The organism is Streptomyces sp. LZ34, assembly GCF_053890475.1.
Map to the genome: position 1 here is coordinate 1 of NZ_CM132680.1, position 922746 is coordinate 922746.

543 protein-coding genes, 49 pseudogenes and 4 riboswitches (1 of these 596 only partly in view) are annotated in these 922746 nt (G+C 70.2%); of the genes and pseudogenes, 302 read left to right on the forward strand and 290 right to left on the reverse strand.

Annotated features, from left to right (window positions below; genetic code table 11):
- Positions 1-333: 333 nt before the first annotated feature.
- Positions 334-2814, reverse strand: coding sequence for a Helicase associated domain protein (locus ACWY4P_RS00005; protein WP_456208012.1), 2481 nt, complete (start codon positions 2812-2814; stop codon positions 334-336).
- 236 nt (positions 2815-3050) lie between these two features.
- On the opposite strand from ACWY4P_RS00005, the gene ACWY4P_RS00010 reads away from it, so the two are divergent.
- Complete coding sequence (locus tag ACWY4P_RS00010; RefSeq protein ID WP_456208013.1) at positions 3051-3548, forward strand: NB-ARC domain-containing protein; 498 nt, start codon at positions 3051-3053, stop codon at positions 3546-3548.
- Here ACWY4P_RS00010 and ACWY4P_RS00015 read toward each other — a convergent pair.
- The 3 genes and pseudogenes from ACWY4P_RS00015 to ACWY4P_RS00025 form a co-directional block, all read right to left on the reverse strand.
- Positions 3545-4610, reverse strand: a pseudogene (locus ACWY4P_RS00015) (IS630 family transposase). The gene ACWY4P_RS00010 and the pseudogene ACWY4P_RS00015 overlap by 4 nt on opposite strands.
- Before the next feature lie 119 nt (positions 4611-4729).
- Positions 4730-5338, reverse strand: a complete 609-nt coding sequence (locus tag ACWY4P_RS00020; protein WP_456208014.1) for a TetR/AcrR family transcriptional regulator — start codon at positions 5336-5338, stop codon at positions 4730-4732.
- Between the two features lie 43 nt (positions 5339-5381).
- Positions 5382-6638 carry an MFS transporter gene (locus tag ACWY4P_RS00025; RefSeq protein WP_456208015.1) on the reverse strand — a complete coding sequence of 419 codons (1257 nt, stop codon included), beginning with the start codon at positions 6636-6638 and terminating at the stop codon, positions 5382-5384.
- A 105-nt stretch (positions 6639-6743) separates the two neighbouring features.
- Here ACWY4P_RS00025 and ACWY4P_RS00030 point away from each other — a divergent pair, with 105 nt between their 5' ends.
- From ACWY4P_RS00030 to ACWY4P_RS00040, 3 genes and pseudogenes are all read left to right on the forward strand, one after another.
- Positions 6744-8402 (forward strand): DUF5597 domain-containing protein, encoded by a 1659-nt coding sequence (locus tag ACWY4P_RS00030; protein ID WP_456208016.1) that lies wholly within the window; start codon positions 6744-6746, stop codon positions 8400-8402.
- Positions 8403-8535: 133 nt separating this feature from the next.
- A complete protein-coding gene (locus ACWY4P_RS00035; RefSeq protein ID WP_456208017.1) occupies positions 8536-11016 on the forward strand; it encodes a beta-glucosidase in 2481 nt (826 codons plus the stop codon).
- A gap of 244 nt (positions 11017-11260) precedes the next feature.
- Positions 11261-11848, forward strand: a pseudogene (locus ACWY4P_RS00040) (PIG-L family deacetylase); the annotation flags it as partial.
- On the opposite strand, the pseudogene ACWY4P_RS00045 reads toward ACWY4P_RS00040, so the two are convergent.
- A pseudogene (locus ACWY4P_RS00045) lies at positions 11834-12640 on the reverse strand (integrase core domain-containing protein); the annotation flags it as partial. The pseudogenes ACWY4P_RS00040 and ACWY4P_RS00045 sit on opposite strands and share 15 nt — an antisense overlap.
- 350 nt (positions 12641-12990) lie before the next feature.
- Between ACWY4P_RS00045 and ACWY4P_RS00050 the strand changes: the two are divergent.
- Positions 12991-14289 carry an SNG1 family protein gene (locus ACWY4P_RS00050; RefSeq protein ID WP_456208018.1) on the forward strand — a complete coding sequence of 433 codons (1299 nt, stop codon included), beginning with the start codon at positions 12991-12993 and terminating at the stop codon, positions 14287-14289.
- A 230-nt stretch (positions 14290-14519) separates the two neighbouring features.
- A complete protein-coding gene (locus tag ACWY4P_RS00055) occupies positions 14520-15089 on the forward strand; it encodes a TetR/AcrR family transcriptional regulator (RefSeq protein WP_456208019.1) in 570 nt (189 codons plus the stop codon).
- A gap of 87 nt (positions 15090-15176) precedes the next feature.
- On the opposite strand, the gene ACWY4P_RS00060 is transcribed toward ACWY4P_RS00055, so the two are convergent.
- A complete protein-coding gene (locus ACWY4P_RS00060; protein WP_456208020.1) occupies positions 15177-15710 on the reverse strand; it encodes a TetR/AcrR family transcriptional regulator in 534 nt (177 codons plus the stop codon).
- 282 nt (positions 15711-15992) lie between these two features.
- Here ACWY4P_RS00060 and ACWY4P_RS00065 point away from each other — a divergent pair.
- From ACWY4P_RS00065 to ACWY4P_RS00085, 5 genes and pseudogenes are all read left to right on the forward strand, one after another.
- Positions 15993-16757: pseudogene (locus ACWY4P_RS00065) on the forward strand (SDR family NAD(P)-dependent oxidoreductase).
- Between the two features lie 92 nt (positions 16758-16849).
- A pseudogene (locus tag ACWY4P_RS00070) lies at positions 16850-18462 on the forward strand (CocE/NonD family hydrolase).
- Between the two features lie 809 nt (positions 18463-19271).
- Positions 19272-19973: an SDR family oxidoreductase gene (locus tag ACWY4P_RS00075; protein WP_456208021.1), complete on the forward strand. Its 702-nt coding sequence runs from the start codon at positions 19272-19274 to the stop codon at positions 19971-19973.
- 30 nt (positions 19974-20003) lie between these two features.
- Positions 20004-21038: an alpha/beta fold hydrolase gene (locus ACWY4P_RS00080; protein WP_456208022.1), complete on the forward strand. Its 1035-nt coding sequence runs from the start codon at positions 20004-20006 to the stop codon at positions 21036-21038.
- A gap of 35 nt (positions 21039-21073) precedes the next feature.
- Positions 21074-22048 carry an NmrA family NAD(P)-binding protein gene (locus ACWY4P_RS00085; RefSeq protein ID WP_456208023.1) on the forward strand — a complete coding sequence of 325 codons (975 nt, stop codon included), beginning with the start codon at positions 21074-21076 and terminating at the stop codon, positions 22046-22048.
- A 649-nt stretch (positions 22049-22697) separates the two neighbouring features.
- Here the strand turns inward: ACWY4P_RS00085 and ACWY4P_RS00090 are convergent.
- Positions 22698-23339 (reverse strand): TetR/AcrR family transcriptional regulator, encoded by a 642-nt coding sequence (locus tag ACWY4P_RS00090; protein WP_456208024.1) that lies wholly within the window; start codon positions 23337-23339, stop codon positions 22698-22700.
- Between the two features lie 151 nt (positions 23340-23490).
- Here ACWY4P_RS00090 and ACWY4P_RS00095 point away from each other — a divergent pair, with 151 nt between their 5' ends.
- The 6 genes from ACWY4P_RS00095 (at position 23491) to ACWY4P_RS00120 (ending at position 29855) form a co-directional block, all read left to right on the forward strand.
- The gene (locus tag ACWY4P_RS00095; protein WP_456208025.1) at positions 23491-24402 is read left to right on the forward strand and encodes an SDR family oxidoreductase; all 912 of its coding nucleotides are present in this window, start codon (positions 23491-23493) and stop codon (positions 24400-24402) included.
- A gap of 4 nt (positions 24403-24406) precedes the next feature.
- Positions 24407-25543, forward strand: coding sequence for a hypothetical protein (locus ACWY4P_RS00100; RefSeq protein WP_456208026.1), 1137 nt, complete (start codon positions 24407-24409; stop codon positions 25541-25543).
- On the forward strand, positions 25540-26463 hold the full coding sequence (locus ACWY4P_RS00105) for an alpha/beta fold hydrolase (protein ID WP_456208027.1): 924 nt from the start codon (positions 25540-25542) through the stop codon (positions 26461-26463). Before ACWY4P_RS00100 ends, ACWY4P_RS00105 begins: the two co-directional genes overlap by 4 nt.
- A 71-nt stretch (positions 26464-26534) precedes the next feature.
- Positions 26535-27446, forward strand: coding sequence for a metal-dependent hydrolase (locus ACWY4P_RS00110; protein WP_456208028.1), 912 nt, complete (start codon positions 26535-26537; stop codon positions 27444-27446).
- 23 nt (positions 27447-27469) lie between these two features.
- Positions 27470-28570, forward strand: a complete 1101-nt coding sequence (locus tag ACWY4P_RS00115) for a PDR/VanB family oxidoreductase (protein ID WP_456208029.1) — start codon at positions 27470-27472, stop codon at positions 28568-28570.
- A 196-nt stretch (positions 28571-28766) separates the two neighbouring features.
- Entirely contained in the window at positions 28767-29855 is a 1089-nt protein-coding gene (locus ACWY4P_RS00120) for an integrase core domain-containing protein (RefSeq protein ID WP_456208030.1), read from the forward strand.
- A 61-nt stretch (positions 29856-29916) separates the two neighbouring features.
- Here the strand turns inward: ACWY4P_RS00120 and ACWY4P_RS00125 are convergent, their stop codons facing one another.
- From ACWY4P_RS00125 to ACWY4P_RS00135, 3 genes are all read right to left on the reverse strand, one after another.
- Complete coding sequence (locus ACWY4P_RS00125; RefSeq protein WP_456206408.1) at positions 29917-31509, reverse strand: ISL3 family transposase; 1593 nt, start codon at positions 31507-31509, stop codon at positions 29917-29919.
- Positions 31510-31997: 488 nt separating this feature from the next.
- Entirely contained in the window at positions 31998-32486 is a 489-nt protein-coding gene (locus tag ACWY4P_RS00130) for a hypothetical protein (RefSeq protein WP_456208031.1), read from the reverse strand.
- Between the two features lie 21 nt (positions 32487-32507).
- Positions 32508-34511, reverse strand: a complete 2004-nt coding sequence (locus ACWY4P_RS00135; RefSeq protein ID WP_456208032.1) for an NACHT domain-containing protein — start codon at positions 34509-34511, stop codon at positions 32508-32510.
- A gap of 1002 nt (positions 34512-35513) precedes the next feature.
- Between ACWY4P_RS00135 and ACWY4P_RS00140 the strand changes: the two genes are divergently transcribed.
- The gene (locus tag ACWY4P_RS00140) at positions 35514-36530 is read left to right on the forward strand and encodes a NucA/NucB deoxyribonuclease domain-containing protein (protein WP_456208033.1); all 1017 of its coding nucleotides are present in this window, start codon (positions 35514-35516) and stop codon (positions 36528-36530) included.
- A gap of 195 nt (positions 36531-36725) precedes the next feature.
- Here ACWY4P_RS00140 and ACWY4P_RS00145 read toward each other — a convergent pair whose 3' ends face one another.
- Positions 36726-37208, reverse strand: coding sequence for a hypothetical protein (locus ACWY4P_RS00145; protein ID WP_456208034.1), 483 nt, complete (start codon positions 37206-37208; stop codon positions 36726-36728).
- Between the two features lie 302 nt (positions 37209-37510).
- Here ACWY4P_RS00145 and ACWY4P_RS00150 point away from each other — a divergent pair, with 302 nt between their 5' ends.
- Both ACWY4P_RS00150 and ACWY4P_RS00155 read left to right on the forward strand, forming a co-directional pair.
- Positions 37511-37927, forward strand: coding sequence for a hypothetical protein (locus ACWY4P_RS00150; RefSeq protein WP_456208035.1), 417 nt, complete (start codon positions 37511-37513; stop codon positions 37925-37927).
- A gap of 245 nt (positions 37928-38172) precedes the next feature.
- Positions 38173-38724 carry a hypothetical protein gene (locus tag ACWY4P_RS00155; protein ID WP_456208036.1) on the forward strand — a complete coding sequence of 184 codons (552 nt, stop codon included), beginning with the start codon at positions 38173-38175 and terminating at the stop codon, positions 38722-38724.
- A 239-nt stretch (positions 38725-38963) separates the two neighbouring features.
- Here the strand turns inward: ACWY4P_RS00155 and ACWY4P_RS00160 are convergent, their stop codons facing one another.
- The 3 genes from ACWY4P_RS00160 to ACWY4P_RS00170 form a co-directional block, all read right to left on the reverse strand.
- On the reverse strand, positions 38964-39134 hold the full coding sequence (locus ACWY4P_RS00160; RefSeq protein WP_456208037.1) for a hypothetical protein: 171 nt from the start codon (positions 39132-39134) through the stop codon (positions 38964-38966).
- A 58-nt stretch (positions 39135-39192) separates the two neighbouring features.
- Complete coding sequence (locus tag ACWY4P_RS00165) at positions 39193-41193, reverse strand: nSTAND1 domain-containing NTPase (RefSeq protein ID WP_456208038.1); 2001 nt, start codon at positions 41191-41193, stop codon at positions 39193-39195.
- Positions 41194-41345: 152 nt separating this feature from the next.
- On the reverse strand, positions 41346-41672 hold the full coding sequence (locus ACWY4P_RS00170) for a hypothetical protein (RefSeq protein WP_456208039.1): 327 nt from the start codon (positions 41670-41672) through the stop codon (positions 41346-41348).
- A 245-nt stretch (positions 41673-41917) separates the two neighbouring features.
- Between ACWY4P_RS00170 and ACWY4P_RS00175 the strand changes: the two genes are divergently transcribed.
- On the forward strand, positions 41918-42631 hold the full coding sequence (locus tag ACWY4P_RS00175; protein WP_456208040.1) for a LuxR C-terminal-related transcriptional regulator: 714 nt from the start codon (positions 41918-41920) through the stop codon (positions 42629-42631).
- An 86-nt stretch (positions 42632-42717) separates the two neighbouring features.
- Positions 42718-43530 (forward strand): annotated as a pseudogene (locus ACWY4P_RS00180) (IS5 family transposase).
- Between the two features lie 126 nt (positions 43531-43656).
- On the opposite strand, the pseudogene ACWY4P_RS00185 reads toward ACWY4P_RS00180, so the two are convergent.
- Positions 43657-44355 (reverse strand): annotated as a pseudogene (locus ACWY4P_RS00185) (IS701 family transposase); the annotation flags it as partial.
- Between the two features lie 198 nt (positions 44356-44553).
- Between ACWY4P_RS00185 and ACWY4P_RS00190 the strand changes: the two are divergent.
- The 8 genes from ACWY4P_RS00190 (at position 44554) to ACWY4P_RS00225 (ending at position 53025) form a co-directional block, all read left to right on the forward strand.
- On the forward strand, positions 44554-44826 hold the full coding sequence (locus ACWY4P_RS00190; RefSeq protein ID WP_456208041.1) for a hypothetical protein: 273 nt from the start codon (positions 44554-44556) through the stop codon (positions 44824-44826).
- A gap of 212 nt (positions 44827-45038) precedes the next feature.
- Entirely contained in the window at positions 45039-46481 is a 1443-nt protein-coding gene (locus tag ACWY4P_RS00195; protein WP_456208042.1) for an aspartate aminotransferase family protein, read from the forward strand.
- 8 nt (positions 46482-46489) lie between these two features.
- Complete coding sequence (locus ACWY4P_RS00200) at positions 46490-47527, forward strand: NAD-dependent epimerase/dehydratase family protein (protein ID WP_456213358.1); 1038 nt, start codon at positions 46490-46492, stop codon at positions 47525-47527.
- A gap of 201 nt (positions 47528-47728) precedes the next feature.
- Entirely contained in the window at positions 47729-48529 is an 801-nt protein-coding gene (locus ACWY4P_RS00205; protein WP_456208043.1) for a UbiA prenyltransferase family protein, read from the forward strand.
- A complete protein-coding gene (locus tag ACWY4P_RS00210; RefSeq protein ID WP_456208044.1) occupies positions 48526-49614 on the forward strand; it encodes an endonuclease/exonuclease/phosphatase family protein in 1089 nt (362 codons plus the stop codon). Before ACWY4P_RS00205 ends, ACWY4P_RS00210 begins: the two co-directional genes overlap by 4 nt.
- 3 nt (positions 49615-49617) lie before the next feature.
- Entirely contained in the window at positions 49618-50760 is a 1143-nt protein-coding gene (locus ACWY4P_RS00215) for a glycosyltransferase family 4 protein (protein ID WP_456208045.1), read from the forward strand.
- 10 nt (positions 50761-50770) lie between these two features.
- Positions 50771-52072 (forward strand): glycosyltransferase family 4 protein, encoded by a 1302-nt coding sequence (locus ACWY4P_RS00220; RefSeq protein ID WP_456208046.1) that lies wholly within the window; start codon positions 50771-50773, stop codon positions 52070-52072.
- Positions 52069-53025 (forward strand): lysylphosphatidylglycerol synthase domain-containing protein, encoded by a 957-nt coding sequence (locus ACWY4P_RS00225; RefSeq protein ID WP_456208047.1) that lies wholly within the window; start codon positions 52069-52071, stop codon positions 53023-53025. Before ACWY4P_RS00220 ends, ACWY4P_RS00225 begins: the two co-directional genes overlap by 4 nt.
- A 181-nt stretch (positions 53026-53206) precedes the next feature.
- Here ACWY4P_RS00225 and ACWY4P_RS00230 read toward each other — a convergent pair whose 3' ends face one another.
- Positions 53207-53416, reverse strand: a complete 210-nt coding sequence (locus ACWY4P_RS00230; RefSeq protein WP_456208048.1) for a hypothetical protein — start codon at positions 53414-53416, stop codon at positions 53207-53209.
- On the opposite strand from ACWY4P_RS00230, the pseudogene ACWY4P_RS00235 reads away from it, so the two are divergent.
- A pseudogene (locus ACWY4P_RS00235) lies at positions 53405-53467 on the forward strand (DUF6233 domain-containing protein); the annotation flags it as partial. The gene ACWY4P_RS00230 and the pseudogene ACWY4P_RS00235 overlap by 12 nt on opposite strands.
- Positions 53468-53795: 328 nt before the next feature.
- Here ACWY4P_RS00235 and ACWY4P_RS00240 read toward each other — a convergent pair.
- Positions 53796-54140, reverse strand: a complete 345-nt coding sequence (locus tag ACWY4P_RS00240) for a hypothetical protein (RefSeq protein WP_456208049.1) — start codon at positions 54138-54140, stop codon at positions 53796-53798.
- Complete coding sequence (locus ACWY4P_RS00245; protein ID WP_456208050.1) at positions 54121-54531, reverse strand: hypothetical protein; 411 nt, start codon at positions 54529-54531, stop codon at positions 54121-54123. The genes ACWY4P_RS00240 and ACWY4P_RS00245 overlap by 20 nt, the downstream gene beginning before the upstream one ends.
- A 50-nt stretch (positions 54532-54581) precedes the next feature.
- Here ACWY4P_RS00245 and ACWY4P_RS00250 point away from each other — a divergent pair, with 50 nt between their 5' ends.
- From ACWY4P_RS00250 to ACWY4P_RS00265, 4 genes are all read left to right on the forward strand, one after another.
- Complete coding sequence (locus ACWY4P_RS00250) at positions 54582-54857, forward strand: hypothetical protein (protein ID WP_456208051.1); 276 nt, start codon at positions 54582-54584, stop codon at positions 54855-54857.
- A 342-nt stretch (positions 54858-55199) separates the two neighbouring features.
- Positions 55200-56810, forward strand: a complete 1611-nt coding sequence (locus ACWY4P_RS00255) for a hypothetical protein (RefSeq protein WP_456208052.1) — start codon at positions 55200-55202, stop codon at positions 56808-56810.
- Positions 56807-59302: a hypothetical protein gene (locus ACWY4P_RS00260; RefSeq protein WP_456208053.1), complete on the forward strand. Its 2496-nt coding sequence runs from the start codon at positions 56807-56809 to the stop codon at positions 59300-59302. Before ACWY4P_RS00255 ends, ACWY4P_RS00260 begins: the two co-directional genes overlap by 4 nt.
- Entirely contained in the window at positions 59302-59697 is a 396-nt protein-coding gene (locus ACWY4P_RS00265; RefSeq protein WP_456208054.1) for a hypothetical protein, read from the forward strand. The genes ACWY4P_RS00260 and ACWY4P_RS00265 overlap by 1 nt, the downstream gene beginning before the upstream one ends.
- Positions 59698-59738: 41 nt before the next feature.
- Here the strand turns inward: ACWY4P_RS00265 and ACWY4P_RS00270 are convergent, their stop codons facing one another.
- Positions 59739-63296: an nSTAND1 domain-containing NTPase gene (locus ACWY4P_RS00270; RefSeq protein WP_456208055.1), complete on the reverse strand. Its 3558-nt coding sequence runs from the start codon at positions 63294-63296 to the stop codon at positions 59739-59741.
- A 400-nt stretch (positions 63297-63696) separates the two neighbouring features.
- On the opposite strand from ACWY4P_RS00270, the gene ACWY4P_RS00275 reads away from it, so the two are divergent.
- Together ACWY4P_RS00275 and ACWY4P_RS00280 are read left to right on the forward strand one after the other, a co-directional pair.
- Positions 63697-64164, forward strand: coding sequence for a DUF2690 domain-containing protein (locus ACWY4P_RS00275; RefSeq protein WP_456208056.1), 468 nt, complete (start codon positions 63697-63699; stop codon positions 64162-64164).
- A 309-nt stretch (positions 64165-64473) separates the two neighbouring features.
- On the forward strand, positions 64474-65166 hold the full coding sequence (locus tag ACWY4P_RS00280; protein ID WP_456213359.1) for an RICIN domain-containing protein: 693 nt from the start codon (positions 64474-64476) through the stop codon (positions 65164-65166).
- On the opposite strand, the gene ACWY4P_RS00285 is transcribed toward ACWY4P_RS00280, so the two are convergent.
- Entirely contained in the window at positions 65060-65656 is a 597-nt protein-coding gene (locus ACWY4P_RS00285) for a TetR/AcrR family transcriptional regulator (protein WP_456208057.1), read from the reverse strand. The two genes, ACWY4P_RS00280 and ACWY4P_RS00285, sit on opposite strands and share 107 nt — an antisense overlap.
- An 88-nt stretch (positions 65657-65744) precedes the next feature.
- On the opposite strand from ACWY4P_RS00285, the gene ACWY4P_RS00290 reads away from it, so the two are divergent.
- Positions 65745-66581, forward strand: a complete 837-nt coding sequence (locus ACWY4P_RS00290) for a patatin-like phospholipase family protein (RefSeq protein ID WP_456208058.1) — start codon at positions 65745-65747, stop codon at positions 66579-66581.
- A gap of 487 nt (positions 66582-67068) precedes the next feature.
- Here the strand turns inward: ACWY4P_RS00290 and ACWY4P_RS00295 are convergent, their stop codons facing one another.
- The 5 genes from ACWY4P_RS00295 to ACWY4P_RS00315 all read right to left on the reverse strand — a co-directional run bounded on the left by ACWY4P_RS00295 (position 67069) and on the right by ACWY4P_RS00315 (position 72000).
- Positions 67069-67509 carry a hypothetical protein gene (locus tag ACWY4P_RS00295; protein ID WP_456208059.1) on the reverse strand — a complete coding sequence of 147 codons (441 nt, stop codon included), beginning with the start codon at positions 67507-67509 and terminating at the stop codon, positions 67069-67071.
- Between the two features lie 212 nt (positions 67510-67721).
- A complete protein-coding gene (recD2, locus tag ACWY4P_RS00300) occupies positions 67722-70034 on the reverse strand; it encodes an SF1B family DNA helicase RecD2 (protein ID WP_456208060.1) in 2313 nt (770 codons plus the stop codon).
- Between the two features lie 71 nt (positions 70035-70105).
- Positions 70106-70699, reverse strand: coding sequence for an SLOG family protein (locus tag ACWY4P_RS00305; protein WP_456208061.1), 594 nt, complete (start codon positions 70697-70699; stop codon positions 70106-70108).
- Positions 70684-71562 carry a DUF6083 domain-containing protein gene (locus ACWY4P_RS00310; protein WP_456208062.1) on the reverse strand — a complete coding sequence of 293 codons (879 nt, stop codon included), beginning with the start codon at positions 71560-71562 and terminating at the stop codon, positions 70684-70686. The genes ACWY4P_RS00305 and ACWY4P_RS00310 overlap by 16 nt, the downstream gene beginning before the upstream one ends.
- 174 nt (positions 71563-71736) lie before the next feature.
- Positions 71737-72000, reverse strand: a complete 264-nt coding sequence (locus ACWY4P_RS00315) for a helix-turn-helix transcriptional regulator (protein WP_456208063.1) — start codon at positions 71998-72000, stop codon at positions 71737-71739.
- A 1979-nt stretch (positions 72001-73979) separates the two neighbouring features.
- On the opposite strand from ACWY4P_RS00315, the gene ACWY4P_RS00320 reads away from it, so the two are divergent.
- The 3 genes from ACWY4P_RS00320 (at position 73980) to ACWY4P_RS00330 (ending at position 76421) form a co-directional block, all read left to right on the forward strand.
- The gene (locus ACWY4P_RS00320) at positions 73980-74912 is read left to right on the forward strand and encodes a helix-turn-helix domain-containing protein (RefSeq protein WP_456208064.1); all 933 of its coding nucleotides are present in this window, start codon (positions 73980-73982) and stop codon (positions 74910-74912) included.
- Between the two features lie 53 nt (positions 74913-74965).
- Positions 74966-75442 carry a sigma factor-like helix-turn-helix DNA-binding protein gene (locus ACWY4P_RS00325; protein WP_456208065.1) on the forward strand — a complete coding sequence of 159 codons (477 nt, stop codon included), beginning with the start codon at positions 74966-74968 and terminating at the stop codon, positions 75440-75442.
- Between the two features lie 163 nt (positions 75443-75605).
- Entirely contained in the window at positions 75606-76421 is an 816-nt protein-coding gene (locus tag ACWY4P_RS00330) for an SAM-dependent methyltransferase (protein WP_456208066.1), read from the forward strand.
- Positions 76422-76440: 19 nt separating this feature from the next.
- Here the strand turns inward: ACWY4P_RS00330 and ACWY4P_RS00335 are convergent, their stop codons facing one another.
- Both ACWY4P_RS00335 and ACWY4P_RS00340 read right to left on the reverse strand, forming a co-directional pair.
- Positions 76441-77376 carry a helix-turn-helix domain-containing protein gene (locus ACWY4P_RS00335; RefSeq protein WP_456208067.1) on the reverse strand — a complete coding sequence of 312 codons (936 nt, stop codon included), beginning with the start codon at positions 77374-77376 and terminating at the stop codon, positions 76441-76443.
- Positions 77377-77472: 96 nt separating this feature from the next.
- Positions 77473-77709 carry a DUF397 domain-containing protein gene (locus ACWY4P_RS00340; protein WP_456208068.1) on the reverse strand — a complete coding sequence of 79 codons (237 nt, stop codon included), beginning with the start codon at positions 77707-77709 and terminating at the stop codon, positions 77473-77475.
- Positions 77710-77882: 173 nt separating this feature from the next.
- Between ACWY4P_RS00340 and ACWY4P_RS00345 the strand changes: the two genes are divergently transcribed.
- Both ACWY4P_RS00345 and ACWY4P_RS00350 read left to right on the forward strand, forming a co-directional pair.
- On the forward strand, positions 77883-78461 hold the full coding sequence (locus ACWY4P_RS00345; RefSeq protein ID WP_456208069.1) for an ATP-binding protein: 579 nt from the start codon (positions 77883-77885) through the stop codon (positions 78459-78461).
- Between the two features lie 580 nt (positions 78462-79041).
- Positions 79042-84006: a tetratricopeptide repeat protein gene (locus ACWY4P_RS00350; protein WP_456208070.1), complete on the forward strand. Its 4965-nt coding sequence runs from the start codon at positions 79042-79044 to the stop codon at positions 84004-84006.
- A gap of 38 nt (positions 84007-84044) precedes the next feature.
- Here ACWY4P_RS00350 and ACWY4P_RS00355 read toward each other — a convergent pair whose 3' ends face one another.
- Both ACWY4P_RS00355 and ACWY4P_RS00360 read right to left on the reverse strand, forming a co-directional pair.
- Positions 84045-84467: an IS3 family transposase gene (locus ACWY4P_RS00355; RefSeq protein WP_456208071.1), complete on the reverse strand. Its 423-nt coding sequence runs from the start codon at positions 84465-84467 to the stop codon at positions 84045-84047.
- Between the two features lie 166 nt (positions 84468-84633).
- Positions 84634-84891, reverse strand: a complete 258-nt coding sequence (locus ACWY4P_RS00360) for a transposase (protein WP_456208072.1) — start codon at positions 84889-84891, stop codon at positions 84634-84636.
- A 481-nt stretch (positions 84892-85372) separates the two neighbouring features.
- Here ACWY4P_RS00360 and ACWY4P_RS00365 point away from each other — a divergent pair, with 481 nt between their 5' ends.
- Positions 85373-86014 (forward strand): hypothetical protein, encoded by a 642-nt coding sequence (locus ACWY4P_RS00365; RefSeq protein WP_456213360.1) that lies wholly within the window; start codon positions 85373-85375, stop codon positions 86012-86014.
- A gap of 461 nt (positions 86015-86475) precedes the next feature.
- Here ACWY4P_RS00365 and ACWY4P_RS00370 read toward each other — a convergent pair whose 3' ends face one another.
- Entirely contained in the window at positions 86476-86577 is a 102-nt protein-coding gene (locus ACWY4P_RS00370; RefSeq protein ID WP_456208073.1) for a hypothetical protein, read from the reverse strand.
- Between the two features lie 484 nt (positions 86578-87061).
- Between ACWY4P_RS00370 and ACWY4P_RS00375 the strand changes: the two genes are divergently transcribed.
- The 5 genes from ACWY4P_RS00375 (at position 87062) to ACWY4P_RS00395 (ending at position 90582) form a co-directional block, all read left to right on the forward strand.
- Positions 87062-87340 (forward strand): polyprenyl synthetase, encoded by a 279-nt coding sequence (locus tag ACWY4P_RS00375; RefSeq protein ID WP_456208074.1) that lies wholly within the window; start codon positions 87062-87064, stop codon positions 87338-87340.
- Positions 87330-88385: a polyprenyl synthetase family protein gene (locus tag ACWY4P_RS00380; protein ID WP_456208075.1), complete on the forward strand. Its 1056-nt coding sequence runs from the start codon at positions 87330-87332 to the stop codon at positions 88383-88385. The genes ACWY4P_RS00375 and ACWY4P_RS00380 overlap by 11 nt, the downstream gene beginning before the upstream one ends.
- A 98-nt stretch (positions 88386-88483) precedes the next feature.
- Positions 88484-89644 carry an oxygenase MpaB family protein gene (locus ACWY4P_RS00385; protein ID WP_456208076.1) on the forward strand — a complete coding sequence of 387 codons (1161 nt, stop codon included), beginning with the start codon at positions 88484-88486 and terminating at the stop codon, positions 89642-89644.
- 305 nt (positions 89645-89949) lie between these two features.
- The gene (locus ACWY4P_RS00390) at positions 89950-90324 is read left to right on the forward strand and encodes a hypothetical protein (protein ID WP_456208077.1); all 375 of its coding nucleotides are present in this window, start codon (positions 89950-89952) and stop codon (positions 90322-90324) included.
- Positions 90325-90345: 21 nt separating this feature from the next.
- Positions 90346-90582, forward strand: a complete 237-nt coding sequence (locus ACWY4P_RS00395; RefSeq protein ID WP_456208078.1) for a DUF2461 family protein — start codon at positions 90346-90348, stop codon at positions 90580-90582.
- Between the two features lie 444 nt (positions 90583-91026).
- Here the strand turns inward: ACWY4P_RS00395 and ACWY4P_RS00400 are convergent, their stop codons facing one another.
- Positions 91027-91683: an HNH endonuclease family protein gene (locus ACWY4P_RS00400; RefSeq protein ID WP_456208079.1), complete on the reverse strand. Its 657-nt coding sequence runs from the start codon at positions 91681-91683 to the stop codon at positions 91027-91029.
- A 186-nt stretch (positions 91684-91869) separates the two neighbouring features.
- Between ACWY4P_RS00400 and ACWY4P_RS00405 the strand changes: the two genes are divergently transcribed.
- Positions 91870-92598 (forward strand): DUF3761 domain-containing protein, encoded by a 729-nt coding sequence (locus tag ACWY4P_RS00405; protein WP_456208080.1) that lies wholly within the window; start codon positions 91870-91872, stop codon positions 92596-92598.
- A 43-nt stretch (positions 92599-92641) separates the two neighbouring features.
- Positions 92642-93268, forward strand: a complete 627-nt coding sequence (locus ACWY4P_RS00410; protein ID WP_456208081.1) for a hypothetical protein — start codon at positions 92642-92644, stop codon at positions 93266-93268.
- 421 nt (positions 93269-93689) lie between these two features.
- Here the strand turns inward: ACWY4P_RS00410 and ACWY4P_RS00415 are convergent, their stop codons facing one another.
- From ACWY4P_RS00415 to ACWY4P_RS00430, 4 genes and pseudogenes are all read right to left on the reverse strand, one after another.
- Positions 93690-94412: a helix-turn-helix domain containing protein gene (locus ACWY4P_RS00415; RefSeq protein ID WP_456208082.1), complete on the reverse strand. Its 723-nt coding sequence runs from the start codon at positions 94410-94412 to the stop codon at positions 93690-93692.
- 52 nt (positions 94413-94464) lie between these two features.
- The gene (locus ACWY4P_RS00420) at positions 94465-95127 is read right to left on the reverse strand and encodes a hypothetical protein (protein ID WP_456208083.1); all 663 of its coding nucleotides are present in this window, start codon (positions 95125-95127) and stop codon (positions 94465-94467) included.
- A gap of 486 nt (positions 95128-95613) precedes the next feature.
- The gene (locus ACWY4P_RS00425) at positions 95614-96408 is read right to left on the reverse strand and encodes a class I SAM-dependent methyltransferase (protein WP_456208084.1); all 795 of its coding nucleotides are present in this window, start codon (positions 96406-96408) and stop codon (positions 95614-95616) included.
- A 223-nt stretch (positions 96409-96631) separates the two neighbouring features.
- A pseudogene (locus ACWY4P_RS00430) lies at positions 96632-96844 on the reverse strand (transposase); the annotation flags it as partial.
- A 297-nt stretch (positions 96845-97141) separates the two neighbouring features.
- Here ACWY4P_RS00430 and ACWY4P_RS00435 point away from each other — a divergent pair.
- From ACWY4P_RS00435 to ACWY4P_RS00450, 4 genes are read left to right on the forward strand one after another with little or no spacing between them, the layout of a single operon-like run.
- A complete protein-coding gene (locus ACWY4P_RS00435) occupies positions 97142-98290 on the forward strand; it encodes a tyrosine-type recombinase/integrase (protein ID WP_456208085.1) in 1149 nt (382 codons plus the stop codon).
- Positions 98250-99359, forward strand: a complete 1110-nt coding sequence (locus ACWY4P_RS00440; protein WP_456208086.1) for a tyrosine-type recombinase/integrase — start codon at positions 98250-98252, stop codon at positions 99357-99359. Before ACWY4P_RS00435 ends, ACWY4P_RS00440 begins: the two co-directional genes overlap by 41 nt.
- Positions 99356-101443, forward strand: a complete 2088-nt coding sequence (locus ACWY4P_RS00445; protein WP_456208087.1) for a tyrosine-type recombinase/integrase — start codon at positions 99356-99358, stop codon at positions 101441-101443. Before ACWY4P_RS00440 ends, ACWY4P_RS00445 begins: the two co-directional genes overlap by 4 nt.
- Positions 101444-101495: 52 nt before the next feature.
- Positions 101496-101996: a hypothetical protein gene (locus tag ACWY4P_RS00450; RefSeq protein WP_456206375.1), complete on the forward strand. Its 501-nt coding sequence runs from the start codon at positions 101496-101498 to the stop codon at positions 101994-101996.
- On the opposite strand, the gene ACWY4P_RS00455 is transcribed toward ACWY4P_RS00450, so the two are convergent.
- A complete protein-coding gene (locus ACWY4P_RS00455) occupies positions 101962-102870 on the reverse strand; it encodes an IS5 family transposase (protein ID WP_456208088.1) in 909 nt (302 codons plus the stop codon). The two genes, ACWY4P_RS00450 and ACWY4P_RS00455, sit on opposite strands and share 35 nt — an antisense overlap.
- Positions 102871-103040: 170 nt before the next feature.
- Here ACWY4P_RS00455 and ACWY4P_RS00460 point away from each other — a divergent pair, with 170 nt between their 5' ends.
- The 5 genes from ACWY4P_RS00460 to ACWY4P_RS00480 all read left to right on the forward strand — a co-directional run bounded on the left by ACWY4P_RS00460 (position 103041) and on the right by ACWY4P_RS00480 (position 107960).
- A complete protein-coding gene (locus ACWY4P_RS00460; RefSeq protein WP_456208089.1) occupies positions 103041-103241 on the forward strand; it encodes a hypothetical protein in 201 nt (66 codons plus the stop codon).
- A complete protein-coding gene (locus tag ACWY4P_RS00465; protein ID WP_456208090.1) occupies positions 103231-103689 on the forward strand; it encodes a DUF6262 family protein in 459 nt (152 codons plus the stop codon). Before ACWY4P_RS00460 ends, ACWY4P_RS00465 begins: the two co-directional genes overlap by 11 nt.
- 124 nt (positions 103690-103813) lie before the next feature.
- Complete coding sequence (locus ACWY4P_RS00470; RefSeq protein ID WP_456208091.1) at positions 103814-104971, forward strand: serine/threonine-protein kinase; 1158 nt, start codon at positions 103814-103816, stop codon at positions 104969-104971.
- 344 nt (positions 104972-105315) lie between these two features.
- The gene (locus tag ACWY4P_RS00475; protein WP_456208092.1) at positions 105316-105651 is read left to right on the forward strand and encodes a helix-turn-helix domain-containing protein; all 336 of its coding nucleotides are present in this window, start codon (positions 105316-105318) and stop codon (positions 105649-105651) included.
- Positions 105648-107960, forward strand: a complete 2313-nt coding sequence (locus tag ACWY4P_RS00480) for an XRE family transcriptional regulator (protein ID WP_456208093.1) — start codon at positions 105648-105650, stop codon at positions 107958-107960. The genes ACWY4P_RS00475 and ACWY4P_RS00480 overlap by 4 nt, the downstream gene beginning before the upstream one ends.
- Positions 107961-108175: 215 nt before the next feature.
- Here the strand turns inward: ACWY4P_RS00480 and ACWY4P_RS00485 are convergent, their stop codons facing one another.
- Positions 108176-108433 carry a hypothetical protein gene (locus tag ACWY4P_RS00485; protein WP_266592034.1) on the reverse strand — a complete coding sequence of 86 codons (258 nt, stop codon included), beginning with the start codon at positions 108431-108433 and terminating at the stop codon, positions 108176-108178.
- Positions 108434-108437: 4 nt separating this feature from the next.
- Entirely contained in the window at positions 108438-108845 is a 408-nt protein-coding gene (locus ACWY4P_RS00490) for a RidA family protein (protein WP_456208094.1), read from the reverse strand.
- Between the two features lie 136 nt (positions 108846-108981).
- On the opposite strand from ACWY4P_RS00490, the gene ACWY4P_RS00495 reads away from it, so the two are divergent.
- The 3 genes from ACWY4P_RS00495 to ACWY4P_RS00505 all read left to right on the forward strand — a co-directional run bounded on the left by ACWY4P_RS00495 (position 108982) and on the right by ACWY4P_RS00505 (position 111552).
- Positions 108982-109362 (forward strand): winged helix-turn-helix transcriptional regulator, encoded by a 381-nt coding sequence (locus tag ACWY4P_RS00495; RefSeq protein WP_456208095.1) that lies wholly within the window; start codon positions 108982-108984, stop codon positions 109360-109362.
- Positions 109363-109485: 123 nt separating this feature from the next.
- Positions 109486-110019 (forward strand): TetR/AcrR family transcriptional regulator, encoded by a 534-nt coding sequence (locus ACWY4P_RS00500; RefSeq protein WP_456208096.1) that lies wholly within the window; start codon positions 109486-109488, stop codon positions 110017-110019.
- A gap of 93 nt (positions 110020-110112) precedes the next feature.
- The gene (locus ACWY4P_RS00505) at positions 110113-111552 is read left to right on the forward strand and encodes an MFS transporter (protein WP_266592038.1); all 1440 of its coding nucleotides are present in this window, start codon (positions 110113-110115) and stop codon (positions 111550-111552) included.
- Positions 111553-112384: 832 nt separating this feature from the next.
- Here ACWY4P_RS00505 and ACWY4P_RS00510 read toward each other — a convergent pair.
- Complete coding sequence (locus ACWY4P_RS00510) at positions 112385-112954, reverse strand: TetR/AcrR family transcriptional regulator (protein ID WP_055631961.1); 570 nt, start codon at positions 112952-112954, stop codon at positions 112385-112387.
- A 150-nt stretch (positions 112955-113104) separates the two neighbouring features.
- Between ACWY4P_RS00510 and ACWY4P_RS00515 the strand changes: the two are divergent.
- A pseudogene (locus tag ACWY4P_RS00515) lies at positions 113105-113235 on the forward strand (IS5/IS1182 family transposase); the annotation flags it as partial.
- On the opposite strand, the gene ACWY4P_RS00520 reads toward ACWY4P_RS00515, so the two are convergent.
- Positions 113234-113929: an SDR family oxidoreductase gene (locus ACWY4P_RS00520; protein ID WP_358708580.1), complete on the reverse strand. Its 696-nt coding sequence runs from the start codon at positions 113927-113929 to the stop codon at positions 113234-113236. The pseudogene ACWY4P_RS00515 and the gene ACWY4P_RS00520 overlap by 2 nt on opposite strands.
- Positions 113930-114066: 137 nt before the next feature.
- Here ACWY4P_RS00520 and ACWY4P_RS00525 point away from each other — a divergent pair, with 137 nt between their 5' ends.
- The gene (locus tag ACWY4P_RS00525; RefSeq protein ID WP_358708582.1) at positions 114067-114924 is read left to right on the forward strand and encodes a helix-turn-helix transcriptional regulator; all 858 of its coding nucleotides are present in this window, start codon (positions 114067-114069) and stop codon (positions 114922-114924) included.
- 105 nt (positions 114925-115029) lie between these two features.
- Here ACWY4P_RS00525 and ACWY4P_RS00530 read toward each other — a convergent pair.
- Positions 115030-115566: pseudogene (locus ACWY4P_RS00530) on the reverse strand (transposase); the annotation flags it as partial.
- Between the two features lie 91 nt (positions 115567-115657).
- Here ACWY4P_RS00530 and ACWY4P_RS00535 point away from each other — a divergent pair.
- Positions 115658-118909 (forward strand): Tn3 family transposase, encoded by a 3252-nt coding sequence (locus ACWY4P_RS00535; protein WP_456208097.1) that lies wholly within the window; start codon positions 115658-115660, stop codon positions 118907-118909.
- A gap of 33 nt (positions 118910-118942) precedes the next feature.
- Here the strand turns inward: ACWY4P_RS00535 and ACWY4P_RS00540 are convergent, their stop codons facing one another.
- Both ACWY4P_RS00540 and ACWY4P_RS00545 read right to left on the reverse strand, forming a co-directional pair.
- Positions 118943-119890 carry an alpha/beta hydrolase family protein gene (locus ACWY4P_RS00540; protein ID WP_055635637.1) on the reverse strand — a complete coding sequence of 316 codons (948 nt, stop codon included), beginning with the start codon at positions 119888-119890 and terminating at the stop codon, positions 118943-118945.
- Between the two features lie 76 nt (positions 119891-119966).
- Positions 119967-120899 (reverse strand): alpha/beta hydrolase family protein, encoded by a 933-nt coding sequence (locus ACWY4P_RS00545; protein WP_456208098.1) that lies wholly within the window; start codon positions 120897-120899, stop codon positions 119967-119969.
- A 282-nt stretch (positions 120900-121181) separates the two neighbouring features.
- Between ACWY4P_RS00545 and ACWY4P_RS00550 the strand changes: the two genes are divergently transcribed.
- Positions 121182-121772 carry a TetR/AcrR family transcriptional regulator gene (locus ACWY4P_RS00550; protein WP_266592050.1) on the forward strand — a complete coding sequence of 197 codons (591 nt, stop codon included), beginning with the start codon at positions 121182-121184 and terminating at the stop codon, positions 121770-121772.
- Positions 121773-121945: 173 nt separating this feature from the next.
- Entirely contained in the window at positions 121946-122923 is a 978-nt protein-coding gene (locus tag ACWY4P_RS00555; RefSeq protein ID WP_266592052.1) for a recombinase family protein, read from the forward strand.
- 140 nt (positions 122924-123063) lie between these two features.
- Here the strand turns inward: ACWY4P_RS00555 and ACWY4P_RS00560 are convergent.
- Positions 123064-123357 (reverse strand): annotated as a pseudogene (locus tag ACWY4P_RS00560) (transposase); the annotation flags it as partial.
- A gap of 230 nt (positions 123358-123587) precedes the next feature.
- Positions 123588-124229: a hypothetical protein gene (locus ACWY4P_RS00565; protein WP_456208099.1), complete on the reverse strand. Its 642-nt coding sequence runs from the start codon at positions 124227-124229 to the stop codon at positions 123588-123590.
- 240 nt (positions 124230-124469) lie between these two features.
- On the opposite strand from ACWY4P_RS00565, the gene ACWY4P_RS00570 reads away from it, so the two are divergent.
- The 4 genes from ACWY4P_RS00570 to ACWY4P_RS00585 all read left to right on the forward strand — a co-directional run bounded on the left by ACWY4P_RS00570 (position 124470) and on the right by ACWY4P_RS00585 (position 126548).
- The gene (locus ACWY4P_RS00570; RefSeq protein WP_456208100.1) at positions 124470-124931 is read left to right on the forward strand and encodes a hypothetical protein; all 462 of its coding nucleotides are present in this window, start codon (positions 124470-124472) and stop codon (positions 124929-124931) included.
- Between the two features lie 35 nt (positions 124932-124966).
- Complete coding sequence (locus ACWY4P_RS00575; protein ID WP_456208101.1) at positions 124967-125476, forward strand: transposase; 510 nt, start codon at positions 124967-124969, stop codon at positions 125474-125476.
- 63 nt (positions 125477-125539) lie between these two features.
- Positions 125540-125824: a hypothetical protein gene (locus ACWY4P_RS00580; RefSeq protein ID WP_456208102.1), complete on the forward strand. Its 285-nt coding sequence runs from the start codon at positions 125540-125542 to the stop codon at positions 125822-125824.
- A 139-nt stretch (positions 125825-125963) separates the two neighbouring features.
- Positions 125964-126548, forward strand: coding sequence for a DUF6461 domain-containing protein (locus tag ACWY4P_RS00585; protein WP_456208103.1), 585 nt, complete (start codon positions 125964-125966; stop codon positions 126546-126548).
- A 34-nt stretch (positions 126549-126582) separates the two neighbouring features.
- Here ACWY4P_RS00585 and ACWY4P_RS00590 read toward each other — a convergent pair whose 3' ends face one another.
- Positions 126583-127950 (reverse strand): hypothetical protein, encoded by a 1368-nt coding sequence (locus ACWY4P_RS00590; protein ID WP_456208104.1) that lies wholly within the window; start codon positions 127948-127950, stop codon positions 126583-126585.
- Positions 127951-128389: 439 nt separating this feature from the next.
- On the opposite strand from ACWY4P_RS00590, the gene ACWY4P_RS00595 reads away from it, so the two are divergent.
- The 3 genes from ACWY4P_RS00595 to ACWY4P_RS00605 all read left to right on the forward strand — a co-directional run bounded on the left by ACWY4P_RS00595 (position 128390) and on the right by ACWY4P_RS00605 (position 129641).
- Positions 128390-128749, forward strand: a complete 360-nt coding sequence (locus tag ACWY4P_RS00595; RefSeq protein ID WP_456208105.1) for a hypothetical protein — start codon at positions 128390-128392, stop codon at positions 128747-128749.
- Entirely contained in the window at positions 128739-129155 is a 417-nt protein-coding gene (locus ACWY4P_RS00600; RefSeq protein ID WP_456208106.1) for a DUF6093 family protein, read from the forward strand. The genes ACWY4P_RS00595 and ACWY4P_RS00600 overlap by 11 nt, the downstream gene beginning before the upstream one ends.
- A 75-nt stretch (positions 129156-129230) precedes the next feature.
- Positions 129231-129641, forward strand: a complete 411-nt coding sequence (locus ACWY4P_RS00605) for a hypothetical protein (protein WP_456208107.1) — start codon at positions 129231-129233, stop codon at positions 129639-129641.
- A 570-nt stretch (positions 129642-130211) separates the two neighbouring features.
- Here ACWY4P_RS00605 and ACWY4P_RS00610 read toward each other — a convergent pair.
- From ACWY4P_RS00610 to ACWY4P_RS00635, 6 genes are all read right to left on the reverse strand, one after another.
- Positions 130212-130925: a restriction endonuclease gene (locus ACWY4P_RS00610; protein WP_456208108.1), complete on the reverse strand. Its 714-nt coding sequence runs from the start codon at positions 130923-130925 to the stop codon at positions 130212-130214.
- 43 nt (positions 130926-130968) lie between these two features.
- Positions 130969-131649, reverse strand: coding sequence for a restriction endonuclease (locus ACWY4P_RS00615; RefSeq protein WP_456208109.1), 681 nt, complete (start codon positions 131647-131649; stop codon positions 130969-130971).
- Positions 131649-131849, reverse strand: a complete 201-nt coding sequence (locus tag ACWY4P_RS00620; RefSeq protein WP_398527929.1) for a hypothetical protein — start codon at positions 131847-131849, stop codon at positions 131649-131651. Before ACWY4P_RS00620 ends, ACWY4P_RS00615 begins: the two co-directional genes overlap by 1 nt.
- Before the next feature lie 364 nt (positions 131850-132213).
- Positions 132214-132831 (reverse strand): hypothetical protein, encoded by a 618-nt coding sequence (locus tag ACWY4P_RS00625; protein ID WP_456208110.1) that lies wholly within the window; start codon positions 132829-132831, stop codon positions 132214-132216.
- Positions 132832-133391: 560 nt separating this feature from the next.
- Positions 133392-133982 (reverse strand): transcriptional regulator, encoded by a 591-nt coding sequence (locus tag ACWY4P_RS00630; protein ID WP_456208111.1) that lies wholly within the window; start codon positions 133980-133982, stop codon positions 133392-133394.
- Positions 133982-135529 carry a helix-turn-helix domain-containing protein gene (locus ACWY4P_RS00635; RefSeq protein WP_456208112.1) on the reverse strand — a complete coding sequence of 516 codons (1548 nt, stop codon included), beginning with the start codon at positions 135527-135529 and terminating at the stop codon, positions 133982-133984. Before ACWY4P_RS00635 ends, ACWY4P_RS00630 begins: the two co-directional genes overlap by 1 nt.
- 616 nt (positions 135530-136145) lie before the next feature.
- Between ACWY4P_RS00635 and ACWY4P_RS00640 the strand changes: the two genes are divergently transcribed.
- Positions 136146-136364 carry a DUF6207 family protein gene (locus ACWY4P_RS00640; RefSeq protein ID WP_456208113.1) on the forward strand — a complete coding sequence of 73 codons (219 nt, stop codon included), beginning with the start codon at positions 136146-136148 and terminating at the stop codon, positions 136362-136364.
- A 385-nt stretch (positions 136365-136749) separates the two neighbouring features.
- Here the strand turns inward: ACWY4P_RS00640 and ACWY4P_RS00645 are convergent, their stop codons facing one another.
- The 3 genes and pseudogenes from ACWY4P_RS00645 to ACWY4P_RS00655 form a co-directional block, all read right to left on the reverse strand.
- A complete protein-coding gene (locus ACWY4P_RS00645) occupies positions 136750-137715 on the reverse strand; it encodes a hypothetical protein (protein ID WP_456208114.1) in 966 nt (321 codons plus the stop codon).
- Between the two features lie 1039 nt (positions 137716-138754).
- Positions 138755-139066: pseudogene (locus tag ACWY4P_RS00650) on the reverse strand (DUF742 domain-containing protein); the annotation flags it as partial.
- Between the two features lie 848 nt (positions 139067-139914).
- Positions 139915-140314: pseudogene (locus ACWY4P_RS00655) on the reverse strand (fructose-bisphosphatase class II); the annotation flags it as partial.
- 411 nt (positions 140315-140725) lie between these two features.
- Between ACWY4P_RS00655 and ACWY4P_RS00660 the strand changes: the two are divergent.
- The 6 genes from ACWY4P_RS00660 (at position 140726) to ACWY4P_RS00685 (ending at position 146116) form a co-directional block, all read left to right on the forward strand.
- Positions 140726-141244 carry a Pycsar system effector family protein gene (locus ACWY4P_RS00660; RefSeq protein ID WP_456208115.1) on the forward strand — a complete coding sequence of 173 codons (519 nt, stop codon included), beginning with the start codon at positions 140726-140728 and terminating at the stop codon, positions 141242-141244.
- Positions 141245-141263: 19 nt separating this feature from the next.
- On the forward strand, positions 141264-141950 hold the full coding sequence (locus ACWY4P_RS00665; protein WP_456208116.1) for a Crp/Fnr family transcriptional regulator: 687 nt from the start codon (positions 141264-141266) through the stop codon (positions 141948-141950).
- Between the two features lie 103 nt (positions 141951-142053).
- Entirely contained in the window at positions 142054-142866 is an 813-nt protein-coding gene (locus ACWY4P_RS00670; RefSeq protein ID WP_456208117.1) for a hypothetical protein, read from the forward strand.
- A gap of 57 nt (positions 142867-142923) precedes the next feature.
- Positions 142924-145188, forward strand: coding sequence for a hypothetical protein (locus ACWY4P_RS00675; RefSeq protein ID WP_456208118.1), 2265 nt, complete (start codon positions 142924-142926; stop codon positions 145186-145188).
- Positions 145185-145883: a hypothetical protein gene (locus ACWY4P_RS00680; protein ID WP_456208119.1), complete on the forward strand. Its 699-nt coding sequence runs from the start codon at positions 145185-145187 to the stop codon at positions 145881-145883. The genes ACWY4P_RS00675 and ACWY4P_RS00680 overlap by 4 nt, the downstream gene beginning before the upstream one ends.
- The gene (locus tag ACWY4P_RS00685; RefSeq protein WP_456208120.1) at positions 145880-146116 is read left to right on the forward strand and encodes a hypothetical protein; all 237 of its coding nucleotides are present in this window, start codon (positions 145880-145882) and stop codon (positions 146114-146116) included. Before ACWY4P_RS00680 ends, ACWY4P_RS00685 begins: the two co-directional genes overlap by 4 nt.
- A 211-nt stretch (positions 146117-146327) precedes the next feature.
- On the opposite strand, the gene ACWY4P_RS00690 is transcribed toward ACWY4P_RS00685, so the two are convergent.
- From ACWY4P_RS00690 to ACWY4P_RS00765, 16 genes and pseudogenes are all read right to left on the reverse strand, one after another.
- Complete coding sequence (locus tag ACWY4P_RS00690) at positions 146328-147119, reverse strand: AAA family ATPase (RefSeq protein WP_456208121.1); 792 nt, start codon at positions 147117-147119, stop codon at positions 146328-146330.
- Positions 147116-148699 (reverse strand): Mu transposase C-terminal domain-containing protein, encoded by a 1584-nt coding sequence (locus ACWY4P_RS00695; RefSeq protein ID WP_456208122.1) that lies wholly within the window; start codon positions 148697-148699, stop codon positions 147116-147118. Before ACWY4P_RS00695 ends, ACWY4P_RS00690 begins: the two co-directional genes overlap by 4 nt.
- 39 nt (positions 148700-148738) lie before the next feature.
- Positions 148739-149377, reverse strand: a complete 639-nt coding sequence (locus ACWY4P_RS00700) for a type I-E CRISPR-associated protein Cas6/Cse3/CasE (RefSeq protein WP_456208123.1) — start codon at positions 149375-149377, stop codon at positions 148739-148741.
- Complete coding sequence (gene cas5e / locus ACWY4P_RS00705) at positions 149362-150162, reverse strand: type I-E CRISPR-associated protein Cas5/CasD (protein WP_456208124.1); 801 nt, start codon at positions 150160-150162, stop codon at positions 149362-149364. Before cas5e ends, ACWY4P_RS00700 begins: the two co-directional genes overlap by 16 nt.
- Positions 150159-151313 carry a type I-E CRISPR-associated protein Cas7/Cse4/CasC gene (gene cas7e, locus ACWY4P_RS00710; protein ID WP_456208125.1) on the reverse strand — a complete coding sequence of 385 codons (1155 nt, stop codon included), beginning with the start codon at positions 151311-151313 and terminating at the stop codon, positions 150159-150161. Before cas7e ends, cas5e begins: the two co-directional genes overlap by 4 nt.
- Positions 151310-151951, reverse strand: coding sequence for a type I-E CRISPR-associated protein Cse2/CasB (gene casB / locus ACWY4P_RS00715; RefSeq protein WP_456208126.1), 642 nt, complete (start codon positions 151949-151951; stop codon positions 151310-151312). Before casB ends, cas7e begins: the two co-directional genes overlap by 4 nt.
- Positions 151951-153489 (reverse strand): type I-E CRISPR-associated protein Cse1/CasA, encoded by a 1539-nt coding sequence (gene casA / locus ACWY4P_RS00720; protein WP_456208127.1) that lies wholly within the window; start codon positions 153487-153489, stop codon positions 151951-151953. The genes casB and casA overlap by 1 nt, the downstream gene beginning before the upstream one ends.
- Positions 153490-153784: 295 nt before the next feature.
- Positions 153785-156607: a CRISPR-associated helicase Cas3' gene (gene cas3, locus ACWY4P_RS00725; protein ID WP_456208128.1), complete on the reverse strand. Its 2823-nt coding sequence runs from the start codon at positions 156605-156607 to the stop codon at positions 153785-153787.
- A gap of 775 nt (positions 156608-157382) precedes the next feature.
- A complete protein-coding gene (locus ACWY4P_RS00730; RefSeq protein ID WP_456208129.1) occupies positions 157383-157697 on the reverse strand; it encodes an AAA family ATPase in 315 nt (104 codons plus the stop codon).
- Positions 157694-159332: pseudogene (locus ACWY4P_RS00735) on the reverse strand (transposase). Before ACWY4P_RS00735 ends, ACWY4P_RS00730 begins: the two are co-directional and overlap by 4 nt.
- A 103-nt stretch (positions 159333-159435) precedes the next feature.
- Entirely contained in the window at positions 159436-160704 is a 1269-nt protein-coding gene (locus tag ACWY4P_RS00740; RefSeq protein WP_456208130.1) for an AAA family ATPase, read from the reverse strand.
- A 150-nt stretch (positions 160705-160854) separates the two neighbouring features.
- A complete protein-coding gene (locus ACWY4P_RS00745; RefSeq protein WP_456208131.1) occupies positions 160855-161376 on the reverse strand; it encodes a hypothetical protein in 522 nt (173 codons plus the stop codon).
- Between the two features lie 45 nt (positions 161377-161421).
- On the reverse strand, positions 161422-161904 hold the full coding sequence (locus ACWY4P_RS00750; RefSeq protein ID WP_456208132.1) for a hypothetical protein: 483 nt from the start codon (positions 161902-161904) through the stop codon (positions 161422-161424).
- Positions 161905-161971: 67 nt separating this feature from the next.
- Complete coding sequence (locus ACWY4P_RS00755; protein ID WP_456208133.1) at positions 161972-163528, reverse strand: hypothetical protein; 1557 nt, start codon at positions 163526-163528, stop codon at positions 161972-161974.
- 544 nt (positions 163529-164072) lie between these two features.
- On the reverse strand, positions 164073-164291 hold the full coding sequence (locus ACWY4P_RS00760) for a hypothetical protein (RefSeq protein ID WP_456208134.1): 219 nt from the start codon (positions 164289-164291) through the stop codon (positions 164073-164075).
- 904 nt (positions 164292-165195) lie between these two features.
- Positions 165196-165561 carry a hypothetical protein gene (locus tag ACWY4P_RS00765; RefSeq protein ID WP_456208135.1) on the reverse strand — a complete coding sequence of 122 codons (366 nt, stop codon included), beginning with the start codon at positions 165559-165561 and terminating at the stop codon, positions 165196-165198.
- 438 nt (positions 165562-165999) lie between these two features.
- On the opposite strand from ACWY4P_RS00765, the gene ACWY4P_RS00770 reads away from it, so the two are divergent.
- Positions 166000-167484: a pentapeptide repeat-containing protein gene (locus ACWY4P_RS00770; RefSeq protein ID WP_456208136.1), complete on the forward strand. Its 1485-nt coding sequence runs from the start codon at positions 166000-166002 to the stop codon at positions 167482-167484.
- Positions 167485-167618: 134 nt separating this feature from the next.
- Here the strand turns inward: ACWY4P_RS00770 and ACWY4P_RS00775 are convergent, their stop codons facing one another.
- From ACWY4P_RS00775 to ACWY4P_RS00800, 6 genes and pseudogenes are all read right to left on the reverse strand, one after another.
- A complete protein-coding gene (locus tag ACWY4P_RS00775) occupies positions 167619-167924 on the reverse strand; it encodes a hypothetical protein (protein ID WP_456208137.1) in 306 nt (101 codons plus the stop codon).
- Entirely contained in the window at positions 167917-168210 is a 294-nt protein-coding gene (locus ACWY4P_RS00780) for a hypothetical protein (protein WP_456208138.1), read from the reverse strand. The genes ACWY4P_RS00775 and ACWY4P_RS00780 overlap by 8 nt, the downstream gene beginning before the upstream one ends.
- 267 nt (positions 168211-168477) lie before the next feature.
- Positions 168478-169185 (reverse strand): hypothetical protein, encoded by a 708-nt coding sequence (locus ACWY4P_RS00785; protein ID WP_456208139.1) that lies wholly within the window; start codon positions 169183-169185, stop codon positions 168478-168480.
- Between the two features lie 165 nt (positions 169186-169350).
- Positions 169351-169629 carry a hypothetical protein gene (locus ACWY4P_RS00790; RefSeq protein WP_456208140.1) on the reverse strand — a complete coding sequence of 93 codons (279 nt, stop codon included), beginning with the start codon at positions 169627-169629 and terminating at the stop codon, positions 169351-169353.
- A gap of 995 nt (positions 169630-170624) precedes the next feature.
- Positions 170625-170816, reverse strand: a pseudogene (locus ACWY4P_RS00795) (helix-turn-helix domain-containing protein); the annotation flags it as partial.
- A gap of 9 nt (positions 170817-170825) precedes the next feature.
- Positions 170826-171445 (reverse strand): annotated as a pseudogene (locus ACWY4P_RS00800) (IS5 family transposase); the annotation flags it as partial.
- Between the two features lie 65 nt (positions 171446-171510).
- Between ACWY4P_RS00800 and ACWY4P_RS00805 the strand changes: the two are divergent.
- Complete coding sequence (locus tag ACWY4P_RS00805) at positions 171511-171807, forward strand: hypothetical protein (RefSeq protein WP_456208141.1); 297 nt, start codon at positions 171511-171513, stop codon at positions 171805-171807.
- Here ACWY4P_RS00805 and ACWY4P_RS00810 read toward each other — a convergent pair.
- Positions 171787-173001: pseudogene (locus ACWY4P_RS00810) on the reverse strand (Mu transposase domain-containing protein); the annotation flags it as partial. The gene ACWY4P_RS00805 and the pseudogene ACWY4P_RS00810 overlap by 21 nt on opposite strands.
- 390 nt (positions 173002-173391) lie before the next feature.
- Between ACWY4P_RS00810 and ACWY4P_RS00815 the strand changes: the two are divergent.
- Entirely contained in the window at positions 173392-173670 is a 279-nt protein-coding gene (locus ACWY4P_RS00815) for a hypothetical protein (RefSeq protein WP_456208142.1), read from the forward strand.
- A 266-nt stretch (positions 173671-173936) separates the two neighbouring features.
- Here ACWY4P_RS00815 and ACWY4P_RS00820 read toward each other — a convergent pair whose 3' ends face one another.
- Positions 173937-178124, reverse strand: coding sequence for a HEAT repeat domain-containing protein (locus ACWY4P_RS00820; protein WP_456208143.1), 4188 nt, complete (start codon positions 178122-178124; stop codon positions 173937-173939).
- Between the two features lie 216 nt (positions 178125-178340).
- Between ACWY4P_RS00820 and ACWY4P_RS00825 the strand changes: the two genes are divergently transcribed.
- The gene (locus ACWY4P_RS00825; RefSeq protein ID WP_456208144.1) at positions 178341-178526 is read left to right on the forward strand and encodes a hypothetical protein; all 186 of its coding nucleotides are present in this window, start codon (positions 178341-178343) and stop codon (positions 178524-178526) included.
- 983 nt (positions 178527-179509) lie between these two features.
- On the opposite strand, the gene ACWY4P_RS00830 is transcribed toward ACWY4P_RS00825, so the two are convergent.
- Positions 179510-180022, reverse strand: a complete 513-nt coding sequence (locus ACWY4P_RS00830; RefSeq protein WP_456208145.1) for a hypothetical protein — start codon at positions 180020-180022, stop codon at positions 179510-179512.
- A gap of 488 nt (positions 180023-180510) precedes the next feature.
- Between ACWY4P_RS00830 and ACWY4P_RS00835 the strand changes: the two genes are divergently transcribed.
- Complete coding sequence (locus tag ACWY4P_RS00835) at positions 180511-181311, forward strand: hypothetical protein (protein WP_456208146.1); 801 nt, start codon at positions 180511-180513, stop codon at positions 181309-181311.
- Between the two features lie 698 nt (positions 181312-182009).
- Here ACWY4P_RS00835 and ACWY4P_RS00840 read toward each other — a convergent pair.
- Entirely contained in the window at positions 182010-182885 is an 876-nt protein-coding gene (locus tag ACWY4P_RS00840) for an alcohol dehydrogenase catalytic domain-containing protein (protein WP_456208147.1), read from the reverse strand.
- A 214-nt stretch (positions 182886-183099) separates the two neighbouring features.
- On the opposite strand from ACWY4P_RS00840, the pseudogene ACWY4P_RS00845 reads away from it, so the two are divergent.
- A pseudogene (locus tag ACWY4P_RS00845) lies at positions 183100-183206 on the forward strand (IS5/IS1182 family transposase); the annotation flags it as partial.
- 249 nt (positions 183207-183455) lie between these two features.
- Positions 183456-183614: a hypothetical protein gene (locus ACWY4P_RS00850; RefSeq protein ID WP_456213384.1), complete on the forward strand. Its 159-nt coding sequence runs from the start codon at positions 183456-183458 to the stop codon at positions 183612-183614.
- Between the two features lie 1675 nt (positions 183615-185289).
- Here ACWY4P_RS00850 and ACWY4P_RS00855 read toward each other — a convergent pair.
- The 5 genes and pseudogenes from ACWY4P_RS00855 to ACWY4P_RS00875 form a co-directional block, all read right to left on the reverse strand.
- Positions 185290-185736, reverse strand: a pseudogene (locus ACWY4P_RS00855) (aminotransferase class III-fold pyridoxal phosphate-dependent enzyme); the annotation flags it as partial.
- A 50-nt stretch (positions 185737-185786) separates the two neighbouring features.
- A pseudogene (locus tag ACWY4P_RS00860) lies at positions 185787-186176 on the reverse strand (amino acid kinase family protein); the annotation flags it as partial.
- A gap of 440 nt (positions 186177-186616) precedes the next feature.
- Positions 186617-188527 (reverse strand): ABC transporter ATP-binding protein, encoded by a 1911-nt coding sequence (locus tag ACWY4P_RS00865; RefSeq protein WP_456208148.1) that lies wholly within the window; start codon positions 188525-188527, stop codon positions 186617-186619.
- On the reverse strand, positions 188527-190302 hold the full coding sequence (locus ACWY4P_RS00870) for an ABC transporter ATP-binding protein (protein ID WP_456208149.1): 1776 nt from the start codon (positions 190300-190302) through the stop codon (positions 188527-188529). The genes ACWY4P_RS00865 and ACWY4P_RS00870 overlap by 1 nt, the downstream gene beginning before the upstream one ends.
- Before the next feature lie 107 nt (positions 190303-190409).
- Positions 190410-190745, reverse strand: coding sequence for a hypothetical protein (locus ACWY4P_RS00875; protein ID WP_456208150.1), 336 nt, complete (start codon positions 190743-190745; stop codon positions 190410-190412).
- 362 nt (positions 190746-191107) lie between these two features.
- On the opposite strand from ACWY4P_RS00875, the gene ACWY4P_RS00880 reads away from it, so the two are divergent.
- On the forward strand, positions 191108-191332 hold the full coding sequence (locus ACWY4P_RS00880; protein ID WP_456208151.1) for a transposase family protein: 225 nt from the start codon (positions 191108-191110) through the stop codon (positions 191330-191332).
- Positions 191333-192388: 1056 nt separating this feature from the next.
- Here ACWY4P_RS00880 and ACWY4P_RS00885 read toward each other — a convergent pair.
- Entirely contained in the window at positions 192389-192931 is a 543-nt protein-coding gene (locus tag ACWY4P_RS00885) for a hypothetical protein (RefSeq protein WP_456208152.1), read from the reverse strand.
- A 1051-nt stretch (positions 192932-193982) separates the two neighbouring features.
- On the opposite strand from ACWY4P_RS00885, the gene ltrA (ACWY4P_RS00890) reads away from it, so the two are divergent.
- Positions 193983-195806, forward strand: coding sequence for a group II intron reverse transcriptase/maturase (ltrA, locus tag ACWY4P_RS00890; RefSeq protein WP_456207948.1), 1824 nt, complete (start codon positions 193983-193985; stop codon positions 195804-195806).
- A gap of 209 nt (positions 195807-196015) precedes the next feature.
- On the opposite strand, the gene rph is transcribed toward ltrA (ACWY4P_RS00890), so the two are convergent.
- Together rph and ACWY4P_RS00900 are read right to left on the reverse strand one after the other, a co-directional pair.
- The gene (gene rph, locus ACWY4P_RS00895) at positions 196016-198613 is read right to left on the reverse strand and encodes a rifamycin-inactivating phosphotransferase (RefSeq protein WP_456208153.1); all 2598 of its coding nucleotides are present in this window, start codon (positions 198611-198613) and stop codon (positions 196016-196018) included.
- 983 nt (positions 198614-199596) lie between these two features.
- Entirely contained in the window at positions 199597-200022 is a 426-nt protein-coding gene (locus ACWY4P_RS00900; RefSeq protein WP_456208154.1) for a hypothetical protein, read from the reverse strand.
- 332 nt (positions 200023-200354) lie between these two features.
- On the opposite strand from ACWY4P_RS00900, the gene ACWY4P_RS00905 reads away from it, so the two are divergent.
- The 3 genes from ACWY4P_RS00905 (at position 200355) to ACWY4P_RS00915 (ending at position 202807) form a co-directional block, all read left to right on the forward strand.
- A complete protein-coding gene (locus ACWY4P_RS00905; RefSeq protein WP_456208155.1) occupies positions 200355-200516 on the forward strand; it encodes a hypothetical protein in 162 nt (53 codons plus the stop codon).
- Positions 200517-200635: 119 nt separating this feature from the next.
- Positions 200636-201565: a dihydrodipicolinate synthase family protein gene (locus ACWY4P_RS00910; protein WP_456208156.1), complete on the forward strand. Its 930-nt coding sequence runs from the start codon at positions 200636-200638 to the stop codon at positions 201563-201565.
- 747 nt (positions 201566-202312) lie between these two features.
- Positions 202313-202807, forward strand: a complete 495-nt coding sequence (locus tag ACWY4P_RS00915) for a cupin domain-containing protein (protein ID WP_456213361.1) — start codon at positions 202313-202315, stop codon at positions 202805-202807.
- 199 nt (positions 202808-203006) lie between these two features.
- On the opposite strand, the gene ACWY4P_RS00920 is transcribed toward ACWY4P_RS00915, so the two are convergent.
- Positions 203007-205229 (reverse strand): NACHT domain-containing protein, encoded by a 2223-nt coding sequence (locus ACWY4P_RS00920; RefSeq protein ID WP_456213362.1) that lies wholly within the window; start codon positions 205227-205229, stop codon positions 203007-203009.
- Positions 205230-205995: 766 nt separating this feature from the next.
- Here ACWY4P_RS00920 and ACWY4P_RS00925 point away from each other — a divergent pair.
- The gene (locus ACWY4P_RS00925; protein WP_456208157.1) at positions 205996-206769 is read left to right on the forward strand and encodes an SDR family oxidoreductase; all 774 of its coding nucleotides are present in this window, start codon (positions 205996-205998) and stop codon (positions 206767-206769) included.
- Positions 206770-206834: 65 nt separating this feature from the next.
- Here ACWY4P_RS00925 and ACWY4P_RS00930 read toward each other — a convergent pair whose 3' ends face one another.
- From ACWY4P_RS00930 to ACWY4P_RS00940, 3 genes and pseudogenes are all read right to left on the reverse strand, one after another.
- Entirely contained in the window at positions 206835-207731 is an 897-nt protein-coding gene (locus tag ACWY4P_RS00930) for a LysR family transcriptional regulator (RefSeq protein WP_456208158.1), read from the reverse strand.
- Positions 207732-208328: 597 nt separating this feature from the next.
- On the reverse strand, positions 208329-208997 hold the full coding sequence (locus tag ACWY4P_RS00935; protein WP_456208159.1) for a GDSL-type esterase/lipase family protein: 669 nt from the start codon (positions 208995-208997) through the stop codon (positions 208329-208331).
- Between the two features lie 63 nt (positions 208998-209060).
- Positions 209061-210342: pseudogene (locus ACWY4P_RS00940) on the reverse strand (FAD-dependent monooxygenase); the annotation flags it as partial.
- A gap of 11 nt (positions 210343-210353) precedes the next feature.
- Between ACWY4P_RS00940 and ACWY4P_RS00945 the strand changes: the two are divergent.
- A complete protein-coding gene (locus ACWY4P_RS00945; protein WP_456208160.1) occupies positions 210354-212054 on the forward strand; it encodes an LLM class flavin-dependent oxidoreductase in 1701 nt (566 codons plus the stop codon).
- A gap of 130 nt (positions 212055-212184) precedes the next feature.
- Here the strand turns inward: ACWY4P_RS00945 and ACWY4P_RS00950 are convergent.
- The 12 genes and pseudogenes from ACWY4P_RS00950 to ACWY4P_RS01005 all read right to left on the reverse strand — a co-directional run.
- Positions 212185-212748: pseudogene (locus ACWY4P_RS00950) on the reverse strand (hypothetical protein); the annotation flags it as partial.
- Between the two features lie 98 nt (positions 212749-212846).
- Positions 212847-213854, reverse strand: coding sequence for an ABC transporter substrate-binding protein (locus ACWY4P_RS00955; protein WP_456208161.1), 1008 nt, complete (start codon positions 213852-213854; stop codon positions 212847-212849).
- Entirely contained in the window at positions 213847-214707 is an 861-nt protein-coding gene (locus ACWY4P_RS00960; protein WP_456208162.1) for an ABC transporter ATP-binding protein, read from the reverse strand. Before ACWY4P_RS00960 ends, ACWY4P_RS00955 begins: the two co-directional genes overlap by 8 nt.
- An 8-nt stretch (positions 214708-214715) precedes the next feature.
- Positions 214716-215573 (reverse strand): ABC transporter permease, encoded by an 858-nt coding sequence (locus ACWY4P_RS00965; RefSeq protein WP_456208163.1) that lies wholly within the window; start codon positions 215571-215573, stop codon positions 214716-214718.
- Positions 215570-216613: an LLM class flavin-dependent oxidoreductase gene (locus ACWY4P_RS00970; protein ID WP_456208164.1), complete on the reverse strand. Its 1044-nt coding sequence runs from the start codon at positions 216611-216613 to the stop codon at positions 215570-215572. Before ACWY4P_RS00970 ends, ACWY4P_RS00965 begins: the two co-directional genes overlap by 4 nt.
- Positions 216610-217257 (reverse strand): OsmC family protein, encoded by a 648-nt coding sequence (locus ACWY4P_RS00975; protein WP_456208165.1) that lies wholly within the window; start codon positions 217255-217257, stop codon positions 216610-216612. Before ACWY4P_RS00975 ends, ACWY4P_RS00970 begins: the two co-directional genes overlap by 4 nt.
- An 18-nt stretch (positions 217258-217275) precedes the next feature.
- Complete coding sequence (locus tag ACWY4P_RS00980) at positions 217276-218427, reverse strand: alkylhydroperoxidase domain protein (protein ID WP_456208166.1); 1152 nt, start codon at positions 218425-218427, stop codon at positions 217276-217278.
- A complete protein-coding gene (locus tag ACWY4P_RS00985) occupies positions 218424-219473 on the reverse strand; it encodes an LLM class flavin-dependent oxidoreductase (RefSeq protein WP_456208167.1) in 1050 nt (349 codons plus the stop codon). Before ACWY4P_RS00985 ends, ACWY4P_RS00980 begins: the two co-directional genes overlap by 4 nt.
- On the reverse strand, positions 219473-220207 hold the full coding sequence (locus ACWY4P_RS00990; protein WP_456208168.1) for an ABC transporter ATP-binding protein: 735 nt from the start codon (positions 220205-220207) through the stop codon (positions 219473-219475). Before ACWY4P_RS00990 ends, ACWY4P_RS00985 begins: the two co-directional genes overlap by 1 nt.
- Positions 220204-221001, reverse strand: coding sequence for an ABC transporter ATP-binding protein (locus ACWY4P_RS00995; protein ID WP_456208169.1), 798 nt, complete (start codon positions 220999-221001; stop codon positions 220204-220206). The genes ACWY4P_RS00990 and ACWY4P_RS00995 overlap by 4 nt, the downstream gene beginning before the upstream one ends.
- 92 nt (positions 221002-221093) lie before the next feature.
- Positions 221094-222911, reverse strand: coding sequence for an ABC transporter permease (locus ACWY4P_RS01000; RefSeq protein ID WP_456208170.1), 1818 nt, complete (start codon positions 222909-222911; stop codon positions 221094-221096).
- 10 nt (positions 222912-222921) lie between these two features.
- Positions 222922-224064: an ABC transporter substrate-binding protein gene (locus ACWY4P_RS01005; protein ID WP_456208171.1), complete on the reverse strand. Its 1143-nt coding sequence runs from the start codon at positions 224062-224064 to the stop codon at positions 222922-222924.
- Between the two features lie 407 nt (positions 224065-224471).
- Between ACWY4P_RS01005 and ACWY4P_RS01010 the strand changes: the two genes are divergently transcribed.
- The gene (locus ACWY4P_RS01010) at positions 224472-225104 is read left to right on the forward strand and encodes a VOC family protein (protein WP_456208172.1); all 633 of its coding nucleotides are present in this window, start codon (positions 224472-224474) and stop codon (positions 225102-225104) included.
- Positions 225101-225760 carry a GntR family transcriptional regulator gene (locus tag ACWY4P_RS01015; RefSeq protein WP_456208173.1) on the forward strand — a complete coding sequence of 220 codons (660 nt, stop codon included), beginning with the start codon at positions 225101-225103 and terminating at the stop codon, positions 225758-225760. Before ACWY4P_RS01010 ends, ACWY4P_RS01015 begins: the two co-directional genes overlap by 4 nt.
- A gap of 35 nt (positions 225761-225795) precedes the next feature.
- On the opposite strand, the gene ACWY4P_RS01020 is transcribed toward ACWY4P_RS01015, so the two are convergent.
- Entirely contained in the window at positions 225796-226635 is an 840-nt protein-coding gene (locus tag ACWY4P_RS01020; RefSeq protein ID WP_456208174.1) for an IS5 family transposase, read from the reverse strand.
- A gap of 247 nt (positions 226636-226882) precedes the next feature.
- Here ACWY4P_RS01020 and ACWY4P_RS01025 point away from each other — a divergent pair.
- A pseudogene (locus ACWY4P_RS01025) lies at positions 226883-227325 on the forward strand (SDR family oxidoreductase); the annotation flags it as partial.
- Between the two features lie 3 nt (positions 227326-227328).
- Here ACWY4P_RS01025 and ACWY4P_RS01030 read toward each other — a convergent pair.
- From ACWY4P_RS01030 to ACWY4P_RS01055, 6 genes and pseudogenes are all read right to left on the reverse strand, one after another.
- Positions 227329-228333 (reverse strand): zinc-binding dehydrogenase, encoded by a 1005-nt coding sequence (locus tag ACWY4P_RS01030; protein ID WP_456208175.1) that lies wholly within the window; start codon positions 228331-228333, stop codon positions 227329-227331.
- Between the two features lie 141 nt (positions 228334-228474).
- Positions 228475-229404 (reverse strand): NmrA family NAD(P)-binding protein, encoded by a 930-nt coding sequence (locus ACWY4P_RS01035; RefSeq protein ID WP_456208176.1) that lies wholly within the window; start codon positions 229402-229404, stop codon positions 228475-228477.
- Between the two features lie 104 nt (positions 229405-229508).
- Positions 229509-229670, reverse strand: a pseudogene (locus ACWY4P_RS01040) (GNAT family N-acetyltransferase); the annotation flags it as partial.
- Positions 229671-229779: 109 nt separating this feature from the next.
- Entirely contained in the window at positions 229780-230805 is a 1026-nt protein-coding gene (locus tag ACWY4P_RS01045) for an alcohol dehydrogenase catalytic domain-containing protein (RefSeq protein ID WP_456208177.1), read from the reverse strand.
- Positions 230806-230834: 29 nt separating this feature from the next.
- Entirely contained in the window at positions 230835-231035 is a 201-nt protein-coding gene (locus ACWY4P_RS01050; RefSeq protein WP_456208178.1) for a hypothetical protein, read from the reverse strand.
- A gap of 429 nt (positions 231036-231464) precedes the next feature.
- Positions 231465-232436 carry a GlxA family transcriptional regulator gene (locus ACWY4P_RS01055; protein ID WP_456208179.1) on the reverse strand — a complete coding sequence of 324 codons (972 nt, stop codon included), beginning with the start codon at positions 232434-232436 and terminating at the stop codon, positions 231465-231467.
- 399 nt (positions 232437-232835) lie between these two features.
- Between ACWY4P_RS01055 and ACWY4P_RS01060 the strand changes: the two genes are divergently transcribed.
- Together ACWY4P_RS01060 and ACWY4P_RS01065 are read left to right on the forward strand one after the other, a co-directional pair.
- Positions 232836-233636, forward strand: coding sequence for an alpha/beta fold hydrolase (locus ACWY4P_RS01060; RefSeq protein ID WP_456208180.1), 801 nt, complete (start codon positions 232836-232838; stop codon positions 233634-233636).
- 77 nt (positions 233637-233713) lie between these two features.
- Positions 233714-234601 (forward strand): MBL fold metallo-hydrolase, encoded by an 888-nt coding sequence (locus ACWY4P_RS01065; RefSeq protein WP_456208181.1) that lies wholly within the window; start codon positions 233714-233716, stop codon positions 234599-234601.
- Positions 234602-234624: 23 nt separating this feature from the next.
- Here the strand turns inward: ACWY4P_RS01065 and ACWY4P_RS01070 are convergent, their stop codons facing one another.
- The 3 genes from ACWY4P_RS01070 to ACWY4P_RS01080 all read right to left on the reverse strand — a co-directional run bounded on the left by ACWY4P_RS01070 (position 234625) and on the right by ACWY4P_RS01080 (position 238216).
- Positions 234625-235755: an IS110 family RNA-guided transposase gene (locus tag ACWY4P_RS01070; RefSeq protein ID WP_456213363.1), complete on the reverse strand. Its 1131-nt coding sequence runs from the start codon at positions 235753-235755 to the stop codon at positions 234625-234627.
- 541 nt (positions 235756-236296) lie between these two features.
- Positions 236297-237004: an arginase family protein gene (locus ACWY4P_RS01075; RefSeq protein ID WP_456208182.1), complete on the reverse strand. Its 708-nt coding sequence runs from the start codon at positions 237002-237004 to the stop codon at positions 236297-236299.
- A gap of 306 nt (positions 237005-237310) precedes the next feature.
- Positions 237311-238216 (reverse strand): helix-turn-helix transcriptional regulator, encoded by a 906-nt coding sequence (locus ACWY4P_RS01080; RefSeq protein WP_456208183.1) that lies wholly within the window; start codon positions 238214-238216, stop codon positions 237311-237313.
- A gap of 338 nt (positions 238217-238554) precedes the next feature.
- Here ACWY4P_RS01080 and istA point away from each other — a divergent pair, with 338 nt between their 5' ends.
- From istA to ACWY4P_RS01095, 3 genes are all read left to right on the forward strand, one after another.
- Positions 238555-240093: an IS21 family transposase gene (istA, locus tag ACWY4P_RS01085; RefSeq protein WP_456206336.1), complete on the forward strand. Its 1539-nt coding sequence runs from the start codon at positions 238555-238557 to the stop codon at positions 240091-240093.
- Positions 240093-240884 carry an IS21-like element helper ATPase IstB gene (gene istB, locus ACWY4P_RS01090; protein ID WP_456206335.1) on the forward strand — a complete coding sequence of 264 codons (792 nt, stop codon included), beginning with the start codon at positions 240093-240095 and terminating at the stop codon, positions 240882-240884. Before istA ends, istB begins: the two co-directional genes overlap by 1 nt.
- 183 nt (positions 240885-241067) lie before the next feature.
- Complete coding sequence (locus ACWY4P_RS01095; protein ID WP_456208184.1) at positions 241068-241982, forward strand: quinone oxidoreductase family protein; 915 nt, start codon at positions 241068-241070, stop codon at positions 241980-241982.
- A gap of 448 nt (positions 241983-242430) precedes the next feature.
- Here ACWY4P_RS01095 and ACWY4P_RS01100 read toward each other — a convergent pair whose 3' ends face one another.
- Complete coding sequence (locus ACWY4P_RS01100; protein WP_456208185.1) at positions 242431-243237, reverse strand: DUF3558 family protein; 807 nt, start codon at positions 243235-243237, stop codon at positions 242431-242433.
- Between the two features lie 128 nt (positions 243238-243365).
- Here ACWY4P_RS01100 and ACWY4P_RS01105 point away from each other — a divergent pair, with 128 nt between their 5' ends.
- Together ACWY4P_RS01105 and ACWY4P_RS01110 are read left to right on the forward strand one after the other, a co-directional pair.
- Positions 243366-243995: a hypothetical protein gene (locus tag ACWY4P_RS01105; protein ID WP_456208186.1), complete on the forward strand. Its 630-nt coding sequence runs from the start codon at positions 243366-243368 to the stop codon at positions 243993-243995.
- Positions 243996-244025: 30 nt separating this feature from the next.
- Complete coding sequence (locus tag ACWY4P_RS01110; protein WP_456208187.1) at positions 244026-244706, forward strand: hypothetical protein; 681 nt, start codon at positions 244026-244028, stop codon at positions 244704-244706.
- Here ACWY4P_RS01110 and ACWY4P_RS01115 read toward each other — a convergent pair.
- Positions 244654-245486, reverse strand: a protein-coding gene (locus ACWY4P_RS01115) for an IS5 family transposase (protein WP_456208188.1) whose coding sequence is annotated in 2 segments (ribosomal slippage) — positions 244654-245126 and positions 245126-245486 — 834 coding nt in all. Because the reading frame shifts where the segments join, the coding sequence is not laid out codon by codon here. The genes ACWY4P_RS01110 and ACWY4P_RS01115 overlap by 53 nt on opposite strands.
- Positions 245487-245510: 24 nt before the next feature.
- On the opposite strand from ACWY4P_RS01115, the gene ACWY4P_RS01120 reads away from it, so the two are divergent.
- From ACWY4P_RS01120 to ACWY4P_RS01135, 4 genes are all read left to right on the forward strand, one after another.
- Positions 245511-246086: a tyrosine-type recombinase/integrase gene (locus ACWY4P_RS01120; RefSeq protein ID WP_456208189.1), complete on the forward strand. Its 576-nt coding sequence runs from the start codon at positions 245511-245513 to the stop codon at positions 246084-246086.
- Positions 246083-246409 (forward strand): helix-turn-helix domain-containing protein, encoded by a 327-nt coding sequence (locus tag ACWY4P_RS01125; RefSeq protein ID WP_456208190.1) that lies wholly within the window; start codon positions 246083-246085, stop codon positions 246407-246409. The genes ACWY4P_RS01120 and ACWY4P_RS01125 overlap by 4 nt, the downstream gene beginning before the upstream one ends.
- Positions 246406-247314: a hypothetical protein gene (locus ACWY4P_RS01130; RefSeq protein ID WP_456208191.1), complete on the forward strand. Its 909-nt coding sequence runs from the start codon at positions 246406-246408 to the stop codon at positions 247312-247314. The genes ACWY4P_RS01125 and ACWY4P_RS01130 overlap by 4 nt, the downstream gene beginning before the upstream one ends.
- 228 nt (positions 247315-247542) lie before the next feature.
- Complete coding sequence (locus ACWY4P_RS01135) at positions 247543-248706, forward strand: hypothetical protein (protein ID WP_456208192.1); 1164 nt, start codon at positions 247543-247545, stop codon at positions 248704-248706.
- A 173-nt stretch (positions 248707-248879) separates the two neighbouring features.
- Here ACWY4P_RS01135 and ACWY4P_RS01140 read toward each other — a convergent pair whose 3' ends face one another.
- Positions 248880-249857 carry an aldo/keto reductase gene (locus tag ACWY4P_RS01140; protein WP_456208193.1) on the reverse strand — a complete coding sequence of 326 codons (978 nt, stop codon included), beginning with the start codon at positions 249855-249857 and terminating at the stop codon, positions 248880-248882.
- Positions 249858-249955: 98 nt separating this feature from the next.
- Between ACWY4P_RS01140 and ACWY4P_RS01145 the strand changes: the two genes are divergently transcribed.
- Positions 249956-250567 (forward strand): TetR family transcriptional regulator, encoded by a 612-nt coding sequence (locus ACWY4P_RS01145; RefSeq protein ID WP_382040052.1) that lies wholly within the window; start codon positions 249956-249958, stop codon positions 250565-250567.
- Positions 250568-250778: 211 nt separating this feature from the next.
- On the opposite strand, the gene ACWY4P_RS01150 is transcribed toward ACWY4P_RS01145, so the two are convergent.
- The 4 genes from ACWY4P_RS01150 to ACWY4P_RS01165 form a co-directional block, all read right to left on the reverse strand.
- Positions 250779-251471 carry a TetR/AcrR family transcriptional regulator gene (locus ACWY4P_RS01150; RefSeq protein WP_456208194.1) on the reverse strand — a complete coding sequence of 231 codons (693 nt, stop codon included), beginning with the start codon at positions 251469-251471 and terminating at the stop codon, positions 250779-250781.
- Positions 251472-251511: 40 nt separating this feature from the next.
- Positions 251512-252273 carry an SDR family oxidoreductase gene (locus ACWY4P_RS01155; RefSeq protein WP_456208195.1) on the reverse strand — a complete coding sequence of 254 codons (762 nt, stop codon included), beginning with the start codon at positions 252271-252273 and terminating at the stop codon, positions 251512-251514.
- Positions 252274-252421: 148 nt separating this feature from the next.
- On the reverse strand, positions 252422-252790 hold the full coding sequence (locus ACWY4P_RS01160) for an MmcQ/YjbR family DNA-binding protein (RefSeq protein ID WP_456208196.1): 369 nt from the start codon (positions 252788-252790) through the stop codon (positions 252422-252424).
- Complete coding sequence (locus tag ACWY4P_RS01165) at positions 252787-253182, reverse strand: MmcQ/YjbR family DNA-binding protein (protein ID WP_456208197.1); 396 nt, start codon at positions 253180-253182, stop codon at positions 252787-252789. Before ACWY4P_RS01165 ends, ACWY4P_RS01160 begins: the two co-directional genes overlap by 4 nt.
- A 234-nt stretch (positions 253183-253416) precedes the next feature.
- Between ACWY4P_RS01165 and ACWY4P_RS01170 the strand changes: the two genes are divergently transcribed.
- Positions 253417-254265, forward strand: a complete 849-nt coding sequence (locus tag ACWY4P_RS01170; RefSeq protein WP_456208198.1) for a helix-turn-helix domain-containing protein — start codon at positions 253417-253419, stop codon at positions 254263-254265.
- A gap of 294 nt (positions 254266-254559) precedes the next feature.
- Here ACWY4P_RS01170 and ACWY4P_RS01175 read toward each other — a convergent pair whose 3' ends face one another.
- The 5 genes and pseudogenes from ACWY4P_RS01175 to ACWY4P_RS01195 all read right to left on the reverse strand — a co-directional run bounded on the left by ACWY4P_RS01175 (position 254560) and on the right by ACWY4P_RS01195 (position 258831).
- On the reverse strand, positions 254560-255120 hold the full coding sequence (locus ACWY4P_RS01175; RefSeq protein WP_456213364.1) for a TetR/AcrR family transcriptional regulator: 561 nt from the start codon (positions 255118-255120) through the stop codon (positions 254560-254562).
- Between the two features lie 300 nt (positions 255121-255420).
- A pseudogene (locus ACWY4P_RS01180) lies at positions 255421-255627 on the reverse strand (hypothetical protein); the annotation flags it as partial.
- Entirely contained in the window at positions 255572-255991 is a 420-nt protein-coding gene (locus ACWY4P_RS01185) for a cyclophilin-like fold protein (protein WP_456208199.1), read from the reverse strand. The gene ACWY4P_RS01185 and the pseudogene ACWY4P_RS01180, both read right to left, overlap by 56 nt.
- A gap of 253 nt (positions 255992-256244) precedes the next feature.
- Entirely contained in the window at positions 256245-257267 is a 1023-nt protein-coding gene (locus ACWY4P_RS01190) for an alcohol dehydrogenase catalytic domain-containing protein (protein WP_456208200.1), read from the reverse strand.
- A gap of 127 nt (positions 257268-257394) precedes the next feature.
- Positions 257395-258831: a carboxylesterase family protein gene (locus tag ACWY4P_RS01195; protein ID WP_456208201.1), complete on the reverse strand. Its 1437-nt coding sequence runs from the start codon at positions 258829-258831 to the stop codon at positions 257395-257397.
- Between the two features lie 166 nt (positions 258832-258997).
- Between ACWY4P_RS01195 and ACWY4P_RS01200 the strand changes: the two genes are divergently transcribed.
- From ACWY4P_RS01200 to ACWY4P_RS01215, 4 genes are all read left to right on the forward strand, one after another.
- A complete protein-coding gene (locus ACWY4P_RS01200) occupies positions 258998-259099 on the forward strand; it encodes a hypothetical protein (RefSeq protein WP_456208202.1) in 102 nt (33 codons plus the stop codon).
- 643 nt (positions 259100-259742) lie between these two features.
- Positions 259743-259997 carry a hypothetical protein gene (locus ACWY4P_RS01205; protein ID WP_456208203.1) on the forward strand — a complete coding sequence of 85 codons (255 nt, stop codon included), beginning with the start codon at positions 259743-259745 and terminating at the stop codon, positions 259995-259997.
- Between the two features lie 501 nt (positions 259998-260498).
- Positions 260499-260951 carry a hypothetical protein gene (locus tag ACWY4P_RS01210; protein WP_456208204.1) on the forward strand — a complete coding sequence of 151 codons (453 nt, stop codon included), beginning with the start codon at positions 260499-260501 and terminating at the stop codon, positions 260949-260951.
- A gap of 90 nt (positions 260952-261041) precedes the next feature.
- Complete coding sequence (locus ACWY4P_RS01215) at positions 261042-261503, forward strand: hypothetical protein (RefSeq protein ID WP_456208205.1); 462 nt, start codon at positions 261042-261044, stop codon at positions 261501-261503.
- Positions 261504-261521: 18 nt separating this feature from the next.
- On the opposite strand, the pseudogene ACWY4P_RS01220 reads toward ACWY4P_RS01215, so the two are convergent.
- Positions 261522-261985 (reverse strand): annotated as a pseudogene (locus ACWY4P_RS01220) (IS5 family transposase); the annotation flags it as partial.
- A 129-nt stretch (positions 261986-262114) separates the two neighbouring features.
- On the opposite strand from ACWY4P_RS01220, the gene ACWY4P_RS01225 reads away from it, so the two are divergent.
- A complete protein-coding gene (locus ACWY4P_RS01225; protein WP_456213365.1) occupies positions 262115-262873 on the forward strand; it encodes a hypothetical protein in 759 nt (252 codons plus the stop codon).
- 108 nt (positions 262874-262981) lie between these two features.
- Here the strand turns inward: ACWY4P_RS01225 and ACWY4P_RS01230 are convergent, their stop codons facing one another.
- Positions 262982-263125: a hypothetical protein gene (locus ACWY4P_RS01230; RefSeq protein WP_456208206.1), complete on the reverse strand. Its 144-nt coding sequence runs from the start codon at positions 263123-263125 to the stop codon at positions 262982-262984.
- Positions 263126-263694: 569 nt separating this feature from the next.
- Between ACWY4P_RS01230 and ACWY4P_RS01235 the strand changes: the two genes are divergently transcribed.
- Positions 263695-263904 carry a hypothetical protein gene (locus ACWY4P_RS01235; RefSeq protein WP_456208207.1) on the forward strand — a complete coding sequence of 70 codons (210 nt, stop codon included), beginning with the start codon at positions 263695-263697 and terminating at the stop codon, positions 263902-263904.
- Between the two features lie 417 nt (positions 263905-264321).
- Here the strand turns inward: ACWY4P_RS01235 and ACWY4P_RS01240 are convergent, their stop codons facing one another.
- Both ACWY4P_RS01240 and ACWY4P_RS01245 read right to left on the reverse strand, forming a co-directional pair.
- Positions 264322-265068 carry a hypothetical protein gene (locus ACWY4P_RS01240; RefSeq protein ID WP_456208208.1) on the reverse strand — a complete coding sequence of 249 codons (747 nt, stop codon included), beginning with the start codon at positions 265066-265068 and terminating at the stop codon, positions 264322-264324.
- A 340-nt stretch (positions 265069-265408) separates the two neighbouring features.
- Positions 265409-266008, reverse strand: a complete 600-nt coding sequence (locus ACWY4P_RS01245; protein ID WP_456208209.1) for a CGNR zinc finger domain-containing protein — start codon at positions 266006-266008, stop codon at positions 265409-265411.
- An 85-nt stretch (positions 266009-266093) separates the two neighbouring features.
- On the opposite strand from ACWY4P_RS01245, the gene ACWY4P_RS01250 reads away from it, so the two are divergent.
- The 3 genes and pseudogenes from ACWY4P_RS01250 to ACWY4P_RS01260 all read left to right on the forward strand — a co-directional run.
- Positions 266094-266882, forward strand: coding sequence for an MBL fold metallo-hydrolase (locus ACWY4P_RS01250; RefSeq protein ID WP_456208210.1), 789 nt, complete (start codon positions 266094-266096; stop codon positions 266880-266882).
- Between the two features lie 176 nt (positions 266883-267058).
- Positions 267059-267676, forward strand: a pseudogene (locus ACWY4P_RS01255) (MFS transporter); the annotation flags it as partial.
- 429 nt (positions 267677-268105) lie between these two features.
- Positions 268106-268285 (forward strand): annotated as a pseudogene (locus ACWY4P_RS01260) (IS5/IS1182 family transposase); the annotation flags it as partial.
- A gap of 21 nt (positions 268286-268306) precedes the next feature.
- Here the strand turns inward: ACWY4P_RS01260 and ACWY4P_RS01265 are convergent.
- Together ACWY4P_RS01265 and ACWY4P_RS01270 are read right to left on the reverse strand one after the other, a co-directional pair.
- Positions 268307-268840, reverse strand: a complete 534-nt coding sequence (locus ACWY4P_RS01265) for a hypothetical protein (RefSeq protein ID WP_456208211.1) — start codon at positions 268838-268840, stop codon at positions 268307-268309.
- A gap of 276 nt (positions 268841-269116) precedes the next feature.
- On the reverse strand, positions 269117-271738 hold the full coding sequence (locus ACWY4P_RS01270) for a PA14 domain-containing protein (protein ID WP_456213366.1): 2622 nt from the start codon (positions 271736-271738) through the stop codon (positions 269117-269119).
- 165 nt (positions 271739-271903) lie between these two features.
- Here ACWY4P_RS01270 and ACWY4P_RS01275 point away from each other — a divergent pair.
- Positions 271904-272282: pseudogene (locus tag ACWY4P_RS01275) on the forward strand (LacI family DNA-binding transcriptional regulator); the annotation flags it as partial.
- Here the strand turns inward: ACWY4P_RS01275 and ACWY4P_RS01280 are convergent.
- From ACWY4P_RS01280 to ACWY4P_RS01320, 9 genes are all read right to left on the reverse strand, one after another.
- Positions 272223-272807, reverse strand: a complete 585-nt coding sequence (locus tag ACWY4P_RS01280; protein ID WP_456213367.1) for a hemerythrin domain-containing protein — start codon at positions 272805-272807, stop codon at positions 272223-272225. The pseudogene ACWY4P_RS01275 and the gene ACWY4P_RS01280 sit on opposite strands and share 60 nt — an antisense overlap.
- A 49-nt stretch (positions 272808-272856) precedes the next feature.
- A complete protein-coding gene (locus ACWY4P_RS01285; protein WP_456208212.1) occupies positions 272857-274098 on the reverse strand; it encodes an MFS transporter in 1242 nt (413 codons plus the stop codon).
- Positions 274095-275324: an ATP-grasp domain-containing protein gene (locus ACWY4P_RS01290; protein WP_456208213.1), complete on the reverse strand. Its 1230-nt coding sequence runs from the start codon at positions 275322-275324 to the stop codon at positions 274095-274097. Before ACWY4P_RS01290 ends, ACWY4P_RS01285 begins: the two co-directional genes overlap by 4 nt.
- Entirely contained in the window at positions 275321-276391 is a 1071-nt protein-coding gene (locus ACWY4P_RS01295) for a pyridoxal-phosphate dependent enzyme (protein WP_456208214.1), read from the reverse strand. The genes ACWY4P_RS01290 and ACWY4P_RS01295 overlap by 4 nt, the downstream gene beginning before the upstream one ends.
- Before the next feature lie 8 nt (positions 276392-276399).
- Entirely contained in the window at positions 276400-277425 is a 1026-nt protein-coding gene (locus tag ACWY4P_RS01300) for an ABC transporter substrate-binding protein (RefSeq protein ID WP_456208215.1), read from the reverse strand.
- Positions 277422-278234, reverse strand: a complete 813-nt coding sequence (locus ACWY4P_RS01305; RefSeq protein WP_456208216.1) for an ABC transporter ATP-binding protein — start codon at positions 278232-278234, stop codon at positions 277422-277424. Before ACWY4P_RS01305 ends, ACWY4P_RS01300 begins: the two co-directional genes overlap by 4 nt.
- Positions 278235-279287, reverse strand: coding sequence for a FecCD family ABC transporter permease (locus ACWY4P_RS01310; RefSeq protein ID WP_456208217.1), 1053 nt, complete (start codon positions 279285-279287; stop codon positions 278235-278237). It lies immediately after the preceding gene.
- Positions 279288-279351: 64 nt separating this feature from the next.
- The gene (locus ACWY4P_RS01315) at positions 279352-280095 is read right to left on the reverse strand and encodes a class I SAM-dependent methyltransferase (protein ID WP_456208218.1); all 744 of its coding nucleotides are present in this window, start codon (positions 280093-280095) and stop codon (positions 279352-279354) included.
- Positions 280096-280101: 6 nt separating this feature from the next.
- Entirely contained in the window at positions 280102-280761 is a 660-nt protein-coding gene (locus ACWY4P_RS01320) for a DJ-1/PfpI family protein (protein WP_456208219.1), read from the reverse strand.
- A gap of 298 nt (positions 280762-281059) precedes the next feature.
- Between ACWY4P_RS01320 and ACWY4P_RS01325 the strand changes: the two genes are divergently transcribed.
- The 4 genes from ACWY4P_RS01325 to ACWY4P_RS01340 all read left to right on the forward strand — a co-directional run bounded on the left by ACWY4P_RS01325 (position 281060) and on the right by ACWY4P_RS01340 (position 285807).
- Positions 281060-281332: a hypothetical protein gene (locus tag ACWY4P_RS01325; protein WP_456208220.1), complete on the forward strand. Its 273-nt coding sequence runs from the start codon at positions 281060-281062 to the stop codon at positions 281330-281332.
- Positions 281332-283668, forward strand: a complete 2337-nt coding sequence (locus tag ACWY4P_RS01330) for a heavy metal translocating P-type ATPase (RefSeq protein WP_456208221.1) — start codon at positions 281332-281334, stop codon at positions 283666-283668. Before ACWY4P_RS01325 ends, ACWY4P_RS01330 begins: the two co-directional genes overlap by 1 nt.
- Positions 283665-284174, forward strand: a complete 510-nt coding sequence (locus tag ACWY4P_RS01335; RefSeq protein ID WP_456208222.1) for a copper chaperone PCu(A)C — start codon at positions 283665-283667, stop codon at positions 284172-284174. Before ACWY4P_RS01330 ends, ACWY4P_RS01335 begins: the two co-directional genes overlap by 4 nt.
- 130 nt (positions 284175-284304) lie before the next feature.
- The gene (locus tag ACWY4P_RS01340; RefSeq protein ID WP_456208223.1) at positions 284305-285807 is read left to right on the forward strand and encodes a PepSY-associated TM helix domain-containing protein; all 1503 of its coding nucleotides are present in this window, start codon (positions 284305-284307) and stop codon (positions 285805-285807) included.
- Between the two features lie 8 nt (positions 285808-285815).
- Here the strand turns inward: ACWY4P_RS01340 and ACWY4P_RS01345 are convergent, their stop codons facing one another.
- The 5 genes and pseudogenes from ACWY4P_RS01345 to ACWY4P_RS01365 form a co-directional block, all read right to left on the reverse strand.
- Positions 285816-286616 carry an ABC transporter ATP-binding protein gene (locus ACWY4P_RS01345; RefSeq protein ID WP_456208224.1) on the reverse strand — a complete coding sequence of 267 codons (801 nt, stop codon included), beginning with the start codon at positions 286614-286616 and terminating at the stop codon, positions 285816-285818.
- On the reverse strand, positions 286613-287587 hold the full coding sequence (locus ACWY4P_RS01350; RefSeq protein ID WP_456208225.1) for a FecCD family ABC transporter permease: 975 nt from the start codon (positions 287585-287587) through the stop codon (positions 286613-286615). Before ACWY4P_RS01350 ends, ACWY4P_RS01345 begins: the two co-directional genes overlap by 4 nt.
- Positions 287588-287655: 68 nt before the next feature.
- Entirely contained in the window at positions 287656-288699 is a 1044-nt protein-coding gene (locus tag ACWY4P_RS01355; protein ID WP_456208226.1) for an ABC transporter substrate-binding protein, read from the reverse strand.
- A gap of 161 nt (positions 288700-288860) precedes the next feature.
- Positions 288861-289464 (reverse strand): annotated as a pseudogene (locus ACWY4P_RS01360) (sigma-70 family RNA polymerase sigma factor).
- Between the two features lie 186 nt (positions 289465-289650).
- Positions 289651-290395 (reverse strand): annotated as a pseudogene (locus ACWY4P_RS01365) (hypothetical protein).
- An 83-nt stretch (positions 290396-290478) separates the two neighbouring features.
- Here ACWY4P_RS01365 and ACWY4P_RS01370 point away from each other — a divergent pair.
- Positions 290479-290661 carry a hypothetical protein gene (locus ACWY4P_RS01370; RefSeq protein ID WP_456208227.1) on the forward strand — a complete coding sequence of 61 codons (183 nt, stop codon included), beginning with the start codon at positions 290479-290481 and terminating at the stop codon, positions 290659-290661.
- Positions 290662-290700: 39 nt separating this feature from the next.
- Here ACWY4P_RS01370 and ACWY4P_RS01375 read toward each other — a convergent pair whose 3' ends face one another.
- On the reverse strand, positions 290701-291144 hold the full coding sequence (locus ACWY4P_RS01375; RefSeq protein ID WP_456208228.1) for a (2Fe-2S) ferredoxin domain-containing protein: 444 nt from the start codon (positions 291142-291144) through the stop codon (positions 290701-290703).
- Between the two features lie 60 nt (positions 291145-291204).
- Positions 291205-291328: riboswitch (cobalamin riboswitch) on the reverse strand.
- Positions 291329-291564: 236 nt separating this feature from the next.
- On the reverse strand, positions 291565-292206 hold the full coding sequence (locus ACWY4P_RS01380; RefSeq protein ID WP_456208229.1) for a superoxide dismutase: 642 nt from the start codon (positions 292204-292206) through the stop codon (positions 291565-291567).
- 294 nt (positions 292207-292500) lie between these two features.
- Here ACWY4P_RS01380 and ACWY4P_RS01385 point away from each other — a divergent pair.
- From ACWY4P_RS01385 to ACWY4P_RS01395, 3 genes and pseudogenes are all read left to right on the forward strand, one after another.
- Positions 292501-292680, forward strand: a pseudogene (locus ACWY4P_RS01385) (tRNA (adenosine(37)-N6)-threonylcarbamoyltransferase complex transferase subunit TsaD); the annotation flags it as partial.
- Between the two features lie 65 nt (positions 292681-292745).
- The gene (locus ACWY4P_RS01390; protein WP_456208230.1) at positions 292746-292886 is read left to right on the forward strand and encodes a hypothetical protein; all 141 of its coding nucleotides are present in this window, start codon (positions 292746-292748) and stop codon (positions 292884-292886) included.
- An 18-nt stretch (positions 292887-292904) separates the two neighbouring features.
- Positions 292905-293714 carry a MucR family transcriptional regulator gene (locus ACWY4P_RS01395; RefSeq protein WP_456208231.1) on the forward strand — a complete coding sequence of 270 codons (810 nt, stop codon included), beginning with the start codon at positions 292905-292907 and terminating at the stop codon, positions 293712-293714.
- Positions 293715-293923: 209 nt separating this feature from the next.
- Here ACWY4P_RS01395 and ACWY4P_RS01400 read toward each other — a convergent pair.
- The 4 genes and pseudogenes from ACWY4P_RS01400 to metE all read right to left on the reverse strand — a co-directional run.
- Positions 293924-294571, reverse strand: a pseudogene (locus ACWY4P_RS01400) (ABC transporter ATP-binding protein); the annotation flags it as partial.
- Positions 294564-295590 (reverse strand): annotated as a pseudogene (locus ACWY4P_RS01405) (ABC transporter ATP-binding protein). The pseudogenes ACWY4P_RS01400 and ACWY4P_RS01405, both read right to left, overlap by 8 nt.
- A 59-nt stretch (positions 295591-295649) precedes the next feature.
- Positions 295650-296333 (reverse strand): annotated as a pseudogene (locus tag ACWY4P_RS01410) (ABC transporter substrate-binding protein); the annotation flags it as partial.
- Between the two features lie 370 nt (positions 296334-296703).
- Positions 296704-299028, reverse strand: a complete 2325-nt coding sequence (metE, locus tag ACWY4P_RS01415; protein WP_456208232.1) for a 5-methyltetrahydropteroyltriglutamate--homocysteine S-methyltransferase — start codon at positions 299026-299028, stop codon at positions 296704-296706.
- 141 nt (positions 299029-299169) lie between these two features.
- Positions 299170-299406, reverse strand: a riboswitch (cobalamin riboswitch).
- 131 nt (positions 299407-299537) lie between these two features.
- Positions 299538-299739: riboswitch (cobalamin riboswitch) on the forward strand.
- A gap of 68 nt (positions 299740-299807) precedes the next feature.
- Here metE and ACWY4P_RS01420 point away from each other — a divergent pair.
- From ACWY4P_RS01420 to ACWY4P_RS01430, 3 genes are read left to right on the forward strand one after another with little or no spacing between them, the layout of a single operon-like run.
- Positions 299808-300854: an ABC transporter substrate-binding protein gene (locus ACWY4P_RS01420; RefSeq protein WP_456208233.1), complete on the forward strand. Its 1047-nt coding sequence runs from the start codon at positions 299808-299810 to the stop codon at positions 300852-300854.
- Entirely contained in the window at positions 300851-301903 is a 1053-nt protein-coding gene (locus ACWY4P_RS01425; protein ID WP_456208234.1) for a FecCD family ABC transporter permease, read from the forward strand. Before ACWY4P_RS01420 ends, ACWY4P_RS01425 begins: the two co-directional genes overlap by 4 nt.
- Positions 301900-302697: an ABC transporter ATP-binding protein gene (locus tag ACWY4P_RS01430; RefSeq protein WP_456208235.1), complete on the forward strand. Its 798-nt coding sequence runs from the start codon at positions 301900-301902 to the stop codon at positions 302695-302697. Before ACWY4P_RS01425 ends, ACWY4P_RS01430 begins: the two co-directional genes overlap by 4 nt.
- 15 nt (positions 302698-302712) lie before the next feature.
- Here the strand turns inward: ACWY4P_RS01430 and ACWY4P_RS01435 are convergent, their stop codons facing one another.
- The 3 genes from ACWY4P_RS01435 to ACWY4P_RS01445 all read right to left on the reverse strand — a co-directional run bounded on the left by ACWY4P_RS01435 (position 302713) and on the right by ACWY4P_RS01445 (position 305509).
- Positions 302713-304497, reverse strand: coding sequence for an FAD-binding dehydrogenase (locus tag ACWY4P_RS01435; RefSeq protein WP_456208236.1), 1785 nt, complete (start codon positions 304495-304497; stop codon positions 302713-302715).
- Between the two features lie 236 nt (positions 304498-304733).
- Complete coding sequence (locus tag ACWY4P_RS01440; protein WP_456208237.1) at positions 304734-305087, reverse strand: hypothetical protein; 354 nt, start codon at positions 305085-305087, stop codon at positions 304734-304736.
- Positions 305084-305509, reverse strand: coding sequence for a hypothetical protein (locus ACWY4P_RS01445; RefSeq protein WP_456208238.1), 426 nt, complete (start codon positions 305507-305509; stop codon positions 305084-305086). The genes ACWY4P_RS01440 and ACWY4P_RS01445 overlap by 4 nt, the downstream gene beginning before the upstream one ends.
- On the opposite strand from ACWY4P_RS01445, the gene ACWY4P_RS01450 reads away from it, so the two are divergent.
- On the forward strand, positions 305483-306169 hold the full coding sequence (locus tag ACWY4P_RS01450) for an IPT/TIG domain-containing protein (protein WP_456208239.1): 687 nt from the start codon (positions 305483-305485) through the stop codon (positions 306167-306169). The genes ACWY4P_RS01445 and ACWY4P_RS01450 overlap by 27 nt on opposite strands.
- A gap of 222 nt (positions 306170-306391) precedes the next feature.
- On the forward strand, positions 306392-308281 hold the full coding sequence (locus ACWY4P_RS01455) for an ATP-binding cassette domain-containing protein (protein ID WP_456208240.1): 1890 nt from the start codon (positions 306392-306394) through the stop codon (positions 308279-308281).
- Between the two features lie 189 nt (positions 308282-308470).
- On the opposite strand, the gene tpg is transcribed toward ACWY4P_RS01455, so the two are convergent.
- Both tpg and tap read right to left on the reverse strand, forming a co-directional pair.
- Positions 308471-309028 carry a telomere-protecting terminal protein Tpg gene (tpg, locus tag ACWY4P_RS01460; protein ID WP_456208241.1) on the reverse strand — a complete coding sequence of 186 codons (558 nt, stop codon included), beginning with the start codon at positions 309026-309028 and terminating at the stop codon, positions 308471-308473.
- Between the two features lie 12 nt (positions 309029-309040).
- Positions 309041-311090 (reverse strand): annotated as a pseudogene (tap, locus tag ACWY4P_RS01465) (telomere-associated protein Tap).
- A 437-nt stretch (positions 311091-311527) separates the two neighbouring features.
- On the opposite strand from tap, the gene ACWY4P_RS01470 reads away from it, so the two are divergent.
- From ACWY4P_RS01470 to ACWY4P_RS01485, 4 genes are all read left to right on the forward strand, one after another.
- On the forward strand, positions 311528-312718 hold the full coding sequence (locus ACWY4P_RS01470) for an MFS transporter (protein ID WP_456208242.1): 1191 nt from the start codon (positions 311528-311530) through the stop codon (positions 312716-312718).
- Positions 312719-313019: 301 nt separating this feature from the next.
- On the forward strand, positions 313020-313142 hold the full coding sequence (locus ACWY4P_RS01475; RefSeq protein ID WP_456208243.1) for a hypothetical protein: 123 nt from the start codon (positions 313020-313022) through the stop codon (positions 313140-313142).
- 219 nt (positions 313143-313361) lie between these two features.
- On the forward strand, positions 313362-314762 hold the full coding sequence (locus ACWY4P_RS01480) for an MFS transporter (protein WP_456208244.1): 1401 nt from the start codon (positions 313362-313364) through the stop codon (positions 314760-314762).
- Between the two features lie 33 nt (positions 314763-314795).
- Positions 314796-315494, forward strand: a complete 699-nt coding sequence (locus tag ACWY4P_RS01485; RefSeq protein ID WP_456208245.1) for a DUF2255 family protein — start codon at positions 314796-314798, stop codon at positions 315492-315494.
- 160 nt (positions 315495-315654) lie between these two features.
- On the opposite strand, the pseudogene ACWY4P_RS01490 reads toward ACWY4P_RS01485, so the two are convergent.
- The 5 genes and pseudogenes from ACWY4P_RS01490 to ACWY4P_RS01510 form a co-directional block, all read right to left on the reverse strand.
- Positions 315655-315960 (reverse strand): annotated as a pseudogene (locus tag ACWY4P_RS01490) (helix-turn-helix domain-containing protein); the annotation flags it as partial.
- A 546-nt stretch (positions 315961-316506) separates the two neighbouring features.
- Positions 316507-320157 carry an ABC transporter transmembrane domain-containing protein gene (locus ACWY4P_RS01495; RefSeq protein ID WP_456208246.1) on the reverse strand — a complete coding sequence of 1217 codons (3651 nt, stop codon included), beginning with the start codon at positions 320155-320157 and terminating at the stop codon, positions 316507-316509.
- A 151-nt stretch (positions 320158-320308) separates the two neighbouring features.
- Positions 320309-343453: a non-ribosomal peptide synthase/polyketide synthase gene (locus ACWY4P_RS01500; RefSeq protein WP_456208247.1), complete on the reverse strand. Its 23145-nt coding sequence runs from the start codon at positions 343451-343453 to the stop codon at positions 320309-320311.
- On the reverse strand, positions 343453-359490 hold the full coding sequence (locus ACWY4P_RS01505) for an amino acid adenylation domain-containing protein (RefSeq protein ID WP_456208248.1): 16038 nt from the start codon (positions 359488-359490) through the stop codon (positions 343453-343455). Before ACWY4P_RS01505 ends, ACWY4P_RS01500 begins: the two co-directional genes overlap by 1 nt.
- Positions 359491-359671: 181 nt before the next feature.
- Positions 359672-359887, reverse strand: coding sequence for an MbtH family protein (locus tag ACWY4P_RS01510; RefSeq protein WP_456208249.1), 216 nt, complete (start codon positions 359885-359887; stop codon positions 359672-359674).
- Between the two features lie 269 nt (positions 359888-360156).
- On the opposite strand from ACWY4P_RS01510, the gene ACWY4P_RS01515 reads away from it, so the two are divergent.
- A complete protein-coding gene (locus ACWY4P_RS01515; RefSeq protein WP_456208250.1) occupies positions 360157-360636 on the forward strand; it encodes a hypothetical protein in 480 nt (159 codons plus the stop codon).
- Here the strand turns inward: ACWY4P_RS01515 and ACWY4P_RS01520 are convergent.
- From ACWY4P_RS01520 to ACWY4P_RS01530, 3 genes and pseudogenes are all read right to left on the reverse strand, one after another.
- Positions 360618-360980, reverse strand: a pseudogene (locus tag ACWY4P_RS01520) (2,3-diaminopropionate biosynthesis protein SbnA); the annotation flags it as partial. The gene ACWY4P_RS01515 and the pseudogene ACWY4P_RS01520 sit on opposite strands and share 19 nt — an antisense overlap.
- A 378-nt stretch (positions 360981-361358) precedes the next feature.
- On the reverse strand, positions 361359-363266 hold the full coding sequence (locus ACWY4P_RS01525; protein WP_456208251.1) for a BTAD domain-containing putative transcriptional regulator: 1908 nt from the start codon (positions 363264-363266) through the stop codon (positions 361359-361361).
- A 363-nt stretch (positions 363267-363629) separates the two neighbouring features.
- Positions 363630-364697, reverse strand: a complete 1068-nt coding sequence (locus ACWY4P_RS01530) for a cytochrome P450 (protein WP_456208252.1) — start codon at positions 364695-364697, stop codon at positions 363630-363632.
- A 579-nt stretch (positions 364698-365276) separates the two neighbouring features.
- On the opposite strand from ACWY4P_RS01530, the gene ACWY4P_RS01535 reads away from it, so the two are divergent.
- The 4 genes from ACWY4P_RS01535 (at position 365277) to ACWY4P_RS01550 (ending at position 368901) form a co-directional block, all read left to right on the forward strand.
- A complete protein-coding gene (locus ACWY4P_RS01535; RefSeq protein WP_456208253.1) occupies positions 365277-365525 on the forward strand; it encodes a phosphopantetheine-binding protein in 249 nt (82 codons plus the stop codon).
- Positions 365522-366751 (forward strand): beta-ketoacyl-[acyl-carrier-protein] synthase family protein, encoded by a 1230-nt coding sequence (locus ACWY4P_RS01540; protein WP_456208254.1) that lies wholly within the window; start codon positions 365522-365524, stop codon positions 366749-366751. Before ACWY4P_RS01535 ends, ACWY4P_RS01540 begins: the two co-directional genes overlap by 4 nt.
- Before the next feature lie 87 nt (positions 366752-366838).
- A complete protein-coding gene (locus tag ACWY4P_RS01545; protein WP_456208255.1) occupies positions 366839-367666 on the forward strand; it encodes a phytanoyl-CoA dioxygenase family protein in 828 nt (275 codons plus the stop codon).
- A 29-nt stretch (positions 367667-367695) separates the two neighbouring features.
- Entirely contained in the window at positions 367696-368901 is a 1206-nt protein-coding gene (locus ACWY4P_RS01550) for a cytochrome P450 (protein ID WP_456208256.1), read from the forward strand.
- Positions 368902-369039: 138 nt separating this feature from the next.
- Here ACWY4P_RS01550 and ACWY4P_RS01555 read toward each other — a convergent pair whose 3' ends face one another.
- Positions 369040-369630: a TetR/AcrR family transcriptional regulator gene (locus tag ACWY4P_RS01555; RefSeq protein ID WP_456208257.1), complete on the reverse strand. Its 591-nt coding sequence runs from the start codon at positions 369628-369630 to the stop codon at positions 369040-369042.
- A 103-nt stretch (positions 369631-369733) separates the two neighbouring features.
- Between ACWY4P_RS01555 and ACWY4P_RS01560 the strand changes: the two genes are divergently transcribed.
- Positions 369734-370165, forward strand: coding sequence for a tautomerase family protein (locus ACWY4P_RS01560; protein WP_456208258.1), 432 nt, complete (start codon positions 369734-369736; stop codon positions 370163-370165).
- Positions 370158-371222, forward strand: coding sequence for a zinc-dependent alcohol dehydrogenase (locus tag ACWY4P_RS01565; RefSeq protein ID WP_456208259.1), 1065 nt, complete (start codon positions 370158-370160; stop codon positions 371220-371222). Before ACWY4P_RS01560 ends, ACWY4P_RS01565 begins: the two co-directional genes overlap by 8 nt.
- Positions 371223-371543: 321 nt before the next feature.
- On the opposite strand, the gene ACWY4P_RS01570 is transcribed toward ACWY4P_RS01565, so the two are convergent.
- Both ACWY4P_RS01570 and ACWY4P_RS01575 read right to left on the reverse strand, forming a co-directional pair.
- The gene (locus ACWY4P_RS01570) at positions 371544-372530 is read right to left on the reverse strand and encodes an alpha/beta fold hydrolase (protein WP_456208260.1); all 987 of its coding nucleotides are present in this window, start codon (positions 372528-372530) and stop codon (positions 371544-371546) included.
- A gap of 247 nt (positions 372531-372777) precedes the next feature.
- Positions 372778-373659: an alpha/beta fold hydrolase gene (locus ACWY4P_RS01575; protein WP_456208261.1), complete on the reverse strand. Its 882-nt coding sequence runs from the start codon at positions 373657-373659 to the stop codon at positions 372778-372780.
- A gap of 97 nt (positions 373660-373756) precedes the next feature.
- Here ACWY4P_RS01575 and ACWY4P_RS01580 point away from each other — a divergent pair, with 97 nt between their 5' ends.
- From ACWY4P_RS01580 to ACWY4P_RS01610, 7 genes are all read left to right on the forward strand, one after another.
- On the forward strand, positions 373757-374170 hold the full coding sequence (locus tag ACWY4P_RS01580; protein ID WP_456208263.1) for a winged helix-turn-helix transcriptional regulator: 414 nt from the start codon (positions 373757-373759) through the stop codon (positions 374168-374170).
- 104 nt (positions 374171-374274) lie between these two features.
- Positions 374275-374336, forward strand: a riboswitch (guanidine-III (ykkC-III) riboswitch).
- Positions 374337-374345: 9 nt separating this feature from the next.
- Complete coding sequence (locus tag ACWY4P_RS01585; protein WP_456208264.1) at positions 374346-374660, forward strand: DMT family transporter; 315 nt, start codon at positions 374346-374348, stop codon at positions 374658-374660.
- 409 nt (positions 374661-375069) lie between these two features.
- A complete protein-coding gene (locus ACWY4P_RS01590) occupies positions 375070-376359 on the forward strand; it encodes an ATP-grasp domain-containing protein (protein WP_456208265.1) in 1290 nt (429 codons plus the stop codon).
- Positions 376356-377615, forward strand: a complete 1260-nt coding sequence (locus ACWY4P_RS01595) for an MFS transporter (RefSeq protein ID WP_456208266.1) — start codon at positions 376356-376358, stop codon at positions 377613-377615. Before ACWY4P_RS01590 ends, ACWY4P_RS01595 begins: the two co-directional genes overlap by 4 nt.
- A 271-nt stretch (positions 377616-377886) precedes the next feature.
- Positions 377887-378801, forward strand: coding sequence for a S1 family peptidase (locus ACWY4P_RS01600; protein ID WP_456208267.1), 915 nt, complete (start codon positions 377887-377889; stop codon positions 378799-378801).
- Positions 378802-378908: 107 nt separating this feature from the next.
- The gene (locus ACWY4P_RS01605) at positions 378909-379193 is read left to right on the forward strand and encodes a hypothetical protein (protein ID WP_456208268.1); all 285 of its coding nucleotides are present in this window, start codon (positions 378909-378911) and stop codon (positions 379191-379193) included.
- Positions 379190-379483, forward strand: a complete 294-nt coding sequence (locus ACWY4P_RS01610; protein WP_456208269.1) for a hypothetical protein — start codon at positions 379190-379192, stop codon at positions 379481-379483. Before ACWY4P_RS01605 ends, ACWY4P_RS01610 begins: the two co-directional genes overlap by 4 nt.
- Positions 379484-379504: 21 nt before the next feature.
- Here the strand turns inward: ACWY4P_RS01610 and ACWY4P_RS01615 are convergent, their stop codons facing one another.
- Together ACWY4P_RS01615 and ACWY4P_RS01620 are read right to left on the reverse strand one after the other, a co-directional pair.
- Positions 379505-382093, reverse strand: coding sequence for an ATP-binding protein (locus tag ACWY4P_RS01615; RefSeq protein WP_456208270.1), 2589 nt, complete (start codon positions 382091-382093; stop codon positions 379505-379507).
- Positions 382094-382312: 219 nt separating this feature from the next.
- Positions 382313-385180, reverse strand: coding sequence for an AfsR/SARP family transcriptional regulator (locus ACWY4P_RS01620; protein WP_456208271.1), 2868 nt, complete (start codon positions 385178-385180; stop codon positions 382313-382315).
- 339 nt (positions 385181-385519) lie between these two features.
- On the opposite strand from ACWY4P_RS01620, the gene ACWY4P_RS01625 reads away from it, so the two are divergent.
- The 11 genes from ACWY4P_RS01625 (at position 385520) to ACWY4P_RS01675 (ending at position 399195) form a co-directional block, all read left to right on the forward strand.
- Complete coding sequence (locus tag ACWY4P_RS01625; protein ID WP_456208272.1) at positions 385520-386527, forward strand: helix-turn-helix domain-containing protein; 1008 nt, start codon at positions 385520-385522, stop codon at positions 386525-386527.
- A gap of 44 nt (positions 386528-386571) precedes the next feature.
- A complete protein-coding gene (locus ACWY4P_RS01630) occupies positions 386572-387168 on the forward strand; it encodes a Dps family protein (RefSeq protein ID WP_456208273.1) in 597 nt (198 codons plus the stop codon).
- Positions 387169-387250: 82 nt separating this feature from the next.
- On the forward strand, positions 387251-388234 hold the full coding sequence (locus tag ACWY4P_RS01635) for an alpha/beta hydrolase (protein ID WP_456208274.1): 984 nt from the start codon (positions 387251-387253) through the stop codon (positions 388232-388234).
- Positions 388235-388332: 98 nt separating this feature from the next.
- Complete coding sequence (locus ACWY4P_RS01640) at positions 388333-390576, forward strand: xanthine dehydrogenase family protein molybdopterin-binding subunit (RefSeq protein WP_456212776.1); 2244 nt, start codon at positions 388333-388335, stop codon at positions 390574-390576.
- On the forward strand, positions 390573-391505 hold the full coding sequence (locus ACWY4P_RS01645) for an FAD binding domain-containing protein (protein ID WP_456208275.1): 933 nt from the start codon (positions 390573-390575) through the stop codon (positions 391503-391505). Before ACWY4P_RS01640 ends, ACWY4P_RS01645 begins: the two co-directional genes overlap by 4 nt.
- On the forward strand, positions 391502-391984 hold the full coding sequence (locus ACWY4P_RS01650) for a (2Fe-2S)-binding protein (RefSeq protein WP_456208276.1): 483 nt from the start codon (positions 391502-391504) through the stop codon (positions 391982-391984). The genes ACWY4P_RS01645 and ACWY4P_RS01650 overlap by 4 nt, the downstream gene beginning before the upstream one ends.
- Positions 391985-392003: 19 nt before the next feature.
- Entirely contained in the window at positions 392004-393008 is a 1005-nt protein-coding gene (locus ACWY4P_RS01655) for an amidohydrolase family protein (RefSeq protein WP_456208277.1), read from the forward strand.
- Positions 393009-393028: 20 nt separating this feature from the next.
- Positions 393029-394126, forward strand: coding sequence for an XdhC family protein (locus ACWY4P_RS01660; RefSeq protein WP_456208278.1), 1098 nt, complete (start codon positions 393029-393031; stop codon positions 394124-394126).
- A 161-nt stretch (positions 394127-394287) separates the two neighbouring features.
- Positions 394288-396030, forward strand: coding sequence for a pyruvate dehydrogenase (locus ACWY4P_RS01665; protein ID WP_456208279.1), 1743 nt, complete (start codon positions 394288-394290; stop codon positions 396028-396030).
- A 113-nt stretch (positions 396031-396143) separates the two neighbouring features.
- Positions 396144-396809 (forward strand): hypothetical protein, encoded by a 666-nt coding sequence (locus ACWY4P_RS01670; protein ID WP_456208280.1) that lies wholly within the window; start codon positions 396144-396146, stop codon positions 396807-396809.
- 232 nt (positions 396810-397041) lie between these two features.
- The gene (locus ACWY4P_RS01675; protein WP_456208281.1) at positions 397042-399195 is read left to right on the forward strand and encodes a hypothetical protein; all 2154 of its coding nucleotides are present in this window, start codon (positions 397042-397044) and stop codon (positions 399193-399195) included.
- 52 nt (positions 399196-399247) lie between these two features.
- Here ACWY4P_RS01675 and ACWY4P_RS01680 read toward each other — a convergent pair whose 3' ends face one another.
- Positions 399248-400054: an SAM-dependent methyltransferase gene (locus ACWY4P_RS01680; protein WP_456208282.1), complete on the reverse strand. Its 807-nt coding sequence runs from the start codon at positions 400052-400054 to the stop codon at positions 399248-399250.
- Between the two features lie 428 nt (positions 400055-400482).
- On the opposite strand from ACWY4P_RS01680, the gene pdhA reads away from it, so the two are divergent.
- The 5 genes from pdhA (at position 400483) to ACWY4P_RS01705 (ending at position 434200) form a co-directional block, all read left to right on the forward strand.
- Positions 400483-401652 carry a pyruvate dehydrogenase (acetyl-transferring) E1 component subunit alpha gene (gene pdhA / locus ACWY4P_RS01685; protein WP_456208283.1) on the forward strand — a complete coding sequence of 390 codons (1170 nt, stop codon included), beginning with the start codon at positions 400483-400485 and terminating at the stop codon, positions 401650-401652.
- Positions 401649-402650 (forward strand): alpha-ketoacid dehydrogenase subunit beta, encoded by a 1002-nt coding sequence (locus ACWY4P_RS01690; protein ID WP_456208284.1) that lies wholly within the window; start codon positions 401649-401651, stop codon positions 402648-402650. The genes pdhA and ACWY4P_RS01690 overlap by 4 nt, the downstream gene beginning before the upstream one ends.
- Positions 402647-403912: a dihydrolipoamide acetyltransferase family protein gene (locus tag ACWY4P_RS01695; RefSeq protein ID WP_456212777.1), complete on the forward strand. Its 1266-nt coding sequence runs from the start codon at positions 402647-402649 to the stop codon at positions 403910-403912. The genes ACWY4P_RS01690 and ACWY4P_RS01695 overlap by 4 nt, the downstream gene beginning before the upstream one ends.
- A 67-nt stretch (positions 403913-403979) precedes the next feature.
- Complete coding sequence (locus tag ACWY4P_RS01700; RefSeq protein WP_456208285.1) at positions 403980-416252, forward strand: SDR family NAD(P)-dependent oxidoreductase; 12273 nt, start codon at positions 403980-403982, stop codon at positions 416250-416252.
- Between the two features lie 74 nt (positions 416253-416326).
- A complete protein-coding gene (locus tag ACWY4P_RS01705) occupies positions 416327-434200 on the forward strand; it encodes a type I polyketide synthase (protein ID WP_456208286.1) in 17874 nt (5957 codons plus the stop codon).
- Positions 434201-434272: 72 nt separating this feature from the next.
- Here the strand turns inward: ACWY4P_RS01705 and ACWY4P_RS01710 are convergent, their stop codons facing one another.
- Entirely contained in the window at positions 434273-434971 is a 699-nt protein-coding gene (locus ACWY4P_RS01710) for a class I SAM-dependent methyltransferase (protein WP_456208287.1), read from the reverse strand.
- 60 nt (positions 434972-435031) lie between these two features.
- Positions 435032-435193 (reverse strand): hypothetical protein, encoded by a 162-nt coding sequence (locus tag ACWY4P_RS01715; RefSeq protein WP_456208288.1) that lies wholly within the window; start codon positions 435191-435193, stop codon positions 435032-435034.
- On the opposite strand from ACWY4P_RS01715, the gene ACWY4P_RS01720 reads away from it, so the two are divergent.
- The gene (locus tag ACWY4P_RS01720; RefSeq protein WP_456208289.1) at positions 435192-435992 is read left to right on the forward strand and encodes an alpha/beta fold hydrolase; all 801 of its coding nucleotides are present in this window, start codon (positions 435192-435194) and stop codon (positions 435990-435992) included. The genes ACWY4P_RS01715 and ACWY4P_RS01720 overlap by 2 nt on opposite strands.
- Here the strand turns inward: ACWY4P_RS01720 and ACWY4P_RS01725 are convergent.
- The 3 genes from ACWY4P_RS01725 to ACWY4P_RS01735 are packed head-to-tail and all read right to left on the reverse strand — an operon-like array spanning position 435958 to position 440656.
- The gene (locus tag ACWY4P_RS01725; RefSeq protein WP_456208290.1) at positions 435958-437478 is read right to left on the reverse strand and encodes an AMP-binding protein; all 1521 of its coding nucleotides are present in this window, start codon (positions 437476-437478) and stop codon (positions 435958-435960) included. The genes ACWY4P_RS01720 and ACWY4P_RS01725 overlap by 35 nt on opposite strands.
- The gene (locus tag ACWY4P_RS01730; RefSeq protein WP_456208291.1) at positions 437475-439772 is read right to left on the reverse strand and encodes a CoA transferase; all 2298 of its coding nucleotides are present in this window, start codon (positions 439770-439772) and stop codon (positions 437475-437477) included. Before ACWY4P_RS01730 ends, ACWY4P_RS01725 begins: the two co-directional genes overlap by 4 nt.
- A gap of 17 nt (positions 439773-439789) precedes the next feature.
- Positions 439790-440656, reverse strand: a complete 867-nt coding sequence (locus ACWY4P_RS01735) for an alpha/beta fold hydrolase (RefSeq protein WP_456208292.1) — start codon at positions 440654-440656, stop codon at positions 439790-439792.
- 145 nt (positions 440657-440801) lie between these two features.
- On the opposite strand from ACWY4P_RS01735, the gene ACWY4P_RS01740 reads away from it, so the two are divergent.
- Together ACWY4P_RS01740 and ACWY4P_RS01745 are read left to right on the forward strand one after the other, a co-directional pair.
- Positions 440802-441278: an FAS1-like dehydratase domain-containing protein gene (locus ACWY4P_RS01740; RefSeq protein ID WP_456208293.1), complete on the forward strand. Its 477-nt coding sequence runs from the start codon at positions 440802-440804 to the stop codon at positions 441276-441278.
- Complete coding sequence (locus tag ACWY4P_RS01745) at positions 441275-441682, forward strand: acyl dehydratase (protein ID WP_456208294.1); 408 nt, start codon at positions 441275-441277, stop codon at positions 441680-441682. Before ACWY4P_RS01740 ends, ACWY4P_RS01745 begins: the two co-directional genes overlap by 4 nt.
- A gap of 24 nt (positions 441683-441706) precedes the next feature.
- On the opposite strand, the gene ACWY4P_RS01750 is transcribed toward ACWY4P_RS01745, so the two are convergent.
- Complete coding sequence (locus tag ACWY4P_RS01750) at positions 441707-442660, reverse strand: quinone oxidoreductase family protein (protein ID WP_456208295.1); 954 nt, start codon at positions 442658-442660, stop codon at positions 441707-441709.
- A 296-nt stretch (positions 442661-442956) separates the two neighbouring features.
- On the opposite strand from ACWY4P_RS01750, the gene ACWY4P_RS01755 reads away from it, so the two are divergent.
- The 12 genes and pseudogenes from ACWY4P_RS01755 to ACWY4P_RS01810 all read left to right on the forward strand — a co-directional run bounded on the left by ACWY4P_RS01755 (position 442957) and on the right by ACWY4P_RS01810 (position 452805).
- Complete coding sequence (locus ACWY4P_RS01755) at positions 442957-444174, forward strand: Rieske 2Fe-2S domain-containing protein (RefSeq protein WP_456208296.1); 1218 nt, start codon at positions 442957-442959, stop codon at positions 444172-444174.
- A gap of 114 nt (positions 444175-444288) precedes the next feature.
- Complete coding sequence (locus ACWY4P_RS01760; protein WP_456208297.1) at positions 444289-445626, forward strand: M20 family metallopeptidase; 1338 nt, start codon at positions 444289-444291, stop codon at positions 445624-445626.
- On the forward strand, positions 445623-446627 hold the full coding sequence (locus tag ACWY4P_RS01765; RefSeq protein WP_456208298.1) for a DODA-type extradiol aromatic ring-opening family dioxygenase: 1005 nt from the start codon (positions 445623-445625) through the stop codon (positions 446625-446627). The genes ACWY4P_RS01760 and ACWY4P_RS01765 overlap by 4 nt, the downstream gene beginning before the upstream one ends.
- Complete coding sequence (locus ACWY4P_RS01770) at positions 446624-447487, forward strand: alpha/beta fold hydrolase (RefSeq protein WP_456208299.1); 864 nt, start codon at positions 446624-446626, stop codon at positions 447485-447487. The genes ACWY4P_RS01765 and ACWY4P_RS01770 overlap by 4 nt, the downstream gene beginning before the upstream one ends.
- 16 nt (positions 447488-447503) lie before the next feature.
- On the forward strand, positions 447504-448286 hold the full coding sequence (locus ACWY4P_RS01775) for an IclR family transcriptional regulator (protein WP_456208300.1): 783 nt from the start codon (positions 447504-447506) through the stop codon (positions 448284-448286).
- A 17-nt stretch (positions 448287-448303) separates the two neighbouring features.
- On the forward strand, positions 448304-448828 hold the full coding sequence (locus ACWY4P_RS01780; RefSeq protein WP_456208301.1) for an FAS1-like dehydratase domain-containing protein: 525 nt from the start codon (positions 448304-448306) through the stop codon (positions 448826-448828).
- Positions 448825-449220 carry an acyl dehydratase gene (locus ACWY4P_RS01785; RefSeq protein ID WP_456208302.1) on the forward strand — a complete coding sequence of 132 codons (396 nt, stop codon included), beginning with the start codon at positions 448825-448827 and terminating at the stop codon, positions 449218-449220. Before ACWY4P_RS01780 ends, ACWY4P_RS01785 begins: the two co-directional genes overlap by 4 nt.
- A 205-nt stretch (positions 449221-449425) precedes the next feature.
- Complete coding sequence (locus tag ACWY4P_RS01790; RefSeq protein ID WP_456208303.1) at positions 449426-450448, forward strand: NAD(P)/FAD-dependent oxidoreductase; 1023 nt, start codon at positions 449426-449428, stop codon at positions 450446-450448.
- Between the two features lies 1 nt (position 450449).
- The gene (locus ACWY4P_RS01795; protein WP_456208304.1) at positions 450450-450770 is read left to right on the forward strand and encodes an indolepyruvate ferredoxin oxidoreductase subunit alpha; all 321 of its coding nucleotides are present in this window, start codon (positions 450450-450452) and stop codon (positions 450768-450770) included.
- Positions 450767-451597 carry a 2-keto-4-pentenoate hydratase gene (gene mhpD / locus ACWY4P_RS01800; RefSeq protein ID WP_456208305.1) on the forward strand — a complete coding sequence of 277 codons (831 nt, stop codon included), beginning with the start codon at positions 450767-450769 and terminating at the stop codon, positions 451595-451597. Before ACWY4P_RS01795 ends, mhpD begins: the two co-directional genes overlap by 4 nt.
- 82 nt (positions 451598-451679) lie before the next feature.
- Positions 451680-451874 (forward strand): annotated as a pseudogene (locus ACWY4P_RS01805) (4-hydroxy-2-oxovalerate aldolase); the annotation flags it as partial.
- A 100-nt stretch (positions 451875-451974) separates the two neighbouring features.
- Positions 451975-452805 carry an IclR family transcriptional regulator gene (locus tag ACWY4P_RS01810; RefSeq protein ID WP_456208306.1) on the forward strand — a complete coding sequence of 277 codons (831 nt, stop codon included), beginning with the start codon at positions 451975-451977 and terminating at the stop codon, positions 452803-452805.
- A gap of 3 nt (positions 452806-452808) precedes the next feature.
- On the opposite strand, the gene ACWY4P_RS01815 is transcribed toward ACWY4P_RS01810, so the two are convergent.
- Positions 452809-454026, reverse strand: coding sequence for an ROK family protein (locus ACWY4P_RS01815; protein ID WP_456208307.1), 1218 nt, complete (start codon positions 454024-454026; stop codon positions 452809-452811).
- A 498-nt stretch (positions 454027-454524) separates the two neighbouring features.
- Here ACWY4P_RS01815 and ACWY4P_RS01820 point away from each other — a divergent pair, with 498 nt between their 5' ends.
- The 8 genes from ACWY4P_RS01820 (at position 454525) to gndA (ending at position 464301) form a co-directional block, all read left to right on the forward strand.
- Positions 454525-455628 (forward strand): Gfo/Idh/MocA family protein, encoded by a 1104-nt coding sequence (locus ACWY4P_RS01820; RefSeq protein ID WP_456208308.1) that lies wholly within the window; start codon positions 454525-454527, stop codon positions 455626-455628.
- A 52-nt stretch (positions 455629-455680) separates the two neighbouring features.
- Entirely contained in the window at positions 455681-456568 is an 888-nt protein-coding gene (locus ACWY4P_RS01825) for a sugar phosphate isomerase/epimerase family protein (protein WP_456208309.1), read from the forward strand.
- A gap of 24 nt (positions 456569-456592) precedes the next feature.
- A complete protein-coding gene (locus ACWY4P_RS01830; RefSeq protein WP_456208310.1) occupies positions 456593-458098 on the forward strand; it encodes an ABC transporter substrate-binding protein in 1506 nt (501 codons plus the stop codon).
- A gap of 81 nt (positions 458099-458179) precedes the next feature.
- Positions 458180-459121 carry an ABC transporter permease gene (locus ACWY4P_RS01835; protein WP_456208311.1) on the forward strand — a complete coding sequence of 314 codons (942 nt, stop codon included), beginning with the start codon at positions 458180-458182 and terminating at the stop codon, positions 459119-459121.
- Positions 459118-460917: a dipeptide/oligopeptide/nickel ABC transporter permease/ATP-binding protein gene (locus ACWY4P_RS01840; protein ID WP_456208312.1), complete on the forward strand. Its 1800-nt coding sequence runs from the start codon at positions 459118-459120 to the stop codon at positions 460915-460917. Before ACWY4P_RS01835 ends, ACWY4P_RS01840 begins: the two co-directional genes overlap by 4 nt.
- On the forward strand, positions 460914-461771 hold the full coding sequence (locus ACWY4P_RS01845; protein WP_456208313.1) for an ATP-binding cassette domain-containing protein: 858 nt from the start codon (positions 460914-460916) through the stop codon (positions 461769-461771). The genes ACWY4P_RS01840 and ACWY4P_RS01845 overlap by 4 nt, the downstream gene beginning before the upstream one ends.
- A gap of 5 nt (positions 461772-461776) precedes the next feature.
- Positions 461777-462721 carry an NADP-dependent oxidoreductase gene (locus ACWY4P_RS01850; RefSeq protein ID WP_456208314.1) on the forward strand — a complete coding sequence of 315 codons (945 nt, stop codon included), beginning with the start codon at positions 461777-461779 and terminating at the stop codon, positions 462719-462721.
- Between the two features lie 131 nt (positions 462722-462852).
- A complete protein-coding gene (gene gndA / locus ACWY4P_RS01855) occupies positions 462853-464301 on the forward strand; it encodes an NADP-dependent phosphogluconate dehydrogenase (protein WP_456208315.1) in 1449 nt (482 codons plus the stop codon).
- Between the two features lie 88 nt (positions 464302-464389).
- Here the strand turns inward: gndA and ACWY4P_RS01860 are convergent, their stop codons facing one another.
- From ACWY4P_RS01860 to ACWY4P_RS01880, 5 genes are all read right to left on the reverse strand, one after another.
- Positions 464390-465619, reverse strand: a complete 1230-nt coding sequence (locus ACWY4P_RS01860; RefSeq protein WP_456208316.1) for a hypothetical protein — start codon at positions 465617-465619, stop codon at positions 464390-464392.
- Positions 465620-465626: 7 nt separating this feature from the next.
- A complete protein-coding gene (locus tag ACWY4P_RS01865) occupies positions 465627-466205 on the reverse strand; it encodes a hypothetical protein (RefSeq protein ID WP_456208317.1) in 579 nt (192 codons plus the stop codon).
- A gap of 2 nt (positions 466206-466207) precedes the next feature.
- Positions 466208-467581 (reverse strand): hypothetical protein, encoded by a 1374-nt coding sequence (locus ACWY4P_RS01870; protein ID WP_456208318.1) that lies wholly within the window; start codon positions 467579-467581, stop codon positions 466208-466210.
- The gene (locus tag ACWY4P_RS01875; RefSeq protein ID WP_456208319.1) at positions 467574-470054 is read right to left on the reverse strand and encodes a hypothetical protein; all 2481 of its coding nucleotides are present in this window, start codon (positions 470052-470054) and stop codon (positions 467574-467576) included. Before ACWY4P_RS01875 ends, ACWY4P_RS01870 begins: the two co-directional genes overlap by 8 nt.
- Before the next feature lie 558 nt (positions 470055-470612).
- On the reverse strand, positions 470613-471350 hold the full coding sequence (locus tag ACWY4P_RS01880; protein WP_456208320.1) for a LuxR C-terminal-related transcriptional regulator: 738 nt from the start codon (positions 471348-471350) through the stop codon (positions 470613-470615).
- Positions 471351-471912: 562 nt separating this feature from the next.
- On the opposite strand from ACWY4P_RS01880, the gene ACWY4P_RS01885 reads away from it, so the two are divergent.
- The 9 genes from ACWY4P_RS01885 to abc-f all read left to right on the forward strand — a co-directional run bounded on the left by ACWY4P_RS01885 (position 471913) and on the right by abc-f (position 481221).
- Positions 471913-472641 carry an AMP-binding protein gene (locus ACWY4P_RS01885; RefSeq protein ID WP_456208321.1) on the forward strand — a complete coding sequence of 243 codons (729 nt, stop codon included), beginning with the start codon at positions 471913-471915 and terminating at the stop codon, positions 472639-472641.
- Positions 472642-472655: 14 nt separating this feature from the next.
- Positions 472656-473270: a hypothetical protein gene (locus ACWY4P_RS01890; RefSeq protein ID WP_456208322.1), complete on the forward strand. Its 615-nt coding sequence runs from the start codon at positions 472656-472658 to the stop codon at positions 473268-473270.
- Between the two features lie 36 nt (positions 473271-473306).
- Positions 473307-474905, forward strand: coding sequence for an aldehyde dehydrogenase family protein (locus ACWY4P_RS01895; protein ID WP_456208323.1), 1599 nt, complete (start codon positions 473307-473309; stop codon positions 474903-474905).
- 82 nt (positions 474906-474987) lie between these two features.
- Positions 474988-476271, forward strand: coding sequence for an aspartate aminotransferase family protein (locus tag ACWY4P_RS01900; RefSeq protein ID WP_456208324.1), 1284 nt, complete (start codon positions 474988-474990; stop codon positions 476269-476271).
- A gap of 2 nt (positions 476272-476273) precedes the next feature.
- Positions 476274-476765: a type II toxin-antitoxin system RatA family toxin gene (locus tag ACWY4P_RS01905; RefSeq protein ID WP_456208325.1), complete on the forward strand. Its 492-nt coding sequence runs from the start codon at positions 476274-476276 to the stop codon at positions 476763-476765.
- Between the two features lie 34 nt (positions 476766-476799).
- Positions 476800-477846 (forward strand): beta-ketoacyl-ACP synthase III, encoded by a 1047-nt coding sequence (locus ACWY4P_RS01910; RefSeq protein ID WP_456208326.1) that lies wholly within the window; start codon positions 476800-476802, stop codon positions 477844-477846.
- Between the two features lie 57 nt (positions 477847-477903).
- Positions 477904-478134, forward strand: coding sequence for an acyl carrier protein (locus ACWY4P_RS01915; protein ID WP_456208327.1), 231 nt, complete (start codon positions 477904-477906; stop codon positions 478132-478134).
- On the forward strand, positions 478134-479354 hold the full coding sequence (locus tag ACWY4P_RS01920; protein ID WP_456208328.1) for a beta-ketoacyl-[acyl-carrier-protein] synthase family protein: 1221 nt from the start codon (positions 478134-478136) through the stop codon (positions 479352-479354). Before ACWY4P_RS01915 ends, ACWY4P_RS01920 begins: the two co-directional genes overlap by 1 nt.
- 229 nt (positions 479355-479583) lie before the next feature.
- Positions 479584-481221 (forward strand): ribosomal protection-like ABC-F family protein, encoded by a 1638-nt coding sequence (abc-f, locus tag ACWY4P_RS01925; RefSeq protein WP_456208329.1) that lies wholly within the window; start codon positions 479584-479586, stop codon positions 481219-481221.
- Positions 481222-481238: 17 nt separating this feature from the next.
- Here abc-f and ACWY4P_RS01930 read toward each other — a convergent pair whose 3' ends face one another.
- Positions 481239-482024 carry a helix-turn-helix domain-containing protein gene (locus tag ACWY4P_RS01930; RefSeq protein WP_456208330.1) on the reverse strand — a complete coding sequence of 262 codons (786 nt, stop codon included), beginning with the start codon at positions 482022-482024 and terminating at the stop codon, positions 481239-481241.
- Between the two features lie 70 nt (positions 482025-482094).
- Between ACWY4P_RS01930 and ACWY4P_RS01935 the strand changes: the two genes are divergently transcribed.
- Positions 482095-482922 (forward strand): phytanoyl-CoA dioxygenase family protein, encoded by an 828-nt coding sequence (locus tag ACWY4P_RS01935; RefSeq protein WP_456208331.1) that lies wholly within the window; start codon positions 482095-482097, stop codon positions 482920-482922.
- A 68-nt stretch (positions 482923-482990) separates the two neighbouring features.
- Positions 482991-483251: a hypothetical protein gene (locus tag ACWY4P_RS01940; protein ID WP_456212778.1), complete on the forward strand. Its 261-nt coding sequence runs from the start codon at positions 482991-482993 to the stop codon at positions 483249-483251.
- 59 nt (positions 483252-483310) lie between these two features.
- Here ACWY4P_RS01940 and ACWY4P_RS01945 read toward each other — a convergent pair whose 3' ends face one another.
- On the reverse strand, positions 483311-484612 hold the full coding sequence (locus ACWY4P_RS01945) for an MFS transporter (protein WP_456208332.1): 1302 nt from the start codon (positions 484610-484612) through the stop codon (positions 483311-483313).
- Positions 484613-484677: 65 nt separating this feature from the next.
- Here ACWY4P_RS01945 and ACWY4P_RS01950 point away from each other — a divergent pair, with 65 nt between their 5' ends.
- Complete coding sequence (locus tag ACWY4P_RS01950) at positions 484678-485697, forward strand: GlxA family transcriptional regulator (protein ID WP_456212779.1); 1020 nt, start codon at positions 484678-484680, stop codon at positions 485695-485697.
- 215 nt (positions 485698-485912) lie between these two features.
- Positions 485913-486533 carry a pentapeptide repeat-containing protein gene (locus ACWY4P_RS01955; RefSeq protein WP_456208333.1) on the forward strand — a complete coding sequence of 207 codons (621 nt, stop codon included), beginning with the start codon at positions 485913-485915 and terminating at the stop codon, positions 486531-486533.
- Positions 486534-486635: 102 nt separating this feature from the next.
- Here ACWY4P_RS01955 and ACWY4P_RS01960 read toward each other — a convergent pair whose 3' ends face one another.
- Positions 486636-487265, reverse strand: a complete 630-nt coding sequence (locus tag ACWY4P_RS01960; protein WP_456208334.1) for a TetR/AcrR family transcriptional regulator — start codon at positions 487263-487265, stop codon at positions 486636-486638.
- Positions 487266-487337: 72 nt separating this feature from the next.
- On the opposite strand from ACWY4P_RS01960, the gene ACWY4P_RS01965 reads away from it, so the two are divergent.
- The gene (locus ACWY4P_RS01965; protein ID WP_456208335.1) at positions 487338-487931 is read left to right on the forward strand and encodes a peroxiredoxin-like family protein; all 594 of its coding nucleotides are present in this window, start codon (positions 487338-487340) and stop codon (positions 487929-487931) included.
- A 70-nt stretch (positions 487932-488001) separates the two neighbouring features.
- On the opposite strand, the gene ACWY4P_RS01970 is transcribed toward ACWY4P_RS01965, so the two are convergent.
- On the reverse strand, positions 488002-488361 hold the full coding sequence (locus tag ACWY4P_RS01970) for a helix-turn-helix domain-containing protein (protein ID WP_456212780.1): 360 nt from the start codon (positions 488359-488361) through the stop codon (positions 488002-488004).
- Between the two features lie 121 nt (positions 488362-488482).
- A complete protein-coding gene (locus ACWY4P_RS01975) occupies positions 488483-489850 on the reverse strand; it encodes an NAD(P)/FAD-dependent oxidoreductase (RefSeq protein ID WP_456208336.1) in 1368 nt (455 codons plus the stop codon).
- 169 nt (positions 489851-490019) lie between these two features.
- Here ACWY4P_RS01975 and ACWY4P_RS01980 point away from each other — a divergent pair, with 169 nt between their 5' ends.
- The 8 genes from ACWY4P_RS01980 to ACWY4P_RS02015 all read left to right on the forward strand — a co-directional run bounded on the left by ACWY4P_RS01980 (position 490020) and on the right by ACWY4P_RS02015 (position 497396).
- A complete protein-coding gene (locus ACWY4P_RS01980) occupies positions 490020-491021 on the forward strand; it encodes an AraC-like ligand-binding domain-containing protein (RefSeq protein WP_456208337.1) in 1002 nt (333 codons plus the stop codon).
- A 375-nt stretch (positions 491022-491396) separates the two neighbouring features.
- Positions 491397-493796 (forward strand): sensor histidine kinase, encoded by a 2400-nt coding sequence (locus tag ACWY4P_RS01985; protein ID WP_456208338.1) that lies wholly within the window; start codon positions 491397-491399, stop codon positions 493794-493796.
- A 5-nt stretch (positions 493797-493801) separates the two neighbouring features.
- Positions 493802-494218 (forward strand): roadblock/LC7 domain-containing protein, encoded by a 417-nt coding sequence (locus tag ACWY4P_RS01990; RefSeq protein WP_358847711.1) that lies wholly within the window; start codon positions 493802-493804, stop codon positions 494216-494218.
- An 11-nt stretch (positions 494219-494229) separates the two neighbouring features.
- On the forward strand, positions 494230-494604 hold the full coding sequence (locus ACWY4P_RS01995; RefSeq protein ID WP_456208339.1) for a DUF742 domain-containing protein: 375 nt from the start codon (positions 494230-494232) through the stop codon (positions 494602-494604).
- A complete protein-coding gene (locus tag ACWY4P_RS02000) occupies positions 494585-495181 on the forward strand; it encodes a GTP-binding protein (RefSeq protein WP_456208340.1) in 597 nt (198 codons plus the stop codon). Before ACWY4P_RS01995 ends, ACWY4P_RS02000 begins: the two co-directional genes overlap by 20 nt.
- Before the next feature lie 217 nt (positions 495182-495398).
- Positions 495399-495809 carry a VOC family protein gene (locus ACWY4P_RS02005; protein ID WP_456208341.1) on the forward strand — a complete coding sequence of 137 codons (411 nt, stop codon included), beginning with the start codon at positions 495399-495401 and terminating at the stop codon, positions 495807-495809.
- Positions 495810-495967: 158 nt separating this feature from the next.
- Positions 495968-496420 (forward strand): Lrp/AsnC family transcriptional regulator, encoded by a 453-nt coding sequence (locus ACWY4P_RS02010; RefSeq protein ID WP_456208342.1) that lies wholly within the window; start codon positions 495968-495970, stop codon positions 496418-496420.
- Between the two features lie 85 nt (positions 496421-496505).
- Positions 496506-497396: an aminoglycoside phosphotransferase family protein gene (locus ACWY4P_RS02015; protein WP_456208343.1), complete on the forward strand. Its 891-nt coding sequence runs from the start codon at positions 496506-496508 to the stop codon at positions 497394-497396.
- 96 nt (positions 497397-497492) lie between these two features.
- Here ACWY4P_RS02015 and katG read toward each other — a convergent pair whose 3' ends face one another.
- From katG to ACWY4P_RS02030, 3 genes are all read right to left on the reverse strand, one after another.
- Entirely contained in the window at positions 497493-499709 is a 2217-nt protein-coding gene (katG, locus tag ACWY4P_RS02020) for a catalase/peroxidase HPI (RefSeq protein WP_456208344.1), read from the reverse strand.
- Between the two features lie 32 nt (positions 499710-499741).
- The gene (locus tag ACWY4P_RS02025) at positions 499742-500179 is read right to left on the reverse strand and encodes a Fur family transcriptional regulator (RefSeq protein ID WP_456208345.1); all 438 of its coding nucleotides are present in this window, start codon (positions 500177-500179) and stop codon (positions 499742-499744) included.
- A 262-nt stretch (positions 500180-500441) separates the two neighbouring features.
- A complete protein-coding gene (locus ACWY4P_RS02030; RefSeq protein WP_456208346.1) occupies positions 500442-501071 on the reverse strand; it encodes a hypothetical protein in 630 nt (209 codons plus the stop codon).
- A 271-nt stretch (positions 501072-501342) separates the two neighbouring features.
- On the opposite strand from ACWY4P_RS02030, the gene ACWY4P_RS02035 reads away from it, so the two are divergent.
- A complete protein-coding gene (locus ACWY4P_RS02035) occupies positions 501343-502575 on the forward strand; it encodes a right-handed parallel beta-helix repeat-containing protein (protein WP_456208347.1) in 1233 nt (410 codons plus the stop codon).
- Positions 502576-502672: 97 nt separating this feature from the next.
- Here ACWY4P_RS02035 and ACWY4P_RS02040 read toward each other — a convergent pair whose 3' ends face one another.
- Complete coding sequence (locus ACWY4P_RS02040) at positions 502673-503617, reverse strand: NAD(P)-dependent oxidoreductase (RefSeq protein ID WP_456208348.1); 945 nt, start codon at positions 503615-503617, stop codon at positions 502673-502675.
- 270 nt (positions 503618-503887) lie between these two features.
- Between ACWY4P_RS02040 and ACWY4P_RS02045 the strand changes: the two genes are divergently transcribed.
- From ACWY4P_RS02045 to ACWY4P_RS02075, 7 genes and pseudogenes are all read left to right on the forward strand, one after another.
- Entirely contained in the window at positions 503888-504349 is a 462-nt protein-coding gene (locus ACWY4P_RS02045; protein ID WP_456208349.1) for an Lrp/AsnC family transcriptional regulator, read from the forward strand.
- A 148-nt stretch (positions 504350-504497) separates the two neighbouring features.
- Positions 504498-506122, forward strand: a pseudogene (locus tag ACWY4P_RS02050) (carbohydrate binding domain-containing protein); the annotation flags it as partial.
- Positions 506123-506435: 313 nt separating this feature from the next.
- The gene (locus ACWY4P_RS02055) at positions 506436-506711 is read left to right on the forward strand and encodes a hypothetical protein (protein WP_456208350.1); all 276 of its coding nucleotides are present in this window, start codon (positions 506436-506438) and stop codon (positions 506709-506711) included.
- A gap of 286 nt (positions 506712-506997) precedes the next feature.
- The gene (locus ACWY4P_RS02060) at positions 506998-508188 is read left to right on the forward strand and encodes a DUF2235 domain-containing protein (protein WP_456208351.1); all 1191 of its coding nucleotides are present in this window, start codon (positions 506998-507000) and stop codon (positions 508186-508188) included.
- A gap of 449 nt (positions 508189-508637) precedes the next feature.
- On the forward strand, positions 508638-509939 hold the full coding sequence (locus ACWY4P_RS02065; RefSeq protein ID WP_456208352.1) for an MFS transporter: 1302 nt from the start codon (positions 508638-508640) through the stop codon (positions 509937-509939).
- The gene (locus ACWY4P_RS02070; RefSeq protein WP_456208353.1) at positions 509936-510889 is read left to right on the forward strand and encodes a dihydrodipicolinate synthase family protein; all 954 of its coding nucleotides are present in this window, start codon (positions 509936-509938) and stop codon (positions 510887-510889) included. Before ACWY4P_RS02065 ends, ACWY4P_RS02070 begins: the two co-directional genes overlap by 4 nt.
- Positions 510886-512022 carry a mandelate racemase/muconate lactonizing enzyme family protein gene (locus ACWY4P_RS02075; protein ID WP_456208354.1) on the forward strand — a complete coding sequence of 379 codons (1137 nt, stop codon included), beginning with the start codon at positions 510886-510888 and terminating at the stop codon, positions 512020-512022. The genes ACWY4P_RS02070 and ACWY4P_RS02075 overlap by 4 nt, the downstream gene beginning before the upstream one ends.
- A gap of 78 nt (positions 512023-512100) precedes the next feature.
- Here the strand turns inward: ACWY4P_RS02075 and ACWY4P_RS02080 are convergent, their stop codons facing one another.
- From ACWY4P_RS02080 to ACWY4P_RS02110, 7 genes and pseudogenes are all read right to left on the reverse strand, one after another.
- The gene (locus tag ACWY4P_RS02080) at positions 512101-541881 is read right to left on the reverse strand and encodes an SDR family NAD(P)-dependent oxidoreductase (RefSeq protein WP_456212781.1); all 29781 of its coding nucleotides are present in this window, start codon (positions 541879-541881) and stop codon (positions 512101-512103) included.
- Between the two features lie 133 nt (positions 541882-542014).
- Positions 542015-543070 carry a DegT/DnrJ/EryC1/StrS family aminotransferase gene (locus ACWY4P_RS02085; RefSeq protein ID WP_456208355.1) on the reverse strand — a complete coding sequence of 352 codons (1056 nt, stop codon included), beginning with the start codon at positions 543068-543070 and terminating at the stop codon, positions 542015-542017.
- Between the two features lie 112 nt (positions 543071-543182).
- Positions 543183-554030: pseudogene (locus tag ACWY4P_RS02090) on the reverse strand (SDR family NAD(P)-dependent oxidoreductase); the annotation flags it as partial.
- A gap of 61 nt (positions 554031-554091) precedes the next feature.
- The gene (locus tag ACWY4P_RS02095; RefSeq protein WP_456208356.1) at positions 554092-559527 is read right to left on the reverse strand and encodes an SDR family NAD(P)-dependent oxidoreductase; all 5436 of its coding nucleotides are present in this window, start codon (positions 559525-559527) and stop codon (positions 554092-554094) included.
- Positions 559502-570283, reverse strand: coding sequence for a type I polyketide synthase (locus ACWY4P_RS02100; protein ID WP_456208357.1), 10782 nt, complete (start codon positions 570281-570283; stop codon positions 559502-559504). Before ACWY4P_RS02100 ends, ACWY4P_RS02095 begins: the two co-directional genes overlap by 26 nt.
- Positions 570284-570328: 45 nt before the next feature.
- Positions 570329-602902 carry a type I polyketide synthase gene (locus ACWY4P_RS02105; RefSeq protein ID WP_456208358.1) on the reverse strand — a complete coding sequence of 10858 codons (32574 nt, stop codon included), beginning with the start codon at positions 602900-602902 and terminating at the stop codon, positions 570329-570331.
- A 43-nt stretch (positions 602903-602945) separates the two neighbouring features.
- Entirely contained in the window at positions 602946-625433 is a 22488-nt protein-coding gene (locus tag ACWY4P_RS02110) for a type I polyketide synthase (protein WP_456208359.1), read from the reverse strand.
- A gap of 340 nt (positions 625434-625773) precedes the next feature.
- Here ACWY4P_RS02110 and ACWY4P_RS02115 point away from each other — a divergent pair, with 340 nt between their 5' ends.
- From ACWY4P_RS02115 to ACWY4P_RS02125, 3 genes are read left to right on the forward strand one after another with little or no spacing between them, the layout of a single operon-like run.
- A complete protein-coding gene (locus ACWY4P_RS02115; RefSeq protein WP_456208360.1) occupies positions 625774-627135 on the forward strand; it encodes a glycosyltransferase in 1362 nt (453 codons plus the stop codon).
- Positions 627136-627187: 52 nt separating this feature from the next.
- Positions 627188-628363: a cytochrome P450 gene (locus ACWY4P_RS02120; RefSeq protein ID WP_456208361.1), complete on the forward strand. Its 1176-nt coding sequence runs from the start codon at positions 627188-627190 to the stop codon at positions 628361-628363.
- Positions 628364-628383: 20 nt separating this feature from the next.
- Positions 628384-628575, forward strand: a complete 192-nt coding sequence (locus ACWY4P_RS02125; protein ID WP_456208362.1) for a ferredoxin — start codon at positions 628384-628386, stop codon at positions 628573-628575.
- A gap of 217 nt (positions 628576-628792) precedes the next feature.
- On the opposite strand, the gene ACWY4P_RS02130 is transcribed toward ACWY4P_RS02125, so the two are convergent.
- Positions 628793-657823: a type I polyketide synthase gene (locus ACWY4P_RS02130; protein ID WP_456208363.1), complete on the reverse strand. Its 29031-nt coding sequence runs from the start codon at positions 657821-657823 to the stop codon at positions 628793-628795.
- A 387-nt stretch (positions 657824-658210) separates the two neighbouring features.
- On the reverse strand, positions 658211-659248 hold the full coding sequence (locus tag ACWY4P_RS02135) for a GDP-mannose 4,6-dehydratase (protein ID WP_456208364.1): 1038 nt from the start codon (positions 659246-659248) through the stop codon (positions 658211-658213).
- Positions 659249-660015: 767 nt separating this feature from the next.
- On the opposite strand from ACWY4P_RS02135, the gene ACWY4P_RS02140 reads away from it, so the two are divergent.
- Positions 660016-660618, forward strand: coding sequence for a LuxR C-terminal-related transcriptional regulator (locus ACWY4P_RS02140; RefSeq protein ID WP_456208365.1), 603 nt, complete (start codon positions 660016-660018; stop codon positions 660616-660618).
- A 323-nt stretch (positions 660619-660941) separates the two neighbouring features.
- Here the strand turns inward: ACWY4P_RS02140 and ACWY4P_RS02145 are convergent, their stop codons facing one another.
- A complete protein-coding gene (locus tag ACWY4P_RS02145; protein WP_456208366.1) occupies positions 660942-661154 on the reverse strand; it encodes a hypothetical protein in 213 nt (70 codons plus the stop codon).
- 308 nt (positions 661155-661462) lie between these two features.
- Between ACWY4P_RS02145 and ACWY4P_RS02150 the strand changes: the two genes are divergently transcribed.
- A complete protein-coding gene (locus ACWY4P_RS02150) occupies positions 661463-662641 on the forward strand; it encodes a hypothetical protein (RefSeq protein ID WP_456208367.1) in 1179 nt (392 codons plus the stop codon).
- 491 nt (positions 662642-663132) lie between these two features.
- Here ACWY4P_RS02150 and ACWY4P_RS02155 read toward each other — a convergent pair whose 3' ends face one another.
- Positions 663133-665544, reverse strand: a complete 2412-nt coding sequence (locus ACWY4P_RS02155; RefSeq protein ID WP_456208368.1) for an ATP-binding protein — start codon at positions 665542-665544, stop codon at positions 663133-663135.
- Between the two features lie 237 nt (positions 665545-665781).
- Here ACWY4P_RS02155 and ACWY4P_RS02160 point away from each other — a divergent pair, with 237 nt between their 5' ends.
- Complete coding sequence (locus tag ACWY4P_RS02160; RefSeq protein WP_456208369.1) at positions 665782-668808, forward strand: tetratricopeptide repeat protein; 3027 nt, start codon at positions 665782-665784, stop codon at positions 668806-668808.
- Positions 668809-668891: 83 nt separating this feature from the next.
- Here ACWY4P_RS02160 and ACWY4P_RS02165 read toward each other — a convergent pair.
- The 5 genes and pseudogenes from ACWY4P_RS02165 to ACWY4P_RS02185 all read right to left on the reverse strand — a co-directional run bounded on the left by ACWY4P_RS02165 (position 668892) and on the right by ACWY4P_RS02185 (position 674956).
- Positions 668892-669733: pseudogene (locus ACWY4P_RS02165) on the reverse strand (NAD-dependent epimerase/dehydratase family protein).
- 23 nt (positions 669734-669756) lie between these two features.
- Positions 669757-671511: an alpha/beta hydrolase gene (locus ACWY4P_RS02170; RefSeq protein ID WP_456208370.1), complete on the reverse strand. Its 1755-nt coding sequence runs from the start codon at positions 671509-671511 to the stop codon at positions 669757-669759.
- A 130-nt stretch (positions 671512-671641) separates the two neighbouring features.
- Positions 671642-672628, reverse strand: a complete 987-nt coding sequence (locus ACWY4P_RS02175) for a 2-hydroxyacid dehydrogenase (protein WP_456208371.1) — start codon at positions 672626-672628, stop codon at positions 671642-671644.
- 7 nt (positions 672629-672635) lie between these two features.
- Positions 672636-673910: a glucarate dehydratase family protein gene (locus tag ACWY4P_RS02180; protein WP_456208372.1), complete on the reverse strand. Its 1275-nt coding sequence runs from the start codon at positions 673908-673910 to the stop codon at positions 672636-672638.
- A gap of 59 nt (positions 673911-673969) precedes the next feature.
- On the reverse strand, positions 673970-674956 hold the full coding sequence (locus ACWY4P_RS02185; RefSeq protein ID WP_456208373.1) for a 2-hydroxyacid dehydrogenase: 987 nt from the start codon (positions 674954-674956) through the stop codon (positions 673970-673972).
- A 399-nt stretch (positions 674957-675355) separates the two neighbouring features.
- Between ACWY4P_RS02185 and ACWY4P_RS02190 the strand changes: the two genes are divergently transcribed.
- Genes ACWY4P_RS02190 through ACWY4P_RS02215 form a run of 6 tightly spaced genes read left to right on the forward strand, consistent with a single transcriptional unit; the run spans position 675356 to position 681537 of the window.
- A complete protein-coding gene (locus tag ACWY4P_RS02190; RefSeq protein ID WP_456208374.1) occupies positions 675356-676846 on the forward strand; it encodes an ABC transporter substrate-binding protein in 1491 nt (496 codons plus the stop codon).
- A gap of 1 nt (position 676847) precedes the next feature.
- Positions 676848-677777 (forward strand): ABC transporter permease, encoded by a 930-nt coding sequence (locus ACWY4P_RS02195; protein ID WP_456208375.1) that lies wholly within the window; start codon positions 676848-676850, stop codon positions 677775-677777.
- A 14-nt stretch (positions 677778-677791) separates the two neighbouring features.
- Positions 677792-678751, forward strand: coding sequence for an ABC transporter permease (locus ACWY4P_RS02200; protein WP_456208376.1), 960 nt, complete (start codon positions 677792-677794; stop codon positions 678749-678751).
- On the forward strand, positions 678748-679761 hold the full coding sequence (locus tag ACWY4P_RS02205) for an ABC transporter ATP-binding protein (RefSeq protein WP_456208377.1): 1014 nt from the start codon (positions 678748-678750) through the stop codon (positions 679759-679761). The genes ACWY4P_RS02200 and ACWY4P_RS02205 overlap by 4 nt, the downstream gene beginning before the upstream one ends.
- Positions 679754-680824 carry an ABC transporter ATP-binding protein gene (locus tag ACWY4P_RS02210; protein ID WP_456208378.1) on the forward strand — a complete coding sequence of 357 codons (1071 nt, stop codon included), beginning with the start codon at positions 679754-679756 and terminating at the stop codon, positions 680822-680824. Before ACWY4P_RS02205 ends, ACWY4P_RS02210 begins: the two co-directional genes overlap by 8 nt.
- Positions 680821-681537 (forward strand): TSUP family transporter, encoded by a 717-nt coding sequence (locus tag ACWY4P_RS02215; protein ID WP_456208379.1) that lies wholly within the window; start codon positions 680821-680823, stop codon positions 681535-681537. Before ACWY4P_RS02210 ends, ACWY4P_RS02215 begins: the two co-directional genes overlap by 4 nt.
- A gap of 118 nt (positions 681538-681655) precedes the next feature.
- Here ACWY4P_RS02215 and ACWY4P_RS02220 read toward each other — a convergent pair whose 3' ends face one another.
- The 7 genes from ACWY4P_RS02220 to nhaA form a co-directional block, all read right to left on the reverse strand.
- Positions 681656-682444: a sugar phosphate isomerase/epimerase family protein gene (locus tag ACWY4P_RS02220; RefSeq protein ID WP_456208380.1), complete on the reverse strand. Its 789-nt coding sequence runs from the start codon at positions 682442-682444 to the stop codon at positions 681656-681658.
- Between the two features lie 3 nt (positions 682445-682447).
- Positions 682448-683308: a carbohydrate ABC transporter permease gene (locus tag ACWY4P_RS02225; RefSeq protein ID WP_456208381.1), complete on the reverse strand. Its 861-nt coding sequence runs from the start codon at positions 683306-683308 to the stop codon at positions 682448-682450.
- Positions 683298-684239, reverse strand: coding sequence for a carbohydrate ABC transporter permease (locus tag ACWY4P_RS02230; RefSeq protein ID WP_456208382.1), 942 nt, complete (start codon positions 684237-684239; stop codon positions 683298-683300). Before ACWY4P_RS02230 ends, ACWY4P_RS02225 begins: the two co-directional genes overlap by 11 nt.
- An 11-nt stretch (positions 684240-684250) precedes the next feature.
- Positions 684251-685570, reverse strand: a complete 1320-nt coding sequence (locus ACWY4P_RS02235; RefSeq protein WP_456208383.1) for an ABC transporter substrate-binding protein — start codon at positions 685568-685570, stop codon at positions 684251-684253.
- A 93-nt stretch (positions 685571-685663) separates the two neighbouring features.
- Complete coding sequence (locus tag ACWY4P_RS02240; RefSeq protein ID WP_456208384.1) at positions 685664-686794, reverse strand: mandelate racemase/muconate lactonizing enzyme family protein; 1131 nt, start codon at positions 686792-686794, stop codon at positions 685664-685666.
- Between the two features lie 139 nt (positions 686795-686933).
- Positions 686934-687920, reverse strand: coding sequence for a hydroxyacid dehydrogenase (locus ACWY4P_RS02245; protein WP_456208385.1), 987 nt, complete (start codon positions 687918-687920; stop codon positions 686934-686936).
- A gap of 147 nt (positions 687921-688067) precedes the next feature.
- Positions 688068-689948, reverse strand: a complete 1881-nt coding sequence (gene nhaA / locus ACWY4P_RS02250) for a Na+/H+ antiporter NhaA (RefSeq protein WP_456208386.1) — start codon at positions 689946-689948, stop codon at positions 688068-688070.
- A gap of 473 nt (positions 689949-690421) precedes the next feature.
- On the opposite strand from nhaA, the gene ACWY4P_RS02255 reads away from it, so the two are divergent.
- Complete coding sequence (locus ACWY4P_RS02255; protein WP_456208387.1) at positions 690422-690946, forward strand: protein kinase domain-containing protein; 525 nt, start codon at positions 690422-690424, stop codon at positions 690944-690946.
- A gap of 146 nt (positions 690947-691092) precedes the next feature.
- Here the strand turns inward: ACWY4P_RS02255 and ACWY4P_RS02260 are convergent, their stop codons facing one another.
- The gene (locus ACWY4P_RS02260) at positions 691093-691770 is read right to left on the reverse strand and encodes a type 1 glutamine amidotransferase domain-containing protein (protein WP_456208388.1); all 678 of its coding nucleotides are present in this window, start codon (positions 691768-691770) and stop codon (positions 691093-691095) included.
- A 264-nt stretch (positions 691771-692034) separates the two neighbouring features.
- Here ACWY4P_RS02260 and ACWY4P_RS02265 point away from each other — a divergent pair, with 264 nt between their 5' ends.
- Entirely contained in the window at positions 692035-693237 is a 1203-nt protein-coding gene (locus tag ACWY4P_RS02265; RefSeq protein WP_456208389.1) for a cytochrome P450, read from the forward strand.
- 15 nt (positions 693238-693252) lie between these two features.
- Here the strand turns inward: ACWY4P_RS02265 and ACWY4P_RS02270 are convergent, their stop codons facing one another.
- Positions 693253-699135, reverse strand: a complete 5883-nt coding sequence (locus ACWY4P_RS02270; protein ID WP_456208390.1) for an SDR family NAD(P)-dependent oxidoreductase — start codon at positions 699133-699135, stop codon at positions 693253-693255.
- Entirely contained in the window at positions 699128-705898 is a 6771-nt protein-coding gene (locus tag ACWY4P_RS02275) for an SDR family NAD(P)-dependent oxidoreductase (RefSeq protein WP_456208391.1), read from the reverse strand. Before ACWY4P_RS02275 ends, ACWY4P_RS02270 begins: the two co-directional genes overlap by 8 nt.
- A 388-nt stretch (positions 705899-706286) precedes the next feature.
- Here ACWY4P_RS02275 and ACWY4P_RS02280 point away from each other — a divergent pair, with 388 nt between their 5' ends.
- Genes ACWY4P_RS02280 through ACWY4P_RS02305 form a run of 6 tightly spaced genes read left to right on the forward strand, consistent with a single transcriptional unit; the run spans position 706287 to position 711432 of the window.
- Positions 706287-707993: an AMP-binding protein gene (locus ACWY4P_RS02280; protein WP_456208392.1), complete on the forward strand. Its 1707-nt coding sequence runs from the start codon at positions 706287-706289 to the stop codon at positions 707991-707993.
- A complete protein-coding gene (locus tag ACWY4P_RS02285) occupies positions 707990-708856 on the forward strand; it encodes a ferritin-like domain-containing protein (protein WP_456208393.1) in 867 nt (288 codons plus the stop codon). Before ACWY4P_RS02280 ends, ACWY4P_RS02285 begins: the two co-directional genes overlap by 4 nt.
- Positions 708853-709383 (forward strand): PaaI family thioesterase, encoded by a 531-nt coding sequence (locus tag ACWY4P_RS02290; protein WP_456208394.1) that lies wholly within the window; start codon positions 708853-708855, stop codon positions 709381-709383. Before ACWY4P_RS02285 ends, ACWY4P_RS02290 begins: the two co-directional genes overlap by 4 nt.
- Positions 709380-709670 (forward strand): acyl carrier protein, encoded by a 291-nt coding sequence (locus tag ACWY4P_RS02295; RefSeq protein ID WP_456208395.1) that lies wholly within the window; start codon positions 709380-709382, stop codon positions 709668-709670. Before ACWY4P_RS02290 ends, ACWY4P_RS02295 begins: the two co-directional genes overlap by 4 nt.
- Complete coding sequence (locus tag ACWY4P_RS02300; RefSeq protein ID WP_456208396.1) at positions 709667-710536, forward strand: SAM-dependent methyltransferase; 870 nt, start codon at positions 709667-709669, stop codon at positions 710534-710536. The genes ACWY4P_RS02295 and ACWY4P_RS02300 overlap by 4 nt, the downstream gene beginning before the upstream one ends.
- Positions 710533-711432 carry an acyl-ACP desaturase gene (locus ACWY4P_RS02305; RefSeq protein WP_456208397.1) on the forward strand — a complete coding sequence of 300 codons (900 nt, stop codon included), beginning with the start codon at positions 710533-710535 and terminating at the stop codon, positions 711430-711432. The genes ACWY4P_RS02300 and ACWY4P_RS02305 overlap by 4 nt, the downstream gene beginning before the upstream one ends.
- Before the next feature lie 14 nt (positions 711433-711446).
- Here the strand turns inward: ACWY4P_RS02305 and ACWY4P_RS02310 are convergent, their stop codons facing one another.
- On the reverse strand, positions 711447-713051 hold the full coding sequence (locus tag ACWY4P_RS02310) for an amidase (protein WP_456208398.1): 1605 nt from the start codon (positions 713049-713051) through the stop codon (positions 711447-711449).
- Between the two features lie 403 nt (positions 713052-713454).
- Between ACWY4P_RS02310 and ACWY4P_RS02315 the strand changes: the two genes are divergently transcribed.
- From ACWY4P_RS02315 to ACWY4P_RS02325, 3 genes are read left to right on the forward strand one after another with little or no spacing between them, the layout of a single operon-like run.
- The gene (locus tag ACWY4P_RS02315) at positions 713455-715818 is read left to right on the forward strand and encodes a non-ribosomal peptide synthetase (RefSeq protein WP_456208399.1); all 2364 of its coding nucleotides are present in this window, start codon (positions 713455-713457) and stop codon (positions 715816-715818) included.
- Entirely contained in the window at positions 715808-717178 is a 1371-nt protein-coding gene (locus ACWY4P_RS02320) for an MFS transporter (RefSeq protein ID WP_456208400.1), read from the forward strand. Before ACWY4P_RS02315 ends, ACWY4P_RS02320 begins: the two co-directional genes overlap by 11 nt.
- 11 nt (positions 717179-717189) lie before the next feature.
- Complete coding sequence (locus ACWY4P_RS02325; RefSeq protein ID WP_456208401.1) at positions 717190-718899, forward strand: amino acid adenylation domain-containing protein; 1710 nt, start codon at positions 717190-717192, stop codon at positions 718897-718899.
- On the opposite strand, the gene ACWY4P_RS02330 is transcribed toward ACWY4P_RS02325, so the two are convergent.
- Genes ACWY4P_RS02330 through ACWY4P_RS02360 form a run of 7 tightly spaced genes read right to left on the reverse strand, consistent with a single transcriptional unit; the run spans position 718896 to position 729715 of the window.
- Positions 718896-720209 carry a preATP grasp domain-containing protein gene (locus ACWY4P_RS02330; protein ID WP_456208402.1) on the reverse strand — a complete coding sequence of 438 codons (1314 nt, stop codon included), beginning with the start codon at positions 720207-720209 and terminating at the stop codon, positions 718896-718898. The genes ACWY4P_RS02325 and ACWY4P_RS02330 overlap by 4 nt on opposite strands.
- A complete protein-coding gene (locus tag ACWY4P_RS02335; RefSeq protein ID WP_456208403.1) occupies positions 720206-721030 on the reverse strand; it encodes an alpha/beta fold hydrolase in 825 nt (274 codons plus the stop codon). The genes ACWY4P_RS02330 and ACWY4P_RS02335 overlap by 4 nt, the downstream gene beginning before the upstream one ends.
- A complete protein-coding gene (locus ACWY4P_RS02340; protein WP_456208404.1) occupies positions 721027-722064 on the reverse strand; it encodes a S66 peptidase family protein in 1038 nt (345 codons plus the stop codon). The genes ACWY4P_RS02335 and ACWY4P_RS02340 overlap by 4 nt, the downstream gene beginning before the upstream one ends.
- A gap of 13 nt (positions 722065-722077) precedes the next feature.
- Entirely contained in the window at positions 722078-725413 is a 3336-nt protein-coding gene (locus tag ACWY4P_RS02345; protein ID WP_456208405.1) for an AMP-binding protein, read from the reverse strand.
- A gap of 21 nt (positions 725414-725434) precedes the next feature.
- On the reverse strand, positions 725435-725680 hold the full coding sequence (locus tag ACWY4P_RS02350; RefSeq protein ID WP_456208406.1) for a phosphopantetheine-binding protein: 246 nt from the start codon (positions 725678-725680) through the stop codon (positions 725435-725437).
- Entirely contained in the window at positions 725677-726510 is an 834-nt protein-coding gene (locus ACWY4P_RS02355) for a hypothetical protein (protein WP_456208407.1), read from the reverse strand. The genes ACWY4P_RS02350 and ACWY4P_RS02355 overlap by 4 nt, the downstream gene beginning before the upstream one ends.
- A gap of 49 nt (positions 726511-726559) precedes the next feature.
- Positions 726560-729715, reverse strand: a complete 3156-nt coding sequence (locus ACWY4P_RS02360; protein ID WP_456208408.1) for an AMP-binding protein — start codon at positions 729713-729715, stop codon at positions 726560-726562.
- Positions 729716-730336: 621 nt separating this feature from the next.
- Here ACWY4P_RS02360 and ACWY4P_RS02365 point away from each other — a divergent pair.
- From ACWY4P_RS02365 to ACWY4P_RS02400, 8 genes are read left to right on the forward strand one after another with little or no spacing between them, the layout of a single operon-like run.
- A complete protein-coding gene (locus tag ACWY4P_RS02365) occupies positions 730337-731479 on the forward strand; it encodes a glycine amidinotransferase (RefSeq protein ID WP_456208409.1) in 1143 nt (380 codons plus the stop codon).
- A gap of 42 nt (positions 731480-731521) precedes the next feature.
- Positions 731522-732643, forward strand: coding sequence for a 3,5-dihydroxyphenylacetyl-CoA synthase DpgA (dpgA, locus tag ACWY4P_RS02370; protein WP_456212782.1), 1122 nt, complete (start codon positions 731522-731524; stop codon positions 732641-732643).
- Positions 732644-732689: 46 nt separating this feature from the next.
- Positions 732690-733415: an enoyl-CoA-hydratase DpgB gene (gene dpgB / locus ACWY4P_RS02375; protein WP_456208410.1), complete on the forward strand. Its 726-nt coding sequence runs from the start codon at positions 732690-732692 to the stop codon at positions 733413-733415.
- Positions 733412-734770, forward strand: a complete 1359-nt coding sequence (gene dpgC, locus ACWY4P_RS02380; RefSeq protein ID WP_456208411.1) for a (3,5-dihydroxyphenyl)acetyl-CoA 1,2-dioxygenase DpgC — start codon at positions 733412-733414, stop codon at positions 734768-734770. Before dpgB ends, dpgC begins: the two co-directional genes overlap by 4 nt.
- Before the next feature lie 10 nt (positions 734771-734780).
- The gene (locus ACWY4P_RS02385; protein WP_456208412.1) at positions 734781-736058 is read left to right on the forward strand and encodes an aminotransferase-like domain-containing protein; all 1278 of its coding nucleotides are present in this window, start codon (positions 734781-734783) and stop codon (positions 736056-736058) included.
- A gap of 9 nt (positions 736059-736067) precedes the next feature.
- Positions 736068-738134, forward strand: a complete 2067-nt coding sequence (locus tag ACWY4P_RS02390) for a KedN5 family methylcobalamin-dependent radical SAM C-methyltransferase (protein ID WP_456208413.1) — start codon at positions 736068-736070, stop codon at positions 738132-738134.
- A 60-nt stretch (positions 738135-738194) separates the two neighbouring features.
- Positions 738195-739238: a methyltransferase gene (locus tag ACWY4P_RS02395; RefSeq protein WP_456208414.1), complete on the forward strand. Its 1044-nt coding sequence runs from the start codon at positions 738195-738197 to the stop codon at positions 739236-739238.
- 22 nt (positions 739239-739260) lie between these two features.
- Positions 739261-739527: a phosphopantetheine-binding protein gene (locus ACWY4P_RS02400; RefSeq protein WP_456208415.1), complete on the forward strand. Its 267-nt coding sequence runs from the start codon at positions 739261-739263 to the stop codon at positions 739525-739527.
- A 5-nt stretch (positions 739528-739532) separates the two neighbouring features.
- Here ACWY4P_RS02400 and ACWY4P_RS02405 read toward each other — a convergent pair whose 3' ends face one another.
- Positions 739533-740312 (reverse strand): thioesterase II family protein, encoded by a 780-nt coding sequence (locus ACWY4P_RS02405; RefSeq protein ID WP_456208416.1) that lies wholly within the window; start codon positions 740310-740312, stop codon positions 739533-739535.
- Positions 740313-740333: 21 nt separating this feature from the next.
- A complete protein-coding gene (locus ACWY4P_RS02410; RefSeq protein ID WP_456208417.1) occupies positions 740334-741509 on the reverse strand; it encodes a cytochrome P450 in 1176 nt (391 codons plus the stop codon).
- Positions 741510-741683: 174 nt separating this feature from the next.
- On the opposite strand from ACWY4P_RS02410, the gene ACWY4P_RS02415 reads away from it, so the two are divergent.
- The 3 genes from ACWY4P_RS02415 to ACWY4P_RS02425 are packed head-to-tail and all read left to right on the forward strand — an operon-like array spanning position 741684 to position 744786.
- Positions 741684-742892 (forward strand): cytochrome P450, encoded by a 1209-nt coding sequence (locus ACWY4P_RS02415; RefSeq protein ID WP_456208418.1) that lies wholly within the window; start codon positions 741684-741686, stop codon positions 742890-742892.
- A 17-nt stretch (positions 742893-742909) separates the two neighbouring features.
- Complete coding sequence (locus ACWY4P_RS02420; RefSeq protein WP_456208419.1) at positions 742910-744499, forward strand: amino acid adenylation domain-containing protein; 1590 nt, start codon at positions 742910-742912, stop codon at positions 744497-744499.
- Positions 744496-744786, forward strand: coding sequence for an acyl carrier protein (locus tag ACWY4P_RS02425; protein WP_456208420.1), 291 nt, complete (start codon positions 744496-744498; stop codon positions 744784-744786). Before ACWY4P_RS02420 ends, ACWY4P_RS02425 begins: the two co-directional genes overlap by 4 nt.
- 158 nt (positions 744787-744944) lie before the next feature.
- Here the strand turns inward: ACWY4P_RS02425 and ACWY4P_RS02430 are convergent, their stop codons facing one another.
- Positions 744945-745448: a YfbM family protein gene (locus ACWY4P_RS02430; RefSeq protein ID WP_456208421.1), complete on the reverse strand. Its 504-nt coding sequence runs from the start codon at positions 745446-745448 to the stop codon at positions 744945-744947.
- A gap of 180 nt (positions 745449-745628) precedes the next feature.
- On the opposite strand from ACWY4P_RS02430, the gene ACWY4P_RS02435 reads away from it, so the two are divergent.
- Positions 745629-746036 carry a RidA family protein gene (locus tag ACWY4P_RS02435; protein WP_456212783.1) on the forward strand — a complete coding sequence of 136 codons (408 nt, stop codon included), beginning with the start codon at positions 745629-745631 and terminating at the stop codon, positions 746034-746036.
- A 41-nt stretch (positions 746037-746077) separates the two neighbouring features.
- Here the strand turns inward: ACWY4P_RS02435 and ACWY4P_RS02440 are convergent, their stop codons facing one another.
- Positions 746078-746458, reverse strand: coding sequence for a winged helix-turn-helix transcriptional regulator (locus ACWY4P_RS02440; RefSeq protein WP_456208422.1), 381 nt, complete (start codon positions 746456-746458; stop codon positions 746078-746080).
- A 232-nt stretch (positions 746459-746690) separates the two neighbouring features.
- On the opposite strand from ACWY4P_RS02440, the gene ACWY4P_RS02445 reads away from it, so the two are divergent.
- On the forward strand, positions 746691-748706 hold the full coding sequence (locus ACWY4P_RS02445) for an alpha-glucuronidase (protein ID WP_456208423.1): 2016 nt from the start codon (positions 746691-746693) through the stop codon (positions 748704-748706).
- A gap of 15 nt (positions 748707-748721) precedes the next feature.
- On the opposite strand, the gene ACWY4P_RS02450 is transcribed toward ACWY4P_RS02445, so the two are convergent.
- The 3 genes from ACWY4P_RS02450 to ACWY4P_RS02460 all read right to left on the reverse strand — a co-directional run bounded on the left by ACWY4P_RS02450 (position 748722) and on the right by ACWY4P_RS02460 (position 755086).
- A complete protein-coding gene (locus ACWY4P_RS02450) occupies positions 748722-752462 on the reverse strand; it encodes a CHAT domain-containing protein (protein WP_456208424.1) in 3741 nt (1246 codons plus the stop codon).
- 111 nt (positions 752463-752573) lie between these two features.
- On the reverse strand, positions 752574-754001 hold the full coding sequence (locus ACWY4P_RS02455; RefSeq protein ID WP_456208425.1) for a GntP family permease: 1428 nt from the start codon (positions 753999-754001) through the stop codon (positions 752574-752576).
- 86 nt (positions 754002-754087) lie between these two features.
- The gene (locus ACWY4P_RS02460) at positions 754088-755086 is read right to left on the reverse strand and encodes a Bug family tripartite tricarboxylate transporter substrate binding protein (RefSeq protein WP_456208426.1); all 999 of its coding nucleotides are present in this window, start codon (positions 755084-755086) and stop codon (positions 754088-754090) included.
- A gap of 98 nt (positions 755087-755184) precedes the next feature.
- Here ACWY4P_RS02460 and ACWY4P_RS02465 point away from each other — a divergent pair, with 98 nt between their 5' ends.
- The 4 genes from ACWY4P_RS02465 (at position 755185) to ACWY4P_RS02480 (ending at position 758653) form a co-directional block, all read left to right on the forward strand.
- Positions 755185-756837, forward strand: a complete 1653-nt coding sequence (locus ACWY4P_RS02465; RefSeq protein ID WP_456208427.1) for an ATP-binding protein — start codon at positions 755185-755187, stop codon at positions 756835-756837.
- On the forward strand, positions 756834-757526 hold the full coding sequence (locus ACWY4P_RS02470; protein WP_456208428.1) for a response regulator: 693 nt from the start codon (positions 756834-756836) through the stop codon (positions 757524-757526). Before ACWY4P_RS02465 ends, ACWY4P_RS02470 begins: the two co-directional genes overlap by 4 nt.
- A 119-nt stretch (positions 757527-757645) precedes the next feature.
- On the forward strand, positions 757646-758014 hold the full coding sequence (locus tag ACWY4P_RS02475) for a VOC family protein (RefSeq protein WP_456208429.1): 369 nt from the start codon (positions 757646-757648) through the stop codon (positions 758012-758014).
- Between the two features lie 207 nt (positions 758015-758221).
- On the forward strand, positions 758222-758653 hold the full coding sequence (locus tag ACWY4P_RS02480) for a helix-turn-helix domain-containing protein (RefSeq protein ID WP_456208430.1): 432 nt from the start codon (positions 758222-758224) through the stop codon (positions 758651-758653).
- A 93-nt stretch (positions 758654-758746) separates the two neighbouring features.
- Here the strand turns inward: ACWY4P_RS02480 and ACWY4P_RS02485 are convergent, their stop codons facing one another.
- The 4 genes and pseudogenes from ACWY4P_RS02485 to ACWY4P_RS02500 form a co-directional block, all read right to left on the reverse strand.
- Positions 758747-759349: a ClpP family protease gene (locus ACWY4P_RS02485; protein WP_456208431.1), complete on the reverse strand. Its 603-nt coding sequence runs from the start codon at positions 759347-759349 to the stop codon at positions 758747-758749.
- 1 nt (position 759350) lies between these two features.
- On the reverse strand, positions 759351-759989 hold the full coding sequence (locus ACWY4P_RS02490; RefSeq protein WP_456208432.1) for an ATP-dependent Clp protease proteolytic subunit: 639 nt from the start codon (positions 759987-759989) through the stop codon (positions 759351-759353).
- 111 nt (positions 759990-760100) lie between these two features.
- Positions 760101-760334, reverse strand: a pseudogene (locus ACWY4P_RS02495) (hypothetical protein); the annotation flags it as partial.
- A gap of 214 nt (positions 760335-760548) precedes the next feature.
- Complete coding sequence (locus tag ACWY4P_RS02500) at positions 760549-761667, reverse strand: hypothetical protein (RefSeq protein WP_456208433.1); 1119 nt, start codon at positions 761665-761667, stop codon at positions 760549-760551.
- A gap of 324 nt (positions 761668-761991) precedes the next feature.
- Between ACWY4P_RS02500 and ACWY4P_RS02505 the strand changes: the two genes are divergently transcribed.
- The 3 genes from ACWY4P_RS02505 (at position 761992) to ACWY4P_RS02515 (ending at position 782958) form a co-directional block, all read left to right on the forward strand.
- Entirely contained in the window at positions 761992-763125 is a 1134-nt protein-coding gene (locus ACWY4P_RS02505) for an amidase domain-containing protein (protein ID WP_456208434.1), read from the forward strand.
- Positions 763126-763835: 710 nt separating this feature from the next.
- Positions 763836-781952 (forward strand): type I polyketide synthase, encoded by an 18117-nt coding sequence (locus ACWY4P_RS02510; RefSeq protein WP_456212784.1) that lies wholly within the window; start codon positions 763836-763838, stop codon positions 781950-781952.
- A gap of 13 nt (positions 781953-781965) precedes the next feature.
- Positions 781966-782958 carry a spirocyclase AveC family protein gene (locus tag ACWY4P_RS02515; protein WP_456208435.1) on the forward strand — a complete coding sequence of 331 codons (993 nt, stop codon included), beginning with the start codon at positions 781966-781968 and terminating at the stop codon, positions 782956-782958.
- Between the two features lie 29 nt (positions 782959-782987).
- On the opposite strand, the gene ACWY4P_RS02520 is transcribed toward ACWY4P_RS02515, so the two are convergent.
- Positions 782988-784367: a cytochrome P450 gene (locus ACWY4P_RS02520; protein WP_456208436.1), complete on the reverse strand. Its 1380-nt coding sequence runs from the start codon at positions 784365-784367 to the stop codon at positions 782988-782990.
- A gap of 75 nt (positions 784368-784442) precedes the next feature.
- Complete coding sequence (locus tag ACWY4P_RS02525; RefSeq protein ID WP_456208437.1) at positions 784443-800198, reverse strand: type I polyketide synthase; 15756 nt, start codon at positions 800196-800198, stop codon at positions 784443-784445.
- A 222-nt stretch (positions 800199-800420) separates the two neighbouring features.
- On the opposite strand from ACWY4P_RS02525, the pseudogene ACWY4P_RS02530 reads away from it, so the two are divergent.
- Positions 800421-801257, forward strand: a pseudogene (locus ACWY4P_RS02530) (SDR family NAD(P)-dependent oxidoreductase); the annotation flags it as partial.
- Positions 801258-801276: 19 nt separating this feature from the next.
- Here ACWY4P_RS02530 and ACWY4P_RS02535 read toward each other — a convergent pair.
- Complete coding sequence (locus tag ACWY4P_RS02535) at positions 801277-802089, reverse strand: SDR family oxidoreductase (RefSeq protein WP_456208438.1); 813 nt, start codon at positions 802087-802089, stop codon at positions 801277-801279.
- A 156-nt stretch (positions 802090-802245) separates the two neighbouring features.
- On the opposite strand from ACWY4P_RS02535, the gene ACWY4P_RS02540 reads away from it, so the two are divergent.
- Positions 802246-802845 carry a hypothetical protein gene (locus tag ACWY4P_RS02540; RefSeq protein WP_456208439.1) on the forward strand — a complete coding sequence of 200 codons (600 nt, stop codon included), beginning with the start codon at positions 802246-802248 and terminating at the stop codon, positions 802843-802845.
- A 158-nt stretch (positions 802846-803003) separates the two neighbouring features.
- Here the strand turns inward: ACWY4P_RS02540 and ACWY4P_RS02545 are convergent, their stop codons facing one another.
- Together ACWY4P_RS02545 and ACWY4P_RS02550 are read right to left on the reverse strand one after the other, a co-directional pair.
- On the reverse strand, positions 803004-820364 hold the full coding sequence (locus ACWY4P_RS02545; protein WP_456208440.1) for an SDR family NAD(P)-dependent oxidoreductase: 17361 nt from the start codon (positions 820362-820364) through the stop codon (positions 803004-803006).
- A 58-nt stretch (positions 820365-820422) separates the two neighbouring features.
- Positions 820423-823197, reverse strand: coding sequence for a LuxR C-terminal-related transcriptional regulator (locus ACWY4P_RS02550; RefSeq protein WP_456208441.1), 2775 nt, complete (start codon positions 823195-823197; stop codon positions 820423-820425).
- 818 nt (positions 823198-824015) lie between these two features.
- On the opposite strand from ACWY4P_RS02550, the gene ACWY4P_RS02555 reads away from it, so the two are divergent.
- Both ACWY4P_RS02555 and ACWY4P_RS02560 read left to right on the forward strand, forming a co-directional pair.
- Entirely contained in the window at positions 824016-824843 is an 828-nt protein-coding gene (locus ACWY4P_RS02555; RefSeq protein WP_456212785.1) for a sulfurtransferase, read from the forward strand.
- 52 nt (positions 824844-824895) lie between these two features.
- Entirely contained in the window at positions 824896-826635 is a 1740-nt protein-coding gene (locus ACWY4P_RS02560; RefSeq protein ID WP_456208442.1) for a DUF1416 domain-containing protein, read from the forward strand.
- A 353-nt stretch (positions 826636-826988) separates the two neighbouring features.
- On the opposite strand, the gene ACWY4P_RS02565 is transcribed toward ACWY4P_RS02560, so the two are convergent.
- Positions 826989-828485 (reverse strand): sodium:solute symporter family protein, encoded by a 1497-nt coding sequence (locus ACWY4P_RS02565; RefSeq protein WP_456208443.1) that lies wholly within the window; start codon positions 828483-828485, stop codon positions 826989-826991.
- Positions 828482-828682 (reverse strand): DUF3311 domain-containing protein, encoded by a 201-nt coding sequence (locus ACWY4P_RS02570; protein WP_319686227.1) that lies wholly within the window; start codon positions 828680-828682, stop codon positions 828482-828484. Before ACWY4P_RS02570 ends, ACWY4P_RS02565 begins: the two co-directional genes overlap by 4 nt.
- Before the next feature lie 502 nt (positions 828683-829184).
- On the opposite strand from ACWY4P_RS02570, the gene ACWY4P_RS02575 reads away from it, so the two are divergent.
- The 6 genes and pseudogenes from ACWY4P_RS02575 to ACWY4P_RS02600 form a co-directional block, all read left to right on the forward strand.
- Entirely contained in the window at positions 829185-830570 is a 1386-nt protein-coding gene (locus ACWY4P_RS02575) for a malic enzyme-like NAD(P)-binding protein (RefSeq protein WP_456208444.1), read from the forward strand.
- Positions 830571-830691: 121 nt separating this feature from the next.
- A complete protein-coding gene (locus ACWY4P_RS02580; RefSeq protein ID WP_456208445.1) occupies positions 830692-831081 on the forward strand; it encodes an allophanate hydrolase-related protein in 390 nt (129 codons plus the stop codon).
- Positions 831081-831911 carry a hydroxypyruvate isomerase family protein gene (locus tag ACWY4P_RS02585; protein WP_456208446.1) on the forward strand — a complete coding sequence of 277 codons (831 nt, stop codon included), beginning with the start codon at positions 831081-831083 and terminating at the stop codon, positions 831909-831911. The genes ACWY4P_RS02580 and ACWY4P_RS02585 overlap by 1 nt, the downstream gene beginning before the upstream one ends.
- Before the next feature lie 67 nt (positions 831912-831978).
- Positions 831979-832875, forward strand: coding sequence for a 2-hydroxy-3-oxopropionate reductase (locus ACWY4P_RS02590; protein WP_456208447.1), 897 nt, complete (start codon positions 831979-831981; stop codon positions 832873-832875).
- A 41-nt stretch (positions 832876-832916) separates the two neighbouring features.
- Entirely contained in the window at positions 832917-834695 is a 1779-nt protein-coding gene (gene gcl, locus ACWY4P_RS02595; RefSeq protein ID WP_456208448.1) for a glyoxylate carboligase, read from the forward strand.
- A 145-nt stretch (positions 834696-834840) separates the two neighbouring features.
- A pseudogene (locus tag ACWY4P_RS02600) lies at positions 834841-835128 on the forward strand (allantoicase); the annotation flags it as partial.
- Between the two features lie 206 nt (positions 835129-835334).
- On the opposite strand, the pseudogene ACWY4P_RS02605 reads toward ACWY4P_RS02600, so the two are convergent.
- Positions 835335-836352, reverse strand: a pseudogene (locus ACWY4P_RS02605) (helix-turn-helix domain-containing protein).
- A 244-nt stretch (positions 836353-836596) separates the two neighbouring features.
- Between ACWY4P_RS02605 and ACWY4P_RS02610 the strand changes: the two are divergent.
- The 3 genes from ACWY4P_RS02610 (at position 836597) to ACWY4P_RS02620 (ending at position 840630) form a co-directional block, all read left to right on the forward strand.
- The gene (locus ACWY4P_RS02610; RefSeq protein ID WP_456212786.1) at positions 836597-838300 is read left to right on the forward strand and encodes an IS1182 family transposase; all 1704 of its coding nucleotides are present in this window, start codon (positions 836597-836599) and stop codon (positions 838298-838300) included.
- A gap of 330 nt (positions 838301-838630) precedes the next feature.
- Positions 838631-839572, forward strand: coding sequence for a thioredoxin-disulfide reductase (gene trxB / locus ACWY4P_RS02615; protein ID WP_456212787.1), 942 nt, complete (start codon positions 838631-838633; stop codon positions 839570-839572).
- A gap of 350 nt (positions 839573-839922) precedes the next feature.
- Positions 839923-840630 (forward strand): hypothetical protein, encoded by a 708-nt coding sequence (locus ACWY4P_RS02620; protein WP_456208449.1) that lies wholly within the window; start codon positions 839923-839925, stop codon positions 840628-840630.
- A gap of 86 nt (positions 840631-840716) precedes the next feature.
- Here the strand turns inward: ACWY4P_RS02620 and ACWY4P_RS02625 are convergent, their stop codons facing one another.
- Positions 840717-841658: a DUF5996 family protein gene (locus ACWY4P_RS02625; protein WP_456208450.1), complete on the reverse strand. Its 942-nt coding sequence runs from the start codon at positions 841656-841658 to the stop codon at positions 840717-840719.
- A gap of 69 nt (positions 841659-841727) precedes the next feature.
- Positions 841728-842330 (reverse strand): NAD(P)H:quinone oxidoreductase, encoded by a 603-nt coding sequence (gene wrbA, locus ACWY4P_RS02630; protein WP_456208451.1) that lies wholly within the window; start codon positions 842328-842330, stop codon positions 841728-841730.
- 180 nt (positions 842331-842510) lie between these two features.
- Here wrbA and ACWY4P_RS02635 point away from each other — a divergent pair, with 180 nt between their 5' ends.
- The 4 genes from ACWY4P_RS02635 (at position 842511) to ACWY4P_RS02650 (ending at position 844613) form a co-directional block, all read left to right on the forward strand.
- Positions 842511-842705, forward strand: coding sequence for a hypothetical protein (locus ACWY4P_RS02635; RefSeq protein ID WP_456208452.1), 195 nt, complete (start codon positions 842511-842513; stop codon positions 842703-842705).
- Positions 842706-842740: 35 nt separating this feature from the next.
- A complete protein-coding gene (locus ACWY4P_RS02640; RefSeq protein WP_456208453.1) occupies positions 842741-843511 on the forward strand; it encodes a pirin family protein in 771 nt (256 codons plus the stop codon).
- A gap of 255 nt (positions 843512-843766) precedes the next feature.
- Positions 843767-843946 carry a hypothetical protein gene (locus ACWY4P_RS02645; protein WP_456208454.1) on the forward strand — a complete coding sequence of 60 codons (180 nt, stop codon included), beginning with the start codon at positions 843767-843769 and terminating at the stop codon, positions 843944-843946.
- 136 nt (positions 843947-844082) lie between these two features.
- Positions 844083-844613 carry an IS3 family transposase gene (locus ACWY4P_RS02650; protein ID WP_456208455.1) on the forward strand — a complete coding sequence of 177 codons (531 nt, stop codon included), beginning with the start codon at positions 844083-844085 and terminating at the stop codon, positions 844611-844613.
- Here ACWY4P_RS02650 and ACWY4P_RS02655 read toward each other — a convergent pair.
- The 6 genes and pseudogenes from ACWY4P_RS02655 to ACWY4P_RS02680 all read right to left on the reverse strand — a co-directional run.
- Positions 844572-845087 (reverse strand): annotated as a pseudogene (locus ACWY4P_RS02655) (IS30 family transposase); the annotation flags it as partial. The gene ACWY4P_RS02650 and the pseudogene ACWY4P_RS02655 sit on opposite strands and share 42 nt — an antisense overlap.
- A 73-nt stretch (positions 845088-845160) precedes the next feature.
- On the reverse strand, positions 845161-847014 hold the full coding sequence (ltrA, locus tag ACWY4P_RS02660; RefSeq protein ID WP_456208456.1) for a group II intron reverse transcriptase/maturase: 1854 nt from the start codon (positions 847012-847014) through the stop codon (positions 845161-845163).
- 629 nt (positions 847015-847643) lie between these two features.
- Positions 847644-847988 (reverse strand): annotated as a pseudogene (locus ACWY4P_RS02665) (transposase); the annotation flags it as partial.
- Between the two features lie 166 nt (positions 847989-848154).
- Complete coding sequence (locus tag ACWY4P_RS02670) at positions 848155-849345, reverse strand: L-talarate/galactarate dehydratase (RefSeq protein WP_456208457.1); 1191 nt, start codon at positions 849343-849345, stop codon at positions 848155-848157.
- 90 nt (positions 849346-849435) lie between these two features.
- On the reverse strand, positions 849436-850260 hold the full coding sequence (locus ACWY4P_RS02675; RefSeq protein ID WP_456208458.1) for a fumarylacetoacetate hydrolase family protein: 825 nt from the start codon (positions 850258-850260) through the stop codon (positions 849436-849438).
- 17 nt (positions 850261-850277) lie between these two features.
- The gene (locus ACWY4P_RS02680; RefSeq protein WP_456208459.1) at positions 850278-851561 is read right to left on the reverse strand and encodes an MFS transporter; all 1284 of its coding nucleotides are present in this window, start codon (positions 851559-851561) and stop codon (positions 850278-850280) included.
- A 407-nt stretch (positions 851562-851968) separates the two neighbouring features.
- On the opposite strand from ACWY4P_RS02680, the gene ACWY4P_RS02685 reads away from it, so the two are divergent.
- The 3 genes from ACWY4P_RS02685 to ACWY4P_RS02695 are packed head-to-tail and all read left to right on the forward strand — an operon-like array spanning position 851969 to position 854773.
- Positions 851969-852727, forward strand: a complete 759-nt coding sequence (locus ACWY4P_RS02685; RefSeq protein ID WP_456208460.1) for an RraA family protein — start codon at positions 851969-851971, stop codon at positions 852725-852727.
- The gene (locus ACWY4P_RS02690; protein WP_456208461.1) at positions 852724-853233 is read left to right on the forward strand and encodes a nuclear transport factor 2 family protein; all 510 of its coding nucleotides are present in this window, start codon (positions 852724-852726) and stop codon (positions 853231-853233) included. Before ACWY4P_RS02685 ends, ACWY4P_RS02690 begins: the two co-directional genes overlap by 4 nt.
- 28 nt (positions 853234-853261) lie before the next feature.
- The gene (locus ACWY4P_RS02695) at positions 853262-854773 is read left to right on the forward strand and encodes an aldehyde dehydrogenase (NADP(+)) (protein WP_456208462.1); all 1512 of its coding nucleotides are present in this window, start codon (positions 853262-853264) and stop codon (positions 854771-854773) included.
- On the opposite strand, the gene ACWY4P_RS02700 is transcribed toward ACWY4P_RS02695, so the two are convergent.
- Positions 854757-855671: an aldose 1-epimerase family protein gene (locus ACWY4P_RS02700; protein WP_456208463.1), complete on the reverse strand. Its 915-nt coding sequence runs from the start codon at positions 855669-855671 to the stop codon at positions 854757-854759. The two genes, ACWY4P_RS02695 and ACWY4P_RS02700, sit on opposite strands and share 17 nt — an antisense overlap.
- Before the next feature lie 135 nt (positions 855672-855806).
- Here ACWY4P_RS02700 and ACWY4P_RS02705 point away from each other — a divergent pair, with 135 nt between their 5' ends.
- The 3 genes from ACWY4P_RS02705 to ACWY4P_RS02715 are packed head-to-tail and all read left to right on the forward strand — an operon-like array spanning position 855807 to position 859314.
- Positions 855807-857255: a sugar porter family MFS transporter gene (locus ACWY4P_RS02705; protein WP_456208464.1), complete on the forward strand. Its 1449-nt coding sequence runs from the start codon at positions 855807-855809 to the stop codon at positions 857253-857255.
- Positions 857252-858148, forward strand: a complete 897-nt coding sequence (locus tag ACWY4P_RS02710) for an SDR family NAD(P)-dependent oxidoreductase (protein WP_456208465.1) — start codon at positions 857252-857254, stop codon at positions 858146-858148. The genes ACWY4P_RS02705 and ACWY4P_RS02710 overlap by 4 nt, the downstream gene beginning before the upstream one ends.
- The gene (locus ACWY4P_RS02715; protein ID WP_456208466.1) at positions 858145-859314 is read left to right on the forward strand and encodes a mandelate racemase/muconate lactonizing enzyme family protein; all 1170 of its coding nucleotides are present in this window, start codon (positions 858145-858147) and stop codon (positions 859312-859314) included. The genes ACWY4P_RS02710 and ACWY4P_RS02715 overlap by 4 nt, the downstream gene beginning before the upstream one ends.
- Positions 859315-859411: 97 nt before the next feature.
- Here ACWY4P_RS02715 and ACWY4P_RS02720 read toward each other — a convergent pair whose 3' ends face one another.
- The 11 genes from ACWY4P_RS02720 to ACWY4P_RS02770 all read right to left on the reverse strand — a co-directional run bounded on the left by ACWY4P_RS02720 (position 859412) and on the right by ACWY4P_RS02770 (position 869677).
- On the reverse strand, positions 859412-860200 hold the full coding sequence (locus tag ACWY4P_RS02720; protein ID WP_456208467.1) for an IclR family transcriptional regulator: 789 nt from the start codon (positions 860198-860200) through the stop codon (positions 859412-859414).
- Between the two features lie 112 nt (positions 860201-860312).
- Entirely contained in the window at positions 860313-860465 is a 153-nt protein-coding gene (locus ACWY4P_RS02725; protein ID WP_456208468.1) for a hypothetical protein, read from the reverse strand.
- A 230-nt stretch (positions 860466-860695) separates the two neighbouring features.
- Positions 860696-861421, reverse strand: coding sequence for a polysaccharide deacetylase family protein (locus tag ACWY4P_RS02730; protein WP_456208469.1), 726 nt, complete (start codon positions 861419-861421; stop codon positions 860696-860698).
- 279 nt (positions 861422-861700) lie between these two features.
- Entirely contained in the window at positions 861701-862600 is a 900-nt protein-coding gene (locus ACWY4P_RS02735; RefSeq protein ID WP_456208470.1) for an HpcH/HpaI aldolase/citrate lyase family protein, read from the reverse strand.
- Positions 862597-863469 carry a hypothetical protein gene (locus ACWY4P_RS02740; protein ID WP_456208471.1) on the reverse strand — a complete coding sequence of 291 codons (873 nt, stop codon included), beginning with the start codon at positions 863467-863469 and terminating at the stop codon, positions 862597-862599. The genes ACWY4P_RS02735 and ACWY4P_RS02740 overlap by 4 nt, the downstream gene beginning before the upstream one ends.
- Before the next feature lie 30 nt (positions 863470-863499).
- A complete protein-coding gene (locus ACWY4P_RS02745; protein WP_456208472.1) occupies positions 863500-864882 on the reverse strand; it encodes an MFS transporter in 1383 nt (460 codons plus the stop codon).
- 140 nt (positions 864883-865022) lie between these two features.
- On the reverse strand, positions 865023-866501 hold the full coding sequence (locus ACWY4P_RS02750) for an aldehyde dehydrogenase (RefSeq protein ID WP_456208473.1): 1479 nt from the start codon (positions 866499-866501) through the stop codon (positions 865023-865025).
- A gap of 70 nt (positions 866502-866571) precedes the next feature.
- Entirely contained in the window at positions 866572-867171 is a 600-nt protein-coding gene (locus tag ACWY4P_RS02755; protein WP_456208474.1) for a thiamine pyrophosphate-dependent enzyme, read from the reverse strand.
- Positions 867171-867707, reverse strand: a complete 537-nt coding sequence (locus ACWY4P_RS02760) for a phosphonopyruvate decarboxylase (protein ID WP_456208475.1) — start codon at positions 867705-867707, stop codon at positions 867171-867173. The genes ACWY4P_RS02755 and ACWY4P_RS02760 overlap by 1 nt, the downstream gene beginning before the upstream one ends.
- 123 nt (positions 867708-867830) lie before the next feature.
- On the reverse strand, positions 867831-868655 hold the full coding sequence (locus tag ACWY4P_RS02765) for an alpha/beta fold hydrolase (protein ID WP_456208476.1): 825 nt from the start codon (positions 868653-868655) through the stop codon (positions 867831-867833).
- A 68-nt stretch (positions 868656-868723) separates the two neighbouring features.
- A complete protein-coding gene (locus ACWY4P_RS02770; RefSeq protein ID WP_456208477.1) occupies positions 868724-869677 on the reverse strand; it encodes a LysR family transcriptional regulator in 954 nt (317 codons plus the stop codon).
- A 166-nt stretch (positions 869678-869843) separates the two neighbouring features.
- On the opposite strand from ACWY4P_RS02770, the gene ACWY4P_RS02775 reads away from it, so the two are divergent.
- The 4 genes from ACWY4P_RS02775 to ACWY4P_RS02790 all read left to right on the forward strand — a co-directional run bounded on the left by ACWY4P_RS02775 (position 869844) and on the right by ACWY4P_RS02790 (position 874089).
- Positions 869844-871028: a CaiB/BaiF CoA transferase family protein gene (locus tag ACWY4P_RS02775; RefSeq protein WP_456208478.1), complete on the forward strand. Its 1185-nt coding sequence runs from the start codon at positions 869844-869846 to the stop codon at positions 871026-871028.
- Positions 871029-871071: 43 nt separating this feature from the next.
- A complete protein-coding gene (locus tag ACWY4P_RS02780; protein ID WP_456208479.1) occupies positions 871072-872235 on the forward strand; it encodes an acyl-CoA dehydrogenase family protein in 1164 nt (387 codons plus the stop codon).
- Complete coding sequence (locus ACWY4P_RS02785) at positions 872232-873038, forward strand: electron transfer flavoprotein subunit beta/FixA family protein (protein WP_456208480.1); 807 nt, start codon at positions 872232-872234, stop codon at positions 873036-873038. The genes ACWY4P_RS02780 and ACWY4P_RS02785 overlap by 4 nt, the downstream gene beginning before the upstream one ends.
- Positions 873039-873126: 88 nt before the next feature.
- Positions 873127-874089 (forward strand): electron transfer flavoprotein subunit alpha/FixB family protein, encoded by a 963-nt coding sequence (locus ACWY4P_RS02790; protein ID WP_456208481.1) that lies wholly within the window; start codon positions 873127-873129, stop codon positions 874087-874089.
- 151 nt (positions 874090-874240) lie between these two features.
- On the opposite strand, the gene ACWY4P_RS02795 is transcribed toward ACWY4P_RS02790, so the two are convergent.
- On the reverse strand, positions 874241-877456 hold the full coding sequence (locus ACWY4P_RS02795) for an alpha-L-rhamnosidase (RefSeq protein WP_456208482.1): 3216 nt from the start codon (positions 877454-877456) through the stop codon (positions 874241-874243).
- 258 nt (positions 877457-877714) lie between these two features.
- Complete coding sequence (locus ACWY4P_RS02800) at positions 877715-878065, reverse strand: ArsR/SmtB family transcription factor (protein ID WP_456208483.1); 351 nt, start codon at positions 878063-878065, stop codon at positions 877715-877717.
- A gap of 297 nt (positions 878066-878362) precedes the next feature.
- On the opposite strand from ACWY4P_RS02800, the gene ACWY4P_RS02805 reads away from it, so the two are divergent.
- A complete protein-coding gene (locus ACWY4P_RS02805; protein WP_456208484.1) occupies positions 878363-879139 on the forward strand; it encodes an SDR family oxidoreductase in 777 nt (258 codons plus the stop codon).
- 91 nt (positions 879140-879230) lie between these two features.
- On the opposite strand, the gene ACWY4P_RS02810 is transcribed toward ACWY4P_RS02805, so the two are convergent.
- Positions 879231-879881, reverse strand: coding sequence for a GntR family transcriptional regulator (locus tag ACWY4P_RS02810; protein ID WP_456212788.1), 651 nt, complete (start codon positions 879879-879881; stop codon positions 879231-879233).
- Positions 879882-880014: 133 nt separating this feature from the next.
- Between ACWY4P_RS02810 and ACWY4P_RS02815 the strand changes: the two genes are divergently transcribed.
- Positions 880015-880446 (forward strand): VOC family protein, encoded by a 432-nt coding sequence (locus ACWY4P_RS02815; protein WP_456208485.1) that lies wholly within the window; start codon positions 880015-880017, stop codon positions 880444-880446.
- Positions 880447-880478: 32 nt separating this feature from the next.
- Here ACWY4P_RS02815 and ACWY4P_RS02820 read toward each other — a convergent pair whose 3' ends face one another.
- Genes ACWY4P_RS02820 through ACWY4P_RS02830 form a run of 3 tightly spaced genes read right to left on the reverse strand, consistent with a single transcriptional unit; the run spans position 880479 to position 885966 of the window.
- The gene (locus ACWY4P_RS02820) at positions 880479-881486 is read right to left on the reverse strand and encodes an aldo/keto reductase (RefSeq protein WP_456208486.1); all 1008 of its coding nucleotides are present in this window, start codon (positions 881484-881486) and stop codon (positions 880479-880481) included.
- Entirely contained in the window at positions 881483-883018 is a 1536-nt protein-coding gene (locus ACWY4P_RS02825) for an alpha-L-fucosidase (RefSeq protein ID WP_456208487.1), read from the reverse strand. Before ACWY4P_RS02825 ends, ACWY4P_RS02820 begins: the two co-directional genes overlap by 4 nt.
- Complete coding sequence (locus tag ACWY4P_RS02830; RefSeq protein WP_456208488.1) at positions 883015-885966, reverse strand: glycoside hydrolase family 2 TIM barrel-domain containing protein; 2952 nt, start codon at positions 885964-885966, stop codon at positions 883015-883017. The genes ACWY4P_RS02825 and ACWY4P_RS02830 overlap by 4 nt, the downstream gene beginning before the upstream one ends.
- 224 nt (positions 885967-886190) lie before the next feature.
- Between ACWY4P_RS02830 and ACWY4P_RS02835 the strand changes: the two genes are divergently transcribed.
- From ACWY4P_RS02835 to ACWY4P_RS02850, 4 genes are read left to right on the forward strand one after another with little or no spacing between them, the layout of a single operon-like run.
- Positions 886191-887912: a hypothetical protein gene (locus ACWY4P_RS02835; protein ID WP_456208489.1), complete on the forward strand. Its 1722-nt coding sequence runs from the start codon at positions 886191-886193 to the stop codon at positions 887910-887912.
- Complete coding sequence (locus tag ACWY4P_RS02840; protein WP_456208490.1) at positions 887906-889369, forward strand: glycoside hydrolase family 28 protein; 1464 nt, start codon at positions 887906-887908, stop codon at positions 889367-889369. The genes ACWY4P_RS02835 and ACWY4P_RS02840 overlap by 7 nt, the downstream gene beginning before the upstream one ends.
- Complete coding sequence (locus ACWY4P_RS02845) at positions 889362-890669, forward strand: glycoside hydrolase family 28 protein (protein WP_456208491.1); 1308 nt, start codon at positions 889362-889364, stop codon at positions 890667-890669. The genes ACWY4P_RS02840 and ACWY4P_RS02845 overlap by 8 nt, the downstream gene beginning before the upstream one ends.
- Complete coding sequence (locus tag ACWY4P_RS02850) at positions 890659-892323, forward strand: acyltransferase (protein ID WP_456208492.1); 1665 nt, start codon at positions 890659-890661, stop codon at positions 892321-892323. The genes ACWY4P_RS02845 and ACWY4P_RS02850 overlap by 11 nt, the downstream gene beginning before the upstream one ends.
- Positions 892324-892337: 14 nt before the next feature.
- Here ACWY4P_RS02850 and ACWY4P_RS02855 read toward each other — a convergent pair whose 3' ends face one another.
- Positions 892338-894389 (reverse strand): hypothetical protein, encoded by a 2052-nt coding sequence (locus ACWY4P_RS02855; RefSeq protein ID WP_456208493.1) that lies wholly within the window; start codon positions 894387-894389, stop codon positions 892338-892340.
- Positions 894390-894558: 169 nt separating this feature from the next.
- Between ACWY4P_RS02855 and ACWY4P_RS02860 the strand changes: the two genes are divergently transcribed.
- Positions 894559-896043 carry an ABC transporter substrate-binding protein gene (locus tag ACWY4P_RS02860; RefSeq protein ID WP_456208494.1) on the forward strand — a complete coding sequence of 495 codons (1485 nt, stop codon included), beginning with the start codon at positions 894559-894561 and terminating at the stop codon, positions 896041-896043.
- A gap of 28 nt (positions 896044-896071) precedes the next feature.
- Here the strand turns inward: ACWY4P_RS02860 and ACWY4P_RS02865 are convergent, their stop codons facing one another.
- From ACWY4P_RS02865 to ACWY4P_RS02900, 8 genes are read right to left on the reverse strand one after another with little or no spacing between them, the layout of a single operon-like run.
- On the reverse strand, positions 896072-897040 hold the full coding sequence (locus ACWY4P_RS02865; protein WP_456208495.1) for a DUF5605 domain-containing protein: 969 nt from the start codon (positions 897038-897040) through the stop codon (positions 896072-896074).
- Positions 897037-898449, reverse strand: coding sequence for a DUF5060 domain-containing protein (locus tag ACWY4P_RS02870; RefSeq protein WP_456208496.1), 1413 nt, complete (start codon positions 898447-898449; stop codon positions 897037-897039). Before ACWY4P_RS02870 ends, ACWY4P_RS02865 begins: the two co-directional genes overlap by 4 nt.
- Entirely contained in the window at positions 898446-899522 is a 1077-nt protein-coding gene (locus tag ACWY4P_RS02875) for a sialidase family protein (RefSeq protein WP_456208497.1), read from the reverse strand. The genes ACWY4P_RS02870 and ACWY4P_RS02875 overlap by 4 nt, the downstream gene beginning before the upstream one ends.
- Positions 899519-900559 (reverse strand): ABC transporter ATP-binding protein, encoded by a 1041-nt coding sequence (locus ACWY4P_RS02880; protein ID WP_456208498.1) that lies wholly within the window; start codon positions 900557-900559, stop codon positions 899519-899521. The genes ACWY4P_RS02875 and ACWY4P_RS02880 overlap by 4 nt, the downstream gene beginning before the upstream one ends.
- Entirely contained in the window at positions 900556-901563 is a 1008-nt protein-coding gene (locus ACWY4P_RS02885) for an ABC transporter ATP-binding protein (protein WP_456208499.1), read from the reverse strand. The genes ACWY4P_RS02880 and ACWY4P_RS02885 overlap by 4 nt, the downstream gene beginning before the upstream one ends.
- An 8-nt stretch (positions 901564-901571) precedes the next feature.
- Complete coding sequence (locus tag ACWY4P_RS02890) at positions 901572-902708, reverse strand: ABC transporter permease (RefSeq protein ID WP_456208500.1); 1137 nt, start codon at positions 902706-902708, stop codon at positions 901572-901574.
- Positions 902709-902720: 12 nt separating this feature from the next.
- Complete coding sequence (locus tag ACWY4P_RS02895; protein WP_456208501.1) at positions 902721-903722, reverse strand: ABC transporter permease; 1002 nt, start codon at positions 903720-903722, stop codon at positions 902721-902723.
- 12 nt (positions 903723-903734) lie between these two features.
- Positions 903735-905744 carry an ABC transporter substrate-binding protein gene (locus tag ACWY4P_RS02900; RefSeq protein WP_456208502.1) on the reverse strand — a complete coding sequence of 670 codons (2010 nt, stop codon included), beginning with the start codon at positions 905742-905744 and terminating at the stop codon, positions 903735-903737.
- A 313-nt stretch (positions 905745-906057) separates the two neighbouring features.
- On the opposite strand from ACWY4P_RS02900, the gene ACWY4P_RS02905 reads away from it, so the two are divergent.
- The gene (locus tag ACWY4P_RS02905; RefSeq protein ID WP_456208503.1) at positions 906058-906786 is read left to right on the forward strand and encodes a GntR family transcriptional regulator; all 729 of its coding nucleotides are present in this window, start codon (positions 906058-906060) and stop codon (positions 906784-906786) included.
- 34 nt (positions 906787-906820) lie between these two features.
- The gene (locus ACWY4P_RS02910) at positions 906821-908749 is read left to right on the forward strand and encodes a glycoside hydrolase family 127 protein (RefSeq protein ID WP_456208504.1); all 1929 of its coding nucleotides are present in this window, start codon (positions 906821-906823) and stop codon (positions 908747-908749) included.
- 1 nt (position 908750) lies between these two features.
- On the opposite strand, the gene ACWY4P_RS02915 is transcribed toward ACWY4P_RS02910, so the two are convergent.
- The 8 genes from ACWY4P_RS02915 to ACWY4P_RS02950 all read right to left on the reverse strand — a co-directional run bounded on the left by ACWY4P_RS02915 (position 908751) and on the right by ACWY4P_RS02950 (position 920366).
- Positions 908751-911042, reverse strand: coding sequence for an Ig-like domain-containing protein (locus ACWY4P_RS02915; protein WP_456208505.1), 2292 nt, complete (start codon positions 911040-911042; stop codon positions 908751-908753).
- Positions 911039-912259: a carbohydrate ABC transporter substrate-binding protein gene (locus ACWY4P_RS02920; RefSeq protein WP_456208506.1), complete on the reverse strand. Its 1221-nt coding sequence runs from the start codon at positions 912257-912259 to the stop codon at positions 911039-911041. Before ACWY4P_RS02920 ends, ACWY4P_RS02915 begins: the two co-directional genes overlap by 4 nt.
- A 90-nt stretch (positions 912260-912349) precedes the next feature.
- Complete coding sequence (locus ACWY4P_RS02925; RefSeq protein ID WP_456208507.1) at positions 912350-914224, reverse strand: right-handed parallel beta-helix repeat-containing protein; 1875 nt, start codon at positions 914222-914224, stop codon at positions 912350-912352.
- Positions 914225-914272: 48 nt separating this feature from the next.
- A complete protein-coding gene (locus ACWY4P_RS02930; RefSeq protein ID WP_456208508.1) occupies positions 914273-915040 on the reverse strand; it encodes an RraA family protein in 768 nt (255 codons plus the stop codon).
- Between the two features lie 21 nt (positions 915041-915061).
- Positions 915062-917011: a hypothetical protein gene (locus ACWY4P_RS02935; RefSeq protein WP_456208509.1), complete on the reverse strand. Its 1950-nt coding sequence runs from the start codon at positions 917009-917011 to the stop codon at positions 915062-915064.
- Positions 917012-917014: 3 nt separating this feature from the next.
- Positions 917015-917830, reverse strand: coding sequence for a carbohydrate ABC transporter permease (locus ACWY4P_RS02940; protein ID WP_456208510.1), 816 nt, complete (start codon positions 917828-917830; stop codon positions 917015-917017).
- 47 nt (positions 917831-917877) lie between these two features.
- Positions 917878-918843 (reverse strand): carbohydrate ABC transporter permease, encoded by a 966-nt coding sequence (locus ACWY4P_RS02945; RefSeq protein ID WP_456208511.1) that lies wholly within the window; start codon positions 918841-918843, stop codon positions 917878-917880.
- A gap of 251 nt (positions 918844-919094) precedes the next feature.
- Positions 919095-920366, reverse strand: coding sequence for an ABC transporter substrate-binding protein (locus tag ACWY4P_RS02950; protein ID WP_456208512.1), 1272 nt, complete (start codon positions 920364-920366; stop codon positions 919095-919097).
- Positions 920367-920567: 201 nt separating this feature from the next.
- Here ACWY4P_RS02950 and ACWY4P_RS02955 point away from each other — a divergent pair, with 201 nt between their 5' ends.
- Positions 920568-921791 (forward strand): FCD domain-containing protein, encoded by a 1224-nt coding sequence (locus ACWY4P_RS02955; RefSeq protein WP_456208513.1) that lies wholly within the window; start codon positions 920568-920570, stop codon positions 921789-921791.
- Between the two features lie 23 nt (positions 921792-921814).
- Here ACWY4P_RS02955 and ACWY4P_RS02960 read toward each other — a convergent pair whose 3' ends face one another.
- A protein-coding gene (locus ACWY4P_RS02960; RefSeq protein WP_456208514.1) for a hypothetical protein crosses the window boundary here: on the reverse strand, positions 921815-922746 show its 3' portion. The gene runs 274 nt beyond the window's last position; the window shows 932 of its 1206 coding nt (coding positions 275-1206); the start codon falls outside the window, past its right edge; it ends in the stop codon at positions 921815-921817.

The following is a 922746-nucleotide window of genomic DNA, read 5'->3' on the forward strand; positions in this document are numbered from 1 at the left end:
GGGTCGTCAAGATGCGGCCACCTCCGGTGGCCTGCCCGCCACTTCGTGGCGGGTGATCCGCTCCGCGGATCACGGGCGGGTCGTCGGGCGGTGCTCGGATCGCTCCGCGATCCGAGCACCTTGGCCTGGTCGGTTCCTGCAACTCTGTTTTTGGCTACGGTGGTTAGAAAGGTGTCCGCTCCGCGGTCACCTTTGGGCTGGCCGGAGTGGGGCGGTCCTCCCGGTGACGCTTGCTCGGGGAGGAGTCGACTCGAGGTCAGGATCTTTTCGGCCTGCCGGGTTCCTGAGTTGCTGGCTCCGCGTGCCTTCTGCTGCTTCCATAGAAGCAGAAAACTATGGAAGATTCGAGATGTGGGTGTCCCCCTTTTCAGGAGGTGCGGGGTCGGTGTCGCGCCAGTCGCTTTGAAGGATCTCTTCCATCAACTGATCTTGTTCTTGGGTGAGTTGGCCGGTGTTCTGTCTGGTTCGGACTTTGCAGAGCCACGGGCCGATCATGATCCGATCGCCGTCGGCTTCGATCCATTCCCGAGCGCCGGGCGGGCGGCCCCAGCGTTCCATGAACAGCCGGAGGATCTCCGCGGTCTGCTGAAAGGTACGGCGAGTCCGCTTCGACTCCGTGCCGATCATCTTCCCTGTGAGGAGAGGGGTTTGGTTGGGGGTCAGCTTGAGGCGGGTCAGGAGGTCGCGCTGCCCAGGGGCCAGCTGGTCCCAAGAGGTGTGCTGGCGGTGTAGCCAGCTTCCGGCCTTCACTCCCTCAATCACCGTGTCACGGCGCAGTGTTGCGGGGTCGTAGCCAGCTTCGAGGTGGCGTTTAAGGAGGTGGTACTTGCGGTGCCAGTCGGGGCCGTACGGAAGTGTCCAATCGGGGTCGAGGGCGGTGAGTTCGGCGTTGCGTTCGAGGGCAAGGCGGTTTTTCCGGGCCAGGGCGCGTTGGTCGACGAGGAACTGGCCGCCGGGTTGGTGGGCAGGGATGGCGAGGTGACCGTGCTCTGTCTGGTAGGCGGTGACGGTCGTCAGGTGGCCTTGCCAGGTGGCTTCGTGGTCGTCCCAGATCATGCCGAGTTCGTCGAGTTCAGCGATCCACTCTGGGGTGAGAGTTCCTTGCTGACGGGCTGTACGTTGGCCAGTGATGAAGGTGCCCAAGTGGTAGCCGTAGGCGTCCTCGTAGCCTGCGGGGACGCGCAGGTGCTGGTGTTCGGTGTAGAAGCGGGTGGCGGCGGCCAGGCCGGCTCTCCGCGGTGCGGAGAGGACGGTTCCGTCGGCGGGCCAGGAGATGAGATCCATGGCTTGAGCGATGGTGTTGGGATCGAGAGTGAAGTCGAAGCGGAAGCGGCGGGCGATCAGGGTGTGGGTGTCGCGCTCTAGGCGCTGGTTGGGGTTTTTGCGGGGTGCGCGGGCGGCGATGGTCTGGTCGTGGTGTCTGAGGGCTGCGGTGACCAGCCACAAGGCTTCGTAGGGGGTGGCGAGCAGGTCGGTGGGGTCGGCGCCGGGTGGGATGTAGGCAGGGATGATGAGGCTGGCTGTCTTGGTCTCGCGGGTGGGGGGTTTGCGCAGTGCGCGGCCCAGACCCTGGACGATCCGGCGGACGCTGGCGGTACGGTCCGCGAATACCACCCCATCCACAGCTGGCAGGTCGATGCCCTCCCCCAGGACCTGGGCGTTGGTGAGGACGGCACGGTCGGCGTCGGCGAAGTCGGTCAGGATGTCGTGGCGCTGGCCCGGGGTGTGGGTGCCGTTGATCGACTGCACGACCAGGTCCTCGGCCCAGTCCGGGCGCTGCTCGCGGGTGAGGGTGCGCAGGCTGTGGGGGAACTGGCGGGCGAAGTCCGTAGCATCGGCGATCTGCTGGAAATAGACGATCAGGTGATGGAGGTCGTGTTCGGCCATCGCCTTGAGGACGGCAAGGTGCAGGGCTGTCGTCCGGCGGGCGGTTGGGGCGAAGCCGGAGTGGGTGTCTGGGTCGGCGAGGGCGGTGCGCAGTGTGGTGTCGGTGATGGTGGGTACCACCAGCTGGTAGTCCGCGAGGACTCCGTCTTCGATGGCCTGGGCGTGGGAGTAGGTGTGCAGGCGTGGGCCGAAGGTTTTGACGTCTGCCATGGACGCGACCAGTGAGGGTGCATCCCATTCTGGGGCCGTGGCCGCGGTGCGCTTCGGTACCGGGCGGGACGTGGGCGCCTCCGTCAGACGCGGTGGCTCCCACTCGTAGGGGGTCGCGGTGAGGTAGAGACGGCGGTCGGCCGGGATGCGCGTGTTGTCGTGCAGGGCTGTCCACTCTTTGTCCCAGCTACCTGCGGTGCGGTGCGCCTCGTCCACGATCAGCAGATCGAACACTGGGGCCGGGGCACGGGTGTGCTGGCTCTGCTCGATTTTCGGCAGCGAGTCGAGGGTGACGAAGACGGTGGCGTGCTCGTGCCGGGCCAGCCACGACGCCAGCCTCTCGCCCGAGTTCGTACTCGTGACGGCTGCCCCCGCGAGCAGCGGGTGCTTGTCTGCACGCAGTGAGGACACTGCGATCATCGGCTCGCGGCGCCCGTCTCTGCGGGCGGCCTGGGCCCATTGCGCGATCAGGTCCAGGCTCGGCACTGCGACCAGAAGATGCCGGACGGTCAGGGCCTCGGCCGTACGCAACGCAGTCACGGTCTTACCGGTACCGCACGCCGAGACCGTGTGACCACGCGTATGCGGACGCGCGAGATGACGTGCTGCGTTGTCGACCGCCTGCTGCTGATCCGGACGTAGCATGAGCCGGACCGGACGGTCCCGGGATGCCGGAGTGGCTGAAGCCTCAGCCACGGGCTCAGGGCTGGAAGACATGCGTACAACCTCAACTCACGACAGGGGCAGTCGGCGGAATTCATCCTCCCGCATGTGAGCGAGTTGGCGCGGGGTAGATCTCACACTTTGATGCGAGCTGCGCGCCGCTCGAAGCCGTTGCGATTCGGCCTGGTACCCGACGTGGGCGGCGTCTTTATCGAACGGGGGTACGGTGGCGCCCTTGTGCGGGCCTTGGACACTGGCGGCGGCTCCGTCCTCAAAGACGCTTCGAGGACGTGAACGGGCGGGTGATCACAGGGACGGGGGGAATTGGGAAGTCCTGTCTGGCCGCCCACTACTGCCACAGCGGCGCAGACGGCAAGGTGGATGTGCTGATGTGGGTGACGGCGAACAACACCACAGCGGTGACCGGCGTCTACGCCCAGGCAGCCCGCATCCTCGATCTGGTGCCCGGTGGCGAGGACACCACATTCGAGGCCCAGCAGTTTGTGAACTGGCTGCGTACCACCACGCACAGCTGGCTCATCGTCCTCGATGATGTGCTCTCCCCCGGCGCGCCCGAAGGGTTGTGGCCGCCCCGCCAGACCAACGGCAGTGGCAGGGTCATCGTCACCACGCGTAGCCGTGAAAGTGACCTCGCCGCCCTCAGTGGCCACGACTTTTTGCCGATCGGTGTGTTCGCTCCTGAAGAGTCCCTCTCCCATCTCCGTAACACTCTCCGTCGGCCCGCGCTCACCGACATCGACGAGGACTTACTGACTTCGGCGTATTAGGGTCCGTCCGGTCTGTCGGGAGTGAGGCCCGTTCCGGCGAGGACGCGGTGCCGGCACTGCAGCGTCTTGAGCCGTCTGCGGAGCAGGGCCTCCAGTTCGCTGAGGGTGCGGGCGGCCAGGTGGCCAGGCTCCGCTTGATGTGCGCCCACAGGCCCTCCACCGGGTTGAGGTCGGGCGCATACCCGGGCAGCAGGACCACCGTCAGCCAGTCCCGCTCGGCAACGAGTGCCTTCATCGTCTTGGAGATGTGGGTGCTCAGCCGGTCCCACACCACGATCAGCGGGGCCTTCAGCAGCTAGTGGGCGCCATCGAGCAGGCGGATGTAGTCCGTCTCACCCAGCGAGCGACGCTCGCCCTTGCGGCCGGTATGCCGACGCAGCCGGTAGCACAGGCGGGCGGGCAGACCCGGCCGGAAGCACAGCAGCCCGGCCACCGAGAGCCGTCCCCGGCTGCGGCCGGACACCTTGACCCTCGGGGTGATCCCGCGCCGGCCCCAGGTCCGGCCCCTGGGCAGACGGCCGGTCACGCCCGCTTCCTCCTCGAAACAGATGAACGCGCCGGTCGCCGCCCGGAGGGTTTTACCTCCTGCCAGGTCGCCTCCCGCCATGCGGTGATCGCGCCCTCGTCGCGTTCGGCGGCGGGCCGGGCGGGCATCTGCACGCTGTAGCCCATCCGGTGCAGCAGCCGGGTCACCCCCGAGACGCTGTAGGAGATGTGGAACTTCCGCCCGATCAGCGTGCGCACCCTCGCGGCGGTCCACACCTGGTCGTCCGCCCAGCCGTGCGCGGCCGGCCCCTCCTCCAGCCACATCGCGAGCTTGGCCTGCAGGTGAGGGCCGAGCCGGCAGCCGTAGCCGGAAGGACCCCTGGAACGCAGCGCCTCGCGTCCGCCCGCCCTCCAGGTGCGGCGCCACTGGTGGACCGACTTCCCACTCACCCGTAACTCGCCCACGATGCACGGGACTTCCACACCCTCCTCGAAGAGGTCAACAGCCCGTATCCGTACCTCTTCCCGGCGCCTGCGCTGCTCGGCGGTCAACCCGCCCCCGTCCGGATACCGCATCCCTCCGGCGTACCACCTCGGACGGACCACGTCACCAGTCCCGACACAGATCCAGACCCCGAAACGCCAAAGTCAGTAAGGGCCAGGGTTCCTCGCAAGATCACGCTGAAGTACGGCGTTCACGGGGTTTGGCCGAGCAGAGCACGGAGGCCCTTCCTCAAGGCGGCGACGAGGTCGAAATTCGGATCGATCAGCCATTGCAGCTGCAGTCCGTCCCAGAGCGCGACGAATGCGTAGGCCGCCTCGGCGGCCTTGGTATCTGCCGGAAGGCGCCCTTGGGCGATGTCGGACCGGATGCCCTTTTCAACGAGGGTTCGGACTCGGCCATACCGTTCGACGAACCAGGCATGGGCAGGATGAGAGGTGGACGACGCCTCGGCCGACATGACTGCCAGCAGTCGCAGCGACTCCGGTTTCGCGAGGTTGCGCTCGGCCAGGGCGATGACTGCCTCGATGAGACCGCTGTGCAGCAAGTCCCTTTCGAAGGGTTCTTGTTCGCGGTTGTCCGCGTTCTCAAGCACCGCGATCAGCAGCTCTTCCTTGCTGGGGAAGTGATGCCGCAGGCTTGTGAAGCTCAGATCGAGCTGACGGGCGATCTCCCGCAGCGCCCCCCCGTGGTAGCCGGTGACGGCGAAGGCCCGCTCGGCAGCTTCGACGATTTCGGCCTTTCGCCGTGCGGTGTTCGCGTACGGACCACGCCGCCCGGCCGTCGCTGCAGGGTTACCCATGATCCGAGTATAGGCACTGCGCAACGACGGCCTGCGGCGCTTTTCACCGCACGCGCCGCAGGGGCAGGAGCACCAGGGCTGACACCACCGCCAGCGCGATCGCGATGACGAAGACACTGCGGTAGCCGATGGCGGTCACGACGAGACCCGAGACGATCGGCGCGAGTATCTGGGGGCCTGTGTTGGCTATGTTGAGGATCCCCATGTCCTTCGCGCGGTCGTCGCTGTTGGGCAGGACGTCCGCCAGGAGGGCCTGGTCGACGGCGATGTAGATCCCGTAGGCGAAACCGCCGACGCCCAGGAATGTGTAGAACGCCGCCAGTGAATCGGACAAGGCCAGGGGCATCTCGGCTGCGGCAAAGATGAGCGAGGCGGTGATCACGATGGGCTTGCGTCTGCCCAGGCGGTCGGAGAGAGGACCGGAGAGTACCGTCGCCGCACCCGAGCTGACCGCCATGACGACGCCCCCGGTGGCGATGACACGGCCCGCTTCCTTGGCGCCGAGCCCGATGTAGTCGGTGAGCACAAAGAGTTGGTAGAGCAGCACGCTCATGAAGGACATCAGCAGCAGGAAGCGGCCGGCGAGCGCCAGGAGGAAATCACGGTCGCGCGGGGGCATGAAGCTGCGCAGCAGTGCCCGTGCGGACCCTGCCTCCCGCGGCTCGTCCCGGTTGTCCGGCTCCGGGGCCAGGAGGACGAAGAGCACCGCGGTGACGGCGATCAGCCAGGGCAGCCAGCGTAGGCCCTCCCGGGGGACCGTGATGAGAGCGCCGGCCACGACGCTGCCCAGGCTCTGAGCGACCAGCTGGCCGAATCCGACGACAGCGGAGGCCTTCCCCAGGTTGCTGGGGGCCACCCGGTCCGGCAGTACGGCGAACAACGGAGCGAGGACCACTGCCAGGCCGACCTGGAAGGTGATCCAGAGTGCGACGAGCAGGGGGAAGTTGCTGGTGAACGACATGGTGGTGGCTGCGATGGCGAGGACGACGCCACCACTGGCGATCCACGGGTTGCGCTTGCCCAGGCGTGAACGGGTGCGATCGGACAGTGTGCCGATGACGATCGTGGCGATCATGCTCGCCAGCGAGCCGGTGGTGGCGAGGGTGCCGTAAAGCGCCACTTTCCGGTCGGGATCGATCTGCGTCATGATCGCCGGGATGAGCGTGCCCGCAGCGGCGAACGGGAGCATCCAGCCCGCGTGAACGAGGAACAGCAGCGGCCCGAGCCTGCCGAGGCGCGCCGGATCCCGATTCAGTTCATGGTCTCCCCGGGGGATGCCTGGTCTCGTGGAAAGGGTCACTGGCCTGCTCCTTTGCAGCACTGTGAGGGACGGCGCGTGAGATGCTAGCCACGAAAACAGCCCAAGCGCTACATTTTCGCAGACCATTCTTGCCCAGGAGGCTCCGTGAATCACACAGTGACCACTTCGGCGCTCGGCGTTCAGCAGGCAGGAGCCTGCCCGCCGCCCCGCCTCGACAGGTCGCAGGGACCGGCCCGGCTCGTCGTCGACGGGAACCCGTTTCTCGTACGCGGCGTCGAACTGCACAACTCCTCCCCTTCAGCAGCCGGCTCGCTGGCCGCCGGTCTGCAGTCCGCGATCGCTGCCAACGCCAATACCGTGCTGGCAAGCGTCACGTGGGAAGAGATCGAACCCGTGGAGGGGCGCTTCGTCCTCGACTCGGTCCGATCGGTCCTCGAGGAGGCTCGGGCTGCCGGATTGCGTGTGATCCTGCTGTGGTTCGGCGCGTGGAAGAACGGCACGTCCAGCTACGCACCGACGTGGGTGAAGCGCGACTGGGACCAGTTTCCCCGCTGTGTGCTGGACGACGGGCGCATGACCGAAACCCTGACCCCGTTCGCACCCAGCAACCTCGACCTGGCCGCATTCCGCCGCTTGATGGAGTACATCGAGGAGATCGACGCCGAACACCGCACCGTGCTCATGGTGCAGATCGAGAACGAGGTCGGACTGCTCGGCGCCTCTCGTGACCGGTCCCGCCAGGCGCAGAATGCCTTCGCCCAGCCCGTCCCCGAGAACCTCCGTAATGTGCTGTCCTCGCAGGACGCGACCGCCGTACCCGCGAACCTGTGCTGGAGTGACCTGCCGGGCGATCCCTCCGCACGCGACGAGGCCTTCATGGCCTGGGCATTCGCGAGCCACATCGAGAAACTGGCGCGGGCGGGCCGGGCCGTCTCCCCCGTGCCCTTCTTCACCAACGCCTGGCTGGACAGCGAGATCGACCTCGACATCCCGGGCTTCGCGGTCGCCGGGGGACAGGTTCCGGGCACCTATCCCAGCGGAGGGCCGCTCCCACGCGTGGCCGGCGTCTGGCGAACGACCGCTCCCACAGTCGACCTGTTCACCCCCGACTTCTACTTCGGCCAGCCCGACACGGTCTTCGGCGACTTCCTGACCATGTCGGACGGTCTTTTCATACCCGAGATGCGCCGTGACGCAGCGGGTGCCGGGCATGGGCTACTCGCGATCGGCGAGTACCACGCCCTGGGTGTCTCCCCGTTCGGCACGGACTCGGCCGACCTCCCCGAACTCGCCGCACTTTCCGACGTCTACGACCTGATCCGCCAGACCGAGTCCGTGCTGACCCTCACTGACGGCACACCAGCCGTCACCAGGGGTTTCCACCTCGATGACGCCACTCCGCGCGTCGCGCTGACCATTGGCTCGATCGTCCTGACGGTGACCCGGTGGGCTCCCATCGGGATCGACGCTACGGGCACGTACGGTTACGGCCTCATCGTGGCGCAGGAGGAGGACGTCTTCCTCGCGGTCGGCCGAGGTTTCCGCATCGGCTTCACGACCACGGATCCAGCGTGGCAGATCGGTCTCGAGTCCGTCACCGAAGGGCGCTGCGGTCCGGATGGTTGGAAAGCGGAGCGCCGCCTCAATGGCGACGAAACCGCGGGAGGGACCGCCTGGATGCATCCGCAGTCCGGGCAAACCTCCGCCAGCCCGTTCCCCATCCCCGCCCACTGTGACCACTCGGGGATCTCTCGCTGCCGAATCTATCGCTTCCCCTCTCGGGAGGCACCCGCTCTGGACTGACTGCCCGGCCTAGCTCCGCGGCCCATCGTGCAGACCCGCGCGACGTCAAGCGGGTTACCGACGAACTCGAGCGGCGCCGGGCGGCCGCTCTCCGCTCGCCCGCTCACTGATCATGTCCAGCAAGGAGAACGCCATGCCCCCCTCCCACACCTCCCTCGATCTCGGCTCCCCCGAGCTCCACCGGCTGGTCGCCGAACTCTCCCTGGAGACCAAAGTCAAGCTGTTGACCGGCCAGGACTTCTGGACCACCTCGCCGGTCGAGTCGATCGGCCTGCGCCGGATGGTGCTGTCCGACGGCCCCTCGGGGGTGCGGGGCGAGGTGTGGGACGAGCGCTCCCCCTCACTCAACCTGCCATCCGCGACCGCCCTCTCCTCCTCTTGGGACCCCGAGCTGGCCTACCGCTACGGTGCCGTGCTCGCCGCCGAGGCCCGCCACAAGGGCGTCGACGTGGTCCTCGGCCCAACGATCAACCTTCACCGCTCCCCGCTCGGGGGCCGCCACTTCGAGGCGTTCAGCGAGGACCCCGTCCTCACCGCCGACCTGGCCGCCGCCTTCGTGCGCGGCCTGCAGGACCACGGCGTCGCCGCCACCCCCAAGCACTACGTCGCCAACGACTACGAGACCGAGCGCTTCACCGCCAGCACCGAGGTCTCCCAACGCGCCCTCCGCGAGCTCTACCTCCTCGCCTTCGAGAAGGCCGTGATCCAGGCCCGCCCCTGGCTGGTCATGTCCGCCTACAACGCCATCAACGGCGTGACCGCCACCGAGAACGACCTCCTCGACACACCGTTGAAGTCCGAGTGGGGCTTCGACGGCGTCGTCGTCAGCGACTGGACCGCCGTCCGCTCCCTCGCCTCGGCCGAGGCCGAGCAGGACCTTGTCATGCCGGGACCTGACGGCCCCTGGGGCCCGGCCCTGGTCGCGGCCGTCCGCGATGGCCGCGTCGACGAGGCCGTCATCGATCGCAAGGTGGCGCGCGTCCTCCTGCTCGCCGCCCGCGTCGGCGCCCTGGACGGCTACCAGGCCGCCCCACCACCGCGGGTCACCGCCTCGGACACCATCGCCTTCGCCCGCCACGCCGCCGCCCAGGGCACCGTCCTCCTCGCCAACGACGGCATCCTCCCCCTCGACCCCACCCGCCTGCGCCGCGTCGCCGTCATAGGCCACAACGCCCAGCACGCCCGCACCCAGGGCGGCGGCTCCGCAACCGTCCTGCCTGAGCGCGTCGTCAGCCCCCTCGAAGGACTGCGCGCCGCCCTCCCCGGCGCCGAGGTCACCTACAGCCTCGGCGCCGTCGCCCATCACGGCCTCGCCGAGCTCCCCCTCGCCCAGATAACCAACCCGGCCACCGGCGAACCCGGCATGCTCGTCCGCTTCCTCGACGCCGACGGCGGCGAACTCTTCCGCGAGGACCGCCGCTCCACCGCCCTGGTTTACTTCGGCGGGGACGCCCCCATCACCACCGCCGCCACCATCGAACTCACCACCCGCTGGACCACCGACACCACCGGCGAGAGCCTGCTCGGCTTCGCCTCCGTCGGCACCGGCCGCATCCACCTCGACGACCACCTCTACCACGAGGACACCGCGATCGCCGTCGGCCAGGACCTCGGCGCCAGCCTCCTGGCCCCACCCGCCGTCACCACCCCCCTCACCACCACCGCCGGCACCCCCCTGTCCGTGCGCGTCACCTTCGACCTCACCTCACGCGACACGGCCATGGGCGGCACCTTCGCCATCACCCTCGGCACCAAACCGGCCCCCCACGACCCCATCGCCCTGATCGCCGACGCCGCCCGAGCCGCCGCCGATGCCGACATCGCCATCGTCGTCGTGGGCACCAACTCCCAAGTGGAGTCCGAGGGCTTCGACCGCACCGACCTCGACCTCCCCGGCCACCAGGACGCCCTCGTCCACGCCGTCACCGCCACCAACACCCCCACCATCGTGGTCGTCAACTCCGGCTCCCCCGTCCTCCTGCCCTGGCGCGACGACGTCTCGGCCCTCCTCGTCACCTACTTCGGCGGCCAGGAGATGGGCAACGCCCTCGCCGACATCCTCCTCGGCCACGCCGAACCCGGCGGCCGCCTGCCCACCACCTGGCCGGCCACCGCCGAGGACGTCCCCGTCCTCAACACCACCCCCACCGACGGCGCACTTCACTACACCGAGGACATCCACATCGGCTACCGCGCCTGGCTGAAGTCCGACACCCAGCCCGCCTTCCCCTTCGGCCATGGCCTCGGCTACACCACCTGGCACCTCGCCGACCTCACCGTCGACTACGACACCGACACCGACGACGGCACCGACCGCCACACCGTCCACCTCACGGCCACCAACACCGGCCCACGCGCCGGCAAGCAGGTCATCCAGGTCTACCTCTCCCGCTCCGACTCCACCGTCGACCGCCCCAGCCGCTGGCTCGCCGCCCACACCACCGTCCACGCCGAACCCGGCGAGACCACCCAGGTCGCCATCCCCCTCCCCTACCGCGCCTTCGCCCACTGGCGACCCGACGGCTGGCACCACGAACCCGGCCCCTACCACATGCTCGTGGGCACCTCCGTCACCAACCTCCCCCTGAGGACAACCATCCAGTTCCCCAACTGACCGGAGACGCCGGGAGTGGCACAGTTCCGGTGTGCGGCGGGAACAGCCGGTCCGGCCGACACTGTTGCACCGCCAAGAGAGCGGCGCCGCGCGGATGGGGGACACAGAGGCCAACAGCCGACGTGATCCGGGGCCCTCGGGCCCGCGGTACGCCCGGTCATCCGACATCCGATATTGAAGGGCGACCGCTCATACGCCCGGCACGGACTCGGACCGAGGCCTTTTCACACAGGAGGACAGTTTCATGAATGACTTGCCCTTGACGCTTATGGCGGTACACGCCCACCCCGACGATGAGGCCACTGGAACAGGAGGTGTCCTCGCGCGGTACGCGGCGGAGGGCATTTGCACGGTCCTCGTGACGTGCACCGACGGCGGTTGTGGTGACGGACCGGGGGGTGTCAAGCCGGGCGATCCCGGGCACGATGGGGCGGCCGTCGCCTTGATGCGGCGTCAGGAACTCGAGGCAAGCTGCGAAGTCCTGAAGGTCGGTCATCTGGAGAGGCTGGACTACGCCGACTCCGGGATGATGGGGTGGCCGACCAATGACGCCCCAGGCTCCTTCTGGCAGACACCTGTGGAGGAGGGCGCTGCCCGACTCGCGGAACTCTTGCGGCGCTACCAGCCCGATGTGGTCGTCACCTACGACGAGAACGGCTTCTATGGCCACCCCGACCACATCCAGGCCAACCGCATCACGATGGCGGCGCTGGCGATGACCGCGCTGACACCGAAGGTGTACTGGACGACGGCGCCCCGCTCGATGATGCAGCGGTTCGGGGAGGTCATGCGCGAGTTCGGTGCGGACAGGCAGGAGCCGGATCTCGCTGAGCAGGATCTCCATGTCGTCGGCCTGGAAGACGGCGTCGAAGGCGTTGGTGTACTTGCTGTCCCGGTCCCGGAGGAGGAAACGCGGGGAGTCCATCCGGCACCCCGGCGTCATGGTGAGGTTCCTGGCCTGTTGGACGGTCCATGGGACGGTGGGGTGCGCGGTGACGCCGGCGAGGTGAACACGCCGGGTGCCGTGTTCGATGAGGGCCAGGGCGTACAGGCGCTTGAGCGCGATGGTGTCGATGTGGAGGAAGTCGGCGGCGAGGATGCCATGGGCCTGGGCGGTGAGGAATTCACGCCAGGTCGGGCCGGAGCACTGCGGAGCGGGATCGATGCCGGCCGCGTGCAGGATCTCCCAGACCGTGAACAGGGCGATCTGGTAGCCGAGGCGTGCGAGTTCGCCCTGTATACGGCGGTGGCCCCATGCACTGTTCTCTTTGGCCAGGCGCAGGATGAGCTGTTTGACGGTGGGCGCGGTGGACGGCCTGCCGGGGCGGCGGTGCCGGGGGAACGTCCACTTCCGCGCAAGGAATTGCCGGTGCCAGGCCAGCAGCGTGGTGGGAGTGACAGAGAATACGTGACGCCAGTGTTCCCGCGGGACCAGCCGGGAAAGGAGGGCGAGCCGGATTCGGTCGGCGGGCTCGTAGCGGACTCGGGCGATCTGGCGGCGTAACACCGCGTTCTCGTGCCGCAACGCCAAGACCTCCGCATCCTTGGCCACGCGGCAGCGCAGCACGGCAGCGGGCACCTTGATCAGGTTCCGGACCAGCGCGGTGACGATTGAAAGCGGCATCGGCAGATCATCCCAGGCGCCGTGCAGGCCGCCACCCTGCGCGGAGAAGCTGCAGGCCAGACCCAGAATCGTATTTCCGAGCGGGACAGGTGCCGGCATGCGGCTTTCTGACGCTGCTGGGACATGGGCCAGCGCCTCGACTTGGAATTTGAAAACTGATCGGTTTACGATGGGTCTGAAACCGACCGGTTTCATCAGCCGGAGTCCCGGCAGGGTGCTGAATCCGCACCTCCGGTTCCGTGTCGGCGGCCGTGTGTGCCGAGATTGAACGTTCCGAGGGTCGCCGGCCCGCAATGAAGCTGTCCGGCCTCCTCCGGATATGAGTGTGCTGTCCGAGACCGGAGTAAATCATGAGTGGGATTCACCCGTTCCGCGTCCTGCGTGCCAAACCCCTGTGGATCGCCAATGGCGTCATCACAGGCGTACTCGCGCTGCTGTTCACCGTGTTCTACGTCGGTGCCAACATCGATCCGGTCGATCACATGACCAAGCTGCCCGTCGGTCTGGTCAACGCCGACAAGGGGGCTGCTGTCGGTGGCAAGCAGATCAACCTGGGGGCTCAGATCTCCGAGTCGATCAAGAAATCCACCGTGAGCGGGGACAAGATCGACTGGAAGGTGATGGACGAGAGGGGGGTGAAGGAGGAGCTCGGCGAGGGCAAGCTGTACGGCGCGCTCGTCGTCCCCGCCGACTTCACCTCCGCCACCGTCGCTCTGACCGGCACCGCGACCGCCGGGACCCCGGCCCGCCCGACGCTGACGGTGCTGACCAACCAGTCCGCCGGCAGCGTGGGCTCCAGCCTGGCCCGGACGGCGACGACCCAGGCGGCCGAAAGCGCCTCGCTCCAGGTGGGCAAGGAGCTCACGTCCCAGAGCGGGACCGGGCAGGCAAAGGTGCCCGCCGCGGCACGCGTCCTCCTGGCCGACCCGGCCGCCGTCACGGTCAAGGACGGCCATCCGCTCGACTCGCACAGCGGCCTGGGTCTGACGGCGTTCTACTACGCGCTCGTCCTGGTGGTCTGCGGCATGCTCTCCGCCAATGTCATCAGCGGCCAGGTGGACCACGCCCTCGGCTACACCCACAACGACATGGGCCCGCTGCGGCTGCACCGCCCGCTGATCCGGGCGACCCGGGTGCAGACCCTCGCCATCAGCAGCACCCTCATGGCCGGTCTGTCCCTGCTGATGGGAACCCTGGTCATGGCGGGCGCGGTCGGCGTCATGGGCATGGATGCCGCCCACCTGCCGCTGCTGTGGCTGTACTCGGTGTGCGCCATCGCGGTCTCCGGGATCGGCGCGCTCACCCTCCTCGCCGTGTTCGGCACGCCCGGCATGCTGGTGGTCACGCTGGTCTTCATCGGGATGGCGGTGCCGACGGCCGGCGCCACCACGCCTATTCAGGCGCTGCCCGGCTTCTACCGCTTCCTCGCGGAGTTCGAGCCGCTGCGGCAGATCACCGGCGGCATCCGCTCGATCCTCTATTACGACGCCCAGGCCGACGCCGGCCTGACCCGGGGCTGGGTCATGATGGCCGTCGGCCTCGCACTGGCCGCACTCTTCGGCTTCGGCATGACGGGCTGGTACGACCGCAAGGGGCTGCACCGCATCCCCGCCGAGACGAAGCCCGAGAAGACCGCTGCCCCGGCGTAGCGGAACGCGGCTCACCCAGGACGGGGCCATTACCCGGAGTGGCCCCGGCGTGTGTCGCCCCGCGGGGACGGCAGGCGCGCACAACGTCACGGCTCGGCGACGGCCTCTTCCCCAAGACCGTCGCCGAGCCTCTGAGTGGCCTTCAGGCGTCCGCACGGCGCCGGGCATCTCCCTGATACCCTGGAAACCGATCGGTTTCTATTTCGTCCGATTCGAGTTAACCTCGCGGTATGACCACCGAAGTGAAGCCAAGTCCCAGAGAGCGGCTGCTGGAGGCAGCGGCCACACTCACCTACCGAGTCGGCGTCGGTATCGGCGTCGAGGCGTTGTGCAAGGCGGCGGGGGTGTCGAAGCGCTCCATGTACCAGCTGTTCGAGAGCAAGGACGAACTGCTGGCAGCGAGCCTGAAGGAGCGCGCCTCCGCCTTCGTGGCCGGACTCCTACCGGAGGCGGACGATGGCCGCTCACCCCGCGGGCGGGTCCTGCACGTCTTCGAGCGGGTGGAACTGCAGGCGGGTGCGCCCGAGTTCCGAGGCTGCCGGTACCTGGCTGTGCAGATCGAGCTCAAGGATCAGACCCACCCCGCGAGCCGGGTGGCCCACCAGATCAAAGCGAACCTGACGGCCTTTTTCCGTTCCGAGGCCGAACAGGGTGGCGCGAGTGATCCCGACCTGCTGGCCCGGCAGCTCATCCTGGTCTTCGACGGCGCCAGCGCCCGCGCGGGAATCCAGGCCGACAACCTGACCGGGCTCATCGCACCCACTGTGGTCACCCTGCTCGATGCGGCAGACATGCGCTGACGCACCCCGTCTTCGAGCAGGCTCGGCGACCGAAGGGCTCTTTCGGGTCGATGCCCGTCTCCGGCAGCCGGAGCAGCGCCCACGGCTTCACGCCCCCGCTTCCCGGCAATCGGAGGAAAGCCCGATGGCCGCAAGAGTGTTGCCGAGCATGCCGCAAGCAAAGAAGCTCGTGGTCTCGTGGACATCGGCACCCAGCGACAGGTGCACGGTTTCCCACAGTCTCATCCAGTCGGCCCGGACGAGCTCGCCCATCTGGTCATCGCCCTGCGCCTCGGCGGCCGCCACGGCGGCGTATCCCTGCGACTGCATCAGGAGCGTTTCGGGGTGCGCCGAGATCAGCCGCGCGTAAGCGTCCGCCATGGCCTGGAGGGCCTGCTCGCCGCCCTCCACTCCGTCGGTCGCCCGCTCGAAAGCCAGGCGGGTGTCTTCCATACTCCGCACCAAAGCGGCGACAAAGATCGCCTTTTTGCCCGGGAAGAGCCGGAACAGGTAGGGCTGCGTGGCACCGACGCGTTGGGCAACCGCCTCTATGGAAGTGCCGTAGTAGCCCTTGAGCGCGAACTCGGCGATCGCTGCGCGGACGACGCTCTCGCGTCTCTCCTGCGCACCGATCCTGGCCATGCCGTCATTGCGGCAGGCGCCGGGGCTGGCGTCAGCCGACAAGGCGCCTGGCGGGGCTCGGGCCCACAGTGCCCTTGTTTCGACACCACGCAATACCGACCGCCACGAGACGGGCCCCGGGCTGCCGCGCGTCGCGACAGCGCTCCGCCCCACCTCGGGCGAGACGCCGCAGGCGCCGCGAAGACCGATCAGCCTCAGCGCACAGACGGTGACGCGGCCCGGATCGGGTTGGCGCGTGAGCTTGCACATGGAAACCGATCAGTTTTCGTGAGTCAGGAATCCATGATTACGGCAACTCGGCCTGTGGCACTCGTGACGGGTGCGTCATCTGGCATCGGGAAGGAAACCGCGCTCGCGCTGGTCGCAGCGGGTTTTGACGTGGTCGGCACCGGCCGCGACACCTCGCGAGTCACCCCGCTCGGCGGTGTGACGTTCCTCGACCTCCAGGTGGCCAGCCGTCCTGGTCGACAACGCCGGCGTCGGCTCGATGGGGCGCGGCCGAGGAAACCTCCGTCGCACAGGCCCAGGGCCGTCTTCGACACCAACGTCTTCGGGGTCATGCGCATGGTGAACGAGGTACTGCCGCACATGCGCGCTCAGGGACACGGGCGCATCATCAACATCTCGTCCGTACTCGGGCTCATGCCCCAGCCGTACATGGCCGTCTACGCCGCCTCGAAGGACGCGATCGAGGGCTACTCCGAGTCCCTGGACCACGAGATCCGCGAGCAGGGCATCCGGGCGCTTCTCGTCGAACCCGCCTACACCAGGACCGGATTCGAGGCCAACAGCGCGAAGCCCGACACGCCCCTGCAGGTCTACGCGAAGCAGCGGCAGACCGTCGACCGCGTGATGGCGGAGGCGATCAGGGACGGCAACGCCCCCACCGTCGTCGCCAAGGCGATCGTCGCGGCAGCGACCGACGCCAAGCCGAAGGTGCGCTACACCGCCGGCCCCATGGCCGGACGCGCGAGCACACTGCGCCGCGTCGTTCCCGCCCGGGCCTTCGACAAGCAGCTCCGCAAGCTCAACAAGCTGGCCGGCTGACGCCTGCCCGCGCTCAAGCACCCCGCAAGAAAAAAGACGCAATGGAGCGGCACATGGCGGAGATACAGATCGAGTTCGATGTTCCGGCGGAAATGCGTGACGGCACGGTGCTGCGCGCGGATGTCTACCGGCCCGGCGGTGCGGGGCCGTGGCCGGTGCTGCTGGCCCGGCTGCCGTACGGCAAGCAGACGCCCATGATGGCCGTCGTACCCGATCCCCTGGCGGCGGCCAGGCGCGGCTTCATGGTCGTCGTGCAGGATACCCGTCGCCGGTTCGCCTCCGACGGCGAGTGGGAACCGTGGACGCACGAGGAGAGCGACGGCTACGACACCGTGCGGTGGGCCGCTGCCCTTCCCGGCTCGAACGGCTCCGTCGGCATGGTGGGTGGCAGCTACTTCGCAACACCCAGTGGATGGCGGCGCTGTCGAAGCCGCCGGAGCTGAAGGCGATCGCGCCGTTGATCACGTGGTCCGATCCGGACGACGGGCTGTTCTCACGCGGCGGTGTGGTCGCTCATGCAGGGCGCCGACACCCTGATGCGCCGTCACCGCACCGACCTCGAAGGGCTCGTGAACGGCATCACCGGGCTCGTACAGGATGTGGACGGCCTGGCGAGCGGCGGTTACGGCGAGCTGCCCGCCGGGCGGTTTCCCGCGTTCGCCCGGCACGACCTTCCCGAGCTTATGAGCGTTCCCGGCGGGAGCCCGAGTGGGCGCGGTCCTGCACTGTCGCGGGCCGGCACGACGAGGTCGACCTGCCCACCTTCCAACTCGACGGCTGGTACGACATCTTCAGCCAGGGCACGCTCGACAACTTCACCGCCATGCGCCGCGCCGGCCGGTCCGCCACGCTGATCATGGGCCCGTGGACCCACACCAACTGGCAGCAGGTGGTCGGCGACGTCAACTTCGGATTCAGCGCGCACTCCGACTTCATGGGCATGCGAGGGCGCGTGCACGACATGCAGTTCGACTGGTCCCACCGCACCCTCGGCGAAGGCGACGGTGGAGCTGTGGAGCCGGGCACGGGCCAGGTGCTGCTGTTCGCCATGGGGATCAACCAGTGGCGCGAGGAGACGGAATGGCCCCTGTCGCGGGCCGTGGACACGGACTTCCACCTGCGCGCGGACGGACGCCTGACGCAGGAGCCGCCGTCCACCGCCGAGCAGCCCGAACAGTTCCGTTACGACCCCATGGATCCGGCGCCCACCACCGGCGGCGCACTCCTCATGACCGATGACTTCCGTCCCGGACCGCTCGACCAGACGGCCGTAGAGGCGCGCGAGGACGTCCTGGTCTTCACCACGGAACCGCTCGCCGAGGACCTGGAGGTGACCGGCCGCGTCCGGGCGGTGCTCTTCGCGGCCACGGACGGGCCCTCGACCGACTGGGTGGCGCGCCTGTGCGACGTCGACGAGAGGGGTGTTTCCCGCAATGTGGCCGACGGCATCGTGCGGGTGCGCGCGGCGACACCGAGCGAGGCGGCCGAGCACGTGGTGGACCTGTGGTCGACCAGCATCGTCTTCCGGACGGGCCACCGGATACGGGTCCAGGTCACCTCCAGCAACTTCCCTCGCTGGGACCGCAACCTCAACACGGGCGAACCCGAAGAGAGCGCCACCATGGCCCGAGTGGCCCACCAGCAGGTCTTCCACGACCCCGCCCGGCCGTCCCGTATCGTCCTGCCGGTGGTTCCGGTCCAATAAGAAGCGCCGGAGATCCACACGGCGGACATGGGCGACTTCATCTCGCACAGGGCGATCCTCAGCACTACGTCCGTCGAGCCGCCACAGTCGTGGGACTGATCGTCACCCACGGGCCTCATCCGTTCCCCTCCCAACGCACCGGCGACCGGGTCCCCTTTGCGTGGGGCGTCGAGGCGCTCGGCGACTGGCGCGGTGTCGCATCGGCGGCACAGGCGACACAAGGGGGGGCCGGATCAAGGGCCGGATCATCCCGCGACTCTGGCACGAGGGCTCCAGCTCACGGAGGGTGCGTGGCCCGTCTGCACGGGCGCCGCCCGCCGGCTCCCGCGGGCTGGGCCTCTCGTCGCGAGGCCGCGTCGGTGCAAAGGTCGTCAGGGCCGTCGCGCCTGTCTTCCCTGTCGTCGCGCGCCTCGCCGACACGCCCGCAGTACTTGAGCGGTCCTTGCACCGCCGGCAGTCGGCCGCCCTTGGTCGCCGACCCCCGGCCGGCCCGCAAGGCGCCGGCCGGGCACGCCGGCGGCACCGAGCCGTACAGCGCGCCACTCCTCACGTCACTCCGCTGAACTCCGCCTGAGGCCCAGCCAGGCCACGTCGATCACTGTCGGCGGGCTCGCGGCTTCACCGGCCTGCGCCGGGCGAGTACGGACTCCGCCGACGGATACGAGGCCAGCCCCCGAAGCCTGAGCTCCGCCCGACTCCACCTCGACACTGCGCGCCGTAGTCATCCGCCGCTCGACCGACTTGCATGACAAAACCGATCGGTTTACGGTAGTGAAAACCGATCGGTTTCCATCTTCGTGGAGGTAGTCATGACAGCAATCAAGGGCGCCAACGTCTTCGTCACCGGAGGCAGCCGTGGCATCGGCAAGATGCTGGTCGAGGAGCTCTACGCGCGCGGAGCCGGCAAGGTCTACGCCACGGCCCGTAACCCGCGCTCGGTGACCCACCCCGATGCCGTTCCGCTGGCGCTCGAGGCCACTGACCCGGCATCCGTGGCAGCCGCCGCCGAGCAGGCCCAGGACGTCACCATCCTGATCAACAACGCCGGGGCCTCCGTCCGCGCTTCGTACCTCAATTCCCCGATGGAGGACGTGCGCCGGGATCTGGAGACCAACTTCTACGGGCCGCTACTGGTCACCCGCGCCTTCGTGCCGATCATCGAGCGCAACGGCGGGGGCCACATCCTCAACGCCCACTCCGCCCTGTCCTGGCTGGCCGACGGCACTCCCTACGGCGCCTCCAAGGCCGCCCTGTGGTCGCAGACCAACTCCTTGCGCCTGGAGTTGCAGCCGCGCGGCATCGCGGTGACCGGGCTCCACATGGCCTACGTGGACACCGACATGACCTCGGGCGTCGACGCACCCAAGGCCGACCCCCGCGACATCGCCGTGGCCGCACTCGACGGCATCGAGGCCGGGGCGCACGAGGTGCTGGCCGACGACACCACCCGCTGGGTCAAGTCCCAGCTGTCCGCCGACCTGGAAGCCATGTACGCCCAGCTGAAGAAATAGCACGCACTCACGCACTTCAAGGAGATCCTTGTGGAAAATCCGCTCACCCACCGCTTCGTCGACGTGAACGGGGTCCGGCTGCACATCGCCGAGCAGGGGCAGGGACCGCTGGTCCTGCTGCTGCACGGCTGGCCGGAGAGCTGGTACTCCTGGCGTCACCAGTTCGGGGCGCTGGCGGCGGCCGGATACCGGGTTGTTGCCCCTGACCAGCGCGGCTACGCCCGCAGCGAGCAGCCGCCGGACGTCACCTCGTACACCCTGCTCCACCTCGTCGGCGACGTGATCGCCCTGATCGAGGAGCTGGAGGAGGAGCAGGCGGTCGTCGTGGGTCACGACTGGGGTGCACCCGTTGCCTGGACCGCGGCGATGCTGCGCCCGGACAAAATCCGCGCGGTGGCCGGGCTCAGCATTCCGCCCATTCTGCCCGGCGGGATGGTCCCGCCCTCGATCACCCGCACCCAGTACGGCGAGGGCTTCTACCAGGTCTACTTCCAGCAGCCCGGAATCGCTGACGCGGAGTTCGCCAAGGACATACCGGACTCCTTCCGCCGTCTTCTGGTCGGCGCTTCGGGCGACAACCCGCTCGGCAGGGAGCCCCGCCCGTTGGTGATACCCGACGGTCTGGGCCTCCTGGACACCATGCCGGAGCCGCCTGCTCTCCCTGCCTGGCTGACGGAGGAGGACATCCAGGCGTACGCCGAGGACTTCGCCCTGCATGGCGAGCAGGCGTTCACCGGGGCCTTCAACTGGTACCGGAACATCGAACGCAACAACGAACTGCTCGCGCCGTTCCGGGGGCGCGGGATCGACGTCCCCGCGCTGTACGTGGTGGGAGACCGCGACATGGTCACCTCATTGCGTGCCCCGGACGGGGGCAGCTCGCTGAGCGAAATCTTCCGTGGCCAGGGCGGGTCGGGCAACCTGCTGAGCGCTGTCGCGCCTCGACTGCACGGCCCGGTGGTGCTGCCGGGATGCGGGCACTGGACACAGCAGGAGCGTCCCGCCGAGGTCAACGCCGCACTCCTCGACTTCCTCGCCCGCATCGACGGCCCGGCGCCCCGATGACACGCCCCCACCCCAACCAGACAGAGGACGCACTGATGCCTGAGCGCAACCCCATCCTGATCACCGGTGCCGCCGGGGAAATCGGTGGTGTGAGCCGAACGATGGTCGACATGCTGCTTGAGCAAGGGCACCCGGTGCGCGCGTTCGTGCGCCAGGACGACGAGCGCGCTGGCTCGCTCCGCCAGGCAGGGGCCGAGGTCTTCGTCGGCGACCTGCTCAACATCGCCGACGTGACCGCCGCGCTGAAGGGCTGCCGCCGCATCTACTTCAGCATGAGCCTGTCGCCGTATTACACCGACGCCGTCAGCCTGATGGCCGCGGCGGCGCGGGCCCAGGGCGACATCGAGGTCTTCGTCAACATCTCCGAGTACGAACAGTCCTTCATGACGTTCGAGAAGATGACAGCGCCAGAGGAGGAGCGGCGTTCATGGCTCGGTGGACTCGTCACGCAGTGGTCGCCGCAGCAACGGGCCCACTGGGTCGCCGAGCAGGTGCTGGACTGGTCCGGCGTCCCCACCGTCAACGTGCGGGCGGCCATGTTCGTCGAGAACCCCCTCCTGACCTGGCTGGCGCTGGGCCCGCTGAGCAACGGTGAACTGCGCCTGCCCTTCGGCCACCACCGGCTCGCGCCCATCGCGGGTTACGACGTGGCGGAGCTGTGCGTGAAGATCCTGGCCGACCCGGAGCCGCACATCTCGAAGTCCTACGACCTCAACGGCCCGGAACTGAAGGACATGCACGGGTTCGCGGAGGACTACGCCGCTGTACTGGGACGCCAGGTCACTTACGTTCCGGAAGACGTCGAAACCTGGAACGAGACCTACGTGGACACCGCCCTGGCCGCGTTCCCGCACACCGCGGAACACCTGAAGACCCTGACCCGGCTGATGGGCGGCGGGGGGTACCGCGGCGTCACCGACCAGCTGGAAACCCTGCTCGAACGCCCACCGAAGACCGTGCGATGGGCACTGGAGAACCATCCGCGCATCCGGAAGCTGGCGTCTGCCTGAACCGCTGAGCGATCCGGGCCACCCCTCCCGCTCGTCGGACCCCGCCGTTTTGACGCGTGAAGGTGGCCGAACGCACCTTCTGAGAGCCCCTGTCCAGGCAGTGCCGAAACCTTGCGGGGGTGAGCGCCGGGCTGGATCAACCCGGCATTGAACCTGAACGTTCAGCACAGTGCTCTCACCTGCAGAATCAGACATCCGAGGGATCCAAGTCAGCACAGAACCAGCACCGTTCGAGCAAGTCGGCGTCGAACGGCTCACAACCAAATACGCTCCCTAGCGGGCCTGGGCATTTGCGGGCACCCAGCGATAGCGGCAGGGTCGGTCCGGCGCGGGCCAGGTCCCGGGCGCGCGCCAGCGTGGGGCGCAGGCGGCGGGTGATCCCCCATCGTTTAGCAGCTCCCACGACGCAACGGGCCCGCCATGGTTCGCGGCCGCTCAGCCCGATCGCCTTGCGTCGCTTCCGAATGGATGATGGGCATGGAACCCGTCCGACAGCCGATAGCCAGCAGGTGCGCCGCGCCTGCGTTCATTGTGCAAGGTTCTCGCCGGCCTGCCTGATCGAAACAGGGCCGCCGAGTGTGCCGGGCCGGTGAACAGGGGCCGTGGGCTGCTGTCCGGTGCGGAAAGCTCCTGAAGGAATCCTGCGCGATCAGGGCTGATCGCTGATGGCTCGGTAGGCCGCGATGAACAGGGTGTAGCACAGGTCGATCAGTTCTTCGACGGTGGCGTTCTGGTGGCCGAGTGTCCAGTCCACGAGGAGTTCGTTGACTCCGCCGACCAGGCTCATCGCGGTCATGGTGAGCCGGCTGGAGGAGGCTTCCGGGCCAGGGAGCGGTCCGACGACGGCGGCGATCAGTGCGGCGAATTCGTGCAGGACCTCACGGCGGCGCACTTCGAGGCGGGGGCTGGCGCCCACGACCTCGATGAGCACCAGGCGGGCCATGCGGGCGTCGCCGGCCAGTGCGCGGATGAACACCTCGAGGCCGGCGCGCAGCTGGGCGTCGACATCGGGTGCGGCAGCGGCTGCGGCCTGCGCGGTTTCGGCGCTGATCGTAGTGATCAGCTCGTTGTAGACCCCGGCGAGAAGGTCTTCGCGGTCGCGGAATGACTCGTAGAAGTAGCGCTCGGTCAGTCCGGCATGCGAGCACACCTGCTTGACGGAGACTGAGGCGTATCCGACCGTGCCGAACATGTCGAGGCCCGCCTGGATGAGGCGGGTGCGGCGCTCCTGCTGTCGTTGCGCCGCATCGCGTCCGCCGTAGCGCCGCCCGGCGGTCTGTGTGCCGGTCATTTTCCCCCTTCGCAGAGGTGTTGACACCGGTGTGCTCTGAACTGACACTCTAGCTTGTCAGTTCATCTGACATGGCATCGTGTCACAAATGCGTGGGGCCGCTTGCCGCTCAGCGTTCCGCTCATGCTCAGGGCAAGAAAGGGGCTCGACCGTGGCAGCACCGCCCAAATACCCGTACACGTCCAGCCGAAGAGACCGCGACAGGCTCCCCCGCACACAACCGCTGACCGGCCGAGTGATCGCGGTCACCGGGGCGGGCCGCGGAATCGGGCGTGCCGTCGCAGCCCGGCTCGCCGCAGCCGGAGCCGCCGTGGCGATCGGCGATCTCGACGCGGAGCTTGCCATGGAGACGGCTGATGCCATCGGCGCGCATCCCGGTGGCCGACTGCTCGGGCTGCCTCTCGACGTCACCGACACACCTTCCTTCGAAGACTTCCTGCGCACCGTCGAGACCGAGCTGGGGCCGATCGACGTACTGATCAACAACGCCGGAATCATGTGGGTGGGCCCCTTCGAGGAGGAACCGGAGGAAGCCGCCCTGCGCCAGTTCGACGTCAACGTCCACGGCGTACTGCGCGGGATGAAACTCGTGATCCCGGGGATGCGGAAACGCGGTCGCGGCCACGTGGTGAACATCGCCTCCGCCGCCAGCAAGATCGCCCCGGCCGGCGAGGCGACCTACGCGGCGACGAAGCACGCCATCCACGGCTACAGCACAGCCGTCCGCGCCGAACTGCGCGGCACCGGCGTGCACGTGTCCTTGGTGATGCCCGGCGTCGTGGACACCGAGCTGGCCGTGGGCACCGCGACCGGCCCCACCCGACGCCTGACGACAGATCAGGTGGCCAACGCGGTGCTCGACGTCGTGCTGCGCCCGCGCTTCGAGGTCTTCATTCCACGCCAGGTAGCCGCCCTGACCCGGTTGGCCGCGCTGCTGCCAGGCCGCGCCCGCGACGCCCTGCATCACCTCCTTGTCCCCGACCAGCTCGCCGCCCTGTCCAACCGGGCGGTCCGCGCGGCCTACGAGCAGCGCACCCGGACCGCCCGCCATCCCGAAGGATGAGCCCGTGACCACCACGCCCAAGCCGGCGCCCAGCGCGGAGAAGGCCCAGGACGCCGCCGCTCCGCGTCCCATCCCCGAATTCGAAGGTGTACACGACGTATGGCCCCGCGGTGACCGGCTGCGCGCCGTGCGCAGCGCCGCGGCCACCTACCGTGAGCGGTTCGTCCAGCAGGGCCGCGTCCACGCCGTCCGCAGTTTCGACATCGCCGCCGCCCCGTACCCGACCCGGTTCGGCTTCCACGGCGCCGCGCTCGCCGTCAACCCGTTCGTGAGCATTGTCAACCGGATGCTCGTCGTGCAGTTCGACGGCTTCGACGGTGAGCCGAAAACACTGGTGTGGGAGCCGACCGTCGCCGCCGGAACGGCTCAAGCGCCGTTCTACGACCAGCTCAAGCGTCTGGCGGGGGACTTTCTCACCGAGCACGTCTTCGCCCGCTACTACCAGGACCCGAACACCGTCCTGCCCTCCTGCGGTCTGCGACCCGAGGACGTGGACTTCGTCAGCTTCGACCACCTGCACGTCCAGGACGTGCGCATGATCATGGGAAGTACCAGCACCGTTCCCGGCGAACGGGCGCCCCGCGAAGCGCTGTTCCCGCGCGCCCAGTTGTTGGTGCACCGCAAGGAGCTGGGCACCTTCGAATCGATGCATCCGATGCAGTGGGCCTGGTACGTCGACGGAGGCATGGACGGGGTACCGGGCGAGCGCATCACCGCCTTCGACGGCGATGTCGAACTCGGTGTCGGCGTCAGCCTGCTGTGGACCCCCGGCCACACGGACGGCAACCACTCCCTGGTGCTGAACACCCCCGACGGGGTGTGGGTCTCCTCCGAGAACGGCATCTCGGCCGACAACTGGCAGCCCGAGCTCTCCCGCATCCCCGGGGTGCGCCGCCACGCCGCGTTCTACGGCCGTGAGGTGGTGCCCAACGCCAACACCCTGGAGGACTCTCTCGACCAGTACGACTCCATGGTCAAGGAGAAGATCCTCGCCGACCCCAGCCGGCGCGATCCGCGCTGGCTGCAGATCCTGCCCTCCTCGGAGCTGGCCCCCTTCAAGCGGCAGTGGCCGGTGCTGCCCAGCTTCATCCACGGCGGTCTGAACTACGGCGAACTGACCCCTGCCAGCGGTGGCCGATGACCGGCCCGGCCGCCCTCCGGATCGCTGCGGACGGCATGGAGTTGGCCGCCTACCAATGGGGAGCACCCACGGCTCCTCCGGTGGTGCTGGTCCACGGCTATCCAGACACCAGCGCCGTGTGGCGCCCGGTCGCCGAGCGCCTGGCCGACCGCTTCCACGTCACCGCCTTCGACGTGCGGGGAGCCGGTAACTCCCACCGGCCCAGGGGTCTGCGCGCCTACCAGATGTCCCGCCTGGAAGCCGACCTGGAGGCGGTTCTCGACGCCGTGAGCCCCGACCGCCCGGTGCACCTGGTCGGACACGACTGGGGATCGATCCACTCCTGGGAGTCGGTCACCGGCACCCGCCTGGCCGGGCGGATCGCCTCGTTCACCTCCATCTCCGGACCCTGCCTGGACCACGTCGGCCACCTGATCCGTGCCCGCCTTCGGCCGCGGCACCCGGATCTGCCGAAGATGCTGCGGCAGGCCGCACGGTCCTGGTACATCGCCTACTTCCATCTTCCGCTCCTGCCCACCCTGACCTGGAGAGCACTGGGACACCGCTGGCGCGCCTTCCTCACCGGCTCCCAAGGCGTGCCCCGGCACACCCCCTACCCCGCGCCGACGCTGGCCCGCGACGCCGTGTTCGGCACCGCGCTGTACCGCGCCAACATGCTGCCCCGCCTGCTGCATCCCCGGGACCGGCCGACCACCGTCCCGATTCAGCTCATCATCCCCACCCGCGACTTCTGCGTCACCCCGGTGCTGTCGTACGGAGTGGAGCACTGGACGCGCCAGATACAACGGCGCCCGATCGACGCCGGGCACTGGGTACAGCTCAGCCACCCCGAGGAGATCGCGTCCCGGATCGCGGAATTCGCCAACCGCATCGAAGACGGCTCCCGCCGCAATACGGACCACACCGCGCACCCGATCTGACAGACCAGCAGTACTGGACGACTGCCTGACCGCCCCTTCGCACACACCAATCGCTGATGGAGGAACCTGTCATGTTCCGAGCCGCACATGCCCACCTGGCACGTCCGTCCGAGCCCATCGACCACCACGACCTGGTGCTGCAACCCCGGGACGTCACCTTCGACTGGGGCACCACCCCGCTGCACTGGCTGCCGGGTGAGCCCTTCGCGACCCACACCTTCGATGTGCTCCACCTCATGCTCCCCGAGCTCGAACGCTGGTTCGTGCGCACCTTCGAGCAGGCACTGCCACTGATCACCGATGACCGGCTGCGCGAGGACGTACGCGGCTTCATCGGCCAGGAAGCGATGCACGCCGAGGCGCACCAGGAGGTCCTGGAGCACCTGCTCACCAAGGGGCTGGACCCGGCTCCGTACACTCTGCAGTCCGAATGGATCTTCCGAAGGGTGCTCGGAGACCGGCCGGAGCTGACGCCGGCCGCCACGCACGCGCATCTCCTCCAACGGCTCGCCCTCATAGCGGCCTTCGAGCACTTCACCGCGTATATGGGTCACTGGATTCTCAGCAACGGGCACTTGGACCGGGCCGGCGCGGACCCCGCGATGCTCGATCTGTTCCGCTGGCACGGCGCGGAGGAGGTCGAACACCGTTCGGTCGCGTTCGACCTGCTGGTGCACCTCGATCCCCGGTACCAGCGCCGAGTGGTCGGCATGCTCGTCACCGCTCCGGTGCTGACCCGGCTGTGGATCCGCGGAGTCCGCTTTCTGATGAGCGCCGACCCCCTGCTCGACGATCGGGTCAAGGTCCGCTTCCGCGACTACCTGGCCGCGGCCCGCAAGGACCTGTTGCCCCGGCCGGGCGCGTTCGCCCGCTCGGTGCTGCGCTACTTCCGCCCCGGCTACCACCCGACCCAGGAGGGCTCGACTCAGCAGGCGGTCGCCTACCTGGCGGCGTCCCCTGCTGCCCGAGCGGCTGCCCGATGACCCAGCAACCAGTGAGGCATCCCATGGACATCAGCACACCCGTCACTCGGCCGCCGGACCTGTACGGCAGGCCGCGCAGCGACTCCTTCATGCAGAAGCTGGCGGCTTTCAGCGACAACGCGGTCACGGGCCTCGCGCGGCGCAGCACTCCTCCTGGGCGCCCGCCGGCCACCGAGATGCCCGTGATCCGGGAACTGGTGGTCGCCACCAAGCACCAAGAGGCCGAGGATGTCGTCTCCCTGCGGCTGGCAGCACCCGACGGGGCAATACTCCCGCCCTGGCAGCCCGGCGCCCACATCGGACTGCACCTGCCCTCCGGCCGCAAGCGGCAGTACTCTCTGTGCGGCGACCCTGCCGACCGGTACCGGTACCGCATCGCGGTGCGCCGCATCGCCAACGGCGGAGGCGGTTCGGCCGAGGTACACGACGCCCTCGGAGACGGTATGCGGGTCGCCATCACCGGGCCCCGGAACGCCTTCCCCTTCGCCGCCGAAGCATTCATCCTACTCATCGCGGGCGGCATCGGAATCACCCCGATCCTGCCGATGGCTCGGGAAGCCGCCCGACGCGGGCTGGACTGGAGGCTCGTCCACACCGGCCGCAGCCGCGGCTCGATGCCCTTCGCGGCAGAGCTGGCCGAACTCGCGGCCGCAGCCCCTGGCCGGGTCTTCATCCGTCCTGACGACGAGTCCGGCGTGCCCGAAGCAGCCGATCTATTGAGCTTGAGCCCGGCGGCGGGTGCGGTGTACTGCTGCGGGCCCGCGCCCATGATCGACGGCGTTCGGCGCGCGTTCGGTGGTAGCCGCGCGTCAGCCCTGCACTTCGAGCGTTTCGCCCCGGCCCCGATCACGGACGGCCGTCCCTTCGAACTTCATCTGGGCGACACCGGACGGGTTCTGCCAGTGCCGTACGACCGCTCCGCCCTGGATGTTCTCCACGAGGCCCTGCCGGACATGCCGTTCTCCTGCCGCCAGGGGTTTTGCGGCACCTGCCGGGTACGGGTGGCCCATGGCCATGTCGATCATCGTGACCGTCGGCTCACGGCTACCGAACGTGCGGCCGGCGCCATGCTGCCCTGCGTCTCGCGTGCACCGGAAGGAGAGCGGTTGGTGCTGGAGGTGTGAGCGATGGCCGAGCGCCCGTAGAGCGCGGCCGTCGCCGCGAGGAACCTCAGCGGCAGGGTTGATACCCGACGCATGGCGCGACGCACTGCCTGGACGGTGAGACGGCCCTGTGGGTGTCGGGAATTATGTCACCCGGGATGACCTGCTGGTTTGGATCTGTCAATGCCCAGCAGGCCGCAAGCCGTTCTGAGGCAGCATGCCGGTCGTGCTGATACGGCTCATCTACATGCTCGTCTGCCAGACCTTCCGATGGCTTGCCCTGTTCGCCCGCTCGAGTGCAGCGAAAGACGCAGAGATCCTGATGCTCCGCCATCAACTCGCCATCGCACTGCGATCCCAGCCACCGCCCCGCTTCTCCTGGAGCGACAAGGCCGTCATGGCGGCACTACTCCGACTCGTCAACAAGCAGCGGCGTACCCAGGTGGCCTTGCTGGTCACTCCGCGATCGGTCCTGCGCTGGCACGCACGGCTCATCGCCTGGAAGTGGACCTACCCGTCCCACCGACCGGGTCGGCCACCCAAACCAGTGGCGCTGCGGCAACTGGTCGTGCGGCTGGCGCGGGAGAACCCTGGATGGGGATACCGCCGCATCCACGGCGAGCTCGTCGGCCTGGGACGCAATATCGCCGCCTCGACTGTCTGGTCGATCCTCAAGGAGGCCGGGATCGACCCGTCACCGCAGCGCACGGAGCGCTCCTGGTCTGTCTTCCTCAAAGCTCAGGCCACTGCGATCGTGGCCACGGACCTGTTCCATATCGACACGGTCTTCTTGCGGCGCTGGTTCGTTCTGTTCTTCATCGAGCACGGCACCCGCCGGGTACACATCGCCGGCATCACGCGACACCCCACCGGCCCATGGGTTACCCAGCAAGCACGGAACTACCTCATGGATCTGGGCGATTATGCCGAGTCGATCAGGTTCCTCATCCGGGACCGCGGCGCCTACTTCACCGAAAGCTTCGACGCCGTCTTCCAGGCGATCGGCGTACGGGTCCTTCCGGCACTGCCCCAAGTGCCCCGGATGAACTCGATCGCAGAACGCTGGATCGGATCGTGCCGCCGCGAGGCCACCGACCGTATTCTGATCACCGGACGACGACATCTCCACCTCGTCGTCAACAAGTACGTACAGCACTACAACCAACACCGCCCGCACCGATCCCTCGGACAACGGCCACCGGACCGACTAACTACCCCTGAACCGTGCCTGGCCAGCGACAAGACAGCAATCTCCCGGCGTGATCGACTCAGAGGCCTCATCCACGAATACAAGCAGGTCGCATAGGGTGACACCGTTTCCGGCTCTTGCAAGATTTTCGTGATGCGGTGACGGTCGGTGAGCGTTGTCAGGTGAGTAGGGCTCGTTTGCGGAGGAGTGCGAGGCTGGCGCGGCCGTAGGTCTGGCGTTTGAGCATTTTGATCTTGTTTTCGGTGCCTTCGACCATGCCGGAGTTCCAGTCGAGGGTGAGGCCGGCGGTGACGGCGTTCCAGTCCTTGTCCAGTCCGGTCGCGAAGGCTTTGAGTGAGGGGAGGTCTTGGTTGCGGACCTGGTGCACCCAGGTGTTGAGGTGTCGGCCGTTGCGTCTGGTCATGATCTGGGCGAAGGCCTGGACGTGCTGGTGCAGGGCGTTCAGCTCGGGGCAGGCTGCCAGTGCGGTCTTAAGACGCTGCTGGTCATCGGGGTTCAGGGTGGCGGGGTGGCGCATGATCCAGCCGACGAGCCGTCGGGTTGGAGGCGGGGCAGGTTCCGGGGTGGGCAGGGCTCCGTTCGCTCGGAGGGTGCGCAGGTAGCGGGTGACCAGCCGGATGCTGCACTGCAGGCCCCGCTGGGTGAGTTCCTGGTGGAGTGCTGTGGGCGAGTGGCACCCTTCGGCCCATCGCTGGTGCAGGTAGTCGCGGTGTGGGTCCAGTTTGCTGGGGCGACGACCGGCGGCGTGAGCGAGGAGTTCTTCCACGTGTTCAGCCCGGGCGAAGGTCTGCACGGTTTTGTGGTTCAGCCGCAGCTCACGGGCGATCTCTTTCAGCGCCCAACCCTGCTCCAGCAGGGCATGGACCTCGCGGTAACGGCGGCGGGTGCGCGCCTCCAGCGCTCCTTGAGCGGACAGGGCCTGCGCAGGCAGATCTTCGAGTCCGGTCCGGTCTGCAGGTGTTCGGTCCGTGGCCGCTCGGTGCAGGCATCCGCGGTGGCGGGCGATGTCCTTCTCCACGTGTTGTCCGAGGTTGCGCCACAGGTGCCAGCGGTCCGCGACCTGCACGGCTGCCGGCGCGGCGCGGGTGGCAGCCTCGGCATAGGCACCTGCCCGGTCACGGCAGATGACCCGCACCCCAGGGTGATCCCGGAGCCACGTGGCCAGCGGCTCGGCGTCCCGGCCGGGCAGCAACTCCAGCACCCGCCGCGTTGTCCCGTCCACCAGCACCGTGTCCCACACTCCGCCCCTACGCAGAGCGAAGTCGTCGACACCCAGTACCCGGGGAACCTTCCAGTCCGGGTCCGGCAACGCCATCACCAGCGCTAACAGGGTCACCCGGCTCACCGCCATGTGCAGGACCGCCAGCAGCCTCGCCCCGGCGGACCCGGCCAGTGCCAGCCCCACCGCCTGGAGCAGCCCCAGCAGCAGCGGCGTATAGCGCCCATACCGCACGGACAGCCCGTCCACCTGCTCGGCGAACGTCTGCCGCGGACAGCCAGGCTCATCACAGAACATGCGTCGCACACCGAGATGGATCACGACGGGACGGCCACCGACCGCCACATCGGCCAGACGACGCCGATAGCGACTGTGCACCCGCGTCGACAACACCCCGCAGTCCGGACACGGCAACGCGACACCCTCCCGGGTACGCGCCCAAACCTCGACCTTCTCACCCTCAAGGCTCACCCGCTCCACCAGCACCTTCTCCAGGTACGGGAACACGATGCCCAGCAGCTCGTCACACACTCCGCACGATGACACCAAGATGACGCACTGTCACCCCATCACGAAAATCTTGCAAGAGCCCCGTTTCCGGCCCCCACAGGCGGGCAGCGCGCACTCCTGGAGCAGCTGGGCATCGCGCCGCGGCCGCCGGAAGAAGCAGACGCCCACGAAACCGTCCGAGGCGGCCTTGAGGGCCTTCGAGCGGGGCGTTGCGGCCCTGGTGCAGTACAAGGCCCGCACCGGCTCTGTGAAGGCCCCCAGGGCCCACGTAGAGACCGTTGTGGTCGACGGCCAGGAACACGCTGTGAAGCTGGGGGGTTTCTGTCGAACGCCAAGAGCCGCCGGGCCAAGCTCACCGCCGGCATGCTCCAGGCGCTTGCCGCGCTCGGGCTCGACTGGGCGGCGTAGCCGGACGTGCCGATGGGGGCGGCCCGCCAGACTCAGCGGGCCGCCCCCATCGCATGGGTGCGCTCAGGCGTTGGGGCTCGGCCGGGTTGAGAAGCAGGTCGTCATTCGCCGCCGGCGCCGGTACGGGTCGTCAGCCGGGCGAGCAGTGATGGCCGCCCTCGCGGCGTCGAACGGACCGCGGCCCAGTCGATCGCCAGATGGTGAAGGATGACGTCCAGGTCACCCCGGCGGAACAGCGGCACGGCCGGGGCGTCGCGGCGACGCTGCCAACCCGAGTGCACCCACTGCACCGGCTCCAGCCAGCCGGACCGCCGCAAATGCTCCAGCTCGCAGACCCTGACCGCCAGGTACTCCGCCGACTGGTCCCGGGTGAAGAGGCGGTCGGCGACCTGCGCCCGCTCCAGCGCGGCCCGGTCGGCGAACCGCTCCAGGGCGCGGCCGTCGTAGAGCGGGTGGTCCTTGTACCAGCCAATGCAGGGGATCAGGTCGGTGCGCGCCAGCTCGGTGACGGTCTCAGCGGCGGCCGAGGTGCCGCCCGAACTGCTGTCGAAACGCCGCTCCTTGCCGTGTAAGAAGCCAGGCGGCGGCACGGCCGAGAGGCGGGGGCGGAATCAGGGGATGGTGCGGGCGAGAAAGTCCTGGAGCTCACGGTGCCGGAACTGGTAGGCGATCCCCGCTGGCCGCATCAGCCCGGCGTTGCAGCACCAGTCCAGGAACCGCGCCAGCCGCCACGGCAACCACCGGCCCGAGCCCTGTCTTGTGGACAGCAGCAGGGCCACGTACCACAGGCCGGCCTCCCCGGAGACGAACAACGCCATGGCCCCAAACGCGACCCCCGCTATGAACCCCACCTGAAGGCCGATCTCCACACCGATCCGCAGCCCGCTCCCCAGCCCGTTCGCGAGCAGGCCCTCGAGCTCGAAGAAGCTGCCAAGCCAGGCATAGAGGCCGAATGCGCATCCGGTCACGATTCCGACCACAAGTCGGACCCGAAACCGGGCTTCGGCCAAGATGCTGAAATAGATACCGAGAGGTGCGAACAGGAAGCCTATCGCGAGCCCGTGAAGGAGTTCACTCTGGGCGTTGAGCCCGGCCAGGAATCCCCCCAGGAGCGCGAGAAACGCGAAAAACACGAAACTCCACATGAATGAGTCCGCGACGTCGCGGGCGATTCCGAGGGCCAGCCGATGAGGGGCCGTCATCGGAGACGATCTCTTTATCTGCGGTCCCACCCATGCCCTCAGCGCAAGGACCGCTGGCGCGATCAGGGGGATCAACAGTGGCGGGAACGGTGGATTCCAGACCAGCCCGACGATGGTAACGGCAAGTGTCACGGGTACGGTGAGGGCGGTGACGGCAACACGTATCCAGCGGTAGTCGGCAAGGGGCCACAGCCGGTCGAGCAGTATGTCGGTGCTTGGCAGCGCCTGACCGCCCAGGGTGCGGCCGGTGGTGGCGTTGTGGTCCAGGTAGCGGGCCAGGGTCGTCAGCCAGGCCCGCACGCAGGCCGGGTCATGGGCGCGGCTGCCGGCCGCGGTACGGGCGGCAGACGGGATGAACAGGCCGAGGAGGTGGTCGCGGACCTTCTCGGGGGTGTTCAGGGCGGAGTCGAGCAACTCGTCGGGGTGGCGCGGGTGGGTGCCGGTGTCGGGGTCGCGTTGTTCGTAAACGGTGGCGGCCAGCGTCAGCCGCCACGGCGTCGACAACCCCCGCGCCAGGGGCCCGGCGGGGTTGGCGACGAGCGCGTCCAGGACGCCTTCCCAGCGGACAGTGTCGGTGACGCGGCTGGTCAGGAAGTCCCAGGCGATAGCAGCGTCCAGGGACTGGAGCTCGATCCGGGCGGCGTCCTGGGCCCACACCCGCAACGCTTCCAGCGCGGAGTACGCCGTGGTGCGGCAAGTGAGGACGATTCCGCCCTTGGTGGTGCCCTGCTGATAGGCGTTGACCGCCTCCAACGCCCGCGCCGCCCGGGATGCGAACCCGGGTTCGGGGTCGGCGTCCATCTCATCCAGACCATCCAGCACGGGCAGGATCTTCCGCGCGGCCACCAGGGCCGTAGCCGCGCGCCGCCGCAGCTGGTAGGTGGCGGTCAGGTGAGCGGCGATCCACTCCTCCAGAGTGTGCTCCGGCCTGTGACGGCCTGGGTCGAAGCCAGCCAGCGGCAGCCGCACCGGCACCGCATCACCCGGCGCGCGGTCTTGCAGGAGCAGCAGCATCAGATGCACCGCCAGCACCGTCTTCCCCGCCCCCGGGGCGCCGGTCACCACCATCCGCCCCGGCCGCAACCGCCGGTAGTAGACCGCCACCTCCCGCAGCGTCCCGGCCCCTGCGGCGCCGGACGCTTCGTGCGCCGGAGCCGGGCGGTGGACGAAGGGCACGTCGATGGTGCGGTCCGAGCCGCCCAGCAGCCCCCGCCACGCCGCCGTCTCCGTCCTGGTCACGTCGGCCGCGAGCCGGTCCGCCAGACCGGCCGCATCACTGTCCTGCCACCGCCGGGCCTGCACTCCCAGCAGCAACCCGGCCAGACCAAACCCCCCTCCGATCACCACACCGGCGGGGTCCACCTGCCCCAACCCCACCGCCACCACCACGACGACCGCAGCGGCGCCCGACACCACTGCACCTGCCACCCACCACCCAGCCCCGCCCCGGCTCCTCATAACCAGCCATCATCACACCGCCAGTCCCCGCCGCCCAACACCCAATACAAGGCCCGCACGGGCTCTGTGAAGGTCCTCAGAGCCCATGTAGAGACCGTTATGGCCGACGGCCAGGAGCACTCTGTGAAGCTGGGGGTGTCCCTGCCGAACACAAAGTCGAGGCGGGCCAAGCTCACCGACGACAAGCGGCAAGCGCTGGTGGACCTCGGGCTCGACTGGGCGGCGTAGCCGGACATGTCGATGGGGGCGGCCCGCCAGGCTCGGCGGGCCGCCCCCATTGCATGAGGTGAGCTCAGGTGTGCGGGCTTGGCCGGGTTGAGAAGCAGGTCGTCATTCGCCGCCGGCGCCAGTACGGGTCGTCAGCCGTCACCCCGGCATCGAGGACCAGGCAGTGCTCCGTGCCGAGCTCGCGGACGGCGCCTGATCGTGGTCGGTAGACGCGGATGCGGTCGCGGCCCCGTCCGGGCGTGGCGGCGGCATGTCCGCGATCACGGGGCGGGGCCTGGCCGGTGGCTCAACTTGGTGCACGAGCTGGCTTGTTGAGGACCATTGACGGTCGCTTGCCCTCCTTGGACCATGCCCGTGGATGGTGCTGGCCACCTGGCCGGATCTCGGCTGCGTCTCTCGCTGTCCGCATGCCTCAGGGCGGTCCGAACACCCTGGGGGCCACCACGATGAAGGAGCCCGATGACGCGTGCCAGAAAGTGCCTGATGGTGATGGCGTCACTTGCCATCGCTGCCGGCGCTCTTACCGGAACCGCGACAGCGGCGCCGCCCGGAACGACACCGCCCGTACAGGAGAAACTCCTCACGACTCTGGATCCCCACAAGCTGGCAGCGGCAGGAGCGCGGCAGGAGTTCATAAGCCAGGCTTTCCCGCCCGGCAGGACCTGCACCACGATAGCCGCCTCGAAGAGTCACAAGGGCGGCGCCAGGGCGTGCACGGAGGTCAAGCGCGTGGACGCTGACGGCCGTGCTGTCGCGAAGCGGGCGGCCGCTGGGGCGTGCTCCGCGCAGCCCGGCTACTACCGTGCGGACCGGCATTCGTACTGCCTTTCCGACGCGAGGATCACCTACACCCTCTACGACCCGGGCAGCGGGGCGGTGACCGGCGTCGGAGAGATCAGCCTGAGCAGCTACGCCGAGCCCGACGCGGGCAGCGGCTGGTGGAACGAATCGTTCACTGCCACCGTCACGAAGACGGAGGGGCATGTCAGCAGTCTCGCCGTCAACCTTACGGCGTCGTGCACCAACGCCTGCGCGATGATCAACCCCGATGCGTGGGGCACCAAGGTCCTCGTTCTGGGGCAGAGCATAAGCAGTCACGTCACCTACTCCAGCTCTCCCGCCAGCGGCACGGTGACCATGGTGACGCCGCAGTACTCGCTCAAGCTGTACCAGCCGGGCGACACCCCTGGCGACTGGGATCACAACTGGGCGCTGCCCCTCAAGGTGCGCTGTGATGCGGAGCTGTCCGGCTACGGCTGTGTGATCAGCCAGGTGCGGGCTTTGCTGGACCTGCCGCTCTCCCGGTACGGCACGGCGGCGGCCACCTACTGGTACGCCCAGGCCGCGCTCGCCGACCGCTGGGGGGCGCCGGACAGTCCGCTCAGCCGGAACAAGGACGAGGCCGCGGCTGACCGCAACCGGAACCGGACCTGCGAGGGCGGCAGCAGCATCCCCTTCTACCCGCAGGACGACATCGAGGATGACTCGTGCGACGAGTACCCCTTCGCCGGCACCTTCGAGGGCGGGACGGACGGCGGGTTGTGCGCAGAGATCCTTCCGAAGTTCGAGCTGGGCGTCTGGAAGATCTACTACTTCGCCGGGCGCCAGCCCACGGGTAACGAGCGCTGCGTGCGTGGCCATGTCCCGCTGGCGGAAAATGAGTCGGCCGGAGGGAAGTACGGCAACTTCGTCAGGGCCGAGCGTGTCCTGGACACGGAGAAGTTCACCGTCTCGCTCGAAGGCTGAGACAGTTCACCGCGCCGCGCCCCGGGGGTCTGTACCAGGTCTGGGGCGCGGCGCGTCGCTGTGGGGTGGCCTGTTTCGGGAAGGGGCCAACGGCACCACCCGTGCCGTCTCCGTTGTGGCCAGAGTCGGCGCAAACGGCTGCGGGCCCGTCCTTCGCGGTAGAGGCCGAGCCGCCGAATGTGCGGCACAGGGTTACTACTGGGTCTGGAGGGCGCCGCGGTCTATGAGGCCCTGGATGTAGGGCGGCCAGTCCCGCTCCAGGCTCGTGGTGATGGCGGCGTGGACGTCGCGGCGGACCTGCGGGGTGACGTGTTCGACGTCGCCGTTTGGGTAGTGCAGGCGCAGGCCCTCGCGGCTGGCGTCGCGCAGGATGGCGTGGGCCTTCTGCATCAGCGTCAGGTAGAGCTGCGGAACCGGCGCCTCTCCCCCGAGCAACTGCTCATGATCACCTACTGCGCCCGCTACGCCGAGGAAGGCGGCTTCGACCTGCCCACGCTGATCCCCCAGGTCTACCTCCATTACGACCCCTACACGCGGCGCAGCGGCAAGCAGTCGGGGGCGCTGTACCGGCAGCGGATGGACTTCCTGCTCCTGGCTCCGGACCGCTCCCGCATCGTCATCGAGGTCGACGGGGTGCAGCGCTACGGCCAGAAGAACCCGCCCGACGACCAGGGGCACGTCACCTACACTGCGGTGCCGCGGCTGTACGCGGCGATGGTTGCCGAGGACCGCCGACTGAGGCTGGCCGGATACGAGGTCTACCGCTTCGGTGGCTGGGAACTGTCCGTGCCGGGTGGCAGGCAGTTCCTGGAGGACTTCTTCACCGAACTCCTCGCACGACACAAGAAGCCGACGCCCGCCGTAACCAGACGCCCCGGGGGCGCGAAGGTCACCTCGGAGCGCGGACCCAGCGTGTCGGTCGGCACGCCGGATTCACCCAGATATTGCGATCGACGCAATTTTTTGCGACGATCGCAATCATGTATCCGATTGAAGAACTGGCCGCCCTGCGCAACCCGATGCCCGCACCGGGCACCGTCACCCCCGAGGACGGCTACGCCGACGCCCGTGAACAGGTGGCCGAGCAACGCGAGAAGGACGCCCTCCATCTGGAGGGCGCGAGCGATGGCCTCGGGGTGGACCCGCTGCTGCTGGCGCTCGATGACCTGAAGGCGCGGAAGGAGGCCGTCGACGCCCAGATCCGCCGGCTGCTGGCCTACGGGCGGGAGTTCCACGGCAGCCGCCCCTACGGGCTGGAGGAACTTGCCCGCCGTGCCGGGTACAGCACCTCCGGTGTGCGCACCGCCTACAGCGAGACAGAGATCAGGCAGGTCGCCGCGCAGATCGGCAGGGAGCCGAACCGGCCGCGCCGCGACACCGCCAAGGGCAGCCGGTGAGCGCGCAAGGGGCAGCTTCGTCGCCGATGCCCTGAACGCCGCAGGGCGTAGCGCGGCCGTCAAGGCGTGACACCGATTGCGGCGGGCCCGCGCCACAGCGCGGTGTACCGGGGCCGGGACCGGCCACCCTGCCCCTCAACGGGGGTGCCGGGCTCCGCGGCCATCACCGGCACAATCCGCGAGCGGTGCGCGGGGGGCGCACGCTACGCTCGCACCGCCCGAGTCGGCTGCAGGAGGAGGATGTCGTGGGGCAGCCCCTTCTCTACCTCGACGTCGACGGCCCGCTGAACCCGTACGCCGCGAAACCGGAGCGGCGGCCCGAGGGCTACTCCACCCATCGCATGAAGCCCGAGGGATGGATCGCCCAGCACCCCGGCAAGCCCCGGGCCTACGTGAAGCCGCTGCGTGTGTGGCTCAACGCGGACCACGGCAGAAGGCTGCGGGAGCTGGGCGAGAGGTACGACATGGTGTGGGCGACCACGTGGGGAGCGGAGGCGAACACGTTCATCTCCCCAGTGCTCGGTCTGCCCGAGCTACCCGTCGTGGAATGGCCCTCGCTGCCGGATGCGGGGCCGGACGGCACGTTCTGGAAGACGCGCCATCTCCTCGCGCATGCGGACGGCCGGCCGTTCGCATGGGTGGACGACGACCTCGGCGAGACCGACCAGGCCTTCGTCGCTTCTCATCACCATGCCCCCGCGCTTCTCCGGCCTATCGATCCTCGGTGCGGACTGCGCAACAACGATTTCGCCGCCCTCGAAGACTTCGCCCGCCGTCTGGGTGACTACGCCGCCTGATCACGGGGAGCACCACCTGGGAACCGGGATGGTCGCCCAGCGTCCAGGAGGCGCTCGGCCAGCCATGGCGGTTCATCGGTGACGACGACCCGGTCGTGGCGACTACTGGGGGCTCGCCGGGCGTCCATCAGGCGGCGGGCAGTGGTGTAGACGTGAGCTTTCCGGAACTCGCGACTGGTGTTTGCCACTTTCAGCGGGCGGACGAGGTCGAACAGGCTTCGCGTTGTCAGCGGCCTCCATCAGCGGTTGGAACCGCCGTCGTTGTGCGCTGCGCTCAGGTGGGGTGCGGGCATCTGGCGCAGTACCTGGGCCAGGTCGCGGCGTATGCGTTCGGCTTCACCGCGCACCTGGGCAGGTACGTCGCCGCGCTCGGCGACGAGGCGGCTGAAGATGGGGGTCTCCTGGAACATGGCGAGAGCTGCTCTCTGTCGGGGTGGCCGGGCGGCGGGACCGGTGGCGTCGTGGTGGTTACAGCTGCGGGTCGAGGCCGAACTGGTTCATCAAGTCGGTGAACAGTTCCTGTGCGCTCTCCTTGAGGGCCTGATCCCCGTCGGCGGGGAGGAGGGTGGTGGTGACGGGCTGAATCTTGTGGGGGTGGCGGGCGTGGTCGGGGACGTCGGTGAAGCCGGGGAAGTCCACGACGACGGGTATCAGCGGCACGTTCTTCGACGTGCCGGCGGCGATGGCGGCGTTGAGCAACAGGCCGCTGTCGAGCCTCAGGTGCCGGGCCAGTTCCGAGGTGAGAGCGCAGACGTCGCGGCAGCATGCTCCGAGATAGTCCTGGTGCACCAGGACGCCGAGAGAGGCGAGTTCGTCGGCGCGCTGGTTGTTTCTCAAGGCCTGCCAGGACAGGTTGGCGGCCAGCAGGACGGTACCGTCGTGGTGGAGCTCGGCGTAGATCCCTCGTCCGGCTCGCAGGGACAGGGTGTTCAGCACCCAGCAGCGCAGGCCGGGCCGCGGGTTGCTCGTGACGACCTGCAGACCGGTCAGAGGCCCGGGAGTCGTACGGCTCTCGGCCTGCTGGTCGATGCGGTCGCGGGCGGCCATGACGATGGCGGTGGCGTCCTGGCGGGTCATGCGGGCAGCGGTGCGCGGCAGAGGGCGTTCCGGGCAAGCAACGGCGATGAACCAGGCGGACACCTCCTCCTGCTGGGTGGTCGCTGTCTCGTGGGCGTGGTCGAAGAGGTGCTGGAGTGCGTCGTCGGCGTGCTGGGCGCGGGTGAAACGGTCGCGGTAGGCGCGCTCGAGCTGGTGCTCGGCCATCCAGGCGGTGTGGTCACGGTCGCGGTAGGGGGCAACGGCGGCCTGCTGGTCCTCGCGGCGGGCGGGTCTGCGGGTATCGGGGGCGCCGTCTCCCGGGGTGACCAGACGCAGCAGGATCCGACGCGCGAGGTCGGCCTGGGCCGGCGTGAGCCGGTCGTAGATGTCTTCGGCGGTGCGGGTGATGGCACCGTGCAGGCCGCCGAGGGACTCATAGGCCTCCAGAGTGAGGGCTCGGCCCTTGCGGCGCCGCCAGGTTTCCAGCAATGCATGCGACATGAGCGGCAGGGCCCCGGGTTCCCCTTCGACCTCGTCGAGAATGCGCGTCGTCAGTCCGCGTTCCACGATCAGCCCGGCGGCCTGTGCGGGTTTGACGATAGCCTGGCGTAGTTCGTCGCTGCTCATCGGCCCGGCAAGCACGGTGCCGTCCTGCAGGGCGGCGGTCAACTGAGGGTGTTCGGCGCAGCGGCCGAGGAAGTCGGCGCGTACAGCGATGACAACTCGCAGCCTGCTCCCGGGATCGGTAGCGGTCAGGAGGCGGTCGATGAACTGGTCGCGCTCGTCCGGGTCGTGGCAGAGGGTGTAGAGCTCTTCGAACTGGTCCACGATCAGCCACGTGTCCCCGTCGCCGTCCTTCGGGGTCAGCCGCTGTTCATGGGTGCGCAGGGGGTGCTCGCCAGGAGTGAGGACGCGCAGCGCGGCTGGCTGTGGGCCGGCCGGGTCAGGGGTGCGGAGACGGGGAATGAGGCCAGCACGCAGTAGAGAGGACTTACCGCTGCCCGACGGGCCGAACACGGCAGTGAACCGGCGGGAGCGGGTCAGCTCGAGCAAGCGGTCGGTGAGCTGGTCGCGGCCGAAGTACAGGTCGGCGTCGGCGGGTTCGAAGCGGGCCAGGCCTCGATACGGTGGCGCAGCCTCACTCTCGGTACGCGGCTCGGCCGCCGCCTCCGCAGCCGCCTCACGCCACCGCGCCTCCCACTCCTCCTCATCGCCGCCGCAGGCACGCACGTATGCGAGAACTACGGGAAGGGTCGGCAGCCGCTCGCCCCCGGCCGCCTGCGACAGCGTGCTCGCACCCTGCCCTGTGCGCTGCGCCATCACTCGGTACGTCGGACTCCCGGCCTCCGCCCGGAGTTTGCGTAACTCGGCAGCGAGCCGCGCAACCGGCCCCGCACTCGGGTCGAGTGGGCTTTCCGGACGCCCAGCCATCGACAGCACCCCCACTACTCGCCCGCCTCCCCCGTGGAGGTGGCGCGCTGGCCCGCCACGCTACGCACGCTCGTGACGGGAGGGCAAACCAGATGCGCCTTCATTGGTCAGCGTCGCCATGCCATGGCCGTGACCTGCAGCGCGGCCATTGTTCAGCTTGGCGAAACCGGCTGCCCATTCAATTTCTCGCCCGGTGAAATCAAGCTCAGCAGCCGGTGGACCGGCACAAGGGCCAGTCCGATCGCTTGGGTCCTACCCATCGGAGGCACACATGAACGCAGCCACGGGCGAGCACCCCGGTTTGACGGACAGAAGAAGAGGGTCATGCAGGAGCGCGCCTCGTAGTGGCGGAACCGCGCGGCGACCAGACCTTGCACGAGGTGGACCTGATACACCCTTCGCCCCGAAGCGAAGGATCGCGGCCTCGTCCTCCAGGCGGGCACGGCGGCAATCGCACGCTCGTACGCGGCCTCGATCACAGCCCGCGTCTCCTCATCCCCTAGCGCCCACAGCAGGGTGAGGAGCCGATCGGCTGCCGTCGCCGACGACGACCTGGCGTAGGTAGTAGCGGTGCATCTGCCCGGCGGTGATCTTCGCGATATTCATCAGACCACGCCACACGGTCCTGACCTGCAATAGAAGGGACTACTCGTGAGCGTCACACTCTCCTGCGGATCTTCAGCGGCCATGTCAACAAATTAGGTGTGTCAGGGGGCCATCCGAAATGATCAAGGTGCTCATGGTCGACGACAGCTTACTCATACGGGCGGGATTACTGTCCTTGTTACATACCTGCCCTGGTATCCGAGTCGTCGGGGAAGCTGCCTACGGTGAGGAAGCCGTGGCTTATGCCGCCAGCAGACATCCTGACGTCATCCTGATCGATATCCAAGTACCGGGCGCAGGAGTATCGGTCATCGAGCGCATTCTCGCCCAGGACTCCAAACCGCGTCCGAGTATCATCGTCCTGACGACGTTGGACCACGACGAGAGCATTTCGGCCGCCCTGCGCGCCGGCGCCTCCGGCTTCCTCCTCAAAGACAACAGCCCTGAACGCCTGGTTTCCGCCGTCACTGCGGCTGCCCGAGGAGACCTGCCCTTCGCCCCGGGCATCGCCAGACGTCTCGTGGAGGCGTACGTGGAGCGGGTCGAGTCAACGACCGACACTTTGGCCGGGCTCGACGTACTCACCACGCGGGAACGCGAAGTGCTCCGGCTCACCGCCAAGGGCCTGTCCAACAAAGAAATCGCTGACGTGCTGGTCATCAGCGAGGCCACCGTCAAATCCCATCTGAACCGCACCATGACCAAACTCCAGGTGGGCAGCAGAGCCCAGGCCGTAGTGCTCGCCTATGAGACCGGTCTTGTCGTTCCTCGCGGCACCCAAGTCCATACGGCCGGTGGTGTCCCGATCAAGAAAGGCGGCGGCCACGGATGACCGCTCCGTACTGATGGCGCGGGATGGCCGGTGGTCGGGGCGTCCACGTCTTCCGCGACTAGGAACTCACCGACCAGGAGTGGGAGTTGCTTTCTCGCTGATACCGCAGGCTGCCACGGGACGTCCGCGGGTGTCGGACCGGCAGGTCGTTAACGGGATGGTCTACAAGATCCGGACCGGGATCTCCTGGCGTGACCTGCCCGAACGCTACGGGCCGTGGCAGACGGTCTACACCCGCTTCCGTCGTTACGCCCTGGACGGCGTGTCCACCCGGGCCCTGCAGCAGATCCAGGCCCGGGCAGACGCCGCCGGGGACATCGACTGGCTGGTCCAGATCGACTCCACCATCGTCCGCGCCCACCAGCACGCCGCCGCCACCGGCCGAAAAGGGGGATCCACCGGCCGGACGAACCGGACGATCACGCCCTCGACCGATCCCGAGGAGGGCTAACCACCAAAATCCACCTCGCCTGTGACGGCCGCGGCCGGCCCCTCGCGATCCTGCTGACTCCAGGCCAACGCCACGACAGCATCTGCGCACGCCTCCTTCTCGAACGCATCCACGTCCCGCGCACCGGTCCTGGCCGGCCGCGCCGCAGGCCCGACCAGGTCATCGCCGACAAGGCCTACAGCTCCCGCGGCTTCCGCGCCTACCTGCGCAAACACGGTATCGCACACATCATCCCGGAGAAGGCCGACCAGCAGCGCCACCGGCTGAACCGGGGCCGCCGAGGCGGCAGACAACCCGGGTTCAACCATGAGGCATACCGCCGACGCAACATTGCTTCAACCGGCTCAAGGGCTTCCGCGGGATCGCGACCAGATACGAAAAGACCGCCACCTCATACGAGGCAGCGGTCAGTCTCGCGTCGTTTCTGCTCTGGGCAAGATCCGTTTGAAGACGGACCCTAGTAGTGCTTCGTTAGGTTCTGGATCTGCCGGTCGGTAGGGGGCGGCCGCAGGTGGTGCAGGTGCCGGCCAGCACCTCAGCAGGTCCTGGAGGACGTCGAGGACCTGGTAGAGGGTCAGGCCGGCATCCGGTCTTTGGGGTCGAGCCGCCGCAGGGTGAGGAAGGCCTGGGCGGCGGTGACGAGGGTGACGTGGTGGTGCCAGCCGCGCCAGGTGCGGACTTCGAAGTGGTCCAGGCCCAGGCCGTGCTTGAGTTCGCAGTAGTCGTGCTCGATCCGCCAGCGCGTCTTCGCCCACCGCACCAGATCGGCGACCGGGATGCCGTCGGGCAGATTGGTCATCCAGTAACCGGTCGGCTCGTGGGCTTCTTCGGGCCGTTCGACCAGCAGCGTCCGCAGCGGCAGCACACCGTCCCACCGGCTGCGTCCCCGGCCTGCTCCTGCGCGGTGCGGCTGGCTTCCTTGCCCGACGGCCGCACCCGGAGCACGGCGAAGCGCGAGGTCATCGCGCCCTTGCTGCCCTGCCGCCAGGTGACCTCCTGAAACAGGGTGTCGGCGTTGCCGGGAAGCGGTCGGGCGGGGTCACGATAACGGGGCAGCGTGGGCGGCCCCAGCCCGCGGTAGTCGGGCTGATGAGATTCGGCGGTTGCAGGCCGGGAGATCTCCTTTGGGATCGACGGCCATGACGTAGGACCAGCTGCGTTCCTCCAGCGCGAGCCGGAAGGAGACGCTGCGGCCGTAGCCGACATCCGCCACGATCACCGGCACCGCCGGCCCCTGCACGGCCAGCCGGTCCAGCAGCCCCAGCGCCAGACGCTGTGGCCGCGTCGCCTTCGCGGATACGGACGCCGGAGGCATCACGCTGTGGGACACCCGGCGTGCCACCTCCTTGGGTGTACTGCCCGGCGGATTCTTCAGGAGTACCACGGACGGAGAGGAAGAGCCGACCGCGCTGGCCTTCTCCCCCGACGGAAGCACGTTGGCCGCGGCCGGATCCCATGGCACCCTGCGGCTGTGGGCGTCACTTCCCGACAGCAGCTGGGTACCGACCTGCCCACCGCCGGTGACGAGATAGTCTCCCTCGCTTTCAGCAACGATGGCGGCCGCCTGTACGCGGCGGGCACGCACGTGCCGGTGCAGCACTTCGACCTGGACCCGGCGGATGTGTCCGGCGCGGCATGCCGACGTGCCGGGGACACGTTGTCACGCGCCGAATGGCGCATGCACCTGGCAGACGTCCCCTACCGGAGGGTCTGCCAGCCGGAAGCCGAAAGACCGGAACCCTAGCTCGGACACCAGGGAACACGTAAGCCTGCTGTCGAGAAATCCCAACGAAATCCGGCAGGATCCAGCAGGCGCCGGACTCGCCTACCACGGCAGTTGCAGCCCGCCGCTCGCTGCTAACTCAGGGTGGCATCACAGTTCCACCTCTCACCCGAGGACAGCCAGCCTCTCCGCCCCGTAGCGTTTCGGGCGTTGCTGCGAAACCGGAGGTGGTAATGGAAAAACGCACGAACCGGCTCATATCATTGGCCGAAGCCGAACACCTGGCCGTCGACCAGGTGCAGGACCTGTACCGCCGTTACGTCAACCGGAGCCAGGTTCGGTTAATGACCTCCTTCGGCTTCGGCCAGGACCTGGTGGACCGCGCCGAGGGCTCCTTTCTGTACACCCGTGACGGCAGGCGAATCCTCGACCTGACCGGCGGCGTCGGGGTTCTCAACCACGGGCACAACCATCCCCGAATCCTCGCCGCCCGGCAGCGTTTCCAGCAGGAACAGCGCATGGAGGTCCATAAAACCTATTTCTCGCCCTACCTCGCGGCCCTGGGTCACAATCTGGCTCAGGTGCTTCCCGGCGATTTGAACATGTCCTTCCTGCCGAACTCCGGTGCCGAGGCAGTGGAGGGGGCCGTCAAACTGGCCTTCAAGTACCACGGCGGCCAACGCGGCCGGATCCTGCGCGCCGATATCAGTTTCCACGGCAAGCTGCTCGGTTCGGGCGGCCTAACCGGTGGCGCCCAGAACCACTTTGCCTTTCCCACCATCCCGGGTATCGGTACCTTTCGTTACGACGATCTGCAGTCGGTCCGTACGGCTGTCGCCGACCTCCGCGGGAAGAACGGGCGCAGTGACGTCTACGCCATCATCGTGGAACCCTTCAGCGCCTCAACGATGCAGTGGTGCTCTGGCGAGTTCCTGTGGGGCCTGCGGGATCTGTGTACGGCCGAGGACATCGTGTTGATCTTCGACGAGATCTACACCGGCTGGGGCAAGACGGGCACGATGTTCCACTTCATGCGGTACCCGGAGCTGGTGCCGGACATCCTGACCACCTCGAAGTCCTTCGGCGGCGGCAAGTCCTCCATCTCCGCCTTCGTGGCCAGGGAGCCCGTGTTCCGCAAAGCCTACGACAACATGACCGACGCCATGATGCAGAGCACCAGCACCACTTACTACGGCTTCGGCGAGGAGACGGCCACAGCGCTCGAGGCGGTCGCCGTCGCCGTCGAGGACGATTTCCCCGGCCGGGCGCGCGCCCTGGAACGGGTGCTGGCGCCCGGTCTGGAACGCATCCGCAAGACCTACCCGGACGTGGTCGCCGACGTCCGCGGGGCCGGCGCGCTCTTCGGTGTCTTCCTCTCCGGTGGTCCGCGGGTGCTCGACATGCTCGGCAAGCTGCCAGCTCCGGGGCCGGCCAGAGATCCGCTGCTGCGCACAAAGATCATCACGTCGGCGGTAGTCAACGCGCTGTACCGCGACCACGGCATCTACACGTACTACACGCTCAACGGCCGTAGCCCCCTGGTCGTCAGCCCCCCGCTGGTGGCCGAGCCCGCCGACGTCGAGTCCTTCCTCAAAGCGCTCGACGCCACCCTCGCCCAGGGCATGGCACGGCTGGTGACGCGGTTCGTCCAGGAGCGGGTGAGCACGCTGTGGTGACAAACGCCCTGCCTTCCCGTATAGCAGTGACCGGCGCTGCCGGTGTCCTGGGCTCCCATCTGGTGGCGCGCCTGCTCCGTCAGGGCTGTCAGGTTCATGCCCTCGATGTCCAGCCAGTGGCACCTGCACTGGGGCTGGTTCCTTTCACCGGGGACATCCGCGACCCCCTGACGGTCGACAAGGCCTTCGCAGGAACCGACGCGGTCGTGCACTGTGCCTCGGCCCTGCCCAGCTACCCTGCGGCAGAGATCCGATCGGTGATCGTGGAAGGCACCGCCACGGTGCTGGAGGCTGCCGCGCGGGCGCGGACGTCCAGGATCGTCCACGTGTCCTCGACGGCCGTCTACGGGCTTCCCCGGCTGGTCCCCACCCCCGAGGACCACCCCCGCGAACCGGTCGACACCTACAGCGAGGCCAAAGCAGCGGCCGAGGAGACGGCCGAGACCTACCGTGCCCGCGGCCACTGTGTGTCCGTCGTCCGGCCGAAGACCTTTCTGGGCCCTGGCCGCATGGGCCTCTTCGCGATGCTCTTCGAGTGGGCCGACGAAGGACGCCACTTCCCGGTTCTGGGCCGCGGTGACGTACGGATCCAGATGCTCGCTCTGGATGACCTGGTCGAGGCCCTGATCACGGTCCTGCGGGCGCCACCAACGGCCGCCGACGACACGTACAACGTCGGCGCGGCCTCGTTCAGCACCCTGCGCGAGGACTTCCAGGCGGTACTGGACGCAGCCGGACACGGCAAGCGGGTCGTGTCCGTACCGGCCCGCCCCGCGGTCGGACTGCTCCGGACACTGGAGCGCTCCCGGCTATCGCCGGTGTACGGGCGGCTGATCTCCAAGCTGCTCGCCGACTCGTACGTGAGCGTCGAGAGGGCGCGTGAGCGTCTCGGTTTCGTCCCTCAGCAGTCCAACCAGGACGCGATCCTCCAGACCTATCGGTGGTGGCGGGAGAACCGCCATGGTGCGGTCCCGGCTGTCAGCGGACGCACCAGCAACCAGCCCTGGCGGCAAGGCGCCCTGGGGCTGGCGAAGATCCTCTTCTGATGTGTCACCAAGGAGAACCCTGTGTTCGACACACCGACGCAAACACCCACGCAGCCTGACGGACCGACTCCCGGGGCCCCGCCGCCGCGAGGGGGGCCGGTACGCGATCTGATCACGCTGGTGCGCCCGTATCAGTGGGTCAAGAACACCATCATGGTGCCGCTTCCACTGCTGCACCCTCAGATCTGGACGGCCCGTGGGATGCTCCACCTGGCCGCCGCGGTCGTCGTCTTCACCCTGGCGTCGTCAGTTGTGTACATCGCCAACGACATCACCGACCGTAAACGGGACCGGCTCCATCCCGGCAAACGGCACCGGCCCCTGGCCGCCGGGCGGATTTCCGTCTCCGCCGCCGCGTTCACCGGCGGTGCCGTCATCGCGGCCCTCGCCCTGTTGATCATCCTTGTCGAGCCGCTGCTGGCGGTTCCAATCGGCGCCTATCTCGCGTTGAACCTCGCCTACTGTCTCGGACTCAAGCACGTGCCGGTGGTCGAGATCTTCGTGGTGGCAGCCGGGTTCGGGTTGCGGCTGATCACGGGCTACGTGTCCGTGCAGCTGGACACCTCGTGGTGGCCGACGTTGGGGGTTTTCCTCCTGGCCACCGTGGTTGTACTGGGCAAGCGCCGTAGTGAACTCGAGCTCGCCGATCCGAGCCATCGGCCGGCACTGCGGGGATACACCAAGCCCCTTGTCGACCAACTGGTCCTGCTCAGCGCGGGGCTCGGGGTGACGATGCTGGTGTTCTTCCTCAACACGTACGAACCGCCGTATGGCGTATGGGCCGCGCCTGTCCTTCTCCCGCTCACGCTGCTCGGGCTCTATCGGTACCTGCAGATCGTGGCGACGTCCGGCGGCGATGCCGATCCGGTGCGCACCCTCGTCAGGGACCGGATCATCGTGGCGACCGCGGTCCTCAGCCTGCTGGCCTGGATCGTCCTCCAGGCCGTCGTACACGGGACGTTCGGGGGAGTGCCGGATCCGGTTGCAGGCCAGGGCTCATGAGCGTGAGCGAACTCGCCGAGGACGTGACCGAGGCGCAACCACCTCACCCTCGCTGGGGCCTCGGCACTCGGTCGGTGGTCATCGGGACCGGGCTGTGGATCGCGTTCCTGGCCGCACACCTGCTGCTCGCCGGCCGGTGGTGGGTCTGGCTGATCGTCGAGACAATGCCGCCGATCACCCTGGTCGTCGTCCCGCTGGCACTGCTCGCCTGCGCGCAATTCGCGCGTCCGGTCCGTCGCTGGGCCAGCGCGGCTCTGGTGACCGCCCTTCTGGCAGGGGCTCCCTTCGCGGGTCTCGCGCCCACTGCCACCTTCGGCGACAGCGGCTCCGGCCCCCGGACGGGCACGCTGAAGGTCTTCTCGTGGAACACCGACTACTGGCGCATGACTGACGACGCCACAGCCTTCTACGCCTATCTACGCGCCCAGCATGCCGACGTGTACCTCCTCCAGGAATACCTGTACTGGGACGACGGTCCCGTGAGGATTAACGACCTCGCACGGCTGCGCGCCGCCTTCCCGGGCTACCGGATCGCCGCGGCCAGCGAACTCGTGACGATCTCCCGGATCCCCCTCGTCGCCCAACGGCTTCTCCCGGCCCCCGACACCGACTGGAGGGGAAGCCGGGTGCTGCGCACCGACGTCCGGTACGGGACGACGGTGATGTCCCTGTATAACGTGCACCTCGCGGTGCCGGTCAACCTTGAGCTGTCGCCGCTGACCAAGAAGTTCTACCGCTACACGCACGACGAGTACCGCCGCCGGCAGGCGGAACTCACGGCCCTGCGGGCGGACCTGGCCCGGAACCCGTTGCCGCGCCTGGTGGCCGGCGACTTCAACAGCGCGTGGGGCCAGCTGCTGACCCTGCCGGGCGGAGTGGAACGCCGGGATCCCGGCGGGTTCCTGTTCCCCCGTTCGTGGCCAGCCTTCGGCATCTCGCTGCCCCGGCTCTGGCGTCTGGACTGGGTCTTCAGCACCGCGGACGTGAAGGTGAGGAGCTACCGCTTCATCTCCCCCCGGGCAATGTCCGACCACATGGCTCAAGTACTGCAGATATCCGTCGTAGACCAACGAGATGACAGGTGAACTATGGCAATTCCCGACAGGTTCGACGTGACAGTCGCCCTGGACTACTACGCGCCTTATGTCAGCGGTCTCACCGAGGCGGCCAGGATCACGGCCGAGGGGCTGGCCGGACGAGGCTGGAAGGTCGCGGTGGCCTGCGCCCAACATGACCCAATGCTGCCCTGGCAGGAGCAGCTGAACGGCGTACACGTCTTCCGTGCACCGGTGCTGGCCCGGATCAGCAGGGGCTTCGTCACACCCCGGCTCCCGCTGCTGGCCGCTCGCCTGGCCGCCCGCTCACGCCTGCTCCACCTGCATCTGCCGATGCCCGAGGCCGCCTTCCTGATGGCGTTGAGGCCCAGAGCACGCGTGGTGACGACGTACCACATCGACGCCTTCCTTCCGGACACCCCCATGAACCGCGTGGCCATGCGCCTGGCCGACCACTCGTGCCGGGCGACGGTCAAGCGGGCTGACCTGGTGATCGCCAACAGCGACGACCAGGCACGCGGTTCGCGGCTGTGGCCGGCCATCCGGCAACGGCCCTTCCGCCCGATTCCCTCACCCTGTGTGGACCGCAGCGGGGGGACTCCCCGGCTGCGGGACGGAGACGGGCTGCACATCGGTTTCATGGGGCGCATCGCCGACGACAAGGGCATCGAATACCTCATCCGCGCCTTCCGGGCCATCGATGACCCCAAGGGGCGGCTGTTGATCGCCGGTGACTACCAGACAGTCGCCGGCGGAAGCAACATTGCCCGGCTCCGTGCCGAGGCCGGTGACGACCCACGTGTGCGGTTCCTCGGATTGCTGCGCGGCGAACGCGTCCGCGACTTCTACGCCTCCATCGACGTCTTCGCGCTGCCGTCGATATCCGAATCCTTCGGCATCGTCCAGGTCGAGGCCATGATGGCCGGCGTCCCCTCCGCGACCACTGATCTCGCCGGGTCCCGCTACCCGGTCCAGGCCACGGGTTTCGGCCGACTGGTTCCGCCGCGTGATCCGGAGGCGCTCCGCAGGGCGCTGCTCGACCTGGCCGGGACCTCACGGGCGGACCGTCTGGCCGGCCAGCGCAGAGCCAGGGAACTGTTCGGCGGCGAGGGCTTCCTGGATGCCCACGAGGAGGCATTCCGCAGTCTGGTCACACAGGAGCATCGAGCAGCGTGAGAGGACGGACATGTCGGAGTTACGACGAGTGGTCGCGGTGTGCCACCAGTATCCGCCCTGGAACCTTGGGGGACTGGCCGAGTACGCCGAGCGGTCACTGCACCGACTGCACCACGACCACGCGGACCTGAGGCTGACGCTGTTCACCATGAACTGTCCGGGTGACTTTCCGCGGAAGGCACTGGACGCGGACGGCATCGAGATCCGGCGGCCAGGCATGCCGAGGGGCCTGAAACGCCGGCTCATCGAACCGGGAAACCGGGGCTCGCTGCGCGGCCAGGGATGGTTCGGCTTGGCCCTGCTGCATTTCAACCTCATGGTCTTCCTGGCCCTGCTGCGCTCCCTGCCGCGTCACGCCGTTGTCGCCGTGCACGACTGGCAGAGCGCCCCGGCGGGGATCCTCGCCGCCGGCCTGCTGCGACTGCCGACCGTCTACCATGTCCACAATACCGAGCTGACGATGGCCGCCGGGTCGGAGATACCCGACCCGTTCGGGCTGATCGGCACCGTCCAGCGGTGGATGAGCCGGCTCGGCACCCTGATCATCGTGCCGACTCCCGAGATGAAGGCACTGCTGATCCGGCACGACTGGCCGGCCGACCGGATCCGGGTCGTACCGCATGGCTACGAGGACCGAGGCCCCGCCTCCGAAGCGGAGGCCGTCGAGGGGGCGCCGGACCTGGCACGGCGGAAACTGGCGGCGGCCTTCGGGTTGCCACCCGAGGCCCGGATCCTGGTCTTCGCGGGTCGGCTCAGTCGGATGAAGGGCATCCATCTCCTGCTGCGCGCCCTGCCGCTGATCGCGGAACGCCACCCGGACATTCGGCTGTTCGTTCTCGGTGCCGGGCTCGCGGGAACCGACCAGGACGCCGCGGTGGACCACCTGGTGGCCGAACTCCGCATGCAGGACCGCGTCCATGTCTACCACCGCTATCTGCCGCACGACCAGGTACAGCAGCACTACCTGGCGGCCGATGTCTGCGTCTTCCCCTCGGCCTACGAACCTTTCGGGCTCGTGTCGGTCGAGGCCATGTCGACCGGAGTGCCAGTCGTCCTGGGCCCGGGGTTCTCGGAGACCATCGCGTACGACGGGGAGCACCGAGCGGCTCTCCGGATGACCGGTGACAGCCCTGCCGAGCTCGCACGGCTGGTCGTCTCGCTGCTGGACGACCCGGCCACAGCGGCGGAGGTCGGGCGACGCGGACGCAAGCACGTCCGCCAGTCCTTCCGGTGGTCGACGGCGGTCTCCGCGACGGTCACCGTCTACCGGCAGGCGATGGCTCGCCGGTCCGGAGCGGAGGAGTCAGGGTGAGCCATGGAGGGATCAGGCGACTCCTCCGGCCCGTGTTGCGCTGGGTGACGGTGGGCACGATCGTCGTCTGCCTGTGCTGGACGGTGCAGGGGCAGGACTGGTCCGCCGCGCGCCCGGTACTGACGTTGCGGGCCTTGCCGTACCTGACGGCCTCCGGAGCGCTCAACGTCTTGGCGTTGCTGTGCGCGATGCTCTCCTGGAGGAGCATCATGGCCGAAGTCGGGCATCCACTGCCCAGGCTGCAGGCGGCGCGCATCTACTTCTTCGGCATGACCGCCAAGTATCTGCCCGGCCAGTTCTGGGTGGCGATCACCCAGGCGAGGCTGGCCAAACGCGCCGGGGTACCAGGCAAGGCCAGCATCGCCGTCTTCCTCCTCAACGTCCCGGTGATCCTGCTCACCGGCCTGCTGGTGGGGGCCCTGGCCGGCCCCGGGGCACTGGGCGGCTGGAGCTGGCTGCTGCTCGCCCCGGCCTTGCTGCTCGGCCTCGTCCTCATACGACCGGAGCTCGTCGGCCGAACAGCCGCGGTGGTGGCCAGGTTGACCAGAAAGGAGCCACCCGCGGTGACCACCGGGCCCAAGACCCGTGCCGCGATCGGCTGGCTGCTCGCCTGCCGACTGCTCTCGGGGCTGCACCTGTGGCTGCTGGTGATGGCGCTCGGCGCACCGGCCATGCGGTCCCTGTCGCTGAGCATCGGCGCGTTCTCGTTGGCCGCCGTGTCCGGCATGCTCGTGGTCTTCCTGCCGGACGGCGCAGTAGTCCGGGAGTTGCTCATGGCCGGAGTCCTGGTACAGGTTCTCCCGGTGACCGCAGCGGCGGCAGCGGCCATCGCGAGCCGGGCAGTCTGCCTGAGTTCCGAACTACTGCTGACGGCTGTACTCCTGGGCAACGCCGCCGTCGTCCGCAACCGTCAAGCCCGGCGAAGCAGGGAGCCTGACGAGTGTTGGCGCTGATTCCCCGCTGCAGACCGCCGTACGCCACGCAGGCCACCCTGGACGCTCGTCGCCAGCCCTTCCCATCATCGACCGGGCATCTGGCCGGGCCGGGATCAGCGGGCCGGTGTGACCGTGACGGGAACATTCGGACAGTTGCCGAGGACCTCGGTGAGCGCGATCTGCTCGTCGGTGTCGATGCTCAGGCCCCGACGACCTGCCGCCTGAGCTGGAGCAGCTGCGCACCCTGCGGGTGTGGCACGCGATGTGGCTGGCGCGCATCGACCGCAAGATTGCGCAGCTGGTGCAGCGGCAGGCCGAGCAGGAGCGCGGTCGGCGCGCGAGGCCGAGCCCGCCGGACTGGATCGTCGAACTCGGTATCGGGGTCGGCCGGCCGCCCGTGCAGGTCCATCGGGGTACCTGCTACATGACTGGCAAACGGCACCGGCCCGTCAGCCCGGAAGAGGCCCGGCGACTGCTGGCCGATGGCACCAGCGCGTGCAGCCACTGCCGCCCCGACACCGGCTCTTCGGCATCCACCCTCATATCGCCGTCAAGTACGTGCACGCCGCACACCCGGACACGGCCCTGCCAAAAATCCGCTGAACAGATGAACCAACCAGCGTCAACCTTTTCTAATGGCTGGTGCCCGTCATGCCCTCCGCTCATCGCCGCCCTGGCAGCAGCTCCGGTACAGCTGGCCGAGCCGGTCTTGGTCGCCGAAGTCACGGTCGACATGTCCTCGGACATGTCCGGACAAGGGCAGCACCCGGGTCGTCGGAAAGGACCGGCTAGTCGGCGCGGGCCGACAGCTCCGCCCGGTAGGCGGTGCCGTCGTCGACGGCGTCGTGGACAGCCAGGAGGGCGGGCCGGCGCCCGTCGAGGTCCCCGAAGACGTGCTGGGCGTCGAGGGCACCGTCCCACAGCTTCCCCGACGCCTTGTCCTCCGGTGCGGCCACGAGCCGCAGCCACGCCGGTTGCCCGGTGGCGGTGCGGGCAGGGGCACCCAGGGTGCGCCCGGCCCAACCCCAGAACTCCCCGCCCGGCTCGACTCGTACGTCCAGGGCCTTCGCGGCGCGGGCGTGGCGGGCGCGCATGCGCTGTTCGGTGTCCGGGTCAGGGGGAGGCGAGTACACCAGTGATCTCCTGCAACTGGGCGGCGGTCAGGGAGGGTTGGGCGACGGCGTCGGCCGCCTGACTCCAGTGTGGCGCACCGGAGGCGGCCAGAAGGACGTCCGTCACTCCTGGGCATGACGCGACCGCGAGGACGCACGCCTGTGCGGGGGTCAGGCCCGGCCGGATGAGGTCGGCGAGCTCCTGATCGACGATGCCGGGGAGCTCGCCGCCGTGCAGCGGCGCCGACGCCATCACCCGCAGCCCCGCCCCGGCGGCGGCCGGGAGCGGTCCCCTGCCGTGAAGGGCCTGCGTGATCGGCGTCATCATCACCAGGCTCACCGGCATCTGGACCGCGACCAGGTGGTGTCGGCCGCCCGCGGCTTCGGCGGCCAGGGCGAGCAGCTCTCCCACCGTGGGCCCGGCTGCGGATCCACGACACGCGCCACACCTTCGCGATCTACATGCTGCAGATGCTCACGCAGCTGGTCCTGCGGGAGGAGTCCGAGCGGCTGGCCGCCGGCGGGCACGGCGCCTACCTCGCCGATCATCTCTCGCGGAATCCGCTGCTCATTCTGCAGCGGTTGTTGGGACACCGGCGCCCAAGCTCCACGCTTCGGTATCTCACCTACATCCGTACCACGAACCTGCTGGTCAGCCAGGCGATCGCGGAGTGGAACGACCGGGACAAGACCTACGCCGACTACGCAGCCGTGCTGGTCGGGGCGGGGGCGGCCTGATGGCCCGTCGGGGAGAACGCAAGGTCCGGGTCCGCGCCGAGGTCCCGCCGCCGAGGCCCGCTTTGGACCACGCCGGGATCCGGGTGATCACCTCGGAACACCGGGGCCGGGCGAAGCGCCACAGCATCAATCCCGCGGACTACCGGTGCTCGGTGCTGGCGGCACAGCTCGCGGACGAGTGGGTGAAGATCACTCGCACGCTGGGGATCGGCGACGGCGGCTGGCGCCAACTATGGCGGGGCTGTCAGGAAGTTCGCCGCCTTCACGGACGAGTACGTCCGGGCACTCGGCCTGGATCCAGCCCGTGTCCGGCTGGACCGTGACGAGATCGACCTCGTCGAGGTGATCTATGCATGGGAGGAGACCCTGCGCCAGGAGTTTCCGCAGTCCAAGCACCCCTACACACTGGTCAAGGCCCTGCTGGCCATGATCGAACAACGCGCCGCGTCCGGGGTCAGGGTCTGCGAGAACCTGAAGGCCCGTACCCAGGCGCCCACCGCCTTCCGAGCTCCGCGAGGCAAACCGCTGGATGAGTTCACCAACGGCGAGCGGATCGCCCTGCGGGATGCGGCCCGCGCACAAGTACGGGCGACGGAGGCCCGGCTCCAGCGCGGCCGCGATCTCCTGGCCGCCGGGATGGACCCCCGCGACGGCGGCTGGCGCAGTCTGCCCAACCTGCTGTGGGCCGCCCGCGCCGGAATGATCACCTCGAAGGTTCTGAAGAGGGAACTGCCCTCTGAGCCCAGGTGGTGGCCGCCGGAGATCCGCGGCCTGCTGCCCGCATGGAAGAACGACGACAAGACCCGGCGCCCCGGTGTCCGGGCCCTGGTCCGGGCCCTGGGACGCACCGTGTTCGCCGACGAGATGGATCTGCACGCCTTTCGGGTCCTGCTCCTTCTGGGCATGTCCGACACGACCCCGGAGGAACTCCACGATCTGAAGGTCCCCGACATCGAGTTCACCGACGGCGGGGTTCGACTGGTCCAGCAGAAGAACCGGGCCGGCCGCATCCGGGCCGACCTTCACCTCGGACAGACCACACGACGGAGTGAAGAGGATCCATGCTTCGCCGGGTCGGGCGCCTGGGACGTTCCTGGCCTGCTGCGACGCCTGCTGGCGGTCACCGGCCCGGCCCGGGATGCCTTCGCCGGCGAGCCGTGGCTGTTCCTGGCGGTGGATTACCGCAAGGACACCGGCGGGCTCGGTGCCGCATGCGCCGAGTTCACCCACGACCAGCGGCGGTTCACGCACTGGATCTCTGTCCAAGACGACAGCGAGGGGCGGCCGCTGGTCATCTCCCAGCCGCACGATGTGCGGCGCCTACGCAAGACGGCCAAGGTGGTCCGCGCGGTCGTCCTGGGCGGCTCGCTCAGTGACCTGGCCGGCGACGACCACCACGTCGAGATCTACCGCGGCCACTACGCTCACGGCACGACCGCGCACGTCCTGGCGGGACAGGCCATCAACCGGTCCCAGCAGTGGGTGTTCCAACGCGTCGCGCAGAAACCGGTGTTCGTCGATGCCGCCGCCGAGCCCCAGTTGGAGGAGCGGGAGGTCGCCGAGTCGCTGGGGCTGAGCTCGACGGAGGCGAAGGCGATCCGCGCGGGCGAGCTGGACATGGGGCTGACGCATTGCCGTGACCCCTACGACTCTCCCCACCGAAGTGACGGCAAGGTGTGCCATGTTGCGCCGGCGATGTGCATGCTCTGCCGCAACGCGGTGATCTTCACGTCCCAGCTGCCGCGGCTGGTGATGCTGTCCGATCACATCGAGCGGATGCGGGCCGCGCTTCCTCCGCCCCAATGGCAGGCCGTCTGGGGCCGCCAGGCAGCCGCGCTGCAGGAAGTCTTCACCGAATGCGCCGACCTGCTGCCCGCGGCCCGTCAGCAGGTCCTTGACCTGAGCCTTCGTCTTGACCTGCCGCTGGGTCAGCGAACGGAGTTCGATCGATGACCCCTCAGCCGGCGCTCCAACCCGCCGTCTCGGCCCACTTCCGCGACGACGAGCCGGTCTTCGGCCCCGGTTACCGCCTCGTCGCAGGCATTGTCGTCCCGCGCTTCGGCGACACCGGCTTCTGGTCCGGCGACTGCATCGGCCGCCCCGCCAACCAGCCTCCCACCCGATACAAGATCCATTTCGCGCCGGAGGACCCGCTGATCACCCTGCAGCTGCGGGAGATCGCGTTTGCCCAGTTCAACCCCACTCACCGAGTGCTGCGGAAGGTGGCCATCTACCGTTCGGCCGAGCCGGTGGCCTTCCCGACGGTCAAGATGTGTTGCCAGAAGCTGCGGGTGATCTTGAGGTGGGGACGGCGGCAGGGCCTTCCGGCGGACCCGGGCCGCTGGTCCGCGGCAGACTGGCAGTCCTTCCTGGACGAACTGGCCGCGACAGTCGGCGACACGACGGTGGCCAACCACCTGGGCGCCGTCCGTACCCTGCGGGAACTCGCCGCAGTCGTCACCGGCGTCACGCCGTTCGACGACCCGTGGGACGAACGCTCCGCCGCCGAGATCGGACGCCAAGCCGTACTCAACGCCACCACGGACGACGCCGCGCTGGCCACCCCGACCATCCCACCGCAGACCTGGTGGCCCCTGATCCGCGCCGCCTGGACGTACGTCCACACCTTCGCCCCCGACATCCTGCGCTGGAAAGACCACTTCGAGCACCTGGCCGTGGACCTCGGCCAAGGGGCAGCACCTCGCCGGCACGTCGCCCAGACCGCCGACGACACCGATGCCCAGATCGCCGCCTGGCTGGCCGACCCTGGCCACCGCGTGCCGGTTCACGCCGTCAACCGTCATGGCACTAGGGCAGGCGATCCCATCTGGACAGTGCTCAGCGAGCTGATCACCGCAGGACAGCAGGACAGCATCTTCGCGGCCCACAGCCGCTCGCCACGCGCACGCGCCCTGGCCCGCCGGGCTGCCGTCCTCGCCGTGGTCGCCCAGGGCCGCACGCACGCGGTCCGGGGAAAAGTCGCCGCAGCCGTCGTCAATGCTCCCCGCCATGCCCCCGCCGGCACCCGCCCGTCCGCAGCCGTGATCGACGAGGAGCTCCGGCAGTGGCTGGCCCACCCGGACAACTTCGTTCCCATCCGGTCGGCCGACGACGGCGTCGGCCAGGCAGGAACGGTGATCTGGAGCACCCTTGCCCGCCTGATCTGGGGCATCCCGACCGGCGATCGCTTCACCTTCCATGCGGCGTCAGGACGGGCCCGGCGCCAGCTGGTCGCGGAGGCGGTCACCGCAGGGCGAACCGTGGTGATGGCCGCCAACCGCTACTGGTCGATCCCCCAGCCCTGCCCTGACGCCGCCCTCATCACCTGCAAGGACGGCACGACACGTCCCTGGCGCACGCACATCACCCAGGCGGAACTGATCGTCGAGCTGCGCATGCTCAGGGCCGCCTGCTACGTCTTCGTCACCGCAACGAGTCTCATGCGAGACTCGGAAGTGCAGGAGATCCAGCGCAACGCCGTGACCACCTACTACGGGTCCCCGGCCATCAGATCTCACAAGATCAAGCACGATCCGGAACGGCCTGAGTCGTTCTGGTGGATCATCGAGCCGGTCGCCGAGGCCATCGCCGTCGCGGAACAGCTTTCCTGGCACCCCACCCACCTGTTCGCCAGCCTCAAGCCACCCCGAGGCAAGAAGAACCGCGGTGATCGCGGCATCATCGCCGCCGAAGACATCGACTACTTCATCAAGCACGTCAACGCCAGCGCCGACACCTACGGCCTGGAGACCATCCCCGACGCGCACGTCCGCTCACACATGTTCCGCAGAACGATGTCGGTGATCACCGGACGCGAGCCGGGCTCCGAAATCGCCCTCGGCCTCCAGCTGAAGCACGCCGCCCGCCGGGCACTGGCCAACTGCACCACCCAGGGCTACGCGCAGATGGACACCACCTGGGCCAAGGAGTTCGACCAGCAACTCGAGTACGCCGCCGCACTCCGGCTGGTCGACCTGCTAAGGACCCGCCGGACAGGCGAGAAGGTCGCAGTCGGGCCCGGCGCCGACCGGCTCCACGCCGGACTGGACACGGTCATCTCGACCATGAACGAGAACCCCGTCCTACGGGCGCAGATCGCCGATGAACAGGCCGAGGCAGCCCTGCTCGCCACCCAGTTCACCAACCTCCACCTGGGCACCGTCAATCACTGCATGTTCGACGCCCCGCAGGCCGAGTGCCAGAACGAGCTGCCCGCCGATCAGCGCGGCACGGCCCCTCTGATCGGCGCCTGCCAACCCGACCGCTGCCGCAACTCCGTGATCACCCGACGGCATGCTCCGATCTGGATCGCCGAGGAAGACGACCTCACAGCCAGAGCCCAGGACCCCACCCTGTCACCGCCCGGCCGCGAGGCCATCCTGATCCGTCTCGCCGATGTCCAGCGCATCACCCGCGAGCTTCGACACGAAGGAGTCACCGCCTGATGCCGGTGTCCGCCAAGACCGCCATCAAGCTCCGCGAGGCCATGGCCCGACTGCTGGCCGGCGAACCCCTGCACACCGACGGCGCCCTGACCAAGGAGAACCTCGCCCGCGAAGCCCAGGTCAGCCACGCCACCGTCCACCGCGCCGACGACATCCTCGCCGAGTGGAACGCCAAGGTCGCCCGGCCCGTCCTGCGCAGCCCAGGCGAGGTCGCCCGGGACGAGACGATCGCCGAGCTCCGCAAGCAGCTTCGCAAAGCGAGAGCCGAGATCACTCAGCTCAACGGCAAACTCGACGCCCTCGCGACGGTGACCGCAAACCTCTACCACGAGAACCTTGCCCTGAAGAAACGCGGCAGCGGCCGCAGACTCGCCCCTCTCCCCTCCCCCGAGTGAGCACGTTCACTGGCCGGGGCAGGTAGTGGTGCATCGCTCCTTCACGAGCACGGTGGCCGGTAGGCGATATCACCGACGTACTGCCGCCACTCCTTCTCCGTGAGGGTGTGCTGCGTGGCGGCGCAGATGCGCCGGATAGCCCGGTCGACGTCCAGATCCCACAGCCTGGCTGTACCGTCTTCGCTGCCCGTTGCGATGGCACGACCGTCGGGGCTGTAGGCGACGGCGGACACAGGCTTGGAGTGCTCCTTGAGCGGGTTCCCGAGGAGCGTCGGCAGACCGCTGCCGGGAAGGTGCCACAGCCGGACGTCTTGATCGTCTCCTGCAGTGGCGAGAGCATGCCCGTCGGGGCTGAAGGCGACAGCGGCAAAGGAGTTGGCACCGTTGCCGAGGAGCAGGCCCAGACCGGTACGGCGGTCGCTGAGCTTCTTGGGATGCCGTTCGCTGATGTCCCAGAACGAGCCTTCGTCGTCGTTGGTGCTGGCGAGGGTGCGTCCGTCGGCGCTGAACGCCACGTCGGTGAGGTCACCAGTGGTACTGGTGAGAGGCTTGCTGACTCGTTTGGGGTGCGCGGGATCCCTGGTGTCCCACAGGTAGATCTCAATTTCCTCGACAGCGGCCGCGAGGGTGTGCCCGTCCGGGCTGAAGGCCACCGACGTGATCCAGTTTCCCGACACGCGGAGCGGAGGACCGAGGCGTTTGGGATGTGCGGGATCGTGGGTGTCCCAAAGCCAGACTCTGCCGCTGCCGGCCGAGGCAAGGACCCGGTCGCGAGGGCTGAACGCCGCGGTCGTTCCGAGTAATCGTCCACCGAGACTTCGCGGGGACGCGGGGTCGCTGACGTTCCACAGCAGGACCCCACGGGTGTTGGCGTCGAATGTGTCGAAGTCGGTGACCGTGGCCAGAGTGGCCCCGTCGGAGCTGAAGGACACCGCGCCGATGGAGCCTCCCCGGCCCGTCAGGAAGGTAGGGGGAAGAGTCCAGACACGGATGGTGTCCCCGGCGGCGATCAGGGTGTGGCCGTCGGGACCGAAGTCCAGGGAATCAACTCCCGGCTGGCCGAGGGTCTGGCCCACAGCGATGGGCCCGTCCGCGTTGGTGACGTTCCACAGGCGGACCGTGTTGTCCAGCGCGGTGGCCAGGACGTGGCCGTCGGGGCTGAAAGCCATCGCCGAGAGGTCGGCATGGGGGATCTGGAGAGGACTGCCGAGGCGCTTGGCATGGTCCGGCCGGGCGATGTCCCACAGCTGGATGCTGCCGCTGAAGTCATCGCTGCCGACGGTTGAGGTGACCAGCATGTTCCCACGAGGGCTGAATAGCACGTCCGCACCGGGCAGAGGCTTGCCGAGCCGCGTGGCGTGGGCTGGTCGCGTGACATCCCACAGTTGAACTGTGTACCCCTCCGCTTGGTAGCTCACGGTTGCTAGGAGGTGCCCGGTGGGGCTGAACGTCGCCCCCGTGTTTGGCAGGGGACTGCCGCGGCGGCTGGGATGCGCTGGCTGGCTGGTGTCCCATAGCTGGACCTGGGTGTCGGCGCCGTCGTCGGTGTCAGAGGTGATGGCTAGCGTCTGCCCATCGGAGCTGAAGGTCAAGGCATCGACGTCGCCGACGGGAACGGGCGCTCCGAGCGGGATCAGGTCGGCGGGGTGCGTGGTGTCCCACATGCGGAGCACGCCCTTGGTGTGCGTCCCCGTGCTGACGGCGATGGTGGCGAGTGTGTGTCCGTGCGGGCTGAATGCCATCAAGCTGCCTGTAATGGGGCGGCCGATTTGCCTGGGTTCAGTAGGAACGTTGGCATCCCACAGCCGGATCCTGCCGTCGCCCGCCGTGGTTGCGAGGGTATGGCCGTCCGGGCCCAGCACGGCCGTCTGCTGGTACGGGGTTTTGTCGGTGATGACGGAGAACAGTGGAGTCGCCGTGGCGTTCACCAGGTCCGTGTAGGCCTGCGGCGACGGATGCATGCGGTAGGCGGCGATGTCCAGCTGGGCCGCGACGGACACGTTCTGGTTCTTGTACGACGTGTCTGCGCCGCGTAACTCAGCGGCCTCGGCGGTGAGTTGCCGGGACACGGCGATGTCCCGTTGACTCCGGGCCGTGGAGCGCTGTTCGAAGGCCGTGCCAGCGGCCACGGAGGCGAGCAGTACCAGGACCGCCAGAGCAGCGCTGAGAGCCCGCAGCCGCCGGGTGGTACGGGTGGCCGCTCGCTGTTCCTGACGGCGTGCCTCCAGGCTCGTCGCCAAAAAGGCCCTTTCCAGGGCGGTCAGGTCGCCAGGGTCGGTGAAGGCTTCCGCCACCACCGCAAGACGTGTGCCGCGATAGAGTGCGCCGGGGTCGCGGCTGAGGCTGTCCCAGGCCCGTGCGGCTTCGGTGAGTTGACGGTGCAGGCGCAGGCGCTCACGGGCTTCGTCGATCCAATGCCGCAGTCGGGGCCACCCGGTAATGAGGGCTTCATGGGCGATGTCGACCGTGTTCTCGTCGAGTGTGACCAGGCGCGCCCGGGCCAGACGGTTCAGGACGATCGCGGTGTCGGCGGTATCACCGAAGTCGAACTCCTCGCGCTGGGCGGGCCGACGGGTGTCCGGGGTTCCGGCACCAGGCGTGATCAGCCGCAGCAGAACGCGGCGGGCGAGATCGGCCTGCGTCGGGGTGAGGCTCGCGTGGACGTCCTCGGCGGTGCGGGTGATGGCGCCGTGCAGGCCGCCAGCGGCCTCGTATGCCTCCGATGTGAGGGCGCGGCCTTTGCGACGACGCCAGGTCTCCAGCAGTGCATGCGACATCAGCGGTAGGGCCCCGGGTTCCCCTTCGACCTCGTTGAGAATGCGCGTCGTCAGTCCGCGTTCCACGATCAGCCCAGCGGCCTGTGCGGGTTTGACGATGGCCTGGCGTACTTCGTCCCCGCTCATAGGGCCGACGAGTACGGTGCCATCCTGCAGGGCGGCGGTCAGGTCAGGGCGTTCGGCGCACCGGCCGAGGAAGTCGGCGCGTACGGCGATGATGACGCGCAGCTGGTTCGCGGGTTCAGTGGCGGCCAGGAGCCGGTCGATGAACTGATCACGTTCGGCCGGGTCGTGGCAGAGGGTGTAAAGCTCTTCGAACTGGTCGACGATCAACCATGTGTCGCCGTCGGCGTCCTTCGGCATCAGCCGTTGCTCGTGTGTGCGCATCGGGTGTTCGCCGGGGGTGAGGACGCGTAATGCGGTCGGCTGCGGACCGGACTGGTCCTCGGTGCGCAGGCGAGGGATGAGGCCGGCCCGCAGCAGGGAGGACTTGCCGCTGCCCGAGGGGCCGAACACCGCCGTAAACCGGCGAGAGCGGGTCAGCTCGAGCAGGCGGTCGGTGAGCTGGTCCCGGCCGAAGAACAGGCCGACGTCGCCGGGCTCGAAGCGGGCCAGGCCCCGGTACGGGGGCTCGGCGTTCTCGTCCTCGGTTCGGGGATCGGCCGCCGCCTCCGAGGCCGCCTCACGCCACCGCGCCTCCCACTCCTCCTCATCGCCGCCGCAGGCACGCACGTATGCGAGGACTACAGGCAGGGTCGGCAGCCGCTCACCCCCGGCCGCTTGCGACAGCGTGCTCGCACCCTGCCCTGTGCGCTGCGCCATCACTCGGTACGTCGGACTCCCGGCCTCCCCCCGGAGTTTGCGTAACTCGGCGGCGAGCCGTGCAACCGGCCCCGCACTCGGATCGAGTGGGCTCTCCGGACGTCCTGCCATCGATGGCTCACCCCCTCTACCCGCCGCCTCCCCCGTGGACGCGGCGCGATCACCCGGACGCTACGCACGCCCGGGAAGAAGAGCAAACGACAGGCGCCTTCTTTGGTCAGCGTCGTGCGCCGTGCCCGTGACCTGCAATGCAGCCATTGATCAGGGTGGCAAAACCGGCTGCCCATTCAATCCCCGGACCGCTGAACTCAATGACGTGACAGCAACGAGCACGGGCAGAGGCTCTCATTCCGAGCCTCGTGCCGGGACTCTCACACTGCATCGAGGAAGGAAAAGCGAAGTGCGCGCACGCAAGTCGATCGGGATGGCTGCTCTCGCGTTGGTGGCGGGCACCACCTTGGTCTTCACCAGCCCTGCCGACGCGACCAGCCGCACGTGGGACGGCAAGGATCCCATCTACACCGGTTGCGCGAGCACCGGACGTATCGTCCACAAGAAGACCGACAAGTATTACAGCTCGCGCTACCACCTGCACGTGTCGGTCACCGCGTCGCTGTGGTACAGCCGCGGCTGCCGCACCGTGTGGGCCATGGTCGACGCCAACGTCCCGACGGACAAGTGGACGGGCAAGGGGTGCAACATCTGGCGCAACAGCGACATGAAGCACTACACCTGCAACCACAAAACCGGCACCCGCGAGATGCTCTCGCCAATGCTCAACGACAAGAACACCACCGGCTTCGCCACCGCCTGGTCCTACGTCGGTAACGACCCCCACGAAATGTACGCCCGCACCGGATCGTACTGATGGGCGAGAACCGGACGGCCAACCGGCGCCGAACCGTCCAGGACGCCAAGTAGGCCGGGGTGTTCGACGGCTGTGTCCGCACCGCCGCCCACACTGCGACACATCGCCAACAGGGCTGGACAGGTTTCGGCGTGAAACCGACCGCCGGCTACCACCTCGCTAGGCGATGAGTCCCACTGCTGCAGGGCTGGGCGAGTCCCGTCGAACTGCCCCGCCGGCGCGTCCTGCCTGTCAGACAAGACCAGAGGAGAAGGGAATCGGATCATGCACATGTACAACCGGCTCATGCTCGCCGCGGCGGCGATCACCATGGCCGGCGGCCTGGCTGCAGCTGTCCCCGCGCAGGCCGACCCGCCCGCCGCAACAGCGTCACAGGGAGCCAAGGCAGCTGAAAACGCGCTGCGCTTCCCCGGCACTTACCGGTGGCTTCCGGAGCACTTCAGCGGCCCTTGCATCACCGCCCACGGGGGCGTACGCAAAGGGGCGAAAATTGACCAATACCGTTGCGTCGGACAGTCGAACCAGAAGTGGTACGTCGAAGCGCTCGACTTCCACAATGCCTACCGGATTCACCCGGCGCGGAACATGGGCCTCTGCGTGGACATCCCCGGCAATTACCGCAAGGGTACACAGCTCATCCTGTGGAACTGCAACGGCCGCACGAACCAGAGCTTCATCTTCAACTGCAGCTCAGGGCAGCGCCACTGCCGGATCTGGCCGTATGCGGGCGCCCACCACGACAAGTGCCTGGCCGCGAAGGGGGGCAAGAGGGCTAACAACACCCCTCTGATCCTGTGGCGGTGCAACGGGACGCGGGCGCTCTTTGGATCTCGCCAGAGTCGCTCTTCCCGCCAGTTGACTGCGGACCCAGTCAAAGGGCTGATGCGGCCGGAGGTTACGCATGACGTTGTCCGCTTCGAGTGCTGGCGATCGGCGCTTGCAGGAGGGCGGCGAACTGCTCCAGGGCGAGATCGGTGCGCTCGCGTTCGCCGGTGGTGGTGAGGTCGAACAGCAGCCCGCGGATGACGGCCATGACGAGGGTGGGGGTCGCGGTGTCGTCGTTCCCGGTGGTGATGTCGGCGAAGACGGTGCGCAGTGGGCCGAACCAGTCGGTGACGGCCCCGGCCTGGTCCGGGTAGTTCTCGGGGTGGGCCAGTAGGTCGGCATGGACTTCGAAGAACAGCCGGACGAACGGGGCGCGCTCAGGCGCGCTCAGCCAGGCCCAGATGCCGCGCAGCCGGTCCTCGACAGTGGCGCCGCTCGGCGGCAGGCCGTGTGCTAGGCGCTCCGCGCCGCGCCGGCGCGCCTCGGCGAGAACGGCGGCCACCAGTTCCTGCTTGCTCCCGAAGTCGTAGAGCAGCATCCGGGGGCTGGAACCCAGCGCCGCGGCCAGCGGACGAAGGCTCAGTCCGGCCAGTCCCTCGGCGAGGACATGGTCGGTGGCCTGCGCCAGAACGCGCTCCCGCCGGTCGGGATCGGCAGGTCGTCCCACGGTGCACCGTCCTTTCATCCGACAAGGCTGTGCCAGTATATGACACAGGTGTTTCAATAACGGACGGAGAGCCATGGAGACCGACGGCATGCACGACCTTGACCAGGCGCTGGTTCTGGGGCCCGGCGGGCGACTGAGCGCCGCATGGACGGCCGGACTGGCAGCGGGCCTACGCGGCTACGGGGTAGACCTGGGCGAGGCCGACCTCATCGTGGGGACCTCCGCCGGGGCGATCGTCGGCGCAGTCCTCGCCACCGGGCAAAACCCCGCCCGCCTCGCCACCCTCCCCGCCCGACCCTCCGCCGATGCCTCATCCGCGCCGCGCCGCCCCGATCCGGCCATGATGGGCGCGGTGTTCGCCGTCCTCGGCGACCCGGGCCTGGACCCGGCCGACGCCCGTCGCCGGGTGGGCCGCATCGCCTTGGAAACGGTTGACCAGGAGGCGGAGAACCGCCTGATCGCCCAGCGCGCCACACTGATCGCCGCCGAGAGCTGGCCGCAGCGCCCTCTGCTGATCCCGGCCGTTGACGCCGAGACGGGCGAGCCAATCGTGTGGGACGCCGCCGCCGGCGTCCCACTGGTGCGCGCGGTCGCCGCGTCCAGCGCCTTCCCTGGAGTCGAGCCTCCCGTCGCCGTCGACGGCCGCCGCTACCTGGACGGCGCCTTGCGAGACGGCACCAACATCGACCTGGCGGCTGGCACCCGCACCGTGGTGGTCATCGATCCGCTCGCCCACCGCCACCCCCGCCCCACGACCGAGGGCGCCCAACTCGTGGCCCCCGATTCGGCCGCGGTGCTCCTGTTGGACGCCGAGCAGGGCGACCCTGAAGCGTGGACAGCGGCCTACCAGGCCGGCGAGGCCCAGGCCAGCACAGCAGCTGAGGAACTGCGCCCGCACTGGCGGTCTGCCACGGACCGCGGCTGAGGGCTCCGGGGTGCCCTGCCCCACTTCTTTGCATCTTGGACGATGTGGGGAGATCGACTGAGCCTGTTTGCGGGGCGTGCCGAGCAGGGGCGGCGAGATCCAAAGAGCGGCATCAGGGCGCAGGTCCAGTTGCCCGGTGGCCGCATCGAACGCGACTGCGGCGACGTGCACGGCCAGGCCCTGGGCGATGGCCGGCCACTGCTGGAGCACCGTGCCGCCCGTTGTCGGGACGTCCCAGGCGCGGGCGGCGACCAGGCCGCCGATCGCCGCGCCGACACCGGCCGGGTCCCGGCCGTCGCGCAGCATGCGGCCACGCCGTTTCGGTTGCCGACCGCCGGGCCGCTCGCCGGGCGGCTTCCTTCGCCGCCTTCAGCGCCACCCGTGCCAGATCGACCCCGGACAGGCGCGGCTGGTGAAGAGCGTCAGGGCCTGGCACTCAGCTTCTCTGAACTTCGATCTTGGTCCTGAGAGCCGGGTTGGCCGTGCTCTATCTCAAGATGCGGTTGGGGTCGCTGCCGGGAGCGAAGCCGGCGAGCCTGCTCGGGCTCCGATCGGTCTCCATGTCCTCGTGCCAGCCGACGGCGTGGGTGATGACGTAGTCCTGGTCGTCTTCGGTCTCCAGGATGAGGCAGCGGGCATCGCCGTCGGTGCCGGTGTTCTCGGCCTTGATGCGCTCGACCTCGGCTTCGGTGGCGCAGCGGATGACGAGTCCGTCGTACTCGATCCTGACCTTCATGGCCTGGATGGGCTTGAAGACAACGTCGATGCGGGAGCTGCAGGATCCGTCGACCATGGTCGTTCGAGTGCGCAGTAACAGTTGGCTGTGGCTGATGGTGTAGGCCCAGACGGTGAAGGCCCGGTCGGAGCGGAAGAGCTCGGTTCCGGGTATGAACCGGTCCTTGGTGTTCAGCCAGGCTGGAGTCAGCATGCGCGGATCCTCCCAGTGGAGCAGGTGATGACAGGCAAGCAAATCACTCGGTACTGCCGCGAACCTCACACGCCGTTAGGCCGCAGAGGCTGAAGCAGACGCTCGCTCGGGCCACACCCACGTGCTCACCCGGACCTTGCTCAGTCCAAGCGACTAGGGGCGGCTACCACCCGCCCCGCCGTCTCGGAAGTGCGGCTTCCGTATGTGTTCCACTACCAGGCGAGTTGTCCGCTGAGGCTGGGCCCGCGAAAATGGGACATAGTTGTGGCTCGCCGGAGGATGCGGTGTTCGAGTGCGGTGAAGCGGCGCCGGGTGTGGGTGTTGGCCACGGCCCGGTGCACGGCGGTGGGCTGGCCGAGAAGCACAACGCCGCGGCGAGCGCGAGTGACGGCCGTGTAGAGGAGATTGCGCTGGAGAAGCGGTCCGGCCGACGTCGTGACAGGGATGACGACGTAGGGGTATTCACTGCCCTGAGAACGGTGAACCGTCAGTGCATAAGCGTGGAGAAGTTCATCGAGATCGCTGAAGGCGTAGGGCACGGTTTCGCCGTCGTTCAGGGTGACGGCGAGTTGGCGGGTTTCGGTGTCGATGGCGGTGATGGTGCCGGTGGAGCCGTTGAAGACGCCGGTGCGGCCGCGGTGGGGCTGGTTGCGGATCTGCAGGACGCGGTCTCCGAGGCGGAAGACGACTCCCTCGTGGTGATGTTGCGGCCTGTCCGGTGAGGGCGGGTTGAGCCTGGCCTGGAGGCGGGCGTTGAGGGCGAGGGTGCCGGTTGCGTGGCGCCGGGCTGGGCACAGAACCTGGATGTCCTCGGGCGTGGCGTCGAAGTGCTGCGGGATGAGGGTGGTGACGAGGTCCACGACGTGTTCGACGATGGTTTGGGGGTCTTCGAGGGGGCGGCAGCCGAAGATGCCGGGGGCTGGCTGGGGTGGCTGGCCGCGCAGGATGCGGTGGGCGTTGTCGATGATGGCTGTGCTGTCGTTGTCCTGGCGGAAGACGTGGGTGAGCTTGGTGCGGGGGGTGTCGGGGACGGCGAGGAGGTCGCGCAGGACGCGGCCGGGGCCGATGCTGGGCAGCTGGTTGGTGTCGCCGATCAGGAGGAGGTGGCAGCCGGTGCGGATGGTCGAAGTGAGCTGGGCTGCGAGTGGGACATCCAGTATGGAGGCTTCGTCGATGACGACCAGGTCGGCGTCCTCCAGCAGGCTGCTGTGATCAGTCTGGGGCGGCGTGTCGAGTGGGGGTCTGATCAGGCGGTGCACGGTCATGGCCGTGTGCCCGGTGGCTTCTTCCATGCGTTTGGCGGCTTTCCCGGTCGGGGCTGCCAGCGCGACGGAGATGCCCGCCTGGTCGGCGAGGGTGACGAGGGTGCGCAGCAGGTGGGTTTTGCCGCAGCCGGGGCCTCCGGTCACAACGGATAGCGGCTGGGTGAGGGCGGCCAGGACGGCTTGTTGTTGTTCGCTGGTCAGGCTGTTGGGGGCGGTGTGGGTGAGGAGGGTGGTCCAGTCGGCGCGGTCGGCCAGGGTTGGTGGGGCGTGGTGCAGGCGCAGGAGGTCTTCGGCCAACCCTGTCTCGGCGCGGTGCATCCAGGTGAGGCTGACGACGGTGGTCGCGTGGAGGATGTCGGCGTCTTCGACGACGGGTGTGGGCAGGTCTTCGATGACCGTCTCGCCGCGGGCGCGCAGGGCCTCCAGGGCTTGGCGCAGGATGGGGTTTTCGAGGATTTCTGTGGTGGTGGGGTCGTCGTCGCTCAGGAGGTGGCGGGTGCGGGCGAGGAGGATGCGTTCGGGTAGGTGGCAGTCGCCGTTGCTGCGGGCTTGGGCGAGGGTGTGGAGGAGGGCGGCTTGGAGGCGTTGGTCGCTGTGTTTGGGGATTCCGGTGGCGAGGGCGATGCGGTCGGCGGTCTCGAAGCCGATGCCGTGGATGTCGCGGCATAGCTGGTAGGGGTTGTGGCGGATGGCCTCCATGGGGTCCTGGTCGGCCTTGGTGTAGGTCTGGTAGATCTTCACGGCCAGGTGGGCGGGGATGTTGAGGCCCTGGAGGAAGACCATGATCTCGGCGATGGTCTTCTGGGTGCGCCATGCCTGGGTGATGCGTTCCAGGCGGGTGGGGCCGATGCCGTGGACCTGCAGCAGGCGCTGTGGTTCGGTGTCGATGACGTGGAGGGTCTGCTCGCCGAACTGGCTGGTGATCGCGGTGGCCAGGGTCTTGCCGATGCCGTGGATCATTCCGGAGGCGAGGTAGAGACGGATCGCGCGGGCGGTGGCCGGCCAGGTCCGCTCACAGGTCTCGGTCTTGAACTGTCGGCCGTAGCGGGGGTGGTTGATCCATGTGCCGGTCAGGCGCAGGCTCTCCCCCGGCTGCGTGCCGAACAGTGCTTTGCCGACCGCGGTGACCGTGAGGGAGGTCGGTGCGTCTTCGGCGGTGGCCAGGCGCAGGATGGTGTGGTGGTCGTAGGTGACGTGGACGAGGTGGTCGACGACTCCGTCGATGCGGTCGCCAGGTGGTGGGGCGGGCAGCACGGTCATGGGGGTGTTTTCTCGTGCGGGGCGTATCCGGTTGTCGTGCGGTTTTTGCCTGGGCGGGGCGGTCGGGCAGGTCAGGGGGATGTGGTGGGTTCGGGCTGTGCCTGCGTTTCAGATGAGCTGTTGGCCGGCGTCTGGGATGGGGCGGTGGCGGTTTGGGGACCGGTCCGGTCTTGGTGCGGTGCGGCGTGGCTGGGCTGCGGTTTGGTGTAGTGGCTGGGGTTGAGCCACAGGCCTTTGTCGGGGTCGGCGGTGGGCACGAGCCAGACGGGGATCTGGTGGGCGAGGGCACGGTGGCACATGTCGGTGGTGCTGCCGGAGTGGTGGGGGTGGAAGTTCTCTTGGAAGGCGATGACCAGGCGGGGGCCTTCGTCGTGGAGTATCCGCTGGTTGCGTTCGGCTTCGCTCCAGCAGTGGGTGCGTCTGCGGCGGCCAGGGCTTGGGGTGAGGGGGTAGCAGCGGTGGCGCCAGGCGGGCAGGTCGTGGTCGGTGCACCAGTGGTGGGCGGCGCTTGCGGCGCCGGTGCCGCCGCCTTCGATGATGACGAGGTCGTTGCCGTGGCGGGCTGCGGCGCGGTCCAGGATGGTGGTGATGGTGTCGGGCCAGGGCCAGCGTCGGCTGCCGCAGATCAGCACGCGGGAGGCGGAGTCCGTCACCTGCGCCCCCACGGGGCCGAGGGTGGGGCAGCGTTGGGGAGGTGGTGCTGGATGTGCTGGTGGTGGGTGCGGGGGTTGAAGGGTTCCCAGGTGGTGCGGGCGATGTCGGCGGCCTCGGGGGCGGTGGCGTGGGCGGTGCAGCGTTGGGCGCGCCAGCGGAGTTGTTCGCTGTAGGGCAGGTGGGTCAGGTCGTAGAGGGCCATCCATAGTTCGGTCAGCGGGAGTTGGCCTGGGTGGTGGCCGGGGTGGAGGGGGGCGAGGATCCAGGTGCCGGGGAGTGCATCGGGGTCGAGGACGGGGTGGGGGCAGCGGCGGCGGGCGCGGGTCTGGGCTACGCAGGGGATGTGTTCGAGGGGGCCGGGGGCGAGGTAGCGCAGGCACAGGAATTGCACGACTGGCCGAGCCTGCGGTGCTGTGTCGGGGGTTGGTGGGTCGGGGTGTGGGGGTGGGGGTGGTGTGAAGTGGCCGGTGTCTTGTAGGCGGCGTGAGGTGAGGGCCAGGTTGCGCCGTAGGGCGTCGATGGTGCTGCTGTGGGCTTCGGCGGGGGTGGCGGGGCATAGGGCGCGGTGGCGTACGCGGCACCAGGGTGAGCCGTCGCCGGCGGGGTGGGCGATGCCGGAGTCGATGTGCCACCGGTGGGAGGGAGGTACGGCAGTTGCTGGCAGTTCGAGGGGATGGAGCGGAATGGGGTTGTGGCCGGTTGTGCGGTCGTACCACTCGATGTGGTTGCCGCAGGCGGAGCACTGGCCTTGTTGGGCGGTGCGTAGGAGGCGGGTGGGGCTGTCTGGGGTTACGCGCAAGAAGCGCTGGGGGCGGCGGTGTTTCGGGCTGCCGTCCCAGGCCAGGTCAGCGGCGCGCGGGTTCGTGGCGTGCATGGGCGGGAACTTGGCAGGTGACATGCCGTATGGGGTGCAGCGCTGCCGCGGGTGTCCCCCGCCTGGTCGCAATACGCCGCACCCGTGTTCCCTGGGGGATCTTCCGTTCGGGGGGCCGTCGTCGGTTCGGGTGGTCGCTCTGGCCGGGCTCAGCGGGCCTGGGTGGGAGTGGGATCAGGTTGTCGGCGCGGCGGGGGGTTCGTGGCCCGCGCAGAGGGTGCCCAGGAGGTGGTCGACGGGGGCGCCGAGGGCGTGGGCGAGGGCGTGCCAGGTGGCGAGGGTGCCGATGGTGCGGCCCTGTTCGATCTCGATGAGGGTGCGGCGGGACAGGCCGCTGCGGGCGGCGAGTTCGTCGTAGGTCCATCCGCGTGCAGCCCGCAGCCGGGAGAGCTCGAGGCGGAGCTCGTCGAGGTTGGCGTCGGGCGGGAAGATCGTCACCCGTCCATCGCACGGTGCAGACCCCTGCCTCGTCAGTGTAGACGTCTGCCCTATTTCCGCCAGGTGTCGGCCGGATGCTCAGGGCAGACGTCTTCACTAGCGTGTACCACCGCCAGCCCGTCCCGCCCCAGACACGGAGCGAGGGGCAGAGCCGGCGACACCAGGCACGGCACGGAGGATGACGACCGATGGGATCCAGCACGACCACGTACCCGGGACGGCGCACCTGGACGGTGGAAATCCGCACGCACTCCTGCGGGCTGTCCCTGCTGTGCGACCACTGCGGCCCGGTCCCCGTCGGCACCGGATCTCCAGATGTCCGCACTTCCGTAGTGGCCCACCTGGCCCACCACACACACGGCGAGGCCCTCGCCTACCACTTGCGCACCTGTCAGTGCGGCGAACACGGCTGCCAGTGGCACCCTCGGCACCGCGGCTGCGGCGGTCCCTTGATCCTGCTCCTCACCTGCGACCACAGCGGGCGCCTTTGGCGACTGGCCGACACATGCCGCACCTGCGCGGCCGTCACCGCGAATGCGGCGGTGGTCACCGAGCCCCTTCACCACTCCCCCGCCGCCCCCGCGTCCGGCCAGAGGCCCAGCACGCTCTTCGCCCCGGAGAGTTCATTGTGTGAGCAAGGTTCTGAGGAGGTCCTCTTCTGGACAGATCCCTCGGCCTACGGTTGAGAGTGGTTACGGATCAGTGCCGGATACGCCTGCGGATCAGCCCTCGCGGCTTGGCTCCGTCTCCTCGACTTCACCTCTTCTCTCCTCCCCCGGTGGCTACGGGAGGGGAGAACGAGTTGCCCTGAGGTTGCCGACCAGTATTGAGGGGTTCCCTTGAGCACCGCTGGAGTCTCTGCTGCAGGCCAGCTTCTGCCGACTCTCTGATTTGACGGATCCGACTGCGATTCCGGTGGCATGCTCTAGTCGCGGGAGGGTGCAACTCCCGCATATCCAGGGCCCTTTAGACAGGCGACAGGCCCCGGGCCCACGCTCGAGGCCGGAAACCGAAAGCCCGTTTCATTGCATCTGCACGTGCATTGCATGACCCCGAACGGGTGAATCTACCGCTTATACGGCACCTACAGGAATGACGGCATCGCTGTGCATTTAAGCCCGTAATCGGCTCACGCGGCGCGGATTGACCAGCCCGCCGACCGCTCAAGACCGCTTCGTGAGCGGGTTCTTTCGTTTTGATGCGGGGATCCGACCGAACGTCGATAAGGGCGGTTTGCGCGCCGCGTCAACGAAGCGTTTGCATGGCCGCAGGGGTTGTGTGACCGGCTGTACGTTTACGTCTTGTGCGGGACATGAGTACCTGCATGATGTGGCCTCAGGGCGGAATGCAGCCGCCCTGGGGCCCGTCCGTTCGAACATTGGATTTGGGTAATGCTCGACCGAATTTTCCGAGGAGCCGTTCAGCGAGCCTCGGCGAGAAGTGAACGTAGCAGGCCGTCGCTATCGTCTTGGCAAAGCCGTGCGCTGGTTGCCTGGCGTGTCACGCTGCGGCTGCGGGCCGCGCTGTTGGCGGTCATCGTGATCTGGATGACTGCGGCCGGATCCAGTCTCCCATCCGTATGGGCGCTCCCGCTGGGCGCTTTGGTGGCTGCCCCGGGTTATTCAAGCGTCCACTACCTGCGGATTCGCCTCCTGTGAGACACCGGGTGCCTGTTCCGGAAGGCCGGAGACCTTGCCGGAGCAGGCACCCGCCTGCATTGACGGTCGCACGCCGGATGCGTCAGGGATTTTCTGCTCCGCCTCGGATGGAGAGGTGTCCCGGTGGGAGGGAGAAACAAGATGGGTACGTCGGCTGTCTACGCGCGCTGTGCGCAGTGCGGACGCCGTTTCCGTCAGCGGACGGGACCGGGCCGGAAGAAGGACTACTGCGAAACGTCCTGCCGCCGACGGGCGCAGCGGCTACGTGACGGTGAGGCCGCAGCAGCGCAGCCTGCAGGGTCTTGTGGGTGGGGGCGGCAGGTGGCGGACGACGGTCTGGTTCTGGCCGCCCGACTGGCCGATGCCGAGCGGGAGAAGGCGCCGCTGGCTGAACTGCTGGCGCACGCGGACCGGTTGTCGGCCAACGTGGCCTGTTACGTGGCAGCGGCGGTGCAGGATGCGCGCGCTGAGGGAACTGGGTGGGCTGCGGTGGCCCAGGCTGCGGGGGTCAGCGTCGAGACGGCGAGGGTCAGGTGGAATGAGCGGAAGGTGAAGCGTCTGCTCGCCCGCCGCGATCAGCACCGGCCTGCACCGCTCAAGCACGCCGAGCCACCGCGGGGTGCGCCGGGAGCCGCCGGTCGGCAGTCACCTGTTCCGGAGGGCGCCGGCGGCGGGGGGGCACGGCGTCAGCTGGCCGCTGCGCTCTTGGACCTGCAGCGGACGAGTTCGGTGACGCTCCAGGAGGCCGCCCGTCAGGCCGAGTTGTCTCCGTCCTATGTGTCGCGGGTTCTTGCCGGGTCGCGGCTACCGGCCTGGCCGGTGGTGTACATGCTGGCCACGATCTTCGGGGGCAGCGCTGGGGATCTGAAGTTCCTGTGGGAGCGGGCTCAGGGCGTCTGTCCCCCGGCGCGCCAGTCGGTGGCCGCGACCGCGACGCGTCTGCAGTCGGCGCTACGTGGGCTGTATCTGGCGGCAGGCAAGCCTGACCTGCGGCGTTTAGTCAAGGAGGGAGGAGCGTCTTTGACCGAGGAGACCGTCCGGGAGGTGCTCGACGGTGACCTCATTCCTGACTGGTGGACGGTCGAGGAGCTGGTGGTGCGGATGGGCGGGGACGCGGCGTCGATCAGGCCGTTGTGGGAGGACCTTCACTACGCGTTTCTCGCCTCCCGGGATGTCTTCCCCCAAGGGGGACTGCCCCGTTCGGATCTGCCCGGAACCGAGGCCGGTACCGGCGATGTCGGGACGTCCTCGTAAGGCGCGGTCGGTGGAAGACAGTGGGGCGTTGTTGCGCCGGAGGGGAGGCTGCTATGGCTCAGCCGGGAGGGACCGCGGATGCCCTTGTCCAGGGTTATGCCGGATTCCGCCAGCTGTATCGGGACCGCTATCTGCGTTACGCCCGCCTCCGCGTCGGTGACAGAGCAGCCGGCGCTGTGGGTACCACGTTCGGGCATCTGGCGAGCCAGTGGCCACTGGTCCTGGGCAGCGGGACGCGTCCTGCGGCGTACTCCTGGCGGCTGCTGGGACGGTGCGTTGCTGCCGCCGACAAGGGCGGGCCGGGCTCGGTGGACGCTGCGAGCGGGCTCTACGGTGTGCTGCCTGCCGAGCAGGCTGACGCGGTGGTGCTGCACTACCGGCTGGGCATGACGCTGACCGAGGCCGCCGATCTCATGGGGATTGATCCGTCGGTCCTGGCGTCGCATCTGCTCATGGCCGAGCGGTGTATCCCGCGGCGGCTTTCCGGAATTCTCCGCTCGCCCGGGACAGGGGGTGTGCCGGGCGGCTGACGGATTAAGGAAGACAGGACAGCAATTACTCCCCCTCCGTGTCCAGCGCGCGTCAGCCTTTGGGGGGGTCCTTCTCTCAGAGAGCGGGTGCTGGGCTGCTGCCCTCTCTAGCATGGCCTCCTGCTGCCGACGTGCCTCCACACTGGGGAGGCGAGGGGGTCGAATGGATCACGGGGAGAATCCCATTGCTCACTCTATTGACATCAACACCCCAAGTATCGCCCGCATGTACGACTGGTACCTGGGGGGGACGGACAATTTTCCTTCCGATCGCAGGGCCTGCCGGGCCCTGTTAAACATCGCGCCCTGCACCCGCACCCTGGTCCGGAACAACAGGCTGTTCCTCGAGCGGGTGGTACGTGTCCTGGCTCGGGACTACGGGGTGCGCCAGTTCCTCGATTTCGGATCCGGACTGCCGGTGCGCAACAACGTCCACCAGGTCGCCCAGAGCGTCGACCGCGGCTCACGGGTCGTTTACATCGACAATGACCCGATCGTTCTCGCGCATGGCCGCACCCTGCTGGACGAGAACGACGAGACGGTCATCGTGCGGGCAAAGATGACGGACATCGAGGGCACCCTCGACCATCCCGATGTCACCGGTCTCATCGACCGTGATGCCCCTGTGGCCGCCCTGTTCGCCTCCGGACTGCACCGCATCCCTGACCTCCCTGGGCCCCAGAGCGTGATCCAGCAGGTTGCCGGTCGGCTGGCCCGCGGCAGCTTCCTGGTGTTCTGCCACCTCGTCAGCGACAGCGCGGCCGTCCGGCAGGCGGCTACGGAGTTCATGCTGCGGACCACGGGCCACAACTGGGGCCGTGTCCGGGAGAAGAGCGACGTGGATGCCTTCGTCAGCGGCATGCAGTTGCTCGATCCCGGCCTGGTCGAAGTCTCCGCCTGGCGGCCGGACTCCCCTGTCATGCCGCAGCAGCACACCCGCAGGTGGCAGGAGTACGGAGGAGTTGTCTGTCTTCCCTGAACCCTGGGCGGCGGTGTTCTCAGCGCCGCCGCTGAGAAGGGTGCCCTGCGTAGTCCTTTATCGCTCCGCGGAGAAGTTCCATGGTCTTCTTCCGTGACGCTGCCGCCCCCCACAGCTCGGAGAGCACGTAACGGTAGCTCTCCACGTCGCTCTCGCTGGTGATGTACATGGCGCCGGCAGCCTGCTCGAGGTAGACGAGCTCTGCCGGGCCTCCCGGAGCGAATTTCAGGTACGTCACCGGAGTGCTGGGGGCGATCTTGGCGCCCCTCATGAACTGCACCACCCGGATCGTGATCCCGCTGCGCCCTGCGGCGAACAGCAGGTACTCGAGCTGTTCGACCATGACATCCGGGCCGCCCACGGGACGACGCAGGATGGCTTCGTCGAGCAGGGCCACCAGTTGGGGCCTGCCGGGACCGTGCAGCAGTCTCTGACGGGCCATCCGCAGGTCCACGCGCCGTCTGACTTCGGTTTCATTCGCGTTCGGAAGACCGGATGTCACGATCGCCTTCGCGTAGCCGGGAGTCTGCAGCAGTCCGGGGACGACGTGGACTTCGTAGGTGCGGATCTCGATGGCCGAGTCTTCAAGCCCGATCAGGCGCTTGAGCCAGCCTGGCGTCACATCGGCGTACTCGTCGTACCACGCTTTGGCCGTAGCTTGCTTCAGCAGTTCCCGGACCGCCTCGACCTGATGAGGGTCGCGCACTCCGTAGTGGTCGACGAGGTCCAGGACGTCCCGCTCTCTGGGCGGATTCTCCCCGCGTTCCATGCGGCTGATCTTGGAGACGGATGCCCGGATCACCGGTGCCGCGTCCTTGATCGTCAGTCCCTGCTCCCTGCGCAGCCTGCGGAGATACGCGCCCAGCACCTTGCCAGCGGCGACCGGTTTCTCTCCCTCGCGCGGCAAGGGGAGAGCGTTCACGGTCAACGGTCGGTCCCGGTGATCGGCGGACATGCAGAACTCCTGCTCCTGGTGCGCTGGCGGTGCCCATCACTATCTCAAGATGAGGCCCGCATGTCCGCCGCAACCTTCCTTCTTCTTTACCCTGACTCAGGCAGTCATATGGTCGAAGTCGCCGCTCTTGGCACCCGCTACGAACGCCGCGATTTCGGCCTGTGTGTAGACCAGGGCAGGCCCCTCGGGATGCCGCGAGTTACGCACCGCGATCTCCCCATCAGGCAATTTCGCCAGCTCAACGCACGCACCCTGAGCGTTGCTACAGGCACTCTTGATCCATTTCGCTCCGGTGATCGCGCTGGCCGGGATGCCGTTGACGAAGCGCTCCATCGTGACCTCTTTCGCCGTGCTGTTCGAATACCCGCCTGCCGAGCACGCACCGCCGAGGGGATCGGTATCAGCAATACGTTCGAGTATGCACGAGAACTCACATGCAATTGCACGGAGGGCGGGGCGCTGGGAATACTAGCTTCACCAGGCCCTTCAAAAAGTCCCCCGAAAGAGTGTTCCCGTTTTACGGCCGCAGGCCCGGCCGACTCAACGCCGAAAAGGACACCGTGGCTCCTCGCAGCAACGTTCAGCACCCCATGCAGCCCCGTTCCGCTCCCTTCGACTGGGGGCTGGCCATGGGCCTTGGCGTGCCCGACTTCTCAGCCTGCCGTTTCAGTGCGAACGCCGCCAGCCTGCGCCGAATCCGGCGCTTCACCCACCGCACACTGGCCCGGTGGGACCGGCATTCCTGCACCGATGACGTCACGACCGTGGTCGGCGAGCTTGTCGCCAACGCCGTACACCACGCCCTCGCGGCGCATCCAGACCGTCACGGGTGGCTGGCGTTGATGAGCACCGCCAGCACGGTCATCTGCGCCGTACAGGACCCCAGCCCCGACAAACCCCTCCCCCGCACAGCCACCGTCCACGACACGCGCGGCCGCGGACTCCTCATCATCGACGGACTCGCCCGCGACTGGGGATACTCACTTCACGGCAACGCTGGCAAGACGGTCTGGGCGGTTGTGCCCACCACTATCGCCCGACTCCCCGCGTGGAGGGGAACCAGTTGCGGCGCAACGAATCCTTGACAATTGACACTTAGCCGCATTATCGAGCTGTGCAGTTGAGGAGGGCATGGCTCTCGTCGCCCTGGGGCCCCGCCCTGGCGCTCTCCGTGTTCGCCTGTTTCCGGCTGAGCATCTCCGCACTGGCACCGGCTGGTGGCCAGCGCCGCCCCAGGGCGGATTCGATGGGCGGGCGCGGCTTCCACGACCGCCGCCCCTCCCCCACCTGGATCTCCAACTCCTCACGTAAGGCGGGCCCGCGAATGCAACGGGTGGTGTCCTGCTTCGTCGCGGTCTCCCCGCCGCGCTTAAGACAAGAAATCCCGGCCGGGGCCTCACGCATCCGGCAGTCGGCTCGTAAGGCACTACCTCGAGTAGTCAACGCCCTCGCCGTCGGCTTCCCGCCTCGTCGTCTGGCTGCACTCTGCCAGCTGCATAGGTGAGTCAACATTCGGCAGGATGGTGGGGAGCATCACGTTGCACAGCGAGGGGGCATCTGGTGGCTGGGCGGGGTCGTCTTTCACGGCTGGAGCTGATCGGGGAGAAGCGCCGTGCGGGGTTTGTGGGGCGTCACGGGGAGATAGCCGCGTTCCGGAGCAATCTGGTGGCTGATCCAGAGAGTGGTCCTGAGCTGCTGTTTCACGTCTCTGGCCCGTCCGGGGTCGGCAAGTCGACGCTGGTGCGGCAGTGGGCGGCTCTCGCGCGGAAGGCGGGGGCAGTCACCGCATGGGTGGATGAGGGGTGCGTCAGCGTCGTTGAGGCGATGGAGTCCATCAGCTCACAGCTCGCGTCGCAAGGGGCGACACTGAAAGGTTTCGACAAACAGCTCGGGCTGTACCGGCAGCGGAGGCACGAGGCCGAAGCCGTCATACCCGACGTCTCCGAGCCCAGCGGCGCGAGCGGCAGCCCAGAAGTATCCGCGCCAGTTCCTCCCTCCGCATCGAGCATGTTCGTCTCTCAGCTCGGTCTGGCGGGGGCGGGCATGGTGCCGGGGCTCGGGATGGTCACCGGAGCGATGGATCCCAATCGTGTGGCCGCGTCGATGGACCGGTGGCGAGCAGCGCTCAGCGCCCGTCTACGCAGCCACGACGATGTGCGACTGGTGATGTCGCCAGTGCAGGTGCTCACGCCGGTCTTCCTAGAGGAGTTGGCTGAAGCTGCGGGCCGGCAGGAGTGGGTGGTGCTCTTCTTCGACGCCTACGAGCGCACCGGCCCCGCGCTTGATGTATGGCTTCGGGATCTTGCCCTCAGCGACCAGTACGGGGAACTGCCGACAAACATCATCGTGGTCCTCGCCGGGCAAGGACATCTGGACCCTCGGTGCTGGGGCGAGCATATGAGTCTGATAGCAACCCTGCCGCTGGACGTCTTCACCGAGACTGAAGCTCGTCAATTCCTGACGACCAGACAGGTCACGGACGAGCGAGTGGTCGAAGTCATCCTCCAGCTTTCCGGCCGTCTGCCGGTCCTGCTGTCCCTGCTGGCCGAGTCCCGGCCTACCAAGGTGGAGGAGATCGGTGATGCCAGCGGCACGGCCGTAGAGCGATTCCTGAAGTGGGAAGCAGACCCTGCTCGGCGGGCTGCCGCACAAGTTTGCGCTTTGCCACAGGAGTTGAACGAGGACATCTACCGTGCTGCTGTCGAACCGGAAGCCGTCGACCTGTTCGATTGGCTGCGGGGCTTGTCCTTTGTCACCGACCGCAGTGGCCGCTGCCAGTACCACCAGGTTGTCCGCACCACCATGCTCCGCCTTCAACGTACCAAATCCCCCGCCCGCTGGCACCAACAGCACACCCACCTGGCCGACACCTTCCGAACCTGGCGTCACGAGCTCCAGAACGGCGCCCCCGTCCAAGACGTCCAGCAGTGGTGGGAGGACCGTCGCTGGCGCGAGCACAAGTTGCAAGAGACTTACCACCGCTTGTGCGCCACGCCTGAGCAAGCCCTGGCTGATGCACTGCGTGAACTCCTGGATGCCTATGACTATGGCACCGCCGCCCTCCGCCGCTGGGCGCAGATGCTCACTCAAGCGGGTCACGACACCAGCACCAGCACTCTCACCCACTGGGGGCAACAGATCCTCACTGCGCTGGAGGACACTTCCGGCCCCGGGATCGCCGCTTTGACGCTCCTGCTTCATCAGGACACCCTCGACGTCCCTGGCCGAGCTCTGGCATTCACCCTGCGTGGCCGAGACCGTCGCAACGCGGGACGCTACGAACAAGCCGTCAGCGACTACGAGGAAGCCTTCGCTTTGGTGCCTGGTTTCGCACGGGCCTACTTCGGCCGTGGTGAGACCTACCGGATTATGGGGCGCCACGACGACGCCCTCACGGACCTCAACCATGCAATCGGCCTCGATCCCGCTGACGCTGTCGCGATCGCCAGCCGCGGTCAGACCTACCGCGCCATGGGCCGCTTTGACGACGCCCTCACCGACCTTAACTACGCCATCCAACTCAACCCAAACCTCGACTGGGCCATAGCTGATCGTGGCGAAACATACCTGCTGATGGGCCGGTACGAGGAGGCCCTCAGCGACTTCAACCGTGCCATCGAACTCGACCCCAACTACAGCTGGGCCCTCGCCAACCGCAGCGAGACATACCGGCACTTGGAACGCTATGACGACGCCCTCACAGACCTGAACCACGCCATCCAACTCAACCCAAACCTCGAATGGGTCATCGCTGACCGCGGGCACACATACCGGCTCATGGGCCGGCACGAGGACGCCCTCACCGACTTCAACCGTGCCATCGAACTCGACCCCAACTACAGCTGGGCCCTCGCCAACCGCAGCGAGACATACCGGCACTTGGAACGCTATGACGACGCCCTCACAGACCTGAACCACGCCATCCAACTCAACCCAAACCTCGAATGGGTCATCGCTGACCGCGGGCACACATACCGGCTCATGGGCCGGCACGAGGACGCCCTCACCGACCTGAACCGCGCCATCGAACTCGACCCCAACTACAGCTGGGCCCTCGCCAACCGCGGCCAAACCTACCGGCTCATGGGACGCTACGAGGAAGCCCTCACCGACTTCACCCGCGCCATCCAACTCCAGCCAGACACGGACTGGGTCATCGCCGAGCGCGGCGAAACCTACCGGCTCATGGGACGCCACGAAGACGCCCTCACCGACTTCAATCATGCGGTCGAACTCGACCCCAATTACAGCTGGGCCATCGCCAGCCGCGGCCAAACCTACCGGCACATGGAACGCTACGAGGAAGCCCTCACCGACTTCACCCGCGCCATCAACCTCAAGCCAGACACGGACTGGGTCATCGCCGAGCGCGGCGAAACCTACCGGCTCATGGGACGCCACGAAGACGCCCTCACCGACCTGAACCGCGTCATCGAACTCGACCCCGACTACAGCTGGGCCATCGCCGACCGCGGCGAAACCCATCGGCTCATGGGACACTTCGAAGAAGCCCTCACCGACTTCACCCGCGCCATCAACCTCAAGCCAGACACGGACTGGGTCATCGCCGAGCGCGGCGAAACCTACCGCCGCATGGGACGCTACGAAGACGCCCTCACCGACTTCAACCACGCCATCGCCCTCAACCCCAACTACAGCTGGGCCATCGTCAGCCGCGGCCAAACCTACCGGCACATGGGACGCTACGAAGACGCCCTCACCGACCTGAACCGCGCCATCGAACTCGACCCCGACTACAGCTGGGCCATCGCCGACCGCGGCGAAACCCACCGGCTCATGGGACACTTCGAAGAAGCCCTCACCGACTTCACCCGCGCCATCAACCTCAAGCCCAACTACGACTTCGCCATCGTCAGCCGCGGCCAGACCTACCGGCACATGGAACGCTTCGAAGAAGCCCTCACCGACTTCACCCGCGCCATCAACCTCAAGCCCAACTACGACTTCGCCATCGTCAGCCGCGGCCAGACCTACCGGCACATGGAACGCTTCGAAGAAGCCCTCACCGACTTCAACCACGCCATCAACCTCAAGCCAGACACGGACTGGGTCATCGCCGAGCGCGGCGAAACCTACCGCCGCATGGGACGCTACGAAGACGCCCTCACCGACTTCAACCACGCCATCGCCCTCAACCCCAACTACAGCTGGGTCATCGTCAGCCGCGGCCAGACCTACCGGCACATGGAACGCTTCGAAGAAGCCCTCACCGACTTCAACCACGCCATCAACCTCAAGCCAGACACGGACTGGGTCATCGCCGAGCGCGGCGAAACCTACCGCCGCATGGGACGCTACGAAGACGCCCTCACCGACTTCAACCACGCCATCGCCCTCAACCCCAACTACAGCTGGGCCATCGTCAGCCGCGGCCAAACCTACCGGCACATGGGACGCTACGAAGACGCCCTCACCGACCTGAACCGCGCCATCGAACTCGACCCCGACTACAGCTGGGCCATCGCCGACCGCGGCGATACCCACCGGCTCATGGGACACTTCGAAGAAGCCCTCACCGACTTCACCCGCGCCATCAACCTCAAGCCCAACTACGACTTCGCCATCGTCAGCCGCGGCCAGACCTACCGGCACATGGAACGCTTCGAAGAAGCCCTCACCGACTTCACCCGCGCCATCAACCTCAAGCCCAACTACGACTTCGCCATCGTCAGCCGCGGCCAGACCTACCGGCACATGGAACGCTTCGAAGAAGCCCTCACCGACTTCAACCACGCCATCAACCTCAAGCCAGACACGGACTGGGTCATCGCCGAGCGCGGCGAAACCTACCGCCGCATGGGACGCTACGAAGACGCCCTCACCGACCTGAACCGCGCCATCGAACTCGACCCCGACTACAGCTGGGCCATCGCCGACCGCGGCGAAACCCACCGGCTCATGGGACACTTCGAAGAAGCCCTCACCGACTTCACCCGCGCCATCAACCTCAAGCCCAACTACGACTTCGCCATCGTCAGCCGCGGCCAGACCTACCGGCACATGGAACGCTTCGAAGAAGCCCTCACCGACTTCAACCACGCCATCAACCTCAAGCCAGACACGGACTGGGTCATCGCCGAGCGCGGCGAAACCTACCGCCGCATGGGACGCTACGAAGACGCCCTCACCGACTTCAACCACGCCATCGAGCGCGGCTTCGACCCACTCTTCCTTGTGGGGCGCGGCCAGATCTACCGCGCTATGGGCCAGTATGACAACGCGCTCACGGACCTCAACCGTGCCATCTACCTCGATCCGGATGAGGGCTGGGCGCAGTATGAGAAGGCGTTGGTGCTGCATGCTTTGGGTGAGCCTGGTCAGGAAGAATGGCTGGCACGGGCCGCTGAGGTTTTCAGGCGTGTGTCAGAGGAAGCCGGTCAGGAGGCTGCCTGGGGAAAGGCCAATCTGTTAGTTGTCATGTGTGCGCTGTCGTGTTGGGAACAAGCGGCCCAATGCCTGGACGATTTCCTAACTGGGGAGCCATCGACTGACTTGCTGGTCGAGGCAGTGAGGGATCTGGAGGAATTGGCGGATGCTATGCCCGCCCTCGCGGAGCGGCTATTGCCCTTCCGTGAGCGGATCGAAGAGGCACGGCAGCAGGCCGGTTGACCGGACCGTGGCTCCCGTTCAGCTTGCCGCGGTTGATGTCACGCCTCGAGCTCAGGGCGCGCTGGTGATCCTGTCCTGGGCTGTGTGTGTACCAGGGCGCTGCCCTCGTCGATCTGGCACCGGCAGCCTCGGCCTTCTTCCGGAGAAAGACTTTCCAGTGGGGCCTGTCGGTCGACCCGGCCGAGCAGCAGGCTTCGTCTCAGAGCGCTGCGGCCTGCCCCGACACTCCGGTCACCGTTCCGGGGCCGGCCCTGCCGCTTGTCGGGCCGGGTCAGCGAGCGGTGTCTTCGGCGCGTCACACCGGCGATCCCGCGCTCGCGCATGAGCCGCTCCAGCCGCTTGCGGTTGACTGCTCGTCCCAGCCGCCGCAGCTCAGCGGACACTCGTGGGACACCGTAGGCTCCTTTGAAGGCCAGGTAGATCACGGTGATCTCGTGAACGAGCGCGTCATCGGCACGCATCCGGGTCTACCGGGTCTGTTCCACCTCCGACCAGGCGTAGAACGAGGAACGGGCCACGTCCAGGACACGCACAGCAGAGCCACCGGATACGCGGCCTTCTCTGCGGCGATGAACCGGTAGACCTCGCTCACGGGTCGCTGTCCTGGGCGAAGAAGGCCGCCGCTTTTCAGGATCTCGATCGTCTTCTGCTGCTCGATGTTCTGCCTGCCAGCAGCTTGTGTTCCTCACCTTCCACGCTGGTCAGCTCGCCCGTGTTGTCCTCGCCGCGGTCGATCCGGTCGCGTTTGACCCAGCCACGCAGGCTCTCCGAGCTCACCCCCAGATCCCGCACGACCTCCGTGATCGTCTTGCCGGGGGAACGGGCGAGAGCGATCGCGTCCCGCTTGAACTCCTCCGAATCCCGCTTGGAATACTGGCTGCCCACCTGGCACTACTTTCTCTGGAACCTCATGTCCCGGTCTCCAGTCACACGGAGAAGCTTCACCACACGTGTCCACCACCACGCCGACGTGGACGCCCTCGCCCGTCTGTGCGGGCACTCCCACCACCAGACCGCAGAGTTGCTCGACCGGCTGGCGCCCCCCCCCTCATCCTGACCGCCTGGCACCACCACCGGGACACCGACGACGTCCTGTGGCAGCTCCCCCACGAGTGCCCTCCAATCCGCTCTGCACTACGCCCCGAGCAGCAGCATGTGCGCCAGCCTTGAAGCTCAGCTCGAGCAAAAGACATCACTCAAGAGAAACAACACACTTCACTCATCCGTACTATCTCTGTGCTGGGCTGTTCACAGCAGTGACCGCCGCTGCCTTCAGACACCAGTCTGAGAACACACGCGCGTGGCGCTCTACGCCTGCGTCAAAGACCTGGCACACCCAGCCAGGGAACAGAGAAAGGTCAACCTCATGTCGGAGAGCACAACGGCCACCACCGAGCTGACGTCGCAGTACGCAGCCCAGGTGGCCAGCGACCTCGAACGCAATGCCAAGGAGCAGGAACGCATCAGCGCGGACATCGCCGCACTGCAGGAGCAGCTGGCTGCCCTGCAGCATGACCACTCCGTGCTGGTCAACGTGCAGCAGGCGCTTGGCGTTTCGCCCACGCCGGTTCAGCCTGCGGCCACCCCGAGCAGCTCCACCGTGCCCGTTCCCCGTAAGGGGACCTCTGGTGAGCCCGGTGCCGGCAAGCGGAAGCGCGCGAAGAAGGCCGACACCGTACAGGTCCGCACGGCAGCCAAGAAATCGGACGCCAAGAAGCCCGCGGACAAGGCCACAGCGCCGAAGACGACCCAACCCACGCTCGTCGAACTCGTCCGCAGCCACCTCACCGAACAGGGCGAACCGCGCTCCGCGGCGGAAGTAGCCACCGCCCTCGGCCAGGCCCATCCCGAGCGCGGCATCAAACCCACCGTCGTGCGCACCACCCTCGAAGGGCTCGTCGCCAAGAACCAGGCCCAGCGCAGCAAGCAGGGCGCATCCGTCTTCTACACCGCCCCCCACACGGACGCACCGGCCCAGGACGAGGCGCGATCCGAGCAGGCCGAGTAAGACCGCTGGGGAGCAGGCTGCCGCGGCGGCGGCAGCCGGCCCGGCGTACGTACCTGGGGCCCGCGTCGAGGCCAAGGCGATCTGTCTCCTGCGTCCGAGACCGGCGAGGAAGAGGGGGAACCTGGGCGAGCGGGCTGACCGCGAACCCGATGATGACCTTCCGCCCGACGCCGAACTGGCGGGCGATCTTCGGAGCGAACAGCGCGCGCCGACCAGGCTCCCGACACCGCCGAACCGGTGACCACGCCGGAGGCGGTCGGGCTGGCCCCGAGGCCGGTGAGAGGTTCTTCTGGCTGAAGCGGTGAACCGCCGACGGTGACCGGGCAGGGGCCAGTTGTCTGGGAAGACCGAGCTGACGGATACAGCGGGGCATCTGGCGATGCGATGCGGCTCAGCACCAGTTCCGCAGCGCCCGGTCGGGTCGGCATATGTCGCAGACCGCTACGTCACGGCTCATCGATCTACCACAGCAGCAGGTCCGCGAACTGGATTGTCTCGGCTGCCTCGATCGGGTCGTTGAAGTCGACGGTGCGGTGGCTGGACGGGTTCTTGAACTCGCCCATGGCGCCGGCGAACAGCGCGGAGGCTGCTTCCTGCTCCCCGCCCTCGACACCGCGTCGGTGAGCGGCCCGCCCTTGCCGTTCCTGTGCGGCTGGAACGCCGCACGCATCAAGTGCACGCCGACCAGGGAGTGTCGAGTTCGGAGGCGTCCCGGACGGCGACCTCGACCGCTTTCATAGCGGCGAAGCTCGCCGTCTCTAGAAGGAGCGCGACATCCCGGGTCGGCAACCCCAGGATCTGTTCCGTGTCAACTGGCGGTGCGGACTATCCGAAGCCCCCGTGACCTGTGTCACTCAAAGTTCGATGGCACTGCTCAACCTTCGTTGTCACAGGACAGTTTCGTGCCATCGAAGTCTGAGCAGCATGGAGTGCGGGTGCGGGACTGCAGCAGCTGTGATCCGTACGGTCGAGCGACGTGTGACGCGACGCTCGGAAGGACGACGTGTGACCGGCGCTGCCTGGACGTGCGGTGGGTGGGGAGATGCCATGACGCAGGAAGCGGGACGGGGCGGGGGCCTGGACGGCAAGGCGGTGCTGCTGGCGGCCGGGCTGGCCGATCTGGCAGTGAGCACACTGGGTGCGGCCCTGGGGACGGTGCGGGGGCTGCTGCGCCGCTCGGACGCCGCGGAGCTGGCGGCGGAGGCCGGGGACGACCTGATGGCGCGTGGGCGCCTGGTGCTGGACCGGTACGCGGCCGTACCCCCGGCCCACCTGGAGATCCTCGCCCAGCACGCCCTGGCTCGGAAGACCGCTGATGATGTCTGACCGGTGGGAGCCGGCCGCGTTCAAGATCCGCGTCGACGAGGTACTGCACCGGTTCGTCGCCCAGGAGGCCGACCAATTCGCGGCGATTGATCCGCTCCTGGGCCCGGTGGCCGAGCAGCTGGAGGCGGCAGTAGCGGACGGCAAACGGATGCGAGCGGCATTCTGCTATTGGGGCTGGCGTGCGGTGGGACAGCCGGACAGCGACGCGCTGGTGCGGGCGGCGGCCTCCATGGAGCTGGTGCACGCCGCCGCGGTCGTGCACGACGACCTCATCGACGACAGCCCGCTGCGGCACGGGCGCCCCACTGCACATGTCGCCCTGAGCGGTGCCGTACGGCGTCGCCCGCGCGCCGACGCCGCCGCGAGGTCGCTGGCGATGCTGGTGGGAGACCTGCTGATGGCGCTGGCCGGGCAGTTGTTCGCCACTAGCGGTCTGCCCGCCGCGTACCTCGCCCGGGCCCGCCCCCTGTGGTCGGTGATGGCCCGCGAGCTGATCGCGGGCGAGTGCCTGGAGATCCTGCGTACCGGAGCCGGTCCGGACACCACAGCGTCGCTGAAGGTGATCCGCTACAAGACGGCCAAGTACACCGTCGAGCAGCCCTTGCTGATTGGCGGCGCCCTGGCCGGGGCCGGCGCGCGGCTGCGCGCGGGCTACTGCGCGTACGGGCTGCCGCTGGGCGAGGCGTTCCAGCTGCGGGACGACCTGCTCGGCCTGTTCGGAGATCCGGAACGCACCGGCAAGGCCAACGCCGACGATGTGCGTGGCCACCGGCCCACGGCCCTGCTGGCAGAGACCTGGCGTCTCGCCCGCGACGAGGACCGGGAGGGGCTCCGCGCAGTACTGGGCCGACGCGACCTGGACGCGGAGGATCTGGATGCGGTCCGCGAGATGATGCGCCGGCTCAGGGCACCCGACCGCATCGAGGACATGATCAGCGCGCGGGTCGAGGAAGCGCTCGGTGTCCTCCACGAGCTGGATGTACCAGCGCACGCTGCCGCTGCCCTGACCGCGCTGGCGCATGCGGCGGCGGTCCGCCTGTCCTGACCCTCGCACCGGGGTGGCACAGATCCGTGCTCTCCACGGCCGCCGGCCATCCCGCCGACCGTGGACGGTCCCGTGGAAGACAAGGAGCGAGCCCTGCCATGACCTACACCGAGGCGTCGATGGACGCCCTGCGGCAAGCCGGTGACGAACTGGCCGACACCACCGTCGCCGCACTGTTCGAACGCGGGGAGGTGGGCATGTTCAACAGCCTGATGCGCTACGTCTCCACCGCCGGCGCTCCCCTGCCGGACGGGCTGCCCGACGTGGCGCGGGACTACCTCAAGGCCACCCGGGTCCCGCCGTCCTGGGTGGACTGGGCGGAGATGGAGAAGGCTCGGCTGTTCTTCATCGACAACAACGTGCACATCTCCACCGCGCTGTCCTTCGCCTCCATGCCCGCCTGCTATGTCGTCCCGCACGTGGCGAAACTGCTGTCGGCCGCCCACGGGCTGAAGTACCCCTCCAAGCGCATGGCGGAGACCGGCCAGTTCACCGTCTACCTGATGCAGCCCGACGCCTTCGAGGCCGGCAGCCGTTTCATCCCCGCCGCCCAGAAGGTGCGCCTTCTGCACGCCTCCATCCGCCACCACCTCAAACGCGAGAACCGGTGGGCCACCGACGTGCTGGGGGTGCCGATCTGCCAGGAGGACATGATCGGCGGGCAGATGTTCTTCTCGCTGCTCGTGCTGGACAGCCTGCACCGTCTCGGCATCCACATGTCGCAGGAAGGCGCGGAAGCCTACTACTACGCCTGGCGCGTGGTCGGTGCCATGCTCGGCGTCGACCAGGACGCCGTCCCCAAGACCCTCGACGAGGCGCGCCGGTTCCTCGACCTGTACATGGTCCGGCACATGGGGCCTTCCGAGGAGGGCACGCACCTGACCCGGCAGCTCATCGACCTCTACGAAGAGGTGGTGCCCGGCACCCTCTTCGACCCGATCGTCTCCGCCCTCATCCGCTACCTCATCGGCGACACCTGCGCCGACTGGCTCAACGTGCCGCACACCCCGTGGGACACCGTCGTCAAGGCCGTGCCCCACCTCCTCAGCGTCCTGGAAACCATCGAGGACCACTCCCCGCTCGGCGCCTGGGCCCTGGACCGCCTCGGCCACCTCACCACCGTCTTCGAGCTGTCCTCCCTCACCCGCGGCCGCGTCATGCACTACGCCATCCCCGAACAACTCAAGAAGGACTACGGCATCTCCAGCACGGTGCCGCGTACCCAGCAGTGGACCCCACCGGCCGCCACAGTCTCTTGATCACCCACGCGCTCAAACGCGGCCACCCGTACGGAGTCGAGGTCCAGCACCGAGGCCCACGCAGGGAAGTCCACGGCGTTCGCGCTGCTCAAGGTGAGAGGGGCCAGCTCACGGGAGACCAGCTCGGCCCAGAAGGGCAACTACTCCTTCGCGGGCAGTTCCTCGTTCAACACCTTCAGCCACATCCGCACACCCCCGGAATCGCCGCTCCGACGACCCTGTCGTGGCCCTGGCCCATGCGCCCCGGACCTCCTGCGCTGTGCCCAACCCTGTCCAGTCGACGCTTTGGCTTTATCGTGCCCCGCATGAGCAGACGGTTCACCGGCTGGCCAGAGCAAGCCATGGATGTGTTGCTGCGCCTTCAGGGCGAGCCATCACACGCAGTGCGCGAGCAGTGCCGCGCGGATCGCGAACGTCTCGTCCGGCAGCCGATGATCGCGCTGCTGAATGATGTGGCAGACGCCGATCCCCGGTACGAGGACTTCTCCGTTTGGCACTACCGCACGAACTCCTGGTGGTGGCAGCATCAGGGCGCGGTGATCCGCCTCGGCCGCAAGATCGAGATCGGTCTGCGGTTCGACCTGGACGGCCTGCGGATCCAGGGCGCTTGGTGGTATCCAGACCCTGGACAGGTCGCCCTGTTCCGCAAGGGCGTCGCCGCCGAGGGCAGCGGCCGTTAACTGGCCGCCATCATTGAGGACTTGAGGAAGAAGGGCTACGACATGTCCGGGGACGTGATGAAACACGCCCCGCGGGGTTATCCGTCCGGCCACTGCCGTATGGACTTGCTGCGCCACCGCTCACTGATCGCTGCCCGCCCCCTCGGCTGCGACGACTGGCTGCACACCCCGGAAGCCGTCGGCAAAGTCCTCTCGGCCGCCAATGACCTCGACGCCATGCTCACGTGGCTGGTCCGTTACGTGAAGCGCTCCGCCTGACTCAAGCAAGAGGAGCCAGCGTCGACACCATCAGAGAAACTGGTGCACGTCGCTAACAGACCGTCCGTACAGACCCTCTCCCCCAGCCGTCGCCGAGCTCAGGCGCTGCTCACACCATCGGCAGACAGAACACGCTGAACACGGCCCGATGCAGCACTGGGGTGAGTTGGCGTTGGCGCTCGTACCGCAGCCCGCCGCCACGGCCGTATCGTTGTCGGACGCGGCGGCGACTGCCGGGCTGGCGAGCAGCAGCACGCCGACGGCCAGTCCTACGGCGGCATGCCGGAATGTGTTGATCGTGTTCATGAGCGAGATGCATCCCCCTTGAGGCGCGCCCCGAGTGATCTTTCATGCACTCTTAGCGACGGGCGCACGGGTTGGGGGTGGCACGCACCTCACTCCGACGCAAGGCACAATGTCGGCCATAGGGTCATGAGTTACCAGTCAGCGGGCGAGGGCCACCGTCAGCTCCTCGTTCGGGCACCCGGCCGCCAGTTGCTTCAGGGCTGCGGCCTCGCGTGGATCCACCGACAGGCCCCAGCGGGTCTTCACCACCGTCCAGTCGGTGACGTACCGGCACCGAGCGAGGTCCGGCAGCCACTCGGCCGGGTCCTTGTCGGCCTTCGCCTGGTTGACGTTGTCCGTCACCGCCGCCAGCGCCCGCTCGTCGCCCAAGTCGTTGGCGTAGGCGTTCCGCTCTCCCGCCGTCCAGGTGGAGGCTCCGGAGTCCCACGCCTCGGCGAGCGGGACGACATGATCGATGTCGAGGTCGTTGGGATCGGTCCAGGTCTCGCCGTCGTACCACGAGTACCAGCTGCCGCCGGTGAGCCGGCATCGTGGGGCGACCTGGGGCGCGATGACGGCTTCGGAGATCAGTACCTCGTGGCGCGTGTTACAGCCGTCGTGGTCTTCGTCCAGCCACAGCTTGAACTTGTCGCGGGTGTAACCGTCCCGGTTCTCGTCCGCGACCGGCAGGTCGGTGATCGCCTGCCGCGCGGTCGTGTGCACCACGTCGCCCGGGTCCGCCGACGCCGTAGGCGCCGAGCCGGCCAGAACTGCCGCTGCCGCAATACCGACCGCTACTGCCCTGAGTTTTCCCATGCTGCTCCTCCTCGATGGGGGTCAGCACGGTCGTATCGCGGCCGGCTGAGAAGGCGGTCGAGAACAACAGGAGGGTCACTCAAGGGTCACAACAAGGCATGATCCACAAATCGGGATGTCATACCACTGTCCGGAGTGTGCGAACATACCGCCCTCAGTAGTGACACGAGTGACCTTGGGGGGACCATGAGTCAGCCTGCCTCGGGCGACAGACAAGACAAGAAGAAGACCGCACTCGGCTGCGGATGCCTCGGCCTGCTGGCGTTAGTTGTGATCGGCGGCATCGGCGCCGCACTCGACGACGGCGACAAAGCGCAGGACGACAAGCCGGCCGTCGCCGCGAAGAGCAGCTCGCCTGCCGCAACGCACAGCGTCTCGCGCAGCCCTTCACCTACTCCGGCAGTCGCGAAGAGCGCCACGCCGACCACGGTGAAGGTGTCCCTGCCCGACTTCACCGGCCAGGGCCTCCAGGACGCGCAGGACGCAGCCCAAGAACTGGGCTTCTACCGGCTCAAGAGCCATGATCTGTCTGGGCTCGACCGGTTTCAGATGTGGGACCGCAACTGGCAGGTGTGCTCCCAGAGCCCGAAGCCTGGCCGCTTCAGCGCCGAGCGCACGATCACCTTCAACGTGGTGAAGACCGACGAGCTCTGCTCGTACCGCGCCGACGCCTCCACTGATGGGGCCAGCGACACGGACGACTCATCGGCCGGCAGCGGCAGCGGCAGCGGCAGCGGCAGCGGCAGCGGCTCATCATCCGGCAGATCCTCGTCGTCCAGCTCCGGGGGCGGTACTTCCTCCGGTGGCGCAAGCAATGGAGCAACAGCCCTCTGCCGAGACGGCAGCCTGTCCTACGCCGCCCACCATCAGGGCGCATGCTCGCACCACGGCGGCGTCGCCGAGTTCTACAAGTGACCAGCCCGGGTCGCTTCTCTCATCACACACATCTGGGGGATCGATGCGTATACGCATCATCGCGGCCGTCATCCTGGCTGCGGCGCTGCCGCTCACCGCATGCAGCAGCGAGGACAGCGGGGATGCGAAGGCCGCTACGCCACAGTCGGAACTCGCCTGCTCCAGCTCGAAGATCACGCACGTGGAGTGGCTCAAGCGCTGCCAGGCAGAGGAGTCGAAGGCCGAGGCGGGGGACGGCAAGCCCGCGAAGGAGACGTCCAAGCAGCCCCTCGATGTCGGCGACAGCGGCACGTTCACCTTCACCGACTCCTACACGGAGAAGAAGACGACATTCAAGGTGACCGTCAACGAGCTCAAGTACGTTGGTCAGTCCGCGGAGGACGACACCACCAGCCCCGCCGAGGGCCAGTACGTGCGCCTCGGTATCACCCTCAAGAACATCGGGCAGAACCAGGCCCACCTCCTGACCTACGGCTTGATCGAGTGGGAGGACGCGGACACCGCAGCCCAGGACGCCACCACCCTCAACGTCCCTGAAGGTCCCGACCTGGACACGAAGTACAAGCCAGGGCAGGCGGTGACCGGGAAGCTCATCCTGGACGTGCCAGAGCGCGGCGGAGTACTCAACTACACCGACGGCAGCGGGTTCACCGTGAAGCTGCCCAAGTAGTCCCAGACGGCAAAGCGTCCCGCCCTCCCAGTAGGAGAGCGGGACGCCGCGCTATGAGGATCAGCCCTCCCAGGGCCAGCGAGCGTCGCGACCAGCTTCGAGCAGCGGGATCATGCGGAACGCTGCGTCGATCAGGCCACCGACCGTGTGCCTGTTGCCGCTGCCCGATGGGGCATGGGTCCAGGCCGACGGCATCCCGGTAGGCGGCGAGGCGGGAGTCCAGCCGCTGGACCCCGATCCGCGGGCCTCGCCTCACGCCACTCCCCCACTCGCGGGCTCTGGCCTGCACAAAAGTGACAGGATCTACAGGGTCCCTACCAGCATGCTCGGCAACCGGCTGTGCTCCACAGGAACGACGGTATTTACCTGGCTCTTCTGTCACAGCATGGGGCAGGGCACCGGAGAGGGTCGGTTGCCCGGGTCAGCGGGGGCGCCAGGTGCGGACTTCGAGATAGATGATCTCGGCATCGGGACGGATGCGTCCGGTCTCAGCCAGCCATTGGTGCACGGCTGCGGTGACGTCGCCGTCCGCCGCGTCGACGCGGCGGGCGAAGTCGGTGGCGTCGAAACCGCCGCTGGTGGCGGAGCCGTAGGAGCGTTCTTCGGTGTGATCGGCGCGCTGGATGACGTTTCGACGGATGCCGGGTGAATCGGTGCGGCTGCCGGAGGGGTGCAGGTAGCCAGTCTTGGCCAGGCGGACGGTGAAAGCCACGCGCAGGCCGCGGCGGGCGGCTTCGGCGATCAGGGGGCGCAGGCGGGTGGAGCCGGAGGCGATGGCCTGGGCTGCGACGCGGCCGGTGCCGGTGCCGGTGGGGGTGATCAGGACGGCTTTGGTGCGTACTCGGGCGCGGGTGCCGGAGGCGGTGGTGCGGCGGGTGGTGTGCCGCGCGGCGATGGCGGCGAGTTCAGGCAGGTCGGTGATGCCTCCGGTCTCGATGGCTGTGAGGACTTCGCGTAGGGCGGTGACGAAGGCCGCTCCTTTGCTTTTGGTGTAGAACTGGGAGACCAGGGAGGGGTCGCGATCGATGATGCGGGCGATGTCGCGTTTGGTGTAACCGGCTGCTTGGAGGCGGGTGGCGAGGCGGGCGGCCTCGTTTACTGCGCCCCGGGTTGCTGGCTGGTTGCGGCGGGAGCGGGGTGGCATCAGGCCTCCTGGCCGGTGGCGGTGAGGGTGGCGCGTCCGGCGTTTCGGAGGGTCAGGAGTTTTGTGGCTGGGTGAGGTAGAGGGCGTCGGTGCGGAAGGCGATGACGGTGCCGGGCGGGGTGTGCAGGGCGCCGGCGTGGGTGTTGTCGTCGCGGTGGCGCTGGGTGAGGAGGGCGGCGCGGGCGCCGGACCAGATGGCGGCGGCCCATTCGGGGTGTGCGTTGGGGTCGCGGCTGAAGCCGGTGGGGCGTCGCCAGGTGATCAGTTCGTCGTCGAAGGCGATGATTTCGGCGTCTGGCGGTACGTCTCGTTCGGCGGTGCGGGGGGTGGTGCCGGTGACCATGCGGGGGCGTTGGGCGAAGGATCCGATGCCGTACAGGAGGATGGAGCGTACGACGCGTGAGGCCAGGTGCGCGCCCCGGGCGTGCTGGGGGTTGCCGTGGAGCTGGGCTTGGGCAGAGAGGCTGGACCAGGTTTCTTTGAGTTTTTTGGTCCAGTCGTCGAGGGGTTTGCCGTCTTCCCACAGGATGCCGTCGAGGATTTCGACTTTCCATGGGGTGAGGGGGTTGGTCAGGGCGGTGCGGATTTCGGGGCCGCCGGCCCAGGTGGTGAAGGTGGTCTTGGGTCCGGCCGGGTAGTGCCAGGCGCGTTCGCCGGGTGCGGGGGCGGGCAGGAGGCCGACGTGGTTCCAGGTGTCGGGGACGGTGACACGCACCTGCCAGTGTCCGCATCCGTACAGGGCGCGGGTCTGTTCCTTCTCAGTCCAGGAGGCGAAGGTGGCGGCGGTGATGCGGCGGGGGTGCCGACCGGGGATTTCCAGGTGTGTTTGGCGTAGGCGAAGGTGCGGTCGTATTCCAGGAGCTGGGGCAGTTGCTCGGGCACCCTGGGCGGGGTGATCAGTTCGTTGCGGCCTTGTCCTGCGGTGGCGTGGAGCAGGCCGCGTAGTTCCTCCGACAGCACGGGGAAGCCTTCGGCATACTGGCCGCGTGTGGGGATCGTGCGGGTCCACAGGTCGCGGCCGGTCTGTGAGGGGGAGCCCATGATGACCGCGTCGGGCCAGTGGCGGCGCAGGGTTTGCCACAGCAGCACGAATGCGTCGCGGATGGTGAGACAGGACAGTCGGGGATTTTAGGCAGCACTTGTCGATCACAGAGCCGCGAAATGTCGATGAGAACTGACACCGCTGCGGGGCGAGTGATCCCTATCTCGGCTTCCAGGCGATGAGCTGGAAGAGCCGGGCGGTGTGCATGTAGGGCGGGCGGGCGGTGGTAGCGAGTTCGAGGCGTTCGAGATCTGCGTAGAAGTCCGGTTCATGCTTGCGTGCGTCGTCGGTGATGTAGTCGCAGAAGCTGCGGATGCCGTAGTGGGCGATGTCCCGGCACCCGAGCTTCCGCAGGGCGGGGATAATCTCGTCGGCTGTGTGGAGTGTCAGCGCCGAGTTGAACATCTGCGTCCGGGCCTGATCGGTGTCGAGTGCGGCGAGCGCGGCCGCGGGGTCCATCTCCCGGACGGCGATGTTCAAGGGCGCCGAATGCCGGTTGATCGCCATGACGGAGATCAGGCCCCCGGGCTTCAACGGGGAGAGTGCCGAGGCGAGAGTGCCTGGGACGTCGTCCATGTATTGCAGGAGGTTATGGCAGAGCACGACATCGAACTCCCCGTTGGCGAGGTCGCGGGGCAGATCGGTCGCGTCGGCCTCGACGCAGTTGATCAGCTCCGTCACGCCGCCTGCCACGGCTCGCTCGGTGGCCGCGGCGAGCATGGCGGGCGCGTAGTCAACGATGGTGACATGGTGCCCGCGGGCTGCGAGGCGGATGGCGTCTCCGCCGTCGCCGCCGGCGAGGTCGAGTATTCGCAGCGGTTCGCCGCCCAGGTCCTCGAGGTGACGGAGCAGGTTTGCCTCGGCGATCGAGTAGCGCAGTCGGCCCCAGGGGGCGTCCTGCCACTCCTGCCAGGTGGTCATCGCGGTGTTGAACTTCTCAGGAGCTTCGGGCATCTGGCGACGATAGCGGCCTGGCCATGCCGGCGCTGGGAGCGGGCGGATCAGCGGCAGGGTCAGCTGCATGTCCCGTGGTCATGAACGGTCTTGATCACGTGTGGGCTCTTACCGCAGGATTGCCGGATGGCGACCTCGGAGCTGGTGTGGGACATGGACGGCACGCTGCTGGATTCCACCGTCGTGGTGCCGGCGGCCTTCGTTGCCGCGGTGCGGGAGCTCGGCGGGCCCAGCGTGGGCCCTGAACAGGTGGTCGCCTCCAGGGGCCGTACTCGGCGGGCACGTCCCGCCAGGGGATGCCGGTACGCACCCGAAACCGGATGCCGTCGATCAGCTGGCGCCGCGTCCATATTGGCGGCCGTCCAGGCTTCCTACCTCTCGGCAACAGCGGTTCCAGCACCGCCCATTGCTCATCCGTCAGATCTCCACGCAACACGAATCAAGATCATCACATATCAAGATCCACTTTCGATACACGCCCTAGCTTGAGTTTTGACCTCCACCCAGTTACCAGGAGGCGCTGGGTGGCGTGAACGGCTACGAGCAGGTCCGGCTGTGGTGGACCAAGAGCGGAATCAGGATGAATTGCATCGAGCGCAACCCGCTACAGGCGGCCGTACGCCGTTCTGTCGTGGTCAACGCTTCGGTAGCAGGGTGGTTGCGGAGTCACTCGCAGCGGTGACCTGCTGGCGAATACCAGATGCATCGATGTTGCGTCGGATACAACAGGCGGGTGATCACTGAGGCTCCTGGTACCGCGCCCCTGGCGCTGGTCTCCAATGTCGTCCACCTCGATCCGGAACCGGCCGTGTTCTCGGCGATGCGTGAAGGGTGGGCGAGGCAGCAGGCCGCGAGGGTCCTACAGAAGGAAACGATCGGCCCGCGTTTGCGGTTGGTGCAGCGGATGGGCGAGTTCACGGGGCTGTATCCGTGGCAGTGGACACCGGCGGACGGTGAGGCGTTCATCGCCAGCCTGCGGAGCGGGCCAAAACCGATCCAGCTCTCCACGGCTCGTACCTACGAGGTGATGATCGCCTTGTTCGTCGAGTACCTGCTGGATGCGCGGTACGGGTGGGTGGAGTTGTGTCTGGACCGGTTCGGCGAGGCGCCCCAGGAGGTCTTCCATGAGGGCAACTCGGTCCTGCACGCGGTGGAGTACGAGGGCGATCCGCGCCGCCGGCCTCTGGACTACGACGAGGTGCAGGCGCTGTTCGACGCGGCGGACTCGCGGGTCAAGCGGATCCGTGGCCAGGGCAGGAAGGGGGCGCTCACCGCGCTGCGGGACGCCGCCGTCCTCAAGACCATCTACGCGTATGGCACCCGGCGCACGGAGTCGTCGCGGGTGGATCTGGTCGATCTGCGACGCAGCCGCTCAGCGCCGGAGTTCGACCGCTTCGGGAGCATGACGGTCCGGTACGGCAAGTCGTCCAAAGGGGCTCCGCCCAAGCGCCGGTCGGTGCTGCTGGTGCCGGAGATGGACTGGGCGGTGGACGTGCTGGGCGAGTGGATCGAGGAGATCCGGCCTGCTTTCTCACCGGGTCGGCATCCGGCATTGTGGGTGACCGAGCGGGTGGGGCGCCTTTCGCCTCGGTCGATCAACGAGGCGTTTGTCGCGGCCCGGACGGACGGCGGTCTGGACGAGGACCTGGATCTTCACTGCCTGCGGCACAGCTACATCACGCATCTGACGGAGTTCGGTTACCCGGCGCGGTTCGTGCAGGTTCTCTTGAGTCCTCAGCAGTGTGTCCATGACGTGCAGCACGAGGCCGGGGCGGGCGGAGATCTGTGTGGTGGAGGTGGTTATCTACCGCCGTCCATCACGCAGTCCTCCGGGAGGTTTGATGCTGGTGCAACGGGTGCTGATGCCCGACTCGCCGCTTGAGTCGTGGACGGTCCTCGGCGATGAGGGCGGCATAGTCGAGCCGATCGAGCGTTACCTGGCCTACCTGACCGACATCGAGCGGTCGCCGAACACGATCAAGGCATACGCCCATGATCTGAAGGACTGGTTCGTCTTCCTCGACCGACGTGGTCTGGACTGGCGCGAGGTCCGGCTGGAGGACCTGGGCGAGTTCGTCGCCTGGCTCCGGCTGCCGCCCGCAGGCCGCGACGGCGGTGTCACGTTGCTGCCCGCGGCGGAACATCACTGCGGGGTCACCACGGTCAACCGGAAGCTGTCCGCGGTCAGCGGTCTGTACGTCTTCCACGCACGCCACGGTGTGGATCTCGGCGATCTCGTCACCGAGCTGCAGCCGGTCCGGGCCCGGCGCACGGGCTGGAAGCCATTTCTGTATCACCTGGCCGGCGGCCAGCCGGAGCGACGCCGCACGATCAAGCTGAAGACGCCCCGCTTGCATCCGACGCTCCTGACCGCCGCCCAGGTCCAGGCGATCCTGGACGCCTGCACCCGGCTGCGGGACCGGTTCTTGTTCGCGCTGCTGTGGGAGACCGGGATCCGGATCGGCGAGGCCCTGGGCCTGCGCCACGAGGATCTGGCCGTGGCGGCAGGCGAGTTGACCGTGACGCCGCGGATCAACGACAACCGGGCACGGGCCAAGTCCGCCTCTCCCCGCACCGTGCCCGTCGGTCCCGAGATCGTGCGGCTCTACGCCGACTACCTGCACGGTGAGTACGGAGACCTGGACAGCGACTACATGTTCGTCAACCTCTGGGGCGGCTCCTACGGGCGCCCGCTGACCTACGCGTCCGTCTACGACCTGGTGCTGCGGCTGCGGCGTGAGATCGGGTTCGACTTCGATCCCCACCGGTTCCGGCACACCCGAGCTACCCTGCTCCTGCGGCAGGGGGTGCCGATCGAAGTGGTCAGCACTCTGCTCGGACACTCCTCGATCGCCACCACGCACGACATTTACGGCCACTTGTCCGTGGAAGACGCCCGCCGAGCCCTGGAGGCCGCGGGATTCCTGACCGGCCGGGAGGTGCGCTGGTGAGCGACACGATGTCTGCCGCTCCGGCGCCCGGCGCTGGGCTGCTCGGCAAACTGATGGCCGCCGTCCGGCCGGAGTTCCGCGTGGACGTGTTTATCCCCGCCCCTGGGGAACTGATCTTCGGGTTGAAATCCTGCCGAGTCCCTGGATGCCCGCGCCAGCCCCGCACCCGCCAGCTCTGCCGGGGCCACTACTACCGCTGGCAGCGGCGTGGGAAACCGGACGTCGAAGCGTTCATCGCGGACCCCGGGGCCGACCCGGTCGGGCGGTCGGAGCTGACGGCATGTGCTGTCACCGGATGCCGCTTCGGGGCGGCTCGGCAGGGCCTGTGCGTGCGCCACCACGGCTTCTGGGAGCGAGCGGGCAAGCCCAACAAGAGGACGTGGGTGGCCGGCCTGCCGACCGTCGAGGACAGCAGTCGCCGGGTCTGCCGGCTGTCGTTCTGCACCTTGTGGGCCCAGGGGAAGTCGCCGTTCTGCCACAACCACAAGTCCCGCTGGTATGCCGTCGGCAGCCCCGAGATCGAGGAGTTCGTGCACCGCTGTGAGGCTGCCGGGGACGACCGGTTCGACTTCCGGCCTCTGGAGGGGAAACGGCAGCTGCGGCTGGAGCTGCAATACGCCCTTCAGTGTCGTCACGACGAACGGCAGGTCAACACCCACAGCTCGGCCGTGGCCCCGGTGATCCGGCTGGTCGCTGCCAGCGGCACCGCGTCGTTGCTGGAGTGGCCGATGGAGCGGTGGAGCAAATACTACGCCGCCGGACGCGGCTCCAGCCACAGCCAGAACGGTCAGCTGGCCTTCCTGCGCTATGCATACACGCACCTGGAGGACCTCGCCCACGGCAGCGGCTGGGAGGGCGAATTCCCGCGAGACGTGTGGGAACTTCGCCGACTCGGCATCGAGGGCACCCGAGCACGGCTGCGGTTCGACCGCATCGTCCAGCCGTGGCTACGTGAGCTGGCCAAACGGTTCGTGCGATGGCGGCTGAGCATCGGCCGCAGCGTCAACCAGGCCGTCGTGGACCTCCTGGCCCTCAACCGGTTCTCCGGTTTCCTGGCCGACCCCCACGCCGCCACCGAAGAGCTCGCCCGCGTGGACCGGATCGTGCTGGAACGCTACCTCGCCAACCTGGCCCTGGACCCACGCTCAACTCATTCCCGCAGCCGGGACATCAGCTCGCTCAACGCCTTCTTCCACGCCGTGCGCCGCCACGGCTGGGACCAGAGCCTCCCGGCGAACGCGACCTTCTACCCCGATGACTTCCCCCGCCCCGACAAGCGGATGCCCCGCGGGCTGGCCGAGCACGTGATGGCCCAGGTCGAACAGCCCGCCAACCTCGACCGGTGGCACACCCCCGACGGCCGGGCACTGACCTTGATCCTCATGCGCTGCGGGCTGCGGGTCGGCGACGCCTGCCACCTGGCCTACGACTGCGTCATCCGGGACGCCGACGGCGCCGCCTACCTGCGCTACCTCAACCGGAAGATGAAACGCGAAGCCCTGGTCCCCATCGACGAGGAGATCGAGGGCGAGATCGTCGCCCAGCAACAGCGCGTCCTTGAGCGTTGGCCCGGCGGCAGCCGGTGGCTGTTCCCGGCGCCACGGATGAATCCCGACGGCACTCGGCCACTGACCACGCACTCTTACCGAGGCCAGCTCGATCGCTGGCTGGAGCGGTGTGACGTCCAGGACGAACACGGCCGACCCGTCCATCTGACACCCCATCAATGGCGTCATACTTTTGGAACCAGGCTGATCAACCGGGATGTCCCGCAGGAAGTCGTACGCGTCCTTCTCGATCATTCTTCCGGTGAGATGACCGCCCACTATGCCCGGCTGCACGACTCCACGGTCCGCCGGCACTGGGAGAAGGCCCGCAAGGTCAACATCAAGGGCGAGAGCGTCACCGTCGATCCCGAAGGGCCTCTGGCCGGGGCCACCTGGGCCAAGCAGCGGCTCGGGCGCGTGACCCAGGCCCTGCCCAACGGCTACTGCGGCCTGCCAGTGCAACGGACATGTCCTCAGAGGGCTTCTCGAAACCGAGTGTGGGGGCTGGGTTCGTGCTGGTCAGGCATAGTGCCGTAGTGGGTGAGGTAGGCCCGGTGCGTCCATGGAAGTGGCGTGCTGGAGGTGCGTGATGGCATCGGTGCTGGGGCGGCTGGAGGAGCGGGAGCGGGCGGCCCGGAAGCGAGTGGAGGAGTTGCAGGCCGAGCTGGAGGCGGCGCAGTCGGAATGGGACGAGTGGCTGATCGCCCGCAGACGGGTCAGCGAGGTGTGGGACGGGAGCGAACCCGCAAGCCAGGACGGTGAGGCGGGGAAGACGCCGGAGGTGAGTGAGGTCCCGGCGCCGCCTGCGGTGAGGCCCGGGTCGGTGGTTCCTCCCTGGAGGGAGGGGCTGTCGGCCGAGGTGCTGGCGCCGGAGTATCAGCAGGTCATGGGCCTGCTGGTCGAATGTCGTGCCACTGGCGGCCAGCCGCTGAACTGTCGTGAGATCACTGCCTTGTTGGGGCTGGAGGTTGTTCCGGCGAAGACGGAGGGCGTGCGGTGCAAGCTCAAGCGGCTCGTTGCTCGGGGATGGGCGCACGAGCCGGTGCCGGGCCGGTTCACCTGCGGCGGCGGCCGAGACGGCGGGTCATGACCATGGTCATCGACCACAGGATCATCGCCTCCGACGACTCGGGCAGCCGCTCGTAGTCGCGGGCCAGACGCCGGGACCGGGTGAGCCAGGCGAAGGTCCGCTCTACGATCCACCGTTTGGGCAGCACGACGAAGCCCTTGTGGCCGTCGCTGCGGCGGATGACGGTCAGTATCAGGTTCAGGGCCCTCGCGCACCAGCCCACCAGCATGCCGGTGTATCCGCTGTCCGCCCACACGCGCTTGAGCCGGTGATGCCGCCTGGTGGCCCGGGAGAGGAGGTCCTGGGCGGCGTCGCGGTCTGCCGTCGAGGCGGGGGAGACCATGACCGCCAGGATCAGGCCGAGGGTGTCCACCACGAGATGCCGCTTACGGCCCTTGATCTTCTTCCCGCTGTCATAGCCGCTGGTCGCGGCCTCGACCGTCGAAGTGCCTTTCGCGGACTGTGAGTCGATCACCCCTGCCGTCGGCTCCGCATCCCGGCCCTGAGCTTCACGCATCGCGGCGCGGAGCCGGTCGTGGAACTCGCCGATCAGCCCCTGCTTCCGCCAGCGGGTGAAGAACCGGTACACCGCCTTCCACGGAGGGTAATCCGCAGGCAGCGCAGGCCACTTCACGCCGTTGTCCGCCACATACCGGATCGCATCGAGTATGTCCCGGTGGCAGTACTCCTCTGGTCGGCCGCCCCGACCCTCGGCCCACGCCGGTACCGGGATCATTTCGCCGATCGCGTCCCACTCCGCGTCCTTCATGTCGGTCGGATAGCAGTGCCCACCGGACGGATTGTCCGCGGCGTTGCCGTACGTGTGGGCGAAGCAGTCGCACTTCCGCGTGTCCGGAATGGACTCATTGCCAGCAGACCGATACAACTGCGACAACAGGGCCTCCCTGTGAGCAGTGGCGTAGACACCCTCTGTGCTACCGAGAGGCCCTGCCTTCATGCCCCCACGCGGCCACAATCACCTGAACAGCACACCCGTACGGAACCACCAGCCCCGCACTCGGTTTCGAGAAGCCCTCTCATGCCAATGCCTGCTTGACCTGCCCGATGTTCGTCACCACCCTCGAGTTCCTGCCGCAGCACCGCGAGCAACGGCAGCAGCTGTTGCAGATCGTCTCGGCAGCCGAGGCCCGCGGCCAGGCACGCGTGGTCGAGATGAACCGCCAGGTCCTCGGCAGCCTGGAGAAGATCATCACCGGTCTGGAAGACGACCCCGAGCAGCCGGAGGCGACCGCCGATGCGAGCTGACAACAGCCGGCACATCGTCGACGCTGCCCGCCGCCGCAGCGAGTACACCCGTGCCAAGGCCGTCCAGGCCCTCCGCTCCCTCGATGCGGCTGGTGAGCCGGTCACTTTCGAGACCGTCGCGAAGCGGGCCGGAGTGTCCCGGTCGTGGCTCTATGCCCAGCCTGACCTGCGAGCGGAGATCGAGCGACTGCGGGCAGCACACCGCCGGGAGCCCAGATCGCCGGTCCCCGTACGTCAGCGCACCTCCGACGCATCTTTGCTGCGGCGCCTCGAAGCCGCCCACGCCCGCATCCGGCGGCTCACCGAGGAGAACCAGCAACTTCGCGAGCAACTCGCCCGTGCACTCGGCGAACAACGCATCGCGACGAGTCGCGCCAGCCCACCACGAGCAGGAGCGGGCAATCCCAGAAGTGAGAGTAACCCGCTCGCATCGACTTCACCTCAATGACGTGGTGGGCCGGGTAAATGTTTCATGTGCGCGGCCAACCCCGAGGCGAGAGACCCCCGAGGGCTGGTACGTAGGGGACACGGTAGATACAAGAAGACGTGAAGGGCATTCGGGGGAGGATCACTTGGAACGGATCGGATCGTACGCCGTGGTGCGGGAACTCGGTGCGGGCGGGATGGGCACGGTGTATCTGGCCCGGTCGCGCGGCGGGCGTCTGCTGGCGGTGAAGGTCGTCCGACCGGAGTTGGCCGCGGACACTGCCTTCCGGGCCCGGTTCCGGGTCGAGGTGGACGCGGCGCGAAGGGTCGGCGGCTTCCACACGGCGCAGGTGGTGGACGCCGATCCGGACGGAGAGCCGCCCTGGCTGGCCACCTCGTATGTGCCGGGCCCGACACTCGCCGACTTGATCACCGCCGAAGGGGCCATGAATGAACAAAAGTTGAGACAACTCGGCGCTGCGCTGGCGGAGGCACTGCAGGCGGTGCACAGGTGCAGGATCGTGCACCGGGACCTGAAGCCGGGCAACATCATCATGGCGCCGGACGGTCCACGGGTCCTGGACTTCGGCATCGCCCGGGCCATCGAGTCCACCCGGCTGACGATGACAGGCCACGCCTTCGGTACCCCCGGCTATCTCGCACCCGAGCAGGCAGAAGGCCGGGAAGTGGCCGGCGCCGCCGATGTGTTCGCCCTCGGTGCCGTACTCGTGGCGGCGGCGGGCGGCAGCGCCTTCGGCGAAGGCGCACCGGTGATGCTGATGTACCGCTCGGTGCACGCGGAGGCGGACCTCTCACCGGTCCCGGATGGCATACGCGGGATCGTCGGAGCCTGTCTGGAGAAGGACCCGGCTCACCGGCCCACCACGGAGCAACTGCTCGACGCGTTCACCGGGGTCGTGGACGCCTCTCACCCACCAACCCTCGTGGTGCTACCGCCCACCCTCGTGGCGGCGCCCACCGAGGAGCGCCCTGGAACGACCTGGGAGCCCACTTCCGCGGACGCCGAGTTCTTCCACGCCGAGGACGGCAAACGCGCCGTGGTCATCGATGCCCACGGGGTCGAGATCAAGCTGGTCGGCACCCACGACACGAGCTTCGACTTCCCGTGGAACGAGATCGCGAACATCAGCTACACCCTCAAGGGCACCAGCCTGCAGTGCACGCTGTTCATCGAGTTCACCGACGACGTTCCGTACGACTGCACGCTGACCGCGCCCGACTTGGTGACGTATGGCAGGTGGGCGCACCACCTGCCATACGTCATGGAGCACTACTGCAATTAGGAGAGTGCCTCAGTAACCGGCGACCTGCGCGCGGTCCGTCATCATTCGTATTCCAGATCAGTGGTCCCTCGAAAGGAACTGCTCCCATCCCAGATCGATATCGATCGGCCCGTACTGAAAGGCCTCCCAGTGCCCTCATCCGCTACGTCACGGACAACCACCGCGACGCGAACCACGAGGTCAAAGGCCTATCGGGCGAGCGAACTCAAGATAATCCAGGAGCAGGTCGGGCACTCCCATGCCTCGACCACGGCGGTGTACATGGGGGTGTCGAACGAGTACCGCAACCAGTTGCTGGAGGCTTCGTTGAAGAGGCGGCTGGGCGACGACTGGGACGTGACCTCGTGATCAAGAAGATGGGCTACGAGTGGCATCTGCGCCAGCTGATGGCGGCGCAGCAGTTGTTCCAGACGTCGGATCTGGTGCCGCTGCTTACCGAGCGCGGTATCCGTCTGTCGCGGGAGCAGGTGTACCGGCTGGTGACCCAGCCGCCGCAGCGGCTGAGCATGGACACGCTGGTCGCGCTGTGCGACATCCTTCAGTGCACGCCGAATGACCTGATCACGCCGGTGGTCGTCAACGCGCAGGTGAAGAAGACAGCCGACGGTGATGCTCCTGTGCCTTCGCCAGTGCCGCTTGAGCCGCGGCGTGCGGTGGTGCGCCGGCCGGGTGGGCGGTGAGGCCGCCGACGCCGGACCAGCTGCGCCTGCGGGCCGAACTCGCCCAGGTGCGCGCTCGGTTGCTGGTCCACCTGTCTTCCACGGTCGGACCTGCGCTGAGCGAGGACGCCGCGCAGGCGGCTCTGGAGGAGGCGAAAGCGTGGAAGGGGCCCAACGCGTTTCGGCTCGCCGCGCATCTCGACTCCTGCCCGCGGGCGCTGGCCTCGCCCTCACCCCACTGTCCGCGCCCGCTGGTCCGGCTGGCCCACCTGCTGGTGGAGGCGGGGTACGGGGACGTGGTGGCGAAGGTGGCGTGTGCCGACTGCCGCCGTACGGACCCTTTGCCGTCCCAGGACACGCCAGAGGGGAGGGTGTGCTCGTCCTGTTACCACCGGCGCCGGCGGCGGGCCTGCGCCCGGTGCGGGCTGGTCCGGGCCATGTACGCACGGCGGCCCGAGGGAGCGATCTGCGAACCGTGCCATCGCAGGGAGACGAGCGTGAAGCTGCCGTGTCCCGGGTGCGGCCGCCTGGCCCTGCTCGAACACCGCGCGGCCGACGGCGAGAAGGTCTGCTGGACCTGCGCGCCCACCCCCACCCGCCGCTGTACGGGGTGCGGACGGCAGCGTCGCGTCAACGCCGTCACCCCGCAGGGACCGGTCTGCGGCAGCTGTTACACAAGCCCACCCCGGACGTGCGGCATCTGCGGCATCGTCGGACCGATCTCGGTGAAGGCCGCTGGCGGCCGGCCGGACATCTGCCAGCACTGCTACCAGCATCCGCGCAAGGAATGCAGTGTGTGCGGCCGCATCCGCGCCGGAAACCACATCGACCGTGGCCGGGGCGCCTTCCACTGCGACACCTGCATTCCCCGGCCTCTCCGCGACTGCGGAATCTGCGGGCGGCAACGGCCGGTCAAAATCTTCTGGCCACTGGGGCCCGTGTGCTCCGCCTGCTACCGCCGACGGCGGGCTTCCCCTTCGCCCTGCGCCGGGTGCTCCGCCACCCGGATCCTGGTCGGGATCACAGACGACGGCGAGTCGGGGCTGTGCGCGACCTGCTGCGCCCAGGGTGGTACCCCCGGTGGTGTCGTCGGGGCATGCGCGGCGTGCCACGTCAGCGCGGACCTGCGGCCGGACGGACGGTGCCCGGGATGCTCACTGCGGCACAAGGTGCACGACCTCCTCACCGACTCCAGCGGCAACGTTCCCGCTGGCCTTGCGCCGCTGGAGGCCGTGCTCACCGACGTCACCAACCACTACCCGGTCTTGGAGTGGATCCGCCGCAGCCCCGCCGCGCGGTTGCTGGCCCGCCTGGCCCAGTCCCCGGATGCTCTCACGCACCACGCCCTGGACACGCTCCCGCCGGACGCGAACACCGCCTACGTCCGCGGACTGCTGGTGATGGCCAGCGTCCTGCCCCCCCGGCATGAGAACCTCGCCCGGCTGGAGACCTGGCTGGCCGCCAAACTCGCCCAACTCCCGCCGCACCACGTCACCCTGGTGCGGCCCTTCGCCGAGTGGGGCATCGTCAAAGACGCCCGGCGCCGGGCCGCCCGCGGCCGCTACAGCCTGGCCGCCTACAAGGGCGACTGCACCGACATCCGCGTCACCATCAAGTTCCTCACCTGGCTCGACACCCAGAAGCTGCACCTCCGCGACCTCACCCAGGCCCACCTGGACGAATGGGCGAGCACGCATCCGACCCAGCGCAGCCGCCTCATCCCGTTCGTCCGCTGGGTGCACGCCCGCCGCATCGTCCGCGACCTGGAGATCCAACACCGGCCGACCCAACTCCCCGGCACTTTCCAGGATGAGACAACCCACCAGGCCGAACTGCGGCGCTGCCTGACCGACACTGGCCTTCCCCTGCCCATGCGCATCATCGGCGCCCTGGTCCGCCTCTACGCCCTACCCCTGACCCGGATCGTCGAACTGACCACCGACCAGTTCCACCGCGACGCCGAGACCGCCTACCTCACCCTCGACCGCCACCCGGTACTGCTTCCGCCGGCGCTGGCCACCCTGCTCGACGAGCAGATCGCCCAACTCCACGCCTCACAGCCCCCGCAGGGCCACCGGCGTCTCCTCCTGCCGGGCGCCGTACCCGGCCGCCCCCGCAACCCCGCTGGTCTGGCCGACCAGATGAAGCACCACGGCCTTCCTGTACGCGCTGCACGCAACACCGCGCTGATGGAGGCCATCACCGACCTGCCGCCGATCGTCGTTGCCGACCTCTTCGGCATCAGCCCCGCGACCGCCCACCGCTGGTCCCAGCTCGCCGGGAACAGCTGGGCGCCCTACCTCGCCGCCCGGCAGCGATCACGGCCGTAGCGACCGACAAGAACGGTGGGTTGGCACCGTTACACCGGGGCCGGAACGAGATCGAGCCCTCAGCCCGGCCGATTCCTGCTTCGGCGCCTGGTCGTCATCAGCTACGGGCCGCTCGCGCCTGCGGGTCCGCGTTCGTGGAGCAGGCGGTGGATGCCGGAGGCTTCCAGGGCGTCGACCTGCGACTGGATCTCCTGGGTCCGGGCCGCGACGCGGGCCTACGCGAGTCTGACCTCCGTCGGCGTGGACGCCGCCGCGGGCTTCACGGCAGGCAGGGCGACCCGGAGCGAGCCGGGATGCCGTAGGTCCAACATCAGGACGATGCACACCTGGTGTGTGGTGTCGCCCGGGGCGGGTTGCCCGTTCCGGACGGCCCGGCGTTGAGCAGCGTTCTCGGCGTCCTCGCCGGCGGCGGTGAGGTGGCCGAGCACCGCGCCGCAGTCCGGGCGGTGGTCACCACCGCGAGGGAATGCCATCTGTTCAGTCGAGGATCGCGGTGGCTTCGATCTCGACCAGGTGGTCGGGGACGTCCAAGGCCGCAACGCCTATCAGCGTGGTCGGCGGGGCCGGGGTGATCCCCAGCTTCGCGGCTGCTCTGGAGATACCTTCCAGGAGCGGCAGCATCTTGTCGGGGGTCCAGTCGACGACGTAGAGGGTCAGCTTCGCCACGTCGTCGAAGGAGCCACCGACCTCGGCCAGGGCCGTACCGACGTTGAGATAGCTCTGCTCGACCTGGGCGGCAAGGTCGCCTTCGCCGATCGTGACTCCCGCGGCGTCCCAGGCGACCTGCCCGGCGATGAAGACCAGCCTCGACCCGGATGCGATCGACACCTGCCGGTAGACGTCGATCTTGGGTAGTCCGCTGGGGTTCACAAAGGCGATGGCCATGGCGCTTGTCTCCTCGTCCTGAGCGTCCGTGGGTTCGGGTCCGCCCCGACCACTCGGTCTCTTGTGGTTACTCAGGCACCGTAGGAGAGTGGTGGCTGAAGTGGAAGAACGCACTTTTCAGTGACTGGAGAACCTGATGGTGACCAAGCAGCTCACAGGCTCGCCCGAGGACACGGACCTGGCGCGTGCGGGCTCATTGGCGCGGGAGATCTTCTCGGACGTCGCCAACAAGTGGGCGTTCCTGATCGTCGAGGGACTCGGTGGCCGCACCCTGCGCTTCAGCGAACTGCGCAACGAGATCGAGGGGATCAGCCACAAGATGCTCACCCAGAACCTGCGCATGCTGGAACGCAACGGCCTGGTCGAACGCACCGTGCACCCCACCATCCCGCCGCGGGTCGAATACACCCTCACTGAGCCGGGCCAGGCTCTGCGAGCGACGGTCGACGGGATGTGCGGCTGGACCCGCCGGTACTTCGGTCACATCGAGGCTGCCCGTCGTCGCTTCGACGCCTGACTTCTGCGGCCAACCAGCGTGCTCAGTCAGAAGTCCGGTTGACCACTCCCGTGCTCGTGCGAGTCAGCGGCGAGGTTGACACTCCTCAGATGCGAGTGGTTAATTACTTACATGGAAACGAGGATGCGTCAGCGTTCCACTGCCGAGGAGCGCCGGGCCACGGTCATGCGCACGGCGATCAAGACATTCGCCGAGCGCGGGTACTACGGGACCTCGACGATGGACGTAGCCAAGGCCGCCGGCATCTCGCAGGGCTACCTGTACCGGCTCTTCAAGGACAAGGAGACGCTGTTCGCCGCCCTGGTCGACTACTGCTCGGACCGCCTTCGGGAGGGCGCCGCGGCAGCGGCCGCATCGGTGCAGAGCACCGACCCGGACGCGGTTCTCCGGGCGCTGACGGCCTCGTACGGCGAGGTCATCGCGGACCGGGACGTGCTCATGATCCTCAAGCACGCGGAGTGCAGCGCGAGTGAGCCGGTCATCGGCGAAGCGGTCCGCACCTGCTACGCCAAGCAGGTCGAGTACGTCCGCGCCGTCTCCGGCGCCTCGGACGAGCAGATCCGCCGCTACTTCGCCGACGGCCTGCTCGGCAACGTCATGGTGGCGATCGATGCCGCCTCCGTCGACGCCCCCTGGGTGCGCACCCTGCACGCCTAGCGGACGGCACCCACGGGCCGCCCCGGGCGGCCCCTTTCTTTCACCCATTATGTAAGCGGTCAACCGCTTACTACAGAGAGGCTGTGTATCCCCATGTCGTCCCCCTCCCCGCGGCGCGGCACCGGGCTGCTGCTGGCCCTGCTGGCGTTCGCCCAGTTCATCAGCGCCATCGACTACAACATCGTCTACGTCGCACTTCCGGAGATCGGCCGCGAGGTCGGCTTCGACGCCCAGAACCTCCAGTGGGTCGTCAGCGGCTACGCCGTCGCCTTCGGAGGCTTTCTGCTGCTGGGCGGACGGGCCGCCGACATCCTCGGCCACCGCCGTATGTTCGTCACCGCCCTGGTCCTGTACGGCCTGGCCTCCCTGGCCGGCGGACTCGCCGACGACCCGGGACTGCTGGTGGCCGCCCGTGCCGTCCAGGGCCTGGGCGGTGCGCTCCTGCTGCCCGCCACGCTCTCGCTGATCGCCACCACCTTCACCGAGGGCGCCCAACGCAACCGGGCCCTCGCCATCTGGGGCGGCGCCGGTGCCGTCGGCCTGGCGCTCGGCTCCCTGCTGGGCGGCATCCTGACCAACTACCTCGGCTGGGAAGCCGTCTTCTACGTCAATGTCCCCCTCGCCCTGGGCGCCGCCGCGGCCGCCTTCGCCATCATCCCCGCCGACGCTCCCCGGGAACGCGGCCGCAGCTTCGACCTGGCCGGCGCGCTGACCGCCACCATCGGCTTCACCGCCCTTGTCTTCGGCGTCGTACAGGGCCCCGAAGCCGGCTGGGGCTCCGCCGAGACCCTCATCGCCCTGCTCGGCGGGGCGCTGTTCATCGGACTGTTCCTGCTCATCGAGGCCCGCGCCGCCCACCCGTTGATGCCGCTGCGCCTGTTCCGCAACCGCAGCCTGGTCGCCGCGATGGGCATCACCTTCGTCTTCATGGGCACCTTCGGCGCCCAGTACTACTTCTTCACCGTCTACCTGCAGAACGTCCGCGGCTACGGCGCCCTCGCCACCGGTCTGGCCTTCATTCCCGCCGCGCTGGTCGGCATGGTCGGCACCAAGCTGAGCGAGAAACTGCTCGGCAGGCTCGGCGCCCGCACCACGGTCATCACCGGCCTGCTCGTCGGCGGCACCGGCATGGCCGTCCTCGCCATGGCCATGTCCCCCACCGGCGGTTACCCGATCCTGCTGCCCGGAGTGATCCTGCTCAGCCTGGGCCAGGGCATCGCCTGGACCGCGATGTTCGTCGCGGCCACCAGCGGCGTCGACGCCCACCACCAGGGCATCGCCTCCGCCATGGCCTCCACCACCCAGCAGATCGGCTCCGCCGTGGGCCTGGCGATCCTGGTAGCCATCGCCAACGCCGGCGTCCACACCACCACGGGCCCGGACCTCGTCCCCGGCCTGCGCACCGCAGGATTCACCGCCGCCGTCCTCACCCTCCTCGGCGTCGCCATCGCCCTCACCCTGCGCCGCCCCGCCCCCACCCCAACACCCGCCACCAGCACGAAGCAGCGAACGCAATCCAACATCTCCGCCTGAGCCGAAGACGTCGCCGGTCACCCTGCCCACGGCAAGGACGATCGGCGACGTCCGACAACCGGCCACGATCAGCCCGGCGTCAGGGCCGAGGCCGCACCCGCCTCCCTGGCCACTCACCGGAAGTCACCGGGTGATGACCGGTGGCCCGGATGGTGAAGTTGCGCCTGCAGTCAGGCAGTGATGGGGGAGTTATCGGGTGTGACCTGCGCCCTGTGGAAGCCCACGGGAACTTTCCTGCTCGCCGGGGAGGGGCGCGGCGGAGCTGTCGTTCCCCGGGGTCAGGTGGATGGGCAGGACGATGCCGGCCGTGGTCCGTCTCGCGGTCGTTGATGACTTCCAGGGCCAGTTCGGCGGCGGCGCGGCCTGTTGAAGCGGGACTGGGCGACGGTGGACAGGCCGAGCCACTCGGCCATCAACTGGTCGTCGAAGCCGAGGACGGAGATCCGCTGAGGCGCCTCGATCTGGACGCTACGCAGGGCCGAGACGACGGACGCAGCGAGTTCGTCCTACTCGACGAAGATCGCGCTGGGCGGCCCGCGCAGGCTCAGCAGGCTCCCGGTGGCGCCAGCAGCGATGCCGGTGCCACCAGACTGTCAAGCATCGGTCGATCTCCTCCTCAGAGGCGGAATCAACACTGTCGATACTTGTCTGCGGCTCGGGCCCGCCAACTGGGAACCGCATCAAGCCGCCCCATTACCGGCACACCCGTTGCGGAGTTGGCGGTCCTTGGCGCGACTTTAGGTGCGGGACTGGTCCAATTCTTCACTTCCAGCGGCTCCGTATCCAGGTCCGGGTACGTGGGCAACCGTCGCGGGACGACGTTCTGGCGCGGTCAACGCAGCAGAGGCAGGAAGATCGTGTCGACGATCTCTTCGAGGACCCGGTCGGGCGCGGGGGCGTAGGTCGTCAGGATCTCCTGGCGCAGCAGGTCGAACGGCAGGGCCTTGATGCGGTCGGTGAGGCGTTCGGACTCTGCCTCGCCGCGGGCGACGGCGCGGTCGAATATCGCGTCGACGGCCTGTTTGCGGTCGGTGTCGGCGGGGTCGAGCAGTTCGGCGGGGCTGGTGCCAGTCTCCAAGTGGTAGCTGGCCAGGTAGACGCTCATCACGGTGACGAGCTGGACCCGCGTGGCGTTGATCTCCCGCATGAGGGTCAGGACGTCTTCGCGCAGGCTGCCGGTGTCCGGGACCTTGAGAACGTTCTTCCGCAGGACGTGGACCAGGGTGGCCCGGACCAGGTCTTCGCGGTCCGACCAGCGGCGGTAGAGGACCGGGGGGCTGGTGCCGGCGCGTTTGACGACGGCGTCCATGGTGAACCTGGTGTAGCCGCCGGCGGTGAGTTCGTCCCAGGCCGCGTCGAGCAGCGCCTGCTCCAAGGCCGCTCCGCGGCGCCGCTCTGGCATCGTCACCCCCTCCACATTAGATAGACTTGCGTATCTAATGATAGCGGCTTAGAGGTCGCGCAGATAGGCGCGGGGCGCCCTTGTCAGCGAAGCCGGCACAGATCTTGGTGATCCTGGAGTTGCAACGCTCTGTGATCAACGGGGAGACCTGTGCCTGTCCCGCCATCGTGGCTGACCGAACCGCTCTGGGACCAATTTGCCGCGCTGTTGCCTGAGCGGCCGGCTTACGTCCCGACCCATCCGCTGGGCGCCATCGCCCACGCATCAGCGACCGGATCGTTACCAGATGACCGGGCCGGTCTTGTCGAAGAAGCCGCCGGTCGGGCCGTCGGCGCCGATCGAGGCCATGCGGACGATGATCTCCGCGCCCTCCTCGATGGTTTGGGTGCCCTGGTGGCCGTTGAGGTCGGTGGCGGTGTAGCCGGGGTCGACGGCGTTGAACCGGATGGCGGGGAACGCCTTGGCGTACTGCGAGGTGACCATGACCAGCGCGGTCTTGGAGGAGTTGTAGTCCAGCACTGTCACCTGGAACTCCACCCGGCTGGGGTCGGCGCACGCCGCCAGCGAGCCCAGACCGCTGCTGACGTTGACGACGACCGGGGCGTCGCTTGCTTCCAACAGGGGCAGGAAGGCGTGCGTGACGCGCACGACGCCGAAGACGTTCGTGTCGTACGTGGTCGTCATGTCGGCCCCGGTGACCTCGCCGACTGGCTTGCGCGCGCCCACGATCCCGGCGTTGTTGACCAGGATGTCGAGGCGGCCGGCGTCCGCGCGGACGAATTCGGCGGCGGCTTTGACGGAGTCCTCGTCGGTGACGTCGAGCTGAACGAAGCGGGCGCCGAGCCTCTCGGCCGCCGTTCGGCCGCGGTGGGCATCGCGTGCCCCGACATAGACGGTGTGCCCGGCCTCGATCAAGCGGCGAGCCGTCTCGAAACCGAGGCCCTTGTTCGCTCCGGTGATCAATGTGGTGGTCATGTGCTCACTCCGGTGGTGATCGGTGGGTCGGTGATGTCTCCACCGTCGGCGCACCGCAGACGAACAGGTAGTGCCCGCCTCAGCCAGTGGACCAGCAGTACCAGGCTGTCCGGGCGCGGCGGCGCGATACTGGGACGGTGAGCGAATCCAGGGAACTGGGCAGAGCCCTGCATGGCTGGCGGGACCGGATCGCCCCCGCCACGGTCGGACTGCCCGCGGGCGGGGTACGTCGGGCCGCCGGACTGCGCCGCGAGGAACTGGCCCAGCTCGCCGGCCTGTCGGTGGACTACATCACCCGCCTGGAACAGGGCCGGGCCACTTCCCCGTCGGCGCAGGTCCTGTCCGCGCTGGCCCGTGCCCTGCGGCTGTCGGCAGCCGAGCGTGAATACCTGTATCTCCTCGCGGGCCAGCCGGCGCCGGGTCCCGGGCAGCTGTCGGCGCACATTCCACCGGGGGTCCGAAGGCTGCTCGACCAGCTGGACGGCTCACCGCTGAGCGTGCATGACGCCGCCTGGAACCTGATTCTGTGGAACCCGTTGTGGGCGGCCCTGTTCGGAGACCCGTCCGCGCTGCGCGGACGCGAGCGCAACATCGTCTGGCGGCACTTCGCCGGTCTGCCCAGCCGGGTCAGCCACACCCCCGAGCAGGAGGCCCGGTTCGAGGCGGCCGTGGTCGCCGATCTCAGGGCGGCGACCGCCTGCTACCCCGCCGATGCTGGCCTGCGCTCCCTGATCAAGGACCTGCGGGGTGTCAGCACCGACTTCGCACGCCTGTGGGACACGGGCATCGTGGGGGTCCATAAGTCGGACACCAAGACCGTCCATCACCCCGATGCCGGCGCAATCACCTTCGACTGTGACGTGCTGACGGCTCCCGGCAGCGATCTGCGCATCGTCGCCTATACCGCCGCTCCTGGCAGCGAAGCCGCCGACCGGCTCCGGCTCCTCAACGTCATCGGCACCCAGACCATGACCGAAGACAGCACCCCGGGATAGCAGTCGGCGGGCGCACTCCCCCCCCCATGGCCCGCAGCCGGCGCACCGACCACCGACGACCGCTCGCTGTCAACGCCGACGAGAGGTCCCCAGGCAGGCGTGCTCTCATGGGCGGCGGATCGGGCGTTCGTCCCAGCGGTGGGTCGTCCATGCCCGTCGAATCAGACTACGAACGGTGATGATGGTGTCGGCCAGGTCGAAGAAGGCGTCGATGGCAGTCACCCGGCGCTCGTAGCAGCGGGCGAGGCGGTAGAAGGCGTTCTGCCAGGCGTGGGTCCTTTCGACATGCCGCCTCTGACTTGCCTGGATCGGTGCTTTCTCGCCCTTGTGCGCGATGCGGCCGTGCAAGCCGCGCTCGTCGAGCAGGGCGCGGGTCTTGTCAGAGTCGTAGCCGGCGTCCAGGTGCACGGTAACGTCGTCCGGCCGGGGTCCCAGGTCGTCCAGGCGGTCCAGGGTCGAGGCGAGGAGCGGGGAGTCGTGACGGTTCGCTCCGGCCAGCACGCGGCCCAGCGGAATTCCGTAGCCATCCGTCATGCCTGAGCGTTTGAGGCCCTGTTTGCCACGGTCGACTGGTGAACGTCCGGCGACCTCACCGCCACCCGGTGCCTTGGTGATGGAGCCATCGACGGCGATCTGGGGTATCGCCGAGGTGAGCCCAAAAGGGGCCATGGGATGATCTTGAATCCGTGAGGGCCCGGCCCGTCACCCGCTCGGCTCAGTGTCGTTGGTGGTGATGTTGGCTGTCGTCTGGGGCCTGGGGTGGGTTGTGACCTCGATCGAGCGGACCGCGTATCCGCGGTTCAAGCGGCTGATCACCGCGCATGAGCTGCATCTGTTCTTCTCACCGACTCGCGATGAGCTGGAGTGGGCCGCCGACCGTACGGACAGCGATGAGCATCTGCTGGCCCTGCTGCTGACGCTGAAGTCATATCAGCGCATGGGGTGCTTCCCGAAGGTGGAGGACATCCCGGAGGCGGTGGCGGAGTTCGTGCGGCGGGCGGTGGAGCCGCCGGAGGGCACGCTGCCGGTGTACCGGGCGGCGAAGACCATGAAGAACCACCGGGGGCTCGTACGGCAGCGGGTCGGCGTGGCTTATGACCAGGCCCGGGCCCGGCGGATCGCCGGGGAGTCGATCCGCAAGGAGGCCGCGTCGAAGAACCGGCCGGCGGACCTGATCAACATCGCGCTGGAGAAGGTGGTGGAGGCCGGGCTGGAGCTGCCAGCGTTCTCCACCTTCGACGCGATGGCCTCGACCCTCCGCAAGGAGGTGAACGCCGAGATCTGCGGGGGTATCCACAAGCGGATGAGTGCGTTCGAGCGGGCGGGGCTGCTGCGGCTGCTGGAGGAGCGCGAGAGAGACGGTACGACCCTGTACAACCGGCTCAAGAAGCCCGCCCAAGGCCCGACCTGGTCTCACTTCAAGAACCTGGCCAAGCGGCTGGAATGGGTGGACGGGCTCGGCGACACGGGCGCGTGGATGGGTGACATCGCGGCGGGCAAGATTACCGATTTCGCCGGGGAGGCGGACGCGGCCGACGTGGCGGAGCTGCGGGACTACAAGCCGGTCAAGCGCCTCGCGCTGGTGGCGTGTCTGACGCACAAGGCGCTGATGCGGGTCCGCGACGACCTGGCGACGATGTTCTGCAAGCGCGTGGCGATGAAGATCAAGAAGGCCAAGGTCGAGCTGGAGGAGATCCGGCTCGCCGAGCGGGAGATCGTCGAGGCCCTGATCGGGAACTACCGCACCGTGCTGAAGAACATCGACGAGGGAGGTCCCGCTCGGGCGGCGCTGGAGAAGGCCGCGGCCATGACCGCCGAGGTCCGGGCGGCCCTGGACGGCCTGGACGAACAGGCGCCCGCCGACGAGGTCGCGCGGCGGCTGGAAGGCAGAGTCTCCCCGGCGCTCCTTGCCCTAGCCAGGGCCCAGGCGGTGCAGGCTGGCGGGTTCGGCGCGGTCACGAAGGCGGTGGAGGGCTTCGGCGGTTTCGCCAAGCAGTACGAGCAGATCGAGAAGGTGTCCGCTCACCACGGCAACTTCTGGGAGGTGCTGCTGTACGGGCAGATAGGCCGGGACCGGGCGGTGATGTTCGACCTGGCCGAGAAGCTGGAGTTCACCGCGACGTCGGAGGACGGCCGGGTGCTGGACGCGCTCGCCCACGCCCAGCGGCACCAGGCGGCGCGCGGCGAGTACATCAGCGCCCTGGGCGAGGACGGCCGCGCGGTGGACATCTCCTTCGCCACGCAGAACTGGCAGAAGGCCGTGGCCGACAAGACGCGGCCAGGGCAGTTCGTCCGCAAGCACTTCGAGGCAATGGTCTTCACCGCGCTCGCGGAGGAACTGCGCACCGGGGACGTGGCCGTGGTGGGCTCGGAGGAGTACGCGGACTGGTCCACGCAGCTGCTGGCCTGGGAGGCCGTCAAGGAGAAGCTGGCGTCCTACCTGGTGGAGGTCGGCCTGTGTGAGGAAGGCGAGGCGGGCGAGTTCGACGCCGCCTTCTTCCGCCGGCAGCTGGAGGACAAGCTGCGCAGTGCCGCCGCGGCGGCGGACGCCGGGTACCCGGACAACGAGGGCCTGGTCATCGACCCGGAGACGGGCATCCCATCACTCAAGGCACACCGGGCGGAGGGGCAGCGGCCGTCTGCGAAGCGGCTGGAGGAGGAGATCAAGGCCAGGATGCCGGAGCGCTCCCTGATGGGGATTCTGGCCCGCACCGCGTACTGGGTGGAGTGGTGGCGCCGCTTTGGCCCGGCCTCCGGCAACGAGCCCAAGCTCCAGGACCCCTTCGGCCGCTACGTGATCACCACGTTCGTCAAGGGCACCAACATGGGCCCGTACGAGGCCGCCCGCCACATCCCCGGCGTGAGCGGGCACGAGCTGGCGTACACGGCGAACCGGCACTTCTCCCTGGTACTGCTGAACGAGGCCATCGCCGACCTGGTCAACGCCCACGCCCGCCTCGACATCTCCCAGGCGTGGGGCGACGGCACCGCGGTGGCCGCCGACGGCACCCACATGGACACCTACCTGGACAACCTGCTGGCCGAGACGAGCGTCAGGTACGGCAAGCCGGGCGGGATCGCCTACCACCACGTCTCGGACACCTACATCGCGCTGTTCACGCACTTCATCCCGTGCGGCGTGTGGGAGGCCGTCTACATCATCGAGGGCCTGCTGAAAAACACGTCCGAGGTGAAGCCGACCACCGTGCACGCCGATACCCAGGGCCAGTCCCAGCCGGTGTTCGCGCTCGCCCACCTCCTGGGCTTCGACCTGATGCCCAGGATCAGGAACTGGAAGGGCATGACCTTCTACCGGCCCAGCAAGACCACGGAGTGCGTCCACATCGACGCCCTGTTCGGCGAGGTGGGCAAGAACGTCATCGACTTCGACCTGATCGAGTCCCAGTTCCGCCACCTGATGCGCGTGGCCGTCTCCGTACGCGAGGGCGCCATCTCCTCTTCCACGCTGCTCAAGCGCCTCCGCTCCGGGTCGCGGAAGAACGCCACCTACGCCGCCTTCCGCGAGGTCGGCCGCGTGATCCGCACCGTGCAGCTGCTGCGCTACCTCTCGGACGCACCGCTGCGCCGGCGGGTGACCGCGGCCACGAACAAGGTCGAGTCGTTCAACCGGTTCTCCCAGTGGATCGGCTTCGGCAACTGCGGCGTCATCGCCGACAACAACCCGGTCGAGCAGGAAAAGGCAATGAAATTCAACGCGCTGCTCACGAACGCGGTGATCTTCCACAACGCCCTGGACATCGCCGAGATCATCCGCCAGCTGCTTGAAGAGGGCTGGGAGATCGACCCGGAGGACCTGGCCCACATCTCGCCATACCTGACCGAGCACATCAAACGGTTCGGCGAGTACTCCACCCACGAACTCGGCATCCAGCCCGAGGCGTACGACCCGCACCTCGACGTCGACTTCAGCCCACTCCGTGGCGACCACCCGGAGAGTGCGGACGGCTACGGCCAGGCGGCCTGACCGCCGAGCGGGGTCAGCCAGGCGACGGACGCACTACTTGGTTTCGACGCGTCCGACCGGTTCGGGTCCGGTTGCCAGCGCCTCGCACGCCGTCTGCCACGCGGTGTCGCCGGGGTGGAGCCGGCTGTGGAGGTACGCGGCGGTGAGCTGCGCAAGCGCCGCGACCAGGCCGGGGTTCTCGTCGGTGGTCTCGGCGGCGTCGTACCCAGCGACTCCACCGAGTCCGTGTTCCGCGCCGAACAGGGTGAGCAGGGTCTTGGGGCCGGGGGCGAGGGTGTAGGGGTCGGTGTGCCAGGCCGGGCCCATGTCTGTGAAGTGCCGGGAGTCGTCCTTGTCGCCCGCGATGACCAGCGCGGGTGTGGTCATCGCGGAGAAGTCCGTGGTCCGGAAGAACGGCGTCTTCTCGGCCATGAACCCGGTCAGGACCTTGCCGCCTCTGCCGGGCGCGGCGAGCAGCACGCCCGCCTTGATGCGAGGCTCGATGAGGTTCGCCTCCTGCCCGGTGTCGGGGTCGGTGATCCGGGCGCCCAGCAGCTGGCTCGCGGTGAAGCCGCCGAGGGAGTGTCCGGCGACGGCGACCTTGTTGTGGTCGATCCGGCTGGCGAGCAGCGGCACGGCCTTCTCAATCACGTCGAGCCGGTCGAGGATGTACGTCATGTCCTCGGTCCGCGAGCGCCAGAAGAAGGGGGCGCCCGGGACATCGGCCAGCACGTGGCCCAGGGTCCTGGAGTTGAGGTGGGTGGGCTGGATGACGACGAAGCCGAGGGCCGCCCAGAGGTTGACGATCGGTCCGTAGCCGTTCAGGGAGGAGAGGTTGTTCGAGGGGCCGTGGCCGTGGGAGAGGAGGATCACGGGCAGGCCGGTCCCGGTCGCGGGTGCCGTGACGCGCACCTGGAGGACGACGGGCCGTCCGGGCACGGACAGGACCACCGGGCTGTACGACAGCACCGGAGCGGGCGGGCCGACGGTGGACGCGTTCATGAGGGCTGGTTCCTTTCTGCTGCGTGTGCCGCCGCCCGGCCGAGGCCGGGCGGCGAGAGGCGAGTGGTCGGGCGCGTTACTTGCTCTGCAGCGTGCCGAGCGGGTTGGGGTCCTCCTCCAGTGCGGTGGCCGCCGCCTTCCAGGCGGTGTCCTCGCCGTACAGGGCGCTGCGCAGGTAGGCCATGGTGAGCTGCTGGATCAGGGCAACGCGTGCGGGGCTGGCGTCGGTCGTCTCGGCGACCTCGTGTCCTGGGATGCCACCGAGGGAGTGCTCGGCCTCGAACAGAGTGAGCAGGCTCTTGCTGCCGGGGCTGTAGGTGTAGGGGTCGGTGAACCAGTCCGGTCCGCGGGTGGACAGGTGGGACTGGTCCTTATCCCCGGCGACGATGAGGGCTGGGGTGGTCATGGTGTCGAAGGACGGCTTCATGAAGGGGAAGTGCTCGGCGGCGAACGGGACCAGGTCGTCGCCCAAGCCGGTCAGGGCCAGCAGCACGCCCGCCTTGACCCGGGGGTCGGACATGTCCTCACCCGGCTTGCCCTCGGAGTCGAGGACACGTGCGCCCAGCAGCGTGCTCGCCGACTGGGCTCCCCAGGAGTGGCCGGCCACGGCGACGCGGTCACGGTCCAGGCGCCCGGCCAGGCCCGGCACGGAGGCTTCCAGGACGTCGAGTCCGTCCAGGACGCGGGTGAGGTCCTCGATGCGCAGGCGCCAGATCCGCGGGGTACGGGGGTCCTCGGCGGGGATGCCCAGGGTCCTGGAGTCGAGGTGGGTGGGCTGAATGACCATGAAGCCGTGGGCGGCCCAGAAGTCGGCCAGCGGGGCGTAGCCGTCCATCGACCAGCCGAAGCCGTGCGAGAAGACGATGACGGGCAGGCCGGTCCCGGTCGCGGGGGCGGACACGCGGACCTGGAGGTCGTCACCGCGGCCAGGGGCGGACAGGACGACCGGCCGCGCGGATACCACCGTGGTGGGTGCGCCCTGGGCGTTCGCGGTCTTGGATTCGGACATGGAGGTGCCTTCCGTTCGGTGCGTGCGCACTCTTGGGTTCGGTGGGCCCGGCAGGCGGCGCCGCGGGCATGGGCCGGATGGGGAGCGTTTCTCATGCGGGGCCACATCGACGCCGGGTGGCGACGAGGACGTGGCTGTTCCGGTCCCGGGTGGAGCGTGCTGAGGACAGGGGTTGGCCGCAGGACTGCCGGTCTGCCATCATGAATGAAACGGAACCTTGTTCCGCATACAATACGGAACATCGATCCGTTTTGCAAGATCGGCCATGGAAGGAGTGTTGCGGTGAACGACGGCGGCCAGAGCCCGGGAAGCTCAGCCAGGTCCAATCGCAAGGACGCCCGGCGCAACCGGCAGGCGCTGCTGGACGCGGCCGCCGCGGTCTTCGTGACCTCGGGTGTGGAGGCGCCGGTACGCGACATCTCGGCCAAGGCCGGCGTCGGGGTGGCCACGATCTACCGCCACTTCCCCACCCGGGCGGACCTCGTCGTCGCCGTCTACCGCCACCAGATCGACGCCTGCGCCGAAGCCGGCCCCACCCTGCTGGCGGCCGGCCCCACTCCCTACGCCGCCCTGGGGCGGTGGGTCGACCTCTTCGTCGACTTCCTCGTCACCAAACACGGCCTTGCAGCCGCGATGCAGGGCGACAGCACCAGCTTCGAGGCGCTCCACGCCTACTTCCTCGAACGCCTCCTGCCGGTGTGCACCCAGCTCCTCGAAGCTGCCGCCGCCTCCGGCGAGATCTGCTCCGGCCTCGACGCCTACCACCTCATGCGCGGCATCGGAAACCTCTGCATCGGCGCCGAGAGCGACCCCCGCTACGACGCACGCCGACTGGTCGCGCTCCTCGTCGCCGGACTACGTCAATCGAACTGACCGCGGCGCTCGCGAATCACGGAGGTTCTCGCACAAACGACCCTTTGCCCGAGCAAGATCAAATAGGGTCGGACGAAGATCACCAAGAAGCGGATCGACTCTCAGAACCCGTTCGCGCTCAAAGGTGGCAGGAGGGGGGTTCTGCGACTTGCGTTGTGCGAAAATCTGGGTCCATGACGGCCCCTCAAGAATCTTCCGCTGGACCTGAGTCCGAAGCCGATCTCGTCGAGCGCCATCCGTGCCCGAAGTGCAAGGCCGCCCCCGGCTCGCCGTGCCGCTCGCGCAGCGGGGCAGTCACGAGCGCCTACCACACCGGCCGCTTCACCAAGGTGCCGAAGCTGGCGAAGGAGCTGCGGGTGCCGACCCCGGCCAATCGAGGGCCGGGGCAGCCCTGGCGGCCCGGCAAGTCGGTGCCCGCGGCCGTCGATCCCAGTCTGCCGAGCGCGGACATCCGTATCGGCTATGCCCGTTGCTCGCACCTCAGCCAGGAGCTCGACTCGCAGCTGGACGCGCTCGCCAAGCACGGCATCGGCAGAGACAAGATCTTCAGCGAGAAGATCAGCACCCGGATCAAGGTCCGCCCGCAGTTCGAGGAGGCGCTGAAGACCGCCCGGGAGATCAAGGCGCACGCCCCGCACTGCCGGGTCATCTTCACCGTGTTCGAGATGAAGAGGCTGGGGCGTGACGCGGCAGAGCTCACCGCCCTCGCGGACCATCTGACCGAGCACGGCCTGGTGCTGGAGATGCTCGCCGGGCCGTTGCCCGGCATCTACGACCCCACCGGTCCCGGCAAGCTGCTGTTCGGGTTCTTCGCCGCGATGGCGGAGACGGAGCGGGAGAACATCCGGGAGTCGACGCTGGAGGGGCTGGAGACCGCGGCCCGCAAGGGCAAATACGGCGGCCGGCCCCCGGTCATCACTGACGACATGCTGCACACCGTGCTGCGGCGCAAGGCGCTCGGCGAGTCCGTCGAGCAGATCCAGCCCGCCCTGATCATCCCCACCGGCAAGCGCAAGGGACAGAACCCGTCCGTCGCCAGCATCTACCGGGCGCTCGCCGAGCACGAGAAGACCCAGGCGTACCCGGAGGCAGTCGAGACGGCACACGCCGACTTCGCCGCTGTTCAGCAGCGCGACCGCAGCCCCGTGTAGTCACTCAGCGCTACATGTCCGTTCGCCGTAGCTATACGAGAACAGGGCCTACCTCGGCGCTACTCCAAGTTGAGCGGTGATCCCGGGCCTCGCAGGACTTCAAGATCATCCCATGGCCCCTTTTGGGATCACCTCGGCGATACCCGGATCTGGTCGAGCACGAGGCCGACGATCCGATCGTAGGAGGCCAGCGCGACCTGCTTGAGCCGGGCGAGGACGCCGAGCGCGATCCATTCGTCGCGGCGATTGCGGATCGTGGTGGCCGAGCAGGTCGTGTCGGCGATCGCTTGGTAGGAGCAGCCGAACCGCAGGAGCTGCAGCATCTTGTCGAAGATGATCCGGTCGCTGATGCGTGGGCGGTGGCAGCCCAGCGGATGGGGGGAATCCTGGGCGCCAAGGAGTGCGCTGCCGCAGTGCGCTCGGCGATGTTCCACGCCCCTGTAGACCCGCCAGTCGTACGCCACGGCGAGACTTCCCCCACCGGGCTACCCGGGGCCGCCGCGGCCGTGATAGGGGCTGGCACATCGTCCCGGAACTGGGAACACCCTGGTAAGGGCACCGTCTCCCCGATTCAGCACCGCTGGCGCCAGCGCACGGCCCAGAGCGGCTCTCCTCTCAGCCGCGCCCGACCCGACCATGCTGCGCTAGCGGCTTCGCCGCGCCCTTACGCAAGACGCTGCTCAGCGACGGCCGCCGCGTACTCCACGACGAGCGGGCTCGCCAGCATGCACGGGGACGTGGTGTCAGTGCTCGGAAGGAGCCCTGTGACGCGCGCTAGAACCACCTCGTCGGAGACACGATCGCGCGGCAGGCCGTCGTCGGCGAGAAGTTCACGCAGGGCCAGGGCATAGGCGGTAGCCTGGGTCAGGGCCGCGCCGAGTTTGATGCCGTCTGGCTGTCCGTCGACGACAGGAAAGGACTTGATCTCCACGACGTGGAAACGTCCGTCGTGGCGGAAGGCCACGACATCGGGCTCCAGATAGACATGGTGGCCGGCGACGGTCAGGCGCAGAACAGGGTGGTCAAACAGGTTGCGGGCAACCGCTCTTCCATCTGCTGCGCTGAGAATGAACGACCGGGTGCGGGCGTGGCGCAGCGAAAGAGGGAAAGCGGTCCCGGCGACAAGGTTGAGGTCTTCGTAGGAGACCTCGGGCAGGGTCAGGCCGAGGGCTTGGCGGAGCAGCCGTACGAGTTCCCCAGCGTTCTTGTCGGTGACACGGTGCTCGAAAGCGATGCCGTGACGGAGGGCGATCCGGGACTTGCGCAGCGGCCGGGGCAGGCCCGTCCTTGTCGATACCGGCCGCATCGATCAGGGCTCGGCGGTCGCAGGTGGGGTTGGCGGTGAGCGCGGCCAGGGTACGCGCGGTGTGCGGGAGCGGCGCGGCTGGTCCTCGCAGAGCATCCAGCCGCCCATCGAGCAGATTCACAGATTTCCTCGTGTTTTCGCGTCTTTCCCCGAGGAGGGATCGCATGTTGCAGGGCCCTGGCCCGAGCCCTGCCCCAAGGAACCGGGCCGGGCTGGCGCGACCGCGGCGAGGCCCTGGTCATGCTGGCCTGCGCGATCACGCTCGGCGCCACCAACGTCCTGCAGGCCGAGCAACTCCAGTACCACTGGCAGCGATTGTTCCCGCAGCCGGTCTCGGACAGCACGCTGTGGCGCGCGCTGGAGGCGATCGACCGCCCGGTGGCGGCGCGGGTCGATCGCGTCCGCGCCGCGATACGCCGCGTGGTGTGGACGCTGCTCGCTCTGCGCCCCGGCGGCTTCCCCTGGATCGCGGTGTGCGGGCGGGAGCTGACCGGCTGGTACGCCCTCGATCTCGACGCGACCATCGTCCAGCCAGCGCCGGGGGCGCTGGGTGACCGGCTGGGCCACCAACGACACCGACGAGGCCGCGATCGCACGGCTGCCCGAGAACGTGTGGACGGCCGCGCTGCGGCAGGACGGCGAAGGTCCACGAGATCAAAGGACCCGACGGCGAGTGACTGTCCTACCAGGTCACCGAGCTGACCGGGGTCCGTGACCTGACCGGCTGGCCCGAGGGGATGCGGCTGATCGCGCGCCGGGTCAAGCCCTCGCGCCGGGATGCGAAGAAGCTGACCGCCTTCGAGAAACGCACCGGCCGGCGCTACCAGATCATCACCACGAACATCCCAGCCCACCAGGGGCTTTCCGGGGTCGCCGGATCCGGGCAGGTGTGGTTCCTCGACGCCCTCTACCGTGATCATGCCAAGGTCGAGGACCGCGTCAAAGCGATCAAGCGCATCGGCCTCGGGCTGCTGCCCTCGAAGTCCTGGCAGCTGAACGCCGCCTGGGTGCTCGCCGCCACGATCGCCGCCGACCTCGACGCCTGGACCCGGCTCCTCGTCCTGCACGACGAACCGGAACTTGCCGCCGCGGAGGCGGAGACGATCCGCATGAAGCTCTATCACCTGCCCGCCCGGCTCACCGCCCACGCCCGCAGGCGCACCCTGCACCTCGACCGCACCTGGCCCTGGGCCAAAACGTTCACCACCGCCTGGCAGCGGGCCACCCAGCTTCCGGCCCTCACCTGACGGCCGGCCACCGCCCCGACGACAGCGGAGAGGAGAGGAGAGGACCGCACCACCCTCGAGCCCGTGGAACCCGACGCCCCCGCAACGACACGCGACGGCCAGTCCCGACACGGCACGGGCATACCGGGCAGCCAGTCGTCCACAACGTCGCCGTCACCCCTCGGAAGAATCGAGGCCAACGCACGATCAGCGAACTTTGCAATCGCCCTGCATGCGCCGGGCGGAGCCAATGCTTTGATTTCGGTGCGGATCAGCGCTTCCAGCGTGTCGATCGAGTCGATGCCCCGGTCGTCCCTCCAGCCCGGCATTCTTCAGGCTGCGATAGCCGTGCTCACCAACATGCCCTGACATATTGCTGCACCGCCTTCGAACGGGCACCAACGCTACAGTGTGCTTGACCAACTCGAACTGGCCTGTCAGCCCTGGACTTTGCGAACGGCGTAGGGCGCGGCACGCCAACATTTGCTGAGCCGAAGGATGAGGGGCAGTGACGGAATCTGCACTGGTCGGCTGTGTGCCCTGGGACCACTTTGGCATCACGTGTGTGCGCGGGCTCTCGCCGGACGAGGTGCTGTCTCGTCTGAGTGTCACTGATCAGGCGCCGTACCCGTTGTGCACGCCCGACGAGGCGTTGCAACGCTTCGGGTCGGGTGCGGAGACGCCTGCGGCGCGGGTGTGTCGCAGTGGTGAGTGGACCTTTCTCATTGACGTCGACGATCACGGCGTGCTGCTCCAGTCCCCGGTGCTTACCCGCCTGTCCATGAGCACCGAGGCTGTCTCGATCTGGAAACTCCTCGACAGTACGACCCGGATTGCGCATGCTCAATCCGGGGAACTCCTGGCCTATTACGACGCCTGGCATTTCCAGCCGGCAGAGGGGGCCGCCCCCTCTTTCCTCAACCGTGCCCTCACCGATGCAGGATTCTTCCTGGAGGAGAATTGGGAGTCCGACGATTGGGAGCCATCCGTTTCTGCGTTGCTGCTGCTGGAGCGTGAGTTCGGCCTGGCACTGTCGTCCGAGGTAGCCAAGAGTCCCCTGCCGACGGTCAGCCTTCTGCACCTGCAGGGCTGACCGCCGGGCGGTTCGCCTCCTCAGGAACAGTCGTTCAGAAGGTGATCCTCAGCCAGAAGGGGTCGTTGTCCGCAAGCAGCTTGTCCTTGACGAAGACGCCGTAGGCCGAGCCCACGTCCGAGTTGAGCGCTCCGGGAATGTGTCCGCGCACGCATTTCTCGCTGCCGCTGACTGTCCCCGTGGGGGTGACCGTGGGCCAGTCCACCGCCAGATTCCCGCTGGTGTCTGCTCGTACTGCCGTCACCTGCGCGCAGTCCTTCCCGTGATCGACGCCATTGAGGGCACCGCTTTCGTAGGTGCCAGCGAAGGGGAACTCGTCGCAGGTATCGTCCTGAACATTCGGGTCCTTGGTGAACTTGGAAGTTCCACAGATGGCTTGACGGTTGCTTGCCTGCTGAGACGAGTTCTTCAGCCGGTGCAGTGGCTGGCCGGTACCGCGCAGTCCCCAGTGGCCGGAGAGATTGTTCTGGGCCCACTCGAGCATGTCCGCCGAAGAGCCGTACTGAGACCGGGGTATCTGCAGGGTCGGGGTGTACCAAGGCACCACGCATCCTGCCTTGTCGGCGACGGAGATCTTGTTGTCGCAGCGGACTTCGGCTCCGCCCCACGTGATCGGCGGCAGCAGGTCGATGGCGTCGGGTGAGCCGATGGAGAGCTGGTAGTCGAGGTCGATGTAGTCGTAGCCCGTTGAGGGTTGGTCAGTGAGTGTGTAGGTCTTCTTGAGGTTCTGGCCGAGGCTGATGGGGGCCGAGGTCCAGAGCTTCGTGGTTCCAGGGGCGCAGGGGGAGGAACAGCTGGTGGTCCATGACACGCTCAGACCGGCAGGCAGTGTTCCGGTAGAGGACAGCATGGTGATTTGGTCGGTCTCAGTCCACTGCAGGCTGTTCGTGGCTAAGTCCAGTTGCTGCGCGGTGGCGAACAGGGCGGTGCCGAGGAGCTTGTTGTCGCTGCTGTAGTAGGAGTACTTCACGTTTGGGTCGATCTGGCACTGCATGGTGCGGGTGGCGTACCAGTAGCCGTCCTCGTCGCCGGTGCAGTCGTTGACCGGCAGCGGAACATCCAACACCGCGGACGCAGACGCACCGTCCGGTCCGGTAGCTGCGCCCTTGCGGAGGGCAGTCTTGCCCTCTGAAGGCGAGAGCCAGGTCAGGCAGCCGTATGAACGAGCCGCGCCGGCGGTGCGGATGGCTCGTTCCCTGGCGTTCTTGCAGTCTGCCTCGTTGGGGCCGGACCGGCTGCCGCTGTTGTCCAGGCGTTCCTTGTCTGATGGAGAGGAGACGTCGCTGGTAGAGGGCGCCGAGAGCTGTTCACGGGTGTCCGCAGCAGAGGCCGTCGACTGAACTGCCACCCCCGCGAGGAGCGCGGAGCTGACCAGGGCAGGCAGGAGGATGCGTCTTAACACGGAGTGCCTTTCGCGTAGCACTGCACGGCCGCCGGAAGGTCCAGCGGCTCTCAGGTACGGGGGTCCGTGAGATGATCGCAACGCAGTCGGCCATGGACAAGACAATCCGTCAGGCTGGAAAGGGTTGTCTGTGGGCTGCCCGAACCCCCATATGGGCTTGCGGGGATGAGGTTCTCGGCTGCGACGCTCTGTGTTTCGATGCCCGCGCACGGTCGTCAATGCAGTCTTCAGCCGATCAATCCGCGCTAAGAAGCTAGTGATCTCGCTCACAGGGTAGTTGGGGGTTCTGTGACGGAGGCGACCCACTTATTCAGCGTTGTCGTACGCGGATCAACCAGGCTCCCATCCTCGCCAGTGACATCTATCCGCCCTCTCAGCCCCTACGCGAGGGCTCATCATGCGCCGCCCGAATCCCGTGCCATGGGTTTAGGCTCCGCCGGTGTCGACATCGAACCGTTTTGAGATGACCTTCGACGGCCGTGACTACGCCGTCGCCGTGGATGGACGTGACATGAGCGACCAGGTCGCTGCCGTCGACGTGCATGCCAACTCGCATGATCTTCCGCATGTCGTGCTGCACCTTCGGCCTACCGGCACCTGGCCGGCCGAACTGGACGTGTTGGCGCGGGTGAAGGTCGGCGTGCCTGCTGAGGCGGGTGCGGCTGCTGCTGCGTTCCTCGACGCGGATCCGCTTGAGGTGGAGCGTGCCGCGCTCGCGCGGCCGGACCTGGGGAACGTACCGGGCGGCGGGACGGCCGCCGTGCTGCGGCAGTTGGCGGAGTGGGCTCGTGGCGCTTGACCTCTCCGGGGTGCGCCGGGTCGTGGAGGGGATGCTCGACGACCAAGTGGAGGTGTGGCGGGACCCCAGTGGCCGTACGGACGATGTGCTCGACGAGGTCACGGGCCAGCTGAAGTCCGCTGAGGCAGACGGCGCGCTCGTATGGTCGGGGCTTGGTGCCATCGTGCCCCTGGGGCAGCCCGCTATCATGGCCCCGCTGGACGGCTCGGTCGCCGCACTTCCGGCAGCCACCGCATATCAGGCGCTGTTGCCGATCGAGGCACCGCAGACACGAGACGATGATGTGATCGCAGTCTGCGGCTCGGCCCGGGATGCCCAGCTCGTCGGGCGTCGCTTCCGGGTGGCAGATGCCGATAACGGGACCTTCGCCGTGGTGCGGGTCGTGCGGCTCCAGACGGTGGACTGACCTCATGTATTGCAGCAGGCGCTTGGCGTTTCACCCTCGCCGGTTCAGCCTGCGGCCACCCCGAGCAGCCCCGCCGTGCTCGCTGCCCGTAAGAAGACCTCTGGTGAGCCCGGTGCCGGCAAGCGGAAGCGCGCGAAGCAGGCCGACGCCGCACAGGTCCGCACGGCAGCCAAGAAATCGGACGCCAAGAAGCCCGCGGACAAGGCCACAGCCCCGAAGACGACCCAACCCACGCTCGTCGAACTCGTCCGCGGCCACCTCACCGAACAGGGCGAACCGCGCTCCGCGGCGGAAGTCGCCACCGCCCTCGGCCAGGCCCATCCCGAGCGCGGCATCAAACCCACCGTCGTGCGGACCACCCTCGAAGGCCTCGTCGCCAAGAACCAGGCCCAGCGCCGCAGCAAGCAGGGCGCATCCGTCTTCTACACCGCCCCCCACACGGACGCACCGGCCCAGGACGAGGCGCGATCCGAGCAGGCCGAGTAAGACCGCTGGGGAGCAGGCTGCCGCGGCGGCGGCAGCCGGCCCGGCGTACGTACCTGGGGCCAGCGTCGGGGCCAGGGCGATCTGTCTCCTGCGTCCGAGACCGGCGAGGAGGAGGAACCTGGGCGAGCGGGCTGACCGCGAACCCGATGATGACCTTCCGCCCGACGCCGAACTGGCGCGCGATCTCCGGGGCGAACAGCGCGCGCCGACCAGGCCCCGACACCACCGACACCGGTGACCACGCCGGAGGCGGTCGGGTTGACCCCGAGGCCGGTGAGCTAGGTTTGTTTGCTTCCGCGGTGGCCGAGGACCTGGTCCGTGTCGCGTTGCAGGGGCGCATCGTGTTGCTATCCCTGTCTGGGCCTGTTGAAGAAGCACACATAGGCGCATTGTTGGCAGCCGAGCCTCGGACCACGCTGAATGGGCATCGAGTGGTTCCGCGAAGGGGACCGCCCCACACACGGCGTGAGGCGGTCCACGGACCGGGCGGTGTGTGCCGCACAAAGAAGCGGTGTGTGCACCGCTATCGCGGGTGCGGCTGCCGGATGGCGGATGGCGGTCGAACTGGCCTCACGGTGTCATGCTCTGAATGCCGAGGACGTCGTAGAGGTGCTGGCCGTGGGCCCATTTCTTCAGTTCCGGGCGGCCCATGAGGATGAGCTGGTGGTGCTGGGCGAAGTCGGCTGCCGGCTGGGTGAAGCTGTTGAGCGCGATCATGATGAGCAGGTCGGCTCCGTGATGCAGGCGGGCTGTCCCGTTGAACTTCTGCACGTGTCCTGATCCGACTGGGTTCTGGTACTGCTTGCACTGCAGTATCAGGAGACGGTCTTCGTCATCACGGGCGGTGACGTCCACGCCGAGGTCCACGGCGCCGCCGACCCGCCGCGGACTCCGGAATCCGTCACGGGCCAGAAGATCGGCGCACGCTTGCTCGAAGCCTGTCGCGCTCATCGCGGACAGCTGTTTCATCTTGAACGTCAGCACGTCCGGGTCGGCTGAATTGTCGGGTGTATCGGCGAACGTGTCGTCCGGGCCGACGTAGATATCGGCGTCGAGCAGGAATGACAGGAGCTTGCAGAGCAGGAGGAGCACGAGCAGTCCGCTGGCGGCGATGAGGCTGGTCCACCACGGGTGGTCGGCTATCAGGCCCCACAGGTCAACGGTGATCCACCGGGTGACGTCCTCGGTAAGCCATTCCCAGAGCATCTTGCCCGCGGCCAGCGTGAGGACTGCGTACAGCAGAAACTTCAGCATCGGGTCGAGCGACCCGTCCTCGTCGAACACCACACCTCCAGGCGTGATGGATGAAGATCCAGGATCCTGCTGGTCAGGCAGCGCGCTTGAACCGGCTCGGGCGAAAGCGTGCGGATACTCCGAGAAGTTCATGCAGGGCGGCGCCGTTCTCGGCCCAGCGCTGGAGCTTCTCCCAGTCGACCCAGTGAACGCCGTGCCTGTCACCCCACGCCATGGCGTCCCGGGTGAAGGCCCCGTTGGTGACGACAACAGCATGATCGGCTTTATGGGCCGGCCCAGCCGTCCCCTTCACTGCGTACATCACCGATGACCCCACCTTCCCGCCGACACGGGTGTGCTTGGCCTGCACCACGATCCGACCGCGCTGCGGGTGGTCACCGGTGACGTCGGCGGCCTGGTCGCGACCGCCGCCTACCCTCCGGGCCGACCAGCCGTCACGGATCAACAGATCCCGCAGGGCGTACTCGAAGGCTCGGTCGTCCATGGCGTCCACTTCCTCCAGGGTGATCCGGAGAGTGGCCAGCCGCTCCCTTTCGCGACGCCGCGTCGCGGTTGCCTGCCTGCTCCTCCACGCCGCGACGGCCCCCGCGAGCAACGCGAGGACCGGCACAACCGGCCAGGCGTCCTTCAGTGCACCGACTGCCCCGGCAGCCATCCGGACGGCCAGGACAAGCGCGGCCAGAGCGACGACTGTGGCCGCGATGTGCTCACCGGTGCCGCGAGGCTTGCGCAGCCATAGCCGGCGCCGGGCCATCAGGGTGCCGCCGGGGCGGACACCGAGGGCTTGGGCGAAGGCGGCTCATCGGACTTGGCTTCGCCGAAGCCGAAGACCTGGCTCCACAGCCAGACGCCCGCGATCAGTGCGGCAATTGTCCAGCCGCTCATCTTCTTCGCGCCAGGGCGCGGGTTGCGCCGTATGTGGCTGCGGACTACGTGGTATCCCTGCGGTGGCATGCTGCTGTCCCCTCCCCTTGGTGGCCGCCGGGTGCGGCACAGTTCCTTGGGAATTGGTGTAGCAACGGGCACTGACAAAGACCGCTGGATGATCAAGGAATGCGGCGCATGTAAAGCACGAACAGGCCATCGCTTGCTGGACGAGCAGTTTCCCGTTCGATTCTTCCCGGTACGCACCTTGACCATTGGTTGAGAAACTCGTGGTCGCCACTTCGACCTCACTTGAAGATCGGAAACGCATACCCTTGAGTCCCTGTCGTTTGTTCCGAGCTGCAAGAACAGCGTCACCAGCCGTTATCGAGCGTTAGTCGCAAATGGCGGAAACAGGGCCGTGTTCGATTCGCGTGTATGGATCGTCGCTGCTCTACATGAGGCCAGCCGCGACGGCCTGGTCTCGCAGGGTGCGCAGGCTTAGTCGTGTGCCCGTCTCGTCCTCGATGTGCCATTCCTTCATGCCCTGGCAGGTTTTGGTGCCCCGGACGACGGCTCCGGCTTCGTCCACTCGTCCGTAGGGTGTTCCTCCGGTGGCGTTGAGCACAACGCCACCGTCATTGTTGATCGTTGCCCAGTGGTCGATGGAGCGGTGGGTGAGGACAATGCGGGTTCCGGCTGTGAGGATGCGGGCGTCGAGCATCTTCGCCACGTCTGTACGACGGCGGGCGGTCTTGCGTCGGGCCGGGTTGGCACGTGGCTGTGGGACAGGGGTCTGGTCGGGCTGCGGAGTGTCTTGCGGTGTCGGGGTGAGGAAGTCGAGCTGTTCGGGGTTCCAGATGAGGTCGAAGAGGCGGAGGTAGAGCTGCTGTCGGGTCTGGATGACGGATGTCATCGTCTCTTTCGGCCCGAACGACCTGAGGGCTTTGTCCAGCTGGTGTGACTTGATGAAGTCGCGCAGGAGCGGGTTACGGCGGTCGTATCCCGGCGAGATGATGCCGAGCAGGATGTTGCTCCGCGCGTATAAGGAGGCTTTGTCGTGCAACGGCATGTCGTTGATGCTTGAGTTCTCCCTTCCCGCGAGCAGCCCCAGGCCTCCGAGTTGGTCGCGGAGGCTGCGGAAGACGACCGGGTCCGGGATTTCCTTTCAGCGCGGCGAGGATGATTGGCCCACAGGTGTTCGATATGAAATTGCGTCCTGTCGAGGTAGGCGAGGACGTCCTGTGGTCGCTCGCAGCTTTCCTCCACGTAGGCGGTGGCGCGGGCCAGCAGGTACCTGATCTGGTGCGAGTTGTTGCCCCGAAGTCCGAGGGTCGATGCCTCGGGGATCGAGTTGCCATCGCGCAGGGCGAGTTGGCCCAGTGCGGCGGCCACGTCGGCGGTGGTGCGGCATTCTCGCAGCGTCGGAACGAGCGTGCCGTGGACAAGCTCGGCAACATCGGGCGCCTGCACGGGCAGGTCCTGTAGCACCTGCAGCGCGTACCAGCGATCGATGAAGGAGGCCACCAGACGGCCCTTGTCCTTCGCTTCGGACGGGCGGTCGGTGGGGTGGATGGCGGCGAGGATCGCGACCGTCTGTTCGCCGAGTCCGTTGCGCTCGTGTGGGGGCTTTCAGGCGGCCCAGCCGATGGAGGAGACGTGGGTGTAGGCGTCCCAGTCGGTGCCGAGGGTGCTTTGGATGATGTCGTCCCAGATGGCTTCGAGTTCCTGCGTGTCGTGGGCGATCCAGGCGTCGACGGCGCGGTCCCATACGGCGCCGCGTACGTTGATGTTGCGGGTCTGCAGGTCGCGCTGGTGTCTGTGTTGGACGCGGGACTGGTCGACGGGGTCGATCTCGATGCGGGTTCCGCGGCCGCGGTTGTTGAGCCGGCGCTTGAGGTCGGCGACTACGTTGCGGCGGCGCAGGTCCCAGTAGGCGGCGTCCATGCGGGGGAGGTTGGCCTTGCTGGGGGTCTGTTCCCCGGCCAGCCAGGCGATGAGGGTGCGGGGTCTGACGTGGATGCCCGCGCGGTCCATGGCCTCGTAGCCGGCGTCGCTTGCGGTGAGGTAGCGCAGGCGGGCGGCCAGACCGCGCTCGGAGTCGACGGGGGACTCGATGCCGGTGACCATCCGGTCGATGCCTTCGGCCAGGGCCACTCCCCCGTGGATGCCCCGGGCGCGGAAGGCGCCCAGGTCCCTCCACCGGCCGCTGGTGCCGGCCATCAGCGGGCCGCCGTGCCGATGGTGTACTCACCGGACGCCTTGGCGTCGCTGTGCTTGATCTTCATCTGGGCGACGCCTCGTCCTTCGGGGAAGACCTTCCGCCAGTCGCCGGTGACGTGCAGTTCATCGGTGCCCATCATGGCGATGACGTCCAGACCGGCCTGGTGGGCCTTGTATGCCTTGCCCCAGAGGTTGGCGTACGCCTGGCTGTGGATGATGTGCATCCAGTCCGGGCGCACCATCTCGCGGTTGTGGATTGATTCGCCCATCGTGGAGATGAACTTCGAATACATCGCCTTGATGTATTCGAGGGTGATGGTGTCGTCCTCGGCGATGGCCGTCTCCCGTGCGGCGGTGAGCGTCTTCCGCAGGGCGTCCAGGAAATTCTCGGTCGCGCCGGAGGTCCACGATTCGTGCACCACCGGCGGGTCGAGGAGCCCGTATTTCGGTGTGGAGAGGCGCAGCAGGAGGCGCAGGGTGGCGTTGGTGACCCATAGGGGGCCGGGCTGGTCGCGGTCGCCGAGGGGGTCGGGGAGGTTGGGGTGGTTCCAGGGTGAGGGGGTGATCAGGTGGACTCCGGAGCGTTTGGGGTCGATGCCGTCCGTGCCGGTGGAGTGTTCCAGTTTTCCGATCGGGAGCCAGGTTTTGAGGGCGGAGAGGTAGGCGGCGTTGACGTCCAGGGCGGTGACCGCGATGTTCCCGGCGCTTTTGAGGGAGTAGTGGGGGTGGTGGAAGTTGGGGCGGGCTTCCCAGATCTGGTCCGGTTCCTTCTTCGAGGGCTTCGTGAGGATGTCGGGCAGGGCCGGGTAGGCGGTGTAGGTGTAGCGGGCGGTGGCCCGGGTCTCCCCGAACAGGCGCATGACGTCCGGGATGGCGCGCTTGACCAGGGCCTTCATGGCTGCGTCGGCGTCACCTTGAGCGCGTTCCAGCTCTTCGTGTACGGCTTGGCCGATGAGGCTGGCGGTCTCCGCCTGGGCGCGGGCCGCGGACTTCGCCCGGCGCTGCGGCCGCGAGGGCACCGGCGCGGGAGCCGGTGAGGGTGCGCTGACCGGGGCGGGCGTGGCGGCGGCCTGGGGCGGCGCCGTGGCGGCTGGGGCCTGGCACATGGCGCCGGGGTGCAGGGAACGGCCGTCGGTGGCCTTGTAGGGCGTCGTGGCGCCGCAGCGGAGGCAGGGGGCGGGCTCGCCCTGGACGGCCAGCCCGTTGGGGCCCCACGCGGTCTCAGGCACGGCGGATCCTGCGACCGGGGCGCCGCTCGGGGCGGCCGTCTCGGCGGGTCCTTGGGCCGGGGCGGCGGCGGGGTGGATCTGGGCCAGGCCCTCCAGTAGCCGCAGGTACTTAAAGCGCCCCGGCGGCTGCGGGTCGGTGGTGCCGTCCTCCCAGTTGGCGACCGTCTGACGACCGACACCCACCGCCGCCGCCACCTGGGCACGGGAGAGACCGGCAGCCTGCCGCAGCCGCAGACGCTCGGTCGGCTCCGGCATACGCGCCGTCAGCCGCGCCTCCTCCAACAACGCCTCCACACTGTCGAATTGCTCACCACTCATACCTCAACAGTACATCCATCTAGGCATAGACTGGAAATTGCTTAGGCATCCGTTAGGCGCTCATTTGCATGATCTGATGGCGCCGCCCCGGAGTGATGATCGTCATCCCCGGCACAGGCCGACGAGCCTGGAGCCCGGCAGGAGGCAAAAGACGATGCCGGGCAGGGCACGGCAGTCACCAGCGCGTAGGCGGCGGGCGGGAGGCCCGTGGTCGGGGGCGCCGATCTCCTCGCACAACGGGGCCAGACGGTCGGCTTCCTGGTCCTCAAATGCAGCCGAGGACGACTTCGAGCATCAGGCACCAACGGCGAGAACCACTGCGCGTCTGATCTCACCGCGTAGTCCCATCGCGCGGCCAGCTGCATCTGCCGGACCGCCTGCCTGTCCCGGGGGTTTCATGTCCGGGTGCCCGTGGCAGCGCCCACACTCCTTGAGAAGCAGCCTGTACAGCGGCACGCCGCGTGCCACGATCAGCAGCGGCGGACCACCGGCCGCCGAGCCGCTCACACCCCGAAGCCGACCGGGCCCGTAAGCCCCGTCCCACACGATGTCGCTCGTACGAGTGGCGTGCATGCTGCCGGTGAACCAGCCTCGCGTCGGCAACATCACGTAAGGCATGGACCACATCGACGAGGTGCACGTATGCGAGCCAGGCCTGGTCGTCCTGGACATCACGGCCCAGGACGAGGACACCGTAAGGGCAGTGACGTCCCGGCTGGATGAGCTGTGGGCGACATCCGGTATCGGAGCGGTGCGGCGCCTCGCAGGCGAACCGGGGGTACGGGCCCGCTTGTATGCGGACACCCGACGCTCCGGCACTGGCGGCCCGGTGTAGAAGTTTTTGGGCTGACGGGTCTGTAAGCGGAAACCGTGGAAGCGACAGCGGGATTTGCATTCACCTCACCTCCGCCCCGCCCGACACCACTCTTCCCGGCCGCAGCCACGAGTCAAAGCCCATCGGCCTATCACAAGCCGCTGCGGACCCAGCGGATGGCCGCCCCGAAGTGGCGCACTTTCGGCCTGCGCGGTGCCAACGCCGCGCGCAGGCGGGCGGCGTGGCGTACCGAGGGTCCAGCGGCAGCAGCGCGCGGGCGAGCTGTTGGACACCAGGGACGTACATGCAGGCCAGCTCGACAGGCCACGGTCGCCGACGGCTGTGGGCGCCGCCGGTCCACGTAGCTGCGTTTTCCGGCGGCGGCCATCGCAAGCTGCTCTCTGTCTCAGGTCAGCGGCAGCGGGGGCGCGCTGGGGGGCGGGTTCTTGCCCGGCTTCAGTTGCGGCCGGGCGAGCAAGAGCGTCAGTGTGCGGCCCAGGGGCGGGTATCCCCCAGAGCGCTCAGTGAGGAAGTCGGCCGCCAGGATCCTGCGAGGCCCTGCACCCGTTGCCTGATCAAGCTTCCCGCTGGCCAGCAATTCCTCGGCTAACTCATCGAGGCGACACTCATAATCCGCGTAGACAGCCCGGGCGGCTGCCTGGACGGCGGCGTGTGCGGTCGCGAGAGCACGGTTTAGCCGGAAGGAGTGACGGTAACCTTCGCTGTCCTGCGGCTCGGGGAAGACGCGTTCCGCAATCTCGCGGCGTGCTCCTGCGTTCTTGGCCGAGCGGAAATCGGGGCGTTCAGCCAGTTGCACGGCCATGGCTGCCTGCTGCTCTTCGTCTGCCTGCCGCTCTGCCTCCCTGGCCTGGTAGTGGTCCTCGTACTGTTCCTGTCGGGCGCTGCGTTGCAGCGCGTGGACGTCGTCACACTCGGCGACCAGCGCGGTATACCAGGGTGCTACCGCTTCCCAAGTGTGGGCGACGGCGCCGTGCACGAAACTCACTGCGACGCGGGCGGTCTTGCCGTCGTATGGGCGGGCCTTGGTCCGGATGGCAGTCAGGGCCTGCTGGACAGCGTCGTCCGAGGGCTTGTCTTCCTGCTTCTCGCTGTCGGTGTGTTCGTCGGCAGCGGTGTAGCAGTCGACGTGTTCGTCAACGTCGAAGCGGTCGATGTCCTGGTAGAGGACACGTGCTCCGAGAGTGGATGCCAGGTGGCAGAAGGCTTCGATGCCCATGTCCTGCGCATCAAGCTGCACTACGTGCTGGCTATCCGACGCCGACAACGGGGGCAGCAGGAACATGTCGTGGCCTGCGGCCCATTGCTTGATGAAGTCCGGCAGATTGTCCACCGTGATGGTCGGCTCATCCACAGTGATCTCTTTCCTTACTCGATGCGGTAGCGCGTCACGTGTTGGCGCGCTGGCGGCAGAAACGTACGGAACGGGTCTGACACGGCACGCAGTGCGCCGGTGATCCCCACCGCCCGACGCTGGAGCGGCCGTAGCAGCATCGACGCAGGTCACAGGCCGTCCTGCGGTCAGCCCCCGGGCGGCAGGCTGCTACAGGTTGGCCCGCTGTCCGTCAATCAGCTGCTCCGCGTTTCCCTCCTGCGGGCGACGAAAAGAGTCCGGAGCAGGGGTGGCGCTGGCGCGGGACCACGCTGAGCCCAGAGCGACGACGGCGGCTCGGGCGGAAGGGGCGGCCAGCGCAGCGAACAGTGCGGCCCTCGCGGAGCTGTGGTTCGGCGGCCTGGAGCACCCGCCCGGCGGGCCGACCCGCCAGCCCGCGGCGGTAAGCCGCCGCTATGTGCACAGTCCGCCAACCACGAACCGCGCTACGGAGACGACCTCTGCCCGCTGTCCCGCCAACCGCTCCGGATCGAGTACGACCGCACCCGCCCCTCCGCCCAGCAGGACCATCCGGCCCGTGTCTGGATCGCCGGGTACCGCTGCGCTGGCTGTGAGAGCGTCCGCCCTCAGCAGTGGGCCGACGTTATGCGCGCCCGCTACGAGACCTGACGGCGCCGTGCGAATGCTGCGCCATGCGCCTCACCACCACGGCAACCCACAGCAGCCGGCTCCACCGTCAACCACCGCCCGCCCAGGTGCCGCTCCCCCGGCAGACGGCGGTAGAGGTGGAGCTGACGCACCACGTCCCAGGCCGCCTTCACCTCATGGACCGCTGGTGACCGGGTCAGGTCTCTCAGGTGTCGAGATCGGCTTGAACTCCCAGGGCCTCGCGCAGGCCGGCCTCGACGTCCAGAACGTCATCGAGACTGTCAACGGCGGCGGCGTGGTGGTGCTGAAGCAGCACCTCACGAAGGCCTGCCTCAGTGTCCAGGGCATGGCCGAGGTCGTCGACCACCGCTTGGCAGCTATCCGCGAGCCACCGCTCCACTGCTTCGTCGTTGCGGAGCCCTTGGAGCACTCGTTCGAGTAGCGTCGCCTCTGGTGGGCCGCTGGCGTTGCCGTCGCCCGCCTGGTGGACGGCCACCAGGCCAGCCGCAGCGAGTTCGGCGACAAGGAGGCGGGTGGCTCCGAGCGGAATCGACAGGAGCGCCGACACCTCGGCCACCGACTTGACCTCCCGGCACAGGTCGCAGATGCGCTGCTGGCCGGGAAGCAGATCTGCGACGTGAGCAGGGTCGGCCGTTGTGCTCACCAGGGCCTCGATAGCGACCTGGTAGCGCCGCCGGGTCCGGCCGCGGTCGAGGATCAGCAGATCGCCAACGGGGTGTGTGACTGCCTTCTCGAACGCGGCGCTGTAGCCCGTGAGTCCGGAACGGCCGAGGACGGCGGAGACGATGACCTCGAGATCGCCGGATTCGGCATCTGCGGCCTCCCCCCGGTTGTCGCCGGTGTAGTCACGCAGCCTCCACAGGTTCAGGTGCCCGATCTCGGTGCCCACAGGCGGAACACGGCTCTCCCCGTCCTCCCACTCCTCGTCACCCGTCGTCCCGTAGGTGACCCTGACGTACCAGGACTCCAGAGTGTCCTCAAAGTCGTACGGCACGGCGGGATGTCCGTGACCGTAGCGCAGGTGAAGACGGGCGGGATCGCCGGGAGCTCACTGACCGGCCGCTCGGGCCTCGCCGATATCATGCCCGACAGACATAGGAGCGGGCACTGACAACCTACCGGGAAACGGCACGAACAAGACCGCGAGGACAGACCTCATTCGGACTGAGCACCACCGCAGTTCGCCTGATCATGGATCGAGCCGCATCGCCTGTACGCCGAAGAACGGCTTCCGCGACGCAAGCCGACCCAGCCCTCTCAGCTCTGGCCACACCCCTGGGGAGCCATGTGCTGTGCTCGCCCTCGGCGTCACGCCCCGCCGAACCAGCAAGGACACCAGCCCACCTGAGCCACGCAGCCAAAAGGAATTCCTGCGGTGATCACCACATTCCGAAAAGATCACCAAACATGCACTTCAGAGCCTTGCCAGCTTCCGGAACTCCCAGGAAGCCCCAGCTCAGACCCACACGACATGACGCCAGGAAATCCTGAACGATCACTAGATCCGCAGGTCAGAAAGTCACCCATCCAGTGATCGCTGGCAGATTTGTCAGACTCCGGGCCGACCACCAACTTGTCCATGTAGAAGACCACGCTGGGGTCGAACATCGTGCCGCGGCCGGCCACCGCCAGTACCCGACACCGCGTTGTTCCCGCCCTTGGCCGTGAGCGTCGTCCCGTCGACCGGGTCCACGGCGACGTCGCACTCGGCACCGGTCCCGTCACCGATCCGCTCGCCGTTGTGGAGCATCGGGGCCTCGTCCTTCTCCCCTTCACCGATGACGACGACTCCGTTCATCGACACGGTGCGGACGAGCGTGCGCATGGCCTTGACGGCTGCGCCGTCGGCACCATTCTTGTCGCTGCGGCCAACCCAGCGGCCCGCCGCCATCGCGGCGGCCTCGGTGACCCGAACGAGTTCGAGCGCGAAGTTGCGGTCCGGTTTCTCGCGAGCCGCCTCTGGACTGGGGGAAGTTCGGAGTTCTGGACGGTCATCGACGGCATCTCTCTATGGGCGATGATAGGGACCCCGGCGGCCGGCGCCACGGAAATGCTGAGGTCCGGGTGGCCGAGCAAGGTGTGCAGTGGGTGGCGTACGGAAAGCCGTCCACTTCCTGGCCTTCACCAGCATCGCCGGCACCCTCATCTGCTACCGCAGACTCGCCAATGAGATGACCTCGAAAGTCGTCACCATCGCCAGCATCGGCCTCGAAGCCCAGCCACCGTTGTGTTCGGCCAGCACATCACCTCGGCGTGACGAACACTGCTCGGCAAGTGCCACATGGTGGGCAGCCATCGCTATGGCCCGGCAGGCATCGTGTGATCTATCGCCATGCGGGCCACTCTTCGGAAGGAGCCTCCGATGGATGACTGTGCAAGCGCCTTGGCATCGCGGATTCCTCAACGCCAGACGGAGTGGCTGCGAGGGTGCGCTACCCATGCGTTCACTGAAGTGCAACGGGCCGACACGAAGGCGACAGCCCTGTGCGGTGTGGCGGGCGGTCTGCTGACCGTCGGGGTCGCCGCACTGCCTCATGCATGTAGTCGATCTTGGATCTTGGCGTCTTCGCTGGTGCTGACGTGTGTGCTGCTTGGAGCCGCTGTTGGCGCAGCTCTGTGGGTGATACGCCCAGCTGTGCCTAAGACGGGTCTACGCACGGAGCTTGTCGGCGGAGTGGACGCCCAAGACCCCGAGACGTTCGTGAGTGCAGTCACACAGGTGCAGGGAGACGCGGAACGCTCCGTTGAGGCACGCCGGTTGTGGATGCTGGCCGCCTTGGCTGCGAGGAAGCTTCACGCTGCCCGTATCGCGGTTGATCTTATCTTGGCGGCTTTGGCAGTGGCCGGATTGGGGCTATTGATCGCTTACATATCCGGTTGAGAAGATTTCCTAGAGTGTGATGGACGGCACATCGTTTGGGGGCGTTGTGTACCAGCCGCACAATATGGTGATCGGCGAGCAGCTATGGACTGGCTTGAGGGGACTCGCCCCGCCGCGGGTCCGGCCGGCCCGGAGTGTGCTGTTACGCCAGGGAGATCCCGGGACGCACGTCATTCTGCTTGCCTCGGGGTCGACTCTGATCACCCTGACCGGGGACAACGGAGAACGGACGCTGCTTGCCGTGCGCGGTGCGGGAGAGTTGCTGGGCGAGTTGGCCGTCCTGGACTCTCAGCCGCGCACCGCGTCGGTCATCGCTGCTGAGTCCTGCCAGGTTCACATCATTCCGGCCAGCGATTTCCTCAGCTTCGTGGAGGAGCACGATCTCCTCGCCCCGCTGTTGCGTCACGCAATCGCCCGTGTCCGGGAGGCAGAAGCCGTCCGTCTTGAACTGGCCACGGCCTCGGTTCCCGCTCGCTTGGCGTCGACTCTCGGCCGTCTGGTCGAGGCCGCTTCCGCCACCGCATCAGAGCCTGCCGTGCGCCTGACTCAGACGGAGCTCTCCCAGATGATCGGCGCCTCACGTAACGCTGTCGGAGCGGCGCTCAGGCCCTGGCGAGAGCACGGCTGGCTGGACACCACCTCCGGCGGTGGTCTCCTCATCCGCAACATCAACGCCATTCAGTCCCACGCGCGCACCCAAAGGTGACAAGCGGCACCGTAGTGGTGCCCACTGCTGGGCACCACCGGCCGTTCGGCCCGGTCAGCATGGTGCACCCATCTGACCGCTCTAGCTGAAAGGCCGGTGCCTCGTGGCATCTTCAACCTCCTCCAACTGTTTCGAAGTGCCGCCGGAACGCGCCCTGCTCGTGATCGACATGAAGGGCTACAGTCGCATCCCTGAAGCAAAGATGGCGCCTGTGCGTTCCGACCTGGACGACATCCTGACCACCGTGCTCGCCTACAACGGGCTCGAGGACCCGCGCCAGCACGAGGGCACCTTCAAAGACACCGGCGACGGCGCGATCCTGGTATTCCCGGCACGAGTACTCCCCCGGCTCGTCGACCCGCTGCTGAACCAGCTCAACGCAGCGCTGATCCGCCACGAGCGGGTACGACCAGCCAGCGCGGCGGCAATCCGTCTTCGGGTCAGCCTGCATGTCGGGCCCCTGTCACTGCCCGACCACCGCGGAGACGCCATCAATGACGCCTGTCGGCTGATCAACAGCCAGGCAGCCCGACAAGCCCTGTCGGCCGCTGCCGACAGCGGAGCCTTCCTGGGAACCGTCCTGTCCGAGACGACGTACCGCCGCACCGTACGTGCGGGCCGCACGCCGGATCTCGGCCAGTTCCACTTCCTCGAGGCTGTCGCCCGTGTCAGTGACAAACCTGACTTCGAAGAGCCTTGCTGGCTTCATGTGCCGGGCCTGTCGGCACAGGCCCTGCACCCATACATCGACGACCTTCCAGCCCCGCATCCGCCCGCGGACGACTCGGAAGCCGCCAGCACAGGGAATGCCGCGTCGGCAGGTGGCGGCCCTTCGTTCCAGTTCCACGCACCCCTGTACGACCCCACGGTCGCCGGGACCATCGAAAATCTGCGGATCGATCGCCGCCAGCGCTGAAGCCGCTGACTCACCTGCTTCTCCTCATTCCGTTCACGACACACCGGAGTGTCACGCATGTCCAATTCCCATTTCGACCCTGTCCTCCCTCAGCAACCCGACCCCTACAAGCCAGGAACAAACGCCGAGCGCAACAGCTCCAACGGTTGGCTTCCCTGGCGACGCCCGGGGCACGACAGCCCGGACGAGGACACCAGTGAACCGGCCCCTTCCCCCGCCGCGCAGGGCTTCGGCGGCCAGGAAGCAACGTCCGTGGCGCCGATACCGGATGTCCTCGAAACGGCTGGTGCCCATACCAGCGTGCACGGCAACGTCGAAGTCGTCGCACACCGCATCGAACGCCTGATCATGGAAACGCGTAAACGGGATGTGCTGGAGGGCGTCGAACTCGACCGCGGACAGCTTCTGAAACAGCCGTTCGTGCGAGGCCCCCAGTGGGCTGCGTCCTGGGAGCAAGCGATTGCCCCCACCACAGGCCGCTTGCTGCAACCTGTGCTCATCATCGTGGCACCTCGTTCGTTCGGCTCGACCACGTTCGCTCTGCGCCTCCTGGCAGAACACACCGGCAGCGACACCAGGTTGCTCAAATTGGATGCTGACTGGAGCGCCCCGAAAAGGGGGCGACTGCCTCTGGAAAAGGCGCACGCCTTCCAGCTCGACCTCAAAGACCCGGTGAACGACCAGTTGTCGGCCGACTTCCTCGACGCGCTGTCCGCACACGCCGAGGACCTCCGGGACTGTGGCTCCTACCTGGTCTTAACCGTGGCGCAGGAACTGTGGAACGATCACCGCCTCAGCAGCCGCGCCGGTGTCCGCATCGTCCATCTTCACGCGGCGCCCGAGGCTCAGCAGGTGGTGGAAGCGCACCTGCACGCCAATGGTTACGCACAGCTTGTCACCGAGCTGCTGTCATTCCCCAAGGCGCAGGCGTCCTTACGTGGGCTTACCGCGGTGGCCTCCGTGCGTGCTGCCCACACCGTGGTCATGGCCTGGCAGGAGCACACCCGAGTGCACCAGTCCTCTTCCCCGGGACAGGTTCGCGCCGATGTCGAGGAACAGGTGAGTCTGGAGGACCGTGTCACCGCGGCGCTGACGGACTGGCGGGAAGAACTCGACCGCCTCTTCGGCGAGGCAGCCGCCTTACACAGCGGCGACAATCCCTCCCTCCCGGTGGAGGACCGCTGTCTGCTGCTGGCTCTTGCTGTCCGGCAGTCCGTGTCCGTGCCCGATGTAGCCCGCAGCGCAGGGAAGCTGGAGGAGATCATCGGACATAGCCCGGTGCAGCCTGGCACGGGAGCCACGCTCTCGCCGGTCCCGAGCGCCTTCGCCGGCCGTGGGCTGCGGCGCCGTATCCATGACGTCGGTGCCGATGTCGACGCGCAGGACAACGTGCTCTTCGATCGCCCTGCGTACGGCCGGGCCATCCTGGAGTACGTCTGGGACAACTACGACGTCATGCGCAAGCCCCTGCTCACCTGGCTGATCGGATCGGCCGATGACACCGACCTTGAAGATCGGGCAGTCGAAGCCCTCGCCGACCTCACCATGCGCCACGGCACAGCCGACCATCTCAATGTCTTGGGCGGCATCGCCTACGCCAGCAAGCCCGGTGTGCTCAGTGCGGTGATGGAAAGCGCCGTGCACAACGAGCACATCGGCCGACTGGCCTGGGCCACTCTCTACCGGTGGGCGGGACAGGACGAGTACGCACCGGCGGTGATATCTCTGTGCCGGCGCATCCTGGAAGAGGCATCAGTCACCACCTCCACGGCGAAGATGGCGATGGTGCGCTTGCGTCGCATCGCCCATATCACCCGAGATATCGCGATTCGCGGCTCCGTCCTTGCCGCCTTCGAGGACATCGCTCAGAGGCCTGTCGGCGCCACGCGTCTTGTCACAGAGGTCAGGGACTGGCAACAGGACAAGGCCTCCGCCAGAGGCGGCAGTCTCGCGTTCCTCGCCCTGATGGCGGCGGGCGACGATGGCACGCCTTGGCTCATGTCCGAAACCGCACCCGACATCGATGTGCAGCGTGCCGTACAGGACCTCCTCAGCGCTCCGGACACGGCCGCGGAGATCATCCCGCGCCTGACGGTCTGGGTCCGCGCCTGCGCCGACAACCCTGATGCCTACACACGGCTGCGCGACCGGCTTCTGCCGTCCCTGCGCGGCCACAAGATGTTCCAGGCTGGCATGGCCCTCATGCGAGAACTTGAGGGGATCTCCACCGCCGATGGCGTCAGCGTGGCCGACGACTTCTACCACCACCTCGTCGACACCCGGCTCCAGGCCGTCTTCCCGCTCAAGGGGGATGCCGCATGAGGTGGCCCTGGCAGCGCACCGCCCGCACCAGCGCATGCCCCCAGCCGCGTCTCCTGCCCAGCGCAACCGCAGGCGTCTACTTCGAGACCGTCTTCACCATCGTCTGGCGTCCCCGATGGCGCACCCACCACAACGCGGAGGAAGCCGTCCGCACGCACGTCCACGCCACAGCAGCCCGGACGGCCGCACTCCTCAACGCCTCGGACCTCTCGGCCGCCCAGGACGCTGTCAACGCCGCCCTCGCCCTCCCCCGGCACCACACCCAGCAGTACCGCCTGCTGACCGCACGGGCATCCCTGCGGCTATCGCCCGAAGCCAAGGAGCTCATCGCGCAACGCCAAGCGGACGAGAACCGCATCCGACGCCTGCACTTCCTCAAAACCCATCTCTACAACCACCCCGACCTCGTCGTCCTGGACCGGCTCGAACATCAAGCCCCCGGTGCGCTGCACGACGAACATGTCGCCGAACTGCAGCGCCTGGCCCGCCTGATCAAGGCCTGCGACCTCTGGTGGTTCCCCCTACTCCAGCAGTGGGAGCAACTCGGCGAGGGCTTCAACGACGCGGAGAAACAGCAGCAGGCCATGCTCGCTCTCCTCGACTCACTCAAGACCCTCAACGGTGGCAGTCCACCCCCCGGCATCGCCACACCCGAGCCAGGCCGGCAGCACACCTTCCGCGAGGCGCACCCGTGAAACTCACCCTCTGGAGAGCCGTGCTCGCCCCCCTCACGAGCGTGCGGGCCCTCCTCATCCAGCGCCGCAGCCAAAGCCCCCTTTCCTACGATGCCGCCTGGCGCCAGGCCCGCATGTTCCACTGCCCCGACGAGATGGTCTACCGGCTCCACGGCCACCAAACCACCTCCGCCAGTGACCCGCACAGCGCGCCCCTTCACTCCACGGACCCGTCCACCGCAGACCCCAACTGAACGTCACCGAGCACCCGCAGCAGACCAACGGACGATAGTGAAGCGGGCAGCTCACCCGGGCAGGGTGGGCCTCGGTGTGGACGGCCTGACCGGGAGGCAGAAGAGGGTGCGGCGTGGGTACCGCGCGGCGATCGGTACCGGTCCGCGTTCGTGGCCGGGCTCGGTGTAGGGAACTGAGCCGGGTTCTGTCTCCGGGCCCGCTCCGGCGGGTTCAGGCGTGGCGGGTGGTGGTGTCGAGCTGACCGAGGATCCAGCGGATGAGTTCTTTGCTCATCGTGAGTTCGGGGTTCTTCTTCAGAGCTTCCTGGGCATGGAAGGTGATCTTGGCCCAATTACGGAAGTAGCCGTGTGCGCCTGCGTCGTCGGTGAAGGCCAGGAGATCCTTGTCGGCGTCGTTCCACACGGCGTGGTAGGGAGGGATGGTGTTGAACACCTCGGCAAGGCTCAGTGGTCTGAACTGCTGGGCCTGGTAGAGGCGGGAGTGCAGGGGTGCGTGGCGCAGGACTCGTTGGCGGGTGTTGCCGCTGCCGACGAGGATAACGGTGAGAGGGTTTGTCTCTTCGTCCCACAGGATCCGGGCGCTCTCCATGAGCGAGGTGTTGATGTTCTGGACTTCGTCGATGAGTAGGACGTAGGGCTGGCTGGCGAGGGCCTGGCGGATGTCGTCCTTGCAGGCGGCGAGGTTATCGAGGGGCTTGCCCGGCAGGGCGAGGCCGCGCCAGAAGGCGTGGTAGACCTCGGTCTTGGTGGCGCTGGCGTCGAAGCGGAGGCGGACGGTGTTATGGGGGGCGAATTTGCGCAGGGCGCGGTGGACGGCGAAGGTCTTGCCGAGGCCGACTTGTCCGTGGATGCAGATGATGGAGTGGTGCTTGATGGCCTCCTTGATGAGTTGTTCCGTTTCGCGGGTTGCCTTGGTGCCTACCGTGTTGGCTCCGGCGAGGCGCTGGTAGTGGTCGTGGATGGGGTCGGGAAGCCGGCGGGCGGGGGCGGGTGGCTGGGTCATGTTCGGGGTCCGGTCTGGTCGTCGGGGTGTTCGTCGTCGGGCTGGTTGGGGCGGTGGTCCAGGGGCATGGTCAGGTCGTCGGAGGGTTCGGGAAGCGGAATGAAGTCCGGGAGCGGTTCGAAGGCCTGGCCGGTGGCGTTGAGTTCGCGCAGTTGTTCGGCCGCTTCGTCCTGGGTGAGGGCGTCCAGCCGTCGGGGTGGGCGTGCTTCGGTGACGGCTTCGTAGCGCGCATTGCGGTCCCTCTCGGCCTTTTTGAGTGCTTTGCGCAGTCGGTTGGCTTCGTCACGGCGGGCTCGGTCGAGTGCTCTGCGCTGGGCCGGGGTCACCTCATTGGCCAGGAAGGCGGAGCCGAGGTGGCGGAGGGTGCCGGGCTCGTAGAGCTCGACGCGGTGGTCGTGGTGCAGGAGGTGGCGCAGGTGGACCTTTTCGCCGGCGTGGCCGTGCATCCATTCGGCGATGTAGTCGCGTTTGCGCCAGCGGACGCCGCTGTTGTTGATGGTCAGGGGTTTGCCGACGCGCTCGAGGGTGAGGGTGTGCAGGTCTTCGGCAGGGACGTGGAAGATGGGGGTGAGGTCGTCCGTCCATGCCTGCTGGGGGGTTTTGCCGTCGAGTTTGTCCATGGTGTGGACGGTGTTGCGTTTGTGGACCCAGTCGAGGACGAGGGCGACGAAGGCTTCGAAGTGCAGGAGGGGCTGGTCGGGGTCGACGGGTTTGCCGCCGGGCAGGGTGGGGGCTTCGGTGTAGCCGGGCAGGTCGGCGAACAGGGTTTTCTTGATGGCGCCGTTGGCTGCTTCGACGATGCCTTTCAGGTCGGGGCGGCGGGGCGGCAGCACGATGTGTTCGGTGCCCAGTGAGCCGAGTGCCTGGCCGACGGTGCGGGAGAGGAAGTCGCGGCCGCCGTCGACGCGGATGCGGTCGGGGATGCCGCCGTAGGGGCTGTGCGGCGCTTCGGTGAGGATGGCGTCGCGCAGGGCGACGAGGATGCTTTCCCTGCTGGGTGTCTGGGGGGTGATGGCGAGGCCGCAGGTGCATTTGGTGGCGCAGTCGATGAACCAGGTGATCCATGGTTTGCAGATATGGCCGCCGAGGATGACGGGGACGCTGGCTTCGACGTGGTCGGTTTCCCAGGCGTAGTTGCGGTGGTGGTGTTCGCGCTGTCCGTGGATGTCGTAGCGGCGGCGGGCGCTCTCTCCGCCGCTCAGGCCGGCGCGTTGCCCTTTGTTCCACTGGCGCTGGGCCGCCCGGTGGAACGTGGCCGGGGAGGGGAGTTTCTCGCCCTTGGCGGGTTCTTCTTTGAGTTCTTTGTAGGCGGCGGTGACGTTGCCCCGCAAGCGTGCGATGACGTCGATGGCATGTTCGGTGAGCTGGTAGGAGGGCCGGCCCTGCGGGGTGTAGGTGCCGTTGTTGGCCTCGGCGTTTTTCATCCAGCGGCGGACGGTGCGGGAGGTGACGCCGAAGGCGTCGCATACGGCGCGGATGTGCTCTGGGGCGAGGGTGTCGTGTTCGCGGCGGTGGAGCAGGCGGCGGACGGTCAGGGCTCGCAGCCGGGTGTCGTCGGGAGCGGGCAGCGGGGGGTACATGGCGGGGTGTTTTCCGTGCTTTCTGGGGGGTGGGGTGGTTCAGCGGGGGCTGAGGGTGAGCAGGCCTGCTCCGTAGGCTTTGCCGCGGCCGATGCCTTCACGCAGCGCGGTGGCGAGGAGGGCCGGTTCGCTGATGGTGGCCGTGCCGTCGAACTGGGTGAGGCGCTCGTAGGGCCCTGGGCGGGGAGAGGGGAAGGGGCGGGGTGCGGCCGTGGGGAGGCTGGTGAGGTGCAGGCCGGCGGCCGGGGCGCGTCGCTGCCACCAGGCGATGGCGTCCGGTCCGGTCAGGGGGGTGAGTTTGCCGCGGAGGCGTCCGGTGACGGGGTGGGGTACGGCGTCGGCGCTGCGGCTGACGACGGGGGCGGCGGTGATGCGGTAGCGCACGGGCAGGTGGGGGGTGAGGCCGGTCAGGATGGGGGTGAGGTCGCGGGTGGTGGTCTGTCCGTAGCCGTGGGGCAGGCCGGCGAGGTGGGGGGTGTCGGCGGTTTGGACCAACAGGACGGGGTCGAGGCCGGGGTCGAGGCGGAAGAGGAGGCCTCCGGTCTTGCGGGGGTGAGGGCCGTCGGGGTGGGGCAGCAGCCGCATCACAGTTTTGTGGAGGCCGGGGCGGTGGGCGAGGTCGTTGCGGGCTCTGCGGTGGTGGCGGTTGAGGATGATGCGGGTCAGGGTTGCCGGCATGGGGTGTCCTTGAGGATGTAGTCGGTGAGGGTGTCGAGGGGGTGGGGGCCGGCGTAGAGGGTGGTGGGGAGGTCTTGGGTGGTTCTCCACAGGGGGCGGAGCAGGTGGCTGCGGTGGGTGGGGGTGAGGTCGGCTGGTTCGCTGGGGCTTTCACGGTCGGGCAGGGTGCCGGGGTGGGGTGGGTGTTCGGACCAGAAGACGACTGGCACGTGGGTCTGGCCGGGGCGGGGCGGGCGGGCGAGGCTGAGGGGGACACGGTCGCGCAGGGCGGTGACGGGGTTGGGGATGTCGGTGTGGATGAGCAGGGGCTCGTCGGGCAGGCAGACGCGCCGGCCGAGGTAGGGGGAGAAACGTGGGGTGGTGAGGGTGGTGGCGATGAGTTGGAGGAGGGGGGCGGGGCCCTGGACTGCGATGGTGAAGACGGCGCCAGTCAGGTAGTCCCGCTGGGAGACGTGGGTGGAGGCGTTCGGGGCGCGGTATTTCCCGTCGCTGGTGTGCAGGCCCTGGCGGTGGGAGCGTCCGCCGCCGGTGGTGTGCCAGTCGCGGTAGGGGGTGCCGGGCCGGTCGACGCGGACGGTGAGGGAGAGATCGCGGTGGCTGGGAGTGCCGGGCAGTTCGGGGTAGGGGTCCAGGGCGTGTGCGCCGGTGCGTCCCTGGGCGGCGGCGAACATGCCGATCAGTGCGGAGCGGGTGGGGATGGGCGCGGTGTCGCGGTGGTGGAAGGTGCCTGCCTCGCCGTAGGACTGCAGGAGTCCGGCCGCGCGCAGGATCAGTCCGCGGCTCATGCGGCGGCCTGGCGGGGGGTGTCGGGCAGGGCGGAGCGGGCGCAGGAGGCGGCGAGGTCGTCGAAGGCGGTGTGGTGGATGCCCAGTTCCTCGATGGGGGCGTTGGTGGCGGTGGTGTGGCCGTGGGTGATGCGGTGGCGGGTGCCGATGAGGCGGTCGATGGTGGTGGCGTAGGTGGTCAGGGCCTGGCGGGCGGGCAGGGCGTAGCCCTGGCCGTGGGAGCGGATTGGCTGTTCGAAGGCGGCGCCGTAGGAGACGGGCCGGCGGTCGCGGACGACGTAGTGGACGAGGTCGGGGAGGGTGTGCGCGGCTGCGGAGGTCTGTCCGCCGCGGGGCATGGTCATGATGAATGCCTGGGTGAACAGGTCGATGAGGGTGCGGGCGGTGGTGGTGTCGCCGTCGAGGTTGGTCAGGAGTGTGGTGATGTTGACGGTCGCGAAGCGGTAGAAGTGTCCGGTGGAGCGATAGGCGGTGTTGAGGTGCGCGCTGCCGCTTTCACCGGAGCCGGGCCAGTCGTCGACGGCGGTGAAGAAGTCCGGCTGCGGTTCGCTGCGGTGGACGGTGAAGGCCGGGGCCATCTGCAGGGCGGCTTCGACGTGTCCGTCGTGGATTTCGGTGAGCATGCGGCCGAAGAGGCTGATGGTGGCGGTGCGGCGGGTCAGCTGGGCGGTGATCTCGCCGGTGGGCAGGAGCGGGGGTGCGGGCTTGTTGGAGGCGGTCTGGTTGGCCAGGCCTTCTTCGAGGATGGTGCGGTGGGTGCGGCACAGCTGTGTCAGGTGGCAGGCGGCGTCGGCGGGCACGTAGAGCATGGCCTGGGTGCGATGGCCTTCTTCGGGGTTGGTCTTGAGTCCTCCGGTCTTGGCGCTGGCGGCGATCTGGACCGCGGCGAACGACGCGAGGTCTTCGGGCCAGCCTTCGGCGCGCAGCGTGTCGGTGACCGTCGGGGGGATCCTGCGGGTGCGGGCGGCGTGCTCGCCGAAGGCTTCTTCGACGGCCAGCCGGATGGGGCGTTTCCACGCCTGGGGGGAGACCATGGTGCGGATGGCGCCGCCCATTTCGAGGGTTTTGGGTTCTCCGCTCTCGTCGCTGTTCAGGTTGGCGGCCGTGGTCGGGTGCAGGGCGTGGAGGTCGAGGAAGCGGGCAGCGGTCACGGTGTTCCCTTGCTGGTGAGGTGGAGGGTGCGGTAGAAGGCGTCCTGCCAGCGGGTGGCGACGCGGCCGCGGTCGTGTTCGCGCTGGGCGAGGTCGTCGAGGAGAAGGGGCCAGTCGGGGGTGAGGCCGGCATCGATGAGGCGGCCGGTCAGGGAGGGCAGGCGGCGGTGAAGCTGGTCGTCGCCGAGGCGGACCAGAAGGGCGAGGTATTCGTCGGTGCGGATCTCGTTGAAGTCCGCGGTGCGCACCGCGTTGGCCAGGGTCGCGCCGAGGTTGGGCCGCTTCCTCCAGGTGGCCGTCTCGTAGGGGCCGAGACCGGAGTCGGGGCCGGGGCCAGGGTCCGAGTCGGGGCCGGGGCCGGTGGAGACGGGGGGTTGTTCGGTGCTTGTGGCGTGTGCTGCCCGGACAGCGTCGAGGGGGTCGACGTGGGCGATCAGTGAGGCGATGGTGTAGTGGGCGCGGCGCTGCCCGTAGCCGTGGGTGAGCACGGACAGGAAGCGGTGCATGCCGTGGCAGTCGTCGACCGGGCGGCCGCGGCCCTGACGCAGGATTCTCCGGGCTTTGGGGTCGGTGCAGGCTTTCTCGACCTGTGTGGTGAAGCTGGTGTAGTGGCGGCGGTACTCGATCGCGGTGGGCATCAGGGGTCCTGGCGTGCGCGGGCGGCAGGGGGCGGGGTGTAGAGGGCGTCGACTGCTTTGGCGATGGCGCGGGCGGCGGCACGGTGGCGGAAGCGGGCGCTGGCGGTCGCGGTGCGCAAGGCGCGGGCGGCGGTGTCGGCGAACGTGATCCGGGCGGGAGTGTCGGTGTCGGTGTCCAGGAGGTGCCAGAACGCTGTTTCGGCTTGTTGCCAGTACAGGCGGCGGGCCGTGACGGCCCACGACGGGTCTTTCGAGGAGGGGGCGGCGTGGCGGGTCTCCTTCCACGCCCGGTTGGCCAGGAATGTCAGGCGGGAGGCGGTGTCCTCGGCCGCGGTGCAGCATGCGGAGATGCGGTTGGCGCGTGCGGGGTCGTGTTCCTGGCTCCAGGCGAGCAGGGGCGGGGTGATGGCCGTGTACCAGCGGCGCTGGATGGTTTTGGCGTCCTGGTCAAAGCCGTGGACCCGCACGCGCAGGCTTTTGCGTACGGGGGGTGGGAGGTCGTTGAGGGTGTCGAAGACTTCCGGGCGGCGGGTGGTGCGTCGTTCGTCGGGCGCCAGGAGCAGAGAGTCCAGCTCACGCCACCAGGCCCGGTCGGCGTCCGCGCGGCGAGGACGGGCTTGGGGCGGGCGGCCGGTGCCGGTGCGGACGACGAGGTAGGGGTCGGTCACCGCGAGCCGTGGCTGCTGGGTGGACCAGGTCAGGTAGGCGTTGGAGACGGTGCTCGCGTCGGCGCCCGGCACGAGGAGCACTGCGTGCCGATTCAGGCCCGTCAGGCGCCGCCCCGGCCAGGTCGCCGGAGGTAAGGGGGCCTGGGGGTCGGGGAGTTGGGGTTCTTCCCAGGGGCAGTGGTCCGGTGTGCTCTGCTCGTCGGCGGTGAATTTCGGCACGCCCGCCAGCAGTGTTTCGTACAGGGTGCGGCCCAGGGGGTGGAAGGACACGGCGCCGCGCAGGGGACCTGCAGCGGCGCGGAAGCGTGTGAGCGTGCCGGCTGTGCGGGAGGCGCAGCCGCCGGATGCCCCGTAGTAGTGGTGGATGAGGAGGTGGTGGAGGGCCTCGCGGGTGGGCAGGGGAAGTGCGGTCTGGTCATGGTGGGGGCTCAGCCAGGCGAGGTTGTTGCCCGCGGGACGTCCGAAGGTGAGCGTGTTGATGCCGGAGGGTTTCGTGCACTGCTCAGCCAGCCGGGGGTCCTGCATCCAGGGCCGCAGGGGGTCGAACACGTCGAAGCAGTACCTGGTGAAGTAGGCGTTGATGGTGTCGGCGTCGAACCCGTGGGTGCGGCCGAGCAGTTCATTGCGGCGCCGACTCCATTCGTCGGCGTTCAGCTCGGTGTCGTCAAGGCCGGTGATACGGGCGGTGACGGCGATCGCGATACGCAGGATGGCGGACGCGGCCGGTGCGGCGGTCACGGCGAGGTCTTCGATGGTGTGGGCGTCGAGGAACAGGCCACGCAGGCCGGTGCGGTGGTATCCGTGCTGGTCGCGCACGTCGATCCAGGGGTCGTCGGCCGCGCTGAAGCGGGCAGGGTCGGGCAGGGTCAACGGTGGTGCTCCATAGCGGCAGCCGAAGAAGAGGGAAGAGAAGAGAGGCCGGGTCTCCCCATCCGGAAATGGGAGGCGAGGCTCCCGGCTCCGGGGCGGCATGGTTGGCCACGCGGCCGGGAAGAAGAGGCAGGACACACAGGGGCCCCTCAACGTGCTTGTGACACAGGGGCGTTCGCCTCAGCGGGATCCACGACCGGGCGCACAGCCAGACAATCACACAGTGACCACGCATGCACAACGGGCGAGATAAGTCATACGAATGCGGGGCGGCAGGGTGTCCGCGCCGGCCTGGTCAGCGCGCCGTGGTGTGGACGAGGCCGAGTTCGTCGTCCATGCGCAGCAGGTAGCGGCCGTACTGTTCGGCATCTCCGGTGTCGTGGGCCGGTGCGGGCAGCAGGACCAGGTCCGCGAGCAGGAGGTGGGTGCTCCAGGCCGCGGGGGGACGGTGCTGGGGGCCGCGGTCGGCGACCCAGGCGGCGGGGACGGGCAGGGTGTGCTGCAGGACTCGGCGGATGTCGGCGGTCTGAAGGCGCGGCCCGACGGGAAGCGGGTGGCGGCCGCTGCGGTCGAGGGCGAGGTCGCCGGAGGCGGTGTGGTAGCAGGGCAGCAGCCGCACGGGCAGCGTGCCCAGACGGGTGGCGGCCTGCGCGGTGGTCAGACGCTGGCGGTGGAGGTCGGCCAGGGAGGAGACACGGCTGGGCGGCGGGACGAGGTGCTCGGCGCTGAGGTGCCGCTCGGTGGTCTCCCGTGCCTGCAGACAGGCCGCGTCGCGCCTGAGGGCTTCGGTGGCCTCGGCGAACGGCGAGTGCCGACCGTGGATCTGCTCGACCAGGTCCTGCACATCGCCGGGCAGGCTGATCAGGGAACGGGCGCGCAGCAGGTCGGCGGTGGACCGCAAGAGGAAAGGGGCTTCCAGGGTGCGCCAGCCAGCCGGGACCGCAGTGACGCCTGTAGCCGAGACGGGCTCCAGGATATGAAGTTCCGGGATATGACTGTCATCCCACCACACAGGACGGCGCAAGACGCCGTCGTGGTGCCAGCGATGGGCGAAGCGCGCGAGGCGTCCCAGGCGCTGCAGCAGACGGGCGACGGAGGCCAGGTCGCTGACCATGAGGTCGACGTCGATGTCCAGGCTGGTGTCCAGCAGGCTCGTGGTGACGACGACGAGCCGGTCCGGGCGCTCGCCGGTGGGGCCCAGCCGGCGGCGCAGGGCGTGCAGGAGCCGTTCACGGTGGTGGCCGGGGAAGCGGGCGTGCAGCAGGACGAGGTCCGCGGGGTCGCCGGGCCAGGTGTGTTTCAGGTGACGGTAGGTGTCCTGGGCGTCCGGGACGGTCGCGCAGGACACCGCGGCGCACCCGCCACGGCCGACGACGGGCGCGAGCACGTCACCGATCACATCGAGGCGCTCCCCACTCTCGACCGTGCGCAGCTGCGGGCCCAGCCGTTGACGCCGCACGGCATGGACACGGAAGCGGGCCTGCCGGTGCTGGCCGGCGGCGTGACGCAGGCGGGCGGGCTCGTGCATCGTGCGGACGGTGGCGGTGGCGGCACCGGCGAACAGCCAGCCCGGATACGCAGGGCTCAAAGAGCCCTGCGGCAGGGCGGAGGCCCGGTGGCCGGCGCCCGTCAGATAGGCGCGCACCAAAGCGTCCGCCGTGGAGGCGGGCAGGGTCGCCGACAGCAGCACCACGGGGGTACGCAGGGCTCCGAACCAGCTCAGCAGGCGCAGCAGTTGCAGGTGGCTGAACGCGGACAGGGCGTGCGCCTCGTCGACGACGACCGTCTTGCCCGACAGGGCCAGCAGCCGTACCGCGTTGGACCACACGGGCAGGACAGCCATCTGCGCCTGGTCGACCGTCGCGGCGCAGAACGGCGCCAGCAGTGCCGCGTCGTGCCCGCGCAGCCACCGCGGCGGCTCCGTCACCTCCAAATCGTCCTTCCCCACTGGTGGCGCCCCCTCCCCCGCCGCAGCAGCCGGGGCGAACTCGTCTGCGGCGAGCCGACGATCGGTGTAGGCGGCGTTGTACAAGCTGTGACTGTGCACGAGGGTGACCGGCGCCCGGTCGGGCTCGTGCCGGCCGACATAATCCTCGAGCAGGTCCCAGGAGGCGTCCGCGGTAGCGGTGCTGGGCGACAGCCACGCCACGCCCCTGCTCCCGCAGGCCGCGTTGAAAATCCGGGACGCCTCCAATGCGGCGATGCTCTTGCCCGTCCCGGTCGCATCCGCCGCCACCACAATGCCGCCGCCCGACTCCTCCACCAGAGCAGGAAGCTGCTTCATCAGCGACTCCTGGAACAAGCTGGGACGCCCGGCGTGCGGATGCGCCACCGCGAACGGCGCGTCCTGCCACTCCAGCCTCTCCAGCCCGGCCGCATCCAGCAGGCCGGGGGCCTCCTCGCGTGCCAGAGCGAAGTGTTCGGCCGCCCCGAAGGCCGGCATGTGTGCCTGCGGCAGCCAGTACGACCGCTGCCTCGCCATCTGACCCGCCACCGCCCCCACACCTGCCGAGAGAACCGCCGCAGGAACAGACATCCGCTCGGGAACCTGCGCGGCTCCCGTCAGATGCTGCACCACGGCAGCGTAACGGCGGCGCAGCCCTTCCCATGCCTCTCCCCCGGCCGCGGCAGCCACCCGGCGCGCGGACGCCGCGCCCTCGACGTCGGCCTGCAGGAAGAACCCCCGGCAGCCACCGACCACCTGAGCCGCCCGCACCGCAGGACTCGCGTTGCCGGCACACACGTAGCCGATATCCGTCAGCACCCCCAGCGCCACATGCATCGAGCTCCGCGCCGTCGAGGTCCACTCGGCATCCACGCTCGCCTGCTCCACCAGCGTGCCGTCGAGCCGCGCCCAGGCAGCAGGGTGCCTGCGTTGGAAACCGGGAACCAGACGCCCCAAATCCTGAAGCCCCGCCAGGAACGCAACCACCGACCGCGCCTGGCCGGGAAGCAGACCCATACCCTCGCTTAGCACATCCTGTTGAGAGGCCGTCACCACCCGGTCCCACACCCCGAACGCCATCACCGCACTGTCGAGCATCCCGAACAACAGCGGATACGCCGTGCTCGAAGCCGCATCGAACTCCGTCCACGGCCCCAGACCAATACCCCCCATCCGGGCATCCTCAATAGCCCCCACCCACCGCCACCTCCCCCACGACCCGCCCCACCAACAACCCCAACTCTCCCACGCACCAGTCCTACTACGAGAACGAACCGTCCCCGACACACAAAGCGGTGGTAAAGTCTCCTCAGAAGACCAGGTCGTGGAGGGTAAGCCCGCGCAAGCAGGGATGAATCGGCGACATCTCCCCGTTGGCCACCGCGATCCACGTAAGCCCCGCGCAAGCAGGGATGAATCGTCGTCGGCTGCCTTGACGTCCTCGGGGGCGGCGTAAGCCCCGCGCAAGCAGGAATGGATCGATCCGAGGGGTCGCGGTTATGTAGAGGCGGCAGCAAGCCCCGCGCAAGCAGGGATGAATCGGACGACATACGCGAACTCCACGCCCACCTCCAGTAAGCCCTGCGCAAGCAGGGATGGATCAATGCGAGGGGTCGCGGTTATGTAGAGGCGGCAGCAAGCCCCGCGCAAGCAGGGATGGATCGTATTCGAACGCCTCCCCATTGAGCCACTGGGCGTGAGCCCCGCGCAAGCAGGGTGGATCGCCCGCGTTGATGCTGATCAAGCGGTTTGGAGCCAGTCGCGGCAGGCATGGACCCAGTCTCGAGTCTGCAGGCATGACAGCATCGACTATCGAGAAAACAGCAGGTCAGACGGATCTCTCTATAGCGATTCTCGCGAAAATGTCCTGGCATTTCTCATGACATGGCAGTCCTTTTTCTCATCTGATGTCACTTCACAAAAGTGACGTATTTGCGATGAAGCCAGGTCAGCTACCTGTCTGAGCTCTCGCACCAGTGACATCGCAACGAGAAATATGAATGGACATCGAAATGAGATTCAGCACCGCGCGAGCGGTGGGCCGGGCCCGGAAGGTGATCTTGCGGACGTCCTCGCCGGGCTCGAGTGCGCGCAGGCAGGTGTTGACGGCGAGGGTCTTGCCGAAGCCGGCGCCGCCGTGGATGCACATCATGGCGCGGGCGGCGACCGTGTCGGAGATGTTCTCCCGGGCGGTGAGCAGGGCGCGGGTGGTGACCACGGACGCATCGGGCAGGTCGACGTACTGGTAGGTGGCCGCGGTCACGAGGCGTCTCCGTCTTCGTCGGTGGTGGGACGTGCGGCCCGCCCGTCGCGGCCGTCCGGGGCGGAAGCGCCATCACGGCCGGGCGGGTGCGGGACGCGCGGGCCTGGCGTGGTCAGCGCGGCCAGGGAAGCAGGGGTGCGCCAGTCGGCCGGGGGCGCGGCGGGCGGGATGAGGTCCGGCATCGCGAGCTGCGCGAGGTCGGTGTCGGCAGTCTGGGCGAGTTCGGCCTCGGCCTGCGCGGTGGTCAGCGCGCCGAGCCGCTGAGGTGCCTCGGGCTGGATGGCGGCGGCGTAGCGCTCGCGCTGGGAAGCCTCCAGGTCCTTCTTCAGACGGCGCGCACGGGCGGCCCGCGCTTTCCGTACAGCGCTGGCCTTCCTCGGTGGCCTGGTCGGCCAGGTCCGCGGGACCCAGGTAGCGGCCAGTGGCCGCGTGGTACACCTCGATGCGGTGGTCGTGGTGGGGCATGAAGCGGATGCGGACCTGGATTCCGGTCTGGCCGGTCATCCACGGCCCCACGTAGTCGCGTTTCCTGAAGCGGATGCCGCGGGTGGTCAGCGTGCGGGTGCCGGCGTCCTCCAGGGTTAACGTCCACAGATCTGTCGCGGGCACGTCCCGCAGCGGGGTGGGATCGCCCTGCCACGCCTGAAGCGGAGTCTTTCCCCGCAACGGCGCCGGGCGGTGCTCGGTGTTCCACCAGAGCGTCCAGGCCAGAAGCCGGGCGGTGAAGTCCTCGAAGCCGAGCAGCACTTCGTCCTTCGGGCGGGAGGAGCGTTTGCCGGGGCGCGGCTGGCGGGCATAGCCGGGCAGCGCGGCCAGGAACATGCTCTCCACCGCCCGGTTCAGGCCCTCCACGGTGCCCTTGAGGTGGGGGGTGTAGGCGGGCAGGTCCTCCACCGTCACGTCCAGGAGATCGAACGCGGCGGTCACCGTCCTGGACAGGAAGTCCTTGCCGCGGTCCACCCGTACCTTCTCCGGCAGGCCGCCGAACGGACCGTAGGGGTCCTCACGCAGGACCGCGGAGCGCAGCGCGGCCAGTACCGACTCCCGCGACGGATCCCCCGGCGTGACCGCGACACCGGTGATCGCGTTCGTCGCGCAGTCGGTGAACCAGGTGATCCACGGCCTGCGGGCCTTGCCCTCGACGTCGACCAGCACCGCCGCCTGGACGTGGTCGGTCTCCCACACCTGATTGCGCCAGCCCCGCGGCCTTGCCAGGAACACATCATGCTTGCGCGCCGCCCGCTCCCCTCCCGCAAGCCCGGCCCGCTCCCCCGGCGTCAGATCACGGCGGATCGCCCGATGCAGCGTCGTCAGCGACGGCACATCCGGCGGCGGCCCGGCCTGTGTACCGACATCAGCTACTGGACGCCCGGCCGCGCGGGCAGCGAGCTCACGCTGCACTGCGGCGACATTGCCCTTCCACAGCGCCAGCAGCGCGCGGACCTCCGGTGTGACCGTGAACCTCGTGCCGGTCTGGGCCCGTGCCCCGGGCTCGTCAGCTGCCCGTTCGTCGCGGCCGGCTTCAGCCAGCCACCGCCACACGGTGCGCTCCGACACCCCCAGCGCATCCGCCGCCACCCGGACATGGCCGGTCTTCAGCTCGCCCCGCACCCGCAGAGCGAGCAGCCGACGCACCGCCACGCCCCGCAGCGCGGTACGCGACGCCTCCGGAAGCCCGCCCCGCGCGGCGCCGACCGCACCACCGTCTTCCATCTCCCCCGCCTGTCCGCACATTCGCTCAGACCGGAGGGCTCAGACGCCGGAACAGACGCCGCAGCAGCGCCCGGTCCACCGTCGCATCCGGCACGGTAAGCAGCGCGTTCTGCAGATGCGTCGTCAAGGCAGCCCAGGTACGGAAGACACCGTGCGTGCAGGACTGGTCGATCCACGCCACCTCCCCACCCGCGACGCCAGCCCACAGCGGATGAAAGGCAGACACCGTCGCAGCCACCTCGCTCCCGGCGAGACGCCCCACCTCCTGCCACGCGCAGACCCGCGACGCCAACTGCGGCACACGCGCCACCGCGCGCTCGCTGCCCGCCCCGCACAGCACCAGCGCCATCCGGGCCTGCGGGTGGTCCCACAACGACTGCAGATACTCCAGACACGGCGCTGGCAACCGTTGTGCCTCATCCACCACCAGCACCCGAGCCTCGTCCAGGGCGCCGACGATCCGCTCATCGGCCTCGGCCGATCGGTGCGGAAACCGGCCCGGCAACACCAGAGCCTCGAACACCACCCGCCGCAGTTCCGACACCGACGGACGCACCGGCACCCGCACCCACGACACGCCCCAGCCCACCGGCGGATCCGACAACGCCATCCGCAGCGCCACCGTCTTGCCCCGCCCCGCATCCCCGAACACACACGCCGCGCCCCCGGCCGCCATCGCCTGCCCCACCGCCTCGGCCACCGCACGCACCGACGCCGTACGCACCGCCTGAGCCCCCACCGGCACCACCACGCCCGGCACGTCACCCGCCGGCGCGGCCTCCCGCCCTGCAGGCGTCAGCGAGGCCGGACCAGCCGCGGCAGAAGCAGACGGCGTGCCGGTGCCCACACCCGCGACGGCGAGGTCCGACAGAGCCTGCCGGGTCTCCCGCTCAGCCCGCGCCCGGCGTACCACGGCACGGTCCGGCAACACCCGCCCCGAGGCCAGCTCACGCTGAACCGCCCGGTACACCGAAGCCAGCGACACCCCCGCATCCCCGTCCCCGCACTCCTTCAAATGCCGGTAGAGCACAGACACATTGCCGCCCGCCTGCGCCAGTACCTCCCACGCCTCCTCCGACAACTCGAACCGGGAACGCCTCCGACGCTCCACACGGCCCTCACTGCGCGCCGCCTCCACCCACCGCCACACCGTCCGCGGATGCACCCCCGCCAACTGCGCCCCCGCCCGCACATGCGCCGACGTCACACCACCAGCCGCATCCAGCTGAAGCAACCGCCCCACCAACACCGGCCGCGACACCCAGACCAAGCCCTCAAGCTCCCGCTCCCCCACCCGGTCCTCCCCCGGCCACACGCCCGACAGAAGACCACCGTGAACCCGCCCGCCCCGCAAAAAGATCAGAAGTACCGTTCCCGTGACAGCGACACGAGCCAGGGTGTACCGCCCCGCGACAGTGGCATCGGCAACAGACACCACCCCACGTCAGTGACCCCGCCCCGACCTCAACACCCCACCAGCGCAAACACCGCTATCTGACATCCCGTCACTGACACCCACCCACTGACACCAAACCGGCACATCGCACGCGCCGGGTCCGCCGATGCGGGTCCACTCGCCGGGTCGGCCGATGTACTTGTGGAGGTTGCCGGTGGCCAGATCGGTCGCGTAGACGCTGTCACCTCCCGCGTAGAGGTTCTTGGCAGGTCCGAACACTTTGAGCCAGCCGTCCTGGCGGGTGGACCATTCGTAGACGCCCTGCTGGTCGGCGGCCAGGGCGTAGACGGCCTTCTCCGTCGCGACGATCTGTTTCAGTTCGATCGTCGTCACTGGGTCGGAGACCTGTCCGACCTGCCGCTTCGCGGGGGTGGCGTTCGCAGTGACGCCGAGGGCAACGACTCCGACGGCCAGCAGGCACAGCATGCGGAACGCGCCGTGGAGCCTGCTCCACAAGGTGGCACCCCGCCGGGGCGCCTGATGGTCGTGCGTGGACACGATGGGCTTCATGTGTGATCCCTTCCGGGACGTTCGGGCGGGAGTGCTGAGCGGGGGTCAGGGAGCGAGCGGTCCGCCGATGCGGAACCAGGAGCCTGGTGTGCCGGTGTAGGCGTAGACCCCGCTGTGGTCAGGGCTGGCGCCGTAAAGCCGGTCGCGGGTGCCGGCGAAGTCGGCCCCCGGCCCGCCGATACGGGTCCATGTCCCGCGGGCACGGTTGTACTGGTGGATGTCGCCGCTACGGGGATTGGTGGCGTAGAGGGTGTTACCACTCGTGTAGAGGTGGCTGGCGGGACCGCCGATCCTGCTCCAGTCGGGGCTGGCGCTGGAACGCTGGTAGACGGCCGAGTGGTCGGCCGTCAGGCCGTACTGGCTGTCTGCGCCGGACACGATTGACACCATCGGGACGGGCGGTTCCGGTTCGTCGGCGCGGGCGGGCACCGCGGTGAGCAGACTCGCGGCGACGGCACCGGCCAGTAAGGCACCGACGCGCCGCGGCACGGTCGGCTGCCCGCGGCCCGGGCGCGGGCGAAGAGACATGTGACCTCCCGAGAAGAGAGAAGGAGAAAGGAGAGAAGAAGAGGCAAAGAGAGGGCGGCCGCGGCTGTCAGCGGGCCGCGGGTGCGCCGATACGGGCCCAGGCGGTGCCGTGGCCGGTCCACTGGTAGACGGCGGTGTGGTCGGGGGTGAGGCCGTAGAGGCGGTTGCCGGTGACGGCGAAGGTGGTTCCGGGGCCGCCGGCCTTGGTCCAGGAGTGGGGGCGGTTGTCGTACGCGTAGATCCGGCCGTTGTCGGGGTTGGTGGCGAACAGGCCGGCAGCGCCCCCGTAGATCTCCCCGGCCGGCCCGCCGACGCGCTTCCAGGCGGTGCCGTTCCCGCTCCACTGGTAGACCGCGCCGTGATCCGGGGACAGGCCGTACAGACGGTTCCCGGCGATCGCGAAGGAGCCCCCCGGCCCGCCGACGCGGCTCCACTGGCCGGGCCCGGCGCCGTACCGGTAGAGGTCCCCGGTGTCGGGGTTGGTGGCGAACAGGCCGAGCTTGCCCGCGTAGATGTCCTCGGCGGGACCGCCGACGCGCTTCCAGGCGGTGCCCTGGCCGGTCCACTGGTAGACCGCGCTGTGGTCGGGGGACAGGCCGTAGAGGCGGTTGCTGGTGACGGCGAAGGTGGCTGCGCGGCCGCCGATCCGGGTCCAGGAGTGGGGGCGGTCGTTGTACTTGTAGATCCGGCCGTCGTCCGGGTTGGTGGCGAACAGTCCCAGCTCTCCCGCGTAGATCTCCCCGGCCGGCCCGCCGATGCGCCTCCAGCCGCTCTGGCCGCCGCGCCACTCGTACACCGCGCTGTGGTCGGCCGCGAGGGCGTAGAGCCGGTCGTGCCCGGCGAGGGAGACGAGGGCGGTCGTCCTCGCACCCGTCCGCGGCTTCGCGGGAGCCGGCTTGCGCTTGGGCGAGGTGGAGGGGGCCTTGGGCGGGGCGGCCTTGGGCGGCCGGGTCGTGGCGGTCTGCGCGGGCGTACGGGAGGGAGCCGCCGGAGTGCGCGTGGCTTTCGGGGCCGGCGGAGTCGCCGGGGCGGGGGAGTCGACGACGTGGTGGTAGCGGCGGGCGGTGTAGCTGCTGAGGGGATGCCCCGCGAGCCGCCCGGACGTGAGGCTCCCGATGTCCCTGCTGGTGGGCCGGGAGCGGCTGCTTTGCTGGTAGTAGCTGAAGGTGCCACGCTTCTGGTCGATCCAGCCGCCGAAGATCACCACGTGCTGGGGGGAGTTGAGGATGTCGCCGGGCTTCAGGTCGCTGATGCGGATCGCCGTCGACACGCTGGGCAGGGAGTGGGTCGACAGGCTGCTCCTGAGCTGCCAGGCCATCGACACATACCCTGAGCAGTCCTGCCGGTAGGACCTTCCGGTGGCCGGGTCCGGCCACGAGCTGAACGGCGCGCGGGTGCCGTTGGCGCTGTAGGGCACCTTGCGGTCGACCCAGACCTGGGCGCGCTGGATGATCTGCTGGCGGGTCACCTTGGCCCCGATGGCGGTGCCCGCCTGCGAGGTGACCTGGACGCCGACGCTGTCGGCCTGGACGGGGACGGATGCCACGGCGGTGGCGGCGAGCGCGGCGCCGATCAGGCCGTACGCGCCGCGCAGCAGCGCGGTGCGGAGAGGTGAACGGGACAAGGGTGTCTCCTCCAGTGGGTCATGGATGGGAAGCGCGGACGCGGTCCTGGTCGCGCGGTGCTTCGGCACCAGGACCGGACAGGCGCCCCCGCTTTGAGACCACCATGCGAACCGGAGGGATTGGCCACCTGACGACGGCGGCAACACCGCAGGTCAGGGGCGTGATGAGGAGTGGACAACGCCATTTGTCCACGGACAACAGGACGGACGGCAGGGGGACGGGCGGGCAGGGCCGGGCGTCCACAAGGGGGCTCGAAGGCGCGCGTGCCGCGGCCAACGCGCTCGCGGCAGTCGAGTGGCTTCGTGTCCGACTCGGCATGCCGGACACAGTGCTTGATCATGGCAGGCAGGGGCCACATCCATGGCATGTCGTTGACTTCACGGTGGCCGGGACCGCTGCCATTGTCTACAGGCCCTGGATTTCTTGCCGAAAAACACCCACGGATCCAGATCGCGCCCCTGCCAGCACCGCGGCACGAAGGCTGCAACCCGGCCCGGCCGGGATGGAGATCCCGGACGGGCCGGATGACAGCGCAGGCCCGCGTCACCGCCGGGTAATGGCGACCCCGAGCCCAGCCATCAGGACCGCAGCGGCCGTCCCGCCAACACCCAGAGGTCCGGTCAGCGACGGGTGTTGGTAAGCGACGTAGACCAGGCCCGCCACGATCAGCAGACTCACCGTCAGTGCAAGCAGCAGCAGGTAGAGCCGCACATCGTGGTACTGGTCGTCGCGGCGCGGGGCGTTCGGGTCGGTGGTCATCATCGTCCTTCGAGTTCGGGCATGCGGCAGTCGCACGCGGTAGACGGAACAGAGCTCTCCCCTTGACTGCACGGGGATAGAGCCGGGCAGCAGCGCTAGCTGCGGGAGCACTGTGGGGCAGGCGGTCGTTAGCGGCGCAACCGCCGGCACACCGACTGTTCCATCGAAAAGTGCCGCATTCACGGGCTCTGACCTGCGAGTTTGCCGACCGGCGGCCCTTGAATGACCCGCCTGCGCCTGGTACGGGCAAGCAGCACGGCCAGGCGCAGACTCTCGTGCACTCGGATAGTGCCCGGGGGGCCGCCCGGAGTTCCACGTCAGCGGCACCGAACTGCCGCTGCCCCTCTACACCAGGAGGGGCATAGCCGTGCAACCCCGGCGACCAGCGCCTTTGAAAGGCCGATATGCGGCCCGCTCTGGGCGCAGGCACCGAATCTCGGCACTCTGCCTCTTTCCCAGACCGAGCACATCCGCCACCTTCTGCCAGGGCACGTTGCAGTCGCCAGGGCCCCGGATCAGGTCCCGCTCCAACAGCACGGCGAGCCGAGGGGTCGTTGACCACACAGATCGCGGGGACGTCGAGCCAGCCGAGCTCGAGGCCGCGACCAAACCGGAAGGCAAGGTTTCGTCGACCTCATGGCCGCCCTCCGGGATAGCGTGCGGGCCGCCAAACAAGCCCGCGGATGAGAGCACCGACGCAGCCGAGGTACACCCGATGCGGGCCCAGAAGGCTTCGGCCAAGAAGACGGCCGCGAGGAAGACCAACAGAAGGAAGACGCCGTGAAGACGATGAAGCGGACAGCATCCTGAGTGAGTCAGCTCTATGGGCCGTACGTGGGAGCCTTTCCGGTCGCCGGGGCTATGGCTCCAGCGACCGGCATGCGGCTCCTTGCTGTTCGAACCCGGTTCAGCGGCAGCTGGCGAAGCGATGGAACCGGTCGGCCAGGCGCCGGTCGGGGCGGCGGACGATGCCGCAGCCCGGCGCACGGGACGCCAGCCGCTCGACCTCTGCTTCCAGACAGCCCGTCGGCGCGCTGGCCGCCGAGCCGTTCGTACGCACGTACTTCGCGACGGTCTCCAGGGCCTCGAAGAAGCCGTCGTCGTTCTCGTTCATGCACTGGATGAGCTGGTGGAGCCAGTGCTGTGCCTCGCGGTCCTCGCCGAGCTCCACATGGCGCAGGTGGAGGCAGTAGGCGGCGGCGCGGTGGCCGGCGCCGGCGGCCAGCTTCCACCAGAACTCGGCGCTCTCTGGGTGCCCGGTCAGATACAGCAATGGGGGTTGAGAGTGTGCCGCCGAAGGGTGAGTGGGCTAACGCAGGGTTGCTGTGCGTCGGCCCTCTGCTCCGGAAGGATGTCCTGGCACTCCACACACCATGGAGCCATCACCCCAATGAGCACACCGCCCGTACCCGGGGCGCCTTCCTGGCCGCACTGCGCACACGGCATAGACCCTGTTACCGACCCCGTCGGCTGCCGCGGCATCCGCGTCCCTGGCCAGACCGCTTGCCTCGCCCACCTCGCCGACACCGACCGCGACACCTACCTGACTGGCCTCACCCCCGGCACGGACATCGACCACCGCGGCACCCCGTTCACCAGACCCCTTCTCGATGCCCTTCTCGACGCCCTCCGCGACCCCGCTACCGGACACCCCCGCTTCGGCGATGCCTGGTTCGGGTCGGCGACCTTTCTCGGCACCGCCCGGTTCCACTTGGCAGCCTTCCACGGCGATGTCCACTTCGGGTCGGCGACCTTCCACGGCCGCGCCCGGTTCGAAGCAGCGGCCTTTCATCGCGCCGCCACGTTTGAGCTGGCGGCCTTTCATCGCGTCGCCGGATTCGATTCGGCGGCTTTCCACGGCGACGCCCAGTTCCGGTCGGCGGCTTTCCACAGCGACGCCATGTTCTGGTCGGCGACCTTCCACGAGAGTGCCCGGTTCTGGTGGGTGGTCTTTCACGGCGGCACCAAGTTCGCGTCGGCGACCTTCCACGCTGACGGCGTGTTCTATCTGGCGGTCTTCCAGGGCAACCCCGTCTTCAGATCGGCAGTCTTCCGAGGCGACGCCATGTTCGAACAGGCAACTTTCGAGCGGTCTGTCAGCCTCGGGCCTTTGGTGTGCGCTGGGCGGGTGGTGCTGTCCGGGACAGCGTTCAGCGGCCCAGCGACCCTCTTGCTGGTCGCGCGCCGCCTGGTGTGTCGACGGGCCCGCTGGGCATCGACGGCCGAGTTGCGTCTGCGCTACACCACGGTGGACTTCTCCCACGCGGTCTTCGAATACCCCCTCACCATCGCCGCGGAGCCCGAGCCCTTTGTGCTCCTTGACGGACAGCGGATGCCAGAACAGGCGCTTGCCGACACACCCGATGCCACGGTGCGGATGACCTCGCTGCGCGGAGTGGATGCGGCCCATCTGGTCCTTGCCGACGTCGACCTGTCGGGGTGCCTGTTCACCGGTGCCGTGCACCTGGACCAGCTACGGCTGGAGGGTGCCTGCTCCTTTGGCGCGGTCCCGCCCCGCACACACTGGCATCGCTGGCGCCCAGTACGGTTCACCCAGCGCCGCACCCTCGCTGAAGAGCACCACTGGCGTGCAAGCCAACCGGCAGCAGTCCCGGGCTGGAACGTGGCGGTGTCCGGCGCTGGCCATGTCGGGCCGGCGCAGCTGGCGCCGGTGTACCGGGCGCTGCGCAAGGCGTTCGAGGACGGCAAGAACGAGCCGGGGGCGGCGGATTTCTACTACGGCGAGATGGAGATGCGCCGCAAAGACCGCACCGGCACCACCCGGACCGAGCGCGGACTGCTGCACGGCTATTGGATGCTGTCCGGCTATGGCCTGCGCGCCTCCCGAGCCCTGGGCTGGCTGGCTGCCGCCATGCTCGTCACCATCGTGCTGCTGATGGGCTTCGGGCTCCCCCAGGACTCCCCAAAGCAGGAGGTGACTGGCACCGTGCCGCCCGGCGGAGGCAGGGTTACCTTCGAGATAGAAAAGGACGACCCGCGGAACCCCACTGGGAACAGGTTCACCGGCGAACGTTTCGAGAAGGCCCTGAACGTCACGCTCAACTCTGTGGTCTTCCGATCCAGCGGACAGGATCTCACCACGGCCGGCACCTACATCGAGATGACCTCCCGCCTCCTGGAGCCCACCCTCCTAGCCCTCGCTGTTCTCGCAGTCCGAGGGCGCATCAAACGCTGACCACCCGCCACAGGTGTTCGTCGTGCGGCACATCTCACGGCTAACCTGCGCGTTTCACGTGCCGCGGCGTCCGGATCTTGATCGGAAAAGCGGAAGTGCCTTCTGCGCTGGGAAGATGAGGCTTGTCGAAGGTCTCAGTCATCCCAGCAGGAAGGCATGACACGGATCAGGAGCTGCCGAACCTGCTTGGGGTCCTGCGCGGTCACCGCCTGGTCCAGGCGGGCGAACAGGTCACGGCGGACTTCGGCCTGCTCCTCCAGCCAGCAACGTGCCTCTTGCACGGCCGTGTCCAGCTGTCCCTGGGTTTCCTGGCTCACGCCGGTCAGGATGATCGCCCCGAAGACCTCACCCGGCAGAGATAAGTCGGCCAGCAGCGCGTCGGCCTCTTCGGACAGTTCACACGGCCCAGCCGTCCGGCTCCTGGCCGTGCGGTCACTCAACGGGCAGCCCGGCTGCCCGGCGGCGCGTGATGGCCGACGCGACGTTCTTCGTGGGCAGGGTGCCGTTCAGCGCGGCCTCGGTGAACCGGCCGGCGGACGGGTCGGTGTCGAGCATCGCCTCGCACCACCAGCGGCGTAGAACCCCCTCGGCATCCTCCGGCGCGGCCGCCAGGAGCTCACGGTAGAACTCCATCCGCCGCTCACCGCCGAGCGCGGCCGCGATGCCCTCGGCGTTACGCGGCACCCGGTCCGGCTCCGTGCGCGGGTGAATCGGCTGTGCACTCATGCTGCCCCTTCCATCTCCCCAGAGTCTGCCGCGCCCCGGACCGCCCCGTCGACCGGATCAGCATTGCGGATGGGAAGCGGTTCATGCGGCATCACGCCCAGCACGCGCCGCACCCGGCGCGACGCGCGGGTGGCCGCCGCAGCCCCACGCCGTGCGCTCGATCAGCCCGCTGACCAGGCACTGTCCCGCGCTGCCCCGCCGTTGGCCTGAGCCGCAGACGCGCGACGCGGGCCAAGGTCCACGCCGCTGGGCTCGGGGTCTGGCTCATCACGCCACCTCCCCGGCGAGCTCCTGGACGCGGTGGATGCCGCAGACGTTGCGGGTCGGCAGAGCCCGGCGGGCGCAGGGCACGCCGCCGTCCATGCCGGAGCAGGATTTTGGCCCGGCCGGCACGGCGGGGGCGGCGGGGGCGGCGGCTGCGGATGCGGCCGGGGTGGCGGCTTCCTCGCGGCAGGGCTTGCACAGGCCGTCTTCGAGCGCCGGGCCCGTCAGAAAGATGCGGGCGCCGCAGTCGCCGCACGAGCCTCGTGGCAGGCCTTCGGGTTCCCGTGCCGCCGGAACCGGGGCCAAGTGGCGGATCGCGTCGTCCAGCTCGCAGTCAGCGCAGCGTCCGGCTGGGCTGGGGCGGGTGCCGTGGTCGGGGCACAGGCCCTGCTGAAGGCGCTGGGCGCGCTGCCGGGCGGTGAACTTGTCCTGGACGATTTCGGCGCACACCTCGCAGTCCTTGCCGGTCGTCCAGAGGACTCCGGCTTCGCAGTCCTGGGAGCCGCAGCCCCAGCGCGGCAGGGCCACCCCGAGCAGCCACCGGCCCGGGTCCCGGATCTCGGAGAGCATCACCTTGGCGAAACGGACGGTCAGCCGGTGGTGAAGGCGTTCGGCGTCCATGCCCTCACGCAGCTGGCGGCCTACCTCGCGGGTGATCTGCCGGACGACGCCCTGATCGAAATGCTCAGCGCCCTCGGACGGGGGCAGCACGAACGCCGCGAGCGCACCGTCGACCGCCTCACCGCGGTTGGCTTCGTTGCTGATGAGGCCCGCGTCAGTGAGCTGGACGACTCGGGTCAGGCCGAGGTCTTCGATGTCGAGCTGGTCCCGGCCGACTGCCCCAGCGGGCGGCGATGGCCCGGATGGGACGGGTGTTCAGGCGGGGGTTGGCCAGGTCGAGGCGGCAGCGTTCCAGACGGCGGTGGCGTATCCAGGCGGCCGGGACGTGCCGTCCTCGGCGAGCAGCTGCTGGAGATGGCGCAGGGAGATGTGGTGGGCGTCCGCGATCGCCTGGGGACTCATGGCCGGGTCGGCGAGGTGCTGCTCGACGAACGCGTTGATCTGGGCCCGCAGCCCGCAGCGCGCTCCGGCGGGACCGGGGTGGGCATGGGGTAGTGCGATCGGGCCCGCTTTCTGGCGGGCGCGTTTGGGCATGCAAACGGAGCCCGCTCCTGGCGGGCGCATTGGGGCATGCGAACGGGGCCCGCTCCTGGCAGGTTCTCTGGAATACGGGATTCCTCGAGGGGCTCGTCGATAATTTCAAATGGAAAGAATGCCGGTGGCGCGGCGGACTGTGCTATATCGCTAACGCCAGGAAGTCTTAAATATCTTGATCTGCAGGTCTTGACTGTTACCCGAGGTGTACCAGATAGTGAAAATCCACAGTTCAGGCGCCTTCTTGTTAAGCAACTCCGGCATGGGGGCTTACGGAAAAGGCCTGAGTCTCTCAATGATCAAGGGGAATCAATGCCGGTCTGGGGACCAGTCAGTCAGGCGCGCGGTGCTGATCTGCGCTGGAGTGTAAACTGGGGTGGCGGGATGATCATCCTGACTCCTTCCGCGCTAACAGCTGACACTGTGATCCGGAGCCACGACTCCGGCATGTATCAGCCGCGGCTGGACAGGCCCAACCCTTACCCGGACTTCTTCACAAGCGTTGTCGTCGAGTACTCACTATCGTCGCCGGTTCAGTTATACCTCGTCGGCGTTGGCGCCTGAGGGAGGGACGGGATTATGAAAGTTGCAGTGCTCGCGGATGACGACGGCGAAATCATTGCCATAGCACAATGCCGCATGTCACCGACTGGGGAGGTCGGTACGTTCACAAATGACGCCGAGATTCGGGCGGAGATTCGCCGGTCCGATCTCGACGCCCACCGAGGTCGCAGACCGTCCGCCAACTCGGCGGCCACTGATGACCTAATCACTTCTGTGACTCTGGAGCTCCCTGAAGAATTTCATCAGATGAGCCTCGGAGAAATTCGAGAAGCAATGATTCTCGATCGCAGTAACTCCACCCCTCGCCTAGCGCTGAAGGCCGATTCGAGCTAGCGGTGGTTTGTTGACTTCGGGCTGGGCTGGTAGTAGATGAGCGGGGAGCCGCGGGTCGTGATTGCGGGCACCATGCCTGGGGGCCAAAAATCCGATGCCTAGTCCGGTGTGCCAGTCGCAGAGTTCTGTGTGCCAGCCCCGGTGTCGTGGCCATGCGCATGGTGGCGGTAGTAGCTGGGCGCCATGCCGAATTCCGTTCGGAAGGCGCGGGTGAAGTCCGCGGGCCGGGGAAATCCCCAGCGGGCCGCGATGCCCTGGATGGGCACGTGACACTTCACAGGGTCGGCTAAGACGTCGTCTCATTTGGTGAGTCTGCGATAGCAGATGAGGCTGCAGGCGATGGCGGTGAAGGCGAGGAAGTGTTCGGCCTTACGCTCGTAGCGGCAGTGCAGGCGGCGACAGCCGGCGAGCCAGGACATCGTGCGCTCGATCGTCCAGCGGTGCCGGCCCAGTCGGGTGGAGGACTCGATGCCTCTGCGGGCGATGCGGTGCCGGATGCCTCGCCCGCGGAGCCATCGACGCAGGTCGTCGTAGTCGTACCCCTTGTCCGCATGCAGCTTGGCGGGCCGTCGTCGGCGCGGCCCGCGGCGCGAGCGGATCGGCAGGATGCCCCGGACGAGCGGCTTGAGTGCCTGGCTGTCGTGCAGGCTCGCGCCGGAGATGCCGATGGAAAGGGGTAAACCGGTCCGCTCCGTAATCAAGTGGATCTTCGAGCCCTTCTTGCCCCGGTCAACAGGATTCGGACCTGTCAGCTCCCCCCTTTCTGGGCCCGCATGTTCACCAAGTCGATGGCGCAGCGCGACCAGTCCAGGTCCCCGCGCGATCCCAGTTCGTCGAGGATGACGCGGTGGAGCTTGGCCCAGACCCGGGTGGCGGTCCACTCGGTGAAGCGCCGGTGTGCGGTCGGCCCCGACGGGCCGACGCGTGATGCCGGTTGGCCGGGTTGGTAGTGGTGCTGTCATGGGGGTCGGATAGGTTGCCCGGATGACTGACACAGACCCGCTGGTGCCTGTCCTTGCCGGATTGGTCGTCGACGTCGTCTGGTTCCTCGACAGCTGTGAGGACGAGGAGGTGGACCCCGACTCCGCAGTGAAGATGATGGAGAGCGTGAGCTGGGTGCTGACGCGGCTGCCGCAGGACCAGCGCGACCGGTTCCTGACCGTGCTCGCGGGCATGGCCGAGGCAGAGACGGACCCGGGTCGGCGCGAGTTCCTGAAGGCGTTTCCGTTCGCCTGCGGCTTGGTCGAGGACCCCGAGGACTCAGGCCGATCCGAAGCCTGACCAGGCGGAGGTGCCCGGCTGCAGGCTGTGGGTCTCACTGCGGCGGACCGGTTCGACGCGGTCATGCTCGCCCTGGTGGTCCAGGATCGGCAGCAGGTCGCCCTCCGCGAAGCGGCCCACCGTCGCCCCGGTGCCAAGAGCCCGGTCGACATCGGCGCTTCCGTAGAGCTTGGCGAGCGCGACCGCGTCCGCCATCTTCGCCCTGATCCTCCGGACGCCGGTCGCCGCAGCCTCGACCAGCCAGGCCGCAGCCCCCGGGCCGATCGCCAGGAACTGGGCCTCAGCCGGGTTCGTCGGCTTCGGGGTGCGCTCGCCGCGCGGGGCGTCGGGGTAGTGCTCGTCGGCGATCTGCGGGCTGCCCGGCGTCGAGCGCGGGTGGCGGGCGACCTCGACCGCGCTGCCCGCGGCCATCGCGGTGACGATCAGCTCGTCGCCGTGGAAGCGGACCCAGACACGCTCCTCGACGAGCTCGTGCGGGACCGAGTAGCGCACCGACTCGACCGAGATCGTGGAGTCCTTGCCGACCCTGCGGGTCTCGCCGAACGCGGCGGTGAACGCCTGCTCGGGCACTGGGTGCAACCGGAGCCGTTCCTCGGCCAGCAGTTCGGCCGGGATCCGGCGGGTCTCGCGGTGGACCCGGCCGTTCACCTCGCCCATGAAGTCCTCGCAGGCCTCCTGAAGTTCGGAGAGGTCGGCGTACTCGGGCCGAAGGTTCACCGCGGTGGGGACCAGGTCCCGCTTCGCGATCCGGACCGTCGCCTCCGTCCCACCCTTCGAGGCCGGGTCGGCCGGCATGCACGACCTGACGACCGTGCCGTAGTAGCGGGCGATCGGCACCAGTTCGGGGTTGCGGACCGCGATCCGGGCCACGTGCTCGACCGTGACGGTCTTCTCGTTGTCGGTCAGGCAGTAGGTCGGGACCCCGCCCAGCGTCCGGAACGTCGCGTCCAGGCAGGCCGCCACCGTCGGCAGGGTCTTGTCGAGCACGGGGATGACCACCCGGAAGCGGGACCAGGCCAGCCACGCGCACCACAAACTGGTGCGTCTGCCGTCGATGCGCGGGCCCTCGCCCCAGTCCCACTGCAGCCACATCGCCGGCTCGGGTATCCACGGACGGAAGACCCTGCGGTTCCCGGTCCGGTAGGACTCCTTGGCTGCCGCGACGGCCCGGCGGGTCGTGCGGTGAGCTGGGGTGTTGCGACGACCACTAGAACTGAAGGGACGTCCGGGGCTTCGTGCTGTGCCCTGCCGCCGCAGTCCCACCAGGCCAGCCTGCCGGCGCGCCCCGATCCCCGGAGCGTCCGCGCCGCCCATCCCGCCCGTCCCTCACCCTCGACTCCAGCCAGGGACTGGGCGAAAGCGGCCGCAACGGGGATGTCAGCCCCCCGACCACGCCCGTACGGTAGTGGTGACCTGGGCAAACTTCGGTACGCCGGGAAGTCTCGCGCAACAGTTGCCGCAACAGTCAGCCGCAACACATAACCGCAACGGTTGGCGCAACAGATGTCGCAACCCGGCACGGTTCGCGTCCGAAGGCATGGCTCCGTCGATGCCACGGCGGGATTTCCCGGCACCACTCTCATCGTGGGCGAGTGGCTCTATGAGCAGTGCGTCCGGTTCGACGAACTACACGCGGGCCAGCAGCGCCTGCTCGCCGATCTCGGTATCTCGCCCTCGCAAGCCCGCTCGGCACAGCGCCGCCGCAAGAACCTTGCCCAGGCCTTCGCAGCGGGCCGCGCGCATGCGCGCGGCTACGCCGCCGTCCACGTGAGCGAGCGGCCCATGCGTTGGCCCAGCTCGCCAGAAGCCGGCGGGAGCACAGCTGACAACTCCGGCGAGCCCCGGGCCGAGGGGCAGGCCTGAGCGGAACCTCCCCCGTAGGCAGGCTTGCCCAGGCCGGGCCGGCCGGGCTCCGCTGACCCGCCGTCTCGCCCGCACGGCAAGGACCTGACCCGGGTCGTCGATCCGGCACGGAGCGCAGGTCCCGCCAGGGCGCCCCCGTCCGCAACCGCCCGCAACGCACCGTTCAGCACCTGCCGGTGATCCCGTCAGGCGGCCTGCGAGATCATCAACACACGGCAGTATGGGAGCTATCCGCGGCCGGCTGCCTCGTGCCCGCTCGCCGTGATTCAGCCCGGCGGCTCCTGTTGCGCCACGCGGGCGAGGAGATCGGCGTAACGGGCGCGCCGGTCCGGGCGGGCGCGGGAGACAGCACGGCGCAGCGCGGGCACGGCTGCCGGGCCGACGTGGACGAGGCCGGTCTCGGCGGTCTGACGGACGGTGACGTGCGCGTGGTCGAGCAGCGACGTGAGCGCCGGGATCGCAGGCTGCCAGCGCGCGTGCGCGAGCACTCGGATGGCGCTTCGCACCACGTCCGGCTGCGGGTCGTCGAGCAGCACCTCGGTGAGCCGCAGGTGGGTCTCCCGGTCGAGCAGTACGCGGGAGGAGCGGTGCGCATGCAGCCGGATGCCGGTTTGGGGATGCGTCAGCAACTCCCGGAGGAGATCGGCAAGCTCAGATTGCGGTATCCCCATGGCGTGCTCGGTCAGGTGTGCCAGGGCGCGGCGGATCCGCTTCGGGTCGCCGGACCGGACCAGGAGCATCAGCTCCTGGCGGGAGGGCGGTCGCGGGGGCGCAACCGTGGCGCGATCGCGCAGGGCGCGGAGCGCTGCGGCGTCCTCCTCGGCAGCGTCACGGCCGCGCAACGGGCCGTCGACGAGGATGAGCCGGGCGTCGGGGCGGCGTTCGCTCAGTCGCGCCAGGGCCGGGGTGCGCAGCAGCGGACGGCCGGCGAGCAGGTCGAGCAGGCCCGTTGCCCCGGCGGCGATCCGGGGCTCCAGGTGGGCGGCCAGGACGTCGGCGGGCACGTGCCGCAGGGCCTGGGCGGCATCCGGGCGGGCGGCCGCCGGCCCTTGCTCCCACACGTGCAGGAGTACCGGCAGCAGCGGCTCCAGGTCCCGCGCGTCGAGCCCCGCGGCGAGGCGTGCGAGCCGGCCGGCCCGCATACTGTCGCCGAGCAAGGCCTCGGGATCGGCCTCGGCCAGGGCGCGGCGCAGGGCGCCGACGAGCCCGGAGCTGGCCGGCACGTCCGCCCGACCGCGTAGGTACGCGTCGAGCACCACCGCGCGCCCGTCCGGCTCGGGCCAGGCCAGGAGCGTGCGCGCGGCCGCGTCCCGGCGGACTGGGACGTCCGATGCCAGCATGCCCAGCAGCCGCTCCCGCTGTGCCGCCGACCGGGGCTGGTCCAGGTCGCCGACCTGTACGACCCGGGGCGTGGGAACGGCGGCTGCGGCGCGCGCCACCTCCGCGAGCGTCCACGCCGGGACGCCCAGCGGCTGAAGCTCCGTCATCCAGTCGACGATCGCGGCCCGGACGTCCGGCGACGCGTCGGCCTGGACGTCGATCAGCATGGCGAGCACGGCCCGAGAGCCAGGCGCGCCCGCCCGGTGCCTGAACGCGGCCAGCGCCTCCACGCTCCTCACGGCGGCGGCGAGTTCGGCCCGCCAGGGGCCGTCGTCGCACGGCTGCTGTGCCCGTCCGTCAAACTCCCCGTGTCGGGACGTGGTGGGCGACTGGGCGCTTCGTGCGAGACCAGCAGCGGGTTCGCAGCGCCGGGCTGTGTTCTCGCACGCCCCCTCGTCCCCGACGCCGAACGTCTCGCGCAGCAGTCGTGCCCGCGCTGCGTGCGGGGCGGGGGCGAGGCCGGTGGCGGCCAGTTCCCGGTCGAGGTCCGCGCGGACGACGACCGCGGCGCACAGGCGCAGCAACTGCAGTGTGGAGCGGCGGCCCGCAGGCCGCGGCTGAAGGGCTCGGACGGCGGCGACGACACCGGCTGCGACCGTCGGCCGCAGGCGGGGCGCGACTGCTTCGAGCAGCTCGATCAACCGGTCCCGCCCGTCGGCTTCGGCCTCCGCGAGGCCGTCGAGCAGCACCGCCACGCCGCGGGCGAACGCGGCGCATTCGTGCGTCTGCCACGGGCCGGGACAGACCTCGGGCAGCACCCGCAGCACGGCGCGACGCGCCTTTGCCGAGGTGGCGGCGAGCTCGAGCCAGTCGACGAGATATGGACGCAGTCGTCCGCTCAGGGACGCGGCGGGGCGGCCCGAGGCTCCCCGCCCGCCCATCCCGCCCGCGCCGCGCTCGGCGATGCGCAGGGCGAGGGTCGGGTCCCAGCCCTCCTGCGTCAGCCGTCGGAGGTCCTCGTCGTCCTGGTGCGGGCCAGGAGTGCCGGCCAGGTCGGACAGCAGGCGGGCGCTGATTCGCCCGTCGGCCTCGCGGGCCGCCGCAGCGGTCACCGTCGCTGCGTACGCCTCGCCCAGCACAGAGCGCAGCGCCTTGACGACGAGGGTACGCAGGCCGGGGTTGTCGTCGCGGCCGAGGCAGTGGAGGAGGGGCGGCACGGCCTGGGGGGTTCCGGCGGTGCAGAGAGCTCGGGCCGCCGTCTTGCGGACGTTCATGTTCGGGTGGTCCAGGCAGTCGGCGATCGCGCCGGACGCCCAGCGTGCCCCGGCCTGCCCGAGGGCGGTCAGGGTCTGCCGCACGGTCTGCGGGTCCCCCGTCGGGCCGGTCAGGGCGATCAGGCCCGCCGACAGGGCCTGGACGCCGTCCCCGGCCGTGTCCCTCGCGAGCAGGGCGACGACGTGCTTGCGCACGTGCCGGTCGGGGTGGCGCAGCAGCCGGTGGACCCGGGACCGGACCCGGCCGTGCGAGGTGTGCGGCAGGTCGAGCAGGAGCCTCAGCAGGACCGCCTGTTCGCCGGCGGCGAGCCCGGGCCGGTCCAGCAGCCCGAGGGCCAGGTCCGCGACGAGCGCGTGGCCGGCCGCCTCCGCGTCGCCCGCGTCGAGCAGGCACACCGGGCGAATCCGGCCCCGCGCGTGGAGCCGCCGCCCGAGGCCGCACAGCGCGTCCACGGCCTCCTGCGCCACCGCAGGCTCGCGGTCCGGAACAGGGCCGGCCGTGCTGGCCGCTTCCCAGGCCGCGGCGAGGTCGCCGACGACCCGCAGCAGCAGGTCGGCCAGGACGGGCAGGGTGCCCGGGCCCCCGTTCGCGGCCAGCCGGCACAGCGCGGTGACGGGCTTGTCCGGATCCAAGTGGGAGGCGAGGACAGTCAGTTCGCGCTCGTTGGGGCTGCCGAGGTCGGCAGCCACACGGGCGGGCAGCTCGGTGGGATCGAGCCGTGCGAGGATGCGCTGCCGCAGTTGCGGATCGGTGGTGAGCAGCCAGAGCAGTTCGAGGGCCCGGTGGCGTACGGCACGCAACTCGGGCGCGATCTCACCCGGTTCGGGTGTACCGAGGCCGAGGCCCATGGCGAGTGCGCGCACGGTCCGGTCGCCGCCGACGGCCTCCAGCGCGTCGAGCACGACGGCCGGCGCCTTCGCAAGCGCGGCGAGCACGGCGTCCTCGGCCTCGGCGGCGCGCAGGGCGCGCAGCGCGCGCAGGAACGGGCCGGGCGCGGGCGCGAGCGGTAGCACGCGGGCTATCTCCGCGGCCACCGCAAGCCCCGCCGCACCCTGCCCGTCCAGCGCGACCAGCAGGTCGAGCCGGCGCGGCCAACCGGGGTCGTCCGGCGCGGCGTCGACCAGCAGGCGCAGCAGCTCGTGCCGGCTGGTGAACAGGATGGTCGCCACCGTCGGGGCCGGGATCGCGTGGTCGGCCAGCGCCAGAGCGAGTACGGCCGGGATGTCCGGGTCGGTGATGAAGTGCCCGCGCCGATGCATCGCGCGCAGGCAGTCCACCGCTGGCCCGCCGAGCAGCAGGGGGTCCTCGGCCGCGAGCGCGAGGACGGCGGGGACGTCGTCCCGCCGCGCTGTCTCGCCGAGCAGCCCCAGGGCCCGCCGACGCACCCGGGGCTGCAGCTCCCGGTCCTCGGCTGCCCGCCTCAGCAGCTCGCCGTGCCCGTGACGGGCGGCGGCCGCGAGCGCGGCGTCGGCGGTCGCGGGCGCGAGCAGCCCGGTCAGCCGCTCGGCCGGCAGCGGATCCAACGCCGCCCAGGGCTCGGTGAGTTCAGCCAGCGCGCCGATCACCACGTCATCCGTACGGGAGTCCAGCAGGCCGGTCAGCACAGCACGGACGAAAGCGGGCTCCAGCACCCCCGCGTGGAGTCCGTCCCGGGCCAGCCGCAGCGCCTCGCCCTCCAGCACCGCGTCCCCGCTGCCTGACAACTCCTCCACGAGCGCCGCCGCGTGCGGCGCCGAGCCGATCTCCGTCCCCCGGACGGCCTGGTACAGCAGTTCCCCACGATCCTCGCGCCGCAGCGCCCCCACATCCCGGGCGATCTCCGCGCGCAGCAACGCCACCCGCACAGGCGCGACCAGCACCTTAGCGGGCCACGCCCGCCACTGCGGCACCGTCCCGCCGGCGGCATCGACCCACGCAAGCGCCTCCTCGGGCCTCAGAGGCACGCCGGGGTGTAGCGAGACACAACGGGCCGGGACCGAGGCAGTGTTCGAGGGGCTGCCCGAGGGAGTGATCACCCCGGGATCGTAGTCCGCCGCCCGGCACGGGCGGTCAGTCCGCAGTGGACCGCGGCCACGTTGATCTCCGACGTGATGTTCCTGATGCCCGCGTTCGCCGTTCTCGTTGTCGCGTCCCTTGTGGCGGGCGTCATCGGCTTCGGACTCGTCCGGTCGAACGGCGCTCTGATCCCCTCCCCCGCGGTCAGCCACAGGATCGTCGCCTGCGGCGGCACCCTGGCGATCGGCCTGTCGACGTCGGCGTGATCATCGCGGCTATCAGGTAGAGGGGGCCAGGCCAGGGGTGTGCTCCTCCGCGTGGAGGTGCACACCGCTGGCGGAGGAGAGGCCCGATGCACCGCACTCCCCCACCGTCGGTGCGGGCACCCGGTGCGGTTCACTCCCGGCCCGGTGGTGCGCATCGCGGCGCGGAAGCACGCACCAACACTGCGCACCGGTTGACGCGACAGCGTGCGGGCCGGGTCCGGGAGGGAGATCTCTCTCCTGAGTGCGGCATCGCACACTCATAACGGGGCAAATACGAATAAGTAGCGAGTTTGGTCAGGGAGATTTGCGCGAGCTGGTGAACCTGGTCAAGGGGTACGCACCGGGTGCGCGGCCTCAGTGCGACGGTATTCTTCCGGGCGGTCTCCTGGCAGACGATCGCGGTCTTCGGCGATCTGACGGTTGCGCTGACCGTGCGCCAGATGCCCCAGCACCTCCAGCTCCCGGGCGCCCAATGCCGTCAGCGTTGCCGGTGCCTGCGTCGGCTCGGCCTCCCGGTTCGGTCGGCCGTTCAGCTGCCCCCGGCGGCTTGCCCCCGACGCGCACACTGGGCGTCGGTGTTCGGCGGGATCAGCGGGGCTTGAGGCCGTGGAGCAGGTGGTGGATCAGGTGGTGGATCAGGTCGTTGATGGCTCCGAGGGCCTCCTGCCCGGCGAGCCTGTCACTGGCCGCGAACGAGGCGAGGCCGTGCAGGCCGACGCCCGCGATGCGCGTGAAGCGCTCGGGATCGCCCTGGAGGATCTCGCCGCGTTTCTATGCGTCGACGATCACCCCGAAAGGGCCCCCACCGTCCGGCCGACGGCGGCGGCCGTCTGCCCGGAGGCGTCGGGGTCGTGCTTTCGGGCGTACATCAGCTCCAGGAGAAGGCGTTGTCGATGGCGAAGTCGAGGTAGGCCCGGGAGACGGACTGGAGCCTCTCGGGCGCGACCGCCTCGGGCTCCTTCTCCTCAGCCAGGCGCTGCTGCTCAGCCTTGTACGCGGCCGCCCTGGTGGCCTCGGGCCGCGACGGCTTCCCTGCGCGGGGTGCCGATCGCCTCCAGAAGCTCCCCATCGAGCAGAGCCAGTCCGGCTTCGGGCCCAACATGGCGACGACGGACCCGTTCACCGCCAGGGGTGGGAGGCGCCGCTGCTGCCCGCGCCGCGAGCGACCCCGCCCGTCGCGCCCGCCGGCCGTCCCAGCTCGGGTGATGCCGATGCAGCACCGCCACGTTCCCGCCCGCCCGCGCCAGCACCTCCCACGCCTGGTCGGACAGCTCCAGCCGGGCCCGGGGCCTGGGCTCCGCACGGCCCTCCGTCCGCGCCGCCTCCAGCCAGCGCCACACCGTCCGCACACTCACCCCGCCGACCTGCGCACCCGCACGCACGTGGGCCGTCGTCAACGCCCCGGCCGCATCCAGCTCCAGCAGCCGCGCAACCAGCACCGGCCTGGACACTCTCAGCCCCGCCGTCACCTCACCCCACGCGCCCGGCTCCCCCACCGGACAACCTCCCGCCGCAGACACCAACACCCACCACGGTGCAGCCGCGCAGCCACCGAAGGATCACAAGTGCCGTTCCCATGACAGCGGAACAGGGCAAGGTGTACCGGCCCCATGACAGCAACACCCCCGCATACACCACTCCACATCAGTGACCTCGCCCTTCCTCAACCCCCAACCAGCGAAAACCTCCCGGCCTGACACGCCGTCACTGACACCCACCCACCGACACCGAACCGGCACATCGCACACATCACCAAAACCACCCTCGAAGCCATCCGCCTGGACCACCTCGCCGAACAGCACTACCGCCCCCGGCACCAGCCCGCCCGGACCCCGTGAGCCGGAGCGACGTCACCGCCCTTGCCGCAGCCGCGGCCGTCCCCGCGCAGCGCAGGCTCGTGGCAGGGGCATGGCTGCAGACCCCGTCAGCCGCACCGGGCGCTTCCCGCGTACGGCCGCTGCCTGGGGAAGCGACTGCCTCATACGTGCAACGCCTCGCCGGGGCCCACCAGCTGACGCTGCCCCAACTCCTCGACGGCGCCGACATCACCCTCCACCGCCACGGCACGCCACCGACCGCCGAACTCATCCTCACTCCGGGCGCGGCCCGGCACCTCGCCGCCCCGGCCCGCATCCCCCTCACCCGCCTGACGCGCACCCTGCCCCGCCTCCCTCTCAGCAACGCCGCCCACGGTACCGACGCGGCCGCGCGCTGGAAGCGGCCCGAAGCAGGGCAGCAGCCAGTACGTGCCTGCACCCTGTGCATCTGCCACCAAAGCCACGGCGCAACCCACACCGCCTGGGTACACCCACCGCCGTACCGGCTGGTATGCCCCCGCCATCACCAAGCCGCCCCCGACCCACGGCTCACCTCCACCATCCGCACCTGGGCGGTGCCCGAACTCGCCGCTGCCCACCACGCCTACCAGCGCCTGCTGCGACACCCCCGCACCAGCACCGCCTGGACCACCGCACGCACCATCACCACCCGCTGGTACGACCACCAGCAACACCTCACCCACCGCTGGCACACCCGCCTCAACCAGCCCTGCGCAGCCAACCCCCATCTGACCACCACGGGCAGCGCCTCCCCCGCCCTGCTGGCCCGCGACCTGGTGATCTATCCCGAAACCGGTGCCCTCGCCCGCGCACTCGCCACCCTGCCCAACCGGCCCGACGACACCGACGACGCCCTCGCACTCATCGCCCGTCGCCTCAGCCTGGCCCACCTGACCCCCACCGTCCACGACCCGCTCCACGCCTGCCTCACCCACACCCGCCGCTGACCAGCACAAACAGCCCCTGAAGCCGCCAGAGAGCCCAGTCGCCCATAGACGCACCACTACACCTACCGAGAAACCAAGATCATTCCCACACAACTACAAAAACCGCAGGCCAACCAGCCGAACAACCAAACCGAACACACCACCAGACCACGCCCATCACACCAGAAACGCGACCCGCCCCCAGCTCCAAATCCCAACCGAAAGACAAGACACCAGACCAGAACAGCCACACCCCCTGAACATCACTGCTCCGTCACAATCGCCTCACTGCCACGCTCGCCCTCTAGGATCGAGCCTGACCTGCGCCGGAACCGCTCATCTCCATAGGGGTTCTCAACGACGTCAGGGAATCTCAGACAAATCGAAGTCCCGCAGCTCAAGCCCTTCAACACTTCAGGCCATAGATGCACGCACCGTCAAACGTGCTGGTCATCGACCCGCTAACGAAGTCAAGATCAATCTCATACACAGACAGGGGCTCAAGCCGACGGAGCAGCACACCATCTCACGCACCTGAGACGAGGCGAGAACTCACCGTGCAGGTGAACGTCATCTTGGTCGACGACACGCCTACCGGAGACCTCGTTCATGTGAGCGCTGCAACACACCGCAGCGATCGGATCGTGACCAGCACCAACCCGCACCGAGCCCACATCTCAAACACGCCCCAGCCACCAGGTGCTCGATACGAGTTGCCATCACGGCATCACCACCAAGCGCTGCACATGACCGTGGTGCATCCGCTCGAAAGCTTTCTCCACATCGTCCAGGGAAATCGTCTCGGCGACCAACGCCTCCAGGTCAAGCCATTCTTGCAGGTAGAGATCAACCAGCATCGGGCGGTCACTCAAGGGCAGGCAGTCACCGTCCCGGGACGACTTCAACACCCCGCCGTGTCCGAACATGTCCACAAGCAGCAGTTCCAGCTTCATCTGCGGAGCTGGTACGCCCACGAGCACCACCCCGCCAGCCAGGTTGCGGGCGCAGAACGCCTGCTCGTAGGTCTCCGGGCGGCCGACCGCATCGATGACGACGTCGACGTCGAAGCCGCAGGCATTGATCGTTGCGCCGATGCCCGCTATCACGTCGCAGCCCAGCAGACTGGCCACGGCCGGGGAGACAGCCGGGTCGACCTTGATGCACTGACCTGCCGCCACCAAAGTCTTCTCCACGAACGCGCCAATGCCCAGCACCGGCGACAGCCTGGTGCCATCCAACAGGGTCATCTTCTGCACGGCATTGCGCGTGTCGAAGCAGTACCAAGGACGCCCGCGCAGACACGCCCGGCACTGGCCGCACACCGCCCGCCAGTTCAATATCACAAAGTCTCCGGGCGCCACGTCTGTCACACCCTCGCCGACGGTTTCCACCACACCCGCCGCCTCATGCCCCAGGAGGAAAGGGAAGTCGTCGCTGATGCCGCCCTCGCGGTAGTGCATGTCGGTGCGGCAGACCCCGCAGGCCTGGATCTCCACAACGACCTCACCCGGCCCCGGATCCGGCACTACGACCGTCTCGACCGAAACCGCCTTCCCCTTCCTGCGAGCAACCACACCTCGTACCTGCTCAGCCATCTTCGGGATCCTCTTTCACTGCAATACATATGACTGTTACCCAATCGATCCGGCTCGTCAGATCACCCGCGCGATGCAAACCCGGTCAATTAGCCGAGCTGTTCACTGAGAAGTCACGCAGATAGGCGCGGTGACAGCACCCCGATAGCAGGACAGGCTCAAGCCTTGATGATCACGGAGCTGCCACACTCCGTGATCACCGGGCGGATGACCTGTGCCTGTCCTGCCGTCATGGCTGACCGAACCGCTCTGGGATCAATCTGCGGCGCTGCTGCCTGAGCAAACGGGTACCACCCGGACCATCCGCTGGACTGTCACCAAGAGGCTCCACGGCGCACCCGTCGAGCACCGGCCACCCCCCGGCCGAGCCGAGGGCCACCGCAGCGTGCTGCTTGGACGCCGCCGACATCGTGGCTTCCGGCGGCGGCCCAGCACTGGCCACCGCGGTCGGCGCCGCCCGTCCTGGCGGCGGACAGCGCCGACCGGGCCGAGGGATCACCGCGCCGGGGAAGGCGGGCGTCTGGGGGTTCACCGTCGGCACCGCCGCACGGAACGGCAGTCTCCTCATCGATGCCGCCCTGCCCCCGCGTCGACGGCCTGCTGAGCGCCGTGCTCGACGAATGCCGCCGGACCACCAGGTCGTGGACCCGGGCGTCCCGGGTCCGGCACACCCCGGCCCACACCGGCCACCGCCAGCGCTCCCGGCCGTCCAAGGTCCGGAGCACCTGATGGGCCAGCGCAGAGGCGTGCGGCCGGGAGGCGTCAGGTGTCCTCCCGCTCCGAAGGCCACCAGATACGCGTCCATAGCTGGAACTCCCCCCGCATCGACACGCTGTCCGAACAGCGATAGTCCACCCGCTGACACAATCAAGCCGCACAAACTTTTGAGGCTTGATTGTGCCAGCCCTGCCCGGTGCAGCCAAGAATGAGACGGCCGTTTGCCCAGGTGCCGCGTACCGTGATTTCCTCATCCGTAACGCGGCTGCGCGTCGTGAAAGAAACGCGTGAGCCTCGCTGTTCGCAGTACACCCTGTGCACTCCTGATAGCAGGGATCCGCGGTGTAACTCGCGTGAAGAACTCGGCACTCTCAGGTTGTGATGCGGGGCCCACGAGCACGTCGAGAACGGTTCCATCACGACAGAAGCAGAATACCTGCGTGTCTACGGCAAAGATCCCGTGCAAGGGTGTGAGATGTCGGCACTACTGCCGAAAGCCTCTGATCCAGGAGGCTTGCCGTGCGGCATCAGCAAGCTACGGAGCCAATCGGGCACATGCTCCTCGCCGCGAGGGAAGTACTGCAGGTCCTGCACAAAACTTGCGGCATTCAAACGAGACACAAAGGCGGGTTCCGAGTCGCAGTCGAAATCAACACTATATGCGCGGGATCGGTGAATCATGCGTTCTCCCGCGAACCATGTACCGGCGCCCACTCACTACATGGCTTATCGTAGATCACCCATCACCCGCCATAACCGCCAGAGAAGGAGAGATCCACCCGGCATCCTTCCCTTTATAATCAGCAAACAACCGCGCCCGATCCGCTCTGATCACAGACAGCATGACGTACTCGAACTCCGCCCATCCCCGTAGTGCGTAGCCAGCAAGCATGCATAAGACCTGGTCCATGTAGTCATTCGCCGCAAGACTGATACCCTCTCTCGTCATTTCCTTGCCCACATTCTCCGACCATTCCCCTGCCTGGCGGAACCGGAGCACATGACATCAACCCCTGCATGACATCAGCACCCAGAGTGCCGGAACCGGGAACATCGATGTCAACCATTCACGCACCCAGAATCGTCAATTCCCGCACAAGGACACTCCGTCCACTCACCAACCGCGGCGGACACCCGCCAAGTGCGCCAGTCACCCAGCAGAAAGACATACCACCCCCGATCAGCCGCAACTCTCCCCACCCGTCCAGAGCAACAACGACAAGGCCACCGAATACCCCCGCCACCCCGACCCCAACCACCTGACCAGCCGCACCCCCACCAAGACCACCCTCTACCCCGGCAACACCAAAATCACCCCGCCCAAAAGCTCCACCACACCAAGAACCACTCGCCACACCAACCTCAGCAGCAGCCACCAAGCCGTCCAGGAAGACGACGGAAGCGTCTCCCCCACCCTCGCCGACCACCACGGCACTGCACAACTCGCCATCGACACCGCCACACAGAAGCTCACCCAGCGCCGCACGCTGCCCTTCGCTGACATACACGGCGACCAGCCCACCGACTGGCCCGGCACCAAGGGCTTCGTCGGAGGAACCGACGACACCAAAAACACCGGCCTCACTCACCTGGGCGCGCGCGACTACGACCCCACCACCGGCCGGTTCCTCTCGGTCGACCCGGTCATGGACCTGACCGACCCGCAGCAAGTGAACGGCTACACCTACGGCACATGGGTGACCTCGCCGGGCAGCGGCAGGAACGGAGCCCGCTTGGCGGGTTGGCCGGTGAGCGCGAGGGAGCCCTTGGTACGGCCGTGGAAGGCGCCCTGGGCGGCGACCATACGGCTGCGCCCGGTCACACTCCCGATCTTGAACGCGGCCTCATTGGCCTCGGCACCGGAGTTGGCGAAGAAGACCCGGCCCGCGCGGCCGGCCAGTTGCAGGAGCCGCTCGGCCAGCAGCACGGGCGGCTCGGCGACGAACAGGTTCGATACGTGGCCGAGCCGGCTGATCTGCCCGGTGACGGCCTCGGCCACGGCCGGGTGCGCGGTGCCGAGCGCGTTGACGGCGATGCCGCCGAGAAAGACCAGGTAGCGCCGGCCGTCGGCGTCCCAGAGAGTGGCGCCCTCGCCGCCTGCCAACGGCAGGCGCGGGGTGCCGTAGGTGTCCATGAGCGAGGCCTGCCAGCGTCCCGCGAGCCCGCTGTTCCCGGTCCCGCCCGTCACACGCCCTCCTCGATGATGTCCGGCATGACCAGCGTGCCGATCTCCTCGCGGGTGAACATCTCCAGCAGGACGGAGTGCTTGACCCGGCCGTCGATCACCCGCGCACTGCCGACGCCGTTGCGCACCGCGTGCAGGCAGCCGGCCATCTTGGGAACCATGCCGTCGGCCAACTCGGGCAGCAGCTTCTCCAGTTCGTCGGCGGAGAGCCGGCTGATCACCTCGTTGCTGCGCGGCCAGTCGGCGTACAGGCCCTCGACGTCCGTGAGCACGACCAGCGCGTGCGCGTTGAGGGAAGCGGCGATGGCCGCGGCGGCGGTGTCGGCGTTGACGTTGTAGACGTGGTCGTCCTCGGCGCTGCGGGCGATGGAAGTGATCACCGGGATCCGGCAGGCACGAGGAGCGGTCGGCGTGCTGCGGTATGCCGCCGCCGTCCAGCCAGGCGCGCGCGGGGCCAGCCGCACCGCCCGACCCGCCACCTGAACCACCAGCGATCCGGCCTCCGCCCGCTCGCCGGCGAGTTGCTCGCTCATCCGCTGCCACACCCGCTCGGCCACGGCGAGCTCGGCCCGCACCTCGGACAGCTGCTTGACCAGCTGCTCTTCGAGTCTGTCCAGCTCCGCACACCGCGCGGCGATCCGCTCCAGCACCTCGGGGTCCATCATGCGCGGAGCGCACGAGCAGCCCCGGTCACGACGGACGGGAATCCACAAAACTACCCCTGCCAGACGATCTGCACCCCAGACTGCCGCCCATGACCAGCACGAGCACCCCGCCGCAGCTCCATGCCAGACTCCTGACCAACCACTTCAAGATAGCGCAGCTTCATTTATTGCTGTCCAGCCAGAGCCGACGGGCCTGTGGCGACAGGCCATGCTCTCCCGCTATTCAGATCGGCTGGGGTGCAGTCCTCGATGACGCGACCATTGGCCAGCACCAGCACACGGTCGGCGACTTGGATCGTCGACAGCCGGTGAGCGATAACGAGCGCCGTCCGCCCCCGGAACACCGTGCGCATCGCGTTCTGCACTGCGCGCTCGCTCGGAATGTCGATGACCGCGGTGGCCTCATCCAGCACGATTACGGAGGGGTTCACCAGGAAGACGCGGGCCAAAGCGATCAGCTGCCGCTCGCCCGACGAGAAGCGGCCACCGCGGTCACCGACCTCGGTCTGGTAGCCGTCTTGGAGGGCGGAGATGAACCGATGGGCTCCGGTCGCCTTGGCGGCGTGTCGAATCTCGTCGAGCGTGGCGTCGGGACGCGCCAGAGCGATGTTCTCGGCAACGGTGCCGGAGAAGAGGAAGCCTTCCTGGGGGACCATGACCACGCCGTGGCGCAGCTCGGTCGTCGCGAGGGATCGCAGATCGACACCGTCGAGGAGGACACGGCCGCCGGTTGGATCGTGGAACCGTGCCAGCAGCTTGGCCAGCGTGGACTTCCCGCCGCCCGAGGGGCCGATCAGCGCGACCGTCTGGCCGGCTGGGATGTCGAGTTCGAAGCTGCGCAGCACCTCATGCCCGCTGTGGTAGGCGAAGGAGACGTCCTCGTAGCGCACTTGACGTCCGGCGGAGTGTCCAGAGAGCGCGGGGAGGGAAACGGGACGGGCAGGTTCGACGACGGTCGGCTGGGTAGCCAGCAGCACTGCGATCTTGCCCAGTGATGCCGCCGCTGCCTGGTAGGCGTCGAGGACGCCGCCGAGTCTGAGTAGTTTGTCGTACAGATCCCGCAGGTACAGCACGACGCCGGCGTAGGTGCCCAACTCCAGCGTGCCGGAGGCCACACGGTATCCGCCCCACAGCACCAGTCCCGCCACGGCGATGTTGGCTACGAGACGCGAGGAGGTCACGTAACGTGCCATTTCCAGTTCGGCCTGTCGGTTCTCCTTCCGGTGTCGTTGGTTGAGCCGTGCGAACCGGCGCTCGTTGATGCCTTCGCGGCCAAACGCCTGGACGGTGCGGATGCCGGCGAAGGTCTCGTTCATGTCGCCGGCCGCCGCGCCGGCCGCTGTCGAGCGCCGGTGATACACCTGGAGCGAGCGTCTGCGGAAGGAGCGCATGGTCCAGTAGATCGGTGCCATCGCGGCCAGCGCAGCGGCGCCGAGCTGCCAGTCGAGCACCAGCAAGACCGAGGAGATGTAGACCAGGGATACCGCTGCGGTGATGATCTGATCGATCCCGCTCTCGAAGAGCCTGCGGACGGCCTCGACGTCACTGGATGCCCGGGAGGCCAGCGTGCCGGAGGCGTGCTCGTCGTGGAACGCCACGCTCTGCGTCTGAAGGTGGGTGAATAGACGCATACGGAGTTCGGTGATCACGCTCTGCCCAACTCCGACGGACAACCGGATGAACATGTTCTGCAACAGGCCAGCAGCTGTGACACAGCACGCATAGCCGATGGCGATGGCGATGAGGGGTTTCGCATCGTCGGCGCGCAGCGCCGGGATCGCTCGGTTGATGGTGATGGCGATGAACACCGGCCCGGCCAGCGCGGCCGCCTGCTGGAGCAGGATGATCAACACAGCCAGCCACAAGCGCCGGATGTCCGATCCCAGTACCGAGCGGAGCAGGCGCCCTGCCGCCCCCCTCGGTGGCGTCGCCTCAAGCAAGTCGACCGTCTCGCCGGTCGCAGCGGCCGTGTCGGCGGCTGTCGTGGGCCCGTCCGGATTGTCGTCGTCAGCGAGGGAGTCATCGGGCCGTGGCCTCGATGTTTGGGATGTCGATGTGCGTGTTGATCGGCGCATCAGAGCCCCTCCCGCGGGTCAACTGTCATCTCGATCGGTGTCATCAAGGCTCTATATGCCGAGCTGGTGTGCAGCAACTGCTCGTGAGTGCCAACGGCGATCACCCGGCCGCCGGCCAGCACCGCGACCCGATCGGCCATCAGCACGGTCGACGGCCGATGGGCGATCACCACAGCCGTCGTCGAGGCCAGCACCTCCCGTAGCGCGTCTTGGATCTGAGCCTCGGTGTGCATATCCAAGGCCGATAGCGGATCATCCAGGACGGCGACCCGAGGACGGCGAACCATGACCCGCGCTAGCGCAATCCGCTGTCGCTGACCGCCAGACAGCGACATCCCGTTCTCACCGACACGGGTTCGACCACCTTCGGCAAGTCGGTCCACGAACTTGTCGGCGCAGGTGGCCCGCAGGGCGCAATCAAGCTCACCTGGGTCGGCTTCCGCACCCATAAGGACGTTGTCCAAGATGGTGCCGGAAAACAGGACTGGTTCGTCGAAAGCGACGGCCACCGTGGACCTCATTTCGGCATGGGAGATGGCCGAAACATCGACGCCATCGAGCGTGATGTGGCCAGCGGTGGGGTCGTACAGCCGTGCCACCAAAGAAGCGAGCGTGGTCTTGCCGCTTCCGGTAGCCCCGACCACGGCCAGTGTGTCTCCGGGGGCGACACGCAGACTGATGTCCTGCAGTGCTGGCGGATCGTCGGCGGGCGCGTTTGGGTAGCGGAAGCCGACTCCAGCGAATACGAGCTCGGCTGGCCGCTGAGAGCAGGGAGTGTCATGGCAGGCAAGTGCCGCTCTGCCCGTATCCCGGTTCGTGCCGGATCCGCCTTCGCCCGCCGCGGTGTCCGGCATGCCGGCCTCCGGCCGTGGATAGGCACCGCGCGGTTGATCGAGCGCCTCGAAGTACCTGTTCACAGCTGCTGCCCCGTCATGACATACGGCCAGCAGCACCCCTGTCTGCTGGATCGCCGGTCGTAGCACGGCCACCGTTCCCATGAACGCCAACAGCGTCCCGGTCGACAGATGCCCGTGTGCCGCCTGGACCGCGCCCGTCAGCAGCGCGCCTGCCATGGCGAGTCCCGGCAGTACGGTGATGAGCACCGCGATGCCGCCAAGCAGCCGCGCCTTGTGCAACTCGGCCTCGCGCGCCCTCCTGACCTGGTCACGGAACCGGGCGATCCGGTGCTCGCTCCGGCGGAAGCCTTTGATCACGCGGATACCTGTCACTGACTCCAAGACCGTCGTCGTCAGGTCGCCCGACAGATCCTGCGCCCGGCGGGTCGCACCCGCGTACCTGGACTCGAACCGATAGGACAGGAAGATCAGCAGGGGAACAGGTGACAGCAGGATGACGGCGAGCAGCCACTGCTGGGAGATCAGGATCACCGCACCGATGACGAGCGTGGACGCGTACACCGGCAGGAACGTCAGCGGCCCGGCGATGACCATGTGGATGACCTGCGGATCCGACGTCCCCCGCGACAACAGCTGCCCGCTGGACCAGTCGTCATGAACAGCGATCGGCAGCCGCTGTACGTGCCGATAGAAGTCAGCACGCATCCCCGCTTCGATGTCGGCGAGAGGCCCGGCCATCACCCACCGCCGGACGCCGAAGATCAACGCCTCGGCGGCTCCCACGAGCAGGAGCGTCAGCCCTCCGAGGACCACCTCGGACGGCTTCCGCTGTGCCACCGGTCCGTCGACGATCCACTTCAGTACCTGAGGCATCACCAGCGCCAAGAGTGAGGCCAGCGCAGCCAACGCCGTTGCCATCCGAAGCCTCCAGCGATATGGCCGCACATACGGCCGCAGCCGCCTCAGGGACCGCACGGTTGAAGCCGCGACAGAGGAACCCGTCCCTGTCTCCTCGACCATGCGCTTTACCGACCGGATCGCACGAGTGTGAGGAAGACGTCGGCTTCTTTGCCGCTTTTGGTGACTCCAAGCTCAGTGTCCACGGCGGCCAGCTCAGTGACCAACCAATCGGGATAGGGACAAGGGCTGCCTTCTCCCAACAAGGAGGCATCCCAGATGCTCCAACGGTCGCCATGCGAGGGACGCATGAAGGCAGGGCGCTTGTCAGAAGTGGGAGGGCTCTGCTCGGCGTACTGAGGGAATGCCGCATCGAGCATTCGCCCACCACCGGCGGGAATTTGGCTTCGCTTCGACTTCTTTCCGGTGGTGCCAAAGGGGACGAAGTTTTCGTGGCTGGGCACGATGGTCTCCTGAGAGAGGTGCCCACCGATGCGCCGATACGGCGTTTCAAGCGGTGAGCAGGGTGCAATGGACGGCTAGCTGCACGCATGTGTGCGTGCTGGACATAAGGACGGCAGCCATCGACAACACCCCCTTCACTCCGGCAAGTCAGACCTTCCCGTGGCGGCGATCACCATACACCGGGACGCCGGGCCCAACCGGCGCGGCTGGACCGCGCCCTGAAGAAGATCGCAGGGCGAGGCGGAGAGGTCGTCCTGATCGATGGCACCCTCATCTCCACCCAGCGCCGCACCGGGACAGCGAACCGGCCCAACTACTCCGGCAAACACCACCGCCACGGCCTGCACGTCCTCGACGACCCGTGGTCGTCACCGGCTTCAAAGCCACCCGCGCCCGCAATCTCACTCCCGCCGAGAAGGAGGCCAACCGCGTCCTCGCCGCCGGACGCGCCCCGGTCGAGCACGGCTTCGCCCACCTGAAGAACTGGCGGATCCTCAGCAAACTCTGCACCGATCCGCCCGCACCACCCACCTCCTGCGCGCCCTACTCGTTTCGACGAACCTCGAAGCCAACCGCTGACAGATGATCTACACCCCAGACTGCCGCCCCCGGACCAGCACGAGCACCCCACCGCAGCTCCATGCCAGACCCCTGACCAGCCACTTCAAGATGGCGCAGCTTCAATGCTGGCAGACGGACAGGTGGGCAGTGGCGAAGGGCCGTCCCGAGCCCGATGCCGATGGGCCGACAGTTGCCGAGTCGTGACGCGCTCTGCTTGCCCACCCGGCGGGGATCGCATTCTCGGCTGTCACTCACGGTGTCTGGGACCGCCGATGGCCGGTGAAGGCATGGATGGTCCTGACCGGAAGTGGCGAGTTCGCGGAGAACCCGCAGGGCCGATACTCCGCCGACCAGGCCCAGCACATTTTCTGCCTGTGGGTCTCAGCCCTGCTGATCACCCCGGTGTGACATCAGCGGCGAGGCAGGGGGACGACGCCCTTGGCGTCGTCCCCCTGCCTCTGTTCTGTGACGAGAGCCGGAAGAGTACGGCTGAACGTACTCAACTCGCGGCGGAGCCGCTGGAGCTCGTCGTCCTTGGCCGCCAAGACCGACAAGGCCAGCTGGTGACGCTCCTTGAGCTGACTGAACTCGGTGTGAGTTCGGGCGAGTTCGCTGTGAGCCTCTGGTTGAGGTCCCACAACCGAGCGATCCGCGCCTCGCGTGGGACGGGTTGCTGGCCCGCGGCCCAGGCTGCGGCCGCCTTTCTCGAACTCGTCCTTGAGGTGGCCCCAGGTGCGATAGAGGGCGGCGCGGGAGATCCCGGCCTCGCGGGCGAGGGTCTTGACGTCGCAGGCCCCGCCGACCGGGATCTGCCCGGCCAGGAGCCGGTCGGTGGCCGCGCGGATCGGTCGTTCGATCTGATCGCGCTGTTCGGGACTGAGACCCGTGTCATCCCGCCTTTCCGGCAGCCTTGTCGATCTCTTCGAGGGCTCGCATGGAGCGTCCGTGTTCGGCCCGCAGCCGGTTCTTCTCGCTGACCGGGATGCGCGGGCCGGCCAGCAGGGCGGTGCCGTTGTCCGCCGCAGTCTGCCAGACGGGCCGGTGCAGGAGATGGTGGGTGGCTTGCGGACAACGGGAACTGTCACACAGTCCCGTCAGCGGAGCCGCCGCTGACTTGGCGCCGGCCAGCTTGAGACACAAGGCTTTGGCCGGGGAACCGGCCTCGAAACGCCGCGTCCTCCAGACCGTCCGGCCCCAGCCCGGCCAGCCCGCGGCAGAACAGCCCGGCGAAGTCCGACTCCAGGTACCGCACCTTCACGTGCGGCTTCACCCGCCGCAGCCTCGCCAGATTCCGCCCTGTTTCGACCAGCCGACCCTCGACCATCCGCATGCCTGTGGCCAGCGTGAATGGCACCGCGCTCGCCAGGCCCTCCTCCACCACCCAGGCGTAGAACCGGGACAGCGCGGTGACCTGAAGCTCCCACGAGGACGACGCCAACCGCTCGTCCAACGGCCCCGACAACCGCCGGTCCGCGTACGTGCCCAACGCGGCCACCAGGTTCTGGCGCGAGGCAAAGACCCCGATCGCGTGGCGCCGCAGGTGAGTCAGCCAGTCCCGGGCCGCCAGGGCGCAAGCGCGCCACGAATTCGGCGACGGGCCGATCCGCGACACGACCTCCATCAACTGCTAACTCCACAACCAAACTGGGCCCAACGGCGACGCAGAGCCGCCCCGCTCTCCATAGACCGGGCGACCCTGCGCCTGTCGCACGAGCAGAAAGGCCGCTGCCACCTCTGCGGCCAACTGCTGCTGCACGCCGAGCGGCCCCCGCAGTCCCCGACCGGGTGGGGGCAATGACTCCGCACCACCCGAAAGGCAATCAAAGCACGCCACATCGCCTACCAGGGAGCAGGAACACCGGATGGGGTGCACCTCCGCCTTGCCCATGCCTCGTGCATCCGACGCAACGTCACGGACTGCACGAGGACTCTGCGCGTCCGCGAGCCTTCAGAGCTTGCTTGAGCCGTATGCGCGGATGACGTGCACGTACGGTTCTGAGGGGGCGTGCGACACGAAGTCGCACGAATCGAGTGAATTGCACTGGAAGGAGGATCAGAGGTGTTGATGGTGTAATTCCGGGCTAGTGTCCATAGGCCCGTTCCCGCCCTGACGTGCGTTGCGAGTAATCGCGGGGTGCGAAGCTCAGGGTTCAAGCCCAAGGGAGCTCGTACCATCCGAGCGCAACAGGCGAGGGAAAGGCTGATGGGTGAACGAAAGTGAACCCGTGATGATGCTCCGTCACAGAAAGCCCTGGAGATGGCAAGTAGGACCAGGGTGTAGGGCTGGCCGTTGGAAAGCGGCAGGCGGCGGCTGTGCAGCTCTACGCAGCCGTAAGGACACCGCAGCCTCGGAGTTGAGCGGGCACCCTTCCCAGCTGTATCTCGATCGTGCGAAACGTGGTAACCCCGTTGAGGTCCGGTGGCGATAACCGGTAGGCCGACCGTAAGGAGAGCTCAACTCCCCAGCGGGAACAGGATGGTCCAACAAGCCAAAGCCAGCAGCCGAAAGGAAACAGGAAACCGGATGTCGCGAACTGGCACCTCCGCTGGTGACCTCCGTATAACTGGCTGGATACAGGCTCTTGCCTGGCCCAAAAGGGAGCTGACGTGGACCAGGTGAGCCTTTGAATGCTCACGCCGCAAGGACAACCGAACCAAAGGACAAGTTAGGCACCATGACAACGCGGACGAGCGAGGCGGCGCCGGCCGTCGTGCCTGCTCCGAGTCTGGTGAACGGACCGGAGGACCTGGACTGGCACTGGGATGCCGTAGATTGGGGGCATGCCGAAGCCCAGGTAAGACGTCTGAGGCAGCGGATATTCAAGGCAACGCAGGAACGGGACCTCAAGAAGGTCCGCAATCTGCAGAAATTGATGCTCCGGAGCTTTTCCAACACGCTGGTCAGCGTGCGGAAGGTCACGGAGGTCAACGCTGGACGCCTGACACCGGGGATTGATGGGAGAGTCATCACGACCTCCCAGGGAAAGACAGAGTTGGCGCAAGCCTTGCGTTGCTCCGTTCGAGAACCCAAAGCCCGGCCAGTCAGGAGGGTCTATGTAGCGAAGGCGAACGGCAAGCGGCGCCCACTGGGAATTCCCGTCATTGTTGATCGGGCGCGACAAGCCCGTGTCGTCAATGCATTGGAGCCAGAGTGGGAGGCCAGATTCGAGCCGAGATCCTATGGATTCCGGCCGGGCCGCGGCTGTCATGATGCGATCGAGACCATTTTCACCACAGCGTGCGGAAAGAACGCCAAACGCCTGTGGGTGCTCGACGCAGATCTCAAGGCAGCCTTCGACCGCATCAGCCATGATCACATCCTCAGCCAGCTCGGCACCTTCCCTGCGCGGAAGTTGATCCACGGCTGGCTGAAGGCAGGTGTGGTTGAGAGGGGCTGGCTCACCCCGACCCGCGAGGGAACGCCTCAGGGCGGCGTGATCAGTCCATTGCTACTCAATATCGCCCTCCATGGAATGGAGAGTGCGGCCGGGGTCCGTTATCGCACTGGCCAAGACGGAAACATCGTCGAGGTGGTGCGTGGTGCCCCGGTGCTGGTCCGCTACGCTGACGATCTTCTCGCCTTATGCTCCAGCCAGGAGCAAGCCGAGTTGGTCAAAGCGCGGTTGAGTGAGTGGTTGACTCCCAGGGGTCTCACCTTCAACGAAGAGAAGACCCAGATCGTCCATCTGACACATGGGGTCGATTTCCTAGGGTTCAACATCCGCCGTTACGACAGTGGAAAGCTCATCATCAAGCCCAGCAGAGACGCCGTTAAACGAATCCGGAAGCGACTCGCTGATGAGATGCACGCCCTACGCGGCGCGAATTCGGCGGCAGTCCTGGCCAAGCTCAATCCCATCATCAAGGGTTGGGCATGCTACTACCGGACCGTGGTGTCCAGCCGAATATTCAACGCGCTGGACGCTTATGTGTGGAGGCTCACCTACCGGTGGGGTCTACATAGTCACCAGAACAAACCCACACGCTGGGTTGTGGATCGGTACTACGGCGCTTTCAACACCACCAGGAAGGACCGATGGGTCTTCGGCAACCGTGACAACGGTGCCTATCTCATTAAGTTCTCCTGGATTCCGATCGTTCGGCACCAGGCGGTCAAGTCCGGGGCGTCACCAGACAACCCTGAGCTGGCCGAGTACTGGGCTAAACGACGACGCAGGAGAAAACCACCGCCCCTCGATCAGCCGACCTTGCGCCTACTCAAAGCGCAAGAAGGACGCTGTCCGGAGTGCGGGGACTACCTTCTGTACGCCGACCAGGAACCACAGGCCCCGGAGGAATGGGGAATGTGGTTCACCGTCGTCCGCAAGGCTCTCCGCAAAGAGGTGTTGACCTTGCAGAACGACGGTCCTGGCGATCGGAATCGCATCCATCTCCTGCATAGCTACTGCCATCACCGACGCTCAATCAAAATGGCAGTAGACCAGCGAACTCGGCAGAACCTGCCAGCCCTTGTGGCTTGCCCGAGCCGTGTGCGGTGATAAGTCGCATGCACGGTTCCGAGGGGGCAGCGGCGCAGCAATGCGCCGTCGCTACCCGACCTCGGTCCAGCAATGGACCGGGGCCACCCGACGACAGTAACGGGTCGTATCCGCGTGTGCGCATTGCGGGCGACGGTCGTGGGATGGTCATGAACTGCTTGGCGTTGTTTTAGCCGGACGCCGCGGATGGGCCTTCTCTGTGCGGTCGGTCAAGGCAGGATCTCGACGTACCCGTCGGTTCCGTGCACGCGGATCCGCTGCCCGTCCCGGATCAGCCGAGTGGCCTGCTCCACGCCCACGACGGCCGGCAAGCCGTACTCCCGGGCGATCACTGCGCCATGGGTCATCAGGCCGCCCACCTCCGTCACCAGGCCCGCGATTCCGACGAACAGCGGCGACCAGCTGGGGTCCGTGTAGGCCGTGACCAGGATGTCGCCCGCCTCAAGATCGGCCTCCGCCATGTCAAGGATGACGCGGGCCCTCCCCTCGATGGTCCCGGCGGAAACCGGGAGGCCGATCAGGGCGCCGGCCGGCACGTCGTCGCGCCGGTACGCCCCGGTGACGGCCTCGCCATCCGATGTGAGGACCCGGGGCGGTGTGAGCGCGTGGTACGACCGGAACGCGTCCTTGCGCTGCTGGATGAGCTGGTCATCCACCTGGTTCGAGCGCACGACGTCGTGGAGTTCCTGGAACGTGAGGTAGAAGATGTCCTCCTTCTCAGGAAGCACGTTGGCCTGCACGAGGCGCTCGGCCTCCGCCAGCAGGGCCTGTTTGTAGACGAAGTAGCGGCTGACGATGCCGTACTTCGGGTACTCCCGGTACCCGATGAAGGTTCTGACCCGGTCGATCATCCGCTTGGTCTCGTCGGCGTGTCGGTCCCCGCCCGGCAGGGCCCGCAAGCGTGACAGCACGTTCTGTTCCTTCTTCTGTGCCTTCTGCCGCCCTTGCTCGAAGCGTCGCTCGGCGGCGCCCGGTTCGAAGTTCCTGACGTTGTCGAGGATCACGGGCACGAGCGTGGTGGGGCGCTCGCGCCAACGTGGCCTCGTGATGTCGATCTCGCCGACGCAGCGCATACCGTACCGGTCGAGGTAGGCCTCTATGGCGTCGCGCGCTTCGGTCCCGCCCGTGAGCCTCGCCAGCTCGTCCAGGAAGCCCTCGTCCTCGACGCCCTGAAGGAACGCCACCACCTCCGGATGCGGGCGGATCACGTCCGCGACGTCGAGCAGCGCCAGTCCCATCTGGGACGTGACGTTGTCGGGGGCGGACAGCGTGAGCGTGTCAGCCGCGTTCTTCTCGCCCAGCCACTCCTGCAGCTTGTCGTTGAGCCACCACGTGGCCTCCATCCCCGCCATGATCACCTGAAGGTTCAGCGGATCACTGAGAACTCGTTTGTGCTCCTCGAAGGCCTCCAGCAGGAAGTCGAACAGGGCCGGTCCGGTCTTCGTCCGGATGTCGCGCTCCAGGGCGGCGATGGACGCCTGGCTTCGCTCGATCAGCTCGGTGACGATTGCCGGATCGGTCTCGATCGGGGCGGACGCGCCGCGGGCCGGCGGCCCGCCGGGATCCGCGTCCGGGAGCGACGGGAGGAAATCGTCGCGGTCGAGGACGGTCTCCAGAGCGTCCCTGACCAGCGGATCGCCTCTCCCCATGACGTCCAGGAGGGCGGCGCGGCTCGTGGGCGTGGCCAGCCGCCGGGTGGCGTCGACGAACAGCCTCCCGCCGGCCTCGTGCATCGGCGCCATGGCCGTCAGCTGCCACACGGAGAGCCCCAGGGGCTTCATGGGGTCGGTCATCATCTGCTGATGACCGACGGAGACGTAGACGTGATTCTCCTGGTCGCCGGTCTCGGGGATTGGGAACAGCGTCGTGATCGGCCGGCTCTGAACGATGTGGAAGCCATCATCGACCAGGCACCATTCGATGTCCTGAGGGCGGCCGAAGTGCGCTTCGATCCGCCGTCCGAGCTGCACGAGCCGCACGACCTGCGCATCCGTCAGCGCCGGCTGCTCCTGCCGCTGCGAGTCGATCGCCACTTCCTGCGTACCGCCGGCCGGCAGGGCGTGAACGGCACGCTGTTTGGCGGCGATCGCCTTGGCGACGACTTCGCCCCTTCGCACCTTGAAGACGTCCGGGTTCACCAGGCCGGAGACCAGGGCCTCGCCGAGGCCGAAGCCGGCGTCCACGGTGGCGACCTTCCGGTCGCCCGTGACGGGGTCGGCCGTGAACAGGATGCCGGCCGCATGCGGGAAGACCATCTGCTGCACGACCACGGCCATATGGACCGTACGGTGGTCGATGCCGTTCCGCCGGCGGTAGGTCACGGCCCGCTCGGTGAACAGCGAGGCCCAGCACCGGCTGACGTGCTGCAGGATCGCCGTCGGTCCCACGACGTTCAGGTACGTGTCCTGCTGGCCGGCGAAGGAGGCCGTCGGCAGGTCCTCTGCCGTCGCGCTGGATCGGACGGCGTAGGCGGCTTGCTCGCCGAGCTGGGCGAGCGCGCGGGTGATCGCCGCCGCGAGATCGCCCGGGACGGCGATCCCTTCGATGGTCCGGCGGATCTGCGCGCTGAGCGTGCGGATCGCCTCCCGGTCGTCCGGGTTCAGGCGCGACAACTGATCGAGCCGATCGTCGATCGACGGCGCTTCCGCCATGATCCGCCGGAAGGCGTCCGTCGTCACGCAGAAGCCAGCCGGCACGCGGATGCCTTCGATCTGCGACAGCCCACCCAGATGCGCGCCCTTGCCGCCGACGACCGCGACCTGCGTCTCGTCAACCTCTTGAAGATCCCACACGTACTGCTCGATCATCGCGATACCTCCGAGGCAGTCGTGTCCCGTTGCACTGCGCTGGCCGATCGAATCATCGGCGCCTCCAGCTCTGTCGAACCTCTTGTCAGGCACGTCCTCGTCTCTGGCTGCCCTCCCTCTGGCGAGTCGGCCGACCGCTCCGCCCAGCCGGGCGGCACGCACCCCCGCATCACCGCCCCGAGCGCTCGCGACCGCACTGCCAGTCCCACCACTGGTTCGACGTCACCGCGTCCCCCATACGTCGACAACACACGCATGTCGCGCCCCCATTTCCGCAGGTTGTGGCCTCGGCCGACGATTTTGTGCCACCACCCGGGTCTTGCCGCAAGCCCCCCAGTGCGCTATAGGTTAAGAGTGGCAAGGAGAGAGATCTCCTTGCCTTTGCTTTTTGCCGTCCGCTGGAACTGACAAGCTTCTCGCGAAGCGGTGACGCGCCGCGTACGGGTCAGCGTCGACGGCAAGGCCCGAACGCCGTCGAGCGCGCGGTCATCTCTCAGAGGTCGTCGCGCCACGCGAATGTTGGGCCAAGCTCGACAAACGGAGTGGGGCGACACCTGACACCTGGTCTACACCCGCCCACCGAACTTGGCGCGCCATGCGCCAGCCGGCCACCCGGTCGGCCGCCATCATCCCCAACCCCGACCATGAGGCCCTGTCTGCGGGCTGAGCGCCCTGATCTGCCCACCACACACCGAAGCCCTGTCCTCCAGCCGCGCTGGGGGACAGGGCTTTTTGTGTTTCAAGGACGCCGTGGATTGCGGCGGGTACCGGTGACGCCCGTCGCGAGGTCAGAAATTCCTGATCTCTGCCCCTGGCTCTAACACGTCATCCGCTTTCCGAACGTGATCGGTTGGTTCGGGGTGGGTGTTCCGAACTCTGGCCGTTACGTGTGTGCGGAGCGCGAGGTCAAGAACCGTCCGTAACGTGCGCGCCGCGGTGCCGGCAGTCGGTGTCGTCTTGCGGCACCGCGGCGCGGTGGTCGGTCAGAACCTGGGGTCCAGGTACGAGCCCCACGTATAAGAATCCGAATCCGCCAGGAACACGGATTCTGTGAGCGAAATCTCGTCCCAGTCAGGGTTGTCGGGGTTCAGCTTCGTCTGGTGGATGTAGAAGTCATCGTCCGGATACAGACAGTCCTCCCAGGTGTACGCGCCCGCGCCGAGATAGAGATTCGGGCGGTCCCCCGCACCCAGGATCTGGCCCCAGTCGTAGTCGCCACCCAGCAGGGTGATGTGGCGTTCGACGCAGGATTTTGGCATGTCGCTGGTGGGCTGGGCCTTCAGGTACTGGGTCTTGGTGTTGTAGGCCGTTGGGTAATCCTGGGCCGCCGAGGCGGTGCCCGGCGTGCTGAGGATGGCCACGCCGAGCAGGGCCATGACGGATAAGAGGATTCGCGAAATTCGCGCCACGATCGTTTCCTTCCGATAGGGCAGACCGGTGCGCCGAAGGAAACGAGACACGGACGGATTCCGAGCTAACGCGCGGCCGGTACCCGCGGTGTCTCCTGCCTCAGACAACAGTCCATAGGTGTAACGCAAGCCTGTGGGGACCCGTCCCGCCCAGGAGCTGGCAGGCGTGCACAACGTGCGGGACCGCTGAGACGCCATTCGCATATCGATCACGAGGCTGGGCTGGTCGAACAAGGTTCCTGATCGGGTGATCACGCGAGAAACCGGCGCATGACAGCAGGGCCTCTTGGCAGCTCTGGGGCGCGAGCCAAACCAAGTGCAGAGAGGCCCTGTTGTCGCAGTCTTTCGCGCTCGCGTGCGTGGAGTGCAACTCGTCGTCCCTGTGTGACTGCCTCGCGCACCACGTCACCGTGAAGGGCTGGCTGGGCCTGGAACAGTACGGTGGTCGCCTCGGCGGCGTCATGGTGCGCGGCCTGCGACGGATCCTCTCCTGACCTCAGCGGTCTGGTACAACGAGAAGACCGGACAACCCATCGATGGGTTCCGGACCGCCGATGATCACTGATTCCCTGAAATCGATTATCTGGACTTGCCCGGTTCGGAGGGAGTATCGATGAAGCCGTTGGCGGCCAACCAAGTCACCGGAGTGTGGGGAACGCTCCTGCTCCCCATCGCAAGCCGAGGCGACATCATCTGGGACCGGCTGGCGAGGCAACTCGACGTGTTGCTGACCAGTGGCGTCGATGGCATCTACGCCCACGGCACCGCGGGCGAGTTCCACACTCTCGACGAAGCCGAGTTCGAGCGGGTGAACGCGGTGTTGGCGGCGCGGTGCGAGGCGGCCGGGTTGCCGTACCAGATCGGTGCCTCGCATCCGGCCACGCCGACGATGCTCGATCGCATCCGGCGCGCGGCCGCGCTGCGACCGGGCGCCATCCAGGTGATCCTGCCGGACTGGGTCCCGCTGAGCGACGACGAGGTCGTGCGATTCCTGGTCGGTGCAGCCGAGACCGCCGGCGACGTGCCGCTGGTGCTCTACAACCCGCCGCACGCCAAGACCCAGGTGCCGCCGGCGCTTCTCGGACGGGTGGCCGCCCAGGTCCCCCAGCTCGTCGGGGTCAAGATGGCCGGCGGCGACGACGCCTGGTACGCGGCCATGACAGACGCCGTGCCCCAGTTGTCGATCTTCGTGCCCGGCCACCTGCTGGCGTCCGGGCTGGCCCGCGGCGCGCACGGCAGCTACTCCAACGTCCCGGCCATGTCGCCGCGCGGCGCGGTCACGTGGTATCGGCTGATGACGACGGATCCGGCTACGGCCGCCGACGTGGAGCGGCGCATCGGTGAGTTCTTCGCCCGGCACCTCGCGCCGTTGCAGTCCCGCGGGCTGTCCAACCCGGCGCTGGACAAGTTCCTGGCCACCGTCGGCGGCTGGGCCGACATCGGCGTGACGCTGCGCTGGCCGGCGTCGTCGGCGCCCGTCGACGCGGTCGAACCGGCCCGCGCCGACGCCCACCGGCTGCTGCCCGAGCTCTTCCCTGCGTAGCGCCTACCTGCTTGTCAGCACGGCCTCGCCCAGGATCCCCATCGCCCGAAGGTGTCCCCGGCGAGCGAGCGTTGTGCGTCGGCGTGTGCAAGCGTTGGGGACACGCATGCCAGAAGTGCCCCTGCACGAAGACCACGATCCGCCATCTCACCTCACGAAGGTCACGTCCGAACATCGACAGCGCATGCCCGCGCTACGTTCGCTGCGCCACGGTCACCTGTACCCACTGCTGAGCAGGCCCCCTGGCTCGCTGTCGCTGTTGGCGGTCCGGCCCTCGGCGCACTTGTCGCTCTCGACGACATCGACCCCGGTCTCCGGGGGCCCTCGAGACAAAACTGCCCACCCACGAGAGCCCGACCTCGATCAGACCCGCGCTGCCCTCGTGGTGCGGCTCGCTCCTCACTCGCTGGCTACCACGAACTGCCCGGCCATGCACGCCGTCGTCCACGACAAGCTCGCGCACGCTCTGTGAGGCGTCGGGCGGGACGACAAGGCACACATCGTGATCGAACGGGTCGTCGAACTGTACGAGGACCTGGCGGCCCGGGACCCCGGCACGCACACAGCCCACCCGGCCGTAGCGCTCAAGAACTTGTACAACAGCTTCGATCGGCTTGGACGCCCCCCCAGGAAGCCGCGGAGGCGGTGCGCAGAGCGGTGGGCTGTTCCAGCTCGCGGCCCCCGAACAGCCACCTCCCGCAAGCATGAAGATTGCGGTGAGAACCGCCCTCGCGAAAGGGATCCACCATATCCTACCCCGACCCGCGTTACCTCAGCGACAGGGGCGAGATCAGCGCGCTGTACCGCCCCGCTCCCGATGAACCCGGCACCGGGTTCATCGGCGCCAGCACCATCAGCTACGTCGCCACCGATGTAGACACCGGCGGCGAGTACGGCCTGTACAAGGTCGACATGGGACCGAAGACTATGGGCGCCAAGGAACACTTCCACCGGACGATCTCCGAGTCCTTCTACGTCCTGTCCGGCGAGGTCCAGTTCTATAACGGCGAACGCTGGATCACCGGCGGCGAGGGAGACTTCCTCTACGTCCCCGGCGGCGGCCTGCACGCCTTCCAGAACGACACCGACGCCCCCCTGTCCATGCTCATGATCTTCTCGCCCGGCGCACCGCGCCAGGAATACTTCGAGAAGGCCGCCGAGTACGTAGAACGCAGCCGCGAGGAACTCAGAGGCTTCCAGGTGCGCCACGACACCTACTTCACCGAGATGCTCGACGACTAGACGTCCAGCGCCTCTGACGCTGACCGCGCATGCTCCTCCGGCCTGTCGGAGGGGCTCACGCCCGAGCAGGCTGCGCATCTCGCCCATGGGCTCGGCGTCACCCCTGACGAGGTGACGAAGGCTTATGTGCCAGAGATGCGGCAGGCCGCGATGGAGGAGATAGGCCAGCACGTTCTTCCCCAGGAGCCATGTTGGTCGGTCAGGTGGCGGGCGGCCAGGGCTGCTGAGCAAGGTGGCGTTGCAGGTCGAGGTGACGGAACTGGTACACCGCCCCTACCTGCCGCAGAACACCACGCTGCTCGTGCGCATCGCGAAGAAACGCCATGAGATTCCAGGGGGCTCGGCGCCGCACTGCCAGATGGACCGCGGTCACCGCGAAGTACACCCACGCTGCCGTCTCCGCCAGCCCGGCCGCGAGCCCGAATGCGAGTCCGAACGCCAGTCCGCCTGCGAGACCGACCGCGAGCTTGACCACGAGCTCGACCATGAGCCCGACCACGAGCCCGGAAACGAGCCCGATGGTGAGAAAGGTTCGGCGATCCTGGGTGAGCAGTGTGGTCGGACCGACCACGGTGGTCAGGTCGGGTTTCTCTCCTTTGAGTGCGCCCGCGAGTGCGCCCGCGAGTCCGAACGCGAACCCCACTGCGGGTCCGGCCACGAGGCCGGCCACGAGCCCGACCGTGAACCCGAACGCGAGCCTGCGCGCGAGGAAGTCGGATGACCAGCGCAGCTGTGTGCTCGGTGCCCCCGGGTACATGCTCCGGGCCTCAAGCCCGAGCACGAGTCCGCCCGCGATCCCGAACACGATTCCGGCCGTGCGCCCGGCCGCGAGGCCGACCGCGCATCCGGCCGCGAGCCCGACGGCGAGCCCGGCCACGAGCCTGCGCGCGAGAGAGTTGGATGACCAGCGCAGCTGTGTGTTCGGCGCCCCCGGGTACATGCTCTGGGCCGCGAGTCCGACCGCAAGTCCGGCCGCGAGTCCCACCGCAGGCCTGACGGCGAGCCCGACGGCGAGCCCGGCCGCGAGCCCGAAGGCGAGCCCGACTGTCCGGCGGGGAGTGTGCGGAGGGAGGGCATGGTGGAGTTCCCACCAGGCCAGGTCGGGGTTGCCGCCGTGGTGGGCATGCAGGTGCCGGGCGAGGAGTACCAGGGTGCGGTGGGCCTGAGGTGCGGGCCAGCGGGGCGGGTGGGTGTGGTGGTGGGTGTAGGCAGCGGGGATAAAGGCGTTGAACAAGTGGGTGTCGAGGGCGGCGCGGGTGGGGAAGGCGGCGGTGTCGCACAGTTCGTCCGGGTGGGGGACAGCGCCGGATCCTGGCCGGGTGTGGGGGCGGGGGTTGTAGATGGTGCGGGCGAGGAACAGGCCGAGGGGGGTGCTCAGGGCCTGTCCAACGGGTGTGTCGGTGCCCAGGTGCGTGGTCACGGTGTTCCACCGGGCGGCGGAGGGGGTGTGGGGGCCGCCGGCGTCGCGGCGCAGGTAGGCGGCCACCTGCTCCGGGGCGAGTGGGAGCAGGTGGATACCGGCGGCGCCGTTGAGCCGCACCATGCTGTCAGGCCGGGTGAGGGCGTCTCGGTAGGGAGCGGCGCGGCTGGCCACCACTGCGGGCTGGCGCGCGGACAGGGCCCGGTTCAGGGCATCGAGGGCCATTTGATGCAAAGCGGGCGGGAGTTCATCGAAGCCGTCCAGGATCGGCAGGATCCGCCGGGCGTGCAGCAGTGCTCGGGCCAGATCGACCTGGCTGCCCCCAGCCCCCGTCCCTGCCGCGGTCGCAGGGGCGGGCGCGCGGAGACCGGGGTGGCTGCGCCGCAGTTGCTCGGCCAGCCAGTCCTGGAGGGGCTGGTGGACGGGGTTCCAGGAGGCGAGGGAGAACAGCACCGGCACGGGCCCGCCGCCTGTTCGCTGTTCGATCAGGTCCTGGAGCAGGCGGATGAGCAGCATGGTCTTGCCGGAGCCGGGCTCGCCGAGGACCACCAGGCGGCGGGTGGGCACCCGCTGAGTGAACACCTCGCCGATCTGCCTGTCAGCGCCCGCCAGACCCGCGGCGTCCGCGGGCCAGTGGGTCGGGTCGTCTGGTGGGCCGCCGGGCCAGGCGCGGGCGAGCTCGGCCAGCAGGGTCCAGGGCTCCACCAGGTCTGCGTCAGCGGGGCGCCAAGCGACCGGCAGCGGGTACGGGTCGTTCATCCGGCGGACGGAAGCCTCGTCGTCCCACTGCTTGGCCACTGCTTGCGCCAGCTGGTCGGCAGCCGTCTCCAGATCCAGCGCGGTCGCGTCGGTCCGGTCGTGCTGAAAGGCCTTCCAGGCCAGGTAAGCGGGCGCCAGGGTGGGCAGCAACGCGGCCGCTGTGGCGGCTGTGCCCAACGCGAAGCGCCAGGCCAGCGTCACCGCCCCGACGACCCCCAGCACCAGCAGTAGCAGGTACCACATGCCCACGCGCTTCGGCCCTCGGCCGCACTCTCCCCGTTCCACAGTAGTCATACTGTCACGTTCCGTAAGCGATCGGGCCCTGTTCGTAGCAAAGCAGGGGTTTCTTTCTGGTCACTGGTCACCCGCCCACCTCGGAGACGGCCAACGAGATCCGGCGCCAGTGCCTGGACCGTTGCGTGAGGCCGTCGGAATGGCCACACAGGACGCCAAGAGCCCTTCCGGGGAAGTGCTTCCGGGCCGCGTTGGCAACGCCAGGTAGCGGCCGCACTGTACGGCTGCCCGGTCTGGCACATCGGCCCGTGTGCCGGCTGCTCGGCGCCAATCCGCCCTACCGGGACATCCAGGTACCGCTCCGCACGTTCCAAGTACCCGTCCCCGACATCGTCGAGCTCACCGGCCTGGACCTGGGCCGCTGCCAGCCGCTGACCTGCTTCCCCTCGGCGTGCGCGCACGGCGCTGGACCCCTCTGGAGTGCTCAAGTGCGCAGTGAGAGCGGCGCTATCAGTGGCGCAGACGACGTGGACGTGGTGGGCGGGGTCGCCTCGATCCGCTTCCTGCTCCGGTCACGGGCGGAGGGGCCGGGGTGCCATAGGAATTCCCTATAGCACCTGCTGACATTTCGTCTTTGCCTCTCGTTCTTTTCCGGACGTACCGTCAAACAGCTCGACGAGGTGCTCACCGCGATTTCTCCGAAAGATTCGCGCTCTGCGCACGTCGATCCTTCTTCCGTCGAGCGGACGAACACGCGATTGAGAGGACCGGTGGCATGACCACGATCGAGAACGGATCGGAAACGCGAGAACTCGCGGGAAAGCGGGCCCTGGTCACGGGTGGTTCTCGCGGAATCGGAGCGGCCGTCGTGCGCCAACTCCTGGACGCGGGCGCCGAGGTGCTCACGACCGCCAGGTCGGCGACGAGCACGGTGCCGGAGGGGGCCACCTTCGTGGAGGCCGACGTGCGGACACGGGCTGGCGCAGAGGCGCTCGCCGCGGCCGCACAGGAGGTGCTCGGCGGGGTGGACGTCCTGGTCCACAACGCGGGTGGGGCGCAGCCGTACAAGGGCGCTTTGGCCATCCCCGACGAGGAGTGGCAGGACGCGCTGGACCTGAACTACCTGGCGTCGGTGCGGCTGGACTCGCTGCTGGCACCGGGGATGCGGGAACGGCGTTCGGGGGTGATCGTGCACGTCTCCTCGGCCGCGGTCCCCACCGCGGCACCACCGTTCCTGCACTACGTGGCGGCGAAGGCGGCGCTGGAGACCTACAGCCGGGGACTGGCCTTGGAGCTGGCCCCGTCCGGAATCCGGGTCAACACCGTGACTCCCGGCAGAGTCGCCACCCCCGGCGGCGAAGCAACGCGGGAGCAGTGGGCGCGCCTGGACCCGGCGCAGGTCCAGAACAGCAGCATCGCCGTGCCGCTGGGGCGCGATGGTCAGCCCGACGACATCGGCCACGCGGTGCTGTTCCTCGTGTCCGACCGGGCGAGCTGGCTGACCGGGAGTAATCTCGTCGTGGACGGCGGCGAATTCCCCAGGGGTTGACGCCGACGGCATTCCGGAACGTCACGACAAAAAGAATTCAGCGGCGCGCGCCTCCTTCTCGGCCGTCAGGACACCGATGAGAAGAAAGCGGATTTGTGCCACGTCTCTTGACGCAGGAGTTCGAGCAGGGCCGTCTCCGCCGGGCCCGCGCCGCGCCGGACCACGGCGATAACGGGCTGAGACACGACCGGGAACACCGGGCGTACGAGGTGCTCGTAACCGTGGGGCACCGCGGAGGCCGGGACGAGCGTCACCCCCAGCCCGTGGGCGGCCCAGCGCACGGCCGTCGCCGTCTGGGACACGCGGGCGACCGTGGCCGGGGTCAGCTCGTTGTCCCGCAGCACGCCCAGCAGCACGCCGTCGAGCGCGCTGTCGCGGTCGAACCTCACCCACGGCTCCCCCTCCAGTTCACGCAGCTCGACCCGGTCCGCGGCGAGCTGCCGGTGCCCGGCGCCCAGCACCACGACGAACTCCTCGTCGCCGAGGTGGTGGGCGTCGGCGGGGGTCTGCTCGCACGCCGCCATCAAGGCGAGGTCCAGCACGCCCCGGCGCCCCAGCCGCTCCAGCTCGGCGGAGCTCGGCTCCTCGAAGACGGTGACCTCCAGCCGCGGGAAGCGGCGGCGCAGCGCGCCCAGCGCGCCTGGCAGCTGCCGCGTGCCAAAGCCCATCTGCACCGCGACCACCAGCTCGCCCACCAGCTCATCGGCACCGGCCCGCGCTGTCGCCCTCGCCCGCCGCGCCGCGCTCACCGCGACCTCCGCCTCCCGCAGGAACGCGCGGCCGACCACGGTGGGCACCAGTCCGGTCGGCGTACGGGCGAACAGTTCCACGCCGAGTTCCCGCTCCAGACCGCGGATCTGCTGGGACACCGACGGCTGAGCGACGTGCAGCAGCTCCGCCGCCGCCGTCACCGAGCCCTCCTCGGCAACGGCCAGGGCGTACTCGAACTGACGAAGGCTCATCGGCTCCCGTCCCCTCCCCGCGATGGACCGCGGTCCACCCCGTTGAAATCGTTGTAAAAGTAAGTAACTCAGTTCCGCTGGCGGAGATTCCCGTGACCACGGCCGGGTCGACCCCCACACCGACTCGCCGCACACACCACCACCCCGCGCGTCATCGACGGCCGCGGCACCCTCAACCCGGTCACCTGGCGCGAAGCCGGCTGGACCTTCCGGGCCCTCGGACGCCCCTGAACCGCAGCCTCGCCCCTGCCCGGCCCGCGACGCTGACCCTCCGCGGTAGGCGAGCGCGGCCGGGCAGGCGCTTGGGCCGCCGGACATCGCCCAGAACCTCCCACAACGGCCGCCGCTCATCGGCCCACCGCTGGATCACATGCCGGTCCGCCTCCCCCGGAAATACCTCCCGCACGACTTCCCGAACCACGGCCCCGGCCAGGCGGCGACCCGGAGGCCGTCGTCAACTGGACCATCGACGGCGCCGCCGCCCCCGGCCCGCAGCGTCGGGCACGATCTCGACAACGTGCCCCGCCCGGGGCATCGGCGGGCCGACCGGCGAAGCTCCTCGCGGTCACCGATGCCGCGGGCGATCGCGAGACATGGTCACGCGACCAGGCGCAGCCAGGCCGCCGCGAGTGCGGCGTGACCGGCCGGCGTCGGGTGCACGCCGTCCGCAGCCCAGTGCTCCGGTGCGGCCACCGCGGCGAGCTCGGCGAACATGCCGTCCGCGGCGAGCAGGTGCGCGCCGTACTTGCGAGCGAGTTCGCGCACGACCTGGATCTTCGGGTCCAGATCGGCCCGCCACTCCTTCCGGACTTCAGCGTCGATGTGCGCGTGTCCGTGTCCGGCCTCGATGCTGCCGCGGATCGGCAGGAGGAACGGCTCGATGAGAATCAGCTCCGTGCCCGCTTCGGCCAGCGGCGCGAGCAGGCGATCGTAACCTGCCGCGAAGTCCTCCGCGGGAATCACATAGCCGTCCGGGTCGAGGGTGTGCCAGCCCATGTCATTGACGCCGACGAGGATCGACACCACGTCCGGGCGCGCGTCGAGCACGTCCGCCTGCCACCGGGCCTCGAGGTCCATCACCTTGTGGCCCGCGATCGCGGAGTTCAGCCAGGTCACGGGCCGGTCCGGGTGCCGGAAGCCCCACTCGCCCGCGACGCGCAGCGGGTAGCCGAACCCGAGGCCGTCTTCACTCTCCAACCGCTGGCTGTCGGTGATCGAATCGCCGGTGAACATCACAGTGGCTCCCGGGCGGAGGGTGATGGTCATAAGTACTCCTGAGAAACTGGGTTGGGGGAAGGAAGAAGGTTCACCAGGGAACAGAGCGGCGGCTCAGCTTCCCGAATTGCCGAACCACTGGTCGGCGGCCCGCTCGAACGCTTTCCGATCGAAGTCGCGATCGCCCGCCCAGGCGACGACGCCGTCCGGCCGGATGAGCACGGCACCCAGTCCGAGGTCGTTCTTCGCCGACCCGGCCGCGTAACGCAGTCGGCTCTGCCGGCCCGTCGCCGCATCGCGCAGGCGGCCGGCGGTGCTGAAATCGAGCGCGACGCCTCGGCCGTCCTGCAACAGCTCGCCGAGGCGAGTGCGGTCTTCGATTCCTTGGATCGCCCGGCCATGTGGGTCCGGTCTCATAACCGCCGCCTGGGCGCGCGTCCAATCGAGCACCCAAGCGCCGATCGGATGCCGCTCGCGGGTGTAGGTGTCGAGCAGCCCGTCCGGCGCGTACCCGCGCACGGTCGCCGCGAGCTTCCACCCCAGGTTCATGGCGTCGCCGATGCCGAGGTTGAGTCCCTGTCCGCCGAGGGGGGAGTGGGTGTGCGCGGCGTCGCCCGCGAGCAGGACGCGTCCGAGCCGGTAGGTCGTCGTCTGCATCGCCCGATCGGTGAAGCTCGAGGCGAGATGGACGTGGCTCAGCGTCACATCGGTGCCGGACACGCGGCGCAGCACCGCCTGGAGGTGGTCGAGATTCGGCTGCACGGGAACGATCGAACGCGCCGCTGTCGAAGTCCATGATGCCGATGTGCCCCTCGGCGGGCATCCGGATGTACATGCCCGTCGGCGTCAGGTTGATCCCGGGGCTCAGCACGTCGGGATCAGCGACAGTGGCGAGCATGACGTAGCCGGTGAACAGCGGCTCGGTGCCGACGAATTCGAAGCCCGCGAGCCCGCGCACCGCGCTGCGTCCGCCATCGCAGCCGACGAGCCAGCGCGCCGCGTACGCGTGCTCGCCGGCGTGCGCGACCACACTCTCGTCGTCTTGCGCGATGGCTGAGACCGTGACGCCGCGCCTGATCTCCACGCCAAGCTTGGAAGCCCGCTCGGACAGCACCGTCTCGACCGCTTCGAGGTTCGTCAGCACGCCGTCCATCGCCGGGCTGGGAAGCCGGAACGGCAGGGCGGCGAGGTCGACCTTGGCCGGGTCGAGCACCATGCCGGCGAAGTGGCCCACGCCACGAGGAGGTGACGGCTCGTCCGCGTCGGGGTCCGACCCGGGATCGTCGTGGACGCCCGACGCCGTCAGCAGGGGGTGCAGCATCCCGCGGCGGTAGAACGCCTCGACCGACCCGGCGGACAAGCCCCGCATCCCGAGCGGGTCCGCCCGCCACGGGGTCCTGGCACGACGTGACTGTGGTGGAGCTCAACGACGCCACCGCGCAGGCCGCGCTGGAGCGTGCCGGAGTCGATGCCTGGGTGGCCACCGAGCCGTCATTGCTCGCGCTGGAGGCCATTCGGCCGGTGCGGGTGCTGGCCCAGGTCGGCGACCACCACACCAACCGTTCGGTGATCTGGGGCCTGCGCAGGTCGGTCGAGCTCGCCCCGGAGCAGGTGGGAGCGGTGCTCACCGCTCTGGACGCCTCCGACCGGCGCATCGCCGAGAACCCCCAGGCAGCCGGCAAGATCAAGCAGCTGCGCGAGCAGGCGGCCGCACACGGCCGGACCGATCTGAAGTTCGGGGTCCGGCTGTACGTCGTCGTACGCGATACCGAGGAGGAGGCCTGGCGGGCGGCGGGAGACCTGTACGACCACATGGACGCCGACTCCGTAGCCCGCACCCAGCAGTCGGTGGCCGGCAGCGACTCGGCCGGCCAGGCCCGGATGACCGCCCTGCACGGCGGACGCAAGCCCGCGGACCTGCGTGAGCTGGAGATCTATCCGAACCTGTGGTCCGGGATCGGGCTGGTACGCAACGGTCCCGGCACCGCGATCGTCGGCAGTCCGGCCCAGGTCGTCGAGCGGATCAACGACTACCGCGACGCGGGCGTCGACACCTTCATCGTCCGGCATGCCGCTGCTGGAGGAGGCGTACCGCTTCGGCGAACTGGCCCTGCCCCATCTGCCCGTCGACCGCGGCCACCGCGCCGATCCGGACGCGAGCCCCACCGTCCGCGCCACCTGGAACTCCTGGACGAACGGATGGAACAAGTGAAGCTCCGCCATCTCGACCGCACGCGTGGCCTCCGCGCCACCGCCCGAGCCCGCCACGCGGTCCGGGCCCGCCTCGCCGTGCCGGCCCTGTTCGCCACCCTGGCTCTGAGTCTGACCGCCGCCTGCTCCCCCGCCCCGTCCTCGGCCTCCTCCGACAGCGAGTCCCGAACCGGGCTGGCCTCCCCTGGCACCCTGCGCATCGGCCCGTTGGCCACGCTCAACCTGCTCACCCTCAGCCGGCAGGACGGCAGCCTGGAGAAGAAGATCAAGGCCACCGGGGGTGGCGTCACCTGGAGTTCGCCGTTCCCCGCCTTCGCGCCGGCCGCCGAGGCGATCGGCGCCGGAAAGATCGACCTCACCTCCGGCAGCACCACCTCACTGGTCACTGCCCTGGCCGCCAACCCCGACCTGGTGGCGTTCGCCGTCGAGAAGAACGACAACGACACCCAGGGCATCGTGGCTGCCCCGGGCAAGGGGATCAGCCGCATCAAGGACCTGGTGGGCCGGTCCGTAGCCGTGAACAAGGGCGGAACGGGCGAGTATCTGCTGCTCAAGGCCCTCGCCCACGAGGGAATCCCGGCCGGCAAGGTCAAACGGGTCTATCTCCAGCCCGCCGACGCCGCCACCGCCTTCGCCGCCGGCCACGTGGATGCCTGGGCCACCTGGGATCAGTTCCTGGCCTCCGCCAGGACGACACCCGGCAGCAAGGTCCTCGCGCTCGCCAAGGATGTCGGCGCGGTCAACCGCACCATCCATGTCGTCTCCCGCTCCTTCCTCACCGCGCACCCCGACGAGGTGAAGGCCGCATACCGAGCGCTGAAGGATGGTGCCCCGGGGGGGGGGTCGAGTTCCTCCTCACCGGGCTCGACGTCGGGCAGCGGGCCGTCCGGGTCGTAGCCGGACAGATCGGTGCCCCAGTACTGTTCGACGAAGGCGATCGCACGGGGGCCCGAGACCTGCTCGGCGCGCACCCACCGCGAGCCTTCTCCGCCGCCTCGGCGGCGGTGTCGCCAAGGACGACGCCGGTGCCCGGCAGGATGCGCAGCGAGTCCGGCGTCCGGCCGTATCGGGCAAGGTGATCGCGCAGGTCGGCGGCGTAGGCCACGGCCTTGCCGTACTCGGTGTTGGCGGAGAACACGACGTCGGCGTGGCGGGCGGCGAGCTCGCGGCCACCGTCCGAGTCCCCGGACGGCCCTGGCGGCTGCCCGGCACGGTGGCGGTGGCGGTGGCGCGCAGCCGTACGAGGGCGATGGCCTGCTCCACCGGGCTGATGGAACCGGTCCGGGCCCAGCTCGTGGCGTCCCCGTCCGGGGCGACGGCGTCCGGGGCCCGGGAGGCCCACAATGCCTTGGCCGCTGCCACGAACTGCCCCGCGCCGCACGTGTCCGGCGCCGCGGCCATCTACCTCTCCGGCCACACCAGCGCCTCCCCGTCCGAAGTCGGGAGCGCGCTGGTGAACGGCGCCACCTCGGGCGTCCTGTCCAACATCGGCTCGGGCTCGCCCAACAAGCTCCTCAAGGTCGTACAGTGACGCGCCGACCGCGTTGACGGACTGCCGCCCGCCGGGGCCTCCTCCGGCGGGCGGCTGCACGCACCGGCGCTGAGTCGAGCGCCGCCGTCTGCCGGGTAGGGATCCGCCCCATCCCCTGCACTAGTGATCGAGATCGCCAAGCGCGGCGGCCGCGAGCATCATCCATCCGCGGCGAGGGCCTCCACAGCGATCGTGTGGTCAATCGCCGCGTCCCAGTCGACGCTCTTGGTCAGGACGCCGGACGCCTTGAGTTCCCTCTCCTGTCGCTTCAGATCGGCGAGGAAGCGCTCGCTGGGCGCCGAGAGCAGATACTCGCGGCGGCGGAAGGTGAGCGCGGCGACCTCGGCCTCCAGCTTGTTGGCGGAGGCGAAGAGCCGGAGGGCCTCGTCCTGGTGCGCATTGACCCAGGTCAGCGCCTTGCGGTAAGTGCGGAGCGCCTTGGCTATGGTCTTCGGGTACTTCTTCACGTAGTCGCGGTGGCCGTAGATCACCACGTAGTTCTCGACCAGGCCCTGACCGGTGAGCAGCGTGCGGGTGCGCTTCGATGCCTCGAGCTGGGCGGCGAATGGGTCCCAGGTCTGTACGGCGTCCACGGACCCGGACAGCAGTGAGGCGGTGATCTGGTCGGTGGTGAGGGGGACGAACTTGATCTCACCCACGTCGAATCCGGCCTTCTTCGCCGCGCGCAGCACGAACAGGTTGGCGTTGATCGTGGTGCCGTAGGAGCCGAGCTTCCTGCCCTTGAGATCAGTGACGCTCTCGATCCCGGAGTCCTTGCGGACCAGCAAGGCCTGGGTGCGCGGGCTGTGTTCGACGAGGGCGACGACGGTGAACGGCTGGCTGGAGAGCTGGATCGGCCCGAGCCCGCCGAGCCCGAGATCGAGGGCGCGGCCGGCCACCGACTGCTGGATGACGGTCGGGTCGAGGACTTTGAGCGAGACGTCGGTGCCGTCGCCGCGCAGCGCCGAGGCGAGGGTGTTCTGCTTCTGTAGCACGTCCATCACGATGTAGGGCGGCTGGAATCCGATCCTCAGCTGCCCTGCGACGCCTTTTGCCGCCGAACCGGAGGCCGCGGCGCCGGGCCCGCACGCCGCGAGCGACGTTGCGGCGGCGCCGCCGGCCGCGGCTCGCAGCAGTCCGCGCCGGGACAGGGAGAGGTCAGACATGGTGCGTCTCCTCGGGAGAATCGGTGCGTGGGGAATCGGTGCGTGGGGAATCGGTGCGTGGGGAATCGGTGCGTGGGGAATCGGTGCGTGGGGAATCGGTGCGTTCGGAGAGGCTGCTCAGGGCGAAGTCCCCGAGCAACGTGGCGCGGTGCTCGGCGAAACTCGCCGAGGCCCGGTCCCGCGGGTAGGGCAAATCGATCTCGTGGACGCGCCGCACGCGCCCCGGGCGGGAGCCGAGGACGACGACGCGCTGGGCTAGGGCGACTGCCTCGTCGATGTCGTGCGTGACCAGGACAGCGGTGACGTTGTGGGCGGCCCAGATGTCGTGCAGGGCGTTCTGGAGCCGGATCCGGGTGAACGCGTCCAGTGCGCCGAACGGTTCGTCCAGAAGAAGGACGTCCGGAGCGGGCGCCAGTGCGCGGGCGATGGCCACGCGCTGCGCCATGCCGCCGGACAACTGGCCTGGGTAGGCGTCGGCGAAGCCCTCCAGGCCGACCAGTTCCAGGAGTTCGGCCACCCGCCGCTGCCGCGCGGCGCGGTCACCCCGCAGCCCGGCGCCGATGTTCTTCGCGACGGACTGCCATGGGAAGAGGCGGTGCTCCTGGAAGACCAGGCCGCGCGAGGCATGCGGCCCGGTGATGGGTGCACCGCCTGCGAACACCTCCCCGTCGCCCCGGGTGTCCAGGCCCGCCATGGCCCGCAGGATGGTCGACTTGCCGCAGCCGGACGGCCCGACCAGGGCAGTGAACTCGCCCGGCGCGATGTCCAGGTCGACGCCGTCGACGGCCCTCAGGGCACCGGCCGTGGTGGTGAACGTACGGCCGTAGCCGCGCAGGGACAAAGCGATACTCATGGCTCGGATCACGCTCCGGCGTGCAGGTCGCGCCAGCGCAGCAACCGTCGCTCCGCGGCCCGTACGAGCAGGTCGACGGCCTTGCCCGCGACGGCGAAGACCAGCAGCGCCGCGATCACGACATCGACCCGCGACAGCTCGCGTCCCTGGTTGAGCATGAACCCCAACCCGGATGTGGCTCCGAGGAGCTCGGCGAGGACCAGCAGCACCCAGGCGACGCCGAGCGCGTACCGGATGCCGTTGAGGATCTCCGGGAGCGCTGCGGGCAGGATGATCCGGCGCAGTACGGTGGGGCGGTTCCACTGGAACATCCGGCCCACCTCCACGAGTTTGCGGTCCACGTTGCGGATGCCGCCGAACGTGTTGATGTACACGGGGAAGAAACTGCCCGCCGCGACCAGCACGATCTTCGGCGCCTCGTCCAGCCCGAGCCAGACGATGAGCAGGGGCGACAGACCCGACACCGGTACGGTGCGCAGCATCTGCACCGAGGTGTCGAGCAGCCGCTCGGACAGCACGGACAGGCCGACGAGCGAGCCGAGCAGCAGCCCGAGCGATGCGCCGATCAGAAAGCCGGAGGCCCAGCGCTGAATGCTCGCGGACAGGTCGGTGACGAGAGTGCCGTCGCCGGCAGAATCCCCCAGGACACGGGCCACCGCACCGGGTGAGGGCAGCAGCAGCGGATCCATCCACATGTTCCAGGAGGCCAGTTGCCACACCACGAGCACGCCGAGCGGAAGCAGCCATGGCAGCGGATCGGCCCAGCGAGCGCCGCGTCGGCGCGTACGGGCAGGACTTTTCTCGCGCGCTGACAGTTCCTTGGCACGGTGAGTGTCGGGCGGCGCCGTCCTCGTCTCCGTACTCACCGGCGCACCTCCCCGCTCACTCCCGCGCGCAGGTGAGTGTCCAGCAGCGGGGCGACCTCGGTCGCGATGAGCTCCAGGTTGCGCAGCGACTCCTCCACCGTCGCCCCGTAGTGGACCTGCACGATCAGCTCGGTCGCGTACGGCAGGATCCGGTCACGGTTCAGCTGCTCCGCGATCTGCTCCGGATGGCCGTGGAAGAAGTTGGACCGCGCCAGGTAGTCGTCGAAGCCGAGGCCGGGCGGGAACTCCCCGTTGCGGATTGGGCCTTCGAGATAGTGGCGGACGATCCGCCGGAACTCCCCCTGGCTCGCCGCGGGGTCCTTGGTGGCGAACAGGCCGCGCGAGACGGCGATACGCGGCGGCACTCCGGACCCCGCGGCCAGCTGTTCCAGGTAGGGCTCGACCACGCGCAACTGGTCGAGATCGGTCGGGCCCCGCACTCCGAGTGCGCGGCGCGCCAGCAGCAGTCCCGCACCCCGGGTACCGGCCTCCGTACCGCCGCGCGGATTGGCGGAAGACCACCACACCCGGTCGGCCAGCCCCTGGACGGGCGGCTGGAGCACCGGGCCGTCCGGGCGGTCTCCCAGCGGTTCGCCGCGCAGGGCACGCAGTGTCCCGTCGAGCACCTGCGAGCCCCTTTCTCGTCGGCGTGCCGGGTCGATACCGAATGCCGCGAAGACCCTTTCCGCTTCGGGGCCGAATCCGCCGTTGCCGAGGCCGAGTTCGAGTCGCCCTTCGCTGATCTCGTCGACGACGGCGGCATCCTCGGCGATCCGTACGGGATCCTCCAAGGGAGCGATCACGACCGCCGTGCCCAGCCGGATACGACTGGTCTGCGCGGCGGCAGCGGCCAGGAACGGCAGCGGCGAGGGAACCCGTCCGTAGTCGTCCTGGAAGTGGTGCTGCGAGATCCAGCCGGTGTCGTAGCCGAGTTCGTCGGCGGACCGGAAGATGCGCAGGAGGCCCCGGTAGGTCTCCCGCGTGTCGATGGGACCGTTCGCGTGCGTGAGGAAGCCGAGCCGTATGCGGGGGGCCGTCATATCTCCTCCGGACTGCCGGTCAGGACGACTCGGCCGGTGATGTTCTGCGGGTTGACGAGGAGGTTGTAGATCGGGCACTTGCGCTCGACCGTCTCGTGCAGCTCGCGGATGCGCGCCTTGGTGGCCGGTGAGGTGATGTGCACGGTGTACGAGATGTTGTGCGGGTAGATCGGCACCTGCTCGAACCCGGGCTGTCCGGCGCGCGGGTCCTGGTCGGCCTGCACCTCGACCTCGAGGGAGTCGAGCGGGATTCGCAGGTCGGCAGCCTGGATGAGGAAGATGTGGGTGAGGCAGCTGGACAGGACGCCGAGCTGGATCTCGGGCGAGGCGGGCCCGAGATCGTAACCGGCGAAGTCCAGCGGGGAGTCACTCAGGATCTGGTGGTGGCGGATACGGATGCGCCGTACGCCGCTGCGCTCCTCGGCCTTGGTCCTGGCACGCAGCCGGTTCGGCTCGGTCACCGCGCCGGCGCGCTCGGTCTCCCGCTTGGCGAGCAGCGCGGCGCGCTTGACCTCGAGGTATGCGCGCAGTCCGGGCCGCGGGTCGGGGGCGGTGTCGAGCAACTGCCGCTCTTCCTGCTGCTTTGCTCGCTGCTCTTCGTCCTTGTTCTTGCGGGTCGCGTTCGCTGTTGCGGTGGCGGGCATGTCTACGGCTCCTTCGGTTCAGGGCTGCGTGGGCGGTATGGGGTCGCCAAGGGTGAGCATCAGGCGGTTGGCCCAGCCGAAGAACGCGGAGGCCTGGACGGCGTCGAGGATGTCCAGGTCGTCCAGGTCGAGTTCGCGCAGGGCGGCGACGTGGGTGTGGTCGGCGGTCGGCGGTGTCGTGGTCAGTGCCGCTGCGAGGTCCGTGATGGCACGCCAGCGGTCGTCGAGCGGTGTGTCCACGCCTTCGTCCAGAAGTCGCTGGACATCCTCGTCCCGCTTGCTGAGCTGGGAGGCGAAGCGGCTGTGCACCGATGCGCAGAACACGCAGCCGTTTACGCGCGAGGTCACGGTGGCGGCGAGTTCGCGCTCCTGACGGGGCAGGCCGCCTCGGGTGTAGAAGATGCCGTTGTCGGTGGCGGTGCGCTCACCGAGCACCGCCGGGTCCAGGGCAAGCAGCCGGAAATACGGGGACTCCAGACGCTGTCCGGGCAGGACCGCGCGCTGCTCGTCCGTCACGTCCTCGACCGCGACAGGCTCCAGCCAGGGCGTCCAGCCCAGCTGTTCCTGCGTGAATCCGGTATCAGGCGCGTCCAACGGGCCGCGTGCGGGACCCGGTGCGGGCCGCTCGTCCCCGCGGATCAGGGCCAGGCCTGCGAGCAGCCGGACCTGGAAGCTGACGTACGCGATGAGCTGCGACACCGTGACGATCTCTGCCGCATCGAGCCCGGCCTTGGTCAGGGCATCCAGATGGGCGGGGGTGGCTGCCGCAGGCCGCAGGACCAGCAGGTCGGCGTGCGCGAGGATGGCGCGCAGCCGGTCGGAGAACGGCTCAGGGTCGAGCGGTTCGGTGGCGCGGGGCAGCGATCGGACGTCCTTGACGGCCGTCACGAGCTCCTTCGTCGCCCCGCCCACACCGAGCAGCTGCCCGGTGTAGTGCTCGCCCAGGACCTGGTCGCCGTGCAGCTGCGCCACCCGCAGCGCGGCCGCGAACCGCTCGGTGGTGGTCACGGAGGTGGCGGGGGCAGCGGGTACGAAGAGCGCGTCGTAGCTGCCCTGCGTGTGACGGGTCGCCTCCGGTCGGCGGGCGCGCAACTGCGCCAGCGGTGAGCCCGGTTCGATGCCGAGCAGCGTGTTGATCAGATCGGTGGGTGTCCCGGATCGGGTGGTCATCGTGGGTGGCCTTCCTGGGTGAGGGAATCGGTTCTGGTACCGCGAGGGTGCGCGGGCCGCCAGCCCAGCGCCGGAGCGACCTCGGTGGCGATCAATTCCAGTGACCGGAGCGTCTTCTCGTGCGACGGGTCGATCGAGTGGACCTGGATGATCAGGTCGCTGGCCAGTGGTAGCAGCCGGTCGGCGCCGAGCGAGGCGATGACGTCCTGAGGGCTGCCGACATGGGCGTCATCCTTGGTGCGCCGGGCCGCCGCCTCGCCGGCCGCCGCGGCGAACCGACGGAAGCCGTCCTCGGCATCGGCCAGCGCCTCCGCACGGCTCGGCGCCACGTACACCGACCGGGACAGGCCGATCCGGGGAGCGGCATCCGGCCACGTCCAATGGTCGAGGTAGGCCGAGGCCAGGGGGTGCTGCGCGTCACCGAGCGGTACGCGGGGCGGCTCCGGCGTACCGTCCGGCACCGGGCTGAGAGCGGTACGGGCGAGCAGCAGACCACTGCCGTTCCGCGCGGCCCGGATCGCCCCCGGTACCCCGAAGGTGGCTTCCCAGAGCCGGTCGCCAAGGGTGTCGGCGGGCGGGAAGAGGGGCGGGGCGCCGGGCACGGGCTCCTTGCCGGACAGCGCGTCGCGCACCACCCGCAGGGCCCGTTCGTAAGTGTCGCGACGGTCGTCCACCCGTCGGCCGAAGAGGGAGAACACCAGGTCACCGCCGCCCGTGCCGAAGCCGAGTTCCAACCGCCCGCCGCTGAGCGCGTCGAGCACCGCGGCGTCCTCGGCGAGCCGGAACGGGCTCTCCAGGGGCAGGGTGATGATCCCGGTGCCGAGCCGCAGCCGTGTCGTGCGAGCCGCGGCGGCCGTCAGGAAGACCAGCGGCGACGGCAGTCCGCCCTGGTCGCGCAGGTGGTGCTGGGCGACCCAGCCGGTGTCGAAGCCGAGTTCCTCGGCGGTGGTGAACAGCTCCAGTGCCCGTGCGTACAGCTCGGCGGGCGGGACGTCGTCGACGAGGCGTGTGAAGACGCCCAGCCGGAACGGCTTTCGTTCAGGCATCAGGTGGCCTTTCCGAGGTAGGACTCCCGGACCGACGGGTCGTCGAGCAGCGCGTCCGCCTGCCCGTGCAGCACGATCGATCCGGTGCGCAGCACATAGCCGCGGGCGGCGATGGACAGGGCCAGTTCGGCGTTCTGCTCGACGATGAGCACCGCGACGCCCAGCGTGCGGTTGATGTCGGCGATCATGTCCAGTACCCGGTCGACGAAGAGCGGGGACAGTCCCATCGTGGGCTCGTCCATGCAGATCAACCGTGGTCTGCTCATCAGCGCCCGGGCGAAGGCCAGCATCTGTTGTTCGCCGCCGCTGAGGGTGCCGGCGTGCTGGGTGCGGCGTTCGGCGAGGCGCGGAAAGGACTCGTAGAGCCGCTCGATGTCCTTGCGGATCTCGCCGCGCCCTGCGCGGGTGAAGGCGCCGAGGTGCAGGTTCTCCTCGACCGTCATGCCGGTGAAGACCCGTCGGGCCTCGGGGACGGAGGCAATGCCCCGGCGCACCCGCTCCCGGGTGGGCAGGGTGTCGATCCGCTCGCCGTCCAGCAGGACCTGGCCCGCAGCCGGTCGCAGCAGGCCGAGGACGGTCTTCATGGTGGTCGACTTGCCGGAGGCGTTGCCGCCGAGCAGGGACACGATCTCACCTTGTCCGACCTGCAGGGACACATGGGCCAGCGCCTGTGAGGGGCCGTAGAAGATATCTATGTTCCTCAGTTCCAGCAGCGGCGAGCCCGTCACCGTCATCGGGATGCCTCCTTGCGTTGCGTACGGCGGCGGCCGAGGTAGGCCTCGACGACCCGTTCGTCGTCGCGGACCTCCGCGGGCGTCCCGGCGGCGATCGTCTGTCCTTCGTCCATCACGATCACCCGGTCGGAGACCGTCATCACCAGGTCGATCTTGTGCTCGACCAGCACGATCGTCTGCCCCTCGGCCTTCAACTCGAGGAGTTGGGCCAGCACTTCGGCCGTCTCGGTCTGGTTCATTCCGGCCGTCGGCTCGTCGAGGAGCAGCAGCGTCGGTTCGAGGGCGAGTGCGCGGGCGATCTCGGTGCGCCGCCGGTTGGCGTACGACAGGGTGTGCGCGCGGTGGTCGGCGCGCGGGAGCAGCCGTGTCCCGAAGCGGGCCAGCTGTGCTTCGGTCCGCGCGGCGGCCTCGGATTGCTCGCGTCGCACGGCCGGCGGTTGTACGAGGGCCAGCAGCAGCTCGGCGAGCAAGGGGATCCAGCGCAGCACGGGCAGGTGGCGCAGCCGGGGGAAGGGCCGGGTGCGCGTCAGCTTGGCGTACTGACCGACATAGACGTTGCCCGCGACGGGCAGGTTCGCGAAGACCCGGCCGTTCTGGAAGGTGCGGGCGATGCCGAGTTCCGCCCTGCGCTCGGCGGGCAACCGTTCGATGCGGCGGCCGTGCAGCAGGATCTCGCCGCTGTCGGGGGTGAGCAGCCCGCCGAGCAGGTTGAGCGTTGTGGTCTTGCCGGAGCCGTTGGGGCCGATAATGCTGACCACCTCGCCCTGCCGGACCTGGAACGAGACGCCGTTCACGGCACGTACGGCACCGAAGGAGCGGGCGAGACCGGCGACCTCGAGTAGAACGGGCGCGGGTATCGAAGAGGGTATCGGAGAGCGTTCGGCCGTCATGCCCGCCTCGCCCACAGGCCCTGCGGCCGGAATCGGATGAGCAGCAGCAAGAGCACTCCGTACGTCAGAAGTCTGGCGTCCTGCGCCATCCGCAGAAACTCGGGGGCGCCTACGAGGACCACCGCGCCCAGCACGGCGCCGAACGGGCTGTTCATCCCGCCGAGCACGATGATGGTCAGGGCCAGCATGGACAGGTCGGGGCTGAACATCGTCGGGTCCAGATAGCTGTACTGGTGGGCCAGCAGGCTTCCGGCGAGCCCGGCAACGAAGGCACCGACCGCGAACGCCAGCGCCTTGTAGTCGGCCGGGCGCAGACCCGAGGCGCTGAGCGCCGTCTCGTCTGCGCCGACCGCCGACCAGACAGTGCCGAGGAAGGACTTCTGCAGCCGTACGACGAGCCCCAGCGCGACCAGCAGAACGGTCAGGTCGAGGAGATAGGTGTCCGTCGGCATGATGATCTGGTGGCCGAAGAGGCTGGGCGGCGGGATCGCCGTAATGCCCAGCGGGCCGTGAGTCAGCCAGTCGAGGTTGAGAATCGCGGCCACGGTCACGGCGCCGATGCCGAGGGTGGCGATCGACACGTAGTGGCCGCTGAGCCGCCACGTCGGCGACATCAGAACGGTGCCGACGACCGCGGCCGCCAGGCCGGCGGCCAACAGGCCTGCCAGGAAGGGCCAGCCGTGTTCGCCGACGAGCAGCGCCGAGGTGTAGGCGCCCACTGCCATGGGCCCGGCCTGGCCGAGCGCGACCTGGGCCGCCGAACCGGAGACGAGGGTGAGGGAGAGCGCCAGGATCGCGAAGATCAGCACCTGGGTGCCGGTCGTGAGCTGGTAGTCGTCCGCCACCAACGGCACGACGCCGGCGGCGATCCCGACCAGGGCCACGACCTGCCACCACGTCAGCCGGATTGGCCGGCCGCCGCCGAGGAACGTCCCCGTCAGCGGCTCCGCGGAGATCAGGGGCACCTTGCCCAGCAGTCCCCCGGGCCTGAGCCAGAGCACAAGCAACAGGACGCCGAAGATGATGAGGTTGTCGACCCCCGCGCCCCAGTACGAGATGCCAAAGGCCTCGACGATGCCCAGCGCCAGACCCCCGAGCACGGCTCCGGGCAGACTGCCCAGGCCGCCCAGGGTCGCGGCGGTGAAGGCGGTCAGCCCCGCGGCCGTACCGGCGCTGGGCGAGATGTTGCTGTTGTACATGCCGACCAGGACACCGGCCAGGCCGCCGAGCGCCGAGGCCAGCATGAACGACAGGTTCCGCACCCTGCCCACGGGCACGCCCATCTGCAGCGCCGCGTCGGAGTCCTGGGCGGTGGCGCGGATGGCCTGCCCGTACTTGGTGAACTTCAGGAAGCCGCCGAGCAGCAGGATGCAGCCGAGGCTCACCGCGAACATCACCACGTCGAGCGTGCCGAAGCGGAAGCTCCCCACATGGAAGTTGAGGGTGTCCAGAGCCTGCGGGAACCGCCGGGTGTCGGGGCCGAATACCACCTGGGAGAGGTTGTCCAGGATGACCGACACCGCGTACGTGGCCAGCAGCGCGGCGATGGGCGGAACCTTGGCCAGCGGCCGGACCGCGAGCACGTTGACGGCCAGGCCCAGGACAGCGGTGAAGGCGCAGACGCCGACGATCGCCGCCCAGAGCGGCCAGTGCTGCTCGGCGATGAGCCACCAGCCGGACATGGTGCCGGCCGCGAAGACCGACCCCTGGGCGAAGTTGACCACATTGGATACGCCGAAGATCAGCGAAAGTCCGATCGCGACGAGCGCATACGTGTTGCCGTGGATGATCCCGGCGAGCAGTGTGTCGATCATGCTTCGACCGTCATCCTTCGGCCGGGACCTGTTCGCCGTTCTTGACGATCACGGCGACGGGGACCGGCGGGTCGGCAGGACGGCGGTCGGACTGGAAGCGGAACTTTCCGTACTGCACGCTCGGCAGATCGGTTGAGTTCTTCAGCCCCTGGTAAACGCCCTGCCGGGTGGCACCACCCTTCTTGGCCGCGTGTACCAACTGGGTCAGCGCGTCGTACGCGTACACCTCGAACGCGCCCGGAACATGACCGTACTTCGCTTTGAACGCCTTGGTGAACGCCTTGACCCGGGGCTCGCTGGAGTTGGGGAACCAGGTCGCCGTGGTGAGCGCTCCCTCGGCGTTCTCCCCCGCGAGCTTGATGCCCGTGGCCGTCAGCTGCTCGGTGAAGATCTTGGCGGTGACCCCCGCCTTGGGCGCCTGGGTGAGGATCGCCGCCGCGTCGTTGTCGTACCCGATGTCGTAGACGAGATCAGGCTTGGAGTCGCGGGCCTTGATCAGCAGCGGCCGGAAGTCGGTGGTGGAGGGGAGGTACGCGGAGCTGTACGTGACCGTCAGCCCGAGCTTCCTCGCCTCCTTCTGGAAGATCTGGAACACCTGCTTGCCCCAGTCGGTGTTCTGGTAGACCACCGCGATCTTCTTGCCGAACTTCGCCAGCGCATCGGTCTGCTGAACCTCGGCGGTGGCCTGCGAGATGCCCGGGCTCCACATGTACTGCCCGCCGAGGGTGAACTTCGGCGAGGAGTTGGTGAAGCCGTACTGAACCAGTTTGTTCCGCTCGTAGACCGGTGAGGCGGCCATCGAGGCGGGGCTGGAGAAGTCGCCGAGCTCGGCGATGATGTTTTTGTCGTTGACGAACTTCTGGGCGATCGGCACGGATTGTTTGGGGTCGGACTGGCTGTCCTCCCACTTCAGCTTCACCTTGCGACCGTTGATGCCGCCGTCAGCGTTGATCTGATCGAGCGCGAGGTCGAAGCCCTGCTTGTAGAACTTCCCGTACTCGGCGTACTGGCCGGTGACGGGAGCTGAGACCCCGAAGTGGACAGGGCCGGTGCTGTCGGCCGACGTGCCGGAGCTTTCGCCGCACGCCGACAAGGCCAACAGGGAGGTGGTCGTCAGGGCCCCGATGAGCAGGCGTCTCTTGCTGGATATCACGGTCGTACTCCTGGTGAGGACACGGCAACGCGGGGTAGCCGCCCGGACATGCGGGCGCACACGGCAGTGGCCGGAAGAGAATGAAGAGAAAGAGCGGAAACCGCCACATGGCGGGTCAGGAACCCGCACGAGGCGAACAAGGCCGCAGACGAAGGTCAGACCCTACCGAGGGGCAGACCCGGCCGGAGTCAGACGCGACAGAGCGTGCCGGAGACTCGCAGCAGATCGATGTGCCGGCGCAGGGCGCGGGCGAAGCCGACGAGGCGGACGGGGGTGCCGTACGTAACAGCCTTCACGACAGCTCCCTCCCGTCAGGCACTCGGACTCGATGCGCTCCGACCGTAGCCGTGTGCTTTCTCGCACGTCAAGGCTTGAACGTATACACGCGTGTACGTAATCTCCCCGAGATGAACGCCCATCCCGGACTCCTCGACCACCTCGTCTTCGCCACGCCCGATCTCGAGGCGACGGTCGCCGACTTCGCCCGACGCACGGGCGTGCAACCGGTCCCCGGCGGCACCCACCTCGGCCGCGGGACCCGCAACTACCTGGTATCGCTGGGCGGTTCCGGTTATCTGGAGATCATCGGCCCGGACCCGGACCAGCCCGAGCCCCCGCAGCCCCGCCCCTTCGGTATCGACCAACTGACGGGTCCCCGGACGGTGACCTGGGCTGTCAGCCCACCCGACCTGGACAAGGCGGTGGCCCATGCCCGCGCGGTCGGTTACGACCCGGGACCGGTATTCCCGATGAGCCGCCGCCGCCCGGACGGCACCCTGCTGACGTGGCGCCTGACCTCCTCCGACACCGCGCATCCCTCCGGCCTCGTCCCGTTCCTCATCGACTGGACCGGATCGGCCCACCCCACCCAGGCCGCCCTCCCGCAGACCCCACTGCTGGACCTGTCCGCCCGCACCCCGGACCCGGACGGGGTCCGCGCCCTCCTCCTGGCCGTCGGCACCACCCTGCCGCTGAGCTCAGGCCCCTTGAGGCTTTCCTTCACCGTTGACACAGCACGTGGGCCGGTGACCTTCGCATGAGCGTCTACGACTCCGCTGCCGCGCAGTACGAGTCCATCCGGGCCATGATCGTCGGCGGTGAACTCCCGCCAGGAGCCGTCCTCCTGGAGACAGCCCTGGCGAAGAAGCTCGGCGTCTCCCGCACCCCCGTACGGGAAGCACTCGCCAGGCTGGCCCAGGAAGAGCTGATCAACCGCGAGATACGCGGCTACGTCGTCAAGACGCGGACCCCGGAGGAGATCCGCGAGATCTACGACGTCCGGATCATCCTCGAGTCCGCCTGCGCCGCGGCGGCTGCGGAACAGGCATCCCGTCACGACCTGGCGTCACTGGCGCGCATCACCGCCGAAGCCGAACACTGCACGGACCAGGAGAAGCACGTCGAGCTCAACACCGCGTGGCACCAGGCTCTGCGCGCCGCGGCACGCAACGGCACGATGTCCCGGCTGCTCGACGGACTCGACGTACTCCAGCAGATCTACAACGCGCAGATGACGCAGGTCGACCACCTGGACAAGGCCCTCCGTGCCGGCCAGGAGGAACACGTCATGATCCTCGACGCCATCCGCCGAGGCGATACGGAAACGGCGCGCACGACGATGATCCGCCATCTGTCCCGCACCCGGGACCTGCGTGTGGATGCCTTCCAGCGGAACCACACAGCCATCCGGTGTTAGTGGGCGTTTGATCTAGGTGGATTGCCCTTTATCTCCTAGTAAGTTCCTCGCCAGGTGGGTGTCGTTTCGTCTGTTATGCGCTTGGTGAGGTTGTCGATCGAGGCGACGTGGATCATGGCCTCGGAGCTGGCGGGCAGGGTCTCGTAGTCTCGGGCGAGGCGCCGGTGCAGCATGATCCAACCAATGCTTCGTTCGACAACCCAGCGCCTTTTGAGAACGTGGAAGCCGCGAACTCCTGGGTTTCTGTTGACGACTTCGACGTCGATTCCGAGGCTGGCGCCGTGCTCGATGACGGCGTTCTTGAAGCCGGTGTCGACCCAGCTCTTGGAGATGGTCGGGTAGGTCTTCTTGGCCTGGTCGAGGAGGCGTATTCCGACGGCGTTCTCGGACAGGCTCGCGGCGGTGACAGTCACGGCGAGGATGAGTCCGATCGTGTCGGTGAGGATGCCCCGTTTCCTGCCGACGATCTTCTTGGCGGCATCGGTTCCCTGGCTGGTCAGGGGCACGTTGGTGGAGGTCTTCACGCTCTGGGTGTCGATCACGGATGCGGTGGGTTCGGGCTTGCGTCCTTCCTTCACGCGGGCCAGGCCGGTCAGGTCGTGGTTGAGCTGGTTGAGGATTCCCTCGTCGCGCCAGGCGGCGTAGTAGGCGTAGACAGTGCCATGGTTGGGGAAGTCGTGCGGGAGGTATTTCCAGGGGATTCCGGTGCGGTTGATGTAGAGGAGTGCGTTGAATACGTCGCGCAGGTCGACCTTGGCCGGCTGCCCGGTGGGCCTGCGGTCGAGCCGGGCTTTTCTCCAGGCCGTCACCGTCGGCTCGATTAAGGCCCATCGGGCGTCGGACAGGTCGCTGGGGTACGGCTTGCGCTCGCTCACGCCGTAGCGTGATCATGGATATGGCGGACGGTGCTGTTCCGCTACTGCTGGGCGTTTCTGCCTGATCTTCAAACCAGACGGACTTCGTGCACAAGAACCGGACAAACGGGCGGCCAAGTCCGCAGCTTGATGGATGCGAGGGTGCGCGCATAGGGCAAACGCCTCAAGCACGACGGCCACGAAAGTTACTTACCGACACGGAACATCTCTAAATGCCCACTTAGAGGGCGTTTTCTCCTGATGTTTCGACCAGTGGCGCGCCACCTTCGAGTCGGTCTCTCTCGGCGCGGTGCGGCTGTCTCGCGCCGTTGCGGCTGAGCTTGGCGAGGAAGCCGTCATCGGCTTCGTCCTCTCCAGCTCCGTGTACGAGCCGATTCCCGGCCTCTCGATCTCCAATGCCTTCCGGCCGGGCCTGGCCGGCTACGCGAAGAATCTGTCGAATGAGTTGGGCCCCGGGGCATCCGCGTCGTCGGCCTCGTGCCCGGCCGCATCGAAACCGACCGGGCACGCGAACTCGACGCGCGGTCCGGCGACACCGAGGCCGCCCGTGCCCGTGCGATGACCGACGTCCCTCTGAGCCGCTGCGGAACCCCCGAGGAATTCGCCCGGAGCGCCGCTTTCCTGCTGTCACCTGCCGCGTCGTACCTCACGGGCGTGATGCTGCCGATCGACGGGGGCGTGCGCAGAGGGCTGTCACAGGCGGACGAGGATGGTGCCGACTTTGCCGGGTCGTACCACGTGTTCCACGGCGTTGGCCAGCTCGCCCAGTCCGTACGTGGCCGCCACGTCGAACTGGTCCTTGAGTCCCAGCGCGATCTGCTTGGCGGTGGCGACGTCGGATGCCCGCCTCGCGGCCGAGGCCTCGGACAGCCACCGGCCGATGTTCTTGCCCCGCAGCGTCAGCGACTTGTTCAGCAGCATCGACGCACGCACCGAGATCGGCTCCTGAGCGATCAGCCCATAACTGACCAGCTTCCCGCCCGGGGTCAACAGGTCCAGAAGGCTCTCCGCCAGCTTCCCGCCGATCGGGTCGAATGCCACACTCACCGGACGGCCGCCGGCTGCCTCGCGGACCTGGTCGGCCCAGCCAGGATGCTCTGTCGACACGACCGGCACGCCCGGGAAGCGGTTGCGCAGCTCGGCGGCACCGCGGTCGCTGCGGACGACGTTGACCAGCGCCAGGTTGTGGAACTGGGCGACGCCCGTCACCAGGCGCCCGACCGACGAGCCTGCGGCGGTCTGTACCAGAAGACCGTCGTATCCGAAGGCCAGGTGCTCCTGCGCCTCACGGCGCAGCATCACCGTGGTGAGCGGGTTCGCCAGCAGCTGCGCGGCGACCTCGTCCGGCAGCTCGTCCGGTACGGCGACGACCACCTCGGCGTCCGCCGCGATCCACTGGGACCACGCCCCCGGCTGGGGAAAGACCGTGACTCGGCCGCCGACCTCGACACCCGGCGCCACGTGCGTTTCCGGGCCGATCGCCGCCACCACGCCGGTGGCCTCCGCGCCGGCCGGAACCGGCTGTGCGGCCTTCCCTGGGTAGGCCTCGATGGCCTGGAGATCACCAGGGTGCACCGAGAAGGCCGTGGTGCGGATGAGTACTTGGCCGCGCTCGGGCACTGCCGGCTCCGGCTCGTCGATGACGGTCAGGACGTCGGCGGGCGACCCGCCACGGGGGTAGACGACACGACGGTTCATGATTCTGCTCCTGCGCGCTGGTGTGTGGGGCTTGGCCGGGGCGTCAGCCGACGTCCTGCAGCAGCACGTGCTTTCCGCCACGAGCGCTTCATCGTTCTCGGCCGCCGGCCGTGGCGACAGCCGGGCCGAAATGTTCACCGCTCATGCGCCGGTGAACCAGTCGGCGTGCGTCCGGACGAAGTCGGCCACACCCGAAGGGGACCGCCCGGTGACCCGCTCCACACCGTCCGCCTCGCGGTCGTACCGGTTCTCCGCATGGAGGCGGGCCATGGTGGAGATGTGCTGGAAGACGTGGTCCGGCAGCCCCAGCGGCCTGAGATCGTGGTCGATCCACTCCTGCAGAGGGACGTCGCGATAGCCGACCGGCCGGCCCAGGACTGCCGAGACCTGTGCCGCCATGGCGGTAATGCCCTCCGAACGGGTGCCGGTCAGCTCGTAGATCCGCCCGATGTGCGGAGCCGGGTCGGCCAGGACCTCCTCCACGACCGCGGCGACGTCGCCGGCCGCCACCGGGGAGGTCTTCGCCTGGCCGAAGGGCAGCCTGATGGTGCCCGTCTTCGCGACCGAGGAGAAGCCGACACGGAAGAGCGGATTCTCCAGGAACACGGTAGGCCTGATCTGGACAACGGGCAGGCCCGACCAGCCGAGGACCTGCTCGACCAGCCAGTGCTGCCGCTGCTGCTCCGACTCGGAGGTATGGGTGAGGTCCATCTCGGAGACGGTCAGCTGCGACATGTTCACGAACACCTCCAGGCGCCCGTACGCACGCGCGACCACCGCTGCCGTCAGGGCCCCCTCCAGGTACTGCGCCGACACACCCATGCCGAAATACATCCGCCCGCAACCATCCAGAGCGCCGGCAACCTCGCCCGCACGCGTCAGATCCGCGACCACGACCTCGGCCCCGGTCGCCCGCAACGCCCGAGCGCGATCGTCCTCGCGACGCACCGCGGCCCGGACAGGCAGGCCACGTCGCCGAAGGCTCTCGACGACAGAACGTCCGACGGCACCGACACTGCCCGCGGCGCCGGTCACCAGGATGGGCAGCGCCCCGACTCCTGGATGGTCCATAGCAGCAGCCTGCGACGCACACGGTCAGGACGCAACCGGAGCCGTCCCCCCGATGACACGGGAGCCCACCCAGGTCGAGGAGATGCTTGGTGCGGTACGGGAGATCAAGGCTCGGTCCGGGTGAGTTCGTACTCGACTTCGCCATGCTCAGAGCCCTCGATCGCATCCGGCCAGTCCCCGGTGAAGTTCCGCACGAAGGACAGACCCGACTTCTCCATGACACGGCGAGAGCGGGTGTTGACGGCCATGGTGTTCGCGGTAACCCGTATGTCAGAGTCACCCACCTCGGCCGGGTGGCCTCGGAAACCGAGTGACTTGGCCTGATCGGCAAGGTAATCGGCAAGGTAAGGGGAGAGCCGTACCGGCTGACGGGTGTCAGCCGACCGTGAGCACCATCCTGAAGCGCGCCTTGCCGGCCAGCATCTTCTGGTAGGCCTCGTCCGCACGGTCCAGCGGCACGGTCTCGGTCATGGGGCGGATGCCGCGCAGGGCACTGAACGTCATAGCGTCCTCCACGTCCTGCGAGGTACCGGCCGGGTGGCCCCGGACAACGTGGGCGCCCGTGAGCAGCTGGGACGGGCTGATGCCGAGCGGTGCGGTGTCCGCTCCGATGACCACCAGCTCTCCGCGGGGGGCCATGCCGCCCACGGTGGATGTGATGGCCTCGGAGTTCCCGGCGGTGGCCAGGACAACCCGGGCGCCGCCGAGGGACTGCAGGGCCTCGGCGACCGGAGTGCCAGAGGTGCTGTCGATGTAGTGGTGGGCGCCGAGCTGCTCGGCGAAGTCGGCCTTCTCAGGGCCGCGGGCGATCGCCACGGTCTCGAAACCCATCGCGACCGCGAACTGCACTCCGAGGTGCCCCAGACCGCCGAGGCCGAGCACCGCGACCAGATCTCCGGCCCGGGCGGAGCTGCGCCGCATGCCGTTGAAGACGGTCACACCCGCGCATGCCATCGGTCCCGCGTCGCTCGCCGCCAGTCCGTCCGGGATGCGGGCCAGGGCGTCGACGGGCACGATCACCTTCTCGGCGAATCCTCCATCGTACGCCCATCCCGGGACCTTCAGGTTCGGGCAGACGATGAAGTCGCCCTCCCGGCAGGGCCTGCAGTGTCCGCAGCTGCCCCCGAACCAGCCGACCGCGACCCAGTCACCGATCTGCCAGCCACGGTCCTGCGCGCCTTCGCCCAGCTCCTCGATGCGCCCGGCGATCTCATGTCCGGGTACCTCGGGGAACGATACGTCTGGTAGTCCGCCGCTCACGAAGAGGGCGTCGGTGTGGCAGACGCCGCATGCCTCCACAGCGATCCTGACTTGGCCGAAACCCGGCTGCGGCACCGCTCGCTCGGTGAGTCCGAACGTGCCGTTCGGGGCGGTCACCTGCGCGACTCGATAGGTGCTCATTCTCAGCGCTCCTCGGGGAAGTTGTCGCCTTACATTGGCCGGCCGCTCAGGGACTGCACCATGTCCCCTTCCGCCATGATCAGGTCGCATTCGTGCTTCAGCTCCGCCGGGAGGCTCTTGACCAGGTCGAAAAGCCCCTCCCGGCCGGGCGCGACGCCGGCGCTGTACTGGATGTAGTCGGGGGACCAGAGCCGCTCGGCCTTGCCGAGCAGCTTCCTTCCGGCCTGCACGATCTCGATCGTTGGTGTAGGCGTGCCCGCCGATGCCCCAGTCGCCTGCAGCGGCCTCACAGTGCCACCCAGGTGCGCTCCGAGGGGAAGTGTCTCCGGCTGCTGGGGCGATGAGGGCGGAGATGTCTTGCACCAGTCCGAGCTGCTGCTCGCGGTTGAGGGCGTCCGCGTTGGTGGTCATATGGATACTCTCAGCGAGCTTCTTCTTGGCCAGGGCGTGCTTGTCGCTGGAGGTCCCCTTCGGGGCGTACACGTCGAGCATCGGCATGGCAGCGGTCCCGCATCTGTGAGGGTTGCCCCAGCTGCCGATCCTCGTCGCAGTCGCGTCGATCAACGACGGTGTTCAGTGACAGGAATCGTAATTTTCGAGACATCCGAGCCGCCGCGATCGACCTGGCCGGCTCACCTCGGTGCGCAGGCTCTTGGTTTTCACTTCCGGCGGGGATGGGACGCTGCTGTGGTTGTCTGCTGGAAGACCCGCCGGTAGGCGGATGGTGTGGTGCCGAGGGCGTCGCGGAACCTGGCACGGAGGTTGGTGCTGGTGCCGAGGCCGCTTTGGGCTGCGATCTGTTCGATGCCGAGGTCGGTGACTTCCAGGAGTTCGCGGGCATGGTTGATGCGGGCGGTGAGCAGCCACTGGTGCGGGGTGATACCGGTTTCCTGACGCCATATGCGGACCAGTGTGCGGGCGGAGACGCGTGCGTGTCGGGCAAGAACCTCCAGCGTGAGGCGATCGTCGAGGTGGCTCAAGGCCCAGTCGCGGGTGTCGGCGAGGGTGTGTGCGGTGGGCTCGGGCAAGGAGTGGGCGATGTACTGGGCCTGGCCGCCGCCGCGGTGCGGCGCGGCGACCAGTTCGCGGGCGATGTCGTTGGCGATAACAGCACCGAGGTCCTTGCGGACGATGTAGAGGCACAGGTCGACGCCGGCGGTCACGCCCGCTGAGGTCAGCAGGGGGTCATCGTCGATGTAGAGGACGTTGCGGTCGACCCGGGTCTGGGGATAGAGCTTTTCGAGGTCGTCGGCGCTGGCCCAGTGCGTGGTTACCGTACGGCCGTTGAGCAGCCCGGCTGCGGCGAGTGCGAAGGCGCCGGTGCAGATGGAGGCGATGCGGGCGCCCCGGCGGAAGGCAAGTTTCAGAGCCGCTGTGACCTCGGGTGCCGGTGGCAGCTGATAGTCCCAGTAGCCAGGCACGATGATCGTGTCCGCCTGGGCCAGGGCCGGCAGCCCTGCAGTGCCTCCGACCGTGAATCCCGTGCTGGTCGTGATGGCGCCACGGGCTCCGCTGCACACCGTGAGTTCGTACGGAGTGTTGGGCCGCGCGTTGAAGATCTGCGTAGGGATGCCGAGGTCGATGGGGAGTACGAGGGGCAGCACCAGGACCGCGACGCAATGAGGAGCCATGGCTCCAATGCTATGGCCGTAACTTTCTGGACAGGCCGCGCCGGGCGGGGACACCGCAGGAACAGGCCTGGCGGCCTGTGGCGGGTGAATGTGTCGCGGCTGTGCAGTGCCTTAGCCACCTGAGCAGCCGTATCAGCACATCAGCCGGGGAAACCGTCAGCGTGATCGCAGCCACCGGGGTGACACCGAGGAGCGGCAACGCTGTGGTGGTCAGCGAATGACCGCCCGCATGGGCGTGTCCCGAAAATTTCGCATCGTGGCATAGGAGCTTGTGGCTGATCGAGAAAGCCTGGCCGACGATCGAGTCATGAGCAGCGCAGTCCCACCGCCGGGGCTCGCGCCGGCAGCGGCCGCGGCAGAGCGGCTCCGCACCGGCCCAGGTAAGGACTTCTGACTGTCGTGACCACACACACCCCGATCGGCCGGTACTTCAATGTGAAGGACGGGCGGGTCTACGGCCACGTCCGCGAGGGCGACGGCCCGGCCCTGGTCTTCCTCCACTACTGGGGTGGCTCCCACCGCACGTGGCAGCCGGTCATCGAGCACCTCGACCCCGAACAGACGTTCGTCTCCTACGACCACCGCGGCTGGGGTGAGTCCACCGAGGTGCCTGGCCCTTACGGCATCGAGCAGCTCACCGACGATGCCGAGCGCGTCATCGACGAACTCGGCTATGGCGAGTACGTCGTGGTGGGCCACTCGATGGGCGGGAAGGTGGCGCAGGCGCTCGCCTCCCGCCGCCCCGCCGGGCTGAAGGGCGTGGTGCTCGTCGCACCCGCCCCGCCGGCTCCGGTCGGGGTGACGCCCGAGTCCCAGGAGGCGCTGGCGCACGCTTACGACAACGACGAGACCATCGGCCAAAGCATCGATCTGGTACTGACCCGTGGCGAGCTGTCCGCCGAGGCGCGTCGGCAGGTTCACGAGGACAGCTCCCGGGCAGGCGTGGCGGCTCGCATGGCGTGGCCGCGACAGGCGCTGGTCGAGGACATCACGGACAGGGTCGGTGCGATCAACGTTCCCGTACTGGTGCTGGGCGGCAGCGACGACAAGGTGGACCCGCCGCAGGTCCTGCGCGAACACCTGCTCCCCCTGATCCCCACCGCCACCCTCACCGAGCTCGGCGGTACCGGCCACCTGTCGCCGTTGGAGGTGCCCGCCCAGGTCGCCTCCCACATCAGTGCGTTTGTCGCCGGCCTCTAGTACCTCGTGGTCCTCGACCGGCGGGGTGCGAGCGTAACCAGCCGAAAAGGAGATCACCAATGACTACATTCGCGCCTGTGCCCGATTTCGCTCAAGGTCCGGAAATCCCCGAGTCCGGTTACGTCGTCACTGACCTGGGCGGTGGTGCCTACGGCATCACCCAAGGGATGGTCAACAATATGTTCCTGGTGACCAAGAATGGAGTTGTCCTCGTGGACGCTCCTCCGGTCCTGGGTGACAAGCTGCGGGCGGCCATCGAGGAGGTCACCTCGAAGCCGCTCACTCACCTCATCTACAGCCACGCGCACTCCGACCACATCGGGGCCGCTCACCTGCTGAACTGGGACGGCCTGAAGATCATCTCTCATGAGCTCACCGGTGAGTTCATCAAGGAGGCGCGCGACGGCAGGCGGCCTCTGCCCACCGAGACCTTCAGCGGGAGACGGAAAGAGCTGGACATCGACGGGGTGAGGTTCGTCCTCGACTACACGGGGGACTGGCACCAGGCGGGCAATCTGTTCATTCACCTCCCGGAACAGAAGACCATGGCGGCGATGGACAGCTTCACAGTCAGGAACGCGCCGTTCTTCCGCCTTGTCTTCTCCGCGCATGTGCCCGCGTACTTCGAGGCCATGGATCAGCTGCTCGAGTACGACTTCGAAACCATCGTGACTGGTCACATGTCCCTGTACGGCACTCCCGAGGACGTGCAGACGAACCGCGAGTACATTCGCGACCTGCGGACCTCCGCTGCCGAGGCGCTGCGGACGGTCGACCTGAAGGAGGCAGCGGTCGCTGCCAAGGTGCCGGCGAACAATCGGCAGGCGGAGCTCAAGGTCTGGATGGACGCGGTCGTCACCCGCGCAGCAGAGCTGATGCCGTCCTGGGAGAAGCGCCTGGGAGGGACCGACATCTTCCTCGCCGACAACCTCAACGCCGTCGCATGGAGCCTCTTCATCGACTGAGACGACGTCGTACCTGCGTGATGTCAAGCCTCAGCCGTGGCGGGAGGTGAACTTTGGTAGCACGCTCCGTCACGAATCATGGCCCACAGGACGTCGAGTCTGCGGCGGGCGAGAGCGAGCAAGGCCTGCTTGTGGCCCTTCCCCTCGCTGCGCTTGCGTCGGTAGTACGCCTTGGAGGCAGGGCAGACCGTGATGCTGACCATCGCCGAGAGGTACATGCTCCGCAGCAGACCACGGTGGTAGCGCCTGGGCCTGCGCAGGTTACCGCTGACGCGGCCGGAGTCGCGGGGCCTGGGGGCCAGGCCGGCAGAGCCGGCCAGCCGGTCGGCGCTGCCGAAGGCGTCCATGTCTCCGCCGGTCGCAGCGATGAACTCGGCACCGAGCCTGACTCCCATGCCGGGCAGGCTGCGGATCACCTCGGCGTGCGGATGCTCGCGAAACCGGGCCTCGATCAGGGCGTCGAGCTCGGCGATCTCCTCATCGAGGGCCATCACTCCCTTCGCGAGGCGGACCACCATGGCGGCGGCCAGCTTCTCGCCGGGCAGAACGGTCTGCTGGGCCCGCGCGGCCTCCACCGCTTTCTGCGCGAGCACAGCGGCACCGCGGACCTTGCGGTTCCTCAGCCAGGTTTCGATCCGCTTCGCGCCCGCGCGGCGGATCGCGGCCGGAGCCTGATAGCCGGCCAACAGCAGCACCGACCCCTCGTTGACCAGGTCCAGCGACCGCTCCAACGCTGGGTAGCTCTTGAGCAGTTGAGCTCGCGGACGGTTGATTTGCCGGGTCCGGTCGAAGACCACGTCCAACCGTCGGGTGGTCAGGGTGCGCAGGTCGACGGCGATCTCGTCACCGGGCCGCAGCAGGCCCAGATCCCGGCGGACACGGGCCTGGTCGGCGATGACGAAGGCGTGCTTCGCATCCGTTTTGCCCTCACGTTTATAGGTGGCCGAGGCGCGGTGGACCGCCAGGCCGGTGAGGTAGGCCATCGGCTGGTCATGGCCGAGCAGCAGCCCGATGAGCAGGGCGGCACCGCCGTGGTCGAGGTCGACAGCCCACAGCACGTCGGTGGATATCGCCAGGACGTCACCGATGGGCTGAAGCAGCTCGGTCTCGTCGTTCAGCACACGGCGGGACAGCAGCCGCGGCCCCTCCGCCAGCTCGCCTTCACATCGGTCCCGCGGACGACCTCGCCGACGTTGTCCTACAGCAGCGATGCAGTCGCGTCTCCCAATTGGCGGTCGAGTCGTCGCGGGGCTCCGGGCGGCCAGTCCTTTGAGCCGTCGAACCCGCCGCCCACATGACAGCCATACCCAGAAACCCCGGGCCCTCCGATCCTACGAATGACCAGATCAGACCCACGACTTAGAAGGCAGGACGCCCCATGATGCCACCGACTAGGGCTGAGCAGCTGGCACAGAGCATCGATCTGGTCGTGGGCGCCGTCAACGGTGCGCCGGTGGACCAGTACCAGAACCCGACCCCATGTTCGGAGTTCACGGTGAAAGACCTTGTCAATCACATCGCCATGATGCTCTCGCTGACAAAGGACGTGGGAGCCCGGACGGCATGGGACCCCAGCCTGCTGACCGCCAACCCCGTCCCTTTTCTTGCCGGACGACCGGAGTCCGACTGGGCTCTGCTTCTGGCCGGCAAAGCGGAACTGAGGGGCATTTCGCGGGGCCGCATGTGCGGTGGCCGTCAGGCCGCCGGGTTCCCGTCGAGCAGGGGGAAGCTGGTCAGGAGTTGCTGGAGCTGGATGACCTGCCGGGGGACGAACTCCGCGATCGTGAGGCCGATGACGTCCGTGGCCTGGTCGAGGTCGGCGGCGATGCGGCGCACCTCGCGACTGGTCAGGCCGCCCGGCACCAGGCCGAGGCCCAGGCCCGTCTCGTTGCTGTCAACCGTGTCGACGTCGAAGTGGACGGCGACGCGCGAGCAACCGGTGGAATCGATCCAGTCGAGGAGTGGCTGGCTGGAGGCGCGCAGGTCGTCGGGGGCGAACGACTGGATGCCCCAGGTGGTGACGTTGGGGATGTCGTCCTCGGTCCACTCGTGAAGCCCGACCAGGGCGACCCGCTCCGGCGCAACGGTGGCCGGCAGCAGTTTCTGTACGTCGGGGTCGCCGTGGCCGGTGAGGGCGGTGGCGGCCATCGCGTGGTAGCCCTTGTAGGCGCTGTCGGGGGTGGCGACGTCAGGGTGGGAGTCGATCCAGATCACCGCGAGGTCGTCGCCGTAGCGGCGGGCCAGCTCGGCGAACGGGGCCACGCTCACCGAGCACTCGCCGCCGAGCGTCGTGATCCGGGCCGGGTTGTGACCACGGATGACGTCCAGGGCGCTCGCGAGCTGCCGCAGCACGACCTCCTTGGCCTCGACACCGTCGCGGGTCGCCAGGCCGTCGTCGTCCATCGTGACCGGGACTGTCGCGGTAGGCCCGTCGTGCGGCGGCAGGACCGCTTGGAGGACCGTGGTACCCACGGCGTAGCCCGCGGCGGGCGATGTCGAACGGCAGCTCGGGGACGAGCTGCCCGACCATGGCCGCTCCGGCGCCCTGCCACTGGGGCCAGAGAAGCCGCAGGTGCGCGCCCGCGCGGTCGGAGCCGCCGACCGCCGGCGGGGTGGAGTGAGGCATCGGGGGTTCCCTTCGATGAGTGATCTGGTCCGTGCGGCATCCGCACGGCGGTGTTCGCTGGGCGCTCCCGCATCCGGCGGGGGTCAGGCTCGGTGCGCCGCGCCGGGACCCGGACGGTCGGGGACATCGGTATCAGTGGAGCCGTCAGGGGCGCTCCAACTTGCGAGCAGGCCGAGGGACTGCGCGGAGGTGGAGCCGGGTTCCGCGGTGTACAGGCAGATGGTGTGGTCCGGGTCGGCGGGGAAGGCCAGCGTCTCGTGGTGCAGGGTGAGTTCACCGACTACTGGGTGCTGGAAACGCTGGGCACCGTAAGCGCACTGGTCGAGGCGGTGGCTCGACCACCAGGCGTTGAACTCCGGCACCTTGACGCATGCCTCGCCTATGAGTTCGTTCAGCCGGGTGTCGTCGGGATGGCGCCCGGATGCCAGGCGCAGATTGGCCACGACGATCTCCGCGACCGCATCCCAGTCCGCGTACAGCTCCCGGGCGGCGGGATCGAGCAGGACGAAGCGGGCGAAGTTGCGCTCGCGGTGCGCCAGCGCCTCGAAGTCCGTAATCAGGGCGCGGGCGAGATGGTTGGAGGCCAGGACGTCTTGGCGGTGGTTGACGATGAAGGCCGGTGAGACGCCGCCGAGGATGTCCAGCATCTGGTGGGCCTCCGGCCGCACCCGGTGGGACGGAGAGGTCCGGCTACGGGGTGAGCGCGCGGTGCGAGGGCGGGCGACGTGGAAGAGGTGGTCGCATTCCACGGCGTCCAGGCGCAGGGCGCGGGCCACGGCGTCCAGGACACCCTCGGACACGTTGGGATGGCGGCCCTGTTCCAGGCGGGTGTAGTAGTCGGTGCTCACTCCGGCCAGCCGCGCGACCTCCTCGCGGCGCAGACCCGGCACCCTGCGGGCCCCGCCGCTCGGGGCCACACCCGCTGCCTCGGGGCTCAGGCGGGCCCGGCGCGAGCGGAGGAACTCTCCCAGTTCGGCGTTCTGGTCCATATGCCCATTGTGTGACGGTGGTGCGGTGGGCGGCCCGGCAAAGGTGGCCCAGCTGGACCTAGGTTCGGCTGGGCCCGCGCGGGCGCCTTGCGCGGGACCGAGGAGCGCGAGGCTGGATGCAGGCCGGGGCACGCATCGCCCGGCCACAGATCCGCTGCCCCCCTGCGGAGTCCCGACCCGGCAGCGCACGAGCCACAGAGAAGTCCGCTGACGGCGGCCTCCGTAAGCTCCCCGGTGGCGGCCATATACGGCGCATTTTGTGGCCACGGGTTTCCCCGAGTACGGCCAGTTTTCTCCCCGCTCGCCCCGAGTAGTCCCGCTCGGCGACGCTGGAGCGGGTGAAGAACAGCAGGGAGATCATGGAGATCCTTGAGGCATACGACCTCACAGGCAGTTACCGTGCCGCGGCCGAGCTGGCCGGGTGCGACCACCACACGGTGGCCCGGTACGTGAAGATGCGGGCGGCCGGCCAGCAGCCCGACAAGCGCCGGCACCGGGCCCGGCAGATCGACGACTATCTGCCGAAGATCGAGGAACTGGTGGTCCGCTCGCAGGGCAAGATCCGCGCGGACGTGGTCCACAAGAGGATCGCTGCGATGGGCTTCACCGGCGGGGAACGCACCACCCGCCGCACCGTTGCCGAGGCAAAAGCCCAGTTCAGGGCAGGTCGGCGTCGTGTCTATCGGCCGTGGGTGACCGAGCCCGGGCTCTGGCTTCAGTACGACTTCGGCGACGGCCCGGTGATCAAAGGCCGCAAGACCACGCTGTTCTGCGCATGGCTGGCCTGGTCGCGTTTCCGCGTCGTCATTCCGATCTGGGACAAGACGCTGCCAACGATCACCGCATGTCTGGACACCACGTTCCGCCGGATCGGCGGCATCCCGGCCTACGTCCTCACCGACAACGAGAAGACGGTCACCACCGACCACGTCGCCGGGATCGCGGTCCGCAATCCGGAGGTCGTCGAGGTCGCCCGGCACTACGGCACGACGATCCGTACATGTCTGCCGGCGGACCCGGAGACGAAGGGCGGCAGCGAGTCCACGGTGAAGCTCGCGAAGGCCGATCTGGTGCCCAGGGACGTCAATCTGCGCGAGCAGTACAAGACCTTCGGTGAGCTGGAGGCCGCCTGCCGGCAGTTCTGCGAAGAGGTCAACTCCCGCCCCCACAAGGCGACTCGGCGCAAGCCCGTCGAGCGGCTCGCGGAAGAACGGCAGCGGCTGCACCCGCTGCCGCGGCGGCCGTTCACCGCGGCCTTCGGCACCACCCGGCGGGTCTCCTGGGAATCGACGATCTCGGTCGACGCGGTCCGCTACTCGGTCCCGCACCAGCTGATCGACACCCGGGTCTGGGCCCGTTTCCACGGCGACGAGCTGATCGTCACCGCCGTCGACGAGACCGGCTCCGCGGTCGAGGTCGCCCGCCACCCGCGCGGCGAGCCCGGCAGCCCGGTCCTGGAGGATGCCCACTATCCGCCGCGCGAGGACAAGGAAGCCGACCGCACTCCGAGGGCGACCTCCGCCGAGGAGGCCGCGTTTCTCCAGCTCGGACCCGGTGCCGCGAGCTGGCTGATCGAGGCCGGGGCGGCCGGGGTTCGCAGGATCAAGGCGAAGATGGCCGAGGCCGTCGCCCTCTCAAAGCTCTACTCCATAGCGGAAGTTGACCGCGCACTCGGCACCGCCGCGGTCACCGCCCGCTTCGCGGACAAGGATCTCATGTCGATCCTCGACTATCAGGCCGTCCACGGCCTGGCCGAGCCGGTCCGCCGCAGCGAGGCCCACTCGCTGCAGCCTGGCACCTCCGCCTGGTCCGCCCTCGGCGCCGCCGCCCCGAGCACTGCTGATCTTTCCGAGTACGACGAAAGCGACCACTCCTGATGGCCACCCCTCTGCGCACCGTTCCCGGCACCAACGGAGACCCGCTCGCCGAGGCCATCGAGCTGACCAAGCGGCTCAAACTCCCGCACATCCGCCGGTCGTTGACCGACATCATTCCCACCGCCAAGGCCCAACGCTGGGATCCCGCCGAGGTCGTCCGCGTCCTGCTGGCCGAGGAGGCGGCCGGACGCGACCGGGCCAACCTGCACACCCGCCGCAAGCGGGCCGGGTTCCCCACCGGGAAGACCTTCGGGGACTGGCATGAGTCCAAGTCGTCCATACCCAGGGCCACCCAGGACGCCCTGAAGAGTCTGGAATGGGTCGGCCGCCGGGAGAACTTCTGTATTTGCGGACCGTCGGGAACGGGAAAGTCGCACTTCACCGAGGCGCTCGGGCAAACCGCGGTCGAGGCCGGCCTGACTGTCGCCTGGTTCACCATCGAGGACCTGGGCGCCCTGGTCCGCCGCCACCGCGCGGACGACTCGATCGCCCGGGCGCTGGCGAAGATCGTCCGCTCGGACCTGATCATCGTCGACGACATCGGGCTGCTGCCCGTCTCCGAGGACGCCGCCGAGGGCTTCTACCGCCTGGTGGATGCCGCATATGAACGGCGCTCGATCGCGGTTTCGAGCAACCTCCACCCGTCTGGATTCGACGAGATCATGCCCAAGACCCTGGCCACCGCGACCGTCGACCGGCTCCTCCATCATGCCCACGTCACGGTCACTCAGGGTGATTCATTCAGATTCACCGAGGCCACCACCGGAAAGGGAGTGAAGCCCTTCAGCTGATCCACACCGACCCAGGGTGGGGAGAATATCTGGCCGCGAGCGGGGCGATCATGCCTTCCACCAGCGGGGATGTCTCGAGGCCGCCAGCGGGGACGATCAAGAGGCCGTTGACAGTCCGCGATGAAGGCGATTGTGACGCGACGCTTCGGAACCCCGCCGCACATGGCCGTGGAAGAGCGGTCGATGCCCGTACGCAAGCCCGGGCAGGCGCTGGTCAGGGTGCGGGCGGCAACGATCAGCCCGTACAGCGACACGGTACGCACCGGCGCCTTCGGCCCGCAGTACGCAACCGCCCCGCTGGTGCTCAGCGCCGAGGGTGCGGGCGTTGTCGAGGAGGGCGAGCGGTTCGCGCCCGGCACCAGGGTGGCCGTCTACGGCGGTGGTGAGCTGGGTACGACCACCGACGGTCTCTTCCAGGAGTGGGTGGCCGTCGACGAGGACCGCCTCCTGGCGCTCCCCGACACCTTCGACTGGGCCGAAGGCGCGGCACTGACCGTCAACTACCTCACCGCCTACCTCGCCCTCACCGACGCCGCGCAGGTCAAGCCAGGTCAGACCGTGCTGGTCTCCGGCGCCACCGGCTCCGTCGGCCACGCCTCGATCCAGACGGCCGCCGCCCTGGGGGCCCGCCCGATCGCGATCGTCTCCACCCCCCAGAAGGCCCGCCGCGCCGAGCAGGCCGGCGCCTGGGCGGTGATCGACCGGTCCGCCCGCGATCTCGGCGAGGCGGTCGCGGAGCTGACCGACGGCCAAGGCGCCGACCTGGCTCTCGACCCCGTCGGCGGCTCCCTCCTGGGCGAGCTCCTGCACGCACTGCGCCGACACGGCACCCTGGTCTCGCTCGGCTTTGTCGGCGGCATGCGGGCCGACCTGGAGGTGATGGAGCTGATGGGTGCAGAGAAGCACGTCACCGGCCTCTCCATCTTCTCGCGCTCCACCAAGGACATCGCCCCAGCCCTGCGCGGCATAGGCGAGCTGGCCGCCGCGGGCAAGCTCCGGCCGGTTATCGACAGCCGGATCCCGCTGGCCGACTTCGAGGACGGCTACACCCGCCTCGCCTCACGCCAGGCGGTCGGCTCCCTCGTCCTCGAGCTGTGACACACGCCGGCCCGCGCTCCGGACCCAGCCGGCGACCATCCTCGACGAGATCAGGGCGCTGATCGAAGCTTCTGTTCTGACATCGGCGGGACACCGCAGGTTTAGATCAAGGGGTGATGTGTAGGGTCCGGGACCATCTCACCGTCGCATCCTTTAGGCCCTTGAGGGGGCTGATGGCGTACGCGCAGCGCATCGCGTGAGCGACACCGAAGGCGCCCTTGACGGGACGACGTGGCCCGGACACTGATCGAACGGGCGGCCCCGGCCCATCGAGGGCATGCCGCTTGCCGAGCTTCCCCACTCCCTTGGGAACGGATCGAGTGAGGCGAGGAGTAGCCCTGGTCGTTCCCAGGAATCCGCATCAAAGGAGCAGCACTTTCGGCCGGTTTAGGAAGCAGTCGAGGATGTGGGTGGCTTTGAGATGTTCGTGAGAAATGACATGAAGACGTCATCGGATATGAGTCAGGGCAGCGGCGGCGACCGACGCCCCCGCGGGACACGTTCCCTCCTGCGATACCTCGGGGTCCGGAATGGTCGTGGCGCCGATCAAGCGATCGACATCGTGCACCGCGACGAAGATGAAGCAGATCTTCTGAAATTCGGCCTGCACAGCCTTGTGCCGCCCCACCGGCACCTGCGAGACGCGCCCGTTCTTGGTCATAGTCCGCGCGTAGGACAGTGGTAGATCCAGTGCAAGGCTGACGTTCTGACCTGCCAACTTCCAGTGGCATGTGGCCCCGTGCTTGCCGGACTCCGGTTTCCCCCGACCGCTGATTCCGAGGGCGGCGAGGTCGTGCCCGTCGAGGGCGAGGCACGGCCGCGACGCCAGTTGCGCCTGGGTGTACTTGCTCGGTTGCGGTGCGGCGGGGGACGAGGACGAGGATGTTGGTTGGGGGGACGATGGCCGCGGCGTGGCCTGCCTGCTCGAACACCCGACGCCGAGGAGACTTACGGCAAGTACGAGCACAAGTCCGGTTTCTCCGCGGGAGTGCCCGCTCCGGGGACGCTGATCAAGATCGAATCGCGGCATATCGGCACGGTAATGGCGCCGTGCGGGGACCGGTCCCCGCACGCCCCGCCGTTGCCGACCGGAGTTGCTGAGAGCCTGAACCATCATCAGGAGCCCCTCACTCCCAACGAGTCCTCGGCTCGCGCGGGTGCTGGCGAGAGCGCGGCGGCTCACGGCCCAACGCCTCGGCCAGTGCGGCACCGTCATGGACTGATCAACGAAGCGGGGCAGCGCACGGCGGGGCATGGCTCTGCTCAAGGGCGTAGGTGCAGCGTCATGCCGCGGAGCAGTGGTGCGTCGTCGAAGGGGACGGTTTCGCCGATGGTGCGGTAGCTCCACTGCTCGCAGAGGGTGACGACCTTACCGTATGTGGCGTGGACGAGCAGTGTGACGCGGTCTTCGGGGCGGTCGGCGATCAGGGCGTCGTGGATGCGCCGGGTACTCCGCGACCACTCAGTCGCGACTCCCGTTCGAAGTTACTCCCTCCCCAGCAGATCCTGGTGGGCATGCCGCGGTGCCTCACCAGGCTGCAGCAGGGGCCCGGTCTCCTCGTGCTTCTCACGGACCAGGAGGTTGCCGGCCCAGGCCGCGCGCCTGAGGCGGCGCAGGCGGTGGATCTACTCGGCCGGGTCCGGTCGACGGCCGCACGGGCCGCCTGGGCGCGCTGGTTCCGGATCGTGGTGAAGTCGCTGGGCGGCAGCCCGTACAGCTCATCGGCGACGGTCTCCAGATCCACCACACCCTCCACCGGCACCGCAATGCCCCTTATCGGAATTTTTTCATGTTTTGACGGAGCACCGCTCAGACCGCGGTGCGCCTCGCCCGCCGACAGCCCGCCCACGCCGATAGCAGGCGCCACCGAGGGGCTGGTCGCCGAGAGGGCACACCAGCGCTATCAGCCCGGCCGCCGCGGGTGGCTGAAGTATCCAAACAGGATGAATTGCATCAGCTGCAACAGTTCGTACACCTTCGCATCGGCCGTTGCTGCTGATCAGATCCCCTGACGCGGGAATGCCCGGAGTCCCCTTGCACAGGTGACCAGCACCGCTCTGTATGGACGCAACAATGATGCGTTTGATACAACGGCGCACATGGTCGCTGAGGCACCCGGTTCGGTGCGTCTTGCCCTGGCTCCGAACGTCGTCCTTCTGGACCCGGAGCCAGCGGTTTCCTCTGCAATGAGGGAGGGTTGGGCTCGGCAGCAGTCCGCGCGGTTTCTCCAGGCTTCGACGATCCACCCTCGGCTGCGTCTGCTTCAACGGTTCGAGGAGTTCACGGGGTTGTACCCGTGGCAGTGGACTCCCGCCGATGGCGAGGCATTCATTGTCCACCTTCGCAGCGGGTCCAAGCCGATCCAGTTGTCTACGGCTCGGTCTTACGAGGTGGTGATCGAGTTGTTCGTGGAGTACTTGCTGGACCGCCGGTACGGGTGGGTTGAGACGTGCCAGGAACGGTTCGGCCTGTCACCGCAGGTGATCTTCCACGAAGGCAACTCTGTCCTGCACTCGGTGGAGTACGAGGGCGATCCCCGGCGTCGGCCTCTGACCTACGACGAGGTCCAAGCTCTGTTCGACGCCGCCGATGCCCGACCTCGACGCATTCACGGGCAGGGCCGGAAGGGCACACTCACCGCACTACGCGATGCTGCCGCACTCAGAACACCTATCGGAATGAGTTCAGACGTCGCCAGCAGATCAGTGCGCATCCGAGGGTGAGGAAGGCTTCGTGGATGTCGTCGCGTATCTCCCAGCGGATCCGCAGGCGGCGGAACCAGTGCAGGTGGGCGAATGCTCGCTCCACGACCCAGCGTTGGGTGCCCAGTCCGGAGCCGTGCTCGGTGCCCCGGCGGGCGATCAGCGGCTTCACGCCGAGATCCCGGACCAGGCGGCGGTACTTGTCGTGGTCGTAGCCGCGGTCGCCCAGCACCACGTCCGGGCGGCGCCGGGGCCAGCCTCGTTTGCCCCGCACCGGCGGCACAGCCTGAAGCAGTGGGATCAGCTGGGTGACGTCATTGCGGTCGCCGCCGGTCAGGGTGGCGGCGAGTGGGATGCCGGTGGCGTCGGTGATCAGGTGGTGTTTGCTGCCCGTCCTGCCCCGGTCGACGGGGCTTCGTCCGGTCTTTGGGCCCCCTTTAACGCCCGGATGTGGGAACCGTCGACGGCCGCCCGGGAGAAGTCCAGGGCGTTCGCGCTGCGAAGCCTGGCGAGGAGGACCTCGTGCAGCCGGGGCCACACACCGGCTTCGGTCCACTCGGCCAGGCGGCGCCAGCAGGTCATGCCTGAGCCGAAGCCGAGTTCCTGCGGAAGGTGTTCCCAGGCAATCCCGGTGTGCAGCACGAACAGGATGCCCTGGAACACCAACCGGTCCGGATGCCGCTTACGCCCGGGGTGCCGGGCCCGACGCTCGACCTTGGGCAGCAGCGGCTCGATCACCGCCCACAGCTCGTCGTCGACTTCCCATGGCTTCGGCCGAGCCACCCAGCACCCCCGGATCATCAGTCCCGGAGTGATCCAACCACCTTGAAGATCATTTCGTTAGGAGTTCTCAAGACCATCTACGCCTACGGCACCCGGCGGACCGAGTCCTCGAAGGTCGACCTGGTGGATCTGCGACGGCACAGGAAGGCGCCGCAGTTTGGGCAAGCCGGCAGCATGACCGTCCGGTACGGCAAGTCCTCCAAGGGCACACCGCCGAAGCGACGGACCGTGCTTCTGGTCCCCGAGATGGACTGGGTAGTCGACGTCCTCGACGAGTGGGTGCACGAGATTCGCCCGTGGCTCTCGCCGGACCGGCACCCGGCCTTGTGGGTGACCGAGCGGGTCGGCCGCATGTCTCCCCGCTCGATCAACGAGGCGTTCGTGACGGCACGCCAGGACGCCGGCCTCGACGGGGACCTCGACCTGCACTGTCTGCGCCACAGCTACATCACGCATCTGACCGAGTTCGGCTACCCTGCCCGCTTCGTTCAAGAGCAGGTGGGCCATACCCACGCGTCTACGACGGCCATCTATATGGGTGTCTCTGACGAGTACCGGAACCAGCTCCTGGAAGCTTCGCTGAAGCGCCGGCTGGGTGACGACTGGGACCTTAAATGATCAAGAAGATGGGCTACGAGTGGTGTCTGCGGGGCACGATGGCCGAGCACCAGATGTTCCAGACCTCGGACCTGGTGCCGCTCCTGGCAGAACGTGGCGTGACCCTGTCGCGTGAGCAGGTCTACCGCTTGGTGACACAGCCGCCCCAGCGGATGAGCATGGACACCTTGGTCGCGCTGTGCGACATCTTCGAGTGCACGCCGAACGATCTCATCAAGCCGAAGGTGGTCAACGCACAGGTCAAGAAGACCGCGGACGGACAGGCCGAGCCACTGCCGCTGAAAGAACGGCGGACCACGATCCGGCGCCCAGGTCAGCCGTGAGGCCACCGACACCGGACCAGCTCCGCTTACGCGCCGAACTCGCTGCCGCCCAGGAGCAGATCGTCACGCTGCTGCGGTCAGCGGTGGGCGAATCCCTGGCCCCCGAACAGGCGCAGGCCGTGGCGGAGGAAGCCCGGGCATGGCGTGGTGCGAACGCCTTCCGCCTGGTGCGCTATCTGTCCGACAGGCCCGACGCTCTGAGCCTGCCGAGTAGCGACTGCCCGACCTGCGTGGTGCGTTTGCTGGCTGCGCTGACCGCCATCGGCCACGGTGACACGGTCGCCCTGGTGCCCTGCGGCGACTGCGGACGGACCGACCCTCTTCCCACCAACAACGGACCGGCGGGGCGACTGTGTTCACGCTGCGCCGGCCGACGTGCCAAGAAGCCGTGCGCCCGCTGCGGCAAAGTGGCCGGCATCTACGCCCGCCGACCGGAGGGCGGCATCTGCAATCCGTGCAGGAACAAGGAGCCGGATGCCAAGGAGGAATGCGCCGACTGCCACCGCATGATGATCTCGTACCGGCGCCTGCCCGACGGCACCAGCCTCTGCCAGACCTGTGCTCCCAAGAACACTCAGACCTGCTGCCGTTGCGGACGGGTACGCCGGGTCAACGCCCTGACCTCCGACGGGCCGGTCTGCGGCGGCTGCTACTCCAGCCCTCCCCGCCTGTGCGGTGTCTGCGGACAGATCGTTCCCATCGTCGCCCGAGCCGACGGCACCAGGCCGGACACCTGCGACCGGTGCTACAAGCGACACGAAAAGACCTGCGCCATCTGTGAACGGGTCCGCCCCGGACACCACATCAACGGTGGCCTGGGCCCGTTCCACTGCGACACGTGCCGCCCTCGCGAAGAGTGCGCATGTGCCCTGTGCGGCCGGATCGGGAAGGTCAAGGTCTTCTGACCCAAGGGACCGGTGTGCGACCCCTGCTACAGAACAGCCCTGTCGACCCCTGCACCGTGCGCGTCGTGCAACCGACATCGCATCCTGATCGGTCAGACGGCCGAGGGAAGCCCCCTGTGCAAGGCGTGCTCGTTCCCCGACGAACCGGTCGAGCGGTGTTCAGCCTGCGATGAGCCGGCGGACCTCTACTCCGGCCGCCGCTGCCCCCGCTGCACCCTGGCCGCCCGCGTGACCGACCTGCTCTCCGCGGACGGCGCAAGCGTGGCCCAGCCGCTCCAACCCCTCGCCGCGGTACTGACCGGCGCGGACAACCCCTACCGCGCCCTGCAGTGGCTGCGCCGAAGCCCTGCCGCCCGCCTCCTGGGACGCCTGGCCCTCGATCCCGAAGCACTGGACCACAAATCCCTCGACGCGCTGCCGCAACGGACTGCCACCGCCTACGTGCGTGGGCTACTCGTCACCGCCGGCATCCTGCCGCCACGCGATGAGAATCTCGCCCTCCTCACCAACTGGGTCGCACGGACCGTGGCCGAACTGCCACCACGGCACGCCAATCTCGTCCGTCCGTTCGCCGAGTGGCACATCATCCGCGACGCCCGCCGACGCTCATCCCGCGGCCGTTACACCTATGCCGCACACAAGGGTGACTGCGGCAACGTCCTCGCCGCCATCAACTTCCTGAACTGGCTCGACACCCAGCACCTGAGTCTCCCCCAGCTCCAGCAGCGGCATCTGGACACCTGGGCGATCGACCGGCCAACCCTGCGCTCCCGTTCCATCCCCTTACTCCGCTGGAGCACTGCACGACGCCTCTGCCCGCCCGATCTGGTCATCGAGCACTCAGCCGCCCAACTCCCAGGCCACTTCCAGGCCGAGGAGGAGCACCGAACAGAGCTGCTGCGCTGCTTCAACGACACGGCGTTGCCCCTGGAGGTCCGCGTCGCGGCTGCTCTCGTCCGCCTCTACGCCCTCCCCCTGACCCGCATCGTCGAACTCACTGACGGCCACATTCGCCACGACCAGGGGCATACCTACCTGACGGTCAACCACCACCCCTTCGTGCTCCCGCCGAAGCTCGCCCGCCTCATTGACGATCAGCTCCAGCACAGCCCCCGGCACAGCAACACGGCCGGGTGCAGATACCTCTTGCCCGGTCACAGCCCTGGACGCCCGCGCAACCCCCTCGGCCTCGCCGACACCCTGAGACACCACGGTCTGCCCGCCCGCGCAGCACGGAACACCGCCATGATGGACGCTCTGGTAGACCTGCCGCCCATGGTCATCGCCGACCTGCTCGGCATCCACCCCAAGACAGCCGAACGCTGGGCCACCCTCGCCGGCAGGAACTGGTCCGACTACTTGACTGCGCGACGGGCCGCCCCGCAGGGCTAGGCAGTGGAGCAGGGCATTGTTCCGAGTCTGATCGTTGTCCTGGTCGGTGGTTTCGTGCGGTGACGGACTCGCCTGTTGACTCCAGGTGGCAGGTGCGCGGGGCTGCCGGGGCCCTCGGGGTGAGGGTCCCGGCGGTGTCCGTCAGGAAGGGCGGCTCGGGTCCCGGGGCGGACTCAGATCCAGACGGGGGCGTGGTCCTCGGAGTAGCGGGCGCCGAAGCCGCCGTGCGGCAGGATCTCGTCGATCGTGGCGAGGTCGGCCCCGGTCAGAGGGACGTCGGCGGCGCCGGCGTTCTCCTCGATGCGCTGGACGCTGCGGGTGCCGGGGATCGGCACTACGTGCTCGCCCCGGGTGAGCAGCCAGGCCAGGGCCAGCTGGGAAACGGTGATGCCCTTGGTTGCGGCCAGGTCGCCGAGCTTGCCCACGGCCTCGACGTTCTTCTCGAAGTTGCCAGGCTGCCAGCGGGGGTCGGCGTTGCGCATGTCGGTGGTGTCGTATTCGCCGGCGGGCTTGGCGGTGCCGGTGATGAAGCCGCGGCCGAGCGGTGAGTAGGCGACGAAGCCGACGCCCAGTTCGTCGAGGACCGGGAAGAGCTGCTCGACGTCCCGCTCGAACAGGGAGTACTCGGTCTGCAGGACGGAGACCGGCTGCACGGCGTGCGCCCTGCGGATGGTCTGCGGGCCGGCCTCGCTCAGGCCGAAGTACTTGACCTTGCCCGCGTCGATCAGCTCCTTGACGGTGCCGGCCACGTCCTCGATCGGCACGTCCGGGTCGACGCGGTGCTGGTAGAGGACGTCGATGTGGTCGACGCCGAGGTAGCGCAGGCTGTTGTCGGTGACCGTACGGATGTTGTCCGGGCGGCTGTTGAGGCCCAGCCCCTGCTCCGTCCGCGCGAAGCCGAACTTGGTGGCCAGCACGACCTCGTCGCGGAAGTCCCTTACCGCCTTGCCGAGTAGGACCTCGTTGTTACCGGTGCCCCAGCCGTAGAGCTCGGCGGTGTCGAAGAAGGTGACGCCCAGGTCGTGGGCGCGCCGGATGGCGGCGACACCCTCCTGCTCGTCGCCGGGGCCGTAGGCCATCGTCAGGCCCATCGAGCCATAGCCGATCGCCGAGACCTCCAGGCCCTGGCTGCCGAGTGTCCGGTGCTGCATGACGCGCTCCTCAGGTCAAACCAAAATGTTTGTTTTTACCGTACGCCCTGCGGGCAGCCTTCGCCAAACAGATCTTTTTGGTTGGGTATTCTTCAGGCATGGCAGCTTCGACCAGCGCAGACTCGACCCGTGACCGTATCGTCACCGCGGCACGGGCCGAGTTCGCCCGGTACGGAATCGCCGGCGCACGGATCACCCGCATCGCCAAGGCCGCGAAGACCAGCTCGGAACGCCTCTACGCGTACTTCCGCAGCAAGGAAGAGCTCTACCGGTTCGTCGCCGAACAGGAGCTGGCCGCGGTGCTCGAGGCGACCCGCCTGGACCCCACCGATCTGCCCGAATACGCGGGGCGAGTGCACGACTACTTCCTCCGGCACCCCGACCGCTTCCGGTTCATGAGCTGGGGGCGCCTGGAACTCGCCGGCGACGCCGCCGACCCCGTCACCCAGGAAACCTTCCGCCGAAAGGCCGAGCAGCTCCGCAAGGCCCAGGAGGCCGGTCACCTGGATCCCGCCTGGGACCCCATCGACATCCTCGTCTTCGTCAGCCAGCTCGCCACGGCCTGGGCCGGCCAACTCGACCTCGTGGACGCGGCGGCCGACCAGGTCCGCGACCCCTCCCCGGCAGCCCGCCGCGCCGCCGTCGTCACTGCCGTGCAGCGTCTCTTTCCTGCCACCGCAGGCGACGCCGGCGTCGGGGCTGGGAGCTGACCGATCGACTTCGGCATCAGCCCGGCCGCATCCTTCGCCCGCTGGTGGGCCAACGTGTCGAAGAAGTAGGACTGCTCATCCCCCTGCCCCGAGCGCTCGGCCGATCGGTGTGGAGTGAGGACCTCCGCCAGGCTGGCCGACTCAGGTGCGGGCCGCCACCCTGCGTCCGACGCTTCTGCGGTCGGCTGGCAGTAGCCGCCGCGTCCGGGGTTCAGGATTCGGTGCGATAGCGGGTGAGCATGAGGGCGACGGCTTCGTCCACGATCGTGGTGTCGGTGGGGTCGGGCGGGACGAAGTCGGTCCGTACGAGTTGAGGCCACAGGAGCTGGCCGCAGATCATGCCGAGGAACTGTTCGGCCACGGCGGATGTCGGCTGTGTCTGTCCGTCGGCCGAGCGGAAGTCGAGTGTGCCGGCCTGTGCTTCGGCGTCCAGGTAGTCGCGGAGCCGGTCGAAGAAGGGTCCGCGGTCGATGGCGAAGCCGGTGCCGACGATGTCGGCGAGTTCCGGCATCTGGGGAAGTTCGGTGATGAGGAGGCGGCACAGCGCCGCCGTGCCGGGCCGCGAGACCAGGCAGGCGTAGTCGCGGCCGATGTGGTCCAGACCGTACCGGGGATCACCAGGCGGGGGCGGTGCGGCGTACTGCACGTCCAGCTGCCACTGTTCGGAGGTGACGGCTGCGAACAGCGCGGCCTTGGAGGGGTACCGCTTGAAGAGGGTGCCGGTGGAGACGCGGGCCTCCCTGGCGATCTGGGCCAGGGAGGTCTTGTCGTATCCCCGGGCGAGGAAGAGGTCGCGGGCGGCGCGGATGATGCGCGCGCGGTTCTCCGCTTTGATCTGCGCGTGATACCCGGCCTGGCACGTATCGCCACCGGTTTCCGCTCGGTCACGGTCCGCCACCGACATACCCACGCCCCTCGCCCGTCTCCCAGCCGCATCCTCGCTGTCAGAGGACGGTCTGGCCGCCGTCCAGGATAAGGTCCTGGCCCACAGCGAAGGCGGAGGCATCGGAAGCCAGATACACGACGGCTTCCGCGACCTCCTCGGGCATGCCCATGCGACCCAGGGGGATGCCGGAGCTGATCGCCTCCAGAACCGCCTTCTGCTGCTCGGGATCCTCGATTCCGAGCTTGGAGCCGGAGTACAGCGGGGTGTCCACGGGGCCGGGGCTGACCGCGTTGAACCGGATGCCGTGCGACCTGAGCAGGTCCGCGTTCCACGACCGCATCAGGGAGGCGACAGCCGCCTTGGTCGCGGCGTAGGCGTTTGAGTGACCGTAACCGCCGTGCGCACTGTTGGACGCGTTGAGGATGACCGAGGACGGGTTGGCCAGCACGGGCACCAGGGCCTGCGTGAGGAAGAAGACGCTCTTGACGTTGATGTCGAAGAGCCGGTCGTAGCTGTCCTCCGTGTGGTCCTCGAACGGCCGCCAGTCCGAGACGCCGGCGTTCAGGAACGCCACGTCCAGTTGTCCGAAGTGCTCACGCACCCGCTCCGCCAGGCCGCGCTGCGCATCGAGATCGCGCGCATCGGCCTGGACCACCGGCACCTTGTCCCCAAGGATCTGCCGCGCCTTCTCGATGCTGGCCGGGGTGACCCCCGTGACCAGCACGTCGGCCCCCTCCGTGACAAAACGCTGCGCGGTCTCCAGACCGATCCCACTCGTGCCGCCGGTGATGAGGGCGCGCTTGCCCGCAAGACGATTCATCTTCATTGTTCCTTGCCGAGTCGTAAGGTAAGTCGACGGACTCACCACCTGAAGGTAACCCCCACGCCACTCTGGAGGCAAGTTGATCCACTTACCATCGGCGGTCTGGGGCGGTTCGGCCAGGCCGGAGAGGGGAAGCTCGCGGCGCTCATCGGGCACTGGGGCGGTCGCGTCGCGGCAGCCGCTCGACGACCAGGTCGTAGGAATCCTCGACCGCGTCGGTGACCAATCGCTCGGTGATGCCGGGGCCTGGTCCCAGGGAGATCCAGTGGCGTTTGCCGAGATAGCGGCCCGGTGTGATCGAGGGGTAGCCGCGTTCTTGCGCGCGGGCGTGTTCGGGTTCGCACTTGACCGTGATGATCTGTTCGTCCGGGTCGTCGGTGACGATCAGGAACACCTTGCCTGCGACCTTGTACACGTCGAGTCTGGGGGTGAAGGGGTAGCCGTGGCTGACGTCGGGGAGGGCCCGGGCCGCCTGGCGGGCGGTGTCCTGGAGCCGGTCGCCGGCCGCGCTCACGGGGCCGCCCGCGTGCCGGTGCCGTAGGTGTGCGGGTCGACGGGCCGCTCGGCCTTGGGCAGGTGAGCGACGACGAGCCGGTAGGAGTCGGTGACGAGTTCCTCGACCAGTTTCTTGTCGACGCCTTCCCCGCTCTCCAGGGTGATCCAGTGCTTCTTGTTCATGTGGTAGCCGGGGGTGATGTGGCTGTACTGCTGCCGCAGGGCGTGGGCCTCGCCGGGGTCCGCCTTGAGGATCACGACGGGCCGCCCCGGGACTTCGGTCATCAGCATGAACACCTTGCCGCGCACCTTGAAGACCTCCCAGTCGGGGCCGAAGGGGTGCTCCAGGTGGGCTCCGGGGAGTTGCTCCGCGCAGTCGGCGGCGGTCTTGTGCAGGGCCGATCCGTTCATGGGTGGTGAGCCTTCTCAGGTGGTGACGGAATGTGGCATCGAAGGAGGCGGAGGGCGCGCCGCGCGGGCGCGGTGGCACGTCCCATCCTTCCGTCGAAGCCGACTGGAAGGGCAGTAGGCTGCGGACACGTGATGGTCGACAAGCGACACTCCAAACCGAGCAGGCAGGCCGGACCAGCTGCGGTTCCGCTGTACGGTTTCCAGCCCCCGGTCGGTACTCCCTACGGCCTTGAGGTGAGTACCGTCGAGGATTTTTTCGCCCAGCACGACGACTGGCCGTGGAGCCCGCCCCGTCCGGGCCGTGCCACCTTCCACTACCTCATCGCGGTCACCGAGGGTGAGCTGCTGCACGACGTCGACCACGTCACACGGATCGTCGCCCCCGGCCAGTGGCTGTGGGTGCGTCCCGGGCACGCGCAGTGCTGGCATCCGCCCGGCGCGGCCCGCGGCCCGTTCATTCTGTTCGAACCGGACGTGCTGCGGCCCGACCTCGCCCGTCTCCTGGCCCCGCTCACCGCGCACGAGGCCCCTGCCGTGCTCAGCCCGCACCCCGACGACACCGCCTGGCTCCAGCAGACGGCACTCCAGCTCCTGGACGAACACCGCGCACTCGGGCGCCGCCCCCTCGACGTCCACCACGCCCTGCGGCGCAGCCTGCTCGAATCGCTGCTGCTGCGCCTGGCCAACTCCCCGGGCATCGCCCCCGTCGGCACGGCAACGGCCGCCGCCACGGCCCGCGCCGGCCGTGGCCGTGCCGACAGGTACGGGCGCTTCCTGGACGCCCTGGAGCTGCACTTTCGCGAGCTGCATCAAGCCGCGGATTACGCCGAGTTGCTCGGCTGCTCGGTCCGCACCCTCAGCCGTGCCGCCCGGGACGCCACCGGCAAGGGGGTGCGTGAACTCATCGACGAGCGGCGCCTCCTGGAAGCCCGACGCCTGCTGGGAGGTGCCCGGTGGGACGCCCGGGCTGTGGCTGTCCACCTCGGCTTCACCGATCCCGCGAACTTCGGCCGCTTCTTCCGCGACCGCACCGGTCTCACCCCGGCCGCCTTCGCGGCCCGCGCAGCGAGGACCGACGCGTGACGGAAACCCGGCGTAGGCCCCGTGCCCGTCAGGAGGCGATGGCTCCCTTCGCGGTCTGCGTGAACGCCCCATGGGAGTGCACGATGTGCCACTCGCCGTCGATCACCTCATGACCAGGCGCCTTGCCCGGAAAGGCGCCACCCCCAGCTGGCCGAGGAAACCCGCCCCGGCCGACACCTGAACGTTCCAGGCCACGGATGCCCGCCGGGCCTCGGCACGTCCATGAACAGTCAACAGTGCCCGGTCATTTCCGCTTAAGTGAATAGCCAGACGATTCTGGCCAGTCCTCTGCCCTCACCGGTCCGCGTCTTGTCGGGAAAGACCGTCGAGGATGACGTTCATCAAAGGCCGTGCCCTTGATTCCCACTCATCCCGGTCCAGTCGGCCGAGGTATGCGATGAGCAGGAGGACCCCGTGGGCGTCCACGTCTGCGCGGATGGAACCTGCCGCTTTCCCGGCGTCCAGCAGGTGACCGAGGGCGCCCTCGATGGGGTTGTGGCTTTGGGCGGCAAGGTCCTGCCACGCCGCCGCCTCAAGCGCTGCCAGGACGCCGCGCTTGATGTCGGCGTAGTCGATCACTCGGTCGAGCCAGTTACGCAAGGCTTCCACAGGCTCGTGTCCCGCCAGCAGAGCGGAGGCGGCGACCACGAGTTCTTCGACATCGCGCCGGTACACCTCGGCGAGGAGCGCTTCGCGGTTGGGAAAGTGCCGGTAGAGCGTTCCCTGTCCTACACCGGCGCGCTTGGCGATCTCGTTGAGGGGGACGTCGTTGGACTCGGCAACGGCTGCGCGGGCGGCCTCCAGGATGCGGGTCCGGTTCTGCGCCGCATCCCGACGGCGTGCTGGCGCGCTCATAGGCTTCTCCTGATGTCCACCCACCACGAAGGGACACGTGTCCGGTGGGGCGGGCCGCGCACGGGAAGGCGGAAACGAGGAGCAACCGGCCAACTCCTGCCTTCGCTGCGGCGGTTGCCGCGATTTCCACGCCCTGCCCGTCGACGGCGTCCGCCTGTCGCGGGCTGGCCTCCGCTCGCGCTCGCGGTGAAGACGACTGCGTCGGCACCTTTGACGGGCGGCTGGAGTGTCGACGCTGAGCGACGTCAGGTCGCCGAGATCCGGCTCTATTCCGTCGGATTCCAAGGTGTGCGCCTGCCCGGTATGGCGGTGAAGGCCCACGACCTGGTCGCCCTGTTCGATGAGTTGTGCGGCGAGGCGGGAGCCGACGCCGCCGGTCGCCCCGATGACGAGACCCGGGACATGACCCCTCCTCTCGTTGGTTGACGACTTCGGCGGCTCCGGCTGGGTCTCAGTCGACGGCCTCGATGGTGACGTCGACCGCGCCGTCGTACTTCTTGAAGACATCGGCCTCCGACTCGATTTCGCCGAGGATGACGATGCCGGGGGCGGGGATGGACTGGCCGTCGTGGTCGTAGAAGATGGCGATGTCGGGACCGGGTGACCAGTAGGCGATGTGGCCGATCTTGTAGCTGGACTGCGGCGTGCCTCCCGTGGCGAGAGACCGGGGCAGGTGACCGTACTTCTCGCGCTTGAGCAGGTCGTTCGTCTGCAGCCTCAGCGGAAGCAGCGAGGCGAAGTCGCGTGCCGTCGCGTTGTCGTCGAGGGTTGCGTTGAGGACGGTTTCTCCGGCGGTCAGTCGGATTTTCATATGGGTCCTGCCCTCTGGGGTGTTGCCGGAGTGATCGTCGGCGGCCGACACGTACGCCATGTTCATCGGGGTACGAGCTTCAGTTCGGCACGGACCCCGCGAAGGTAACTTCCACACCATCGCGATGGCAAGTCGATCCACTTACCATCGAGGCTTGGGGCTGGTCGGCCATTTGCCAGGCACGGCCACGGCCACGGCCACGGCCGTCCCATATCAGTTCCTGTGCCAGTTCCTCTTACGGCTGCTGTGGCCGGCCGTTGTCGACCGGCGCGCATCGGGGGTGGTTGGTTGTCGTTTCTCAGTCGCCCAGGTCTCAGTCGTCCAGGACGACGACGTGCTTGCCCGGCGTGGTGCCGGACTCGACGTCGGCCTGGGCGTCACGGACCTGTTCCAGGCCGTGGTAGACCTTCGCGACCGGGACGTTGAGGCGCCCTGCGGCGATGGCCTGGAGCTGGTGGGCGAAGACGTCGGCCGGGAGGTCGGCGGCCTGACCGCCGTAGGACGTCAGCCGCACCCCGTTGGGGATCATGAACGGGGTGAAGTCGGGGATCGTCCACTGGCCCGCCAGGGCTCCGGTGAAGCAGACCGTGCCGTGGCGGCGGACGGTGCGGAGGGTGTCGGCGAGGACCGAGCAGCCCACCAGCTCCAGTACGGCGTCGACACCCTCTGGCATCAGCTCGCTCACCTGGTCGGCGATCGTGCCGCTGTCGACGAGGGCGTGGTCTGCGCCCGCGGCCCGCAGTTCCCCGGCCCTCTCCGAGCTGCGGGTGGTGGACAGCACGGTGGCTCCGAGGTCCTTCGCGATCGTGGCCGCGCTCAGCCCGACCGTGGAGGTGCCGCCGCGGATCAGCAGCGTCTGCCCGGCCTTGAGGTCCAGGCCGGTGGTCAGCGATCCGTAGGCGGTCTGGAACATCTCCGGAAGCGCGCCCAGGACCTCCCACGGCAGGCCGGTCTCGAACGGGATGACCTGCGCCGCGGGGACGGTCACGTACTGGGCGTACGCGCCGTCGTACGAGCGGCCAATGCCGCCCATCATCGTGGCCACCTGCTGGCCCGGCCGCAGCCCGCTGTCCTCGTCGGCCTCATCGACCACGCCGACGCCCTCGATGCCGGGCACCCGCGGGTAGGTGACCTCCGCGTCCGACTCACCCTTGCGGGTGGTGACCTCGGACTCGTTGACACCGAACGCCTTCACCCTGATCCGCACCCAGCCGGGCTTGCGTACGGGCACCGGCACGTCCTTGATCTCCAGTGCGTCGAGGCCGCCGGGCCGGGTGACGACGACGGCCCGCATCGTCGCCTGTGCGGCGCCGCCGGCTGCTGTCGATTGGCTCATGCCGAACTCCTAGCTCTATTCTCCCCGGGAATGCGAAGGCGGAGCCGGGACTCCAGGCACAGGTACCCGGGTGATCAGTCAGTGGTGACCCTGCGCCGTTGCGTATCTCGGTATCGCCCGGTGACCGTCAGGGGCGGTCGATGTTCTCCCACAGGTCGAGGGCCGCCTGGTAGTGGGCGCCCGCCTCGAAGGGCAGGTTGCCGACGCTTCCCGAAGTGAGCCGGTCCGTGACGGCGGGCCACAGACCGGCCTGCTCACCGGCGACGAAGTCGAGCACGATGTCGCGGATCCGCGTGTCACGCTCGGCCTGATCCGAGCTGCGGCCCGGCTGTTCCTGGCCCACCAGGGCGCACATCTCGGTGCCGTGCACGGCGGGCGCACCCTCGGCCGGCCCGATCATCAGGAGATGGGCGTCGCCGCCCGCGGCGGCGTGCGCCAGGGCGCCGCGGCCCGCGGGGAGCGCGAAGAGGTAGTCCGCCATGAGCGCGGCGCGGACCTCGGCAGGGGTGCAGCCGCCCTGGTCGTAGGCATCGACGATCTTCTTCGCGCGGGAGCGGGGAATGCGCCACCCCGCGACCTCGTCGGTGACACGGTCGAGCGTGTGCGGGTCGAAGCGGTCGAGGTCGTTCGCCACCCACCAGCCCATGTCGTCACTGGCCATGCTCAGCAGCACGTCAACGTCACGGTGGGAGCCCGAGGCGAGGACATCCATGGGGTGGGCGTGCACCACCGCGCCGGGCTGTCCGGTGTCCAGGACGACGCCGGTGGCCTGGTTGTCCACCCCGCCGCGGACTCCGAGGTCCGTCGGACAGACCTTGCGCAGGGCGGCCATCAGGGCAGTCGCGTCGAGGTCGATCAGCTTGTCGGGGTTGTCCGCGACGCCGAGTTCGGTGACGAACCGGTGCGCGAGCTCCTCCGCCCACCAGACCGGGACGATACGAGCGGGCCCGCCGGAGAACCCGGCCAGGCGCCGGTACAGGCCGTTGGCGGAGGAGGCGCCGAGCAGCCCGAAGGTGGCATAGGCGCCGCCGCTGTGGCCGTAGACCGTGACGTTGTCGGGGTCGCCGCCGAAGTGGGCGATGTTCTGCTTGATCCAGGTGAGCGCGGCGATGATGTCCTGAAGGAACAGGTTGCTGGCCTCGGCGAGCCGCCCGCCATACTGCGAGAGCGAGAGCGCACCCAGCGCGCCGAGCCGGTAGTTGACCGACACGCCCACCACGCGTCCCGACGCGGCGAGACCGGCGGCGTTCGAGGTGATCTGCGTGTTCGCGCCGTACTCGAATCCGCCGCCGTGGACGTACACGGCCACCGGCAGCGCCTCCCCGGCCGGCTGCTCGGGAGCCCACACGTTCAGGTTCAGGCAGTCCTCGCCCATCCCGCTGTCTGCTTCGAGCCAGTCGCCGCTGTCGGGCTGGACGGAAACGACGCCCTTGCGGTCATAGGAGCGGTCCGGATCGAAGTCCGCGACCATGGGTCGGCGGTATCGCTCGGCGGTGGCGTACGGGATTCCCCACCAGGACCGCACTCCTGGTGCAGTTGGGGCCTTGGGAGCGGTGGCGGTCATGGCACGTCCTTCCAGCGCGGTTCGGCTGTTCGCGCGGGGCTTCGGCGGCTGGTTGCTCGCGGTGACGTCTCCCATCGTTTCCTGGGATCCGACAAAGCGCCCGGCAGGTGGCGGTCACCCGGTGGTCATCAGGTGACACTTCGGCAACAAGATCTCGGTGCAGGCCATGAGCTTCTACTACATGGCCGACGGCCGGATCGTCGGCGAACGGGGCCAGCCCGACCACCTCGGGGTGATGCAGCAGATCGGTGCCGTACCGGCGTCGTGAACCTCGTAGCGCCGGGTGAGCCTTCTGTCGTGCGGGATTCCACTGCCGTGAGGGGCCCGTACGACGCGGTGGCAGAGGACGAAGGCCCGCACCGGAGCGCGGGCGCCGGCGCGGGTTCACCGCAAGAGGTCGATCTCTTCTTCTTGATCCGGTGTCTTCGCGCAGACAGCGCCCGCTGCGGTGAGAGCTGTACGCCTTGTCACCGCGACCGGGTGTGGGAGTGCTCGCCCTGTGGGCGAATACTGCAACCCTCGAATACCGACACTCCGCCAGTGCGCCAAGAACACCACCGAAGCCCTCGCCGGCGCCATCACAGGGCTCCTCGGCCATTCCGATACGCTGATCCAAGGGCATACGGTGACGGCACGGTCCATGCCAGGCCCGCGCCCGTCCTCGAGGGGCCGGATGTCCTGGCCAAGAAGGCGGGGACGTCAACAGGACGATGGGTGATCTTGCATCCCGCGTCATCCGCATGAACCGGGTCCGGCATCCGCGGTCCCTTCTCCGCCAGGTCACAGCCGCGGGGGGCCAGACGATCGCGGCGGTCTTGGTCCAGTTCGAACTGGACGAATCCGATTGGTCTTCGTTGGTCGATGTCCGTCGGCCCTCGTGTCTCTGAGAGGATGGGCTCATGGCGCGAGAGATGGCAACGTATGACGAACGGCTCCGGGACCTGGAGGCGGAGGCGTTCCGTACCGGTCGGACCCTGGCCGAGCACGGTGAGCAGCTTCAGCGGATCGGCGAGCAGCAGGCCACGGCGTTCGGGAACATCGACTCGCTCGCCAACGCCGTCGGTACCCCGGGGGACCGTACGATCGCGCAGCGGCTCGACACCATCGAGCGTGTCCTGTTCGCCCTGGCGCGGGCCCAGGGCATCAACCCCGACGACCTCACCTGACGGATGCGCTTTCTCTCGCTCACTACGGTCGCTGTACGGGGTGCCGAGGGCCCTCGCTCGCATGATTGCCGCGTACATCATCGACGGCAACTGAGTTGCCCAATAACCGCATCCACGAGAAGCCCACGCCACCTTCGCATACGACGAGGGCCCGTCTGCTCTCAAGGACGTCATAGACCACCTGGTCGCTGACCCTGAATCCTTCGCCATCCTCTACGACGCCGAGCGCGCCTACCTGGCGACATCCCCGACGCCGACGCCTTCGACCGCTCCGTGTACCACCACAGCAAGGGCACCTACCGGACCGCGCCCCACCGCGTGACCAGCCGTCCGGGCAGCTTCTGCAAATTTGTCCCGTCTCAAAGGATCTGGTTCGGCGCGGACGTGCTGAACTGATCCCAGCTCTGGATGGTCAGGCACTCCTGATCAGTTCCGGAAGATCATGATGACGCGTCTCAAGCAATCTGGTCGACGCAGGCCAGGGCGACCCATAACCTCTCAATGTGCCCGCATCCCCTGCTGTGGGAGTGGGCCCGCCTACTCGGCGGCCGCCTCGACGGCACCGACCTGCTTCACGAAGAAGCACCGGGCCGACCCGGCTGGCGAGGACTGGCTTACCAACTGGAAACCGCTCGCACCACATCGCCGGACTTCAACTGCGTGCTCGCGAATTCCGGGATCGAGCCGGACGAGGTCAACACGCCCCGCGGCCTCCAGAGGCATGTGGCGACGCTCGCCGCCGACTTCACCCGGGACCAAAGGGAGTGCCAGGCAAAGATCGATCGTGGTCAATGGGCAGGCGATGGAGGCAGCTGGGCGCACAGCACCCTTTACGACTGGCTCGGCGCCTGGGCCGCGTGGGTGGATGCCAATTCGCCACACCACGCGCAACTCGAACCCGTCACTTGGAGATCCGTAGCCCTACAACTCTCAGCCGCCCGGATCTACGAGTAGGTAGCTGCGTTGTCTGTTTGAGCAGTTGTTCCTCGGGTTGATCGACCTCCCTCTGAAGGCTGACGGTGTCGCGCGTGGAAACCTGTCGGCATGGATACGTTCACAGCCCGGCTGGACGGCGCATGGGAGTGGTGGTCCGCCGCCATCAAAGAAGCGCAGGAAGGGCGCTGGGTCCGTGATGCCGTGGAACGGCAGGTGATGGCGGACATCAGGGCTGCCACCAACGCCCTGCATGGTGGCAAATTGGCGCCGTTCACCAAGGACTCGTGGCACGTGCGTATCGGGCGGATCGCGAACTGGGCCGGGGTGGTCCGGCTGGCTGCCCGGGCAGGCGGGTGGGAACTCCAACCCGCCGTCGGGCACAGCCCGACGCACCCTGCGGGCATGGCCGAGCTGCTGTCCGGAATCTACGCGATCGGCGAGCAAGGCGAAATATGGATGAAGCAGCTCCGAGGAGGCGGGCCGCCACCAGAACATGAGATCGCCAGAGCGGAGGCCTTCCTGACCGGGCCAGGTTCCATCGAAGACCTTGAGCTGTTCTTCTACGAATGAAAGCCATCTCACCTTGGGTCAGCGTCGCGTCCGGAGGAGAACGGCGACGAGGTGGAGGGCGGCCTGGTAGGCGATGGCGAGTTTGTCGGTTCGCATGGCCAGGCCGCGCCACTGCTTGAGGCGGTTGATGCACCGTTCGACGGCGTTCCGCTGCATGTACGCCTCGGCATCGAAGCAAGGTGGGCGGCCTCCGTCGCGGCCGCGCCGCAGGTGGTGGCCGATCTGGTCGGTTGGCTGCGGGATGACCGCTCGAATGCCGCGCGGCGGAGATGCCGGCGGATAGCGCGGGAGGAGTAAGTCCGGCCCGCGAGGATGACCGCCGGTCGGGTTCTAGGCCTGCCGAGCCCGCCTCGCGGGACCCGGATCCTGGCCATGAACGCCTCGAAGGCAGGCGCGTCACCGGCCTGACCTGCGGTGATATGGAAAGCCAACGGCCGTGCCTGGGTGTCACTGGCCAGGTGGACCTTGGTGCTCAGGCCGCCCCACCTGGGCCATCGCAGGCGGCCGGGAGAGGGAGGCAATCTTGGCGACGATGGCGGATGGGGCCGGTAAGGTTGTGATCTTCGGTTGGCGGAAGCCGCCTGGAGTCCTCTAAGGCTGTGCCGACAACAATGACCCTCGCGGATATTGCCGCACGAATCCGACTCGACCGTGCTCTGGACTCCTTGGCCGTCACCTTTCGCGGAATGACCGCCCGCAGCGACGAGACCCAGTGTGACTGCCACTGGGGCAGCGAAGAAGAGCTTGCGCGATTGAAGGTCGCGGACGTGGAACTCGACCCGGACCTACTGCATCGCACCTGGACTGCCCCCGACTGGAACGACCACGGCGCGGTGCTGCGCCGGATCCTGCCTCAGTTCGCCAGGGCGCTGGTCAGCGGCCGCGTGGAGCCCCTGTTCGGCATGGACGAGGTCGGACGCGCGTTCGCTTATGGCCACTGGCAGCAGTGGCCCGCGCGCCAAAGCACTGCGGTATGGGAGTTCCTGCATGCCTGGTGGGCTCACAGCCTCACCGAATCGGACCCCGCCGTCCCCGTGCATGAAGTCCTCGCGCTGTGCGCCGAGGCATCCGCCACGCTCAGCCCGTGGCTCAGCACCTGGGAGACACTCGATCACCCCGTTGCCGATCAGCACCTGGCCGGAGCGGCCACCCACTGGGAGTACGACCTGCTGGGAGACCAACTTCCATGGGAGGCGTGGGACAACGCCGATGCTCTGCGCACCGAGCTCGCGGCCTGGCTGGTCCGTCACGCCCCTGCACGGCTGCACACCCAGGATGTCCCCGAGGAACTGCTCCACCGGATACGGCTGATAGGAGTCGCTGGTCCCGCTCGATGGGAAGACCCGCACTGGCCCAACCACCGCTACTGAACCTCGCCGTGCCGCCTATCCGAGTACTGGGAGGCACCGGAATGGGCGCGTCGCAAGATCTTCGACAGAGCCGAATTGCGTGACCGTCCACAACGATGACGCACACACTCAACGTTCGCCGTCACGGGACAGATGCCGACGCGCCAGAAGCTGAAGTCGTCTGGCCGCGGTGCTGTCCGGCAACGCGGCCGGGCCGGTGGTCCTGCCGCTGATGCTCTTTCGCCAGCTCCAGTTGATGGTGTGTGCGGTCATCGCTAGCCGGTGGCCCCGTTGGCGCCGGTGTCCTCCTCTGCGCCCGGCGCACCTGCCCAGGTCTCCGGGGCAACGGGCCCAACGGACTATCGTGCGCCTGGACCAGTACGGCAACCCCTTCACCCGCCTCGTTCCGGCCCAGCCCCAACACCGCCAACAGGACCCGCCCACGCCCGTGAGCAGGTTCTGCGGTGTTCCGCGGCGCTGCGGCCGCTGGCACGAGGGAAACCGCCCCCGGCTCAAGGTCGGTCAGAACCCTCGGCCGACCGACAGTCCCGGTGTACAACGCCTCACGGTGGGGCCGTGCACCGGACGCGATGCGCCTCACGAACAGGGCGACGGCTCAATCCCGCCGCAGAATGCTGCTGAAGCACCCGCCGGCTCGATGGAGCAGTGGGGCACGGACAGCACCAGCTGAGCCGGGCAGCGGCGCCGTGCAGCAGACGTACGACTGTTTGCTGCACGAATTCCTGGACGAGCGGCCCGAGTTGTCCTGTTACGTACTGGCTGTCACCCAAGGTGGCTTCATAGGCTCACAGTTGGCTTGTCTGCCCCTTTCAGGAGATGTCATGCCAGACCAGAAGATGTACTGCTACACCTGCCAATCTGACGAACAACACCGTCGCCTCACCGCCGGCGAGAAGGCCTGGCTCAAGAACCGCACAGGCCGGAAGAGCGTCGAGGACATTTTCATGTGCAAGGCACCGGACTGCCGTAATCTGCGGACCGGTTTCAACAAGCATCCCTTCGATCCTGTCATCCGCATGCCGCTGGACTGACCATCCGTGAGGCGGCGGCGTGCAGCACTCCCCCGCTGCCCGAACAGTCCTCGCGCGCCGCCGGCCCCGCGTGTCATCGCTCTCCGGCACCAGGAGCAGCACGCGCCGGACCGACCAACCCCACACCCACTACACCGAACACACCCGTGGCGCGCGAGGCGCCGCACGGTGCAGCAGACGTAGCAGCATCGCGGACGAAGAGGTCCGGGGTGCGTAGAAGAAGAGTGTCCGAGATCACGGGGAAACTGCATCAGCTGGTTGCCCCGGAACAGCCCACGATATGGGCGGGGACCACCGCCTACAACACATCGTCGACCACCCACGGCTTCGGCCGAGCCACCCCGCACCCCCAGACCACCGGTCCCGGAGCGAGCCAACCGCCTCGAAGATCAGGTCGTCGGGAGTTCTATGAGCACGTCACGCATCATCCTCGTCCTCCTCCAAGGCATCGCGGATGTCGTCTGCCTGAGGGGTGTTGGGGGGCCAGGTGGCCACCAGGCGTTCGAGGAGGGGGCGATGCGTGTCGAGGTGGGCGGTGAGGACAAGGGCGCCAGCCAGCTGGAGCTCGAGTTCCGGGAGGTCGGTCAGCCGTGCCGCGAGTTCGGCGGCCTGGTCGGACTCCGCCGAGGCCAGCGCCCCTGCGCATGCCACGCGAACTGGCAGGGGGCGGTCCTCGTCCAGGGCCATCGCGCCGAGCTGGGCGACAAGTTCTCGGTCCTCAGGGACATCGCAGGCGTAGAGGCACTGCCCGGCGGCGGACACGGCGCCATCGTCGACCACGTCGCCGTCCGCGGCGCGCAGCACGGCGGTGATCAGTGGGGCGTCCACAGCCTCGGCGTGGTTCTGGATCGCCCACAGCGCGCTGGCCCGGTCCTGCCCTCGCGCTTCCGGCAGCGGCGTCCCGCGCAGCACCCACCGGGCGCGGTCCAGCACCTCCGCGGCGTGCTCGTCCAGTGGGTTGCCGAAGCCCCACCGGGCTTGCCGGTCCTCATAGTGGAAGTACTCCAGCGCCGTGCACACCGCGTCCCGCCGCCCAGAGCGCAGCAGGTTGAGGAAGGCGGCGCACGGGTCCGGGTTCTGGTCCGCCGACTTGAGCAGCTCGTCCCGGTCGGCCGCCACCGCCAAGTCGTCGAAGCCGTGCCGTTCCCAGTACCCGAGCGTCATGGCGGGAGCCTACCTAAAGACATCTGAAGTCATTCGGTGAGGAGTTCCAAGCCGGGTACGCGGTGCCACCGATCCGGGCGACCACGCGCGGGAAGGGGCAGGCGCAGGGCCGGCCCTCGACGTGGTCGGTGCGGAAGCCGTCCGTCACCGGTACCAACGCCTGCCCGCGCGCCGGGCGCGGCACGGGCCGTAGACGGCGGCCGGGACACGCCTTGGCTGTCCACTGGGGAGACGCCGCCGGCGCAGCGGGATCGTACGCGCTGTGCCCTACGGCCGCGCTGACGCTCGCTCGGTGGCGCGACAGGCCGGGGCACGCTCGCCCCGGGCGGAACGGGGCTCGTCAGTCTGCTTTCGACCGAGTGCGTCGGGTGTAGGCGCGGGCGGCGCGGGCGCGGTCGCCGCAGCGGGTGGAGCACCAGTGGCGGCGCCCGTGGCGCAGCAGGTAGCGGTTACAGGGGGTGGAACCGCAGCCGGTGAGGCGGTCGGCGTCGGGGCCGGTGAGAAGGTCGGCCGTGTTGGCCGCGAGGGTCGCGAGCGCGCGGTCGAGGATCTCGTTGGTGGGGCACGGCGCCGCGCGGTAGGGGCCGTTCTTATCGTCCCAGTACAGCAGAGCGGCCGTGGGAGCTCTGCCCAGCGCATCGTTGACGGCGGACAGCGCCGCGGGCAGGGCAGGCAGCCCGGCGACGCGGGCGGCGAACAATGCCCTGAGGTGTTCGCGTAGGGAGCGCAGTTGCGTCGCGCACATCTCCTGCACCTCGGCGTCAGCCGGCGCGAGGCCGTGTTCGGTGAGCCACCGATTCGCGGCCTCGGGGGTGCCGAGGAGATCGATGAAGTGCCCTCCGGGCAGCGCGATGGCGCTGTTGACGAAGTCGAGGGCGAGGTATTCCCCCGCCCCCGGCGCGGGCGGTGGCACGGATTCGGCGGTCGGGGTCTCGCGCATACCTCTCATGGTACGGCTTGCGTTCATCCGTGATGCACCACTACCGTTCTTCACGGATTAACCACTTCCCATCCGTGAGGTTTTGATGGCTGGTACCAGCGCGACCACTGAGCAGATCCCTGTCCACGTCTTCGGCGGCCCGACCGCCCTTTTCGAATACGGTGGCCTGCGGTTCCTGACCGACCCGACCTTCGACTCGCCCCGCGACTACCACGTGCCGGGCGGCCGGCTGACCAAGACGGCGCCGTCCTCCGCCGCGCCGGCCCGCCTTGGCCGTATCGACGCGGTCCTGCTCTCCCACGACGAGCACCCCGATAATCTCGACGACACCGGCCGGGCACTGCTCGCCGACGTCCCGCTGACCCTGACCACGCCCGAAGGCGGGCAGCGTCTGGGGGCGGGAGCCAGAGGGCTGGCCGACTGGGAATCGGTCGAGCTGGACCGCCCCGGTGGCGGCACGATCACTGTCACGGGCGTGCCCGCCGTCCACGGGCCCGGCGCGCGTGAGGAAGTCGAACCGATCACCGGCCAGGTCGTCGGATTCGTCCTGACCGGGGAGGGCCTGCCCACCGTCTACGTCAGCGGCGACAACGCCTCGCTCGACCTGGTCAAGGAGATAGCCGAACGGTTCGGCCCGGTGGACACCGCCATCCTGTTCGCCGGGGCTCCCCGCTTCCCCATACTCTTCGACGGCGCGCTGATCGTCCTCGACAGCGCGCAGGCCGCCGACGCTGCCCGGATCCTCGGTGCCCGCCGGGTGATTCCCGTCCACTACGACAGCTGGGCGCACTTCACCGAGGGCCGTGACGAACTGGTTGCCGCCTTCACCGACGCCGGGCTGCTTGACCGCCTGGACCTCTGTGACCGGGGCTGACCGCGCAGCCGGCAGGTCGGACGCCGACCGGTGCTTCGTCAGGGCCGGTCGGCCCGCGGCATCCCCGGCCCGGCTTGCCCCGCAGGTGCGCACGCGCCTTCTCCACCCCCGCGAGACCCGCCAGACCCGCCGGGGGCGCCGTCCGGCCGGGTCCCGCCTGGCAAAGGAACTCTTTTGTGACGACTACCGTGCCTGCTCGGCTCGAGGACCTTCCGCGATCTCAGGCACAGCGCCGCGTCCTGATCGTCCTGATCGCTGCTCAGGTCCTCAGCGGCGCCGGACTGGCGGCGGGTGTGACCGTCGGTGCCCTGCTCGCGCAGGACATGCTCGGCTCCACCGGCCTGGCCGGTCTGCTCAGTGCCCTGTCCACCACCGGTTCCGCGCTGGCGGCCATCGCCGTCGGGCGTATCTCTCAAGCGCACGGCCGTCGCCCCGGTCTTGTCGCCGGGTTCCTGGCTGGTGCCATCGGCAGCGCGGGCGTCATCGCCGCTGCCGTCGCCGGCAGCTCCGCGCTGTTGCTCGTCGCGATGTTCGTCTACGGCGCCGGTACGGCCACGAGCCTGCTGGCCCGCTACGCCGGTGCCGACCTGGCGGCTCCCGAGTACCGCGCCCGCGCCTTGTCCACCGTGCTGGTCGCCACCACCCTGGGCGGCGTGGTCGGCCCCAATCTCGCCGCGCCCGCGAGCGACTTCGCTCACGCCCTCGGCATCCCCCGCCTGGCCGGGCTGTTCCTTCTCTCGGGTGCCGCCTACGCGACAGCCGCCCTGGTTCTGGCCATTTGGCTGCGCCCCGACCACCCACCCGACGGCCGACTGGCGGAAATTCGGTGGCTCGTACTACGCCGACGGCTGGGTGGACCTCCCCCTCGCCGGGGGCAGGTTGACAATCCGCTACCAACGCATGCCGCTGGAAACGTTCCTGGGCGACCTGCTGGCCGCCGGATTCAACCTGGAAAGACTCGTCGAACCACGCCCTGCGCCTGGCCTCCGAGAAGTCGACGAAATGTCCTACGACAAGCTGCACCAAGCTCCGTGCTTCCTCGCGGTCAGGCTCCTGCGGCCCTGACAGCATGCACTCGCGCGGGCCGGAGCGTCGTCGGACACGGCAATCGGCTCGGCCACTTACCGATAGTGACGCGACAGAAAGCACGTCGCCTCGCCCTCGGCAAGACACGGTGCCAGCACACCTTGCTCCGCACTCGCCGAAGGACGTCGGGCGAGGGCCGCGGAAGCAAGGGAGGCCGAGCCGCCGGCTTCGACCTGACCTGGGACGCACGCAGGAACGAAGTCGAGCGGATGATCAACGAGCTCAAGGTCCACCGGGCCGTGGCAACGTGCTTCGACAAGAGGGCCTACGTCTTCCACGGCACCGTCACCGTCGCCACGATCCCGCTCTGGCTCCGGCCGCGAACCGGTATGGACTCATCACTCAGCGCGCGACGATCGACCGGCGGGGCGCCAGGCCAAGGGCCATGCGACGTCCCGGTTGACAGGACCGGTCACCCCCAAACTGGCGCGCGCATGCTCGAGGTACCGCCGCTGCGCGTCTCTGAACTCCACGTACGCCTGTTCCCAGCCCTGTTCGACTTCCGTGGGCACACCCCGCGCCAGGTGCTCCAGCCGCCACAGGCAATAGTCCAACGTCTTGGACGCAGTGTTCGTATCAGTGTCTCCCAACAGCCCGCAGGTCTCCGACAGCGCGGAACGGCGGGCCTCAGCCGCGCCGAGTTCGGCGAGCACCTCGGCGGTGAGCTCCAGCGGCGTGGGCCCCGTCACCAGCCCGCGGCCCGCCGCGATGCGCTGATAGCGGCCCGCGAGCTCTTTGACCGCGTGGATGTACTCGGCATAGGCGTCCAGGCGCCGCTCGTCCCAGCGCACAGACTGCTCACGACGCCACCGCGCCCGGTCGTTCAAGCTACTCACCAGAAACGACATAACAGCGCCCAGCGCAACGCCCACCAGCGGGATTATCTGTCCCGACAGACTCATAGAGGCCCCCAATCACCTAGCCAAACGATTCCCCCATCCTCCCGGCCGGAGCCCGGCCAAGTCGCGGAGCCTTTGTGCCGCCGGAACCCGACATTGCGCAGGACGCCGGGGACCCGTCGTCAGGTACCTTCTGCAAGTCAGCCAGCTCGATATGTCGGTTATCGAGTGTCCCTCCAATCGGACTCCCTGAGGAGGAGGATGGGGCCGCCCGGTGAGACCTGGTGACGTTCGCCGGGCGGCTTCGGGTCAGGCGCAGCCGGCGGGGGTCGCCCGCGACGCGTCGTCGATCAGCGTTTCGTGGGCCGCTTTGAGCCGTCGTACATCGGGCTTGACGACCTTGCGGTCGTATGTGATCAGCCCGTTGAGCTCGCCCTCGACGTCCGTGATCTGGGTGTACACCGCGCCGTTGCCGCCCTCGCAGGCCAGGGCGTGCACCTCGGCCAGCTTGGTGAGGTAGTCGTCGGTGTAGGTGTCCGGGTCGACATCGACGTAGGACTGCTGTACGGACCATGCGTGTCCGGGCACGGCCAGGCCGAGACCGCCGTACTCGCCGCTGACCAGGGCGCGCTCGCCGTCCGGGTGTGGGGGCAGTGCTGGGCTCGGGTAGCCGTGCTCGTCCATGATGTCGCCGGTGCCGCCGTCGGCACCGAGGTTGAGGCCCGACATGCTGTTGACCAGCCGGGTCGGGTCCCAGGCCTTGGCCTGGTCGGCGATGCGGGCCATGTCGTACTGGCCCCAGCCCTCGTTGAAGGTGACCCACATGACGACCGACGGGCTGCTGATGTGCTCGTCGATCATCTGCTTCATCTCGCGCTCGTACTCGGCGCGTGATGCCGTGTCCGGGTTCACCCCCGCGGTCATCGCGGGCATGTCCTGCCACACGAGCAGGCCAAGTCGGTCCGCCCAGTAGAACCAGCGGTCCGGTTCGACCTTGATGTGTTTGCGGACCGCGTTGAAGCCCATGGTCTTGTGCATCCGCAGGTCGTAGGCCAGTGCCTCGTCGCTCGGCGCGGTGTGCAGGCCGTCCGGCCAGAAGCCCTGGTCGAGGGTGGCCATCATGAACACCGGCTTGCCGTTGAGGACGGTGCGCGGGGTGCCGTTCACGTTCTCGACGGCGATGGAGCGCATGCCGAAGTAGCTGCCGACGCGGTCGGTGCCGACAGTCACCTTCAGGTCGTACAGGAACGGATCGTCGGGCGACCACAGGTGCGCCTTGTGGATCTTCAAGGTGAGCGCGGTGCCGCTGCGTCCGGTGACGGTGGCCACGCGCCGCTTGCCGTCGTACGCCGCTGCCGTGACCGGAAGACCGTCCCGCACGCCCTGCGGCTCGACCGTCAGGGTGCCCGCGCTCACATCCGGGGTGAGCTTGAGCGAATCGACGTGGTCGGCCGCGACCGGCTCCAGCCACACCGTCTGCCAGATGCCCGAGCTCGGCGTGTACCAGATGCCACTGGGGTCGAGGCGCTGCTTGCCGATGGGCGGGTTCTCGCCGTTCGCAGCGTCGGTCGGGTCGTAGACACCGACGATCAGCTCCTGGGTACGGCCCGGCTTGAGGGCGTCGGTAATGTCGGCGCTGAACTTGTCGTAGCCGCCCTGGTGATCGGCGACCTTGGTGCCGTTGACGTAGACCTCCGTCCGCCAGTCAACCGCGCCGAAGTTCAGCTGTAGACGCTTGCCGGAGCCGATCTTCCAGTCGGCCGGGACAGTGAAGGTACGCCGGTACCACATGCGGTCCTCGTGCCGCTCGATCCCCGACAGCTGGGACTCCACGGGGTACGGGACGAGGATCTTCTCAGCGAGGTTCTTGCCCACCGGCGGCTGCTCGCCCGGCTTGGCTGCGGCGAACTGCCAGGTGCCGTTGAGGTTCTGCCAGGCGCCACGGGTCAGCTGCGGTCTCGGGTACTCGCGGTGGGCGTTGGCCGGGGTGACGTCGTCGGCCCACGGGGTACGCAGTTCGTACGTCGAGTGGTTGGCCCCGGTGCTCCAGAAGGACTTGACAACGTTGCCGTCCGTGCCGGTCAGGCCGCCCGTTCCGTCGTAGCGGACGTCGGCGATGCCGCGTGCGGTGCCGGTCTTGTTGCCGACGACGGGCTCCTTGAGCGCGACCAGCAGCGACTTGGCGTCGGCCTGGTTCAGCCGGGCCTCGCCGAGCGGCCAGGTGGCACCGCCGATCACAGCGGTCATGTGGCCGGCGAGTCCGGCCGGGGGCGTCTGGAGCGACTGGGCGAAGTCGAGCCTGAGCGTCCGGCCATCCTTGAGGACCGTGGCGGCGATGGCACCGTTGTAGTCGTAGCCCTCGGGCAGCAGGAAGGCGGACTGCGGGACGGCCGTCTTCGTGCCACCGGGCGGTGTCCAGCGCACGTGAAGGTTGGAGCCTCCGTAGTGCTCGAAGTACTCGACCTTGATGTCGTAAGCCGTGCCCGCGGTCAATTCCACGGGGTCGCTCGACTGTTCACGGTTCCAGTCGTCGACCCAGTGATCGATGACGAGCTTGCCGCCGACCCAGAGCCGGAAGCCGTTGTCCCCGGTGATCGAGAAGGTGGTAGGACCGGTCTTCTCCGGCACGATCCGGCCGGTCCAGCGGACGCTGACGTCGTCCGACCGACCGGTGGCGGAACTCAGCCGGGACTCCAGGGAGTCGAAGTCGAGCCGCGGGTCGAATCCGGTGGCCTTGAGCTCGTGGAAGTCGAAGGCGCCGGGGGCGGACTGGGTGTAGTACTCGCCCTTGAGGCCGTGAACCGCCGGGGGATCGTCCGCGGCCGTCGCGGCAGGTGCGGCGGACAGTCCCGCGGCACCCAGCGCTGCCGCGACGAGCAGGACGAGTCGGTTTCTCAGCAGTCTGAGACGGAACGGACTGAACGATCTGATGCGCACGAATCCTCCTTGGCTGAGGAAGGGTGGCGGCTCGGTGCTTCAGTCTGTACAACGTTGGAAGCAGGAGCAGTTGGCATGAGAACACGGCTCCTGGCCGCTGTCCAGACCATGACGGAGGCTCCCGGTTTCAGGAGCACCCGTCGATGCCGAAGAGATCCCTTGCGGGTCAGCCTGAAGGACGTGGTCGAACGGGCCGACATCTCGGTCAAGACCGTTTCCAACGTCGTGGACAACTATCCGCACGTCACACCGGCGACGCGGGCCAAGGCACAAAAGGCCATCGACAAGCTCGGTGCCAGGGTTCCGGGCCCGGGCGATCGACGGCCTGATCCTCAGCCCGTTGGACCTGGAGGCGGAGGACCTGCGGGGCCGGGACGACGACGTGCCGCTCGTGCTGCTTGACGAGCGCGGATACGACCTGCCGTTCGACCACACCGCGATCGACAACGTGACCGCCGCCCGCATCGCGGTGCGCCATCTACTCGGCCGCAGCCGGACCCGGATCGCCTATCTCGGCGCCCGCACGGACTCCGAACCGGAACACCATGTCGGGCCAGTCGGCGTCAGGCATTCCGTCGTCGAGCGCCTCGCTGATCGTCCGCTCTTCGTATCTGAAGTGGGATTCCATGACCGCTGCCAATCCGTCGAGCTCGCCCCCGATCGCCTCCAGGCCGGAGTCACGCGATTCCGCAGCCCTGTCGGCGAGTTCGCTCACCCGAGACAGGATCGAGGCGATCATTCCATGGTCCTCAACAAGATTCGCGACCGTCCCAGCCAGATCCGGGCGTTCGCGCAGCAACTGGGAGAACATCCCTTCGTCCTCGCCTCGGTGGTGTGATGTCAACGCGGCGCAGAAGGCCAGGCAGTGGGTGAGGAGTGCGTCGTCGCTCAACCGGCGGTGTCCGAGACTTTTCCTGATCTCGTTGATCTGGCGACGCAGTTCTTGATGTGCTTGTGCGAGCTGCAGGCTCAAGGCGGCTACACGGTTGCCGTCGCGGGAAGCCACGGATGGCGGCCCCTTCGGTTCCGCACCTCCATGCCTGGCGCAGTCCGCCACCGACACGCGATGCTGCCGCTATCTGATCACGCGACGCGGCGGAACGGCAAGCACACTACCCGTCACACCCAGGAACTGCTCCGTGCCCACGGCGCTCCGCGGTTTGCGGGATGCGGCGCAGTGCCCCGGTCAGTAAGGGAGGCAGGATCACACATTGCGCCGCGATCAGGATCCAGAAGAGGCCGGTGTGGCCGGTCCGCTCGGCCGCCTGGTATCCCTCTCCCCCGGCCACTCCGCTGGCGAACGCGCCGATTCCGGCCGCGAGTCGCTGGTGGCCGAAGACGACGGCGGGGGCGCGGGGTGAGCGGGCGAGGGCTTCGAGGTCGTTTTTGAGGAAGAGGACGATCTCACCACAGCAGATGAGCAGGGCCCCGGCGAGGATGGCGGTGTGGTTGCCGAGGGCGAGCGTGGCCATGCCGGTGGCCATCGCGGAGAAGCCCAGCCGCAGAGCGCGGGTGTAGGGCAGGCGGGCGATCCGGTCCGACAGGAGGGGCTGTGCCACCACGACGACGAGGGCGTAGAGGGCGAGCACGAAGCCGTAGTACGTCGCCGAGGTTCGGGGCACGGCGTAGAGGGCGAGGTAGTGCTGGAAGAACATGAACAGGTACAGGCTCAGCACGGTGACCGTGAAGGGTAGGACACTCGCTCCGGTGGCCTGGCGCGCCGGCTGTGAGGCAGAGGCGTCGGTGTTCTCGTTCTCCGGCCGGTCGGGGACCGGCTCGCGCTTTTCGGTGGGCAGCAGGGCGTGGCCTGCGGTGATGGCCGCGAACAGGATCGTAACGGCGGTGAAGAGTGCGGCCGAGGAGCTCAGGACGAAGGGCGCCGCGGCGAGCGGGCCCAGCGCGATGCCCGCGTTGAGGGCGGAGCCGCTCGTGGACAGCAGCAGTGGCCGCCGCGATTCTTCGACACCGTGTACCAGGTACGCCTTGTTCGCGGGGAGGTAGAGCGCCGCGCCGCACGAGACGAGGAAGAGGGCGGCGATGGCGGCGTATGCGGAGTGGAGTCCGGGCAGGAAGGTGGCGAACCCCGCGGTGCGGATCGCCAGGGCCAGCAGCATGGTGCGGCGCAGCCCGAGGCGTTCGGCGAGCGTGCCGCCCACCGCCCCGCCGGAGAACTGAACGAAGGAGGCGATGGCGAGCACGATGCCCACCGCGCCGAGACCCATGTCCAGGCGTTCGTGGAGCAGGACGGACATGTAGGGCAGGACGGCGAAGCTCCCCAGTGGGATGAGGAAGGAGCCCGCGAGCAGGAAACGTTGGGGTCCGGTGAATCGTGCGAGCCCGGATCGCAGGCTCATTCCTGGGTGTCGTCGGTGGTGATGAGCGGCCGTACGCTCCCGGCGACGGCGAGCGCGCGGTGCTGGGCCAGTTCGGCGGTGTCCGCCTCGGCCAGCACGATGCCGGTGCAGCCGCGCTGGTCGGTCAGGTGCCGTATGTGGTCTCCGGGGGCGGCGGTGGGGTACCACTCGGGGTTGCCGGGGAAGTTCGCGAGGCTGTCGAGTCCGGTCCAGCCGGTGAGGGTGCCGGGCCGGTCGGGGTAGACGAGGACGAAGGCGGTGGCGGGTCCGGTGGGGGCCGGGGCGTCGAGCAGGGCGGGGCGTCGGCCGAGGGCGACGTCGACCATGGCGTGGTAGACGTTGGTGTTCAGGGCGCGGCACAGGGCCTCCCCGACGAGCGCGCCGCCGATGCGCCGGTTGATCTCCACCAGTTCCGGGCCTTCGGCGGTCAGGATGAATTCCACGTGGGCGAAGCCGCTGTCGTGTCCGGCGGTCTTGAGGACGCGTTCCACCCAGTCCTGGATGCGCTGGTGTTCCGGGGCGGGGAGGGCGACGGGGAAGGCTGCGGCCTCCTCGCGGACGGCGGGCTCTGGCGAGAGCTGACGGCTGAGGACGCCGAGGAGCCGGGTGGTCCCGGCCCAGCTGAGGGTTTCCGCGCTGTACACCGGGCCGGCGAGGTACGGCTCGGCGAACAGCCTGCCCTTGAGCGTGTGGTGTGCGGCGTCGGCGAGCGCGGCGCCGAGTTGGTGTTCGTCACGTACCAGCCAGACGTTGCGGGAGGAGGTGCCCGCGGAGTCCTTGAGGACGGCGGGCAGGCCGGTTCCCCGAATCACCTCGGCGGCGGTGGCGGCATCGGGGGTGAGGGCGTGGGCGCGGCCGCGGCTGAGCCCGTGTTCGTGGAGGAGGTTGCGTACGCGGTGCTTGTCACGCAGGAGACGGACGGAGGCCGGGTCGGGGCCGGGCAGCCCGAGGCGCGCGGCGTGGTCGGCGCCCGGGACGCTCCAGGTGTCGGTGGAGTTGATCAGCCCGCGCAGGTCGGGCAGCGAGGCCAGCGCGGTGGCGGTGGCGGTCGGGTCGCTGGTGTCGATGTCGATGATGTCCAGCGTGCCGGGCGGGAGACCGGCCAGTTCGTGGCGGTAGATGGCGCGGTCCTGGGTGAGCAGGCACAGCCGGTGTCCGGCGTGGTGGGCCGCCTCGGCGAGCCGTCCGAGTCCGAAGGTGAGTTCTTCCAGGGCGGCGATGGTCACGGGGTGCGCTCCTCCTGGGACGGGGTGGTGGTCGTGTCGTATGGGCGTTGCTTCCAGGCCATCGCCGACCACGGCATGGTGAGGTCGGCGAGCCGGGTGATCTGGTGGGGTTTGAGGGTGCGCCGGTCGAGGGCTTCGTGGTGGCGGGCGAAGACCCGTTCGGAGTAGCGGTGGCCGGTGTCGGCGCCGATGACCAGATGTGTCCGGTCCGAGTGGCGCGCGGCCTCCCAGGCCGCGACGAGGTGGGCGGCGCCGGTGGACAGTCCGGCGAACACCGCGTGCTCGCGCAGCAGGCCGACGGTGCCCGCCATCGCGTGGTGGAAGTCGACCCAGTGCAGGGTGTCGTACAGGTCGTGGCGGACGTTGTCGAAGGGGATCGAGCTGCCGATGCCCGCGATGATCGCCTCGGGGTCGTTGAATTTCTCGCTGCCGAAGGTAACGCTGCCGAAGGGCTGCACGCCCACGAGGGAAACGGCTCGGCCACGCTCCCGCAGGGGCTGGGCCAGACCGCCGGTGGAGGCCCCGGTGCCCACCGCGCCGACCACGGTCAGCGGGACGCTGGGCAGCGCGGTGTCGACCAGGTCGGCGAACTCCCGGTATCCGGCGTAGTGGACGGCGTCGTGATACTGGCGCATCCAGTGGATGCCGGGCCGGTCGGCGATCAGCTGTCGCACGTGGCGCACGCGTCGTTCCTGGTCCAGCTTCAGGTCGCTCGAGGGCGGCATCTGGTCCACGGTGGCGCCGAGGATCTCCAGTTGGGCGCGTATGGTGGCGTCCACGGTGGTGGAGGCGACGATGTGGCAGCGCAGTCCGTAGCGGTGGCAGGCCATGGCCAGGGCAAGGGCGTAGATGCCGCTGGAGCTGTCCACGAGGGTCTGGCCGGGGGTGATGGTGCCGCGCTCCAGCAGGGTGCGGACCGCGCCGAGCGCGGCGTAGATCTTCATCGTCTCGAAGCGGGCGAGCACGATGTTGTCGGTCAGCCGGAGCAGGTCCGGTGCCTTCATCGCGTCGGTGATGTGGTCGTGGACGACGGGCGCGAGGGTGGGTTCGGTGTGCGGGGGTGCCATCCGTGGTGTCACCGTCCGATCGACCTCAGGTAGCGGCCCAGGTCCTCGGCGCCTTTGACGTTGCGGGGGCCGCTGACGGCGTCGCCGTAGGAGATGATGTGGAAGCGGCCGTTCTTCACCGCCGGGACGGATTTCATCGCGGGCAGGGACTTCAGATATTCGATCTTGTCCTTGGCGGACTGGCCCGCGTAGTCGACGATGACGATGACCTCGGGTTTTGCCTTGGCCACGGGCTCCCAGCCCACGGTCGTCCAGCCCTTGTCGAGGTCGTCGAAGACGTTCCGGCCGCCGGCGGCGGCGATGATGTCGTTGGGCGCGGCGTGGCGGCCCGCGGTGAAGGGCTGGTCGGTGCCCGAGTCGTAGACGAGCACCTTGGCCGGGTCGCTCTTCTTCGGCCAGGTCTTCTTCAGCGCGGCGGTTCGGTCCTTGAGGTCCGTGACCAGTGTGTCGGCCCGGTCCGTGACGCCGAAGATCCGGCCGATGTTCTCCAGGTCGGTGTAGAGGGCCTGGAGCGGTGGCACATCGGTGGTCTTGCTTCCGTAGTCCCAGCAGGTCTCGGTGTGCACGTAGGCGGCGATTCCCGTCTTCTTCAGCAGGGCGGGGGTGATGCCGCGGTCCTCGCCGAAGCCGGAGTTCCATCCGGCGAGCACCCAGTCGGCCTTGGCGTCGACGACGATCTCCCGGGTGATCCGCTCGGTGCCCAGCCGCTCGACCTTCTTGTAGTCCGCGCGCCAGGGCGATCCGGCGATGGAGGGGTCGCCGAGCTCGTTCATGACGTAGCCGCGCATCCGGCCGGCCAGCCCGAGGGCGAACATCTTCTCCGCCCCGCTGACGTCGTAGGCCACCGCCCGCTTCGGGCGGGTGTAGGTGATGTCCTTTCCGCAGTTGGAGACGGTCACCGAGGCGGGCTTGCCGCTCTCGGCCGCGGGTTCCACATCGGCTCCGCAGCCGGTGGCCAGCAGCCCGGTCGCCAGCAGTCCCGTGGCCAGGGCGGTGCGGGTGCGGGCCGCGCGGGGAAGGGCGGGTCGGATCATCGGCGGGTTCCTTCCGCAGGGGCCTCGGCGGGCGGGGGTTGGTCGGGGGTGAAGTCGTAGAGCAGCTGGGCGGTTCCGGTGCGCGGGTGGTGTACGACCGTGGCGGTGACCCCGAAGACCTCGCGGACCAGGTCGGGCGTCAGGACGTCGGCCGGGTCACCGGAGGCCACGAGGGAGCCGTGGCTGAGTACCGCGATGCGGTGGCAGACGGCGGCCGCCAGATTCAGATCGTGCAGGGCTGTGATCACGGTCAGTCCGGAGCCGCGGAGGAAGGACAGCAGCTGGACCTGGTGGCGGACGTCCAGGTGGTTGGTGGGCTCGTCGAGGACCAGGACACGGGGCTCCTGGACCAGGGCGCGGGCGACGAGCACCCGCTGGCGCTCCCCGCCGGAGAGCGTGAGCACACTGCGCTGCGCGAGGTGTCCGACGTCCAGCCGGTCCATCGCCTCCCGGCACAGCTCCCGCTCGTGGGCGGTCAGCGGGCTGTTGCCCCGGGCGTGCGGGGCACGCCCCAGCGCCACCACCTCCTCCACCGTGAAGTCGAGTTCGCTGTGGCTCTCCTGGGTCAGCGCCGCGACCGAGCGCGCGCTGTCGCGCAGCGAGAGCGAGGTCAGGTCGGTGCCGTCCAGCAGGACGGCGCCGGAGGTCGGTTTGAGCGCCCGGTACACACAGCGCAGCGCGGTGGACTTGCCGCTGCCGTTCGGGCCGACCAGCCCCACGACCTGGCCGGTGTCCACCTCCACGGTGAGCCGGTCGACCAGGGCACGCCCCGCGGCCTCCACTGACAGATCCCGCAGACTCAGCGTCATCTAGCGGCCTCCGAACAGATAGCCGCGGCGGCGCATCAGCGTGATGAAGACGGGCACCCCGATCAGCGCGGTGATCACCCCGAGCGGCAGTTCCTCGGGCGCGAACGCGGTACGGGCCACCAGGTCGACCCAGACCATGAAGCACGCCCCGGCGAGCGGGGCGACGGCCAGCACTCTGCGGTGGGTGGAGCCGACCAGGATGCGCACCACATGAGGCAGCACCAGGCCCACGAAACCGATCGCGCCGCTCACCGCGACGATCAGCCCGGTGACCCCCGCGGTGAGCACGAACAGCCGGCGGCGCAGCGCCTGTGCGTCCACCCCCAGGCTGGCCGACGTCTCGTCCCCCAGCGACAGCACGTCCAGAGCCCGGCTCTGCCGCAGCAGCGCCACGACCGTGACCACGACCGCCGCCGTCACCAGCGGCAACGACTCCCACGACGCGGATCCCAGGCTGCCCAGCAGCCAGAACAGCATCGTGCGTGCCGCCTGGCCGTTGGGAGACAAGAAGACCAGGACGCTCATCAGCGCCTGGAACCCGTAGGCCAGCGCCACCCCGGTCAGCACCAGCCGCAGCGGTGTCAGACCCAGCGGCCCGCGCGCGGCCAGATACACCAGGACGGTGGCCCCGAGGGCCCCCAGGAACGCCGCCGCCGACAGCGCGTACACCCCCAGGCCCGTGAAGAACCCGAACACCACGACGGCGGTCGCGCCGACCGAGGCGCCGGAGGAGATGCCCAGCACGAACGGGTCGGCCAGGGCATTGCGCACCAGGGCCTGGATGGCGACACCGACGACGGACAGCCCCGCTCCGACCACCGCGGCGAGCAGCACCCGGGGGGTGCGTATGTCCCATACGACGGAGTAGTCGGTCGCCTCGTCCGCCCCGATGCTGCCCCCGGTGACGGCGGCGAAGAGGAACCGCAGCACGTCGCCGAACGGCACGACGGTGGGGCCAAGCGCCACTCCGGCCACCACGGAGATCACCAAGAAGACGGAGAGCAGCACGAGGATGGTGCCTGTCCGACCGTGCTTGCTCCATGCTCCGAGCATCAAGTCCCTTCCCGCGCAGGGTGGTTCGGCGTACTCCTTGGAGGAGTAGTCGGCCGGTGCGGCGTCAGAGTTCCCGCGTTCCGCACACGATGAGCCGCCGGGCGCGCTGGTCGTAGGGGGCTCCGTCGAAATCGCCGTAGCACGCCACCTTCGTGAAGCCGGCCTGCTCGAACAGCGCGCGCAGCTCCACCCCGCTGTAGAGGAAGGAGGTGATCGACGCTTCCCGTGCCGTCCCGTCGCGCACCAGGGTCCAGTCCGTACGCAACCGGGACCAGTCGTCCAGGACGGTGTCGCGCTGCACCACGTACGCGCCGCCGTCCAGCTCGACCAGCTGGGGCCGGCCGATCCAGCCCGCGAGGACCTCCTTGCCCATCACGTCGATCAGCAGCCGTCCGCCCGGCACCAGCGAGTCGTGGGCATTGCGGAGGACTTGGAGGTTGTCGCGCGGGTCGTCGAAGTAGCCGAAGGAGGTGAAGACGTTGAGCACCACGTCGTACGACCCCGGCTCCACGTGTTCCAGCATGTCCGCCCGCACCAGCCGGGCATCGACCCCCGCCCGCGCGCAGGCGGCCCGTGCCCGCTCCAGCATGACCGGGCTCAGATCGACTCCCGTCACGGCACAGCCGCGCTGGGCCAGCGGCACCAGATACAGGCCGGGCCCGCAGCACAGGTCCAACACCCGGGCTCCGGCGGGGAAGTCCAGCAGCCGCGACCGGGCGACGAGCTCCGCGGTCTCCGCGCGTCTGCGCTCGGAGAACATCGTCTCGGAGAAGTCCGACCAGAACGCGTCGTCCTCGTACCAGTGCATCGGCCGCTACCGCGCGGCGTCCGCGAGCAGCCGCAGCGCGAGCTGCTGGAGCTCCGGGCCCGTCTTCTCGGGGCTGCCGGTGTCGAAGGGCGGATCGGGGTCGTACTCCACGGCGAGCTGCGTCGCCTGCGCCACCTTCTCGTCGGCGAGCCGGGCGGCGAGGTGCAGTCCCATGTCGATACCGGCGGAGACGCCCGCAGCGGTGATGATCTTTCCTGCTTCGACGAACCGCCCCGGGGTGTACTCGGCACCCGCGTCCGCCAGATAGGGGCGCGAGGCCCAGTGAGTGGTGGCGGGCAGGCCGCGCAACAGACCGGCCGCGCCCAGGATCAACGACCCCGTGCATACCGAGGTCGTCCACACCGACCGCCGGTGGATATCGCGGATCCAGTCCAGCACCACGGTGTTCGCCATCGTGGCCATGGTGCCGCGCTCCCCGCCTCCCGGCACCAGCAGCACATCGGCCCGCTCCACGCTGTCGATGGAGCACTCGGCCACCAGCGTCAGCTCGCCGGTGTCGGTACGCACCGGTCCGGCCTTCTCGGCCACCATGGTCACCGTCACCCGCGGTACCCGGCACAGCACTTCATACGGCCCGACCGCGTCCAGCGCGGTGAACCCGTCGTACAGCAGCACCGCCACCCGTACCGTGTCCGCACCTGCCATGAATGACTCCTGCTTCCCGACACAGCCGACTGAACGTCGGCGAAACAGGTAGTCGGACCACCTCGTGGTCGAGTTCCCACGTTCACTCGTTTTCTCGAGGCCGGGGTGACGGTCGTGACGGGCATTGTGAGGTAGTCGTCGCGGAACCAGCGGTGGTTCCGGCTGTGGTTGAAGAGGAATCTCACAGGAGTCCGGGGGCGCCTTGGTCCCGCATTGAGCAGGGGTCCGTGTCACTATGGCCGGGCCGCGCGGGCATCATGCGTCCCGCTTTCTCTTCTCTCTGCGTACTGGAGCGGCGATGTCTTCCCCTCCGGCCGACCCGAGTCGGCCGCCTCTCCCCCATCTCTCCGGACGCTTTCGGCCCGCCTGGCCGGTCGTCGGCTTCGTCGTCCTGCTGGGTGTCCTGTTCACGCTGGCGTACGTGGTCGGCGGGCTCACCGGACCGGTGTCCCCGGGGATGCGCCCCACCGACGGCGAGGAACGCACCGAACCCGCCGAGCCCGGTGACATGGGCGGCATGCACGGCATGGGCGCACTCACCACGGGGGCCGCCGGCCGCGGAGGCCGGTGATGAGCACACAGCCACCGCCTCCCGTGTCCCCCGCGGCCGACCTTGTCACCAGCGACCTGCTGGTGGGGGGAATGACCTGTGCCGCGTGTGTGGGCCGGGTCGAGAAGAAACTCGGCCGCCTCGATGGAGTCAGCGCCACGGTGAATCTGGCCACCGGCCGCGCGAGAGTCCTCCACCCGGCCTCGGTGCCCTTCACCGATCTCGTGGCCACGGTAGAGGCCGCCGGATACACCGCACGGCTGCCCGAATCCGGGGTCGCGTCCGGCCGTACGGCGGACACCGGCCGTAACCGGGCCGATGAGGGGAATGCGCGGGAGGAGCGCGACCGGCTCCTGGTCACCGTGCTGCTGTCCGTGCCGGTTCTGGTGCTCTCGATGGTGCCCGCCTGGCAGTTCCGCAACTGGCAGTGGCTGTGCTTCGTGCTGGCCGCGCCGGTCGCCGTCTGGGGGGCCTGGCCCTTCCATATCCGAGCGCTGCGTGGTGTGCGGCACGGTGCCGCCACGATGGACACGCTGGTCTCCCTCGGAGTGGCCGCGTCCTTCGCCTGGTCCGCCTACGCGCTGTTCTGGGGCGGAGCCGGTGCGCCGGGCATGACGATGCCCTTCACTCTGCTGCCTTCCGCGAGCGGCGGAGTGGCACATGTGTACCTGGAAGCGGCCGTCTCGGTGCCGCTGTTCGTCCTCGCGGGGCGGGCTCTGGAGGACAGGGCCCGGCGGGGCACCCGTTCGGCGCTGCGGTCGCTGGCCGAACTCGCGGCAAAGGACGTGTCGGTGCGGCGGGACGGCGTGGAGCGCCGTATCGCGGTGTCCGACCTGAAGGTCGGCGACCGTTTCCTCGCCCGGCCGGGAGAGCGGGTGGCCACTGATGGCACCGTCGTCGAGGGCAGTTCCGCCCTGGATCTGTCCTTGGTCACCGGGGAGAGCCACCCGGTCGAGGTCGGGCCCGGATCCTCGGTGATCGGCGGCGCGGTCAACTCCGGCGGGCTGCTGGAGATCCGTGCGGACGCGGTGGGTTCCGACACCCAGCTCGCCCGGATCACACGGCTGGTGGAGGACGCCCAGACCGGCAAGGCCTGGGTCCAGCGCCTCGCCGACGCCATCGCCGCCGTCTTCGTCCCCGCCGTGCTGTCCGTCTCCGTCACGGTGCTCGGCTTCTGGCTGGGCGCGGGTGCCGCCCCGCAGGCAGCCGTCACGGCGGCGGTGGCCGTGCTCGTGGTGGCCTGCCCGTGCGCGCTCGGGCTGGCCACCCCCACCGCGCTGCTGGCCGCCACCGGACGCGGGGCACAGCTCGGCATCCTGGTCAGTGGGGCGCAGGCGCTGGAACGGCTGCGCCGCATCGACACCGTCGTCCTGGACAAGACCGGCACCCTCACCACCGGCCGCATGAGCGTCATGGCCGTCACCGCGTCCCCCGGGGCCGACCCGGCCGAGGCCCTGCGCCTGGCGGCCGCCGTCGAGTACGGCTCCGAACACCCGCTGGCGCGCGCCATCACCGCCCACGCCGATCGGCACGGCGACGGCCGCCCGCTCCCCAGGGCGGACCGCTTCACCGCCACACCAGGGCACGGGGTCAGTGGCCGAGTGGACGGCCGGGAGGTGTCCGTGGCCCGGCCCGGCGAGGTAGCAGACCTCCCCGGCCCTCTGCACCTGGCGGTCCGGACGGCCGAGGGCGCAGGCCACACCGCCGTCCTGCTCAAGGTCGACGGCACACCGCAGGCGATCATCTCCGTCGGCGACGCGCTGCGGCCGGACGGCTATCGCGCGATGGAGCACCTGCGCCGGCTCGGGCTGCGGCCCGTGCTGGCCACCGGTGACCGAGAAGCCACCGCACGAGCGGTCGCGGAGCAGTTGGGCATCACCGAGATCCACGCGGGCACACTTCCCGAGGACAAGGCCGCGCTCGTCGCCGCGTTGAAAGGACACGGCGGGCGGGTGGCGGTCGTCGGCGACGGCGTCAACGACGCCGCCGCCCTCGCCGGCGCCGACCTGGGCATCGCCATGGGCAGCGGCACCGACGCCGCCATCGGCGCCGCCGATGTCACCCTCGTCCGCGAGGACATCCAGGCCATCCCCGATGCCGTGCGCCTGGCACGGCGCACCCTCGCCACCATCCGTACCAACCTGATCTGGGCCTTCGGCTACAACCTCGTCGCCCTGCCGCTGGCCGCCGTCGGCCGGCTCAACGCGATGATCGCCGCCGCCGCGATGTCGGTCAGTTCGCTCCTGGTCGTGGGCAACAGCCTGCGGCTGCGCACCTGGAACCCGACAAGGCCGCGCCGCCGCGAACACCGGGCCCGACGTGTCCGGACGAACACCCTGTGGGAGGCCGCACCGTGACATCCGGAACTCCCCGCGGCAAGGGCTTGGGCCGTGCCCTCACCGGGCCGCTGCGCGCGGCCGGGATATCGCTGCTCGCCTGCCTGGTGACGCTCGGCGCCCTCGTCGCGTGGACCACGGCAGGCAAGGCAGGCTCCCCCGCCGCCCTGCGCGTCCAGGACGGCCGCATCTTCGTGCCGCAGAACCCCGAGGCCACGGCTGCCTTCTTCACCATCGTCAACAGCGGCCGGAGCGGCGATCAGCTGACGGGCGTCACGGCGCCTACCGGGCACCGCGCCATGCTGAGTGAGTGCGTGGAGAACGGCCCGGGCACACGGGGCATGAAAATGGTCTCCGCCGTCGCCATCCCGGCCGGGGGATCGCTGCGCATGACGGCCGACACCATGGACATCATGATCAAGCCACCGCCCCGGATCAGCCCGGGCGACCGGCTCACCTTCACCCTCCACTTCCGCGACAACCCGCCGATCACCGTCGAAGCCCTGGCGATACGCCCCGGCCAATGACCGGCGGCAGGCCGCCGACCCCTGTGACGCAGATCACGCAAGGTCGCCGGAACTCAATCGTCTGGCGGCCCCACTACTGGACTGATGCGGCCGAGGCCGCCATGCGCCGCCCCCGATCCAGGAGAGTTCCATGTCCGCCGAACCGCTCGCCGCCGACACCGACGACGGCCCGAAACCTCCGGACACGCAGGAGCCCGAGTCCAGCGACGGGGCGTCTCGCTCCGGCGGCGGCCGTCGAGGGTGGTCCTCCCTCCGTCCGCTCGTATTGCGGCTGCACTTCTACGCGGGCGTTCTCGTCGCACCGTTCCTGCTGGTAGCAGCCGCGACCGGGCTGCTGTACGCGGGCTCCTTCCAGGCCGAGAAGATCATCTACGCCCACGAGCTCCGCGTACCGGTCGGGAAGAGCGAACTGCCCGTCTCCCAGCAGATCGCCGCCGCCCGCAAGGCACACCCCGAGGGCACCATCAGCGCCGTGAGGCCGTCACCGGAGGCGGGCGCCACGACCCGTGTGCTGCTCTCCGGTGTCAAGGGTGTCGACCCCGGCCACACCCTGGCCGTGTTCGTCGATCCGTACACCGGGAAGGTGCGCGGTGCGCTGGAGCAGTACGGCAGCACCGGCGCGCTGCCGCTGCGCACGTGGATCGACGAACTCCACCGGGATCTGCACCTCGGCGAGAGCGGCCGCCTCTACAGTGAGTTCGCCGCCAGCTGGCTGTGGGTGATCGCGGGCGGTGGTCTGGTGCTGTGGATCGCCCGCCGCCGCACCGGCCGCAAGCTCCGCAAGATCGCTCTCCCCGACCGCACCGCCACGGGCCGCAAGCGCACCCTCTCCTTCCACGGCTCGGTCGGCGTCTGGGTGGCACTGGGCCTGTTCTTCCTCTCCGCCACCGGCCTGACCTGGTCCACGTACGCGGGCGCCAACGTCACCGACCTTCGCGCCTCCCTCGGCCAGACCACCCCGTCCGTCACCGCCACCGTGGGCGGCGGCGAGCACGCCGGCCACGGCTCCCTGGAGGGCATGGAGGGTATGGAAGGCATGGACATGGGAGGCTCCGGCAAGAGCTCCCACGCGTCCGCCGACGTCGGCATCGACGCCGTCCTCAAGGCCGCCCGCGCCAAGGGGCTCGGCAACCCGGTGGAGATCGTCCCACCCGCCGAACCCGGCACCGCGTACACCGTCAGCCAGATCCAGCGCAGCTGGCCCGAGAAGCAGGACGCGGTCGCCGTCGACCCCGCGACCGGCCAGGTCACCGACGTCGTACGGTTCGCTGACTATCCGCTGCTGGCCAAACTCTCCCGCTGGGGCATCGACGCCCACACCGGAATGCTCTTCGGTCTCGTCAACCAGATCGCCCTGGCCGTCCTCGCGCTCGCCCTGATCTTCCTGATCCTCTGGGGCTACCGCATGTGGTGGCAGCGCGGCCGCGCCTCCGCCTTCGGCCGCCCCATCCCGCGCGGCGCCTGGCGGCAGGTGTCCCCGTACATCCTCGTGCCTCTGGCCGCCGCCGTCGCCGCGGTCGGGTATTTCGTACCCCTCCTCGGTATCCCGCTGGCCGCCTTCCTGATCGTCGACATCGCCCTCGGTCGAGTTGCCCAGCTGCACGAAAGGCGGATGCACGCCCCGAGCGGCTGAGACACGCCTCAACGATCGGCCGACTCGGCCTCCCGGCCGAGGGCGAGCGGCTGGGCGGCGTAGGTGATGCGGACGACGCCATCGGCGTGCCGTTCCGTGTCGCCTCGTACGCCGAAGACATCACGGAGGATGTCCGGTGTCAGGACGTCCAGTACGGGGCCCGCCGCCACCACCGCACCCTCGTGGAGCACCACCAGGTGGCCGCAGAGCCGGGCGGCCAGGTCGAGGTCGTGCAGGACCGCCAGGGTGGTGATCCCGGTGCTGCGGATCAGGTCCAGGAGCTCGAACCGGGCGCGGATGTCGAGGTGGTTGGTGAGCTCGTCCAGGACCAGGAGCCGCGGCCGCTGGGCGAGGGCGCGGGCCAGCAGGACGCGCTGGCGTTCGCCGCCCGACAGGGTCGCGTAGTCCCGGCCCGCGAAGAGGCCCACGCCGCAGCGGTCGATCGCCTCGGCCACGGCCTCGCGGTCCTCGGCGCCGTCCCGTCCCATCAGGCCGTGGTGGGGTGTGCGTCCCAGGGCGACGATCTCGGTCACGGTCAGGCCGGTGGTGGTGCCGGCGTCCTGGAGGACGGCGGCCGTGCGGCGGGCGGCAGTGCGTGAGGACAGCTCCCACACATCGTCGCCGCCCACCCGGATCACTCCGTCGGCCGGGCGCAGCGAGCGGTAGACCGCGCGGAGCAGGGTGGACTTGCCGCTGCCGTTCGGGCCCACAAGCCCGACGATGTCGCCTTTGGCTGCCTCCAGGTGCACATCGTGGAGGATCGGCTTGCGGTCCAGGGTGATGTGGAGCTGGTCCACGGTCAGTTTCATGCGGTGTCCAGACCCTTGTTGCGGCGCAGCAGCCACAGGAAGAAGGGGGCGCCGAGCAGGGCGGTCAGGATGCCCAGCGGCAGTTCGTTGGGGCGGTTGAGGGTGCGGGAGAGCAGGTCCACGACGACGAGGTAGATCGCGCCCAGGAAGGCGGTCAGGGGCAGCAGCCTGCGGTGGTCGGCGCCCACGGTGAGGCGGACCAGGTGGGGGATCATCAGGCCGACGAAGCCGATGCCGCCTGCGACGGCGATGAGGGTACCGGTGAGCAGTGCGCTGATCACGAGCAGGACGGCCCGGAACCGGTTGACGTCCACGCCGAGTGCGGTGGCGGATTCGTCGCCGACCAGCAGCGCGTTGAGCCGCCGTCCGAACAGGGTCAGCACGACGGTGCTCGTCAGGACCACCACCGTGACGGTGGGCAATTGGCTCCACTGGGCGCCGGCGACGCTGCCGAGCATCCAGAACATCACGGTCCGCAGTTCGGTGGGCGTGGCCAGCAGTTGGACGAAGCTGGTCACCGAGAGGAGGACGTAGCCGACCGCGACCCCGGCCAGCACCAGCCGGGTGGGGGCCAGCCGGCCTCGTCGCTGCCCCAGGGCGAAGACCAGCGCCCCCGCCGCCAGGGCGCCGACGAACGCCGCGCCCGACACGCCGAGACCGCCAAGACCGCCGAGCGCGGCGCCGCCCAGGGTGATCACCAGCACGGCGCCAAGCGACGCGCCGTAGGAGAAGCCCAGAACAATCGGGTCGGCGAGCGGGTTGGACACCAGGGTCTGCAGCACCGCCCCGGCGACGGCCAGTCCCGCGCCGACCAGGGCGGCCAGGACGACGCGGGGTGCGCGGAAGGTCCACACGATCTGGTCCAGCGCCGGGTCGCCGGTGGCTCCCCGCCCGGTGACGTGGTGCAGGAGGATGCCCCACACGTCGGCCACCGGGATGTTGACCGCGCCGATGCTCACCGCCACCACCATGACGGCGACGAGGACGACCAGCAGTCCGGCGACCGCGAGCGGCAGCCGCAGCCGGGTCAGGGCCGGGCTCAGAACTTGTCGGGGTGCAGCACCTTGGCGATCTTCTCGACCGCCAGGTCGTTGCTGGGGCCGAGGTACATCGAGTCCGACAGGGCCACGTACGTGTTGTTCTTCGTGGCCGGCCACTGGGGGAACTCCTTCAGCAGTTTCTTGGCGTAAGCCGCCGGATTGGGGTCGTTGTAGCCGATGACGACGAGCGCGTCGACGTCGGTGGCGGCCACCTTCTCCTTGCTCAGGTCGGCGAAGGAGGTCTCGGAGGCCGACTCGAAGGCGTTGCTGCCGCCGGCCTTGGCGAGGATGTCGTTGTAGATGCCCTTGGCGACGACCGAGCTGAAATCGTTGCCGCCCATGACCATGTTGGAGAACAGGACCATGACCTTGGGCTGCTTCTCCCCCTTCACCTTGGAGAGGACGTCGGCGATGTTCTTCTCCGAAGCGGCGATCAGCTTCTCGGCGCGGTCGCCGACGTTGAAGACCTTGCCCATGTCGCGCAGCAGCGTGTAGCTGTCGGCGATGGTCATCTTGGAGGTGTCCTGGTCACAGCCCTGCGGCGACACGTAGGTGTTGGCGCCGACCTGCCCCAGCTGCTCGCGGGTGGCGAACCCGTTCTTCTCGTCGAAACCGTAGGAGGTCGTGGACAGCACGAGGTCGGGGCGCAGCCCCATCATCGCCTCACGGGGTATGTCATAGGCGTCGTTGAGCTTGACGTCACCGGTGGGCAGGGCCTTGATGGCCTTGGCGCGACCGGGGACCTCGGACATCCCGTAGCTCTGCTGGTTGGCGACGATACGGTCGCCGAGGCCGAGGGAAAGCAGCGTGGAGACCTCGGCGACGGAGGCGCCGCTCATGACGACGACCCGGCTGGGCTCCTTGGTGAACTTCTCGGACACTCCGCAATTCTCAAGGGTCACCGGGTAGCCGGACTTCGCGGCGGCCGCGGCCGCCTTGTCACCGCTGTCGCCGGCCTGGTCGGTTGAGGAGTCTGCGCAGGCCGCGGTCGCCAGACAGAGGGCGCCGGCCAGGGCGACGGCGGCCGGCCGTTTCTTCGACATGCGGGCTCCTTGCTGCGGGTTGCTCGTGAGGCGACGGGATCATTTGCAATAGTCGGGAGGCGGAGCCCGGAAGTTCCCTGAGGTGCGCACCTATTTCGCGGGATGGAAGAGATGCCGCTGCTTCCCGGTCCGAGGGAGCGGCGCCGTCGCCGTACGACTCGTCAGGCCGCGGCGGCCACCGGTGCGACACGCTCGGCGTCGTCCAGCCACCCGATCAGGGAGGTGCGGGCGCGGGCGACGCGTGAGCGCACCGTGCCGATCGGGCAGTCGCTGACACCGGCCGCCTCCGCGTAGGGAAGCCCCAGCATCTGGGTGAGGACGAATGCCTCACGACGGTCGTCGGGGAGCGCGTCCACCAGCTCGGCGAGGGCGATGCCGTCGTCGAAGCCCGGCAGGTCGTGCGGCTGGGTGCGTTCAACGGCCGCCTTCCAGTCGTCGGTGTCCGAGAGGCGGGGGCGGGAAGCACTGCGGCGGATGCTGTCGATCACCACACGGCGGGCGATGGAGAGCAGCCAGGTGCGGGCCGAGGAACGGCCCTCAAAACGGTGCGGGCTGCCCAGAGCACGAAGGAACGTGTCCTGGGTCAGGTCGTCGGCACTCTGGGGGGTCGGCACCCAGGTACGTCACGTAATGGCGGACATCTCGGTGCAGGGCGCGGACGAAGAGGTCGACGGCGTCGGGGTCGCCACTACGGGCCGCGAGCGCCCAGTCCGTAATCGACTCTTCTCTCGCCTGTCCGCGCGACGGAGGCAGAGCAGGAATGATCGCCTCGTGTCTGTCCTTCTCGGGAATCAGGGATCCGGACTCCGTGCCGACGCACGCAAGGCGGCAAGCGGCAGCGGAACCGGTGACGGGGGGGGGCGGCCGGGCACAGGAGTGCGCGGCCGATACCCGAGGCGGGGAGCCGATGGCTCGACGGCTCCGCGGACGGCCTCGGGGAACCGGCTGTCGTCAGGCGACAGCGACCCCGGCAGGTGGACCCCGAGTGGTGATCGCGTGGGCGAGGAGGAGACGGCGCGGAGCCCGGCCCGAACCCGCTCGGCAAGCGCGGACACGTGGGCGGTGCGGCGGCACGGGCAGCCGGAACCGCAGGCGCAGCGGAGCGACGAGCCAGCCGGCGACGGCCCGCAGGATGCGGAACGCGGCGCGTTCGCCGTATGCGAGCCACAGGCCGCTCAGCAGCGCGGCCAGCAGGTGGGCGACGAGCATGCCGATCGGGGACATGCCGCCCCATGGCGTGGCTCATGGAATCCGCTGTCCCCATGTGGTCCATCGATGCCATGGAGTGCATGGATCCCATGGATGCCATCTCGCCATCTGTGGACCCCATGGGCATCCCCATGGCGTCATGCTCCGCGCCCGAGTCCGATGGCGCCGAGCACAGCAGGTAGCCCAGCCACTGCCGGGCAACCGAACCGCCACCTGACGGCTGCGGGTGGACGACCGCCTGGACGAGCGAGAACGACGAATGGAGCACGGCCTGAGCGGTCACCGCGACGGAGACGACGAGGAGCGGTCCGCGTTCCTGGTCGGCCAGCCACCAGGCCGCACCGCCGGTCGCCACCGCGCCCGCTGTCATGGCCCACCAGGGCACCGCGGTACCCGACATCATGATGTGCCCCAGGGAGGCGAGCAGCACACAGACGGCCGCGAACACCGCGGCCCGTGCCGTGCGAGAACACCACCCTGCAGTCATGGCTGCCTCATCCTTGCATCCGCACTTCCCTGATCACCGGTGGGTACGGATTTCGGTCCCGCCTCCCACTCAATCCGCAGCCCGTGATCCAGGCGGTGCGGGCCGGGCGCGTCTGGGTGCTGGACGGGCCGTCCTACTTCGACCGCCCCGGCCCGCGCGTGGTTCGTGGGGCGGAGGTGCTGGCCCACGTTCTGCACGGCGTGCGTACCGGGGCCGCGGTGACGACGGACGAAGCACGCCCGTTCCCGGGCGTGCCCGGCCGGTGAGCACGACGGGGCGAGGTCGGAGCCCTGGCCTCCTCACCATCACCGCGCCCGGCGGCCGGACGTCGGCAGGGACATGGTGCGCCGGCGTGGCGGGGTGAAGGCGTACAGGTCGAGGATGGCGGGCCGGGGAGCGATACCGGGGCCGCCCGCCCGCACCCAGGCGGCGATGTCCTCGGTCGCGTCGAGGTCGTTGACCAGGCCGAGCCAGACCGGCCGGGCACCGGCGGCGCGTCCGGCGGCGGAGGGCTGCACGACGATCACATTGGCCTGGTCGCATACGTCCAGGCAGGTGGAGACGCGTACGGGCGCGTCCTGGCCGAGGCGCGCTGTCTGCGCCGCGTGATCGACGCCGGCCACTTTGGGGCTGCCGCAGCAGCAGTCCCGGCACACGACGACCCGGCACGGTGCCGGGTCCGTCGGCCTGTCCACCGCTCCCTCGGTCACCGGTTCCTCGGCCGTCCGGTCGGCTGGCCTCATGGGCATGGCGAAACCGTCCTCTTCTCCGGGGAGATCCGCCCCGGCTCCGTCGAGGGGCGACCGCGTGAGTCTCCTGGCTCTCGGGTCGATGCTCGTCCCGGCCTTCCCGCCCGCTGCCGGGCAGTGGCCTGTTCGGGATCGCTCGCCGATCACAGTGGCGGGACCGCGCCGGATTCACACCGGCTTCCTCGTTCCGCCGTCGCCTTGTCGCCGGGCATCATCGCATCCAGGGCGACGTGTCGTCATCTGCCGGCCGCGAACCATTCGGGGGTGTGGAGGCGAAGCAGCGGCCGGTGCCGTCCTGCGCCGACTTGAAAGCGGAAGGGCTCCTGCGAGTCACGTCCTTGCAGGAGCCCTTCGTTGTGCCGCCTGCCGGTGAAGGTTGAGAAGACGATCACTAGCAGGACATCCTCACGCGCTACGACGTCACGGCGCGAGCAGCAGGCCGTCTCCGCGCTCCTTGGCGGCGGCGTAACGCCTGGCCACGTCCTGCCAGTTGACGACGGCCCACATGGCCTCGATGAAGTCGACCTTCTGGTTGCGATACTGCAGGTAGAACGCGTGCTCCCAGGCGTCGAAGACCAGGATCGGGGTCGAGCCCTGGCCGACATTGCCCTGGTGGTCGTAGACCTGCTCGACGATCAGCCGCCCGCTGAGGGGCTCGTAGGCCAGCACACCCCAGCCCGACCCCTGGGTCGTGGCCGACGCTTTCGACAGCTGCGCCTTGAAGTTCGCGAACGAGCCGAAGGATTCGGCGATCGCGTCCGCCAGCTCGCCCACGCCGTCCTTCTCCAGCGGCTCACCACCGCCGTCACCGGTCATGTTGTGCCAGTAGATCGAGTGCAGGATGTGCCCGGAGAGGTGGAAGGCCAGGTTCTTCTCCAGCCCGTTGATCGAACCCCACGTCCCCTTCTCCCGCACCTCCGCGAGCTGCTCCAGCGTGTCGTTGGCGCCCTTCACGTACGCCGCGTGGTGCTTGTCGTGGTGCAGCTCAATGATCTCGGGGCTGATGATCGGGGCGAGCGCCGCGTAGTCGTACGGAAGCTCCGGGAGCGTGTAAACCGCCATGTCCAACGTCCTCCGACGTTATTGCGAATTATGTGCAGCTGCACGCTAGCAGCAAGAGCGTGCCTTGCCGATCAGGCATTGGACCTAGGACCTGTGCCGCGTCGTGACCTGGACGCCACGTTCCCGGACACACAGCACCCCTTCCTTATTTCCCACGACTTGCAATAACCATGACCGTGCAGCAAGGGGTGAACGTGGGCTCTCCAATCGTGCTCGTCATCGAGTCATCGTGTGACGAGACCGGTGCGGGCCTGGTCCGGGACGGCCGGCTGCTGGCCACGCGGTCGCGTCGTCGAACTGCGCGTGCCGCCGCTCAAGCTGTGCACGGACAACGGCGCGATGATCGCCGCCGTCGGCGACCTCCTCGTACGTGCCAGAGCCGCACCCGCACCCCTCGACGTGTCGATCGATCCGTCGGCACCCCTGGAGCATGCCGCCCTCCACCCGGTCGCGACCACAGCGAAGGCAGCCTGATGAACACCGACATCCGTGTCTTCTAAGGCGACGAACTGCTCGCCCACACCGACGACTTGTACTCCGTGTACGTTGACGCCTTCTGCGCCCCGCCCTGGCACGAGGACGAGGACGAGGAAAAAGCGGTCGAGTTCGCGGAACGGCTCCCCCAGAACGTCCAACGCCTCGGCTTCACCGCTCCCCCTGTAGTCCCCTCGGAGTCGTAGACCACTCGGAGTCCTGTTGTGCGCACCGCCGAGATCCGCCGCCGCTCGGAAGAGACGGACCGGAACGCCCGGCATCCCGATTTCGGCCGTCTGATACGCGACGAGGCCGCCGACACGGTGATCTGCCATGTGTGCGGCCTGGCCTTTCGCTCACTGGGGGCCCATGTACGCGCGCGCGGAATGACCGCGGCCGAGTACCGGCAGGAGTTCGGCCTGCTACGCACCCGGGCACTGAACGCGCGCTCCCTCTCCCAGAAGCAGTCCCGTACCCGCCTCGCCGGCTACCGGGCCTCGAAGAAGACTCAGGCACACTTCGCGGCGGGCCAGGCGATGGCCCGCTCCGGTGAGCTGAACCGCGGACGCTGGGACACCACCCGCGAACAGGCGGACCCGGAAGAACTGCGGCGGGTACGGCGGAAAAGCCTGAGCGCCGGCCGCCGTACACAGACCAAAGCCGCCGACGACCGCATGACGGCCGCGCTGCGCGCCGGGGGATTCGCGAACCTGGAGCAGGCGCTGCGGACCGTATACGTAGACCGGCAGAACAACATCGAGGACACGGCGCGCATCCTCGTCATCGGCAAAAGCAAGGTGCGGGGCCTGCTGATCGAGCACGGCATTCGGATTCGCCCGGTTGGGCAGAACTCCGCCGCCGGGCGGCTCTCGCGCATCCAGCTCAACGACCGGGCCGCCGCCGAGCGCGTCGGCGCCCAGAACATCCCGACGTGGCTGCGCGAGCGGGCTGCCGAGGGCGCCACCCTGCGGGAACTGGCGGCAGCCACCGGCCGCAGTATCCCGTGGGTGGCAGCCCGGATCGGCCCCCGCTGAGCCTCCAAAGCCTTGACGCATCAGCCTTGACGCATCGTGTTCCGGGCCGACGGCCCTGCGCCCGGGTGGTGGCCGCGGCCGGCGGGGCAGGGCAGCCGCCCGGACGCCGTCGCCGAGGTCGGACAGGGTGGCGGCGGCGAGGACGAGCGGGAGGCGGCTGTCGCGGGTGTCGGCGGGCGTCGCCGCGGCGGCTCTTCGCGGCGGGGGTTCAGGGTTTCCCAGTGGACGGTGCGGTCGCACCAGCGGTGCAGGAGTGTGCGGTCGTGGCCTACGGCGAGCAGGCCTGCGCCGGTGGCGTTGCGGTAGTCCTCGACGACCGCGACCAGGGCGGCGGCGGTGGAGGCGTCGAGCATCGCGGTCATCTCGTCGCACACGAGCCGGCGGGGACGCAGCACGAGGGCACGGGCGAGGCAGGCGCGTTGGAGTTGGCCATCGCTGACTTCGTGGGGGCGTCTGCCCAGCAGGTCCGGGGTCAGGCCGACGGCCGCGGCCAGCTCGGCGACCCGTTCGGCCGCTTCCTCGCGTCGGCCGGTGGCGCGCAGCGGTTCGGCGATCAGGTCGGTGAGCCTCAGCCGGGGGTCCGCGGAGAGCCTGGGTTGCTGGAAGACGACGCCGAAGGCGGCGCGCTGCTCGCGCGGGGCGCGGTGGCGCCAGTGCCGCACGGGTTCGCCGTCGAGCAGCAGGGTTCCGGAGTCGGGGCGGTGCAGCAGGGCCGTGACGCGGGCGAGGGTGGATTTGCCGCAGCCGCTGGGGCCGAGGAGGCCGACGGCTTCGCTGGGCGCGACGGTCAGGGAGACGTCTCGCATCACGGGGGTGTTCCGGCTGTATCCGGCGGTGATGGCGCGTAGTTCAAGCACGGATGTCCTCCGGGGCGGGCGAATCCGGCTGGGGCGTCTTCTGGCCGGAGTCCGGGAGGAGGGGGTGGTGGCAGGCCACCCCCTCGGCCGTCGGTGGCAGTGCGGCACAGGCGTCGGTGGCCCGTTCGCAGCGGGCGGCGAAGGCACAGCCGTCGGGGAGGTCGCCGAGTTCGGGGGGCGTGCCGGGGATGGAGGTGAAGGCGCGGTCGGGGAGGGCCTGGAGGAGGCCGCGGCTGTAGGGGTGGCGGGGTCCGGGTGTACCGAAGAAGTCGGTGGCGTCGGCCAGTTCGACGATGCGGCCCGCGTACATGACGGCGATCCGGTCGGAGATGCGTTCGGCGGCGGCGAGGTCGTGGGTGATCATCAGCAGGGCCCGTCCGGTGCCGTTCGTGCGGTCGGTGGTGTCGATGTGGCGCCGGAGTTCGTCGACGGTGCGGGCCACCAGGTCACGGTCGAGTCCGGTGGTCGGTTCGTCGGCGAGCAGCAGGGGTGCGTCGCCGACGAGGGCGAGGGCGGTAGCGGCGCGCTGGGCGAGGCCTCCGGAGAGCTCGTGCGGGTGGCGGTCGAGGTGGTCTGCGGGAAAGGCGGCGCGTTCGGCGGCCGTCCGGGCGGCATCGCGCAGGGCCGTGCGGCCCCGAATCCCGGTCAGTGCGGCGACCGTTTCCACCAGCTGGGAGCGGATGGTGCGGACGGGGGGGGAGGTGTGCGGTCGGGCTCTGCGGTATGAGGCCGATCAGGCGGCCCCGTACCGTGCGGGCGAGGGTTCGTTCGTCGGCGGAGAGCAGGTCGAGGTCACCGAGGCGGGCCTCGCCCGCGGTCTGCGCGTTGGCGGGGAGCAGGCCGAGGAGGGCGGAGGCGAGTACGGATTTGCCGCAGTCGCTCTCGCCGATCAGGGCCAGGCACTCGCCGGCCGCCACGTCGAAGTGCGCGTCGGTGACGGCGGCGATGTGGCGCCTTCCCGGCATGAGGAAGCGCACCGACAGCCCGCGTATCGACAGGACGGTGGTTCGCTCGGTCACAGCATCAGCTCCGATCGGCGGCGGGGGTTGATCTGCTCCCGCCAGGCCCCGGCGAGCCCGGCGATGGCGAGGGTCGGGAGGATCGCGCGGTCGCCGGTGACCTTGTTCTCCGTGGGGAGGGTGACGGTGCGGCAGTCGTAGGACCTCGCCTCGTAGGTCCGCCTGTCGTTGTCGTTCTTGAAGGTGGCGGCGAGGTTGGGCGGGAGGATCGCGCCGTCGAGGTCGCCGGAGCGCAGTCGGGTGGCGCGCACGTCGTCGTCCCCGACGATCGCCATGGTGACCTTCTTGACCTTCGGCGCGCCGCCCCAGTAGTCCGGGTTGGCCTTGAAGGTGAGCTTCTCGCCCTTGCTCCAGCCGGCGAGGACGTAGGGGCCGGTGCCCACCGGCTTGGTGTTGAAGGAACCGGTGTTGGGGTCCTGCTTCCCGGCGATGTGCTCGGGGACGATCGGCAGGACCGTGCGCCCGGCGAAGGGCGCGTACGGGTACTTCAGGGTGAAGACGACCTTGTCATCGCCGTCCGCCCGCACATCTTTTATGGCGTCCAGTTCGCTCTTGGTGGTGTTGTTGGTCTTGGTGTCGAGGACGGTCCGGTAGGTGAACACCACGTCGGCGGGGGTCAGCGGCTCGCCGTCGCTGAACTTCACTCCGTCGCGCAGGGTGTAGGTGTACGTGCGGCCGGCGTCGCCGGCCTTGGGAAGCACCGCCGCCACGACGGCGGCGCCTCGTATTCGTCGGGTCGTCATAAGCCTCACACCCTCTTGTTGCACAAGAATTGCTGTTGCATATGCTGGCGCCACGTGGCGCCCCGGCCGCATCTCACCGGGCGGTGGTGAACCGCAATTCGGGGCGCTCGCGCCTCATCCGCCACGAAGGCCAGGTCCAATTCCGGTGGATCCAGTACCAGAGCGCAAAAGCCCAGCAGGCACCCAGCCGCATCGAATGCCGCAAAGACCTGGCGCCGTGCGATGCCGCATCCGCCCACGGAAGTATGGGAGCAGAGCGATGCGCGCCTGCGGGGTGTGAAAGTGGGCAGGAAGTGGCGCGGCCGGCCGTGGGAGCGGGTGTGGCCGGGGCGGAACACCTTCCCAGGAGCCCGCCCCGGCCACGGTGACCTCACAAGGTCACGGAGGGCAGGCCGCTGCGGGCTTCACGGGCCGCCGCCACCAGGTTCTCCAGCGAGGCCCGCACCTCGGGCCACCCGCGGGTCTTCAGGCCGCAGTCGGGGTTCACCCACAGCCGCTCGGCGGGGATGGCCTCAAGTCCCTTGTGCAGCAGGGCCGTCGTCTCCGCCACACCCGGGACACGCGGGGAGTGGATGTCGTAGACACCCGGTCCCGCCGCACGCGGATACCCGTGCTCGGCCAGTTCGCGGGCCACCTGCATATGGGAGCGCGCCGCCTCCAGGCTGATGACATCGGCGTCGAGGTCGTCAATGGCCCGGACGATGTCACCGAACTCTGCGTAGCACATGTGGGTGTGGATCTGGGTGTCCGGCCGCACACCGCTCGTGGTCAGCCGGAACGCCGCGGTGGCCCACGCCAGGTACTCCGGGCGGTCGGCGGCACGCAGCGGCAGCGTCTCGCGCAGGGCGGGCTCGTCGACCTGGATGACGGACGTGCCGACCGCCTCCAGGTCGCCCACCTCGTCGCGCAGGGCGAGGGCGACCTGACGGGCGGTCTCGGCGAGCGGCTGGTCGTCGCGGACGAAGGACCAGGCGAGCATGGTGACCGGGCCGGTGAGCATGCCCTTGACCGGGCGGTCGGTGAGGGACTGGGCGTACGTCGTCCAGCGCGCCGTCATCGGTTCGGGACGGGAGACATCGCCGGCGAGGATCGGCGGGCGGACGTAGCGGGTGCCGTAGGACTGGACCCAGCCGTGCCGGGTGGCGAGGTAGCCGGTGAGCTGTTCGGCGAAGTACTGGACCATGTCGCTTCGTTCGGGCTCGCCGTGCACCAGGACGTCGAGGCCGGCCTTCTCCTGGAAGGAGATCACCTCGCGGATCTCGGCCTCGATCCGCTCCTCGTAGGCGGCCTGGTCGATCCGCCCGGCCCTCAGATCGGCGCGGGCGGCGCGCAGCTCATCGGTCTGTGGGAAGGAGCCGATCGTGGTCGTCGGCAGCGGGGGCAGGCGCAGGTGGGTGCGCTGGGCCGTGGCACGTTCGGCGTATGGCTGGGAGCGGCGGGCGTCGGCGGCGGTGACGGCCGCGGTGCGGGCGCGGACGGCGGGGTCGCGGGTGATGCGGGAGACCGCTCGGGAGGCCAGATCGGCCCGGTTGGCCGCCAGTTCGGCCGCGATGGTGTCCGTGCCCTGGGCCAGGCCGCGGGCCAGGGTGACGATCTCACCGGTCTTCTGCCGGGCGAAGGCCAGCCAGCGCAGGATCTGGGGTTCGATGTCCCGCTCGGCGGCGGCGTCGAGCGGGACGTGCAGCAGGGAGCAGGAGGCGGCGACGTCGACCCGGTCAGCCAGGCCGAGGAGGGTGCCGAGGGTGGACAGCGACTTCTCCAGGTCGTTGCCCCATACGTTGCGGCCGTCCACGACGCCGGCGACGAGGCGCTTGCCGGGCAGGCCGCCGACGGCGGCGAGTGCGTCAAGGTTCGCGGCAGCGGCGCCGGTGAAGTCCACAGCGAGCCCGTCGACAGGGGCCTTGACCAGGACCGGCAGGGCCTCGCCGAGCCGGTCGAAGTAGGAGGCCACCAGCAGCTTCGGGCGGTCGGTGAGGCCGCCGAGGTGGTGGTAGGCGCGGGCTGCGGCGTTCAGTTCGGCCGGGGTGCGGTCCTGGACGAGGGCGGGCTCGTCCAGCTGCGCCCACTGCGCGCCCGCCGCGCGGAGATCGGTGAGGATCTCCGCGTAGACCGGGAGCAGCCGGTCCAGGAGGGTCAGTGGCTCGAAGTCAGCGGCGACGCCGGGGGCCGGCTTGGCGAGCAGCAGATAGGTGACCGGGCCGACCAGGACCGGGCGCGGGGTGTGGCCGAGCGTGAGGGCCTCACGCGCCTCGGCGACCTGTTTGGTCGAGTCGGCCGCGAAGACCGTGTCCGGGCCCACCTCGGGCACGAGATAGTGGTAGTTGGTGTCGAACCACTTGGTCATCTCCAGCGGCGCCGCCTCCTGCGTGCCGCGCGCCATCGCGAAGTAACCGCCCAGGGGGTCGGCCTCGACGGCGGCACGGTGGCGGGCGGGGATCGCACCGACCATGACCGTGGTGTCCAGAACGTGGTCGTAGTACGAGAAGTCGCCGGTCGGCACCTCGTGGATACCGGCATCGGCCAGCTGCCGCCAGGTGGCGCGGCGCAGACCGGCCGCGACCTCACGCAGGCCTTCGGCGGTGACCCGGCCCTTCCAATGGCCCTCGATCGCCTTCTTCAGTTCCCGGTTCGGCCCCTGGCGGGGGTAGCCGTACACGGTGGCCCGGGCTGCCATGGCTGCGGCCTTGGTTGTCACGGAACTCTCCTTCGCGAGCACTCGTTTCGACTTCCCGGGACGGGACGAGGGCGAAGGGATGGCGAAGGCGGCGAGACCCGCTGGGGGTGCTCGACCGTGCCGCCGACCCGCCCTCGAGGTCACCGAGATTCCGTGCGCGCACATCGCACACGGGCAGTGGCAGGTCTTCGGACTCGCAGGCGCGCCTCGTGACGTACGACCTGTCGTACGAGGCACCTACTGGCCGTCGCTTCCCAGACCCGGCTCTCCGGGCCCAGTGCTTGATGACGGCGGTCGTTCCCGCTCACCGCTGCGGGGCAGTCCCGGATTCCCACCGGGTTCCCTCTTGCGACGCGCCTGCCTGGCGGACAGGGCGAACCAGCTGCACCGCCAGCCTATACAGGCGGCGGGCGCGGGGGCGACCCAGTGGACAAGGCGTTCGCCACGCGCGAGCGCGTCCAGGTGCGGATCGCCGCCATGCCAGGGGGGAAGTCAGTGGTGCTCGCGCCGGCAGGGGCGTGAGGCGCGTGTGGTAGCTTGCCGGGGCCAGTCGTACCCATGTACGTACACGTGCGTGCACGGGTCAGGGAATCCGGTGTGAATCCGGAGCTGACGCGCAGCGGTGAGGGCGACGGGCGGGGCATCGGCCACTGGACGGCGATCGCGGTCCGGGAAGGCGCCTCGTTCCGGCTGACCCCGAGCCCGAAGACCTGCTGGCGGCCTCCGACACCGGAAAACGGCCGGGGGAGCACTGTACGACCGGGCTTCGCGCAAGAGCCCTCGACACCGAAGGAAGCTCCGTGCCGCTCGCACGCCCTCTCCGTCATGCCGTCCCGCTCCTGGCAGGTGCCCTGCTGCTGACCGGCTGCGGTGGTTCCTCCGGCCCGTCGGCCGAGGCGAGCCCGGCCAAGGGCAAGTCCGCCGGCTATCCGGTCACTCTCGACAACTGCGGGCAGAAGGTCCACGTCGACGAACCTCCGCAGCGGGCGGTCTCCCTCAACCAGGGTACGACCGAGATCATGCTCTCCCTCGGGCTCGCCGACCGTATGGTGGGTACCGCCACCTGGACGGACCCGGTGGCGAAAGGGCTGGAGAAGGCCAACGCGAAGGTGAAGCGGCTGTCCGACAACGCCCCCTCGTTCGAAAAAGTCCTGGACACCGAACCCGACTTCGTCGCCTCCTCCTTCGCCTCCACACTCGGCAAGGGCGGTGTGGCCCCGCGGAAGGAGTTCGACAAGCTCGGCGTGGCCACCTACCTCTCCCCCTCCGACTGCGTCGGCAAGGACAACAGCGGTGACGGCGATGGTGCGCGCACCGAGCCGCTGACCATGGACGCGGTTTATGGCGAAGTCACCGACCTGGCACGGATCTTCGGCGTGCAGGAGCGCGGCGAGAAGCTCGTCGCCGATCTCAAGGCCCGGGTAAAGAGGGCCACCTCCGGCCTCGACGCCCGGGATGTCACCGTCATGTACTGGTTCGCCAACTCCCAGTCCCCGTACGTGGCGGGCTGCTGCGGCGCCCCCGGCATCATCACCCGCGAACTCGGCGCGAAGAACGCCTTCGACGACACCCACGAGGAGTGGCCCCAGGTCAACTGGGAGACCGTCGCCGACCGCGACCCCGACATCCTCGTCATCGGCGACCTGACCCGCAAGCAGCAGACGGCCGAAACCGCGGCGAAGAAGATCGAGTTCCTGGAGTCCGACCCGGTCACGAGGAGCCTGACCGCGGTGAAGAACAAGCGGTACGTGCTGCTGTCCGGGCAGGCCATGAATCCGACCATCCGGACCGTCGAGGGCATCGAGAAGGTGTCGGCGGCGCTGCGCGAGTACGGCCTCGAGGGATGAGCACCGCCCTGTCCTCGGCCGCGCCGGCAGCGGTGCGCGGTCTGCGCCGCGCGCTGCTGTGGGCGGCCGGTCTCGCGCTGCTGTGCGTCTCCATCGCCGTGGCGATCACCATCGGCCCGGCGGACATCGCGGTCGGTGACGTATGGGCGACGGTGGCGGCCCATCTCGGCTGGGGAAAGGCGGAGTTGACACCCATCCGGGACGGGATCGTGTGGAACCTGCGACTACCGCGCACCCTGCTCGCGGCCGTGTGCGGCGCCGGACTGGCCGTGTGCGGGGCGGTGATGCAGTCCCTGCTGCGCAACCCGCTCGCCGACCCCTTCGTCCTGGGCGTCTCGTCCGGGGCCTCGACCGGCGCGGTCGTGGTCGTCGTGCTCGGCGCGGGAGGCGGGGCAATGTCCGTGTCGGGCGGGGCATTCTTGGGGGCGATTGGCTCCTTCGCGCTGGTGCTGCTGCTCAGCCACACTCTCGGCGGCACCACGGACCGGGTGGTGCTCTCCGGCGTCGCGGCCATGCAGCTGTTCTCCGCGCTCACCTCCTTCGTCGTGATGACGGCGGCCGACGCCGAGACCACCCGCGGGGTGCTGTTCTGGCTGCTCGGCTCGCTCAGCGGGGCCGACTGGACGGATGTGGGGGTGTGCTCGGCGGCGCTGGTGGCGGCGCTGCTGGTGTGCGCCGGGCGCGCCGGACAGCTGGACGCGTTCGCGTTCGGGCAGGAGGCGGCCGCCTCGCTGGGCGTGAACGTGGCCCGCACCCGGCTGGTGCTGCTGTGCGCCACCGCCCTGCTGACGGCCGTCCTGGTCAGCTCGGCCGGGGCGATCGGCTTCGTCGGCCTGGTACTGCCGCACGCCGCCCGCGCGCTCACCGGACCCGGCCATACGCGGCTGCTGCCGGCCACCGCTCTGGCCGGGGCGGTGTTCCTGGTGTGGGTCGACACCCTCGCCCGTACCGTCCTGGACCCGCAGGAGGTGCCGGTGGGCGTGGTGACCTCGCTGATCGGCGTCCCGGCGTTCGTCCTCGTGCTGTACCGGACCAGGAGTCCGCGATGACCGGCACCGCTGACGGCGCCGGGCTGCGCGCCGATCGGCTCACCTACACGGCGGGCGGCACGCCGATCCTGGACGGGGTCAGCCTCACCCCACGCCCCGGTACCGTCACCGGCCTCCTCGGCCCGAACGGCTCGGGCAAATCCACGCTGCTGCGCCTGCTCGCCGGCGTCATCACGCCGGCCTCCGGCACCGTCACTCTCGACGACCGCCCACTGGAGCAGGTGGGGCGCCGCGCGGTCGCCCGCCGTGTGGCCGTCGTCGAGCAACAGGCCGACACCCAGGTCGCGTTGACCGTCCTCGAGGTCGTACGCCTCGGCCGCGTCCCTCACCGCCGGGCCTGGGCCCCCGCCTCGCCCGAGGACGAGGAGGCCGTCGGTGCCGCGCTGGCCCGCACCGGGCTGACCGACAAGGCCGGCCGCCCCTGGCACACCCTCTCCGGCGGCGAACGCCAGCGCGTCCAGATCGCCCGCGCCCTCGCCCAGCAGCCGCGGGAACTGCTACTGGACGAACCCACCAACCACCTCGACATTCAGCACCAGCTCGCCCTGCTGACCTTGATCACCGAACTCCGCCTCACCAGCGTCGTCGCCCTGCACGACCTGAACCTGGCAGCGATGTACTGCGACCGGCTCGTGGTCCTCAAGCAGGGCCGCGTGGTGGCCTGCGGCAGCCCGCAGGACGTCCTCACCCCGGCCCTCATCGCCGACGTCTACGGCGTACGGGCCACCGTCACCCGCACCGGCCCCGACGACCGCCCCCACATACGCTTCCTGGGCACACTCCCGCCTCGCTGACCACCGAGGCCCGCCTCAGGTTGCGGTCGCCTCCGCGGCGGCGCGCCCCGCCTCGCGGCCGGAGAAGAGGCAGCCGCCGAGGAAGGTGCCCTCCAGGGAGCGGTAGCCGTGGACTCCGCCGCCGCCGAAGCCCGCGACCTCTCCGGCCGCGTACAGACCGGGCACGGGGTTCCCGGCCGTGTCCAGGACGCGGCCGGAGAGGTCGGTCTGGAGGCCGCCGAGCGTCTTGCGGGTGAGGACGTTCAGACGTACGGCGATCAGGGGTCCGGCGCCCGGATCGAGGATCTTGTGGATGGAGGCCGTGCGGCTGAGAGTGTCCCCGGGGTAGGCGAGGGCGTTGCGGATGCCCATGACCTGGACGTCCTTGGTGTAGGGGTTGTCGATCTCCCGGTCGCGGGCGTCGATCTGCCGTTTGAGGTCGGCGAGGTCGATGAGGTTGTCGCCGGTCAGTTTGTTCATGCCGGTGACGAGTTCGGCCAGTGTCGAGGCCACGACGAAGTCGGCGCCCTTGTTCTTGAATCTCTCGATCGGCTCGGGGGTCTGCCAGATACGTGACAGCAGCTGCCAGATGTTCTTGTTGGTGAGGTCCGGGTTCTGCTCGGAGCCGGAGAGCGCGAACTCCTTCGCGATGATCTTCTGGGTGGTGACGAACCAGGAGTAGTCGTAGCCGGAGTCGGTGATCGACTTGAGGGTGTGCAGGGTGTCGTAGCCCGGGATGTCCGGGCTGTTGAAGCGCTTGCCCGTGGCGTCGAACCACATCGAGGACGGGCCGGGCAGGATGCGGATGCCGTGGCCCGGCCAGATCGGGTCGTAATTCCGCAGGCCCTCGGTGTAGTGCCACATCCGGTCGGGGTTGACGATCCGGCCGCCTGCCTTCTGCGTGATCGCCAGCATCCGGCCGTCGACGTGCGCGGGGACACCGGTGACCATGAACTTCGGCGGGGTGCCGAGGCGGGTCGGCCAGTTCTGGCGGACGAGGTCGTGGTTGGCGCCGATACCGCCGGAGGTGACGACCACAACCGGGGCGCGCAGTTCGAAGTCGCCGATGACCGTGCGGGAGCTGGGCTTGCCGCGGGCGGCGTCGCTCGGCTCCAGGACCGCGCCGCGCACGCCGGTGACCACGCCGCCGGTCGTCACCAGTTCGTCGACGCGGTGCCGGAACTTGAAGGTCACCTTGCCGGCGGCGACCGCGGCGCGCACCTTCTTCTCGAAGGGTTCGACGACCGCCGGCCCCGTTCCCCAGGTGACATGGAAGCGGGGCACCGAGTTGCCGTGCCCGTCCGCGAGACCGCCGCCGCGCTCGGCCCAGCCCACAATCGGGAACCACTGCACACCCAGACCGGAGAGCCAGGAGCGCTTCTCGCCCGCGGCGAAGTCCACATACGCCTCGGCCCACTTGTACGCCCAGAAGTCCTGACCCACGGGGTCGGCGATGCCCCGGTCGAATCCCGCCGTGCCCAGCCAGTCCTGCCAGGCCAGGTCCTGGGAGTCCTTGATACCCATCAGGCGCTGCTCGGCGGAGTCGACCAAGAACAGACCGCCGAAGGACCAGAACGCCTGCCCGCCAAGGCTGGCCTCGGGCTCCTGGTCGAGGAGGAGCACCTTGCGCCCGGCCGCGGCCAGTTCGGCCGTGGCGACCAGACCGGCGAGCCCGTGACCCACCACGATGGCGTCCGCGTCCTGCGACTCGGCGGCGAAAGCGGGAACCGTCTGGAGGAGGGTCGCGGCCGCGAGTACCCCGCCCGCCACCGTCAGAGCACGACGACGGGTGATCGCGGCCGGGGCTGATGTGTTCTGCATGGGCTGCCTTCCGAGGAGGGGCGCAGGGGCGTGGGATACGCATGGCGCCACTGCGACGGCAAGGTGTTACCGACGGTAGCCCAGGGGCGATTCGTACGACCAGAGTGCTGCGCCATCAACTCCGCGCTGAGACCGGGGCGTTGGCTGATCAGGGTGCCAACGCCAATGCCGGACGCGTGCGAGGCCGACGCCACCGCTGCCGGTGCCGCGCGAGCGGACGGCCAAGCGCTCCGCGTTCAGGGGCTCACCATGGCCTTGCCGACTTTGAGGTGGGCGCGGGCTCCCGTGAACAGGAAGTGGCCCCGGCTCTCGTCCTTCGTTCCCTTCGGCATGTCCACACGCAGTTCGTAATGTTCCTGGGTGTCCGTGGTGATCAGCAGTTGCATCACCCGGTACCTCTTCTCCTTCACCTCGTACGTGGTGTCGGTGACCATGGCCTCGTAGCCGTGGAAGCTGGTGGGGACGTACAGCGTCCGGGCATTGTCGTCCGCCCAGGACAGGGTGGCCTCCGTCGCCCACTCCTTGATCGGCGTGGGCACCGCCTCCTTGCGGGTCAGACGGATCTGGACAGTCTTGTCGCCGTAGGTCACCGACCGGGAGGGTCCCGGTGGTCCGCGCCGGAGTCCGAGCGGTCGTACTCGGGGGTGCCGGCGGGCACCGACAGGATCGCGTCGAGTTGCTTCTCTCGATGGGCGGTCCAGGTGCCGGGACGTGGCGACGGGCTGCCGCTCGTGCTCGGGGCGTCAGTCGTCCGCGCCGCCGGGGTTGCTCCGTCGTCGGCCACGGTGACACCCGCCCAGACAGCACCTCCGACCACCAGCACGCCGACCATGGCGGTGGTGAGCAGGCGTCCGGTGGCGTACGGGCGCTTCGGTGCGGGGCTGGTGGTGTGGGCGTGAGTGGATGCGGTCGCGGCGGAGGACGCGTCGGCCCCGCCCGTCAGCCCTACCGTCCCCGGGTCAGCGGCCTGTCCATCCCGTTCTACGTGGCGGTCGCCCACGACGGCGGGCACGCGTATGTGAGCGTGGACGGCATCAGCGCGGTGAAGGTCATCAACGTCGCCTCGGACACCGTCATGGCCACCGTGCCCGGCTTCAACGTACCCAACTGGCTCACCGTCACCCCGGACAGCCGATACGTGTACGTGGTCAACAACGGCGGCGACGCGGTCAGCGTATTCCGCTCGGCTCCCGGCATGGTGCCCGACCAGGGCCCGATCGGCGGCGGGACCACCGTGACCATCACCGGCCGGTACGTCACCGGCGCCACCGCCGTGAAATTCGGCTCACAGGCGGCCAGGAGCTTCACCGTCGTGGACGACAACACCATCACAGCGGTGACCCCCTCAGGCACCGGCGCGGTGTGGGTGACGGTGACCGCGCCCGGCGGGACCGGTGTCCTCGGCCACTTCTACTACATCCCGCCGCCCCGCCTCACCAGTCTGTCGCCGACCGACGGACCGGTGGGCGGGGACAGCACGGTGGTGATCGACGGCAGCAACCTCAGCACGGCCGAAGAAGTGAGGTTCGGGGCCGTCACACTCTTTCCCTTCGTGGACTCCGACAGCCGACTCACCGTGACCGCACCGCCGGCCGCGGTCCCAGGGGCCGTCATGGTCCAGGCGATCACACCCGGCGGGCCCTCCAACACCCTCCCGTACGCCTACACGTAGTGAGGCAACCTCATACGTCACACACGTAACAACCTCCGGCGTTTCGGCCAAACCTGACCGCCCCGGAAGCCGTATGGCACTGCGCCCACGCGTTCGACGCCCCCGAATACCGGGCTCTGTGCTTCGTCCGGAATCGAGCGCGTTCGAATCGCTCACCGACTCGTTGAGCCTGGCACCGCCGGACCACCCAGGTGCGGCGCCGAGCCTCCGAGGAGGACGCAGGTGACCGTGACCAACGCCTCGCCCGAAAGCCCCACAACACCGCCCCCTCCGCCACCAGCCACCATCGGCTTCGAGGGGAAGCACGGCAAGAACCCGCTGGAAGAAGCCAGTTTCGCGAAGATGTGCGCACGGCTCCCCTCCGTGCTCGCCCACACCGCGCGCATGGCCTGGACTGTCGACCGCCCCGCGCTCGTCCTCCTCCTCGCCTGCCAGGTCCTCACCGGCACCGCGGCTGCCTTCACCCTCGGGTTCACCGCGAAAGCCATGACGCACATCCTCGGCGTCGGCACGGTGTCCGAACGCCTGCACGCCGCTCTGCCCGCCCTCGTCGTCGTGACGGCGGCCGCCGCTGCCGGCCGGCTCAGCAGTGCGCTGTCCTCCTACGCCGACGGCCGGATCACCCCTCGTCTGATGACCGAGGCGGATGTCGCCCTCGTATCCGCCGTGTGCCGTGTCGAGGCCTCCGCATACGGAGAGCCGGGGTTCGCCGACCGCCAGGAGGCCGCCGAGGTCGGTGTCACCCGCACCAGGCTGATGGTCCAAGACGCCCAGCGTTTCATGGCCGCCATGGTCCGCATGGCCGCCGCCAGCGGCATCATCACCGCCCTCCACTGGCTCATGCTCCCGCTCCTCCTACTCGCCGTGCTCCCCGCCGGCCTGGGCGCCGTCCTGTCCGCCCGCGTCGACTACGAAACCCACTACGCCAACGTCGGCGACCGCAACGTACGCGGCATGATGCGCTGGTGGGCCACCTACTCCCGCTACGGCGACGAGGTGCGCGCCAACGGCATGACCGGCTACCTGGTCTACTGGTACCGCGCCTTGTCCGAGCGCATCGACCAGCGCACCGTGACCGCCGCACCCCGCACGCTCCGCATCGTCCTTTCGACCTCCGTCCTCGGCGGCCTGTTCCTCCTGGGCACCTGGACGGCCCTCGCCTGGCTGGCCACCACCGGCCGCGTCGCCCTGCCTGTCGCTGCCACCGCGGTTGTCGCCGTCCAGACCACACTCGCCGCCCTCTCCCAGCTCGTCATCCACGGCGCTGCGATGTTCCACACCTCGCTCTATCTCGCCGACATGAGGTCATTCCTCGACATGGCGGCCGCCCGCACCCCGAAACGCGGGGAGCTGACCATCCCGGAGCACGTAGCCGAGATCCGCCTCGACGAGGTCGTCTACCAGTACCCCGGCCAGGACGCACCCGCCGTCGACGGCGTCTCCCTCACCCTGCACCGCGGGGAGATCCTGGCCATCGTCGGCGAGAACGGCTCGGGCAAGTCCACACTGACCAAGCTCATCACCGGAATCCTTCTCCCTGACAAAGGTCGCGTCGTGTGGGACGGCACCGATCTGGCCCAGGCCCAACCCGACGCAGTCTGGGCCCGGACCGCGCTCGTGCCCCAGAACTTCGCCTGCTGGCCCCTGCGCGCCCGCGAGAACATCACGCTCGGCCAGCCCAAGACCTACGACGACACCCCGGTGTGGTCTGCCGTTGACGCCGTCGGCATGCGTGAGGCCATCGAGAAGCTGCCCAACCAGCTCGACACCCTGCTCGCCCGCGAACTCTACGGCGGCGCCGAGCTGTCCGGCGGGCAGTGGCAGCGGCTCGTCTGCGGTCGGGCCCTGTACCGCCAAACTCCCCTGTTGATCCTGGACGAACCGACATCGCAGATGGACCCGCGTGGCGAGCACCAAATCTTCCTGGAGGTCAAACGCATCGCCGCTGAGCGCATGACCGTCGTGGTGACACACCAACTCGAGAACACCCGGCTCGCCGACAGGATCGTCGTCATGCACAACGGCCGCATCATCGAGCAGGGCCGGTACGACGATCTCGTGAACGCCGATGGCCTCTTCGCCGAGCTCGTCGCTCTGGCCCAGGACCGGTAGGGCGATGGGAGGTGCCGGATAAGGCAGGGACCACCAGGTTGCCGCGTCGCCACATATCGCGACTATGACAGCCAGAGATGCGACTCCGTGAACGGAGCAATCAGAGGCCGCGCTCGTCGGCCAGGCCAGGCAGCAACCCTGCCCGCCAACTCCGATGGTCCCGGGGCTCGCGGTCGGCCCGGGCTCGGCCTACAGGTCGAACTCCAGGTGTTCGAGGTCGGTGAACTCCACCTCCAGGCCGTGGGCGCGGCGGCCGTTGTCGCGGAAGTAGACCTCGCCCAAGGCCTCGGCCGTGATGTCGCGCAGTTGCTCTTCGGTGGCGCCTTGCTCCTGGGCCTCGAAGAGGCGGGCGGCGTATCGCGGCGGCAGGGCCAAGGGGGGGAGCCGACGCAGCCTGGCGTCGTCGGTCGTGCCGGGGGCGGCGGTAAAGCCGAACCGGGCCCGGACGTCGATGACGATGCCGTCGGTGGTGGCCGCGGTTTCTTTGGCCTTGGCCCGGATCTGTGGCTGCCACCGCTTCTTCACCTCGCGCTCCAGGCGGGCCGCGAGGTCCTTGCGGGGCTTTTTGATCTGGTCCTTCACGTACCGTTCGACGGTGCGCTGGGACACGCGCAGCATCTGGGCGACCGATTTGGTGCCCTTGAGCTGCTTGACCAGGTACCGCATCTGAGCGCCGGCGCTCTTGGGGATCGGGCGCGTGAACGCGCCCTGCACCGCCTTGTCGAGCCCTTCCCCGACCGTGACCATCGGCCTTCTCCCCTACTCTCCATCGTCCTTGGCGGTGGCCTCGCCCGTCTTGATGTACCGCGCCAGGTTCAGGATCGGGCTGTTTTTCTCGCGGACTTCCTCGCCCCACAACACGCTCTGGCTGCCCTCGTGCTTGACCATCCCGGGCGAGACCCCGAGCCGGAACGAGCCGGGCACCGTCTTGCCATCCGCGTCGTAGGGCAGGACGTCCAGCGGGGAGGGCCCGTCGGCGGCGTAGATGGCGCAGTCGGAGAGGATCGCCATCTCCGGGTCACGCTGTTTGTAGCCATCCATCACCTGCAGGAATTCCTCAGGCGGCAGCTTCTCGCCCACGTCCAGATCGTCCATGGTGTCGACGTACGCGTCCCTGAGCCGCTTGTACCAGCCGTCCAGGTACCTGCCCTTCTCCCGGCGCACCCAGGCCTCGATGGACGCGACGTCGTAGCCGAGCTCCACCGCGTAGGCCACGATGGGCGTCGCGTACCAGGCCGGGCCTGTCGGCGTCTCGCCGGTCGGGGTGAACGGGCTGGGCAGCAGCCGGCCTTCGAGCTGCCGCCACTGCTTGCCGACCAGGACCCGGGAGAGGTTGATGTGGGAGAGGTCGACCAGCCACGCCCCGGGCAGCGCCGGGTCGAACTCGGGGTTGGTGACGTGGACCGGCGGTGTCGCCAGGCCGACGACCGCGCCGTTCGCGGCGGCGCCGAAGGCGAGGTTGACGTCGATGCCGACCAGGAACCGCTTCATGCACTCGGCATCGGTCAGTTCCCGCGCCCAGTCGTACGCCTCCTCGAACAGCATCTCCGCGGGCCCGCGCTGGTGGAAGCGCGGCAGATCCTTCAGCAGCGGGTGCCCGTCGGGCGCCTCGCACGGCGCGCAGTCCATCGCCTCCTCACCCAGCGAGCCGGGCCGGTGCTCCTTGTGCCGCTTGCCGTCCGCGTCCGGCTCGCTCGCGCGGGTCGGCGGGTTGAGGGCGGTCATCAGCTCCAGGCCGGTGACCGCGGTGGAGCCGCGCGGCGTCATCACGCGGGTGGCGTAGGTGCCCAGCAGCCGGGCGAGCTCCGGCGGCGGAAGTTGGGCGGCGTGGCCCCAGGAGCGGGCATCGAGCGCGTTCCACGACGGGATGCACAGCTGCACGCACTGCCGCTCCCGGCCCATGGCCGGGCGGTAGATCCTCGCCCACGGCCCGAACCCCCGCTTCGTCAGCCGCCAGTCCGCGCGCTCGAGCTGCCCCAGGACCTTGTGTCCCTCAGGGAGCCGCCCGGCCAGCCGCTCGGACTCCGACAGCTGTGTCGGCAGTCCGTACCGCTCCAGGGCGGCCTCGGTGAGCACCAGCAGCGGGTCGGCGTCCTTGCCCGAGCCGTGCAGCTTCGACGCACCGAGCTGCGCCACCCGCAGCGTCCAATCCACCAGCGCCGGGAGGGATTTGGCGGGCACGTCCAGGATCAGGCCGCCGACGCAGTACGCCACGACCCGGCGGTCGTCGTCGGCGTCGACGACGGCGAGCGGGCCGTTTGCGAACCGCGGATCCGCGGCAGCCACTGCGGCGGTGTCCTTCCTGGGGGCGGCCTTCTTCGCGGCCGGTCGCCGCGACATCGACGACGGCCTGGTCGTGGACGCCGGACGCGACGGTGGTGTGGGGGCGGGGCGCTGAGCGGGGTGCTCAGCGGTCATGGCCGCAGCCTCCGGCGCCAGGCCCGTGGATACGGTCCGCGCTTCCGGCGACTCCTCCGGGGCGGGGCCGGTGAACGTTTCGCCCACCGCCACCGTGTCTTGCGGACGCGCCGGTGTTGGCGTCGGCGGGGTAGAGCTCCGCGAGCCGATTCAGCAGACGCGCATACGCCTCCCGCTGCGGGGGCCGCGGCTCGGGCTTGCCGGACTCCCAGCCGCTGACGGTCGCGCGCCGCACCTTCAGGGCCGCGGCCACCTCGTCCAGCGTCAACCCGTGCGCCTGGCGCAACCGCTTCCGCTCCGCCGGTGCAGGCAACGGGGACCTGGGCGCGACCAGTGCGTCGACCGCGTCAAACAGCTCAGACCCTGGGCATCTCCTTCCAGCCCGCTCCAGCAGTGGATCGTCATCCGGCAGGACCGGCCGCACGATGGCCTGGGAGATCCACTGATGCCGGGCGAGGCGTACCCATGACGTTGTGCGACGGTCGGCCAGGCGCGTCGTCTGCGCCGGTTTGGCCACCGTGAGCCGCCATGCAACCGCCCGTCCCCCTGGCTCTCCCGCGCCGCCACCACCTGCGCATTCCCTGCTTGAACACCGCTCCGTCCTGTTAAAGTTTTCCCAGTTGCCCGGTCCCGCCTTGGCCCGGGCCTGACGTTTCTCCTCCGCCTGGTGATCAGGGGCGGCGGCGAGGGCGCGTGTCCCGTCCTTCCGCAGTCCTGGACGTCCCTAGGGGGCCACGGGTCGCACCATTCACTTCATCGCACCCCGCGGGGTGTCAGGCGCCGGCGACCTGAGGTGGCCCGCTCCGCCTGGCGGCACAAAGGACTCTCATGTCATCCGCCGCATCCGGCTACCGTCCGCTGTTGCGCATCCCCGGCGCCGCCGCTTTCTTCCTCGCCGCCGCCGTGGGCCGCGTCGGCATCGCCATGACCGGCCTCGGACTGGTCTGGCTGGTACATGCCCGTACCGGCTCATACGGCACCGCCGGCCTGGCCACCGCCGGGTTCTCCCTTGCCGAGTGCCTGATCGGCCCTCACCTGGCCCGGTTGATCGACCGGTTCAGCCAGACCCGCGTCCTGCCGTTCTGTCTCCTCGCCTACGGCACCGCCATCGCCGTCGTCCTGGCCTCCACTTCCCCGGCCGCACTCATCGTCTCCGCCACCTGCGCCGGCGCGGCTATTCCCCAGCTCGGAGCTCTTTCCGCAGCACGCTGGGCCCACCTGCTGCGCGAGACGAGGGCCGACGAACTGCCCACCGCCTTCTCCCTGGAATCACTGGCCAACGCCACCGCCTTCCTGCTCGGGCCCGTCACGGTCGCCGCGCTCGGTGCGGCCAGCGACGCGGCCCTGGCCAGCGTCATCGCCGCGGCCCTGATCCTCGGCGGAGGAGGCGCCTTGACCGCCCAGCGTCGTACCGCGCCCCGCCCCGCCCACAAGCACACCGAGCATGAGCACACCCAACGGACCCTGCTCCGACCGGACTTCCTCCTTCTCGCCATGCTCAACCTGGCCCTCGGGCTGTACTTCGGCACCATGGGGGTCACGGTGAGCGCCTTCGCCGTCGGGCACGGCATGCCCGATGCGGCCGCGCCGATCTTCGCCGCCTCCAGCCTCAGCGGGCTGCTCTCCGGCTGGCTCTACGGGCTGCGCCGGAACCGCGCCCCGGCGCGCCGCCAACTCGTCATCGCCACCGCCTATCTGACAGGCGCAGCGCTGCTGCTTCCCTTCGCACCGTCCGCGACCTGGCTCGGCGCAGCCGTGGTGATCACAGGGGCGGCGGTGCCGCCCACGCTCGTCCTGCTGAGCGTTCTCACCGAGCAGGCCGTCCACCCAGCGGTCCTCACCCAGGCGTTCACCTGGAACAACTCCACCAGCGCGGCCGGTTCGGCACTTGCGGCGTCCCTCTCTGGCCGCGCCATTGACGAGCTGGGCGCCTCCGCCGCCTTCGCTCTGGCCCCCGCGGCCGGACTCGTCCTCCTCGTCCTTTCCCTTTTCCTCGCCGCTCGGCACCGGTTTGCGTAAGGAACTCATCCGTGACCGGTGTTCCGAAGACGGTCATGGCGCCCGGCCGGAGTCTGGTAGCCGGTCGGCAGGGTGGGCGGGCCGGTGTTGATGAGGTCCAGCGCATGGTCCGGGCCAGCCGGGGAAGATGCTGGCGAGCTGGGCACACGGCCGACGTCTACAGCCCGCCCACGAACGGGAAACTGCTCGGCCGGGCCCTCGCCGTCGGGCACCGGGAGCAGGCTGCCGGCCACCAAGGTCGGCGCACTCGACCGGGGCTCCCAGCAGCAGCGCTCGCCTGAGTGCTGGCCCAGGCGAGTACGTGATCCCCATCCCCGGTACCAAGGCGCCCAAGTACCTGCTGGACAACGTGGGCTCCGCCGACGTCGCCGAACTGGCCGCCCTGCCCACCCGCAGGGCGGCCGCTACTCCTGACCCCCACTAGGAACACCTCATGCGAGCAACCCATCATGTACGGCGCCGGGGACGTCCGCGGCAACCACACCGACCTGTGACGACCCCCTGACCAGGTCGAACACTACCTGAGGGGCCCTGCCGCACCCCGGAACGCCGCTCCCCGGCACAACACGGCCTGCCGCCTGTCGCGCGCGGCGCGCAGGCTGGATTCCCGTCGGGAAAACCACCTCGCTCACAGGAGACATCCGTGTCCAGTTCCGTCGTGTCCAGCCAGCACCCAGCCGGCCTCGCGCCAAGCCGCGCAGGCGGTACGGGTGCCGGCTGGGCGCTGGCGGCCGCGCTGCTCGGCTTCTTCGTGATGACGCTCGACGCCCTGATCGTCAACGTCGCGCTGCCCGAGATCGGGCGCGGCTTCGACAGCGGCATCACCGGGCTCCAGTGGGTGGTCGACGGCTACACCCTGATGTTCGCCGCGCTCCTGCTGTCCGCCGGGTCCGTCGCCGACCGGGTCGGCGCCCGGCAGGCGTTCGGGGCCGGGCTGGCCCTCTTCACCACCGCCTCGGTGGCCTGCGGCCTCGCTCCGGATCTGGGCATGCTGGTCGTCGCGCGACTGGTGCAGGGCGCGGGCGCGGCGGTGATCGTGCCCGCCTCGCTGGCCCTGATCCGCGAGGCGTACCCGGACTCCGCGAAGCGGGCGCGGGCGATCTCGCTGTGGGCGCTGGGCGGCTCGGTGGGGTCGGCCGCCGGTCCCGTGGCCGGCGGTGTGCTCAGCCTGGTCAGCTGGCGGATGATCTTCTTCGTCAACCTGCCCGTCGGCCTGCTCGCGCTCTTCCTGCTCGCCCGCACCCGCCGCTCGCCGCGCCGCGCAGCCACCCCGTTCGACTGGACCGGGCAGATCGCCGCGATCGCCGCCATGGGCGGCCTGACGTACGCGGCGATCGAGACCGGCGCCGTCGGCCTCACCGCGCCACGGGTACTGACCGCACTGGCGGTGGCCTTGGTGGCAGGCGCCGTCTTCGTGACGGCGCCGGCCCGCGGTCGGCACCCGATGGTGCCGCTGCCGCTCCTGCGCGAACGCACGACGGCGATCTCGGCGTCGATCGGTTTCGCCCTCAACGTCGGCTTCTACGGCATGGTCTTCCTGCTCAGTCTGTACCTCCAGCAGGAGCACGGCCTCTCGCCGCTGGCCACGGGACTCGCCTTCCTGCCGATGACCCTGCTAACCGCCTTCGTCAGCCCCACGGCCGCCTGGTGCGCGCAGAAGTTCGGCCCCCGCATGCCGATCATCACCGGGCAGCTCGCCATGGCCGGCGGACTCGTCCTGCTGTGTCTTCCGCCGGCGTCGGCACCGACCTGGCTGATGGTGCTGCTGATGATCCCGGTCGGCACAGGAGGCTCCCTCGCCGTCCCCGCGGTGACGTCCCTGCTGCTCGACCACGTCCCGGCCGCGCGCGCGGGCACCGCAAGCGGTGTCCTGAACACCTCCCGCCAGGTGGGCGGCGCCCTGGCCGTCGCGGTCTTCGGCGCCCTGGTGGCCCAACCCGCGACCTTCTTCCACGGACTGCGCACCAGCCTCCTGATCGCCGCGGTCCTGGTCCTGCTCACCACGGCGGCCAGCCTGCTGCTCAGGCCCGCCCCACAGCAGTGATCGTCCCTCTGCGCCATGCAAGGAGCACACCCCATGACCACCACGACAGCCTGGACGGACGACGAGCTCGACCACATCGAGCACGCCGAGGAACTCGACATCGCCTCCCTGCGCCGTGATGGTCGGCTGAGCAGCCGCCGCACCATCTGGGTGGTCCGCGTCGGCAACGGCATCTACGTCCGTTCCGTCTACGGTCCCGACTCCGACTGGTACCGCGGCACCCGCGCCCGGCAGGAGGGCCGTATCGAGGCCGGTGGCGTCACGAAGGACGTGACCTTCGTCGACGCCGACGAGGAGATCAACGACGCCGTCGACTCCGCCTACCGCCGCAGGTACGGGCACTACGCCGCGTACATCGTCCAGGCCATCACCAGTGATGAGGCGAGCTCGACGACCCTGCAACTCGTCCCACGCCGAGTCTTCGACCCTCCGGTCTCCGGCGGCCGAGTTCGACCGCCGGTCATCAAAAACACCCAACCCACAGGAGAACCGTGCTTTCCGCAAACGCGTACGCCGCCACATCCGCAACCGAACCGCTCACCCCGACGACGATCGAACGGCGCGAAGTCGACCCGCGTGACGTCCTTATCGCCTTCGCCGTACAGAGCGCCTACGGCCGCCTGCTGCACGAACACTTCCGCCGCTACGCCGACGACCTCGGTTCCTGAACCGACAGGAGACACGCTGTGGTTGGCCTCGAACTCATCGTGGTCCTGGGGCTGGCCCTCCTGACCGGGGAGGGCCTCGGACACCGCCTACACGTCGCACCGCCCCTGCTGCTGATCAATCGGTGTGCTACTGGGCTTCGTCCCCGCGCTGCGCGAGGTCCACCTTCCGCCCGAGGCCATGCTGCTGCTGCTGTTCCTGCCGGCGCTGCTGTACTGGGAGAGCCTGCGGCCAGGTCGTGGAGATGCTGGTGGCCGTAGGCGTCAAGGCGCAGGGCCCTGGCCAGGGCGTCGAGGACGGCGGGGCTGGGGCGGCTTTCCTTGCCCCGTTCGAGGCGCGTGTAGTAGTCGACGCTGATGCCGGCGAGCGCGGCCAGCTCCTCCCGGCGCAGACCGGGAGCGCGGCGCAGGCCAGAGGTGCTCAGCCCGGCTTCCTCAGGAGTGACCTGAGCTCGGCGGGACCTCAGATACGGCCCCAGACCACTGTCGACTCCTGCCGCTCCGTCGCCGCCGCTTCGTGGTGCACGTGCCATGCGTCCAGTGTGCAAGCGATGGCCTGGGAAAGTCCCGCTTGCGACGCGGTCCGGCAACAGGTCGGCGCAGCGGACGACGGGTGCAGTTCGCCGCCGAGGCGCTGGCGGCGACGGCATGGGTCCACCACTCCCCGACGTGGAACGGCGGGGGATCGAGATCCGCACGCGGCCGTGCCCGAACTCGCGGACGTCGCCACCGTCGACCTGCTGGAGGCGACGGTACGTGGCGAAGAGCCGGTCCTGGGGCCGATGTGAGCGCAACGTTTCGCTTCGCCGGGCGGGTCTTCGCACAACCCGGACGCCAAGGGGGATCTGGTGCTCGCGGAGGACCTCTGCTCGCGCGCCCGACCAGCGTCGGCATGAGCGTGGTCAAGATCCCTCCACGCAGTCCACGTGCGGCGACGGTTTCGTCGGTCGGAGGCCGACCTCGAACGCGGCTTCGGGGAGCGCGGCGTAGTACGGCGCTGTCGTGGCGCAGAACCAGCAGCTCGACGTCATTTTCACCAGTACCGCTACACCACCTTCGGACGGCCTTGCCCCCGACACTCACCGCCCCATCGGGAACTTCTCAAGGCCTCCCTTGGATCTCGCCGCCCTCCACAGGCGCGCGTAGTGGCCCTCGCGGGCCAGCAGTTCGTGGTGGCTTCCCTCCTCCGCGACACTGCCGTTGTCCAGCACGACGATGCGGTCCGCGCGCGCGGCGGTGGCAAGGCGGTGGGCGACGATCAGCGAGGTGCGCCCCTCCGCGAGCCTGGCCATGGCGCCGGACACCACTGCCTCGGTGGCCGGGTCGAGCGCGGAGGTGGCCTCGTCGAGCAGAAGCACGTCCGGGTCGACGAGCTGGGCGCGGGCGAGGGCCACGAGTTGGCGCTGTCCCGCGGAGAGGTTCCGGCCCGCCTCCCCTACGGGGTGGTGGTATCCGCCGGGGAGCTGTGACAGCAGCTCATGAGCTCCGACAGCGCGGGCCGCGGCCCTCACTTCTGCCTCGGTCGCCTCGGGGCGCCCGTATGCGATGGCGTCGTGGACGGTGCCTTCCGACAGGTGCGTCTCCTGCGGGACGATGCCGAGCCGCTGCCGGTACTCTGCCGGTTCCAGACCACGCAGGTCGTGCCCGTCCACCCGTACCGCGCCCGAAGTGACGTCGTAGAAGCGGCCCACCAGCTTGACCAGGGTGGACTTGCCCGCGCCGGTCTCCCCCACCAGCGCCACCGTCTGTCCGGCCGGGATGGTCAGGGTCACGCCGCGGACCGCGTCGCGTGTGGCACCGTGGTAGCGGAACCGGACGTCCGCAAAGTCGATGTCCCCGCTCAGCCGCGGCACCGGACTCGGGTGGGCCGCTCTTGGTGTGCCGGTCGGTGTCCGGAACAGATCCAGGATGCGGCTGAGTCCGACCGATGCCTGTTGGTAACCGTCGAACACCTGGGACAGTTGCAGGACCGACGAGAAGAGGACGTCGACATAGAGCAGGAACACGACGAGCAGGCCGATGGTCAGGGCGCCGCTTCGGGCCCGGTCCGCGCCGAAGGCCAGGACGCATGCGGCGGTCGCGCCGGGAAGGAACTCCACGAATCCGAAGTAGCCCGCGGAGTAGAGCTGTGCCCGCAGCCGGGCGGTGCGATATGCAGCGCTCTTGTGAGCGAAGCGCTCAGCGCCGCGGTGGGTCTGCCGGAACGCCTGGGCGACCCGCAGGCCCGCGACGTTCTCCTGTAGGTCCGCGTTGACCGCGCCGGCCTTGTCCCGGGCGTCGTTGTACGCCCCCATGGCCTTCCATCGGAACAGGGCGGTCGCGCCCACCAGGACCGGTAGCGCCGCGCACACCACCAGGCCGAGTCGCCAGTCCAGGACGAGCAGCACGGCGAGCACGGTGACAGTGGACAGGAAGCTGACGACGGCCATGGCGAACCCGGTCTGGGCGAAGGCGGCGACCGCGTCGACGTCCGAGGTCATCCTTGTCATGATCCGGCCGGACAGTTCGCGCTCGTAGTACGCCAGGTCGAGACGTTGCAGGTGGGCGAAGCCGCGCAGGCGCAGCACATAGCGGATGCGCTCACCCAGGAGGCCGTTCGTTCTGAGCTGGGCCATGCTGATGGCCCAGCCGGCGAGCACGAGGCCGACAGCGGCGGCGGAGGTGGCCAGGAGCACTCCGGACGCCGCCTGTTGGATGCCGTCGTCGATGCCCGTCCGGATGAGCAGCGGCACGAACACGCTGACCAGCGCGTCGAGGAGGACCAGCACCGCCCCCAGGACGAGGGGGAGGCGGAAGGGACGCAGCAGGCGGCGGAGACCGAAGGAGGGGTCCGCGTCAAGAGCTGCGGTGGTGGCCTCGGCTAGATCGGCGAGCTGGGGTGGTGTGCCTGCCGGCGCGGTGGCGCCGGTTGCCGGGCCCGGGCCGGGCGCGGTGTCCCGCCCGGCTCCGTGGTCGGGTCCGGTGGCCGGGCCACGGTCGCCGGGGGTGTCCGCGCGCTCCGTCTGCCCCGCCTCCCCTTCGTCGAACACCGGCCCGGTACCGGCGAACAGCGACTGGTACGCCGTGGAGTGCGCGGCGAGCTCGTCGTGGGTGCCGACGTCGATCAGCCGGCCGTCCTCCAGGAAGGCGATGCGGTCGGCGAGCTCCAGGGTGGAGCGGCGGCGGGCGATGAGCAGGGTGGTCCGCCCGTGCATGACCTGGCGGAGCGTGGCGTGGATCTCGGCTTCGGTCCGCGGGTCGACCGCCGACGTGGCGTCGTCCAGGAGCAGGATGTCCGGCTCGGTGATGAGCGCGCGGGCCAAGGTGATGCGTTGCCGCTGCCCGCCGGAGAGGGTGAAGCCCTTTTCGCCGACCACCGTTTCGTAGCCGTCCGGCAGTTCGCGGATGAAGCGGTCGGCTCCGGCCGCTCGGGCCGCCGCCGTGATCTGTTCCTGCGTGGCTTCGGGACGGCCGTACACGATGTTGTCCCGCACGGTGCCGGAGAACAGGAGACTGTGCTCCGGCACCAGTCCGATGACGGAGCGGAGGGAATCGATGGTCAGGTCCCGGACATCGTGGCCCCCGACGCGTACGGCTCCCCGCCGCACGTCGTAGAAGCGCGGGAGCAGCATCGAGACGGTCGATTTGCCGGAGCCGGGCGCGCCCACGAGAGCGAGCGTCTCCCCCGGCCGCACGGTGAGGGTCAGGTCGCTGAGTACCGGCTGGGAAGGGGTGTACCCGAACGTCACGCCGTCCAGCTCGACGGCGGCGGCCCCGGGCGGCAGCGTCTTCGCTCCGGGCCGCTCCTCGACCAGCGGCCGGGTGTCGATCAGCTCGAAGACCCGGACGACGCTGGCGCGTGCCTGGTGGAGGCCGGTCACCACGGTGGCCAGACCGCGCAGGGGGGCGACCATCTGGGCGACGTACGTGGAGAAGGCGACGAACGTGCCGAGCGAGATGTCCCCGCGCGAGGCCATCCAGCCGCCGGTGGCAAGGATGCCGACCTGGCCGAGCAGCGGAAGCGCCTGCAGTGTCGAACCGTACAGGCCGTTGAGGCGGACGACCTTCAGCCGCGCCGTGAACAGCGCGGCCGCGGCCTCGCCGAGCCCGCGCAGCTCCCGCTCCTCCTGCCCGAACCCCTTCACCACCCGGACACCGGTGACCGCGCCGTCCACGACGCCGGCGACGGCGGCCTCGCGCTGCCGCGCTTCCAGGGTGGCGGGGTACAGCTGTCTGCTGCTGTGCCGTGCGGTGAACAGCAGCGGTGGCAGGACGAGCAGCATGACCAGGGTGAGGACCGGCGACAGGAACAGCATGACCGCCAGGGACAGGACGAACAGCACAACGCTGCCCAGCACGTTGGGCAGCATCGCGAGGAGGCCCTGGGCCATGGACAGGTCGTAGATCGACCGGCTGACGATCTGCCCTGTCTGCACGGCGTCCTGGCGCGCGCCGTCCAGACGGGACAGTGCGGCGAAGGTGTTCATCCGCAGGTCGTGCTGGACATCACAGGAGAGCCGCGCCGCCAGACAACGCTGGGCGCTGCCGGCGCCGAGGCGGAGGAGCCCGACCACGACCAGCACCGACAGGCAGGGCCAGAGCGGAAGTTCGTCCGACAGGATCACCCGGTCCACGATGGCGCGGGAGATCAGCGGTACGAGTGCCGCGGCCACCACGGTGGCCACGGCGGCCCCCAGGGTGAGCGCGACGGTACGGGGGTAGCGCCGACAGCAGGCGATGAGGCGCCGCATCGGGGTGTCGGAAGGGCCCGGTCGTGGTGCGGGGCGTGTCACCACAGGCGCCTCTTCCGGACGTCGTGGCCACCGCGGACCCCGCTGTCGAGGAGAACGTGGGGCCGCCCGTCGACCGCCTCGCAGGAGCGCGTCCCCGCTGACGCGCCGTTCACCGGCCTCCCTCGTTCCGGTTCTCGGCAAGCTTCCCTGCGATCACGTGGGAGATCTCCTTGAGCGGACCCGAGGTGGTCATGTCGGTGTGTGAGCAGTCGACGGGGTGGTTGTTGATGGCTCCGTCCACATAGGGGGCCCACAGGTCGAAGGCGTCGAGCCGTTCGGGCCTGCCCGCGGTGGCGGTGAAGAACTCCACGTCGCCGCGGAACACCGCCGGGCCGAAGCGTGAGGACATCCGCATGCCGTTGGCGCAGACCGCCACCACCCGGGCGAGCGTCTTCTCGTCGAGCCCGGTCAGGGCGCCGCCCTGCCGGCGCAGCAGATCCGCCGCCTTCTCGAGCGGAGGCATGGAGCCGTCGTACGGATCCTCGTCGATTCCCATGTCGCGCAGCAGGCCCCGCAGGACCGTCTCGTCGTCCGGCTCGAACCCGGGATCGCTGTCGGCGCCGGGCTGGTTCGGCGGGTATCCGTCGAGGAGCGCCAGGAGCGAGATGGACTCACCCTGCTCCTGAAGGATGGTGGCGACCGCGTACGCGGCCAGGGCCCCGAACGACCAGCCGAGGATCCGGTACGGGCCCGACGGCTGGACCGTGCGTATCTGTTCCACGTAGTCGCGGGCCATCTCCTCGAGGGAGGCCGGCAGATCGCTTTCCTCCGCTATGCCTCGCGCCTGTAGCCCGTACACCGGCTGGTCGGGCCCGAGGTGCTGCAGCATTCCGACGTATCCCCAGCTGAGACCGCTGGCGGGATGGACGCAGAACAGCGGTGGCCGGCTGCCCTCCGCCCTGAGCGGCATCAGCATCGCCAGGCCGTCCCCCATGTCGTCGCCGTCGAACCACTGGAGCAGCCGCGCGACGGTGGGGGCCTCGAACAAGGCCCGCAGCGAGACGCCGACACCGAACACCGTTCTGATCCTGGTGATCAGGCGGGTGGCCAGCATGGAGTGGCCGCCGAGGTCGAAGAAGTTGTCGTCGATGCCCACTCCGGTCACGCCCAGGACCTCCGCGAACAGGCCGCAGAGGGCCTCTTCCTGGGGGTTGCGCGGGGCGCGCCCGGAGTCGGCCACGAAGGTGGGGGCCGGAAGGGCAGGCCGGTCGAGCTTCCCATTGGGCGTGAGCGGGAACCCCTCCAGGGCCACCACGGCCGTGGGCACCATGAAGTCCGGCAGGACGGCGCCCAGGCGGCCGCGCAGTTCGTCGGTGTCGAGCGGGGTGCCGTCGGCGGGCACGACGTAGGCGACCAGGCGCTTGTCCCCCGGGCGGTCCTCACGTACGAGGACGGCGGCCTGGGCGATCTGCCACCGTGCCAGCAACGCCGCTTCCACTTCGCCGAGTTCGATGCGGAATCCGCGCAGCTTGACCTGTTCGTCGATCCGCCCGAGGAACTCGAGCTCGCCCGTCCGGCGCCGGCGCATGAGGTCGCCGGTCCGGTACATGCGTGTCCCTGGAGGCCCGTAGGGGTCGGCGACGAACCGCTCGGCGGTCAGGCCGGAGCGGTTGGCATAGCCGCGCGCCAGCTGGTCGCCGGCCAGATACAGCTCGCCGGGGACGCCCACGGGTACCGGCCGCAGCCGGCCATCGAGGACGTAGGCCCGTACGCCCCGCACCGGGCGGCCGACCGGTAGGTAGCTGTCGTTCCCCGGGCCGGTGTCGCCGGTGCCGCCCCTCCCCTTGTGGTGGGTGACCTGGACGGTCGATTCGGTGGGTCCGTACAGGTTGACGCACGGCACGCCCCAGGTGTCCCCGACGAGCTCCGCCAAGGCGGTGGGCAGCGGTTCGCCGCCCACGAACAGCCACCGCAGCGACTCTCCGGTGCTGCCCGCCGCCACGGCGGCGGCACACAGCTCGGGCAGCAGGGAGGGGACCATCTGGGCGACCGTGATGGCGTGGCTCGTGATGTGGGCGGCCAGCTGGTGGGGGTCAGCAGCGACGTCGGCGGACACCACCTGCGCCACGGCTCCCGAGATGAGCGGCAGCCAGGTCTCCCACACGGCCGCGTCGAAGCTGAACGACGTTCGGGCGAGCACCTTGTCCGCGCCGCTCAGCGGGTACGCCTCCGCCATCCACGACAGATGGCCGCTGATCGCCCCGTGCGTGACGACGACGCCCTTCGGCTTGCCCGTTGACCCCGAGGTGTAGATCACGTACGCGGGGTGGTCCGGCAGCAGGCCGCTGCGGCGTTGCCCGTCCGGCACGTTGTGGTCGGACTCGCGTGCGACCAGGTCCGCGACGTCCTCGAGCACCACCGCGGTCGCGTCGCCCGGCACCGAACTCAGCACCGATCCGTCGGTGACCACCACGGCGGGTTCGGCGTCGTCGAGCATGGCGGCGATGCGGCCGGCCGGGTACCGCGGGTCGACCGGCAGATACGCGGCGCCTGTCTTCAGCACCGCCAGCATCGCCACCACCATGTCCACGGAGCGTGGCAGCACCAGTCCCACCACGTCCTCCGGACCGGCACCCCGTCCGATCAGGAACCTGGCGAGCCGGTTCGCGCGCGCGTTCAGCTCCGCGTAATCGAGCCGGACCTGCTCGCAGACGAGGGCCGTCGCCTCGGGAGTACGGGCCGCCTGCTCCTCGAAGAGCTCCGCCAGTGGCCGGGGCGCAACCTCGGCACGGGGGCCCTGCCAACCGTCCAGCAGGTCCTCACGCTCCCGCGGGGACAGGATGTCCAGGGCGCCGATCGGCCGGTCCGGAGCCGCCACCACGGCGGCCAGCAACCGGTCGAACCGCTCTGCCATCTCCTCGACCGTCACCCGGTGGAACAGGTCGGTGGCGTACTCGAAGACTCCGACAAGCCCCGCCGGACGGCCCTCGGCGCTCTCCGTCTCCCGCAGGCTCAGCGACAGGTCGAACTTGGCCGTGGCGATGGGCGTCGCTTCCTCGGCCAGGGTCAGGCCGGTGAGCCGGGCCTCGGCCGGGACGTTGTTCTGGAGGGTCAGCATCACCTGGAAGAGGGGGTGCCGGGAGGTGGACCGTGCCGGGTTGAGCACTTCCACCAGGTGCTCGAACGGCACGTCCTGGTGGGCGTACGCGGACAGGTCCGTCTCCCTGACCCGACCGATCAGTTCCCGGAACGTGGGGTCGCCGGACAGGTCGGTGCGCAGCACCAGCGTGTTGATGAAGAAGCCGACGAGGTCGTCCAGGGCCTCGTCGGTGCGCCCGGCGATCGGCGAGCCGATCGGGATGTCCGTCCCCGCGCCCAGGCGGGACAGCAGTGTCGCGAACGCCGCCTGCGCCACCATGAAGACGCTGGCGCCCGACGCACGGGCGAGGTCGGCCAGGCCCTGGTGAACGCGCGCGTCGACCGAGACCGGCACACCGGCACCCCGGTACGAGGCCGCCGTCGGGCGGCCGCGGTCCGTCGGCAGCTCCAGTTGCTCGGGGAGGCCGGCCAGGGCCGCGGTCCAGTAGTCGATCTGCCGGCGCAGCAGGCTGTCCGGGTCGGATTCGTCGCCCAGGAGTTCCCGCTGCCACAGCGCGTAGTCCGCGTACTGCACCGGCAGCGGCTCCCACCGCGGAGCACGACCGGCCGCACGCGCCTCATACGCCGCGGCCACGTCCCGTGCCAGCGGTGCCATCGACCAACCATCGCTCGCGATGTGGTGCAACACCACCACCAGCACATGCGTGGAGTCATCCGGCGTGAACAACGACGCCCGCAAGGGCACATCGACCGTCAGGTCGAAGCCGCGGGCCGCCTCCGCGGCTACTGCTTCCCGCAGCTCCGCCTCGCTCACGCGCACCGCCTCCAACACCGGGCGGGCCTCGTCCACCGCCACCACACGCTGGCACGGGCTCCCGTCCGCCCCCTCCGGGAACACGGTCCGCAGTGACTCGTGCCGCGCCACCACATCCCGTAGGGCCGCGCTGAGCGCCGCACGGTCCAACCCGCCCGTCAGCCGCAAGGCGAGGGGCATGTTGTACGTGGCCCCGGCCGCCCCCTCGAAACGGTTGAGGAACCACAGCCGCCGCTGCGCGTGGGACAACGGCACTTCGGCCGGTCGTGGCCGGGGCAGCAACGCCGTCCGCGCCTTCCCCGCCCCCGCCAGCCGTTCGGCGAGCCGGGCCACCGACGGCCCTTCGAAGAGGGCCCGCAACGGCAGCTCCACCCCCAGCACCGCGCGGACGCGGCTGACCACGCGGGTGGCCAGCAGGGAATGCCCGCCGAGGTCGAAGAAGTTGTCGTCGACTCCGACCCGCTCCACCCCCAGCACCTCGGCGAAGACCGCACACAACACCTCCTCGCGCCCGTCCCGCGGAGCGCGCCCGACGGCCTGCGCCCCGTACTCGGGCGCGGGAAGGGCGCGCCGGTCGAGCTTGCGATTGGGGGTGAGGGGCAGGGCGTCCAGCACGACCACGGCGGCCGGGATCATGAAGTCCGGCAGGCGACCGCTCAGGAAACTACGCACCTCGCCTCCGTCGACCCTCTCGCCCATGCCGGGCTCCGGGACCACATAGGCGGCCAGCCGCTTGTCACCGGGCCGGTCCTCCCGCGCCACCACCGCCACCCGGGCGACCCCCGGATACGCGGCGATGGCGGCCTCGATCTCGCCGGGCTCGACTCGGAAGCCGCGGATCTTCACCTGGAAGTCCGCGCGTCCCAGGAACTCGACCGTGCCATCCGCACGCCACCGCGCCAGATCCCCCGTGCGATACATCCGCTCGCCCGCCCGCCCGTACGGGTCGGCGACGAAACGCTCGGCGGTCAGGCCAGGGCGGTTGTGATACCCGCGGGCCAGCTGTGCCCCTGCCAGATGCAGCTCACCGGCCACCCCCACCGGCACCGGGCGCAGGGCAGCGTCCAGCACATACACCCGGCTATTGACCACCGGACGGCCGATCGACGGGAACACCGGCCACTCCTCCGGCTCGCCCCCCAACGACAGCGCGGTGGCCACGTGCGTCTCCGTCGGCCCGTAGTGGTTGTGCAACCGCCGTCCCGGGACCCGGCCGAAGAACTCCCGTACCGGAGCGTGGGCGGCCAGCGCTTCGCCCGCCTGCGCCACATGCCGCAGTGCCGGGAGGTCCAGGCCCAGTTCATGCGCCGCTTCCGCGACCGCCTCGATCACCGGATTCGGTGCGAACAGTTCGTTCACGCCGTACCGGTCGAGCCATCGGACCAGGTCCGCCGGGCTGCGCCGGACGTCTTCGCGCGGTACCGCGAGGGTCCCGCCCGACCACAGGGCAGAGAACATCTCTTGTGCCGCGACGTCGAAGCTGATCGAGGTGAAGTGGGCAGTCGTCACCTTGGTCCCGGCCGCGCGTTCCGTGCGGTGCCAGGCCAGCAGATTGGCCATGGCCCCGGCTCGGAACACCACGGCCTTCGGACGACCCGTCGACCCCGAGGTGTACATCACATACACCGGATGCTCCGGCAGCAGCGCCCCGCCCCGCTCGGCATCCGTCAGATCGGCATCCGCATACCCGTCCAGCACCTCGGCACCGGCCGGGATCTCCACGCCCCGGCCACGCAGCGCCTCCGGCACCAGTGCCAGCGCCTCAGCCGACCCCAGCACACACACCGGATCAGCGTCCTGCAACATGTACGCCACCCGCTCGGCCGGATACTCCGGATCCACCGGCACATACGCCGCACCCGACTTCACGACCGCCAACAACACCACCGGCAACCACTCCGAGCGCGGCAGCATCAACCCCACAACCCGTTCAGGCCCCGCCCCACGCTCCACCAACAACCGCGCCAGCCGATTCGCCCGAGCGTTCAACTCCCCGTACGACAACTCCGTCCCCTCAAAAACGACCGCCACCGCATCCGGATCACCAGCCGCCCGCTCCTCGAACAACTCCGGCAACGACACCCACGGAACCTCAACCCCCGTGTCGTTGCGACGGACCAGCAGGTCATGCCGCTCCGCGTCGGACAGCACCTCGAGCGAACCGATGGGCTGGTCCGCGTCGGACACCACAGCGGACAGCACTCGGCTGAACCGTTCGACCAGGCTCGAGGCGGTCGCTCGATCGAAGAGGTCGACCGCGAAGGTCAGGACGCCCGCGAGGCCGCCCGAACCTCCGTCGCCGGTGCTTGTCTCGGCGACGCTGAGGAACAGGTCGAACTTGGCCGAGCCGTCGGTCGTGAGGGTCTCCATGTCCAGCCCAGGCATATGGAACTGGGCCCGTTCGTTGTTCTGGAAGGCCAGCATCACCTGGAACAGCGGATGCCGGGACATCGACCGCGCCGGGTTCAACACCTCCACCAGATGCTCGAACGGCACATCCTGGTTCGCGAAAGCCGCCAGGTCCGTCTCCCGCACCCGCCCCACCAGCTCACGGAACGTCGGATCACCCGACAGGTCCGTCCGCAGCACCAGCGTGTTGACGAAGAACCCGACCAGATCGTCCAACGCCTCATCCGTACGCCCCGCCACCGGCGAACCGATCGGAATATCCGTCCCCGCGCCAAGCCGCGACAGCAGCGCCGCGAACGCCGCCCGCACCACCATGAACACACTCGCACCCGACTCACGCGCCAGCTTCGCGAGCCCCGCATGCACCCCCGCGTCCACCTCGAACGCCACCTGCTCACCCCGGAACGACGCCACCACCGGCCGCGGCCGATCCACCGGCAACTCCAACTGCTCCGGAACCCCCGCCAACGCTCCCTTCCAGAACTCCACCTGCCGACTGAGCAGACTTCCGGAATCCGACTCATCCCCCAGCAGCCCACGCTGCCACAACGCGTAGTCCGCGTACTGCACCGGCAATGGCTCCCACCGCGGGATGCCGCCGCTGACCCTGGCCGCGTACGCCGTGGCCGCGTCACGCGCCAGCGGGACCATCGACCACCCGTCGCCGGCGATGTGGTGCAACACCACCACCAGGACATGCGAACCGTCCTCCACCGAGAACAGCTCCGCGCGCAGGGGCAGTTCGGACCTCAGGTCGAATCCATACCCCGCGGTCCGGTCCACCGCGTCCGCCACCTCCTCCTCGCGGACCTCGCGTACCGGCACCTCCGGCACCGCCTCGGCCGGGGCCAGGACGCGCTGGAAGGGCACGCCGTCGGCACCTTCGGGGAAGACGGTGCGCAGCGACTCGTGCCGCACGACGACGTCATGCAGCGCGGACCGCAGCGCCTCCCGGTCCAGTGCGCCCGTCAGCCGGAAGGCAAGGGGCATGTTGTAGGTGGCCGAGCCGGGCCCCTCGAAGCGGTTGAGGAACCACAGCCGGCGCTGCGCGAACGACAGGGGCACCTCGGCGGGCCGGGGCATCGGCGCAAGCGCCCCACGCGCCCCTTCGGTGTCGGCGAGGCGTTCCGCGAGGCGGGCCACCGACGGCGCCTCGAACACGGCCCGCAGCGGTACCTCCACACCCAGCACGGTGCGGATACGGCTGGTCACGCGGGTGGCGAGCAGGGAGTGTCCACCCAGCTCGAAGAAGCTGTCGTCGATACCGACCCGGTCCAGGCCCAGCACGTCGGCGAAGATCCCGCACAGGGCCGCCTCGCGGGCATCCCGCGCAGCGCGTCCCGAGGCCGGGCCCCGGTACTCCGGTTCGGGAAGGGCGCGCCGGTCCAGCTTCGCGTTCGGGGTCAGCGGCAGGGCGTCGAGGACGAGCACCGCGGCGGGGACCATGTACTCGGGCAGCAGGTCTGCGACGAAGCGCCTCAGCTCGGCGCCGTCGGGTCCGGCGCTGCCACGTTCGGCGCCTTCGGAGCCGCGCGGGTCGGCTGCCGGGGCGGGCGCGGCGACAACGTATCCGACCAGTCGCGTGTCGCCCGGCCGGTCCTCGCGCGCCACCACTGCCGCCTGGGCGACCTGCGGGTGCTGCGCGAGAGCGGTCTCGATCTCGCCCGGTTCGATACGGAAGCCGCGGATCTTGACCTGGCTGTCCGCGCGTCCCGCGTATTCCAGCAGGCCCGCGCTGTTCCAGCGGGCGAGGTCGCCGGTGCGGTACATCCGCGATCCGGCGGCCTCGTGCGGGTTTGCCACGAAGCGTTCAGCGGTGAGGGCCCTACGGCCGAGATATCCGCGGGCCAGCCCGTGCCCGGCGATGTAGAGCTCGCCGGTCGTGCCCGAGGGGACCGGTCGCAGGCGCTCGTCCAGGACGTACACCTGGGTGTTCGCGACCGGCCGCCCGATGGGCGGGGTGCCGGTGCCGGCGGTCACGTCGGCCAGTGTGGACATGATGGTGGTCTCGGTCGGCCCGTACATGTTGGTGACCTCGACGGCGTGCTCGCACAGGATGTCGGCGAGGGCGGCGGGCAGCGCCTCGCCTCCGGCCAGCACACGCAGTCCGCGCACAACGCCGGGGTCATGGGTGACCAGCATCTGCCACAGCGACGGCGTCGCCTGCATGACGGTCACCCCGGCGCGCCGGATCTCCTCCCGCATCGCCGCGGGGTGGGACACCGTTGTCTTCTCGGTCAGGACCAGCCCGGCGCCCGCGAGCAGCGGCAGGAACACCTCCACGGTCGCGATGTCGAACGCGATGGTCGCCACCGCCAGCAGCCGGTCGGCCGGTCGCAACGCGAGCCGCTCCCGCAGCGGTGCCAGCAGGTTGACCAGTGCCCCGTGCGAGACGACCACGCCCTTCGGGGTGCCGGTCGAGCCGGAGGTGTAGATCACGTACGCGGCGTTGCCGAGCGACGGACCGGCCACCGCCGGATCGGTGCTCGGGTACTGGCCGAAGTCCGCCGCCAGGTCCTCCGGGCCGAGCACCAGCAGCGGGGCCGAGTCCTTCAGCATGAAGTCCACGCGCGCCTGCGGGTGGTCCATGTCGATGGGCACATAGGCGCCGCCTGCCTTCAGCACCCCCAGGAGTGCCACCACCAGCTCCACTGACCTCGGCAGCGTCAACGCCACCCGCTCATCGAGGCCCACGCCTCGCTCGATGAGCCAGTGCGCGAGCCGGTTCGCCCGGGCGTTCAACTCGGCGTACGAAAGGCTGGCTTCCCCGAATACAAGTGCCGTCGCGTCCGGCGTCGCAGCGGCCTGCCGTTCGAACAGCTGCGGCACCGTCACGGCCGGCACCGGCACCGCCGTGTCGTTCAGGCCGTGCAGCAGCAGCTCCCGCTCGCCCGGTTCCAGTACGTCGACCGTTCCGATGCGCCGGGCGGGGTCGGTGACCAGCAGTTCCAGCAGGCGCAGGAATCTCGCAACCATCGTCTCGGCCGTGTCCCGGTCGAACAGGTCGGTGGCACACTCGAAGGCACCCGTCAGACCGTCCACGCTGCCGTCCTCGGCGCGGCGCTCGCTGATGGTCACCGACAGGTCGAACCGGGCGACGTCCCCCGGCGTGTCGTCGGCGGACACGGTGAGCCGCGGCAGGCGGAGTTGTGCTCGTTCGTTGTTCTGGAACGCCAGCATCACCTGGAACAGGGGATGCCGGGATGTCGAGCGGACGGGGTTGAGCACCTCCACCAGGTGCTCGAACGGCACGTCCTGGTGGGCGTACGCCGCCAGGTCCGTCTCCCGCACCCGTTCCACCAGTTCACGGAAGGTCGGGTCGCCGGACACATCCGTCCGCAGCACCAGTGTGTTGACGAAGAAGCCGACGAGGTCGTCCAGGGCCTCGTCGGTACGCCCGGCGATCGGCGAGCCGATGGGGATATCCGTGCCCGCGCCGAGCCGCGACAGCAGCGCGGCGAGTGCCGCCTGCACCACCATGAACATGCTCGCGCCCGACTCGCGGGCGAGGCCGGTGAGCTCTCGGTGGACGTCGGCATCCAGCGTGAAGGGGACGCGCTCACCGCGGTGGTCCGCGACGAGGGGGCGGGGGCGGTCCGTGGGCAGCTCGAGCTGTTCGGGCAGGTCGGACAGCGCGGTGGTCCAGTAATCGAGCTGCTGGTTCAGGACGCTCTCCGGATCGGACTCATCTCCCAAGGTCGCCCGTTGCCAGAGGGTGTAGTCGGCATACTGCACCGGCAGCGGCCGCCAGGCCGGGGCGGCACTCGCCACGCGAGCCTCATAGGCGGTGGCCAGGTCGCGGGCCAGAGGCGCCATCGACCAGCCGTCTCCGGCTATGTGGTGCAGGACCACCAACAGGACGTGAACGTCCTGGCCGAGCTCGAAGAGGCGGGCCCGCAGGGGCGTCTCGGCCGTCAAGTCGAATCCCTGGTCGACCAGTTCCGCCAGCCGCGACGTCAGGTGGTCGTCGGTGACAACCTCGGCAGGCAGGTCGAGGCCGCCGCACGCGTCGGCGTCCAGGACACGCTGGAAGGGAGCGCCGTCGGGCCCTTCCGGGAACGAGGTGCGCAGGGTCTCGTGGCGGGTCACGACGTCCCGCAGCGCCGCCCGCAGCGCGTCCCGGTCCAGCGGCCCGGTCAGCCGCAGTGCGATGGGCATGTTGTACGTGGAAGACGTCGAGCCTTCGTAGCGGTTGAGGAACCAGAGCCTGCGCTGGGCGTAGGACAGTGGCACATACGTGGGCCGGACGGCCGGGACCAGCGCGGCACGCGCCGTGTCCGCCTGCTCGATCCGCCGAACCAGCTGCTCGACCGTGGGGCCTTCGAAGAGGGCGCGCAGTGGGAGTTCCACGTTCAGCACGGTGCGGACGCGGCTGATGACCCGGGTGGCCAGCAGGGAGTGGCCGCCCAGGTCGAAGAAGCTGTCGTCGATGCCGACCCGGTCCAGGCCCAGCACATCAGCGAAAATCCCGCACAGGGCCTGCTCACGCTCCGTGCGCGGGGCACGGAAGGTCACTGCCTGGGCGTAGTCGGGGGCGGGCAGGGCGTGGCGGTCGATCTTGCGGTGTGCGGTCAGGGGAATCTCGGCCAGAGTGACCACCGCGGCCGGGACCATGAACTCCGGCAGCACCGAGCCCACGAAACGGCGTATATCGGCACCGTCCAAGCCCTCATGACCAACCACCGGCACCACATAAGCGACCAGACGCCTGTCCCCGGGCCGCTCCTCGCGGGCCACCACCGTCACCTGAGCGACCTGAGGATGCGAGACAATGACCGCCTCGACCTCACCGAGTTCCACCCGGAAACCACGGATCTTCACCTGCTCATCGGCCCGGCCCACATACTCGAGCTGCCCGTCACGGCGACGACGCACAACATCCCCGGTCCGATACATCCGCGCACCCGGCACCCCGAAAGGATCAGCAACAAACCGCTCAGCACTCAGACCCGGACGATTCAGATAACCACGCGCCAACTGCGCACCCGCCAGATACAACTCCCCCGCCACACCCACAGGCACCGGCCGCAACACCGCATCCAGCACATAAGCACGCGTATTCCACACCGGCCGCCCGATCGGCGGCACCCCCTCCACACCCGCGGACAACGGCTCACTCGCCGTCGAAGCCACCGTCGCCTCAGTGGGCCCATAGACGTTCACCATCCGACGCCCAACCGACCACTCCCGAACCACCTCCGCCGAACACGCCTCCCCCGCCACCACCAACGTCACGCCACCCGGCAAACCACCAGCCTCCGCCAACACCGGCAACGTCGCAGGCGGCAACGTCACATGCGACACCCCATATTCCCTCACCAAAGCAGCCAGCTCAGCCCCAGGCACCAGCCGATCAGCAGACCCGAGAACAAGCGCGGCACCAGCCAGCCACGCCGGCCACATATCCGCCACCGCCGCATCAAAACTCGGCGACGCAAACTGCAACAACCGACTCCCCCCATCAACACCCAAACGCACCACATGATCCCGAGCCAGATTCACCACCCCCGCATGCCCGACAACCACACCCTTCGGCCGCCCCGTCGAACCCGACGTATAAATCACATACGCCGGATGAGACGGCAACAACACACCCCGCCGCTCCCCATCAACCACATCAACACCACACTCACCCGCCACAACACCCGCAACGCCCTCAAGCACCACCACCCCCACACCACCCGGCACAACACCCCGCACCAACTCGCTCGTCAGCACCACAGCAGGCCGGGAATCACCCAGCATGTACGCGATCCGCTCGGCCGGATACTCCGGATCCACCGGCACATACGCCGCCCCCGCTTTGAGTACCGCCAACATCGCCACCATCAGCTCCGGCGAACGCGGCAGCACCAACGCCACCCGCGCCTCCGGGCCGGCACCCTGCCCGACCAGATACCTGGACAACCGGTTCGCCCGAGCATTCAGCTCCCCGTAGGAGAGCTCAACACCTTCGAAGACAACAGCAGTCGCCTCAGGCGTCCGCGCCACCCGCTCCTCGAACATCGCCGGCAACGACGCCCACGGAACCTCAACCCGCTCACCCTGCCACCCAGTGAGATGCTCCTCACGCTCCCCCACCGACAGAATGTCCAGGGCACCAACCGGCTGGTCAGGATCGGCCGCCGCAGCAGCCAACAGCCGGCCGAACCGACCCACCAACTCCTCAACCGTCACCCGATCGAACAGGTCGGTGGCGTATTCGAATCCGCCGTCCAGGCCCGCCGGTGCGCCCGCGCCGTCGAACCGCTCCGAAAGTCCCAAAGAGAGGTCGAACTTCGCCGCCGCACTGTCGCTCGGCTCAATGCTCAGCGAAACACCGGGAAGTTCGAGGTCAGGCTGGCTCTGGTGCTGGAAGGCCAAAGCCACCTGGAAAAGAGGATTCCGCGACATCGACCGTGCCGGGTTGAGGATCTCCACCAGGTGCTCGAACGGCACGTCCTGGTGCGCATAGGCGGCCAGGTCGGTCTCGCGGACCCGCTCGACCAGTTCACGGAACGTGGGATCGCCGGACACATCGGTGCGCAGCACCAGTGTGTTGACGAAGAACCCCACCAGGTCGTCGAGAGCTTCGTCGGTACGGCCGGCGATGGGCGTGCCGATCGGGATGTCCGTCCCCGCCCCCATCCGCGACAACAGCGCCGCGAACGCCGCTTGCGCCACCATGAACACACTCGCACCCGACTCCCTTGCCAGGGTGACGAGCCCGCGGTGTACCTCCGCGTCCAACGTGAACCCGACGCTGTCGCCCCGATACGAGGCCACCGCGGGACGCGCCCGGTCCACCGGCAGCTCCAACTGCTCCGGCAGACCGGTGAGCTTCTCTTTCCAGTACGCGACCTGCCGGCTGATCACGCTGCCGGGGTCGGACTCGTCCCCCAGCAGCTCCCGCTGCCACAGCGCATAGTCCGCGTACTGCACCGGCAACGGCTCCCACCGCGGAGCGCGCCCGGCAACCCGGGCCTCATAGGCCGCTGCCACATCCCGCGCCAACGGCCCCATCGACCAGCCGTCACCGGTGATGTGATGCAACACCACCACCAGCACGTGCACGTCCTCAGCCAGCGCGAACAGCTGAACCCGCAAGGGGACGTCAACCGTCAGATCGAAGCCGCGCGTGGCCTCGATCGCCACGAGCTCCGGCAGTGTCTCCGGTGTCGCTTCGGTCATGTTCAAGGTCACGGACGCTTGCTCCGCGTCGACGACCTCCTGGTACGGAACTCCGTCCGCGCCTTCGGGGAACACGGTCCGCAGTGACTCGTGCCTGGCGACCACGTCGCGAAGCGCCGCGCGCAGCACCTCACGGTCGACGACTCCTGTCAGCCGCAGGACGATGGGCATGTTGTATGTCGACGCCGTGTCGCCCTCGAGGCGGTTGAGAAACCAGAGCCTGCGCTGGGCGTAGGACAGCGGCACCTGGGCAGGGCGGTGCATCGGGATCAGGGCCGCGCGCGCCTTCGTGGAATCCGCTATCCGCTCGGCCAGCTGGGCCACGGTCGGGCCCTCGAACAGGGTGCGGAGGGGAAGTTCGACGTCGAGGCGGGTGCGGATGCGGCTGATGAGGCGGGTGGCGAGCAGGGAGTGGCCGCCCAGGTCGAAGAAGCTGTCGTCGATCCCGACCCGCTCCACACCCAGTACCTCGGCGAAGGCCGCGCAGAGGACTTGCTCGCTTCCATTCCGCGGACCGCGGCCGGAGGGGGCGCCGTACTCGGGTGCGGGCAGGGCGCGCCGGTCCAGCTTGCCGTTGGGGGTCAGGGGCAGCACCGGGAGGGTCACGACCGCGGCCGGGACCATGAACTCAGGGAGTCGGCCGCTCAGGAAGCGGCGTACTTCGGCTCCGTCGACATCGCCTTCCGTGTGAGGGACGGCGTAGGCGACGAGGCGCTTGTCACCGGGCCGGTCCTCGCGGGCCACCACCGCCGCCTGGGCGACCTGTGGATGTGTGGCGAGGACCGCTTCGATCTCCCCCGGCTCGACCCGGAAACCGCGGATCTTGACCTGGAAGTCCGCTCGGCCCAGGAAGTCCACCGTGCCGTCCGCACGCCACCGCGCGAGGTCACCGGTACGGTACACGCGCTCACCGGGCGCGCCGTACGGGTCGGCGACGAACCGCTCAGCGGTCAGTCCAGGCCGGTTCCGATAGCCTCGAGCCAACTGATCGCCCGCCATGTACAGTTCGCCCGCTACGCCCACCGGCACCGGCCGCAGACGGTCATCCAGGACGTACACCCGGCTGTTGGCCACCGGCCGCCCGATCGACGGGAACACCGGCCACTGCTCGGCCGGCCCATCCAGCGACAACGCCGTCACCACATGCGTCTCGGTCGGCCCGTAATAGTTGTGCAGCCTGCGTCCAGGCACCTGCGAGAAGAACTCCCGGACCGACGCATGCACCGTCAGCGCCTCGCCTGCCTGCGCCACATGCGCCAACCCCGGGAGTTCCAGGCCCAGCTCGGCAGCCGCCTCGGCGACCGCCTCCACCATCGGCATCGGGGCGAACAACTCGCCAACGCCATGCCGGTCGAACCACCGCACCAACTCCACCGCGCTGCGGCGCACATCATCACGCGGCACCACCAGCGACTTCCCCGACCACAACGCCGAGAACATCTCATGCGCCGCCGCATCAAAGCTCAACGTCGCGAACTGCCCCGTACGCGCGCCCGCACCCCCAGGCATCACCCGACCATGCCACGCCAGCAGATTCACCATCGCCCCAGCCGGGAACACCACACCCTTCGGACGACCCGTCGACCCCGACGTATACATCACATACACCGGATGCTCAGGCCGCAGCACACCACCCCGCTCCACAGCCGACAGATCACCGTCCGAGTAACCGGCAAACGCCTCGGACACCACCTCAACACCCCGATCAGCCAGCGCCTCCGGCAACCGCGCCAACGTCTCCCCCGACCCCAGCACACACACCGGATCCACATCCTGCAACATGTACGCAATCCGATCCGCCGGATACTCCGGATCCACCGGCACATACGCCGCACCCGACTTCACCACCGCCAACAACACCACCGGCAACCACTCCGACCGCGGAACCATCAACCCCACAACCCGCTCAGGACCCGCCCCACACTCCACCAACAACCGCGCCAACCGATTCGCCCGAGCATTCAACTCCCCATACGACAGCTCAACACCCCCGAAGACCACCGCCACCGCACCCGGCGCCCGCGCCACCTGCGCCTCAAACGCCTCCGGCAACGACACCCACGGAACCTCAACCCCCGTGTCATTACGCCGGACCAGCAGCTCATGCCGCTCTTCCGCGGACAGAACCTCCAGCTCACCCACCCGCTGGTCCGCATCTGCCACCACCGCGGCCAACAACCGCCCGAACCGCTCCACCAACCCCTCGACCGTCACCCGGTCGAACAGATCAGCCGCAAACTCCAGAACGCCCGCCAGACCACCGGGCTCACCATCGGGACCATGCTGCTCGGTGATGTTCAGCAGCAGATCGAACTTCGACGACCGCGTCTTCGTCAGTTCTCCGGTGAGCGTGAGCTGCGGCAACCGCAGCTCCGCCCGCTCGTTGTTCTGGAAGGCGATCATCACCTGGAACAGCGGGTGCCGGGAGGTGGACCGGGCCGGGTTGAGGATCTCCACCAGGTGCTCGAACGGCACGTCCTGGTGTGCGTACGCGGCCAGGTTGGACTCACGGACCCGCTGGACCAGTTCACGGAACGTGGGATCGCCGGACACATCGGTGCGCAGCACCAATGTGTTGACGAAGAACCCCACCAGGTCCTCGAGGGACTCGTCGGTGCGGCCGGCGATGGGCGTGCCAATCGGGATGTCCGTCCCGGCCCCGACCCGCGACAGCAGTGCCGCGAATGCCGCCTGCACCACCATGAAGACGCTGGCGCCGCACTCATGGGCCAGGGCAGTGAAGCCCTTGTGCAACTGCGCGTCGATGGCCACCGGGACGGTCTCGCCGCGGTGGGAGGCCACGGGCGGGCGGGGTCGGTCGATGGGCAGGTCCAGCTGCTCGGGCAGATCGGCGAGTGTCTCGGTCCAGTAGGCGACCTGCCGACTCAGCAGGCTCTTCGGATCGGACTCGTCCCCCAGTAGCTCCCGCTGCCACAGCGTGTAGTCCGCATACTGCACCGGCAGCGGCTCCCGCTGCGGAGCACGCCCGGCGACCCGTGCCTCATAGGCCATGGCCACATCCCGCGCCAACGGCACCATCGACCAGCCATCAGCCGCGATGTGATGCAACACCACGACCAGCACATGCGTGGTGTCGTCCAGTGCGAACAACGAGGCGCGCAGCGGGACTTCGACGGTCAGGTCGAAGCCGCTCCGTGCGGCCTGGGCGACCGCGTCCGGAACCTCCTCCTCACGGATCTCCCGGACCGGCATCTCCACCACGGCCGCCGCCGCATCGAGGACTCGCTGGACGGGCATGCCGCCAGTGGCCTCGGGGAATACCGTGCGCAGCGACTCGTGGCGCAGAACGACATCGCCCAAAGCCGCCCGCAGTGCATCCCGGTCCAGCGGTCCGGTCAGCCGCAGTGCGATGGGCATGTTGTACGTGGCGGACCCAGGTCCCTCGAAACGGTTGAGGAACCACAGCCGCCGCTGGGCGAAGGACAACGGCACCTCGGCCGGACGGTCCGCCGGCACCAACGCCGCACGAGCATCCTGCACGCCCATCATGCGGGCGTTCAGCTGGGCGACGGTCGGGGTCTCGAAGAGCGCCCGCGGCGGCACCTCCGTTCCGAACAGGGCACGGATGCGGCTGATCACCCGGGTCGCATGCAGGGAGTGGCCGCCCAGCTCGAAGAAGCTGTCATCGATGCCGACCCGGTCCAGGCCCAGCACGTCAGCGAAGATCGAACAGAGGGCTTCCTCACGGGCATCGCGGGGGCCGCGTGCCCGCCGGATCTGGGCGTAGTCGGGGGCGGGCAGAGCGTGGCGGTCGATCTTGCGGTGTGCGGTCAGGGGAATCTCGGCCAGAGTGACCACCGCGGCCGGGACCATGAACTCCGGCAGCACCGAGCCCACGAAACGGCGTATATCGGCACCGTCCAAGCCCTCATGACCAACCACCGGCACCACATAAGCGACCAGACGCCTGTCCCCGGGCCGCTCCTCGCGGGCCACCACCGTCACCTGAGCGACCTGAGGATGCGAGACAATGACCGCCTCGACCTCACCGAGTTCCACCCGGAAACCACGGATCTTCACCTGCTCATCGGCCCGGCCCACATACTCGAGCTGCCCGTCACGGCGACGACGCACAACATCCCCGGTCCGATACATCCGCGCACCCGGCACCCCGAAAGGATCAGCAACAAACCGCTCAGCACTCAGACCCGGACGATTCAGATAACCACGCGCCAACTGCGCACCCGCCAGATACAACTCCCCCGCCACACCCACAGGCACCGGCCGCAACACCGCATCCAGCACATAAGCACGCGTATTCCACACCGGCCGCCCGATCGGCGGCACCCCCTCCACACCCGCGGACAACGGCTCACTCGCCGTCGAAGCCACCGTCGCCTCAGTGGGCCCATAGACGTTCACCATCCGACGCCCAACCGACCACTCCCGAACCACCTCCGCCGAACACGCCTCCCCCGCCACCACCAACGTCACGCCACCCGGCAAACCACCAGCCTCCGCCAACACCGGCAACGTCGCAGGCGGCAACGTCACATGCGACACCCCATATTCCCTCACCAAAGCAGCCAGCTCAGCCCCAGGCACCAGCCGATCAGCAGACCCGAGAACAAGCGCGGCACCAGCCAGCCACGCCGGCCACATATCCGCCACCGCCGCATCAAAACTCGGCGACGCAAACTGCAACAACCGACTCCCCCCATCAACACCCAAACGCACCACATGATCCCGAGCCAGATTCACCACCCCCGCATGCCCGACAACCACACCCTTCGGCCGCCCCGTCGAACCCGACGTATAAATCACATACGCCGGATGAGACGGCAACAACACACCCCGCCGCTCCCCATCAACCACATCAACACCACACTCACCCGCCACAACACCCGCAACGCCCTCAAGCACCACCACCCCCACACCACCCGGCACAACACCCCGCACCAACTCGCTCGTCAGCACCACAGCAGGCCGGGCGTCATCGAGCATGTACGCGATGCGCTCGGCAGGATACTGCGGGTCCACCGGCACATAGGCACCACCGGCCTTCAACACCGCCAACATCGCCACCAGGAACTCCGGCCCCCGAGGCAACACCAACGCCACCATGGACTCCGGACCCACACCATGACCAATCAGATACCGGGCCAGCCGATTCGCCCGAGCATTCAACTCCCCATACGACAGCTCAACACCCTCAAAAGAGACCGCCACCGCCTCAGGACCACGCGCCACCTGCCGCTCAAACATCACCGGCAACGACGCCCACGGAACCTCAACCCGCTCACCCTGCCAACCCGACAACAACTCCGCCCGCTCACCCGCGGACAACACCTCCAACCCCCCAACCCGACCATCCGGATCAGCCACCACCCCACCCAGCAACCGAACAAACCGCTCCGCCAACCCCTCAACCGTCACCCGATCAAACAGATCAACGGCAAACTCGAACACCCCGACCAACCCCGCCGGAGTGCCATCCGGCCCTTGTTGCTCATGCACGCTGAGCTGCAGGTCGAACTTCGCGGCGCCGTCCCCGCTCGACTCACCGGAAAACGTCAGCCCCGGAAGCCGGAACTCGGGTTGAGCGTTGTTCTGGAAGGTCAGCATCACCTGGAACAGCGGATGCCGCGACATGGAACGTGTCGGGTTCAGCACCTCCACCAAGTGCTCGAACGGAACATCCTGATGCCCGAACGCCCCCAGATCGGTCTCCCGCACCCGACCGACCAGCTCACGGAACGTCGGATCACCCGACACATCCGTCCGCAACACCAGCGAATTGATGAAATAGCCGACGAGGTCCTCCAACGCCTCATCCGTACGCCCCGCGATCGGCGAACCGATCGGGATATCCGTACCCGCACCCAGCCGCGACAACAACGTGGCGAACGCCGCCCGCACGACCATGAACAGGCTCGCACCCGACTCCCGGGCCAGAGTCACCAGACCCGTGTGCACCCCGGCGTCGACTTCGAAGGTCAGCCGGTCGCCACGGTACGAAGCCACGGCGGGCCGTGGCCGGTCGGTGGGCAACTCCAACTGCTCGGGCAGCTCGGCCAGTGTCTTCTTCCAGTACTCCACCTGCTGACTGAGCAGGCTCGCCGGATCGGACTCATCGCCCAGCAGCTCCCGCTGCCACAGCGCGTAGTCCGCGTACTGCACCGGCAACGGCTCCCAGCCCGGGGCATGCCCGGACACTCGTGCCTCATAGGCCAAGGCCACGTCCCGCGCCAAAGGTGTCATCGACCAGCCATCACCCGCGATGTGATGCAACACCACCACCAGTACATGCACATGGCTGCTCAAGACCAACAGCCGTGCGCGCACGGGGATGTCGGCGCTCAGGTCAAAGCCCTGCTCCGCCTCCGCCACGACAGCTGCCGAGAGGCTCTCCTCCGAGACCTCTGTCACGGACAGGGCGAACCGAACCTCCTCGGCATCCATGACCTTCTGGAAAGGTGTGCCGTCCGCGTTCTCCAGGACAAGCGTCCGCAGGCTCTCGTGGCGTGTGATCACGTCCTGGATCGCGGTCGCCAGGGCCTCCCGGTTCAGTTCGCCGGTCAGTCGCAGCGCGATGGGCACGTTGTATGTGGAGGCATCGGGACCCTGGATGCGGTTGAGAAGCCACAGTCCACGCTGGGCGGGCGACAGGGGTATCTCAGCGGGGCGGGCCCCGGGGGTCAGCGCCGTTCGGGCCGCGGCGCCTTCCATCGCCAACCGTTCGGCGAGCTGCTCGACCGTGGGGCCTTCGAAGATGGCACGCAACGGGAGTTCCGCGTCCATCACGGTGCGGACGCGGCTGATGACCCGGGTGGCGAGCAGGGAGTGGCCGCCCAGCTCGAAGAAGCTGTCATCGATGCCGACCCGGTCCAGACCCAGCACCTCGGCGAAGATCCCGCAGAGTGCTTCCTCGCGGGCGTCCCGCGGACCCCGCCCGGACACCACCACCGCGTAGTCGGGTGCGGGCAGAGCGCGGCGGTCGACTTTGCGGTGAGCGGTCAGCGGCAGCGCGTCCAACACCATCACGGCCGCCGGCACCATGAACTCCGGCAGCACCGAGCCCACAAACCGCCGGACATCGGCGCCCTCGAGCTGGTCGTTCCCACTGACCGGCACGACGTAGGCGACCAGGCGCCTGTCGCCAGGCTGATCCTCGCGGGCCACCACGACCGCCTGCGAGATGGCCGGATGCGCGGCCAGCGCCGACTCCACCTCTCCCAGTTCGATGCGGAATCCGCGGATCTTGACCTGCTCGTCGGCCCGCCCGACATAGTCCAGATCACCGTCCCGGCGGCGGCGCACCACGTCCCCGGTGCGGTACATCCGCTCGCCCTGCTGGCCATGAGGGTCGGCGACAAAACGGTCCGCTGTCAGGCCAGGTCGGTTGTGGTATCCGCGGGCCAGCTGCGGACCCGCCAGATACAGCTCACCGGCCACTCCCACCGGCACCGGACGCAGCCCGGCATCCAGCACATACGCCCGCGTATTCCACACCGGCCGCCCGATCGGCGGCACTCCGCCACCAGCCAACGGCTCACTCGCCACGGAAGCCACCGTCGCCTCCGTCGGACCATAGATATTCACCATCCGACGACCAGGCGACCATTCCCGCGCCACCTCGGCCGAACACGCCTCACCGGCCACCACCAACGTCATGCCCTCCGGCAGCCCCCCAGCCTCCGCCAGCACCGGCAGCGTCGCAGGCGGCAACGTCGCATGTGTCACCCCCATCTCGGCGACCAGCCCCGCCAATCCAGCCCCCGGCACCAACCGCTCCGCCGACCCCAACACCAGCACCCCGCCCGCCAGCCACGCAGGCCACATGTCCGCCACCGCCGCATCAAAACTCGGCGACGCGAACTGCAGCAACCGGCTCCCCGCGCCGATCCCCAACCGCTGCACATGGTCCAGCGCCAGGTTCAGCACACCGGCGTGCCCGACAACCACACCCTTCGGCCGCCCCGTCGAACCCGACGTGTAAATCACATACGCCGGATGAGACGGCAGCAAACAACCAAGCCGCTCACCGTCCGACAGATCCGTCCCGGACTCGTCCGCAACCGAGTCCGCCACATCCCCGAGCACCAACACATACGCGCCCTCGGGAACCACAGCGCGAGTTTCCTCAACCACCAGGCCCAGGACCGGACGCGCATCCTCAAACATGTACGCGATGCGCTCGGCAGGATACTGCGGGTCCACCGGCACATAGGCACCACCGGCCTTCAACACCGCCAACATCGCCACCAGGAACTCCGGCCCCCGAGGCAACACCAACGCCACCATGGACTCCGGACCCACACCATGACCAATCAGATACCGGGCCAGCCGATTCGCCCGAGCATTCAACTCCCCATACGACAGCTCAACACCCTCAAAAGAGACCGCCACCGCCTCAGGACCACGCGCCACCTGCCGCTCAAACATCACCGGCAACGACGCCCACGGAACCTCAACCCGCTCACCCTGCCAACCCGACAACAACTCCGCCCGCTCACCCGCGGACAACACCTCCAACCCCCCAACCCGACCATCCGGATCAGCCACCACCCCACCCAGCAACCGAACAAACCGCTCCGCCAACCCCTCAACCGTCACCCGATCAAACAGATCAACCGCGTATTCAAATCCGCCTTCCACGCCTGCCGGTGCGCCGTCAACGTCGAACCGCTCCGACATGCCAAGTGAGAGGTCGAATTTCGACCCAGCGCTGTCATTCCGTTCAAGGCCCAGAGCGAGGCCGGGAAGCTGCAGGTCAGGTTGGCCCTGGTTCTGGAAGGCAAGCGCTATCTGGAACAGCGGATGCCGCGACATGGAGCGGCTGGGGTTCAGCACCTCCACCAAGTGCTCGAACGGCACATCCTGATGCCCGAACGCCCCCAGATCGGTCTCCCGCACCCGACCGACCAGCTCACGGAACGTCGGATCACCCGACACATCCGTCCGCAACACCAGCGAATTGATGAAGAAGCCGACGAGGTCCTCCAACGCCTCATCCGTACGCCCCGCGATCGGCGAACCGATCGGAATGTCCGTACCCGCGCCCAGCCGCGACAAGAGTACGGCGAAGGCCGCCTGCACCACCATGAACACACTCGCACCCGACTCCCGGGCCAGCGCCACGAGTCCCCGGTGCAGGTCCGCATCCACGGTGAACTCGACGCTGTCACCCCGGTATGAAGCAACCGCCGGCCTCGGCCGGTCCACGGGCAGCTCCACCTGCTCCGGAAGGTCGGCCAGCGCCTCCTTCCAGTACTCCACCTGCTGACTGATCAGACTCTCCGGGTCGGTCACGTCGCCCAGGAGCTCTTGCTGCCACATCGCATAGTCCGCGTACTGCACCGGCAGCGGCTCCCACTCCGGAGCCCGGCCCGCCACACGAGTCTCATACGCGGTCGCCACGTCCCGCGCCAACGGCGCCATCGACCAGCCATCGCCCGCGATGTGATGCAACACCACCACCAGTACATGCGTGGTCTCATCCACCGCGAACAGCCGAGCACGTACGGGGGCATCGACCGTGACGTCGAATCCACGCGTCCGGAACGCCGACAGGGCGTCGTGCAGCTCCTGCTCGGTGGTCGGCGACACCACCTCTATCCCTGTCCATGCCTGGTCGGTGTCAAGGATCCGCTGGTGCGGGGTGCCGTCGGGGCCTTCGGGAAAGACGGTGCGCAGGCTTTCGTGCCGCTCGATCACGTCCCGCAGCGCGGCGGCCAAGGCGTCCTTGTCCAGGGTGCCGGTCAGCCGAAGGGTGATCGGCAGGTTGTAGGTGGAAGACGCGGCGCCTTCAAGCCGGTTGAGGAACCACAGACGACGCTGAGAAAAGGAAAGAGGAATCATCAGTTCTCCTTGGGCCGCGGCATGCGCCGCAGTGCGGGCCGGTGCGACTTCTGCGCGGTTCCCAGCTTTTCCGTCAAATTGACAACACTTGGCGCTTCGAACAGGGTGCGGAGGGGGAGTTCCACGCCCAGTCGGGTGCGGATGCGGCTGATGACTCGGGTGGCGAGCAGGGAGTGGCCGCCCAGCTCGAAGAAGCTGTCATCGATCCCGACCCGCTCCAGGCCCAGCACCTCGGCGAAGATCTCACACAACGCCTCCTCACGCGCATCACGTGGCGCGCGAGAAGAGACCACCGTCGCATAATCCGGCGCGGGCAACGCACGCCGGTCCAACTTCCCATTCACCGTCACCGGCAACGCGTCCACAACCACCACCGCCGACGGCACCATGAACTCCGGCAACCGCTCACCCACAAACCCCCGCAACTCCCGCCCCACCACCGCCCCGTCGTGAACCACCTCGGCCGCACCGGCCTCCGGGACGACATACGCCACCAGACGCTTGTCCCCCAGTCGGTCCTCCCGGGCCACCACCGCCACCTGGGCCACCCCCGGATGCCCGGCAACGACCGCCTCGACCTCACCCGGCTCCACCCGGAAACCACGGATCTTCACCTGGAAGTCCGCACGCCCCAAAAACTCGACCGTGCCATCCGCACACCACCGCGCCAGATCCCCCGTGCGATACATCCGCTCACCCACCCGCCCATACGGGTCGGCGACGAAACGCTCGGCGGTCAGGCCAGGACGGTTGTGGTACCCACGAGCCAGCTGGGCACCCGCCAAATACAGCTCACCGGCCACCCCCACCGGCACCGGCCGCAGCGACCCGTCCAACACATACACCCGACTGTTGGCCACCGGACGCCCGATCGACGGAAACACCGGCCACCCCTCCGGATCCCCCTCCAACGACAACGCCGTCACCACATGCGTCTCCGTCGGCCCGTAATAGTTGTGCAACCGCCGCCCCGACACCCGCCCAAAGAACTCCCGCACCCCAGCATGCACAGCAAGCGCCTCACCCGCCTGCGCCACATCCCGCAAAGCCGGAAGCTCCAACCCCAGCTCACCCGCAGCCTCCACCACCGCCACCACCATCGGCATCGGAGCAAACAACTCACCCACCCCATGCCCCTCGAACCACCGCACCAACTCCACCGCACTCCGACGCACATCATCACGCGGCACCACCAGCGACTTCCCCGACCACAACGCCGAGAACATCTCATGCGCCGCCGCATCAAAACCCAAAGACGCGAACTGCCCCGTACGCGCGCCCGCACCCCCAGGCATCACCCCACCATGCCACGCCAGCAGATTCACCATCGCCCCAGCCGGGAACACCACACCCTTCGGACGACCCGTCGACCCCGACGTATACATCACATACACCGGATGCTCAGGCCGCAGCACACCACCCCGCTCCACAGCCGACAGATCGGAATCCGCATAACCATCCAGCACCCCCGCACCGGCCGGGATCTCCACCCTGCGGCCACGCAGCGCCTCCGGCACCAGTGCCAGCGCCTCAGCCGACCCCAGCACACACACCGGATCCACATCCTGCAACATGTACGCCACCCGCTCGGCCGGATACTCCGGATCCACCGGCACATACGCCGCACCCGACTTCACCACCGCCAACAACACCACCGGCAACCACTCCGACCGCGGAACCATCAACCCCACAACCCGCTCAGGACCCGCCCCACACTCCACCAACAACCGCGCCAGCCGATTCGCCCGAACGTTCAACTCCCCATACGACAGCTCAACACCCCCGAAGACCACCGCCACCGCACCCGGCGCCCGCGCCACCTGCGCCTCAAACGCCTCCGGCAACGACACCCACGGAACCACCACCCCCGTGTCGTTCCACCCCACCAGAACATTCCGCCGCTCCTCCACCGACAGAACATCCAACGAACCCACCCGCACCTCAGGCTCAGCCACCACCGCAGCCAACAACCGCCCGAACCGCTCCACCAACCCCTCAACCGTCACCCGATCAAACAGATCAACAGCGAACTCCAGGAGGCAGTCCATGCCTCCGGCGTTCGCTTCCCTCTCGGCAACCCTGAGGAGCAGATCGAATTTCGATGTCCCCGTTTCCGTGAGCTCGCCAGTGAGCGTGAGCTGAGGGAGTCGGAGTTCGGCCTGTTCGTTGTTCTGGAAGGCCAGCATCACCTGGAACAGCGGATGCCGGGACATCGACCGCGCCGGGTTCAACACCTCCACCAGATGCTCGAACGGCACATCCTGGTTCGCGAAAGCCGCCAGGTCCGTCTCCCGCACCCGCCCCACCAGCTCACGGAACGTCGGATCACCCGACAGGTCCGTCCGCAGCACCAGCGTGTTGACGAAGAACCCGACCAGATCGTCCAACGCCTCATCCGTACGCCCCGCCACCGGCGAACCGATCGGAATATCCGTCCCCGCGCCAAGCCGCGACAGCAGCGCCGCGAACGCCGCCCGCACCACCATGAACACACTCGCACCCGACTCACGCGCCAGCTTCGCGAGCCCCGCATGCACCCCCGCGTCCACCTCGAACGCCACCTGCTCACCCCGGAACGACGCCACCACCGGCCGCGGCCGATCCACCGGCAACTCCAACTGCTCCGGAACCCCCGCCAACGCTCCCTTCCAGAACTCCACCTGCCGACTGAGCAGACTTCCGGAATCCGACTCATCCCCCAGCAGCCCACGCTGCCACAACGCGTAGTCCGCGTACTGCACCGGCAACGGCTCCCACTCCGGAGCCACCGCCGCGACACGCGCCTCATACGCCACGGCCACATCCCGCGCCAACGGCACCATCGACCAGCCGTCACCCGCTATGTGATGCAGCACGACCACCAGGACATGCGAATCATCCGCCAGCGCGCACAACACCGCCCGCAACGGCAGCTCTGACCGCAGGTCGAACCCGCGCTCCACTTGCTCCGCCACGAGCGCCGGGAGTGTCTCCGCCGTCGCGTCGATCACATGCACCGTCAGGGAGGCTCGCTCCCCGTCGACGATCTGCTGGAACGGCGAGCCGTCCGGGCCCTCGGGGAAGACCGTCCGCAGCGCCTCGTGCCGGCCCATCACATCGTGGATCGCCGCGCGCAGAGCCTCACGGTCCAGATCCCCGTCCAGCCGCAGCGCGATGGGCATGTTGTACGTGGAGGCCGTCGCCCCCTCGATGCGGTTGAGGAGCCACATCCTGCGCTGTGCGAAGGACAGCGGCACCTCGGCGGGGCGGCGCATGGGCGTCGGTGCGGACCTCGCGCCTGTCGCCCCGGTCAGCCGTTCGGAAAGGCGGGCCACGGACGGGGCCTCGAACAGCGCCCGCAGCGGCAGCTCGGCACCCAGCACCGTGCGGATGCGGCTGACCAGCCGAGTCGCGAGAAGGGAGTGTCCGCCCAGGTCGAAGAAGTTGTCGTCGATCCCGACCCGCTCCACGTGGAGGACTTCGGCGAAGATCGTGCAGAGCGTCCGTTCCTGTATGTTCCGCGGCTCGCGGCTTTCACGGCTCTGGAATTCAGGAGCGGGCAAGGCGTCGCGGTCAAGTTTCCCGTGGGCTGTCAACGGCAGCTCCGTGAGGGGCACCACCGCGGCCGGGACCATGTAGGCGGGAAGCCGCCCGCTCACGTGTTTCCGGATGGTGTCCGCGTCCGTCTCCAGTGTCGTCCCGGCCACAGGGGCGACGTAGGCGACGAGGCGCTTGTCCCCCGGTTGGTCCTCGCGCAGGATGACCGCGGTCCGGGCAACTCCTGGGTACTCCGAGACGATGGCTTCGATTTCTCCGGGTTCGATCCGGAAACCACGCACCTGAAGCTGGGCGTCCGCACGCCCCACATACTCAAGGTTCCCATCCGCCCGCCACCGCACCAGATCCCCCGTGCGATACATCCGCTCACCATCGACACCGAACGGATTGGCGACAAACCGCTCCGCCGTCACTACAGTCCGGCCGGCATACCCGCGAGCCAGCTGAACACCCGACACATAGAGTTCACCCACCACGCCCACAGGCACCGGACGCAAACCCGCATCCAGCACAAACACCCGGCAGCCAGCCTGCGGACGCCCGATCGGCACCGACCCCTCACCCAGCGTCTCACCCGGGGCCACAAGGAACTCCGTACAGTTCACCGTCGTCTCAGTGGGCCCATACGCGTTCACCACCGTCACCCCAGGATGGTTTCGCCGCCACTCCGCCAGATCCGACACCACCAGCGCCTCACCGCCCAGCACAAGCTCTCCCACCGGAGAGAACTTCTCCGGCAAAGCGGCCAGCAACGGCAGATGGCTGGGCGTCGCCTTCATGAACGACGGCGCCACCCGCGTTTCCACAGACCCCGCATCGACCCCCGACAGGACATCGAGCACCCGGACACAGCCACCCGACACCAAGGGCACCAGCACCGACGCCAAGGTCATGTCGAACGTCACCGGCGAGTGCCACGCCCCCACATCACCCGCCCCCGGGTGATTCACCCGCGCCCACCCCACATAGTTCGCCAGCGCCCGATGCTCAACCACCACGCCCTTCGGACGCCCCGTCGACCCCGACGTATAAATGACATACGCCGCATTCCCCGGCACCAGCCCAGGAGCGACCCGACCCCCCTCACCCACAGCGAGAGCCGCATCTCCGACCGCGGAGACTCCGTCTTCCACTCCGTCCACAAAGACCCGGGAGACCCCAGCCGGCAACAGCGCCGCCGCCTCTTCCGTCGTCACCGCGCAGACCGGATCCATGTCGGTACACATGAGAGCCACCCGGTCGACCGGATACTCCACATCAACCGGCAGGTACACGGCACCCGACTTCAACACCGCCACCATGGCAACCACGGAGTCGGCCGACCGCGGCAACACCACCGCCACCACCCGTTCAGGACCGGCCCCGAGATCCACCAGCACCCGCGCCAACCGCTCTGCCCGGGCGTCCAGCTCGGCGTACGACAACACCTTGTCGCCGAACTCCACCGCCACCGCGTCCGGAACACGCCCCACCTGCTCCGCGAACAACTCGGGGAATGTCACCCTCTCCAGGGCGCCCTCCCCCTCGTTCCACTCCTCCACCACACGACGCCGCTCCTCGGCCGACAGAATCTCCGCCAGCACCACCGGCCTGTCCGGATCCGCGACCAGTTCCCCCAACAACCGCTCGAACCGGCGGACAAACCCCTCAACGGTCGCCCGGTCGAACAGATCGGCGGCATAAGTGAATTCGCCGGTGATTCCGGCGGGCCGCCGATCGACGTCGAAGGCCTCGTTGAGATTGACGGACAGGTCGAACTTCACCGCCCCGAGTTCCGCCGGTTCCGCGGTGAGAACGAGACCGGGCAGCTCAAGACGGGGAGGGGTGGTGTTCTGGAAGGCCAGCATCACCTGGAACAGGGGGTGCCGCGCCATGGACCTGGCCGGGTTGAGCGCGTCCACCAGGTGCTCGAACGGCACGTCCTGGTGCGCAAATGCCCGCAGGTCCGACTCCCGTACCCGGGCGATGAGCTCACGGAAGGTCGGGGCGCCCGACACATCCGTCCGCAGCACGAGCGTGTTGACGAAGAAGCCGACGAGGTCGTCCAGTGCCTCGTCCGTACGCCCGGCGACCGGCGATCCGATCGGGATGTCCGTACCCGCACCCAGCCGCGACAGCAGCGCGGCGAACGCCGCCCGCACCACCATGAACACACTCGCACCCGACTCCCGGGCCAGGTCGGTCAGACCCTGATGGAGCTGTGCGTCGAGCTCGGCCGGAACGTGTCCGCCGCGATGGGAGGAGATGGCCGGCCGCGGCCGGTCCGTGGGCAGCTCCAACTGCTCAGGAAGGCCGGCGAGCGTCGCCTCCCAGTACTCCACCTGCTGGCTGATCACGCTCTTGGGATCGGAGTCGTCGCCCAGCAGCTCCCGCTGCCACAGCGCGTAGTCCGCGTACTGCACCGGCAGCGGCTGCCACCGGGGAGCGTTCCCCGCCATCCGTGCTTCGTAGGCCGTGGCCACGTCCCGGGCCAGGGGCGCCATCGACCAGCCGTCACCCGCGATGTGGTGCAGGACCACGAACAGCACATGTGAGGTCTCTGCGAGTTGGAACATGCGGGCCCGAAGGGGCAGTTCGGCGGTCACATCGAAGCCGCGGGCGGTCTCTCGGGCCAGTGCCGCGGGGAGCTCCGCTTCCGGGATGCGGATCAGCGGCAGTTCCACCCGAGCGGCTGAGGGAGCGAGGATCTTCTGGAACGGGGTGCCGTCGGTGCCTTCCGGGAACACCGTCCGCAGGCTCTCGTGGCGGGCGACCACATCCGCGAGCGCCGCGGCCAGTGCCTCCAGGTCCAGTGCGCCGCTCAGCCGCAGCGCGATGGGCATGTTGTACGTGGCGGCGGTCGAGCCTTCCAGACGGTTGAGGAACCACAGCCGCCGCTGGGCATACGACAGGGACACCTCGGCCGGGCGGGGCATCGGGGACAGCACCGCGCGAGCGCCTTCGGCATCCGCGATGCGCCGGGCCAGGAGTGCCACGCTCGGCGCCTCGAACAGGGCGCGCAGGGGCAGTTCCACGCTCATGACTGCGCGTATCCGGTTGACCAGGCGGGTGGCGAGCAGGGAGTGTCCGCCCAGGTTGAAGAAATTGTCCTCGATGCCGACCCGTTCCAGGCCCAGGATCTCGGCGAACAGGCCGCACAGCACCTCTTCGCGCGCGTCCCGCGGCGCCCGGCCGGACACCTCGGCCGCGAAGTCCGGTACAGGCAGCGCCTTGCGGTCCAGCTTCCCGTTCACGGTCACTGGGAAGGCGACGAGGACGACCACGGCGGCCGGCACCATGAATTCCGGCAGCCGCCCGCCCACGTACCGCCGCAGCTCGTTCGGCTCGATGCCGGCGTCGGCGGCCGGGACGACGTAGGCGACCAGGCGGGCCTCCTCGTCATGGCCGGTGCGGACCGTGACCATGGCCTGCTCGACCGCCGGGTGGGCGGCCACCGCCGACTCCACCTCGCCCAGCTCGACACGGAACCCCCGGATCTTCACCTGGAAGTCCGTGCGTCCGAGGAACTCGATGTTCCCGTCCACGCGCCAGCGCACCAGGTCGCCGGTACGGTACATCCGCTCCCCCGGCGCACCGTACGGGTTCGCCACAAACCGGTCAGCCGTCAGCGCGGGGCGGCCCACATAGCCGCGCGCCAGCTGCACGCCCGACACATAGAGCTCGCCGGGTACGCCGGCCGGGACCGGCCGCAGCCCGTCGTCCAGGACGTAGGCCCGGGTGTTCCACACCGGGGCGCCGATGGGCACGCTTGTCGCCCCGGGCTCGTGGCGGCACACCCAGCGGGTCACGTCGATGGACGCCTCGGTGGGTCCGTAGAGGTTGTAGAGCCCCGCGTCCAGGGTGTTGCGGAACTTCTCGGCCAGCTCGAGCGACAGCGCCTCGCCGCCCATGATGACCGTGTGCAGGGTGGTGCAGGTGGCGGCGGTCGGTTCCGCCAGGAACACCGCGAGCATCGACGGGACGAACTGCAGTGTTGTGACCCGCTGGGTACGGATGACTTCCACGAGGTAGGCCGGGTCCCGGTGCCCACCGGGCCTGGCGATCACCAGGGTCGCGCCGACCTGGGGCGCCCAGAAGAACTCCCACACCGAGACGTCGAATCCGGTCGGTGTCTTCTGCAGAATCCGGTCGCCCGCGCCCTGGGGGTGCTTCGCCTGCATCCACGCCAGCCGGTTCACGATGGCTTCGTGCGGAATCATCACGCCCTTGGGGCGACCGGTGGATCCGGAGGTGTAAATCACATACGCGGGATGCGAGAGGAGCAGCGGCGCGGTCCGGTCGTCGTCGGACAGATCGGTGTCCGGGTACCCCGCGAGGGCATCGTCGAGTACAGGGGTGTCAAGGACCACGGTAGGCAGTGCGTCCGGCAACAGTGACACCGTGTCGGCCGAGCTGAGCACGCACACGGGCCGGGCGTCCTCGAGCATGTACGCGATCCGGTCGACCGGGTATTCGGGGTCCACGGGAAGGTAGGCGGCTCCGGCCTTCACCACCGCGTACACCGCCACGACCTGCTCGATCGACCGGGGCAGAGCGAGGGCGACCAGGCGCTCCGGGCCCGCTCCCCGCTCGACGAGCAGCCGCGCGAGGCGGTTGGCCCGCGAGTTCAGTTCCTCGTAGGTGAGTTCGACGCCGTCGAAGACCACTGCCGTCGCGTCAGGTGTCCGCGCCACCTGCTGCTCGAAAAGCACGGGCAGTGGCGCCTGCCGCACCTCGACGCCGGTGTCGTTCCACTCCTCGACGATCCGCCGGCGCTCGGCCACGGAGAGTACACCGAGCGCACCGACCGTCTGCTCCGGATTCCGGACCACGCTGCGCAGCACCCGTTCGAAGCGCTCCACCAACTGTTCGACTGTGTCCCGGTCGTACAGATCGGTGGCGAATTCCAGTACGCCGGCGAGTCCGTCCTCGGCGCCGGTGTCCGCGTGCAGCTCGTCGAGGTATACGCACAGGTCGAAGCGGGCGGTCTCGGCGGCGGCCGGCTCGACCGCCACGGTGAGCCCCTCGAGCCGGAGTTCCGGCCGTTCGATGTTCTGGAAGGCCAGCATCACCTGGAACAGGGGGTGCGATGACATCGACCGCACCGGGTTGAGCACCTCCACCAGGTGCTCGAAGGGGACGTCCTGGTGGGCATGGGCGGACAGGTCGGTCTCACGGACCCGGCCAATCAGTTCCCGGAAGGTCGGGTCGCCGGAGAGGTCGGTGCGCAGCACCAGGGTGTTGACGAAGAAGCCGACCATGTCGTCCAGTGCCTCGTCGGTGCGCCCGGCGATCGGCGATCCGATCGGGATGTCCGTTCCCGCACCGAGCCGCGACAGCAACACGGCGAACGCCGCCCGCACCACCATGAACACGCTGGCGCCCGACTGCCGGGCCAGTTCGGCGAGACCCTGATGGAGCTCGGCGTCCAGTGTGAACATGATGCTGTCGCCCCGGTTCGAGGCGATCGCGGGGCGTGGCCGGATCGTGGGCAGCGCAAGCTGCTCCGGAAGGTCGGCCAGGGCTTCGGTCCAGTAGGTGATCTGGTGGTGGGCGAGGCTGTCGGGGTCGGTGTCGTCACCGAGGAGATCGCGCTGCCACAGCGCGTAGTCGGCGTACTGCACCGGCAGCGGCTGCCATTCCGGAGCGCGGCCGGCGGCACGCGCCTCATAGGCCGCGGCCACGTCCCGTGCCAGCGGTGCCATCGACCATCCGTCACCCGCGATGTGGTGAAGGACGACCATCAGCACATGCGTGGTCTCATCCAGTGCGAACAGCGTGGCGTGAAGGGGCAATTCACGGGTGAGGTCGAATCCACGGCCTGCGGCTGTCGACAGGAGCTCAGGGAGTTCCTCTGCCGTCGAATGCGCGACCTCCAACGTCGAGCACGCCTGGCTGCCGTCGAGAATCCGCTGGTGGGGGGTGCCGTCGGGGCCTTCGGGAAAGACCGTGCGCAGGCTCTCGTGCCGCTCGACGACATCCTGAAGTGCGGCGGCGAGCGCCTTTTGGTCCAGGCGGCCGGTCAGCCGCAGCGTGATGGGCAGGTTGTACGTCGACGTGGCCGGGCCCTCCAGGCGGTTGAGGAACCACAGTCGGCGCTGGGCGAAGGACAGCGGCACCTCGGCGGGCCGGGCAGCGGGGGCCAGCGCTGTGCGGGCCGGGCCGCGGTCGACCGCCAGCCGGTCACCGAGCTGGGCCACAGATGGGCCTTCGAACAGGGTGCGGAGGGGGAGTTCCACGCCCAGTCGGGTGCGGATGCGGCTGATGACTCGGGTGGCGAGCAGGGAGTGGCCGCCCAGCTCGAAGAAGCTGTCATCGATCCCGACCCGCTCCAGGCCCAGCACCTCGGCGAAGATCTCACACAACGCCTCCTCACGCGCATCACGTGGCGCGCGAGAAGAGACCACCGTCGCATAATCCGGCGCGGGCAACGCACGCCGGTCCAACTTCCCATTCACCGTCACCGGCAACGCGTCCACAACCACCACCGCCGACGGCACCATGAACTCCGGCAACCGCTCACCCACAAACCCCCGCAACTCCCGCCCCACCACCGCCCCGTCGTGAACCACCTCGGCCGCACCGGCCTCCGGGACGACATACGCCACCAGACGCTTGTCCCCCAGTCGGTCCTCCCGCGCCACCACCGCCACCTGGGCCACCCCCGGATGCCCGGCAACGACCGCCTCGACCTCACCCGGCTCCACCCGGAAACCACGGATCTTCACCTGGAAGTCCGCACGCCCCAAAAACTCGACCGTGCCATCCGCACACCACCGCGCCAGATCCCCCGTGCGATACATCCGCTCACCCACCCGCCCATACGGGTCGGCGACGAAACGCTCGGCGGTCAGGCCAGGACGGTTGTGGTACCCACGAGCCAGCTGGGCACCCGCCAAATACAGCTCACCGGCCACCCCCACCGGCACCGGCCGCAGCGACCCGTCCAACACATACACCCGACTGTTGGCCACCGGACGCCCGATCGACGGAAACACCGGCCACCCCTCCGGATCCCCCTCCAACGACAACGCCGTCACCACATGCGTCTCCGTCGGCCCGTAATAGTTGTGCAACCGCCGCCCCGACACCCGCCCAAAGAACTCCCGCACCCCAGCATGCACAGCAAGCGCCTCACCCGCCTGCGCCACATCCCGCAAAGCCGGAAGCTCCAACCCCAGCTCACCCGCAGCCTCCACCACCGCCACCACCATCGGCATCGGAGCAAACAACTCACCCACCCCATGCCCCTCGAACCACCGCACCAACTCCACCGCACTCCGACGCACATCATCACGCGGCACCACCAGCGACTTCCCCGACCACAACGCCGAGAACATCTCATGCGCCGCCGCATCAAAACCCAAAGACGCGAACTGCCCCGTACGCGCGCCCGCACCCCCAGGCATCACCCCACCATGCCACGCCAGCAGATTCACCATCGCCCCAGCCGGGAACACCACACCCTTCGGACGACCCGTCGACCCCGACGTATACATCACATACACCGGATGCTCAGGCCGCAGCACACCACCCCGCTCCACAGCCGACAGATCGGAATCCGCATAACCATCCAGCACCCCCGCACCGGCCGGGATCTCCACCCTGCGGCCACGCAGCGCCTCCGGCACCAGTGCCAGCGCCTCAGCCGACCCCAGCACACACACCGGATCCACATCCTGCAACATGTACGCCACCCGCTCGGCCGGATACTCCGGATCCACCGGCACATACGCCGCACCCGACTTCACCACCGCCAACAACACCACCGGCAACCACTCCGACCGCGGAACCATCAACCCCACAACCCGCTCAGGACCCGCCCCACACTCCACCAACAACCGCGCCAGCCGATTCGCCCGAACGTTCAACTCCCCATACGACAGCTCAACACCCCCGAAGACCACCGCCACCGCACCCGGCGCCCGCGCCACCTGCGCCTCAAACGCCTCCGGCAACGACACCCACGGAACCACCACCCCCGTGTCATTACGCCGGACCAGCAGCTCATGCCGCTCTTCCGCGGACAGAACCTCCAGCTCACCCACCCGCTGGTCCGCATCTGCCACCACCGCGGCCAACAACCGCCCGAACCGCTCCACCAACCCCTCAACCGTCACCCGATCAAACAGATCAACAGCGAACTCCAGGTATCCCGTCAGACCGGCCGGTTCGCCGTTGTCATAGTGCTTCTCGGTAAGGTTCAGAAGCAGGTCGAACTTGGATGTCTGGGTGTCGAGCTGGTCGATCGTCGTAGAGATCCCGGGCAGTGCAAAACGGGGGGCGGCATTGTTCTGGAAGGCCAGCATCACCTGGAACAGCGGATGCGCCGACATCGACCTGGTGGGGTTGAGCACCTCCACCAAGTGTTCGAAGGGCACGTCCTGATGGGCGTAGGCCGCCAGGTCTGTCTCCCGTACTCGCGCCACCAGCTCACGGAACGTCGGATCACCCGACAGGTCCGTGCGCAACACCAGAGTGTTCACAAAGAACCCGACCAGATCGTCGAGCGCCTCATCCGTGCGCCCCGCCACCGGCGAACCGATCGGGATATCCGTCCCCGCGCCGAGCCGTGACAGCAGCGCCGCGAACGCCGCCCGCACCACCATGAAGAGGCTGGCCTCGGTGTCCTGCGCCAGAGCGGTGAGCGCCCGGTGAATCTCGGGGCCCATCTCCACGGGCACGCTCGCGCCCCGGTGCGAGGCAACCACGGGGCGGGGGCGGTCGGCGGGCAGTTCCAACCGCTCAGGCAGGTCGGCGAGGGCATCGGCCCAGTAACGCAGTTGGCGCGAAAGCAGGCTGTTTGGATCGCTCTCCTCACCGAGGAGACGGTGCTGCCACAGGGCGTAGTCCGCGTACTGCACCGGCAACGGTCCCCATACCGGAGCGCGGCCGGCGGTGTGCGCCTCGTAGGCGGCGACCACGTCGCGGGCCAGGGGCACCATCGACCAGCCGTCACCCGCGATGTGGTGCAACACGATCAGGAGCACATGCTCGTCCTGGCCGAGGGCGAACAGCGTGCCCCGCAGGGGAAGGTGGCCCGTCAGGTCGAATCCGCGGCCGGCGGCCCGGGTGAGACGAGCCTGTAGCTCCTCGAAACTCGTGGTGACGGTGTCCACGGGCACCGTCGACGCCTCGTCCGCGGGCAGGATCCTCTGGTACGGAGTGCCGTCAGGTCCTTCGGGGAAGACGGTGCGCAGGCTCTCATGGCGGGCGACCACGTCCCGCAGGGCCGCCGTCAGGGCCTCGCGGTCCAGCGGCCCGGTCAGCCGCACAGCGAAGGGCATGTTGTACGCGGAGGACTCCGGCCCCTCGAGGCGGTTCAGGAACCAGAGGCGGCGCTGGGCAAAGGACAGCGGAACGTGGTTCGGGCGCGCCGCAGGGACCAGCTCGGCCCGGAGAGCCCGCTCCGCCTGGTCGAGCCGCTGCGCCAACTGCGCGACGGTGGGGGCCTCGAACAGCGCGCGTACCGGCAGCTCCACGCCGAATTCGGCACGCACCTTGCTCAGCAGCCGGATGGACGTGAGGGACTGTCCACCGAGGTCGAAGAAGCTGTCGTCGATGCCCGGCGGTTCGATGCGGAGGACCTCGCCGAACGCGTGGCAGAGGGCCTCTTCCCGCGGGTTCCGTGGCGTGCGCCGGATGCGTCCGGCGGACGCGCCCGGAAGCGGCAGCGCCGCCCGGTCCAGTGTGTGCCGCGCGGTGACGGGGAAGGTGTCCAGCACGACGACGGTGGCCGGTGTCAGAGCCTCCGACAGCCGTTCTCCGGCGAAAAGCCGTATCTCGTCCGGATCGGCCACGGCGCCGGCCCGCGGGACCACGTAGGCGATGGGCCCGGCGGAGTCGGACTCGTCCTTCTGGGGAACGACCGCGGCCCGGCCGACGTGGGGGTGCTCGGCCAGGACGGACTCGATGTCTGCGCGGCCCATGCGGAGGCTGCTGACGGTGACGCGCTCGTCGAGGCGGCCGAGGTATTCGAGTGCTCCGTCCGGCTGCCGACGCGCCGCGTCCCCCGTGCGGAGCATGCGCTCGCCCGCAGGTCCGAACGGGTCGGCCACAAAGCGCTCCGCCGTCAGCCCTGGACGGTTCGCATACCCGCGTGCCAGATGGCCGCCGGCCACGTACAGCTCTCCGGCAACGCCCACCGGCACCGGTCGCAGTTGCTCGTCCAGAACGTACGCCCGGGTGTTGGGCACCGGCCGGCCGATCGGGGCGACACCGGATCCCGCTTCGTCGCCGACGTCCCAAGCCGTGGCGTCGACGGCCGCGTCGGCGGGGGCGTAGGTGGCGCACAGGCCCGCGTCGAAGGTGTTCCGGAAGCGTACGGCCAGCTCAGCCGGCAGTGGCTCGTCGGCGCAGACGACGGTGAGCAGGGAGGAGCATCCGCCCGCGTGCGGCTCGTCAAGGAGTGCCGCGAGCACGGTGGGGGTGACGTGCAGTGTCGTGATCCGCCAGGTGCGGATGTGCGCGGCGAGGGCCGTGGCGAGGTCGGCCGCGGCGCGGTGACGTTCACCGGGGCTCGGGGCCACCAGGGTCGCGCCGGTGCCCAGCGCCCAGAGGCATTCCCAGACGGGGGTTCCGAAGCCGTCGGGTGTCCGCTGGAGTATCCGGTCGCCGGGGCCCTGCGGGTGACGGGCCTGCATCCAGGTGAGCTGATTCGCGATCGCCGCGTGCGAGGTCGGCATGCCCGCCGCGCGGGCCGTGGCGGTGGGATGGACATACGCCGGGTGGGCGGGCAGCAGTGGGACCGTCCGGCATACGTCGGTGACCTCGGTGGCGGAGTGTGCGGAGAGGTTCCGGTCGAAGTCTGCGCGGTCCAGGGTGACATGGGCCGACGATCGCGGAAGGGGGGCCGGTGTGCCTGCCGAGGTCACCGCGCATACCGGTTGCGTGTCTTCGAGGACATCGGCGATCCAGTCGGCCGGGGCTTCCGGGTCGAGGGCCAGGCAGGCCGCCCCGGTCTTCGTCACGGCGTGCACGGCGACGGCCCACTCGATCGACGGAGACAGGGCGACCGCGACGCTCCGTTCCGGCCCCGCGCCGTACTCGATCAGCAGCCGGGCCAGTTGGTTGGCGCGGGCGTTCAGCTCCGCGTAGGTGATCGTGTCGTGTCCGGCGATTACCGCCGGCGCGTCGGGGGTTCGCCTTGCCTGTGTCTCCAGACGCGTCGGCAATGTCGCTTCCGGCACTTCGGCAGCGGTGTCGTTCCAGGTGTGGAGGATCAGCCCGCGTTCCCGCGGCGGCACCACGTCCAGTCGGCCCGCGGAGCGCTCGGGTTCGGCGAGTGCCGCTGCCAGGGTGTGCTCGAACCGCTCCAGGTGCCAGGTGAGTTCGTCGGCGGTGTAGAGGCTTTCGTTGCCGTCGAGATGGATGACGAGGTTTTCGCCGCGGGCCGTCCCGTACACGTCGAAGGCGAGGTCGTCGAGAGGCCCGTTGCCGAGATTGAGCAGGTTTCCGGGATGCTCGCCGAAGGTCAGGCCGTCATCGAGGGCCATGATGTTGACCAGCGGGCCGAAGGAGCCCGAGGCGTCGCGGGACGAGGCGAAGTGCCGCTGGAGGTCTTCCTGACGGTATCGCTGGTGCCGCAGTGCCTCTTTCACCGCCTGGGCGGTCTGCCCGATGAGCCGGGTGATGTCGTGGTCCGTGGACACGGTGAGCCGTAGCGGCACGACGTTCGCCGTCATGCCGGGGGTGCGCCGTGCGGCGAGCGTGGTGCGGGCGGTGACCGGGAAGCCGAGGGTGATGTGTTCCGCGCCCGTCATCCTGTGCGCGTACAGTGCGACGGCGGCCGTCAGCACCACGGACCAGTGGGTTCGGGCGGCTCGTGCTCGGGCGAGAAGGTCGCTGTTCAGCGCTGCGGGCAGGTGGGTCGTGGCCCGCAGCGACGATCGGCGCGAGGTCGCGGTGCGGCGTGAGAGGCTGAACCGCTCCGGCCTGTTGGCGAGGCGTGACTGCCAGTACGCACGGTCCTCCGCGAAGTCGGACGACGACCGGTACTCCTCGTCCTCCGCCACGAGGGTGCCCAGAGACCCGAACCGCGAGTCCCCGGAGGGCCGCCCCTGGGCGAGCGCCGAATAGATCTCCGCGACTCGCCCGGTGAACAGGGAGGCGCCATGACCGTCGACGACCGCGTGGTGGGCGCGCGTGTACCAGAGGAAGTGGTCGTCCGCCAGGCGGAACAGGGCGAGTTCGTACAGCCTTCCCGCCAAAAGGTCGACGGGACGGGCGCGATCGTCACGCATCCAACGCAGGGCGGTGTCCGCCGGGGCGGGATCCGCCGACACATCGTGGACCGTCAGGCAATCGTGGGGGACGGGTTGAGGTGTCTGCCAGACGCCGTCCGCGTCTTCCGTGAAACGGACCCGCAGGGCTTCCGCTTCGAGCAGGGCTTCTCTGGTGGCGGTCGCGAACAGTGCCTCATCGATCGCGCCGCGGACCTCAATGCATTGCGCGAGGCTGAAGTCCAGGTCCGTGATTCCCAACTGGTGGGCGAACCAGACGCCCGACTGCGCGGCGGACAACGGCCAGCGAGCAGCTTGAGTGCCAGACACCTGATACCTACCCATAAGTTGAAACCGGAAGGCTGGGCAGCGCGACACCGCCACAACTCCAGAGAAGAATGAATGAAGAACGCCGATAACGGCGCGAAATCGAGCCAGGGCAGGTCCCCGCTACGGATGACCCGCCATGGCCCGACATTCCTCAGGCGTGTGCGTCCATGGCGTCGCGGAGGGATTTGGGTCGCATATCGGTCCAGTTCTTCTCAATGAAGTCGACGCACACCTGCCGGTCCGTCTCCTCGAGCGCGACCCGCCACCCCTCGGGCACCTCGATGAAGCTGGGCCACAGCGAATACTGTTCCTCCCCATTCATGAGGACAAGGAATTTTCCCTCGGCGTTCTCGAATGGATTCGTCACACCACAACCTCGATTTCGATGATGAAGCCGATGACCTGGATGAGGAGCGGGCGGAGCATGATCCGGCAGCGCCCACAAGCCAGATGCGACCAGCCCATCACGTTCCTTCATCACTTCGATATCACGTGGCCATTCCCCTATTTTTGCCCCGTTGGGGCAGCCTGCGCCCCGCGTATCGGGCGACCCGGTCGGCTTCCGCGACGCCGGCGCATGACGCTATCCTCTTGCCTTCTGCCACGTATACTGCCCTGGGACCGAGGGGAGCATCAGTGAAGCTGCAAGACCTCCTGGGAACATCAGACGGGTTCGCAGTCGCCGATTCATTCGCCTTGTACGAGATAGCGGTCGACCACACCTCGACCGCCTCATTAGTCAAAGAGGCCGCACTGACCAATGACATTCACCTGGTCGTACCCGCCGTCACTTTGGCGGTTTCCTGTTCCATGCGGAACTGCTGGGATGAACTCTGCACCAAGGGACATCAGTTCGGCGCCGGTTCGGCCGTGCAGAGTCTCCTCAATCGCGGCGGTATCAGGCTGCTGGAGTTGACCCCGGCGGACGCGGTGTCGGCAGGAAAGATCTACGCCAGGTCGGCGGACCAGCGGGTCGAAGGCCCAGAAGTCCTCGCCGCCTGCCATGCGTCGCTCCTGGCGGCGGGCCGCAATATGCCGCTGCTCTCGACGGCCCGGGCTTCGTACTGCTACGCGACCATGGAAGAGGCCCTGCAACATCAGATTCGGCTGATCTGAAATTCCGTGGGGTCCGATTTTCCCCACCCCAGGGCGTCGTTCCCGTAGACATTGTCCACCCAGTTGGCGTGGTAGAGGGTGTCGAGATAGCGTTCGCCCATATCCGGCGATATTGCCACACAGGTGAGCCCGGTCCGCCGGGCCGTTTCGTCAAGCCATCGACTGGCTCCGCTGACGACGGTCCCGGTGGACCCTCCGAACACAAATCCGCGCCCGGCGAGGCGATGACACATCCGCACCGTGTCGGGCTCCGGTACGAGTATCACCTCGTCAATAAAATCCTCGTCCAGCAGGGGTGGCCGCACTCCGGAGCCAAGCCCCGGGATCATCCGCGGGGCGGGCGGCAACGCCTTCTCGGTCTCCTCCGGAATCGCGGCGTGAAGTGGAGCGGGCATTCCCGGCGACTCGGGCGGTGAAGGACGGCCGACGGCTCCCACGGGTCGCGCGGAGTCTCCCGACCACCTGGGCAATGGCGTGAACCCGACGTCGGCGAACACTCGGCGCCAGAACGCCCGAGTCTCAGCATCCACGCCATTGCCTTCCGTGCGCACAGCTACTCCTGCATATCCGCCCCGCCTGCACGTGACACGGGGACGCTAGACAGGCGACTTATCATCGGGGTATCGATTGGCAAACAGTTTTACGCACATTAATTTCGACGCCATTTTCATGGGAATCTTTTGCTGTATCGCACCGCTACGACCCGGACGAGTGCGCCTGCTCTATAAGCTCGCCAGTTGCCTCCTGGCCGCACGTTCGAGAGCGTCTCGCCGCTCTTGCTCGGTTTCCTCGGCCAGTGCCTTTTCCTGCGCGAAAAGGCTCGCCAGTTCATGAAAGCCGTAGCGCAGTTCGCCTCGGGTATCCATGCCGACCACCGTCAGCAAATGCATGTCGAAGAGCTGCTCCATAGCGTCTTCCGCTTCCGTTGAGGGCAGGTCGAGCAGGGCGGCCCCGACACGGGCGGTGAAGTCCGGCGCGTCGAGCAGGCCCAGCATCCGGCACATACGGGCCGCGCCTTCGGGCAGACGGCGGTAGACACACTCGAATCCGGCCCTCAGCTCCAGGCCGCTGGCGCTCAGTTCGTCGAGCCGCCGATGGTCATCGGCGAGGCGGTGCAGAAAGTGGCGTACGGACCAGTGCGGTTTGGCCGCCAGCCGACACGCGGCCGCGCGGAGCGCGAGCGGCAGTCCACCACACAGACGGCACAGTTCGTGCACGGCCAGCGGGTCGGCCGCGGCCCGCTTGTCTCCGATGATCCTCATCACGAGTTCCGCGGACTCGGAGGCGGGCAGGGCCTCGAGGTCCACCCGAACCGATCCGCGGCCCAGGGCCAGCAGATCCTGGCGTCCGCCGCTGGTCACCAGCGCGCACGAGCGACCGGTGCCCGGCAGGAACGGCTGGATGTGCGACAGTGCGTGAGCGTTGTCGAGGATGACCAGGACGCGACGTTCGGCCAACAGGCTTCGATAGAGCGACACGGACTCGTCCGGCCGGTCCGGGATCGTGTCCGCGGAGACCCCGAGCGCGCGGATGAAGCGGCTCAACAGCGCATGTATCGTCGCGGGCTGCTGACTCCAGTCGTACTGGGACAGGTCGGCGTAGAGCCGTCCATCGGGAAAGGACTTGCTGGTGCGGTGGGCCCAGTGCACGACGAGGCTCGTCTTCCCCACACCGGTGGTCCCGGCGACCACCCCCGTCCGCGTCGGGCAGTGCCCATCATCGTCCGGATGCTCCAACAGGGCGTCTAAAGCCGCCAGTTCCGCCGCTCGCCCCAGGAAGTCCGGAACGTCGGGCGGGAGCTCCGAGGGCGCCGCGCGCCGCTCCCGCTGCGGCGCGGCGTTGGCCCGCAGGGAGAGTTCAGGGGCGTCCTGGAGGATTGCGCGGTGAAGTTGGTGGATCGACGCGCTCGGCTCCATCCCTATCTCATCGACGAAGCGCTTCCGCCAGCTCCGGAACCCCTCGGCCGCTTCCGCCCTGCGGCCCGCCCGGTACTGCGCCAGCATCAGATTGCGGCGCAGCTGTTCGTGCAGCGGGTGGTCATAAGCCATCACCGAGAGCTCTGGAAGCACTTCCTGGTGGCGGCCGAGTTTGAGCTCCGCGTCGAACAGTGCCTCGTAGGCCGCGAGCCGCTCTGCCTTAAGGCGCGTCGCCTCGTCCTCGACCACCTGGCCGGCCACCCCGGACAGCGCGGGGCCGGTCCACAAGTCCAGGGCCTTTCGGTACAGTCCGACGGCTTCTTCAGTCCGCCCCTGCCTGGCGCTCTCGGCGGCCTCGGTGCAGATGGCAGCGAAGTCACGCGCGTCCAATCCGCAGTTATCGGTCAGCAGCCGGTAGCCCGGATGGGTCGTCAGGATGATGGGCGCTTCGTATCGCGCCTCCCTGAATGCCTTACGCAGGGCGCCGACGCAGATGGCCACCTGAGTACGCGCCGTGTTGGGCGGTCGGTCACCCCACACGGCGTCCACCAGACTGTCTACCGAAACGACCCGGCCCCAGGCCAGCATCAGCATCGCGAAGATGGTCCGCTGCCGCGGGCCCGCCACCACAACAGGGTGGCCATTGACGGTGACCGACAACGTACCCAGGGCTGTTATCGCGATTCGTTCGTGGTTGGCATCAGAGGACGCCATACCGAATACCCCCTAACTCCACTATTTATCCCCGTCACACAGTGGAAAGCCCCACTATAGGCACACCTACAGCGCCGGATGACTCAGATCCGCAAAGATTGGCGGCTGTCACCTTTGTCCCAGGACCGGGAAGTTACGCTGGTGACCGTCAAGGTCTCCGGGGCGATCACCGCGGTGATGGGCACGGTTACTTTGTGCTTTCGGCGGTCGACCTTCAGGCTTTGGTCGGAGAAGGGGCACAGCGGTCGTTTCACCGCGCGGCCGCTGGTACGGCTGCGCCGTGGGGCGGGGTAGAGGTTGCACGGGTCCTGCGGGGCTGCGGCAATCTGCCCCTTGGTGAACCAAAGGCACGTAGCGGTAAGGTCACCAGTTGACGCGCAACGCCCTGAGACCTCGTGTCGCCGCGGCGGGCTTCCAGTCGAGGGCGTCCACATCCTCCGCGAGCGCCAGACGAGGAAATCGGTCCAGGGTCATGCGGATGACCGTGGCCAGTTGCAGACGGGCCAGGGGAGCGCCGAGGCAGCGGTGCACTCCGTGGCCGAAGGTCAGATGGGAATTCCCCACCGCCGGGCTTCCGGTCTCCCGGACTTTCCGATTGGCACCCATGAGAAATACCAGGACCGGTTGCCCAGGAAGAATGGTGACACCCTCCAGCTGGACCGGTTCGGTGACCGCGCGACTGAAACTGACCGGGGCCGAGGGGTTCGTCCGCAGCAGTTCCTCGACTTCCGCGGAAATGAGTTCGGGGTCGGCACGCAGAGCCGCCGCGCGCCCGGGGTCGTGCAGAAGGCTCAGGAAAGCGAGGGTGATCTGGTCGGCGGTCGAGTCGTAGCCGGCCATAAGGAGCGAGAGCGACAGCGTGACCAGTTCCCGGTTCGTCAGCTTGCCTTCGTCATCCGCCATCTGGATCAGGGCGCTGATGAGGTCGTCGCCCGGCTCACGGCGCTTGCGCCCGATGAGCTTCGACATGTAGTGGGTGATACGGAAGGCTCGCGCCCTGTTTTCGGCGCTCTCGCCCCCCAGGTCGAAGAGGACGGGGACCCACTCCCGGAAGCTCTCGTGGTCGGCGACCGGAATCCCGAGCATGTGGCAGAGCACGCTGAGAGGCAGCGGCGCGGAGAGACCGGAGACCAGATCGGCCGGCCGCTCGCGCTGTGCGGCCAGGGCGTCCAGGAGCTCGGTCACCCTGGTTTCGATGACCGGGCGCAGAGCGCTGATCCGGCGCTCGGTGAAGGCGCCCGCAACAATCCTGCGCAGGCGGGCGTGCGCGGATCCGTCAAGGCTGATGATGGAGGTGGGCGAAGGGTCGATGCTGGCCAGCTTGGGCATGTCCGCCGCGCCGGCGGCGGCGCGGCTGAACCGTGTGTCGGCGAGGACCTTACGGGCCAGCCGGTAGTCGGACACCGCCCAGAAGCCCACACCATTCGCCATGTGCGCCCAACGCACGGGAGACGTGTCGTCAGGGTCGCATGGGATCGGCAGCGGACCGATCGGCAATTCCCTGAGCGCGTCTCGCAAATTCGGCATGACTGATCTCCGGTAATTTCACACTCACACAACCACTGGACGTCTGTCGGGAGCCCGGGGCGCAATCCTCCCCGCCTCCTCCGATCCCACCTCCAAACCATCGCCACGTACCTTACGCCACGATACGCGCGGCGCTATCGCTTCGTTTTCACTCGCATATCAAGGCGTGAAAACGAAAGCCTGGATCGAAGATCACCCCAGGCGGCGGGGCGTGATGACCGAAAAGCCCGGATACGCCGCGACGAAGGCGCTTGCCACAGCGGAGATCCGTAGCCTAGGGTCGCGATCGCCGTGAGCACATCGGGTCGAAGGCAGTGACTTCGACCGCGCACGAGGTTTCAGCGTTCCCTGAAGTGCACCGAGAAATTCCCTTGGAAGAGCCGCACATCTCTATCAGTCACGCGGGTCTGCGCAGACGAAGGACTTCTCCCGGAACCCCGATCACGTGCATCCCTTGTTTGGCCATGGTGAAAGGAACGCTCGATGTCCGGTCTTCATGACGAGATCGCCCAGCGACTGTCGGACGCGCTGGGAATCCAGAGGTCACTGATCACCCCTGAAGTGACTTTCGTCGAGCTCAAGATCGACTCTCTGGCGCTTGTCGAGTTCTCGGTGATCCTGGACGAGGAGTACGGTGTTCCGCCCTTGGAGCTGACGCCGGACAGCACCATCGCCGAGGCCGTGGCACTCGTGGAAGCCGCGATGAGCAACTCACCGGAGACCGCCTCGTGAGCGCCAAGTCCTCGGTGGCGGTGACCGGCCTCGGCCTGGTCTCTCCTCTGGGCATTGGCGTCGAGGCCAACTGGGCCGGCCTCCTGGCCGGGGTCTCGACCGCCGCCACCGACAGTCTCCTCCAGGACCTGCCCGTCGACTTCTGCTGTGCCGTGCCCGGCTTCGACGGCGACGCCCTGCTGGGGCGCGCGCTCTCGTGGCGCCTGGAACCCTACGCGCAGATGGCGCTCGTGGCGGCCCGCGAAGCCGTGGCCGATGCCGGGCTGGACCCCACGACATGGGACGGAGCCAGAGTCGCGGTCGTCCTGGGCGTGGGGGGCACCAGCACCCACCACTGGGACAAGCAGTCCCGCCACTTCGCCGCAGGCAACATATCGCGGGTATCGCCCCTGTTCGTCTCGCGCTGTCTGACGAATATGACGGCAGGCGATATCAGCACCGACCTGCGGGCGTTCGGCCCCAGCCTGAGCGTCAGCACGGCCTGTGCCTCCGGCGCCACGGCCATCGGGGTCGGCCGCGACCTGCTCAGGGCCGGCAGCTGCGACGTGGCCATCGTCGGTGGCGCCGAATCGGGCCGGGCCCGAATCACGAGCATCGGCTTCAGCCGCATGGGGGCGCTGTCCACGCGCGGCTCGGCCCCCGCCGAGGCCTCCCGCCCCTTCGACGCCGACCGGGACGGATTCGTGCTGGGCGAGGGGGCGGGCATCCTGATTCTGGAACGAGCGGATGACGCGCAGGCACGCTCGGCTCGCATCCGTGGCCGGGTGGCAGGCTACGGGGCCTCCGCCGACGCCCACCACTTCACCACCCCCGACCCCGAGGGGCGCGGCGCGGAGCTGGCCACGCGCACGGCGCTGGCCGACGCGGGCATGACCCCCTCGGACATCGGACACCTCAACGCCCACGGTACCGCGACCCCCATCGGTGACGCCGCGGAAGCCGGCATGCTCGAGCGGGTGTTCCCGCACACCCCGCCGGTGACCGCCACCAAGAGTCTCACCGGGCACGCCCTTGGCGCGTCCGGCGCGCTGGAGGCGGGCTTCACGCTCCTGGCGCTGGAGCACCAGCTGGTACCGCCGACCGCCAACCTGGACCAGGTGGACGGTGCGGCCGCCAATCTCGACCTGGTCAAGGAGAAGCCGCGGGACGTGTCCGCGACCGGCGCACTCAGTACGTCCTTCGGTTTCGGTGGCCAGAACGCCGCGCTGGTCCTGACCTCCGGCTGACGGACCGGTCTTCCGGACGGCCCATCACAGAACTGCGGGCCGCCGCCCTTTCCCCGCTCCCCAACGTCACACAGGAGGATCGCGTCCATGGCCGACACTGCCGTCGACTCCCTCGCTGGCCTCAAGTCGGCTTACGACAAGGGTGGTTGGTGCGAACCGCCCTACCGGTTCAGCGGCGAAGCCGTCGAGTTGATCCGGGACCGCATCCTGTCCATGAGCCGTGAGCACAGGCCCGAGGTCGTACACGAGCAGGGCAGTGGAATCGCCCGGGCCATTCACGGATGCCACGCCTTCGACGAGGTGTGCGCGGCCCTCGTCCGGCTGCCGTACCTCGTCCAACTCGCTGAGGAGCTCATCGGCGGACCTGTGTACGTCTACCAGTTCAAGGTCAATCTGAAGCAGGCACACGAAGGCGCCGCCTGGCCCTGGCACCAGGATTTCGCATTCTGGCACGAGGAAGACGGCATGCCGCGTCCGGACGCCGTGAACATCGCCATCTCCCTGGACGACGTCCACGAAGGCAACGGCCCCCTCACGGCCATACCCGGGTCGCACCGACTGGGTCTCCTCGACCTTCCCGAGAGCCGCGCGGAGGGAGAGGAATCGGACTGGCGCACACATGTGTCGGCTGATCTCGCCTATACCGTGGACAGTCTCCGGGCAGAGGATCTGGCCCGTGACAACGGACGGAAGCTCTTTCTGGGGCCGCGGGGTTCCATACAGGCATTTCACCCCAGCATCGTCCATTCCTCGTCGAACAATCAATCAGCGGACCGCCGTGCATTACTCCTCATCACGTACAACGCCGTCACCAACGCCCCCGTGAACCCGACCCGCCCTGTCTTCCTGGTCTCCCGGGACACGATGCCCGTCGTCAGTCGCGCCGATGAGCGCCTCGGCCTCGTGGCCGCCTGAGGCGCCGAGCAGAATTGCGAGAGATCCGCATGTTCTCCGAGCCGGCCGAGCAGCCCCCGAACATCAATCTGGTGGACCCTGAGCTCTACGCGAAGGGCGATCCATACGTTCAGTGGCGATGGCTCCGCGCCAACCAACCCGTGTACTGGCACCCGCCCACCGCGGAACTCCCCGGCTTCTGGGCCCTGACCGGGTACGACGATGTGCGTTCGGCCTACCGCGACGCGGCCACGTACAGCTCCGCCCAGGGAATCCTGCTGCGCCCCGTCAGCCACGGCGCCGACCCCGGCGGCGGGCGCACTCTCGCCCTGACCGACCCTCCCCGACACCGCCAACTCAGGTCACTGATCGACGAATGGTTCTCGGTCCGGTCGGTACGGGTCATCGAGAAAGACATACAAGAGGTCGCCCACCAGGTGGTCGGCGAGGCCCTCGAGCGCGGCGACTGCGATTTCGTAACCGATATCGCCGCGCGAATTCCCTTGTACGTCATATGCAAGATGATGGGCATTCCGAGCGCCGATTGGGAACGACTCTTCACACTGACCAGTGAGGCCTTCGGCGCGGGCGATCCGCTGACTCAACGACTCGCCCATCTGGATATTCTTGGCTACTTCGAAGCCCTCCAGTCGGACAAGGCAAAGAACCCGGCCGACGATTTGGTGAGCGTTCTGGCAACGGCCAGCATCGACGGCGAGCGCCTCACCCCGGACGATGTGATCCTGAATTGCGACAATCTGCTCGTCGGAGGCACCGAGAACACGCGAATCGCGGCCTCTGGCGGCATGCTCGCGTTCCTTGCCCACCCCGACCAGTGGCGTGCCCTCGCGGACGACCCGGCCCTCCTGCCCTCCGCGGTCGAAGAGGTCTTGCGCTGGACCTCCACCGCCACCCACATCATGCGCACCACGACACGTCCGGTGGAGATCCGCGGGCAGCGCATCGCGGCCGGTGAGCGAGTAACCTTCTGGCTTCCCTCGGCCAACCGCGACGAGTCGGTTTTCCATCAGCCTGACCGCTTCGACATAACGCGGCAACCGAACCGGCACATCGCGCTTGGCTTCGGCGAGCACTTCTGCGTGGGCAGCATGCTTGCCCGCGTCGAACTACGGCTTCTTTACAATGAGCTGCTGAACAGGTCCATCCATGTCGAACCCGATGGAGAGCCAACTCTCCTGAGCTCCATCGTCGTTAACGGGCCTGAGCGCTTGCCGGTGCGACTTATCACGGACTAAGTGCGTCCCGCACCAGATCGGCCCGCTCTCCAACCTGCTGAACCGGCTGCCGCCGGGCCATCGGGGGCCATCTGAAGGCGGACAGCGGTCAGGGCCTCGACGTCATGATGATCGACGTGGCGGTCATGGATCCCCCCGTCAGGCCGGACGGTCGAGCGCCCCGACGATCAGGACTTCGAGCTGCTGCGCGACCTGGTCCAGGGGTTGCATGCTGCGCTTGGCGCGGCACATGGCAATGGCGCCCTCGACGGACGCCACAATGAGGGCCGCAAGCTGGGGGGCCCGGTCGGGGTCGGCGCCGTGCTCCCGCAGCGCCTGAGTGAGCAGTTGTTCCCAGCCCTCGAACGCCTCGGCGGCCGCGACGAGGGCCGGCGGGATCTCGTCCACCGGCGGCTCCTCGACGGAGACGGCCAGCACGGGGCAGCCGGCGCGGAAGTCGCTGTCGACGACGATGCCGCGCCACAGGGCCAGGAAGGCGCGCACTCCGGCGACCGGGCCCGCCTCCAGTTCCTTGCGCAGGAGGCGGGCGACCGCCTCACCGGCGTAGCGCACGGCTTCGGTGGCCAGTTGCCGCTTGCCCTCGGGAAAGAAGTGGTAGGTCGAGCCGAGTGGGGCCTTGGCGTGTTTGGCCAGCTCTCGGATGCTCGTGGCGTTCAGGCCGCGCCTGCTGATCATGTCGGCCGCACCGGCCACGATGCGTTCACGCGACGGCGCGCTGGATTTGGCCAAGGCCGAACTCCCCTCTGGTTATAACGCTCGTCATAGTCTAGCGTGACCTTCGGTTATAACGACCGTTATAGGCCGTGCGCAGAGCACGAGGGGAGACTTCGTCATGCCGATGATCCGGCTCACCGTCCTGTCCGGGGCGCTGACCGAGGAGGGTCGCAGGACCATCCAGCGCGAACTGGCCGCCGTCCTACTGCGCTGGGAGGGCGCGCCCGACACCGCGTTCTTCCGCGCCCAGGCGTGGGGCTACCTCATCGAGCTGCCCAAGGGGGCGCAGACGACCGCCGAGGACGACGCGCCCCGCTTCCTCGTGGAGGTAACCGTTCCGCAAGGTGCGCTGTCCGAGCGGCGCAAGGCCGGCCTCGTCGAGGACGCCACCAAGACCGTCCTCGACGCCGCCGGACTTCCGGCGGACGACGCCCTGCGTGTGTGGGTGCTGGTGCACGAGCAACCCGACGGCACCTGGGGCGCCGGCGGATCGGTCTTCCGCTACACCGACCTGGTCGCCTTGGCGAAGAAGCAGCGGGCCGATGCGTGAGCTGACCTACGTCGCCCGGAACACCGTCGAATGGCGCGAGGCGCCCGACCCCAAGCTCCAGTCCGACCAGGAGGCGATCGTCGCCCCGGTGGCCGCGACCTCCTGCGACGTCGACACCGCGATCCTGGCGGGGCATGCCACGCGGCGACAGCCGCACATCGGATACAGCGTCGACCCGCCCTTCGCCCTCGGCCACGAATGCGTGGCGAAGGTTGTCGAAACCGGCGGCGCCGTCACCGCCGTGGCCCCCGGCGACCTCGTGGTCGTCCCCTGGTCCATCAACTGCGGCACCTGCGAGAACTGCCGCGCCGGACTGACCGCCCACTGCACCGCCGTACCGCACATGGCCATGTACGGCGCACCCATCGGCGGCAGCTGGGGCGGGCTCTTCTCCGACTTGGTCCGCGTCCCCTGGGCGGACGCCATGCTCGTGCCCCTGCCCGCCGATCTCGACCCGGTCGCCATGGCCTCGGCGAGCGACAACTGGTCCCTGTCCTGGCGACTGGTCGCTCCCCATCTGAAGAACAGGCCCGGAGCCCGGGTCCTGGTCATCGCGCGCGGCAGCATCGGCCTGTACGTCTGCGACATCGCCCGCGCGCTCGGCGCCTCCGACGTGCTGTACGTCGACCCCGACCCCGAACACCGCAAGCTCGCCGAGGGCTACGGCGCCCGCACCGCCGAGGCGGTCGAGCCGGTCCGGCACGGCTTCGACATCGCCGTGGAGGCCACTGGCCGCGTCGACCAACTCGCCCTCGCCGTCAGATCCCTCGCGCCGGAAGGCATCTGCGAGTCCGCCGGCAACCACTTCCGCCCCGGCGAGCTGCCCCTGCTCGACATGTACCTCACCGGTGTCACCCTGCGCATCGCCCGAGACAACGTCCGCAACCACATCCCCGACGCCCTCGAACTCGCCCGCTCCGGCAGCGTCGACCCCGCACGGGTCGTCTCCCACGTTCTCGACTGGGAACAACTCCCCGACGCACTGCCCGAAAAGCACCTCAAGCCCGTCTTCGTCCGCGCCGACGACTCACCACGTCGCGACCGAGAGACCCGATGAACGCACCACCGACCGAACCCCTGATGACGCACGCCGACCCCGCACGACGGACAGATGAGCGCCACGGAGCCAGTGGAGGTCCTTCACGACATGATGGGCGTTCATCGGGTCGCGTCGTTCTGGACGGTTCGGAACGGGAAGATTACCCGTGGCCGGGAATATTGGAGTGAGCTGGGTTCGGATCCCTCCCCGGAATGGCGAGCCGCGTATGTGCAGCGCGTGCGACCACCCCGTGCCCCTGCGGTCATGACCGGCACGGCGACCGGCCTGGCTGACAGAGGACCGCCGACCCCGACACGCTCCACCGGAACCCGTGCGTGTTCAGGCAGGCAGGGAGCCGAGCCAGTCGGTCAGGTGCCGGTTGACCTCCTCATGGCGTTCCTGCTGGATCCAGTGGCCGCAGCCGTCGAGGATGTGCGAGGAGCGCAGACCGGGCAGGGTGGCGGGGTAGGCCTTGATCGCGTCGGCCAGCCACGTGGTGGAGGCGTCCAGGGCTCCGCCGAGGAACAGCGACGGTTGGGTGAGGGGGGCGCCGTCGAAGTCGGCGAGGTCTTCCCAGTCCCGGTCCATGTTGCGGTAGCGGTTCAGGGCGCCGCTGAGGCCGGTTCGTTCGAATTCGCCGGCGTAGATGTCGAGGTCGTGTTCGCTGAGCCAGGCGGGCAGGCGGCCTTCGGGAAACCGGTCACGCAGCGTCCCGCCAGGGCTGACGAAGTGTGGGTCGGGGGCGTCGGGCGCAGGCATCGTGTCGCCGGACAGGGCGGCGTAGAAACCGGCGAGCCAGCCGCGTACGTCCGGCTCGATCTCGGCCTCGGCCCGGCCGGGGTCCTGGAAGTAGGAGACGTAGAATTCGGCCTCTCCGCCCATCCGCGCGAAGGCTTCGCTGGGCCGCGGTCCTCCGCGCGGGGTGTAGGGGACGCTCAGCAGACCGACCGCGCGGAAGACGTCGGGCCTGACCAGAGCGGAGTTCGCAGCGATGGTTGATCCCCAGTCGTGACCGACGATCACCGCGGTCTGTTGGCCGAGCGCGTGCACCACTGCGGCGTTGTCCTCGATGAGGTCGAGCATCCGGTACGCGGCCACGCTTTCTGGCTTCGAGGAACGCCCGTAGCCGCGGACGTCGATGGCGACCGCGCGGTACCCGGCCGCGGCCAGCACCGGCAGTTGGCGACGCCATGAGTACCAGGACTCGGGGAAGCCGTGCACCAGCAGGACCAGCGGTCCGGTCCCCTGCTCCACCAGATGGATCCTGCCCGCGGGAGTGGGAACCAGACGATGCGCGACATCCATGACCTGGGCGGGCTGCGACATAACTCCTCCAGAACTGCTGATCTCTCAGGCGCCGAGCGCACGGGCGCCGGGCGACGACGGCGGCAGGCCGCGGGCGGCGGCTCGGCTCGGCTCGGCTCGTACAGCGATCGTGCGATGAATGCCGCATCAGCGCGAATCGCGTTGCCGGTTCGGCAAATCGGTGCGGGAAGGACCACCGGTCCTCGCGAAGCCATCGGCTTCTCCTGGGTGCCCAGGTTGCGGCGAGTGCCGTGAGGGCGGGTCATTCTCAGCGGTCTGCGGCGAGGAAGGGGCGCAGGAGGGCCAGCAGAGCGTCGGGGCGGTCCAGCGGGATGATGTGGCCGCAGTCCTCTATGACGTGACCCTCCAGGTGGTCGGCGTACGGGCGCAGTTGGTGTTCCAGCGCGCGTCCGACGGGGTGGGCGCCGATCGCGAGGGTGGGGACGGTCAGTCGAGCCCAGTCCACGGCCGTCCGGATCCGCAGGGCGGTGGAGGACAGCGCTCGGTACGGGCCGAACGCGCAGCGCAGCGCCTCGCTTCCGGCGTAGGCGCGGACGATCAGGTCGCGGACGTCTGGCCGCACTCCGCGACCGAGTGTGCCGCGGTCGAGGAACCATGTGACGTACGTCTCTTCATGGCCCAAGAGCACGGACTCCGCCAGGCCGGGTTCGCCGTGGAAGCCGAACCACCACGGCGGGCCCTGGGCGAGGAACTCTTCGGCACCGGGCAAGCGGCCCAGCAGCGACTCCATGACGACCAGCCGCCGTACGAGGTCGGGTCGGCGCATGGCCAGCAGAAACGCGGGCGGGGTGCCGACGTCGATGCCCACCACGGCCGCGGAGGTCGCCCCGAGCGCCTCCAGCAGGCTTTCGGCGTCCGCGGCCAGGGTGCCCGCGTCGTACCCGTCCGCCGGCCGGGCGCTGTCGCCGAAGCCCCGGAGGTCGGGCGCGATCACCCGGTACCGGGTGGCCAGTTCACCGATGACGTGGGTCCACAGCCGCCAGGTGTGCGGGAAGCCGTGCAGGAGCAGGACGGCGGGGCCCTGCCCGGCCGTCGCCACGTTGAGTTCGATGCCGTTGGCCGTGACCTGCCGCAGTTCGACCCGGGGGTGGTGGGGGTCGGTGGACGGGGGGATGGTTGTTGCAGCCATGCGCGCTCCCTTGAGTAACCAATGGTGACAAGGGAACGCTAGGTGCCTAATGTGAGGTGTCCAAGACCGCACTTTCCCTTCAGGTGGTGAGCTCCAGGTGACTTCCCAGGCCGGAGGTGCCTCCGACGGCGCGCGCGGCGACGTGTTCGCCCCGCAGTGTCCGACGCGTCAGCTGCTCGACCGGATCGGCACGAAGTGGACGTCGATGGCCGTCAAGGTGCTGGCGGAGGCATCCCCGGACGAAGTGCGCTTCGGCGAGCTACAGCGCCGGATCCCCGGGATCTCGCAGAAGATGCTGTCGGTGACCCTGCGGAACCTGGCACGCGACGGCTTGGTCGCGCGCCGGGTCGAGCCGTCGGTTCCGCCACGCGTGCACTACCGGCTCACCGAACTCGGCCTGTCACTGGAAGATGTGCTTGCTGCGGTCCGGACCTGGGCCGAGGAGCACATGGCCGAGGTCGACCGCGCGAACGAGTTGAGCCGGCAGCGCGAGGACCTGGCCGGGCCATGACCCCCTGACCCCGGTCAGCCCACTCCGCACGCGGCGGAGAAGGACGCCGTGTCAACGGCACCGAACGAACCGAGTGCGCCGGGGCCTGTGTGCGAGAATGGCCGGCAGAGCCCGACAAGCTCCTGGACGAGGTGCGCCGTACCCAGACATGACAAGACGACGCGGGGAGTCTGTCATGGCATGGATCGTTCTCGTGGTTTCCGGGGTCCTGGAGGCCGTGTGGGCCACGGCGCTGAGCAGGTCGGAAGGGTTCAGCCGACCACTGCCGACCGTCGTCTTCGGTATCGGTCTGGTACTGAGCATGGCGGGCCTGTCCTTCGCGTTGCGGACGGTGCACGTGGGCACCGGGTACGCGGTCTGGGTAGGCATCGGCGCGGTGCTCACCGCCACATACGCCATGCTCTTCGACGGCGAGCCCGCCGGCTGGCTGAAACTGCTGTTGCTCGTCGGCATTGTCGGCTGCGTGGCCGGCCTGAAGCTCGCGCACTGAGACTCGCGCACTGAGACCCTCCCCCACGTTCGCCGCCGCGGGGCGGTCGCGTTCGCGCAGGACGACGCGGCGGAGATTCTCCTGGCCGGCCAGGGCCAGGTCGCGGCCGAACCCGTCACGGATGCCGACCGCGACGCTCGACTTGCTCAAGGCACTACTTCCGACAGCATCAGGGCGACGATCCGGTGCCAGCGTTGACGTCGAAAGCGACTGGGGAAGCGGGCGAGCGTGTTGTCCTCCGTGCTCAGGCCCAGGCTGAAAATGTGATGCACGCCGTGATGGCTCGGCTCTAGGGTTGCGCTCACGCCGACGACTGCCTCGACCGCGTCGATCGCATGTGGACGGACATGAGGCCGCTGAGCCTCCGTGCGGCGCACCGCACGGAGGTGGCGTGAGAGAGGGAGCCACGTTGTCCCACGATGTCGTGCCCACCGGCCAACGGTCCTCGGCAGTCGCCACCGCACGGCCTCGGGTCCTGGTCATCGGCGGCAAGCTCAAGCATGTGCGCAAGGCCCGGGAGCTCGGCCTGGACGTGGTGCACGCCCAGTTCCCGGACGAGTACGACCGCGGCCACTGGCCCTACGTCGATCAGGCGCTGCTGCTCGACTACGGCGACATCGACCGGCTCCTGCCGCTGGTCCGGGCGTTGCACGAGGCGTACCCGTTCCAGGCCGCCGTGTCGCTGTTCGAGCTCGGGCTGCTGCCGACGGCGCGGATCAACGAGGCGCTCGGCCTCGGCGGCGAGTCCGTCGCCACCGTGGAACTGCTGCTGGACAAGTGGCGGATGCGCCGACACCTGGCCGCGAGGGGCATCAGCCCGGTGGCCTCCGCGGTCGGCCGTTCCGCGCAGGACGTTCGGGAGTTCGTATCGGCGCACGGGCTCCCGATCATCGTCAAGCCGATCCGCGAATCGGGCAGCCTGGGGGTGTTCTGCATCCGCGACCGAGCCGACGTGGACGTCGTCGCCGAACGGTTCCGATCCCTCGACGACGGGCATTGGGCCGCCAAGGACCTGTCCCGTGCCGATTCCTTCGACGAGTTCCTCATGGAGGAGTTCCTGGACGGCCCGGAGATCAGCGTGGAGACCCTGACCTTCGACGGCCGGCATGTGGTCGTCGCGGTGACCGACAAGGAGTGCAGCGGCCCCGGTTTCGTCGAGATCGGACATTCGCAGCCCAGCGGCTGCTCGCCCGAGACGCTGCGCGAGGTCACGCGGTTGGTGACGGACTTCCTCGACGCGGTGGGGCTGCGCAACGGTCCAGGGCACACCGAGGTCAAGCTGACCTCGCGCGGCCCGCGGATCGTGGAGTCGCACAACCGCATCGGCGGTGACCGGATCAACGAACTGGCCGAGATCGCCTACGGCGTCGACATGGAGCGCTACGCGCTGGGCGCCAGGTTCGGCGTGGTGGAGCCGCTGGCCACGTCGCCCGAGCCTCGGGGCGGAGCGGCCGTACGGTTCCTCACGCCGGAGCCCGGACGGGTCGTGGAGGTGACCGGCGTCGACGCCGTGCGCGCGGACCCGGCGTTCGTCGACCTCCAGTTGGAGGTGGAGCCGGGCGCCGAGGTACCACCGCTGACCTGGAACGAGGACAAGGTCGGTCACGTCATCGCCCGCGGCGCCACCGCCACCGAAGCGATCGCCCACGGCAGACGGCTGGCCGCGGCGATACACGTGCGCACCGAGCCCGTCGCGTGAGCACCGCGCCGCCGGACCAGTCGGACGTCGACGAGCCGCGGTTCCGCGACGCGCTGCGCCGTCTGCCCGGCCGGGTGTGGATCGTCAGTCTCGGCATTCTGGTCAACCAGGTCGGCAACTTCCTGCCCGTGTTCATTGTGCTCTACCTGACCGAGCGCGGTTACTCCGCCGGTGCCGCGGGGCTCGTGCTGGGCGCGTCCGGTGTGGGCAAAGTGCTCGGCAACGCCGTCGGTGGCTACCTCGCCGACAAGATCGGCCGACGATGGACCATCGTGCTGTCCGCCGTGACCACCGCCGGGCTGACTGCGATCGTGCCGTCCCTCGGACCGCTCCCGATCATCGTCGCGGTGGTCGGTCTCATCGGCGTGACGTCGCAGATCTACCGGCCGGCCGCGGCCGCGGTGCTGCTCGACTCCGTGGCGGCGACCAACCAGCAACGGCTCGCTGCCTTCGGGGTGTTCCGGTTCGCGATGAACATCGGCGCTGCCCTGGGCGGCGTCATCGGCGGTGTGCTGGCCAGCACCTCCTATGTGGGGCTCTTCCTGGGCAATGCCGCCGCGTGCCTGCTGTTCGGCGTGGTCGTGGGGGTGCTGCTGCGGGACGCGCCCCAGCCGGGGGCCGACCAGGACGACGCGGATCCGGAGGCGGACCGGGCGGTGGGGTACCGGCAGGCGCTCGCCGACCGCACCCTGGTGCGATTCCTGCTGATGACCGTGGTCGCCGAGTTCGTCTACATCCAGTCCACCGTCGGCCTGCCCCTGCACGTCAGCGACATGGGTCTGAGCGCGGGCGACTTCGGTCTCCTCATCGGGCTCAACGGTCTGCTGGTGTTGGCGCTGGAGCTGCCCATCACCGACGCGGTCGCCCGGTACCGGCCGGAGTACGTCCTGGCCATCGGCAACCTGCTCATCGGCGCCGGTCTCGCGCTGACCGGGTTCACGACCGGCATGGTCCTGCTGGCGGCGACGGTGCTGATATGGACGCTCGGCGAGATGATGACCAGCTCCATCTCCCAGGCCTACCTGGGAAGTCTGGCGCCGCCGCGGATGGTCGGGCGCTACCAGGGGCTGCACGGCGTCGCGTACACGATCGGTACGGGGGCCGGACCGCTCATCGGCGGCGCCGCGTACGCGATCGGCCCATGGGCGCTGTGGGCCCTCGTCGGCGCGGCCGGGCTGCTGGCCGCCCAGCTCTGTCTGCCGCGCCGCCGCGCGGCCTCCACAGTGGCCCTTCGACGACCCGATGTCCCTCTATGAGGAGGGGCCAGAACGCACCTCGCCCCACCCGAGGAGGCCGGGTTCCGGCCGGCGGTCGGCCATCTCCTGCCCGCCACCCGAGCGACCACGCTCCTGCCCCGGCCGCCGTCGCTCCGTAGCGCCTCGTTCTCTTTTCCCTTTAACGGCTGGGGAGTTGGGTTACGCGTCGGCCGGACCGAGGGCACAATGAAGCAGCTGAGCCGTATTTCGTCATTTCACGGGGCATCGACGCAGGTCAAGCCTGACCGGCAGTCCTCTCAAGGAGGTTCGGGTGAAAACGGCACGCCGTACCTGGAGAAGTTCCCGGCTGGTCGCCGCGGTGTCCAGCCTGTTCACCGCGGCTGCTCTCATGACAGCCGGTACGAGTGCGGCCGCTGCCGTCGACGACGTGTCACCCGCCGTGACGTCCGCTTCCGTGTCCGCCTCCGTGTCCGAGGCCGCCTCGGCCGTCGAGTCCCTGGACGTCCCGGGGACTGCCTGGACCGTGGACGAACGCACCGGGACGCTGCGCGTGTTCGTCGGCTCCACGGTCGGGGGCGACGACCTGGCCAGGCTCGACCGTACCGCCGAGCGCTTCGGGGGTGCCGTGACCGTCGAACGGCTCGACGGAGCGCTGCGGACCCTCCTCTCGGGTGGCGACGGCGTCTACGCCTCCGCGGGCTGGCGCTGTTCCGTCGGGGTCAATGTGCAAAGCGGCTCCACGTACTACTTCATCACGGCCGGCCACTGCACCGACGGCCTGCCCACCTGGTACACCAGCTCCGGCCTGACCACGGCGGTCGGCCCGACGACGGGCACCAGTTTCCCCGGCGACGACTACGGCGTCGTCCGGTACGCCAACACGGCCGTACCGCACCCCGGTACCGCCGGAACCGTCGACCTCACCGGAACCGCCACCGCCTACGTCGGCCAGCAGGTCTGCCGCCGGGGGGCCACCACCGGCGTCCACTGTGGCCGGGTCACCGGGCTCAACGCCACCATCAACTACGGAAACGGTGACATCGTCTACGGTCTGATCCAGACCGATATCTGCGCCGAGCCGGGTGACAGCGGCGGCCCGCTCTACGCGGGCGACAAGATCATTGGCATTCTCTCCGGCGGCACCGGGGACTGCACCTCAGGAGGCAGCACCTTCTACCAGCCCATCCAGGAGGTGCTGAACGCCTACGGCCTCACCGTGTACTGACGACCGACTCCGCGGAAACGGCGCCACGTGCGAACAACGGCTCGCGGACGACGCGCCCGCGGGTACTGTCATCAGCAGGCCCTGGCCCCGACCTCGAGGAGGTGCGCATGAGCGCACAGCCCGATCACTCCGTTGACCGCAAGGTCGCCGCCATTCCGCATACCATCAACGCCATCGGTGAAGCCTTGAGCGGTGAGCAGCGCGCCCGCTTCTACGGGGAGGTCCTGGCCGCCGAGGAGGCCGTCGTTCCCGCGGTGATGCGCTCGTGGTGGAAGATCGCGATGCTGGCCAAGGCCCCGCTGGCGGAGCGCAGCCGCGCGAATGCCGCTGCCGGGCGGAACCTGGTCAGCATCGACGACCTCATGACCCGGCTCGAGGGAGCCAACGGGTGAACCGTGAGCGTCCCCGGCCGGGCTGGGCCGCGTACATCGAGGAGACTCCGGCCGCGGCCATCGTGGCGATGCCCCCCGATCTGGCCAAGAAGGTCGCCAACTTCATCGCCGCTCTCGCGCTCGAAGCAGGCGGTGCGCTGGACAAGCACCGGCAGCCCCCTGGCGACCCGATGGACGACCATGACACGCGGTTCAGCATCCAGGTCGCGGGCGAGCCTGTGATCGTCGAGTACAGCGTCCACCACGACGTCCGGGCGATACGGATTCCGGTCGTGGTCTGGATCGACTGACCCCGGGGCGACTGCGGCGCCTCATCCATCGGCGTGGGGCAAGGCCGTCCGCGCCGCCTCGGCCTCGTCCCGGGCCCGGGCCGCGGCTGCGGGGTCGCCGGCCAGGGTGTGTGCCTTGGCCAGGGTGTCGAGGCCGACGGCCAGCCAGGTTCGGGAGCCGATCTGCCGCCACAGCCTGACCGCGGCTTCGGCGCGACGGCGGGCCGGCCCTGGGCGGCCGGCCTTGAGCTGTGCCTCCGCGAGCGCGTACAGCGTCGCGGCCTCGCCCCACAGGTTGCCGAATTCCCGGTAGGCCCAAAGGCTCCGGGCCAGCAATCGGCGCCCTTCCGCCTGCGCGCCCTGCCGTACCAGGACATCCCCGAGCCAGCAGGTGGCGTGCGTGGCGCCGAGCCGGTCGCCGAGGTCCTCGCTGATCGAGGCGGCCTGCCGGAAGCAGTCGGCGGCGGCCGGGTGGTCGCCGAGTTCGCGGTGGCTCTGCCCCAGGCAGCGCAGGGCCTGGGCCTCGCCGGGCCGATAGTGCGCTTCCCTGCTCACCCGCAGACACTCCGTGAACCGCGCCATGGCCGCCTCGACGCGCCCCAGCTCGAGGTCGATGACGCCGATACCGTTGGTCGCGTAGACGAGGCAGTTGGCGTTTCCCGCCGACCGGGCCAGCTCGGAGGCCTCTCCGAACTGGCGCACGGCCGCGGAGTACTGGCCGAGCAGTCGGTGCACATACGCCAGCCCGGCCGTGGCACTGGCCCGGTAGGCCGGGCCCTCTCCCTCGGCGAGCAGCAGGGCCTGCTCGAAGTGTTCCAGCGCTTCCGGGTAACGGTCGAGGATGGTGGTGAGTTCACCGAGGCAGCGGTGGAGTTTGGTGGCGCTGCGCCGGTCGCCGGCGCGCAGCGCTGTCTTGAGTGCCCGGCCTTGAAGCCGCTCCCAGTCGTCGAAGTGGCTGCCGACCTGGAAGAGTGTCGTCAGCGCGGTGGCCAGCCCGGCGGCCGGCCCGATGTCCGCGCTGTCGAGCGCCTGGTCGACCACGTCGATGAGGAATCGGCGTTCGTCGTTGAACCAGTCCAGTGGGTCGGTGAAGACCTGGTCGGTGTCCGTCGGGGAGAGCCGCCAGCAGGCCAGATCCGTCTGTGAGATGCCCAGGAAGTCGACGCTGAGGGTCTCGGCGGCGAAGTCGGCGAGGTGCAGGCTCGCGCCGAGCAGCCGGGTGAGTGCGGCCGCGCGCTCCTGGCGGGAGACCTCCCGTTCCGCCCGCTCCCGGCCGAGCAGCCGCACCAGGTCGTGCAGTCGGTGGCGGAATCCGGTGGCACCGGCCGAGGCGATCTCCACCAGGTGCACCTCGACCAAGTCGTCGAGTACGGTCTCCGCGTCGGCCAGGCCGGTGTCCAGCAGGGCGGCCAGGGCCCAGGGGGCGAAGTCCGGGCCGGGCAGCAGGGCGAGCATCCGCAGGGCGTGCTGTGTGGTCGGGGCCATCCCCTGGTAGGTGAGTTCAAGGCTGGCCCGTACGGCGATGTGGCCGACCGCCAGCTCGTCGAGCTTGCGCTGCTCGTCCGCGAGGGCGCGGGCGACTCTGACCAGTGGCCAGTGCGGTCGTGCGGCCAGTCGCGCCCCGGCGACCCAGACCGCGAGGGGAAGGCCCTCGCAGGTTTCCACGATGGACCGGGCCGAGTCGTGCTCCGCGGCGGTCCGGTCCGGGCCCAGCATCTCGCGCAGCAGGGCGAGCCCGGTGGCAGAGTCCAGTACGTCCAGGGGGAGCCGGCGGCCGGCCAGGTCGGCCAGGGTGGTCCGGCTGGTGACGAGGGCGGCGCAGCGGGCACCGCTCGGCAGGAGGTTGCTCACCTGTAGCGCGTTGGCCGCGTTGTCCAGGACGATGAGCATCTGCCGCTGGGCCAGCAGTGTGCGGTAGAGGTGGATTCTGCTGGTCAGTTCGGGGGGCACGGCGCCGCCTCGCACGCCGAGCGCCCGCAGGAAGGCCCCGAGGACCGTGAACGGCTCCGCCGGGTCGTCGTCGAAGCCCCGGAGGTCCACATAGAGCTGGCCGTCCGGGAATCGCGGGGCCAGCAGATGTCCGGTACGCACGGCGAAGGCCGTCTTGCCGACACCGGCCGGGCCGGTGACCAACAGGGTCTCCGGCCCGGAGCCTTCCTGGTCGAGCCGTCGACAGGCCTCGGCCAGCTCACCTTCCCGGCCGACGAACAGGGACAGGTCCGGGGGGAGCAGGCACGGGACGAGCTGCCGGCCGGTCGCCCCGTCCCGATCCTCCTGGGGGCTGTCGCCGGTGGTGGCGTTCGGCTGCTCCGGAGTCGGCCCGGGCGGGTCTGTGCCGGGTGCGGATTCTTCCCGCAGCGCCAGTGCGCGGCGCGTCCGGACCCATTCCTCGACCGTCTCGGGGTCACCGCCGCAGGCCCGGACCAGGGCAGCCACGACTTCCTCACTCGGCAGTGAGACGCGGTTCAGCGCGCCGGCGACGGTGCTCGTCGGCAGTTGGCCGCCCGCCCTGCGGGCCTTGCGCTCCAACGCCCGGTACGAGAGACCGGACCGGGCTTTCACCGTGCGCAGCAGGGCGACGAACTCAGCGGCTGTACGGACCGCACCGGGTCTGGGTAACGGCGTCGTCACGAAACGCATGCTATCGACACGCGTCAGGGTGCGGCTATCCCAGCACGGCACGGTACGGCCGACGAGCGCTACGAACTGTTCACGCCGATCGTGCTCGGCGAGTCCGTCGCCGCCGCCCTCACCGTCTGGAGCGCCTTCGGAGAGCACCGTGACGGTGTCACCGGGCGGAAGCAACGGCACCGCCCGGCCACGGTGATCCGGGTGGCCGGGAGAACCACCTCAGGCGAGGTTCCGTAGGCGGCTCGCGTCCCGCAGCCGGGCCTGGACCCGTTGGGTTTCTTCGGTTCGGCCGAGTTCGGTGAAGAGCGTCAGGGCCCGCTGCCACACGGCCCGGGCGACGTCGTGCTCGCCCACCACGTCATGCGTGTCGCCGAGGCGGGTCAGGGTGTCGGCTTCCTGGTAGGGCACACCGAGTTCGCGGTACACGGTGAGGGCGTTGTGGAAATCGATCACGGCCTGTTTGTACTGGCCGAGGTGGTGGTGGGCGTAGCCGATGCTGTCCCAGGTGGCGGCCTCGCCGTAGCGGTCGCCGGATTCCCGGAGCAGGTCGATGGCCTGCTCGCAGTGGGCGAGGGCCTCGTCGTACCGTCCGAGCAGGGCCGCGTACCAGCCCACCGCGTTCAGGACTCTGGCCTGCGCCGCTCGCCGACCTGCCGCCCGGAACAGGTCCAGGGCCCGCTGATTGTGGCGCAGCGCTCCGGCGAGGTCGCCTTGGCGGTCGGAGGTCCAGCCGAGGCTCCGGTGGGTGTGGGCGAGCCGGACGGTGTCGCCGAGTCGGTCGAACTCGTCGGCGGCCCGGTCGAGTCGGGCCCGCGCTTCGCTGTAGTGGCCCAGCCGGCCTTCGATTCGGGCGAGGGACCGTTCGGCGTAGGCCTCCATCGCCGGGTCGGCCAGACGCCGTGCCGCGTCCAGGGCGGCGCGCTGGGTGGCCAGGCAGTCCTTCCAGTGCCCGCGTCGGTCGAAGAACGCCTCGAGGGACCAGGCGAGGTGGCAGACGTGGGCGTGGAACCCGGACACCGCGGCCTGCCGCACGGCCGGGAGCAGTCCGGGGTACTCGGCGGTGAGCCAGGCCAGGGCCTGGCGGTCGTCGGTGAGGGGCTCGGGCGTGACACCGCTCATGGCCGGCTCCGGCGGTATGAGGTCCTCGTCCGGCGAGAGCCGCAGGGCGGCCGTGTGGGCGGTGTGCGTGTAGTGGTCGAGTATCCGTCGGCGTGCGCGGCGGCGGGAGGTGTCGGTGTCCTGGTCCTCGACCAGTTCGGTGGCGTATGCGCGCAGCAGGTCGTGGAAGGTGTAGCGGCCCGGGGTGGGTTCGGTGAGCAGGTGGGCACGGGTGATCTCGGTGAGCAGGGTCCGGGTCCGGCGGACGGGGAGACCCACCAGGCTGGCCGCGGCGCCGGCGGTGAGGTCCGGTCCCGGGTGGAGGGCGAGCAGCCGGAACGTCCGGGCGGCCTCGGGAGACAGCGCGTCGTAGGACCAGGAGAAGGCGGCACGGGCATCGGAGGTGCTGTCGGTGCCGGAGAACGCGGTGAGGCTGCCGTGGGTCAGGCGGAGTTCCGCGGCGATGTCGGCCAGCGGGACGCCGGGGTGGATGGCGGCACGGGCGGCGACGACGGCCAGCGCCAGCGGGAGCCGGCCGCACAGGGCGATGATCTCCTCCAGCGCCTGGGGCTCGGCGGCCGCCCGGTCACGGCCGATACGGCGCGCCAGCGAGGCGCGGGCGTCGGTGACGGGCGGCAGTTCCAGGGGCACCGGCCGGGCTCCCTGGCCGGCGACCAGGCCGAGCATCTGGTCTCGGCTGGTGACGACGGTCAGACAGCCGGGGGCGCCGGGCAGCAGCGGGCGTACCTGGTCGGTGTCACGGGCGTTGTCCAGCAGGACGAGGACGCGCCGGTCCGCGAGCAGGCTGCGGTACAGCGCGGCCAGGGCGTCGAGCCCCTCCGGGACGCTCTGCGGGGGTACGCCGAGGGCGTGCAGGAATCCGTGGATGGCCTCCGCGGGTCGCATCACGGACCCGCTCGGGTCGAAGCCGCGCAGATTGATGTACAGCTGTCCGTCGGGGAAGCGGTCGGCGACCTGGTGGGCCCAGTGCACCGCCAGCGTGCTCTTCCCGATGCCCGCCATGCCGCTGATCACGCCGATCGTCGCGGCCTGGGGGAATGCGGCCGCCCGGGGATGGATGCCGAGCAGGCGGGTGAGTTCCGCCTGTCTGCCGGAGAACACCGCGAGGTCGGCGGGCAGTTGGGCGGGCCGGACCCAGGGTACGGAGGCGGCGGGGAGCGCCTCCTGCCGGTCGTCGGCGCCCGCGGTGCGATGCGGTCGGCCGGTGCCGGTACCGGAGCCGTGGGCGGGCGGGGCCGACGGCCCGGGGCCCCTCGCTCGCCGGTGGGCCGCGCGCAGTTCGGGGCCCGGGGAGACGCCCAGGTCCTCGGCCAGCCGGCGCCTGACGTCGGCGTAGGCGGCCAGGGCCTGTGCCCGGTGTCCTGAAGCGGTCAGTGCCAGGACCAGCCTGGCGTGCAACGGTTCGTCCAGCGGGTCGAGGGCGGCTGCCTGCCGGAGCAGGGGCACCACTTGCCCCGCCCGGTCACAGTTCAGCGCGGCGTCGGCGGCCTCGCCCACCGTGTCCAGGTATTCGCAGTCCAGGCCGGTGAACACCGGATGCCGGCGCACCGTCACCGGGAGGCCCGCCACGGCCGTACCCCGCCACAGGGCGAGCGCCTGAGCGAACAGCTCCAGCGCCTCCCCGGGCCGCCCGTCGCCCGCCGCCCGCCGGGCCCTGCCGGCCAGATCGCGGTGCCGCAGCAGATCGACGGAGTCCGCCGCCACCCGCAGCCGGTACCCGCCGGCCTCGCGCAGGAGCCAGCGGCCCGGCGCCCTGGGCGGCAGCTCCGGTTCCAGCAGCCGCCGCAGCAGGCCGACGTACCGGTGGACCACATTGACCGCCGTGGCGGGTGGCCGCTCCGCCCAGAGAACGTCGATGACCTCACTCAGCTGTACGTGTTCTCCCGCCCGCACCAGGAGCAGACCCAGGAGCGAGCGTTGTTGTGGAACCCCCAGGTCCAGCTCGGTAGCCGCCCGCCACGCGCGCATCGGCCCCAGGATCTGGAACCGCAGGGGTTCGCCCGCCGCGTCCCCGCCGGCACGCCCCCGCGGCCCTCCGCCGTTCGACATCCCGGACCGACGAGCCGCCGCTCTCGCTTTCACTGTTCTTCCACCGCGCGCACCTAGGGTCAGGTCTCCATCCCAGTCCGTGCACGGTACATCAGGAGGACGTATGCCCTGCCAGGACCCATCGGCGGAGCGTCGTTGAGCGGCGGCGCGCCTGCCGAGAGCAGGAGGCATGCCGTTCACTCCCCGGCGACGCTGCCGTCGGACAGAAAACTCGCCCGTTGGCGAAGCGCCGTCTCACGTACGTTCATCGGCCTGGACATGATTCTGCGAGGAGGGGAGCGCTGGTCCGCCGGCATCGGAGTCGCGCAGCTCGGCCCGGTGCGGATCGTCACGATCGAGTCCGACCCGATAGCAACCTTTCGTACCCCGGCTCACATCGCTGCCGACGGGCGCGACTTCCTGATGGCCCACATGCAGCGGGCAGGAACATCCACCGTCCACCAGGACGGCCGAGCGGCCTCTCTGGGACCGGGGGACCTGACCTTCTACGATGCCTCGCACCCCTTTACGGTGGTCGCCCCCGAGCGCTACCAGGCGAAGATCGTCGTGATTCCGCGCAGGACACTGGGGGTGGCTGAGCACGATCTGCGCAGCCTCACGGCGCAGCCCATCCACGCCGGCACGCGGCTGCCCGCCCTGCTGCTGCCCATCGTCTCCCGGCTCGCCGACGAGGGCGACGCCCACTCCAACCACGTCAGGGAGCAGCTCGCGCGCACCGTCACGGATCTGCTGGCCACGCTCGCGGCGGACAGCCTCGACGGGAAGACCCCCTGTGCCCGCGATGCGGACCACACCCAGCTGGCGCGCGTCCGCGGTTACATCGACAGACATCTCGCCGACTCCGGGCTGTCACCTGAGGCGATCGCCCGGCATCACGGTATGTCCGTGCGCTACCTGCACAAGCTCTTCCAGGAACAGGGCACGACGGTCGGCCGGTGGATCAGGCAGCGCCGGCTCGAGGAATGCCGGAAGGAGCTGGCACGCCGTGGCCGGGCGAGCCGGACGGTCGCCGCCGTGGCCCGCCGCTGGGGATTCATCAGCCCGGCGCATTTCAGCCGGGTCTTCCGGGCCGCGTATGGGATGTCTCCCAGCGAATGGCAGGCATTGTGGCAGGATCCCGTTCTACCCGAGCGGCAAGGCCGCCCGGGTCCGGTGCCCCGCCTGGTGACCCGTCGGCCGGGGGGTGAGCGCTCCTCTCTGGCCGGTGCGCTCCCGGACCACAACACATGCGCCCACGGTCAAGGCGGCATGTGGCTGGACGCCTAACGTCGTGTCGTACCCCTCCGCACCAGATGCTCAGGAGACCGATCATGACCGACAACTCCCCGTCGGGGGACGCACCCGTGGCAGCACGAGGCAGCCAGCCGTGGTTGCACCAGAAGGGTGCGGTGATCCAGGAATTCGGGACCGTCAAGCAGTTCCCGATCGGCCTGTCGTACGACGCCCGCATGTACTCCTCTCAGCGGCTGAACCGGGTTCTGGCCGACACTCAGATCCTGTACGGCCTTTACAAGAAGCACCACTGGCTGATGCGCGGCGCGACGTTCTACCAACTGCATCTGGTGCTGGACAAGCACGCCGATGAGCAGCTCGCCCTCGTGGACACGCTCGCCGAGCGCGTGCAGACCCTGGGCGGTGTCGCGGTCGGGGACCCGCGCCAGGTAGCCGAGATCACCTCCATACCGCGGCCTCCGGACGGCGTGGAGGAGGTCCCGGCCATGCTGTCGCGGCTGCTGGAAGCCCACGAGTCGATCCTCGTCGACGCCCACGACGCCGCCACGCGCACCGCCGAGCTGGGCGACGACGGCACCAACGACCTTCTTGTCTCGCAGGTGATCCGGACCGGCGAACTCCAGGCGTGGTTCCTCGCCGAACACCTGGTCGACACCCCGCTGGTACGCGCCTGAGCCCTTCCCGGCTCGGTTCGCCTCCGTGGCACCGTCACGTTTTTCCACCCACGTTTCGACAACACAGTTCAGGAGACGATGTATGTCCAACGGCAGCACGCCGGTCCAGCCAGTGCTGGAGCCGGCCGCGAAGGCCTTCGCGGAAGCGACCGACAACCCGCCGTACCTGTTCGAGCTCGCCCCGGCGGAGGGGCGCAAGGCCGTCGACGAGGTGCAGTCCGGCGCCATCGACAAGCCCGAGATCGACGAGGAGTGGATCACCGTCTCCGGTGGCCCCACGGGCGAGGTCAGGGCTCGGATCGTCAAGCCGGCAGGTGCCGCGGGCACCCTGCCGGTGATCCTCTACATCCACGGCGCGGGCTGGGTGTTCGGCAACGCCCACACCCACGACCGTCTGGTCCGTGAACTGGCCGTCGGCGCGAACGCCGCCGTGGTCTTCCCCGAGTACGCCCTCTCCCCCGAGGCCCGCTACCCGGTCGCCATCGAGCAGAACTACACCGTCGCCCAGTGGGTCGTCCGGGAGGGCGCGGGCAAGGGCCTGGACGGCTCGCGGCTGGCCGTGGCCGGGGACTCCGTCGGCGGGAACATGACCGCCGCGCTGACCTTGATGGCAAAGGAGCGCGGCGACGTGCCCCTGGTCCAGCAGGTGCTGTTCTACCCGGTCACGGATGCGAACTTCGACACCGGCTCGTACCACCAGTTCGCCACCGGCTACTTCCTGCGCCGGGACGGCATGCAGTGGTTCTGGGACCAGTACACCACCGACGAGAGCGAGCGCGCCCAGATCACCGCCTCCCCGCTGCGCGCCACCACCGAGCAGCTCACCGGCCTGCCCCCGGCCCTGGTCATCACCGGCGAGGCCGACGTGCTGCGCGACGAGGGCGAGGCGTACGCCAACAAGCTCCGCGAAGCCGGCGTGCCCGTCACCGCGGTGCGCTTCCAGGCCATCATCCACGACTTCGTCATGCTCAACGCCCTGCGCGAGACCCACGCGGCACAGGCGGCCATCACGCTCGCCGCCGGCACCCTGCGCACCGCGCTCCACCCGGCGCCGCACACTCCCTGACGAGGAGAAAAAGCGGAGGTACAGTTGTGGCAAATTGGGCAAGGCGCGAGGACGAGCGGCTACTCACCGGCAGTGGACGCTACGTCGCCGACATAAATGTGCCGGGTTGTCTCGACGCCGCATTCGTAAGAAGCAAAGTGGCACACGGCACCCTGCGGGAGGTGGACTGCGCAGCCGCCCGTGAGGTACCCGGAGTGGTGGGGGCGTGGTCCGCCACGGATCTCGCGGCCATACCCGCGTGCGCACAGGCCGCCGCCGATCTGCAGGACCTCCCCCCGGTTCCGCACACGGTGCTCGCCAAGCTGTCCTCGGACGAGGCGGTGGCCGGCCGCGAGTGGCCGGCGCTGGTGAAGGACCGGGTGCGGTACCCGGGCGAGGCGGTCGCGGTGGTCCTGGGCGAGGACCGTTACCGGGCCGAGGACGGGGCCGCGGAAGTGACCTTCCGGATCGATCCCCTGCCCGCGGTGGTGACCCCGGCGGCCGCGGCGCAGGATGCGGTTCCGCTGTTCGACGGCTTGAGCAACGTGGCTTTCGAGGGATCGGCAGGGCAGCCCATCGAGGATTCGGTGTGGCAGGGGGCGGCGGCCGTGGTGGAGGCCCGGTACCGCCAGCAGCTGCTGATGCCCACTCCGATGGAGTGCCGGACGATCCTCGCCGTGCCCGAGGGAGACCGGCTGACGGTGTGGTCGGGGCATCAGATGCCGCATCGGCTGCGCCGCGAACTGGCGACGCTGCTGGGGTGGCCGGTGGAGCGGGTGCGGATCGTGGTGCCGGACACCGGAGGGGCGTTCGGTTCCAAGAGCGCGTCGTTCCCGGAGTTCGTGGCGGTCGCCTACCTGGCGGTGCGGCTCGGACGGCCGGTGCGCTGGATCGAGGACCGTCTGGAGTCCATGACGGTCGCCACCCGGGGCCGGGGGCAGGACCAGCGGGTCCGGCTCGCCGCCGACGCCGACGGCCGGCTGCTGGGGTACGAGCTGCACATCGACGCCGACGTGGGTGCCTATCCGCATCTCGGGGTGGGGCTCCCGATGCAGACCGTCTGGATGGCGACGGGCCCCTACACCACGCCCCGAGTGCATGCGACCCTCCGCTCGGTGCTGACCAACACCATGGTCACGTATCCCTACCGTGGCGCGGGCCGGCCGGAGGCGGCGATCGCACTGGAGCGGACCATGGACCTGCTGGCCCGCGAGCTGGGGATGGACCCGGCGGAGCTGCGGCGCCGCAACTTCATCCCGCCCGACAGCTTCCCGTACGACACACCCACCGGCCGACGCTACGACAGCGGAAACTACGCCGCCGCGCTCGACCTGGCGCTGGAGACCCTCGACTACGACAAGTGGCGGACGGAGCAGGCCCGGCGCCGGAACGACCCCGCCGCTCTGCCGCTGGGCATCGGGCTGTCCTGCTATGTGGAGCGCTCCGGTGGCGAACCGGGCGGACTGCACGAGTTCGGCAGTCTCGAGGTCGGCGAGGACGGGACGATCACCGCTCGGTGCGGGGCGGCCCCCAGCGGCCAGGGCCACGAGACGGTCTTCCCCGCGCTCGTCGCCAAGACCCTCGGCGTGGACGAGGAGCGGGTCCGGCTCGTCGAGGGCGACACCGACGAACAGCCCGAAGGTCTGGGTTCCTTCGCCAGCCGTTCGGCGCAGGTGGCCGGCGCGACGCTGCGGCACGTCGCCACCCTGCTCATCGACGAGGCCCGGGAGCGGGCCGCGGCACTGTGGAAGCTGCCGGTCGAGAACGTGGCGTGGTCCGCGGGCACCGTGCACCCCATCCAGGGCGGCGCGGCGGCCATGGACCTGACCGAACTGGTGAAGGCCACCGGGCCGTTGCGGGTCGAGGACCGGTTCGAGGCGGGCATGGCGTTCCCGTTCGGCACACACGCGGCGGCGGTCGAGGTCGATCCGGAGCTCGGCACCGTGCGGGTGCTACAGGTGGTGGCGGTGGACGACTGCGGAGTGGTGCTCAACCCGATGGTGGTACGGGGGCAGGCTTTCGGGTCGGCCGTGCAGGGCATCGGCCAAGCGCTCTACGAAGGCATCACCTTCGACGAGGACGGCGTCCCCCACCTGGCCAACGGGCTGCTGGACTATCTGCTCCCGACATTCACCGAGATTCCGCCGATCGAGATCAAGGACACCTGCACACCGAGCCCCAGCACACCACTGGGCTCGAAAGGGGCGGGAGAGTCGGGTTGCATCGGCACTCCGGCCGCGATCGTCAACGCCGTGGCCGACGCACTGCGGATCGCCGACCCCGACCTGCTCCAGATGCCGCTCACCCCGGACGTGGTGTGGCGAGCGGCCCGCGCCCCGAAGATCGAGGAGGAGGTCCGGTGAAACCCGCCGCCTTCGACTACGCCGTACCGCGCACGGTGCGTGAGGCCGTCGACGCGCTCGCCGACCCCGGCCGCAAGACGCAGGTCATCGCCGGCGGGCAGAGTCTGCTCCTGGAGATGCACCTGCAGCGGATCCGCCCCGAGCTGGTGGTCGACATCAACCGCGTCGCCGAACTCGACCACATGAGCGTGGCCGATGACACGCTGCGGGTCGGCGCCCTGGTCCGCCATGGTGTCTTCGAGTCGGAGCAGGCCGTACCGGGCCCGCTCGGCACGTTGTTCTCAGCGGCTGTCGTCAACATCGCCCATCCGCCGATCCGCTCGCGGGGAACCATGGTGGGCAGCTTCGCCTGGGCACACCCCGCCTCGGAGTGGTGTGCCATCGGAGTGGCCCTCGACGCCGGCATCGAATTGCACGGCCCCGACGGAGTGCGCGAGGTCGCGGCCGGTGACTACTTCCGCGGTCCGTACCTGACCGCGCGCCGGCCCGAGGAGCTCATCACCTCCGTACGGTTCCCGCTGCTCGGCGAGGACACCGGGGTCGGTTTCATCGAGCACCGGCGCACGCACTTCTGCTTCGCCCAAGTGGCCGTCGCGGCGACCCTGACCGTGCGGGACGGGCTGATCAGCGAGGCGAGAATCGGCCTGGTCAACTGCGCGGACAGGCCCGTGCGGGCACACGCCGCCGAGCGGGCGCTGATCGGCGCCGAGGCCGGCGCGCCCACGGACGGATACCGGCTGCCCGACGGCCATCCGTTCGCCCGCGCAGGCCGGATCGCCGCGGACCAGGACGCCGCGCCCTTGCCCGAGCCGTTCGCCGACGTCGAGTACAAACGGCAGGCCATCGCGGTCCTGGTCGCCAGGACACTGTGCCAAGCGGCGGCGGACCAGCGCTCGCGCGCCGCCGAGCTCAAGGGAGACCACCGATGAAGATCACCCTCACCGTGAACGGCGAAGTATACCCCCTTGACGTGGAGCCCCGCCGTATCCTCGCCGACGTCCTGCGGGAGGACTGCCGCCTGACCGGGACGCACCTCGGGTGCGAGCACGGCATCTGTGGGGCGTGCACGGTCCTGGTGGACGGCGAGGCCGTCCGGGCCTGCCTCATGCTGGCCGTGCAGTGCGACGGCAGGTCGGTACGGACCGTGGAGGGACTCGCGGGGCCGGGCGGTGAGCCCCATCCGCTCCAGCGGGCCTTCTCGGCCGAGCACGCCCTGCAGTGCGGCTTCTGTACGCCGGGCTTCCTCATGGTGGCCGCCGGGGCGCTGGAGGCCGACCCCACCATCGGCGGGGACCCGGAGCGCGTGGAAGCTCTGGTCGGCTCCAACATCTGCCGGTGTACCGGCTATGAACCCATCCGGCGCGCGATCATGCGAGCCGCGAACGAGACGCCGGACACCTCGGCCTGACGTCGCGAAGGAGAGAAAGATGGCCGTACGAGATGTCCGCGCCGGAATCATCGATGTCCACGCGCACTGGCTGCCGCGAGAACTGCTCGCCCTGCCGCCCGGCAATCCGCTCGGGGGCATGAACGACCGCGACGGCGAACTGTTCCTCGGCGACATTCCGCTGTCGTTTCCGACCGCGGCGATGACCGACATCGACGCCGTCGCCGCGGACACCGAGAAGGCCGGCCTCGGTGCCCGTGTGGTCTCGGCACCACCCTTCGCCTTCCCCGTCCACGCGCCGGCCGAGGCGGACGACTACATCGCCTCCTACAACGAACAACTGTCGAAGGCCGTTTCCACCACCGGCGGCAGGCTCGTGGGGCTCGGGCTGGTGCGGCTGGACGACGTGGACGCCGCCCGGCGCGAGATGACCCGGCTGAAGACCATGGAGGGTGTCGCCGGGGTCGCCGTCCCCCCGCTCGCGCAGGGCCGGTCCTACGGCGACGGCGTGATGCGCGAGGTGCTCGGTGTCGCCGCGGAGCTGGATCTCGCCGTACTCGTGCACCCGATGCAGCTGCCGCGGCCGGAGTGGGACCACCACTACCTGGTCAATCTGATCGGCAATCCCGTGGAGACCACGACCGCCGTGGCATCGGTGCTCCTGGGCGGTGTCATGGAAGAACTGCCGGACCTGCGGATCTGCTTCGTCCACGGCGGGGGCTGCGCCCCGGCCCTGGTCGGCCGATGGGGACACGGATGGCGGTCACGGGCGGATGTGCGCCGGGGAAGCGACCGTCCACCGTCCGATTCGTTCACCCGGCTGTACTTCGACACGGTCACTCATGACCCCGAGGTGCTCAGGCTGCTCCTGGCCCATGCCGCGCGGGACCGGATCCTGTGCGGGAGCGACTACCCGTTCGACATGGCGCAGCCCGACCCCGCCCGCTTCGCGCCGGCCGGCGGGCTCGACGCCACGGCCCTCGAAGCCAACGGCCGCGTGTTCCTCGGGCTGGAGCCCACGCCCCGGCCGACCGCCCATACCTGACAGCCCGTCGGAGGACATCGATGCGACAACTGGCACCCCGTCTCCTCGAGTGGCACGCCTCCGGTTCCCCCTACGCCGTCGCCAGTGTCGTGGCCGTGAGCGGCAGCGCGCCCATGCCGCCGGGTTCGGCGCTGTGCGTGCGTCCCGACGGCACGGCGCTGGGCAGCGTGTCGGGAGGGTGTGTCGAGGGAGCGGTGTACGAACTGGCGCAAGAAGTACTGTCCTGCGAGGCGCCGCGGCTCGCCTCCTTCGGCTACTCCGACGACGACGCGTTCGCCGTCGGCTTGACCTGCGGAGGCGAGATCGAGGTCTTCGTCCAGGCCGTGCGGGGGGACACCGCTGGTGTCCTGGCCGCCGCACACCGGGCGGTGGAGGCCGAACGGCCGGTCGTACTGGCGCGGGTGATGTCCGGTCCGGACGACCAGCCGGGCCGGATGATCGCGCTGTTCGAGGACCGGCACCTGGGGAGTACCGGCCGGGCGGATCTGGACACCACCGTCCTGGCCGACGCGCGTCTGTCGCTGGGCCTGGACGAGACCCGGGTGGAGAGATACGACACGGGCGGCGCCACCGGGCCGCGGCAGGCTCGTGTGCTGTTCGAGTCCTGGGCGCCCAGCCCGCGACTGCTCGTTTTCGGTGCCACTGACTATGCCGCCGCCGTGGCCGAGGTCGGGGCCTTTCTCGGGTACCGCGTGACCGTCTGCGACGCACGCCCTGCCTTCACCACAGCCGAGCGCTTCCCGGCCGCCCATGAGGTGGTGGTCGACTGGCCGCATCGGTACCTGGCGGCCACACACACCGATCGGCGCACGGTGGTGTGCGTGATGACCCACGACCCGAAGTTCGATGTGCCCTTGCTCGTCGAGGCGCTGCGCAGACCGCTGGCGTACGTGGGCGCTCTCGGCTCGCGACGGACACAGGCGGCCCGGACGCGGGAGCTGCGTGAGGCCGGCGTCTCATCCGCCGCGCTGGCCGGTTTGCACTCGCCCGTGGGCCTCGATCTGGGCTCCTCCACCCCGCGGGAGACCGCCGTGTCCATCGCGGCGGAACTCATCGCCGTGCGGCACGGCCGCAGCGGACACGCGCTCTCGACGACCGAGGGCCCCATTCACGCCTGAGCCGACGCCGCCCGGGACCGGCCGGATGGCGCCCCGTGCGCTGCCGGGCTCGCCCCCGTGCGCCGACGGTCAACTCGGCGCCATTCCGCCTCATTAGCGTGGTCAAAACCCAACGACGGACCGCCTGCGGGCCGTCCCCGCTGTCGAACCCGAGGAGTGCCGTGGCCAAGCAGACAGTGGCCGAGCAGTATGTCGATCTCATAGCCAGTGCCGGTGTGCGCCGGATGTACGGCGTGGTCGGGGACAGCCTGAACCCCGTCGTGGACGCGGTCCGACGCCACCGCACGGTGGAGTGGATCCAGGTGCGGCACGAGGAGGTCGCGGCATTCGCGGCCGGGGCGGAGGCCCAGCTCACCGGCAGGCTGGCCGCCTGCGCGGGCTCCTGTGGACCGGGCAACCTGCATCTGATCAATGGTCTCTTCGACGCGCACCGGTCGATGGCTCCCGTGCTCGCGCTGGCCGCGCAGATCCCCAGCGGCGAGATCGGGACCGGGTACTTCCAGGAGACCCATCCGGACCGGCTGTTCGAGGAGTGCAGTCACTACTCGGAGCTGATCTCCTCGCCCCGCCAGATGCCGCGAGTGGTCCAGACGGCGATCCAGCACGCGGTCGGCCGACGTGGCGTATCGGTGGTGGCCCTGCCCGGCGACACCGCCGGGCAGAGCTCCCCGGACAGCGGGGCCGAGCTCGCCATACCGCTGGACCTGCCCGCCATCCGCCCCGGTGGCCAGGAGCTCGCCCGGTTGACGCAACTGGTCGACGCCGCCGAGCGAGTGACGGTGTTCTGCGGCCGGGGCGTCGCCGGTGCCCACCCGGAGGTGATGGCCTTCGCGGAGAAGGTCAAGGCCCCGGTCGGGCACGCGTTGCGGGGCAAGGAGCACATCCAGTACGACAACCCGTACGACGTCGGGATGTCCGGCCTGCTCGGTTACGGCGCCGCGTACGAGGCGATGCACGAGTGCGATCTGCTGCTGCTTCTGGGCACCGACTTCCCGTACACCGACTTCCTGCCCCGTGGTGTCCGGACGGTGCAGGTCGACGTGCAGCCCGAGCGGCTGGGCCGGCGCACCCGGCTGGACCTCGCCGTCTGGGGGGACGTCCGCGAGACGCTGCGCTGCCTCACCCCGGCGGTGCGGGAGAAGCCGTCGCGCCGGTTCCTCGACCGGATGCTGCACCACCACGCCCGCGCGCTCGAGGGCGCCGTCAGCGCTTACACCCGGAACGTGGAGAAGCACACCCCGATCCATCCGGAGTACGTGGCCTCGGTGCTCGACGAGGAGGCAGCCGACGACGCGGTCTTCACCGTGGACACCGGGATGTGCTGCGTCTGGGCCGCCCGCTATCTGACGCCGAACGGCCGCCGCCGGATTCTGGGATCGTTCGTGCACGGTTCGATGGCCAACGCACTGCCACAGGCCATCGGCGCGCAGTTCCTCGACCGCGGGCGCCAGGTGGTGTCCCTCTCGGGCGACGGCGGGTTCTCCATGCTGATGGGCGACTTCCTGACCCTGGTGCAGTACGGGCTTCCGGTGAAGGTCGTGCTGTTCAACAACTCCTCGCTCGGCATGGTCGAGCTGGAGATGCTGGTCGACGGGCTGCCCTCGCACGGCACCGGGTACCCGCACACGGACTACGCTGCCATCGCCCGGGCGGCCGGTGCCCACGGGGTCCGCGTGGAGAAGCCCGGCGAGGTGCGCGACGCGCTGCGCGAAGCCTTCGCCCACGACGGTCCGGCGCTCGTCGACGTCGTCACCGACCCCAACGCGCTGTCCATCCCGCCGAAGATCACGACCGAGCAGGTCACCGGCTTCGCGCTCTCGGCGAGCCGCACCGTGCTCGCCGGCGGCGTGGGACGCATGATCGATCTGGCCCGGAGCAACCTGCGCAACATCCCGCGCCCCTGAACGCGGGACCGCCGCACAGTCGCACACGGATCGGCGGCGCCGGTGGCGCCGCCGGTCGGCCCGAGGCAACGGGCGACGAGTCCGACGGCACCACCCAATTGGCCGGGCGCGAATTGCCACGCACGGCCGTCTTCGACAAACTGCGCGCGCTGCGGCGGGACATGTACGAACCGGGCCGGGGAACCTGGGTGGGTGCGCGGCTCTTCCTGTGTCCCAAGGACAGCCCTGAAGAAGACGGCTTCGACTGGGGAAGCAACGTGTTCCCGTCCGCGAAGAACTTCCCCTGGCGTGACGAGGTCACCGCGGCGGACTGCGTTCAGGAACTCGCGGCGTACCCGCTGCCGGAGGAGAAGGTCCAGTGGTGGATGAACTGGAAGTCGGAACTGCATGGGATCGCGGAGGCGTTCGACCCCGGTGATCTCCTGGCCCGGCCGCAGGAGGAGCAGGACCTGGTCGCGCTGCTGCCCCGGGGCGACGAGCAGCTCTTCGCGCGGGCGCGGGAAACGTTGGACCGGTTCCTTCCGAACGGCGGTGAGCTGCTGCGGATCGGCCGGCTGGCCGAGGGACGCTGGTCGGTGGTCGGTGGTGCAGACGGCCACCGTATGGCTGACGGTCCGCTTCGCCGAGGGCCGCTGCGTCGAGGCCGTCGCCTTCCCCGACACCTACTCGGCGCTGGTCCACGCCATCGGTCGCATTCTGGTCGAGGCGGGAGCGGAGCTGACCAGCGAGGTGCTGGACCATGCGGCCCCAACACATGCGCGGAGCGTGGATTCACGTGAAGGGGCCCGCTACGTACCACGTCTACCGGGTGCGCAAGCCGATGACTGTCCACCCCGGGCTGTTCGCGCCCTGGCGGGAACCCGGTGAGGAGACACCCGCCGAGGACGGGCGCGGGTTCCACCTGGTCGACCCCGGTCAGTGCTGTCAGAACCATTGCACTCGGGACGAAGATCTTGTTAGCTTGCGCCCGCATAAAAACGATTCAATCAGCAACACGGCGGGAGTCCCTTCATGGCAGTCAGCCGTCGAACCTTCGTACGCACCGGCATGACCGGAGTCGCCGCCGCGGTCACCGCGGGCTGGCGGGTCGGCGACGCCGTCGCCGAGCCGTCGCCGCGGCGGCCCGGCGGGATCGACCGGCACGCCCTCGTATCGCGCCACGACGTGGTCCGTACGGCCAGCGACCCCATGACACCGCTCCAGGTGGGCAATGGGCAGCTCGCGTTCGGCGCCGATGTGACGGGATTGCAGACCTTTCTGCCCTTCGCCACCCTGTCCGACTGGGGCTGGCACAGCGACCCGCTTCCGGACGGCCAGACCCCGTCGGACTTCGCCGGACAGGTCTGGGACACCCATGGCCGACCGGTCCGTTACGACATCCCCGACCCGGAACACCCGGAACTCTCCGACTGGCTGAGGGCGAACCCGCACCGGATGAACCTGGCCCGCATCGGTCTGAGGCTGCTGCGCGCCGATGGGACCGAGGCGGTCGAGGCCGATCTGAGCGGCTGCCACCAGCGGCTGGACCTGTGGACCGGAACGCTGCACAGCCGGTTCACCCTGGAGGGCAGCCCCGTCACGGTGCGGACGAGCTGCGGCCCGGATGTGGACGCGGTCGCCGTGCGGATCGACTCCCCGTTGGTGGCCGAGGGCCGGCTCGCGGTGTTCATCGACTTCCCGTACTCCAATGGGGCGGCGAAGTTCTCCGCGCCCTTCGTCGGCGTCTGGGACCGCCCCGATGCCCACACCACACGGTTGCGGACCCGCGGCCCCCACCGCGCGGACATCACCCATGAGCTCGACGACACCCGCTACCACGTGGGCCTCGAATGGCGAGGCGGCGGGCAACAGCCGTCGCGAGTCGACGGCCACCCGCACCGGTATCTGCTCGGCGGCGGCGCGGGCACCCGGCTGGAGGCCACCTTCCTCTTCGCGCCCCGGCCCTCTCCCCGGGTGCCCACCGCCACGGCGGTCGAGGCGGCCGCGGCCAGGGCTTGGCCGGCGTTCTGGCGCTCCGGCGGTGCCCTCGATCTCTCGGAAAGCACCGATCCCCGGTGGCGGGAGCTGGAGCGCCGGGTGGTGCTCAGCCAGTACCTGCTGGCGGTCAACGAGGCCGGCAGCACCCCGCCGCAGGAGTCCGGGCTGGTCAACAACGGGTGGTACGGCAAGTTCCATATGGAGATGTACTGGTGGCACGCCGCGCACTACGCGCTGTGGAACCGCTGGCCGCAGCTGGACCGCGGCGTCGGCGTCTATCGGAGCTTCCTCGACTCGTCCCGGGAGCGCGCCCGGCAGCAGGGGTACCAGGGCGCGCGCTGGCCCAAGATGACCGATCCCGGAGGCCGCCAGTCGCCCGGCGAGATCAACGCGCTGTTGCTCTGGCAGCAGCCCCATCCGATCTTCCTCGCCGAGCTGGACTACCGGGCCCACCCGACCCGCGCGACCCTGAACAAGTGGCGGGATGTCGTCTTCGCCACGGCCGAGTTCATGGCCTCGTACGCCTTCGAGGACGCGGGCCGCCATGTGCTCGGTCCGCCCTTGCACCTCGTCTCCGAGAACAGCGACCCCAAGGTCACTCTCAACGGCGCCTTCGAACTGTCCTACTGGCGCTTCGGACTGCGGCTGGCGCAGCAGTGGCGCGAGCGGCTGGGGCGGCCCGCGGACCCCGGCTGGGAGGCGGTGCTCGACGGACTCGCGCCGCTGCCCGTCCAGGACGGCGTGTACGTCGTGTACGAGGGTGTGCGCGAGATGTGGACCGAGTACATCTTCGACCACCCCTCGCTGGTCGGCCTGTACGGCTGGCTGCCGGGGCACGACGTGGACGTGGCGATCATGCGCGCCACCGCCCGCAAGGTGTGGGACGTGTGGGCCTGGGACGCGGCCTGGGGCTGGGACTTCCCGATGCTCGCGATGAACGCGGCGCGGATGGGCGAGCCCGACCGCGCCATCGACTTCCTGTTGCATGAGAAGTTCGGGTTCGACGACGCCGGGATGCCGCTCGGCGGCTCCCGGGTCGCCACGCCGTACTTCCCGGGCGCGGGCGGGCTGCTCTACGCGGTGGCCCTGATGGCCGCCGGATGGGACGGCGCCGAGGGCGAGGCGCCCGGCTTCCCGTCCGACGGGCGGTGGCGGGTGCGGTGGGAGGGGATGGCACGCGCCGTGTAGGGCCGACGGCCGCGTAGGGCCGATTGCCGTGCAGGGGCCGGCACAGGGTGACTCAGCGTTTTCTGGCTACGCCGCCGAACATGGAGACGTCCGCATCCGACAGCTGGCTGAGCGACGGGTCGTCGGGACGCCAGCGATGGATCGGGACCACGCCGGGCTCGACCAGCTCCAGCCCATGGAAGAACTGTTGGATCTCTTCCTTCGGGCGCTGCTGCACCGGAACTCGTGATGCCGCGTAGACGTCCGCCGCGCGCTTCATCTCCTCGGGGGCGAAGTCCGAGGTGCCGTAGGTCAACGCCAAATAGCTGCCGGAGGGGAGCGCGTTCACCAGCTCGTCGAGGATGGCGTAATGATCGTACTCCGGAGGAACGAAGTGCAGAATTGAGATCATCATCAACGCCACCGGCTTGGTCAGATCCAGCGTCTCGAGCAGCTCAGGAGCGGTGAGTATGCTCCGGGGATCTCGCAGGTCGGCCTCCGCGTAGGCGGTTTTCCCTTGCGGGACGCTGGTGAGGAGGGCGCGTGCGTGCGTCAGCACGATCGGGTCGTTGTCCGTGTAGACAATGCGCGCCTCGGGGGCGATTCCCTGGATGACCTCGTGGAGGTTGGGCGATGTGGGAATCCCCGTCCCGATGTCTAAGAACTGGCGGATCCCGGCCTCTTGGGCGAGCATGCGTGCCGATCGGCGCATGAAATATCGATTGTTCCGCGCGATGGTGCGCGCGTGCGGCAGCACGGCCAACACCTTTTCGGCCGCCTCTTGGTCCGGGGGGTAGTGGTCCTTCCCGCCCAGGAAGTAGTCGTACATGCGCGCGGAATGCGCGGTTCCCGTGTTGATGTCATCGGCTGACCAGCTCATCTGGGACTACGCCCCTCTCCGTTGTGTCGTTACGAGGTTGAGCAGAGGGCAGGTTAGCCGAGGTCCGCGGGCCGAGTCGGCGCGGGGCGTGTGCTGCGCGCGGGTGGCCGACCGGCGGGGTGGGTTCGGAAGTGTTTGCACGGAAAGTCAAGCACCGTGCGTCATCGGTCAATGACGGTGAAGGCTCCGGCACCGAAGATTTTCTCGTGTGCGTCACACAGGGGGAAGCGCCGGCCACGGCCCTTCGGCAACGGCTCTACCAGCCGTTTCAAGATATGCCGAAGGTTTACGCAAGGCCCGCCACAGACGGTGGTGGCCGGGCGGCCCGATCCCTGGTGGCCGATGCCCCGTCACTGAGGTCCGGGCAGCCCTCGCCGGTCGCCGCCGCGAGAGAAACCTTCCGGACCGCGAACAGGAGTGCTGGAGACATGACCGTGCTCGACCAGCCCGGCCGACATAGTGTTCCGCCCTATGTGGGCCGGGCCCGCCCGGACCCCGCGCCCCTGCTGCCGGGCTCCGAGCCTCACCGGGTGCTCGGCGGCACGGCCGAGCCCGACCGGCAGCTCTGGCTCGAGCTGTACCGGCGGCTGGTGACCGGCCGGCGCTTCAACGAGCAGGTGACGGCCCTGACCCGGCAGGGTCGGCTCGCCGTCTACCCCTCCTCCACCGGCCAGGAGGCCTGTCAGATCGCCGCCGCGCTGGCGTTGGCCGAGCGCGACTGGCTCTTCCCCAGCTACCGGGACACGCTCGCCACCGTGATGCGCGGCGTCGACCCGGTCCAGGCGCTGACGCTGCTGCGTGGCGACTGGCATACCGGCTACGACCCGCACACGCACCGGGTGGCGCCGCTGTGCACCCCGCTGGCCACCCAGCTGCCCCACGCGGTGGGCCTGGCGCATGCGGCGCGGCTGAAGGGCGACGACGTGGTCGCCCTGGCCCTGGTGGGCGACGGCGGCACCTCCGAGGGCGACTTCCACGAGGCGCTGAACCATGCCGGCGTCTGGCGGGCACCGGTGGTGTTCCTGGTGCAGAACAACGGCTTCGCGATCTCGGTGCCGCTGGCCAAGCAGACCGCGGCGCCCAGCATCGCCCACAAGGCCGTCGGCTACGGCATGCCCGGGCGGCTGGTGGACGGCAACGACGCCCCGGCGGTCCACCGGGTGCTCACCGAGGCGATCGGCAGGGCCCGTTCCGGCGCCGGGCCCACCCTGGTGGAGGCGCTCACCTACCGCATCGACGCGCACACCACCGCCGACGACGCCACCCGCTACCGCTCCGAGGCGGAGGTCGCCGCCTGGCGCGCCCACGATCCGATCGGCCTGCTGGAGCGGGAGTTGCGCCGCCACGGGCTGCTCACCGACGCCGAGACACAGCGGGCCGCCGAGGCGGCGGAGGCACTGGCGCAACGTCTCCGCGACGCGCTGGGGGCCGATCCCCCGCTCACATCTGCCGACCTGTTCTCCCATGTCTACGCCGAGCCCACTCCGCAACTGCGCGAGCAGACCGCCCGGCTGCACGCGGAACGGGAAGCGGAACTGGAGGCAAAACTGGAGGCGGAGAGCGCCCGCACGCCGGACGCACCGGAGTACGCCCGATGACCGCCGCCACCATGACGATGGCCCAGTCCCTCAACCGCGCCCTGCGCGACGCGATGGCCGCGGACCCGACCGTCCATGTGATGGGCGAGGACGTCGGCACTCTCGGCGGGGTCTTCCGGATCACCGACGGGCTGGCGAAGGAGTTCGGCGACGACCGCTGCACCGACACCCCGCTGGCGGAGGCCGGCATCCTCGGGACGGCGGTGGGCATGGCGATGTACGGGCTGCGGCCGGTGGTCGAGATGCAGTTCGACGCCTTCGCGTACCCGGCGTTCGAGCAGCTCGTCAGCCATGTCTCGCGGATGCGCAACCGCACCCGGGGTGCGCTGCCGCTGCCGCTGACCATGCGGGTGCCCTACGGGGGCGGGATCGGCGGCGTCGAGCACCACAGCGACTCGTCCGAGGCCTACTACATGGCCACACCGGGCCTCCATGTCGTCACCCCGGCCACGGTCGCCGACGCCTACGGGCTGCTGCGCGCCGCGATCGCCTCCGACGACCCGGTGGTCTTCCTCGAACCGAAGCGGCTCTACTGGTCCAAGGCGCCCGTCGACCTCGACCGGCCACCACAGGCGCCGCCCGTCGGCCGGGCGGCGGTCCGCCGGGAAGGCACCTCGGCGACCCTCATCGCTTACGGGCCGTCGGTGCCGGTGTGTCTGGAGGCGGCGGAGGCCGCCCGCGCCGAGGGCTGGGACCTCGGGGTCGTCGACCTGCGCACCCTGGTGCCGTTCGACGACGAGACCGTGTGCGCGTCGGTACGCAGCACCGGACGGGCGGTCGTGGTCCACGAGGCCACCGGCTTCGCCGGCCCGGGCGCGGAGATCGCCGCCCGGATCACCGAGCGGTGTTTCCACCACCTCCAGGCCCCGGTGCTGCGGGTGACGGGCTTCGACATCCCCTACCCGCCGCCGATGCTGGAGCGGCACCACCTGCCCGGCGTGGACCGGATCCTGGACGCGGTGGCGCGTCTTCAGTGGGAGAGCGAGTGGACGGCATGACCCAGGCGCGCGAGTTCACCCTGCCCGACCTTGGAGAGGGGCTCACCGGGGCCGAGATCCTCCGCTGGCTGGTCGAGGTGGGCGACGTGGTCACGGTGGATCAGCCGGTGGCCGAGGTGGAGACCGCCAAGGCGAGTGTGGTGCTCCCCTGCCCGTACGCGGGGACGGTCGCCGCCCGCTACGGCGCCCCCGGCGAGGAGATACCGGTGGGAGCCCCGCTCCTGGCCGTCGCCCCGCCGGACCGCGGCTCAGGCCGGGTACTCGTCGGCTACGGCACGACCGCGGACGCGGTCTCCCGCCGCCGACGGCCGGCCCACGGCACGGCGTCCACACCGGGTGGCTCCGTACCGGACCGCCCCGCGGCGGACAACTCCATACCGGCCGGTCCCGCCACCGGGCCGGTGCCGGTGATCTCCCCGCTCGTCCGCCGTCTGGCCCGGGAACACGGGCTGACGCTCGACGACATCGCGGGGTCCGGCCCGAACGGCCTGGTGCTGCGCGCCGATGTGGAACGCGCCGCCCGCGCGGACCGCCGCAACGGCGAGGCGCAGGGCCACAACGGCGAAGCGCATGGCTCGAACGCGCCTGCCGAAGAAGCCCGCGTCCCGCTGCGCGGCGCCATCGCCGCCATGGCGGACAAGCTCACCCGCAGCCGAACCGAGATCCCCGACGCCACCTGCTGGGTGGACGCCGACGCCACCGAGCTCATGGCCGCCCGCCACCGCACCGGCCTGCCGCTGCTCGCGCTGCTCGCCCGGATCTGCGTGGCGGCCCTCGCCCGCCACCCCGAACTCAACGCCACGGTGGACACCGCGGCCCGTGAGATCGTGCGCCTGTCCGCCGTCCACCTGGGCTTCGCCGCCCAGACCGACCGTGGCCTGCTGGTCCCCGTCGTCCGGAACGCCCACGCCCTGACCGCCCGGCACCTCGGCGAGGAACTGGCCCGCCTGGCCGCCGAAGCCCGCGCCGGCAGCCTGCCACCGGCCGATCTCACCGGCGGAACCTTCACGCTCAACAACTACGGGGTCTTCGGCGTGGACGGCGCCACCCCGATCCTCAACCACCCCGAGGGAGCCATGCTCGGCGTCGGTCGCATCGTCCGCAAGCCCTGGTGCCACGAGGGCGAGCTCGCCCTCCGGGACATCGTGCAACTCTCCCTCACCTTCGACCACCGCCTGTGCGACGGCGGCACGGCGGGCGGTTTCCTGCGGTACGTGGCCGACTGCGTCGAACAGCCGATCACGCTGCTGGCCGATGTCTGAACGCCCGCCCGCTCCATGGGCAAGCACGACCTGACCACTGCACGCTTCTCAACGGGGGGAACACCGAATGCTGGGCTCTGGTGACCGTGACACCGACGCGACTTTGCGGAGCCAGTGGGACGAACTGAGGGAGGACCAGCGGCGCGATCTCTTACGGCGCACCGTGACCGGCCTCGCCGCCGAGATCCTGGAGCGGACCGGCGGCGTCATGGAAGCGGGACGTCCTTTTCGCGCCGCGGGCTTCGCCCGCTCCCATGAACGCCGTCTGCGGGAGCGGCTCGCCGCCGCAACGGGGCTGACGCTGCCGGAGACGATCCTCTTCGACTACCCCACCCCCAAGGCGCTCGCCACCCACCTGTACGAGCTGATGAGCGGCGGCACCGCGGAGGCCGTGGCCCCGCAACAGGCCATCGCCGCCGACGACGAGCCGATCGCGATCGTCGGCATGGCCGCGCGCTTCCCGGGCGGGGTGCGCTCGCCGGAGGACCTGTGGCGGCTGGTGGCCTCCGGCCAGGACGCGATCGGACCGTTCCCCACCGACCGGGGATGGGATGCGGAGGCGCTCTTCGACCCGGATCCCGGCCACGCGGGCACCTACTACCAGCGGGAAGCGGGCTTCCTCGCCGACGCCGACAAGTTCGACCCCGGCCTGTTCGGCATCAGCCCCCGCGAGGCGCTTGCCATCGGCCCACAGCACCGGCTGCTGCTGGAGACGGCGTGGGAGGGCATCGAACGTGCGGGGATCGACCCCGACTCCCTCCAGGGCAGCAGGACCGGCGTCTTCATCGGGGCCGTCGGCATGGACTACGGCCCCAGGCTCCACGAGGCGCCCGCCTCGATGGAGGGCTATCTGCTGATGGGCACCACACCCAGCGCCTTCGCCGGCCGCATCGCCTACACCCTGGGCCTGGAAGGCCCCACCATCAGCGTCGACACGGCCTGCTCCTCCTCTCTGGTCGCGTTGCACTACGCGGCCCAGTCCCTGCGCCAGGGCGAATGCACCCTCGCCCTGACCGGCGGCGTCATGGTGTTCGCCACTCCCGGCATGTTCATCGAGTTCAGCCGCAAGCGGGCGCTGGCCCCCGACGGCCGGTGCAAGGCCTTCGGCAGTGACGCGAACGGCTTCGGCCTCTCCGAAGGTGCCGGAATGGTCCTCCTGGAGCGGCTGTCGGACGCCCGGCGCAACGGCCACCGGGTACTCGCGGTCGTACGCGGCTCCGCCATCAACCAGGACGGCGCCTCCAACGGCTTCACCGCCCCCAACGGCCCGTCGCAGCAGCGGGTGATCCGGCAGGCGCTGGCGAACGCGGGAGTGTCGTCGGCCGAGGTGGATGTCGTCGAGGCGCACGGTACGGGTACGCGGTTGGGTGACCCGATCGAGGCCCAGGCACTGCTCGCCGCCTACGGGCAGGGGCGTACGGAGGATCGGCCGCTGTGGCTGGGCTCGTTGAAGTCCAACATCGGACACGCCCAGGCAGCCTCCGGTGTCGCGGGCGTGATCAAGATGGTGATGGCACTGCAACACGGCGAGTTGCCGCGCACGTTGCATGTGGGGCAGCCGTCGGGCGAAGTGGACTGGTCAGCGGGTGCGGTGTCACTGCTGACCGAGCACCGTGCGTGGCCCGAGGTGGACCGGCCCCGCCGGGCGGGGGTGTCGTCGTTCGGCGCAAGTGGCACCAACGCCCACGTCATCCTCGAACAGGCACCGGAGACGCAGGCCGACCTGTCTGTCACGGCTGCCGTGCCGGGAGCGGTGCCATGGCTGATATCGGGCCGCGGCGAAGGCAGCGTACGAGGCCAGGCCGCACGGCTACGGGACTGGCTGAGCGCGCGGAGAGACGTCGATACGGCCGCGGTCGGTCACGCACTGGCCACCCGCCGCGCCGCGCTCGACACCCGGGCAGCGGTCGTGGCCGAAGACCGCCAAGGCTTCCTGACCGGGCTGAAGGCACTGGCATCCGGCAGTCCGGCGGCCGGGGTGGTGCGCGGCACAGTGGTGCCGGGCGCCGATCGGGTGGTGTTCGTCTTCCCCGGCCAGGGCTCGCAATGGGCACGCATGGGGCTGGAGCTGGCCGAGACCAGCGAGGTGTTCGCGGGGCGCCTGGCAGAGTGCGAGCAGGCACTCTCGCAGTTCGTGCCATGGTCACTGAGGGACGTACTGGCCGACGAAGAGGCCCTGTCCCGCGTGGACATCGTCCAGCCCGCACTATGGGCGACAATGGTGTCCTTGGCAGCCTGGTGGCAGGACCAGGGCATCACCCCCACCGCCGTGATCGGCCACTCCCAAGGAGAAATCGCCGCCGCCTGCGTAGCCGGAGCACTCACCCTCCACGACGCCGCACGAGTCGTGGCACTACGCAGCCACGCACTGCTGACCCTCGCCGGAGCGGGCGCCATGGCCACCCTCGCCACAGACACCAACACCGTGGCCGGACTGATCGAGGCATGGTCGGGGCAGGTGTCCATCGCCGCCGTCAACGGCCCCAACACCACCGTCATCTCCGGCGACCGGAACGCCCTCACACAGATCATGGCCGCAAGCGAAGAACAAGGGATCCGGGCACGCTGGATCGCGGTCGACTACGCCTCCCACAGCCCCCACGTCGATGCCGTACGCGACCAACTCCTTCAAACATTGGCTCCTATAGAGCCACGGCCCGGCGACATCCCCATCTGGTCCACCCTCGACGAACAACTCATCGACGGCTCCCAGATGAACGCCGAGTACTGGCACCGAAACCTCCGCCACCCCGTACACTTCGCCCCCACCATCACCACCGCGCTCGAAACCGGCCACGGCGCCTTCATCGAAATCAGCCCACACCCGGTACTCACCACCAGCATCCAGGAAACCACCGAAGCCCTCAACGCCCGCGCCGTGGTCACCGGATCCCTCCGCCGCGACCACGGCACCCGCACCCAACTGATGTACGCCCTCGCCGAACTCGCCACCCACGGCACCCTCATCAACTGGCACACCACCTACCACCACCCACACCACCCCTGGATCGACCTCCCCACCTACGCCTTCCAACACCAGCGCTACTGGCTGGACGCGAAGGCGGCGGGCTCCTCCGTCGTGCTGCCGGGTGGCACGGCCCGTTCACCGCGCCACCCGCTGCTGGCCACGGCCATGCCCCTGGCCGAGACCGGCGGGGTGATGCTCACCGGGCAGCTCTCCCTCGCTGCCCACGGCTGGCTGGCCGACCACGCCGTCCGGGGGACGGTGCTGCTGCCGGGCACGGCGTTCGTGGACCTGGCGATCCGGGCCGGGGACCAGGTCGGGTTCGGCCGGATCACCGAACTCACCCTGCACGAGCCACTGGTGCTCGCCGACCGGCGCGCCGTGGACCTCCAGGTCACCGTGGGCCCCGCGCAGGAAACCACCGCCGAGCGGACCATTGTCATCCACTCCCGGCCGCGGGACGCCGCGCCGGACCATCCCTGGGCGCGCCACGCCGACGGTGTGCTGGCGCAGGTCGTCGGCCCACCGGCGCTCGGCGAGCCGGCGTGGCCGCCGGCCGATGCCGCCCCCGCACCGCTCCAGGACCCGTACGCCGCGCTCGCCCAGCGGGGGTACGAATACGGCACCGCCTTCCGGGGCCTGCGGGCCATGTGGCGTCAGGGGGAGGACGTCCTGGCCGAGGTGGAACTGCCCGACGGCGCCGAGACGCCCGCCGCGGCGGTCGGCGACGAACACTTCGGCGTCCATCCGGCGCTGCTGGACGCGGCCCTGCACGCCACACTCATCGCCGACGAGTCCGACGGCACGGTCCGGCTGCCGTTCAGCTGGCAGGGAGTGACCCTGTACCGGGGGAACGCCCGGCGGCTGCGGGTGCGACTCACCCCGACCGGTCCGGACACCATGGCCGTGTTCGTCACCGACCCGGCCGGACTGCCCGTTGTCTCCGTGGAGAAGCTGACGCTGCGCCCCGCCGACCCGGCGCGGCTCGCCCGCGGCGACGCCGCCGGGCACCAGGACCTGTCCCGGCTCGTCTGGCAGCCGGTGCCCGCCCCCGGGGACGGCATCCGGCCGCTGACGTACGCCGATCCAGCGGAACTCCTGAACGAACTCGATGAACGGGACGAACTGAAGGGCGAGCGGACCCCGCACGCCGCGGTCGCGTTCCTCGGCACCGCCGCCACCAGCGACACCTCCGACGCCACCGCCACCGCCACCGCCGTCCACGGCACGGTGGCCCGCACCGTGACACTGCTCCAGCGCTGGCTGGCCGAGGACCGGCTGGCCGCGATCCCGCTGGTCATGGTCACGCGCGGCGCGGTGGCGGTCGACGGAGTCGCGCCCGACCTGGTGCAGGCGCCCCTGTGGGGCCTGGTGCGCACCGCGCAGACCGAGCACCCGGACCGGATCGTCCTGGTCGACCTCGATGACCGAACTGACCCGCCCGACTCACCTGACCCGGCCGGCCCAGCCGGCCGGGCCGACCCGTGGCGGGACATCGCGGTGGCGTTGGCCAGCGATGAACCGCAGGTGGCGGTGCGCGCCGGGGAAGTCCGCGTGCCCCGCCTGGTCCGCGGACGCCGCGCGGGGCTGCTCGCCCCGCCGGCGGGTGAGCGGTGCTGGCGGCTGGACACGCCCGCCCCGGGCACCGTGGAAAACCTGGCGTTGGTACCGGCTCCCGAGGCGGCCGAACCCTTGGCGCTCGGTGAGGTGCGGATCGGTGTGCGCGCGGCCGGTCTCAACTTCCGCGACGTCCTGGTGGCGCTCGACTTGTACCCGGGTGAGGCCCGGATCGGGGGCGAAGGGGCGGGCGTGGTGCTGGAGGTGGCCCCGGATGTGCCCGGTCTGCGTCCGGGCGACCGGGTCCTGGGCCTGTTCGACGGCGCGTTCGGCCCGGTGGCCCGCGCCGACCACCGGCTGGTGGCGCGCATACCGGACGGCTGGTCGTTCGAGCAGGCGGCGGCGGTGCCCGCCGCGTTCGTCACCGCGTACTACGGGCTGGTCGACCTCGGCGGGCTGGGCGAGGGGGCCGGGCAGCCGGTGGTGCTGGTGCACTCGGCGGCGGGCGGCGTCGGCATGGCGGCCGTGCAGCTCGCCCGGCATCTGGGCGCTACGGTGCTGGCCACCGCCCACCCCGCGAAGTGGGACGCGCTGCGGGCCCACGGCCTGGCCGACCATCACCTCGCCTCCTCCCGTACCACGGAGTTCGAGCAGCGGTTCCTGGAGGTCACCGAGGGGCGCGGCGCGGATGTCGTGCTGAACTCCCTGGCGGGCGAGTTCATCGACGCCACCTTGCGCCTGCTCCCCCGCGGCGGCCGGTTCGTGGAGATGGGCAAGTCCGATCCGCGGGACGCCGGGCAGGTGGCCGCCGCCCACCCCGGGGTGCGCTACCGCGCCTTCGACCTCGCGGAGGCCGGGCCGGAGCGGCTGCGGGAGATCCTGGCCGAGGTCCTGCGCCTGTTCGCACGGGGAGTGTTGCACCCCCTCCCGGCGCGCGGCTGGGACATCCGCCGGGCTGCGGAGGCGTTCCGCCATGTGAGCCAGGCCCGGCATATCGGCAAGGTCGTGTTCACCGTGCCACCGACGCTCGACCCGGGCGGTACGGCCCTGATCACTGGCGGCACCGGCACGCTGGGCGGCGCTGTCGCCCGCCATCTGGTGGCCGCGCACGGAGTGCGCCACCTCGTCCTCCTCAGCAGACAAGGCCCCGACGCGCCGGGCGCGGCCGCGCTCCGGGAGGAGCTGACCGCGGCGGGCGCGGGGGTCACCGTCGCCGCCTGCGACGCGGCGGACCGCGCGGACCTGCGGCGCGTACTGGAGGCCATCCCGGCCGACCGACCGCTGACGGCAGTGGTGCACGCGGCCGGCGCGCTGGCGGACGCGCCGCTGGAGACGCTGACCCCCGGGCACTTCGACGCGGTGCTGCGGCCCAAGGTGGACGCGGCGCTGAATCTGCACGAGCTGACCGCCGCTCACGATCCGGCGGTGTTTGTCCTGTTCTCCTCGATCGCCGGGCTCTGCGGCACCCCGGGGCAGGCCAACTACGCCGCCGCCAACACCTTCCTCGACGCCCTGGCCGAGCACCGCCGGGCCGCCGGGCAGGCGGGCCTGTCCCTGGCCTGGGGCCTGTGGGAGGAGCGCAGCGCCCTGACCGCGCACCTGGACGAGGGCGACCTGGCCCGGTTGAGCCGGGGTACGGGCATCGTGCCGCTTCCCGCGAAGGACGCACTGGACCTGTTCGATCTGGCTCTCCGGCAGGGCGAGCCGCTGCTCGCCCCCGTACGGCTGAGGCCGCCGGCCGGCGCCGCGGCGGACGGCCGGTCCCTCCCACCGGTGCTCCGCGGGCTCGTCGGCCCGGCCGCCCGGCCCGCGGCCTCCGCCGCCGGTCCCGCCGGTCCCGTCCGTCCCGCCGGGAGCGGCGCGCCGGCCGGCCGGCTGGCCGCGCTCGCCCCGCAGGAGCGCCGCCGGGCGCTGACCGAACTGGTCCGGGGCGAGGCGGCCGTGGTGCTCGGGCACCCCTCGGCGGACGCCGTGGACCCCGACGCCACCTTCGCCAGCCTCGGCGCCGACTCCCTCACCGCCGTCGAGCTGCGGAACCGCCTGTCGGCCGCGTGCGGCCTGCGGCTGTCCACCACCGTGGTGTTCGACCACCCCACCCCGGCCGCGCTGGCCGGGCATCTGCTCACCGAGATGTCCGGCACGCCGGAGGACACAGCAGCCCCCTCCCCGGCCTTCTCCCCTGCCGTCGCCTCCGCCGCGGGCCCGGCGTCCGTGGGCGCCGACCCGGTGGCCATCGTCGCGATGAGCTGCCGCTTCCCCGGTGGAGTCCGCTCCCCGGAGGAGTTGTGGCAGCTCATCTCACAAGGGCGGGACGCCCTCTCCGACTTCCCCGCCGACCGGGGCTGGGATCTCGACGCTCTGTACGACCCGACCCCCGGCCGCCCTGGCCGCAGTTATGTGCGCAGGGGCGGGTTCCTGTACGACGCGGCCGAGTTCGACGCCGAGTTCTTCGGCATCTCGCCACGCGAGGCGCTGGCCATGGACCCGCAGCAGCGGCTGCTGTTGGAGACCGCCTGGGAGGCGGTGGAGCGGGCCGGGATCACCCCGGTGTCCCTGCGCGGCAGCAGGACCGGGGTCTTCGTCGGCCTGCTGCCCACCCGGTACGGGCACGGCGGCGCCCCCGCCAACGCGGAAGGCTATCTGGGGACCGGTTCGGCGATCAGCGTTGCCTCCGGGCGTATCGCCTACACCCTCGGGCTGGAGGGCGCGGCCGTCTCCGTGGACACCGCCTGCTCCTCCTCCCTCACCGCGCTGCACCTGGCCTGCCAGGCGCTGCGGCAGGGCGAGTGCGACATGGCCCTGACCGGCGGCGTGACCGTGATGCCCACCCCGGACACCTTCCTGGAGTTCTCCCGGCAGCAGGGGCTGGCGCCGGACGGCCGGTGCAAGGCCTTCTCCGCCACCGCCGACGGCACCGCGTTCTCCGAGGGCGTCGGGATGCTGGTGCTGGAGCGGCTGTCGGACGCCCGGCGCAACGGCCACCGCGTGCTGGCCGTCGTACGCGGCTCCGCCGTCAACCAGGACGGCGCGTCCAACGGCCTCACCGCCCCCAACGGCCCATCCCAGCAGCGGGTCATCCGCGAGGCCCTGGCCGCGGCCGGTCTGTCAGCCGCCGACATCGACGCCGTCGAGGCGCACGGCACCGGCACCCGGCTGGGCGACCCGATCGAGGCGCAGGCGCTGCTGGCCACCTACGGCCGGGAGCACACCGAGGACCGGCCGCTGTGGCTCGGCTCGGTGAAGTCCAACATCGGCCATGCCCAGGCCGCCGCCGGCGTCGCCGGGGTGATGAAGATGGTGCTGGCCATGCGGCACGGGCAGCTGCCCCCGACCCTCCACGTCAGCGAACCCTCCCGGCACATCGACTGGTCGGCGGGCTCGGTCAGCCTGGTGACCGCGTCGACGCCGTGGCCGGAGACCGGCGCCCCCAAGCGGTGCGGCGTCTCCGCCTTCGGGATCAGCGGCACCAACGCGCACGTCGTCCTCGAAGCCGCCCCCGCCACCACCCCTGCCGACACCGACGACGACGCCGATGCCGACACCGGCGTGGCATCGCCCGCCGGGGAAGCGGCCGCTGCCGGGGCGCCGCGGCCGTGGCTGCTGTCCGCGCACTCCGACTCGGCGCTGCGCGATCAGGCGCGGCTGCTCCTCGAACGGCTCGGGCAGGATCCGGCCCCCGCCTCCGACGACGTGGCCTACTCCCTGCTCACCACCCGAGCCACCTTCCCGCACCGGGCGGCGGTCACCTCCCCGGACCCCGCCGAGCGCCTCCGCTGCCTGGCGGCGCTGGCCGCCGGGCAGCACCACCCGGGCCTGGTACGGGGGGTGGCCGGTGGCACCGATCCCAAGATCGTGCTGGTCTTCCCCGGACAGGGCGGGCAGTGGCCTCGGATGGCCCGCGGCCTGCTGGCTTCCTCCCCGGTCTTCGCCGAGCGCCTCCAGGAGTGCGCCGCCGCGCTCGCCCCGTACGTGGACTGGTCCTTGATGGACGTACTGCGGCAGGCGCCCGGCGCGCCGTCCCTGGACCGGATCGACGTGGTGCAGCCCGCCCTGTTCGCGACGATGGTTTCGCTGGCCGCCACCTGGCGCTCGTACGGCGTGGAACCGGCCGCGGTGGTCGGCCACTCCCAGGGCGAGATCGCCGCGGCACACATCGCGGAGATCCTCTCCCTCTCCGACGCGGCGAAGATCATCGCGCTCCGCTCCAAGCTATTCGCCGAGGAGCTGGCCGGCACGGGCGCGGTGGCCTCCGTGGCCCTGCCGGTCCAGCGGGTACGCGAACGCCTGACCCGGTGGGCCGGCCGGCTGGACGTCGCCGGCGTCAACGCGCCCAGCCTGACCGCCGTCGCCGGCGAGATGGAGGCCCTGCGCGAGCTGGTGGCCGACGTCAAGGCGGAGGGCGTGCGCGCCCGGATCGTCGCGGCGACACCACCGTCGCACTCCTTCCTCGTCGAGCGGCTGCGCGACCGGCTGGCCGCCCCGCTCACCTCGCTGACCCCCAAGAACGGAGCCATCCCCTTCTACTCCACCGTCACCTCGGACGTCGTCGCCGGGGAGCGGCTGAACGCCGACTACTGGTACGCCAACATGCGGCAGCCGGTCGAGTTCGAGGCGGCCGTGCGGCAGCTGCTGGCCGACGGGCACCGCCTGTTCGTCGAGTGCGGCCCGCATCCCACGCTCGGCACGGCCATCGAGGAGATCGTCGCGGAGTCGGGCGACGACGCGGCGGTCCTGGAGTCGCTGCGCCGCGACGAGGGCGACTTCGCCACGCTGCTGCGGTCGCTCGCCACCGCCCAGGTCCATGGCGCCACACTGGACGCGAAGGCCCTGTTCTCCGGGGTGTCCGCACACCCGGCCGAGCTGCCCACCTACCCCTTCCAGCGCACCCGCTACTGGCTCGACGCGCCCGGCGCCACCGCGCCCGCCGCCGCCCGGACGGGCCTGCGCGACGTCGGGCACCCGCTGCTGGGCACGGCCGTGGACCTGGCCGACGACCGCGGCGCGGTGTTCACCGGACGGCTGTCGCTCTCCGACCACCCCTGGCTGGCCGACCACGCCTTGGGCGACACGGTGCTGCTGCCGGGCGCGGCGTTCGTGGAGCTGGCACTGCGCGCCGGCCACGAGACCGGCTGCGGTCGGCTGGCCGAACTCACCTTGGAGGCACCGCTGGTCATCCCGGACGACGGTGGCGTCGGCGGCGTCGTCGTCCAGGTGAACGTCGGCCCCGCCCAGGACGGCGGCCGGCGCGAGGTCACCATCTCCGCCCGGCCCGAGGGGCGGCACGACACCCCATGGACCCGCCACGCCACCGGCGCGCTCGACACCTCCCCCGCCGCCGGGCGGGACGACGCCGGCCCGGCCGCCACGTGGCCGCCCGCGGGCGCGCGGGAGGTCGGCACCGCCGACTTCTACGCCCGGTTCGCCGGGCTCGGCTACCGCTACGGGACCGCGTTCCAGGGCGTACGCGCCGTGTGGCGCGACGGCGACACCGTGTACGCCGAGGTGCGGCTGCCGGAACCGGCCGGGGACGGCGGCGCCTTCGGCCTCCACCCGGCGCTGCTGGACGCCGCCCTCCAGGCCGGCGGCCTGCCCATGGCCGAGGAGATGGCGGGGCAGCCGGGCAGTGCCGGTGGGCGGCGGATGCCGTTCTCCTGGCAGGACGTGACCCTCAGCGCCTCGGGGGCCACCGAAGCCCGCGTGGAGATCACCCCGGCCGGGGAGCACGGCATGGCGGTACGGATCACCGATCCGGCGGGCCGCCCGGTCCTGTCCGTCGGCACGCTGGAAGTGCGCCCGGTCTCCGCCGAACAGCTGCGCGCCGCCCGCTCCCACCACCAGCGGTCGCTGTTCCAGGTCGACTGGACCGCGCCGTCGGCACCCACCGCCCCGCCCGCCGGCGAGCCGCGCTACGTGTGGCTGGGTGAAACCGGCGGCGACCACACCGAGTGGCTCGGCTCCCCGGGGCGGCCCGCCCCCGCCTATCCCGACCTGCCCGCACTCACCGCGGCGCTGGGGGCGGGCGGACTCCCCGCCGACACGGTGGCGGTGTTCCGGCCGCACCGGCCGGGCGACGCCGCCGCCATCGGCGAGCCTGATTCCGTACGCGAGGCGGCCGCCGCCCGGGAGACCACCCGGCGCATGCTGGAACTGCTGCGGCAGTGGCTGGCCGACGAGCGGCTGCTCAACGCCCGCCTGCTGATCCTCACCCACGGCGCCGTGCAGGTCGCCGAGGGCGAGAAACCACACCTGACGCAGGCGCCGCTGTGGGGCCTGATCCGCTCCGCACAGGCCGAACACCCCGGTCGGCTGGTCCTGGTGGACACCGACGACTCGGCCGCCTCGCGGGAGGCGCTGCGTACGGCACCGGCCACCGGGGAATCACAGCTCGCGTTGCGCGGCGGCGCGGTGCTGGTGCCCCGCCTGGCCAGGGCCGCCACCACGACTGCGATCGGCACGGACACCGCCATCGGCATCGGCATCGGCACCGTGCTCATCACCGGCGGCACCGGGGCCCTGGGCCGTGTGGTCGCCCGGCACCTGGTCACCGAGCACGGCGTCCGCCATCTGCGGCTGGCCGGCCGCAGCGGCGCGGCCGCGCCCGGAATGGCGGAGTTCACCGCCGAACTGTCGGGGTTGGGCGCCACCGTCACCGTCGCCGCCTGCGACACCTCCGACCGGGACGCACTGGCCGACCTACTGGCCACCGTGCCCGCCGACCACCCGCTGACGGCCGTGGTGCACACCGCCGCCGTCCTGGACGACGCGGTGGTCGACGCCCTCACCCCCGACCGGCTGGAGACGGTGCTGCGCCCGAAACTGGACGGCGCACTGCACCTGCACCACCTCACGGCGGGCCTGGATCTCTCCGCCTTCGTGCTGTTCTCCTCTTTCGCCGGAGTCATCGGCTCGGCCGGGCAGGCGAGCTACGCGGCCGCCAACACCTTCCTGGACGCACTCGCCGCCCACCGCCGCGCCGACGGCCTGCCCGGGCTCTCCCTCGCATGGGGGCTGTGGGCCGAACACAGTACGTGGACCGCCGCGCTCGGCCAGGTCGACCGGCAGCGCATGGCCGCCCTCGGCATGCTGCCGATGCCCACCCCCGACGCCCTGCGGCTGCTGGACGCCGCCCTGGCCACCCCGCGCGCCCTGCTGGTACCGACGGCCCTCGACCCGGCCCGTATCGACACCATGGGGCCCGCACCGGTACCCGCCCTGCTCACCGGCCTGGCGCATACCGCCAGGCGCCCCGCCCCGACGGCGGACACCGGACTGGTGCGGCGGCTGCGTACCGCCGCCCCCGACGAGCGCGACCGTCTGCTGCTGGACCTCGTCCGCACCCAGATCGCCGCGGTTCTCGGCTACCCGGACCCCGCCCGGATCGCCCCGGACCGGGGCGTGATGGACCTGGGGCTCGACTCCCTGACCGCCGTAGAACTGCGCAACCGGCTGGCCGCCGCGACTGGCGAGCGGGTTCCCGTCACCGTGCTCTTCAACCACTCCACCCCCAAGGCCCTGGCCGCCCACCTGGCCACCAGGCTCGCCCCGGCCTCTCCGGAACCGCGGGAACCGGACGTCGCCGGCGAACTGGACCGCCTCGTGGCGAGTCTGTCCCGGCTGGCCTCCGACGGCGCGGAACGGGCCACGGTCCGCAGGCGGCTGGAGTCCCTCCTGGCCGGGTGGAACGCGGCCGAGCAGCGGGCCGGTACGGAGCAGCCCGGTACGGGGCAGACCGGCGGGGACTCGGTGGCGGAACGGCTCGAGAACGCCACCGCCGACGAGGTCCTCGCCTTCCTCAAGGACGAGTTCGGCAAGTCCTGACCGGCCGCAGGACATCGGTCCTCTCGATCTTCTGAATCACTTTTCACACCGAATGGGTTGGTGGCGTCAGCGTCATGGCGAACGAAGAAAAGCTCCTCGAACACCTCAAGTGGGCCACTGCCGAACTTCACCAGACCCGGCAACGGCTGCGTGAGGCCGAGGAACAGCAGCAGGAACCGATCGCGATAGTCTCCATGAGCTGCCGCCTTCCCGGCGGGGTGCGCTCCCCGGAGGACCTGTGGCGGCTGGCGGCCTCGGGCGCCGATGTGATCGGCCCTTTCCCCACCGACCGGGGATGGGATATCGACACCCTGTACGACCCGGATCCGGAACGCCCGGGGAAGATCTACACCCGCGAGGGCGGCTTTCTCGAGGACGCCTCCAGGTTCGACGCCGACTTCTTCGGCGTCTCCCCGCGTGAGGCCCTGGCGACGGATCCGCAGCAGCGGTTGCTGCTCGAGCTGACGTGGGAGGCGCTGGAACGGGCGGGCATCCCCCCGGAAGCCCTGCGAGGCAGCCGCACCGGCGTGTTCGTGGGCCTGATGTACCACGACTACGCCACCGGAGCCGAGCGCACCGCCACGGAGCTGGAGGGGCTGCTGGGCGGCGGCACCGCGGGCAGCATCGCCTCCGGCCGGGTGTCGTACACCTTCGGCTTCGAGGGCCCGGCCATGACGGTGGACACCGCGTGCTCGTCGTCGTTGGTGGCCCTCCACCTGGCCGCCCGGTCGCTCCGGGCGGGCGAGTGCTCGCTCGCGCTGGCGGGCGGGGTCACGGTCATGTCCACCCCGCGGACCTTCGTCGAGTTCTCCCGCCAGCGCGGCCTGGCGGCTGACGGCCGGTGCAAGGCGTTCTCCGCCGACGCCGACGGCACCGGGTGGGCCGAGGGCGTGGGCCTGCTCCTCCTGGAGCGGCTGTCGGACGCCCGGCGCAACGGCCACCGAGTGCTGGCCGTCGTACGGGGCTCCGCCGTCAACCAGGACGGCGCCAGGAGCAGGCTCATCGCTCCCAACGGTCTCGCCCAGGAACGCGTCATCCGGGAGGCGCTGGCGAACGCGGGGGTGCCGGCGGCCGAGGTGGACGTCGTCGAGGCACACGGCACCGGCACCCGGCTGGGGGACCCGATCGAGGCGCAGGCGCTGCTGGCCACCTACGGCCGGGAGCACAGCGCGGAGCGGCCGCTGTGGCTGGGCTCGCTGAAGTCGAACATCGGGCATGCGCAGGCCGCGGCGGGGGTGGCCGGGATCATCAAGATGGTGATGGCGCTGCGGCACGGCGAGTTGCCGCGGACGTTGCATGTGGAGCGGCCGTCGACGGAGGTCGACTGGTCGTCGGGTGCGGTGTCACTGCTGACCGAGCACCGGCCCTGGCCGGAGGCGGACCGGCCCCGTCGGGCGGCGGTGTCGTCGTTCGCCGCCAGCGGCACCAACGCCCACGTCATCATCGAGCAGACGGCGAAGACACCGGAGACCACCCGGCCGGGGAGCGCGCCGGTCCCCGGGGCGGTGCCGTGGCTGGTGTCGGGCCGCGGTGAAGGGGGCGTGCGGGGACAGGCCGCGCGGTTGCGGGAGTGGCTGGGCGCGCAGGGCGAGGTCGAGGTGGCCGCGGTGGGTCATGCGCTGGCCACGCGCCGGGCGGGTCTGGACACCCGGGCGGCCGTGGTGGCGGCCGACCGGACCGGTTTCCTGGCCGGGTTGGAGGCTGTGGAGTCGGGTGGTCCGGCGGCTGGTGTGGTGCGTGGTTCCGTGGTGCCGGGATCCGATCGGGTGGTGTTCGTCTTCCCTGGTCAGGGGGCGCAGTGGGTTCGGATGGGGCTGGAGCTGGCCGAGTCCTGCGAGGCGTTCGCCGCCCGCTTGGCGGAGTGCGAAGAGGCCCTGTCGGAGTTCGTGCCGTGGTCGTTGCGGGAGGTGCTGGCCGATGAGGAGGCGCTGTCGCGGGTGGACGTGGTGCAGCCCGCGTTGTGGGCGGTGATGGTGTCGCTGGCGGCCTGGTGGCAGGCGCAGGGGGTCACTCCTGCCGCGGTGGTCGGCCACTCCCAGGGGGAGATCGCCGCCGCGTGTGCGGCGGGTGCGTTGAGTCTTCAGGACGCGGCTCGGGTGGTGGCGTTGCGCAGCCGGGCGCTGCTGTCCCTCTCCGGCGCGGGTGGCATGGTGTCCGTCGCTGCCGGGGCCGAGCAGGTGTCCGGGTGGCTCGGAGACCGGCAGGGCCGGGTGTCGGTGGCGGCGGTCAACGGGCCGTCGGCCACCGTGATCTCCGGCGACCGGGACGCCCTGGCCGAGGTGGTGGCCGAGTGCGAGGGGCGGGGGGTGCGAGCCCGGTGGATCGCGGTGGACTACGCCTCCCACAGCCCCCACGTGGACGCCGTGCGCGACCGGCTCCTCGAAGACCTCGCCCCGGTGCGCCCCCGGGCGGGCGAGATCCCCATCTGGACCACCCTGGACGAACGCCTCATCGACGGCTCGGACTTGGACGCCGACTACTGGTTCCGCAATCTCCGGGAACCGGTGCGGTTCGCGCCGGTGGTCACCGCCGCGCTGGAACAGGGCTTCGGGGCGTTCGTCGAAATCAGCCCGCACCCGGTGATCACCACCAGCATCCAGGAGGCGGCCGAGGCGTCGCAGACCCGGGTGGTCGTCACCGGCTCCCTGCGCCGTGACCAGGGCACCCGCGACCAGCTGACGCTCTCCCTGGCGGAACTGGCCGTCCACGGCACCCCCGTCGACTGGCACGCCGTCCACGGAGGCCAGGACCAGCCGTGGGTGAACCTGCCCACCTACGCCTTCCAGGGCGAGCGCTACTGGGCGAAGGGCGCCGACGGCGCCGCCGACCTCACCGGCGCGGGCCTGAGTTCGGCCCACCATCCGCTGCTCGGGGCGGTGGTGGCACTCGCCGACCGGGAAGGCGTGGTGCTCACGGGCCGGTTGTCGCTGGGCGCCCAGCCCTGGCTGAGGGATCACGCGGTGCACGGCGTGGTACTGCTGCCGGGCGCGGCGTTCGTGGACATGGTCGTCCGGGCCGGTGACCACGTCGGCTGCTCGCAGGTGGCCGAACTGACCCTGGAGACCCCCCTGGTGCTGCCCGAGCACGGAGCGGTACGGATCCAGGTGGTGGTGGGCGCCGGAGAGGCCGACCGCAGGCCGGTCGACGTCTACGCCGGTGCGGAGGACGACGGCGGCGACGAGCGGTGGACACGCCACGCCACCGGCTACCTGGCCCCCGCGGGACCGCCGCCCCGGCGTGGGGAAGGCCCATCGGCGGTGAGCGACGCCACCGGCACACCAGTCGCCGGCACACCAGTCGTCGACACACCAGTCACCGGATCGGCAGCCGCCGGGCGGAAGGCGGACGGCGCGGTCTGGCCGCCGCGTGACGCGGCGCCGCTGCGCGTCGCCGACTTCTACGAACGGTGCGCCGAGCAGGGCTACGAGTACGGCCCCGCGTTCCAGGGGCTGCGTACCGCCTGGCGCCGCGGCGACGAGCTGTTCGCCGAGGTGGCACTGGAGCAAGGCCTGGAGGCTTCCGGGTACGGGATCCATCCCGCGCTGCTCGACGCCGCCCTCCATCCGGTGGTGCTCGCCGCCGTCGAGGACGGTCCCGACGTGCTCCGCGACGGGATCAGGCTGCCGTTCGCCTGGCACGGCGTCACCGTGCACACCGCCGGAGCCGGCTCCCTCCGGGTCCGGCTGACCGTGGCGGACGGCGGCGACCAGGTGATCGTGGCCATGACCACGCCGACGGGAGAGCCCGTCGCCGAGGTCCGGGGGCTGCGTTCTCGCCCGGTGACGGCCGACCGGCTGCGCGCCGCCCGCCGCGGGCACCCGTCGCTCTTCCGGGTCGAGTGGACCCCGCGGGCCTCGGCCACCGCCCCGGTGGAGAAGCCCGCCGTCCGGACCGCGCTCCTCGGCCGGGGCACCGACGAACTGCCCGCGGAACTGGTCGAGGCGCTGGCCGGAGCGGAGGTGTACGCCGACGCCTCGGAGCTCGCCGCCGCGGTGGAGGCGGGGCGCCCGGCACCGGACATGGTCTTCGCCCCGTGCCCCACTCCGGGTGCGGAAGCAGCAGAACCGGCCGGGCAGTCCATCGGCACCGCCGTACCCGAGGTGCTGACGCGCACCGCCGAACTGCTCGGCCGATGGGCCACGGACGGACGCTTCGCCGCGTCGCGCCTCGTGGTGCTGACCCGGCGTGCGGTGGCGGCGTCCCCGGAAGAGGAGCCGAACCTGGTACAGGCTCCTGTGTGGGGGCTGGTGCGCGCCGCACAGTCGGAGCACCCCGGGCGCTTCCTCGCCGTGGACGTGGACGGGGAGCAGGCCTCGTGGGCGGCCCTGCGCGGCCTCACGGACGGCATCGAACCGCAACTCGCCCTGCGTGCCGGGACCGCCTACGCGCCCCTGCTGCGGCGCGGGCGGCTCCGCGAGGACGCCCCCGCGGCCTTCGGCCCGGACAGCACCGTGCTGATCACCGGCGCCAGCGGCACGCTCGGCCGGATCGTGGCCCGGCACCTGGTCACCGCCCACGGGGTGCGGCGGCTGGTCCTGCTCAGCCGCCGTGGCCTGGCCGCCCCCGGAGCGGAGGAGTACTCGGCCGAGCTCGCCGGGCTGGGCACCGAGGTCGCCACCGTGGCCGGTGACACGGCCGACCGGGCCGTACTCACCCGGATACTCGATCGGTGGCCCGTCTCGGCTGTCGTCCACGCGGCCGGCGCCGTGGACGACACGGTCATCGAGTCCCTGACCCGCGGGCACTTCGAGCGGGTACTGCGCCCCAAACTGGACGCGGCGCTGCTGCTGGACGAGCTGACCCGCGACCGCGACCTGTCCGCCTTCGTGCTCTTCTCGTCGGCCTCCGGAGTGCTGGGCGGCGCCGGGCAGGGCAACTACGCGGCGGCGAACGCCTTCCTCGACGCCTTCGCCCAGCGGCGCACCGCCCAGGGCCGCCCCACTCTCTCCCTCGCCTGGGGCTTCTGGGCCGAACGCAGCGGCCTCACCGCGCACCTCACCGAGCAGGACCTGGCCAGGCTGGCCCGGATGGGCATGGTGCCCATGCCCACCGAGACCGCGCTCGACCTGTTCGACACCGCTCTGGCAGCCGCCGACCCGCTCGCGGTCACCGCCTCGATCGACCTGGGCGCGCTGCGCGCACTGGACGCCGCCGACGTGCCCGCCATGCTGCGCCGTCTGCTCCCCGCCCCCCGCCGCGACGCCGTACGCCCCGGCACCAGCCCCGGTACAGGCGCCGACACCGGCACCGAGCCGGGCACTTCCGGTGAGCTGGCGCGGCGGCTGGCCACCCTCGACGCCGACGAGCGGCACCGGACCCTGCTGAACGCGGTGCGCGCCGAGACCGCCGCCATCCTGGGCCATGACTCGTCCGGGACGATCGAGGCCGCCCGGCCGTTCAAGGAACTGGGCTTCGACTCCCTCACCGGGACCGAGTTGCGGAACCGGCTGAACACCGTCACCGGGCTGCGCCTGCCCGCCACGCTGGTCTTCGACTACCCCAGCCCCGAGGAACTGGCGCGCTGGCTGGACACCCAGCTGACCGGCGCCCCGGGCGGGGCGCCCGCACCCGCGGCACCACCCGAGCGGCCCACCGCGCCCGCCCTGGCCGACGACCCGGTGGTCATCGTGGGCATGAGCTGCCGCTACCCCGGCGGGGTGCGCTCCCCGGAGGACCTGTGGCGGCTGGTGGCCTCGGGCGCCGATGTGATCGGCCCTTTCCCCACCGACCGGGGATGGGATGTCGGCCGGCTGTACGACCCGGAGCCCGGCGTCCCCGGCAAGACCTACGCCGCCGAAGGAGGCTTCCTGTACGAGGCCGCCGACTTCGACCCCGACCTCTTCGGCATCTCGCCGCGCGAAGCCCTCATCATGGACCCCCAGCAGCGGCTGCTGCTGGAGGCCGCCTGGGAGGTGCTGGAGCGGGCCGGCATCCGCCCGGAGTCGCTGCGGGGCAGCCGCACCGGTGTGTTCGCCGGTCTGATGTACCACGACTACGGCATCGATGTGGCCGGCGCGCCGAAGGAGCTCGAAGGACTCCTCGGCAACAGCAGCGGAGGCAGCTTCACATCGGGCCGGGTGTCCTACACCTTCGGCTTCGAGGGGCCCGCGGTGACGGTGGACACCGCGTGCTCGTCGTCGCTGGTCGCCCTCCACCTGGCCGCCCGCTCGCTCCGGGCGGGCGAGTGCTCGCTCGCGCTGGCGGGCGGGGTCACGGTCATGTCCACCCCGCAGACGTTCGTAGGGTTCTCACTCCAGCAGGGGCTCTCCCCGGACGGCCGGTGCAAGGCGTTCTCGGCCGACGCGGACGGCACGGGATGGGCCGAGGGCGTGGGGTTGCTGCTGTTGGAGCGGCTGTCGGACGCCCGGCGCAACGGCCACCGGGTGCTGGCAGTGGTACAAGGTTCAGCGGTGAACCAGGACGGTGCGTCCAACGGATTGACGGCACCCAACGGTCCGTCGCAGCAGCGGGTGATCCGGGAGGCGCTGGCGAGCGCGGGAGTGTCGTCGGCCGAGGTGGATGTCGTCGAGGCGCACGGTACGGGTACGCGGTTGGGTGACCCGATCGAGGCCCAAGCACTGCTGGCCACCTACGGGCAGGGGCGCGCCGAGGATCGGCCGCTGTGGCTGGGGACGCTGAAGTCGAACATGGGTCATGCGCAGGCCGCGGCCGGTGTGGCCGGAATCATCAAGATGGTGATGGCGCTCCAGCACGGCGAGTTGCCGCGCACGTTGCATGTGGAGCGGCCGTCGGCGGAGGTCGACTGGTCGGCGGGTGCGGTGTCGCTGCTGACCGAGCACCGTGCGTGGCCCGAGGTGGACCGGCCCCGCCGGGCGGGGGTGTCGTCGTTCGGCGCAAGTGGCACCAACGCCCACGTCATCCTCGAACAGGCACCGGAGACGCAGGCCGACCTGTCTGTCACGGCTGCCGTGCCGGGAGCGGTGCCATGGCTGATATCGGGCCGCGGCGAAGGCAGCGTACGAGGCCAGGCCGCACGGCTACGGGACTGGCTCGCCACGCAAGACGACCTCGACCTGACCGCGGTCGGCCATGCGCTGGCTACCCGCCGCGCCGCGCTCGACACCCGGGCAGCGGTCGTGGCCGAAGACCGCCAAGGCTTCCTGACCGGGCTGGAAGCACTGGCATCCGGCAGTCCGGCGGCCGGGGTGGTGCGCGGCACAGTGGTGCCGGGCGCCGATCGGGTGGTGTTCGTCTTCCCCGGCCAAGGCTCGCAATGGGCACGCATGGGGCTGGAACTGGCCGAGACCAGCGAGGTGTTCGCGAGGCGCCTGGCAGAGTGCGAGCAGGCACTCTCGCAGTTCGTGCCATGGTCACTGAGGGACGTACTGGCCGACGAAGAGGCCCTGGCCCGCGTGGACATCGTCCAGCCCGCACTATGGGCGATAATGGTGTCGCTCGCGGCCTGGTGGCAGGACCAGGGCATCACCCCCACCGCCGTAATCGGCCACTCCCAAGGAGAAATCGCCGCCGCCTGCGTAGCCGGAGCACTCACCCTCCACGACGCCGCACGAGTCGTGGCACTACGCAGCCACGCACTGCTGACCCTCGCCGGAGCGGGCACCATGGCCACCCTCGCCACAGACACCAACACCGTGGCCGGACTGATCGAGGCATGGTCAGGGCAAGTGTCCATCGCCGCCGTCAACGGCCCCAACACCACCGTCATCTCCGGCGACCAGAACGCACTCACACACATCATGGCCGCAAGCGAAGAACAAGGGATCCGCGCGCGGCGGATCGCGGTCGACTACGCCTCCCACAGCCCCCACGTCGATGCAGTACGCGACCAACTCCTCCAAGCATTGGCTCCTATAGAGCCACGGCCCGGCGACATCCCCATCTGGTCCACCCTCGACGAACAACTCATCGACGGCTCCCAGATGAACGCCGAGTACTGGCACCGAAACCTCCGCCACCCCGTACACTTCGCCCCCACCATCACCACCGCGCTCGAAACCGGCCACGGCGCCTTCATCGAAATCAGCCCACACCCCGTACTCACCACCAGCATCCAGGAAACCACCGAAGCCCTCAACGCCCCCGCCGTGGTCACCGGATCCCTCCGCCGCGACCACGGCACCCGCACCCAACTGGCCCTCTCCCTCGCCGAACTCGCCACCCACGGCACCCCCATCAACTGGCACACCACCTACCACCACCCACACCACCCCTGGATCGACCTCCCCACCTACGCCTTCCAACACCAGCGCTACTGGCCGCCGACCGCGCCCGCTGCCCTTCCCTCCACCTCCGCCGACAGCGGAAGCGAGGCGGTGGACGCGCGGCTGTGGCAGATTCTCGAATCCGGTGACGTCGGCGAACTGACCGAGACCCTCGGTCTGGACGCCGATGCCGGCGAGCCCTCCCTGGACACCGTGCTGCCCGCGCTGGCGTCCTGGCGGCAGGAGCAGCGTGACCGTGCTGTGGTCGACTCCTGGCGATACCGGATCGTGTGGAGTCCGGTGGTGGCCGACGGCCCGGCGGTGCTGTCGGGACGCTGGCTGGTAGCCGCGCCACACGACCGGCTCGACCATCCCCTCGTCCAACTGTGCACACGAGCACTCACCACCCACGGCGCCGACGCCGTACCACTCCCCATCGGCGACCCCGCCAACGCAGCAACCCACCAACAACTCCACAACCCGACCGACCCCATCACCGGCGTACTGTCCCTCCTCTCCCTCACCCACACCCCGGACCCCCTCGCCACCACCACCCAACTCCTCCGCGACCTCGACCAGCACAACATCACCGCCCCGCTGTGGCTCATCACCCACAACGCCGTCACCACCACACCCAGCGACCCCGCACCCGACCCCCACCAAGCCGCCCTCTGGGGACTGGGCCGCGTCATCGCGCAGGAGCACCCGCACCGCTGGGGCGGGATGGTCGACCTGCCCGAGACGCCCCACAACCGGTCGGAATCCTGGCTCGCCACGGTGTTGGCAGAGGGCACGGACGAGGACCAACTGGCCGTCCGGGGAGCCGGACTGTCCGCCCCGCGGCTGGTCCGCGCCTCGGTGGACAGCCGCCCGGCAGGGACCTGGGCCCCGCGCGGCACCGTGCTGATCACCGGAGGTACCGGCGCGCTGGGCGGGCATGTGGCCCGGTGGCTGGCCCGGAGCGGCGCCCCGCATCTGCTGCTCACCAGCAGGCGGGGTGGCTCGGCCCCTGGTGCGGATGAGCTGGTGGCCGAGGTGACCGAGCTCGGCTCCCGGGTGACCGTCGTGTCCTGTGACGTCTCCGACCGCGAGGCCCTGCGCGCATTGCTCGACCGGATTCCGGCCGAGCATCCGCTGACCGCGGTGGTGCACACGGCGGCCGTTCTCGAGGACGGCGTGGTCGAGTCGCTGACACCCGAGCGCTTCGACCGCGTCCTGGGGCCGAAGGCGCGTGCCGCGGTCAATTTGGACCTGCTGACCAGGGAGCACGACCTGTCGGCGTTCGTGCTGTTCTCCTCCGCCGCCGGCACGCTGGGCAGTCCGGGACAGGGCAACTACGCGGCGGCCAACGCGTTCCTCGACGCCCTGGCCCAGCGGCGGCGCGCCGCCGGTCTCCCGGCCACCTCCGTGGCCTGGGGCGCCTGGGCCGGCGAGGGTCTGGCCGACCACCCCGGGCGCGGCGAGCGGCTGCGGCGCGGCGGCTTCCCCGGTATGCGCCCGGAGCTGGCGCTCGCCGCCCTACAGCAGGCTCTGGACAGCGACGAGACGTATCTCGCCGTCGCCGACATCGACTGGGCGGCTTTCGTGTCGCGGGCCGGCGACCGGCCCGGCCCGCTGCTGTCGGAGATCCCTGACGTACGCCTGGCCATGGAGCACCAGGACACATCCACGTCGGCGGATGCGGCCGGCGACGGCACGGCCGGGCTGCGGCGGCGGCTCGCCGGGCTGCCCCGCGCGGAGCAGGACAAGGTGCTGCTCGAGCTGGTCCGGACCGCTGCCGCGGGGACGCTCGGCCACGCGGAGGCCGCGGCCATCGCCCCGAAGCGCGCGTTCAACACCCTCGGGTTCGACTCGCTGACCGCGGTGGAGTTCCGGAACCGGCTGAACACCGCCGTCGGGCTGCGGCTGCCCGCCACCCTCGTCTTCGACTACCCGACCCCCGACGCTCTCGCCCGCCATCTACGTGGTGAGCTCACCGGCACGGAGGGCGAGGACTCCGGGCTCGCGGTGGCGCGGTCCGATGGCGGGCATGCGGCGGTGGACGTCGATCCCGTGGTGATCGTGGGAATGAGCTGCCGCTACCCGGGCGGAGTAAGCGCCCCGGAGGACCTGTGGGAGCTCGTGGCCACCGGGGTGGACGCCATCGGGCCCTTCCCCGACAACCGCGGCTGGAACCTGAACGAACTACTCGGCACCACCGAAGGCAACACCGGATCAAGCACAGCACACTCCGGCGGCTTCCTCTACAACAGCCCACTCTTCGACAGCGGCTTCTTCGGCATCTCACCCCGCGAAGCCATCGCCATGGACCCGCAACAACGACTGCTACTCGAAACAGCCTGGGAGACATTCGAACGCGCCGGCATCGACCCCCAGTCCCTGCGCGGCACGGACACCGGAGTGTTCGCGGGCACCAACGGCCAGGACTACGCGACGCTGGTGATGGACACCCCCGAAGGAACCACCGGCGCCATGCTGACCGGCAACGCCGCAAGCGTCGTCTCCGGCCGCGTGGCCTACACCTTCGGCTTCGAAGGACCCGCCGTCACCGTCGACACCGCCTGCTCCTCCTCCCTCGTCGCCCTCCACCTCGCCGCCCAGTCCCTGCGCTCCGGCGAATGCTCCCTCGCCCTGGCGGGCGGAGTCTCCGTCATGGCCACCCCGCGCGCCTTCGTGGAGTTCTCCCGGCAGGGCGGCCTGGCAGCGGACGGCCGGTGCAAGGCGTTCTCGGACAACGCCGACGGTACGGGATGGGCCGAGGGCGTAGGCCTGCTCCTCCTGGAGCGGCTGTCGGACGCCCAACGCAACGGCCACCGCGTACTCGCGGTCGTACGCGGCACCGCCATCAACCAAGACGGCGCCTCCAACGGCCTCACCGCCCCCAACGGCCCATCACAACAACGAGTCATCCGACAAGCACTGGCAAACGCGAGACTGTCAGCAGCCGACGTGGACGCCGTCGAAGCACACGGCACCGGCACCCGACTCGGCGACCCGATCGAGGCCCAGGCACTGCTCGCCACCTACGGCCGAAACCGCGCCGAAGACCAGCCACTGTGGCTCGGCTCGGTGAAGTCCAACATCGGCCACACCCAGGCCGCTGCCGGGGTCGCTGGTGTCATCAAGATGGTGATGGCGCTCCAGCACGGCGAACTGCCGCGTACCCTGCACATCGACCGACCCTCGGCGGAGGTGGACTGGTCCTCCGGCGAGGTCTCCCTGCTGACGGAGCACCGGCCGTGGCCGGCGGCGGACCGGCCCCGCCGGGCCGGAGTCTCCTCCTTCGGTGTCAGCGGCACCAACGCCCACGTCATCCTCGAACAGCCCGTACCCCGGACCGAGCCGACCGCCATCATCCCCACCGGCACCGAAACCTCCCCGGCAGCCGGGGAGATGCCATGGCTGGTGTCCGGCCGGGGCCCGGCGGGTGTGCGCGGCCAGGCCGCACGGCTACGGGAATGGCTGGCCGCGCACGAGAACATGGGCACCGTCGACCTGGCCGGCGTCGGCCACGCGCTGGCCACCCGCCGCGCCGGCCTCGACACCCAGGCAGCGGTAGTGGCAGCGGACCGCGAAGGCTTCCTCGCCGGGCTGGAAGCCGTCGCCGCGGGCGAGCCGGCGCCCGGTGTCGTACGCGGCACCGTGGCCGCCGACGCCCACCAGCTGGCGTTCGTCTTCCCCGGCCAGGGCGCGCAGTGGCCCGGCATGGGGCGGGACCTGCATCGCCGCCATCCCGCCTTCGCCGAGGCGTTCGACGCGGTGTGCGCGGCCGTGGACCGGGAGCTCTCCGGCTCCCTGACCCACCCGCTGCGGCAGGTCGTCTGGGCCGCACCGGGGAGCGACGCGGCGCAGCTACTGGACCAGACCGTCTACGCACAGACGGGCCTGTTCGCCGTCGAAGTGGGCCTGTACCGGCTGGTGGAGTCCTGGGGCGTACGGCCCCGGTTCCTGGTCGGCCACTCGGTGGGCGAGATCGCCGCCGCCCATGTGGCAGGAGTGCTGTCGCTGGAGGACGCGGTGCGCATGGTCGCCGCCCGCGGCCGGCTGATGCAGGAACTGCCCGTCGGCGGTGCCATGGTCGCGGTGCAGGCCGACGCCGAGGAGGCCCGGGAGTTGCTGACCGGACACGAGGACAGCGTCGCCATCGCCGCCGTCAACGGGCCGGACTCGGTGGTGCTCTCCGGGGATGAGGCGGCGGTGGAGCGGTGGGCACGCACCTGGCAGGAGCGGGGCCGCAGGGTGAAGCGGCTGAGGGTCAGCCACGCCTTCCACTCCCCGCTGATGGCTCCGATGACCGGCGCCTTCGCCGAGGCGCTGTCGCGTATCTCCTTCCGGGAAGGGAAACTGCCGGTCGTCTCCACCGTCACGGGGACGACCGTGGACGGTGAGTGGAACGACCCCGGATACTGGGTGGACCAGGTCCGCTCCACCGTGCGGTTCGCCGACGCGATCGCCACAGCCGCCGCCTCCGGCGCCACCGGCTTCGTGGAACTGGGTCCGGACGCCGTGCTGTCCGGCATGGTCGAGCAGACGGTCGCCGCCAGGCTGCCCGAGGCTTCCGGCCCGGTCCTGGTCGTCGGCATGCAGCGCCGTGACCGGCCGGAGGCCGCCACACTGGTCACCGGCCTGTCCCGGCTGGCCGTCCATGGCGTTCCGGTGGACTGGGACGCCGTCTACGGCAGCGCCGCCGCCACCTGGCAGGGCTGGCACGACCTGCCCACCTACGCCTTCCAGGGCAGGCACTACTGGATCGCCGGCACGGGCACGGGCGCAGCTGCCGAGGCCGTGGAAGTCGGCGCACCCGTCGGTCCCGCCACCGAGGACGTCGTGGAGCCGATGGCCGGAGCGGGCTCGGAGACCACCGAACGGCTGCTGGCCCGGCTCTCCCCGCTGCCCCCGGCCGAGCAGGAGCGCCACCTGATCAGGCTCATCCAGACCGAAGCCGCCCAGGTGCTCCACTATCCGGAAGCCGAAGTCGAAGTCGACCGCGCCTTCCAGGACCTGGGCTTCAGCTCGGTGACCGGCGTAGAGCTCCGAGACCGCCTGACCGAGGCCACCGGCCTTCTGCTGCCCCCGACCCTCGCCTTCGACCAACCGACGATCAGCGCTCTCGCCCGCCATCTGCGTGGTGAACTCACCGGCGGGGAGAGTGAGGAGCCCGGGCTCGCCGTGGCGCGGTCCGATGGCGCTCGTACGGCGGCGGACGTCGATCCCGTGGTGATCGTGGGAATGAGCTGCCGCTACCCGGGCGGAGTACGCGCCCCGGAGGACCTGTGGGAGCTCGTGGCCACCGGGGTGGACGCCATCGGGCCCTTCCCCGACGACCGCGGCTGGAACCTGAACGAACTACTCGGCACCACCGAAGGCAACACCGGATCAAGCACAGCACACTCCGGCGGCTTCCTCTACAACAGCCCACTCTTCGACAGCGGCTTCTTCGGCATCTCACCCCGCGAAGCCACCGCTATGGACCCGCAACAACGACTGCTACTCGAAACAGCCTGGGAGACATTCGAACGCGCCGGCATCGACCCCCAGTCCCTGCGCGGCACGGACACCGGAGTGTTCGCGGGCACCAACGGCCAGGACTACGCCACACTGGTCATGAACACCCCCGAAGGAACCACCGGCACCCTGCTGACCGGCAACGCCGCAAGCGTCGTCTCCGGCCGCGTGGCCTACACCTTCGGCTTCGAAGGACCCGCCGTCACCGTCGACACCGCCTGCTCCTCCTCCCTCGTCGCCCTCCACCTCGCCGCCCAATCGCTCCGGACAGGAGAATGCTCACTCGCTTTGGCCGGCGGCGTCGCGGTGATGTCCACCTCCGGAGCTTTCGTGGAGTTCTCCCGGCAGGGCGGCCTGGCAGCGGACGGCCGGTGCAAGGCGTTCTCGGACAACGCCGACGGTACGGGATGGGCCGAGGGCGTAGGCCTGCTCCTCCTGGAGCGGCTGTCGGACGCCCAACGCAACGGCCACCGGGTACTCGCGGTCGTACGCGGCACCGCCATCAACCAAGACGGCGCCTCCAACGGCCTCACCGCCCCCAACGGCCCATCACAACAACGAGTCATCCGACAAGCACTGGCAAACGCGAGACTGTCAGCAGCCGACGTGGACGCCGTCGAAGCACACGGCACCGGCACCCGACTCGGCGACCCGATCGAGGCCCAGGCACTGCTCGCCACCTACGGGCAGGGGCGTACGGAGGATCGGCCGCTGTGGCTGGGCTCGTTGAAGTCCAACATCGGACACGCCCAGGCCGCCTCCGGTGTCGCGGGCGTGATCAAGATGGTGATGGCACTGCAACACGGCGAGTTGCCGCGCACGTTGCATGTGGAGCGGCCGTCGGGCGAAGTGGACTGGTCGGCGGGTGCGGTGTCACTGCTGACCGAGCACCGCGCATGGCCGGGGGTCGATCGCCCCCGCCGCGTCGGCGTCTCCTCCTTCGGTATGAGCGGCACCAACGCCCACGTCATCCTCGAACAGGCGCCGGAGACGCAGGCCGACCTGTCTGTCACGGCTGCCGTGCCGGGAGCGGTGCCATGGCTGATATCGGGCCGCGGCGAAGGCGGCGTACGAGGCCAGGCCGCACGGCTACGGGACTGGCTGAGCGCGGAGAGAGACGTCGATACGGCCGCGGTCGGCCATGCGCTGGCCACCCACCGCGCCGCCCTGGACACCCGGGCAGCGGTCGTGGCCGAAGACCGCGAAGGCTTCCTGACCGGGCTGGAAGCACTGGCATCCGGCAGTCCTGCGGCCGGGGTGGTGCGCGGCACAGTGGTGCCGGGCGCCGATCGGGTGGTGTTCGTCTTCCCCGGCCAAGGCTCGCAGTGGGCACGCATGGGGCTGGAGCTGGCCGAGACCAGCGAGGTGTTTGCCAACCGACTCGCCGAGTGCGAGCAGGCACTCTCGCAGTTCGTGCCATGGTCACTGAGGGACGTACTGGCCGACGAAGAGGCCCTGGCCCGCGTGGACATCGTCCAGCCCGCACTATGGGCGATAATGGTGTCGCTCGCGGCCTGGTGGCAGGACCAGGGCATCACCCCCACCGCCGTAATCGGCCACTCCCAAGGAGAAATCGCCGCCGCCTGCGTAGCCGGAGCACTCACCCTCCACGACGCCGCACGAGTCGTGGCACTACGCAGCCACGCACTGCTGACCCTCGCCGGAGCGGGCACCATGGCCACCCTCGCCACAGACACCAACACCGTGGCCGGACTGATCGAGGCATGGTCAGGGCAAGTGTCCATCGCCGCCGTCAACGGCCCCAACACCACCGTCATCTCCGGCGACCAGAACGCACTCACACAGATCATGGCCGCAAGCGAAGAACAAGGGATCCGCGCGCGGTGGATCGCGGTCGACTACGCCTCCCACAGCCCCCACGTCGATGCAGTACGCGACCAACTCCTCCAAACCCTCGCCCCCATACAACCACGGCCCGGCGACATCCCCATCTGGTCCACCCTCGACGAACAACTCATCGACGGCTCCCAGATGAACGCCGAGTACTGGCACCGAAACCTCCGCCACCCCGTACACTTCGCCCCCACCATCACCACCGCGCTCGAAACCGGCCACGGCGCCTTCATCGAAATCAGCCCACACCCCGTACTCACCACCAGCATCCAGGAAACCACCGAAGCCCTCAACGCCCGCGCCGTGGTCACCGGATCCCTCCGCCGCGACCACGGCACCCGCACCCAACTGGCCCTCTCCCTCGCCGAACTCGCCACCCACGGCACCCCCATCAACTGGCACACCACCTACCACCACCCACACCACCCCTGGATCGACCTCCCCACCTACGCCTTCCAACACCAGCGCTACTGGCCGCAGCCGACACCACCCGCCACCATGCCGACCCACCAGGGCACGGTGCGGGAGGCGGCGGACGCCCGGCTGTGGGAGCTGCTGGAGTCCGGCGACGTGCCGGCGCTCGCCCGGACCTTGGGTCTGGACGGCGCCGCCGATGCCGAGACGCTGAAGCCCATGGTGTCGGCTCTGGCGTCGTGGCGGCGGGCGCAGCGCCGGAAGGCCGAGGCGGACTCCTGGTACTACCGGATCGTGTGGAGTCCGGTGGTGGCCGACGGCCCGGCGGTGCTGTCGGGACGCTGGCTGGTAGCCGCGCCACACGACCGGCTCGACCATCCCCTCGTCCAACTGTGCACACAAGCGCTGACCACCCACGGCGCCGACGTCGTACCACTCCCCATCGGCGACCCCCGCCACAACACCCTGCACAAGCCGACCGACCCCCCAAACCAGCCCATCGCCGGCGTACTGTCCCTCCTCTCCCTCACCCACACCCCGGACCCCCTCGCCACCACCACCCAACTCCTCCGCGACCTCGACCAGCACAACATCACCGCACCTCTGTGGCTCATCACCCACAACGCCGTCACCACCACACCCAGCGACCCCGCACCCGACCCCCACCAAGCCGCCCTCTGGGGACTGGCCCAGGGGCTCGGCCTCGAGCGGGCGGCCGGCTGGGGCGGGGTGGTGGACCTGCCGGCGGGGGCTCGCCCGTCGGTGTCCGCCGCCCTGGCGCGGGTGCTGGCCGGAGGGTCTGGCGCGGACCAGGTGGCTGTCCGGGACAGCGGTGTCTTCGCGCGGCGGCTGACGGCGGCGCCCCGCCGGGACGGCGGCGGCCGGGAGTTGAGCGGCGGCCGGGAGCTGAGCGGCACCACGTTGATCGTCAACGGTCTGGCCCCCGCCGCCGAGCCGGCCGTGCGGTGGCTGGCGAGCCAAGGTGCGGAGCACGTGATGGTCCTGGTGCCGGAGGGCGGGGAGACCGACGGAGCTCGCTCCCGGCTGGCGGCCGTGGCCGACGCGGCGGGAACGGAGGCCACGGTGTTCTCCTGCGACCTGGCCGATCGCGCCGCTGTCGCGGAGGTCCTGGCCAAGATGCCTGTGGAGTGTGCACCGGCCCGCGTGGTGTGCTTTGTCCCGGCCGGACCGAACGAGCCGACCCACGCGCTCACCGCTCCAGTGCGACACCTCGACGCTCTCACCGGGGACATGGACCTGGAGTCCTTTGTGGTGTGCGTGCCGCTGGCCGGGTTCCTGGGCGTCCCGGACCACGCATGGCAGGCGCCCGCGGCGATGTGGCTGAGCGCGCTGGTGGAACGTCGCCGTGTGCAGGGCCGGGCCGCGTCCCTGCTCGCTCTCGGCCCATGGGCCACCCACGCTGCCGGTGCCGGTGCCGGTGCCGGTGCCGGTGCCGACGGCATCGGATCGGTCCTCGGCGGCTGGCAGCGGCCGTTGCCCCAGGCACTGCTCGGAAACGTGTTGGAGCGGGCGTTCATGGAAGGCCGCGGCGAGTCCCTCGCCTTCGCCGACATCCAGTGGCGCGAGGTCGCGGACTACCTGGCGGAACGGCCCTCGACGGCCCTGTTCGACGGCATCCCGGAGATCCGCGACCGCCGCGCGGCAGTCGTGGGGAACGGGCGGCACGGGCAGCAGCCGGAGCGGACGGTACGGCCGGAGCAGCTAGCCGCGCTGGCCGAGGAGGAGCGGTACGGCTTGCTGCTCGGCGCCGTGCGGGCGCAGCTGGCAGCGGTGCTCGGCCATGACAGCCCAGACAGCATCGGCCCGGAAGAGGGCGTGCGGGAACTGGGGCTGGAGTCGGTCACCGCGGTCGAGTTGCGGCGCCGGCTGGCTGTCGTCACCGGGTTGACGTTGCCGGCCACCGTGGCCTTCGACTTCCCCACGCCCGCGGCACTTGCCGAATATCTCGTCAAGGAGTTGCTACAGGGTTGACCCCGGAATAGTGGGGCGGTGGACCGGTCTCGCCCGGTCCACCGCCCCGCCCCCCTTTGCCCGTTGTTTTTCTCAGGGTACGACCGCGGAGAACAGCGCCGTACAGCCGCGCACAGTGAGCTGATGCTCGGCGAAATGCTTGTCGAGCATGAGTTTCAGATCGTCGAGACTGTCGTCGGCGTTATGAAAGGAGCCCCGCTTGTTGTAATCGCGGATCAGCGAACGGGCCGCGCGGGACACTGGAACTCCCTTTGCCAGAACGGTGCTGCCCGCCACCCGGGCCCCCGACCGGCCGGCAGTCGCCACGTTCGTGAAGACCTTGTCCGCCTTTTCGGCGATGGTGCCGGGAATGCAGTGCAGCAGCAGATTCAGTGCCACGGAGTCAAAGCCGCCCGCGGGCACCCCCTGCCAGGAAGAGAGCTGGTCAAGCGCGTTGGCCTGGACGGTTCGCGGACGCAGCCGAGCCAGTCGTCGGCTGGCGTATTCCAGCGTCTTCGGGTTGAGATCCAGTAGCGTGATTTCCGGGCGGGCCACCGGAAACCGCGCCTTGGCCGGGAAATACCCGGTCCCCGCACCGATCTCCAGATGGCGGGCGCCCAGGGCGCCCTGATAGTTGCGCATGATTTCCGTCTTGCTACAGCCCCAGGCGAAGCGGCAGCTCAGACCTAACACCATGAAGTCGTATATAGTGAGCAGCCCTTTGGTGTACGATGCCTGACCCGCGTGGATGTCCTGTTCTCTGGGGTCGGCGGCGGAATGTGGATTCGACATGCCGAGATTTTAGCGATTCGGCGCGAAATCCAGAAGACGCATTGACAGAAATAAACGGAATCACTTCAGTCCCCGCCCCCCGGCGCCGTCGATGGTGTCCAGGCCGGTCCAGGTGAGTGAGGTGGCCGGTCCGGACAGCGGACCGTCCGCCTGGTCCGGGCGGCCGGTGGCGACGAGAGTGTGCGGGTGTCCCGCCACCGACCGGAAGGCAGTCACAGCCATGGCGAACACGATGCGACGCGGCTACGCGCCCAGCTCCTTCGGACAGTTGCACTACGTCGAGTGCGGGGCCGGTGAGCCGGTCCTGATGCTCCACCAGACGCCGCGTTCCTGGACGGAGTTCGCCGAGGTGCTGCCGCTGGTGGGACGGGCGCACCGGGCGATCGCCATGGACACCCTGGGGTTCGGCGCCTCGGCCAAGCCGGAGGGGCCGCATTCGATCGAGCGGTTCGCCGACGGGGTGGAGGCGCTCGCGGACGCGCTGGGGCTGGGGGCGTTTCATCTGGTCGGCCACCACACTGGCGGTGTGGTGGCCGTGGAGGTGGCCGCCCGGCTGCGGGACCGGATCAGCAGTCTGCTGCTCTCCGCCACGTCCTTCGTCGACGAGGCCAAGCGCGCGGCGGTTGCCGGGCGCCCGCCGATCGACCACGTGGACCCGAAGCCGGACGGCTCGCATCTGGTGGAGTTGTGGAACCGTCGCCGCGGCTTCTACCAGGTGGGCGAGGAGGCCGCGCTGACGCGCTATGTGATTGACGCGTTGACGGTGCTCGACCGGGTGGAGGAGGGGCACAAGGCGGTGTACCGGTACCGGATGGAGGAGCGGCTGGCGCTTGTCTCGGCCCCGGTCCTCGCCGTCTGCGCGCCGGACGACCACTACTCCCTGCCGTCGCTGGAGAAGTTCGGCGCGGCGCTCGGCTGCGAGACCGCGGTCCTGCCCGGCGGACACGTCCCGGTGCCCGAGCAGTTGCCCGGCGAGTTCGCCGAGGTCATCGCCCGGTGGGCGGACCGGCCTCGGGGGTGAGGCGGTCCCAGGTCGCGTCCGTGACGCCCCGCGCCCGCAGCACCGCCTTGCGCACCTTGCCGGTCTCGGTGAGCGGCAGCTCGCGCAGGCTGTCCACATAGCGGGGAACGGCGAACGGGGGCAGTTCGCGCTCGCAGTGGCGTATCAGGTCGGCCGGGGCGAACGCGCCGCCCGCGCGGGGCACCACCGCGGCCATGACCTCGTCCTCCGCCAGCTCCGACGGCACGGGGAAGACCGCCGCGTCGGCGACCTCCGGATGCCCGCGGACAACCGTCTCCACCTCGCAGGAGGAGATGTTCTCGCCGCGGCGGCGGATGACGTCCTTGATGCGGTCGACGAACCGGAACCAGCCGTCGGGTGCGCGGACCACCCGGTCTCCCGTGTGCCGCCACGCGTCCACGGGCTCGGCCGGCTCGCCCAGGTAGCCGGTGGCGAAGGCGTACGGCCGGTGGCTGCGCACCAGCAGCTCTCCCGGGGTGCCGTCGGGGACGGGGATGAGCCGTTCATCGACGACACGGGCGTCGAAGCCCTCGCGCAGGGTGCCGATCCAGCCGGGCCGCTGTTCCTCGGGGGTCGCGCCGATGACGAGGTTGGTCTCGGTGGAGCCGAACCCGTCGATCAGGGTGACGCCGAACCGCTCGCGGAACGGCTCCCAGGCGTGGGCCGGTGTCGCCGGGGAGAGACCTCGCATGGTTCGGTGCGCACGGTCGTGGGCGCCCGGAGGCTGGGCCAGCAGCATCGGCACCATAGCGCCCAGCAGATAGACGACGGTCGCCCCGGCCCCGGCCGCCTCGGTCCAGTACCGGGAGGCCGAGAAGCGCGGGGCGAGCGCGTACCCGGCCCCCACGGTCATCGCCTGCGCCAGCGCGCCCAGGGCGTTGGTGTGGAACAGCGGGAGGCAGGTGTAGAGGGTGTCGCCCGCGGTGAGGCGCAGCGCGTCGGAGACATTGCGCCCCCACCAGACGAACTGGGCGTGGGGGCAGCGGACCCCGCGTGAGGTTCCGGTGGTGCCGGAGGTGAACAGGACGCACGCGGTGTCCTCGGGGCGCACGGGGGCCGGCGGCAGGGCCGGGCCGTGACCCGGTCTCGGAGCCTCGTCAGCTCCCGCGCGCCACAGCGTCCCCCGGAATCCGGCCGCCGACAGTCGCTCGGCCGTCTCGTCCTCCGCGAGCAGATGGGTGGGGCGGGCCTGGTCCAGGACGTGTCGTAGCCCGCGGCCGCGCAGCCCCGTGTTCAGGGGGACCAGCTCGGCGCCGAGCCAGGCGGTGCCGAGAAACAGGTCGACGAGCTCGATCCGGTTGCCCGTCATCGCCGCGATGCGGTCGCCCGGCCGGCAGCCGTGGGCCGCGAGGGCCCCCGCCATGGTGGCGGCGGCCTCGCGCGTCTGCCGGTAGGTACGGGCCACGTTTCCGACCCGCAGAAAGGGCCGGTCCCCGTGGTCCCGGGCCGCGGCCTGGAGCAGCCCGGGGATGGTCAGGGTGTTCACCGCAGCACCCCGCGCTCGCGCAGCTCGCGGATCCGCTCCGGTGGCAGGCCCGCGACTTCGCGCAGGATGTCGTCGGTGTCGGCGCCGAGCACGGGTGCCGCCTTCCGGATGGAGCCGTGTGTGCGGGTGAGGCGGACGGGCGGCCCTTCGTGCAGAAAGGCGCCGGCGGCCGGGTGTTCCACGCGTACGTAGAAGCCCCTGGCCCGCAGCTGCGGATCGTGCTCGACGAGGTCGCGGCCGTCCTGCACCGCACCCGCCGGTATCCCCTTCTCCTGGAGGAGTTCGGCGGCGGCGTCGGCCGGCTGGGACCTGGCCCAGGCGGCGAGGGCGTCGTCGACCAGGCCGGTGTGGCGGCTGCGCTCCCCCGCCGTACGGGTGCGTTCGTCAGTGGCGAGGTCGGGGCGCCCGATCACCGTGTACAGCGCCGCCCACTCGGTGTCGTCGCGGACGCTGACGGCCAGCCACCGGTCGGCGCCGAGGCAGCGGTACACGCCCTGCGGACTCCAGTGGGGGTGGGTGTTCCCGGCGGGCTCGAGGGGGTTGAGCAGGCTGGTCCCCATGTGGGAGGCGATCGCCTCGAGCTGGGACAGGTCGATGTGCTGTCCGCGCCCGGTCTCCTCCCGGTGTTCCAGGGCGGCGACGGTGGCGAGCGCGGCTTGCAGGCCGGCGACGATGTCTCCGTGACCGTAGATCACGCCGACCACGTCGTCCGGGCCCCATCCGGTCAGCCCCGTGAGCCCCGAGCTGGCCGACACGGTGTCCGCGTAGGACACCCAGCCACTGCGCGGGCCGGTGTGTCCCATGCCGGACATGCTGACGTACACCAGGCGGGGGTTGATCTCCCGGAGGGTGTCGTAGCCCAGACCGAGCTTGGTCATGACGGTGGCGCTGAAGTTCTCCACCAGGACGTCGCAGGAGGCGATGAGCGCGCGCAGCACGGCGATGCCGTCCTCGGTGCGGGTGTCGAGGGCCAGGCTGCGCTTGTTGCGGTTGACCTCGTTGAAGTAGCCGTTGGTGTCGGGGTCGGTGTGCGGTCCGCGGGACAGGTGCATGAAGGGCGCGAACCGGGTGGGGTCGGGACGGCCCATGGACTCGACCTTGATGACGTCGGCGCCGTGGTCGGCGAGCACTTTGGTGGCGTAGGGCCCGGCGAGCACCCAGGTCAGGTCCAGGACGCGGACGCCGTGCAGGGCGGGCCGCGCGGGTTCCGGTGCCACCGGCACTCGCGGGGTCGGTCGGCGCTCGTGCAGCAGCCGCTGGTCCGCGCCCCGGTCCGGGAGGTCCAGCTCCTTGATCCGGTGGCCCTCCGGAAACGCGAAAGGGAAGCCGAGGTCGGTGCGTCCCGCGACCCGGGTGAAGAAGTCGCGGGCGGCCAGCTGCGGATTGTCCGTCATCTCCTGCGGCAGGTCGACGGCCGCCCAGGGCAACTTCCTGGCCTGGGCGAGTTCGGCGAAGCGGGCCTTCGGCCACCGGCCCACGAAGTCCTGCACGACCTTGAAGACATGCTCCTGGTGTTTCTTGCGCTCCACCGGGTCCTGCCAGCGCGGCTCGGCGAGATCGGCCTCGGCGCCCTCCTCGCGCAGCCAGTCGAGCAGCGCGTCCCACATGCGAGGGCTGCCACCGAGTCCGCCGCCCAGATAGCCGTCGGCGGCCCGGAACAGTCCGTGCGGCACCAGCGGGTGCACCCGGCCGGGCCGCGGCGGGACCCGGTCCTCGTGCAGATAGGCGAGCGTGCCGGCCTCCAGGGCGGCGGCCACGCACGCCTGCGCGGACACGTCGGCGAGCTGACCCGGACCCTCGCGCCGGGCCCGCAGTCCGAGCAGTGCGGCGATGGCCGCGTGCACACCGGCGAGCTGTTCCGCCTGGTTCTCCGGAAGGCGCAGGGGCGGGCCGTCCGGGTCGCCGACCTGCGCGAGCATGCCGCCGAGCGCGGCGACCACCAGGTCGGTGCCCTGCCAGTGGCTGCGGGGGCCCACGGTCCCGAAGGGGGTGACGCGGACGTGGACGAGGTGGTCGAGCCCCGTCACGGCTTCGCCCGCGCCATCGGGTGTCCCGTCGAGGAGGATGTCGGCTCCCTCCAGCAGGCGGCGCAGTTCCCCCGGGGACTCGGGGGTGACGGACCGTTTGCCCGCGTGCCAGTGCACGAACGCGTCGCCGTTCAGTTCGCGTCGGCTCGCGTCGCCCTCCTCGGGCTCGACCAGCACGACCTCGTGCCCGAGGCCGACCAGGAGCCGGCCCGCGAACCGTGTGAAGGGGCTGGACAGCTCGACGACCCGTATGTCCGGGGTGCTCACATCTCCTCCGCGGAATCTCACTCGTGGTGCTGGTTCAGAAAGCCGGTGACCGCGCTGTAGTAGTGGTGCGGCCGCTCCTCCTGGGGGTGGTGGGAGACGTGGTCCATCACATGCAGATTGCCCTTGGGGATCATGCGGGCGAGCATCAGCGGGTAGTCCGGGGTGAGGAACGCGTCGTGCATGCCCCAGACGAAGAGGGTGGGGGCCTGGATGGCGCCGAGTTCCGCGGTGAGGTCCTGCCAGTCGCCCCGGGGGTTGTCGGAGGCGCCCGCGAGGGCGGTCTCCTCGGGGTCGAGGCTCTGCTCGTGGCGCAGGGTGACGGTCGCGTCGGGGACGGCGTCGGGGTCGTACCACTCGAGGCGGGCGATCAGTTCCCGCATCTTCTGCCAGGACGGGCCGGTGCCGCCGTAGTACACGTCACGGGCGTTGCGGCCACGTCGGCCGCCCTCCGGCAGCGGGGCCAGCGGGCCGTAGAACACGGGCATGCTGCCCGTGATCACCAGCGACCGGACCCGCTCGGGGTACTTCGCGGCCAGGTTCAGGGCGATCGTGCCACCCCAGGAGTTGCACACGAAGTCGGCGCGCTCGATGCCCAGGGTGTCGAGCAGGGCGACCGTCTTGGCGGCGTGGTAGTCCCACATGGGGCCTTCGATGACGGGCTTGGCGGACTTGCCGTACTGCAGGATGTCGACGAGATAGCAGTGGCGGTCCGCGGCGAACAGCGGCGCCACCTGTCCGAAGTCGGACCAGCCCGTACACCCCGGGCCCCCGCCGTGCAGGAAGATCGTCGGGTTGCCCGCGCCCAGTTCGATGTAGTGGTACTTGACGCCGTCCGCTTCCGCGTAGGCGCCCTGAGGCGGCTTCTGGATGTTCATCAGGTCCATCCCCCGATGGTGTGGGGCCGCGGATCTCCGCCCAAGCGGACCGGTCCGCTGAGCGGGCCGGTCCGCTGAGCGGGCCGGTCCCGTGGTGAGGGCCGCCGGGCGGTGGTTAGCCTCCCGGCCCGTCGTGTCCACAGAAAGGCAGCACATGTCCGCGTGGGAAGTGGCCGAGCAACGGGCCAGGTCGGTGATCGGCCGGCCGGAACACCGGGACCTGGGAGTCGTACGGGCCGAGGACGCGGCGGAGTTCGCGCGCTCCGCCGGCGAGACCAGCTCGCACCTGATCGACCCCGGGCGCCCCGACTTCACCGTCCACCCGATGTATGTGGTGAGCCTGCTGCGCGGTGCGGGAGGCGTGGACCAAGGCGAGTTCCGGCCGGACGGTATGTACCGCGACGAGGTCCCGGGCACCGACGGTCTGGCCGTACGGCTCATGGCGGGCGGCCAGGAGGTCCGGTTCACCGGCGAGGTGAGGGTCGGCGACCGGATCGAGGTCCGCCGCGTCCTCACGGACGTCGCGCGCAAGGGCAGCGGAACCCCGTTCCTGCTGCTGACCGTCGAGAAGACGTACGCGGCGGAGCGGGGCACGCTCGTCGAGGTGCGGGAGAGGTTCATCGTCCGATGAAGGTGTACACGGGAGCGCCCGTACCGCCGGTGGAGTTCGCCCCGGACGCCGTCACCCTGCTGCGTTTCGGGGCGGTCACCCGCAATGCCCATCGCATCCATTACGACACCGAGTTCGCGCGTTCCGAGGGCCTGGCCGGCCCGGTCGTCATGGCGCAGCTGCACGGCTGTCTCCTCCACCGTGTCGCTGTGAGGTTCGCGGGCTCCGGGGGCCGGGTCCTGGAGATCGGCTGGCAGAACCGGGCGCCGGCCCACGCCGGGGAGCGGCTCGTGGTGAGCGGCACGGTCAGCGCCGTCGATCCGGCCACGGGGCGGGTCACCCTGGATCTCGTCGGGCGCGGTGGGCAGGGTGGTGAGGGTGACGTGGAGTGCTGCCGGGGCAGGGCAGTGGTCCTGATGGGCTGACCGGCCCCGGTCCTGGGAGATCGGTCAGGGAAGCTCGATGACCACCTTGCCGACCGCCTCGCCGGACCGCAGACGGGCCACGGCCTCGGCCAGGCCGTCGATGCGGTGGCGCTCGATGGGCAGGCTCAGGTCGCCTGCGGTCAGGTCGCGCAGCAGGCGCTGGGCGTCGGCGGCGACCTCCTGGCCTCGGGACATCAGGTTCACGGGCCGCAGTTCCACGTCAGCGAGGAGGAAGTCCGCCAGGTCCACGGTGAAGTCACGGCCGGCGGTGTAGCCGACGAGGGCGGTACGGCCGCGGGGGCGCACCAGGGGCAGGGCGTCGCGCAGAACCGGTCCGCCCACGGTGTCGATGAGGACGTCCACCTGGCCTCCGACCGCTTCGGGTGACAGGTCGGCGGCGAGCAGTGCCGTGGCGGGGGCCGGGACGTGCGGCAGCTTGCCGGGACGGCCCACCACGCCGATGACCTCGGCTCCGGCCCGGGCCGCGACCTGGACGGTGAGCGCCCCTACCGCACCGGCCGCCCCTGTCACCAGCACCCGCTCCCCGCGCCGGACGTCCGCCACCGCGTGCACCGAGGCCCAGGCCGTCCCCGCCGGGGAGAAGTAGCAGCAGGCCAGGGCGGGGTCCGTGCCCTCCGGCACGGCCTCCACCGCGGCGTCCGGGACCAGCGCGTGTTCGCTCCAGGTGCCGTCCCGGCGCAGTCCGAGTGCCTTGCCGCGGAGCCGGACGAGGCTTCCCTCGGGGTGGGTGTCGGACGCGATGACGATGCCGCTGCCCTCGGTGCCGGGAATCGCCGGCAGGTCGGGGAGGATGCCGAACTTTCCGTCGACGACGTTCAGATCGAGGTGGCTTACGGCGGCCGCTTTCATCCGCACCAGGGTGTGGCCGGGACGTGGCTCGGGCACCGGCCGCTCGACGAGCCGCGGCAGGGAGCCGAACTCCTCCAGCACCAGGGACTGTGACGTCGGCTGACTCACGTTTTCGCTCCGTATCTCCGGGCTCACGGCCTTGTTCCGCCACGGTTTGTTCCGCCGCGGCCTTGTTCCCTCAGAGGTGCGGACCCCGCCGCACCGTAGCCCGCGCACCATAGATCGCACCCCGCGGCGTGCGCACCGGGCCGGGTCCGCTCAGCGGGACGCGCCGCCCGGGCCACCGTCCACACCGTCCACCGGGGAGAGCGCGGTCTGCTCAGCGGACCGGATCCCTTGGGCGGGATCCGGCCCGGGCCGGATGCTCGGGTCCACCGAACACCGGCAGCAGGAGGACACCCACGATGACGGTCGAGGACTCACCCGACACGGCCACCCCCGTCCGGAGCCGCCGCAGAAAAGCAGCAGAACCCGGCCGACAGGACTGGACGTCCTGGCCCCACTACGACGGTGCGGCCGCGGGCTTCCGCGGCTACTGGTACCCGGTCACCTGGTCCAGCCAGATCACGGGCAAACCGCTGCCCTTCACCATCTGCGGCGAGCGGATCGCGCTGATCCGCGACAACGGCACGGCGTACGCCCTGCACAACCGCTGCCCGCACCGCGGCGTGCCGCTGTCGGAGGGCAACCAGCAGTTCCCCGGTACGGTCAGCTGCCCGTATCACGGCTGGACCTTCGACCTGCCCACCGGGCAGCTGTCCGCGGTCATCACGGACGGTCCCGGGTGCCGGCTGACCGGCAAGCTGGGCGTGCGCACCTACCCGGTCGAGGAGCGCCTCGGCATGGTGTGGGTGTACATCCCGATCGCCGACGAGAAGCCGCACCCGATCGACTCCCAGCTTCCGGAGGAGCTCGTCGAGAATCCGTTCGTGATGGGCGGACGGATCGAGCCGCGCGGCGGCAACTGGCGGTTCGCCTGCGAGAACGGCTTCGACGAGGGCCACGCCAAGTATCTGCACCGCACGGCCCTCTGGCGGCTGTTCAAGCCCATGCCGACCTGGAACATCACCCGGATCGTGCCGCGCGGCCGCTGGATCTACCGGGTCCAGGACGAGGTCCACTGGGAGGCCGAGTTCCCGGGGGTGGGCCGCTGGACGAACAAGCGCTGGTGGAAGATGCAGCCGCCGAAGGAGACCTTCAACCTCGGCAACACCGGCAAGGCCGACCACGTCGACCCGACGATCGAGGCCCAGGACTTCCCCGGCTTCGCCTCCCTGTCGATGCCCGGTGTCCTGCGCATCGCCTACCCCAAATTCATCCACTACGAGTTCTACGTCCCGGTCGACGAGGACAACCACCGCTACGTCGGCGTGATGGTCAACTTCGCCGAGGGCTGGGACACCCTGCGTTTCTACGCCAAGTACCTCGGGGCGATCCGCTGGCTGTTCCACGGCCAGTTCTCCGGCCAGGACGCATGGATGGTCGACGTCACCGACGCACCGCCGGAGAAGCTCTACCGGCCCGACGTCTCCCTCACCGCCTGGCGGAACCTCAGCGAGGAGGAGTACGGCAAGAAGCTTGCCGCGGTCGGCGCCGCCCCTGGACACGAAGAGAAGGCGTGACATGTTCCGTACCCTGATGACCCTGCTGGTGGGCGCCGCGATCGCTATCGGGCTCCCGCTGGCCAAGAAGCGCATCGCGCGGACCACCATGACCCAGGTCCACAGGATCCACCAGTGACCGCCGACCCACTGGCAGGACTGGACGAGCGGCGGCGTTCCTGGGCCACCGGTGCCATCCGCAATGTCAGCGCGGACCGGCTCCGCGAGCTGATCACGGGCCTGGTGAACATCCCCAGCCCCACCGGGGACGAGGGCCCGCTCGCCACACACATCGCCGACACCCTCCGCCACGCCGGCTGCCACGCGGCCATCCAGCCCCTCGACGACCGCCAGGCCAACGCCTGGGCGCGGCTGACCGGCGACGGCACCGGCCCCGACCTCATGCTCTACGCCCCCATCGACACCCTGACCGTGGGCGAGGAGAGCGAGGACCTGCCGTGGATCGGCCCCGCTCTGCGGGACGACATGCGGCCCGCGACCATCGTCCACGGCGACCTGGTCACCGGGCTCGGCGCTTCCAACCCCAAGGGGCACGCCGCCTGCGTGATGATGGCCACGGAAGCCATCGCCCGGGCCGGCATCCCGCTCACCGGTGACCTGGTCGCAGCGTTCGGCGCGGGCGGCATGCCCACCAACGCCCGGCCCGTGGGGGCACGCCGCAACACCGGCCAGGGCGCCGGATGCTCGTTCCTGCTGGAACAGGGCGTGTGGACCGACTACGCGGTCATCGCCAAGCCCGGCTGGACGGTCTCGTGGGACGAGGTCGGACTGGTCTGGTTCGAGGTGACGGTCCACGGCACGCACACCTACGCCGGTTCCCGCCACCGGCTCCCGTACGACAACGCCATCGCCCGCGCCGGGGAGGTCACCCGCTACCTGGAGGAGTGGTTCGAGAAGTACGCCGAACGGCACACCTCGGGCACGGTGGCACCCCAGGGCATCGTGGCCTCGATCCGCGGCGGCTGGCCGCGCATGGCGGCGGTCACCCCCGCCGTGTGCACCCTCATGGTGGACCTGCGGATCAGTCCGGACACGACACCGATGCAGGCCAAGCGGGAGTTCGCGGACGCGTTGGCCGCTCTGCGGGCCGCCTCGCCCGGGCTCGACGTCCGGGCGGAGATGGTGCTGGCGATCCCCGGCACCCGCACTCCGCGCGAGTCGTGGATCAACCGCAGCGCCACGGCCGCCTGGGAGGCCCTGGAGGGGCGTGAGCACGAGGTGATCGCCGGAAACAGCGGCGCCACCGATGCCAACATCCTGCGCGGCCGCGGCATCCCCACGGTGCGGGTCGGCATGCCCAAGGTGGCCGAGGCGCCCTTCGAGATCGACTTCGCCCGCGGCATGAACACGGTGTCGCTGCGGGCCATGGAGAAGCTGACACACCATTTGATCCGCACGGCTGTCGACACCGTCACCCGGTCCCGCGCCGAGGTGGAAGGAGCAGCGGCATGACCGAGATAGTCCTGGGAGTCGGGGCGTCGCACAGCACGCTGATGAACACCCACTGGGAGGAGACGTACCACAAGGACCGCGCCGAGCGGTTCCGGGACGCGCTCGGCGCGGCGCGCGACGCGCTGGCCGCGGCGCGTCCCGACACGGTGATCCTCATCGGCTCCAACCACTTCCGGGGGTTCTGGCTCGACCTGATTCCGAGCTTCACCATCGGGGTGGACGAGTGCGTCGCCAGCGGGGAGTCCGGCACCCCGAAGGGCCCGCAGCCGGTGGACCGGTCACTGGCCCTGCACCTCGCGGGCTCCCTGGTGGAACAGTCCGGCTTCGACGTGGCGTTCTCCGCCCGGCTCCAGATCGACCACGGCCAGTCGCACGCCATCCAGTACCTGCTCGACGGGCTCGACGTCGAGCTCGTACCCCTCGTCGTCAACGTCTTCGCGCCTCCGCTGCCCACCCTCGACCGCTGTGAGCGGCTCGGCCGGGCGATCCGGGAAGCGGTCCTGGCGTTCCCCGGCGACCGCCGGGTGGCGGTCATCGGCTCCGGCGGGCTGTCCCACCGGCTGCCCTGGCCGGACTGGCGCTCCCCGAACGGCGAGGACGAGGAGTTCATGGTCGGCGCCTGGCTGAACGGCCGGGACAACTGGCAGGACTACGACGTCCGGCGCCGCGAGATCATCCGGGCCGCCGAAGCGGCGATCAACCCCGAGTTCGACCAGAAGTTCCTGTCCTGGCTCGAACAGGGACAGGCCCACCAGCTCACCGAGTACACCACCGAGGAACTGGAGCGGGTGGCCGGCAACGGCGCCCAGGAGCTGCGCACCTGGTTGCTGATGGCGGCGCTGCTCGATCACGTCCCGGGCCGGCGTCTCGGCTACGAATCGATGCCCGAGTGGCTCACCGGTATGGGGGTTGCCGTGCTCGACCCCGCACGAACCCCCGCCCAGCCCCTCGCGCAGACCGTCACGCAGACCGTCGCGCAGACCAAGGAAAGGCAGTCATGAGCATCTGGACCGAACTGGCGGGCGTCGATTACCGTCACGCCTACGTCGCCACCGGTGACATCACGACCCGAGCCCTGCAGGCGGGCCCCGCGGACGGCGAGCACGTGGTGTTCCTGCACGGCACGACCGGCCACCTGGAGGCGTTCGTACGGAACATCCCGGCACACGCCGAGCGCTACCGCTGCCACGCCATCGACATGCTCGGCCACGGCTACACGGGCAAGCCCGACCGCCCGGGCGAGATCCCCGCGTATGTCGACCACCTGATGGCGTACCTGGACGCGGTGGGCGCCGAGCGCGCCCATCTGGTCGGCGAGTCGCTGGGCGGCTGGGTGGCATCGTGGGCCGCGAGCGAGTACCCGGACCGGGTGGCCTCCCTCCAACTGCTGTGCATGGGCGGGACGAAGATCAATCCGGAGGTGATGGAGCGGCTGAAGAAGTCCACGCGCAACGCGGCCCTCAACGAGGACATCTCCTACACCCGGGACCGTCTGCGGCTGCTGTGGGCCGAGTGGGACGAGGACCTGGGCGAGGAGCTGACCCAGGTCCGCTATGACATCTACCACCACCCCGACTTCCAGCAGAACCTGCACAACCTGCTGGCGCTGCAGGAGACGGAGGCACGCGAGCGCAACCTGCTGCGGCCCGACCGCATGGCCCGGATCAAGGCGCCGACGCTGGTGGTCTGGGGCAACAAGAACCCGTTCGGCGCCGTGCCGGAGGCCGAGGCCATCACGGCCGCCATCCCCGGGGCACGGCTGGAGGTCTTCAACGAATGCGGCCACTGGCCGCAGCACGAGAAGGCCGATCTGTACAACCCGCTCAGCCTGGCGTTCCTCGCCGCATCCTCGGCCGCTTGATCGTGAGGTGCCTGCCATGACCGTAGTCCCCATCGACCGCGCCATCCGTTCCTGTCCCGATCCGATGAACTCCGTCCTCGGCAAGGTCCGGTCCATCCTGGAGGCATTCACCGCCGACGACGACTCGCTCTCGCTCGCCGACCTGGTGCGCCGTTCGGGCGTGGCGAAGGCGACCGTGCACCGGCTCTCCCAGGAGCTGGTCGAATGGGGGCTCCTGGAACGGGCGGGCTGCAACTACCGCCTCGGACTACGCCTGTTCGAGATCGGCCAGTTGGTGCACCGGCAGCGCATCCTGCGGGAGGTGGCCCAGCCGTATATGGAGGATCTGCTGCTGGCCACGCGGGAGACCATCCATTTCGCCATCCACGACGGGCTGGATGTGGTGTACCTGGAGAAGATCCTGCCCCACCGGGGACTGAGCGAGGAGTCGCGGGTGGCGGGGCGGCTTCCGCTGTACTGCACGGCCACGGGCAAGGCGATCCTCGCCCACTCCCCCGGCAGCCTGTTCGGCGAGGTGGTCAGAAACGGCCTCAAGCCGTTCACCCGCCACACCATCACTTCGCCGGGCAGGCTGCGCAGCCAGTTGGAGCGCGTCCGCGAGCAGGGCATCGCCACGGAGGCGGAGGAGATCCGGCTCGGCTATATGAGCATGGCGGTGCCGGTGTTCGCCAGGCGGGACACCCTCGCCGGGGCCCTGTCGATCACGGCGCCGACCTACCGCGTGGACGCGGTCGCCCATGCCAGCGCCCTGCGTACGGCGGGGCTCGGCATCAGCCGCGCGCTGAGGGCGGCGCTGTGAGCGAACAAGAAGACACCATGACGGCTCTGGACGAGGTGCTGTCACGGGCGCGCGGTCTGCTGGACGAGTGGCAGGACGAGGACTGCGGCGCGCCGACGGTCAAGGACTTCTGCCGTTACGCGGCCGCCCTCAACGACGGCGCATACATCCGCCGGGCCCGCGCGCTGGAAGCGGCCGGCCGGGCCGTCGAGGCCCCTGCCCTGTTCCTCGCGGCGACCATGAGCTGGGAGGACGGTCCGCCGGAGCAGGAGCTGCGGCCGGACGGTCTCGCGCGGCGTGAGTCGCCGTGCACCCAGGGCCTTCCGGTGCGTCAGGTGCACGGCGGCCAGTCGGTGCGCCTGGTCCGGTCCCCGGTCGCCGGCGCCCGGGTCACGGCGAGCCGTGCCGTCGTCTCCGCGCGGCGCAAGCGCGGACGGTCGGGTGAGTTCGTCCTGCTGGGCGTCCAGACCCGGTTCCTGTCCCACGACGGGAGCGAGCTGGCGGCCGTGGACGAGACGATCGTGGTGCTGGACTCCCCGAGAGCCCCCAGAGGTGACCGATGACGGCGCTCGCTGTCGGCGAAGAGTGTCCGCGGCGTGGCTACACCCACTCCAGGGTGCAGTTGTTCCGGTTCAGTGCGGTGTCGTGGAACGCACACCGCATCCACTACGACGCGGAGTTCGCCGCGTCGGAGGGGTTCCCCGATGTGGTCGTGCAGTCCACGCTGCATGGCGAGATGCTCAGCCGCCACGCCCTGGAGTGGGCGGGGCCAGACGCCCGGCTGGAGTCGGTGGCGTGGCGCAATGTCGCCACGGCGGTGGCGGACGAGCAGCTGACCTGGGCCGCGACGGTCACGGCGGTCGAGGGCCCGCGGGTCCGTCTCGACGTGCGCGTCCTCAAGGCCGACGGCTCGGAGTGTGTCACGGGGACGGTGGAGGTGACCCGGGCCGTGTGAGAGTCCGGTTCGTCCGGCGTGAGAGCGGTGGAACGAAGGCTGCGAGAGCCTTGGTTCCACCGTTCTCACGCGTGTGGGGGCGTCGGCGCAGGCACACCGGATCCTGGGGCCGCCACCCGCGTGCCGTACCGTTCCGGGCGCGGTGTCCCGCCAGGCGGACCGGTTCCGTTGGACCGTGACCTGGGCGTACCTACGCTCCTCGACCATGAACGTTCTTAACGATGAGCCGGTCGCCGCGGAGGATGCGGCGGTGATCGAGACGGACATCCTGATCATCGGCGCCGGCCCGTCGGGCCTGTACGGCGCCTACTGTGCGGGCTTCCGTGGCCTGAGCGTCGCCGTGATGGATGTACTCCCCCAGCGGGGCGGGCAGATCAGCGCGATGTACCCGGAGAAGCCCATTTTCGACATCGCCGGGTTCGCCTCCGTACGCGGTCGCGACCTGGTCGACAGCCTGGTCGCGCAGGCGGATGTGCACGGCACCCGCTATCTCCTCGGCCACCGCGCGGTGGATCTTTCGTACGACGGTGACGGCCTGCCCGTGGTCCGCAGCGACCGGGGTACGGCCGTACGGGCCGGGGCGGTCGTGATCACCGGAGGGGTGGGGACCTTCACTCCGCGGGCGCTCCCGGCCGGGGAGGACTTCCTCGGCCGCGGCCAGGTGTACTTCGTACCCGACCCCGCCGCCCACGCCGGCCATGACGTCGTGGTCGTCGGCGGTGGCGACAGCGCCTTCGACTGGGCCGCCCTGCTGGCCCCCGTCGCGCGCTCGGTCCGGCTGGTGCACCGCACCGCCCGGTTCCGCGCCCACCGCGCGTCGGTGGAGAAGGTCCGGGCGCTCGGCATCGAACTCCTCACCGACTGCGAGGTGAGCGGCCTGTCCGGGACCGCGCGGCTGGCGGAGGTCGAGATCCGCCACCGCGTCACCAAGGACACCAGGCGCCTCCCCGCGCAGACCGTGGTGGCGGCGCTCGGCTTCGTCGCCGACCTCGGCCCGCTGCGGCACTGGGGCCTCACCCTCGAGGCGCGGCGGATCGCCGTGGACACCCGGATGGCCACCAACCTCCCCCGCGTCTTCGCGGCCGGCGACATCACCGACTACCCGGGCAAGGTGCGCCTGATCTCCGTCGGCTTCGGCGAGGCCGCCACGGCCGTCAACAACGCCGCCACGGTCATCGACCCGGAGGCGGCGTTGTTCCCCGGGCATTCCACCGAGAAGGAGAACTGACATGGCCTACGTCATCGGCGCGTCCTGCGTCGACATCATGGACCGGTCCTGCATGGAAGAGTGTCCGGTCGACTGCATCTACGAGGGCGAGCGCAAGCTCTACATCAACCCGGTGGAGTGCATCGACTGCGGCGCCTGCGAGGTCGCCTGCCCCGAGCAGGCGATCACCGTGGACCGGAAGGCGGATCCGGATCACCGCGCGGACAACCGGCGGTTCTTCGAGGAGGTCCTGCCCGGCCGGGACGCCCCGCTGGGCAGCCCCGGTGGCGCCGCCTCCCTCGGCCCGCTGGGCGTCGACACGGCTCTGGTGAATGGCCGGTGAACGCCCCGGACGTGGCCAAGGCGGCCGAGTCGCTCCGCGAGGCCGAGCGCACCGGCGTCGCCTGTCCGCCGGTCCGCTCCCTGCTGGCCGACGGTGACCTGGACACCGCGTACGCGGTGCAGCGCGTGAACGTCGAACACGCGGTGGCCGGGGGGCGGCGCATCGTCGGCCGCAAGATCGGGCTGACCTCCCCCGCGGTCCAAGCCCAGCTGGGGGTGGGGCAGCCGGACTTCGGCACGCTCTTCGCCGACATGGCCCTCCCCGAGGGCGGGTCGGTCGCCGCCGGCCGGCTCATCCAGCCCAAGGTCGAGGCGGAGGTGGCGCTCGTGCTGGGCGCCGGCCTGCCCCACCGGGACTGCACGGTCGCCGACGTGCTGCGCGCCACCGAGTTCGCGCTGCCCGCGCTGGAGATCGTGGACAGCCGCAACGCCGACTGGGACATCACCATCGTCGACACGGTGGCGGACAACGCTTCCAGCGGCCTGTTCGTCCTCGGCGGTACGCCGGTGCCGCTGTCCGGCCTCGATCTGCACGGCGTCCGGATGACCATGACGCGCGGCGGCGAACCGGTCTCCGAGGGCACCGGCGCCGACTGCCTCGGTGGCCCGCTCAACGCCGCCGTGTGGCTCGCCTCGACGCTGGCCGCCATGGGCGATCCGCTGCGCGCGGGCGATGTCGTGCTGACGGGGGCGCTCGGCCCGATGGCCGTCGCGTCGCCCGGGGACCGGTTCGAGGCCCGGATCAGCCGGCTGGGCCGCGTGTCCGTCGAGTTCGCGACGGAAGCCACAAAAGCCGCGGAAGAAGCCACGGAAGGAGAGCGGCCGTGAGCAGTGCCCGTACGAAGGTCGCCGTCATCGGCTCGGGCAACATCGGCACCGATCTCATGATCAAGGTGCTCCGGCTGTCGGAGACCGGGAGACCCTCAGCCTCGGCTACGCGGGGGTGTACTCCAGCTTTCTGCGCCACGCGGAGGCGGCGGCGGCCCGCTATGGGCTGGACACGCGCACGATCCTGGTCGAGGTCGGCCGTCGAGGCATGGTCGGCGGCCAGGAGGACATGATCACGGACGTGGCGCTCGATCTGGCGGCCCGCGCCGAAATGTGACCGTCCCGGCGTTCCTCTCAGGCCAAACTCTCTATATTGTCCATCCTCAGAACTAATGGTGGCCTCGACAAGGCACATCGGCGGGCGAGGAGGGCATGTCGTGACGGCTGCAGCGGTACCTCGTGGCCATGGCGAGGAGGCCCGGCCGGACGGGCGGCCCCCTGGGCACAGCACACCCCCCAGGTCCGTACTCGGCAAGGTCGGGCTCATCCTGTCGGCCTTCGGCGACAGCGACCTCGCCCTCAGCCTCACCGAGCTGACGGCGCGCACGGGGGTGGCCAAGGCCACGGTCCACCGGCTGTGCCAGGACCTCGTCGCCTGCGAGCTGCTGGAGCGGGACGGCTCGGACTACCGGCTCGGCCTCCAGCTGTACGCGATCGGCCTGCGCGCTTCCCGGCCGCGCACCCTGCGCCAGGCCGCGCGGCCGGTCCTGGAGAACCTGGCGCAGGCCCTCGACAGCCCGGTCTCGCTGTCCGTCCCGAAGGGCTCCGACCTGCTGTGCGTCGACAACGCGGGCCGGCATCGCAACCGAGCCGGCGCGCCGTTCGGCGGGCGGCTCCTGCAACTGCACAGCACGGCCCCGGGAAAGCTGACCCTGGCCCTGCTGCCCGACCAGTACCCGCTGGCGCAACTGGCCCCCCGTATGCGCCGGATGACCGCCCACACCCTCACCGCCGACCGGCTCCCACGCGAACTCGTGCGCATCCGGGAGCAGGGCTACGCCACCGAGGTCGAGGAACACCGGCTCGGCTACTTCGCCGTGGCCGTGCCCATCCGCGGACCGCGGGACGTCGCCTACCTGGGCGCGCTGTCGGTCGTCGCCACCACGGCGCACGCCAACGTCCCCCGCACCCTCGCGGCCCTGCGGAGCGCCTCGGAGGCAGTCACCGCCCGTCTTTCGGCCGTCGAGGCATACCGCACCGCGCGGTAGTGCTCAGTCGACGAGCAGGCGGGCTATCCCCCGTTCGCTGAAGATGTCCCGGGTGGCGAGGGCGACGGCGCCGTGCAGGGCGGAGTCGGGGCCGAGCTGCGTGGTGGTGATCGTCAGCTTGCGGGTGGCCAGCGGCAGGGCGCGCTGGTACACCACGGCGCGCACCCCGGAGAGCAGGTCGTCGCGCAGTTCGCTGAGCGGGCCGCCGAGGACGAGGGTGCGGGGGTTGAACACGTAGACGAGCATGGCGGCGAGTTCGCCGATCTCGGTGGCCGCCTGCCGCAGGGCCCGGACGGCGGGCGGGTCGTTGTTCGCGACGCACTTCGCGAGCTCGTGGACTCCGTGCAGCGGGTCGGCCTCGGTCGACTCGGGGACGCCCAGCGTCCGCAGTACGGCACGGTGGGAGGCGAGGGCGCCCACACAGCCGACGTTGCCGCAGGAGCACAGGACGTCTCCTCCGCCGCGGGATTGAATGTGGCCGACGTCCCCGGCCGCCCCGTCCGCACCTCGGTAGATCCGGCCGCTCCCGGTGATGAGTCCGGCCCCGATTCCGGCGGCGATCTTGATGCAGAGCAGCGGGGTGTCCTCCTGGGCGTGGCGGGCCTCACCGAGGGCCATGAGGTTCGCGTCGTTGTCGACCCGGGCGGGGGCGTCGAACCGGGCACGGAGCCGCTCCGCGACCGGGAAATTGTCCCAGCCGGGCATGCCGTTGGGCCGGACCGGGCGGCCGCGCCGGTGGTCCACCGGCGCGGGCAGTGCCATCACCACCTGACGGACCCGACGCGGGTCGCGCCCGGACCGTTCCAGCAGGGCGAACAGCCGGTCGCTCACCGTTTCCAACACCACCTCCGGCCCCGCGTCGATCCGCAGGGGCACGGTGTCCCGCGCGATGAGATCCCCGCCGAGGTCGGCGAGCGCGATCCGGGTCTCCAGGGTGTCGACGTCGGCGACGGCGACGGTTCCCGCGCGCGGGCTGAGGGTCAGCTGTCGTGGGGGCCGCCCGCGCACCGATTCGTTGGACTCGAGCTCCTGCAGGATGTCGCGGCCGAGGAGTTGGTCGACCTGTTGGCCGACGGTGGACCTGGCCTGACCACTACGCCTCGCGATTTCGGCCCGGTTCGTCGCCTCACCGGCCAACACGAGGTCCAGCACCCTGCGCAGTCCGACGGAAACCACGGGCAGCGGGGCCCGGTCGGCGGATTGACCGTCACCTTCACGCATCTCCCGAGACTAGCCGCCGTGGATCACCAGGGACCAGCCTCTCTTTGGTTTGGTTTTAGTTTGCGCGAAAAATTAAGAACTCCCTCTTGTTCGAGGTAGCCGAACTAAAGGAAGGTGAGGGGAAGCGCGATCACGTCTCACTCACCCGCCAGAAGAGGGCCGTCCGGTAGCAACCCCAGTACCTGAAGTCAATGGCGGCGGACCGCTCGAGGAGATGCGTCCTGCCGCCGCTACGCCGCGGCCGCACCCGCACGTCACCCGCGCACACCGCTTTGACCTGCCCTTATTCCAGTCGTAGCGCCACCCGGCGCACCTGGAAGTCGGCAGAAAACAAGTCGGCCCACGTTCTGCTGAGCGGACCGCTCGTCTCGCTCCCCCGCCGCCCGGGCCCTTGAATACTCGCCAACCGGCGAGAAAACGGCGAACCAACGCAAGGTTGTCGATCGCTCGCATACCTGAACATTCCCCTGCACCACCCTTGGGAAAGGAACGACCGCCATGGCCAAACAGACGCATCGCATCGGCATCCTGGGCAGCGGCAACATCTTCGGCCGGTACGTCACCGGTCTCGCCCGCTACCCGGAGCTGGAGATCGTGCGTGTGGGCGACATCGATGTGGCCCGGGCGAAGCAGGCGGCCGCCGACCACGCCATACCGGCCTGGGGCGACGACACGGAGCTGTACGCCGACGACTCGGTGGACATCGTCATCAACCTGACGCCGCCGGTCCACCACGCCCGCACGATCATCACCGCCCTGGAGGCGGGTAAGCACGTCTACGTCGAGAAGCCCTTGGCCACGACGGTCAGCGACGGTGAAGCGGTGCTCGCGGCAGCCGCCCGCTCCGGACGTGTCCTCGGCTCGGCGCCGGACACCTTCCTCGGCAGCGCGGGCCAGACCGCACGCAAGGCGATCGACTCCGGACTGATCGGCACACCGATCGGCGCCTCCGCCTTCATCGGGCACAGCAAGGCCGAGACCTGGCACCCGAACCCGACGTTCCTGTTCCAGCAGGGCGGCGGTCCCGTGATGGACATGGGCCCGTACTACCTGGCCATCCTCGTCAACTGCCTGGGCCCCATCTCGTCCATCTCCGCGGCCGGCCGCATCGGCACCCCCGAGCGCACGGTCACCGCGCCCGAACGGACCGTCGACACCATCGAGGTCACGGTGGACACCCACACCGGAGCCGTGTTCACCTTCGCCTCCGGCGTCATCGCCACGGCCCAGATGAGTTTCGACGTGTGGGACAGCGAGCTGCCGTTCATCGAGATCTACGGCAGCGAGGGCACCCTCTCGCTGGCCAACCCGAACCACTTCGACGGTGACGTGCGGGTGCGACGGCACGGTGATGGGGACTGGACGGTCCTGGAACCGGCCCTCGAACTCTTCGGCGCCGTCGGCACCCGCGAGCAGGCCCGCCGCGGGCTCGGCGTCCGCGACCTGGCCAACGCCGTCGAGGGCGGCCCGCACCGTGCGGGCCCCGCCTTCGCCTTCCACGTACTCGAGGCGCTCTGCTCGGTGGAGAACTCCGCCCAGCGGGGCCGGCCCGTGACGCTGGCCAGTTCGTGCGAGCGTCCCCAGCCCCTTTACACCCCTTGACGCGCACCTCCCCATCCCCCAGACCCCCGTTGAGAGTCGAGAAAGGACACGCATGACCATCGGCCAGGACAAGATCGCGATCAACCCCCTGCAGTGGATCGCCACCGACGACGGCTGGATCGACCCCGCTCTGGCACCGGCCCTGCCCGAGCGCCTCAAGGTCATCCACGCGGCCGGAATCGGCTCCGTGCACGCGGAGGTGCCCTCCGACATGACGACCGCCCAGTACGGCCGGCTGCTCGAGGACCACGGTCTCGCGCCCGCCCCGGGCTATATCTCGGGCCCCCTGCCCGAGGACGAGACGAGCCTCGCCGAGCTGCTCGACAAGACCGACCGCATCAGCACCCAGATGGCCGAACTGGGCCTGCCGACGGTCTTCGTGGCCACCGGCATGAGCAAGCAGGCCCCCCGTGTGCACCGCCCGGCCGTGGGCGCCGAGGCCACCCCCGAGCGCCTGGAGCGGGTGCGCGACGTGTTCGCGCGCATGGGCGAGACCACCAGGGCCAACGGCGTCACCGCCGCGTTCCACCCGCACATCGGCACCTGGGCGGAGACCGAGGAGGAGACCCGTTTCATCCTCGACAGCGTGCCCGCGGACGTCCTCTCCTTCGGCCCGGACATCGGCCACCTCGGCTGGGCGGGTGCCGACGTCATCGGCCTGATCCGCGACTACGCCGACCGGGTCGCGAGCATGCACGTCAAGGACTTCCACACCGACATCGCCGAGCGCGGCCGCGCCGAGGGCTGGACCTACCAGCAGACCGTGCTGGCCGGCCTGTGGGCCGAGCCCGGACACGCCTCGGTCGACATCCCGGCCACCCTGGCCGCGCTGCCCGACACCTTCGACGGCTGGCTGGTGATCGAGGTCGACCGCGGCGCCCAGGCCACGCCCGAGGAGAGCGTCCGGCTCTGCGGCGAGTGGGCCCGGCAGCAGCACTGAGCACGGCACCCTGAGAGGGACGACATGCGAAAAACAGTCATGGCGGGGGTGGCCCTCACCCTCATGTCCGTGTCGGCGTGCGGCGGCTCCGGCGGCACGGCGTCCACCACCGGAAACCGGACGCTGACGCTGGCCATCGGCAACGCCCACACCGGCTGGGACCTGGCGTCCGCGGCCCTGGGCGACAACATCCAGTATTACGAGCCCGTCTTCGACTCCCTGGTCCGGCTGGACTCGAAGGCCAACCCCGAACCGAACCTGGCGACCTCCTGGTCCTACGACAGCGCCCGCACCGTGCTGACCATGAAGCTCAGGACGGACGTGAAGTTCACCGACGGCACGGCCCTGGACGCCACCGCGGTGAAGGAGAGTCTGCTCCACAACAAGCAGGGCACCAACGAGGCCGCCGGCAAGCTCCGGGCCATCAGCTCGGTCGACGTGGTGAACCCCTCGACCGTGGCCATCCACCTGTCGGCGCCCGACCCCCAGCTCGTGGTGAACCTCGGCGACCCCTCGGGCATGATCGCCGGCCCCAAGGCCCTCGAGGCGAAAAACGGGCCGGTCGGCTCGGGGCCGTACGTCCTGGACAAGGCCGCCACGACCAACGGCAGCACGTACACCTTCACCCGCAACGCCGACTACTGGAACAAGAAGGCCTACCCCTTCGAGAAGATCGTCATCAAGAACATCGGCGATCCCACCGCGCGCCTCAACGCCCTGCTCGGCGGGCAGGTCGACTGGGCCCGCATCACCCCGCAGACCGCCCAGCAGGTCAAGAGCCGGGGCCTGCAGGTGCAGGCGCACCCCGACAGCGTCGAGGGGCTCTACATCTGGGACCGCGCCGGCAAGATCGTGCCGGCCCTGGCCAAGGTGAAGGTGCGCCAGGCCCTGAACCACGCCTTCGACCGGGCCTCGATCGTCAAGAAGGTCAACCTCGGTTACGCCACGGCGACCTCACAGATGGCGACCGCAGGCTCCACCTGGTACGACAAGTCACTGGACAGCAACTACGCCTACGACCCGGCCAAGGCCAGGAAACTGCTCGCCGAGGCGGGCTACCCCAAGGGCTTCACCGTCACCATGCCCGACGTCTCCTCCGTCGCGCCGAGCCAGCAGGCCGTCATGACCCAGGCCCTGGAGGACATCGGCATCAAGGTCAAGGTGGACAAGATCCCGTTCACCGAGCTGTTCAGCGCCCTCCAGTCCGGCAAGTACGCGATGTCGTGGTTCAAGCTCCAGTCCGGACAGCCGTGGGACTTCATCCAGTCCGAGCTGACCCGGGGCGCGGCCTGGAACCCCGCCAAGGACTTCGACCCGAAGCTCAACGCGATGATCGACAAGGCGCAGAAGGCGAGCGGCGCCGCACAGACCGCCGCGTTCCGCGATATCAACGTCTATCTTCAGGACAACGCCTTCAACGCGCCCTGGGACGTGCTGGACGCCGTCCAGGGCAACTCCAAGAAGATCAAGGTGACCCCGCGGGCCTTTGTGTCGGCGGTACCGATCTACGACATGGCCCCCGCAAGCTGACGCACGGCGGGGCGGGGCCCCTCCCCGCCCCGCCCCGTCCGCGGCAGCTCTCGCACACGTCGACGCAGAAGGAAGAACGCGATGCTGACCTTTCTCGTTCGCCGCGTCGCGGCCGGCCTGGTGCTCCTGTACGTCCTCGCGACGACGGCGTTCGCGATGATGAGCCTCACCGGGACCGACGCCGCGCGCAACATCGCCGGCAGTATGGCGACGCCGGAACAACTCGCCCTGAAGAAACACGAGTTGGGTCTGGACCGGCCGTGGATCACCCAGTACGGGGACTGGCTGACGCACGCCGTCCGGGGTGACTTCGGGACCTCCTGGTTCAGCGGTGAGTCCGTATCCGACAGCCTGCTGCTCAAGGCACCGGTGTCGCTGTCCATCGTGGTGAGCGGACTCCTGCTGGCCACGGTCCTCAGCGTCGTCCTGGGCATCGCCGCAGCCGTGCGACGCGGGTGGCTGGACCGGGTGGTCCAGGCGACCGCCATCGTCGGATACGCGGTACCGAGCTTCCTGATGGCGCTGATGCTCTCCGCCACCCTCGCCGTCCAGTTGCGGTGGCTTCCGGCGACCGGGTACGTGCCGCTCGGCTCCTCCCTCTCCGGCTGGTTCCAGTCCATCACCCTCCCCGCGGTCTCGCTTGCCATCGGCGCCATCGCCGCCACCGCCCAGCAGGTGCGCGGCTCGGTCATCGACGTACTGCGCCAGGACTTCGTCCGCACTCTGCGCAGCCGCGGGCTGAGCGAACGACGGGTGCTCTTCCGGCATGTCCTGCGCAACGCGGCGCCCCCGGCGCTGACCGTGCTCTCCCTGCAGTTCATCTCCCTGGTCGGCGGCGCCGTCGTCATCGAGAAGGTCTTCGGGCTCCCGGGCGTCGGCTCCGCCGCGGTGACGGCGACCGTCAACGGCGACACTCCGCTCGTCATGGGCGTCGTGGTCTATCTCGTCCTCATCGTTGTGGCGGTCAACCTGCTGGTGGACGTCGCCTACGGCTGGCTCAACCCGAAAGTGCGTGTCCGATGACGATTCCCGCACCTGTGAACACATCCAACACACCCGACCCCGCGCCCGGAGCCACCCGCCGACGCGGCCATCTGCTGAGCCGCCTGCTGCACAACCCCGTGGCCCTGGTCTGTCTGATCCTGCTGGCGCTCACCGTCGCGGCCTGCGTCCTCGCCCCCTTGCTCACCTCCGCCGACCCCGCCCGCTCCGCCCTGAACGATGCCTTCGCCTCGCCCAGCGGGAGCCACCCCCTGGGCGCGGACAGCGTCGGCCGGGATGTGCTCGCACGGCTCCTGTACGGCGGCCGGGTCAGCCTGCTCGGCGGGTTCATCGCCGTCGCGGTCGCCCTGCTGATCGGTGTTCCGGTCGGTCTGCTCGCCGGCTACTACCGCGGCTGGCTCGACGCCGTCACCAGCTGGGTGGCGAGCCTCCTCATGGCCGCGCCCGCCATCATGGTGCTGCTGGTCGCCATCGCCGCGATCGGCCCGAACACCCACGCGGCGATGGCCGTGCTCGGGGTGATCCTCGCCCCCGGTGTCTTCCGTCTCGTACGGGCCTCCGTCACCTCGGTGCGCGAGGAGCTGTACGTCGACGCCGCCCGCGTCTCCGGGCTCGGCGACGCCCGTATCGTGCGCCGGCACATCCTGCCGGTGGTGCAGGCACCCACCATCATCCAGTCGGCGCAGATGTTCGGCGTGGCCGTCGTCATCCAGGCGGGCCTGGAGTTCCTCGGCCTCGGCTCGGCCTCGCAGGCCAGCTGGGGCGCGATGCTGAACGACGCGTTCGCGAACCTGTACACCAAGCCCTCCCTGCTGGTGGCCCCGGGCCTCGCCATCGTGGTCACCGTGGCGGCGCTCGGTCTGCTTGCCAACGCCCTGCGCGACGCGCTCCTGGAGACGGGCGCCCCGCCGACCCGGCGGCCCCGGCGGCCCAAGGTGGCACGGCCGAGCGCCTCCGGGCCGACCGACGACGACAGCCTCCTCGCCGTCGAGAACCTGCGGGTGACCTACCCCACCCGCGACGGGGAGCGCGCCGTGGTGGCCGGGGTGTCGCTCACCGTACGCCGCGGTGAAGTGGTCGGCCTGGTCGGCGAGTCGGGGTCCGGCAAGAGCCAGACGGCGTTCTCCATCCTCGGCCTGCTGCCCCCGGAGGCCCGAAGCGAAGCCGACCGGCTCAGCTTCGACGGCCGCGACCTGCAAGGACTCGGGCGCAAGGAGCGGAACGCGCTGCGCGGCTGCCGCATCGCCTACGTCCCCCAGGAGCCGATGTCGAACCTCGACCCCACCTTCCGTATCGGCACCCAGCTCACCGACCCCATGCGTCTGCATCTGAAGCTGACGGCGCGGGAGGCTCGGCAGAAGGCCCTGGCCCTGCTGGAGCGGGTCGGGATCGCCGAACCGGAGCGCGTCTACCACGCCTATCCGCACCAGATCTCCGGCGGCATGGCCCAGCGGGTCCTCATCGCGGGCGCCGTCTCCTGCGACCCCGACCTGCTGATCGCGGACGAGCCCACCACCGCGCTGGATGTCACCGTCCAGGCCGAGGTGCTGGACCTGCTGCGGGAGTTGCAGCAGGAGCGGCAGATGGGTCTGGTTCTGGTGACGCACAACTTCGGTGTGGTCGCGGACATCTGCGATCGCGTGGCCGTCATGCGGGGCGGCGAGGTCGTCGAGACCGCCCCGGCCGGGCAACTGTTCGCCGAGCCACGGCACGAGTACACGCGCATGCTGCTGGACTCGACGCTGGAGGACGCCCCGCCCCGCACCCCCCTTCAGCAAGCTCCGGCGACGGACGCGCCCCTCCAGGAGAAGGTATGAGCACGACACCGACACAGGCACCGAGCAGCGTTCTCGACGTCGACGGCGTGGTGGTGGAGTACACGGCCAAGGGCCGGCGCAGGCAGCCGTTCCGGGCCCTGAACGGCGTCTCCCTGGACATCCGGCCCGGCGAGACGGTGGGTCTTGTCGGCGAGTCCGGCTCGGGCAAGACGACTCTCGGGCGGGCGGTGCTCGGGCTCGCTCCGGTGGCCGAGGGCGAGATCCGCTACGCGGGCCGGGTGATCTCACGGCTGGGCGCACGCGAGCGGCGTGCGCTGAGCGCCGAGATCCAGGTCGTCTTCCAGGACCCCTACACCTCGCTGAACCCCGCGATGACCGTGGGCGACATCCTCACCGAGCCCCTGCTCGTCTCGGGCACCGCCCGCTCCTCGGCCGAGGAGCGGGTCCGCGCGCTGCTCGACCAGGTGCATCTGCCGGCCGACGCCGCACACCGGCTGCCCCGGGAGTTCTCCGGCGGTCAGCGCCAGCGCGTCGCGATCGCCCGGGCGCTGTGCCGCGACCCGCGGCTGATCGTGTGCGACGAGCCGGTCAGCGCGCTGGACCTGTCCACCCAGGCACGGGTCCTGGAGCTGTTCGTCGAGATCCAGGAACGCACCGGCGTCGCCTATCTGTTCATCACCCACGACCTGTCGGTCGTGCGGTGCGTCAGCCACCGCGTGGCCGTGATGTACCGCGGCCGGATCGTGGAGTCGGGGGAGGCGACGGCCGTCACCAGCAGCCCGCGGGACCCCTATACGCAACGGCTCATGCTCGCCGCGCCCGTACCGGACCCGGGGCGCCAGCGGGAACGCCGCGAGCAGCGCCGGAACCTCGTCTCCGTACAGAAGGGCTGACCACGATGCCGAACGCCTACGGATTCACCGCGTACGGCGGCCCGGAGACGGAGCGCTTCCTGGACCTTCCGCTCCCCTCCCCGGGACCGGGAGAGCTCCTCATCGAGGTGCACGCGGCGGGCGTCAACCCGGTGGACTGGAAGGTGCGCGAGGGAATGCACCGGTCGTTTCTGCCCCTGGACTTCCCCGCGGTCCTCGGGCGCGAGGCGGCCGGGGTGGTCGTAGGGCTCGGGCCGGGAGTCGAGGGGTTCGCGGTGGGCGACGCGGTGTTCGGCAGCAGTGCGCGCGGCTGCGGCGGCTACGCATACCACGCCGTCCTGACCGCCGACCACACGGTCCCGAAGCCGGACGGACTGTCGTACACCGACGCGGCGTCCCTGCCGGTGGCGGCGGGGACCGCGTACGACGCCCTGCTCCAATTGGGCCTGGCCGCCAAGGACACCCTGCTGATCCTGGGCATCGGCGGCGGCGTGGGGGTGGCGGCCGCCCAACTCGCCGTGTCGAGGGGCGTGGTGGTCGTGGGAACCGCGTCCCGGGCGAAGCGGGATTTCGTGGCGTCCCTGGGGGCCACACCCGTCTCCTACAACACCGACGACACCGCGGCCACCGCGGCCCGGCTGGCCAAGGCTCTCCCCCACGGTGTCGACGCCGTGCTCGACCTGGTGGGCGGCGACGGGCTGGACACGGTCTCCGGGCTGCTGTCCCCGGGCTGCCGTGTCCGCACCGTCGCCGACCCGGACACCGCGGCCCGCTTCGGCGCCCGGCCGCTGTCCCGCACCAACCGGGCGGAGGCACTCGTCGAACTGGCGCGCCATGTCGAGGACGGCAGCCTCGACCCCCAGGTCCGGGAGATCTTCCCCTTCGCCGAGGCCCCGGCCGCCCTCCGTGCGGTCGAGTCCGGCCACCCCTGGGGAAAAGTGGTGCTGGAGATGCGGGCGAGTCTCAAGTGACGCCCTCCCCCACGGGGCACAGACCCGGCCGCCGTCGCCACCGGCATTGAAACGTCCCGGCCCCCGCTCCGTACCTGCTGTCACGGGATCGCCCGCCCCCTGACCACCTGCCACAGTCAAGGAACTGCCCGATGAACACTTCTACTTCCCTCGGTTCTCTCGGCGTCACCGGCCTGGGAGTCATGGGCCGCAACCTGGCCCGCAACTTCGCCCGCCACGGCTACCCCGTCGCCGTCCACAACCGCACCGGGAACCGCACCCGCGCGCTCATCGAGGAGTTCGGCCACGAGGGCACCTTCCTCCCCGCCGAGACGGCCGAGGAGTTCGTGGCCGCCCTGGAGCGCCCTCGCCGCCTGGTGATCATGGTGCAGGCGGGCGCGGCCACCGACGCCGTCATCGACGAGTTCGCCCCGCTGCTGGAACCCGGCGACATGATCATCGACGGTGGCAACGCCCACTTCACCGACACCCGCCGCCGCGAGGCCGCCCTGCGCGAGCGCGGTCTCCACTTCGTCGGCACCGGCATCTCCGGCGGCGAGGAGGGCGCCCTGAACGGCCCGTCCATCATGGTCGGCGGATCGACGGAGTCGTACACCGTCCTCGGCCCGATGTTCGAGACCATCAGCGCGAAGATCGACGGCGAGCCGTGCGCCACCCACATCGGCACCGACGGCGCCGGACACTTCGTCAAGATGGTCCACAACGGCATCGAGTACGCCGATATGCAGCTCATCGCCGAGGCGTACGACCTGCTCCGCCAGGTCGCCGGATACACCCCCGCCGAGATCGCGGACATCTTCCGCACCTGGAACGAGGGCCGGCTCGGCTCCTACCTGATCGAGATCACCGCCGAGGTCCTCGCCCACACCGACGCCCACACCGGCGACCCCTTCGTCGACGTCGTCGCCGACGCCGCGGGCCAGAAGGGCACCGGCCGCTGGACCGTGCAGACCGCCCTGGACCTGGCCTCCCCGGTCACCGCCATCGCCCAGGCCACCTTCGCCCGCGCCGCCTCCGGCCAGGCCGAGTTGCGCGCCGCCTACCGCGGCCTGCCCGGCGGCACCACGCCCCCGCTCAGCCGCACCGAGGCCGCACGGTTCACCGCGCAGGTCGAGCACGCCCTGTACGCCTCCAAGGTCATCGCCTACGACCAGGGCTGGAAGATGATCCAGGACGCGGCCGCCGAGTACGGCTGGAAGATCGACCTCGGAGCGGTCGCCCGGATCTGGCGCGGCGGCTGCATCATCCGCGCCTCCTTCCTGGACCGCATCCGTGCCGCCTACGCCGCCGACCCCGACCTGGTCAGCCTGGTCGGCGAGCAGAGCTTCACCGCGGAGATCACCGACGCCCAGGTGCCCTGGCGCGAGATCGTCGCCTCCGCCGCCCGCCGCGGCATCCCCGTCCCCGCCTTCTCCACGGCCCTCGCCTACTACGACACCCTGCGCGCCGACCGTCTGCCCGCCGCGCTCCTCCAGGGCCAGCGCGACTACTTCGGCGCCCACACCTACCGGCGCACCGACCGCCCCGGCACCTTCCACACCCAGTGGTCGCACCCCGACCGCCCGGAGACGATCGGCTGAGGCTCGCGGCGCCCCGCCACTCGCGCACCCCGGGTGCGGCCCCGGACAGCCATGTCCGGGGCCGCACCCGGCGCCCGTCGCACCGCGATCAGCGGATGGGCATCGGGTCCTTGGCACCGCTCGGCGCGGCGTGCACCGCCGCGCCGTGCCGGCTTCCCGACGCCCCGGTGCCCACCGACGCGGGCGCCGAGGTGATCACGCTCGCGTTGCCGAGCGCCCGTACGGTGCCGGGGTCCAGACGGGTGGCGCGGGAGCGGATGTTGGTGCCCGTGACATGCGACCAGTGGTGGATGATCCGGTCCATGACCGGGCGCAGCTGCGAACCGCGGGTGTAGAAGTACTCCGGCTGCTGGGTCGGCTCCAGCCTCCGCTCGATCGAGTACAGCAGCAGCGAGACATCCGGACCGAGTTGCAGGAACGACCGGGAGTCCTGGTGTGCGTCCAGTTTGACCCGGGCGCCGAGCCGCCGCAGCCGCTCATGCGGGGTGCTGGCGGTGGCCCGCAGGTCCCGCACCACCGGGCTCTCCCAGCTGATCGCCAGATGCAGCCAGGACAGGAACGTCACCGCGACGAACTCCTCGTGCGCCAGCCCCGCCTGCGACGGGCCGCGCCGGTCCAGCATGACGTCGCCGATCTCCTGGACCAGGTCCTGGATGCGGAAGTCGTCCGTCGGATTCGCGCCCGAGGTGTTGCTGGAGTGCTGGATCCCGATGGACACCTCCTCCAGCAGCTGCTCGAAGACCACCGGGAAGCGCTGGTTGATGACGTCGGTGCGGTGGTACGGATACGCCCCGGGCTTGCCGCCACGGCCGTGGTTCAGATCGAGCCCGAGCAGACGGTGGTAGGCGTTGCGGCGGACGGCGTCCGCGTCCGGCCGTAGCTCGCCGGTGACGGCGAGCACCGAGAGGGGGCCGGGGTCGCGGAAGAACAGCCGCTCGGTCTGGTCCAGCCACTGCAGGGTCTCGGCGGAGGGCGTGTTGAAGTTCTCCGTGTTGAAGAAGGACACCAGGATGCGGCGGAAGATCTCCAGGATCCGGGTGTTCTCCAGCATGTAGGCGTAGATGAGATGGTCGGTCTTCTCCGGCAGCGGAAGCTCGGTGCCCTGGAAGCTCGTCAGCACCCTTCTGGCGTTCTCCTGGGCGTCGCGGGCGTAGGCGGGGTCCCGTACGGGGAAGGACTCGCTCTTCTGCTGCCAGGTCGCCTCGATCAGCGAGGCCAGGTCGCCCGCCGTCTGCCGGGAGAGGAACTCCGCCACCTGCGCGAATGTCTTCTTGGGCTGGGAAGCCGCCAGCAGGGCGCCGGCAAGTTGCATAAACACGGGTCGGTCACCTCTCGGGAGTCAGGACATCGGCGGGCAGGGAGAGCCGGCGGCGGGAGACGGTCGTGTCCGGGCTGTACGTCCGTGTCTCGTCGGCCGTGTCCTTGTAGACGATGCTGCCGGTGACGGCGAAGGGGCCGGGCCCGTTCGGAATACGCACGGGAGCCACGAGATAGCCGCCCGGGGCCACGGTAGGCTTCTGCCCGCCCGGGTAGGTGTACCGCTCCACACCGTCGATCCTGATCGAGACCTTGAACGCCTCGGGCTTCGACGGAGAGTTCGCCACGTGGGTGATGAGCTGCGCCTGTGACTCGGCCGCGTCGTTCCAGCGGGTGGCGAAAGGGGGATACGCCGGTGTCGGCTTGCGCCCGGCGATGGCGTCGTGCGCGGTGAGGAACTCCGCGTACAGGGAGTTGAACGAGGCCGCGCCCAGCTTCTCCTCGTCGGTGAGCTCCTGCCGGGCCAGCCGCCGCGGCAGCAGGCGCAGCTGTTCGGCGATCTGCTGCAGCGGGTTCGGTGCCGGGTCCGCCGCGATGGCGACCGCGGTGCCGGACTCGATCGGTTTGGGTGTGGTCGTGTTGGTCATGGTCAGCCTTTCCTGCCGAGCGCCAGCAGCCAGTTCTCGAACTCCGCGCGTGCCTGCTCCGCGTCCGGGCCGTCGAGCGACAGCCGCAGGCAGCCCAGGGCGAGAATCCGGAGTGGTTCCGCATCGGCCCAGTAGTCGGATGTGTAGAGCGCGGGCCCGCCGCGTCGGGCCAGGGCGGCCAGCTCGCCGGGCGACACCCGGCCGGGATCCAGCAACGCCGCGAGCGGCCGTCCGCGGAAGGCGGACGCGGACTGGCGCAGACACACCCGCGCCAGCCGGGGGATCACCGGTACGGCCCGCCGCAGCGCGTCCTGGCGCTCCTTCGGCAGGTCGTCGAGCGGGTATGAGCGCAGCCAGGCGCGCTCCATGTCGTCCCAGGGCCCGCTGCCGTACCAGTCGCGGCACATCGCGGTGCCGAGCAGGACGCGCAGATACGCGGGCGGGTGCGGGTCGCCCACCAGCACGGTGGTCACGGCCTGCGGCGGTCCCGCGATGACGTCGTGCAGGGCGGCCAGGGCCGCGTAGCCGGTGTGCGCGAAGGCGTACGCGTCCGCGGCGATCTCCTGCGCCCACTGCGCCCAGGCGTCGGCGACGGCCTCGCCGCCCGGGCGGGCGGCGGCGTGCAGCGCGCGGGCCAGTTCCTCGTTCCAGCCGAGCTGGAACGCGACCTGGTGGCCGGTCTCGTGGATGAGGGCGGTCGGCCGGAGCAGATTGTGCCGGGTGATCTTGATGGCCGCCACCGGGCTGATCGCCGCCGGATCCCACAGCCGCACACCGGCGCGCAGGATCGAGGCCCCCATCCCCTTGTCGATGTAGGTGAGCACCTCGGGCACGGGCTGCCCGAGACGCGGCAGAACCGCCGTCATACTGCGAACGGCGAGATAGTCGCAGGCGCGCAGCAGAGCGGCCAGTCGCTGCCCGGTACGGGTGTTGACAGCGTCGCCATAGAAGTCGGCGACCGTCTCCACACGCTGGATGTCGCGGCGCACCGCGACCACACCCCGGCGCACGGCCTGCAACTCCTCCACCGTACGGGCCCGGGCCAGCGCGCCCGTGAGCGCGCGGGCCTTCGGGCGCAGCCGGTCCACGGCGCGCTGGAGTTCGGAGCGGAGCGCGAGGCCGAGCCGGTGCTCCAGCGAGGCCCAGGCGGCCGCCGAAGCGAAGTTCTCCGGCTGGGCCAGGCCCTCGGTGGCGGCGGTCCAGTGCGCGAGCTGCCGGGCGGTCTGGACACGCAGCGCCGCCGTGTCCGGTCCCTCCTGCGGTGCGGTGGCGGTGGCTGCGGTCTGCGGCCGGGGGGCCGCCGCGTCGTGCACAGCGGCGGGCGGAGGCGTCTCGACCGGTACCGCTCGGGGTCTCGGCCGGAGCGTCTCAACCACGGTGGTGGCCCGCCTTGACCTCCACCTTGGCGGCGGGCTCGGCGGCGAGCGCACCGATGGCCCGGGACACCTCCGGCCGGGAGGGCAGCCGACGCCCCAGGATGCCGGTGACGATCCCGACCAGCGGGGCGCCGGGCAGGGTGACGACCAGCGTGACCCCGTCCCGCGGGTCCTGGAGCGCGCGGGCGAACTCGTCGACGCGGCCCTTGAAGTACTGCGCGAACGCCTGACCCGCCGCCCGCTTCAGCCCCTCCGCGATGGCCTCACGCAGCCGTGGCGGGAGCGACGAGACGAACTCCTCGCCCTCGTCCGCCGGGGACAGATGCGAGGACTGCTCGTATGCCTCGCGGAACACCCGCACATTCCGGCCTTCGCTGCCGAGCAGCGCCGTGACCGTGGACTCGGCCAGCGCGGAGGCGAGACTGCCGAGGAAGGGGCCCACGGCGGGCGGTGTGCCCGCCGACCGCAGGATCTCCTGCGCCCGCTCCTCGGCCAGGTGGAGCGCGATGGTCAGGCTCTCCTGGCCCGCCGGGGCGTCGACGGTGACATGCACCTCGGTGGGCCTGCGCAGCTGCTCGGGCGCCGCCTCGCCGCCGCCCGCGGACCGGGCCGGGCCCGAGCCCGGCGGCCGGTCGGCCGGCTCGATGCCGTACAGCCGTACCCCGCTGGGAAGTTGGCGCCCCTTGGCGACCTTCGGGACCTGCGCCATGCCGAGCCCGGGGTGGCCGAGGAGGGAGTCGGCGGCCTGTCGGGTGAGCGGCAGCAGGGCCAGCAGCCGGGCGCCTCCGCGGCCGGCGCCGCGCCGCTCGGCGGCCTCGATCTGGCGCGCCCAGGTGTGGGCGCCGGCCTCGTACAGATGGATCTTCAGCCGGACGGGGAAGGCGCGCACCCGGAACCGGTCCCGCAACACCGTCGCCAGGGGTGTCCCGCCGCCGGTGCGCAGCGTGGCGGCCTGCTTGGCGCCGACCTCCACCTCGAAGACGCGCGAGTACTTCTTGTAGCGCAGCTGTCCCTTGGCGCCGCGCGGCAGCGGCACCCACATGCCCTTCACCCCGCGGGCCTCCGTCTCCTCCAGGTCCTCGCGCAGGAGGGTGGAGGGGATGTTCGCGGCGGCGGCGACGTTGAACGCCTTACCCGCGGCGACCTCGAGGCGCACCGGGTCCTCCAGCTCCTCGGCGGGGAGCTGGGCCAGCTGCCGGACGGTGTCCTCGGCGGTGGCGGCGAGCGCGCTCGCCGCCAGCCGCTCCGGCGCTTCCGCGGCCGTCTCCAGGCTGAGGAGCTTCAGCCCGGCGTCGGCGATCGCCGTCGCCAGGATGCGGGCGTTGCGCGGCCCGGTGAACTTGCCGATGAGCGCGGCGAGCAGATTGGACAGCGCTCCGACGACGTTCTGCCGGCCGGCGATCTGAATGATCTTGCGCACGATGGGCAGCGCGGCCATCACAACCGGCAGGAACTCCTCCAGCGCGGGCCGCGGATCACCGCCGTCCGGCAGCCGGCTGAGCGCCTCGGTGAACCGCTCCCGGGCCTCCGCCAACGCCTCGGCCTCGGCGGCCGGGCTCTGCTGTCCGTACACCTCGCCCGCCCCACCGGACAGGGACTGCGCCGCCTCCGCGGCCCAGGCCTCGCGCTCGCTCTCGTCGCGCGCCAGCAGCAGGCCGGCCGTGGCACCGGCGAGTTCCAGGCTGAGCAGGGCGGCGGGGGCCGGATCCCCACCGAGCGCCTGCGCGGCCGGGGCGTGGGCCAGGCTCTCGGCCGCCTCGGACTCTTCGGCCTCCTCGGCCTCCGTCATCGGCGCCTCGCGCAGCAACTGGCGGGCGAGCTGGGTGGCGATCGGGCGGACCGGGGCGGGCAGCCGGCCGATGCCGATCTTCAGCACCCGCGTCAGCAACGGCTGGACGATGGGGCGCAGTTGACGCAGGATGAGGCCTATGGGCATCACCTTGGCCACCGCCTGCACACCCGTCTTGACGGCCTGGACGCCCTTCTTCGCCAGATTCACCGCCCCGCTCACGGCCTTCTTCGCGAAGTTCTTCAGGGCTCCGAAGAACTGCTCGAATGCGGGCGACTCCCCCGGGGCGGCCGGCGGTGCCACCGACTCGAAGACGCTCTCCAGCTCGGCCTCGGTGAGCGAGCGCGTGTCCGCCTCACCCGCGGCTTCGGCGAGCGCCTCCAGATACCGCTCGGCCTGCTCGGCGAGCGCCTCCAGACGCTCGCGCACCGGCTGCTCCGCCGCCTCCGAGGCCGTGGCGCCCACGAGAGCAGCCGCGTGCTCGGCATGTAACGCCGCGGTCTCCTCGAGCAGTTCGGAGAGGGCCTCTTCCATCTCGTCCGAGTAGAGCTCGGCGAGCAGTTCCCGCACCGCCTCGCTGTGCGCGTCCACGGGCCCGCGCCCGGTGTCGCGGGCCGCGCCTCTGAACGGGCTGTCCAGGTACGACGCGGACGGTGCCTCGGTCCATTCTTCTTCGTCGGACACACTCCCCCGCTCTTCCGAGCGGAATGGGGAGGTGGGTGCCCATGCCTGATGATCGGTCAGTGTCACGCTTCCCCCGTCAGTCTCAAGCGAATTACCGAACCAGTGGCGATGATAGGACGCACCGATGGACATAGTGGCGAGATGCACGTATTCCGGATGAGTGGGTCCTATGTGATTTGAGCGCATAAGATCGCCCCGGGTTCGCACACCACGCCCTTCGGCCCGAGTAGCCTGTTCAGGTGCGCTGGAAGGAACAGGCAGCCGGCGTGGTCGTCGGCGCGGCGGTGGGCGGCCGGCAGCGGCTCTCTCATGGCGACCGCGCAGCCCGGGAAGACACTGCCGTCTTCCACGAACTCGTACGCATCGCCCTCGACGGTGCCGACCCTCTTGCGGCGCTGCCGGGCCCCGGCAACCCCCCGCTGCGGCTACCGGAACTCCTCGGCCTCGCACACCGCCTCGTCGCCCGACCCGAGCCCCACGCCCCGGAAGTCCGCTCAGCGTCAGGGCCGACGACCCGGACCTGGACGGCGGATGAGGGCCGTCCAGGTCGTGCGGCGCTTAGGCGCTGTTGGCGTTCGACATCGGGCCCGAGACCCGCTGCCGCGGTATCACCAGGCCGAACTCATAGCTCAGGGCGACGGCTTGGGCCCTGCTGCTGATTTCCAGCTTTCCCATGGCGCGGTTGAGATGTGTCTTCACGGTCGCTTCGCTGATGTGAAGAATCTTGGCGACGGTCGAGTTCCCGTACCCCTTGGCGACAAGCTTGAGAACCTCGGCCTCGCGCATGGTGAGCGTAGCCAGCCTCGAGCCGTCGTATTCGAGTGGCGTGGTGCGATGGGTGCAGATGTCGATCAGACGCGACATGACGCCGGGCGAGAAGACCATATTGCCGCGGGCGGCGGCCGTGACGGCCGCGGTCATCTGCTCCGGCGGGATGTTCTTCAGGAGAATGCCGCGGGCACCTACATGAAGGGCCGCGTATATGGCATTGTCATCAACCGTCGAGGTGACGAGGAGCGCGGTCGGTGGGTCCTCGGGGTCCGCCTCCAAGATGCGCTGGATGGTCTCCGCCCCGCCGAGGTCCGGGAAATCGGTGTCGATGATGACGATATCCGGTTTGGCGCTCTCCGCCAACGTACAAGCTGTTTCACTGTCCGCGGCCTGAGCCACCACCCGCAGCCCCGGCACCGCGTTCAAGAGAGCGGAGAGCCCCAGTCTCGTCCAGGGATGTGCATCCGCGATGAGTAATGTGGTCTCCACATCGGCCGCCACATCACTGTTTCCCCCGCCGTTCAAATGACCCTCCTCTGGGCCGCACCAGCCGACCAAGCACCAGAAACCCTTGCATGAGCCGGTGACACACGCAAGGAAAAACTGACCGCGCAGGTGGTCGATTACTCGTAAGTCGGCAGAATCCAGGCCTTCCCGGTCAACGGGTGAACAGGTGATGAAGGACGCGGATGGGGTTCTTGCTGCGCGGCACCGCTCTCCGGCCACGGGATCGTTTCCACTCCGTGCGGTAGCCCGAAGAGACAGGCCGCATACCGCCACTTGACAGGTGGCGTACCACAAACCCCTTCCCACCTGCGACAAGGCGCGGAATTACTGCTTCCCTTTCCCCGCCTGCCGGTCGGCCCGGCCAAGCCCGGCTCACCGTCCTGGAGTACAGCGGAGCCGAATACGGTCAAGGGTGGATGGCGGGCATCCGCAGAGAGTGCAGTTACGGCTACACCGGCCGCTGTATGTTCGCGATTGGCTACGTTGATACGTTCATCCGCACGCCACTGGAAATGCCGAGTGTCTTACCGGGTAAATGTTCCCCTGCCGGGGGGAATGCACACGTGGAGGTTTCCGTTACGTGAGCTTGTCTCGTGTCATTAGTAGAATGTTGTCTACTACCCGAGGGTTCACGTTCGTCTCAGAAGAGTCGGCCGAATTTCTCAGCTTCGCTGACCTCAAAGAGGCCGCCGAGGACATCGGCAGAAGGGTCGCTGCCGCCGGTTTCACGCCAGGGGACCGCGCCATTCTCATGCTCTCGGACCAGCGTGAGTTCATCACCGCCTTCATGGGAATGGTGCGGGCCGGAGTGACTCCGGTCCCGGTCTTCCCGCCCGCCCTGCCGACCCGGACCGAGGCCTACCGGGAACGTCTGGCCTCCCTTCATGCGTCGTGCCTGCCGCGGCAGGTCATCGCCGATGAGCGACTCTTCGACCTGTGCGCGGAGTGCGTCGGCGAGCGGCCGTTGCTCTATGCCCAGCTGTCCGCCGGTGAAGCGACCGGGCGCCTCCTGGAACCGTCGGGTGACTCCCCCCTCTTCTTGCCGTACACCCCCGAGGGCTCCACCCGGCCCACTCCGCCGTACGCATTCGCGCGGCGCTTTGCCTCCGCGGGGTTCCCGGAGCCGACGGTCACACCGTCGTACGGCCTCGCCCCTCATCGGGCGAAGGAATCACTCGATGACGATCTACCGAAGAGCGGGAACGCACAGGACGCCCCGATCGGGATCGCCGCCGACTGGCTGACCGGCGTATGGCAACAGTGCGCGGTCAGGTTTCCCGCTGTTTCGCGAACTCCAGATGGGAAGTGATGAAAGTGATCGAAGTGAAGACGTCCACGGACTTGGACACGATTGTTGACACTCTTACCGCGGCCTTTATCGAGGACGACCCGATCGTCAATTGGCTGATACCGCACGGGACTCCGGACCGGGAGCGCTACCTGCGCGGTTTCCTGCGCGCCTGGGTGAAGTTCATGCTGGACCACGAGGGGACCGCCATCGTCACGGCGGACCACAGCGGCGTCATCGTGTGGGAGCCCTCGCCCTCGGGGAGGACGGTCCCCATACCGGCGGAGGACGAGGAGGCGTTCCTCGCCGACATCGCCGCGTCCACCGGCCCCGCGGAAAAACGCTGCCTCCAGCTCATCGAAGCGCTCGACACGAACTATCCGCGCGACCTTCCGCCGCACGGACATGTCGCGCTCGCGGCCGTCCGCCCGGATGCGCGGGGGACGGATACCCGGACCGCCCTCACCGACGAGCTGGTGCGACTCGCCGTCACCCTTGACCTCGGAGGCTACTGCGAGGCCTCGTCCGAGCGGAACGCCCTGCTGTGGGAGCGGCTCGGTATGCAACGCATCGGTGAGGCGATCCAACTGCCCGAATCCGATGTCAGCTTGATTCCCATGTTCATTCCGCCGCCCAGGGGCCACGCTTGAGCGTGCCGGCGGGGCCGACTGGGAGGGGGCCTGTTGATGCGTGAAAACCCATTGCACAGTTACAAGCTCTATATCGCGGGCAAGGACGTCGAGGGCGACGGCTGGGTTTACACCGTCAGCGCACAGTCGCTGCTCGAAGACGTGTTCACGAGCGTCAGCCTGAAAAGGGATCTGGAGCGGAATCCCGAATCCGCGGCCGCGGAGCATCCTTACGTGGTGGGCCGCTGCGCCGTCGCGTCCGATGCGGCGATCGATCTGGCCACGGAGGCCGCGGCCTCGGCCGCACCGGGCTGGGCGGCGGTCCCGCTGGAGCGCCGGATGCGGCTGGGCACGCTGTTCCGCGAAGCACTCGGCCGCCGCCGGGACGAGTTCCTGGACATGCTGGTCTCCGAGGGGCACCCGGTCAGCCTGGCCCGCTGGGAACTCAGCTGCCTGTTCCAGGTCTACAGCGAGGAAAGCCTGGACTGGTACCGGCAGCGGATGCACACCGAGTTCGAGCACGCCGGGCGGCGGCTGATCGTACGCCGCCAGCCCGACGGCGTGGTCGCCTTCAACCCGCCGCAGAACGCCCCCGCGCCCAGCGCCGCCCTCGCGGTGCTCGCCCTGATGGCGGGCAACGCCGTCGTCGTACGGGCGCCCCGCTCCATCGCCCTGTCCACCATGTGGGTGCTGCGCGACGTCGTCGCTCCGCTGCTCGACGAGGTCGGGGCGCCCCCCGGTGTGCTCAACGCTGTCTGCTCCAACCCGAAGCAGACGCTGGACCGGTGGATCGAGAGCCCGCTCATCGACGACATCTTCTACATCGGCGGCAGCAAGGAGGGCCTGCGCTTCCAGGAGCAGTGCGTCGCACACGGCAAGAAGCCGATCCTGGAGCTGGCCGGCAACGACAGCATCGTCGTGTGGAAGGGCGCGGACCTGAAGCGCGCCGCCGAGGCGATCTGTGAGTCGTTCTACGGATCCGGGCAGATCTGCATGGTGCCCAACTGCGTCCTGGTGCACCCCGCCGTCGCGGACGAGCTGATCGCCGCGGTCAAGGAGCAGGTCAAGACCGTACGTCCCGGCTACCCGGAGGACGAGGGCGTGCTGCTGTCCCCGGTCCGCCGCAGCGAGCGCTTCTTCGGACTGCTCCGGCAGGCCCTGGACAATGGCGCGGAGCTGGTCACCGGTGGCAGGCGCACCGAACTGGACGGCACCCCTTCGGACACCGGCGTCTTCCTCCAGCCCACCGTGGTGCGGGTGAACGGGCTGCCCGGCGCGCGCCGCTTCGACGTCGTACGTCAGGAGACGTTCTTCCCACTGCTGCCGGTCGTCGTCCCGGAGCCGTCCGGCGACGACGAACTCCTCGACGGGTTCATCGAGTTCGTCAACAGCAACGAGTACGGACTGCGCAACTCGCTGTGGGCCGAGTCCGACGACGTCATCGACGCGTTTGTGCAGCGCGTCGTCAATGGCGGCCTGCTGAAGATCAACGACTCGCACATCGGGTTTCTGCCCTATCTGCCCAGCCACGGCGGCACCGGCCTGACCGGCGGCGTCTTCGGCGAGGCCAACTACCCGATGCTCAAGACCTCGCACCTTCAGGGCGTGTCCATCGCCCGTGACGCCAGCCCGCGTGAGGCGGTCTTCGGGTCCTGACGGCCCGCCGCCGACGTACTTCGCCCGCCCCATCGCTCGAACCGCTCTGACTCACCACTGCGCATTCCGGAGGACGTTACCCGTGACCGTGATCCAGGGACCCCGGGTCGACACCGAGGAGGAGATCCTCAGCCTGTACCGCGCCCACCTCAGCAAGGGGCGGGCGACTCTCGCCGAGCTGTTCGGCAGCCATATGGAGGTGGAGTCCTCCGGGGCCTGGCTGACCACCAGCGACGGCGAGCGGTTCCTGAACGCCGGCGGCTACGGCGTCTTCATCATGGGCGCCCGGCACCCCATCGTCATGGAGGAGGTGGAGCGCCAGCTGCACACCCACCCCACCGCCACCCGCATCCTGCTGGAACCCACCGTCGCCCGCGCGGCCGAGGCGCTGGTCTCCGTCATGCCCGAGGGCCTGGACCGGGTGCACTTCGCGCTGTCCGGCGCCGAGGCCGTCGAGACCGGCCTCAAGCTGGCCCGTGCGGGCGGCCGCAGGCGCACCGTCTCCATGCGCGGCGGCTACCACGGCAAGACGCTCGGCGCGCTGTCGACCACCGCCAAAGAGGTCTACCAGGCGCCGTTCCGCCCGCTGATTCCCGACGTCCAGCACCTGCCGTTCGGCGACGCGGAGGCGCTGGAGGCGGAGTTGCGTGCCCACCCCGGCGAGGTGTGCGTCATCCTCGAACCCGTCCAGGGCGAGGGCGGCGTGATCATCCCGCCCAAGGGCTACCTCAAGCGCGTCGAGGAACTCGTCCGCGCATACGACGGCTTCCTGGTCCTCGACGAGGTGCAGACCGGTTTCGGCCGGCTCGGCGAGTGGTGGGGCGCCGACACCGAGGGCGTGGTCCCCGACGTCCTGCTCACCGGCAAGGCCCTCGGCGGCGGCGTCCTGCCCGTCTCCGCGGCCGTCGCCACCCGCCAGGCGTTCCGCCCGTTCGACAAGGACCCCTACGTCCACACCGCCACCTTCTCCGGACAGCCGCTGCTGATGGCCGCCGTCCAGGGCGCCATCCGGGCGGTCAAGGAGGAGCGGCTGGTGTCCAAGTCCATGGACCTCGGTGCGCTGCTGCTGTCGCGCGTCTCCGAGATCGCCCACCGCAACATCCCCGGCCAGCTCGTGGAGGTACGCGGCCAGGGCCTGCTGATCGGCGTGGAGCTGGTCGAGGCGGGGCTGGCCGGCGAGCTGCTGATCGAGCTGTTCAACCACGGAGTCGTCGCCAACCACTCGATGATCGGCAGTTCGGTGGTGCGCTTCACACCGCCCGCCACCCTCACCGACAGCGATGTGAGCTTCTTCCTCGATTCCTTCGACAAGGCCACCCGCGACCTGATCAGCGGCTCGGCCACCATGCCGGAAGGCGGTAACTGAACGTGCGGCACGTGGAACTGGACGCCGTAGTGCGCTCCGAGAAGGCCGGATACGTCTTCGAGAACGTCGTCAAGTGGGAGAAGTATCCGCAACTCGCCCCGCATGTGCAGGCCGCCACCGTGCACAGCGCGTTCCCCGCGGAGGAGGGCAGCTCGAGCTGGGAACTCCACTTCCGCAGCGGGCTGCTGCGCTGGACCGAGGAGGAGCGGTTCTTCCCCGAGCGCGGTGAGATCCACTTCGAACAGACCGACGGCGACTTCGACAGCTTCGCCGGCCGGTGGCACATCACGCAGAGCGGCGACGACGTCATCGTCCGCTTCGACGCCGACTTCGACTTCGGCATCCCGAGCCTCGAGGGCATTCTCGACCCCATCGCCGAGCGGGTCATCAAAGAGACGGTCGCCTGGGCGGTCAACGGGCTGTTCGCCCGTACGGAGATACGTGGCGACGCCCCTCTGGGCACCCCCGAGGCCGCGGTCACCGGCGGCGCGTAGGCCACGCCCGAACGCGTAAGGAGAACGCGCAGCTATGAACGGTTCGTTGGAGGGCGTCGCCGTGACCGGCAACGCGCCCGCGTCCGTGATCGCCGGTATCGGGGCGTACGTCCCCCCGAACCCGGTGACCAACCACGACCTCACCGTCCGCCTGGACACCTCCGACGAGTGGATCCGTACCCGTACCGGCATCTCGTCCCGGCACATGGTGCTGCCCGGACAGGCCACCTCGGATCTCGCGGTCGAGGCGGGCCGGCGGGCGCTGGAGTCGGCGGGGCCGGAACACGCGGAACAGATAGACGCCGTGGTGCTCGCCACCACCACGCCCGACCGGGCGTGCCCCGCGACCGCGCCCGAGGTCGCCTGGAGGCTGGGGCTCGGCACGGTCGCGGCCTTCGACGTCTCGGCCGTGTGCACCGGGTTCCTGTACGGGCTGGCCACCGCGACCGGGCTGATCGCGGCGGGCACGGCCGGTCGCGTCCTGCTCATCGCCGCGGACGCGTTCACCACCCTCATCGACCCGCAGGACCGCGCCACCGCGGTGATCTTCGCCGACGGGGCGGGCGCCATGGTGCTGCGGGCCGGTGCACCGGACGAGCCCGGTGCGGTCGGCCGTGTCATCCTCGGCAGCGACGGCTCGCTCAGCGGCCTGCTCCAGGTGCCGGGCGGCGGATCCCGGCAGCGCAACGGGGGCGAGCCCGCGATCCCCGGCGACGAGTTTCTCCAGATGGCCGGGCGCGACACCTACCGGCACGCGGTGCAACGGATGACGGAGGCGTCCCGGCAGGCGGTGCGGGCCGCGGGCTGTGGCCTCGCGGACATCGACCGGCTCGCCGCCCATCAGGCCAACGCACGCATCCTCGCGACGGTCGCGGAGGATCTCGGCATCCCCGAGGGCCGACGGCTCTCCAACATCGCGCACAACGGCAACACCGTCGCCGCCTCGATCCCCTTGCTGCTCGTCGACGCCGCCGCCGACGGCAGCCTCGTGGCCGGCCACCGGGTGCTGCTCACCGCCTTCGGCGCCGGGCTGGCCTGGGGCGCCGCGACCGTTATCTGGCCGGACGTCAAGCCGGGCTGACGCCCGCTCCTCAGCACAGCCACCACCTCCCCGGCACCCCTCGGAAGGAACGCAGCCATGTTCGACATCCTCAAGGAAATCCTGGTCAACAAGCTCAAGGTGACACCGGAGCAGGTCGTCCCGGAAGCCACCAAGGACGACGTCGAGCTCGACTCGCTGGCCGTCGTCGAGCTCTCACTCGTGCTGGACAAGGAGTTCGGCATCGTCATCAGCGACGACGAGCTACTGGAGATGCCCACCATCGGCGACATGGCTCGCCTCATGGAAGAGCGGAGCGCGAGGGTCTGATGGGCGGCCACGATGTCGCCGTCACCGGACTCGGCCTGGTCACCCCGGCGGGAATCGGGGTCGGGCCGAGTTGGGAGGCGGCCCTGGACGGGCGGCCCACCGCCGCCCATGACCCGGAACTCGCGGGCAACCCGGTGCGGATCTCCTGCCGTGTCCCGGACTTCGACCCGGATCGGCTGCTCGGCGGCCGCCGGGCCCACCGGCTGGACCGCTTCGTGCAGTTCGCCCTGGTCGCCGCCCGAGAGGCGGTCGCCGACGCCGGCCTCGACCCGGCCACCTGGGACGGCGGCCGCGTCGGGGTGGTCCTCGGGTGCGCGGACGGCGGCCCCGGCACCGTGGAGGCACAGCACCGGGTGCTGATCGAGGAGAACCCCGCCTGGGTGTCCCCGCTGCTGCTGCCGATGCAACTGCCCAACATGCTCGCCGGGCAGACCGCCATCGAGTTCAAGGCCACCGGCCCCAACCTGGTCGTGGCCACCGCCTGCGCCTCCGGCGCCAGCGCCATCGGCACCGCACGCGATCTCCTCACCCTCGACCGCTGTGACATCGTCCTCACGGGCGGCAGCGAAGCGATGATCACCCCTCTGGTCATGGCCGGATTCGCCAAGATGGGCGCCCTGTCCAAACGCGAGGACGACCCGGCCACCGCCTCCCGGCCCTTCGACGCCGACCGCGACGGCTTCGTCGCGGGAGAGGGCGCGGGTGTGCTCGTCCTCGAACGCGTCGCCGACGCGACGGCCCGTGGCGCACGCGTACGGGCCAGAATCGCCGGCTACGGCGCGACCGCCGACGCCCACCACGTGACCTCGCCGCACCCGGACGGCATCGGCATCGAGGCGGCGCTGCACGCGGCACTCGCGGACGCCGGCGCCCGCCCGGAGGACGTCCAGCACATCAACGCGCACGGCACCTCCACCCCGCTGAACGACCTGGCCGAGGGCCGCATGCTGCACCGCGCGCTCACCGCGGACCCGCTGGTGACCTCCACCAAGGGCGTCACCGGCCATCTGCTGGGCGCGGCCGGCGCGGTGGAAGCGGCATTCAGCGTGCTCGCCGTCGAACACCAATGTGTGCCACCCACCGCCAATCTGTACACGCCCGACCCTCGCCTCGACATCAAGATCCCCACTGCCCCGACCACCACCCGTATCGACCTCGCCCTCTCCAACTCCTTCGGCTTCGGGGGCCAGAACGCGGTCCTGGCGATAGCGAGGGCATAGCCGAGGCTGCTGCTAAAGTGGCAGGGCCATTCATCGTGCATCAGATCGTGCATCAGGGAGACCAGACATGGCGGGTGACGACGACATCTCCGGGTGATACCCGGATGTGATCGGCCACCGGCAGGCGCCGAGGAGCGCCGCCGCTGTGGCCATGTCGTCGTTCCCTTGCCCCATGCCTCCAGCGGGACAGCAGCCTCAGCGCACCCGCGTCACATCAAAGGTCTCTCGTATGTCCGACACCTTTATCGTCTGCTCCAACCTGTCCTTTTCCTGGTCCGACGACACCACCGTCTTCGACGACCTGTCCTTCACCCTGGGTGGCGGCCGTACGGGCCTGGTCGCGCCCAACGGCGCCGGCAAGAGCACCCTGCTCAAACTGGTCGCCGGCGAACTGCGACCCCGCGGTGGGAGCGTGTCCATCAGCGGGACGCTCGGCTACCTCCCGCAGAGCCTGCCCTTGACCGGTGACCTGACGGTGGCCGAGGTCCTGGGCATCGCCGCGGTGATCAGGGCTCTGGACGCCGTCGAGTCCGGAGACGTGGGCGAGGAACACTTCGCCACCATCGGCGACGACTGGGACATCGAGGAGCGGACCCGCGCCCAGCTGGACCGGCTCGGCCTGGCCGACATCGCTCTCGACCGCAGTCTGGACACTCTCAGCGGCGGCCAGATCGTCACCCTCGGTCTGGTGGCCCAGTTGCTGAAGCGGCCCGACGTCCTGCTGCTCGACGAACCGACCAACAACCTCGACCTCGAAGCGCGCCACAAGCTCTACGACGTGCTGGAGGGCTGGGCCGGCTGTCTGCTGCTGGTCAGCCACGACCGGGCGCTGCTCGACCGCATGGACCGCATCGCCGAGCTCGACCGCGGCGAACTGCGCTTCCACGGAGGCAACTTCACCGCCTACGAGCAGGCCGTGCACGCCGAGCAGGAAACCGCCGAAAAGAACATCCGCAACGCCGAGCAAGAGCTGAAGCGGGAGAAGCGGGAGCTACAGCAGGCCCGCGAGCGGGCCGAGCGACGCGCGAGCAACGCCGCCCGCAACCTGAAGAACGCGGGCCTGCCGAAGATCTTCGCCGGCACCATGAAACGTGGCGCGCAGGAGTCCGCGGGCAGGGCCGGCCAGACACACGCCGCCCGGGTCGGCGAGGCCAGAGCCCGACTCGACGAGGCGGGCCGTGCCCTGCGGGACGAGCAGAGGATCGTACTGAACTTGCCGGAGACCAATGTCCCCGCCGGGCGCACCGTCTTCCTCGGCGAACGGATGCAGGTCCGCTACGGCGAGCGGCCCCTGTTCGCCCACGGCGGCGTCGACCTGGCCGTCCGTGGCCCCGAACGCATCGCGCTGACCGGGTCCAACGGCGCGGGCAAGTCCACGCTGCTGCGCCTGATCAGCGGCGATCTCCAGCCGGACACCGGAGAGGTCAGGCGAGCCGACGGGCGGGTGGCCTACCTCTCGCAGCGGCTGGACCTGCTGGACCTCGACCGCACGGTGGCCGAGAACTTCGCCGCGTCCGCCCCCGGCACGGCCGAGGCGGAGCGGATGAACCTGCTCGCGCGCTTCCTCTTCCGGGGCACCCGGGCCCATCTCCCCGCCGGGGTGCTGTCCGGCGGCGAGCGGCTGCGCGCCACCCTGGCCTGCGTCCTGTGCGCCGAGCCGGCCCCGCAGCTGCTCCTGCTGGACGAGCCGACCAACAACCTCGATCTCGTCAGCGTCGGCCAGCTGGAGGGCGCGCTCGGCGCCTACGAGGGCGCGTTCGTGGTCGTCAGCCACGACGAGCGCTTCCTCACGGAGATCAAGGTGGACCGGTGGCTGCGGCTGGACGGGGGACGGCTGCTGGAAACGGGGGCTCCCGGTGACAGCTGAGGCCGGGGACGAGCACGTCACCCGCTCGCGGCCTCCCGCACCGCGCGCGGCGACGCCCCCAGCTCCTTGCGGCACGCCTTGTTGAACGCCTGGAGGTCCGGGATGCCGACCGTCGCCGCGACCGCGGGGATCGCCAGGGTCGAGGCCTCCAGCAGGTGCCGGGCCCGCTCCAGGCGACGCCGCCTGATGTAGCCGACGACCGTGTCCCCGGTCCCCTCGCGGAACAGCCGGGTCAGATGGGTGTGCGAGACACCGGCGGCGCGGGCGACCTCCGGGACGCTCAGGGGGCCGGCCAGGCGCTCCTCGATATGGGCCAGGGCCGTCCGCAGAGCGGGGTGTCGCGATCTTGAGCGGTTCTCGGCGGTGTCGGCCAGGCCGGTCATGCGCCACAGCACCGTCCACAGTTCCGCCGACGCCCACGCCGGGGACTGGGCGGTGGCCGCGACCGTCTGCCGCAGCAGCCCGCTCAGCACCGCCGCGTCCGCACCGGCGTCCTGCATCACCGGCACCGTCCGCCGCTCCCCGCCGCCGGGCAGCCGGAAGTGCGCGTACAAGTGCTCGCAGCGCCGCGCGCCGTAGTGGAAGTGCACCTCCGCGTCCGGCGGCACCAGGCTCACGTATCCGGGGCGGATCGGATGTGTCGAGCCGCCCAGCGCCAACGTGCCCGAGTAGCCGTACAGATGGAGCTGCCACAGGTGAGGGAGGCGGAACACCTCGTGGGGGCCGGTCGATCCGTGCACCCCCACACCCGCGTTCACCGCCTGCGGCGGCAGGTCGAGGGCCAGTTCCACGCGCCGGGTCATGGTGAGAATTTACCAGTCGTTGCTGATTACAACCCACGACTGCCAGGGTGAGGCTTCCTATGGTTGTCGCATGTCAACCACACGACACCTTCTGACTTCCGTCCAGGTGGCGCAGTTCGTGGCGCATGGCTTTCTGCGGCTCGACGGGATCGTCCCCCAGGAGATGAACGACGAGGCGTTCGGCGTCTTCGACACCGGGGTGCCCTCGGTGCCGTACGGCAGCCCCGTCGCCAAGGCGTTCCCCGAGGGCTCCTTCGCCCGTCGGCTCGTCGACCTCCCCGCCGTAGCGGGCGCGTTGACGAGTCTGGTGGGGCCGGACCCGACCGTCGACCACCACTTCGTGCACACCCGGGAACCGCACGAGGGCAGCGCCCAGCCGCTGCACGCCGACGCCCTCATCGACCTGCGGCCCGACGCGTTCGACGTGCAGCTCATGTACTACCCGCAGGAGGTCACCGCGGAGATGGGCGGCACGCTCATCGTCCCGGGTAGCCATCTGCGCCGCACCAACGAATCCGACACCGGCCGCTACCAGAACCTGCTCGGCCAGACCCGGCTGACCTGTCCGGCCGGCACCGTCATCCTGCTGCATCACGGGATCTGGCACGGCGGACGCCGCAACGACAGCGACCGTACCCGCTCCATGTACAAGATCCGCTTCAACCCGACCGTGCCGCAGGTCCGCCTGTGGGACACCACAGACCTCAACAGCCCTGCCGGCCCGGCCGTCAGCGAGGAGCTGTCACGGCGCTTCCCGTGGTATGAGCCGGCCACCGCCCGGCTGGAGATCTACAACCGCATCAAGCTGTGGCGGGCCATGACCGCCGACCCCGACTTCGACATCGACTACTGGGCCACCCGCATCGCCAACCGGCCCGCGCAGAGGAGCGAGGCGTGACCAGCCAGAACAGCGAGCACAGCGAGAACAGCGAGCACACCACGGACACCGGGATCGTGGAGAACGTGGTGAGGCAGCAGGTCCTCGTCCTGTACCTGCAAACCTCCGCCCTCGACTCCGGGGTCGTCGGCTGGGCCCGCTACGACGGCACCGGCCGCACCCACCCCACGACCGGCGACAGCGACGAGCCCCCGTACCAGACGGGTGTCGCCGCGCTCGAGAACGGCTGGCGGCTGTTCCAGGCCGCCCAGCTCATCCCACCGTACCCCGGGGCGGAGCACGAGACGTCGTTCCTCAAGCACGAGTTCTTCTTCGAGAAGCTCGTCTGACCGACAATCGGCCGTCGCGCTCACCGGAGCGCTGACGGCCGCGGACGGCCTGTGCTTGGTCATCGACCTCTGACCCGCACGACAGGCTGACCCGAACGGAAAGCGAGGGCCAGCAGGGCCGCGACCAGGCAGACCGCGCTCAGCGCGGTCCAGACGACGTCGTAGGTGCCGAACAGATCGCGGGCGGTGGCGCCCAGGAAGGCCGATGTGCCCGCGCCCAGTTGGTGAGCGGAGTTGGTCCAGCCGAAGACGATGGGACCGTCCTCGCCGTAGCAGCGCCGAGCGAGCGCGATGACCGGCGGGACAGTCGCCACGTCGACGAGGCCGTAGACGACCAGGAACACGATCAACGAGGGCTGGACGGTCGACGAGAGCACCATCGGCAGCGCCAGCAAGGTGAGCGCGCGGGTCGAGAAGTACACGGACAGCAGAACACGCGGGTCGATACGGTCCGTGAGCCAGCCGGAGACAACGGCGCCCAGAGAGGAGAAGACACCGATCAGAGACAGCATCGAGGCCGCCACGGTGACCCGCATTCCGTGGTCGTGGGCCGCGGGCGCCCAATTGCTCCACATGATCCCGTTGGTGGAGGCGCCACAGATGAAGAACATGCCGGCCAGCAGCCAGAACGGTCCGGTGCGGGCGGCGTCGTACAGGACCTTCAGGGTGCGCATGGCCGCCCCGGCCGCGGGCATCGGCTTGGGCACGAACGTGTCGGCTCCATACGGCTTCATGCCCACGTCGGCCGGGTGGTCGCACAGCAGCAGCCACACCAGTCCGGTCACTGCCAGCGCCACGAGCGCCAGCGTCACCACCGGCGGCCGCCAGCCGTAACCATCGACGGCCCAGGCGAGCAGGGGCAGAAACAGCAGCTGCCCCAGATGGCTGGAGGCACTGAGCGCACCGGTGACCAGGCCGCGCCGCCGCTCGAACCAGGCGCCGCTGAGGGTGGCGGCGAAGGTCATGGTGAGGCAGCCACTGCCAAGGCCGATCAAGACGCCCCAGTAAGCGACCAGTTGCCAGGCCGCCGTCATGACGCTGGTGAGCACGGCTCCCGTGGCGATGAGGAGCAGGGCGCCGACGACCACACGGCGCAGGCCGAAGCGGTCCATGAGGGCCGCCGCGAAGGGGGCGGTGAGGCCGAAGAGCACCATGTTCACCGAAGCCGCCAGCGCGATGTGTCCGCGGTCCCAGGCGTATTCCTCATGCAGGGGAGTCACCAGCAGGCCGGGAACGGTCGTGAACGCGCCGGCCGTGACGATGGCCGCCCCCGCCGTAACGGCGATCACCCAGGCGCGGTGCGGCCGGAGCCTCGGTGTCTGCGATGCGGTGGTCGGTGAGGTCTGGGTCTGCTGAGCCATGGCTCAACACTGATCGCCGAGGGTCCGTCGAATCGAGTGTCTGGATGGCCGTGATGCGCAAGTATATGGCCATGGCTGTTTTCTCGCGCCCCGACCGCCACCATGTCGCCGTCCTTGCCCGCCAGGTGCTGCTCCCGATCGAGCTGGGCATCGTTCACCAGCTCTTCGGCCAGGCGAGAGCGGGGGCCTCGGGGGACGGGGAGCCCCTGTACGAGGTCGTCACCTGCGCGCTGAAGGCCGGCGAGCTTCGCACGGACGGCGACTTCACGGTGACAGTCCCCCATGGCCCCGAGGCCCTCGCCGAAGCCGACACCGTGATGGTGCTGTCTTCCTACGAGGACTACACACAGACCGAGCCGGCGATATCGCCGCAGCTCAGCGACGCACTCGCCCTCATCCGCCCAGGCACACGCGTGGCTTCCATCTGCACGGGCGCCTTCGTGCTCGCCTCCGCCGGGCTGCTGGACGGACACACCGCGACGACGCACTGGCGCTACACGGACCGCTTCGCCGACCTCTTCCCCCAGGTCCGAGTGGACGCCGACGTTCTCTACACGGACGGCGGGGACGTGCTGACCTCCGCCGGCTGCGCCTCCGGAATCGACCTGTGTCTGCACATGATCCGCAGTGACCACGGCACGGCCGTCGCCAACGACGTCGCCCGCCGCACGGTTGTGCCGCCCCACCGCGACGGCGGACAGGTCCAGTACATACGCCGCCCCGTCCCCGAACCCATGTCGCCCTCGACCTCGGCCGCCCGCAGTTGGGCACTGGAGCGCCTCGAGGAGCCCATCACCTTGCAGCAGATGGCGTCCCAGGAGGCCATGAGCGTACGGCACTTCACCCGCCGCTTCCGGGAAGAGGTCGGCATGACCCCGATGAACTGGCTGATCCAACAACGTATCGAACGCGCCAGGGAACTGCTGGAGGAATCAGACCTGCCCGTCAGCCACGTCGCCGCACGGGCGGGTCTGGGCACGGCCGCAAATCTGCGGCAGCACTTCCAGACGGCACTGGGCACCTCGCCGGGAGGCTACCGGGCAACATTCCGCGGTCCCGTCGACCCTCCGCGCGCCGCCGCCTGACACCGGTCCTGGGGTACGCCCGGAAGGCAACACGCGGGGACCGCGGCGAGTGCGGCACCCGTTCCCGGGGCTCGTCTACGCTGGCGGACGGCGCGGGCACCACGGTTTCCCGCGCCCTCGTCGGTACCGCACGGCACTCCGCGACCAAGCGGCGGCAGGGATGGCCCATGAACACGCGTTGGCCCCGTTCGCTCTCTTGCGTCATCGTGACCGCCATGTCCTCGGCGTTTCTCTTCGGCTGCGGGGAGGACAGCCATGGCCGGAGCTGTTCCGACCACACGGGCAAGGACCTCTCCAGCCGTACCGTCGCCGGTGACGAGCTGTGGCAGAAGACACTGCGCTGCGTCAACCTCGAAGGCTCCACGCTGACCGGCCTGGTGTCCACAGCGAACCTGCGCCACGGCAACCTCTACAAAGCGCGGCTGACCGGCGCGTCGCTGGAGAACGTCGACCTGCGCGATGCCGACCTCCGCGGGGCCGACCTCAGCTCCGCCTCCCTCTCGGAGGTCGACCTGCGGGGCGCCGATCTGAGCGACGCTCTGCTCGGCAAGGGTCTCCTCGCGGACGTCAGCTTCGGCGGCGCACACCTGGCCGACGCGGATCTGCGGGCGGCGTCCCTCACCCACGTCGACCTCACCGAAGCGGACCTGAGCGGCGCCGACCTGGCCGGGGCAACGCTGTCCGACTCGAATCTCCGCGGCGCGCGGATGCGGGATGCCGACCTTTCGACGACGACTTGGGAGAACGTCGTCTGCCCGGACGGCTCCCGATCGAACGCCGGGGCTTCCTGCGTGAGCCATCTGACCCGGGCGGCCCGGGCGCGGGCTACGTACTGAAAATGTCAGCCACGCCATTGAGGTAGAGCTTCGAAGAGGTACCGACGGTTCGGCGGAACGCCGTGAGGAACGCGCTCGGCGCTGTCCTCATCGCCGGCTTGCTCAGCAAGGACCACCGACCGGGCTCAGACCGCGTATCAGCACGCGGAGCCCGCCGAGGAACTCCTGGTCGGCGCTGACGCTCCGGGCCAGCCGCGCGGTGTCGGCCATATGCGGGAAATCGCTCGGCGACAGCGCCGAGATGGCGATCGTACCCTCACCGGACAGGGGCCCGAGATGTTCCAGCTGGAGAGCCCCGTTCACATAGGCGACCAGGCTGCGTAGCGCGATGACCCGTTGTTCGCCGTGGAAGCCCGCCTCGATGAGGATGGCGAGCACCGTCTCCGACCAGCGGAGCACCCCCGGGGATTGATGGCGGTGAGCGACCGTCAGCGGCAGGACCGCGGGATGCGCGCCCATGGCGGCGCGCAGGCGCCCCGCCATGACCTCGATGCGCTCACGCCATGGCGCGTCCGAAGGTGGCGGTTCGGTGTCGACGGCGCCGAGTACGGACTCCACGACGAGCCGCTCGAGCTCCTCGCGGTCGTCCACATACCGGTAGAGCCCCATCGTGCTCATGCCGAGTTCCTTGGCGACCGCGCGCATCGACAGCCCGGCCAGCCCGTCGCGGTCGATGACGGCGAGGGCGGCGGAGACGAGTTGATCGTGTGTGAGTGAACGGGGGCGTGGCATGGCGCTTGACAGCGTACGGCATACGCCTACGATCGTAAGCGTGCACCGTACGCCTACGAAGGGACACCTCAGATGCCCATGCACCGAAGGCCGTTGGGCCCCGGCTCGGTCGTCAGCCCCCGCGATCTCACCACCGTCTCCGGCCCGCCGGTCGCCGTCCCCGCCGCTGACCGACTGGTCCACCTTCAGTTCCGGCGCTTCGCCGGCTGTCCGGTCTGCAATCTGCACCTGCGGTCCGTGGCGCGGCGGCACAAGGAGATCGAGGCGGCCGGCATTCATGAGGTCGTGATCTTCCACTCCCCCGCCGAGGAGCTACGGGAGCACACGGCCGACCTGCCATTCGCCGTCGTCGCCGATCCCGCCAAGCGGCTGTACGCCGAGTTCGGCGTGGAGTCGGCCCCCCGCGCGCTGCTCAGCCCCCGCGCCTGGGGGCCGATCGTCCGGGCGATCCTGCGCAGCACGTGGGCGGTACTCCGCGGGCGCGAGCACACCCCCGCGCGCAGGCAGCCCGGAGGCCGGCTCGGCCTGCCGGCCGACTTCCTGATCGCGAGCGACGGCCGTGTCGTCGCCGCCAAGTACGGCGAGCACGTCTACGACCAGTGGTCGGTCGACGAACTGCTGGAGCTGGCGGGCCGCACCCCCCGACCGGACCTTACGACGCGATGAGCGAGACTTGACCCGCCCGCCGCACTCGCCGACGACCCCCGGCCCTGCCGCGCCGTCTCCTCGGACCGCGTCAGGCGCTGGGCCGCATCCACGCCATCGTGAAGCACGTCGGCACGTCGACGGCCGCCGCTACCTTGCGGTACGCCCTCGGCGACCGGCCGACGATGTCACGGAACGTACGGCTGAAGGTTCCCGGGCTGCCGAAGCCGACGTCGAAGCAGATGTCCGTCACACTGCGGTCGCTCTCCCGCAGCAGGAACATCGCCCGCTCGACGCGGCGGCGCTGTAGGTAGCGGTGCGGCGTCTCGCCGAACGTGGCCCGGAAGGTGCGCGTGAAGTGCGCCTCCGACACATGGGCGATCCGGGCCAGGGCCGGGACGTCCAACGGCCCCGCATAGGCGCGGTCCATCGCGTCCCGCGCCCGAAGCATGCGGCGGTTGATGTCCTCTGTGGCACGGCTCACGGAGCCATCACACCACAGCTACGGTGTCCAGCGTGGTCACCCGCCAGGAGGCGTCGTCGGCCGCATTCGACGGGTGCGACGGCTTCGTTCACGCGGCGACATCGAGCGGCGCACCGGCCGCGGGGGTACCCTGCTTGCGCACCGCCCAAGCCGCTCGCATCAGCGTCCCGGGACGCATCAGCGTCTTCGCGGGGGAGAGCATGTGCATCACCTCCAGGAAGCGCCGATGTATCACCGGATCGGTCACCGACGCCCGGACGATGAGGTCGCTGAGCCGGGAGGCGACCTTGAAGCCCCGTGGCCGTGGTCCGGGGACGTGCGGCAGCTTCAGGTCGTTGAGGGCGGAGGTCTGCCACGCGTCGTCCACGACGGCCCGGGCCTGCTTGAAGTACGACCATGCCGGATCCCGCAAGGACTGCCCGGATTCGAGATAGGCCGCCAGGCAGGAGGCGTGCATCGTGGCCGAGGACATGCCCTGACCGTAGATGGGGTTGAACGAGGCCAGGGTGTCACCGGTCGCGATGAGCCCGGCGGGGAACCGGTCCAGGAGGTGGAAGTCGCGCCGTCGATTGTCCGGATGCCGGTAGCTGACCGGCTCTCCCATCGGCTCGCCGTCCTCGGCCAACTGGCGGAACGGCGCCGCCGGGTCCTCCTTGCAGCGGAGCAGGAACTCCTCGATACCCCGGCCCGGGCGGTCGTCCGCGTACCCGGCCACCAGGACGATCCACCGATCTCCCTCGACGCGGCCCAGGGTGCCCAGCCGCAGCCGGCCGTCCGGCAGGGTCGCCAGGGACTGGGCCAACGTCGCGCCGTGCGGGCCTTCGGGGCGACGGAACAGCGCGGTGGCATAGCCGAGATCGACGTGCATGCGCCGCGTCGTGGGCTCGGGCCAACCGCCCTCCTGCAGCCAGGCTCCGATCCGGCTGGCGCGGCCGGTCGCGTCGACCACCAGGTCGGCGTCCAGGACATCCTCATCAGCCGTGCCCGTGCCCGCGTATCGCACCCCGCTCACCCGGTCGCCGGTGAAGGCCAGCCCGCGCACGCGGCCGTTGACCAGACGCAGATTGTCGAGCGCCAACACCCTGCGGCGGAGGTGTGCCTCCAGGAAGGGCCGCGTGGCGCTGACCATCTCCACGCCGTCGACCGGCACCTTGAGGCTGCCCTCGAAGTAACTGTGCACACCCGAGCCCGTGTCCGCGAGTGTGGCACCGTCGGCGACGAGTTCGGTGGCGAACCCGGGGAACCACTGGTCGATCCTCCGGCGGCCCGCGTCCAACAGAGCGTGCATCTGGGTGCCTTGCGGGACACCGGGCCGAGGGTCCCGGCCGCCCCCGAAGGCGCCCGAGGGGGCGACGTCATCCCGCTCGAGGATCAGCACCTCGTCGGCGTGATCACTGAGCACCCGGGCAGCCAGCAGCCCCGCGATGCTGCCCCCGAGTACGACGGCCCTGCGCATGTACACCTCCTGCTGTGCAGCTTCCGCTGCGACCGCCCCAGGAAGGGGAGCGACGGAGAACATAGTGAGCTTCCAATCCCGTCATGAACCGACGATCCGCGCACCCGCTCTGTACATTTCTGGATCGCTCGATTCCTGCGAATCATACGAAGGAAGGAAGGATGGTGCGATGAGCCTGCCCCCCAAGACCTCGCAGCCGCCCCGGGGAGGGGCCCCTGACGTCGACGCCTGGCGCGGAATGCTGCACGACGCCCTGGTCGAACTCGACGCGATCCCGATCGGCGGCACAGGGGACGGCGCCGGCTACACGGGCTGGGCCCGCCAGCTCGACCTGGGATTCCTCACCCTGACCGACGTCGGTTCCGACCCGGTGAGAGTCGTGCGCGCCCCCAGGATGCTCACCGGAAACCAGGACGACTTCTACTTGCTGTCGATCGCCCAGGAGAAAAGTCTGTCGTTCAATGGAAATGTGCGGACCCAGCTGCACCGCGGGGACGCGGTTCTGCTCGACAGTACGGCTCCCTTTCAGCTCAGCGCCGACGAGTTCGCCCATCACCTCGTGCTGACGCTGCCTCGGGCGGACGTGGCGCGGGTCATGCCGGTCAACAGGGAGCGCGTCGGACGCCGCATCGCCGCAGAGAATCCGGTGCTGCGTGTCCTGAGGGCCGCGATCGGGGAGATCTGCGCCGGCAGCGAGCGATTCGACCCGGATCTACTGCCTGAACTGGGACATACCTTGCGCGAGTTGATGTTCTCCGTGCTGCGGTCCGATGAGCTCACCGACCAGGCCGGGGTGAACGGCCTCCTCGGGCACCACGCGCAACTCCTGCGCATGCGGGATTTCGTACAGCGACATCTCGCCGAGCCGGATCTGTCCGCGAAGACGGTGGCGGCGGCGTTCGGGGTCTCCGTGCGCTACGTCGAGATCGTCTTCCGGGAAAGCGGCACGTCACCGGCGCGGCACATTCGTGAGACCCGGATAGAAGAGGCGCGCAGAAACCTGGCGAGCCCTCGGCAACGACAGCGCTCCATCGCCGCGATCGCCCGGTCTGTCGGAATCGAGAATCCGACCGTCTTCACCCGTATGTTCCGTCAATTCCACGACATCACGCCCAGCGAATACCGGCGGTCCCAGGTGGGGGAGAACCGCCGCCCGGGCAGCCATGCATGACGGGTGCCCGCCGCCGCGCGCGCGACCCGAGGCCCCGTACGCGAATTGACAAGTTTGTGTGCGCGAATCGTCGACATCGGCGCCCCGGGTTCCGGAACCCTGGGCGCCGATGCCATACGGGGGATCACATGCTCCGGTTTTCCACCAAGCAAGGGAATATTCAACTTGCTGTCCGATTCACCACATAACGCCGAGGGGACCCCTACCTCGGGTTCACCCACGCAGCCCCCTTCCCAGGGGCGCGAGGCCCGGTCGACCGCTGGTAGACGCGGGAAACGGGGCCGGGCCAGGCAGCGGGCGGCCCCCCGGCGGGCCCTTCTCCCGGCACGCGGGCCTCGAGGCCCCTGGTCGATCCGGACCCGCGTCCTGGTCCTGGTGACGGTCCCGAGTCTGGCCCTGACCGCGCTATGGGGCACCTACACGGTCAACGGGTTCAACGAGGCGCTGGACCTGCGGCAGACCGTGCGGGACGTGGAGAGAGTGGGGGTCAAGAGCGAGACCGCGATGGTGGCGCTTCAGGAGGAGCGCCGACTGTCGATGATCTACCTGGCCCGGCCCGGATCGGATCGGCGGCCGCTGGAGCGGCAGCGCGCGGACACCGACCGGAAGCTGGCGGCGATGCGCGAGGCCGCGGGGCCGGTGGTCAAGAGCAACCCGCCCGCCCTCAAGCGGATCTTCGGGCAGATCAGCAAGGGCCTCGAGATGCTGCCGGGATTCCGGCAGCAGATCGATGCACGCAAGGTGGATTACAGCGCCGCATACGAGTTCTACACCGGCGCCTTGAGCACCGGCATGACGTACTTCGAGGCGGAAGCCCGCCTGACCAACGACTCCAAGTCGCTCACCGAAGGCACGACCGCCGCCACTCTGTTCCGCGCGCTCGAGGGCCTCTCCCGGCAGAACGCGGTGCTGTCCGCGGGACTGTCGTCGCCCACCGGCATGTCCGCCGAGGAGCAGCGGCAGTTCAACCGGCTCGTCGGCGTGCAGCAGGAACAGTGGAAGGTGGTGGCGCCGGCTCTGCGGGGAGCGCAGGCCAAGCGCTATAAAGCGATCACCGTCGGCCCCGACTGGTCGAGGCTGGCCGCCGCGGAGCGGTCGGCCATGAAGTCCGGCCGGATCCCGACCCGCTTCGAGAGCTGGCAGACCTCGATGCTCAAGGTGGCGGAAGGCCTGCAGCAGCTCACCTTGGACCAGGTGGAGTTCGCGGTCGGATACGCCAACGACCGTGTCGACACCCTGATGACCTCGGTGATCGTGACCAGTGCGGGAACCCTGCTGGCCATCGTGCTGGCCGTGCTGATCTCCGTGCTGATCTCACGGGCGCTGATCCGCCGGCTCCGGGACCTCCGCGGCGCGACGCTGCGGCTGGCCGACGAGCAACTGCCCCAGGTCATGGCCCGGCTAGCGAAGGGCGAGAAGGTCGAGCTCGCCGAGGCCGTCCCCGAAATCGGGCAGGGTCCGGACGAGATCGGGCAGGTCGCCGGGGCGTTCGCCACGGCGCAGCGCATCGCCGTGCGCGCGGCGATCGAGCAGGCCGAAACGCGCGAGGGCCTCAGCCGGGTGTTCCTCAACCTCGCGCAGCGCAGCCAGGGACTGGTGCACCGTCAGCTCGCCCTGCTGGATACGCTGGAACGCGGAAGCGATGATCCCGATCTGCTCGCCGAGCTGTTCCGGGTGGATCACCTCGCCACGCGGATGCGGCGCAACTCCGAGAACCTGTCCATCCTCGGCGGCGCGATACCCGCCCGGCGCTGGCGTCAGCCGGTGCAGTTGACCGAGATCCTGCGGGGCGCGGCCTCACAGACCGAGGACTACTCCCGGGTCAAGCTGGCCGGAATTCCCGAGGTCAGGCTCGCCGGCCCGGTGGCGGGCGACATGATGCACCTGCTGTCCGAGCTGGTCGAGAACGCGACGACGTTCGCCCCGCCGCACACGAGCGTGTCGATCCATGCCGAGGTCGTGCCCAAGGGGCTCGGGATCGAAATCGAGGACCGTGGCATCGGCATGGCCGACGAGGTGCGTGAGGAGGCCAACCGCCTGCTGGCGGCGGCGCCCGAGTTCAATGTCATGGGCTTCACGCAGGACACCCGTCTCGGTCTGTTCGTCGTCGCAAGGCTGGCGGCCCGCCACAACATCATGGTCACCCTGCGTCCCTCCCCTTACGGGGGCACCTCGGCCATCGTGCTGGCCCCGCCGGAGCTTCTCGAGGTGAACGAGACCCACGCTCCGAACCACGACCGCGCCGAGGCGATGGCCGGGGCGGCGGCACCGGTGGCGAACAACACGCGGTCGTCGGCCGACTCGCCCACGTGGGCAGGCGGCGTCGGGCAGGTTTCGATGCCACCGAGCCCGGAGGGGACGCCACCACACCGCGAGACGACGCCACCGCGCCTGGGGACGACGCCGCCCCGCCTGGAGACGGTGCCCCGCCGGGAGGAGCCGCTCGTGCCCGACGACGTCACACCGATACGCAACGACCTTCCGCACACGGACACCGGCACGGCGCGTCCGGAGCGGCCACAGCGAAGGTCGAAACAACTGCCTCGCCGGGTCCGCCAGGCGAGCATGCAGCCGCAGCTGCTCCATCCCGTGACCCCCCCGGAGCCCGAGGCGGCGCCCGCGGAGCGGTCGGCCGACGAGGCACGCCGACTGATGTCGATGTACCAGCGTCAGTCGTACCGGGGGCGTGTCGACGCGGAGCGGGAACAGGACGGCGGACAAGACAATGAGGCCGGGAACTGGCCGGCCGGAGAAGGGCAGTGGGACCCGCGATGACACAGATGCCGAAACAGGTCACCGACCTCAACTGGATGCTGGACGATCTCGTCCGGCGGGTCCCCAGGACCAGGCACGTCCTCGTGCTGTCGGCCGACGGACTGGTGATCGCCAACTCGCGCGATCTCGGTCGTGAAGACGCCGAACACATGTCGGCTGTCGCCTCGGGTTTCCAGAGCCTGGCCGGGGGCGTCGGACGACGCTTCGGCGGAGGCCCCGTGCGTCAGACGATCGTCGAACTGGAGAACTGCTTTCTGTTCGTGACCGGTGCGGGACGAGGTGCCTGCCTCGCCATCCTCGGCGAGGCCGACATCGACGTCGGTCTCGTCGCCTATGAGATGAACCTGATCGTCAAGCGTGTCGGCGACTACCTCGCCGCGGCGCCTCGACAGGCGGCAGCGGTTTCGCCGTCGCCCTTCTGAGGTGAGGACCCATGTCCGAACCGGAGGACTCGTGGTGGGACGTGGACGCAGGCCCCATCGTGCGCTCGTTCGCGAGAACCGGCGGCCGGACCCGGCCGAGTCGCGACGAGTTCAACCTGATCACCCTGATCATCGCCACGGACACCGACACCGCACGCCACGGTCTCGAGCCGGAGCACATCGTGATCCTGCGCATGTGCACAGGCACCCCTCTCTCCGTTGCCGAGATTGCCGCTCGGCTGGACATGCCCGCGACAGTGGCCAAGGTCCTGCTCGGAGACCTACTCGACATGGGAGCCATCCACACACGCGCACCGATCGCGCTGGCGGAGGCCCCGGAAATCCACGTACTTCAGGCGGTACTCGATGGAATTCGCAGGCTCTGAGCCGTATCCCGGTGCCGGCAGTCTCCCGACGGCGGTCAAGATCCTGATCGCCGGCGGGTTCGGCGCAGGGAAGACCACCATGGTCGGTGCCGTCAGTGAGATCTCCCCGCTGCAGACCGAGGAGGTGATCACACAGACGAGCGAGGGCGTGGACGACCTCAGCGGGGTGGAGGGGAAGACCACAACAACCGTGGCCATGGACTTCGGCCGGATCACGATCAGCCGGGACCTGGTGCTGTACCTCTTCGGTACGCCCGGGCAGAACCGCTTCTGGTTCATGTGGGACGAGTTGGCTCTCGGCGCACTCGGGGCCATCGTGCTGGCCGACACACGCAGACTCGAGGACTCCTTCCCCGCCGTCGACTACTTCGAGCACCGCGGCACGTCGTTCGTCGTCGCGGTCAACCGTTTCGACGGCGCCTCTGACTTCGACGCCGACGAGGTGCGTTATGCGCTCGATCTCGATCCGCATGTGCCAGTGGTGATGTGTGACGCGCGCTCCCGCGAGTCCAGCAAACTCGCCCTCGTCACCCTTGTCGAACACACGATGGCGAGCCGGATGTCGACCGCTCGCTGATGAGAGCGGCGGTGACGGGCTGGGGGCGCGGGGGCGGGCTGGCGCGGGCACGGCCGCCGGTCGAGCCGGGCACTCTGCGCCCGCTCGGGCAGCGGAGTGGCGCTGCTGGCCTGCCCCAGCCACAGCCCGTCGCCCGCCGGAGGTGGGCCCGTCGCCCTCCGTCGCCTGAGCAGTTTTGGATAAGTTTTCGTCCGACCGGCCCGGTAGCGTGATGCACATGTTCAACGCCATCACGCACTCGACCATCTACGTCCTCGACCAGGACGAGGCCCTCGACTTCTACGTCGGCAAGCTCGGCCTGGAGGTCAGCGCCGACGTCGACCTGGGCTTCATGCGCTGGCTGACCGTCAGCGTCCCCGGGCACCCGGAGCGCCAGATCCTGCTGGAGAAGCCGGGCCCTCCCGCGATGTCCGAGGAGACGGCGCAGCAGGTCCGTGAGCTGGTGACCAAGGGGGCGACGGCCGGCTCGCTCATCTTCAGCACGGACGACTGCCGCAAGACATACGAGACGCTGCTGGGCCAGGGCGTCGAGTTCACCGAGGAACCCACCGATCGCCCGTACGGAATCGACTGCGGCCTCCGCGACCCCTTCGGCAACAGCATCCGCTTCTCCCAGCCGAAGTCCTGACAGCGCTCATCCGAACAGGACGGGAGCCTCGGCCTGCCGGTGGCGCCAGGGCGACGCCGCCAGCAGCCCGTCCTCCCGAGAGCGAGATCAGGCACACAAGGCCGGAATATGTTTCCGATCTTCCACGATTGCCGCCTGCCAGTGGAAGAATCTTCTCCATGGACGAGGTCGATCAGAGAATCCTTACCGAGCTACAGCGCGATGGGCGTCTCACCGTCACCGAACTCGCCGAGCGCGTCCGCCTCAGCGTCTCGCCCTGCCACCGCCGCCTGCGCGCCCTGGAGCGCTCCGGCGCGATCAGCGGCTACCGCGCGCAACTCGACGCCGGCGTCCTCGGCCTGACCTTCGAAGCGCTCGTCTTCGTGACCATGCGCTACGAGGACCGCGACACCGTCGCCGCCTTCGAGCAGGCCGTCGCCGATATCCCGTACGTCCTACAGGCCCAGCGCCTCTTCGGCGACCCCGACTACCTCCTGCGCGTGGTCACCCGCGACCTGGCCGCCTTCCAGAAGCTCTACGACGACCGCCTCGCCACTCTCCCCGGTGTCCAGCGCCTCAGTTCCACCCTCGTCATGAAGAGCGTCGTCGAGAACCGTCCCCTGCCTCTGTGAGCCCCGGGTACGCCGGACACGGGTCAGCCGAGGGGCCTGACGGCCGCACCTTGCCGTGGTCACGACACTCTGCGAACGTTGCGCGGTGAGCCGGATCAAGATGCACGCCGACGAGGTCGAGACGAGCGCCGGGCTCGTACGTCGGCTGCTGGAGCGGCAGTTTCCGCAATGGGCGTGGCAGCCGGTCGAGTTGGTCGCCTCCTACGGTACGGACCACGACATCTACCGGCTCGGCGAGCGGCTCTGCGTCCGGATGCCACGGATCGGGTGGGCTGCCGGGCAGGCCGAGCGTGAGGCGACCTGGCTGCCCCGGTTGGCGCCCCACCTGCCGCTGGCCCTTCCCGTGCAGGTGGCCATGGGGCAGCCGGCCGAGGGTTACCCCTTCGCGTGGTCTGTCTACGAGTGGCTGCCCGGTGAGAACGCCAACGGCACCATCGACGACCCGGAGCAAGCAGCCGCCGACCTTGCCGGCTTCGTCGCCGCGATGCGCCGCATCGATACCACCGGCGCGCCGCCACGAGCCCGGGGCGCGCGGGGCGGGTTGTTGGCAGAGAACGACGAACACGTCCGGCGCGCGATCAAAGGGCTCGGCGACCGGGTGGACGGCGCCGCCGTCACCCGCTCCTGGGAGGAGTCGCTCGCGGCACCACGGTGGGACCGCGATGTGTGGGTGCACGGCGATCTACTCCCGGGCAACCTGCTGGTCAGCGACGGCCGGCTGGCCGCGGTCATTGACTGGGGCGGGCTCAACGCCGGCGACCCGGCATGCGATCTGCAGCCGGCCTGGAACATCTTCGCCGGCCGCAGCCGCGCGGTGTTCCTCTCCGAACTCGGCGTCGACACCGCCGCCTACCTGCGCGGACGGGGCTGGACGCTGTACCAGGCGATCACCGGCCTGGACTACTACCGGGAGACCAATCCGGGGATGATCCGGCAGGTCTCCCACGCGCTCACGCAGGTCCTCGCCGAGAGCTGATGCCGGTCCGAGGACGTCCAGGCCGACCGGTGCGGGCCGACCTGGACGTCATGCATCAGACATGAATCAGACGAGCTCGAATCGGACTCGCTCGAATCAGACGAGGTCGAACCGGTCCAGGTTCGAGACCTTGACCCACGCGTCGACGAAGTCCTTCACGAACTTCTCCTTCGCGTCGTCGCTCGCGTAGACCTCGGCGAGCGCGCGCAGCTCGGAGTTCGAGCCGAAGACGAGGTCGGCGCGGGTGCCGGTCCACTTGACCTCGCCGGTCGCGTCGTCGCGGCCCTCGAAGGTGTTCTGGTCCTCGGAGATCGACTTCCACGTCGTGCCCAGGTCCAGCAGGTTGACGAAGAAGTCGTTCGTCAGCGTGCCCGGGGTGTCGGTGAAGACGCCGTACGAGGTCTGCTGGTGGTTGGCGCCCAGGACGCGCAGGCCGCCGACGAGGACGGTCAGCTCGGGGGCGCTCAGGCCCAGCAGGTTCGCCCTGTCGAGCAGCAGGTACTCGGCCAGCAGACGGTTGCCCTTGCCCAGGTAGTTGCGGAAGCCGTCGGCGGTGGGCTCCAGCGCCTCGAAGGACTCCACGTCGGTGTGCTCCTCCGTGGCGTCCACACGACCCGGGGTGAACGGCACCTCGATGTCGTGACCGGCGTCCTTGGCGGCCTTTTCCACGGCGGCGGCGCCACCGAGGACGATCAGGTCGGCCAGGGAGACCTTCTTGGCGCCGGAGTTGAACTCCGCCTGGATACCCTCGATGACACGCAGCACCTGCGCCAGCTCGTCGGGCTCGTTGACCTCCCAGCCGGCCTGCGGCTGCAGACGGATACGGGCGCCGTTGGCACCGCCGCGCTTGTCGCTGTTACGGAAGGTCGAGGCCGATGCCCACGCGGTGGACACCAGCTGGGAGACGGTCAGGCCCGAGCCGAGCAGCTTGGCCTTCAGAGCCGTGATGTCGGCGGCGTCGACCGGCTCGCCCTCGGCCTGAGGCAGCGGGTCCTGCCACAGCAGGGTCTCCTCCGGCACCTCCGCGCCGAGGTACAGCGACTTCGGACCCATGTCGCGGTGGGTCAGCTTGTACCAGGCGCGGGCGAAGGCGTCCGCGAACTCTTCCGGGTTCTCGTAGAAGCGACGCGAGATCTGCTCGTAGACCGGGTCGAAGCGCAGCGACAGGTCGGTGGTGAGCATCGTCGGAAGCTTCTTCTTCGACGGGTCGTGCGCGTCGGGGATGATCGCCTCGGCGTTCTTCGCCACCCACTGGTTGGCGCCGGCCGGGCTCTGCGTGAGCTCGTACTCGTACTCGAACAGGTTCTTGAAGAAGCCGTTGCCCCACTGGGTCGGCGTGGCGGTCCAGGTGACCTCGAGGCCACTGGTGATCGCGTCGCCGCCCTTGCCGGTGCCGTAGGTGCTCGCCCAGCCGAGGCCCTGCGCCTCGATCGGGGCGGCCTCGGGGTCCGGGCCGACGCTCTCGGCCGGGCCGGCGCCGTGGGTCTTGCCGAAGGTGTGACCACCGGCGATCAGCGCGACGGTCTCCTCGTCGTTCATCGCCATGCGGCGGAACGTCTCACGGATGTCGCGGGCCGCGGCGATCGGGTCCGGGTTGCCGTTCGGGCCCTCCGGGTTGACGTAGATGAGGCCCATCTGGACCGCGCCGAGGGGGCTCTCCAGCTCACGGTCGCCGGAGTAGCGCTGGTCGTCGAGCCAGACCTTCTCGGGACCCCAGTACACGTCCTCCTCGGACTCCCACACGTCCTCGCGGCCGCCGGCGAAGCCGAAGGTCGTGAAGCCCATGGACTCCAGGGCGACGTTGCCGGTGAGGACCATGAGGTCGGCCCAGGACAGGCTCTTGCCGTACTTCTTCTTGACCGGCCACAGCAGACGGCGGGCCTTGTCGAGGTTGCCGTTGTCCGGCCAGCTGTTCAGCGGGGCGAAGCGCTGCTGGCCGGCGCCGGCGCCGCCGCGGCCGTCGCTGATGCGGTAGGTACCCGCGCTGTGCCAGGCCATACGGATCATGAAGGGGCCGTAGTGACCGAAGTCGGCCGGCCACCAGTCCTTGGAGTCCGTCAGCACCTCGGCGATGTCCCGTTTCACGGCCGGAAGGTCGAGGGACTTGAACGCCTCGGCGTAGTCGAACTCCTCGCCGAGAGGGTTGGCCACGGCTGGGTTCTTGGCGAGGATCTTCAGGTTGAGCCGCTCCGGCCACCACTGGCTGTTTCCGCCGCCCTGAGTCGGGTGCAGGGCGCGCCCGTGTGCGACCGGGCAGCCGCCTCCGCCCTCCGTTTTGGCGTCTACGACGATTGCTTCATGGTTCTCAGACATGGGAATCCTTCCGGACTGAGCGGATCACGTGCTCAGGAACTGCGGGCGGTGGAACAGTCGGGGCACAGGCCCCAATAGATGACCTCGGCCTCCTCGATCGAGAAGCCGTGGTCGTCGGACGCGGTCAGGCAGGGGATCTCACCGACCGCGCAGTCGACGTCGGCGACGACACCGCACGACCGGCACACGACGTGGTGGTGGTTGTCCCCGACACGTCCCTCGAACCGGGCCGGGCTGCCGGCCGGTTCGATACGGCGTATGAGCCCCGCCGCGGTGAGCGCGTGGAGGGCCTCATACACAGCCTGGAGGGAGATGTGGCCCACGCGATCACGCACCCGGGAGGCGATCGCCTCGACATCGAGGTGGTCGCCGTCCCGGACGGTCTCGAGCAGCGCGACGCGGGCGGCCGTCACCCGCAGGCCGACACCGCGCAGCTCCTCGGCGGTGGCGGGAGTCTGGGATGCGGTCATGGCGCCAAACCTACCCCCCCAAAGACGATCCGTACAGTAAAACGAATGATTCAAGTCTAGTGTCGGCGCGCGTCAGGCAACGTTTGCCTTGTCGTGGCGTGACAGGCCGTGCCGGTGGCAGTCTCGGGGCGTCACGGTGGCGAGCTCAAGGCGCCCGGCGGGGGGCGGGCCGGCCGGTCAGACGCAGACGCAGACGCAGGCGGTGTAGGCGTCGCGCAGTGGACACCACGCACGCCCGGCACTGCGAGCTCCGGCCTCGCCCTCAGCCGCTGGTCCCCTCGGTCACCCCGGCCGGGTCCTGCGGCGCACCGTCCCCCGACGTCGGCAGATCGCCGCGCTCTGTGCCGCCCTGCCCGCCGCCGTCGCCCGCGGACTCCGTCAGGACCTCGGCCAGCTCACTGTCGTCGGCCTGATGGGCCCCGTCCGCGGCCTTGCGGAGGGTGTCGCGGGTGACGCTGTCCCGGTCGGCACTCAGGCGGATGACTCGTCCGCCGTCCTCGCGCACGTATTCATGGGCGGTCTTCGTCGCGCGGTACCAGCTCTCGCCGTCCCGCTCGCACGTCACCTTCTCGCTCTCGGACTCGGAGCCTCGGGGCTCCGCGCAGTCCGCGGGGTCGCCCCTGCGCTCGTCAACCTGTAGCTGGATCATTCCGCCGCCGGACTTGGTGTAGGAGCCCCCGAAGCCGTGGTCGCCGATCACGCCGACGGACTGGGGCGCGAGGGTGTAGCCGGGTATGTCGGTCACGTACACCATCTCCAGCTCGGTGCCCAATGCCCGGGCCCGGGCATCCAGTTCGGAACGGTCCACCGACTCCGTCCCACAGGCGGACAGTGTCACCGCCACCGCCACCGGCAGCAGGAGCAGCGGCAGGGCTCTTCGAAGATGTGTCATGTGTTCATCATCTCGCCCCTCCTGGCTCCATGAGAGCGCACGGCCCCTGACCGAGCCCGTCGGGGTCATGTCGAGCCGTCTGGCGCCACGAGCGCGGCGGCGGGCGTTGACGCTCCGGCAAGCGCTTGCTATTTTGCAATGTGCATGATGGCCGTCACCTGTAAGGACGCACTCAATCCTGCCCCTCTGAGGACAGACAGCGATCAGCAACCGCTCTCATGAGCTGCGTGCCGCCCCCACGGCAGCCCCCACAACAGGAGGTCCCAGCGCCATGAAGCACACTCGGATTTCCCCTGCCCTGCGGCAGCAGGCCCCCGCGCCCGCCGGCGCACGCCGCGCACGCGGCGTCCTTGCCGCCGCGGCGGTGGCAGTGTTCGCGTCGGCGGGTCTGCTCGCGGTCCCTCCGTCCGTCTCGCAGGCCGCATCCCTCAACAGCAACGCCTTGTACGTGTCGCCGAACGGCAGTGACAGCGCCCCCGGGACGGAGTCCTCTCCGACGACACTCGCCTCGGCGATCACCCGAATCAGCCCCGGTGGGACGATCTACCTGCGCGGCGGGACCTACAAGCTCTCGCAGACGGTCACCATCCCACCGGGTAACGACGGCACCTCGAGCGCCCGCAAGGAGCTGTCGGCCTACCCCGGCGAGCGGCCGGTGTTGAACTTCGCGGCCATGAGCGAGGACCCGGCGAACCGCGGGCTCGCCGTCAACGGGTCGTTCTGGCACCTCTACGACATCACCGTCGAGCGCGCCGGTGACAATGGGATCTTCGTCGGAGGCAGCAACAACATCATCGAGCGCACGGTGACGCGTTTCAACCACGACACCGGGCTCCAGATCTCGCGCATCGCCTCCAGCACCCCCCGCGACCAGTGGCCGTCGAACAACCTCGTCCTGAGCTCGGAGTCGCATGACAATGCCGACTCCGACGGCGAGGACGCGGACGGGTTCGCCGCGAAACTCACGGTCGGCTCCGGGAACGTGTTCCGCTACGCCGTGTCCCACAACAACATCGACGACGGCTGGGACCTCTACACCAAGACGGACACCGGTCCCATCGGCCCGGTGACCATCGAGGACTCCCTCGCCTTCGGCAACGGCACCCTCTCGGACGGCTCCCAGGCCTCGAACGGTGACCGCAACGGCTTCAAGCTCGGCGGCTCGGACATCGCTGTCGACCACATCATCCGGCGCAGCATCGCCTACCACAACGGCAAGCACGGGTTCACCTACAACAGCAACCCCGGCCACATGTCGGTGTCGGGCAACATCGGCATCGACAACGCCCAGCGCAACTTCTCCTTCGACGGTGGCACTTCGGTGTTCCGTGACAACGTGTCGTGCCGCAGCGGCAGCGGGACGAAAGACCGCACCATCGGTGATGCCGACGCATCGAACCAGTTCTGGTCCGGCACGAACGGGTCTCGTTGCTCGTCGTACAGCGGCGCGCTGAAGTGGTCCTTCGCCGCGGACGGCAGACTCTCCGTGACCTTCGGCGGCTAGGAGGTGCCGTTGGGATCACCTCGGCCCGGGGTGATCCCAACGACGCCCCTTGGGCCCTCTCGCCATAGGACACGCCCTGTCACTGTGGCGGGAGGGGTCAGCGAGTTGCCGGTACGTCCGAAGGACGGCCGAGCGCCTCGGTGCGCGCCTCGATGGCCTCGATGACCGACACCATGTCGAGCCGGGCGTTTCCGAGGCGCACGCTTTCGCCGTAGAGGTCGCTACTCAGGTCCAGGAGCGGGGACGACACTCCTGCGGCGCGCGCCTCGTTCGCGATGAGCCGGGTGCTGGCCAAGGCGTCGGATGTCGCCGCCTGCACCGAGAAATCCCGCTCCATGAGCATCGGGATCTTCACCCTCGTCACATCGCAGGCCATCGGGCCCGAGTCGATGGCGGCCTGGAACATGCCGAGGTCCAGCCCGTGCCGGCCGGCGAAGTGCACGGCTTCGGCCAGGCCGACCAGCATGGTGCACAGATACAGGTTGACCGCCAGTTTCATCAGGAGCGCGGTGCCCACCGCACCGCAGAACAGCGTCTCCCGGCACATCGGCGCGAGCAGGGGACGGACCTCGGCCACGGTGTCCGGGTCGCCGCCGAGCAGCGAGACCAGCTGGCCGGCCTCGGCCGGCTTCTTCGAGCCGGACACGGGGGCTTCGACGAACCGCCCGCCCGCGGCGAGGACGTCGGCCGCGAGCTCGCGCGAGTAGGCGGGCTCGACCGAGCCCATCGACACCACGACATGACCGGAGACCAGCTTCGCGAACCCGGGCGTGCCACGCCCCAGCACGGCGTCCGTCACCTCCTCGTCGAGGAGCATGACGATCACGAGGCGGGTACGCGCGAACACCTCGTCGACGTCGGCCGCCACGCTCGCGCCCAGGGCCCGCAGCGGCTCGGCACGCTCGGCGGACCGGTTCCAGACGACGAGCCGTGTGCCGGCCTTGGCCAGGTTGAGCGCCATGGGCTGTCCCATGCCTCCGAGCCCGACGAAGCCGACCTCCTCGTCCGGCCAGGGGTCGGGGCCCTGTGCCCGGTGTGTCATGGTCAAAACTCCTTGTCTCGCGAAGGGCCGATCGTGAACGGCCGGAGGTGGAGAGCGCCCTCGCCGCGGCGCGAGCTGACGACGGCGAAGCCGGCGAGTCGGCTGCGCAGGGTCCGTTCCGCTCCTACGGCGTTTGGGGGCAGCCTAGGCCAAAACGGATGGCAGTCGATTGCATTTCTTGCTACGTTGCCGCGTTTCATTGGCATCAGATGCTTTTGTATCGACCTACGCCGGCATTGGCTGCCTCATCGACAGGAAGGACTGGTCACCATGAGAGAGCTGGACAGCATCGATCGTCGAATTCTCCGGGCACTACAGGAGAACGGCCGGATCCAGAACGTCGACCTGGCGGAGAAAGTGGGTCTGTCGCCCTCGCCATGTCTGCGCCGGGTGAAGCTTCTCGAAGAGGCCGGCGTGATCGAGCGCTACGTCGCGCTGCTCAACGCAGCGAAGATCGGCATGGGGCTGACAGTCTTCGCGCGTGTCTGGCTGACGGGCCAGGACACCGACACCGTCGACCACTTCACGGAGCAGGTGAAGCTCCTGCCCCAGGTCGTCGAGTGCCACCTGATGGCCGGGGACTGTGACTTCCTCCTCCGCGTGGTGGCGGCCGACCTTGACGCGTATCGACAGTTCCAGATCGACCATCTGACGCGCATCAAGGGCGTCCAGAGCGTCAAGACGGAGATCCCCATGCAAAAGATCAAGCTGACGTCCGAACTGCCCCTGTGAGCAGAGCGGGGGAAGGCGGAGCGTCCACGGAGCGGGATCCCTTTACCCGGCTGTCATGTCCCTGTAGCTTCCCTTGAAAGAGTTTGCGGCAAGTTACCGGTTCTTCCTTCGGCGAACGACGCCCCCGGGAGACAGACGACCACATCCACTGCGGCGCACGCTCGCCACAGCCGTCGTGACGGCAGGGGTGCTCGGACTGGTGACGGGCCCGTCGGAGTCCCGCCCCACCCCCGTACGGACCGCCGCCGACACGTCGAACACGGCGACCGTCTTCTACTACACGAAGACGAAGAACTGGGCCTCCGCATACCTGCACTACGCCCCCGACGGCGGCGCCTGGACCACCGCCCCCGGGGTAGGGATGGAGACCGCCTGCACGGACTGGGTGAAGAAGACCGTCAACCTCGGCTCAGCCGCCGGGCTGCAGGCCACCTTCAACAACGGCAGCGGCACCTGGGGCAACAACGGCGGCGACAACTACGCCCTCGGCACCGGAACCGTCAGCGTCAAGGACGGAGTGATCGCCCACAGCGACCCGTGTGCCGACACCGGTAACGGCTCCGGCAACAAAGCGACCGTCCACTACTCGACGGCCACCACCGGTTGGACCACCACCAACATCCACTACGCGCCCGGCGGGGGCTCCTGGACCGCCGTCCCGGGCGTCGGAATGGAGCCTGCCTGCACCAGCTGGTGGAAGAAGACACTCGACGTCGGCACAGCCTCATCGCTCAAGGCCGCGTTCAACAACGGCAACGGCGTCTGGGACAACAACAACAGCTCCGACTACACCCTCCCCACCGGCACCACGACGGTGAAGGACAGGACGGTCACCGCCGACGCCAAGGACCCGTGCGCGGCGGAGACCCCGGACACCCAGGCCCCGACGGCACCCACCAAGGTGACGGCCAGCGCCACCAACACCTCCGTGGTCCTGAGCTGGGAAGCGGCCACCGACGACAGAGGCGTGGCGAAGTATCAGGTCACGCGCACCGGCGGCACCAAGGGAACGGTCGTCACGGACGTCACCTCAACGGTCTTCTCCGACACCGGTCTCGAGGAGAAGACCACCTACACATACACCGTCAAGGCCATCGACGCGGCCGGCAACACCTCCCCCGCCTCCGCGGCGGCCACCGCGACCACCGGAGAGAAGACACCGGCACCGGCCCCGGCGCCCCGCTGGGCACCGACCCCCGCAAGGACCCCGTCTACTTCGTCCTCACCGCCCGCTTCTACGACGGAGACAGCTCCAACAACCGCGGCGGCAGCCAGCACGTGAAGTCCGGCAACGCGACCAACAACGACCCCATGTTCCGCGGCGACTTCAAGGGCCTGGTCGACCGACTCGACTACATCAAGGCACTCGGCTTCTCAGCTGTCTGGGTCACCCCTGTGGTCCTCAACCGCTCGGACTACGACTACCACGGCTACCACGGCTACGACTTCTACAAAGTGGACCCGCACCTGGAGCCGGACGGCGCCTCCTACCAGGACCTGATCAACGCCGCTCATGCCAAGGGCACCTGGATCGGCAACTGGGAGGGCGAGGACTCCCGATCCTGCTGGCTGCACGAGGACCTCGCCGACTTCGACACCGAGTCGACCCCGGTGCAGAACTACCTGATCGGCGCCTACAACAAGTACATCGACATGGGCGTCGACGGCTTCCGCCTCGACACGGCCGTACACATCCCGCGCGTCACCTGGAACCACCGCTTCCTGCCCGCCGTCCAGGAACGCGTCACCCAGAAATTCGGCGCGGACGCGGCGAGGAACTTCTTCGTCTTCGGCGAGGTCGCGGCCTTCGTCAACGACAAATGGAACCGCGGCATACCGACGCTGTACTACGGCTCGGAAGTCGAGTTCCAGAAAGGCAAGCAGATCGACTGCGGCCCCACCTGCCCCCCCCCTGGCCTCCACCGGACGCGCGTACTACGGCGACCACCTGGCCGGCACGGTCACCGCCTCGGACTTCGGCAAGACCGACTCCGCGACCGGTGAGGTCGCCACCACCCTTGCCCAGCCCCTGGTCAAGCACCTCCAACGGCTCAACCAGATCCGCCGGGCCATTCCGGCCCTGCGGATGGGCCAGTACTCCACTGACGGCGTCTCCGGCCAGATGGCGTTCAAACGCCGCTACACCAGCGGTGACACGGACCGTTTCGCGCTCGTCACCGTCACCGGCGGCGGGACCTTCACCGGCATTCCGAACGGCACCTACACCGACGCCGTCACGGGAGACACGAAGAACGTCTCCAACGGCTCGCTGTCCATCGCGGCCCCCGGCAAGGGCAACCTTCGAGTCTACGTACTGAACGGCCCCGGCAAGATCGGCAGTGCCGGCCCCTATCTGATGTGACACCGCGAGCCGCGGTGACCTGAGCGGTCGGCCTCGGTGAGCGGGCAGGGAAGGAGGTGCTCAGGGTCGGTCCGCCCGGCTTGGGGGCGGACCTCCAGGCTGGCGGAGGCGAACAGGTCGCGGAAGAAGGCTCGTTGGCGCGCGGCGTTCCGTAGTTCGTCGCGTCGTGCCGAACTTAGACTTGGTGGTTCGGATGGCCAGAATCGAGTATCCCGACTTCAGCCCCGCCGGGGCGGGGCGGTAACCGTTGCCTCAGGTCCTCCGAACGAACGGGAGGATGGCTGTCATGCCCAAACGTCTCATTGTGTGCTGCGACGGCACGTGGAACACGGCCGATCAGGCCGAAGACAGGCAACCCTGCCCGACCAACGTCACCAAACTCGCCCTGGCCGTGGCTCCCGAGGACTCGGCCGGGAACCGGCAGTGCGTCTACTACCACTGTGGTGTGGGCACCAGCCGGTGGGACCGCCTGCGCGGCGGCGCGTTCGGTGTCGGGCTGTCCCGCAATGTGTTGGATGCCTATCGCTTCCTCGTCGACAACTACGAACCCGGCGACGTCCTGTACTTCTTCGGGTTCAGCAGGGGCGCGTTCACCGCCCGCAGTGCCGCCGGCATGGTGCGCAACTGCGGCATCCTGCGGCGGGAGAACGCCCACCGGATCGACGAGGCGTGGGCCCTGTACCGAAGCTCGGCCGACAGACCGAGCGGTGTCGCGTCCAGCCTGTTCCGCCGGGCGTACTCACACGACCCGCGGGTCCGCTTCATCGGTGTGTGGGACACCGTCGGCGCCCTCGGCGTCCCGGTTCTCGGACCCCGCTGGCTCAAGCCCGCCGTGAGGTGGCTGAACCGCACCTGGGAATTCCACGACACCAAGCTCAGCACCCGGGTAGACGGCGCTTTCCATGCGCTGGCCATTGACGAGCAGCGAGCGGCATTTGAGCCGACACTCTGGCATCAGCAGCCCGGGGCCGAAGGGCAGGAGTTGAAGCAGGTGTGGTTCAGCGGTGTGCACTGCGACGTCGGCGGCGGATACACCGAGGCATCCCTGTCAGACATCGCCTTGCTGTGGATGGTCGACCGGGCCCGGGAATACGGCCTGGAGTTCCAGCCCGGAGCCATCAGCTCCGACGGTCCCAGCCGGATAACCCCCGGCGAGAGCGTCGATTTCAAGGTCGCACCCGATCCGATGGCCCCTCCGCACGTCTCCCGGGAGGGGCTGTACCGATTGGCCAAGCCCTTCCACCGGCCCATAGGCGAAGCCACGGGCAAGGACGGACACGCCAGCGGATGTGAGTACCTGGCCACGACCGCGAAGGAGCGCTACGACGAGGACTCCGGCTACCGGCCGCCACGGCTCGTCACGTACCTGGCCCAGCCGGAGAGCGCGCGCCTCGAGCGGGTGCATCTCGAGCCGGCGCCCCCGGCCGCGCCGCCCCTGCGCGAGCGGCCACGCGTCGAGCAGTCGCACACGCAGTAGTCGGGGCTCCTGCGCCGGACGCGTTCGTAGACAACCGAACACGCAGGTCAGTGTCCGTACGGCAGCTTGAACCCGCCGGGCTGCGTCCGACGGTCCGTCAAGGACGGAATTTTGTCAAAAGCGTTGACGAATCTCCTGGGACGCTCCTACCTTCATCGCGTCGCGCATCGTACGTCATATACGAGGCCAGCTTTGCAGAGATCGGGGACCCTATGACCTGTATGTCCGCTTGTGGGGCGCCTCAGATGCGCGCGATCAGAAAGCAGCAGCAGCCGCTTATTCACTGAAAAAGAGAGATGCGGCCCGTTCACCGCCAAGATCCCGGGCCGCGACAGAGAGTTCCGATGCTCCCTCTTAGGGGAGCCTACCCAACTCCGGGAGCGATGGTGCCCCTTTTCAGCCTGCCCTTGTCCAAAACCGGGAGATCACCTTCTCGGCAACGCAGCAGCATGCGCTGGACGATCGTCGGCTTCTCGGCGCTCGGCCTCACAATCGCCTATCTCGATCGCGCCGCACTGAGCGTGGCGATGCCCCATATGTCGAAGGAGTTCCACATCAGCTCTGCCATGCAGGGCGTCATGCTGTCGGCGTTCTTCTGGACGTACGCGCTGTTCCAGATCCCCTCCGGGTGGCTGCTCGACCGTTTCGGCCCGAGGATCATCTACCCCATCGCGGTCGGCTGGTGGTCGATCTGGACGGCGCTGATGGCCTTCGCACGGGGCATCGGGTCGGTCATTGTGTTCCGCCTCGGCCTGGGTATCGGTGAGGCGCCGGTGCAGCCCGCGAACATCAAGGTCGTCTCGCGGTGGTTTCCACGCAAAGAACGGGCCTTCGCGTCGAGCCTGTTCGACATGGGCCAGCAGATCGGCACAACGCTGTCCATCCCGGTGGTGACGGCGCTGACGCTCTTCGGCGGCTGGCGCCTGTCATTCGTCGTGATCGGTGTCTCCGGGCTGCTGTGGCTGGTGGGTTGGGCCGCCGTCTACCGCGACCCCGAGGAGCATCCCCGCGTTTCCGCGGCCGAACTGGCACACATTCGATCCGATCAGGGCACCACGGTCGCCGCGAAATCGGCCGATACGGATGTGCCGTGGCGGGAGTTGTTGAACGACCCTCAGGTGTGGGCTCTGACAATCGGCTATGTGTTCCGCTCACTCGCCGGAGCGTTCTTCCTCACCTGGTATCCCAGCTATCTGCTCGACGATCGCGGGTTCTCCGAGGAGGACTTCGGCATGGTGGGCTGGATTCCGTCCCTCATCGCGATCGGCTCCACCGTGCTCGGCGGCATCGTGTCCGACCGAATGCTGGCGTCCGGGCGCTCTCCGAACATGGCCCGGAAAATTCCGATCGTCTCCGGGCTCGGCCTGAGCGCCTGCATCGGCTTCGCCCCGTTCATCGAGAGCAACCTGATGTTGATGGTCGTGCTCACCGTGAGCAGCGCCGCGCACTCCTTCGCCGGCGCGGCGATCCTGAGCCTGCCCGCGGAAGTGGCGCGCTCCTCGGAGTGCGTCGGTGCGGTGGCCGGCTTCCAGAACTTCGGCTCCCAGGTGGGCAACCTGCTCAGCCCCATCGCCATCGGACTGTTCCTGGCCTCGAGCAACGGGTCCTACGTGGGCCCTTTGCTCGGCGCGGCGGCGAGCTGTCTGGTCAGCGCGGCCATCTACCTGTTCTGGGTGCGCGTCAAGCCCGTCACTCTTCAGCCAAACCTTCCTGCGGAGCCTGCCGAAAACCGCGAAAGGACCACCTCGTGAACGCCTCGCTGAATGCCGCCCGTCTGGTCGAGCGACTCTCCACCGTCGTCGGGATCCCCGTCGTTCCGTACGACGAGGACGGTGCGGTCGACCACGATCTGACCGTCGCGCTGACGGAACGCCTGATCCGCAACGGCGTGACCGTGCTGACACCCAACGGCAATACCGGTGAGTTCTACGCACTCTCCCCGGACGAACGCCGACACGTTCTGACCTGCGTCCTCTCGGCTCGCGAGAGCGGCACGACCATCATCGCCGGAGTGGGGCTCGACCTCGAGACGGCCATCGCCGACGCACACTTCGCCCGCGACTCGGGAGCGGACGCCATCATGGTTCATCAACCCGTCCTGCCGTACCTGGCGGCGGACGGCTGGGTCGAGTACAACGCGAGGGTCGCGGCAGCAGTGCCCGACATCGGGGTGTTGCCCTACCTCACCCATCGCGCAGTCACCGGCGCCCACATCACACGCCTGGTGGAACGGGCGCCGAACGTGGTCGGGCTGAAGTACTCCGCTCCCGATCCGGTCGTGTTCGCCACCACGAAGGCGCAGGCAGCGGATGGCCTGCTGTGGCTCGCGGGCCTGGCGGAGTCGTACGCCCCGGCCTACTGGCAGGCGGGGGCCCGGGCCTTCACCTCGGGCCTGGTCAACCTCGCTCCGGCCGTGTCCCTGGAGTTGCTCACGGCGCTCCGGCACGGTGACTACAGCGCCGCCGGACGGGTCTGGGCGCGGATCCGCCACTTCGAAGAACTGCGGTCCCGCGACGCCTCGGCCAACAACGTGTCGGTGGTGAAGGAGGCCATGTACCAGCTTGGTCTGTGTCGACGCGACGTCCGTCCACCCAGCCATCCGCTGTCGGAGTCGCTCGCCCGCGAGGTCACCGAGTCCATGGCGCCGTGGCGCTCCGCGGTGCCCCGGGTGGCCGGCGTGGCTGAGGAGCGGGTGGCATGAGGATCGAATCGCTGCGGACCTTCCGGCAGCGGGTGGGCGACCGCCCCAGAGTGCTGGTCAAGATCAGCACGGAGGACGGCGTCGACGGGTGGTCGGAGGTGTACAACCACGGCCCGGACCTGGCCTACCCGCCCCTGCTCGACTATCTGTTCGACCAGATCAAGGGCATGGACGCCGGGTCCCCGAGCCGGGTCAACCAGTTCCTCCTGCAGTCCAGCCGCTTCCCTCAGGGAGCGCTGGGCCTGGCCGCCATCGCCGCCATCGACCACGCGCTGTGGGACATCGCGGCCAAGGCCCTGGGGGTGCCGGTCTACCAGCTGCTCGGCGGTGCGGTACGCGACCGGGTGCGTGTCTACGCCGGTCTGTACTCCGCGCCGGACGTGGCGGAGCTGGCCGAGACCACCGCGGCGTTGCACGACCGCTTCGGCTTCACCGCGTTCAAACTGAGCCCCTACCGGACGGAGCCGCACCGGACCCGGTTCGGACTCATGGTCCGCGAGCTGGGCGAGTACTTCGGCGAGGTTCGCGACAGCCACCCCGCGGAGTGGGATTTCGCCTTCGACGCGCACGCGTGTCTGTGGGAACCACGGCAGGCGGTCGAAGTCGGCGCCGCGCTCGCCCCCAACCAGCCGCTCTTCCTCGAGGAGCCCATACGGCCCGAGCACATCCCCGCCTGGGGAAGGATCCGGTCCGAAATCGCGGTGCCACTGGCGACCGGGGAGTCCCTGTACACCCCCCATGAGTTCCTGGCGCTGCTCAGCGCGGGCGGAGCCGACATCGTGCAACCGGACATCTGCGTCGTCGGAGGCCTCACCCAAATGGTCAAAATAGCCACCATCGCCGATGCGCACTACGTCCCAGTCGCCCCGCACAACCCGCTCGGTCCACTCGCGACGGCGGCGAACGTGCACTTCGCGGCCGCGACGACCAACTTCGGCATCCTCGAGTACAAACCCGACGAGGTGTCCTGGTGCCCCGACCCCTATCTCCCCGTCGACGGATACCTCGAGCTGCGCCCGGACCGCCCCGGGTGGGGCATCGAGATCGACGAGGCCGCGCTCAAGTCCGACGATTGGGTCAGCTGGAAACGGAAGGTCCCGGTGCGCCCCGACGGCTCCACAGCGTGGATGTGAAGAAGGTGACAGCCGCGCGATGAGCGACGCCGTGCGCGAGCGTTTCGGCTCGCGCACGGACCGTCGAGCGGCACAGGCTCAGGACAGCCCGAGTTCGTTGTCCAGCATCTCGAAGACCTCGCTGTCGGTCGCGGCGTCGAAGTCGAACTCGTCGTCGGCCTTCTCGTCCGTGTCCCCCTGTCGTGCGCTCCACCTGCTGCGCAGTACCTCCAGGCGCCCCGCCACCCGCTCGTGCAGCTCTGGATCGACCGCCACCTGCGCGAAGGCGTGCTCCAGACGGTCCAGCTCGGCCAGGATGGACAGCGGCCCGGCGTCCTCCGGGACCAGTTGCGTGCGAATGTGGTCGGCCAGTGCGTCCGGTGTCGGGTAGTCGAAGATCAGGGTGGCGGGCAGCCGGAGCCCGGTGGCGGCGTTGAGGCGGTTGCGCAGTTCGATCGCGGTGAGCGAGTCGAAGCCCAGGGTCTTGAACTCGCGGGTCGGCTCGATGGCGTCCGCTCGCGCATGACCCAGCACATCGGCGGCCTGCACACAGACCAGTTCGCGAGCGGCTTGCGCCCTTTCGGCGTCGCTGAGACCGGTGAGCCGGTCGGCCAGCGAGGCCTGGATGTCCACGCCGGTTCCGGCGGCTCGTCGGGTCCTCGTCCTGATCAGGCCACGCAGGAGAGAGGGGACCTCGCCCCGGGCGCGCCAGGCCGACAGGTCCAGCCGGACCGGAACGACGGCCGCCGCCCCGGTCGCCAAGGCCGCGTCGAAAAGCGCCAGCCCTTCCTCGATGGGCAGCGGAGGCATACCCGACCGCGCGAGCCGTGCCAGGTCGGCCTCGGTCAGCGTGCTGGTCATCCCTTCGGTTTGCGTCCACGGACCCCACGCGAGTGACACCGCGGGCAGACCGGCCGTACGCCGATGCTGGGCCAGCGCGTCCAGGAACGCGTTGCCCGCCGCGTAGTTGGCCTGGCCGGCGGCGCCGAACACACCGGCTACCGACGAGAAGAGGACAAACGCCGTAAGGTCCAGATCACGCGTCGCCTCGTGCAGCGCCCATGCCGCGTCGGCCTTCGGGCGCAGCGCGGCGGCCACGCGCTCCGACGACAGCGACTCCAGCACACCGTCGTCCAGCACCCCCGCCGTATGCACCACCGCCCGCACCGGACGGTCCGACGCCACCCCCGCCAGCAGGTCCGCCACGGCATCGCGGTCCGCGACATCGCAGGCCACCGCGCGCGCGTCCGCACCGTGCCGGGCGAGTTCCGCGACGAGTTCGCCGACTCCGTCGGCGGCCGGGCCGCTCCGACTCGCCAGGATCAGATTCCGGACACCGTGCTCCGTCACCAGGTGGCGCGCCACCTCACGCCCCAGCCCGCCCGTACCACCGGTGATCAGGACCGTCCCGTCGGGATCCCACACCACAGCGGACGTGTCCGCAGCTGCCGCGGCGGTGGACGCACGCACCAGCCGCGGGACGGTGATCGCGCCGACGCGGACATCGGACTGCGGCTCGCCCGAGGCGACCACCTGTCGCAGCGCGGCCACGGAGGCATCCCTGTCGTCGAGGTTCACCAGGCCGAATCGGCCCGGGTGCTCCGTCTGCGCCGAGCGGACCAGGCCCCATACGGACGCGGCGGCCAGGTCGTCGCCCGTCGTCGCGCCACGCGTGACGAACACCAGGCGCGAGGCGGCCGCGCCCTCTTCCGCAAGCCACGACTGGGCCAGCCGCAAGGCCCAGGACGCCGCCTGGTGCGCCGAGCGCACCGGGTCCTCGGGAGTGACCGGGTCCTCGGGAGTGCTGTCCGGGACCGGAACCAGCACGGCCTCCGGTACATCGCCTCCCGTCGGCGGCGATATCACCTCGGCGATCTCGGCACGCACCTCCACCGGCGTCCCGGAGGCCCGCAGCGCCTCGGCCAGCCAGGAGTGCTCGGCGCCCAGCACCACGGCCGTGGCGGTGTCCGGGGCGACGACGGCGGGCGACGGCGTCCAGTCCACCCGGAACAGCGCGTCCCCATCGCTCGTGTCCGCCGCGCCGAGTTGGTCGGCGGACACCGACCGCACGACGAGCGAATCGATGGAGCCGACCGGGCCGCCGGCCGAGTCGGCCAGCGTGATCGACACGGTGTTGTCGCCCGCCGGGGACAGTCGGACGCGCAGCGCCGACGCGCCGGAGGCGTGCAGGGCGACGCCCTCCCAGCTGAAGGGCAGGCTCACCGCGCCGTCCGTACGAGTCGCCCCGTCCCCGTCCTCCCCGCCCGCTTTGTCGAGCCCCGCCAGGAGGGCGGTGTGCAGGACGGCGTCGAGCAGCGCGGGGTGGAGTCCGTACGCCGCGGCGTCGGCCTCGCTCCGCTCCGGGAGGGCGACCTCCGCGAAGAGTTCGTCGCCACGCCGCCAGGCGGTCCGCAACCCCTGGAACAGCGGCCCGTAGTCGAAGCCGATGTCCGCGAAGCGGTCATAGCAATCGCTCACCTCGATGTGCTCGGCGCTCTCCGGCGGCCACACCGCCAGTGGTTCCGCGCGCGCTGCCTGCTCGCCCACCGCCAGCACGCCACTGGCGTGCAGGGTCCACTCCCGCGCCACGTCTTCCGGCCGGGAGTGGACGCTGACGGGGCGACGGCCGGAGTCATCGGCCTCATGGACGGCAAGCTGTAGCTGTACGGCACCCCGTTCGGGCAGCACGAGCGGCGTCGCCAGCGTCAGCTCCTCCACCCGGTCGCAGCCGACCTCGTCCGCGGCCCGGAGCGCCAGCTCCAGCAGCGCCGTACCCGGCACCACCACCCGGCCCATCACCACGTGATCCGCCAGCCACACGTGGGAACCCACGGACAGACGGCTGGTGAACAACGCCCGCTCGCCGTCGGCCAATTCGATGGCCGCTCCGAGCAGCGGGTGATGCGCGTTCCCCAGTCCCGCCGCGCGCACATCGCCGAGCCGCGTCAACGAACCCGTCGGCCAGAACCGCTCGTGCTGGAAGGCGTAGGTGGGGAGGTGCACCCGGCGGGCGCCCGGGAACAGGGCCGCCCAATCCACCGCCACACCGTGCGCGAACATCCGCGCCATGGCCGTCAGCGCGGACCGTTCCTCCCCCCGGTCCTTGCGCAGCACCGGCGTCAGCAGGGGCTCCTCGGTGAGGCTTTCGGCCGCCAGGGCCGACAGCGACGCGTCCGGCCCGACCTCGAGGAACCTGCGCACCCCCGCATCGCCCAACACCGCTATGGCATCGGAGAACCGTACGGTCGCCCGCACATGCTCGACCCAGTAGTCGGCGGAGCACAAGTCCGCGCCCTTGGTGGGCTCACCCGTCAGCGTGGACACCACCGGAATCGCCGGGGGCCGGTAGGACAGCCCCTCGGCAACGGTGCGGAACTCGTCCAGCATCGGATCCATCAGCGGGGAATGGAACGCATGCGACACCCGCAACCGGCTCGTCTTCCGGCCCTCCGCGGCAAACCGCTCCGCGATCTCCAACACCTCACGCTCCACCCCCGACACCACCACCGAACCAGGACCATTCACCGCGGCGATCGACACCTCACCGGACAACAGCGGCACCACCTCGTCCTCAGCCGCCTGCACCGCCACCATCGCCCCACCCGCAGGCAACTCCTGCATCAGACGGCCCCGCGCGGCCACCAGGGCACACGCGTCGCCGAGGGACAGCACACCCGCCACATACGCCGCCGCAATCTCACCGACCGAATGCCCCACCAGATAGTCCGGGACGATCCCCCAGGACTCCACCAGCCGGAACAACGCCACTTCCAGCGCGAACAACGCAGGCTGAGCAAACCCCGTCCGATTCAAGGCCCCTTCGTCATCACCCCACACCACATCCCGCAACGCCACACCCAACAGCGGATCCAACTCCGCCACCACCTCATCCCACGCCCCCGCGAACACCGGGAACCGCGCATACAGCTCACGCCCCATCCCCAACCGCTGCGCACCCTGCCCCGCGAACAAAAACGCCGTCCTGCCTCCAACGGCCACCGAACCCTCGACCACACCCCCCTCGGGCTCACCCCCGGCCAGCGCAGCCACACCCCGCGCCAAACCCTCCACGTCGTCTCCCAGCACCACCGCCCGATGCTCAAACACCGACCGCCCCGTCACCAGCGAGAAGCCCACATCCCGCAACCCCAGCCCACCACCCGACCGCACATGCGAGAGCAGCCGCCCCGCCTGAGCACGCAAGGCCGCCGGGGACGCACCCGACACCACCCACGGCACCAGACCACTAGCCTCCGAAAGCTCCTCGGACGCACCGCCGACAGCCGCAGAAGGTTCCGGCTGCTCGACGATCAGGTGCACATTGGTCCCGCTGATCCCGAACGAGGACACCCCCGCCCGGCGCACCCGATCCGTCGACGGCCACTCCACCGCCCGGGTGAGCAGCTCGACCGCGCCCGCCTCCCAGTCCACATGCGACGACGGCGCGTCCACGTGCAGCGTGCCCGGAAGCACACCGTGCCGCATCGCCATCACCATCTTGATCACACCCGCCACACCCGCCGCCGCCTGCGTATGACCGATGTTCGACTTCACCGACCCCAGCAGCAGCGGGCGGTCCGCCTTCCGGTCCTGACCGTAGGTCGCGAGCAGCGCCTGCGCCTCGATCGGATCACCCAGCCTCGTCCCCGTGCCATGCGCCTCCACAGCGTCCACGCCCGAGGCCGACAGACCGCCACTCGCCAGCGCCTGCCGGATCACCCGCTGCTGCGACGGACCGTTCGGCGCCGTCAGACCGTTCGACGCGCCGTCCTGGTTCACCGCGGAACCGCGTACCACAGCGAGCACTTCGTGCCCGTTACGGCGGGCGTCGGACAACCGCTCCAACACCACCACACCCACACCCTCGGACCAGCCCACACCATCAGCCGACTCCGCGAACGCCTTGCACCGCCCATCAGGCGACAACCCCCGCTGCCGCGAAAACTCCACAAACGCCACGGGCGTCGACATCACCGTCACCCCACCCGCCAACGCCAGCGAACACTCCCCCGCCCGCAACGCCTGCGCCGCCAAATGCATCGCCACCAACGACGACGAACACGCCGTGTCGACCGTGACCGCCGGGCCCTCGAATCCCAAGGTGTAGGACACCCGGCCCGAGGCCATGCTCGCCGCGCTGCCGTTCCCCTGATAGCCCTCGTACTCACCACCACCGAGCAGATCGGCGTAGTCGTTGTACATCACCCCGGCGAACACGCCCGTCCGGCTCCCCCGCAGCGCCACCGGATCGATCCCCGCCCGCTCGAACGCCTCCCACGACGTCTCCAGCAGCAGCCGCTGCTGCGCGTCCGTCGCCATCGCCTCACGCGGACTCAGCCCGAAGAACGCCGCATCGAACTCCCCCGCATCATGCAGGAACCCACCTTCGCGGGTGTAAGAGGTGCCGAGGTGGTCCGGGTCCGGGTCGTACAGCGCCTCCAGATCCCAGCCACGGTCGGTCGGGAAGCCCGAGACCACGTCAGCGCCCTCCAAGACCACCCGCCACAGATCCTCCGCAGAACGCACCCCACCCGGATACCGGCAGGCCATGCCCACGACCACCACCGGATCATCGGACGCCGCGGGGACGGTGTGCGTCGGTGGCGACACTTCGGTTTCGGCTCCGAACAGCTCGTCGAGGAGGTGGTCGGCGAGCGTGGTGGGCCTGGGGTAGTCGAAGACGAGGGTGGCGGGCAGCCGGAGCCCGGTGGCGGTGTTCAGCCGGTTGCGCAACTCCACCGCCGTCAGCGAGTCGAACCCCAGATCCTGGAACGACCGGGAGGGCTCGACGGACTCGGCTCCGGCGTGGCCGAGAACGAGCGCCACCTGACCGCGCACCAGGCTCAGTACGGCGTCCCGCCGCTCATCTCGATGGGTCAGCGTGCTCAGCCGCCGGATGAGCGAGGCGGCTGTCCCCGAGCCCGCGACGGCGGCGCGGCGGGCCTTGGCCCGGACCAGTCCCCGCAACAGCCACGGAATCTCGTCCTGGGCGCGCAGCCCGGGCAGGTCGAGCCGGACGGGCACGACGGCGGCCACGCCGCTCGCCAGCGCCGCGTCGAACAGCGCCACCCCCTGTTCGGCCGACAACGCGCGCATACCCGAGCGCGCCATCCGCCTCATGTCGGCCTCGCTCAGCGCACTGGTCATCCCTCCGGCGGGTTCCCACGGGCCCCAGGCCAGCGACACGGCCGGCAGACCGGCCGTACGCCGATGCTCGGCCAGCGCGTCCAGGAAGGTGTTGCCCGCCGCGTAGTTGGCCTGGCCGGCGGCGCCGAACACACCCGCCGCCGAGGAGAAGAGCGCGAAGACGGAGAGATCCATGTCCCGGGTCAGCTCATGCAGATGCCACGCCGCGTCCACCTTCGGCCGCAGTACGGCCTCCATCCGCTCCGGCGACAGCGTCTCCACCACTCCGTCGTCGAGCACACCTGCCGTATGGACGACACCTCGCAGCGGATGCGCCTCGGGCACCCTGGCCAACACGTCGGCGAGCCCGCCGCGGTCGGCGATGTCGCACGCTTCCACGGTGACATCCGCGCCGTGAGCCGCCAGCTCGGCGACGAGTTCCCCGGCGCCGTCGGCGGCCGGTCCGCTGCGGCTGAGCAGCACCAGATGGCGTATGCCGCGCTCGGTCACCAGATGGTGGGCCACCAGCCGGCCCAGTCCTCCCGTGCCCCCGGTGATGAGCACGGTGCCCTCGCTGTCCCATGCGTGGCAGGTCTCGTCGGGTACGGGGACGCGGGTGAGCCGGCCCGCCCGGATCGTTCCGTCGCGTAGCGCCAATTGCGGCTCCGCGGAGGCGAGGGCCTCCAGCAACAGCGATCCCGGTGTCCTCGCGCCGTCGAGGGCGCGGTCGGCTGTGGCGCCGGAAATCGGATCGAGGTCGATCAGCCCGAACCGGCCGGGGTGCTCGGTCTGGGCCGAGCGCACCAGACCCCACACCGGCGCGGCGGCGAGATCGCCCGCGGCCGTCGCACCACGAGTGACGAACACCAGCCGGGAATCCGCCCACCGCTCCTCCGCCAGCCACGCCCTGAGCTGTCCCAGCACGCTGGTCGTCGTGGTCCGGACGGACTCCACCACCGGCGGTCCGGAGTCGGCGCCGGCCACGGGCACCAGCACGATGCCCGGTGCCACGGCCTCCGACGCGGCCGCCAGCGAGGCGAGGTCGGCGTGCGTTTCCACCGTCGCGCCGCCCTCTTCGATCAGCGCGGCCAGGGCCAGCGAGTCCGGGCCGACGACCGCCATCCGTTCGCTGACGGGGGCCGCCGCGGGGGTCGGCGCCCAGTCCAGGCGGAACAGGGACGTACGCGCGGCGTCCGGGGCACCGTCGCCGTCGTCCCCGTGCTCGGCCGGGAGCCGGGCCACCATCAGGGAGTCCACCGTGGCCACCGGGGCACCGGACGGATCGGCGAGCGCGACGGACAGGGCACCATCCGCGCGGTGTGACAGCCTCACCCGTACCGAGGAGGCGCCCACGGCCCGCAGCGAGACTCCCGACCAGGAGAACGGCACGGCACCCGTGTCCGTGTCCGAGCCGTCCAGCACGGCCACGTGCAACGCGGCGTCGAGGAGCGCGGGGTGCAGGCCGAAGGCGGCAGCTTCGGCTTCCACCCGCTCCGGCAGGTCCACCTCCGCGAACAGTTCGTCGCCCGACCGCCAGGCGGCACTCAGGCCCTGGAACACCGGGCCGTAGCCGAAGCCTTCGGCCGCCCGGCGCTCGTAGTAGCCGTCCAGGTCCAGCGGCACCGCGCCGGTCGGCGGCCACACCCCCGCCTCCGGGGCGGCGTCGCCGAGTTCCGCGTCGGACGGCAGCGCGGCGGCGGTAAGCGTACCGGTGGCATGCCGCAGCCACGGCGTGTCCTCCGCGCCCTCGGGCCGGGAGTGCACACTCACCGGGCGGCCGCCCGTCGCGTCCGGTTCGCCCACGGTCAGCTGGAGCTGTATGGAGCCCTGTTCAGGGAGTACCAGCGGTGCCGCCAGGGTGAGCTCGTCCACCCGATCGCAGCCGACCTGGTCGGCCGCCCGGAGCGCCAGCTCCACCAGCGCCGTCCCTGGCACCACCAGCCGGCCCATCACCCGGTGATCCGCCAGCCACGGGTGCGACCGCGCCGACAGAAGGCTCGTGAACAGATATCCCCCGGCACCCGCGAGCTCGACGGCGGCGCCCAAGAGCGGATGGTCGGCCGCGCCGAGGCCCGCCGCGCGTACATCACCGGGACGGCTCGCCGTACCCGTCGGCCAGAACCGCTCGCGTTGGAAGGCGTAGGTGGGAAGGGCCACCCGCCGGGCGCCCGCGAACAGCGGGGACCAGTTCACCTCCGCTCCGTGTACGTGGAGCCTGGCCAGGGCGGTGAGGGCCGACCGCTCCTCCCCCCGGTCCTTGCGCAACACCGGCACCAGCAGCGCCTCCTCCGGCGCCGACTCCCGCGCCAGGGCCGAGAGCACCCCGTCCGGCCCCAGCTCCACGAAGACGGTGACGCCTTCGTCGGTCAGGGTCCGTACCCCGTCCGCGAACCGTACGGCCTGACGGACGTGGACCACCCAGTAGTCGGCGGAGCACAGCTGGTCCTCCGTCGCGAGGCCGCCTGTGAGGTTGGAGACCACCGGAATGGCCGGGGGCCGGTAGGAGAGGCCTTCGGCCACGGTGCGGAACGCGTCCAGCATCGGGTCCATCAGCGGGGAGTGGAACGCATGCGACACCCGCAACCGACTCGTCTTCCGCCCCTGCGCGGCAAACTCCTCCGCGATCTCCCGCACCCGCTGCTCCGCCCCGGACAGCACCACGGAACCGGGGCCGTTCACCGCGGCGATCGACACCTGGCCGGACAACAGCGGCACCACCTCGTCCTCGGTCGCCTGGACCGCGACCATCGCCCCGCCCGCAGGCAACTCCTGCATCAGACGGCCCCGCGCGGTCACCAGGGCACACGCGTCGCCGAGGGACAGCACACCCGCCACATGCGCCGCCGCGATCTCCCCAACGGAATGCCCCACCAGATAGTCCGGAACGATCCCCCAGGACTCCACCAGGCGGAACAACGCCACCTCCACCGCGAACAGGGCGGGCTGGGTGAACTCCGTACGGCTCAGCAACCCCTCGTCCTCACCCCACACCACATCCCGCAACGCCACACCCAACAGCGGATCCAACTCCGCCACCACCCCATCCCACGCCTCTGCGAACACCGGGAACCGCCCATACAGCTCACGCCCCATCCCCAACCGCTGCGCACCCTGCCCCGCGAACAAGAACGCCGTCCTGCCCCCACCGGTCACCCAACCCTCGACCACGTCCCCATCGGGCTCACCCGCGGCCAGCGCCGCCACACCCCGCGCCACACCCTCCAGGTCCTCGCCCAGCACCACCGCCCGATACTCGAACGCCGACCGACCCGTCACCAGCGAGAAGCCCACATCCCGCAACCCCAGCTCACCACCCGACCGCACATGCGACAACAGCCGCCCCGCCTGAGCACGCAACGCCTCCGGCGACGCACCCGACACCGCCCACGGCACCACACCAGCACCCTCCGAAAGCTCCTCAGGCGCACCACCGACGGCTTGAGGGAGATCCGGCCGCTCCACGATCAGGTGAGCGTTCGTGCCGCTGATCCCGAAGGACGAGACGCCGGCGCGCCGCGGGTGCCCGGTCCCCGGCCACTCCACCGCCCGGGTGAGCAGCTCGACCGCGCCGTCTTCCCAGTCCACCTCGGACGAGGGCGCGTCGACATGAAGGGTTTGCGGCAAAAGACCGTGCCGCATCGCCATCACCATCTTGATCACGCCCGCCACACCCGCCGCGGCCTGCGTATGACCGATGTTCGACTTCACCGACCCCAGCAGCAGCGGATGGTCGCGGTCCTGCCCGTACGTGGCCAACAACGCCTGCGCCTCGATCGGATCACCCAGCCTCGTCCCCGTGCCGTGCCCCTCCACCACGTCCACATCCGAGGCCGACAGACCGCCACTCGCCAGCGCCTGCCGGATCACCCGCTGCTGCGACGGACCATTCGGAGCCGTCAGGCCATTGGACGCACCGTCCTGATTGACCGCGGAGCCGCGTACCACCGCAAGCACTTCGTGCCCATTGCGGCGCGCATCCGACAACCGCTCCAACACCACCACACCCACACCCTCGGACCAGCCCACACCATCAGCCGACTCCGAAAACGCCTTGCACCGCCCATCCGGCGACAACCCCCGCTGCCGCGAAAACTCCACAAACGCCACGGGCGTCGACATCACCGTCACCCCACCCGCCAACGCCAGCGAACACTCCCCCGCCCGCAACGCCTGCGCCGCCAAATGCATCGCCACCAACGACGACGAACACGCCGTATCCACCGTCACCGCCGGACCCTCCAAGCCCAGCGTGTACGACACCCGCCCCGACACCACACTGCCCGCACTGCCATTGGTCTGATACCCCTCGAACTCGGGGCCGTGCAACAAAGTCCCGTAGTCGTTGTACATCACCCCGGCGAACACGCCCGTCCGGCTCCCCCGCAGCGTCACCGGATCGATCCCGGCCCGCTCGAACGCCTCCCACGACGTCTCCAGCAGCAGCCGCTGCTGCGCGTCCGTCGCCATCGCCTCACGCGGACTCAGCCCGAAGAACGCCGCATCGAACTCCCCCGCATCATGCAGGAACCCACCTTCACGGGTGTAAGAGGTGCCGAGGTGGTCCGGGTCCGGGTCGTACAGCGCCTCCAGATCCCAGCCACGGTCGGTCGGAAAGCCCGAGACCACGTCGGCCCCCTCCAAGACCACCCGCCACAGATCCTCCGCAGAACGCACCCCACCCGGATACCGGCAGGCCATGCCCACGACCACCACCGGATCATCGGACACGACGGGCAGCGCCTGGTCAGAGGCCGACCCGTCGGTCCGCACCCCCAACAGCTCGCCGTGCAGATAGTCGGAGAGCGCGACCACCGTCGGACAGTCGAAGACGAGGGTCGCGGGGAGCCGGAGTCCGGTGGCGGTGTTCAGCCGGTTGCGCAGCTCCACCGCCGTCAGCGAGTCGAACCCCAGATCCTGGAACGACCGGGAGACCCCGACCTCGCCGGAGCCCGTGTGCCCCAGCACCAGCGCCACCTGGCCACGCACCAGGTCGACCAGCGCCTCGCGACGGTCGGTCTCGGTCAGACCGCCGAGGCGCTGGACGAGGGTGGCGGCCTCGCCCGAGCTCGGCAGGGCATTCCGGCGGGTGCGGGTCCGGACCAGGGAACGCAGCAGCGGCGGGATCTCTCCACGTGCGCGCAGTGCGGGCAGGTCGAGCCGGACCGGTACGACGGCGGCCTCACCGCTCGCCAGCGCCGCGTCGAACAGTGCGACGCCCTCCTCGGCGGACAACGGCGGCATACCCGCGCGCGCCATGCGTTCCATATCCGCGTCGGTCAGGCCGCTGGTCATTCCGCCCGTTCGGGACCACGGGCCCCACGCCAGCGACACCGCCGGAAGCCCGGCCGCACGTCGGTGCTCCGCCAGCGCGTCCAGGAACGCGTTGGCCGCCGCGTAGTTCGCCTGTCCTGCCGAGCCGAACGTACCCGCCACCGAGGAGAACGTCACGAAGGCCGTCAGGTCCAGCTCACGCGTCGCCTCGTGCAGCGCCCATGCCGCGTCGACCTTGGGCCGCGCCACCTCGGCCAGCCGCTCCGGCGTCAGCGCCTCCAGGACACCGTCGTCCAGGACACCCGCCGTATGCACCACGGCCCGCACCGGACGGTCCGCCGGCACGTCCTTCAGCAGGGCCGCCACGGCATCGCGATCCGCCACATCACACGCCACCGCTCGCACATGGGCGCCATGTCCCGTCAGTTCCGTGACGAGTTCGGCCGCTCCGCTCGCCGCGCCGCCACTGCGACTGGCCAACAGCAGATGCCGGACGCCGTGTTCGGCAACCAGGTGCCGGGCCAGCACACCGCCCAGTCCGCCTGTACCGCCCGTGATCAACACGGTGGCCTCGGGATCCCACTCCACCCCGGCCGTCTCATGGCCGACGGCGGAGGTACGGGCGGCAGGGGTACGGACGGCAGGCGTACGGACCAGCCTGCCCGCCAGGACGGCACCGCCCCGGACGGCCATCTGCGGCTCGTCCGACCCAAGGGCCTCGGCCACCGCCGCCGCGGACGGCTGCCCGCCGTCGAGGTCCACCAGGGCGAACCGGTCCGGGTGCTCCGTCTGTGCCACGCGGACCAGGCCCCACACGGACGCGGCCGCGAGATCCTCTCCCGTGGTCGCACCGCGCGTCACGAACACCAGACGGGACCGTGCCCACCGCTCCTCCGCCAGCCATGCCTGCAGCACCCCCAGGATCCGGGACGTCACCTCGTGCGTGGCGCCCACCACATCGTCCTCGGGCCCCGTCACCGGCATCAGCACCACCGCGGGCGATACGGCATCGCCTGCCGCGAGCGCGGCGAGGTCCTCACAACCGACCACGGCCAGCCCCGCCGTCCGCAGTCCCTCGACGAGTCCGCCGTCATCGGGCCCGACGACGGCCACGGAGGCCGGGGGCACCACCGACGCGCGCACCGGCGTCCAGTCGAGACAGAAGAGCGAGTCCGCCACGGCCCCGCCAGTGTCGCCGGCCGGCTCGGCCGACATCGCGCGCAGGGCGAGCGACTCCACGGAGAGCACGGGGCGCCCCGAAGGGTCAGTGGCCTCCAGGGACAGGGTGTCCGGCCCGATGGACGACAGCCGCACCCGTAGCGCTGACGCTCCCGACCCGTACAGACGCACTCCCGACCACGAGAAGGGCAGCACACCGGGCCGGACCCCGGTCTCCGCCCAGGAGGCCGCGTGCAGCGCGGCGTCGAGCAGCGCGGGATGCAGCCCGAAGGCCGCGGCGTCCGCGTCGGGACCGTCCGGCAGCGCCACCTCGGCGAACACGTCGGTGCCGCGCCGCCACGCCGCCCGCAGGCCTTGGAAGAGCGGCCCGTAGTCGAACCCGAGCTCGGCGAACCGCTCGTAGCAGCCGATCAGGTCCATCCGTTCCGCGGCCTCCGGCGGCCACACCGGCCAGCCGCCCACGTGGTCGGCATGCCCGGCCACCGCCAGCACCCCGCCGGCGTGCAGCATCCACTCTTCCGACCGGTCCTCCGGCCGGGAGTACACGCTCACCGGGCGACGGCCCGCCTCGTCCGGGTCGCCAACAGCCAGCTGCACCTGCACGGCGCCCTGCTCCGGCAGGGTGAGCGGCGCCGCCAGCGTGAGCTCCTCCACCCGGTCGCAACCGACCTCATCGCCCGCCCGGACCGCCAACTCCAACAGCGCGGTGCCCGGAACCAGCACGCGCCCCGCCACCCTGTGATCGGCCAGCCACGCATGCGACCGCAGCGGGAGCGACAGCCGTCCGGTGAACAGCCGCCCTTCGGAGCCCGCCAGTTCCACGGCTCCGTTGAGCAGTGGGTGTTCCGCCGAGGTGAGGCCGAAAGCCACGGCGTCTTCGACCGACGGTTCGGTACGCGGCCAGAACCACCGGCGCTGGAAGGCGTAGGTGGGCAGGTCCACCCGCCGGGCGCCCGGGAACAGGGCCGCCCAGTCCGCCTCCACGCCGTCGACGTACAGCTGTGCCAGCGCGGTGGTCGCCGCGCGCTCCTCCCCTCGGTCCTTGCGCAGCAACGGCACCAGCACCGCGCCGTCCGAAGCCGTTTCGGCCGCCAGGGCCAACAGCGACGCGTCCGGCCCGACCTCGAGGAACCTGCGCACCCCCGCATCGCCCAACACCGCTATGGCATCGGAGAACCGTACGGTCGCCCGCACATGCTCGACCCAGTAGCCGGCGGAGCACAAGTCCGCGCCCTTGGCGGGCTCACCCGTCAGCGTGGACACCACCGGAATCGCCGGGGGCCGGTAGGACAGCCCCTCGGCAACGGTGCGGAACTCGTCCAGCATCGGATCCATCAGCGGGGAATGGAACGCATGCGACACCCGCAACCGGCTCGTCTTCCGGCCCCCCGCGGCAAACCGCTCCGCGATCTCCAACACCTCACGCTCCACCCCCGACACCACCACCGAACCAGGACCATTCACCGCGGCGATCGACACCTCACCGGACAACAGCGGCACCACCTCGTCCTCAGCCGCCTGCACCGCCACCATCGCCCCACCCGCAGGCAACCCCTCCATCAACCGACCCCGTGCCACCACCAACACACACGCGTCCGCCAGTGACAGCACACCCGCCACATACGCCGCCGCAATCTCACCGACCGAATGCCCCACCAGATAGTCCGGGACGATCCCCCAGGACTCCACCAGCCGGAACAGCGCCACTTCCACCGCGAACAGGGCGGGCTGGGTGAACTCCGTACGGTCGAGGAGCTCGGCTTCGGGAGTGCCGGCCTCGGCGAAGAGAACCTCACGCAGAGGGCGGCTCAGATGCCTGTCCAACTCCTCAAGGACGGCATCGAGCGCGTCCGCGAAAACCGGATACCGGCCCGCCAGCTCGCCACCCATGCCGGGACGCTGACTGCCCTGACCCGTGAACAGGAAAGCGGTGGCGCCCGGCCGCGCGGCCACCGAGCCCAGCACCACATCCGCCGCAGACTCCCCCGCAGCCAGGGCAGCAAGACCCTCCAGCGCAGCGTCGCGGTCATGAGTCACCAGCACAGCCCGGTGCTCGAAACGCGACCGGGACAACGCCAAGGACAGCGCAACATCGGCCCTGCCCACCTCCGGCCGGTCAGCAAGGTGGGCACGGAGACGTGCCGCCTGAGCACGCAACGCCGCGTCAGTCTTCCCCGAGAGCATCAGAGGCACGACCGCAGGGGCACTCAGCTCCCCGGGAGCCGGGGCGACCGGCTCAGCCGGAACATGTTCCAGGATCACATGCGCGTTCGTGCCACTGATACCGAACGACGAGACACCCGCCCGACGCGGCCGCACCCCCTCGGGCCAAGCCCGCTCCTCGGCCACCAACTCCACGGCACCAGCCGACCAGTCCACATGACTGGACGGCATCTCCAGGTGGAGCGTCCTGGGCACCACGCCGTGCCGCATGGCCATCACCATCTTGATGATGCCCGCAGCACCCGCGGCGGCCTGCGTATGACCGATATTCGACTTCACCGACCCCAACAGCAGAGGCCGCTCACGGTCCTGCCCGTACGTGGCCAGCAGCGCCTGCGCCTCGATGGGATCACCCAGGGTCGTCCCCGTGCCGTGCGCCTCCACCACATCGACATCCGCCACGGACAGACCCGCACTCGCCAGCGCCTGGCGGATCACACGCTGCTGCGACGGACCATTCGGAGCCGTCAACCCATTCGACGCACCATCTTGATTCACCGCCGAACCACGCACCACCGCCAACACCTCATGGCCATGACGGCGGGCGTCCGACAACCGCTCCAACACCACCACACCCACACCCTCGGACCAGCCCACACCATCAGCCGACTCCGAAAACGCCTTGCACCGCCCATCCGGCGACAACCCCCGCTGCCGCGAAAACTCCACAAACGACGCCGGTGTGGACATCACCGTCACCCCACCCGCCAACGCCAGCGAACACTCCCCCGCCCGCAACGCCTGCGCCGCCAAATGCATCGCCACCAACGACGACGAACACGCCGTATCCACCGTCACCGCCGGACCCTCCAAGCCCAGCGTGTACGACACCCGCCCCGACACCACACTGCCCGCACTGCCGTTCGTCTGATACCCCTCGAACTCCGCACCGCGCAACAAGGTGCCGTAGTCGTTGTACATCACCCCCGCGAACACACCCGTCCGGCTCCCTCGCAGCGCCACCGGGTCGATCCCCGCCCGCTCGAACGCCTCCCACGACGTCTCCAACAACAACCGCTGCTGCGCATCCGTCGCCAACGCCTCACGCGGACTCAACCCGAAGAACGCCGCATCGAACTCCCCCGCATCATGCAGAAAACCACCCTGCCGGGTATACGACGTGCCCGCGTGATCCGGATCCGGGTCGTACAACGCCTCCAGGTCCCAGCCACGGTTGTCCGGGAAGCCCGAGATGGCGTCCTGACCGCCGACCGCCAGACGCCACAGGTCCTCCGGAGTACGCACTCCGCCCGGGTAGCGGCAGGCCATGCCCACGACCACCACCGGGTCATCGGCGACGGGGACGAGTACGGCACGGGCCGTGTTCCCCGCCTCCGCGGTTTCCGTCGCTTCCGGGCCGAGCAGTTCCTCCAGCAGGTAGCCCGCCAGCGCCTCGGCCGTCGGATAGTCGAAGACGACGGTCGCGGGCAGCCGGAGGCCCGAGGCGGCGCCGAGCCGGTTGCGCAGCTCCACCGCGGTCAGCGAGTCGAAGCCCAGCTCCTGGAAGGCGCGCGTCGGGGCCACGACGTCTGCCGTCGCGTGGCCCAGCACCAATGCCACGTGTGTACGGACCAGGTCGAGCGCGGCCTCCGTGCGCTCCGCCCGCGGCAGAGCGGCCAGCCGCTGCGCGAGGGAGGCGGAGGTGCCGGTCCCGGTGGCCGCCGAGCGGCGGAGGGGGGTGCGGATGAGCCCTCGCAGCAGCGGCGGGATCTCCCCCCGTGCGCGCAGTGCGGGCAGGTCGAGCGGTACGGGCAGGAGGACGGCGTCCGGCGCGGCGAGGGCGGCGTCGAACAGCGCCACGCCCCGCTCGGCCGGCAACGCGGGCATGCCCTCCCGGGCCAGGCGGCGCATGTCCGCCTCGGTCAGGGTGCTGGTCATCCCGCCCGCCTGGGTCCACGGGCCCCAGGCCAGCGACAGCGCGGGCAGCCCCGCGGCGCGCCGATGCTCGGCCAGCGCGTCCAGAAACGCGTTGCCCGCGGCGTAGTTGGCCTGGCCCGCGCCGCCGAAGGTGCCCACCACCGACGAGAAGGTGATGAACGCGGCCAGGTCCAGCTCGCGGGTCAGCTCGTGCAGGTGCCAGGCGGCATCCACCTTCGGGCGCAGTACGGCGGTCATGCGCTGCGGGGTGAGGGTCTCGATCACACCGTCGTCCAGGACGCCCGCCGTGTGCACCACGGCCGTCAGCGGGTGGTTCCGCGGCACAGCGGCCACCAGTTCGGCCAGGGCGCCGCGGTCGGCGATGTCGCATGAGGCCACGGTCACCTGGGCGCCCAGAGCGGTGAGTTCGGCGGCCAGCCGGTCGGCACCCTCGGCGGCGCGGCCGCGGCGGCTGACCAGGAGCAGGTGCCTGACCTGGTGGTCGGTGACCAGATGGCGGGCCAGTATGCCGCCCAGTCCCCCGGTGCCGCCCGTGATCAGCACTGTGCCTTCGGGGTTCCATTCGGCGCCGGGCCCGCCCGGTGCGGGCACCCGGGCCAGTCGGCCGAGGCGGATTGCGCCATCACGGATCACCAACTGCGGTTCCGCGGAGCCGAGCGCCCCCAGCAGCGCCCCGGCCGACTCGGGCCGGGCGTCGAGGTCGGCGAGGACGAACCGGTCCGGGTGTTCCGCCTGCGCCGAGCGCACCAGGCCCCATACCGCCGCGGCCGCCACATCGTGGGCGCCGGGCGGGTCTCCGGCGGCGCCTCGGGTGATGAACACCAGCCGGGATCCGGCCAGGCGTTCCTCCTCGGCCAGCCAGGTCTGCAGGTATGTCAGCACCTGGGCGCCGAGGTGGTGTGCGGTGGCGACGACCGCGTCCGCCACGTCCGCCACGTCCGCCACACCGGCGGCTCCGGTGAGCGGGATGAGCACGGCGCCCGGTACGGCGGCCTCGTCGCCGGCCACCCTGGCCACCTCGGCGAGGTCGGCGTACGGGCGTACGGTGTGGCCCGCGGCCTCGAGCGCGCCGGCAAGCCCGAGGGGATCCGGGCCGACCAGGGCCAGCGGCCCGCGATCGGCGGAGGGTTCGGCGAAGTCGGCGGTGGCGGCCGTCCAGTCGAGCCGGAACAGCGAGTCGCGCTCCGCCGCGCCCGCGGCGGAGCTCAGTTGCCCGGCGGACAGCGGCCGCAGCGCCAGGGAGCCGACAGTGGCCACCGGGCCGCCGGAGGTGTCGGCGAGATCGAGGGACACCGCGTGGGGGCCGGCCGGGGCGAGCCGGATCCGGAGGGCCCTGGCGCCGCTCGCGTGCAGGGTCACGTTCTCCCAGGAGAAGGGCAGGGCCGTACGCGATATGTCCCCGTCGAGCAGCGCCACCGCGCGCAGGCTGGAGTCGAGCAGCGCCGGATGCAGCCCGAAGCCGTCGATGTCCGCCGTTTCGGCGACGGGTGTGGCGTCGTCCCCGACGTCAGGCAGTGCGATCTCCGCGAAGACCTCCGCGCCGCGCCGCCACGCTGCGGTGAGCCCCTGGAAGAGGGGGCCGTAGCCGAATCCGTCCTCCGCGAGCCGGTCGTACAGTCCGTCCAGCGCGATGGGCGCGGCCCCGGCCGGTGGCCACTGGGCGGCGTCGAACGGGGCGTCGGGCGCGGTGGTGTGCGCACCGGTGGTGTGCGTGCTGGTGGCGAGCACGCCGTCGGCATGCCGGACCCACGCCTGGCCCACCGCTCCCTCGGGCCGCGCGGACACCGCCACCGGGCGGCGGCCGGCCTCGTCCGCCGCGCCGACCCGCAACTGCACCTGGATCGCCCCGTGCTCGGGGAGCACCAGCGGGGTGGCGAGCGTCAGCTCCTCCACCCGGTCGCAGCCGACCTCGTCACCGGCGCGGATCGCCAGTTCGAGGAGCGCGGTGCCCGGCAGCAGCACGGCACCCATGACGGCGTGCTGCGCCAGCCACGGGTGTGTCCGCAGCGAGAGCCTGCTGGTGAACAGCGCGCCTTCGCCGTCGGCCAGTTCCACGGCGGCGCCGAGCAGCGGATGGTCCGCGGAGCCCAGCCCGGCGGCGGTGATGTCCCCCGCCGGGCTCGATGTGGTCTGCGGCCAGTAGCGCTCGTGCTGGAAGGCGTACGTCGGCAACTCGACGCGGTGCGCGTCGCGTCCGCTCCCCGCCAGGAACGCGGCCCAGTCGGGGGACGTTCCGCTCACATGGAGCCGGGCGAGCGCGGTGGTCGCGGACAGTTCCTCGGAGCGGTCCCGGCGCAGCAGCGGCAGGAGGGCCGCATCGGGAGACAGGGAGTCCCTGGCCATGGCGGACAGTACGCCGTCAGGGCCGATTTCGAGGAAGGTGCCGACGCCCGCGTCTTCGAGTGTCCGGAGGCCGTCGGCGAAGCGTACGGCGGCCCGGGCGTGCCGTACCCAGTAGTCCGCGGACGCGATCCCGTCGCCAGTGCCAGTGCCAGTGCCAGTGCCAGTGTCGGTGCCAGTGCCGGTCACGGGTGTTCCGCTCACCATGGACACCATGGGGATCCGCGGCGCGTGATAGGTCAGTCCCTCGGCCACCGCCCGGAAGTCGTCCAGCATGGGGTCCATCAGCGGGGAGTGGAAGGCGTGCGAGACCGGCAGCCGCTTGGTCCGGCGCCCGCGCGCGGCGAGTTCGTCCGCGATGTCCCGTACGGCGTTCTCGTCACCGGCGACGACCACGGCTTCGGGGCCGTTGACGGCGGCGATACCGATCAGGTGCTCGCGGCCCGCCAGCAGCGGAGCCACCTCGTCCTCGGTGGCCTGGAGCGACACCATCACGCCGGCCACGGGCAGGGCCTGCATCAGCCGGGCGCGTGCCGCCACCAGGGCGCAGGCGTCCGGCAGGCTGAGCACCCCCGCCGCGTGTGCCGCGGCGAGCTCCCCGATCGAGTGCCCGGCCACGAAGCCGGGCGTGACGCCCCAGGACTCCACCAGCCGGAACAGCGCCACTTCCACCGCGAACAGGGCGGGCTGGGTGAACTCCGTACGGTCGAGGAGCTCGGCTTCCGGAGTGCCGGCCTCGGCGAAGAGAACCTCTCGCAGAGGGCGGCTCAGATGCCTGTCCAACTCCTCAAGGACGGCATCGAGCGCGTCCGCGAAAACCGGATACCGGCCCGCCAGCTCGCCACCCATGCCGGGACGCTGACTGCCCTGACCCGTGAACAGGAAAGCGGTGGCGCCCGGCCGCGCGGCCACCGAGCCCAGCACCACATCCGCCGCAGACTCCCCCGCAGCCAGGGCAGCAAGACCCTCCAGCGCAGCGTCGCGGTCATGAGTCACCAGCACGGCCCGGTGCTCGAAACGCGACCGGGACAACGCCAAGGACAGCGCAACATCGACCCTGCCCACCTCCGGCCGGTCGGCGAGGTGGGCGCGGAGACGTGCCGCCTGAGCACGCAACGCCGCATCGGTCTTGCCCGAGACCACCAGGGGGACGACCGCGGGGGCACTCAGCTCCCCGGGAGCCGGGGCGACCGGCTCAGCCGGAACATGTTCCAGGATCACATGCGCGTTCGTGCCACTGATACCGAACGACGAGACACCCGCCCGACGCGGCCGCACCCCCTCGGGCCAAGCCCGCTGCTCGGCCACCAACTCCACGGCACCAGCCGACCAGTCCACATGACTGGACGGCATCTCCAGGTGGAGCGTCCTGGGCACCACGCCGTGCCGCATGGCCATCACCATCTTGATGATGCCCGCAGCACCCGCGGCGGCCTGCGTATGACCGATATTCGACTTCACCGACCCCAACAGCAGAGGCCGCTCACGGTCCTGCCCGTACGTGGCCAGCAGCGCCTGCGCCTCGATGGGATCACCCAGGGTCGTCCCCGTGCCGTGCGCCTCCACCACATCGACATCCGCCACGGACAGACCCGCACTCGCCAGCGCCTGGCGGATCACGCGCTGCTGCGACGGACCGTTCGGCGCGGTCAGACCGTTGGACGCACCGTCTTGGTTGACCGCGGAACCCCGCACCACCGCCAACACCTCATGCCCATTGCGGCGCGCATCCGACAACCGCTCCAGCACCAGCATGCCGACGCCCTCCGACCAGCCGGTACCGTCGGCGGCGTCGGAGAAGGACTTGCAGCGGCCGTCGGACGCCAGGCCACCCTGGCGGTCGAAGTCGACGAAGGTCTCCGGGGTCGCCATGACGGTGACTCCGCCCGCGAGCGCCAGCGAGCACTCCCCGGACCGCAGCGCCTGCGCCGCCATGTGCACGGCGACCAACGAGGACGAGCACGCGGTGTCGACGCTGACGGCCGGGCCCTCGAGGCCCAGGGTGTAGGCCACCCGGCCCGAGGCCACACTGCCGGACGTGCCGTTGACCACGAAGCCGCGCAGGGCCTCGGGCAGCCCGTCCCCGGCCACCGGGTAGTCGTGGTACATCACGCCGGCGAACACGCCGGTGGCGCTCCCCTTGAGTGTCAGCGGGTCCATCCCGGCGCGTTCCAGGGCCTCCCATGACGTCTCCAGCAGGAGCCGTTGCTGCGGGTCGATCGCGAGCGCCTCGCGCGGGGAGATCCCGAAGAAACCCGCGTCGAAGTCGCCCGCGTCGTACAGGAACCCGCCCACGCGGGCGAACGACGCGTCGGGCAGGCTCCAGCCCCGGTCGTCGGGGAAGTCGGAGATGCCGTCGCGGCCCTGTGCCGTCAGTTCCCACAGCTCCTGGGGGGAGTCCACGCCGCCCGGATAACGACAGGCCATCCCCACGATGACGATCGGGTCCCCGGTCACGGCGGGGGCGGAGGCCACCTGCCGGGTGGCGGTGGTGCCCTGCCCGCGCGCACAGAGGAAGTCCGCGACGGCCGCGGGGGTGGGGTAGTCGAAGATGAGGGTGGTGGGCAGCCGTACGCCCGTGGTCTCGGTGAGCCGGTTGCGCAACTCCACCGAGGTCAGCGAGTCCAGTCCGAGGTCCTGGAAGGTCAGCGACGGATCCACGGCCTCGGCGGAGGGATGCCCGAGCACCGCGGCGACCGCGGCCCGCACCAGCCGGGACACCGCGTCGGCGAGGTCAGCCCCAGTCAACCCTGCCAGCCCCGCCGGCCGCCCGGCCAACGGGCCGGGCCCCGTGCCCGGCGCTCCGGCCGCCACCGCGCGCCGGGCCGGGGCGGGCACCAGTGCGCGGAAGGCGGCGGGCACGGTGCCCCGGGCGCGCAGCGCCGCGCGGTCCACCCGCGCCGCGACCACGGCCGGTTCGCCCGCGGTCCGCGCGGCGTCGAACCAGGCCAGTCCCTGGTCGACGGTGAGCGGCGGCAGGCCGGCCCGCGCCATGCGGCGCATTTCGGCATCCGTGAGGGTGCTCGTCATGCCGCTGCCCTGCGGCCACGGGCCCCAGGCGATGGCCAGACCGGGCAGCCCCTGGGCGGCCCGCCGCCGTACGAGGGCGTCCAGGAACGCGTTCGCCGCGGTGTAGCTGCCCTGCCCGGCGTTTCCCAGGACGCCGAACACGGAGGAGAACACGATGAACGCGGTGAGGTCATGGCTCCGGGTGAGCTCGTGCAGATGCCACGCGCCGGCCGCCTTCGGCCGGAACACCGTGTCCAGCCGCTCCTCGGTCAGCGTGTCGACCAGTCCGTCGTCGAGCACACCGGCGGCGTGCACCACACCGGTCAGCGGACGTGCTTCCGGGATGTCGCGGATCAGCCGGGCGACGGCGGCGCGGTCCGAGACATCGCAGGCGACGACGGCGGCCTCGGCGCCCAGCCGCGTCAGCTCCGCCACCAGGTCGTCGGCACCTTCGGTGGCGCTGCCACGGCGTCCGGCCAGGACGAGATGGCGCACGCCGTGCGCACCGGCCAGATGCCGGGCCATCTGTGCGCCCAGCCCGCTCAGTCCGCCGGTGACCAGTACGGTGCCGTCGGTGTCCCAGACGGCCTCGCGGTGGGACTCGGCGCCGGGGCCCGAGGGGCGCACGGCGGTCAGCCGGGGCGTCAGCAGGCGGCCTTCGCGTACGGCGAGCTGCGGCTCGTCGAGCTCCAGTGCCGCTCGCAGCGGCCCGGCCGTGAGCGGGGCGTCCGTGCCGTCCAGGTCCAGGAGGACGAAGCGGCCGGGGCTCTCGTGCTGGGCGGAACGGACCAGCCCCCACACCGTCGCGCCCACCAGGTCGGGCGAGGCGTCGGCGTCCGTCGCGACCGCGCCTCGCGTCAGGAACACCACCGCGGCCGTGTCCTCGGGCCCGTCGGCGACCCCTTCTGCGTCCCGCAGGTGCTGCTGCAACCGGTCGAGCGCCGCAGAGGTGGCGGCGCGCACCGCGTCGAGCATGTCGTCCGCGGCCGCGGCCCCGGCCGGTGCGGTGACCGGGACCAGGACCACGTCCGCCGGTGCCGTCGCCTCGTCGACCACGGTCTCGCCCGCCGCGCGCAGCGCGTCGGCCAGCCCCCAGGCGTCCGGGCCGGCCACCGACCACCGACGGACGTGGCCGTCCGCGGCCGACGGCGCCGCGTCCACCCAGTCCAGGCGCAGGAGCGGTTGCCCGCCCCCGGCGCCACCGGCGGGTGTGTACGGGCGGAGCGCCAGCCCGGGTACGGAGGCCACCACTCGGCCCTCCGTGTCGGCGACGGTCAGCGTGATCGCGTCGTCGCCCGCGCGGCTCATCCGGACCCGCAGCACCGAGGCGCCCGAGGCGTGCAGCGACACCCCGGTCCAGGCGAACGGCAGCCGTGCGCCCGCGGAGTCGTCGAGCCCGGTGTACGACACGATGTGCAACGCGGAGTCGAGCAGGGCCGGGTGCAGTCCGAACGCGGCGGCGTCGCCCGCGATGTGCTCGGGCAGGGCCACCTCGGCCAGTACGGCCTCCTCGGTGCGCCAGAGCGCGCGTACGCCCCGGAACGCCGGGCCGTAGTCGAACCCGGCCGCGCTCCGCCGCTCGTAGAAGTCGTCGAGGTCGAGCGGCACGGCGTCGGCCGGTGGCCAGGTCCGGCCGTAGGGCCACTGATCGACGCCGCCGGACTCGTCGGCCGGGTCCGGATCGCCCGGCCGCTCGGATGCGCCGGAAGCTCCGGGTGCGAGCAGGCCGGTGGCGTGCTGGACCCACGGCGCGTCGGGCGCGTCCTCGGGGCGGGAGTAGATCCCCAGGGTCCGGCAGCCGGTGTCGTCGGGCGGGCCGAGGGCCACCTGGACGGGGACACCGCCGTGTGCGGGCAGCACCAGGGGCGCGGTCAGGGTGAGTTCACGCACCCGGCCGCAGCCGGCCTCGTCCCCCGCCCGGACCGCCAGCTCCACGAACCCGGTGCCGGGGAAGAGCACCTGCCCGGCCACCACATGGTCGGCCAGCCAGGGTTGGGCCGTCGTCGACAGGACGCCCGTGCACAGCAGCCCTCCCGTGTCCGGGAGCCGCACGACCGCGCCCAGCAGAGGGTGTTCCGGCCGGTCGAGGCCCGCCGATGCGACATCGGCCGAACCGGCCGCCCGCCCGGCCCAGTAGCGCTCGCGCTGGAACGCGTACGTCGGCAGCTCCACCCGCCGTGCTCCGGTGCCGGCGAACAGGGCGGGCCACCGCACGGGGACGCCGTGCGCGTGCAGTCGGGCCGCGGCGGCCACGGCGGCGATGTCGTCGTCCTCACCTCGGTCCGTACGGAGCATCGGCACCGCGGTGACGCCGGGCAGCTCGGCGAGGTTCTCCCCGGCCAGGGCGGTGAGTGTCGCGTCGGGGCCCAGTTCCAGGAACACCCGGGACCCGGCGGAGGCCGCCGCGCCGATCGCCGCGGAGAACCGCACGGGACGCACGACATGGTCCACCCAGTAGTCCGGCGTGCTGATCCGTGCCGCGTCGACCAGCTCGCCGGTGAGAGTCGAGACGATGGGGACGCGCGGTTCCTGGAAGGTCAGACGCTCGACGGCCGCCCGGAAGTCCGCGAGCATCGGGGCCATCAGCGGGGAGTGGAACGCATGGCTGACCCGCAGCCGTGTGGTCTTCCGGCCCCGGGCCTCGAAGCGGGCCGCGATGTCCGCCACGGTCTCCTCGTCGCCGGAGAGGACCACCGAGGACGGGCCGTTGACCGCCGCGAGTTGCGCCCGGCCGGCGTGGTCCGCCAGCAGCGGCTCCACCTCGTCCTCGCCCGCCCGCAGCGCCACCATGGCCCCACCCGCGGGCAGCGCCTGCATCAGCCGGCCACGCGCGGCCACCAGGGCACACGCGTCGCCGAGGGAGAGCACACCGGCGACATGTGCGGCGGCGATCTCGCCGATCGAGTGGCCGACGAGGAGGTCGGGGACGATCCCCCAGGACTCGGCCAGCCGGAACAGCGCCACTTCGAGGGCGAACAGCGCGGGCTGCGCGTACTCGGTACGGTCGAGCGCCTCGGCGTCCGAGCCGAACATCACCTCGCGCAGCGGCCGGTCCAGCTCGCCGTCCAGCAGCGTGCACACCTCGTCCAGTGCGCGGGCGAACACGGGGAAGCGGTGAGCCGACTCACGGCCCATCCCGATGCGCTGCGCTCCCTGACCGGCGAACAGCAGCGTCAGGGGGCTCGCGGTCACGGCGACGCCCCGCGCCGCCTCCACCACGCCGTCCGGCGTGGACAGCAGCACCGCGCGGTGCTCCAGCTGAGCGCGAGTCGTGGCGAGGGAGTAGCCGATGTCGAGCGCCGAGGCGCCGGCGTCCGCCAGGAAGGAGTGCAGCCGGTCGAGCTGGGCCCGCAGCGCGGCGTCGGTCCGTCCCGACACCGGCCAGGGCACCGCACGAGGGGCGGACTCGGGTGTCGTGTTCGGTGGCGCGAGGTCCACGGCAGTGGCCGGTGGCGGCTCGTACGGCGCCTGCTCGACGATGACATGGGCGTTGGTGCCGCTGATGCCGAACGAGGACACCCCCGCGCGGCGCGGGCGGCCGTGCTCCGGCCACTCCGCGGCCTCGGTCAGCGGCTCCACCGCGCCCGCCGTCCAGTCCACATGCGACGAGACCGCGTCCACGTGCAGTGTTCTGGGCAGCGTGCCATGGCGCATGGCCATGACCATCTTGATGACGCCCGCGACGCCCGCCGCGGCCTGGGTGTGTCCGATGTTGGACTTGATCGACCCCAGCAGCAGCGGATGGTCCTGCGCCCGGCCCTGGCCGTAGGTGGCCAGGATCGCCTGCGCCTCGATGGGGTCGCCCAGCCTGGTGCCCGTGCCGTGTGCCTCGACGGCGTCGACGTCCGCGGGGACGAGTCCCGCTCCGGCCAGCGCCTGGCCGATGACCTGCTGCTGGGACACGCCGCTGGGCGCGGTCAGCCCGTTCGACGCGCCGTCGGAGTTGACCGCCGAGCCGCGCAGCACCGCCAGGATCCGGTGGCCGTTGCGGCGGGCATCCGACAGCCGCTCCAGCACCAGCATGCCCACGCCCTCGGACCACCCGGTGCCATCGGCGCCCTCCGCGAACGCCTTGCACCGGCCGTCCTCGGACAGCCCGCCCTGCCTGGCGAACTCCACGAAGATGCCGGGCTCGGACATGACGGTGACGCCACCGGCCAGGGCGAGCGAGCACTCGCCGCTGCGCAGCGACTGGGCCGCGAGGTGGAGGGCCACCAGCGACGAGGAGCACGCGGTGTCGACCGTGAGCGCCGGCCCGCGCAGGCCGAGCGTGTAGGCGACCCGGCCGGACAGGACGCTGGGAGAGGTGCCGGTCAGCACATAGCCTTCGGCGTCGCCGGTCGCCTCGTGCAGCCGCGGACCGTAGTCCTGGGCCATCGCGCCGACGAACACTCCGGTCCGGCTGCCGTGCAGTGACGAGGGCGCGATCCCCGCCCGCTCCACCGCCTCCCAGGTCACTTCGAGCGCCAGCCGCTGCTGGGGATCCATGGCGAGGGCTTCCCGGGGCGAGATCCCGAAGAGCGCCGCGTCGAACCGGTCGGCGTCGTACAGGAAACCGCCCGGCCGTTCCGTGGCCAGCACCTCGGCCGCCCACCCGCGGTCGGTGGGCATCGCCGAGACGGCGTCCACCTCGTGGGCCACCAGGTCCCACAGCGCCTCGGGGGTATCGGCCCCGCCCGGGTAGCGGCAGCCCATGCCCACGATGACCACCGGCTCGTCGGCGGGCGCGGCGGGGGCCCGCGGCGGGGCCTCGCGGGTGCCGGTGGCACCGCTGGACTCGGTGGCCAGACGGGCGGCGATCCGGTCCGGCGTGGGGTGGTCGAACAGCACGGTGTCGGGCAGTCGCAGACCGGTGGCGGACCTCAGCCGGGCCACGAGTTCCACGGTCATCGTGGAGTCGAAGCCGAGTTGTTTGAACGTCAGGCTCGTATCGACCCGCTCCGGTTCGGGGTAGCCGAGCACCATGGCGGTCTCGGCCCGCACCAGGCGCGCCATGTCCGCACGAGGCTGCCCGGCGGCCGGCTCCGTCGCCGCGGGTGCCGCATCGGGTACGGGCTCGGGCGCGCCCGGGGCCGGCGGCGCGGCGGGGCTGTGCGCGGCGGCCTGGACTGCCGGTTGTTCGTCCAGCCAGTGGCGTTCCCGCTGGAAGGCGTAGGTGGGCAGTGCCACGCGCCTGCCGCCCCGCTGGGCGAAGTACGCGTCCCAGCGCACCGGGACGCCGTGGACGTGCAGTTCGGCCATCGCGGTCAGTACCGTCAGCGACTCGTCACTGCCGGGGCGCAGCGTCCTGACGACCGCGGCGGGCTGGTCGAGGCATTCCCGGGTCATCCCCGTGAGCACCCCGCCCGGGCCCAGCTCCAGGAACGCGCCGACGCCCCGGTCCCGCAGGGTACGGACGGTGTCCGCGAAGCGGACGGTCTCGCGGGCGTGCCGCGCCCAGTACTCGGCGGAGCACAGCTGCTCGGCGGTCGCGAGTTCGCCGGTGAGGTCGGACACCACGGGGATCCGGGGCGCGGCGAGGGACAGCCCGGACACGACCCGGCGGAAGTCGTCGAGCATGGCGTCCATGCGGGGGGAGTGGAACGCATGGGAGACCCGCAGGCGCTTGGTCCTGCGCCCCGAGTCGGCGAAGTGTGCGACGACGTCCTCAACCGCGCCCTCGTCGCCGGCGACGACCACGGATGCCGGGCCGTTGACCGCCGCGAGGGAGATCTCGTGCTCGCGACCGGCCAGCAGCGGACGCACCTCGTCCTCGGGGGCCTGGACCGAGGCCATCGCGCCGCCGGTGGGCAGCGCCTGCATCAGCCGGCCCCGCGCGGCCACCAGGGTGCAGGCGTCGGCGAGGGACAGCACACCGGACACATGGGCGGCGGCGACGGCCCCGATCGAGTGCCCGGCCACGAAGTCCGCGGTGGCGCCCCACGACTCCAGCAGCCGGAAGAGGGCCACGTGGAGGGCGAACAGCGCGGGCTGGGTGTAGGCGGTCCGGTGCAGCAGGTCGGCGTCGTCGGTGTCCGCCGGAGCGAACATCACATCACGCAGCGGCCTTTCGAGGTGTTCGTCCATCCGGGCGCAGACGTCGTCCAGCGCCTGCGCGAACACCGGATCCCGCCGGTACAGCTCCTGGCCGGCCCCGGCCCGCTGCGAGCCCTGGCCGGAGAACAGGAACGCGGTGGTGGCCGCGGAGCGCGCCGAGCCCTGGATCGCGCCGCTGCCGGGGACGCCGTCGGCGAGCGCGGTCAAGGTGCGCAGTGCTCCGTCATGGCGCCGGGCGAGGACCACGGCCCGGTGGTCGAACGTGGTCCGCGTCGTGGCCAGGGAGAAGCCCACGTCCACCGTGGCCGCCGGACGGGTCTCCGGGCCACCGTCCGTCCCGTCCGCGCCGCCATGGCTGGTCATCTGGGCCGCTAGCCGGGCCGCCTGCGCGCGCAGCGCGTCCGGTGTCCTGCCCGACAGCAGCCACGGCACGGCGCCGGGCTCGGGGCCATCGTCGTCCGCGGCCGCCGTGAGGTCTGTGGGCGGTCCCGCCACGGCGGGCGTGGCGTGCCCGAGGGACGCGGCGTCCGATACGACGAGGTGGCAGTTGGTGCCGCCCATGCCGAACGACGACACCCCGGCCAGGACCGAGCCGTGGTGGGCGGGCCAGGGGCGCGCCGACGTCACCACGTCGAGGCGCCACTCGTCGAACGGTATCCGCGGGTTGGGCCGCTCGAAGTTCAGGCTCGCGGGCAGGGTCCCGTGACGGAGCGAGAGCGCGACCTTCAGCAGCCCGACGATGCCCGCCGCGCCCTCCAGGTGGCCGACATTGGTCTTCGCCGAGCCGACCAGCAGCGGCTCGTCGGCGGGGCGGCCGGCGCCGTACACCGCGCCAAGGGCCGCGGCCTCGACGGGATCGCCGACGCGGGTGCCGGTTCCGTGCAGTTCGACGTACCGTACGGCGGTCGGGTCGGCGCCCGCGCGGCGGCAGGCCGCCCGCAGTACGGCCTGCTGGGCCCGTGGGTCGGGAGTGGTCAGGGCGTCGCCGGCGCCGTCGTTGTTGACCGCGCCGCCTTCGATGACGCAGTAGATCTCATCGCCGTCGGCCACGGCGTGTGCCAGCGGCTTGAGCAGGACCAGACCCCCGCCCTCACCGCGGACGTAGCCGTTGGCGCGCTCGTCGAAGGTGAAGCACCGGCCGTCCGGGGACAGCCCGCCGAACCGCGCCGCGGTCTCGGTGCTCTCGGGTGTGAGGTTCAGCTGGACGCCGCCGGCCAGCGCGGCGCGGGACTCGCCGCGGCGCAGGCTTTCGCAGGCGAGGTGGACCGCGACCAGGGACGACGACTGCCCGGTGTCGACCACCAGGCTGGGGCCGCGCAGCCCGAGGAAGTAGGAGACGCGGTTGGCGATGATGCCGCGGTTCAGCCCGGTGAGGGTGTGGTGGCCGATGCCCGCGACACCCCGGCGCCGGTCCAGGGTGCCGTAGTCGTCCGCGGTCACGCCGACGAACACGCCGGTGTCGCTGCCGCGGACGGCGTCCGGCGGCATTGCGGCGTCCTCGAGCACCTCCCAGCCCAGCTCCAGCATGAGGCGCTGCTGCGGGTCCATCGCCCGGGCCTCCCGTGGGGAGATCCCGAAGAACTCGGCGTCGAAGCGGTCGACGTCCGCCAGGAAGGCGCCGTGTCCGCGGTGGCCGTTCCCGTCGTGGCCGTTTCCGTCGTGGCCGGGGCCGGGCGGGGGCTCCCCGCCGGTGTCCGGCGCATGGGCGCCCCGGCGGCCGGGGGGCGGCTCGGACACCGCGCTCACCCCGTCGCGGAGCAGCTCCCAGAACCGCGCGGGGTCCGGCGCGGACGGCAGTCGGCAGGACAGCCCCACCACCGCGATGGCACTCTCCCGGTGCGTACCGGGGCGGTCGGCAGGACTGGACTCGGATGGACTCAACGCTCCGCTCCCCACACACAAGTTGTCTCGTCCGGCCCTGCGCCGGCCCGGCACACCCCGGCAGCCCGGGTCAACGCCCGTAGAACTCCGCGACCTTGCCGATGATGTAGTCCTGGTCCGCCTCGGTCAGTCCGGTGTGGGTGGGCAGACACAGGCCCTCCGCGGTGAAGCGGCCGGCGTTCAGGGAGGCCCAGTCCGGATCGAAGTAGAGGGGCTGCTTGCTCATCGGCTGGAAGAACCGCCTGGTCTCGATCGACGCTTCGGCCAGAAACGCGCACAGTTCATCGCGGCGTTCGGCCCGCACGTCGTACATCCACAGCACATCCCGCGGCGGCATGCGGGTGATTTCCCGGATATTCCCGAGCCCGGCGTCGTAATACGCCTCGATCTTCCTGCGCCGGGCGAGGAATTCTTCTATCTTCTCCAGCTGCCCGAGGGCGACCGCGGCCTGCAGATTGGTCATGCGGAAGTTGTAGGCCAGCTTCTTGTGCAGGAAGTCGTGCTCGGGACCGATGGCCATACCGCGCAGATGCGCCATCTGCTCGGCGAGCCTGCGGTCGTCGGTCAGGCAGATGCCGCCCTCACCGGAGGTGATGATTTTGTTGGCGAACAGGGAGAAGCACGCCACGTCGGCGACCGGCCGGACACCGTGCGCCTCGGCGGAATCCTCGATCACCCGCAGGTTGTAGTCGAACGCGATCCTCATGATGACGTCCATGTCGCAGCGGCGTCCGTGCACATGGACGGGCATGATGACCTTGGTGCGCGGCGTGATCTTGGACTCGATGAGAGCCGTGTCGATGTTGAGGTCGTCGCCACAGTCGACGAAGACGGGTGTCGCGCCCGTGTAGGTGACCGCCCACGCTGATGCGACGAAGGTGAATTCGGGGACCAGTACCTCGTCGCCGGGGCCCACGCCAAGGGCGCGCAGCGCCAGGGTGAGCGCGGCCGTACCCGAGGAGCAGGACACTCCGTGCGCCACTCCGTTGTAGCGCGCGAATTCGCTCTCGAACTGCCCGACATAGGGCCCCGCGGCCGATATCCACCCGGAGGTGATCGCCTCGGTGACGTACTTCAATTCCGCGCCCACCAGATATGGTTTCGCGGCCTGGTATGTGAAGGTCATGCCATTCCTCATTCAGCCGGGGGCCATGGGCGCTGCCCTTACGTCACTCTATCGGCGCCCCCATTCAGAATCTCTAAGGGAAGTACCAGAGCCCTTCGGCGCCGGGTCCGCGTCACCGTTCCGGGGCGAGCCATTCCTCGATCGCACGCGCGGTGTCCCCCGCCTTTTCCTCGATCACCGAGAAGTGATTGGCCGCCATCGGCCGTACGGTGTGCGAGGGGTCCAGCGGGGAGCTGCGCCAGCGGTCGAACTCCCCCTCGGCACCGGGGAACCCCTCGGCGCACTGGAGGAAGAGGACCGGCACCGGCACCGGGTCGTACTCCAGGTGCGCGGCGATCTCGAACCAGTGGGCCATGCCGGACAGCCGCGCGCTGTGGAACTCCCCAAACTCGGACTCGGTCCGGAAGATCTGATCCAGCAGCCCGCCGACCAGAGTGCCCTGCGACTCCACCCCGGTGGGACGGAAGGTGTCCATCATGACGACCGACTCCGGCAGGCGTCCGCCGGTCCGCGCGAGATGGCCCGTGACGGAGTAGGCGAGCGCGCCCGCCGAGGAGTGGCCGACCAGGACGAAGGGGTCGTGGTCGGCGGCCCGCTCGATGCTTGCCACCAGCGTCCGGAGGGCGACCTCGGCCGTGGCGGGCAGGCTCTCCCCGACGGCGTAACCCGGCAGCGGGATCGCCGACACAGGCCGGGTACCGCGGAAGTGGCCGGCCAGCCGGGCGTACTGGTGCACGCCACCGTTGACGACGGTCGAGCTGAGGCAGATCAGGCGGGGTGTGGCGGGCCCGTCGGCGAGGGACACCGGCCGGGCCATGTGCCGGGGGTCGTCCGGCCGGTCGTAGGTGGGGCGGATCTTGGCGATCGCCTGGAGCATGTGGAATCCGTCGCCCACCTTGTCCTCGATGACCGCGGTGCGGAACATTGCGCTGACGGTGTCCTGCTCCCCGGGTGCCCTCTCCCGCGAGGCCGGCTGCGGACCGGTTCCGCCGTGGCCGGCGAACTCGTGCCGCACCCAGCGGGCGAGTTCGGCGGGTGTCTTCTTGTCGAACACCAGCATCGGGGACAGCCGCAGCCCGGTCAGTTCGGTGAGCCTGTTGCGCAGCTCTATCGCGCTGAGCGAGTCGAATCCCAGCTCCAGGAAGTCGCGTTCGGGGTGGACGTCCGCGGCCTCGCCGTGGCCCAGCAGGGCGGCCGCGTAGCCGCGTACGAGCTCCTCCACCGCGGTGTCCTGCTCGGCCTCGGTGAGCCCGGCGAGGCGCCTGCGCAGCCAGTCCGGGCCGGTACCGTCCAGGGTGGCGGCGGTGGCGGTACGGCGTACCGGCGGCACCAGACCGCGCATCAGCGGCGGCAGTTGGCCGGCGTGGGCGCGCAGGGTCGCCATGTTCATCCGGGCCGGCACCGGGTTGGTGTGCCGCAGCGGGATCGCGGCGTCGAACAGGGCCAGGCCCTGGGCGACGGACAGCGGTGGCAGGCCGGTCCGCGCGCTGCGCCGCAACTCCGCCCCGTCCAGGGTTCCGGTCATCCCGGCGCTCTGCTCCCACGCGCCCCAGGCCAGGGAGGTCGCGACCTGGCCGCACGCGCCGCGGTGTGCGGCCAGGGCGTCCAGGAAGGCGTTCGCCGCCGCGTAGTTGCCCTGCCCGGCCGCGCCGCTGACCCCGGCCAGGGAGGAGAACAGGACGAAGGCGGCCAGGTCCAGGTCGCGGGTGAGCTCATGCAGATGCCACGCGGCATCCACCTTCGGCCGCAGCACGGCGCTGAGCCGCTCCGGAGTCAGCGCCCCCACCACACCGTCGTCCAGCACACCCGCCGCATGCACCACAGCCGTCAGCGGATGCTCCGCCGGAACCGACGCCAGCACACCCGCCACCGCATCACGGTCCGCCACATCACACGCCACCACCGACACCTCGGCACCCAGCGCCGCCAACTCACCCCGCAACTCCACCGCACCCGGAGCATCCAGCCCACGACGGCTGGTCAACAGCAGCCGACGCACTCCGTGCCCGGTCACCAGATGGCGGGCCAGTTCGCCGCCCAGACCGCCGGTCCCGCCCGTGATCAGTACCGTGCCTGTGCCGTCCCACGGGTGGGTGGCGTCCTCCTCCTGGGCCAGCCGGGCGAGGCGCCCGACCCGCAGCGCACCGTCCCGCACGACGGCCTGCGGCTCACCCGACGCCAGCAGAGCGGGCAGGTGGGCGGCGAGCACGCCGTGGTCCTCCGCTGGTGTGCCGTCTTCCGCACCGAGGTCGAGCAGGACGAACCGGCCAGGGTTCTCCGACTGGGCCGAGCGCACCAGCCCCCATACCGCGGCGGCGACGAGGTCCGCCACGGGTGCGCCGTCGTCGGCGGCGACCGCGCCCCTGGTCATGAACACCAGCCGGGAGTCGGCGAACCGCTCCTCGGCCAGCCACGCCTGAACCAGTTCGAGCACCCGTGCGACGGCCCGGTGGACCTCGGTCACGTCCGCGAACTCCGGCGAGCCGATCGAGACCGACACCACGTCCGGCACCGACTCCAGCGACACCAGCCCCGCCGCCGTGGCCTCCGTCAGCTCGACGACGCCCGTGACACCGTCCGCCGCCGCGCCGCGGTGGCCGCGCTGGGCGGGAGCCCATTCCAGGCGGAACAGGGCGTCGCGCGCCACCGCGCCACCGCCGTCCTGGGCCATTGTGTCCGGCGACACCGGACGCAACACCAGCGAGTCCACCGAGAGCACCGGAGCTCCGGCCGGGTCGGTCGCGGTCAGCGCCACGGTGTCGGTGCCGACCCGGGCCAGCCGGACGCGCAGCACCGAGGCACCACCGGCGTGCAGCGACACTCCGTTCCAGGAGAACGGCAGCCGGCCGCTCCCGCCCGCTCCCAGGTCCACGAAGGACACCGCGTGCAAGGCGGCGTCCAGCAGCGCCGGATGCAGCCCGAATGAGGCCACGTCCTGCGCCCCCTCCGGCAGGGCGGCCTCCGCGAACACCTCGTCGCCGCGCCGCCACACCGCCCGCAGCCCCTGGAAGACCGGCCCGTACGCGAATCCGTCCGCGGCGGTGCGCTCGTAGAAGCCGTCCACATCGGCGGGCTCGGCACCCGGCGGAGGCCAGGCCGCGCCGTCCGGCATGTCGTACGGCGTGTCCTGCGGTCCCCCCGGGGCCAGGGTGCCCGTGGCGTGCCGGGTCCACGGGTGGTCGGGCGCCTCGGCGGGGCGCGAGTACAGGCTCAGCTCCCGGCGGCCCGACGCGTCGGGTGCGCCCGCCCACAGCTGTACGACCACCGTGTCCCGCTCCCCCAGGGCCAGCGGCTCGGCGAGGGTGAGCTCCTCCACCCGGGAGCAGCCGACCTGGTCGCCCACGCGGGTCGCGAGCTCCAGGAAGCCCGTGCCCGGGAAGAGCGCCGTGCCGCCCACCACATGGTCGGCCAGCCACGGGTGGGAGCCCACCGACAGGCGGCCGGTGAAGAGGACACCCTGGGAGCCCGCGAGTTCCACCGCGGCGCCGAGCAAGGGGTGCCGGGCGGGCGTCAGGCCAAGACCGGAGGCGTCGTGGGCCGAGGGGAGCGCCGCCGACCAGTAGCGCTCGCGCTGGAAGGCGTACGTCGGCAGCTCCACGCGGTGCGCGTCGCTGCCCGCGAAGAACGCCTCCCACCGCACACCGGCCCCGGCGACATACAGCCCGGCCAGCGCCGCGACGACCGAGGCCTCCTCGCCGCGGTCCTTGCGGCAGAGGGGCACCACGGCCGCCTCCGAGGTCCGCTCGCCCAGAATGTCCCGGGTCAGCGCGGACAGGACCGCGTCCGGCCCGATCTCGACGAAGGTGCCCACGCCCTGGTCGCCCAGTCCGCGCACGGCGTCGTCGAACCGCACCGTCTCCCGTGCGTGCCGCACCCAGTAGTCGGGCGAGCCGATCTCCTCCGCGGGGGCCGGGTGGCCGGTCAGGGTGGACACCAAGGGGATCCGCGGGGCCTGGTAGGCGAGGGTTTCGGCGACCCGCCGGAAGTCTTCCAGCATCGGTTCCATGAGGGGCGAGTGGAAGGCGTGGCTGACCGTCAGCCGCCGGGTCTTGCGGCCGTCGGCGGTGAACCGCGCCGCGAGTTCCAGCACCGCGTCCTCTGCCCCGGCGATCACCACCGAGCGCGGGCCGTTGACGGCGGCGACGGACACGCGGTCGGAGCGGTCGGCCAGCAGCGGCGTCACCTCCTCCTCGGTGGCCTCCAGCGACACCATCGCGCCACCGGCGGGCAACGACTGCATCAGCCGGCCGCGCGCCGCCACCAGCGCGCAGGCGTCGGCGAGCGACAGCACACCCGCGACATGGGCGGCGGCGATCTCGCCGATCGAGTGGCCCGCCACCTGGTCCGGAGTGACCCCCCAGGACTCCAGCAGCCGGAACAGCGCGATCTCGAGGGCGAAGAGGGCGGGCTGGGTGTACTCGGTCCGGTCGAGCTCGGCGGCCTCGGGGGTGTCCGGCCCGGCGAACACCACATCCCGCAGCGGCCGGTCCAGCAGGGTGTCCAGATGCGCGAACACCGCGTCCAGGGCCCGTGCGAACTCCGGAAAGCGGTCGTACAGCTCCCGGCCCATACCGGGCCGCTGTGAGCCCTGGCCCGCGAACAGGAACGCGGTCTTGCGGCCGCCGCCGGCCGTGCCCCGGGCCAGCTCCACCACCCCGTCGCCGGTGGCCAGCAGCGCCACCCGGTGCTCGAGCGCCGAACGGCTCGTCGCCAGCGAATACGCCACGTCCAGCGGGCGGAGGCCGGGGTGGTGTTCCAGGTGTTCCACCAGCCGGCCGGTCTGGGCGCGCAGCGCCTCCTCGGTGGCTCCGGAGACGAACCAGGGCGCCGGCCGGTCGAACGGCGTGGTGGATTCGCCGGATCCGCGCTCCGGCGCCGGGGCCGGGGCCTCTTCGACGATCACATGCGCGTTGGTGCCGCTGATCCCGAACGACGAGATGCCCGCCCGGCGGGCCTTGTCGCCCGTCGGCCAGGGCACCTGTTCGGTGAGCAGCCGCACCGCCCCCGCCGACCAGTCCACGTGCGAGGACGGCGCGTCCACGTGCAGCGTCCTGGGCAGCGCTCCGTGCCGTAGCGCCATGGCCATCTTGATGACCCCGGCGATTCCGGCGGCCGCCTGGGCGTGGCCGATGTTGGACTTGACCGACCCCAGCCACAGCGGCGCCGCCTCGGCGGGCCGGCGGCCGTACGTCGCGAGCAGGGCCTGGGCCTCGATCGGGTCGCCCAGGGGCGTTCCGGTGCCGTGCCCCTCCACGGCGTCCACATCCGAGGCCGACAGCCCGGCGTCGGCCAGTGCCTGACGGATCACCCGCTGCTGGGACGGGCCGTTCGGCGCCGTCAGACCGTTCGACGCGCCGTCCTGGTTGACGGCCGAGCCGCGCAGGACGGCCACCACCTCATGCCCGTTGCGCCGGGCGTCCGACAGCCGCTCCAGGGCGACCAGTCCCGCCCCCTCGGCCCAGCCGGTGCCGTCCGCGGACTCCGAGAACGCCTTGCAACGGCCGTCGGCGGCCAGCCCGCCCTGCGCGTTGAACGCCAGGAACGGTCCGGGGTTGGCCATCACCGCCACGCCACCGGCCAGCGCCAGCGAACACTCGCCCGAGCGCAGCGCCCGAGCGGCCCAGTGCAGCGCCACCAGCGACGCCGAGCAGGCCGTGTCCACCGTCACCGCGGGGCCCTCCAGGCCGAGGGTGTACGACAGCCGGCCGGAGATCACACTGGTGGCCTCGCCCGTGAGATAGCGGCCCTGAAGCTCGGGAGGTGGGGTGTAGCCGCTCCCGGCGGCGCCTATGAACACACCGGTGTCGCTGCCGCGCAGACCGGCCGGGTCGATGCCCGCCCGTTCCAGGGCCTCCCAGGCGACCTCCAGCAGCAGGCGCTGCTGCGGATCGGTGGCCAGCGCCTCGCGCGGGGAGATGCCGAAGAAGCCCGCGTCGAAGTGGCCCGCGCCGGAGAGGAATCCGCCCTCCCGCACATAGTCCCCCTCCCGTGGCCAGCCGCGGTCGGCGGGGAACGGGGACATCGCGTCCCGGCCGTCGGCCACCAGCCGCCACAGGTCCTCCGGCGAGGCGACGTCACCGGGATAGCGGCAGCCCATACCCACGATCACGATCGGGTCGTCGTCCGTGTCGCGGGGGGCCGCCCGGTGGCCGCCCGCGGCCACAGCGGGCGCGGCCCCCTCCTCCCCATCGCCGAACAGCTCGGTGAGCAGAAAGTCCGTAAGGACGAGCGGGGTGGGGTAGTCGAAGACGAGGGTGGACGGCAGGCTCAGACCGGTGACGGCGTCCAGCACATTGCGGAGCTCCACCGCGGTCAAGGAGTCGAACCCGAGCTCCCGGAAGGCGCGGTCGGCGCCGATCGCGTCGGCGTCGGCGTGTCCCAGCACGGCCGCGGCCTGATCGCGGACCAGGCCGAGCAGCAGCTCGGCGCGTCCGGCCTCCGGCAGGCTCTCGAGCCGCTCCCGGAACGCGGCGACCGCCGACCGCTCCCCCTGCCGTGCCGCCCGGGCCCGCTCGACGACGCGCCGGACCTCGGGGAGACCGGACAGCAGGGGGCTGGGCCGGGCCGACAGGAAGGAGGGCGCGAAGCGGTCCCAGTCGACATCGGCCACGGTCACGGCCGCGTCCTGCCGGGTCACCGCGTCCCGCAGCGCGCTGATGGCCAGGTCAGGGGCGAGGAGGCCGAGCCCGCGCCGGAGCAGATACTCGGACATCGTGTCCTCGGTGGCCATTCCGGCCCCGGCCCAGGCGCCCCAGGCCACCGATGTGGCCGCTGCGCCGCGCGCCCGCCTGGCCTCGGCCAGGGCGTCCAGGTACGCGTTGGCCGCTCCGTACGCGCTCTGCCCACCGCTGCCCCACACCCCGGCGATCGAGGAGAACAGCACGAACAGGTCCAGCGGCCGGTCGCCGAGCAGCGCGTCGAGATTGGCCGCGCCCGCCACCTTGGCGGACACGATGTCGGCGACATCCGCGGGCCCCATGTCCGGCACCGGGACCGACCTGCCGACGCCGGCCGTGTGGACGACACCGGTCAGCGGGGTGTCGGCGGGGATGCCGGCCAGCACGGCGGCCAGCGCCGAGCGGTCCGCCACATCACAGGCCACGATCGAGACCTGGCAGCCCGACTCGCCCAGCTCCGCCGCCAGCCGGGCCGCGCCCGGCGCGTCCGGCCCGCGGCGGCTCGTCAGCACCAGCCGCTCGGCTCCGCTGCGGGCCAGCCAGCGGGCCACTTCCGCGCCCAGCGCACCCGTGCCGCCGGTCACCAACACCGTTCCCGTCACCGAGAACCCGCGGTCGGTCACATTTTCCGGCTCAGCTTCCCCCCCACTGCCGCTGGGAGATGCCCCCGGGGGCGTCGCCTCAGCCCCTGCCGACGGTCGGCCACGCGGCGGTAGCCCGGCTGCAATCGATATGCGGCTCCGCCGCGTGGCGATCGCAGCCTCCGTCCGGCCGGGTGCCAGCCTGCGGCCGAACAGGCCGGACGGCCGGATCGCCACCTGGTCCTCGCCATCGCCATTGCCATCGCCGTCGCCGACCGGCCCGGCGGCCAGCACTCCGGCCAGCCGCCGGGTGGCCCGCCGGTCGACCTCCTCGGGCAGGTCGACCAGGCCGCCCCAGCGCCGCGGGTGCTCCAGCGCGACCACCCGGCCGAAGCCCCACACCTGGGCCTGAACGGGACGCGCCACCCGGTCCGAGCGGCCGATCGACACCGCGCCCCGGGTCACACACCACAGCGACGCCTCGATCCCGGCGTCGCCGAGGGCCTGCACCAAGGCCACGGTCAGCGCCAGGCCGACGGGTACGACGGGATGCTCCGCGACCGCCGACTCGCCGAGCGCCAGCAAGGACAGCACCCCCGCGAAGCGCGTCCCGTCCGTGGCCAACTCGGCCAGCCGCCCGGCCAGGGCCGTACGGTACGCCTCGTCGGCTTCGAGCTCGCCGGCTTCGAGGACGACGACGTCGGTTCCGACGGCGGCGAGGACGGAGGTCACCCACGCGTCCTCGGCGTGCCCCGCCGGTACCACCGCGAGCCAGGTCCCGGGAGCGGCGTCCATCGCGGTATCGGGCAGCGGTGTCCACACCACCCGGTAGCGCCATCCGTCGACCAGCGACCGCTCCCGTCGCTGTCGGCGCCATGACGACAGCGCGGGTACGACGGGGGTCAGCGCCGCACTGTCGACGCGCAGGCTCGACGCCAGGGACTCGACGTCCTCCCGTTCCACCGCGGTCCAGAACTCCGCGTCGGCCGGGTCCGCATGGGTCATACCCCGCGCGTCCGCTTCCTCCTCCCCGGCCGCCGCAGGCCAGAAGCGCTCCCGCTGGAAGGCATAGGTGGGCAACTCGACCCGGTGTGCCCCGGTGTCCGCGAAGAACGCCGGCCAGTCCACCGCGACCCCGGCGACATGCAGCCGCGCCACCGCGGTGAGCAGGGCGGTCTCCTCGCTCCGGCCCCGGCGGAGCGCCGGAACCACGACCGTGGCGCCGGAGCGCTCCGGCAGGTTGTCCTGCGCCATGGCGGAGAGCACGCCGTCGGGGCCGATTTCGAGGAAGGCGGTCACTCCGGCCGCACCCATCGCGGCCACCCCGTCGGCGAACCGGACGGGCTCACGCACATGCCGCACCCAGTACTCGGGCGAACACACCAATTCCGCCGACGCGGGCGCGCCGGTCACGTCGGAGACGAGCGGGATGCGCGGACCCTGGAAGGACATCCCGGCCACCACACCCCGGAACTCCTCCAGCATGGGCTCCATGAGCGGGGAGTGAAACGCATGGCTGACCGTCAGCCGCTTGGTCTTGCGGCCGTCGTCCCCGAACCGCGCCGCGACCTCTGACACCGCGGACTCGTCACCGGAGATCACGACCGAACGAGGGCCGTTCACCGCCGCGAGCGACACGCGCTCGCCCAGATGCGGGATCACCTCCTCCTCGGTGGCCTCCAGCGACACCATCACGCCACCGGCGGGCAGCGCCTGCATCAGCCGGCCGCGCGCCGCCACCAGCGCGCACGCGTCCCCGAGCGACAACACGCCCGCCACATGAGCGGCGGCCACCTCGCCCACCGAATGCCCCGCCAGGTGGTCGGGGTGCACCCCCCACGACTCCACCAGCCGGAACAGCGCCACCTCGAGGGCGAACAACGCGGGCTGTGCCCATCCCGTCTCATCCAGCAGCGCGGCCTCGGCCGACCCGGCCTGTGCGAACATCACCTGGCGCAAGGGACGGTCCAGGTGCCCGTCGAGATGCCCGAACACCTCGTCCAGAGCCTTCGCGAACACCGGGAACCGCTCGTACAGCTCCCGGCCCGTCCCCGCCCGCTGGCTGCCCTGGCCCGAGAACAGCAACCCCAGCCCGCCGCCCGGCCGCGCCGCGCCCCGGGCTGTCCGCGCCACACCGTTCGGACCGGCCAGCAGCACGGCGCGGTGCTCGAACACAGGCCGGCCCGTCGCCAGCGAGAAACCGACGTCGACCGGTTGGGGGCCGGTGTCCGCCATGAGCGCGGTGACCCGCTCGATCTGGCCGTCCAGCGCCTCCTCGGTCTTCGCCGACACCGGCCACGGCACGACGCTGGGGACATGGGCCCCCGGGTCCGGCTCCCGCTCGGCCGGTGGCGCCTGTTCGACGATGACGTGCGCGTTGGTGCCGCTCATGCCGAACGACGAGACCCCCGCCCGGCGCGGACGCTCGCTCTCCGGCCACTCGACCGGGTCGGTCAGCAGCTCCACCGCACCCGCCGACCAGTCCACATGGGACGACGGCCGGTCGATGTGCAGCGTCCTGGGCAGCGTGCCGTGGCGCAGCGCCATGATCATCTTGATCACGCCGGCCACGCCCGCCGCGGCCTGGGAGTGCCCGATGTTGGACTTGATCGACCCCAGCCACAGCGGACGGTCGGTGTCCCGGCCCTGGCCGTAGGTGGCGAGGATCGCCTGTGCCTCGATGGGGTCACCCAGAGTGGTGCCGGTGCCGTGCGCCTCCACCGCGTCCACATCCGACGTCGTCAGCCGGGCGTTGTCGAGCGCCTCCCGGATGACCCGCTGCTGTGCCGGGCCGTTGGGCGCGGTCAGGCCGTTGGAGGCCCCGTCCTGGTTCACCGCGGAGCCGCGGATGACCGCCAGCACCTGGTGGCCGTTGCGCTGTGCGTCGGACAGCCGCTCCAGCACCAGGACGCCAACCCCCTCCGACAGCCCGGTGCCGTCCGCCGCCTCGGCGAACGCCTTGCACCGGCCGTCCTCGGACAGTCCCCGCTGAGCGCTGAAGTCGATGATCACCCCGGGGGTGGACATCACCGTGACACCGCCGGCCAGGGCCAGCGAACACTCGCCGGTCCGCAGCGACTGCGCCGCCCAGTGCAGGGCGACCAACGACGACGAGCACGCGGTGTCGAGGGTGACGGCCGGCCCTTCCAGCCCGTAGAAGTAGGACAGCCGCCCGGAGGCGATGGAGCCCGAGGCCCCGTCGAGGCCGTAGTCGTGGTACATCAGCCCCATGAAGACACCGGTCCGGCTGCCCTTCAGCGAGGCCGGGTCGATCGCCGCCCGCTCGACCGCTTCCCACGACGTCTCCAGCAGCAGCCGCTGCTGCGGATCCATGCGCAGGGCTTCGCGCGGCGAGATCCCGAAGAAGCCCGGGTCGAAGTCGGCCGCGTCGTGGAGGAAACCGCCCGAGCGCGTATACGACTTGCCCGGTGTGCCCGGCTCAGGATCGTACAGCTCCGACAGGTCCCACCCGCGGCCCACCGGGAAGCCGGAGGGCCGGCCGCGGTCCGTGGGAAACGCCGTGATGGCATCGGTGCCCTCGGCGACCAACCGCCAGAGCTCCTCCGGCGACGTCACCCCGCCCGGATAGCGGCAGCTCATCCCGACGATCGCGATCGGCTCCCGCTCTCCCGTCTCCAGCGCGAGCACCCGCTGACGGGTCTGGTGCAGGTCCGTCGTCACCTTCCGGAGGTATTCGAGGAGCTTTTCGTCGTCCATAAGAAGCCTTCACCCGTCTTCGGTCAGATGGTCGCCGGTCGTCGGCTCAGTGGAGGTCCAGCTCGTTGTCGATGAAGGCGAAGATCTCTTCCGCCGAGGACGATCCGATCCGGGATTCCACCGAGGCCGAATCGGGCTCGCCACCGGTCCACTTGAGCAGCAGGGATTGCAGCCGCACGGTCACGGCGCGGCGTCGTTCGTCGTCGGGCACCGAGGACAGCAGCTCTTCCAACCGGTCGATCTCGCGCAGGGCCGGATCCGTGGCCTCGGTGTCGTCGGACAGCTGAGCCGCCATGTACCCCGCGGCGGCCTGTGCGGTGGGGTAGTCGAAGACCAAGGTGGCGGGCAGTCGGAGTCCGGTTGCCGCGTTGAGCTGATTGCGCAGTTCCACGGCGGTCAGCGAGTCGAATCCGAGCTCGTTGAAGTTGCGGTCCGCCTCGACCGCGTCGGCGGAGCCATGGCCCAGAACGACGGCGACATGGCTGCGCACCAGATTGGTCAGCAGGTCGAGCCGTTCCTGTGCGTCCAGGCCGGACAGCTGCCGTTTGAGTCCTTCGGCGTCGCCACCGCCCGCGGCCTCCCTGCTCAGCCTGCGCGACGCCGGGACCAACCCGCGCAGCAGCGCGGGAATCTCACCCCTACGCGTACGCAAGGCGGCGGTGTCCACACGCGAGGCCGTCACCGTCGCCGCGCCGGAAACAATCGCGGCATCGAACGCGCGCAACCCCTCCGCGACGGACAGCGGCAGCAGCCCCTGGCGCAGCAGCCGGGCACGGTCCACCTGGTTCAGCAAGCCTCCCATGCCGGTGTCCGACCACAGGCCGAAGGCCACCGAGGTGGCGGGCAGGCCCTCCTCGTGCCGACGCTGGGCAAGAGCGTCCAGAAACACATTCGCCGCCGCATAGTTCGCCTGACCAGCCGCCGCCACCGAACCACCGATCGACGAGAACAACACAAACGCCGTCAGCGGCATATCCCGCGTCAACTCATGCAGATGCCACGCACCATCCACCTTCGGCCGCAACACCCCCTCCCACTGCCCCGCCGTCAACGACCCCACCAGACCACTGTCACCCACACCCGCCGCATGAACCACAGCGGTCAGCGGACGCTCCGGGGGAACGGAAGCCAGCAGCTTCTCGACCGCCGCCCGGTCCGCGACATCACAACCCGCCACAACCACCGACGCACCCAACTCCACCAACTCATCCCGCAACACCTCCGCGCCCTCCGCCGCAGTGCCCCGGCGGGAGACCAGCAGCAGATGCCGCACCCCGTGCTCCACCACCAGATGACGGGCCACCACCGCACCAAGACCCCCCGTACCACCCGTCACCAACACCGTCCCCTCACCACCGCCGAACGGCAGCACATCCGGCCCTTCGACCGGCCCCACTCGCTTCAGCCGAGGTACCAGCACCTCACCCCCACGCCATGCCACCTCCGGCTCACCACTCGCCACCACCGACGGCAACACCCCCGCCACATCCTCACCCTCCACCAGATCCAACAGCACAAAACGCCCCGGATTCTCCGCCTCAGCCGCACGCACCAACCCCCACACCGGAGCCTGCGACACCACCACCCCCTCCCCCGACGACACCGCAACCCCACCCCGCGTCACCACCACCAACCGCGAACCACCCACCAACACACCCCGCACCGCCTCCAACACCCGATCCACCACCGACCGCACCACCAACGGCACTACGCCACCCACAACACCACCACAATCCAGCACCTCCACCTCACCCTCAGCACCCTCGGCCGCACCGCCCGACTCCACCGCCACCGGACGCCACTCCACCTCCAACAAACTCTCACCCTCCACCGAACCCAACTGCTCAGCCGTCACCGGACGACCCACCATCGACCCCACCGACAACACCGGCCGACCACCCTCATCAGCCACCTCCAACGCCAGCGCATCCCTCCCCGGACGCGTCAACCGCACCCGCAACCGCGTCGCACCCGACGCATGCAACGACACCTGATTCCACACGAACGGGAGCAGCACCCCGCCACGCCCCTCGCCGTCGCCCACGGCCGGGCCGTCCTCGCCCATCGCCGCGGCGACGCTGTTCACGTGCATGGCCGCGTCCAGGAGCGCGGGGTGCAGGCCGAAACGGCGCGCGTCCGCATGGGCAGACTCGTCCAACGCCACCTCGGCGAACATCTCGTCACCACGCCGCCACGCCGCCCGCAGCCCCCGGAACGCCGGGCCGTAGTGATAACCGGCGCCGTCGAGAAATCCGTAGACACCCTCGACGTCCAGCTCGGTGGCTCCGGTGGGCGGCCATGGTGTGAGGTCGGCGGCCGGGGCAACCGACCCCGGCACCACCGTCCCCTCCGCATGCAACACCCACCCCACATCCTCACCCACCCGCGAAAACACCCGCACCGAACGCCGCCCCCCAACCTCCTCATCCCCCACCACCACCTGCACCTGCACCCCACCCCGCTCCGGCACCACCAACGGAGCACCCAACATCAACTCCTCAACCACCCCACAACCCACCTCATCCCCAGCCCGCACCACCAACTCCACAAACCCCGCACCAGGCAACAACACCGCACCCAACACCTCATGATCAACCACCCACCCCTGCCCCTCCCGCGACAACCGACCCGTCAACACCACCCCATCCGAACCCGCCGACACCACCACCGCACCCAACACCGGATGCCCCACCACACCCAACCCCAACGACACCGGATCACCCGAACCGATCTCGCTGTCGAGCCAGAACCGCTGCCGCTGGAAGGCGTACGTGGGCAGGTCCACGCGGCGCGCACCGGTGTCCGCGAACACGGCCGGCCAGTCCACCGCCACCCCGCCCATATGCGCGGCGGCCAGCGAGAGCACCATCCGGTGCCAGCCGCCTTCGTCGCGGCGCAGCGAGCCGGTGGCCACCGCCCGTACCCCGGCGCGGTCGACGGACTCCTGCACGCCAACCGTCAGCACCGGGTGGCTGCTGATCTCGACGAACCCGCGGAACCCCTTGTCCAGCAGGGCCCGCACCGCGGGTTCGAACCGCACCGGTTGGCGCAGATTGCGATACCAGTACCCGGCGTCCAGCCCTGCCGTGTCCTGCCATCCGTCGTCCACGGTGGAGTAGAAGGGGATGTCCGAGGGCCGGGGACGGATCGGGGCAAGGGCGTCGGCCAGCCGGTCGGCGATCTGTTCCACCTGTGCGGAGTGCGAGGCGTAGTCCACCTCGATCAGCCGGGCGCGGACGCCCTCCTCCACCAGGGCGGTGTGCAGCTTCTCCACCGCTTCGGCCTCGCCGGAGACCACCACGGACGACGGTCCGTTCACCGCCGCGATCGACACGGCGCCCGCGGAACCGTCGACCGGCTCCGCGATTCGCCGCTCAACCTGTTCCAGCGGCTCGGGAATCGACATCATCCGGCCCTGGCCGGCCAGCACCTCGGCGATGATCCTGCTGCGCAGGGCCACCACCCGCGCCCCGTCCTCGAGCGACAGCGCGCCCGCCACACAGGCGGCGGCGATCTCGCCCTGGGAGTGGCCCACCACCGCGGCCGGCTCCACTCCGCAGGAGCGCCACACCGCGGCGAGCGAGACCATGACCGCCCAGAGCGCCGGCTGCACCACGTCCACCCGGTCGAGCGCGTCCTGATCGTCCAGGACCGTCGGCAGCGACCAGTCCACGACTTTCGACAGCGCCTTCTCGCATGCGAGCATCGTCTGCTGGAAGACGGTGTTGGACTCGAGCAGTTCTGTCGCCATGCCGGTCCACTGCGTGCCCTGGCCAGGGAACACGAACACGACCCTCGGTGCCTCGCGAGCGGACCCGGTCACCACTCCGGTGGCGGGTGCGCCGGTGGTCAGCGCGGCGAGCCCTTGTACGAACTCCTCCCGGTCCCGGCCGACCACGGCGGCGCGGTGCTCGAACCTGGTCCGGCCGGTGGCCAGCGAAAGCCCGACATCGGCGGGGGCGGGCCCGTCGTTCCCCGACACGGTGGCCAGCAGCCGGGCGGCCTGGGCGCGCAGCGCCTCCGGTGTCTTGCCGGAGAGCACCCATGGAACCGCCACGGGCCGCTCCGGACGGGGGCTTTCGCGTTCCTCGCCGGGTGGGCTCTGCTCCAGGACCACATGCACATTGGTGCCGCTGGCTCCGAACGCGGAGACACCCGCACGGCGCAGATGTCCCGTCTCCGGCCACGCCACCGGTTCGGTCAGCAGCGTCAGATCCCCCGCCGACCAGTCGACCTGTGCGGAGGGGGCGTCCACATGCAGCGTCCGGGGCAGGGTGCCGTGGCGCATGGCCATGACCATTTTGATCACGCCCGCGATCCCGGCGGCCGCCTGGGTGTGCCCGATGTTGGACTTGATGGAGCCCAGCCACAGCGGGTGACCGCCTTCCCGGCCCCGCCCATAGGTCGCGAGCAGGGCCTGGGCCTCGATCGGGTCGCCCAGCGTGGTGCCGGTGCCGTGTGCCTCCACGGCGTCGACGTCGGAGGCGGACAGGCCCGCGTTCGTCAGGGCCTGGCGGATCAGCCGCTGCTGCGCCGGGCCGTTCGGCGCGGTCTGTCCGCTGCTGCGGCCGTCCTGGTTGACGGCACTGCCGCGGATCACCGCGAGCACCGGGTGGCCGTTGCGGCGCGCGTCGGAGAGCCGCTCCAAGAGCAGCATCCCCGCGCCCTCGCCCCAGCCGGTGCCGTCGGCGGCGTCCGAGAAGGACTTGCAGCGGCCGTCTGGTGAGAGTCCGCGCTGCTGGGAGAAGACCTTGAAGAGCTGGGGAGTGGCCATCACCGTGACCCCGCCGGCGAGCGCGAGACCGCACTCCTCCCGACGCAGGGCCTGGCAGGCCAGGTGGACGGCGGCCAGCGAGGACGAGCACGCGGTGTCAATCGTGACGGAGGGGCCTTCGAGGCCGAGGGTGTAGGAGATCCCGCCGCTGAGCAGACTGCCGCCCGAAGTGGTGCTGACGGCTTGGCCGAGTGCGTAGTCGTGGTGCATGGCCCCGGTGAACACCCCGGTGGCCCCGCCCTTCAGGGACAGCGGGTCGATACCGGCGCGCTCGAGCGCTTCCCATGAACACTCCAGCAGCAGCCGCTGCTGCGGGTCCATGTGCAGCGCCTCGACCGGGCTGATGCCGAACGGGCCCGGGTCGAACTCCCCGCCGTCGTGCAGAAAGCCGCCCTCGCGGGCGTAGAATTTCCCCGCCTTGCCCGGCTCCGGATCGTAGCCGCCGTCGATGTCCCAGCCGCGGTCGGTCGGGAAGTCCGACACCGCGTCGACGCCGTCGGCAACCAGCTGCCACAGGTCTTCGGGCGAGGTGACACCGCCGGGGTAGCGGCAGCTCATCGCCACGATGGCCACGGGCTCCCGCGTCGCGCCGGAAAGCTTGGCGTTCTGCACCCGCAGGCGCTCGTTCTCCTTCAGCGACAGGCGAAGCGCATTGACCAGCTTCTCATCGGAGTCGGTCATCTCAGTTACCCTCTTCCCACGTGGCACCCTCAAGGCCAAGGCTGTTGAACGCCATGTCGATCAGATCGTTCTTGTCCATCGCGTCGATCGAGTCGGGCTGGTCGGACCGGTCCGCGTCCTCGGCCCCGTCCCGCGGCACGGTGGGGGCTCCGCCGAGTTCCAGCAGGGTGTCCAGCAGGCCGGCGTCGCGCAGCCTGCTGAGCGGGATGCCGGCCAATACGCGGCGCACCCGCTCCTCGTGTCCCGCACCGTCGGTGTCGGCCGCCTCGGGCACGAGCTCCGAGCCCACGAACGTGGCGACATCCCGTGCGCTGGGGTAGTCGAAGACCAAGGTGGCGGGCAGCCGGAGTCCGGTCGCCGCGTTGAGCTGATTGCGCAGTTCCACGGCGGTCAGCGAGTCGAACCCGATTTCACCGAAGTTGCGGTCCGGTTCGACCGTCTCCGCCGACCCGTGTCCGAGCACCATGGCGACGTGGCCGCGCACCATGTCGGTCAGCACCCGCGCCCGCTCCTGTGCATCCAGCCCGGACAGCTGCCGTTTGAGTCCTTCGGCGTCGCCACCGCCCGCGGCCTCCCTGCTCAGCCTGCGCGACGCCGGGACCAACCCGCGCAACAGTGCGGGGATCTCACCCCTACGCGTGCGCAAGGCGGCGGTGTCCACACGCGAGGCCGTCACCGTCGCCGCGCCGGAAACAATCGCGGCATCGAACGCGCGCAACCCCTCCGCGACCGACAGCGGCGGCAGACCTTGACGCCGCAGCCGAGTGATGTCCACCTCGCCGAGTGCCCGACCGGCACCCGCGCCGGACCACAGGCCGAAGGCCACCGAGGTGGCGGGCAGACCCTCCTCGTGCCGACGCTGGGCAAGAGCGTCCAGAAACACATTCGCCGCCGCATAGTTCGCCTGACCAGCCGCCGCCACCGAACCACCGATCGACGAGAACAACACAAACGCCGTCAGCGGCATATCCCGCGTCAACTCATGCAGATGCCACGCACCATCCACCTTCGGCCGCAACACCCCCTCCCACTGCCCCGCCGTCAACGACCCCACCAGACCACTGTCACCCACACCCGCCGCATGAACCACAGCGGTCAACGGACGCTCCGGGGGAACGGAAGCCAACAACTTCTCGACCGCCGCCCGGTCCGCGACATCACAACCCGCCACAACCACCGACGCACCCAACTCCACCAACTCATCCCGCAACACCTCCGCACCCTCCGCCGCAGTGCCCCGGCGGGAGACCAGCAGCAGATGCCGCACCCCGTGCTCCACCACCAGATGACGGGCCACCACCGCACCAAGACCCCCCGTACCACCCGTCACCAACACCGTCCCCTCACCACCGCCGAACGGCAGCACATCCGGCCCTTCGACCGGCCCCACTCGCTTCAGCCGAGGTACCAGCACCTCACCCCCACGCCATGCCACCTCCGGCTCACCACTCGCCACCACCGACGGCAACACCCCCGCCACATCCTCACCCTCCACCAGATCCAACAGCACAAAACGCCCCGGATTCTCCGCCTCAGCCGCACGCACCAACCCCCACACCGGAGCCTGCGACACCACCACCCCCTCCCCCGACGACACCGCAACCCCACCCCGCGTCACCACCACCAACCGCGAACCACCCACCAACACACCCCGCACCGCCTCCAACACCCGATCCACCACCGACCGCACCACCAACGGCACTACGCCACCCACAACACCACCACAATCCAGCACCTCCACCTCACCCTCAGCACCCTCGGCCGCACCGCCCGACTCCACCGCCACCGGACGCCACTCCACCTCCAACAAACTCTCACCCTCCACCGAACCCAACTGCTCAGCCGTCACCGGACGACCCACCATCGACCCCACCGACAACACCGGCCGACCACCCTCATCAGCCACCTCCAACGCCAGCGCATCCCTCCCCGGACGCGTCAACCGCACCCGCAACCGCGTCGCACCCGACGCATGCAACGACACCTGATTCCATACGAATGGCAGGAAGGTGCCCTCGCCGCTGCCGCTTCGGTCGGCGAGCACCATGGGTGCGTGCATGGCCGCGTCCAGGAGCGCGGGGTGCAGGCCGAAACGGCGCGCGTCCGCATGGGCCGACTCGTCCAACACCACCTCGGCGAACACCTCGTCACCACGCCGCCACGCCGCCCGCAGCCCCCGGAACGCCGGGCCGTAGTGAAAGCCGAAGTCCCTGAGCCGGTCGTACGCACCCGCCACGTCGGCCTCGACCGCTCCGGTGGGCGGCCATGGTGTGAGGTCGGCGGCCGGGGCAACCGACCCCGGCACCACCGTCCCCTCCGCATGCAACACCCACCCCACATCCTCACCCACCCGCGAAAACACCCGCACCGAACGCCGCCCCCCAACCTCCTCGTCCCCCACCACCACCTGCACCTGCACCCCACCCCGCTCCGGCACCACCAACGGAGCACCCAACATCAACTCCTCAACCACCCCACAACCCACCTCATCCCCAGCCCGCACCACCAACTCCACAAACCCCGCACCAGGCAACAACACCGCACCCAACACCTCATGATCAACCACCCACCCCTGCCCCTCCCGCGACAACCGACCCGTCAACACCACCCCATCCGAACCCGCCGACACCACCACCGCACCCAACACCGGATGCCCCACCACACCCAACCCCAACGACACCGGATCACCCGAACCGCGGCGCCTCTTGGCCCAGTAGCGCTCGCGCTGGAACGGATAGGTGGGCAGGTCGATCCGCCGGGCGCCGCTGTCCACGAAGAACGCGGACCAGTCCACCGGCGCACCGTGGACATGCAGACGCCCGAGCGCGGTGAGCGCCGCGGCGGGCTCCGGCCGGTCCTTGCGTACGAGGGGGACGAACACCGCCGTGTCGGAGGTCACCGACTCCTGGGCCGCCGCGCTCAGAGCCCCGTCCGGGCCCAGCTCCACAAAGCGCGAGACGCCCTGGTCCGCCAGGAAGCGGACGGTGTCGGCGAACCGCACGGTGGCCCGGACATGCCGCACCCAGTACTCGGCGGAGCAGAGATCTTCCGTGCCCGCGGCCACGCCCGTGACACTCGAGACGAACGGAATCGTGGGCGTGTGGTAGGTCAGCCCCTCGGCGACGGCCCGGAACCGGTCGAGCATCGGCTCCATCAACACCGAGTGGAACGCGTGCGACACCCGCAGCATGCGGGTCCTGCGCCCCTCGGCGCCGTACCGCGCCGCGATCTCGTCGACCACGTCCTTGTCACCGGACATCACCACCGACCGGGGGCCGTTGACCGCGGCGATGCTCACCCGGTCACCGACCAGGGGGGACGCCTCGTCCTCTGCCACCTGTAGAGCGACCATCGCGCCGCCGGAAGGCAGTTCGGTCATCAGCCGGCCACGGGCGGCCACCAGAGCACAGGCGTCCGCGAGGGACAGCACACCGGCCACATGCGCGGCGGCGATCTCCCCGATCGAGTGCCCCGCCACGTAGTCCGGCCGAAGCCCCCACGACTCCACCAGCCGGAACAGGGCCACCTCGATGGCGAAGAGCGCGGCCTGGGCGAAGTCCGTGCGGTCGAGCAGTTGGTCGTCCGAGCCCCACAGCACCTCCCGGACCGGTCGGGGAAGGTGGCGGTCCAGCTCGTCGAGCACCGGATCGAGCGCGGTGGCGAACGCGGGGAACCGGTCGGCCAGTTCCCGCCCCATCCCCAGCCGCTGAGAGCCCTGTCCGGCGAAGAGGAACGCGGTCGAGCCGCCCGCGCGCGCGTCGCCCACGACCAGTGAGGCCGCGGTCTCGCCGTGGGACAGCGCGGTCAGTGCCTGCCGGGCGTCTTCTGGATCCTCGGCGAGGACCACCGCGCGGTGTTCGAACGCCGAGCGCGAGGTCGCCAACGAGTATCCGATGTCCAGCACACGCGGGCCCGGGCCGGCCGAGCCGGCCGCGAGGGGCAGCAGCCCGGCCGCCTGTGCCCGCAGTGCCTGCGGCGACTTGGCCGACAGCAACCACGGCACGGCGACGGGTTCCGGCCGCTCTACGGCGTCATGCCCCCCGTCCGGGTCATGCCGCCCGTCCAGGTCGGGGGCCGAATCGGCGGCGGGGGCAGGCCGCGCGGGCTGCTGCGGGGGCGGCGCCTGTTCCAGGATGACGTGTGCGTTCGTTCCGCTGATCCCGAAGGACGACACCGCCGCGCGGCGCGGCCCGCCGGTCTCCGGCCACGGCGTGGGATCGGTGAGCAGCGCCACGCCCCCGGCCGACCAGTCCACATGGGAGGACGGCTGGTCCACGTGCAGGGTGCGCGGCAGCAGGCCGTGGCGCATCGCCTGCACCATCTTGACCACGCCGGCCACTCCGGCGGCCGCCTGGGTGTGGCCGATGTTCGACTTGATCGATCCCAGCAGCAGCGGCCGGTCGGGGGCGCGGTCCTGCCCGTAGGTGGCCAGCAGGGCCTGGGCCTCGATCGGGTCGCCCAGCGTGGTGCCGGTGCCGTGTCCTTCCACGGCGTCGACGTCGGCGGCCGACAGCCCGGCGCTCGCGAGGGCCTGCCGGATGACCCGCTGCTGCGCCGGGCCGTTGGGCGCGGTCAGGCCGTTGGACGCGCCGTCCTGGTTGACGGCGGAGCCGCGGACCAGGGCGAGCACCGGGTGGCCGTGGCGGTGTGCGTCGGACAGCCGCTCCAGGACCACGACGCCGGCCCCCTCGGCCCAGCTCACCCCGTCGGCCGCGTCCGCGAAGGACTTGCAGCGGCCGTCGGCGGCCAGGCCACCCTGCGCTCCGAAGTCGAGGAAGGTTTCCGGGCCGGCCATCACCGTCACACCGCCGGCCAGCGCCATCGAGCACTCGCCCTGCCGCAGCGCCTGGGTGGCGAGATGGAGGGCGACCAGCGACGAGGAGCAGGCGGTGTCCACCGTCAGCGCCGGCCCCTGGAAGCCGAAGGTGTAGGAGATCCGGCCGGAGAGCACGCTCCCCGCCGATCCGGTGCCGAGGAAACCCAGGGACTCCGGGGGGAACTCGGCGTCGCCGCTCGCGTAGTCGTGGTACATGATCCCGGCGAAGACGCCGGTGTCGCTGCCGCGCAGGGACACCGGGTCGAGCCCGGCCCGCTCCAGTGCCTCCCAGGAGGCCTCCAGCAGCAGCCGCTGCTGCGGGTCCATGGCCAGCGCCTCACGGGGCGAGATGCCGAAGAAGCCCGCGTCGAAGGCGCCCGCGTCCTCGAGGAAGCCGCCCTCCCGGGTATAGGTGGTGCCCTGGTGCTGGGGGTTGGGGTCGGGGTCGTAGAGGGACTCCAGGTCCCAGCCCCGGTCTTCGGGGAACCCGGAGATCCCTTCCCGGTCCGCGATGACGAGGTCCCACAGGTCGGCGGGCGACCGTACGCCACCGGGGTAGCGGCAGCTCATCGACACGATGGCGATCGGGTCGTCGTCCGCGGGCGCGGCGCGGCGCACCGGCCCGGCGCCCGCGGCGCTGTGCACCGCGCTGCCGGGCGCCGCCAGTTCGTCGTGCAGATGTCCGGCGAGCTCACGGACCGTCGGATAGTCGAAGATCAAGGTGGCGGACAGCCGCAGCCCGGTCGCCGCGTTGAGGGCGTTGCGCAGTTCGAGCGCGGTGAGCGAGTCGAAGCCGAGGTCCTTGAACGCCTGGTCCTCCTCGATCTGGGAGGTGGCCGCGTATCCGAGGACCGCGGCCACCTGGCCGCGCACCAGCTCGAGCAGGATGCGGGGCCGTTCGGCCTCGGCCACGTCGGCAAGCCGGGCCGCGAGCTCCGTGGGTTCGGGCGCGCCCCGGCGCGCCGCGCGGCGGGCCGGCCCCCGTACGAGATGGCGCAGGAGCGGCGGGACGTCGGACAGCTTCTCGAGGATCGCCGCGTCGAGCCGGAACGGCGCCACGAGGGCGCGGTCGGCGGCCACCGCGGCGTCAAGGAGTTCAACACCCTGCTCGGCGGAGATCATCCGGGTGCCGAGGCGGCTCATCCGGTCGAGGTCGGTGTCGGTGAGGGTGCCGGTCATTCCGCCCTGGGGCTCCCAGGCGCCCCAGGCGAGGGAGACGGCCGGCAGTCCCAGGGCCCGGCGGTGCTGGGCGAGCGCGTCGAGGAAGGTGTTGGCCGCCGCGTAGTTCCCCTGGCCGAGCCCACCGAGGAGCCCGGCGGCCGAGGAGAAGAGGACGAAGGCGGACAGCTCGCCGGTGAGCTCGTGCAGATTCCACGCGGCGTCGACCTTGGGCCGCAGCACGGTGTCCACCCGCTCCGGGGTGAGCGAATCGATGGTCGCGTCGTCGAGCACTCCCGCCGTGTGCACCACGGCCGTGAGGGGCTGGTCGGCCGGTACGGAGTCGAGCAGGTCCGCCAGTGCGGCCCGGTCGGACACGTCGCACGCGGCGACGGTGACCTGTGCGCCCTCGGCGGCCAGTTCGTCGCGCAGCCGGGTGGCGCCGGGCGTGTCGAGGCCGCGCCGGCTCGTCAGCAGCAGATGGCGTACGCCGTGTCGGGCCACCAGGTGACGCGCCACCAGGCTGCCGAGGCCTCCGGTGCCGCCGGTGATGAGCACGGTGCCCGCCGCGTCGGCCCAGGGCGCCGCCTCCCCCCGCCGGGCGGCGAGCCGTGTCAGCCGGGGGGCGTAGACCTCGCCGCCGCGCACGGCGATACGGGGTTCGCCGGACGCGAGCGCGCTGCGCAGCGCCGCGGCGTCGGCCGGTCCGTCATCGGCGCCGGTCAGGTCGGCCAGGACGATCCGGCCCGGATGCTCGGCCTGCGCCGAGGCCAGCAGCCCCCACACCGGGGCGAGTGCCGGGGCCGCGACGTCCTCGTCGGGCAGGGCGGAGACGGCCGCCCGGGTGACCACCACGAGCCGGGAGGCGGCGAACCGGTCGTCGGCCAGCCATTCCCTGACCAGTGCGAGCGTGTCGTACAGCGTCTCGCGCACCGCCGTCGGCAGGTCGCCGGGCGGTGTGGGGCGGTCGACGAGGACGTACGCGGGGGCCGGGGCTCCCCGGTCGATCGCGCCGACGAGGTCGGCCAGGGTCGGGTGCCGGGCATCGGCGGCGCCGGCCGGCGCGGTTCCCTCCGGGCCGATCACCGCCCAGCCGTCGGCCGCCGGTGTCTCCCCGGCGTCGGCGGGCACGGTGGCCACCGGCAGCCAGTCGACACCGAACAGCGAGTCGCGGAGCCCGGGGTGCGACACGCCGTCCACGGGGGACGCGGGCCGCAGCACCAGCGAACCGATGGTGGCGACCGGTTGGCCCGCCGTGTCGGCAGCCAGCACCGACACGCCGTCGGAGCCGGTGGGGGTCAGCCGTACCCGCAGAGACGACGCGCCGACCGCGTGCAGCGCCACGTCCTGCCAGGCGAACGGGATCCGGGCGCCAGGGTCCTGGTCCTGGCTCAGCCCGCCCACGGCGTGCAGGGCGGCGTCCAGCAGCGCCGGGTGCACCCCGAAGGACTCGGCCGCGGCGCGGTGTTCCTGGTCAAGCTCGATGTCGGCGAACACCTGGTCGCCCAGGCGCCACGCGGCGCGCAGCCCCCGGAACGCGGGACCGTAGTCGGAGCCGGCTTCCGCGAGCCGGTCGTAGTAGCCGTCAAGGTCGATCGGGTCCGCGCCGGCCGGTGGCCATGCCGTGAGCGGCTCGGTGACGACCTGCCCGGCCGGGGCGAGCGTTCCCACGGCGTGCCGGATCCACTCGGCGCCGTCGTCCGTGTCGCCGGGACCGTCGTCCGGGCGCGCGTACACGGTCAGCGGCCTGCGGCCGGCCTCGTCCGGGCCGCCCACCAGGATCTGCAGCCGGACACCGCCGCCCTCGGGCAGCGGCACGGGAGCGTGGAGGGTGAGTTCTTCCAGCAGCGGGCAGCCGACCTGGTGTCCGGCGTGCAGGGCCAGTTCGACGAAGGCCGTGCCCGGGAACAGCACCGAGCCCGTGATCACGTGATCGGCGAGCCAGGGTGTGGCGCGCGTCGACAGGTGGCACGTAAAGACATGGCCGTCGTCCTCGGCCAGGGCCAGCCGGGCGCCGAGGAGCGGGTGTCGCGCCGGGGTGAGCCCCAGCCGGTCCGCCCCGGGCTCCTCGGGCGGCGGGTTCAGCCAGTAGTGCTCGTTCTGGAAGGCGTAGGTGGGCAGATCGACGTGGCGTGCGCCGGAGCCGGCGAAGACCGCGGCCCAGTCCGGAGACGCGCCGTTCACATGGAGCCGGGCCACGGCGGTGAGCAGGGTGCGGGGCTCGTGGCGGCCCTCGCGCAGCAGTGGGACGCAGAGCGCGTTCTCGTGGCCGATGGCTTCCTGCGCCATCGCCGAGAGTGTCCCGTCCGGACCCAGCTCGACGTACCTGGTGACATCCCGGTCGGCCAGCCAGCGGATGCCGTCGTGGAAGCGCACCGTGCGGCGTACGTGGGAGACCCAGTACGCGGGGTCGCCGAGTTGCTCGGCGCTCGCCGCCTCGCCGGTGACATCGGAGATCAGGGTGATGGCCGGTGCCGCGTACGACAGGCCGCGGGCGACCTTCTCGAACTCGGCCAGCATCGGTTCCATCAGCGGGGAGTGGAAGGCGTGGCCGACCTGGAGCCGCTTGGTCTTGCGGCCCAAGGCGGCGAACCGGTCCGCGAGCCGGTCAACCGCCTCGGCGTCACCGGAGACCACCACGGACTCGGGCCCGTTGACCGCGGCGACCGCCACCCGCTTGTCCAGCAGCGGCTGGATCTCGTCCTCGCGGGCGCGCACCGCCAGCATCGCCCCGTCCCCGGGCAGCGCCTGCATCAGCCGGCCGCGCGCGGCCACCAGCGCGCAGGCGTCGGGAAGGTCGAACACCCCCGCCACGTGTGCCGCCGCGAGCTCGCCGATCGAATGGCCCAGGAGGTAGTCGGGGCGTGTCCCCCAGGACTCCAGCAGCCGGAACAGGGCAACTTCCAGGGCGAACAGGCCCGCTTGGGCGTACATCGTCCGGTCGAGGAGGCTCTGGTCCGCTCCGTGTACGACGCTGTCCAAGGGATGGCCGAAATGCTTGTCCAGCTCTGCGGCCACGGCGTCCCACGCCTCGGCGAACACGGGGTGGCGGCGATGGAGTTCGAGGCCCATGCCGATGCGCTGCGCGCCCTGGCCGGTGAACAGGAAGGCGAGGTGGCCCTCGCCGGCGACGCCCTGGACCACGCCGGGGGCGGGTGTGCCGTCGGCGAGGGCGGTGAGGGCGGTCCGCAGTTCGTCGCGGTCGGCGGCGACCACGGCCGCCCGGTGCTGGAGTGCGGCCCGGGTCGTCGCCAGGGACAGGCCGATGTCGGCGGTGGCGGTCCCGGGGTCGGCGTCCAGGTGTGCCAGCAGGCGGCCGGCCTGCGTCCGCAGGGCCTGGCCGGTACGCGCCGACAGCGGCCAGGCGAGCACGGGTGGGGCGGCCGAGGAAGCCGCCGGGGGCTCCGCGGGCGCGGGTGGCTCGGCGGGCTCCGGGGCCTGCTCGACGATGAGGTGTGCGTTGGTGCCACTGACCCCGAAGGACGACACCCCCGCGCGGCGGGGCCGGCCGGTCAGCGGCCACGGCCGCGCCTCCGCCAGCAGCGACACCGCTCCGCCGCTCCAGTCGACGGCGGGCGTCGGCTCGTCGATGTGCAGCGATTTCGGCAGCAGGCCGCTCTCGATGGCCAGCACCATCTTCATGACGCCCGCCACACCCGCGGCCGCCTGGGTGTGGCCCATGTTGGACTTGATCGAGCCGAGCCACAGCGGGTCGGCGGTACGGCCCTGGCCGTACGTGGCCAGCAGCGCCTCGGCCTCGATCGGGTCGCCCAGCGGGGTGGCGGTGCCATGCGCCTCGACCGCGTCCACGTCGTCGGTGGTCAGCCCGGCACTCGCCAGGGCGGCAAGGATGGCCCGCTCCTGCGAGGGCCCGTTGGGAGCGGTCAGGCCGTTCGACGCGCCGTCCTGGTTCACCGCGCTGCCACTGATCACCGCGAGTACGCGATGCCCGTTGGCGCGGGCGTCGGCCAGCCGCTCCAGCACGAGGATCCCGGCGCCCTCCCCCCACGCGGTGCCGCTCGCCCCGGCCGCGAAGGTACGGCAGCGGCCGTCCGCGGCCAGCCCGCCCTGCCTGCTGAACCCGATGAACAGGCCGGGGTCGGCCATCACCGTCGCGCCGCCGGCCAGGGCGATCGAGCACTCGCCCTGGCGCAGTGCCTGCGCGGCCAGGTGCAGCGAGACCAGGGACGACGAACACGCGGTGTCCACGGTGAGCGCCGGGCCCTCGAGGCCCAGCACGTATGACACCCGCCCGGACAGCGCGCTGGAGGTGGTGGCGGTGGTCATGTAGTCCACCGCGCCCTCGCTGCGGGCCGCGAGCCGGCCGTACCCCTGGCCGTTGCTGCCGACGAACACGCCGGTACGGCTGCCGCGCAGCGACAGGGGATCGATCCGGGCTCTTTCCAGGGCCTCCCAGCAGACCTCGAGCAGCAGCCGCTGCTGGGGGTCCATCACCAGCGCCTCGCGTGGGGAGATCCCGAAGAACGCGGGGTCGAAGCCTCCCACGTCCGTGAGGAACCCGCCCTCCCGGACGTAGGAGGTGCCTCGTTGCCGCTGCTCCGGGTCGTACACCGCGCCGGTGTCCCAGCCGCGGTCGGCCGGGAAGGGCGAGATGGCGTCCCGCCCCTCGGCCAGCAGCTCCCACAGCGACTCGGGGCCGTCCACTCCGCCGGGGAACCGGCATCCCATGCCCACGATCGCGACCGGCTCATGCCGCCCGGACTCGGCTTCCCGCAGGCGCTGCCGGGTCTCATGAAGGTCGGCGGTCACCCTCTTGAGAAAGTAACGGAGCTTGTCTTCGTTTTCCATCTGAATCTCTCTCAATTCAATGGCCGCGGACCCTGGTGGCGACTGTCAGGAGATGCCGAACTCCTTGCCGATGAAGTCGAACACCTCCTCGTCGGACGCCTGGAGCAGCTGCTCGTCGACTTCACCCGGGCCGTCGCCCAAGTCCTCGTCGCCCCACTGGGCGAGCAGCTTGGTCAGGCGTTCCCGGACCTGTAGACGCGTCTCCCGGCGGGTGGTGGCGGCGGCCAGCGTGGCCTCCAGCCGGTCGATCTCGGCGAGCACCTGGCCATGGCCGCCCGCTCCGCCGGCCGTGCCCGTCTCGTCGGCGCCGCCCGGCAGCAACTGCTCCAGCAGGTGCTGCGAGAGCGCGGTCGGGCTCGGGTAGTCGAATACCAGCGCCCGCTTCAACCGCAGTTGCGTGGCGGCGGCCAGCCGGTTGCTGAACTCCACCGCGGTCAGCGAGTCGAACCCGAGGTCGCGGAACGGCACGCCGGACTCGACCGCCTCGGCCGAGTCGTACCCGAGCACCGCCGCGGCCGTCTTGCGTACGAGCCCCACGACGGCCGAGACACGCTCCGGTTCGGGCATCCGCGCCAGCCGCTCACGCAGCGACTCGCCACTCCCGTCGACGGCCTCGTCCGACGCCGCCCGCATGGCGCGCCGGGCCGCCGGGATCTCGCTCAGCAGCGGGCTCGGCCGAACCGCGCTGAAGGTCGGCGCGAACCGTTCCCATGCGAGGGCCGAGACGAAGGCGGTCGGCTCCGCGCCGGTGACCAGCTGGGCCAGCGCCATCACCGCCAGCTTCGGGTCCATCGCGACCACACCGGCTCGCTGGGACACCGCCTCCGCCGGGGTGTCCGCGGCCATTCCGGCGCCGGCCCACAGTCCCCATGCCACCGAGGTGGCGGCGAGGCCCTCGGCGCGGCGCCGCTCGGCCAGCGCGTCCAGTACGGCGTTGGCCGCCGCGTAGTTCGCCTGACCACGACTGCCGAGCGCGCCGGAGGACGACGCGAACAGGGCGAACACCGTCAGGTCCAGATCGCGGGTCAGCTCGTCCAGCAGCAGCGCCGACGCCACCTTCGAGCGGAAGACCGGCTCATAGCGTTCGGGGGTGAGCCCGTCCATCAGGCCGTCGTCGAGCACACCTGCCGTGTGGACGACGCCGGTGAGCGGATGCTCGGCCGGGACGGCGGCCAAGAGGGCGGCCAGCGCGTCCCGGTCCGCCACGTCGCACGCGGCGATGGTGACCTGGGCACCCAGGGCGCTCAGCTCGGCGCGCAGGTCGTCCGCGCCGGGGGCATCGGGGCCACGACGGCTGGTCAGCAGCAGGTGCTCGGCGCCGTTGCCGGCCAGCCACCGGGCGACATGTCCGCCCAGCGCTCCCGTGCCACCGGTGATGAGCACCGTACCGCTCGGCTGCCACGGCTGGTCCGACGCCTCGGCCGGGGCCTGCACCATCCGCCTGCCGAACACGCCGGTGGAGCGGATCGCGACCTGGTCCTCCCCTGTGGGGGCGGCAAGCGCACTGGTGAAGCGGCCGATGATCCGGTCGTCCAGGTCACCGGGCAGGTCGATCAGGCCGCCCCAGCTGCGCGGGTACTCCAGCGCCGCGACCCGGCCAAGGCCCCAGACGGCATTCTGGAGCGGGGCCGTCGCCCGGTCCGAGCGGCCCAGCGACACCGCGCCCCGGGTGACCGCCCACACCGGCGCCTCGATCCCCGCGTCGCCCAGAGCCTGCATCAGGGTCGCGGTCAGCACCACTCCGGCCGGAACGGACGGATACTCGGGAAGGGCGGATTCGCTCAGCGCCAGCAGCGACACCACACCCGCGAACTCCGCGCCGTCCGGGCCACCGACGCGATCCGCGGCGCAGGACGCCAGGCGGTCGGCCAATGCGGCGCGATCGGCGTCCCCGACCTCCAGCCGCACCGTATCGGCTCCCACCGCGTCCGCCAGGGCGGACACCCACGCGTCGTCGGCCAGGCCCTGCGGAACGACCACCAGCCAGGTTCCCGACGGGGCTGCGGCGCCCGCGGTCACGGGCTTCCACGCGGTTCGGTAGCGCCAGCCGTCGACCGTGGAACGCTCGCGCCGCTGCCGCCGCCACGACGACAGCGCGGGCAGCACGGCGCCGAGCGAGTCGGTGTCGACCTCCAGCCGAGACGCCAGGGATTCCAGTTCCTCCTGTTCGACGGCGGCCCAGAACTCCGCGTCCACCGCTTCCTTGTCACCGGGCAGCGCCTCGACCTCGGCCGCCTCGGGCCAGAACCGCTGCCGCTGGAACGCGTAGGTCGGCAGTTCCATCCGGCGGGCGCCGGTCGCGGTGAAGAACCCGGCCCAGCCGGTGCGCACACCACGGACGAAGAGTTCGGCCAGCGACAGGGCGAAGCGGTCAAGTCCCCCTTGGTCGCGGCGCAGAGTGCCGGCGACCACGGCGGTCTCATCCGCGTCGTCGACCGTCTCCTGGACCGCGACAGTCAGCACCGGATGCGCGCTGACCTCGATGAACGCGCGGTGGCGCCGGGCCAGCAGCTCCCGGACGGCGGTCTCGAAGCCCACCGTCTGCCGCAGATTGCGGTACCAGTAGTCGGCGTCCATGCCCGTGGTGTCGAGCCACTCACCGGTCACCGTGGAGAAGAACGGAACCTCCACCGCGCGCGGGGCGACCGGCGCGAGCTCCGCCAACAACTCCTCACGAAGCTCCTCGACATGAGCAGAATGCGAAGCGTAGTCCACGGCGATCCGCCGCACCCGTACGTCCTCGCCGGTCCACTCCTCGATCAGCTCGTCCAGCGCCTCCCGGTCGCCCGACACCACGACAGACCGCGGCCCGTTGACAGCCGCGACCGACACCCGGCCGACCCAGCGCTCCAACCGCGCCTCAACCTCGGCCACCGGCAGCGGCACCGACGCCATACCCCCAGCACCCGCAAGCCGACCTGCGATCGCCTGGCTGCGCAGCGCCACCACCCGCGCGCCGTCCTCCAGCGACAGCGCACCCGCCACACAGGCAGCAGCGATCTCACCCTGGGAATGACCCACCACCGCATCCGGCTCGACGCCACAGGAACGCCACATGGCCGCCAGCGACACCATCACCGCCCACGACACCGGCTGCACCACATCCACCCGCTCCAACGACACAGCACCCTCGACCTGCCGCACCACATCCATCAACGACCAGTCGACAAACGGCGCCAGAGCCGCGGCGCACTCCCCCAGCCGCTCCGCGAACACCGGGGACTCATCCAGCAGCCGGGCCCCCATACCCGCCCACTGCGAACCCTGCCCCGGGAAGACAAACACCGACCTCCCCTCCACATCGGCGACCCCGCGCACCACCGCGGCCGCGGGATCGTCGTCGCCCAGGGCGCGCAGACCGGACAGCAGCTCCTCACGGTCACCGCCGACCACCACCGCCCGGTGCTCCAGCACCGACCGCGTGGACACCAGCGAGTGGCCGATGTCGGCCGGTGTCGCCTCAAGGTGGGCCTCCACGTGGGACAGCAGACTGACCGCCTGCCCACGCAAGGCCTCGGCCGTCCTCGCCGACACCACCCACGGCACCGCCACCGCGTCGACGGCGGGCGCGTCCTGCGCGCCCTCGACGTCCGCCGCGTCCTGGGGCGCCTGTTCCAGGATGGTGTGGGCGTTAGTGCCGCTCATGCCGAAGGAGGAGACACCGGCCCGGCGCGGACGGCCGTGCTCCGGCCACTCCGCGGCCTCGGTCAGCAGCTCCACCGCGCCGGTCGCCCAGTCCACATGCGTGGACGGCGCGTCCACATGGAGCGTCTTGGGCAGCACACCGTGCCGCAGCGCCATGACCATCTTGATCACACCGGCGACGCCCGAGGCGGACTGGGTGTGGCCGATGTTCGACTTGATGGAGCCGAGCCGCAGGGGCAGCTCCCGGTCCCGCCCGTAGGTGGCGAGCAGCGCCTGCGCCTCGATCGGATCACCCAGCGTGGTCCCCGTACCATGCGCCTCCACCGCGTCCACGTCCCCCGTGGACAACCCGGCGTTCGCCAGCGCCTGACGGATCACCCGCTGCTGCGACGGACCATTCGGCGCCGTCAACCCATTCGACGCACCATCCTGATTCACCGCCGAACCCCGCACCACCGCAAGCACCTCGTGCCCATTGCGGCGTGCGTCCGACAGCCGCTCCAGCACCACCAGGCCGACACCCTCCGACCAGCCGGTCCCGTCGGCGCCCTCCGCGAAGGACTTGCAGCGGCCGTCCCGCGCAAGTCCGCCCTGCTGCCGGAACTCCGCGAACCCCGCAGGGCTGGACATCACCGTCACGCCACCGGCCAACGCCAGCGAGCACTCGCCGCCGCGCAGCGCCTGCATCGCCATGTGCATCGCCACGAGCGAGGAGGAACATGCCGTGTCCACCGTGACCGCCGGGCCTTCCAGGCCGAAGGTGTAGGACAGCCGGCCGGACACCACGCTCGTCGCCTGGCCGGTCATCATGTGGCCGAGCGACTCCTCCGGGGCGACATAGCCGCCGCCGGTGGCGCCGATGAAGACACCCGCGTCGCTGCCGCGCAGCCCCGCCGGATCGATTCCGGCCCGCTCGAACACCTCCCACGCGGACTCCAGCAACAGCCGCTGCTGCGGGTCCATGGCCAGCGCCTCACGCGGCGAGATCCCGAAGAACCGGGCGTCGAACTCGGTGGCGTCGTGGACGAATCCGCCCTCGAAGGTGTTGTCCGCGTCGAGGTTCCAGCCCCGGTCGGCCGGGAACGGGGAGATCGCGTCGCGCTCCTCGCTCACCAAGCGCCACAGGTCCTCGGGCGACCGGACACCACCCGGGTAGCGGCAGCTCATCCCGACGATCGCGATCGGGTCGTCCGCGACACCCGGGGCGACGGCGGGGAGGGCCGAGCCGTCCGGGCCGGGCCGTTCCCCGAGCAGTTCGGCGCGGAGGTGGTCGACCAGCGCCGCCGGGGACGGGTAGTCGAAGACCAGAGTGGTGGGCAGGGCCAGGCCGGTCGCGGTGGCGAGCCGGTTGCGCAGCTCCACCGCCGTCAGCGAGTCGAAGCCGAGGTCCTTGAAGGCCCGGTCCGCCTCGATGGCGTCCCCGCCCGAGTGGCCGAGCACCAGGGCCACCTGTTCCCGGACGACGCCGAGCAGCAGATCGAGCCGTTCGTCGTCGTCCGGCAGGGCCCGCAGCCGTCCGCGCAGCGAGGTCAGCGACTCGTCGTCGTGCCGCAAAGGTGTGTCCGTGGTGAGCGCGCGCCGTACCCCGGGCAGGTCGCGCAGCAGCGCGCTCGGCCGGGCCAGGGTGAAGGCGGGGGCGAAGCGGTCCCAGTCGACGTCGGCGACCGCGACGGTCACGTCCCGGTTCCGCAGGGCGTTGCTCAATCCGGCGATGGCGATCTCCGGCGCCATGAGGACCAGTCCGCGGCGCGCCAGGTAGTCCTGGGCACCGTCGGCAGCCGCCATTCCGCCGTCGGCCCACGCGCCCCAGGCCACGGATGTCGCCGTCAGGCCCCGGGCCGTACGAGCCTCGGCCAGCGCGTCCAGGTAGGCGTTGGCCGCGCCGTAGGCGCTCTGCCCGCCGCTGCCCCAGGTGGCGGCGACCGAGGAGAAGAGCACGAAGAAGTCGAGGTCACGATCGCCGAGCAGCGAGTCGAGGTTGGCCGCGCCGAGCAGCTTGGCGGTCATCACCTCGGCCGTCTCGGCGTCGCTCGCGCCGTCCAGCGGCGCGCCCGCCTGGGCGATGCCCGCGGTGTGCACGACGCCGGTCAGGGGGCTGTCGTCGGGGATGCCGGCCAGCACGGCCGCCAGCGCCTCCCGGTCGGACACGTCGCAGGCGGCGACCGAGACCCGCGCGCCCAGCTCGGCGAGTTCGGCGCACAGTTCGCGGGCGCCCGGGGCGTCCGGCCCCCGACGGCTGGTCAGCACCAGATGCTCGGCCCCGCTGCGGGCGAGCCAGCGGGCCACGTGGCCACCCAGACCGCCGGTGCCACCGGTGATCAGGACCGTGCCGGTGGCGGTGAAGCCGGACTCGTCCACGTCCCGTTCGGCCGGGCAGTGGACGACGCGCCGGCCGAAGAGGCCGGAGGACCGCACCGCGATCTGATCCTCGTCACCGGCGCCGGACAGCACCGCGGCCAGCCGTCGACCGGCGGGCCGGTCCAGGGTGCCGGGCAGGTCGATCAGCCCGCCCCAGCGCCCCGGGTACTCCAGCGCCGCGACCCGGCCGAGGCCCCAGACGGCCGCCTGTGCCGGGCTCGGTGCGGTGTCCGCACGGCTCACCGACACCGCGCCCCGAGTGACGGTCCACAGGGGCGACTCGATGCCCGCGTCGCCCAGCGCCTGTACCAAGGTGGTCGTCAGGGCCACGCCCGCCGGTACGCCGGGGTGTCCGTCGGCGGCGTGCTCATACGCTGCGAGCAGGGAGAGAACGCCCGCGATCGGGCCCGATTCCGCTGCCGCCTCACGCAGCCGGCCGGCCAGTGCGGCGCGGTCCGGCTCGGTGATCTCGACACGTACCGCCGGGGTGGGCGTGGCCTCGGCCACGGAGGTCACCCACGCGTCGTCCGGCTGTTCGGCCGGGACGACCACGAGCCAGGTGCCGCGCTGGGCCTGGGGCGTCGGGTCGGCCAGCGGCGTCCAGCTGACCCGGTAGCGCCAGCCGTCCACGACCGACTGCTCACGCCGACGGCGGCGCCAGGTGGTAAGCGCGGGAAGCACCGTGCCGAGCGAGTCGCCGTCGACCTCCAGCCGCGAGGCCAGGGACTCCAGGTCCTCCCCCTCGACCGCGGCCCAGAAGTCCGTGTCCGCGTCCGCGAGGCCCGCGTCCGCGGCGGGCGTCGGCGCCAACACTTCCGGCCAGTAGCGCCGGCGTTGGAAGGCGTACGTCGGGAGGTCCACCCGATGAGCACCGGTGCCCGCGAAGAACGCCGGCCAGTCGACCTCCGCCCCATGGGCATACAGCCGGGCCAGCGCGGTGACCACGGCCCGCTCCTCCTCCACGCCCTTCCGCAGCGCGGAGGCCATCACCGTGGCGCCGGGTGACTGTTCCGACAGGCTCTCCTGCGCCATCGCCGACAGAACTCCATCGGGGCCGATCTCCAGATAGGCGCTCACGCCACGCCCATCCAGCCAGCGGACACCATCGGCGAACCGCACCGCCTCGCGCACCTGTCGCACCCAGTACTCCGGCGCACACACCAGCTCCGCCGTCGCCGGCTCACCGGTCAGGTTCGACACCAATGGCACCACCGGAGCGCCGTACGAGATGCCCCGGGCCACCCGCCCGAATTCCGCCACCATCCCATCCATCAAAACCGAGTGAAACGCATGCGAGACCCGCAAACGCCTAGTCTTGCGCCCCTCTCCCTCGAACCGTGTGGCGATCTCGAGCACCGCGGCCTCTTCGCCCGAGACCACCACCGAACGCGGCCCGTTCACCGCCGCGATCGACACCCGGTCACCGAGATACGGAGTGACCTCCTCCTCCGTCGCCTGGAGGGACACCATCGCCCCGCCCGACGGCAGCTCCCCCATCAGCCGGGCCCGAGCCGCCACCAGCGTGCACGCGTCCGCCAGCGAGAACACCCCCGCCACATGCGCCGCGGCGATCTCCCCGACCGAGTGCCCGGCCACGTAGTCCGGCCGCACTCCCCAGGACTCCACCAGCCGGAACAGCGCCACTTCCAGAGCGAACAGCGCCGGCTGCGTCCATGCCGTCTCATCCAGCAGCTCCGCCTCGGCCGAACCCGCTTCCGCGAACAGCACCTCACGCAACGGACGGTCCAGACGCACATCCAGGTGCGCGCACACCTCGTCCAGCGCCTCGGCGAACACCGGGAAGGCCTCGTACAGCTCCCGGCCCATCCCCGCCCGTTGGCTGCCCTGCCCCGAGAACAGGAACGCCACCACACGATCCTCCCGGGCCACCCCCCGCACCACATTCACATCCGACTCACCACACGCCACCGCCCGCAGGCCCTCCAGCACCCCGGTCCGCGCCCCCGCCAGCACCACACCACGCCGCTCGAACCCCGCCCGCGACGTCGCCAACGAAAACGCCAGATCCACCAGCGCCGGGCCGGACTCCTCCTCGACACGGGAAACCACCCGAGCCGCCTGCGCCCGCAGCGCCTCCTCCGACTTCCCGGACACCACAACCGGCACCACGCCCGGCTCCCGAGCGGGCACGGGGGGTGCCACCGGGCCATCGTCGGGCTTCGGCCACGGGCCCTGCTCCAGGATGGCGTGGGCATTGGTGCCACTGATGCCGAACGCCGATATGCCGACCCTGCGCGGGTGCCCGGTCTCCGGCCACGCGGCCTGCTCGGTCAGCAGCTCCACCGCACCGGACGACCAGTCCACGTGGGACGTCGGCTCGTCGATGTGCAGCGTCTTGGGCAGTACGCCGTGTCGCATCGCCATGACCATCTTGATCACGCTCGCGGCGCCGGCGGCCAGCTGGGTGTGGCCGAGGTTGGACTTGACCGAGCCCAGCAGCAGCGGTCGTGCGCGCTCCTGTCCGTAGGTGGCGATCAGGGCCTGGGCCTCGATCGGGTCGCCCAGGGTGGTCCCCGTGCCGTGCGCCTCCACCGCGTCGATGTCGTTCGCCGTCAGCTCGGCGTTGGTCAGCGCCTGGCCGATCACCCGCTGCTGCGAGGGGCCATTCGGCGCGGTCAGACCGTTCGACGCACCGTCCTGGTTGATCGCCGAGCCGCGCACCACCGCGAGCACGGGGTGGCCGTTGCGCCGGGCGTCCGACAGCCGCTCCACCAGGAGCAGCCCCACGCCCTCGGACAGGCTCATCCCGTCGGCCGATTCGGCGAACGCCTTGCACCGGCCGTCCGCGGCCATCCCGCGCTGGCGGCTGAACGCCAGGAACGAGCCGGGGGTGGTCATCACCGTGACACCACCGGCCAGCGCCAGCGTGCTCTCGCCGGTGCGCAGCGACTGGCACGCCAGGTGCAGCGCCACCAGCGACGAGGAGCACGCCGTGTCCAGGGTGACCGCCGGGCCCTCGAGGCCGAACAGATACGAGATCCGGCCCGACAGCACGCTCGGCACCGAGCTGGTGAGCATATAGCCCTCGGACCCCTCCGAGTCGGTGTGCGGGCCGAAGCCGTAGTCCTGGTAGCTGGAGCCGATGAACGTGCCCGTCAGGCTGCCCCTGACCGACGCGGGATCGATGCCGGCCCGCTCGAACGCCTCCCAGGACGTCTCCAGCAGCAACCGCTGCTGCGGGTCCATGGCCAGCGCCTCACGCGGCGAGATCCCGAAGAAACCCGCGTCGAACTCCCCCGCGTCGTGCAGGAACCCACCGCGCGTCGAGTATGTCTTGCCGGGCTTGTCCGGGTCCGGGTCGTACAGCCGTTCGGCGTCCCAGCCCCGGTCGGCGGGAAACTCGGAGATGACGTCCTGTCCGCCCGTGACCACCTCCCACAGCTGCTCCGGCGAACCGATCCCGCCCGGGAAACGGCAGGCCATACCGATGATCGCGATCGGCTCGTCGGATGCCGTGGAGACCGTGGGGGCGGGCGTACCCGGCCGCGCCACGGCCGAGCCCACGATCCGCGACCGCAGGAACTGCACCAGGGCCACGGGGCTCGGGTAGTCGAAGACCAGAGTGCTCGGCAGTGTCAGACCGGTGGCCCTGGCCACCCGGTTGCGCAGGTCCACCGCGGTCAGCGAGTCGAACCCGACGTCGCGGAACGCCCGGCGCTCCGAGATCGCCTCCGGGGAGGCGTGCCCCAGTACCGCCGCCGCCTCGGCGCGCACCAGGTCCATCAGCGCACGCTCCCCCTCGGCGGCGGACAGGCCGCGGATACGCGCGGCGAACTCGCCGTCCGCGGAGGCGGCGACGGTGTCCTCGGCCCTCTGGAGGATCCCGCGTACCTCGGGCACCTCGTTGAACAGCGGGCTGGGGCGCACCGAGGTGTAGACCGAGTAGTAACGCTCCCAGTCGATGTCGGCGATGGTCAGCAGCGTCTCGTCGTCGTCCAGCGCGCGCCGCAGGCCGGTGTGGGCGGGCTCGGGCTGCATATAGCGCAGACCGCTGCCGAGGATCTGCTGCGGGTTCACCCGCATCTGGTCGTCGCGCCAGATGCCCCATGCGATCGAGGTGGCGCGCAGACCATGGGCGCGCCGGTGTTCCGCCAGCGCCTCCAGGTAGGAGTTGGCCGCCCCGTAGGCGCCGTGGTCACCGCTGCCCCAGATGCCCGCGATTGACGAGTAGTACACGACGGCGTCCAGTTGCTCTTCGTCCAGCAGCTCGTGCAGATGGCGGGCGCCGGAGACCTTGGCGTCGACGACCGCCGCGAACGTCTCGTGGTCGGTGGCGGACAGCGAGACCAGATCGATGAACGCGGCCACATGGACGGCGGTGCGGATGATCCGCCCCTCGTCCTGGAGCCGGGCGAGCAGCCCGGCCACCGCGTTCCGGTCCGCCACATCGCAGGCCACGACCTCCACGGTCGTCCCCAGCTCGGCCAGCTCGGCCACCAGCTCGGCGGCGCCGGACGCCGCCATGCCGCGACGGCTGGTCAGCACCAGGTGTTCGGCCCCGTTGTGCGCGAGCCACCGGGCCAGATACTGGCCCAGCACACCGGTACCGCCGGTGATCAGCGTGGTGCCGCGCGGCTGCCAACGTCCCCTGGGCGCAGGGTCGTCGACGGGTGTCCGCACCACGCGGCGTACGAACACTCCGGAGGGCCGGATCGCGAACTCGTCCTCGCCGTCCTCGCCGTCCGTCCCGGCGAGTGCGCTGACCAGCCGTTGTGCCGCGCGCTGGTCGAGTTCGGCGGGCAGGTCCACCAGGCCGCCCCAGCGGCGCGGGTGCTCCAGGGCGGCCGTCCGCCCCAGGCCGAGGACCTGCGCCTGCACCGGGCTGGTCAGGCGGTCCGAACGGCCGGTCGACACGGCTCCCCGGGTGAGGCACCACAGCGGTGCCCCGGCGCCGATGTCGTCCAGCGCCTGCACCAGCGCCAGGCTCAGCGCGAGCCCGGAGGGCAGCGTCGGGTAGGTGGCGCTCGGCTGCTCGGCGAAGGCCAGGACCGACACCATGCCGCGGATGTCCTCGATGTCGTCGACGCCTTGCAGCCGGGACGCGAGTTCGGCGCGGTCCACACACGACTCGTCCAGCTCCAGCCGCCGGACCTGTGCGCCGTGTCCCGCGAGGGCCGCGGTCACCTCGTCGTCCGCGATGCCGTCGGCGGTGACGACCAGCCAGGTCCCGGTCAGCACGGGCACCGAGGACGTACGCAGCGGCCGCCACTCGGTGCGGTAGCGCCAGGAGTCCACGGTGGACTCCTCACGGCGCCTGCCCCGCCAGGCGGAGAGCGCGGGCAGCACCGCGCCCAGCGAGCCTCCGTCGATCTCCAGCCAGTCGGCGAGGGATTCCAGGTCTTCCTGTTCGACGGCGGACCAGAACTCCGCATCCGCCGTGTCGGTCTCCGCGGACGGGGTGCCGGGCCTGGCCTCGTCCGGCCAGAAACGCTCGCGCTGGAACGCGTAGGTGGGCAGATCGACGCGGTGGGCACCGGTGTCCGCGAACACGCCGGCCCAGGCGACGTCGACGCCGCAAACGAAGACCTCGGCCAGCGAGGTCAGGAAACGGTCGAGACCGCCCTCGTCCCGCCGCAGCGTGCCAACCGTGACGGCGTGGTCGCCGGTGGCGTCGATGGTCTCCTGCACTGCCATCGTGAGCACGGGGTGGGAGCTGATCTCGATGAACGCCTGGTGTTCCTGGGCCAGCAGGGCCCGGATGGCCGGCTCGAAGCCCACCGTCTGCCGCAGATTGCGGTACCAGTAGCCGGCGTCCATGCCCGTGGTGTCGAGCCAGTCACCGGTCACCGTGGAGAAGAACGGCACCTCACAGGCGCGCGGGCACAGCGGCGCCAGTCGCTCCAGCAGTTCCCCGTGAACCTCCTCCACATGCGCGGAGTGCGAGGCGTAGTCCACGGCGATCCGCCGCACCCGCACCTCCTCGCCCGTCAACTCCTCGATCAGCTCGTCCAGCGCCTCCCGGTCACCCGACACCACCACCGACCGCGGCCCGTTGACCGCGGCGACCGACACCCGGCCGGCCCAGCGCTCCAACCGCGACTCCACCTCGGCGACCGGCAGCGGCACCGACGCCATACCCCCAGCACCCGCAAGCCGACCCGCGATCGCCTGACTCCGCAACGCCACCACCCGCGCGCCGTCCTCCAGCGACAGCGCACCCGCCACGCAGGCAGCAGCGATCTCACCCTGGGAGTGGCCCACCACCGCATCCGGCTCCACACCACAAGAACGCCACATGGCCGCCAGCGACACCATCACCGCCCACGACACCGGCTGCACCACATCCACCCGCTCCAACGACACAGCACCCTCGCCTTGCCGTACTACGTCCATCAGCGACCAGTCGATGAACGGCGCCAGAGCCGCAGCACACTCGGCCAGCCGCTCCGCGAACACCGGAGACTCACCCTGCAGCCGGGCACCCATCCCCGCCCACTGCGAACCCTGCCCCGGGAAGACGAACACCGACCTCCCCTCCACATCAGCCACACCCCACACCACACCCGCCGCCGGTTCCTCATCACCCAGAGCACGCAGGCCCGACAGCAACTCCTCACGGCCACCGCCGACCACCACCGCCCGGTGCTCCAACACCGACCGCGTGGACACCAGCGAGTGGCCGACGTCGGCCGGCGTCACCTCGGGGTGACTCTCCACGTGGGAGGACAGGTTGACGGACAGCTCGCGCAGCGCACGGTCGCTCTTGGCGGACACCACCCAGGGCAGGGCGGCAGGGGTCACGGCAGGGATCTCCTGGTCGGCCGGGATCGGCTCGGCGCGCAGCGGGGCCTGCTCCAGGATCGTGTGCACGTTGGTGCCGCTGACGCCGAACGCGGAGACACCGGCCCGGCGCGGACGCCCGGTCTCCGGCCACTCCATCGGCTCGGTCAACAGCTCCACCGCACCCGCCGACCAGTCCACATGGGTCGACGGCGCGTCCACATGGAGCGTCTTGGGCAGCACACCGTGCCGCAGCGCCATGACCATCTTGATCACACCGGCCATACCGGCCGCCACCTGGGTGTGCCCGATGTTCGACTTCACCGACCCGAGCCGCAGGGGCAGCTCCCGGTCCCGCCCGTAGGTGGCGAGCAGCGCCTGCGCCTCGATCGGATCACCCAGAGTGGTCCCCGTACCGTGCGCCTCCACCGCATCCACGTCCACCGGGCCGAGACCGGCGTTCGCCAGCGCCTGACGGATCACCCGCTGCTGCGACGGACCATTCGGCGCCGTCAACCCATTCGACGCACCATCCTGATTCACCGCCGAACCCCGCACCACCGCAAGCACCTCATGCCCATGGCGCCGCGCGTCCGACAGCCGCTCCAACACCACCAGGCCGACACCCTCCGACCAGCTCGTTCCGGCGGCCGAGTCGGCGAACGAGCGGCACCGGCCGTCCGGGGCCAGCCCGCCCTGCTCGGTGAACTCGCCGAAACCGACCGGTGTCGACATCATCGTGACACCGCCCGCCAGCGCCAGCGAGCACTCGCCGGTGCGCAGCGCCTGGGCGGCGAGGTGCATCGCCACCAGCGAGGAGGAACACGCGGTGTCCACCGTGACGGCCGGGCCTTCGAGGCCGAAGGTGTAGGACAGCCGCCCCGAGATCACACTGGTGGCCTGACCCGTCATATGGTGGCCGCGGGACTCCTGCGGGGGAAGGTAGCCGAAGCCGGTCGCGCCGATGAAGACGCCCGCGTCGGTGCCTCGGACCGAGTCGGGATCGATGCCCGCACGCTCGAACACCTCCCACGCGGACTCCAGCAGCAGCCGCTGCTGTGGGTCCATGGCCAGCGCCTCACGGGGCGAGATCCCGAAGAAGCCCGCGTCGAACTCGGTGGCGTCGTAGAGGAAACCGCCCTCGAAGCCGGTACCCCCGTCCAGTCGCCAGCCGCGGTCGGTGGGCAGTTCGGCGATGGCGTCGCGCCCCTCGGCGACCAGCCGCCACAGGTCTTCCGGGGACCGGACCCCGCCCGGGTAGCGGCAGCTCATCCCGACGATCACGATCGGGTCGTCCGCGACCCCCGGGGCGATGGCCGTCGGCACGATCACCTCGCCGTGCTCGCCGAGCAGCTCACGCAGCAGGAATTCGGCCAGTACGGTCGGGGTGGGGTAGTCGAACACCAGCGTGGCGGGCAGCCGAAGCCCGGTCGCGCCGCCGAGCCGGTTGCGCAGCTCGACCGCGGTCAGCGAGTCGAAGCCCAGCTCGCGGAACTCCCGCCGGACCTCCACCGCGTCCGGCGACGGGTGCCCCAGCACGGCGGCCGCCTGACCGCGTACGAGATCGATCAGCAGGCGCAGGCGGTCGGCCTCGCGCAGCCCGGCGAGCCGACGAGTCAGCGCGGTGGCCGCCCCGGAATCGGAGGCGGAGGCACCGCCGGCCGTCCTGCGGTTCGTGCGGACCAGACCGCGCAGCAGCCCCGGGACCTGGGCCTGCGCCCGGAGCGCGGCGAGGTTGAGGCGCACGGGGGCCACCACTGGCTCGTCGCAGATGACCGCCGCGTCGAACAGCGCGACGCCCTGTTCCTCGGTCAGGAGCGGCATTCCCGCCGCGTTGAGCCGGTGAATGTCGGTATCGGTGAGCTCGCTGGTCATGCCGCCGTCCTGGGCCCACGGCCCCCACAGCAGCGACTGGCCGGGCAGGCCCTCGGCCCTGCGGTGGTTGGCCAGCGCGTCGAGGAAGGCGTTGGCCGCGGCGTAGCTGCCGAGACCCACGCTGCCGAGCTGGCCCGCGACCGAGGAGTACGTCACGAACGCGGCCAGGTCCCGGTCGCGGGTCAGCTCATGCAGCTGCCAGGCCGCATCCGCCTTCGGGCCGAAGACCGTGGCCAGCCGCTCGGGGGACAGCGAGGTGATCAGGCCGTCGTCGAGCACGGCCGCGGTGTGGATGACCGCGGTCAGCGGGTGCTCCGCGGGAACCTCGGCGAGCAGCGCGGTCAGCGCGTCGCGGTCCGCCACGTCGCACGCGGCGATGGTGACCTCGGCACCGCGGGCGCTCAGCTCTTCCCGCAGTTCGGGCGCGCCGGGCGCGTCCGGCCCGCGGCGGCTGACCAGCAGCAGGTGCTTCATACCCCGTTCGTTGGCGAGATGGCGAGCAAGTTTGCTGCCGAGACCGCCCGTACCCCCGGTGATCAGCACAGTGCCCTCGGGGTCCCACTCACGCGGCATCGTCAGCACGATCTTGCCCGTGTGCCTGGCCTGACTCATGAAGCGGAAGGCGTCCCGCGCCCGCCGCACATCCCACGTGGTAACCGGAAGCGGCCGCAGCGCACCCGCGCCGAACAACTCCATCAGCTCGACCAGCATCCCCTGTGTCCGGTCGAGACCGGCCTCCGCCAGATCAAACGGCCGGTAGTCACCGTCCACCGTCTCCGCGTCGCGGATATCGGTCTTGCCCATCTCCAGGAACCGGCCACCCGACCGCAGCAACCGCACCGACGCGTCGATGAACTCCCCCGCGAGCGAGTTGAGCACCACATCCACACCCCGACCACCGGTCACCCCGAGGAACCGCTCCTCGAAATCGGTCGTACGGGAAGAGGCGATGTGGTCGTCCGGGATCCCCAGCGAGCGCAACGTGTCCCACTTGCCCTCACTCGCCGTCGCGAACACCTCCGCACCCAGATGCCGCGCCAGCTGAACCGCCGCCATACCCACACCACCGGCACCCGCATGCACCAACACCGACTCACCCGCCGACAACCCCGCCAGGCCCACCAGACCGTAATACGCCGTCAGGAACGCCACCGGCACCGCCGAGGCATCCTCCAACGACCACGCGTCAGGGACCCTCACCAGCGCACGCTGATCGGCGACGGCGACCGGGCCGAACGCGCCCTGCACCATTCCGAGAACCCGGTCCCCGACGCGGAGTCCGGTCACCTCGGGGCCGGTCTCGACGACCACGCCGGCGGCCTCGCTGCCCATCGGGCCGGGGTCGCCCGGGTACATGTCCAGTGCGTTGAGCACATCGCGGAAGTTGAGTCCGGCGGCGTGTACGGCCACTCGTATCTCACCGGCGGCCAACCGCTCCGGAGCCTCGGGCCAGGCGAGCAGTTCGAGGGCGTCCAGGCTGCCCTTGCGCCTGCTCTCCAGCCGCCACGGCACACCGCCGTAAGGAGGCATCAGTCCACCGGAGGAGGCCACCGGGGCCAGTCGGCCGACGCGTACGACGCCGTCACGTACCACCGTCTGCGGCTCGCCGGCCGCGAGCACGTCGGTCAGTACCTCGGCGGCTTCCTGCTGACGGTCGAGGTCCACCAGGAGGAACTGTCCCTGGTTCTCCGTCTGCGCCGAGCGCAGCAGGCCCCACGCTGCCGCCGCGGCCGGATCCGTCACCGTGTCACCGTCGACCGCCGCTATCGCGCCACGCGTGACGAACACCAGGCGGGAGTCCGCGAACCGCTCGTCGGCCGCCCAGTGCTGGACCAGTCCCAGCACCCGGGCCGTGACCTCGCGCAGCGAACCCGCCATATCGGTGGACTCGGCGGAGCCGGTGAGGCCGGTGGCGCCGACCTCGACCGTCACCACGTCCGGCACCGACTCCAGAGACGCCAGGTGCGCGAGCGCGTCCGTGGCCGAACCGGCGAAGTCCAGCTCGGCCACGTCCAGCTCGCCGTCGGGTTGCGGGACGGCCGGGGCCACCACCCAGTCCAGCCGGTACAGCGACTCGTGGTCGCGGTCGCCGCTGTGGCCGGTGGCGAGTTGCTCGGCGGACACCGGGCGGATGGCCACGGACTCGACCGAGATGACGGGCGCACCAGCCGGGTCGGCCGCGGCCAGGGTCAGCGACCCGGTGGCGTCGTGGACCAGCCGCACCCGCAGCACGGAGGCCCCGTTGGCGTGCAGGGAGACACCGCTCAGCGAGAACAGCAGCCGGCCCCGCTCCGACTCCGGGTCCGACCCCGGGAGGTCGGCGAACGATACGGCGTGCAGCGCCGCGTCCAGCAGGGCCGGGTGCATCGCGAACGACTTGGCGTCGTTCACCTGCTCCGGCAGCGCGACCTCGGCGAACACCTCGTCCTCGGTCCGCCACACCGCGCGCAGCCCCTGGAACACCGGGCCGTATGCGACGCCGCCCTCGGCGAACCGCTCGTAGAACCCTTCCGTGTCAGCGACGACCGCGCCGGTGGGCGGCCACACGGTGGCATCGAAGTCGGCTGTCCGCCCACCGTGTGCCAGCACACCGGTGGCGTGCTGCAACCACGGCTGCTCGGCCGCGTCCGCGGGCCGCGAGTACACGCTGAGGCTGCGGCGGCCGGAGGGATCCGGTGCGCCCACCCGCAGCTGGACCGCGACCGCCTCGCGCTCCGGCACCACCAGGGGTGCCGCGAGGGTGAGTTCGTCGACCAGGTCGCAGCCCACCTGGTCCCCGGCGCGGATCGCCAGCTCCAGGAAACCGGTCCCCGGGAACAGCACCACACCGCCGACGGCGTGGTCGGCCAGCCAGGGGTGCGACCGCAGCGACAGGCTGCCCGTGAGCAGCAGGCCCTCGGAGTCCGCCAGTTCCACGGCGGCTCCCAGCAGGGGATGTTCCGGGGACACCAGACCGGCGGCGGTCACATCGCCTGTCCGCGTGGACTCGGAGGGCCAGTAGCGCTGTCGCTGGAAGGCGTAGGTGGGGAGGTCGACGCGGTGGGCGCCGGTGTCCGCGAACACACTCCCCCAGTCGACGGCGCCACCACGGACGAAGACCTCCGCCAGCGAGGCCAGGAACCGGTCACTGCCGCCCTGGTCCCGGCGCAGAGTGCCCGCGACCACAGCGGTCACGTCGATATCGTCGACCGTCTCCTGGACCGCGACGGTCAGCACCGGATGCGCGCTGACCTCGATGAACGCGCGGTGGCGCCGGGCCAGCAGCTCCCGGACGGCGGTCTCGAAGCCCACCGTCTGCCGCAGATTGCGGTACCAGTAATCGGCGTCCATGCCCGTGGTGTCGAGCCACTCACCGGTCACCGTGGAGAAGAACGGAACCTCCACCGCGCGCGGGGCGACCGGCGCGAGCTCCGCCAACAACTCCTCACGGAGCTCCTCGACATGAGCAGAATGCGAAGCGTAGTCCACGGCGATCCGCCGCACCCGTACGTCCTCGCCCGTCAACTCCTCGATCAGCTCGTCCAGCGCCTCCCGGTCACCCGACACCACCACCGACCGCGGCCCGTTGACAGCCGCGACCGACAGCCGGCCGACCCAGCGCTCCAACCGCGACTCCACCTCGGCCACCGGCAGCGGCACCGACGCCATACCCCCAGCACCCGCAAGCCGACCCGCGATCGCCTGACTCCGCAACGCCACCACCCGCGCGCCATCCTCCAACGACAGCGCACCCGCCACACAGGCAGCAGCGATCTCACCCTGGGAATGACCCACCACCGCATCCGGCTCGACGCCACAGGAACGCCACATGGCCGCCAGCGACACCATCACCGCCCACGACACCGGCTGCACCACATCCACCCGCTCCAACGACACAGCACCCGGCACCTGCCGCACCACATCCATCAACGACCAGTCGATGAACGGCGCAAGCGCAGCAGCGCACTCCCCCAGCCGCTCCGCGAACACCGGGGACTCCTCCAACAGCCGGGCCCCCATACCCGCCCACTGCGAACCCTGCCCCGGGAAGACAAACACCGACTTCCCCTCGACATCCGCGACCCCGCGCACCACCGCGGCCGCGGGATCGTCATCGCCCAGGGCACGCAGACCCGACAGCAGCTCCTCACGGTCACCGCCCACCACCACCGCCCGGTACTCCAGCACCGACCGCGTGGACACCAGCGAGTAGCCCACATCCATGGGCCTCAGCTCCTGGCCGGCCTCCACCTGCGCCAGCAGCCTGACCGCCTGCCCACGCAGCGCCGCAGCCGTCTTCGCCGACACCACCCACGGCAGGGCAGCAGGGGTCACGGCGGGAAGGCCGGGGTCAGCCGGCTTCGGCTCGGCAAGCTGTGGTGCCTGCTCCAGGATGGCGTGCACGTTGGTGCCGCTGACACCGAACGCGGAGACACCACCCCGGCGCGGACGCCCGGTCTCGGGCCACTCCATCGGCTCGGTCAACAGCTCGACCGCGCCCGCCGACCAGTCCACATGGGTCGACGGCGTGTCCACATGGAGCGTCTTGGGCAGCACACCGTGCCGCAGCGCCATGACCATCTTGATCACACCGGCGACACCGGCCGCCAGCTGGGTGTGTCCCATGTTGGACTTGATGGAGCCGAGCCGCAGGGGCAGCTCCCGGTCCCGCCCGTAGGTGGCGAGCAGCGCCTGCGCCTCGATCGGGTCACCCAGCGTGGTCCCCGTACCGTGCGCCTCCACCGCGTCCACATCCACCGGGCCGAGACCGGCGTTCGCCAGCGCCTGACGGATCACCCGCTGCTGCGACGGACCATTCGGCGCCGTCAACCCATTCGACGCACCGTCCTGGTTCACCGCAGAACCCCGCACCACCGCAAGCACCTCGTGCCCATTGCGGCGTGCGTCCGACAGCCGCTCCAGGATGACCAGGCCGACACCCTCCGACCAGCCTGTTCCGGCGGCCGAGTCGGCGAACGGGCGGCAGCGGCTGTCCGGGGAGAGCCCACCGTGCTGGTCGAACTCCCCGAAGGCCGCCGGGGTGGCCATCACCGTCACCCCGCCCGCCAGCGCCAAGGAGCATTCGCCCGAGCGCAGCGACTGCGCCGCCAGGTGAATGGTGACCAGCGACGACGAACACGCGCTGTCCACCGTCAGCGCCGGGCCTTCGAGGCCGAAGGTGTAGGACAGCCGCCCGGACGCGACGCTGGTCAGCAGGCCGGTCATCTGATGGCCGCGGGACTCCTCCGGCGGCACGTAGCCGCCGCTGGCGGCGCCGATGAAGACACCGGTGTCGGTGCCGCGCAGGCCGGCCGGGTCGATGCCGGCGCGCTCGAAGACCTCCCACGAGGTCTCCAGCAGCAGCCTCTGCTGCGGGTCCATCGCCAGCGCCTCACGCGGCGAGATCCCGAAGAAGCCTGCGTCGAACTCAGTGGCGTCGTAGAGGAAACCGCCCTCGAAGGCGAGGTCGCCGTAGACCTGCCAGCCGCGGTCCGTGGGGAGTTCGGCGATGGCGTCCCGGCCCTCGGCGACCAGCCGCCACAGGTCCTCGGGCGACCGGACCCCGCCCGGGTAGCGGCAGCTCATCCCGACGATCACGATCGGGTCGTCCATGGATCCGGATGTCGCGGCGACAGGGGCCACCACCTCGCCGCGTTGGCCCACGAGCTCCGAGAGCAGATGCTCCGCGAGGACGATCGGAGTGGGGTAGTCGAAGACGAGTGTGGACGGCAGGCGCAGCCCGGTGGCCGTGTTCAGCCGGTTGCGCAGTTCAATGGCGGTCAGTGAGTCGAAGCCGAGCTCGCGGAACTCCCGGCGCGCTTCGACGGCCTCGGCCGAGGCATGTCCGAGGACCGCGGCCGCCTGGCCACGGATGAGGTCCACCAGGACGGGTGCGCGCTCGGACTCCGCCACTGCCGCCAGCTGCCGGGTGAGCGCGGCCGCCGCACCCGACGCGGACACCGATGCCGCTGCCGCCGCACGGCGGGTGGTGCGGACCAGCCCGCGCAGCAGGCTCGGCACCTCGGGCTGCGCACGGAGCGCGGCGAGGTCCAGACGTACGGGCGCCACCACCGGCTCGTCGCAGGACGTCGCCGCGTCGAAGAGGGCCATGCCCTCCTCGCCGTTGATCGGCGGCAGGCCGGCGGCGCTCATGCGCTGGATGTCGGCGTCGGTGAGCTTGCCGGTCATGCCGCTTTCATGGGCCCACAGGCCCCATACGAGCGACTGGCCGGCGAGCCCCGCCGTCCGGCGCCCGCGGGCCAGGGCGTCGAGGGCGGCGTTGGCGGCGGCGTAGTTGGCCTGACCCGCGTTGCCCATCACCCCGGCGAGCGAGGAGAACGTCACGAAGGCGGCCAGGTCCAGGTCGCGGGTGAGCTCATGCAGGTGCCACGCGGCGTCCACCTTCGGCCGCAGCACGGCGCTGAGCCGCTCCGGAGTCAGCGCCCCCACCACACCGTCGTCCAGCACACCCGCCGCATGCACCACAGCCGTCAGCGGATGCTCCGCCGGAACCGACGCCAGCACACCCGCCACCGCATCCCGGTCCGACACATCACACGCCACCACCGACACCTCGGCACCCAGCGCCACCAACCCATCCCGCAACTCCACCGCACCCGGAGCATCCAGCCCACGACGGCTCGTCAACACCACATGCCGCACCCCATGCGCAGCCACCACATGCCGAGCCAGCACACTCCCCAGACCGCCCGTACCCCCGGTGATCAGCACAGTGCCCTCGGGGTCCCACTCACGCGGCATCGTCAGCACGATCTTGCCCGTGTGCCTGGCCTGACTCATGCACCGGAAGGCGTCCCGCGCCCGCCGCACATCCCAGGTCGTCACCGGAAGCGGCCGAAGGGTTCCCGCCTCGAACAACTCCATCAGCTCGACCAGCATGCTCTGTAGGCGCTCAGGGCCCGCGTCGACCAGGTCGAACCAGATGTACGTCGCGTCGGTGAAACTGTCGGCGTCGCGGATGTCCAGCTTGCCCATCTCGATGAATCGGCCGCCCGGGCGCAGCAGCCGCGCGGACGCGTCGATGAACTCGCTTGCGAGCGAGTTGAGCACCACGTCCACGCCCCGCCCGCCGGTCACCTCGAGGAACCGCTCCTCGAAGTCCGTTGTACGGGACGAGGCGATGTGGTCGTCCGGGATCCCCAGCGAGCGCAGCGTGTCCCACTTGCCCTCACTCGCCGTCGCGAACACCTCCGCACCGAGATGCTGGGCCAGCTGAATCGCCGCCATACCCACACCACCGGCACCCGCATGCACCAGCACCGACTCACCCGCCGACAACCCCGCCAGATCCACCAGGCCGTAATACGCGGTCAGGAACGCGACCGGGACGGACGCGGCGTCCTCGAACCGCCAGCCCTCCGGCATCCGGGTCATCGCCTGCTCAGCGGCCACCGCGAGGGGCCCAAAGGCGCCGTCGACCAGTCCGAATACCCGGTCGCCGACGCGCAGCCCGGTCACCTCGGGGCCGGTCTCCACGACCACACCGGCCGCCTCGCTGCCGAGCGGCCCCACCTTGTCCTGGAAGGCACCCAGTGCGTTGAGGCTGTTGAGAAGATCCCGGAAGTTGACGCCGGCGGCCCGTACGGCCACCCGGATCTGCCCGGGGGCCAGCGGTCCGGCCGCCTCCGGGAAGCCGAGCAGTTCGAGATTGTCCAGGCTGCCCTTCTGCCGACTGTCCAGCCGCCACGGCGCTCCCCCGGCCGGGGGCAGCAGCGAGCCACGCGAGGTCACGGGGGCCAGTCGGCCGACGCATACGCCGCCGTCGCGTACCACGGCCTGAGGCTCTCCGGACGCCAGCGCTGTCCGTACCTCGTCCGGGGAAGCGGCGTCCACGAGCACAAACCGTCCGGGGTTCTCGCTCTGGGCGCTGGACACCAGTCCCCAGACGGCCGCGGCCACGATGTCCGGCGACTCGACGGCGACGGCGTCGCGCAGGACGAAGACCAGCCGGGAGCCCCGGAGCCGGTCGTCGGCCAGCCAGTTCTGAATGAGCCGAAGCGCCCGCGCGGTCTCCTCGTGCACCGCTTCGGCCGCCGAGGGGAAGTCGGCCGATCCCCAGGCGACCGTCGCCACCTCCGGCACCGTCTCCAGCGACTCCGGGTCCGTGGCCTCCTCCGCGGTCAGTTCCACGATGTCGAGGGCACCGGACGCCGCCGTATCGACCTGGATGGGGACCCATTCCAGGCGGAACAGTGAATCCTCCTCACCGGCTCGGGCACCGGCCAGCTGTTCGGCCGACACCGGGCGCAGCACCAGCGAGTCCGCCGAGACCACGGGGGCGCCGTCGGTGTCCACGGCCGCCAGCGAGACCGACTCCGCGTCCCGCCGGGTCAGACGGACGCGCAGCATGGAGGCGCCCGTGGCGTGCAGGGACACACCGCTCCAGGAGAAGGGCAGACGTCCCCCCTCGGCAGCTTCGAGGTTCACGAACGACACGGCGTGCAGGGCCGCGTCCAGCAGGGCCGGATGCATCGCGAACGACTCGGTGTCGCTGCCCGTCTGCTCGGGCAGAGCGACCTCGGCGAACACCTCGTCCTCGCGCCGCCACACCGCCCGCAGCCCCTGGAAGAGCGGTCCATAGACGAACCCGCCGTCGGCGAGCCGCTCGTAGAAGTCCTCCATGTCGGCGACGACCGCGCCTTCGGGCGGCCATACGGTTCCGTCGAACCGCGCCGTGCGCTCCCCTTGGGCGAGCACGCCGGTGGCGTGGCGCAGCCACGGCTGCTCGGCGGCTTCGGCGGCACGCGAGTATACGTTCACGGTGCGACGGCCGGTCTCGTCCGGCGCCCCTACCCACAGCTGGACGGCGACGGCGTCCCGCTCCCCCAGGACCAGTGGCGCGAGCAGAGTGAGTTCGTCGACCAGGTCGCAGCCCACCTGGTCCCCGGCGCGGATCGCCAGCTCCAGGAAACCGGTCCCCGGGAACAGCACCACACCGCCGACGGCGTGGTCGGCCAGCCAAGGGTGCGACCGCAGCGACAGACGGCCGGTGAACAGCACCCCGCCCGCGTCGGCCAGCTCCACCGCGGCGCCGAGCAGCGGGTGTCCGGCGGCCACCTGGCCCAGGCCGGTGACATCGCCCACCCGCATGGAGGCGTTCGGCCAGTACAACTCGTGCTGGAAGGCGTAGGTGGGCAGGTCGACGCGGTGGGCGCCGGTGTCCGCGAACACACTCCCCCAGTCGACGGCGCCGCCACGGACGAAGACCTCCGCCAGCGAGGCCAGGAACCGGTCACTCCCGCCCTGGTCCCGGCGCAAAGTGCCCGCGACCACAGCGGTCACATCGACATCGTCGACCGTCTCCTGCACCCCGACCGTCAGCACCGGATGTGCGCTGACCTCGACGAACACCCGATGACGCCCCGCCAGCAGCTCCCGCACCGCCGGCTCGAAGCCCACCGTCTGCCGCAGATTGCGGTACCAGTAGTCGGCGTCCAGCTCACCGCCCTCAAGCCACTCACCGGTCACCGTGGACAGGAACGGAACCTCCACCGCGCGCGGGGCGACCGGCGCGAGCTCCGCCAACAACTCCTCACGAAGCTCCTCGACATGAGCGGAGTGCGAGGCATAGTCCACGGCGATCCGCCGCACCCGCACCTCCTCGCCCGTCAACTCCTCGATCAGCTCGTCCAGCGCCTCCCGGTCACCCGACACCACCACCGACCGCGGCCCGTTGACAGCCGCGACCGACACCCGGCCGGCCCAGCGCTCCAACCGCGACTCCACCTCGGCAACCGGCAGCGGCACCGACGCCATACCCCCAGCACCCGCAAGCCGACCCGCGATCGCCTGACTCCGCAACGCCACCACCCGCGCGCCGTCCTCCAGCGACAGCGCACCCGCCACACACGCCGCCGCGATCTCACCCTGAGAGTGACCCACCACCGCATCCGGCTCCACACCACAAGAACGCCACACCGCAGCCAGCGACACCATCACCGCCCACGACACCGGCTGCACCACATCCACCCGCTCCAACGACACAGCACCCTCGACCTGCCGCACCACATCCATCAACGACCAGTCGACAAACGGCGCCAGAGCCGCGGCACACTCCCCCAACCGCTCCGCGAACACCGGAGACTCCTCCAACAGCCGGGCCCCCATACCCGCCCACTGCGAACCCTGCCCCGAGAAGACAAACACCGACTTCCCCTCGACATCGGCGACCCCGCGCACCACCGCGGCCGCGGGATCGTCATCGCCCAGGGCACGCAGACCCGACAGCAGCTCCTCACGGTCACCGCCCACCACCACCGCCCGGTGCTCCAGCACCGACCGCGTGGACACCAGCGAGTAGCCGATGTCGGCCGGCGTCGCCTCGGGGTGGCCCTCCACGTGGGAGGACAGGTTGACCGCCTGGCCACGCAGCGCCGCAGCCGTCTTCGCCGACACCACCCACGGCAGGGCAGCAGGGGTCACTGCGGGCTCGGGCCGCATGTCAGCGGAGGACGGCTCCTCGGGCAGCGGGGCCTGTTCGATGATGGTGTGGGCGTTGGTGCCGCTGAGGCCGAAGGACGAGACCGCGGCCCGGCGCGGGCGGCCGTGCTCCGGCCACTCCGCGGACTCGGTGAGCAGCTGGATGTCCCCCATCGACCAGTCCACATGCGAGGACGGCGCGTCCACGTGGAGCGTCTTGGGCAGCACACCGTGCCGCATGGCCATGACCATCTTGATCACACCGGCCACACCGGCCGCCGCCTGGGTGTGCCCGATGTTCGACTTCACCGACCCGAGCAGCAGTGGGCGTTCGCGGCCCTGTCCGTAGGTGGCGAGAAGTCCCTGCGCCTCGATGGGGTCGCCCAGCGTGGTGCCGGTGCCATGCGCCTCCACCGCGTCCACATCCGCGGCCGCCAGCCCGGCGTTCGCCAGCGCCTGACGGATCACCCGCTGCTGCGACGGACCATTCGGCGCCGTCAGACCATTCGACGCACCATCCTGATTCACCGCCGAACCCCGCACCACCGCAAGCACCTGGTGCCCATGGCGCCGCGCGTCCGACAGCCGCTCGAGCACCAGCATGCCGACGCCCTCCGACCAGCCGGTTCCGTCGGCGCCCTCCGCGAACGCCTTGCACCGGCCGTCCCTGGCAAGCCCGCCCTGGGCACTGAAGTCGACAAAAGGGCCGGGCGTGGCCATGACCGTCACGCCACCGGCCAGCGCGAGGGAGCACTCTCCCGACCGCAGGGCCTGCACCGCGAGGTGCATGGCCACCAGGGATGACGAGCATGCGGTATCGACTGTGACCGCCGGGCCCTCCAGGCCCAGCGTGTAGGAGATCCGGCCCGACATCACGCTGCCGGCCGTACCGGTGCCGAGGAAGCCACGCACGTCCGGCGGGAATTCGAGGCGCCCCGACGCGTAGTCGTGGTGCAGGCTTCCGGCGAAGACGCCGGTCTGGCTGCCCCGCAGTGAGGTCGGGTCGATTCCGGCCCGCTCGACGGCCTCCCAGGACACCTCGAGCAGCAGCCGCTGCTGCGGGTCCATGGCCAGCGCCTCACGCGGCGAGATCCCGAAGAAGCCCGCGTCGAACTCCCCCGCCTCGTGCAGGAAACCGCCCTCCCGCACATAGCTGGTGCCCCGGCGATCGCGGTCGGGGTCGTACAGCGACTCCAGGGCCCACCCACGAGACGTCGGAAACTCCGAGATGCCGTCGCCCTCGCCGAGCACCAGATTCCACAGATCCTCGGGCGAGAGGACCCCGCCCGGGTAGCGGCAGGCCATGGACACGATGACCACGGGGTCGTCGTCCGTACGGACCGCCCCGGCCACGGGGGCGGCGACGGCACTGTCCGTTCCGACCAGTTCCGCCACCAGGAAGTCGGCCAGTATGGCCGGCGTCGGGTAGTCGAAGACGAGTGTGGACGGCAGGCGGAGCCCGGTGGCCGTGTTCAGCCGGTTGCGCAGCTCGACCGCGGTCAGTGAGTCGAAGCCCAGCTCGCGGAACTCCCGCCGGATCTCCACCGCGTCCGGTGACGCGTACCCCAGGACGGACGCGACTTCGGCGCGCACCAGATCCACCAGGATCTGGACCCGGTCGCCGCCCCGCAGCCCCGCCAGGCGCCGGGTGAGGTCGGCGGCGGCGCCGGAGGCGGGCAGCGCCGCGGCCGCCGTACGCCGTGTCGGCCGGACAAGCCCACGCAGCAGGCCCGGCACCTCGCCGCGCGACCGCAGGACCGAGAGGTCGAGCGGTACGGGTACGACCATCGCGTCGTGCAGTGCGGTGGCGGCGTCGAAGAGGGCCATGCCCTGCTCGGCGCTGATGGCCGGGAGTCCGGCCGCGCTCATCCGCTGCAGGTCGGCCTCGCTCAGAACACCGGTCATCCCGCTGTCCTGCGCCCACGGCCCCCACACCAGCGACTGCCCCGCGCACCCCTCCGCTCGCCGACGCGCCATCAGCGCATCCAGGAACGCGTTACCCGCCGCATAATTCGCCTGCCCCGGAGCACCCATCGAAGCCGCCACCGACGAGAACACCACAAACGCCGCCAGATCCAGATCGCGCGTCAGCTCATGCAGGTGCCACGCGGCGTCCACCTTCGGCCGCAGCACGGTGCTGAGCCGCTCCGGAGTCAGCGCCTCCACCACACCGTCATCGAGCACACCCGCCGTATGCACCACCGCGGTCAACGGGTGCTCCGCCGGAATCCCGGCCAGCAACCCGGCCACCGCATCCCGGTCCGACACATCACACGCCACCACCGACACCTCGGCACCCAGCGCCACCAACTCACCCCGCAACTCCACCGCACCCGGGGCATCCAACCCACGACGGCTCGTCAACACCACATGCCGCACCCCATGCGCAGCCACCACATGCCGAGCCAGCACACTCCCCAGACCGCCCGTACCCCCGGTGATCAGCACGGTGCCCTCGGGGTCCCACTCACGCGGCATGGTCAGCACGATCTTGCCCGTGTGCCTGGCCTGGCTCATGTAACGGAAGGCGTCCCGCGCCCGCCGCACATCCCAGGTCGTCACCGGAAGCGGCCGCAGCACACCCGCCTCGAACAGCTCCATCAGCTCGACCAGCATCCCCTGTGTCCGGTCGAGACCGGCCTCCGCCAGATCAAACGGCCGGTAGTCACCGTCCACCGTCTCCGCGTCGCGGATATCGGTCTTGCCCATCTCCAGGAACCGGCCACCCGACCGCAGCAACCGCACCGACGCGTCGATGAACTCCCCCGCGAGCGAGTTGAGCACCACATCCACACCCCGACCACCGGTCACCCCGAGGAACCGCTCCTCAAAGCCCGCCGTACGGGACGAGGCGATGTGGTCGTCCGGGATCCCCAGCGAGCGCAACGTGTCCCACTTGCCCTCACTCGCCGTCGCGAACACCTCCGCACCCAGATGCCGCGCCAGCTGAACCGCCGCCATACCCACACCACCGGCACCCGCATGCACCAGCACCGACTCACCCGCCGACAACCCCGCCAGATCCACCAGGCCGTAATACGCGGTCAAGAACACCAGCGGCACCGCCGAGGCATCCTCCAACGACCACGCGTCAGGGACCCTCACCAGCGCACGCTGGTCCACGGTGACGAGGGGGCCGAAGGAACCGGGCACCAGGCCCATCACCCGGTCGCCGACGCGCAGCCCGTTCACCTCGAGGCCGGTTTCGACGACCACACCGGCCGCCTCACCGCCCATCGGCACGGCCTCTCCGGGGTACATGCCCAGGGCGCTGAGTACATCGCGGAAGTTGAGCCCCGCGGCCCGTACGGACAGCCGGACCTCGCCGGCCGCCAGCGGCCTGGCGGCCTCCGGGGCTGTTTGCAGGGCGAGGTTGTCCAGCCTGTCCCGCTGCCCGCTGTCCAGCCGCCACGGCGTACCCGCCGGAGGCATCAGGTTGGTCCCCGTGGCCATTCTGGCGAGCCGGGCGGTGCGTACGATGCCGTCGCGCACCACGACCTGGGGCTCGCCCGAGGCGAGTGCCGCGGGCAGCGCGGACATGGAGGTCTCGCGGTGGTCGACATCGACGAGCAGGAACCGTCCCGGGTGCTCGGACTGGGCCGAGCGCACCAGCCCCCACACCGCGGCCCCGCCCAGATCGGTCACCGTCGCACCGTCGTCGGCCGCGATGGCTCCCCGGGTGACGAAGAGGAGACGGGAGTCGGCGAACCGGGCCTCGGCCAGCCAGTCCTGGATCAGGCCCAGTACCCGTGCCGTGACCTCGTGCACGGCGTCGGGAGTGGCGATTGAATCAACGGGGTCGAGTGCCACGACGACGAGGTCGGGGCTGCCTTCCAGGGACGCCACATCGGTGCTCAGCTCGGCCACGTCCAAGGCTGCGACCGCGTCCATGGGGGAGGTCAGCGCGGGTGTCGACACCCACTCCAGGCGGTACAGCGAGTCCTGTCGCGCCGTACCGGAGCCGGCCATCTGATCGGCGGTCACCGGGCGCAGCGCCAGCGACCCGACCGAGATGACCGGCGCGCCGACGCCATCGGCAGCGGTCAGGGACACCGATTCGGCGCCGGACCTGGCCAGCCGTACTCGCAGTACGGAGGCCCCTCCTGAGTGCAGAGACACGCCGTTCCATGAGAACGGCAGCATGCCACGCTCCGGCTCCCCGAGATCCACGAACGAGACCGCGTGCAAGGCCGCGTCCAGCAGTGCGGGATGCACGCCGAACGACTCCGCGTCCGCCACCTGCTCCGGCAGAGCCACCTCGGCGAACACCTCGTCGCCGCGCTCCCAGGCCCCCCGCAGCCCCTGGAACAGCGGGCCGTAGCCGAACCCGCCCTCGGCGAACCGCTCGTAGAAGCCGTCCAGGTCCAGGGCGACGGCTCCCTCGGGTGGCCATACGGACGCGTCGAACTCCGCGGTCCGCTCCTCCACGCCCAGCACGCCGGAGGCGTGTTCCACCCATGGTTGCTCCACCGCGTCGGCAGGACGTGAGTACAGGTGTATGTCCCGGTGGCCCGAGTCATCGGCCGGCCCTACCCACAGCTGGACGGCGACCGCGTCCCGCTCGCCCAGCACCAGCGGCTCGGCCAGGGTGAATTCCTCGATCCGTGCGCAGCCGACCTGGTCCCCGGCGCGGATCGCCAGCTCCAGGAAGCCGGTGCCGGGGAACAGCACCACACCGCCGATGGCGTGATCGGCCAGCCACGGGTGCGATCGCACCGACAGTCGGCCGGTGAACAGCACGCCGCCGGAGTCCGCCAGGCCGATGGCCGCGCCGAGCAGCGGGTGTTCGGCGGACATGAGTCCCAAGCCGGTGGCGTCACCGGTCCTCACCAGCGCGTTCGGCCAGTAGTGCTCGTGCTGGAAGGCGTACGTGGGCAGGTCCACCCGCTGTGCCCCGGTCCCGGCGAGGAACGCGGCCCAGTCCAGCTCGACGCCGGCGATGTGCAGCCTGGCCAGCGCCTCGACCAGGGCGGCCTCGTCCTCACGGCCCTTGCGCAGGGACGGGATGACGACCGTGTCATCCGACTGGTCGGGCAGGCTGTCCTGGGTCATGGCGGAGAGCACGCCGTCGGGGCCGACCTCCAGGAACGCGGTCACCCCGGCCGCGCTCAGCGCGGCCACCCCGTCCGCGAACCGGACGGTCTCCCGCACATGCCGCACCCAGTAGTCCGGCGTGCACACCAACTCCGCCGACGCCACCTCACCGGTCACATTCGAGACGAACGGAACCCGGGGCGCCTCGAACGACAGTCCCTCCACCACACGCCGGAACTCACCCAGCATCGGATCCATCAACGGGGAGTGGAAGGCATGGCTGACCGCCAGCCGCTTGGTCTTACGCCCCTCGGCCTCGAACCGGGCCACGACCTCCAGTACCGCCGCCTCATCGCCCGCGACCACCACCGAACGCGGCCCGTTGACCGCCGCGACCGACACCTCAGCCGTCAGATAGGGAACGACCTCGTCCTCGGTGGCCTGAAGCGACACCATCGCCCCGCCCGGCGGCAACCCCTGCATCAGCCGGGCCCGCGCCGCCACCAGCGTGCACGCGTCCGCCAGCGAGAACACCCCCGCCACATGCGCCGCCGCGATCTCACCGATCGAATGACCCGCCAGAGAGTCCGGCGTGATCCCCCACGACTCCACCAGCCGGAACAGCGCCACCTCGAGGGCGAACAACGCGGGCTGCGTCCACCCCGTCTCATCCAGCAAACCGGCCTCGACCGACCCGGGCTCGGCGAACATCACCTCCCGCAACGGCCGGTCCAGCTCCCGGTCCAGACGTGCACACACCTCATCCAGAGCCTCGGCGAACACCGGGAACCGCCCGTACAACTCCCGGCCCATCCCCGCCCGCTGACTGCCCTGCCCCGAGAAGAACACTCCGAGCCCACCGCCCGACCGCGCTGCCCCGCTGAGCAGTCCCGGCGCGGAGGTGCCCTGGGCGAGCGCGCGCAGCCCCTCAGCGGCACCGGCGCGGTCCATGGCCAGCACCACACCCCGACGCTCGAACGCCGATCGCGTGGTGGCCAGCGAGAACACGACATCGACAAGACGGGCGCCCGGGTCCTCGTCCAGACGCTCGGCGATGCGCGCCGCCTGTGCGCGCAGCGCACCCACCGTCTTTCCGGACACCACCACCGGCAGCACGCCGGGGGTCGCGGTCGGCGTGGCCGTGTCGCTTCCGGCCTCCACCGTCGGGGCCTGCTCGATGATGGTGTGCGCGTTCGTACCGCTGATACCGAACGACGACACCGCCGCGCGGCGTGGACGCCCGGTCTCTGGCCACTCGGTCCGCTCGGCCAGCAGCTTCACCGCACCCGCTGACCAGTCCACATGCGAGGTCGGCTCGTCAAGGTGCAGGGTGGCAGGCAGCGTGCCGTGTCGCATCGCCATGACCATCTTGATCACACCGGCGACACCGGAGGCGGCCTGGGTGTGGCCGATGTTCGACTTGATCGAGCCCAGCAGGACCGGGTCCAGCCCGTCCCGGTCCTGACCGTACGTCGCGAGCAGCGCCTGTGCCTCGATGGGATCGCCCAGCGTGGTACCGGTGCCATGCGCCTCGACGACGTCGATATCCGTGGCGGACAGCCCGGCGCCGGCCAGCGCCTGCTTGATGACCCGCTGTTGGGACGGGCCGTTCGGCGCCGTGAGCCCGTTCGAGGCACCGTCCTGGTTCACCGCGGAGCCTCGCAGGACGGCCAGCACCTCATGGCCGTTGCGCTGTGCGTCCGACAGCCGCTCCAGCACCAGCATGCCGACACCCTCGGACCAGCCCACCCCGTCAGCGCTCTCGGAGAAGGACTTGCACCGGCCGTCGGCCGCCAGACCCCCCTGCGCGCTGAAGTCAACAAAGGGGCCGGGGGTGGCCATGACCGTCACACCACCGGCCAACGCCAGGGCGCACTCGCCACCGCGCAGCGCCTGAGCCGCGAGATGCAGGGCCACCAGCGACGACGAGCACGCGGTGTCCAGCGTCACCGTAGGGCCTTCGAGCCCCAGGGTGTAGGAGATCCGGCCCGACATCACGCTGCCCGCGGTGCCGGTGCCCAGAAAGGCCATCGTCTCCTGGGGGAACTCCGCGCCGGATCCGTAGTCGTGGTACATCACTCCGGCGAAGACACCCGTGCGGCTGCCCTGGAGCGTGAGCGGGTCGATTCCGGCCCGCTCGATCGCCTCCCACGAGGTCTCCAGCAGCAGCCGCTGCTGTGGATCCATCGCCAGCGCCTCACGCGGCGAGATCCCGAAGAACCCCGGGTCGAACTCCCCCGCCTCGTGAAGAAAGCCTCCCTCACGCACATAGCTCGTGTTCCCGCGAGGGTCCCGGTCCGGGGCGTACAGCGTGTCCAGATCCCAGCCGCGGGAGGTGGGGAAGCCGGAGATGCCGTCACCTTCACCGATGACGAGTCGCCACAGGTCTTCGGGCGACGACACCCCGCCCGGGTAGCGGCAGGCCATCGATACGATCGCGACGGGTTCCTGCTTGCCCGCCTCGACCTCCTCCAGCCGCTGACGGGTCTGGTGCAGATCGGCGGTGACCCACTTGAGGTAGTCGACGAGCTTCCGGTCGTCAGGCATGGGAAGGGAACCTCCGTGATTGGCTGAAAGCTGGGGGCCGGGGTCACCGGTCGTTCATTCGGCCCAGTTCGTTGTCGATGAAGTCGAGAATCTCGTCGGCGCTGGCCGATTCGAGCCGGTCGGTGGCGCCGGGACCGTCGCTCTCCGCCTCGGTCTGGGTCACCTTCGTGAGCAGCTGCCGGAGCCGGATGGCGACACCGGTCCGGGTGATCTCGTCGGAGCAGCCATCCAGCGCGGCGTCCAGCCGGTCGAGATCCGCCATCAAGGACGGCGTCGGATCGGGGGCGTCCGCGGGAACGAGTTCGTTCACCAGATATCCGCCCAGCACCGTCGGTGTCGGGTAGTCGAAGACGAGGGTGGACAGCAAGCGCAGCCCGGTGAAGGAGCTCAGCCGATTGCGCAGCTCGACCGCGGTCAGCGAGTCGAATCCCAGATCACTGAACCGATGCGCCGGGTCGATCTTTTCGGGCGACGCATACCCCAGGACCATGGCCGACTGCTCCTGCACCAGCCGGACCATGTGCTCGTCGCGCTCCTCGGCCCGCAGGTTCAGCAGCCGGTCCCGCAGTGACTCTGACGTCTCCACCACGGTGGACTGCGCCACCGGGCGGGGCCCGGCGCCCAGCAGGCCGCGGAGCACCGGGGCCGGTGCGCCCTGGGCGCGGAGTGCGGCAAGGTTGAGTTGGGCCGTGACCACCACGGGGTGACGCAGTGCGGTCGCCGCGTCGAACAGGGCCATGCCCTGTTCGGTGCTGATGGGCGGCATTCCGGCGGCGCTCATCCGCTGTATATCGGTCTCGGTGAGCCCGCGGGTCATGCCGCTGTCCTGCGCCCACGGCCCCCACACCAGCGACTGCCCCGCGACGCCCTCGGCCCGGCGGCGCACCATCAACGCGTCCAAGAACGCGTTGGCCGCGGCATAGTTCGCCTGCCCCGGAGCACCCATCGAGCCGGCCACGGACGAGAAGGCCACAAAGGCGGCCAGGTCCAGGCCGCGGGTCAGCTCATGCAGATGCCACGCGGCGTCCACCTTCGGCCGCAGCACAGTGCCGAGCCGCTCCGGCGTCAGCGCCCCCACCACGCCGTCATCCAGCACACCCGCCGTATGCACCACCGCGGTCAACGGGTGCTCCGCCGGAATCCCGGCCAGCAACCCGGCCACCGCATCCCGGTCCGACACATCACACGCCGCCACCATGACCTCGGCACCATGCGCGATCAGCTCCGCCTGCAACTCCACCGCACCCGGAGCATCCAGCCCACGCCGACTCGTCAACAGCAAACGCCGCACACCACGCTCAGCCACCGCATGCCGAGCCAACTCACTGCCCAGACCGCCCGTACCCCCGGTGATCAGCACGGTGCCCTCGGGGTCCCACTCACGCGGCATGGTCAGCACGATCTTGCCCGTGTGCCTGGCCTGACTCATGTAACGGAAGGCGTCCCGCGCCCGCCGCACATCCCACGTGGTAACCGGCAACGGACGCAGCACACCCGCGCCGAACAGCCCCATCAGCTCCGCCAGCATCCCCTGCGTCCGGTCGAGACCGGCCTCCACCAGATCGAACGGCCGGTAGTCACCGTCCACCGTCTCCGCGTCGCGGATATCGGTCTTGCCCATCTCCAGGAACCGGCCACCCGACCGCAGCAACCGCACCGACGCGTCGATGAACTCCCCCGCGAGCGAGTTGAGCACCACATCCACACCCCGACCACCGGTCACCCCGAGGAACCGCTCCTCGAAATCGGTCGTACGGGAAGAGGCGATGTGGTCGTCCGGGATCCCCAGCGAGCGCAACGTGTCCCACTTGCCCTCACTCGCCGTCGCGAACACCTCTGCACCCAGATGCCGCGCCAGCTGAACCGCCGCCATACCCACACCACCGGCACCCGCATGCACCAACACCGACTCACCCGCCGACAACCCCGCCAGATCCACCAGACCGTAATACGCCGTCAAGAACACCAGAGGCACCGCCGAGGCATCCTCCAACGACCACGCGTCAGGAACCTTCACCAGCGCACGCTGATCGGCGACGGCGACCGGGCCGAACGCGCCCTGCACCATTCCGAGAACCCGGTCGCCCACCTGAAGAGCGGTGACCTCGGAGCCGGTCTCCAGGACCACACCGGCGGCCTCACAACCCATCCATCCGGCATCTCCGGGGTACATGCCCAGCGCGTTGAGCACATCGCGGAAGTTCACTCCCGCCGCCCGCACGGAGAGCCGGACCTCATCGGCCCCCAACGGTTCGGTGGCTTCCGGGAACGCCACCAGCGAGAGGTTGTCCAGCCTGTCCTTCTGCCTGCTGTCGAGGCGCCACGCCACGCCTGTCGGGGGGACCAGGTCCGTTCCGGTGGACACCCGGGCCAGTCGGCCGGTGAGTACGGCTCCGTCACGCACCACGACCTGCGGCTCACCCGAGGCGAGGGCCGCGGGCAGGGCGGACATGGAGGTCTCCCGCTCATCCACGTCGACGAGCAGGAACCTGTCCGGGTGCTCGGCCTGCGCCGAGCGCACCAGGCCCCACACCGCCGCTCCGGCCAGATCCGCCACCGCGGTGCTGTCGTCGACCGCGATGGCTCCTCGGGTGACGAACACCAGACGGGAGTGCGCGAATCGATCGTCGGCCGCCCAGCCCTGGATCAGGCCGAGTACCCGCGCGGTCTCCTCGTGCACCGACGGGACCACATCGTCGGCTCCGGCTGACCCGGCCGCGACCGTCACCACGTCCGGCACTGTCGCCAGCGCCGCCAGGTCCGAGGCCTCGTCGGCGGTGAGCTCCACGATGTCCAGCCCGGTGTCGGCCACCGGGTCGGCCGGGTCGGGCACCCACTCCAGCCGGAACAGCGCGTCCCGCTCGCCGCGACGTGCTCCGGCGGCCCCCTGCTCATCGGAGAGCGGCCGCAAGGCCAGCGACTCCGCCGACAGGACCACCGCACCCGCCATGTCGACCGCCGTCAGCGACACCGACTCGGCCCCGGCCTTGGCGATCCGTACCCGTAGCACGGAGGCGCCGCCTGCGTGCAGGGACACCCCGCTCCACGAGAACGGCAGCCGGCCCCGGTCCGACTCTCCGAGGTCCACGAAGGACACCGCGTGCAGGGCCGCGTCCAGCAGCGCGGGATGGATCCCGAACGACTCGGCGTCACTCCCCTGCTCCGGCAGCGCCACCTCGGCGAAGATCTCATCGCCGTGCTGCCAGACGGCTCGCAGCCCCTGGAACAGCGGGCCGTAGCCGAAGCCGCCCTCGGCGAACCGCTCGTAGAACCCTTCCAGTTCGACCGGGGTGGCCTCCGTAGGGGGCCAGGTCGGCACGGTGGACACGGCGGGTCCCCGCCCGGCGGCCAGCACACCCGTGGCGTGGCGGACCCAGGGCTGGTCCATGGCGTCAGCGGGCCGGGAGTACAGGTTCACGCCGCGGCGGCCGGACTCGTCCGGCTCGCTCACCCAGAGCTGGATGGCCACCGCGTCTCGCTCTTCCAGCACCAGCGGTGCGGCGAGGGTGAGCTCGTCGACGCGGTCACAGCCGACCTGGTCCCCGGCGCGGATCGCCAACTCCAGGAAGCCCGTGCCGGGGAACAGCACCGCTCCGCCAATGGCGTGATCGGCCAGCCACGGGTGCGACCGCAGCGACAGACGACCGGTGAACAGCAGACCGCCGACGTCCGCCAGTTCCACCGCGGCACCCAGCAGTGGATGCTCCGGCGCTCCCAGCCCAGCGGCGGTCACGTCCCCGGTAGGGGCCGCGGGGGCCGGCCAGTACAGCTCGTGCTGGAAGGCGTAGGTCGGCAGCTCCACCCGACGGGCTCCGGTCCCGGCGAAGAACCGCTGCCACGCGACATCCACGCCATGGGAGTGCAACCGGGCCAGCGCCGTGACCAGCGCGCGCTCCTCGTCCAGATCCTTACGCAGAGCCGGGACGACAACAGCACTGGCAGCCGACTCCTCGGACAGGCTCTCCTGAGCCATCGCGGAGAGCACCCCGTCCGGGCCCAGCTCCAGATACGTGGTTACGCCACGCTCGTCCAGCCACCGCATTCCATCGGCGAAACGGACCGTCTCCCGAACATGGCGCACCCAGTACTCAGCCGAGCACACCAGCTCCGGGCCGGCCAATTCACCCGTCAGATTCGAGACGAACGGAATCACCGGGGGCTCATACGAGAGGCCCCGGGCCACCCGCCCGAACTCCGCCACCATCGCATCCATCAAGAGTGAGTGAAACGCATGCGAGACTCGCAAACGCCTAGTCTTCCGCCCCAGCCCCTCACACCTGGCCGCCACCTCCAGCACCGCGGCCTCCTCACCGGCGACCACCACCGAACGTGGCCCGTTCACCGCCGCGACCGACACCCGGCCGTTCAGATAGGGAACGACCTCGTCCTCGGTGGCCTGAAGCGACACCATCGCCCCACCTGACGGCAACCCCTGCATCAGCCGGGCCCGCGCCGCCACCAGCGTGCACGCGTCCGCCAGCGAGAACACCCCCGCCACATGCGCCGCCGCGATCTCACCGATCGAATGACCCGCCAGATGGTCCGGGTTGATCCCCCACGACTCCACCAGCCGGAACAGCGCCACCTCGAGGGCGAACAACGCGGGCTGCGTCCACCCCGTCTCATCCAGCAAACCGGCCTCGACCGACCCGGGCTCGGCGAACATCACCTCCCGCAACGGCCGGTCCAGCTCCCGGTCCAGATGCGCACACACCTCATCCAGAGCCTCGGCGAACACCGGGAACCGCCCGTACAACTCCCGGCCCATCCCCGCCCGCTGACTGCCCTGCCCCGAGAACAGGAACGCCACCACCCGGTCCTCCCGAGCCACACCCTGCACCACACCAGCAGCCGTGCCACCCACGGCAAGGGCGCGCAATCCCTCCACGGCATCACCACGATCCCCGGACAGCACCACACCACGCCGCTCAAACGCCGACCGCGTGGTCAGCAAGGACATCGCGAGGTCGGCCGGGGCCGGCCCCGGATTCCGCTCCAGGTGCGACAGCACGCGCGCCGCCTGCGCCCGCAGCGCCTCCGGCGTCTTGCCCGACACCGCCACCGGCACCAGGCCGGGCGCCGCATCCGACGTGTCGTCCTCGGCCCCGGCCGCCGGCGGCGGCGCCTGCTCCACAATGGTGTGCGCGTTGGTGCCGCTGATCCCGAACGATGACACCGCCGCCCGCCTGGGGCGGCTGCCCTCCGGCCACTCCACCGGTGCGGTCAGCAGCCTGACAGCGCCGGACGACCAGTCCACATGCGAGGTCGGCTTGTCCACGTGCAGGGACGAAGGCAGCACGCCGTGCCGCAGCGCCATGACCATCTTGATCACACCGGCCACACCCGCCGCCGCCTGCGTATGACCGATGTTCGACTTCACCGACCCCAGCCACAACGGACGCTCCGCATCCCGATCCCGGCCATACGTCGCCAACAGCGCTTCGGCTTCGATGGGATCGCCCAGGGTGGTGCCGGTACCGTGCCCTTCGACGACATCAATGTCCGTGGGCGAGAGACCGGCGTCGGCCAGCGCCTGCTTGATCACTCGCTGTTGGGACGGGCCGTTCGGTGCCGTGAGCCCGTTCGAGGCACCGTCCTGGTTCACCGCGGAGCCTCGCATGACGGCCAGCACCTCATGGCCGTTGCGCTGTGCGTCCGACAGCCGCTCCAGCACCAGCATGCCGACACCCTCGGACCAGCCCACCCCGTCAGCGCTCTCGGAGAAGGACTTGCACCGGCCGTCGGCCGCCAGGCCCCCCTGCGCACTGAAGTCAACAAAGGGGCCGGGGGTGGCCATGACCGTCACACCACCGGCCAACGCCAGGGCGCACTCGCCGCTGCGCAGCGCCTGTGCCGCCCAGTGCATGGCCACCAGCGACGAAGAGCACGCGGTATCGACCGTCACCGCCGGGCCCTCCAGGCCGAGGGCGTAGGCGACCCGGCCCGACATCACGCTGCCCGCCGTACCGGTCCCGACGAAGCTCATCGCTTCCTCCGGGAACTCCGCGCCGGAGCCGTAGTCGTGGTACATCACTCCGGCGAAGACACCGGTCCCGCTGCCGCGCAGCGTCAGCGGGTCGATCCCGGCCCGCTCGATCGCCTCCCACGAGGTCTCCAGCAGCAGCCGCTGCTGCGGATCCATCGCCAGCGCCTCACGCGGCGAGATCCCGAAGAACGGGGCATCGAACTCGCCCGCGTCGTGCAGGAACCCACCTTCGCGCACATAGCTCGTGTTCCCGCGAGTATTCCGATCCGGGTCGTACAGCGCGTCCAGATCCCATCCCCGGGAGGTCGGGAATCCGGAGACACCGTCCCGTTCGCCACGCACCAGCTGCCACAGGCTTTCCGGGGAATCCACGCCACCGGGGTAGCGGCAGGCCATGGACACGATCGCGATCGGGTCGTCGTCGACGGGAGTGCGGCGCGGCTCCAGCGGAAGCGGGCCGCTGTCGGTGCCGACGAGTTCCGCCACAAAGTGTTCGGCCAGCGCCATCGGTGTGGGGTAGTCGAACACGAGGGTGGACGGCAAGCGCAGGCCGGTGGTGTCGGCCAGCTGGTTACGGAGCTCCACCGCGGTCAGCGAGTCGAAGCCCAGTTCACGGAACTCGTGCCGGACTTCCACCGCTTCCGGCGACGCGTGCCCGAGAACCGAGGCCACCTCCGCGCTCACCAGGTCCACCACGGCACGGACCCTGTCCGCCGGGCGCAGCTCCGTCAGCCGCTGGGTGAGCGTGCTCACCGCGGCCGGGTCGCTTCCGGCGGCGTGGCGGCGCGGGATCCGATCGGCGCCGGCGCGCACCAGCCACGGCACCTCGCGCCGGGCCCGTAGCGCGACCACGTCGACTCGGGCGGGCACCAGCAGCGCATGCCCCAGCGTGCACGCGGTGTCGAACAGCGCCAGGCCCTGCTCGACGTGCAGCGGCGACATCCCGCCACGGGCCATCCGTTTGACGTCCGCTTCGCCCAGCTCGCCCGTCATTCCCACGCTCTGTTCCCATGGGCCCCACGCCAAGGACGTCGCCGCGAGACCGTGCGCTCGTCGGTATTGCGCGAGGCCGTCCAGGAAGCTGTTCGCCGCGGCGTAGTTGGCCTGTCCGGCGCCCCCGACGATGCCCGTGACCGACGAGAACACCACGAACGCCGTGAGATTCATGTCCCGGGTGAGATCGTGCAGCTGCCACGCCGCGTCCACCTTGGGTCGGAAGACGGTGTCCAGCCGGTCCGGTGTCAGCGAACCGATCACGCCGTCGTCCAGGACACCCGCGGTGTGGATGACCGCGGTCAGCGGATGCTCCTCGGGGATCCCCGCGAGCAATCCCGACACGGCGGCCCGGTCCGCGACGTCGCAGGCAACGACCCTGACCTCGGCACCGTGGGCGGTCAGCTCGGCGACCATCTCGACGACTCCGTCGCTCTCGCCACCGCGCCTGCTGGCCAGCAGCACATTCCGCACACCGTGCTCGGCCACCAGGTGCCGTGCGAACAGGCGGCCCAGACCGCCCGTACCACCAGTGATCAGGACCGTGCCGGCAGCATCCCACTGTCGCGGCTCGGGCACCCCGGTGACCGGGCGGCCCAGCCGTCCGACCCGGACGGCCCCGTCACGGATGACGGCCTGCGGCTCTCCCGAAGCGAGCACGGCGGGGATCGCCGCGGCGGCGTTCTCCTTCTCGTCGAGGTCGATCAGCACGAACTGGTCAGGGTTCTCCACCTGCGCCGACCGCACCAGACCCCACACCGCGGCGGCAGCCAGGTCCAGGACGGTGTCCCCGTCCTCCGCCGCGACCGCACCCCTGGTCACGAACACCAGGCGGGACCGGGCCGACCGGTCGTCGGCCGACCAGTCCTGGACCAGCCGCAGCGCCTTGGCGGTGAGTGCTCGCGCCGTGTCGGCCACCGTGTCCGTGTCCCCTTCGCCGCCGTGGGCACCTCCGCGGATCGGGACCACCACGGCGGCCGGTGCGGAGGCGTCGTCGTTCAACTCCTCGCCCAGGAACCCTTCGTCCCGGTGTGTCGTGACCGGGGTTTGAGGTGTCGTCAGTGCCGCTGCCAGCGCGAACTCGTCCGCTCCGAGTACGGCCCACCGCATGCCCTCGGTACCGGAGGCGGGCCCGGCCGTGGGCAAGGGAGTCCATTCCAGCTGGAACAGCGACTCGTGCCGGCGCACGGAAGCGGCGGCCATGTGTTCAGTGGACACCGGCCGCAGGACGAGCGAATCGACCGACACTACCGGGTCCCCGGCCGTGTCGAGCGCCATCAGCGACACCGATTCCGCACCGGCCTTGGTCAGCCGTACCCGCAGCGTCGACGCGCCACCGGCGTGCAGGGAGACCCCGCTCCAGGAGAACGGCAACCGGCCGGCCACGCTCTCGTCCAGGTCCACGAACAACGCCGCGTGCAGCGCGGCGTCCAGCAGCGCGGGATGCACGCCGAACGACTCGGCATCGCTGACCTGCTCGTCCAGCGCGACCTCGGCGAAGACCTCGTCACCGCGCCGCCACACCGCCCGCAGACCCTGGAACGCCGGCCCGTAAGCGAACCCGCCCTCCGCGAACCGCTCGTAGAACCCCTCCAGCTCGACCTCGGTCGCACCCTCTGGCGGCCACACCGTGCCATCGGATTCCGCCCCGCCCTCCCCGGCCGCGAGCACGCCCGTGGCATGCCGTACCCAAGGCCCCTCCGCGACATCAGCCGGACGGGAGTACACCTGTAGACCGCGGCGTCCTGAGTCGTCCGGCACGCCCACCCACAACTGCACCGCCACCGCATCCCGCTCGGGCACCACCAATGGCGTCGCAAGGGTGAGTTCCTCCACCGAACCGCAGCCGACCTGGTCGCCGGCGCGGATCGCCAGCTCCAGGAAACCGGTGCCGGGGAAGATCACCACACCGCCGGCGGCGTGATCAGCCAGCCACGGGTGGGTGGCCACCGACAGTCGGCCGGTGAACAGCATGCCGCCGGAATCGGCCAGCTCCACCGCCGCACCCAGCAGGGGATGGAGCGCGGAAACCAGTCCCAGCCCCGAGGCGTCTCCCGTACGGAGCGATGTCGCCGGCCAGTAGCGCCGACGCTGGAAGGCGTAGGTGGGCAGTTCCACCCGTCGCGCGCCCGTTCCGGCGAACAGCGCCTGCCAATCGACCCGCACACCGGTGACATGCAGTCGGGCCAGCGCGGTGAGCAGCGCCCTCTCCTCTTCCTGGTCCTTGCGCAGGGCCGCGGTCACGACGGTGTCTGCGGACGGCTCGGGCAGGCTGTCCTGGGCCATGGCGGAGAGCACCCCGTCGGGGCCGACCTCCAGGAACGCGGTCACCCCGGCCGCACTCAGGGCGGCCACCCCGTCGGCGAACCGCACCGCCTCCCGCACATGACGCACCCAGTACTCCGGCGAACACACCAACTCCGCCGACGCCACCTCACCCGTCACATTCGACACCAGCGGGGTTCGGGGAGCCTCGATGGACAACCCCTCCACCACCCGCCGGAAGCCATGCAGCATCGGATCCATCAACGGCGAATGAAACGCGTGCGACACCCGCAGCCGCCTGGTCCTGCGCCCCTCCCCCTCGAACCGGACCGCAACCTCCGACACCGCCGTCTCGTCACCGGCGATCACCACCGAGCGCGGTCCATTGACCGCGGCGATCGACACCCGGCCGTTCAGATAGGGAATGACCTCGTCCTCGGTGGCCTGAAGCGACACCATCGCCCCACCCGACGGCAACCCCTGCATCAACCGCGCCCGCGCCGCCACCAGCGCACACGCGTCCGCCAGCGAGAACACCCCCGCCACATGCGCCGCCGCGATCTCACCGATCGAATGACCCGCCAGATAGTCCGGGATGATCCCCCACGACTCCACCAGCCGGAACAACGCCACCTCGACCGCGAACAACGCGGGCTGTGTGAACACCGTCCGGTCCAGCAACTCGGCGTCGGCCGAGCCCGTCTCCGCGAACAACACATCGCGCAGCGGCCGGTCCATGTGCGCGTCCAGATGCGCGCACACCCCGTCCAGCGCGTCGGCGAACACCGGGAACCGCCCGTACAGCTCCCGCCCCATCCCCAGCCGCTGACTGCCCTGTCCCGAGAACAGGAACGCCACCGTGGGCTCGGGGTGGGCAGTGCCCTCGGCAACCGCCGCCACGCCTTCCGCGTCGGCCAGCAGCACCGCACGGTGCTCGAACACCGACCGGCCCGTCGCCAGCGAGAAGCCCACCCGCACCGGCGCCAGACCAGGATTCGCGTCCACGAACGACATGAGCTGGTCGGTCTGGGCTCGCAATGCGGGCTTGCTCTTGCCCGACACCAGCCACGGCACCAGGCCCGGAGCGGCGGCAGAGGCCTCGGGCGCCGCGGGTGCCGGGCCTTGCTCAAGGATGACGTGGGCGTTGGTGCCACTGATCCCGAACGACGAGACACCCGCGCGACGCGGCCGACCGGCCTCCGGCCACTCGACGGGCTCGCCCAGCAACTCAACCGCGCCGGCGGACCAGTCAACATGGGACGACGGCGCATCCACATGCAGCGTCGACGGCAGCACACCGTGCCGCATCGCCATGACCATCTTGATCACACCGGCCACACCGGCCGCCGCCTGCGTATGCCCGATATTCGACTTCACCGACCCCAGCCACAGCGGCTGTTCGCGCTCCTGGCCGTACGTGGCCAGCAGCGCCTGCGCCTCGATCGGATCACCGAGCCGGGTCCCCGTGCCGTGCGCCTCCACCGCGTCCACATCCGCCGTGGACAGACCCGCGCTCGCCAGCGCCTGACGGATCACCCGCTGCTGCGACGGACCATTCGGCGCCGTGAGTCCATTGGACGCGCCATCCTGGTTGATCGCCGAGCCCCGCACCACCGCCAGCACCTCGTGGCCGTTGCGCTGGGCGTCCGACAGCCGCTCCACCACGAGCATGCCGACACCCTCGGACCAGCCCGTACCGTCCGCCGCGTCGGCAAACGCCTTGCACCGGCCGTCCGGCGCCAGCCCGCCCTGGCGGCTGAACCCGGCGAATCCCACTGAGGTGGACATCACCGTCACACCGCCTGCCAAGGCCAGCGAGCACTCCCCGGACCGCAGCGCCTGGGCCGCCAGGTGCAACGCCACCAGCGCTGAGGAACACGCGGTGTCCACCGTCATCGCCGGACCTTCCAGGGCCAGCGTGTACGACAGACGTCCGGACGCCACGCTCGCGGCGAGCCCGGTGCCGGCGTGCCCGGCCAACTCCTCCCCGGCGTTCATGACCAGCGTCGAGTAGTCCTGGCCGTTCGTCCCGACGAACACGCCGGTCCGGCTTCCCCGGAGCGACGCGGGGTCGATCCCGGTGCGCTCGAACGCCTCCCACGCGGCCTCCAGCAACAGCCGCTGCTGCGGATCCATCGCCAGCGCCTCACGCGGCGAGATCCCGAAGAAGCCCGCGTCGAACTCCGCCGCGTCGTAGAGAAACCCGCCCTCGCGGATGGCCCCGCCACCCTGCCCGTCGGGATCGTCGGCGTCGTCGGGGAGCAGGCCGAGGTCCCAGCCGCGGTCGGTGGGGAACGCGGAGATCGCGTCACGGCCGTCGGCAACCAGGTCCCACAGCTGCTCAGGAGACCGCACACCGCCGGGGAACCGGCAGCTCATCCCGACGATGACGATCGGGTCGTCCAGGAGTGGGGCGGCCGGCAACGCGGGGAGAGCGGTCTCGGTCCGCGTGCCCATGAGCTCGGTCAGCAGGAGCTGTGCCAGCGCCGCAGGCGTCGGGTGGTCGAACACCAGCGTGGACGGCAGGCTCAGCCCGGTCGTCGCGGCGAGCTGATTGCGCAGCTCGATAGCGGTCAACGAGTCGAAGCCCAGATCCTTGAACGCCCGGTCGGCGCCGATGGCCACCTTCCGGGAGTACCGCAGCACCTGGGCGACCTCCGTGCGCACCAGGTCGACCAGGAACCGCGACCGCTCGTCCTCCGGCAGCCCGGCCAGCCGCTCGGTGAGGCCCGCCCGGGACATCTCCGCGACACCGCCCGCGGCCTTACGACGACCGGGCCGAACGAGTCCGCGCAGGATGGCGGGTACACCGCCGGGCAGCCGCAACGCGCCGTTTCCGATCCCGAGCGGCAGGACCAGTGCCTCGTCACAGGCGGTGGCGGCGTCGAACAACGCGAGTCCGCGCTCGACCGACAGCGGTGGCATGCCCGCGTCGCTGATCCGGCGCATCTCCTCGTCGCCCAGGGCGCTGGTCATGCCCGTGCCCTGCTCCCAGGCGCCCCAGGCGAGGGAGATCGCGGGGCGGCCGTGGGCACGCCGGTGCTGGGCCAGGGCGTCCAGGAAGACGTTGCCCGCCGCGTAGTTGGCCTGGCCCGCGGTGCCCATCACACCGGACACCGAGGAGTAGCAGACGAATGCGGCCAAGTCGAGGTCACGCGTGAGTTCGTGCAGATGCCATGCGGCGTCGACCTTCGGTCGCAGCACCGCGTCCAGTCGTTCCGGGGTCAGCGATCCGACGACTCCGTCGTCCAGGACGCCCGCGGTGTGTACCACCGCGGTGAGCGGGTGTCCGGCCGGGACGGCGGCCAGCAGTTCGGCCGTGGCGGCTCGTTCGGAGAGGTCACAGGCGGCCACGGTGACCGCAGCGCCGTATGCGATCAGCTCGTCCCGCAGCTCCACGGCGCCGGGCGCGGCGAGGCCGCGCCTGCCGGCCAGCAGCAGGTGCCGGGCGCCGCGCCGGGTGACCAGATGCCGGGCCAGCTCGGCGCCGAGCCCACCGGTGCCCCCGGTGATCAGTACGGTGCCCTCGGAGTCCCAGTGGCGGGGCGTGGTCAGGACGACTTTGCCGATGTGCCGGGCCTGGCTCAGGTACCGGAACGCCTCGCGGGCCCGGCGCATGTCCCAGGTACGCACCGGAAGCGGCCGCAGAGATCCGTCGTCGAACAGCCGCACCAACTCGACGAGCATCCGCTGGATGTGCTCGTGGTCCACCAGCCCCAGGTCGAACGGCTGGTAGTGCACCTCCGGCAGCGCCTGTAGGCCGCGGTTGCCTGCCTTGTTCAGCTTGTCCAGCTCCAGGAACCGGCCGCCCGGCGCCAGCAGGCGCAGCGAGGCGTCGACGAACTCCCCCGACAGGGCGTTGAGCACGACGTCGACCCCGCCACCGTCCGTGGCATCGGCGAACCTCGGCTCGAACTCCGTGGTGCGCGAGGAGGCGATGTGATCCTCCGCGACGCCCAGCGATCGCAGGGTGTCCCACTTGCTCTCGCTCGCGGTGGCGAACACGTCCGCGCCCAGGTGGCGGGCCAGTTGGATCGCCGCCATGCCGACGCCGCCCGCACCCGCGTGAATCAGCACCTTCTCCCCGGCCCGCAGACCGGCCAGGTCCACCAGGGCGTGGTACGCGGTCAGGAACACCAGCGGCACCGAGGCGGCGGTCTCCCACGTCCAGTCGTCGGGTACACGGGTGAGGAGCCGTTCGTCCGTCACCCCCACGGGGCCGAATCCGCCGGAGAGCAGGCCCATCACCGGGTCTCCCGGCCGGAGCCCGGTCACCTCGGGGCCGGTCGCCTCGACCACGCCGGCGGCCTCGGAGCCGAGCGGCCCGGCTTCCCCGGGGTACCTGCCGAGCGCGCCCAGGACATCGCGGAAGTTCACCCCGGCGGCGCGTATCGCCACCCGCACCTCGCGGCCCGTCAGTGGTTCGAGCGTCTCCGGGCACGCGGCGAGCGTCAGCCCGTCCAGGCCGCCCTTCGCGCCGGTGTCCAGCCGCCACGGCGCACCGGTCGGCGGCGCCAGGCCGTCGGACGAGGCCAGCTGCGACAGGCGCGCGACCCGTACCTCTCCCGCGCGGACGACTGCCTGCGGCTCCCCGGCGTCGAGCAGTCCGGGGAGTCCGGGCAGCACGGCCACGGACTCCGGCGAGTCGTCCAGGTCCACCAGCAGGAACCGGCCGGGGTGCTCCGACTGGGCGGACCGTACGAGGCCCCACACCGCCGCGGCCGCCAGGTCGGTGATGTCCTGGTCCGCGTCGGCCACCGCTCCTCGGGTGACGAATACCAGGCGCGACCTCGCGAACCGCTCCGCGGCCAGCCAGTCCCGCAACAGCTCCAGCGCGTGGTGTGTCAGTTCGCGCACCGACTCAGGACCACGAGCGGGGCCGCCCATGAGCGGGGCGGCCACGACCTGCGGCACCGCGGCGCCTTTGGGCCCGGCGAGGTCGGCCAACGCCGGTACCGGCGCGGTGCCCCGGATGGCACCCGCGGACTCCAGCACCGCGGCCAGACCCCACTCGTCCGTCCCGAGCACCGCCCACTCGGCGGCCCCGGCCACGCCGTCCAGCGGCTGGGGCACCCACTCGACCCGGAACAGCGAGTTCAGCTCGTCGCGGCCCGTCGTCGCGACCGTCCGCGTCGACGCCGGCCGCAGCGCCAACGAGCCCACCGAGATCACCGGTGCGCCCCGCACATCGACGGCTGTCAGCGCGACGGCGTCCGGGCCGCTCCTGGTCAGCCTGACCCGCAGCGTCGACGCTCCCGAGGCGTGCAGCGACACCCCGCTCCAGGCGAACGGCAGCAGACCCCGTTCGTCGTCGGCGGCGTCGGTGAACCCGGCCGCGTGCAGTGCCGCGTCGAGCAGCGCCGGGTGCACACCGAAGGTTTCCGCGTCCCGTACGTCCTCGGGCAGGGCGACTTCGGCGAAGACCTCCGCGTCGCGTGTCCAGACCGCCCGCAGTCCGCGGAAGACCGGTCCGTGAGCCGGCCCGGCCTGTTCGTGGCGCTCGTACAGGCCATCCAGGTCCACCTCAGTCGCCCCGTGCGGCGGCCATGCCGTCGTGTCGAAGTCCTCGACGGCAGCGCGGCCGGCCTCCGTGAGGACCCCCGCGGCGTGCAGGGTCCACTCCTGCCCGGGTCCGTCGGCGGGACGCGAGTGGAACCGCAGTTCCCGGTGTCCGAGGTCGTCCCGGCTGCCCACCCAGAGCTGCACCCGCACCGCGCCCCGCTCGGGCAGCACCAGGGGGGTGCTCACTGTCAGGTCCTCGACCCGATCGCACCCGGCCTGGTCCGCGGCGCGGATCACCAGTTCCAGGAAGCCGGTGCCGGGGAAGGACACCTGCCCGCCCACCGTGTAGTCGGCCAGCCAGGGGTGGGTGGCCAGGGACAGCGTGCCGGTCAGCACCAGCTCCTCGGAGGCCACCACTGTCATGGCCGCGCCCAGCAGCGGGTGCTCGGTCGGCTCCAGTCCCGCACCGGTCAGGTCGGCCGCGTTCACCGAAGGGGACGGCCAGAACCGCTCGTGCTGGAAGGCGTACGTGGGCAGGTCGGCCCGGCGCGCGCCGGTTCCGGCGAAGAACGCGGGCCAGTCCACGCTGACGCCCGTCACATGCAGCCGGGCCACCGCCGCCACCACGGCGGACTGCTCGTCCCGGCCCTTGCGCAGCGCCGGGACCACCACGGCGTCGTCGGGCACCGACTCCTGGGCCATCGCCGACAGCACGCTGTCCGGGCCCAGCTCGACCAGGGCGGAAACACCTTCTTCGGCCAGCGTTCGCACGCCGTCGGCGAACCGCACCGGCTCGCGTACGTGCCGCACCCAGTACTCCGGCGAGAGCAGCTCCTCCGCCGTGGCGAGGCCGCCGGTCAGATTGGACACGACGGGGATGGTCGGCTTCTGAGGTGACAGACGTGCCACGACCTGCCGGAAGTCCGCCAGCATCGGGTCCGTCAAAGGGGAGTGGAAGGCGTGGCTGACGGCCAGCCGTTTGGTCTTGCGGCCCTCGGCCTCGAGGCGGGCCGCGATCTCCAGCACCGGCGACTCGGCACCGGCGATCACCACCGAGCGCGGTCCGTTGAGCGCGGCGATCGACACGCGCGCGTCCAGGTACGGGACCACCTCGTCCTCGGTGGCCCGCACGGAGATCATCGCCCCGCCCGACGGCAGCTCCTGCATCAGCCGGGCCCGGGCGGCCACCAGCGTGCAGGCGTCCTCCAGCGAGAACACACCCGCCACATGAGCGGCCGCGATCTCGCCGATCGAATGCCCGGCCAGATAGTCCGGGGTGATTCCCCACGACCGCAGCAGCCGGAACAGCGCCACCTCGACCGCGAACAGCGCGGGCTGCGTCCATCCCGTCTCGTCCAGCAGCGCCGCGTCGGCCGAACCGGGCTCGGCGAAGAGCACCTCCCGCAACGGGCGGTCCAGCTCCCGGTCCAGATGCGCACACACCACGTCGAGGGCTTCGGCGAACACCGGGAACCGCCCGTACAACTCCCGGCCCATTCCGGCCCGTTGGCTGCCCTGGCCGGAGAACAGCACTCCGAGCCTGACGCCGCTCCTCGCCCCGCCACGAGCGATCTCCGCCGGGCCGTCGTCATGGCCGACGTCCGCCAGCAGCACGGCGCGGTGCTCGAACAGCGACCGGCCCGTGGCCAGCGAGTAGCCCACGTCCAACGGCGCCGGGCCGGGGTTCTCGTCGGCCCATGACCGCAGCCGGTCCAGTTGCGCCCCCAGCGCCTCCTCACTCTTCGCCGACACCGGCCACGGCACCGGACCCGCAACCACCGGCACCGCCTCGGGCACCACAGGCGCCGGACCCTGCTCAAGAATGACGTGCGCGTTGGTACCGCTGATCCCGAACGACGAAACACCCGCCCGGCGCGGCCCGCCGGCCTCCCGCCACTCGGCCGGCTCGCTCAACAGCTCCACCGCACCCGCCGACCAGTCCACATGCGACGACGGCTCATCCACATGCAGCGTGCGCGGCAACATCCCGTGCCGCATCGCCATCACCATCTTGATCACACCGGCCACACCCGCCGCCGCCTGCGTATGCCCGATATTCGACTTCACCGACCCCAGCCACAGCGGCCGCTCACGCCCCTGCCCATACGTGGCCAGCAACGCCTGCGCCTCGATCGGATCACCCAGCGTCGTCCCCGTACCGTGCGCCTCCACCGCATCCACATCCACCGGGGAAAGACCAGCACTCGCCAGCGCCTGGCGGATCACCCGCTGCTGCGACGGCCCGTTCGGCGCCGTCAACCCATTCGACGCACCGTCCTGATTCACCGCCGAACCGCGCACCACCGCCAGCACCTCATGGCCATGACGCAGCGCGTCCGACAACCGCTCCACCACCAACAGCCCCACACCCTCGGACCACGCCGTACCGTCCGCCGCATCCGCGAACGCCTTGCAGCGGCCATCCGGGGCCAGTCCGCTCTGCCCGCTGAAGCCCACGAACCCGCCTGGGGTGGACATCACCGTCACACCGCCCGCCAACGCGAGCGAGCACTCCCCCGCCCGCAGCGCCTGCGCCGCCAGGTGCAGCGCCACCAGTGAGGCCGAGCAGGCCGTGTCGACCGTCATCGCGGGGCCTTCGAGGCCCAGCGTGTAAGAGAGACGGCCGGACGCCACGCTCGCCGCGATGCCCGTACCGGTGTGCCCCGACGTGTCGGAGTTCGCCGTCCTGACCAGGTCCGAGTAGTCCTGGCCGTTCGTCCCGACGAACACCCCGGCCCGGCTGCCACGGAGCGATACCGGGTCGATTCCGGTGCGCTCGAACGCCTCCCACGCGGCCTCCAGCAGCAGTCGCTGCTGGGGATCCATCGCCATCGCCTCACGCGGGGAGATCCCGAAGAAGTCCGCGTCGAACCCGGCCGCGTCGTAGAGGAAGCCTCCCTTGCCGGTGTCGCTGCTCCCGGAACCCCCGCCGGAGAGTCCGTCGAGGTCCCAGCCACGATCGGTCGGGAAGTCGGAGATCGCGTCCTGTCCCGCGTCGACCAGTCGCCACAGATCCTCGGGGGATCGCACATCGCCGGGAAAGCGGCAGCTCATCCCGACGATCACGACCGGGTCGTCGGCGACGTCGGCCGCGACAACCGCCGGGCCGAGGGTGTCCTCGCGGTTCCCCGTCACCTCGGCCACCAGGAAGTCCGCGAGGACGGTGGGGCTGGGGTGGTCGAACACCAACGTGGCGGGCAGGCTCAGCCCGGTCACGGTGGCGAGCCGATTGCGCAGCTCGATCGCGGTCAGCGAGTCGAAGCCCAGATCCTTGAACGCCCGGTCCGGCTCGATCGCCGCCACGCCGGAGTACCTCAGCACCGCGGCGACCTCGCCACGGACCAGGTCCAGTACGGCCGCGGAGCGATCCGCCGCGGCCAGACCGGACAGCCGCTCCAGGAGGGCGGACGCGGCCGGTGCACTCTCCCGGCTGCCGACGGTTCCCGCCTCGACCAGCTCGCGATAGCCGGGCAGGTCGGACAGGACCGGGCTGGGACGTACGCCGGCGAACACACGCAGAAACTCAGGCCGCTGGATGTCGGCGATGACGACCACCGCGTCATGCCCGACGACAGCCCGGCTCAACGCGGAGATCGCCAATTCGGGTTCCAGGGCCGAGGTGCCGGTACGCCGCGAAAGGGCATCGCCACGGCCGTCGCCGGCCATGCCGCCACCGGCCCAGGCGCCCCAGGCCACGGAGGTGGCGGGGAGGCCCTCAGCGCGGCGCCGCTCCGCCAGCGCGTCCAGTGCCGCGTTCGCGGCGGCGTAGTTCCCCTGCCCCGGGTTGCCCAGCGCGCCCGCCGCCGACGAGAACAGGGCGAACACCGCGAGATCCAGGTCCCGGGTCAGCTCGTCCAGCACAAGGGCGGACTGCACCTTGGACCGGAACACCGCCTCGAACCGCTCCGGCGACAGCCCTTCCAACACCCCGTCGTCCAGCACACCCGCCGCATGCACCACACCTGTCAGCGGGCAGTCATCGGGAACAGCGGCCAGCACGGCCGCCACCTCGTCCCGATCGGCGACATCGCACGCCACCACCGAGACCCGCGCGCCCAAGGCCACCAGCTCGGACCGCAACTCGTCGGCGCCCGGGGCCTTTTCTCCGCTCCGGCTGGCCAGCACCAGGTGTTCGGCGCCATTGCACGCCAGCCAGCGGGCGACATGGCCGCCCAATATCCCCGTACCACCGGTCACCAGCACCGTGCCCGATGGCTCCCAGGCTCCCGCCGAGGTCCCGGCCGGCGCCGCGACCAGTCGGCGGCCGAACACTCCGGACCTGCGGACCGCGACCTGATCCTCACCCTCGAACCCGGCCAGCACCGCCGCGAACCGCGATGCCACCCGTCCGTCCATGGCCTCCGGCAGATCGACCAGGCCGCCCCAGCGCTGTGGATACTCCAGCGCCGCGACGCGCCCAAGGCCCCACACCGCGGCCTGTACCGCGCTCGCCACCCGCTCCGAACGCCCCACCGACACCGCGCCCCGGGTGACCGCCCACACCGGCGCGTCAACACCCGCGTCGCCCAGCGCCTGCAACAGCGACGTCGTCGCCGCGACTCCCGCGGGCACGGCCGGACGCTCCGCCGACGCCGACTCCAGCAGCGCCAGCAGCGACACCACTCCGGTGGGCGGCCCCACGTCCGCCACGACCTCGCGCAACCGCTCGGACAGGGCCGTACGGTCCGTGTCACCGGCCTCCAGCCGCACCGCCCGGGCACCCAGCACGGCGGCCACCGAGCACACCCACGGGTCCTCCGCCAGCCCCTCCGGCACCACGGCCAGCCAGGTGCCCGACACCACGCCCTCGGGCACACCGGTCAGTGGCTTCCAGGTGACGCGGTGTCGCCACCCGTCCACGACCGACCGCTCCCGCCGCTGTCGCCGCCACGACGACAACGCCGGTACCAGGGATTCCAGCGCCGCGCCGTCGACCTCCAGGCCGGCTGCCAACGCGCCGAGATCCTCCCGCTCCACCGCGGCCCAGAACTCCGCGTCCACCGGATCCGCCGCACCACCCGGTGCGGCCGCGGCGGCCTCGGGCCAATACCGCTCGTGCTGAAACGCGTAGGTCGGCAGATCCACGCGCAGCGCCCCGGCCCCGGCGAAGAACGCCGTCCAGTCCAGGCGAGCCCCGGCGATGTGCAGCCGGGCCACCGCCTCGGTCAGCGCCTCCTCGTCGGTCCGGTCCTTGCGGAGCGCGGGGACGAGGACCGGGGCGGCGGGCCGGCCCCCCAGTGTCTCCTGGGCCATGGCGGACAGCACGCCGTCGGGGCCGACCTCGAGGAAGGCGAGCGCACCGGCCGCGCTCATCACCGTCACCGCGTCGGCGAACCGCACCGGCTCCCGGACGTGCCGCACCCAGTACGCGGGGGAACACACCAGCTCGGCCGTGGCCAACTCGCCGGTCACGTTCGATACGAACGGGATCTGTGGCGCCTCGTACGAGATCCCACGCGCGACCTCGCCGAACTCGGCCAGCATCGGGTCCATCAACGGCGAATGGAACGCGTGCGACACCCGCAGGCGGCGGGTCTTGCGGCCCTGCTCCTCGAACCGGGCCACGATCTCCAGCACCGCGGTCTCATCCCCGGCGATCACCACCGAGCGCGGTCCGTTGAGCGCGGCGATTCCCACCCGCTCGCCCAGATACGGGACGACCTCGTCCTCGGCGGCCTGGAGGGACACCATCGCCCCGCCGGACGGCAACTCCCGCATCAGCCGGGCCCGCGCCGCCACCAGGGCACACGCGTCCGGCAGCGAGAACACGCCCGCCACATGGGCCGCCGCGATCTCCCCGATCGAATGCCCGGCCAGACAGTCCGGCCGGACACCCCACGACTCGACCAGCCGGAACAACGCCACCTCGATGGCGAACAACGCGGGCTGCGTCCACCCCGTCTCGTCCAGCAGCACCGCCTCCGGCGACCCGGGCTCGGCGAACACCACCTCCCGCAGGGGGCGTTCCAACCGCTGGTCCAGGTGCTCGCACACCGCGTCGAACGCCTCGGCGAACGCCGGGTAGCGTCCGTACAACTGCCGTCCCATGCCTGGCCGTTGGGCGCCCTGCCCGGAGAACAGCACCCCGAGTCCGCCGTCCGGCCGGGCCACCCCCTGGAGCGCACCCACCGTGGCCTGCCCGGAGAGCCAGGAGCTCAGCGAGGCGCGGAGGCCCGCCGGGTCCTGTGCCAGTACCGCCAACCGGTGCTCGAAGCCGGACCGGGTGGTCGCCAGCGACAGTGCCACGTCCAGCCCGTCCGTCCGCGGCGCGCTGTCGAAGAAGGACACGAGCCGGGCCGCCTGGGCGCGCAGCGCGGATTCGGTTCTGCCGGAAAGCACCCACGGCACCACGGCGGGGCGCCCGGCAGGGAGCCCCGCGGGGGTGGACTCGGGTTCGGGCTCGGCCGGTGGGGCCTGCTCCAGGATGGTGTGCGCGTTGGTGCCGCTGACGCCGAACGAGGAGATCCCGGCGCGGCGCGGGCGCTCGCCGTCCGGCCATGCCACCGCCTCGGTCAGCAACTCGACCGCGCCCGCCGACCAGTCCACATGCGAAGAGGGGGCCTCCACATGCAAGGTGCCCGGGAGCACCCCGTGCCGCATCGCCATGACCATCTTGATCACACCGGCCACACCCGCCGCCGCCTGCGTGTGCCCGATGTTCGACTTCACCGACCCCAGCCACAGCGGTTGTTCGCGCTCCTGGCCGTAGGTGGCCAGCAGCGCCTGCGCCTCGATGGGATCGCCCAGCCTCGTGCCCGTGCCGTGCGCCTCCACCGCGTCCACATCAGCGGCGGACAGCCCGGCGTTCGCCAGCGCCTGACGGATCACCCGCTGCTGTGACGGCCCGTTCGGCGCGGTGAAGCCGTTGGACGCTCCGTCCTGGTTGATCGCCGAGCCCCGTACCAGGGCGAGCACCCGATGTCCGTTGCGGCGTGCGTCCGTCAGCCGCTCCACCACCAGGACACCGACGCCCTCGGCCCACCCGGTGCCGTCCGCCGACTCGGCGAACGCCTTGCACCGGCCGTCCGGGGCCAGCCCACCCTGGCGGCTGAACTCGATGAAGGCTCCCGGTGTCGACATCACCGTCACACCGCCGACCAGCGCCAGCGAACACTCTCCCGTGCGCAGCGCCTGGGTGGCGAAGTGCAGGGCCACCAGCGAAGAGGAGCAGGCGGTGTCCACCGTGACGGCGGGTCCTTCGAGGCCCAGCGTGTAGGAGAGGCGTCCGGAGGCGGCGCCGGCGCCCATGCCGGTGCCGACGTTGCCTTCCAGGTCGGCCAGGGAGTTCACGGTCAGATACGAGTAGTCCTGGCCGCTCATACCCACGAAGACCCCGGTGCGGGAGCCCTTCAGCCGGATCGGGTCGATCCCGGCCCGCTCCACCGCCTCCCAGGAGGTCTCCAGCAGCAGCCGCTGCTGCGGGTCCATGGACAGCGCCTCGCGCGGCGAGATCCCGAAGAAGCCGGGGTCGAAGTCGGCGACACCGTCGAGGAATCCGCCCTCCCGGGTGGCGCTGGCGCCCGGACGGCCGTCACCCGCGTCCAGCGCGTCCAGGTCCCAGCCACGGTCGGCGGGAAACCCGGAGATCGCGTCGCGGCCGTCGGCGACCAGTTCCCACAGCTCCTCCGGCGAACGCACCCCGCCCGGGAACCGGCAGCTCATCGCCACGATCGCGATCGGCTCCGTTGCCGCGGCAACGAGAGTCTGGTTCTGCCGACGCAGCCGCTCGGTCTCCTTCATGGAGGCTCGGAGCGCTTCGACGACCTTGTCGCTGGGCGTAGCCATGAATCAACTCCGTAGTTCGCATGGATCTGTGGACAGCGCTCACGGGCGCAGCGTCGCGTGCGCGGTTCCCCGTGCGCGCCGTCGAACCAATCGGCGTCCTTGGTTCCGAAGTGAAAACGACGCGCCACTGGCAATCCCCTAGTCATCGCCGGAGCGCTCGTCGGCCAGCGGCTCAGCGCCTCGGTGTCGTCGAACTACTGGGGATTTCTTTGACCGCGCGCCGGTACCAAGGAGGTCTGGCTGCCGATCGAGTACCGATCGCCTTGCTCGCGTGCCTCGGCGTGCGAGCGCGCTCGGCATGCCTCCCGTCATCCAGCCTGCACCTGCGGAGGTGTTGATCGTGACCTCGCCCCGGCGGCCGATCCTGTTTGTGAGTTCACCGGAGAGCGGGTTGTTCAACTCGCTGTTCACCATCGCCACCGAGTTGTCGCGGCGGGGGGTGCCGGATCTGTGGTTCGCCACCGACGAGAAGCGGCGTGAGGACATCGAGGGGATCGCCGAGGACAGCCCGGTGAGCTTTGCCTCCCTGGGAGAGGTGGTGCCCGAGTTCTCCTCCCCCACGTGGGACGACGAGACGTATCGGCGCGTCACTCAGCCGTCGCGGTGGAAGGCCCACCGCGCGCTCGTGGAGCACACCTTCAAGCCGGATCTGCGGGTCCCCAAGTACCGCGCTCTGGACGCGGTGGTGGAGGAGGTCAAGCCCGCGCTGATGATCATCGACAGTGTGTCGTTCTTCGGTGTCGAGGTGGCCGTCACCAGGAAGATCCCGTTCATGCTGAGCGTCCCCTTCCTGCCCAGCAATCTCTTCATGACCAGCCTGGGCAGCAACTTCCCCTCGGCGCACTCCGGTCTGTCGCTCCACATGTCCTTCGCACAGCGGATGTCCAATCGCTGGTTCAAGATCCGCAAGGTGGCGATGTTCTTCAAGCCGAGCATGCTCAAGACGCTTGGCGCCTTCAACCAGATACGCAAGGACCTCGGCATCGCCCCCGAGGCGGCCAAGATGACCGTGCGGACCGACCTGGCCGAACAGATCCTGTGCTTCTCGGTCACCGGCCTGGAGTATCCGTTCCCGTTCCCCGACAACATGCGCCTGCTGGGGGCGATCGTGCCTCCGCTGCCGGAGGCGCCGGACGACGGCGGGCTGTCCCGGTGGCTCGACGCCCGGGACTCTGTGGTCTATATGGGCTTCGGTACGGTCACCCGGCTGACCGCGGAGCAGGTGCGCTCCCTCGTGGAGGTGGTCCGCCGGCTTGAGGGGCGCCACGATGTGCTGTGGAAGCTGCCCAAGGAGCAGCAGCAGTTTCTGCCGCCGGACGGCGAGCTGCCGGGCAATCTGCGGATCGAGAGCTGGGTGCCGTCCCAGCTCGATGTGCTGGCCCATCCGAACGTCAAGGTCTTCTTCACCCATGGCGGGGGCAACGGCTTCCACGAGGGCATCTACTTCGGCAAGCCGCTGGTGGTCCGGCCGCTGTGGATCGACTGCTACGACCAGGCCGTGCGCGGCGTGGACAGCGGGGTCAGCCTGACGCTGGACCGGCCGCAGACCTTCGACGTCGACGATGTGGTCGACAAGCTGACGCGGGTGCTGAACGAGGCCTCGTTCCACGAGCGGGCCAGGCATTTCGCCCAGGTGCAGCGGGAGGCGGGCGGCTTGAACGCCGCGGCCGACCTGATCCTCGGTTCCCCCGCGCTGAAGTGACGCCCCGTCGACACTCCATACCCGAGAACCACCACCTACGTGGGAAGCGAACATGGCAACCGCTGACGCAATTCCGATCGACTTTCCGAGGCGGCAACCAGGCCGTCTCTCCCCACCGGAGGAGTACGCCGGGCTGCGCTCACATGAGGGGCTGGTCAAGTCCTCACTGCCCAACGGCAGCACGGTGTGGCTCGTCACCCGCCACGAAGACGTACGCAGTGTGCTCACCGATCCCCGGATCAGCTCCAACCCGCTTCACGAGGGCTTTCCCAGCATGGGAAAGAACGGCACGGTGCCGCCGCCCGACCAGGTGCCCGGCTGGTTCGTCGCGTACGACCCGCCGGAGCACGGCCGGTTCCGCAAGGCGCTCATCCCGGAGTTCACGGTGCGGCGCATCAAGGAGATGCAGCCGGCCATCCAGCGCATCGTGGACGGGCTCGTCGACACCTTGCTCGACGGCGGGAACTCCGCCGATCTGGTGAACCAGTTCGCGCTGCCGGTGCCGTCGCTGGTCATCTGTGAGCTGCTGGGGGTGCCGTACTCCGACCATGAGTACTTCGAGTCCCGGACCCGCGTCCTGGTCACCTTCACCTCGACCGACGAGCAGCGGGAGAGGGCGGGCAAGGAGCTGATCACCTATCTGACCAAGCTGATCTCCATCAAGCAGAAGTTCCGGGGCAATGATCTGATCAGCGGGTTGCTGACGAACGAGACGCTGACCGCCGAGGAGGTCTCCGGCATCGCGCTGCTGCTGCTGATCGCCGGCCATGAGACCACGGCCAACAACATCGCCCTCGGCGTGGTCATGCTGCTGCTGAACCGGGAGTGGATCGGGGATCCGCGCGCGGTCGAGGAGGTGCTGCGGTATCTGTCGGTCGCCGACCGGGTGGCGTTGCGGGTGGCGGTCGAGGACGTCGAGATCGGCGGTCAGCTGATCAAGGCCGGGGAGGGCATCGTGCCCCTGGGCGCGGCGGCCAACCATGACGAGAACGCCTTCGAGCGGGCCGACCAGTTCGATCCCGGCCGACCCGCCCGCCACCATGTGGCGTTCGGCTACGGTGTGCATCAGTGTCTCGGCCAGCACCTGGTCAGGGCCGAGATGGGGATCGCCTACCGGACGCTGTTCGAGCGGATTCCGACCCTGCGGCTCGCGGTGCCGCCCGAGGAGCTGCCGTTCAAGGACGAAGGGATCCTGTTCGGCCTGCATGAACTGCCGGTCACCTGGTAGTTCCGACGGAGGTGAAGACGTTGCGAATCAACGCGGATACCGAACGCTGTGTCGGGGCGGGCCAGTGTGTGCTCGCCGCGCCGGCCCTGTTCGACCAGGACGACGACGGCACCGTCATGGTGCTCGCGGAGCCCGCCCCGCCCACGAAGGACGCGGCGCGGGAGGCCGCCCACCTCTGCCCGTCCGGGGCCATCACCCTGGAGGAGGGCTGAGGGGCCTGATGTCCTGCCAGGTGTCTCGCCTCGCCTCCTGACCCGGATCTCGCGGCCCGGATGACGCACTCCAGCCTCGCTGGATGCCCTCATCCGGGCCGCGTTGCCGTGTGCGGGCCGTGCCATGCCATGCCCGTCCGGCGGACAGGGGTGGTCCCCGGGTGCCCGCCCGCTCGACGGGCTCCCGGGGACCACCCCTGTCGCGGTCCTGTCGCGGTCAGTTCGTGTTGCCGTCGAGCGCCGCCCTGACCAGATCGTCCAGGTCCATCGCGTCGATCGACTCCGCCGGAGCCTCGTCCGCCGTCGCCCCCGGGTGCCCGGCCAGTTGCAGCAGGGGCTCCAGCAACCCGACCTCCCGCAGCCGGGCGAGGGGTACGGAGGTCAGCAGCGCCCGGATCTCGTTCTCCCGCTCGTCGGCGGGGGAACCGCCGCCCGTCTCGGGGACGAGTTCCCGCAGCACATGCTCGGCGAGGGCGACGGGCGTGGGGTGGTCGAAGACGAGTGTGGCGGGCAGGCTCAGCCCGGTGGTCGCGGTGAGCTGGTTGCGCAGCTCGATCGCGGCCAGCGAGTCGAACCCGAGGTCCTTGAACGCCCGGTCGGCGCCGACGGCCTCCGGCCCCGCATACCCCAGCACCGCGGCGACCTGGCCGCGGATCAGGTCCAGCACCATCCGGGGTCGTTCCGCCGCCGACCGTCCGAGCAGCCGCTCCCGCAGTTCGGCCGCGGCCGACGCCTGGTCCCGCGAGGAGACGACGGCGCCCGCGGTCAGCTCCGCGTACCGGGGCAGGTCCCGCAGCAGTGGGCTGGGCCGCGGGGTGGTGAAGGCGTGGATGAACCGGGCCTGGTCGATGTCGGCGACCACGGAGGCGGGTTCCTCGGAGCCCACCGCGATACGCAGGGCCGACAGCGCCGCCTCCGGGGCCATCGCGGCCACCCCGGTGCGGTGCGACGTCTCCTCGGCACGGGCGCTCGCCGCCATGCCGCCACCGGCCCAGGCGCCCCAGGCCACCGAGGTGGCGGGCAGGCCCTGGTCCCGGCGCCGCTCGGCCAGTGCGTCCAACACCGCGTTGGCGGCCGCGTAGTTGGCCTGGCCGGCGTTGCCCACGGCACCGGACGCGGAGGAGAACAGTACGAATGCCGTAAGGTCCAGGTCCCGGGTCAGCTCGTCCAGTACGGCCGCCGACTCCACCTTGGACCGGAACACCGCCTCGAACCGCTGGGGCGACAGACCGTCGAGGACCCCGTCGTCCAGCACCCCCGCCGCGTGCACCACGGCGGTCAGCGGGCACTCGTCGGGGATGCCCGCCAGCAGGTCCGCCATCTGTCGGCGGTCGGCCGCGTCGCAGGACACGATCGACACCCGGGCTCCCAGCCCGGCCAGCTCGGAGCGCAGCTCCTCGGCGCCTTCGGCCTCGGGGCCGCTGCGGCTGGCCAGCAGGATGTGCTCGGCGCCGTCGCTCGCCAGCCACCGGGCGACATGGCCGCCCAGTGTCCCGGTGCCCCCGGTGACCAGCACCGTGCCCGAGGGGATCCAGCCGTCCTCGGGCGGGGCGCCGGCCGGCCGTTGCAGTCGGCGGCCGAACACGCCCGACGCGCGCACCGCGACCTGGTCCTCTGCCGACTCCGTTCCGCCGGGCTGCGCCACCACCCCGGCGAACCGGGCGGCCGTCCGTCCGTCCAGCTCTTCGGGCAGATCGCCCAACCCGCCCCAGCGCCGCGGATGTTCGAGCGCGGCCACCCGGCCGAGCCCCCACACCGCGGCCTGCCGCGGACTGGTCAGCCTCTCCGTCCGGCCGGTCGACACCGCGCCCCGGGTGACACACCACAGCGGGGCCTCGATCCCGGCGTCGCCCAGGGCCTGCACCAGTACGGCGGTCAGGGCGAGTCCCGGCGGGACGACCGGACCCGCGGAGTCGGCCAGGGCGAGCAGCGACACCACGCCGGCCGGCCCGGGCCCCTCGGCGATCAGCTCGCGCAGCCGCTCGGCCACCGCCGTGCGGTCCGGTCCGGCGTCCTCGGTGATCTCCAGCCGTACCACCTCGGTGCCCAGCGCCTCGACCACCGCGTTCACCCAGGGGTCCTCGGCGTGTCCGGCCGGGACCACGGCGAGCCATGTCCCCGAGGGGGCGGCCGGTGCCGGGCCGGTGAGTGGCTTCCAGCCGATCCGGTAGCGCCAGCCGTCCACGACGGACTGCTCGTGGCGCCGACGGCGCCAGGACGAGAGCGCGGGCAGGACCTTCGTCAGCGCCTCGTCCTCGACGTCCAGTGCCGTCGCCAGCGAGGCGATGTCCGCCCGGTCGGCCCGCTCCACGATGGCCCAGAAGTCCGCGTCCGCCGTATCCGGGGCCGTGGCGGCCTCCCGACGGGCTGCGATCTCGGAGTTCTCGGGGTTCTCGGGCCAGAAACGCTGGTGCTGGAAGGGGTAGGTGGGCAGGTCGACCCGTCGGGCCCCGGAGGAGGCGAAGAAGCCCGCCCAGTCGACGCCGACACCGTGCGTGTGCAGCCGGGCCACGGCCGAGACCAGGGCGGTCTCCTCGTCGCGCGTCCTGCGCAACGCGGGTACGAGCAGGGCGTCGGCCGACCGTTCGCCGAGGGTTTCCTGCGCCATGGCGGTCAGTACTGCGTCGGGACCCACCTCCAGGAAGGTGGTGACGCCCTGGGCCGCGAGCAGGCTGACGCCGTCGGCGAACCGCACCGTACGGCGGATGTGCTCCACCCAGTACTCCGGCGCGCACACCCGCTCGGCCGACACCACGTCGCCCGTCAGGTTGGACACCAGCGCGATCCGTGGCGCCTCGATCGACAGGCCTCCGACGATCCGGCCGAACTCGGCCAGCATCGGCTCCATCAGCGCGGAGTGGAACGCATGGCTGACCGTCAGCCGCCTGGCCTTGCGGCCCTGCCCCTCGAACCGGGCCGCCAGGTCCAGTACGGCGCCCTCGTCACCCGCCACGACCACCGACCGCGGACCGTTGACGGCCGCGACCGAAACCCGTTCCCCCAGATGCGGAGCCACCTCCTCCTCGGTGGCCTGCAACGCCACCATCGCTCCCCCGGAGGGCAGTTCCTGCATCAGCCGGCCGCGCGCCGCCACCAGGGCAGACGCGTCCGCCAGCGTGAAGACGCCCGCCACATGGGCCGCCGCGATCTCGCCGATGGAGTGCCCCGCCAGGTAGTCCGGGACGATTCCCCAGGACTCCAGCAGCCGGAACAGCGCCACCTCGACCGCGAACAGCGCGGGCTGGGTCCACCGCGTCTCGTCCAGCAGCTCCGCCTCGGCCGACCCGGCCTCCGCGAACACCACCTCGGCCAGCGGCCGTTCGAGGTGGGCGTCCAGATGGGCGCACACCACGTCGAACGCCTCGGCGAACACCGGGTAGGTCTCGTACAGCTCCCGGCCCATCCCGGCACGCTGGCTGCCCTGGCCCGAGAAGAGGAAGGCGGTCCGGCCCCCGGCCGCGGTGTCCTCGATCACCCGTGGGGACGGGCGTCCATCCGCCACCGCCTCCAGGCCTTCGAGCAACTCGTCACGGTCCGCGCCCAGCACGGCGGCCCGTGCCTCGAAGGCCGACCGGCCGGCGGCCAGCGAGAACGCCAGGTCGGCGAGGCCGAGATCCGGGTCCGTGGCGACCTGGCGGAGCATCAGCCGGGCCTGGTCGCGCAGTGCCTGGGGGGTGCGGGCCGACAGGGCGACGGGCCACAGCGCGTCGTCGCGCCGCGGCGCGCCCGGGGTCCTGACGGGCTCGTCGTCGGGGGCCTGCTCGATGATCGCGTGGGCGTTGGTGCCGCTGGCCCCGAACGAGGAGATCCCGGCCCGGCGCGGCCGCCCGGTCCGCGGCCAGCCGGTGGCCTCGGCGGCCAGTTCCACGGCGCCGGCGGACCAGTCCACATGCGAGGTGGGTGCGTCCAGATGGAGGGTCCTGGGCACCACACCGTGGTGCATCGCCATGACCGTCTTGATCACACCGGCGACGCCCGCCGCCGACTGCGTATGCCCGATGTTGGACTTGACCGAGCCGAGCAGCAGGGGCCGCTCGCGGTCCTGACCGTAGGTGGCCAGCAGCGCCTGGGCCTCGATCGGGTCGCCGAGGGTGGTGCCGGTGCCATGGGCCTCGACCACGTCCACGTCCGCGGGGGACAGCCCGGCGCTCGCGAGGGCGCGGCGGATGACGCGGCGCTGCGAGGGGCCGTTGGGCGCGGTCAGCCCGTTCGAGGCGCCGTCCTGGTTGACCGCCGAGCCGCGCAGGACCGCCAGCACGCGGTGGCCGTTGCGCCGGGCGTCGGACATCCGCTCCACCACGAGCATGCCGACGCCCTCGGACCAGCCCGTGCCGTCCGCGGCCTCGGCGAACGCCTTGCACCTGCCGTCGGCTGACAGGGCGCCCATTTCGCTGAACTCCACGAAACCCACCGGCGTGGACATCACCGTCACCCCACCGGCCAGCGCCAGCGAGCATTCGCCCGAGCGCAGCGCCTGGGCGGCCAGATGCAGGGCCACCAGTGACGAGGAGCAGGCGGTGTCCACGGTCACCGCCGGACCCTCCAGGCCGAAGCTGTAGGAGAGACGGCCGGAGATCAGGCTGGCCGCCTGCGCGGTCTGGGCGTGGCCGCGCTGGTCGGCGGGCGGGCGGTAGTCGCCGCTGGTGGCGCCGACGAAGACGCCCGTGTCGCCACCGCGCAGTGTGTGCGGGTCGACACCGGTCCGCTCCAGCGCCTCCCACGCGGCCTCCAGCACCAGCCGCTGCTGCGGGTCCATCACCATGGCCTCGCGCGGCGCGATGCCGAAGAAGCCCGGGTCGAAGTCGGCGGCGTCGTAGAGGAACCCGCCTGACCGGGCGGTGCTGCGTCCGCGTCCGCCCGGGGTGCCGCCACCCAGCGTGTCGAGGTCCCAGCCGCGGTCGGTGGGCAGGTGGCCGATGGCGTCGGCCTCGTCCACGACCAGCTGCCACAGGTCTTCGGGCGAGCGCACGCCGCCGGGGTAGCGGCAGCTCATGCCGACGATCACGATCGGGTCGTCGGCGGTGCGGGCGGACGGCTCCGTCGTGTCGTCGTCGCCGTCCTGCCCGAGCAGCTCGGCGTGCAGGTGGCCGGCGAGCGCCAGCGGGGTCGGGTGGTCGAAGGCGAGGGTGGTGGGCAGGGGCAGACCGGTGGCCTGGGCCAGCTGGTTGCGCAGGTCCACCGCGGTCAGCGAGTCGAACCCGAGGTCCGAGAAGGCGCGGTCGGCCTCGATCGCCTCGGCACCCAGGTGGCCCAGCACCTCGGCGACCTGGCCGCGCACCAGGTCCAGCAGGACGTGGGAACGCTGGACGCCGGGCAGGCCCAGCAGCCGGGTCCGCAGCGCGGCCGTCGTGCTCGTGGCGCCGGGCCCGCCGGTTTCCCGTCCGGCCGCCGCGGACTCCAGCGCCGTACGGGCCTCGGGCAGCGCGGCGAACAGCGCGCTCGGGCGTACGGCGGTGAACGCCGGGGCGAACCGGTCCCAGGCCACGTCCGCGATCGTCACCGCGCCCCGCTCGCCGTCCACCGCCCGGCCCAGCGCGGTCACCGCGAGCCGCGGCGGCAGGGCGGGCAGTCCGCTGAGCCGCAGATGTGCCGCCATCCCGTCGGGCGTGGCGGTGTCGGACGCCGACCTGGCTGCCCAGGCGCTCCATGCCACCGAGGTGGCCGCGGCCCCGCTCGCCCGGCGCCGGCGGGCCAGCGCTTCGAGGGCGGCGTCCACAGCGGCGTCGGCGGCCCGCCCTGCCACGCCCCATACCCCCGCGACCGAGGTGAGCAGCACGAAGGCGTCCAAGGGCCGGTCGCCCAGCAGCTCGTCGAGGTGTGCCGCGGCCGCGATCCGGTCCACCACCGCCGCTGCGAGCTCTCCGGGTTCGAGCGCGGCGATCCGGTCCATGTCGCCGGGCGGGACGGGCGACAGCTCCGGCTGCCCCGCGTGCACGACCGCGTCCGGCGGGAACTCGTCGAGCAGCGCCGCCAGGGCGGCTCGGTCGGCCGGGTCACACGCCCGCGCGGTCACCCGGGCGCCCGACTCGGCGAGTTCGGCGATCAGTTCGGCGGTGCCGGGTGCGTCGGGGTCCGGCGGGCTGGTCAGCACCAGATGCCCGGCCCCCTCCGCGGCCAGCCACCGGGCGAGCTGCCCGCCGGTCGCACCGGTGCCGCCGGTGATCCAGACGGTGCCCCGCGGCTGCCACCGCCCGTCGGGGACCGGCGCCGCGGCCCGCACCAGACGCCGGCCGAACACCCCGGTGGCGCGCACCGCGACCTGGTCCTCCGCGGGGTCGCCCGCACCGCCTGCCAGTACGGCCGCGAGCCGGGCGCGGGCCCGCTGGTCGAGGGAGCCGGGCAGGTCGACGAGGCCGCCCCAGCGCTCCGGGTGTTCCAGCGCCGCCACCCTTCCCAGGCCCCACACCGCGGCCTGCCCCGGATCCGCCGGAGCGTCACCGCGGCCCACGCTGACCGCGCCCAGGGTCGCGCACCACAGCGGTGCCTCGATGCCCGCGTCGCCCAACGCCTGTATCAGCGTGCAGGTCTGCGTCGGCGCGGTGGACCCGGCCCCGGTCCGCCCGAGGGCGAGCAGGGACAGCACGCCCGCGAACCGGCCCTCGCCATCGCGTACTTCCCCGAGCCGTGCGGCCAGGGCGGCCCGGTCGGCGTCCGCCACCTCGATGCGTACGGGGCCCGATTCCCCCTGGCCCAACGCCTCGGCGACGGCCGCGATCCACTCCTCGTCGACCGCCGCGGCCTCGCCGGTGTCGCCGGTGGCGGGGACCGCCAAGAGCCAGGTCCCCTCCGGGGCGCCGGACGGCGTTCCGGCGAAGGCCGGCCCGGTCAGCGGTGTCCAACTCTCCTCGTAGCGCCAGCCGTCCACGACCGACTCGTCGTGGCGGGACCGGCGCCAGGACGAGAGCGCGGGCAGGACCGCGGTCAGCGAGTCGCCGTCCACCTCCAGCGTGGACGCCAGCGACTCCAGGTCCTCCCGCTCCACGGCCGACCAGAACTCCGCGTCCACCGGGTCGGCCGCCGACGGCCCCGCCGTGCCCGGCGGCAACTCGGGCCAGAACCGCTCACGCTGGAAGGCGTACGTCGGCAGAGTGGTCCGGCGCGCGCCGGTGCCGCCGAAGTACGCCGCCCAGTCCACCGGCACCCCGTGCACATGCAGCGCGCCCAGCACCGCCGTGACCTCGCGCTCCTCGTCGCGGTCCGCGCGCAGCAGTGGGGCCACCAGCGGTTCGGGCCGCTCGTCGGCCAGCGTATGCCGGGCCATCGCGGCCAGCACCCGGTCCGGGCCCAGCTCGACGAAGGCGGTCGCGCCCGCGTCCCGCAGGGTACGTACGCCGTCGGCGAACCGCACGGTCTCCCGCACCTGGCGCACCCAGTAGCCGGGGGAGCACAGCTCCTCGGCCGTGGCGAGACGGCCGGTCAGGGTGGAGACGACGGGGATCCGCGGCTCCTGGTACGCCAGGTGTCCGGCCACCGTGGCGAACGGTTCGAGCATCGGCTCCATCAGCGGCGAGTGGAAGGCGTGCGAGACCCGCAGCCGCCTGGCCCTGCGCCCGCGGGACTCCAGCCGTGCGGCGATCCGTGCCACCGCCTCCTCGTCACCGGCGATCACCGTCGCGGCGGGGCCGTTGACCGCCGCGACGGAGACCAGCTCCCGGTGTCCGGCCAGCAGGGGGGCGACCTCGTCCTCGGCGGCCTCCAGCGAGACCATCGCGCCACCGGACGGCAGCGCCTCCATCAGCCGTGCGCGCGCCGCCACCAGCCGGCACGCGTCGGCGAGCGAGAACACCCCGGCGGCGTGGGCCGCCGCCAGTTCCCCGATGGAGTGGCCGGCGAGCAGGTCCGGTCGTACGCCCCACGACTCCAGCAGCCGGAACAGGGCCACTTCGACGGCGAACAGGGCCGGCTGGGTGTATCCCGTACGGTCCAGCAGCTCCGCCCCGGCCGTCCCGGCGTCGGCGAACATCACCTCCCGCAGCGGGCGGTCCAGCTCCACGTCCAGATGGGCCAGTACGTCGTCCAGTGCGTCGGCGAAGGCCGGGAAGCGGTTGTAGAGCCGCCGTCCCATGCCGGGGCGCTGGCTGCCCTGGCCCGAGAAGAGGAACGCCGTCTTGCCACCGGGGGCGCGTATCACCCCGCGAGCCGCCTCCGTGACCCCGTCGCCCGTGGCCCCGTCGCCCGTGACCAGCAGCACCGCGCGGTGCTCGAACGCCGGGCGGCCGAGGGCCAGCGTGTACCCCACGTCCACGGGGGACGGCCGCGGATCGCTCCCGTCGACGAAACCATCGACAAAAGACCTCAGCCGGTCGAGCTGCGCACTCAAGCCCTGGTCGCCGCGGCCCGAGACCACCCACGGCACCACGGCCGGGACGGGCCCGGTGTCCCTCTCCGCGGGCTCGTGCGGCGCTGGGAGTTCGGCCGCGGGCGCCTGCTCGACGATCACATGGGCGTTGGTGCCGCTGACGCCGAAGGCCGACACACCGGCCCGCCACGGCCGGCCCGTCTCCGGCCACGGCGTGGCCTCGCGTACCAGCGACACCGCGCCCGATGCCCAGTCGACGTGCGAGGACGGCGTGTCCACATGCAGGGTCCGGGGCAGCACACCGTGCCGCATCGCCATGACCATCTTGATCACACCGGCCACCCCGGCCGCGGCCTGAGTGTGGCCGATGTTGGACTTCACGGTGCCCAGCAGCAGCGGTTCCCGGCGCTCTCGGCCGTAGGTGGCGAGCAGGGCGTGTGCCTCGATGGGGTCGCCCAGGGTGGTGCCGGTGCCGTGTGCCTCCACCGCGTCCACGTCCGGGGCCGACAGGCCTGCGTCGGACAGGGCCTGCCGGATCACCCGCTGCTGCGCGGGGCCGTTGGGCGCCGTCAGCCCGTTGGACGCGCCGTCCTGGTTGACCGCGGTGCCGCGCACCAGGCCCCAGACCTCGTGCCCGTTGCGTACGGCGTCCGAGAGCCGCTCCAGGACCAGCACCCCGACGCCCTCGGACCAGGCGGTGCCGTCGGCGGCGTCGGCGAACGCCTTGCACCGGCCGTCCGGGGCCAGTCCGCCCTGCACACTGAACTCGGTGAAGGAGTCCGGGCTCGACATCACCGAGACGCCGCCGGCCAGGACGAGTGAGCACTCACCGCGCCGCAGCGCCTGGGCCGCCCAGTGCAGCGACACCAGCGAGGACGAGCAGGCGGTGTCGACCGTGACCGCCGGTCCTTCGAGCCCCAGGGTGTACGACAGGCGGCCGGACATGACGCTGGCCGTGTTGCCGGTGGCCACGTGTCCGCGCACATCGGCGGTGGCCTTGCGCAGCACGCCCGCGTAGTCCTGCCCATTGGTGCCCACGAAGACGCCCGCGTCGCTGCCCCGGAGCGTGGCGGGGTCGATCCCGGCCCGCTCCAGCGCCTCCCAGGAGGTTTCCAGCAGCAGCCGCTGTTGGGGGTCCATGGCGAGGGCCTCGCGCGGGGAGATGCCGAAGAACGCGGCGTCGAAGTCGCCCGCGTCGGGCAGGAAGCCGCCCTCCCGTGTGGCGGAGTCGCCGCCCGCGAGGGCGTCGAGGTCCCATCCCCGGTCGGTGGGGAACGGGGTGATGCCGTCGCCGCCGTCGGCTAGCAGCCGCCACAGGTCCTCCGGTGACGCCACACCGCCGGGGAACCGGCAGCTGACGCCGACGATGGCGATCGGGTCGTCGGCCACGGAAGGCGCCGCGGAAAGCGCCGGGGCCGTGGAGGTGTCCGCCGCCGCGCCGAGCACCTCGGCGAGCAGGAAGTCCGCCAGCGCGTACGGCGTGGGGTAGTCGTAGACCAGGGAGGACGGCAGGGTGAGCCCGGTCTCCGCCGACAGCGCGTTGCGCAGCTCGACCGTGGTGAGCGAGTCGAAGCCCAGATCCCGGAAGGCCTGATCGGGGGCGATGGCCGCGGTGTCGCCGTGTCCGAGTACGGCGGCCACCCGACCGCGCAGCAGGTCGAGCACGAACGCGCCCCGCTCGGTCTCGGGCAGGCTCGTCAGCCGGCCGCGCAGCCCCTGCCCGGCCGACGGCGCGCCGCCCGGGCCGGTGTCCGTTGCCTCCCGGGCGCGCCGTACCTCCGGCAGGTCCGCCACCAGGGGCGCGGGCCGTGCCGTGGCGAACGCGCCGAGGAAGCGGTCCCAGTCGATGTCGGCGACGGTCAGCACCCGCTCGTCGCGTTCGAGCGCCTGCCGGAGCGCGGCGACGGCCAGCCGCGGGGGCAGCGGCGTGTAGCCGCCCCTGCGGACGCGGCCCTCCAGCGCCGCGCCGTCGGCCACCATCCCGGCCTCGGCCCACGGTCCCCAGGCGATGGACGTGGCGGTCAGACCGCGGGCCCGCCGGTGCTGGGCCAGGGCGTCCAGATAGGCGTTGGCCGCGGCGTAGTTGCCCTGCCCGGGGGCCCCTATGGTGCCGGCGACCGAGGAGAACAGGACGAACGCGGCGAGGTCACGGTCCTCGGTCAGCTCGTCGAGGTTGCGGGCGGCCTGCGCCTTCGACCGCATCACGGCGGTGAACCGGTCCGGGGTGAGGGCGTCCACCACCCCGTCGTCGAGGACGCCGGCGGTGTGGATCACGGCCGTCAGCGGGGTGTCGGCGGGGATCCGGTCCAGCACGGCGGCCAGCGCGTCGCGGTCCGCGGCGTCGCAGGCCTCGATGGTGACCTGGGCGCCGAGCTCGGTCAGCTCCCGGGCGAGCGCGTCAGCGCCCGGCGCGCGCGGCCCCCGGCGGCTGAGGAGCACCAGATGGGCGGCGCCCTCGGCGGCCAGCCATCGGGCGAGGTGCCCGCCGAGCGCGCCGGTGCCACCGGTGATCAGTACGGTGCCGGTCGGGGTGAACTCCCCTGGCTCGACGGCCGGTTCGGCCGCGACTCGGGTCAGCCGCCGTACGTAGCTGCCGGAGGCGCGCACCGCCACCTGGTCCTCGCCGCCGGCCCGGTCCAGCACCCCGGCGAGCCGGCGTGCCGCCTTCGGGTCGGGCTCCGCGGGCAGGTCGACGAGACCGCCCCAGCGCTCCGGGTGTTCCAGCGCCGCCACCCGGCCCAGCCCCCACACCGCGGCCTGCGCGGGATCGAGGACCGGCTCGGAGCGGCCGATCGACACGGCGCCCCGGGTGAGGCACCACAGCGGGGCCTCGATGCCCGCGTCGCCCAGGGCCTGCACCACCGTGGCGGCCCGTGCCGCGGCGGTGGCCGGATACCCCTCGTCCGCGGGCGTGGTGTGCGCGGGCAGCGCCAGGACGCCGGTAAACCCTGCGTCCCCGGTGTTCGCCCGGTCGCTGTCCGCCCGGCTCAGCAGCCCGGCCAGCGTGGCCCGGTCCTCGGCCGCGGACTCGACCAGGACGGTCGGCACAGCGAGGCCGTCGACGACCGAGCGCGCCCACGCGTCCTCGGCCGCGCCGGGCGGCGCCACGACCAGCCAGCGCCCCGCGAGCACGGGCGCCCCGGACGCGTTGCCGGTGACGGGCTTCCAGGTGACGCGGTAGCGCCAGCTGTCGGTGGCGGTCCGGTCGCGACGCTGCCTGCGCCAGGTCGACAGCGCGGGCACCATCGCCGTCAGGACGCCGTCGTCCAGGTCGAGGGCCGAGGCCAGCGACTCCAGGTCGGCCCGCTCCACGGCCGACCAGAACTCGGCGTCCTCGGCCCGCGCCGCGTCGGGCACACCGTCGCCGCCCGCCCCGACGCCGGTCTCGGGCCAGAAGCGGCGACGCTGGAACGCATAGGTGGGCAGGTCGATCCGGTGCGCCCCGGATCCGGCGAAGAAGGCCGTCCAGTCCACGGCCACGCCGTGCGTGTGCAGCCGCGCCAGCGCGGAGACGATCGCGGACACCTCGGCACGGTCCTTGCGGAGCACCGGGAGCAGCGCGCTGGGCCGGTCCGCCAGGCTCTCCTGGGCCATCGCGCTCAGCACCCCGTCGGGGCCCAGCTCCAGGAAGGCGGTGACGCCCTGCCCGGCCAGCCACTCCACCCCGTCGGCGAACCGCACGGTGCGACGGACGTGCTCCACCCAGTACTCCGGCGAGCACACCTCCTCGGCCGAGGCCGGCCCTCCGGTCAGATTCGAGACCAGGGCGATGCGCGGGGCCTGGTACGAAAGCCCCTCCGCCACCTGCCGGAACCCGTCCAGCATCGGCTCCATCAACGGCGAGTGGAAGGCATGGCTGACGGTCAGCCGCGCGGTCTTGCGGCCCTCCTCCGCGAACCGCGCGACGACCCGCGCGACCGCGGACTCCTCGCCTGCCACCACCACCGAGCGGGGCCCGTTCACCGCCGCGATCGACACCCCCTCGGCCAGATGGGGGACGACCTCGTCCTCCGCCGCCTGGAGCGCCACCATGCACCCGCCCGAGGGCAGCCGCTCCATCAGCCGGGACCGTGCCGCCACCAGCGCGCACGCGTCCGCCTGCGACAGCACCCCCGCCACATGCGCGGCCGCGATCTCGCCGATCGAATGCCCCGCCAGATAGTCGGCCGTGATCCCCCAGGACTCGACGAGGCGGTACAGCGCCACCTCGACGGCGAACAGGGCGGGCTGGGTCCAGCCCGTCCGGTCCATGAGCCCCGCTTCCGCCGAGCCCTCCTCGGCGAACAGCACCTCGCGCAGCGGCCGTTCGAGGTGGCCGTCCAGATGCGCGCACATCTCGTCCAGCGCCTCGGCGAACACCGGGAAGGACGCGTACAGCTCCCGGCCCATCCCGGCCCGCTGACTGCCCTGGCCCGAGAAGAGGAAGGCGGTCCGGCCGCCGGCCGCGCCTCCCTGGACGAGCGCGCCGTGCGGGGCGCCGTCGCGCAGCGCGGCGAGACCGCTCAGCAACTCCGCCCGGTCCGCCGCCACGACCGTGGCGCGGCGCTCCAGCGCGGAGCGGGTGGTGGCCAGGGAGAAGGCCACATCCGTCAGGCGCAGTTCGGGCCGTGTCTCCAGCAGAGACAGCAGCCGGGCCGCCTGGGCGGGCAGGGCGTCATCGCCGCGGGCGGACAGGGTGACGGGCACCGGCCTGCCGGGGGTGTACTGCTCGGCAGGCTCCGCGGGCTCCGCCGCCCCGGGTGCCTGTTCGAGCACGGTGTGGGCGTTGGTGCCGCTGAGACCGAAGGAGGAGACGGCCGCCCGCCGGGGATGCCCGCTGGCGGGCCACTCGGCCGGTTCGGTGAGCAGTTCGATGGCGCCGGCCGACCAGTCCACATGGGAGGAGGGCCGGTCGACGTGGAGGGTGGGGGGCAGCAGTCCCCGGCGCATCGCCATGACCATCTTGATCACGCCAGCCACGCCGGAGGCCATCTGGGTGTGGCCGATGTTGGACTTGACCGACCCGAGCAGCAGCGGGCGCTCGCGGTTCTGCCCGTAGGTGGCCAGCAGCGCCTGGGCCTCGATCGGGTCGCCGAGCGCGGTGCCCGTGCCATGGCCCTCGATCGCGTCGACCTCTCCCGCGGTCAGCCGGGCGTTGGCCAGGGCCTGCCGGATCACCCGCTGCTGTGCCGGGCCGTTGGGGGCGGTCAGCCCGTTCGACGCGCCGTCCTGGTTGATCGCGGAGCCGCGCACCAGGGCGAGCACCGGGTGGCCGTTGCGCCGCGCGTCGGACAGCCGCTCGATCAGGACGAGGCCGACGCCCTCGGCCAGGCTCATGCCGTCGGCCGTGTCGGAGTACGCCTTGCACCGGCCGTCGACGGCCATCGCCCGCTGCCTGCTGAAGCCCACGAACGCACTGGGGGTGGCCATGACGCTGACGCCGCCCGCCAGCGCGAGGGAGCTCTCCCCGTCACGCAGCGACTGGCAGGCCAGATGCAGCGCCACCAGCGAGGACGAGCACGCCGTGTCGAGGGTGACCGCAGGGCCCTCGAGCCCGAAGACATAGGACACCCGGCCCGACAGCACGCTGGACAGGGTGCCGGTGATCATGTGGCCCTCGGAGCCCTCGGCGGCCCCCCGTACGCCCGTGGTGTAGTCCTGGTAGCTCGCGCCGATGAACGTCCCGGTGTCGCTGCCGCGCAGCGTGGCCGGGTCGACGCCGGCGCGTTCGAACGCCTCCCAGGCGGTCTCCAGCAGCAGCCGCTGCTGGGGGTCCATCGCCACGGCCTCGCGCGGCGAGATCCCGAAGAACGCGGCGTCGAAGTCGGCCACGTCGTGCAGGAAGCCGCCCTGGGTGGAGTACGTCCTGCCCTTGCGGTCCGGGTCCGGATCGTAGAGGGACTCGGCGTCCCAGCCGCGGTCCGCCGGGAAACCGGTGATGGCATCCCCTCCGCCGACGACGAGATCCCACAGTTCCTCGGGGGAGCCGACGCCTCCCGGGTACCGGCAGCTCATGCCGATGATGGCGATGGGCTCGTCGTCGGCGGCCGCGGCGGGGGCGGGCGCGGCCCCGGCCGGGGCGTCCTGGCCGGCGGCGGTCCGGACCCTCAGATACGCGGCCAGGGCGGCCGGGCTCGGGTGGTCGAAGACCAGGGTGGTCGGCAGCGTCAGGCCGGTGGCGGCGGCGAGCCGGTTGCGCAGGTCCACCGCGGTCAGCGAGTCGAACCCGATGTCGCGGAAGGCCCGTTCCTCCGTGAGCGCCTCCGGCGAGCCGTGTCCCAGGACGGCGGCCGCCTCGGTACGGACCAGGTCCAGCAGCAGCCGGTCCCGCTCGGCGGCGGGCAGGGACAGCAGCCTCGCGGCGAACTCACCGTCGGCGCCACCGGTCGGCTCGGCCGCCTCGGCCCGCAGCCGCACCTCGGGCACCTCGTCGAACAGGCGCGTCGGCCGCACCGAGGTGAAGACCGGGTAGTAGCGCTCCCAGTCGACATCGGCCACGACCAGCGCGGTCTCGTCGTCGTCCAGTGCCTGCCGCAGTCCGGCCAGGGCCGGTTCGGGGTCCATGAAGACCAGGCCGCTGCGGCGGATCTGCTCCGGGTCGACCCGGCCCAGCCGGGTGTCGTCGGACCAGATGCCCCAGGCCACCGACGTGGCGGGCAGCCCTCGGGCGCGGCGGTGGTCGGCGAGCGCGCCGAGGAAGGCGTTGCCCGCCACATAGGCCGCGTGCCGGCCGCTGCCCCAGGTCCCGGCCGTGGACGAGTACAGGACGAGGGCGTCGAGTTCGTCCTCGTCGAGCAGTTCGTCCAGGTGCCGGGCACCGGCCACCTTGGCGCTGATGACCTCGGCGAACTCGGCCATGGTGGTCTCGTCCAGGCTGTGCAGCGCGATGGCCGCGGCCGTGTGTACGGCGGTACGGACCGTACGGCCCTCGGCCTTGAGCCGCGCCAGCAGGGCGGCGAGCGCCGCGCGGTCCGCGACGTCACACGCCGCGACCTCGGCCTCGACGCCCAGCTCGGCCAGTTCGGCCACGAGCGCGGGCGCGCCGGGCGCGGCCATGCCCCGCCTGCTGGTCAGCACGATGTGCTCGGCCCCCTGCCCGGCCAGCCAGCGGGCCAGATGCGGCGCCAGTGTCCCGGTGCCGCCGGTGATCAGCGTGGTCCCGCGCGGGGTCCAGGGCCTGTCCGGTTCGGTGTCACCCGCGGGCGCGCGTACGACACGCCGGGCCAGCACACCGGAGGCGCGGATGGCGAGTTGGTCCTCGCCGGTGGCTCCCGCCAGGACCGCCGCCAGCCGCTGGGCGGCGCGCTGGTCGAGGGTCTCGGGCAGATCGACCAGGCCGCCCCAGCGGTCGGAATGCTCGAGCGCGGCCGTCCAGCCGACGCCGAGCACCTGGGCCTGGACGGGGCTCACCACGCGGTCGGAGCGTCCGGTGGACACCGCGCCCCGGGTGAGGCACCACAGCGGCGCCTCGACGCGAGCGTCGCCGAGGGCCTGGACCAGGGCGACGGTCAGGGCGAGGCCGGCGGCCAGCGCGGGGTGGCCGCTGTGCGGTTCCTCGGCGGTGGCGAGCAGGGAGACGACCCCGGCGAAGTCCTGGGAACCGTCCTCGGCCCCTTCCCCGGTGCCCTCCCCCGTGCTGTCGCCGGGGGCCGCCCTGAGGCCGTCGAGGCGCGCCGCCAGCACGGCACGGTCGGCGCAGGATTCGTCCAGCGTCAGCCGGCGTACGGCCGCGCCGTGTTTGCCGAGCGCGGCCGTCACGGCGTCGGCGGCGGTGGCTGCGTCGGGCGCGCCGTCGGCGGTGACGACCAGCCAGGTGCCGGACAGGGACGCGGTGGGCACACCGCGCAGCGGGCGCCAGGCGACCCGGTACCGCCAGCTGTCCACGGTGGCCCGGTCCTGGCGCCGCCGGCGCCAGGACGACAGTGCGGGCAACACCGCGGCCAGCGAGGTCTCGTCGATGTGCAGGGCGGAGGTCAGGGAGGCGAGGTCCTCCCGCTCGACCGCGGTCCAGAAACGGGTGTCCTCCGGGTCCGCCCGGCCGTCCGGATCCGGCCCGGCGGGCAGGGCCCAGAAGTGCTCCCGCTGGAACGCGTAGGTGGGCAGCTCCACATGCTGTGCGCCGCGGCCCGCGAACGTTCCCGGCCAGTCGGCCGGCACGCCGCGCACGAACGCCTGGGCCAGCGAGGTGAGGAAGCGGTCGAGACCGCCGTGGTCGCGGCGCAGCGTGCCGCAGACGACGGCCTGGCAGTCGGTGTCGTCCACCGTCTCCTGGACCCCGAGGGTGAGCACAGGGTGGGAGCTGATCTCGATGAACGCCCGGTGTTCCTGGGCCAGCAGGGCCCGGATGGCCGGCTCGAAGCCCACCGTCTGCCGCAGATTGCGGTACCAGTAGCCGGCGTCCATGCCCGCGGTGTCGAGCCAGTCACCGGTCACCGTGGAGAAGAACGGCACCTCACAGGCGCGCGGGCACAGCGGCGCCAGTCGCTCCAGCAGTTCCCCGTGAACCTCCTCAACGTGAGCGGAGTGCGAGGCGTAGTCCACGGCGATCCGCCGCACCCGTACGTCCTCGCCCGTCAACTCCTCGATCAGCTCGTCCAGCGCCTCCCGGTCACCCGACACCACCACCGACCGCGGCCCGTTGACAGCGGCGACCGACACCCGGCCGGCCCAGCGCTCCAACCGCGACTCCACCTCGGCCACCGGCAGCGGCACCGACGCCATACCCCCAGCACCCGCAAGCCGACCTGCGATCGCCTGACTCCGCAACGCCACCACCCGAGCGCCGTCCTCCAACGACAGCGCACCCGCCACACACGCCGCCGCGATCTCACCCTGAGAGTGACCCACCACCGCATCCGGCTCCACACCACAAGAACGCCACACCGCAGCCAGCGACACCATCACCGCCCACGACACCGGCTGCACCACATCCACCCGCTCCAACGACACAGCACCCTCGACCTGCCGCACCACATCCATCAACGACCAGTCGACAAACGGCGCCAGAGCCGCGGCACACTCCCCCAACCGCTCCCCGAACACCGGGGACTCATCCAGCAGCCGGGCCCCCATACCCGCCCACTGCGAACCCTGCCCCGGGAAGACAAACACCGACCTCCCCTCCACATCGGCGACCCCGCGCACCACCGCGGCCGACGAGGTGCCCTTCGCGAGCGCCTCCAGTTCCCGCCGGAAGTCCTCGGTGCTCTCGCCGACGACCACGGCCCGGTGTTCGAACAGCGACCGCGAGGTGACCAGCGAATACGCGATGTCGGCCGGTGTGGTCCAGGGGTGGCCGTCCAGGTGGGAGAGCAGGTTGGCGGCCTGCTCCCGCAGCGCGGCGGCGCCGCGGGCCGACAGCACCCATGACAGGGCCCCCGCGCCCTGCTCGACCGGGTCTTCGGCGGGGGTCCGCGGCGGGGTCGCGGGCGCCTGCTCGAGCACGGCGTGCGCGTTGGTGCCGCTCACGCCGAACGAGGACACGGCGCAGCGGCGCGGCGCTCCGGAGTCCGGCCATGCGACAGGGTCGGACAGCAGCGCCACCGTGCCGGGTGACCAGTCGATATGGGACGACGGTTGCTCGGCGTGCAGGGTTTTGGGCAGCAGTCCGTGGCGCATCGCCATGACCATCTTGATCACGCTTGCCACACCGGCCGCGGACTGGGTGTGCCCGATGTTGGACTTCACCGAGCCCAGCAGCAGCGGCCGGTCCGCGGCGCGGTCCTCGCCGTAGACCGCCTGGAGCGCCTGGACCTCGATCGGGTCGCCCAGCGACGTGCCGGTGCCGTGCGCGTCGACTGCGTCCACGTCGCCCGCCGACAGGCGCGCGTTGGCCAGGGCCTGCCGGATGACCCGTTGCTGGGACGGTCCGTTGGGCGCGGTGAGACCGTTGGAGGCGCCGTCCTGGTTGACCGCCGAACCGCGGACCAGCGCGAGTACCGGGTGCCCGTGGCGCCGGGCGTCGGAGAGCCGCTCGACCAGCAGGACTCCGACGCCCTCGGCCAGGGTCATGCCGTCGGCCGTGTCGGAGAACGCCTTGCACCGGCCGTCCGCGGCCAGCGCCCGCTGGCGGCTGAAGGCGAGGTACGAGGCGGGCGTGGCCATCACGGTCGCGCCGCCCACCAGGGCGAGCGAGCTCTCCCCCTCGCGCAGCGACCGGCACGCCAGGTGCAGGGCCACCAATGACGACGAACACGCGGTGTCCACGGTGACGGCGGGGCCTTCGAGTCCGAACACATAGGACAGCCGGCCGGAGAGCACGCTGGGGCTGCTTCCGGTGACCATGTGGCCCTCGGTGCCGTCCGCGACACCGGTGCCGTAGTCCTGGAAGGTCGATCCGATGAAGCTGCCGGTGAGGCTGGAGCGCAGTGACCGCGGGTCGATGCCGGCCCGTTCGAAACTCTCCCAGGCCGTCTCCAGCAGCAGCCGCTGCTGCGGGTCCATGGACAGCGCCTCACGCGGCGAGATCCCGAAGAACGCCGGGTCGAACTCCCCCGCCTCGTGCAGGAAGCCGCCCAGTGTCGAGTACGTCCTGCCCGCCCGGTCGGGGTCGGGGTCGTACAGCGCGGCGGTGTCCCAGCCGCGGTCGGCGGGGAACTCCGAGATGGCGTCGGTCCCGTCGGCCACGAGCTGCCACAGCTGTTCGGGGGAGCGTACGCCGCCGGGGAAGCGGCAGCTCATCCCGACGATGGCGATCGGCTCGTCGTCGTACGCCGAGGAGAGCGCCACGGGCCCGGCGCCGGCCGCCCCGGTGCCGAGGATCAGCGTGCGCAGATGCCGGGCCAGGGCCAGGGGGCTCGGGTAGTCGAAGGCCGTGGTGCTCGGCAGGCTCAGGCCGGTCTGGGTGACCAGCCGCTTGCGCAGCTCCACCGCGGTCAGCGAGTCGAACCCCAGGTCGCGGAAGGCACGCTCTTCGGGTACCCCGTCGGCGGAGGCGTGCCCGAGCACGGCGGCCGCCTCGCCGCGGACCAGGCTCGTCAGCAGCCGCTCCTGCTCCGCCTCGGTGCGCCCGCGCAGTCGTCGGGCCAGCTCCGGCGCGCCGTCCGCGGCCTCGGACGCGGACCGCTGCCCCGCCTGCGCCTGCTCCCGGGCCTCGGGCAGGTCGCCGAGCAGCGGGCTCGGCCGTACGGAGGTGAAGACGGGGAGGTACCGGTCCCAGTCGACGTCGGCGACGGTCACGGTCGCGTCGCCGTGCACCACGGCGCGGCGCAGTTCGGCCATGGCCCGCTCGGGCGCCAGGAACCGCAGGCCGCGCCGTTTGAGCCCGTCCGCCATCGCGTCGTGGGTGGCCATGCCGGACTCGGCCCACGGGCCGAAGGCCACGGAGGTGGCCGCGAGTCCGCGGGCGCGGCGGTGTTCCGCCAGCGCGTCCAGGTAGGCGTTCGCCGCGCCGTAGGCGCTCTGGCCGCCGCTTCCCCACACTCCCGCGATGGAGCCGAACAGCACGAACAGATCCAGGTCGCGGTCGCCCAGCAGGGCGTCGAGGTGGGCGGCCCCGGCCAGTTTCGCCGCGACGGCCTCCTCGAACTCCTCGGGTGCCATGCCCTCCAGAGGTGTGGTCGAGGCGACACCCGCGGTGTGCACGACCCCGGTGAGCGGGGAGTCGGCGGGAAGGTCCGCGAGGGCGGCGGCCAGCGCGTCGCGGTCGGCGGCGTCGCAGGCCACGATCCGCACCCCGGCCCCCAGGGCCTCGAGTTCGGCGCGCAACTCGTCCGCGCCGGGGGCCTGTGTGCCCCGGCGGCTCGTCAGCACCAGGTGTTCGGCGCCGGCGCGCGCCAGCCACCGGGCGACCTCGGCCCCCAGGGCGCCGGTGCCGCCGGTGACCAGGACGGTGCCGCGCGCGGTGAAGTCGCGAGGGGCGGGCAGGTCGTCCACCGTGCGGTGGGTCAGCCTGCGGGCGGACACTCCGGTGGCGCGGATCGCCACCTGGTCCTCGTCGCGGTGGACGGAGTCGGGCGCGGTGGATCCGGCCAGCACGCTCACGAGCCGCTGGGCCGCGGGCCGGTCGAGCACCTCGGGCAGGTCGACCAGTCCGCCCCACCGCGCGGGGTGTTCCAGGGCGGCGGCTCGTCCCAGGCCCCAGATCGCCGCCTGGAGCGGGCCGACGACCGGGTCGGACGGCCCGGTGGACACGGCGCCCCGCGTGGCGTTCCACAGCGGGGCGGTGACGCCGAGGTCGCCGAGCGCCTGCACCAGGGCGACGGTGAGCGCCAGACCGGCGGGCAGGGCCGGATGCGCGGGGGCGGGGCGCTCGGCGGCGGCCAGCAGCGAGAGCACTCCGGACACCTCGTCGAGGCGCACCCCGTCCTCGGCGCCTTCCGCCCCTGGAGCGTCCCCCTGAACGTCTCCTCGAACGTCCCCGAGCCGTGCGGCCAGGACGGCGCGGTCGCCGCACGCGTCGTCCAGGACCACCCGGTGGACACGAGCCCCGTGTGCGCGCAGCGCGTCCACCACGTCGTCCTCGAACGGGTCGTCGGGCGCGCCGTCCGCGGTCACGACCAGCCAGGTGCCGACCGCCACCGGTGCCGTGGACACCCGCAGCGGCTTCCACTCCACCTGGTACCGCCAGGAGTCCAGCACGGCCTTCTCATGCCGGTTCTGACGCCATGAGGAGAGCGCGGGCAGCAGGGCGTAGAGCGACGCGTGGTGTTCGTCCTCCAGCCCCAGCACCGTGGCCAGTTCCGCGGCGTCCCTGCGCTCGACCGCGCTCCACAGCCGCTCGTCCGCCGGATCCGCGACCGCCTCCGGGCTCGTGCGCGCGGCGGTGTCGGGCCAGTAGAAGTCGTGTTGGAAGGCGTACGTCGGCAGATCGACACGGCGTGCTCCGCGGCCGCCGAAGTACCCGGGCCAGTCCACGCGCACCCCGCGGACGTGCAGCCTGGCCAGGGCCGCCGCGGCCGTCAGGTCCTCGGCGCGGTCGGCCCGCAGCGCCGGCACCGCCTCGGCCGTGGACTCCGCGCCGAGCGTGTCCTCAGCCATCGCGGACAGGACGCCGTCCGGGCCGAGTTCGAGGAAGGTCGTCGCGCCCGCATCGCGCAGGGTGCGCACGCCGTCGGCGAAGCGGACCGTCCCGCGGACGTGTTCCACCCAGTAGTCCGGGGAGCAGATCTCTTCCTCGGTGACGATCCCGCCGGTCACGTTCGACACGATCGGGATGGCCGGCGCCGCGTAGGCCAGGCCCCGTGCCACTTCGCCGAAGCCGTCGAGCATGGCGTCCATGCGGGGCGAGTGGAAGGCATGGCTGACCCGGAGCCGCCGGGTCTTGCGGCCCAGGTCGCGGAAGTGTGCCGCGACCTCGAGAACCGCCGCCTCGTCACCGGAGAGGACCAGCGCGGACGGACCGTTCACCGCGGCGACCGCGAGCTCGTGGTCCCGGCCGGCCAGCAGCGGTGCCACCTCCTCCTCGGTGGCCTGTACGGACACCATCGCCCCGCCGTCAGGCAGGGCCTGCATCAGCCGGGCCCGCGCGGCCACCAGGGCGCAGGCGTCCTGGAGGGTCAGCACACCGGCGGCGTGGGCCGCCGCCAGCTCGCCGATCGAGTGGCCCGCGACGTAGTCGGGTTCGACGCCCCACGAGAGCATGAGCCGGAAGAGCGCCACCTCGACGGCGAACAGGGCGGGTTGCGTCCAGCCGGTCCGGTCCAGCAGTTCGGCCTCGGGCGTGCCCTCGTCGGCGAACAGCACCTCGCGCAGGGGGCGGTCCAGGTACGGGTCCAGCCGGTCGCAGACCTCGTCCAGCGCCCGGGCGAACACCGGGAACCGCGCGTACAGCTCCCGGCCCGCCCGGGGCCGCTGGCTGCCCTGGCCGGAGAAGAGCAGCGCCAGCTTGTCCGTGCCTCCCGCCTCGCCCTCGATCACGGCGGGGTCGGGGCGGCCCTCGGCGAGCGCGGCCAGCGCGCGTAGCAGCCCGGACCGGTCCGGCGCGACCACCGCGGCGCGCTGCTCGAAGGCCGAGCGGGTGGTGGCGAGCGAGAGCGCGACATCGGTGGCGTCCAGGCCGGGGTCGGCGTCCGCGCGGGATGCCAGGCGGGCGGCCTGGGCCCGCAGCGCCGCGCGGCCGCGGCCGGAGAGCAGCCAGACGACGGCACCGTGGCCGCCGTCCCGGGGTGCGGCCTCCTCGGGCTCGGGGCTCGACGGCGCGGGCTGTTCGACGATCAGGTGGGCGTTGGTGCCGCTGATCCCGAACGAGGACACCCCCGCCCGGCGCACCCGGCCCGTCGACGGCCACTCCACCGCCCGGGTGAGCAGCTCGACCGCGCCCGTCTCCCAGTCCACATGCGACGACGGCGCGTCCACGTGCAGCGTGCCCGGAAGCACACCGTGCCGCATGGCCATCACCATCTTGATCACACCCGCCACACCCGCCGCGGCCTGCGTATGACCGATGTTCGACTTCACCGACCCCAGCCACAACGGCCGGTCCCCGTCCCGGTCCCGCCCGTAGGTGGCCAGCAGCGCCTGCGCCTCGATGGGATCACCCAGGGTGGTGCCCGTGCCATGCGCCTCCACCGCGTCCACGTCCGAGGCCGACAGACCGCCACTCGCCAGCGCCTGCCGGATCACCCGCTGCTGCGACGGACCGTTCGGCGCCGTCAGACCGTTCGACGCGCCGTCCTGGTTCACCGCGGAACCCCGCACCACAGCGAGCACCTCGTGCCCGTTACGGCGGGCGTCGGACAGCCGCTCCAACACCACCACGCCCACGCCCTCGGACCAGCCCACACCATCGGCCGACTCCGCGAACGCCTTGCACCGCCCATCCGGCGACAACCCCCGCTGCCGCGAGAACTCGATCAACGACGCCGGTGTCGACATCACCGTGACACCGCCGGCGAGCGCGAGCGAGCATTCGCCCTCCCGCAGCGCCTGCGCCGCCAGGTGCATGGCCACCAGCGAGGACGAACACGCGGTGTCCACGGTCACCGCCGGGCCCTCCAGGCCCAGCGTGTACGACACCCGGCCCGAGGCCACGCTCGGGGAGGTGCCGCTGCCCAGGAAGCCCTCGAAGTCTCCGCCGCCCGCGAGCACGGTGCCGTAGTCGTTGTACATCACCCCCGTGAACACGCCGGTCCGGCTGGAGCGCAGCGACACCGGGTCGATCCCGGCCCGTTCGACCGCCTCCCAGGAGGTCTCCAGCAGCAACCGCTGCTGGGTGTCGGTGGCCAGCGCCTCGCGCGGGCTCATGTTGAAGAAGGCCGCGTCGAACTCGCCCGCGTCGTGGAGGAATCCGCCCCCACGGGTGTACGTGGTGCCGTGGTGGTCGGGGTCCGGGTCGTAGAGCGTCTCCAGGTCCCAGCCGCGGTTGGCGGGGAGCCCGGAGATCGCGTCGGTGCCCTCGCTGACCAGCCGCCACAGATCCTCGGGCGAGCCGACGCCGCCCGGATAACGGCAGCCCATCCCCACGATGACGACGGGGTCCTCGGCAGCCGTGACGGGATTCGGCCGTGCCGGGTCGGGGGCTGCCGCGGCACGGCTGCCGAGGAGTTCGTCGAATACGTCGAGTACATGGACGGCGAGCGCGGTGACCGTGGGGTAGTCGAAGACGGCGGTGGCCGAGGTGCGCAGCCCGGTGGCCGCGCTCAGCCGGTTGCGCAGCTCGATCGCGGTCAGCGAGTCGAACCCCAGGTCCTGGAAGGCACGGTCCGGGTCCACGGCCTCGGGACCCGGGTGGCCGAGCACGCCGGCGACCTGGGCCCGGACCAGGTCCACCACGGTCCGGGTGCGCTGATCGCCGTCCAGCCGGGCGAGCCGCTGCGCCAGCCCCGAGGCGGCGCCCGAGCCCGCCACCACCGCCCGGCGGTGGGCCTTGCGGATCAGCCCGCGCAGCAGATGCGGTATGTCGGCGGAGGCACGCAACGCCGCCAGGTCGAACCGTACCGGCAGCAGGACGGGGTGGCCGCCCGAGACCGCGGTGTCGAACAGGGCGAGGCCCTGCTCGGGCGAGAGGGCGGGGGTACCCATCCGCGCCAGCCGCCGCAGGTCCGCCTCGGTGAGGGAGCCGGTCATCCCGTCCGAAAGGGCCCACGGCCCCCAGGCCAGGGACTGGGCGGGCAGGCCCCGGGACCTCCGGTGGCGGGCGAGCGCGTCCAGGAACGCGTTGGCCGCCGCGTAGTTGCCCTGACCGGCGGTGCCGACGGTGCCGGCCAGCGACGAGAAGACGATGAACGCGCTCAGCTCAAGACCGTCGGTCGCCTGGTGCAGGGCCCAGGCCGCGTCGGCCTTGGGCCGCAGCACGGTGTCCATACGTTCGGCCGTCAGCGAGCCGATCATGCCGTCGTCGAGCACTCCGGCCGCGTGGACGACCGCGGTCAGCGGATGCTCGGCGGGGACCCGCGCCAGCACGGCGGCCAGCGCGGCGGGATCGGCCGCGTCACAGGCCACGACGGTCGCGTCCGCCCCGTGGCCGGCGAGGTCGGCGACCAGCTCGGCGGCGCCCTCGGCCGCGCCGCCGCGGCGGCTGAGCAGCAGCAGATGGCGTACGCCGCGCTCGGCGGCCAGATGCCGGGCGAACAGGGCGCCCAAACCGCCGGTGCCGCCGGTGATCAGGACCGTGCCCTCGGTGTTCCAGCCGGTCGCCGGATCCGGCGCGTTGGGCGTGTCTGCCGCGTGCGCGGTGACCCGGGCGAGCCGCGGCGCCAGCACGGTGCCGCGGCGGACGGCCAGTTGGGGTTCATCGGCCGCCAGCGCCCGCACGGGCACGACCGCTGAGGGATCCTCGGGGTCCAGGTCCAGCAGGGTGAACCGGCCGGGCGCCTCGGCCTGTGCGGAACGCACCAGGCCCCAGACGGCCGCCGCGGCGAGGTCGAGGACCGCGTCGGCGTCTTCACCGTGAGATTCCCCGAACGCGGCTTCTCCGCGGTCGGCGGCCACCGCCCCCCGGGTCACGAAGACCAGCCGGGCGCCCGCCGGCCCCTCCTCGGCCGACCGGACACGCAGCAGGTCCAGCGCCCGTGTCGTCAGCGTACGGACCGCGTCGGACATCTCCCCGGCGGTCTCGCCGAGGAGCGGGACCAGCACCGCACCGGGCGGTGCGGCATCCGGGTCGGCCAGGGCGGCCGGGTCGTCGTGGACCTCCGCCTCGGTGCCGGCGGTTCGCAGGGCCTCGGCGAGCCCCAGGACATCCGGCCCGAGCACCACCACGGGCCCGGGGACGGCTCCCGCTGGTGTCCCGTCCGTCGCCGAGGCGGGCAACGGCGTCCAGTCCACACGGAACAGCGAGTCCCGCCCGGCCGCGGCCCCGCCGCCGGGACCGCCGGCCGGCAGGGCGCGCAGCGTCAGCGCCTCAACCGAGGCGACGGGTTGTCCGGAGGGATCCGCGGCCGCGATCGACAGGCTGCCGTCCTCGGCCCGGGACATCCGTACCCGTATCTCGGACGCGCCGGTCGCGTGCAGGGACACGCCCTCCCAGGAGAACGGCAGGACAGTGCCCCGGCCGTCGGGGTCCGGGTCCCGGCCGGGGTCGGCGAGCATCGCGTGGAGGGCGGCGTCGAGCAGGGCGGGGTGCAACCCGAACGAGCCGTCGGGGGCCTCCGCCGAGGGCTCCAGCGCCACCTCGGCGAACGTCTCCTCACCGCGTTTCCAGGCGGCCCGCAGCCCCTGGAAGAGCGGCCCGTAGTCGAGGCCGTCCTGTGCCAGCCGGTCGTAGAGGCCGTCCAGCGCGAGAGGTTGCGCATCGGCCGGCGGCCACTGGGCGGCGTCGAAGGCGATCTCGTGCCCGCCGGTGGTGAGCACACCGGTCGCGTGCCGGGTCCACGGCAGTTCGTCGGTGCCCTCGCCGTCGGGCCGGGAGTAGAGGTTCAGGGTCCGCCGGCCGGACTCGTCCGGGCCGCCGAGCCACATCTGCACCTGGACGCCGCCGTGCTCGGGCAGCGCCAGCGGCGCGGCGAGGGTGAGGTCCTCGACCCGGTCGCAGCCGACCTCGTCACCCGCGCGGATGGCCAGCTCCAGGAAGGCCGTCGCGGGCAGGATGACGGTGCCGCGCACGGCGTGGTCGGCCAGCCAGGGATGGGTCCGCAGAGAGAGCCTGCCGGTGAGCAGGAAGCCGTCGGAGTCCGCCAGGGACACGGCGGCGGCCAGCAGCGGGTGGTGCGCGGCGCCCATGCCCGCGGCCCGCATATCGCCCGCCGGAGAGAGGAGGCCCTTGGGCCAGTACCGCCGGCGCTGGAACGGATAGGTCGGCAGGTCCACCCGCCGGACACCGGTCCCGGCGAAGTAGCGGTCCCAGTGGACCGGAACGCCGCGTACGTACAGCTCGGCCAGCGCGGTGGTGAGGGCCACGGGCTCGGGGCGGCCCGGTCGCAGCAGCGGGACGGCGGCGCCGGGCCCGCCCGCGTCCCCGCCCGGATCCCCGTCGGTGGCGGCGTTTTCGAGGCAGGTCCGGGTCAGCGCGGACAGGACGCCGTCGGGGCCCAGCTCCAGGTATGTGTCGACGCCGTGTCCGTGCAGCCAGCCGATGCCGTCGGCGAACCGCACCGCCCAGCGTACGTGGTCCACCCAGTAGTCGGCGGACGTCAGCTCCTGCACGGTCGCCTGGGCGCCGGTCAGGTTGGATACGACCGGCACGACCGGCGCCTGCGGCGACAGCCCCGCGACCACGGCGCGGAACTCCGCGAGCATCGGTTCCATGCGGGGCGAGTGGAAGGCGTGGCTGACCCGCAGCCGTTTGGTCTTACGGCCGTCGCCCGCGAAGTACGCCTCGATCTCGGCCACCGCGTCCTCGTCGCCCGCCACCACGACGGCAGAGGGGCCGTTGACCGCCGCGATGGAGACGTGGTCGGAGCGCTCGGTCAGCAGCGGCGCCACCTCGGACTCGGTGGCCTGTACGGACACCATCGCCCCGCCGGCCGGCAGCTCCTCCATCAGCCGGCCGCGCGCCACGACCAGTTGTGTCGCGTCGGCCAGCGAGAAGACCTCGGCCGCGTGGGCGGCCGCGATCTCCCCGATGGAGTGCCCGGCCAGGAAGTCGGGGGTGATGCCCCAGGACTCGACCAGCCGGAACAGGGCGACCTCGACGGCGAACAGCGCGGGCTGGGCGTAGGCGGTGCGGTCCAGCAGGGCGGCTTCGGGGGTGCCCTCGGCCGCGAAGAGGACCTCGCGCAGCGGGCGGTCGAGCCAGGTGTCCAGCGCGGCGATGGTGGCGTCCAGCGCCTCGGCGAACACCGGGAAACGCTCTGCCAGCTCGCGCCCCATGCCCAGCCGCTGGCTGCCCTGCCCGGCGAACAGGAACGCCAGCTTTCGTGTGGCTCGCGCGGTGCCTCTGACCAGGCCGGCGGGGGAATCGTCGGAGGCCAGCGCGGACAGCGCGGCGGCCGCGGTGGCGCGATCGCCCGCGGTGATGACGGCGCGGTGTTCGAAGCCCGCCCGGGTGGTGGCCAGCGAGAAGGCGAGGTCGGTGAGGCCGAGCCCGGGACCGGCGTCCAGGTGGGCGCGGATCCGGGCGGCCTGCTCCCGCAGCGCCTCGGGGGTCCGGCCCGACACCGGCAGCGGCACCACGCCCGGGTCGAGGATCATGGCGGGTTCGGCTGTCTCGGCGGGTTCGGGTGCCTCGGCGGGGTCAGCGTCCGGGTGGGGCCCGGCCGCCACGCCGTCGGGCCCGGTCGGCTCGTCCTCGCCCGGCGCCTCGGCGGGGGCCTGTTCGATGATGGTGTGGGCGTTGGTGCCGCTGATCCCGAACGAGGAGACCCCGGCCCGGCGCGGCTCGCCGGTGTCCGGCCAGGCGGTCGACTCGGTCAGCAGTTCCACGGCGCCCGACTCCCAGTCCACATGGGTCGAGGGCCGGTCGATGTGCAAGGTGCGCGGCAGCACCCCGTGCCGCATCGCCATGACCATCTTGATGATGCCCGCGACACCGGCCGCGGCCTGGGTGTGCCCGAGGTTCGACTTCACTGACCCGAGCAGCAACGGGCCCCGGTCGCCGCGGCCTTGGCCATAAGTGGCCAGCAGCGCCTGGGCCTCGACCGGGTCGCCCAGCGTCGTACCGGTGCCGTGCGCCTCCACCGCGTCGATCTGGTCGGCGGACAGCCGGGCGTTGATCAGCGCCTGCTCGATCACCCGCTGCTGCGAGGGGCCGTTGGGCGCGGTCAGCCCGTTGGACGCGCCGTCCTGGTTGACGGCCGTGCCCCGCACCACCGCCAGCACCTCGTGCCCGTTGCGGCGGGCGTCCGACAGCCGTTCCAGGACGAGCACGCCGACGCCCTCGGCCCAGCCGGTGCCGTCCGCGGAGTCGGCGAACGAACGGCAGCGGCCGTCGGCCGACAGACCGCCCTGGCGGCCGAACTCGATGAAGGTGGCCGGACTCGACATGATGGTGATGCCGCCCGCGAGCGCCAGCGAGCACTCCCCCGCGCGCAGCGACTGGGTGGCCAGATGCAGGGCGACCAGCGACGACGAACACGCCGTGTCCACGGTGACGGCCGGCCCGACGACACCGAAGGTGTAGGAGAGCCTGCCGGACATGACACTGGTGGTGTTGCCGGTGAGCTGGAAGCCCTCCACACCGTCGGCCGGGCCCACCCGGTAGTCCTGCGCCATCGCGCCCACGAACATGCCGGTCCGGCTGGAGCGGAGGGTGCCCGGTTCGATCCCGGCCCGCTCGAACGCCTCCCAGGCGGCCTCCAGCAGCACCCGCTGCTGCGGGTCCATCGCCAGCGCCTCGCGCGGCGAGATGCCGAAGAAGTCCGCGTCGAACTCGGGGGCGTCGTGCAGGAATCCGCCGGAGGCGGCCGTCCCGGCCAGCTCACCGAGATCCCAGCCCCGGTCGGCCGGCAGGGCGGAGATGCCGTCCTCACCGGACTCGACCATGCGCCACAGGTCCTCCGGACCGGTCACCCCGCCCGGGTAGCGGCAGCTCATGCCGACGATGGCGATCGGCTCCTGTGCCGCGGCCTCGATCTCGCCCAGTCGCCGACGGGTCCGCCGCAGATCGGCGCTCGCCCGTTTGAGATAGTCCCTGAGCTTCTGTTCGTTGTCCATCTCACTCAACCCATCTCGACGCTGGCGCAGGCAATCCGCACAGGCAGGGGAGGGATTCGTCGCGACCGAACCCACCGGACACACGCGGCCGGGGAGGAGCCGGGGCCGCCGACCGGGGCCGCGACCGGCTGCTTCCCCCCACTCGGGAAACAGCGGTCGGCGGCCCCGCGGGGGTGGCCGCATGTGATGGCGGTCAAGGGCTCCCCCAGCCCAGTGTCATCACGAGCCCGCGAGGAAACCCCTAGTCCCTCGCCCCCGGTGACCAGGGAACACAACGGAACACGAGAAAACACCAGGGAATACCCGGGAAATACGAGGGAACACGCGGGAACACGACAGTGCCCGGTGGCGCTGGGACACGCCACCGGGCAACCTGAGCGACGGTACTCACCAACTCGTGGCCGACAGGAGATCGCCGTAGTCGCGTTCGCGGGAGGCCTGGCGGAGGTCGGACTCCACCATCATGTTCATCAGTTCACGGAAGTCCACGGTCGGCTCCCAGCCCAGCTCGGTGCGGGCCCGTGTGCTGTCGGCGCACAGCGTCTCCACCTCGGCGGGGCGGACCAGGGTCGGGTCGATGGCCACATAGTCCTCCCAGTCCAGGTCCACACACTCGAAGGCCATGCGCACGGCGTCGCGCACCGAATGGATGCGACCGGTTCCCACCACATAGTCGGACGGCTCATCCTGCTGAAGCATCAGGTGCATCGCACGGACGTAGTCCCCGGCGAAGCCCCAGTCACGCACCGCGTCCAGGTTGCCCAGAAAGAGCTTGTCCTGGAGCCCGAGCTTGATCTGGGCCACCGCCAGCGAGATCTTCCTGGTCACGAACTCCGCGCCACGGCGGGGCGATTCGTGGTTGAACAACATCCCGGAGACGGCGTACATCCCGAAGGACTCGCGGTAGTTGCGGGTGATGAAGTGCCCGTATGCCTTGGCCGCGCCGTACGGGCTGCGGGGATGGAAGATCGTCGTCTCCCGCTGTGGCGTCTCGGTGACCTTCCCGAACATCTCCGACGAGGACGCCTGATAGAAGCGGATCCCTCCGCTGCCTCCGCCGCCACCACGGGACTTGTCCAGCCCGCTCACCATGCGGATCGCCTCCAGCATCCGCAGCACACCCATGGCGTTGACCTCGGTGACCAATTCGGACTGCTGCCAGGACATCGGCACGAACGAGATGGCACCGAGGTTGTACACCTCGTCCGGCTGGACCGCGTCGACGGCCGCCACCAGGCTCGCCTGATCCATCAGGTCGCCGTCGACAAAGGTGACGTCCGAGGCCAGCCGACTGATCCTCAGCTTCCTTGGATTGGCCTGGCCTCTGATCAATCCCCAGACTCGATAACCCTGCGCAAGGAGGTGCTCGGCCAGATACGAGCCGTCCTGGCCAGTAATTCCAGTGATCAGCGCACGCTTGGACATGAAGGATCCCTTCCACGACCACGGAAAGACCGTCGAGTGGTTTTTTCGCGCAGTGGGCGGCACAGGGAATTCGACGCATTCCACTGCATGGGGCACACCCGCAATGGCCGTGGGTCGGCTGCCCGGATCCGAATGCGAGGTTGTCTAGCCCAACCTTCACAGCCGCTCCGGAATGATGTCAAGGAAGCGGGAATACGCTAGGGGATTTCCGAGACTTGGAGTGCCTCGCCGGGTTCGCTGTCATCCATGTCTTCGCAGGTAGCAAGGGGATACTGGCCAGTTCAAGACCCGTCGGCGAGCGTGCTCCGGTCCACGCACCGAGACTCCCGGCACACCGTGACCACGCCCCTCTCTTACGCTCCACGCCCCATGGACAAGCAGCTCGCCCCGGTGACCGACGCGGGCACTCGGGCAAGAACGGTCACCACAATGCGAGACACGGGCAGCAGAAGGGAGTGCGGTTCCGATATACAGTTGGAACTGAACCTAACACCCGTCACTGGAGCCTCTGGCAGTAAGATCAGTTGACGTTCACGGGGGTAGCACGAATCGTGACCGCACAACCGTCACTGAAAGCCAACTTAAAGCATGGCCAATTGACGGCGTCGAGGCCGCATATCAGGACCGCGCCCTCAGCATTTCACGGGCAACGTCCCTCGCGTCGTCGCTGAAACGACCGAAAGAGGTGACTCCTCTTGACTCTGTCCCACACCATCCCGGTGACTTCCTCGGCCCCCGGTCAGAGTGACGACGGGAACCGGACCCGTGTGTCCACAGGCGGGCACGGCACGGGCATGGCCACCCTCGACCCGGACCTGCGGGTCCAGGCGGGCAACGATGAGTTCTTCCGTTACTTCGCCGGATCCTCGGCGGAGCTGTGTGGCCGGAACCTGTTCGAGCTGCTGCGCCCCAGTGCGCCTTCCGTCCTTCGTGAACACTTCCTGCGGCTGCACGACGGCCGGCGGACCCGGTTCACCGAACGGGTCGTGGGATACCGCTCGAGCGGACGCCCGTTCTCGGGTGTGCTGACCGCCACCGCCGTCCAGGGGTCGTCGGACGGGCTGTCCGCCATCGTCGTCCTCGTCAAGCCGGACAACCAGACGCCGGAGGACGAGCCGGGCACCCAGCGCCGTCTGTTGCTCTCGCCGCTGGAGGCCCGGATCCTGGAAGGGGTGGCCACCGGCGCGTCGACCATCCAGATGGCCTCCAACCTCTATCTCAGCAGGCAGGGCGTCGAATATCACGTGGGCTCGATGCTCCGGAAGATGAAGGCCCGCAACCGTGCCGCCCTGATATCCCGTGCGTACTCGGCCGGAATGCTCACCGTGGGCACCTGGCCGGCCCGGGTCGTCTCGGACTTCGTGAAGTAGCGCAGTGCGGTGGCGCCGCCGTGGCGAGGGCCGAGCGGCCGGACTCCCCAAGGCGAGGTCGGGGTAGTCCGCCCAGTCGGGATCTGTGGGGGCCGGCATGCCCATCCCGCCGGCTTGTCGACGGACCATCCGGCCAGCAGGCCGGCCCCCACCACGACCCTGCGGTCACAGGTTGCACGGCCACAGGGCCCTCCCCCAGGAACCGCTCTACGGCCGGGCGGTGAGGTGATACGTCTGGTCGGCGACCGGGCCGCGATGGTGAACGTCTTGGGGAAGCCGTTGATGGACGACCCGCGCGAGCCCGGCAGGAACGGATCCACCCATTAGAGGGTGTTGCGCACCAGCCGCTGCGCGCGGAGCCGGAGCGGCTGTGCCTGTTCCCGGTACGCGTCGAGGTGTCGGCCCCGGGCGATGAGTCCGTGGCCCTGGGGGCGGTGCGCCTCGCGCTGGACCGCGTCCAGGCGGAGCTGTTCGACGTTGTCGGTGCCACGGACCCCGTCCATGCCGGCCGGGCCGGTCCGGCCTGACCGTGGCATCCACGCGGGCCCCACTGCAGGGGCAGGCCTTGGCCTCGAAGGCCGTGACGTCAGCAGCAAGGATTCCGCAAGGCCGGTGCAAGCAATCCATCGGACCCCATGGGCAGTTCTCGTCACAGACGGGTAGCCGACGTTCAGGGGGATGTCATGTTTGGTGTCGATGGATGCTTACCGGCCGCACCTGCCGGGTGCTCGGAGAAGGTCGACCGTGGCGTGGGCGGCGGCCGGTGATGGCGGGGGCCGCGTGGGTGAATGGGCCGGTCGGCCTGGGCGCGCACAGCCGCGTGCTGCGTACGGGGGGCCGCACGGTGCTGGTCGTGGTGCCGTTCATGGTGGCCGGCATTCGGCTGATGGAGGTACTTGCGCTGCTGGAGTCCGACCATCGCGTCGTGGTGATGTTCACCGTCGCACCCGCGCCGAACGGTGCGATCTGTCATGGCGCGGAGGAGTTCGTACGGGCTCAGGGCGGATTCCTTCTCCCGTGGCAGCAGGCCGTTCAGTGTGAGTTCGATCTCGTGCTGGCTGCCAGTGAGACGGCTGTGGAGCAGCTGCACGGGAGGGTGATGTTGCTGCCGCACGGGGCGGGCGTGATGGCTTCCCGGTTACGCGCGCGGAGCGCGGGTCCGGACGCGCATCCGTCGCACGCCCTGGATCGGGGGACGCTGGTCCATCGTGGACGGCTGGTGCCGGCGGCCCTGTCGCTCACACATGAGCATGAACTCGCGGTGCTGAGAAAGTCGTGCCCTGAGGCAGTACCCGTGGCGGTGGTGGCGGGTGACATCTGCTTCGACCGGTTGGTGGCCAGTGTGCCCTTGCGGGAACGCTATCGGCGCGCCTTGAACGTAGGCGCGGACCAGAGGCTGGTGGTGGTGACCTCGAGCTGGCAGCCGGAGTCCGCGTTCGGGAGTCATCCGGATCTACCGGAACGGCTGTTGCGGGAGTTGCCGTCTGAGGAGTACCGGGTGGCGGCGATTCTGCACCCCAACATCTGGGGCGTCCACGGAGCCTGGCAGGTGCGGGCATGGCTGGCAGATTGCCTGCACGCGGGGCTGTTGTTGATGCCGCCGCAGGAAGGCTGGCGCGCGGCGCTGGTCGCGGCCGATGTGATCATTGGGGATTACGGGTCGGTCACCAGTTACGGGGCGGCGATCGGCGTCCCTGTGATGCTCGCCCCTTCACCACAGGATCGGTTCCTCCGGTCGGCGAGCCTGGCGGAGTCGGTGAGCCGGGAGGCCGTCCGTCTGAGGCTGGACAGATCGCTGCTGGGGCAGTTGCGGGAGGTCACCGAGCGGCGCTGTCAAGACCGGCAGGCACACATAGCCGGGCTGATCACCTCCCGCCCGGGGCTGGCCGCTGGCATCCTACGACGCACGATGTATCGGCTGCTCGATCTCCCCGAGCCGGGCAGGGCGCTGACCGTCCGCCCGGTTCCCCTGCCGACACCCGTGGGCAGCCGCATGGATCTCCTCCAGAGGGAAGAGGGATGAGCTTCTTTCAGTGCCAGCACTCGCCTCTCGCCGGCCCGGTGGCTCGTCATGCGCCGGAGAGCTTGAGAGTCAGCCGCTGTCTGCGGCACAGCCAGGATGACGCGGGCGTCTCGGTGTGGGTTTGGGGGGCGGACGAGGGGCCGCGGAGCGGGTGTCCGTGCATGGTCGCCGACCGGTTTCTCGTGATCGCGGAAGGAGCCGCGGGCCGATGGAGGCAGAGTGCCGACGTGGTGGTCGGCCGCCCTCAGCCGTCGATCGGCTGCGCTGTGGGGGCTGCTGAGGCCGGGATGGCCCGAGTTCCCGGGTGCGCTCTTGTCGCGGTGCCGGCAACCGGTGTCGGGACCGTGTTCCGGAGTCGCGCTGAGCATGTTCTTCTGCGCCACGGGTCGGGGCGTCCGGAGGTGTGCGGGGTGTGTATCTACCCCTGGCTGGCCGCTGGTTATGGGATGACACACCTCATGGCGAGCCTCAGTCTCGCTGTCGAGACACCGTCATGGTGACGTCTGGTCAGGGTATTCGCCCCGCTGTGCGGCTACCCTGTCCAGCGCACGGTTGACTCGCTCCAGATCCGGGGCGCCGGCTTCGAGGTAGAAGTCTCGTGATTTCCTGAGGAGGTCGCGCGCGGTCACCAGGTCCTCGAGTGCTTCGGCCGCTTCACCCCACACCATCAGTACTTGGGCTCGGTACTGGCTGGAACCCGATGCGGCGAGGATCGACCAGGCTTCACGCGCGATCGCAACCGCTTCAGAGGGGCGGTCGGCACGAGTGAGCGCGTCCGCGAGCCAGACCATGGTCATCGCCCTGACCGTGTGGTCGGACAGCGACTCGGCCAGGTCCCGGCCTTGAACGAACTGGTCGATCGCCTCGTTGATTCTCCCCGCGGAGCACAAGGCTTGGCCGAGTCTGCGCCGTCCGAGGGCTTCTCCCCGCACCCGGCCTGCCGCGTGGTCGAGCGCGACCACGCGTCGCTGCGCGTCGATGGCCTCATCGAAACGCCTCTGGGAGCGGTATGCCATACCCACCAGTCCCAGTGCTTCTGCTTCGGCCAGTTCATGTCCCGCCTCGCGGGCCGCGGTCAGCGAGGCGACCCCCTGCTCGAGAGCCTCCTCGGCCCTGCCCAGATTGTGAAGGGCAAAACCAAGGTGATGGTGCATGCGCGATCGGGCCGCGTGGTCGGCACAGCGAATGGTCGCGTCGATGGCAAGCCGGTAGGCGGCCAGCCAGTCCGGGAAGTGCTTGCGCTGGAGAAACAGCGACCACATCGCCTCAGCCAACTGCCACACCAGGGCGTCGAAACCACGCTCGTAGCCGACGCGCATCATTGCCATCAGGTTCGGCAGTTCACACTCCAGCGCCTCGAGCGCATCTCGACCCGTCGCGAAGGCGGGCGGCCCCTCAAGAGGCTGATGGGCCGGGCTCAGATGCCAATCCAGCGGTGTCACCACCCGCTCGGCGGCCATGGCGAAGGAGAGGTAGAACTCCAGGAGGCGCCGGATGACGTCCCTGCGGGCCTCGCTGTCGTCCTGCGCCTCGGCCCGCTGCCGGGCATGCAGACGGACCAGGTCGTGAAAGCGGTACCGGTCGGAGCCACTGGCCTCCAGGACGCTCGCGTCCACGAGGGCCTCCGCCAGCGCGGCTGTGTCTTCGACGGGAAGCTGTATCACCGCCGCGGCTGCTTCGAGGGTGAATTCCGGACCCGGGTGAAGACCCAGCCACCTGTAGGCTCGGGCCGCATCCGAGGACAGCCCGTCATAGGAGAGGTCGAACACGCTCAGGACAGTGACCTCCTCCAGCGACAGTGCCTTGAGCCGCCGCTGTTCGTCCGCCAGCTCCCGCACCACTCGGGCGATGGGCCATTCCGGCCGCATGACCAGCCGTGCTCCCGCGATGGACAGCGCGATGGGAAGCCCCGCGCACAAGCCGACAAGCCCGGCTACCGCGTCCGCCTCCGCCGATACTCGGTGCTCTCCCACGGTCCGGGTCAGAAGTTCTTCGCCCGCCTGCTGGTGCAAGGGGGTCAAGGAGATGAATTCGGCGCCGTCCATGGCCAGGCCGCCCACGCGCCACCTGGTGGTCACCACCACGGTGCTCGACGGCGATGAAGGCAACAGCGCCCGCACCTGAGCAGCGGAGACAGCGTTGTCCATCAGGATTGCGATACGCCTGTGGGCCGTGAGGGAGCGAAACAGGCTACCCGCCTCCTCGGCTTCGGCCGGGATCTGTTCTCCCGCCACGCCCATGGCACGGAGGAATCTTCCCAGGATCAAGCCCGTCAGCGCCGGGTCTCCCCCGGGGTCCGAGGCCAGGTCGGCGTACAGCTGGCCGTCGGGATAGCGGTCCGCCACCTGGTGCAGCCAGTGCAAGGCCAGCGCGGTCTTCCCGATCCCACCGGGGCCGCAGATGACAGCCAGGGCGGGCCCTCCCTGCGGCCGAGAGTCGGCGATGCGGTGCAATTCACGGAGTTCCGTACAGCGGTCCGTGAAGTGCGCCGGAGCGGGTTTCAGTTGACGCGGCACCAACTGCACGGGCCGAGAGGCAGCGGGATCCGTGTGATGGTAGTGCACGCCTCCATGGATCGAGCCCGCCTGGAGGGTCGGCCCGTGCAGATGGGCTGATCCGTCAATGCTGTTGTTCGTCTCCGAAGCCTGCGGTTGGTGATGTTGCAGCCACGTCTCCAGGTCTGCCTTCCAGGTGGAATCGCCGGCGGCGCACCGTGCCAGGCCGTTCGCCAGTTGCAGGAGGACGGGAAGGGGTTCCTCGGATCTACCGGCTTGCTCCAACTGCCGGGCAAGCTCCCCGGGAGGCCGGGATCTCGCACGCACCACATCGTTGAGGGCCTGCCCAGCGGACGAACTGCGCAATGGCGTGTTGGCAATCATGGCGGATAACAGTGCCTTGGCCATGTCTGCTTCCCGCACGATGCATCTCTCCCCGGGCCTGGCTTACCCATCTTGTCAGTCAGGGCACTTACCGCTGAGATCACTCACAGCCACTCCCTACCCTGCGGGCACAGGCCTCGACCACAACCGTTCAGTGTGCGAACTTTTTCGGACCCACCGGCAGCTTGGCATGGCCTCGACCATGACTTGGTGTCATCATGACGTGACGGACTGAAGTGCCGTACCGGCGGGAGGTCGCTGGTGAAGCTCCGCATACTGCTACTGGGCGCGGTCGAATTATGGGCCGGAGAACAACGCAGCCCGCTCGGAACGCCCAAGGAGCGACTGACCCTCGCCGCGCTGGCCTGGGACGCCGGCCGGACGGTCAGCGTGGACACGCTTGTCCACCGGGTCTGGGACAATAACCCGCCGGCCAAGCCACGCGACGCCCTCTACGTACATATTTCTCGCATCCGCAAGGCATTCTCCGCCCTTGCCGGTTCGCAAGCCCCCGCCGTGATCAGTCGCGCGCACACCTACAGGCTTCAGGCGGACCCGGACGCCGTGGACCTGCGTCGCTACCTCGACCTTCTCGATCAGGGGCGTTGGCTGGCCGACAGCGGCAGCATCCGCGAAGCACGCCAGGCGCTCCAGGAGGCCTCCCGATTATGGGGCGGAGAGCCGCTGGCCGGACTGCCGGGAGACTGGGCGGGACATCTTCGCACCATGGTCGAGGAAAAGAACCTGGCCACCGTACTGCTCCAAGCGGACATCTCCCTGAGAACAGGGCACTACGCGGAGGCCGTCGCCGGCCTTCAGCCGGTCGCGGAGCGAGGCCGGACGGACGAGGCCGTCATCGGTCGGCTCGCCCTTGCTCTCCACGGATGCGGCCGCACCGAGGCCGCGACCCGTTTACTGCAGCGCACGCGGCATCTTCTGCTGCGGGAGTCGGGCATCGAGCCCGGCGAGGCATTCCAGCGCATCCACCGAGGCATCCTGGCCCGCGCATCAGTCGCCGCGTTACTGTCCCCTACAGCCGTCTCCCACGGCATCGCGTTCGAGCCTGTGCCCGACTCGCTTCCCCCCGACGTGGTCTGGGCGGGGCGCCAGGCCGAACTGGACCGGCTGACCAGCGCGTGGGCCGACAGAGCGCAGGGCCGCGAGGCGCGTGTCACCGCTGCCGCGGTCACCGGCATGCCCGGCTCCGGCAAGACCGCTCTGGCCGTCCATGCCGCACACCAGCTGCGCGACCACTTCCCCGACGGCCGACTCTTCCTCAACCTGCGCGGCCACGCCCTTCTCCAGCCCCCCATGACCTCCGCCGAGGCGCTCGGTGAACTCTTGCGCCTCCTTGGCACGCCGGCACAAGCACTCCCCCAGGACCTCAACGGACTGGTCGCGCTGTGGCGCTCCACGACGCGCGGCCGCCGCTTCGTGGCCGTCCTGGACGACGCCGCCGGCACTGAGCAAGTCACCCCCCTCCTCACGGGCGACCCCTCCTCTTTGATCATCATTACCAGCCGACGCCAACTGGACGGCCTGACCGGCATCCGCCAGATCGCGCTGGATGTTCTGTCCCGCGCGGACGCGATCGCTCTTCTCCAGTGCATGCTCGGCGACGAGCGGGCCCCCAGCGTGGGGGAAGCGGCGACCCTGGCCCGGTTGTGCGGGTACCTCCCACTCGCCCTGGCGATCACCGCGAGGCGCCTGCTCTCCCGACCGGCCTGGAGTGTTTCCGACCTCGTGGAGCGCTTCAGCCGGGCAATCAGACGGCTGCCCGAAATCCGTGACCGTCATCATGCGATGTCACAAGCGTTCGAGGTCTCCTACCGCGAGCTCACCCCCACGCAGCAGACGGCCTTCCGCCGCCTTGGCCTGCACGTCGGCGTTGAGTTCGGGCCCGGAGCCGTTGCCGCGCTCACCGACCTCCCCGTGGAGGAGGCCGAGCGCCTCCTGGAGGAGCTCCTCGCCTGCCACCTGGTCTCGGAGCCCGCACCACATCGCTATCGGCTCCATGACCTGCTGCGCGAATACGCCTCTACGCTGGCCGGAGCCGACCCGGAAACCGACAACCGACGCGCGCTCCAACGCCTCCTCGACCATTACCTGTACACCGCCGACCGGGCAGACCGCGTCGCCTACCCCCACCGGCTCCGCATCGCCCTGCCCCAGAACCCTACCGATCAGGCATGGCATGACGCCGACCCTCAGCAGTGGTTCATCGCCGAGGGCCCCAGCCTTCTGGCCGCTCTGGAGTACACCCGCGCCCATGGCTCGCCACGCCAACTGGCCCTGACGGCACATGTGCTGGCCGGCTTTCTGGTCGGCGAGGGCTACCTTCGTACGGCCACCCCGCTGCTGTCCGGCGCGGTTGACCATTGGCAGAACACGGGCATGCCGAACGCGCACGGACGGGCCCTGATCGACCTCAGCAACGTCTGTGCCTGCGCCGGCAACTACGACGAGTCCATCCGGAGCGCCCAGAAGGCGCTGGAGTTGGCCCAGGAGGCGGACGACGAGGATCTGAAAGCCGAAGCCCTCCACCATCTGTCCATCTCCTACTGGTACACCGCCCGGCACGCGGAAGCTCACGGTCTCCAGCAACGCGCGCTCCAGCTCCGCCTGAAGAAGACCGACCGGCTCCAGCAAGGCAGAAGCTTCAATCTCCTGGGCATGATCTGCCTCGGTCTCGAGCGCCACAAAGACGCGCTGAAGTACTTTCTCGAGGGCCTGGCCCGCTTCCGTGATGTGGGCGACCGGCGAGGCCAGTTCATCGCCTTGAACAACCTCGCCGAGCTGCACAAGGAAGCCGGAAACCTGGACCACGCCATCAGCTCCTACCAGCAGTCGATCAAGCTCTCACAGGCTCTGGGCAGCAGGGGCCAGTACGCGATACTCCAGATGAACCTGGCAGATACCTTGCGCGCGCACGGACGGCCGCGGGAGGCCCTGGAGCTGTACGACAAAGCACTCCCGGTGCTACGGAGCATTGATGACCGCCGCAGCGAAGCCATCGCCCATAACGGGGCGGGGCGGGCACTCCATGCCACCGGCCGGAGCGAGCAGGCACTCCCTCACCACACAGCGGCGCTCGCCATAGCCCGCACCATCAACGCCGCCCTTGAAGAATGCCAAGCCCTCCGCGCCCTGGCCGAGGCGGAACACGCCACCGGACGGCTCTCTCAGGCCCGGGCCCACCTGGAAGCCGGCCTCGCCGTCAGCCAGAGGATCAACGCCCGGTCCGAAGAGGCCGAGATACTCCGGGCACTGACCCTCTTCCAACCTTGATGAACGATTTCGCGACCTGTTGCGAACTGACCGCGGGAGCGAGTCGGGCGGCGGTGCCGACGGCGTGGGCGTCGTCGCGGAGGTCACCCGGTGGCGGCCGATCGTTCCCGCCACCATGCCACCGTCGCCTTGACCTGCTCATCGACAGGGGTGGCCCGTACCGCGAACTCGGCTTCGTAAGCGCTCGCGTCAACCACGAACGGGCGGTCGAACTGGTAACGGATCTCCTTCAGTTCGCGGATCAGCGGGTGGACCGCGCGGGCTCCGTCGGCACGTGCCAGGCCCGTCCCCAGGCCCGTTCCTCGCCGGCGACCTCGACCAGGGCCCTGGCCACATCGGGGAGATAGCTCCAACTGTGCGGGGCGTCCGGATCCCCGAGCGAGGAGACCGGCTTGCCGCGCAGCAGCCGTGGCATGACCCGCGCGGCCAGGTGCCCGCCGTCGGTCACGCCGGGCCCGAAGAAGTCCGAGGCCCGCACCTCGACCGACTTGATACGCCCCTGCTCATGCAGGTTCCGCGCCTGCTCCCAAACGGCGGCGCGCACCCGCCCCTTGGGGCCGGTCGCCGCGAGCGGCAGTTCCTCGGTCATGGGACCGTCCACCGGACCGTAGCCGTAGAGGTTGCCCAGCATGACCAGGACGGCCCCGGTCGCCTCGGCCGCCGCGCAGAGCGACGAGGCCAGCGTCGGCCACTCACCCGCCCAGCGGTGGTAGGGCGGTGCGGCACAGCCGTAGATCGCGGCCGCCCCTGGCACCGCCGCGATCAGTGACTTGCTGTCCGTCGCGTCCAGCGCGACGTGTTCGATGCCGGGCTCCGGGCTTCGGCCCGACTTGGTGATGACCCGTACCGAACGCCCCTGCTCGGCCAGCAGCCGAGCGGTGGCGGCCCCTGCGGGCCCGGACCCTATGACGACATGGAGGCTCACCCCCGCACACTAGCGCGAGTGGCTCACTTCAACTGGACCTCGTCGTAGCGTCCCACCACGACTCTCGCCTGGTTCTCCAGGCTCTCCGATCCGGCCGTCCAGTAGTTTCCGTGCCCCCTGGTGTCGGTGGACATCTGCTTGGCGCCGAAGATGAGGTCGTGGGGGGTGATGAACTGCGTCAGGCCCTCGTGGTGGCCATGGGCGGGCCCTCCCAGCCTGGGGACCGGGTCGTCCTGCGCCTTCTGGTTCCACACATGTCCGGGGGCTACGTCCATGTCCTCGGCCCGCCCCACCTGGACGCCCGGGCTCCCGCTGAACATCACGTCGTCCGCCTCCAGGGTGCTCTGGCGGGCCGCAGAGCCCACCACCACGCTCCCGTAGCTATGAGCCTGCACCGACAGGTGGTCGTCGGCCGACGGGTTGTGGGAGGTGTGCAGCCCCGACAGGAAGTCGTTGAAATCCCCCGCCGCCCGGTCGGCGTACTTGTTCGACGCGCCTTGCGGGAAGAGGTTCTGCGGAGCGTCGTAGCCCTGCCAGGTGATGGTCGACACCTTCGGCTCGCCCGGCATCGCGCTGGCGGCCTGCCACAGGTTGGTGCCCCTGACGATGGGTGTGTGGATGGCGCCGAGTTTGCTCTTGGTGCCGTCGACCATCACGGCGGTGTGATCGGCCATGTCCGGGTTGCCGTTCGCGATGATCGCGCGCCCGTTCTTCTCGGCGTCGAAATCAAGCAGATACGCGGGCGGCAGCCCGTCGCCGGCCGGCTTGTACCCGGAAGGCCGGGTGCCGGAGAAGGGGGCGACCTTTCCCGTCACGTCGAAACGCTCCTGAATGCGCTTCATGCCGTCGAGGGAGGCCTCCACATGCTTCCTATGATTGTCCCACTTCATCCATTCCGGGTTGATCACGTAAGAGCGTCCGGCCAGGATGTTCTTCGGCTTCGGCTCGGGCGGCAGATTGGCCAGCTCGGTCTGGTACTTCGCCCGCTGCTCGTTGAACCAGACGCGATTCGCCTCGTCCCGGTCCTCGACGGGAAGGCCGTCCAGCTTGCCCACGCTCGCCGGATACAGGGAGATGTACTCCGCCTGCTCCTCTTTGCTGAGGCTCTTCCACCAAGCCGCGTTGTGCTTGGGGGACTTGTCCTTGGGAACTTCGCGCACGTAGTCGCCGACCGTCTTCTTGACGTCCCCCCGGTCCTGCGCGGCGTCGGTCCAGTCCTCCTTGGTGACCGACAGATCGGCCACCGTGATCAGCTTGCCCAGCATCTTCGCGTACTTGCCGTCCGCCTCGGTCGCGTCCTTGAGCGCGTCACCGATCCGGTCGGCGAACCCCTGAGCCCGCTGCTTGGGCGTCGTGGTGACGTACGGCGTCAGGCCGTTCCCGGCCGGCTCGTACTCCTGGCCCGGCAGCAGCACCAACGGGGGCTTGTACTCCACCGAACCGTCTTCCTTGACGGTCATCCCCGCGTCCTGGGCATCCTGGACGGCGTTGTCCATCTTCTTCTTCGCCGCCCGCAACTCCCCGGCCAGCCCGTTCAACGCCGTAAGAATCAGCGCACACTCCACCTGCATATAGTGGAAGTTCTCACTCAGCCGCTCCAGCCGGCCAAGCGCCGCACCGACCCCCTGGCCCTTCAGACCCCCGCGGAGCTTTGCCTGGATTTCATTGTTCAGCCGGTCCTTGGCCGCGCCGGCGCTGCTGCTCACCTTGTGCCAGCCATCCGCCGCCTGCTCCAGCTGAGCAGGGTCGATCGCCTTCAACTGCGCAAAAACAACCATGAGGTGGCCCCCGACTGCCTTCCTCCACCCACTGCGCCATGTTCTTCATGACAGAACAAGGAAGGTAACAGAGCGAATTATCGGAGGGGAAGTTTTCCGTGAGTCGCGTCAGTGTCGCACGAGTCGCTTTTCAGGACATCGGCAAGCCGGCCCCGCGCACCACGTTGGTGAGGGGACTCCCCTGTGCCAGACGGGTGACGTTGGCCGCGATCTCCGTGGCCCGGGCAGCGAAGGTTTCCTCGGTATGGCCGGAGTTGTGCGGTGTCATCACCACATTGGGCAGGGTGTGGAACGGCAGGCGGCTCGGCGCGTGCGGCGGGCCGGCCCACCACACGTCGAGGGCCGCACCGGCGATGGTGCCGGCCGACAGCGCCTCGTACAGTGCCTCCTCCTGAACGACGGGGCCGCGGGCGACATTGACGAGGACGGCGTGGCGGCCCATCGTGGCCAGCTCGGCCGGTCCGATCAGCCCGCGGGTGGCGGGGCCCAGCGGAACGGTGACCACGACGATGTCGGAGTCGGCCAGCAGCTCCGGGAGCCGGTCCGTGCCACCCACCCAGTCGGGTCGCAGATCCTCCGGCAGAGGGGCCGACGGATCGCGGCGTACGACCCGCACGCCCAGACCGACCGCCTGGCACAGCCGGCCGATCTCCGTCCCCGTCTCCCCGAACCCGATGACACCGACGCGCCGCCCCCGCAGGGTGTCCCCGAAAGGCAGGGTGGACTCGACGGCGACGTTCCGCCACCGCCCCGCGCGCAGCTCGTGATCGGCCGTGAGCACGCGCCGGGACAGCATCAGAACGCACATCAGGACGTGTTCGGCGATCGACCTGCCGTGGTGGTGGGTGTTGGCCACGATCACATCCGGCCCCAGCGCCCCCAGGGGGATGCCGTCGTAGCCCGCTCCGACCACGTGGACGAGACGGAGCCGTCGGGCCCGCCGCGCGTTCTCCTCGGTGAGCTGTGAGCCGACGTAGACGTCGATGTCGGCGATGGCGTCGGCGATCCGCTCCGCGTCCCAGCCGGAGGCCTCCAGCCACTCGTGCCGGCCCTCGGTCCGCGTCTTCAGCCGCTCGGTGAACCTGCTCAGGATCCGGTGGTTGAGCATGATGCGCATACCGCGGTCACCACCGGGGGGTCTTGGGCTCGAAGGCGGGCTCGAAGCGGCGCATGTAGCCGGTGTCGTCGCGGTCGCGCACCCCGCAGTCGAGGTACTGCCGGTGCAGCCGGGCGAGCGCGTCCCGGTCCAGCTCCACGCCGAGGCCCGGGGCGCTGGGCACCTCGACCCGCCCTTCGGTGAACCGCAGGACTCCCGGGGCGATCACGTCCTCGTCCGGCTGCTTCCACGGCCAGTGCGTGTCGCAGGCATAGGTCAGCCGTGGCGTGGCGGCGGCCAGATGTGTCATCGCGGCGAGGCTGATTCCCAGGTGGGAGTTGGAGTGCATGGACAGGCCGAGGTTGAACGTCTCGCAGATCGCGGCGAGCTGCGCACAGCGCCGCAGGCCGCCCCAGAAGTGGTGGTCGGACAGCACGATCCCCACCGAGCCCTGTGCGACGGCGGGGGCGAGGTCGTCGAAGGAGACGACGCACATGTTGGTCGCCAGGGGGGTGTCGGTCTGCCGTGCCACGGCCGCCATGCCGGCGATACCCCCGGTCGGGTCCTCCAGGTACTGAAGGGTTCCGTCGAGTTCACGGGCGACGTGGAGCGAGGTCTCCACGCTCCAGGCGGCGTTCGGGTCGAGCCGCAGCGGCAGGTCGGGGAAGGCCGCCCGCAGGGCGCGTATCGCGGCGATCTCCTCGTCAGGCGGGAAGACGCCGCCCTTGAGCTTGATGGAGGAGAAGCCGTACTGGTCGATCATGCGCCGGGCCTGTTCGACCAGTCCCTCCGGGTCGAGCGCGGCGCCCCAGTCGTCGTCCGGCTGGTCCGGGTGTCCCGCCCACTTGTAGAAGAGGTAGGCGCTGTAGGGCACGGTGGACCGCACGGCGCCGCCGAGGAGGTCGCTGACCGGCCGTCCCACCAGCTTGCCCTGGATGTCCAGGCAGGCGACGTCGAACGGGGACATGACGCGGTCCACCGTGCTGCTGCCGGTGACCATGCCGGACATGCCGTCCCCTCCGGCGGTGTCCGAACCGAGCGCGCGACGGGTGCGCAGCATCAGGTCGTTCAGGCTCCAGACGTCCATGCCGACGAGTTCCTCGGCGGTCCGGCGCAGCCGCTCCAGGTGCACGGTGCCGCCGTAGGTCTCACCGATGCCGGTGACACCGCTCACCGTGGTGAGTTCCACGATGGTGCGCAGCGCGTACGGTTCATGCACCCCCACCGCGTTGAGCAGGGGGTAGTCCCGGAAGGCCACCGGGGTGACCGTGACTTCGGCGATGCGTTCAGCCGTCCCGCCCATGAACACCGTCCTCATATGTAGCTGACGTCTTCATTTGTAAACAGGGGTCGATGCGGCTGTCAATGTTTCGGCACCGGCGTCAGGAGCGTGCCCTCGGTCATGAACTGATGCAGGTTGCGGAAGGTGAGTTCCCCCATGGCCTCACGCGTCTCATGGGTCGCACTGGCGATGTGCGGAAGCAGGACGACCGTATCCAGGTCCAGCAGGGCCTCGGGAACGCGGGGCTCGTCCGCGAAGACATCGAGCGCCGCACCCGCTATCTTGCCGTTCACCAGGGCGTGCACCAGAGCCGGCTCGTCGACGACGCTGCCCCTCGAGACGTTCACCAGGTAACCCTGAGGGCCGAGCGCGTCGAGCACGCCCGCCGAGACCAGGCCCTGGGTGGCGCCGCCTCCGGAGACCGCCACGACCAGCGCGTCGCATTCCGCGGCGAGCTCGGCGGGCGACGACAGGCGGCGATAGCTCACGTCCTCGGCGGGCGTGCGCGAGCAGTAGAGGAGCTCCACACCGAAGCCCTCCAGCCTCCGGGCGATGGCACGCCCGATCCTGCCGAGCCCGAGGATGCCCACGCGCTTCCCGCTCACCTTGGCCGAGAGGGGGAAGGCGTCCTGGGCCCAGGCCCCGCTGCGGACGAAGCGGTCGGCGGCCGACAGTCGCCGCATCACGTCGATCAGGCCGCCGACGGCGAGGTCGGCCACGCAGTCCGTGAGTACGTCCGGGGTGTTGCTGACGTCGATGCCGCGCGCACGGGCCCGGGAGACGTCCGTGGTCTCGTAGCCGACTCCGAAGTGGACGATCGCGCGGAGCGCGGGCAGGGCGTCCATCAGATCGTTCGACACTCCGAACCGTGCGCTGGTCACGGCGGCCACCACCTCGCCACCGTGGTCCCGCAGATAGGCGTCGGGATCGGGCAGCTCCGCGAGTCGCACGATGTGATGGTGCGCGGCCAGCGCGGCTTCCAGGGTCGGCAGCAGCGGACACACCTGAAGCACAGTGCCGTCGGTGCCGTCAGCGGCGTCGGTGCCAATGGTGCCAGTTGAGGGCATGGGCCACTCCCGTTCTTGTGGAATGGCCGGGAGCGTATGGCCGATTTCGATGCCTGTCTAAGCTTAAAAGTGTATCGCTCGATACCTTCTCCGTATCAATGGGCTGCCAGGGGACTCGTCCTGACCTGCTTCGGGCCACGCGACCAACGCTTTGGCCAGACCCCTTGACGCCCCCGCACCTCGGCCTTAGCTTCGGCGTTTACAAATGCAGACCGGGTACGCATGTATGGACAGCCATGTCAACAATCGCGTCTCCGGCGGCACCACTTCAGCCCTTTCGGAGATACGCCGACGATGAAGTCCTCCGTACGCTCCTTCCCTCGCCCAAAAAGGTCCCGAGCACATCCGGTTCTCACCTTTCTGGCCGCGGGCACGATGCTGCTGACCAGCGCGTGCGCCGTGGCGAACAGCGACGCCGCCGGTGACGCCGGCAGCGCGGACGGCAGCACGCTGCGGGTGGTTCTCACTCAGGAACCACCGACGCTGGAACCCTGCGAGTCATCGACAACCGCGACCGGTGTCGTCGTCCGCTCCAACATCACTGAACCGCTGGTTGAACGGGACCCCACCTCGGGCAAGTTGGAGCCACTACTGGCGACCGGCTGGCGGCAGACGAAGCCCACGACATGGACCTTCGACATCCGCACCGGCGTGACCTTCCAGAACGGACAGCCGTTCACCGCCAAGGACGCCGCGTTCTCCATCGACCGCGCCGTCAACTCCGATCTCGCCTGTAACGTGGACGGCTATGTCTTCGGCGACGACAAGCTCGACGTGCGCGCCGTCAGCCCCACCCGGCTGACCGTCACCACCAAGAAGGCCGACCCCATCCTCCCGCTGCGGATCAGCTTCATCGAGATCGTGCCGCGCACCACCGACGCCAAGGCCAAGGTGCGGGTGCCGATCGGCACCGGCCCCTACGCGGTCAAGGCCTGGCAGACCGGTGTTTCGATCTCCCTGACCCGTTACGGCAAGTACTGGGGGAAGGCCCCCGCCTACCCCCGGGCCATGTATGTCTGGCGCAGCGATGCCAGCGTCCGCGCAGCCATGATCAACAAGGGCGAGGCCGACATCGCGACCTCGCTGGATCCCATGGACGCGACCAAGGACAACTCCGTCGCCTTCCCCAACAACGAGACGACCGCCCTGCGGCTGGACGGCCGTGAGGCACCGCTCAACGACATCCGGGTGCGCAAGGCGATCGGCATGGCCATCGACCGCAAGGGCATCGTCAAAGCTCTTCTCGGCGGACTGGCCAAGCCCGCCGCGCAACTCGTCCCACCGGGCGTGGTGGGCCACAACGACGACCTCGTCCCTCCCTCGTACAACGTGGCCGCGGCCCGCGCGCTGGTCAAGCAGGCGGCTGCCGACGGCGTCCCCATCAAGCGGCGGATCACCATCGTCGCGCGCAACGGCCAGTTCGCCGGGATCGCGGAGACGGCCGAGGCCCTGCAGTACGAGATGGCTCAGATAGGGCTGAACGTAAGGATTCGCATGGCGGATACGGCCACCAGTCTTCAGTACCAGCTGCGTCCGCTGCCTCGCGGCGTCGGGCCGATAGCGATGCTGGTCCAGCACGGCAACCAGGCCGGGGACGCGGCCTTCACCACCAGTCAGTACCTGCTGAGCAACGGCCCGCAGTCCACCTTCGGGACCCCGGAGCTCGACCGGCGCATCGCCGCGGCGAACGCGCTCTCCGGCAAGGCCCGTGAGAAGGCCTTCGCCGATCTGCTCGCCTACCAGAACAAGACGGTCGCGCAGTTCGCCTACCTGGCTCATATGCGCGGACTGCTCGGCCTGTCGCCGTCGGTCCGGTACCGGCCGAACTCCGCCACCGGAGACGAGATGCGACTGGCCGAGGCCAGCCCGGTGAAGGCGGGGAAGCACTGACATGGTGACCTTCCTGCGCAAGCGCATCATCTCCAGCGCCATTCCCCTGGTCTTCGTGGTGCTGGGCGTGTTCTGCCTGGCACGCCTGACCGGCAACCCGGTCGACCTCTATCTGCCGCTGAGCGCCACCTCCCAGCAGCGCGCGGAGTTCTCCGCCGCCCACGGCTTCGACGACTCCATCCCGGTGCAGCTGTGGCACTACCTCACCCAGGCCGCGCACCTCGACTTCGGCACCTCGCTGCGCACCGGGCAGTCGGCCACCACGATGGTGCTCGACGCGTTTCCCGTCACCCTCCAGCTCGCCGGCATGACCATGCTCCTGGCGATCCTCGGCGCCCTGCTGGTCGGCAGCCTCGCCGCCTACTGGCCCAACTCGCTCATCGACCGGATCGCCGGTCTGCTGTCGATGACCGCGGCCAGCATCCCCGACTTCTGGTTCGCGATCATGGGTGTGCTGGTCTTCGGGGTGGGCCTGGACTGGCTGCCGACCTCCGGCACCCTGGGCGGCCCCGAGATATGGGTGCTGCCCATCGCCACCTTGCTGATCCGTCCGTTCGGCGTGCTCGTCCAGGTGGTCCGCGGCAGCATGGTCGGCGCGCTGTCCGCGCCCTATGTCAAGGTCGCCCGCAGCAAGGGCGCCGATGCCAAGCGAGTGGTGTTCGGACACGCCCTGCGCAACGCCATCACGCCCGTCCTGACCGTGGCCGGGGACCTCACCGTCGGTCTCGTCAACGGCGCGGTGATCGTGGAAACGATCTTCGGCTGGCCCGGGATCGGCAAGCTCATGATCGACTCGATTCTGCAGCGCGACTTCGCCGTGTTGCAGGCCGCCGTCATGATCACCGCAGTGACGATCTTCGTGCTGAACATCGTCGTCGACGTCTGCCACGCGCTGATCGACCCCCGAGTGCGCCAGGCGGTGCCGGCGTGAGCCAAGGAGCCACCATGACCGACCCTGTTGACCGTCCCTCCGGCGCGGCCGACTCGCCGCGCGCCCGTCCGCCCCGCTGGTGGCGGCTGCTCGGCCGGGACCGGACCGCGGCCGTCGCGGCCGTCATCCTCGCCCTGGTGTTCCTCATCGCGCTGTTCGGCCGGCTCTTCGTCGGCGACCGGGCGGTACGCCAGGACCTCGGCGCCTCGCTGCGCGCGCCGTCCCTCGACCACGGCTTCTACGGGCTGCTCGGCACGGACGTGCTGGGACGCAGCGTGCTGGCCCGGCTGGTCGAGGCCGCCGGGACCACGCTGTACGTCGCGGTGCCCGCGGTGCTGTGCTCGCTGCTCATCGGCTCCGCGCTGGGGATGTGGGCCGGCTACCACGGGGGCTGGCGCGAGAACATCGCGATGCGCGTCGCCGACGTCATCCTCAGCTTCCCCTCGCTGCTGATCGCGGTGGTCGTGCTGTACGTCTTCTCGCCCAGCGCGATGAACATCGTGCTGATCCTCGCCATCGCGCGCATACCCGTCTATCTGCGCACCGCCCGCGCGGAGTCTGCCGAGCTCAAGAGCCGCCTGTTCGTCGACGCGGCCAGGACCTTCGGCACGCCGAGCCGGAACATCATCATCCGGCACATCCTGCCGATCGCGCTGCCGACGCTGCTGACCGTGGCCACGCTCGACTTCTGCTTCGTCATGCTGACCGAGTCCTCGCTGAGCTTCCTCGGCATCGGCATCCAGCCCCCGGATGTGAGCTGGGGGCTGATGGTGGCCCAGGGCCGCCAGTACCTGCAGACCGCCTGGTGGATCGCCGTGCTGCCGGGGCTCGCGATCGTACTCACCACAGTGTCGGCCACGGTGCTCGCCGCGTGGGTGCGGCTGGCCACGGACCCCGCCCAGCGCTGGCGTCTGACGCTGCCCAAGAAGCGACGCGGCGCCCGAGCCGCCGTTCCCTCGGAGATGATCGCGTGAAGCCGTCAACCCTGCCCGCGCCCTCTGAGGCCGGTCGTCCCGCGCTCGAAGTCGAGGGACTCTCCGTCGATCTGCGCACCCCCTCCGGCACGGTACGCGCCGTGGACGGCGTCAGCTTCAGCGTGCGCAAGGGGCGCACACTGGCGCTGCTGGGCGAGTCCGGCTGTGGCAAGTCGATGACCGCGCTGTCGATCGCCGGACTGCTCGACCCGGTGGCCGAGGTGACGGACGGATCCGTGTGCGTGTCCGGCACCGATGTGCTGAAGTTGAAACCGGCGGGCCGCAGAAAGCTCGCCGGCCCCGGGCTGTCGATCGTCTTCCAGGACGCGCTGACCGCGCTCAACCCCGTGCAGCCGGTCGGGAGGCAACTCGCCGAGCCGTTCCGCATCCATCGCGGGCTGTCGCGGCGCGAAGCCAGGGAGAAGGCAGTCGAGCTGATGACCCGCGTCGGCATCCCCGAGCCGCGGCTGCGGGCCCGCTCGTACCCGCATCAGTTCTCCGGCGGTATGCGCCAGCGCCTGCTCATCGCGATGGCCGTCGCCCTCGACCCCGATGTGCTGATCGCCGACGAGCCCACGACCGCGCTCGACGTCACCGTGCAGGCGCAGATCATGCGGCTGCTGCGGGACCTGCAGACCGAGCGGGACATGGCGGTCGTACTGATCACCCACGACCTGGCGGTGGTCGCCCAGCGCGCCGACGACGTCGTGGTCATGTACGCGGGCAACGTGGTGGAGACCGGCCCGGTGGCGGAGGTGTTCTCCAGCCCCCGCCACCCCTACACCAAGGGGTTGCTCGACTCCGTTCCCGAACATGCCGTCAGGGGGCGCCCGCTGCCCGCCGTGCCGGGGAGCCCGCCCGAGCTCAGCGCGGTCCCCTCCGGCTGCGTCTTCCAGGCCAGATGCCCGCTGGCCAGGGAGCGCTGTGCCCAGGAACGTCCTCAGCTGGTGTCCGTCGGCGCCTCACGCTCGGCCGCCTGCCACTTTTCCGAGGAGCTCGACCGTGTCTGATGTATCTGGGATTCCCGTCGCCGAAACCACCGCCGCGGACCCGCGCGGTGACAGCTCGGATGGCTCCCCGCCCCTGCTCGAGGTCCGCGGCATCACCAAGTCGTTCGGCCATGGGCGCCGGCGCCTGACCGCGCTGGACGGAGTCGATGTGCGGCTCGAGCGCGGGGAGACCCTCGGCCTGGTGGGCGAGTCCGGCTGTGGCAAGTCGACCCTGGCCAGAGTGGTGCTCGGGCTGGAACGGCCGGACTCGGGGACGGTGCGCTTCAACGGCACCGATCCGTTCACCCTCAAGGGCAAGGAACTGCTGGCCTGGCGGCGTCGGGTGCAGATGGTGTTCCAGGACCCGTTCGCCTCGCTCAACGCCCGGATGTCCGCGGCCGACCTCATCGGCGAGCCGTGGCGCACCCACCGCGACATCGTGCCCACGGCGAAGGACCGGGACCGACGGGTCCGTGAGCTGCTGTCCCTCGTCGGACTGCGGGAGAGCGACGCCCACCGCTACCCGAACGAGTTCTCCGGCGGGCAGCGGCAGCGCATCGGCATCGCCCGCGCGCTGGCGCTCGACCCCGACCTCATCGTGTGCGACGAGCCCGTGTCCGCGCTGGACCTGTCGGTGCAGGCCCAGGTGCTCAATGTGCTCTCCGAGCTGCGCGAGAGGCTCGGCGTCTCCTATGTCTTCATCTCCCATGACCTGTCTGTGGTCAGACATGTCTCCGACCGGGTGACGGTGATGTATCTGGGCAAGGTCATCGAACACGGCAACACCGAAGACGTCTTCGACCGGCCCCTGCACCCCTACACCGCCGCCCTGATGTCGGCCGCGCCCACGCTCGACGTCTCCGGGGAGACACCCGACGGGGAGATCCAGTTGCGCGGGGAGATCCCCTCCCCGTACGACATTCCGTCGGGCTGCCGGTTCCGCACCCGCTGCTGGAAGAGCGAGGCCCGGTGCGCCGAGCACGCTCCCCAGGTCGTCACCCGCGACAGCACGGCGGACACCGTGCGGGAGCCGCACGAGGCCCTGTGCCACTTCCCGCTGGGCACCGGGCCGACGGGAGCATGAGCGCGCCGGAGTTCGTCCTGCTCTTCTTCACCGTGGCGGTCGGGTCGCTGTTCCAGGTCTCCATCGGCTTCGGACTCGGCCTGCTCGCCGCCCCGGTGATCGCGATGCTGGACCCCTCGCTCACCCCGGTGGTGGTGCTGCTGCTCGCCACCGGGGTCACGGCCGCCGTCCTGGTGCTGGAAGGCGGGCACGCGGACGTACGAGGAGCGGGGTGGGCGCTGGTCGGCCGGGTGCCGGGCGTCCTGGGCGGCGCGGTGCTGGTCGCCGTGCTGCCCGCCCGGCAACTCGCCTTCCTCGTCGCCGTGGTCGTCCTCGCGGGCGTCGCGGTGAGCCTGCGCGGCTTCGTCCCGAGGCCAGGACGGCGGTCCGTACTGCTGGCCGGCCTGGTTTCGGGGGTGATGGGCACGGCCACCTCCATCGGGGGGCCGCCGATGGCCATGGTCTGGCAGCGCTTGAGCGGCCCGAAGCTGCGCTCCACGATGAGCGGGTTCTTCCTGGCCGGCTCCGCGATGAGTCTGGCCACGCTGACGGCGACCGGGGCCGTGCACACGAACAGCCTGCGGTACACCGCCCTGCTGGCCCCGGCCGCGGCGATCGGGGTGCTGCTCGCCCGCCCGCTGTCCAGCAGACTGGACATGCGGCGTACCAGGGCCGTCGCCATGGTGCTCGCGGTGGCGAGCGCGACCGTGCTGCTGATCCAGCAGTTCCTCTGAGCCGGCAGCTCCTCTGAGCCGGGCTGCCGCCCCGTCGGCGTACGACGCGTGCCGGGCGGCGGTGCGCGGTCGGGAGTCCTGACGAAAGCCATGGGGCGGCACCCCTCGCTCCGGCGCGTCAGGCGCTCGCCGCGCGTGCCGCCGCCAGGTCCGTCGCCAGGCGCTCCTCGACCGGAACGCTCGGTTCGGAGTACTGGCCGGACAGGCAGACGGGTCCCGACCAGCCCATGTCGGCCAGCCGGTTGAAGACCGCCGACCAGTTCGACAACCCCTCGGCGCCCGGGACGAAGCACGGCTTCCAGTGACCGCCGACCGACTCCCCGGCGGGCTCGACCGGCACATGGACGACGTTCTTGAGGTTGACGATGCCGAGCCGGTCCGCGACCAGCGGCAGTGTCACCCCGGGGTCGTCGCCCGCGAGCGCGTCGTGGGCGGCGTCCCACACCACCCGGAAACCCTCCGGCGGCAGCCCGTCGAGGAGGTCCATCACGCCCAGCGCGGAGGAGACGAAGCGCCCATGGTGCGGCTGCACCCCCACCTGCACGCCGTACCGCTCCACCAGGGGTGCGGCGGCTTCCAGGCGCTGCCGGAAGCGGCGGACGGAGGCGGTATAGCCGTCGGGGCCGAGTTCGGCCATGACGCGGATCATCGGCACGCCCGCCGCGCGGCAGGCCGCGAAGACGGGCTCGTCCAGTCCGCTCGCGACGCTGATGACCTCGACGCCGTGGGCCTTCAGCTGGGCGGTGAAGGTCGGCAGCAGCCGTTCGGCCTCGGCCGGGGTGACGTGCGCGGTGTCCCGTACCGGGACCTCGGCGCCGGTGAAGCCGAGTCCGGAGACCAGCTTGCCCAGCTCGTCACCGGGCAGGCCGGACCAGGGCTTGGTGAAGACGGACCACAGGTATGTCATGGATCAGCGGCCTCCGAGTCCGCTCATGGTGATGCCTTTGACGAACCATCGCTGGGTGAGGAAGAAGAGCAGGATCAGCGGAACGGTGGTGATGGTGGCCGCCATCAGCAGCAGGTTCCACTGGGTTCCGTTGGTGGACTGGAACACCTGTAGGCCGACCGACGCGGTCCTGGTGGCGTCGCTGTTGGAGATCACCAGCGGCCAGAGCAGGTTGTTCCACTGGCTGATGAACTTGAACACGGCCAGGGTGGCGATGGCCGGCACGGCCAGCGGGACGATCACCCGGACGAAGGTCTGCCAGCGGTTCGCCCCGTCCAGGCGGGCCGCCTCCTCGTAGTCCCGGGGGATGCCGAGGAAGAACTGCCGCAGCAGGAACACCCCGAGCGCGGTGAACGCGTGCGGCAGGATCATCCCGGCCCAGGTGTCGACCCCGTGCAACTTGGCGACCAGGATGAACTGCGGGACCAGGGTGACCTGCGTCGGGATCATCAAGGTGGCCAGATACACGCCGAACAGCACCTCGCGGCCACGGAAGTTGAGCCGGGCGAAGGCGTACGCGGCCAGCGCCGCGGTGATCGTCTCCAGGATCGTGGTGCCACCGGCGAAGATGACGGTGTTCAGCAGATAGCGGCCGATCGGGACCAGGTCGAAGGCGCGGCCGATGTTCTCCGGGTGCCAGCTGCTCGGCCAGAAGGAGGGCTTGGCCTCCATCGATTCGGTGTCGGACTGGAAGCCGACCAGGACCATCATCACGATCGGGGTGAGGGTGATCGCCGTGGCCAGGAAGCAGGTGAACACCAGCAGTTTCCGTCTCGCGACGGGCGAGCGGCGCAGCGGCGCGAGTACGGGGGTGTCAGTTGTCATAGTGCACCAGCCTCCGCTGGAGGAGGAACTGCATCGCGGTGATCACCGCGATGAAGGCGAACAGCACGATCGACTGCGCGGCCGCGTAGCCCTGCTCATAGTTCTGGAATCCCGTCTGGTAGATGTACACGACCAGGGTGGTGGTACGTGACCCCGGCCCGCCGTCCGTCATCACCAGTGCCTGGTCGAATACCTGGAACGAATTGATGATCGAGGTGACGACGACGAAGAACATCGCCGGGGAGAGCAGCGGCAGCGTCACGCTGCGGAAGGTCCTCCACGGTGTGGCGCCGTCGACCCTGGCGGCCTCGTACAGCTGCTGCGGGATGGCCTGCAGTCCGGCGAGGAAGATCACCATGCCGAACCCGAAGCTCTTCCAGACGCTCATCACGATCAGGGCCGGCATCGCCCAGTCGTCCGAGATCAGCCAGGCCGGACCGTCGATTCCGAAGACGCCGAGCACGGCGTTGACCAGTCCGTCGGTCGGGATGTAGAGCCAGATCCAGACGAAGGCCACCGCGACGGTGATGGTGGCATAGGGCAGCAGGAGCAGCGACCGGAAGACCGCGATGCGCCGGATCCCCTGGTTGAGCAGCAGGGCGAGCGCCAGGCTGACCAGCAGGGTCAACGGCACGCTGGCGAAGGTGAAGTACAGGGTGTTGCCGAATGCCGACCAGAACGTCTCGTCCGGTCCCAGCCGGGTGAAGTTGTCCAGGCCCGCGAAGCTGGGCGGGCTGAACAGATTCCAGTCGAGCAGCGAGATCACACCCGCGGCGATGACCGGGCCGGCGGTGAAGACGAGAAACCCGATCAGACTGGGCAACAGGAACAGCCAGGCGGTGAACGCCTCCGAGCGGCTCCATCGGGGGCGCGGCCCGGAGGGCCGCCGGGTCGGGGTCCCGGGTGCGGCGGTGCGGGTCTCGACAGCCATGGTCTTCCTCCCTAACCGCGCCGGTCGGCTTGTCGGACGGCGTCCCGGTGCTGCCGCATCAGGACGTTCAGCCGCGGGTTGATGTTCTCGATGGTCTCGGCGACCGTCAGATCGCCGAGGAAGGCCCGCGGCAGCTCCTGGCCCATCAGCAGCCGCACCCGGTTCCAGTTGGTGGTGACGTCGAAGGGGTGGCCGCCGGCGACCTCGCCCTTGAGAATCCGCTGGACGACGCCGAGGTTGGCGGGCGGTGGTTTGAAGGCGCTGCCCGCCGAGCGCCTGGCCGGGTTGTTACGCCCGGCCGTCGCGTAGATGTCCAGCGCGCCGGTGCTGGTCAGGGTCTTCAGCAGCCGCCAGGCCAGATCCAGGTCGGAGCCCTTGACGCCGGAGGGGATGCCGAAGCTGGAGCCCGACACGCGCGGTTTGCTCCCCGCGGGCCCCGCGGGGAACGGGACGATGTCCCATTCGAAGGGCGCCTTGCGGACGTTGAGCACCTGCCAGGGTCCGTTCTGCATGAACGCGACATTGCCCTGGAGAAAGTTGGCCAGGGCGTTGCCGCTGGCCTTCGCGCTGACCAGGTTGGTGATCGGCGGGGTCGCACGGTCCTTGACGAACAGATCGATGACGAATTCGATGGCGTGCCGGGCCTCGGGGGCGTCCAGGGCGCTGGCGTCGCCTTTGTCGTTGATGACGTTGCCGCCGGCAGAGTAGATCCACGACACCAGGTCGTCGATGGCCGGCCCGCAGGTGAACCCGTAACTGTCCTTGGGCCCGCTCAGCTCGATCGCCAGGTCCCGGAGGGTCTCCCAGGTCATGGGCTTGGTGGGGGACGGCGGGTCGATGCCGTGCTTGTCGAGCAGCGTCTTGTTGTAGTAGAGCACGGTGGGCGCCACATCGAAGCCGATGCCGTAGGTCTTGCCCGCGAAGGACGAGAGCGACCGGATCGCGGGGTAGAAGTCGTCGATGTCGAAGTCCGGGTCCTCGGCGATCAGGTCGTCCAGGGACCGGTACGCGCCGCGCGCCGCGTAGGTCGGCACCATCCAGCCGTTGATGCCGGTGACCAGACTGGCCGTTCCGCTGACCAGTTGGAGGTCGAGTTTGGTGGCGTAGCTGTCCGACGGGGTGAGCGTCGAGACCGAATTGACGTGCATCCGCTTCTCGACGTAGCTGCCGAACGCGGACCAGACCTTGCCCTCCTCCGGGCCGTTGGACCACATGGACCAGGTGGCGGTGCCCGGTGGCGGGCCGGACGAGCAGCCGCTCAGGCCCGCGACGGCGAGCCCTCCGGCGGCGGTTCTTCTGAGCAGGGTGCGGCGGGACAAGCTGGAAGACATCGTCGTCTCCTCGCTGTTCAAGGACGTGCTGCGGTGAGGGCGTGCTGCGGGGGGGACATGCTGTGGGGGGCGTGCTGTGGGGGCGGTGCGGAATCAGACGAAGGCCAGGTCCGTCGACTCGGCGCGGATGCGCTCCTCGTCGACTTCGACACCGAGGCCGGGAGCGGTGGGGACGGTCGCGACGGCGGAGACGATGTCCAGCTTCTCGACATACAGGTCGGACAGCAGCTCGGGGCCGTTCAGCTCGGCCGGAAGGGCCAGTTCCAGCTGGCTGAACAGATGCAGAGCCGCCGCGAAGCCGATGCCGCAGTCGGTCAGACCGCTGGCGAGCACCTCCAGGCCGCCGGCAAGGGCGACCTGCGCGGTCTTCAAGGCGGCACGGATGCCGCCGGACTTGCAGAGCTTGACGACCACCAGGTCGGCGGCGTCGAGGCGGAGGGTGCGGGCCAGGTCCTGGGCGGTGAAGCTGCCCTCGTCGATGGCGACAGGAAGGTCGATCATGCTCCGCAGCCGCTGTAGGCCGAGGGTGTCGGTGCTCGGTACGGGCTGTTCCACGCAGTGGATGCCCGGCACGTCGTCCAGCGCGTGCAGCAGTCGCTTGAGCGCGCTCGGCCGGTAGGACTGGTTGGCGTCCAGCCAGATGGGCTTGCCCGCCGCGACCTCGGCGACCGCCGTGACGGCCGCGGCGTCGGCGCCGATGTCCCCACCGATCTTCACCTTGTACGCCGGGTAGTCGGCGGACGCTCGCGCGTGCTCGCGGACCGCGGACGGCTCCCCCACGCCGATGGCCGAGCAGAGGGGGATGGTGTCCCGTACCTTGCCGCCCAGCAGGGCGTGGACCGGCAGCCCGGCCAGTTTGCCCGCCGCATCGTGCATGGCGATGTCGACCGCGGCCCGAGCGAACGGAAAGCCGTTGGACACCGCGGGGCTCAGTCGGCGGTTCGCTCGCGCGTGGAACAACTCCACGTCGAAGGGGGTGAGTTCGAGCAGAAGGGGAGCGAGGTGCCGCTTGATGACCACGGCGATCGTCTCGGCGGTCTCATAGCTCCAGCTCGGCAGGGCCCGCTGCTCGCCCCAGCCGACCACCCCGTCCTCCGTGGTCAGCCTGACGAAGATCACCAATCCCGCCTGGTCCGGGGTGCCGACGGTGCCGCTGCCGAGTACGAACCGCCGGGCGAACGGCACGGCCACGGGGAAGACGTCGACCGCCGTGATACGCGACATGGGAGGGTGGGTCCTTTCACGGGAGACCTGAGGGGGGTGTGGGCCGGCGCGCGTTGCGAACGCCCCGCCGCCCTTGCGGGCAGACGGCGCCAGGTGCGCTGCGGGCCGTACGTGCGCTACGAGGCTCAGAGGCAGGTGGTCATGCGGCGGTCGGCCATGCGGCGGGATCGACGTAGCTCGGGCCGCGGACGCCCTTGTCGCGCCAGTCCACGACATCGGCCAGCACATACCCGGCCAGCGCGAGATGCCCTTCCGTGGTGTCCCCCGCGATATGCGGGGTGAACAGGAGGTTCGGGCAGCTCAGCACGGGTTCGCCGAAGCTCGGGGGCTCGGGGTCGTACACGTCCAGCGCGGCGAGGAGCCGGCCGGACAGGACGTGGTCGAGAAGCGCCGGCTGGTCGATGGCGGGGCCGCGCGAGGAGTTGACCACGATCGTGCCGTCGGGCATCGCCTCGATGAGCTGCCTGGTCACCATCCCCCGGGTCGCCGGCAGATCGGGTACGTGCAGGGAGACGAACGCGCAGCCGAGCGTCTCCGCCAGCGTGGCGGTACGGACACCGAGCGCGGCGCCCCGTGCCTCGTCCAGATAGGGGTCGTACACCACCACGTCGCAGCCGAAGGGCTTCAGCAGGGTGATCAGGGCACGTGCGGTGGAGCTGGCTCCCACGATGCCCACGGAGCGGCCGGTGAGTTCGCCGCCCCTGAAGTCCTTCTGCTTCCAGCCGCCGCCGCGCACCGCGGCGTCGAACCGCGGCAGGCGGCGGGCGAGGGTGAGCATCGCGGCCAGGCAGTACTCCCCCACGGACCAGGCGATCCGACCCGCGGCGGAGAAGACGGTGACGCCCTGGTCGAGCACCTCGCGATCGATGAGTTTCTTCACCGTGCCGGCCGCGTGGGCGACCACCTTGGGGCCGCCGCCGTCGGCCCAGATCGACGCGTCCAGGTGCGGGGTGCCCCAACTGGTCAGCAACACGTCGCAGTCGGCGGCCAGCCGGGCCACTTCCTGGTCGTCGAGCCTGTCCTTGGCCCAGGTCACCTCGAAGTGTTCCTCGATCAGACGCCGGGCGTCGGGACCGCATACGTCGGCGGCACGCTCGGGGGTCATGACGACGGCGAGTTTGGACACCTTTGCTCCTCGGACCGGATCTTCCTGCGATGGCTGTCATGACCGTAGGACCCGCGGTTATGCCCGTCCAAGCCCGATTTCGCATTGCGCGATACCTTGACGGCATGGGCCTTTCTCTGCAACGGCTCGTGGGACCGCTCCGTACGCCTAGGCGCTCACAGCTGCCCGCTCACGGGCCGTGCGCACCGCCGCGGACAGTCCGGCGATGTCATACGCCCCTTGGTGTCTGCGCCCGTTGACGAAGAACGTGGGGGTGCCCGCCACGCCGCCGAGGTCCGCCGATTCCACGTCCTCCGCGACGCGGGCCGCACCGGCGCGGGAGCGCATGTCCCGCTCGAAGCGTGCCACGTCCAGACCTATGTCCGCGGCGTACCCGCGCAGGTCGTCGAAGCGCAGGGCGCCCTGGTGGCCGAGCAGCAGGTCGTGCATGTCCCAGTAGCCGCCCTGGAGGGCCGCCGCTTCGGCGGCCTCGGCGGCCAGTTGGGCGTGGACGTGCACGTCTGTCAGGGGGAGGTGACGCCATACGTAGCGCACATCCCCGAAGTCCCCGAGGAGCTCGCGGATGACCGGCTCGGCCTCGCCGCAGTAGGGGCATTCGTAGTCGCCGTACTCGACGACGGTCACCGGGGCGTCGCGGGGTCCGCGCACGTGGTCGCGCTCGGGGTCCACCGGTACGGCAAGGTCGACGATCGTTTCGGCCTTGCCCAGCAGGGCTCGCAGCTGTGCTTCTCGCGGAAGCGCCCCGATGGCGCGGGTGATCAGCCAGCTGATGGCGAAGGCGCAGAGGACGGCGCTCAGGATGCCGATCTTGGCGTCCTGAAGGCGTGTTCCGTCGAAGGCGAGGGTGGCGATGAGCAGGGAGACCGTGAAGCCCACTCCGGACAGAGAGCCGCCGACGGCGACGGCCCCCCACCCGACCGGCAGCCGGATGCGGCCGCGGCTGAGCCAGGTGGTGAGGGCCGACGCACCGATGACACCCATGGGCTTGCCAAGGGTGTAGCCGAGCAGGATGCCGAGGGTGACCGGCGAGGAGAACGCGCGTGACAGCTGCTCGCCGCTGATCGGGATGCCGGCGTTGGCCAGGGCGAAGAGGGGCACGATGACGTAGCCGGCCCACGGGTGGAAGATCTGCTGGAGGCGGTCGTTCGGTGAGATCGCGGAGGCCAGGCCGGCGCGTACCGTGCGCTCCAGCTCGGGCGTGGGCTGTTCACGGAACAGCCGGAACAGCCCGGTGGCGCGCTCCAGGTCGCTGCGCGCCGCGGGGTAGGCGTACGTCAGCAGCCCCATGGCCAGCCCGATGACCACGGGATCCACACCCGATTCGAGCAGGGCGGCCCATGCCACCACCGTCAGGACCGCGTAGACGGCGCCATGGCGCACCCCCATGCGCCGCACCAGCAGGACGACGGCGAAGATGCCCAGGGCCACCAGCAGCGCCGGGACGGACAGGTCGCCGCTGTAGACGACGGCGATGACGGCCAGCGCCAGGAAGTCGTCGACCACCGTGATGGTGAGGATGAAGATCCGCAGTCCGGAGGGCATGCGCCGGCCGACCACGGCGAGGATCCCGAGGGCGAAGGCGGTGTCGGTGGACATGGCCGCGCCCCAGCCCTGCGCCGATCCGTGGCCGGCGTTGATCGCGAGGTAGACGGCGATCGGTATGAGCATGCCACTCAGTCCGGCGGCGACCGGCAGGGCCAGTCGGCTGCGCTCACGCAGTTCCCCCATGTCGAACTCGCGCCGCGCCTCCAGGCCGATGACGAAGAAGAACACCGTCATCAGCCCGCTGTTCACCCATTCGCGCAGATCGAGCGCGATGCCGTGGGAGCCGAGCCGCAGCGAAAGGTTCGTGTGCCAGAACGCCTCATAGGCCGAGGGCGCCACATTGGCCCAGATGAGCGCGGCGAGCGCCGCCGTCACCAGGACGGCGGCGCTGCCGGTTTCGGTCCGCAGGAAGTCACGGAGCGGGGAGTGCGAGTCGGCGGCGCACGCGGTCTGCTTCGTGTAGTCGGTGGCCTCGGGGGACATGATCAGCCGCGCACCGTGTCCTGCCCGGACAGCGTGGCCATGTCGTCGGCGTGGTGGCCGTCGAAGGCCTTCTTCCAGTCGTTCAGCGGCTCTGTAATGACGGTGCTCACTTCTACCTCGCGTCGTGCTCCAAGTGTCCGACATGCGCGGCGGCCCTGCCCGCCGGGGGTGGTGGCCATCACCCTGCGGAAGCGCGCGGCTCCGGACGGCATGCGGGCCTCAGGTCACCCGGTCCGTGGGCGAACGCCCAGGGTGCGCGGCGAGGTGCTCGTCGCCGCCGCAGGCCCGGAAAAGAGGTGCGGCGGCGCGGTCCTCCAGACCGGGCGGGAGGTCTCGCCGGTCTACTCGCCCTGTTAATCCTGTTCGCCGTCTTCCCGGCGATCCGACGTCGCCGACAGCAGCGCCAATGGGAAGCACAGCCGCCCATCGGCGTCGCTTCGCAGCCTCACTCGCCACCACCTCCGACCCTGACCATGCGCGAGCCCGGTGCCGTCACCCTGTCATCGGGCCGGTTCACGCCGTTGGAAGAACTCGGCCGCGGCGGCATGGGCGTGGTCTGGCGAGCGAAGGACAGGGTGCTGGGGCGGCAGGTGGCGATCAAACAGCTCCTCCCGCCCTCTGGGCTCTCTCCCGACGCGAGAGGAACGATGCGAGCCCGCATGCTCCGCGAGGCCCGGGCCGCCGCCCAACTCGACCACAGGAGCGCCGTGACCGTCCACGACGTCCTCGTGGATGAGGACTCGGTGCTCATCGTGATGGAAATGGTCAAGGCGGTGACGCTGCACAAGATGGTGGAGCGCGAGGGGCCGCTGCCTCCCGCACGGGTTGCCGCGATCGGCCTTGACATGCTCGATGTGCTGACGGAAGCGCATGGACTCGGCTGGAGAGCTCACCCGCCACCGACCTGTGGGGACTTGGCGCCACACTCTTCTACGCCGTTGAAGGGCTGGCCGCTTTCGGCGGGCCGGGCCCGACGGCGGCCATGGCCGCCGTCCTGACCGACCCACCGCTCACCCCTCAACGCGCGGGGTCGCCCCTGGGCCCGCTGCTCATCAGCTTGCTCGCGAAGGATCCGAAGGACAGGCCGACACCGGCACAGCTACGTTCTGACCTCTCGCAGCTCACCTTGAGCATCTGACACCTGTCACGAGAGGACCTTGACGAGGGCTTCCCCAAGTGCCGTGGCCGAGGCCGGGTTCTGCCCGGTGACCAAGCGGCCGTCGACGACCACATGCGGTTCGAAGTCGGGGGCGCCGGTGTGCTTGGCGCCCCGCTCCTCAAGCTTGCTCTGTAGCAGGAACGGCACCACATCGGTGAGCCCCACCGCGGCCTCCTCGCTGTTGGTGAAGGCCGCCACGTTCTTGCCGTCGACCAGGTACGCCCCGTCGGACAGCCTGAGATTGACCAGGCCCGCCGGACCGTGGCACACCGCGGCGACCGTCCCCCCGGCCTCGTAGATGTCACGCCCGATGCGGGCGAGGCCGGCGCTGTCGGGGAAGTCCCAGACGGTGCCGTGACCACCCACGTACACGATGGCGTCGAAGTCGCTGGGGGCGATGTCCTCCGGCCGAGCCGTTGCGACCAACTTCTCCGCGATGCGCGGATCGTCGAGGAAGGCCTTCTGGACCGGATCGGACGGGTCGACGCCGTCCATCGGCGGACGGCCCCCGGAGACCGAGACCAGGTCGACCTCGTAACCGGCGTCGGACAGGACCTTCCAGGGGTGCGCGGCCTCGGCCAGGTAGAAGCCTGTGGTCCGGCCGGTGTCGCCGAGTTCCTGGTGACTGGTCAGGGCGAACAGGATCTTTCGGGTGCCGGGCATGGCGGTCTCCTCTGCGCTTCCGATCGAGGGGGCCGCTCCCCGACCCCTCGGCGTCCCCGCAGAGTAGAGCGACGCACCCATGGGCGGCCAATGGAAGGATCGTCCCGCAGCCATCGAAAAACCGATGGCACGCGTTCCGTCGGCCGCCGGTGCCGGAATAGCACTTTCCCTAGTCCAGGCCCCGCACACTAGCTGCGCGTCTCTGGAAAGTGTTATGTCTCAGTCAGTAAACCAAGCGGCATACAGGCGACACACAGAGGCGGGATGGAAATGACAATAATTTTCGATCCGCGAGATCCGTCGGTGCGCACGGATCCATATCCCATCTACCGACACCTGCGCGAGAAAGATCCGATCCATCAATCACACTTCGGGTATTGGGTTCTGTCACGCTACGCCGATGTGGATACCGTACTGCGCGCGCCGGGAGCTTCGAGCGAGTTCTATCGGGACCGGACATGGGCCAACCGCCGCGGTGGCCCGGACAGCCCTCTCGTGCAGAGCGTACGTAAATGGATGCTCATGCTCGACGGCCCCGCCCATCGACGGATCCGCGGCGTGATCAGCAAGGTTTTCACCCGGGCCTCCGTGGAACGGCTGCGGCCGCGTATAGCCGCCGAGACGGACCGGCTGCTCGGCGCCGTGGGCGAAGGTGAGACGGACCTCATCCACAGTCTTGCCCTACCCCTTCCGGTGACTGTGACCTGCGAACTTCTCGGTCTTCCCGCGAGCGATCGAGACCAGTGCCGCCGTTGGACGGAGCAAATAAGCCGCGTGATCGACCCCTCGATAACCGCCGAGGACGCGGTCGACATGAATGCGGCAGAAGTGGAATTTCGAGAGTATGTCGCCGGCCATCTCGAAGAGCGCAGATCAACGCCGCGAGACGATATTCTGTCTCTCCTCCTGCACACCGAGGTGGATGGCGGTCGGCTGACCGAGGAGGAGATCATCGCCAATGTTCAGTTCTTGTTCGTGGCAGGCCACGAGACAACCGTCAATCTGATTGGAAACGGCCTCCTGGCGCTGCTCCGCCATCCCGACCAGTTGCGATTGCTGCGCGACGACCCAGAAATAATCACCGACTCCATCGACGAGGTCACTCGATACGACCCTCCCGTGCAGATTGTCTCCAGAATCCTGACCGAAAACGTCTCCTTGGAAGACGTCACCCTCCCCGAGGGGGCCAAGGTGATGCTGCTCTTCGGGGCGGCCAGTCGTGACCCGGAGCGTTATCCTGATCCCGACCGCCTCGACTTGACGCGCACCGGAGTAAAAACGCTGGCTTTCAGCGGTGGGCCGCACTACTGCATCGGTGCCGCGCTGGGGAAGCTGGAGACCTCCATGGTGCTGACGGAGCTGCTGCGGCGGTATTCCACGATCGAGCTCACCCGCGACGACCTGGTCTGGCGGCCGAACGTCAGCTTCCGCGGCCTGGAAGAGCTGCCGCTCAGACTGGTGCGCTGAGTCGGGTCCCCGGTCTCAGCCGAAGGTGGCCCGCATCCAGTCGCGCATCAGGGCCGCCGTATGCGGGGCGTGTTCCTCCAGCATGGTGAAATGGTTGCCGCGGGTGGTGACGGCGGTGTGGTCGAACGGCCAGACCGGTTCCCAGTTCCAGTCCGCCGGCCAGCTCTCCAGCGGGGCCCCCGCGCGCACGAACAGCACCGGGGCCGGCAGATCGGTGAACGGCCAGTCGAATTTCTCGTAGTGCAGCATGGCGGTGACCCAGCTGTTGTCGCTGGGCACCGCGGAGTCGGGGTCGTCGGCCCGGTGCTGAAGTTCCCCCCGCAGACCGGGGGCCAAGAGGGTGAGCCGTTCGTCCTCGCCGGGGGCGTAGCTGTCCAGCAGGATGACACCGGCGGGCGGGGTGCCCTGGTCGTGCAGGTACCGGGCGAGCATGTGAGCGATCAGGCCGCCGGAGGACAGGCCGGCGAGCACGAAGGGCCGCTCTCCCAGTTCCGCGCGCAGACTGGCGGCGTGTGTCTTCAGCAGCAGCTCGGGGGTCTGTGGGAGCGCGTCGTCGCGGTGGAATCCCGGTTGCCGCAGGGCCCAGACGTCCCGCTCGCCCTGGAACGGCTTCGCCAGGCGCGCATACTGCACCGGATCCGAGGTGCCTATGGCCGAGGTGACACACACCAGTGCCGGCCCCTCCGGGCCACTGGCCAGCCGGGTCGGTCGCGGGATCTGCGGCAGGTCGGCCAGCGAGGTGAAGTAGCCGCGCGTTTCCGCCCATTCGGTGGCCCTGGTCCGGGCGATCAGCTCGTCGACGGTCTCGCTGGGCTCCTCCGGGACGGGGTCGTCCTCGGCCCGGTCCAGCACCTCCGCCAGATGCCGGACCAGCGCCAGCGGTGTCGGATGGTCGAAGGTGACGGTCGCTCGCAGCCGTACGTCGAGCGCGTGGCCGAGGTGGTTGCGGATGTGGACGGCGGCCAGTGAGTCCACGCCCATCTCCAGGAACCCGGCGTGAGGCCTGAGCTCGTCCGTGCCGCCGTGTCCGAGGACCAGCGCGACCTTGTCCAGCACCAGGTCGAGCAGCGCCCGTTCGCGCTCCGGTTCGCCCAGGAGGTCGAGCAGCTGACGTAGATCTTCCTCCGGGGTCTCCGGCTGGTTCACCAGCTCCCGCAGCAGGGGCCTGGCCTGGCGGCCGTGCAGGTCGAGCCGGGCGGGCACCAGCACCGGGTCGGCGAGTGCGGCCGCGGCGTCGAACAGCGCCAATGCCTCCTTGGTGGACAGTGAGTCGGTGGTCGACGGTGGGTTGGCGGTCGCGTCGAGATGGCGGGTCATGTCGCTGCGTTCCTGCCACAGGCCCCAGGCAAGCGAGACCGCGGGGAGCCCTCGTGCGCGCCGGTGGTACGCCAGCGCGTCGAGTACGGCGTTGGCGGCGGCGTAGTTCGACTGGCCCGCGCTGCCCGCGGTGGCGGCGGCCGACGAGAACAGCACGAACGACGTCAGTGGCAGGTCCTGGGTCAGCTCGTGCAGGGCGAGCGCGGCCTCGGCCTTCGGCCGCAGGACGGCGTCGACGCGGTCCCGCGTCATGGTCGTCACCACCCCGTCGTCGAGCACCCCGGCCGCGTGGACGACGACCGTCGGCCGGTGTGCGCCGAGCAGTTGGGCCAGTTCCGTCCGGTCCGCGACATCGCAGGCGGCCACGGTGGCGGTGGCGCCCAGTGCGCTGAGTTCGTCCCGCAGTCCGGGCGCGTGGCCCCGGCGGCCGACCAGGACCAGCCGCCGCACCCCGTGCGCGGTGACCAGGTGGCGGGCCAGCAGCCGGCCGAGCGTGCCGGTGCCACCGGTGATCAGTACGGTGTCCTCAGGCCCGGCGAACGTTCCGGGGGCCCGAGGGACGACCCGCACCAAGCGGCGCGCCAGCACCTGTCCGCCGCGCAGGGCGACCTCCGGTTCATCGGCGGCCAGGGCGGCGGTGATCGTCTGCGGGGTGATCTCGTCGGCGTCCAGCAGGACGAACCTGCCGGGTTCCTCGGTCTGCGCCGACCGGACCAGGCCGATGACGGCCGCGCCGGCCAGGTCGGGGACGTCGTCGCCGGGCCTGGCCGCCGCCGCGCCCGAGGTGAGGAACACCAGCCGGGAAGCGGCGAACTCCGGGCGCGCACTCCACCATTGGACCAGCCTCAGTGCGCGGTGTGCGGATTCCCGGACCGTACCGCGGGAGCCGGCGACGAGCACCGCGCCCGGCACCGGCAGACCCGCGGTGACCGCCTCTTCCAGCGCCGGGAGATCGGGAAAAGCCGGGAAATGGCTGGTCTCGAAACCCACGGCCACCATGGTTTCCGCCGCGAGGCCGCCCGCGGGGCGCACCTCGACCCACCTGTTCCGGAACAGCGCGTCTCGCGGAGCATCGCTTCGTACGGCCGCCGGGCGCAGCACCAGCGAGTCCACCGACAACACCGGCGCGCCCTCGCTGCTGGTCACGGTCAGCCGCACGCCGTCATCGACGGACCCGCACAGCCGCACCCGCAGCGTCGAGGGCCCAGCCGCGTGCGCGGTGACACCGGTCCACGTGAACGGGAGCACCGGTCCGTTGGTTTCTCCGGCCTCGCCACCTGCCGAGGCGCTGAATCCGAGAGCGTGCAGAGCGGAGTCGAGCAGCGCCGGATGGACCACGAAGCCGCGGGTGTCCACCGGGCAGGCCACTTCGCAGAAGACCGCGTCACCGCGCCGCCACACGGTGCGCAGACCCTGGAACGTGGGGCCGTAGCGCAGCCCGTGGTCGACCAGCGCGGGGTAGAGCCCGGTGTGCGGGACCACTTCCGCTCCGGCGGGTGGCCACTCCTCCAGCACCTCGGGCTCGGCGGGTGCCGGGCTCAGCACACCTTCGCCGTGGCGCACCCAGCCCGCGCCGTCCACTTTCGCGTGGAGGTCCAGTGTGCGGCGCCTGGTGCCATCCGGTGCGCCGACGCGCAGCTGCACCGTCGCGGCCCCCTCGTCCGGCAGCACCAGTGGCACCGCAAGGGTGAGTTCCTCGACCGTGGCGCAGTTCGCCGCGGCGCCCGCCTGCAGCGCGAACTCGAGCCAGGCGGTTCCGGGCAGGATCACCTCGTCCAGCACGCGGTGGTCGGCCAGCCACGGGGACGACGCCACCGACAGTCGTCCGGTCAGCACCAGCTCGTCGCTCGCCGCCAGCTCGATCACCGGATCCAGGACAGGATGATCACCGCTCCTGGACTCACCCGGCGTCAGCCAGAATCGCTTGCGTTCGAACGGATAGGTGGGCAGTTCGGTGAACGCGGGTGTGTCCGGGCCTGCCCACGCCGTCCACCCCGGACACAGACCGCGGACGTACAGCTCGGCGAGCGAGGAGAGAAGCGCCCTGCGGCCGTTTTCCCGGCGGCGCAGCGATCCGACGACCACGGCCTTGTCGCCGACGGCCTCCAGGACCGCCGGGACCAGTACGGGGTGCGGGCCGACCTCCACGAAGAACGAGTGTTCCGGCACCGCGAGCCCGGCGATGGCCTCGTCGAACCGCACCGGCAGGCGCAGGTTCCGGTACCAGTACCCGGCGTCGAGCTCCGTCCCGGTGAGCACGGCGCCGGTCACCGCGGAGTGGAAGGGGATGTCCGTGGCCTTCGGCGATATCGGCGCCAACTCGGTGAGGACGTGGTCGCGGATGAGCTCGACCTCAGGCGAATGGGACGCGTAGTCCACCGGCAGTTTCCGCACCCGTACGCCGGACTCGGCCAAGTCCGCGAGCAGAACGTCGAGCGCGTCGCTGTCTCCGGCGACCACCGTCGCCCGCGGTCCGTTGACCGTCGCGACGCACAGCCTCTCGTCCAGCCGTGGCCACAGTTCGTTCGCAGGCAGCTCCACCGAAGCCATGCCGCCGCTGCCGGACAGCCGTGTCAGCGCCTTGGCGCGCCGGGCCACCACCAACGCGGCGTCCTGGAGGGACAGTGCGCCGGCCACGTGGGCCGCGGCGATCTCCCCCTGGCTGTGGCCCACCACGGCATCCGGCTCGATGCCGCAGGAGCGCCAGAGGCCGGCGAGTGCGACCATGACCGCGAACAGCGTCGGCTGCACCACGTCCACTCGCTCCAGCGAGGGCGCGCCCGGCTGCTGCCGCAGTACGGCCGACAGGTCCCAGTCGACATGCGGCGCCAGCGCCTGGGCACAGCGGTGGATGTGCTCCCGGAACACCGGCGAGGTCTCCAGCAGGTCGCCGGCCATTCCCGCCCACTGACCGCCCTGGCCGGGAAAGACGAACACCACCTTGCCCGTCAGGTCGGCGGTGCCGGTGATCAGGCCCGGCGCGATGGCGCCGCGGCTCAGCGCGGTCAGGCCGGCCCGGGGATCCGTGTCGAGCACCACGGCACGGCGCTCGAACGTGCTGCGGGAGGTGACCAGCGCGTGTGCGACGCCTGCCGCGTCCCTGCCGTCCACATGCGGGAGCAACTGCCTCGCCTTGGCGCGCAGCGCGGAATCGGTGCGCGCCGAGAGCACCCACGGCAGCGGCTCCCCCTCGGCGGCCGCGGGCGCTGCCGCGGCCGTCCGCGCCTCGGCGGGCGGCGCCTCTTCCAGGATCACGTGGGCGTTGGTGCCGCTGATTCCGAACGCGGACACTCCCGCGCGCCGAAGGCGGCCCGGGCTCGTCGGCCAGCGGCGGCTTTCGGTGAGCAGTTCCACCACGCCGAAGTCCCAGTCCACCTGCGACGACGGGCTGTCCACGTGCAGTGTCCTCGGGAGCGTCCGGTGTCGCAGTGCCTGCGCGGTCTTCAGCACTCCGGCGATACCGGCGGCAGCCTGGGTGTGCCCGATGTTCGACTTCACCGACCCGATGGCCAGCGGGGTCGCCCGGTCGCCACCGTACGCCGCCTGCAACGCCGACGCCTCGATCGGGTCGCCGAGCCGGGTCCCCGTGCCATGGGCCTCGACGGCGTCCACATCCCGGCCGCGCAGCCCGGCGTCGGCCAGCGCGTCGCGGATGACCCGCTGCTGCGCGAGCCCGTTCGGTGCGGTCAGCCCGTTGGAGGCACCGTCGGAATTGATCGCGGTGCCCCGCACCACGGCCAGCACCGGGTGTCCGTGGGCGAGGGCGTCGGTCAGCCGCTCGATGAGCACGACCCCGGCGCCCTCGCCCCAGCCCACGCCGTCGGCCGCCTCGGCGAACGCTTTGCAGCGGCCGTCCGGGGCGAGCGCGCCCTGGCGCTGGAAGGCGGCGAACAGTCCGGGGGTGGACAGCACGACCACGCCCCCGGCCAGGGCGAGATCGCATTCCCCTGAGCGGAGCGACCGGACGGCCAGATGCAACGCCACCAGCGAGGACGAGCACGCGGTGTCGATCGTGGCCGACGGGCCCTCCAGTCCGAGGAGGTAGGCGACTCGCCCGGACAGTACGCTGGCCGCGGTGCCGGTCGCCAGGTGGTCACCGTGCTCGTTGTGGTTGCTGGCCTTGCCCAACAGGCTGCGGTAGTCCTGGTCGTTGGTGCCGGTGAACACCCCGGTCCGGGAGCCGCGCAGGGACAGCGGGTCGATTCCGGCCCGTTCCACCGCTTCCCAGGTGATTTCCAGCATCAGCCGCTGTTGCGGGTCCATCGACAGGGCCTCGCGGGGGCCGATGCCGAAGAAGCCCGCGTCGAACCAGGCCGGGTCGGACAGAAACGCCCCCGCGCCGGTGAACTCGTCCGCCCAGCCGCGGTCGGCGGGAAAGGACGTGACGGCGTCCCGGCCCTCGCTGACCAGCCGCCACAGCCCTTCCGGGTCGTTCACTCCGCCGGGGAAGCGGCAGCCCGCCCCCACGATGGCGATCGGCTCGCGGGCGTCGGCCTCGGCCGCGCGCAGGCGTTCCCGGGTGTCCCGCAGCGCGGTGGTGAGGCGCTGCACGGTGTCGAGCAGCCTGCCGTCGTCAGTCATCGAGGCGGTCCTCTCCGGCCCGGGAGAGTTCCCGTTCGGCGTGGCTCAGGATGGCCTCGAGATCCGTCGTCCCGGGCTCCGCCTCCGGGGTGCGTTCCGGTGGAGCGGCGGCCGGGGCGAGTTCCGCGGCGAGGTGGCCGGCCAGCGCGGAGGGGGTGGGATGGTCGAACAGCGCGCTGGCGGGCATCCGCAGGCCGGTCTGCGCACCGAGCTGGTTGCGCAGTTCGACAATGCCCAGAGAGCTGAGCCCCTGCTCATGGAAGGGCTTTCCGGGCTGGATCTGCGCGGCCGAGTCGTGCCCGAGCACCTGGGCGGTGTTCTGGCGCACCAGATCGCGCAGCGTACGGACACACTCGGCCCGCGACATTCCGGCGAGCCGCCGGACGAGCGAGGAGACCTCCGCGGGCGGCGAGGCGGCCTTGCTCTGCTGTGCTTCCGGCAGCTCCGCGAACAGCGGGCTGTTCCGGGTGGTGGCGAGCGCCGAAAGGAACCGCGCCCAGTCGATGTCCGCGATCACCAGCCCGGACTCGTCGTGTGCGAAGGCCCTGGCCAGTACGGCGATCGCCAGGTCCGGGTCGAGCACCGTCATGCCGTTGCGGCGCAGCCGCGTGCCCACGATCTGTGCGTCCGTCCCGTCCACCGCCATGCCTCCGGCCCCCCACGGCCCCCAGGCCACCGACGTGGCCGCGTGTCCGTCGGCGCGGCGTTGTTCGGCCAGCGCGTCGAGGTAGGTGTTGGCTGCCGCGTAGTTGGCCTGGCCGGCGTTGCCGACCGCGCCGGTGGCGGAGGAGAAGAGCACGAACGCCTTCAGCTCCCCCGCGAGCTCGTGGAGGTTCTTGGCGCCGGTGGCCTTGGCACGCAGGACCCGTGCGAGCCGCTGCGGGTCCAGCGCGTCGATCACGCCGTCGTCGAGTACCCCGGCCGCGTGCGCGATCGCGGTCAGCGGGCGGTCCTCGGGGATCCCCGCGAGCAGGGCTGCCACCGCTTCCCGGTCGCCCACGTCGCAGGCGGCGGTGTCGACCTCGGCACCGAGCGCGGTCAGCTCGGCGACCAGCTCGGGATCACTGGCGTACCGGCCTGTCAGGAGCAGCCGTTCGGCGCCCTCGGCGGCCAGCCACCTGGCGACGCGCCTGCCCAGCGCGCCGAACGCTCCGGTGATGAGGGTGGTTCCGCGCAAGGGCCAGTCGCGCGGGTGTCCGGCTCGAAGGGGTGCGCGCAGCAGACGCCGGACGAACACTCCGGAGGCACGGACGGCGGCCTGGTCATCCGCGGAGGAGAGTATGCCGGCCAGCCGTTGGGCCGCTGGTGTATCGACGGTGGCGGGGAGATCGACCAGTCCGCCCCACCGCCCGGGGTGTTCCAGCGCCGCGACCCGGCCGAGTCCCCACACCATGGCCTGTACCGGGCTGCTGAGCCGGTCGCCGTGGCCCGTGGACACCGCTCCCTGCGTCGCGCACCACAAGGGCACGTCCAGGCCGGCGTCTCCCATGGCCTGGATGAGCGCCGTGGTCAGCGCGAGTCCCCCGGGCACTCCGGGCGTGTCCGGAGGAGTCCGTTCCTCCAGTGCCAGCAGGGACAGCACCCCGTCGACCGGTTCGCCGTTCGTGACGGATGCGAGACGCTCGGCGATCTCCGCGCGGTCCGCGCCGATGCCGAGGGACAGTGTCCGGGAGCCGAGCGTACGGCCGAGCGGTTCCGGCACGGGGAGGGCGTCGGAGTGGACGATCAGCCAGTTCCGCGGGGAAGGGGCCCGGTCCGCCGTGGGTTGCCAACCGATCCGGTACCGCAGCCGGTCCATCGTGGCTTCCCGGGCCGTCTGCTGGGAGCGGTTCTCGGCCGCGTCGGGCATCAGCCAGAACCGCTTGCGCTGGAAGGCGTACGTGGGCAGGTCCACGCGCTTCGCCCCGCTCCCGGCGTACCACCGCGACCAGTCGGGCCCGTGGCCACGGATCTGTAGCGCCGCGACGGCGCCGAGCACGTCGTCCTGGCGCAGGGCGGGGATCGCCGCCGCGTCGGCGGTTTCCGTGAGGCAGTCTGCGGCCATCTCGGTGAGCGTGGTGTCCGGTCCCAGCTCCAGGAAGGTGGTGGCGCCCTCGTCCTCCAGGGTCCGCATTCCCTCGCGGAATCTGACCGTGCCGCGCACATGGCCGACCCAGTACTCGGGGGAACACAGTTCGTCGGTGGTGGCGAGGCGCCCGGTCAGATCGGACACGACGGGGATCTCGGGCGGATGGTAGGCCAGGGTCCGGGCGACCGTGTGGAACTCGTCGAGCATGGGGTCCATCAAGGAGGAATGGAACGCGTGGCTGACCCGCAGGCGCGTGGTCTTGCGTCCCTGGGCGCGGAACCGCTCCGCGAGGGCGGCGACCGCCTCCTCGACACCGGAGAGCACCACCGACCGGTGGCCGTTCACCGCCGCCAACGACACGCCTGGTGGCAGCTCCGCGACCTCGTCCTGCGCGGCCGCCACCGCGTACATCGCCCCTTCTTCGGGCAACGCCTGCATGAGCGAACCCCGCGCCGCGACCAGCGTGCACGCGTCCCGCAGGGACAGGACTCCGGACAGATGGGCGGCGGTCAGCTCGCCGAGGGAATGCCCGAGCAGCAGATCCGGCCGGATGTGCCAGCTTTCGAACAGCCGGAACAGCGCCACTTGGAAGGCGAAGAGTCCGGTCTGCGCGAACCCGGTCCGGTCGAGCAGCTCTTGGTCCGTGCCGAACACCGTCTCCTTCACCGGCAGGTCCAGGCCGGCGCACACCTCGTCGAAAGCCTCGGCGAAGACCGGATACGCCGCATACAGCCGGTGTCCCATGCCCACCCGTTGGCTGCCCTGGCCGGTCAGCAGGAAGGCCAAGCCGCCCTCGGCCGCCACGCCGACCGTGAGGTCGGGGTCGGGTCGGCCCGCTGCCAGCGCGGCCAGCGAGCGCCGTAGCCGGTCCCGGTCACCGCCGGTGAGCACGGCTCGGTGGGTCAGCGCGGAGCGTGTCGTGGTCAGCGAGAAGCCGATGTCGCGCTCGTCGAGATCGGGATGGGCGTCCCAGTGCGCGGTGAGCTGTCCGGCCTGGGCGCGCAGGGCGGCTTGCGAGCCGCCGGAGATGGTCCACAGCGGCCGGACGGTCCGCACGGGCTCCATCGGAGCCGGTGGCTCGGCGGGCGGCTGCTGAAGGATGACGTGGGCGTTGGTCCCGCCGATCCCGAACGACGACACGCCCGCCCGCCGGAGCGGGCCGTGTTCGGGCCACGGCGTGTCCTCGGTCACCAGCCGCAGCCCGGCGTCCCAGTCCACATGCGGGCTTGGCCGGTCGACGTTCAGGGTCGCCGGGACCATCCCGTGCCGCATGGCCAGCACCATCTTCATCACCCCTGCCGCGCCGGCCGCGGCCTGTGTGTGGCCCAGGTTGGACTTCAACGAGCCCACCAGCAGCGGGCGGTCCGGCGGCCGGTGCGCCCCGTATGCCTCCAGGAGGGCACCGGCTTCGATCGGGTCGCCGAGCATCGTCCCGGTGCCGTGCGCCTCGACGACGTCCACGTCGGACGGTCGCAGCCGGGCGTCGGCGAGCGCGGAGAGCAGCAGCCGGTGCTGGGCGGCGCCGTTGGGCGCGGTGAACCCGTTGCTCGCGCCGTCGGAGTTGACCGCCGAGCCCACGACCAGGGCGAGCACCGGGTGGCCGTTGCGGCGGGCGTCTGAGTACCGCTCCAGGACGAACATCCCACCCCCCTCGGCCCAGGCGGTGCCGTCGGCGCCCTCGGCGAACGGTTTCGCCCGCGCGTCCGGGGCGAGCCCGCCCTGGCGGCTGAACTCGACGAACACCATGGGCGACGACAGCACGGTCACCGCGCCCGTCAGCGCCAGCGAGCACTCGCCACGGCGCAGCGCGGCGGCGGCGAGATGCAGCCCGACCAGGGACGACGAGCACGCCGTGTCGATCGCGAGATTGGGCCCGTTCAGGCCCAAGGTGAACGAGATCCGGCCGGAGGCCGTGCTGGCCCCGGTGCCGATCGCCAGATGTGGTCGCAGCCAGATGTCCGGGTACCCGGAGCCGGTGCCGTATTGGCCGTGGGACAGTCCGGCGTAGACCCCGGTGTCGCTGCCGCGGAGGGTGACCGGGTCGATGCCGGCCCGTTCACACGCTTCCCAGGACAATTCGAGCAGCAGCCGCTGCTGCGGGTCCATTTCGAGTGCCTCGTGTCCGCCGATGCCGAAGAACGCGGGATCGAACTCGGCGGCGTCGTGGAGAAACCCGCCCTGACGCACATAGCTCGTGCCCGGGCGTTTCCGCTCCGGGTCGTACAGCCCGGCCAGGTCCCAGCCACGGTCCTCCGGCATCGGCGATATGACGTGGCGGCCCGCGGCGAGCAGCCGCCACAGGTCCTCCGGCGATCGCACCCCTGCGGGAAACCGGCAGCTCATCCCGACGATGGCGATCGGCTCGTCCGGGCCGGTCCGGCGGGGGCGGGCGGCCACCGGCCGGGGTGCGCGATGCTCCAGGTGCGCGGCCAGCCGGTTCGGGGTGGGGTGATCGAACAGCGCGGCAGTGGCGATCTTGAGCCCGGTCCGCTTCCGCAGCCGGTTCACCAGTTCCACCGCGGCGAGGGAGTCGAGCCCGAGTTCGAGGAACGATCGGTCCGGACCGTAGCCGCCCTCGATCATCGCCTCGGTTTCGGTCCGGATCAGCCGCCGCAGATCCGTCGACCGGGATACGGCGGATACGGCGCGGGAGGGCTGTGCCACGTCGGTCGGCAGGTGGGTGCGCCAGCCACCCCAGCCGCGGATGACGGCGGGCCAGTCCACCGGGACACCGTGGGTGTGCAACCCGCCCAGCGTGCCGAGCACGGCGCGCAGATCGGACTGGCCGCCCCGCAGCACGGCGGTGACATGCGCGTTCGCCGCGGCAGGCGCGGGCAGAGTCTCCTCGACCAGAGCGGCCAGCACTCCGTTCGCGCTCATGTCCACATAGGTGTTCACGCCGGCCGCGTCGAGGCTGGTCACGCATTGGAGGAAATGCCCGGTGCCGCGCACCTGCGCCCCCCAGTATTCGGGCAGGCACACGACACCGGGGTCTGATCCGAGCGCGTTGTGCACCGGGACGATCGGCATGCGCGGCGGTCGCGGGCCGAGGCCGCGGACGAATTGCTCGAAGTCGCCCGCCATCGCCGCCATATGCGGTGAGTGGAAAGCCCGGTCGACCGGCAGCCGTTTCACCTTGCGTCCCCGCTCCGACCACAGTCCGGCGATCCGCAGCACGGTTTCGCGGTCCCCGGAGACGACGACGGAGTTCGGGGCGTTCACAGCGGAGATGCCGGCCAGGTGCTCGAGTCCGGCCAGCGACTCCCGGGCCTCGGCCTCGGAGACACGCATCGCGACCATGGCGCCGCCGACGGGTGTCTTCTCCCGGAACAGCCGGATCCGCTCGGCGAGCAGCGCGCATACGTCGGGCAGGGAGAACACCCCGGCCGCCGTCGCCGCGGCCAGCTCCCCGACCGAGTGCCCGACCACGAAGTCCGGGCGTACGCCCCAGTGCTCGAACTGCCGGAACAGCGCCACCTGAAGGGCGAACAGCGCGTCCTGGGTGTACAGCGCCTCGTCGGCCGGCGCGACCTCGGTGGCGTTTCCGGTACCGAGCAGCAGATCACGCACCGACCAGGCGGCAACCGCGTCCAGGTGATCGCACACCTCGTCCAGCGCGTCGGCGAACACGTCGAACAGCGGATACAGCTCGCGTCCCATGCCCGGCCGCTGCCCGCCCTCGCCGGGGAAGAGGAAAGCCACCTTGCGCCCCGCGTCGGCCTTGCCCGCGCCGCCCCGGCCCAGGGCGAGTTCGCCGAGGGCATCGGCAAGTTCCGCGCGGTCGGCGCCGAGGACCACCGCGCGATGCGGCAGGTGCGGCCTGGCGACCGCCAGGGTGTGCGCGGTATCGAGCAGGTCCGGGCTCTCCGGCTCGGTCAGATGGGCGCGCAGGCGCTCCGCCTTGCCGCACAGCGTCTCTTCGCTGTCTGCCGACAGCAGCAACGGCAGCGCCGGGACCGCCGTCCTCGCCGACGGCGACGGACGCGCGGGCGGTTCCGACAGCACCAAGGCGCAGGCCGTCCCCGCTCCGTCCGATGAACTGTGCACCGCGGTGAGACGGCGGTCGAGGTCGGGCCGGACACCGGGGACCGGAACCTGTCTCCGGCCAAGCAGCACGGGCATCTCCAGCAGAGCCGTCACCGCGTCCTCGGGCCGGCCGCCCGGCTCGCCACCGCCGAACAGGCCGTCCGGCGCGGCCTCACCCGCGTGGTAGTCGCCCCGCCACCAGAAGTGGATCCCGTCGCGTTCCACCTCGGCGCGCGCACAGGCCTGCCGTACGACGGCACCGCGGCCCAGCGCGCAGCCGTCGATCACGCAGTGGATCGGGTCGCCTTCGGCCACCGCGGCCGGAACCGGCTTCAGCACAAGGAATCCGCTGCTGCCATCCGGTGACACGACCCCGGCGAGTGCCAGTGCGGACTCGCCCGTGTGAATGCTCTGGCAGGCCAGGTGAACCACCCCGGCAGGCAGGACGTCCAAGGTCAGTGCGGGCCCGATCACGCCCAGTTCGGCGGCGATCAGGTCGGCCTGCGCCATGGCGAACACTCCGGCCGCCACCTCCCGGAGCCGGTCCGGGACGATCCCGGCGTTCTCCAGCGCCCGCCGAGCCGCTTCGGCCGGCGGAACCCCTGGGGGGCAAGGGGACGAGCCGATCACCGCGACCGGCACCAGGCGAGCAGTACTGCCGGGCTGCATGGAACCACCTGTCCTGTTCACCGTCTCACCGTCGGGCCGAATCGTGCCGAACACGGGCCGTACACGTATCGCTGGCGGGAATACCTGCGAATACGCGGGTATTCCCAGGAAGAGGCAATGGACCGGCAGGCTAACCTTTCCGGTCAAGCGCTTCCAAGCCCCGCATCTGGGCGGAGCGGGTGTTTAGCAGATCTCCTAGTCATTCCCGTCGGCGGCGCTACGCCCTGCACAGCCATGCCATGATGAGATCTCCAGAACTGTCATTGCCCGACTCAAAAGCGCTTCGGATTACCCACTCAGGATTGATCGTTTGCGTCATCAATTAAGGGTCCGGAATGCATGAATCTGGTCTTCGACCCGCGATAGGGGAATCAGCGTGCAGCGACCCATGCGACCTTCCTTGCTGGACGGACAGACCCTGGGAGAAAGCCTGACCCTGCTGGCGAAAGCCTCACCGGACTCCCGCGCGAGATTTCCCACCGCCGGCGACGACATCACCGCGGCGGACCTCGACGTCGCTTCGGCCGCGGCGGCGCACGAGTTCCTGCGCGCCGGGGTGCGGCCCGGTGACATCGTGGGCGTGCTGGTGCCCACCGCCGCCCGGTTCTTCACCACGCTCTTCGGGCTCTGGCGGGCCGGGGCGGCGGTCAGTGTGCTGCCGGTCCAGGCCGGTTTCAGTGACCCACGAGACACCGCGCGCCGCCTCGCACGCATCGCGGACGTCGCGGGCCTACGCCACCTCGTACTGGACCCCGACTACGACGAGCTCGGCCACGAACTCACCACGATGACCACCGATGTGGCCCTGGTGCCCCCGCCGTCGCCCCGTGGCACCGGCAGCCCGCTCACGCTGCCCACCGTCGATCCCGACTCGCTGGCCGTCGTCCAGTTCACCTCCGGCAGCACCAGCCTGCCCAAAGGCGTGATGCTGCCCCATCGGACGACCATGGCCGGCCTGCGTGCCTGCGTGGTCTCGGGTGCCTTCAGCCCGGACGACGTGTTCGTCCAGTGGGTGCCGACCTTCCACGACATGGGTCTCATCGGCCTGCAAGCCCATTGGCTCAACGGCGCCGACGTCCACGCGTTCTCGCCGACCACCTTTCTCCGGCGGCCGGGCACGGTGCTCGAACACTTCGCCGCACACTGCGGAACAGTGATGACCGGACCCAACTTCTCCTACGACTACCTGCTCGACAAGGTGCCGGCGGAGCGACTCGCCGCGCTCGACCTGTCCAGCTGGCGGCTGGCGTTCAACGGCGCCGAACCGGTCGACTCGGCCACCGTGCGGCGGTTCACCGAGACACTGGCGACCAGCGGCGTCGGGCCTTCGGTGATGTACCCGGTGTACGGCATGGCCGAGGCCACCCTGTCGATCAGTTACCCCGTCCCCGGAGACACCGCGAAGGTCCGTACGGTGGACCGCGACGAGCTCGCCAGGGCCGGTGTCGCGCGTGCCGTCGACGAGGCCGCGCCCGCGGCCAAACCAGTCGTTTCGGTGGGCCGCGCGGTGCACGGCATCGAGCTGCGGATCGTCGGCGACGACGGGGCGGTGGCGGCCGACGGCACGCTCGGCGAGATCCAGATCGCCGGGGAGCCGGTGACCACCGGCTACTTCCGCGCCCCCGAGGCGACCCGGGAGGTGTTCGCAGGCGGATGGCTGCGTACCGGCGATCTCGGCTTCCTGCTCGACGGCGACCTGTACGTCACGGGGCGGCGCAAGGAAATGGTCGTGGTGCACGGGCAGAACTTCTTCCCCGACGATGTCGAGAACGTCGCGCGCGCCGTGCCGGGCGTCTACCGCCGCCGCTGCGTCGCCTTCTCCGACACCGATGCCGAGGGCGGCGAGCGGATCGGCGTCATCGTGGAGACCGATGACGACCCCGCCCCGGTGCTCAAGGAAGTCCGCAGACGGGTGGCGGCCGAGCTGGACCTGTCCCAGGTGCGGGTCTACGCGGTCAAACCCCGCTGGCTCCCCCGCACCACCAGTGGAAAGTGGCAACGCGTGCTGGCCGCGCGGCGCGTCACCGCCGCTGGCGGCGACAGCGAGAAAGCGTACCCCGCCACCGGAAGTCCAGACCGAGGAGAACGGGTGTGAACAGCAGAACACAGTCGCCGGCCGGGGTCCCCCTGCTCGCGGACGACCGGATGCACAGCGCCCGGGTGTTCGCCGACTATCAGCACGCCACCTGGGAGCTGCACCACATCCCATGGGAGGAGTTCCGGGCCGATCTGGTGCTGCCCGAACACATCGTGTTCGCCAAGGGAGCCATCGTGGGCGAGTCGAACGTCATCGCCGCGACCCACGGTCTGCTCAACGAGTTCGCCATGGACTACGACTTCTCGCAGTTCGCATCCATCTGGGGCTACCAGGAGATCCAGCACCACCTCGCCTTCCAGACCTGGCTGCAGCTGGCGGGCCACAGCATCGACCACCGCACGATCGCCTCGATGCGCGAGGCTTACCCACCGGGGGTCACCAGGGCAGCCACCCTGGCCACCAACGTCATCTGCGAGGTCCTCGCCACGCACGCGTACAAATGCGTCGCCCGCAGCATGAAGGAGCCGGTCCTCGCCGCCATCCTGAGGAAGGCCAGCGGGGACGAGGCGCGGCACGCGCGCGAGTTCGTCCACTACACCGCGCAGCAGCTGGCCGCACGGCCGGAGGAATGCGCGTCGGTCGTGGAGACCCTGTACATCTACATGGGCACCACCCGTGACTTGTACCGCCATCCGGTCAGCCGGTTCAAGGGCAACCTGCCCGAACTGGAGAACCACGAGACCATCGACGAGATGTTCGCCTATTTCGCCGAGGTGGACGAGGACGGCAGGGAATGGGCGAAGTGCTGCGAGCAGCTGTTCAAGTACTTCTCCACACTCACCGGCCACACGCTGACGAAGATGTCCGACGTACGGCGGGCGATCGCCGAGGAGTCGCTGAACAACAAGGTCCCCGCATGAGCACCGCACAGCACACCACCGGCGAGGCGATCGAACTTCCCTGGCACGCGGAGCCCTCCTTCAACTGCTTCGGCTGCTCGCCGCGCAACCCGATCGGGCTCAAACTGCGCATGAAGCGGCTGCCGAACGGGGACCACGCCGCCGAAACGACATTCTCGGAGAACTACGCCTCCTATCCGGGGATCGTGCACGGCGGCATCGTGAACGTGCTGCTGGACGAGGTGATGGGCGACACCCTCGCACTGGTTCACGGCCTGCTCGCGTTCTCCGTGACCCTGCGCAGCAAGATGCTGCTGCCGCTCTCGGTGGGCGAGCCGTATCTGACCGTCGCGCGGATCAGCGGCCAGGGCAACGGAGTGCTGCACACCCAAGCCGAGATCACCGGGGCCGGGGGCGAACTGCACGTCATGGCCACCGGCACCTACCAGCCGATCCGCTCCCAGCAAGCCAGGAACCTCATGCAGCTCGACGATGCCGCCTTCGGCCGCGTCCGGCACTACTTCGACCACGGGACGGGAGAGTCATGACCGCCGAGTTCACCGGCCACGAGCCCACCAGCCGCGCGCAGATCGCCGCCATCACCACCGAGTATCTCGCCACCGAACTGGAGGTCTCCCCCGCCGAGATCGGTCTCGCCGACGCCCTCAAGGCGTTGCCAGGCGCCGACTCGATGAAACTACTGCGGGTGGTCTCCAAACTGGAGCGCCGGTGGGACATCGAGTTCGACGACCAGGCCGTCTTCGCCGCCGACACCGTCGACGAACTGGTCACCCTGGTCCACACATACGTCAGCGGAGAACTGACGACGCCATGACCACCGTGACCCCCCAAGCGGCATACCAGGCCACCAACAGGCACTACGAGCTGCCCGCCGAGCTGTTCGGCATCTACCTCGACCGACGGCTCAAGTACAGCTCCGGGCTGTACACCGACCAGGACACCGACCTCGACCAGGCACAGACGGACAAACTGCACTTCATCGCGCGGCAACTCGGGCTCACCGGCGGTGAGCGGCTGCTCGACATCGGCTGCGGCTGGGGCAGCCTGATCCTGTTCATGGCCCAGGAGTACGGCTGCCACGCCACCGGCGTCACCCCCTCACGCCCACAGCTCGAGTACATCCGGGCCCAGGCGGAGACGGCGGGGGTGGCGGACCTGATCACGCTGAAGTCCGGCTCCTTCACCGACGTCGAGGTGACCGGGCCGTACGACGCGATCACCATGGTCGGCTCGATCGTGCACATGCCGAACCGCACCGCGGTGCTGCGCAAGGTCTACGAACTGCTGCGCCGCGGCGGGTCGCTGTACCTCTCGGAAAGCTGCTTCCGGAACCGCGCCGCCTATGAAGAGTTCTCGCGGCGGCCGGGCACCAAGCACGTCACCGAGGACATCTTCGGGTTCGCCGATATGGTGCCGCTCTCCACACTCGTGGAAGCGGTGGAATCGGCCGGCTTCAGCCTCACCGCGCTCTCCGATCTCACCGCGCACTACCACCGCACCATCCAGGAGTGGGAACAGCGGGTCCACGCCGCGCGCGACCGCGTCGAACGGGCGGCACCGGGCATGAGCGAGCCACTCATCCGATATCTCCGGACGGCCAACGCCGGCTGGGGCTACACCACCAAGCACTACGCACTGAGTGCACAGAAATCCCGGATGGGCCCGACGGAGGCACCATGAACGAAACCGCGCCGCCGGAATCCCCTCCGGAACCGCTCCGGCCCTCCATCGACCCCGCGGAGATCGGGAAACTGACCCGGAAGGCGGTGAGCCGCGCCGACACGCAGCACTGGTCCATCGACGAGCTGCCCTGGGCAACACTACGGCCGGAGAAACTCACCGCGACCGACCGCTCGGTCGTGCGGTTCATCACCTTCATCGAAGACCACATCCCCGGGTATCTCAGCTACTTCCTGGACGCCTTCCCGGTGTCCGGTGAGTCCGGTGAGTCCGGTGAGTCCGGTGAGGACCTTGCCATCGAGGAGTTCTGCTTCAACCGCGAGTACTTCCGGTTTCTGATCTCCTGGGCGAACGAAGAGGAACGGCACGCCTCGGTCCTGACCAGATACCAAATCGAGGCCGGTATCAGCGATCCCGACACGCTGATGCGGGAGCTGGCCGAGGAGGGCAGGAAAAAGTTCACACTGCCTTACGAGAGCCCGGTCCAGGCATTCACCTACACACTGGTCCAGGAGAAGGCCACTCAACTGTTCTACCAGCGGTTCAAGGCGGTCGCCACAGAACCGGTGCTGCGAGACCTGCTCCACCGACTGGCCAGGGACGAGGCCCGGCACTTCGCCTTCTACACCGAAATCCTCACCGCCTACATCACGCGGCACGGACTCGCGGCGACAATACCGGATCTCAAAGACGTGCTCTCCACCTTCCGGATGCCCCTGGCAGGCACGCTCAACGGATACTGGCGGTGGTCACTGAGCGTCGCGGATGCCGTGTCCTACAACCACACCGAGGCGTACAGCTCTCTGCTCCGGCTCGTCAACAACTTCACCACCACCAGAGGCAGCGCGTCAGCGGCCGACCTGGCCGAGTTCATCCACCGCATCCGTACCGTCTGACCACCACACACCTCTCACCTGGAGGCGTCGGGCCCGAGCGTCGGCAGGTAGCGCGGGGCTCGCCAGGCGTGAAGTCGCCGCTCCACCGCGGCCCCCAGCGACAGGAGCCCCGCGTCCTCGTGGTCACCGGCCATCAGGAGCAGGCCCACGGGCAGCTCGTCCACAAACCCGGCGGGCACCGACAATGACGGGTAGCCGGCCACGGCCGCGGGGGTTGAGGACGGGATTACATCGTTGTCGCCCCGCGCACAGTCAGTCGTCCAGGCGGGCGGGTTCGTCGGCGCGGCGATGGCGTCCAGCTGATGGGCGGCCATGGTCTCGTCGATGGAACGCCGGGAAAGGTCCTTCAGCTCGGCGCGCATGGCCCGGTATTCCGGGTCGGTGGTGGGAGGTGCGGCGAGGGCCTGCTCGAACAGCTCCTGGCCGGCGAAGCAGGTCTGCTCCGCCGGATGGGTGCGGTTGAACTCGACCAACTCGGCGAGGTTCCGCGGACCGTCGCGAGTGGCGAGATAGGCGTCGATGTCCCGGTGGAACTCGCTCAGCAGCGCCGGGAACTCGAGTTCGGCGAGTCGCTTCTGGTACGGGGGTGTCACCTCGACGACCTCCGCCCCTGCCGTACGCAGTTTCTCGGCCGTACGGGTCATCACGGCGTCCACCTCCGGTCCGAGCGAGGGCAGCCGCCACAGGCCGATCCGTTTGCCGCGCAGACCGCTGGAGTGCGTCAGCTCGTCCGGGAGGCCGGCCAGGCCGCCTGGGCGCGAGGTGTCGCTGCCGCTGAGCACGGAGAAGGTGAGCGCGGTGTCGATCACGTTGCGCGCCATGGGCCCCGCGGTGTCCTGCTCGGCGGAGATCGGGACCACTCCGGCTTGGCTGACGAGGCCGAGGCTGGGCTTGTGGCCGACCACCCCGTTCATCCCGGCCGGGCACACGATGGAGCCGTCCGTCTCGGTACCGATCGCCACCTGCGCCAACGATGCGGCGAGCGCGGCGCCCGAACCGGCGGAGGACCCGCACGGATTCCGGTCCAGTACGTACGGGTTGTTGGTCTGCCCGCCCACGGCCGACCACCCTGACGTCGGCTTCGCCGCGCGGAAGTTCGCCCACTCGGACAGGTTGGTCTTGCCGAGGATCACCGCCCCCGCGTCCCGCAGTCGGGCCACGAGGGCGGCGTCGATGCCGGGCGGACTGCCGGCCAGTGCCAGCGACCCGGCCGTCGTGGGCGTGTCGCGGGTGTTCACGTTGTCCTTGAGCAGGACGGGGATACCGTCGAGCGGGCCCCGGGTGTCGCCGCTTCGATGCCTGGCGTCGCTGGCGGCCGCTTGCCGCAAGGCCGTCGGGTCGGTGCGCAACACTGCGTTGATCTTGGGGTCGATGGCCTTGATCCGCCGCAGGTAGGCGGTTGTCAACGCCGACGAGGTCAGTGAACCGTCCGCCATGCGTACCTGTAATTCCGGGATCGTCACCGTGTCGAGGTCGACGCCCAGTCCAGCGGACACACCGGGCGGCGGCGAAACGACGACGTCGGCTTCAGCGGCTTCCGCACGCGGATGCGGCGCGCCTGCGCAAAGGGAACCCGCGACCAGGGCGGCGATCAGCGTGGCAGTGCTCCGCGTCCTCATGCTCCTCATGAAGATCAGCCGACTATAGGCCGGCGCCCCGGCGCAAGAGCCTTTCGCGCCGCCGTCCGAAGCATTACGCATCGCGACGGCCCCGCTCGTCGCCGCAGAGGGTGCGCCGCTGTCCCGGGGGAGTCGAGCGGGCGGTGACGGCCGTAGCGATACCGGCAATGTCTGCGGTAAAGTCACCGCCGTATCTGGGGTCCCACATACCACCGGACGCCCTCTCCGCAGCCGCCACCGAGCGAAATAGAGCGAAGTCCCTGACGTCCTTTCCAGACCTCTTGGTGCTCCGTCGGCGTCGACCTTTGATGACCCTCCGCGGGGCGTCATTCTGGACCCGTTCCATGGATCGGGAATGTCGGTCGGTGCGCCGCCGGGCCCTTTTCCAGCCGGGGGAGACGCTATGACGGGTCAGGCTTCCATCGGGCAACTCAAACTGGCCGCCGCGCGGCAGCCGGCGCACGCGCGCTTCTGGCAGGGCCGCCTCGATGCCGGGGCACGAACCCGCGTCCCCGGACGTCCGGCGCCGGCGGCCGAGGACCGGTCGGGCCCGCCCCGGATGGTGCGGTACAGGTTCCCCGACGCGCTGTCCCGGCGGCTGGACGAGGAGAGCGGACACCGCCCGCATGTGCTGTATGTCCTGCTGGCCGCGGGCGTGGCCGCGCTGCTGCATCTGTACACCGCCGCGGAGACCGTGACGATCGGCCAGGCCCGCGCCCTGGGCGGGGCGCCGGAGGCCGGGCCGGACCGCGCCGGTCCGGAGATCCTGATGCCCGTCAGCTGCGCGGTGAGCGGCACGGACGTCCTGGCCACCGTGCGGCGGCGGATGCGGACCGCGGTCCTGGAGACCTACGCCCACCAGGACTTTCCGCTGGAGGCGCTGCTGGAGGCCGGAGCGATGGACATCGCGGGACAGCCACCGTTCGACGTGGCGATCCGGATGGAGCACGTCCACGAGGCCGTCGACGCGAAGCGGGGTCATGCGCCGCTGCTGCTCTCCTTCTCGCGGCCGGTGACGTCTGCGGGACCCGCCGGCGTCACCGGTGTTCTCGAAGCGGTGCTGCACTACTCCCCCGCCCGGTTCGCCGAGCCCGCCGCGGTCCGTCTGCTCCGCCACCTCACCGCGCTGCTCGACCGGGCGCTCGCCGATCCGCAGCGAAGCCTGCGGGACTTGGACCTGCTCACAGACCACGACGAGGCGCTGCTGGCGCGGTTCAACGACACCGGCGCATCGGATGCCCCCCGGGCCACCCTCCATGAGCTGTTCGAGCGCACGGCCGCCGAGCGGCCCGACGCCGTCGCCCTGCTGCACTCCAGCGGCTCCCTGACGTACTCCCAGCTGGACGGGCGGGCCAATGCGCTGGCCCGCCTGATCGCGGCCCGCGGTGCCGGCCCGGGCGACCGTGTCGCGGTCCTCGCGGAGCGCTCGTCCGAGCTGGTCGTCGGCATCCTGGCCGTCCTCAAGGCGGGCGCGGCGTACGTTCCGATCGCTCCGTCGCTTCCGGAGGAGCGCATCGGCTTCATGCTCCGCGACAGCGGTGCGGTCCTTGTGCTGGCGGGAGGGGCGTACCGGCCGCGGGCGCATGCCTCCGTGCCGGTCCTCGATCTGCGCGCGGAGGCGTCTTTGCCCCCCGCGGCGGCGCCTGCCCCGCGGGCGCGGCCGGACGACCTCGCGTACGTCATCTACACTTCGGGTTCCACCGGGACGCCGAAGGGTGTCATGGTCGAACAACGCTCCGTGGTCGAGTTGCTGGCCTGGAAGCAGCGACGCTATCCGGTGGGCCCGGGTGATGTGATCCTGCAGAAGACCTCCATCACCTTCGATGTGTCCGTCTGGGAGCTGTTCGGGTGGATGTCCGGCGGCGCCGCGCTGTGTCTGCTCGACCCCGGCGAGGAACGCGATCCGGAGGCGGTCATCGCCGCGATCGCCCGCCACAGGGTCACCGTCGCCCACTTCGTCCCCCCGATGCTCGGCCCCTTCGCGGACTACGTGGCCGCGACCCGCTCCGCCGGACGGCTGTCCACGCTGCGCTGGGTCTTCGCGAGCGGCGACGAACTCGGCGCGGACCACGTACGGCGCTTCCGGGCGGCGCTGGGGGCGTCCGGTCCGGGGCTGGTGAACTTCTACGGGCCCACCGAAGCGACCGTCCACGTCGCCCACTTCGTCTGTGACGACATCCCCGGCCCGGTGCCCATCGGCCGCCCGGTCGGCGGCACCCGGCTGCACGTCCTCGACGACCGCATGCGGCCACGGACTCTCGGGGTGCCCGGTGAGCTCTGCGTCGCGGGCAACTCGCTCGCGCGAGGCTATCTGGGGCGTCCGGAGCTCACCGGGGAACGCTTCCCCGACGATCCGTTCCCCGGCGAGTCCCGGGTCTATCGCACCGGTGACCTGTGCCGCTGGCTGGACGACGGCACCCTGGAGTTCCTCGGCCGCATGGACCACCAGGTCAAGATCCGCGGCTACCGCATCGACCCCGGCGAGGTCGAACACCGCCTGCGCGGCTGCCCGGGGGTGCGGGACGCGCTGGTCGTCGCCTCCGCGGGCCCGTCCGAGGGGCGGCGGCTGCTCGGCTATGTCACGGGATCGGACGCGCTCGACCCCGCGGACCTCGCCCGGCGGCTCCGCCGAGTCCTGCCCGCGTACATGGTTCCGTCCGTCATTCTCCGGCTCGACGCGTTTCCGCTCTCCGCGAGCGGCAAGGTCGACCGGCACCTTCTTCCTGTTCCTGTTCCTGCCGGCCGTGGGAGAACCGATGGCTCTTGACGAGAATTCCGACAACACGGACTCGGGCCAGGACACAGAAAAACGCCTGTTAGCCGATTTACGGCCGTTGCGGGAGTCGCCGGATTTCCGGCGTTTATGGGTCGGCCAGACCATTTCCACGACAGGCAACATGATCACCGGTGTCGTGGTGCCCGTACAGACGTATTCGCTCACCCATTCCTCGTTGATGGTCGGCCTGATCGGGCTCGCCGAGGCCGCGCCGACGATCGCGCTCGGACTGTTCGGCGGCTCGATCGCCGACGCGGTCGACCGGCGCAAGCTGGTCCTGGTGACCTCGCTCCTGTCGGTGGTGGTCTCCGCGGTCTTCGCCGTCCAGGCGATGCTGGACTTGCGGCAGTTGTGGCTGCTGTTCGTGCTGGTGACCCTGCAGTCCTGCCTCTTCGCGCTCAACGTGCCGGCCTCCCGCACGTTCATGCCGTTCCTGCTGCCTCCCGAACGCTATGCCGCGGCCGCCGCCCTGCAGCAGATGTCCTTCCAGGCCAGCATCGTGATCGGCCCGCTTCTGGCCGGCGTCGTCATCGCCTCGGCCGGGGCGTCCACGGCCTACGCCATCGACGCGGTCAGCTTCCTGTTCGCCGCCTACGCCGCCCTGCGGCTGCGGGCCATGCCGGTGGACAAGGAGGCCGCGCCACCGGGCCTCAGCTCGGTGGTCAAGGGGCTGCGGTTCGTCCGCAACCAGCCGGCGATCCGCTCCATCCTGCTCCTCGACCTCAACAACATGGTCTTCGGCATGCCGTTGTCGCTGATTCCCGCGTTCGCGGAGGAGCAGTTCCACGGCGGCCCGCAGACGGTGGGCCTGTTGTACGCGGCACCGGCCCTCGGCGGGGTGATCGGGGCGACGGTGTCCGGCCCACTGTCCCGGGTGCGCAGACAGGGCCGGGCGGTGCTGGTCGCGAGCGCCGTATGGGGGCTGGCCGTCGTCGCGTTCGGCCTCACCCCGTGGCTGTGGCTCGCGGTGCCGGTGCTCGCGGTGGCGGGTGCGGCCGACATGGTCAACGGAGTCTTCCGGTCGACCATCCTGCACACCCACACCCCCGACGCGCTGCGCGGGCGAGTCAACTCGGTGGGCTTCGTGGTCGGCGAGGCGGGTCCGCACCTGGGCAACGCCGAGGCGGGCGCGGTCGGTTCGCTCACCTCCCTCAGGTTCAGCGCGGTCAGCGGCGGGCTTGCCTGTGTGGTGGGCATCCTCCTCATCGCGGTCACCTCCCCCACGCTCATCCGGCAGACCTCGGACCCGAATCCCGCCGGGGCGGCCTCCCGGGAGGCCGCCGGGGCCGGGACCGGGAAAACAACGGAAGCGGCGGAAACGGAAGCAGCAGCGGAAGCCGGACGACAGTAGGAGGACACGCCTTGTTGGACGGCGGCACGCCACCCGCGGACACCTCCTGGATACCGGTCGGAAACGGGCGAGGTCACTTCTCGGTCTGGGCCGCGGAGCGGACCCCGCCCGACGGCTGGCGCCCGGTCGGCGCGCCCTCCGACCGCGCCACCGCGCTGGACTCGGCGGCGCGCGCGTGGCAGGCGGCGGACGCAGGTGCCGCGGTCGCCCCCGACCCCGCCCCGCCGGACACCGTGGAGCGCAGCTTCGCCCGGCAGGCGCGCGCCGACCCCACCCGCGTCGCGGTGGTCGAGGGCACGGCCGTGCACACATACGGGGAGTTGGCCACCCGGGCCGCGCGGATCCGCGCGGGGCTCGCGCGCGAGGGCATCGGGCCCGGCGGCGTCGTCGGGGTGTGCGTGGACCGCGGGGCCGATCTGCTCGCGCTGCTGCTCGGCGTCCTTGCCTGCGGCGCCGCGTATGTGCCCCTCGACGGCGGCTACCCCGCGCCGCGGCTGGGCTTCATGGTTCGCGACAGCGGCGCGGAACGCGTCGTGTGCGCACCGCACTACGCCGAGGCGCTGTCCGGTGTCGAGGTGCCCGTCGTCGGGGTGGCGGAGCTGTGCGAGCGGGTGGCTCCCGACCCCTCCCCGGGCCTCAGCGAGCCGGACGGCCTCGCGTACATCATGTTCACCTCAGGGTCCACCGGGCAGCCGAAGAGCGTCGAGGTGACGCACCGCAACCTGGCGCACTTCCTCGACGCGATGGTCCGGACGCTGCCGCCCGGGGCCGCCGAGCGCACCCTGCTGAGCACCCAACTGTGCTTCGACATAGCGGGTTTGGAGATCTTCCTGCCGCTGGTCACCGGCGGCACCTGCGTGGTGGCGCCGTACACCTGGCTGCCACGGGCCCGTTCGCTGGCCGCACTGGTCAACACGGCCGCGCCCACGCTCGTCCAGGCCACCCCCGCGCGCTGGCGGATGCTGCTGGACTCCGGCGCCCGTTTCGGCCCCGGGCAGACCCTGCTGTGCGGCGGTGACGCGCTGCCCCCGTCGCTCGCCGAGCGGCTGTCGGAGCTTCCGGCGCGCTCCTTCAATCTGTACGGACCAACGGAGGCCTCGGTGTGGGCGACCGCGTGGGCCATCGACGGGCCCCGGGTCTCCATCGGCGACGCCCTGCCGCACGCGCGCGTCCATGTGCTCGACGACACCCTGACGCCGGTCCGGGACGGGGCGGAGGGCGAGGCGTACATCGCCGGTCCGGCGGTCGTCCGCGGCTATCGCGGGCAGCCGCGCCTCACGGCGGAGCGGTTCGTCCCCGACCCCTGGTCCCCGGCCCCGGGCGGCCGGATGTACGCCACGGGCGACATCGTCCGCGTCGTCGGCGGCCGGCTGGAGTGGCTGCGCCGCGGGGACACGCAGGTGAAGGTCAACGGCCACCGGGTCGAACTCGGCGAGATCGAGTGCGTCGCCGAGTCCGTCACGGGGGTACGCGCGGCCGCCGCCGTCATCACCGGCGACGCGGAGACGGCCGCCCTCAGCCTCTTCGTGGAGAGCGCGGAGCCAACCACCGACACCGACACCGACACGGTGTGCAAGGCTGTCCGCGAGCGGCTGGCACACCTGCTGCCGCCCGCCATGGTCCCCCGGTGGATCCAGGTGCTCGACACCCTGCCCCTCACCCACAACGGCAAGGTGGACCGGAAGTCGCTGACCACCACGGCCCGCCCGTCCCGACCCTAGTCTTCGAACAGTGAGGCGACGACCTGCCGGCACTTCAGCGCCGCGTCGAAGGTCTCCGCGACGACGCAGTACCTGATCGAGCTGTTGCCGGCGTTGTACGGCATGACGAGCACGACCCCCGTACGGGTCGCCGGGTCGTAGGCCAGCCCTGCGTCGGTGAGGGTGTCCAGGGCCTCCCGGAACGACGGCACCGGCCAGCCGTCGTGGTCGAACAGCGAGCGCGTGGTCATGTGGTCGGGCCCCACGAGGTGTTCGCCGATGACGCGGTAGATGGGGGTGGACCCGGTGATCCTTCCGTTGTACTCGGTGAAGAGGATGTCCCCGCCGGGAGTGAGGATGGCGTCCGCGCTCAGCATGCCCCGATACCCCATGGCGTGCAGCGGCTCGCACAACCGGCGGGCCCCGTCCGTGAGCTCGGCCAGCAGGCCCGGCGTCAAGCAGGGTGCCGGGATGACCTGGGCCGCGGCCAGCGGGGCCGACATCATCTCGCCCTGCCCGGCGAACACGGGCCCGTCGGCGCCGATCTCGAACTCCGCGAACACGGCGTGGCTGTCCGGGAAGTACCGCTCGACGACCGCCGGGGACTGCCCGTGGCTGGTGAGCCAGTCCCAGCGCCGTGCGAGATAGCTCCGGAGCGCCTCCCGGTCGGCCACCACGACGGCGTGCTGCGCCCCGACGGGGACGGTTCCCTCGACGGGGCTGAGGATCTCGTTTCCCCGGCCGCCGGCGCGCAGGTCGTGCTTGAGCATCACCGGGTGTCCGTCGCCGAGGATCCGCCAGATCACTTCCTCGGCGCCCGCGCGGTCGGTGCAGACCCCGCCGTCGGGCACCGGGGCGCCGACGCCGCCGGCGAGGGCGCGGAAGACCGCCTTGCTGTTGACGAGCCTGCCGCCGCCCTGTTCGAGGAAACCATGGCCGGGCAGGGCCTCGGCCACGCCCAGGGCGCGCGCCAGTGCGGCGATGCTGGTGTCGGGGTGCAGGGAGATCACGCTGTCGACCACGCGTCCCCCCAGCGCCGTGCGCAACGCGTCGTGGAACTCCGGGTTCTGAAGCCGGTCGGGGGTCAACACCCCGGTGCCGAGCGCGCCGGGCGGTGGGACCACGACCCGCACCGTGGAGCGCCGGGTGCCGGTCAGCGCCAGGACGTAGCCCAGGTACTCCTCGTCCGGCTCCACCGCCATCACCAGCACATCGCCGTCCCGCACGAGCCAGAGCATCCGCTGGGTCCACCACGCGGTCTTCTTACGCTTCGCGTCGGCGATGCCGGCCCGGTCCTCGTTGAACTCGTTGGCGATCAACACCCTGGTCACCTGGGGTCTCCTCCAGTCGAAAGTCGAACCGGCAGCCGGGCCAGATGCGTGCGCACGGCCGCGAGCCACGCCTCGCGGTTCTCCTCGTGCGGCGCGTGGTCCGCCTCGGGAATCACACTGATCCGGGCGCCGGGGACGCGTTCCGCGATGGCGGCGCATTCGGCTCCGCCGAGTGCGTCGTCCTCCCCGAAGATCACCGTCACCGGGAGGGTGAGACCGGCCAGGTCGTCGAGCATCGAGGCGTACGCCCCGAGTTCGGTCCCGAAGGCGGCGAACGCCTCGGCGTCCATGCGGCCGATGTTGGCGCGGGAGCGGGCGCGCTGGGCGTCGGTGCGGCGGCTGCCCGTGTGGGCGCCGATGCGGTCGAGCAGGTCGGCCACGGCCGACATGCCCTCGCGCCGGCCGATCTCCGTGAGCCGCTCGATGACCTCGGGGGCGATGGCCCCGGTCGGTACGGCCGCGGCGTTCATCAGCACGAGCGAGCGCAGCTGTCCGGGGCGCGCCAGCGCGAACCGCATCGCCACGACGCCGCCCAGCGAGTGGCCGACCAGGTCGAACGGGGCGAGACGGTGTGCCGCGGCGAACGCGTCGAGGTCGTCGACGAGTTGCCCGAGCGAGTAACCGCCACGCCCGCCCGGGCGGGCGCTGTCGCCGTGGCCGCGCAGGTCGTAGGCCACCACCCGGCGGTCGGTGGCCAGCTCCTCGGCCACCTCGGCCCAGTCGAGGTGGCTGTTCATGAAGCCGTGGAGCAGCAGGAGCGGCGGGGCACCGGTCCCCCACTGGCTGAACGGCACGCCTGCCCCGGGCGCCTGCCCGGTCACGGCCCGCCCCGGTGCGCCATGGCCCCGGCCCGGGGGAACTCGATCGTGTCCTTCGACGAGTCGAGGGTGACCGGCTCGCCGTACGGGACGGTCCAGGCGGGCCCGAGGTGGCTGATGTCCGCGTTGACGACGACGGGGCAGCGCAGCCCGGGAAGCAGCTCGTCGAGCAGGTCGGCGACGCGCCCCGCCCACTCGGGCGGCGGGATGGTGGGGTGCGCGCCGACGACCATCCCGGCGATGTCGTTCAGGTCGGCGGTTTCGCACAGCCATCGGAAGGTCGTCTCCGGCTCCAGCGACTTGAACGTGACGTGCCAGAAGAGGACCGCGGAGCGCAGCGAGAGCTCGAACCTCTCGATCATGGGAGGCAGCACCATCATCTCGCCGCCCACGAGCGGGCCGGTCGCCCGGCCCGGGCCGATCCAGGTCCAGCCGCCGCGGATCCGGCGGTGCCGTGGCCGGGAGTCCATCTCGGTCACGTACCAGTTGATCCACTCACCCGTCCGGTCGCCGACCGGACGGCAGGTCAGCGGCGCCGAGCTGTTGAGCGCCCGGGCCAGCGAGTCGACCGTCTCGGGGAACGCGCCGCCGCTCTCGCCCAGCTGGGCGATGAGGGTGCAGCCGTAGAGCGAGCTGAGCCCCGCGTGGGAGGCGAGGAACTGGTTGAGGACGACGTTGTCGCAGAACCCGATGAAGGGCTTGGGGTGGGCGGCGAACACCTCGGGGTCCAGGAAGTCGAGCAGATCGACGCTCCCGTCCCCGGCGTCCGCCGAGAGGACGGCGTCGACCGAGGGGTCCTCGAAGGCCTCCATGAGGTCGGCGGCGCGCTGCCGGGCGTCCCCGGCGGTGGTGCCGTCCCCGTGCGAGGTGTCCAGGGCGTGGCGTCCGTAGGAGAGGGTGAAGCCCAGGCCGGTGAGTGCCGACTCGCCCCGGCGGGCGCGGTCCGGGAGCAGCGCGGCGCTCGGCGAGGTGGGGCTGACGATCCGGATGTGGGCGCCGGGTCCGACCGGCGCGGGGATCCGCAGGGGTGTGTTCAACCGGGGCCTCCTGTCAGGTACTCGGACCGCGCCGCAGATGGGCGGCCAGCTCCGCGATCGTCGGATGGTGGTAGAGGTCCTGGACGGTGATGCCGTGGTCCGGCAGCCGCTTGTGCAGGCTCGCGCGCAGCCTGAGCATGTGCACCGAGGTGCCTCCGACGTCGAAGAAGACGTCGTCACGGCCGAACTCGGCCCCGTCCAGCGCGTCCTGCCAGGCCGAGCGGACGATCGTCTCCACGTCCGGCGCCTGGTCGGCGGGGCCCTGGGCGGCGTCGCGGGCGGTGCCGTTCGCGGTGGTGTCCGCCGGGGGGAGCGGGGCGTCGAGTGGGGCGGCGGTCACCTCGGTGCGGGCCTTCGCGGCCCTGCGCCCCACGACGTCACCGGCGGTGGCGAGCCGCGCGAGCACCCCCTCGTCGGGCGTGCCGTCGGGGCCGAGCGGGATGGCGCCTGCTTCGCCGATGAGCACCCACAGGCTCGGGACCGCCTCGCTCGGCAGCCGCTCGGAGGCGTGGACCCGCAACACCTCGGCGAGGGACGGGTCGTCGCGGATCACGACGCCCGCCAGCAGTTCCCCTCCCCCGGTCTTGAGCACCACGGCGTCGCGGACGTCCGGGTGCTCCCGCAGGGCGTGGGCCACCCCGACGAGATCGACCCCCGCGCCGCGCACGGTGACCTCGCCGGGGCGCCGCCGGACGAGCCGGAGCCGCCCCGCGGAGTCCCACCGGGCCAGATCGCCGGTCGGGTGCGGCACCCGGCCCGCGCCGGGGCCGGGGCGGGGGGCCGGGTCGGCGTGTCCGTACACATGGAGCTCGCCGACGGCTCCGGGCGGGGCGAGCCGCCCGCCCGCGTCCAGGACGAGCGCGCCGGTCCCGGCCACGGGGCGGCCGATGGGCAGCGGATCGATGAGCTCGGCCGGGTCGTCGAGGTGCAGGACGGCGGTGAGGGCGCCGTACTCCACCGGTCCGTAGGTGTGCGTGACGCGGAGCCCCGGACAGCTCCGCAGGACCCGGGCGACCTGCGCGGGCGGGACCACGTCACGGCCGACGAGCACCTGGGTGGTGGGGGCGAAGGCGCCCGGCCGGTAGTCGGCGACCTGGCGGAACTTCCCGGCGTCCAGCCACATCCCGGTGACGCGGCGAGCTCGCAGAAACGCGGCGAGCGGGTCCGGGTCCGCGGGGCCGACCGGGAAGACCTCGACGGTGCCCCCGGCCAGCAGCGGGGCGAAGATCTCCAGCGCGGAGACGTCGGAGGCCAGGGGCGCCAGCCGCAGGAAGCGGTCAGCGGCTCCCGGGCGCAGGTACTCCGGGGCGTGGGCGAGCCGGACGATCTCGGAGCGCGGCACCGGGACGGCCCGGGGGGCACCGGTGGCGCCGAGGACGGGCGGCAGGTACGCCGCCGCCGTACCGTCCACGACGGCGGCCGGCGGGACGCGGCGCTCCGCTCGCGCCGGGGCCCGGGACCCGGCCGCGGGGCGGGGCCGCTTGTCTCCACTCATGGCCAGTGCGACACGCCCCTCGAGGGCATCGCCCAGGGCGGTCAGCCGCCGCTCGTCGCCGAGGACGACGCGCACACCCGCGCTGTCCAGCAGCCGCGCCGCCGGCCTGGGCGGCATGGTCGGTTCGAGGGAGGTGTAGGCCGCGCCCAGGCGCAGGACGGCCAGCACCGCCACGAGCTCCCGGGCCGAGCGCCGCACGGCGAGCGCGACCCGGTCCCCCGCGGTCACTCCGGCGGCGGCGAGCGTGGCCGACTGCTCCTCCGCCGCCGTCAACAGCTCGCGATAGGTGTGGCATTGGGCCGGGTCCGCGTCCCGTACGGCGACCGCCGTGGGGCGGGCGTGCGCGACCTCCTCGAACAGCCGCCACACGTCGAGCGGGCCGCGCGGCCCCGACACCGGTGCGTGGCCGTCCGACAGCAGCCGCTCGCGCTGTTCCGCGGTGAAGGTGCGGACGTGTCCCAGCAGGGGGACCCGCCCAGCGTCAGCTGAGGGAGCGTCCAGCTCCGCGGCGAGCTCGACGAGCGTCCGGTCCACCGCGTGGGCGAGCTCGGCCGCCTCGTCCCCGCGCACCACCGAGGGGGCGTAGTCGAGCGCGAGCAGGGGCGTCTCGCCCCAGCGCAGCACGCTCAGGACGGCGTCATGGGCGAGGTCGCTCCGCGGCCCCTCGCGGATGTCCATGGTGATGCCGTCGGCCACGAGGGTGGTGGGCATCAGCTCGTCGTGGGCGTCGAAGGCGACCTGCACCACCGGTGGCCGCGAGGGGTCGCCGAGCGCCCCGAGCGCCTCGGCGAGTTCGTGGAACGGCGCGTCGGCGCAGTCCAGGGCGCGGCCCATCTCCTGCGCCGTGGCCGTCAGACAGTCGGCGACCGAACGGTCGTCGGCGAGTTCGCTGCCCACGACGAGCAGCCGGCCCGCGGCCCCCAGCGCCCGCGATGCCCCCGGCCCCTGCGTCGTACGGCCTGCCGTGTACAGGCCCATGAGCAGCCGGGAGACTCCGGCCCGGCGGCCGACGACCAGGGACCAGGCGGCGAGCAGCACCGCGTCGCGCGGGATCCCGCACCGGCGGCGCGCCTGGTCGCACGCGGCGCGTGCCTCCGCGCTGAGGCCGAAGCGCAGCCGCGCCCGGTCGGTCGCGCGCTCGCGGCCACGGCGGATGTCGCCGGGGAGCTCCATGGTCTGTGGCCATCCGGCGAGCGTTTCCGCGCGGCGGCGGACGGCCGACGCGGTGTCCGGGGCCCGCTCCTCAGTGGCAGTGGCAGTGGCGGGGCGGTCCGTGGTCGGTCCGCCGTGGCCCGCGTACGCGGCGGCCAGCTCCCGCCACAGCGGGCCAAGGCTCCATGGGTCGAGGAGCGCCGGATGGGCCAGCACGGACAGCACGGTGTGCCCCGGGCCCACCTCGCTCGTCACGAAGACGACCGGGGGGCGTTGGAAGGGTCGCAGCAGCGACGAGGCGGACGGTGCGATCAGCGCGTGTGCGGTGTCGACCGGATCGCCCCCGGCCTCGGGCGGCAGCCGCTGGCTGATCACGACGGGGCTGTGGACGGACAGCACACGGCGCCGGGGCACCTCGGCCCCGGCGCGCCGTCCCGGGCGCTGGAACACGGTACGCAGGGCGGCGTGCTCGTGCGTCAGCCGCTCCAGCGCCGCCCGCAGCCGGCCGGTGTCCAGGGACCCGCGGATGTCGGCGCTCGACAGCAGGTACGCGGAGCCGGCGCCGGGCGTGGATTCGCGGCGCAGCGACTCCCGCTGCTCCCAGGAGAGTTCCTGGTCTTCGTCGCTCTTCGCGGGGCCCGCGGCGGGGCGGGGCCGGGTGGCCGCCACCTCGGCCGCGGGCTTCCCGGCTGGGTTGGTCATGGCGTCACCCCCTCTGCGCGGTCAGCTGCTGCCGTTGGTCGCGGGCGCGGTGCCGAGCGCCGCCACGAAGTCGCCGAACCGCGGGTTCTCGAAGAGGACGCGCGCGGGCAGCCGGATGCCGTGCCGGTCGTCGAGCATCGCGATGATCCGCAGTGCCACGAACGAGTGGCCGCCGAAGTCGAAGAAGTCCGTGTCATCGTTGATCTCCACCTGAAGGACATCGCGCCAGATCTCCTCCGCGTGGGCGCGCAGTCGGGTGTCCGTCACCGGGGCTGCCTCCTTTGCCGTAAGCCTTCGCCGTGCGTCCGGGCGGGCGGCCGGAGGAATTCCAGGACCGCCTCCCGGGTGGCCGGATGAGCCATCAACCGTGGCCCTTCGCAGTCGACCCGGACCGTCTCCGGCTCGCCGCCCAGGAGCCAGTCGCGGTGGTCGGGATGGCTCTGGGAGAGCACCTGGAGCATGGGGCCCGTCGCCTCCCGCTCCACCGGGCCCCATGCCGCCAGCAGATGGGCGAGCCAGGAGATGTGCTGGCCGACGAAGTGTGCCACCGGGCCCGCGGCCGCTCGGTCGCTCAGCCCCTCGGCGCGGAGGGCGCCCTTCGCCCGGCCGAGGAGATCGTCCCGTACCGTCTCCAGCAGCGCCTGGGGCCGGTCGAGCAGCGCGGCCACGTCCACAGCCGGTCCCGTGGGGCCCGTACGGCCGGAGATCTGCTCGAGTGCGGCGGCATAGGCGTCGGTGATGTGGCGCGCCTCGGTCGGCTCAGGGTCGAAGACGACGAGCGGCGGCGCGGCGGCTCCGCCGTCGACCAGGAGGCGGACGTAGTGGATCGCGATGGCCGACGCGGAGCAGTACGCCAGGATCCCGCCCGGATCGTGCTCGGGCGGACCGCCCGCCGTCAGCTGCTTCGCGTACCGCCGCCCGGTGACCTCCTGGGGAAGCGGCTCGCTCAGCAGCGGATGGAGCCGGAAGCCGTGGGCCTCGAGGCCGAGGTCCGCGACATGCGCCTGGGTTCTGTGCCCGGGATAGTCGAGCACCAGCAGCGGCGGGCCGGGCGGGAGCGCGCCGTCCTCGCGGGCGTCGGGCGTCGTTGTGGTCATGCGCTGGCCTTCCCTGCGGAGGAAACGGACTCTGTGGTTGCCTGTCCGGTCACGCGGCCCCGGCCAGTTCCGCCAGGGCGCGTTCGAGGCCCGCCATGACCGCCTTGCCCACCCCCGCGTCCATGACGTCCTCGCGCCAGGTCGAGACGAGGTCCCAGCCGCCGGCCAGGGTGGGAATGGCCTGGATCATCCATGCGCGCGCGGTGCTCGGCCATCGGGTCCGGAGGGGTTGGAGCGTGAGGTCCGGGCCCAGCTCCACCGCGGGCGAGGGGTTCTGGAGCACCACCCACGCCTGGAACCAGGGGCTGCGGCGCCGGTCCGGCCGTAGCACCCGCACCAGTTCGTCGAACGGTGTCTTGGCGTGTTCGAGTCCGTCGAGGACCCGTCGGGCGGCCATGGCGAGCACCGCGTCCGGCGGTTCCCGCAAGCCGTGGAGCGGCACCGCGAAGGGGTTGACCAGGAATCCGACGACCGGGTCCAGGGCGGCGTCGAAGCGGCCCGCCGTCAGGGCGCCCAGGCACAGGTCCTCGACGCCGAACTCCCGGGCCAGCGCGAGCCCGGTGGCCGCGGTCAGCGCGGCCAGCGGCGGTCCGCCGCACCGCCGCGCCGCGCGGGTCAGCCGCTCCACGCGGTCCTTGTCGATGTGGCCGACGGCCTCTCCCGCCGCCGCCTCGCCGTCGGGGCGGGCCGGCTCGGGGAGGAAGGGGGCGGGGCACTCGGCGAGGGTCCGGGTCCAGTACGGCATGTCCTGTGCCGCCCAGTCGGCCAGATGCCGCTCCTCCCAGCCGCCGAGGGCCCCGTATCCGGGGTTCGGCGGGAACGACGGCGATTCGCCCCGGGAGCGCCGCTCGTACGCGTGGCGAAGGTCGGCCAGCATCAGCGACTCGGACCAGTCGTCGAAGGCGATGTGGTGGAACTGCAGGCACAACAGCGCCCGTTCGTCCGCGACCCGGCACAGCCGGGCCCGCAGGGGGATCTCCCGGTCCAGCCGGAACGGGGTGCGCCACCAGTCCTCGGTGATCCGCTCGGCCGCCTCGTCCGGTGGCGCGTGCCGGCAGTCGTCCGGCGGGGGAACCGTCTCCCAGCGGAGGGCCTCCGGGTCGATGGCGCGCTGCACCGGGAGGCTCCCCTGCCAAGGGTAGATCGTGCGCAGTCCCGGATGCTGTCGCACCACGTCGCCCAGCGCGCCGCGCAGGGCGTCCTCCCTGAGCGGGCCACTCAGTACGTACGGCCTGACCACCAGGTTGTCGGCGTCGCCGGGCGAGTCGAACTCCGTGAACAGGAAACGCTTCTGCGCGTGGGAGAGCGGGGGCGGCCGGTCGCCCGTCCGTTCTGGGGGAGCCGGGGCAGCCGCCGAGTCCTTGTGGACCGCGGTCCCGGAGGGGGTGTCCGCCGCGCGCGGCCCCGCCCACAGCGCGCTGAGCCGCCGGGTGCCGTAGACGTCCGCGACCGTCACCTTGGTGCCGGAACGCAGGCTCAGCCGGGCCGCCAGCCGTACCGCGTCGAGCGAGGAGATGCCCGCGTCCAGGAGGTCGTCGTCGGGGCGCAGGGCGGGCCGGTCCAGGAGTCCGCGCACCTCGTCGAGCAGGGGATCACACGTGCCCTGCTCCCTGGACCCGCCCGCGGACAGCGGCTCTTCGGCCGGTCCGCGCACCTCGTCGGCCAGGGCCTGGAGGTCCACCCGGAGAGCCGCCGCGAGGGGGAGGCGGGGGACGTGGCGGACAAGGGTGGGAATCCTCGCCCCGGTCAGCCGGCCCGCCGCGATGTCCTGGACGGCGCCGCTGGGCAGCGGCAGCCCGTCGGGGGTGGTGTGGAGGCAGCCCAACTCCCAGGCGCCCGGGGAGATTTCGCAGGGGAAGACCACGCAGGAGTCGATCCGGTCGTCCGCTTCCAGGACCGCCTCGATCTCCGACGGCTCGAGCCACGAACCCCCGGCCCTGAACCGCCCGTCGCGACGGCCCTCGAACCACAGATTCCCCCTCTCGTCCCGCCACCCGAGGTCGCCCGTGCGGCAGTACCGGCCGGGCGGGATGAGCTCCCCGGCCGACTCGAAAAACCCGCTCGCCGTCGTGTCCGGGTCGCCGAGCAGTCCGCGGGCCACCCCGTGGCCCCCGACCACCAGCTCTCCCGTCTCACCGGCGGGGAGGGCCCGGCCGTCCTCGCCGAGGACCACCACGTCCGTGTGGACGGTGGCGCGCCCGAGCGGGAGGGCCTTCGCGGTCTCCGCCACGTCCGCTTCGCCCACGACAAAGGTGGTGGCGAACATCGACGCCGCCGCCGGGCCGTAGCCGGTCAGCAGATGCAGTCCGGGGGCGCGCCGGAGGACCGCGCGGGCGTGCGCGGCGGAGACCGGCGCGCCCGTCACCGCCAGGACGCGCACCCCGTCGAACAGGCCCGGGTCCTCCTCGGCGAGGTCGTGGAACAGCGCGCTCGGCAGCAGCAATCCGTCGAAGCCGCTGCTGCCGCCGTCGCGGGTCGCGGCGCGCAACGCCTCGGCCCGCGGCGGGCCTTGGCGGGCGGGCGCCAGCACCGAGCTGCCCCCGTGCAGCAGCGGCAGCCACAGCTCGGCCGCGAAGGCCTCGAGACCGGGGGAAGCGGACTGGAGAAACCGGGTGGAGCGGTCCACCGGCGCCGCCTGGCCGACCGCCCCGACCAGGGCTCGTACGAGGGCGCGGTGCGGGCAGACGGCGCCGGTCGGCCGGCCGGTCGAGCCGGACGCCAGCACGACGCACGCCGCGTCCGTCCCCTCGCCCCACTCCGCCAAGGCCCCGTCGGCGCCGCTCGCCACCGGACGCAGCAGGGCGTCCACGGTCACGCGGGCGGCGGGCCCGAGGACACGGGATTCATCCGGGTCGGCGATCACCACATCGGCCGCCGCGCGGTCGATCAGGTCGTCGATCCGCCAGGGAGCCCAGGACCGGTCGAGCGGCACACAGGCGGCGCCGGCCCGCATGATGCCCAGCAGGGCGATCACCAGCTCCGGGGAGCGGTCCATCAGCGTGGGCACGAATGCCCCCGGCCCCACGCCCCGCAGCCGCAGCGCCCCGGCCACCCGGGAGGCGGCCACGGTGAGTTCCGCATAGCTCAGACAGCGGTCGCCCTGCTGTACGGCGACCGCGTGCGGCGTCTGCTCCCCCCACCGGGCGATCACGCGGTCGATCCGCTCACCGTAGACGTAGGGGTCCTCGGGCGCACCGTGACGCATGAGTTCCTTCCCTGGTAGGCGGGTTCTCTTTTTCGCCGGGCCGTCGTTGAAGGGCGGGCCGAAATCGGCTCATGCCGCTACCGCGAATCCGGGGTCGCGAGAGGGGGGGCACGGGCGTGCGCGACATGCGCGAATGCAATGGACGACATGGGTCGCGGAGGCGTGATTGCAGGCGGGGCAGGCCTGTCAGCGTCCGCCAATATTACGTCTCTATCACGCGTTTGGCTACCGATGATGAACGTCCGATGGGGCGGCCCGGCGGAATACAGAGAGATGTTCGATTGGCACCGAATCGACTCCCCAGCGGATTCCAGGACTCCACTTATAATGCCCCCTTGACACCGAGCGAAATGATCTCGAACACTGTGTGCTGCGCAATCTTGTCATTACTGCTCGACCATCACGGGCACTACCGGTCGACACCCCCACTCACGCCGGGAGTCACCCCTAACCGGACCCGGTTCGGACAGATCGTGAGCAGCGCACCCGTCATCGGTTGAACCAGCGACGGTTGTTTCCTCAACTCTCCCCGCCGACGCCGCTCCCCTCCCCGGTAGCCCGTCCTTGTTTCCGCGGGGCAGACATTCCGCAAAGCAGAACCCGAAAAGGGGGCAGCCAGCGATGCGATTGAACAGTTTCGACGAATGGTCTCCGCTCAAGGAAGTCATAGTCGGCTCGGCTCTGAACTACACCTCCCACGAGCGGGAACTGTCGTTTGACCTGTTCTTTCATGACAACATCACGCGCTCGGAGTGGTACTACCCCAGGCTGTCCGCGCCGGGATCCACGCCGGCCGGTCGGGCGCCGGGCCAGTCACCGATCAAGCAGCGGTATGTCGACGAACTCAACGAGGATCTCGAAGGCATCGTCCGGACCCTGGAATCCCTGTCGGTACGGGTGCACCGGCCCATGGACCTGCCCGAGTCGACCGCCCAGGTGGAGACACCGGCCTGGTCGGCGGCCGTGGTCCCGCCGTTGAACGTGCGGGACAACACCCTCATCCTCGGTGACGAGATCATCGAGACGCCACCGCAGATCAGATCTCGTTACTTCGAGACCCAGTTCCTCACCCCGGTCTTCGCGGAGTACTTCCGTCAGGGAGCCCGCTGGACGGTCATGCCACGGCCGCTGATGACCGACGGCTCCTTCGACCCGTCGTACGCCAACAGCTCGGCCGGCGGCCCGGTGGAGCCGATCAACGACCCCCAGCCCTCGCCCTATGACGTCGGGTACGAGCTGATGATCGACGGGGCCCAGTGTCTTCGGCTGGGCCGGGACCTCGTCGTCAACATCTCCACCGAGAACCACGCCATGGCCTGCGACTGGCTCGAACGCCACCTGGAGGGCCGGTTCCGCGTCCACCGGGTGCACCGCCTGAGCGACAGCCACATCGACAGCATGGTCCTCGCCCTGCGGCCCGGCACCCTGCTGGTGCGCTCCAAGGAGGTCGCCGACTTCCTGCCGGAGCCGCTGCGCGGCTGGGACATGATCGTCCCGCCGCCGCCCGGGGCGAACAACTTCCCCCGGTACGAGGACGACGACCTGGTGCTCACCAGCCCTTTCATCGACCTCAACGTGCTGTCGGTGAGCCCCGACACGGTCCTGGTCAACGAGGCGTGCCCGGAGCTGATCCGCACGCTGGAGGAACACCGGTTCACCGTCGTGCCGGTCCGCCACCGCCACCGCCGGCTGTTCGGCGGCGGATTCCACTGCTTCACCCTGGACACCGTCCGGGAGGGCGGCCCCGAGGACTACCTCGGCTGAGCCGTCCGTATCCGCTGTCGTCAACTGCATGAGGGAGGTGGCCTGACGTTGCGGACCGAGAACGGGGAGGGCTTACCACCGGTCGGCACCGGCGCCCACCGGCCGACGGGTCTCCTCCCTCGGATCACCGCGGTCGGTACGGCGGTACCCCCGCACTCATACACCCAGGGCGAGATCCTGGACCTGTTCCGCATCGAGGATCCGCGGATCAGGTCGGTGTTCGCCAACAGCGCGATCCACCGCCGCCATCTGACCCTGCCCCCGCGCGGGCCGGACGGCTCCCCGCGCGTCGAGACCCAGGGCGAGCTGCTGAGAAAGCACACCGTCAGCGGGCTCGCCATGGGGCGCGAGGCGGTGGAGTCCTGCCTGGAACGGGCGGCGGCCTCGCCGGCGGACGTCCGGTATCTGTGCTGTGTCTCCTCGACCGGCTTCCTCACTCCTGGCTTCAGCGCGCTGCTGCTCAAGGAGCTGGGCCTGTCCCCCACCTGCTCCCGGATCGACGTCGTGGGCATGGGCTGCAACGCCGGGCTCAACGCGCTCGGCGCCGTGACGGGCTGGGCGGGCGCGCACCCGGGGCAACTGGCGCTGATGGTCTGCATCGAGGCCTGCTCCGCGGCGTACGTCTTCGACCGCACCATGCGCACCTCGGTGGTCAACAGCCTCTTCGGGGACGGCGCCGCGGCGATCGCGGTGGTCGCGGAGGAGGAGCGGGACCCCGTGCGGGCGCCCGCCGTGCTCGGGTTCGCCAGCCGGATGATCCCCGACGCGATCGACGCGATGCGCTACACCTGGGACGACGGCCAGGGAAAGTTCAGCTTCTTCCTGGATCCCGAGGTCCCGTACGTGGTGGGCGCGCACGCCGAGCGGTCCGTCGACCAGCTCCTGGCGGACGCGGGGCTGCGCCGGTCCGACATCGCGCACTGGGTGGTGCATTCGGGCGGCAAGAAGGTCATCGACTCGGTCCGGATCAACCTCGGCCTGTCACGGCACGACGTCCGGCACACCACGGGGGTGTTGCGGGACTACGGAAATCTCTCCAGCGGATCGTTTCTCTTCTCGTACGAGCGGCTGCTCGACGAGGGCGTCGTCGGGCCCGGCGACCACGGGGTGCTGATGACCATGGGCCCGGGGTCGACCATCGAGCTGGCCCTGCTGCGCTGGTGACCGTACGAACCGTACGAACCGCAGACCTGTCCAGGAGGGCACATCCATGCCAGTGCACCATGACGTGGCGAGGCTCGCCGATGGCCTCGGCTTCCGTATCGACCTCGGCTCCGCCCGTCCGCTGACCGAGCTCACGGCCCTGGTCAACGCGGTCTGCGAGCGCACCGAGGACCGAGCGGAGCAGACCGTCGTCGTCCTGGAGCTGGGCGCGGCTCCCGCCGACAGATCCTGGCCAGGAGAGGTCTCGATCCACGAGGTCAGCCGCTGGGAGCGGGCCGTGCGCCGGTTCGAACGGCTCGCCGCGGTGAGCATCGCGGTGGCCGCGGGCACCTGCGGCGGCCCCGCGCTGGATCTGCTGCTGGCCACCGACTACCGGATCGCGACACCGGACGCGCGGCTGCTGCTGCCGGTGACCGACGGCCAGTTCTGGCCGGGCATGGCGGTCTACCGGCTGGTCCAGCACCTCGGCGTGGCCAGGGCCCGCCGGCTGGTGCTCTGGGGGCATGACCTCCCCGCCCGCCACGCCCAGGAGATCGGCCTGATCGACGAGATCGGTGACGACCTGGACGAGGCGGTGCGTACGGCGGCCGTCTGGCTGGGCCGGGCGTCGGCCGGTGAAGTGGCCGTCAGACGCCAGCTGCTGCTGGAGGCCTCGTCGGTGTCCTACGAGGAGGCGCTCGGCGTCCATCTCGCGGCCTGCGACCGGGAGCTGCGGCGGACGGCCCGGCGGCAGCCCCCGGCGGACGGCCCGGCCGGGGAGCGGGACCGATGACCGCCACGGGAGAACGGACGCCTACGAAGCCGTGGCGGCAGGAGGCGCCGCCGCTGACCGGTGACCTCCGCCGGGACGCCGCGGCGCTCACCCGGTATGCGGCGGCGGGCGAGGAGGCGCTGGCGCTGCTGCCCGCGAAGCCCGAGCGCAGTGGCCCACAGCACGCGGAGGCGCGGCGGGTGCTCGACGCGTGCCGCGGGCTGCGCAACCGGTTCGTCCACGCACACGCGGAGCGCGTCTACGACACGCTGACCGACGGCCACGCCGCCCACCACCGGCTCGCGGAGCTGGTGTTCGCGGCGGCCGAGGCGTTCCCCGGCCTGGTGCCCGGCCGGGCGCGGATGGCCGAGGAGCAGCGGCTCGTCCAGGCGGACAAGGAGGGCCTGGAGATCGACCAGGGGATCTTCTTCCGCGGGCTGCTGCGCTCGCCGCGCGTGGGCGCCCATCTCACCGACGCGATGCTGCTGGCCTCGCCGCGCGCCGTGGAGCTGCTCCCCGAGTTCCGGCGCGAGGGGCGGCTGGACCTCGGACCGGTGCTGCTGGAGCGCCGCGGCCCGGCGGCCCATCTGACCGTGCGGAACGGCTACTGCCTCAACGCGGAGGACAACGGACTGATCGCCGCCATGGAGACGGCGGTCGACCTCGCCCTGCTGGACGACCAGGTGCGGGTGGGCGTGTTGCGCGGCGGCGTGATGAACCACCCCCGCTATCTCGGCAAGCGCGTCTTCAGCGCGGGCATCAACCTGCGTCATCTGCGCGAGGGCAAGATCTCCTTCGTCGACTTCCTGCTCCGCAGGGAGCTGGGCTGTATCAGCAAGCTGCTGCGCGGCCTGCTGGTCGACCCCTCCCCCGGCGCCTATCCCGACCGGACGGTGCACAAGCCCTGGATCGCGGCGGTGGACACGTTCGCCATCGGCGGCGGCATGCAGCTGCTGCTGGTCTTCGACCGGGTCATCGCCGCGGACGACGCCTACTTCAGCCTGCCCGCGGCGCAGGAGGGCATCGTGCCGGGCGCGGGCAACCTTCGGCTGGGCCGCGCGGCCGGCAGCCGGCTGTCGCGGCAGGTCATCCTGTCCGGCCGGAAGATCCTGGCCACCGAGCCCGAGGCCGCCTGGGTATGTGACGAGGTGGTTCCGGCCGACCGGCTGGACGCCGCCGTGGAGGCCGCCGTACGGGACTTCGACAACCCCGCCGTCGCCGCCAACCGCGCGATGCTGGGCCTCGCGGAGGAGCCCTTGGAGCACTTCCGCGCGTATATGGCCGAGTTCGCGTTCACCCAGGCCGTCCGGCTGTACGACCGTGACGTCATCGACAAGGTCGAGCGGGCGTGGTCGCGCTCACGGGCCCGAGGGTGAGGTGACCCCGGTGCTGCGGCTCGACGCGGAACAGCTGCACGACGTGCTGGGCGATCCGGCCTTGAGCTCCGTCGGCTTTCTCAACGAGGTCATGACCCGCCACCCGGAGGCGATCTCCTTCGCTCCCGGCGCCCCGCATCTCACCTTTCTCCGCGAGCTCGACATCGGCCGCTACGCCGAGTCCTGGGTCGGCCATGTGTGCCGCGAGCGGGGCATCACACCACAGGCGGCCCGCCGGCTGCTGTACGAGTACGGCCCGAGCCAGGGGCTGATCAACGACCTGGTGGCCGACTCGCTCCGCCGGGACCTGGGCATCGGCGTGGAGCCCGGGGCCCTGGTGATCACCGTCGGGGCGCAGGAGGCGATGCTGCTGACGCTGCGCGCCCTGTGCCGGCCAGGACGCGATCTGATCGCCGTGGTCGACCCCTCCTACGTCGGGATGATCGGCGCCGCCAGACTGCTCGACATCGGTGTCGTCGGCATCCCCGAGGACGCCGACGGGATCGACCTCGGGCGGCTGGCGAGGGAGTGCCGCGCCGCCCGCGCCGAAGGCCGCCGCGTCCGCGCCCTCTACGCCGCGCCGGACTTCGCCAACCCGTCCGGGACCCGGATGGACCTGGCCTCCCGCGAGCGGCTGCTGGAGCTGGCCGACCGCGAGGACTTCCTGGTGCTGGAGGACGGCGCCTACGGCTTCACCGCCGAGCCCGGAAGCGAGCTGCCGTCGCTGAAGGCCATGGACACGGCCGGCCGGGTGGTGCACATCGGCACCTACTCCAAGGTGTGTCTGCCGGGCGCCCGCGTCGGCTTCGTCGTGGCCGACCAGCGGGTACGGGCCGCGGACGGAACCGAGCGGACGCTCGCCCGGGAACTCGCCGCGCTCAAGGGCATGGTCACGGTGAACACCTCGCCGATCTGCCAGGCGCTCATCGGCGGGATCCTGCTGGAGCACGGCGGCTCGCTCACCCCGCTGATGCGGGAGAAGTCCGAGTTCTACCGGCGCAATCTGGCCCTGCTGCTCGACGCGCTGGAGCGGCGCCTGCCGACGGGCCTGGCCTGGAACCGGCCCGCCGGTGGCTTCTTCGTACGGATCCGGCTGCCGGTGCCGGCCGACGTGGCGCTCCTGGAGACCTCGGCGTCCAAGTACGGGGTGCTGTGGACGCCGATGTCGCCCTTCTACCTCGGTGACCGCGGCGATCACGAAATCCGGCTCTCCTGTAGCTATCTCGATCCCGGGCGGATCGAGGAGGGAGTCGCCCGACTGACCGACTTTCTGTGCAGCCTCGTGTGAGGAGAGAACGTGACCACCGACGCTCAAGCCCCCGTGGCCAGGACCTCCGTCGTTCTGGTGCAGCAGGGGGTGTGGGAAATGCCGCTGGAGTCCATGCCGCTGGCTTCCGGGTATCTGAAGGCGACCGCGCTGGCGGACGACCGCATCCGCGAGACCACGGACATCACCATTCACAACTTCCGCGGCGGCACGACCAACGCCACCATGGCGAACGCGATGTTCAGCGCCGATCCGCCGGACGTCATCGCCTTCTCCGTCCTGGGCTGGAACTATCAGTCCTTCGGCTCGCTGGCCGCGACCTTCAAGCAGCTCAACCCGGACGGCTGGGTGGTGTTCGGCGGCACCCATGTCGCCGAACAGGCGGCCCGGGTGTTCCGGATGTTCCCCGACGTCGATGTCGTGGTGAACGGCGAGGGGGAACTCACCTTCCGCGATCTGCTCGCCGGCTACCTCGACGGCACCGACAAGCACCATCTCGAGTCCGTGGCCGGGATTTCCTTCCGGGGCCAGGACGGAGAGGTGATCACCAACCAGGGGCGGGAGCGCATCGAGGACCTGGAGATCATCCCGTCCCCGTTTCTGACCGGCGCCCTCGATCTCACCGACGAAAACGGCGACTTCCGCTACGACGTCGCCCTCATGGAGACCAACCGCGGCTGCCCCTACAAGTGCTCGTTCTGCTACTGGGGTGGCGCCGTCGGCCAGAAGGTCCGCGCCTTCTCCATGGACCGGCTGCGCCGCGAACTCGAACTGTTCGCCGAACTCAAGGTGCACACCGTAGTGGCCTGCGACGCCAACTTCGGGCTGCTGCCGAATGACGCCGAGTTCGTGGAAGCGCTCATCGAGACCAGGGACAGATACGGCTTCCCCCGGGCGCTGGAGACGTCCTGGGCCAAGAACAAGTCGAAGAACTTCTATCGAATAGTCAAGATGATGAAGGACGCGGGGATGCGCAGCTCCTTTACCCTCGCGTTGCAGACCCTCAGCGACAGCGCGCTGCAGAGCATGAACCGGCGCAATATGAAAGTCAACGAATGGGAGGACCTCGTCGCCTGGCTGGGCCAGGAAGGCCTTGACTGCTATGCCGAACTGATCTGGGGGGCGCCGGGCGAGACCGTCGAATCCTTCATGGAGGGCTACGACCGGCTCTCCCGCCGGGTGTCGCGGATCGCCGTCTATCCGATCCTGTTGCTGCCGAACACCGACTACATGGAGAAGAAGGAGCTCTTCGGTCTCAAGACCGTACGCGGCGACCACGACGACTTCGAGTACGTACTCGCCCACGACTCCATGACCGTCGCGGAGAACCAGCAGATGCAGCGCTTCCTGTTCTGGGCGCGTGTCGTGGCCGAGAACGCGGTGCTGCGCTGCAGTTGGTCGGCGCTGCGCCACTACGCCGGGCTGAGCCAGTCCCAGGTGCTGACCGATCTCGACGGATGGATCAGCCGGGTCGACGATCCGGCGGCCGTTCCGCTGCGCACCCATGTGGCCACCGCGATCGGCGGCACCGGCGCCTTCGGCGCGGCCATCAGCTATCTGTACACCGACCCGGAGGCCCAGCGGCTGCTGAACCGCTGGTGGCGCGAGTCGGTCAGGCCGCGGCTCCCCGAAGCGGCCGCGCCGCTGCTCGACGAGGTGTTCCGCTACGACCTGCTCACCCAGCCCGTGTACCGCCCGGCGGACGGCCCGGCCAGGGACGAGGAACTGCCCGTCGAGGTGGTACGGGGCGAGGAGTACTACGTCCGCAGGGGCGTGGAGCTCGGCTACGACGTGCCCGCGATCCTCACGGCGTTACGCGCGGACGTCGACCCGGGGCTCACCCCGTCGCCACGCACGCTCGACATCTACTACCTGACCGGATCGGAGTCCGCGGTCACCTCGACCAACCACGAGATCGTCATGCAGTTCATGGGCATGACGCGCGACGAGGTGCTGGCGAACGCCTCCGGCGATGACGGAGGGAGCCCGTCCGACGGGACCGGGGACGCGGCCGGTGCCGGTCTCGGCCCTGCCGACGACCGCCGTACCCCCTCGCCCCTGGCCCTGCTACAGGGCGACAAGGGCGGCTGCTCTTGAGCGTTGCCGCTCCGACCACTCCAGAACACCGGACCACTCCAGAACAGGGGATTCATCTCGATGGGAAGTTCGCAGGACCACGACCGGGTGTACGAGCGGTTCCAGCTGATCGCCAACGGCCCCGCGCTGTTCAACGCCCTCGTCGCGGCGCTTGAGCTGGACGTCTTCAAATTCCTCTCGGATCGTCCGGGCGCCACGTTCGACGACATCCAGGAATTCACCGGGCTTCCCACGCACCAGCTGCGGGTGCTGATGCTCGGGCTGTGCGCGACGGAGCTCGTCGCCAAGGAGGACGGCGGGTACACCAACTCGACGGTGGCCGACACGATGCTGGCCGCGGACGTCCCGGAGAGCTGGCGCAACACCCTCATCGGCTGGCAGAAGTTCCAGTACCCGGCCTTTCCGTATCTGACCTCCGCCCTGAGGACGGGCGACAACACCGCGCTGGAGGCGTACCCGGGGTCCGGGCAGACCCTCTACGACCGGCTGTCGCACGATCCGAAGCTGGAGGCGATGTACCACGACTCCATCGCGCCCTTCACCCATCTGTTCGTCACCGCGCTGCTCGACAACCCCGAGATGGCCTCGGTGCGCCATCTGCTCGATGTCGGGGGCGGCGACGGGACCACGGCCATCCGGTTCGCCGAGCGGTATCCGGAGGCCCGTGTCACCATCTTCGACCTGCCGAGCGTGACCAAGCACGCGGAGCTGTCGATTCCGCCGGAGCTCGCGGACCGGGTGAAGATGTACCCCGGCGACATCTTCACGGACGACTTTCCAACCGATGTCGACGGCATTCTCTTCAGCCACGTTCTGGAGCCCTTCTCCGCCGAGCAGAACCTGCTGCTGATCTCGAAGGGGTACAAGGCCCTGCCCTCGGGCGGAAAGCTGTTCGCGTACGGGCTCACCGCGCCGGACGACGAGCGAAGCGGCCTGCTCGCAGCGCGGCTGTCGCTCTTCCTCAACGTCCTGGCCAGCGGGGAGGGCATGGCGCACCCGGCCAAGGACTACGAGGCGTGGATCAGGCAGGCGGGCTGCCGCAGCGTCAAGTCGTTCACCGGCCTGCCGTACGAGCACGGACTGGTCGTCGGCATCAAGGACTGAAGAGAAGGCGAGGCGGCAGACAGTGCCCGATGAGAGCGACTTCGACGCCTACGAGAAGATCCTGAAGTCAAATCTTCCGGTCGCGCCGGCCGGCCGGCTGAGCCCGCACGACAGGCTGGCCGACTTCGGCCTGGATTCCCTATTGCTCCTCCAGCTGGTCGTCCAGCTGGAGGAGGCCTTCCGGATCGAGATTCCGGACGAGACGCTCACCGCCAAGACCTTCGAGACGGTGGACTCCCTCTGGCTGGCGCTCGGCGCGCTGCTGGATCCTCCGGAGAGCTTCGACTGATGCGGTTACGCCAGATGGTCGACCATCACCCGCGCGGTGTCCCCGGGCACTTCCTGCATGGGCAGATGGCCGCTTGGCAGCCAGACGATCTCCAGGGACGGGGTGTAGCGGGACCAGCCCTTCAGCGTCGCCGCGTCCACTTCCGTGTCCCGGGAGCCCGCCACCACCACGATGGGGACCTCCAGTGGCTCGGCAGCGTGCGGAAACCGGCTCACAGCGTCGTAGTCGGCGCGGATGGCGGGCTCCAGCAGCTCCCTGATCTCCTGGTCGACGGCCACGTCCGAGGGGGTGTTGCCGGCGGCCGACAGCTGCTCCCACATCGCGGTGGAGTCGTCCGGCAGCACATCCTCGGTCCGGGGAGCGTCCCAGGGCAGTCCGGACACGGCGAACAGCGTGCGGCAGCGGGACCGCAGCGACGGGCCGCCCGCGGCGAGGATCGCATAGGCCAGCCACACCCCGGAGCACTGGCCGGCCACGGCCACCGGGACCGACCGGTACGGGCCGGCCGACAGCAGGGCACCCGCTTCGCCCGCCGCTTCGGCGGCCAACTGGTCCAGCTCCCACTCCGGCGGATCCATGAGGCGCCGCTCCCGGCCCGGCAGGGCCAGCGCGAAGGCGCCCCAGCCCGGGGGCAGTTCATGTTCCACGTCGCGCAGACTGCTGGGTCCGGCCCCGGCGTGGGCGACCAGGAACACCAGCCGCGAGGGCCGCTCGAGCCCCGGCCGCATATTGAGCCACAGCCGTGCCCTCGGCGTGGTGGTGCCGGATCCCTCGGGCTTGGTCACGGATTCTCCCCTCTCGGCACATCACCAGGCGACCGGAAGACTGCGCACCCCGTTCAGACCGGCGTCCTTGGTGAATTCGATGGCATCCGGCGCGGCCGCCAGGCGCAGCTCGGGAAAGCGGGCGAACAGCGCCGCGAATGCGGTTCTCAGCTCGATCCGTGCCAGATTCTGCCCAATGCACTGATGAACTCCGTGACCGAACGCGATATGGGTCTTCTCCGCCCGGGAGAGATCGAATTCCTCGGCCTCTTCGAATCGCCCGGGGTCCCGGTTGGCGGCGGGCAGCGAAATGGTCACGGCGTCTCCCGCCTTGATCAGCTGCCCTTCCAGTTCCACATCCTCCAGGGCGCCGCGGGGCACCCCGTGGTGCAGGATCGGAATAAAGCGCAGCAGTTCCTCGACCGCGTCGTCGATCGTCACCTGGCCTTGCCTGAGCGCGATCAACTGGCCGGGGTCGGTCAACAGCGCGTAGGTGCCCAGTCCGAGCATTCCGGAAACCGTCTCGTGCCCGGCCGTGAGCAGCAGCACACCGGCGCCCGCGATCTCGCGGTCCGCCAGTCCTCCGTCGGCGGCGAGATGGCGGAGCAACCCGTCAGCGGACCGGTCGGACTCGCGCCGTTTGCTCTTCACGGCCCGCAGGAAGAGGTCGGTGAGCTCCCCCATGGCGTCCTGCGCCTCTTGGGGGGTGGATTCCAGACTGAACAGCACCGTGCTGCACCGGTGGAACTCGTCCCGTTCCGCGGCGGGAACTCCGAGCATTTCGCTGATGGTGAGCAGGGGAACGGGCAGTGCGAAGGTCTCGATGAGGTCGACGGGGGCGCCGGTGCGCTCCATGACGTCGAGCCGCTCGGCGACGATGCGCCCGATGCGCTGCCGCAGCGCGCCCAGCCGGTGGGCCGTGAACTGACCGGCCAGCAGGCGGCGGTAGCGGGTGTGGTCGGGCCGGTCCATATCGATGAACCAGCCAGGCACCGTGGGCCGGCCGAGAAAGGGCTCGGCACCCGGACGCCGCAGTGGAACCCTTTTCAGCTCGGCCCGCGAGCTGAATCGGGAATCGGCAAGCACCATGCGGGAGAGCGCATACCCGGTGACCAGCCAGCCGATATGTCCGTCCGGATAGACAAACCTCCGTAAGGAATCCTGGTGGTCCGACCAGCCTAACTCGTGGGGCGCGTCGAATGATTTATGCCGCGTCATGGCAGATGACTTTTCCGAAAGCGTCTGAAAAGCACAGGAGAAACAGTACAGGCGCCCCCTCGTCGGCGTCCAGAGTGCGGAGGCTCGACAGTTGAGAACTGGACAGCCACCGCACCGCCTGTGCGATAGTTCCGACCACGGTGACCACCGTTGACAAAAGACGGGAAAGCACTGATGAAATCCGTCCCCGAGTCTCCCGGTCTTCCCTTCCTGCCCGACCTTCGCGACCCGGCCCTTTACGCGGAGGGCGATCCTCACGCGGCATGGCGCGCCATGCGCGGCGCGGGCCCCGTGCACCGCCACGAAGGGAGAGGAAGCCCCTTCTGGTCGGTGGTGGCGCATGAGCCGGCAGTCGAGGTGCTGAGTGACTGGCGCAGATTCACCTCCGTCAATGGGACCATGCTCAGGACCGATCTCTCGAAACCGTATCCCGGTTCCGGGAAAATGCTCGTCCTGACCGATCCGCCCCGGCACACCCAGATTCGCCGGTCCCTCACCCATCTGTTCACCCGCCGCGCGGTGCGGAAGTTCGAGGAGGTCGCGAGACGTACCGTCGCAGCGCTTCTCGACGGCATGCGCGAACGGGGCGGCGGGGATTTCGTCGCCGATGTCGCCGCGCCGCTCCCCCTGTCCGTCTCCGCCGGGCTGCTGGGGGTCGCGCCCGCCGATGTGCCGCTGATCGTCGAAGCGTCCGCACGGGCCACCGAGGGGGCCACGGACGAGGCCGATCCCGCGGCCGAGATGGGCCATCACGAGGTGATGATGTACTACTTCCAGGTGTTGCGGGACCGGCGGAAGTGCCCGGCGAACGACCTGGTCAGTGCGCTGCTCGAGGCCAAGGTCGACGGGCTCGGCCTCACCGACGAGGAGATCCTGCTGACCTGTGACAACGTGGTGGTGGCCGCGAGCGAGACGGCCCGCCACGCCGCCAGCGGCGGCCTGCTCGCACTGCTTGAGCGGCCCACGGCGTGGGAGTCGCTCCGGTCCGGCGACGTCGACATGAGCCGGGCGGTCGAGGAGATCCTGCGCTGGACGGCTCCGGCCACCCACGTCCTGCGCACGGCCGTGGCCGACACCGAGCTGACCGGGGTGCGGATCGGCGCGGGCGACGCGCTGGCCGTATGGACGCCCTCGGCCAACCGCGACGAGACGGTCTTCCAGGACCCCGACGAACTTCTACTCGACCGCCATCCCAACCCGCATCTGACCTTCGGCGCGGGCATGCACTTCTGCATCGGCTCGGCGCTGGTGCGGCTCATCCTCCGAGTGCTGCTGGAGGAGTTGGCGGCCAGGTTCGACGGCGTCGCCCTCGCGGGCACCCCGCGGCGCAACGGTTCCTGGGTCGGCAGCGGACTGGCCTCGCTGCCGCTGACGGTCGGCTGACGAAGGAGATCGGGCCCATGACCACCCCGGACACGTCAGGCACCTCAGACACCTCAGGCACCTCGCCGAGCCTGCACCGGCTCGTCATCGACTCGGCCGCACGCGACCCCGGGGCGCCCGCCGTCGCGGGCCCCTGCGGGGGCCTGCGTTACGGGGAACTCGACCGGCAGGCCGACGCGCTGGCCCAGGAACTGGCCGCTCGTGGAGTGGGGCGCGGCGACCGCGTCGTCATCTGGAGCGGGAAGACCTCGGGGGCCGTCGTCGCCATGCAGGCGGTCCTGCGGCTCGGCGCCGCATACGTCCCCGTGGGCTCCGGGACTCCGGCCCGCCGGGTGGCCGCGGTAGCCCGTGACTGCGCCGCGCGCCTGATCTGCGCGGAGGCCGGCCTGTCTCCGCGTCTGCCCGCCGAGGCCACCGCCCACACCCGCCTGGCGGATCTGGACGCGCTGCTCGCCGACGCGCGGCTGGCCCTGGAGCGCGGTGCCGTGCCGCGGGCCGACGCCCCGGTCGGCCCCGACGACCTCGCGTACCTCCTCTACACCTCGGGATCGACCGGCACCCCCAAGGGCGTGTGTGTGAGCCACCGCAACGCCCGGGCCTTCGTCGACTGGGCTGTCGCGGAGCTCGACGCGGGGGCCCATGACCGGTTCGCCAACCACGCCCCGTTCACCTTCGACCTGTCGGTGCTGGACCTGTACGCCGCGTTCGCCTCCGGGGCCGCGGTCTGCCCGATCCCTTCCGACCTCGCCTACGCGCCGGGGCGGCTGGTCGACTTTCTGCACCGGGAGCGGATCAGCGTCTGGTACTCCGTTCCCTCCGTGCTGATGCTCATGATGCGGGACGGCGCCCTGCTGGAGCGGCCCGCGCCCGACGCGTTGCGCGCCGTGCTGTTCGCCGGGGAGCCCTTCCCCATCGACCACGTACGCGAGTTGGCGCGCTGGACCGACGGGCGGCTGCTCAACCTCTACGGCCCGACCGAGACCAACGTCTGCACCTACCACGAGGTCGTCCCGGCCGATCTGGCCAGGGACCGCCCGGTTCCCATCGGGGTGGCGAGCAGCGGCGACAAGGTGTGGGCGGTACGGCCCGACGGCACCGTGGCCGGGCCGGGTGAGGAAGGGGAGCTGATGGTCGAGGGCCCCACCGTCTTCCGCGGCTACTGGGGCGGCCGGGCCCAGCCCGCGCGCTATGGCACGGGGGACGTGGTCCGGGTGCTCGACGACGGCTCGTTCGACTACGTGGGGCGCACCGACCACCGGGTGAAGATCCGCGGCCACCGCATCGAACTGGGCGAGGTCGAGGCGGTGCTCCAGGCGCACGACGACGTGTCCGAGGCCGCCGCGGCCGGTGTCGGGGAAGGCCTTGACGCGCGGCTGATCGCCTTCGTGGCCCGCGCCCCGGGCAGCCGCACCGGAGTCCTCGCGCTCCGCCGCCATCTCGCGGAGCGGCTTCCCGCACACATGCTCCCCGACGAGGTGCGATTCCTCGACCGGCTGCCGAGAACCGACCGGGGGAAGCTCGACCGCGCCGCGCTGACGGACGGTCCCGCCACCGCGGACCCACGCACTCCGCACCGCACCCAGAACCCGCAGGAGGAGCAGCCGTGAGCGAAGACCGGTCCCGCGAAGAGATCACGGCACGGCTGCTCACCTTCGTCCGCGAGAGGTTCCTGGGAGGAGACCCCGAGGGCGAACTGACCTCGGACACCCCCCTGTTCGAGTACGGGGTCCTCAACTCCCTCAACACCGCGATCACCGCGGGCTGGATACACGACACCTTCGGCATCCCCCTCTCCCAGGAGAACATCACCAGCGGGACGTTCGAGAGCGTCGATGCCATCAGCGCACTGCTGTGTGGTCCGGCCGCCGAAAAGAGCGGCGATACGCGTCAGTAGTGCGTCGACGCGGCGCACTGGACTCCACCGCAGGTGAAGCCCAGCCTCTGCTCGGCAGATTCCGGTGGGCGACATGTCTACCCCAGGATGAGACCCGGCCTGCCGGGACCACGCCTGGGATGCCATGTTCGCAATCCGGACTGTCCCCGGGACAACTCTTAGTCGAGCCAGATGAGCACGGCGTGCCCGTCGCGGGCCGCCGCCTGGAAGAACGGAACCAGCGCCTGGTAGTTGCTGGTCACGTAGTCCAGCGACTCGTCACCTTCCCAGACGATGACGGGATAGATGTCGGCCTGGACGAGATCAGCCGCAGTGACACCGCTGACCAAGGCCCCCGGAGGCATGGCCGCGAACGCCTCAGCGGCCACCTGCACGCGCTCCGGGGTGAGATAGCGGGGCGGCCCGTAGCCCCAGCCGTCGGCCCCGGGGATTTCCTCCTCGCCGTAGACGATGTCGACGGGAAACGCGAGGCGGCGCAGCAGGTAGTCGAGGGCGTGCCATGCCTTGTCGGTGTCGTGGCAGCGCGCCGGTGTCGCCCCGGGACCCTCGTCCAGTTCCGTCTCGGTCAGCTCGCCGATGTACGCCCGGGCCCAGTCCGGGTCGCGGACCGCGCGCTCGAGTTCGGCGGGGGTCAGACGCGCGTACTCTCCGATCATGCCCATGGCCAGATGTTACGGATGGGCACTGACAGCACGGTTGGAGGCGGCGCGATGAGCTGCTCGGTCACCGTGAGGTTCCCCAGTCACCGAAAAGTGCGTTCTTCCATGTCAACGGTCACTCTCCTACGGTTTCCGAGTAACCACAGGAGAGCAATGGGCTCTCATGACAAGGAGGCGGGCAACATGGCCATCACCCTGGTGAACCCCAGCGGATTGCCGGAAATCGAGGCGTACCGGCAGGTGTCGATCGCGACTGGGTCGAGGCTGGTCTCCATCGCCGGGCAGGTCGCCTGGGATGCCGACGGGGTCACGGTCGGCGAAGGTGACCTCGCCACTCAGGTCGAGCAGTGCTACCTCAACATCGGCACCGCTTTGGCCGGGGTCGGTGGCTCCTTCGACGACGTGGCGAAACTGACCGTCTACGTCGTCGACTGGACCCCCGACAAGATGCCCCCGCTCCTGGAGGGGATCGCTCGGGCGGCCGCGAAGCTGGGGGTCACCGCGGCCCCGCCGGCCACGCTGCTGGGCGTTGCGGCACTGGATATACCCGATCATCTGGTCGAAATCGAGGCCACCGCGGTCCTCGACTGACACAGGTGATGTGGCCGCTTCGCGCGCGAGTGCTCCGCCCGTCAGGCGTCGAAGCGGCGGCGGGAGGCGTCGATGTGGCCGAGGTACTGGCGGGTCCAGCCGCACATTCCATCGATCGTCCCTCGCAGGGCCTGGCCCGCCTCGGTGAGGGTGTACTCGACCCGCGGCGGCACGGTGGGGTGCACGTTCCGCTCGACCAGGCCATTGCGCTCCAGCATGCGCAAATTCTGGGTGAGCATCTTGTGACTGATGCCCTCGACCTCGTTGCGCAGCTCGCTGAAGCGCAGGGTGCGTTCACCGAGAAACTCGATGATCAATAGCGCCCACTTGTTGGCGACGTCCGAGAAGATCTCCCGCGCCAAAGAGTCCGCGCGCGCCAGGTCCGCATCCTCGGGCGAGCCCGTGAACTGCTTGGTTCCCATCAGGTTCCCCAGCCACCCAATCACCGAAGAGTACGTTCTCCCCTATCAGCGGCCACTCTCCTACAGTTTCTCAGTAACCACAAGAGAGCAGGTATGTCTCGTCAACCCCGACCGGCACACGGCATACTTGGGCCGCCCGCCCGCGCCCAGCCGGTACGGCGAGCTCGATACGCACTGACCAGGGGTTTCCGTGACAGCATCCGCATCCGTACCCGCATCCACACCCACACCCGTGCCCGTGCCGCCCAGCGGCGTGGACCCGGCGTGGCTGCCGCCCGGGGTGTTCCGTCCGGTCGGTTCCCGGCGCACGCTGATCTCCGGAACGGGCCCACTGGTGGACACGGTGCACGGAGAAGTGACGTACTCCTGCGCACGGTTCGGCGGTGAGGTCGTACGAGATGCGCGGGCGCAGGGCGCGCCGTACGACCTGGTGCTGGAGCTGGGTGAGGACGGCGACCGGGACGGGCTCGGGGACGAAGGGTTCGCGCTGGTGCGGGCGGGCGGCGTCACACGGGTGACAGCCGCCGGTCAGGCCGGGCTGCTGTACGGGTTGTTCCACCTGGTGCGACTCGGCGAGGCGGCCTTCCGGGGCGAGCGGGCGCGCGAGGTGCACCGTCCGGCGCTGGCGCTGAGGATGCTGGACCACTGGGACAACGTGGCGGTGCATCCGGTGATGGGCCAGGTGGAGCGGGGGTACTCGGGCGGCTCTCTGTTCTGGCGGGACGGCCTGGCACGGGGCTCTCGGGACGAGCTGGAGCGGGTGCGCTGTTACGGCAGGCTGCTGGCCGCGTGCGGGATCAACGCGGTCACCGTGAACAACGTGAATGTGCACGAAACCGAGGCGCACCTGCTGACCGACCGCATCGGCGAGGTGGCCGCGATCGCGGACGCGCTGCGCCCGTACGGGATCCGGACACATCTGTCCGTCTCCTTCGCCGCGCCCGTCGTGCTCGGCGGCCTGCCCACCGCCGATCCGCTGGACGCCGCGGTGACCGACTGGTGGGCGGAGACGACCGGCCGGGTGTACGCGGCGATACCCGATTTCGGCGGGTACGTGGTGAAGGCCGACTCCGAGGGGCAGCCCGGCCCGTTCACCTATGGCCGCAGCCACGCGGACGGCGCCAACATGCTGGCCGCGGCACTCGCCCCGTACGGCGCCACGGTGCACTGGCGGGCCTTTGTCTACAACCATCGGCAGGACTGGCGGGACCGGTCGGTGGACCGGGCGCGCGCGGCCTACGACCACTTCGCCCCCTTGGACGGCGAGTTCGCGGCGAACGCGGTGCTTCAGGTGAAGCACGGGCCGATGGACTTCCAGGCGCGCGAGCCCGTCTCCCCGGTGGTCGGCGCGATGCCGAACACTCGGCTGGCGGTGGAGATACAGGCCACCCAGGAGTACACGGGACAGCAACGGCACGTGTGCTGGCTCGGGCCGATGTGGAGCGACGCGCTGCGGTTTCGGCCCGAGGGGCAGGAGGGGCCGAGCGTCGGGGACCTGGCGCGTGGCGGCGGCCTGGTGGCGGTGTCGAGCGCCGGTGACGACCCGTTCTGGACCGGGCATCCGCTGGCGCAGGCGAACCTGTACGCGGTCGGCCGCCTGGCCTGGCAGCCCGACGCCGACCCGGGCGCGGTCCTGCACGAGTGGATCGAGCTGTCCTTCACACCCGAGGAGACCGCTGATCCCGCGCGGCTGCGCGGCGGGCTGCGGGCGGTTCTGGACGGCTCGTGGCGGACGTACGAGAAGTACACGGCGCCGCTCGGCATCGGCTTCATGGTGCAGCCCGGCCACCACTACGGGCCGAGCGTGGACGGCTACGAGTACAGCCCGTGGGGGACGTACCACTTCGCCGACCGGGACGGAGTCGGTGTCGACCGCAGCCAGGCGACGGGCACCGGGTTCGCGGGGCAGTACGCGAAGCCGTGGGCGGAGGTGTACGAGTCGCCCGAGACCTGCCCGGACGAGCTGCTGCTCTTCTTCCACCATGTGCCCTACGGACATGTGCTGCACAGCGGCGACACGGTGATCCAGCACATCTACGACACGCACTTCGAGGGCGTGGCGGAGGTCGAGGAGACACGTCGGGTGTGGGCCGGGCTCGCGGACCTGATGGATTCGGCACGTCACGCTCGGGCGGCGGAGCGCTACGAGGAGCAGCTCCGCAGCGCCCGCGAGTGGCGCGACCACATCACCACGTACTTCTTCCGGAAGTCCGGCGTACCGGACGCACGCGGGCGCCGCATCTACTGAGCTCGATGCGCGTGTTCACTCCGTGCCCTGGGCCGCCGGGTTGCCCTGATGGGTGAAGGCGGCCCAGAGATGGACCTGGTCGAGGTCGATGCGGGCAGCCTCGCCGCGTAGATCGTCATGGAGGGTGGGCGGTGGCTCGCGGTGCGGGTCGAGCATCCACAGTTGGGCGGCGCGCAGCGCGTCCACCGGGGCGAGGCCGTGGGTGGTGACGAAGTCGTGGAAGACGGCCATCATCACAGCCGTCGAGGCATCGCGGACGGCCCAGCGGGAGCCGATGACATCGGCAGCGCCGCGGGCGATCAGGGCCGTGGACAGGGTCAGGGCCTCGTCGTGGTTGCGGGTGCTCAGATCCGTCTCACAGGCGCTGAGCACCACCAACGGGCCTGCGGCGTCCGGCTGTCCGGTGGCGGTGCTGTCCAGGATGCGGGCCACGGTCAGCCGTCCGGCGTCCTGGAGGCCATCCGGCGGGGTGGCGAGCCAGAGCGCCGAGCGCGTGGGATACGGGCCGACCAGGGCGTGGCAGGAGATGTGCAGAACGGCGGCGGCCGGGGAGCTGCCGCCGGGCAGGACGGCGAGGATGTCCTCCGGGGTGCCCGGCGCGTCGCTGACGGCCGTGGGGAACTCGCCGTAGCAAAGGCCGTCCGGGTAGCAGGCCGCGCGCAGCGCCTCGGTCTCGATCTCGGCCCACAGGAGGGAGAGTTCGGGGTCGGCGACCAGGACCTGTCCGGCGGCGATGGGCAGCCGGTCCCGGGCCGCGGCCCGCAGGAACTCGGCTCCGGAGGGGGCGTAGCTGAGCACCGCTTCCTCGCAGGCGTACCGGTGTGCGCGCCCGGGGCGCCAGTGCGGGGTACGCGCCGCATGCCAGGCGACCGCGCCGAGCGCTCCGCACGGCACCAGGACGATCCGCGGCGGCCGGCCGAGCGGCCCCACGGCTGCCAGGACGGGGCCCATCGCGGCGGGCCAGGCCCAGTCGCACAGCTCGCGCAGCGCCGCCTCCCATTCCCGGTCCGGCGCCGCCTGCCCGCTCGGCTCGGCCGTGGCGTCGGCGGTGACCTGGGAACGTCGGGCCGTGGCGTCCAGGTAGCGCTCCAGCGGCGGGCTGCCGGGGTTCAGCAGTGGCAGCCTCAGGACGGCGGGCGGCGCGTTGCCGGTGTTGGGGCGGAGGATCAGCGCGAGACCGGACTGGGCGGATTCGAGCCCGGGGACGAGATAGACGAGCGCATCGGTGCCGGTGGCGGTGAGACCGGCCCTCAGCCCTGCCAGGTCCGGGGGTTCGAGCGGTTTCCAGGCGGCGCCTGTGCCGCTTCCCTCACCCAGCGCGTCAAGTGCCCTGCGGCGCAGGGTGCCCGGGATCTGCTGCTCCGTGGACCAGCCCAGGAGCGGGGCCGCGGTATCGGGCGGAAGCCGGTCCGCCGCGGCCTCAGCGCGCCACTGCCGGGCCAGATCCGGGTGGCCGCGGGCTTCAAGGAGCTCGGGGATGCCGCGGGACGCGGCGGCAGCCCGCAGCACCATGGCCCGGCCCCGTTCCAGCGCGTCCACCGCATCGGCGGAACGGCCGTTCATGGTCGTCCAGTAGGCCAGCCACAGTGCCTGCGCCGACCCGGAGCGGGCCACGGCCAGGCCGTGTTCGGAGCCGAGTTGGAGAAGGACGTCGGAGGCCAGCCTGACCAACGCCTCGCCCTTGACAGCCAGGCATGCCTCCAGGTCCGCCTGGGCGCTCGGACCGTGGCGGGCACAGCGCAGCCGGTAGGCCTCGGCCAGCTGCGTCAGGGCGTCGGCGATATGTGGCAAGCTGTGCCCTCCGGCGATCAGTTCGCGGACCCGGGCCAGCTCGGTGATGCTCTCGTCGAGCAGGCGTGGGTCATCGAGGTGGCGGGTCGCGTGCAGCAGGGCCCGGCCGAGTTGGCTCCGCAGCTGGAGTTCCTGGTGGGGGGTGGGCTGCGGTCCCTCGAGGATCCGATGAACCTCTACGGCGGCCCGGTCAGCGGCCTCCCGGCTGGGATCGATCACGACCAGTTGGATCATCGCGTTGGCCCGTACGGCCGGGAAGTGCGATGCCAGCAATGCGGCGATCTGCCGCTGGTCGGTCTCCACCACGTCCCGCAGGTACCGGGCCGCGGCGCGGAACTCGGCCAGGTCCTGACTGCGGGCGGCCTGTTCCCGATGGACCTCGGCCAGGATGGCGGCGACGGCGAAGCGGTTCTCCTGCTCGGGCGGCAGGGTGGCGTACAGATCGGTCAGCTCCTCGATGAGGCGCGGCAGTACGGTGCGGTCGTCGCTGCGGCGGGCCAGGGCCAGCTCATGGTGGGCCGCGAAGACCACCGCGTTGACCATGTTCGTGGACGGTGGTGAGCCGTCGCGGCGGTAGGCGGCGCGCAACGCCCTGGCCATCGTCAGGGCGGCGTCGGCGGCTTGATAACTGCCCCCGAACATCACCGCCGAATGGAGACGCCCAGCAAGGGCGCTGGCGATGGCCTGCCGGGCGGGCGTGGCTTTCTCACCTTCCCCGGACAACCCGTCGATCATCTCCTGGAGCCGGGCGGCGTCCCTCTCCAGGTGTGCCAGATCGCCGGTCTGCGACACCCGTACCAAATCGACCAGACTGACCAGGGACTGTTCCAAACTGACATAGCCCCGCCAGCCGGAATCGCCGACGAGCTCGGGGTCCGGCTCCGACACAGCCTCGTCCACCTCGTCGAAGTCCATCGTGCCGGGCACCAGGAGATTGGCCTGCACCAGCAGAGCGGCGTGCAGCTTGGCCATGCGGGCTCGTACGGGTGCGGTCGCCGGCAGCTCCCGCAGGGCACGCCGGGCGACGTCCGCGCCGCGACGGGCGCCCTCGGCCAGCGCCCGGGCGTCCCCCCCTCCCGACCTGAATTCTGCCAGCAGCTCGCGCAGCGGCGCGAAGACCGGTCGGTCCAGGCCCAGGGCCGCCAGTTCCTCGTCGGCCTTCGCGGTGGAGATCCTGAGGCCGTACACGGCGTTGGACAGCCACACCAAAAGACGCGTGAACCGCAGGATGTCCTCCGAGGCCCAGGCGAGCACGCCCTGGACGGCCTCGGCCAACGCGCCATCGGCGTCTTCCAGGGGAGCTGTACCCGTCGGCTCCGTCGCGTTCTCCTCGTGCGGTGCCACCGCCTCGGACACTGTCAGCTTGATCTCCGACACGACGGACCCGAGCAGTCGGATCAGCTGCGGATCTTTCGGGGCCTCGAAGAGGCGCCCGAGAACATGTGTGGCCTCCACCAGTTCGTCCGGCGTGGCTGCGGTCAGCGGCTGCGGGCCGGAGGCGCGAAGCGGCGGCTCCTGGCGGGGGCCTTGGCGCAAGGCGCGCATGGCTCGCGCGTACTGCTCCGGGACGAGCAGCCAGAGCAGCGCTTTGCGGGCTTGCACCGCGAGCGGGTCGGTGGACGGCCTGGTGCGGTCGGCCCAGCGCAGGTGATACAGGGCGTACTCCCGTGCGGACCGGGCCGCGTCGCTCTGTTGTCCCGGCCCACGGCTGTCCAGCCAGACGCACACCAGGATGCCCACCGAGGGGATGATGTCGTCCCGGAGCGGATCGTCCGCGGGCAACAGTTTTGCGATGGCGGCGAGATGCTGGATCGTCTGCCACAGCGCGGCGGTCCGCGCCGGGTCGTCCGCCGGTCGGCGCATCACTGCGTTGGCGTGGCGGGTCGCCATGTCGGCCCAGGCGCGCAGCACCTGCGCGCTGTCCCCGCTGTCTCCGTTGTCGTTGTGACGCCGCTCCTTGTCCACCCCGGGCTCCCCCGTGTCCGATGGCCGCCCGGCCCGCCGAGGCCGCTGCAGGTCATCTACCCCGGAGGCGGGCTGTCCACGTGGGCCTCGGCCCAGGACGGCCAACAGGAGTCAGACAAATACCGACAGCAGCAGGGCCATGAGCAGGCCCAGCACGCTGACCAAGGTCTGCACGACGGTCTGGGTCCTGGTGGCCTGGGCCAGGGTCATGCCGAACGACTCCTTCACCAGCCAGAAGCCGGCGTGGTTCACGTAGTTGAGGCCGAGGGAGCCGGCGCCGATCGCGACCACGAGAAGCGACGCCTCCAGGCCTCCGCCGTCACCGATCAGCGGGGCCACGATGCCGGTCGCGGAGACGATGCCGACGGTGGCCGAGCCCGTGGTCAGCGACAGCAGCAGCGCGATGAGCCAGCCCAGAACGATCACGTTGAGGTGAGCTCCCCCGGCGGCCGACGCGATGGCGTCGCCGATACCCGAGTCCTGGAGGACCTGCTTGAACGCGCCCCCGCCGCCGATGATGAGGAGGATCGCGGCGATGGACTTGAGACTGTCGGTCAGGGAGGTACGGGTCTCCTCCCCCGAGCGGCCGCCGCCGACGATGGTCACGCCGAGGGCGAAGAGCACACCGGCCAACATCGCCACTAGTGGTTCCCCCGCGAAGGCGAGGCCGGCGCGCAGCCCGCTGGACTCGTCGAGCAGCGTTTCGGCCAGGGTGCGCAGCAGCATGAGCGCGACCGGAACGAGAACGGCCGCCACGGCCAGGCCGATGGACACACCGGTGCGGGGAGCCCCATCCGTGCGCAGCTGCGCACCGGGCCCCGGGGAAGGCGCCGCGGACCCCCGTCCGGTGCCGGTGAACTGTGCCACGAGCTCGGCGTCCGGGCGGACCTCGGGGAGCCGAGGCGCGATCCAGCGGGCGTAGACAGGGCCGGCCAGGATGACGGTGGGGATGGCGCAGATGACGCCGACGACGAGGGTGAGGCCGAGGTCGGCGTGCAGGCCGGTCATGGCGGTCAGCGGGCCGGGATGGGGCGGCAGCATGCCGTGCAGGGTGGACAGGGAGGCGATGGCCGGCACTCCGAGCAGCACGTATGGGCTGCCCTTGGTGCCGCCGTGGTCCTCGAGCCGACGGGCCACGCTGAAGATCAGCGGCAGCAGGACGATCAGGCCCACCTCGAAGAACATGGGGATGCCGATGACGAAGGCCACGGCGCCGACCAACCAGGGCAGCCTGCGGGTGTCGGCGCGTTCGACGAGGCCGCGGGCGATGGCGTCGGTCGCTCCGGAGTCGGAGAGCAGCCGGCCCAGCATGGCGCCCAGGGCCAGCGTGACGCCGACGTCCCCGAGGGTGCCGCCCGCGCCTTCCTCGATCGAGTCGATCAGTTTGGCCACCGGTTCGCCGGCCGCGAGTCCGGTGGCGACGGTCACGACGATCAGTGCGAGGAAGGGGTGGACGCGCAGCCGTGAGTTGATCAGGTAGATGAGAGCGGCGATCGCCACCGTCAGGATCAGCAGCAGCCACCAGGTGTGCGCGGTCATACGGGTACCTTTCGAACATACATGCGAACCAAGGGGGAGGAAGAAGGCGTGCGCGACCTGCGGGACGAGCTCCGTGCGGGGGACGGTCAGTCGAGTCCGAGGCGTGCGACCAGGCCGGCCACCGCGGTGTCCTGCCGGGCCAGGTAGGCGGCGAAGGCGTTGCCGGTGACGAAGGCGTCGGTCCAGCCGTGCCGGGTGAGCTCCGCCCTCCACTGCCGTGAGGTGTGCAGCGCGGTCAGCGCTTGGATCCAGCGCTTGCGGTCCGCGGAGCTGATGCCGGGCGGGGCGACGATCCCCCGCCAGTTGTGAAACACGAGGTCGATGCCGGACGCCTTCAGCGTCGGCACGCCGGGCAGCGCGGCCACCGGCCGGTCGCTCGTGACCGCGAGCACCCGCAGCTGACCTGCCTGGATCTGGTCGAGGAACTCACCGATGCCACTGGTGGCGAAGTCGACGCTGCCGTCCAGCAGAGCGGGGAGCAGGTCGCCGCCACCGCCGTCGTAGGCGACGTACCTCACCTGCCGGGGAGCGATTCCGACGGTCCTGGCGAGTTCCATGGGAAACAGGTGGTCCGGGCCGCCCAGGGACGAGCCGCCGCCGACCGTGACGCGCCGGGGGCTCGTCCTCCATGCCGTGACCAGGTCCTCGACCGTGCGGTACGGCGAGTCCTTGCGGACCACCACCGCCTCGGGCTCCTCGATGAGGCGCGCGATCGGGGTGGTCTGCCGTACGGTCACCCGCGCGTGCAGGACATGCGACGCGCCGAGGACCCCGAGCCCCATCTGCAGAGCGAGCCGGCCGTTGCCGCGTTCGTTCACGGTGCGCTGAAGACCCACCGTTCCGCCGGCACCGGGCAGGTTGAACACCTGCACATCCGAGGCGGCGCCGGTTTCCTCCAGCACACGGGCCACCGTCCGGGCCGTGGTGTCGTATCCGCCTCCGGCCGTGTTGGGCACCAGGACACGCAGCCCATCGTCGGAAACGCCGGCGGCCACCCCGGTGCCCGGCCATGCGCCGCAGCCGCCCAGAACCAGCGAGAGCAGGAGGGCGACGGCGCCGGACAGGGCTCGGGTGGGTCCTCTCATGGCACCTCCCTTTCGCTTCTCGCACGGCGGACGTCATGATTGTGCGGCCTGGCGGGAGAGTCGCCCAGGTTGTGTCAGCAGGAGAGATTGAGTTCATTGTGGTCGCCGCGTTCCGTCGCCAAACACTCGCGGGTGAGATGCTGGTGCTCCAGCTCGCCATCGTCGTGGTGGTGCTGCTGGCGGTCGCCGCGGTCTCGCTCGCTCAGTCGGAGGCCACCTTCAACCGGGTCGAGGGACGCCGGGTGAGCGCACTGGCCGAGCAGCTGGCCGCCCACCCTCTCGTGCACAGTCGGCTGGTGAAGCCCGCGCCCGCGGAGGCCCTGGCCCCTCTGGTGCACTCCACGCGGGTGCAGTCCGATGTCACGTCGGTGACGGTGGCCGACCGCGACGGCCGCGTCGTCAGCTCGACGAATCCCACGGTGGTCGGCGACCGGCTGCCGCTGGGCAAGGGAGTCGGCGCGGGCCGCGGCTGGTCCGGTTCGCTGGCCTGGGACGGCAACCGGGAGCTGGTGGCCCAGGTGCCGGTGCTCGGCGTGACGGGGGACGACGTGGGCCGGAGGCTGGGCACGGTCATGGTCGGCGAGGCGTCCCCGACGGTGTGGCAGCGGCTCAGCGGCGCGTCCTCATACCTGCTGATCTACCTCGGCGTCGCCAGCGCGCTCGGCGTCGTCGGCTCCTGGCTGCTCGCCCGGCGCGTCAAACGGCAGACCCTCGGACTGGAACCACGCGAGATCACCGGACTGGCCGAGCACCGCGAGGCCATGCTGTACGGCATCGCCGAGGGCGTCGTCGCCCTGGATCCGCAGCACCGCCTCACCCTCGTCAACGACGTGGGCAGGCGGCTGCTGGACCTGCCCGGGGACTGCGTGGGCCGGACCGTGGCCGAGCTCGGCATCGACGGACGGCTGCTCGACGTTCTGACCGGGGCACAGGGGACCGCCGCGGACGCGCGTGACGAGGTCGTCGTCCGCCACGGCCGCGTCCTGGTCATGAACCGGATGACGGTCACGAAGGACGGACAGCTGCTCGGCTCCGTCACCACCCTGCGCGACCGCACCGAACTGGCCCACCTGGAACGGGAAATCGGCTCCTTCCGCAGCACCTCCGAGCTGCTGCGCGCGCAGGCACACGAGTTCGCCAACCAGCTGCACACCATCTCCGGGCTGATCCAGATCGGCGAACAGGAGGAAGTGGTTTGCTACATCCGCGCATTGAACCAGCGTCGCCAGTCTCTCGACATGACCGTCGGCCGCCGGGTCCGCGACACCGCCGTCGCCGCGCTGCTGATGGCGAAGTCCGCCCAGGCCGCCGAGCGGAAGGTCGCCCTGCGCATCTCCGACCGCACGGCGCTGGACCGCCTCGCCCCGGAAGACGCCGCCGACGTGGCAACCGTGGTCGGCAACCTGGTCGACAACGCCATCGACGCGGCCACCGCGGGCGAGCCCGGCGGCATGGACGAGGCATGGGTGGAGGTCGAACTGAGACAGGACGCCGCGAGCGTCGAGATCGTGGTCCGCGACTCGGGCCCCGGCGTCGCCCCCGAACTCGCCCAAGAGGTCTTCGCACACGGCTTCACCACCAAGGCCGCCCAAGAGGGCGAGCGCGGCATCGGGCTCGCCCTGACCCGCCTCGTCTGTGAGCGCCGCGGCGGAGAGATCGCCGTGACCAATACGGCCGAGGGCGCCATGTTCACCGCGCGCATGTCCGTCGGCCACCCCACCGACGCGGTGGCGGAAGGAGCTACCCCATGACCGAGCCGACCGGCACCATCGACGTCCTGGTCGTCGACGACGACTTCATGGTCGCCCGGGTCCACCGCACGTTCGTCGAACGAATCCCCTCCTTCCGCGTCGTCGGCACCGCACACACGGGTGAACAGGCGATCAAGGCGGTGGACGAGCTGCGCCCCGACCTCGTCCTGCTCGACCTGTACCTGCCGGATGTCTTCGGCCTGGACGTCATCCCCCGGCTGCGCACCGCGGGACACGACTGCGATGTCCTGGTCATCAGCGCGGCCCGCGAGGCCGACGCGGTGCGCGACGCCGTACGCCACGGCGTGGTCGACTACCTCCTCAAGCCCTTCGACTACGAGGACCTACAACCCCGCCTCGAACGGTACGCGACCCGGCGCGGACGCCTGCTCACCACGATCGTCCGCGGCCAGGCGGACGTGGACCGCGCCCTGGCCGGGGCGTTCGCGCCCCCGGCGGGCAGCGCCCTGCCGAAGGGTATGAGCGTGGAGACCGCCGACCTGATCGAACGGGCGCTCCGCGACATGAACGGCACCCTCTCCGCCGCCGAGGCGGCGGCCGCCACCGGCGTCTCCCGGGTGAGCGCCCGCCGCTACCTGGAGTACTTCCACGACACCGGCCACGCCGACGTGGCGCTGCGCTACGGCTCCGCCGGCCGCCCGGAGCGCCGGTACAGCTGGCGGGCGTAGCGACCGGACATCTGGCCCCATGTCAATCATCAATCAGGTCGCGAAGCGTGGAGATGATCACTACGGTGTGACGCCACACAAGTCCGAACTCACAGCATGATGGCTGTCACGGAGTTGCCATGCCCCCGCAGATGAAGCTCACGGCGATAACACTTGACTGCGCCGACCCCGAAACGCTGGCCGCCTTCTATCGGCAGGCCACCGGACTCGAGCTCCACCCCGAATCCAACGGCGACTTCGCCGGCCTCACCCGCCAGGACGGACTCCTCATCGGGTTCCAACGGGTCGATGACTACCAGGCTCCGCACTGGCCCGGCCAAAGCGTGCCACAACAATTCCACCTCGACTTCGCGGTCGATGACCTCGACGAGACCGAGGCCCTGCTGTTGGAGTTGGGCGCGACCAAGCCGGAGCACCAACCGGGCGGAGACAGGTGGCGGGTCTTCACCGACCCGGCCGGGCATCCCTTCTGTCTGACCAGGGGCTGACGTCAAGCCCAGATCAGCCCGCATATCGGAATCTCACGGCCGATGTCGGATGGACGCCGGACACGACATCGGCCGTGAGCCCGGCCGGCTGGTGCTGTGACCGGAAAGGTTCACCGGCTCGCGACACCTCCAGTTCGCCCCCACGGCTTCACCCAGGGCAGAACGCCGCTCCCTTCCCCCGGCGCCCCGGATCCCTAGGCTGAGGGGGTGAGCACTCATGCGCCGAACGAAGCCCGCGTCATCCCCCTGCGCCCGCAGACCTCGCCGCCCGGTTCCGGTGGGGCGACCCGCGCCCCGCAGCGACCGGCGGGAGCCCCACAGACACCCGCGCCGAGGGAACCCCTGTGGCGCGACCTCGTCGGCGATGTGCTGCGGCGCGAGCGGCTCGCCCAGGAGCGCACGCTGAAGGACGTCGCGGAGGCGGCCCGGATCTCGATGCCGTACCTGTCGGAGCTGGAGCGCGGACGCAAGGAAGGCTCCTCCGAGGTGCTCGCGGCCGCCGCCCAGGCCCTCGGGCTCGGCCTCGCCGACCTGCTCTCGCTCGCCCAGGACGAGCTGGCCCGGTACGCCCGGAGCCGGGTGGGCCGGGGCCGAACGTCGCCCACGGCGCAGTACGACGGCCTCTGCCTCGCCGCCTGACCGAACCGAACGGCCGGTACGACGGCCGGTACGGCGGGGCGCACCACCGCCGTACCGGCCGGCTCGCCGGCCCTCGGCCACGGCCGCGCGGGGTCAGACGAACGCGAGCCGGCGGCTCAACACCTCGTCGGCGAGCCCGTAGGCAACGGCCTCCTCGGCGGTGAGCACCTTGTCCCGGTCCATGTCCGCGCGCAGCGTCGCCACGTCGTGATGCGTGTGCCGGGACAGGACCTCCTCCACCTGCGAGCGGATGCGGACCATCTCCTTGGCCGCGAGGCTGAGGTCGGAGACCGTCCCCTGCTGGCCGCCGCTGGCCGGCTGGCCGAGCAGCACCCGCGCGTGCTGGAGCACGAACCGTCGCCCGGGATCTCCACCGGCCAGCAGCACCGCCGCCGTCGACGCCGCCTGGCCGACGCAGAACGTGGAGATCGGCGCCTGCACGAACGTCATCGTGTCGTAGATCGCCATCAGCGAAGTGAACGATCCACCGGGCGAGTTGAGATAGATCGAGATCTCGAGCTCCGGGTTCGCCGACTCCAGATGCAGGAGTTGCGCGATGACCACATTGGCGACCCCGTCGTCGATCTCGGTGCCGAGGAAGATGATCCGCTCGTTCAGCAGCCGGCTGAAGACATCGTAGGACCGCTCACCCTGCGCGGTCCGCTCGATGACGTAGGGAACCGTGTACGACCCCATGTCACAACCCCATCCGTCGGCGCGACGCGGCCGGGCGGATGTCGGCAAGCGACTCCACCACCCGGTCCACGATCCCGTACTCCCTGGCCTGCCCGGCCGTGAACCAGCGGTCCCGGTCGCCGTCCCGCGCGATCGTCTCCTCGCTCTGCCCGGTGTGCTCGGCGGTGATCCGCTCGATGGCCTTCTTGGTGAACTGGAGGTTCTCCGCCTGGATCTCGATGTCCGCGGCGGTGCCACCGATGCCCGCTGAGGGCTGGTGCATCATGATCCGCGCGTTCGGCAGCGCGAACCGCTTGCCAGGCGCCCCCACGGTGAGCAGGAACTGGCCCATGCTGGCGGCGAACCCCATCGCCAGCGTCGAGACGTCGTTCGGGATGAGCCGCATGGTGTCGTAGATGGCGAGACCCGCGGTGATCGACCCGCCGGGGCTGTTGATGTACAGGCTGATGTCGGTGCGCGGGTCCTCCGCCGACAGTAGCAGCAGCTGCGCGCACACCCGGTTGGCCGACACGTCGTCGACCTGTGTGCCGAGGAGGACGATCCGCTGGGCGAGCAGCTGTGCCGCGAGATGGTCGTCGAAGCGGCTGGGCGGTGTGTCGCCCTCCTCCGCGCGGGGTGGGAGCGTGGTGAGTGGAGTCATCTGGTCTCCTTGTCGAGGCAGGGATGCCGTCGACTCCACTCTTGACCTCGGGAGATCCCCGGATGCGGTTTCTCTGCCCGCCGCAGATTCGCCACGGGCAGAGATGACGGTTCAGCCCTTCTCGCGCAGCTGCCGGAAGAACGCCCGTACGTGCTCCACCAGCAGGTCCGGCTCCTCCATGGCCGCGAAGTGCCCGCCCCGCTCGAACTCGCTGCGGACGCGGGCGCGTTCCTTGCACTGTGCGGCGGGGACATCGGGATGGCGGGCGTCGGCATTGCGCCAGCGCAGGTACGCGCGCAGGGCCTGGGTCTGCGCGGGGTGACGGCGATGGTTGGAGTTGGCCAGGGCTCGATCCGGTCGAGCCCGGCCTCGCGTTCGGGGTCGGGCGACTCCTTCCAGGTCTTGGTGCGCTGGAAGGGGCGGCGAGCTTCTGCCCTTCCTGATCGGTCAGTCTGCGCACCCGCGCCGGCTCCGCCACCACCTCCAGCGGTCGGAACGGACGTCACCGCCCATCCAACTGCTCCAACCGCCAACCCGGCGAACCTATACGGTCACAGCACTAGCGGCCGTGGGCGCGGGCGCGGAGCGCCTTGCGGTAGCTGTCGACCGCTTCCCCGACGTCATTCATGCGGTCTCGGATGCCATGGGGCGTGCGGCTTCTCACAAGGGTCCGCAGTACGTAGTCAGGAGAGAACTCCCCCGCGAAACCCGTCGGGGCGTTGGAGCAGATCATGGGCTCATTGGTGAACACCGACGAGTCGTCGTCGGAGTACTGGTACGTCCAGCGGCACGGCCAGAGCCGCAGCGCGACCTCTCCGACGTACCTCACCGCGCCCGCGAAGAACTCGTCTCCGGCCGCCGCCTCCAGCGAGGCGGGGCCATCGAAGCGGTCCAGCACAAGCCGTTCCAGCGCCGAGAGCGAGTCCAGAGAATAGTCGAAGGGAAAGTCGTCGGGCAGATGGGCCGTTCGCCACCGGCCCAACTCGGCGTCCATGGGGGCCAGCCACTCATCAAGACACCGGCGTGACTCCTCGCTCGCGTGCAGGCGATCGTCCTCCATGTACCACGCGAGCGTCTCGGGTTCCGCCGCGGGCTTCCCGTCACGCACCCAGTTGCCGAGTTCCACCGGCATCGGCAGACCGAATTCCTTCAGACCCTCGGCCTGGTCGGGCGTCAGCAGGAGCCACCAGGCGTCATAGGACTCCTCATCCAGCTGGCAAAAGGCTCGTGGATCGCCGTTGCCGGGCACGAGGTCGCCGATGGCGTCGAAGGCGGCGTTCCAGTCCATGTAGCGCGTACTGTCGGAAAGGTGTTCCGTCGGGTGCCATATCGACCGGCCGTTGCGCCGGAAGTGCAGGTACTCGTCTCCGTCCTCACCCTTCACCAGCTCGACGTCATCGACGACCACCGAGCCGCCCGAGCACGCCGCCGCATCGAGCAACAGCTCCTCATACCCGTCCTCAAGATAGCCGGACACCTTTTCGGGCATCTGGAAGCCGATGCCGCATTCGCCGACGAGGAAGGTCAGCTCGTCGGTGTCCTCGAAATCCTCGTCGAGGTCCATGCCGATCCCAGCGGCCTCCGCCAGGCCGGCTGCGGCCTGTTCCTCCGTGGCTATGCCCAGCCGAATCAAGGTCTCCGCAAATCCACGGATAGTCCATTGCGTTGCGTCGTTCATGACAGCACCCTCACACATTCCGGCCCGCCCTCAGCTCGCGGGGCGCGGCCGGGAGATCGTGACGGGCGTACCACCAGATGACGTTGAGGGCGCCGTCGCTGAACGCGACCACCCGGGCAGGATCGCGCTCCGCGATGCTGACGATGGGCTGACCACGCGCCACCCCGCGACCAGCGAGTAGCCGCGCCGATCGACTGCGGAGTGACCACACCAGATCGGACATTTCGTGAAGCAATCGAGAAGGTTAAGGAGAACATGCAAAGATGACCGTCACCCGGGTCCGACCACCCGGGGTCAAGGAGAAGCCCAGTGAGATCTCGGACGTTGAGCCGTCACTCAACCGTGGCCGCCACCGTGCTGTCCGCCACGCTGCTGCCCCTGTCCGCCGCCCACGCCACCGCCGAGGCCGACACCTCGGCGCCCGCGGCGACCCAGACGACCATCGACTCCTTCGGTCGAATAGCGGACGCCGTACTGACCGACCGCACCACCGCTCTGCTCGACCGGCCCCAACTCGCCCGTACGGCACAGAAGTCGCAGGGGAACGTGCGGCTCTCGCTCGCGCTTTCCCGCGCGGAGAACACCAGCCTGGCCTCCGTGCAGGACACGCGCGCCCGGTTGGCCGGGCTTGGTGAGGCCTACAGCGACGCCGACACGAAGACAACCGTCGACAGCACCCGCGTAGAGGGTCGGCGGGCCACGGTCCGCGTCACTGAAGCCACCACCCTCACATACGAAAAGATCCGCGGCGACGAGCCCCCGACCACCGGCTTCACCGCGCACCACGAACTCACCTTCAAGGCACAGACGGACGGCACCTGGCTGCTGGTGAGCGTCCGCCGTACGGACAAGGGCCCCCGCCCGGTCAACGAGCCCGTCCCGGCGACGAGCACAGCGCCGGTGCGCCCGAGCGCCGTCATCGACGCCCCCCGCGCCGCCATCACGTACCCGGCGCCGGCCAAACCCAAGAAGCTCGGCACCGGCACCACGTACGACTACGCGGCGATGGCCGCGTACGCCGAGAAGTACTGGAAGAACTACAACACCGCCTACCGCCGCTTCAACAACGCCGGCGGGGACTGCACCAACTACATCAGCCAGTCCCTGAACGCGGGCGGCTGGAAGCACGCGACCACCTCCACCGAGGACTACGACACCTGGTGGTACGGCACGTCGGGCCAGTCCGACTCCTGGGTCGGCGTCAACGAGTGGTCCTGGTTCACGCAGACCGCCAAGCGGACCACCGCCCTCGCGAACGCCTACCAGATGGACATCGGCGACGTCCTTCAGGTGGACTTCGACAAGGACGGCGCCAAGGACCACACCATGATCACCTCGTACCGGAACACGAGCGGCGTCCCGTACCTCACCTACCACGACACCGACACCTATCGGCGGTCGCTGTCCAGCCTCATCTCGTCGTACCCGAACTCCGCGTACTACGCCTACCGCACCTGACACCGGCCTATCACCTCGGCCACCTCGGCCCGCTGTTCCCCATGCCCTGTGGCGGGAGCAGCGGGCTCCCGACGTTGAGCAGAACTCTCTTCGGCAGACCAGCTGCGTCACCGGCACCGCCGCAGGCGCCGCGGCGGTAAACCACCACAGTCCGACCGGGAAACCTACCGCCGATGCGATCCGTTTGAAGACGGACTCCCGGCCCCGGTCCTTCCGGCAGCCCCAGGCGCCGTTGGCCCAGCCGCACATCTCCTCGAAGCCCGAGCGGATTCCGGACGCCGCCACTTGAGGTGCATTCGAGTCCGATGCGACCGCCCTTCTGTCGCGCTGGCATATAAGTCCATGAACGTCTGCTTCTGACTGCTGCCTCTGCCGGATTTGGAGATGGTCCAGTTGCCCAAGCCTCGGGGCGAGAGTGCGGCCGCCGGCCTTCCCATTTCCGTGCCCTCGGCTTCGACCCCCCGGTCCGGGGGTGGGGGATGACGCGATCCGGTTCAGGATCATCACCCGTTTGCGGTCCCTCCTCCTGAAGTGGAACGAGTCGGACGGCCCAGCCGACCACGAAGACGGCTCGGACCGCTTGGCCTCCGCGACGGCCGGCGAAGTTCTGGACTTCATCAAGAACGGCCTCGGCCTCTCCCGAAACAACGAATCCCGCCTCCTCCGCAGTCCTTCGAAGGTGTTCAAGGACGCTCAAGGAAGTGATCCCACTGGTGCACGAAGACGAACTCCTCAGCTACCTGAAGCGGGTGACCGCCGACCTGGACCGGACTCGCCGTCGCCTTTACGAGGTCACCGAGCGGGAGCAGGAGCCCATCGCCATTGTCGGCATGGCCTGCCGCTTTCCCGGCGAGGTACGGTCCGCGGAGGACTTCTGGCAGCTGATCGTGGCGGAGACGGACGCGATCGGGGATTTCCCCACCGACCGTGGCTGGGACGTGGAACGGCTGTACGACCCGGATCCGGACCGATCCGGCACCTGCTACACGCGCCACGGTGGTTTCCTCTGCGACGCCGCAGGATTCGACGCGGAGTTCTTCGAGACCTCACCGCGCGAGGCGCTGGCGATGGACCCGCAGCAGCGGCTGCTGTTGGAGACCTCCTGGGAGGCTTTCGAACACGCCGGCATCGACCCGACCTCCGTGCGCGGCAGCCGGACCGCCGTGTTCACCGGCATCAACCCCCCGGACTACCCCGTCGGACACGCATCGAGGCCTCCGGAGTCCGCGGAGGGCTTCATCCTCACTGGCAGCGCGGGGAGCATCGCATCGGGCCGTATCGCCTACACGCTGGGTTTGGAGGGTCCCGCGGTCACCGTGGACACGGCGTGTTCGTCGTCTCTGGTCGCTCTGCATCTGGCCTGCCAGGCGCTGCGGGCCGGGGAATGCTCCATGGCGCTGGCGGGTGGAGTGGCCATCATGTCCACCCCCCGCATTTTCGTGGAGTTTGCGCGGCAGCGGGGGTTGTCGGTGGATGGGCGGTGCAGGGCGTTTGGGGCGGGGGCGGATGGTACGGGGTGGGCGGAGGGTGTGGGGATGTTGTTGGTGGAGCGGTTGTCGGATGCGCGGCGGTTGGGGCATCGGGTGTTGGCGGTGGTGCGGGGTAGTGCGGTGAATCAGGATGGGGCGAGTAATGGGTTGACGGCGCCGAGTGGTCCGGCGCAGCAGCGGGTGATCCGTCAGGCGTTGGCCAGTGCGCGGGTCGGTGGTGGGGATGTGGATGTGGTGGAGGGGCATGGGACGGGGACGAGGCTGGGTGATCCGATCGAGGCGCAGGCGTTGCTGGCGACGTATGGTCAGGAGCGGGTTGGGGTTGGGCCGTTGTGGCTGGGGTCGGTGAAGTCGAATATCGGGCATGCGCAGGCTGCGGCGGGTGTCGCGGGGGTCATCAAGATGGTGATGGCCATGCAACGTGGGGTGTTGCCGCGTACGTTGCATGCCGGGGAGCCGTCGCCGCATGTGGACTGGTCCTCGGGCGGGGTACGGCTGCTGTCCGAGGCCGTGTCGTGGCCGCAGACCGGTCGTGCGCGGCGTGCGGGAGTGTCGTCGTTCGGGGTCAGCGGCACCAACGCCCACATCATCCTCGAACAGGCACCACCGGAGGAGCATCACGAACCGGCGGACGCCTCTTCCGGGTCGTTTCCCTGGATGGTGTCGGCGAAGTCCGAACCGGCACTACGGGCGCAGGCAGCCCAGCTGGGCGCGTACCTGGCGGCTCATCCCCAGGCGGATCTGGCCGATATCGGGTATGCCCTGGCCACTGGCCGTGCGGCCTTTGAACACCGCGCCGTACTCCTGGGCCCGGACCGCGAAGACTTCCTCCACAGCCTGCAAGCCCTGGAAGCCGGCGAGGAACACGAGAAACTGGTCCGGGGCGTGGCAACCGGGGTGGGGAAGCTGGCGTTTGTCTGTTCGGGGCAGGGCACGCAACGCGCCCGCATGGGACACGAGCTCTACCACACCTTCCCCCTGTTCGCCGAAGCTCTCGACGAAGCCTGCACACACCTCGACCCCCACCTCGACCACCCCCTGCGGGACGTCATGTTCGCCGAGCCGGACACCGATACCGCGGAGCTGCTGCATCAGACCCGCTACGCCCAGCCCGCGCTGTTCGCCCTCCAGATCGCCCTGCACCGCCTGGTCACCCAACACTACGGACTCACCCCCCACTACTACGCAGGCCACTCCCTCGGCGAAATCACCGCAGCCCACCTCGCCGGCATCCTCACCCTCCCCCACGCAGCCCACCTGATCACCACCCGCGCCCGCCTCATGCACACCCTCCCCACCACCGGCACCATGACCACCCTCCAAGCCAACCCCCACGAACTCCACCAACACCTCACCGGCCATGAGACACAGGTATCCCTCGCGGCCGTCAACGCCCCAGGATCCGTCGTCATCAGTGGTGATCGCGACGCCGTGGACGCCATCGCCGAAAGCTTCCGCACCATGGGGCGCAAGGTCACCCCGCTCAAGGTCAGCGGCGCCTTCCACTCACCCCACATCGACCCGCTCCTCAACGAACTCCGCCACACCGCCGAAACCCTCACCTACCACCAACCCCACACCCCCCTGGTCACTACCAACCCCAACGACCAAGACCCCACCACCCCCCACTACTGGGTCCGACAAACCCGCGACACCGTCCACTACACCCACACCACCCACCAACTCCACACCCACGGCGTCACCACCTACCTCGAACTCGGCCCCGACACCACCCTCACCACCCTCACCCACCACAACCTCCCCCACCACACCCCCCAAGCCGTCTCCCTCCTCCACCCCCACCAACCCGAAACCCACACCACCCACACCACCCTCGCCCACCTCCACACCCACGGCCACCCCACCACCTGGCACCACCACCACACCCCCACCCACCACACCCCCACCCACCACACCCCCAACCACCACACCCCCAACCTCCCCACCTACCCCTTCCAACACCACCACTACTGGCTTCACGTCTCCGAACCGCAAGCCGACCAGCACACTCCCCGCCTCACCTCTCCCGAGCCGCCCATCACGACCACCCTCCGTCAGCGGCTCTCCCACCAACCACCAGACGCGCAGCAGCAGACTCTCCTCGACGTCGTTCGCACACACATCGCCGGTGTCCTCGGCCACGGGAGCCCCGAGAACATCCACGCCGAGCGCGCATTCAAGGAGCTGGGCTTCAACTCGCTGACTGCCGTCCAGTTCCGCAATCGCCTTTGCGAGGCCACCGGGCTGACCCTCGCTCCGACCATCGTCTTCGACTACCCGAGCCCCGCCACGCTCGTACAACATTTGCGTCAGCAGTTTCTAGGTACGCAAGGCGAAACCATCAGCCATGTCCCTCTCACGGCCGTCGGCACAGGCGAACCCATCGCCATTATCGGCATGGCGTGCCGCTACCCAGGGGACGTGCAGTCCCCGGAACAGCTATGGGATCTCATCGTGACCGAGCAGGACGCGGTCTCCGGATTCCCGACCGATCGTGGCTGGGACCTCGACGGGCTCTACGACCCGGATCCCGAACATTTCGGAACGTCGTACACAAGAGAGGGGGGATTTATTCACCATGCGGGCGAATTCGATGCCGAATTTTTCGGTATCAGTCCGCGCGAGGCCCTGGCCATGGACCCTCAGCAGCGAATGCTTCTCGAAGTCTCCTGGGAAGCCTTCGAGCGAGCGGGTATCGACCCTACCTCCGTGCGTGGCACTCAGACCGGGATCTTCGCCGGTCTGGCTTACCACGACTACGCGCAGCGCTTCCCGACCGCCCCCGAGGGGTTCGAGGGATACCTCGCTCATGGAAGCGCGGGCAGTATCGCCTCAGGGCGCATCGCCTACACCTTCGGCCTGGAAGGGCCCGCAGTCACCGTAGACACAGCATGTTCATCGTCTCTGGTCGCCCTGCACCTGGCATGTCAGTCGCTGCGGGCTGGGGAATGTTCGATGGCCCTGGCCGGAGGGGTCACTGTCATGTCAACCCCAGCGGCCTTCATCGAGTTCTCCCGGCAGCGTGGGCTGTCCCCGGACGGTCGGTGCAAGGCATTCTCCGCCACGGCCGATGGCACCGGCTGGGGCGAGGGCGCGGGCATGGTGCTGGCGGAACGACTCTCGGACGCGCAGCGGCTCGGGCATCCCGTCCTGGCTGTAGTACGGGGGACGGCAGTCAACCAGGACGGCGCCAGCAACGGGCTCACCGCGCCCAACGGACTCTCGCAACAACGTGTCATCCGCCAGGCCCTCGCCAACGCCGAGCTGACTCCAGCTGCCATTGACGTGGTGGAGGGGCACGGTACGGGGACGACGTTGGGCGACCCGATCGAAGCCCAGGCCCTTCTGGCCACGTACGGTCATGACCGCTCCGCGGACCGGCCGCTGTGGCTCGGCTCGATGAAGTCGAACATCGGACACGCACAGGCGGCGGCCGGGGTGGGCGGGGTCGTCAAGATGGTGCTGGCCATGCGGCATGGGCTCTTGCCACGTACGTTGCATGTCGAGGAGCCGTCACCGCATGTGGACTGGTCCTCGGGTGGTGTGCGGCTGCTGACGGAGGCGATGTCCTGGCCCGACACCGGCGACCCCCGACGCGCGGCGGTGTCCTCCTTCGGCGTCAGCGGCACAAACGCGCACGTGATCCTCGAACAGGCACCACCTACCGGCGTCCCGGCAAATGACGGAGACGTTTCAACGCCAACGTCGTTGCTTGTGCCGTGGGTTGTGTCGGCGAAGTCCGAGGACGCGCTGCGAGCGCAGGCTCGACAGTTGCGCCAGTACCTTGCTTCCGCCCCGGAACTCGACTTGGCGGATGTCGGGTATGCGCTGACCACTGGCCGTGCGGCCTTTGAACACCGTGCCGTACTTCTGGGCCCGAAGCAGGAGGACTTCCTCCACGGCCTGCAAGCCCTGGAAGCCGGCGAGGAACACGCCAGGCTCGTACGAGGCGTGGCAAGCGGAACGGGGAAGCTGGCGTTTGTCTGTTCGGGGCAGGGCACGCAACGCGCCCGCATGGGACACGAGCTCTACCACACCTTCCCCCTGTTCGCCGAAGCCCTCGACGAAGCCTGCACACACCTCGACCCACACCTCGACCACCCCCTGCGGGACATCATGTTCGCCGAGCCGGACACCGATACGGCGGAGCTGCTGCATCAGACGCGTTATGCCCAGCCCGCGCTGTTCGCCCTCCAGATCGCCCTGCACCGCCTGGTCACCCAACACTACGGACTCACCCCCCACTACTACGCAGGTCACTCCCTCGGCGAAATCACCGCAGCCCACCTCGCCGGCATCCTCACCCTCCCCCACGCAGCCCACCTGATCACCACCCGCGCCCGCCTCATGCACACCCTCCCCACCACCGGCACCATGACCACCCTCCAAGCCAACCCCCACGAACTCCACCAACACCTCGCGCAACACGAAGGACGGGTATCCCTCGCGGCCGTCAACGCGCCCAGGTCGGTGGTCATCAGCGGTGATCGCGACGCCGTGGACGCCATCGCCGAAAGCTTCCGCACCATGGGACGTAAAGTCACCCCGCTCAAGGTCAGCGGCGCCTTCCACTCACCCCACATCGACCCACTCCTCAACGAACTCCACCACACCGCCGAAACCCTCACCTACCACCAACCCCACACCCCCCTGGTCACTACCGACACCACCGGACAGGACCCCACCACCCCCCACTACTGGGTCCGACAGGCACGCGACACCGTCCACTACACCCACACCACCCACCAACTCCACACCCACGGCGTCACCACCTACCTCGAACTCGGCCCCGACACCACCCTCACCACCCTCACCCACCACAACCTCCCCCACCACACCCCCCAAGCCGTCTCCCTCCTCCACCCCCACCAACCCGAAACCCACACCACCCACACCACCCTCGCCCACCTCCACACCCACGGCCACCCCACCACCTGGCACCACCACCACACCCCCAACCACCACACCCCCAACCTCCCCACCTACCCCTTCCAACACCACCACTACTGGCTCAACACCACCAACCCCACCTCCAACACCACCAGCATCCGCTTCTTGGATTCGTTGGAGAGAGAAGACGTCGACGCGGTGGCCTCCGCCCTGGCCATCGACCGTGACTCCTCTCTCGAAACAGTCCTGCCAGCTCTCTCCACCTGGCGCAAGCGCCACGATGACCAGGCCGTCATCGACTCCTGGCGCTACCGCGAGACATGGAAACCCGTCACTCTCCCCCAGACCGGCACCGGGTCACCGGGCACCTGGCTCATCGTCGTGCCCACTCCGCAGAGTCAGCACACCCCCATCGACGTCATCGTCGAGGCCCTGCATCGCCTTGGGGCGCGGACCATCACGCTCACCCTCGACTCCTCCTGTGCTGACCCCGAAACCCTTGCTCAGCGGCTCGCAGAACACAATGACGTGGTGAGCATCGACGGGGTGCTCTCGCTGCTCGCCTTCGATGAGGAGCCCCTCCCCGAGCACCCCCACGTACCCACCGGCACCGCACTCACCCTCACCCTCATCCAAACCCTCACCACCCACCCCAACCTCACAGCACCCCTGTGGTGCCTCACCCAAACCGCCACCACCACCCACCCAACCGACCCCCTCAACCACCCCACCCAAGCCCACATCTGGGGACTCGGACGCACCACCGCCCTCGAACACCCCAACCACTGGGGCGGACTCATCGACCTCCCCACCACCCTCACCCCACAACACCTCCACCACCTCACCACCGCCCTCACCACCCAACACGACGAGCGCGAACTCGCACTACGCCTCACCGGCCTGCACGCCCGGCGTCTGATCCGAACCACCGCCCGACCCACACTCGACGACCCTCAGCCCTGGAAGCCCCACGGCACCATCCTCATCACCGGCGGCACCGGAGCCATCGGCAGCCACATCGCCACCTGGATCGCCACCCACCACCCCCACTGCCACCTCCTCCTCACCAACCGACAAGGACCCAACACACCCCACACCACCCAACTCCACCACCACCTCACCCAACTCGGCGCCACCACCACCATCACCACCTGCGACACCACCAACCCCAACCAACTCACCAACCTCCTCAACACCATCCCCCCAACCCACCCCCTCACCACCGTCATCCACACCGCAGGAGTCCTTGACGACGCCACACTGACCACTCAGACTCGCGATCACCTGTCGACCGTTCTGGGCCCCAAGGCTCACGCCGCCCACCATCTGCACAACCTCACCCGGCATCTGGACCTCGATGCCTTTGTCCTGGTCTCCTCCACGGCGGCCACCTTCGGCAGCCCGGGGCAGGCCAACTACGCCGCCGCCAATGCCTACCTCGACGCCCTGGCCCAGCACCGCCGCGCCCAAGGGCTCCCCGCCACCTGCATCACCTGGGGACTCTGGGAGCAGGGCGGCTTGGCCAACGCCGAAATCACCGGGCACCTGGCACGCCGAGGCCTGCTCCCCATGCCCACCGAACCAGCGCTCACCGCGCTTTCGCAAGCCATTGCCACCCCGGGGCAAGCCCACCACATCATCGCTGACATCGACTGGAGCGCCTTCGCCGTCAATCTGAGCCACACCGGCGAATCTGTTCCGCTCATCCAGGACATTCCCGAAGCTCGGACACAACGGACCCAGCATGTGACGAACCATGACTCCGATACGGCCCTACGTCGGCAACTGGCCGACCGGAGCCCGGGCGAGCAGCAGGAGACGCTCCTCCATCTCGTACGGACGCAGGTGGCTGCGGTCCTCGGACACAGCGACATCGACGCAGTGTCCCCCGACCGCCCCTTCAAGGAGCTGGGACTCGATTCCCTCGCCGCCGTCGAGACCCGCAACCGGCTGACCGCCCTCATGGGACTCCGCCTCCCCACCAGCCTCATCTTCGATCACCCGACGCCGACCAAGCTCGCCCAATATGTGCACACCCAATTGATGGGTGAGGGATCCGGCCCAGCGAGCGCAGTGGCATTCAGCCCCGCTGCCACGGCCGACGACTCCGTCGCGATCATCGGCATGGCCTGCCGGTTCCCGGGAGGCGTGCGTACGCCCGAGGAGTTTTGGGATCTCATCCTCATGGAACGGGACGCGATCACGGACTTCCCGACGAACCGTGGCTGGGATCTTGAGGGAATCTTCCATCCCGACCCCGCGCACAAGGGCACCTGCTACACGCGGCAGGGCGGCTTCTTGTATGCCGCGGCCGAATTCGACCCCGCCTTCTTCGACATCAGTCCCCGCGAGGCACTGGCCATGGACCCCCAGCAGCGGCTCTTGCTGGAGACCAGCTGGGAGACGCTGGAACGGGCGCACATCGACCCACGGTCGCTGCAAGGCAGTCCTGTCGGTGTCTTCACCGGCGTCAATGCCCAGGACTACGCGATCCACCTGGAGCGTTCGGCGGAGTCCGTTGAGGGCTATGCCCTCACCGGCAGCTCGAGCAGCATCGCATCGGGCCGTATCGCCTACACCCTGGGTTTGGAGGGTCCCGCGGTCACCGTGGACACGGCGTGTTCGTCGTCTCTGGTCGCTCTGCATCTGGCCTGCCAGGCACTACGGGCCGGGGAATGCTCCATGGCGCTGGCCGGCGGGGTCACCGTCATGTCCACCCCCACCACGTTTATCGAGTTCGCGCGACAGCGGGGTCTGTCAACAGACGGTCGCTGCCGCGCTTTCTCCTCTACCGCCGACGGAACCGGCTGGGGCGAGGGTGTGGGGATGTTGTTGGTGGAGCGGTTGTCGGATGCGCGGCGGTTGGGGCATCGGGTGTTGGCGGTGGTGCGGGGTAGTGCGGTGAATCAGGACGGGGCGAGTAATGGGTTGACGGCGCCGAGTGGTCCGGCGCAGCAGCGGGTGATCCGGCAGGCGCTCGCCGCCGCAGGTCTGACGGCCCCGGAGATCGACGCGGTGGAGGGGCACGGTACGGGAACGACGCTCGGGGATCCGATCGAGGCGCACGCATTGCTGGCGACGTACGGTCAGGAACGCCCCGGGGATCAACCGGTCTGGCTGGGATCGGTGAAGTCGAATATCGGGCATGCGCAGGCTGCGGCGGGTGTCGCGGGGGTCATCAAGACGGTGCTGGCCATGCGGCATGGGCTCTTGCCGCGTACGTTGCATGCCGAGGAGCCGTCGCCGCATGTGGACTGGTCCTCGGGCGGGGTACGGCTGCTGACCGAGGCCATGCCCTGGCCGCAGACCGGTCGCGCACGGCGTGCGGGAGTGTCGTCGTTCGGGGTCAGCGGCACCAACGCCCACATCATCCTCGAACAGGCACCACCGGAGGAACATCACGAACCGGCGGACACCTCTTCCGGGTCATTTCCCTGGATGGTGTCGGCAAAGTCCGAGGACGCGCTGCGAGCACAGGCTCGACAGTTGCGCCAGTACCTTGCTTCCGCCCCGGAACTCGACTTGGCCGATGTCGGATATGCCCTGGCCACTGGCCGTACGGCCTTTGAACACCGCGCCGTACTCCTGGGCCCGGACCGCGAAGACTTCCTCCACGGCCTGCAAGCCCTGGAAGCCGGCGAGGAACACGAGAAACTGGTCCGGGGCGTGGCAACCGGGGTGGGGAAGCTGGCGTTTGTCTGTTCGGGGCAGGGCACGCAACGCGCCCGCATGGGACACGAGCTCTACCACACCTTCCCCCTGTTCGCCGAAGCTCTCGACGAAGCCTGCACACACCTCGACCCCCACCTCGACCACCCCCTGCGGGACGTCATGTTCGCCGAGCCGGACACCGATACGGCGGAGCTGCTGCACCAGACGCGTTATGCCCAGCCCGCGCTGTTCGCCCTCCAGATCGCCCTGCACCGCCTGGTCACCCAACACTACGGACTCACCCCCCACTACTACGCAGGCCACTCCCTCGGCGAAATCACCGCAGCCCACCTCGCCGGCATCCTCACCCTCCCCCACGCAGCCCACCTGATCACCACCCGCGCCCGCCTCATGCACACCCTCCCCACCACCGGCACCATGACCACCCTCCAAGCCAACCCCCACGAACTCCACCAACACCTCACCGGCCATGAGACACAGGTATCCCTCGCGGCCGTCAACGCCCCAGGATCCGTCGTCATCAGTGGTGATCGCGACGCCGTGGACGCCATCGCCGAAAGCTTCCGCACCATGGGGCGCAAGGTCACCCCGCTCAAAGTCAGCGGCGCCTTCCACTCACCCCACATCGACCCGCTCCTCAACGAACTCCGCCACACCGCCGAAACCCTCACCTACCACCAACCCCACACCCCCCTCATCACCACCAACCCCAACGACCAAGACCCCACCACCCCCCACTACTGGGTCCGACAAACCCGCGACACCGTCCACTACACCCACACCACCCACCAACTCCACACCCACGGCGTCACCACCTACCTCGAACTCGGCCCCGACACCACCCTCACCACCCTCACCCACCACAACCTCCCCCACCACACCCCCCAAGCCGTCTCCCTCCTCCACCCCCACCAACCCGAAACCCACACCACCCACACCACCCTCGCCCACCTCCACACCCACGGCCACCCCACCACCTGGCACCACCACCACACCCCCAACCACCACACCCCCACCCACCACACCCCCAACCACCACACCCCCAACCTCCCCACCTACCCCTTCCAACACCACCACTACTGGCTCAACACCACCAACCCCACCCCCAACACCACCGACGCCTGGCGCTACCACGAGGTCTGGGAGCCGCTCAACCTCGCCGACGCCGAGCCGACGCCGGCCGGCGATTGGCTGGTCGTCATTCCCGCCCGGCAGGCCGGGCAGCCTCACGTCGACGCCATCCTCAGCGGGCTGCGAGAGCACGGCGGCATCCGTACGGCCGAACTCGTACTCGACACGGCCGACGTCGACCCGCTGATCCTTGGTCAGCGCCTGGCCGACGCGATCGAGCAACCCGGTGACCTGAGTATCAGCGGCGTGCTCTCGCTGCTCGCCTTCGATGAGGAGCCCCTCCCCGAGCACCCCCACGTACCCACCGGCACCGCACTCACCCTCACCCTCATCCAAACCCTCACCACCCACCCCAACCTCACAGCACCCCTGTGGTGCCTCACCCAAACCGCCACCACCACCCACCCAACCGACCCCCTCAACCACCCCACCCAAGCCCACATCTGGGGACTCGGACGCACCACCGCCCTCGAACACCCCAACCACTGGGGCGGACTCATCGACCTCCCCACCACCCTCACCCCACAACACCTCCACCACCTCACCACCACCCTCACCACCCAACACGACGACGATCAGCTGGCCATCCGCGACACGGGGCCGCAGACCCGACGTCTGACCCGGACCACGGCCACTCCCAGCAACCCCCAGCCCTGGAAGCCCCACGGCACCATCCTCATCACCGGCGGCACCGGAGCCATCGGCAGCCACATCGCCACCTGGATCGCCACCCACCACCCCCACTGCCACCTCCTCCTCACCAACCGACAAGGACCCAACACACCCCACACCACCCAACTCCACCACCACCTCACCCAACTCGGCGCCACCACCACCATCACCACCTGCGACACCACCAACCCCAACCAACTCACCAACCTCCTCAACACCATCCCCCCAACCCACCCCCTCACCACCGTCATCCACACCGCAGGCATCAACCTGAAGTCGACCATCGCCGATATCAGTGCGGCGGATCTCGCCGAGACAGCCGGGGCAAAGGCGACCGGAGCAGCGCTTCTGCACGAGTTGCTACGCGAGCACGACACGATCGAACGCTTTGTTCTCTTCTCCTCCATTGCCGGCACCTGGGGCAGCGCGAACCAGGCCGGGTACGCCGCCGCCAACGCCTACCTCGACGCCCTGGCCCAGCACCGCCGCGTCCAAGGGCTCCCCGCCACCTGCATCGCCTGGGGGCCCTGGGACGGCGCGGGAATGGCGGCGCACGGAGACGCACGCGCTCACTTGCGCCGTCGCGGCCTCCGGGCCATGTCCCCTGATCTCGCCCTCGCCGCGCTCGATCGCGTCCTCGGCCACGACCCCGACACCACCACCGTCGTCGCAGATGTCGACTGGGAGGACTTCGCCACCACCTTCACCGCCCGGCGGTCGGCACCGCTCATCGACGACATCCCCGAGGTCCGACAGGTACTTCGCGGCGATGCCGCTCCGCCCTCCGCCGACTCTCTTCGCGAGCAGCTGGCCCAGCGGTCACCCAAGGAACAAAAACAAGCCCTTCTCGATATCGTCCGCACACACGCGGCCGCCGTCCTCGGTCATTCCAGCCCCGAATCCATCGACGTTCAGCACGCCTTCAGCGCATTGGGCTTCGACTCCCTCACCGCTGTCGAGTTCCGAAACCGCGTCGCGGCCGCCACCGGACTGGCTCTCTCCACCACCCTTGTCTTCGACCATCCGAGCCCCATGGAGTGCGCCGCGCATCTGCGTGTGGCGCTGCTGGGCCGGAGCGACGACGACCCGCGCGAGGCCGTGCCAGGCACGCCGGCCGGGCGCACCGAAGCAGCGCCCCCGGACGAGCCCGTCGCGATCATCGGGATGGCCTGCCGCTACCCGGGCGAGGTGCGGTCGGCTGAGGATCTGTGGCGGTTGGTCGCCTCGGGCGCTGACGCCATCACCGAGTTCCCCACGGACCGCGGCTGGGACATCGAGCGGATCTATCACCCGGACCCCGACCACCAGGGCACCTGCTGCACCCGGCACGGCGGGTTCCTCTATGACGCCGGTGAGTTCGACCCCGGCTTCTTCGGCATCAGCCCACGTGAGGCCCTGGCCATGGACCCGCAGCAACGGCTGCTGCTGGAGGCCTCGTGGGAAGCGTTCGAACACGCGGGCATCGCTCCCGACACCCTGCGCGGCAGCCAGACCGGAGTCTTCGTCGGAATCAATGTGCAGGACTACGCGGCTCATGTGCGGCAGGTGCCACAGGCCGTGGCCGGCTATGCGCTGACCGGCAGCTCGGGGAGCGTCGCGTCCGGCCGTATCGCCTACGCCTTCGGCCTTGAGGGACCGACGGTGTCGGTGGACACGGCCTGCTCGTCCTCCCTTGTCGCACTGCACATGGCCGGTCAGGCTCTGCGCACGTCGGAGTGCTCGCTCGCGCTCGTCGGCGGAGTGATGGTGATGTCCACCCCGGCGACCTTCATCGAGTTCTCCCGCCAGCGCGGCCTGTCCCCCGACGGTCGGTGCAAGGCGTTCTCGGCCGCCGCCGACGGCACGGGCTGGGCGGAAGGCGTCGGCATGCTCCTCGTGGAGCGGCTGTCCGACGCCCGACGCAACGGCCACCGCGTTCTGGCCGTGGTGCGCGGCAGCGCGATCAATCAGGACGGTGCCAGCAACGGCCTCACCGCCCCCAACGGCCCCGCGCAACAGCGTGTCATCCGCCAGGCTCTGGCCAGTGCTGGGCTCTCGCCTTCCCAGGTCGACGCGGTGGAGGGGCATGGCACCGGTACCGTCCTGGGCGACCCCGTCGAAGCCCAGGCGCTGCTGGCCACGTACGGGCAAGACCGGGCCGAGAACCATCCCCTGTGGCTGGGGTCGGTGAAGTCCAACATCGGGCACGCCCAGGCGGCGGCCGGTGTGGGCGGGGTGATCAAGATGGTGATGGCCCTCCAGTACGAGACACTGCCTCGTACGTTGCATGCCGAGGAACCGTCGCCACATGTGGACTGGTCGGCCGGGGCGGTTCGGCTACTGACCGACGCCGTGCCGTGGCTACGGAACGGGCATCCACGGCGTGCCGGTGTCTCCTCCTTCGGCGTCAGCGGCACCAACGCTCACATCATTCTGGAAGAGGCACCCGCCGACGAGTCCGACGGCACGGGGGTGGCAGGGCCGGCTTCCGCGCCCGCCGTGGAGGCGTCCACTGTCCCCTTGCCGTGGCTGCTGTCCGGGAAGTCGGCCGAGGCCCTACGAGCCCAGGCCCGTCGACTGCGGGAGTTCGTGTCCGCGGCTCCCGACGCCCGTTCCGGCCCGGGGCTCGCGGACATCGGCTACTCGCTGGCCGCGCACCGGTCGGCCTTCGAACATCGCGCAGTGGTCATCGGCTCCGACCGAGCGGAGTTTCTCCGTGGCCTGGACGCGCTCGCCTCCGGCCGGCCGGATGGCGTAGTGCGGGAAGGGACCGCGGCACCCGGTGGGACGAGCCGCCGCGTGGTGTTTGTGTTTCCGGGTCAGGGTGGTCAGTGGGCCGGGATGGGACTGCGGCTGCTGGAAACCTCACCCGTCTTCGCCCAGTCGATCAACGCCTGCGAACAAGCCCTGACCCCCCACACCGACTGGACCCTCACCGACATCCTCCACCGACCCGACACCGACCCCCTCTGGCAACGCGCCGACATCATCCAACCCGTCCTCTTCGCCACCATGATCTCCCTCGCCGCCCTCTGGCGCTCCCACGGCCTCCACCCCGACGCCGTCATCGGCCACTCCCAAGGCGAAATCGCCGCCGCCCACATCAGCGGCGCCCTCACCCTCCCCGACGCCGCCAAAATCATCGCCCTGCGCAGCAAGGCCCTACACACCCTCCACGGCTCCGGCGCCATGGCCTCCGTACCACTCCCCGCCGACCAGGTCACCACCCTGCTCCAGACCACATGGCCCAACCAACTATGGGTGGCCGCCCACAACGCCCCCACCGCCACCGTCATCTCCGGCGACACCGAAAAACTGACAGAAGCACTGGGCCACCTCCAAAACCAAGGCATCGACGCAAAACGAATCCCAGTCGACTACGCCTCCCACTGCCCCCACACCGAAACCATCGAAAACCAACTCCTCCAACTCCTCCACGACATCACCCCCCAACCCGCCACCATCCCCTTCTACTCCACCACCGACAACCAATGGACAGACACCACCACCCTCAACGCCCACTACTGGTACCGCAACCTCCGCCAACCCGTCCACTTCACCCAAGCCATCCACACCCTCACCCAACAACAACACCACACCTACATCGAAATCAGCCCCCACCCCACCCTCACCACCGCCATCCAAGAAACCACCAACACCACCCACACCACCAACACCACCCACACCACCACCATCAACACCCTCCGCCGCAACAAAAACGACACCCACCAATTCCTCCACTCCCTCGCCCACGCCCACACCACCGGCCACCCCATCGACTGGCAACACCACTACCAACACCACACCCCGACCCCCCACCGCACCGACCTGCCCACCTACCCCTTCCAACACCAGCGCTACTGGATCGACACCGAACCCGCCGTCGAGGACGTCACGGCCGTGGGGCTGAGCGAGGCCGGGCACCCGCTGCTCGGCGCCGCGATTCCGCTCGCCGACAGCGACGGACATCTCTTCACCGGCCGACTCTCCTTGCGTACGCACCCCTGGCTGGCCGACCACGCCTTCGCGGGCGTCGCGCTTCTGCCCGGCACGGCGCTTCTGGACATCGCCCTTCAGGCGGGGGAGCTCGCCGGGTGTCGACATGTCGAGGAACTCACGCTGCATGCGCCACTTCTCCTCCCGCAGCGCGGCGGAGTCGCTCTGCAGATCAGCGTCGGGGCCCCGGACGGCGAGGGGCGGCGGGAGTTCGCCGCCTACGGGCGGAGCCACGACGACGTCTCGGCTACAAAGAACGCGCAGGGCTCGGAGGGTTTGGACGGGGCGGGCCTTCGATGGACACGACATGCCACGGGCACGCTGAGCGGCGGTCCCACCTCCCCCGCAGCCCCCTCCGCGGCGGTGGTCCGACCGATGGCTGATGAGTGGCCTCCGAGCGACGCCGGCGCGCTGGACCTCGACGGGCTGTACGAGCGGCTGGCCGGGGCGGAGTTGGCCTACGGGCCCGCGTTCCACGGGCTGCGCGCCGCTTGGCGCGCGGGCTCGGACATCTTCGCCGAGGTGCGGCTGCCCGAACCGCAGGCCCGCGACGCCGACCGGTTCGGCATCCATCCCGCCCTCCTGGACGCGGCGCTGCACACCCTCGGCCTCGATCCGGCCCTCGGCGAGGCCGGGGGCGAGCGCGAGGGCAAGCAGACCGCCGACGCACCGGACGGGCAGCGGCTGGCTCGGCTGCCGTTCGCCTGGCGCGGGGTGACGCTCCACCGCAGGGGCGGTGAGGTGCTGCGGGTGCGGCTCTCGCCGGGGCCCGGCCGTGGAGCGGTCGCCGTCGACGTGGCCGACGAGTCGGGGCGGCCGGTGGCCACCGTCGACGCGCTCGTGCTGCGGCCGGTGTCCGCGGGTGAGGTGCGGGCCGCCCGCTCGGAGCATCACGAGTCGCTGTTCGGCTTGGAATGGCCCACCGTGACATTGCCCGCCGCAGGCTCCACCCCCTGCCGTCCCTCCCTCTCCGACCACTTTCCTTCCGAACCGTCGTCCTTCGCGGTCGTCGGCGCCGATCCGTACGGGCTCGCATACCGGCGCCATGACGACTGGACCGCGCTGCTCAGCGCCATGGAGACCGATGGTGCCCCTGAGGTGGTCGTCGTCCCCTGTGGCGGGGACGAGGACGGCGACAGTGCGGGTGGCGCGGCCGTGCACACGGCCGTGTGTCGCGCGCTGCACCTGCTGCAGTCCTGGCTCGGCGACGACCGGTTCGCGGACAGCCGGCTGGTCGTGCTGACGCGTGGGGCGGTCGCCACCCGCCCGGAGGGCGACGTCACAGATCTGCCCGGCGCGGCGGTGTGGGGCCTGGTCCGCTCGGCGCAGTCCGAGAACCCGGGCCGGATCACCCTGGTGGACTGGGACGGACACGGCTCCTTGGCCCGGGTGCTGCCCGCGGCGCTGGCCGGTGGTGAGCCCCAGCTGGCCGTACGCGACGGAGAGGTGTGCGTACCGCGGCTGGTGCGGATGCCACGGCAGGAGCGGCCCGGGTCGGCTGACGGATCGTCTGACGTGTCGGCTGACACAGCGATTGACACGGCGATTGACGCGGCGGTTGACGGGGCGGCTGCCGCGTCGGCCGACGGATCACCTGACGCGTCGCCATGGGGGCTCGATCCGGCGGGGACCGTGCTGATCACGGGCGGCGCCGGAGTTCTGGGTGGACTGACCGCCCGCCACCTCGTCATGGCGCACGGTGTGCGGCAGCTGCTGCTGGTCGGCCGTCGCGGCGCGAGGGCCGAGGGCGCGAGGGCCCTGGCGGCCGAGCTCGAGGCGCTCGGCGCGACGGTGACCGTCGCCGCCTGCGATGCCGCCGACCGCGAGGCGCTGGCCACCCTGCTGGACCGCGTTCCCGAACAGCATCCGCTGACCGCCGTGGTCCATGCCGCCGGAGTGCTCGACGACGGCACGATCCCCTCGCTGACCCCTGAGCGGATGGACACCGTCTTCCGCGCCAAGGTGGCCCCGGCGCTGCTCCTGCACGAGCTCACACGTGACGCGGACCTGGCCGCCTTTGTGATGTTCTCCTCCGCGGCATCCGTGCTCGGTTCGCCGGGCCAGGGCAACTACGCGGCGGCCAACGCCGTACTGGACGCGCTGGCCCGGCACCGCCGGGCTCACGGGCGGCCCGCGACATCCCTGGCCTGGGGTCTATGGGCACAGGGCAGCGGGATGACACGCCATCTGGACGGCACCGACCACGCCCGGATCAGCCGTGGCGGGATGGCGCCGCTGGCCACCGAGGAGGCCCTTGCCCTCTTCGACGCGTCGTCGGCCGCAGGGCAGCCGTTCCTCGTCCCGGCCCGGTTCGAGTTCGGCGCGCTGCGCTCGCGGGGGACCACCGCCGGGGTGCCGGCGCTGCTGCGTGGGCTCGTCCCGGCCTCCGCCCGCCCCGGTGCGGCCGATCGGGGCGAGGGCGCGTCGGACGTGGGCGTGTCGCTCCGCGAGCGCCTCGCCCGCTGCGGTGGCAAGGAGCAGCAGGGCATCCTCACTCGTCTCGTACGGTCCCACGCCGCCGCGGTGATCGGCCACGCGGGGATCGAGGAGGTGGCGGAGCGGCGTGCCTTCCGGGAGCTGGGCTTCGACTCGCTGACCGCGGTCGAGCTGCGCAACCGGCTCACCGCCGCCACCGGCCTGCGTTTGCCCGCGACGCTCGCGTTCGACTTTCCGACCCCGACCGTGCTCGCGGAGCATGTGCGTGCCCTGCTGCTGCCGACGAACGGGAACGGCGCCGGGGTGGCCGAGACCTTGGAGGTCGGCGAGGAGGAGCTGCGGGCCACCGTGGCGTCCATTCCGCTCGGCAGGCTCCGGGAGGCCGGTCTGCTGCCTGCGCTGCTGGAGCTCGCCGAGGTCCCTGGTGGCAGCGTCGGCGGTGTCGGGGCCCCTGCCGTCCCCGCCGCCCGTTCCGCGGACGGCGTCCGCGCGATCGACGAGATGGACGTCGACAGTCTCATCGGCCTGGCGCACGGCGACCAGGCCGGCTCGGACTCGTAGTAAGGAGCGATATATGACCGATCTCGTCGACGAAGACCGGCCGGAGGCCGTCGACCGGGCGGATACCGTGCGCGGCCTGCGGGTGTTCACCCTTCCTGTGACACTGTGGGCGTGTGTCGGCACCCTGGTGCTGGGACTTCAGGTGTACGTGTTCGCCTCCTGGCTCGCCGACGGCGGCTACCGCATCGAGAAGGCGCCCCCGGCCACGGGCGGTGGGGACGCGGAGCGGATCGCCGACCTGCTCATCCCGCTGCTGTCCGTGGTGGGCGCCATGGCCCTCGCGGTGTGTCTGTACCGGAAGTGTCGGGCCAGCGGTCGGCTGACGTTCGACGCGTTGCTCTTCGTCGGGCTGCTGTTGGCCAGTTGGCAGAGCCCCTTGATGAACTGGGTCAATCCGGTGCTCGCGTCGAACGTCAGTGTGTTCGGAGCGGTCGCCTCGTGGGGGCCGTATGTGCCCGGTTGGCAAGGAGCGGGGGCCCACCAGGAAGCCGAGCTGCCGCTGGCGACCCTGAGCATCTGTATGACGGCCATGATGGTCGCCGTGGCCTGCGGCAAGGGCATGGGGCTGGCCGCCGCCCGGTGGCCACGGCTGGGGCGGGTCCGGCTGATCGCACTCGGCTTCCTGCTCGTCGTGCTCTTCGACGTCGCCGAGCCGCTGGTGTCCTTCGCGGGCGTCTCCGTGTGGACGCGGGCGGTGCCCGAGCTGACCGTCTGGAGTGGGCACTGGTATCAGTTCCCGCTGTATCAGATGGTGGCCTCGGCGCTCTTCGGTGCCGCGCTGGGGACCGTGCGCCACTTTCGCAACCGGCGGGGCGAGACCTGTCTGGAGTCCGGGGCGGCCCTCCTGTCGGAGGGCCTGAGGCCATGGGTCCGGCTGCTGGCGGTGGTGGGCGGGGCCAATGTCAGCATCGCCCTCTACACCGGCACCCACATCCTGTTCTCACTACTGGAGGGTGCTCCCCCGGACCGGCTCCCCGAATTCTTCCGCCCGACGGCGGGCTACTGAGACCGTCGGCGCCGCCCGAGCCCGATGTGTCACCGGCTCGCCTGCGGCGCCACCCGCCGTGAGTGCTCCGCCTCGTCCATGGTCCGGCTCCTGGGCTCCACGGTCATGCGGAGCCGCCGGGGGACGACATGGGTGGCCTGGTGGGTCGCTCGGACACTGCGCCCGGGCACCGGGCGCAGCCGCCACCGGGAGGCGATGACGGCGACGGCCACCGCGGTCTCGGTCTCGGTGAACGCGTCTCCGATGCACTTGTAGACACCCCCCGAGAAGGGGACCCAGGCACCCTTCTTGACCCGCTTGGCGTTCCGCTCGGGGTCCCAGCGGTCGGGGTCGAACCGCTCGGGGTCCGGGTACCAGCGGGCGTCGTTCTGGAGGGCGTAGGCGCTGTACATGACCTCCGCCTCGGCGGGGATTTCGTGACCGCCGAGGCGCACCGGCTCTCGCGTGCGCCGGGCGCCGACCCATCCCGGGTACTTGCGCAGGGCCTCTTTGACGAGCCGCTGGGTGAAGACCAGCCGGGTGAGGTCCTGGGCGCGAGGTGGCCGGCCGTCGAGGACCGTGTCGAGCTCTTCGTGCAGCCGTCGTTCGAGGTCGGGGTTCCGGCCGAGCTCATAGAAGATCCACGACGCGATGGCGGCCGGCCCACCGATTCCGGTGATGGCGAGCCCCATGATCTCGTCGCGGATCTCCTCGTCGGTCAGGCCGACGCCGCTGGCGTCCGTCGTCCGCAGCAGCGTCGAGAGCATGTCGCCGTGGTCCCGCCCTTCGGCGCGGTAGGCGGCGATGGTCTCCTCGATGGTGGTTCGCGCCGGGGGCAGTTGCCGGTTCCCCGGAGTCGGCAGCCGTCGGTAGATCCCGGGCAGGATCGCGCTCATCCTGGCCACGGTCAGGATGGCGTTGCCGGCTTTGCGCAGTTCCGCCTCGGCGTGCGCGGCACCTCCGGAGAAGAACAGCGATTTGGCGATCATGGCTGTGGCCAGCTCGGTCATGGCGGGCACCACATCCACCACGTCGTGCGCGGACCAGGAGTCGGCGGTCTCCGCGGCGGCGGCGCTCATGGCGGCCACGTAGCTGCCGAGCCGTTTCCGGTGGAAGCAGGGCTGCATCATGCGGCGCTGCCGCCGGTGCGGCTCACCGGTCGTCGCGACCAGGATGGGTCCGATGAAGGCCAGCGCCTTGGCGTGTCCGGCGCCCCGTGTGTAGCCGTGCGCATCGGTCACGAGCAGCGACCGCACCAGGTCCGGGTGGGTGGCCACATAGACGGGCTTGCGGCCGAGCCGGATTCTGACCAGGTCTCCGTGCTCGGCCAGGGAGGCCAGGAAGTCGAGTGGCCGCCGGGCCAGTCGTGGCAGGTGGCCCGCCACCGGCCACGAGCCCGGCACATCGGGGACAGGGAGAGGGGCAGGCATAGCGGGACTCCTATCAGGCTCGGCCGCTACCGGCGAAAATGAGGATAAGGAGCCTTCAACACCCCCAAGAAGCCCCTATCCACCCCAGCCTGCGATCTCCCGCAGCCACTGATCGACGTGGCGGGCGGTCGCGTCCGCGTGCTCCTCCAGCATGGTGAAGTGGTCCCCGGCGACGTCCATGACCGTGTGCGGCACCCCCCAGACCGGCGGCGACTGTTCGCCGTCCCGGCCTCGGAGGAACAGGGCAGGGGCGGCGAGCCGCGGCGGTGTCCAGCCGGAGAAGATACGGAAGTAGCCGCCCATCGCGGTGAGCCGGGTGTAGTCCACATCGACGAATTCGGTGACCCGGTCGAAGATCTCGCTGGTCAGCGCGGAGGCCACGGGTGCGATCCCCTCGTCGGGCAGATAGGCGTCCATGGCCACGACCGCCTCGGGGAGGACCCCCAGGCCCTCCAGATGGCTGGTCACGCTGTAGGTGAGCCAGCCGCCCGCGGAATGCCCGGCCAGGGCGAAGGGCGCACCGTCGGTGAAGCGCAGGACGGCTTCGGCGAACATGTGGGTCACGGCGCCGACATCGGCCGGCAGGGGCTCGCCCGTGAGGAAGCCGGGCGCGGGCGCGTACCAGACGTCGCGCAGCCCCCTCAGCGCGGAGGCGAAGCGCGAGTACTGGTACGCGCTGGAGATCGCAGCCACGGTGGGAAGGCAGATCAGCACAGGCGGGGTGGGCTCGGCGGCTTCGCCTCGCGGCGTGGCGTCCTCCGCCGCGGCTTGTGCGAGCCGCACGAATTTCGGTGCGGCCTCGCCCGAGTTGACGCCGAAGGAGGGCCGGAAGACCGAGGCGGCCGACAGCAGTTGCATGGCTTCCTGGATGCGTCCGGTGTCATGTCCGACCCAGAAGAGGGACTCAACGGTCGCTTCCGGGGGTCCTTCGCGACGGTCCGGGCCGGGCGCGTGGCGCGCCGTCGGCCGTGCCCCGGCGTCGTCGGCCTCGAGGTCCAGTTGTTCCCACATGTGGCGCGCCAGGGCGCCGGGGCTGGGGTGGTCGAAGACCAGTGTGGTGGCGAGGCGCAGGCCGGTGACGGCGCTGAGCCGGTTGCGCAGCTCCACCGCGGTGAGGGAGTCGAAGCCCAGCTCACGGAACTCGTCCCCGGCATCGATCGTTTCGGCGGCGTCGTGGCCCAGGACAGCGGCGGCATGGGTACGTACCAGCTCCAGGAGGGCGCCGGTGCGCTCGGTGGCGCCGGGCAGTCCGGCGAGCCGTTCACGCAGTGCTGTGGGTGTCTCGCCGGCCGTGGTGGCGGTGGCGTCCGTGGCCATGGTGACGGCGGCCGCCCGGCGGGCGGGCGCCCGGACCAGGCCGCGCAGAATGGCCGGCAGCCCGCCGGCCGCGGCCTGTGCGCGCAGGGCCCGGAAGTCCAGCGGAGTGGCCAGCAGCACGGCTTCGTCGACCGTGCCGGCCGCGTCCAGGAGAGCGAGCCCCTGTTCGTCGGTCAGCGGCGCCAGGCCGCCCCGGGCCATACGGGCGCGGTCGGTGGCGCCCAGTCGCCCGGTCATACCGCCGTCCTGGGCCCACATCCCCCAGGCCAGGGACTGGCCCGGCAGGCCCAGCGCGCGCCGGTGGCGCATCAGCGCGTCGAGGAAGGCGTTGGCGGCCGTGTAGTTGCCCTGGCCGGGGCTGCCAAAACTGGCCGCTGCGGAGGAGAAGACGAGGAAGGCGTCGAGTCCGGCGTCGCGGGTCAGGTCGTGCAGGTGCAGCGCGCCGATCGCCTTGGGGCCCAGTACTGCGTCCATGCGCTGTGCCGACAGCGAGGTCAGAATGCCGTCGTCGACCACGCCCGCCAGGTGGATCACCGCGCGGAGCGGATGCCGGGCGGGAACGCCGCTCAGCAGCTCGGCGACCGCGTGACGGTCCGCCATGTCGCAGGCCCGGACGGTGGCATCGGTGCCCAAGCGGGTCAGCTCGGCCAGCAGCTCGGGGACGCCGTCCGCGTCCGGTCCACGGCGGCCGGCCAGCAGCAGGTGACGTACGCCATGAGTGGTCACGAGGTGCCGGGCGACCAGCCGGCCCAGGACCCCGGTGCCGCCGGTGATCAGCACCGTGCCGTCGGGGTCCCAGGCGCGTGGGGCGACGGCGTCCGCGGGGGGCCGCGCGTCTTCGTGGTCCGCGGGCGGCGCGGTGACGGCGACGCGGCCCATGCGGGGCAGCTGGACCGTACCGTCCCGGAGCGCGAACTGCGGTTCGCCGGCCAGCAGGGCCTCGGGCAGGGCCCGCTGGGAGTCGGGCCGCCCGTCGGTGTCGGCCAGCACGAACCGGTCGGGGTGCTCGCTCTGTGCCGAGCGGACCAGCCCCCACACAGGGGCGTACGTCAGGTCGGGTACCCCGTCAGCCGGTGTCGCGGCGACGGCGCCGTGCGTGACGAGGGCCAGTCGACAGTCCGCGAAGCGTTCGTCGCCGAGCCAGCTCAGCAGCAGGTCCAGCACGCCGTTGGTCGCCTGGCGCAGCGCGGCAGCGGTGGTGCTGGTCGAGGCGGTGGTGTGGGGGATCGGGCCGAGGTGGTCACCGGGCGGGTTCTGCCGGCCGGAGTCCTGCGCCCGGCAGGAGAACACCACCATGTCCGGGGGCAGGCCGCCCCGGGAGATGGTCTCGCCCAGCGCGGCCGGGTGGGAATACGTCCGCCATGCCGCGCCGGCCTCGTCCAGCGCCCCTGTCAGGCCCGGTACCTCGGGTCCGATGAGGGCCCATCGGCGCGGTCTCACCGGCACGGTGGGGGTGACGGACCGGGGTGTCCACTCCAGGCGGAACAGCGCTTCGTGGTACGCGGTGCCTGCCGCCCGGACACGCTCGGCGGTGACCGGTCGGAAGGCAAGGGACCGCGCCTGGGCCACCAGCCGCCCCGAGCCGTCCGTGGCCCGCAGCGCGATGGTGTCCTGCGCCACGGGTGTCAGCCGGACCCGCAGCGCCGAGGCGCCGACGACGCCCACCGTCACCCCGCCCCAGGAGAACGGCAGCCGGCCGAGTTCTCGGGCACCCGGCCCGGACGTGGTGTCCAGGCCGAGCGCGACGGGGTGCAGCGCCGCGTCGAGCAGCGCCGGGTGCAGCGCGTACCGCGCGGCGTCCGCCGCGTGTTCCTCGTCCAGCGCGACCTCGGCGAAGAACTCGTCCCCTCGCCGCCAGGCGGCCCGCAGCCCCTGGAAGGCCGGCCCGTAGCCGAGGCCCACGCCCGCCAGGTCGGTGTACCAGGTGGTCAGGTCCACGGGTGCGGCGTCCGGTGGCGGCCACGCCTCGGCCGTCTCGTGCTCCGCCGCCTCGTGGTCCGCCGCCTCGTGGTCTGCCTGGCCCGCCGGTCCGCCGAGCGGGTCGCCACCGCGGGTCAGCATCCCGGTGGCGTGGCAGGTCCAGGTCTGATCCGCCGCCGGGCGCAGGCCGTCGTCGAGGCGGGAGGAGAGGGTGAAGGGGCGCCGGGCGTCCGGGGTGGGCGCGCCGAGCAGGAGTTGGAGGACCACCGAACCGCGCTCCGGCAGCACCAGGGGGACCTGCAGGGCCAGCTCCTCCACACTGTCGTAGCCGGCCTCGTCGCCCGCGCGGAGGGCCAGCTCCAGGATCGCGGTGCCCGGGAGCAGCACGGTGTCGAAGATGGCGTGATCGGCCAGCCAGGGGTGCGTACGCAGCGAGAGCCGTCCGGTGAACAGCAGCTCCTGGGAGCCGGCCAGTTCCACCGCGGAGCCGAGGAGGGGGTGGTCTGCGGCGCTCAGGCCGGCGGCCGACACGTCCGCCGCCTGGTGATGGGTCCTGGGCCAGTAGCGGCGCCGGTCGAAGGCGTACGTCGGCAGCTCGACCCGGCGTCGGCCGACCGCTCCGGCCGGCCCTGGGCCGATGACCGCCGGCCAGTCGACGGCCGCCCCGTGGACATGGATCCGGGCGAGGGCGGTGAGCAGGGTGTGGGCCTCGGGTCGGTCCGGGCGCAGCACCGGTGCCGACACGGCGGGCCCTTCGGCAGGCTCTGTGGCCGGGGCGCTTCCCGGGTGGCCTACCGGGTCGCCTTCCGGGTCGTCCTGGGCGAGGGCGGACAGCGTGCCGTCCGGGCCCAGTTCCAGGAAGGTGTTGACGCCCTGCGCCCGCAGCCACGCCAGTCCGTCGTTGAACCGCACGGCGTGGCGGACGTGCCGCACCCAGTACTCCGGGTCCGTCAGCTCGCCGGGACGAGCGAGTTCTCCGGTCAGGTTCGACACCAGGCCGATGGCCGGTTCCGCATACGTCAGCGAGGCGGCGACCTGACGGAACGCGTCCAGCATCGGCTCCATCAGCGGGGAGTGGAAGGCGTGGCCGGCCCGCAGCCGCCGGGTCCTGCGGCCCTGCGCGGCGAACCCGGCAGCCACGTCGTCGACCGCGCTCCGCTCCCCCGAGACCACCACCGACCTGGGCCCGTTCACCGCCGCCACCGACACCAGCGCCTCGCGTCCCGCCAGGGCCGCCGCCACCTCGTCCTCGGTGGCCCGCAGCGCGACCATCGCCCCACCCGGCGGCAGCTGCTGCATCAGCCGACCGCGCGCGGCCACCAGCAGCGCGGCGTCCGGCAGGGTCAGGACCCCGGCGACGTGTGCGGCGGCCAGCTCGCCGAGGGAGTGGCCGATCAGGAAGCCGGGGCGTACGCCGAAGGACTCCAGCAGCCGGAACAGCGCCACTTCGACCGCGAACAGCGCCGGCTGGGCGTAGTGGGTACGGTCCAGCAGGGCGGCCTCGTCCGTGCCGGGCGCGGCGAACAGCAGCGGGCGCAGCGGCCGGTCCAGCCGGCCGTCCAGCTCGGTGAGCACCGTGTCCAGGGCGTGGGCGTACGCCGGAAAGGCAGCGGCCAACTCCCTTCCCATGCCGACGCGCTGGGTACCCTGGCCCGCGAAGAGCAGCGCGAGCCCGGTGTCGGATCCGGGCCGTGGCGAGCCCACCACCAGGCCGGGTGCGGACGCGCCGGCGGCGAGCGCGTCCAGGCCGCGTACAAAGCCCTCGCGGTTCTCGGCCACGACGACGGCGCGGCGCTCGAACACCGCCCGCTCCGTCGCCAGCGCCCGCGCGACCTCCACGGGCCTCAGGTTCTCCTCCTCGGCGGCGAGCTCCCGCAGCCGCTGTGCCTGCCCCCGCAGCGCCCTCTCGGAGCGCGCCGACACCACCCATGGCACCACCGTGGGTACGGCTTCCGCCCGGTCCCCGCACCGGGTCTCTTCCGCCCGGGTCTCTTCCGCGTCTTCCGACCCGGGCGTCGGCGCGGGCTCCGACACGGACTCCGATACGGGCCCCGGCACGGGCTCCTCGGGGGCCTGTTCCAGGATGACGTGGGCGTTGGTGCCGCTGACCCCGAAGGAGGAGATCCCCGCGCGCCGGGGGTGTCCGTTCCGTGGCCATGGCACCGGCTCGCTGAGCAGCCGTACCCGGCCTGAGGACCAGTCCACGTGCGGCGACGGGTCGTTGGCGTACAAGCTCGGTGGCAGCAGGTCGTGCTGGAGCGCCAGTACCATTTTGATCACCCCGGCGACCCCTGCCGCCGCCTGCGTATGCCCGATGTTCGACTTCACCGAACCCAGCCACAACGGGCTGTCGGCAGGCCGGGCCTGACCGTAGGTGGCCAGGATGGCCTGCGCCTCGATGGGATCCCCCAGCGTCGTCCCCGTGCCGTGCCCCTCCACCGCGTCAATCCCGGTGGCAGGGACGTCGGCGTTGGCGAGGGCCTGGCGGATCACCCGCTGTTGCGCCGGGCCGTTGGGCGCGGTGAGGCCGTTGCTCGCCCCGTCCTGGTTCACCGCGCTGCCGCGTACGACCGCCAGCACCCGGTGACCGAGGCGTCGCGCGTCGGAAAGGCGCTCCAGCAGCAGCACTCCGACGCCCTCGGACCAGCCGACTCCGTCGGCGGCGGCCGCGTACGCCTTGCACCGGCCGTCGGCGGCGAGACCGCGCTGGCGGGAGAACTCCAGGAAGGCGGCCGGTGTGGACATCACCGTCGCCCCGCCCGCCAGCGCCAGCGTGCACTCGCCCGACCGCAGCGACTGACACGCCAGGTGCAACGCGACCAGCGACGAGGAACACGCGGTGTCCACCGTCACCGCGGGGCCCTCGAAGCCGAAGGTGTACGCGAGCCGGCCGGACAGCACACTGCCGGAGACCCCGGTCAGCGCGTACCCTTCCAGCTCCGGCCCGCCCTGCCGCACCACCTCGGCGTAGTCCTGGAGTGCGAGCCCGGCGAACACGCCGGTGCGGCTCCCGCCCAGCGATCTCGGGTCGATTCCGGCCCGCTCCAGGGCCTCCCAGGAGGTCTCCAGCAACAGGCGTTGCTGCGGGTCCATGGCCAGGGCCTCGCGGGGGCTGATGCCGAAGAACCCGGCGTCGAAGTCCGCCGCGTCGTACAGGAAACCGCCCGCTCGCGCGTACGAGGTACCGGGGCGCTCCGGATCCGGGTCGTAGAGCGTTTCCATGTCCCAGCCCCGGTCGGCCGGAAACTCCGCGATGGCGTCCTTGCCCGAGGCCAGCAGCTCCCAGAACTCCTCCGCGGAGCGGACACCGCCGGGCAAGCGGCACGCCATCCCCACCACGGCGATCGGCTCGTCCGTCCCCACCGCCTCGCGGGCCACCGGCGCGAGCGAGCCGGTGGCCGTCCCGCCGCCGAACAGCAGCTCCCGCACACCGTGGGCCAGCGCGGCCGGGTTGGGATGGTCGAAGACGACTGTGGCGGGCAGGGGCAGACCGGTGGCGATGTTCAGCCGGTTGCGCAGCTCCACGGCGGTCAGCGAGTCGAAACCCAGCTCGCGGAAGGCGCGCTCCGGCGGCACGGCCATCGGCCCGTCGTGCCCGAGCACGGCCGCCGCGTGCGTACGGACCAACTCGACAAGCGCCCGCAACTGCTCGTCCGCGGCCAGTCCGGCCAGCCGCGCGCGCAGCGCGCCGACGGGCTCGCGACCGCCGTCGCCTCGGGCGAGCTGCCAGGCCTCATGTGCCTCGGGGATCTCGCTGATCAGGGGGTCGAGCCCGTCCTCAGTCGCGGTCTCCGCCAGGTGCCGCCAGTCGATGTCGGCGACGGTCAGGCAGGTCTCACCGTGGTCCAGCGCCTGACCCAGCGCTTCCAGGGCGAGCCGTGGGGCCATGGCCGTCACGCCACGGCCGCTCCGCCGCCGCGGCGCCTCGGCGCCACCGTCGCCAGCCCAGGGGCCCCATGTCATGGACAGGCCGGGCAGTCCCAGGTCGCGACGGTGGCGCACCAGCGCCGCCGCCTCGGCGCAGGCGCCGTCTCCCGAGGCCCCGAGGAGTGGCGCGGCCGACGAGAAGACCACGAACGCCGAAAGGCCGGTGTGGCACGTCAGCTCGTGCAGATTCCATGCCCCCGCGATGCCGTCGTCCCCCTGCGCCATATGCACAACGGCACGCAGGGGATACGCCTCCGGGATGCCGGTCAGCAGTTCCGCCAGCGTTTGACGATCGGCCGGGTCGCACGCCGCCGTCGTCACCCGGAGCCCTGCTTCGCAGAGTTCCTCCACGATCCCGAACCCGTCGCCGTCCTCGTCGAGGAGCAGGAGGTGTTCGGCGCCGCGGGCGGCCAGCCACCGGGCCGTGTGCGCGCCCGGCCCGTCCGCACCGCCGCTGATCAGTACGGTTCCTCCGGGCTGCCACGCCCGCTCCGCGACCGCCTCGGCCAACGGAGCCCGCACCAACCGGCGTACGAACACCCCCGACGTACGCACCGCGCACTCGCGCTCGTCGCCGTGGAGGACCCCGATGAGCCCCTCGACGGCCCTGCGATCCGGCGCGCCCGGCACATCGACCAGCCCGCCCCACAGCTGCGGAGCCTCGAGAGCCACCCTCCGGGCCGCGTCCCACGCTCGGGCCGGCGCCCGGCGTCCCGGCTCGTCGTCGCCGCCGAACGACGCCGCGCCGCTGGTCACACACCACAGCCGAGCCCCCGCGCCCAGTTCGCCCGGCTCGTCCAGTTCGCCCAGGGCCCGCGCCAGAGCCGGCAGCAGCGACTCCGACGCCTCGTCATCCGCGATCAGCACCAGCCCCTTCACCGCGGGCTCGAGCTCCGACTCGGCCCGCAACCGTTGGGCCAGCGCCACATGGGCGTCCGGTCCCGGCTCCGGGTGTACGCGGACCACGCGAGCACCGGCCCGCCCCAGCCCCTCCACGACGGCCTGCCGCGCTCCGTCCGGGGCCACCACCAGCCAACGTCCCGTAAGCGCCCTCGCGCCTCCGCCCCCGGTCGGTCGCCACACCTCCCGGTAGCGCAATCCGTCCACCGTCTCGCGATCGCGGCACCCCTGCCGCCACGTCTCCAAGGCGGGCACCAACACCTCCAGCGACGCCCCCTCGCCCACCCCCAGCAGCCGCCCCACGCCCGCGACATCGCCCCGCCGTACCGCCGCCCACAACGGCTCGTCGGCGCCTGAGGCCGCGCCACCGCCCTCCGCCCCTCCGGGCGCGGGCTCCAGCCAGAACCGGTCCCTTTCGAAGGCGTACGTGGGCAGGTCGACGCTGCCCCGCCGGCCGGCTGCCGGCCCCACGGCCGGGGACCAGTCCACCGCGCCGCCGGAGACGAAGAGCCGCGCCACGGACGTCAGGAAGCGGCTCAGCCCTCCTTCGCCACGCCGCAGCGTGCCCAGCACCAGGGCGTCCGTGGCACCCAGCGCGTCAAGGGTCTCCTGCACACCGACCGAGACGGCCGGGTGCGGGCCGGACTCGATGAAGACCGTGTGGCCGTCCGCGACGAGCGCGCGGGTGGCGTCCTCGAAGCGCACCACCTGCCGCAGATTGCGGTACCAGTACTCGGCGTCGAGCCCGCTGCCGTCCATGCGCTCGCCGGTGACGGTGGAGTAGAGGGGGATGTCGCCGGTGCGGGGGCGGATCGGAGCGAGCAGGGTGAGCAGGCGCTCGTGGATGGCCTCGACCTGCGGGGAGTGCGAGGCCCAGTCGACTTTGAGCCTGCGCGCCCGCACCCCGTCCGCGGCCAGCTCCGCCAGCAGCGCGTCCACGGCCTCGGGGGTCCCGGAGACCACGGCGGAGCCCGCGCCGTTGACGGCCGCGACGCACAGCCGCCCGCCCCATGGCGCGAGGCGCGGCTCGAGCTCCGGGGCGGGCATGCCGACCGAGAGCATCGCGCCCCGCCCGGCCAGCGCGGACAGCGCCTGGCTGCGCAGCGCGGCGATCCGTGTGGCGTCCTCAAGCGACAGCGCGCCGGCGACATACGCCGCGGCGATCTCGCCCTGGGAGTGACCGGCCACCGCGTCGGGCCGCACACCGTACGACCGCCACAGCGCCGCCAGCGACACCATGACCGCGAAGAGCACCGGCTGGACCACATCCACCCGGTCCAGCGGCGGGGCGTCCGGCTCGCCCCGAACCACGTCGCTCAGGGACCAGTCCACGTACGGCGCGAGGGCTTCCGCGCACGCCGTCATCTGGTCGGCGAATACGGGCGCGGTGTCCAGGAGTTCGGCGGCCATGCCCTCCCATTGGGTGCCCTGGCCGCCGAACAGCATCGCGACCCTGCCATCGGCGGACGGGCCGGGCGGTCCCTCGACCAGTCCGGCAGCCGGCGCGCCGGTGGCCAGCGCGTGCAGGCCGCGTACCAGCTCTTCGCGGTCCTCGGCCACGATCACCGCGCGGTGTTCGAACACCGCCCGCTCGGTGACCAGCGCGCGGGCCACATCCCCGAGCCTCTCGTGGTCCGCGACGTACTCCCGCAACCGCTGCGCCTGCCCCCGCAGCGCGCCCGCCGAACGCGCCGAGACCACCCACGGCACCACCGGCGACACGTGTACGGGCTCGCTCTCCGCCGCCACCTCGTCCGGGGCCTGCTCGAGAACGATGTGCGCGTTGGTGCCACTGACCCCGAACGACGAGACACCCGCCCGCCGCAAACGCCCGTTCCGCGGCCACGACACCGACTCGCTCACCAGCCGCACTCGCCCTGCCGACCAGTCGACGTGAGGCGTGGGGGTGTTCGCGTGCAGGCTCGGTGGCAACAGGTCGTGCTGAAGCGCCAGCACCATCTTGATCACGCCGGCGACCCCGGCCGCCGCCTGCGTATGCCCGATGTTCGACTTCACCGATCCCAGCCACAACGGGCGGTCCTCCGGCCGATCCTGGCCATACGTGGCAAGGATCGCCTGCGCCTCGATCGGATCACCCAGCGTCGTCCCCGTGCCGTGCCCCTCCACCACATCCACATCCGCCCCCACCAGCCCCGCACCCGCCAACGCCTGACGGATCACCCGCTGCTGCGACGGACCATTCGGCGCCGTCAGCCCATTACTCGCCCCGTCCTGATTCACCGCACTACCCCGCACCACCGCCAACACCCGATGCCCCGCGCGCACCGCATCACTCAATCGCTCCACCAACAGCATCCCCACGCCTTCGGACCAGCCGACGCCGTCCGCCGCGGCGGCGTACGGCTTGCACCGCCCGTCCGCCGCGAGACCACGCTGACGGGAGAACTCCACAAACACCCCCGGCGTCGACATCACCGTCACCCCACCCGCCAACGCCAACGAACACTCCCCCGACCGCAACGACTGACACGCCAGATGCAACGCCACCAACGACGACGAACACGCCGTATCCACCGTCACCGCAGGACCCTCGAAACCAAACGTGTACGCCAGCCGACCGGACAACGCGCTGCCCGAAACGCCGGTCATCGCATAGCCCTCAAGGTCCTCGCCGGCGTGGCGCAGCAGGTTCGCGTAATCCTGCTGGGCCATGCCCACGAAGGCGCCGGTGCGGCTGCCCCGCAGGTCGGCGGGGTTGAGGCCGGCCTTTTCGAAGGTCTCCCAGGAGGTCTCCAGCAGCAGCCGCTGCTGCGGGTCCATGGCCAGGGCCTCGCGCGGGCTGATGCCGAAGAACCCCGCGTCGAAGTCCGCCGCGTCGTACAGGAAACCGCCCGCTCGCGCGTACGAGGTGCCGGGGCGCTCCGGATCGAGGTCGCGCAGCACCGCGTCCCAGCCCCGGTCCATCGGGAAGCCCGCGATCGTATCCCTGCCCTCGGCGAGCAGCTCCCAGAACTCCTCCGCGGAGCGGACACCGCCGGGGAAGCGACACGCCATGCCCACCACGGCGATCGGCTCGTCCGTCGCCACGGGCCGCAGGTCGGCGGAGGACGGCCCACCGGCCGTTCCGGGGGCGCCGAACAGCTGATCCCATGCGTGGTGGGCGAGCGCGGCCGGGTGGGGGTAGTCGAACACCGCGGTGGCGGGCAGCCTCAGGCCGGTGGCGGCGTTGAGCCGGTTGCGCAGCTCCACGGCGGTCAGCGAGTCGAAACCCAGCTCGCGGAAGGCGCGCTCCGGCGGCACGGCCGCCGGGCCGACGTGGCCGAGCACGGTGGCCGCGTGCGTACGGACCAACTCGACCACCATGCGCCGCTGCTCGTCCGCCGCCCGTCCGGCCAGCCGCGCCCGGAGCGTTCCGGCGGCCTCGGTGGTGCCGCGGCCCGCGGCCTCCCAAGCCGCCCGGGCTTCGGGGATGCCGCTGAGCAGGGGGTCGAGTCCGGTGGCGGAGGCGTTGTCGACGAAGGTCCGCCAGTCGATGTCCGCGATGGTCAAGGAGGTCTCGTCGTGCTCCAGCGCCTGCCCGAGCGCTGTCAGCGCCAGCCGGGGTTCCATGGCCGCCATGCCGTGGCGGCGCAACCGCCCGGCGTCCGCGGCGGCGTCCGCCATCCCGCCACCCGCCCAGGCGCCCCACGCCACCGCGAGCCCCGGCAGCCCGAGGCCGCGCCGGTGCCGGATCAGCGCGTCCACCTCGGCGTTCGCCGCGGCATAGGCGCCCTGCCCCGCCGAGCCGAACGTGGCCGCCGCCGAGGAGAACACAACGAAGGCCGCCAGGTCGGCACCGCGCGTCAGCTCGTGCAGCTGCCACGCCCCGACCGCCTTGGCCTGCCGCGCCGCCTCCAGCCGCTCCGGGGTCAGCGTCGCCAGGACGGCGTCGTCCAGCGCGCCCGCCGCGTGCACCACCGCCGTCAGCGGAGCCTCCTCCGGCACCCCGGCCAGGACCCGCGCCAGCGCGGCGCGGTCGGCCACATCGCACGCCGCCACGGTCACCCGCGCCCCCAGCCCGGCCAGCTCGTCCCGGAGCCCGGCGGCGCCTTCGGCGGCCTCGCCGCGCCGGCTCAGCAGCAGCAGACGCACGGGGCCGTGGCCGGCCAGCCACCGAGCCACGTGCGCGCCCAGCCCGCCCGTACCGCCGGTGATCAGTACCGTGCCGTGGGGCCGCCACTCCCGTCCCGGCTCCGCCCCGGCCAGCGGGGCCCGCTCCAACCGGCGTACGAACACCCCGGACGCCCGCACCGCGCACTCCCGCTCGGGCCCCGCCACCGCCCGTACCAGGCTCCGCGCCGCGCGCGCGTCCAGCGGCTCCGGAACGTCGACCAGTCCGCCCCACACCTCGGGAGCCTCGAGAGCGGCCACCCGTCCCAGCCCCCACACCTGGCCCAGCCCGGGCGACACCACCTCGTCCCCGTCGCCCACCGACACGGCTCCGCGGGTCACACACCACAGCCGAGCCGCCACCTCCAGATCGCCCAGGGCCTGGAGCCATACCAGGAGCAGCGCCCCCGCGCCCCGGCCGCCACCGCCCGTCAACAGCAACACCACACCCTCCACCTCGGGCTCGGGCCCCCACTCGGCCCGCAGCCGCTCCGCCAGCGCCTCACGCGCCACGCCCCGCTCGGCGGCGTGGAGCGCCGCCCGCGCCCCGGACCGCTCCAACTCCTCGACGACGGGCGATCCGTCCGCTCCGTCGGCGGCGACCACCAGCCAACGCCCGGTCGGCGCCCCCGGGCCGCCGTCGTGGGCCGGCCGCCACACCTCCCGATAGCGCCACCCGTCCAGCACGCCACGGTCGCGGCACCCCCGCCACCAAGCCCCCAGCGCGGGCACCAGTGTTCCGAGGCCGGCCCCCTCGTCCACCCCCAGCAGCGCACCCACGCGCGGGACATCGCCCCGCTCCACGGCCTCCCACAGCGGTCCCTCGCCACCGCCCGCCCCGGGCCTGCCGGGCCCGGCCGCCTCCAGCCAGTAACGCTTCCGTTCGAAGGCGTAGGTCGGCAGCTCCACGCCGCCGCGCACGCCGGCCGCCCACCCCATCGCCCGTGGCCAGTCCACCTCCACCCCGGAGACGAACAGCCGCGCGAGGGCGGCGAGAAAGGTCTGGCTCTCACCGCGCTCGGGGCGCAGGGCCGGGGCCAGGACGGCGTCTTCGGTGTCGGCTCCGGGCTCTTCGGCGGCGAAGGCGTCCTGGACCAGGCCGCACAGGGTTCCGTCCGGGCCGAGCTCCAGAAAGGCACGTACCCCCTGGTCCCGCAGCCACGCCACCCCGTCGCCGAAACGCACCGCCGCACGGGCGTGCCGCACCCAGTACTCCGGCGTGGCGAACTCCTCGGCGGGCAGCGGGGCGCCGGTCACGTTCGACACGACCGGGATGCGCGCTGGGTGGTACGTCACGCGCTCCGCTTCCTGGCGGAACGCCTCCAGCATCTCGTCCATGCGCGGCGAGTGGAAGGCGTGGCTCACCCTCAGCCGCCGCGTGCGGTGGCCGCGCTCCGCGCACCGCCCGGCCAGCTCCAACACGGCGTCCTCGTCCCCGGACAGCACCAGCGACCGAGGGCCGTTGACCGCGGCCAGGCCCACCCGGGCGGTCCCGGTAGTACCGGTTTCCGCCTCAGCCAGCAACTGCCGCGCCTCCCGTTCCGGCATCTCCACCGCCACCATGGCCCCGCCCGCGGGGAGCGCCTGCATCAGCCTGCCTCGGGCCACGACCAGCCGCGCCGCGTCCGGCAGCGAGAGCACACCGGCCACATGGGCGGCCACCAGCTCTCCCACCGAGTGTCCGAGCAGAAACCGGGGCCTGATCCCCGAGGTCTCCACCAGCCGGTACAGCGCGACTTCCAACGCGAACAGCGCGGGCTGCGCGAACTCGGTGCGCCCGCACCCCTCGGGTGCGGACGCGTCGTCGGCGAGGAGCAGCTTCCGTACGTCGGGGCCGCCCGCCGTCGTGAGCTCCGCGCATACGACATCGAAGGCGGCGGCGAACGCGGGAAACGCCGCGTACAACTCACGTCCCATGCCGACGCGCTGCGTTCCCTGGCCCGTGAACAGCATCGCCACCATGGGCTCATCGGTGTCGTCTCGTTCCGTCAGGCTCTCCACCAGCTGGGGCGCGGGCGCCCCAGCCGACAGCGCGTCCAGGCCGTGTACCAGCTCTTCGCGGTCCTCGGCCACGATCACGGCGCGGCGCTCGAACACCGCCCGCTCGGTGACCAGCGCGCGGGCGACATCCGTGAGCCTCTCGTGGTCCGCGACGAACTCCCGCAACCGCTGCGCCTGCCCCCGCAGCGCGCCCGCCGAACGCGCCGAGACCACCCACGGCACTACCGGCGACTCGCGTGCGGGCTCGCTCTCCGCCACCGCCTCGTCCGGGGCCTGCTCGAGGACGATGTGCGCGTTGGTGCCACTGACCCCGAACGACGAGACACCCGCCCGCCGCAAACGCCCGGTCCGCGGCCATGGCACCGACTCGCTCACCAGCCGCACCTCGCCCGAGGACCAGTCCACATGCGGCGACGGCTCCTCCGCGTGCAGACTCCGCGGCAACATCCCATGGTCAAGCGCCAGCACCATCTTGATCACGCCGGCGACCCCCGCCGCCGCCTGCGTATGCCCGATGTTCGACTTCACCGACCCCAGCCACAACGGCCGGTCCTCCGGCCGATCCTGGCCATACGTGGCAAGGATCGCCTGCGCCTCGATCGGATCCCCCAGCCGCGTCCCCGTCCCGTGCCCCTCCACCACATCCACATCCGCCCCCACCAACCCCGCACCCGCCAACGCCTGCCGGATCACCCGCTGCTGCGACGGACCATTCGGCGCCGTCAACCCATTACTCGCCCCGTCCTGATTCACCGCACTACCCCGCACCACCGCCAACACCCGATGCCCCGCGCGCACCGCATCACTCAATCGCTCCACCAGCAGGACGGCCACGCCCTCGGACATGCCGACGCCGTCCGCCGCGGCGGCGTACGGCTTGCACCGCCCGTCCGCCGCGAGACCACGCTGACGGGAGAACTCCACAAACACCCCCGGCGTCGACATCACCGTCACCCCACCCGCCAACGCCAACGAACACTCCCCCGACCGCAACGACTGACACGCCAGATGCAACGCCACCAACGACGACGAACACGCCGTATCCACCGTCACCGCAGGACCCTCGAAACCAAACGTGTACGCCAGCCGACCCGACAGCACCCCGCCGGCGTTGCCGTTGCCGACAAGCCCTTCGAGGCCGTCGGGGAGGTCGAGCAGGCGCGTGGCGTAGTCGTGGTACATCATCCCGGCGAAGACACCGGTGCGGCTCCCGCGCAGCGTGGCCGGGTCGATACCGGCGACCTCCAGCGCCTCCCAGGAGGTCTCCAGCAGCAGCCGCTGCTGCGGGTCCATCGCCAGCGCCTCGCGCGGGCTGATGCCGAAGAACCCCGCGTCGAAGTCCGCCGCGTCGTGCAGAAAGCCGCCGTGGCGGGTGTACGAGGTGCCGGTCCGCCCCCGGTCCGGATTCGGGTCGTAGAGCGCCTCGACATTCCAACCCCGGTCCACCGGAAATCCCGAAATGGCATCGCCGCCGGAGGTCAACAACTCCCAGAATTCGGCCGGTGACCGCACACCGCCGGGAAAACGGCAGGCCAGCCCCACCACGGCGATCGGCTCCTGCTCACCCGACTCGAACTCTGCCAGGCGGCGGCGCACCTGGACAAGTTCGGCGGTCGCCCGCTTGAGGTAGTCCCGAAGCTTTTCCTCATTGGCCATTTACGGCATCTCCTCGACATTCCTCAAGCCGTGAGTGATTTCCTCAGGGCCGCCAGGGCGCCAAGCGATCTTAGGGAATTCGTTATCGTTCGCTGCACCCCCTAAGCACCCCAGAATGCGCCGATGGCGCGCGGTCGTTCGCCATAAGGAGTGCAGTCTGTTCTCCGCTCTTCGCTCTTCCTGAGCGCTTCTGGACTCTCCCGAGAGGCGGTAGCCATGGAATCGTCCCGGTACGCCCGGCGCTTTCGCGGCCGACTGGTGCTGGTCACCGGCGCCGGCAGCGGAATCGGACGGGCGACGGCGGGCGCCTTCGCCACGGCGGGGGCGCGGGTGATCTGTGCGGACCGGAACGCCCGCGCCGCGTCGGCCGGCGCGGACCTGGCCAAGGCGCTGGGCGCCGCCGACGCGTGGGCGGAGCCCGTCGACGTCGCCGACGCGGCCGCCATGGAGCGGCTCGCCGAACGCGTCCTCGACGAGCACGGGCCCGTGGACATCCTGGTGAACAGCGCCGGCATCGGCATGTCCGGCCGGTTCCTCGACACCTCCGTCGCGGACTGGCGGCGCACCCTGAATGTGAACCTGTGGGGGGTCATTCACGGCTGTCGGCTCTTCGGTCGGCAGATGGCTGACCGCGGGCAGGGCGGGCACATCGTGACGATCGCGTCGGCCGCCGCCTTCCAACCCACGCGGGCGGTCCCTGCGTACGCGACGAGCAAGGCCGCCGTGGTGATGCTCAGCGAGTGTCTGCGGGCGGAACTCGCGGAGTTCGGGGTGGGGGTGAGCGCGGTGTGCCCGGGCTTTGTGAACACCTCCTTCACCGCGGCGATGCACTTCGCGGGGGTGTCGGAACAAGAGCAGGCGCAGCTGCGGGAGCGGGCTGTGCGGACGCTCGGCCGGCGCGGCTGTCCGCCGGAGAAGGTCGCCACGGCGGTGTTGCGCGCGGTCGCCCGCAACACGCCCGTGGCGACCGTGACGCCGGATGCGCGTCTCGTACGTCTGATGAGCAGGTTCGCGCCGCCCCTGCGCCGTGCCGTGGCCCGGCTCGATCCGCCCCCCTGACGATGGTTGGCGATGGCCGCTACAGGCCCGGTGGCGCGGGGGCGAGGGCGATACCGCCGGAGGCGTCGACCAGCTGTCCGGTGACCCAGCGGGCCTCGTCCGAGGCGAGGAGGGCGACGACGTCGGCGATGTCGGACGGCCGGCCGAGCCGGCGGAGTGCGGTCATGGCGGCCACGCCCTCGACCGCCCCGGGCACGTGGTGCAGCCAGCTGTTGGTTTCGGTGTCGTCGGTGATGCCTGGCGCGATGGTATTGACGGTGATCCCTCGGTGTCCCAGCTCATTGGCCAGCCTGGGCGCCATGATCTCAAGGGCGCCCTTGCTCATGGCGTAGGGGAGCAGCGGCCAGGCGATCCTGGTGACGACGGAGGAGATGTTGATGACCCGTCCGCCGTCGCCGAGGAGCGGCAGGGACCGTTGGGTGACGAAAAACGCGGCCCGTACATTGACGGTGAAGATGCGATCGAACTCCTCCGGGGTGACCTCGGAAATGCCCGCCACATAGCCGTCCGACTGCGTGGCGGCCTGGTCGTCCGGGTCGGCGTAGACGGCGGCGTTGTTCACCAGGATGTTCAGCGGCCGGCCGGCGAGCCCGGCCTCGAGTCCACTGAAGAGCGTGTCGAGGGCGCCGTCGGCAGCGAAGTCCGCCCGGATGGCGAATGCCTGCCCCCCGGCCCGCTCGATCGACGCGACCGTTTCCTCGGCGTCCGCTTTCCGCCGCCCGTAATGCACGGCCACCAGCACACCGTCGGCGGCGAGCCTTCGGGCGATGGCCGCGCCGATGCCCCGCGACGCCCCGGTCACCAGTGCGGTTTTCCCAGCTGTTTGGGTCATGGCGATGACCATCGCAACAGCGCACACGGCACGGAACCCCCTGAAGACCCCGGAATTCCAGCGAAGAGAACTCCACCGGAAACCGAGCCACGCGGGCTACCCTGCCGGGCCTTTGCCATCCATCGGGAAAGCAATCCACCAGGAAATGAGTTCTGGATGACCAGTGTCAGTCGGACGACGGCGGAACAGGATCCGGACATCCCCGTGCGGCGTGCGCTGAGCGCCGCCAGGCGGGCGGAGGCCATCGCCTCCGCCACTCGCGCGGCCGCCGCCGAAGTGGCCCAGGCGACGGCGGCCGGCGCCGCGGTGAGCACCGCCGTGGCCGAGGCTGCGGGGGCCCTGTCGACCGCCGCCTCGGCCGCGGAAGGCGCGGCCCGGACCGCCAGGGCCGCGGCCGGAGAAGCCGGGCGGGCGACATCGGCCGAGGCCGCCACGGCGGCCGCCGCCCGCTCGGCCGAGGCTGCGGCCGCGGCGGCCGTGGCCGGTGCCCAGGCCGGCCCCGCCGCGGAAGCGGCCGCTCGGGACCAGGCCGAGGCCGCCACGAAGGCCGCCGAGATCGCGAACGCGATCGCGGAACACAGCCGCCGGGCGGCTGCCGAGGCAGAGGCCGTGGCCAAGGCGGCGGCCCACGCCGCCGAGGCGGCCCGAGCGGCCGCGGACGGCGGCACCGAAGCGGCGGCCGAGGCCGCCGAGGCCGCGGCGCTGCGGATGAACACCGACACCCCGTGGCTGTGCCAGCACCTTCCGACCGAATAAACCGAATAAACCGAACGAACCGCGCGGCATTCACCGTGCCGCATAAACCATGCCTCATGAACCACGCCGCGCCCTGAGCGGCGACACGAGTGACGGCGCCCGGTCATCGTCGGGCGCCGTCATCCGTTGCGACGCCCCGATGGCGCCGCCGCATTGGCTCAGTCTCGGCTGACCTCCTTGTCGATCAGCTCGAACATCTCATCGTCCGTGGCCGACTGGAGGTCCGGGCCCGCGGCGACCCCGTCGTGGTCTGCGACACGGCCGCCGCTGATTTTGCGGGCGAGGGACCGCAGGCGCTCCGCGAGGCCGCTGCGCGTGTCGTCGTCGAGCGCCGAGTCGGAGACGGCGGACTCCAGCCTGGCCAGCTCCGCCAGCGCCGCCATCGCCGTGGCCGCCGCCGAGGACGGCGCGTCCTGGCAGAGCCGAGTACGCAGATGGTCGGCGAGGGCGGCGGGAGTAGGGTGATCGAAGACGGCGGTCGCGGGCAGGGAAAGGGCGGCGGTCGTTTGAAGGCGGTTGCGGAGTTCCACGGCGGCGAGGGAGTCGAAACCCAGCTCGCGGAAGGCAGAGTCCGGCCGGACGGCGGCAGCCGTGTCATGCCCCAGCACGGCGGCGGTGTGGGTGCGGACGATCGTAAGAAGCGTATCCCGCTGTTCGGCGGCGTCCTGGGCCGCGAGGCGGGTACGAAGAAGGTCAGCGGCGCCCTCGGCCCCCGGGATACGGCGAGGGGCCGAACGGGCCGGGGCGATCTTCGAGAACAGGGGCGCGGAGGTCTCGACGGCGCTTGAACCTCGCAGGTCAAGGCGGGCGGGCACCACAGACGGCCGATCGCCGGCGAGGGCGGCGTCGAAGAGCGCGAGGGCGTCCTCGGTGGCGAGGGGGGCGAGCCCGGAGCGGGTGATGCGGGCCCGGTCGGTGCCGTCGAGATGCCCGGTCATGCCGCTGCCCTGCTCCCACAGGCCCCACGCGAGCGACAGGGCCGGCAGACCCTGCGCCCTGCGGTGTTCGGCGAGGGCATCGAGAAAGGCGTTGGCGGCAGCGTAATTGCCCTGCCCAGGTGCGCCGAGGACGCCGGCGGCCGAGGAGAACAGGACGAAGGCGCGCGGCTGGGCATGTCGGGTGAGCTCGTGCAGATGGAGGGCGGCATCGGCCTTGGGTGCCAGCGCGGTGTCCAGGTGTCGGGGGGTCAGGGAGGAGATGATGGCGTCGTCCAGAACACCCGCGGCGTGGACGACACCGGTCAACGGGTGCCGGGTGGGGATCCCCGCGATGAGATCGGCCAGCGCGCCGCGGTCGCTGGTGTCACAGGCGCGCAGCGTCACCTCGGCGCCGAGGTCGGCCAGTTCCGCTCGCAGCTCGGTGGCGCCGGGCGCGTCGGGCCCGCGTCGGGAGACCAACAGGAGGCGTCGTACGCCGTGACGGGCGACCAGGTGGCGGGCGAGCATCGCGCCGAGGGTGCCGGTGCCGCCGGTGATCAGTACGGTGCCGTCGGGGTCGAACGTCGTGGGCGCGGGGTCCTGGCCGGCTGCCTCGATGGCGGGAACGGGAGCAGGAACGCGGGTCAGGCGGGGCACGAGGAGCCGGTTCGCGCGCACGGCGATCTGCGGCTCGCCACAGGCAAGCGCTGCCGAAACAACGGTCTCTGGCACTTTCCCGCCGTCGAGGTCGGGGGCGGGTTCGAGGTCGAGGTCGAGGTCGAGGTCGAGGTCGAGCAGAACGAATCGGCCGGGATGCTCCGACTGCGCGGAGCGCACCATGCCGCACACCGCCGCGCCCGCCAGGTCCGCCACATCCTCCCCTGGCGTGGTGGCCACCGCACCACGGGTCAGCACGACCAACCGGCTCGAGGCCGGCCTCTCGGCCGCCAGCCACTCCTGCAGCAGGCCCAGGATGCGCTGGGTGAGGGTCCGTACGTCCTCCGGCAGGGCGGTGGCGCGCGCGTCGCGGCGGCCGCAGTCGACCACGACCACATCGGGCGCCTCGGCCCCCATCCGCAGGAGGTCGCAGGGCCCCACCGTGACCAGGGGTTGCCGAGCAGAGGACGATGTCGGCGCCGGAGCGGTCACCCACTCGACCGCGAAGAGCGAGTCGCGCCGCGCCGCGCCGGAGGCCGCCAGCAGTTCCTGTGTCGACACCGGGCGTACCGAGAGCGATGCGATCGAGGCCACCGGCCGTCCCTCACCGTCGACCACAGCGACCGACAATGAGTGCCTGTCCCGCGCCTCGGCGTCCGGGGTGAGGCGCACCCGGAGGGTCGACGCTCCGGGCCCGTGCAGACTCACCCCGCTGAAGGAGAAGGGCAGGGCGTCGTGCGGAAGTTCGTCGGCCGGGCGGAGTGCGGCGGCGTGGAGGGCGGCGTCCAGCAGGGCGGGGTGGACAGCGAACCGGGAGGCGTCGGCGTCCGCCGTGTCCGGAAGGCGCACCTCGGCGAAGATGTCCTCGCCACGTCGCCAGGCCGCCCTCAGCCCCCGGAACACCGGGCCGTACCCGAATCCCCGCGCCGCGTACCCGTCGTACAGGCCCTCCAGGCCCTCTGCCGTGAGTGCGACGGCACCCGGCGGTGGCCAGGCAGTCGCCGCGTCGTCACCTCGCGGATCGATGGGCCGTGCGATGGCGTCATCCTGGTCGGCCGGTTCGTGGCCGACCAGGCCAGTGGCATGGCGCACCCACACGGCATCCTCATACCTACCCTCGCGTCGGGAGGACACCGTCAGGCTTCGGCACCCGTTCTCGTCCGGCGCCGCCACCCACGCCTGCAGCTGCACCGCTCCCTCCTCCGGGATGAACAGCGGTGAGTGGAGGGTGAGTTCCTCGATGCGGTGGCAGTCCACACGTTGGCCCGCCTGAAGGGCGATCTCGAGAAAGACAGTCCCGGGGAGGACGACGGCGCCGGCGATGGCGTGATCGGCGAGCCAGGGGTGGGTGGACAGGGCGAGCCGACCGGTGAGCAGATAGCCCTCCCCCTCTGCCACGGTGACCGCCGCGCCCAGCAACGGGTGATGCGCCGGGTCCAGGCCGACGGCCGCCACATCCCCTGTCTGGGCGGGGGCGTCGAGCCAGTAGCGCCGGTATTGGAACGGGTAAGTGGGGAGGTCGATGTGGGTGTGGTGTTGGTGGGTGGTGTTCCAGCTGATGGGGTGGCCGGTGGTGTGGGCGTGGGCGAGGGAGTGGAGGAATTGGTGGGTGTCGTTTTTGTTGCGGCGGAGGGTGTTGATGGTGGTGGTGTGGGTGGTGTGGGTGGTGTTGGTGGTTTCTTGGATGGCGGTGGTGAGGGTGGGGTGGGGGCTGATTTCGATGTAGGTGTGGTGTTGTTGTTGGGTGAGGGTGTGGATGGCTTGGGTGAAGTGGACGGGTTGGCGGAGGTTGCGGTACCAGTAGTGGGCGTTGAGGGTGGTGGTGTCTGTCCATTGGTTGTCGGTGGTGGAGTAGAAGGGGATGGTGGCGGGTTGGGGGGTGATGTCGTGGAGGAGTTGGAGGAGTTGGTTTTCGATGGTTTCGGTGTGGGGGCAGTGGGAGGCGTAGTCGACTGGGATTCGTTTTGCGTCGATGCCTTGGTTTTGGAGGTGTCCCAGTGCTTCTGTCAGTTTTTCGGTGTCGCCGGAGATGACGGTGGCGGTGGGGGCGTTGTGGGCGGCCACCCATAGTTGGTCGGGCCATGTGGTCTGGAGCAGGGTGGTGACCTGGTCGGCGGGTAGTGGTACGGAGGCCATGCCGCCGGAGCCGTGGAGGGTGTGTAGGGCCTTGCTGCGCAGGGCGATGATTTTGGCGGCGTCGGGGAGGGTGAGGGCGCCGCTGATGTGGGCGGCGGCGATTTCGCCTTGGGAGTGGCCGATGACGGCGTCGGGGTGGAGGCCGTGGGAGCGCCAGAGGGCGGCGAGGGAGATCATGGTGGCGAAGAGGACGGGTTGGATGATGTCGGCGCGTTGCCAGAGGGGGTCGGTGTCGGGTCGGTGGAGGATGTCGGTGAGGGTCCAGTCGGTGTGGGGGGTCAGGGCTTGTTCGCAGGCGTTGATCGACTGGGCGAAGACGGGTGAGGTTTCCAGCAGCCGCAGTCCCATCCCGGCCCACTGACCACCCTGACCCGGAAACACAAACACCACTCTGGCCTGGTCGCCGGCCTTCTTGGCGGTGCCGGTGATGACGGCGGTGTGGGCTTGGTCGGTCGCCAGGGCGTCGAGGCCGTGCAGGAAGTCGGAACGGTCCTGGCCCAGCACGACCGCGCGGTGCTCGAAGGAGGCACGGCCTACCGCGAGGGTGTGGCCGACATCGGCCGAGTCCGCCTCCGGGGTGTTGGTCAGGAACGTGTGCAATTGCCGGGCCTGGGCGCGTAGCGCTTGCGGGCTCTTAGCGGAGATGGTCCAGGGCAGTGGGCCTGGGGTGGTGCGGGGCACTGCCGATTCGTGGGTCTCCCCGGCGGGCGGTGCTTGTTCCAGGATGACGTGGGCGTTGGTGCCGCTGACGCCGAAAGAAGAGACGCCCGCGCGGCGCATCCGACCCTGCTCCGGCCAGGACACCGGCTCCGTCAGCAACCGCACCGCCCCGCCGGACCAGTCCACATGCGGTGAGGGCTCCTCGGCGTGCAGGGTCTGCGGGAGCAGCCCGCGCCGCATGGCCATCACCATCTTGATGACGCCTCCCACCCCCGCGGCGGCCTGGGTGTGTCCGACGTTGGACTTGACCGATCCCAACCACAACGGCCGGTCGGCCGACCGCCCCTGCCCGTACGTAGCGAGCAACGCCTGGGCCTCGATGGGGTCACCCAACGTCGTCCCCGTGCCGTGTCCCTCCACCACGTCGACGTCCGCCGCGGCCACCCCCGCGTTGGCCCAGGCCTGGCGGATCACCCGCTCTTGCGAGGGGCCGTTCGGCGCCGTCAGCCCATTGCTCGCCCCGTCCTGGTTGACCGCACTCCCCCGTACCACCGCCAGGACCCGATGGCCATTGCGCCGGGCGTCCGAGAGCCGCTCCACCAGGAGCATCCCCGCACCCTCCGCCCAGCCCGTACCGTCCGCGCCGGCCCCGAAGGACTTGCACCGCCCGTCCGGGGCCAGCCCACGCTGGCGCGAGAACTCGACGAAAGTGGTGGGGGTGGACATGACGGTGACCCCGCCGGCCAGCGCCATGGAGCACTCGCCGGACCGCAGCGCCTGGCAAGCCAGATGCAGAGCGACCAGAGACGAGGAACACGCCGTGTCCACGGTGACCGCCGGCCCTTCCAGACCGAAGGTGTAGGCGACACGACCCGAGGCGACGCTGCCCGCGTTTCCATTGCCGATGTAGCCCTCGTAGCCCTCTGGGATATCGCGCAGGCGGGTGCCGTAGTCGTGGTACATCACCCCCGCGAACACGCCGGTCGCACTCCCCCGCAGCGATGCCGGATCGATCCCCGCCCGCTCCATCGCCTCCCAGGAGATCTCCAGCAGCAGCCGCTGCTGCGGATCCATCGCCACCGCCTCGCGCGGGCCGATCCCGAAGAACGCCGCGTCGAACTCACCGGCGTCGTAGAGGAACCCACCCTGCCGGGTGTAGGAAGTGCCGGTTCGGTCCGGGTCCGGGTCGTAGAGCCGCTCCACCTCCCAGCCCCGGTCCGCGGGGAAGTCACCCACCGCGTCCACGCCGGAGGCGACCAGATCCCACAGGCCCTCAGCCGACCGCACACCTCCCGGAAACCGACACGCCATGCCGACGATAGCCACCGGCTCGCCCCCTGCCCCGCCGACGGCCGAGGCGGGCGGGGCGGCCGGGGCCGCCGACATACCGCCGGCCAACTCGTCACACAGGAAGCGGGCGAGCACGTCGGGGCGCGGCCGGTCGAAGATCAAGCCGGCCGGCAGGCGCAGCCCGGTGGCCTGCTGCAACCGGTTCCGCAGGTCCACCGCGGCGAGGGAGTCGAACCCCAGGTCACGGAACGCCGAGTCCACGGGGACAGCGTCGGCCGTGCCGTGCCCCAGCACCGCGGCCGCCCGCGAGCGCACCAGGCGCAGCACCTCCCGCAGCCGTTCTTCCGTTCCGAGGCCGGTCAACCGCCGCCGCAGGGACGTCGGCCCGTCGGCCGAGGCGTTGCGGGTCCCGGACGGCCGGGCCGGAGCGCCCGTCACGTTTCGCAGGAACGGTGGGACGGACTCGGATGTCCGAAGCTCCGTCATGCTGAGTGCGGCGGGCACCACCAGAGGGTGTCCGCAGCTCAGGGCCTGGTCGAAGAGGGCCAGGCCCTCGCTGGTGGCCAGCGGTCGCAGGCCCGAGCGGTGGAGCCGTGCGTGGTCCGTGACATCGAGCTGCCCGGTCATGCCCCCGGTCTGCTCCCACACTCCCCAGGCCAGGGACACCGCCGACAGCCCAGCGGCCCGCCTGTGACACGCCAGCGCGTCCAGGGTGGCGTTGGCGGCAACGTAATTGGCCTGCCCTGCCGAACCCATCACTCCGGCCAGTGAGGAGAAGAGCACGAACGCGGACAGCGGCAAACCGCGTGTGAGTTGGTGGAGATTGAGCGCGGAATCGACCTTGGCCCGCAGCACCCGGGTCATGCCATCCGGTGTGAGGGATGTGATCACCCCGTCGTCCAGTACACCTGCCGCGTGCACCACCGCGGTCAGCGGATGGTCGACGGAGATCTCTGCCAATGCGCTCGCGAGTTGCTTCCGGTCGGCGGCATCGCACGCGGCGATGGTCACCCGCGCCCCGAGCGCCACGAGTTCGGCCTCCAGCCGCCTGGCCCCCGGGGCATCCAGGCCACGTCGGCTGAGGAGCAGCAGATGCCGTACGCCATGGGTGACCACCAGGTGGCGGGCGAGCAACGCACCGAGGCTGCCTGTACCGCCGGTGATGAGTACGGTGCCGTCGGGAGCCCAAGGAGGCCCATCCGTGGCCTTCGTGGGGGTGTCGGCAACCACCGGTGGGACGAATTCGGCCATCGGGCTCAGCCGGGGCGCGCGCAGGACTCCATCGCGTACGGCCACCTCCGGTTCCCCGGAGGCCACGGCCATCGACAGCGTCCGACGGTGGTCTTCCGGGTCGGTAGCGCGGTCATCCAGGTCGAGAAGGATGAAACGGTCGGGGTGCTCCGACTGGGCGGAGCGGATCAGACCCCGCACCGCCGCTCCCGCCAGGTCTTTCACCTCCGCGTCCGGCGCCGTGGCCACCGCGGCTCGGGTGAGGACCACCAGGCGACTGTCGGCGAACCGGCTGTCACCCAACCACTGCTGCAGGAGTCCCAGCATGTGCTGCGTGGCATGGCGCACCGCCTCACTCGGCTCCTCTTCGCTCCCCGCTGGGGACCAGGCCACGACCGTCCGGGGAACGGGCGCGTCGTCGGCGATCGCCGCGCACAGCGCGGCCAGATCGGCGTACGTCCGCTCGGGCGGAGCGGAGAAGTCCTCGGCCTGGCACGGCGTCGGCCTGGCCCTCATCACCACCCAGAGGTCGGCCTCTTCGGCCACCGCGGGCTGAGGGACGGGTTCCCACCGCACCTCGAAGAGCGAGCCGTGGTGGGCGACCGGGGCGGCCGTTCGAAGCTCGGCCCTGGACACCGGCCGCAGGGCAAGCGACCGGACCGATGCCACTGGCTCACCCGCCTCGTCGGACACATCGACCGACACCGCCCCCGGGCCGTGGCCATCCGGCCTCAGCCGGACGCGAAGGGCCGTCGCCCCCGTTGCGCGCAGAGTGACTCCAGTCCACGTGAACGGCAGCCCGCTCTCCTGTTGTCCCTGAAGCGAGGGCAAGAGAGGAATGGTGTGCAGTACGGAGTCCAGCAGAGCGGGGTGCAGCGCGAACCGAACCGCTGCCACGCCGCCCAGCACATCTTCTGGCATATGTGCGGTCGCGAAGACCTCCTCGCCGCGTTGCCAGGCGGCGTCCAGGCACCGGAAGGCCGCTCCGTAGTGGAATCCCCCCTCGGCCAGCTGCTCGTACAGTCCCTCCAGATCCACGGCGACCGCGCCCGGCGGCGGCCATGCACCCGCGAGCATGGCACCATGCACCGCCTCACCGGAGTCCGGGTCAGGCTTGTCGGCAAGGTATCCGGCGGCATGGCGCGTCCATGGCTCTCCCCCCGAATCGGCGGTGAGCCCGCCCGCATCGATTCGCGAATAGATATCCACTGCCCGGCTTCCGGCTTCGTTCGGTGCGGCCACGGTCACCTGCAGCACCACGCCGGCGCTCTCCGGCACGACGAGCGGCGTGTGCAGCGTGAGCTCCTCGATCCGACAGCAGTCGACATGGGCGCCGGCCTGGAGGGCGAGTTCGAGGAAGGCCGTACCGGGGAGCAGCACAGCACCGCCGACGGCGTGGTCGGCCAGCCAAGGATGCGTACGGAGCGAAATCCGCCCGGTGAGCAGCAGCCCCTCACCGTCGGCAAGCCCAACCGCCGCACCCACCAGGGGATGCCGCGCCGGCTCCAGGCCTGCCGCCGACATATCGCTGGCGGTAGTGGTGGTGTTGAGCCAGTAGTGGTGGTGTTGGAAGGGGTAGGTGGGGAGGTTGGGGGTGTGGTGGGTGGGGGTGTGGTGGTGGTGCCAGGTGGTGGGGTGGCCGTGGGTGTGGAGGTGGGCGAGGGTGGTGTGGGTGGTGTGGGTTTCGGGTTGGTGGGGGTGGAGGAGGGAGACGGCTTGGGGGGTGTGGTGGGGGAGGTTGTGGTGGGTGAGGGTGGTGAGGGTGGTGTCGGGGCCGAGTTCGAGGTAGGTGGTGACGCCGTGGGTGTGGAGTTGGTGGGTGGTGTGGGTGTAGTGGACGGTGTCGCGGGTTTGTCGGACCCAGTAGTGGGGGGTGGTGGGGTCTTGGTCGTTGGGGTTGGTAGTGACCAGGGGGGTGTGGGGTTGGTGGTAGGTGAGGGTTTCGGCGGTGTGGCGGAGTTCGTTGAGGAGCGGGTCGATGTGGGGTGAGTGGAAGGCGCCGCTGACCTTGAGCGGGGTGACCTTGCGCCCCATGGTGCGGAAGCTTTCGGCGATGGCGTCCACGGCGTCGCGATCACCACTGATGACGACGGATCCTGGGGCGTTGACGGCCGCGAGGGATACCTGTGTCTCATGGCCGGTGAGGTGTTGGTGGAGTTCGTGGGGGTTGGCTTGGAGGGTGGTCATGGTGCCGGTGGTGGGGAGGGTGTGCATGAGGCGGGCGCGGGTGGTGATCAGGTGGGCTGCGTGGGGGAGGGTGAGGATGCCGGCGAGGTGGGCTGCGGTGATTTCGCCGAGGGAGTGGCCTGCGTAGTAGTGGGGGGTGAGTCCGTAGTGTTGGGTGACCAGGCGGTGCAGGGCGATCTGGAGGGCGAACAGCGCGGGCTGGGCATAACGCGTCTGGTGCAGCAGCTCCGCCGTATCGGTGTCCGGCTCGGCGAACATGACGTCCCGCAGGGGGTGGTCGAGGTGGGGGTCGAGGTGTGTGCAGGCTTCGTCGAGAGCTTCGGCGAACAGGGGGAAGGTGTGGTAGAGCTCGTGTCCCATGCGGGCGCGTTGCGTGCCCTGCCCCGAACAGACAAACGCCAGCTTCCCCACCCCGGTTGCCACGCCCCGGACCAGTTTCTCGTGTTCCTCGCCGGCTTCCAGGGCTTGCAGGCCGTGGAGGAAGTCTTCGCGGTCCGGGCCCAGGAGTACGGCGCGGTGTTCAAAGGCCGCACGGCCAGTGGCCAGGGCATACCCGATATCGGCCAGATCCGCCTGGGGATGAGCCGCCAGGTACGCGCCCAGCTGGGCTGCCTGCGCCCGTAGTGCCGGTTCGGACTTCGCCGACACCATCCAGGGAAACGACCCGGAAGAGGCGTCCGCCGGTTCGTGATGCTCCTCCGGTGGTGCCTGTTCGAGGATGATGTGGGCGTTGGTGCCGCTGACCCCGAACGACGACACTCCCGCACGCCGCGCACGACCGGTCTGCGGCCACGACACGGCCTCGGACAGCAGCCGTACCCCGCCCGAGGACCAGTCCACATGCGGCGACGGCTCCCCGGCATGCAACGTACGCGGCAACACCCCACGTTGCATGGCCATCACCATCTTGATGACCCCCGCGACACCCGCCGCAGCCTGCGCATGCCCGATATTCGACTTCACCGACCCCAGCCACAACGGCCCAACCCCAACCCGCTCCTGACCATACGTCGCCAGCAACGCCTGCGCCTCGATCGGATCACCCAGCCTCGTCCCCGTCCCATGCCCCTCCACCACATCCACATCCCCACCACCGACCCGCGCACTGGCCAACGCCTGACGGATCACCCGCTGCTGCGCCGGACCACTCGGCGCCGTCAACCCATTACTCGCCCCATCCTGATTCACCGCACTACCCCGCACCACCGCCAACACCCGATGCCCCAACCGCCGCGCATCCGACAACCGCTCCACCAACAACATCCCCACACCCTCCGCCCACCCCGTACCATCCGCCCCCGCCCCAAACGCCCTGCACCGCCCATCCACCGACAACCCCCGCTGCCGCGCAAACTCCACGAAGGCACCAGGTGTCGCCATCACTGTCACGCCGCCGGCCAGCGCCATGGAGCATTCCCCGGCCCGCAGCGCCTGGCAGGCCAGATGCAGAGCGACCAGAGACGACGAACACGCCGTGTCCACCGACACCGCGGGACCCTCCAAACCCAGCGTGTAGGCGATACGGCCCGAGGCGACGCTTCCGGAGTTTCCGGTGAGGACATAGCCCTCGACCTCGGCCACGGCGTCATGCAGCCGGGGGCCGTAGTCCGTCGGCATCACACCGGCGAAGACCCCGGTCCGGCTCCGCCGCACCGACGTGGGGTCGATGCCGGCGTGTTCGAAAGCCTCCCAGGAGGTCTCCAGCAGCAGCCGCTGCTGCGGGTCCATCGCCAGCGCCTCGCGCGGGCCGATGCCGAAGAACCCCGCGTCGAACTTGCCCGCGTCGTGGAGGAAGCCCCCGTGGCGGGTGTATGTGGTGCCCGGCCGGTCCTGGTCGTAGGGGGCGTAGAGGCGGTCGAGGTCCCAGCCGCGGTCGGTGGGGAATCCGCTCATGGCGTCAGTGCCGGAGGCGACGAGGTCCCAGAGTTGCTCGGCGGTGCGTACGCCGCCCGGATAGCGGCAGGCCATGCCGACGATCGCGATGGCCTCATCCTCCCCCGTCGCCGTCTGACCCGGAGCCGGGGCCGGGGCCAGAGCCAGGGCCGGGGTGGCCGCGGGGGTGGCCGTATCGGTGGCGCCGAGGAGCCCGTCCCGCAAGTGCTGGGCGAGAACAGCAGGAGTGGGGTGGTCGAAGACGAGGGTGGCGGGGAGCCGCAGGCCGGTCGCCTCCTTGAGGCGGTTGCGGAGTTCCACGGCGGTGAGGGAATCGAAGCCCAGGTCGCGGAAGGTCGCCTCGGGAGCGATGGCCTCGGGGCTCGGGTGGCCGAGGACCGTGGCGGCGTGGCCGCGGACGAGAGTGAGCAGGACCTCGTTCTGTCCGGCGGGGTCGAGCCCGGCGAGCCGGGCTCGGAGGGAGGAGCGGCCGTCGGGGGTCGCGGGGCGTGGCCGGTGGCCGGTGGGGCGTACCAGGCCCTGGAGCAGGGGCGGCACGGTGGCGCCGCGGAGCGTCTTGGTGTCGATACGGGCCGGGAGAAGCAGCGGTGGGCCGTCGACGAGGGCGTTGTCGAACAGCGCCAGGGCCTCGTCCGTGGCCAGTGGCCGAAGGCCTACGCGGGCCATGCGGGTGCGGTCGGCCCGGTCAAGGTGGCCGGTCATTCCGCTGGCCTCTTCCCACAGCCCCCATGCCAGGGACACGGCCGGGAGCCCCATCGCCCGCCGCTGAAAGGCGAGCGCGTCGAGGAAGGCATTGGCGGCGGCGTAGTTGCCCTGCCCCGGCGAGCCCAGGACGCCCGCGGCGGACGAGAACAGCACGAACGCGGCCAGATCCACACGACAAGTCAGCTCGTGCAGATGCAAGGCGGCATCGGCTTTCGCGGACAGGGTGGTGTCGAGGTGGTGCGGGGTGAGGGAGCCGAGCGTGGCGTCGTCGAGTGTGCCCGCGGCATGGACGACAGCGGTCAACGGATGCTCGGCGGGTATCCGCCCGAGCACCTCGGCGAGCGCGGCACGGTCGGCGACGTCGCAGGCGGCGGCGGTCGCCTTCGATCCCAACTCTCCTAGCTCGGCGAGGAGTTCGAGCGCACCCGGCGCGTCGAGGCCACGGCGGCTGATCAGCAGCAGATGCCGTGCTCGGCCGGTCGCGGCGAGATGGCGGGCGAGCGCGGCGCCGAGGGTGCCGGTGCCTCCGGTGATGAGGACAGTGCCGTCGGGATCGGGGGTGCGGGGCAGCGTGAGCACGTTCTTCCCGACGGTGCGGCCCTGCTGGAGATGGCGGAGACCGTCTCGGGCCTGCCGGATGTCCCAGCAGGTGAGTGGCAGCGGGGTCAGCACGCCCTCGTCGAACAGCCCCAGCACGGTGCGCAGGATCTCCCCGATGCGCTCGGCTCCGGCCTCCATCAGGTCGTAGGCCCGGTAGGCGACACCGGGGTACGCCCGCGCCACCTCCTCCGGGTCACGGAGGTCGGTCTTGCCCATCTCCAGGAACCGGCCACCGTCGCCGGCCACGAGGCTCAATGAGGCGTCGACGTACTCATGAGCCAGGGAGTTGAGGACGACGTCGATGCTTCGGCCGGCGAACCGGCTCTCGAAGTCGAGGGTGCGGGACGAGGCGATGCGCTCTCGGGGAATGCCCTGGGCTCGGAGGGTCTCCCATTTGCCGGGGCTTGCCGTGGCATAGATCTCGGCGCCCAGGTGGCGGGCCAGTTGGACGGCGGCCAGTCCCACTCCGCCGGCGGCGGCGTGTACCAGCACCGACTCGCCCGGGCGCAGTCCCGCCAGGTCCACCAGCCCGTAGTAGGCGGTGGCGAACACGACGGGGACGGCAGCGGCCTGGGCGAAGGACCAGTGGTCGGGGACGCGGAGCACAGTGGCTCGGTCGGCGACCGCGAAGGGGCCGAACGCGTCCGCGAACACGCCCGTCACCCGGTCCCCGGGCGCCAGGTCGGCCACCTCCGGCCCGACTTCGAGTACCACCCCCGCCCCCTCGCTGCCCAGACCCCGTTGCCCGGGGACCATGCCCAGGGCCACCAGGACATCGCGGAAGTTCACCCCGGCCGCGCGCACCTCGATCCGTACCTGGCGCGGACCCAGTGGGGCGGTGCCGGCCGAGGACGCCACTGGCGCCAGCCCCTGGAGCGTGCCCGCTTCGACGCAGTCGAGCCGCCAGCCGCCGCTTCCCTGTGGCGGGGTGGGCAGGGCGTCTCTGGTGTCGGCTCGAACCAGCCGGGCAACATGCGGGTGGCCGACCCTGATGGCCACCTGCGGCTCGCCCAGCGCGACCGCCCGTGGCAGCGCCGCCCACGACTCCTGGGACGGTTCCAGGTCCGCCAAGAGGATGCGGTCGGGTTCCTCGGCCTGGGCGGATCGCACGAGTCCGCAGACCGCCGCGCCCGCCAGGTCTGTCACTCCTTCAGCCGGCCCGGTGGCCACCGCGCCGCAGGTGACGATGGCCAGGCGCGCGTCGGCCAGCCGCGTTTCGCCGAGCCATCCCTGAAGCAGGTCGAGTGCTTGTCGGGTACGGGTGCGAACGTCGGCGACCGTCGTGTCATCGGGCCCGGCGGCAGCCGGAGAGCAGCCTGCGAACACCAGGTCCGGAGGCGGGTCACCCGCGTCCAGGGCCGCCGTCAGCCTGGCGAGGTCCGGGTACCGCCGTACGGGCCCCTCCGCCGCCGCCTCCAGCGCGACCGCCCATCCGGGGGTGGCGTCGCCCAACACGGCGCACCGCCCGAGGGCCGTGGTCGGTGGCTCGGGCGCGGCGGCCCACTCCAGGGCGTAGAGGGTGTCGCACGCCTGGCCGCCGAGGGCCCGCAGGTCCTCCATGGCCACCGGCCGCAGCGTGAGCGACTCGGCCGAGGCCACCGGCGCGCCCGTCTCGTCGGCCACGTCGACGGCGACCGCGTCCGGACCCAGCGGCCGCAGCCGTACGCGCAGCGTCGGCGTACCCGGTGCGCGCAGGCGGACACCGCGCCAGGCGAACGGCAGCCGACCGTGTTCCGGTGCGTTCTCCTCCCGTCGGCCGCTGCCGAGCGCCAGCGGGTGCAGCGCGGCGTCGAGCAGGGCGGGGTGGAGGCAGAAGCGTTGGGCGTCGGCGGCCACCTGGTCGGGCAGCCGCACCTCGGCGTAGGTCTCCTCGCCGTGCCGCCAGACGGCGCACAGCCCCTGGAAGGCCGGGCCGTAGCCGAAGTCGGCAGCGGCCAGCCTGTCGTAGAGGCCGCTGATGTCCACGGGCTCCGCGCCCGGCGGAGGCCACGCCGCTGCCAGGGGCCCGGCGCCGTCGGTGCCATCAGCCGCGCTTTCCGCCCCCAGTGTGCCGGTCGCATGCCGTGTCCACACGCCCTGGGCCGCCGTGTCCCGCGCGGGGTCGTCGTCGCGCTGTGCGTAGACGCTCAGTGCCCGGCGGCCGGTCTCGTCCGCCGCGCCGACGGCCACCTGAAGCGCCACACCGCCGCTGTCGGGGAGGACGAGCGGGGTGTGCAGGGTGAGTTCCTCCAGCCGGGGGCAGCCGAGGTGTTCGCCGACGTGCGCGGCCAGCTCCACGTGTGCCGTGCCCGGCAGCAGGACGGTGCCGGCGACCGAGTGGTCGGTGAGCCAGGGATGGGTGTGCGGGGCGAGCCGCCCGGTGAGCAGATATCCGTCGCCCTCGGCGAGCCCGACCGCCGCGCCGAGCAGTGGATGTCCGACCGGGGCCAGCCCCGCGGCCGTCACGTCCCCGGCGGTCGCCGGGGCGTCCAGCCAGTAGCGGCGACGCTGGAAGGCGTAGGTGGGCAGGTCGACTTGGCTCGCCGCGAGGGCCGGCGCCCGGTAGTGGCGGTCCCAGGCCACCGGCAGGCCGTGGGTATGGGCGAGGGCCAGCGAGGTCAGGATGCGGTGGGCGTCGTCCTCGCCGCGGCGCAGGGAGCCGACGACGGTGGCCGCGGCGCCGTCGGCCTCGGCGGTGCCCTGGATGGCGGGGGTGAGGGTGGGGTGCGGGCCGGCCTCGATGTAGGTGTGGTACTCGGCGGCGCCGAGGGCGCGGACCGCTTCGGCGAACCGTACGGGCTGTCGCAGATTGCGGTACCAGTACCGGGCGTCGAGGCCGCTGGTGTCGGTCCACTGGTTGTCCACGGTGGAGTAGAAGGGGATGTCGGCGGCCCGCGTGGTGATTCCCCGCAACAGGCTCAGCAGCTCCTGCTCCACGGCTTCGATGTGCGGGCAGTGGGAGGCGTAGTCGACCGGGATCCGCTTCGCGTCGACACTCTGGTCCCGGTAGTGTTCCAGCGCCTCGGCCAGAGCTTCCGCGTCGCCGGAGATCACCGTGGCCGTGGGAGCGTTGACGGCGGCCACCCACAGCCGGTCCGGCCATGCGGTCCGCAGCAGCCCGGCGACCTCGTCCGCCGGCAGGGGTACGGAGGCCATGCCGCCCGAGCCGCGCAGGGTCTGCAGGGCCCGGCTGCGCAGGGCGACAACCTTTGCCGCGTCGTCCAGGGTCAGCGCGCCGCAGACGTGGGCGGCGGCGATCTCGCCCTGGGAGTGGCCGAGTACGGCGTCCGGTTCGATGCCGTACGAACGCCACAGCTGCGCCAGCGACACCATCACCGAGAACAGCACCGGCTGGACGACGTCGGCCCGTTCCCACACCGGGTCCCCGGGGCCCCGCCGCAGGACGTCGAGCAGCGACCAGTCGGCATACGGCGCCAACGCCGCCTCGCACTCCGCCATCCGCTCGGCGAAGACGGACGAGGTCTCCAGCAGCCGCAGCCCCATACCGGCCCACTGGCCGCCCTGTCCGGGGAAGACGAACACCACGCCCGCACCGGTCCCGGCCGCCGCCACGCCCCGTACGACCGAGCCGTCGTCCGGCGTGCCCCCGGCAAGGGCGTCCAGTCCGCGCAGGAGGGTTTCCCGGTCGGAGCCGAGGACGACGGCGCGGTGTGCGAGGTCCGACCGGCCGAGCACCAGGGTGTGCCCGACGTCGGCGGGGCGCAGCCGCTCGTCGGCCGCCACGCAAGCGCGCAGCTCCCTGGCCTGGGCCCGCAGCGCTTCGGCCGTCGCGCCCGACACGGGCCAGGGCAGCGGCCCCGCCACGGCGTGGCCGGGGGCGTCCTGCGGCGGCGCGGCCGTCTCGTCGGTTTCCGGGTGCGGCGCCGCTTCGAGGATCACATGGGCGTTGGTGCCGCTCACCCCGAAGGAGGACACTGCGGCGCGGCGGGGCCGGCCGCACTCCGGCCAGGCGACCGGCTCCGTCAGCAGCCGTACCGCGCCCGAGTCCCAGTCGACGTGCGGCGAGGCCTCGTCCGCGTGCAGTGTGCGCGGCAGCGTCCCACGCCGCATGGCCATCACCATCTTGATGACCCCGCCCACGCCGGCAGCCGCCTGCGCATGGCCGACGTTGGACTTCATCGAGCCGAGCCACAGCGGCCGGTCCCCGGGCCGCCCCTGGCCGTAGGTCGCCAGCAGGGCCTGTGCCTCGATCGGATCGCCGAGCCTGGTGCCCGTGCCGTGTCCCTCCACCGCGTCGACCTCGGACGCCGACACCCCGGCGCTCGCCAGCGCCTGCCGGATGACCCGCTGCTGCGCGGGGCCGTTGGGGGCGGTGAGGCCGTTGCTCGCGCCGTCCTGGTTGACCGCGCTGCCCCGTACCACCGCCAGCACCCGGTGGCCGAGCCGCCGGGCGTCCGCGAGCCGCTCCACCAGCAGCATCCCGGCGCCTTCTGCCCAGCCGGTGCCGTCCGCCCCCGCCCCGTACGCCTTGCACCGGCCGTCCGCCGCCAGGGCGCGCTGGCGGGAGTACTCGATGAACAGGCCGGGGGTGGACATCACCGTCACCCCGCCCGCCAGGGCAAGTGAGCACTCGCCCGCCCGCAGCGCCTGGCAGGCCAGGTGCAGGGCGACCAGCGAGGAGGAGCAGGCGGTGTCCACGGTCACGGCCGGGCCTTCGAGGCCGAGAGTGTAGGCGACCCGGCCCGACGCCACGCCGCCACCGCTGCCGTTGCCGACATAGCCCTCGAAGCCTTCGGGGACGGTGTGCAGCCGGGAGCCGTAGTCGTGGTACATCACGCCGGCGAAGACCCCGGTCCGGCTGCCGTGCACCGAGGCCGGGTCGATCCCGGCCCGCTCGAACGCCTCCCAGGAGATTTCCAGCAGCAGCCGCTGCTGGGGGTCCATCGCCAGCGCCTCGCGCGGGCTGATCCCGAAGAAGCGGGGGTCGAACTCCCCCGCGTGGTACAGGAAACCGCCGTGCCGGGTGTAGGAGGTGCCGGCCCGTTCCGGGTCGGGGTCGTAGAGCCGCTCCGAGTCCCAGCCCCGGTCGTCGGGGAAGGTGCCGATGGCGTCCCGGCCGGCTGCCACCAGCTCCCACAGGTCCTCCGCCGATCCCACCCCGCCCGGATAGCGGCAGGCCATGCCGATGATGGCGATGGGTTCCCGCGCCGCCGTGGTGAGCCGGTGGATCTGTTCCCTCAGCCGCTCGTTGGTCTTGAGGGACGCCCGGAGCGCCTGGATCACCTTGTCGTGGCCAGCGGCCATCGGCATCTCCAACCTGTGGACCTCCGTGGCATCACGGACGGTGTGTTCGGACGGCTCGTCAGAACGAGGACAGCTCTCTGCGGTTCGTCGCCGGTGTCCCCACCGGACCGATCAGACTCTTCGGCAGTTGCTGGCGGCGGCTGATGTGCAGCTTGCGGTAGACACGCGTCAGATGCTGCTCGACCGTGCTCATCGTCACGCACAGCTGTAGCGCTATCTCACGGTTCGAGTTGCCGTTGGCGGCGAGGATGGCCACGCGCATTTCCGACTCGCTCAGTCCCGCCCCCTGGTCGCGGCCGGGGAGGTCCGGCCGGTCCCCGCCGCACACCGCCTGCCAGGGCGCAATGGTGTCGCACAGAGCCTTGGCACCGCACTCCTCGGCCATCCGCCACGCCCTGCGCCGCACGTTGTTGGCCCGGACGGACTCGCCGACGTTCCGGTAGGCGGCCCCCAGGTCGGCGAGCGCCCGGGCGAGTTCGAGCCGGTCCCCGCACCGCTGCAGAACCTCGACGGCCTGGGTGAGCAGGTGCGGGCGCTCCGGCACGGCGGCGAGCCGGGCCCGGAGCCGAAGTGTGACGCCCCGGGTGTGCGGGGCGCTCCACAGGCGGGCGCAGGACAGCTGTTCCGTGATCATCCGCGCCGCCCTGGCGCGCTCACCGAGCCGCAGGAACGCCTGGGCGGTGTCGGTGCGCCAGGGCAGCAGGGCGGGGTGGTCCAGACCCCAGCGCTGCGCCATACGGCCGGCGGCCAGGAAGTCGCCGAGCGCGGCGCGGCAGTCGTCGGTGGCCAGGTGGTAGTGGCCGCGGGCGCGCAGATACTCCATGCCGTACACGCTCTGGAACAGCGCGCCTGGCAAAGGGTGGTGCAGCACGCGGGTCGCGTCGTCGTAACGGCCCATGGCGGTATAGGCGTGCACCTGGCAGGCGAGCGGACCTCCCACGAGGACGCTGCCGCCACGGCCGGGCAGGCAGGCCAGGGCTTGCCGGGCGCACTCCTCGGCGTCCGCCAGGGCCCCCTTGCGCAGGGCGATCTCGGCGAGGATGGCGAGGAACTCCGCCTGCCAGCCGGGCGAGCGCCGGGCCGTCGCCTCCTTCAGCATCCGGTGGCACCACTCGTCGGCATCGGCCGTCCGGCCGGCCCGCAGCAAGGTCCGTACGGCGTTGGCCACCACCGCCAGCGTGCCGTCCAGCAGCGGGCAGGCGCGCAGCCGCCGTTCGGCCTCGTCCGCGGCGGCCTCGCTGGTGCCGGGGCCGGGGATGCCCCAGACGGCGGCGGCAGTGCCGGGGCCGGGAGTCTCGTCCCAGGGCTCGCGGGAGGCGGCGGCGGTGTCGGGCGAGGGCTGCGGCCGGTTCTCTTCGAGCGCGAGGGGCCAGGGGCAGGGGTGCACCACCGACGGCCACACCGCGCCCAGGCGTGGGCCGGGGCCGTTGCGCGGGTGGTCGCCCGCCCGCAGCCAGGCCCGTGCCCGGCCCGCCTCCTCCAGTCGGCCACAGCCGATCAGCAGCCGTACGAGCAGAGCCGCGTCACTGTCCGCCGGTGCGCCGGTGTGCAGGTCGGCGAGCGTCTCGCTGAGGTGGTGCTCGGCAGCGGAGGGGTTGACCCGCCAGGTGGCGGCGGCGAGCGCGATCCGGGTCGCGGCCCTCTGGGACGGCTCCTGGCAGGCGCGGCAGGCGAGATCCAGATACCGGATCGCCGCGGGCGCGTCGTCGTCTACCAGAGCCTGGGTGGCGGCGTCGCGCAGCACGGCGACCGCCCAGGAGGGGACCGTGGGCTGGGCGGCCAGCAGGTGCTCACCGACCTCGGTGGCCCGGGCGCCCTGGTTGTGCAGCAGCAGGGCACTCCGCTCGTGCAGGTGCCGTCGGTCGGTGGCGTCCAGATGGTCCAGGGCGGCCGCCGCGACGACCGGGTGCCGGTAGCGGTGGCCGTCCGTCAATCCGCTCAGCTCCAGGACCTGGAGGGCGCGGGCGACCGCGGCCGCGTCCAGTCCCAGCAGCCGGCTCACCAGCGCGGGGGTGGTGGACGGCCCGAGTACGGCCAGGGCGCCGGCGACATCCCGGGTGGGCGTCCCGGTGCGGGCCAGGCAGGCCGCAACCGCCTGGTGGAACGGTCCGCCGATAGTGGGCCGCGGCACCCGGCCACCGGTGTCCGGCGCCGCCCAACGGTCCTGCAGCAGGGCCCGGGACAACAGCGGGTTGCCGCCGGTCAGCACGTAGCACTCGGTGCCGAGGCGGCCGTCGGCCGGCTGGTTGCCGAGCGTGCCGGCCAGCCTGGCCACGCCTTCGGGGCTGAGCGGGTCGAGCGTGATGCGCCGGAAACCGGGGTGGCGCAGCAGTTCGGCGCCGAGCAGCGGGTCGCCGACCCGACCGTACGGACTCTCCGTGCCGATCAGCAGCATCCTGGCCGAGCGGGCGTGGTGCGCGACATGCAGCAGCTGCCGCAGCGACCCCTGGTCCACGTGGTGCAGATCGTCGACCGCGATCACCAGCGGTGCGGACGCGGAGAGCCCGCGCAGCGCCTCGCACAGCCGCTCTGCGGCCCGGGCCCCGTCCTGTGCCAGAGCGGGGCGCAGCCATTCGCGGGTCCGCTCCGGCAGCGCCGGGTGCTCGGCCAGCCGCCGTACGAACCCGAGAGGGGTGCCCCTCTCGCCGGGCAGACCGGGCGCGTCGAGGACCACGGCCCCGGATTCGGCCGCGATCCCAAGGAATCGCTTCAGGAATTCGCTCTTGCCGCACCCCGGCCCGCCCTCGGCGACCAACAGCCGGAAATCGCCTGCCGCACACTCATGAAGCGTCGCCTCCGCCAGCTCTATGAGAGCGCTCCGGTCAATGAGCATGGCCCTCCCGGACTCATGTCACGGATCATGACTCGTTCCGGACCGGAGTGTGTGCGGGTTCGCTCGAGTCTCGGCGGAATCGCCCTCGTACGGCGGCGGAGCGCCTCTCGCCGCCCTCCGACCGCCTGTCGGCAGCGCGCGGCCTCCCTGGTCAGGGGCTGTCGCTTCCCGGAGGGACCAAGGCATGAGATATGGGCAGCATGGCGAATACACCCAGGCGGGCAGGAATGGAATGAGCGGCGCCATGTCACCCATTCCAGAGATCAACTTGTGGCTTACATCACACGTCACATCTCTGCATCCCTCTGGAATGACGCCACCGTGTTCGCCTCGGGCGGCAGTATGGCACATCACTTCTTCAAGGTTTTGGTCAGCCGTGACGGGGAGAGACAAGAATGCCGACAATGATTGTCATCGGACATAGAAACGGTCTCGACCAGGCTCTGCAGCGCACCGGATCGCTTCTATGGACACATACTCCCACGTCGCCGCATAGGCGGAAATCTGACCCAGAAGGATTTCGAACGCAACTTCCTCTTCGATGAGATCCAATATTCACCCGATGCGCCGGCCGGGCCGTACGGCCGCGTCGGACAGGCAATCGTATCCGACCAGGACGAACTGAAACTGCAGCAAACAATGGAGGAAATCGCGCGATTCAATGAGGCCGGCGGCGCCTAGCAGGCGTACACGGCCCCGCGCGGAGTTGACTGCCGAGGCGTCGAGAGTTGTCCTGGATATGGAAGAACTGGCCACAACCGAGCGCACTCTTGCCATCACGGAGGGTCTTCGTCCGCCGGATGGGGATGGAGGCGACGATGAGCCGACAGCATTCACTGGTCGACGCCGACTGGGCGGAGCAGCACCTGGATGATCCTCAGTTGGTCTTCGCCGAGGTGGACGAGGATGTGAGCGCCTACGAGCAGGGCCATATCCGCGGCGCGGTGAAATTCGACTGGAAGAACGACTTGCAGGATCCGGTCCGCAGGGACTTCGTGGACCGTGAGCGTTTCGAAGAGCTACTGTCGCAGCGCGGCATCGCGCCTGACCATACGGTGGTGCTGTACGGCGGCAACAACAACTGGTTCGCCGCGTACGCCTACTGGTACTTCAAGATCTACGGACATGACCGGGTGCGTCTGCTCGACGGTGGCCGCAAGCTGTGGGAGCTGCAGTCCCGGCCGCTGACCGACGAGGCTCCGCAGCGGCCCAGGACCGATTACACGGCCAAAGAGCCGGACGATTCGATCCGGGCGTTCCGGGATGAGGTGATCGGCTCGATCGGAGACAAGAATCTGATCGATGTCCGCTCTCCACAGGAGTTCTCCGGGGAGCTGCTGGCCCCTGCCCACCTGCCGCAGGAAACGGCGCAGCGCGGCGGCCACATCCCTACTGCCAGGAATGTCCCGTGGTCGAAGGCGGCCAACGACGACGGCACGTTCAAATCCGACGAGGCGCTGCGGGCCCTCTACCGTGACGCGGGCATCGATTTCAGCAGGGACACCATCGCCTATTGCCGGATCGGTGAGCGCAGCGCCCACACCTGGTTCGTCGTCCATGAACTCCTCGATCAGCCGAACGTCAAGAACTACGACGGGTCGTGGACCGAGTACGGCTCGATGGTCGGCGTACCGATCGAAAGGTGATCGAGGGGAGGGTGAAGGGGACTTCATCCACCTCCTCGTCAGGGAGCGGAAAGTGTCCAGGAGCCCAACGGCCGCAGCGGGCGGCCGACGCCACGGGGCCGCGGTGCCGGAGCGCGACACCTCGGTCCGGACCGAGGTGGCCGGTCGGGTCGTGGTCGGAGAAGAGCCGGTCGCGGGTGCCTGGGTCCGCCTGCTCGACCCGTCGGGAGAGTTCGTCGGTGAGGTGGTCACCGCCTCTTCCGGCGTCTTCCGCTTCTATGTGACGCCGGGGCGCTGGGTGGTGCGCGCGCTGTCGCCGCACGGGGTCACGGAGCTGCCGGTGGAGGCGCGGCTCGGGCGGGTCACCGAAGCCGAGCTGCGGCTGTCGGCGAAGCTGCCCGAAGATCTGGAAATCGTCCAGCTCGCCACGCTCAGCCTGGGGAATCGCAGCTACTTGATCACGGATGGCACGGTCGCGGTCGCGGTGGACCCCCAGCGTGACATCGAGCGGATCACGGCCGTGCTCGACTCGCGGGCGTGGCGGCTCGGCGCGGTGGTGGAGACCCACGTGCACAACGACTACGTCACGGGCGGTCTGGAACTGGCCCGCCACCTGGACGCGGCCTACGTGGTGCCGGCCGGCCCCAAGCTGGGCTTCGACGCCGTACGGGCGGGCGATGGGGACGAGATCCCGGCCGGGGAGCTGAGGATCCAGGCGATCGCCACGCCCGGGCACACCGACCATCACCTGGCGTACGCGTTCGCGCTCCGCGGTGGTGTGCCGCGGCTCGTATGCACCGGAGGGTCGGTGCTGTACGGGACGACCGGGCGCACCGACCTGATGGGAGCGGAGCTGGCCGAGCCGCTGGCCCGTCGGCAGTACCGCTCGGCCCGCCGGCTGGCCGAGGTGCTGCCCGATGACACCATGGTCCTGCCGACCCATGGCTTCGGGAGTTTCTGTGCGGCCGCGACGCCCGGTGCGGTCGAGCGCTCGACGATCGGCCGCGAACGTGCCAGCAATCCCGTCTTCACTCTGGACGAGGACGCCTTCGTCTCCAGCGCCCTGTCCGGCCTTGAGCCCTACCCCGCGTACTACCGCCGGATGGCCACGATCAATGCCACCGGACCGACACCCGTGGCCGGCCTCGGCGTTCCCCGCTCCGCGGGTCTGAGCGAACTGGCCGAGCGCATCGCGGCCGGGGAGTGGGTGGTGGACGTACGGCCTCGAGCGGACTTCGCACACACCCACCTACGGGGCACGGTGAACATCGACGCCCACGGAGCCTTCGCCACCTACCTGGGCTGGCTGGTGCCGTTCGACACCCCGCTCACCTTGCTGGCCACCGACGCCGAACAGCTCGAAGCCGCCAGGAAGGAGCTCCTCCGGATCGGCTTCGACCATCCCGCGGCCGTCGCCACCGGTAACCCGCTGGAATGGGCGGGCCCCCGGTGGCTGGCTTCCTACCCGCGCGCCGACTTCACCACCCTGGCCGCCGCCCAGGCCGGGCGGCCGATGGAAATCCTGGACGTCAGGAGCGGCGGCGAGTGGCGTCGCGGACACCTGCCCGACGCCCGGCACATACCGCTGCCCGAGCTGCCCCACACCCTTCCCACTCTGCCGGACGCCGAGATCTGGGTGCACTGCCACAGCGGCTTCAGGGCCGCGATCGCGGCCTCCCTGCTGGCCGCCGCAGGTCGCCAGGTCGTACTCATCGACGACGCGTTCGAGCACGCCAGGCCCATGACGCGAGGGGGTAGGGCCATAGCGCGTCACGGGTCGCCGGCCACGGTGGTCCACAGAGGCTCGATGTGACCCAGCCATGCGTCTTGGTTGTCGGCGAGCGGTTGCTTCAGGGGAAGAGGGAGGAAACGGCAGGCGAACGTGAGGCCGGCATCGTCTCCGTCGCCTTGGACATGGTGAACCCAAGCGTCGGGGGTGTCCTCCGGCACCTGGAGGAAGAAGAATGTGGTTCTTCGGGGCTGTTGTGTGTCGGGATGAGGCCTGTCCTCGACGGCGATCTGCTGGACCACGGAGGCTGTCAGCAGGCCGGTTTCCTCCGCGACCTCTCGCAGGACCGGCGTGTGCCCCGACACGGTTCTGCGGGGGCTGGAGCGGCTCGGGCCGGGACCGCCCGTAAGAGGTCCCGGCCCGAGGGGCGGGTGATGTCAGCCGGTGCCGGCCGTGGCTTCGGATTCGGGCCGTAGGGGGACGGCGGTGGCCGGGCTCGCGGTGCGGGTGGCGGCGGAGACGGCCGCCGTCGCCACGATGTTGAGGGCGAGGGCGATGATGCCTACGTTGAGGTCCTTCACCGCCTGCGGGAGCCCCGGCAGCAGGCTGCCCACCGTGACGCCGGAGAGGGTGACGACGGCGACCGTGGTGACGCCGACGACGATGCCCGCGGCTGCTCCCTGCTTGGTGACGATCTGCCGTGGTGCGAGGCTCGCCAGCAGAGCGGGGAACAGCTGGGTGACCAGTGCGTAGCCCATGAGCAGCAGCGAGACGATCGAGCTGCCGCCGTTGAAGGTGAAGTAGAGGGAGATCAGGGCGAGGGCCGGCACGAGCAGCTGCGCGAAGCGTGCGATGTGCTTGTCGCTGGTGTGCGGCCGGGCGAGGCGGTAGACGTTCTTCGCCAGGCAGGTCGCGGAGGTCATGAGCAGCAGGGACCCGGGGACCAGCGCGGTGAGCAGTCCGGCGCCGCCGACGATACCGACGAACCACGAGGGGAACGTGGCGGTGGTGATGCGCAGCAGGGACAGGTCCGCGTCGGCGCCCTTGAGGCCGGGCACGACCAGGATGGCGGTGAAGCCGACGAAGAAGACGAAGAGCAGGATGAGCTGGTAGAGCGGCATGAAGATGGCATTGCGGCGGAAGACGCGTTCGTTCTGGGCGCTGTAGGCGGCGCTGAAGGTGTGCGGCCACATGTAGAAGCCCACCGCCGAAAGCAGCACGGTGGATGCGAACCACGAGGTGCTCATGCCGCTGGAGGGCAGGGTGAGGGCGTGGGGGTGGGCGCGGTCCACTGCCTGGAACATCTCCCCGATGCCGCCGTAGTAGTGCATCGGCAGGTAGATGCCCAGGATGAGGACGACCGCGAGGATGGCGACGTCTTTGAGCACCGAGGTCCAGGCCGAGCCGTGGATGCCCGAGATCGTCACATAGAGGGTCAGCGCCACCGTGCCGATCACAATGGCCCAGTGGGAGGGGATACGGCCGTCGGAGGAGACGGACACGATGATCCCCAGCCCCTTCAGCTGCAGGACGAGGTAGGGCACCATCGCGACGACTCCGACGAGGGCCACCAGCGCACCGAGCAGCGGGCTGTCGAATTTGGCGACGAAGAAGTCGGACTGCGAGATCAGCCGGTGCTGTTTGGCGTAGCGCCACACGGCCGGCAGCAGCCAGTACGACAGGACGTAGGCCAGCGAGGCGTAACAGAGGATGTAGTAGGCGGGTGCGCCCTTGCCGTAGGCCCATCCCGAGGCGCCCAGGAAGGTGAAGGTCGTGTAGATCTCGCCGGCCAGCAGCAGGAAGACGAAGACCGTCCCGAAGCCGCGGCCGCCCACCGACCACTGTTCGAGATCCATGTCCCTGCCACGGCGAGCGCGCAGCCCCAGGCCCATGGCCGCGAGGAGGAAGACGAAGATGATGGCGAGGGCGATCATGAGTTCTGCTCCTCCCGGTTCGCCGGGTCCAGACGGTAGATGACGGCCATGGTCGCCGAGATCAGCACGACCCACATGACCAGCCAGAAGAGGATGAACGGCATACCGAGGACGTAGGGCGTCACCCGGTTCGCAAAGAAGATCCCCCCGAGGATCCCGAGGAACGGGATCGCGCCGAGCAGATGGATGGGTTTCACGTCGAGAACCTCCTGGACCGGGCCGTACACCGCTGATGGGGCGAGGCCGTCTGGGGTAGCGGCACGTCTCGCGCGGTGCCGTCGGGACGCCACACATGACGAGGAGAGGCGGCGCCTCGCGGCATCGCCGACCGCTGACCGGGCCTCGCCAACAGGTGAGACGGGGCAAGTTTTTTCATCATGCGGAAACAATTTTTCGATTGGCAGATGTATAGGTCCACCGCGGGGGCCTGTCAAGGCTTCTCACGCCTCTGACGCGCTCTTCCCCCCGGACCCTGTCACCGCACCGACGAGCCCGCCACCACGCCGACGAGCCCGCCACCACGCCGACGAGCCCGCCACCGAAGCGCGGGGCACAAGACGACGCACCCCATGGAGACCGGCAGACGAGGACACCGAGGCAGCCGAGGGGGGTTGTTATTCCGCAATGCAGAAAATAATATCCGCATAGCAGAAGCTCCGGCTCCCTGCCGGGCCCTTCCCGCCCTTGTGAGGTCAGCGCATGTCCACACCCAGCCCCGGATACGCCGTCACCCTCCGTGTGGAGGCTCCCGCGGTGGCCACCTCCACCTCCCGGCTGGCCAGCGCGGTGAGCGAGGCCGCAGGCGCGCTCACCGCCCTGGACGTCGTCGAGACGAGCGCCGACCGCATCGTCGTGACCCTCACCTGCGACGCCATCGACGGCGCGCACGCCGAAGCCATCACCGAAGCGGTCACGGCACTGGAGGGCGTGTGTGTGCGCGAGGTGAGCGACCGCACGTTCCTCATGCATCTCGGCGGCAAGCTGGAGGTCACTCCGCGGGTCGAACTGCGCCACCGCGACGACCTCTCCCGCGCCTACACGCCGGGAGTGGCGCGGGTCTGCCAGGCCATCGCCGACAGACCCGAGGAAGCCCGGCGCCTCACGGTCAAACGCAACACCGTGGCCGTGGTGACCGACGGATCGGCCGTCCTCGGGCTGGGCAACCTCGGGCCCGCGGCCGCTCTGCCCGTCATGGAGGGCAAGGCGGCCCTGTTCAAGCGGTTCGCCGACGTGGACGCCTGGCCGGTGTGTCTGGACACCCAGGACACCGACGAGATCGTACGGACGGTCGAGCTCCTCGCCCCGGTCTACGGCGGCATCAATCTCGAGGACATCTCCGCACCACGCTGCTTCGAGATCGAACGACGGCTGCGGGACCGGCTCGCCATCCCGGTGTTCCATGACGACCAGCACGGCACCGCGGTCGTCGTCCTGGCCGCTCTCACCAATGCCCTGCGCGTCGTGGGGAAGAAGCTCGCCGATGTCACGATCGTCGTCAGCGGGGTGGGAGCCGCGGGATCCGCCATCATCCGGCTGCTGACCGCCGAGGGAGCGGGCGACATCATCGCCTGCGACCGCGGCGGAGCCGTCCATCCCGGACGGTCCGGGCTCGACGAGAATCGCGTCTGGATCGCGGAGCACACCAACCGCCGGAACCGCTCCGGCACCCTGTCCGAAGCCCTTAAGGACGCGGACGTCTTCATCGGCGTGTCCGCTCCGAACATTCTGACCAGCGCCGACATCGCCCACATGACACCGAACGCGGTCGTCTTCGCGTTGTCCAACCCCGACCCGGAGATCGATCCCGTCCAGGCGCGGCGCCACGCGGCCGTCGTCGCCACCGGCCGCAGCGACTTCCCCAACCAGATCAACAACGTCCTGGCCTTCCCCGGAATCTTCCGTGGACTCCTCGACGCGGGCGCCCGTGAGATCACCGACGGCATGCTCATCGCGGCAGCGCGCGCCATCGCCGACACGGTGGCGGCCGACGAGCTGAGCCCGGGTTTCATCGTCCCCAGCGTCTTCGACCCCGCCGTCGCGCCCGCCGTCGCCGCCGCGGTCCGAGGCGCCGGCACCCCAGGCTGACCCCCGGCTGACCAGGCTGACGGGGTCCGGGACGGCCGGAGGTTATGGCCGGCCGTGGCACCGCCCCGGCGCCACCACCACGTTCACCCGTCATCGCACACCCCCTTTCCAAGGAGATCCCATGGCACACATGTTCCTCAACGGCCAGGCGATGGAGGGCGGCCCCTTCCATCACCACTTGCGCGGAGCCCCGCTCGTGGCGCGGACCCGTACCGCCCCCGGGTACCGGTTCTTCGCGATCCGGGACACCTGCCCCGGGCTGCTGCCCGACCCCGGCGTCGACACCGCGGTGGACGGAGAGGTCTACGACGTCCCCGATGAGGTGCTGCGCGACGAGCTGCTGCCCACCGAGCCGCCGGAGCTGGAGTTCGGAATCATCCGGCTCCAGGACGGTTCGTCGTCGTTCTCGATGATCCTTCGCCGTGGCGAGCTGGAGAAGGGCGTCCACAAGGAGATCACCGCCTTCGGCGGCTGGCGTCCGTACCTGAAGAGCCTCGGCCGGGAGAACTGATGAAGCACCGACTTCCCTACACGGTCAATGTGTCGATCCTGTTCACCGAGCTGCCGGTACTGGAGCGTCCGGCCGCCGCGAAAGCCGCCGGGTTCGACGCGGTCGAGTTCTGGTGGCCCTACGCGACGGCCGTGCCGACGGATGCGGAGGTCGACGCCTTCGTCCGGGCGGTGCGTGACGCCGGTGTCCGGCTGACAGGGCTGAACCTCTTCGCCGGGGACATGCCCGGGGGCGACCGTGGCCTGGTGTCCTGGCCGGCCCGGGCAGCGGAGTTCCGCGACAACATCGACGTCACCGTGGCGATCGGTGAGCAACTGGGATGCCGGTCGTTCAACGCCCTGTACGGCAACCGGATCGACGGCGTGGCCCCGGCGGTCCAGGACGACCTGGCGGTGGAGAATCTGGCGCTGGCGGCCAAGGCCGCGGAGCGCGTCGGCGGCACGGTCCTGCTGGAGCCGGTCAGCGGCGCACCCGCGTACCCGCTGCGCACCGCCGCGGACGCGCTCGCCGTCATCGACCGGATGGCGGCCGAGTCCGGCAGCCGCAACTTCCGTCTCCTGGCCGACCTCTACCACCTCGCAGTCAACGGCGACGACGTGGCCGGTGTCATCGCCGCCCACGCCGACCGCATCGGACACGTACAGATAGCGGACGCGCCCGGACGGGGAGCGCCCGGTACGGGACGGCTGGACCTCGACGGGCTGCTGGTGGACCTCCAGACCGTGGGCTACGCGGGCTGGGTGGGCCTGGAGTACAAGCCCGCGGGCCCGAGCGCGAACAGCTTCGACTGGCTCCCGCGCGAACGGCGCGGCAGCGACCGCCACGCCTGACCGGGCTCGAGACGACCCCGACCGGACAGACGCCCCCGACCACACGCACGACACGAAGGAACCTACGATGAGTGCCACTTCCCGGAAGATCGCCTTCATCGGCCTGGGCATCATGGGCGGGCCGATGGCCGCCAACCTGGTGCGGGCCGGACATACCGTCACCGGCTACAACCGCAGCCGCACGGCGGTCGACACCCTGGTCGCAGCCGGTGGCCGGGGCGCCGACAGCGTCGCCGAGGCGGTGTGCGACGCCGAGGTCGTGATCACCATGGTCCCGGCCGATCAGCAGGTGAAGGAGGTCGTCCTCGGTGAGGGCGGCGTCCTGGAACACGCGACACCGGGCACCTTGCTGATCGACATGAGCAGCATCACCCCGCAGACCTCGCTGGAGGTGGACGCCGCCGCGCGGGACAAGGGCCTGCGTACGCTCGACGCCCCGGTGTCCGGCGGCGAGGCGGGCGCCATCGAGGGCGTGCTGTCCATCATGGTCGGCGGCGATCCGGAGGACTTCGCCGACGCCGGGCCGGTGTTCGAGGCGCTGGGCACCACCGTCGTGCATGTGGGCCCGCACGGGGCCGGGCAGACGGTCAAGGCCGCCAACCAGCTGATGGTCGCCATCCACCTCCAGGCGCTGGCCGAGGCCGTGGTCTTCCTGGAGAACGCCGGAGTGGACCTCAAGGCGGCGCTGGAGGTCCTCGGCGGCGGCCTGGCCGGCTCCACCGTCCTGGCCCGCAAGCGGGAGGCGGTGCTCGGCCGCGATTTCAGGCCCGGCTTCCGTATCGACCTGCACCACAAGGACATGGGCATCGTCACCGACGCCGCCCGCGCGGTGGGGGCGCCCCTGCCCGTGGGCGCCGTGGTCGCCCAGCTGGTCGCCTCGGCCCGCGCCTGCGGCGACGGCGGGCTGGACCACTCCGCGCTGCTGCGCGGGGTCGAGCGCCTGGCCGGCCGCGACACCCACTGAACCCACGCCCCTTCGACGTACCGACCGACAGGAGCATCCTCATGGCTCGTATGACCGCGGCCCAGGCGGCGGTGGAGATCCTCAAGCGTGAGGGCACCACCCATGTCTTCGGCCTGCCCGGCGCGGCGATCAATCCCTTCTACTCCGCGATGCGCACGAACGGTGGCCTGACTCATGTCCTCGCCCGGCATGTGGAGGGTGCCTCGCACATGGCCGAGGGCTACACCCGCGCCAGGGCCGGGAACATCGGGGTCTGCGTGGGCACCAGCGGCCCCGCGGGCACCGACATGATCACCGGCCTGTACTCGGCGAGCGCCGATTCGATCCCGATCCTGTGCATCACCGGCCAAGCGCCGGTGGCCAAGCTGCACAAGGAGGACTTCCAGGCCGTCGACATCGCCTCGATCGCCGCACCGCTGACCAAGATGGCGATGACCGTCCTCGAACCCGCCCAGGTGCCCGGCGCGTTCCAACAGGCCTTCCACCTCATGCGCTCGGGCCGGCCCGGGCCGGTACTGATCGATCTGCCCATCGACGTCCAGATGGCCGAGATCGAGTTCGACCCGGAGACGTACGAGCCGCTGCCGGTGTACAAGCCGTCGGCCACCAGAGCACAGATCGACAAGGCCATCGAACTGCTCCAGGCCGCCGAACGGCCGCTGATCGTCGCCGGAGGCGGGGTCATCAACGCCGACGCGAGCGAGCTGCTGATGGAGTTCGCCCAGCTGACCGGGGTGCCGGTGGTGCCCACGCTCATGGGCTGGGGCACCATCCCCGACGACCACCCCCTCATGGCGGGCATGGTCGGTCTCCAGACCTCCCACCGCTACGCCAACGCCACCCTTCTGGAGTCCGACTTCGTCCTCGGCGTCGGCAACCGCTGGGCCAACCGCCACACCGGCGGCCTCGACACGTACACCCGGGGCCGCACCTTCGTCCACGTCGACATCGAACCAACCCAGATAGGCCGGGTCTTCGCCCCGCACCTGGGCATCGTCTCCGACGCCAAGCCCGCACTGGAACTGTTCGTCCAGGCGGCGAGGGAACTGAGGGCCGCCGGAGTCCTCAGGGACCGCGGCGACTGGGCCGACAGCTGCCGGCAGCGCAAGGGCACCATGCTCCGCAGGACCCACTTCGACCAGGTGCCGGTCAAGCCGCAGCGGGTCTACGAGGAGATGAACAAGGCGTTCGGGCGCGACACACGCTACGTGTCCACGATCGGGCTCTCCCAGATCCAGGCCGCGCAGATGCTCCATGTCTACCGTCCCCGGCACTGGATCAACGCCGGCCAGGCCGGACCGCTGGGCTGGACCGTGCCCGCCGCCCTGGGTGTCGCGACGGCCGAGCCGGACGCCACCGTCGTCGCCCTCTCCGGCGACTACGACTTCCAGTTCATGATCGAGGAACTCGCCGTCGGCGCCCAGTTCCAGATTCCCTACCTCCATGTGGTGGTCAACAACGCCTACCTCGGCCTGATCCGCCAGGCTCAGCGCGGCTTCGACATGGACTACTGCGTCCAGCTGTCCTTCGACAACGTCAACGCTCCCGAGCTGGGCGGCTACGGCGTCGACCACGTCAAGGTCGCCGAAGGGCTGGGCTGCAAGGCCATCCGCGTCTTCGAGCCCGACCGCATCGCGTCCGCTCTGGAAGAGGCCAAAAAGCTCATGGCCGAGCACCGGGTGCCGGTGGTCGTCGAGGTCATCCTCGAACGCGTCACCAACGTCTCGATGGGCACCGAGCTGGACAACGTCACCGAGTTCGAGGAACTGGCCACCAGCCCCGGCCACGCCCCCACGGCACTCCGCGTGGCCCTCGGGTGACCCTCGTGTGACCTCTTCGGGAGCAGGCCCCTCTCCCTCCCCCTCCCCTCCCCCCAACATCCCTCCCGGCGGCGTGCGTGCTCCGTGGCCGCGCCAACGCCGCCGGGAGGCCTCAGCCCATGGTTCCGTCATCCGAGGAGAGAGCATGAGCGACTTCACCCAGCTTCCCGACCTCGCCGCCCGCGCCCTTGGCGGCGGTGTCGTCGCGGCCAACGACGAGTTCTTCGCCGAAAAGGAAAATCTGCTGCGCCCCACGGCACCCGTCTTTCAGCCCCACACCTTCGGGCACAAGGGCCAGATCATGGACGGCTGGGAAACCCGGCGCCGCCGGCCCGAGTACGAGGAGGGCGACCACGACTGGGCCATCGTCCGCCTCGGCGCCCCCGGGGTGATCCGCGGTGTCGTCGTCGACACGGCCCATTTCACCGGCAACGCAGCGCGGCTCCGACATGCCCAGACGCACACCGGCCGCCGCTGCGCGGCGCACCAGGAAGCTTGCGTCACCAGCGAGGACACGGGCCACAAGCATGGCGGTGAGGACGTCTCCTGCGTTTTGAAGATTCACTGACGTTGGGGTTTCCTCCGTTGCGGTGGTCGGCGCCCCTACGCTGCCCTTGCCGAGAATGTCATCCGTGCAGGTCATGCAGCATGTTGGTACTCGTGGAGGATCCCGCCGAGTCGATCGCGTCGTCGTATGTCGAGACGGCTGATCTGCTCAGGATCGCCGATCGGCGTGGGTAAGGCGTGCAGCGGTCTGGCGTTCGCGATGCCCTGGTGTGGCCGGTGTGCGTTGTAGAACTCCTCGAACTCGCGCAGGATGTGGAGCAAGTGCCGGTGGTTCCAGATCAGGGCCTCGGCATCTGAATGCCGCTGAGCACGACCTCGATCCCCGCATCCGTCAGGATGGCATCGAACAGGTCGGAGAACCGTCCGTCCCTGTCCCTGATCATGTAACGCGCTCGGTAGCCCGCGTCCTCAAGATCCATGACGAGGTTCTTCGCGGCCTGCGCCACCCATGAAGAGGTTGGGTGCGCGGTGGCACCCAGGACCCGGATCCGTCAGCTGGCGTGCTCGATGACGGCAAGCACGTACATCCGAGCCCCGGACAGGGTGACCGTTTCGAAGAAGTCGCAGGCCAGCAGAGCGTCGGCCTGGGAGCGCAGGAAGTCCGCCCAGGTACTGGATCGATACCGGCCTCTTGCATCTCCCAGACGGTGGAAGCGGCCACCTTCACGCCCAGAACGAGCAGTTCGCCGTGCAGGCGGCGATATCCCCAGCCGGGGTTCTCCCGCGCCAGACGCAACACCAGAGCCCGCACGGAGTGCACGGTCCGCGGCCGTCCCGAGCGCCTGGGCCGGGAGGCGGCAGCATGGCGGCGTGCGAGAAGGTCGCGGTGCCAGCGCAGCACCGTGTCCGGACGCACCAATAGCCGCACTCTGCGGAGCACGTCCATGGGGAGTCGGTGCAGCAGCGCTGCCAGAAATGCCCGGTCGCTCGGGGTGAACCTCACCCGCTCCTTGCCGAGTTGGCGTTCCAGCACCATGGTCTGCTGGCGCAAGGCGAGTATCTCGACAGCTTTGTCTCGATCGCCCATCGGTAGCAGGCGCAGCATGGCGAACGCATTCGTCACGCCCAAGTAGGCCAGTCGCAGCAGCACGGTCGATCATCTTGCCGCGGTGAGCGCCAGCCTCGCGAGAGCCCTGTTCGAACGACTTCGCCGGTCGACCTCCCGTACACCGTTGGCACCGCCTCCCACCAGGGCGGATGATATTTTTGGCAAGCGCACGATCCTGTTGCCCATTTGCTGTTTGTGCTGGTCGGGGTGTTGATCGTTGCGGCAGGCTGGTCTGGTGGCCGGTCCTTCTCGTTCCCGGTCATGGAGCGGGAGGGCGTCTGTGTCGATGGAGCCGCGGTCGTGGCCGGAGCCGGCGCCGGAGGTGGAGCGGGCGGTGCGGGCAAAGTACCGGGGACGTCAGGTGCCGCTGCCGGTCGTGGTGCGTGATCGGCTCGGTGAGTTGTTCGCGGATGCCGAGTTCGCGGAAGCGTTCGCGGTTACGGGGCCGCGTGGCTGGTCACCGGGCCGCTTGGCATTGGTCACGGTGCTGCAGATGGCCGAGAACCTGACCGACCGGCAGGCTGCCGAGGCGGCGCGGGACAAACTCTCGTGGTCCTACGCGCTCGGACTGGGCCTGGAGGATCCCGGCTTCGACTTCAGTGTCCTCTCCCAGTTCCGTACCCGGGTTGCCGCCCATGGCCTGGAAGAGAAGGTACTGGACTTGCTGGTGGCCAGGCTGGTCGAACAAGGCCTGCTGGCCGCAGGAGGCAAGCAGCGCACGGACTCCACCCACGTGATCGCGGCGGTGCGCGACCTGAACCGGCTGGAACTGGCCGGGGAAGCGGTTCGCGCCGCACTTGAAACGCTGACCTGCGCGGATCCGGACTGGGTCGCACAGAGCGTGGACGTGACCTCATGGAGCAGGCGGTACGGACCACGGGTGGACAGCTGGCGCCTGCCCACCTCCCGGACCAAGCAGCAGAAACTGGCCGTGGACTTCGCCCGGGACGGCTTCGCCCTGCTGGGCGCGGTCTACCACTCCAGCTCTCCGGACTGGCTACGCGAACTGCCCACGGTGCAGGTCCTGCGGTGCGTGCTGCTGCAGAACTACACCCGCACCACCACCCGAGGCAGCCGCCAGGTCGTCAAGCGGCGGGAAAAGACCGATGAAGGCGGTGACGGCCGCCCGCCCGGCCACCTACGTCTGACCTCGCCTTATGACACCGATGCTCGCTGGTCCGCCAAACGCGACATGTTCTGGAACGGCTACAAACTCCACATCAGCGAAACCTGCACCTCCGCCCCCGAGAAGGCACGCACACACCCGAACCTGATCACGAACATCGCCACCACCCACTCCACAGTGCCGGACAGCAAGACTCTCCCCGCAGTCCACCACGCGCTCCAGCAACGCGGGCTGCTGCCCGATGAGCACTATCTCGACTCCGGATACGCCACCGCCGAACTCATCCACGGCTCGATCAAGACCTACGGCATCGCACTGATCACGCCGGTCCTGCTGGACACCTCCCGCCAGGCCAAAGCCCAGGCAGGCTTCGCCGCCACCGACTTCACCATCGACTGGGAAGCCAAGAAGGCCACCTGCCCCGCCGGACATACCAGCGCCACCTGGAACCCCGTCGTAAGCGAAGGTATCCCCAAGACCGTGGTCAGCTTCGCCGCCCTCGACTGCATCCCCTGCCCCTTCAAACCCCAGTGCACCACCGCGAAGAAGAACCGTCGCCAGCTCTCCCTCCACCCCAGACAGATGACCGAGGCACTCCGGCACACCCGAACCCGGCAGAAGACCAAGGACTGGAACACCGACTACGCCTTACGCGCCGGCATCGAGGGCACCATCCGGCAGGCCACCGCTGTCACCGGCACACGCCGCGCTCGCTACCGCGGCCTGGCCAAGACCCATCTCGAACACATCTACTCCGCCGTCGCACTCAACCTGATCCGCCTGAACGCCTGGTGGAACGACCGCCCCCTGGACCGCACCCGCACCAGCCACCTCACCCGACTCGAGCACACCCTCACCGCATAACCACAATGGGCAACAGGATCGCGCACGTTGGCACAGAACACCGCGGTCGGCCGGTCGCCGAGGAGGTGTCGCTGATCCCGGTGGCAGGAGATGCACGCGGTCGCCCGAGCATGCATGGTAGAAAGCAGTGCGGTGCTGTCATATGGCAGCGGGTAGCGCCTTTTCAGTGGCGAGACAGGTCAGGCGCAGGGCTGCTACCGCCGGATGAGCGACCATTGCTTCGGATGCCAGCAGACCGGATTCTCGCTTCCTCTCGAGCTGCGCTAGGCGGTCGACGTGAACGATACCGTCCGAGACGTAATCATCATCGGCTCCGGTCCTGCAGGCTGCATGGCGGCGGTGTACGCAGCCCGTGCGGATTTGCGCCCTCTCGTGTTCGAGGGAGGAATATCCGCTGGGGGAGCACTGATGAACACCACCGATGTGGAGAACTTTCCCGGCTTCCCTGAGGGTGTCATGGGTCCGGATCTGATGGAGAGAATGCGGGCACAGGCCGAACGCTTCGGTGCCGAACTGGTCACCGACGACATTGTCGAAGCGCGTGTGGAAGCTGATCCCAAGGAGGTCATCGACAGCGCGGGGACGACCTATCGTGCCCGTGCGATCATCCTCGCCACCGGATCCCGCTACCGGGAGCTCGGAGTGGAGAACGAGAAGCGGTTGTCTGGCCGGGGCGTGAGCTGGTGCGCCACCTGCGACGGATTCTTCTTCCGGGAACAGGACATCGTGGTGGTCGGCGGTGGCGACTCCGCCTTGGAGGAAGCGACTTTCCTCACGAAGTTCGCCTGCTCGGTTACCGTCGTGCACCGCCGTGACAGACTCCGGGCCTCAAAGATCATGCAAGAAAGGGCCCGACGCAGCGAGAAGATTCGGTTCCTGTGGAACCGCGAGGTGGTCGACATCCTTGGCGAGGACAGGGTGACTGGCGTCCGTCTGCGGGACGTGACCACGGGTGATGAGACGGACCTGCCAGTCACCGGTGTCTTTGTCGCTATCGGGCACGATCCGCGAATCGACCTGGTCAAGGGCGTCATCGCTCTCAGCCACACCGGTTACATCGCTGTGGACGACCGGTCCACGCGCACCAACCTGGATGGTGTGTTTGCGTGCGGCGACGTGGTCGACCACGAGTACATGCAAGCGGTGACCGCCGCTGGTTCAGGCTGCGCCGCGGCACTGGACGCCGAGCGCTACCTGGCGGCGCTGGCCGACTGCACCAGTACGGAGGAAGCCCGCCTGGAGGCACAGACGGTCGCCGAGCTCGCGTACTGAACCGCCCTGGGTTCGGTAGAGATTTCAGTTTGTGGTTGTGACCTGGGGCTTCGTGGATTCCATGTAGTGATTGGCTTCGTACCGGACTCCGTCATTGAGAGCCCCCTCCCGGGATCGACTCGACAAGAACGTCCGGAAGCCGGCTGCGTGCAGTGACTTCCCGCCCGCTCTCATGACTGTGATCCATGATCCACCGCTGTTCCCTGAGGTGCGCAACAAAGCGCTGCTGTTGGCATGCGTTGGAGACTATATGCACGACGGCTCGTGTCACCCCGTAGACGTGCTACCGGAGTGAATTAGACTCCGTGAGCACTGTGATTGGGTCGCGGGTCGGAGGAGGCTGGTCAGCTATGAGTGAATCTAGCGCTGACCGGCCGACGCGGCCTGGCGAGCGGGAGCGGTTGCGTCTTACATCCGCTGGTGGGGCAGCGTCAGCATGGATCACGGTACTGACGACCGAGCATTACAATTTGCAGACCCAGCGTGCGGGCACTATCGGCGAGGCCAATGGACGGGCCAACATTTTCCTCGGTGCCGTATCGGCGGCCCTCATTTCTCTCGGCTTCTACGGCCATAACGGGCGGAGTGAGGGGACTACTGTCTTTCAGGTGTTGGTGCTGTCGTCGCTGGCATTTCTCGGCGTAGTGACCTTTCTGCGATGTCTGGAAGTCTCGATCGACGACTGGCTGCTCTGTAAACGCATCAGCAGGCTGCGGGAAATCTACGCGCAACTTGTCCCCGAGTTGACCGATCCACTCGCCAGCATTTCTGGAGCTGAGCAGGCGGTTGTCATGCTCGCCCCTAGGCGGCGACCGTTTCAGCGGATGCTCAGTGTCGCAGGAAGCATCGGTGTCATCACCGGTATCGTCATCGGCGCCGATACCGGCGTTCTGGTCTATGGACTGCACGCGCCTTTTGCCACTGCCATTCCCGCTGGTGCAGCGGCCGGGCTGGCCGCGATTTACGCCAGCGTGTCGTTTCAGGCAGCTCGCTGGAAAGGTGTCGCTTCCGCCACCCACACGGATAGCGCCGATAACGGCGACCCCAGGCACCCTTAGTCCGATTTGACGCGATATTCCCATGTGTGACCGCGGGTGCACGCTGGTCCATGAAGTCCACGAAGCTTTTGGGGGCCTTTATCGCATCACTTGCCTGGCTGGAGTACGGGATCGGTGATGCCGCCGGGGCAGGCGTCGCGAGCCGTGTCCCAGTCGGCAAGCTCGGCGCCTGCTTGAAAAGCGCTGTTCAGGAAGGCAAGCACCGTCGCTCGTGGTGACGGCGTCGTCCGAGCCGCCTCGTAATCCAAGACCGCGAGGTGGCTGCCGTCACGTTCCACCCACCGGGCGGAGGCGGGCTCGAGCGGTTGTTCGGCGATACCCTTGGGCTCGGGCGCGGTGTAGGCATAGAACGCCGGTTGCGGGTAGGTGGGGTCTCCGAACCAGAAGCCGACGCTGACCACCTCCCGAGAGTAGGACTCCCGGGTGACCGGGTCGGCTGCGGCGGGCGGGGTCACGATACGGCCGGAGAAACGCGTGACGGCGATGTCGAAAGTGTGCCAGAAATGATGGACCGGGCTGGTCTTGCCCGACCACTGCGCAGCGTACTCCTCCAGGACCAGGTTGACTTGGGAAAGGATGCGCCAGTACCGGTTCACCTGTGCCGGTTCGTAGACACGATGTTCTTCGTCCTCGACGAACGGGCGACCGGCATCCGGCAGGTCGAAGGGGTGCGGCCGGTCGATATCCACCTCGATGCCCAGCCCGTCCAGGGTCCGGCGCAGCCGGCGATACATAGCGGCCACGGACAGGCCGGGCAAGCAGAAAGAGGCCCGCGAGCCGTCACCGACGGTGACTTCCAGGCGGTGCGCGGTGAAGTCGAAATCGATACAGAAGAAGTTGCCGTTGTCGTCCAGGCCCATGGGGCGGGTGGTGATGCCGGAGCCCGTCAGGTGGTAGGGCACATTCCACCAGTGGTTGCGGCGCTGCGACCCGGCCAAGCGCACTTTGCCGACGACTTGCAGGAATCGGTGCAGCGTGTCTTTGGTGTCACGCCACTCGTCATACGGCAACGACGGAAAGAGCTCCATGCGCCCTCCTGGAGTGCACGGGGACGGTACCGGGATGTTTACCGGCAAAGAAGGCGGCCCGTGTCGGGTTCAGCCGGCGAGTCGGGTGGCGATGTCTGCCAGGTGCTGGCCTTGGTAGTGCGCAGCGTCCAGGGTCCCCTGGGCCGGCGCCTCTCCCCCTCCACTGAGCCAGCTGGTGCCGTAGGGGTTGCCGCCAGCGGCGAAGAGCAGTGGATCGGTGTAGCCGGGCGGGACAATGATGCAGCCCCAGTGGTAGAAGACGTTGTTCAGGGACAGGAGGGTCGACTCCTGGCCACCGTGCCGATTCATCGCAGAGGTGAAGCTGGTCACCGGCTTGTTGTGGAACACCCCGGCCTGCCACTGGACGCCGGTCTGGTCGATGAACTGTTTGAGCTGCGCGGAGACGTTTCCGTACCGGGTCGGTGTCCCGAAGGCATAGGCAGTGGCCCACTCCAGGTCGTCGAGCGTCGCTTCGGGGACCGAGTACTTCGTGGCGTCGACATGCGCCCGCCACACGGGGTTGGCTTCGATCGAAGCGTCAGGAGCCAGTTCCGCCACCCGGCGGAGTCTGACGTCCGCTCCGCGGCTTTCAGCCCCCTCCGCCAGGGACTGCGCCAGCGCGTGCACGTTTCCTGTGGCGCTGTAGTAGATCACTGCGACACGCACGCTCATACCCGGCTCCTTCGATTGCTGACTCGTGCGTTGTATGAGCAGTGTTGCGCGGATCGCGGTCCCGCGCATGCCGGGGTGCAGTAGCGTCTCGGCACGCTTCTCTCCTGGTCACGAGTGGCGGGCCCGCGACTGCTCACCTAGCGTGGACGGGCGGGGTGTCGGAGCTGCCCGGAGGTAGAAGTGGACGATCTCCGCTACAAGATGATCATGGCGTTGAGCGCGGCGGACCTGGGCAGCCCCATATGTGAGCAGGTCGCCGCGATCTGCGCCGAGGTCGCGGACCAGCACTGCGCACAACTTCACATCGACGCGCACTCTTCTCGTTCCTCGCTGCCGGAGATCGTGGTCCCGGCCGGGGTGCAAGAACACGCATGACCCGTTTCTGCCTGGAGCCGACGAGGGGACTGACTATGGCATCGGCCCTTGTGCCGACCGTGGACGTACGCCGGGCTACGGAGCGATTCCACACCGAACTGTCCTGGCTCGACTCCAGGCACAGTTTCTCCTTCTCGCACCACTTCGATCCGTCCAACACCCACCACGGACTGCTGCTGGTGAGCAACGAAGACGTCGTCACCGCGGGAGCCGGCTTCGAGACCCACCCCCACCAGGACATGGAGATCGTGACATGGGCCCTCGGGGGCTCCCTGGTACACCAGGACTCTACTGGCCACACCGGGCTCATCTATCCGGGCCTTGCCCAGCGAATGAGCGCAGGCACCGGCATTCTGCACTCCGAGAAGAACGATTCCTGGCGTCTGGCAGGGGACAGCGCCCACACCGACCCGGTGCACTTTATCCAGATGTGGGTCGTTCCCGATGAGGCGGGCATCACGCCCGGCTACGAGCAGTTGGAGATCAGCGATGCGCTGCTGCGCGGCGACCTGGTCACCGTCGCCTCCGGCATGCCGGCCCACGCCGACACATCCGCCATCCGCATTCGCAACCGCTACGCCGCTCTGCACGCTGCCCGCCTGGGTCCGGACAGTTCGATCACCCTGCCCGACGCACCCTTCCTCCACCTGTTCGTGGCCCGCGGCAGCGTCAGACTCGAGGACACCGGGCGTCTCCAACAAGGGGACGCAGTGCGCTTCACCAACACTGGCGGCCAACAGATCATCGCCGCAGAGTCGGCGGAACTTCTGGTCTGGGAGATGCATGCCACCGTCAAGGGCTGGTGAAGCAGCAACCGGCACAAATTACCCCGCCATCCAACTCCTCGGAATCCCGCAACAGCCCGGGTGGCGGAGACCGACAGTCGCCCCCCGTCACGGCGATGCACAGCCGCGACCGGGAACGGTGAGCACCGTCCCTCAGCGCTTGCAGGACGTGTCAGTCAGTGACTTTGTGTAAGTCCGGTTCAACGCCATCTTCCAGTGTGCCGCGACATGGATGACGTCACTGGCCTTCACTGGAGCGACGGGTGGGGTTGGTACTTGAGTGTGAAGCAGCACGAGATCGATGCGGGCCAGCGTCCGGGGACGACGACGGAGGAGTCCGCCCAGCTCAAGGCGTTGAAGAAGGAGAACGCCGAACTCAAGCGGGCCAACGAGATCCTGAAGTCCGCGGCGAGTTTCTTCGCGGCCGAGCTCGACCGGCCACACACGCGCTCGTAGCGTTCATCGACGAGCACCGGGACCGCTTCGGCGGCGTCGAGCCGATCTGCAGAACCCTCACCCAGCACGGCTGCAAGATCGCCCCTTCCACGTACTACGCCCACAAGAACACCTTGAAACTCCGTCCGCCCGTTCCGTGCGCGATGAGGAACTCAAAGAGCGGATCCAGGAGGTCTACACGTCCAACTACCGCGTCTACGGAGCCCGGAAGATCTGGCGCGAGCTGAACCGGCAGAGGCATGCCGTGGCCCGCTGCACCGTCGAGCGCCTCATGCGCGAACTCGGCATCACCGGCGCCGTCCGCGGCAAGAAGGTGATCACGACGATCACCAACCCGGCCGCCGAGCGAGCCCCGGACCTTCTTGACCGCGACTTCGTCGCCAAGGCCCCGAACCGCTGCTGGGTTGCCGACTTCACGCACGTCACCGCCTGGAGCGGGGTCATCTACGTCGCCTTCGTCGTGGACACCTTCTCCCGGCGCATGGTCGGCTGGTCCGCCTCCACCTCCAAGGAGACCCAACTCGTCCTGGACGCACTGGAGATGACGCTGTGGCAGCGCGACCGAGAGGGCCGCCCGCACACTCCCGGGCAGCTGATCCACCACTCCGATGCCGGCAGCTTGGGTTCAAGGGGTCGTTGCAACACTGCTTCTCTGCAGCGAGAGTAGATGATCGTTGAATGCTTCGGCGGGAGTTCGCCAGCCGAGTGTCTTGCGAGGGCGGGTGTTGAGAGCGGCGGCGACCGCATCGAGGTCGCTGCGGCTGTGCCGGGCCAGGTCGGTGCCCTTGGGGAAATACTGCCGCAGCAAGCCGTTGGTGTTTTCGTTGGAACCGCGCTGCCAGGGACTGTGCGGGGCGGCGAAGTAGACCGACAGGCGGGTGTCGATGCGCAGTTGGGCGTGCTGCGCCATCTCCGCGCCCTGGTCCCAGGTCAGTGATTTGCGGAGCTGTTCGGGCAGCGTCGTGATGGTGGTGGCGACGGCGTCGCGTACGGCTTCGGCGCCGTGACCGGCCAGCGCCGGGCCGTTCTTGGCACGGGGCCCGCCGTGGCCGGGCATGGGCGGCAGGTGCAGCAGCATCGTGAACCGAGTGGTGCGCTCCACCAGGGTGCCGATCGCGGAGCTGTTCAGGCCGATGATGAGTCGGGTAGCGGGGACGTATTACTACGTCCCCGCCCCCTCAGAACCGTGCAAGCAGCTATTCGCCGCACACGGCTCAAGCAAGCCCCAGAGGCTCACCGGCAGGCAAAAGTGCTGGACTCGTCATAGCGGCGGCTTTATTCCGCCGCTGACAATGGGTGTGGAGGAGACGGAGTCGTTGACCGTCCGGTGCGCTCTCGTCCGGGAACGCGATGTATTGCTTGGAGATCGCTTTCCGGATGACGGCCCGCCACGTTTCCCATTCCTGCGGGCTTTGTGGCGGGTGGTCGGCATGCAGCAGGAGCCCTCCGCAGGTCGGGCAGCGGCCGTCTTGCGCCTGTAGGAGGCGCACGGTCATTGCGTCGACTGGCAGAGGAGTTCCCTTGCGGCGCCGCTGAGCCCAATACGATTCCAGGGCGGGGTCGTCCGGGGACGCCTTCCCCTTGACCAACTGGTGCCGGACTATCTTCGTCCAAGAGAACTTGAGCAGGTAGGCGCCGCTGTCGCGATCACCGAACACCCACCGGTCCTTCCTGGACCTGTTGAACCGGCCGAAGTACTTGTCAGATATCCAGTGCTTCGACTTGTTCGGGTGGCTGTGTTTGGCCCACTTGTAAGCGAGCTTCCACATGTGATTGTCCAGCGCCGTAAAGATCTCGCTGGACACCACCGTCCGGTAGTAGGCCGACCAACCCCGCACGATCGGGTTGATCTTCTTGAGCACCGCACCGGCGTTGGCCCCTCGCAGGGCCACCATTTCGGTGCTGAGCCGTTCCCGGATTCTCCGTTGAGCCGATGTGCTCGGCTTGATCAGCAGTTTGCCGTGATAGCGGCGGACATTGAACCCCAGGAAGTCGAATCCGCTCTCCGCATGGACGATGCGCGTCTTGTCCTCATGGAAAGCGAGTCCCCTGGGTGCGAGCCATGCAGTCAGCCGTTCCTTGACCTCTTCGGCCTGTTCACGGCTGGTGCACATCGCGACAAAATCGTCTGCGTACCGCACCAGCACGGGGCTGCCGCTCTGTGCACTCCCGGCGTCTCTGCCGGTTGTGTAATAGCGGACCCCTGCGGCTTCCTCCATTCCGTGCAGGGCCACGTTGAAAAGCAACGGGCTGATCACCCCACCCTGCGGAGTCCCCTCCTCGGTCGGGGCGAACCGACCTCGATCCACGACCCCAGCCTTCAACCACTGTCGGACCAGTCCCCGGGCGGGGAAGGCGCCGAGAGAGGCCATGAGCCGGGCATGGTCGATGCGGTCGAACGCCGCTGTCAGGTCCGCATCGAGTACCCACGCCCGCTGCGGGTTCTTCCCGTTGAGCGTGGAGTAGATGGCCCCGATCGCGTCGTGACAGCCGCGGCCGGGCCGAAAGCCGTACGACTTCGGCTCGAACCGCGCTTCCCACTCGGGCTCCAATGCTCCCAGTGTCACAGCTTGCAGGCACCGGTCAACAATCACGGGAATTCCGAGTCCGCGCTTATTCATGGTCCCCGGTTTGGGGATGAACACCCGCTTGACGGGCTTGGGAATCCACGGTCGGGCCCGATGCTGGACCCAGTTGGCCAATGCGGCCTTGGACTGGGAAACCAGCACGACTTTTCCGTCGACTCCCGCCGTCGCGCGTCCAGCGTTGATCTCCGTGACCCGTCGCACGCTCAGGAGCGTGTTCGAGCGGGACCGGAGCATCAGCTTCTGCAAATTGCGGCCCTTCTTCAGATCCCCTGCCTGCGATGCCGTGAAGATTCTCTGCCGCAGACGCCGTACGTCTTCTTCGACCCGCCGCCAGTCAATCGACGCCCAGTCCAAGTCTTCGCCCTCGGGTCCGTTCACCGGAGCGGATGCAGCCGGAAGGGCCGAAGCCGCCCCGTCCGCTATCAGCGTGGTGTCCAACTTGCCCCTCGGTTCCGTCGTCTTTATCCAGTAATTCTGCACAGGCTCACCCGGCCCACGTCAGCACCCTTTCGGGTCCGGGCAGCTTGCCCGTATCCGGACGGTTATGCGGGGCAACCGGCGGAGAGGCCGATCATGACGCCCCGGGTTCCCGTTTCCTTTCGGCTTCCGGCGTTGGCTTGTTGGGCCGTCCTGTTCCCGCTGGGGAGTTGAGCCTTCCTCGCGGTCGGCTGACCGAGCCAAAACGGCCCGGACCCAAACGGGGTTTCCACGTTCCACGCGAATGAGATACGACCGGGGTGGGTGCTCCCTTTACCCCGAGGCGGCGGTGTCCACCTGGCCGGAGTGACCTCTACCAGCCAGCGCCTGCCGCTTCTCAACGGCTAGCCATACACCCCACTCACGCATTCCATCGGCGGGGCTTGGGATCACGAGGCATCATCGGGAGTTCATATTCTTCACCCGTCCGGTCTTCCCCTTGCCGGTAACTCCCGGATGGAACGGAAGTCCTTGGGCTTTCCCCTGAGCTTCGCACCACGCCGTTACCGGCATCGCACGTCAAGGGCGGGGACGGGTCATACGGACACGGACCCGTGACTGCACCTACAGCTTCATCAGCCGCCTCTCCAATCGGTCAGTCCACTCAAATTCGTGCGGCATCGTGTCGCACGGTCGCCCTCCCAGTGGCCGGGCACCGCCCGGTCCGCAGCCTCGGCGGGCCGCTGGCTGATCATGACCTCCTCGGTGACGAACTTCTTCCCCCGGCCGCGGGTCCGGGCCCTCGGAACGCGCAGGGCTCGGCCAGTGCGCAGGCAGGCAGTCAGCTCCCGGCGCAGACCACCGCGTCCCTGGATGTAGAGGGCCTGGTAGATCGCCTCGTGTGAGATGCGCATTGCTTCATCATGGGGGAAGTCGACCGGGAGCCTGCGGGCGATCTGCTCCGGACTCCAGGAGGTTGCCCAGCGCCGGTCCTGCCGACGGCCGTGCCGACGCCCGATCCAGCGTGTCTCCGGGCCCTGGATCTCACCGCCGTCGGCAGCGGTGACCGCGCCGCCCACGTACGCGACCTCGTGGCAACGGCACACTGACCGGCGGCACACTGACCGACGGCGCCCTGGCCGCCACAGCTGACGGTGCCGGGCGGATCCCCGCCCGGCCCGGCAGGAGAGGAAACCCGGTCGCTCAGGCGCCGCTGCCGAACAGCGCCGACTCCGCGGTCCACGCGGCGGCTTGCTCGCTGAGGGAGAGGCCGAGTCCGCCGCGGTTCGGGATGATCATGCGGCCGTCCTTCAGTTCAAGGCGTTCGTTGAACATCGGCTCCAGCCATTCGAAGTGCTCCACCCACGCCGTGCCCGGGTAGGCCGCGGACAGGTGGACGTGGATCTCCATCACGAAGTGCGGGGCCAGGGCACGGCCTTTGTGGCCGGCGAGCGCCGCGATCTGCAGGAAGGGGGTGATGCCGCCCACCCGGGGCGCGTCGGGCTGCACGAAGTCGGACGATCCCGCCTCGATGAGCGCCGCGTGTTCGCCCACGCTGGTCAGCATCTCGCCGGTGGCGATGGGGGTGTCGAGCGTGGCCGCGAGGGCGGCGTGCCCCTCGGCGTCGTACGCGTCGAGCGGTTCCTCGATCCATGTGAGGTTGAGCTTCTCCAGAACCCGGCCGACCCGGGTCGCGGTGATCCGGTCCCACTGCTGGTTGGCGTCGACCATCAGCGGAATGCCGTCGCCGAGGTGCTCACGCACCGCCTCGACGCGCTGGAGATCGACCGACGGGTCCGGCGAGCCGACCTTGAGTTTGATGCCGCCGACGCCGCGGGCCCGGGCCCGGTCGACGTTCTCCAGCACCTCTTTGATCGGCATCGACAGATAGCCACCACTCGTGTTGTAGACGTCCACCGAGTCGCGGTGTGCGCCGAGCAGTTTGGCGAGCGGCAGCCCCGCCCTCCGCGCCTTGAGGTCCCACAGAGCGATGTCGAGGGCCGCGATGCCCTGGACGGCCACGCCGCTGCGTCCCATGGAGGCGCCGGCCCACACCAGCTTGCTCCACAGCCTGCCGGTGTCGCTCGGGTCCTCGCCGATCAGCTCGGGGGCGATCTCCTTGGCGTGGGCGTAGATGGCAGGTCCGCCGGCGCGCTTGGAGTAGCTGAAGCCCAGTCCCTCATGGCCGCCCTCGGTCCTGACCTCGGCGAAGAGAAAGGCGATCTCGGTGAGCGGCTTCTGGCGGCCGGTCAGTACTTTGGCGTCGCTGATGGGTGCGTGCAGGGGGAGGTAGACGAGGGAGAGGCGGACCGACTGGATACGGTCGGTGGTCGCCTGGCCCGGGGCTGACGCCCAGGGCTTGAAGACGACCGACTCACTGGGGGCGATGCTCACAGGGCGCTCCTTGGTACTCGAATCGCATGCCGCGTTGATGCTCGACACGCGAGCGATGGATGGATCGGCGGTGGAACGGTCCGGGGCGCCTCACTCCCCCGCTGCCCGCACCGGGTTGACGAGGCGGCCGATGCCCTCCACCTCCGACATCACCGTGTCCCCGGGGCGCAGGGCGCGCGGCGGGTCCATGAAGTCACCGCATCCGGAGGGTGTTCCGGTGAGGATCACGTCTCCGGGCCGGAGCGTGAAGAAGCGGCTGAGGTAGGCGATGAGCGAGCGGACCGAGAAGAGCATGTCGGCGGTGGTGCCATCCTGCACCTTCTCTCCGTTGACCCATGTCCGCACCGCGAGCCGCTGCGGATCCTTGATCTCGTCAGCCGTGACGACGGCGGGACCCAGTGGGCAGAAGGTGTCGAGTCCCTTGCCGCGTACCCACTGGCCGTCGTCGGCTTGGAGATCACGGGCCGATACGTCGTTGGCGACGGTGTAGCCGAACACGACGTCGAGCGCCTCGTCCTCGGGGATGTCGCGGGCCTCGGCCCCGATGACGACCGCGAGTTCCGTTTCCCAGTCGACGCGCCGGGTGACCGTGGCGTCGACGACGATGGCCTCGCCGGTGCCGATGGCGCTGGAGGAGAGTTTGGTGAAGAGATACGGCGCCTCGGGGCGCGGCCAGCCCATCTCGGCGATGGTGTCGCGGTAGTTGAGACCGATGCCGAAGATCGTGCCGGGGCGGTGGGGCAGTACGGGCACCACCTCGTCGGCGGTCAGCGATGCGCCGCCGGCTGGGATGGGCATGCCGGCGATGACGTCTTCCAGGCGGAGGTGTCCGGGGGCGAGGCGCCATGCGTCGCCGGGCCCTTCGGCGATGGCGAGCGTTCGACGGCCGTTGTGGACGATGGTACTCAGGCGCATGGGTGGACCCTCCCGGATCACTTTTCGAGATGATGTGCGGGGGCGTGCCGCGCGGCCTTTGTGGATTCCTTTTTCCGGGAGAGGCCGGAGTTCTCGTCCTCGTTTTCACGGATGAGGAAGGAGGCGAGTGCGGCGATGAGGGAGAAGACGGCGAGACCGACAAGGCCCCATTGCGTGCTGCCCGTCTGCTGTTTGACAAGCCCGAATCCGTAAGGCGCGACAAAGCCGCCGAGATTCGCTATCGAGTTGATGACGGCGATGGCGACGCCGATCACCATCGGGTGGACGGTGCGCTGGACGATGGGCCAGAAGATCGGGCTGATGCTCTTGAAGCCCATGGCGGCGATCGTGAGCATCGCCAGGGCGAGCCAAGGGGAGGAGACGGCGGCGAGGTAGGAGCCGACGGCCGCGGCGACGAGGGCTCCGATGAGCAGCGGCTTGCGCCGGTCGGTGTGGTCTCCGATCCGGGCGAGCAGGAACATGGCGACCATGGCGAAGACCCACGGCACGGAGGAGAGCAGACCCACGGTGACGTCGTTGGTGCCGTCGATGTTCCGGACGATCGACGGCAGCCAGAAGGTGTTGGCGTAGATCGACATCTGGACCGAGAAGTAGATGAAGACGAACAGCAGGATCTTCGGGTCGCGCAGCACGGACCAGAAGGTCCGGCGGTCACTGCCGTGCCGGTTCACATACTCCGCGTCCTCCGCTTCGATGGCGGCGGTGAGCTCGTGCTTCTCCTCGGCGGTGAGCCAGCGCGCGTCCTCGATCCGGGAGTCGAGACGGAAGAAGGCGAAGACACCGATGGCGACCGACATGGCCCCCTCGATCAGGAACATCCACTGCCAGCCCCTGAGTCCGAAGGTGCCGTCCATCCCCAGCAGCGGACCCGACACGGGCCCGGAGACGGAGAACGCCACGAGCGCGCCGACGGCGTACCGCGCGTTGGCCCTGCCCCGGTAGGCGTTGGGCAGCCACTTCGCCAGGTAATACAGAACGGCGGGTACGAAGCCGGCTTCGGCCATCCCGAGAAGGAACCGCAGCACGTAGAAGCTGGTGGGCCCCTGCGCGAAGAGCATGCACGCCGAGACGACGCCCCAGCTCACACAGATCCTGGACAGCCATATCTTGGGGCCGAATCGCTTCATCAGCAGGTTGCTCGGCACCTCGAAGATGAAGTAGGCGATGAAGAAGAGTCCCGCACCGAGCCCGTAGGCGGTGGCCCCTATTCCCAGATCGGCTTCGAGATGGCTTTCGGCGTAGCCGATATTGGAGCGGTTGAGCTGATTGCACATCATCATGATGGCAAACAGCGGAATGACTCTGCGCATTATCTTGGCGACGGCGCTGGAGAGGGGGGTCGCTTTCGGAATCCGCGACGGGGACGTGGTGCTGGGGGAATCGGTGCTGCCGGGAAGGGATGTCATGGTGCGGCCGTCTCTTCCGTCGTCATTGACAGGAGCCAGTAGGACACCCTCCACATCCAGTCCCAATGGATGAGATGACGTGTCGACTGGCGGGACACACCGTAGGTTCGACCCGGGGTGGCGTCAAGGAGCAACGCTTGATTCCCATTCAATGGGAATTAGTTTCTCCCACTAGGAATCTGAGGTGGTGCGGTGTTAGCGTTCCGGCACACCAGTCGCGACCGCGTGGCCGCTCCCATCCGACGGACGTACGCGCCACGGCGGTCAGAAAGGACGATCAGGTGTCCCTAGACGCATCGGCGCCCTTGGACGGCGCCGTCTTCGAGCAACTCGGCGAGGTGAGCACCGCGACCCTCGCAACCCAGCTGTACAAGCGCGGGATGCGGCAGCCGTTCCTCGTGGGTCTCTCGCCCATCGGTGGAGGCTTCGACGGGTTCGTGGGTGAGGCGTTCACCATGCGCTTCATCCCGTCCCGCGAGGACGCCGATCCGGTAGGCGACCCCTACAGGACCGGCAATGTCCTTCAGTGGGAGGCGGTGGAGAGCCTCGGCCCCCGCCAGGTGCTCGTCGTCGACAGCCGGAACGACACATCGGCCGCGTCGGCGGGCGACATGCTCGTGACGCGGGCCATGAAGCGCGGCGCCGCCGGCTTCGTCACCGACGGCGCCTTCCGTGACGGCGCCGCGATCGCCGAACTCGGCTTCCCGGCCTATGCGCGTGCCACCACAGCCACCACCCGGCCGGCGGCGTTCCACGTCGCCGACCTCAACGTGCCCATTGCCTGCGCGGGTGTCGCGGTCTACCCGGGAGACATCCTCGTGGGCGACCGCGACGGGGTCATCGTCGTGCCACGGTCTCTCGCCGCGGAGATCGCCGAGCCCTCCGTCGAGCAGGAGCGGCTGGAGGGGTGGCTCCAGCAGCGGGTGCGGGACGGGCAACCGCTGTGGGGCACCTACCCGCCCAGCGCCGAGACCCTCAAGGAATACGAGGACTGGAAGTCCGCCCGCCAGGAACGCCAGAACCAGGAGGCCCGCGCATGAGCCCCTTCGCCGATCTTTCCCCGGCCGCACAACGAGCCCGGATGGAATCCACGATCCGCACCTACTTCGACGGCTGCAACGAGGCCGACGTGGCCAAGATGGCCGCCCAGTTCACCCCCGACGCGGTCCACTACTTCCCGCCCGGCCTGGAAGGACCGTGGGTCGGCAACACGGTGATCGCCGAAAACTGGCGCCGGCTCGTCCTCACCATCGGTTCCGCCTGGTCCATCGAACGCCTCGTCGTCGAGCCCGAGACCTTCCAGGCCGTCATCGAGTGGACTCACTGGAAGACCAGGTCCGGCGGTTACCTCCGGGGTGACGAGTGGTACCGCTTCGACCCCGACACGGGCCTGATCACCGAGATCCGCGCCTTCTACGCCGCGGCATCCGACGGGCGATCCGAGGTGACGCTGGAGGGCTACGACTACGCCGCCAACGGCCACCACATGAAGCCGCCCGTCGGGCGCCCCCATCCCGATGCCGAATACTCCGGCACCGAACACTGACCGCACCGCACTTGACCAGGGAAATCCTGTGAACGTCATACAGAGCATCGACCCGAGCACCGGCCGCGCCGTCGACGACGTCGCGACCCCGACCACCCCGAAGGAACTCGACGCCGTCGTCGAACGCGCCGTCACCGCATCCCTTCCGTACGAGCGCGGTGGACGCCCGCTGCGTGCCGCGGTCCTGCGGGCCGTCGCGGACAGGCTGGAGGACCGACGGCCGGAGATCGTCGCCCTCGCGATGCGGGAGACCGCCCTTACCGAGGCGCGTCTGGGCGGCGAGCTGACCCGCACCGTCCACCAGGCCCGCCTGTTCGCCGAGGTCGTCGAGGACGGCGGCTTCCTGGAGGCAACCGTCGACCACGCGGGCGAGACACCGATGGGCGCCGGACCCGACCTGCGCCGCATGCTGGTCCCGCTCGGGCCGGTCGCGGTCTTCGGGGCGAGCAACTTCCCCCTGGCGTTCTCCGTGCCGGGCGGGGATACGGTGTCAGCACTGGCCGCCGGATGTCCCGTCGTTCTCAAGGCCCACGATTCCCACCCGGCCCTGTCACGGCTGGTCTTCGAGACGATGGTCACGGCCATCGCGGCGGCCGGCGGTCCGGACGGGCTGGTGGGGCTGATGTTCGGCCGGGAGGCGGGCACCGCCCTGGTCGCCCACCCGGACATCAAGGCCGTGGGATTCACCGGCTCCCTCACCGGCGGCAGGGCGCTGCTCGACCTTGTCAACGCACGCCCGGATCCGATCCCGTTCTACGGTGAGCTGGCCGGCCTGAACCCGGTGGTCATCACCGAAGGCGCGGCGCGGGCCCGGCCGTCCGAGATCGCGGCAGGACTCGTCGCCTCGGTGACGGGTTCGGCCGGGCAACTGTGCACCAAGCCCGGTCTTGTCCTCGTCCCGGCCGGGGAAGCGGGGAACGCGCTGGTCGCCGAGGCCGCCCGGCTCATCGACCAGGCGTCCGCCGCCACTCTGCTCAACTCCCGCATCGCCGCCGCGTACGAGGCCGGCACGGAGGAACTGCGCCACCGTGCCGGCGGGACGGCGGCCGCCGAGGGCGAGGTGCCGTCCGGGTCCGGGTTCTCGGTGGCGCCGCGGCTGTTCGAGGTCGACTCCGAAACGCTCGGGAACGAGCCCCCCGGAGAGTGCTTCGGCCCGGCCGCCGTCGTGGTCCGCTACGCGCCCGGCCGCGCGGAGGGTGTTCTGCGGTCTCTGCCCGCATCGCTGACGGGGACCATTCACGCCGAGGCCGATGAGACCGAGTCGGTGCGCCGTCTCACCGACGTACTGCGGCCCCTGGCCGGCCGTCTGCTCTACAACGGCTTCCCCACCGGTGTCCTCGTCTCCTGGGCGCAGCACCACGGCGGCCCCTGGCCGTCGACGAACAGCCTGCACACCTCGGTGGGTCCATATGCGGTACGGCGCTTTCTGCGCCCTGTCACCTGGCAGGACGCTCCGCAGGAGGTTCTTCCCGAAGAGCTGCGGGACGGCTTCGCCGGGATTCCCCGGCGTGTCGACGGACGGCTCACCGTGCCGTCCTGATCTCGACGCTGAGGCCGAACTTCCGTGACTGGCCCGCGGAGAGGTGGAACTGGCCGGGTTTCACTGCGTATGCGTCATGTTCGCCGTACTCGCCGTACTCGCTGTCGAGTCCGATCGGAGCGGGCAGGCCGTACCACGGCTCGACGCACAGCAGATCGCCCTGGGGCGGCGACCACAGGGCCAGCTGCCGAAATCCGTGCCAGCTCAGCGTCACCCTCGGCGAGCCCGGGGCGCTGTAGGTGAGGCACGAACTGTTGAGTGCCTCGAGGATCAACGCGCCGTCGGCGAAGAGGGCCTCGTCCAGGCGGAGTGTCCGACCGCGCACGGGCGTGGGGTACCGCTCGGGGAGCAGCAGGACGTCCTCAACCCGTCGTACGGGCGCGGGTTCCGGCCGCTCGAAGAGCACCGTGTGGTCGCGCTTCTCGGCCGTGCCGGGCAGCGGCCAGCGAAAGCCCGGATGGACACCCAGCGACGCCGACAGCGTCCCTGGGCCCGGGTTGTGCACGGAGTACGACACCGTGAGTCGGCTGCCCTCGACCGCGTAGCCGACCGTGAGGCGGAAAGGGAACGGGAAGAGCCGACGGGATGCCGCGTCATCGCTCAGCGTGAGGACCGCGGTGGTGCCGTCGTGGCGCTCGACCGTGAAGCGCCGGTCACGGGCGAACCCGTGCTTGGGCATCGCGTAGAACGCGCCGTCGTGCCGCAGCCGATCGCCGTTCATCCGGCCGATGACGGGGAAGAGCAGCGGCGCGTGCCAGGGCCAGGCCTGCTTCGCCTGCCAGAGCAGTTCCGTTCCCCCGCGCCGCCCCTCCGAGCGGTATCGCAGCGAGCACAACTCGGCGCCCTGCTCGTCGACCTCGGCTGTCACATCACTGGTGCCGATGCGAATCCGTGACATCTGTAGCTCCCTACGACATGAACCGGCCATTGCGGCCGGGGGCGTCCTGCCCTACCGTCAACACACTACTTCCCATTGAATGACGCTCCATCCCAATAGCTGGGACGCTAGGGTGGGCGTCGCAAGGAGGCGACCATGACGAACTCAGTCAGTGCCGCTGTCAGAGCCGCAGACCAGCCGACGAAGGGAGCGGGAACTCCACACCCGCGGCCGCCACGCCCGGCGGTGATCTACTTCTTCGGCGCCCTCGGCGGCATTCTGTTCGGCTACGAGACAGGCGTCATCGCAGGCGCCCTGACCTACATCCAGGAGACACCGGGCTTCCCCGCCAGTGCGGTCACCACGGGGCTGATCGTCGGCGGCATCGCGGGCGGTGCCGTACTCGGCGCCCTTGTCGCCGGGCGGCTCGCCGACCGCTTCGGCCGCCGACCCGTGATCTTCGTGATCGGTCTGATCTACATCGTCGGCTCACTCGCCTGCGCGGTGGCACAGAACAACACCTGGCTCATCGCCGCCCGGATCTTCCTGGGGCTCGCGGTGGGCGGCTCGTCCTCCCTCGTGCCGGTCTATCTGTCGGAGATGGCACCGGCCCGTACCCGGGGCCGGCTCGCCGGACTGAACCAGCTGATGATCGTGACCGGGCTGTTGCTCGGCTACCTCACCAACCTCGCCCTGTCCGGCAGCGGTGACTGGCGGACGATGCTGGCCACGGGAGCCGCCCCGGCCGTCGTCCTGATCGCGGGGCTGAAGCTACTGCCGGAAAGTCCCCGCTGGCTGATTCTCCACGGTCGCGAGCAGGAGGCCCGGACGCTGCTCGCCGGAACCCGCTCGCCCGAGGAGGCGGACCGTGACATCGCGGCCATCCGCGAGGTGACCACGCACACCCCGCACCGCCGCGAGTTGCTCGCCGGCTGGATCCGGCCGGCGATGGTGATCGGCATCGGCATTCCGATCCTGACCCAGTACACCGGGCTCAACATCGTCACCTACTACGCTCCCACGATCTTCGAGAGCCTCGGCCTGCCGCACAAGAACGCCCTGTACTTCACGATCATCCTGGGCACCGTGAAGGTCCTCTCCGTCCTGGTCGGCCTTCAGCTGATCGACCGGCTCGGCCGCCGGTTCCTGTTCGTCGCCGGGAGCGCGGCCATGGCCGTGTGCATGAGCTGGATGGCGTACGAGGCATCGCGCGGCGACGCCATGAGTCCGGGCGCCATGCTCACCGCGATGAGCATCATGTTCGTCAGCTACTCCCTGACGTGGGGGCCCGTGAACTGGGTGGTCCTCGGCGAGATCTTCCCGCTGCGGGTCCGGGGCGCGGCGATGGGTATCGCCGGCATGGTCACCTGGCTGGCCACCCTCGGCATCACCTTCGGCTTCCCCGTCATGCGCGACGCCTGGGGTCTGACCAACACCATGATCTTCTTCGTCGGCGGTAACATCCTCGGCTTCCTCTTCTGCAAGGTCTTCGTGCACGAGACCCGGGGCCGCACCCTCGAGGAGATCGAGGAAGACCTCCGCGAGCGGTACGACCGCAAGCAGCAGGGCAAGAGCGCTCACATCGAGAACGGAAGCACGTCATGATTCACCCCCTCGATCCCGAGGCGGAGCACGGCGGCAACCCGCCCCGCGGGTACGGCCTGCTGCGCGGGCGGACGGCACTGGTGACCGGGGGCGCCCGCAACATCGGCCGGGGGATCGCCCTGCGCTTCGCCGCCGAGGGCGCACAGGTCGTGGTCGCGGACACCGCGGCCGAGGCGGCGGACGCCACGGTGAAACACATCCACGCGGCCGGCGGAAACGCCCTCGCCGTCGTCACCGACCTGTGCACGGAAGCCGGCGCCGAAGAGGCGTTCGCCGCCGCCGAGAGCCACTTCGGCCTCGTCGACACCCTCGTCAACAACGCCTACGCCCGCGTGGACACGCGCGCCTTCGGCCCCTTCCTGCGGCTCACCGGGGAGGTGTGGGACGCGTTCCACCGGGTCAATCTGGGGCTTCTGTTCCACCCCACCCACCGCATGGCCCGAGCACTCGCCAACGCCGGAAAGCCCGGCACCGTGGTCAACATCAGCTCCCACGCCGCCGCCCGCGCCCACCGCAACCACATCCCCTACGACACGGTCAAGGGCGGTGTGGACGCCTTCACCCGGGCCGTCGCCATCGACCTCGCCCCCTGGAACATCCGGGTCAACGCACTGCGCCCCGGCTCCGTGGAGGTCGACACCAGCGACCCCGACCCCCAGGCCCGCCACTTCCGGGCCGCGCAGATCCCCCTGAACCGCGAGGGAACCCCCGACGACATCGCCACCAGCGCGGTATACCTCGCCTCTCCCCTGTCGCAGTGGGTCACCGGGCAGGTCTTCAACGTCGACGGCGGCATGGCGGCGCAGGCCCGTCCGCCGCAGAGCGAGAACGGCCCGGTATGGACCCCGGGGAACATCGACGACTACGACGCCACCCGGGAAGGGCGGGCATGAGCACACGAACCGTCGTCACCGAAGTCGAGACCTTCCCCCTCGAGGCGCACCTGCCGGACGGCGGCTACGGTGCCTCAAAGGTCCGGCTGCCGGTGCGCGTCGCCACCCTGGTGAAGGTCACCACCTCGGACGGCGCCGTCGGCTGGGGGGAATCCTTCGGCCCGCCGCGACTGATCGCCCCGTTCCTCGCCGAACAGGCCGAGGCGCTGGTGGGGCAACCCTCCGACATCCGGGAAGACCGCATCCTGGACCGGCTCTCCCTCGGCTACCACCTCACCGCCGGTGGCCCACACATCGCGGCCGCCAGCGGCATCGACATCGCGCTGTGGGACGCGCAGGCCCGCGCGTTCGGCGTACCGGTGGCCCACCTGCTGGGCGGCCGGCTCCATGACCGGGTCGACGCCTACGCCTCCTCCGGCTACGTCACCGCCAGCCGTGATCCCGCCGAGTTCCGGGACGTGATGGCCGCCCACGCCGCCGAGGGCTTCACCGCCGTCAAGATCAAGATCGGGCTCTCCCCGAATGAGGACCGGCAGCGTACCGCTGCCGCCCGCGCGGCCATGGGCGACGACGGCCTGGTGATCGTCGACTACAACGCCAACTGCACCGTCGCGACCGTCCGCCGTTCCCTGGCCCGGCTGCGCGACCTCGACCCCTACTGGGTGGAGGAGCCGCTGCCGCCCGAGGACAGCGTCGGCTGGCGCGAACTGCGCGACGTACACCTGCCGCTCTCCGGTGGCGAAGCCCTCTACACCCGCTACGGCTTCCGGGACGCCATCGCCGAGCACCGCTTCGACATCGTCCAGCCCGACCTTGCCAAATGCGGCGGTTTCACCGAGGCCCAGGCCATCCGCCAGCTCGCCGCGGCCTTCAACCTGCGGCTGTCCCCGCACTGCTGGGGTACCGGGGTCGTCCAGGCCGCGACGCTTCAATTGCTGTCGGCGGTACCCCGGGCACCTTTCGGCATGGCCGGCGGGGAGCCGCTGATCTTCGAGTTCGACCGGGGCGAGAACCCGCTGCGTGAAGGCGTCCTCGCAACCCCCCTCACACCGGAGAACGGCACCGTGGCCATCCCCGACGGCCCCGGCATCGGGGTCACCGTCGACGAGGAATGGGCACGCGCCCACCGCCTGGAGGATCACAGCATCCTGGTCCGGACGCGCTGACCCCAGCACACCGGCCCCAGCACACCGGCCCCAGCACACCGGTCCCGGCGCACCGGCCGTGCCACCCGCCCGATGGCGTCGCGCGGCCGGCCGGTGCTCAGCGCCGCACGTGGCCGAGGCCCGCTGAAATCTCGGCGGCCGCCTCGGCCACGAGCGGACCGACTTCGCTCAGGATCCGTTCCATGCGCTCCGCCACTCCGGCAACGCTGATCGCCGCGACGGGCTTGCCGGTGTGATCGTAAACAGCGGCCCCACAGCAACAACTGGACTCATCGAACTCACGCCGATCCTCCGACCAGCCGCGCTCCCGCGTCTCCTGGAGGATCTTCCGCAGCGCACCGACCGAGTCCTCATCCACCGGGGACTCGCCCGAAGCCACGAGCTCTCCCAGTTTCTCCTCCAACGCCTGCTGCGGGAGAGCCGCCAGGTAAGCCCGCCCCAGCGACGTGCAGTGCAGCGGCCGCCCCGCTCCCAGCTCGCTCGTCACCGCCACCGGACGCGGACCGCGCTCGCGATGCACGAACACCATGTTCACACCGTTCGGCACCCCGAGGCTGGCCGTCTCGCGGGTTTCACGCATCAGCCGCGAGATGACCGGCATCGCCGTGGCGGTGAGGTCCGTCGAGCCCACCGCCGCGGAAGCCAGTCGCGTGGCCGAAGGCCCGAGCCGCAACAGCCCGCTCCCCTGCTCCACGGCGAGCCAGCCACCCTCGACAAGCCGGTCGACCAGCCTGTAGGCGGTACTGCGGCTCAGCCCCAGCGCCGCGGCGAGATCCTGTGTGGAACACGTGCGGGCCACGGCCATGTGATCGAGTATGGCCAGGCCACGGTCGAGAGCGCCGGAACCCGGCCCGAGGACGGAGGAGGTGGTGGCGGGCGAGGTCATGCAGCCTCCGTGAGTGAAACGCGGTATCAATCATTGAGACTACCTGGTGGAGGGAGTCAGTACAGCGCACACCACGGGGTGGGAGGGAGATTTCCCTCCCTGGATGACACCGTCAGGTGAAAAACCCTATGTAGGACGAGGCGAGGCTGGAAACCAGCCAGTACAGCCCGTAGGCGATGCCGACGATGATCAACACTGCCAGCACGTTGTCTATCTTGCCGACCAGGGTGGACGGAGGTCGGGGCTCCAGGTCATGTGAGCTCATCCGTGCAAGATACGACAAGAAGTAGGTGTGTGTGGCGGCTTGTTAAAGTTTCGGCGGCCACCGGTTCACCTCACCCGGCATTGACACGGTCGTCGTGGGCGGCGACGCGGCCTCGAGATCGTCCGACCGCTCCCCCGCGTTCACGTGAGCCGGGGCGCCGGAGACGCTGGTCACGCCCCGGCACCCCGGACCCCGCCGATCTCGTGGGGACGACGGTGGAGCCGACGGGCTCAGGGAGCGGTGACGACCGCGCCGCCACCGGCTCCGGCGGTGATCCGGCCGGGGCACAGCCCCCGTGCGGCGAGCCCGCTGAGGATCTGCGGCACGGCGCTGACGGTGCTCTGGTAACCACCGTCGTGCATGAGGATGATGCTGCCGGCCCGCATGGTGGCCGCGGCCTGGACGATCTGCTGTGTGCTGGCGCCGTTCCAGTCCTGGGAGTCCACGCTCCACAGGACCTCGGTCAGCCCGAGGCGGGCCTCGTCCGACTTGACCTGCGCATTGGTCTCCCCATAAGGCGGCCGGAAGAGGGTGGGCGTCTGTCCGGTGATGCGCTGGATGGTGCTCTGGGCGGTGGCGATCTCGTTGTACGCGGCCGGTTCGCCGATCTGGGTGAGGTGGGGGTGCGTGGAGGTGTGGTTGGCGATCCACATGCCCGCCGCCTGCTCGGCCCTGAGCAGGTCCGGGTGCTGTTCGGCGTGCTGCCCCCAGATGAAGAAGGTGGCCCTGGCCCCGCCGGCCCGCAGAGCGGTGAGCAGCGCCTGCGTCGATGCGGGGTTCGGTCCGTCGTCGTACGTCAGACCCACGTACCCGTTGGGGCAGTTGGCCCAGACCGCGGCGCCGCGTGCCTCCCCGGGCGTGGCCGCCGGGGACGGAGCCACCGAGAACGCCGCCATCGCGGCCGTGGCCGCGGCGATGAGCGCGATCCGTATACGGTTGCGCGCGCTTCTGAGCATTCTTCCTCCTAGAGCGCAGGTTCGGGTAAGGGCGATTTCACGCGGCCGGCGACGGGCCGCCCGCCGAGGGGACCGTCCGGCCGTGCTCGAGGTGCATCTTTCGCAGCGTCGCCGGTCCCGCCGCAAGGCTGTTCCGGCGGCGACGGTTGTGTGCCGATTGGCAACGATCGATGCGGAGTATGCTGCGAGACTGACGTAACGTCAACGCTTTCTTCCGGAATTATTCCGGAAGGAACTTCCTCTCCCGTTTCCGCTGATGACCTTCTGAGCTGTACCTTCTCAGCACAGTTCGGTGGCACCCGGCCGAGATGGGGATCTTGGGGTTGTCGGGTCCGAAAAATTTCCGGTAATCCGTTGCGCCAGCACGCGCTGCGCGCGTGCCAGGACCGGCTTGTCGACCATCTGTCCGTCGACCGTGGTGACCGTGTCCCCCGCGTCGAGGACGGCACGTGCCCACCGCAACTCGCTCTCGGACGGGGAGAATCCGTCAGCGACCGCCCTGAGTTGTGCGGGGTGGACACAGAGCTTTCCGGTGAAGCCCAGGCGTCGGGCGTGGGCGACGTCGGCGGAGAGCGCTTCCGCGTCCCGTACGGCGGTGGTGACACCGTCGACCGGCGGACTGATGGTGGCTGCGGCCGAGGCGAGGACGAGAGCGGAGCGCGCGTGGGTCAGCGCGATGTGGTCGTCGTGGGCGACGCCGAGCTGGGCGGCGAGGTCGACGTTGCCGAAGGCGGCCCGGACGACGCCCGGGGTGGCGCACACCTCGCGGGCCCGTTCCACTCCGAGGGCCGTCTCGATGAGCGCGACGAGCGGGCAGCGCCCGGCCGTGCGGGCGGAGATGTCCGCGAGGACGGCCGGGTCCTCCGCCTTGGGCACCATCACCGGGCAGCCGTGGTCGGCGGCCGTGCGCAGATCGGCTTCGAACCAAGGAGTTCCGGGCGGGTTGATCCGTACGACCGCCCGGTTGCCGCGGGCGACCCAGGCGGCGGCGTGGTCACGGGAGCGTTCCTTGTCCTCGGCGGCGACCGCGTCCTCCAGGTCGATGATGACCAGGTCGGCGCCGGAGGAGGCTGCCTTGTCGAAGCGGTCGGGCCGGTGTCCGGGCACGAAGAGCAGAGTGCGCGCCGTGGTGACGTGGTCCGTGGCCGGGCTCGAACGGTCGCCGTTCAGGGTGCTCATGCGAACGTCACCTCGGCGGTGGCGTGCCGTGCCTCCCGATGAGTGGCGATGCGGAGCTCGGCCTGCCCGTCGGAGGTGGTGCCGTCGGCCAGGATGCGTTCGCCGGCGAAGACCGGTCGCCGCAGCCGGTAGGACAGCGTGCGTACCTGGCGCTCGGGGACATTGCGGCGGACCAGTTCGAGCATGAGCAGCGCCAGCAGCGGGCCGTGGACAACGAGGCCCGGATAGTCCTCCGCGTCGCGGCAGTACGGCGTGTCGTAGTGGATGCGGTGTGCGTTGGCGGTCAGGGCGCTGAACCGGAACAGCAGCGTCGGGTCCGGTTGCAGGCTCAGCTGCCACGGGCCCTCGGGCGTGGGGATGGCCTGGTCGTCGAGTGCGGTCGGGTGCTGCCCGCCCGCACCACGGCCCGAGCGGTAGACGATGTCCTGTTCCTCGACCATGCACGTGCGGCCGGACTGCCGGAACTCCTGGCGCTCGGTGACGAACAGCAGCTCGCCCGTGCGGCCCTGCTTAGGCGTCACCGCGCGCAGGCTGCTGACGCGTTCGGTGGGCTCGCCGAGGCGCAGCGGTTCGGTGATCTCGCAGCGTCCTCCGGCGAACATGCGCTGCCGGTCGGGGATGGGTGGCAGGAAGCGGGCGTCACGCAGGTGTCCGTCAGTGCCCAGCTCGTGCTGGGCGGGCCAGTACAGAAAGTAGAACCACTGCCACAGGGGTGGCAGCGGATCTCCGGTTCCGGCAGCCGTGTCGGACAGATCGAGGAGTGCGGACACGGCGCTGACCGGAACCGGGTTCAGGGGGTCCTCGTCGGTGACCGGCGCCGGGTGCCACGACGTGACGTAGGAGCTGAGCGGGGGCGAGGTGGATCGCATGGTCTGTCCTTGCGTGCGGCTCAACAGCCCTCAGGTGAGCGGGGCGGTAGTCGGTGGGTTCGGGTTCGAGTTCGGGCTCATGGTGGCGGGGGTCGGCGTGGTCTCCAGGAGGGAGGAGCGGGACGGTTCGCGTACCACGAGAGTGGCCAGGAAGGTCACGGCGATGCACGCGGTGACGTACCAGAAGAAGACCACTTCGTGGCCGCCCTTCTTCAGGGCCAGCGCGACAGGTTCGGTCAGCCCGCCGAAGGTGGCGGTGACCAGGGCGTGCGGCAGGCCCACGCCGAGAGCCCGGACCTTGGTGGGGAACATCTCGGCCTTGATGACGGCGGCCAGGGCAGAGTATCCGCTGACGAAGGTCAGCCCGGCGGTCATCAGGAGGAAGGCGAACCAGGGATTACTCGTATGGCCCAGCAGGGTCATGATCGGGACCGTCAGGAGCATGCCGCAGACGGAGAAGCCGAACATGACCGGGCGGCGTCCGATGCGGTCGGACAGGGCGCCGGCGACCGGTTGCAGCAGCATGTACACGAACAGGGCGAAGAAGCCGATGAGGGAGACGGTCGACTTCGCGATGCCGGCGGTGTTCACCAGGTACTTCTGCAGGTACGTGGTGTAGGTGTAGAAGGCGACGGTGCCGCCGATGGCGAGCCCGAAGACCGCTATCAGCTGACGGGGGTACTCAGTGAACAGGGCGACCAGGCCCTTGCGCTCCCGTGTGGCCGGATCCTGGGCGGCGGCCTTCGCCTGCTCCTGCTGGAAGTGCTGGGACTCCTCCATGGAACGGCGCAGGTACATCACGACCAGGCCGGCCACGGCGCCGATCACGAACGGGATGCGCCAGCCCCAGCTCTTCAACTCGTCCTCGGCGAGCAGGTTCTGCAGGACGATCGCCACGAGCAGGGCGGCGAGTTGGCCGAGCACGATGGACACGTACTGAAAGCTGGAGTAGAAACCGCGCCGTCCGGGGGGAGCGATCTCGGCGAGGTAAGAGGCGCTGGAGCCGAACTCGCCGCCGACCGAGAGCCCTTGGGCCAGACGGGCCAGGACCAGGAGGGCCGGGGCCCAGATGCCGATGGCCTGGTGGCTCGGGATGATGGCGATGGTGAGCGAGCCGGCGCTCATCAAGGTGACCGACAAGGTCAGCGCGCGTCGGCGGCCGAACCGGTCCGCGTACGCTCCGAGCAGCCAGCCGCCCAAGGGGCGCATGAGGAAGCCGACGGCGAAGACGACCGCCGTGGAGAGGAGTTGGGCGGTCTGGTCGCCTTCGGGGAAGATCACGGCCGCGAAGTAGATGCTGAAGGTGGCGTAGGCGAACCAGTCGTACCACTCGATCAGGTTGCCCAGGCAGCCGCGTATGACGTTGGCGGTGATCCGGGATCGTTCGGGGACGGGGGTGCGTGGCAGCGACATAGGTGGCTCCATTGCTCTAGTCGCAGAGGAGGCGGCCTTCGCGGCGCCCGAGCCGCGAAGGCAACCCTGAGTGAGGAAAAACCGATCTCCGTTCGGTGGATGCGGTGGATGCGGTGGAGCGGTGGGACCGGCGGGAGGCGTCAGCGTAGGACGAAGGGGTTGCCGGTGGGGGCTCCGGTGTTGATCCAGACGCTCTTGTCCTCCAGGTAGGCGCTGATGGCGCCGATACCGTTCTCCCGGCCGATACCGGAGTCCTTGAAACCGCCGAAGGGCGCCAGGTAGCTCACCGCACGGTAGGTGTTCACCCACACCGTGCCGGAGCGGATGCGGTCGGCCATCCGGAAGGCACGGCCGATGTCGCTGGTCCACACACCCGCCCCGAGGCCGTAGCGGCTGTCGTTGGCGATCCCGAGGGCGTCGTCCTCGTCCGTGAACGGGATGACCGCGAGGACGGGGCCGAAGACCTCCTCCTGGGCGATGCGCATGCTGTTGCGCACCCCGGTGAAGATGGTCGGCTCGACGAACCAGCCGCTGCCGCATTCGGGACGGGTGGCGGCCTGCCCGCCCAGCGCGAGTGCGGCGCCCTCTCGCTGGGCGATGTCGATGTAGTCGAGGACCTTGGCGTACTGTGCGGGTGTGGTGATGGGCCCGACCTGGGTGGTCTCGTCCATCGGGTCGCCCATGCGGGCGCTGCCCGCGAGCTCCACGACCTTGCGGACGACCTCGTCGTGCACATCCTCCTGGACCAGGAGCCGGGAGCCGGCGATGCAGGTCTGCCCGGTGGCGGCGAAGATGCCGGAGACGGCGCCGTTCACGGCGGCGTCGAGGTCGGCGTCGGCGAAGACGACGTTCGGTGACTTGCCGCCGAGTTCAAGGCTGACGTGCTTGAAGTCGCGGGCTGCGACCTCGTTGATACGGCGGCCCGTGGCGTCCGAGCCGGTGAAGGTGATCTTGCGGACCAGCGGGTGCTCGACGAGGGCGGCTCCGACATCGTGGCCGAAGCCGGTGACCACGTTGAACACGCCCGGCGGCAGCCCCGCCTCGTGGAAGAGGCGGGCCAGTTCCAGGGTGGAGGCGGAGGTGAACTCCGACGGCTTGACGACGACCGTGCAGCCGGCGGCCAGGGCGGGGGCGATCTTCCACGCGAGCAGCAGGAGCGGGGAGTTCCACGGGGTGATGACGGCGACGACCCCGACGGGCTCCTTCTTGGTGTAGGTGAAGTAGCCCTTCTTGTCCATCGGGGGCACGGTGCCCTCGATTTTGTCGGCGAGACCGCCGTAGTAGTGGAACCACTGGGGCGTGTAGCTCAGTTGCCCGTGCATCTCGGTGAAGAGCTTGCCGTTGTCGCGGACTTCGATCTCGGCGAGGTGCCGGGCGTTGGCGGCGATCGCATCGCCGAGCCGGTGGAGCAGGGCACCGCGGGCGCTGGCCGTCAACTCGGCCCATGGGCCGGTGTGCAGGGCACGTTGGGCGGCCCGCACGGCGTCGTCGACGTCTCTCGGACCGCCCTTGGCGATCTCGGCCCATCGGGTCCCCGAGTAGGGATTGTCGGTGGGGAACCATTCACCGTCGGCGGGCCTGCGGCTCTCCCCGTCGATGAACATGTCGTAGCGCTGCATGGGGAATCTCGTTTCGGCGGCCGAGGATGTGAGGTGGCCTGGTGGGTGAGCGGCACACGGCCGCGTCCTGTCAGAAGGTGCTCAGGCCCAGCGCGGCGCGGAAAGAGTTCTTGTTGGCCACCCCGTCGCGTGGCGGCAGCGCGCGCGGCGGCTCGTCCGTGTCGATGAGCACCTGGGCGTAGGTGGTGGCGGCGCGCGCCCGGACGCGTGCGGCCAGGTCCTCGATGCGGGCGGGGTCGATGATCCGTACAGCGTCGCGGATGCCGAAACCCTGGGCGACGGCGACGAGGTCCGTGCCCAGGCCGGTGTGGCTGGGCTGCATGCCGGTCTCACCGAAGTGGGCGTTGTCCAGGACGACGAGGGTGAGGTTGGGCGGCAGCTTGGCGCCGATGGTGGCCAGCGCGCCGATGCCCATGAGGTGTTCTCCGTCGCCGGTGACCGCGAGCACCGGGCGCTCGGGCCGGGCCAGGGCGAGGCCGAGGGCGAGCGGGGCGGCACCACCCATCGCGCCCCACAGATAGAAGGTGCCGGGGCGGTCGCCGGCCGCGAACACGTCGTAGCTGGGCGATCCGAGGCCGGTGACCACCAGGGTTTCCTCGGGGATGCGGGCGATCAGATCGGCGACGAAGCGGCGCCGGTCCAGGCGGGGTGTGGTGTCGGTGGCGGTCATCAGTCGCGCTCCCACTTCTTGCGGCCGATCAGCTTCTGTCCGAGCAGCACGGCGACGCGCTCGCCCGCCTCGAACACCGAGTCCAGCGCCGCCTCGACGGTGTCCTCGACCTCCTCCGGGGTGTCGGCCCGTACGACGGTGATGCCCATGAGCTCCAGGGCCTGCTGGGTGGTGCGGCCCATGGGGCCCTGCCACGGGTTGAACTCGGCGTACTCGCCCCGCATCGTCACCAGCGTCAGAAAGGGGAACTGGGCCATCTGCAGCAGGGAGAACATGTTGACGCAGTTGCCCACGCCACTGCTCTGCATCAGCAGCACCGCCCGTTGCCCACCCAGCCACGCCCCGCTGACCACGGCGACGCCCTCCTCCTCGGTGGTCAGCACCACGTCGTGGATGGCGGGGTCCCGCTGGGCCTCCCTGATGGCGTGGGAGTGGCCGGAGTCCGGGACGTAGGCGATCTGCTGGACTCCGCGCTTCTTCAGGGCGGTGAACACGGCCTCCTGCCACGCAGGCGCCGGTACATGGGTCTGGGTCATCCGCTGCGACTCCACTGCTCGGTCGGCTCGGTTGCCCCACATCATGTGTGCTGATGGCTGGAATTGGACAATAGAAAACAGTGATGGGCACATGCCGTGGTGGCATGAGGCCTCTCCGGCACCTCACACGTCGTCCGGAGTCTCCCGCTCCGCCAGGAATGACGACACCATCGCCCCGGCCGCCGGGCGGCACTCCTCGAAATAGCCGTGCCGTGCGCCCTCGAAGACATGGGTACGCGCCCGGGGGATACGCGAGGCGAGCAGCGGTGCGTTCGCGGAGGGGGTGAGCCGGTCGTCCGCACCGTGCAGAATCAGCGTGGCCGCGCTGATCAGCGGAAGTGCGTCCCAGGCGTCGTGTTCGTTGGAGGCCACCAGGTGGCGCCGCCGGGCGTGCGGGGGCATGCCGGGGTCGCCGAGGGTCGTATAGGGCCCGGTGTGTCCGGACCGCCAGGCCGGGGTGTACATGAGGTCGATCAGCGCTTCCCTCGCCGCCCGCGCGTCGGCCTGGGCCAGGGAGCGCCGCACCGCCATGTCGCGTTCCCTCGCCTGAGGCCCGCCGGGTGAGGTGCAGCCGAGGACGAGCCGCCGGATCCGGTCCGGGTGGCGGGCGGCGACCCACTGGGCGACCCGCCCTCCCATGGAGGTCCCGTACAGATCGGCACGCTCGATGCCCAGGTGGTCGAGGACGGCGATCACATCGTCGGCGAAACCCCGCGTCGAGTAGTGCTCATCGGGTTTTCCGCTCTCCCCTGTGCCACGCCAGTCCATGGTGAGGGTGGTGTGCGTGGCATGGAAGTCCGCCCGTACGCCGTCCCACCAGTGGTGGTTGTTCGCCTGGCCCGCCAGGAGCACCAGCGGCCGTCCGGTGCCCCGGCGCTGGTAGGCGAGGAGGGTGCCGTCCAGGGCGCGGGCGTGGCCGTCCTGCTGGTGGACGTCGGTGCTTGTCATGCGGGTTTCTTACCTTTTCTCGTTTTCTCGTCGGGCTGTCCGGCGGGCTCTTCCTCGGCCCACGGGCGTCATATGTCGTTGGTGCGCGTGGTCTGCGTGTGCAGCTGGGCGGAGGGCCATCGCCCCTGGTGCACGGCCGAGGCGATATGACGGACCAGCTCTCGGGCGACGACCTCCGCCGCGGGTGGTGTCCGCCCGTTGCGTGGCGTGCCGAGGACGATCGAGCGCCATACGTCGGGGTCGCACAGCGGGGCCGCGCTGAGTGTGCCATCGGCCACATCCGCGGCGATGCCCACCCCCGGCAGGATGGTCCAGCCGTGGCCGGCCCGGACGAGCTGTTTCTGCACCCGCATGGAGTTGGTCTGCACGACGACGTCCATCTCGACCGCGGCCCGGCCGGCGGCCCCGTCGATCAGGCTGCGCAGGGCGTGGCCGGCCGCGGGCATGACCAGCGGATGCTCGGCGACCCGCGCGAACGGGACGGGGTCATCGCCACGCAGGCCCTCGGACGGGGGCGCGACCACCCACAGATGCTCGCGCACCAGGGGGCGGACGTTCAGCGAGGGGGTGCCGGCCAGGTTGTAGAGCAGCGTCAGGTCCAGGTCGCCGTCGTCCAGCCATTGCTGGAGGTGCCCGGAGTACGCCGTCATCAGGCGCAGCTCGATCCCGGGCTGGTCGCGGGCGAGCGCGGACACCAGTGGCTCCGCCAGCAAATCGGTGGTGCTCTCCAGCAGGCCCACGGTGACGATGCCGGTCACCACGCCCGGGGTCGGCTGGACCTCGACACGGGCGCGCTCCAGCTCGTTCAGGGCACGGCGGGCGCGGTCGACCATGATGGCGCCGGCCTCGGTGGGCCGCATGCCCTGCCGGGTCCGCTCGAAGAGGGGGACGCCCAGCTCCTGCTCCAGGGTGCGGATCTGCCGGGTGACCGCGGGCTGCACCAGATGCAGCAGCTCCGCGGCCCGGGTGACGCTGCCGACCTCGGCGACCGTGACGAGTGCCTTGAGTTGTTTGACGTCCACCGGCCGCTCTCCCTGCCATCCTGCCCCGGCATGGCTGCATCACAGATTGCTATTTCACGAACAACACCATGAGTGTCCATGATGGCACTGTGCTCGGAACACGGGGATCGGGGTGTGCCGGGCCATGGCACGGAGCATGTCCCGGTCAGCCGTCTGGAGGTCGCCCATGACCGAGCTTCCGCTCTCCGGCATCACCGTCGTCAGCGTCGAGCAGGCGGTGGCGGCCCCGTTCGCCACCCGCCAGCTGGCCGACCTCGGCGCCCGGGTCATCAAGGTGGAGCGTCCGGGCGGGGGCGACTTCGCCCGCCGGTACGACACCACGGTGCACGGCGAGTCCAGCTACTTCGTATGGCTCAACCGGTCGAAGGAATCCCTGACCCTGGACCTGAAGTCGGCGCGCGGCCGGGACATCCTGGAGCGGCTGCTGAGCGAGGCCGATGTGTTCGTGCAGAACCTCGCACCGGGCGCGGCCACCCGGCTGGGCCTGGGCGCGGAGGCCCTCGCCGAACGCCATCCCGCCCTCATTCCGTGCACCATCTCCGGCTACGGCACCAGCGGGCCGTGGGCCGACCGGAAGGCGTACGACCTGCTGGTGCAGTGCCAGACCGGTCTGGTCTCGCTCACCGGCAACGCGCACGGCTCCGCCCGGGTGGGGGTGTCGATCGCCGACATCGCCGCCGGTATGTACGCGTACTCGGGGATCCTCACCGCGCTCTTCACCCGCGCGACCAGTGGCATCGCCCGCCCCGTGGAGGTGTCCCTGTTCGAGGCGCTGGCCGAGTGGATGAGCCAGCCCGCGTACTACACCCGCCACGGCGGCACCCAGCCGCCGCGGCTCGGCACCCAGCACGCCACCATCGCCCCGTACGGCGCCTACCCGGCCGCCGATGGCAGGGAGGTCCTCTTCTCCATCCAGAACGAGCGGGAGTGGGGCGCGCTGTGCGAGCGGTTCCTGGACCGGCCGGAGCTGGCGGACGACCCTCGGTTCGCCACCGGACCGGCCCGCGTAGCCCATCGCGAGGAGCTCGACGCGATCGTGGCCGAGCGGTTCCGCTCCCTGGCCGGCGGGGAGGTGATGAACCTGCTGGACGCGGCGGGCATCGCCAACGCGGGCGTGAACGGTGTCGAGGAGTTCCTCGGCCATCCCGTGCTGAGCGCCCGGGGCCGCTGGCGGGACGTGCGCGTCCCGGGGGCCGTGGTGCCCGCGCTGCTGCCGCCCGTGGACCTCGCCGGTGTCACTCCCCGTATGGACGCGGTCCCGGCAGTCGGTGAGCACACCGACACGATCCTCGCCGGGCTGGGACACAGCGCGGCCGACATCGACACCCTCCGGGCCGAGCGCGTCGTCTGATCCGCCCGCCCGCACACATCCCGTCTTCCAGGAGCGTCTCAGCATGAGCACCCTCGATATCTTGTCCGCGGACGAGCAGTTCATCGTCAGTACGGTGCGCGACTTCGTCGACAAGGACGTGAAACCGGTCGTCCAGGGCCTCGAACACGCCAACACCTATCCCGAAGCCCTGATCGAGCAGATGAAGCAGCTCGGCATCTTCGGGCTCGCCGTCCCCGAGGAGTACGGCGGCACACCGGTCTCCACCCCCTGCTACGTCCTGATCACCGAGGAACTCGCTCGCGGCTGGATGAGCCTGGCGGGTGCCATGGGCGGCCACTCCGTGGTCGCCAAACTGCTGCTGCACTTCGGCACCGAGGAGCAGAAGCGCCGCTACCTGCCGAAGATGGCTACCGGCGAGATCCGGGCCACCATGGCGCTGACCGAACCGGGCGGCGGCTCCGACCTGCAGGCCATGCGCACCGTCGCCCGCAGGGAGGCGGATGGCTATGTGGTGAGCGGCTCAAAGACATGGATCACCAACTCCCGCCGCTCCCAGCTGATCGCCCTGCTGTGCAAGACCGACACCGATGCCTCCCCCGCGCACAAGGGCATCTCCATCCTGCTGGTCGAACACGGGCCCGGTCTGACGGTCTCCCGCGATCTGCCCAAGCTCGGCTACAAGGGCGTCGAGAGCTGTGAGCTGTCCTTCGACGGCTACCGGGCATCGGCCGACGCCGTCCTGGGCGGTGTCGAGGGCAAGGGGTTCGCCCAGATGATGAAGGGGCTGGAGACCGGCAGGCTCCAGGTCGCCTCCCGTGCGCTCGGGGTCGGCCGGGCGGCGTTGGAGGACGCGCTGGCCTACGCGCAGGAACGCGAGTCGTTCGGCACACCGATCTGGAAACACCAGTCGATCGGCAACTACCTCGCCGACATGGCCACGTCGCTGACCGCGGCACGTCAGCTCACCCTGTACGCGGCGCGCGAGGCCGACGCGGGCCGGCGCGTGGACATGGAGGCGGGCATGGCGAAGCTCTTCGCCTCCGAAACCGCCATGGAGATCGCGCTCAACGCCGTCCGTATCCACGGTGGTTACGGCTACTCCACCGAGTTCGACGTGGAGCGCTACTTCCGCGACGCACCCCTGATGATCGTCGGTGAGGGCACCAACGAGATCCAGCGCAATGTGATCGCGGCTCAGCTCGTCAAGCGAGGAGGACTGGAATGAGGATCGTTGTTTGTGTGAAGTACGTGCCCGATGCCACCGGCGACCGGCGTTTCGCCGATGACCTGACCGTGGACCGGGACGAGGTGGACGGCCTGCTGTCGGAGCTGGACGAGTACGCGGTCGAGCAGGCGCTGCGGATCGCGGAGGAGCGCCGGCGGGAAGGTGCTGACGCCCAGATCACCGTCCTGACCGTCGGCCCCGAGGACGCCAAGGACGCGCTGCGCAAGGCGCTGTCGATGGGCGCGGACAGGGCCGTACACGTCGAGGACGACGACCTGCACGGCACCGACGCGCTGGGCACCTCGCTGGTGCTGGCCAAGGCCATCGAGCAGACCGGCTACGACCTGGTCATCTGCGGGATGGCCTCCACCGACGGCACCATGGGCGTGCTCCCGGCGATCCTCGCCGAGCGCCTGGGCGTCCCGCAGGTCACCTTGTTGTCGGAGGTGGCGGTCGAGGGTGGCCCCGACGGCACGGTGAAGGGCCGCCGTGACGGGGACACCGCGACCGAGCGGCTGGAGGCGTCGCTTCCGGCGGTGGTGTCGGTGACCGACCAGTCGGGTGAGGCCCGCTACCCGTCGTTCAAGGGCATCATGGCCGCGAAGAAGAAGCCAGTGACCTCCTGGGACCTGTCCGATCTCCAGATCGAGGCGGACGAGGTCGGTCTGGAGGGGGCCTGGACCGCCGTGGACGGCGCCACGGAGCGTCCGGCCCGCACCGCCGGCACGATCGTCACGGACGACGGCGAGGGCGAGGGCGGCAAGCAACTCGCTGCCTTTCTCACGGAGCGCAAATTCATCTGAAATCGCTGCCTCGCGGGTCAGAAGCTCATCGGAGCCGCACTGCCCCTACCGCCCCAGATCTTTCGCATGTCGCAGGAGAGCGATTCCCATGGCTGAAGTCCTCGTCTATGTCGACCACGTGGACGGTGCCGTCCGCAAGCCCACCCTGGAGCTGCTGACCCTGGCCCGCCGGATCGGCGAACCCGTCGCCGTCGCCCTCGGCTCCGGCGCCGAGAACACCGCGCCCACCCTCGCCGAGCATGGCGCGGCCCGGGTGCTGACCGCCGATGCCCCCGAGTACGCCGACTACCTCGTGGCCCCCGAGGTGGACGCGGTCCAGGCCGCGTACCAGGCGGTATCGCCGGTGGCGGTGCTGTTCCCGTCCTCCGTGGAGGGCAAGGAGATCGCGGCCCGGCTGGCGGTCCGTATCGGTTCGGGCATCATCACCGACGCCGTGGACCTGGAGGCCGGTGAGGAGGGTCCGGTGGCGACGCAGTCGGTGTTCGCCGCCGCGTTCACCACCAAGTCCCGTGTCACCAAGGGCACTCCGGTGATCACGGTGAAGCCGAACTCGGCCGCCGTGGAGGCCGCTCCGGCCGCCGGTGCGGTCGAGGCGCTTGAGGTGTCCTTCTCTGAGCGGGCCACCGGTACGAAGGTCGTCTCCCGTACGGCGCGTGAGTCGACGGGGCGTCCGGAGCTGACCGAGGCCGCGATCGTGGTCTCCGGCGGCCGTGGTGTGGGCGGGGCGGAGAACTTCCCCGTCGTCGAGGCCCTGGCCGACTCCCTCGGCGCGGCCGTGGGTGCTTCCCGTGCAGCGGTGGACGCGGGCTGGTATCCGCACACCAACCAGGTCGGCCAGACCGGTAAGACCGTCTCCCCGCAGCTGTACGTCGCGGCCGGTATCTCGGGGGCGATCCAGCACCGTGCCGGTATGCAGACCTCCAAGACCATCGTGGCCATCAACAAGGACGCCGAGGCCCCGATCTTCGACCTCGTCGACTACGGCGTGGTCGGCGACCTCTTCGAGGTGGTCCCGCAGCTGACCGAGGAGATCACGACCCGCAAGGGCTGACGAGCCGCGGAAAGCGTCTGGTGGCCGTCCAGCGGGAGGAAGCGGAGATGGCACCACCCCGCGTTCCCACCGCGTCGGCCACCGGGCGATGTGGCCCATGAGGCGGACGCCTGGAGAAGCGCCTCAACGCGAAGGGTTCACCGCGCGTGCCTCAGGGGGTGGTGAAGCGGTAGGAGCCGGAGCCCACGGCGTAGACGGCGCAGCCATCGTCGAGGCGCAGGAAGGTCGCCCCGGCATGGGTGATCCTGGACGCGGCGCGGGAGGTGGCGGCGGGCAGCCATACTTCGGCGGTCGTATTGACCGGCACTGAGACGTCCAGAGTGAACGCACCGCCGTCCGCCCGCGTCCACCGTGTGGTGATCGGACCGTAGAGAGAGTCGTAGCGTCCGTTCGCCTCGTGTACATCGCCGCCGGGGCGGGGCCGGATGACGATGCTTCGGAAGCCGGGATCTCCGATGCCGATGCCGGTGATGTTCTGGTACATCCACTCGCCGACGGAGCCGTAGGCATAGTGGTTGAACGAGTTCATGCCGGGATCCTGGAAGCCCCCGTCGGGTGTGATGGAGTCCCAGCGCTCCCACATCGTCGTCGCGCCCCGCTCGATCTGGTACCCCCAGGAGGGAAATGTCCGCTGTTCCAGAAGTCGGTAGGCGACATCGGTGTGGCCAGTGGCGGTGAGCGTGGGCAGCAGCCGCGGTGTGCCGAGGAAGCCGGTGGACAGATGCCGGCCCTTGCTCTGGATCAGCTCGACGAGCCGGTCGGCGGCGGGGGTTCGCGCACTGTCCGGCAGCAGGTCCATGGACAGCGCCAGGACGTAGGCCGTCTGGGTGTCGCCCTTGACGGTGCCGTCGGCGGACACGTAGGCCCGGTTGAAGGCATCGCGGACCTTCGCGGCCAGCGTGTCGTACGGGGCCGGGTCGTGGCCCAGCACCCGGGCGGCCTTGGCGACCAGTTGCGTGCTGTGCGCGAAGTACGCGGTGGCGATGACGTCCTTGGGGGTCGGGTCATCCACGTTGAGCCAGTCGCCGTATCCTTCGGCGGGCCGCAGATATCCGCTGCTGTGCTGCTCCAGGTATGCGATCCAGGCCCGCATCGCGGGGAAGTTGTCCGCCAGTACCTGCCGGTCCCCGTAGGCCTGGTAGAGGTTCCACGGCACGGTGACACCGGCGTCGCCCCAGCCGGCCGTGCCCTCGCCGAGGTTGCCGATGCGTGGCGCGACGTCGGGGAACGCGCCGGCATCGGACTGCCCGTCGCGCAGATCCCGGAGCCACTTGGCGAGAAAGCGGGCGGATTCCATGGTGTAGGCGGCGGTGGCGGAGAAGACGTTGATGTCCCCCGTCCACCCGAGCCGTTCGTCGCGGGCCGGAGTGTCGGTGGGGACGGACAGGAAGTTGCTCCGCTGGCCCCAGGTGATATTGCGGTGCAGTTGGTTGAGCATCGGCACGTCGGTCGTGAACGACATGGTGAACGGGGCGGCGGTGTGCATGACGCGTCCGGTGACGGCGCTTGCTTCCGGGGTGCCGGGATAGCCGGTGACCTCGACATAGCGGAAGCCGTGGAAGGTGAAGCGCGGTTCGTACGTCTCCGTCCCGGAGCCCTTCAGGGTGTACGAGTCGGTCGCCTGGGCGGTGCGCAGATTGGTGGTGTAGACCATGCCGTCCTGGTCCAGTACCTCGGCATGGCGCAGCCGCACGGTCCGCCCGGCCTCGCCACGGACCCGCAGCCGCACCGAGCCCACCATGTTCTGGCCGAGGTCGAAGACGTACACGCCGGGCTTCGGCTCGGTGACGCGGACAGCGGCCACCTCCCTCGCCACCCGGATCGGAGCATCCGTCTGGGCCACCACGGACACGGCGGATGTGGTGTCGTCCGGCACGATGTCGACGGATTGCCAGAGTGCGTCGTCGGACGCGGGAGAGGACCAGCCGGCCACTTCGAGCCGGGCGTCGTACTCCTCACCGGCCATCAAGTCGGCCGCCAGGATCGGGCCCGTGGCACTGCGCCAGTGCGCGTCGGTGGTGACGCGGTCCGTGCTGCCGTCGGTGTACGTGACCTCCAGCTCCGCCCGCAGCGCGGGCCGCTCGCCGTACAGTTCCTGCCCGAACCAGGCGACGCTGCCCGAGTACCAGCCGGACGCGAGGCTCACACCGATGGCGTTCGCGCCGCGCCGGAGCAGACCGGTGACGTCGTACGTCTGGTACTGGACGCGCTTGCGGTAGTCGGTCCAGCCGGGGGCGAGCTGGTCTCGGCCGACGCGGTGGCCGTTGATCTCTGTCTCGTACAGCCCGAGTGCCGTCGAGTACAGCCGCGCCCGCGCGATGGGCTTCCGGGCGACCCGGAAGTCGCGGCGCAACAGGGCGGGCCGCTGCGCCGCCCGCACCGTGCCCCACGGCCCGCCGCCCCACGGGGCGAGCACCTTGGCGGCGGGCCAGGCGCCGTCGTCGTATCCGGGCAGGCGCCAGTCACCGGACGGTTCCGCGTCGGTGGCCTTCCAGGCGGCGGAGGTGGCGACGGAACGGACACCGTCCGCGTCGGTCAGCTCCAGGACGCCCAGCAGTCCGGCGGGGCTCGACGAGGCGTTGACCGCGGCGACGGAGATCGTATTGGCCCCAACGCGCAGCAGGGCAGTGATATCGACGACCACCGGATGGCGCCAGTTCTCCTGGACGGGAGGGCGTCCCCCGACCTCGGTGCCGTTGACCCACGCGGTGAACCCGTCGTCGGCGACCATCGCCAGGCGGGCGAGCCGCACGGGCCCCGACACGGCGATGGAACCCCGGAAATACCGGGTCCCGGCGGGCGCGTTGGAGGCCGGGTCGCCCTCGGGGTACCAGACCCAGTCGGCCTTGGCCAGGTCGGGACCGCGGGTCACCGTGTCCGGCGCGGCGATCCACCTCGCCGTCCCCTCGTCCTCGGTGCCCAGCCCCGTCTCCCACCACGTGGGCTCGCTCCAGGGTGAGGGCCGGCCCTGGCGGTCCCAGACCCGGACGGCCCAGTGGTAACGGGTCCGGGCCCGCGGCTTCGGACCGTCGTACGGGACCAGAACGGACTGGTGGGAGCTCACCTTGCCGCTGTCCCAGACGTCCGGGGCGTTGATCCGGCCCGGGGACGTCGCGACGCGCACCTGGTACGCGCTTTGCGATTGGTCACGCCGGTCGGAGTCGAGCTGCCAACTGAGGCGAGGATGTGCGGCGTCCAGACCGAGCGGGCGGTCGGCGTATTCCACGGTGGTCTTCTCGACCCGGAGCCCGCCATATCCGGGCTCGGCCGCCTCTGCTTTCGCCGCGGGTGCGGCAAGAGCGGTCAGGCCCGTCAGGGCGGGGCCCGCGGCGGTGGCGGTGCCGAGGAGATTCCTTCTGCTGATCACATGCGTCTCCCGGGTGAGGAGGGCTTGACACAGAGCAGGACAGGGTTGCGCATTCCGCGACATGAAACGATTCAAAGCCTGGGCGCACTACGGCTGGCGCCGCACCCATGAGCACAACATGACAATGGTGGACACGTGACGCCCGGAGGCAACGTCGTTCACTGTCGCCTCAGAGTTGAATCGTGTCAATGTCTCGCGCGGCGACTGTCCGGAAGCGATGCTTGAGCACGAGGCCGGGCAGACTCCAGCCCGGGCGCCTCAGGAGGCGGATACGCTCGCCTCTGGGACGGATGCGGCCACCAGCGCCGACAGCAGGCCCGGGAAGCGTTCTTCCATCTCGTCCGTGCGGAGCGCGTTCATCTTCGTCGTCCCGACGTAGTACTGCCGGATCACCCCCGCCTCCCGCAACACGTTGAAGTGGTGCGTCAGCGTGGACCGGGACACCGACACGTCGAATGTGCCGCAACTGATGTCCCCGTCGGCCCGCGCCAGCTGGGACACCACGGCGCGCCGTACCGGATCCACCAGGGCCTCCAGCACCTGCTGTAGCGAGACCTCCGCCACGGCGGGGTGCTCCACCGTCCGTGACGAGGTGCGGGGGCGGGCCACGGCGACTCCTTGGGGCGACTCCTGCGTGTTCCGGTCATGGTACGACCTCCATCGAATATCGGCGACCGTCAACGTTCGACCGCGATCGAAAGCAGGAGCCCGGCAACCGGCGGGCGGTGTCCCGGTGCCGAGACGGGTGCCGAGATGAAGGGGCGGGTTCGCCCGAGAGGCGGCGACCCGCTTCCCCGGAGACGATGCGTTCATGGCGTCCTGCCTCCCCGTGAGGCAAGTGGCGAGCGGCTGTGCACGCCGCACCCCTCACGCCACTCCCCCTGAGAGTCCTGAAAGGTGTGCAACATGACCACGCAGACCCCTGCCCGCCCTCTCTCCGGCCGCGTGGCGGTCGTCACCGGCGCCTCCAGCGGCATCGGCGAGGCATCGGCAGAGCACCTGGCCCGGCTGGGCTCCCGTGTCGTCGTCCTGGCCCGGCGCGCGGAGCGGCTGGACGACCTGGCCGCCCGGATCGAGAAGAACGGCGGCACGGCCCTGGCGCTCGCGGTCGACGTGACCGACTCCGCGGCCGTGCGGGCCGCCGCCGAGCGGGTGGCGGCCGACCTGGACGGCGCCGACCTGCTGTTCAACAACGCGGGCGTCATGCTCCCCGCGCCCATCGAAGAGCTGGCCACCGACCAGTGGCAGCGCCAGATCGACCTCAACATCACCGGCCTGATGAACGTCATCGGCGCCTTCACCCCCCAGTTGGTCAAGGCCGCCGGTGAGCGGGGAGTGGCCGACCTGATCAACACCTCGTCGATCGCGGCGCAGAACATCTTCCCGAACTTCGCCGTCTACTCCGCCACCAAGGCGTACGTCACCCACCTCTCCCGGCACCTGCGGGTCGAGCTGGGCGCGAAGAAGGTGCGCGTCTCGGCCATCGAGCCGGGCATCGTCGGCACAGAGTTGCAGAGCCACGTCACCGACGACGGCGCCCTCGCATGGCTGGAGAGCGCCAAGGACACGATGGAGTGGCTCACGCCCCAGGACATCGCGCAGACCGTCGGTTTCATCGCGTGTCTCCCGCCGCGGGCCAACCTCCAGCAGGTCACCATCATGCCCACGGCCCAGCCCAGCTGACCGCGTCATGCCGCGGCCGCTCCAGGAGGGTGCGCGGTTCCGGCCGCGGTCGGGCACGCATCGCTCGCCGCGTGCCGAGACGTGACGCGGATCAGCTCGGGGCGCGCTCCGCGCTCACCACGTCGACGGCGACGCGGCGGTGGGCCGCGAACAGGTCGAGCGCGGCCTGGACGTCACCGGAGCGCAGAGCGGCGACGAGCCCGCGGTGTTCTTCGGGGACGCGGGCGAGATAGCCCTTGGTGCTGCGGCCGATCCGGGTCAGCAGGAACAGGTGGACCTGGCAGCGGATGGCCTCCCACGCCTCCGCGAGACGCTGGTGGCCGGCCGCGGAGAAGACCGCGTCGTGGAACCCGATGTCGAGGCGGACCATCTCGTGCTCGTCCCTGGCCCGCTCCATCAGCCCGGCCGCCTTCTCCAGAGACGCGAAGTCCTCCGCCGAGGCGTGAGCGATGATCCGCTCGACGGCGAGCCGCTCCAGCGCGCCGCGCAGGCTCTCAAGCTCGGCGACGTCCTCGGAGGACAGCGTGGTCACCACGGTGCCGCGGTGCCAGGCGCACCGGACCAGGCCCTCGCGCTCCAGGACCCGCAGCGCCTCGCGCACGGGGCCGCGGCTGACGTCCATCACGCCCGACAGCTCCACCTCGCGCAGTTGCGCGCCGGGGGCATAGGTCCCGTTGAAGATGGCCTCCCGGATCTGGTCCGCCACCTCATCGGCAAGACCTCGACGCCGCGCCGGGGACACTTTGCCCGCTTCACCCATGATTTCAACCTCCCCAATGTTGCAATGTTAACTTGAATACCTGTTGTATCAATGTCAACATTCCGACACGGGTCGAACTGATTCAGCAGCCCAGCAGCCCAGCAAGGAGAACGCCATGACCCCACCCGACTCCCCCATCCCGCGGTTCCACCTGGCCATGCCGGTCGACGATCTCGCCGCCGCCCGGCACTTCTACGGCCAGGTGCTCGGCCTGGAACAGGGCCGCAGCGCCGACACCTGGGTGGACTGGAACCTGAACGGCCACCAGTTCGTCACCCACCTCGCCCCCGGCCGCGCACAGCACGCCCACAACCCGGTCGACGGCCACGACGTCCCCGTGCCGCACTTCGGCCTGATCCTGGACGTCCCTGCGTTCCAGGAGCTCGCCGACCGCCTCCGAGCCGCGGACACGACCTTCGTCATCGAACCGTACGTCCGCTTCGAGGGCGAGGCCGGCGAGCAGTGGACGATGTTCCTCCTCGACCCGGCCGGCAACGCCCTGGAGTTCAAGGCGTTCGCCGACGACTCCCAGGTCTTCGCCACCTGACGATGCGCGCCTATGACGGCCGGTCATGACATTCATGGGTCAGGGGTGGGTGCCTCCTCGGGCAGCAGCCCCTCCGTGCGCAGGTCCCGCCAGAACTCCGCGGGCACGGGAGCCCCGAACTGCGCTGCCGCGTCCGCGACTTCGCCGGGTGAGCGCGCGCCGACGAGAACGCTCGCGACCGGGTCCGGCGCCGCCGAGAAGGCGAGGGCCGCGGCGCGCAGCGTGGTGCCGTGCCGCTCGGCCACGGCGCGCATGCGACGGGCGCGGTCCAGCAGGTCCGGAGGGACGGCCACATAGTCGTACGTCGCCCCCGGGCGGGGGTCGGCCAGTACCCCGGAGTTGTAGACACCGCCGATGACCACGGATGTGCCGCGTTCCCGTGCCGCCGGCAGCAAGGTGAGGGCGGCGCGCTGGTCGAGGAGGGTGTAGCGGCCCGCGCACAGCACGGCGTCGACGTCGGTGTCCCGGACGAACCGGGCGAGCATCTCCGCCTGGTTCATCCCGGCGCCTATCGCGCCGACCACGCGCTCCCCGCGCAGCCGCTCCAGCTCGGGATAGCCCTCGCGGAAGGCCTGTTCGGCATGGTCGTCGGGGTCGTGGAGGTAGACGACGTCGACCCGGTCGAGACCGAGGCGGATCAGGCTGTCCTCGATCGAGCGGCGGACACCGGCGGCGCTGAAGTCCCAGACCGGCCGGTGGGCCCGGGGGGCGGGGAGGCCGTCCCGGCGCGGCGGCAGGGGTTCGAGGAGGCGGCCGACCTTGGTGGAGATCACGTAGCTGTCGCGGGCACGGGTGCGCAGGGCCCGGCCGAGACGGCGCTCGGCCAGGCCGGCGCCGTAGTGGGGCGCGGTGTCGAAGTAGCGGATCCCCGCGTCCCACGCGGCGTCCACGGCGGCGTACGCCTGCTCGTCGTCGACCGGGGTGAACAGGTGGCCGATGGCCGCGGACCCGAAGGACAGCGCGGTGACCGGGACGGCGCTGCGGCCGAGTGGCCGGGTGCGCAGGGCGGCCGCTGCCCCGCCGGGCGCACGGTGCGTCATGCCGCCGCCATTTCGTCGGACGCTGTGATGTCGATCCGCAGGACCTGGACGTACGGCGTCGGGGGGAGGGTGGGGAGGGTCACCTCCAGTGCGTCGGCGCCCGCGGTCCACGGCGGGGGCGCGGCCGACCCGAGCAGGGTGACCCGCCGGGGCGGAGCGCCCAGCAGCCCCGCGGCCCGTCCCAGGCTGTGGATGCGCACGGTCCGGTCGTCCGGCCACGCCATGAGGAAGGCGTAGAGCTCGTCTCCCGCGCGGGTGAAGCGGATGTCGCGCGAGGTGTAGGCGAGGGCCGACTCCCTCGCGCGCTCGCCGGTGACGCGGGTCGGCCCCTCGCCGTACCTCACCCAGGGGCGGGTGCCGAAGACGGCTTCGCCGCAGCGCTCGACCCACCCGCCGAGGTCGTCGAGGACGGTCGCGGTGGCGTCGTCCAGGGTCCCGTCGGGCAGCTGGGGCACGTTCAGCAGGAGGCATCCGTTCTTGCTGACGGTGTCGACGAGCAGATGGACGATCTCATCCGCCGTCTTGTAGCGATAGCCGTCGCAGTAGAACCAGTCGCCGATGCTGGTGTCGTACTGCCAGGGCTCGGGGTCGGTGTCGCCGAGCTGCTGGCGTTCGACGTCCAGGAGGACGGCCCCGCGGTCGCGTCCAGGCACCGTCTTGATGCTCACCACGCCCTCGGGCACCCGGCCGTAGTAGTCGGCGAGAAACTCCAGCCCACGCTCGCTGGGCGGGGCGGCGGGGCAGACGCTGCCGCTGTCGAAGGGCAGCCGGGCGTCGTCCAGGTAGACCAGTTCGGGCCGGTGGCGGGTGGTGACGTCGCGCAGCCGGGCGTAGAAGTCGTCGATGAAGTCCGGGTCCGGCGGCTCGCCCGGGCGGCGCGGCCGGCCGTAGAGGGCCCGCGGGTCGAGCCCTTCCCACCACAGGCCCCGGCCGTCCTCGGCGGTGAGATGCCCGTCGTACGGAACGCCCGCCGCGGGCCCCTCGGCGTCCGCGGCGAAGGCGGCGTCCAGCCAGCGCCACGTCCAGGAGCCGGCGTGCATGCTGACCCCGAAGCGCAGCCCCGCGCCGCGTGCCGCGGCGGCCCAGCGGGCGACGATGTCGCTGCGCGGCCCGACGTTGACGGCGTTCCAGGGCTGGTGGGCGGAGTCCCACAAGTCGAAGTTGTCGCAGTGCGCCGCCATGGAGACGAAGTAGCGCGCGCCGGTGCGCCTGAACCGGTCCATGAGCTCGTCCGGGTCGAACTTCTCCGCACGCCACAGACCGCACAGGTCCTTGTGGCCGAACCGGGAGGGATGCCCGTACCGTGTCCGGTGCGCGGCGGCCTGCCGGCCCGCTCGTTCCCGTTCGAACTCCTCGGTGCCGTCGTAGGGGCCGTACAGGTGCCGGGCGTACCAGTCGCCGGACCGGGCGACGGACTGCGGGCCCCAGTGCGACCAGATGCCGAGCTTGGCGTCCCGGAACCAGTCGGGGACGCGGTGGCCGCGCAGCGACCCCCAGTCGGGCCGGTAGGCGGGGGTTTCCTCCACTTTCACGCGTCTCCCTTTCCGTGATGTCCGCTCAGGGCTGGGGGGCCGGACCGGGCGGGCAGGGCCCGGAACAGGAAGGCGAAGGCGCACTCGGCGGGGGTCAGCCGGTGCTCCGGGAGGGGGCCCGGTCCGCAGGAGGCGCTGCCCAGGCCGTACTGGGCGTGGTCGAGGTGAAGGTGCGTTCGGCCGTCCGGGACGAGGTCCGTGGGGTGGCGGGCCGCTTCGAGGGCCTCGGTGCTCCAGGGACGGACCGTGAGCCCGAAGTGCGGCGTGTCCCCCGCGCCCTCGACGCGCAGTCCGGCACCGGACGCGGGATCGGTGAGTTCGGCCCAGCGGACGGCGGCGCGGCGGCCGTTCTCCTGCGGGACGACGTACGGGGTCTGGAGTTCGGCGACCGTCGCCGTGAACAGGCCGACGTGTGCCGCGTCCGCGCTGTCCGGGTACGCCTCGCCGGGCCCCTTGCCGTACCACCGGACCCGGTCGAGGCCGGCGGGCAGCGCGAGGCGCACCCCGAGGCGCGGCAGGGTCAGCCCGTCCCAGGGGCCTTCGGGGGTGAGGTGGACGGTGAGCCGCAGCCCGGGGCCGTCCGCCGTCCAGACGTACCGGACGCGCAGGGCGTGCGGGAGTCCGGCCGGGGCGGCGCGGGTCTCCACCAGGAGCCGCTCGGGCCGCTCCGCGACCCGTACGGTGCGCGTGACCATGCGGTCCAGACCGGCGGCCCGCCAGGCGCGCAGGACGGAGTTGTCCCCCATGCCGCGGTCGTTGTCGGTGGGCGCGCGCCAGATGTCGAGCCGCGGCCCGTCCAGGCGGAGGGCGCCGATGGCCCGGAGCGTCCCGGTCCGCCGGTCGAGGTCGAGGTCCGCGAGGGTGAGTCCGCCGGGACCCGGGGGCGTGGGCGGGGCGGGCGGAGTGGTGCGGGGCGGAACCGGCGCCTGGGTCCAGGCGACTTGGTGACCGGCCGGCGCCCATGGTTCATCGGCCGCGAGCAGAGCCCGTACGGTCAGCCACAGTTCACCGCGCGGTGTCTCGGGTATCGGCAGCTCGGGCAGGGGGATCTCGGTGGTCTGCCGGGCGCCCAGCGGGGGGACGTCGAGCTCGCCGCCGGCGATGGCCCTCCCCTCGTCCTCCAGGGTCCAGCTGAACCGCAGATGCGACAGGTCGCGCAGGTCGTACCGGCTGCGGATGACGATCCGGCCGCCGTCGGGAGCCGCCGTGATCCCGACGGGTTCGATGGCCTTCTGGTACGCGAGGAGCCCCGGTGAGGGGGTGCGGTCCGGGAAGACCAGGCCGTCGACGCAGAAGGTGCCGCCGTGCGGGGTGTCGCCGAAGTCCCCGCCGTAGGCGAAGTACTCCCGTCCGTCGGCGGTCACGCGCCGCAGGCCGTGGTCGATCCACTCCCATACGAAGCCGCCCGCGCAGCGTGGATGCGCCTCCAGGGTGCGCTGGTAGGCGGTGAGGGATCCGGGGCCGTTGCCCATGGCGTGCGCGTACTCGCACAGCAGGAAGGGCAGGGCGCGGCGACGGCGCTCCAGGGCCGGCTCGGCGGCGGTCTCGGGCGGCGGTTCCTCTTCGTGGCGTCCGATGCGGGCGACCTCGTCCACCGGGGCGTACATGAGGCTGTAGAAGTCCGAGTGGCGGTAGGTGCGGTCGCGTTCGTAGTGGAGGGGCCTCGAGGGGTCGCGGGTGCGGGTCCAGCCGGCGAGGGCGGCGAGGTTGCGGCCGTGGTGGCTTTCGTTGCCGAGCGACCAGATGACGACGCTGGGGTGGTTCTTGTCGCGCTCGACCATGCGCCGCATGCGGTCCAGCAGCATCGGCCGCCAGCGGGGGTCGTCGGCCGGGTTGCCGTGCCAGTCGGCGTAGATGAAGCCGTGGGTCTCGATGTCGCACTCCTCGACGACCCACAGCCCGAGCTCGTCGCACAGGTCCAGGAAGGCGGGGTGCGGGGGGTAGTGCGCGGTGCGCACCGCGTTGATGTTGTGCCGCTTCATCAGCAGCAGGTCCTCGCGCATCGCGGCGAGGGACAGGGCCCGGCCGTGGTCGGGGTCGTGCTCGTGGCGGTTGACGCCGCGCAGGAGCACGGGCGCGCCGTTGACGGTGAGCCGTCCGTCGCGGATGGCGACCGTGCGGAACCCGATGCGCAGCCGGACGCGTTCGGTCCCGGTGGCGAGATGCCCCTCGTACAGCCGGGGTGTCTCGGCGCTCCAGGGCTCGACGCCGGGCAGCGTGAGCGGCAGCCCGGCCGGGTGTCCGGCGATGCCGAGTTCGGGGACGGTCAGCAGCGCGGGGGCGTCGGTGTCGACGCGCAGCAGACCGTGCCCGGTCTCGTCGTCGTAGTCGGCGTGGACGAAGAAGTCGTCGATGCCGCCCTCCGGTCTCTCCAGCAGGGTCACGTCGCGGAAGATCCCGGGCAGCCACCACATGTCCTGGTCCTCCAGGTAGCTGCCGGAGGACCAGCGGTGGACGCGCACGGCCAGGACGTTCCGGCCGGAGCGGAGCGCTTCTCCCGCGTCGAACTCGGCGGGCAGCCGACTGCCCTTGGAGGTGCCGAGCTCCCGGCCGTTGAGCCAGACGCGGAAACAGGAGTCGACGCCGTCGAAGCGCAGCACGCTGCCGGGCGTCCGCCAGCCCTCGGGCAGCTCGAAGGTGTACCGGTGGTCGCCGGTCGGGTTGTCGTCCGGCACGTGCGGCGGGTCGACGGGAAAGGGGTAGGCGGTGTTGGTGTAGCGGGGAACGCCGTGGCCGTGCAGCACCCAGTGCGAGGGCACGGGCAGCTGTGACCAGTCGCCCCGGGGCAGCTCGGGGCCGAGGAAGTCCAGGGGAGCCTCATCCGCGGTCGGCGACAGGCGCAGGAGCCAGCGGCCGTTCAGGCCGAGCCGCCCGGCGTCGGAGGTGAAGTGGGCCCGGGGGGCGCGGCGGCCGGTGCCGGGTGAGAAGTCTTCATAGTAGGCGAGCATGTGTGCTCCCAAAGGCCGAGCCCCGCACTGGTATGCCACCTGAGACATGCGATCGCACCGAAGGTAAAGCGGATCCGTATATGGCGTCAACAGCGCTGCTGCACTCGGACATTGGCCTCTTCCAGCGGATTCCGCACCCTTGACGGCCCTGTGCCCCATGCCTAGCGTTGCCGTCGTTCCCCCTCACCCGTGTTCGCTCCGACCTCAAGACGGCGAGACGGAACATGACTGGCATTCCAGCGACCCTGCTTCTGGAAGAGCGCGCCGAACTGGCGATGAACGCCGTGGTCAACCTGGCCGATCCCGATCTCGGTGGCATCCCCTTCTTCAGCGCCGACCTGCTGAGCGATCCCGCGGTGCTGCTCCACGGCGACTGGGACTACGGTTCCAGCCATGGGCGGCTGACCGACGCCTGCGTCCTGGCCCGCCGGATGACCGGCGCGTCCTGGTGGTCCGATACGGAGAGCCGCTACAAGGCCACCCTGCTGGACCTGCTCGCCGAGGACGGGCTGACGTACCGGCGCCGTCACCCGCGCGGCCACTGGGAGCCGCACGCGAGCCTCATCGACCAGCGCGCCACCCTGCTCGCGCTCACCAGCTGGTACCGGGACAGCGGCGACGAGACCGTGCGGCGGGCCGCCGACCGGCAGGTCGCGGCCCTGCACCGGATCGCCGTCAAGGAGCGCGACGTCTGGTACTACCCGGCCTCCGAGTACACCGAGGAGGGCTGGCCCTCGCTGCACGCCGTCCAGCTGCATCTGGCGCCGGACCCCGCCTCCTTCTGCGGGCGGCTGATCATGCCGCTGCTGCTCTGGCACCGGGCGACGGGCAACGAGCAGGCGCTGGAGCTGTGCGGCTGGTTCACCCGGCTGATCACCGAGCACAGCGGGGTCTTCCTGCCCGACGGCTCGTTCAACGCGGCGCTGGCGTACCGCAGCGGCCACTTCCACACCCGACTCGGCACCCTGGACGGCATCGCCCAGTACGCGGTGTTCACCGGGGACCACGCCCTCACCGCGTTCGTCCGCCGGTCCTTCGACTGGGCGCTGTCCCAGTGCACCGCCTTCGGCTGGACCCCCGGCGACCTCGCCGGACAGCGCTTCGAGCACGAGACGTGTTCCCTGGTCGACCTCATCGGCATCGGCACCACCCTCGCCCAGGCCGGCCACACCGGGTACTGGACGGTCGTCGAGCGCTTTCTGCGCAACCACCTCACCGCCTCCCAGCTCACCACCGTCGACTGGGTCCGCTCGGCCCCCGACCGCTCCCGCGACATCCCCGGCTGGCTCACCCACCACCGCGTCGGCGAGCGGGTCCGCGGCGCCTTCGCCGGATACGGCGCCCCCAACGACTACGTCTCGGACGCGGTCCTCGGCCGGGGGCACACCGCCGACGTCCAGGCGTGCTGCGTGGGGTCGGGGGTGCGCGGCCTGTTCACCGGCTGGCGCGCCGCCGTCACGGGCGACGAGCGGCTGGTGCGCGTCAATCTGCTGCTCAACCGCGGCAGCCGGCTGGTGGACGTGCTCAGCCATCTGCCCCACGAGGGCCGGGTCGACCTGCACATGCGTCGCGACTGCCGCGAACTGCGCCTGCGCGTCCCGGAGTGGGCCGGATACGCCCGGCTCGCCGTCACGCGGCGGCCCGCGTCCGGCCCGGCCACCCACGCCCGCGGACCGGAGCCGGGCCTGTGGGCGCCCGACGGGTGTCTCAGCCTCGACCGCCCCCGGGCGGGCGAACGCATCACCGTCACCTTCCCCCTCGCCGAGTCGACGACCGAGGAGACCGCCGCCGGGCGCACCTACCGCGTCCACTGGCGCGGCGACGACGTCGTGGGCATCCACCCGGAAGGCAGGTCCCGGCCCATGTACGGCGCCCGGCGGCTCGCGCCCAGGGCCCCCGAGCGCGAACACACCCTGCACATCCCCGCGAAGGAGTGGACATGCTGAACGGTCCGGGCCGCAGAGCCCTGTTGCTGACAGCGGGCTCCACCGCCGCGCTCGCCCTGGCCGCGCGCACGGCGCGGGCCGCCGGCCGGGACGGCGCCGGGGCCTCCGCTTCCGGCATTCCGGCCGCCACGGCGGCTCAGCGCGCCGCCGCCGGCCGGCAGGCGGCCCGCATCCTCTCCGGCATCCGCACCCCCCGGTTCCCCCACCGCCGGGTGTTCGTCACCGACCACGGGGCCGTCGGCGACGGCGTGACGGACTGCACGGCCGCGTTCCGCCGCGCGATCGAGCACTGCGCCGCGGCGGGCGGCGGCCAGGTGGTCGTACCGCCCGGTGACTACCTCACGGGCGCGGTGCGGCTGCGCGACCGCATCGACCTGCATCTGCGGGAGGGCGCCACCCTGCGCTTCAGCCGGGACCCGGCCGCCTACCTCCCCGTGGTGTACACCCGGTACGAGGGCACCGAATGCCTCAACTACTCGCCGCCGCTGTACGCGCACGGCTGCCGCACGATCGCGGTGACCGGCCGCGGTGTCATCGACGGGCAGGCCGACGCCGGCCACTGGTGGAACTGGACGAAGGGCGTGGACGGCGGGCCCTCCCCCGAGTCGGTGGACAAGAAGCAATTGCTGGAGTGGGCCGAAGCTGGGGTGCCGGTCGCGGAGCGGGTCTTCGGCGCCGGACACCATCTGCGACCCAACCTGATCCAGTTCTACGACTGCCGCGATGTCCTGATCGAGGGCGTCACAGTGAAGAACTCGCCGATGTGGAACATCCATCCCGTGCTGTGCCGCAACGTCACCGTGCGGGGCGTGACCGTGGACAGCCCCGTCGGCCCCAACAACGACGGCTGCAACCCGGAGTCCTGCGCGTATGTCCTCATCCAGGACTGCGTGTTCGACACCGGCGACGACTGCGTGGCATTCAAGGCCGGCAAGAACGCCGACGGGCGGCGCGTGAACGTCCCCTGCGAGCACGCCCTGGTGGAGCGGTGCGAGATGCGGGCCGGACACGGCGGCGTCACCATCGGGAGCGAGACGACCGGCGGCGTCCGCGACATCCTCGCCCGTGACTGCCGTATGGACAGTCCCCAGCTCGACCGGGCGATCCGCATCAAGTCCAACCCGGTGCGCGGCGGCTACGTACGCGACGTCACCTGCCACGACATCACGGTCGGCCAGGTCGCGGACGCCGTCATCGAGGTCGCGCTCGATTACGAGCGTGTCGAGACCGGCGACTACTACCCGGACGTACGGGACATCGCCGTGCACCGGCTCACCGCGCAGACCGGCCCCAGGCCCTGGAACCTCATCGGCAACGACGCGAACCCCATCCGCGACGTCCTGTTCAGCGACTGCGTCTTCGCGGGGATGGCGGGCCCCGGCGAGGCGCGGAACGTGACGGGGCTGGTGCTGCGCCGCGTCGTCGTGGACGGGCAGGAGGCCACGTCCGGTGGGTGACTGGAGCCGGGCGGACGCCATCGTGGCACGGGTCGCCCGGCCGCGCTTCCCCGACCGCGAGTTCCCCGTCACCGCCTTCGGGGCGCGCGGCGACGGCCGCACGGACTGCACGGCGGCGCTGCGCCGGGCCGTCGCGGCCTGCGGCGCCGCGGGCGGCGGCCATGTGACCGTGCCCCCCGGGACGTACGCCACCGGGCCCGTCCACTTGCTCAGCCACGTCGATCTGCATCTTGAGGAGGGCGCCCGGCTGCTCTTCAGCCGGGACCCGGCCGCCTACCTCCCACCGGTCCTCACGCGCTTCCAGGGCGTGGAGATGTACGGCTACTCGCCCTTCATCTACGCCCAGGGCCGGCGGAACATCGGGGTCACCGGCCGGGGCGTGCTCGACGGGCAGGCCGACGAGGAGCACTGGTGGCCCTGGTCGGGGCAGGCGGAGTTCGGCTGGCGGCCCGGGATACGGCAGCAGGAGGACGACTGGCCCGGCCTGTGGCGGCAGGCCGAGGCGGGCGATCCGGTCGAGCGGCGCGTCTACGCGGACGGCAGCCGCTTCCGGCCCAACTTCCTGGAGTTCCAGGACTGCCACGGGGTACTGGTCGAGGGGGTGACGATCGTGCGCTCCCCCATGTGGGAGATCCATCCCGTGCTGTGCACGGGCGTGCTCATCCAGGACGTGACGATCGACAGCCCCGGCCCCAACAACGACGGCATCGACCCGGAGTCCTGCCGCGATGTGGTGATCCGCCGCTGCGACATCGCCGCGGGCGACGACTGCATCGCGATCAAGTCCGGGCGGGAGGCCGACGGCCGGCGGGTGAACGTGCCGAGCGAGAACATCGTGATCGAGGACTGCGCGCTCCGGCACCGCTACGGCGCGATCACCCTGGGCAGCGACATGACCGGCGGCATCCGCGATGTGTACGTACGCCGCTGCCGCATCGGCGGCCCCGGGCTCTACTTCGGCCTCTACATCAAGACCAACTCCGTGCGCGGCGGCTACGCCGAGAACATCCAGCTCGCCGACCTCACCGTCACCCATCTCCGCAAGGAGTTCCTCAGCTGCGACTTCCACCGCGGAGAGGGCGACACGGGGGCGTATCCGCCGCGGGTGCGGGACATCGGCATCCGGGGCGTCACGGTGGACCACGCCCGCCGCGCCCTGCTGGCCCGCGGCTATGCTTGCGCCCCGATCCGCGGGCTGCGCCTGTCCGACTGCCACTTCGGCTCGCTGGCCGAGCCGGACCGGATCGAGCACGTCGACGGACTGGTGCGGGAGAGGGTGACCGGTACGCATGGGGAATGAGCCCGAACGGCCCGGACGATACGACTACTGCCCCTGGGAGTTCTGGAGCGCGGCCACCGAGGAGGAGCGCGCCGAGCAGCTGGACCACCAGCGGCACCTGGCCGAGCGGCTCGCCACGGGCGGCGGCGAGGTCCAGCTGGCCGAGAGGGTCTTCGTCTCCCCGTGGGCGGGAGTGAACACCTCCCGGCTGACGATGGACGAACGCTCGTATATCGGCGCGCACGCGGTGGTCACCGACGACGTGGCCATGGGCCGCGACTGCACCCTCAACCCCTTCTCGACGGTGCGCGGCCGCGTCCGGCTCGGCGACGGCGTGCGGGTGGGCGCGCACACCTCGCTGCTGGGCTTCAACCACTCCTTTGCGCCCGACCGTCCGGTGCACCGTCAGCCGCTCACCTCGGCCGGGATCGAGATCGGCGACGACGTGTGGATCGGCTCGCACGTCGTGGTGGTCGACGGGGTCACCATCGGCGACCACTGTGTGATCGGGGCGGGCGCGGTGGTCACCAAGGACCTTCCGCCCTGGTCGGTCGCCGCGGGGAACCCGGCGCGGCGGCTGCGCGACCGGCGGGACACCCCGGCCACCGCGGCCCCGCGCTCCCAGGGCGCCCTGGATCTCCGGCTGGAGCGGTTCGCCGCGCGCGCCCGCGAGCAGGCGCCGGACGTCCTCGCCCGCTGCCGGGACGGCGACGGCTGGACCGACCGTCCGGGCGCCGCCCGGACGGTGCGCGCGGTGTGCGACGCCGTGGAGATCTCGGCCCTCCTGCTGGGCGCTCCCCCGCCGGGGTCGGACGGCGCGGAACTCGTCGAGCGGCTGCGCTCCCTACAGGACCCGGACACCGGCCTGGTCCCGGAGTACGGCGCCGGTCCGCCGTCCCTGGCCGACGACACGGCGATGTACCACATCCTGTCCGTCGGCTACGCCCTCGACCTGCTGGGTTCCCGCTTCGCCCACCCCGTGCGCGCCGTGCAGGACCTCGCGCCCGTGGAGCTCGTGGACCGCCTGGACGGGTTGCCGTGGCGGACCGAGGCCTGGCGCTCGGGCCACTGGGTGGACGGGATCGGCACCGCGGTCCTGCGCGACCTCGACGGTTTCGGGCTGCGCGCTCCCGCGGCCGAGGCGCTGTTCGGCTGGCTGCTCACCCGCGCCGACCCCGGGCACGGGCTGTGGGGCGCGCCGGTCGCGGCCGACCGGTGGCGGCAGCCGGTCAACGGCTTCTACCGGGTCACCCGCGGTACGTTCGCACAGTTCGGATTGGGCTTGCCGTACCCGGAGCGGACCGTGGACACGGTGCTCGCGCACAGCCGGGATCCCGCGTTCTTCGGCCCCGACCGCGGTGACGCCTGCGATGTCCTCGATGTGATCCATCCGCTGTGGCTGTGCGCCCGGCAGACCGGGCACCGGATCGCCGAGGGCCGCGACTGGGCGCGCCGGCAGCTGGAGCGGCTGCTCGGGCGGTGGCAGGACGGCGCCGGGTTCTCCTTCGCGCTGGAGCCCGGCGGCCGTGCGCCCCATGTTCCCGGCCTTCAGGGAACGGAGATGTGGCTGGCCATCGCCTGGCTGCTCGCCGACCACCTCGGCGTCGCCGAGGCGCTCGGCTACCGGCCCCGGGGGGTGCACCGGCCGGAACCGTCGCGCCACGGGCTGGGCTGACCCGCTGGGGTGCCTCAGGGCGGCCACGGTCCGTCGTCCCCGGCCCGCGCCGCCCGCATCCGCAGCGCCTGCGACAGCACCTGTGCGGTCACCCAGGAGGGGTTCCAGGTGTTGCTGGTGCCGCGCGCCTGCCAGTTGGTGGGGAAGAATCCCTCGGCCTGCTCGCCGAGCCCTTCGAAGCCCCACTGCCCCGCCCGGGTGCAGATGCCCTGCCCGAAGGCGTGGAGGATCAGCTCGCCCAGCCGGCGATACGTCTGGCGGCCCGTCAACTCGCCGAGCCTTGCCAGCTCGTACGCCGGGAAGAACACGTCCACGTGGTGGTTCTGCACGCTCACCCCCGGCCACCCGGCCGTCCGGAAGCCGGATTCGAACGGCGGATCCCACTGGTAGACCCAGGTGAGCAGCCAGTCGGCGGCCTCCTCGGCCCAGGCCCGACGGCGCTCGCCACCGGAGAGCAGCAGCAGCTCGTACACGCACAGGAAGTACGCGATGCCGCCCTCCTTGTCCTCGCAGACGGCGTCGAGGGTGGCGCGGGCGAAGGGCGTGGCCCAGTCGTCGGCGTGCCGGTGGCGGTAGTGTGCGACGAGCTGTTCGGCGCGCCGCAGCATACGGGCCTCGCCCGTGATCCGGTGGGCCTTGAGCAGGGCCAGGACACACGGCAGCCCGGCCGCCCCCGGCTCCTGGGGCAGCGGGCTGCCGTCCAGCCGCCAGCCGAGCGGCGGCACGGTGGCGCAGGCGGCGTCCACGCCCTCGGCCAGCGCCCGGATCCAGCGCCGCGGCACGGCGTGGCCGTGGTTCCCCAGCAGCTCGATGACGTCGGCGAGGTCGCACAGGGCGTCGCCGTACGCCCGGGACGAGACGAAGGGCTCGCCGTCCCGCTCGAAGGCGGACCAGGCGCGGTCCTCGGTGGAGTAGAAGCTCATGCGCAGGCCCGGCGGGGCGCCGGCGGCACTGCCGTCGAGGTAGAAGTCGACGGCCCGGCGGCAGCGGTCGACGCGCCAGGGCTGGTCGCGTTCCAGGCCGACGCGAGCGTCGCACCAGGCGAGTTTCAGGCTCTGGCCGGTCCAGCCGTACAGAAAGCCGGGGGTGTGGCCGGGCCCGGTGAACTTGAGGAATCCGGCGGCCCCCGCGGCTTCGTGCCAGCGGCGGTCCATGGCCGCCGTCTTGTAGTGGACGATCTGGTCCAGGGTGAGGGGCCGGGCGCCCTCGGGGGCGTACAGGCCGAGCCCTTGGTGCACCAGCGGCCGGAAGCCGTGGCCCGGGCGGACCGGGGACCCCCAGTCCAGGGCGTAGCGCGCGCGGTGGACCGCGCCGGGCGGAAGGTCGAGGTAGCCACCGTCGTAGGGGGCGGTCTTCCCCTTGTGGACGTACGCCGTGTCCGGGACGCCGTTGAACATCAGCGCGCCGCTCATCGCGAGCAGCTGAACCGCCCCGAGGGCGTGGCTGTCGTGCTGGACCGCCCCGAGGGAGCCGCTGCCGGGCTCCGCCGCGTAGAGGGTGACGTACCACCAGCGGGCCGCGCGGCCGCGGGAGCGCCACTCCGCGTGCGCGCACGGGACGGGCAGCCGGTGTTCCTCGACCACGAGGGCGCGGTGCGGGCCGACGCCGAGCCGCGGCACGGTGCGGTCCGGGTCGGCCGACGGGTTGCCCCGGTAGAGCACCTGCGGCAGGGTGACCGCCGCGGCCCTCCGGCACGGCAGCGGCAGCGCCACGCCGAGCACGGCGTCCTCGTACCCGCGCTCGCCGGTATTGCGCCACGTCACGTCCATGCGCAGCAGCCCCCGCACGAACCCGAAGGCGACCTCGACGTCGAGCCCGCCGACCGCGCAGCGCACCGCGAGTCCCTGTGCCGTGTGGCGGACCTCGGGCTCGCGCGCGCCGGGCAGGCCGATGCGCCAGGGGCGGCCGGTGGACATGGCCAGCATGCCGCTCAGGGGGGCGTCGAAGCACAGGGCGCCGCCGGCCGGCTCCGCCCGGCTCGCCGCCCCGTACCGGAAGGCGGCCCGTACCTCGCCCCGCTCCACCGTGAGGTCCAGGCTCTTGTCACCGCTCGCGATCCGGAACACCGGCGGCTCCCCTCACCGACAACTGTCATTGAGCGCACGGGTGTTGACCCCGCTGGCGCACGGCGTGACCATTATGGCATTCAGATGGCATACCAGTGGAGTTCCGCGCCACGCCTCTGAAACGCCCCTGATCCATACGTCCGTGCGTCCGAGCAAGAGGAGTGTGAGCATGCGTCAGGCACCCAGGGACGAGGAGGGCGACTCCCGTTCCCGTATGAGCCGCCGGAGGTTCGTCGCGGCCGGGGCAGCGGCCGGCACCGCGGCCCTGACCGGCACCGCGGCGGCCACGCCGCCCCCGACGCGGGCGCGTCCCGCGGCCGGCTCCGCGTCGGCGGGCGCGTCCGCCTGTGTCCCGGTCCCGAACCGCTACAACAAGCCGTTCGAGGTCTGCGATGACGAACTGTTCGTCTTCATGGCCAATTACAAGCCCTTCGAGAACCCGGGCTTCTTCGACGCGGTCATCGGCGACAAACTCAGGGCCGCGTTCCCCGGTCTGAAGATCAAGGCGGTCACCTGGGACTTCCCGGTCCGCTACGAGGACCTGGACAAGGCCGGCGTGGTGCCCGACATCATCCTGGAGGACCCGCGCAGACGCATCGACCGCGACCTGGAGCCCAGGGGCTGGGTACGGGACCTCAGCGACGACCTCACCTCCCAGGGCATCGACCTCGGCTCGCTGAACCCGGCGGCGGTCGAGCTGGTCAAGTCCCGCTCGGACGGCGGGGTGTACGGCGTCCCGCTGTTCGTCGACGAGTACGTCCTGTTCCACAACAAGAAGGTCTTCGACATGCGCGGGGTCAGGACCCCGGCGAACGGCATGACGTACGACCAGGCGTACCGCCTCGCCAAGAAGCTGACGTTCGAGCAGGACCTGGTGGCGTACAAGGGATATCTGCAACATCCGGATCTGTACCTGGAGTTCAACCAGCTCGGGCTCTACCCCTTCCTGCCCACGGGCAGCGAGAATCCGGCACCCGGGGACATCAAGGTCGACATCACCTCGGCCGGCTGGAACCGGCTCGGCGCGAACCTGGAGCGCTTCCTGCTCCTGCCGCACAACATCTTCACCACCGTCGACGACTTCCTGCTGACCGGGCATGTGGCCATGGCCGTGGACAGCCTCTGGAAGCTCGGCGCCTACGCGCTGAGCCCGCTCTACCTCCCCGAGGACGACGCCGACGAGTGGCGCGAGCTGGCGAAGAACATCGACCTCGGCGTCACCTCCCTCCCCGTGCTGGGCGGGGATTCGCGGTCGGTGTACCAGCCGAACACCATCGCCGCGTTCGTGCCGCCCCAGTCGGGCAAGCGCAAGCAGGCCCTCGAGGTCGTGAAGTGGCTGGTGTCGCAGGAGGCGCAGACCGAGCTCGCCCGGAACGGCATGAAGCCGGCGCTCAGGTCCGACGCCGCCCAGGCCGCGTTCGGCGCCGCGATCCCGGGGCTGGCCGGCGTGGACACCTCGGGGGTCTTCTGGGGGGACAACGCCGTCGTCAAGGGCTACCAGCAGACCGAGTACTGGGACCTCCCGCTGTACATGGTGTTCCGCCAGCATGTGCTCAAGGACGGCCTCGCGGTGCGCTCGGCGCTGAAGGTGACCGAGACCAAGGACATCCCGGACTACATCAGGTCTCAGGCGGCGGCCGGCAAGGACTGGTGAGACCAGCCCGTCTGATGGCTCACGCCCGTCAGGCCCGGCGGATCCGTATCGCGAGGTACGGCTCCGCCGGGAGTTCCACCTCGAAGCTCCCGGTGTGTGGGGAGCCGAGGGTGCGCACGGTCATGTTCCAGGTGTCGATGACGTCCACCCGCCAGGGGCCGCCGGGCAGCTCGAAGGGGCGGCGCGGGTAGCGGTGCGGGCCGAGGTACTGAAGCCAGTACTCCCCCGGCGCTTCCAGGGTCGAGGCGTCGTACGTCTCGGGGGTGTGCGCGAGGCCCTGTGGCGCCTCGTCGAGGATCGAGCGCAGGAAGGCGATGCGGGGCGCGCTCGAACCGCTCAGCCGTCCGCCGTGGGCCTTCCAGGGGCGTGGCCCGTAGGCCTCGCCGTGGGCGACGTATCCGCCCCGGCACACCCCTTCCCAGACCCGGAACACCAACTCCTCGGGCGACAGGGCGGAGTCCGGGTCCTGGTCGTCCCCCTCGGCGCCGCAGTCGTCGACGAGCACCGGCTTGCCCAGGTCCCGGGTGAGCCGTGAGACGGCCCGTACCTGCTGGTGGCCGAGCGAGGCGTGGGTGATCCAGGGGGCGCCGAAGTCCGTGTGGACGCCGCCGTGCACGGTGAGCGGGTGGTGGCCGTGGTCGTACTCCTGGATGTCGGTCTGGGCCTCGGGGTCCGGCGGGGCGCACCACCACACGTTGGGGTGGCCGGCGAGGCGTTCCACCGTCTCCGGAACGCGGCGGCCGCGCAGCATCACCTCGGCCTGCACACCGATGGCGCCCAGGGCGCCGATCTGCTGGTCGAGCCGGTCGAGGGAGAGGGCGGCCGAGGCGGTGAGCCGGACCCGGTTGAAGGGGGTGGCCGCCAGGGCGCGGAGGGTGTCGGGGTCGGCCTGGGGGACGGCGGTGGTCCAGGGGTGGTAGGGGGTTCCGTCCGCGTGCCGGAAACGCGTTCCCTCAACACGGATGGGGCCGTGGTCGGGCCCGTGGTCGCCGGTCATGTCGCCCTCCGCATGCGCAGTGCCAGGTCGGGGCGGCGGTCCAGCGGGACGCGGACCCGCCCGCGACGGACCCCGGGCAGCGGGGTCACCGTCATCTCCCAGGTGTCGATGAGATCGAGGCGCCAGGGCGCGCCGGTGTCGGGGAGGTCGATGTCACGGTGGGCGTGGCGCCGGTCGCCGAAGTAGACGAAGGTGTCCTCGGGCCCTTCCTCCATGAGCCGGCGCAGGAAGGCGATCCTCGGCGGACTGTCTCCGTGCAGCCGGCCGCCGCGCGAGATCCAGGCCGCGTGGTCGGGGTCCTGCTCGGGGTAGCACTCGCCGTGGCCGACGTATCCGCCGGCGCTCACGCCGTGCCAGAACTGGCGCACCAGCGCGCGGCCGGTGAGGTTGCCCCAGCGGCGGCCGAGCTTCCCCTCGTAGCCGATCTCGTCGAGGACCACGGGCTTGGGGCAGCCGGCCAGCCACCGCGGGGTCAGGGCGGCGTCCCAGTGCTGGATGGACTGGTGGGTGGTCCAGGGCTTGGCGAAGTCGTAGATGCGCTCGTACTCGTACATGCGGGTGCCGTTGTGGATCGACCGCGGGTGCTGGTAGGGGTCGTGCCGCTGCACGAACTGGCCGATGCGGTCCCAGTCCTCGGTGGTCTTGGCGGTGTTGAAGTCGTACTCATTGGCGATGGACCACCACACGTTGCGGTACGCGGCGAGGCGGGCGAGGGTGTGGCGGACCAGGAAGAGGTCCTCCTCGCGGGTCATGTTGTCGACGCCCCAGTGCCCCTGGTCGTAGGGGTGGAAGAGGATGACGTCCGCCTCGACGCCGAGGTCGCGCAGGTCGCGCACGCGCCGTTCGAAGTGGGCGAAGAAGGCGGGGTCGAAGCGGGCCGTGTCCAGCGCGCCGGGGGCGCGGCCGGGGAAGGGCAGCCGGGGCGGGTTCATCGCCCGGGTCGGCAGCAGGCACATGCGGACCTTGTTGAACGGCGAGGCGGCGAGAGTGCGCAGGGTCCGCTCCTCCAGCTCCTCGTTCTCGTCGTGTGTCCAGTGGTAGCAGGTGGTGCCGAACGGCGCGTACGGGGTGCCGTCGGCGTACCGGAAGCGCCGGGGACCCGCGATCCGGACGGGTCCGTGGTTGCCGGGGCCAGCGGCCTCGCACATGAACTCGCCGCTGTGCCCGTCCAGTTCGGTGGCGTCGGAGCGCGTGGTGTACGTCCACAGCCCGGTCCGGTCGGGCATGAAGCGGACTCGGTAGACTCCCTCCCCGTCGTGACAGCCGTCGTAGAAGCCGTCGACGCTCACGACGCGGTGGCGATGGCGGAAGTCGGCGCCGAACCCGACGTCCCGGTACGGGTTTCCGGTCGACGGCCCGGTCAGGCGCAGTTCGTACACGCCCCAGCGCTCGACGCGCGGCGCCGTCACGGGCGGCCGTCCCGGGCCCAGTCCTCCTCCACCGTCAGGTGTTTGATCGTCTTGCGCAGATAGGAGCAGGCGATGTGGAGCAGCCCGTCCCGGCTCTGGAGGACAGTGGGGTAGGAATAGCCGTATTCGTTGTCCCAGTACTCCGCGTCGGCGGTCTGCAGATCGCGCCGGTGGGGCCAGGTGCGGCCGCCGTCGTCGGACAGGGCGAGCGTGAGCGGCGTGCGCAGGGCCTTCTTCCGCCGTCCGTCGCCCTCCCCCACCCAGCGGTACTCCCCGCGCTCCAGACTCGCGTGGTTGTAGACCAGCGCCAGGGTCCCGCCGCGCAGCCGGGTGAGCTGGACGGCCGAGTTGTTGTTCGGAAGCCCGGTCCTGGTCGGCGGGGCCCAGGTGCGGCCGCCGTCGGTCGACTCGGAGGCGTGGATCCGGTCCGCCGCTCGGCTGCGGAACATCGCGAACAGGGACCCGTCATCCCTCGGGACGGCGGTCAGCTGGACCAGGTGCTCGGCTCCGGGCAGGTCGTGCTCCTTCCAGCTCTCGCCCCCGTCCCCGCTGATCAGCACGGTGCTGTACTCGCCCGAGCGCCGGCACCGGTAGGCGGGCAGCAGCCAGGTGCCGTCGTCGAGCGTCAGCGGTGGATTGCGGACGAAGACGCCGGGCCCCTCCAGAAGGACGCGCGGCGGGCTCCAGGTGTGGCCGCCGTCGGGAGAGGTGCGGGCGATCAGGCGGGCGGTGGTCTGGTCATGGGGTTCGCCCGACGGGTGGAAGAGCCAGACGGTGCCGTCGGGCCGCTGGGCGAGCACCGGGTTCTGCTCGGAGCGGACGGGGTCGGCGGACAGCGGTACCGGTGTGCTCCAGCGGCCGGATCCATGGGGCAGCCGCGACAGGACGACATTGGTGTCCCGGTCGCCCTCCTGCGGGCCGTTGAACCAGGCGCACAGCAGGTCGCCGCCGTCGAGCTCCAGGAGATTGGCGGCGTGGCTGTCGCCGGGATGGATCACGGGCAGCAGCGCCTCGCGCACCCTCCCGTCGTGCGCCGAGGGCCGTACGACACCGTCGAAGCGCGAGTCGCTCATGTGCCGTGCACTCCTTTCAGGTCCAGCTCTCCGGCGAAGTGGCAGGCCACCGCCCGGCCCGGCGCCGGCTCGCGCAGGGCGGGCACCTCGGTGCGGCAGCGGTCCTGGGCGTAGCGGCACCGCGGGTGGAACGGGCAGCCGGGCGGCACCCGCGACGGATCGGCCACCTCTCCGCGCAGCACGATGCGCTCCCGGCGGCGCGCGCCCGGGTCCGGGTCGGGGACGGCCGACAGCAGCGCCTCGGTGTAGGGGTGCAGGGGCCGCTCGTACAGGTCGTCGGTGGCGCCGGTCTCGACCACCTTGCCCACGTACATCACGGCCACCTCGTCGGCCATGTACTCCACCACGCCCAGGTCGTGCGAGATGAAGAGATAGGTGAGGTCGGACTCGTCCTGGAGGTCCTTGAGCAGATTGAGGATCTGGGCGCGCACGGACACGTCCAGCGCGCTCACCGCCTCGTCGGCGACCACCAGGCGAGGCCCGGGGGCCAGCGCCCGGGCGATGCCGACGCGCTGCCGCTGGCCTCCGCTGAAGGCGTTGGGGTAGCGGCGCAGATACTCGGGGGGCAGGCCGACGCGGCGCAGCAGTTCGGCAACCCGCTCCTCGATCTCGGCGGCCCGCAGGCCGAGGTTGGCTCTGAGGGGTTCGCCGACGATCTGCAGCAGGGTCATCCGCGGGTTGAGCGAGGCGTACGGGTCCTGGAAGACGAGCCGGATCTCATTGCGGTACGGCTTGAGGGCCCGCTCGCCGAGAGCCGCCAGGTCGACGGGGTCGCCGTCCCGTGGGTGGTAGCGGATCTCCCCGGAGGTGGGCTCGTGGACCCTGAGCAGGCAGCGGCCCAGGGTGCTCTTGCCGCAGCCGGACTCCCCGACCAGCGCGACGGTGCGGCCCGCCGGGATCTTCAAGGAGACGCCGTCGACGGCGCGGACGTGGCCGACGGTGCGGCCCAACAGCCCGTGGCGGATGGGAAAGTGCTTGGTCAGGCCGTGGACCCGGAGGAGGGTGGGGTCCGGCGCCGGGCCGGGGGGTGCGGTCATGTGCGGGTCTCCTCGTACAGCAGGCACCTCACGGCGCGCGCGGCTTCGGGGCCGGTGACCGGCGGTGGCACCGTCACATCGCAGCGTCCGGCCATGAACTCCTCGCAGCGCGGATGGAACGGGCAGCCGCCCGGGCGCCGGTAGGGGGGCGGCACCATGCCGCGTACGGGCCTGAGCCGTTCCCGGGGCCGGGCGCCGAGCCGGGGCACGGACCGCAGCAGGGCCTTGGTGTACGGATGGCGGGGCTCCCGGAACACGGCCGCGAGGTCGCCGTGTTCGACGACGGTGCCCAGGTACATCACGGCGACGCGGTCGGCCAGCTGCGCCGCGACCCCGAGGTCGTGGGTGATGAGCATGAGCGCCATGCCCGTGTCCCGCTGCACGGAGCGCAGCAGATCGAGGATCTGGGCCTGGGTGGTGACGTCGAGCGCGGTGGTCGGTTCGTCGGCGATGAGCAGTTCGGGACCGCAGGAGAGGGCCATCGCGATCATGGCGCGCTGCAGCATGCCGCCGCTCATCTGGAAGGGGTACTCGTCGACGCGCCGCTCGGGGGCGGGGATGCCGACCCGGCCGAGGAGTTCGACGGTCCGGGCGCGGGCCTCGGCCTTGGTGACCGGCTCGTGCAGCAGAATGGCCTCGGCGATCTGGTTGCCGAGGGTGTGCATGGGGCTCATGGATGTCATGGGCTCCTGGAAGACCATGGCGACGCGCCCGCCGCGGATGGACCGTACGGTGCGGGCGTCGGCGGTCAGCACATCGGCCCACCCGGTGTCCGTGCGGACCCGGACCTGACCGCCGGCGATGCGGCCGGGCCGGTCGACCAGCCGCAGCACGGAGCGGGCCATGACGCTCTTGCCGCAGCCGGACTCGCCGACGACCGCGACCACCTCGCCCCGCCGGATGTCCAGGTCCACGCCGTCGACGGCACGCACCACTCCGTCCTCGAGCTCGAAGTGGGTGCGCAGGTCCCTGATCTCGAGGATCGTCTCGGCGGGTGCCACCACACACGCTCCTAACTCTTGTACGGGTCGGCGGCGTCCCGCAGCCCGTCGCCGACGAAGTTCATGGCGAGGACGGTGACGACGACCGCCACCCCCGGAAGCAGCAGCCACGGCGCGGTCTCCACCGTGCGGACGTTCTGGGCCTCCTGGAGCAGCACGCCCCAGCTGACGGCCGGGGACTGGAGGCCGAGGCCGAGGAAGCTCATCGCGGTCTCGCCGAGGATCATCGCCGGTACGGCCATGGTGATCGAGGCGATGACATGGCTCGACATGGACGGCACCATGTGGCGGAAGATGATGCGGCCGCGACCGCAGCCGTCCAGGCGGGCGGCGATCACGAAGTCCTCCTCGCGCAGGGAGAGGAACCGGCCGCGCACCACCCGTGCCAGGCCCGTCCAGCCGATCACCGACAGGATGGTGGTGATCGCGAAGTACCTCAGCAGCGGACCCCAGTCGGGGGGAACGGCGGCGGAGAGGGCGAGCCACAGCGGCAGGGTGGGGATGGCCATCAGGAATTCGATGAGGCGCTGGATGACTGTGTCGGCCGCGCCCCCGAAGTAGCCGGAGATCCCGCCGAAGAGGAGTCCCAGCAGGAAGCTGACGGTGACGCCGATGAGGCCGATGGACAGCGAGACCCGCGAGCCGTGGATGATACGGGACAACAGGTCACGGCCGGCCCGGTCGGTGCCGAGGAGGTACACCTTCTGGCCGGGGTCCGCGGGGCCGATGAGGTGCCGGTCCCACGGGATGATGCCCCACAGGCGGTAACCGTCTCCTCGGGCGAAGAGCCGCAGCGGGACGCGCTGTTCGGGATCGACGGTGTGGATCTGCTCGAAGGTCTCCGGGTCCCGCTCGGTGCGGAAGCCGTTGACGTACAGCTCGAGGCCGTCGTCCCAGCTGAAGTCCACCTTCACCATCTGCGGCGGAGCATAGGTGTGCCGCTCGTCGGCGGCGCTCGGGGACCCGGGGGCCAGGAATTCGGCGAAGGCGACGACGAGGTAGGCGCACAGCACGACGACCGCCCCGGCCACCGCCAGCTTGTGCCCGCGGAACTTCCGCCACACCAGGCGCCATGGGGAGGCGCGGCCGGGTTCCCGACCCTGGCCGCCGGCGCCCGGTGTGGCGTGCTTGGAGCGTTTGGATCGCATCGGCATCCGCCCTCACCCGCCCTCGTACCGGTGTCGGATCCTGGGGTCCCACCAGGCGAGCACGAGGTCGCTCACCAGGGTCCCGATGACGGTGAGGGTGGAGAGGATCAGCACGAAGCTGCCGACCAGGTACATGTCCTGGTTCTCCACTCCGCTCAGGAGCAGTGGCCCGGTGGTGGGCAGGCTCATCACGATGGAGATGATGGTCTCGCCGCTGATGAGGCCGGGCAGCAGCCACCCGACGGTGCTGAAGAACGGGGACAGCGACATCCGCACCGGGTATTTGAGCAGGAGTTTCCACTCCGGCATGCCCTTGGCCCGGGCCGCCACCACGTACGGCTTGTAGAGCTCGTCCAGCAGATTGGCGCGGGTGGTGCGGATCAGTCCGGCCGTCCCGGACATGCCGATGATGAGGATCGGCAGCCATAGGTGCCCCATCAGGTCCAGCAGCTTGCCCAGGTTCCAGGCGGCGTCCTGGTACTCGGGCGAGAACAGCCCTCCGGGGCTCTGCCCGAAGTAGCGCATCCCGACCCACATGAGGACGAGCGCGAGCAGGAACTCGGGGACGGCCATCCCGATGAAGCCGAAGAAGGTGGCGAGATAGTCGCCGGCCGAGTACTGCCGTACGGCGGAGTAGATGCCGATCGGGAAGGCGACCGCCCACACCAGCAGCAGCGTGGACAGGGAGAGGAAGAAGGACAGGCCGACCCGGTCCCAGATCAGGTCCGAGACCGGGCGGCTGTTCCAGGCGAAGGCCTGCCCGAAGTCGCCGTGGAAGAGGATGTTCGAAATCCACTTCCAGTACTGCGCGAGAAATGGCTGGTCGAGTCCGTAGCGCTCGCGCAGCGCGACCAGTTCCACGTCGCTCATGAGCTCGCCGCGGCTCTCCGCCTCGGCCTGGAGGGTCGAGACATAGTCCCCGGGCGGCAGGCTGACGATGAAGAACGAGGCGAGCGAGACGGCCCAGAGGGTCAGGACCATCAGCAGCAGGCGGCGGGTGAGGAAGGACAGCATGCCGGCGGTCCGTCAGGCCTTGCCCGAGATGAAGTACGTCGAGGGGTTGCTCGGCCCCGGCGCCTGGTGCAGCACGGCCCCGCTGAACTTCTTGGGCACGTTGTGGACGTTCTTCCTGACGATGCCGTACTCGGAGGGCGGGGTGGAGATGCCGAGGTAGTAGAACTGGTCCTTGGTGATGGCCAGGATTCGCCGAGCCAGGGCCAGCGCCCGATCGGAATCGAAGGTGAACCGCATCCGGTCGAAGAGGTCGAGCTGACTCTCGATCTCGGCGGGCGGTTTTTCGCCGTCCCTCCCGTTGCGCGTGTACCACCTGGCCCAGGCCCCGCCGTAGCGGGAGGAACCACGGGGGTTGGTGGGCAGGTAGTAGTGGTCTCCGCCCGGGCCGGTGCGCAGATCGAAGGGGCCCCCGGTCCAGGTGGCGGCCTCGGACGCGCCGGCTTCCACGCGTTCCCAGTACAGCGTCTCCGCGACCCGCTGGATGTTGGCGTCGACACCGACCTTCTTCCAGTCGGCGCGGATCAGGTCGAGCGCGTCCACATGGTCGGGCATGTCGGAGACGACCAGCACGGTGAACGCGACGGGGGCGCCGTCCTCGGTGCGTCTGATGCCGTCGCCGCCGCGCCGGGCGAGCCCGGCCCGGTCCAGGGCCTCGTTGGCTTTGCCGAGGTCGTACTCGGTGTACTGGGTGCCCAGTTCCTCGTCGAAGAGCTCGCTGCCGGGGAGCGGGGCGCACTGCCAGGCGCGGCCCTGACCGCCGTAGAAGGTGTCGATGATCTTCTGCCGGTTGATCGCGTACGACAGGCCGATCCGGAAGTCCTTGGTGGCGAACAGCGCGCGCCTGGCCGCGTCGGGGTGGGTCTGGTTGAAGCCGATGATCATCGTGTTCACCAGGTCCGAGGTGACCTCGATCAGCTCGTAGCCGCCCCTGCGACGGTTGCGGGCGATCACCGGCTTGTTGCGGACCGTGCCGAAGTTGTAGAGCTGCATGCCCAGGTCGCCGTTGGACACCTTCAACACCTCGACCTCGACGTCCTGCACCACATCGACGATCACCTTGTCGAGGTACGGCAGTTGGGCGCCGTCCGGGTCCACCTGCCAGTAGTAGGGGTTGCGCTCGGCGACCACGCTGCTGCCCTTGCCGACCTCGTTCCTGGCCACCCATGCGTTGAGGGTGGGCAGGTCCGGGTTGGCCCAGGGGTCCGCCTGGATGACCATGTAGTCGATCCAGCGGTCCAGGCCCGCCTTCTTGGCCAGCGCCTGGGCGCCGTCGTTGTACCCCGCGTGGAACTTCTTCAGGTAGTGCGCGGGCAGCAGCATCGTCACACCCGAGGTGCCGGCGATCTCCTCCAGGAAGCCCGGCTTGGGCTCCTCGTACACATAGCGCACGGTGAGGTCGTCGACCTTCTCGAAGCGGGCGGGCCGACCCGACTTCGACAGCCACAGCTCATAGACGCCCGCCGTGTGCATGTCCTTGTCGGCGTTGAAGTCGGCGAAGGCGAAGGCGAAGTCGTCGGTGGTGACCGGCTTCCCGTCGGACCACTTCAAGCCCTTGCGCAGGGAGAAGACGAACTCCTTCCCGCCGCCGCGGACTTCGTACTTCTCACAGACGTTCGGCAGGATCTCGGTACGCGCCACTCCCCGCCACTCGGGCGCCCAGCGCACCAGCGGCTCGTATCCCATGCTGTAGCGCAGCCAGTTCATGTCCTCCTGGGTGAGCATCACCGAGTGCCAGGTACCGCCGTAGACACCGGCCTCCTCCAGCGGTGTCACCTCACGGGGCTTGTCGGGCAGGCGCTCGGCCACCGGGGGCAGTTCGCCGGCGTCCACCCGCTTCTTGAGCGAGGGCGCCTCCTTGCCCTTCTCTCCCTCCGACTCGCCGTTGTCGGGATCCGTCTCGAAGAACCCGCAGCCGGGCAGGCCGGCCACCGCGAGCATTCCGGCGCCGGCGCGCAGCAGGGCGCGTCGATCCAGTGTGCCGGCGCGGTACCGGGTGGCCCCGGGGATACGTTCGGGAGTCATGTCCACGCTCCAGATAGTCCACGGGGGTGGGATTCCAGCTGGCATTCCAGTGCGGACCGATCCACCGCGCCTCACGCCGTCGTGCCGTCGTAAAACGGGGCGGCCGAGCCGATGTTCCTGTGCAGCAGGCTCTGAACGGATACTTCCAGGGGCATGTCGGTGGTATGCCATGAGTTTGTTGGCCGCCCTCCGGAGCGTCAACCCCCCTCGCAGGAGTATTTCTTTGCCGCCGTCGACCCGCAGACGCCCGGTCTACCAGCGGCATACCATAGGGGCGGCACATCGTTCGGGAGTGGGAACAGTGGGAGGCGGCATGATCCGACCGCGAGCGGCGGCGGCCCGCGAGGAGGAGTCACCGGCTCCGGAGCCGGGCCCCGCCGAGAGCCTGGAGACCCGGGCCCGCACGGCGATCGTGGAGTGGCTGACCAAGGAGAACCCCGCGCCCGGCCAGGCGGTTCCGGTACGGGAGTTCGCCCGCCGCCTCGGCATGAGCCGCACCCCGGTGCGCAGCGCGGTCGGCCGGCTCTACGAGCGCGGCCTGCTGGCGTACGACGCGTCGGTCGGCTTCACCGTGGCCATCCCCTCCCTGTCGAGCCTGTACGAGCTCTTCGAGCTGCGGCTGATGCTGGAGTCGCACAGCCTGCGCCTGTTCGCCGAGCGCACGGACCGCCAGGTCCCGGCCCGGCTGCGGGAGCTCGTGGACGAGGCGGCCGAACTGGCCCGGCTGTCCCTGGAGGATCCGAGCCGCTATGGGGAGTTCCGGGAGAACGACGCCCGCTTCCACCGGGAGATCGTCCGGCTGGGCAGCCTCCCCATGCTGCTGGAGCTCCACGACGACCTGCACTTGAGCCTTCATGTGACCCGGGCCGGCATGGAGGCGCCGATCACCGCCTCCCGCCTGGACATGGCCGTCGCGGAGCACCGCGCCGTGGTCGACGCGCTGGAGAGCGGCGACCGGCCGCGGGCCAGGGACCTCCTGGAGGCGCACATCCTGCGGGTCCGCGACCAGATGATCGCCTTCCTCGCCCGGCCCCGCATGTAGCGCACCCCACAGCCCTCACGCCAAGGAGGCATCCGTGGACGGCCCCGTACTCCCCTCCCCCGGCGCGCGCACGGCACACCGCCCGCCGGGCGGCGCGCGGATACGTGTGACGGACGGCCTGTGGCGGCTGTGGCAGCGGGTCAACCGCGCCGACAGCGTGCCGCTGGCCCTGCACTGGCTGGAGAAGTCCGGCGCCCTGGCCAATCTGCGCATCGCCGCGGGCGAGGAGAAGGGCGCCTACCGCGGGCCCGTGTACGCGGACTCCGATGTGCACAAGATGCTGGAAACGGCGGCCTGGGAGCTCCAGGCGGGCCCGCAGGACACGCTGGCCGGGTTCCTCTCCCGCACCACCGGGCTGCTGGAACGGGCCCAGCAGGACGACGGCTACCTCGACTCGTACTACCAGGTGGCCGAGGTGGGCCGCCGCTACGGCCGGCTGGTCGACAGCCACGAGCTGTACTGCGCCGGCCATCTCCTCCAGGCCGCCGTGGCCGCTCACCGCGCCACCGGGGGGACACGGCTGCTCGCGGTGGCGCGGCGCTGCGCCGACCACCTGTGCGCGGTGTTCCTCGAGGACCCCGGGCCCGGCCTGGACGGCCACCCCGAGGTGGAGACGGCGCTGGTCGAGCTGTTCCGGACCAGCGCCGAGGAGCGGTATCTGACCCTGGCGGCGCGGCTGGTGGAGCGGCGTGGGCACGGTCTGGTGGGGCGCCACAAACACGGGGCGCGGCACCGTCTCGACCACCTCCCGGTCCGCGTCGCACCGGCGGTGACCGGACATGTCGTACGGGCGCTCTACCTGGAGGCCGGGGCCGTGGACGTGGCCGTGGAGACGGGCGACGACGAACTGCTCCAGGCGTCGGCAGCCCGCTGGGAGGACATGGCGGCGACCCGGACGTCGCTCACCGGCGGGCTGGGCTCACGCCAGGCCGGGGAGGTCTTCGGCGAGCGCTACGAGTTACCGCCCGACCTGTCGTACAACGAGACCTGCGCGTCCGCGGCGAGCATCCAGTGGAGCTGGCGGCTGCTGCTGGCCACCGGCGAGGGGCGCTACGCCGACCTGGTCGAGCGCACCCTGTACAACGCCTTCGCGGCGGCCCGCTCGCTGGACGGACGGAAGTACTACAAGGGCAATCCGTTGCAGCGGCGCCCCGACCACGCGGAGGCGGTCGGCGATCCGCGCAGCCGGGACGAGTGGTTCTACTCCGCCTGCTGCCCGCCGTCGGTCACCCGGCTGGTGGCCTCGCTCCCGCACTACGCCTCGACCACGGCGGGGGACACGCTCTTTCTCCACCTGTACGCGCCGATGACCCTGTCCTGTGCCCACGCGGGCGGCACGGTGGGGCTGCGGATCGACACCGGCTATCCGTGGGACGGGACGGTCACCGTCACCGTGGAGCGCGCGCCGGCCGGCGAGTGGGCGCTGGGGCTGCGGGTGCCGCCGTGGAGTACGCGGACGTGGCTGACGGAGCCGGGCGGCGCGCGACGGCCGGCGGCCGGCGACGCGCAGGGGCGGGCGGTGGTCAGGCGGCGCTGGCGGGCCGGGGACCGGCTGGTGCTGGAGCTGGACATGACGCCGCGGCTCACCGTGCCGCATCCGAGGATCGACGCGGTGCGCGGCTGTGCGGCGATCGAGCGGGGGCCGCTGGTGTACTGCTTCGAGCAGCTGGACCAGCCCGCGGGCACGCTGGTCGACGAGCTGGCGCTGTGCGCGGGCACCGCGCTGCGGGTGCGGGACGAGCCGCACCTGCCGGGGCTGGGCCGCACGGTGACGATCGAGGCGGACGCGCTCGCCGTCACCGGCCCGCACCAGGCGGGGCTCCCGTACCGCACCCACGGCTCCGTCGACACGCGGCGGCCCACCACCGCCACCGCGGTGCCGTACTTCCAGTGGGACAACCGCGGTGACGGCGCGATGCGGGTGTGGGTGCCGCTGGCTGAAAACGCCCCGGCCAGTTGTTGATTCAGTTGTTGATTTTGACCTTGCTGAACCGTGCCGTCGTGTAGTGCGCGACGGCGTTCGCCTCCTTGTTGCCGTCCACCACCAGGCCGGCATAGAGCCGTGGCCCCATGGGGACGCGCTCGTAGCCGACGCGTGTCCACTGGAGGGAGTCCGGTGAGACCTCGGCCGTGAACTCGTCTCCGCGCAGGGTGATGCGCAGCCAGTACGGCTTGTTGTCGAGCATCTCGTCCTCCTCCCACGGGTAGTTGCCGACGTTCATCTCGGTGCCGTGGGAGTGCATCCGCTTGGCGGTCGCCTTGATCCCGCCGTTCGCGGCGTAGATGCCCATGAGACAGAACGGGGAGTCGGGGGTGAGGTTCTCGCGGATCATGATTCCGGCGAGGACGTCCTGGTACACCGCGCTGATCGAGTCCAGGCGTGCGACGAGCTCGACGACCTCGTCGTCGGGGGCGTCGATGGCCCGGTAGACGAAGTGGAAGGAGTCCTGACGGCCCTTGATCTTTCCGGAGCCGCGCAGGGTGAACACCCCGCCGTCCAGTGCGGCGGCCCCCGCGATGGGCACCGGGCCGACGTCGGCCGCCGTCCAGGCCCCCACCGCGGTGGAGCGGTTGACGTGGACCGGCACCATGCTCGACATGGTGGCGGTGCCGGTGCTGTCGGTGGCGCGGGCGGTGAGGTGGTGGGTGCCCGCGGGCGCGCCCGCCCACACGATCTCGTACGGCGCGGCGGTGGTTTCGCCGAGCTTCTTGTCGTCGGCGTAGAAGACGACGGAGGCGATGCCCGCGCCGTCGGCGGCGGAGGCGGTGGCGCGGAGGGTGAGGTCGCTGGTGCCGGTGTCACCTGCGAAAACCTGATCAATGGCCGGGGCGGTGAGGGCGACGGCCGGGTTCGGGGCGCCGGTGCGCCCGATGGAGTTCAGATAGAGCTCCAGGTTGCTGTAACCGGTGTCCGGGTCGATGGCGCGGCCGTCCGCCGGGTCGTCGGGGTCCAGGCCGTGTGCTCGCTCCCAGTCGTCGGGAATGCCGTCGTGATCGCTGTCCTTCGGGGCTTCGGCGGAGGTCAGCGGCGCCACGCCGCCCACCTCCCGGTGTGAGTTGATCATGCGTCCGGTGCCCTTGCGCACATCGTTGACCAGCCGCGCGTCGATCGCGTCCCGGCGCGGCAGAACGGCGCCGGCGCCCGCCAGGACCGCCTTGTACGCCTGTTTCGGAGTCTGTTCCTCGATGGGGCTCGGGAAGGCCACGGGCTCGTCCCGCAGAGTGGCGCCGCCGAGCGGGAAGCGGATGCCGAGCCGGTTGTCGGCGGTGACCTTGCGGTGTCCCTCGATGAGGTTGCCGTCGACGTACCAGATGCCGCCGCGGTTGGGGGCGATGATGACGGGCGCGATGTCGGCGACGGTGTTCGGACCCGGCTTGTAGTAGTTGCCGACGATGTTGATGCCGTCGGCCCACTCGCCCCCGTACGCGGAGGTGTAGCCGTAGTTGTAGATCACGTTGTTGCGGTGGTCGGCCTTGAGGGCCATGTCCTCGACGAAGCTGAACCGCGGGTTGCGGCCGCCGTTGTGGACCAGCAGGTTGTGGTGGTAGGTGACGTTGTCGCCGCCCCACAGTCCGCCGTAGCCGTGCCGTCCCTTCTCGTGCGCGGACATGGTGAGCCCCTCGGCGATGACGCACCACTGCATCGTCACGTTCTCGTTGCCGTACGGGGAGCAGACCTCGTCGACCGCCCAGCTGAAGGAGCAGTGGTCGATGATGACGTTCTCGCAGCCCTCCATGCCGAAGGTGTCGATCGGGGTGCCGAGGGCGTCCGTGCCCCGGAAACGCAGATGGCGCAGGATGATGTTGCCGACGTCTCTGATCTTGGTTTCGTTGCCGACGACGCAGATGCCGTCGCCGGGCGCGGTCTGGCCGGCGATGGTGAGGTTCGACCCGGTGATGTCCAGGCCACCCTTGAGCTCGATCACGCCGGAGACTCGGAAGACGATCGTGCGGTCGCTGCCGGAGACCGCGTCGCGCAGGGAGCCAGGTCCCGCGTCGGCGAGCGTGGTGACCTCGTAGACCTCGCCGCCGCGACCGCCGCTGGCATATCTCCCCCCGCCCTCGGCTCCGGGGAAGGCCAGAACGCCGCCCGCGGCATCGGCGGCCGCGGCGAGCTTGTCGTCCGCCCGCGCCGACGGCGTCCACAACACGGCCGCGCCGAGCAGCGCGCCGGTGCCGGCCACGAACGCGCGCCGGGCCAGCGGTCGCGTCCGCGCCTCGTCCCGCGGCTCCTCCCGTCTGTTTCCTTCACTCATGTTCCGTTTCCCTTCGGTCGCAGCAAGCGGTCAGGTCGCCGTGTCCGGTCACGGAAGCCCTCGTTGAGCTCGGCCAGGAGCCGGCCGGGCGGCCGCCCGTCGACGAGCCCTTCGCGCAGCAGCCGGGAGGCGGACCGCTGGAAGTCCGGATAGCCGGCGACGCGCGGACGCACCCAGGCGTGTTCGACAGTGGCGAGGGTGGCGCGGTAGAAGCCGCCCCAGCGGCTGTTGGTGCGCGGGTCCGTCCAGGCGGCGCGGTCGGACGGCTGGCCGCCGGTCACCGGGAAGAGCTCGCGCTGCACCGGTTCGGCGAGCAGCCGTCGCAAGTGGTCCCGGATGGCCTCGCGCACCAGCGGGTCGTCGGTCCGGCGGTGCGAGACGGCCAGCCCCGCACCACCGAGCACACTGCCCGGCCGTCCTCCACGGTGGTGGGCCGGGGCGTCGGCGAAGGCGAGCGGGTACGGTCCCGACTGCGTGGCGGGGGCGTAGCCGTACACCAGAGGGCAGTAGGCGGGCCCCTCGGCGGAAGCCATCGCCGCCAGCAGTCCCACCGGGCCGAGCCGCCACAGCCGCGGGTCGCCGCGTGCCGCCAGCCGGGCCATGGTCTCCAGGGCCGCCCCGCCCGTCTCCCGCGAGACGAACTCCGGGCCGCGGCCCGGCTCCTCCCCCAGCGCCACGCACAGCGCGCAGAAAGTGAGCAGCGCGTGGGGGCCGCCCAGGCAGAGGGTCAGCGGGACGGGCAGCGCCACCACCTCGTCCCAGGTCCGCGGCATCGGGTAGCCGGCCATCAGGTCGGGGCGGGCCGCGGCCACCTGGGCCGCGGCGTCCAGCGGCAGCGCCCAAACCCGGCCGCCGAGCACATGGCTTTCGTAGCAGGCGCCGACGGTACGCCCGCGCCAGTGTTCCAGCTGTGCCGCCGGGAACAGGTCGTCCATCGCCACCAGGCACCCGGCCTCCACCGCGGCGCCGAGGCCGATGTGCTCGACGACCAGGAGGTCGTAGTCGGAGGCGAGACCGTCGATCGGCGCTGTCTCGAAGGCGGCCGACGGCTGCCGGTCCCAGCGCAGCGGCAGACCGACGGTCTCGCAGCCGGGCGGGACGGCGGCGTCCAGCCGGGCCAGTTCCTCCAGCGGCGCGTAGCCGCGCGGGTGGTCCCAGGTGAGTCCGCGCAGCTCGTCCGTCACGGCGGGCGGCAAGCCGGTCGGCATGATGTTCATGTCATCTCCTGACGGGCGTGGGCCGGGGCCCGCCGGGCCACTCGCTTGAGCGGCGGCCCGGCGAGGGCCCACGCGGGTGCGCCTGTGCGCTCAGCCGTCCGCGCCGGGCAGCGGATAGGGGAAGGAGGGCTTGACGCCGATCTTGTCGTACTCCATGCGGGAGGGATCGAAGCCGTCCTGCCAGTTGGCGTTCTCCACGGTGTTGCACTGATAGCTCTGGTACTTGTCGTCGGTGACCTTGCCGACCTGGATGTCGGTGAAGGTGAAGCCGCAGCCGCCCGCGTCCATGTGCACCCCTCGGGTGCCGCTGTCGGGCATGGAGGCGTCCGGTATGACATCGCCGATGACGACCTGCGAGACACGGTTGTCGCTGGTGTACGGCTCGGTGTTGTCGACGCCGTAGGTGTAGAAGGCGCCCATGTCACCGCTGTCCAGACCGGCTTTCTCGATGCGCAGGTACTTGAAGGTGTTGTTGCGCGCGTAAGAGTCGCCGGGCCCCACCTCTGGCATCACCTCCAGGGTGACGCCGTAGCGGGCGCTGTGCTCGAACTGGCTGTAACTCACCTCGTTGGAGCCGGTGTTGAGGAGTTCGACACCGGCCGCGTCGCCGGGGACGAGCTCTCCGTAGTGTGTGATGTAGTTGTCGGTGAACAGGTGGTGGCCGGAGATGTCGCCCTCACCCGGGTAGGGCCCTTCGACCTTGATGCCATCGCCGCCGAGGTTCTCCAGCAGGCTGTCGCGGACGGTGAGGCGGTCGTTGGCGAAGAGCGCGTAGACGGCGGTGAAGCCGGTGTCGGAGATCCGCATCCGCTGGAGGGTGATGCCGCTGCTGTTGGTCACGGTGACCGCGCCGAAGCGGTTGCGGTTCATCTCGATCTGCCGGTCGTACACCGGGTACTTGTGGACGTCGCCGGAGTCGCCGTCGCTGATCCAGCCGTAGCGGTACCAGTCGACGTAGTCCGTGTACTGCAGGGCGAGGCCGTCCAGGGAGATGTCCGCCACCCGTCGGTCGGGGGCCGCTCCCGCGATCTTGAACAGTGTCTTGACCGTGGGACGCATGACGGTCACGTCGTCGATGGCGCCACGGGGTTTGTAGTAGAGCTGCCCCTTGCCGTAGTCGAGGTAGTACTCCCCGGGCTGGTCGAGGAAGTCCAGGGAGTTCTGCAGGAAGTAGCGGGAGCCGCTGCGGGAGTTCATCAGCGCGTAGCGGGTCCAGTGGGACAGTGTCATCTGGTTTCTGGCCGGGTTCCAGTCCCTGATGGGCACGGTGTCGGTGAACCAGCTCCAGCTGCCGCCGGACCAGACGACCGCCTGCGCGTTGCTGAGGTCCCAGGAGGCGTCCCAGTCACCGGGGTTGGAGTAGAGCCACTGATGCACGGCCTCCTTCTCCGGCTCCTTGAGCACGGAGAAGAGATACGGGGCCCACTTGTCGTCGGACGCGCGGTTGGGATAGCGGGCGGTGGTGGCCCGCTTCCCGTCCTCGAACAGGGTGAAGAAGCGCTGGTCGGTGCCGACGTCGGCGCGGTAGATGCCGTCCTTGTACGCGGTCCAGCCCGTGACGGGTTCGGCGCCCAGGACGCGGGCCTTGCCGGGCCCGTCGTACGAGCGGTAGACGACCCGGTGGCCGCCGCTCCCGGAGTCGCGGTCGTCGAACTCGACGGTGCGGCTGACCGGGTAGTCGCCCGCGCGCAGATTGACCACGATGTCGCAGCGCATCTTCCCCGGCCGGTTGAGGCCCTTGGCTCGGATGTGGTCGCGGGCTCGCTCGATGGTCCGCCACGGGGCGTCCTTGCCGCCCTTGGCCGTATCCCGGCCGTCCGGCGCGACGAAGAGCTGCGTGGGCCGGCAGCCGGCGGCGGCCGCGTCCGCGCGGTGGCCGGGCAGCGCCGCGCCGCCGATCAGCAGCAGCGCGCCGGCCACCGCCAGGGTGAGCCTGAGCTGTGGTCTTCGGATGGTGCGCAACACGGTCCTCCTTGTTTTCCGGCTCGGTTCGCCGTCGGCGTGTCCGGAGCGTCAGGCCGGGTTCTGGTCGCGCCAGCGCTCGTACTCGGCGCGGGTGCCGGCCGTCAGCGGGTAGTAGTCGGTGAGGGCTCCTCCCTCCTCGATGCGGGCGCGGCTGAAGCGCTCCCAGTGCTCGTGCTCGCGCGCGGCGGCGATCACGGCGGGTGCGGTGCGCCGGGGCACCACCACGGGCCCGTCGTCGTCGGCCACCAGCAGGTCCCCGGGCAGCGCGAGCACTCCGCCGCAGGCCACCGGCGTGTCGTACGCCCAGGGGAAGAGCTCGGCCTGGGAGGCGTAGTGGGGGGTGACACCCGTGGCCCAGATGGGCACGCCGGTCTCGCGCACCCTGGGCGCGTCACGGATGCGGCCGTCGACGACGATCCCGGCGCCGCCCTTCTGCCGGAAGTAGCGCACCAGCATGTCGCCGAAACAGCCGGTGTACGCGGAGCCGTAGGCCTGTACGACGAGGACGTCGCCGGGTTCGATGGTCTCCAGGACGGCCCACAGGGCGGTGTGCCGCTCCACGTACTCCTGGCCGAGGCCGGAGGCGATGTCCTCACGCTGCGGCATGAACTGAAGGGTGCGGATCCGGCCGGCGATCTTCAGACCGGGGGCGAGTGGCCGCGGTCCGCAGACGAAAGTGCGGCGGATGCCCTGCGCGTGCAGTTTGGCGCAGGCGGTGGCGGCGGACACCTCGGCGAGCCGGGCCAGGACCTGGGGGTCCGCGGGCCCGGGGGCGTCCCCGCGCACCGGCAGATCCCACACGGGTTCGTCGTCCACGAACGGTCTCCTCACTGTCGGCTACTTTCGGGCTGCAGTCGGGCTGGTCGACGGGACGGTCTGGTGGGCGGCCGGCCGGGCCCGGGGGGTGAGCCGCAGATCGAGCCGGACGCGGCGGCCCGGGGGCAGGTCCACCTCGATGCGCGGTCCGCCGACCGGGATGTCGAGCGTGCTCAGGACGGGGTCGGGGACGGTGTACGAGCGGGGGTCGCCGGGGTAGCCCGGCGCGGCCGCGTCGACCAGTGCGCGGTCGATGCGGTGCTCACCGAAACCGCCGGCCTGGATGACCACCGTGCGGGTACCGGACAGGCCGGTGTGGACGAGTTCGACGCGGACCCGGCCGGCGGTGACGGTGTCGACGAGGGCGGCCACGTCGGGGGGCAGCCCCGGGCGGCCACGTCTCAGGTCGTAATAGGCGAGACGGGTGGGCAGCAGACCGCCGTTGTAGAGCACCTGCGGGGTCCCGGTGGTCAGTTGCAGCAGTGCCTCGGTGAGGACCGGATTGAGGCGCTGCCAGTGGTGGATGTGCAGATCGGCCGGGTCGGTGGTGTCGGCGTCGATCAGCGCCATGCGGCGGGCGGCCTGGCCGAGGGCGGTACGCAGGATCGCGGCCGGGTACCCGGGGTTGTCTCCGCTCAGATAGGCCAGCCAGGGGGCTTCGTGGCCGCCCTCCTCCTTGTTGCGGAACGCCCGGACGGTGCGCCAGTCGTAGCCACAGGCCTCGCGGAGGCGTCCGAGGCGGTCGTGGTCCTCGTCGGCTAGCGAGGCGTGCCACAGCCACAGGGGCAGGGCGAGCTGGGGCGGCTGGTGGTCGAACCAGCCGCCGTCGTCGTACCGGTTGGGGACCAGGAGGGTGGGGCGGTCGGCGTCCTCGCCGAGTTCGGCGAGCCAGCGGTCGGCGGTGCTCATCTCGGTGCCCGTGACCGTGCCCCAGGTGGCGTGGGCGAGGACCTCGTCGAGCGGCCCGCGGCCGAGGGAGAGCAGGTCGGTGGCGCCGGTCAGGAGGACGGAGTTGACCGCGGCGATCACGGCGGCGTTGCCGACGCTGTAGAGGCCGTGCGGCCAGGTCCAGCCGTACAGGCCGCCGTACCAGCGGCCGCCGTGGTCCTCGCCCACCTCCCCGGAGGGGCCGACGTTGTCGGGCAGGAACCCGCCGTGCGCCCACGCCCTGCGCTGCCAGGCGGTGAGGTAGTCGAGGGCCCAGTCGCGGTGGCGGTCGTCGTGGTCGTACAGCCAGGCGTTGACCGCGAGGCTGGTGGCGGCGAGGTTGACCGCGGTGTCGCCGCGGCCGAGGCGGGCGTCCATGGCCTGGCCCATGTGGCGGGCGCGGGCGGGATCGGCCAGGTCCTCCCAGGTGCGGATGGAGTCGAGGTCGCGCAGCGGCAGGCCGTAGGGGCGCATCACGGCCAGGTCCGCACCGTAGGAGGCCCACTCCTTCTGTAACCCGTAGCGGGGACCCGCGGCGCCGTTGTGCGGGGCCCGGATGGTGCACGTCGCCGGATCGTAGTTGCCGGCCGGGGAGCCGGGGAGGTACAGGTCGGCGAAGCGGAGGGCACGGGCGCGGAATTCGGGGTCGGCCGGGTCGGCGGCGCAGATGCCGTAGAACAGCAGCATCGACTCGCCCAGGTGGAACCAGTCGTATCCGCGCTCGAACTCGTCGACGGCCAGACCGAGTTCGGTGAGCTGGGCGGTGACTCCGGTCCAGTGGTGTTTGCAGGCGTCCAGCAGGTCGTCGGCGCCGCCGAGCCGGTAGAGGACGGGCCAGTTGAAGAACGCCTCGTAGAAGTCGTCGCCGCCGTCGCGGTCGGCCACCGGCCCGCGGTAGCGCAGCCGGCCGTCGGGCTCGCAGTAGCGGTGGGCGAAGGCCCGCCACGCCTCGTCGAGCACGTCGAACAGCCTGCGCTGCAACACGGCCCACTCCGGCGGTGCGCCGAGCGGGACGGTGGCGGTCACCCGGATCGTATCCGTCATGGGTCAGCCCCTCGTCGCCCCGGCCGTGAGGCCGCTGATGATGTGCCGCTGCATGAAGACGAAGAAGACCAGCAGGGGTGCGATGGCCAGCAGGAGGGTGGGGAAGACGACGGTGTAGTCGGTCTGGTACTGGCTGACCGCCGCGTACACGCCGGTGGTGACCGTGTACAGGCCGCTGCCCGGGCCGAGGATGATCTGAGGGTTCACGAAGTCGTTCCACACCGAGAAGGTGTTGAGGATGACCATGGTGGCGACCACGGGCCGCATCAGCGGGAAGACGATCCGCCAGAAGGTGCGGATGCGCCCGGCGCCGTCGACGGCCGCCGCCTGGTCGAGTTCGCGGGGGATGGTGGCGATGTACCCGGCGTACAGGAACACCGAGAACGGCAGTGTCAGGACCGTCTCGAAGAGGACGAAGCCGCGGACGGTGCCCATCAGGCCGACGGTCTTGAGGACGTAGACGACGGGAATCACCAGCACTTGGCCGGGGATGAACGTCCCGGCGAGGAAGAACAGCATCAGCGCGCGGTATCGGCGCAGCGGGCTGCGGGCGATGACGTAGGCGGCCGGCCCGGCCAGCACGAGGGACAGGACGTTGACGCAGACCACGAACAGCAGCGTCACCGCGTAGCCCCGCACCATGTCGAACCGCTCGCTGTCCAGGACCCGCCCGAGGTACCGGAGGGAGCCGCCGCCGTCCGGCAGGCCGAACGGGTCGGTCAGGATCTGCTGCTGGGACTTGAAGGCGTTGACGACCAGGACGTACAGCGGCACCAGCATCACCACGGTGACGGCGCCGAGGAACACCAGCCTGGGCACGCCGCCCGGTCTCCGCCCGCGGGCGGGGGTCGTTTCACCACGGAGGCTCATGAGTACACCGCCATCTCTCCGCGCCGCCGCAGCCGGGTCACGAGCAGGGCCAGCGCCGCCGTGACGGCCATGAGGACCACGGACTGCGCGGAGCCGAGTCCGAGGCGGCCGTCGTGGAAGGAGTTCCAGAGGATGAGGTACGCGATCGTGCGGGTCTCCCCGGCCGGGCCGCCCGCGGTGAGCGACACCACCAGGTCGTAGGTCTTGAGCAGGGTCACCAGGGACAGAACGAGGTTCACGGTCACCGACGGCCCGAGCGCGGGCAGCGTGACATGCCGGAAGACCTGCCATCTCGTCGCGCCGTCGATGCGGGCCGCCTCGGTGAGGGAGCGTGGCACGGCCTGGAGCCCGGCGAGGTACAGGACCACGTTCACGCCGAACGCCGACCACACCACCAGACACACCAGGGTGGCCAGCGCCCAGTCGGGGTCGGCGAGGAACGGCAGGACCTCGCCTCCGCGGGAGGTGATCAGGGTGTTGACGGCTCCCGTGGTGCCGAGGATGGCGCTCCACAGGAACCCGATGACCAGGGCGCTGAGGACATGGGGGTAGAAGAGGACCATCCGGAAGAAGGCGTTGACGCGTGAGGAGCCGTTCAGCAGCAGCGCGAAGCCGAGGCCCAGCACGTTCAGGCCCACCGTGCCGACCCCGGCCAGCAACAGGGTGACGGAGACGGCGTGGCGCAGGTCCGGATCGTCCAGCAGGGCGGTGTAGTTGGCGGCACCGACGACCGAGGGGCTGGCGCTGAAGCCGTCCCAGTCGGTGAGGCTGAGATAGCCGGCCAGCGCCACCGGTACGACGAGCAACCCGGTGTAGAGCACGGTGGCGGGGAGGACCATGATCGCGGTGGCCAGCCCGCCCCCTCGTACCCCGGACCGCCGGCCGCGGCCGCCGACGCCGGCGTGCCGGTCCGGGGTGGCGGAGCGCCGGCGCGGCCCGCCGGTTTCCCGATCGAAGCGCATGGTGTCCCTTCCTGTGCGCTCGCGGACATGGTGTGCCTCAGGCAGGTGGCTCAGCCCCTGGCCGGGGGCACCTCCCAGCGGTAGCTGGGGGCGAGCCGAAGGGGCGCGGCCGCTGTCGAAAGGGAGAGCGCGCGGAGGCCCTGAGGAACGAAGGGCCGAGCACGGTCGACCGTCGACAGGGGCTGTAGCGCCCCCCCCGGGGGCACCTCCCAGCGGTAGCTGGGGGAGAACCGAGCCCCAAAAAGGGCGAATCAGGAGCGGTCGCGGACCCAGCGGTCGACGGACTTCGCCGTGTCGTCGGGCGAGCGCCCGGTGTACAGGCCCTGCACCGCGGTGTTCCAGGCGGCGTTGAAGCCCCGGGGCAGGGTGTTCTCGCCGTATCCCTCACCCTGCGCGACGCTCGCGGGAGCCGCGTCGAGGATTTTCTGCACCTCGCGCTCCAGCGGGCTGAAGGCCCGCTCGGAGCCACGGCGGAAGTTGCCGTCCTGCCGCAGCTGGGTGTCGACGGCCTTCTTGTCGGTGACCAGCCACTTGACGAGTTCGAGCGCGAGTTCCCGCCGCCCGCTGTCCTTGAGGACCATGTACGGCATGGACATCGTGGCTCCCTGCGGGCCGGGATGGCGCTGTCCTTCCGCCACCGGTGCGGGGAACACGCCCACCTCGAAGTCCTTGTCGGCCTTGGCCTCCGCCGCGGTGAACCAGCTGCCCATGACGTACATGGCGGACCTGCCGGAGAGGAAGTCGGTCTCCGCGTCGGCGTACTTGAGTCCCAGCGCGTTCTTGTCGAGGTATCCGCGTTCCAGCCAGGTCTTGTACAGCCGCAGATACGGGAGCATGACCTCCCCCACCGTGAGTTCTTCGTCGCGCACCTTCCGGTACCAGCCGGGGCGGCTTTGGGCGAGGGCGGGGTCGGAGAGCTGGAGCAGTTGCAGCCCGGTGACGAAGTCACCGGCGGTCCGCAGCGGCAGGCGGCCCGCCTTCTTCAACCGGCCCATCACCTCGGTGAGTTCGTCGAGGGTCCGGGGCGGCTGGGTGATCCCGGCCTCGGCGAAGGCTTCCTTGTTGTAGAAGACGAGCGACTGTGCCTGCTCCCCCACGCCGACGGTGTAGGCCTTCCCGTCCAGCATGGCCTCCTTGGCCAGCGGGGTGTCCTTGACCCAGGGCTGGTCGGTGAGGTCCAGCATCTTGGGCGCCAGCGTCTCGTCCACGACCAGTGTTTCGACGATGTCGGGGGCGTCACCCGCGGCCAGCTGCTGCTGGAGGGTGTCGGCCACCCCGGTGCCGGTCGGCGCCTCGATCTTGACGTCCACCCCCTGGTGAGCCTTCTCGAAGGGCTCGACGAGGTCGTTCCAGAACTCCGGCGTGAGGTTGGGCGTGATGTTGACCAGGACCCGGAGCGTCTTGCCACCTCCGTCGCCACCGGAGCCGCCGTCGGAGAAGCCACCTCCTCCGCATGCCGTGAGCCCCAGGGCCAGCAACACCATCGCGGCGCCCGTCTTCCGTCGTGTCCGTCGTCGGCGCATCGGTCCTCCAGGAGGGCTCAGGTTCAGGGACTCTTTGGGGCTCCAGGCTTTTATTGGGTCAGTTATCGAGCAACGATTACTTCATAAGTGTGTTGTGACACGATGGTCAAGTCGGTGCGCACAGCCAAAAGTTGATGACACAGACGTTGCAGGTACATGTCATGACCCATAAGTTCCTGCCGCGCGGAAGGGGGACGGCTCATGGTCACGCCCGAGGAGTCCAAGGCGCCGCAGGTGCCCCGGCCGAGCGCGGCGGACCGTGACGCCCTTCTCCAGTGGTCGGCGGGGGACTCCGGCGCGATGCGCCTCCGCAGCCGCATCGTGCTCGCCTGCGCCGAGGGACACTCCACCCGTCAGGTCGCGCAACGGCTGGGCGTCAGCCCGGCGACGGTGGCCAAGTGGCGGCAGCGTTTCCTGGAGCGGGGCCTGGCGGGACTGTCCGACGCCCGCCGCTCCGGCCGCCCGCGCAGCCCGGGGCGTCAGGACGCGGAGCGCCGCGTCGCGGCGGTGCTGGACCTCGCGCGCGAGGGCGAATCGGTGCCGTCGACCCGGGCCCTGTCCGAGGAACTCGGCCTGTCCCAGTCGACGGTCGCCCGCATCCGGCAGGAGCAGGCCCTCCGGCGTACGGAGGCGGGGCAGCGGCGTGGCGGGGAGGCCCTCGGCGGCGCGCCGACGCCGTCGGGCCACCCGGGCGCGGCGACGGCATCCGGCCCGCCCGGCCCGGTCCCAGGGCCCGCGCACAGGGTCGGCGGCGCCCGGTCGGCCTCTGACGCCCCGCTCCCCCGCCAGTTGCTGTCCGACCATGTCTACGCGCGGCTGCGCGGCTGGATCGTCTCCGGCGAGCTGGTGCCGGGCCAGCGCCTGGTCGAGTCGGAGATCGCCCGCCGGATGGGCACCAGCCAGGCTCCGGCCCGCGAGGCCATCAAACGGCTGGCCCACGAAGGGCTGGTGAACTCGCTGCCGCGCCAGGGCACCTATGTGACCCAGGTGTCCGACCGGCAGGCGCGGGACGTACGCGAGATCCGCGTCATGTTCGAGATGTACGCGGCCCGCAAGGCGACCGGCCGGCTCGACGCCGAGTGCCTGCGGCGCCTGGCCGAGGACATCGACGCCATGCGTCGCGCGGCGGACGACGGGGACATCGGTGACTTCCGGGACGCCGACATGTCGTTTCACCGCGCGGTGTGCACGGCCGCCGGTAACGCGGCGCTGCTGCGGCTGTGGCGGATCATCGAGCCGAGCATGTGGGGGCTGCATGTGCTGGGCAACCCCCGCTACCGGGGGGACTGGCGGGCGATGGCCGAGCTCCACGCGGAGTTGCTCGCCGCGCTGCGCGACGGCGACCCGGACGAGACCTCAGCCCTGTTCGCCGCCCATGCGGCGGGCGAGGCCTCCCGCTACCGCCGCGGCCAGCTCCCCTCGTGAGCGGTCAGGGTCCTCGTGCGCGGTCAGGGCTCCCGGGCGCAGTTGACCTCGAGATCCCAGAGAATGACGGAGAGGGCGAAGGGGCTGATCATGTGGTCACCGTGGGTGGCGTCCTCCAACAGCTCCCAGTGGCCGCCGCCGATGACCTGGACGCGGTGCCGCACCACGGGTTCGTAGGCGCGGTGTCCGACACCGTTGAAGCAGCATGAGTCGAACCGGTTGAGGATCTGCATCTGACGACGGTGTTCACCGACCGACGCCAGGGCGTACAGGTCCAGGAAGTCGCAGATGCCGTAGAAGCCGGGATGCCGGTCCCGCCGCTGCTCCCAGTCGCCCGTCGTCGGCCTCGGGCTGGGCGGCGCCGAGCGCAGGAAGAACGGCAGCGACCCGGCCGTCGGATAGCTCCGGGTGATCCGTGGGTCGAGCGCCGCGTACACGGTGGTCGCCCAGCCTCCCCCGGACATCCCGAGCAGTTGCAGCGACGGCGGCTGGTACACCCGCCGCACATGGTTCACGGCCACCGCGAGCGGCTCCAGGAAGAAACGCAGGGTGGAGAAGTCCGCGCTCTCCCAGGGCCCCAGGTCGTTGTGCGACTCCACGACGACCTCGGTGCCGGGGTCGGCGGGATCCCGCAGCTCCTTCGGGTTCCAGTGGTACAGGGGCATGGCGAACAGCAGGACGCCGTACCCGGCGTCCAGCAGCGCCTGGGCGGTGCGCCGCATGGTGTCGGGCAGTTCGCCGTGGCCGTTGTGATAGAGCGCGAAGCGGCCGTGCGCCGTATGGCGCGGCAGCAGCAGGAAGACGACGGAGGTCAGTCCGTACGGCAGGCGTACGGTGAGCCGGTCGATCCGGCGGACGCCGCTGAACTCGGGCAGCTCCGGGGCCGTGACCTGGCGCTCCACCTCGGGCAGCGCGTCGGGCAACCGCCCGTCGGCGGACTTCCACACCTCCGCGA

What these genes read in the sequence shown, in the direction of transcription:
- ACWY4P_RS00005 (WP_456208012.1), bottom strand. Translation starts at nt 2,814, where the DNA reads ATGTCTTCCAGCCCTGAGCCCGTGGCTGAGGCTTCAGCCACTCCGGCA.
- ACWY4P_RS00020 (WP_456208014.1), bottom strand. Translation starts at nt 5,338, where the DNA reads ATGGGTAACCCTGCAGCGACGGCCGGGCGGCGTGGTCCGTACGCGAAC.
- ACWY4P_RS00035 (WP_456208017.1), top strand. Translation starts at nt 8,536, where the DNA reads ATGCCCCCCTCCCACACCTCCCTCGATCTCGGCTCCCCCGAGCTCCAC.
- ACWY4P_RS00050 (WP_456208018.1), top strand. Translation starts at nt 12,991, where the DNA reads ATGAGTGGGATTCACCCGTTCCGCGTCCTGCGTGCCAAACCCCTGTGG.
- ACWY4P_RS00055 (WP_456208019.1), top strand. Translation starts at nt 14,520, where the DNA reads ATGACCACCGAAGTGAAGCCAAGTCCCAGAGAGCGGCTGCTGGAGGCA.
- ACWY4P_RS00060 (WP_456208020.1), bottom strand. Translation starts at nt 15,710, where the DNA reads ATGGCCAGGATCGGTGCGCAGGAGAGACGCGAGAGCGTCGTCCGCGCA.
- ACWY4P_RS00075 (WP_456208021.1), top strand. Translation starts at nt 19,272, where the DNA reads ATGACAGCAATCAAGGGCGCCAACGTCTTCGTCACCGGAGGCAGCCGT.
- ACWY4P_RS00085 (WP_456208023.1), top strand. Translation starts at nt 21,074, where the DNA reads ATGCCTGAGCGCAACCCCATCCTGATCACCGGTGCCGCCGGGGAAATC.
- ACWY4P_RS00090 (WP_456208024.1), bottom strand. Translation starts at nt 23,339, where the DNA reads ATGACCGGCACACAGACCGCCGGGCGGCGCTACGGCGGACGCGATGCG.
- ACWY4P_RS00105 (WP_456208027.1), top strand. Translation starts at nt 25,540, where the DNA reads ATGACCGGCCCGGCCGCCCTCCGGATCGCTGCGGACGGCATGGAGTTG.
- ACWY4P_RS00110 (WP_456208028.1), top strand. Translation starts at nt 26,535, where the DNA reads ATGTTCCGAGCCGCACATGCCCACCTGGCACGTCCGTCCGAGCCCATC.
- ACWY4P_RS00115 (WP_456208029.1), top strand. Translation starts at nt 27,470, where the DNA reads ATGGACATCAGCACACCCGTCACTCGGCCGCCGGACCTGTACGGCAGG.
- ACWY4P_RS00120 (WP_456208030.1), top strand. Translation starts at nt 28,767, where the DNA reads ATGCCGGTCGTGCTGATACGGCTCATCTACATGCTCGTCTGCCAGACC.
- ACWY4P_RS00150 (WP_456208035.1), top strand. Translation starts at nt 37,511, where the DNA reads ATGTATCCGATTGAAGAACTGGCCGCCCTGCGCAACCCGATGCCCGCA.
- ACWY4P_RS00160 (WP_456208037.1), bottom strand. Translation starts at nt 39,134, where the DNA reads ATGTTCCAGGAGACCCCCATCTTCAGCCGCCTCGTCGCCGAGCGCGGC.
- ACWY4P_RS00165 (WP_456208038.1), bottom strand. Translation starts at nt 41,193, where the DNA reads ATGGCTGGGCGTCCGGAAAGCCCACTCGACCCGAGTGCGGGGCCGGTT.
- ACWY4P_RS00175 (WP_456208040.1), top strand. Translation starts at nt 41,918, where the DNA reads ATGATCAAGGTGCTCATGGTCGACGACAGCTTACTCATACGGGCGGGA.
- ACWY4P_RS00195 (WP_456208042.1), top strand. Translation starts at nt 45,039, where the DNA reads ATGGAAAAACGCACGAACCGGCTCATATCATTGGCCGAAGCCGAACAC.
- ACWY4P_RS00205 (WP_456208043.1), top strand. Translation starts at nt 47,729, where the DNA reads ATGCTCCACCTGGCCGCCGCGGTCGTCGTCTTCACCCTGGCGTCGTCA.
- ACWY4P_RS00210 (WP_456208044.1), top strand. Translation starts at nt 48,526, where the DNA reads ATGAGCGTGAGCGAACTCGCCGAGGACGTGACCGAGGCGCAACCACCT.
- ACWY4P_RS00215 (WP_456208045.1), top strand. Translation starts at nt 49,618, where the DNA reads ATGGCAATTCCCGACAGGTTCGACGTGACAGTCGCCCTGGACTACTAC.
- ACWY4P_RS00220 (WP_456208046.1), top strand. Translation starts at nt 50,771, where the DNA reads ATGTCGGAGTTACGACGAGTGGTCGCGGTGTGCCACCAGTATCCGCCC.
- ACWY4P_RS00230 (WP_456208048.1), bottom strand. Translation starts at nt 53,416, where the DNA reads ATGGACCTGCACGGGCGGCCGGCCGACCCCGATACCGAGTTCGACGAT.
- ACWY4P_RS00250 (WP_456208051.1), top strand. Translation starts at nt 54,582, where the DNA reads ATGCTGCAGATGCTCACGCAGCTGGTCCTGCGGGAGGAGTCCGAGCGG.
- ACWY4P_RS00260 (WP_456208053.1), top strand. Translation starts at nt 56,807, where the DNA reads ATGACCCCTCAGCCGGCGCTCCAACCCGCCGTCTCGGCCCACTTCCGC.
- ACWY4P_RS00265 (WP_456208054.1), top strand. Translation starts at nt 59,302, where the DNA reads ATGCCGGTGTCCGCCAAGACCGCCATCAAGCTCCGCGAGGCCATGGCC.
- ACWY4P_RS00270 (WP_456208055.1), bottom strand. Translation starts at nt 63,296, where the DNA reads ATGGCGCAGCGCACAGGGCAGGGTGCGAGCACGCTGTCGCAAGCGGCC.
- ACWY4P_RS00280 (WP_456213359.1), top strand. Translation starts at nt 64,474, where the DNA reads ATGGCCGGCGGCCTGGCTGCAGCTGTCCCCGCGCAGGCCGACCCGCCC.
- ACWY4P_RS00290 (WP_456208058.1), top strand. Translation starts at nt 65,745, where the DNA reads ATGCACGACCTTGACCAGGCGCTGGTTCTGGGGCCCGGCGGGCGACTG.
- ACWY4P_RS00295 (WP_456208059.1), bottom strand. Translation starts at nt 67,509, where the DNA reads ATGCTGACTCCAGCCTGGCTGAACACCAAGGACCGGTTCATACCCGGA.
- recD2 (WP_456208060.1), bottom strand. Translation starts at nt 70,034, where the DNA reads ATGACCGTGCTGCCCGCCCCACCACCTGGCGACCGCATCGACGGAGTC.
- ACWY4P_RS00310 (WP_456208062.1), bottom strand. Translation starts at nt 71,562, where the DNA reads ATGCACGCCACGAACCCGCGCGCCGCTGACCTGGCCTGGGACGGCAGC.
- ACWY4P_RS00325 (WP_456208065.1), top strand. Translation starts at nt 74,966, where the DNA reads ATGGCTCAGCCGGGAGGGACCGCGGATGCCCTTGTCCAGGGTTATGCC.
- ACWY4P_RS00330 (WP_456208066.1), top strand. Translation starts at nt 75,606, where the DNA reads ATGGATCACGGGGAGAATCCCATTGCTCACTCTATTGACATCAACACC.
- ACWY4P_RS00335 (WP_456208067.1), bottom strand. Translation starts at nt 77,376, where the DNA reads ATGTCCGCCGATCACCGGGACCGACCGTTGACCGTGAACGCTCTCCCC.
- ACWY4P_RS00340 (WP_456208068.1), bottom strand. Translation starts at nt 77,709, where the DNA reads ATGGAGCGCTTCGTCAACGGCATCCCGGCCAGCGCGATCACCGGAGCG.
- ACWY4P_RS00355 (WP_456208071.1), bottom strand. Translation starts at nt 84,467, where the DNA reads ATGCGTGCCGATGACGCGCTCGTTCACGAGATCACCGTGATCTACCTG.
- ACWY4P_RS00365 (WP_456213360.1), top strand. Translation starts at nt 85,373, where the DNA reads ATGTCGGAGAGCACAACGGCCACCACCGAGCTGACGTCGCAGTACGCA.
- ACWY4P_RS00370 (WP_456208073.1), bottom strand. Translation starts at nt 86,577, where the DNA reads ATGGGCGAGTTCAAGAACCCGTCCAGCCACCGCACCGTCGACTTCAAC.
- ACWY4P_RS00375 (WP_456208074.1), top strand. Translation starts at nt 87,062, where the DNA reads ATGACGCAGGAAGCGGGACGGGGCGGGGGCCTGGACGGCAAGGCGGTG.
- ACWY4P_RS00380 (WP_456208075.1), top strand. Translation starts at nt 87,330, where the DNA reads ATGATGTCTGACCGGTGGGAGCCGGCCGCGTTCAAGATCCGCGTCGAC.
- ACWY4P_RS00385 (WP_456208076.1), top strand. Translation starts at nt 88,484, where the DNA reads ATGACCTACACCGAGGCGTCGATGGACGCCCTGCGGCAAGCCGGTGAC.
- ACWY4P_RS00390 (WP_456208077.1), top strand. Translation starts at nt 89,950, where the DNA reads ATGAGCAGACGGTTCACCGGCTGGCCAGAGCAAGCCATGGATGTGTTG.
- ACWY4P_RS00400 (WP_456208079.1), bottom strand. Translation starts at nt 91,683, where the DNA reads ATGGGAAAACTCAGGGCAGTAGCGGTCGGTATTGCGGCAGCGGCAGTT.
- ACWY4P_RS00405 (WP_456208080.1), top strand. Translation starts at nt 91,870, where the DNA reads ATGAGTCAGCCTGCCTCGGGCGACAGACAAGACAAGAAGAAGACCGCA.
- ACWY4P_RS00410 (WP_456208081.1), top strand. Translation starts at nt 92,642, where the DNA reads ATGCGTATACGCATCATCGCGGCCGTCATCCTGGCTGCGGCGCTGCCG.
- ACWY4P_RS00415 (WP_456208082.1), bottom strand. Translation starts at nt 94,412, where the DNA reads ATGCCACCCCGCTCCCGCCGCAACCAGCCAGCAACCCGGGGCGCAGTA.
- ACWY4P_RS00425 (WP_456208084.1), bottom strand. Translation starts at nt 96,408, where the DNA reads ATGCCCGAAGCTCCTGAGAAGTTCAACACCGCGATGACCACCTGGCAG.
- ACWY4P_RS00440 (WP_456208086.1), top strand. Translation starts at nt 98,250, where the DNA reads ATGCTGGTGCAACGGGTGCTGATGCCCGACTCGCCGCTTGAGTCGTGG.
- ACWY4P_RS00450 (WP_456206375.1), top strand. Translation starts at nt 101,496, where the DNA reads ATGGCATCGGTGCTGGGGCGGCTGGAGGAGCGGGAGCGGGCGGCCCGG.
- ACWY4P_RS00460 (WP_456208089.1), top strand. Translation starts at nt 103,041, where the DNA reads ATGTTCGTCACCACCCTCGAGTTCCTGCCGCAGCACCGCGAGCAACGG.
- ACWY4P_RS00465 (WP_456208090.1), top strand. Translation starts at nt 103,231, where the DNA reads ATGCGAGCTGACAACAGCCGGCACATCGTCGACGCTGCCCGCCGCCGC.
- ACWY4P_RS00485 (WP_266592034.1), bottom strand. Translation starts at nt 108,433, where the DNA reads ATGGCATTCCCTCGCGGTGGTGACCACCGCCCGGACTGCGGCGCGGTG.
- ACWY4P_RS00490 (WP_456208094.1), bottom strand. Translation starts at nt 108,845, where the DNA reads ATGGCCATCGCCTTTGTGAACCCCAGCGGACTACCCAAGATCGACGTC.
- ACWY4P_RS00495 (WP_456208095.1), top strand. Translation starts at nt 108,982, where the DNA reads ATGGTGACCAAGCAGCTCACAGGCTCGCCCGAGGACACGGACCTGGCG.
- ACWY4P_RS00500 (WP_456208096.1), top strand. Translation starts at nt 109,486, where the DNA reads ATGCGTCAGCGTTCCACTGCCGAGGAGCGCCGGGCCACGGTCATGCGC.
- ACWY4P_RS00505 (WP_266592038.1), top strand. Translation starts at nt 110,113, where the DNA reads ATGTCGTCCCCCTCCCCGCGGCGCGGCACCGGGCTGCTGCTGGCCCTG.
- ACWY4P_RS00510 (WP_055631961.1), bottom strand. Translation starts at nt 112,954, where the DNA reads ATGCCAGAGCGGCGCCGCGGAGCGGCCTTGGAGCAGGCGCTGCTCGAC.
- ACWY4P_RS00520 (WP_358708580.1), bottom strand. Translation starts at nt 113,929, where the DNA reads ATGACCACCACATTGATCACCGGAGCGAACAAGGGCCTCGGTTTCGAG.
- ACWY4P_RS00535 (WP_456208097.1), top strand. Translation starts at nt 115,658, where the DNA reads ATGTTGGCTGTCGTCTGGGGCCTGGGGTGGGTTGTGACCTCGATCGAG.
- ACWY4P_RS00540 (WP_055635637.1), bottom strand. Translation starts at nt 119,890, where the DNA reads ATGAACGCGTCCACCGTCGGCCCGCCCGCTCCGGTGCTGTCGTACAGC.
- ACWY4P_RS00545 (WP_456208098.1), bottom strand. Translation starts at nt 120,899, where the DNA reads ATGTCCGAATCCAAGACCGCGAACGCCCAGGGCGCACCCACCACGGTG.
- ACWY4P_RS00555 (WP_266592052.1), top strand. Translation starts at nt 121,946, where the DNA reads ATGACGGCCCCTCAAGAATCTTCCGCTGGACCTGAGTCCGAAGCCGAT.
- ACWY4P_RS00565 (WP_456208099.1), bottom strand. Translation starts at nt 124,229, where the DNA reads ATGCGGCCGGTATCGACAAGGACGGGCCTGCCCCGGCCGCTGCGCAAG.
- ACWY4P_RS00570 (WP_456208100.1), top strand. Translation starts at nt 124,470, where the DNA reads ATGCTGGCCTGCGCGATCACGCTCGGCGCCACCAACGTCCTGCAGGCC.
- ACWY4P_RS00575 (WP_456208101.1), top strand. Translation starts at nt 124,967, where the DNA reads ATGCGGCTGATCGCGCGCCGGGTCAAGCCCTCGCGCCGGGATGCGAAG.
- ACWY4P_RS00615 (WP_456208109.1), bottom strand. Translation starts at nt 131,649, where the DNA reads ATGGCCCGGCGCCGGCTATGGCTGCGCAAGCCTCGCGGCACCGGTGAG.
- ACWY4P_RS00620 (WP_398527929.1), bottom strand. Translation starts at nt 131,849, where the DNA reads ATGCCACCGCAGGGATACCACGTAGTCCGCAGCCACATACGGCGCAAC.
- ACWY4P_RS00625 (WP_456208110.1), bottom strand. Translation starts at nt 132,831, where the DNA reads ATGCCGTTGCACGACAAAGCCTCCTTATACGCGCGGAGCAACATCCTG.
- ACWY4P_RS00630 (WP_456208111.1), bottom strand. Translation starts at nt 133,982, where the DNA reads ATGGCCGGCACCAGCGGCCGGTGGAGGGACCTGGGCGCCTTCCGCGCC.
- ACWY4P_RS00635 (WP_456208112.1), bottom strand. Translation starts at nt 135,529, where the DNA reads ATGAGTGGTGAGCAATTCGACAGTGTGGAGGCGTTGTTGGAGGAGGCG.
- ACWY4P_RS00640 (WP_456208113.1), top strand. Translation starts at nt 136,146, where the DNA reads ATGGACCACATCGACGAGGTGCACGTATGCGAGCCAGGCCTGGTCGTC.
- ACWY4P_RS00660 (WP_456208115.1), top strand. Translation starts at nt 140,726, where the DNA reads ATGGATGACTGTGCAAGCGCCTTGGCATCGCGGATTCCTCAACGCCAG.
- ACWY4P_RS00665 (WP_456208116.1), top strand. Translation starts at nt 141,264, where the DNA reads ATGGACGGCACATCGTTTGGGGGCGTTGTGTACCAGCCGCACAATATG.
- ACWY4P_RS00675 (WP_456208118.1), top strand. Translation starts at nt 142,924, where the DNA reads ATGTCCAATTCCCATTTCGACCCTGTCCTCCCTCAGCAACCCGACCCC.
- ACWY4P_RS00680 (WP_456208119.1), top strand. Translation starts at nt 145,185, where the DNA reads ATGAGGTGGCCCTGGCAGCGCACCGCCCGCACCAGCGCATGCCCCCAG.
- ACWY4P_RS00690 (WP_456208121.1), bottom strand. Translation starts at nt 147,119, where the DNA reads ATGACCCAGCCACCCGCCCCCGCCCGCCGGCTTCCCGACCCCATCCAC.
- ACWY4P_RS00695 (WP_456208122.1), bottom strand. Translation starts at nt 148,699, where the DNA reads ATGTACCCCCCGCTGCCCGCTCCCGACGACACCCGGCTGCGAGCCCTG.
- ACWY4P_RS00700 (WP_456208123.1), bottom strand. Translation starts at nt 149,377, where the DNA reads ATGCCGGCAACCCTGACCCGCATCATCCTCAACCGCCACCACCGCAGA.
- cas5e (WP_456208124.1), bottom strand. Translation starts at nt 150,162, where the DNA reads ATGAGCCGCGGACTGATCCTGCGCGCGGCCGGACTCCTGCAGTCCTAC.
- casB (WP_456208126.1), bottom strand. Translation starts at nt 151,951, where the DNA reads ATGCCCACCGCGATCGAGTACCGCCGCCACTACACCAGCTTCACCACA.
- cas3 (WP_456208128.1), bottom strand. Translation starts at nt 156,607, where the DNA reads ATGGGGGGTATTGGTCTGGGGCCGTGGACGGAGTTCGATGCGGCTTCG.
- ACWY4P_RS00745 (WP_456208131.1), bottom strand. Translation starts at nt 161,376, where the DNA reads ATGAAGCCCATCGTGTCCACGCACGACCATCAGGCGCCCCGGCGGGGT.
- ACWY4P_RS00750 (WP_456208132.1), bottom strand. Translation starts at nt 161,904, where the DNA reads ATGTCTCTTCGCCCGCGCCCGGGCCGCGGGCAGCCGACCGTGCCGCGG.
- ACWY4P_RS00760 (WP_456208134.1), bottom strand. Translation starts at nt 164,291, where the DNA reads ATGATGACCACCGACCCGAACGCCCCGCGCCGCGACGACCAGTACCAC.
- ACWY4P_RS00780 (WP_456208138.1), bottom strand. Translation starts at nt 168,210, where the DNA reads ATGAGTGCACAGCCGATTCACCCGCGCACGGAGCCGGACCGGGTGCCG.
- ACWY4P_RS00790 (WP_456208140.1), bottom strand. Translation starts at nt 169,629, where the DNA reads ATGCCCAAACGCGCCCGCCAGAAAGCGGGCCCGATCGCACTACCCCAT.
- ACWY4P_RS00805 (WP_456208141.1), top strand. Translation starts at nt 171,511, where the DNA reads ATGACTGACACAGACCCGCTGGTGCCTGTCCTTGCCGGATTGGTCGTC.
- ACWY4P_RS00840 (WP_456208147.1), bottom strand. Translation starts at nt 182,885, where the DNA reads ATGGCTGAGCAGGTACGAGGTGTGGTTGCTCGCAGGAAGGGGAAGGCG.
- ACWY4P_RS00850 (WP_456213384.1), top strand. Translation starts at nt 183,456, where the DNA reads ATGCCGCCCTGCCCCCGCGTCGACGGCCTGCTGAGCGCCGTGCTCGAC.
- ACWY4P_RS00865 (WP_456208148.1), bottom strand. Translation starts at nt 188,527, where the DNA reads ATGCGCCGATCAACACGCACATCGACATCCCAAACATCGAGGCCACGG.
- ACWY4P_RS00870 (WP_456208149.1), bottom strand. Translation starts at nt 190,302, where the DNA reads ATGGCAACGGCGTTGGCTGCGCTGGCCTCACTCTTGGCGCTGGTGATG.
- ltrA (WP_456207948.1), top strand. Translation starts at nt 193,983, where the DNA reads ATGACAACGCGGACGAGCGAGGCGGCGCCGGCCGTCGTGCCTGCTCCG.
- rph (WP_456208153.1), bottom strand. Translation starts at nt 198,613, where the DNA reads ATGATCGAGCAGTACGTGTGGGATCTTCAAGAGGTTGACGAGACGCAG.
- ACWY4P_RS00910 (WP_456208156.1), top strand. Translation starts at nt 200,636, where the DNA reads ATGAAGCCGTTGGCGGCCAACCAAGTCACCGGAGTGTGGGGAACGCTC.
- ACWY4P_RS00920 (WP_456213362.1), bottom strand. Translation starts at nt 205,229, where the DNA reads ATGTGGTACCTGCTACTGCTGGTGCTGGGGGTCGTCGGGGCGGTGACG.
- ACWY4P_RS00925 (WP_456208157.1), top strand. Translation starts at nt 205,996, where the DNA reads ATGACCACGATCGAGAACGGATCGGAAACGCGAGAACTCGCGGGAAAG.
- ACWY4P_RS00930 (WP_456208158.1), bottom strand. Translation starts at nt 207,731, where the DNA reads ATGAGCCTTCGTCAGTTCGAGTACGCCCTGGCCGTTGCCGAGGAGGGC.
- ACWY4P_RS00935 (WP_456208159.1), bottom strand. Translation starts at nt 208,997, where the DNA reads ATGACCATCACCCTCCGCCCGGGAGCCACTGTGATGTTCACCGGCGAT.
- ACWY4P_RS00955 (WP_456208161.1), bottom strand. Translation starts at nt 213,854, where the DNA reads ATGTCTGACCTCTCCCTGTCCCGGCGCGGACTGCTGCGAGCCGCGGCC.
- ACWY4P_RS00960 (WP_456208162.1), bottom strand. Translation starts at nt 214,707, where the DNA reads ATGAGTATCGCTTTGTCCCTGCGCGGCTACGGCCGTACGTTCACCACC.
- ACWY4P_RS00970 (WP_456208164.1), bottom strand. Translation starts at nt 216,613, where the DNA reads ATGACGGCCCCCCGCATACGGCTCGGCTTCCTCACGCACGCGAACGGT.
- ACWY4P_RS00975 (WP_456208165.1), bottom strand. Translation starts at nt 217,257, where the DNA reads ATGCCCGCCACCGCAACAGCGAACGCGACCCGCAAGAACAAGGACGAA.
- ACWY4P_RS00980 (WP_456208166.1), bottom strand. Translation starts at nt 218,427, where the DNA reads ATGACCACCCGATCCGGGACACCCACCGATCTGATCAACACGCTGCTC.
- ACWY4P_RS00985 (WP_456208167.1), bottom strand. Translation starts at nt 219,473, where the DNA reads ATGCCTGAACGAAAGCCGTTCCGGCTGGGCGTCTTCACACGCCTCGTC.
- ACWY4P_RS00990 (WP_456208168.1), bottom strand. Translation starts at nt 220,207, where the DNA reads ATGACGGTGACGGGCTCGCCGCTGCTGGAACTGAGGAACATAGATATC.
- ACWY4P_RS01000 (WP_456208170.1), bottom strand. Translation starts at nt 222,911, where the DNA reads ATGATCGACACACTGCTCGCCGGGATCATCCACGGCAACACGTATGCG.
- ACWY4P_RS01010 (WP_456208172.1), top strand. Translation starts at nt 224,472, where the DNA reads ATGAACGCCCATCCCGGACTCCTCGACCACCTCGTCTTCGCCACGCCC.
- ACWY4P_RS01015 (WP_456208173.1), top strand. Translation starts at nt 225,101, where the DNA reads ATGAGCGTCTACGACTCCGCTGCCGCGCAGTACGAGTCCATCCGGGCC.
- ACWY4P_RS01030 (WP_456208175.1), bottom strand. Translation starts at nt 228,333, where the DNA reads ATGAACCGTCGTGTCGTCTACCCCCGTGGCGGGTCGCCCGCCGACGTC.
- ACWY4P_RS01035 (WP_456208176.1), bottom strand. Translation starts at nt 229,404, where the DNA reads ATGGACCATCCAGGAGTCGGGGCGCTGCCCATCCTGGTGACCGGCGCC.
- ACWY4P_RS01045 (WP_456208177.1), bottom strand. Translation starts at nt 230,805, where the DNA reads ATGAGCACCTATCGAGTCGCGCAGGTGACCGCCCCGAACGGCACGTTC.
- ACWY4P_RS01055 (WP_456208179.1), bottom strand. Translation starts at nt 232,436, where the DNA reads ATGGCTCCTCATTGCGTCGCGGTCCTGGTGCTGCCCCTCGTACTCCCC.
- ACWY4P_RS01075 (WP_456208182.1), bottom strand. Translation starts at nt 237,004, where the DNA reads ATGGACGACGACGGCCTGGCGACCCGCGACGGTGTCGAGGCCAAGGAG.
- ACWY4P_RS01080 (WP_456208183.1), bottom strand. Translation starts at nt 238,216, where the DNA reads ATGGACCAGAACGCCGAACTGGGAGAGTTCCTCCGCTCGCGCCGGGCC.
- istB (WP_456206335.1), top strand. Translation starts at nt 240,093, where the DNA reads ATGGCCACCCCTCTGCGCACCGTTCCCGGCACCAACGGAGACCCGCTC.
- ACWY4P_RS01095 (WP_456208184.1), top strand. Translation starts at nt 241,068, where the DNA reads ATGCCCGTACGCAAGCCCGGGCAGGCGCTGGTCAGGGTGCGGGCGGCA.
- ACWY4P_RS01100 (WP_456208185.1), bottom strand. Translation starts at nt 243,237, where the DNA reads ATGCCCCGCCGTGCGCTGCCCCGCTTCGTTGATCAGTCCATGACGGTG.
- ACWY4P_RS01125 (WP_456208190.1), top strand. Translation starts at nt 246,083, where the DNA reads ATGATCAAGAAGATGGGCTACGAGTGGTGTCTGCGGGGCACGATGGCC.
- ACWY4P_RS01140 (WP_456208193.1), bottom strand. Translation starts at nt 249,857, where the DNA reads ATGCAGCACCGGACACTCGGCAGCCAGGGCCTGGAGGTCTCGGCGATC.
- ACWY4P_RS01145 (WP_382040052.1), top strand. Translation starts at nt 249,956, where the DNA reads ATGGCAGCTTCGACCAGCGCAGACTCGACCCGTGACCGTATCGTCACC.
- ACWY4P_RS01150 (WP_456208194.1), bottom strand. Translation starts at nt 251,471, where the DNA reads ATGTCGGTGGCGGACCGTGACCGAGCGGAAACCGGTGGCGATACGTGC.
- ACWY4P_RS01155 (WP_456208195.1), bottom strand. Translation starts at nt 252,273, where the DNA reads ATGAATCGTCTTGCGGGCAAGCGCGCCCTCATCACCGGCGGCACGAGT.
- ACWY4P_RS01165 (WP_456208197.1), bottom strand. Translation starts at nt 253,182, where the DNA reads ATGAACGGATCGGCCCTGCACAAGACCGCCGCCGACTGCGCGGAGCAA.
- ACWY4P_RS01175 (WP_456213364.1), bottom strand. Translation starts at nt 255,120, where the DNA reads ATGAGCGCGCCAGCACGCCGTCGGGATGCGGCGCAGAACCGGACCCGC.
- ACWY4P_RS01185 (WP_456208199.1), bottom strand. Translation starts at nt 255,991, where the DNA reads ATGGCGTACGTGTCGGCCGCCGACGATCACTCCGGCAACACCCCAGAG.
- ACWY4P_RS01190 (WP_456208200.1), bottom strand. Translation starts at nt 257,267, where the DNA reads ATGAGCCAATCGACAGCAGCCGGCGGCGCCGCACAGGCGACGATGCGG.
- ACWY4P_RS01195 (WP_456208201.1), bottom strand. Translation starts at nt 258,831, where the DNA reads ATGACCGCCACCGCTCCCAAGGCCCCAACTGCACCAGGAGTGCGGTCC.
- ACWY4P_RS01200 (WP_456208202.1), top strand. Translation starts at nt 258,998, where the DNA reads ATGAGCTTCTACTACATGGCCGACGGCCGGATCGTCGGCGAACGGGGC.
- ACWY4P_RS01205 (WP_456208203.1), top strand. Translation starts at nt 259,743, where the DNA reads ATGGCAACGTATGACGAACGGCTCCGGGACCTGGAGGCGGAGGCGTTC.
- ACWY4P_RS01210 (WP_456208204.1), top strand. Translation starts at nt 260,499, where the DNA reads ATGTGCCCGCATCCCCTGCTGTGGGAGTGGGCCCGCCTACTCGGCGGC.
- ACWY4P_RS01215 (WP_456208205.1), top strand. Translation starts at nt 261,042, where the DNA reads ATGGATACGTTCACAGCCCGGCTGGACGGCGCATGGGAGTGGTGGTCC.
- ACWY4P_RS01225 (WP_456213365.1), top strand. Translation starts at nt 262,115, where the DNA reads ATGACCCTCGCGGATATTGCCGCACGAATCCGACTCGACCGTGCTCTG.
- ACWY4P_RS01230 (WP_456208206.1), bottom strand. Translation starts at nt 263,125, where the DNA reads ATGACCGCACACACCATCAACTGGAGCTGGCGAAAGAGCATCAGCGGC.
- ACWY4P_RS01235 (WP_456208207.1), top strand. Translation starts at nt 263,695, where the DNA reads ATGCCAGACCAGAAGATGTACTGCTACACCTGCCAATCTGACGAACAA.
- ACWY4P_RS01240 (WP_456208208.1), bottom strand. Translation starts at nt 265,068, where the DNA reads ATGACGCTCGGGTACTGGGAACGGCACGGCTTCGACGACTTGGCGGTG.
- ACWY4P_RS01245 (WP_456208209.1), bottom strand. Translation starts at nt 266,008, where the DNA reads ATGCGCGAGACCCCGACCGCCGAATCCGTGCCACCGCCCGCGCCGGGG.
- ACWY4P_RS01250 (WP_456208210.1), top strand. Translation starts at nt 266,094, where the DNA reads ATGGCTGGTACCAGCGCGACCACTGAGCAGATCCCTGTCCACGTCTTC.
- ACWY4P_RS01285 (WP_456208212.1), bottom strand. Translation starts at nt 274,098, where the DNA reads ATGAGCCTGCGATCCGGGCTCGCACGATTCACCGGACCCCAACGTTTC.
- ACWY4P_RS01295 (WP_456208214.1), bottom strand. Translation starts at nt 276,391, where the DNA reads ATGGCACCCCCGCACACCGAACCCACCCTCGCGCCCGTCGTCCACGAC.
- ACWY4P_RS01300 (WP_456208215.1), bottom strand. Translation starts at nt 277,425, where the DNA reads ATGATCCGACCCGCCCTTCCCCGCGCGGCCCGCACCCGCACCGCCCTG.
- ACWY4P_RS01305 (WP_456208216.1), bottom strand. Translation starts at nt 278,234, where the DNA reads ATGACGCTGAGTCTGCGGGATCTGTCAGTGGAGGCCGCGGGGCGTGCC.
- ACWY4P_RS01310 (WP_456208217.1), bottom strand. Translation starts at nt 279,287, where the DNA reads ATGCTCGGAGCATGGAGCAAGCACGGTCGGACAGGCACCATCCTCGTG.
- ACWY4P_RS01315 (WP_456208218.1), bottom strand. Translation starts at nt 280,095, where the DNA reads ATGCACTGGTACGAGGACGACGCGTTCTGGTCGGACTTCTCCGAGACG.
- ACWY4P_RS01320 (WP_456208219.1), bottom strand. Translation starts at nt 280,761, where the DNA reads ATGGCAGGTGCGGACACGGTACGGGTGGCGGTGCTGCTGTACGACGGG.
- ACWY4P_RS01325 (WP_456208220.1), top strand. Translation starts at nt 281,060, where the DNA reads ATGTCTTCCCCTCCGGCCGACCCGAGTCGGCCGCCTCTCCCCCATCTC.
- ACWY4P_RS01330 (WP_456208221.1), top strand. Translation starts at nt 281,332, where the DNA reads ATGAGCACACAGCCACCGCCTCCCGTGTCCCCCGCGGCCGACCTTGTC.
- ACWY4P_RS01340 (WP_456208223.1), top strand. Translation starts at nt 284,305, where the DNA reads ATGTCCGCCGAACCGCTCGCCGCCGACACCGACGACGGCCCGAAACCT.
- ACWY4P_RS01345 (WP_456208224.1), bottom strand. Translation starts at nt 286,616, where the DNA reads ATGAAACTGACCGTGGACCAGCTCCACATCACCCTGGACCGCAAGCCG.
- ACWY4P_RS01350 (WP_456208225.1), bottom strand. Translation starts at nt 287,587, where the DNA reads ATGGTGGTGGCGGTGAGCATCGGCGCGGTCAACATCCCGGTGGCCGAC.
- ACWY4P_RS01355 (WP_456208226.1), bottom strand. Translation starts at nt 288,699, where the DNA reads ATGTCGAAGAAACGGCCGGCCGCCGTCGCCCTGGCCGGCGCCCTCTGT.
- ACWY4P_RS01375 (WP_456208228.1), bottom strand. Translation starts at nt 291,144, where the DNA reads ATGCCCATGAGGCCAGCCGACCGGACGGCCGAGGAACCGGTGACCGAG.
- ACWY4P_RS01380 (WP_456208229.1), bottom strand. Translation starts at nt 292,206, where the DNA reads ATGGCGGTTTACACGCTCCCGGAGCTTCCGTACGACTACGCGGCGCTC.
- ACWY4P_RS01425 (WP_456208234.1), top strand. Translation starts at nt 300,851, where the DNA reads ATGAGCACCGCCCTGTCCTCGGCCGCGCCGGCAGCGGTGCGCGGTCTG.
- ACWY4P_RS01430 (WP_456208235.1), top strand. Translation starts at nt 301,900, where the DNA reads ATGACCGGCACCGCTGACGGCGCCGGGCTGCGCGCCGATCGGCTCACC.
- ACWY4P_RS01435 (WP_456208236.1), bottom strand. Translation starts at nt 304,497, where the DNA reads ATGCAGAACACATCAGCCCCGGCCGCGATCACCCGTCGTCGTGCTCTG.
- tpg (WP_456208241.1), bottom strand. Translation starts at nt 309,028, where the DNA reads ATGGTCACGGTCGGGGAAGGGCTCGACAAGGCGGTGCAGGGCGCGTTC.
- ACWY4P_RS01470 (WP_456208242.1), top strand. Translation starts at nt 311,528, where the DNA reads ATGTCATCCGCCGCATCCGGCTACCGTCCGCTGTTGCGCATCCCCGGC.
- ACWY4P_RS01485 (WP_456208245.1), top strand. Translation starts at nt 314,796, where the DNA reads ATGACCACCACGACAGCCTGGACGGACGACGAGCTCGACCACATCGAG.
- ACWY4P_RS01495 (WP_456208246.1), bottom strand. Translation starts at nt 320,157, where the DNA reads ATGCGGCGCCTCATCGCCTGCTGTCGGCGCTACCCCCGTACCGTCGCG.
- ACWY4P_RS01500 (WP_456208247.1), bottom strand. Translation starts at nt 343,453, where the DNA reads ATGATTCCTCTTTCCTTTTCTCAGCGTCGTCTGTGGTTCCTCAACCGG.
- ACWY4P_RS01525 (WP_456208251.1), bottom strand. Translation starts at nt 363,266, where the DNA reads ATGGCGTCCTCTGATGCCAACCACGAACGAATCGCGATAACAGCCCTG.
- ACWY4P_RS01530 (WP_456208252.1), bottom strand. Translation starts at nt 364,697, where the DNA reads ATGGCGAATGGTGTGGGCTTCTGGGCGGTGTCCGACTACCGGCTGGCC.
- ACWY4P_RS01535 (WP_456208253.1), top strand. Translation starts at nt 365,277, where the DNA reads ATGTCCGGTCTTCATGACGAGATCGCCCAGCGACTGTCGGACGCGCTG.
- ACWY4P_RS01545 (WP_456208255.1), top strand. Translation starts at nt 366,839, where the DNA reads ATGGCCGACACTGCCGTCGACTCCCTCGCTGGCCTCAAGTCGGCTTAC.
- ACWY4P_RS01550 (WP_456208256.1), top strand. Translation starts at nt 367,696, where the DNA reads ATGTTCTCCGAGCCGGCCGAGCAGCCCCCGAACATCAATCTGGTGGAC.
- ACWY4P_RS01560 (WP_456208258.1), top strand. Translation starts at nt 369,734, where the DNA reads ATGCCGATGATCCGGCTCACCGTCCTGTCCGGGGCGCTGACCGAGGAG.
- ACWY4P_RS01565 (WP_456208259.1), top strand. Translation starts at nt 370,158, where the DNA reads ATGCGTGAGCTGACCTACGTCGCCCGGAACACCGTCGAATGGCGCGAG.
- ACWY4P_RS01570 (WP_456208260.1), bottom strand. Translation starts at nt 372,530, where the DNA reads ATGTCGCAGCCCGCCCAGGTCATGGATGTCGCGCATCGTCTGGTTCCC.
- ACWY4P_RS01575 (WP_456208261.1), bottom strand. Translation starts at nt 373,659, where the DNA reads ATGGCTGCAACAACCATCCCCCCGTCCACCGACCCCCACCACCCCCGG.
- ACWY4P_RS01585 (WP_456208264.1), top strand. Translation starts at nt 374,346, where the DNA reads ATGGCATGGATCGTTCTCGTGGTTTCCGGGGTCCTGGAGGCCGTGTGG.
- ACWY4P_RS01605 (WP_456208268.1), top strand. Translation starts at nt 378,909, where the DNA reads ATGAGCGCACAGCCCGATCACTCCGTTGACCGCAAGGTCGCCGCCATT.
- ACWY4P_RS01620 (WP_456208271.1), bottom strand. Translation starts at nt 385,180, where the DNA reads ATGCGCGCGTGGCGGGCGGCTACCGAGCTGGACCTGGGGGTTCCACAA.
- ACWY4P_RS01625 (WP_456208272.1), top strand. Translation starts at nt 385,520, where the DNA reads ATGATTCTGCGAGGAGGGGAGCGCTGGTCCGCCGGCATCGGAGTCGCG.
- ACWY4P_RS01630 (WP_456208273.1), top strand. Translation starts at nt 386,572, where the DNA reads ATGACCGACAACTCCCCGTCGGGGGACGCACCCGTGGCAGCACGAGGC.
- ACWY4P_RS01635 (WP_456208274.1), top strand. Translation starts at nt 387,251, where the DNA reads ATGTCCAACGGCAGCACGCCGGTCCAGCCAGTGCTGGAGCCGGCCGCG.
- ACWY4P_RS01650 (WP_456208276.1), top strand. Translation starts at nt 391,502, where the DNA reads ATGAAGATCACCCTCACCGTGAACGGCGAAGTATACCCCCTTGACGTG.
- ACWY4P_RS01655 (WP_456208277.1), top strand. Translation starts at nt 392,004, where the DNA reads ATGGCCGTACGAGATGTCCGCGCCGGAATCATCGATGTCCACGCGCAC.
- ACWY4P_RS01660 (WP_456208278.1), top strand. Translation starts at nt 393,029, where the DNA reads ATGCGACAACTGGCACCCCGTCTCCTCGAGTGGCACGCCTCCGGTTCC.
- ACWY4P_RS01675 (WP_456208281.1), top strand. Translation starts at nt 397,042, where the DNA reads ATGGCAGTCAGCCGTCGAACCTTCGTACGCACCGGCATGACCGGAGTC.
- ACWY4P_RS01680 (WP_456208282.1), bottom strand. Translation starts at nt 400,054, where the DNA reads ATGAGCTGGTCAGCCGATGACATCAACACGGGAACCGCGCATTCCGCG.
- pdhA (WP_456208283.1), top strand. Translation starts at nt 400,483, where the DNA reads ATGACCGTGCTCGACCAGCCCGGCCGACATAGTGTTCCGCCCTATGTG.
- ACWY4P_RS01690 (WP_456208284.1), top strand. Translation starts at nt 401,649, where the DNA reads ATGACCGCCGCCACCATGACGATGGCCCAGTCCCTCAACCGCGCCCTG.
- ACWY4P_RS01695 (WP_456212777.1), top strand. Translation starts at nt 402,647, where the DNA reads ATGACCCAGGCGCGCGAGTTCACCCTGCCCGACCTTGGAGAGGGGCTC.
- ACWY4P_RS01700 (WP_456208285.1), top strand. Translation starts at nt 403,980, where the DNA reads ATGCTGGGCTCTGGTGACCGTGACACCGACGCGACTTTGCGGAGCCAG.
- ACWY4P_RS01705 (WP_456208286.1), top strand. Translation starts at nt 416,327, where the DNA reads ATGGCGAACGAAGAAAAGCTCCTCGAACACCTCAAGTGGGCCACTGCC.
- ACWY4P_RS01710 (WP_456208287.1), bottom strand. Translation starts at nt 434,971, where the DNA reads ATGTCGAATCCACATTCCGCCGCCGACCCCAGAGAACAGGACATCCAC.
- ACWY4P_RS01720 (WP_456208289.1), top strand. Translation starts at nt 435,192, where the DNA reads ATGGCGAACACGATGCGACGCGGCTACGCGCCCAGCTCCTTCGGACAG.
- ACWY4P_RS01715 (WP_456208288.1), bottom strand. Translation starts at nt 435,193, where the DNA reads ATGGCTGTGACTGCCTTCCGGTCGGTGGCGGGACACCCGCACACTCTC.
- ACWY4P_RS01735 (WP_456208292.1), bottom strand. Translation starts at nt 440,656, where the DNA reads ATGGACCTGATGAACATCCAGAAGCCGCCTCAGGGCGCCTACGCGGAA.
- ACWY4P_RS01740 (WP_456208293.1), top strand. Translation starts at nt 440,802, where the DNA reads ATGTCCGCGTGGGAAGTGGCCGAGCAACGGGCCAGGTCGGTGATCGGC.
- ACWY4P_RS01745 (WP_456208294.1), top strand. Translation starts at nt 441,275, where the DNA reads ATGAAGGTGTACACGGGAGCGCCCGTACCGCCGGTGGAGTTCGCCCCG.
- ACWY4P_RS01755 (WP_456208296.1), top strand. Translation starts at nt 442,957, where the DNA reads ATGACGGTCGAGGACTCACCCGACACGGCCACCCCCGTCCGGAGCCGC.
- ACWY4P_RS01765 (WP_456208298.1), top strand. Translation starts at nt 445,623, where the DNA reads ATGACCGAGATAGTCCTGGGAGTCGGGGCGTCGCACAGCACGCTGATG.
- ACWY4P_RS01770 (WP_456208299.1), top strand. Translation starts at nt 446,624, where the DNA reads ATGAGCATCTGGACCGAACTGGCGGGCGTCGATTACCGTCACGCCTAC.
- ACWY4P_RS01775 (WP_456208300.1), top strand. Translation starts at nt 447,504, where the DNA reads ATGACCGTAGTCCCCATCGACCGCGCCATCCGTTCCTGTCCCGATCCG.
- ACWY4P_RS01780 (WP_456208301.1), top strand. Translation starts at nt 448,304, where the DNA reads ATGACGGCTCTGGACGAGGTGCTGTCACGGGCGCGCGGTCTGCTGGAC.
- ACWY4P_RS01785 (WP_456208302.1), top strand. Translation starts at nt 448,825, where the DNA reads ATGACGGCGCTCGCTGTCGGCGAAGAGTGTCCGCGGCGTGGCTACACC.
- ACWY4P_RS01790 (WP_456208303.1), top strand. Translation starts at nt 449,426, where the DNA reads ATGAACGTTCTTAACGATGAGCCGGTCGCCGCGGAGGATGCGGCGGTG.
- ACWY4P_RS01795 (WP_456208304.1), top strand. Translation starts at nt 450,450, where the DNA reads ATGGCCTACGTCATCGGCGCGTCCTGCGTCGACATCATGGACCGGTCC.
- ACWY4P_RS01815 (WP_456208307.1), bottom strand. Translation starts at nt 454,026, where the DNA reads ATGCGTGAAGGTGACGGTCAATCCGCCGACCGGGCCCCGCTGCCCGTG.
- ACWY4P_RS01820 (WP_456208308.1), top strand. Translation starts at nt 454,525, where the DNA reads ATGGCCAAACAGACGCATCGCATCGGCATCCTGGGCAGCGGCAACATC.
- ACWY4P_RS01825 (WP_456208309.1), top strand. Translation starts at nt 455,681, where the DNA reads ATGACCATCGGCCAGGACAAGATCGCGATCAACCCCCTGCAGTGGATC.
- ACWY4P_RS01830 (WP_456208310.1), top strand. Translation starts at nt 456,593, where the DNA reads ATGCGAAAAACAGTCATGGCGGGGGTGGCCCTCACCCTCATGTCCGTG.
- ACWY4P_RS01835 (WP_456208311.1), top strand. Translation starts at nt 458,180, where the DNA reads ATGCTGACCTTTCTCGTTCGCCGCGTCGCGGCCGGCCTGGTGCTCCTG.
- ACWY4P_RS01840 (WP_456208312.1), top strand. Translation starts at nt 459,118, where the DNA reads ATGACGATTCCCGCACCTGTGAACACATCCAACACACCCGACCCCGCG.
- ACWY4P_RS01845 (WP_456208313.1), top strand. Translation starts at nt 460,914, where the DNA reads ATGAGCACGACACCGACACAGGCACCGAGCAGCGTTCTCGACGTCGAC.
- ACWY4P_RS01850 (WP_456208314.1), top strand. Translation starts at nt 461,777, where the DNA reads ATGCCGAACGCCTACGGATTCACCGCGTACGGCGGCCCGGAGACGGAG.
- gndA (WP_456208315.1), top strand. Translation starts at nt 462,853, where the DNA reads ATGAACACTTCTACTTCCCTCGGTTCTCTCGGCGTCACCGGCCTGGGA.
- ACWY4P_RS01865 (WP_456208317.1), bottom strand. Translation starts at nt 466,205, where the DNA reads ATGACCAACACGACCACACCCAAACCGATCGAGTCCGGCACCGCGGTC.
- ACWY4P_RS01895 (WP_456208323.1), top strand. Translation starts at nt 473,307, where the DNA reads ATGCGTGAAAACCCATTGCACAGTTACAAGCTCTATATCGCGGGCAAG.
- ACWY4P_RS01910 (WP_456208326.1), top strand. Translation starts at nt 476,800, where the DNA reads ATGAACGGTTCGTTGGAGGGCGTCGCCGTGACCGGCAACGCGCCCGCG.
- ACWY4P_RS01915 (WP_456208327.1), top strand. Translation starts at nt 477,904, where the DNA reads ATGTTCGACATCCTCAAGGAAATCCTGGTCAACAAGCTCAAGGTGACA.
- ACWY4P_RS01920 (WP_456208328.1), top strand. Translation starts at nt 478,134, where the DNA reads ATGGGCGGCCACGATGTCGCCGTCACCGGACTCGGCCTGGTCACCCCG.
- abc-f (WP_456208329.1), top strand. Translation starts at nt 479,584, where the DNA reads ATGTCCGACACCTTTATCGTCTGCTCCAACCTGTCCTTTTCCTGGTCC.
- ACWY4P_RS01930 (WP_456208330.1), bottom strand. Translation starts at nt 482,024, where the DNA reads ATGACCCGGCGCGTGGAACTGGCCCTCGACCTGCCGCCGCAGGCGGTG.
- ACWY4P_RS01935 (WP_456208331.1), top strand. Translation starts at nt 482,095, where the DNA reads ATGTCAACCACACGACACCTTCTGACTTCCGTCCAGGTGGCGCAGTTC.
- ACWY4P_RS01945 (WP_456208332.1), bottom strand. Translation starts at nt 484,612, where the DNA reads ATGGCTCAGCAGACCCAGACCTCACCGACCACCGCATCGCAGACACCG.
- ACWY4P_RS01950 (WP_456212779.1), top strand. Translation starts at nt 484,678, where the DNA reads ATGGCCATGGCTGTTTTCTCGCGCCCCGACCGCCACCATGTCGCCGTC.
- ACWY4P_RS01955 (WP_456208333.1), top strand. Translation starts at nt 485,913, where the DNA reads ATGTCCTCGGCGTTTCTCTTCGGCTGCGGGGAGGACAGCCATGGCCGG.
- ACWY4P_RS01960 (WP_456208334.1), bottom strand. Translation starts at nt 487,265, where the DNA reads ATGCCACGCCCCCGTTCACTCACACACGATCAACTCGTCTCCGCCGCC.
- ACWY4P_RS01965 (WP_456208335.1), top strand. Translation starts at nt 487,338, where the DNA reads ATGCCCATGCACCGAAGGCCGTTGGGCCCCGGCTCGGTCGTCAGCCCC.
- ACWY4P_RS01970 (WP_456212780.1), bottom strand. Translation starts at nt 488,361, where the DNA reads ATGCTTCGGGCGCGGGACGCGATGGACCGCGCCTATGCGGGGCCGTTG.
- ACWY4P_RS01975 (WP_456208336.1), bottom strand. Translation starts at nt 489,850, where the DNA reads ATGCGCAGGGCCGTCGTACTCGGGGGCAGCATCGCGGGGCTGCTGGCT.
- ACWY4P_RS01980 (WP_456208337.1), top strand. Translation starts at nt 490,020, where the DNA reads ATGAGCCTGCCCCCCAAGACCTCGCAGCCGCCCCGGGGAGGGGCCCCT.
- ACWY4P_RS01990 (WP_358847711.1), top strand. Translation starts at nt 493,802, where the DNA reads ATGCCGAAACAGGTCACCGACCTCAACTGGATGCTGGACGATCTCGTC.
- ACWY4P_RS01995 (WP_456208339.1), top strand. Translation starts at nt 494,230, where the DNA reads ATGTCCGAACCGGAGGACTCGTGGTGGGACGTGGACGCAGGCCCCATC.
- ACWY4P_RS02000 (WP_456208340.1), top strand. Translation starts at nt 494,585, where the DNA reads ATGGAATTCGCAGGCTCTGAGCCGTATCCCGGTGCCGGCAGTCTCCCG.
- ACWY4P_RS02005 (WP_456208341.1), top strand. Translation starts at nt 495,399, where the DNA reads ATGTTCAACGCCATCACGCACTCGACCATCTACGTCCTCGACCAGGAC.
- ACWY4P_RS02010 (WP_456208342.1), top strand. Translation starts at nt 495,968, where the DNA reads ATGGACGAGGTCGATCAGAGAATCCTTACCGAGCTACAGCGCGATGGG.
- katG (WP_456208344.1), bottom strand. Translation starts at nt 499,709, where the DNA reads ATGTCTGAGAACCATGAAGCAATCGTCGTAGACGCCAAAACGGAGGGC.
- ACWY4P_RS02025 (WP_456208345.1), bottom strand. Translation starts at nt 500,179, where the DNA reads ATGACCGCATCCCAGACTCCCGCCACCGCCGAGGAGCTGCGCGGTGTC.
- ACWY4P_RS02030 (WP_456208346.1), bottom strand. Translation starts at nt 501,071, where the DNA reads ATGACACATCTTCGAAGAGCCCTGCCGCTGCTCCTGCTGCCGGTGGCG.
- ACWY4P_RS02035 (WP_456208347.1), top strand. Translation starts at nt 501,343, where the DNA reads ATGAAGCACACTCGGATTTCCCCTGCCCTGCGGCAGCAGGCCCCCGCG.
- ACWY4P_RS02040 (WP_456208348.1), bottom strand. Translation starts at nt 503,617, where the DNA reads ATGACACACCGGGCACAGGGCCCCGACCCCTGGCCGGACGAGGAGGTC.
- ACWY4P_RS02045 (WP_456208349.1), top strand. Translation starts at nt 503,888, where the DNA reads ATGAGAGAGCTGGACAGCATCGATCGTCGAATTCTCCGGGCACTACAG.
- ACWY4P_RS02055 (WP_456208350.1), top strand. Translation starts at nt 506,436, where the DNA reads ATGGGCCAGTACTCCACTGACGGCGTCTCCGGCCAGATGGCGTTCAAA.
- ACWY4P_RS02060 (WP_456208351.1), top strand. Translation starts at nt 506,998, where the DNA reads ATGCCCAAACGTCTCATTGTGTGCTGCGACGGCACGTGGAACACGGCC.
- ACWY4P_RS02065 (WP_456208352.1), top strand. Translation starts at nt 508,638, where the DNA reads ATGCGCTGGACGATCGTCGGCTTCTCGGCGCTCGGCCTCACAATCGCC.
- ACWY4P_RS02075 (WP_456208354.1), top strand. Translation starts at nt 510,886, where the DNA reads ATGAGGATCGAATCGCTGCGGACCTTCCGGCAGCGGGTGGGCGACCGC.
- ACWY4P_RS02085 (WP_456208355.1), bottom strand. Translation starts at nt 543,070, where the DNA reads ATGACCTTCACATACCAGGCCGCGAAACCATATCTGGTGGGCGCGGAA.
- ACWY4P_RS02100 (WP_456208357.1), bottom strand. Translation starts at nt 570,283, where the DNA reads ATGGAAAACGAAGACAAGCTCCGTTACTTTCTCAAGAGGGTGACCGCC.
- ACWY4P_RS02105 (WP_456208358.1), bottom strand. Translation starts at nt 602,902, where the DNA reads ATGCCTGACGACCGGAAGCTCGTCGACTACCTCAAGTGGGTCACCGCC.
- ACWY4P_RS02110 (WP_456208359.1), bottom strand. Translation starts at nt 625,433, where the DNA reads ATGGCTACGCCCAGCGACAAGGTCGTCGAAGCGCTCCGAGCCTCCATG.
- ACWY4P_RS02120 (WP_456208361.1), top strand. Translation starts at nt 627,188, where the DNA reads ATGGCAACCGCTGACGCAATTCCGATCGACTTTCCGAGGCGGCAACCA.
- ACWY4P_RS02130 (WP_456208363.1), bottom strand. Translation starts at nt 657,823, where the DNA reads ATGGACAACGAACAGAAGCTCAGGGACTATCTCAAACGGGCGAGCGCC.
- ACWY4P_RS02135 (WP_456208364.1), bottom strand. Translation starts at nt 659,248, where the DNA reads ATGTCCAAGCGTGCGCTGATCACTGGAATTACTGGCCAGGACGGCTCG.
- ACWY4P_RS02145 (WP_456208366.1), bottom strand. Translation starts at nt 661,154, where the DNA reads ATGCCACGGTCAGGCCGGACCGGCCCGGCCGGCATGGACGGGGTCCGT.
- ACWY4P_RS02155 (WP_456208368.1), bottom strand. Translation starts at nt 665,544, where the DNA reads ATGGCCAAGGCACTGTTATCCGCCATGATTGCCAACACGCCATTGCGC.
- ACWY4P_RS02170 (WP_456208370.1), bottom strand. Translation starts at nt 671,511, where the DNA reads ATGGTTGTTTTTGCGCAGTTGAAGGCGATCGACCCTGCTCAGCTGGAG.
- ACWY4P_RS02175 (WP_456208371.1), bottom strand. Translation starts at nt 672,628, where the DNA reads ATGCGCATCATGCTCAACCACCGGATCCTGAGCAGGTTCACCGAGCGG.
- ACWY4P_RS02180 (WP_456208372.1), bottom strand. Translation starts at nt 673,910, where the DNA reads ATGGGCGGGACGGCTGAACGCATCGCCGAAGTCACGGTCACCCCGGTG.
- ACWY4P_RS02185 (WP_456208373.1), bottom strand. Translation starts at nt 674,956, where the DNA reads ATGCCCTCAACTGGCACCATTGGCACCGACGCCGCTGACGGCACCGAC.
- ACWY4P_RS02195 (WP_456208375.1), top strand. Translation starts at nt 676,848, where the DNA reads ATGGTGACCTTCCTGCGCAAGCGCATCATCTCCAGCGCCATTCCCCTG.
- ACWY4P_RS02200 (WP_456208376.1), top strand. Translation starts at nt 677,792, where the DNA reads ATGACCGACCCTGTTGACCGTCCCTCCGGCGCGGCCGACTCGCCGCGC.
- ACWY4P_RS02215 (WP_456208379.1), top strand. Translation starts at nt 680,821, where the DNA reads ATGAGCGCGCCGGAGTTCGTCCTGCTCTTCTTCACCGTGGCGGTCGGG.
- ACWY4P_RS02220 (WP_456208380.1), bottom strand. Translation starts at nt 682,444, where the DNA reads ATGACATACCTGTGGTCCGTCTTCACCAAGCCCTGGTCCGGCCTGCCC.
- ACWY4P_RS02225 (WP_456208381.1), bottom strand. Translation starts at nt 683,308, where the DNA reads ATGACAACTGACACCCCCGTACTCGCGCCGCTGCGCCGCTCGCCCGTC.
- ACWY4P_RS02230 (WP_456208382.1), bottom strand. Translation starts at nt 684,239, where the DNA reads ATGGCTGTCGAGACCCGCACCGCCGCACCCGGGACCCCGACCCGGCGG.
- ACWY4P_RS02235 (WP_456208383.1), bottom strand. Translation starts at nt 685,570, where the DNA reads ATGTCTTCCAGCTTGTCCCGCCGCACCCTGCTCAGAAGAACCGCCGCC.
- ACWY4P_RS02240 (WP_456208384.1), bottom strand. Translation starts at nt 686,794, where the DNA reads ATGTCGCGTATCACGGCGGTCGACGTCTTCCCCGTGGCCGTGCCGTTC.
- nhaA (WP_456208386.1), bottom strand. Translation starts at nt 689,948, where the DNA reads ATGTCCCCCGAGGCCACCGACTACACGAAGCAGACCGCGTGCGCCGCC.
- ACWY4P_RS02255 (WP_456208387.1), top strand. Translation starts at nt 690,422, where the DNA reads ATGCGCGAGCCCGGTGCCGTCACCCTGTCATCGGGCCGGTTCACGCCG.
- ACWY4P_RS02260 (WP_456208388.1), bottom strand. Translation starts at nt 691,770, where the DNA reads ATGCCCGGCACCCGAAAGATCCTGTTCGCCCTGACCAGTCACCAGGAA.
- ACWY4P_RS02265 (WP_456208389.1), top strand. Translation starts at nt 692,035, where the DNA reads ATGGAAATGACAATAATTTTCGATCCGCGAGATCCGTCGGTGCGCACG.
- ACWY4P_RS02270 (WP_456208390.1), bottom strand. Translation starts at nt 699,135, where the DNA reads ATGACTGACGACGGCAGGCTGCTCGACACCGTGCAGCGCCTCACCACC.
- ACWY4P_RS02275 (WP_456208391.1), bottom strand. Translation starts at nt 705,898, where the DNA reads ATGCAGCCCGGCAGTACTGCTCGCCTGGTGCCGGTCGCGGTGATCGGC.
- ACWY4P_RS02280 (WP_456208392.1), top strand. Translation starts at nt 706,287, where the DNA reads ATGCGACCTTCCTTGCTGGACGGACAGACCCTGGGAGAAAGCCTGACC.
- ACWY4P_RS02290 (WP_456208394.1), top strand. Translation starts at nt 708,853, where the DNA reads ATGAGCACCGCACAGCACACCACCGGCGAGGCGATCGAACTTCCCTGG.
- ACWY4P_RS02295 (WP_456208395.1), top strand. Translation starts at nt 709,380, where the DNA reads ATGACCGCCGAGTTCACCGGCCACGAGCCCACCAGCCGCGCGCAGATC.
- ACWY4P_RS02300 (WP_456208396.1), top strand. Translation starts at nt 709,667, where the DNA reads ATGACCACCGTGACCCCCCAAGCGGCATACCAGGCCACCAACAGGCAC.
- ACWY4P_RS02305 (WP_456208397.1), top strand. Translation starts at nt 710,533, where the DNA reads ATGAACGAAACCGCGCCGCCGGAATCCCCTCCGGAACCGCTCCGGCCC.
- ACWY4P_RS02310 (WP_456208398.1), bottom strand. Translation starts at nt 713,051, where the DNA reads ATGAGGACGCGGAGCACTGCCACGCTGATCGCCGCCCTGGTCGCGGGT.
- ACWY4P_RS02315 (WP_456208399.1), top strand. Translation starts at nt 713,455, where the DNA reads ATGACGGGTCAGGCTTCCATCGGGCAACTCAAACTGGCCGCCGCGCGG.
- ACWY4P_RS02320 (WP_456208400.1), top strand. Translation starts at nt 715,808, where the DNA reads ATGGCTCTTGACGAGAATTCCGACAACACGGACTCGGGCCAGGACACA.
- ACWY4P_RS02345 (WP_456208405.1), bottom strand. Translation starts at nt 725,413, where the DNA reads ATGACCAACCCAGCCGGGAAGCCCGCGGCCGAGGTGGCGGCCACCCGG.
- ACWY4P_RS02355 (WP_456208407.1), bottom strand. Translation starts at nt 726,510, where the DNA reads ATGACCACAACGACGCCCGACGCCCGCGAGGACGGCGCGCTCCCGCCC.
- ACWY4P_RS02360 (WP_456208408.1), bottom strand. Translation starts at nt 729,715, where the DNA reads ATGCGTCACGGTGCGCCCGAGGACCCCTACGTCTACGGTGAGCGGATC.
- ACWY4P_RS02365 (WP_456208409.1), top strand. Translation starts at nt 730,337, where the DNA reads ATGCGATTGAACAGTTTCGACGAATGGTCTCCGCTCAAGGAAGTCATA.
- dpgB (WP_456208410.1), top strand. Translation starts at nt 732,690, where the DNA reads ATGCCAGTGCACCATGACGTGGCGAGGCTCGCCGATGGCCTCGGCTTC.
- dpgC (WP_456208411.1), top strand. Translation starts at nt 733,412, where the DNA reads ATGACCGCCACGGGAGAACGGACGCCTACGAAGCCGTGGCGGCAGGAG.
- ACWY4P_RS02395 (WP_456208414.1), top strand. Translation starts at nt 738,195, where the DNA reads ATGGGAAGTTCGCAGGACCACGACCGGGTGTACGAGCGGTTCCAGCTG.
- ACWY4P_RS02410 (WP_456208417.1), bottom strand. Translation starts at nt 741,509, where the DNA reads ATGACGCGGCATAAATCATTCGACGCGCCCCACGAGTTAGGCTGGTCG.
- ACWY4P_RS02415 (WP_456208418.1), top strand. Translation starts at nt 741,684, where the DNA reads ATGAAATCCGTCCCCGAGTCTCCCGGTCTTCCCTTCCTGCCCGACCTT.
- ACWY4P_RS02420 (WP_456208419.1), top strand. Translation starts at nt 742,910, where the DNA reads ATGACCACCCCGGACACGTCAGGCACCTCAGACACCTCAGGCACCTCG.
- ACWY4P_RS02430 (WP_456208421.1), bottom strand. Translation starts at nt 745,448, where the DNA reads ATGGGCATGATCGGAGAGTACGCGCGTCTGACCCCCGCCGAACTCGAG.
- ACWY4P_RS02435 (WP_456212783.1), top strand. Translation starts at nt 745,629, where the DNA reads ATGGCCATCACCCTGGTGAACCCCAGCGGATTGCCGGAAATCGAGGCG.
- ACWY4P_RS02440 (WP_456208422.1), bottom strand. Translation starts at nt 746,458, where the DNA reads ATGGGAACCAAGCAGTTCACGGGCTCGCCCGAGGATGCGGACCTGGCG.
- ACWY4P_RS02455 (WP_456208425.1), bottom strand. Translation starts at nt 754,001, where the DNA reads ATGACCGCGCACACCTGGTGGCTGCTGCTGATCCTGACGGTGGCGATC.
- ACWY4P_RS02460 (WP_456208426.1), bottom strand. Translation starts at nt 755,086, where the DNA reads ATGAGAGGACCCACCCGAGCCCTGTCCGGCGCCGTCGCCCTCCTGCTC.
- ACWY4P_RS02470 (WP_456208428.1), top strand. Translation starts at nt 756,834, where the DNA reads ATGACCGAGCCGACCGGCACCATCGACGTCCTGGTCGTCGACGACGAC.
- ACWY4P_RS02475 (WP_456208429.1), top strand. Translation starts at nt 757,646, where the DNA reads ATGCCCCCGCAGATGAAGCTCACGGCGATAACACTTGACTGCGCCGAC.
- ACWY4P_RS02485 (WP_456208431.1), bottom strand. Translation starts at nt 759,349, where the DNA reads ATGGGGTCGTACACGGTTCCCTACGTCATCGAGCGGACCGCGCAGGGT.
- ACWY4P_RS02490 (WP_456208432.1), bottom strand. Translation starts at nt 759,989, where the DNA reads ATGACTCCACTCACCACGCTCCCACCCCGCGCGGAGGAGGGCGACACA.
- ACWY4P_RS02500 (WP_456208433.1), bottom strand. Translation starts at nt 761,667, where the DNA reads ATGAACGACGCAACGCAATGGACTATCCGTGGATTTGCGGAGACCTTG.
- ACWY4P_RS02515 (WP_456208435.1), top strand. Translation starts at nt 781,966, where the DNA reads ATGACCGATCTCGTCGACGAAGACCGGCCGGAGGCCGTCGACCGGGCG.
- ACWY4P_RS02520 (WP_456208436.1), bottom strand. Translation starts at nt 784,367, where the DNA reads ATGCCTGCCCCTCTCCCTGTCCCCGATGTGCCGGGCTCGTGGCCGGTG.
- ACWY4P_RS02525 (WP_456208437.1), bottom strand. Translation starts at nt 800,198, where the DNA reads ATGGCCAATGAGGAAAAGCTTCGGGACTACCTCAAGCGGGCGACCGCC.
- ACWY4P_RS02535 (WP_456208438.1), bottom strand. Translation starts at nt 802,089, where the DNA reads ATGACCCAAACAGCTGGGAAAACCGCACTGGTGACCGGGGCGTCGCGG.
- ACWY4P_RS02540 (WP_456208439.1), top strand. Translation starts at nt 802,246, where the DNA reads ATGACCAGTGTCAGTCGGACGACGGCGGAACAGGATCCGGACATCCCC.
- ACWY4P_RS02545 (WP_456208440.1), bottom strand. Translation starts at nt 820,364, where the DNA reads ATGGCCGCTGGCCACGACAAGGTGATCCAGGCGCTCCGGGCGTCCCTC.
- ACWY4P_RS02550 (WP_456208441.1), bottom strand. Translation starts at nt 823,197, where the DNA reads ATGCTCATTGACCGGAGCGCTCTCATAGAGCTGGCGGAGGCGACGCTT.
- ACWY4P_RS02555 (WP_456212785.1), top strand. Translation starts at nt 824,016, where the DNA reads ATGAGCCGACAGCATTCACTGGTCGACGCCGACTGGGCGGAGCAGCAC.
- ACWY4P_RS02565 (WP_456208443.1), bottom strand. Translation starts at nt 828,485, where the DNA reads ATGATCGCCCTCGCCATCATCTTCGTCTTCCTCCTCGCGGCCATGGGC.
- ACWY4P_RS02575 (WP_456208444.1), top strand. Translation starts at nt 829,185, where the DNA reads ATGTCCACACCCAGCCCCGGATACGCCGTCACCCTCCGTGTGGAGGCT.
- ACWY4P_RS02580 (WP_456208445.1), top strand. Translation starts at nt 830,692, where the DNA reads ATGGCACACATGTTCCTCAACGGCCAGGCGATGGAGGGCGGCCCCTTC.
- ACWY4P_RS02585 (WP_456208446.1), top strand. Translation starts at nt 831,081, where the DNA reads ATGAAGCACCGACTTCCCTACACGGTCAATGTGTCGATCCTGTTCACC.
- ACWY4P_RS02590 (WP_456208447.1), top strand. Translation starts at nt 831,979, where the DNA reads ATGAGTGCCACTTCCCGGAAGATCGCCTTCATCGGCCTGGGCATCATG.
- gcl (WP_456208448.1), top strand. Translation starts at nt 832,917, where the DNA reads ATGGCTCGTATGACCGCGGCCCAGGCGGCGGTGGAGATCCTCAAGCGT.
- ACWY4P_RS02610 (WP_456212786.1), top strand. Translation starts at nt 836,597, where the DNA reads ATGGAGCCGCGGTCGTGGCCGGAGCCGGCGCCGGAGGTGGAGCGGGCG.
- trxB (WP_456212787.1), top strand. Translation starts at nt 838,631, where the DNA reads ATGGCGGCGGTGTACGCAGCCCGTGCGGATTTGCGCCCTCTCGTGTTC.
- ACWY4P_RS02620 (WP_456208449.1), top strand. Translation starts at nt 839,923, where the DNA reads ATGAGTGAATCTAGCGCTGACCGGCCGACGCGGCCTGGCGAGCGGGAG.
- ACWY4P_RS02625 (WP_456208450.1), bottom strand. Translation starts at nt 841,658, where the DNA reads ATGGAGCTCTTTCCGTCGTTGCCGTATGACGAGTGGCGTGACACCAAA.
- wrbA (WP_456208451.1), bottom strand. Translation starts at nt 842,330, where the DNA reads ATGAGCGTGCGTGTCGCAGTGATCTACTACAGCGCCACAGGAAACGTG.
- ACWY4P_RS02640 (WP_456208453.1), top strand. Translation starts at nt 842,741, where the DNA reads ATGGCATCGGCCCTTGTGCCGACCGTGGACGTACGCCGGGCTACGGAG.
- ACWY4P_RS02675 (WP_456208458.1), bottom strand. Translation starts at nt 850,260, where the DNA reads ATGCGCCTGAGTACCATCGTCCACAACGGCCGTCGAACGCTCGCCATC.
- ACWY4P_RS02680 (WP_456208459.1), bottom strand. Translation starts at nt 851,561, where the DNA reads ATGATGATGTGCAATCAGCTCAACCGCTCCAATATCGGCTACGCCGAA.
- ACWY4P_RS02690 (WP_456208461.1), top strand. Translation starts at nt 852,724, where the DNA reads ATGAGCCCCTTCGCCGATCTTTCCCCGGCCGCACAACGAGCCCGGATG.
- ACWY4P_RS02700 (WP_456208463.1), bottom strand. Translation starts at nt 855,671, where the DNA reads ATGTCACGGATTCGCATCGGCACCAGTGATGTGACAGCCGAGGTCGAC.
- ACWY4P_RS02705 (WP_456208464.1), top strand. Translation starts at nt 855,807, where the DNA reads ATGACGAACTCAGTCAGTGCCGCTGTCAGAGCCGCAGACCAGCCGACG.
- ACWY4P_RS02710 (WP_456208465.1), top strand. Translation starts at nt 857,252, where the DNA reads ATGATTCACCCCCTCGATCCCGAGGCGGAGCACGGCGGCAACCCGCCC.
- ACWY4P_RS02715 (WP_456208466.1), top strand. Translation starts at nt 858,145, where the DNA reads ATGAGCACACGAACCGTCGTCACCGAAGTCGAGACCTTCCCCCTCGAG.
- ACWY4P_RS02720 (WP_456208467.1), bottom strand. Translation starts at nt 860,200, where the DNA reads ATGACCTCGCCCGCCACCACCTCCTCCGTCCTCGGGCCGGGTTCCGGC.
- ACWY4P_RS02725 (WP_456208468.1), bottom strand. Translation starts at nt 860,465, where the DNA reads ATGAGCTCACATGACCTGGAGCCCCGACCTCCGTCCACCCTGGTCGGC.
- ACWY4P_RS02730 (WP_456208469.1), bottom strand. Translation starts at nt 861,421, where the DNA reads ATGCTCAGAAGCGCGCGCAACCGTATACGGATCGCGCTCATCGCCGCG.
- ACWY4P_RS02735 (WP_456208470.1), bottom strand. Translation starts at nt 862,600, where the DNA reads ATGAGCACCCTGAACGGCGACCGTTCGAGCCCGGCCACGGACCACGTC.
- ACWY4P_RS02740 (WP_456208471.1), bottom strand. Translation starts at nt 863,469, where the DNA reads ATGCGATCCACCTCGCCCCCGCTCAGCTCCTACGTCACGTCGTGGCAC.
- ACWY4P_RS02745 (WP_456208472.1), bottom strand. Translation starts at nt 864,882, where the DNA reads ATGTCGCTGCCACGCACCCCCGTCCCCGAACGATCCCGGATCACCGCC.
- ACWY4P_RS02750 (WP_456208473.1), bottom strand. Translation starts at nt 866,501, where the DNA reads ATGCAGCGCTACGACATGTTCATCGACGGGGAGAGCCGCAGGCCCGCC.
- ACWY4P_RS02755 (WP_456208474.1), bottom strand. Translation starts at nt 867,171, where the DNA reads ATGACCGCCACCGACACCACACCCCGCCTGGACCGGCGCCGCTTCGTC.
- ACWY4P_RS02760 (WP_456208475.1), bottom strand. Translation starts at nt 867,707, where the DNA reads ATGACCCAGACCCATGTACCGGCGCCTGCGTGGCAGGAGGCCGTGTTC.
- ACWY4P_RS02765 (WP_456208476.1), bottom strand. Translation starts at nt 868,655, where the DNA reads ATGACAAGCACCGACGTCCACCAGCAGGACGGCCACGCCCGCGCCCTG.
- ACWY4P_RS02775 (WP_456208478.1), top strand. Translation starts at nt 869,844, where the DNA reads ATGACCGAGCTTCCGCTCTCCGGCATCACCGTCGTCAGCGTCGAGCAG.
- ACWY4P_RS02780 (WP_456208479.1), top strand. Translation starts at nt 871,072, where the DNA reads ATGAGCACCCTCGATATCTTGTCCGCGGACGAGCAGTTCATCGTCAGT.
- ACWY4P_RS02785 (WP_456208480.1), top strand. Translation starts at nt 872,232, where the DNA reads ATGAGGATCGTTGTTTGTGTGAAGTACGTGCCCGATGCCACCGGCGAC.
- ACWY4P_RS02790 (WP_456208481.1), top strand. Translation starts at nt 873,127, where the DNA reads ATGGCTGAAGTCCTCGTCTATGTCGACCACGTGGACGGTGCCGTCCGC.
- ACWY4P_RS02805 (WP_456208484.1), top strand. Translation starts at nt 878,363, where the DNA reads ATGACCACGCAGACCCCTGCCCGCCCTCTCTCCGGCCGCGTGGCGGTC.
- ACWY4P_RS02815 (WP_456208485.1), top strand. Translation starts at nt 880,015, where the DNA reads ATGACCCCACCCGACTCCCCCATCCCGCGGTTCCACCTGGCCATGCCG.
- ACWY4P_RS02820 (WP_456208486.1), bottom strand. Translation starts at nt 881,486, where the DNA reads ATGACGCACCGTGCGCCCGGCGGGGCAGCGGCCGCCCTGCGCACCCGG.
- ACWY4P_RS02830 (WP_456208488.1), bottom strand. Translation starts at nt 885,966, where the DNA reads ATGCTCGCCTACTATGAAGACTTCTCACCCGGCACCGGCCGCCGCGCC.
- ACWY4P_RS02835 (WP_456208489.1), top strand. Translation starts at nt 886,191, where the DNA reads ATGACTGGCATTCCAGCGACCCTGCTTCTGGAAGAGCGCGCCGAACTG.
- ACWY4P_RS02840 (WP_456208490.1), top strand. Translation starts at nt 887,906, where the DNA reads ATGCTGAACGGTCCGGGCCGCAGAGCCCTGTTGCTGACAGCGGGCTCC.
- ACWY4P_RS02850 (WP_456208492.1), top strand. Translation starts at nt 890,659, where the DNA reads ATGGGGAATGAGCCCGAACGGCCCGGACGATACGACTACTGCCCCTGG.
- ACWY4P_RS02860 (WP_456208494.1), top strand. Translation starts at nt 894,559, where the DNA reads ATGCGTCAGGCACCCAGGGACGAGGAGGGCGACTCCCGTTCCCGTATG.
- ACWY4P_RS02865 (WP_456208495.1), bottom strand. Translation starts at nt 897,040, where the DNA reads ATGACCGGCGACCACGGGCCCGACCACGGCCCCATCCGTGTTGAGGGA.
- ACWY4P_RS02875 (WP_456208497.1), bottom strand. Translation starts at nt 899,522, where the DNA reads ATGAGCGACTCGCGCTTCGACGGTGTCGTACGGCCCTCGGCGCACGAC.
- ACWY4P_RS02880 (WP_456208498.1), bottom strand. Translation starts at nt 900,559, where the DNA reads ATGACCGCACCCCCCGGCCCGGCGCCGGACCCCACCCTCCTCCGGGTC.
- ACWY4P_RS02890 (WP_456208500.1), bottom strand. Translation starts at nt 902,708, where the DNA reads ATGCGATCCAAACGCTCCAAGCACGCCACACCGGGCGCCGGCGGCCAG.
- ACWY4P_RS02895 (WP_456208501.1), bottom strand. Translation starts at nt 903,722, where the DNA reads ATGCTGTCCTTCCTCACCCGCCGCCTGCTGCTGATGGTCCTGACCCTC.
- ACWY4P_RS02900 (WP_456208502.1), bottom strand. Translation starts at nt 905,744, where the DNA reads ATGACTCCCGAACGTATCCCCGGGGCCACCCGGTACCGCGCCGGCACA.
- ACWY4P_RS02905 (WP_456208503.1), top strand. Translation starts at nt 906,058, where the DNA reads ATGATCCGACCGCGAGCGGCGGCGGCCCGCGAGGAGGAGTCACCGGCT.
- ACWY4P_RS02915 (WP_456208505.1), bottom strand. Translation starts at nt 911,042, where the DNA reads ATGAGTGAAGGAAACAGACGGGAGGAGCCGCGGGACGAGGCGCGGACG.
- ACWY4P_RS02920 (WP_456208506.1), bottom strand. Translation starts at nt 912,259, where the DNA reads ATGAACATCATGCCGACCGGCTTGCCGCCCGCCGTGACGGACGAGCTG.
- ACWY4P_RS02935 (WP_456208509.1), bottom strand. Translation starts at nt 917,011, where the DNA reads ATGACGGATACGATCCGGGTGACCGCCACCGTCCCGCTCGGCGCACCG.
- ACWY4P_RS02945 (WP_456208511.1), bottom strand. Translation starts at nt 918,843, where the DNA reads ATGCGCTTCGATCGGGAAACCGGCGGGCCGCGCCGGCGCTCCGCCACC.
- ACWY4P_RS02950 (WP_456208512.1), bottom strand. Translation starts at nt 920,366, where the DNA reads ATGCGCCGACGACGGACACGACGGAAGACGGGCGCCGCGATGGTGTTG.
- ACWY4P_RS02955 (WP_456208513.1), top strand. Translation starts at nt 920,568, where the DNA reads ATGGTCACGCCCGAGGAGTCCAAGGCGCCGCAGGTGCCCCGGCCGAGC.